This is a genomic window from Pseudomonas sp. LBUM1640 (assembly GCF_059716225.1).
This window is the reverse complement of the sequence record NZ_CP166816.1, coordinates 4,189,033-5,111,778: the sequence shown is the minus strand read 5'-3', so window position 1 is coordinate 5,111,778 and position 922,746 is coordinate 4,189,033. Positions and strand designations below refer to the sequence as shown.

Annotated in this window: 782 protein-coding genes, 14 tRNA genes, 22 pseudogenes and 2 riboswitches (2 of these 820 cut by a window edge); of the genes and pseudogenes, 500 read left to right on the top strand and 318 right to left on the bottom strand. The window is 59.6% G+C overall.

From position 1 onward, the window contains the following. A pseudogene (locus tag ACA065_RS22460) lies at positions 1-131 on the bottom strand (GNAT family N-acetyltransferase); its annotated part reaches 331 nt to the left of the window's first position; the annotation flags it as partial. A 61-nt stretch (positions 132-192) separates the two neighbouring features. Between ACA065_RS22460 and ACA065_RS22455 the strand changes: the two are divergent. Together ACA065_RS22455 and ACA065_RS22450 are read left to right on the top strand one after the other, a co-directional pair. Next, complete coding sequence (locus tag ACA065_RS22455) at positions 193-498, top strand: transposase (protein WP_497690620.1); 306 nt, start codon at positions 193-195, stop codon at positions 496-498. Continuing rightward, positions 495-1,331, top strand: a complete 837-nt coding sequence (locus tag ACA065_RS22450) for an IS3 family transposase (protein WP_497695362.1) — start codon at positions 495-497, stop codon at positions 1,329-1,331. The genes ACA065_RS22455 and ACA065_RS22450 overlap by 4 nt, the downstream gene beginning before the upstream one ends. A gap of 38 nt (positions 1,332-1,369) precedes the next feature. Here the strand turns inward: ACA065_RS22450 and ACA065_RS22445 are convergent. From ACA065_RS22445 to cysC, 3 genes and pseudogenes are all read right to left on the bottom strand, one after another. Continuing rightward, positions 1,370-1,486 (bottom strand): annotated as a pseudogene (locus ACA065_RS22445) (GNAT family N-acetyltransferase); the annotation flags it as partial. Positions 1,487-1,791: 305 nt separating this feature from the next. Further along, positions 1,792-2,457 (bottom strand): sulfotransferase family protein, encoded by a 666-nt coding sequence (locus tag ACA065_RS22440; protein ID WP_497691564.1) that lies wholly within the window; start codon positions 2,455-2,457, stop codon positions 1,792-1,794. A 32-nt stretch (positions 2,458-2,489) separates the two neighbouring features. After that, a complete protein-coding gene (gene cysC, locus ACA065_RS22435; protein WP_497691563.1) occupies positions 2,490-3,005 on the bottom strand; it encodes an adenylyl-sulfate kinase in 516 nt (171 codons plus the stop codon). A 1,043-nt stretch (positions 3,006-4,048) separates the two neighbouring features. On the opposite strand from cysC, the gene ACA065_RS22430 reads away from it, so the two are divergent. After that, positions 4,049-7,156, top strand: coding sequence for an autotransporter family protein (locus ACA065_RS22430; protein WP_497691562.1), 3,108 nt, complete (start codon positions 4,049-4,051; stop codon positions 7,154-7,156). A 140-nt stretch (positions 7,157-7,296) separates the two neighbouring features. Then, complete coding sequence (locus ACA065_RS22425) at positions 7,297-7,449, top strand: group II intron maturase-specific domain-containing protein (RefSeq protein WP_497691561.1); 153 nt, start codon at positions 7,297-7,299, stop codon at positions 7,447-7,449. A gap of 423 nt (positions 7,450-7,872) precedes the next feature. Here ACA065_RS22425 and ACA065_RS22420 read toward each other — a convergent pair. Further along, a pseudogene (locus ACA065_RS22420) lies at positions 7,873-8,034 on the bottom strand (IS66 family transposase); the annotation flags it as partial. A gap of 225 nt (positions 8,035-8,259) precedes the next feature. Continuing rightward, positions 8,260-8,474: pseudogene (gene tnpB / locus ACA065_RS22415) on the bottom strand (IS66 family insertion sequence element accessory protein TnpB). A gap of 38 nt (positions 8,475-8,512) precedes the next feature. Here tnpB and ACA065_RS22410 point away from each other — a divergent pair. Beyond that, positions 8,513-8,937: pseudogene (locus tag ACA065_RS22410) on the top strand (lysis system spanin subunit). A 321-nt stretch (positions 8,938-9,258) separates the two neighbouring features. Here the strand turns inward: ACA065_RS22410 and ACA065_RS22405 are convergent. Next, the gene (locus ACA065_RS22405; protein WP_497691560.1) at positions 9,259-11,382 is read right to left on the bottom strand and encodes an autotransporter domain-containing protein; all 2,124 of its coding nucleotides are present in this window, start codon (positions 11,380-11,382) and stop codon (positions 9,259-9,261) included. 1,509 nt (positions 11,383-12,891) lie between these two features. Here ACA065_RS22405 and ACA065_RS22400 point away from each other — a divergent pair. The 4 genes from ACA065_RS22400 to ACA065_RS22385 all read left to right on the top strand — a co-directional run bounded on the left by ACA065_RS22400 (position 12,892) and on the right by ACA065_RS22385 (position 19,896). Continuing rightward, complete coding sequence (locus tag ACA065_RS22400) at positions 12,892-14,004, top strand: EAL domain-containing response regulator (RefSeq protein ID WP_497691559.1); 1,113 nt, start codon at positions 12,892-12,894, stop codon at positions 14,002-14,004. Positions 14,005-14,149: 145 nt separating this feature from the next. Next, positions 14,150-14,776 carry a response regulator gene (locus ACA065_RS22395; RefSeq protein WP_497691558.1) on the top strand — a complete coding sequence of 209 codons (627 nt, stop codon included), beginning with the start codon at positions 14,150-14,152 and terminating at the stop codon, positions 14,774-14,776. Continuing rightward, the gene (locus ACA065_RS22390; RefSeq protein WP_497691557.1) at positions 14,777-18,370 is read left to right on the top strand and encodes a transporter substrate-binding domain-containing protein; all 3,594 of its coding nucleotides are present in this window, start codon (positions 14,777-14,779) and stop codon (positions 18,368-18,370) included. 320 nt (positions 18,371-18,690) lie between these two features. After that, a complete protein-coding gene (locus tag ACA065_RS22385; protein ID WP_497691556.1) occupies positions 18,691-19,896 on the top strand; it encodes an EAL domain-containing response regulator in 1,206 nt (401 codons plus the stop codon). Positions 19,897-20,400: 504 nt separating this feature from the next. Here the strand turns inward: ACA065_RS22385 and ACA065_RS22380 are convergent. From ACA065_RS22380 to ACA065_RS22370, 3 genes and pseudogenes are all read right to left on the bottom strand, one after another. Then, positions 20,401-21,361, bottom strand: a pseudogene (locus tag ACA065_RS22380) (IS5 family transposase). Between the two features lie 137 nt (positions 21,362-21,498). Then, positions 21,499-21,711: pseudogene (locus tag ACA065_RS22375) on the bottom strand (IS256 family transposase); the annotation flags it as partial. A 56-nt stretch (positions 21,712-21,767) separates the two neighbouring features. Beyond that, positions 21,768-22,556, bottom strand: coding sequence for a CPBP family intramembrane glutamic endopeptidase (locus ACA065_RS22370; protein WP_497691555.1), 789 nt, complete (start codon positions 22,554-22,556; stop codon positions 21,768-21,770). 426 nt (positions 22,557-22,982) lie between these two features. On the opposite strand from ACA065_RS22370, the gene ACA065_RS22365 reads away from it, so the two are divergent. Next, positions 22,983-23,843 carry a DMT family transporter gene (locus ACA065_RS22365; protein ID WP_497691554.1) on the top strand — a complete coding sequence of 287 codons (861 nt, stop codon included), beginning with the start codon at positions 22,983-22,985 and terminating at the stop codon, positions 23,841-23,843. Positions 23,844-23,902: 59 nt separating this feature from the next. On the opposite strand, the gene ACA065_RS22360 is transcribed toward ACA065_RS22365, so the two are convergent. After that, positions 23,903-24,160: a hypothetical protein gene (locus ACA065_RS22360; RefSeq protein ID WP_497691553.1), complete on the bottom strand. Its 258-nt coding sequence runs from the start codon at positions 24,158-24,160 to the stop codon at positions 23,903-23,905. Between the two features lie 258 nt (positions 24,161-24,418). Between ACA065_RS22360 and rfbD the strand changes: the two genes are divergently transcribed. The 3 genes from rfbD to rfbC all read left to right on the top strand — a co-directional run bounded on the left by rfbD (position 24,419) and on the right by rfbC (position 26,849). Beyond that, positions 24,419-25,315: a dTDP-4-dehydrorhamnose reductase gene (gene rfbD / locus ACA065_RS22355; RefSeq protein ID WP_497691552.1), complete on the top strand. Its 897-nt coding sequence runs from the start codon at positions 24,419-24,421 to the stop codon at positions 25,313-25,315. A 2-nt stretch (positions 25,316-25,317) separates the two neighbouring features. Beyond that, positions 25,318-26,202, top strand: coding sequence for a glucose-1-phosphate thymidylyltransferase RfbA (gene rfbA, locus ACA065_RS22350; RefSeq protein WP_497695405.1), 885 nt, complete (start codon positions 25,318-25,320; stop codon positions 26,200-26,202). A 101-nt stretch (positions 26,203-26,303) separates the two neighbouring features. Further along, positions 26,304-26,849, top strand: a complete 546-nt coding sequence (rfbC, locus tag ACA065_RS22345) for a dTDP-4-dehydrorhamnose 3,5-epimerase (RefSeq protein WP_497691551.1) — start codon at positions 26,304-26,306, stop codon at positions 26,847-26,849. Positions 26,850-26,909: 60 nt separating this feature from the next. On the opposite strand, the gene ACA065_RS22340 is transcribed toward rfbC, so the two are convergent. Both ACA065_RS22340 and ACA065_RS22335 read right to left on the bottom strand, forming a co-directional pair. Then, positions 26,910-27,806 (bottom strand): DMT family transporter, encoded by an 897-nt coding sequence (locus ACA065_RS22340; RefSeq protein ID WP_497691550.1) that lies wholly within the window; start codon positions 27,804-27,806, stop codon positions 26,910-26,912. 64 nt (positions 27,807-27,870) lie between these two features. Then, positions 27,871-29,433: a methyl-accepting chemotaxis protein gene (locus ACA065_RS22335; RefSeq protein ID WP_497695404.1), complete on the bottom strand. Its 1,563-nt coding sequence runs from the start codon at positions 29,431-29,433 to the stop codon at positions 27,871-27,873. A 451-nt stretch (positions 29,434-29,884) separates the two neighbouring features. Here ACA065_RS22335 and aceK point away from each other — a divergent pair, with 451 nt between their 5' ends. The 5 genes from aceK (at position 29,885) to ACA065_RS22310 (ending at position 38,147) form a co-directional block, all read left to right on the top strand. Continuing rightward, entirely contained in the window at positions 29,885-31,594 is a 1,710-nt protein-coding gene (aceK, locus tag ACA065_RS22330; RefSeq protein ID WP_497691549.1) for a bifunctional isocitrate dehydrogenase kinase/phosphatase, read from the top strand. 185 nt (positions 31,595-31,779) lie between these two features. Continuing rightward, complete coding sequence (gene hrpA / locus ACA065_RS22325; protein ID WP_497691548.1) at positions 31,780-35,691, top strand: ATP-dependent RNA helicase HrpA; 3,912 nt, start codon at positions 31,780-31,782, stop codon at positions 35,689-35,691. A 343-nt stretch (positions 35,692-36,034) separates the two neighbouring features. Beyond that, entirely contained in the window at positions 36,035-37,156 is a 1,122-nt protein-coding gene (locus ACA065_RS22320; RefSeq protein ID WP_497691547.1) for a beta-ketoacyl-ACP synthase III, read from the top strand. Between the two features lie 149 nt (positions 37,157-37,305). Next, on the top strand, positions 37,306-37,920 hold the full coding sequence (locus ACA065_RS22315) for an RNA polymerase sigma factor (protein ID WP_064453547.1): 615 nt from the start codon (positions 37,306-37,308) through the stop codon (positions 37,918-37,920). Then, the gene (locus tag ACA065_RS22310; RefSeq protein WP_017134841.1) at positions 37,914-38,147 is read left to right on the top strand and encodes an anti-sigma factor family protein; all 234 of its coding nucleotides are present in this window, start codon (positions 37,914-37,916) and stop codon (positions 38,145-38,147) included. Before ACA065_RS22315 ends, ACA065_RS22310 begins: the two co-directional genes overlap by 7 nt. 119 nt (positions 38,148-38,266) lie before the next feature. On the opposite strand, the gene ACA065_RS22305 is transcribed toward ACA065_RS22310, so the two are convergent. Continuing rightward, positions 38,267-39,589, bottom strand: coding sequence for a putative porin (locus ACA065_RS22305; protein WP_497691546.1), 1,323 nt, complete (start codon positions 39,587-39,589; stop codon positions 38,267-38,269). A 281-nt stretch (positions 39,590-39,870) separates the two neighbouring features. Here ACA065_RS22305 and ACA065_RS22300 point away from each other — a divergent pair, with 281 nt between their 5' ends. The 3 genes from ACA065_RS22300 (at position 39,871) to ACA065_RS22290 (ending at position 41,577) form a co-directional block, all read left to right on the top strand. Next, the gene (locus tag ACA065_RS22300; protein ID WP_497691545.1) at positions 39,871-40,995 is read left to right on the top strand and encodes a GNAT family N-acetyltransferase; all 1,125 of its coding nucleotides are present in this window, start codon (positions 39,871-39,873) and stop codon (positions 40,993-40,995) included. A 77-nt stretch (positions 40,996-41,072) separates the two neighbouring features. Continuing rightward, positions 41,073-41,351, top strand: coding sequence for a BrnT family toxin (locus ACA065_RS22295; RefSeq protein WP_497691544.1), 279 nt, complete (start codon positions 41,073-41,075; stop codon positions 41,349-41,351). Continuing rightward, on the top strand, positions 41,329-41,577 hold the full coding sequence (locus tag ACA065_RS22290; RefSeq protein ID WP_497691543.1) for a BrnA antitoxin family protein: 249 nt from the start codon (positions 41,329-41,331) through the stop codon (positions 41,575-41,577). Before ACA065_RS22295 ends, ACA065_RS22290 begins: the two co-directional genes overlap by 23 nt. 54 nt (positions 41,578-41,631) lie before the next feature. Here the strand turns inward: ACA065_RS22290 and aqpZ are convergent, their stop codons facing one another. The 5 genes from aqpZ to ACA065_RS22265 all read right to left on the bottom strand — a co-directional run bounded on the left by aqpZ (position 41,632) and on the right by ACA065_RS22265 (position 46,854). Next, positions 41,632-42,333 carry an aquaporin Z gene (aqpZ, locus tag ACA065_RS22285; protein ID WP_497691542.1) on the bottom strand — a complete coding sequence of 234 codons (702 nt, stop codon included), beginning with the start codon at positions 42,331-42,333 and terminating at the stop codon, positions 41,632-41,634. 285 nt (positions 42,334-42,618) lie between these two features. Continuing rightward, a complete protein-coding gene (locus tag ACA065_RS22280) occupies positions 42,619-44,451 on the bottom strand; it encodes an ABC transporter ATP-binding protein (protein ID WP_497691541.1) in 1,833 nt (610 codons plus the stop codon). A gap of 94 nt (positions 44,452-44,545) precedes the next feature. Next, positions 44,546-45,109 carry a peptidylprolyl isomerase gene (locus tag ACA065_RS22275; protein ID WP_497691540.1) on the bottom strand — a complete coding sequence of 188 codons (564 nt, stop codon included), beginning with the start codon at positions 45,107-45,109 and terminating at the stop codon, positions 44,546-44,548. 3 nt (positions 45,110-45,112) lie between these two features. After that, positions 45,113-45,916: an alpha/beta fold hydrolase gene (locus tag ACA065_RS22270; protein WP_497691539.1), complete on the bottom strand. Its 804-nt coding sequence runs from the start codon at positions 45,914-45,916 to the stop codon at positions 45,113-45,115. 14 nt (positions 45,917-45,930) lie between these two features. Next, on the bottom strand, positions 45,931-46,854 hold the full coding sequence (locus tag ACA065_RS22265; RefSeq protein WP_497691538.1) for a PA3225 family LysR-type transcriptional regulator: 924 nt from the start codon (positions 46,852-46,854) through the stop codon (positions 45,931-45,933). Positions 46,855-46,903: 49 nt separating this feature from the next. Between ACA065_RS22265 and ACA065_RS22260 the strand changes: the two genes are divergently transcribed. The 3 genes from ACA065_RS22260 to ACA065_RS22250 all read left to right on the top strand — a co-directional run bounded on the left by ACA065_RS22260 (position 46,904) and on the right by ACA065_RS22250 (position 49,039). Next, the gene (locus tag ACA065_RS22260; protein ID WP_497691537.1) at positions 46,904-47,218 is read left to right on the top strand and encodes a 3-phosphoglycerate kinase; all 315 of its coding nucleotides are present in this window, start codon (positions 46,904-46,906) and stop codon (positions 47,216-47,218) included. Between the two features lie 151 nt (positions 47,219-47,369). Next, positions 47,370-47,969: an FMN-dependent NADH-azoreductase gene (locus ACA065_RS22255; RefSeq protein WP_497691536.1), complete on the top strand. Its 600-nt coding sequence runs from the start codon at positions 47,370-47,372 to the stop codon at positions 47,967-47,969. A gap of 203 nt (positions 47,970-48,172) precedes the next feature. Further along, on the top strand, positions 48,173-49,039 hold the full coding sequence (locus ACA065_RS22250; protein WP_497691535.1) for a carboxylate/amino acid/amine transporter: 867 nt from the start codon (positions 48,173-48,175) through the stop codon (positions 49,037-49,039). A gap of 109 nt (positions 49,040-49,148) precedes the next feature. Here the strand turns inward: ACA065_RS22250 and ACA065_RS22245 are convergent, their stop codons facing one another. Continuing rightward, positions 49,149-50,447: a mechanosensitive ion channel family protein gene (locus ACA065_RS22245; protein ID WP_497691534.1), complete on the bottom strand. Its 1,299-nt coding sequence runs from the start codon at positions 50,445-50,447 to the stop codon at positions 49,149-49,151. A gap of 193 nt (positions 50,448-50,640) precedes the next feature. Between ACA065_RS22245 and ACA065_RS22240 the strand changes: the two genes are divergently transcribed. Further along, positions 50,641-51,987 carry a DEAD/DEAH box helicase gene (locus ACA065_RS22240; protein ID WP_094950258.1) on the top strand — a complete coding sequence of 449 codons (1,347 nt, stop codon included), beginning with the start codon at positions 50,641-50,643 and terminating at the stop codon, positions 51,985-51,987. Positions 51,988-52,036: 49 nt separating this feature from the next. Here the strand turns inward: ACA065_RS22240 and ACA065_RS22235 are convergent, their stop codons facing one another. Further along, on the bottom strand, positions 52,037-52,312 hold the full coding sequence (locus ACA065_RS22235) for a hypothetical protein (RefSeq protein WP_497691533.1): 276 nt from the start codon (positions 52,310-52,312) through the stop codon (positions 52,037-52,039). A 155-nt stretch (positions 52,313-52,467) separates the two neighbouring features. Between ACA065_RS22235 and ACA065_RS22230 the strand changes: the two genes are divergently transcribed. Further along, on the top strand, positions 52,468-52,857 hold the full coding sequence (locus tag ACA065_RS22230; protein ID WP_497691532.1) for a transcriptional regulator: 390 nt from the start codon (positions 52,468-52,470) through the stop codon (positions 52,855-52,857). A 1,148-nt stretch (positions 52,858-54,005) separates the two neighbouring features. Here the strand turns inward: ACA065_RS22230 and ACA065_RS22225 are convergent. The 3 genes from ACA065_RS22225 to ACA065_RS22215 form a co-directional block, all read right to left on the bottom strand. Then, complete coding sequence (locus ACA065_RS22225) at positions 54,006-54,872, bottom strand: DUF6279 family lipoprotein (protein ID WP_497691531.1); 867 nt, start codon at positions 54,870-54,872, stop codon at positions 54,006-54,008. Positions 54,873-54,937: 65 nt separating this feature from the next. Then, positions 54,938-55,660, bottom strand: a complete 723-nt coding sequence (locus ACA065_RS22220; protein ID WP_497691530.1) for a TorF family putative porin — start codon at positions 55,658-55,660, stop codon at positions 54,938-54,940. Positions 55,661-55,881: 221 nt separating this feature from the next. After that, the gene (locus ACA065_RS22215; RefSeq protein WP_003193095.1) at positions 55,882-56,061 is read right to left on the bottom strand and encodes a PFL_1563 family small protein; all 180 of its coding nucleotides are present in this window, start codon (positions 56,059-56,061) and stop codon (positions 55,882-55,884) included. Between the two features lie 323 nt (positions 56,062-56,384). Between ACA065_RS22215 and ACA065_RS22210 the strand changes: the two genes are divergently transcribed. The 3 genes from ACA065_RS22210 to ACA065_RS22200 all read left to right on the top strand — a co-directional run bounded on the left by ACA065_RS22210 (position 56,385) and on the right by ACA065_RS22200 (position 59,314). Then, on the top strand, positions 56,385-57,221 hold the full coding sequence (locus tag ACA065_RS22210; RefSeq protein ID WP_015885267.1) for a CvfB family protein: 837 nt from the start codon (positions 56,385-56,387) through the stop codon (positions 57,219-57,221). 52 nt (positions 57,222-57,273) lie between these two features. Beyond that, positions 57,274-57,672 (top strand): DUF2177 family protein, encoded by a 399-nt coding sequence (locus ACA065_RS22205; protein ID WP_159958754.1) that lies wholly within the window; start codon positions 57,274-57,276, stop codon positions 57,670-57,672. 199 nt (positions 57,673-57,871) lie between these two features. Further along, positions 57,872-59,314: an NCS1 family nucleobase:cation symporter-1 gene (locus tag ACA065_RS22200; protein ID WP_497691529.1), complete on the top strand. Its 1,443-nt coding sequence runs from the start codon at positions 57,872-57,874 to the stop codon at positions 59,312-59,314. Here ACA065_RS22200 and ACA065_RS22195 read toward each other — a convergent pair. After that, positions 59,226-60,443, bottom strand: coding sequence for a YbfB/YjiJ family MFS transporter (locus tag ACA065_RS22195; RefSeq protein WP_497691528.1), 1,218 nt, complete (start codon positions 60,441-60,443; stop codon positions 59,226-59,228). The two genes, ACA065_RS22200 and ACA065_RS22195, sit on opposite strands and share 89 nt — an antisense overlap. 103 nt (positions 60,444-60,546) lie before the next feature. Here ACA065_RS22195 and ptrR (ACA065_RS22190) point away from each other — a divergent pair, with 103 nt between their 5' ends. Both ptrR (ACA065_RS22190) and ACA065_RS22185 read left to right on the top strand, forming a co-directional pair. Further along, positions 60,547-61,440, top strand: coding sequence for a putrescine utilization regulator PtrR (gene ptrR, locus ACA065_RS22190; protein ID WP_497691527.1), 894 nt, complete (start codon positions 60,547-60,549; stop codon positions 61,438-61,440). 144 nt (positions 61,441-61,584) lie between these two features. Further along, positions 61,585-61,707, top strand: a complete 123-nt coding sequence (locus ACA065_RS22185) for a PA1414 family protein (protein ID WP_256347311.1) — start codon at positions 61,585-61,587, stop codon at positions 61,705-61,707. Positions 61,708-61,905: 198 nt separating this feature from the next. Here the strand turns inward: ACA065_RS22185 and ACA065_RS22180 are convergent, their stop codons facing one another. Genes ACA065_RS22180 through speB form a run of 4 tightly spaced genes read right to left on the bottom strand, consistent with a single transcriptional unit; the run spans position 61,906 to position 66,221 of the window. Beyond that, complete coding sequence (locus ACA065_RS22180; protein ID WP_497691526.1) at positions 61,906-63,288, bottom strand: sodium:solute symporter family protein; 1,383 nt, start codon at positions 63,286-63,288, stop codon at positions 61,906-61,908. 24 nt (positions 63,289-63,312) lie between these two features. Then, positions 63,313-64,827 carry a purine-cytosine permease family protein gene (locus ACA065_RS22175; protein WP_497691525.1) on the bottom strand — a complete coding sequence of 505 codons (1,515 nt, stop codon included), beginning with the start codon at positions 64,825-64,827 and terminating at the stop codon, positions 63,313-63,315. Between the two features lie 21 nt (positions 64,828-64,848). Beyond that, complete coding sequence (locus ACA065_RS22170; RefSeq protein ID WP_497691524.1) at positions 64,849-65,271, bottom strand: YybH family protein; 423 nt, start codon at positions 65,269-65,271, stop codon at positions 64,849-64,851. Continuing rightward, positions 65,271-66,221: an agmatinase gene (gene speB, locus ACA065_RS22165; RefSeq protein ID WP_083357426.1), complete on the bottom strand. Its 951-nt coding sequence runs from the start codon at positions 66,219-66,221 to the stop codon at positions 65,271-65,273. Before speB ends, ACA065_RS22170 begins: the two co-directional genes overlap by 1 nt. A 161-nt stretch (positions 66,222-66,382) precedes the next feature. On the opposite strand from speB, the gene ACA065_RS22160 reads away from it, so the two are divergent. The 7 genes from ACA065_RS22160 to ACA065_RS22130 all read left to right on the top strand — a co-directional run bounded on the left by ACA065_RS22160 (position 66,383) and on the right by ACA065_RS22130 (position 74,306). Beyond that, positions 66,383-67,276: a LysR family transcriptional regulator gene (locus tag ACA065_RS22160; RefSeq protein ID WP_497691523.1), complete on the top strand. Its 894-nt coding sequence runs from the start codon at positions 66,383-66,385 to the stop codon at positions 67,274-67,276. Positions 67,277-67,281: 5 nt separating this feature from the next. Beyond that, complete coding sequence (locus ACA065_RS22155; RefSeq protein WP_497691522.1) at positions 67,282-67,887, top strand: tRNA-uridine aminocarboxypropyltransferase; 606 nt, start codon at positions 67,282-67,284, stop codon at positions 67,885-67,887. 222 nt (positions 67,888-68,109) lie between these two features. Further along, entirely contained in the window at positions 68,110-69,012 is a 903-nt protein-coding gene (gene cysM, locus ACA065_RS22150) for a cysteine synthase CysM (protein ID WP_124359320.1), read from the top strand. After that, positions 69,012-70,364 carry a 23S rRNA (uracil(1939)-C(5))-methyltransferase RlmD gene (gene rlmD, locus ACA065_RS22145; protein WP_497691521.1) on the top strand — a complete coding sequence of 451 codons (1,353 nt, stop codon included), beginning with the start codon at positions 69,012-69,014 and terminating at the stop codon, positions 70,362-70,364. Before cysM ends, rlmD begins: the two co-directional genes overlap by 1 nt. Positions 70,365-70,501: 137 nt before the next feature. Then, complete coding sequence (gene relA, locus ACA065_RS22140; protein WP_159958732.1) at positions 70,502-72,745, top strand: GTP diphosphokinase; 2,244 nt, start codon at positions 70,502-70,504, stop codon at positions 72,743-72,745. A gap of 156 nt (positions 72,746-72,901) precedes the next feature. Next, positions 72,902-73,735 carry a nucleoside triphosphate pyrophosphohydrolase gene (mazG, locus tag ACA065_RS22135; protein WP_497691520.1) on the top strand — a complete coding sequence of 278 codons (834 nt, stop codon included), beginning with the start codon at positions 72,902-72,904 and terminating at the stop codon, positions 73,733-73,735. Positions 73,736-73,760: 25 nt separating this feature from the next. Continuing rightward, positions 73,761-74,306 carry a DUF2058 domain-containing protein gene (locus ACA065_RS22130; RefSeq protein WP_014719402.1) on the top strand — a complete coding sequence of 182 codons (546 nt, stop codon included), beginning with the start codon at positions 73,761-73,763 and terminating at the stop codon, positions 74,304-74,306. A gap of 98 nt (positions 74,307-74,404) precedes the next feature. Here the strand turns inward: ACA065_RS22130 and ACA065_RS22125 are convergent, their stop codons facing one another. From ACA065_RS22125 to purM, 4 genes are all read right to left on the bottom strand, one after another. Further along, the gene (locus ACA065_RS22125; protein WP_497691519.1) at positions 74,405-74,593 is read right to left on the bottom strand and encodes a hypothetical protein; all 189 of its coding nucleotides are present in this window, start codon (positions 74,591-74,593) and stop codon (positions 74,405-74,407) included. Between the two features lie 394 nt (positions 74,594-74,987). Further along, on the bottom strand, positions 74,988-75,701 hold the full coding sequence (locus ACA065_RS22120; protein WP_497691518.1) for a DUF3108 domain-containing protein: 714 nt from the start codon (positions 75,699-75,701) through the stop codon (positions 74,988-74,990). Positions 75,702-75,709: 8 nt separating this feature from the next. After that, positions 75,710-76,360, bottom strand: a complete 651-nt coding sequence (gene purN / locus ACA065_RS22115; protein WP_497691517.1) for a phosphoribosylglycinamide formyltransferase — start codon at positions 76,358-76,360, stop codon at positions 75,710-75,712. Then, on the bottom strand, positions 76,360-77,418 hold the full coding sequence (purM, locus tag ACA065_RS22110) for a phosphoribosylformylglycinamidine cyclo-ligase (RefSeq protein ID WP_497691516.1): 1,059 nt from the start codon (positions 77,416-77,418) through the stop codon (positions 76,360-76,362). Before purM ends, purN begins: the two co-directional genes overlap by 1 nt. A 354-nt stretch (positions 77,419-77,772) precedes the next feature. Here purM and ACA065_RS22105 point away from each other — a divergent pair, with 354 nt between their 5' ends. The 5 genes from ACA065_RS22105 to ACA065_RS22085 all read left to right on the top strand — a co-directional run bounded on the left by ACA065_RS22105 (position 77,773) and on the right by ACA065_RS22085 (position 82,365). Further along, a complete protein-coding gene (locus ACA065_RS22105) occupies positions 77,773-78,813 on the top strand; it encodes a DUF2066 domain-containing protein (protein WP_497691515.1) in 1,041 nt (346 codons plus the stop codon). 42 nt (positions 78,814-78,855) lie between these two features. Beyond that, on the top strand, positions 78,856-79,929 hold the full coding sequence (locus ACA065_RS22100; protein ID WP_497691514.1) for an AI-2E family transporter: 1,074 nt from the start codon (positions 78,856-78,858) through the stop codon (positions 79,927-79,929). Between the two features lie 204 nt (positions 79,930-80,133). Continuing rightward, on the top strand, positions 80,134-80,838 hold the full coding sequence (gene hda, locus ACA065_RS22095) for a DnaA regulatory inactivator Hda (protein ID WP_017134884.1): 705 nt from the start codon (positions 80,134-80,136) through the stop codon (positions 80,836-80,838). Positions 80,839-81,051: 213 nt separating this feature from the next. Next, positions 81,052-81,681 (top strand): C40 family peptidase, encoded by a 630-nt coding sequence (locus tag ACA065_RS22090; RefSeq protein WP_497691513.1) that lies wholly within the window; start codon positions 81,052-81,054, stop codon positions 81,679-81,681. A gap of 144 nt (positions 81,682-81,825) precedes the next feature. Further along, positions 81,826-82,365 carry a C40 family peptidase gene (locus ACA065_RS22085; protein ID WP_497691512.1) on the top strand — a complete coding sequence of 180 codons (540 nt, stop codon included), beginning with the start codon at positions 81,826-81,828 and terminating at the stop codon, positions 82,363-82,365. A gap of 125 nt (positions 82,366-82,490) precedes the next feature. Here the strand turns inward: ACA065_RS22085 and ACA065_RS22080 are convergent, their stop codons facing one another. After that, positions 82,491-83,804: a PQQ-dependent sugar dehydrogenase gene (locus ACA065_RS22080; RefSeq protein WP_497691511.1), complete on the bottom strand. Its 1,314-nt coding sequence runs from the start codon at positions 83,802-83,804 to the stop codon at positions 82,491-82,493. A 99-nt stretch (positions 83,805-83,903) separates the two neighbouring features. Next, a riboswitch (cobalamin riboswitch) is annotated at positions 83,904-84,151 on the top strand. A 79-nt stretch (positions 84,152-84,230) separates the two neighbouring features. On the opposite strand from ACA065_RS22080, the gene cobO reads away from it, so the two are divergent. The 13 genes from cobO (at position 84,231) to ACA065_RS22015 (ending at position 95,919) form a co-directional block, all read left to right on the top strand. Next, a complete protein-coding gene (gene cobO, locus ACA065_RS22075; RefSeq protein ID WP_497691510.1) occupies positions 84,231-84,842 on the top strand; it encodes a cob(I)yrinic acid a,c-diamide adenosyltransferase in 612 nt (203 codons plus the stop codon). Beyond that, a complete protein-coding gene (locus ACA065_RS22070; protein WP_497691509.1) occupies positions 84,839-86,230 on the top strand; it encodes a cobyrinic acid a,c-diamide synthase CobB in 1,392 nt (463 codons plus the stop codon). The genes cobO and ACA065_RS22070 overlap by 4 nt, the downstream gene beginning before the upstream one ends. After that, on the top strand, positions 86,227-86,877 hold the full coding sequence (bluB, locus tag ACA065_RS22065; RefSeq protein ID WP_497691508.1) for a 5,6-dimethylbenzimidazole synthase: 651 nt from the start codon (positions 86,227-86,229) through the stop codon (positions 86,875-86,877). Before ACA065_RS22070 ends, bluB begins: the two co-directional genes overlap by 4 nt. After that, the gene (cbiB, locus tag ACA065_RS22060) at positions 86,874-87,782 is read left to right on the top strand and encodes an adenosylcobinamide-phosphate synthase CbiB (RefSeq protein WP_497691507.1); all 909 of its coding nucleotides are present in this window, start codon (positions 86,874-86,876) and stop codon (positions 87,780-87,782) included. The genes bluB and cbiB overlap by 4 nt, the downstream gene beginning before the upstream one ends. Further along, a complete protein-coding gene (gene cobD / locus ACA065_RS22055; protein WP_497691506.1) occupies positions 87,775-88,764 on the top strand; it encodes a threonine-phosphate decarboxylase CobD in 990 nt (329 codons plus the stop codon). The genes cbiB and cobD overlap by 8 nt, the downstream gene beginning before the upstream one ends. Next, positions 88,761-90,212, top strand: coding sequence for a cobyric acid synthase (locus ACA065_RS22050; RefSeq protein ID WP_497691505.1), 1,452 nt, complete (start codon positions 88,761-88,763; stop codon positions 90,210-90,212). The genes cobD and ACA065_RS22050 overlap by 4 nt, the downstream gene beginning before the upstream one ends. 421 nt (positions 90,213-90,633) lie before the next feature. Further along, positions 90,634-91,155, top strand: a complete 522-nt coding sequence (cobU, locus tag ACA065_RS22045) for a bifunctional adenosylcobinamide kinase/adenosylcobinamide-phosphate guanylyltransferase (protein ID WP_497691504.1) — start codon at positions 90,634-90,636, stop codon at positions 91,153-91,155. Continuing rightward, entirely contained in the window at positions 91,152-92,207 is a 1,056-nt protein-coding gene (gene cobT, locus ACA065_RS22040; protein ID WP_497691503.1) for a nicotinate-nucleotide--dimethylbenzimidazole phosphoribosyltransferase, read from the top strand. The genes cobU and cobT overlap by 4 nt, the downstream gene beginning before the upstream one ends. Beyond that, entirely contained in the window at positions 92,204-92,779 is a 576-nt protein-coding gene (cobC, locus tag ACA065_RS22035) for an alpha-ribazole phosphatase family protein (RefSeq protein ID WP_497691502.1), read from the top strand. Before cobT ends, cobC begins: the two co-directional genes overlap by 4 nt. A gap of 2 nt (positions 92,780-92,781) precedes the next feature. Continuing rightward, the gene (locus tag ACA065_RS22030) at positions 92,782-93,510 is read left to right on the top strand and encodes an adenosylcobinamide-GDP ribazoletransferase (RefSeq protein ID WP_497691501.1); all 729 of its coding nucleotides are present in this window, start codon (positions 92,782-92,784) and stop codon (positions 93,508-93,510) included. 42 nt (positions 93,511-93,552) lie between these two features. Next, positions 93,553-93,957, top strand: a complete 405-nt coding sequence (locus ACA065_RS22025; RefSeq protein ID WP_497691500.1) for a MarR family winged helix-turn-helix transcriptional regulator — start codon at positions 93,553-93,555, stop codon at positions 93,955-93,957. 54 nt (positions 93,958-94,011) lie between these two features. Next, positions 94,012-95,220, top strand: a complete 1,209-nt coding sequence (locus ACA065_RS22020) for an MFS transporter (RefSeq protein WP_497691499.1) — start codon at positions 94,012-94,014, stop codon at positions 95,218-95,220. A gap of 150 nt (positions 95,221-95,370) precedes the next feature. Next, positions 95,371-95,919 (top strand): glutathione peroxidase, encoded by a 549-nt coding sequence (locus ACA065_RS22015; RefSeq protein WP_497691498.1) that lies wholly within the window; start codon positions 95,371-95,373, stop codon positions 95,917-95,919. A gap of 65 nt (positions 95,920-95,984) precedes the next feature. Here ACA065_RS22015 and ACA065_RS22010 read toward each other — a convergent pair whose 3' ends face one another. From ACA065_RS22010 to ACA065_RS21995, 4 genes are all read right to left on the bottom strand, one after another. Next, complete coding sequence (locus ACA065_RS22010; RefSeq protein WP_497691497.1) at positions 95,985-97,274, bottom strand: OmpP1/FadL family transporter; 1,290 nt, start codon at positions 97,272-97,274, stop codon at positions 95,985-95,987. A gap of 146 nt (positions 97,275-97,420) precedes the next feature. Further along, on the bottom strand, positions 97,421-97,903 hold the full coding sequence (locus ACA065_RS22005; protein ID WP_497691496.1) for a hypothetical protein: 483 nt from the start codon (positions 97,901-97,903) through the stop codon (positions 97,421-97,423). Between the two features lie 275 nt (positions 97,904-98,178). Next, on the bottom strand, positions 98,179-98,403 hold the full coding sequence (locus ACA065_RS22000; protein WP_071482924.1) for a hypothetical protein: 225 nt from the start codon (positions 98,401-98,403) through the stop codon (positions 98,179-98,181). A gap of 443 nt (positions 98,404-98,846) precedes the next feature. After that, entirely contained in the window at positions 98,847-99,152 is a 306-nt protein-coding gene (locus ACA065_RS21995; RefSeq protein WP_497691495.1) for a hypothetical protein, read from the bottom strand. Between the two features lie 456 nt (positions 99,153-99,608). Between ACA065_RS21995 and ACA065_RS21990 the strand changes: the two genes are divergently transcribed. Together ACA065_RS21990 and ACA065_RS21985 are read left to right on the top strand one after the other, a co-directional pair. After that, entirely contained in the window at positions 99,609-99,932 is a 324-nt protein-coding gene (locus ACA065_RS21990; RefSeq protein ID WP_105694832.1) for an SEL1-like repeat protein, read from the top strand. A gap of 61 nt (positions 99,933-99,993) precedes the next feature. Continuing rightward, positions 99,994-101,472, top strand: a complete 1,479-nt coding sequence (locus ACA065_RS21985; protein WP_497695403.1) for a DNA recombination protein RmuC — start codon at positions 99,994-99,996, stop codon at positions 101,470-101,472. Between the two features lie 126 nt (positions 101,473-101,598). Here the strand turns inward: ACA065_RS21985 and ACA065_RS21980 are convergent, their stop codons facing one another. The 3 genes from ACA065_RS21980 to ACA065_RS21970 all read right to left on the bottom strand — a co-directional run bounded on the left by ACA065_RS21980 (position 101,599) and on the right by ACA065_RS21970 (position 106,167). Further along, a complete protein-coding gene (locus ACA065_RS21980) occupies positions 101,599-105,069 on the bottom strand; it encodes a hybrid sensor histidine kinase/response regulator (RefSeq protein WP_497691494.1) in 3,471 nt (1,156 codons plus the stop codon). A 73-nt stretch (positions 105,070-105,142) separates the two neighbouring features. Then, complete coding sequence (locus tag ACA065_RS21975) at positions 105,143-105,559, bottom strand: YbaN family protein (protein ID WP_497691493.1); 417 nt, start codon at positions 105,557-105,559, stop codon at positions 105,143-105,145. A 20-nt stretch (positions 105,560-105,579) separates the two neighbouring features. After that, positions 105,580-106,167 (bottom strand): UPF0149 family protein, encoded by a 588-nt coding sequence (locus ACA065_RS21970; RefSeq protein ID WP_497691492.1) that lies wholly within the window; start codon positions 106,165-106,167, stop codon positions 105,580-105,582. 275 nt (positions 106,168-106,442) lie between these two features. Here ACA065_RS21970 and recQ point away from each other — a divergent pair, with 275 nt between their 5' ends. Both recQ and ACA065_RS21960 read left to right on the top strand, forming a co-directional pair. Next, positions 106,443-108,572 carry a DNA helicase RecQ gene (recQ, locus tag ACA065_RS21965; RefSeq protein ID WP_497691491.1) on the top strand — a complete coding sequence of 710 codons (2,130 nt, stop codon included), beginning with the start codon at positions 106,443-106,445 and terminating at the stop codon, positions 108,570-108,572. Positions 108,573-108,693: 121 nt separating this feature from the next. After that, the gene (locus ACA065_RS21960) at positions 108,694-109,128 is read left to right on the top strand and encodes a MarR family transcriptional regulator (protein ID WP_497691490.1); all 435 of its coding nucleotides are present in this window, start codon (positions 108,694-108,696) and stop codon (positions 109,126-109,128) included. Positions 109,129-109,218: 90 nt separating this feature from the next. On the opposite strand, the gene ACA065_RS21955 is transcribed toward ACA065_RS21960, so the two are convergent. Then, positions 109,219-111,408, bottom strand: a complete 2,190-nt coding sequence (locus ACA065_RS21955) for a patatin-like phospholipase family protein (protein ID WP_497691489.1) — start codon at positions 111,406-111,408, stop codon at positions 109,219-109,221. Between the two features lie 84 nt (positions 111,409-111,492). Between ACA065_RS21955 and ACA065_RS21950 the strand changes: the two genes are divergently transcribed. Then, complete coding sequence (locus ACA065_RS21950; RefSeq protein ID WP_497695402.1) at positions 111,493-111,780, top strand: Rdx family protein; 288 nt, start codon at positions 111,493-111,495, stop codon at positions 111,778-111,780. 3 nt (positions 111,781-111,783) lie between these two features. Here ACA065_RS21950 and ACA065_RS21945 read toward each other — a convergent pair whose 3' ends face one another. Together ACA065_RS21945 and ACA065_RS21940 are read right to left on the bottom strand one after the other, a co-directional pair. Further along, positions 111,784-112,668, bottom strand: coding sequence for a DMT family transporter (locus tag ACA065_RS21945; RefSeq protein WP_497691488.1), 885 nt, complete (start codon positions 112,666-112,668; stop codon positions 111,784-111,786). Between the two features lie 93 nt (positions 112,669-112,761). Then, a complete protein-coding gene (locus ACA065_RS21940; RefSeq protein ID WP_497691487.1) occupies positions 112,762-113,511 on the bottom strand; it encodes an AraC family transcriptional regulator in 750 nt (249 codons plus the stop codon). 138 nt (positions 113,512-113,649) lie between these two features. Between ACA065_RS21940 and ACA065_RS21935 the strand changes: the two genes are divergently transcribed. Beyond that, entirely contained in the window at positions 113,650-114,459 is an 810-nt protein-coding gene (locus ACA065_RS21935) for a UDP-2,3-diacylglucosamine diphosphatase (RefSeq protein WP_094951595.1), read from the top strand. Positions 114,460-114,584: 125 nt separating this feature from the next. Here the strand turns inward: ACA065_RS21935 and ACA065_RS21930 are convergent, their stop codons facing one another. From ACA065_RS21930 to phhA, 3 genes are all read right to left on the bottom strand, one after another. Beyond that, on the bottom strand, positions 114,585-115,778 hold the full coding sequence (locus tag ACA065_RS21930) for an amino acid aminotransferase (protein ID WP_497691486.1): 1,194 nt from the start codon (positions 115,776-115,778) through the stop codon (positions 114,585-114,587). Further along, on the bottom strand, positions 115,778-116,134 hold the full coding sequence (locus ACA065_RS21925; RefSeq protein WP_017134918.1) for a 4a-hydroxytetrahydrobiopterin dehydratase: 357 nt from the start codon (positions 116,132-116,134) through the stop codon (positions 115,778-115,780). The genes ACA065_RS21930 and ACA065_RS21925 overlap by 1 nt, the downstream gene beginning before the upstream one ends. Positions 116,135-116,239: 105 nt before the next feature. Next, positions 116,240-117,031, bottom strand: a complete 792-nt coding sequence (gene phhA / locus ACA065_RS21920) for a phenylalanine 4-monooxygenase (RefSeq protein ID WP_497691485.1) — start codon at positions 117,029-117,031, stop codon at positions 116,240-116,242. Positions 117,032-117,287: 256 nt separating this feature from the next. On the opposite strand from phhA, the gene ACA065_RS21915 reads away from it, so the two are divergent. From ACA065_RS21915 to ACA065_RS21740, 36 genes are all read left to right on the top strand, one after another. Continuing rightward, entirely contained in the window at positions 117,288-118,850 is a 1,563-nt protein-coding gene (locus ACA065_RS21915; RefSeq protein WP_497691484.1) for a sigma-54-dependent transcriptional regulator, read from the top strand. A 329-nt stretch (positions 118,851-119,179) separates the two neighbouring features. Continuing rightward, positions 119,180-119,920: a flagellar basal body rod protein FlgF gene (locus tag ACA065_RS21910; RefSeq protein WP_497691483.1), complete on the top strand. Its 741-nt coding sequence runs from the start codon at positions 119,180-119,182 to the stop codon at positions 119,918-119,920. A gap of 60 nt (positions 119,921-119,980) precedes the next feature. Beyond that, positions 119,981-120,766, top strand: a complete 786-nt coding sequence (gene flgG, locus ACA065_RS21905) for a flagellar basal-body rod protein FlgG (protein ID WP_005790105.1) — start codon at positions 119,981-119,983, stop codon at positions 120,764-120,766. 53 nt (positions 120,767-120,819) lie between these two features. Beyond that, complete coding sequence (flgH, locus tag ACA065_RS21900) at positions 120,820-121,515, top strand: flagellar basal body L-ring protein FlgH (protein WP_038847728.1); 696 nt, start codon at positions 120,820-120,822, stop codon at positions 121,513-121,515. Positions 121,516-121,542: 27 nt separating this feature from the next. Then, on the top strand, positions 121,543-122,631 hold the full coding sequence (locus tag ACA065_RS21895) for a flagellar basal body P-ring protein FlgI (protein ID WP_497695401.1): 1,089 nt from the start codon (positions 121,543-121,545) through the stop codon (positions 122,629-122,631). Between the two features lie 4 nt (positions 122,632-122,635). Further along, positions 122,636-123,904: a flagellar assembly peptidoglycan hydrolase FlgJ gene (gene flgJ / locus ACA065_RS21890; RefSeq protein WP_497691482.1), complete on the top strand. Its 1,269-nt coding sequence runs from the start codon at positions 122,636-122,638 to the stop codon at positions 123,902-123,904. A gap of 10 nt (positions 123,905-123,914) precedes the next feature. After that, a complete protein-coding gene (gene flgK, locus ACA065_RS21885) occupies positions 123,915-125,951 on the top strand; it encodes a flagellar hook-associated protein FlgK (RefSeq protein ID WP_497691481.1) in 2,037 nt (678 codons plus the stop codon). Between the two features lie 14 nt (positions 125,952-125,965). Then, the gene (locus tag ACA065_RS21880) at positions 125,966-127,549 is read left to right on the top strand and encodes a flagellar hook-associated protein 3 (protein WP_497691480.1); all 1,584 of its coding nucleotides are present in this window, start codon (positions 125,966-125,968) and stop codon (positions 127,547-127,549) included. Positions 127,550-127,825: 276 nt separating this feature from the next. Continuing rightward, the gene (locus tag ACA065_RS21875; protein WP_497691479.1) at positions 127,826-128,755 is read left to right on the top strand and encodes a ketoacyl-ACP synthase III; all 930 of its coding nucleotides are present in this window, start codon (positions 127,826-127,828) and stop codon (positions 128,753-128,755) included. Positions 128,756-129,022: 267 nt separating this feature from the next. Next, positions 129,023-130,471 (top strand): flagellin N-terminal helical domain-containing protein, encoded by a 1,449-nt coding sequence (locus ACA065_RS21870; RefSeq protein ID WP_497691478.1) that lies wholly within the window; start codon positions 129,023-129,025, stop codon positions 130,469-130,471. 75 nt (positions 130,472-130,546) lie between these two features. Beyond that, positions 130,547-130,906: a flagellar protein FlaG gene (locus ACA065_RS21865; protein WP_106576448.1), complete on the top strand. Its 360-nt coding sequence runs from the start codon at positions 130,547-130,549 to the stop codon at positions 130,904-130,906. Between the two features lie 79 nt (positions 130,907-130,985). Then, positions 130,986-132,386, top strand: a complete 1,401-nt coding sequence (gene fliD, locus ACA065_RS21860) for a flagellar filament capping protein FliD (protein ID WP_497691477.1) — start codon at positions 130,986-130,988, stop codon at positions 132,384-132,386. Positions 132,387-132,527: 141 nt separating this feature from the next. Beyond that, positions 132,528-132,917, top strand: a complete 390-nt coding sequence (fliS, locus tag ACA065_RS21855; protein WP_497691476.1) for a flagellar export chaperone FliS — start codon at positions 132,528-132,530, stop codon at positions 132,915-132,917. A 24-nt stretch (positions 132,918-132,941) separates the two neighbouring features. Then, positions 132,942-133,238, top strand: coding sequence for a flagellar protein FliT (gene fliT, locus ACA065_RS21850; protein WP_177018991.1), 297 nt, complete (start codon positions 132,942-132,944; stop codon positions 133,236-133,238). Between the two features lie 169 nt (positions 133,239-133,407). Next, the gene (locus tag ACA065_RS21845; RefSeq protein ID WP_497691475.1) at positions 133,408-134,883 is read left to right on the top strand and encodes a sigma-54 dependent transcriptional regulator; all 1,476 of its coding nucleotides are present in this window, start codon (positions 133,408-133,410) and stop codon (positions 134,881-134,883) included. A gap of 110 nt (positions 134,884-134,993) precedes the next feature. Next, positions 134,994-136,205 carry a sensor histidine kinase gene (locus ACA065_RS21840; protein WP_497695400.1) on the top strand — a complete coding sequence of 404 codons (1,212 nt, stop codon included), beginning with the start codon at positions 134,994-134,996 and terminating at the stop codon, positions 136,203-136,205. Between the two features lie 7 nt (positions 136,206-136,212). Beyond that, a complete protein-coding gene (locus ACA065_RS21835) occupies positions 136,213-137,595 on the top strand; it encodes a sigma-54-dependent transcriptional regulator (protein ID WP_497691474.1) in 1,383 nt (460 codons plus the stop codon). A gap of 133 nt (positions 137,596-137,728) precedes the next feature. Next, a complete protein-coding gene (fliE, locus tag ACA065_RS21830) occupies positions 137,729-138,058 on the top strand; it encodes a flagellar hook-basal body complex protein FliE (protein ID WP_017134937.1) in 330 nt (109 codons plus the stop codon). Positions 138,059-138,074: 16 nt separating this feature from the next. Beyond that, on the top strand, positions 138,075-139,850 hold the full coding sequence (gene fliF / locus ACA065_RS21825; protein ID WP_497691473.1) for a flagellar basal-body MS-ring/collar protein FliF: 1,776 nt from the start codon (positions 138,075-138,077) through the stop codon (positions 139,848-139,850). Further along, complete coding sequence (gene fliG / locus ACA065_RS21820) at positions 139,843-140,859, top strand: flagellar motor switch protein FliG (protein ID WP_053257308.1); 1,017 nt, start codon at positions 139,843-139,845, stop codon at positions 140,857-140,859. Before fliF ends, fliG begins: the two co-directional genes overlap by 8 nt. Before the next feature lie 10 nt (positions 140,860-140,869). Further along, positions 140,870-141,634, top strand: a complete 765-nt coding sequence (gene fliH, locus ACA065_RS21815; protein ID WP_497691472.1) for a flagellar assembly protein FliH — start codon at positions 140,870-140,872, stop codon at positions 141,632-141,634. Next, positions 141,624-142,982: a flagellar protein export ATPase FliI gene (gene fliI / locus ACA065_RS21810; protein WP_094951616.1), complete on the top strand. Its 1,359-nt coding sequence runs from the start codon at positions 141,624-141,626 to the stop codon at positions 142,980-142,982. Before fliH ends, fliI begins: the two co-directional genes overlap by 11 nt. A 3-nt stretch (positions 142,983-142,985) precedes the next feature. Further along, a complete protein-coding gene (gene fliJ, locus ACA065_RS21805) occupies positions 142,986-143,435 on the top strand; it encodes a flagellar export protein FliJ (protein WP_497691471.1) in 450 nt (149 codons plus the stop codon). 1,135 nt (positions 143,436-144,570) lie between these two features. Further along, the gene (locus tag ACA065_RS21800) at positions 144,571-144,876 is read left to right on the top strand and encodes an STAS domain-containing protein (RefSeq protein WP_497691470.1); all 306 of its coding nucleotides are present in this window, start codon (positions 144,571-144,573) and stop codon (positions 144,874-144,876) included. Then, positions 144,873-146,591 (top strand): SpoIIE family protein phosphatase, encoded by a 1,719-nt coding sequence (locus ACA065_RS21795; RefSeq protein WP_497691469.1) that lies wholly within the window; start codon positions 144,873-144,875, stop codon positions 146,589-146,591. The genes ACA065_RS21800 and ACA065_RS21795 overlap by 4 nt, the downstream gene beginning before the upstream one ends. A 30-nt stretch (positions 146,592-146,621) precedes the next feature. Then, the gene (locus ACA065_RS21790) at positions 146,622-146,966 is read left to right on the top strand and encodes an Hpt domain-containing protein (RefSeq protein WP_497691468.1); all 345 of its coding nucleotides are present in this window, start codon (positions 146,622-146,624) and stop codon (positions 146,964-146,966) included. Between the two features lie 1,083 nt (positions 146,967-148,049). Next, positions 148,050-149,402, top strand: coding sequence for a flagellar hook-length control protein FliK (locus ACA065_RS21785; protein ID WP_497691467.1), 1,353 nt, complete (start codon positions 148,050-148,052; stop codon positions 149,400-149,402). A gap of 252 nt (positions 149,403-149,654) precedes the next feature. Then, positions 149,655-150,155 (top strand): flagellar basal body-associated protein FliL, encoded by a 501-nt coding sequence (gene fliL, locus ACA065_RS21780; RefSeq protein WP_497691466.1) that lies wholly within the window; start codon positions 149,655-149,657, stop codon positions 150,153-150,155. A 9-nt stretch (positions 150,156-150,164) separates the two neighbouring features. Beyond that, positions 150,165-151,133, top strand: coding sequence for a flagellar motor switch protein FliM (fliM, locus tag ACA065_RS21775; protein ID WP_497691465.1), 969 nt, complete (start codon positions 150,165-150,167; stop codon positions 151,131-151,133). 42 nt (positions 151,134-151,175) lie between these two features. Continuing rightward, complete coding sequence (gene fliN / locus ACA065_RS21770; RefSeq protein ID WP_033900765.1) at positions 151,176-151,643, top strand: flagellar motor switch protein FliN; 468 nt, start codon at positions 151,176-151,178, stop codon at positions 151,641-151,643. A gap of 1 nt (position 151,644) precedes the next feature. Continuing rightward, the gene (gene fliO, locus ACA065_RS21765; protein ID WP_497691464.1) at positions 151,645-152,085 is read left to right on the top strand and encodes a flagellar biosynthetic protein FliO; all 441 of its coding nucleotides are present in this window, start codon (positions 151,645-151,647) and stop codon (positions 152,083-152,085) included. After that, positions 152,085-152,828, top strand: a complete 744-nt coding sequence (gene fliP, locus ACA065_RS21760; RefSeq protein WP_053257296.1) for a flagellar type III secretion system pore protein FliP — start codon at positions 152,085-152,087, stop codon at positions 152,826-152,828. The genes fliO and fliP overlap by 1 nt, the downstream gene beginning before the upstream one ends. A gap of 4 nt (positions 152,829-152,832) precedes the next feature. Continuing rightward, positions 152,833-153,102: a flagellar biosynthesis protein FliQ gene (fliQ, locus tag ACA065_RS21755; protein ID WP_003214552.1), complete on the top strand. Its 270-nt coding sequence runs from the start codon at positions 152,833-152,835 to the stop codon at positions 153,100-153,102. Between the two features lie 4 nt (positions 153,103-153,106). Beyond that, positions 153,107-153,892, top strand: a complete 786-nt coding sequence (gene fliR / locus ACA065_RS21750) for a flagellar biosynthetic protein FliR (RefSeq protein ID WP_497691463.1) — start codon at positions 153,107-153,109, stop codon at positions 153,890-153,892. Between the two features lie 3 nt (positions 153,893-153,895). Beyond that, positions 153,896-155,032 carry a flagellar biosynthesis protein FlhB gene (flhB, locus tag ACA065_RS21745; RefSeq protein ID WP_497691462.1) on the top strand — a complete coding sequence of 379 codons (1,137 nt, stop codon included), beginning with the start codon at positions 153,896-153,898 and terminating at the stop codon, positions 155,030-155,032. Between the two features lie 848 nt (positions 155,033-155,880). After that, entirely contained in the window at positions 155,881-156,084 is a 204-nt protein-coding gene (locus tag ACA065_RS21740; protein ID WP_497691461.1) for a cold-shock protein, read from the top strand. 132 nt (positions 156,085-156,216) lie between these two features. Here ACA065_RS21740 and ACA065_RS21735 read toward each other — a convergent pair. Beyond that, positions 156,217-156,473: pseudogene (locus tag ACA065_RS21735) on the bottom strand (DUF6124 family protein). Between the two features lie 420 nt (positions 156,474-156,893). Between ACA065_RS21735 and flhA the strand changes: the two are divergent. The 16 genes from flhA to yegS all read left to right on the top strand — a co-directional run bounded on the left by flhA (position 156,894) and on the right by yegS (position 174,057). Continuing rightward, positions 156,894-159,008: a flagellar biosynthesis protein FlhA gene (flhA, locus tag ACA065_RS21730; RefSeq protein WP_497695399.1), complete on the top strand. Its 2,115-nt coding sequence runs from the start codon at positions 156,894-156,896 to the stop codon at positions 159,006-159,008. An 11-nt stretch (positions 159,009-159,019) separates the two neighbouring features. Next, complete coding sequence (gene flhF / locus ACA065_RS21725) at positions 159,020-160,336, top strand: flagellar biosynthesis GTPase FlhF (RefSeq protein ID WP_497691460.1); 1,317 nt, start codon at positions 159,020-159,022, stop codon at positions 160,334-160,336. Between the two features lie 106 nt (positions 160,337-160,442). Next, a complete protein-coding gene (fleN, locus tag ACA065_RS21720) occupies positions 160,443-161,276 on the top strand; it encodes a flagellar synthesis regulator FleN (protein WP_003192912.1) in 834 nt (277 codons plus the stop codon). After that, positions 161,273-162,013, top strand: a complete 741-nt coding sequence (gene fliA, locus ACA065_RS21715) for an RNA polymerase sigma factor FliA (protein WP_017134957.1) — start codon at positions 161,273-161,275, stop codon at positions 162,011-162,013. Before fleN ends, fliA begins: the two co-directional genes overlap by 4 nt. A gap of 168 nt (positions 162,014-162,181) precedes the next feature. After that, complete coding sequence (locus ACA065_RS21710; RefSeq protein WP_005790040.1) at positions 162,182-162,556, top strand: chemotaxis response regulator CheY; 375 nt, start codon at positions 162,182-162,184, stop codon at positions 162,554-162,556. An 18-nt stretch (positions 162,557-162,574) separates the two neighbouring features. After that, positions 162,575-163,363 (top strand): protein phosphatase CheZ, encoded by a 789-nt coding sequence (locus ACA065_RS21705; RefSeq protein WP_083357509.1) that lies wholly within the window; start codon positions 162,575-162,577, stop codon positions 163,361-163,363. Between the two features lie 11 nt (positions 163,364-163,374). Next, on the top strand, positions 163,375-165,606 hold the full coding sequence (locus ACA065_RS21700) for a chemotaxis protein CheA (protein WP_497691459.1): 2,232 nt from the start codon (positions 163,375-163,377) through the stop codon (positions 165,604-165,606). Between the two features lie 48 nt (positions 165,607-165,654). Then, positions 165,655-166,779, top strand: a complete 1,125-nt coding sequence (locus ACA065_RS21695) for a protein-glutamate methylesterase/protein-glutamine glutaminase (RefSeq protein ID WP_497691458.1) — start codon at positions 165,655-165,657, stop codon at positions 166,777-166,779. After that, entirely contained in the window at positions 166,779-167,519 is a 741-nt protein-coding gene (locus tag ACA065_RS21690; protein WP_497691457.1) for a flagellar motor protein, read from the top strand. Before ACA065_RS21695 ends, ACA065_RS21690 begins: the two co-directional genes overlap by 1 nt. 235 nt (positions 167,520-167,754) lie before the next feature. After that, complete coding sequence (gene motD, locus ACA065_RS21685; protein WP_497691456.1) at positions 167,755-168,642, top strand: flagellar motor protein MotD; 888 nt, start codon at positions 167,755-167,757, stop codon at positions 168,640-168,642. A gap of 51 nt (positions 168,643-168,693) precedes the next feature. Then, positions 168,694-169,482, top strand: a complete 789-nt coding sequence (locus tag ACA065_RS21680) for a ParA family protein (RefSeq protein ID WP_497691455.1) — start codon at positions 168,694-168,696, stop codon at positions 169,480-169,482. After that, the gene (locus ACA065_RS21675; RefSeq protein WP_497691454.1) at positions 169,482-170,279 is read left to right on the top strand and encodes a CheW domain-containing protein; all 798 of its coding nucleotides are present in this window, start codon (positions 169,482-169,484) and stop codon (positions 170,277-170,279) included. Before ACA065_RS21680 ends, ACA065_RS21675 begins: the two co-directional genes overlap by 1 nt. A 76-nt stretch (positions 170,280-170,355) precedes the next feature. Then, positions 170,356-170,841, top strand: a complete 486-nt coding sequence (locus ACA065_RS21670) for a chemotaxis protein CheW (RefSeq protein WP_497691453.1) — start codon at positions 170,356-170,358, stop codon at positions 170,839-170,841. Beyond that, positions 170,842-171,234: a DUF2802 domain-containing protein gene (locus tag ACA065_RS21665; RefSeq protein WP_497691452.1), complete on the top strand. Its 393-nt coding sequence runs from the start codon at positions 170,842-170,844 to the stop codon at positions 171,232-171,234. It abuts the gene before it with no gap. 1,200 nt (positions 171,235-172,434) lie between these two features. Further along, positions 172,435-172,785: a hypothetical protein gene (locus tag ACA065_RS21660; protein ID WP_497691451.1), complete on the top strand. Its 351-nt coding sequence runs from the start codon at positions 172,435-172,437 to the stop codon at positions 172,783-172,785. A gap of 351 nt (positions 172,786-173,136) precedes the next feature. After that, positions 173,137-174,057, top strand: a complete 921-nt coding sequence (gene yegS, locus ACA065_RS21655; RefSeq protein WP_497691450.1) for a lipid kinase YegS — start codon at positions 173,137-173,139, stop codon at positions 174,055-174,057. Here yegS and ACA065_RS21650 read toward each other — a convergent pair. The 3 genes from ACA065_RS21650 to ACA065_RS21640 form a co-directional block, all read right to left on the bottom strand. Continuing rightward, positions 174,016-174,675, bottom strand: a complete 660-nt coding sequence (locus ACA065_RS21650) for a response regulator (protein ID WP_497691449.1) — start codon at positions 174,673-174,675, stop codon at positions 174,016-174,018. The two genes, yegS and ACA065_RS21650, sit on opposite strands and share 42 nt — an antisense overlap. Continuing rightward, entirely contained in the window at positions 174,672-175,565 is an 894-nt protein-coding gene (locus tag ACA065_RS21645) for a sensor histidine kinase (RefSeq protein ID WP_497695398.1), read from the bottom strand. Before ACA065_RS21645 ends, ACA065_RS21650 begins: the two co-directional genes overlap by 4 nt. A gap of 350 nt (positions 175,566-175,915) precedes the next feature. Continuing rightward, the gene (locus ACA065_RS21640; RefSeq protein WP_497691448.1) at positions 175,916-176,365 is read right to left on the bottom strand and encodes a hypothetical protein; all 450 of its coding nucleotides are present in this window, start codon (positions 176,363-176,365) and stop codon (positions 175,916-175,918) included. 535 nt (positions 176,366-176,900) lie between these two features. Between ACA065_RS21640 and ACA065_RS21635 the strand changes: the two genes are divergently transcribed. Both ACA065_RS21635 and ACA065_RS21630 read left to right on the top strand, forming a co-directional pair. After that, positions 176,901-177,836: a chemotaxis protein CheV gene (locus ACA065_RS21635; RefSeq protein ID WP_497691447.1), complete on the top strand. Its 936-nt coding sequence runs from the start codon at positions 176,901-176,903 to the stop codon at positions 177,834-177,836. A 39-nt stretch (positions 177,837-177,875) separates the two neighbouring features. Further along, positions 177,876-178,682, top strand: coding sequence for an MOSC domain-containing protein (locus ACA065_RS21630; protein ID WP_497691446.1), 807 nt, complete (start codon positions 177,876-177,878; stop codon positions 178,680-178,682). 65 nt (positions 178,683-178,747) lie between these two features. Here ACA065_RS21630 and ppnP read toward each other — a convergent pair whose 3' ends face one another. From ppnP to ACA065_RS21590, 8 genes are all read right to left on the bottom strand, one after another. After that, the gene (gene ppnP, locus ACA065_RS21625; protein ID WP_106576484.1) at positions 178,748-179,029 is read right to left on the bottom strand and encodes a pyrimidine/purine nucleoside phosphorylase; all 282 of its coding nucleotides are present in this window, start codon (positions 179,027-179,029) and stop codon (positions 178,748-178,750) included. Between the two features lie 63 nt (positions 179,030-179,092). Continuing rightward, positions 179,093-179,635 carry a 3'-5' exonuclease gene (locus tag ACA065_RS21620; protein WP_497691445.1) on the bottom strand — a complete coding sequence of 181 codons (543 nt, stop codon included), beginning with the start codon at positions 179,633-179,635 and terminating at the stop codon, positions 179,093-179,095. 66 nt (positions 179,636-179,701) lie between these two features. Further along, the gene (locus tag ACA065_RS21615; protein WP_497691444.1) at positions 179,702-181,630 is read right to left on the bottom strand and encodes an acetyl/propionyl/methylcrotonyl-CoA carboxylase subunit alpha; all 1,929 of its coding nucleotides are present in this window, start codon (positions 181,628-181,630) and stop codon (positions 179,702-179,704) included. Between the two features lie 1,014 nt (positions 181,631-182,644). Continuing rightward, on the bottom strand, positions 182,645-183,406 hold the full coding sequence (locus ACA065_RS21610; RefSeq protein ID WP_497691443.1) for an enoyl-CoA hydratase/isomerase family protein: 762 nt from the start codon (positions 183,404-183,406) through the stop codon (positions 182,645-182,647). Further along, the gene (gene atuD / locus ACA065_RS21605) at positions 183,403-184,560 is read right to left on the bottom strand and encodes a citronellyl-CoA dehydrogenase (RefSeq protein WP_497691442.1); all 1,158 of its coding nucleotides are present in this window, start codon (positions 184,558-184,560) and stop codon (positions 183,403-183,405) included. The genes ACA065_RS21610 and atuD overlap by 4 nt, the downstream gene beginning before the upstream one ends. Positions 184,561-184,633: 73 nt before the next feature. Next, positions 184,634-186,250 carry a geranyl-CoA carboxylase subunit beta gene (gene atuC / locus ACA065_RS21600; protein ID WP_497691441.1) on the bottom strand — a complete coding sequence of 539 codons (1,617 nt, stop codon included), beginning with the start codon at positions 186,248-186,250 and terminating at the stop codon, positions 184,634-184,636. Positions 186,251-186,253: 3 nt separating this feature from the next. Then, the gene (locus ACA065_RS21595; protein ID WP_497691440.1) at positions 186,254-187,126 is read right to left on the bottom strand and encodes an SDR family oxidoreductase; all 873 of its coding nucleotides are present in this window, start codon (positions 187,124-187,126) and stop codon (positions 186,254-186,256) included. Between the two features lie 12 nt (positions 187,127-187,138). Further along, complete coding sequence (locus ACA065_RS21590; RefSeq protein WP_497691439.1) at positions 187,139-188,917, bottom strand: acyclic terpene utilization AtuA family protein; 1,779 nt, start codon at positions 188,915-188,917, stop codon at positions 187,139-187,141. 153 nt (positions 188,918-189,070) lie between these two features. Here ACA065_RS21590 and ACA065_RS21585 point away from each other — a divergent pair, with 153 nt between their 5' ends. Both ACA065_RS21585 and ACA065_RS21580 read left to right on the top strand, forming a co-directional pair. Further along, on the top strand, positions 189,071-189,694 hold the full coding sequence (locus ACA065_RS21585) for a TetR/AcrR family transcriptional regulator (protein WP_497691438.1): 624 nt from the start codon (positions 189,071-189,073) through the stop codon (positions 189,692-189,694). Positions 189,695-189,787: 93 nt separating this feature from the next. Beyond that, entirely contained in the window at positions 189,788-190,576 is a 789-nt protein-coding gene (locus tag ACA065_RS21580) for a substrate-binding periplasmic protein (protein WP_497691437.1), read from the top strand. Between the two features lie 64 nt (positions 190,577-190,640). On the opposite strand, the gene ACA065_RS21575 is transcribed toward ACA065_RS21580, so the two are convergent. After that, positions 190,641-191,192 (bottom strand): RNA polymerase factor sigma-70, encoded by a 552-nt coding sequence (locus ACA065_RS21575; protein WP_497691436.1) that lies wholly within the window; start codon positions 191,190-191,192, stop codon positions 190,641-190,643. A 299-nt stretch (positions 191,193-191,491) separates the two neighbouring features. On the opposite strand from ACA065_RS21575, the gene ACA065_RS21570 reads away from it, so the two are divergent. The 3 genes from ACA065_RS21570 (at position 191,492) to ACA065_RS21560 (ending at position 206,298) form a co-directional block, all read left to right on the top strand. Beyond that, on the top strand, positions 191,492-192,244 hold the full coding sequence (locus ACA065_RS21570; protein WP_497691435.1) for a thioesterase II family protein: 753 nt from the start codon (positions 191,492-191,494) through the stop codon (positions 192,242-192,244). A 52-nt stretch (positions 192,245-192,296) separates the two neighbouring features. Continuing rightward, positions 192,297-205,193 carry a non-ribosomal peptide synthetase gene (locus tag ACA065_RS21565; RefSeq protein WP_497691434.1) on the top strand — a complete coding sequence of 4,299 codons (12,897 nt, stop codon included), beginning with the start codon at positions 192,297-192,299 and terminating at the stop codon, positions 205,191-205,193. A 139-nt stretch (positions 205,194-205,332) separates the two neighbouring features. After that, the gene (locus ACA065_RS21560) at positions 205,333-206,298 is read left to right on the top strand and encodes a hypothetical protein (protein WP_497691433.1); all 966 of its coding nucleotides are present in this window, start codon (positions 205,333-205,335) and stop codon (positions 206,296-206,298) included. A 172-nt stretch (positions 206,299-206,470) separates the two neighbouring features. Here the strand turns inward: ACA065_RS21560 and dsbG are convergent, their stop codons facing one another. Genes dsbG through dsbD form a run of 3 tightly spaced genes read right to left on the bottom strand, consistent with a single transcriptional unit; the run spans position 206,471 to position 209,780 of the window. After that, positions 206,471-207,232, bottom strand: a complete 762-nt coding sequence (gene dsbG, locus ACA065_RS21555) for a thiol:disulfide interchange protein DsbG (RefSeq protein WP_497691432.1) — start codon at positions 207,230-207,232, stop codon at positions 206,471-206,473. Beyond that, positions 207,208-208,053, bottom strand: a complete 846-nt coding sequence (locus tag ACA065_RS21550) for a prolipoprotein diacylglyceryl transferase family protein (RefSeq protein WP_497691431.1) — start codon at positions 208,051-208,053, stop codon at positions 207,208-207,210. Before ACA065_RS21550 ends, dsbG begins: the two co-directional genes overlap by 25 nt. Then, the gene (gene dsbD / locus ACA065_RS21545; RefSeq protein ID WP_497691430.1) at positions 208,053-209,780 is read right to left on the bottom strand and encodes a protein-disulfide reductase DsbD; all 1,728 of its coding nucleotides are present in this window, start codon (positions 209,778-209,780) and stop codon (positions 208,053-208,055) included. Before dsbD ends, ACA065_RS21550 begins: the two co-directional genes overlap by 1 nt. Before the next feature lie 176 nt (positions 209,781-209,956). On the opposite strand from dsbD, the gene ACA065_RS21540 reads away from it, so the two are divergent. From ACA065_RS21540 to ACA065_RS21520, 5 genes are all read left to right on the top strand, one after another. Then, positions 209,957-210,652, top strand: coding sequence for a response regulator (locus tag ACA065_RS21540; protein WP_497691429.1), 696 nt, complete (start codon positions 209,957-209,959; stop codon positions 210,650-210,652). Next, a complete protein-coding gene (locus ACA065_RS21535) occupies positions 210,652-211,971 on the top strand; it encodes an ATP-binding protein (RefSeq protein WP_497691428.1) in 1,320 nt (439 codons plus the stop codon). Before ACA065_RS21540 ends, ACA065_RS21535 begins: the two co-directional genes overlap by 1 nt. Positions 211,972-212,093: 122 nt before the next feature. Then, positions 212,094-212,861 carry an N-acetylmuramoyl-L-alanine amidase gene (locus ACA065_RS21530; protein ID WP_497691427.1) on the top strand — a complete coding sequence of 256 codons (768 nt, stop codon included), beginning with the start codon at positions 212,094-212,096 and terminating at the stop codon, positions 212,859-212,861. Between the two features lie 258 nt (positions 212,862-213,119). Next, the gene (locus ACA065_RS21525; protein ID WP_497691426.1) at positions 213,120-214,532 is read left to right on the top strand and encodes an aspartate aminotransferase family protein; all 1,413 of its coding nucleotides are present in this window, start codon (positions 213,120-213,122) and stop codon (positions 214,530-214,532) included. An 83-nt stretch (positions 214,533-214,615) separates the two neighbouring features. Next, complete coding sequence (locus tag ACA065_RS21520) at positions 214,616-214,840, top strand: MbtH family protein (protein WP_497691425.1); 225 nt, start codon at positions 214,616-214,618, stop codon at positions 214,838-214,840. Positions 214,841-214,970: 130 nt separating this feature from the next. On the opposite strand, the gene ACA065_RS21515 is transcribed toward ACA065_RS21520, so the two are convergent. The 8 genes from ACA065_RS21515 to minC all read right to left on the bottom strand — a co-directional run bounded on the left by ACA065_RS21515 (position 214,971) and on the right by minC (position 223,722). Beyond that, a complete protein-coding gene (locus ACA065_RS21515; RefSeq protein WP_497691424.1) occupies positions 214,971-216,329 on the bottom strand; it encodes an amidohydrolase in 1,359 nt (452 codons plus the stop codon). A gap of 16 nt (positions 216,330-216,345) precedes the next feature. Continuing rightward, complete coding sequence (locus tag ACA065_RS21510; protein WP_497691423.1) at positions 216,346-218,511, bottom strand: mechanosensitive ion channel family protein; 2,166 nt, start codon at positions 218,509-218,511, stop codon at positions 216,346-216,348. 72 nt (positions 218,512-218,583) lie between these two features. Continuing rightward, on the bottom strand, positions 218,584-218,760 hold the full coding sequence (locus ACA065_RS21505) for a hypothetical protein (RefSeq protein ID WP_017137858.1): 177 nt from the start codon (positions 218,758-218,760) through the stop codon (positions 218,584-218,586). Positions 218,761-218,970: 210 nt separating this feature from the next. After that, positions 218,971-220,260 (bottom strand): M18 family aminopeptidase, encoded by a 1,290-nt coding sequence (locus ACA065_RS21500; protein WP_122249562.1) that lies wholly within the window; start codon positions 220,258-220,260, stop codon positions 218,971-218,973. A gap of 720 nt (positions 220,261-220,980) precedes the next feature. Beyond that, positions 220,981-221,616 carry an RluA family pseudouridine synthase gene (locus ACA065_RS21495; RefSeq protein ID WP_094951466.1) on the bottom strand — a complete coding sequence of 212 codons (636 nt, stop codon included), beginning with the start codon at positions 221,614-221,616 and terminating at the stop codon, positions 220,981-220,983. A gap of 97 nt (positions 221,617-221,713) precedes the next feature. After that, positions 221,714-221,968 carry a cell division topological specificity factor MinE gene (minE, locus tag ACA065_RS21490; protein ID WP_003175252.1) on the bottom strand — a complete coding sequence of 85 codons (255 nt, stop codon included), beginning with the start codon at positions 221,966-221,968 and terminating at the stop codon, positions 221,714-221,716. A 3-nt stretch (positions 221,969-221,971) separates the two neighbouring features. Next, complete coding sequence (gene minD, locus ACA065_RS21485) at positions 221,972-222,784, bottom strand: septum site-determining protein MinD (RefSeq protein WP_065887939.1); 813 nt, start codon at positions 222,782-222,784, stop codon at positions 221,972-221,974. Positions 222,785-222,984: 200 nt separating this feature from the next. Beyond that, positions 222,985-223,722, bottom strand: a complete 738-nt coding sequence (gene minC, locus ACA065_RS21480) for a septum site-determining protein MinC (protein ID WP_242167040.1) — start codon at positions 223,720-223,722, stop codon at positions 222,985-222,987. Between the two features lie 117 nt (positions 223,723-223,839). Here minC and ACA065_RS21475 point away from each other — a divergent pair, with 117 nt between their 5' ends. From ACA065_RS21475 to ACA065_RS21465, 3 genes are all read left to right on the top strand, one after another. Beyond that, positions 223,840-224,775 carry a lipid A biosynthesis lauroyl acyltransferase gene (locus tag ACA065_RS21475; RefSeq protein ID WP_497691422.1) on the top strand — a complete coding sequence of 312 codons (936 nt, stop codon included), beginning with the start codon at positions 223,840-223,842 and terminating at the stop codon, positions 224,773-224,775. A gap of 30 nt (positions 224,776-224,805) precedes the next feature. Next, on the top strand, positions 224,806-225,954 hold the full coding sequence (locus tag ACA065_RS21470) for a patatin-like phospholipase family protein (protein ID WP_497691421.1): 1,149 nt from the start codon (positions 224,806-224,808) through the stop codon (positions 225,952-225,954). Positions 225,955-226,170: 216 nt separating this feature from the next. Next, positions 226,171-227,478, top strand: coding sequence for an IS4 family transposase (locus ACA065_RS21465; protein WP_497695326.1), 1,308 nt, complete (start codon positions 226,171-226,173; stop codon positions 227,476-227,478). 1,175 nt (positions 227,479-228,653) lie between these two features. Here ACA065_RS21465 and ACA065_RS21460 read toward each other — a convergent pair. The 8 genes from ACA065_RS21460 to puuE form a co-directional block, all read right to left on the bottom strand. Then, positions 228,654-229,439 (bottom strand): outer membrane protein OmpK, encoded by a 786-nt coding sequence (locus tag ACA065_RS21460; RefSeq protein ID WP_497691420.1) that lies wholly within the window; start codon positions 229,437-229,439, stop codon positions 228,654-228,656. Positions 229,440-229,454: 15 nt separating this feature from the next. Next, positions 229,455-229,832 (bottom strand): hypothetical protein, encoded by a 378-nt coding sequence (locus ACA065_RS21455; protein ID WP_497691419.1) that lies wholly within the window; start codon positions 229,830-229,832, stop codon positions 229,455-229,457. Positions 229,833-229,885: 53 nt separating this feature from the next. Beyond that, positions 229,886-231,229 carry a nucleobase:cation symporter-2 family protein gene (locus tag ACA065_RS21450; protein ID WP_497691418.1) on the bottom strand — a complete coding sequence of 448 codons (1,344 nt, stop codon included), beginning with the start codon at positions 231,227-231,229 and terminating at the stop codon, positions 229,886-229,888. 195 nt (positions 231,230-231,424) lie between these two features. Beyond that, a complete protein-coding gene (locus ACA065_RS21445) occupies positions 231,425-232,726 on the bottom strand; it encodes a urate hydroxylase PuuD (RefSeq protein ID WP_497691417.1) in 1,302 nt (433 codons plus the stop codon). 51 nt (positions 232,727-232,777) lie between these two features. Further along, positions 232,778-233,281, bottom strand: coding sequence for an ureidoglycolate lyase (locus ACA065_RS21440; protein WP_497691416.1), 504 nt, complete (start codon positions 233,279-233,281; stop codon positions 232,778-232,780). Between the two features lie 136 nt (positions 233,282-233,417). Then, the gene (gene alc, locus ACA065_RS21435) at positions 233,418-234,413 is read right to left on the bottom strand and encodes an allantoicase (RefSeq protein ID WP_497691415.1); all 996 of its coding nucleotides are present in this window, start codon (positions 234,411-234,413) and stop codon (positions 233,418-233,420) included. Positions 234,414-234,491: 78 nt separating this feature from the next. Beyond that, a complete protein-coding gene (gene uraD, locus ACA065_RS21430) occupies positions 234,492-235,007 on the bottom strand; it encodes a 2-oxo-4-hydroxy-4-carboxy-5-ureidoimidazoline decarboxylase (RefSeq protein WP_497691414.1) in 516 nt (171 codons plus the stop codon). Then, positions 235,004-235,930 (bottom strand): allantoinase PuuE, encoded by a 927-nt coding sequence (gene puuE, locus ACA065_RS21425; protein WP_497691413.1) that lies wholly within the window; start codon positions 235,928-235,930, stop codon positions 235,004-235,006. The genes uraD and puuE overlap by 4 nt, the downstream gene beginning before the upstream one ends. Positions 235,931-236,319: 389 nt before the next feature. On the opposite strand from puuE, the gene uraH reads away from it, so the two are divergent. Beyond that, positions 236,320-236,673 carry a hydroxyisourate hydrolase gene (gene uraH, locus ACA065_RS21420; protein WP_446432986.1) on the top strand — a complete coding sequence of 118 codons (354 nt, stop codon included), beginning with the start codon at positions 236,320-236,322 and terminating at the stop codon, positions 236,671-236,673. Between the two features lie 165 nt (positions 236,674-236,838). Beyond that, positions 236,839-242,085, top strand: coding sequence for a dermonecrotic toxin domain-containing protein (locus ACA065_RS21415; RefSeq protein ID WP_497691412.1), 5,247 nt, complete (start codon positions 236,839-236,841; stop codon positions 242,083-242,085). Here ACA065_RS21415 and ACA065_RS21410 read toward each other — a convergent pair. The 3 genes from ACA065_RS21410 to ACA065_RS21400 form a co-directional block, all read right to left on the bottom strand. Continuing rightward, positions 242,069-242,701, bottom strand: coding sequence for a LysE family translocator (locus ACA065_RS21410; protein WP_497691411.1), 633 nt, complete (start codon positions 242,699-242,701; stop codon positions 242,069-242,071). The genes ACA065_RS21415 and ACA065_RS21410 overlap by 17 nt on opposite strands. A 12-nt stretch (positions 242,702-242,713) precedes the next feature. Beyond that, positions 242,714-244,075, bottom strand: a complete 1,362-nt coding sequence (locus ACA065_RS21405) for an NCS2 family permease (protein WP_497691410.1) — start codon at positions 244,073-244,075, stop codon at positions 242,714-242,716. A gap of 260 nt (positions 244,076-244,335) precedes the next feature. Further along, complete coding sequence (locus ACA065_RS21400; RefSeq protein WP_497691409.1) at positions 244,336-244,770, bottom strand: MarR family winged helix-turn-helix transcriptional regulator; 435 nt, start codon at positions 244,768-244,770, stop codon at positions 244,336-244,338. An 81-nt stretch (positions 244,771-244,851) separates the two neighbouring features. Between ACA065_RS21400 and ACA065_RS21395 the strand changes: the two genes are divergently transcribed. After that, positions 244,852-246,018 carry an aminotransferase-like domain-containing protein gene (locus ACA065_RS21395; RefSeq protein WP_497691408.1) on the top strand — a complete coding sequence of 389 codons (1,167 nt, stop codon included), beginning with the start codon at positions 244,852-244,854 and terminating at the stop codon, positions 246,016-246,018. 10 nt (positions 246,019-246,028) lie between these two features. Continuing rightward, positions 246,029-246,631 carry a glutathione S-transferase family protein gene (locus ACA065_RS21390; protein ID WP_497691407.1) on the top strand — a complete coding sequence of 201 codons (603 nt, stop codon included), beginning with the start codon at positions 246,029-246,031 and terminating at the stop codon, positions 246,629-246,631. A gap of 109 nt (positions 246,632-246,740) precedes the next feature. Here the strand turns inward: ACA065_RS21390 and ACA065_RS21385 are convergent, their stop codons facing one another. Continuing rightward, positions 246,741-247,631, bottom strand: coding sequence for a LysR family transcriptional regulator (locus ACA065_RS21385; RefSeq protein ID WP_497691406.1), 891 nt, complete (start codon positions 247,629-247,631; stop codon positions 246,741-246,743). Between the two features lie 125 nt (positions 247,632-247,756). Between ACA065_RS21385 and ACA065_RS21380 the strand changes: the two genes are divergently transcribed. Genes ACA065_RS21380 through ACA065_RS21370 form a run of 3 tightly spaced genes read left to right on the top strand, consistent with a single transcriptional unit; the run spans position 247,757 to position 250,693 of the window. After that, positions 247,757-249,049 carry a CitMHS family transporter gene (locus tag ACA065_RS21380; RefSeq protein ID WP_497691405.1) on the top strand — a complete coding sequence of 431 codons (1,293 nt, stop codon included), beginning with the start codon at positions 247,757-247,759 and terminating at the stop codon, positions 249,047-249,049. A 1-nt stretch (position 249,050) separates the two neighbouring features. Next, a complete protein-coding gene (locus tag ACA065_RS21375) occupies positions 249,051-250,376 on the top strand; it encodes an acyclic terpene utilization AtuA family protein (RefSeq protein ID WP_497691404.1) in 1,326 nt (441 codons plus the stop codon). After that, a complete protein-coding gene (locus ACA065_RS21370) occupies positions 250,373-250,693 on the top strand; it encodes an AtuA-related protein (RefSeq protein WP_497691403.1) in 321 nt (106 codons plus the stop codon). The genes ACA065_RS21375 and ACA065_RS21370 overlap by 4 nt, the downstream gene beginning before the upstream one ends. A gap of 108 nt (positions 250,694-250,801) precedes the next feature. Here the strand turns inward: ACA065_RS21370 and ACA065_RS21365 are convergent, their stop codons facing one another. The 5 genes from ACA065_RS21365 to ACA065_RS21345 form a co-directional block, all read right to left on the bottom strand. Next, on the bottom strand, positions 250,802-251,173 hold the full coding sequence (locus ACA065_RS21365; RefSeq protein WP_497691402.1) for a glutathione S-transferase N-terminal domain-containing protein: 372 nt from the start codon (positions 251,171-251,173) through the stop codon (positions 250,802-250,804). Between the two features lie 102 nt (positions 251,174-251,275). Continuing rightward, positions 251,276-251,821 carry a GTP cyclohydrolase I FolE gene (folE, locus tag ACA065_RS21360; protein WP_003442011.1) on the bottom strand — a complete coding sequence of 182 codons (546 nt, stop codon included), beginning with the start codon at positions 251,819-251,821 and terminating at the stop codon, positions 251,276-251,278. 78 nt (positions 251,822-251,899) lie between these two features. Further along, positions 251,900-252,457 carry a Smr/MutS family protein gene (locus tag ACA065_RS21355; RefSeq protein ID WP_497691401.1) on the bottom strand — a complete coding sequence of 186 codons (558 nt, stop codon included), beginning with the start codon at positions 252,455-252,457 and terminating at the stop codon, positions 251,900-251,902. A gap of 75 nt (positions 252,458-252,532) precedes the next feature. Further along, entirely contained in the window at positions 252,533-252,853 is a 321-nt protein-coding gene (locus ACA065_RS21350; protein ID WP_053257227.1) for a hypothetical protein, read from the bottom strand. A 142-nt stretch (positions 252,854-252,995) separates the two neighbouring features. Continuing rightward, positions 252,996-253,586, bottom strand: a complete 591-nt coding sequence (locus ACA065_RS21345; RefSeq protein ID WP_497691400.1) for a cysteine hydrolase family protein — start codon at positions 253,584-253,586, stop codon at positions 252,996-252,998. Between the two features lie 239 nt (positions 253,587-253,825). Here ACA065_RS21345 and prmB point away from each other — a divergent pair, with 239 nt between their 5' ends. Next, positions 253,826-254,734 carry a 50S ribosomal protein L3 N(5)-glutamine methyltransferase gene (gene prmB, locus ACA065_RS21340; RefSeq protein ID WP_106576533.1) on the top strand — a complete coding sequence of 303 codons (909 nt, stop codon included), beginning with the start codon at positions 253,826-253,828 and terminating at the stop codon, positions 254,732-254,734. A gap of 142 nt (positions 254,735-254,876) precedes the next feature. Here the strand turns inward: prmB and ACA065_RS21335 are convergent, their stop codons facing one another. Further along, the gene (locus ACA065_RS21335; protein ID WP_497691399.1) at positions 254,877-255,683 is read right to left on the bottom strand and encodes a hypothetical protein; all 807 of its coding nucleotides are present in this window, start codon (positions 255,681-255,683) and stop codon (positions 254,877-254,879) included. A gap of 99 nt (positions 255,684-255,782) precedes the next feature. Further along, positions 255,783-256,745: an alpha/beta hydrolase gene (locus ACA065_RS21330; protein WP_497691398.1), complete on the bottom strand. Its 963-nt coding sequence runs from the start codon at positions 256,743-256,745 to the stop codon at positions 255,783-255,785. Positions 256,746-256,888: 143 nt separating this feature from the next. Between ACA065_RS21330 and aroC the strand changes: the two genes are divergently transcribed. The 4 genes from aroC to ACA065_RS21310 all read left to right on the top strand — a co-directional run bounded on the left by aroC (position 256,889) and on the right by ACA065_RS21310 (position 260,255). Then, a complete protein-coding gene (gene aroC / locus ACA065_RS21325) occupies positions 256,889-257,980 on the top strand; it encodes a chorismate synthase (protein WP_497691397.1) in 1,092 nt (363 codons plus the stop codon). Between the two features lie 91 nt (positions 257,981-258,071). Continuing rightward, positions 258,072-259,235, top strand: a complete 1,164-nt coding sequence (locus ACA065_RS21320) for an MFS transporter (protein WP_497695397.1) — start codon at positions 258,072-258,074, stop codon at positions 259,233-259,235. Continuing rightward, positions 259,232-259,762, top strand: coding sequence for a 1,2-dihydroxy-3-keto-5-methylthiopentene dioxygenase (locus ACA065_RS21315; RefSeq protein ID WP_497691396.1), 531 nt, complete (start codon positions 259,232-259,234; stop codon positions 259,760-259,762). The genes ACA065_RS21320 and ACA065_RS21315 overlap by 4 nt, the downstream gene beginning before the upstream one ends. A 223-nt stretch (positions 259,763-259,985) precedes the next feature. Beyond that, the gene (locus ACA065_RS21310) at positions 259,986-260,255 is read left to right on the top strand and encodes a response regulator transcription factor (RefSeq protein ID WP_497691395.1); all 270 of its coding nucleotides are present in this window, start codon (positions 259,986-259,988) and stop codon (positions 260,253-260,255) included. Between the two features lie 61 nt (positions 260,256-260,316). Here the strand turns inward: ACA065_RS21310 and ACA065_RS21305 are convergent, their stop codons facing one another. Then, positions 260,317-260,595 carry a DUF3509 domain-containing protein gene (locus ACA065_RS21305; RefSeq protein ID WP_497691394.1) on the bottom strand — a complete coding sequence of 93 codons (279 nt, stop codon included), beginning with the start codon at positions 260,593-260,595 and terminating at the stop codon, positions 260,317-260,319. Between the two features lie 395 nt (positions 260,596-260,990). On the opposite strand from ACA065_RS21305, the gene ACA065_RS21300 reads away from it, so the two are divergent. The 5 genes from ACA065_RS21300 to ACA065_RS21280 all read left to right on the top strand — a co-directional run bounded on the left by ACA065_RS21300 (position 260,991) and on the right by ACA065_RS21280 (position 266,802). Further along, positions 260,991-262,817, top strand: a complete 1,827-nt coding sequence (locus tag ACA065_RS21300; protein ID WP_497691393.1) for a long-chain-acyl-CoA synthetase — start codon at positions 260,991-260,993, stop codon at positions 262,815-262,817. 141 nt (positions 262,818-262,958) lie between these two features. Further along, complete coding sequence (locus ACA065_RS21295; protein ID WP_497691392.1) at positions 262,959-263,474, top strand: ankyrin repeat domain-containing protein; 516 nt, start codon at positions 262,959-262,961, stop codon at positions 263,472-263,474. Between the two features lie 41 nt (positions 263,475-263,515). Further along, complete coding sequence (locus tag ACA065_RS21290) at positions 263,516-264,046, top strand: hypothetical protein (protein ID WP_497691391.1); 531 nt, start codon at positions 263,516-263,518, stop codon at positions 264,044-264,046. Positions 264,047-264,113: 67 nt separating this feature from the next. Then, positions 264,114-264,305 (top strand): PLDc N-terminal domain-containing protein, encoded by a 192-nt coding sequence (locus ACA065_RS21285; RefSeq protein WP_177019048.1) that lies wholly within the window; start codon positions 264,114-264,116, stop codon positions 264,303-264,305. 409 nt (positions 264,306-264,714) lie between these two features. Continuing rightward, the gene (locus ACA065_RS21280) at positions 264,715-266,802 is read left to right on the top strand and encodes an LTA synthase family protein (RefSeq protein WP_497691390.1); all 2,088 of its coding nucleotides are present in this window, start codon (positions 264,715-264,717) and stop codon (positions 266,800-266,802) included. A 53-nt stretch (positions 266,803-266,855) separates the two neighbouring features. Here ACA065_RS21280 and ACA065_RS21275 read toward each other — a convergent pair whose 3' ends face one another. After that, the gene (locus ACA065_RS21275) at positions 266,856-267,008 is read right to left on the bottom strand and encodes a DUF3309 family protein (protein ID WP_003236711.1); all 153 of its coding nucleotides are present in this window, start codon (positions 267,006-267,008) and stop codon (positions 266,856-266,858) included. A 328-nt stretch (positions 267,009-267,336) separates the two neighbouring features. Here ACA065_RS21275 and ACA065_RS21270 point away from each other — a divergent pair, with 328 nt between their 5' ends. Then, positions 267,337-268,152 carry an SDR family oxidoreductase gene (locus tag ACA065_RS21270; protein ID WP_497691389.1) on the top strand — a complete coding sequence of 272 codons (816 nt, stop codon included), beginning with the start codon at positions 267,337-267,339 and terminating at the stop codon, positions 268,150-268,152. A 187-nt stretch (positions 268,153-268,339) separates the two neighbouring features. Beyond that, a complete protein-coding gene (gene csrA, locus ACA065_RS21265) occupies positions 268,340-268,531 on the top strand; it encodes a carbon storage regulator CsrA (protein WP_497691388.1) in 192 nt (63 codons plus the stop codon). 8 nt (positions 268,532-268,539) lie between these two features. Here csrA (ACA065_RS21265) and ACA065_RS21260 read toward each other — a convergent pair whose 3' ends face one another. The 5 genes from ACA065_RS21260 to mnmC all read right to left on the bottom strand — a co-directional run bounded on the left by ACA065_RS21260 (position 268,540) and on the right by mnmC (position 275,867). Beyond that, complete coding sequence (locus ACA065_RS21260; protein ID WP_053257215.1) at positions 268,540-268,767, bottom strand: YheU family protein; 228 nt, start codon at positions 268,765-268,767, stop codon at positions 268,540-268,542. A gap of 75 nt (positions 268,768-268,842) precedes the next feature. Beyond that, positions 268,843-270,027: an osmoprotectant NAGGN system M42 family peptidase gene (locus tag ACA065_RS21255; RefSeq protein WP_497691387.1), complete on the bottom strand. Its 1,185-nt coding sequence runs from the start codon at positions 270,025-270,027 to the stop codon at positions 268,843-268,845. A gap of 180 nt (positions 270,028-270,207) precedes the next feature. Continuing rightward, positions 270,208-271,956: an N-acetylglutaminylglutamine synthetase gene (gene ngg, locus ACA065_RS21250; RefSeq protein ID WP_497691386.1), complete on the bottom strand. Its 1,749-nt coding sequence runs from the start codon at positions 271,954-271,956 to the stop codon at positions 270,208-270,210. Positions 271,957-271,959: 3 nt separating this feature from the next. Then, a complete protein-coding gene (locus ACA065_RS21245) occupies positions 271,960-273,732 on the bottom strand; it encodes an N-acetylglutaminylglutamine amidotransferase (RefSeq protein ID WP_497691385.1) in 1,773 nt (590 codons plus the stop codon). Positions 273,733-273,875: 143 nt separating this feature from the next. After that, complete coding sequence (gene mnmC / locus ACA065_RS21240; RefSeq protein ID WP_497691384.1) at positions 273,876-275,867, bottom strand: bifunctional tRNA (5-methylaminomethyl-2-thiouridine)(34)-methyltransferase MnmC2/FAD-dependent 5-carboxymethylaminomethyl-2-thiouridine(34) oxidoreductase MnmC1; 1,992 nt, start codon at positions 275,865-275,867, stop codon at positions 273,876-273,878. 216 nt (positions 275,868-276,083) lie between these two features. On the opposite strand from mnmC, the gene ACA065_RS21235 reads away from it, so the two are divergent. The 4 genes from ACA065_RS21235 (at position 276,084) to ACA065_RS21220 (ending at position 285,208) form a co-directional block, all read left to right on the top strand. Then, complete coding sequence (locus ACA065_RS21235) at positions 276,084-280,910, top strand: NEL-type E3 ubiquitin ligase domain-containing protein (protein WP_497691383.1); 4,827 nt, start codon at positions 276,084-276,086, stop codon at positions 280,908-280,910. Positions 280,911-281,012: 102 nt separating this feature from the next. After that, entirely contained in the window at positions 281,013-282,527 is a 1,515-nt protein-coding gene (gene pap / locus ACA065_RS21230; protein ID WP_497691382.1) for a polyphosphate:AMP phosphotransferase, read from the top strand. Between the two features lie 332 nt (positions 282,528-282,859). Continuing rightward, a complete protein-coding gene (locus tag ACA065_RS21225) occupies positions 282,860-284,044 on the top strand; it encodes a thiolase family protein (protein ID WP_497691381.1) in 1,185 nt (394 codons plus the stop codon). 207 nt (positions 284,045-284,251) lie between these two features. Continuing rightward, a complete protein-coding gene (locus ACA065_RS21220) occupies positions 284,252-285,208 on the top strand; it encodes a DMT family transporter (protein WP_497691380.1) in 957 nt (318 codons plus the stop codon). 484 nt (positions 285,209-285,692) lie between these two features. Here the strand turns inward: ACA065_RS21220 and ACA065_RS21215 are convergent, their stop codons facing one another. Further along, positions 285,693-287,081: a class II fumarate hydratase gene (locus ACA065_RS21215; protein ID WP_497691379.1), complete on the bottom strand. Its 1,389-nt coding sequence runs from the start codon at positions 287,079-287,081 to the stop codon at positions 285,693-285,695. Positions 287,082-287,274: 193 nt separating this feature from the next. Here ACA065_RS21215 and ACA065_RS21210 point away from each other — a divergent pair, with 193 nt between their 5' ends. The 7 genes from ACA065_RS21210 (at position 287,275) to ACA065_RS21180 (ending at position 295,166) form a co-directional block, all read left to right on the top strand. Further along, entirely contained in the window at positions 287,275-287,793 is a 519-nt protein-coding gene (locus tag ACA065_RS21210; RefSeq protein ID WP_003236690.1) for a DUF2059 domain-containing protein, read from the top strand. 6 nt (positions 287,794-287,799) lie between these two features. Then, entirely contained in the window at positions 287,800-288,093 is a 294-nt protein-coding gene (locus ACA065_RS21205; protein WP_209983295.1) for a BolA family protein, read from the top strand. A 275-nt stretch (positions 288,094-288,368) separates the two neighbouring features. Beyond that, positions 288,369-289,310 carry an oxygen-dependent tRNA uridine(34) hydroxylase TrhO gene (gene trhO / locus ACA065_RS21200; RefSeq protein WP_094949875.1) on the top strand — a complete coding sequence of 314 codons (942 nt, stop codon included), beginning with the start codon at positions 288,369-288,371 and terminating at the stop codon, positions 289,308-289,310. A gap of 36 nt (positions 289,311-289,346) precedes the next feature. Beyond that, positions 289,347-289,949 carry a DsbA family protein gene (locus tag ACA065_RS21195; RefSeq protein WP_497695396.1) on the top strand — a complete coding sequence of 201 codons (603 nt, stop codon included), beginning with the start codon at positions 289,347-289,349 and terminating at the stop codon, positions 289,947-289,949. Positions 289,950-289,959: 10 nt separating this feature from the next. Further along, a complete protein-coding gene (locus tag ACA065_RS21190; RefSeq protein ID WP_497695395.1) occupies positions 289,960-291,762 on the top strand; it encodes an ABC transporter ATP-binding protein in 1,803 nt (600 codons plus the stop codon). 71 nt (positions 291,763-291,833) lie between these two features. Continuing rightward, positions 291,834-294,308: an EAL domain-containing protein gene (locus ACA065_RS21185; RefSeq protein ID WP_497691378.1), complete on the top strand. Its 2,475-nt coding sequence runs from the start codon at positions 291,834-291,836 to the stop codon at positions 294,306-294,308. Positions 294,309-294,386: 78 nt separating this feature from the next. Next, positions 294,387-295,166, top strand: coding sequence for an iron-containing redox enzyme family protein (locus ACA065_RS21180; protein ID WP_497695394.1), 780 nt, complete (start codon positions 294,387-294,389; stop codon positions 295,164-295,166). 22 nt (positions 295,167-295,188) lie between these two features. Here ACA065_RS21180 and ACA065_RS21175 read toward each other — a convergent pair whose 3' ends face one another. Together ACA065_RS21175 and lldD are read right to left on the bottom strand one after the other, a co-directional pair. Continuing rightward, positions 295,189-296,115 carry a GGDEF domain-containing protein gene (locus tag ACA065_RS21175; RefSeq protein ID WP_497691377.1) on the bottom strand — a complete coding sequence of 309 codons (927 nt, stop codon included), beginning with the start codon at positions 296,113-296,115 and terminating at the stop codon, positions 295,189-295,191. Between the two features lie 281 nt (positions 296,116-296,396). Further along, on the bottom strand, positions 296,397-297,539 hold the full coding sequence (lldD, locus tag ACA065_RS21170) for an FMN-dependent L-lactate dehydrogenase LldD (RefSeq protein WP_497691376.1): 1,143 nt from the start codon (positions 297,537-297,539) through the stop codon (positions 296,397-296,399). Between the two features lie 101 nt (positions 297,540-297,640). On the opposite strand from lldD, the gene ACA065_RS21165 reads away from it, so the two are divergent. The 5 genes from ACA065_RS21165 to ACA065_RS21145 all read left to right on the top strand — a co-directional run bounded on the left by ACA065_RS21165 (position 297,641) and on the right by ACA065_RS21145 (position 304,476). Continuing rightward, positions 297,641-298,525, top strand: a complete 885-nt coding sequence (locus ACA065_RS21165; RefSeq protein WP_497691375.1) for a LysR family transcriptional regulator — start codon at positions 297,641-297,643, stop codon at positions 298,523-298,525. Between the two features lie 86 nt (positions 298,526-298,611). Next, positions 298,612-298,687, top strand: a tRNA-Asn gene (locus ACA065_RS21160). Between the two features lie 1,389 nt (positions 298,688-300,076). Beyond that, entirely contained in the window at positions 300,077-300,583 is a 507-nt protein-coding gene (locus ACA065_RS21155; protein ID WP_497691374.1) for a sigma-70 family RNA polymerase sigma factor, read from the top strand. Next, complete coding sequence (locus tag ACA065_RS21150; RefSeq protein WP_497691373.1) at positions 300,580-301,545, top strand: DUF4880 domain-containing protein; 966 nt, start codon at positions 300,580-300,582, stop codon at positions 301,543-301,545. The genes ACA065_RS21155 and ACA065_RS21150 overlap by 4 nt, the downstream gene beginning before the upstream one ends. Positions 301,546-301,641: 96 nt before the next feature. After that, positions 301,642-304,476, top strand: coding sequence for a TonB-dependent receptor (locus ACA065_RS21145; protein WP_497691372.1), 2,835 nt, complete (start codon positions 301,642-301,644; stop codon positions 304,474-304,476). A gap of 57 nt (positions 304,477-304,533) precedes the next feature. Here ACA065_RS21145 and ACA065_RS21140 read toward each other — a convergent pair whose 3' ends face one another. The 3 genes and pseudogenes from ACA065_RS21140 to ACA065_RS21130 form a co-directional block, all read right to left on the bottom strand. Next, positions 304,534-306,396, bottom strand: coding sequence for a DUF3857 domain-containing transglutaminase family protein (locus ACA065_RS21140; RefSeq protein WP_497691371.1), 1,863 nt, complete (start codon positions 306,394-306,396; stop codon positions 304,534-304,536). A gap of 174 nt (positions 306,397-306,570) precedes the next feature. Next, a pseudogene (locus tag ACA065_RS21135) lies at positions 306,571-307,134 on the bottom strand (cation:dicarboxylate symporter family transporter); the annotation flags it as partial. A 36-nt stretch (positions 307,135-307,170) separates the two neighbouring features. Beyond that, positions 307,171-307,287: pseudogene (locus ACA065_RS21130) on the bottom strand (hypothetical protein); the annotation flags it as partial. Here ACA065_RS21130 and ACA065_RS21125 point away from each other — a divergent pair. The 3 genes and pseudogenes from ACA065_RS21125 to ACA065_RS21115 form a co-directional block, all read left to right on the top strand. Continuing rightward, positions 307,259-307,645: pseudogene (locus ACA065_RS21125) on the top strand (substrate-binding domain-containing protein); the annotation flags it as partial. The pseudogenes ACA065_RS21130 and ACA065_RS21125 overlap by 29 nt on opposite strands. Before the next feature lie 163 nt (positions 307,646-307,808). After that, the gene (locus tag ACA065_RS21120) at positions 307,809-308,462 is read left to right on the top strand and encodes a hypothetical protein (RefSeq protein ID WP_497691370.1); all 654 of its coding nucleotides are present in this window, start codon (positions 307,809-307,811) and stop codon (positions 308,460-308,462) included. A gap of 67 nt (positions 308,463-308,529) precedes the next feature. Then, positions 308,530-309,453, top strand: a complete 924-nt coding sequence (locus ACA065_RS21115; protein ID WP_497691369.1) for a substrate binding domain-containing protein — start codon at positions 308,530-308,532, stop codon at positions 309,451-309,453. Here ACA065_RS21115 and ACA065_RS21110 read toward each other — a convergent pair. Next, complete coding sequence (locus tag ACA065_RS21110) at positions 309,356-310,060, bottom strand: TetR/AcrR family transcriptional regulator (RefSeq protein WP_497691368.1); 705 nt, start codon at positions 310,058-310,060, stop codon at positions 309,356-309,358. The two genes, ACA065_RS21115 and ACA065_RS21110, sit on opposite strands and share 98 nt — an antisense overlap. A 120-nt stretch (positions 310,061-310,180) precedes the next feature. Here ACA065_RS21110 and ACA065_RS21105 point away from each other — a divergent pair, with 120 nt between their 5' ends. Then, positions 310,181-311,392, top strand: a complete 1,212-nt coding sequence (locus ACA065_RS21105) for an MFS transporter (protein WP_497691367.1) — start codon at positions 310,181-310,183, stop codon at positions 311,390-311,392. Between the two features lie 55 nt (positions 311,393-311,447). Here ACA065_RS21105 and ACA065_RS21100 read toward each other — a convergent pair whose 3' ends face one another. After that, positions 311,448-315,650: a hypothetical protein gene (locus ACA065_RS21100; RefSeq protein ID WP_497691366.1), complete on the bottom strand. Its 4,203-nt coding sequence runs from the start codon at positions 315,648-315,650 to the stop codon at positions 311,448-311,450. 252 nt (positions 315,651-315,902) lie between these two features. Continuing rightward, a complete protein-coding gene (locus tag ACA065_RS21095) occupies positions 315,903-316,343 on the bottom strand; it encodes a hotdog fold domain-containing protein (RefSeq protein WP_497691365.1) in 441 nt (146 codons plus the stop codon). Positions 316,344-316,477: 134 nt separating this feature from the next. Between ACA065_RS21095 and ACA065_RS21090 the strand changes: the two genes are divergently transcribed. Beyond that, positions 316,478-317,101 (top strand): TetR/AcrR family transcriptional regulator, encoded by a 624-nt coding sequence (locus ACA065_RS21090; RefSeq protein ID WP_497691364.1) that lies wholly within the window; start codon positions 316,478-316,480, stop codon positions 317,099-317,101. A gap of 47 nt (positions 317,102-317,148) precedes the next feature. Further along, the gene (locus ACA065_RS21085; protein ID WP_497691363.1) at positions 317,149-318,015 is read left to right on the top strand and encodes a DNA/RNA non-specific endonuclease; all 867 of its coding nucleotides are present in this window, start codon (positions 317,149-317,151) and stop codon (positions 318,013-318,015) included. 34 nt (positions 318,016-318,049) lie between these two features. Here the strand turns inward: ACA065_RS21085 and ACA065_RS21080 are convergent, their stop codons facing one another. From ACA065_RS21080 to ACA065_RS21065, 4 genes are all read right to left on the bottom strand, one after another. After that, positions 318,050-318,229 (bottom strand): DUF1289 domain-containing protein, encoded by a 180-nt coding sequence (locus ACA065_RS21080; protein ID WP_497691362.1) that lies wholly within the window; start codon positions 318,227-318,229, stop codon positions 318,050-318,052. Between the two features lie 124 nt (positions 318,230-318,353). Then, positions 318,354-318,629 carry a metal/formaldehyde-sensitive transcriptional repressor gene (locus ACA065_RS21075; protein WP_497691361.1) on the bottom strand — a complete coding sequence of 92 codons (276 nt, stop codon included), beginning with the start codon at positions 318,627-318,629 and terminating at the stop codon, positions 318,354-318,356. A 76-nt stretch (positions 318,630-318,705) separates the two neighbouring features. Further along, a complete protein-coding gene (locus ACA065_RS21070; protein ID WP_497691360.1) occupies positions 318,706-319,923 on the bottom strand; it encodes an MFS transporter in 1,218 nt (405 codons plus the stop codon). A gap of 58 nt (positions 319,924-319,981) precedes the next feature. Further along, complete coding sequence (locus ACA065_RS21065) at positions 319,982-320,200, bottom strand: hypothetical protein (protein WP_497691359.1); 219 nt, start codon at positions 320,198-320,200, stop codon at positions 319,982-319,984. Between the two features lie 118 nt (positions 320,201-320,318). On the opposite strand from ACA065_RS21065, the gene ACA065_RS21060 reads away from it, so the two are divergent. The 5 genes from ACA065_RS21060 (at position 320,319) to ACA065_RS21040 (ending at position 324,856) form a co-directional block, all read left to right on the top strand. Continuing rightward, on the top strand, positions 320,319-321,530 hold the full coding sequence (locus ACA065_RS21060; RefSeq protein ID WP_497691358.1) for a YeeE/YedE family protein: 1,212 nt from the start codon (positions 320,319-320,321) through the stop codon (positions 321,528-321,530). Positions 321,531-321,552: 22 nt separating this feature from the next. Then, positions 321,553-322,428 carry a LysR family transcriptional regulator gene (locus ACA065_RS21055; RefSeq protein ID WP_497691357.1) on the top strand — a complete coding sequence of 292 codons (876 nt, stop codon included), beginning with the start codon at positions 321,553-321,555 and terminating at the stop codon, positions 322,426-322,428. A gap of 110 nt (positions 322,429-322,538) precedes the next feature. Further along, a complete protein-coding gene (locus ACA065_RS21050) occupies positions 322,539-322,964 on the top strand; it encodes a VOC family protein (protein ID WP_497691356.1) in 426 nt (141 codons plus the stop codon). A 361-nt stretch (positions 322,965-323,325) separates the two neighbouring features. Continuing rightward, positions 323,326-323,868 carry a cysteine hydrolase family protein gene (locus tag ACA065_RS21045; RefSeq protein WP_497691355.1) on the top strand — a complete coding sequence of 181 codons (543 nt, stop codon included), beginning with the start codon at positions 323,326-323,328 and terminating at the stop codon, positions 323,866-323,868. A 4-nt stretch (positions 323,869-323,872) separates the two neighbouring features. Further along, positions 323,873-324,856 carry a GlxA family transcriptional regulator gene (locus ACA065_RS21040; RefSeq protein ID WP_497691354.1) on the top strand — a complete coding sequence of 328 codons (984 nt, stop codon included), beginning with the start codon at positions 323,873-323,875 and terminating at the stop codon, positions 324,854-324,856. Here ACA065_RS21040 and ACA065_RS21035 read toward each other — a convergent pair. Beyond that, the gene (locus ACA065_RS21035) at positions 324,827-324,994 is read right to left on the bottom strand and encodes a DUF2986 domain-containing protein (protein ID WP_497691353.1); all 168 of its coding nucleotides are present in this window, start codon (positions 324,992-324,994) and stop codon (positions 324,827-324,829) included. The genes ACA065_RS21040 and ACA065_RS21035 overlap by 30 nt on opposite strands. Before the next feature lie 402 nt (positions 324,995-325,396). Here ACA065_RS21035 and panB point away from each other — a divergent pair, with 402 nt between their 5' ends. Then, a complete protein-coding gene (gene panB, locus ACA065_RS21030) occupies positions 325,397-326,212 on the top strand; it encodes a 3-methyl-2-oxobutanoate hydroxymethyltransferase (RefSeq protein WP_497691352.1) in 816 nt (271 codons plus the stop codon). Here panB and ACA065_RS21025 read toward each other — a convergent pair. Further along, complete coding sequence (locus tag ACA065_RS21025) at positions 326,200-327,588, bottom strand: aminotransferase-like domain-containing protein (RefSeq protein ID WP_497691351.1); 1,389 nt, start codon at positions 327,586-327,588, stop codon at positions 326,200-326,202. The two genes, panB and ACA065_RS21025, sit on opposite strands and share 13 nt — an antisense overlap. Positions 327,589-327,787: 199 nt before the next feature. After that, positions 327,788-328,465, bottom strand: a complete 678-nt coding sequence (locus ACA065_RS21020) for a helix-turn-helix domain-containing protein (RefSeq protein ID WP_497695393.1) — start codon at positions 328,463-328,465, stop codon at positions 327,788-327,790. Between the two features lie 170 nt (positions 328,466-328,635). Here ACA065_RS21020 and ACA065_RS21015 point away from each other — a divergent pair, with 170 nt between their 5' ends. Beyond that, complete coding sequence (locus ACA065_RS21015; protein ID WP_497691350.1) at positions 328,636-329,274, top strand: YebB family permuted papain-like enzyme; 639 nt, start codon at positions 328,636-328,638, stop codon at positions 329,272-329,274. After that, on the top strand, positions 329,271-330,704 hold the full coding sequence (locus ACA065_RS21010; RefSeq protein WP_497691349.1) for an FAD-binding oxidoreductase: 1,434 nt from the start codon (positions 329,271-329,273) through the stop codon (positions 330,702-330,704). The genes ACA065_RS21015 and ACA065_RS21010 overlap by 4 nt, the downstream gene beginning before the upstream one ends. A gap of 214 nt (positions 330,705-330,918) precedes the next feature. Here ACA065_RS21010 and cynR read toward each other — a convergent pair whose 3' ends face one another. Next, positions 330,919-331,806, bottom strand: a complete 888-nt coding sequence (gene cynR, locus ACA065_RS21005) for a transcriptional regulator CynR (protein WP_497691348.1) — start codon at positions 331,804-331,806, stop codon at positions 330,919-330,921. Between the two features lie 111 nt (positions 331,807-331,917). Here cynR and ACA065_RS21000 point away from each other — a divergent pair, with 111 nt between their 5' ends. Both ACA065_RS21000 and cynS read left to right on the top strand, forming a co-directional pair. Continuing rightward, complete coding sequence (locus tag ACA065_RS21000) at positions 331,918-332,544, top strand: carbonic anhydrase (RefSeq protein ID WP_497691347.1); 627 nt, start codon at positions 331,918-331,920, stop codon at positions 332,542-332,544. Between the two features lie 45 nt (positions 332,545-332,589). Beyond that, positions 332,590-333,060 (top strand): cyanase, encoded by a 471-nt coding sequence (gene cynS / locus ACA065_RS20995; RefSeq protein WP_497691346.1) that lies wholly within the window; start codon positions 332,590-332,592, stop codon positions 333,058-333,060. A 105-nt stretch (positions 333,061-333,165) separates the two neighbouring features. Here the strand turns inward: cynS and ACA065_RS20990 are convergent, their stop codons facing one another. The 3 genes from ACA065_RS20990 to ACA065_RS20980 form a co-directional block, all read right to left on the bottom strand. Next, on the bottom strand, positions 333,166-334,401 hold the full coding sequence (locus tag ACA065_RS20990) for a type II toxin-antitoxin system HipA family toxin (protein WP_497691345.1): 1,236 nt from the start codon (positions 334,399-334,401) through the stop codon (positions 333,166-333,168). Beyond that, entirely contained in the window at positions 334,394-334,639 is a 246-nt protein-coding gene (locus ACA065_RS20985; RefSeq protein ID WP_497691344.1) for a helix-turn-helix domain-containing protein, read from the bottom strand. Before ACA065_RS20985 ends, ACA065_RS20990 begins: the two co-directional genes overlap by 8 nt. A gap of 89 nt (positions 334,640-334,728) precedes the next feature. Further along, positions 334,729-335,769, bottom strand: coding sequence for an alpha/beta hydrolase family protein (locus tag ACA065_RS20980; protein WP_497691343.1), 1,041 nt, complete (start codon positions 335,767-335,769; stop codon positions 334,729-334,731). A 257-nt stretch (positions 335,770-336,026) separates the two neighbouring features. On the opposite strand from ACA065_RS20980, the gene ACA065_RS20975 reads away from it, so the two are divergent. From ACA065_RS20975 to ACA065_RS20955, 5 genes are all read left to right on the top strand, one after another. Further along, positions 336,027-336,521, top strand: coding sequence for a hypothetical protein (locus ACA065_RS20975; RefSeq protein WP_497691342.1), 495 nt, complete (start codon positions 336,027-336,029; stop codon positions 336,519-336,521). A 60-nt stretch (positions 336,522-336,581) separates the two neighbouring features. Then, positions 336,582-337,946: a hypothetical protein gene (locus tag ACA065_RS20970; RefSeq protein WP_497691341.1), complete on the top strand. Its 1,365-nt coding sequence runs from the start codon at positions 336,582-336,584 to the stop codon at positions 337,944-337,946. 59 nt (positions 337,947-338,005) lie between these two features. Then, the gene (locus ACA065_RS20965; protein ID WP_497691340.1) at positions 338,006-338,422 is read left to right on the top strand and encodes a hypothetical protein; all 417 of its coding nucleotides are present in this window, start codon (positions 338,006-338,008) and stop codon (positions 338,420-338,422) included. Between the two features lie 605 nt (positions 338,423-339,027). Next, on the top strand, positions 339,028-340,116 hold the full coding sequence (locus ACA065_RS20960) for a nucleoid-associated protein (protein WP_497691339.1): 1,089 nt from the start codon (positions 339,028-339,030) through the stop codon (positions 340,114-340,116). Between the two features lie 2 nt (positions 340,117-340,118). Further along, positions 340,119-341,588, top strand: a complete 1,470-nt coding sequence (locus ACA065_RS20955; protein WP_497691338.1) for a hypothetical protein — start codon at positions 340,119-340,121, stop codon at positions 341,586-341,588. A gap of 362 nt (positions 341,589-341,950) precedes the next feature. On the opposite strand, the gene ACA065_RS20950 is transcribed toward ACA065_RS20955, so the two are convergent. Further along, on the bottom strand, positions 341,951-343,246 hold the full coding sequence (locus ACA065_RS20950) for a hypothetical protein (protein ID WP_497691337.1): 1,296 nt from the start codon (positions 343,244-343,246) through the stop codon (positions 341,951-341,953). A gap of 783 nt (positions 343,247-344,029) precedes the next feature. Between ACA065_RS20950 and ACA065_RS20945 the strand changes: the two genes are divergently transcribed. The 5 genes from ACA065_RS20945 to ACA065_RS20925 all read left to right on the top strand — a co-directional run bounded on the left by ACA065_RS20945 (position 344,030) and on the right by ACA065_RS20925 (position 346,329). Beyond that, positions 344,030-344,332, top strand: a complete 303-nt coding sequence (locus ACA065_RS20945; protein ID WP_497691336.1) for a DUF7660 family protein — start codon at positions 344,030-344,032, stop codon at positions 344,330-344,332. Positions 344,333-344,425: 93 nt separating this feature from the next. Next, the gene (gene msrA / locus ACA065_RS20940; RefSeq protein ID WP_497691335.1) at positions 344,426-344,932 is read left to right on the top strand and encodes a peptide-methionine (S)-S-oxide reductase MsrA; all 507 of its coding nucleotides are present in this window, start codon (positions 344,426-344,428) and stop codon (positions 344,930-344,932) included. Between the two features lie 106 nt (positions 344,933-345,038). Beyond that, positions 345,039-345,524 (top strand): GNAT family N-acetyltransferase, encoded by a 486-nt coding sequence (locus tag ACA065_RS20935; protein WP_497691334.1) that lies wholly within the window; start codon positions 345,039-345,041, stop codon positions 345,522-345,524. Between the two features lie 70 nt (positions 345,525-345,594). Then, complete coding sequence (locus ACA065_RS20930) at positions 345,595-346,074, top strand: hypothetical protein (RefSeq protein WP_497691333.1); 480 nt, start codon at positions 345,595-345,597, stop codon at positions 346,072-346,074. A gap of 12 nt (positions 346,075-346,086) precedes the next feature. Continuing rightward, positions 346,087-346,329, top strand: a complete 243-nt coding sequence (locus ACA065_RS20925) for a hypothetical protein (protein ID WP_497691332.1) — start codon at positions 346,087-346,089, stop codon at positions 346,327-346,329. 23 nt (positions 346,330-346,352) lie between these two features. On the opposite strand, the gene ACA065_RS20920 is transcribed toward ACA065_RS20925, so the two are convergent. Then, complete coding sequence (locus ACA065_RS20920; RefSeq protein WP_497691331.1) at positions 346,353-346,691, bottom strand: hypothetical protein; 339 nt, start codon at positions 346,689-346,691, stop codon at positions 346,353-346,355. A gap of 111 nt (positions 346,692-346,802) precedes the next feature. Continuing rightward, complete coding sequence (locus ACA065_RS20915) at positions 346,803-347,273, bottom strand: septation protein IspZ (RefSeq protein WP_497691330.1); 471 nt, start codon at positions 347,271-347,273, stop codon at positions 346,803-346,805. Between the two features lie 146 nt (positions 347,274-347,419). Between ACA065_RS20915 and ACA065_RS20910 the strand changes: the two genes are divergently transcribed. Next, positions 347,420-347,944 carry a GNAT family N-acetyltransferase gene (locus ACA065_RS20910; RefSeq protein WP_497691329.1) on the top strand — a complete coding sequence of 175 codons (525 nt, stop codon included), beginning with the start codon at positions 347,420-347,422 and terminating at the stop codon, positions 347,942-347,944. Between the two features lie 49 nt (positions 347,945-347,993). Here the strand turns inward: ACA065_RS20910 and ACA065_RS20905 are convergent, their stop codons facing one another. Together ACA065_RS20905 and ACA065_RS20900 are read right to left on the bottom strand one after the other, a co-directional pair. Continuing rightward, positions 347,994-348,335 carry a DUF6124 family protein gene (locus ACA065_RS20905; protein WP_497691328.1) on the bottom strand — a complete coding sequence of 114 codons (342 nt, stop codon included), beginning with the start codon at positions 348,333-348,335 and terminating at the stop codon, positions 347,994-347,996. A gap of 322 nt (positions 348,336-348,657) precedes the next feature. Continuing rightward, positions 348,658-349,908: a flavin-containing monooxygenase gene (locus ACA065_RS20900; RefSeq protein WP_497691327.1), complete on the bottom strand. Its 1,251-nt coding sequence runs from the start codon at positions 349,906-349,908 to the stop codon at positions 348,658-348,660. Positions 349,909-350,179: 271 nt separating this feature from the next. On the opposite strand from ACA065_RS20900, the gene ACA065_RS20895 reads away from it, so the two are divergent. The 10 genes and pseudogenes from ACA065_RS20895 to ACA065_RS20850 all read left to right on the top strand — a co-directional run bounded on the left by ACA065_RS20895 (position 350,180) and on the right by ACA065_RS20850 (position 372,675). Then, positions 350,180-351,901, top strand: coding sequence for a ShlB/FhaC/HecB family hemolysin secretion/activation protein (locus tag ACA065_RS20895; protein WP_497691326.1), 1,722 nt, complete (start codon positions 350,180-350,182; stop codon positions 351,899-351,901). Positions 351,902-351,934: 33 nt separating this feature from the next. Beyond that, positions 351,935-367,063, top strand: coding sequence for a two-partner secretion domain-containing protein (locus ACA065_RS20890; protein ID WP_497691325.1), 15,129 nt, complete (start codon positions 351,935-351,937; stop codon positions 367,061-367,063). 5 nt (positions 367,064-367,068) lie between these two features. After that, positions 367,069-367,449, top strand: a complete 381-nt coding sequence (locus ACA065_RS20885) for a CDI toxin immunity protein (RefSeq protein ID WP_497691324.1) — start codon at positions 367,069-367,071, stop codon at positions 367,447-367,449. A gap of 282 nt (positions 367,450-367,731) precedes the next feature. Continuing rightward, a pseudogene (locus ACA065_RS20880) lies at positions 367,732-368,924 on the top strand (IS4 family transposase). Positions 368,925-369,246: 322 nt separating this feature from the next. Then, positions 369,247-369,594 carry a DUF3969 family protein gene (locus tag ACA065_RS20875; protein WP_497691323.1) on the top strand — a complete coding sequence of 116 codons (348 nt, stop codon included), beginning with the start codon at positions 369,247-369,249 and terminating at the stop codon, positions 369,592-369,594. Positions 369,595-370,307: 713 nt separating this feature from the next. Beyond that, positions 370,308-370,736, top strand: a complete 429-nt coding sequence (locus ACA065_RS20870; protein WP_497691322.1) for a hypothetical protein — start codon at positions 370,308-370,310, stop codon at positions 370,734-370,736. A 145-nt stretch (positions 370,737-370,881) separates the two neighbouring features. Next, positions 370,882-371,310, top strand: a complete 429-nt coding sequence (locus ACA065_RS20865) for a contact-dependent growth inhibition system immunity protein (RefSeq protein ID WP_497691321.1) — start codon at positions 370,882-370,884, stop codon at positions 371,308-371,310. Positions 371,311-371,475: 165 nt separating this feature from the next. Continuing rightward, positions 371,476-371,688, top strand: coding sequence for a hypothetical protein (locus tag ACA065_RS20860; RefSeq protein WP_497691320.1), 213 nt, complete (start codon positions 371,476-371,478; stop codon positions 371,686-371,688). Positions 371,689-371,750: 62 nt separating this feature from the next. Further along, positions 371,751-372,236, top strand: a complete 486-nt coding sequence (locus tag ACA065_RS20855; RefSeq protein WP_497691319.1) for a hypothetical protein — start codon at positions 371,751-371,753, stop codon at positions 372,234-372,236. A gap of 19 nt (positions 372,237-372,255) precedes the next feature. Beyond that, a complete protein-coding gene (locus ACA065_RS20850; protein WP_497691318.1) occupies positions 372,256-372,675 on the top strand; it encodes a HEAT repeat domain-containing protein in 420 nt (139 codons plus the stop codon). A gap of 114 nt (positions 372,676-372,789) precedes the next feature. Here the strand turns inward: ACA065_RS20850 and ACA065_RS20845 are convergent, their stop codons facing one another. The 3 genes from ACA065_RS20845 to ACA065_RS20835 are packed head-to-tail and all read right to left on the bottom strand — an operon-like array spanning position 372,790 to position 374,648. After that, a complete protein-coding gene (locus ACA065_RS20845; RefSeq protein ID WP_497691317.1) occupies positions 372,790-373,233 on the bottom strand; it encodes a type II 3-dehydroquinate dehydratase in 444 nt (147 codons plus the stop codon). 15 nt (positions 373,234-373,248) lie between these two features. Next, the gene (locus ACA065_RS20840; protein WP_497691316.1) at positions 373,249-374,229 is read right to left on the bottom strand and encodes an NAD(P)H-quinone oxidoreductase; all 981 of its coding nucleotides are present in this window, start codon (positions 374,227-374,229) and stop codon (positions 373,249-373,251) included. Continuing rightward, a complete protein-coding gene (locus ACA065_RS20835) occupies positions 374,226-374,648 on the bottom strand; it encodes a RidA family protein (protein ID WP_058425659.1) in 423 nt (140 codons plus the stop codon). The genes ACA065_RS20840 and ACA065_RS20835 overlap by 4 nt, the downstream gene beginning before the upstream one ends. Before the next feature lie 182 nt (positions 374,649-374,830). Between ACA065_RS20835 and ACA065_RS20830 the strand changes: the two genes are divergently transcribed. From ACA065_RS20830 to argE, 7 genes are all read left to right on the top strand, one after another. After that, positions 374,831-375,805: a LysR family transcriptional regulator gene (locus ACA065_RS20830; RefSeq protein ID WP_497691315.1), complete on the top strand. Its 975-nt coding sequence runs from the start codon at positions 374,831-374,833 to the stop codon at positions 375,803-375,805. Between the two features lie 334 nt (positions 375,806-376,139). After that, positions 376,140-377,657 carry an amino acid ABC transporter permease/ATP-binding protein gene (locus ACA065_RS20825; protein WP_497691314.1) on the top strand — a complete coding sequence of 506 codons (1,518 nt, stop codon included), beginning with the start codon at positions 376,140-376,142 and terminating at the stop codon, positions 377,655-377,657. A 27-nt stretch (positions 377,658-377,684) separates the two neighbouring features. Further along, entirely contained in the window at positions 377,685-378,557 is an 873-nt protein-coding gene (locus tag ACA065_RS20820) for a phytanoyl-CoA dioxygenase family protein (protein WP_497691313.1), read from the top strand. Positions 378,558-378,586: 29 nt separating this feature from the next. Next, on the top strand, positions 378,587-379,417 hold the full coding sequence (locus tag ACA065_RS20815; RefSeq protein WP_497691312.1) for an ABC transporter substrate-binding protein: 831 nt from the start codon (positions 378,587-378,589) through the stop codon (positions 379,415-379,417). A 53-nt stretch (positions 379,418-379,470) separates the two neighbouring features. Continuing rightward, positions 379,471-380,202, top strand: coding sequence for a class II aldolase and adducin N-terminal domain-containing protein (locus ACA065_RS20810; protein WP_497691311.1), 732 nt, complete (start codon positions 379,471-379,473; stop codon positions 380,200-380,202). Between the two features lie 9 nt (positions 380,203-380,211). Further along, positions 380,212-380,889 carry a DUF1028 domain-containing protein gene (locus ACA065_RS20805; RefSeq protein WP_497691310.1) on the top strand — a complete coding sequence of 226 codons (678 nt, stop codon included), beginning with the start codon at positions 380,212-380,214 and terminating at the stop codon, positions 380,887-380,889. Continuing rightward, positions 380,886-382,037, top strand: coding sequence for an acetylornithine deacetylase (gene argE, locus ACA065_RS20800; RefSeq protein WP_497691309.1), 1,152 nt, complete (start codon positions 380,886-380,888; stop codon positions 382,035-382,037). Before ACA065_RS20805 ends, argE begins: the two co-directional genes overlap by 4 nt. 140 nt (positions 382,038-382,177) lie before the next feature. On the opposite strand, the gene ACA065_RS20795 is transcribed toward argE, so the two are convergent. Continuing rightward, the gene (locus ACA065_RS20795) at positions 382,178-383,416 is read right to left on the bottom strand and encodes an acyl-CoA dehydrogenase family protein (protein WP_497691308.1); all 1,239 of its coding nucleotides are present in this window, start codon (positions 383,414-383,416) and stop codon (positions 382,178-382,180) included. Positions 383,417-383,689: 273 nt separating this feature from the next. On the opposite strand from ACA065_RS20795, the gene ACA065_RS20790 reads away from it, so the two are divergent. The 3 genes from ACA065_RS20790 to ACA065_RS20780 all read left to right on the top strand — a co-directional run bounded on the left by ACA065_RS20790 (position 383,690) and on the right by ACA065_RS20780 (position 385,436). Continuing rightward, positions 383,690-384,613 (top strand): ABC transporter substrate-binding protein, encoded by a 924-nt coding sequence (locus tag ACA065_RS20790; RefSeq protein ID WP_497691307.1) that lies wholly within the window; start codon positions 383,690-383,692, stop codon positions 384,611-384,613. A 138-nt stretch (positions 384,614-384,751) separates the two neighbouring features. After that, complete coding sequence (locus ACA065_RS20785) at positions 384,752-385,054, top strand: type II toxin-antitoxin system RelE/ParE family toxin (protein WP_497691306.1); 303 nt, start codon at positions 384,752-384,754, stop codon at positions 385,052-385,054. Position 385,055: 1 nt separating this feature from the next. Beyond that, positions 385,056-385,436 (top strand): addiction module antidote protein, encoded by a 381-nt coding sequence (locus ACA065_RS20780; RefSeq protein WP_497695392.1) that lies wholly within the window; start codon positions 385,056-385,058, stop codon positions 385,434-385,436. 96 nt (positions 385,437-385,532) lie between these two features. Here the strand turns inward: ACA065_RS20780 and gudD are convergent, their stop codons facing one another. Both gudD and ACA065_RS20770 read right to left on the bottom strand, forming a co-directional pair. After that, positions 385,533-386,858 carry a glucarate dehydratase gene (gene gudD, locus ACA065_RS20775; protein WP_497691305.1) on the bottom strand — a complete coding sequence of 442 codons (1,326 nt, stop codon included), beginning with the start codon at positions 386,856-386,858 and terminating at the stop codon, positions 385,533-385,535. A 19-nt stretch (positions 386,859-386,877) separates the two neighbouring features. Continuing rightward, on the bottom strand, positions 386,878-388,239 hold the full coding sequence (locus ACA065_RS20770; RefSeq protein ID WP_497691304.1) for an MFS transporter: 1,362 nt from the start codon (positions 388,237-388,239) through the stop codon (positions 386,878-386,880). Positions 388,240-388,589: 350 nt separating this feature from the next. On the opposite strand from ACA065_RS20770, the gene ACA065_RS20765 reads away from it, so the two are divergent. The 4 genes from ACA065_RS20765 (at position 388,590) to ACA065_RS20750 (ending at position 391,789) form a co-directional block, all read left to right on the top strand. Next, positions 388,590-389,300 carry a FadR/GntR family transcriptional regulator gene (locus ACA065_RS20765; protein WP_497691303.1) on the top strand — a complete coding sequence of 237 codons (711 nt, stop codon included), beginning with the start codon at positions 388,590-388,592 and terminating at the stop codon, positions 389,298-389,300. Positions 389,301-389,324: 24 nt separating this feature from the next. Next, on the top strand, positions 389,325-390,020 hold the full coding sequence (locus ACA065_RS20760) for a tRNA (adenine(22)-N(1))-methyltransferase (protein WP_497691302.1): 696 nt from the start codon (positions 389,325-389,327) through the stop codon (positions 390,018-390,020). Positions 390,021-390,123: 103 nt separating this feature from the next. Further along, positions 390,124-391,347 carry a DUF1444 family protein gene (locus tag ACA065_RS20755; RefSeq protein WP_497691301.1) on the top strand — a complete coding sequence of 408 codons (1,224 nt, stop codon included), beginning with the start codon at positions 390,124-390,126 and terminating at the stop codon, positions 391,345-391,347. A gap of 151 nt (positions 391,348-391,498) precedes the next feature. After that, positions 391,499-391,789, top strand: coding sequence for a DUF3144 domain-containing protein (locus ACA065_RS20750; protein ID WP_497691300.1), 291 nt, complete (start codon positions 391,499-391,501; stop codon positions 391,787-391,789). On the opposite strand, the gene ACA065_RS20745 is transcribed toward ACA065_RS20750, so the two are convergent. Then, on the bottom strand, positions 391,768-392,319 hold the full coding sequence (locus ACA065_RS20745; protein WP_497691299.1) for an RNA 2'-phosphotransferase: 552 nt from the start codon (positions 392,317-392,319) through the stop codon (positions 391,768-391,770). The two genes, ACA065_RS20750 and ACA065_RS20745, sit on opposite strands and share 22 nt — an antisense overlap. A gap of 292 nt (positions 392,320-392,611) precedes the next feature. Between ACA065_RS20745 and ACA065_RS20740 the strand changes: the two genes are divergently transcribed. The 3 genes from ACA065_RS20740 to ACA065_RS20730 all read left to right on the top strand — a co-directional run bounded on the left by ACA065_RS20740 (position 392,612) and on the right by ACA065_RS20730 (position 397,376). After that, positions 392,612-394,669, top strand: a complete 2,058-nt coding sequence (locus ACA065_RS20740; RefSeq protein ID WP_497691298.1) for a methyl-accepting chemotaxis protein — start codon at positions 392,612-392,614, stop codon at positions 394,667-394,669. Positions 394,670-394,941: 272 nt separating this feature from the next. After that, positions 394,942-396,681 (top strand): OPT family oligopeptide transporter, encoded by a 1,740-nt coding sequence (locus tag ACA065_RS20735; RefSeq protein ID WP_497691297.1) that lies wholly within the window; start codon positions 394,942-394,944, stop codon positions 396,679-396,681. A gap of 68 nt (positions 396,682-396,749) precedes the next feature. Beyond that, positions 396,750-397,376, top strand: coding sequence for a glutathione S-transferase family protein (locus tag ACA065_RS20730; RefSeq protein WP_497691296.1), 627 nt, complete (start codon positions 396,750-396,752; stop codon positions 397,374-397,376). A gap of 63 nt (positions 397,377-397,439) precedes the next feature. On the opposite strand, the gene ACA065_RS20725 is transcribed toward ACA065_RS20730, so the two are convergent. Together ACA065_RS20725 and ACA065_RS20720 are read right to left on the bottom strand one after the other, a co-directional pair. Then, positions 397,440-398,690, bottom strand: coding sequence for a hypothetical protein (locus ACA065_RS20725; RefSeq protein ID WP_497691295.1), 1,251 nt, complete (start codon positions 398,688-398,690; stop codon positions 397,440-397,442). 104 nt (positions 398,691-398,794) lie between these two features. After that, the gene (locus tag ACA065_RS20720; RefSeq protein ID WP_497691294.1) at positions 398,795-399,145 is read right to left on the bottom strand and encodes a hypothetical protein; all 351 of its coding nucleotides are present in this window, start codon (positions 399,143-399,145) and stop codon (positions 398,795-398,797) included. A 375-nt stretch (positions 399,146-399,520) separates the two neighbouring features. On the opposite strand from ACA065_RS20720, the gene ACA065_RS20715 reads away from it, so the two are divergent. After that, on the top strand, positions 399,521-405,223 hold the full coding sequence (locus ACA065_RS20715; RefSeq protein WP_497691293.1) for a membrane-targeted effector domain-containing toxin: 5,703 nt from the start codon (positions 399,521-399,523) through the stop codon (positions 405,221-405,223). Between the two features lie 145 nt (positions 405,224-405,368). After that, complete coding sequence (locus ACA065_RS20710) at positions 405,369-406,148, top strand: BPL-N domain-containing protein (RefSeq protein WP_497691292.1); 780 nt, start codon at positions 405,369-405,371, stop codon at positions 406,146-406,148. A 157-nt stretch (positions 406,149-406,305) separates the two neighbouring features. Here the strand turns inward: ACA065_RS20710 and ACA065_RS20705 are convergent, their stop codons facing one another. Continuing rightward, positions 406,306-407,253, bottom strand: coding sequence for a hypothetical protein (locus tag ACA065_RS20705; protein WP_497691291.1), 948 nt, complete (start codon positions 407,251-407,253; stop codon positions 406,306-406,308). A 117-nt stretch (positions 407,254-407,370) separates the two neighbouring features. Continuing rightward, positions 407,371-408,159: a hypothetical protein gene (locus ACA065_RS20700; protein ID WP_497691290.1), complete on the bottom strand. Its 789-nt coding sequence runs from the start codon at positions 408,157-408,159 to the stop codon at positions 407,371-407,373. A 565-nt stretch (positions 408,160-408,724) separates the two neighbouring features. Between ACA065_RS20700 and ACA065_RS20695 the strand changes: the two genes are divergently transcribed. Continuing rightward, on the top strand, positions 408,725-408,958 hold the full coding sequence (locus ACA065_RS20695) for a hypothetical protein (protein ID WP_177017500.1): 234 nt from the start codon (positions 408,725-408,727) through the stop codon (positions 408,956-408,958). A 3-nt stretch (positions 408,959-408,961) separates the two neighbouring features. On the opposite strand, the gene ACA065_RS20690 is transcribed toward ACA065_RS20695, so the two are convergent. After that, positions 408,962-409,201 carry a DUF6124 family protein gene (locus ACA065_RS20690; protein WP_497691289.1) on the bottom strand — a complete coding sequence of 80 codons (240 nt, stop codon included), beginning with the start codon at positions 409,199-409,201 and terminating at the stop codon, positions 408,962-408,964. 1,515 nt (positions 409,202-410,716) lie between these two features. Between ACA065_RS20690 and ACA065_RS20685 the strand changes: the two genes are divergently transcribed. The 5 genes and pseudogenes from ACA065_RS20685 to ACA065_RS20665 all read left to right on the top strand — a co-directional run bounded on the left by ACA065_RS20685 (position 410,717) and on the right by ACA065_RS20665 (position 413,521). Then, positions 410,717-411,286: a nucleotidyltransferase family protein gene (locus ACA065_RS20685; protein WP_497691288.1), complete on the top strand. Its 570-nt coding sequence runs from the start codon at positions 410,717-410,719 to the stop codon at positions 411,284-411,286. A 71-nt stretch (positions 411,287-411,357) separates the two neighbouring features. After that, complete coding sequence (tspO, locus tag ACA065_RS20680) at positions 411,358-411,798, top strand: tryptophan-rich sensory protein TspO (RefSeq protein ID WP_497691287.1); 441 nt, start codon at positions 411,358-411,360, stop codon at positions 411,796-411,798. Beyond that, a pseudogene (locus ACA065_RS20675) lies at positions 411,798-412,715 on the top strand (alpha/beta hydrolase); the annotation flags it as partial. The gene tspO and the pseudogene ACA065_RS20675, both read left to right, overlap by 1 nt. Before the next feature lie 78 nt (positions 412,716-412,793). Further along, entirely contained in the window at positions 412,794-413,018 is a 225-nt protein-coding gene (locus ACA065_RS20670) for a hypothetical protein (protein WP_497695391.1), read from the top strand. Between the two features lie 11 nt (positions 413,019-413,029). Then, positions 413,030-413,521: a GNAT family N-acetyltransferase gene (locus ACA065_RS20665; protein WP_497691286.1), complete on the top strand. Its 492-nt coding sequence runs from the start codon at positions 413,030-413,032 to the stop codon at positions 413,519-413,521. 40 nt (positions 413,522-413,561) lie between these two features. On the opposite strand, the gene ACA065_RS20660 is transcribed toward ACA065_RS20665, so the two are convergent. The 4 genes from ACA065_RS20660 to ACA065_RS20645 form a co-directional block, all read right to left on the bottom strand. Beyond that, complete coding sequence (locus ACA065_RS20660; RefSeq protein WP_497691285.1) at positions 413,562-414,050, bottom strand: YkgB family protein; 489 nt, start codon at positions 414,048-414,050, stop codon at positions 413,562-413,564. Between the two features lie 122 nt (positions 414,051-414,172). Next, on the bottom strand, positions 414,173-414,937 hold the full coding sequence (locus ACA065_RS20655; RefSeq protein ID WP_497691284.1) for an ABC transporter ATP-binding protein: 765 nt from the start codon (positions 414,935-414,937) through the stop codon (positions 414,173-414,175). Beyond that, a complete protein-coding gene (locus ACA065_RS20650; RefSeq protein ID WP_497691283.1) occupies positions 414,934-415,938 on the bottom strand; it encodes a FecCD family ABC transporter permease in 1,005 nt (334 codons plus the stop codon). Before ACA065_RS20650 ends, ACA065_RS20655 begins: the two co-directional genes overlap by 4 nt. Beyond that, complete coding sequence (locus tag ACA065_RS20645) at positions 415,935-416,945, bottom strand: ABC transporter substrate-binding protein (protein ID WP_497691282.1); 1,011 nt, start codon at positions 416,943-416,945, stop codon at positions 415,935-415,937. The genes ACA065_RS20650 and ACA065_RS20645 overlap by 4 nt, the downstream gene beginning before the upstream one ends. A gap of 116 nt (positions 416,946-417,061) precedes the next feature. Continuing rightward, a riboswitch (cobalamin riboswitch) is annotated at positions 417,062-417,255 on the bottom strand. A gap of 198 nt (positions 417,256-417,453) precedes the next feature. Between ACA065_RS20645 and ACA065_RS20640 the strand changes: the two genes are divergently transcribed. From ACA065_RS20640 to ACA065_RS20625, 4 genes are all read left to right on the top strand, one after another. After that, positions 417,454-417,930: a hypothetical protein gene (locus tag ACA065_RS20640; RefSeq protein WP_497691281.1), complete on the top strand. Its 477-nt coding sequence runs from the start codon at positions 417,454-417,456 to the stop codon at positions 417,928-417,930. Between the two features lie 132 nt (positions 417,931-418,062). Continuing rightward, complete coding sequence (locus ACA065_RS20635; RefSeq protein ID WP_497691280.1) at positions 418,063-418,497, top strand: hypothetical protein; 435 nt, start codon at positions 418,063-418,065, stop codon at positions 418,495-418,497. Beyond that, positions 418,494-419,960 (top strand): ATPase domain-containing protein, encoded by a 1,467-nt coding sequence (locus ACA065_RS20630; RefSeq protein WP_497691279.1) that lies wholly within the window; start codon positions 418,494-418,496, stop codon positions 419,958-419,960. Before ACA065_RS20635 ends, ACA065_RS20630 begins: the two co-directional genes overlap by 4 nt. 9 nt (positions 419,961-419,969) lie before the next feature. After that, positions 419,970-420,989 carry a sensor histidine kinase gene (locus tag ACA065_RS20625; RefSeq protein ID WP_497691278.1) on the top strand — a complete coding sequence of 340 codons (1,020 nt, stop codon included), beginning with the start codon at positions 419,970-419,972 and terminating at the stop codon, positions 420,987-420,989. Between the two features lie 83 nt (positions 420,990-421,072). Here ACA065_RS20625 and ACA065_RS20620 read toward each other — a convergent pair whose 3' ends face one another. Then, positions 421,073-422,464, bottom strand: coding sequence for an aldehyde dehydrogenase family protein (locus tag ACA065_RS20620; protein WP_497691277.1), 1,392 nt, complete (start codon positions 422,462-422,464; stop codon positions 421,073-421,075). Between the two features lie 243 nt (positions 422,465-422,707). Between ACA065_RS20620 and ptrR (ACA065_RS20615) the strand changes: the two genes are divergently transcribed. Then, positions 422,708-423,580, top strand: coding sequence for a putrescine utilization regulator PtrR (gene ptrR, locus ACA065_RS20615; protein WP_497691276.1), 873 nt, complete (start codon positions 422,708-422,710; stop codon positions 423,578-423,580). 107 nt (positions 423,581-423,687) lie between these two features. On the opposite strand, the gene ACA065_RS20610 is transcribed toward ptrR (ACA065_RS20615), so the two are convergent. Both ACA065_RS20610 and ACA065_RS20605 read right to left on the bottom strand, forming a co-directional pair. Next, a complete protein-coding gene (locus ACA065_RS20610) occupies positions 423,688-423,897 on the bottom strand; it encodes a hypothetical protein (protein ID WP_016970937.1) in 210 nt (69 codons plus the stop codon). A gap of 99 nt (positions 423,898-423,996) precedes the next feature. Then, positions 423,997-425,193, bottom strand: a complete 1,197-nt coding sequence (locus tag ACA065_RS20605; RefSeq protein ID WP_497691275.1) for an amino acid aminotransferase — start codon at positions 425,191-425,193, stop codon at positions 423,997-423,999. A gap of 343 nt (positions 425,194-425,536) precedes the next feature. On the opposite strand from ACA065_RS20605, the gene uvrB reads away from it, so the two are divergent. The 13 genes from uvrB (at position 425,537) to ACA065_RS20540 (ending at position 437,616) form a co-directional block, all read left to right on the top strand. Then, complete coding sequence (gene uvrB, locus ACA065_RS20600; protein ID WP_497691274.1) at positions 425,537-427,552, top strand: excinuclease ABC subunit UvrB; 2,016 nt, start codon at positions 425,537-425,539, stop codon at positions 427,550-427,552. A 199-nt stretch (positions 427,553-427,751) separates the two neighbouring features. After that, on the top strand, positions 427,752-429,233 hold the full coding sequence (gene gltX / locus ACA065_RS20595) for a glutamate--tRNA ligase (RefSeq protein WP_053128828.1): 1,482 nt from the start codon (positions 427,752-427,754) through the stop codon (positions 429,231-429,233). Positions 429,234-429,380: 147 nt separating this feature from the next. Next, positions 429,381-429,456 (top strand) — tRNA-Ala (locus tag ACA065_RS20590). Between the two features lie 78 nt (positions 429,457-429,534). After that, positions 429,535-429,610, top strand: a tRNA-Glu gene (locus tag ACA065_RS20585). A gap of 50 nt (positions 429,611-429,660) precedes the next feature. Beyond that, positions 429,661-429,736 (top strand) — tRNA-Ala (locus ACA065_RS20580). A 78-nt stretch (positions 429,737-429,814) separates the two neighbouring features. Then, positions 429,815-429,890, top strand: a tRNA-Glu gene (locus ACA065_RS20575). Positions 429,891-430,073: 183 nt separating this feature from the next. Next, complete coding sequence (locus tag ACA065_RS20570; RefSeq protein WP_497691273.1) at positions 430,074-430,613, top strand: TetR/AcrR family transcriptional regulator; 540 nt, start codon at positions 430,074-430,076, stop codon at positions 430,611-430,613. A gap of 16 nt (positions 430,614-430,629) precedes the next feature. Next, the gene (locus ACA065_RS20565; RefSeq protein ID WP_497691272.1) at positions 430,630-431,463 is read left to right on the top strand and encodes an alpha/beta hydrolase; all 834 of its coding nucleotides are present in this window, start codon (positions 430,630-430,632) and stop codon (positions 431,461-431,463) included. Between the two features lie 38 nt (positions 431,464-431,501). Then, positions 431,502-431,936, top strand: coding sequence for an acyl-CoA thioesterase (locus ACA065_RS20560; protein ID WP_497691271.1), 435 nt, complete (start codon positions 431,502-431,504; stop codon positions 431,934-431,936). Between the two features lie 55 nt (positions 431,937-431,991). Continuing rightward, positions 431,992-432,951, top strand: coding sequence for a tRNA dihydrouridine synthase (locus ACA065_RS20555; RefSeq protein WP_497691270.1), 960 nt, complete (start codon positions 431,992-431,994; stop codon positions 432,949-432,951). Positions 432,952-433,329: 378 nt separating this feature from the next. Further along, the gene (locus ACA065_RS20550; protein WP_497691269.1) at positions 433,330-435,165 is read left to right on the top strand and encodes a hypothetical protein; all 1,836 of its coding nucleotides are present in this window, start codon (positions 433,330-433,332) and stop codon (positions 435,163-435,165) included. 89 nt (positions 435,166-435,254) lie between these two features. Continuing rightward, on the top strand, positions 435,255-436,211 hold the full coding sequence (locus tag ACA065_RS20545; RefSeq protein WP_497691268.1) for a hypothetical protein: 957 nt from the start codon (positions 435,255-435,257) through the stop codon (positions 436,209-436,211). A gap of 121 nt (positions 436,212-436,332) precedes the next feature. Next, on the top strand, positions 436,333-437,616 hold the full coding sequence (locus tag ACA065_RS20540) for a hypothetical protein (RefSeq protein ID WP_497691267.1): 1,284 nt from the start codon (positions 436,333-436,335) through the stop codon (positions 437,614-437,616). 3 nt (positions 437,617-437,619) lie between these two features. Here ACA065_RS20540 and ACA065_RS20535 read toward each other — a convergent pair whose 3' ends face one another. Together ACA065_RS20535 and ACA065_RS20530 are read right to left on the bottom strand one after the other, a co-directional pair. Then, on the bottom strand, positions 437,620-440,898 hold the full coding sequence (locus ACA065_RS20535; protein ID WP_497691266.1) for an EAL domain-containing protein: 3,279 nt from the start codon (positions 440,896-440,898) through the stop codon (positions 437,620-437,622). A 66-nt stretch (positions 440,899-440,964) separates the two neighbouring features. Further along, positions 440,965-441,855 carry a LysR family transcriptional regulator gene (locus ACA065_RS20530; RefSeq protein ID WP_497691265.1) on the bottom strand — a complete coding sequence of 297 codons (891 nt, stop codon included), beginning with the start codon at positions 441,853-441,855 and terminating at the stop codon, positions 440,965-440,967. Positions 441,856-442,002: 147 nt separating this feature from the next. On the opposite strand from ACA065_RS20530, the gene leuC reads away from it, so the two are divergent. From leuC to ACA065_RS20435, 19 genes are all read left to right on the top strand, one after another. Further along, positions 442,003-443,421: a 3-isopropylmalate dehydratase large subunit gene (gene leuC / locus ACA065_RS20525; protein ID WP_497695390.1), complete on the top strand. Its 1,419-nt coding sequence runs from the start codon at positions 442,003-442,005 to the stop codon at positions 443,419-443,421. Positions 443,422-443,431: 10 nt separating this feature from the next. Then, on the top strand, positions 443,432-444,076 hold the full coding sequence (gene leuD, locus ACA065_RS20520) for a 3-isopropylmalate dehydratase small subunit (protein ID WP_497691264.1): 645 nt from the start codon (positions 443,432-443,434) through the stop codon (positions 444,074-444,076). 147 nt (positions 444,077-444,223) lie between these two features. Further along, on the top strand, positions 444,224-444,988 hold the full coding sequence (locus ACA065_RS20515; protein WP_497691263.1) for a class I SAM-dependent methyltransferase: 765 nt from the start codon (positions 444,224-444,226) through the stop codon (positions 444,986-444,988). A 53-nt stretch (positions 444,989-445,041) separates the two neighbouring features. Beyond that, positions 445,042-446,124, top strand: a complete 1,083-nt coding sequence (gene leuB, locus ACA065_RS20510) for a 3-isopropylmalate dehydrogenase (protein WP_497691262.1) — start codon at positions 445,042-445,044, stop codon at positions 446,122-446,124. A gap of 64 nt (positions 446,125-446,188) precedes the next feature. Beyond that, positions 446,189-447,301, top strand: coding sequence for an aspartate-semialdehyde dehydrogenase (gene asd, locus ACA065_RS20505; RefSeq protein ID WP_027604071.1), 1,113 nt, complete (start codon positions 446,189-446,191; stop codon positions 447,299-447,301). A gap of 249 nt (positions 447,302-447,550) precedes the next feature. After that, on the top strand, positions 447,551-448,561 hold the full coding sequence (locus ACA065_RS20500) for an aspartate-semialdehyde dehydrogenase (RefSeq protein ID WP_497691261.1): 1,011 nt from the start codon (positions 447,551-447,553) through the stop codon (positions 448,559-448,561). A gap of 161 nt (positions 448,562-448,722) precedes the next feature. Next, positions 448,723-451,296, top strand: coding sequence for a FimV/HubP family polar landmark protein (locus ACA065_RS20495; RefSeq protein WP_497691260.1), 2,574 nt, complete (start codon positions 448,723-448,725; stop codon positions 451,294-451,296). A gap of 149 nt (positions 451,297-451,445) precedes the next feature. Next, the gene (gene truA, locus ACA065_RS20490; RefSeq protein ID WP_497695389.1) at positions 451,446-452,270 is read left to right on the top strand and encodes a tRNA pseudouridine(38-40) synthase TruA; all 825 of its coding nucleotides are present in this window, start codon (positions 451,446-451,448) and stop codon (positions 452,268-452,270) included. A gap of 64 nt (positions 452,271-452,334) precedes the next feature. Next, positions 452,335-452,967 (top strand): phosphoribosylanthranilate isomerase, encoded by a 633-nt coding sequence (locus ACA065_RS20485; protein ID WP_497691259.1) that lies wholly within the window; start codon positions 452,335-452,337, stop codon positions 452,965-452,967. Positions 452,968-453,212: 245 nt separating this feature from the next. After that, a complete protein-coding gene (gene accD / locus ACA065_RS20480) occupies positions 453,213-454,133 on the top strand; it encodes an acetyl-CoA carboxylase, carboxyltransferase subunit beta (RefSeq protein WP_083357734.1) in 921 nt (306 codons plus the stop codon). Next, positions 454,130-455,437: a bifunctional tetrahydrofolate synthase/dihydrofolate synthase gene (gene folC / locus ACA065_RS20475; RefSeq protein ID WP_497691258.1), complete on the top strand. Its 1,308-nt coding sequence runs from the start codon at positions 454,130-454,132 to the stop codon at positions 455,435-455,437. Before accD ends, folC begins: the two co-directional genes overlap by 4 nt. Further along, entirely contained in the window at positions 455,421-456,086 is a 666-nt protein-coding gene (locus tag ACA065_RS20470) for an SPOR domain-containing protein (RefSeq protein WP_497691257.1), read from the top strand. Before folC ends, ACA065_RS20470 begins: the two co-directional genes overlap by 17 nt. Positions 456,087-456,279: 193 nt before the next feature. Then, positions 456,280-456,837, top strand: coding sequence for a CvpA family protein (locus ACA065_RS20465; RefSeq protein ID WP_497691256.1), 558 nt, complete (start codon positions 456,280-456,282; stop codon positions 456,835-456,837). Between the two features lie 41 nt (positions 456,838-456,878). Then, positions 456,879-458,384, top strand: a complete 1,506-nt coding sequence (gene purF / locus ACA065_RS20460) for an amidophosphoribosyltransferase (RefSeq protein ID WP_064453243.1) — start codon at positions 456,879-456,881, stop codon at positions 458,382-458,384. Positions 458,385-458,448: 64 nt separating this feature from the next. Continuing rightward, on the top strand, positions 458,449-459,660 hold the full coding sequence (locus ACA065_RS20455; protein WP_058419756.1) for an O-succinylhomoserine sulfhydrylase: 1,212 nt from the start codon (positions 458,449-458,451) through the stop codon (positions 459,658-459,660). A gap of 11 nt (positions 459,661-459,671) precedes the next feature. After that, the gene (locus tag ACA065_RS20450) at positions 459,672-460,436 is read left to right on the top strand and encodes an SDR family oxidoreductase (RefSeq protein ID WP_078827012.1); all 765 of its coding nucleotides are present in this window, start codon (positions 459,672-459,674) and stop codon (positions 460,434-460,436) included. A gap of 107 nt (positions 460,437-460,543) precedes the next feature. Continuing rightward, positions 460,544-460,619: transfer RNA gene (locus ACA065_RS20445), tRNA-Val, on the top strand. Positions 460,620-460,674: 55 nt separating this feature from the next. Further along, positions 460,675-460,751, top strand: a tRNA-Asp gene (locus tag ACA065_RS20440). Between the two features lie 105 nt (positions 460,752-460,856). Then, positions 460,857-460,933, top strand: a tRNA-Asp gene (locus ACA065_RS20435). Positions 460,934-461,154: 221 nt separating this feature from the next. On the opposite strand, the gene ACA065_RS20430 is transcribed toward ACA065_RS20435, so the two are convergent. Further along, positions 461,155-462,438 carry an NAD(P)/FAD-dependent oxidoreductase gene (locus ACA065_RS20430; RefSeq protein ID WP_497691255.1) on the bottom strand — a complete coding sequence of 428 codons (1,284 nt, stop codon included), beginning with the start codon at positions 462,436-462,438 and terminating at the stop codon, positions 461,155-461,157. Between the two features lie 184 nt (positions 462,439-462,622). Here ACA065_RS20430 and ACA065_RS20425 point away from each other — a divergent pair. Continuing rightward, positions 462,623-462,699 (top strand) — tRNA-Val (locus tag ACA065_RS20425). A 144-nt stretch (positions 462,700-462,843) separates the two neighbouring features. On the opposite strand, the gene ACA065_RS20420 is transcribed toward ACA065_RS20425, so the two are convergent. Together ACA065_RS20420 and ACA065_RS20415 are read right to left on the bottom strand one after the other, a co-directional pair. Then, entirely contained in the window at positions 462,844-463,419 is a 576-nt protein-coding gene (locus tag ACA065_RS20420; RefSeq protein ID WP_497691254.1) for a hypothetical protein, read from the bottom strand. Between the two features lie 117 nt (positions 463,420-463,536). Further along, positions 463,537-464,211, bottom strand: coding sequence for a hypothetical protein (locus tag ACA065_RS20415; RefSeq protein WP_497691253.1), 675 nt, complete (start codon positions 464,209-464,211; stop codon positions 463,537-463,539). A 114-nt stretch (positions 464,212-464,325) separates the two neighbouring features. Here ACA065_RS20415 and ACA065_RS20410 point away from each other — a divergent pair. The 6 genes and pseudogenes from ACA065_RS20410 to pcp form a co-directional block, all read left to right on the top strand. Continuing rightward, a pseudogene (locus ACA065_RS20410) lies at positions 464,326-464,499 on the top strand (group II intron reverse transcriptase/maturase); the annotation flags it as partial. A gap of 341 nt (positions 464,500-464,840) precedes the next feature. After that, complete coding sequence (locus ACA065_RS20405; RefSeq protein WP_497691252.1) at positions 464,841-465,557, top strand: DUF4339 domain-containing protein; 717 nt, start codon at positions 464,841-464,843, stop codon at positions 465,555-465,557. Positions 465,558-466,279: 722 nt separating this feature from the next. After that, positions 466,280-466,705: a GNAT family N-acetyltransferase gene (locus ACA065_RS20400; RefSeq protein ID WP_497691251.1), complete on the top strand. Its 426-nt coding sequence runs from the start codon at positions 466,280-466,282 to the stop codon at positions 466,703-466,705. A 241-nt stretch (positions 466,706-466,946) separates the two neighbouring features. Beyond that, positions 466,947-467,663, top strand: a complete 717-nt coding sequence (locus ACA065_RS20395; RefSeq protein ID WP_497691250.1) for a DUF969 domain-containing protein — start codon at positions 466,947-466,949, stop codon at positions 467,661-467,663. Continuing rightward, positions 467,660-468,610, top strand: a complete 951-nt coding sequence (locus ACA065_RS20390) for a DUF979 domain-containing protein (RefSeq protein WP_497691249.1) — start codon at positions 467,660-467,662, stop codon at positions 468,608-468,610. Before ACA065_RS20395 ends, ACA065_RS20390 begins: the two co-directional genes overlap by 4 nt. A gap of 7 nt (positions 468,611-468,617) precedes the next feature. Continuing rightward, positions 468,618-469,259 carry a pyroglutamyl-peptidase I gene (gene pcp, locus ACA065_RS20385; RefSeq protein WP_497691248.1) on the top strand — a complete coding sequence of 214 codons (642 nt, stop codon included), beginning with the start codon at positions 468,618-468,620 and terminating at the stop codon, positions 469,257-469,259. Between the two features lie 105 nt (positions 469,260-469,364). Here the strand turns inward: pcp and ACA065_RS20380 are convergent, their stop codons facing one another. From ACA065_RS20380 to ACA065_RS20365, 4 genes are all read right to left on the bottom strand, one after another. Next, entirely contained in the window at positions 469,365-470,765 is a 1,401-nt protein-coding gene (locus ACA065_RS20380; protein WP_497691247.1) for a heavy metal sensor histidine kinase, read from the bottom strand. Beyond that, entirely contained in the window at positions 470,762-471,433 is a 672-nt protein-coding gene (locus ACA065_RS20375; protein WP_159958156.1) for a heavy metal response regulator transcription factor, read from the bottom strand. The genes ACA065_RS20380 and ACA065_RS20375 overlap by 4 nt, the downstream gene beginning before the upstream one ends. Positions 471,434-471,475: 42 nt before the next feature. Next, on the bottom strand, positions 471,476-471,736 hold the full coding sequence (locus ACA065_RS20370) for a DUF2790 domain-containing protein (protein ID WP_497691246.1): 261 nt from the start codon (positions 471,734-471,736) through the stop codon (positions 471,476-471,478). A 111-nt stretch (positions 471,737-471,847) separates the two neighbouring features. Beyond that, positions 471,848-472,618: an alpha/beta fold hydrolase gene (locus tag ACA065_RS20365; protein ID WP_497691245.1), complete on the bottom strand. Its 771-nt coding sequence runs from the start codon at positions 472,616-472,618 to the stop codon at positions 471,848-471,850. A 217-nt stretch (positions 472,619-472,835) separates the two neighbouring features. Here ACA065_RS20365 and ACA065_RS20360 point away from each other — a divergent pair, with 217 nt between their 5' ends. Further along, positions 472,836-473,513 (top strand): HAD-IA family hydrolase, encoded by a 678-nt coding sequence (locus ACA065_RS20360; protein WP_497691244.1) that lies wholly within the window; start codon positions 472,836-472,838, stop codon positions 473,511-473,513. Positions 473,514-473,532: 19 nt separating this feature from the next. Here ACA065_RS20360 and ACA065_RS20355 read toward each other — a convergent pair whose 3' ends face one another. The 3 genes from ACA065_RS20355 to csrA (ACA065_RS20345) form a co-directional block, all read right to left on the bottom strand. Further along, on the bottom strand, positions 473,533-473,829 hold the full coding sequence (locus ACA065_RS20355; protein ID WP_497691243.1) for a hypothetical protein: 297 nt from the start codon (positions 473,827-473,829) through the stop codon (positions 473,533-473,535). 93 nt (positions 473,830-473,922) lie between these two features. Further along, positions 473,923-474,186, bottom strand: a complete 264-nt coding sequence (locus ACA065_RS20350) for a hypothetical protein (protein WP_497691242.1) — start codon at positions 474,184-474,186, stop codon at positions 473,923-473,925. Positions 474,187-474,389: 203 nt separating this feature from the next. Further along, positions 474,390-474,584 (bottom strand): carbon storage regulator CsrA, encoded by a 195-nt coding sequence (csrA, locus tag ACA065_RS20345; RefSeq protein WP_003192511.1) that lies wholly within the window; start codon positions 474,582-474,584, stop codon positions 474,390-474,392. A 262-nt stretch (positions 474,585-474,846) separates the two neighbouring features. Here csrA (ACA065_RS20345) and ACA065_RS20340 point away from each other — a divergent pair, with 262 nt between their 5' ends. Further along, positions 474,847-475,212, top strand: a complete 366-nt coding sequence (locus tag ACA065_RS20340; RefSeq protein ID WP_497695388.1) for an SPOR domain-containing protein — start codon at positions 474,847-474,849, stop codon at positions 475,210-475,212. A 31-nt stretch (positions 475,213-475,243) separates the two neighbouring features. Here ACA065_RS20340 and ACA065_RS20335 read toward each other — a convergent pair whose 3' ends face one another. The 3 genes from ACA065_RS20335 to ACA065_RS20325 all read right to left on the bottom strand — a co-directional run bounded on the left by ACA065_RS20335 (position 475,244) and on the right by ACA065_RS20325 (position 477,469). Further along, positions 475,244-475,933, bottom strand: coding sequence for an endonuclease (locus ACA065_RS20335; RefSeq protein ID WP_497691241.1), 690 nt, complete (start codon positions 475,931-475,933; stop codon positions 475,244-475,246). Between the two features lie 4 nt (positions 475,934-475,937). After that, positions 475,938-476,189: a DUF1654 domain-containing protein gene (locus ACA065_RS20330; RefSeq protein ID WP_497691240.1), complete on the bottom strand. Its 252-nt coding sequence runs from the start codon at positions 476,187-476,189 to the stop codon at positions 475,938-475,940. A gap of 191 nt (positions 476,190-476,380) precedes the next feature. Then, positions 476,381-477,469: an asparaginase gene (locus tag ACA065_RS20325; RefSeq protein ID WP_159958070.1), complete on the bottom strand. Its 1,089-nt coding sequence runs from the start codon at positions 477,467-477,469 to the stop codon at positions 476,381-476,383. 497 nt (positions 477,470-477,966) lie between these two features. On the opposite strand from ACA065_RS20325, the gene ACA065_RS20320 reads away from it, so the two are divergent. The 7 genes from ACA065_RS20320 to ACA065_RS20290 are packed head-to-tail and all read left to right on the top strand — an operon-like array spanning position 477,967 to position 484,933. After that, the gene (locus tag ACA065_RS20320) at positions 477,967-478,926 is read left to right on the top strand and encodes a sugar ABC transporter substrate-binding protein (protein ID WP_497691239.1); all 960 of its coding nucleotides are present in this window, start codon (positions 477,967-477,969) and stop codon (positions 478,924-478,926) included. A gap of 57 nt (positions 478,927-478,983) precedes the next feature. Further along, positions 478,984-480,537: a sugar ABC transporter ATP-binding protein gene (locus ACA065_RS20315; RefSeq protein ID WP_497691238.1), complete on the top strand. Its 1,554-nt coding sequence runs from the start codon at positions 478,984-478,986 to the stop codon at positions 480,535-480,537. Then, complete coding sequence (locus ACA065_RS20310) at positions 480,534-481,511, top strand: ABC transporter permease (protein WP_497691237.1); 978 nt, start codon at positions 480,534-480,536, stop codon at positions 481,509-481,511. The genes ACA065_RS20315 and ACA065_RS20310 overlap by 4 nt, the downstream gene beginning before the upstream one ends. Positions 481,512-481,514: 3 nt before the next feature. Next, on the top strand, positions 481,515-482,537 hold the full coding sequence (locus ACA065_RS20305) for a LacI family DNA-binding transcriptional regulator (RefSeq protein ID WP_497691236.1): 1,023 nt from the start codon (positions 481,515-481,517) through the stop codon (positions 482,535-482,537). Positions 482,538-482,560: 23 nt separating this feature from the next. Continuing rightward, entirely contained in the window at positions 482,561-483,478 is a 918-nt protein-coding gene (gene rbsK, locus ACA065_RS20300) for a ribokinase (RefSeq protein ID WP_497691235.1), read from the top strand. Next, on the top strand, positions 483,475-483,879 hold the full coding sequence (gene rbsD, locus ACA065_RS20295; protein WP_497691234.1) for a D-ribose pyranase: 405 nt from the start codon (positions 483,475-483,477) through the stop codon (positions 483,877-483,879). Before rbsK ends, rbsD begins: the two co-directional genes overlap by 4 nt. 25 nt (positions 483,880-483,904) lie before the next feature. Then, positions 483,905-484,933, top strand: a complete 1,029-nt coding sequence (locus ACA065_RS20290) for a nucleoside hydrolase (protein WP_497691233.1) — start codon at positions 483,905-483,907, stop codon at positions 484,931-484,933. A 33-nt stretch (positions 484,934-484,966) separates the two neighbouring features. Here ACA065_RS20290 and ACA065_RS20285 read toward each other — a convergent pair whose 3' ends face one another. Next, positions 484,967-485,179, bottom strand: a complete 213-nt coding sequence (locus ACA065_RS20285) for a hypothetical protein (RefSeq protein ID WP_010209115.1) — start codon at positions 485,177-485,179, stop codon at positions 484,967-484,969. Positions 485,180-485,351: 172 nt separating this feature from the next. On the opposite strand from ACA065_RS20285, the gene ACA065_RS20280 reads away from it, so the two are divergent. Continuing rightward, on the top strand, positions 485,352-485,657 hold the full coding sequence (locus tag ACA065_RS20280; protein ID WP_497691232.1) for a hypothetical protein: 306 nt from the start codon (positions 485,352-485,354) through the stop codon (positions 485,655-485,657). 143 nt (positions 485,658-485,800) lie between these two features. Beyond that, complete coding sequence (locus ACA065_RS20275; protein WP_497691231.1) at positions 485,801-486,121, top strand: I78 family peptidase inhibitor; 321 nt, start codon at positions 485,801-485,803, stop codon at positions 486,119-486,121. Between the two features lie 74 nt (positions 486,122-486,195). On the opposite strand, the gene ACA065_RS20270 is transcribed toward ACA065_RS20275, so the two are convergent. Further along, entirely contained in the window at positions 486,196-486,408 is a 213-nt protein-coding gene (locus ACA065_RS20270) for a cold-shock protein (protein ID WP_003234260.1), read from the bottom strand. A gap of 289 nt (positions 486,409-486,697) precedes the next feature. Further along, positions 486,698-487,012, bottom strand: a complete 315-nt coding sequence (locus ACA065_RS20265; protein ID WP_497691230.1) for a hypothetical protein — start codon at positions 487,010-487,012, stop codon at positions 486,698-486,700. 368 nt (positions 487,013-487,380) lie between these two features. Here ACA065_RS20265 and thrS point away from each other — a divergent pair, with 368 nt between their 5' ends. From thrS to ACA065_RS20220, 9 genes are all read left to right on the top strand, one after another. Then, positions 487,381-489,303, top strand: a complete 1,923-nt coding sequence (thrS, locus tag ACA065_RS20260; RefSeq protein WP_497691229.1) for a threonine--tRNA ligase — start codon at positions 487,381-487,383, stop codon at positions 489,301-489,303. Then, positions 489,303-489,854, top strand: a complete 552-nt coding sequence (gene infC, locus ACA065_RS20255) for a translation initiation factor IF-3 (protein WP_172979313.1) — start codon at positions 489,303-489,305, stop codon at positions 489,852-489,854. Before thrS ends, infC begins: the two co-directional genes overlap by 1 nt. A gap of 60 nt (positions 489,855-489,914) precedes the next feature. Beyond that, complete coding sequence (gene rpmI, locus ACA065_RS20250) at positions 489,915-490,109, top strand: 50S ribosomal protein L35 (protein ID WP_002553160.1); 195 nt, start codon at positions 489,915-489,917, stop codon at positions 490,107-490,109. A 29-nt stretch (positions 490,110-490,138) separates the two neighbouring features. After that, positions 490,139-490,495: a 50S ribosomal protein L20 gene (gene rplT / locus ACA065_RS20245; RefSeq protein WP_053257052.1), complete on the top strand. Its 357-nt coding sequence runs from the start codon at positions 490,139-490,141 to the stop codon at positions 490,493-490,495. Positions 490,496-490,604: 109 nt separating this feature from the next. Continuing rightward, complete coding sequence (gene pheS, locus ACA065_RS20240) at positions 490,605-491,621, top strand: phenylalanine--tRNA ligase subunit alpha (RefSeq protein ID WP_057721572.1); 1,017 nt, start codon at positions 490,605-490,607, stop codon at positions 491,619-491,621. 26 nt (positions 491,622-491,647) lie between these two features. After that, positions 491,648-494,026, top strand: a complete 2,379-nt coding sequence (pheT, locus tag ACA065_RS20235; RefSeq protein ID WP_497691228.1) for a phenylalanine--tRNA ligase subunit beta — start codon at positions 491,648-491,650, stop codon at positions 494,024-494,026. A gap of 3 nt (positions 494,027-494,029) precedes the next feature. After that, positions 494,030-494,332, top strand: coding sequence for an integration host factor subunit alpha (ihfA, locus tag ACA065_RS20230; protein ID WP_002553164.1), 303 nt, complete (start codon positions 494,030-494,032; stop codon positions 494,330-494,332). Continuing rightward, complete coding sequence (locus tag ACA065_RS20225) at positions 494,313-494,669, top strand: MerR family transcriptional regulator (RefSeq protein WP_003174972.1); 357 nt, start codon at positions 494,313-494,315, stop codon at positions 494,667-494,669. Before ihfA ends, ACA065_RS20225 begins: the two co-directional genes overlap by 20 nt. A 90-nt stretch (positions 494,670-494,759) precedes the next feature. Further along, a tRNA-Pro gene (locus ACA065_RS20220) sits at positions 494,760-494,836 on the top strand. A gap of 332 nt (positions 494,837-495,168) precedes the next feature. Here the strand turns inward: ACA065_RS20220 and ACA065_RS20215 are convergent. Further along, positions 495,169-495,924 carry an SDR family NAD(P)-dependent oxidoreductase gene (locus ACA065_RS20215; protein ID WP_497691227.1) on the bottom strand — a complete coding sequence of 252 codons (756 nt, stop codon included), beginning with the start codon at positions 495,922-495,924 and terminating at the stop codon, positions 495,169-495,171. Between the two features lie 261 nt (positions 495,925-496,185). Here ACA065_RS20215 and ACA065_RS20210 point away from each other — a divergent pair, with 261 nt between their 5' ends. Beyond that, positions 496,186-497,070 (top strand): AraC family transcriptional regulator, encoded by an 885-nt coding sequence (locus tag ACA065_RS20210; RefSeq protein WP_497691226.1) that lies wholly within the window; start codon positions 496,186-496,188, stop codon positions 497,068-497,070. 228 nt (positions 497,071-497,298) lie between these two features. Here the strand turns inward: ACA065_RS20210 and ACA065_RS20205 are convergent, their stop codons facing one another. The 4 genes from ACA065_RS20205 to ACA065_RS20190 form a co-directional block, all read right to left on the bottom strand. Then, complete coding sequence (locus ACA065_RS20205) at positions 497,299-497,781, bottom strand: flavin reductase family protein (RefSeq protein WP_497691225.1); 483 nt, start codon at positions 497,779-497,781, stop codon at positions 497,299-497,301. Between the two features lie 61 nt (positions 497,782-497,842). Then, positions 497,843-499,060 (bottom strand): acyl-CoA dehydrogenase family protein, encoded by a 1,218-nt coding sequence (locus ACA065_RS20200; protein ID WP_497691224.1) that lies wholly within the window; start codon positions 499,058-499,060, stop codon positions 497,843-497,845. Between the two features lie 530 nt (positions 499,061-499,590). Continuing rightward, the gene (locus tag ACA065_RS20195; protein WP_497691223.1) at positions 499,591-500,550 is read right to left on the bottom strand and encodes a quinone oxidoreductase family protein; all 960 of its coding nucleotides are present in this window, start codon (positions 500,548-500,550) and stop codon (positions 499,591-499,593) included. Positions 500,551-500,599: 49 nt separating this feature from the next. Further along, complete coding sequence (locus tag ACA065_RS20190) at positions 500,600-501,352, bottom strand: TetR/AcrR family transcriptional regulator (RefSeq protein ID WP_497691222.1); 753 nt, start codon at positions 501,350-501,352, stop codon at positions 500,600-500,602. Positions 501,353-501,744: 392 nt separating this feature from the next. On the opposite strand from ACA065_RS20190, the gene ACA065_RS20185 reads away from it, so the two are divergent. The 8 genes from ACA065_RS20185 to ACA065_RS20150 all read left to right on the top strand — a co-directional run bounded on the left by ACA065_RS20185 (position 501,745) and on the right by ACA065_RS20150 (position 510,957). Continuing rightward, positions 501,745-502,989, top strand: a complete 1,245-nt coding sequence (locus ACA065_RS20185; protein WP_497691221.1) for an acyl-CoA dehydrogenase family protein — start codon at positions 501,745-501,747, stop codon at positions 502,987-502,989. 28 nt (positions 502,990-503,017) lie between these two features. Further along, entirely contained in the window at positions 503,018-503,524 is a 507-nt protein-coding gene (locus ACA065_RS20180; RefSeq protein ID WP_497676466.1) for a flavin reductase family protein, read from the top strand. Between the two features lie 108 nt (positions 503,525-503,632). Beyond that, positions 503,633-506,296, top strand: a complete 2,664-nt coding sequence (gene mdeB, locus ACA065_RS20175; RefSeq protein ID WP_497691220.1) for an alpha-ketoglutarate dehydrogenase — start codon at positions 503,633-503,635, stop codon at positions 506,294-506,296. 22 nt (positions 506,297-506,318) lie between these two features. After that, positions 506,319-507,599 carry a 2-oxo acid dehydrogenase subunit E2 gene (locus tag ACA065_RS20170; RefSeq protein WP_497691219.1) on the top strand — a complete coding sequence of 427 codons (1,281 nt, stop codon included), beginning with the start codon at positions 506,319-506,321 and terminating at the stop codon, positions 507,597-507,599. Positions 507,600-507,629: 30 nt separating this feature from the next. Further along, on the top strand, positions 507,630-508,226 hold the full coding sequence (locus ACA065_RS20165; RefSeq protein ID WP_497676469.1) for a VOC family protein: 597 nt from the start codon (positions 507,630-507,632) through the stop codon (positions 508,224-508,226). Positions 508,227-508,231: 5 nt separating this feature from the next. Next, on the top strand, positions 508,232-509,092 hold the full coding sequence (locus tag ACA065_RS20160; RefSeq protein WP_497676470.1) for a fumarylacetoacetate hydrolase family protein: 861 nt from the start codon (positions 508,232-508,234) through the stop codon (positions 509,090-509,092). Between the two features lie 70 nt (positions 509,093-509,162). Further along, positions 509,163-509,540 carry a nuclear transport factor 2 family protein gene (locus ACA065_RS20155; RefSeq protein ID WP_497676471.1) on the top strand — a complete coding sequence of 126 codons (378 nt, stop codon included), beginning with the start codon at positions 509,163-509,165 and terminating at the stop codon, positions 509,538-509,540. A 64-nt stretch (positions 509,541-509,604) separates the two neighbouring features. Further along, positions 509,605-510,957, top strand: coding sequence for an outer membrane beta-barrel protein (locus ACA065_RS20150; protein WP_497691218.1), 1,353 nt, complete (start codon positions 509,605-509,607; stop codon positions 510,955-510,957). Positions 510,958-511,018: 61 nt separating this feature from the next. Here ACA065_RS20150 and ACA065_RS20145 read toward each other — a convergent pair whose 3' ends face one another. From ACA065_RS20145 to ACA065_RS20135, 3 genes are all read right to left on the bottom strand, one after another. Further along, entirely contained in the window at positions 511,019-512,365 is a 1,347-nt protein-coding gene (locus ACA065_RS20145; RefSeq protein WP_497676473.1) for an outer membrane beta-barrel protein, read from the bottom strand. Positions 512,366-512,423: 58 nt separating this feature from the next. Then, positions 512,424-513,758: an MFS transporter gene (locus tag ACA065_RS20140; RefSeq protein ID WP_497691217.1), complete on the bottom strand. Its 1,335-nt coding sequence runs from the start codon at positions 513,756-513,758 to the stop codon at positions 512,424-512,426. Positions 513,759-513,874: 116 nt separating this feature from the next. Next, positions 513,875-514,450 (bottom strand): nuclear transport factor 2 family protein, encoded by a 576-nt coding sequence (locus ACA065_RS20135; protein WP_497676475.1) that lies wholly within the window; start codon positions 514,448-514,450, stop codon positions 513,875-513,877. Between the two features lie 112 nt (positions 514,451-514,562). Here ACA065_RS20135 and ACA065_RS20130 point away from each other — a divergent pair, with 112 nt between their 5' ends. Next, positions 514,563-515,477, top strand: a complete 915-nt coding sequence (locus ACA065_RS20130) for a LysR substrate-binding domain-containing protein (protein ID WP_497691216.1) — start codon at positions 514,563-514,565, stop codon at positions 515,475-515,477. Between the two features lie 222 nt (positions 515,478-515,699). On the opposite strand, the gene ACA065_RS20125 is transcribed toward ACA065_RS20130, so the two are convergent. Together ACA065_RS20125 and ACA065_RS20120 are read right to left on the bottom strand one after the other, a co-directional pair. Next, entirely contained in the window at positions 515,700-516,731 is a 1,032-nt protein-coding gene (locus ACA065_RS20125) for an amidohydrolase family protein (protein ID WP_497691215.1), read from the bottom strand. Positions 516,732-516,756: 25 nt separating this feature from the next. Further along, positions 516,757-517,572, bottom strand: coding sequence for an alpha/beta fold hydrolase (locus tag ACA065_RS20120; RefSeq protein ID WP_497691214.1), 816 nt, complete (start codon positions 517,570-517,572; stop codon positions 516,757-516,759). A 290-nt stretch (positions 517,573-517,862) separates the two neighbouring features. On the opposite strand from ACA065_RS20120, the gene ACA065_RS20115 reads away from it, so the two are divergent. Next, a complete protein-coding gene (locus ACA065_RS20115; protein WP_497691213.1) occupies positions 517,863-518,543 on the top strand; it encodes a TetR/AcrR family transcriptional regulator in 681 nt (226 codons plus the stop codon). A gap of 4 nt (positions 518,544-518,547) precedes the next feature. Here ACA065_RS20115 and ACA065_RS20110 read toward each other — a convergent pair whose 3' ends face one another. The 5 genes from ACA065_RS20110 to ACA065_RS20090 form a co-directional block, all read right to left on the bottom strand. Beyond that, positions 518,548-519,321: an ABC transporter ATP-binding protein gene (locus ACA065_RS20110; RefSeq protein ID WP_497691212.1), complete on the bottom strand. Its 774-nt coding sequence runs from the start codon at positions 519,319-519,321 to the stop codon at positions 518,548-518,550. A gap of 141 nt (positions 519,322-519,462) precedes the next feature. Then, positions 519,463-519,636: a hypothetical protein gene (locus ACA065_RS20105; protein ID WP_497676482.1), complete on the bottom strand. Its 174-nt coding sequence runs from the start codon at positions 519,634-519,636 to the stop codon at positions 519,463-519,465. A gap of 66 nt (positions 519,637-519,702) precedes the next feature. Beyond that, entirely contained in the window at positions 519,703-521,319 is a 1,617-nt protein-coding gene (gene mhpA, locus ACA065_RS20100) for a bifunctional 3-(3-hydroxy-phenyl)propionate/3-hydroxycinnamic acid hydroxylase MhpA (protein ID WP_497691211.1), read from the bottom strand. A 117-nt stretch (positions 521,320-521,436) separates the two neighbouring features. Then, entirely contained in the window at positions 521,437-522,357 is a 921-nt protein-coding gene (locus ACA065_RS20095) for a VOC family protein (RefSeq protein ID WP_497691210.1), read from the bottom strand. 82 nt (positions 522,358-522,439) lie between these two features. After that, on the bottom strand, positions 522,440-523,273 hold the full coding sequence (locus tag ACA065_RS20090; protein WP_497676485.1) for a fumarylacetoacetate hydrolase family protein: 834 nt from the start codon (positions 523,271-523,273) through the stop codon (positions 522,440-522,442). Positions 523,274-523,447: 174 nt separating this feature from the next. On the opposite strand from ACA065_RS20090, the gene ACA065_RS20085 reads away from it, so the two are divergent. Then, the gene (locus tag ACA065_RS20085; RefSeq protein ID WP_497691209.1) at positions 523,448-524,152 is read left to right on the top strand and encodes a GntR family transcriptional regulator; all 705 of its coding nucleotides are present in this window, start codon (positions 523,448-523,450) and stop codon (positions 524,150-524,152) included. A gap of 297 nt (positions 524,153-524,449) precedes the next feature. Here the strand turns inward: ACA065_RS20085 and ACA065_RS20080 are convergent, their stop codons facing one another. Then, entirely contained in the window at positions 524,450-525,241 is a 792-nt protein-coding gene (locus ACA065_RS20080) for an IclR family transcriptional regulator (RefSeq protein WP_497691208.1), read from the bottom strand. A gap of 218 nt (positions 525,242-525,459) precedes the next feature. On the opposite strand from ACA065_RS20080, the gene ACA065_RS20075 reads away from it, so the two are divergent. The 3 genes from ACA065_RS20075 to ACA065_RS20065 are packed head-to-tail and all read left to right on the top strand — an operon-like array spanning position 525,460 to position 531,173. Then, a complete protein-coding gene (locus ACA065_RS20075; protein ID WP_497691207.1) occupies positions 525,460-526,590 on the top strand; it encodes an efflux RND transporter periplasmic adaptor subunit in 1,131 nt (376 codons plus the stop codon). A 33-nt stretch (positions 526,591-526,623) separates the two neighbouring features. Beyond that, entirely contained in the window at positions 526,624-529,761 is a 3,138-nt protein-coding gene (locus ACA065_RS20070; protein ID WP_497691206.1) for an efflux RND transporter permease subunit, read from the top strand. Next, positions 529,758-531,173 carry an efflux transporter outer membrane subunit gene (locus ACA065_RS20065; protein ID WP_497691205.1) on the top strand — a complete coding sequence of 472 codons (1,416 nt, stop codon included), beginning with the start codon at positions 529,758-529,760 and terminating at the stop codon, positions 531,171-531,173. The genes ACA065_RS20070 and ACA065_RS20065 overlap by 4 nt, the downstream gene beginning before the upstream one ends. A gap of 208 nt (positions 531,174-531,381) precedes the next feature. Here the strand turns inward: ACA065_RS20065 and ACA065_RS20060 are convergent, their stop codons facing one another. Next, on the bottom strand, positions 531,382-533,061 hold the full coding sequence (locus ACA065_RS20060) for a YfjI family protein (RefSeq protein WP_497691204.1): 1,680 nt from the start codon (positions 533,059-533,061) through the stop codon (positions 531,382-531,384). Positions 533,062-533,375: 314 nt separating this feature from the next. Here ACA065_RS20060 and ACA065_RS20055 point away from each other — a divergent pair, with 314 nt between their 5' ends. From ACA065_RS20055 to ACA065_RS20040, 4 genes are all read left to right on the top strand, one after another. Beyond that, positions 533,376-533,564, top strand: a complete 189-nt coding sequence (locus ACA065_RS20055) for a helix-turn-helix transcriptional regulator (protein ID WP_497691203.1) — start codon at positions 533,376-533,378, stop codon at positions 533,562-533,564. Between the two features lie 436 nt (positions 533,565-534,000). Further along, complete coding sequence (locus ACA065_RS20050; RefSeq protein ID WP_497691202.1) at positions 534,001-534,675, top strand: inovirus Gp2 family protein; 675 nt, start codon at positions 534,001-534,003, stop codon at positions 534,673-534,675. Between the two features lie 389 nt (positions 534,676-535,064). Next, positions 535,065-535,898, top strand: coding sequence for an oxidoreductase (locus ACA065_RS20045; RefSeq protein WP_017849065.1), 834 nt, complete (start codon positions 535,065-535,067; stop codon positions 535,896-535,898). A 23-nt stretch (positions 535,899-535,921) separates the two neighbouring features. Continuing rightward, complete coding sequence (locus tag ACA065_RS20040; RefSeq protein ID WP_497691201.1) at positions 535,922-536,860, top strand: AraC family transcriptional regulator; 939 nt, start codon at positions 535,922-535,924, stop codon at positions 536,858-536,860. A gap of 76 nt (positions 536,861-536,936) precedes the next feature. On the opposite strand, the pseudogene ACA065_RS20035 reads toward ACA065_RS20040, so the two are convergent. Then, positions 536,937-537,254 (bottom strand): annotated as a pseudogene (locus ACA065_RS20035) (transposase domain-containing protein); the annotation flags it as partial. Positions 537,255-537,552: 298 nt separating this feature from the next. On the opposite strand from ACA065_RS20035, the gene ACA065_RS20030 reads away from it, so the two are divergent. Both ACA065_RS20030 and ACA065_RS20025 read left to right on the top strand, forming a co-directional pair. After that, complete coding sequence (locus ACA065_RS20030; protein WP_005740720.1) at positions 537,553-537,867, top strand: hypothetical protein; 315 nt, start codon at positions 537,553-537,555, stop codon at positions 537,865-537,867. Positions 537,868-537,937: 70 nt separating this feature from the next. After that, on the top strand, positions 537,938-539,023 hold the full coding sequence (locus tag ACA065_RS20025; protein WP_497691200.1) for an HNH endonuclease: 1,086 nt from the start codon (positions 537,938-537,940) through the stop codon (positions 539,021-539,023). A 318-nt stretch (positions 539,024-539,341) separates the two neighbouring features. On the opposite strand, the gene ACA065_RS20020 is transcribed toward ACA065_RS20025, so the two are convergent. The 7 genes from ACA065_RS20020 to ACA065_RS19990 form a co-directional block, all read right to left on the bottom strand. After that, complete coding sequence (locus tag ACA065_RS20020) at positions 539,342-541,084, bottom strand: P-loop NTPase fold protein (protein WP_497691199.1); 1,743 nt, start codon at positions 541,082-541,084, stop codon at positions 539,342-539,344. 467 nt (positions 541,085-541,551) lie between these two features. Beyond that, positions 541,552-542,463, bottom strand: coding sequence for a DUF2971 domain-containing protein (locus ACA065_RS20015; protein ID WP_497691198.1), 912 nt, complete (start codon positions 542,461-542,463; stop codon positions 541,552-541,554). A gap of 275 nt (positions 542,464-542,738) precedes the next feature. Further along, positions 542,739-544,496, bottom strand: a complete 1,758-nt coding sequence (locus ACA065_RS20010) for a hypothetical protein (RefSeq protein WP_497691197.1) — start codon at positions 544,494-544,496, stop codon at positions 542,739-542,741. Between the two features lie 310 nt (positions 544,497-544,806). Next, positions 544,807-545,964 (bottom strand): UvrD-helicase domain-containing protein, encoded by a 1,158-nt coding sequence (locus ACA065_RS20005; RefSeq protein WP_497691196.1) that lies wholly within the window; start codon positions 545,962-545,964, stop codon positions 544,807-544,809. Further along, the gene (locus tag ACA065_RS20000) at positions 545,957-547,618 is read right to left on the bottom strand and encodes an ATP-dependent nuclease (RefSeq protein WP_497691195.1); all 1,662 of its coding nucleotides are present in this window, start codon (positions 547,616-547,618) and stop codon (positions 545,957-545,959) included. The genes ACA065_RS20005 and ACA065_RS20000 overlap by 8 nt, the downstream gene beginning before the upstream one ends. Positions 547,619-547,758: 140 nt before the next feature. Then, a complete protein-coding gene (locus ACA065_RS19995) occupies positions 547,759-547,887 on the bottom strand; it encodes a hypothetical protein (protein ID WP_256674009.1) in 129 nt (42 codons plus the stop codon). 184 nt (positions 547,888-548,071) lie between these two features. Beyond that, positions 548,072-549,234, bottom strand: a protein-coding gene (locus ACA065_RS19990) for an IS3 family transposase (RefSeq protein ID WP_497691194.1) whose coding sequence is annotated in 2 segments (ribosomal slippage) — positions 548,072-548,979 and positions 548,979-549,234 — 1,164 coding nt in all. Because the reading frame shifts where the segments join, the coding sequence is not laid out codon by codon here. Between the two features lie 214 nt (positions 549,235-549,448). On the opposite strand from ACA065_RS19990, the gene ACA065_RS19985 reads away from it, so the two are divergent. Further along, entirely contained in the window at positions 549,449-550,231 is a 783-nt protein-coding gene (locus tag ACA065_RS19985; RefSeq protein WP_497691193.1) for a hypothetical protein, read from the top strand. 587 nt (positions 550,232-550,818) lie between these two features. Here the strand turns inward: ACA065_RS19985 and ACA065_RS19980 are convergent. Continuing rightward, positions 550,819-551,151, bottom strand: a complete 333-nt coding sequence (locus ACA065_RS19980) for a hypothetical protein (RefSeq protein ID WP_497691192.1) — start codon at positions 551,149-551,151, stop codon at positions 550,819-550,821. Positions 551,152-551,183: 32 nt separating this feature from the next. Beyond that, a complete protein-coding gene (locus ACA065_RS19975; RefSeq protein WP_497691191.1) occupies positions 551,184-551,840 on the bottom strand; it encodes a hypothetical protein in 657 nt (218 codons plus the stop codon). A 121-nt stretch (positions 551,841-551,961) separates the two neighbouring features. On the opposite strand from ACA065_RS19975, the gene ACA065_RS19970 reads away from it, so the two are divergent. Further along, positions 551,962-552,270, top strand: coding sequence for a helix-turn-helix domain-containing protein (locus ACA065_RS19970; RefSeq protein WP_497691190.1), 309 nt, complete (start codon positions 551,962-551,964; stop codon positions 552,268-552,270). A 29-nt stretch (positions 552,271-552,299) separates the two neighbouring features. On the opposite strand, the gene ACA065_RS19965 is transcribed toward ACA065_RS19970, so the two are convergent. From ACA065_RS19965 to ACA065_RS19945, 5 genes are all read right to left on the bottom strand, one after another. Further along, positions 552,300-552,491 carry a hypothetical protein gene (locus ACA065_RS19965; RefSeq protein ID WP_497691189.1) on the bottom strand — a complete coding sequence of 64 codons (192 nt, stop codon included), beginning with the start codon at positions 552,489-552,491 and terminating at the stop codon, positions 552,300-552,302. Positions 552,492-552,559: 68 nt separating this feature from the next. Continuing rightward, positions 552,560-553,528: a DUF932 domain-containing protein gene (locus ACA065_RS19960; RefSeq protein ID WP_497691188.1), complete on the bottom strand. Its 969-nt coding sequence runs from the start codon at positions 553,526-553,528 to the stop codon at positions 552,560-552,562. A 92-nt stretch (positions 553,529-553,620) separates the two neighbouring features. Continuing rightward, positions 553,621-553,950: a hypothetical protein gene (locus tag ACA065_RS19955; protein WP_497695387.1), complete on the bottom strand. Its 330-nt coding sequence runs from the start codon at positions 553,948-553,950 to the stop codon at positions 553,621-553,623. A gap of 401 nt (positions 553,951-554,351) precedes the next feature. Beyond that, complete coding sequence (locus tag ACA065_RS19950; protein WP_497691187.1) at positions 554,352-555,701, bottom strand: tyrosine-type recombinase/integrase; 1,350 nt, start codon at positions 555,699-555,701, stop codon at positions 554,352-554,354. Positions 555,702-555,988: 287 nt separating this feature from the next. Next, on the bottom strand, positions 555,989-557,167 hold the full coding sequence (locus tag ACA065_RS19945; protein ID WP_497691186.1) for a tyrosine-type recombinase/integrase: 1,179 nt from the start codon (positions 557,165-557,167) through the stop codon (positions 555,989-555,991). A 204-nt stretch (positions 557,168-557,371) separates the two neighbouring features. Between ACA065_RS19945 and ACA065_RS19940 the strand changes: the two genes are divergently transcribed. The 10 genes from ACA065_RS19940 (at position 557,372) to ACA065_RS19895 (ending at position 568,843) form a co-directional block, all read left to right on the top strand. Beyond that, positions 557,372-557,995, top strand: a complete 624-nt coding sequence (locus tag ACA065_RS19940) for a hypothetical protein (RefSeq protein ID WP_497691185.1) — start codon at positions 557,372-557,374, stop codon at positions 557,993-557,995. 1,410 nt (positions 557,996-559,405) lie between these two features. Further along, on the top strand, positions 559,406-559,552 hold the full coding sequence (locus ACA065_RS19935; RefSeq protein ID WP_497691184.1) for a hypothetical protein: 147 nt from the start codon (positions 559,406-559,408) through the stop codon (positions 559,550-559,552). A 617-nt stretch (positions 559,553-560,169) separates the two neighbouring features. Then, on the top strand, positions 560,170-561,189 hold the full coding sequence (locus ACA065_RS19930) for a 3-oxoacyl-[acyl-carrier-protein] synthase III C-terminal domain-containing protein (RefSeq protein WP_497691183.1): 1,020 nt from the start codon (positions 560,170-560,172) through the stop codon (positions 561,187-561,189). Beyond that, positions 561,189-562,196, top strand: coding sequence for an NAD-dependent epimerase/dehydratase family protein (locus ACA065_RS19925; protein WP_497691182.1), 1,008 nt, complete (start codon positions 561,189-561,191; stop codon positions 562,194-562,196). The genes ACA065_RS19930 and ACA065_RS19925 overlap by 1 nt, the downstream gene beginning before the upstream one ends. Next, a complete protein-coding gene (locus tag ACA065_RS19920) occupies positions 562,193-563,047 on the top strand; it encodes an MBL fold metallo-hydrolase (protein WP_497691181.1) in 855 nt (284 codons plus the stop codon). Before ACA065_RS19925 ends, ACA065_RS19920 begins: the two co-directional genes overlap by 4 nt. Beyond that, the gene (locus ACA065_RS19915; RefSeq protein ID WP_497691180.1) at positions 563,037-564,395 is read left to right on the top strand and encodes a F390 synthetase-related protein; all 1,359 of its coding nucleotides are present in this window, start codon (positions 563,037-563,039) and stop codon (positions 564,393-564,395) included. Before ACA065_RS19920 ends, ACA065_RS19915 begins: the two co-directional genes overlap by 11 nt. Next, positions 564,383-565,531: an ATP-grasp domain-containing protein gene (locus tag ACA065_RS19910; RefSeq protein WP_497691179.1), complete on the top strand. Its 1,149-nt coding sequence runs from the start codon at positions 564,383-564,385 to the stop codon at positions 565,529-565,531. Before ACA065_RS19915 ends, ACA065_RS19910 begins: the two co-directional genes overlap by 13 nt. After that, complete coding sequence (locus ACA065_RS19905; protein ID WP_497691178.1) at positions 565,528-566,667, top strand: hypothetical protein; 1,140 nt, start codon at positions 565,528-565,530, stop codon at positions 566,665-566,667. The genes ACA065_RS19910 and ACA065_RS19905 overlap by 4 nt, the downstream gene beginning before the upstream one ends. Next, positions 566,664-567,665, top strand: coding sequence for a Rieske 2Fe-2S domain-containing protein (locus ACA065_RS19900; protein ID WP_497691177.1), 1,002 nt, complete (start codon positions 566,664-566,666; stop codon positions 567,663-567,665). The genes ACA065_RS19905 and ACA065_RS19900 overlap by 4 nt, the downstream gene beginning before the upstream one ends. Positions 567,666-568,297: 632 nt before the next feature. Further along, positions 568,298-568,843: a hypothetical protein gene (locus ACA065_RS19895; protein WP_497691176.1), complete on the top strand. Its 546-nt coding sequence runs from the start codon at positions 568,298-568,300 to the stop codon at positions 568,841-568,843. A 1,092-nt stretch (positions 568,844-569,935) separates the two neighbouring features. On the opposite strand, the gene ACA065_RS19890 is transcribed toward ACA065_RS19895, so the two are convergent. The 3 genes from ACA065_RS19890 to ACA065_RS19880 form a co-directional block, all read right to left on the bottom strand. Then, on the bottom strand, positions 569,936-570,712 hold the full coding sequence (locus tag ACA065_RS19890) for a hypothetical protein (protein ID WP_497691175.1): 777 nt from the start codon (positions 570,710-570,712) through the stop codon (positions 569,936-569,938). Between the two features lie 531 nt (positions 570,713-571,243). Next, entirely contained in the window at positions 571,244-572,971 is a 1,728-nt protein-coding gene (locus tag ACA065_RS19885) for a DUF4344 domain-containing metallopeptidase (RefSeq protein ID WP_497691174.1), read from the bottom strand. 106 nt (positions 572,972-573,077) lie between these two features. Then, positions 573,078-573,542: a hypothetical protein gene (locus tag ACA065_RS19880; protein ID WP_497691173.1), complete on the bottom strand. Its 465-nt coding sequence runs from the start codon at positions 573,540-573,542 to the stop codon at positions 573,078-573,080. Positions 573,543-573,787: 245 nt separating this feature from the next. Here ACA065_RS19880 and ACA065_RS19875 point away from each other — a divergent pair, with 245 nt between their 5' ends. From ACA065_RS19875 to ACA065_RS19830, 10 genes are all read left to right on the top strand, one after another. Further along, positions 573,788-574,342, top strand: a complete 555-nt coding sequence (locus ACA065_RS19875) for a DUF4189 domain-containing protein (protein WP_497691172.1) — start codon at positions 573,788-573,790, stop codon at positions 574,340-574,342. Between the two features lie 279 nt (positions 574,343-574,621). Continuing rightward, positions 574,622-575,194 carry a type IV secretion system protein gene (locus ACA065_RS19870; protein ID WP_497691171.1) on the top strand — a complete coding sequence of 191 codons (573 nt, stop codon included), beginning with the start codon at positions 574,622-574,624 and terminating at the stop codon, positions 575,192-575,194. 15 nt (positions 575,195-575,209) lie between these two features. Then, positions 575,210-575,752 carry a DUF4189 domain-containing protein gene (locus ACA065_RS19865; RefSeq protein WP_497691170.1) on the top strand — a complete coding sequence of 181 codons (543 nt, stop codon included), beginning with the start codon at positions 575,210-575,212 and terminating at the stop codon, positions 575,750-575,752. A gap of 91 nt (positions 575,753-575,843) precedes the next feature. Beyond that, positions 575,844-576,125: a hypothetical protein gene (locus tag ACA065_RS19860; protein ID WP_497691169.1), complete on the top strand. Its 282-nt coding sequence runs from the start codon at positions 575,844-575,846 to the stop codon at positions 576,123-576,125. Then, a complete protein-coding gene (locus tag ACA065_RS19855; RefSeq protein ID WP_497691168.1) occupies positions 576,122-576,556 on the top strand; it encodes a DUF4189 domain-containing protein in 435 nt (144 codons plus the stop codon). Before ACA065_RS19860 ends, ACA065_RS19855 begins: the two co-directional genes overlap by 4 nt. A 390-nt stretch (positions 576,557-576,946) precedes the next feature. Next, positions 576,947-577,489: a DUF4189 domain-containing protein gene (locus ACA065_RS19850; protein ID WP_497691167.1), complete on the top strand. Its 543-nt coding sequence runs from the start codon at positions 576,947-576,949 to the stop codon at positions 577,487-577,489. A gap of 41 nt (positions 577,490-577,530) precedes the next feature. Next, positions 577,531-578,058 carry a DUF4189 domain-containing protein gene (locus ACA065_RS19845; protein ID WP_497691166.1) on the top strand — a complete coding sequence of 176 codons (528 nt, stop codon included), beginning with the start codon at positions 577,531-577,533 and terminating at the stop codon, positions 578,056-578,058. 330 nt (positions 578,059-578,388) lie between these two features. Beyond that, a complete protein-coding gene (locus ACA065_RS19840) occupies positions 578,389-578,946 on the top strand; it encodes a DUF4189 domain-containing protein (RefSeq protein WP_497691165.1) in 558 nt (185 codons plus the stop codon). Between the two features lie 98 nt (positions 578,947-579,044). Next, positions 579,045-579,422 carry a hypothetical protein gene (locus ACA065_RS19835; RefSeq protein ID WP_497691164.1) on the top strand — a complete coding sequence of 126 codons (378 nt, stop codon included), beginning with the start codon at positions 579,045-579,047 and terminating at the stop codon, positions 579,420-579,422. Further along, positions 579,322-579,792 (top strand): type IV secretion system protein, encoded by a 471-nt coding sequence (locus ACA065_RS19830; protein WP_497691163.1) that lies wholly within the window; start codon positions 579,322-579,324, stop codon positions 579,790-579,792. Before ACA065_RS19835 ends, ACA065_RS19830 begins: the two co-directional genes overlap by 101 nt. A gap of 130 nt (positions 579,793-579,922) precedes the next feature. Here ACA065_RS19830 and ACA065_RS19825 read toward each other — a convergent pair whose 3' ends face one another. After that, on the bottom strand, positions 579,923-580,639 hold the full coding sequence (locus ACA065_RS19825; protein WP_497691162.1) for a DUF3142 domain-containing protein: 717 nt from the start codon (positions 580,637-580,639) through the stop codon (positions 579,923-579,925). Beyond that, positions 580,640-582,817 carry a PA5441 family protein gene (locus ACA065_RS19820; RefSeq protein WP_497695386.1) on the bottom strand — a complete coding sequence of 726 codons (2,178 nt, stop codon included), beginning with the start codon at positions 582,815-582,817 and terminating at the stop codon, positions 580,640-580,642. Positions 582,818-583,586: 769 nt separating this feature from the next. On the opposite strand from ACA065_RS19820, the gene ACA065_RS19815 reads away from it, so the two are divergent. The 3 genes and pseudogenes from ACA065_RS19815 to ACA065_RS19805 all read left to right on the top strand — a co-directional run. After that, positions 583,587-584,009, top strand: a complete 423-nt coding sequence (locus ACA065_RS19815; protein WP_497695385.1) for a lysozyme inhibitor LprI family protein — start codon at positions 583,587-583,589, stop codon at positions 584,007-584,009. A 214-nt stretch (positions 584,010-584,223) separates the two neighbouring features. Beyond that, positions 584,224-585,220: pseudogene (locus ACA065_RS19810) on the top strand (IS5 family transposase). A gap of 519 nt (positions 585,221-585,739) precedes the next feature. Then, a pseudogene (locus tag ACA065_RS19805) lies at positions 585,740-586,019 on the top strand (type VI secretion system domain-containing protein); the annotation flags it as partial. Positions 586,020-586,130: 111 nt separating this feature from the next. Here the strand turns inward: ACA065_RS19805 and ACA065_RS19800 are convergent. Continuing rightward, positions 586,131-586,733 (bottom strand): response regulator transcription factor, encoded by a 603-nt coding sequence (locus tag ACA065_RS19800; protein WP_497691161.1) that lies wholly within the window; start codon positions 586,731-586,733, stop codon positions 586,131-586,133. Between the two features lie 103 nt (positions 586,734-586,836). On the opposite strand from ACA065_RS19800, the gene ACA065_RS19795 reads away from it, so the two are divergent. Then, positions 586,837-588,465: an ATP-binding response regulator gene (locus ACA065_RS19795; RefSeq protein ID WP_497691160.1), complete on the top strand. Its 1,629-nt coding sequence runs from the start codon at positions 586,837-586,839 to the stop codon at positions 588,463-588,465. A 189-nt stretch (positions 588,466-588,654) separates the two neighbouring features. Here the strand turns inward: ACA065_RS19795 and ACA065_RS19790 are convergent, their stop codons facing one another. The 3 genes from ACA065_RS19790 to ACA065_RS19780 all read right to left on the bottom strand — a co-directional run bounded on the left by ACA065_RS19790 (position 588,655) and on the right by ACA065_RS19780 (position 589,937). Further along, entirely contained in the window at positions 588,655-589,074 is a 420-nt protein-coding gene (locus ACA065_RS19790) for a hypothetical protein (protein WP_497691159.1), read from the bottom strand. 89 nt (positions 589,075-589,163) lie between these two features. Further along, on the bottom strand, positions 589,164-589,418 hold the full coding sequence (locus ACA065_RS19785; protein WP_497691158.1) for an IS30 family transposase: 255 nt from the start codon (positions 589,416-589,418) through the stop codon (positions 589,164-589,166). 69 nt (positions 589,419-589,487) lie between these two features. Then, entirely contained in the window at positions 589,488-589,937 is a 450-nt protein-coding gene (locus ACA065_RS19780) for a hypothetical protein (RefSeq protein ID WP_497691157.1), read from the bottom strand. Between the two features lie 1,815 nt (positions 589,938-591,752). Between ACA065_RS19780 and ACA065_RS19775 the strand changes: the two genes are divergently transcribed. From ACA065_RS19775 to ACA065_RS19740, 8 genes and pseudogenes are all read left to right on the top strand, one after another. Beyond that, positions 591,753-592,172 carry a hypothetical protein gene (locus tag ACA065_RS19775; RefSeq protein WP_497691156.1) on the top strand — a complete coding sequence of 140 codons (420 nt, stop codon included), beginning with the start codon at positions 591,753-591,755 and terminating at the stop codon, positions 592,170-592,172. Next, a pseudogene (locus ACA065_RS19770) lies at positions 592,171-592,418 on the top strand (transposase); the annotation flags it as partial. The gene ACA065_RS19775 and the pseudogene ACA065_RS19770, both read left to right, overlap by 2 nt. A 1,346-nt stretch (positions 592,419-593,764) precedes the next feature. Further along, entirely contained in the window at positions 593,765-596,176 is a 2,412-nt protein-coding gene (locus ACA065_RS19765; protein ID WP_497691155.1) for an autotransporter outer membrane beta-barrel domain-containing protein, read from the top strand. 77 nt (positions 596,177-596,253) lie between these two features. Further along, positions 596,254-596,372, top strand: a pseudogene (locus tag ACA065_RS19760) (IS5/IS1182 family transposase); the annotation flags it as partial. 702 nt (positions 596,373-597,074) lie between these two features. Beyond that, entirely contained in the window at positions 597,075-597,506 is a 432-nt protein-coding gene (locus tag ACA065_RS19755; protein ID WP_497691154.1) for a hypothetical protein, read from the top strand. A 238-nt stretch (positions 597,507-597,744) separates the two neighbouring features. Further along, complete coding sequence (locus ACA065_RS19750; RefSeq protein ID WP_497691153.1) at positions 597,745-598,068, top strand: MoaF-related domain-containing protein; 324 nt, start codon at positions 597,745-597,747, stop codon at positions 598,066-598,068. Positions 598,069-598,236: 168 nt separating this feature from the next. Next, positions 598,237-598,473, top strand: coding sequence for a hypothetical protein (locus ACA065_RS19745; protein ID WP_497691152.1), 237 nt, complete (start codon positions 598,237-598,239; stop codon positions 598,471-598,473). 171 nt (positions 598,474-598,644) lie between these two features. After that, positions 598,645-598,848 carry a hypothetical protein gene (locus ACA065_RS19740; RefSeq protein ID WP_497691151.1) on the top strand — a complete coding sequence of 68 codons (204 nt, stop codon included), beginning with the start codon at positions 598,645-598,647 and terminating at the stop codon, positions 598,846-598,848. A gap of 690 nt (positions 598,849-599,538) precedes the next feature. Here the strand turns inward: ACA065_RS19740 and ACA065_RS19735 are convergent. Next, complete coding sequence (locus tag ACA065_RS19735; protein WP_497691150.1) at positions 599,539-599,685, bottom strand: hypothetical protein; 147 nt, start codon at positions 599,683-599,685, stop codon at positions 599,539-599,541. Between the two features lie 188 nt (positions 599,686-599,873). Between ACA065_RS19735 and ACA065_RS19730 the strand changes: the two genes are divergently transcribed. The 22 genes from ACA065_RS19730 (at position 599,874) to ACA065_RS19625 (ending at position 624,500) form a co-directional block, all read left to right on the top strand. Further along, positions 599,874-602,279 (top strand): TonB-dependent receptor, encoded by a 2,406-nt coding sequence (locus tag ACA065_RS19730; RefSeq protein WP_497691149.1) that lies wholly within the window; start codon positions 599,874-599,876, stop codon positions 602,277-602,279. A 294-nt stretch (positions 602,280-602,573) separates the two neighbouring features. Then, entirely contained in the window at positions 602,574-603,488 is a 915-nt protein-coding gene (locus tag ACA065_RS19725) for a Fe(3+) dicitrate ABC transporter substrate-binding protein FecB (RefSeq protein ID WP_497695384.1), read from the top strand. A gap of 2 nt (positions 603,489-603,490) precedes the next feature. Next, the gene (gene fecC, locus ACA065_RS19720) at positions 603,491-604,480 is read left to right on the top strand and encodes an iron-dicitrate ABC transporter permease FecC (protein ID WP_497691148.1); all 990 of its coding nucleotides are present in this window, start codon (positions 603,491-603,493) and stop codon (positions 604,478-604,480) included. Continuing rightward, on the top strand, positions 604,477-605,445 hold the full coding sequence (locus ACA065_RS19715; RefSeq protein ID WP_497691147.1) for an iron chelate uptake ABC transporter family permease subunit: 969 nt from the start codon (positions 604,477-604,479) through the stop codon (positions 605,443-605,445). Before fecC ends, ACA065_RS19715 begins: the two co-directional genes overlap by 4 nt. A gap of 4 nt (positions 605,446-605,449) precedes the next feature. Next, on the top strand, positions 605,450-606,241 hold the full coding sequence (gene fecE, locus ACA065_RS19710) for a Fe(3+) dicitrate ABC transporter ATP-binding protein FecE (RefSeq protein WP_497691146.1): 792 nt from the start codon (positions 605,450-605,452) through the stop codon (positions 606,239-606,241). 334 nt (positions 606,242-606,575) lie between these two features. Continuing rightward, complete coding sequence (gspE, locus tag ACA065_RS19705; RefSeq protein ID WP_497691145.1) at positions 606,576-608,273, top strand: type II secretion system ATPase GspE; 1,698 nt, start codon at positions 606,576-606,578, stop codon at positions 608,271-608,273. Continuing rightward, positions 608,270-609,466 carry a type II secretion system inner membrane protein GspF gene (gene gspF, locus ACA065_RS19700; RefSeq protein ID WP_497691144.1) on the top strand — a complete coding sequence of 399 codons (1,197 nt, stop codon included), beginning with the start codon at positions 608,270-608,272 and terminating at the stop codon, positions 609,464-609,466. The genes gspE and gspF overlap by 4 nt, the downstream gene beginning before the upstream one ends. After that, positions 609,463-609,912 carry a type II secretion system major pseudopilin GspG gene (gene gspG / locus ACA065_RS19695; protein WP_497691143.1) on the top strand — a complete coding sequence of 150 codons (450 nt, stop codon included), beginning with the start codon at positions 609,463-609,465 and terminating at the stop codon, positions 609,910-609,912. Before gspF ends, gspG begins: the two co-directional genes overlap by 4 nt. A gap of 7 nt (positions 609,913-609,919) precedes the next feature. Further along, positions 609,920-610,345 (top strand): pilus assembly FimT family protein, encoded by a 426-nt coding sequence (locus ACA065_RS19690; RefSeq protein ID WP_497691142.1) that lies wholly within the window; start codon positions 609,920-609,922, stop codon positions 610,343-610,345. Beyond that, positions 610,342-610,674 (top strand): type II secretion system protein, encoded by a 333-nt coding sequence (locus ACA065_RS19685; protein ID WP_497691141.1) that lies wholly within the window; start codon positions 610,342-610,344, stop codon positions 610,672-610,674. Before ACA065_RS19690 ends, ACA065_RS19685 begins: the two co-directional genes overlap by 4 nt. Next, positions 610,671-611,279, top strand: a complete 609-nt coding sequence (locus ACA065_RS19680; RefSeq protein WP_497691140.1) for a type II secretion system protein GspJ — start codon at positions 610,671-610,673, stop codon at positions 611,277-611,279. Before ACA065_RS19685 ends, ACA065_RS19680 begins: the two co-directional genes overlap by 4 nt. Then, a complete protein-coding gene (locus tag ACA065_RS19675) occupies positions 611,276-611,977 on the top strand; it encodes a type II secretion system minor pseudopilin GspK (protein ID WP_497691139.1) in 702 nt (233 codons plus the stop codon). The genes ACA065_RS19680 and ACA065_RS19675 overlap by 4 nt, the downstream gene beginning before the upstream one ends. After that, positions 611,974-612,966 carry a PilN domain-containing protein gene (locus tag ACA065_RS19670; RefSeq protein ID WP_497691138.1) on the top strand — a complete coding sequence of 331 codons (993 nt, stop codon included), beginning with the start codon at positions 611,974-611,976 and terminating at the stop codon, positions 612,964-612,966. The genes ACA065_RS19675 and ACA065_RS19670 overlap by 4 nt, the downstream gene beginning before the upstream one ends. Further along, positions 612,941-613,540: a type II secretion system protein GspM gene (gspM, locus tag ACA065_RS19665; protein WP_497691137.1), complete on the top strand. Its 600-nt coding sequence runs from the start codon at positions 612,941-612,943 to the stop codon at positions 613,538-613,540. Before ACA065_RS19670 ends, gspM begins: the two co-directional genes overlap by 26 nt. Further along, positions 613,537-614,055 carry a type II secretion system protein, XpsN-like gene (locus ACA065_RS19660; RefSeq protein ID WP_497691136.1) on the top strand — a complete coding sequence of 173 codons (519 nt, stop codon included), beginning with the start codon at positions 613,537-613,539 and terminating at the stop codon, positions 614,053-614,055. The genes gspM and ACA065_RS19660 overlap by 4 nt, the downstream gene beginning before the upstream one ends. Positions 614,056-614,060: 5 nt before the next feature. Further along, entirely contained in the window at positions 614,061-616,187 is a 2,127-nt protein-coding gene (gene gspD / locus ACA065_RS19655; RefSeq protein ID WP_497695383.1) for a type II secretion system secretin GspD, read from the top strand. 1,171 nt (positions 616,188-617,358) lie between these two features. Further along, positions 617,359-619,755 carry a TonB-dependent receptor plug domain-containing protein gene (locus ACA065_RS19650; RefSeq protein WP_497691135.1) on the top strand — a complete coding sequence of 799 codons (2,397 nt, stop codon included), beginning with the start codon at positions 617,359-617,361 and terminating at the stop codon, positions 619,753-619,755. 25 nt (positions 619,756-619,780) lie between these two features. Next, a complete protein-coding gene (locus ACA065_RS19645; protein ID WP_497691134.1) occupies positions 619,781-620,752 on the top strand; it encodes an amino acid ABC transporter permease in 972 nt (323 codons plus the stop codon). Further along, entirely contained in the window at positions 620,745-621,518 is a 774-nt protein-coding gene (locus ACA065_RS19640) for an amino acid ABC transporter ATP-binding protein (RefSeq protein WP_071486260.1), read from the top strand. The genes ACA065_RS19645 and ACA065_RS19640 overlap by 8 nt, the downstream gene beginning before the upstream one ends. Positions 621,519-621,535: 17 nt before the next feature. Further along, the gene (locus ACA065_RS19635; protein WP_497691133.1) at positions 621,536-622,459 is read left to right on the top strand and encodes an ABC transporter substrate-binding protein; all 924 of its coding nucleotides are present in this window, start codon (positions 621,536-621,538) and stop codon (positions 622,457-622,459) included. Positions 622,460-622,470: 11 nt separating this feature from the next. Then, positions 622,471-624,054 (top strand): flavin monoamine oxidase family protein, encoded by a 1,584-nt coding sequence (locus ACA065_RS19630; RefSeq protein WP_497691132.1) that lies wholly within the window; start codon positions 622,471-622,473, stop codon positions 624,052-624,054. An 11-nt stretch (positions 624,055-624,065) separates the two neighbouring features. Continuing rightward, positions 624,066-624,500 (top strand): RidA family protein, encoded by a 435-nt coding sequence (locus ACA065_RS19625; RefSeq protein ID WP_497691131.1) that lies wholly within the window; start codon positions 624,066-624,068, stop codon positions 624,498-624,500. Between the two features lie 1,087 nt (positions 624,501-625,587). Here ACA065_RS19625 and ACA065_RS19620 read toward each other — a convergent pair. The 10 genes from ACA065_RS19620 to ACA065_RS19575 all read right to left on the bottom strand — a co-directional run bounded on the left by ACA065_RS19620 (position 625,588) and on the right by ACA065_RS19575 (position 640,365). Then, positions 625,588-626,433 (bottom strand): HAD family acid phosphatase, encoded by an 846-nt coding sequence (locus ACA065_RS19620; protein ID WP_497691130.1) that lies wholly within the window; start codon positions 626,431-626,433, stop codon positions 625,588-625,590. Positions 626,434-626,493: 60 nt separating this feature from the next. Next, entirely contained in the window at positions 626,494-629,004 is a 2,511-nt protein-coding gene (locus ACA065_RS19615; protein ID WP_497691129.1) for a fimbria/pilus outer membrane usher protein, read from the bottom strand. Between the two features lie 85 nt (positions 629,005-629,089). Continuing rightward, positions 629,090-629,821 carry a fimbrial biogenesis chaperone gene (locus ACA065_RS19610; protein ID WP_497691128.1) on the bottom strand — a complete coding sequence of 244 codons (732 nt, stop codon included), beginning with the start codon at positions 629,819-629,821 and terminating at the stop codon, positions 629,090-629,092. Positions 629,822-629,897: 76 nt separating this feature from the next. Further along, positions 629,898-630,500 carry a fimbrial protein gene (locus ACA065_RS19605; protein ID WP_497691127.1) on the bottom strand — a complete coding sequence of 201 codons (603 nt, stop codon included), beginning with the start codon at positions 630,498-630,500 and terminating at the stop codon, positions 629,898-629,900. A 194-nt stretch (positions 630,501-630,694) separates the two neighbouring features. After that, positions 630,695-631,342 carry a response regulator gene (locus tag ACA065_RS19600; protein WP_053257033.1) on the bottom strand — a complete coding sequence of 216 codons (648 nt, stop codon included), beginning with the start codon at positions 631,340-631,342 and terminating at the stop codon, positions 630,695-630,697. Between the two features lie 23 nt (positions 631,343-631,365). Next, a complete protein-coding gene (locus tag ACA065_RS19595) occupies positions 631,366-634,539 on the bottom strand; it encodes a hybrid sensor histidine kinase/response regulator (RefSeq protein ID WP_497691126.1) in 3,174 nt (1,057 codons plus the stop codon). 83 nt (positions 634,540-634,622) lie between these two features. Next, positions 634,623-635,816: a response regulator cyclic di-GMP phosphodiesterase PvrR gene (gene pvrR / locus ACA065_RS19590; RefSeq protein WP_497691125.1), complete on the bottom strand. Its 1,194-nt coding sequence runs from the start codon at positions 635,814-635,816 to the stop codon at positions 634,623-634,625. Then, positions 635,803-638,601 (bottom strand): ATP-binding protein, encoded by a 2,799-nt coding sequence (locus ACA065_RS19585; protein WP_497691124.1) that lies wholly within the window; start codon positions 638,599-638,601, stop codon positions 635,803-635,805. The genes pvrR and ACA065_RS19585 overlap by 14 nt, the downstream gene beginning before the upstream one ends. A 73-nt stretch (positions 638,602-638,674) precedes the next feature. Continuing rightward, complete coding sequence (locus tag ACA065_RS19580; RefSeq protein ID WP_497691123.1) at positions 638,675-639,655, bottom strand: fimbrial protein; 981 nt, start codon at positions 639,653-639,655, stop codon at positions 638,675-638,677. A gap of 23 nt (positions 639,656-639,678) precedes the next feature. After that, positions 639,679-640,365 carry a fimbrial biogenesis chaperone gene (locus ACA065_RS19575; protein WP_497691122.1) on the bottom strand — a complete coding sequence of 229 codons (687 nt, stop codon included), beginning with the start codon at positions 640,363-640,365 and terminating at the stop codon, positions 639,679-639,681. Positions 640,366-640,571: 206 nt separating this feature from the next. Here ACA065_RS19575 and ACA065_RS19570 point away from each other — a divergent pair, with 206 nt between their 5' ends. Further along, positions 640,572-641,093, top strand: coding sequence for a chemotaxis protein CheY (locus tag ACA065_RS19570; protein ID WP_497691121.1), 522 nt, complete (start codon positions 640,572-640,574; stop codon positions 641,091-641,093). A gap of 16 nt (positions 641,094-641,109) precedes the next feature. Here ACA065_RS19570 and ACA065_RS19565 read toward each other — a convergent pair whose 3' ends face one another. Continuing rightward, positions 641,110-642,315: a DUF1835 domain-containing protein gene (locus ACA065_RS19565; RefSeq protein WP_497691120.1), complete on the bottom strand. Its 1,206-nt coding sequence runs from the start codon at positions 642,313-642,315 to the stop codon at positions 641,110-641,112. Between the two features lie 266 nt (positions 642,316-642,581). Then, positions 642,582-643,658, bottom strand: a complete 1,077-nt coding sequence (locus tag ACA065_RS19560) for an aldo/keto reductase (RefSeq protein WP_497691119.1) — start codon at positions 643,656-643,658, stop codon at positions 642,582-642,584. 132 nt (positions 643,659-643,790) lie between these two features. Between ACA065_RS19560 and ACA065_RS19555 the strand changes: the two genes are divergently transcribed. Together ACA065_RS19555 and ACA065_RS19550 are read left to right on the top strand one after the other, a co-directional pair. After that, entirely contained in the window at positions 643,791-644,468 is a 678-nt protein-coding gene (locus tag ACA065_RS19555; RefSeq protein WP_497691118.1) for an ABC transporter ATP-binding protein, read from the top strand. Continuing rightward, on the top strand, positions 644,465-645,259 hold the full coding sequence (locus tag ACA065_RS19550; protein WP_497691117.1) for an ABC transporter permease: 795 nt from the start codon (positions 644,465-644,467) through the stop codon (positions 645,257-645,259). The genes ACA065_RS19555 and ACA065_RS19550 overlap by 4 nt, the downstream gene beginning before the upstream one ends. Before the next feature lie 3 nt (positions 645,260-645,262). Here ACA065_RS19550 and ACA065_RS19545 read toward each other — a convergent pair whose 3' ends face one another. Then, positions 645,263-646,477 (bottom strand): DUF2599 domain-containing protein, encoded by a 1,215-nt coding sequence (locus tag ACA065_RS19545; RefSeq protein ID WP_497691116.1) that lies wholly within the window; start codon positions 646,475-646,477, stop codon positions 645,263-645,265. A gap of 595 nt (positions 646,478-647,072) precedes the next feature. Here ACA065_RS19545 and ACA065_RS19540 point away from each other — a divergent pair. The 3 genes from ACA065_RS19540 (at position 647,073) to ACA065_RS19530 (ending at position 649,964) form a co-directional block, all read left to right on the top strand. Then, a complete protein-coding gene (locus tag ACA065_RS19540) occupies positions 647,073-647,483 on the top strand; it encodes a LysR substrate-binding domain-containing protein (protein ID WP_497691115.1) in 411 nt (136 codons plus the stop codon). 79 nt (positions 647,484-647,562) lie between these two features. Next, positions 647,563-648,495 carry a flavin-nucleotide-binding protein gene (locus ACA065_RS19535; RefSeq protein WP_497691114.1) on the top strand — a complete coding sequence of 311 codons (933 nt, stop codon included), beginning with the start codon at positions 647,563-647,565 and terminating at the stop codon, positions 648,493-648,495. A gap of 128 nt (positions 648,496-648,623) precedes the next feature. Continuing rightward, positions 648,624-649,964: a PQQ-dependent sugar dehydrogenase gene (locus tag ACA065_RS19530; RefSeq protein WP_497691113.1), complete on the top strand. Its 1,341-nt coding sequence runs from the start codon at positions 648,624-648,626 to the stop codon at positions 649,962-649,964. Between the two features lie 269 nt (positions 649,965-650,233). Here ACA065_RS19530 and adeC read toward each other — a convergent pair whose 3' ends face one another. Together adeC and ACA065_RS19520 are read right to left on the bottom strand one after the other, a co-directional pair. Further along, positions 650,234-651,655, bottom strand: a complete 1,422-nt coding sequence (gene adeC / locus ACA065_RS19525) for an AdeC/AdeK/OprM family multidrug efflux complex outer membrane factor (RefSeq protein ID WP_497691112.1) — start codon at positions 651,653-651,655, stop codon at positions 650,234-650,236. Beyond that, positions 651,655-652,449 (bottom strand): helix-turn-helix transcriptional regulator, encoded by a 795-nt coding sequence (locus ACA065_RS19520; protein WP_497691111.1) that lies wholly within the window; start codon positions 652,447-652,449, stop codon positions 651,655-651,657. The genes adeC and ACA065_RS19520 overlap by 1 nt, the downstream gene beginning before the upstream one ends. Positions 652,450-652,939: 490 nt before the next feature. Here ACA065_RS19520 and ACA065_RS19515 point away from each other — a divergent pair, with 490 nt between their 5' ends. Together ACA065_RS19515 and ACA065_RS19510 are read left to right on the top strand one after the other, a co-directional pair. Then, positions 652,940-659,218, top strand: coding sequence for an amino acid adenylation domain-containing protein (locus tag ACA065_RS19515; RefSeq protein WP_497691110.1), 6,279 nt, complete (start codon positions 652,940-652,942; stop codon positions 659,216-659,218). A 231-nt stretch (positions 659,219-659,449) separates the two neighbouring features. Next, the gene (locus tag ACA065_RS19510) at positions 659,450-660,757 is read left to right on the top strand and encodes an IS4 family transposase (RefSeq protein ID WP_497695382.1); all 1,308 of its coding nucleotides are present in this window, start codon (positions 659,450-659,452) and stop codon (positions 660,755-660,757) included. Between the two features lie 1,033 nt (positions 660,758-661,790). On the opposite strand, the gene ACA065_RS19505 is transcribed toward ACA065_RS19510, so the two are convergent. Beyond that, positions 661,791-662,099 carry a DUF6124 family protein gene (locus ACA065_RS19505; protein WP_497691109.1) on the bottom strand — a complete coding sequence of 103 codons (309 nt, stop codon included), beginning with the start codon at positions 662,097-662,099 and terminating at the stop codon, positions 661,791-661,793. A 395-nt stretch (positions 662,100-662,494) separates the two neighbouring features. On the opposite strand from ACA065_RS19505, the gene ACA065_RS19500 reads away from it, so the two are divergent. Then, positions 662,495-663,541, top strand: coding sequence for a hypothetical protein (locus tag ACA065_RS19500; RefSeq protein ID WP_497691108.1), 1,047 nt, complete (start codon positions 662,495-662,497; stop codon positions 663,539-663,541). A gap of 7 nt (positions 663,542-663,548) precedes the next feature. Here ACA065_RS19500 and ACA065_RS19495 read toward each other — a convergent pair whose 3' ends face one another. After that, positions 663,549-663,797, bottom strand: coding sequence for a hypothetical protein (locus ACA065_RS19495; RefSeq protein ID WP_497691107.1), 249 nt, complete (start codon positions 663,795-663,797; stop codon positions 663,549-663,551). Between the two features lie 448 nt (positions 663,798-664,245). Between ACA065_RS19495 and ACA065_RS19490 the strand changes: the two genes are divergently transcribed. After that, positions 664,246-664,989, top strand: a complete 744-nt coding sequence (locus tag ACA065_RS19490) for an ABC transporter permease (RefSeq protein ID WP_497691106.1) — start codon at positions 664,246-664,248, stop codon at positions 664,987-664,989. Continuing rightward, positions 664,989-665,702 carry an AAA family ATPase gene (locus ACA065_RS19485; RefSeq protein ID WP_497691105.1) on the top strand — a complete coding sequence of 238 codons (714 nt, stop codon included), beginning with the start codon at positions 664,989-664,991 and terminating at the stop codon, positions 665,700-665,702. Before ACA065_RS19490 ends, ACA065_RS19485 begins: the two co-directional genes overlap by 1 nt. A 21-nt stretch (positions 665,703-665,723) precedes the next feature. Here ACA065_RS19485 and ACA065_RS19480 read toward each other — a convergent pair whose 3' ends face one another. From ACA065_RS19480 to pmrG, 3 genes are all read right to left on the bottom strand, one after another. Next, the gene (locus ACA065_RS19480; RefSeq protein WP_497691104.1) at positions 665,724-667,241 is read right to left on the bottom strand and encodes an ArnT family glycosyltransferase; all 1,518 of its coding nucleotides are present in this window, start codon (positions 667,239-667,241) and stop codon (positions 665,724-665,726) included. Positions 667,242-667,267: 26 nt separating this feature from the next. Continuing rightward, entirely contained in the window at positions 667,268-668,923 is a 1,656-nt protein-coding gene (gene arnT, locus ACA065_RS19475) for a lipid IV(A) 4-amino-4-deoxy-L-arabinosyltransferase (RefSeq protein ID WP_497691103.1), read from the bottom strand. Positions 668,924-669,109: 186 nt separating this feature from the next. Beyond that, positions 669,110-669,784 carry a lipopolysaccharide core heptose(II)-phosphate phosphatase PmrG gene (pmrG, locus tag ACA065_RS19470; RefSeq protein WP_497691102.1) on the bottom strand — a complete coding sequence of 225 codons (675 nt, stop codon included), beginning with the start codon at positions 669,782-669,784 and terminating at the stop codon, positions 669,110-669,112. A gap of 276 nt (positions 669,785-670,060) precedes the next feature. On the opposite strand from pmrG, the gene ACA065_RS19465 reads away from it, so the two are divergent. From ACA065_RS19465 to ACA065_RS19435, 7 genes and pseudogenes are all read left to right on the top strand, one after another. Further along, positions 670,061-670,729, top strand: a complete 669-nt coding sequence (locus tag ACA065_RS19465) for an ABC transporter ATP-binding protein (RefSeq protein ID WP_497691101.1) — start codon at positions 670,061-670,063, stop codon at positions 670,727-670,729. A 1-nt stretch (position 670,730) separates the two neighbouring features. After that, positions 670,731-673,193 (top strand): ABC transporter permease, encoded by a 2,463-nt coding sequence (locus ACA065_RS19460; protein ID WP_497691100.1) that lies wholly within the window; start codon positions 670,731-670,733, stop codon positions 673,191-673,193. Continuing rightward, the gene (locus ACA065_RS19455; RefSeq protein WP_497691099.1) at positions 673,183-674,247 is read left to right on the top strand and encodes a lipocalin-like domain-containing protein; all 1,065 of its coding nucleotides are present in this window, start codon (positions 673,183-673,185) and stop codon (positions 674,245-674,247) included. Before ACA065_RS19460 ends, ACA065_RS19455 begins: the two co-directional genes overlap by 11 nt. A 163-nt stretch (positions 674,248-674,410) precedes the next feature. Continuing rightward, on the top strand, positions 674,411-675,853 hold the full coding sequence (locus ACA065_RS19450) for a hypothetical protein (protein ID WP_497691098.1): 1,443 nt from the start codon (positions 674,411-674,413) through the stop codon (positions 675,851-675,853). A gap of 482 nt (positions 675,854-676,335) precedes the next feature. Then, a pseudogene (gene ltrA / locus ACA065_RS19445) lies at positions 676,336-677,758 on the top strand (group II intron reverse transcriptase/maturase). A gap of 126 nt (positions 677,759-677,884) precedes the next feature. Further along, a complete protein-coding gene (locus ACA065_RS19440; RefSeq protein WP_497690620.1) occupies positions 677,885-678,190 on the top strand; it encodes a transposase in 306 nt (101 codons plus the stop codon). After that, positions 678,187-679,023, top strand: a complete 837-nt coding sequence (locus tag ACA065_RS19435; protein WP_497695362.1) for an IS3 family transposase — start codon at positions 678,187-678,189, stop codon at positions 679,021-679,023. The genes ACA065_RS19440 and ACA065_RS19435 overlap by 4 nt, the downstream gene beginning before the upstream one ends. A gap of 65 nt (positions 679,024-679,088) precedes the next feature. Here the strand turns inward: ACA065_RS19435 and ACA065_RS19430 are convergent, their stop codons facing one another. Next, entirely contained in the window at positions 679,089-680,189 is a 1,101-nt protein-coding gene (locus tag ACA065_RS19430) for an SMP-30/gluconolactonase/LRE family protein (protein WP_497691097.1), read from the bottom strand. A 2-nt stretch (positions 680,190-680,191) separates the two neighbouring features. After that, entirely contained in the window at positions 680,192-680,863 is a 672-nt protein-coding gene (locus ACA065_RS19425) for a sterol desaturase family protein (protein WP_497691096.1), read from the bottom strand. Positions 680,864-681,156: 293 nt separating this feature from the next. Here ACA065_RS19425 and ACA065_RS19420 point away from each other — a divergent pair, with 293 nt between their 5' ends. The 6 genes from ACA065_RS19420 to ACA065_RS19395 all read left to right on the top strand — a co-directional run bounded on the left by ACA065_RS19420 (position 681,157) and on the right by ACA065_RS19395 (position 688,123). After that, complete coding sequence (locus ACA065_RS19420) at positions 681,157-682,080, top strand: substrate-binding domain-containing protein (protein ID WP_497691095.1); 924 nt, start codon at positions 681,157-681,159, stop codon at positions 682,078-682,080. A 63-nt stretch (positions 682,081-682,143) separates the two neighbouring features. Further along, positions 682,144-683,652 carry a sugar ABC transporter ATP-binding protein gene (locus ACA065_RS19415; RefSeq protein WP_497691094.1) on the top strand — a complete coding sequence of 503 codons (1,509 nt, stop codon included), beginning with the start codon at positions 682,144-682,146 and terminating at the stop codon, positions 683,650-683,652. Beyond that, a complete protein-coding gene (locus ACA065_RS19410; protein ID WP_497691093.1) occupies positions 683,618-684,610 on the top strand; it encodes an ABC transporter permease in 993 nt (330 codons plus the stop codon). Before ACA065_RS19415 ends, ACA065_RS19410 begins: the two co-directional genes overlap by 35 nt. A gap of 34 nt (positions 684,611-684,644) precedes the next feature. After that, a complete protein-coding gene (locus ACA065_RS19405) occupies positions 684,645-685,724 on the top strand; it encodes an alcohol dehydrogenase catalytic domain-containing protein (RefSeq protein ID WP_497691092.1) in 1,080 nt (359 codons plus the stop codon). Between the two features lie 3 nt (positions 685,725-685,727). After that, a complete protein-coding gene (locus ACA065_RS19400) occupies positions 685,728-687,260 on the top strand; it encodes an FGGY-family carbohydrate kinase (RefSeq protein WP_497691091.1) in 1,533 nt (510 codons plus the stop codon). A 137-nt stretch (positions 687,261-687,397) separates the two neighbouring features. Next, positions 687,398-688,123 (top strand): SDR family oxidoreductase, encoded by a 726-nt coding sequence (locus ACA065_RS19395; protein ID WP_497691090.1) that lies wholly within the window; start codon positions 687,398-687,400, stop codon positions 688,121-688,123. Here the strand turns inward: ACA065_RS19395 and ACA065_RS19390 are convergent. The 15 genes from ACA065_RS19390 to ACA065_RS19320 all read right to left on the bottom strand — a co-directional run bounded on the left by ACA065_RS19390 (position 688,120) and on the right by ACA065_RS19320 (position 706,462). Continuing rightward, the gene (locus tag ACA065_RS19390) at positions 688,120-689,124 is read right to left on the bottom strand and encodes a LacI family DNA-binding transcriptional regulator (RefSeq protein ID WP_497691089.1); all 1,005 of its coding nucleotides are present in this window, start codon (positions 689,122-689,124) and stop codon (positions 688,120-688,122) included. The genes ACA065_RS19395 and ACA065_RS19390 overlap by 4 nt on opposite strands. A gap of 58 nt (positions 689,125-689,182) precedes the next feature. Next, on the bottom strand, positions 689,183-690,046 hold the full coding sequence (locus ACA065_RS19385; protein ID WP_497691088.1) for a LysR family transcriptional regulator: 864 nt from the start codon (positions 690,044-690,046) through the stop codon (positions 689,183-689,185). A 2,256-nt stretch (positions 690,047-692,302) separates the two neighbouring features. Next, positions 692,303-692,542, bottom strand: a complete 240-nt coding sequence (locus ACA065_RS19380) for a hypothetical protein (RefSeq protein WP_497691087.1) — start codon at positions 692,540-692,542, stop codon at positions 692,303-692,305. Positions 692,543-692,668: 126 nt separating this feature from the next. Further along, entirely contained in the window at positions 692,669-694,069 is a 1,401-nt protein-coding gene (locus ACA065_RS19375) for an amidase (protein ID WP_497691086.1), read from the bottom strand. After that, the gene (locus tag ACA065_RS19370; RefSeq protein ID WP_497691085.1) at positions 694,066-695,334 is read right to left on the bottom strand and encodes a Zn-dependent hydrolase; all 1,269 of its coding nucleotides are present in this window, start codon (positions 695,332-695,334) and stop codon (positions 694,066-694,068) included. Before ACA065_RS19370 ends, ACA065_RS19375 begins: the two co-directional genes overlap by 4 nt. A 13-nt stretch (positions 695,335-695,347) precedes the next feature. Continuing rightward, a complete protein-coding gene (locus ACA065_RS19365) occupies positions 695,348-696,043 on the bottom strand; it encodes an ABC transporter ATP-binding protein (protein ID WP_497691084.1) in 696 nt (231 codons plus the stop codon). After that, positions 696,043-696,792 (bottom strand): ABC transporter ATP-binding protein, encoded by a 750-nt coding sequence (locus ACA065_RS19360; protein WP_497691083.1) that lies wholly within the window; start codon positions 696,790-696,792, stop codon positions 696,043-696,045. The genes ACA065_RS19365 and ACA065_RS19360 overlap by 1 nt, the downstream gene beginning before the upstream one ends. Next, positions 696,789-697,799 (bottom strand): branched-chain amino acid ABC transporter permease, encoded by a 1,011-nt coding sequence (locus ACA065_RS19355; RefSeq protein WP_497691082.1) that lies wholly within the window; start codon positions 697,797-697,799, stop codon positions 696,789-696,791. Before ACA065_RS19355 ends, ACA065_RS19360 begins: the two co-directional genes overlap by 4 nt. A gap of 1 nt (position 697,800) precedes the next feature. After that, entirely contained in the window at positions 697,801-698,661 is an 861-nt protein-coding gene (locus ACA065_RS19350; protein ID WP_015884776.1) for a branched-chain amino acid ABC transporter permease, read from the bottom strand. A gap of 58 nt (positions 698,662-698,719) precedes the next feature. Then, positions 698,720-699,922: an ABC transporter substrate-binding protein gene (locus tag ACA065_RS19345; RefSeq protein ID WP_497691081.1), complete on the bottom strand. Its 1,203-nt coding sequence runs from the start codon at positions 699,920-699,922 to the stop codon at positions 698,720-698,722. Positions 699,923-700,170: 248 nt separating this feature from the next. Next, positions 700,171-700,938 (bottom strand): FadR/GntR family transcriptional regulator, encoded by a 768-nt coding sequence (locus ACA065_RS19340; RefSeq protein ID WP_497691080.1) that lies wholly within the window; start codon positions 700,936-700,938, stop codon positions 700,171-700,173. A gap of 109 nt (positions 700,939-701,047) precedes the next feature. Further along, the gene (locus ACA065_RS19335) at positions 701,048-701,803 is read right to left on the bottom strand and encodes an alpha/beta fold hydrolase (protein ID WP_497691079.1); all 756 of its coding nucleotides are present in this window, start codon (positions 701,801-701,803) and stop codon (positions 701,048-701,050) included. A gap of 103 nt (positions 701,804-701,906) precedes the next feature. Further along, entirely contained in the window at positions 701,907-703,322 is a 1,416-nt protein-coding gene (locus ACA065_RS19330) for an efflux transporter outer membrane subunit (protein WP_497691078.1), read from the bottom strand. Then, the gene (locus ACA065_RS19325) at positions 703,315-705,288 is read right to left on the bottom strand and encodes a MacB family efflux pump subunit (protein WP_497691077.1); all 1,974 of its coding nucleotides are present in this window, start codon (positions 705,286-705,288) and stop codon (positions 703,315-703,317) included. The genes ACA065_RS19330 and ACA065_RS19325 overlap by 8 nt, the downstream gene beginning before the upstream one ends. Position 705,289: 1 nt before the next feature. Beyond that, a complete protein-coding gene (locus tag ACA065_RS19320) occupies positions 705,290-706,462 on the bottom strand; it encodes an efflux RND transporter periplasmic adaptor subunit (protein WP_497691076.1) in 1,173 nt (390 codons plus the stop codon). Between the two features lie 256 nt (positions 706,463-706,718). Here ACA065_RS19320 and ACA065_RS19315 point away from each other — a divergent pair, with 256 nt between their 5' ends. The 4 genes from ACA065_RS19315 (at position 706,719) to ACA065_RS19300 (ending at position 710,897) form a co-directional block, all read left to right on the top strand. Then, positions 706,719-707,201 (top strand): sigma-70 family RNA polymerase sigma factor, encoded by a 483-nt coding sequence (locus tag ACA065_RS19315; RefSeq protein WP_497691075.1) that lies wholly within the window; start codon positions 706,719-706,721, stop codon positions 707,199-707,201. 120 nt (positions 707,202-707,321) lie between these two features. Next, positions 707,322-708,659, top strand: a complete 1,338-nt coding sequence (locus ACA065_RS19310; RefSeq protein ID WP_497691074.1) for a lysine N(6)-hydroxylase/L-ornithine N(5)-oxygenase family protein — start codon at positions 707,322-707,324, stop codon at positions 708,657-708,659. 178 nt (positions 708,660-708,837) lie between these two features. Further along, positions 708,838-710,058 (top strand): putative DNA modification/repair radical SAM protein, encoded by a 1,221-nt coding sequence (locus ACA065_RS19305; RefSeq protein WP_497691073.1) that lies wholly within the window; start codon positions 708,838-708,840, stop codon positions 710,056-710,058. Next, the gene (locus tag ACA065_RS19300) at positions 710,055-710,897 is read left to right on the top strand and encodes a TIGR03915 family putative DNA repair protein (protein WP_497691072.1); all 843 of its coding nucleotides are present in this window, start codon (positions 710,055-710,057) and stop codon (positions 710,895-710,897) included. The genes ACA065_RS19305 and ACA065_RS19300 overlap by 4 nt, the downstream gene beginning before the upstream one ends. Here the strand turns inward: ACA065_RS19300 and ACA065_RS19295 are convergent. Together ACA065_RS19295 and ACA065_RS19290 are read right to left on the bottom strand one after the other, a co-directional pair. Continuing rightward, positions 710,894-711,334, bottom strand: coding sequence for a hypothetical protein (locus ACA065_RS19295; RefSeq protein WP_497691071.1), 441 nt, complete (start codon positions 711,332-711,334; stop codon positions 710,894-710,896). The two genes, ACA065_RS19300 and ACA065_RS19295, sit on opposite strands and share 4 nt — an antisense overlap. A gap of 166 nt (positions 711,335-711,500) precedes the next feature. After that, positions 711,501-711,782: pseudogene (locus tag ACA065_RS19290) on the bottom strand (Lrp/AsnC family transcriptional regulator); the annotation flags it as partial. Between the two features lie 386 nt (positions 711,783-712,168). Here ACA065_RS19290 and ACA065_RS19285 point away from each other — a divergent pair. Beyond that, positions 712,169-713,062, top strand: a complete 894-nt coding sequence (locus tag ACA065_RS19285) for a GNAT family acetyltransferase (RefSeq protein WP_497691070.1) — start codon at positions 712,169-712,171, stop codon at positions 713,060-713,062. Positions 713,063-713,190: 128 nt separating this feature from the next. Here ACA065_RS19285 and ACA065_RS19280 read toward each other — a convergent pair whose 3' ends face one another. The 5 genes from ACA065_RS19280 to ACA065_RS19260 all read right to left on the bottom strand — a co-directional run bounded on the left by ACA065_RS19280 (position 713,191) and on the right by ACA065_RS19260 (position 719,357). Next, complete coding sequence (locus tag ACA065_RS19280) at positions 713,191-714,210, bottom strand: branched-chain amino acid aminotransferase (RefSeq protein ID WP_497691069.1); 1,020 nt, start codon at positions 714,208-714,210, stop codon at positions 713,191-713,193. Positions 714,211-714,406: 196 nt separating this feature from the next. Beyond that, a complete protein-coding gene (gene lpdA / locus ACA065_RS19275; protein ID WP_497691068.1) occupies positions 714,407-715,786 on the bottom strand; it encodes a dihydrolipoyl dehydrogenase in 1,380 nt (459 codons plus the stop codon). 3 nt (positions 715,787-715,789) lie between these two features. Further along, the gene (locus ACA065_RS19270) at positions 715,790-717,061 is read right to left on the bottom strand and encodes a dihydrolipoamide acetyltransferase family protein (protein WP_497691067.1); all 1,272 of its coding nucleotides are present in this window, start codon (positions 717,059-717,061) and stop codon (positions 715,790-715,792) included. Continuing rightward, positions 717,062-718,120 (bottom strand): alpha-ketoacid dehydrogenase subunit beta, encoded by a 1,059-nt coding sequence (locus ACA065_RS19265; protein WP_497691066.1) that lies wholly within the window; start codon positions 718,118-718,120, stop codon positions 717,062-717,064. 1 nt (position 718,121) lies between these two features. Next, positions 718,122-719,357, bottom strand: coding sequence for a 3-methyl-2-oxobutanoate dehydrogenase (2-methylpropanoyl-transferring) subunit alpha (locus ACA065_RS19260; RefSeq protein ID WP_497691065.1), 1,236 nt, complete (start codon positions 719,355-719,357; stop codon positions 718,122-718,124). 195 nt (positions 719,358-719,552) lie between these two features. Here ACA065_RS19260 and bkdR point away from each other — a divergent pair, with 195 nt between their 5' ends. Continuing rightward, a complete protein-coding gene (bkdR, locus tag ACA065_RS19255; protein ID WP_106578875.1) occupies positions 719,553-720,041 on the top strand; it encodes a Bkd operon transcriptional regulator BkdR in 489 nt (162 codons plus the stop codon). A gap of 126 nt (positions 720,042-720,167) precedes the next feature. Here bkdR and ACA065_RS19250 read toward each other — a convergent pair whose 3' ends face one another. Next, positions 720,168-721,031, bottom strand: coding sequence for an MBL fold metallo-hydrolase (locus ACA065_RS19250; protein WP_497691064.1), 864 nt, complete (start codon positions 721,029-721,031; stop codon positions 720,168-720,170). Between the two features lie 122 nt (positions 721,032-721,153). Between ACA065_RS19250 and ACA065_RS19245 the strand changes: the two genes are divergently transcribed. The 5 genes from ACA065_RS19245 to ACA065_RS19225 all read left to right on the top strand — a co-directional run bounded on the left by ACA065_RS19245 (position 721,154) and on the right by ACA065_RS19225 (position 727,635). Next, positions 721,154-721,489 carry an ArsR/SmtB family transcription factor gene (locus ACA065_RS19245; protein ID WP_017136253.1) on the top strand — a complete coding sequence of 112 codons (336 nt, stop codon included), beginning with the start codon at positions 721,154-721,156 and terminating at the stop codon, positions 721,487-721,489. 50 nt (positions 721,490-721,539) lie between these two features. After that, on the top strand, positions 721,540-722,784 hold the full coding sequence (locus ACA065_RS19240) for an NAD(P)/FAD-dependent oxidoreductase (protein WP_497691063.1): 1,245 nt from the start codon (positions 721,540-721,542) through the stop codon (positions 722,782-722,784). Beyond that, positions 722,785-723,591: a sulfite exporter TauE/SafE family protein gene (locus ACA065_RS19235; RefSeq protein ID WP_497691062.1), complete on the top strand. Its 807-nt coding sequence runs from the start codon at positions 722,785-722,787 to the stop codon at positions 723,589-723,591. Positions 723,592-724,837: 1,246 nt separating this feature from the next. Next, entirely contained in the window at positions 724,838-726,484 is a 1,647-nt protein-coding gene (locus ACA065_RS19230; protein WP_497691061.1) for an MFS transporter, read from the top strand. Next, entirely contained in the window at positions 726,481-727,635 is a 1,155-nt protein-coding gene (locus tag ACA065_RS19225) for an HlyD family secretion protein (RefSeq protein ID WP_497691060.1), read from the top strand. The genes ACA065_RS19230 and ACA065_RS19225 overlap by 4 nt, the downstream gene beginning before the upstream one ends. 133 nt (positions 727,636-727,768) lie before the next feature. Here ACA065_RS19225 and ACA065_RS19220 read toward each other — a convergent pair whose 3' ends face one another. The 7 genes from ACA065_RS19220 to ACA065_RS19190 form a co-directional block, all read right to left on the bottom strand. Next, positions 727,769-728,626, bottom strand: coding sequence for an aldose 1-epimerase (locus ACA065_RS19220; protein WP_497691059.1), 858 nt, complete (start codon positions 728,624-728,626; stop codon positions 727,769-727,771). A gap of 13 nt (positions 728,627-728,639) precedes the next feature. Continuing rightward, entirely contained in the window at positions 728,640-729,515 is an 876-nt protein-coding gene (locus tag ACA065_RS19215; RefSeq protein ID WP_497691058.1) for an SMP-30/gluconolactonase/LRE family protein, read from the bottom strand. Between the two features lie 30 nt (positions 729,516-729,545). Then, complete coding sequence (locus ACA065_RS19210) at positions 729,546-730,364, bottom strand: NAD-dependent epimerase/dehydratase family protein (protein ID WP_497691057.1); 819 nt, start codon at positions 730,362-730,364, stop codon at positions 729,546-729,548. Positions 730,365-730,563: 199 nt separating this feature from the next. After that, entirely contained in the window at positions 730,564-731,826 is a 1,263-nt protein-coding gene (locus ACA065_RS19205) for an OprD family porin (RefSeq protein ID WP_497691056.1), read from the bottom strand. Between the two features lie 273 nt (positions 731,827-732,099). Continuing rightward, positions 732,100-732,957 (bottom strand): copper homeostasis membrane protein CopD, encoded by an 858-nt coding sequence (copD, locus tag ACA065_RS19200; RefSeq protein ID WP_497691055.1) that lies wholly within the window; start codon positions 732,955-732,957, stop codon positions 732,100-732,102. A 3-nt stretch (positions 732,958-732,960) separates the two neighbouring features. Then, entirely contained in the window at positions 732,961-733,326 is a 366-nt protein-coding gene (copC, locus tag ACA065_RS19195) for a copper homeostasis periplasmic binding protein CopC (protein ID WP_497691054.1), read from the bottom strand. Between the two features lie 18 nt (positions 733,327-733,344). Further along, complete coding sequence (locus ACA065_RS19190) at positions 733,345-733,788, bottom strand: GNAT family N-acetyltransferase (protein WP_497691053.1); 444 nt, start codon at positions 733,786-733,788, stop codon at positions 733,345-733,347. A gap of 142 nt (positions 733,789-733,930) precedes the next feature. Between ACA065_RS19190 and ACA065_RS19185 the strand changes: the two genes are divergently transcribed. Continuing rightward, positions 733,931-734,551: a TetR/AcrR family transcriptional regulator gene (locus tag ACA065_RS19185; protein ID WP_497691052.1), complete on the top strand. Its 621-nt coding sequence runs from the start codon at positions 733,931-733,933 to the stop codon at positions 734,549-734,551. A 118-nt stretch (positions 734,552-734,669) separates the two neighbouring features. Here the strand turns inward: ACA065_RS19185 and preA are convergent, their stop codons facing one another. The 3 genes from preA to hydA all read right to left on the bottom strand — a co-directional run bounded on the left by preA (position 734,670) and on the right by hydA (position 738,913). Then, positions 734,670-735,944, bottom strand: coding sequence for an NAD-dependent dihydropyrimidine dehydrogenase subunit PreA (gene preA / locus ACA065_RS19180; protein ID WP_497691051.1), 1,275 nt, complete (start codon positions 735,942-735,944; stop codon positions 734,670-734,672). Further along, positions 735,944-737,311: an NAD(P)-dependent oxidoreductase gene (locus ACA065_RS19175; RefSeq protein WP_497691050.1), complete on the bottom strand. Its 1,368-nt coding sequence runs from the start codon at positions 737,309-737,311 to the stop codon at positions 735,944-735,946. The genes preA and ACA065_RS19175 overlap by 1 nt, the downstream gene beginning before the upstream one ends. 162 nt (positions 737,312-737,473) lie before the next feature. Further along, a complete protein-coding gene (gene hydA / locus ACA065_RS19170; protein ID WP_497691049.1) occupies positions 737,474-738,913 on the bottom strand; it encodes a dihydropyrimidinase in 1,440 nt (479 codons plus the stop codon). Positions 738,914-739,504: 591 nt separating this feature from the next. On the opposite strand from hydA, the gene ACA065_RS19165 reads away from it, so the two are divergent. Together ACA065_RS19165 and ACA065_RS19160 are read left to right on the top strand one after the other, a co-directional pair. Further along, positions 739,505-740,992 carry an NCS1 family nucleobase:cation symporter-1 gene (locus ACA065_RS19165; protein WP_497691048.1) on the top strand — a complete coding sequence of 496 codons (1,488 nt, stop codon included), beginning with the start codon at positions 739,505-739,507 and terminating at the stop codon, positions 740,990-740,992. Between the two features lie 176 nt (positions 740,993-741,168). Further along, positions 741,169-742,452, top strand: coding sequence for a Zn-dependent hydrolase (locus ACA065_RS19160; RefSeq protein WP_497691047.1), 1,284 nt, complete (start codon positions 741,169-741,171; stop codon positions 742,450-742,452). Positions 742,453-744,168: 1,716 nt separating this feature from the next. Here the strand turns inward: ACA065_RS19160 and ACA065_RS19155 are convergent. The 3 genes from ACA065_RS19155 to ACA065_RS19145 are packed head-to-tail and all read right to left on the bottom strand — an operon-like array spanning position 744,169 to position 749,948. Further along, positions 744,169-745,587 (bottom strand): efflux transporter outer membrane subunit, encoded by a 1,419-nt coding sequence (locus ACA065_RS19155; RefSeq protein ID WP_497691046.1) that lies wholly within the window; start codon positions 745,585-745,587, stop codon positions 744,169-744,171. After that, positions 745,571-746,737 (bottom strand): efflux RND transporter periplasmic adaptor subunit, encoded by a 1,167-nt coding sequence (locus ACA065_RS19150; protein ID WP_497691045.1) that lies wholly within the window; start codon positions 746,735-746,737, stop codon positions 745,571-745,573. The genes ACA065_RS19155 and ACA065_RS19150 overlap by 17 nt, the downstream gene beginning before the upstream one ends. After that, the gene (locus tag ACA065_RS19145) at positions 746,727-749,948 is read right to left on the bottom strand and encodes an efflux RND transporter permease subunit (protein WP_497691044.1); all 3,222 of its coding nucleotides are present in this window, start codon (positions 749,946-749,948) and stop codon (positions 746,727-746,729) included. The genes ACA065_RS19150 and ACA065_RS19145 overlap by 11 nt, the downstream gene beginning before the upstream one ends. A 216-nt stretch (positions 749,949-750,164) precedes the next feature. On the opposite strand from ACA065_RS19145, the gene ACA065_RS19140 reads away from it, so the two are divergent. Beyond that, the gene (locus ACA065_RS19140) at positions 750,165-750,593 is read left to right on the top strand and encodes a PA0061/PA0062 family lipoprotein (protein ID WP_497691043.1); all 429 of its coding nucleotides are present in this window, start codon (positions 750,165-750,167) and stop codon (positions 750,591-750,593) included. On the opposite strand, the gene ACA065_RS19135 is transcribed toward ACA065_RS19140, so the two are convergent. Then, positions 750,590-750,751, bottom strand: a complete 162-nt coding sequence (locus ACA065_RS19135; RefSeq protein WP_497691042.1) for a hypothetical protein — start codon at positions 750,749-750,751, stop codon at positions 750,590-750,592. The two genes, ACA065_RS19140 and ACA065_RS19135, sit on opposite strands and share 4 nt — an antisense overlap. 211 nt (positions 750,752-750,962) lie before the next feature. Here ACA065_RS19135 and ACA065_RS19130 point away from each other — a divergent pair, with 211 nt between their 5' ends. Then, a complete protein-coding gene (locus ACA065_RS19130; RefSeq protein ID WP_497691041.1) occupies positions 750,963-751,625 on the top strand; it encodes a peptidase C39 family protein in 663 nt (220 codons plus the stop codon). A gap of 164 nt (positions 751,626-751,789) precedes the next feature. On the opposite strand, the gene pbpG is transcribed toward ACA065_RS19130, so the two are convergent. Then, positions 751,790-752,713 carry a D-alanyl-D-alanine endopeptidase gene (pbpG, locus tag ACA065_RS19125; RefSeq protein ID WP_497691040.1) on the bottom strand — a complete coding sequence of 308 codons (924 nt, stop codon included), beginning with the start codon at positions 752,711-752,713 and terminating at the stop codon, positions 751,790-751,792. Between the two features lie 208 nt (positions 752,714-752,921). Further along, positions 752,922-753,776 (bottom strand): bifunctional methylenetetrahydrofolate dehydrogenase/methenyltetrahydrofolate cyclohydrolase FolD, encoded by an 855-nt coding sequence (folD, locus tag ACA065_RS19120; protein WP_497691039.1) that lies wholly within the window; start codon positions 753,774-753,776, stop codon positions 752,922-752,924. Between the two features lie 275 nt (positions 753,777-754,051). On the opposite strand from folD, the gene ACA065_RS19115 reads away from it, so the two are divergent. The 10 genes from ACA065_RS19115 to ACA065_RS19070 all read left to right on the top strand — a co-directional run bounded on the left by ACA065_RS19115 (position 754,052) and on the right by ACA065_RS19070 (position 763,647). Then, positions 754,052-754,128, top strand: a tRNA-Arg gene (locus ACA065_RS19115). Positions 754,129-754,160: 32 nt separating this feature from the next. Beyond that, a tRNA-His gene (locus ACA065_RS19110) sits at positions 754,161-754,236 on the top strand. Between the two features lie 56 nt (positions 754,237-754,292). Continuing rightward, positions 754,293-754,377 (top strand) — tRNA-Leu (locus ACA065_RS19105). Between the two features lie 77 nt (positions 754,378-754,454). Next, positions 754,455-754,530, top strand: a tRNA-His gene (locus tag ACA065_RS19100). Positions 754,531-755,098: 568 nt separating this feature from the next. Beyond that, positions 755,099-756,409: a trigger factor gene (gene tig, locus ACA065_RS19095; RefSeq protein ID WP_448650594.1), complete on the top strand. Its 1,311-nt coding sequence runs from the start codon at positions 755,099-755,101 to the stop codon at positions 756,407-756,409. 91 nt (positions 756,410-756,500) lie between these two features. Further along, positions 756,501-757,136 carry an ATP-dependent Clp endopeptidase proteolytic subunit ClpP gene (gene clpP, locus ACA065_RS19090; RefSeq protein ID WP_083357884.1) on the top strand — a complete coding sequence of 212 codons (636 nt, stop codon included), beginning with the start codon at positions 756,501-756,503 and terminating at the stop codon, positions 757,134-757,136. A 111-nt stretch (positions 757,137-757,247) separates the two neighbouring features. Further along, entirely contained in the window at positions 757,248-758,531 is a 1,284-nt protein-coding gene (gene clpX, locus ACA065_RS19085; RefSeq protein ID WP_017136464.1) for an ATP-dependent Clp protease ATP-binding subunit ClpX, read from the top strand. Positions 758,532-758,723: 192 nt separating this feature from the next. After that, positions 758,724-761,120, top strand: a complete 2,397-nt coding sequence (gene lon / locus ACA065_RS19080) for an endopeptidase La (protein ID WP_497691038.1) — start codon at positions 758,724-758,726, stop codon at positions 761,118-761,120. A gap of 148 nt (positions 761,121-761,268) precedes the next feature. Further along, positions 761,269-761,541 (top strand): HU family DNA-binding protein, encoded by a 273-nt coding sequence (locus ACA065_RS19075; RefSeq protein ID WP_003174819.1) that lies wholly within the window; start codon positions 761,269-761,271, stop codon positions 761,539-761,541. Between the two features lie 231 nt (positions 761,542-761,772). After that, positions 761,773-763,647 (top strand): SurA N-terminal domain-containing protein, encoded by a 1,875-nt coding sequence (locus tag ACA065_RS19070; RefSeq protein ID WP_497691037.1) that lies wholly within the window; start codon positions 761,773-761,775, stop codon positions 763,645-763,647. 71 nt (positions 763,648-763,718) lie between these two features. On the opposite strand, the gene ACA065_RS19065 is transcribed toward ACA065_RS19070, so the two are convergent. Next, complete coding sequence (locus ACA065_RS19065) at positions 763,719-764,894, bottom strand: MFS transporter (protein ID WP_497691036.1); 1,176 nt, start codon at positions 764,892-764,894, stop codon at positions 763,719-763,721. A gap of 119 nt (positions 764,895-765,013) precedes the next feature. Between ACA065_RS19065 and ACA065_RS19060 the strand changes: the two genes are divergently transcribed. After that, complete coding sequence (locus ACA065_RS19060) at positions 765,014-765,913, top strand: LysR family transcriptional regulator (protein ID WP_497691035.1); 900 nt, start codon at positions 765,014-765,016, stop codon at positions 765,911-765,913. Positions 765,914-766,002: 89 nt separating this feature from the next. Further along, on the top strand, positions 766,003-766,800 hold the full coding sequence (locus ACA065_RS19055) for a DUF2242 domain-containing protein (RefSeq protein ID WP_497691034.1): 798 nt from the start codon (positions 766,003-766,005) through the stop codon (positions 766,798-766,800). A 1-nt stretch (position 766,801) separates the two neighbouring features. Here ACA065_RS19055 and aceE read toward each other — a convergent pair whose 3' ends face one another. Then, positions 766,802-769,462, bottom strand: coding sequence for a pyruvate dehydrogenase (acetyl-transferring), homodimeric type (gene aceE / locus ACA065_RS19050; RefSeq protein WP_497691033.1), 2,661 nt, complete (start codon positions 769,460-769,462; stop codon positions 766,802-766,804). 144 nt (positions 769,463-769,606) lie between these two features. Between aceE and ACA065_RS19045 the strand changes: the two genes are divergently transcribed. Continuing rightward, complete coding sequence (locus ACA065_RS19045) at positions 769,607-770,077, top strand: MarR family winged helix-turn-helix transcriptional regulator (RefSeq protein ID WP_497691032.1); 471 nt, start codon at positions 769,607-769,609, stop codon at positions 770,075-770,077. Between the two features lie 128 nt (positions 770,078-770,205). Here the strand turns inward: ACA065_RS19045 and ACA065_RS19040 are convergent, their stop codons facing one another. From ACA065_RS19040 to ACA065_RS19030, 3 genes are all read right to left on the bottom strand, one after another. Continuing rightward, entirely contained in the window at positions 770,206-771,210 is a 1,005-nt protein-coding gene (locus ACA065_RS19040; RefSeq protein WP_497691031.1) for a transketolase-like TK C-terminal-containing protein, read from the bottom strand. A 325-nt stretch (positions 771,211-771,535) separates the two neighbouring features. Beyond that, on the bottom strand, positions 771,536-772,570 hold the full coding sequence (locus ACA065_RS19035; protein ID WP_497691030.1) for an AraC family transcriptional regulator: 1,035 nt from the start codon (positions 772,568-772,570) through the stop codon (positions 771,536-771,538). Between the two features lie 4 nt (positions 772,571-772,574). Continuing rightward, positions 772,575-773,705, bottom strand: coding sequence for a carbon-nitrogen hydrolase family protein (locus tag ACA065_RS19030; protein WP_497691029.1), 1,131 nt, complete (start codon positions 773,703-773,705; stop codon positions 772,575-772,577). Between the two features lie 211 nt (positions 773,706-773,916). On the opposite strand from ACA065_RS19030, the gene ACA065_RS19025 reads away from it, so the two are divergent. Both ACA065_RS19025 and ACA065_RS19020 read left to right on the top strand, forming a co-directional pair. Next, complete coding sequence (locus tag ACA065_RS19025; protein ID WP_497691028.1) at positions 773,917-775,956, top strand: oxidoreductase; 2,040 nt, start codon at positions 773,917-773,919, stop codon at positions 775,954-775,956. 57 nt (positions 775,957-776,013) lie between these two features. Then, complete coding sequence (locus tag ACA065_RS19020; RefSeq protein ID WP_497691027.1) at positions 776,014-776,904, top strand: 1-aminocyclopropane-1-carboxylate deaminase/D-cysteine desulfhydrase; 891 nt, start codon at positions 776,014-776,016, stop codon at positions 776,902-776,904. Here ACA065_RS19020 and ACA065_RS19015 read toward each other — a convergent pair. Then, positions 776,901-777,446 (bottom strand): cytochrome b, encoded by a 546-nt coding sequence (locus ACA065_RS19015; RefSeq protein ID WP_497691026.1) that lies wholly within the window; start codon positions 777,444-777,446, stop codon positions 776,901-776,903. The genes ACA065_RS19020 and ACA065_RS19015 overlap by 4 nt on opposite strands. Positions 777,447-777,788: 342 nt before the next feature. Between ACA065_RS19015 and ACA065_RS19010 the strand changes: the two genes are divergently transcribed. Continuing rightward, positions 777,789-778,733 (top strand): hypothetical protein, encoded by a 945-nt coding sequence (locus ACA065_RS19010; protein WP_497691025.1) that lies wholly within the window; start codon positions 777,789-777,791, stop codon positions 778,731-778,733. A gap of 140 nt (positions 778,734-778,873) precedes the next feature. Then, on the top strand, positions 778,874-779,746 hold the full coding sequence (locus tag ACA065_RS19005) for a hypothetical protein (protein ID WP_497691024.1): 873 nt from the start codon (positions 778,874-778,876) through the stop codon (positions 779,744-779,746). Between the two features lie 129 nt (positions 779,747-779,875). Here the strand turns inward: ACA065_RS19005 and phnX are convergent, their stop codons facing one another. Both phnX and ACA065_RS18995 read right to left on the bottom strand, forming a co-directional pair. Further along, positions 779,876-780,703 (bottom strand): phosphonoacetaldehyde hydrolase, encoded by an 828-nt coding sequence (gene phnX, locus ACA065_RS19000; protein ID WP_497691023.1) that lies wholly within the window; start codon positions 780,701-780,703, stop codon positions 779,876-779,878. Further along, complete coding sequence (locus ACA065_RS18995) at positions 780,700-781,827, bottom strand: 2-aminoethylphosphonate--pyruvate transaminase (RefSeq protein WP_497691022.1); 1,128 nt, start codon at positions 781,825-781,827, stop codon at positions 780,700-780,702. Before ACA065_RS18995 ends, phnX begins: the two co-directional genes overlap by 4 nt. Positions 781,828-781,939: 112 nt before the next feature. On the opposite strand from ACA065_RS18995, the gene ACA065_RS18990 reads away from it, so the two are divergent. Then, positions 781,940-782,797, top strand: a complete 858-nt coding sequence (locus ACA065_RS18990) for a LysR substrate-binding domain-containing protein (protein WP_497691021.1) — start codon at positions 781,940-781,942, stop codon at positions 782,795-782,797. Between the two features lie 100 nt (positions 782,798-782,897). Next, on the top strand, positions 782,898-783,605 hold the full coding sequence (locus ACA065_RS18985; protein ID WP_090402660.1) for a YebC/PmpR family DNA-binding transcriptional regulator: 708 nt from the start codon (positions 782,898-782,900) through the stop codon (positions 783,603-783,605). A gap of 1,432 nt (positions 783,606-785,037) precedes the next feature. Here ACA065_RS18985 and ACA065_RS18980 read toward each other — a convergent pair. Continuing rightward, positions 785,038-786,333, bottom strand: coding sequence for a protein kinase (locus tag ACA065_RS18980; protein WP_497691020.1), 1,296 nt, complete (start codon positions 786,331-786,333; stop codon positions 785,038-785,040). A gap of 39 nt (positions 786,334-786,372) precedes the next feature. Further along, positions 786,373-787,467, bottom strand: a complete 1,095-nt coding sequence (gene zapE, locus ACA065_RS18975; RefSeq protein WP_497691019.1) for a cell division protein ZapE — start codon at positions 787,465-787,467, stop codon at positions 786,373-786,375. 215 nt (positions 787,468-787,682) lie between these two features. Between zapE and ACA065_RS18970 the strand changes: the two genes are divergently transcribed. From ACA065_RS18970 to ACA065_RS18940, 7 genes are read left to right on the top strand one after another with little or no spacing between them, the layout of a single operon-like run. Further along, positions 787,683-788,183: a Csu type fimbrial protein gene (locus ACA065_RS18970; RefSeq protein WP_497695381.1), complete on the top strand. Its 501-nt coding sequence runs from the start codon at positions 787,683-787,685 to the stop codon at positions 788,181-788,183. Continuing rightward, positions 788,177-788,722: a spore coat protein U domain-containing protein gene (locus ACA065_RS18965; RefSeq protein ID WP_497691018.1), complete on the top strand. Its 546-nt coding sequence runs from the start codon at positions 788,177-788,179 to the stop codon at positions 788,720-788,722. Before ACA065_RS18970 ends, ACA065_RS18965 begins: the two co-directional genes overlap by 7 nt. 18 nt (positions 788,723-788,740) lie before the next feature. Continuing rightward, a complete protein-coding gene (locus ACA065_RS18960) occupies positions 788,741-789,274 on the top strand; it encodes a Csu type fimbrial protein (RefSeq protein WP_497691017.1) in 534 nt (177 codons plus the stop codon). 5 nt (positions 789,275-789,279) lie between these two features. After that, a complete protein-coding gene (locus tag ACA065_RS18955; protein WP_497691016.1) occupies positions 789,280-789,777 on the top strand; it encodes a Csu type fimbrial protein in 498 nt (165 codons plus the stop codon). Positions 789,778-789,804: 27 nt separating this feature from the next. Then, on the top strand, positions 789,805-790,590 hold the full coding sequence (locus tag ACA065_RS18950; RefSeq protein ID WP_497691015.1) for a fimbrial biogenesis chaperone: 786 nt from the start codon (positions 789,805-789,807) through the stop codon (positions 790,588-790,590). 41 nt (positions 790,591-790,631) lie between these two features. Beyond that, complete coding sequence (locus ACA065_RS18945; protein WP_497691014.1) at positions 790,632-793,025, top strand: fimbria/pilus outer membrane usher protein; 2,394 nt, start codon at positions 790,632-790,634, stop codon at positions 793,023-793,025. A gap of 16 nt (positions 793,026-793,041) precedes the next feature. Further along, complete coding sequence (locus ACA065_RS18940) at positions 793,042-794,031, top strand: Csu type fimbrial protein (RefSeq protein ID WP_497691013.1); 990 nt, start codon at positions 793,042-793,044, stop codon at positions 794,029-794,031. Here ACA065_RS18940 and ACA065_RS18935 read toward each other — a convergent pair. Beyond that, positions 794,028-794,765, bottom strand: coding sequence for an anti-sigma factor family protein (locus tag ACA065_RS18935; protein ID WP_497691012.1), 738 nt, complete (start codon positions 794,763-794,765; stop codon positions 794,028-794,030). The genes ACA065_RS18940 and ACA065_RS18935 overlap by 4 nt on opposite strands. Then, on the bottom strand, positions 794,762-795,268 hold the full coding sequence (locus ACA065_RS18930; protein WP_497691011.1) for an RNA polymerase sigma factor: 507 nt from the start codon (positions 795,266-795,268) through the stop codon (positions 794,762-794,764). The genes ACA065_RS18935 and ACA065_RS18930 overlap by 4 nt, the downstream gene beginning before the upstream one ends. A 196-nt stretch (positions 795,269-795,464) precedes the next feature. Between ACA065_RS18930 and ACA065_RS18925 the strand changes: the two genes are divergently transcribed. From ACA065_RS18925 to ACA065_RS18905, 5 genes are all read left to right on the top strand, one after another. Further along, positions 795,465-797,072: an amino acid adenylation domain-containing protein gene (locus ACA065_RS18925; protein ID WP_497691010.1), complete on the top strand. Its 1,608-nt coding sequence runs from the start codon at positions 795,465-795,467 to the stop codon at positions 797,070-797,072. Beyond that, positions 797,065-798,363, top strand: a complete 1,299-nt coding sequence (locus tag ACA065_RS18920; protein WP_497691009.1) for an FNR domain-containing protein — start codon at positions 797,065-797,067, stop codon at positions 798,361-798,363. Before ACA065_RS18925 ends, ACA065_RS18920 begins: the two co-directional genes overlap by 8 nt. 41 nt (positions 798,364-798,404) lie before the next feature. Beyond that, positions 798,405-799,169, top strand: a complete 765-nt coding sequence (locus ACA065_RS18915; RefSeq protein ID WP_497691008.1) for an enoyl-CoA hydratase-related protein — start codon at positions 798,405-798,407, stop codon at positions 799,167-799,169. A 111-nt stretch (positions 799,170-799,280) separates the two neighbouring features. Continuing rightward, positions 799,281-800,363, top strand: a complete 1,083-nt coding sequence (locus ACA065_RS18910) for a catalase family peroxidase (protein WP_497691007.1) — start codon at positions 799,281-799,283, stop codon at positions 800,361-800,363. Then, on the top strand, positions 800,360-800,899 hold the full coding sequence (locus tag ACA065_RS18905) for a cytochrome b (RefSeq protein ID WP_497691006.1): 540 nt from the start codon (positions 800,360-800,362) through the stop codon (positions 800,897-800,899). Before ACA065_RS18910 ends, ACA065_RS18905 begins: the two co-directional genes overlap by 4 nt. A 54-nt stretch (positions 800,900-800,953) precedes the next feature. Here ACA065_RS18905 and ACA065_RS18900 read toward each other — a convergent pair whose 3' ends face one another. Together ACA065_RS18900 and ACA065_RS18895 are read right to left on the bottom strand one after the other, a co-directional pair. Beyond that, positions 800,954-802,105, bottom strand: coding sequence for a M14 family metallopeptidase (locus ACA065_RS18900; RefSeq protein WP_497691005.1), 1,152 nt, complete (start codon positions 802,103-802,105; stop codon positions 800,954-800,956). A gap of 464 nt (positions 802,106-802,569) precedes the next feature. Continuing rightward, on the bottom strand, positions 802,570-802,920 hold the full coding sequence (locus ACA065_RS18895; RefSeq protein WP_497691004.1) for a DUF6124 family protein: 351 nt from the start codon (positions 802,918-802,920) through the stop codon (positions 802,570-802,572). A gap of 130 nt (positions 802,921-803,050) precedes the next feature. Between ACA065_RS18895 and ACA065_RS18890 the strand changes: the two genes are divergently transcribed. After that, complete coding sequence (locus ACA065_RS18890) at positions 803,051-803,686, top strand: LexA family protein (protein WP_497691003.1); 636 nt, start codon at positions 803,051-803,053, stop codon at positions 803,684-803,686. Here the strand turns inward: ACA065_RS18890 and ACA065_RS18885 are convergent. The 4 genes from ACA065_RS18885 to ACA065_RS18870 are packed head-to-tail and all read right to left on the bottom strand — an operon-like array spanning position 803,683 to position 809,208. Beyond that, on the bottom strand, positions 803,683-805,608 hold the full coding sequence (locus ACA065_RS18885) for an acetyl/propionyl/methylcrotonyl-CoA carboxylase subunit alpha (protein WP_497691002.1): 1,926 nt from the start codon (positions 805,606-805,608) through the stop codon (positions 803,683-803,685). The genes ACA065_RS18890 and ACA065_RS18885 overlap by 4 nt on opposite strands. Continuing rightward, positions 805,605-806,411 (bottom strand): gamma-carboxygeranoyl-CoA hydratase, encoded by an 807-nt coding sequence (locus ACA065_RS18880; protein WP_497691001.1) that lies wholly within the window; start codon positions 806,409-806,411, stop codon positions 805,605-805,607. Before ACA065_RS18880 ends, ACA065_RS18885 begins: the two co-directional genes overlap by 4 nt. A 14-nt stretch (positions 806,412-806,425) precedes the next feature. After that, positions 806,426-808,033 carry a carboxyl transferase domain-containing protein gene (locus ACA065_RS18875; RefSeq protein ID WP_497691000.1) on the bottom strand — a complete coding sequence of 536 codons (1,608 nt, stop codon included), beginning with the start codon at positions 808,031-808,033 and terminating at the stop codon, positions 806,426-806,428. A gap of 11 nt (positions 808,034-808,044) precedes the next feature. Beyond that, positions 808,045-809,208: an isovaleryl-CoA dehydrogenase gene (locus tag ACA065_RS18870; protein WP_497690999.1), complete on the bottom strand. Its 1,164-nt coding sequence runs from the start codon at positions 809,206-809,208 to the stop codon at positions 808,045-808,047. Between the two features lie 150 nt (positions 809,209-809,358). Between ACA065_RS18870 and ACA065_RS18865 the strand changes: the two genes are divergently transcribed. Both ACA065_RS18865 and ACA065_RS18860 read left to right on the top strand, forming a co-directional pair. Continuing rightward, positions 809,359-810,987 carry an AMP-binding protein gene (locus tag ACA065_RS18865; RefSeq protein WP_497690998.1) on the top strand — a complete coding sequence of 543 codons (1,629 nt, stop codon included), beginning with the start codon at positions 809,359-809,361 and terminating at the stop codon, positions 810,985-810,987. 67 nt (positions 810,988-811,054) lie between these two features. Next, the gene (locus tag ACA065_RS18860) at positions 811,055-816,388 is read left to right on the top strand and encodes an NEL-type E3 ubiquitin ligase domain-containing protein (RefSeq protein ID WP_497690997.1); all 5,334 of its coding nucleotides are present in this window, start codon (positions 811,055-811,057) and stop codon (positions 816,386-816,388) included. A gap of 548 nt (positions 816,389-816,936) precedes the next feature. Here the strand turns inward: ACA065_RS18860 and ACA065_RS18855 are convergent. The 3 genes from ACA065_RS18855 to ACA065_RS18845 all read right to left on the bottom strand — a co-directional run bounded on the left by ACA065_RS18855 (position 816,937) and on the right by ACA065_RS18845 (position 819,365). Further along, positions 816,937-817,836, bottom strand: a complete 900-nt coding sequence (locus ACA065_RS18855; RefSeq protein WP_497690996.1) for a hydroxymethylglutaryl-CoA lyase — start codon at positions 817,834-817,836, stop codon at positions 816,937-816,939. A 16-nt stretch (positions 817,837-817,852) separates the two neighbouring features. Next, positions 817,853-818,245, bottom strand: coding sequence for a MerR family transcriptional regulator (locus ACA065_RS18850; RefSeq protein WP_159957710.1), 393 nt, complete (start codon positions 818,243-818,245; stop codon positions 817,853-817,855). Positions 818,246-818,429: 184 nt separating this feature from the next. After that, a complete protein-coding gene (locus tag ACA065_RS18845) occupies positions 818,430-819,365 on the bottom strand; it encodes a LysR family transcriptional regulator (protein WP_424490801.1) in 936 nt (311 codons plus the stop codon). A 151-nt stretch (positions 819,366-819,516) separates the two neighbouring features. On the opposite strand from ACA065_RS18845, the gene ACA065_RS18840 reads away from it, so the two are divergent. Next, positions 819,517-820,746 (top strand): acyl-CoA dehydrogenase, encoded by a 1,230-nt coding sequence (locus ACA065_RS18840; RefSeq protein WP_497690995.1) that lies wholly within the window; start codon positions 819,517-819,519, stop codon positions 820,744-820,746. A 132-nt stretch (positions 820,747-820,878) separates the two neighbouring features. On the opposite strand, the gene ACA065_RS18835 is transcribed toward ACA065_RS18840, so the two are convergent. Next, complete coding sequence (locus ACA065_RS18835; RefSeq protein ID WP_497690994.1) at positions 820,879-822,207, bottom strand: substrate-binding domain-containing protein; 1,329 nt, start codon at positions 822,205-822,207, stop codon at positions 820,879-820,881. Positions 822,208-822,345: 138 nt separating this feature from the next. Beyond that, a complete protein-coding gene (gene xthA / locus ACA065_RS18830) occupies positions 822,346-823,158 on the bottom strand; it encodes an exodeoxyribonuclease III (RefSeq protein WP_497690993.1) in 813 nt (270 codons plus the stop codon). Positions 823,159-823,326: 168 nt separating this feature from the next. Between xthA and ACA065_RS18825 the strand changes: the two genes are divergently transcribed. From ACA065_RS18825 to ACA065_RS18795, 7 genes are all read left to right on the top strand, one after another. Continuing rightward, a complete protein-coding gene (locus tag ACA065_RS18825; RefSeq protein WP_497690992.1) occupies positions 823,327-823,977 on the top strand; it encodes a GNAT family N-acetyltransferase in 651 nt (216 codons plus the stop codon). Positions 823,978-824,040: 63 nt separating this feature from the next. Then, positions 824,041-825,768 carry an autotransporter assembly complex protein TamA gene (locus ACA065_RS18820; RefSeq protein WP_497690991.1) on the top strand — a complete coding sequence of 576 codons (1,728 nt, stop codon included), beginning with the start codon at positions 824,041-824,043 and terminating at the stop codon, positions 825,766-825,768. Beyond that, a complete protein-coding gene (locus tag ACA065_RS18815; RefSeq protein WP_497690990.1) occupies positions 825,768-829,454 on the top strand; it encodes a translocation/assembly module TamB domain-containing protein in 3,687 nt (1,228 codons plus the stop codon). The genes ACA065_RS18820 and ACA065_RS18815 overlap by 1 nt, the downstream gene beginning before the upstream one ends. 1,167 nt (positions 829,455-830,621) lie before the next feature. Next, complete coding sequence (locus ACA065_RS18810) at positions 830,622-831,095, top strand: MarR family winged helix-turn-helix transcriptional regulator (protein ID WP_177018411.1); 474 nt, start codon at positions 830,622-830,624, stop codon at positions 831,093-831,095. Continuing rightward, on the top strand, positions 831,092-832,543 hold the full coding sequence (locus ACA065_RS18805) for an efflux transporter outer membrane subunit (protein ID WP_497690989.1): 1,452 nt from the start codon (positions 831,092-831,094) through the stop codon (positions 832,541-832,543). The genes ACA065_RS18810 and ACA065_RS18805 overlap by 4 nt, the downstream gene beginning before the upstream one ends. Positions 832,544-832,558: 15 nt before the next feature. Beyond that, positions 832,559-833,758 carry an HlyD family secretion protein gene (locus tag ACA065_RS18800; protein WP_497690988.1) on the top strand — a complete coding sequence of 400 codons (1,200 nt, stop codon included), beginning with the start codon at positions 832,559-832,561 and terminating at the stop codon, positions 833,756-833,758. Next, positions 833,758-835,287 carry a DHA2 family efflux MFS transporter permease subunit gene (locus ACA065_RS18795; protein WP_242150690.1) on the top strand — a complete coding sequence of 510 codons (1,530 nt, stop codon included), beginning with the start codon at positions 833,758-833,760 and terminating at the stop codon, positions 835,285-835,287. Before ACA065_RS18800 ends, ACA065_RS18795 begins: the two co-directional genes overlap by 1 nt. Before the next feature lie 140 nt (positions 835,288-835,427). Here the strand turns inward: ACA065_RS18795 and lpxH are convergent, their stop codons facing one another. Continuing rightward, complete coding sequence (gene lpxH, locus ACA065_RS18790) at positions 835,428-836,177, bottom strand: UDP-2,3-diacylglucosamine diphosphatase (protein ID WP_497690987.1); 750 nt, start codon at positions 836,175-836,177, stop codon at positions 835,428-835,430. After that, entirely contained in the window at positions 836,174-836,677 is a 504-nt protein-coding gene (locus ACA065_RS18785; RefSeq protein ID WP_497690986.1) for a peptidylprolyl isomerase, read from the bottom strand. The genes lpxH and ACA065_RS18785 overlap by 4 nt, the downstream gene beginning before the upstream one ends. Before the next feature lie 248 nt (positions 836,678-836,925). On the opposite strand from ACA065_RS18785, the gene ACA065_RS18780 reads away from it, so the two are divergent. Together ACA065_RS18780 and cysS are read left to right on the top strand one after the other, a co-directional pair. Next, positions 836,926-838,626 (top strand): glutamine--tRNA ligase/YqeY domain fusion protein, encoded by a 1,701-nt coding sequence (locus ACA065_RS18780; protein WP_497690985.1) that lies wholly within the window; start codon positions 836,926-836,928, stop codon positions 838,624-838,626. Positions 838,627-838,641: 15 nt separating this feature from the next. Continuing rightward, entirely contained in the window at positions 838,642-840,030 is a 1,389-nt protein-coding gene (gene cysS, locus ACA065_RS18775) for a cysteine--tRNA ligase (protein WP_497690984.1), read from the top strand. Between the two features lie 185 nt (positions 840,031-840,215). On the opposite strand, the gene ACA065_RS18770 is transcribed toward cysS, so the two are convergent. The 4 genes from ACA065_RS18770 to ACA065_RS18755 all read right to left on the bottom strand — a co-directional run bounded on the left by ACA065_RS18770 (position 840,216) and on the right by ACA065_RS18755 (position 842,429). Next, positions 840,216-840,587 carry a DUF6124 family protein gene (locus ACA065_RS18770; RefSeq protein WP_119739839.1) on the bottom strand — a complete coding sequence of 124 codons (372 nt, stop codon included), beginning with the start codon at positions 840,585-840,587 and terminating at the stop codon, positions 840,216-840,218. Positions 840,588-841,049: 462 nt separating this feature from the next. Continuing rightward, positions 841,050-841,370 carry a Type 1 glutamine amidotransferase-like domain-containing protein gene (locus tag ACA065_RS18765; RefSeq protein WP_497695380.1) on the bottom strand — a complete coding sequence of 107 codons (321 nt, stop codon included), beginning with the start codon at positions 841,368-841,370 and terminating at the stop codon, positions 841,050-841,052. 234 nt (positions 841,371-841,604) lie between these two features. Further along, complete coding sequence (locus ACA065_RS18760) at positions 841,605-842,156, bottom strand: dihydrofolate reductase family protein (RefSeq protein ID WP_497690983.1); 552 nt, start codon at positions 842,154-842,156, stop codon at positions 841,605-841,607. A gap of 27 nt (positions 842,157-842,183) precedes the next feature. Continuing rightward, the gene (locus ACA065_RS18755; protein ID WP_497690982.1) at positions 842,184-842,429 is read right to left on the bottom strand and encodes a hypothetical protein; all 246 of its coding nucleotides are present in this window, start codon (positions 842,427-842,429) and stop codon (positions 842,184-842,186) included. A 147-nt stretch (positions 842,430-842,576) separates the two neighbouring features. Here ACA065_RS18755 and ACA065_RS18750 point away from each other — a divergent pair, with 147 nt between their 5' ends. Beyond that, positions 842,577-846,374 (top strand): hypothetical protein, encoded by a 3,798-nt coding sequence (locus ACA065_RS18750; RefSeq protein WP_497690981.1) that lies wholly within the window; start codon positions 842,577-842,579, stop codon positions 846,372-846,374. A gap of 40 nt (positions 846,375-846,414) precedes the next feature. Continuing rightward, the gene (locus ACA065_RS18745) at positions 846,415-846,873 is read left to right on the top strand and encodes an HIT family protein (RefSeq protein WP_497690980.1); all 459 of its coding nucleotides are present in this window, start codon (positions 846,415-846,417) and stop codon (positions 846,871-846,873) included. Positions 846,874-847,551: 678 nt separating this feature from the next. Here the strand turns inward: ACA065_RS18745 and ACA065_RS18740 are convergent. The 7 genes from ACA065_RS18740 to ACA065_RS18710 all read right to left on the bottom strand — a co-directional run bounded on the left by ACA065_RS18740 (position 847,552) and on the right by ACA065_RS18710 (position 854,714). Next, positions 847,552-847,890 carry a Na+/H+ antiporter subunit G gene (locus ACA065_RS18740; protein ID WP_497690979.1) on the bottom strand — a complete coding sequence of 113 codons (339 nt, stop codon included), beginning with the start codon at positions 847,888-847,890 and terminating at the stop codon, positions 847,552-847,554. Continuing rightward, entirely contained in the window at positions 847,887-848,165 is a 279-nt protein-coding gene (locus tag ACA065_RS18735; RefSeq protein ID WP_056858502.1) for a K+/H+ antiporter subunit F, read from the bottom strand. The genes ACA065_RS18740 and ACA065_RS18735 overlap by 4 nt, the downstream gene beginning before the upstream one ends. Continuing rightward, positions 848,162-848,650, bottom strand: coding sequence for a Na+/H+ antiporter subunit E (locus ACA065_RS18730; protein WP_497690978.1), 489 nt, complete (start codon positions 848,648-848,650; stop codon positions 848,162-848,164). Before ACA065_RS18730 ends, ACA065_RS18735 begins: the two co-directional genes overlap by 4 nt. Then, positions 848,647-850,329, bottom strand: coding sequence for a monovalent cation/H+ antiporter subunit D (locus tag ACA065_RS18725; RefSeq protein WP_497690977.1), 1,683 nt, complete (start codon positions 850,327-850,329; stop codon positions 848,647-848,649). The genes ACA065_RS18730 and ACA065_RS18725 overlap by 4 nt, the downstream gene beginning before the upstream one ends. Next, a complete protein-coding gene (locus ACA065_RS18720; RefSeq protein WP_003192163.1) occupies positions 850,326-850,670 on the bottom strand; it encodes a Na+/H+ antiporter subunit C in 345 nt (114 codons plus the stop codon). Before ACA065_RS18720 ends, ACA065_RS18725 begins: the two co-directional genes overlap by 4 nt. Next, a complete protein-coding gene (locus ACA065_RS18715) occupies positions 850,670-853,591 on the bottom strand; it encodes a monovalent cation/H+ antiporter subunit A (RefSeq protein WP_497690976.1) in 2,922 nt (973 codons plus the stop codon). Before ACA065_RS18715 ends, ACA065_RS18720 begins: the two co-directional genes overlap by 1 nt. Positions 853,592-853,784: 193 nt before the next feature. Continuing rightward, positions 853,785-854,714, bottom strand: a complete 930-nt coding sequence (locus ACA065_RS18710) for a DMT family transporter (RefSeq protein ID WP_497690975.1) — start codon at positions 854,712-854,714, stop codon at positions 853,785-853,787. 92 nt (positions 854,715-854,806) lie between these two features. Here ACA065_RS18710 and ACA065_RS18705 point away from each other — a divergent pair, with 92 nt between their 5' ends. From ACA065_RS18705 to ACA065_RS18655, 11 genes are all read left to right on the top strand, one after another. Next, positions 854,807-855,370: a helix-turn-helix domain-containing protein gene (locus ACA065_RS18705; protein WP_497690974.1), complete on the top strand. Its 564-nt coding sequence runs from the start codon at positions 854,807-854,809 to the stop codon at positions 855,368-855,370. A gap of 154 nt (positions 855,371-855,524) precedes the next feature. Beyond that, positions 855,525-856,721 (top strand): SfnB family sulfur acquisition oxidoreductase, encoded by a 1,197-nt coding sequence (locus tag ACA065_RS18700; RefSeq protein WP_497690973.1) that lies wholly within the window; start codon positions 855,525-855,527, stop codon positions 856,719-856,721. Between the two features lie 12 nt (positions 856,722-856,733). Then, entirely contained in the window at positions 856,734-857,060 is a 327-nt protein-coding gene (locus tag ACA065_RS18695) for an acyl-CoA dehydrogenase (RefSeq protein ID WP_497690972.1), read from the top strand. Beyond that, the gene (locus ACA065_RS18690; RefSeq protein ID WP_497690971.1) at positions 857,060-858,439 is read left to right on the top strand and encodes an LLM class flavin-dependent oxidoreductase; all 1,380 of its coding nucleotides are present in this window, start codon (positions 857,060-857,062) and stop codon (positions 858,437-858,439) included. The genes ACA065_RS18695 and ACA065_RS18690 overlap by 1 nt, the downstream gene beginning before the upstream one ends. A gap of 183 nt (positions 858,440-858,622) precedes the next feature. Next, positions 858,623-859,525, top strand: coding sequence for an acyl-CoA synthetase family protein (locus tag ACA065_RS18685; protein ID WP_497690970.1), 903 nt, complete (start codon positions 858,623-858,625; stop codon positions 859,523-859,525). Continuing rightward, positions 859,522-860,292 carry an ABC transporter ATP-binding protein gene (locus ACA065_RS18680; protein ID WP_497690969.1) on the top strand — a complete coding sequence of 257 codons (771 nt, stop codon included), beginning with the start codon at positions 859,522-859,524 and terminating at the stop codon, positions 860,290-860,292. The genes ACA065_RS18685 and ACA065_RS18680 overlap by 4 nt, the downstream gene beginning before the upstream one ends. Continuing rightward, the gene (locus ACA065_RS18675) at positions 860,292-861,173 is read left to right on the top strand and encodes a branched-chain amino acid ABC transporter permease (protein ID WP_497690968.1); all 882 of its coding nucleotides are present in this window, start codon (positions 860,292-860,294) and stop codon (positions 861,171-861,173) included. The genes ACA065_RS18680 and ACA065_RS18675 overlap by 1 nt, the downstream gene beginning before the upstream one ends. A gap of 4 nt (positions 861,174-861,177) precedes the next feature. Beyond that, positions 861,178-862,227 carry a branched-chain amino acid ABC transporter permease gene (locus ACA065_RS18670; RefSeq protein WP_497690967.1) on the top strand — a complete coding sequence of 350 codons (1,050 nt, stop codon included), beginning with the start codon at positions 861,178-861,180 and terminating at the stop codon, positions 862,225-862,227. A gap of 22 nt (positions 862,228-862,249) precedes the next feature. Further along, positions 862,250-863,590, top strand: coding sequence for an ABC transporter substrate-binding protein (locus ACA065_RS18665; RefSeq protein ID WP_497690966.1), 1,341 nt, complete (start codon positions 862,250-862,252; stop codon positions 863,588-863,590). A 3-nt stretch (positions 863,591-863,593) separates the two neighbouring features. Beyond that, positions 863,594-864,361, top strand: coding sequence for an ABC transporter ATP-binding protein (locus ACA065_RS18660; RefSeq protein WP_497690965.1), 768 nt, complete (start codon positions 863,594-863,596; stop codon positions 864,359-864,361). 12 nt (positions 864,362-864,373) lie between these two features. After that, positions 864,374-865,768, top strand: a complete 1,395-nt coding sequence (locus ACA065_RS18655; protein ID WP_497690964.1) for an FAD/NAD(P)-binding protein — start codon at positions 864,374-864,376, stop codon at positions 865,766-865,768. 1,120 nt (positions 865,769-866,888) lie between these two features. Here the strand turns inward: ACA065_RS18655 and ACA065_RS18650 are convergent. Genes ACA065_RS18650 through ACA065_RS18635 form a run of 4 tightly spaced genes read right to left on the bottom strand, consistent with a single transcriptional unit; the run spans position 866,889 to position 871,503 of the window. After that, positions 866,889-868,139 carry an efflux RND transporter periplasmic adaptor subunit gene (locus tag ACA065_RS18650; RefSeq protein WP_497690963.1) on the bottom strand — a complete coding sequence of 417 codons (1,251 nt, stop codon included), beginning with the start codon at positions 868,137-868,139 and terminating at the stop codon, positions 866,889-866,891. Next, on the bottom strand, positions 868,129-869,607 hold the full coding sequence (locus ACA065_RS18645; protein ID WP_497690962.1) for a TolC family protein: 1,479 nt from the start codon (positions 869,605-869,607) through the stop codon (positions 868,129-868,131). Before ACA065_RS18645 ends, ACA065_RS18650 begins: the two co-directional genes overlap by 11 nt. Then, positions 869,600-870,799: an ABC transporter permease gene (locus ACA065_RS18640; RefSeq protein WP_497690961.1), complete on the bottom strand. Its 1,200-nt coding sequence runs from the start codon at positions 870,797-870,799 to the stop codon at positions 869,600-869,602. Before ACA065_RS18640 ends, ACA065_RS18645 begins: the two co-directional genes overlap by 8 nt. After that, positions 870,796-871,503: an ABC transporter ATP-binding protein gene (locus ACA065_RS18635; protein WP_497690960.1), complete on the bottom strand. Its 708-nt coding sequence runs from the start codon at positions 871,501-871,503 to the stop codon at positions 870,796-870,798. Before ACA065_RS18635 ends, ACA065_RS18640 begins: the two co-directional genes overlap by 4 nt. Positions 871,504-871,859: 356 nt before the next feature. Here ACA065_RS18635 and ACA065_RS18630 point away from each other — a divergent pair, with 356 nt between their 5' ends. Continuing rightward, complete coding sequence (locus tag ACA065_RS18630; RefSeq protein ID WP_497690959.1) at positions 871,860-872,612, top strand: TetR/AcrR family transcriptional regulator; 753 nt, start codon at positions 871,860-871,862, stop codon at positions 872,610-872,612. Positions 872,613-872,968: 356 nt separating this feature from the next. Here the strand turns inward: ACA065_RS18630 and ACA065_RS18625 are convergent, their stop codons facing one another. The 3 genes from ACA065_RS18625 to ACA065_RS18615 form a co-directional block, all read right to left on the bottom strand. After that, entirely contained in the window at positions 872,969-874,030 is a 1,062-nt protein-coding gene (locus tag ACA065_RS18625; protein WP_497690958.1) for an FUSC family protein, read from the bottom strand. A gap of 182 nt (positions 874,031-874,212) precedes the next feature. Next, entirely contained in the window at positions 874,213-875,829 is a 1,617-nt protein-coding gene (locus ACA065_RS18620) for an NADP-dependent glyceraldehyde-3-phosphate dehydrogenase (protein ID WP_497690957.1), read from the bottom strand. A gap of 78 nt (positions 875,830-875,907) precedes the next feature. Further along, a complete protein-coding gene (locus ACA065_RS18615; protein WP_497690956.1) occupies positions 875,908-876,978 on the bottom strand; it encodes an MFS transporter in 1,071 nt (356 codons plus the stop codon). 136 nt (positions 876,979-877,114) lie between these two features. Here ACA065_RS18615 and ACA065_RS18610 point away from each other — a divergent pair, with 136 nt between their 5' ends. Both ACA065_RS18610 and ACA065_RS18605 read left to right on the top strand, forming a co-directional pair. Continuing rightward, complete coding sequence (locus ACA065_RS18610; RefSeq protein WP_497690955.1) at positions 877,115-877,858, top strand: ArsR/SmtB family transcription factor; 744 nt, start codon at positions 877,115-877,117, stop codon at positions 877,856-877,858. An 11-nt stretch (positions 877,859-877,869) separates the two neighbouring features. After that, positions 877,870-878,745, top strand: a complete 876-nt coding sequence (locus ACA065_RS18605; protein ID WP_497690954.1) for a Dyp-type peroxidase — start codon at positions 877,870-877,872, stop codon at positions 878,743-878,745. A 223-nt stretch (positions 878,746-878,968) separates the two neighbouring features. On the opposite strand, the gene ACA065_RS18600 is transcribed toward ACA065_RS18605, so the two are convergent. Together ACA065_RS18600 and ACA065_RS18595 are read right to left on the bottom strand one after the other, a co-directional pair. Continuing rightward, positions 878,969-879,415, bottom strand: coding sequence for a winged helix-turn-helix domain-containing protein (locus tag ACA065_RS18600; RefSeq protein WP_497690953.1), 447 nt, complete (start codon positions 879,413-879,415; stop codon positions 878,969-878,971). 114 nt (positions 879,416-879,529) lie between these two features. After that, complete coding sequence (locus ACA065_RS18595; protein ID WP_497690952.1) at positions 879,530-882,430, bottom strand: type III effector HrpK domain-containing protein; 2,901 nt, start codon at positions 882,428-882,430, stop codon at positions 879,530-879,532. A gap of 597 nt (positions 882,431-883,027) precedes the next feature. Between ACA065_RS18595 and ACA065_RS18590 the strand changes: the two genes are divergently transcribed. The 7 genes from ACA065_RS18590 to ACA065_RS18560 all read left to right on the top strand — a co-directional run bounded on the left by ACA065_RS18590 (position 883,028) and on the right by ACA065_RS18560 (position 888,824). Continuing rightward, complete coding sequence (locus ACA065_RS18590; RefSeq protein ID WP_016969018.1) at positions 883,028-883,189, top strand: hypothetical protein; 162 nt, start codon at positions 883,028-883,030, stop codon at positions 883,187-883,189. Between the two features lie 100 nt (positions 883,190-883,289). Then, entirely contained in the window at positions 883,290-884,174 is an 885-nt protein-coding gene (locus ACA065_RS18585) for a SctD/MshK family protein (RefSeq protein WP_497690951.1), read from the top strand. A 151-nt stretch (positions 884,175-884,325) separates the two neighbouring features. Continuing rightward, positions 884,326-884,682, top strand: coding sequence for a hypothetical protein (locus ACA065_RS18580; RefSeq protein ID WP_497690950.1), 357 nt, complete (start codon positions 884,326-884,328; stop codon positions 884,680-884,682). After that, positions 884,682-885,017 (top strand): tetratricopeptide repeat protein, encoded by a 336-nt coding sequence (locus ACA065_RS18575; protein WP_497690949.1) that lies wholly within the window; start codon positions 884,682-884,684, stop codon positions 885,015-885,017. The genes ACA065_RS18580 and ACA065_RS18575 overlap by 1 nt, the downstream gene beginning before the upstream one ends. Beyond that, positions 885,014-887,152 carry a type III secretion system export apparatus subunit SctV gene (gene sctV, locus ACA065_RS18570; RefSeq protein ID WP_497690948.1) on the top strand — a complete coding sequence of 713 codons (2,139 nt, stop codon included), beginning with the start codon at positions 885,014-885,016 and terminating at the stop codon, positions 887,150-887,152. The genes ACA065_RS18575 and sctV overlap by 4 nt, the downstream gene beginning before the upstream one ends. Continuing rightward, a complete protein-coding gene (locus ACA065_RS18565) occupies positions 887,149-888,429 on the top strand; it encodes a type II and III secretion system protein family protein (RefSeq protein ID WP_497690947.1) in 1,281 nt (426 codons plus the stop codon). Before sctV ends, ACA065_RS18565 begins: the two co-directional genes overlap by 4 nt. Before the next feature lie 14 nt (positions 888,430-888,443). Next, a complete protein-coding gene (locus ACA065_RS18560; RefSeq protein ID WP_497690946.1) occupies positions 888,444-888,824 on the top strand; it encodes a hypothetical protein in 381 nt (126 codons plus the stop codon). Positions 888,825-888,922: 98 nt separating this feature from the next. Here the strand turns inward: ACA065_RS18560 and ACA065_RS18555 are convergent, their stop codons facing one another. Continuing rightward, a complete protein-coding gene (locus ACA065_RS18555; protein ID WP_497690945.1) occupies positions 888,923-889,687 on the bottom strand; it encodes a tetratricopeptide repeat protein in 765 nt (254 codons plus the stop codon). A 48-nt stretch (positions 889,688-889,735) separates the two neighbouring features. Here ACA065_RS18555 and ACA065_RS18550 point away from each other — a divergent pair, with 48 nt between their 5' ends. From ACA065_RS18550 to ACA065_RS18490, 13 genes are all read left to right on the top strand, one after another. After that, positions 889,736-890,299, top strand: coding sequence for a type III secretion protein (locus tag ACA065_RS18550; protein ID WP_497690944.1), 564 nt, complete (start codon positions 889,736-889,738; stop codon positions 890,297-890,299). Positions 890,300-890,311: 12 nt separating this feature from the next. Then, positions 890,312-890,545, top strand: coding sequence for a hypothetical protein (locus tag ACA065_RS18545; protein WP_119739909.1), 234 nt, complete (start codon positions 890,312-890,314; stop codon positions 890,543-890,545). 9 nt (positions 890,546-890,554) lie between these two features. Further along, entirely contained in the window at positions 890,555-890,989 is a 435-nt protein-coding gene (locus ACA065_RS18540; protein ID WP_497690943.1) for a hypothetical protein, read from the top strand. Between the two features lie 4 nt (positions 890,990-890,993). Further along, positions 890,994-891,776: a type III secretion system inner membrane ring lipoprotein SctJ gene (gene sctJ / locus ACA065_RS18535; RefSeq protein WP_497690942.1), complete on the top strand. Its 783-nt coding sequence runs from the start codon at positions 890,994-890,996 to the stop codon at positions 891,774-891,776. Further along, a complete protein-coding gene (locus ACA065_RS18530; RefSeq protein ID WP_497690941.1) occupies positions 891,773-892,390 on the top strand; it encodes a type III secretion protein in 618 nt (205 codons plus the stop codon). The genes sctJ and ACA065_RS18530 overlap by 4 nt, the downstream gene beginning before the upstream one ends. Beyond that, positions 892,383-892,967, top strand: a complete 585-nt coding sequence (locus tag ACA065_RS18525; RefSeq protein WP_497690940.1) for a FliH/SctL family protein — start codon at positions 892,383-892,385, stop codon at positions 892,965-892,967. Before ACA065_RS18530 ends, ACA065_RS18525 begins: the two co-directional genes overlap by 8 nt. Continuing rightward, positions 892,964-894,286 (top strand): FliI/YscN family ATPase, encoded by a 1,323-nt coding sequence (locus ACA065_RS18520; protein ID WP_497690939.1) that lies wholly within the window; start codon positions 892,964-892,966, stop codon positions 894,284-894,286. The genes ACA065_RS18525 and ACA065_RS18520 overlap by 4 nt, the downstream gene beginning before the upstream one ends. A gap of 102 nt (positions 894,287-894,388) precedes the next feature. Then, the gene (locus ACA065_RS18515) at positions 894,389-894,835 is read left to right on the top strand and encodes a hypothetical protein (protein ID WP_497690938.1); all 447 of its coding nucleotides are present in this window, start codon (positions 894,389-894,391) and stop codon (positions 894,833-894,835) included. Continuing rightward, positions 894,832-895,833, top strand: a complete 1,002-nt coding sequence (gene sctQ, locus ACA065_RS18510; RefSeq protein WP_497690937.1) for a type III secretion system cytoplasmic ring protein SctQ — start codon at positions 894,832-894,834, stop codon at positions 895,831-895,833. The genes ACA065_RS18515 and sctQ overlap by 4 nt, the downstream gene beginning before the upstream one ends. Continuing rightward, positions 895,830-896,483 carry a type III secretion system export apparatus subunit SctR gene (sctR, locus tag ACA065_RS18505; protein ID WP_017137580.1) on the top strand — a complete coding sequence of 218 codons (654 nt, stop codon included), beginning with the start codon at positions 895,830-895,832 and terminating at the stop codon, positions 896,481-896,483. Before sctQ ends, sctR begins: the two co-directional genes overlap by 4 nt. A 10-nt stretch (positions 896,484-896,493) precedes the next feature. After that, the gene (locus tag ACA065_RS18500) at positions 896,494-896,763 is read left to right on the top strand and encodes an EscS/YscS/HrcS family type III secretion system export apparatus protein (RefSeq protein WP_016969171.1); all 270 of its coding nucleotides are present in this window, start codon (positions 896,494-896,496) and stop codon (positions 896,761-896,763) included. Positions 896,764-896,769: 6 nt separating this feature from the next. Next, on the top strand, positions 896,770-897,582 hold the full coding sequence (gene sctT, locus ACA065_RS18495) for a type III secretion system export apparatus subunit SctT (RefSeq protein ID WP_497690936.1): 813 nt from the start codon (positions 896,770-896,772) through the stop codon (positions 897,580-897,582). Between the two features lie 3 nt (positions 897,583-897,585). Beyond that, positions 897,586-898,632, top strand: coding sequence for an EscU/YscU/HrcU family type III secretion system export apparatus switch protein (locus tag ACA065_RS18490; RefSeq protein ID WP_497690935.1), 1,047 nt, complete (start codon positions 897,586-897,588; stop codon positions 898,630-898,632). A 132-nt stretch (positions 898,633-898,764) separates the two neighbouring features. On the opposite strand, the gene ACA065_RS18485 is transcribed toward ACA065_RS18490, so the two are convergent. Both ACA065_RS18485 and ACA065_RS18480 read right to left on the bottom strand, forming a co-directional pair. Beyond that, positions 898,765-902,292: a hypothetical protein gene (locus ACA065_RS18485; protein ID WP_497690934.1), complete on the bottom strand. Its 3,528-nt coding sequence runs from the start codon at positions 902,290-902,292 to the stop codon at positions 898,765-898,767. Between the two features lie 1,146 nt (positions 902,293-903,438). Beyond that, the gene (locus ACA065_RS18480; protein ID WP_497690933.1) at positions 903,439-906,255 is read right to left on the bottom strand and encodes an ATP-binding protein; all 2,817 of its coding nucleotides are present in this window, start codon (positions 906,253-906,255) and stop codon (positions 903,439-903,441) included. Positions 906,256-906,832: 577 nt separating this feature from the next. On the opposite strand from ACA065_RS18480, the gene ACA065_RS18475 reads away from it, so the two are divergent. The 9 genes from ACA065_RS18475 to ACA065_RS18435 all read left to right on the top strand — a co-directional run bounded on the left by ACA065_RS18475 (position 906,833) and on the right by ACA065_RS18435 (position 913,429). Next, entirely contained in the window at positions 906,833-907,105 is a 273-nt protein-coding gene (locus tag ACA065_RS18475; protein ID WP_497690932.1) for a BufA1 family periplasmic bufferin-type metallophore, read from the top strand. Continuing rightward, entirely contained in the window at positions 907,102-907,515 is a 414-nt protein-coding gene (locus tag ACA065_RS18470; protein ID WP_497690931.1) for a DoxX family protein, read from the top strand. The genes ACA065_RS18475 and ACA065_RS18470 overlap by 4 nt, the downstream gene beginning before the upstream one ends. A 12-nt stretch (positions 907,516-907,527) precedes the next feature. After that, the gene (locus ACA065_RS18465; RefSeq protein ID WP_497690930.1) at positions 907,528-908,289 is read left to right on the top strand and encodes an alpha/beta fold hydrolase; all 762 of its coding nucleotides are present in this window, start codon (positions 907,528-907,530) and stop codon (positions 908,287-908,289) included. Between the two features lie 25 nt (positions 908,290-908,314). Then, on the top strand, positions 908,315-908,587 hold the full coding sequence (bufA2, locus tag ACA065_RS18460) for a BufA2 family periplasmic bufferin-type metallophore (protein WP_017137586.1): 273 nt from the start codon (positions 908,315-908,317) through the stop codon (positions 908,585-908,587). A gap of 118 nt (positions 908,588-908,705) precedes the next feature. After that, a complete protein-coding gene (gene bufB / locus ACA065_RS18455; protein WP_497690929.1) occupies positions 908,706-909,530 on the top strand; it encodes an MNIO family bufferin maturase in 825 nt (274 codons plus the stop codon). After that, complete coding sequence (locus ACA065_RS18450) at positions 909,527-910,279, top strand: HvfC/BufC N-terminal domain-containing protein (protein WP_497690928.1); 753 nt, start codon at positions 909,527-909,529, stop codon at positions 910,277-910,279. The genes bufB and ACA065_RS18450 overlap by 4 nt, the downstream gene beginning before the upstream one ends. A 103-nt stretch (positions 910,280-910,382) precedes the next feature. Further along, positions 910,383-911,747 (top strand): MFS transporter, encoded by a 1,365-nt coding sequence (locus ACA065_RS18445; protein ID WP_497690927.1) that lies wholly within the window; start codon positions 910,383-910,385, stop codon positions 911,745-911,747. Between the two features lie 70 nt (positions 911,748-911,817). Then, a complete protein-coding gene (locus ACA065_RS18440) occupies positions 911,818-912,945 on the top strand; it encodes an MFS transporter (RefSeq protein WP_497690926.1) in 1,128 nt (375 codons plus the stop codon). Positions 912,946-912,988: 43 nt separating this feature from the next. Next, positions 912,989-913,429, top strand: a complete 441-nt coding sequence (locus tag ACA065_RS18435; protein ID WP_497695379.1) for an MEKHLA domain-containing protein — start codon at positions 912,989-912,991, stop codon at positions 913,427-913,429. On the opposite strand, the gene ACA065_RS18430 is transcribed toward ACA065_RS18435, so the two are convergent. Then, positions 913,426-913,947: a DUF3087 domain-containing protein gene (locus ACA065_RS18430; protein ID WP_497690925.1), complete on the bottom strand. Its 522-nt coding sequence runs from the start codon at positions 913,945-913,947 to the stop codon at positions 913,426-913,428. The genes ACA065_RS18435 and ACA065_RS18430 overlap by 4 nt on opposite strands. A gap of 127 nt (positions 913,948-914,074) precedes the next feature. On the opposite strand from ACA065_RS18430, the gene ACA065_RS18425 reads away from it, so the two are divergent. Next, positions 914,075-914,251: a hypothetical protein gene (locus tag ACA065_RS18425; RefSeq protein ID WP_497690924.1), complete on the top strand. Its 177-nt coding sequence runs from the start codon at positions 914,075-914,077 to the stop codon at positions 914,249-914,251. 30 nt (positions 914,252-914,281) lie between these two features. Then, entirely contained in the window at positions 914,282-914,485 is a 204-nt protein-coding gene (locus tag ACA065_RS18420; RefSeq protein ID WP_497690923.1) for a DUF6021 family protein, read from the top strand. Between the two features lie 37 nt (positions 914,486-914,522). Here ACA065_RS18420 and ACA065_RS18415 read toward each other — a convergent pair whose 3' ends face one another. Continuing rightward, the gene (locus tag ACA065_RS18415) at positions 914,523-914,759 is read right to left on the bottom strand and encodes a DUF6555 family protein (RefSeq protein WP_094950596.1); all 237 of its coding nucleotides are present in this window, start codon (positions 914,757-914,759) and stop codon (positions 914,523-914,525) included. A gap of 120 nt (positions 914,760-914,879) precedes the next feature. Here ACA065_RS18415 and ACA065_RS18410 point away from each other — a divergent pair, with 120 nt between their 5' ends. Both ACA065_RS18410 and ACA065_RS18405 read left to right on the top strand, forming a co-directional pair. Continuing rightward, the gene (locus ACA065_RS18410) at positions 914,880-915,713 is read left to right on the top strand and encodes an arylamine N-acetyltransferase family protein (protein ID WP_497690922.1); all 834 of its coding nucleotides are present in this window, start codon (positions 914,880-914,882) and stop codon (positions 915,711-915,713) included. A 124-nt stretch (positions 915,714-915,837) separates the two neighbouring features. Further along, on the top strand, positions 915,838-916,590 hold the full coding sequence (locus tag ACA065_RS18405; protein ID WP_497690921.1) for an outer membrane beta-barrel protein: 753 nt from the start codon (positions 915,838-915,840) through the stop codon (positions 916,588-916,590). Between the two features lie 141 nt (positions 916,591-916,731). On the opposite strand, the gene ACA065_RS18400 is transcribed toward ACA065_RS18405, so the two are convergent. From ACA065_RS18400 to nuoM, 6 genes and pseudogenes are all read right to left on the bottom strand, one after another. Continuing rightward, a complete protein-coding gene (locus ACA065_RS18400; protein WP_497690920.1) occupies positions 916,732-917,046 on the bottom strand; it encodes a helix-turn-helix domain-containing protein in 315 nt (104 codons plus the stop codon). Then, complete coding sequence (locus tag ACA065_RS18395; RefSeq protein ID WP_497695378.1) at positions 917,036-917,386, bottom strand: toxin; 351 nt, start codon at positions 917,384-917,386, stop codon at positions 917,036-917,038. Before ACA065_RS18395 ends, ACA065_RS18400 begins: the two co-directional genes overlap by 11 nt. A gap of 235 nt (positions 917,387-917,621) precedes the next feature. Continuing rightward, positions 917,622-919,217: a gamma-glutamyltransferase family protein gene (locus ACA065_RS18390; protein WP_497690919.1), complete on the bottom strand. Its 1,596-nt coding sequence runs from the start codon at positions 919,215-919,217 to the stop codon at positions 917,622-917,624. A 23-nt stretch (positions 919,218-919,240) separates the two neighbouring features. After that, a pseudogene (locus ACA065_RS18385) lies at positions 919,241-919,727 on the bottom strand (ABC transporter permease); the annotation flags it as partial. A 1,452-nt stretch (positions 919,728-921,179) separates the two neighbouring features. Further along, complete coding sequence (gene nuoN, locus ACA065_RS18380; protein WP_497690918.1) at positions 921,180-922,643, bottom strand: NADH-quinone oxidoreductase subunit NuoN; 1,464 nt, start codon at positions 922,641-922,643, stop codon at positions 921,180-921,182. A gap of 7 nt (positions 922,644-922,650) precedes the next feature. Beyond that, positions 922,651-922,746: the 3' end of an NADH-quinone oxidoreductase subunit M gene (gene nuoM, locus ACA065_RS18375; RefSeq protein ID WP_053256845.1), read on the bottom strand. It continues 1,437 nt past the right edge of the window; the window shows 96 of its 1,533 coding nt (coding positions 1,438-1,533); its start codon lies off the right edge, out of view; it ends in the stop codon at positions 922,651-922,653.

The following is a 922,746-nucleotide window of genomic DNA, read 5'->3' as shown; positions in this document are numbered from 1 at the left end:
ACGTAGCTATGCATCATTCCAACAACACGCTCTTTGGCTTCAGCGATGAGGCAGTTCTGGTATGAGAAATCGACCTCTTCTCGAGCGTATCGGATGGCACCGACGTCTAGTAGGTCTTGCCCTGATCTGGCCTAATGAAATTGGACACATCAATAGGGCGCTATGATGGCGCCCAAATCTAAGGTGTGCATGATGATGCGAAAGTCCTATTCCAGCGAGTTTAAGCTCAATGCAGCAAGCATGGTGCTCGATCAAGATCAGCCTGTTCCCGAGGTCTGTGCCAACCTCGATATCGGCCCTACAGCCTTGCGCCGATGGGTTGAGCAGGTCAGGAAAGAACGTACAGGCTCAACGCTAGCTGGCACAAAGGCCATTACCGCCGACCAAAAACAAATACAGGGACTCAAAGCTCTGCTCAGGCAGAAAGAAAGGGATATCGAAATCCTAAAAAAGGCCAGTGTTCTCCTGCTTTTGGACTCCAAAGATCATTCCCTCTGATCAGCGAGCTAGGCGAACAGTATGGCATTTCGGATTGCTGCCGAGTGTTTGAAGTCAACCGCAGCAGCTACTACGCCTGGCGTCAGCGCCAGGGGAAAACCAACCCGGAGCGCGAAGCGCTCAAAGTTGTGCTGATCAAGTTCCACAAAGCCTCAAAAGGTTCAGCCGGCGCCCGAACGCTCGCCAAGGATATGCAGGGTGTAGAGCATAAAGTTGGACGCTACATGGCTAGTCGTTTGATGAAGGAAGCCGGGATCTCCAGCAGCCAACGCAGACCCCATAAGTACAAATCGTCGGGCGCTGAGTCGCTGATAGCTGAGAACGTGCTGGACCGTGAGTTTTATGTGGCGGATATCAACAAAGTCTGGTGCGCAGATATCACCTACATCCAGATAGGTAAACGCTGGCTCTATTTCTCCGTGGTTTTGGATCTATTTGCACGACGGGTGGTGGGATGGTCTTACTCATTGGTCGCCGATGCGACTCTAGCAAGTGTATCGCTGCGCATGGCCGTTGAGCTGAGAGGGCAACCGAAAGGCGTGCTGTTTCACTCAGACCAGGGATGCCAATACACCAGTCATAAATTCAGGGACGAACTGATGGCCCATGAGCTAAAGCAAAGCATGAGTCGAAAAGGCCAATGTTGGGATAACGCCCCGATGGAGCGCTTCTTTGGCAGTTTGAAATCCGAATGGGTCCCTGAAGACGGTTACGATTCAGAGTTCGAGGCCCGTGTTGATATCAACCGATATGTGGCGCGCTACAACAATGTAAGGCGCCACAGCTACAACGGATATCACTCGCCGGCAGCGGCAGAAAAGATGGCCGCTTGAGAACCGAAAAGAATGTCCAAAATTACTGGACCAGATCACCCAGGCTCCGCCAACTGGCTCCAGATGTAATTCGACGCCCCTTCAGAAGTGATTTGGAATAAACGAGCAATTTCGCGCGCATCATCGCGGCGGGCCGAACGAAATTTGACGGTCATGTAATGACTCCAAAAGCCAAGGAATTGACTGCTTATAGCGTGGGTGTCGGCGCCAATGCCGAAATGACCCAGTGGCCGACATCACGCTGACCCAACACCAATCGGCAAAAATCCAACACTGGTAATGTTTCACAAGGCAGGAGCCTGGGTCAGTGAAGTTTCGGTAACTGGGTCAATTCTACGCTGGCGACAACAACAAGCCCGCGACTTGGCGGGCCCTATTGATCTCGAGCGGGAGGAAGTTTTTTGCTCCCAACCTGATAAGAATCGAGTCTTTTTATGACTTACGTAAGGATTTCCCAGGTTTAATATTTGTTGCTGCCAATTTTCTTCACGCCTGGTTCCGGTGTGACTATGCTACGATCGGCAGCCGCGTAAAGGTCAAATTCGAATTTGAACTTCTCCAGGATTTCTTGTATCTGTATCGACGAGAGATGAAATTCCAGATTTTTAAGTTTTTGCCGACTTTCGCTTCGTTCGTTGTAGGTTAGATTTCCGGAAAAAGAAACACCCAACTGGTCAAGAACTTCTTTGAGTTGCGCGTTAAGACTCTCATAAAAAATGGCCCTGTGTACGATCATTGAATCACCATCACAGAGCAATGTTTTTTCTGATTCACACTCCGCAATCGCCCTATCGAGCGTGTAACTGGGGTCGTCAAAACGACGCATGGCGAATAGCGAAATTATTTTTTCAAATGGATTTCGAATCACGCCAAATTTGTAGAGTTTTTCATACAGCCAAGTTCCGATTACGGATCTTACCGCTGTTGCCGACATATGATCAATGAATTGAGCTGTGCCGTCAGGGGAAAGATAATTTCGATATTTATGAGATGGAAACAAGTCCTCTGGGAGCTTGGCCACTACCGCATCTTCCTCGAGAACATTTGAGAGGTGAGTTTCGATTGAGGTGCCACCAACCTTTACACCTTTGATGAATATGAACCTATGTTTCAGTGAAATAATCAACTGCATCTCCAGCAAGAAGAGCGCATCTTCTATTAATTAAATTTTTTTAGAATGGCGCACACTACGTCGTCGATTGAAAAAATTGACGTATCGATAGCTATGTCGGGGTCAAGGGGAGCCTCGTAAGGCGCGTCGACTCCAGTCAACCCGGAAATCAGGCCTTGCCTGAACTTCGCATATAAGCCCTTGGGGTCTCTTTGTGAGCAAACCTCAACAGGCGTCGACAAGTAGACTTCCAGAAAATCGCCATTATGGAATAATTCCCTGGCGATAGATCTGTCTTTTATATAGGGAGAAACAAAGGCGCATATCACTATATGATCCGCTTTAGCCATGAGCTTAGCGACTTCACCCGCACGACGAATATTTTCTGCCCTGTCAGTCATCGACATCCCGAGATCCGAACACAGGCCTTGTCGAAGCTCATCGCCATCTAAAATAAACGAATTTGTCCCCTTCACCTGAAGGGCATTACTCAGTGCTCGAGCTATCGTTGTCTTGCCGGCCCCCGGTAGTCCAGTAAGCCAGATACAGATTGGTGTAGACATCCCTTCTCCAAGATTCATTCAAAACTAAAACCCGACCTATTTTGATATCACCCAGAAATGGGAACACCGAACAAGCCCTCAAAAGCTCTTCAATTCATGGTCACCAAATACACGAGAATGACTTCCCATCGAGCTGGAAAAGGTCGCCTTCAAGTAGCCTGATCAACCAGCGGCTAGTTTGTCATTTTAGCTACATGAAATTGTACCATCGTTGCGCAAAGTGTCGAGGTATCGCCCTGCAGGTCGGCCAGACCGCAAGCCAGGTCAGACAATCGAAGTGGGACAAACATCGAAATCACCGACGGCGTGTCATCGACGTTCATCGGCGCGAGATAGAGGCTTTCACCGCTTGGCCCACCTTTCACAGTGCAGGCTCAACGGACTGCGCAATTACACAACTGAGCAGTCAATTCATCGCGAACGCGGGTGATTGTTACCTTAATCAAACCTTTGACAGGCGCTAATATTACTGCTGAACTTCGGTCAGGCACTTGACCCCCGGCAAGTAACAGGCATGACTCACGCCGGGCCCGGGCGGAGCCGGATGTTGATTGGATACTTGCCTATGTCCTGGTTCAGTGCAGCGGCCAAAAGCCGGTTTGCATGCCGGCACTTTGGAAGACCTGCAGCAGTTGACGCGTGGTGATGGGCATATTTTTCTCCACCAAGGCCTCGCTGAGTCCGCACGCCGTCGGCGGTGATATAGTGCGATAAAATTGTTCAAACGGCTGCAGGTTAACAATGGTTCGCAATTACGGGTTGGGTTTGGCGAAAATCTCTGCCGCCTATTTGGTTATGTTTGGACACCTGAGGTTTGCCGGCACTGTGTCTTTGGGCAGACTTCCCAATGCACACCAAGTCATCACCTTTCGATAGGTTGGGTTTATGGATCGAATAGCGTTAATACTCACAGAAGTTCCCGACGACTGGCAAAAAATAAGCTCTTGCAAAACCCATCCTACCAACTACAATGCTGCGATTGAGCTTATAAGTGCTTTTCGAAGCCTCATACCTTGAACACCTTTATTCTGGAGCAGCTCATTATGAAATCCAAGTCAAAAGTAACGATTATTAGAATAATTTTACCTTCCTCGGTTATAAATAAAATCTCTTTTTCAGAACTGAATGTTGTTAGAACTGCTGTCGCGGCAGTACTGATATTGCCCGCCACCATCGTGTTTTCTAGTTATGCTCGAGCAGCATGTCCGGCTGACATAAGTGCAGGAGTTAATATCACAAGTCAAGAGACCTGTAGCGCTGCGCTCTCTAGTTATCAAGGTAATGGGATAGAATTACTGAAGGCCTTTGGGGTTGGATCCATACTCAATATTACCGGTTCGGCTGTACAATTAACTAAGACGGGAACGGTGAGTTCTTCATCAGCAATTTTTGCTGAGGCGGGCGGTGTAATCAACGTCCTTGATGAGATGTACATTAATTTCAATAGCACCGGACCTTTTAGTAGTGCAGTAGCAGCACATGGTGATGGAAGTGTTATAAATCTCGGTAAAAATACCACGATTATACACCGCGGTGGAAGTATAGGCGGAGCTGCCATTGATGCTGAGAAGGGTAAAGCTATTATTACCGCCGATGGTCCACTAAAAATAATCACAGACGGCGCAGCAGCAATCGTTAGCGTACAAGGTGCTACTGTTGCGCTGAAAGACGTATTTGCTACGGTTGGAAATAACGGAAATAGTAATCCTAATGGTATTTTTACGAGTGACCCGGGCAGTTCTGTTAGTTATAATAATGGTGTTATAAGTTCATCTGGCACCGCAATACGCATCCTCAATGGCGCAACCGTTACAGCGTCCGGCTCGAGCGATTTGAGCACCTTCCTTGATGGCGCCCAAGGTGTTTTCGCCGACGGCTCCAATAGCCGCGGTACATTTAATGGCTCAACCTCGATAACAACCTCAGGAAGTGCTGCATATGGAATTTTGGCGGGCAATCAAGCCAATATTAACGTGTTAAGTGGTGGCACTATAAATACTGCTGGTGTTGGTAGCCATGCTATATACTCGCAGGCTGGAGGCGTTATTTCGACAATTGGTCTCGACGTTACGACTAACGGCAACTCCAGTGCAGGCGCTCTAGCAGACGGCGCGGGAAGTATAATTAATTTCAGCGGCGGCGTAATCTCCACAAATAGTTCTGTCTCAGAAGGCGTATTTGTCACTAATCAAGGCGTTGTAAATGTCATTGATAGCAGTATTCTTACAAGTGGCCAAGGGGCCGTAAGTATAAAGATACTCGATGTTACGAGCCTTGGTTCAACTGCAAACCTTTTTAACGCGCAAGTCCGGGCTGAAGGCGTCGATGCATGGGCAGCTGATGTAAAAGGCACTCTGAATATGCAGGGTGGCCTTATGAGCAGCACTTTATATGGCGCTATGGTGGCTAGTGGCGATGCTACAATAAACTTACAGAACAGCGCGCAAGTTGTTGGCGGCAATGGAACTTTATTGTCAATTGGGGACGAAAAAAGCCTAGTTAACCTTGCCTTGGACGGTAGTGCATATGCTCAAGGCGACATAATATTTTCTGCAAATGCGGATAGTAACGCTGATGGCTTGCTAGATTCTAGAACGAACGTCTCTCTGTTTAATAGCTCCCTATGGCGGGGTAGTACCAATGCAATCGACTGGTTATCGCTAGATCAGACCAGTCAGTGGATAGTTACTGGTAATTCAAAGCTTAATAGTTTGAATAACTCAGGTAGCATTTACGTTGCGGGAGCTTTAGGCACAACTGTAACTGTCAATGACACGTATACGAGTAATGGTGGTTTATTGGCGTTGAATACGCAGTTGGGCAATGACGCCTCGATCACCGACAAACTCATCGCGGGGAAAGTGGTTTTAGGAACTGGCGCCACGCGACTATTGGTGAATAATGTCAACGGCCTGGGCGCCCTGACGACCGGTAATGGCATTGAAGTGGTGCATGTTAATGATGCAAGTGCTTCGGCTGCTGGAGCCTTCGCCTTGGGCAACCGAGTAGCAGCAGGTGCGTATGAATACACATTACAGCAACATGGGTTGGCCAATACCGATGGTAATTGGTATTTGCGCTCCACGATCCCAACGGTTGATCCAGGCAATCCGGAGGAGCCAGGCAATCCAGGTGAGCCAGGCAATCCAGGTGAGCCATCTACACAGCCTAACTATCGTCCCGAAGTACCATTGAATATGGCCTTGCCTGCACTTACCAATCGCTTTGGTTTAGCGATGCTGGGCACTTATCATGAGCGCCGCGCTGAGTCGCCTGTAAGTACAACGGAGCAAGCGGTTAAACAAAGCACTTGGGGCCGCGTGCTTGCGGAAAAAGGCAGTGCAGGCAAGTCTGGTTATAGTGCTTTTACGGGTCAAGGGTCTTCCTATGACTACGACATTAAAGGCTTCCAGGTAGGGCAGGATCTCTATGGTGCGAAGAACCCCAATGGTACGACTGATGTGGCGGGTATCTATGTAGGGCGAGGTGACATTTCTGGCAGTGTGGATGCGGTCACGGGTGGGCGCGCAGGTTCAGCTTCGATGGACGGTACATCATTGGGTGCTTATTGGACCCGCAAAGGGGAAAGCGGCTGGTATGTGGATTCCGTTTTGCAAGGTACCGTTTATAGCGATGTCAAAACTCATTCTGGATTGGGTGAGAAGCTTAAAACTAAGGGGCGCGGCATGACAGCGTCGGTAGAAGGCGGTTATCCAATAGCGTTGGGCAACAATTGGGCTGTGGAACCTCAAGCGCAACTGATCTACCAGCAGATCTCGCTGGATAGCGCTCAGGATACCTTTGGTAAGGTCAAGTTTGACGATACCAAGACGGGGTATGCTCGGGTAGGGTCGCGCTTGACTAAGAAACTGAACGTCAACAGCGATCAACCTGCGACGTTGTGGGCTAGAGCTAATATTTGGCAGCAAATAGGCCCCGATAGCCGTACGACGTTTAGCGCGTTGCAAGGCAATAATGCTGTGTCACTGGATACCAGTTTGGGCGGGACCTGGGCCCAGGTCGGCGTGGGCGTAACGGGTAAAATCACCGAGAGCATTAGCGCTTTTGCCGGAACCGACTACAACCAAACCATCGGCAGTGGTGATGGACATAGCATCAGCGGGCGAGTGGGGCTTGAAGTCACTTGGTAAGTTGTGATGAAGAGAGGGATCGTCTTAGAGACATTCCAATATTTGTAGAGTTGGCTAGAAGCTAAAGTTAGGTAAGCGATCCATAAACCCCACCTAGCCAAAGGTGGGCAGAGGGTTTAGCCATACATCTGAGGCGTGCAATGCGCAGAATGGTAGATACGATCAAACACTGGCGCATCCATCGATCCACTGCGGATGACCTGAGAGATTTTTCTCGCAGGTACAACGCTGTGATTAGAGGATGGATCGAATACTACGGTAAATTTTGGTACAGAAACTTCAGCTATCGATAATGCTCAGGCGCGCACGCTCCGGTCCCCCCCACCGTTATGACGACTGCAATGGGCCTATCGTGCCTTGAAATCCCTTTTCTGAGGTGCCCCTTTCTACCCTTTTGGCTCGGAGTGCCGTGCAAACTGGTAAAGCATGGGAGGGCTTTCACAGATAGGAAAAAATAGCCCAGACTTAATTTGACGGACTGTGACACGCATACCACTGGGTGTAGGTCTGAACACGCTAACTACAAGGGTTTTCTGCATAGATAACGCATCGGTTTGCACGGTGACCCAGGCGCCATCCTTGCAATCCCCTATGCCGTTAATATAACGGTCACTGACTCGCTTTGCGGCATACTTCAGTGGTAATGAAATTGCTCCTCCCACGGCCTGCTGCGACATGTCCATTTGAGTGATGAGCAATTGTTTCGCCTGCTGATGAATATCCAAAATGCCCGTTGCAAGCGCTGGAGGCTGCACTTTTTGCGCATCGACGAACTTGCGCCGTGCATGGGCCATGCACGCCAGACGCTCCACGCCCGGTTGCAACGCCAACGTGTTATATCCCGCGTAATCGTCGTCGGTCATCACATCGCCGCGATAACGCATCAAGCAGCATTTGCTTGAGAAGTTCTGGATCATCAGGAAGGTGTTCGGGCATCGAAATCATGCCCCGGATTATACCCGTCAGGCGACGAATCTTGGAGTTAAAACCTGATGAGGGCGATTGCGCCACAGGTCAAAACCGTCGAGCAACCAGTTCAATTCCTGAACAGTTAATACGATGGCTTCATCGGTAGCGTCGGGGGATGTTTTAAAACGCTCGGATTACAGGCGCTTGAGCCAAAGGCAGAAGCCGTTGCGCTCCCAGTAAAGAATTTTCACTCGATTACGGTGGCGATTCAGAAGACGAAAAGCACAGGGTCGAACACCGCGACCTTGATATCCAGCTCGACCAAGGCGGCCAGGCTGTCGATGGATTTTCGGAAGTCCACGGCCTTGGGATAGAGGTACGCTTTTTCGACTTTAGCGTCGGGTCGCATCATGACGAACGGGCTCCTGAGAGAATCGGGAGCACAGCATCCAGCATCAGCTAAGCACTTTGAATGTGGGGTTCATGGAGCGCTTACCGTTATCCCAAGCCTCTGCAGCTCTACAGCGTACCGAACAGGACAAGCGTTTTGCCCTGGAGCAGCGCCTGCAGAACAAAGATGAAACCCACCATAAGGAACTGACCGATGAGCAAACGAAGCAAGCTCGCCTGCGTGATCGCCTGGCCACTGCTGATCTGCGGTTGTCAGTTGTACTCGCCGACACCGATGCCCCAGCAGCTGTTCAGTGCCAACCACCACCGCCACCGGCCGCGTGGTTCATGGCACCACAAGAGCCCAACTTGACCCAGCGCATGCTCAACGAATTATCGGAATTACCGATGCCGGCAACCAAGGATTGATCGCCCTGCGTGGTTGTCAGGCCTATGCCAAAGAGGTCTCTACACAGAAGTAAAAGGGGCAGCCTAGCAAGGCGTCTTACTCCGATACGGTCACCTTCTCGGCAAAAAAATCCTTATAAGTTCAGCTAGGACCTGTATCACTTGTTCAAATTGAGGGCCTGGTAATGCCACTTACAGATGCGGCGCGAAAAGCCGAGGCTGAAAATTGCATTGTTCGTTATTGTGTTATTTCAAGTAGGTGTTTTTGTGGGTTGCTGACGTGCCGGCAAGTTGCGGCACGTCAGTCGGCTCTTTAATGATGGGCTCTAATGTTGGTTACTTATTTTTTGTTAGCGCAAATAATAAATATTCAAACCTATTGCCGTTGGTGGTTTTTAAAACCCAATTGAGTAGGAAGCATTGATGCCGTAACCTAGTGACCTGTCAAGTGGTTGCTCTGCAACGCTTAAGTTAACGCCTATAACCCCACTTCTCGTTAATTGATATTCCGCGCCTACAGAGGCGAAAGCCCGGGTTTTCCGCTCATCCGCAAACTTCATATTTAATCCGCCCAAATATTCGGCACGGCTAGTATAATCATCAGTTGAACGATTTACGTCTTGCTCGATGCCTGCGCGCGTGACAAGTGTTACATTGGGGGTGAGTTTGCCTAGTAACTCTGCACCTGTGAACAGTGTGGTGGCACTGCTGGCGACATTTTTATATGTTATAGGGAAGTCTGCTCCACTTTTTTCCGTATAACCGTCACGCTGAGCCTTGGTATGTTTGATGCCAAGGAAAAGATTGATATTCCATGACTGATTTATAGCGATGCCATATGAGCCTTCTAGTTTTACACCCTGAGCATCAACAGAACTAGTGCCTCTACCTGACTCTGTATTAGCGAGTGCGGTGCGCGTAATCCGAGTTTCCAACTTGCTAAAAGCAAATGAGGCTTTGACCTTCGGGCCCAGACCATCCTCTTGAGCTGACCACGCAGCGAATGCTCCCATCATGGGCTGGCTATTTTTGACTTTGTAATTACTCGGGAGGCTATCATTCACACTTTGATCTATAAACGCCCCTATGCGTACTTGAGGCGTTACACGATACGCTACTCGCAGGTTGATACCTGAACGTGACGCGGTGGGGCTATCGACTCGGCTGTACCCTCCACCAACTGCAACGCAGATATTGTCTTCGCCAAACACTGTGCAATCATAGCCCAAGGCGTCAGAAATCAATGTGTTCTGCAAATTGAGAACTGATTTAAGTTGATTTCTGTTTTTCAGCAGCCCTGTATAAGAGTTATCTACATCAACAAGTTTAGGCGATTCGGTAATTTTACCGATGAAAGCATGCGACTCGCCATTAGCGGTATCGCTGTTACCGACAACAACTTTGCCATCCGCAGAAATCGAAGTGGCTTCTGAATTAGCCCCGCCAAGAGTGCCGAGGTCTACCATGCCTGTGCCATCTTGAAATACAAAAGCATGTCGGTCGCCATTTGCAATGTCCGAACTCCCGACAACCACTGCGCCATCCGCTGAAACTGCTGCCGCGGATGAGCTATTGCCTCCGAGTGTGCCGAGGTCTACCATGCCTGTGCTATCGCTGTGCTTGAAAGCGTGCTCGTTACCATTCGCTAGAGTTGAATTCCCAACAACCACTTCTCCATTTGCAGACAAGGCCGTGCTGGTCGAGGTTGTACCTCCAAGCGTACCTAGATCTACCATGCCTGTGCTATCACTGTGCTTAAAAGCATGTTGATCGCCGCTTGCAAGATCCGCGTTGCCAGCAACGATCGCGCCGTTAGCCGAGACCGCAATGGCTGTCGAGGTGTCCCCTCCAAGCGTGCCCAAATCTACCATGCCAGAACTATCCGTGTGTTTGAAGGCATGCTTGTTGCCACTCGTTGTGTCAGAGTTTCCGACAATAACATCACCGTTGGCCGAAACACCTACAGCGTAGGAGGTATCACCGCCAAGTGTTCCTAGATCAACCATGCCAGTGCTATCGCGGTGTTTGAAGGCGTGTTCGATACCTGGAGTAAGAGTTGAATATCCTATTACAACTTCGCCATCGGCAGATACTGCCGTGGCCTCCGAATAAGCGGTAAGCGGATCAGGTCCAAGAGCCCCCAAGTCAACCATACCTGTGCTATCGCGATGTTTGAACGCGTGTCTCGATGTTGTTCCTGGGCCGATATCTGCTCGTTGCGATAAACCCACAACAACTTCCCCGTCTGCGGAAACTGCCTGTGCTACTGAAGAAGCTCCTCCGAGTGTTCCTAGGTCGACTGCTCCACCGCTTTCGGTGTATTTGAAAGCGTGAGCGGTGCCATCAGAAATTCTCGAAAACCCAACAAGAACGGCACCGTTGGCAGAGATTGCATATGCACGGGATTGGTTGCCACCAAATGTTCCCGCGTCGATTAGGTCTGCACTTTTGACGGTGTAAGAAGTTAATCCAGAAAGGCTCATCGCCATTAGCAAAAGAGTTTTTTTGCGAATTTGCATTTTGTAGGGCTCATGTAGAAAATTTATCAAGCCTCAATCCGTGAGGTGTTAGATCTATGTTGCGAAAAGCTTTAAGAAAAAAAATATTCGTCTTTATGTCACGTACCCCCTTCATTGAGCTTGATAGTAGTTCATAAATAAGCGTGCGTGGCTTAACGAAAAGCGCTAGTGAAATTTCAGTTAATTCAAAACCTTTGACTACCTTGTAGGACAATTTTCAGGCTGCCGAGATGCTGTTTTATTGCCTTTCGCCAGTGTTGCTGGCGATGGCTAACATTTGACGCCAATTTTTTACGGTTTAGGAAACGCTCTGATTTCAATACCTAGGTGAAAAAATACTACCCTTGATATCGAGGTTTATATGATTCGAAGACGATCGTCGTCGAAATCATGCAGTGATAGCCTCTCTAAACTTATGGATATGGGCCTGTCCTTTGCGGATCGGATTGCTTAGGTAGCGCACTCGGAGGCACCTGGCGCCTATGCATGGCGGTTCAGTATTCCATTATGGTTGGAATCGTCTCTATTCTATTAGTTTTAACTCAGGTGATTTTACCCAGCTACCCGAAACCTTTTTGCTTTTGCCGTCAGCAACTGGTTGCGTGTCTCCCAAATCTGAATGGGCAGCGTCAACGTGCAAGCCAGCGCTAGTTTGTTGAAAGAGAATGGTGCGGTGCCAATGGGACTACATTATGGTGCTTCATAAGCATTCACCTAAGGCTTGAAGAATGAGGCTGCAATTTACATCTCCCTTACGGACCTATCTTTAGGAACGCTCCCGGAGAGCTGTAGGAGATTTCCCGCGCATTTTTCGCGGTGCAGGTGTACGCGTTCTGAAACTCATCAAGCCTGAAGCTCTGGCGTTTTATTACTCGCGGATACCGACCAATCTACAGGCCGTATTCTGCAAGGAGAGAATTTGGTTTTGGAGCTGTTTTTGCCCCCCTCACGGTGTCCCGTCGAATGAACACAAGCTACTCAAAAACCAAACACTCATGAGGCGCCCATGATCGCTTTCGGCCAGAAGAGGACAGTCTCGTCACTCTTCGATACCCGATACTGAAAAAACCGAGTCCCTGGAGGCGAGGTTTACTCGTCTACCTGTCCGTGTGCTATTTGCCGATTACAGCCCTCTATAGAGCGGCCGCTTTGGGTTGTGGGGGCCGGAATATTTCGTGCGTTACTGTTCATTTTCTGCGTAATCCTAGTGCGTTAACGGTATCTAACTTTAGGTTCCGTCCCTGTTATTTGTGGAAAATTTCCCGTGATGCCATTGGCATCACTACTAGCTTTTCTAATGAATGTCATTTAAGGCGCTGGGAAATTTCTTACATGCCGCACGGCGTTTTCCTTCGTTGGAGGTTCACCATACGCGGCACAATGAGGGCCTTCGAATCTGCAAAACGGTTAATTATGATGGTCTCACTACGCGTCCTAGTTCTGGGGAACCACAATTCTCAGCGCAGGGCCCTGATCAACATGATGCGACGGCTCGGAATGGGAGAGGTGTTGCAAACCAGCAACAACGAACAGGCGATGAGCCTGATGCAGCGCACGGGCGGCGTGGATATCGTGCTGTGCGACCTGAGCGACAAGGGCTCCGAGCAGCTGGAGTTCCTACGTTATGCCAGCCAGATCGGCCTGGTGCAGGCGGTGGGCTTGTCCAACGAACTGCGTCCGGAGCTGCGCCGGGCGCTGGGGCACCTGGAGTTTTTATCGGGTGTACAACTGCTGGGTATCTTGAGCACGCCGTTGCAGCCACAAGCGCTGGAGCGCCTGCTTAAACGCTATCGCTCGATACCGCCAGCCGCACTCAAGCCCCTGGCAATGGCCCCGCTGCCCAGCGAGGAAGAAATACAACTAGGCCTGGCCCTGGGTGAGTTCCAAGGCTGGTTCCAGCCTAAACGGATGATGAACGATGGCAGCATTGCCGGTGTTGAAGCGCTGGCGCGCTGGGAACACCCGGCCCGGGGCTTGCTGTTGCCCAAGGACTTTCTCGCGGCGGTGCTGGCCTATGACCTGATCGATGAGATGTTCAAACAGCTACTGGAACAAGGGCTGAAATTGCTCGCCGTACTGCATCGCCAGGGCACCGTCCTCGAAATGTCTTTTAACCTGCATGCCTCGCAATTGGCCCACCATGGCCTGATCGATCATATTCAGGGCGCCCTGCAACGCCACGGTCTGTGCGCGTCGGCGCTGGTGTTCGAGCTTGCGGAAAACGGCTTGCTGGACCTGCAATTCCCCATCCAGGAAAACCTGCTGCGCCTGCGCTTGATGGGCTGCGGCTTGTCGATTGATGATTTCGGCGTGGGTTTCTCGTCACTCAAGTTGCTGTGCCAATTACCGTTCAACCAGATCAAGCTCCATGGCGACTTTACCCGCACGTTGAATGAGCCGCGCAGCCAGGCTTTGGTCGGCAGCACCTTGGCCCTGGCTCGGTCGCTGGATATGAGCTTGGTGATCGTAGGCGTCAGTAACCAGCATATTCGAGATACCTTGGTCAGTTTGGGCTGCGAGGTGGGGCAAGGGTTTTTCCTGGCCCGGCCAATGACCGGCCACGACCTCTTGCTTTGGCTGGCTCAGGAGAGTGTGCAGCCGTTAAGTTCGCCGAAGGATTAGGCGGCATAACTTCAGAATTTTCCTACGCTTCATTTGTGGTCGTGTAATGTTAGCGACGCGCCGGCTGATTTTTTGTTCGTTCTTTTTTTTGCGCCAAGGTTGCTTGAGTCAACGGGCCTTTCGGCACGCCTAACTAGGAGGTTGTATGTACACCGCTTTGGTTGTGGATGACCATCCCTTCATTCGCTCGTCGGTTAAGATGTTGCTTAGCCAGGTTCAGTTCGAAGTCGTCGCCGAGGCCGATAACGGCGCGGATGCGGTGCAATTGGCACGCAAGCACGTTCCCGACCTGATCATTCTCGACATCGGCATGCCCAAGCTCGACGGCCTTGAGGTGCTCAACCGCATCGCATCCCTGCGCCTGCCGAGCAAAATCCTCGTGTTCACCTCGCAGTCGGCGCTGTTCTACTCCATGCGTTGCATGAAAGCCGGTGCGGCAGGGTTTATTTCCAAGACCAATAACATGGAGGAGGTGACCAAAGCTATCAGGACAGTGATGGACGGCTATACTTTTTTCCCCAACCAAGCCTCCAACTCGGTACGGGCAAGCGATTTCGAGGCCTCAGATCACGAGCTGATCAAGAGCCTTTCCGACCGCGAGCTGACCATTTTGCAACAACTATCTCAGGGTTTGTCCAACAAGGAAATCGGCGCCGCGCTGCTGATCAGTAACAAGACCGTTAGCACGTACAAGACCCGCCTGATCGAAAAGCTCAACGTCAAATCGGTGGTGTACATGGCCGACTTTGCCAAACGCAATAACCTTATCTGAATGAACTCTCTTCTTAGGCACGGCTTGCTGGGGCTGCTATTGCTCGGTTCCCTGGGCAATGCCCTGGCGGCATCGCAAATGCTTAAGCTTCATGGGCGCTCCAACGTCAACGACTACAGTGTGGGCCTGGACGAGGGCGACTGGAGTTGGCTGCGTAACAAGGGCACGCTGGTGTTGGGGGCTTCAGCGCCGGACTACTCGCCATTCGGCATCACCAGTAACCGAGAGGAGTATGAAGGTCTCACAGCCGACTATGCGCAGTTAATAGCGCAACTGCTGCACGTCAACGTCCGGGTTCAGCGGTACGCCTCGCGGGATGAGGTGCTGGCGGCGCTCAAGGCTGGCGACGTCGATATGCTGGGCAGTTCCAATAGCTTTGAGGCAGCAGACCCGGAGCTTCAGCTGTCTGATGCCTATGCCGAGGACCTGCCGACCCTGGTCACCCGCGTCGGCGACAGCCAGAACCTCGAACCGGAATTGGCCGGCAAGCGCGTGGCGATGCTTTACCACTACCTGCCGCCCAAAACCGTGGAAGACTTTTACCCCAAGGCCAATTTGCAGTTATACCCGTCCACCCTCAGCGCCATCGGCGCCGTGGCGTTCGGCCAGGCCGACGTTTACCTGGGCGATGCGATCAGTGCCAACTACCTGATCAACAGCAATTACCTGAACAATGTGAATCTGGCCGACTTCTCGCGCATACAGGTCAGCAATTTTTCCTTTTCGGTCAAGCGGGATAACGCGCGCTTGCTGCACGTTCTCAACGCGTCAATTGCCGCGATTCCGGTCACCGAGCGCCAGACCATCCTGCGCCGCTGGAGCGCCGGAGGCGTGAGCATGCGCGGTCAGAATCCATTGCATTTCAGCGTCAGTGAGCAGCGTTGGCTAGATAAGCATTCGCGGCTACGCGTGGTCGTGGACGGCAGCTTTTTGCCAATATCGTTCTACACAGACGAAGGCGAGTTCCGCGGCATCAGCGCTGATGTATTGGCCAAGGTCGCGTTACGCACCGGATTGAAGTTCGATGTGCAGCGGGTGAACTCGGTTAAAGAGATGATTGAGTCCATCACCACTGATAATGCGGATCTGTTGATCAGCCTGACCCCCAGTGAAGAGCGCGAGGTCGTGTTGCGCTTCACTCGGCCGTACCTGGAGACTCCGTTTGTACTGGTGAGTCGCAACACCCCCGGCAGTCCAAATACATTGGACGACATGAACGGCAAAAAACTCGCGGTGATCCGTGGTAATGACATCCGTGACATGCTTATTGAGCAATACCCGGGCATCCTCCTGGTGGATGCGCAAAACGCCCAAGACGCGATGGCCATGGTTGCCGGCGGTCTGGCGGATGCAGCGGTTAACTCGCTGATTACCGCGCGCTATATGATTTCCCGGCAATACCGCGATCGCTTACGTATCACCAGCACGGTGGGCGTTACCAACTCGCGCATGGCTTTTGCCACAGCCCGCGGTTCGCTAGAACTGTTCTCGATCCTGGACAAGGCGCTGCTCAGCATCGCCCCAGAGGAAATGGGCGAGCTGACCAACCGCTGGCGCAGCGAGATGGTGGTGGGCGACAGCTATTGGGTGCGCAACCGCAGCGCAATCCTCCAGGGCTTTGTGATTGCCGCTGTGTTGCTGGTGATTGCCCTGGGCTGGATCGCATACCTGCAGATGTTGATGCGCAAGCGCAAGCAGGCCGAACAAGCGTTGAGCGACCAGGTTGAGTTCATGCGGGTATTGATCAACGGTACACCGCACCCGATCTATGTGCGGGACCGCGAGGGCAAGCTGCTGATCTGCAATAGCGGTTACCTGGAGGTGTTCAATGTCGAGCGTGAGCAGGTGATCGGCAAGACCGTATTGGACGGTGTGCTGAGCGACCCGGATGAGGCTATCGCATATCACCGTGACTACATGGAGGTAATGGAAAGCGGCGAGGCGCGGCTACAGGATCGCAGCCTGATCATGCCCGACGGCCGGGTATTGACCATCTACCACTGGATGCTGCCGTACCGCAGCAGCATTGGCGAGGTCAGCGGCATGATCGCTGGCTGGATCGATATCAGCGAACGCCAGCGCCTGCTGGAGGACGTTAACGCGGCCAACCGCGCCAAGACCACGTTCCTGGCGACCATGAGCCATGAGATCCGCACGCCGCTAAACGCGGTGATCGGCATGCTCGAACTGGCAACGAAAAAGGCTGACCAGGGCGTTATGGATCGCTTCGCGATTGAAGTTGCTTCCGGCGCAGCGCGCGGCTTGCTGGACCTGATCGGCGATATCCTCGACATCGCCCGCATCGAGTCCGGGCGTTTATCCCTGAACCCGGAGCGCGCCAACCTGCGGGAGTTGCTGGAGTCGGTGGTGCGCATTTTTGAAGGCCTGGCGCGGCAGAAACAGCTGCAACTGCAGTTGGACCTTGATGCAGGCGTCAATTGTGATGTGTTGATCGACCCGCTGCGCTTCAAGCAGATCGTGTCCAACCTGCTGAGCAACGCTATCAAGTTCACGGCCCAGGGCCACGTGCGCTTAAGTGTTCGAACACATGCGGGCACGGAGTCGTTGGGGATGAGGCTGCAGGTGGAGGACTCAGGCATGGGCATTGGCCAAGAAGACCAGAAGCGCCTGTTCAGCGCCTTTATCCAAGCCAGCAACAATGACCAGTCTGCCCGCAGCGGCTCCGGCCTGGGTTTGGTCATCAGCCGCACACTATGCGAAATGATGGGCGGGCGCCTGACCCTCGACAGCACGTTGGGCAAAGGTACGCGCATCGACGTGAGGCTGGACCTGACCACGCTTGAACCCTTGGTCGACGTCGTCCCGGTCGAGGGCGAGCCGGCAACAGCGAGCCGCGCGTTGAACATCCTGGTGATCGATGACTACCCGGCCAACCGCCAATTGCTCACCCAGCAACTCAATTACCTGGGGCACCGGGTCGAGGATGCCGAAGATGGCGCCCATGGATTGCGCGCCTGGCGGAGCGGGCAGTTCGATGCGGTGATCACCGACTGCAATATGCCCCTGATGAACGGCTACGAACTGGCCCGTGCGATCCGAGTCGAGGAGACTGCCCGCGGCCTGCTGCCGAGCCTGATTCTGGGGTTTACCGCTAATGCACAGCCGGAGGAAAAGGGCCGCTGCCAGGTCGCAGGCATGGATGACTGCCTCTTCAAGCCCATCAGCCTCAAGGATTTGAGTGCAAGCCTGGCAGGCCTGGGAACCGGGCAGGGGAGTGCACAACCCTGGTTTTCGGCAGATGAGGATATCGACCTGACCAGCGTGGAACATTTGGCCGGAGGCAACAAGACCTCGATCAAAAGCCTGCTGGGCGATCTGGCCTCCAGCAATGAGCAGGACATGGCGCGCCTGATGCAGCTGTTCACCCGGCACGACTTGCAAGGCCTTGCGGACCTGGCGCATCGGGTCAAGGGCGGTGCGCGGATCATCAAGGCCCAGGGTTTGGTTCGCTGCTGTGAAGATCTGGAGACCGCCTGCAACGGGCTGGACTCCGCACAGTTGACCGATGCGGTGGACGCGCTGCATCAGCAGATGGAGCAGCTCAGCGAACGTCTTGAACACTACCTCGCCTGAGTATTAGGAAAGGAGGTAGCACTTGCCGGCAGGAAATTTCATACAAGAGTCCGGCAGCTTTCCTACGTCACTTACTCCTAACAACTCCGATACTGAGCCTCTTTGAATGGCGCCGCCGACGAAGCGGACAGGGTTCTGCAGCATGAAAGGTCTCGACGATTGTCGATGCCAGCCAGGGCGTTCCCGGCCTGGGCAGCGAAGCCACCCCCGGCGGCGTGATGACCACTGCGCAGATCATAAGCTGCCCGTGCGCTAAGCCGCCGCAACGCGCCCGGCTTCATTCCCGGGCGGACTTATTCCTTTCAGATGAGCCGACTTCAATGACGAGTTTTTCCATACGCGTGCTGGTACTTGAGGATCATCATTTTCAACGCGCCGTCGCGGTAAGCCTATTGCGCAAGCTGGGCTGTCGCGAGGTGTTCGAGGCCGCGGATGGCGTGCAGGCGCTGGCGGTGTTGCAACAGGTGGGCGGGGTGGATATTGCCCTTTGCGACTTGTGCATGGAGGGTATGGATGGCCTGGAATTTCTTCAGCAAGTGGGGCACTCGGGCCTGGTCGGCTCGGTAATTATCAGCAGTTTATTGTCGGCCGATCTGCGGCGCACGGTGCAGCAGATCGTTTCGTTGCTGGGACTGGAAATGCTCGGTGACCTCGGTAAGCCGTTGCAAGCGCACACTCTGGAGAACCTGTTAAAAAAGCGGTCGAGTGGCCCTGGTGTCGCGCGGCCCAAGGCAGCGCCGGTACGCCTGGCCAGCGAAGAAGAAGTGCGCTGGGCCCTCAACGAACAGCAACTGCAAGCCTGGTATCAGCCCAAGGTCGATATGCATACCGATGACGTCTGCGGCGTAGAGGTGCTGAGCCGCTGGGTGCACCCGTTGCGCGGCATCCTGTCGCCGGCGGAGTTCATGCCGGTATTGGAACGTTGTGGCTTGCTCGATAGGCTGCTGTTCATGCAGATGAACCAAGCTTTGAGCGTGCAGCGACTGGCAAAAAACACCGGTCTGAAGCTCGACCTGTCGTTCAACCTGTACGCTCGCCAGTTGGCCAACAGCAACCTGACGGCCGTGATCAAAAGCATCCTGTCCCTGCACGAGGCGTCGCCCGCCAGCCTGACCTTCGAACTGACCGAAAGCGGCCTGCTGGAAGCCCCCGCCACCAGCCTAGAAACCCTGGTGCGCCTGCGCATGATGGGCTGCCAGTTGTCCATCGATGACTTCGGTGCCGGCTATTCGTCTTTGCAGCGCCTGTGCCAGCTGCCGTTCAACGAGATCAAGCTCGACGGTGAGTTTATTCGCACCTTGCTCCGCGAACCGCGTTGCCAGGCAATCGTCAGCAGCACCCTGGCATTGGGGGAAACCCTCGGTATGTCAGTGGTGGTGGAGGGCATCGAAACCGAGGAGCAGCGCGAGACGTTGCTGGCAATGGGGTGCACTCAAGGGCAGGGTTACCTGTTTGCCCGGCCAATGAATGATGTGGATTTGCTGCGCTGGTTACCGGGGGCGTCGAAAATTGAACGACGCTCCTGATCTGCTCTCTGGCCACTCTTGTATGCGCTAAAATCCGCGTACTGAACCTTCCTACTTTCGTTGACGCGTCACGCTGCTGTCTCATCTCAGTAGGGTATCTCGTGCGAATATCCGCTTTTGGCCGATAGCTGCTTGCTTTGCCCGTTGTGTAGAGGGCTAGGTAAGGGAGTGGGTGAAGCGACGGCGACGATGCTGGCGAGCTAAGATTGGAGCAAAAATCAGTTCCGCAATGAAAATGCAACGTCGCGCAAACAAAGGTCTCCGGCTGTTTTTAACATCAAATGCGACAAGGTATTTGTCTTAAATAATTGAATTTTAGGATGTTATTCTTGGATTTAAAATCCGCCTCAGCGCTCTAAGGATGGTCTGAAGTAGGCCGCTATTTGTCGACTGCTGAGCCATAGGCGCTTTCAAAAAACGGCAGCCGTTCAAAATCGATCAAGTCTGCCGCCTATTCCATCCATTTTTGCCGCTGCACGCGCCTCGCAGCAGCTATTTCCCTCATTAAGGACGCACCTCTCCTGCGCTTGAGAGCAAATATCGACGCGCCATCCAAAGGTTTGACTGAGCAGTGTTCTTCACCAAGCGCTCGGAAGTGCACTTTCGTATAACCAAGCTGACGTTTGATCACCCGAAATGGATGCTCAACCTTGGAGCGAACCTGGGCCTTGGCTTTCTCGATCTTGCGCATCGCTTTGTACAACGCGCTGCGTTTACCGTGTTTTTTGTAGGTACTGCGCCGGGATGCAATCTGCCAGATGACGTGGCGTCCCGCATGCTCTTCTCGCTTCTCGACACCGGTATAGCCTGCATCGGCGCAGACCACGTTCTCAGCACCGTGTAGCAGTTTGTCGACTTGGGTTATGTCCGCGACGTTGGCCGCAGTGACCACCACGTTGTGCACCAGCCCTGACTCATCGTCGACACCAATGTGAGCTTTGGCACCGAAGTAATACTGGTTACCTTTCTTCGTCTGGTGCATTTCCGGGTCGCGTTTGCCGTCCTTGTTCTTGGTCGAACTGGGCGCATGAATCAGCGTGGCATCGACGATGGTGCCTTGTCGCAGCGACAAGCCACGGTCGCCCAGATAGCCATTGATCACGCCGAGAATACCAGTGGCCAACTCGTGCTTTTCCAGCAAGCGACGGAAGTTGAGGATGGTAGTTTCATCTGGGATCCGCTCCAGGCTCAGACCGGAAAACTGGCGCAAGATCGTCGTCTCGTACAGCGCTTCTTCCATCGCAGGATCGCTGTAACCGAACCAGTTCTGCATAAGATGAACCCGCAGCATCGTCATCAAAGGATAGGCCGGACGACCACCTTCGCCCTTCGGGTAATGAAGTTCGATCAGGGCAATCAAATCCTTCCAGGGTACGACCCGATCCATCTCGATCAGGAACAATTCCTTGCGAGTCTGCTTGCGCTTACCCGCGTACTCAGCATCGGCGAAGGTCATTTGCTTCATTGAAAAGCTCGGCGATTGGTGTCCGGGGATTTTGCCAATCAGGAAGTCTTTTTCAGGATTTCCTTAGCAGTGATATTTTGCAATCCCAACCAGATTAATTTTGTTGTAGCGTCGTCCGTTGGGAAGTGCCCTTGGCTATCCTCAGGGCGCTCCGCGCCCTGAGGATAGCCAAGGTGGTGGCCCAGCTCGGCACCAAGGGCTCGCTCGATCAAGGCCTTTTTGAACGCCATCGAAGCATCCTGAATGGCTTCGGCACTCATCGGGCCGCTGACGAACTGGTCGATCAGCTCTTTTGGAATAGCTGGAAGGTCACGCTGGGCCCGGCGGGCCGGTTTCTTTGTGGTTGGCATACATGCACCTCTTCAACATGTTATGTCCGAACAAAAAATTCATGACAGTCCCCCGTTCAAGCCAACATCGGATAAACAAACAACCCAAAATGCACCAAATTCACCCCAAAATGCGTCACAACCGCCGCCCCCAGCCCGCCAAACCGATACGCCAGCCCATAGCCAACTCCCGCAACACCCGCCAATAACGTCCACTGCCACCCTGCGCCCAAATGCACCAGGCCAAACAGCAGTGAAGCCAATAGCAGTGCCAGGTTTTCCCCATAAGGCAGTTGTTTAAAGCGCCGGCTCAATCCGCCCTGGATGTAGCCCCGAAAAAGTGCCTCTTCCACCAATGTCACCAGCAACAGATTATTCAGCACCCAAATCCAAGCCTGTTCCGGCCATTTCGGTGCCCAGCTGGTTATCCCTAACAACACCGCACTGCCCAGCGCTGCAATCGCCGTCAGGGTCAAGGCCAGCGCAGCAACGCAAATCGTCAGGCGTAGCGAACGCCGCGCGACAATCCATGGGCAGGCTAGCAACAGCCAAAAGCCAATCAGCGGTTTGTCTTGGTTCAGGTACATCGAGAATGGCACTGCGTCAGGGGTAAAACGCTGCGGGTCAATGCCTCGGCCGTTATAGAAGCCCGGCAGCCAGTGCATCGCCAAGCCCAGGGCCAATACGATGAATAGCCCGTGGCCGAGGTAGCGCGCCCAAGGTGTACGTTGCTGGCGCACGGCGTATCCGGCGATCAGCAGCAGGGCGACCGATACCGCTGCCAGTGCGCCCAGTTGCCCGTAGGTCAAGGCCAGTACATAGCCAATGGAGAGAAGCGCCAGGTACAGCCAGGGCAGAGCGAGCATGTGGAATCCTTGGATAAAAACTGGTCGGCATTATAGCGACCGTGCCTACGCCTCAAAGTGAAAACTCCTCCACGCGAATAGAGCTGATTGCAAAACCTGTCGACGGCTGGTTATAGTCATCGCCTCTTCATCCCTTCACACAAGATCAGCCCATGCCTGCTTCCCCTCGCATAGCGGTAGTCGATTCAGCGGTCAACGCTGTGGTCGTGCCGTGTGGGAACAAGCAGCCTGCGCAGATCGGTCAATACCCCCCACCTGTCAGTAGCACGCCGGTGTACGCAGTCGTATCACCGCCGGGTATTGGCATTTCGGGCTGATCAGCGAATCGCTGTGCCCCTCTGCCTGCCTGAAAAAACCTACTGAGCTAAAACCTTCGAGCTTTAGCGTTTGCTGAATTGGCTTTTTGCCTGATTACAGGTGGTATCCATGTCTGTTTTTTCGAAACAATCCGTGGCCGCGGCGGCCTCGACGAGCCTGTTTGTCTTGCTGTGGAGCAGCGGGGCGATTTTCTCCAAATTGGGCCTGGCCCATGCGTCGCCCTTTGCCTTTCTGTTGATTCGTTTTGCCATTGCCCTGGCGGGCCTAGTGATCCTGGTGCCGATCCTGAAGTTGAAACTGCCACGTCCCGGCAAGCCCATGTGGTATGCGGCGGCGACTGGGCTGGTGTTGTTGGGGGCGTATCAGATTTTCTATCTGCTGGCCCTGGACCTCAAAGTGACTCCCGGTGTGATGGCAACCATCATGGGCGTGCAGCCGATCCTCACCGTGGTGCTGATGGAGCGCCAGCGTTCCTGGAGCCGGATGTTCGGCCTGGTGCTCGGGTTGGCGGGGTTGATTATGGTGGTCTACCAAGGCATCGGCTTGGCGGGTATGTCCCTTGCGGGGATGCTGTTTGGGCTGCTGGCGCTGGTGAGCATGACCTTCGGCTCCATCATGCAAAAGCGCATCACCGACAACCCTTTGGGCACGCTGCCGGTGCAGTACTTGGCCGGGTTGTTGCTGTGCTCGGTGTTTGTACCGTTCCAACCCTTTCATGTTGAACACAGTGCCGGCTTTTACCTGCCGGTGCTGTGGATGGGGCTGGTGGTGTCATTGCTGGCGACGTTGTTGCTTTACCGCCTGATCGCCAGAGGCAATCTGGTGAATGTCACCAGCTTGTTTTATCTGGTCCCGGCGGTGACGGCGGTGATGGACTATCTGATCTTTGGCAATCGGCTCGCGGTATTGAGTGTGCTGGGGATGGTGTTGATCATCATCGGGTTGGCGTTTGTGTTCCGCAAACGCTAAAAGCTCGTTGGTAAGCGCCGAGGGGGCGGTAGATACACGCCGATATTCCCCCTCGGTGTTCAGTCGGTCATGTTGTACCTGTAGGGCAATGCTGCAATAATTCCGCCCTTTAGAATGTAAGTTATTATTTTATATGAGGTAATCAGCGCCTTTGCAGGTGGCAGCGCGCTGAGCGAAGCTGCGGGCTTCGGCAGAGGGTTTGTTACGCGTGACAAAGTCCAGGTTGCAGGCCGCAATTGTCTAAAAACCGGCTCTATACTGTCGTCGTACTCAATGCGCGGTTTCACCGGCGCAGCGCTGAGTTTCCCTTGTTTCATCGACCTCCCGCTCTTCAAGCGTGCTCGTTCGGCGTATGGCTTGTCTGTTAATCGTCGAGGCAGTTTTATCAGACGAGTGCTAGGGTTTTGGTTGGCCGGTGTGAATCGGCAGACGTTGATGGGACACTTCTGGTCCATCCTTGCGACATTACTGAAAAGATTTAACTCAATGACTATCTTAGTAACCGGCGGTGCAGGCTTTATCGGTGCAAACGTGGCATTGGGCCGGGTAGTGACGCACTGCTGCGAGCGTTCGGTATGAGAATCTTGCTGCTTGGCAAAAATGGCCAGGTAGGCTGGGAACTCCAACGTAGCTTGGCGCCTTTGGGGCACGTCCTGGCGTTGGGCTCCAAAAGCGGTGATTACTGCGGTGACTTGAACGACCTGCAAGGGTTGGCGGCGACCGTGCAGCGGTTTGCGCCAGATGTCATCGTCAACGCAGCGGCGTACACCGCCGTCGACAAGGCCGAAAGTGAGCCGGGCCAGGCGCTGCGCGTGAACGCTGAAGCCCCCGCGCTGCTGGCAGCAGAAGCCCGAAAGCTGAATGCCTTGCTGGTACATTACTCCACGGACTATGTGTTCGACGGCCAGGGTGATACACCGTGGCAGGAAAGCGACCCAGTCGGCCCGCTGAGTGTCTATGGCACCACCAAGCTTCAAGGCGAACAGGCTATCCAGGCGTCCGGGTGTGCGCACCTGATCTTTCGTACAAGTTGGGTGTATGCGGCGCGCGGTAATAACTTCGCCAAGACCATGCTGCGCCTTGCATCAGAACGTGACAGCCTGAATGTGATCGACGACCAATTCGGCGCCCCCACCGGGGCGGACCTGCTGGCGGACGTCACCGCCCATGCTGTCCGTGCGGTGCGTTTGAACCCTCAATTGCAAGGCATCTACCATCTTGCGGCGGCCGGTGAGACCACATGGCACCGCTATGCCCGTTTCGTACTCGAACAAGCGCAGGCGGCAGGTGTGGCGCTCAATGTCGCTTCGGCATCCGTGGGCGCGATAACCACGGCGGCTTATCCCACGCCTGCCAAGCGTCCTGGCAACTCTCGACTCAATACTCAAAAACTGCAGAATGCCTTCTCACTGCGCTTGCCCGAATGGCAGGACGGTGTGGCACGGATGCTCAAAGAAATTCTAGAGAAATGACTATGCTAAAACGCAAAGGAATTATTTTGGCCGGCGGTTCGGGCACGCGCCTGCACCCCGCAACCTTGGCTATTTCCAAACAGTTGCTGCCTGTTTACGACAAACCGATGATCTACTACCCGCTGACCACGCTGATGCTGGCGGGCATTCGCGACATCCTGATCATTTCCACGCCACAGGACACCCCGCGCTTCGAGCAACTTTTGGGCGATGGCAGCAACTGGGGTTTGAACATTTCCTACGCTGTACAGGCGTCTCCGGATGGCCTTGCGCAGGCGTTCATCATCGGTGAGGAGTTCATCGGTAATGACCTGTCCGCACTGGTGCTGGGTGACAACATCTATCACGGTCATGATTTTAATGAGCTGCTCAAGAGCGCCATGCTGCGTGAGGACGGCGCCAGTGTCTTCGCCTACCACGTGACCGATCCGGAGCGTTATGGCGTCGTTGAATTCGATACCCAGGGCAAGGCGATCAGCCTGGAAGAAAAGCCGCTGCAACCCAAGTCGAACTACGCGGTCACCGGTCTTTATTTCTACGATCAGGACGTGGTTGAAATGGCTAAAAGTATCAAGCCATCACCGCGCGGCGAACTCGAGATCACCGACCTCAACCGTCTCTATATGGAGCGGGGCAAGCTGTCGGTTGAGATTATGGGGCGCGGCTACGCATGGCTGGATACAGGCACGCATGACTCACTGCTGCAGGCCAGCCACTTCATTGCAACGCTTGAGCATCGTCAGGGGCTTAAAGTTGCCTGCCCTGAAGAAATTGCGTTTCGCCAGAAGTGGATTGACGCCGAACAGTTGGAGAAACTTGCGGTGCCGCTTTCCAAGAATGGCTATGGCCAATATCTCAAGCGTTTGCTGCATGACAAGATTTTTTGATGGCCTGAGTGGAACGTGGCGCCCCGAGTTGCTGCCTTAAGGTTAAGTTGACCCGTAGCGCCGCCATGCTGGCCCGATAACCCGTTGGAGACACCGTAAAGATGAGAGCCACTTCCCTCGTTATCCCAGACGTTATTCTGTTTGAACCGAAAGTATTCGGGGACGAGCGCGGGTTTTTCTACGAAAGTTTCAATCAGAGGGTTTTCGAGGAGGCGGTCGCAAAGCCAGTCCATTTCGTACAGGACAACCACTCCAAATCAGCTAAAGGCGTGCTGCGCGGCCTGCATTATCAGATCAAGCAGGCCCAAGGAAAGCTGGTGCGTGTGATACGCGGAGAAGTCTTTGACGTGGCAGTGGACCTGCGTAAAAGCTCGCCCACATTCGGCCAGTGGGCGGGCACCTACCTCAGCGAGAGCAACCGAGCTCAGCTGTGGATACCCGAGGGGTTCGCTCACGGCTTCGTAGTGCTGTCTGAAAGTGCTGAGTTTCTGTACAAAACCACCGATTACTGGGCGCCAGAGCATGAGCGCAGTCTTGCGTGGGATGACGCTGACGTGGCTATCGATTGGCCAATTTCCGAGCCGCCTACGCTGTCGGCCAAAGATACCAATGCCACCCGTTTTGCGGATGCTGAGACCTTTGCCTAGTTGAGCTTCCTGTCAGGCACTTCAGCGTGCCCACACCCGTCGTGGGGTGGGCACGATTTCCTACAGCGCCTTGGCCAATTTCCCTGGCCGCAACACCAACCACAACGCCCCCGCAATCAACACCCCGCCATACAAGTGCGCCATCGACAACGGCTCATCCAGCAGCAACGCCCCCCACAACACCCCGAACGGCGGAATCATAAACGTCACCGTCATCGACTTGACCGGCCCAATGGATGACAGCAGGCGGAAGTACAGGATGTAGGCAAACGCCGTACACACCAGCCCCAACCCGAGCAATGACGACCAGACCTGCCAGCCACCCCAGCTCGCGGGCGGATGGCTGATTGCGCTGTAGGCAAAGAACGGCAGCAGAAACAGCGTTGCGCCGAGCATGCTGCCCAGCGCTGCGAGCCGGCTGTCCAGCCCGCCGCGTTGATCCAGCCAGCGCCGTGCGAGGAAGCCGGCGAAGCCATAGCAGGTGGTGGCCAACAAGCAGGCCAGCGCGCCCATCAGCAATTCCAGATCAAACGCCACCGGCCCGGCGCGGGTCAGTACGCCCACGCCGAACAGGCCCAGGCTGACCCCGGCGATTTTCGATGGTGTCAGGCGCTCGTTGAAAAACAACCCGCCAATCAGCACGCCCATCAACGGCGTGGTGGCGTTGAAGATGGCCGAGTAGCCCGCCGGCAGCACTTGGGCCGCCACCGAGTACATGGTCGCGGGAATCCCGGAGTTGATCACGCCCAGTAGCAGGACGGTCTTGAATTTGCCCTGGAAGTCCCAGTTCACACGCATCAGCGTGAGGATCACCAGCAAACCGGCGGCGGCAATCGACACGCGAAAAAACGCGGTCGGCAGCGTGCCGATTTCCGGCGCGATGATGCGCATGAACAGGAAGCTCGCGCCCCAGATGGCAGCCAGCCCCAGCAGGTACAGGGTGTCGACAGGTCTCACGAAGCACGCCTCCATCAATAAGGCGGCGAGTGTTGCCTAGCGGCCGGCTCGACACAATCGCTAATTACAGGACAAACCGCGTCACCAGGCCATTGAGGTCCACCGCCAGGCGCGACAGTTCCTGGCTGGCCGCTGACGTTTCAGTCGCGCCCGCAGCGGTTTGGGTGGACAGGTCGCGAATGTTCACCAGGCTGCGGTCAACTTCACGCGCCACCAGCGCCTGTTGCTCGGCGGCGCTGGCGATCACCAGGTTGCGCTCGCTGATCTGCGAGATCGCCGCGGTGATTTTTTCCAGGGCGCTGCCGGCGCTGTTGGCCCGTTGCAAGGTCTGGCCGGCGTGTTCGGCGCTGCTGTTGAGGGCGTCGACGGTGTCCTGGGTGCCTTGCTGGATCCCGGTGATCATCTGCTCGATTTCTTCGGTGGAGTCCTGGGTGCGTTGCGCCAGTGAGCGCACCTCATCGGCGACGACCGCAAAGCCGCGCCCGGCTTCGCCTGCGCGTGCGGCTTCGATGGCGGCGTTGAGTGCCAGCAGGTTGGTTTGCCCGGCGATGCCACGGATCACTTCCAGTACTTTGCTGATGTCCTGGGCTTGCACCGCCAAGCCTTCGGCCTTGTTCGAGGCGCCGAGCACTTCGTCTACCAGGTTCTGGATCGAGCTGATGGTTTCGCTGATCTGGTAGTGGCCGTGCTTGCTGTCTTCGTCGGAAGCCTTGGACGCTTCGGCGCTGGACACCGCATTGCCCGCCACTTCATCCACGGCCGCGCTCATTTCGTTCACAGCGGTTGCGGCTTGTTCGATTTCATCGTTCTGCGCCTGCAGGCCACGGGTGCTCTGTTCCATCACCGAGCTCATCTCTTCGGCGGCGGAGGCCAGTTGCTGCGACGATTCGCTGATGCCTCGAATCGTGACTTGCAGCTGCTCCTGCATGGCGGCCAGGGCGGTCAGCAGTTGCGCCGGTTCGTCATGCCCGCTAACAACAATCGGCTGGCTCAAGTCGCCAGCGGCAATGGTGCGCGCCACGGCCAACGCTTGGCCGATGGGTGTGGTGATGCTGCGGGTGAGCAGCCAGGCCAGCAATAGCGTGGCTATAAGTGCGCTGACGATGATCAGGCCGACCACCCATTGCGCGCTGGAATACATCTGTGCGGCCGAGTCTGCCGCGGCTTCGACGCCTTTCTGGTTGAACGTGATCATGTCCTCCAGGCTTTGATTGAGCACTGCGCCCTGCGGTGCGAGGCGGCTGGTGAGCAGGTCGATGGCGTCTTGTTGCTGGTCCTTGTCCACCAGCGCAACCATCTGGCCAACGATGCTCAGGTAGGTTGCCACGTTACCGTTGAGCTTTTTCAACAGCTCGGCTTCTTCGTCGCCACTGCTCAGGGCTTCGTGGTTTTTCAGCAGGCTTAGCAGCTCGGTGCTCTGGCGGGTGATCAGGTTTTTGCTGTTGTCGCGAATGCGCGACTCATCGGTGGTCGCCAGGCGTAGGGCTTCCAGGCGAATGCTGGCCACATAGGCGGCGCCGTCGTGGATATTCTCGATGCTCGGCATCCACGACTCTTCGATGACCAGCGCGCTCTCGCGCAGCTTGGCCATCTGGCCCAGGCCAAACATTCCGACGATTACCAGCATGCTGGCCAACACCCCAAAACTCAGACTGGCACGCAGACCTATCCGCATATTCCTCAATGACATCTCAATGCTCCTTAGGCGATTAGAACCTGCTCCCGGGCCGGTCTTCAGACCTTGTTAGGGTGGGAGAGGGCGCGCTATATATCAAAGTGCCACTAAGGTGGTAATCGGGGTTTCCCTTACGCCGTATCAATTCAGTTACACAGGTTGTGAAAGGCGCGTTTCACAGGTTTTCCGGGTGAAAGTGCCAGGCCCCCGCATGTTCAGGCGTGCAGGTGATGGGCGGGTGACTTTTGGGTGTGTTTATTGACCGATTGGTCGAATTGTGAAAATTGAAAATAAATGTACGAATTGTACAAACTTGTACAATGCGGCCCGCAAAATCATCCTTCTCCTGCCTCCGTTCACTGGCTAAGCTCAGGGCTCCTGCTACCTGTTCGAGGTTTCCCGCATGTCGCAATCCGCCCTCGCCATCGCCCGCATGATCCTCGACGGCTTCGACGATTACCGTGAACACTTCCGCCAGATCACCATTGGCGCTCGCGAGCGCTTTGAGCAGGCTCAGTGGCAACAGGGGCAAGCGGCTTCGGCGGCACGTATCAACTTGTATGAAGAAAAAGTCGCTGAAGTGACGGCGCGCCTGCGGGCCAGCTTTGATGCGGCTGAGTTGCTGCAGATCGACGTGTGGCCGCTGGTCAAGAGCGCGTACATCGGCCTGATCGACCTGCGCTTTGACGATGAGCTGTCCGAGACCTGGTACAACTCGATCTTTTGCGGCCTGTTCAGCCATGACCTGATCAGCGACGGCTGCATGTTCATCCACACCACACGGCCCAGCCTGCGCCGCGCGCGTGCGGCGCAAACTCGCGTGTATAAACCTGCGGGCGAGCTGGCGTCGATGCTTGCGCAAATATTTGCCGATTACGCGTTCAGCGAACCCTACGCGGACTTGCCGACCGACCTGCGCCGCCTCGAAGCCCAGCTGCGCGAGAACCTGCCGGACTGGGTGTGCAAAGACCCGGACCTCAACGTCGAGCTGTTTTCCTCGGTGCTCTACCGCAATAAAGGCGCCTACCTTGTAGGGCGCATCTACACCCGCGACGAACAATGGCCACTGGTGATCCCTTTGCTGCACCGCGAAGGGCGCGGTATTCAGATCGACGCGCTGATCACCGACGAAGCCGATGTGTCGATCATCTTCTCGTTCACCCGCTCCTACTTCATGGTCGACGTGCCGGTGCCGGCGGAGTTCATCGGTTTTCTGCGGCGCATTCTGCCCGGCAAGCACATCGCCGAGCTGTACACCTCCATCGGCTTCTACAAGCACGGCAAGTCGGAGTTTTACCGTGCGCTGATCAACCACCTGGCCACCACCGATGATCAGTTCATCATGGCGCCCGGCGTGCGCGGCATGGTCATGAGCGTGTTTACCCTGCCGGGCTTCAACACCGTGTTCAAGATCATCAAGGACCGCTTTTCGCCGTCGAAAAACGTCAACCGCGCCACGGTGATCGAGAAATATCGCCTGGTCAAAAGCGTCGACCGGGTAGGGCGCATGGCCGACACCCAGGAGTTCGCCGATTTCCGTTTCCCCTTGAGCAAGTTCGAACCCGAATGCCTGGCTGAACTGCTGGAGGTTGCCGCCGGCACGGTGGAAGTGGAGGGCGACACTGTGCTGATCCGCCACTGCTGGACCGAGCGGCGCATGACCCCGCTCAACCTGTACCTCGACAACGCCAATACCGCTCAGGTGCGCGAAGCCCTGGAAGACTATGGCCTGGCCATCAAGCAACTGGCGGCGGCGAATATCTTCCCCGGCGACATGCTGCTGAAGAACTTCGGTGTGACCCGCCACGGTCGCGTGGTGTTTTATGACTACGACGAAATCTGCTTTCTCACCGAGGCCAACTTCCGCCACATCCCCGCACCACGCACCCCAGAGGACGAAATGGCCTCGGAGCCCTGGTATTCGATCGGCCCGCTGGATGTGTTCCCCGAAGAATTTCCGCCGTTCCTGTTTGCGGACGCCGGCCAGCGCAAGCTGTTCGATGAGCTGCATGGCGAGCTGTACAACGCCGACTACTGGAAAGGCCTGCAGGACGCGATTCGGGCCGGCAAGGTCATCGACGTATTCCCGTACCGGCGCAAGGACCCGCTGTAAACGCGCTTCCCCCTGTGGGAGCGGGCTTGCTCGCGAATACGGTGTGTCAGTCACCTTAGGTATCAACTGACACACCGCTTTCGCGAGCAAGCCCGCTCCCACATTTAGATACCTGTCTGCCAGATAAGCTGCTTTTCTGCCACACTTGCCGGCCGTGCATAAATAGACGACCTTCAAAGTACCTGATGACCGACCAAGCGCCCACCATCGACCAACTGCTCAAAAACCTCGATCACGCCATGCTCGCCGACCGCCACCGCTTGCGGCGCCAGTTGCTCGAGCTGCGCAAGAAGCCCGACGAGGAGAAGCTGGCGCAGTGGGTCACGCGCATGCAGGCGTCTTGCGCCCAGGTGACGGCGCGGCGCGCCAGCCTGCCGGTGATTCGCTACGACGACAGCCTGCCGATTGCCGCCAAGCGCGATGAGATCAAGGCGGCGTTGCTCAAGCACCAGGTGCTGATCATTGCCGGCGAGACCGGCTCGGGTAAGACCACCCAGTTGCCGAAAATCTGCCTGGAAATCGGCCGCGGCCAATACGGCCTGATCGGCCACACCCAGCCGCGCCGGATTGCCGCGCGTAGCGTTGCCAGCCGCGTCGCCGAAGAACTGGCCACGCCATTGGGCGCGCTGGTCGGCTATCAGGTGCGCTTCGAAGACCAGAGTGACTCCAACACTCTGATTAAACTGATGACCGACGGCATCCTGCTGGCGGAAACCCAGAACGACCGCTACCTCGAGCGCTACGACACGATCATCGTCGACGAAGCCCACGAGCGCAGCCTGAACATCGACTTCCTGCTCGGCTATCTGAAAACCCTGCTGCCGCGTCGCCCCGACCTGAAAGTCATCATCACCTCGGCGACCATCGACCTGGAGCGTTTTTCCAAGCACTTCGACGATGCGCCGATTGTCGAGGTCTCGGGCCGCACCTTCCCGGTGGACACCTGGTATCGCCCGCTGACCCTGGAGCAGGACGAGGAGGGCAACCGCGTCGAGGATGACTTGACCGTCGACCAGGCGATCCTCGCCACCCTCGATGAAATTGCCGCCTATGAGCGCAGCGAGCGGCGTAGCCCCGGCGATGTGCTGGTGTTCTTGCCGGGCGAGCGCGAGATTCGTGACGCTGCCGACATGTTGCGCAAGGCCCAGCTCAAGCACACCGAAATTCTGCCGCTGTACGCGCGCCTGTCGCCGGCCGAACAGCAGCGCATTTTCCAGTCCCACCCAGGGCGCCGTGTGGTGCTGGCGACCAACGTCGCGGAAACCTCGCTGACCGTGCCGGGCATTCGCTATGTGATCGACAGCGGCACCGCGCGCATCAGCCGTTACAGCTACCGCGCCAAGGTGCAGCGCCTGCCGATCGAGGCGATCTCCCAGGCCAGCGCCAACCAGCGTAAAGGCCGATGCGGGCGGGTTGAGCCGGGCATTTGCATCCGCTTGTACAGCGAAGAAGATTTTATCGGCCGCCCGGAATTTACCGACCCGGAAATCCTGCGCACCAACCTCGCCGCCGTGATCCTGCAGATGCTGCACCTGCGCTTGGGCGAAATCACCGATTTCCCGTTCATCGAGCCGCCGGACGGCAAGGCCATCAGCGACGGGTTTAACCTGCTGCAAGAACTCTCGGCAGTGGACCGTAACAGCCAGCTCACGCCGCTGGGCCGTCAACTGGCGCGCCTGCCGGTAGACCCGCGTATGGGCCGCATGCTGCTCGAAGCCGCCAAGCTCGGCAGTTTGCAGGAAGTGCTGATCGTCGCCAGTGCGATGTCGATCCAGGACCCGCGCGAGCGCCCACCGGAGCGTCAGCAAGCGGCCGACCAGGCCCACGCTCAGTGGAAGGATGCCGATTCCGACTTCGCCGGGTTGGTTAACCTGTGGCGTGGTTTTGAAGAGCAGCGCCAGGAACTGACCGCCAGCCCGTTGCGCAACTGGTGCCGCAAGCACTTCCTGAATTACCTGCGGCTGCGCGAGTGGCGCGATTCCCATCGCCAACTCAGCCTGATCTGCCGCGACATGCAGTTAACCGTCAACAAAGAGCCGGCGGACTTTGCAAAACTGCACAAGGCGGTGTTGTCCGGCCTGTTGAGCCAGATCGGCCAAAAGACCGAAGACGGCGATTACCTTGGCGCGCGTCAGCGGCGCTTCTGGATTCACCCGTCCTCGGGCATCGGCAAAAAACGCCCGCAATGGCTGATGGCCGCCGAACTGGTGGAAACCACCAAGCTGTACGCGCGCATGGTAGCGAAGATCGATGCTGACTGGATCGAGCCGCTGGCCGGGCACTTGATCAAGAAAAACCACTTCGAACCGCACTGGGAAAAGAAGCGCGGTCAAGTGGTGGCGTTTGAGCAGATCACCCTGTTCGGGCTGATCGTGGTCGGGCGCCGGCCCGTGCATTACGGGCCGATTGACCCGGTGGTGTCGCGCGAGCTGTTCATCCGCGAAGGCTTGGTGCGTGGCGAGATTCAGTCCCGGGCCAAGTGCCTGACGGCCAACCAGCAACTGCTGGAGCAGCTCGATGAGCTGGAAGCCAAGGCGCGCCGTCGTGACATCCTGGCGGACGAGGAAACCCTTTACGCCTTCTACGATGCGCGTTTGCCGGCAGAGATCCACCAGACTGCCACCTTCGACAGTTGGTACAAGGTCAACAGCCAGAAAGACCCGCAACTGCTGATCATGCGTGAAGAAGACGTGCTGGCCCGCGAGGCCAGCGAAGTCACGGCCCTGCATTACCCGGACACCTTGCACTTGGGCGACTTGGAATTGGCCCTGAGCTACCACTTCGAACCCAACCACCCGCGCGACGGCGTGACCCTGCGCGTGCCGGCGCCGCTGTTGCCGGCGTTGCCGCCCGAGCGTCTGGAATGGTTGGTGCCGGGCGTGATCGAAGCCAAGTGCATTGCCCTGGTGCGCAACTTGCCCAAGGCGCTGCGCAAAAACTTTGTGCCGGTGCCGGATTTCGTCAAGGCCGCGCTGCAACGCATTGAGTTTGGCCAGGGCTCGTTGCCCCAGGCGCTGGGGCGCGAATTGCTGCGCATGACCGGTGCGCGGGTCAGCGATGAAGCCTGGGCCGAGGCGGCGCAGCAGGTGGAAAACCACCTGAAGATGAACCTGGAAGTGGTCGACGGCCAAGGCAAGTTCCTCGGCGAAGGCCGCGACCTGGCCGAGCTGACCGCACGCTTTGCCGAAGCCAGCCAGGCCGCGTTGGCCGTCCCACAGACTGCGAAAAGCCAGCAGCCGGTGGAGCCCAAGGTGTTTGCGGCGGTGGCCGAGAAGACTCAGCAAAAGATCGCTGGCCTGTCGATGACAGTTTATCCGGCGCTGGTTGAAGAAAACGGCACGGTCAAGGAAGGGCGTTTCTCGACAGCCGCCGAGGCCGAGTTTCAGCACCGTCGCGCCTTGCAGCGCTTGCTGATGCAGCAATTGGCTGAGCCGGCGAAATTCCTGCGCGGCAAATTGCCCGGCTTGACCGAACTGGGCCTGATGTACCGTGAGCTGGGGCGCATCGACGCGCTGGTGGAAGACATTCTGCTGGCCAGCCTCGACACCTGCGTGCTGGAAGGCGAAACCAGCCTGCCGCGTGACGGCGCAGGCCTGGCCGCCCTGGCCGAACGCAAGCGCGGCAGCTGGACCGAGCACGCCGAGCGCCTGGCACGCCTGACGCTGGAGGTGTTGAAGCTCTGGCATGGCTTGCAGAAGCGCTTCAAAGGCAAAATCGACCTGGCCCAAGCGGTGGCGTTGAACGATATCAAGCAGCAGTTGAGTAACCTGGTTTACCCAGGTTTTGTGCGGGAAACCCCGTCGCAGTGGTTCAAGGAACTGCCGCGTTTCCTCAAGGCCATTGAGTTGCGCCTGGAAAAACTGCCAAGCCAGGTGCAAAAAGATCGCGTGTGGAGCACCGAACTGGGCGGCCTGTGGGCGCAGTACCAGAATCGCCTGAACAAACACGCCCAGGAAGGCAAGCGCGACCCACAGCTGGAGCTTTATCGCTGGTGGCTGGAGGAATATCGCGTGTCGCTGTTTGCCCAGCAGTTGGGCACCAAAGTGCCGATTTCCGACAAGCGTTTGAGCAAACAGTGGAGCCAGGTGGAGGCTTAAGGCCTTTCTCGGTTCTGAACACTGAGCAGGTCCAATGTGGGAGCGGGCTTGCTCGCGAAGGCGCAGTGTCAGCCAGCACATGTATGAACTGACACACCGCATTCGCGAGCAAGCCCGCTCCCACATTAAAATTGGGTTAATTCTGCAATTGGCGCCAAATCTGCGGGTTTGTGGCAAACTTCGCGGTCATAAATGCCGGGATCGTTGTGATGAGCTGTTGCTCAGCCGCGGCGCGATGGAATAAAGCGTTGCCAGTTTGATGCCCGTTGGACGGAATCGAACGACTTAAAGTTTGGTACGACGGTACCAATATCTTCTGCCTGACAGATTTAGAGGAACGACCGTGCATAACGTCGTCATCAGCGGCACTGGCCTGTACACCCCGGCCAACAGCATCTCCAACGAAGAGCTGGTGCAGTCTTTCAATGCCTATGTGCAGCAGTTCAATACGGACAACGCCGCCGCTATCGAACGTGGCGATGTGCAGGCACTGACCGAGTCCAGTGCAGCCTTTATCGAGAAAGCGTCGGGCATCAAGAGCCGTTTTGTCATGGACAAGGACGGCATTCTCGACCCGCAGCGCATGGCCCCACGCCTGCCGGAGCGCAGCAATGACGAATGGTCGGTGCTCTGCCAGATGGCCATCGGCGCTGCCGAACAGGCCCTGCAACGCGCCGGCAAGACCGCCGCCGACATCGACGGCGTGATCGTCGCCTGTTCTAACTTGCAGCGCGCCTACCCGGCCATCGCCATCGAAGTCCAGGAAGCCCTGGGCATCGAGGGTTTTGGTTTCGACATGAACGTGGCCTGCTCGTCGGCGACCTTCGGTATCCAGAACGCCGCCAACAGCATCCAGCTGGGCCAGGCGCGGGCGATCCTGATGGTCAACCCGGAAGTTTGCACCGGCCACCTGAATTTCCGTGACCGTGACAGCCACTTCATCTTTGGTGATGCGGCCACGGCAGTGATCCTCGAGCGCGCTGATCTGGCGACCTCCGAGCACCAGTTCGATGTGGTCAGCACCAAACTGCTGACCAAGTTCTCCAACAACATCCGCAACAACTTCGGCTTCCTCAACCGCACGGCGGAAGAGGGCATCGGCGCGCCAGACAAACTGTTCGTGCAGGAAGGCCGCAAAGTCTTCCGTGATGTCTGCCCGATGGTTGCCGAGCTGATCGGTGTACACCTGGAAGAAAACCAACTGAGCGTCGCTGACGTGAAGCGTTTCTGGCTGCACCAGGCCAACCTGAGCATGAACCACCTGATCGTGAAAAAACTGCTGGGTCGTGAGGCCACGGTGGAAGAAGCGCCGGTGATTCTGGACACTTACGCCAACACCAGCTCTGCCGGTTCGGTGATTGCGTTCCACACCTATCAGGACGACCTGCCCAAGGGCTCCGTGGCAGTATTGAGCTCGTTCGGCGCAGGCTACTCGATCGGCAGTGTGATCCTGCGCAAACGCTAAACGCGGTCAATGTGGGAGCTGGCTTGCCTGCGATGGCATCACCTCGGCGCATCAGAACTACCGAGGTGCCTGCATCGCAGGCAAGCCAGCTCCCACAGGAATCGGTTTGTCACACTGATTGGGTTTGCACTTTGAAATCGAGGTTCTGAATGGCAGCAGCGGACGACGCGCACCTGCTCGAACGGCTGCTCAAGGGCGAGCAGCGGGCCTATAAAGAATTGGTCACCACCTACCAGAGCGCCATGCGCGCAGTGGCTTATGCTATCGTCGGCCAGCGCCACGCCGATGAAGTGGTGCAAGACGCCTGGTTGTCAGTGGTACGCAACCTGGCCAAGTTCGAAGGGCGTTCCAGCCTCAAGACCTGGCTGCTGACCATCACTGCCAACTCCGCCAAGGGCCGCTATAAACAGAATCGCCGGGAAGTGTTGCTCGACGACTTGCCCTCGCCCCACGGCACCATTGGCGATGACCGCTTCGTCCCCGACGATGGCCATTGGGCCGTCGCCCCGTATGCCTGGCACCAGGACACCCCGGAAGCCTTGCTGACCGAGGATGAATTGCGCAAATGCCTGGAGCATACGTTGCTGAGTTTGTCGGAGTTGCAAAGCAGCGTGCTGGTGCTGCGCGAACGCCAGGGATTGGAGTTGGAAGAGATCTGTAATCTTCTGACGCTCTCGCTCTCCAATGTCCGTGTGCTGTTGCATCGAGCACGGCTTAAAGTCTTTGCCACGGTGGAGCATTTTGAGGAAACGGGCGAATGTTGACCTGTAAAGAACAAGTGGCACGTTCCAGTGACTATCTCGATGGGCAATTGACCTTTCGCGAGCGTTTGCTGGTGCGTCATCACTTGATGTTTTGCCCTAACTGCCGGCGATTTATCCGTCAGATGCGCCTGATGCAGGCGACTTTGAAGATCATGCCGGAAGAACCGGTAAAGGATGCTGATGCATTGGCTGACCGGCTGGTGGCCGAGCGACTGAAAGATCAGTAAAGGCGGGAACAATCCAGGCTCGCGTGGCTGAGTCGAACGGATGATGGGGATTGACCCACCCACGCAAGGCTGTTGAAGCTACCTCGGGCCGTCCTGGCCCAAGGTGTATTGCATACCCATTAGAACTTGGCTTCAGCATCCAACTGCAGGGTGTTGGTGTTGGCGTCACGCTGCGTGCGGCTGGCGTAGTCAGCCTTGGTCAGGAAGTAGGTGGCGCCGAGGGCGAAGTTCTTGTCGATGTCGTAGCTGACCTTCATCTTATGACCGCGCGAACCGGTGGTGCCGTTGGCGAAGTCCGAGTCAGTGAAGGCGCCAACCACAGCGTTACGCTGGATATCGCGGTAGTTGTAGTCCAGGTTGAAGCCGAACACCTTGGACTTGGCGCCGATCAACCAGGCGGTGTCCTGATCGGTCACAGCATCGTTGTTTTTCACGTACTGGCCGTAGAACGCCAGAGGCACTGCCAGGCCACCGATGTCAGCCTGGGCGAAGCCTTCGTACAGGCGGAATTGGTTGTCGGCCGAGTTGCCGTTGACCGCCAGTGCGCAAGGCGTGGTGGTGGTCGTGCAACGGCTGTCCTTGTCGTTCTGGTAGGCGTAGACACTGCCGCCCAGGGTCATTTTCAGGTTGTCGGTCACCGAGAAGCGTGTGCCCAACTGGCCGGACGTCAGGCGCAGGTCGTGGCGAAATTGCACGCCGTCACCGTCGACGTTGTCCTTGAGGTTGTAGTTACCCAGGCTGCCGAACAGCTCGGCGCTGCTGCCCAATGGGTATTTGTAGGTCAGGGCCAGGCCTTCCGGGTTAATGTCGCTATCCCAGATCACGTCGCCCATGTTCACCCACGGTTGCAGCATCTTGCCGCCGATCACGTGCAGGTTCTTGATCTGGTCCGGGTGGTAGTCGATATAACCGAGGTCCAGCCAGATCGACTTCTTGTCGAAGTAGTTGTCCTGGTCCTGGTTGGTGGAGCGCGCGTCGTCGCTGCTGCCGGTGGCGATACGAATGCCGGTGTCGACCTGCGAGTTGATCTCGGTGTAGGCGCCCAGGCGGGCACGGATGCGCTGACGGTCCTTGTCACGGCCACCGTTGTTGGATTCGCCCTGGATCTTCACGGTTTCCTGACGGAAGCGCACGTCACCCTTGAGTTGGGTCCTGGCGGCCCAAGCCAGCTTCTGGTCGAACACGCTCAAATCGTTGGTTTTTTTCGCGGTGGCCGCGATCTGCTCGTTGGTCTCTTGTTGAGCTTGCTGTGCGATCTGCTTTTCTTTCTGGTCTTTGGCCAATTCCGTTTGCAGTTCGGTGTACTGCGCAGCGGTGATCTGGCCGTTGGCCTTGAGCATGTCGAGCAATTTAGCGTCGACTGCAGCGCTGGCCGGAACGCTCAGGGCCAGCAACAGGCCGCCGCACAGGACCGCCGCAGTTTTAGTGGAAGCAAGACGCATATCAATCTCCGAAAGTGAGGAGGGATGGCAAACCATCCAGGACACAACCGACCGATGACGGACGGAAAATAGCCGCCTGGTAGAACCAGGCGCTCTAAAAGCAGGCGTCAGTATCGCGATCACTTATGACGGGGCAGTGGCTAAGTGATGTCATCTAGATGACAAATTATTTAAGAAGGAACTATTTGAGTTGAGCTATGTCCGGCCATTTGAAGGTGTGCGAAGCCCGGCGATAAGCGATACTCGCCAGGCTTTCACGCCCCGATGTAGTGAGGATGCCGATGCCGTTGCAACGCCTGGACAGCCTGTCCGAAATCGCCCCAGAGGTTTGGGATGCCCTTGTGCCGCAGGCCCAGCCGTTTGTGCGGCATGCATTCCTGAGTGCGCTCGAAGACAGCGCCAGCCTGGGCCCGCAATCGGGCTGGCAACCTGAGCATTTGCTGCATTGGGATGGCGATCGCCTGGTGGCGGCCTTACCCGGTTACCGCAAATGGCACTCCTACGGCGAGTACGTGTTTGATCACGGTTGGGCGGATGCCTGTGAGCGCGCCGGTATCGACTACTACCCCAAATTGCTGACGGCGGTGCCGTTCAGCCCGGTCAGCGGGCCGCGGGTGCTGGCGAGGAACGCCGAGGACGGTTTTGAGCTGCTCAACAGCCTGCCGGGCTACCTGGAAATCGAAGGGCTCTCCAGTGCCCATATTAATTTCACCGACCCGTTGGCCGACGCGGCGCTGGCGGCGCAGCCGGGTTGGTTGCAGCGTTTGGGCTGCCAGTTTCATTGGCAAAATCGCGGCTACCGCGACTTTCAAGACTTCCTCGACGCATTGAGCTCGCGCAAGCGCAAACAGATGCGCAAGGAGCGCGAACAAGTCGCCGGGCAGGGCATCGAGTTCCAATGGCTGCAAGGCCATGAACTGAGTGAAGGGCAATGGGATTTTGTCTACGCCTGCTACGCCAATACCTACGCGGTGCGCCGCCAGTCGCCGTACCTGACCCGCACATTTTTCAGCCTGCTGGCTGAGCGTATGCCCGAGGCCATCCGCGTAGTGCTGGCCAAACAAGGCACACGCCCGGTGGCCATGGCGTTCAGCCTGATCGGTGGCGACAGCTTCTACGGGCGCTATTGGGGCTGCCTGGCGGAATTCGACCGACTGCATTTTGAAACCTGCTTCTACCAGGGCATGGACTACGCCATCGCCCACGGCCTGCAACGCTTTGACGCCGGCGCCCAAGGTGAGCACAAGTTGATTCGCGGGTTTGAACCGGTGATCACCCGTTCGTGGCACTACCTGCGCCATCCGGGGTTAAAGAATGCCGTGGAAGATTTCCTGGCGCGCGAGCGTGTGGGGATCCTGGCGTATGCCGAAGAGGCGAGGGCAGCCCTGCCTTATCGGCAGGGCTGAACCATCGGTCTGGCAGGCCTGCCAGGAAGGGATGAAACGCCTATCCTGTATGTACAAAAGTACATACAGGATGTGCCATGCTTTTTGAGTGGGATGACTCTAAAAATAAAGCCAATATTGCCAAGCACGGCATCGATTTCAATGACGTCCCCGATATCTTTCGGCATCCAATGCTGGCCTTACGCGATGATCGGGCAGATTATGACGAGGAGCGTTGGATCAGTATTGGCTGGATAAAACTGTTAGTGGGTGTGGTCGTATACACCGAACGGTGCGGTGATGTGATCCGTATCATCTCCGCCCGAAAAGCAACCAAGAAGGAGGCCAAATACTATGACGCAAACATCGAAAACTGATTGGGAGCGCCTGGCCAAGATGAATGATAAAGAAATCGATACCAGCGATATTCCAGAGCTGGACGCCGAGTTTTTCCGGCGTGCAGAACTACGTGTTCCTGTGAAACAGGCCGTCACTATTCGGCTGGATGCTGATGTTCTGGAGTGGTTCAAAGGTCAGGGTACTGGCTACCAGACGCGCATTAACCAGCTATTGCGCCAGTACATGCAGGCCCATCAAGGCTGACCACAACCTGTTTAACTCAGCCCTGCCTTATCGGCAGGGCTGAACCCGTTTGCATCAGGCCGAGTCCTCCTTGCCCAGCCATCGATAGGTTACGCCGCCGATCACTGCGCCGAGGATCGGCGCCAACCAGAACATCCACAACTGCTGAAGCGCCCACCCGCCGACGATCAGTGCCGGGCCGGTACTGCGGGCCGGGTTGACCGAGGTGTTGGTCACGGGAATGGAGATCAAGTGGATGAGTGTCAATGCCAGCCCAATGGCGATGGGCGCGAGGCCCGGCGGGGCACGACGGTCGGTGGCGCCGAGGATGATCAGCACGAACATCGCCGTCATCACCAGTTCACAGACAAACCCTGCTGCCAGTGAGTAACCGCCGGGTGAATGTTCGCCATAGCCATTGGACGCCAGGCCCGAAGCCAGTTCGAACCCCGGTTTGCCGCTGGCAATGAAGTACAACAGCAAAGCGGCGACAGTGCCGCCGATAACCTGCGAGATAATGTAAGCCGGTAACTCCTTGGCCGGAAACCGCCCGCCCACTACCAGCCCCACTGACACGGCCGGGTTGAGATGGCAGCCGCTGATATGCCCGATGGCGAACGCCATGGTCAACACCGTGAGCCCGAACGCCAGGGCCACACCCAGCAGACCAATCCCGACGGCGGGAAATGCTGCGGCCAACACCGCACTCCCACAACCGCCCAACACCAACCAAAACGTACCTAACCCCTCTGTGACTGAACGTTTGAACAAAGACATGCAACACGTCCTTGATAGATCGCTCTACCCAATCAGTAAATCAATGATGCTCCCTGCAGATTTACTTCAGCGCCCGTCTGGGCACTGCTTTGATTGAAGCAGGCTTTGTGGGCAAGTCCAGGCCATAAAAAAGCGCCAGGGCCCCACTGAACAGGGAGCCTGGCGCTAATCGAGTCCTGTGGGAGCTGGCTTGCCTGCGATCGCGGTGTGCCAGGCAGCCCATTCGTCACTGACACTGCGCTATCGCAGGCAAGCCAGCTCCCACATAGTTCAGCGGTGTGAGGGTCAGTCGATGCCGACAAACCCCCCGGTCTGGTGCTGCCACAACCTGGCATACAACCCACCATGGGCGAGCAACTCGGCATGGCTGCCGGTCTCGGCAATCTGGCCTTTTTCCAGCACCACCAACCTGTCCATCCGCGCGATGGTCGACAGCCGGTGCGCAATTGCAATCACCGTCTTGCCTTGCATCAGGGTTTCCAGGCTTTCCTGGATCGCCGCTTCGACTTCCGAGTCCAGCGCCGAGGTGGCCTCGTCCATGATCAGGATAGGCGCGTCCTTGAGCAGTACCCGCGCAATGGCGATGCGCTGGCGCTGCCCACCGGAGAGTTTCACCCCGCGTTCACCCACATGGGCATCCAGCCCGGTGCGGCCTTCGGCGTCCGACAGCAGTGGAATGAACTCATCGGCGCGGGCCTTATGGATAGCGGCGTTGAGCTCCTCATCGGTGGCATCCGGCTTGCCGTACAGCAGGTTGTCGCGGATCGAGCGGTGCAGCAGTGAGGTGTCCTGGGTGATCATGCCGATCTGTTCGCGCAGGGTTTCCTGGGCCACTTCGGCGATGTTCTGGCCGTCGATCAGGATACGCCCGCCTTGCAGGTCATACAGGCGCAGCAGCAGGTTGACCAGGGTCGACTTGCCCGCGCCGGACGGGCCGATCAGGCCGATTTTTTCCCCGGCCTTGATCTCCAGGTTCAAGCCACCAATGATCCCGCTTTTCTTGCCGTAGTGAAAATCCACCTGTTCGAAACGCACTTCGCCATGCGGCACATTCAGGCGCGGGGCATTGTCGCGGTCGGTCACCGCCAGCGGCGCAGCGATGGTTTTGAGGCCGTCCTGCACCATGCCGATGTTTTCGAAAATCCCGTTGACCACCCACATGATCCACCCGGACATGTTGACGATACGAATCACCAGGCCGGTGGCCAGGGCTATTGCACCGACAGAGATCAACGACTGCGTCCACAACCACAATGCCAGGCCCGTGGTGGTGACGATCAGCAAGCCGTTGAGGATGGCAATCGTCACGTCCATGCTGGTCAGCACGCGGGCGGCCAGCTGGGTTTTTTCGGTCTGCTCGATGATCGCTTCCTTGGCGTATTCCTGCTCATTCTGCGTGTGGGCGAACAGCTTCAAGGTGGTGATGTTGGTGTAACCGTCGACGATGCGGCCCATCAACTTGGAGCGCGCCTCGGAGGAGATCACCGAGCGCTCTTTTACGCGCGGCACGAAGTAACGCAAGGCCAGGCTGTAAAAAATAATCCAGGTGATCAACGGGATCATCAGCCGCCAGTCGGCCTCGGCAAATAGCACCAAGGCGCTGATGGCGTAGATCGACACGTGCCAGATGGCTTCCGCCGTCGCCACCGACGAGTCGCGCAGTGAGTTGCCGGTTTGCATGATGCGCTGGGCGATGCGCCCGGCGAAATCGTTCTGGAAGAAGTTCAAGCTCTGCTTGAGCACGTAGCTGTGGTTCTGCCAGCGGATCAGGCTAGTCATGCCGGGGTTGATGGTCTGGTGCACCAGCAAGTCATGCAGGCCGTTGAAGATCGGGCGCAGCAGCAGGGCGACCACGGCCATCCAGATCAACTCGGCGCTGTGAATCTGGAAGAAGTTGGCGGGCGGTGTGCCTTGGGCCAGGTCGATGATACGGCTCAGGTAGCTGAACAACGCCACTTCGATCAGCGCGCCGATCAGGCCGACGACCAGCAAGGCGGCAAAGCTTGGCCATACTTGGCGCAGATAGTAGAGGTAGAAGGGCAGGACTTTGTCGGGAGGGGCGTCGCTGGGGGCGGCGCGGAAGATATCGATCAGTTGTTCAAAACGACGATAGAGCATTAGGTTGACGCCCGCCGGGCGGGCTCTCCTGTTCAAATGCGCGCGGTGCCTTGTGGGCACCGCGCGGGGCTACCTGAAGAACGCCCTGCAGACCTCAGTCGATGCGCTTGGCCGACTTGATCACAACAGGATCGATAGGCACGTTCTGCATGCCTTGCTTAGTGGTGGTTTGCGAGTTGACGATGACGTCGACCACGTCCATGCCTTTGACCACTTTGGCGAACACGGCATAACCGGCGTCACGGCCCGGGTCGAGGAACGCATTGTCGGCGACGTTGATGAAGAACTGGCTGGTGGCCGAGTTCGCGTCATTGGTGCGCGCCATCGACAGAGTGCCACGCACGTTATGCAGGCCGTTGCTGGCTTCGTTCTTGATCGGTGCTTCGGTTGGCTTTTGCGACATCTGCGCGGTGAACCCGCCGCCCTGGACCATGAAGCCTGGGATCACGCGGTGAAAAATCGTGTTGGTGTAAAAACCTTTGTCGACATAGGCCAGGAAGTTCTTGGAGCTGATCGGCGCCTTGACCGGGTCCAGTTCGATTTCAATGTCGCCATTGGTGGTGGTGATCAGAACGTGAGGCGCCTTGGCGGGCTCGGCGGCCATCAGGTTGGCGGCGAACAAAACAGAACCGGCAAAGAAGGCGATTTTTTTCAACATGGGTCAGTGATCCTGGGTAGTGGTTTCGACTGTCTTTAGAAAATCGAGCAAGGTAGCGTTAAAGACTTCGGGTTGATCCAAGGGCGTGGCATGGCGGGAATCTTCGATCACCACCAGCCGCGCATTGGGTAGCAGTTTTACATAGATTTCTTTTTGCGCCACGGGCGTGTAGTCGTGGTCGGCGCTGATGACCAGGGTCGGACAGGTAATTCTGGAAAGTCGTTCCTGCACGCTCCAGCCCACAATTGCGTCGAAGCTTGCGAGATAAGCACGTTTGTCGTTTTTTGCCCAGCGTTCGGCCATTTTGCGGCGCAGGTCAGCCTGCTCCGGTTTGGGGAACAGCCGGTCGCCGAGGGCCTTGCCGATGGTGGCAAGGCTCAGCACTCGCGCCAGGCTCCAACGCTTGGCCCACTGCCAGTAATCATCGGCGCTGCGCACCTTGACCTCGGGCGCGCTGTTGACGATGCACAGGCTTTTGATCAGGCCGGGTTCGTCCACCGCCAACTGGAAGGCGATCATGCCGCCCATGGACAAACCCACCACATGGGCGGGCGGCAGGTTCAGGTGTTCGATCAAGGCGAGCAGGTCGAGGGTGAAACCCTTGATGCTGTAGCGCTCGCGGGGTTTGTCGGAGCGCCCGTGGCCGCGCACATCCACCACGATCAGGCGGTAGTACCGGGCCAGCACGGGGATCTGCAACTCCCAATCCTGGCTGCTGGAGCCCAGGCCGTGGATCAGGATCAGCGGGGCGCCGTGGCCGTATTCCTCGTAATGCAGGTTGCAGCCTTCATGGTCGAACCAGGCCATGCATGAACTCCGTTTCAGGCTTGCTCGGGCGCGGCGAAAGGCGCGTCCAGGGGAGCGGTGTCAAAGGTGCGCAGCAATTCCACGAGAATCTGTGTGGCTGGGCCTAGAGGTTTGTCCTTGTTCGCATACAGGTAGAACGTCGGGTTGCGGCTGCCGCCCTTTTCCAAGGGTAGCTGCTTGAGCAGGCCTTCGCTGAGTTCGCGTTCGATCATGTGCCGGGGCAACCACGCGAAGCCCAAGCCGCTGCTGACAAAAGTGGCGGCGGTGGGCAGGCTGCCGACGGTCCAGCGCTGCTCGGCGCCGAGCCAGCCTACGTCACGCGGCTGCTGGCGGCCAGAGTCGCGGATGACCACCTGCATCTGGCTCTCCAGATCCTGGAAGCTCAGCTCGCGACTCAGGCGATGCAGTGAGTGGTCGGGATGGGCCACGGCGATAAACTCCACGTCGCTCATTTCCGTGCCCAGGTAGCCTGGGATGATGAAACTGCTGATGGCCAGGTCAGCCATGCCATCTACCAACAGTTCTTCCACGCCCGACAACACTTCTTCGCGCAGGCGCACGCGGCAACCTCGGCTTTGCGGCATAAAGGCGGTGAGGGCGCGCACCAGGCGCGCATTTGGGTAGGCGGCATCCACCACCAAGCGCACTTCGGCCTCCCAGCCCTGTTCCATATGGTGGGCGAGGTCTTCCAGTTGGCTGGCGTTTTTCACCAGTTGACGGGAGCGGCGCAGCAGTACTTCACCGGCGTCGGTGAGCACCGCCTTGCGCCCGTCGATGCGCAACAGCGGCACGCCAAGTTGGTCTTGCATGCGCGCCACGGTGTAACTCACCGAGGATTGCGAACGGTGCAGCGCTTCAGCCGCCTGGGCGAAGCCACCATGGTCGACCACGGCCTGCAGCGTGCGCCATTGATCGAGGGTAACGCGGGGCGCTTTCAAGATGAGCTCCTCTTGTCCTAAGCTGGCGGTCCTTATTGGAGACTGCCGAATGAGAAAATTCTGTTGTGTGTTGCTGGCGCTGCTGCCGATGAGCGCATTTGCCTACCCTATCGACGTGACAAAAAAGATCGAGGGCGTGCAAGTGGATTACACCGCCTCCGATGTGGACGGCGACATCAGCTCGATCCGGCTCAATAACTACGGCACTGTCGATGCGGTGTGTTCAGTAACCTTCACCAATGGCCCGGAATCGCCGCGTAATCGCAAGGTCACGGTCCAGGCGGGCAAAAGCACCAACACCACGGTCAAGTTCAGCCGCGCCATCATCAAGATGCGCATCGCCCTGGCTTGCGCTCCAAAATAAAGGAGCAGCGGAGCATGCCCACAGCAATACTCCGCTTATAAACAAATTTCTAGATGGGTTGTAGCAGTTTTTTGCGCTTTTTTATCGAATGAGCCCTGGTTAATCTTTTCTCCATCGTCTTACAGCAATTACAGATGGAGCCTACCAAGCCATGTCCAACGTTCTGATCATCGAAAGCAGCGCCCGCCAGCAGGACTCGATCTCCCGCCAGCTGACCCAACAGTTCATCGGCCAATGGCAGGTCGCCCATCCGGCGGATCAGATCACCGTGCGTGACGTAGCCCTTAACCCGGTGCCGCACCTGGACGCCAACCTGCTCGGCGGCTGGATGAAGCCCGCCGAACAGCGCAGCGGTATCGAACAGGCTTCGCTGGACCGCTCCAACGAATTGACCGACGAATTACTGGCGGCCGACGTACTGGTAATGGCCGCGCCGATGTACAACTTCGCCATCCCCAGCACCCTCAAAGCCTGGCTGGACCACGTGTTGCGCGCTGGCGTGACCTTCAAGTACACCGCCACCGGCCCTCAAGGTTTGCTCACTGGCAAGCGCGCCATTGTGCTGACCGCTCGCGGCGGTATTCACACCGGCGCCAGCTCCGATCACCAGGAACCGTACCTGCGTCAGGTCATGGCCTTTATCGGCATTCATGACGTCACCTTCATTCACGCTGAAGGGGTGAACCTGAGCGGGGACTTCCAGGAGAAGGGCATCAACCACGCTAAGGCGCTGCTGGCACAGGTCGCGTGATCGTTTAATCGTCACATAATCGCGTGGTGTTTATATCGCTTCACGCAAACCCTTCAAGTACGCGTATCGAACCTCCCTTTGCACTTGTTGCTCCTGAGTGCTCCTGCCCGACTGCCGCTATAGCGAGGTCGGGTTTTTTTTGCCTCGAGTTTCGTCAAACGTCGAAAACCCTTAAAGTCGCGCCCATTCGAAACGAGGCGCGCATGGGCTACTTACTGGTTGTCACCCTGATTCAGGCATTTTCCTTCAGCTTGATCGGCGAATACCTCGCCGGTCACGTCGACAGCTACTTCGCCGTGCTGGTGCGTGTGGTGTTGGCTGGGCTGGTCTTTATCCCGCTGACCCGCTGGCGCTCGGTTGAACCTGCGTTCATGCGCGGTATGTTGATCATCGGTGCGTTGCAGTTTGGTGTGACCTACGTGTGCCTGTACCTGAGCTTTCGTGTGCTCACGGTGCCGGAAGTGTTGCTGTTCACCATTCTCACGCCGTTGCACGTGACCCTGATCGAAGACGCCCTCAACCGGCGCTTCAACCCTTGGGCGTTGATTGCTGCGCTGGTGGCGGTGGGCGGCGCGGCAGTGATCCGTTTCGACCAGATCACCCCGCACTTCCTCGGCGGCTTCTTGCTGTTGCAACTGGCCAACTTCACCTACGCCGCCGGGCAAGTGATGTACAAACATCTGGTGGCGCGCTACCCGAGTGATTTGCCGCATTACCGGCGCTTTGGCTACTTCTACCTGGGCGCCTTGTTGGTGGTGTTGCCTGCATTCCTGCTGTTCGGCAAGGCCAATTACCTGCCCGATGCGTCGCTGCAATGGGGCGTGCTGGTGTTCCTCGGGCTGGTCAGCACCGCGTTGGGTATGTATTGGTGGAACAAAGGCGCGTGCCTGGTCAATGGCGGCACCTTGGCGGTGATGAATAACCTGCATGTGCCGGTGGGGTTGCTGCTGAACTTGCTGATCTGGAATCAGCATGAGCCGCTGGGGAGGCTGGCCCTGGGTGGGTTGGTGATTCTGGGGGCGGTGTGGATCAGCCGGTTGGGCGTGCGCAAAGAGCTGATCCAAGCCTGAACCTATGTGGGAGCGAGGTTGCCCGCGATGGCGGTGGGTCAGTCATTGATGGGTTGACTGATACTCCGCTTTCGCGAGCAAGCCCGCTCCCACAGGGGGAGTGGTGGTGTTACACAGAGCTGTTTTCCAAAGTCGGCAGGTGACTGGCCCCCAGCACCGCCGGCAACATACCCGCCCGCAGGTCATTGCCACTCGGCTGCTGATACAGGCTCAAGCCGAACTCCGGCAACACCGCCAGCAGATAATCAAAAATATCCCCCTGGATGCGCTCGTAATCCGCCCACGCCGTGGTGCGGGTGAAGCAGTAGATTTCCAGCGGCACGCCCTGGGCGGTGGTTTGCATCTGGCGCACCATGCAGGTCATGTTCGGCTGGATGTCCGGGTGACTTTTCAGGTAGGCCAGGGCATAGGCGCGGAAGGTGCCCAGGTTGGTCATGCGCCGGCGGTTGGCCGACAGTTGCGCGCTGTGGCCCTGGGCTTCGTTCCAGGCCTTGAGTTCGGACTGCTTGCGGCTGATGTAGTCGGTGAGCAGGTGCACCTGGGTCATGCGCACTTCTTCATCGTCGCGCAGGAAGCGCACGCCGCTGGCATCTATGAACAGGCTGCGCTTGATGCGACGCCCACCGGACGCCTGCATGCCGCGCCAGTTTTTGAACGATTCGGACATCAAGCGCCAGGTCGGGATGGAGACGATGGTCTTGTCGAAGTTCTGTACCTTGACCGTGTGCAAGGTGATGTCGACCACGTCACCGTCCGCGCCGACCTGGGGCATTTCGATCCAGTCACCGACCCGCAGCATGTCGTTGCTGGTCAACTGCACACTGGCGACGAACGACAGCAGCGTGTCCTTGTACACCAACAGAATCACTGCCGACATCGCACCCAAACCAGAGAGCAGCAACAGCGGCGAGCGGTCGATCAGCGTGGCGACGATGATGATCGCGGCAAACACGAACAGCACCATTTTAGCCAGTTGCACGTAGCCCTTGATCGAGCGGGTGCGCGCATGTTCGGTGCGTGCGTAGATATCCAGCAAGGCGTTGAGCAGGGCGCTGACGGCCAGGGTCATGAACAGGATGGTGAATGCCAGCGCCACATTGCCGATAAACAGCGTGGCGGTCTTGCTCAGGTCCGGCACCAAATACAGGCCGAACTGGATCACCAGGGACGGCGTCATCTGCGCCAGGCGGTGGAAGACTTTGTTGTGCCGCAGGTCGTTGAGCCAGTGCAGCGCCGGTTGCCGGCCGAGCAATTTGACGGCGTGGAGGATGAGGTAGCGCGCGACCCGCCCAAGCAACAGGGCCACCACCAGCAATACCAGCAAACCTAAGCATGCATGCAGCAGCGGATGTTGGTCGAGGGCGCCCCAAAGGTCTTGGACGTTGAGCCAGAACTGTTTGATATCCATGGATGAAACCGATTCTTCTGTAAGACAACACGGGCCGATTAGAGCATTTAAGTGCGACAAAGTTGACGTTGTAGACAAATGTCCTGACAAAAAAGCAGCTGATTAGCCCCGTTCGCGTAAAGAAACTCGGTTTGGACGCCCGAAACCGTTACCCTATGCAGCTGATATTTTGTATTTCTTCGAGGTAGCACCCGTGTTTTCCCAATTCGCCCTGCACGAACGCCTGCTCAAAGCCGTGGCCGAGCTTAAATTTGTCGAGCCTACGCCTGTGCAAGCAGCGGCCATCCCGCTCGCGCTCGAAGGGCGTGACCTGCGGGTGACGGCTCAAACCGGGAGTGGCAAGACCGCCGCTTTCGTCCTGCCGATTCTGCACCGCCTGATCGGCCCGGCCAAAGTCCGTGTCAGCATCAAAACCCTGATCCTGCTGCCGACCCGCGAGCTGGCCCAGCAGACGTTGAAGGAAGTCGAGCGCTTCTCGCAGTTCACCTTCATCAAGTCCGGCCTGATCACCGGCGGCGAAGACTTCAAAGTCCAGGCCGCCATGCTGCGCAAGGTGCCGGATATTCTGATCGGCACGCCAGGGCGCATGATCGAGCAACTCAACGCCGGCAACCTCGACCTCAAGGAAGTTGAAGTACTGGTGCTCGACGAAGCCGACCGCATGCTCGACATGGGTTTTGCCGATGACGTGCAGCGCCTGGTGGCTGAATGTGTGAATCGCCAGCAGACCATGCTGTTCTCCGCCACCACCGGCGGTTCGACTTTGCGCGACATGGTCGCCAAGATCCTGAACAACCCTGAGCATTTGCAGGTCAACAACGTCAGCGACCTGAACGCGACCACGCGTCAGCAGATCGTCACCGCCGACCACAACGTGCACAAAGAGCAGATCCTCAACTGGCTGTTGGCCAACGAGACCTATCAGAAGGCCATCGTGTTCACCAACACCCGCGCTGCGGCTGACCGTATTTACGGTCGTCTGGTGGCACAGGACTACAAAGCGTTCGTGCTGCACGGCGAGAAAGATCAGAAGGACCGCAAACTGGCCATCGACCGCCTCAAGGCTGGCGGCGTGAAGATCCTGGTTGCCACCGACGTGGCCGCGCGCGGCCTGGACGTGGATGGCCTGGACATGGTCATCAACTTCGACATGCCACGCAGCGGCGACGAATACGTACACCGTATCGGGCGTACCGGGCGTGCCGGCAACGATGGTCTGGCGATTTCGTTGATCTGCCACGGCGACTGGAACCTGATGTCGAGCATCGAGCGCTACCTCAAGCAGTCGTTCGAGCGCCGCACCATCAAGGAAGTCAAAGGCACCTACACCGGGCCGAAGAAGGTCAAGGCGTCGGGCAAGGCTGTCGGCGTGAAGAAGAAAAAAGTCGACGCCAAGGGCGACAAGAAAAAGGCCGGTGCCAAGTCGCCGACCAAGCGCAAAATCGCCAACCGGCCGAAGACCGACAACCTGTCGCTCGTCAGCAAGGACGGCATGGCGCCGCTTAAGCGCCGCAAGCCAGAAGCACCGGCAGCCGAGTAAGGCAAAGGTGATGTGAAAAAACCGGACGATGTCCGGTTTTTTTATGCCTTCAGTTTTTAGTCTCGGCGGCGGCCTTATCGAGGTCTTTCAGGCGCTGATCGATCAACTGGCACTTATCGGGTAAGTCTGCAGCCGTCGTGTTCATGTCCATTTTCTGCAGCTCTGCATTAATTTCCTTGGCCTTAGCTGGGTTTTGCTCAGTGAGCTTGGTCACTTCCTTGGCCAGTTGTTCGCGTTTGGCCGTGGCTTCTTCCGGCGTGCACGCCCAGGCGGGCAGGGCAGTCAGCAGCGTGGCAGCGATGACTATGTTCATCAGGGTTTTCATGGTCGAACCTCCTTGGCAGTCGTGTTCAGTTGAGGTGGCGAACGTCTGGAAAGTTCAGAGAAATGACGCCCGTCTATTCGGCTGAACGGCCGGTGTCGGTGCATGTCACACCTTTAGACGGGCTACTTTTCCATCGGCCTGCAGGAGGAATCAGGATGACGACTTACAACTGGGATTTGATCGAACGTCTGCTGCATGAAGTGCAGAACGGCGAAGGCAGCTTTGCACCGCGTAAATATGCTGAGCAGGAGGCCGCTGAGAAGGCCACCGCTGGTGAATCCACCGGCAATCTAGATGCGTTGAAAAAGACCGCTGCGGATTACGAAGCGCTGCTGTTCAAGCGTGGTTTTATTGAGTCGCGGCCTGAGGAAGAGGGCGGTAATGGCGAGAACTTCATTTTGACTGCACTCGGTGCGCAACTGCTGTCGCTGATTGACAGTTCCATCCCGGGCAATGATCACCCGCGCCAGGTGTTGGATGAGCAGCCTGACGCGCTGGAGCCAGCGACGTTTGCTGAAGTGGCCTCGAAGGCGCAGATTGCCTGACCGGTACAACGCCGACCAAATGTGGGAGGGGGCTTGCCCCCGATGGCCATAGGTATCTACGCAACTTTTTGTATTGCGCTAGGCCTGTGACGGGTTTAGGTAGGTTGAGTACATATCCGTTGCTGCGGTAACGGCGGCCGGTGCCTCGCCTAGGCTCGGCATGCCCGCACGCAGGCTTGAATCCGTGGGCCGCCGCGATGGGCCATTCTTGGCCCAGCGCGGCTAACCCGGCGTCCTGCCGGGTTACCCACGGATTCAAGCCTGCGTTCGGCCAGCGTGGTTAACGGGGCCTGTCAGATCAAGATCAAAAGCAAGAGCACGGCGGCCTAGTAGCCGACCTGAGTGGTTGAAGCAAAAGCAGGGCAACAGCACAGCAAAAACAGATCAGAAGCAGAGCTGCTTTTCTGTGGGAGCTGGCTTGCCTGTGATGCAGACACCTCGGTACATCAGGTACACCGAGTTGATGCCTTCGCAGGCAAGCCAGCTCCCACATTTGACCGAGTACACACATCTACCTGATGTACTGAGTTCAAAAATGTGGGAGCGGGCTTGCTCGCGAATGCGGTGTGTCAGTTAAGAATAAGCTGACTGACACACCGCATTCGCGAGCAAGCCCGCTCCCACAATAAGCCGAGAACAGCTTCAGTAAACAGGTCGGCTGCCAGGCCGCCTTGGCTTTGCTTTTGATTCAACCACTCAGGTCGGCTACTAGGCCGCCGTGCTGTAGATTTTGATCTTGATTTTGATCTTAGGCGCCCCGTCAACCACGCTGGCCGAACGCAGGCTTTGGAGCGGGGGTAAACCGGCAGGACGCCGGTTTAGCCGCGCTGGGCCAAGGATGGCCCATCGCGGCGGCCCCCGCTCCAAAGCCTGCGTGAGGGCACACCGAGCCGGAGGCGAGGTGCCGAGTGGTGGGGCAAGAGCCTTTTGGTTACTTTTGGGCTCTTTTCAAAAGTGACCCGCTGTAAGAGCGGAACCAATCCAAGCCATCACCCAAATAACGGATATGCCCCTCAGCGCCCCCCGCAACCACCACAAAACTAAATTCGTAAAAAAGATGTGTCGATACCTATGCCCCGATGGCGGTAAACCAGTCACTTATCTATTGACTGGCCCACTGCTATGGGGAGCAAGCCCCCTCCCACAATTTAGTTCGTGGCAGCCTTCAGGCATTTGAGTGCCTTGAAATCACCGCGCACACCGTCAATCTTCTGTGTCAGCTTCGTACGCTGCTGCACGGTACTTTCCGCCATCAGGTCAACAATCAGACTGCGCGCCGCCGTTTCCGTCTGGGCATAGGCAACCTTATATTCCTGGGTCCACAGGCTTTCTCTATCTACCAGCAATTGCTGCATTTTTTGTGGGAAGTCCGCGCTCTGGCGCTGCTGCACTGCGCCGATGAATTGCGCCTGCCAACGGGCGCGGTTGCCGATCCACTGCTCGTTTTGCTCACCGAGGGCAATGGACCAGGCGGTAACTCGATTCTGTTGGCTGGCACTGAGTGGGCCGAGCCAGGCGTCCAGGCGTTTGCTCATGCGCTGGGCACGTTCCTTGATCTGCTGTTCCAAAGGGGGGTTGAGGTATTCACCCTGGCGCTTGCGCAAGTCCTTGGCCAAGGCGTCGCTCATTTCCTTGACCTGCTGATCATCCAGGCCTTGCAACAATTGGATGGCCGACGGCGTGATTTCCCGCGCCACCTCGCCAATCGCCTGCTTGGCTTCGACAGTACGGGTCTGTAGCGCGGCGTCGGTGACCTGGTTGTTGTCGACCATCTGTTGCAGGCGATCGAGCCAGTCCAGATAGCCCGGCAATTGCGTGGTGCAGTGCCAGGCCAAGTGCTCTTTGAGTGTGTCGTTGAACCAGCTCTTCTGCCCGGCATTCATGTCCAGGTAGTCGTTGAGGGTCCAGGGAATAATCACGTCCAGATTGCGGTAGGCCAGGCCCACGCGATTGCAGCCGGCGAGCACCAGGCTCAGGGTCAGCAATACCACCATTAGTTTGAGCCGACGCAGCATGGGCGAGTCCTTGCGCAGAGGGGGTTAATGAATGTGAGCCTGCGCGGGGGCGACAGTTCAGACCATCAATAAAACGACCGAGCGGCCTTCAACGTCAACAGGCCATCGCATTGCGAGTTGTGTCCGGAGTAGGCCGAGCAGTCGCCACCGCTGAGGCTGGAGTCGCTGTAGATCAGGTCCAGGTCGATGCCCTTCCACGCGCGGGAGAACTGGACCGACCAATCGCTGAAGGTGCTGATGGCACCGCCCTCTACGGAGGTCGGGGTGCCCAGTTGATGGGTGGTGTACTTCATGCTGACGCCGATGCCAAAGGGTTGCGTGCCGCCAAGGTCGGCGAACAGAGTACTGTCCTGTCGGTCGGGGTCGTTGCTGAAAGAGACGCCGAAGCGATTGCCCAGCAGGTTCAGGCCGCCATAAAACTCCTGGCTATCCAGAGGGCTGAGCTTGGGGTAGCTGTAATGGATCAATCCGACTTCATAGCCCAGGGTCTGGTCGAAAGGGCGTTTGAAACCCATGTAGGAGTCGACTTCGAGGTTGTTGGCGGATGAAAGCCCCATGTTCGGTGAGAATTGGCCGAAATACAGGCCGCTGTCATGGCTCAAGTCCAGGCCGCCGTGGAATGAACCACTCCCGGGCGAGGTAGGCTTTACCAGGCCTTGGGCCATGCTGCGGCTTGGCGTAGTGCCCAGCTTCAGGTCGAAATCGCCCAATTCACGCTGGAAAATCTGCGCTTCGGCAACGGGGCTTGCTGCAAGGGCAGCTATCAGAAAAAAGCAGGGCTTGAGCATGCTTCACTCCATGAAAAGCGAGGAGCAGTAACAGGGAAAGTCGGGCAGATGCCCGTGCTAGACGTGTGCAAGCATACCGGCGAAAGCCTGAAGGTGAGGTCCGTTCGTCGATTAGCGCAATACGGGGTAATGCAGAGAGGGTGTTTCGAGCTCTAGTCCTGGCGCCTTGAGGGCAAGACGCTTAGGGACTAGGTGCAACGCGGGCGTGTATTGCGCGAGTTTTACTTTTTGCCCAGGCTGATCTGCTTGGACGGGCCGAAAGTCTGGCCGCTCACGCCCTTGGCAATTTGCTGGATTTCGCCGCCGGACTTGAGGAAAGCAGCAATCTGGCTGTTGATCGATTCGCTGGTTTCAACGGCTGGAGCTGGCTTTGCTTTGCTGTTGGATGCTTTTACGCGCATGGCGGCCACTAACCTGTAGAAAATTAACTTGGCCAGGCATCGTACAGGAAATACTTGACAATTGCTTGGCAAATATCCCCCAGGAATACTTGAGGCCGTACGAATCAGCCAAAGTGTGCCGTTGAAATAACTCCCTAACTTACTGTTTTAACTCGAAACCATTGGGGCGAGCGGCCAATCACCTCGGGCAAAATTCAGTGGTCTGATCAGACGAGCGGAGCGCTGACTTTGGAATGCCATGCCAGCCCGTGATTTTTCAGGCGCGCGCGCGTGCCGGGCGCAACTCGGGTAGAATGCCGCCCACGTAACGAGGGTATTTGGAAATGGCTTTAGTCGGGCGCTACAACAGCTTGCAAGTGGTTAAACACACTAACTTTGGTTTGTACCTGGACGGTGCGCAGGATGGCGAAATCCTCTTGCCTAATCGGTATATTCCCAAGGATATTCCCAGTGAAGATGAGGACTGGCTTAACGTTTTCATTTACCTGGACAGCGATGACAAACTTATCGCAACGACTGAAAAGCCCAAAGTTCAAGTCGGTGAATTTGCCAGTTTGAAAGTCGTCGAGGTCAACAGCATTGGCGTATTCCTCGACTGGGGTTTGCCAAAAGATCTGTTGCTGCCGTATTCGGAAGAAAAACGTCAGATGACGGCTGGTGAATACTGCGTCGTGCACGTCTACCTCGACAAGCACACCAAGCGCATCACCGCCACTGCGCGGCTCGACCGCTACCTGGACAAGACGCCCGCCAACTACCAGGTGGGCCAGGAAGTCGACCTGCTGGTGGCCGAAGCCACCGACATGGGCTTCAAGGCAATCATCAACAACAAGCACTGGGGCCTGATCCACAAGAACGAAGTGTTCAAGTTCCTGCGCCCGGGCAAAGAAGAGAAGGGCTTCATCAAGGAGATTCGTGCCGATGGCAACATCAGCCTGAGCCTGCAACCGGTCGGTCAGGAAGCGGCCTCCAGCCTGAACTCGAAGATCCTCGCCAAGTTGCGCGAAAACAATGGCACCTTGCCGGTCAGCGACAAAAGTGACCCGGCGGTGATCAGCAACTTGTTCGGCGTCAGCAAAGGCAACTTCAAAAAGGCCATTGGTGCGCTCTACAAGCAAGGTCAGATTGTGATTCACGCGGATCGCATTGAACTAAGCTGAGTGCGGTTTGCTCTTCTGTAGGAGCAATTGGGCTCCTGCAGAGGCTGCGTGAATGACTAAGAAAACACTGTTCGCTTACCTCGGCACCTTGCTTGCCTTTCTGGTGCTCGACGGCCTCTGGCTCGGCGTCCTCATGGGCCCAACCTACAAGTCCCTGCTGGGCTCATTGATGCTCGACCAGCCGCGTCTGCTGCCCGCTGTGCTGTTTTATCTGCTGTATGTGATCGGTTGTGTGGTGTTCGTGGTCCTGCCAAGTGGCAGTTGGCAACGCGCCGCGCGCCTGGGCGCCTTGCTCGGGTTGGTGGCTTACGGCACTTATGATCTGAGTAACTGGGCCACGCTCCAAGGCTGGTCTGCTGGCTTGGCGGTCATGGATATGGCCTGGGGCACGTTCCTCACGGCGGCGTGTTGCACTGTCGGCTATCTGTGTGCACATCGGGTGCAGCGCTGATTGTGTACAGGATTAACGTGCACCGTTGCTGAGCGTAGTCCCCCGCTTATAAGCCTTTATCAACCCCTTTGGAGCGCCGTTCCAGAGGGATTGTGTGCCATTGGCACGTATTCTGCTGAACACCTCGTATACAAACCGTGCCGCCTCCCGTATGCATTCTGTTGCGCAAGCGCCGGCCGGTATTTCGAGGAGCCAAGCGATGACCGAACGATTGCCCAAAGGCTACAGCCCGCGTCTGTACAACCAGGACTTGGGCCCACTGCCGCAAAAGTGGACCTGGTACAACATCTTCGCCTTCTGGATGAGCGACGTGCACAGCGTCGGCGGTTACGTCTTCGCCGCCAGCCTGTTCGCGCTTGGGCTGGCCAGTTGGCAGGTGCTGATTGCCTTGCTCGCAGGCATTTGCATTGTGCAGTTGATCGCCAACCTGGTCGCCAAGCCGAGCCAGCAAGCGGCGGTGCCGTATCCGGTAATCTGTCGCCTGGCGTTTGGCGTGTTCGGGGCGAATATTCCGGCGGTGATTCGCGGCTTGATCGCGGTGGCCTGGTACGGGATTCAGACGTACCTGGCTTCGAGTGCCTTGATCATTGTGGTATTGCGCTTTTTCCCACAGATGGCGGTGTATGCAGAGCCGCATTTTGCCGGCCTGTCCTACTTGGGGTGGTTTGGTTTCCTTAGCTTATGGGTATTGCAAGCCGCTGTGTTCTGGGCCGGCATGGAATCCATCCGGCGCTTTATCGACTGGGCAGGACCCGTGGTGTATGCGGTGATGTTCGCCTTGGCGGGCTGGATTGTGTGGAAGGCTGGCTGGGCCAATATCAGCTTTACCCTGGCGGAAGAATCCTTGTCGGGCTGGCAGGCTTTTGGCCAAGTGATTGTGGCAACGGCGTTGGTGGTCTCGTACTTCTCCGGGCCTACGCTGAATTTCGGCGATTTCAGCCGTTACTGCCGCAGCATGCACGACGTGCGCCGTGGCAATTTCTGGGGGCTGCCGGTAAATTTCCTGGCGTTCTCGCTGGTGACCGTCGTCATCGTTTCGGGCACCTTGCCAGTGTTTGGTGAAATGCTGCATGACCCGATTGCCACCGTGTCGCGTATCGACAACAGCATGGCTGTACTGCTGGGCGCCTTTGCCTTCGTGACAGCCACCATCGGCATCAATATTGTCGCCAACTTCGTGTCCCCTGCGTTTGACTTCGCCAATGTCGCGCCGAGCAAAATCAGCTGGCGTGCGGGTGGGATGATCGCGGCAGTAGCGTCGATCTTCATTACCCCGTGGAACCTGTTCAACAACCCGCTGATGATCCACTACACCTTGGATATTCTCGCCGCCTTTATCGGGCCGCTGTTCGGGATCCTGTTGGTGGACTTTTACCTGGTCAAAAAACAGCAGATCGATGTGGATGCCCTGTTCGATGACAGCCCGAGCGGGCGCTATTACTTCGACGGCGGCGTGAACTGGACGGCGGTCAAAGCCTTGGTGCTGGCGACGCTGGTCGGCGTCGCGATCACCTTCACGCCGGCGTTGCAGGGCATGGCCAACTTTGCCTGGTTTACCGGCTGCTTCCTGGGTGGGCTGTTTTTCCTGGTCCTGGCGCGGCGAGAACAGGTTCGCGTACCGACCCCGATGGTTGCGGGCTGACGGCAGCGGTAGGGCGCAGCAACACCGCGCCCGCCACCAACAAGCCTGCGCCTGCGATCACCAACGCCGGTTGCAGGCCGCCGCTCAGATGGCTGCTCACCGAGGCCAGTAACGGGCCACTCAATTGGCCGGTGGCAAAGCTTGCCGTCAGCAACCCGGTACTGCGCTGGTAGCCATGGGGCGCTACTTCACGCAAGCGTTGCATCACCAGCATCATGCACGCCAGGAACGGTGTACCACACAACAACACGCCCAACGCCAGGCCCCAGCCATTGCCCAGCAAGCAGGCAAACACGCCGGCCGCTTGCAGCCACAGGGTCGCCATCAGCCAGCGCGGAGTAGTGTGCGGGTTATGGCGGCGCAGGCTCACTACGACAACCCCGACGGCGGCAGCCAGACCAAAGCATGGCCAGAACAGGTCGGCTTGCCAGGCACCTTTGAATTGCGCACTGGCCATCTGCGACAGAAAGGTCGCCGGGATGATGTAGCCCAGGCCGTAGAGAAAATAGATCCAGCACAGGTGCGCGATGCTTTGATTGCTGCCCGCGCTGGCGGCATGGGCAACCGTGGGCATTGGCTGAGGCAGAAAGGGCAGAATGGCCAGCAGCATCACCAGCGCCACCACGCCATACACCAGCCACAGCGTGGCCGAACTTTGCCCCAGCAGGTTCGAGCCCAGGGCCAGCAACCCCGTCAGCAAAATTCCCAGCCCCGGCCCTGCAAACACCAGCGCTCCCAAGCGTGGGCGCCCGGCGGCAATCGCCAGTGGCTGACTCAAACTGGTGATCATCACTAACGCCCACGCACTGGCGACACCGGTGCCGAAGCGCAGCAGCAGGTGCGGCCAAAAGCCGTCGGCCCAATACGAGGCCAGGGTCAGCAGGACGCACAACCACAACCCGCCGTACATCCGCCCGCGCACGTGGTGGTGGCTGCGGGCGAAGATCGAGTCCACCGCACCGACGAAGTAGCCCAGGTAGTTGGCGGCGGCGATCAGCCCGGCGCCGGTCAGGTCGATCTGCCCCTCGCTGAGCAAATGCGGCATCTGCGGGGTGAGGGCGAAGCGGCCAATGCCCATGGCCATCATCAGGGCGATAAAGCTGGCGAGTAAGCGAATCAGCGGTGACATGTTCAGGTTTCCTGCGAGGAAGCGAAGACCTTCAGGCTAAAGTGAATTGACTTTCTGTAAAAATGAATAATAGTGAGTAACTTGTTCAGTTTTGGAGAAAGGTATGGAGTTCAGTCAATTGCGGATTTTCCAAGCCGTAGCAGAAGAGGGCTCCATCACCCGTGCTGCCGAGCGCCTGCATCGCGTGCCGTCGAACCTGTCGACCCGGCTCAAGCAAATGGAAGAGCAGCTCGGCGTAGAGCTGTTCGTTCGCGAGCGCCAGCGCTTGCAGCTATCTCCTGCGGGTAAAGTGTTGCTGGACTACAGCACGCGTCTGATCGCGCTGCACGACGAAGCCCACGGCGCCGTCCAAGGCGGGCAGCCAGCCGGCGACTTTGTGCTGGGTAGCATGTACAGCACCGCCGCGATTCATCTGCCCCAACTGCTGGCGCGCTACCACAAGGCGTATCCGATGGTGAACCTGCAGGTGCAGTCGGCGCCCAGCGGTGAACTGCTGGAAGGGTTGATCACGGGGCGCCTGGACGCGGCGTTGGTAGATGGCCCGCTGACAATCGCCACGTTGGACGGCGTGCCACTGTGCGAAGAACGCCTGGTGTTGATTTGCGAGGCTGATCACCCACCCGTGCGCGGGCCGCAGGATGTAGCGGGGCGCTCAGTGTTCACCTTTCGCCGCAGTTGCGCCTACCGCACGCGCCTGGAAACCTGGTTTTCCCACGAGCGAGTGGCCATGGGCCGGGCGATTGAGATTGAGTCATACCAGGGCATGCTCGCCTGTGTGATCGCCGGTTCCGGCGTGGCATTAATGTCGGAATCCATGCTCGACAGTCTGCCAGGCAAGGGCAGCGTGTCCGTTCATCCCCTGACAGGGCCTTTTGCTACTGCAACGACTTGGCTGATGTGGCGAAAGGGTATGCTCGGCGCTAACCTCAATGCATGGATCGACCTGCAGCAGCACGGCAAAGCCGAACGCTTGCAGGACACACGCGCGATTGCTTGAACGATCCGTCAGGATTTGGATCAATTCAGTAATAGTTCGTTGTGCTTTCGTTCAAGCATTACGTAGGAGTTAGGGCTACTATCACTGTAGGAAAAGGCGATAAAACTCTCTCGCCGACTCGCATTACCCGCAAAGGGGGCAACCATGAAAGAGAAAATTCAAAACTGGCTCCATGACGTTGGCGTCGCGCTCGGCTTGATCGAGCCTCCGCTGCAACCTGTGCCGATTCGCACGGATGATGAGCAGCGTCGGCCACGTCGCAGATAAGCTCGGGCCGCAGCAGGATTTAAAATGTGGGAGCGGGCTTGCTCGCGAAGGCGGTGTGTCAGTGTACGAAAGTGCTCACTGATCCACGGCCTTCGCGAGCAAGCCCGCTCCCACAGTTGTTTTGTGGCCGGCAAAAAAAACGGGCGCGACATCCGACGTCGCACCCGCTGAAGAAACTGCTTTAACTACTGTTATAGCTCAAATCGCCCGAGCCGCCACCGTGTCTGGCCGGCGCGACAACACACTCACCAGCACAAAGCTCACCAGCGCAACCGCCAGGCTGTAGTAGATCGGCGTGTTCGCATCCAAACCATCCTTGAACATAAACACCAGCGCCGTCACGAAGCCCAAGGTCATGGACGCGATGGCGCCGGATGTGGTTGCGCGCTTCCAGAAAATCGCACCCATCAGTGGGATCAGCATGCCGCCCACCAACAGGTTGTAGGCCAGGGTCAGGGCGCTGATCACGTCGTTCACCACCAGTGCGATACCCAGCACGGCGATGCCGGTCAGCATCGTAAATAGACGGTTGATGTTCAGGCTCGACTGTTTACCGCCACGCAGACGCGGCAGCAGGTCTTCGGTCAATACGGTGGACGCGGCGAGCAAACCGGCGCTGGCGGTGGACATCATCGCGGCCAGTGCGGCGGCAATCACCAGGCCGCGAATACCGTCAGGCAACGAGGCTTTGACGATGGCAGCGAAGGCGTTGTTGACGTTGTCCAGATTCGGCAGCAGTACATGCGCCGCCATGCCGATCAATGCGCAGGCCAGGCCGTAGAGGATGCAGTAGAAACCGGCGAAGGTGCCTGCGTACTGGGCGACCTTTTCGTCACGGGCGGTGAACACCCGTTGCCAAATATCCTGGCCGATCAAGATGCCGAAAAAGTAGATCATGAAGTAGGTGATGATCGTGTCCCAGCCGATTTCGGTGAAGCTGAAGTTCGACGCGGGCAGTTTAGCCACCAGTTGGTCCCAACCGCCGACGCGGTACAGGCAGATCGGCAGCAGGATAAACATCAGGCCGACGGTCTTGATCACGAACTGCACGATGTCGGTCAGGGTCAGCGACCACATGCCGCCGATGGTCGAATACACCACCACCACGCCACCGCCCAACAGCACCGAAACCCAGAACGGCAGGCCGAACAGCACTTGCAGCACGGTGCCGATGGCCAGGATCGAGGTCACGCCGATCATCAGCGCGTAGGCCAGCATGATCACCGCGCTCGCTTGGCGGGCCATCGGGTTGTAGCGTTTTTCCAGGACCTGGGTGACGGTGAAAATCTTAAGCTTGAGCAGCGGTTTGGCCAGGAACAGGTTCAGCGCGATGATCCCGGCACCCAGTGCTGCGCACAGCCAGAAGCCGGAAATACCGTGCACATAACCCAGGCGCACGGTGCCGACGGTGGAGGCACCGCCCAATACCGTGGCGGCCATGGTGCCCATATACAGCGACGGGCCCAGGTTGCGACCGGCTACCAGGTAGTCTTCGTGGGTCTTGGCGCGGCGCATGCCGTAATAACCGAGCACGAGCATGCCGGCGGCGTAGATGAGTACGACGAATAAATCCAAAGCCATGACGGCGGTTCTCCGATTATTTTTTTAGGCTATTGAGGCGCTTTGTGTAGCGAGGGAGCTGGCTCCCGTTGGGCTGCGAAGCGGCCCCCTGGGGCCATAAACAGCCGCCGGTTCCGGAAACAGGCGAAGCAAGCTCAGGTACATCACCGAGGCCAACCCCAGCGTTACCGGCAGGCTGATATCGATGCCGTCGGCCAGGTTGCCCAGTGGCCCGACAAACTGCCCCGGCAGGTTGACAAAGCACAGGCCCACCAGCGCACTCGGGATCCAGGCCCCCAGCCCGCGCCAGTTCCAGCCATGGCTGAACCAGTAGCGCCCGCCGGTTTCGCCACGAGTGAATACCTGCAGATCATCCGGGCAGTAAAAGCCCCGACGCACGATCAGGCCGATGATCATCATCACCATCCACGGCGTGGTGCAGGTGATGATCAGCACGGCGAAGGTGGACACGCTCTGCACCAGGTTGGCGGCGAAACGTCCGATAAAGATGAAGGCAATCGACATCACCCCAATCAGCAGCGTGGCCTTGACCCGCGACAGCAGGCGCGGAAACACGCTGGACATGTCCAGCCCCGTGCCATACAGCGAGGTGGTGCCGGTGGACATGCCACCGATCACCGCGATCAGGCACACCGGCAGGAAGAACCAGGTAGGGGCCACCGCCAGCAGGCCGCCGACGTAGTTGTTGGCTGCGATGTAGTCCGGAGCCTTGATCGCCACGATGGTCGCGGTGGCCAGGCCGAACAGGAATGGAATCAAGGTGGCGATCTGGGCCAGCAGCACCGCCAGCATGATGCGTATTTTCGGCGTCTCACGCGGGATGTAGCGCGACCAGTCGCCGAGGAACGCACCGAAGGAAATCGGGTTACTCATGGCTACCAGCGCAGCGCCGATGAAGGCCGCCCAGAAACCGGTCTGGCCCATGGCGACGGTGCCCGCGAAGTGGCTGTCGAAAGCCGGTGCAAACGCGAAGATCCCCAGCAGGAACAGCAGGCTCGCCGCCCACACGGCAATGCGGTTGACCCACAGCATGAAGCGAAAACCGTAGATGCATACGGTCAGTACGAGCAGGGCAAACAGGCCGTAGGCCAAGCCCAGGGTCAGGTCGGTTTCCGGCAGGCCGATCAGCCGTTTCGCACCGCCAACCAGCGCATCGCCCGAGCTCCACACCGACAGTGAGAAGAAGGCAATCGCCGTCAGCAGCGACAGAAACGAGCCGACAATCCGCCCGTGTACACCAAAGTGCGCACCGGAAGACACGGCGTTATTGGTGCCATTGATCGGCCCGAACAGGCCCATCGGCGCCAGGATCACCGCGCCCACCAGCACGCCTAGCACAATCGCCCAGACACCGGCCTGGAACGACAAGCCGAACAGCACCGGGAACGCGCCCAGTACGGCGGTGGCAAAGGTATTGGCACCGCCGAAGATCAGGCGAAACAGATCCTTGGGGCTGGCGGTACGCTCGTTGTCCGGGATCTGTTCGACCCCGTTGGTTTCTATCTTTCGAATACTTTTATCGTTGTTTTTATTATTCATGATCAGCTCCGATCACATTGGCTAAGGGGGCGGCAGCCCTTCCGGCATAGCGGACAAATGTTCGTGACAGGCCAGCCACAGGCCTTGTTTTTGTTGTGTGCCAGACCCTTGCCGTTTAAAGACAATGGTCTCGCGCTCCTGGCTAAAAAGTTGCTCCCCGTTCATGCGCAGCTCGGTGGCCACGTCATGCATGAAAATCGCCACGTCACCCTGCAAGCTGACAAAGGCGTTGCTTGAGGTGCAGGACAGCACCTCAAACCCCTCGTCCCGGCGCCAGCTGTCCCACAACGCCTGGTAGGCATCGCGGCTCAGCAGCGGCTGGGGGAGGGTGTAGAACACGAAGCTGGCATCCGCCGTGAACGCGCCGAAATAGGTGGCGCGGTCATTGCGGGCGAAGGCCGAGACCAGGTCGGCCGCGGCTTGCAGTACCTCGTGCGTGCTCATCAACGGTGCGCCACGCCAGGCAGTACGCAGAGCATTTCGTACAGCAGGTTGGCGCCGAGCAGCGAAGTGTTGCCGGTGGTGTCGTAAGGCGGCGAAACTTCTACCAGATCGCAACCAATCAGGTCGAGGCCCTGGCAACCACGGATGATTTCGATGGCTTGGATGGTGGTCAGCCCGCCGATTTCCGGCGTGCCGGTGCCCGGTGCCCAGGCCGGGTCGATACCGTCGATGTCAAAGCTCAGGTACACCGGGCCGCCGCCGACTTTTTCACGCACTTCGGCCATCAATGGCGCCAGCGAGTGATGCCAGCATTCTTCGGCCTGAACCACACGAAAGCCCTGTTTGCGGCTCCAGTTGAAGTCTTCGGCGGTGTAGCCCTGGGCGCGCAGGCCGATCTGCACCACGCGGTCGCAATCAAGCAGGCCTTCTTCCACGGCGCGGCGGAAGGTGGTGCCGTGGGCGATTTTCTCGCCGAACATATGGTCGTTGACGTCAGCGTGGGCGTCGATGTGCACCAGCCCGACCTTGCCGTGTTTCTTGTGGATAGCCCGCAGGATCGGCAGGGTGATGGTGTGATCGCCACCCAGGGTCATCGGGACGACGTTGTGCTCGAGGATCTCGTCGTAGGCTTCTTCGATGATGCGCACGGCGTCGAGCAGGTTGAAGGTATTGATTGCCACGTCGCCAATGTCGGCAACCGACAACGAGTCGAACGGCGCGGCACCCGTGGCCATGTTGTAAGGGCGGATCATCACCGATTCGGCGCGAATTTCACGCGGCCCGAAGCGGGTGCCGGCGCGCAGCGAGGTGCCGATGTCCAGGGGCACGCCAACAAAGGCGGCGTCCAGGCCTTTGGCCGACTGCAGGTGGGGGAGTCGCATCATGGTGGCGATGCCGGCGAAGCGCGGCATTTCGTTGCCGCCCAGTGGTTGGTGGAAAATCTTGTCCACGGGATTGCCTCATCGTTGTTGTGTTTATTAGGGGCTGATTCTGCGAAAAGCCCGTGGCAGGAAGAATCGGCAGGGGCAAATACTTAGTTCAGATTTTTCTAAACTAATGGCTGAGGTAAACTCGGTTCCAATGTGGTTTTTTGTGTGCCTCTGGAGAACCCATGGCCAACGCCTTGCCCGACCTGAAACTCCTGCGCATCTTCGTCAGCGTCGTGCGGCAGCAGGGGTTCGCCAACGCCCAGCACGAACTCAACCTGTCGACGTCGGCCATCAGCACTTATATGAGCCAGCTGGAATCGGCGTTGGGCCTGGTGCTGTGCCATCGCGGCCGCGGTGGGTTCAGCCTGACCAGCAAGGGCGAGCTGTTCCATCAGGAAACCCTGCGTTTGCTTGGCGAGCTGGAAGGCTTCGAGCAATACGCAGCAGCGCTCAAAGGCGAGTTGCGCGGCACACTGAAGCTCGGCGTGCTCGACTCCACGGTCAGCGACAAGGCCTTGCCGTTCGCTGAAGTGATCGGCGCCTACAGCCTGGAGCACCCGGCGGTGCATCTGAATTTATCGGTGATGAGCCCTTACGAGCTGCAACTGGGCGTGCAGGACAATCGCCTGGACTTGGCCATCGGCGCGTTTTCCAACCGCATGAGCGGGCTGATCTATATGCCGCTGTACCGCGAGCAGCACTGGCTGTATTGCAGCACCCGGCACCCGTTGTTCAGCGAACGACGCATCCCCGAGCAAGTGATCACCCAACAACGCATGGTCGGTCGTGGCTACTGGAGCCAGGCCGAGCTGGCGCGCCATGGCTTCAAACACAGTGCCGCCACCGTGGAAAGTATGGAGGCCCAACTGATCCTGGTGTTGTCCGGCGCCTACATCGGCTACCTGCCCGAGCATTACGCCCAGGCGTGGGCCGACAAGGGTGACCTGCGCGTGCTGCTGCCGGCGACCTTCGGCTATCAGGCGCCGTTCTCGATGATCATGCGCCGGGGGCGTAGCCGTGAGCCACTGATCCAGACCTTCCGCGATTTACTCAAAGCCCAGCTCAATCAGGCCTGAAAACCATGTCCAGACCCCAATGCTCCCGCTGCCTGCGGCCCGTCACCCATTGCCTGTGCCCGCTGATTCCGAGCCTCGATAGCCGCACGCGGGTGTTGCTGTTGCAGCACCCGAGTGAGGTCAACCATGCGCTCAATACCGCGCGGTTGGCGGCGTTGGGGTTGAACACTGCGCAGTTGGTGGTGGGTGAGGTGTTTGACGATTTGACGACCTTGTTAAACCCGCCCGGTTACCAGGCGCGCCTGCTGTTTCCCGCGGATGACGCTCAGCCTTTGCAAGCGTATGCGTCTGACGATCAACCGCTGTTGTTGGTGGTGCCCGACGGCACCTGGCGCAAGGCGCGAAAATTGTTGCACCTCAATCCGTTGTTGGCTGCATTGCCCCGCGTGACCCTGGCCGAGGGCCCCGTTTCGCGCTACCGGTTGCGCAAAGCACCGGGCCCAGGGGCTTTGTCGACGGTAGAGGCAATTGTGCAGGCATTACAGGTGCTGGAAGCGCCGACTTCTTTTGAAGCACTGCTCAAACCTTTTGAGGCGCTTATTGAGGGGCAGATTTCTGCGATGGGAGAAGAGGTGTTTCGTAAAAATCATGGCGACGGGGAGTTGGAGTAGCAGGATCACCGAGGTGCGGCCTTCGCAGGCAAGCCAGCTCCCACATTGATCTACATTCGCCGCAGATTCTGCGCTAACCCCGGATGCCCGCGACAGCGTCCTTGCAGGCCACACTTTACTTACTTATTCCTATAAGCCATAAGCACCGCACTTTGCGTGATATGGCCCGCCAGCCTTTCCCGGTATGATGTTCGCCCCCGCAGTCTGGATTGCGAATACGCCATGACCTTGCAGTACCCTACAATCGCCGATTGCGTCGGCAACACGCCTCTGGTCCGCTTGCAACGCATGGCGGGTGAAACCAGCAATACCCTGTTGCTCAAGCTGGAAGGGAACAACCCGGCCGGTTCCGTCAAAGACCGCCCGGCGCTGTCGATGATCACCCGCGCCGAGTTGCGCGGGCAGATCAAGCCCGGCGACACCCTGATCGAAGCCACTTCCGGTAACACCGGCATCGCCCTGGCCATGGCCGCGGCCATCAAGGGTTACAAGATGGTGCTGATCATGCCCGACAACGGCAGCGCCGAACGCAAGGCGGCGATGACCGCTTATGGCGCTCAGTTGATCCTCGTCACCCAGGAAGAAGGCATGGAAGGCGCCCGCGACCTCGCCGAGCGCATGGCCGCTGAAGGCCGTGGCGTGGTGCTGGACCAGTTCGCCAACGGCGATAACCCCGAGGCGCACTACACCAGCACCGGCCCGGAAATCTGGCGCCAGACCCAGGGCACCATCACCCATTTCGTCAGTTCCATGGGCACCACCGGCACCATCATGGGCAACTCGCGCTACCTCAAGGAGCAGAACCCGGCGATCCAGATCGTCGGCCTGCAACCCATGGAAGGCGCGGCCATCCCGGGTATTCGTCGTTGGCCCGAAGAGTACCTGCCGAAAATCTACAACGCGACGCGCGTGGACCGCATCATCGATATGGCCCAGCGTGAAGCCGAAGACACCACCCGCCGCCTGGCGCGTGAAGAAGGCATCTTCTGCGGCGTGTCGTCCGGGGGCGCCGTGGCCGGTATGTTGCGTTTGTCCAAAGAAGTGGAAAACGCGGTGATCGTCGCGATCATCTGTGACCGAGGCGACCGTTACCTGTCGACCGGCATCTTCGACGAACCTAACTGATGGCCAAGCACGAGAGAGGCCTGCGCTTCCAACCGACGGGCGGCAGCCGGGCCCCGCAGATTCCAGTAGGCAAGAAGCAACGCCTGACCATCGAGCGCCTGGCCAACGACGGCCGTGGCATTGTGTTCTTCGAAGGCCGTACCTGGTTTGTGAATGGCGCGCTGGCCGGCGAAGAAGTCGAAGCGCGGGTATTGGGCGCCCACGGCAAAGTGGTCGAGGCCCGCACCGAACGTGTGTTCAAGGCCAGCGAACTGCGCCGCCCGGCGCCTTGTGCACACTTCGGCCGCTGTGGCGGTTGCAGCGTGCAGCATTTGCCCCATGACGAACAACTTGCCCTTAAACAGCGCATGCTCGCCGAGCAACTGTCCCGTGTGGCCGGTGTCGAACCGCAAGCGTGGGCCGCACCTTTGAGCGGCCCGGAATTGGGCTACCGTCGTCGCGCCCGCGTGGCCGTGCGCTGGGATGCCAAGGCCAAAAAGCTTGAAGTCGGTTTTCGCGCCGTGGCCAGTCAGGACATCGTCGCCATCGATGATTGCCCGGTGCTGGTACAGGCCTTGCAACCGATCATGCAGCGCTTGCCCAACATGCTGCGTCGCCTGAGCAAACCGCAGGCGCTGGGGCATGTGGAATTGTTCAGCGGCTCGTCCATCGCCGTGTTGCTGCGGCATGTGGCGCCGCTGTCCGAGGCGGACCTGCTGATCCTGCAAGAATTTTGCACCTTCCATGACGCGCAGCTGTGGCTGCATGGCGAGGGCCAGCCGGAACCGGTCGACGCGGATTCAGCGTTGGGTTATCGGTTGGAGCAATGGGGCTTGGAACTGGCTTATCGGCCGGGCGATTTTGTTCAGGTCAACGCCGGCGTCAACGCGGCGATGGTTGCCCAGGCCCTGGAGTGGCTGGCGCCACAAGCCGATGACCGCGGGCTGGACCTGTTTTGCGGGCTGGGCAACTTTGCCTTGCCGCTGGCCAAGCAGGTGCGCGAGGTGGTCGCGGTTGAAGGTGTGCAGACCATGGTGGACCGGGCGGCGCAGAACGCCGTCAGCAACAATTTGCATAATGTGCAGTTTTTTCAGGCCGATTTGTCCCAGCCTTTGACTGACGCGGAATGGGCCAAGCAGGGCTTTTCTGCGGTACTCTTGGACCCACCCCGCGATGGTGCCCTGGAGGTTGTGCGCAAGCTCGCCACCCTTAAGGCCAAGCGCGTGGTGTATGTGTCCTGCAACCCGGCCACGCTGGCGCGGGACACGGTTGAATTGGTCAAGCAAGGCTACCGGCTAAAACGTGCCGGGATCCTCGACATGTTTCCACAGACAGCTCATGTCGAGGCCATGGCGTTATTTGAAGCGGGCTAGGATGCCCGTTTAATCCGACTGGCCTGTAGTCTCCTGGGCCGTGACCTGTCAGGGAGTTGTACGTAGCCTAAGGTTATGAAGCAGGTCAGCGATGATTTTTGGCGCATCAAAGGTGCGTCGTAGGGAAGGTAAGCAAGATGGTACAGGTGAGAGCACACCAGCCGATCAACACCGACGGCAGTATCAATCTCGAGGCATGGCTGGATCATGCCGTCAGTGTCGACCCGGCACTGGACCGTGAAGCCTTGAAGGCCGCTTGCGAGTTCGCTCGTGAGTCTGAACAACAGAATAATGCGGCCAAGAACCTGTGGGCTGAAGGCACCTCAAGCTTTCGCACCGGGTTGGAAATCGCCGAGATCCTCGCCGATCTCAAGCTGGACCAGGATTCGCTGATCGCCGCCGTGCTCTATCGCGGCGTGCGCGAAGGGCATATTGCGTTGCCGCTGGTCAGCCAGCGATTCGGCGCGGTGGTCGCCAAGTTGATCGACGGCGTGCTGCGCATGGCCGCCATCAGCGCCAGCCTCAGCCCGCGCCAATCCATGGTGCTGGGCACCCAGGGCCAGGTCGAGAACCTGCGCAAAATGCTCGTGGCGATGGTCGACGACGTACGCGTCGCGCTGATCAAGCTGGCCGAACGTACCTGTGCGATTCGTGCGGTAAAGACCGCCGACGACGAAAAGCGCAACCGCGTCGCCCGCGAAGTCTTCGACATTTACGCGCCGCTGGCGCATCGCCTGGGTATCGGCCATATCAAGTGGGAGCTGGAGGACTTGTCCTTCCGCTATCTCGAACCCGACCAATACAAACAGATTGCCACGCTGCTGCACGAGCGGCGGCTCGACCGTGAGCGCTTCATCACCGACGTGATGGGCCAGCTGCGCTCCGAGTTGCAGGCCACCGGCGTGGACGCCGACATCAGCGGCCGGGCCAAGCACATCTATTCGATCTGGCGCAAAATGCAGCGCAAGGGCCTGGCGTTCAGCCAGATCTACGACGTGCGTGCCGTGCGCGTGCTGGTGCCGGAAATGCGCGACTGCTACACCGCGCTGGGCATCGTGCACACCTTGTGGCGGCACATTCCCAAGGAGTTCGACGACTACATCGCCAACCCCAAGGAAAACGGCTATCGCTCGCTGCACACCGCAGTGATCGGCCCCGAGGGCAAGGTGTTGGAAGTGCAGATCCGCACCCACGCCATGCACGAAGAGGCCGAGCTTGGGGTTTGCGCGCACTGGCGCTACAAGGGCACCGACGTCAAGGCCGGGTCCAATCAGTACGAAGAGAAAATCTCCTGGCTGCGCCAAGTGCTGGAATGGCACGAAGAACTCGGCGACATCGGCGGCCTGGCCGAACAGCTGCGCGTGGATATCGAGCCGGACCGCGTCTATATCTTCACCCCCGATGGCCATGCCATCGACTTGCCCAAAGGCGCCACGCCGCTGGACTTTGCCTACCGCGTGCACACTGAAATCGGCCATAACTGCCGGGGCGCCAAGATCAACGGGCGCATCGTGCCGCTCAACTACAGCCTGCAGACCGGTGAGCAGGTCGAGATCATCACCAGCAAGCACGGTACGCCGAGCCGCGACTGGCTGAACCCGAACCTGGGCTACATCACCACCTCGCGGGCACGGGCGAAGATCGTTCACTGGTTCAAATTGCAGGCGCGCGACCAGAACGTCGCCGCCGGTAAAACCCTGCTCGAGCGCGAGCTGGCCCGCCTGGGCTTGCCGCAGGTGGATTTCGACAAGCTGGCCGAAAAGGCCAACATGAAGATCGCCGAGGACATGTTCGCCGCCCTGGGCGCCGGCGACTTGCGCCTGGCGCAACTGGTCAACCTGGCGCAGCAGCTGGTCGAGCCGGAGCGTGGCAGCGAGCAGCTGGAGCTGATCCCACGCAAAGCCACCGGCTACAAGCCGGGCAAGCGTGGCGATATCCAGATCCAGGGCGTGGGCAACCTGATGACGCAAATGGCCGGCTGCTGCCAGCCGTTGCCGGGCGATGCCATCGTCGGTTACATCACCCAGGGCCGTGGCGTAAGCATTCACCGCCAGGATTGCGCCTCGGTGCTGCAACTGGGCGGGCGCGAGCCGGAGCGCATCATCCAGGTCAGCTGGGGCCCGGTGCCGGTGCTCACCTACCCGGTGGACATCATCATTCGTGCCTACGACCGTTCCGGCTTGCTGCGTGACGTGTCGCAGGTACTGCTCAATGAGCGGATCAACGTGCTGGCGGTCAACACCCGCTCGAACAAAGAGGACAACACCGCGTTGATGTCCCTGACCATCGAGATTCCGGGGCTGGACGCGTTGGGTCGGTTGCTGGGGCGGATTTCCCAGTTGCCGAACATCATTGAGACCCGGCGTAATCGCACCCCTTGATGCGCTCTGAAAATGTGTGTGGGCTGCTTTCTGTGGGAGCTGGCTTGCCTGCGATAGGATCGCCTCGGTCTACCAGATAGACCGAGTCGTTTGCATCGCAGGCAAGCCAGCTCCCACACAAGCCAATTCCCACAGGAAGCGGACAGAGATTGACTGATGTATTCACTAGAAGACCTGCTACACCTGATGAATCGCCTGCGCGACCCCAAATACGGGTGCCCGTGGGACATCAAGCAAACCTACGCCACCATCGTCCCGCATACCCTCGAAGAAGCCTATGAGGTCGCCGACGCCATCGAGCGCGGCGACTTCGATCACCTGCAAGGTGAGTTGGGCGACCTGTTGTTCCAAGTGGTGTATTACAGCCAGCTGGCGCGGGAGGAAGGGCGCTTTGAGTTTGCCGGGGTGGTCGACAGCATCACCGGCAAGCTTATCCGTCGTCATCCTCACGTATTCCCCACCGGCGATCTGTATGCGCCGCTGGATATTCCTCAGTTGAGTGAAGAGCAGGTCAAGGAGCGCTGGGAGCAGATCAAGGCCGAGGAGCGCGCGGAAAAGTCCGACGCGCCGCAGCAATTATCCCTGCTGGATGATGTGCCCATGGCCTTGCCGTCGCTGTCCCGCGCGGCCAAGTTGCAAAAGCGCGCCAGCCAGGTCGGTTTCGACTGGCCCGCCGCCTTGCCGGTGGTGGATAACGTGCGCGAAGAGCTGGATGAGGTGCTCGAAGCCATGGCCGATAACGATTCAGTGGCCATCGCCGATGAAGTCGGTGACCTGCTGTTTGCGGCGGTCAACCTGGCCCGTCACCTTAAGGTCGACCCGGAAGCTGCGCTGCGTGGCGCCAATGCCAAGTTCGAACGACGTTTCCGATTTATCGAACAGGCATTGCGCGATACGCACCAATCCATAGAAGATTGCACCCTCGAAACGTTGGACGCCCTGTGGGGCGAAGCCAAACGTCAGGAAAAGAATGTGTCCAGCTGCGGTTGAGCAGTTGCCTAAGTGAGTAAGCACCATGAGCCTTTCCCTTCGCGACCAGTTGCTCAAAGCAGGTCTGGTCAACCAAAAGCAGGCCAAGCAGGTCGGCAAAGAGAAACAGAAGCAGCAGCGCCTGGTCCACAAGGGCCAAGCCGAGGTTGATGACACCCAGGCCCGCCTGGCTGCTGAGGCGCACGCCGAGAAGGTCAAGCGCGACCAGGAGCTGAACCGCCAGCAGCAGGAAAAAGCCGAGGCCAAGGCCCGTACGGCCCAGGTCAAACAATTGATCGAAACCTCGCGCCTGCCCAAGCTGACCACTGAGGACTACTACAACTTTGTGGACGACAAGAAGGTCAAGCGCCTGTCGGTCAACACGTTGATGCGCAACAAACTGAGCAACGGCTCCTTGGCGATCGTGCACCACGGTGGCGGCTACGAAGTGATCCCGCGTGAAGCGGCACTGAAGATCCAGGAGCGCGCGCCGGAGCGCATCGTGCAGCTCAATATCCTCACCGAAAGCCAAGTGCCGGATGAGGATGACCCGTACGCCGCCTACCAGATCCCGGATGACCTGATGTGGTAAGGCTGTAGACACGAAAAACCCCGCTCAAAAGGCGGGGTTTTTGTTTGCAGGTAATCCAGCTGCTGTGTGGGGCCGGATGCCTGCGCGATATCAGAGTTTCAGGAGCTTTGTGCCTGGCGTTTCATCTCAAGCGTTTCGAGCTCGTTTTTATAATTGTGGGCTTCGCTTTCGTTGTGGAACATGCCGACGAGTTGGTCTTGCTGATGTACATCCCAGATGTGAATCCCATGGCCCAGTGCTTCGTGAGACATGTGTGCATCGTCGCGTTCAGTTACTTTTACAGTCATCTGCTTGCTCCAATCTCTGGTTGATCTGCGGCAAGTCGTCGCAGGCCTCTTTTATATGTTTTGTTAGCTTGCTAAGTAAACTGGTTTTGCACGCAACAATTCATTGCGTAAAGCGCAACATTGCTACAGGCCCCGTAAACCGTGGCATTGCGTCGCAGGCTGCTGAGTTTTATGACAAAAGTTTCATGTTTTAGGCAGGCATTTAACCTGTGTTGACCCTGCCGCCGCCTTCGCGAGCAAGCCCGCTCCCACACTTGGAATGCATTCTTATGTTGGAACTCGGTCAGTGTGGGAGCGGGCTTGCTCGCGAAGGCGTCAAAAGCTTCAACACACAAACTGCAGGCGAAAAAAAGCCCCGCATTCAGCGAGGCTCCTTTTTCAGCTCATCAGCCGATCAGCTACCTTTGACAGCCTTGCCGTCAACGGTGCCGTCCAGCAGCATGATGTTGTATTCCTTACCGTCGGTTTCTACCTGACGCAGGGCAACGAGGATGCCGCCCCAGTCCTTGGCAAACCACATCTGGGTGATGCGCTTGCTCTGCGACGGGTCGCGCACGCGCTCGACCTTGATCGCGTCAATGGTGCCGGCTTTGGTCTGGACTTTTTCCGGGCCGATCACGCGGAAGTCGTAGGTGTCGACGTCGGTGCCTTCGACAACGCGGTAGCTCATGCTTTTCTTCCCGGCGGCGACGTCACGCTGCAGGGCAAGTTGGTAAGTCGACTTGTCGAGCATGCCGCTTTCGAGGGTGACGTTGACCGGGTCCTTGTTTTCGAAGCCGGTGACCTTGTTGGCCGCCTGGTCGAAGTCCAGGTTGATCTTCTTCGCCTTGCCCAGGCCGCCACGTTCGAAGGTATAGCTCTTGGGTTGCAGGGCGTCTTTATCGAAACTGATGACGCTGGTTTCGGTGAGGCTGGCGATCATCATGGAGGCCTTGAAATTCAAGGTCCAGGAGCCATTGTCATTCTTGGTCAGGCTGCGTTCGGCCGAACCACTCATGGGCAACTGTTTCCAGTCAGCGGTGTAGCTGGCGGAGAAAGGGTGAAGGTCTGCTGCTTGCACGGCTGGCAAGGCGAACAGCGCAAAAGCGAAGAGCAAGGCGCGACGCATAAAATCTCCTAGGTTCGAATCAAGTGGCCGCTGGCCGCAAGTAACTGACCGTCCAATAATGCACCCTGTTCACCAAGAATCAATCGCCCCTCGGCAAACCAGCGAACAGCCAGCGGGTAAATCTTGTGTTCCTGGGTATGAACCCGTTGCGCAAGCGTCTGCGCCGAGTCCGCAGACTCTACCGGAACTACTGCCTGTACGACCAGAGGCCCGCCATCGAGTTCCTCGGTGACGAAGTGCACGCTGCAGCCGTGCTCCGAGTCGCCGGCCTCGAGGGCGCGTTGGTGCGTATGTAACCCTTTGTACTTGGGCAGCAGGGAAGGGTGGATATTGAGCAGGCGCCCTTGGTAATGCCGAACGAAATCAGCGCTGAGAATGCGCATGAAACCGGCAAGGACCACGAGTTTTGGGTTGAAGGCGTCGATCAGTTCGATCAAGGCGGTATCGAAGGCCTCGCGGCCTTCGAAAGCCTTGTGATCCAAGGCGCGGGTATCGATACCGGCGTCCCTGGCGCGTTGCAGGCCGTAGGCGTCGCTGCGGTTGGAGATCACCGCAGCGATGCGCACCGGGCTGTTGCCGGCACGCGTGCTGTCGATCAGGGCCTGCAAGTTACTGCCGGTGCCGGAGAGCAGCACCACGACATCACAGGTCTGGGACATCAATGAGCCTTGAGGTTCTTCAGTTCAACCTGAGCTGCGCCTTCCGGGGCAGTCGCGATCTGGCCGATGACCCAAGGCTGTTCGCCCGCTTCACGCAGTACGTTCAGCGCGGTTTCAACGTGCTCTTGAGCCACGCAGATGACCATGCCTACGCCGCAGTTCAGCACGCGGTGCATTTCGGTTTCGTTGACGTTGCCTTTCTCTTGCAACCAGTCGAAGACTGCCGGGCGTTGCCAGCTGGCCACGTCGACAATCGCCTGGGCGCCTTTAGGCAGTACGCGCGGGATGTTGTCCAGCAGGCCGCCGCCAGTGATATGGGCCATGGCTTTGACGGCGCCAGTGTCCTTGATCAGCTTGAGCAGTGGCTTGACGTAAATGCGGGTCGGCGCCATCAGCAGGTCGGTCAGCGGCTTGCCGTCGAGTTGGGTGTTCTCGATGTCGGCGCCGGACACTTCGATGATCTTGCGGATCAGCGAGTAGCCGTTGGAGTGCGGGCCGGAGGACGGCAGGGCGAGCAGGGCATCACCGGCAGCCACTTTGGAACCGTCGATGATTTCGGATTTTTCTACAACGCCAACGCAGAAACCGGCCAGGTCGTAGTCTTCGCCTTCGTACATGCCTGGCATTTCAGCGGTTTCGCCGCCGACCAGGGAGCAACCCGACAGTTCGCAGCCGGCACCGATGCCGGTCACAACTTGGGTCGCGGTCTCGACGTTGAGCTTGCCGGTGGCGTAGTAGTCGAGGAAGAACAGTGGCTCGGCACCGCAGACCACCAGGTCGTTGACGCACATGGCAACCAGGTCGATGCCGATGCTGTCGTGCTTGTTCAGGTTCAAGGCCAGGCGCAGCTTGGTGCCCACGCCGTCGGTGCCGGAAACCAGCACAGGCTGTTTGTAGCCGGCCGGGATTTCGCAGAGGGCGCCAAAACCGCCCAGGCCGCCCATGACTTCAGGGCGCGCAGTACGCTTGGCGACGCTCTTGATGCGTTCGACCAATGCTTCACCGGCGTCGATGTCTACACCGGCGTCCTTGTAGCTCAGGGAGGGTTGCTTGCTCATGATCCAGGCCTTTAGGGGGGATTTCTGGGTAACGACCGAGCGGCAGGCGCTTTTGATAAAAGGCCCAGCCGTTGACGGTCTGCGAAGGCGCGCGATTTTATCAGGCTTGAGGGGCAGCGGCCATCCTCGGGCCGACGGGCAGGGCCATATAGGTGAAAAAAGCCGGTTAAAAAAATGCTAATCGGGTCTGCCTTGGTGCGTATTAAGGTATAGCCTTTAACCCGCTATCGTTATGACAGTACAAAAACTTACCGAGACCCGTGAATGTTTTACCGGCTGCTGTGGTCACAGCCATGCCAAGCCGAGTTCACGCGGTCTGTTCCAGCCGCTAAATTTGTCGTTCGGGAATCTTTCATGCGTCTGTGTAAATTCTTCTTTGTAGGCTGCTTGTCGTTGGTCAGCCTGGCGAGTCATGCCGAAACCCTCAATGGCCTCTATCAAGTACTTGAACCTGTCAGCAGCCAGTCGCCCCAAGAGCGCGACCAGGCCACCCAGCGCGCGGTGCAAACCCTGGTGATCCGCCTGACCGGCGACGCCAAGGCCGTCGACGGCCCGGGCCTGGCAGCAATTGGCAAAGACCCGCAACAAATCATCAGCCAGTACGGCTACGACGCCGGCCCGCCGGAAAGCCTGCAAGTGGACTTCGACCCGGTCAGCACGGACCGCGCCCTGCGTGAGGCTGGCTTGTCGATCTGGGGCAGCAATCGGCCGTCGATTCTCGGCTGGTGGCTGAACGACTCCACCGAAGGCAGCAGCCTGGTCGGTGATGGTCAAGCAGTGGCCGGTGCCCTGCGCCGCGCGGCGCAACACCGTGGCCTGCCATTGCGCCTGCCGCTGGGCGACCTGGATGAGCAAGTCGTCGCGACTGCACCGAATCTCGAAAGCGCCGACGCCACGCCTCTGCGCGCAGCCTCCGAGCGCTACGGCGCCGATGCGTTGCTCGCTGTGCACGCCCGCCAGGAAGGTAATCAATGGCAGGCCAAATGGCGTTTGTGGCTGGGCGACAAAAGTGAGCAGGGCACCGCCCAGGGCGCGGACACCGGTGCTGTAGCCGATGCCGTGTTGCTGGCGGTCAGCCAAAAGCTGGCGCCACGCTTCGCTGTCAAGCCGGGTGTGAGCAGCGAGCAACTGCTCGAAGTGCAAGGCATGACCCTGGAGCGCTACGCCGCCCTGGGCCATCTGCTCGAACCCTTTGGTGGTCAGCCGCAGCTCGTGGATGGCAACCGCATCGTGTATCGCGTCAACGGCAGTGCCGATCAATTGCGTACGCAGTTGAGCCTGGCCAAGTTGCAGGAAGTGCCGGCAGGTGAAGCGCCTGTCCAGCAGCCGGTGGTGGACGGTACACAGCCGGCCGCCGCACCTGAACCTCAGGCGCAGCTGCGTTTTCGTTGGTAACTGTTCTTCCTATATAGATAGAAGCAAATAATGGAGTGGTTTATGGCGGATACGCGTCGTTGGGTGTGGCTTGGCGGGATTGTCCTGCTGTGCGTTTTTGTGTTCTTGCTGCATTCGATCCTGACGCCGTTCCTGGTTGCGTTACTGCTGGCCTATCTGTTCGATCCTGTGGTGGATCGCCTGGAGAAAGCCGGCCTGTCGCGCACCTTGGGCGTGGTGACGGTGTTTGCCCTGTTCACGTTGATCATCACCGCGTTGGTGCTGGTGCTGGTGCCAATGCTCGCCAAGCAGCTGTTTCGCTTGTATGAGCTGGCGCCACAAATGCTCGACTGGCTGCAGCACACGGCAATGCCGTGGGCGCAGGCGAAGCTGGGGCTGGCGGACGGCTTCTGGAAGTTCGACAAGGTCAAGGCGGCCATCAGTGAACACATGGGGCAGACCACCGATATCGTCGGTGTGGTGCTCAGCCAGGCCACGGCCTCCAGCCTGGCGCTGATCGGCTGGTTGACCAATCTGGTACTGATCCCGGTGGTGGCGTTCTACCTGCTGCGTGACTGGGACCTCATGATGGCCAAGATCCGCAGCCTGCTGCCGCGTAACAGCGAAGAGCGCATCGTCTCCCTGGCAGAAGAGTGCCATGAGGTGCTCGGCGCATTCGTGCGGGGGCAGTTGCTGGTGATGTTGGCGTTGGGAGTTATCTACGCGGCCGGCCTGATGGCGATCGGCCTGGAGCTGGGCCTGTTGATCGGTTTGATCGCGGGTTTGGCCGCTATCGTGCCGTACATGGGCTTCGTGATCGGTATTGGCGCGGCGCTGGTCGCCGGGTTGTTCCAGTTTGGTGGCGACCTGTACCCGATGCTGGGGATTGTGGCGGTGTTCATGGTCGGCCAAGCCCTGGAAGGCATGGTGCTGACGCCGTTGCTGGTGGGGGACCGAATCGGCCTGCACCCGGTGGCGGTGATCTTTGCGATCCTGGCGGGCGGCGAGCTGTTTGGCTTTACTGGCATCTTGCTGGCCCTGCCGGTGGCGGCGGTGATCATGGTGTTGGTGCGCCATGTGCACGATCTGTACAAGGATTCGGATGTGTACACCGGGGTTGAAGACCCCGACTTGTAACCGCTTCGTCACAAACCCGGCTTAGGCCGGGTTTGTCGTTTCTGTGGGCGGGGTGTCAAACAATTTGCGCAAATCGACCCGAGTTAACGCAAACCTTTGATTTTGCTTGTGGTCTGCTGCATTGTGCGCCCGGCGTCACGGGTATAAACTTTGCAAACTTTACACAGAGGCCACTAGCGGTTCGTTTGGAGCCGTTCAGTCAGCATGAAACCGATTCAGCTGCCCTTGGGTGTGCGTCTGCGTGACGACGCCACCTTTATCAATTACTACCCAGGCGCCAATGCCGCTGCACTCGGCTATGTCGAGCGGCTCTGCGAAGCCGACGCCGGGTGGACTGAAAGCCTGATCTATCTGTGGGGCAAGCACGGCGTGGGGCGTACCCACCTGTTGCAGGCCGCGTGCCTGCGCTTTGAACAGATGGGTGAACCGGCGGTTTACCTGCCGCTGGCCGAATTGATGGACCGTGGCATCGGTATCTTCGACCATCTTGAGCAATACGAGTTGGTGTGCCTGGACGATCTGCAGGCGATTGCCGGCAAGGCGGATTGGGAAGAGGCGCTGTTTCATCTGTTCAACCGTCTGCGTGACAGCGGCCGACGCCTGTTGATTGCCGCGTCCACCTCGCCGCGTGAACTGCCGGTGAAGCTGGCTGACCTCAAGTCGCGCCTGACCCTGGCGCTGATCTTTCAGATGCGCCCACTCTCCGACGAAGATAAGTTGCGTGCTCTGCAATTGCGCGCATCCCGTCGCGGGCTGCACCTGACCGATGAGGTCGGGCACTTTATCCTCACCCGTGGCACCCGCAGCATGAGCGCGTTGTTCGATTTGCTCGAACAGCTCGATCAAGCCTCGTTACAGGCCCAGCGCAAGCTCACCATTCCTTTCCTCAAGGAAACCCTCGGCTGGTAGCCAAGCCTTGTGTATCGCGGCTTTCGGCAAATTTCAGGCGCCAGAAAACCTGCGTTTGGGCCGCTTTGGCCACGCAACAGGCATGTATTGGGTGTTAAGGGCTTAGATGTCATGCTTCAAACAAGAAGTCACATAGATCGCGATTGAATTTGCAAATCGATGTGATAGAGGGCATAGTCTCGGCTTCTTTACACATCAGCCACGGTCGTGCCCATGCTAAATCGCTTCGCACCCCTCGTGCCTCTCGCACTCGTTACCCTGTTGTTTGGTTGCGCCACCCACACTCAAAACGTGGCTGAGCAGCAAAAACCAGTACAACAGTCTCAGGCAAAATTCGTTGCAGCGCAGTCTTCTACTGTTTATCAAGAAGAGATCGCTACAGAGAAAGAACTGGCCGACTTCGCCGGCAGCAAGCCTTACCAGCTCCCAGTTCTGGCCGACAGCATCCTCGAACGCGGCATGTCCCTGATCGGCACTCGTTACCGTTTTGGCGGCACCTCTGAAGCCGGTTTCGACTGCAGCGGTTTCATCGGCTACTTGTTTCGTGAAGAAGCCGGCATGAATTTGCCTCGCTCAACCCGCGAAATGATCAACGTGAATGCACCGTTGGTCGCACGCAACAACCTCAAGCCCGGTGATCTGCTTTTCTTTAGTACGGCTGGCCGTGGTCGCGTCAGCCATGCCGGTATCTACTTGGGCGATAACCAGTTTATCCACTCCAGCAGCCGTCGCAGTGGCGGTGTTCGCGTCGACAACCTGGGTGACAGTTACTGGAGCAAAACCTTCATCGAAGCCAAGCGCGCACTCGCCATGGCCCCGACTACCGTTACCGCTAGCAAGTAAAGTTAAAGTGATACTTGAAGTTTGACGTGTAAGCGCTAGAATCCTTGGACATTGTTGTAATCCGTTCGCGCGAGCTTTGCTTGCGCGTTCTGGTTTTCAGCGCTCGGCAGCGAAAGCCGCATCCAGACCAGGATTGTTCTGCCCATGTCGACCTCAGCCCGCCTCATTCTGCTTGTTTGCGCCGCGCTCCTCAGCGCCTGCGCAAGCCGCCCACCACCGCCTGCTCCCGTAGCCGTAAAGCCTAAGCCGGTGTTCAATTATTCCACCCAAAGTTTTTCGCCTGCTGCCGAAGACGTGCTCTTTCGCGCGCTGGGCCTGGTCGGCACGCCTTATCGTTGGGGCGGCAACACGCCGGACTCCGGGTTTGATTGCAGTGGTTTGATCGGTTTTGTGTACCGTGACGCGGCGGGCATTTCCTTGCCGCGCACCACCCGCGAACTGATCGTGATGCGTGCCCAGGATGTCAGTGAAAACAACCTGCAGACCGGTGATCTGATTTTCTTCGCCACAGGCGGCGGTTCGCAGGTGAGCCACGCGGGGATCTACGTGGGCGAAGGCCGCTTCGTACATGCACCGCAAACTGGCGGTACGGTGAAGCTGGATACGCTGTCCAAAGCGTATTGGCAGAATGCCTATTTGAGCGCCAAGCGCGTGTTGCCAGCGAACCTGGCGCGCAACCCCTGAATCAAGCAGTGATCAAAATGTGTGAGGGGGCTTGCTCCCGATAGCAAAGTGTCAGTCGCCAGATGGGCTGGCTGATACACCGCTATCGGGAGCAAGCCCCCTCCCACAGTGAGTGATGCGTTGCGTTACTTAGCCTTCGACACCCGCCACACTTTATTCCCCACATCATCGGCCACCAGCAAATCCCCCTGCTGATCAATCACTACGCCCACTGGCCGGCCCATGGCTTTCTCGTCTTTGTCGAGAAACCCGGTCAGCACATCCACCGGCTGCCCTTTAGGTTGGCCACCCTCGAACGGCACGAAGATCACCTTATAGCCACTGTGCGGCTTGCGGTTCCACGAGCCGTGCTGGCCGATAAACGCGCCGTTGCTGAACTGCGCCGGGAGTTTGCTGCCCTCGGCGAAGGTCAGGCCCAGTGACGCTGTGTGCGGCCCCACTGCGTAGTCCGGAGCGATAGCTTTGGCGACCAGGTCCAGGTTTTGCGGAGAAACGCGCACATCCACATGCTGGCCGTAGTAACTGAACGGCCAGCCATAGAACGCCCCATCCTTGACCGACGTGATGTAGTCCGGCACCAGATCGCTGCCGATCTCATCGCGCTCATTCACTGCCGTCCACAGCTTGCCACTCTGCGGTTCCCAGGCCATGCCGTTCGGGTTGCGCAGGCCGGAGGCAAAGATGCGGTGCTGGCCCGTGGCGCGGTCGACTTCCCAGATCGCCGCGCGACCTTCTTCGGCCGCCAGGCCGTTTTCGCCGACGTTGCTGTTGGAGCCGACGCTCACATACAGCTTGCTGCCGTCCTTGCTGGCCACCACGTTTTTGGTCCAGTGGTGGTTGATGCTGCCGCCCGGTAAGTCGACCACCTTGGTGCCGGCTGCCTTGATCGCAGTTTCGCCCGGCTGATAAGGGAAGCGCAGCAACTGGTCGGAGTCCGCCACATACAGGTCGTTGCCGACCAGGGTCATGCCGAACGGCGAATTGAGGTTCTCCAGGAACACCGTGCGCGTTTCGGCGACGCCATCATGGTCGGCGTCGCGCAGTAACGTGATGCGGTTCGGGCTCGGCACGCCCGCGCCCGCGCGGCCCATGACCTTCTCCATCACCCAGCCGCGAATGCCCGCGGAATCATCCGGCTTGGGCGGCGCGTTGGTTTCCGCGACCAGCACGTCACCATTGGGCAATACATACAGCCAGCGCGGGTGATCCAGGCCTTCGGCAAACGCCGCGACCTGGGTGCCTGAAGCGGCTGTCGGCTTCGCGCCGTCTGGCCAGCCAATCGCCGGGGCGATGTTCACCGTGGGGATCAGGGTTTTGTTCGGTTCCGGCAGCTTGGGTGAAGGCCCAGTGCCGTCGGAGACCTGCAAGGTAGAGCTTTCGCCACAGGCGGCGAGGGTGCCTGCGAGCATGATCAGTAAGGCGAGTCTGGTTTTATGCATGGTTTTCTCCTTAATACCTGTAAGGGTAGAGGAGCACGGCAGTCGGATGGTTCAAGTGCAAGGCCAGCTTTAATTGACGCTCCACCCCCAACCCACTAACCTTCGCGGCTTGTTCCAGGTGCTCTGTGGCCGTGTGCCGACAGAGTGAAACAGGGAAGCCGGTGAGTGAGCGCACTTGTACACAGTGCAGCCGCGATTCCGGCGCTGCCCCCGCAACGGTAAATGAGTCAAGACGGTGCCTTTTGCCACTGTATCGCTGGCGATATGGGAAGGCGCGCCGTTGGCCTGCTTCTATAACGAATGCGCCACTCATGAGTCCGGAGACCGGCCTGGAGCATCCAACAGCATCACGGTGGGCGATGCTTGGCTGTCTGTTTTTTCTTTTTCCTGCCCGCCGTTTTTGTCCAGCCCCAACGGAGAGCTGCCATGACTGATTCCCCCGAACGCGACGAACGCCACCTGGCGCGCATGCTGCGCAAAAAAGCCGTGATCGATGAGCGCATCGCCAATTCCCCGAACGAGTGCGGGCTGCTGCTGGTGCTTACCGGCAACGGCAAAGGCAAAAGCAGCTCGGCGTTCGGCATGCTCGCCCGCGCCATGGGCCACGGCATGCAGTGCGGCGTAGTGCAGTTCATCAAGGGGCGTAACAGCACCGGCGAAGAGTTGTTCTTCCGCCGCTTTCCCGAGCAAGTGCGCTTTCATGTGATGGGCGAAGGTTTTACCTGGGAAACCCAGGACCGCCAGCGCGACATCGCCGCCGCCGAAGCCGCATGGGCGGTTTCCCGCGAACTGCTGCAAGACCCCTCCATCGGCCTGGTGGTTCTTGATGAGCTGAACATCGCCCTCAAGCACGGCTACCTCGATTTGGACCAAGTGCTCAGCGACCTGCAAGCCCGCCCGCCGATGCAGCACGTGGTGGTCACCGGCCGTGGCGCCAAGCCTGAGCTGATCGAAATGGGCGACACCGTCACCGAAATGGGCATGCTCAAACACGCATTCCAGGCCGGTATCAAGGCACAGAAGGGCGTCGAACTTTGAATCAGCCCCGTCATTGCCCGGCCGTATTGATCGCCGCACCGGCATCCGGCCAGGGCAAAACCACCGTCACCGCCGCGTTGGCGCGTTTGCACCGCAACCTGGGGCGCAAGGTGCGCGTGTTCAAATGCGGGCCGGACTTTCTCGACCCGATGATTCACGAGCGCGCCAGCGGTGCGCCGGTGTATCAGTTGGACATGTGGATGGTCGGTGAGCAGGAAAGTCGGCGTTTGCTGTGGGAAGCAGCGGGCGAGGCCGACCTGATCCTGATCGAAGGCGTGATGGGCCTGTTCGACGGCACGCCCTCCAGCGCGGATTTGGCGCGGCACTTCGGTGTGCCGGTACTTGGCGTGATCGACGGCACCGCCATGGCCCAGACCTTTGGCGCGCTGGCATTAGGCCTGGCGCGCTACCAACCGGACCTGCCGTTCGCCGGCGTGCTGGCCAACCGCGTCGGCACCCTGCGCCACGCGCAACTGCTGGAAGGCAGCCTCACCGAAGGCCTGCGCTGGTACGGCGCGTTGTCGCGTGAAACCGGAATCGAACTGCCCAGCCGCCACTTGGGCCTGGTGCAAGCCAGCGAATTGAATGACCTCGACGTGCGCCTGGATGCCGCCGCCCAAGCCCTTGGCAGCAGTTGCGAAGTTGCCTTACCGCCGCCAGTCACCTTCGCCGCGCCTGAAGTGGTCGAGGCCGAGCCGTTGCTGGCCGGCGTGCGCATCGCCGTGGCCCGCGACGAAGCGTTTGCCTTTACCTATGGCGCCAGCCTCGACCTGCTGCGCGCGATGGGCGCCGAATTGCGCTTCTTCTCGCCGATCCACGACCGCGAATTGCCTGACGCCGACAGCCTCTATTTGCCCGGTGGTTACCCGGAATTGCATCACCAGGCGCTGTCGGAAAACACCCCGATGCTCGACGCTATCCGCGCGCATCACGCCGCCGGCAAACCGTTGCTCGCCGAATGTGGTGGCATGCTCTACCTGCTGGATTCGCTCACCGATGTCGATGGCACCCGCGCCGAGTTGGTCGGCCTGCTGCAGGGCGATGCGGTGATGCAAAAGAAACTCGCGGCCCTGGCCCTGCAAAGCGTCGAGTTGCCGGAAGGCGTGCTGCGCGGGCACACCTATCACCATTCGCTGACCAGTACCGAGTGGCAGCCGATTGCCCGCGGCTTGAGCCCCAACGGTGGACGCGGCGCTGAGGCGGTGTACCGGCAGGGGCGGATGACGGCTTCCTACGTGCACTTTTACTTCCCGTCGAATCCGACGGCAGTGGCCGCATTGTTTGCGCCGGGCCTTGAGACCGCTATCGCCGACAAGCCAGCTCCCACATTGGATTGTGTTTCAACTCGGTCAACTGTGGGAGCGGGCTTGCCCGCGATAGGGCCATGACAGATAACGCTTTTCCTGAAGCCGACCGCCAGGCCGTCTACCGCGCCATCGCCGAACGCCGTGACATGCGCCACTTCACCGGCGGCAACGTCGCCCCCGAATTGCTGCAGCGCCTGCTGCAGGCCGCACACCAGGCGCCCAGCGTCGGCCTGATGCAGCCCTGGCGTTTTATCCGCATCAGCGATCGCCAACTGCGCGGTCAAATCCAGCAACTGGTGGAAGAAGAGCGCGTGCGCACTGCCGAGGCCTTGGGCGAGCGCTCCGATGAGTTCATGAAGCTCAAGGTCGAAGGCATCCACGACTGCGCCGAGGTACTGGTGGCAGCGCTGATGGATGATCGCGAACGTCACATTTTTGGCCGCCGCACGTTGCCGGAAATGGACATGGCGTCGTTGTCCTGTGCGATCCAGAATCTGTGGCTGGCCGCCCGCGTCGAAGGCCTTGGGATGGGCTGGGTCTCGCTGTTCGAACCGCAAGCCCTGGCTGACCTGCTGGGCTTGCCGCCCGGCGCCAAACCCCTGGCGGTGTTGTGCCTGGGCCCGGTCGCCGAGTTCTACCCGGCACCGATGTTGCAACTCGAAGGCTGGACCGAACCACGGCCGCTGAGTGACATGGTGTATGAGAATGTGTGGGGAGTGAGTCAATGAGTGTGGCCTTGCTGTGTGTCGCAGCGGTGGCGTTGGATGCGCTGCTGGGTGAGCCCCGGCGCTGGCATCCGCTGGTAGCGTTCGGCAATTTCGCCGGGCGTATCGAGCAACGGTTCAACAGCGGTGGGCGCGGTTGGCGCAGCCACGGCGTGACCGCGTGGTTTATCGCGGTGGTGCCGCTGACCCTGCTGGCTACCGCATTGTCGTGGGCGCCGTATATCGGCTGGGTGCTGGAGACAGTGGCGCTGTACCTGGCGCTGGGCATGCGCAGCCTTGGCGAGCATGTAATTCCGGTGGCCCAGGCCCTGCGCAGTGATGACCTGGATGAAGCGCGCAAACGCGTGAGTTACCTGGTCAGCCGCCAGACCAGCGAACTGGACCGCACCGAAGTCGCGCGCGCCGCGACCGAGTCGGTACTGGAAAACGGCAGTGACGCGGTGTTCGCCGCGTTGTTCTGGTTTGTCGTTGCCGGTGTGCCGGGCGTGGTGCTCTATCGCCTGAGCAACACCCTCGACGCCATGTGGGGCTATCGCAACGAACGCTTCGAGCGCTTTGGCTGGGCGGCGGCAAAAATCGACGATGTACTCAACTACATTCCTGCACGTCTGGTGGCATTGACCTACGCCGTGCTCGGCAAAACCCGTCTGGCGCTTAAATGCTGGCGTACCCAGGGCCCGACGTGGGACAGCCCCAACGCCGGCCCGGTGATGGCGGCCGGTGCCGGTGCACTCGGCGTTGAACTGGGCGGCGCGGCGATCTATCACGGTGAGCTGCATCAGCGCCCGCAACTGGGTGAAGGCCCGGCGGCCGACGCCGATTCCATCGACCGTGGTTGGCAACTGGTGCAGCGCGGTGTGTGGTTATGGTTGTTGATCCTCTGCGCGGGGGCGCAATTTTATGCTTGAGCACGGTGGGCGGCTGCGTAAGGCAGTGATTCAGTACGGGATTGCCGAGGCGGACTGGCTCGACCTGTCCAGCGGCCTGGCGCCCTGGCCATGGGCGATCCCCGAGATCCCGTTGCGGGCCTGGGCACGGTTGCCGGAAACCGATGATGGCCTGGAAAAGGCCGCCAGTGAGTATTACGGCGCTGCCCATGTATTGCCGGTGGCAGGTTCCCAGGCGGCGATCCAATTACTGCCGCGCCTGCGCCGCTCTGGCAAGGTCGGCGTGTTGTCGCCGTGTTATGCCGAACACGCCGAAGCCTGGCGCCGCGCCGGTTACGTGGTGCGCGAAGTGCAGGAGCAGGAAGTCGACTTCTTTCTCGATGGCCTCGACGTGCTGGTGGTGGTCAATCCGAACAACCCCACGGGCCTAAGCCTGAGCCCGCAACGCCTGCTGGACTGGCACTCGCGGCTGGCCCAGCGCGGCGGCTGGCTGGTGGTGGACGAAGCGTTTATGGACGTGACCCCGCAGTTGAGTTTGGCCAGCCAGGCTCATCAAGTCGGCTTGATCGTCTTGCGCTCATTCGGCAAATTTTTTGGCCTGGCCGGTGTGCGCCTGGGCTTTGTGCTGGCGGAACGCAAGCTGCTCAAGCTGCTTGCCGAACAGCTCGGCCCTTGGGCGGTCAGTGGGCCGACGCGGGTGCTCGGCCAAGTGTGCCTGCGCGATACGGCGGGGCATGTCCATCAGCGTAATCGTTGTATCGAAGCCGGCCAGCGCTTGTTTGACCTGCTTGAGCGTCATGGCTTTCAACCCCATGGCGGCTGCGCGTTGTTCCAATGGCTGATCACGCCTCACGCCGAGCGCATGCACGAATTCATGGCCCAGCGCGGCATCCTGTTGCGCTTGTTTATCCACGACAGCAGCCTGCGCTTCGGCCTGCCCGACACTGAGGCCGATTGGATGCGCCTCGATGAAGCCCTGGCCGCCTACAAGGACGCTGCATGAGTACGCTGATGGTGCAAGGCACCACCTCCGACGCGGGTAAGAGCACGCTGGTGACCGCGTTGTGCCGCTGGCTGGTGCGCCAAGGTATCGCCGTGGTGCCGTTCAAACCGCAGAACATGGCGCTCAACAGCGCCGTCACCGCTGAAGGCGGCGAGATTGGCCGCGCCCAGGCGGTGCAAGCCCAGGCCGCCAACCTGGCGCCACACACCGACATGAACCCGGTGCTGCTCAAGCCCAACAGTGACACCGGCTCCCAAGTGATTATCCATGGCCGTGCCGTGACGAGCATGAACGCCGTGGCCTATCACGACTACAAAGCCATCGCGATGCAAGCGGTGCTGGCCTCCCACGCGCGGTTGAGCGATGCCTACCCGGTTGTCATGGTGGAAGGCGCGGGCTCCCCGGCGGAGATCAACCTGCGCGCCAATGACATCGCCAATATGGGCTTCGCCGAGGCGGTGGATTGCCCGGTGCTGCTGATCGCCGATATCAATCGCGGTGGCGTGTTTGCCCATCTGGTCGGCACCCTGGAGTTGCTTTCGCCGACCGAACAGGCGCGGGTCAAGGGCTTCATCATCAACCGCTTTCGTGGCGATATCGCGCTGTTGCAGCCGGGGCTGGATTGGCTCGAAGCGCGCACCGGCAAACCGGTAGTGGGCGTGTTGCCCTACGTGATGGACCTGCACCTGGAAGCCGAAGACGGCATCGACCAGCGCCAGATCGACAAGGCCGCGCAGGTGCTCAAGGTGGTGGTGCCGGTGTTGCCACGTATCAGCAACCACACGGATTTTGACCCGCTGCGCCTGCACCCGCAGGTGGATTTGCAGTTTGTCGGGCCAGGCCAGCCGATTCCGGCGGCTGACCTGATTATCCTGCCGGGCTCTAAAAATGTACGCAGTGACTTGGCGTATCTGCGCACCAACGGCTGGGACACTGCCATTGCGCGACACTTGCGCTATGGCGGCAAGGTGCTGGGGATTTGCGGCGGGTTGCAGATGCTCGGTGAGCAGGTGCATGACCCGCTTGGGTTGGAAGGGCTGGCCGGGTCCAGTAACGGCCTCGGGTTGCTGGCGTTCAGTACGACGCTGGAGGAGGAGAAGCAGCTGCGCAATGTGCGCGGGCGGTTGCTGCTGGAGGACGCCGAGGTCAGTGGTTATGAGATCCATGCGGGTGTGACGTCCGGCAGTGCTTTGTCGCGGGCTGCTGTGCTTTTGGATGACGGCCGCAGTGACGGCGCCCAGAGTGAAGATGGCCAGATTCTCGGCACCTATCTGCATGGCCTGTTCGAGACGCCGACGGCGTGCAGTGCGTTATTGCGCTGGGCTGGGTTGCAGGATGTGCAAGAGGTGGATTACCACGCCCTGCGCGAGCGCGATATCGAACGCCTGGCGGACCTGGTCGAGAACCACTTGGATACCGATTTGTTGCGCACGCTGTGTGGGATCTGACGGTGTGCACACGGACTTTATGTGGGAGCTGGCTTGCTCGCGAAGGCGGTGGGTCGGCGTACATATCCATTCCTTTGGTAACGGCCACTTATGGTTCCGCTCTTACAGCGGGTCACTTTTGGAAGAGCCAGCGTGGTTTAACGGGGCGACTGAGATCAAAATCAAAAGCCAGATCAAAAGCAGATCTGCTTTCCTGTGGGAGCTGGCTTGCCTGCGATGGCGCCCTGCCAGCCAACAACGTTCTAACTGACGCACCACGCCCAAAAGGTGGGAGCGGCGGTGCGACGATTCGACTTGCTCGCGAATACGGTGGGTCAGTTAGCTCGTTTGTAGCTGACCCACCGCATTCGCGAGCAAGCCCGCTCCCACATTGGAGAGGTCACGCCTCAAGTTATCGACTGGCCGAAAAAGGTGCCTTCCCATGTATCAGTTGATCCTCGGTGGTGCCCGCTCCGGCAAAAGCCGCCTGGCCGAAAGGCTCGCTGCTGAAAGTACTTTGCCCGTCACCTATATCGCCACCAGCCAGCCGCTGGATGGCGAGATGAACGAGCGCGTTGCGCTGCATCGCCAGCGCCGTCCCGAGCATTGGGGCCTGATCGAAGAGCCTGTCGAGCTGGCGCGGGTGCTGCGCGAGAACGCATCGGCCGAACGCTGCCTGCTGGTGGATTGCCTGACCCTGTGGCTGACCAATCTGCTGATGCTCGAAGACCCGGCACGCCTGGCGTTCGAGCGTGACCAGTTGCTGGAAACCCTGGCCTCGCTGCCAGGTGAAATCATTTTTGTCAGCAACGAGACCGGTTTGGGTGTCGTGCCGCTGGGCGAATTGACTCGCCGCTATGTGGATGAAGCCGGTTGGCTGCATCAAGCCTTGGCCGAGCGGTGTCAGCGTGTTGTCCTGACCGTCGCCGGCCTGCCCCTGACTTTGAAAGGTACTGCGTTATGACTGACACCTGGTGGCTCAACCCCTGCAAGGCCATTGTCGCTTCGGCGCACGAACAAGCGTTGGCTCGCCAACAGCAACTGACCAAGCCTGCCGGGTCTCTCGGCCAGTTGGAGGCCGTGGCGGTGCAGTTGGCCGGCCTGCAAGGCCAGGTCAAGCCGTCGGTGGATCACGTGTGGATCGCCATCTTTGCCGGTGACCACGGCGTGGTTGCAGAAGGCGTGTCGGCATATCCCCAGGAAGTGACCGGGCAGATGCTGCACAACTTTGTCAGCGGCGGTGCGGCCATCAGCGTATTGGCGCGGCAGTTGGATGCGCAGTTGGAAGTGGTCGACCTCGGCACGGTGGCGCCGTCGCTGAGTCTGCCGGGTGTGCGTCACCTGAATATCGGCGCGGGCACGGCCAACTTCGTCAACGGCGCGGCGATGACTGAAGCTCAGGGCCGCCTGGCCTTGCATGCCGGTCGCGACAGTGCACGCCGAGCCTTGGAAAGCGGCGCGCAGCTGTTTATCGGTGGTGAAATGGGCATCGGCAATACCACTGCGGCCAGTGCACTGGCGTGTGCGTTGCTCGACTGCCCGGTCAGCGATCTGACCGGCCCAGGCACCGGTTTGAATACCCAAGGCGTCAGCCACAAGGTGGCCGTTATCGAGCGCGCGCTGGCGTTGCATGCAGCGCAACGTGGCGACGCGCTGCAAACGCTGTTCAACCTCGGCGGTTTTGAAATCGCCGCGCTGGTCGGGGCTTATCTGGCCTGTGCCCAGGAAGGCATCGTGGTGCTGGTGGACGGGTTTATCTGCACGGTCGCGGCGCTGGTCGCCACGCGCCTGAATCCGGCGTGCCGCGAGTGGCTGGTGTTCGGCCATCGCGGCGCCGAGCCTGGCCATCGGCATGTGCTGCAAAGTCTCGACGCGCAACCCTTGCTGGAGCTGGGTTTGCGTTTGGGCGAAGGCAGCGGTGCGGCGCTGGCCGTGCCGTTGTTGCGCCTGGCGTGCGCGCTGCACGGGCAGATGGCGACGTTCGCCGAAGCGGCCGTGGCAGATCGCCCGGCATGACCTTGCACCTGGACCTGTTGCGCCACGGCGAAACCGAGCTGGGCGGCGGCCTGCGCGGCAGCCTGGACGACGCGTTGACCGCCAAGGGCTGGGAACAAATGCGCGCCGCGCTGGTGGAGCAGGGGCCGTGGGATCGGTTGGTGAGCTCGCCGCTGCAACGTTGCGCACTGTTTGCCCATGAGTTGGGCGCCCGGCTGAAGCTGCCGGTGACGCTGGAAAAGGATGTGCAGGAGCTGCACTTCGGCGCCTGGGAAGGGCAGAGCGCAGCCGCGCTGATGCAGACCGACGCTGAGGGGCTGGGCCTGTTCTGGGCGGATCCCTACGGTTTCACGCCGCCTGAGGGCGAGCGCGTCAGCGACTTTTCCGACCGTGTTCTCGGCGCCGTCTCACGTTTGCATCAGGCGTATGCCGGTGAGCGTGTGTTGTTGATCAGCCACGGTGGCGTGATGCGCCTGCTGCTGGCGCGGGCGCGCGGCTTGCCTCGGGAGCAACTGCTGAATGTCGAAGTTGGCCACGGTGGGTTGTTCAGCCTGCAGGTGGCGGACGATGGCGTGTTGAAAGAAGGAATCTGACGATGTTGCCGTTCTGGATCGCCCTGCAATTTCTCAGCAGCCTGCCGATTCGTCTGCCGGGCATGCCGCAGCCTCAGGAATTGGGGCGTTCGCTGCTGTTTTATCCGCTGGTCGGGTTGTTGTTCGGGGTGCTGTTATGGGCGCTGAATACGGTATTGATGGGCGCGCCGTTGTTGCTGCACGCCGCGCTGTTGCTGACGGCATGGGTGCTGCTCAGTGGCGGTCTGCACCTGGACGGCCTGGCGGACAGCGCCGATGCCTGGCTCGGTGGGTTTGGCGACCGTGAGCGCACGCTGACCATCATGAAGGACCCGCGCAGCGGGCCAATTGCGGTGGTTACCTTGGGCTTGGTGTTGCTGCTCAAGTTCAGCGCATTGGTGGCCTTGATCGAGCAACACAACGGCGCAGCGCTGATTCTGGCGCCGCTGATCGGGCGCGCGTCGATGCTGGCGCTGTTCCTCACCACACGCTATGTGCGTGCAGGCGGATTGGGCCAGGCGCTGTCGGATCATTTACCGCGAATCGTGGGCCAGCAGGTGCTGATCCTCAGTGGCCTGGCCTGCCTCCTGATCGGCGGTTTCAGTGGCGGGATTGCCGTTTTACTCGCTGCCCTGTGCTTTATCGGTTTGCGCCAGCTGATGGTCAATCGGCTCGGCGGCACCACCGGCGACACGGCCGGCGCACTGTTGGAGCTGCTGGAAGTCGCGGTTTTGGTCTGCTTGGCGCTGTAACACTTTCTTGCATTTCCATAATCGCGGGTATATACACCTTCCATGCTTGCCTCCCAATGTTTATGCACCAACCTGCGACGTGCCGCCCGTGGCGTCAGCAGGCATTACGACGGCGCTCTCGACGGCTTCGGGATCAACGTCGCCCAGTATTCTTTGCTGTGTAACCTGCAGCGCCTCGACCAACCGAGCATTTCCAGCCTGGCCGAAGCCATGGGCCTGGATCGCAGCACCTTGGGGCGCAACCTGCGGGTATTGGAGGGCGAAGGCCTGGTGCAGATGGTTGAGGGTGATGACCTGCGCAACCGCCTGGTGTTGTTGACTGCGGCCGGCGAAGAACGCCTGGCTGCCGCGTTGCCGGCGTGGGAGGCGGCGCAGCAGAAATTGATTGATCAGTTGGGCGCCGAAAAGCGCGAAACCTTGTTGGCCTTGCTGGACGAACTCGCCTGAGCGCGAGTTTGTTCGAATACAAGCGGGTATATACCCGCGAGCGGAGAATAAGAAATGACCTCGATGTGGCGCACCAGTGGCTGGGTTCTTGTGGGGAGTGCACTGATCCTGGCGCTGTCCTTGGGCGTGCGGCATGGTTTTGGCCTGTTCCTGGCGCCGATGAGCACGGAATTCGGCTGGGGCCGTGAGACCTTTGCTTTCGCCATCGCCTTGCAAAACCTGATCTGGGGCCTGGCACAGCCGTTTACCGGCGCCTTGGCCGACCGTTTTGGCGCCACCAAAGCCGTGTTTGTCGGTGGGGTGCTGTACGCCGTGGGCCTGGTGTTGATGGGCATGTCTGACTCCGCGTGGTCGTTGTCCTTGAGTGCGGGCTTGCTGATCGGGATCGGCCTGTCGGGCACATCGTTTTCGGTGATTCTCGGTGTTGTCGGACGCGCCGTACCGCCGGAAAAACGCAGCATGGCCATGGGCATCGCGAGCGCCGCAGGTTCCTTCGGGCAATTCGCCATGGTGCCGGGCACCTTGGGCCTGATCGGCTGGCTGGGCTGGTCGGCCGCCTTGCTCGCGTTGGGCCTGATGGTGGCGCTGATCCTGCCGCTGGTGGCGATGCTCAAGGACAAACCGCTGCCGGTGATGGTCGGCCAGCAAACCCTGCGTGAAGCGCTGAAGGAAGCCTGCTCCCACTCCGGGTTCTGGTTGCTGGCCTTTGGCTTTTTCGTCTGCGGGTTCCAGGTGGTGTTTATCGGTGTGCACCTGCCGGCGTATCTGGTCGACCAGCATCTGCCGGCCACGGTGGGCACCACGGTGCTGGCCTTGATCGGCCTGTTTAACGTGTTTGGCACCTACACCGCCGGCTGGCTCGGCGGGCGCATGTCCAAGCCGCGCTTGCTTACGGGGCTGTACCTGTTGCGCGCGGTGGTGATCGTGCTGTTCCTGTGGGCGCCGGTGACCGAAGTCACGGCTTACTTGTTTGGCATGGCCATGGGCTTCTTGTGGCTGTCCACCGTACCGCTGACCAACGGCACCGTCGCGACCTTGTTTGGTGTGCGAAACCTGTCGATGCTCGGTGGGATTGTGTTCCTGTTCCACCAGCTCGGTTCGTTCCTCGGCGGCTGGTTGGGCGGGGTGGTCTATGATCGAACCGGTAACTACGATTTGATCTGGCAGGTGGCGATTCTCTTGAGCCTGCTCGCGGCGGCCCTCAACTGGCCGGTGCGCGAGCGCCCGGTGGCGCGTTTGCAGACCCAGATGGAGGCAGCATGAGTGTGACGGTACGTTGGCTGGCCCTTTCGGCAGGCCTGGTTGTGTTGTTGCTGGCCTGGTGGGGCTGGCAGCACGGTGGTCTGGCGTTGATGCAACTGGGGATGTCGATCTGTTAAGTTCTGTGTCTGAACTGACTCAAGGACATTCGAGATGCTGATGCGCTGGCTCGCTGTACCCGTCCTGATGGCTGTTGGCGGTGTGGCCATGGCCGCCAATTGCCCGCCGCTGCTGGAGGGCCAATTGCCCAAGTTGCGGGCCAAGGAATCTATCGATTTGTGCCAGCGCTTTGCTGGCAAGCCGCTGGTGATCGTCAATACGGCCAGCTTCTGTGGTTTCGCGCCGCAGTTCAAAGGCCTCGAGGCCTTGTATCAACGGTATAAAGAGCAAGGGTTGGAGGTGATCGGCGTGCCCTCCGATGACTTCAAGCAGGAAGCCAAGACCGGCGAAGAGACTGCCAAGGTGTGTTACGTGAATTACGGCGTGACCTTCACCATGACCGAACCGCAGAAGGTCAAGGGGCCGGACGCGGTGCACCTGTTCAAGGTCCTGGCGCAGCAGACCAGCGCGCCGAAGTGGAATTTCTATAAGTACGTGGTCGACCGCCAGGGTAAGGTGATCGCCAATTTCTCCAGCCTGACCAAGCCGGACAGCCCGGAGTTGATCGAGGCGGTGGAACAGGCGATCGCGTCTAAACCCTGATCATCGCGCATTAAAAAGCCCCGCCTCCTTTGCAGGAGAGCGGGGCTTTTTTTAGGCGCGTCAGATCAGAACTTGTACGTTACGCCCAGGCCAAAACCGTTGGCACTGTTTTCGTACTTGGCGTTGTAGGACTGGCCCAAGGCGTTGGCGCGAGCAACCTTGACCGGCTCTTCCTTGAGGTAGGAGTAAGCCAGGTCGACGGTCATGTTCGGCATTACGTCGTAGCCCAGGCCGAGACTGAAGATAGTCCGGTCACCGGTAGGGATACGCGGCGAACGATCGGCGTTGTTGGTCGGCGACTGGTCGAAAGTCAGGCCGGTACGCAACACCACTTGCTTGGTGACGCGGTACGACGTACCGAGGGCGTACGCCCAGGTGTCGTGCCAGTTCTGGTCTTCTTTGATGCTGCCGACAATTTGCGGCGCCAAAGCACCGCTACCGGCTGCGGCCGATACACCTTCGTTGTTGACGGTGATGTCTTTCAGGCGGCTCCAGCGAGTCCAAGTTGCACCTGCGTAGAGTTTCCAGGCGTCGCTCAGGTCTTGAGTAACGGACAGGTCCCAGGACTCAGGCGTGTCGATCTTCAAGGATGCGTCATAACGACCATTGTTCAGCAGCGAAGCAGGTACGTTGGTGCCCTTGCTCACTTCGGTATGGCCTTCGAGCTTGTATTTCACTTTCGAGTGGTAGGTCAGGCCCACGCGGGTGGTGTCAGTGGCTTGAACCAACAGACCGGCGTTGAAGCCGAGGGCGGTGTCATCACCCTTGATCTTGATGTTGTTGGAGCCTGTGCCCGGGACCGGCAAGTTGATATCGGACTCAAGCGTACCGGCGATGCGGTTGATGGTCGGACCAAAACCGATGGAAACCCGGTCATTGAAGGCATAGCTGACAGTCGGCTGGAAAGTGATGACTTTCACTTCGCTCTTGCTGCCAAACGCTTTGCCCCGGAAGCCATTTTCGTAGTCGGTCACCAAGCCAAACGGAGCATAGACGCCGAAACCGACAGCCCATTGTTCGTTGAGTTTATTGGTGTAGAAACCGAATGGCACGGCAGTGAAAGGCACCATATCGCCTTTGTTCGAACCGCTGGAGCGGCCGCTGACATCCTTGATATTGGTCGAAGCATCAATCGCGGCAACACCGCCGGTGACTTGCTGGCCTTCCAGGCGAGCCATACCGGCAGGGTTACCGTAGACAGTGCTTGCGTTTTCGGCAGAAGAAGAGCGGCCTGCGAAACCCGTACCCATGCCCGCAACGTCTTGTTCGTTCAGGGCGAAGCCGCTTGCAAACAGTTGGGAGGAGGCCATGGCAACGGCGAGGCTAAGTGTGGTCTTGAGCATTACTTTTTTCATTATTAGAACTCCGTGGTGATCACCGCTGCGGAAAGTAACAATAAATTTAAGTTAGCGCTATAGGCTGTAATGTAGGAGATAGAGCGGTTTTGTAGGACAATCCGACCAGATTCGAAGGTTTTAGACGAATCTTGCAAAACACCTGATCAACAAGTGACCTGATTCATGGGTGAAACACAGGTTTGCCAGGCGTGGGTGAAGTCCCTCAGCCGACCGTGAGGGTGAAATATTTCTTTCCAGATACGCGCCATGGCCAGTACGTCACCCGGTGGCGGCAGTGCGGGGCGGTGTTGCTCTACCAGTAACCAGGCGATGGCGGTGGCGTAACGCAGGTTAACCGTGAGCTCAAGCTGGGGCGCGCTGAGAAACGCATGCTGACTGGCCAGGCCACGTACCAGGCTGGCGCGCTCGGGGTCTTGGGCGAGGTATTCGTCCCACAGGGCGCGGTGACGAGGTTCGGTGATGCTGTACAGGCCGTGGCCGCGTCGGTCATGCAGGGCGGAGCCCAGTTCCGATTGGCTGGCGGCGATGCCCAGCAGCAGGGCTTCAGCTGTCGAGGTATGGCGGCCGAGGTAAATCAACGTCGGCCTGATCACATAACGACACAATTCGCTGGCGGCGATACCCATACAAGCCTCGGTCCATGAAAGTGGTCGACGATGCCTGAGAGGGGCTTGGCAGCTGTGAGTCGGATCTCAGGCTCGTCGCAAGCGGATCATGCCGCTTGAGTTGAAGTGTAGTGTCATATTTGTGATGTAAAGGACTGTTTTTAAAACATCTTCTTCATTTAGTTATAACGTTTATATCTATTTGAACTTAGTGTCATCGCCTGTGCATAAACGCCAGGCAATAAAAAACCCTGCGTTTTAAGCAGGGTTTTTTGTGTTTCAGCGACTCGGGTCGATCAGGCAGTCAATGCCTGACGGGTACGCTCGATCACGGCCTGCAGCGGCTCTGCGCTGGAGTATTGATCGGGGTACAGGCGTTCGCTGTGACGAGCGATGCCGTGTTCGTTGACCAGGGTGAAGCTGAAGCAGCCTTTGCGAGCGGCCATGATCAGGCAGTTCATTGGTGCAAAAGCGTTAGTGAGGGTGCGAATGGCATCCTGAGTGTGGATTTGGGTGGACATATTATTGGTGTTCCTACAAATGACACGGATAAGAACCGTGCAACGTTAAAACGTTCCAGTAACGCTGATCACCATTGATCGAACGAAGAACCCGACTGGAACAAAGCAGCCAGTTTGAAGCGCTAATAAGTTAGGCGCGCTTGGGCTGGCAGGTAGGTACTTAGGAGGGCAGGCAACACAACAAGGGCAAAGGTTCTGGGCCCGGGGTGAAGATCCTGATCAATTTGCAGGTTGGTTCGGTCAGAGTATTGAAACTTCGCGACACCCTTTGCTTGTTCAAAGGCAGTGTCGTCGCAAGGAATACCTGGAAACCATCGAGGTGGTCGATCCCGTGTTGTTCAGGGGAGTTGTTCGACCAGAATTGACTTTCAGCTTGGTACTAACGCCGCGGATAGTAACGGATTGAAACACGGAAGGGAAGTGTGATTGTCAAAAAACCTTAATCAGCCGCCCAACAGCCCGCGATAGACCAGCACTGTAGCGGCTGCCGCCAGTGAGCAACCCAGCCCGTAGGCCGCCAGGGTCAGGCGCCAGGAGCGGCCAGTCTCGATTACCTTCATCACGTCGCGCATGTCATTGATCCGGCCTTCACCCAATTCGATGCACAGGCTCACGGCGGTAAACGCTGCCGACACCAGGATGGCGATGGCAAACAATGCACCGTCGGGTGAGGGTAGTGCTGCATTGATGCCCAGTGAGGTCGCACAGATAGCCAGCAACAACACGGCGAATAAGAGGATGCCTTTCATCGAGCCTTTCGAGGTTGCGTGGGGGTAGGGCAGTGTGGCGAGCCGGGGCAGATTTGAAAAGTCCCAGGCTTGCACCTCGGGTAACATTTTTCGGACGCTTAGACGCAAAAAATACCGCCGATATAACCAGTGGATGGGTACTTGTGCACATTAGTTGCGAGGTGTGTAACCCCGCTGGCCACGGCTTGGGAGCAGCGCCATTTGCCTGCAATGAAAATTTAAGTCAATGAAAAATATCGCTTTTTTTTATTGGTGAAAAAATCGTCAGTTTGACTGCGGCCCCCGTTCCATGGGCCTTTGCGCGAGTTAAAGGCGGGTTGTCCACTGAGTTATCCACAGCTTCTGTGGATTGTCCCAAGCGCTTGCTCTAGGACGGGCATGCAGGGATTTTTCAGCTTTACCTGTAGGAAAAAAAGAGTAGAGTGGCGCGCCTTCCGTTCTGTCCCGCAGTGCTTTATGAAGTTTCGCTCAGTATCACCTTCTGTTACCGACACCCCTCAGACTGTTACCGCACCCAAGCGTTTCTCCTTGAAAGTCGCCTTGTGGCTGCTCGACAGCCCGCGCCTTGGGCATAGCACCAACGTCAAACACTTCGCCGGGCGCTTGCTCAAGCAGCCGGCCCGTGAAGGTGTGGTCGCCGCGCAGAGCCGCCTGGGCGAGTTGATGTGCCGTGAGTGCGGCAACGCCCGCGACCGCCGCATCGGCCATGACCTGTTGCGCTTGGCCGCCCGCGCCGGCGACCGCCGCGCCCAGCGCGAACTGGGTCAAGTCGAAGACTGAGCTGTCCTCCAGCCCTATGCTTGGTTAACCTTGCTCTTTTTCGGTGATGGCAGAAATGGCGATGGCTTTTGACTGGACCAGTATTGCCTTGGGCCTGGCTGGCGCTGCAGTGCCTTTATTGGCCGTGTGCTGGCAGATTCAACGGCGGCTGAGCGCGCGCATGACCGGCTGGGAACTGCTGGAAGAGCGCCTGGCCACCGCGCAACTGGCCCAGGAAGGGTTGGCCGCGCAACTCGACGCCAGCCGCGACGAAATCAGTGACCTCAGCCAGGCCAACGCCGCCAAGCAAGCTGACCTGGCTGCCGTGCGCCGTGAAGTCGAACTGCTGCAGATCGACCGCGATAACGCCCGCGACGCTGCCCACGCCTGGAACCTCGACCGCAGCGCCAAGGACACCGAGTTGCGCCGTCTTGACGCGCTGTCGGCGGCGCTGCGTGCCGAACTGCGTGAGCAACAAGACAGCCATCAACAACGCCTGGCCGACCTGCAAGGCTCGCGGGACGAGCTGCGCGCGCAATTCGCCGAGCTGGCCGGGAAGATCTTCGACGAACGTGAGCAGCGTTTTGCCGAGACCAGTCAGGAGCGCCTGGGCCAGTTGCTCGACCCGCTCAAGGAGCGCATCCAATCCTTCGAAAAACGTGTGGAAGAAAGCTACCAGAACGAAGCGCGTGAACGCTTTTCCCTGGCCAAGGAGCTTGAACGCCTGCAGCAACTGAACCTGCGCCTGTCGGACGAAGCCACTAACCTGACCCGCGCGCTCAAGGGCCAGAAAACCCAGGGTAACTGGGGCGAGCTGATTCTTGAGCGCGTGTTGGAACATGCCGGGCTGGAAAAGGGCCGCGAGTATCAGACCCAGGTCAGCCTCAAAGGGCCGGACGGCGAGCGCTTCCAGCCGGACGTGCTGATCATGTTGCCCGGCGACAAACAGGTGGTGGTCGACTCCAAGGTCAGCCTGACGGCCTACCAGCAGTACGTTGCAGCGGATGATGAGGTGATTGGCCAGGCGGCTCTGAAGCAGCACGTGCTGTCGCTGCGCAATCATGTCAAAGGCCTGGCCGGTAAGGATTACAAGCGCCTCGAAGGCTTGCACAGCCTGGATTTTGTGCTGTTGTTCGTGCCGATAGAGGCAGCCTTTTCCGCCGCGTTGCAGGCCGAACCGAACCTGTTTCAAGAGGCGTTCGACCGCCATATCGTGATCGTCAGCCCCACAACCTTGCTGGCCACCCTGCGGGTGATCGACAGCCTGTGGAAGCAGGAGCGCCAGAGCCAGAACGCGCGGGAAATTGCCGAGCGTGCCGGCTGGCTGTACGACAAGTTTGTGCTGTTTATTCAGGACCTGGATGAGGTGGGCAATCGCCTGCAGCAGTTGGATAAGGCCTACAGCGCTGCGCGAAACAAGCTGACGGATGGGCGCGGAAACCTGGTCAGCCGTACCGAGCAGTTAAGGCTGCTGGGTGCGCGTGCGAGTAAAAGCCTGCCGGCGGATTTGCTCGAGCGGGCGATGACCGATTCAGATGGTGTGGCGCATTTGCCTGAATAAACGCAGTCCGAAATGTGGGAGCGGGCTTGCTCGCGAATGCGCAGTGTCAGACGACGTATTTAGTGGCTGACACACTGCTTTCGCGAGCAAGCCCGCTCCCACATTTTTTAACCGAGTTCAGCCGAATTACAGCGGCAAATGCCGACTCAACAACGCCCGCAACGCCGCAGGCTTCACCGGCTTGGCCAAATAATCCAACCCCGCCGCATGCACCTCGGCCACCATCTCCGGTCGCCCATCGGCGCTGATCACCACCCCGGGAATCGGTTCCGCCAACTGCGCGCGCAGCCAGCCCATCAACTCGGTGCCGGTCTCGCCGTGGTCCAGGTGGTAATCCACCAGCGCCAGTTGCGGGCGCACACCATCGGCCAGCAGCGCCGCACATTGCGCCTGGTCGGTGGCGGTCCACACCTCGCAGCCCCAGCGCGTCAGCAGGCTGCGCATGCCGATCAGGATGCTTTCTTCATTGTCCACGCACAGCACCTGTGCGCCGCTCAACGGCTGCCCATTGTCGGGCGTCGGCTTGACCTTCGGGCTGGCCTGGTTACGCGCTAAAGGCACGCGCACGCTGAACACGCTGCCTTTGCCCGGCCACGAACGCACGCTCAAGCGATGGCCCAGCACACGGCACAGGCCGTCGGCGATCGCCAAGCCCAGGCCGAGGCCTTTTTCGGCGCGGGTCTGGTGGCTGTCCAGGCGCTTGAACTCTTCGAAGATCACCTGTTGCTTATCCAGCGGAATGCCCGGGCCGCGGTCCCAGACTTCCAGGCACAGTTCACCTTTGCGCCGGCGTACGCCAAGTAGCACTGGGCCGTCGGCATAGCGGAATGCGTTGGTGAGAAAATTCTGCAGGATCCGCCGTAGCAACTTGATGTCACTGTCTACCCGCAAACGGCTGCCACGCAGGCGGAAGCCCAGGCCTTGCTCGTGGGCCAGGGCCTTGAACTCGGCGCCCAGGGTGTCGAACAGCTCGTTAAGGACAAAAGGTTGGCGCTGTGGGTTGATCTTGCCGTTTTCCAGGCGCGAGATATCCAGCAGGTCGCTGATCAGGTCTTCGGCGGAGCGCAGCGAGCTGTCCAGGTGCTGCACCAACTGCCGTGCCTCGCTGGACAGGCCCTCGTTCTGGTGGGAGAGGGCAGCGGAGAACAGCCGCGCCGCGTTCAGCGGTTGCATCAGGTCATGGCTCACTGCGGCCAGAAAGCGCGTCTTCGACTGGCTGGCGGATTCGGCCACGCCTTTGGCGTCGGTGAGCGCCACATTGAGTTGCGACAGTTCGTGGGTGCGTTCGGTCACGCGTTGTTCCAAGCCCTCGTTGGCCTCGGTGAGCGCCTGTTCGGCTTCACGGAATGCGGTGATGTCGGTGAAACTCATGACAAACCCGCCACCGGGCATCGGGTTGCCGATCAGCTCGATCACGCGGCCATTTGGAAACAGGCGCTCGGACGTGTGCGCGCGGCCTTGGCGCATCCAGTGCAGGCGGCGCGCCACGTGCACCTCGGCTTCCCCCGGCCCGCACAGGCCGCGCTCGGCGTTGTAGCGAATGATGTCGGCAATTGGCCGGCCCACGCTGATCAAACCGTCGGGGTAGTTGAACAGTTCCAGGTAACGCCGGTTCCAGGCCACCAGCTTCAGCGACTGGTCGACCACGCTGATGCCCTGGGTGATGTTTTCGATAGCGCCTTGCAGCAGCGCGCGGTTGAATTGCAGCACTTCAGAGGCTTCGTCGGCGATGCGTACTACGTCCTCCAGCTGCATTTCCCGCCCTTCAATCGCCGCTTTTACCACCGCGCGCGTCGAAGAAGCGCCGAGCACGCCGGCCAGCAGGCGTTCGGTGTGGGCGATCCAATCGTTATCGGCATTCTGGTTCGGGTTGAAACCTTTGCCCTGGCGATAGGCAAAGCGGATAAAGCTCTGCTGGGCACGCTCTTCACCGACAAAGCGCGCCGCCAAGCTGAGCAGGTCGCTGATCTGCACCGACAACATCGAGCGCGCACTGGCGCGTTGGCTGATTTCCTGGCCAATAAACCGTCCGGCCTGCCAATGCTCGGAGACCCGTGTGCGCGACAGCATCGAGACCCACACGAACAGCGTGAAGTTACCCGCCAGCGAGAACACTGTGCCCAAGGTCAGCGAGGTGACGGCGAAGCCAAACGGGTGGGAATGCAGCCAAGTCAGCCCAGGGAAAAGACTCAGCGACCAGCCCAGGCTTTTCGCAGTCACCGGTAGGACCAAGGTGTAAAACCACAAAAAAGTGCCCGCCGCCAACCCAGCGAACACGCCACGCCGGTTCGCCTGCTTCCAGTACAGTGCGCCGAGCATCGCCGGGGCCAGTTGGGTGACCGCCGCGAAGGCGATCTGGCCGATGGTCGCCAGGCTTGCGGTGGAACCGAGCAGCCGATAACTCACGTAGGCCAGCAACAGGATGATCACGATGCTGACGCGGCGTACCGACAGCATCCAGTGGCGGAACACTTCGAACGGCCGCTCGGCACTGGAACGGCGCAGCAGCCACGGCAGCAACATGTCGTTGGAGACCATGGTCGACAAGGCGATGCTGGCGACAATCACCATGCCGGTCGCCGCCGATGCACCGCCGATAAACGCCAGCACCGCGAGGGCCGGATGTGCTTCGGCCATGGGCAGGCTGATCACGTAGGAGTCCGGCAATACCGAGGCGGGCAGGAGCATTTTGCCGCCCAGGGCGATGGGGATGACAAACAGCGCCGCAAGGATCAAGTAGGCCGGGAACACCCACTTGGCCAGGCGCAGGTCCTGCGGGTCGATGTTTTCTACCACGGTCACATGGAACTGCCGGGGCAGGCAGATAATCGCCATCATCGCCACGCCGGTTTGCACCACCATCGACGGCCAGTTGATGGTTTCTTTCCAGTATTCCTCAAGGCGCGGCGCCAGCATCGCTTGGCTGAACAGGTCACCGAAACCGTCGTACAAGCCGTAGGTCACAAACGCACCGACGGCGAGAAAGGCGAACAGCTTGACCAGCGACTCAAACGCAATCGCCAGCACCATGCCGCGGTGGTGTTCCGTGGCGTCGAGGTTGCGTGTGCCAAACACAATGGTGAACAGCGCGAGCACCAGCGACACGATCAGCGCGGTGTCCTGGGCGCGGGTGCCGGTGGTGTCGGGGCCGGAACCGATCAGCAGGTTCACGCCCAGCACGATGCCTTTGAGCTGCAGGGCGATGTAGGGCAACACACCCACCAGGCAGATCAACGCCACCACCACTGCCAGGGACTGGGATTTGCCGTACCGCGCGGCGATAAAGTCGGCAATGGAGGTAATGTTTTCCTGCTTGCTGATCAGAATCATCTTCTGCAGCACCCAGGGCGCCAACACCAGCAGCAGTACCGGTCCGAGGTAGATTGGTAAAAATGCCCACAGTTGCTCTGCAGCCTGGCCTACAGCGCCGAAGAAGGTCCAGCTGGTGCAGTAAACGGCCAGCGACAGGCTGTACACCCACGCACGCACTCGCGGCGGCAACGGCGCATGGCGACGGTCACCGTAAAAGGCGATGGCAAACATAATGGCCATATAGGCCAGGGCAACGGCGGCGATCAGCCCGCTGGACAGCGTCATGTTAACTCCGAGCATAAGAACACCCAGGCATTCCAGGCCCGGTGGGACAGTCTCGCATGATGCTTGGGGTTAGTCAGTGTCGACCAAGGTCTGAGCGCGACTTGGTGTCGCGGGGTGGCAGGGTCTTCTGGCGCACGATATAGATCGTCACCAGCACCGCGCTGGTCAGCATAAACCCACGTGCCCAGGGTAGCGGCACCAGGTAGCAGGAGATGCCGATGCTCAGCCACATCAGGCCGATTGCATAAACTTTGCCCTTGAGGGGAATGCCGTTGCCGTCCAGGTAGTCTTTGATCCACGGGCCCAGGCGCGGGTGCTCCACCAGCCAGTGGTAGAAACGCGGGGAGCTTCGAGCGAAGCAGGCGGCAGCGAGTAGCAGGAAGGGCGTGGTCGGCAATACCGGCAGGAAGATGCCGATCACGCCCAGCGCCACGCTCAACCAGCCGATGGCCAGCAGTGCGTAACGCAGGAGCGGCGAGCGATTGCCCATGGGTGTCACGGGCAAACGACTCAGTGGTGGCGTGGCTTGAGGATCGCCGGTTTTTCGTCAGGTGCGTTGCACAGCAGGTACAGGGCGGTCAGGGCTTCCGGGATCTGTACGATCATGTCGTCCATCAGGTTGGCGTCGGAGGCGATGTCGGAGAACTCCGGCTGGTCGTCGAACAGGCCCGAGCCGACCATAATCGGCAGCAGCATTTCGCTGACTTCTTCCTCGGCGGTTTCAAACCAGGCGGCTTCGCGCAGGAATACGCCTTCCATGAAACCGATGCACCAGCCGCGCAGGTCGGAGTCATCCGGCTCTTCGCCCAGGTCCAGGTCGCACGGCAGCTCGAATTCCTCGTCGGAAGCCAGTTGGCGACCGATGTGGGCCTTGAGGGCCAGCAGGGTGGATTCGATTTCTTCGCGCTGGGCGTCGTCGGCGTAATGCGGTTCTTCGGCGAACAAGGCGTCGATCCACTCACGGTCCGGCACGATGTCGGAAGAGATCGACAGGGCGGTCAGGTAGCCGTGGGCGGCCACGTAGTCCAGCGCCTCGTCATGCAGCTCATCGGCGTCGAGGAAGGCTTGCAGGCGGGTTAGTTGCTCAGCGAAGGACATTACGGGATACCTTGGGAATAAACGATGCGCAATTCTAGGCTTTCTTAAGCGCCCAGGCCAGCTGCAAGGCATATTTGCCGGGTTTTAGATAGCGGTCGCAATTCGTCAGTGGCGCCCTTTGCACGGTAACGCTCGGGTATACTGCCGCGTTTTGTGATGCCCCTGCAGGCCAAGCGCCAACCCGCGAAAACTTCGCTTACGGATTATTTTCCGTGAAGCTGAGGTTTTTCGGCCAGCCTGTACAGAGGGATTTCGGCACCATTTTGGAGTTTTACATGCTCGAGCAGGCTCAACGCGTCCTCAAGGACATCTTCGGCTACGACAGTTTCCGTGGCCGCCAGGGTGCGATCATTGAGCGCGTGGCCAGTGGCGGTGATGCCCTGGTGTTGATGCCTACCGGCGGCGGCAAATCGCTGTGCTTCCAGGTGCCGGCGCTGTTGCGTAACGGCCTGGCCGTGGTGGTGTCGCCGCTGATCGCCTTGATGGACGATCAGGTCGCCACCCTCGAAGAACTCGGCGTCGCCGCCGCGGCGCTGAACTCCACCCTCAGCGCCGAGCAGCAGCGCGAGCTGGCCGCGCGCATCAAGCGCGGCGAAGTGAAGATGCTCTACCTGGCCCCCGAGCGCCTGGTGCAGCCGCGCATGCTGGCCTTTTTGCAGAGCCTGGAAATCGCCCTGTTCGCCATCGATGAAGCCCACTGCGTGTCGCAATGGGGCCACGATTTCCGTCGCGAATATTTGCAGTTGGGCCAGTTGGCGCAATTGTTCCCCGACGTGCCGCGTATCGCCCTGACGGCCACCGCCGACAAACGGACCCGTGAAGAAATCGTCGAGCGCCTGCATTTGCAGAACGCCGAGCGCTTCCTGTCGAGCTTCGACCGGCCGAATATTTTCTACCGCATCGTGCCCAAGGAGCAGCCGCGCAAGCAGTTGCTGGCGTTTTTGTCCGAGCGGCGCAGTGATGCGGGCATTGTGTATTGCCTGTCACGCAAGAAGGTTGACGAAGTGGCCGCGTTCCTCTGCGAGCAAGGCTACCCGGCGCTGCCGTACCACGCGGGCCTGCCCAATGAAACGCGCTCTGCCCACCAAAAACGCTTCCTCAACGAGGAAGGCCTGATCATGGTCGCGACCATCGCGTTCGGCATGGGCATCGACAAATCCAACGTACGTTTTGTTGCGCACATGGACCTGCCCAAATCCCTTGAGGCGTACTACCAGGAAACCGGTCGCGCCGGCCGTGATGGCCTGCCGGCGGATGCCTGGATGGTCTACGGCCTGCAAGACGTGGTGATGCTCAAGCAGATGCTGCAGAACTCCGAAGGCGACGAGCGCCACAAGCGCCTGGAGCAACACAAGCTCGACGCCATGCTGTCGCTGTGTGAAGAGACCCGCTGCCGCCGTCAAACCCTGCTGGCGTATTTCGACGAAGACATGCCCGAGCCGTGCGGCCACTGCGACAACTGTGTCGACGGCGTGCAGACGTGGGACGCCACCGAGCCGGCGCGTCAGGCGTTGTCGGCCATCTATCGCACCGGCCAGCGGTATGGCGTGGGCCATCTGGTGGACGTGTTGCTGGGCAAGGACAACGAAAAGGTGCGCAGCTTCGGCCACGAAAAACTCTCGGTCTATGGTGTCGGCAAAGCCCGCGCCGAGGGTGAGTGGCGTTCGCTGTTCCGGCAGATGGTTGCGCGCAACCTCGTGGACATTGACATTGAAGGCTATGGCGGCCTGCGCTTGAACGACAGTTGCCGGCCATTGCTCAAGGGTGAGGTGAGCCTGGAACTGCGCCGCGACCTCAAGCCGCAAACCACCGCCAAAAGCAGCAGCACCAGCCCGGCCAGCCAGTTGGTGCGTGGCGAAGAACGCGAACAGTGGGAAGCCTTGCGCACCCTGCGCCGCAAATTGGCGCAGGAGCACAGCGTGCCGCCCTACGTCATCTTCCCCGACTCCACCTTGCTGGAAATGCTGCGCGAACAGCCCACCAGCATGGCCGAAATGGGGCGGGTCAGCGGTGTGGGCGCGCGCAAGCTGGAGCGCTACGGTCAGGCTTTCCTCGAAGTGCTTGGCGGCCAGGCCGAAGCGCCGAAGGAAGTCGCCGATATTCGCCACGAACTGATCAGTCTGGCGCGTGCTGGCATGACGCCGATCCAGATCGCCGGCCAACTGCAATGTTCGGAAAAAAACGTCTACACGTTGCTGGCTGAATCCATCGGCAAGCAACAGCTGTCGTTGGAGCAGGCCCTTGATTTGCCGGAAGATCTGCTCGGTGAAATCCAGGACGCGTTTCTCGACGGGGAAGGCGAATTGCCACCGGTTGCGGAGATCGCGCCACTGTTTACCGGGCGTGTTCCTGAGGGCGTTTTGTACTGTGTGCGTGCCGCTTTGCAGTCTGAATTCGAAATTTAATGTGCCAATTGCGCCAATGTAACGAATCAGTACATAGCGACGCTTGCCTCCTGGCATGGCTCATGCTTAGCTGACTAATAATTAGCCACACTTTATTTTCAGTCTAAACCACGAGTTTTTTATGCCTTTAACCGATCAACACCGCTTTGGCATGCAGTTGGCGCAAATGTCCCGAGGTTGGCGCGCCGAACTGGACCGCCGTCTGGCGGGGCTGGGCTTGTCCCAGGCGCGGTGGCTGGTGCTGTTGCACCTGGCCCGTTTTACTGAAGCGCCGACCCAGCGTGAGCTGGCACAAAGTGTCGGGGTGGAAGGGCCGACCCTGGCGCGCCTGCTCGACAGCCTCGAAGGCCAAGGCCTGGTGCAACGCCAGGCCGTGCTGGAAGACCGCCGCGCCAAGCGCATTTTGCTCTGCGACACCGCCCGCCCTCTGATCGAGCAGATTGAAACCATTGCTACGGCATTGCGCCATGAGCTGTTTGTGGGCGTGGAGGAAGAGGATTTGCGCGTGTGCATGCGTGTGCATGGGCATATTCTGGCGAATCTGGAAAAGTCCTGAGGTAACACCAGACTAATCGCGAGCGGCTTTTTGTGGTGCGGGAGCAAGCTCCCTCGCCACAAAAAGCGAGCTCCCAGACTTGTGTACTGCCTAGAAGGTCTGGCCCAGGTTCAGATACACCGCCTGCTGATTATCATCATTGAACCCATAGCTGAAATTCAGCGGCCCCAACGGCGTATCAAACCCCAGGAACACACTCGCGGCGTTGATATACCCGCTGTCGAATTGATTGTCGTTGTTCCACGCCCGGCCGCGTTCCACGGAAGCCCCGAGGTACAGCGGGAACTCCAGCGGCAGGTACGAGCGCGGCGTCAGGCGGCGGTAGTACACCGCGCGCATCAAGGCGATGTTCTGCCCCGAAATCGCATCCTCGCGAAAGCCCGACAGTTGCCGCGCACCGCCCAGCAGGAAGCTGGACGTCACCACGTCGGCGTTATCCAGGGTGCGCCCGTAGCGACCGCCCAGTATGAGCGTGTCCGGGCCGTGGCTCATCGCCTTGTCCAGCTTAAACTCCCACTGCCGATAGCGCTGGTCCGAGCCCAAGCCGGGTTCGAACTCGCGAAAGGCCAGGCCGATGTCTTCGCCGGTATGCGGGAAGTACACGTTATCCAGGGAATCAAAGGAGTACTTCAGCTCATAGAAGCCCTCGCTGAAGCTCACACTTGGCAGGTCGCGCTCGCCAATGCGCACATCCGCCTTGCCCCAGGCTTCGCCGACGCCGAAGCGGATCTCGCCGCTGTTGCCGATCTGGCGCCCCACGTTCAAGCCAAAACCGTAACGCTCCAGGCGGTATTCGGCGATCGGGTCGTTTTCCAGGACCAGGTCAACGTTCTGCGCCTGGGCACTGATATAGGGCGCGACGAAGTAGCGTGAGCCCACATCCAGTGGTTGGTAGAACTCGCTGTAGAGTTCTTGGCGATCACCCATCTGCACCCGCGTCAGCCACTCGGCGCCGAGCCGGTTGATGCCGTTCATGCGGTAGCTGGCGCCGAGGTTGAAGGCGCTGTCGCCGCGCAGGTCATCCGACAGGTTCAGGCCCAGGCGCAAATAGTCGGTGCCGCTGCGCTTGCCACGCGCGCTGATCACCAAGGTGTTTTCCTGGCCCTTTTTCACCACGCGGTATTGCACCTGCTCGAAGTAATCCAGGCCGTACAGGGTGCCCATGTCGGTTTGCAGGCGCCCCAGATTCAGCGGCTCGCCCAGGTTCTGGCGGATGTAGTAGCGGATCACGTCATCGCTGACTTTCGAGTCGTTCTCCACCTTGATCGCGGTGATCACCGGGGTGCGTTCGCCCGGCGTACGCGCTGCGAGCAGTTGCGGGTCTATCGGCTCGGCGGGGCGCAGATGCGCCAGGCGTACATCAAGGGCGCGGGTGGCGCGGTAACCGGCGTCGATCATGTCCTTGGCGCGGCCGAAGTCTGTCACGCCGTAGGCGGCCAGCGGCGGCTGGATCAGCACATCTTTTGGGTGCAGGGCTTTGAGTTGTTCCTCGGAGTTGCGCCGGGTCATCAGGGTGATGGACTGGTTGAGCACGTCCACCACGGTGGCCAGCTGTTTGCGCGAGCGCAGCGGGGTGCCGATGTCGACCACGATGGCGATGTCCACGCCCATCTCGCGCGCCACATCCAGTGGGATGTTGTCGGTCATCCCACCGTCCACCAGCAGCCTGCCGTCTATTTCCACTGGGGCGAACACCGCCGGGATCGACATGCTGGCGCGGATTACCTGGGGCAAGTGGCCTTTGTTGAACACGACTTTTTCGCCGGTAGTGATGTCGGTGGCCACCGCGCGGAAGGGAATCGGCAGTTTGTCGAAGTTACGTGTGTTGCTGCTGTGGGCGAACATGCTTTCCAGCAGCAACGCCAGGTTCTGGCCCTGGATTACGCCAAGCGGCAGGCCGAGGCTGCCATCGTCACGGAAGCTGAGCTTTTGCTTGACCAAAAAATCCCGGTCATCCTGCTTGCGTCGAAACGGCACGTCTTCGCGTGGTGGCGCGTCGGACAGCGCCTGTTGCCAATCAATATTCAGCGCGAGCTTTTCCAGCTCATCGATCTTGTAGCCCGATGCATACAGCCCGCCAATCACGGCGCCCATGCTGGTGCCGGCGATGGCATCGATCTGAATACCCTGTTCCTCCAGGGCCTTGAGCACGCCAATATGCGCCAGGCCACGGGCAGCGCCGCCGGACAGCACCAAGCCGATTTTAGGGCGTGGGCCCTCGATGGCGTCGGCGAGAAGGGGGAGCAGGCACAGCAACAGGCAGGACAACAGGCGGCGCATCATGAATCTCGAGGCTTGGCGATAAAGGCCGGTATTATAGCCACTCGATCCGCCGAGCCCGTCATACCAGGAAGCTCTCAAATGATGTCTGCAAACAAACCCGAGATCGTCATCACCTATTGCACCCAGTGCCAGTGGTTGCTGCGCGCCGCGTGGCTGGCTCAAGAACTGTTGAGCACGTTTGCCGATGACCTGGGGCGTGTGGCGCTGGAGCCGGCCACCGGCGGTGCGTTTCGTATCACCTGCGACGGTGTGCAGATCTGGGAGCGCAAGGCCGACGGTGGCTTCCCGGAAGCCAAGGTGCTCAAGCAGCGTGTGCGTGACCAGATCGACCCGCAGCGCGACTTGGGCCACAACGACCGTAAAGCCTGAACGTCAGGCGGTTGCCGCAGGCGCTTTGGCCTGGCTGGTGCTGCCCATCAGCCCGGAAAGCACGATGGCGACGATGATCAGCGCACCGCCCAGCAGCATGCGCAAGGTCGGCGTTTCGGCAAACAGCAGCCAGGCCACGGTGATGCCGTAGACCGGCTCCATGGCAAACACCACCGAGGCGGTGCGCGCCTTGATCACCGCGAGGCTGGCGACAAACAGGCTGTGGGCCAGGCCGGTACAGAACACCCCGAGCAGCCCGATCCACAACCAGTCAATCGCACGCACATCCGCCAGCCCCGGTGCCGCCACGGGCAGCAGGCAGGCCGCGACTACTACGTTCTGGCACAGCGCCGCTTGTACGGCGGGGATGCGCCCGGAACTGGCCCGGTTGTTCAGCGACAGCAGCGAGAACAACAGGCCCGAGGCGATGCCCCAGAGCAGGCCGCCCGTGGCTGCGCTGGCGAGGTTGAAGTCTGGTGTCACCAGTATCAGGCCGACACTGACCAATACCACCAGCAGCACTTCATTGGCACGAATACGCTCGCGGAAGATCAGCCCTTCAAGAATCACGGTAAACGCCGGGAACGCGGTAAACCCGAGCGTGGCGACGGCGACACCGGCGACTTTGACGGCAATAAAGAAGGTCACCCAATGCGCCGCCAGCAGCACGCCGCTGACCAGCAGCCGGCGCCAGTCGCGCCTCTCGAGTTTTTTCCAGGTGGTATTGCTGGCGAATCGCGCAAATACGGCCAGGGCCACCACGGCAAAGGCCGCACGGCCGAAGACGATGATGGCGGGCGAGGCGGCTGCCAGCTTGCCGAATACGCCGGTGAGGCCAAACATCAATGCGCCGATATGCAAGGCGCCGAGGGCTGAACGGGGAGTCATTGCGATCCTTGAAACAACGGGGTGACAGAATCGCAGTCTAGTGGGTTGAGGGCGTGGGCGTCTGTCGCGCAGCTCGCGATTTTTATCGCCAGGCTATGATGAGCGCCGCAGTGCGCCGGGGGATGCCCCAAATTCGCGCAACATCGCGGCGGCAAACGCACTTTGCGAGCTGTAGCCCACGCGCTCGGCGATCTCGCCGACGGGCAGCGGGGTTTCGCGCAACATGCCCAAGGCCATGTGCAGGCGGCGGCTGCGGATGTAGTCCATCGGCGTCTGCCCGCATTCGGCGATAAAGCGCGCATGCAAGCGCGCCACCGACAGGTCGGCGATGCGCGCAAGGTCTGCGACTTGTAATGGATGCGCGACGTGCCGCTCGATATGCGCAGTGAACGCCGCATACGGCAGGCGCCGGCCAGGTGCAGAGTGAGCCAGCGGATGGTTGAGACTGGCCAGCAACAGCACCGCGCCTTGCTGGACGATCAGCGGGTCATCCACCGGGCTGTGCGCCAGCCACTGCACCAGCTGGGTTTGGCGCGAATCCAGGGTCAGGCGTGCCGGTTGGTCGAGCAGGCGGCGGCTGGCATCGGCATGCTCGCCCAGCGATTGCAACACCCAGTGTTCGGTGGGCACATCCAGCACCAGGCAGCGGCTGCCGTCACGGCTGCCGCAGGCATGGTGGGCGCAGAAGGGCAGCACCATTACGCTGCTTTCGTGCACCTGGCTGCCACGGCCATCGACTTCCAGATCCAAATGCCCCGACAGGCCAAACACCAGTTGTGCGTGGTCATGGCTGTGGGCGAGCGGTTCTTCGAGGTAGTGGCGCAGCGTGAGGGTCGGTCTCATCGCGGTCTCCTGGTGGCGCAGGGCAACAGTCTACAACGCCTAATGGGCGCCAGGTGCTGTCATCAGACTGACGCACGGCTGTCATGGGCTATTAACCGCCGGGGCGCAAGCTCGCGAAAACACCGTTGAGGGAAGCCCATGACCCGTGCCGAGTTCGCCAAACCCAGCCGTAAACAACGGGTTCGTACCCTGTGGATTTCCGACGTGCACCTGGGCACCCGGGATTGTCAGGCCGAACACTTGTCGCAGTTCCTCAAGGGCTATCACGCCGACAAGGTTTACCTGGTCGGCGACATTATTGACGGTTGGAAAATGCGCGGCGGCATGTATTGGCCCCAAGCCCACACCAACGTGATCCGCCGCCTGCTGACCATGGCCAAGCGTGGCACTGAGGTGATCTACGTCACCGGCAACCACGACGAGTTTCTACGGCGCTATTCCAAGCTGATCCTGGGCAATATCCAGCTGGTGGACGAGGCGGTGCACGTCACCGCCGATGGCCGCCATTTGCTGGTGATTCACGGCGACCAGTTTGATGTGATCACCCGTTACCACCGCTGGCTGGCGTTCCTCGGTGATTCGGCTTACGAGTTCACCCTCACACTGAACCGCTGGCTCAACCACTGGCGGGCGCGGTATGGCTACGGCTACTGGTCGCTGTCGGCGTACCTGAAGCACAAGGTGAAGACAGCGGTGAGTTTTATCAGCGATTTCGAAGAGGCAATCGCCCACGAAGTAACCAAGCGCGAGTTGCATGGCGTGGTCTGCGGGCACATTCACCATGCCGAGATCCGCAAAGTGGGCGAGGTGGATTACCTCAACTGCGGGGATTGGGTGGAATCGTGCACAGCGTTGATCGAGCACTGGGACGGGCATATCGAGTTGTATCGGTTGGCGGATGCGCAGGCTAAGGAAGCTCAACTAAAAGCTGAAATGGTTGCGGGCTAAAGGTCCTGCGCAGTTAAAATGTGGGAGCGGGCTTGCTCGCGAAAGCGCTGGATCAGTCAATACATAGAGTGACTGTCACACCGCATTCGCGAGCAAGCCCGCTCCCACATTTAGTCCCTGTTTCTTCAGTGGCAGACGTCGGCGATGGCTTGGGCCAACAGGGTCAAGCGCGTCGCATCAATGCCGGCCACGTTAGCCCGCCCCGAACTGACCATATACACGCTGTGCTTTTCGCGCAGTTGCTTGACCTGCTCGGCACTCAAGCCGGTATAGGAAAACATCCCACGTTGCGCACCAATATGCGCAAAGCGTTCGGCCAACCCGTGTGGCGCCAACGCCTCCACCAGCCCCGAGCGCAAATGCGCAATCCGCGACCGCATGGCTTCGACTTCACCGCTCCAGAGCGTTTTCAGCTCGGCATCGCCGAGGATGGTCGCGACCACGGCTGCGCCATGATCCGGCGGCGTCGACCACAGGTTGCGCGCCGTATTGGCAAGCTGGCTGCGCACATCGGTGAGCTTCTCGGCATCCGCCGCACACACGATCAAGGCGCCGACACGGTCGCTGTACAGGCCGAAGTTCTTCGAGCAGGAACTGGTAACCAGCACTTCCGGCAGCTCGGCTGCAAACAACCGCACCGCCCAGGCGTCTTGCTCCATGCCGTCGCCAAAACCCTGGTAGGCGAAGTCGATCAGCGGCAGCAATTGGCGCTCGCGCACGATTTGCAGCACTTGGCGCCAGTCATCCTGGGACAGGTCAAAACCGGTCGGGTTGTGGCAGCAGGCATGCAGCAACACCACGTCGCCCTTCGGCACGGTGGCGAGAGCCGCCAGCATCGCGGCCACATCCAGGCGGTTGTCAGCACCCACATAAGGGTAGTGGCTGACCTTGAGCCCGGCTTTGGCGAAGATGGTTTCGTGGATCGGCCAGGTCGGGTTGCTCAGCCACACGCCACGGCCCGGCAGGTTGTGGGCGATAAAGTCGGCACTCAGGCGCAGCGCGCCAGTACCGCCTGGGGTTTGGGTAGCGCCGGCACGACGGTCGCGGATCAGCGCTGAACCGGCGCCAAGTACCAGTTCGCTGATCAGCGTACCGAAGGCCGCATTACCGTGGCCGCCGATGTAAGTCTTGGTGGTCTGGGTATCGACCAGGCGCTGTTCGGCGAGCTTCACCGAATGCGGAATCGGCGTCAGGCCCTGGTCATCCTTATAGACGCCCACGCCGAGGTCGAACTTGTTCGGGTTGGCGTCCTGGGCATACAGGTCCATCAGGCCGAGGATCGGGTCACCGGGCACGCGGCCAATCGCATCGAAATGCATTACTTGCGGCCCTCGGCGTCCTTGGCCACTTCGTCGGTGCGCGCGGCCATGATGAAGTCGTTGCGGTGCAGGCCTTTGATCGAGTGGCTCCACCAGGTCACGGTGACTTTGCCCCACTCAGTCAGCAGGCCAGGGTGATGGCCTTCGGCCTCGGAGATTTCACCCATGGCGTTGGTAAAGGCCAGGGCGAATTTGAAGTTCTTGAACAGGAAAACCTTTTCCAGCTGCATCACGCCATCGCGTACTTCGATGTTCCAGTCGGGAATCTGCTTGATCAGTACCGGCAGCTCTTCATCGCTGACTTGCGGGGCATCGGCGCGGCAGGCTTCGCAGTGGGCTTGGTTCAAGGTGGTCATGTGGGTGTCCTGAATTCGAGTGTTTGAAAAACGGTCGTCAGTGGGCGTTACCCTAAAGCAACGCGCGGCCAGGGAACAGACTCACCTGGCCTCAAAACGTAAGTGTCACGCGGCTTTGGGTTTTGGCGGGAATTTCGGGGCGTGCAAGCCAAGCTGCATACCGCGCTCGACCATGCCCATGATGTCTTCCTGCGCCACTTCGAACAGGCGCTTAAGCTCAGGCAGGACGAAGTACAGCGGTTGCAGGATGTCGATGCGGTACGGCGTGCGCATCGCCTCCAGCGGGTCGAAGGCTTGGTGCTCAGGCTCATCCGACAGGCAGTAAACGCTCTCCTTGGGCGACGACAGAATGCCGCCACCGTAGATGCGCCGACCTTGCGGCGTGTCCACCAAGCCGAATTCAATGGTCATCCAGTACAGGCGCGCCAGGTACACGCGCTGCTCTTTAGTGGCCGCGAGGCCGAGCTTGCCGTAGGTGTGGGTGAATTCGGCAAACCAGGGGTTGGTCAGCAACGGGCAGTGGCCGAAAATCTCGTGGAAAATATCCGGCTCTTGCAGGTAGTCCAGTTCTTCACGGGTACGAATAAAAGTCGCCACCGGAAACTGTTTGCTGGCGAGCAATTCGAAGAAGGTCTGGAAGGGGATCAGCGCCGGTACGCGGGCGACTTGCCAGCCGGTGGTCTCGGCCAACACTTTGTTGATTTCGCCCAGTTGCGGAATGCGATCCAGCGGCAGGCCGAGCTTGTCGATGCCGTCCAGGTATTCCTGGCAGGCGCGACCCTCGATCACTTTCAGCTGGCGCGTGATCAGGGTGTTCCACACCGCATGCTCTTGCGGCGGGTAGTGGATAAAACCTTGCGCATCGGGCTCGCGGGCCACGTAGTGCGTCTGCTTCATACGGCTCTCCTGCTAGGCATTCGTTCTTGTTATGTCCTGCGATGACCTATTGATAACGCGGACGGCGGCGGATTCCATCGGGTGCTGAAGCTGATCTGTAGGAAAAGTTACCAATTTTCGTAAAGTTTTCGTTACGATTCGCCGGTCGGTCGTTGTCTTGGGCTGTGAAAAGGTCACGTGCTGTCACATAATCTTGACGACTATCTGCGCCCAGCGGCAAAAAGACGCGGCGCCTTCCCATCTTTCGGGCTTTCTCATGCGTATCAAAGTGCACTGCCAGAACCGTATCGGCATTCTGCGGGACATCCTCAACCTGCTGGTCGAGTATGGCGTCAACGTCGCCAAGGGCGAGGTGGGCGGCGAACATGGCAACGCCATTTACCTGTTTTGCCCGAATCTGGTGAACATGCAGTTTCAGGCGCTGCGCCCGCAATTCGAAGCGATTGCCGGGGTGTTTGGCGTCAAGCGGGTAGGGCTGATGCCCAGTGAGCGGCGGCATATGGAGCTTAATGCGCTGCTCGGCGCCCTGGAGTTCCCGGTGCTGTCCATCGACATGGGCGGCTCCATCGTCGCCGCCAACCGCGCGGCGGCGCAATTGCTCGGCGTGCGCGTGGACGAGGTGCCGGGCATTCCGTTGTCGCGTTATGCCGAGGACTTTGATTTGCCGGAGTTGGTGCGCGCGAGCAAGTCGCGGATCAACGGCTTGCGGGTCAAGGTCAAGGGCGACGTATTCCTGGCGGATATCGCGCCGCTGCAATCCTCCGAGCACGACGACAGTGAAGCCATGGCCGGCGCCGTGCTGACGCTGCACCGCGCCGACCGCGTGGGGGAGCGTATCTACAATGTGCGCAAGCAGGAGTTGCGCGGCTTCGACAGCATCTTCCAAAGCTCCAAAGTCATGGCAGCGGTGGTGCGTGAGGCCCGGCGCATGGCGCCGCTGGATGCGCCGCTATTAATAGAAGGTGAAACCGGCACCGGCAAAGAGCTGCTGGCGCGCGCGTGTCACCTGGCCAGCCCGCGTGGGCAGTCGCCGTTGATGGCGCTTAACTGTGCAGGCCTGCCGGAGTCGATGGCCGAGACCGAATTGTTTGGCTATGGCCCTGGCGCCTTTGAAGGGGCGCGGGCCGAAGGCAAGTTGGGGCTGCTGGAGCTGACGGCGGGCGGTACGTTGTTTCTCGATGGCGTGGGGGAGATGAGTGCGCGCTTGCAGGTGAAGCTGCTGCGGTTCCTGCAGGACGGCTGCTTTCGCCGGGTGGGCAGTGATGAAGAGGTCTACTTGGATGTGCGGGTGATCTGTGCGACGCAGGTGGACTTGTCGGAGCTGTGCGCTCGCGGGGAGTTTCGCCAAGACCTTTATCACCGGCTGAATGTGCTGTCGCTGCATATCCCGCCTTTGCGTGAATGCCTGGATGGCCTTGCACCGCTGGTCGAGCACTTCCTCGATCAAGCCAGCCGGCAGATCGGCTGCCCGCTGCCCAAGCTGGCACCGGCGGCGATGGACCGGCTCAGCCACTACCACTGGCCGGGCAATGTGCGGCAGTTGGAAAACGTGCTGTTTCAGGCGGTGTCGCTGTGCGAAGGCGGGACGGTCAAGGCTGAGCATATTCGGTTGCCCGATTACGGGGTGCGTCAGCCGCTTGGCGATTTTTCCCTGGAAGGTGGTTTGGAACAGATCGTCGGCCGGTTCGAGAAGGCGGTGCTGGAAAGCTTGTATGCCGAGCACTCCAGCAGCCGGCAGCTCGGCAAGCGCTTGGGCGTGTCGCACACCACCATCGCCAATAAGTTGCGCGATTACGAAATTCTCAAGGCTGATAAATAACTTGGCGGGCTACACACGATTAAAACTGTGGGAGCGGGCTTGCTCGCGAAGGCGGTGTATCAGTCTGCACATGTATTGACTGACACACCGCCTTCGCGAGCAAGCCCGCTCCCACATTTGTTCTTTGTCGTTGATGAGGTCTGTGCTTGCCGCAGGCGGCAGTAGTCCGCCGTTTTTTCGACTCTCCTCCTATCTTGAAATACTCATGTCTCCCCGAAACCCCCGGCCCGCCTGGACTTTGCCCTCTTTTTAAAAGTTGGTTCGCAAATTGCTTAAGCCTCATCAGTACAGCGGTGGGCGGCAAGCGTCCGTCAGAAAGAGGATAGAGCGTGGACAAGTACCTTTATGTGGCAATGACCGGCGCCAGCCAGAATGCACTGGCGCAGAAGGCCCATGCCAACAATCTGGCGAACATCTCCACCAACGGCTTCCAGCGTGACCTGGAGCAGGCGCGTTCGATGCCGGTGTTTGGTGACAGCTTTCCGGCGCGGGCATTTGCCATGACCGAGCGGCCGGCCACTGACTTCTCCCCGGGGGCCATGATCGAAACCGGTCGTGACCTGGACGTGGCCGTCAACGGCAATGGCTGGATCGCCGTGCAAACCCCTGATGGCAGCGAAGCCTATGTGCGCAGCGCCAGCATGAACGTCGATGCGCTGGGCGTATTGCGCGCCGGCAACGGCATGCCGGTGATGGGCAACGGTGGCCCGATTGCCGTGCCGCCCCAGCAAAAAATCGAAGTGGGCTCGGACGGCACCATCAGTATCCGCGCCATGGGCGAAGGCCCACGGGTGATGGCGGAAGTGGACCGCATCAAGATGGTCCAGCCCGACCTCAAGAACATGAATAAAGGCCTCGACGGCACCATCCATACCAAAGATGGCCAGCCGGCGCAGGCGGATGCGAACGTCACGCTGACCTCGGGCTTCCTGCAGGCGAGCAACGTCAACGCTGTGGAAGAAATGACCGCGGTGCTCTCGCTTTCCAAGCAGTTCGAGCTGCACATCAAGATGATGAACAGCGCCAAAGAAGACGATCAGGCCATGACGCGCGTCATGCAGATGAGCTGATTGACCGAACACTAATTTTGCAACACGGCGCCAACAAACAGGCGCACGAAGGAGAACAGCATGCTTCCGGCTCTATGGGTTGCCAAAACAGGTTTGTCCGCCCAGGACACCAACCTGACCACCATTTCCAACAACTTGGCAAACGTGTCGACCACGGGCTTCAAACGTGATCGCGCCGAGTTCCAGGACTTGCTCTATCAGATCAAGAAGCAGCCAGGCGCCCAGTCGACCCAAGACAGCGAACTGCCGTCGGGCCTGCAATTGGGTACGGGTGTGCAGATCGTCGGCACCCAGAAGAACTTCAGCGCCGGTAACCTGCAGCAAACCGGTCAGCCGTTGGACATGGCCATCAACGGCCGTGGCTTCTTCCAGATCCTGCAACCGGATGGCACTACGTCCTACACCCGTGACGGTACTTTCCACCTCGACTCCAATGGCCAGATCGTCACCGCCAATGGTTTCGCCCTGGAGCCGGCGGTTGTGGTTCCAGCCGATGCCAAAACCTTCACCGTCGGCAACGACGGCACCGTGTCGATCACCGTGGCCGGCAACCCGGCGTCGCAAGTGATCGGCAACCTGCAAACCGCCGACTTCATCAACCCGGCCGGCCTGCAGGCCATGGGTAACAACCTGTTCCTGGAAACCGCCTCCAGCGGCGCGCCGCAAATCGGCACCCCTGGCCTGAACGGTTTCGGCACCACGCTGCAAAGCACCCTGGAAACCTCCAACGTGAGCACGGTTGAGGAGATGGTCAACATGATCACCACCCAGCGCGCCTACGAGATGAACTCCAAGGTGATTTCCACCGCCGACCAGATGCTTTCGTTCGTAACGCAGAATCTGTAATCAAGTCTATGGGGCGCCTTTGACGGCGCCTGCAACACCGTGAGGTAAGGGTCATGAATCGCTATGTTTCTGTTCTGGCATTGAGTGGGATCGCCGTGCTCGCGGGCTGTGTCGCCCCGACGCCAAAGCCCAATGACCCGTACTACGCGCCGGTGTTGCCGCGCACGCCGCTGCCTGCGGCGGCCAACAATGGCTCGATCTACCAGGCCGGTTTCGAACAGAACCTGTACAGCGACCGCAAGGCGTTCCGCGTGGGTGACATCATCACCATCACCCTGAATGAGAAGACCCAGGCCAGCAAAAACGCCAACTCGCAGATCGGCAAGACCAGCAAGGCCAGCATTGGCCTGACCTCGTTGTTCGGTGGCGTGCCCAACACCAACAACCCGCTGGGCAGCGGCGACCTGAGCCTGGACGCCGGCTACAGCGGCGACCGTGCCACCAACGGCAAGAGCGCGGCGGGGCAGGGCAACAGCCTGACCGGTTCGATCACCGTGACCGTGGCCGATGTGTTGCCCAACGGCATCATCGCCGTACGCGGTGAAAAGTGGATGACCCTCAACACCGGCGATGAGCTGGTGCGGATTGCGGGCATGGTCCGCGCCGATGATATTTCCACCGACAACACCGTACCGTCGACGCGGATTGCCGATGCGCGCATTACCTACTCGGGTACGGGTTCGTTTGCTGATGCGAGTCAGCCGGGCTGGTTCGACCGTTTCTTCCTTAGCCCGCTGTTCCCTTTCTAGGTGGCCACTTTGAAACTCAAACAGCTGATGGCTGCCGCGTTATTGCTGGCCTTGAGCACAGGGGCCTTTGCTGAGCGGTTGAAAGACATCGCGAGTATTTCCGGCGTGCGTTCCAACCAATTGATTGGCTACGGCCTGGTGGTGGGGCTCAACGGTACGGGTGACCAGACCACCCAGACCCCGTTCACCCTGCAGACCTTCAACAACATGCTCTCTCAGTTCGGTATCAAGGTGCCGCCGGGTTCGGGTAACGTGCAGCTGAAAAACGTTGCCGCCGTGTCGATCAGTGCCGACTTGCCGGCGTTCGCCAAGCCGGGGCAGGTGGTCGATATCACGGTCTCGTCCATGGGCAACTCGAAAAGCCTGCGCGGCGGTACGTTGCTGATGACGCCGCTCAAAGGTATCGACGGTAACGTCTACGCCATTGCCCAAGGCAACCTGGTAGTGGGCGGTTTTGATGCTGAGGGCCGTGATGGCTCGAAGATCACCGTCAACGTGCCGTCGGCCGGCCGGATTCCTGGTGGTGCCTCGGTGGAACGCACGGTGCCCAGCGGCTTCAATCAGGGCAACAGCCTGACGTTGAACCTCAACCGTTCGGACTTCACCACCGCCAAGCGCGTGGTCGACAAGATCAACGACATGCTTGGCCCTGGCGTAGCCCAGGCCATCGATGGCGGTTCGATCCGCGTCACTGCGCCGCTGGACCCAAGCCAGCGCGTGGACTACCTGTCGATCCTGGAAAACCTTGAGGTCGACCCGGGCCAGGCCGTCGCCAAAGTCATCATCAACTCGCGTACCGGCACTATCGTGATCGGCCAGAACGTCAAGGTGTCGCCGGCGGCGGTGACCCACGGCAGCCTGACCGTGACCATCACCGAAGACCCGATCGTCAGCCAGCCGGGGCCGTTGTCCAACGGGCAGACGGCGGTGGTGCCGCGTTCGCGAGTTAATGCTCAACAAGAAGCCAAGCCGATGTTCAAGTTCGGCCCCGGCACCACCCTGGATGAGATTGTCCGCGCGGTGAACCAGGTGGGCGCGGCCCCAGGCGACTTGATGGCGATCCTCGAAGCTCTGAAACAGGCCGGCGCCTTGCAAGCCGACCTGATTGTGATTTAAGGCCATGGCCATGGATATGCGCAAGAGTGGGATCAGCAGCACGGCGGATTCGGGGTCTTACTCCGACCTCAACCGGCTTAACCAGCTCAAGGTCGGCGCCGACAAGAACAGCGAAGGCAACATGCGCAAAGTGGCGCAGGAGTTCGAGTCGCTGTTTTTGAGCGAGATGCTCAAGTCGATGCGCTCGGCCACCGAGGCCCTGGGCAAGGACAACCCGCTGAATACCCCGGCCGCCAAGCAATACCAGGAAATGTACGACCAGCAGCTGGCGGTCTCGATGTCTCGCGAAGGCGGCGGCATCGGCCTGGCCGACGTGCTGATGCGCCAGATGCAGAAGAACAAGCCGGTGGGCGCCCAGGCGGCCACTTTGCAAGGCCCGGAGGCGGCGCAAGCGCCTGCGAAGAAAGTCGATGTGCCGACTGAAATCGCCGCTGGCACTAAAGCCGATGGCCCACTGGGCCGCTCCAATGGCCAACGCCCACTGTGGGCTTACCGCGTTGCCGTGCCTGAAGGCGCGAGTGCACACACCAACGATATGGAGCTGATGAACCAGCGCCGTATCGCCTTGCCGAGCAAGCTGACCGACCGTCTGCTGGCCGGCATCGTGCCCAACGCACCGGTCGCCATCGATGCCAAAAGCGCGCCGCTGCGTAACAGTGCCGCCGATGACAACGTGATCACCAGCACTGCGCGCAGCTTTGCCGCACCGAGCGGACGTATGCAGGTGTATGGCCGCGCCATCGCCCAGCCACCGCTGGCACCGGCGAAAAAAGCCTTCAGTTCGCAGGATGAGTTCGTCGCCACCATGTTGCCGATGGCCAAGGCGGCCGCGGCGCGTATCGGCGTCGATCCGAAGTACCTGGTGGCCCAGGCCGCGCTGGAAACCGGTTGGGGTAAATCGGTGATGCGCGCCGAAGATGGTAGCAGCAGCCACAACCTGTTCGGCATCAAGGCCGGCCAGAGTTGGCAGGGCGGCCAGGCGCGCGCGATCACCAGCGAGTTTCGTGATGGGTCGATGGTCAAGGAGACGGCGCAATTCCGTTCCTATAACTCCTACCAGGACAGCTTCCACGACCTCGTGACATTGCTGCAAAGCAATGATCGCTATAAAGAAGTTGTGAAATCAGCCGACAACCCGGAACAGTTTGTACGCGAGTTGCAAAAAGCCGGATATGCAACCGACCCGGACTACGCCAGCAAGATTTCGCAGATCGCCAAAACGATGAACAGTTACCAGAACTACGCTGCCGCGGGCGCGACCACTCATTTATAAGGTCTGAACCATGAGTTTGCTCAATATCGGGATGTCGGGGCTCAACGCCGCTCAAGGATCGCTGTCGGTCCTGAGTAACAACATTGCCAACGTCAACACCCCGGGATACTCGCGTCAGCAGACCGCCCAGAACGCCAGCGCCAACAACCAGTACGGCGGCGTGTATATCGGCAGCGGCACGACCCTGGCGGACGTGCGCCGCATTTATAACGACTTCTTGGGCGCCGCCTACCAGAGCAGCACCGCGCTCAACAGCGATGCCACCGCCTACGCGAGCCAGGCCGCTGCGATCGACAAGACCATGTCGGACAAGTCCACCGGCATGTCGGCGGTGCTCAGCGCGTTTTTTGCTTCCTTGCAGACGGCGGCGGCGACCCCAAGCGATGTGTCCGCGCGACAATTGCTGGTGACCAGCGCCCAGACCCTGAGCAATCGCTTCAACGCGATTTCCACCCAGTTGACCCAGCAGAAAGAAACCATCAACGGCCAACTGAAGACCATGAGTGATCAGGTCAACACGATCACCGCGTCGATTGCCTCGCTGAACAGTCAGATTGCGCAGGCCCAGGGCTCCTCGAACAGCGCGCCGAACAACCTGCTGGATGCGCGCAACGAGGCGGTACGTTCGCTCAATGAATTGATAGGCGTGACCGCGACCGAGAAAAACGGCCAGTTAAGCATCACCACCGGCACCGGTCAGTCGCTGGTTGAGGGCAGTATCGCCAATACGATTTCGGCCGTACCCAGCAGCACCGACAATAGCCAGTACACCATTCAGCTCAAAATGGGCGACACCACGATGGACATCGGCTCGGTGGTGACCGGTGGCAGCATCGGCGGTCTGTTGCGTTATCGCAGTGACGTGCTGATGCCGGCCATCAACGACTTGGGTCGTATCGCGATTGCCACCGCCGACAGCGTCAACAGCCAGTTGGGCCAAGGCTTGGACCTGAATGGCGATTTCGGCTCCTCGTTGTTCAGCAATATCAACAGCGCAGCGGCGATTGCCCAGCGTAGCCAAGCGGCTGCGGGTAACAGCGCAGGCTCGGGCAACTTGAATGTGACGATTGCCGACAGCAGCAAGCTGTCGACCTTCGACTACAAGGTCACCTTCACCAGCGGCAACCAGTACAACGTGGTGCGTTCCGATGGCAAAGCCATGGGCTCGTTCGACACCACCACCACGCCGCCGCCGGTGATTGATGGTTTCACCCTGGCATTGAATACCGGCGGGACAGTCGCTGCCGGTGACAGCTTCAAGGTCAGCCCGACGGCCACGGGCGCCAGCAACATCGGTGTTGACCTGAAAGACCCGAACAAAATCGCGTTTGCCGGGCCATTGGCCGGCAATGCCAGCACGACCAACACTGGCAACGGTACGTTCACGCCACCGGTCTTGACGGTGCCCATCGATATCAATGGCGGCGCCGCTACCGCTCAATTGCGCACCGGGATCGAAAACTCGATGCCGGTGAAAATGGTGTTCGGCGACCCAGCGGCCGACGGTACCCAGCCTTACTCGATCACCGACGCCCAGGGCAACCCGATCGGCAACGGCAGCATCATCCCGGGCCAGGGCAACAAGATCACTATCAATGTGCCGATGCGCGATGCGACGGGTACGTTGATTCCCGGCAAAAGCTTCAGCTTCGACACCACCGTGGCCGGTACGCCGGTTAAAAACGACAGCACCACGTTTACGTTCAACAGCGGTGCTGCTTCTGACGGTCGCAACGCCCAACAGCTGCTGGGGCTGCAGACCAAGGCGACGGTGGGTGCGGTGGACGGCAATGCGGGCGTGAGCCTGGTCAGCGCCAATAGCCGGCTGGTATCCCAAGTCGGCTCCAAGGCCGCCCAGGCCAACACCGACAGCACCGCCACCGGTGCCTTGCTGACGGCGAACAAGGCGGCGAGCAACTCCGTGTCCCAGGTCAACCTGGACGAGGAGGCGGGCGACATGATCAAGTTCCAGCAGTACTACACCGCGTCGTCGCAGATCATCAAGGCCGCGCAAGAAACCTTCAGCACATTGATTAACGCCCTTTAAAGGAGTCTGGAACGATGCGTATCTCTACACAGCAGTATTTCGACACCAGCTCCAGCAAGTATCAGGACAACTATTCCGGTGTGGTGAAAGCCCAGGACCAGGCGAGCTCTGGTGTGCGCGTGCAGACGGCCGCGGATGATCCGGTGGCCGCCGCGCAATTGCTGATGCTGCAACAGCAGAAAGACATGCTGGGGCAATACAACGGCAACATCACCAGCCTGCAAAACTCGCTGACCAACGAAGAAAGCGTGCTGGGCAGCATCAACACGGCGCTGCAGACCGCGCAAGGCCTGGCGTTGCAGGCTGGTAACCTCAAACTCAGCAATGATGACCGCCAAGCAATCGCCGCCCAGGTCGGGGCGCTTGAGGACCAGGTGTTGGGCCTGCTCAATACCAAGGATTCCAGCGGCAACTACATGTTCTCCGGGGCCAAGACCGATACGCCGCCCTACAGCCGTAACAACGATGGCACCTACACCTACCAGGGTGATGAGACGCCGCTGAGCCTGCAAGTGTCGAGCAACCTGACGATTGCTGCGGGCGACACCGGCAAGACGCTGCTGGAAAGCTCCTCCAACACCGGCCGCACCCAAGCCACGATTTTGCCGCCGGCGGTCAATGACGGCAAAGTCGCGATTTCTGCCGGGCTTGTTACCAGCGGCACGGCTTACAACAAGAATTTTGCCGATGGCCAGCCGTATAAGTTGACCTTCGCCAGCAGCACTCAATACAGCGTGACCGACAAGGACGGTAACGACGTTACCTCCGAGATCACCGGTAACGGTACGTTTGACTCCACCAAGGAAGGCGCTCACAGCGTCAACCTGCGCGGGGTCAAGTTCGACATCAGCCTGAACCTGGGGCCGGATGTTGCATCGGGCCCGGCTTCTGATGCGTTGGTGGCAGGCAAGGCGTTTACGCTGGAAAGCAAGCCGGATACCTTCAGCATTTCACGCACGGCCAGTAATGCGTCCACGGCGCAGTTGACCGGTGGCCAGGTCACGGACCAGGCAGCCTACAGCAGCACCTTTCCCAACTCGGGTGCGATTATCAAGTTCACCAGCGGCAATGCTTACGAGGTGTACGCCCAGCCGTATACAGCGAACAGCAAATCGATTGCCACCGGCACCATGGCCACCGGCGCGACGTCGATCACCGCTGCCGGTGTGACGTTTGCTGTAAGTGGCACGCCGGGTGCGGGTGACCAGTTTGCCGTCGGCGCCACCAGCAACAAGAACATGAACGCCCTGGATACCCTGGGCCAGTTGCGCAAGGCCCTGGAAGCTCCGGCCGATGGCGACCCGGTTGCCATGAACAAGCTCAAGGATGTGCTCAACACCACCATCGGCAACCTGGGTAATGCGACGGCACAGATCGACCAGGTACGTGGCTCGATTGGCGCACGCCAGAACGCCCTGGATATTCAGGGCCAGGAAAACACCAGCCTGGGCTTGGCCAACACCTCGACCATGTCATCGCTGGCCAACGTCGATATGGGTCAGGCCGCCATCGACCTGACGCTGCAGCAGACCATGCTGCAAGCCTCGCAGCTGGCGTTCGTGAAAATCTCCCAGTTGAGCCTGTTCAGCCGTATGTAATTGGCGACAGGACAAACGGCCCACCCTGGCGACAGGGTGGGCCGTTGTCATTTTGGCGCCGGTAATGTTGCCTGGTTTTGCACAAAGCGCACAAAATTGAGTGACCTGTGAGTCATAAAGCGCATCTTCACTGTATCGTGTGAAAAGGATAAGTCGCCTGCGGGTCTTTGCGTGGCGGCTTTCAGCGATATTTTTACGGGGTTATCCCCTTTATTGTCAGCACTCCCGGCGTCGTTCGAGGGGTGTTATCCAGCTATTTAGTATTGGGAAGCCACAATGATTGGCATAAAAAGCATCGCCAGTTACGTGCCGGCAGACGGGGTCGATAACTACGCCCAAGGCGCCAAATTCGCCAAGGATGAAGATTTCATCATCGGCAAGATCGGTTCGGCGTTCCTGCCGCGCAAGGATGCTGCGCAGGAAACCTCCGACCTGTGTGTCGAGGCGGTGAATGCCTTGTTTGCTGCCAACCCGCAACTGTCGCGTGATTCCATTGATGCGGTCATCGTCGTGACCCAGAACGGCGACGAAGAGGGCTTGCCCCACACGGCCGCCATCGTCCAGGACAAATTGGGCCTGCCGACCCACGTGGCCGCCTTTGATATCTCCCTGGGCTGCTCCGGCTACGTCTACGGCATTTATGCGATGAAGGGCTTCATGGAGGCAACCGGCCTGAAAAACGGCCTGCTGATCACCGCTGACCCGTATTCGAAGATCGTCGACCCGGAAGACCGCAACACCACCATGCTGTTCGGCGATGCCGCCACCGCTACCTGGATGGGCGAAGACGCCCCGTGGCTGCTGGGCAAGGCGAAGTTCGGCACCGACGGTTCCGGTGCGCCGCACCTGAAGGTCAGCGATGGTGTGTTTTTCATGAACGGCCGCCAGGTGTTCAACTTCGCCCTGCTCAAGGTGCCGGCGCATTTGCACGAGTTGCTCAACGAGTCGCAGCTTAAGGCCGACGAGATCGACGCGTTCTGCATCCACCAGGGCAGTGCGGCAATTGTTGACGCCGTGGCGCGACGTTTTGAAGACGCCCCGGTGGAGAAATTCATCAAGGACATGGTTGAGACCGGCAATACCGTGTCTTCGAGCATTCCGCTGCTGCTGGAAAAGCACATGATGGATGGCGACTGGAAGCGTGTTGCAATCAGTGGCTTTGGTGTCGGTTTGTCGTGGGGTTCGGCGATTCTTTATCGTTCGTGACCTCCTGATAGCGCCGCACACAAAAACGCCCAGGCTTGAGAAAGCCTGGGCGTTTTTTATTTGACGCCAGAAAACCCAGCAATTGCGGGACTTTGCGCTATCGTAAATGCTTGAATTACAAGGGGTGGCCCGGTGCTAGTAAAAAAAATCAAAAAAGTCCTCAAGAGACCTGCATTCACGACGATAACTATTACGAAGGTTCTCTAGGCCACACCCGGCGGTTGCCAGGGCCGGAAGCCGCAGTACACCACCCACGAGGATTTCGTCATGGCTTTAACAGTAAACACTAACCTTGCTTCGTTGAACGTTCAGAACAACCTGAACAAGGCTTCCGGCGCTCTGCAAACTTCCATGCAGCGTCTGTCCTCCGGCCTGCGTATCAACAGCGCCAAAGACGATGCGGCCGGCCTGCAAATCTCCAACCGTCTGACCAGCCAAATCAACGGCCTGGGCGTTGCAATCAAGAACGCCAACGACGGCAGCTCGATTGCTCAGACCGCTGAAGGCGCAATGCAGCAGTCCACCAACATCCTGCAAAGCATGCGTACCCTGGCTCTGCAATCCGCCAACGGCTCGCCAAGCGCTGAAGACCGTAAGTCGAACCAGGCTCAATACGCCGCTCTGACTGCTGAATTGACCCGTATCGCAACCACCACTACTTTCGGTGGCAAGAACCTGCTGGACGGTTCTTTCGGTACTACTTCGTTCCAGGTCGGCGCCAACGCCAATCAGACCATCGACATGAGCATCGGTAACGTTGCAGCCAACAACATTGGTTCGCAGCAGCTGAAATCCCAAGGCGTTGCTCCAAGCGCGACCGGCGTTGCCGGCGGCTTGATCACCGTTACCGGTGGCGGCCAGTCCAAGGACGTGACCATCGCTCCTAGTGCTTCTGCCAAGCAGATCGCTGCGCAAATGAACGGCGCTGTCGGCGGCCTGGCTGCTACCGCCAGCACTGTTGCTCAGTTCACTGTTGACTCCACTGCCATTGCCGGTGCAACCCCTGCCAGCGCCAACTTCACTCTGAAAGTCGGCTCCGGTGCTGCGGTCCAGTTCACTGGCGTGACCAGTGCTTCCGACCTGGCTGACCAACTGAAGTCCAACGCTGCCAAGCTGGGCATCAGCGTTAACTACGATTCGACCACCAACGCCCTGTCGGTCAAGTCCGATACCGGTGAGAACCTGACCTTCAACGCTGGCGACGCCGGTGCTGTTGCTGGTATCAAGGTTGCCACCCTGGATGGTACCGGTACTGCCGGCACTGCCGTTGCACTGGATGCCGGTCCGATCATCGCCACTGGTGCAGTGTCGCTGAACTCCTCCAGCAGCTACTCGCTGAGCGGCCCAGGCGTGGCTGGTTTGTTTGCAGCTGGTGCTGCAACCGCTGCCAACTCCACCAAAACTACCGTCAACAACACTGACATCACCACTGCTGCCAACGCACAGAACTCGATCGACGTGATCACCCAGGCGATCTCCGACATCGACTCCCAGCGTGCCGGCCTCGGTGCTGTACAAAACCGTTTCGACAACACCGTTGCCAACCTGCAGAGCATCTCGGACAACTCCAGCGCCGCTCGCGGTCAGATCCAGGACGTTGACTACGCTGCAGAAACTGCTCAGTTGACCAAGCAACAAACCCTGCAACAGGCTTCCACTGCGATCCTGTCCCAGGCCAACCAACTGCCATCCGCTGTACTGAAGCTGCTTCAGTAATAGCCATCGGTAGATGACTGACGGAAGGGCGCGTTTACGTGCCCTTTTGTCTTTTGCGTGATGAGGAGATTGGACATGGACATGAGTGTAAAGCTGAACCTGTCTTATCCAGCAGCGGCGCCGCAGAGCGCACCTGCCCCTGTGACAGCCGACCCGCAGAAAACCAAGGTAGACCCTACGGTTGCCACGGGCGAACCCAAGCAAGACTCGAAATCCTCCGACCTTGAACAGGCGGTAACGGATATTCGCAAATTCGTCCAGGCTGCCCAGCGCAACCTGGATTTTTCCATTGATGACTCCACCCATCAGGTGGTGGTCAAGGTCATTGCGACCGACAGTGGCGAGGTCATTCGTCAGATCCCTTCGGAAACGGCATTGAAACTCGCACAAAGCCTTCACGACGCCAGCAGTGTGTTGTTCGACGCGAAAGTCTGAGCTGGCATGAATTTTGTTGCTGTAGCTGCTTGAGGCGTCGTCCGTCAATAAAGCGCCAGCCCCGATCAGGAGAAGTGTCATGGGTGATATCACGGTAAGCGGCCCGGTTACGGGGATTAATACCGAGTCGATCGTTACGGCCTTGGTGAATGCTGAACAAGCGCCCAAGCAGTCGCAGATCAACAAGCAGACGCAAACGTCGACTGCCCAGCTGTCCTCGATCGGCAAGATTCAAGCGGCACTGGATGCCTTCCGCGGCGCCATGGACAACATGGCCAAGGACGCCAGCATCGGCGGCCTCACGGCGTCCACATCGGATGCAAACGTCTCCACTGTTACCTTGGGTGCTGGTGCGTCCGCTGGCAGCTATTCGCTGGTGGTCAACCAGTTGGCGACCTCCTCGAAGATCGCTACCCAGAACTATGCGGGCGGGGCGAAGACCGTCGTCAACTCTGGTACTACCGCGACCACCCTGGAAATTTCCCAGTCAGGTCAGAGTTACGGGGTGAGTGTTCCGCCGGGTGCGACGTTGCAGCAAGTGCGTGACTCGATCAACGCGCAATACAGCAGTGCAGGCCTGAGTGCCAACATCCTGACTGACTCCACCGGTTCGCGTCTGGTCGTGACCTCGACCAATACCGGTGCCGGCACCGACATTACCCTGGGTGGTAACTCCGGTCTGCAGGCTGGCGCCTCGGTTGTGGGCGAGCCGCCGCAGAATGCGAAATACACCATTGACGGCACCTCCCAAGAGTCCAAGAGCAATACCCTGACCGACGCGATCAGTGGTGTGAGCATCAAGTTGACGGCGGTGTCGCCGCTGCCTACCGGCGTCACCGATATTTCCAAGCGAATTGCATCGACCATCACGGTGACCCGTAGCAACGACACCCTCAAAAGCTCGGTAAAGGGCTTTGTCGATACCTATAACGCCTTGATGACGGCGATCAATACTGAAACCAAAATCACCACCAACGCCGATGGTTCGACCACGCCGTCTGCGCTGACCGGCGATGCCACCATGCGCACTTTGCAGTCGTCCCTGCGCGCGCAGATGAACGCACTGTCGGGCACGGGTACATTGAAGTCCCTGGCTCAGTTTGGTGTGAACACTGACTCGGGCACCGGCAAGCTGAGCATTGACGACAAGGTGTTTGGTGCAGCGATTGCCACCAACCCTACCGACATCGGCGGCATCTTCAATGGTGACAATGGCCTGCTGGCGCGCATGAAAACCGCGACCGACAGCTATGCGCTGAGCAACACCGGCGTGCTCGCCACGCGCTCCTCGACCCTGTCGGATAACCTCAAGGACCTGCAAAACCAGCAGGACACCCTGACCGCGCGCATGGCCGCCCTGAAGACTAGCCTGACCGCCAAATACACGACGATGAACAACCTGGTGGCCCAGCTCACCAGTCAACGTTCCAGCGTCATGACCACGCTCAACGCGCTGAACAAGTCGTCTTCGGACAGCTGATCCCGATGAAGCCGCCCGGTGGTGAATGCCACCCTCGGGCGCCGCCTTCAGCCGACTTGCGGGTTAAAGTTTTTTGCGACCCCGTCGACATATTAGTCAGAGCCCATCCTATTTAGCTGTTGCCTGTCACGAGGTAGAAACATGAATCCCATGAGAGCCCTTCGCCAATACCAGAAGGTCAATTCCCATGCCCAGATCTCCGAAGCCAGCCCACACCGTCTGGTCCAGATGTTGATGGAAGGCGCGTTGGATCGCATGGCTCAGGCCAAAGGCGCCCTGGCTCGTGGTGATATCGCGCAAAAAGGCCTGCTGCTGGGCAAGGCGATCGACATCCTGATCGGCTTGCGTGACGGCTTGAACCCGGAAAAAACCGAAGACCCGGCCGCCTTGCAGCAATTGGACAACCTGTACGCCTACATGACCACGCGCCTGCTGGAAGCAAACAGCAAGAGCGATGTCACCATGATCGACGAAGTAGCCGGCTTGATGATTACGCTCAAGGAAGGCTGGGACGGTATTGCAACACTGTAGGCCTTTCGGCCTGAGGATGATGTCATGAGCCACGCCCTGCAACGGATTGACGAAACCCGCGAAGCCTTGGTCGACGCATTGGCTGCACGTAACTGGGACGCTATCGGCGAACTGGACATGGGCTGCCGTGCTGTGATCGATGAGGCGCTCAATAACGCGCCGGTGGACGAGGATGCCCTGCGGGAAAAGCTGGAGAGCTTGTTGGCGGTGTATCAGCAGTTGCTTGAAGTGACCACTGGCGAGCGCCAGGCGATTTTCGAAGAGATGTCGCAGATCAACCGAGCGGAAAACGCGTCAAAGGTTTACCATCTGTTCGGCTGAATGGGCTCAGTTAGTCCGAACGGCGCGTCATATATTTGACTGTGCCAGCATTTTTGACTTAACTAGTGCTGTTTTCAGATTTCAGACGTCTAGTAGGGTAAGAATCTTACAGGCGTCTTGATTGCCCTCACTCTGGGGCAGGAAGTTTTACTAGGGAAGTTGCTATTGCATGTGGCGTGAAACCAAAATTCTGCTGATCGATGACGATAGCGTCCGCCGCCGCGACTTAGCGGTGATTTTAAATTTTCTTGGTGAGGAAAATTTACCCTGCGGCAGCCATGATTGGCAGCAGGCGGTCAGCTCTTTGTCATCGAGCCGTGAAGTCATTTGTGTGCTGATCGGGACGGTAAACGCTCCTGGCGCAGTTCTGGGCTTGTTAAAGACACTGTCGACCTGGGATGAGTTCCTTCCGGTATTGCTAATGGGTGATGTTTCTTCTGTCGACCTGCCGGAAGACCAGCGCCGCCGCGTGCTTTCGACCCTGGAAATGCCGCCCAGCTACAGCAAATTGCTCGACTCCCTGCATCGCGCCCAGGTTTACCGCGAGATGTATGACCAGGCCCGCGAGCGCGGTCGTCACCGCGAACCCAACCTGTTCCGCAGCCTCGTCGGCACCAGCCGTGCGATCCAGCACGTGCGCCAAATGATGCAGCAAGTGGCCGACACCGACGCCAGCGTGCTGATCCTCGGCGAGTCCGGCACCGGCAAGGAAGTGGTTGCGCGTAACCTGCACTATCACTCCAAGCGCCGCGACGGGCCCTTTGTGCCAGTCAACTGCGGGGCGATCCCGGCAGAGCTGCTCGAAAGCGAATTGTTCGGCCACGAGAAGGGCGCCTTCACCGGGGCGATCACCAGCCGTGCCGGGCGTTTCGAACTGGCCAATGGCGGCACCCTGTTCCTCGACGAAATTGGCGACATGCCACTGCCGATGCAGGTCAAGCTGCTGCGCGTACTGCAGGAGCGCACCTTCGAGCGCGTGGGCAGCAACAAGACCCAGAGCGTCGACGTGCGCATCATCGCGGCCACCCACAAGAACCTCGAAAGCATGATCGAGGTCGGCAGCTTCCGCGAAGACCTGTACTACCGCCTCAACGTATTCCCAATCGAGATGGCCCCGCTGCGTGAACGCGTGGAAGACATCCCGTTGCTGATGAACGAACTGATTTCGCGCATGGAACACGAAAAGCGCGGCTCGATTCGCTTCAACTCCGCCGCCATCATGTCCCTGTGCCGCCACGGCTGGCCGGGCAACGTCCGTGAGCTGGCCAACCTGGTGGAGCGCATGGCGATCATGCACCCCTACGGTGTGATCGGCGTGGTCGAGTTGCCGAAAAAATTCCGCTACGTCGACGACGAAGACGAGCAACTGGTGGACAGCCTGCGCAGCGACCTGGAAGAGCGCGTGGCCATCAACGGCCATACGCCGGACTTCGGTTCCACCGCCATGCTGCCGCCGGAAGGCCTCGACTTGAAAGACTACCTCGGTAGCCTCGAACAAGGCCTGATTCAGCAGGCGCTGGACGATGCCAACGGCATTGTCGCGCGCGCCGCCGAACGCTTGCGTATCCGCCGAACCACCCTGGTTGAGAAGATGCGCAAGTACGGCATGAGCCGTCGAGAAGGTGATGAACAGGCGGATGATTGACGCCTGTTTTTTAACTAGCTGAAAACTAAGCTTATTTTTTTCGGCACGGGTATTGCTACATCCCTCGCAACGTTCCGTTTAACTGACGGTCAGCCAAGCGAGAGAGCATGATGCCCCACGCCGCCCAACTTTCTTCAGCCCCTGCTATTCCGGGGCTTGTTCCGTCCGCAGAGCCGCTTGCCCGGCAGGGTCTTGAACAGGCGTTCTCGCAGTTCAACCAGATGTCGAGCCAACTGACTGATTCCTACAGCTTGCTGGAAGCCCGGGTTTCCGAGCTTAAAGGCGAGTTGGCGGTGGTCAGTGCCCAGCGCATGGAAGAGCTGGCCGAAAAAGAGCGCCTGGCCAACCGTCTGCAAAACCTCCTCGACCTGTTGCCCGGTGGCGTGATCGTCATTGATGAGATGGGCCGCGTTCGCGAAGCCAACCCGGCCGCACGTGACTTGCTCGGCGAACCGCTTGAAGGCGAGCTGTGGCGCCACGTCATTACGCGCTGCTTCGCGCCGCGTGAAGACGACGGCCATGAAATCTCCCTCAAGGACGGCCGCCGCCTGTCCATCGCCACCCGTTCCCTGGACGCTGAGCCCGGCCAACTGGTGTTGCTCAACGACCTGACTGAAACCCGTCACCTGCAAGACCAGCTGGCGCGCCATGAGCGCTTGTCGTCGCTGGGGCGGATGGTCGCTTCTTTGGCGCATCAGATCCGTACGCCGCTGTCGGCGGCGCTGATCTACGCCAGTCATTTGACTGATGAGCAATTGCCAGCCGCCACCCACCAACGATTTGCCGGTCGCCTCAAGGAGCGCCTGCATGAATTGGAGCATCAGGTGCGCGACATGCTGGTGTTTGCCCGCGGCGAATTGCCGCTGACTGACCGCATCACACCGTCCGCCTTGATGCAGTCGCTGCAAGCGGCAGCGGCCACGCATATCCAGGATGTCAGCGTGCGTTGGCAGTGCGACAGCCACCTTGGCGAGTTGCTGTGCAATCGCGACACGCTGGTCGGCGCCTTGCTTAACCTGATCGAAAACGCCACCCAGGCCAGCGGCCCTGGTGCGCGTCTCAAAGTGCACTTGTACAGCCGCGGGCAAACCCTGCGACTGTGCATCAGCGACAGCGGCAGCGGCATCGACCCACGGGTGCTGCAGCGCCTGGGCGAACCCTTTTTTACCACCAAGACCAACGGCACAGGCCTGGGCCTGACCGTGGTCAAGGCAGTGGCGCGTGCGCATCAGGGAGAATTGCAGCTGCACTCCCGGTTGGGGCGTGGCACCTGTGCATTGATGACCTTGCCGCTGTTTTCCAGCGCGGCAAGCGCGGAGTAAAAGGACTATGGCTATCAAGGTTTTATTGGTCGAAGACGATCGCGCCCTGCGTGAAGCATTGGCTGACACGCTGCTGTTGGCGGGCCATGACTACCGGGCGGTCGGTTCTGCCGAGGACGCCTTGCAGGCCGTTGAGCAAGAATCCTTCAGCTTGGTGGTCAGCGATGTGAACATGCCCGGCATGGACGGTCACCAGTTGCTCGGCCTGCTGCGTGCGCGCCAGCCGCAACTGCCGGTGCTGCTGATGACCGCCCATGGCGCCGTGGAGCGGGCGGTGGACGCCATGCGCCAAGGCGCGGCGGATTACCTGGTCAAGCCGTTTGAGCCCAAGGCGCTGATCGAACTGGTCGCCCGGCATGCCCTCGGCGTGGTCCCGGCCAGCGACGGCGAAGGTCCGATTGCCTTTGAGCCGGCCAGCGCCCAGTTGCTGGAGCTGGCGGCCCGCGTGGCGCGCAGCGATTCCACGGTGTTGATTTCCGGCGAGTCCGGCACGGGTAAAGAAGTGCTGGCGCGTTATATCCACCAGCAATCCAGCCGCGCCAAACAACCGTTTATCGCGATCAACTGCGCGGCCATCCCCGACAACATGCTTGAAGCCACCTTGTTCGGCCACGAGAAGGGCTCGTTCACCGGCGCCATCGCCGCCCAGGCCGGTAAGTTTGAACAGGCCGACGGCGGCACCATCCTGCTCGACGAAATCTCGGAAATGCCTCTAGGCCTGCAAGCCAAGTTGCTGCGCGTGCTGCAGGAGCGTGAAGTGGAGCGCGTCGGCGCGCGCAAGCCGATCCAGTTGGATATCCGCGTGGTCGCCACCACCAACCGTGATTTGGCGCGCGAAGTGGCGGCGGGGCGCTTTCGTGAAGACTTGTTCTACCGGCTCTCGGTGTTCCCGCTTGCCTGGCGCCCATTGCGCGAACGCCCGGCGGACATCATCCCGCTGGCCGAGCGCCTGTTGAACAACCACGTCAAAAAAATGAAGCACGCCCAGGCACGGCTGTCGGCCGAAGCCCAGGCCTGCCTGATCAGCTACCCATGGCCCGGCAACGTGCGCGAATTGGATAACGCCATCCAGCGCGCGCTGATCTTGCAGCAGGGCGGGCTGATCCAGCCGCAGGACTTCTGCCTGGCCATGGGCAGCAGCGGTGTGGCGCCGCTGCCGAGCCTGGCGCCAGCGCCTGTGGTGGCTGTCGAAGCCGAATCCGCTGGCGGCCTGGGCGACGACCTGCGGCGCCGCGAATTCCAGATGATCATCGACACCCTGCGCTCAGAGCGCGGCCGCCGCAAAGAGGCGGCCGAACGCTTAGGCATCAGCCCGCGCACCTTGCGCTACAAGCTGGCGCAGATGCGTGACGCGGGAATGGACGTGGAAGCCTACCTCTTCGCCACCTGAAAAAAAGCATCGGGCCGACAGGGTTTGTCGCCTTTTCTTACGAATCGCCACGGAGCTGGCACCCTTGTTGCTACCACCCCTAGTAACCGCTACGTAGTGTCAAAAAATTGCGGGTCGTCGGAGAGAGAAGGTCATGAGCCAGGGTATTGAGTTCAATCGGTTGATGTTGGATATGCGCTCCATGCAAATGGATGCCATGGCTCAACCGAAATCTGTCGCGCCAGCGCCGGAATTGGGCCAAAGCAGTTTTGCCGACATGCTCGGTCAGGCAATCAATAAAGTCAGTGATACCCAGCAAGCATCCAGTCAGTTGGCTACCGCCTTCGAGATCGGCAAAAGCGGCGTGGACCTTACCGATGTGATGGTGGCCTCGCAAAAGGCCAGCGTTTCCTTTCAGGCCTTGACCCAAGTGCGTAACAAGCTGGTTCAGGCTTATCAAGACATCATGCAGATGCCGGTTTAAGGACGAGATTTAAGTCATGGCAGAAGCAGTCGTGGACAACGTACCCGCCAAGGCAGACGGCAAGCCGCCGCTGTTCGGCCTGTCGTTCCTGGAAAACCTCTCCGAAATGACCATGTTGCGTCAGGTGGGCCTGATGGTCGGCCTGGCTGCCAGCGTGGCGATTGGTTTTGCCGTGGTGCTGTGGTCGCAGCAACCTGATTACCGCCCGCTGTACGGCAGCCTGGCCGGCATGGATTCCAAGCAGATCATGGAAACCCTGGCCGCCGCCGACATTGCCTACACCGTGGAGCCCAACTCTGGCGCGCTGCTGGTCAAGGCCGACGACGTGGCCCGTGCGCGGATGAAATTGGCAGCGGCCGGCGTCACGCCGTCCGACAGCAACATCGGCTTTGAAATCCTCGATAAGGACCAAGGCCTGGGCACCAGCCAGTTTATGGAAGCCACACGCTACCGTCGTGGCCTGGAAGGCGAACTGGCCCGCACCATCTCGAGCCTCAATAACGTCAAGGGCGCCCGCGTGCACCTGGCGATTCCGAAAAGCTCGGTGTTTGTGCGTGATGAACGCAAGCCAAGCGCCTCGGTGTTGGTCGAACTGTTTTCCGGCCGCTCCCTGGAGCCTGGCCAAGTCCTGGCGATCATCAACCTGGTGGCCACCAGCGTTCCCGAATTGAGCAAGTCGCAAATCACCGTGGTCGACCAGAAGGGCAACCTGCTGTCCGACATGGCCGAGAACTCCGCGCTGACCCAGGCCGGCAAGCAGTTCGACTACAGCCGCCGTATGGAAAGCATGCTCACCCAGCGTGTGCACAACATTCTGCAACCGGTGTTGGGCAACGACCGCTACAAGGCCGAAGTGTCCGCCGACGTGGACTTCAGTGCCGTCGAGTCGACGTCTGAGCAGTTCAACCCGGACCAGCCGGCCCTGCGCAGTGAGCAGTCCACCAGCGAACAACGTACTGCCAGCAATGGCCCGCAAGGTGTGCCGGGTGCCCTGAGCAACCAGCCGCCAGCCCCGGCTTCGGCACCGCAAACCACTGGTGGCGCTGCCGCGACCGCCGGCGCGATTCAGCCTGGCCAGCCTTTGTTGGACGCCAACGGTCAGCAGATCATGGACCCGGCCACCGGCCAGCCGATGCTCGCGCCCTACCCGGCGGACAAGCGTAACCAGTCCACCAAGAACTTCGAACTCGACCGTTCCATCAGCCACACCAAGCAGCAACAGGGCAAAATCAATCGCCTGTCGGTGTCGGTAGTGGTCGATGACCAGGTCAAGGTCAACGCTGCTGACGGCGCCGTAACCCGTGCGCCATGGAGCGCCGACGAATTGGCGCGCTTCACGCGCCTGGTGCAGGACGCCGTCGGTTTCGACGCCAGCCGTGGTGACAGCGTCAGCGTGATCAACATGCCGTTCTCCGCCGAGCGTGGCGAAGTGATCGCCGACCCGTCGTTCTACACACAGCCGTGGTTCTGGGACATCGTCAAGCAAGTGCTGGGAGTGTTGTTCATCCTGGTGCTGGTGTTCGGCGTGCTGCGCCCGGTGCTCAACAACATCACCGGCCACGGCAAAAAACAGCTGGCCCTGGCAGGCAGCGACGTCGAGTTGGGTGGCATGGGCGGCCTGGACGGCGAACTGGCCAACGACCGCGTCAGCCTTGGCGGCCCGCAAAGTATCCTGTTGCCAAGCCCGAGCGAAGGTTATGACGCTCAGTTGAACGCAATCAAGAGTCTGGTGGCAGAAGACCCGGGCCGTGTGGCCCAGGTCGTGAAAGAGTGGATTAACGCAGATGAATGATCGAGCCGCTGTTGCCAAGCTCACCAAAGTCGACAAAGCCGCCGTGTTGCTGCTGTCTTTGGGTGAGACCGACGCCGCACAAGTGCTGCGCCACATGGGCCCTAAAGAGGTTCAACGCGTGGGCGTGGCCATGGCGCAAATGCGCAATGTGCACCGTGAGCAAGTCGAGCAGGTGATGAGCGAGTTCGTCGAGATCGTCGGCGACCAGACCAGCCTGGGCGTCGGCTCCGACAGTTACATCCGCAAGATGCTCACCTCGGCCTTGGGCGAAGACAAGGCCAACGGCCTGATCGACCGCATCCTGCTGGGCGGCAACACCAGCGGCCTCGACAGCCTGAAATGGATGGAACCGCGCGCCGTTGCCGACGTGATCCGCTACGAGCACCCGCAGATCCAGGCCATCGTCGTCGCCTATCTGGACCCGGACCAGGCCGGTGAAGTGCTTGGCCACTTCGACCATAAAGTGCGCCTGGACATCATCCTGCGCGTGTCGTCGCTGAACACCGTGCAGCCGGCCGCCCTGAAAGAACTCAACACGATTCTCGAGAAGCAGTTCTCGGGTAACTCGAACGCCTCGCGTACCACCTTGGGTGGCATCAAGCGCGCGGCCGACATCATGAACTTCCTCGACAGCTCGGTCGAAGGCCAGTTGATGGACTCGATCCGCGAGATCGACGACACCCTGTCCGGCCAGATCGAAGACCTTATGTTCGTGTTCAACAACCTCTCCGATGTCGACGACCGTGGCATCCAGGCGTTGCTGCGCGAGGTGTCCTCCGACGTGTTGGTACTGGCCCTCAAAGGCTCGGACGAAGGCGTCAAAGAAAAGATCTTCAAGAACATGTCCAAGCGCGCCTCTGAACTGTTGCGCGACGACCTGGAAGCCAAGGGCCCGGTGCGCGTCAGCGACGTGGAAACCGCCCAAAAGGAAATCCTCACCATTGCCCGCCGTATGGCCGAAGCCGGAGAAATCGTTCTCGGCGGGAAGGGCGGCGAAGAAATGATTTAAGGCGCTTCCCATGTCGAACAAAGATGAGACGCCCAGCGATCTGATTCGCGCGCGGGATGTCGGCGGGTTCGACATCTGGTCGTTGCCCAGCTTCGACCCGCATGTGCCGGAACCCGAACCTGAACCGGTGGTTGAAACGCCTGCGGAAATGGAAGAAGTGCCACTGGACGAAGTCCAGCCACTGACCCTCGAAGAATTGGAAGCCATCCGCCAGGAGGCCTACAACGAGGGCTTCGCGGCGGGTGAAAAAGACGGTTTTCGCAGCACCACCCTGAAGGTTCGCCAAGAGGCCGAGGAAGCGCTCAGCGTCAAGCTGGTCAGCCTGGAACGCTTGATGGGCAGCCTGTTCGACCCTATCGCCGAACAGGACTCGCAGTTGGAAAAGTCCATGGTCGGCCTGGTCGAACACATCGCCCGTCAGGTGATCCAGCGCGAACTGATGCTTGATTCCAGCCATATCGAAAGCGTGATGCGCGAAGCCCTCAAACTGCTGCCGTTGGGCGTCGGCAATGTGCGGCTGTACATCAACCCGCAGGATTTCGAACAGGTCAAAGCCCTGCGCGAGCGCCACGAAGAAACCTGGCGCATCGTCGAAGACGCGGCGCTGCTGCCCGGTGGTTGCCGCGTCGAAACCGAACACAGCCGCATCGATGCCACGGTGGAAACCCGCATCAGCCAGATCATGGCCAAGCTGTTTGACCAGCTCCACGAACAAGTCCTGCACCCGGCCGAGCCCGACCTGAGCGTGGACCTGGACGCCCCCGATGCGCCTTGATCGCACCAGCTTCGCCAAGCGCCTGAGCGGCTACGCCGAGGCCACTGAGTTGCCCGGCCAGCCGATCCTTGAGGGGCGCTTGCTGCGTATGGTCGGCCTGACCCTCGAAGCCGAAGGCCTGCGCGCCGCCATGGGTAGCCGCTGCCTGGTGATCAACGACGACAGCTACCACCCGGTGCAGGTCGAAGCCGAGGTGATGGGCTTTTCCGGCAGCAAGATTTTCCTCATGCCGGTCGGCAGCCTGGCCGGCATCGCGCCCGGCGCCCGCGTGGTGCCTTTGGCCGATACCGGCCGCCTGCCGATGGGCATGAGCATGCTCGGCCGCGTGCTCGACGGCGCCGGTCGCGCATTGGATGGCAAGGGCGGGATGAAGGCTGAAGATTGGGTGCCGATGGACGGCCCGACCATCAACCCACTCAACCGCAACCCCATCAGCGTGCCGCTGGACGTGGGCATTCGCAGCATCAACGGTTTATTGACGGTCGGCCGCGGCCAGCGTCTGGGCCTGTTCGCCGGTACGGGCGTGGGTAAATCGGTGCTGCTGGGCATGATGACGCGCTTCACCGAGGCCGACATCATCGTGGTCGGGTTGATCGGCGAGCGGGGCCGTGAAGTAAAGGAATTCATCGAGCACAGCCTCGGCGAAGAGGGCCTCAAGCGCTCGGTGGTGGTGGCCTCGCCTGCGGACGATGCGCCGCTGATGCGGTTGCGCGCCGCCATGTACTGCACGCGCATTGCCGAATATTTTCGCGACAAGGGCAAGAACGTCCTGTTGCTGATGGACTCGCTCACGCGTTTCGCCCAGGCCCAGCGGGAAATCGCCCTGGCCATCGGCGAACCGCCCGCCACCAAAGGCTACCCGCCGTCGGTGTTCGCCAAGCTGCCCAAGCTGGTCGAGCGCGCCGGTAATGCCGAGGCCGGTGGCGGCTCGATCACCGCGTTCTACACCGTGCTGTCCGAAGGCGATGACCAGCAAGACCCGATTGCCGACTCGGCGCGGGGCGTGCTCGACGGCCACATCGTGCTGTCGCGGCGTTTGGCGGAGGAGGGGCATTACCCGGCCATCGACATCGAAGCCTCAATCAGCCGGGTGATGCCGGCCGTGGTCACGCCGGAACACATGGCCCGCGCGCAGCACTTCAAGCAGCTGTGGTCGCGCTATCAGCAGAGCCGCGACCTGATCAGCGTCGGCGCTTATGTGGCCGGTGGTGATCGCGAAACTGACCTGGCGATTGCCCTGCAACCGCAACTGGTGACCTATCTGCGCCAAGGCCTCAACGACAAGATCAGCATGGGCGAAAGCGAAGCGCACCTGGGTTCGATCTTCGCTCCGGCGCCAGGCGGTTAAGCCATGGCCAGCACGCGTTCTTCACGCCTGGCCCCAGTGGTGGACATGGCCGAAAAGGCCGAAAAAGCCGCTGTGCAGCGCCTGGGGTATTTTCAGGGCCAGGTGCGCCTGGCGGAAAGCAAGCTGGGCGACCTGGAACGCTTTCGTGGCGAGTACCAGCAGCAATGGATCGAGCGCGGCAGCAAGGGCGTCTCCGGCCAGTGGTTGATGGGTTATCAGGGCTTTCTCAACCAGCTGGAAACCGCCGTTGGCCAACAGCGCCAGAGCCTGGCCTGGCACCAGAACAACCTCGATAAAGCCCGCGAGGCCTGGCAAGCGGCGTTCGCCCGGGTCGAAGGTTTGCGCAAGCTGGTGCAGCGCTATATCGACGAAGCGCGGGCGCTTGAAGACAAGCGCGAGCAGAAGCTGCTCGACGAACTGTCACAGCGCCTTCCCCGTCAATCACAGTACTAACTGTGGGAGCTGGGTTGCCTGTGATGGCATCACCTCGGTTTGGGTAGATTGAGTACATATCCGTTGCTGCGGTAACGGCTTCGTATGGTTCCGCTCTTACAGCGGGTCACTTTTGGCAAACGCCCCAAAAGTAACCAAAAGGTCTTTGCCCCACCACTCGGTGCCTCGCTAAGGCTCGGCATGCCCTCACTCCGGCTTGAATCCGTGGGCCGCCGCGATGGGCCATCCTTGGCCCAGCGCGGCTAACCCGGCGTCCTGCCGGGTTACCCACGGATTCAAGCCTGCGTTCGGCCAGCGTGGTTAACGGGGCCTGTCAGATCAAGATCAAAATCTACAGCACGGCGGCCTAGTAGCCGACCTGAGTGGTTGAAGCAAAAGCAGGGCAAAAACAGGGCAAAAACAGGGCAAAAGCAGAGCTGCTTTTCTGTGGGAGCTGGCTTGCCTGCGATGCAGACACCTCGGTACATCAGGCATACCCAGCTGATGCCATCGCAGCGGTTCGGCGGTCCGACAAGCCAGCTCCCACATTGACCGAGTACACACATCTACCTGATGTACTGAGCTCAAAATGTGGGAGCGGGCTTGCTCGCGAATGCGGTGGGCCATTCACCAGGTGCATCAACTGACACACCGCCATCGGGAGCAAGTCGAACCGTCGCACCGCCCCTCCCACATTTAACCCAGTTCAGCTTCCAAGATCAGGTCGGCTGCCAGGCCGCCTCTGCTTTCGCTTTTGATCTAACCACTCAGGTCGGCTACTAGGCCGCCGTGCTCTTGCTTTTGATCTTGATTTTGATCTTAGGCGCCCTGTTAAACCACGCTGGCCTGCGTGAGGGCACACCGAGCCTAGGCGAGGTGCCGAGTGGTGGGGCAAGAGCCCTTTTGGTTACTTTTGGGGCTCTTTTCCAAAAGTAACCCGCCGTAAGGGCGGAACCAATGCCCGCCATCACCCAAACAACGGATATGTACCCAGCGCCCCCCAAGACAACCACAACACTCAATCTGTGAAAATGACGTATCGATGTCTACGCTCATCGCAAACAAACCAGCTACCACATTTGATTCGCTGTGTTGCCCAGATCCGGTTCACCTGCTAAACCTTGTTGCACATAGCCAATGACAAGGATGCAGTCATATGTCAGTCGTCTCAGAAGTCTCCCTGGATGGGAAAAAAGCAATGATCACGGTCAAGGGGCGGTTCGATTTCGGCAGTCACCAGGCTTTTCGTGAGGCCTACGAAAAGTTCTACAAGGTGCCCGAGGTCTACGTGGTGGACTTGAAGGAAGCCACCTACATGGACAGTTCGGCCCTGGGCATGCTCCTGCTGTTGCGTGACCATGCCGGTGGCGATAATGCCGAGGTGCAGGTGATCAACAGTAATTCCGATGTGCGCAAGATCCTCGCCATCTCCAACTTCGACAAACTGTTCGACATCAGTTGAGCAACCTGGCCCCCGTCCTTGAACCGCTGACGATCCTGATCGCCGAAGACAGCGCCGCCGATTTGCTGTTGCTGTCGACGATTATCCGCCGCCAGGGCCATCAGGTACTCACCGCCAAGAACGGCGCGCAAGCCGTTGAGGTGTTCACCCGCGAGCGCCCACAGCTGGTGTTGATGGACGCGTTGATGCCAGTGATGGACGGCTTTGAAGCCGCGCGCCAGATCAAGCAGTTGGCGGGCGAAGCACTGGTGCCGATCATCTTCCTCACTTCGCTGCGCGAGAGCGAAGCCCTGGCCCAATGCCTGGACGCCGGTGGCGATGACTTCCTGCCCAAGCCCTACAACCCACTGATCCTGGCGGCGAAGATCAACGCCATGGACCGCCTGCGTCGCCTGCAGGCCACGGTCTTGCAGCAGCGTGACTTGATCGCCAAGCACCACAACTATTTGCTGCATGAGCAGCGGGCCGCCAAGGCGGTGTTCGACAAGGTGGCGCATTCGGGCTGTATCAACGCGGCGCCGAACATTCGCTACCTGCAATCGCCCTATGCGTTGTTCAACGGCGACTTGCTGCTGGCGGCATACACGCCCTCGGGTGACATGCACGTGCTGCTTGGCGACTTCACCGGGCACGGGCTGCCGGCCGCCGTGGGTGCCATGCCGCTGGCAGAAGTGTTCTACGGCATGACCGCCAAGGGCTACGGCCTGGCGCAGACCCTGCGTGAGATGAACGCCAAGCTCAAGCGCATCCTGCCGGTGGACATGTTTTGCTGCGCCACGCTGATGTGCCTGAGTGCCCAGCGGCGCGTGGTGGAGGTGTGGAACGGCGGCATGCCCGAAGGCTATGTGCATGAAGTCGCCACGGGCAAGCGTACGCCGTTGGTGTCGCGGCACTTGCCGTTAGGCGTGCGCTCGGCCGAAACGTTTGATGACAGCACCGAAGTCTGGCCCATGGCCTTGGGCGATCGCGTGTTTTTGCTCTCTGATGGCGTGTTGGACACTGCCGACGCCAATGACCAGCTGTTCGGCGCCGAGCGCTTGCAGCAGGTGTTTGCGGCCAACTGCGAGCCTGACCGCCTGTTCGAAGATATTGAGCAGGCCCTGGCGGCGTTTCGTGGCCAGGCGCGGGATGACGTCAGCATGGTCGAGATCACTTTGCTGGCCGGCCAGCCGTTGCGTGCGGCCGAGCCGATGTACGCCGACAGCGGGCAGTCGTGCCCGCTGGACTGGTCGGTGAGTTTTGAATTTCGCGCGCAGACGCTCAAAAGTTACAACCCGTTGCCGTACCTGTTGCAACTGCTGCTGGAGATACACGGCCTGCGCGCGCAGAGCGGGGCGCTTTACAGCGTGATGGCTGAGTTGTATTCCAATGCGTTGGAGCATGGGGTGCTGGGCTTGGATTCGCGGCTCAAGCGCGATGCCCTGGGGTTTGCCGACTATTATCGCCAGCGCAATGAGCGGCTGGGGCAATTGAACAGCGGTTATGTGCGTGTGCATGTGCAGGTGGTGCCGACGGGCACCGGCGGTAAAATGACGTTGCGTATTGAAGACAGCGGCCCTGGGTTTGACGTGGAACAGGTGCTGGCTCGGCCTCTGGATGTCGACCGTCTGTCTGGCCGGGGCTTGAGCCTGGTGCGCCAACTGAGCAGCGATGTACGCTGGTCGGATGGCGGGCGTAGTGTGTGCGTGGAGTTTTGCTGGGGGGCTCTGGCATAATCCGCCGATTCTTGATCAAGGAGCGAGCAAGTGGCTGAGATTCATATGGACCCTGATGTGTTGTCGGGTTTGCAGGAGGTTATGGAGGGCGAGTATCCCAAGCTGCTCGATACCTTTCTGGACGATTCGCAGAAGCGCGTCGAGGCGTTGCGCAAGGCGCGCGATGATGCCAAGGCGTTGGGGCGGATTGCGCATAGCTTTAAAGGTAGCAGTGGGAACCTTGGGGCGGTGCGGTTGGCGCAGTTGTGTCAGCGGCTGGAAGCGGAGTCTGTTGAGTCTACGGCGGACTTGGGCGCCTTGGTTGATCAGATTGATCATGAGTTTGCTTTGGTTCGGCCGATGTATGAGTCGGAGCGGGAGCGGTTTCAGCTTTAGGTAGGTTGAGTACATATCCATTTCTGCGGTAACGGCCGCTTAGGGTTCCGCTCTTACAGCGGGTCACTTTTGGCAAACGCCCGGAATGCCGGCCCAGCCAAAAGTAACCAAAAGGTCTTTGCCCCACCACTCGGTGCCTCGCCTAGGCTCGGCATGCCCTCACTCCGGCTTGAATCCGTGGGCCGCCGCGATGGGCCATCCCTGGCCCAGCGCGGCTAACCCGGCGTCCTGCCGGGTTACCCACGGATTCAAGCCTGCGTTCGGCCATCGTGGTTAACGGGGCCTGTCAGATCAAGATCAAAATCTACAGCACGGCGGCCTAGTAGCCGACCTGAGTGGTTGAAGCAAAAGCAGGGCAAAAGCACAGCAAGAACAGATCAAAAGCAGGGCTGCTTTTCTGTGGGAGCTGGCTTGCCTGCGATGCAGACACCTCGGTACATCAGGCATACCTAGCTGATGCCATCGCAGGCAAGCCAGCTCCCACCTTTGACCGAGTACACACATCTACCTGATGTACTGAGCTCAAAATGTGGGAGCGGGCTTGCTCGCGAATGCGGTGTGTCAGTTACAAATAAACTGACTGAAACACCGCATTCGGGCAAGCCCCTCCCACATTTAACCCAGTTCAGCTTCCAAGAGCAGGTCGGCTGCCAGGCCGCCTTGGCTTTGCTTTTGATTCAACCACTCAGGTCGGCTATTAGGCCGCCGTGCTGTAGATCTTGATCTTGATTTTGATCTTAGGCGCCCCGTTAAACCACGCTGGCCTCACGCAGGCTTTGGAGCGGGGGTAAACCGGCAGGACGCCGGTTTAGCCGCGCTGGGCCATGGATGGCCCATCGCGGCGGCCCCCGCTCCAAAGCCTGCGTGAGGGCACACCGAGCCTAGGCGAGGTGCCGAGTGGTGGGGCAAGAGCCTTTTGGTTACTTTTGGGCTCTTTTCAAAAGTGACCCGCTGTAAGAGCGGAACCCATCTCAGCCGTTACGCAAATAACGGATATACACACAAAACCATAAACCTGGCCCAACTCTTGCTCTACCTCCATGACTGCATCCCCGATCCCCAATGCAGTGGAGACCTTTACCTATGCCAGTCGCCCCGAATTCGCTCCTTCAGGCTGCCCCCGCGGCCAAGCCTCAAGCGCCTGCCGCCACCCCTGCGGTAGCGGCTGCGGACCCGCGTGACAAGGGCCAGGGCTTCGCTCAAGTGTTTGCCAACCAAGGCTCGAAACCCACGGTAAAGACCGACGACACCCCGGCTAAACCCGCGAATAACAAGCCTTCCGACACCAGCGCCAAACCTGCGGCCAGCAACGACAAGCCTGCCGCCAGCACGCCAGCGGTTGCCGATAGCGGCAATTCCTTGCCTGCCAAGCCGCCTGCCACCTCCGACGACAGCGCCAGCAGTGACGACGACAAACCCACTGACCCGTCCCTGGTGCAGGAACCCCCCGTTGACCCGGTCGTCGACCCGGCCTTGATTGCCACCGTCACACCGGTTGCCGTTCCCGTGCCCGTAGAAACCCCGGCCCCGGTAGCCGCGACCAAGGGCGACAAGGCCCTGCCGGTCGCCGCAGCACCCGTCGCCGCGACAGAGGATGCCAAGCAACCGTCGTTCGACCCGGCAGCCGACCCACTGGATTCGATGCCGGCCGTGCGCCTGGCCATGGAGCAGGGCGGTCACGTCTCAGCCAGCAGCCAGACGTCGCAGAAGGCCGCACCGGCGCCGACCCAGGACCAGCCCACCGCCGCGCAGAATTTTGCCGCCGGCCTGGCCAATATGGTCGACCAGCAAGCCACCAAAGACAGCACTGACCAGGGCGGCGACAAAGCCTTCAGCGGCTTGATCGAAGGCGGCCTCAAAGATCTGAAAGACGCCAGCAGCGACACCCGCGTCGATGACTTCGCCAACCGCCTGGCCGCCCTGACCCAGGCCGCCACGCCGAAGACCGCGAATGCGTTGCCACCGGTCGCGAATGCGCCGTTGGCCATGCACCAGAGTGGCTGGACCGAGGAAGTGGTCAACCGCGTGATGTACCTGTCCAGCGCCAACCTCAAGTCGGCAGAGATTCAGTTGCAGCCGGCCGAGCTTGGGCGTCTGGATATCAAGGTCAACATGACGGCGGACCAACAAGCTCAGGTCACCTTCATGAGTGGTCACGCGGTGGTACGTGAAGCGTTGGAAACCCAGTCCGGCCGATTGCGCGAAATGTTTGCCCAGCAGGGCATGGGGCAGGTCGACGTTAACGTCTCCGACCAGTCCCGCGGCTGGCAAGGGCAGGGCCAGGAACAACAGCAACAGAACCAGGCACGTGGCGTGAGTGGCAGCGGTGGTCGCGGCGATGGCGGTGATGCCGGTGATCACGCTGAAGTGGCAGCGGCGGTCGCGCCGGTGACCCAGACGATAGTTGGCTCCAGTGCCGTCGATTACTACGCCTGATCTGAGCCCAACACAGGTCTAAATGTGGGAGCGGCGGTGCGACGATTCGACTTGCTCGCGAAAGCGCAGTGTCAGTCAAAAGATTCATCGACTGACCCACCGCATTCGCGAGCAAGTCGAATCGTCGCACCGCCGCTCCCACATTGAACTGTGGTGTTTCATCCATCCCCCATCAGCAGACAACTCTGGCATAACACTTGCTCTTGCCTTTCCGTAGATCTATGAATCCCAGAATAGTGACGGATTATTGGCATGGCGAAGAGCGACGACGCAGCAACTCCCCCCGCAGGCAAAGGCAAGCTCAAGCTTATCCTGTTGATCGTGCTGGGCCTGCTCCTGGCCATTGGCGCCTCGATTGGCGGCACCTGGTACATCATGCACAGCAGTGCTAGCAAACCGGCGCCCGCCGCCGAAACCGCCAGTAACGTCAAGCAACCGGCAATCTTCGAACCGATGCTGCCGGCCTTTGTTGCCAACTTCAATCAGAACGGCCGTCAGCGCTACTTGCAGGTGAGCATCACCTTGCTGGCGCGTAACCAGGCGGACCTGGATGCGCTCAAAGTGCACATGCCGGTGATCCGCAACAACCTGGTGATGCTGTTCTCCGGGCAAAGCTTCGACAGCTTGGCAACCCCGGTCGGCCAGGAAATGCTGCGTCAGAAGGTCACTGCCAGCGTGCAGGAAGTGGCCCAGAAAGAACTCGGCAAAGTCGTGGTCGAGCAGGCGCTCTTCACTAACTTCGTATTGCAGTAGGATCACGACATGGCCGTGCAAGACCTGCTGTCCCAGGATGAAATCGACGCGCTGTTGCATGGCGTCGACGATGGTCTGGTACAGACCGAAATGGCTGCCGAACCCGGTAGCGTCAAAAGTTATGACCTGACCAGCCAGGATCGCATCGTCCGTGGACGCATGCCGACGCTGGAGATGATCAACGAGCGTTTCGCCCGCTACACCCGTATCAGCATGTTCAACATGCTGCGCCGTTCGGCGGACGTGGCGGTGGGCGGCGTGCAGGTGATGAAGTTCGGCGAGTACGTGCACTCGCTGTACGTGCCCACCAGCCTCAACCTGGTCAAGATCAAGCCGCTGCGCGGCACCGCGCTGTTCATCCTCGACGCCAAATTGGTGTTTAAGCTGGTGGACAACTTCTTCGGCGGCGACGGCCGTCACGCCAAGATCGAAGGGCGTGAATTCACCCCCACCGAGTTGCGCGTGGTGCGCATGGTGCTGGAGCAGGCCTTCATCGACTTGAAGGAAGCCTGGCAGGCGATCATGGAAGTCAATTTCGAGTACATCAACTCGGAAGTGAACCCGGCCATGGCCAACATCGTCGGCCCCAGCGAAGCCATTGTGGTCTCCACCTTCCACATCGAACTCGATGGCGGTGGCGGCGACCTGCACGTGACCATGCCGTACTCGATGATCGAACCGGTGCGCGAGATGCTCGACGCCGGTTTCCAGTCCGACCTGGACGACCAGGACGAGCGCTGGGTCAAGGCCCTGCGCGAAGACCTGCTCGACGTCGACGTACCTTTGAGCGCCACTGTGGCCCGTCGCCAGTTGCGTTTGCGCGATATTTTGCACATGCAGCCGGGGGACATCATTCCCGTCGAGTTGCCGGAAGAACTGATCATGCGCGCCAACGGCGTGCCGTCATTCAAGGTCAAGCTGGGTTCCCATAAGGGCAACCTGGCGCTGCAAGTGGTTGAGCCGATCAACCGCCGCTGATGCACCCCCAATTATGATTGTTTGCTTCGCCGAGGACATGTAATGGCTACCGAACACGAGAACACTTCCGCCGAAGACCAGGCCCTGGCTGACGAATGGGCTGCGGCCCTGGAAGAAACCGGCGATGTTGGCCAGGACGATATCGACGCGCTACTGGCCGCCGATGCCGCCACCGCGCCGGCCGGCAACCGCCTGCCGATGGAAGAATTCGGCAGCGTGCCGAAGAACAACGACCCGGTGACCCTCGATGGCCCGAACCTGGATGTGATCCTCGACATCCCGGTGTCGATTTCCATGGAAGTGGGCAGCACCGAAATCAATATCCGCAACCTGCTGCAGCTCAACCAGGGTTCGGTGATCGAGCTCGACCGCCTGGCCGGCGAGCCGCTGGACGTGCTGGTCAACGGCACGCTGATCGCCCATGGCGAGGTGGTGGTGGTCAACGAGAAGTTCGGCATCCGCCTGACGGACGTGATCAGCCCGAGCGAACGCATCAAGAAGTTGCGCTGATATGAAGTATTCGATGGCGGGACTGTTTCTGGCGCTGCCATTGAGCGCCCTGGCGGCTGAGCCGGTCGCGCAAGCGGCGGCTGCGGCGCCCGTAGTCAGCAGTGGCATCGGCGGGCAATTGACCCAGCTGGTGCTGGGCCTGTTGCTGGTGGTCGGTTTGATTTTTGTGCTGGCCTGGTTGATGCGCCGCGTGCAGCGCATCGGCCCGGGCAATGGCCAGGTCATCGAGATGATCGGCTCGCGCGCCCTTGGCCCGCGTGATCGCTTGGTGCTGGTGCAGGTCGGCGAGGAACAGATTCTGCTGGGTATCACGCCTGGCCGCATCACCCCGCTGCACGTGCTCAAGTCGCCGGTGGAGGTGGTCAAGACCGAGGCTGCCACGCCAGAATTCGCCCAGCGCCTGATGGAGTTGCTGGGCAAGGATCAGAAGGATAAGAAGTAATGCGCGTTTTATTGACGCTCATGCTGTTGCTGGCCGCGCCGTTGGCGTTTGCGGCCGACCCGTTGTCGATCCCGGCGATCACGCTGGGCACCAACGCCGCTGGCGCCCAGGAATACTCGGTCAGCCTGCAGATCCTGCTGATCATGACCGCGCTGAGTTTTATCCCGGCGTTTGTCATGCTGATGACCAGCTTTACGCGGATCATCATCGTGTTCTCGATTTTGCGTCAGGCCCTGGGCTTGCAGCAGACACCGTCGAACCAGATCCTGACTGGCATGGCTTTGTTTTTGACGCTGTTCATCATGGCGCCGGTGTTCGACAAGGTGAACCAGCAAGCCCTGCAGCCGTACCTGGCGGAGAAGCTCACCGCCCAGGACGCGATCGACAAGGCCCAAGGCCCGATCAAGGACTTCATGCTGTCGCAGACCCGCTCCAGCGACCTTGAGCTGTTCATGCGCTTGTCCAAGCGCACCGACATCGCCACCCCGGATCAGGCGCCGCTGACCATTCTGGTGCCGGCCTTTGTCACCTCCGAATTGAAGACTGCGTTCCAGATCGGCTTCATGATTTTCATCCCGTTCCTGATCATCGACCTGGTGGTGGCGAGCGTGCTGATGGCCATGGGTATGATGATGCTCTCGCCGTTGATTATTTCGTTGCCGTTCAAGATCATGCTGTTTGTGCTGGTGGACGGCTGGGCGCTGATTATCGGCACGCTGGCCAGCAGTTTCGGCGGGGTGTAGCGCCATGACTCCAGAAGTAGCCGTCGACCTGTTCCGTGAAGCGCTGTGGCTGACCACCATGATGGTCGCCGTGCTGGTGGTGCCGAGCCTGTTGGTCGGCCTGCTGGTGGCGATGTTCCAGGCCGCGACCCAGATCAACGAACAGACCCTGAGCTTCCTCCCGCGTTTGCTGGTGATGCTGATCACCTTGATCGTCGCCGGCCCGTGGCTGGTGCAAACCTTTATGGAATACATCCTGCAGCTGTACGGCAGTATTCCGCAGTTGATCGGCTGACCGCATGCAATCTGTGCTGGCCTTGACCGACACCCAGATCAGCACCTGGGTGGCGTCTTTTATTCTGCCGATGTTCCGCGTCACGGCGGTGCTGATGACCATGCCGGTGTTCGGCACCACCTTGGTCCCACGGCGCATTCGCCTGTATTTCGCGTTCGCCATCACTGTGGTGATCGTGCCCGGCCTGCCGCCGATGCCGCCGGTGAATGCCCTCGATCTCAGTGCGTTGTTGCTGATTGCCGAGCAAATCCTCATTGGCGCGCTGTTGGGCTTCTCGCTCACGTTGTTCTTCCAGGCGTTTGTGATCGCCGGGCAAATCATCTCGATTCAGATGGGCATGGGCTTCGCGTCCATGGTCGACCCCACCAACGGCGTGTCGGTGGCGGTGATCGGGCAGTTCCTGACCATGCTGGTGACCTTGCTGTTCCTGGCCATGAACGGCCACCTGGTGGTGTTCGAGGTCATGACCGAAAGCTTCATCACTTTGCCGGTGGGCTCCGGGCTGGTGGTCAACCATTTCTGGGAGTTGGTAGGGCGCCTCAGCTGGGTGCTGGGCGCTTCGCTGTTGCTGGTGTTGCCGGCAATCACCGCGCTGCTGGTGGTCAACATCGCGTTTGGCGTGATGACCCGCGCGGCGCCGCAGCTGAACATTTTCTCGATTGGTTTCCCGCTGACCCTGGTGTTGGGCATGGGGATTTTCTGGATCGGCATGGCTGACATTCTCAATCAGTATCAACCGCTGGCCAGTGACGCCTTGCAGTTCTTACGTGACTTGGCACGGGCGCGTTGAGCCATGGCCGAGAGCGAGAGTGGTCAGGACAAAACAGAAGACCCCACGGAGAAACGTAAAAAGGACTCCAGGGAAAAGGGCGAGATCGCGCGCTCCAAAGAACTCAATACCCTGGCCGTGATGCTGGCTGGCTCGGGTGGCCTGTTGATTTACGGCGGTGGTTTGGCGCTGGACATGATGGAGTTGATGAAACTCAACTTCTCGCTGCCCCGCGAGGTGCTGCTCAGCCCCGGCGCCATGGGCCATTACCTGCTGCACTCGGGCAAAATCGCGATTCTGGCGGTGCAGCCGGTGCTGATCACCTTGTTGCTGGCGGCATTGATTGGGCCGGTGTCCCTCGGCGGCTGGTTGTTTGCTGCGGGCAGCATGGCGCCTAAGTTCAGCCGGATGAACCCTGGCCCTGGGCTCAAGCGCATGTTCTCCACCAAGGCGCTGGTGGAACTGCTCAAGGCGCTGGCGAAATTCATCCTGATCCTGTTTGTGGCGCTGACGGTATTGTCGTCCGACATCGACGACTTGCAACGCATCGCCCATGAGCCGCTGGAGTCGGCGATCATCCACAGCGTGCAAGTGGTGGGCTGGAGTGCGCTGTGGATGGCCTGTGGGCTGATCATCATCGCCGCCGTGGATGCGCCGATCCAGCTGTGGGAAAGCCACAAAAAGTTGCTGATGACCAAGCAGGAAGTGCGCGACGAGCACAAAGACCAAGAGGGTCGCCCCGAGGTCAAACAACGCATCCGCCAGCTGCAGCGCGAAATGTCCCAGCGCAAGATGATGGCGGCGGTGCCGGACGCCGACGTGGTCATCACCAACCCGACGCACTATGCGGTGGCCCTCAAGTACGACCCGGAGAAGGGCGGCGCACCGATGTTGCTGGCCAAGGGCAGCGACTTTACCGCGCTGAAAATCCGCGAAATCGCTGTGGCCAACGACATTCTGCTGCTGGAGTCGCCGGAGTTGGCGCGCTCGATCTTCTACTCCACGGATCTGGATCAGGAAATCCCTGCGGGGCTGTATTTGGCGGTGGCGCAGGTGTTGGCCTATGTCTATCAGATCCGCCAATACCGCGCGGGCAAGGGCAAGCGGCCTGACCCGCTCAAAGACCTGCCGATTCCACCGGACCTGCGTCGCGACTCTTGAGCCATCCTGCGCCGACGCCATCGCGGGCAAGCCCGGCTCCCACCCTTGAACGCATTCCCCTGTGGGAGCCGGGCTTGCCCGCGATAACGGTATAACAGCCAACGCCTGCCATCTGTCTAAACCCCGGCCTTACCTGTCAACTTTGACAGTACCCATTGCACGGCCTTCACTGTTTGATAGAGCGGCGAGGCGCGCCTTTATGCGCGGCTCGGGAGAGCGATCATGGACAGGGGTACGGTCAGGTGGTTCGACGCAGTCAAGGGCATTGGTTTTATTGCCCGGGACCGCGATGGCAATGCGGTGCCCGTTCAGTCGGCGGGCGATAAATGCAGTGCAGTCGATGTGTTGCCGGCGCCGCCCAAGGCGCGAAAATCTCGCAAGCGAAAAACATAATCCGAGGCCTGATCCGGCGCCGTTCAAGAACCTGAATACACTGCCTGTGGCGAGCGGGCCTGCCCCGGTACGCAGTTGCCACCCATCCTCTACCATCCGTCGGCAACCCCCGTCTACCTGTCAACTTTGACAGTAGCCAGCGCCGCTTTCTCGCGGTTCCATGACACCACACTGCGCACAGGTAGTTGCGAGATGCAGGGGGGGGGCGGTGATGGAAGCGGTAACGGGCACGATCAAGTCGTATAGCCGAAAAACCGGAGAAGGCTTGATTGCTCTGGATGATGGCGAAGAACCCGTGCATGTGGACCTAAAGAGTTCGGGAGGGGTTTGGCTGAAAAAGGGCCTGCGCGTGCAATTCGCGAGGATCCATCGGCCCAAAGGCATCTTTGCCTCCCATATCAAGATTATTTAGCGACGTGCGTGCGGGTCTCGAGCGCGATGTGAGGAGAAGGGCAATGGCAAAAGGCACGGTGAAATGGTTCGACGCGGAAAAGGGCTTTGGGTTTATTACGCCAAATGATGGGGCCCCGGATGTTTTCGTCCACTATTCGGCAATCACTGCGGGTGGGTTCAAAACCCTGGCAGAGCACCAAGAGGTAGAGTTCGATACTGCTCAGGGACAGAAAGGGCCGCAGGCCGAAAATGTGAAGGCTTTATGATTGATCGTTCCCACGCTCTGCGTGGGAATGCATCCCGTGACGCTCCGCGTCACCGCTGCACATCGGGACGCAGAGCGTCCCCGGCGGCATTCCTTTGCTGCGCGTGGGAACGATCAGTATCAGCTTTTCGGCCTAGGGTTTGTCCTGCATTGCTGCGGATGACGGCTCTCGGTCATCCAGCAGTCGATCAGCCAGCAACTTCGCTACCTCAATCAACTGCGCAATGCCCAGCGCGCCTTCTGTGAACCTTTTAGATCAAAGGCGAAATCGCAGGTCAGTGCGTGGGTGGAAGCCAGGGTTTCGGTGAGGTTGACCAGAAGGTCTTCGGTGCTGATGCCGTCGATGAGGGTGAAGAGCACGGTGGGGGCGTTTTGTGTGGTTTTGGACATGGCGTCGCTCCGTGGAAAGAAATAAGAGAGCCCCTTGATATTGCGAGCCGCGACGCCCGACCGCTGTGTTTGCAGCGGTGTGCGGAGACTAGAGAGCGAGTTTCCTAGGGACTACCTCAAAACCCTGTCGGAAATTTCGTTATCTCTACCGGTGAACACGTGTGGCGAGGGAGCTTGCTCCCGCTGGGGTGCGAAGCGCCCCCAATTCCTGTGTATGCGGTTTACCAGATGAACCGCACCGGCTGGGTTTGGGGCTGCTGCGCAGCCCAGCGGGAGCAAGCTCCCTCGCCACAATGGGGCTGATCTGGCCGGGAATGCAAAAGTTGGAAGGCTTCTTGCAATACCGCTTCCAGGACGCCTCTCAGCGTCAAAACTTTGCTTCAAGGAACACGAGGAATACCGGTGGTAGATCGCTCTCAAATGCTCAACACGGCCCGTGGCACCCTGACTGACTTGTCGCGGGGCAACCTGGGTGTGCCGTTGTTGTTGCTGGTGATGCTGGCAATGATGATGTTGCCGATGCCGCCGTTCCTGCTCGACGTGTTTTTCACCTTCAACATCGCCCTGTCTGTCGTCGTGCTGCTGGTCTGCGTTTACGCCCTGCGGCCGTTGGATTTCGCCGTTTTCCCGACCATTTTGCTGATCGCGACCCTGCTGCGCCTGGCGCTGAACGTGGCGTCCACGCGGGTGGTGATGCTGCACGGCCAGGACGGCCACGCCGCTGCCGGTAAGGTGATCCAGGCCTTCGGTGAGGTGGTGATCGGCGGTAACTATGTGGTGGGTATCGTGGTGTTCGCGATCCTGATGATCATCAACTTCGTGGTGGTGACCAAGGGCGCCGGGCGGATTTCCGAGGTGAGCGCGCGGTTTACCCTCGACGCCATGCCCGGCAAACAAATGGCCATCGACGCCGACCTCAACGCCGGCCTGATCGACCAGAACCAAGCCAAATCCCGTCGCCTGGAAGTCGCCCAGGAGGCCGAGTTCTACGGCTCCATGGACGGCGCGAGCAAATTCGTGCGCGGTGACGCCATCGCCGGCCTGCTGATTCTGTTCATCAACCTGATCGGCGGGATGGCGGTCGGTATCTTCCAGCACGGCATGACCTTCGGCGATGCGGGCAAGGTGTACGCCTTGCTGACCATCGGTGACGGTTTAGTGGCGCAATTGCCATCACTGTTGTTATCCACAGCGGCGGCCATCATGGTCACCCGTGCTTCGGGCTCCGAAGACATGGGCAAGCAGATCAGCCGGCAGATGTTCGCCTCGCCCAAGGCGCTGGCCGTGGCCGCTGGCATCATGGCGATCATGGGCATCGTGCCGGGCATGCCGCACGTGTCGTTCCTGAGCATGGCGGCCATGGCCGGCGGCGGTGCGTACCTGTTCTGGCGCAAGCAGAACCTGGTCAAGGTCAAGGCCCAACAGGAAGTCGCCCGACAGCAGGACTTGCTGCCATCCCCGGCCCGCGCCCAGGAAACCAAGGAGCTTGGCTGGGATGACGTGACCCCGATCGACATGATCGGCCTGGAAGTCGGCTACCGCTTGATTCCGCTGGTTGACCGCAACCAGGGCGGCCAATTACTGGCGCGGATCAAGGGTGTGCGCAAGAAGCTGTCCCAAGACCTGGGCTTCCTGATGCCCACCGTACATATTCGCGACAACCTTGACCTGGCGCCCAGCGCCTACCGCCTGACCCTGATGGGCGTGATCCTCGCCGAAGCCGAGATTTACCCCGACCGCGAACTGGCGATCAACCCTGGGCAGGTATTCGGCACGCTTAACGGCATCACCGCCAAAGATCCGGCTTTTGGCCTGGAAGCGGTGTGGATCGAAGTCAGCCAGCGCAGCCAGGCACAATCGCTCGGTTACACCGTGGTCGACGCCAGCACCGTGGTCGCCACCCACCTCAACCAGATTCTCTACAAGCACTCCCACGAGCTGATCGGCCACGAGGAAGTCCAGCAATTGATGGGTTTGCTGGCCAAAGCCTCGCCAAAATTGGCCGAAGAGCTGGTGCCGGGCGTGCTGTCGCTGTCGCAGTTGCTCAAGGTGCTGCAAGCCTTGCTCGCCGAACAGGTGCCAGTACGCGACATTCGCAGCATCGCCGAGGCCATCGCCAACAATGCCGCCAAGAGTCAAGATACTGCCGCGCTGGTGGCGGCGGTGCGCGTCGGATTGTCCCGCGCAATCGTGCAAAGCATTGTAGGTATTGAGTCTGAGCTGCCTGTTATCACCTTGGAGCCAAGGTTGGAACAGATATTGCTCAATAGTATTCAGAAGGCCGGACAAGGCCAGGAAGAAGGCGTTCTGCTGGAGCCAAGCATGGCGGAAAAACTGCAGCGCTCGTTGATCGAAGCGGCGCAGCGCCAGGAGATGGCGGGTCACCCGGTGATTCTGCTGGTAGCAGGCCCGGTCCGCGCGATGTTGTCGCGGTTTGGACGCCTGGCAGTACCGAATTTGCACGTTTTGGCTTATCAGGAAATTCCTGACAACAAGCAAGTGACTATCGTCGCGACAGTAGGGCCCAATGGCTGAGGTAGTGGGATATGCAAGTTAAGCGTTTTTTCGCCGCCGATATGCGTCAGGCCATGAAACTGGTACGTGATGAGCTGGGCGCCGATGCCGCGATTATCGGTAATCGCCGTATTGCCGGCGGTGTCGAGCTGACGGCTGCGCTGGATTACACCCCCTCGGCCCTGGCGCCGCGCGTGCCGAACATGGAGCTTGAAGACGAACTGCGCAAGACCGCCTCGCGCATTGTCTCGGCCCAGGCTGAACTGAGCATGCGCGGCGACAGCGACGCCACCACCAATCGTCAACTGTTCGCCGGCCTGCCGCTGACCGCTGCCGAGCCGCTGGTTGAACCGACATTCAAAGAACCGCCACGTCCTGCAGCGCCAGCCCCGGCCGCCGCAGTCGATCAGCGCGTGTTCGATTCGATGCGTTTTGAACTCAATGGCCTGCGTGAGCTGCTCGAAGTGCAGCTGGGGTCACTTGCGTGGAACCAGTTGCAAGGCAGCAAGCCGCAACAGGCCAACCTGTGGCGTCGCCTGCAACGGATCGGCCTGTCCGGCCCGTTGTCCCGCGACCTGCTGGCGCTGACCGCCGAAGTTGAAGAGCCGCGCCAAGCCTGGCGCATGTTGCTGGCGCACTTGGCGCGCATGATCGTCACCCCGCAAATCGAACCCCTGGAAGAGGGCGGTGTGATTGCCATGGTCGGCCCTGCCGGCATGGGCAAAACCACCACGTTGGCTAAGTTGGCGGCGCGTTATGTGCTCAAGTACGGCGCGCAGAATATCGCGCTGGTGAGCATGGACAGCTACCGCATTGGCGCCCAGGAGCAGCTCAAGACCCTGGGCCGCATCCTCAATGTGACGGTGACTCACGTCGACCCGGGCCAGTCCCTGGCCAATGCCCTCGACCCACTGCTGCGCAAACGCGTGGTGTTGATCGATACTGCCGGCCTGCAAGCCAGTGACCCGGCGTTGCGCATGCAGCTGGAAAGCCTGGCCGGGCGTGGCATCAAGTCAAAAAATTACCTGGTGCTTGCAACCACCAGCCAGAAACAGGTTCTTACCGCTGCCTACCACAGCTACAAGCGTTGTGGCCTGGCCGGTTGCATCCTCACCAAGCTCGACGAAACCGCGAGCCTGGGCGAAGTGCTGAGCCTGGCCATCAGTCATGAATTACCGGTCGCCTACCTGACCGACGGGCCGCGGATCCCGGATGATCTCCATCTGCCGCGCCGTCATCAGTTGGTCAGCCGTGCTGTCAGCGTGCAAATGCAAGAAGAGCCTAGCGAGGAAGCGATGGCCGATATGTTCGCCGACCTTTACCACAACCCCGCAAAACGGGTGGGGTGAGGGCAGGATGAGCGCCGTGAAATGTATCTACATCGATGGTCTGCAAGCGATTCACGCGGCCAAGCCATGTAGCCTGCGTCTAAGCAAGACAAGGTAAAGAAATAAAATGGGCAGCATGCATCCCGTACAGGTGATCGCGGTGACCGGCGGCAAAGGTGGCGTCGGAAAAACTAACGTGTCAGTGAATTTGTCCCTGGCCCTGGCAGAGCTTGGCCGTCGCGTCATGCTGCTGGATGCTGACCTGGGCCTGGCGAACGTCGACGTTTTGCTGGGGCTGACACCCAAACACACCCTTGCCGATGTGATTGAAGGCCGCTGCGAGCTGCGCGATGTGCTGCTGCAAGGCCCCGGTGGCATTCGCATCGTGCCGGCCGCCTCGGGCACCCAGAGCATGGTGCACCTGAGCCCGGCGCAGCATGCCGGCCTGATCCAGGCCTTCAGCGATATCGGCGACAACCTCGACGTGCTGGTGATCGACACCGCCGCCGGCATCGGCGAGTCCGTGGTCAGCTTCGTACGCGCAGCGCAAGAAGTGCTGCTGGTGGTCTGCGACGAACCCACCTCGATCACCGACGCGTACGCGCTGATCAAACTGCTTAACCGTGACTACGGCATGAACCGCTTCCGCGTGCTGGCCAACATGGCCCAAAGCCCGCAGGAAGGGCGAAACCTGTTCGCCAAGTTGACCAAGGTCACGGATCGCTTCCTCGATGTCGCCTTACAATACGTTGGCGCAGTTCCCTATGACGAGTGCGTACGCAAGGCTGTGCAAAAGCAGCGTGCAGTCTACGAAGCGTTCCCTCGTTCGAAATGCGCACTGGCGTTCAAGGCTATTGCCCAGAAGGTCGATACTTGGCCGTTGCCTGCCAACCCTCGGGGGCATCTGGAGTTTTTCGTCGAGCGATTGGTGCATCAGACGAGCGCAGGACCGGTGCTATGACATCCAGCGGCTACAACCTTTACAAAAAGTCGGCACGTGACAGCCAAGGCGAATTGATCGAGCGCTACGCGCCCCTGGTCAAGCGCATTGCCTACCACCTGCTGGCACGCCTGCCAGCCAGCGTGCAGGTCGAAGACCTGATCCAGGCCGGCATGATCGGTTTGCTCGAAGTGTCGACCAAATACGACGCGAGCAAAGGTGCGAGTTTCGAGACGTATGCGGGTATCCGCATTCGTGGCGCGATGCTCGATGAGGTGCGTAAAGGGGATTGGGCGCCGCGTTCGGTACACCGCAACACGCGAATGGTCAGTGACGCAATTCGCGCAATTGAAGCAAAAACCGGTCGTGACGCTAAAGATCATGAAGTTGCGGCCGAACTCCAATTGAGTCTCGACGATTACTACGGGATTTTGAACGATACCTTGGGCAGCCGCCTGTTCAGTTTCGACGACCTGTTGCAGGACGGCGAACACGAAGGGCTGCACGAGGACGGCGCGAGTGCACATCTCGAGCCGTCGCGCGATCTGGAAGATGAACGTTTCCAGAGTGCGTTGGCGGAAGCGATTGCCAATTTGCCGGAGCGTGAACGGCTGGTGTTGGCGCTGTACTACGACGAAGAGCTGAACCTCAAGGAAATCGGTGAGGTCCTGGGGGTCAGCGAATCACGTGTCAGCCAGTTGCACAGCCAGTGCGCAGCCCGCTTGCGGGGGCGATTGGGAGAGTGGCGCGCGCGCTGACAGGCAGTGTGGGGACACTGCAGACGCTACCGCGAAGGCTTCACGCCTTCGCGGGTTCGTACCGTGGTGCCCTGGGCAGTCCTTTTTGTGTAACGCCTGTTGATTGAAATGGCGCGTCCAGGTGCTGGGCGCGTTTAAGACTGCTTGGAGGTCGAATTGGACAAGAACATGAAAATCCTCATCGTTGATGACTTCTCAACGATGCGGCGGATCATAAAAAACCTGTTGCGTGACCTTGGGTTCACCAACACGGTCGAGGCGGATGACGGCATTACGGCGATTCCGATCCTCAACAGCGGGAGCATCGACTTTCTGGTAACCGACTGGAACATGCCGGGCATGACCGGCATCGATTTGCTGCGTCACGTGCGCGCCGATGAAAAGCTGCGCAGCTTGCCTGTGTTGATGGTGACCGCCGAAGCCAAGCGTGAACAGATCATCGAAGCCGCCCAAGCTGGGGTTAACGGTTACGTGGTCAAGCCATTCACTGCACTGGCCTTGAAAGAGAAGATCGAAAAAATCTTCGAACGCATCGGTCATTGATGCTGCCACGGGGGAGCTATGGAGCATAAAGAATCATCGCAGGCCGATTTTGAATCGACCCTGAAAAAGCATGCTCACCAGTTGGTCGAAAGCCTTGAAAAAGGCCAGTTCGGCGACGCGGTGCAGTTAATCCATGAGCTCAACCAGACCCGTGACCGCGGCCTGTACCAGGAAGTGGGCAAGCTCACACGCGAGCTGCACAGTGCGATCGTCAATTTCCAGATTGACCCGCATATGCCCCAGGCCGAAGAAATTTCGCAAATCACCGATGCCACCGAACGCCTGTCCTACGTGGTCAGGCTGACTGAGGCGGCGGCCAACCGCACCATGGACCTGGTGGAAAACGCAACGCCCTTGGTCAATGGCATGGCCACCGAAGCTCAGGCTCTGAGCGTTGACTGGGGTCGCTTCATGCGTCGGGAAGTGGGCGCGGAAGAATTTCGTGAACTGGCGCGTCGGGTCGACGGGTTTTTGTCGCGCAGCGAGCAGGAAAACCGCACGGTTGCCAGCAACCTCAATGACATTCTGCTCGCCCAGGATTACCAGGACCTCACCGGTCAAGTGATCAAGCGCGTGACCCAACTGGTCACCGAAGTGGAAAGCAACCTGCTCAAATTGGTGCTCATGGCCGGCCAAGTTGATCGTTTTGCCGGCATCGAACATGACCGCGAAGCGATCCTCTCGGAAAAAGATCCACAAAAACATCTCGCCAAGGGTGAAGGTCCGCAGATTCATGCCGATAAACGTGAAGACGTTATGTCAGGTCAGGATGACGTAGATGACCTGTTATCCAGTTTAGGCTTCTAAGGAGCACCCACATGAGCTTCGGCGCCGATGAAGAAATCCTTCAGGATTTCCTTGTAGAGGCCGGCGAAATTTTAGAGCAACTGTCCGAACAACTGGTCGAGCTGGAAAGCCGCCCGGATGATGCGAACCTGCTCAATGCAATTTTTCGCGGTTTTCACACTGTAAAAGGGGGCGCCGGCTTCCTCCAGCTCCATGAGCTGGTGGAGTGCTGTCACATCGCCGAGAACGTGTTCGACATCCTGCGCAAGGGTGAACGCCACGTCGACTCGGAACTGATGGACGTAATTCTCGAAGCACTGGATGCGGTCAACGGCATGTTCAGCGAAGTGCGCGAACGTGCACCGATCACTGCCGCCACCCCGGAACTGCTGGCCGCCCTGGCGCGCCTGGCGGAACCTGCTGACACCGCGGCTGCGCCGGTGGTGGAAGCGGCGCCAGTGGCCGAGCCGGAAGCGGACGTGACCGACAGCGAGTTCGAACAGCTGCTCAACTCCCTCAGCGCCGTGAAGGCCGAGGCGCAAGCGGCAGTTGCGCCGCAAGCAACGCCTGCAACGCCGACCAGCGAAGACATTACCGACGATGAGTTCGAGTCCTTGCTCGACCAGTTGCATGGCAAAGGCCAGTTCGCCGCCGACGCGGTGGCACCTGCCGCTGCTGCGCCCGCGCCGGCTGCTGCTACCAGCACCGACATCACCGACGACGAATTCGAAGCGTTGCTTGACCAACTGCACGGCAAGGGCACGTTTGCTGCCGATGCCTTGCCGGAAGTTGCCGCGACCGCCGCAGCGCCAGCCGCCAGTGCGCCACCTGCCAGTGCAGCACCTGCTGGCGACGGGCTGATCTCGGATCACGAATTCGAAGCCCTGCTCGACGAATTGCATGGCAAAGGCAAGTTCACCGAGGTGGCCCCGGCCGCTGCGGCGACCGCCACACCTGTCGCGCAGAAACCCGCGCCGGCCAAGGCCGCCGCACCTGCTGCTGCCGCCAAACCTGCTCCAGCTCCAGCTCCAGCGGCCGCCCCGGCGCCTGCGCGTGCTGCGGCGGCGCCGGTGGCCGAAAAACCTGCCAGTGAAGCCGAAACCACCGTGCGCGTTGATACCGCACGCCTGGACGACATCATGAACATGGTCGGCGAACTGGTGCTGGTGCGTAACCGTCTGGTGCGCCTGGGTCTGAACAGTGGCGATGAAGCCATGCAGAAGGCCGTGTCGAACCTCGACGTGGTCACCGCTGACTTGCAGACCGCCGTGATGAAAACGCGGATGCAGCCGATCAAGAAAGTCTTCGGCCGCTTCCCGCGTCTGGTTCGCGACCTGGCTCGCCAGCTCAAGAAAGAGATCAACCTGGAACTGGTGGGTGAAGAAACCGACCTCGACAAAAACCTTGTCGAGGCCCTGGCCGACCCGCTGGTCCACTTGGTGCGCAACGCCGTCGACCACGGCGTCGAAACCCCGGAAGAACGCGAAGCCTCGGGCAAGTCCCGCAACGGCAAGGTGATTCTGGCGGCGGAGCAAGAGGGCGACCATATCCTGCTGTCGATCACCGATGACGGCAAAGGCATGGACCCGGCGATTCTGCGCAATATCGCGGTCAAGCGCGGCGTGATGGACAAGGACGCCGCCGACCGCCTGACCGACACCGAGTGCTACAACCTGATCTTCGCCCCAGGCTTCTCGACCAAGACCGAGATCTCCGACGTGTCGGGCCGTGGCGTGGGCATGGACGTGGTGAAGACCAAGATCAGCCAGCTCAACGGCTCGATCAACATTTACTCGACCAAGGGCCAGGGCTCCAAGATCGTCATCAAGGTGCCGTTGACCTTGGCGATCATGCCGACCCTGATGGTGATGCTGGGCAACCAGGCGTTCGCCTTCCCGCTGGTCAACGTCAACGAGATCTTCCACCTCGACCTGTCGCGCACCAACGTGGTGGACGGCCAGGAAGTGGTGATCGTGCGTGACAAGGCGTTGCCACTGTTCTACCTCAAGCGCTGGCTGGTGGCTTCGGCCAAGCATGAAGAGCAGCGTGAAGGCCATGTGGTGATCCTCTCCGTGGGCACTCAGCGGATCGGCTTTGTCGTCGATCAACTGGTGGGCCAGGAAGAAGTCGTCATCAAGCCTTTGGGCAAAATGCTGCAGGGAACCCCGGGCATGTCGGGTGCGACCATCACCGGTGACGGTCGGATCGCGCTGATTCTCGATGTTCCGAGCATGCTCAAGCGTTACGCCGCACGGCGTATTTGATTCTGGTGGGGCAGGGCGGTAATGCCCGCCCCGCCTAACGGAGTGTTTATGGCAGTCAAGGTCCTGGTGGTGGACGATTCGGGTTTCTTCCGCCGCCGCGTCTCGGAAATTCTTTCCGCCGATCCAACCATTCAGGTGGTCGGCACGGCCACTAACGGCAAAGAGGCGATCGATCAGGCCATTGCGTTGAAGCCGGACGTGATCACCATGGACTACGAGATGCCGATGATGGATGGCATCACGGCAGTTCGGCACATCATGCAGCGCTGCCCGACGCCGGTGTTGATGTTCTCCTCGCTGACGCACGAAGGCGCCCGGGTCACCCTGGACGCGCTGGATGCCGGTGCGGTGGACTTCCTGCCGAAGAATTTCGAAGACATCTCGCGCAACCCCGAGAAGGTCAAACAGATGCTGTGCGAGAAAGTGCACAGCATTTCGCGCAGTAACCGTCGCAGCCTGTTCAGTGCGCCGGCGCCTGCGCCGGTGGCAGCGCCTGCTGCGCCCGCCAGTTCCTCGTTCACGCGCCCAGCCCCGGCGCCGGTCCCACGGCCTGCGGTAGCGCCAACGCGCGCGCCGGCACCGAGCGCACATTCGCCTGCGCCCAAGCGCAAAGCCTACAAGCTGGTCGCTATCGGTACGTCTACTGGCGGCCCGGTTGCCCTGCAGCGGGTGTTGACCCAATTGCCGGCCAACTTCCCGGCGCCAATTGTGCTGATCCAGCACATGCCGGCCGCCTTCACCAAGGCCTTCGCCGAGCGCCTGGACAAGCTGTGCCGCATCACCGTCAAGGAAGCCGAGGATGGCGACATCCTGCGTCCTGGCCTGGCGCTGCTGGCGCCAGGCGGCAAGCAGATGATGGTCGATGGCCGTGGCGCGATCAAAATCCTGCCGGGCGACGAGCGTTTGAACTACAAGCCGTGTGTGGACATCACCTTCGGTTCGGCGGCCAAGTCCTACGGCGACAAAGTTCTGGCGGTGGTGCTCACCGGCATGGGCGCCGACGGCCGTGAAGGCGCGCGCCTGCTCAAACAGGGTGGCAGCGCGATCTGGGCCCAGGACGAAGCCAGCTGCGTGATCTATGGCATGCCCATGGCCATCGTCAAGGCTGACCTGGCCGACGCGGTCTACAGCCTGGACGACATAGGTAAACATCTGGTGGAGGCTTGCCTCTGATGGATGTATTGAGCCTGATTGGCATCACCATGGCGTTTGTCGCGATTATCGGCGGCAACTACCTCGAAGGCGGCCACCTCGGCGCCTTGGCCAACGGCCCGGCAGCGCTGATTGTGATTGGCGGCACCGTGGGCGCTGCGTTGCTGCAGGCGCCCATGAGTTCGTTCAAGCGCGCGATGCAAATTCTGGTGTGGATCATTTTTCCGCCGCGCGTTGACCTGCCCGGTGGCATTGACCGCGTGGTCAATTGGAGCCTCACTGCTCGCAAGGAAGGCCTGCTGGGCCTGGAAGGCGTGGCCGATGCCGAACCCGACAGCTACGCGCGCAAAGGCCTGCAATTGCTGGTCGATGGCGCCGAGCCGGAAGCGATTCGCAGCATCCTGGAGGTGGACTTTCTCACCCAGGAAAGCCGCGACATCAACGCCGCCAAAGTCTTTGAAAGCATGGGCGGCTACGCGCCGACCATCGGCATCATCGGTGCGGTGATGGGCTTGATCCACGTGATGGGCAACCTGGCCGACCCGTCGCAGTTGGGCAGCGGCATTGCCGTGGCGTTTGTTGCCACCATCTACGGCGTGGCGAGTGCCAACCTGGTGTTGTTGCCGGTCGCCAGCAAGCTCAAGTCGGTCGCCATGCGCCAATCGCGTTACCGCGAAATGCTGCTGGAAGGCCTGTTGTCGATTGCCGAGGGTGAGAACCCGCGCTCCATCGAATTGAAGCTCCAGGGCTTCATGGATTAATGAACATGGGCATTTACGTGTGGCGAGCGCGCTTGTTGTGGCAGACGCGCTTGTTGTGGCGAGCGAGCTTGCTCGCGCTGGGCTGCGAAGCAGCCCTAATTCAACCAGCGCGTTTCTTCAGACGGAACGCGGCGCCTGGTTTTGGGGCCGCTTCGCGACCCAGCGCGAGCAAGCTCGCTCGCCACAACCACAACCACAACCGCCGTCAGTGTTGTGTTCAGAGAGGTAACTGCCTGTGAGCCGTCGCCGTCGCGAGCCTGAAGAACACGTCAACCATGAACGCTGGCTGGTGTCCTACGCCGACTTCATTACCTTGCTGTTCGCGTTTTTCGTGGTGATGTACTCCATCTCGTCGATCAACGAAGGCAAGTACAAGGTGATTTCCCAGGCGCTGATCGGCGTGTTCAACGACGCCGACCGTGCCCTCAAGCCAATTCCTATCGGCGAAGAGCGGCCCAAGACCGTCACCCCGGCCAAGCCGCTGGTCAACGACAGCGACGAAACCGCCGCCGGCGTGGGCGGCACCAGCGACCCGCTGAAAAGTATTGCCGATGACATCAGTGCCGCGTTTGGCGACCTGATCAAATCCAACCAAATGACCGTGCGCGGCAATGAGTTGTGGGTGGAGATCGAGCTTAACTCCAGCCTGCTGTTCGCCAGCGCCGACGCGATGCCGAGCGACCAGGCATTCACCATCATCGACAAGGTGGCGGCGATCCTCAAGCCGTTTGAAAACCCGATCCACGTGGAAGGCTTTACCGACAATTTGCCAATTGCCACCGCGCAGTACCCGACCAACTGGGAGCTGTCCTCGGCACGTGCCGCGAGCATCGTGCGCATGCTTGCGATGCAGGGTGTGAACCCCGGCCGGCTGGCGTCAGTGGGCTATGGTGAGTTCCAGCCGGTGGCCAATAACGCGACCGCCGAAGGCCGCGCGCGCAACCGTCGCGTGGTGTTGGTGGTGTCGCGCAACCTGGATGTACGCCGCAGCCTGACCGGCACCGGCACGGCCAATGCAACGCCGGATGCGGCACTGAAGCGGGCTGGCACACAAACTGCACCGCCAACCGTTAAGCCGTCGGTTCGTCAGAGTGCCGTCAATTCTCCGTCACCGGCTCAATAACTTTATGCACTGTCTCGGTCGCGCCAACGCCTGCCGGGAGGAACCAACCGAATGAGAGTCTGGGCAGTTGCCAATCAAAAAGGTGGGGTCGGCAAGACCACTACCTCCATCGCCTTAGCCGGCTTGCTGGCCGAGGCGGGCAAGCGTGTGGTCGTGGTCGACCTCGACCCGCATGGCTCGATGACCAGCTATTTCGGCTACGACCCGGATGCGCTGGAACACAGCTGCTACGACCTGTTCCTGCACAAGGGCAGCGTGCCGAGCGATTTGCCTGGGCAACTGCTGCTGCCCACCAGCAACGAAAGCATTTCCCTGCTGCCGTCCAGCACTGCCCTGGCCACCCTTGAGCGCCAGTCGCCGGGGCAGAGCGGCCTGGGCCTGGTGATCGCCAAGACCCTGGCGCAGCTGTGGCAGGACTTCGACTACGCCATTATCGACAGCCCGCCGTTGCTCGGCGTGCTGATGGTCAACGCCTTGGCGGCCAGCCAGCAACTGGTGATCCCGGTGCAGACCGAGCACCTGGCGGTCAAGGGCCTGGAGCGCATGGTCAGCACCCTGGCGATGATCAATCGCTCGCGCAAGCAGGCGCTGCCTTACAGCATCGTGCCGACCCTGTTCGACCGCCGCACCCAGGCGTCTCTCGGCACCTTGCGTGTATTGCGCGACGCCTACCCGGACACGATCTGGAATGGCTACATCCCGGTGGACACGCGCCTGCGTGACGCCAGCCGTGCCGGTCTCACGCCTTCGCAATTCGACGGCAAAAGCCGTGGCGTGCTGGCCTACCGTGCGTTGCTCAAGCATCTGCTGTCGCAGCAGCTTGTGGCGCAGGTGGCGTGATGAACCGTCCCGTTGAACTCAAGACCCGGCCGCAACTGGCACTGGAATCCTACCTGGATGCCTTGCTGCAGGATGCAACCGCAGAGGAACTGCCGGAACCGATTCTGGTACTCGAACCTGCCATAGCAGAACCCGAAAGCACGCTGGATGAATTCCAACTGGCGGTGCTCGAAGAACAAGCCCGCGATGCGCAGGTGGTGCCTGCACCTGTCGTTGTGCCGGTCGCTGCGGTGGTGGTGGCGCCGGTGGTGGTCGAACCGGTGGTGGAAGTCCATCTGCCGCCGAGCATCACGCCGCCGCCCGTGAGCGGCGATGGTCGCCCGTCGTGGGCCGCCGAGCCGTTCGAATGCCTGCTGTTCGACGTCGCCGGGTTGACCCTGGCGGTGCCGCTGGTATGCCTGGGCTCCATCTATTCTTTGGAAGGCCAGGAGCTGACGCCATTGTTCGGGCAACCGGAATGGTTCCTCGGCATCCTGCCCAGTCAGGCCGGTAACCTCAAGGTGCTGGACACCGCGCGCTGGGTGATGCCCGACCGCTACCGCGATGACTTCCGCCAGGGCTTGCAGTACGTGATCTCGGTGCAGGGCTACGAGTGGGGGCTGGCGGTGCATCAAGTCAGCCGCTCGTTGCGCCTGGACCCGAATGAAATCAAATGGCGCAGCCACCGTGGTCAACGGCCATGGCTGGCGGGCACCGTGATTGAACACATGTGCGCGTTGCTTGACGTCGCCGAACTGGCCGAGTTGATCGCCAGCGGCGCGGTCAAGTCGATGGCGCAGAACAAACGCAGTGATTGAACAATAAGGCCCGCATGCGAGTGCGGTCAGCGAAGTACACACGCCGTGTTGAGCGGCATTTGAAGGGGTCCGAGAAATGAACAAGTCAGCAACCGCACAAGGTTTGGTCGATGATCCAATCCTGCAATGGGTAACCTTCAAGCTGGACAATGAGTCCTACGGCATCAACGTGATGCGCGTGCAGGAAGTGCTGCGCTACACCGAGATCGCGCCGGTGCCGGGTGCGCCAAGCTACGTGCTGGGCATCATCAACCTGCGCGGCAACGTGGTGACGGTGATCGACACCCGCCAGCGTTTTGGCCTGGTGCCGACCGAAGTCAACGACAACACCCGTATCGTCATCATCGAAGCCGACAAGCAAGTGGTCGGGATCATGGTCGACAGCGTGGCTGAAGTGGTTTACCTGCGCCAATCGGAAGTGGAAACCGCGCCGAACGTGGGCAACGAAGAATCCGCCAAGTTTATCCAGGGCGTGTGCAACAAGAATGGCGAACTGCTGATTCTGGTTGAGCTGGACAAGATGATGAGCGAAGAAGAATGGCAGGATCTGGAGAGCATCTGATTGTTTTTTGAAGCGGCGGTGATTGTCCTGGCCCTGTTGTGGGCCGGGACGGTGGCGTTCCTGCTGCGCTCTATGCGCCAGCAACGAGAATCGGCCCAGCAACAAGCCGAGCGCGATGCCGTGCGTGACCGGCGCATTCTGGACCTGGTCAAGCGCGTGGATCACTTCCAGCAGAGTGCGGTGAAGGTCGGGGACGAGGTGCATGAACTGCGCGCGATCCTCGGGCCCTTGCCGGACAAGCTGGCGCAGATCGAACAGCGTGACCCCTCAAGCCTGTCATTCGCCCAGGCGGCGAAGCTGGTGGGCATGGGCGCGACGGTGGATGAGCTGACGCAGTCGTGTGGGTTGACCCAGGCTGAGGCGCAGTTGATGAGTAAGTTGCACAAGAGCTGACGTGGGTGGCTGCACCTGTCCGACGTTGTTGGCTGGCTTTTCTGTGGGAGCTGGTTTGTCTGCGATGCGCATAGGTATCTACACATCTTTTTATGGGTTGGGTGCTGTGGTTGTCGTGGGGGGGCGCTGAGGGGCATATCCGTTATTTGGGTGATGGCCGCTATTGGTTCCGCTCTTACAGCGGGTCACTTTTGAAAAGAGCCCAAAAGTAACCAAAAGGCTCTTGCCCCACCACTCGGCACCTCGCTGTGGCTCGGTGTGCCCTCACGCAGGCTTTGGAGCGGGGGCCGCCGCGATGGGCCATCCTTGGCCCAGCGCGGCTAAACCGGCGTCCTGCCGGTTTACCCCCGCTCCAAAGCCTGCGTTCGGCCAGCGTGGTTGACGGGGCGCCTAAGATCAAAATCAAGATCAAGATCTACAGCACGGCGGCCTAGTAGCCGACCTGAGTGGTTAGATCAAAAGCGAAAGCGAGGCGGTGTGTCAGTTGATGCACTTGGTGGCTGACTCACCGCATTCGCGAGCAAGCCCGCTCCCACATTTTGAGCTCAGTACATCAGTTAAATGTGTGTACTCGGTCAAATGTGGGAGCTGGCTTGTCGGACCGCCGAACCGCTGCGAAGGCATCAACTGTGTCTTACTGATGTACCGAGGTGTCTGCATCGCAGGCAAGCCAGCTCCCACAGAAAAGCAGCTCTGCTTCTGATCTGCTTTTGCTTCAACCACTCAGGTCGGCTACTAGGCCGCCGTGCTCTTGCTTTTGATCTTGATCTGACAGGCCCCGTTAACCACGATGGCCGCAAGTAGGCACGGTGGAGCGGGTAAACCGGCAGGGATGCCGGTTTAGCCGCGCTGGGCCAAGGATGGCCCATCGCGGCGACCCGCGGAACCGGGCCGGAGTGCGGGCATGCCGAGCCTTAGCGAGGCACCGAGTGGTGGGGCAAAGACCTTTTGGTTACTTTTGGGGCGTTTGCCAAAAGTGACTCGCTGTAAGAGCGAAACCCTAAGCCGCCGTTACCGCAGCAACGGATATGTACTCAATCTACCCAAACCAAGGTGATGCCATCGCAGGCAAGCCAGCTCCCACAGTTGCCCGAAACCTTGCGGGTCGTGTCACAAGTGCCCTGCATAGGCAGGGCACTTTTGCGTCTTTGTGATGACCAATCCTGCACCTGTAGGACGTTGCACTCACAAGGATGAAGAATGTCTTTCCTCGCGCTCGTTGGAATAAAACCGTCTGGTTTGCGGCCGTCTTGCGCTGCTATCTACGTCCTCATCAGCGCTTTTGCGCTCAGCGGCTGTACCCCCTTTCAACCGCCGCCGCCAGACTTCTCGAAATGGTACAGATCCGGTGTATCCCTTGACGGTGTAAAAACCGCCATGCGTGCCTGTGGGTACACCAACCTGGACGGTGCGGGAGACGCATCGCCCGTCGATATCAGGCTGACGCGCTTCTACTGCATGAAGGATGCGGGCTTCAAACGCAAAGATAAACTCGACCTGTGCAAGACCGGACGCATCAGTGAATCACCGGTGTGCGAAGGCCGCCGTTAACGCTTAATCAAAAGGAAACAGGGATGAACACCACACGCAATGGACGGTACGGCGCCGCTTTGATGCTGGCGCTGGCAGGGCTGGGCGGCTGCGCTTCGTCGATGACCGACGGCCTGGGGCGCACTACCTGGTGAAGGCGACCCTTTGGGCAAATTGTTCGATCCAGTTGGATGAACGTCTGCAGACGGCAAGCAGTGGGACGCTGTAGAACCTGTACCCCAAGGCAAGCTGTCGATGTGCAACGCGATGGATAACTTCTAGCTGAACAACTAATTTGCAACCCCGATGGCTTTTTTCCCTCCGGCAAATGTCCACATCCTTCAAGCACCTTTGAACCCAGGAGATTTCCCCATGACCACCCACAAGGCACTGTTGATCCTGCACGGCAAGCAAGCCCTCAACGAGGACGTGCGCGCCGCCGTGCAGGCCCGGCGTGAACAGGGCTGGGAGCTGGCGGTGCGCGTGACGTGGGAGGGCGGCGACGCCCAGCGCCTGGTCAACGAGGCCTTGGCCGACGGCTATACCCATTTGATTGCCGGCGGCGGCGACGGCACCTTGCGCGATGTGGCCGAGGCCATGGCCTTGGCCAAGACCGACGCCAGCCTGGTGCTGATGCCCCTGGGCACCGCCAATGATTTTGCCAAAGCTGCCGGCGTGCCGCTGCAGCCGGCCGAGGCGCTGGCGCTGTTGGATGTGCCGCCACGGGCCATCGACCTCGGCCAGGCTGGCGGGCAAATATTCCTCAATATGGCCACGGGCGGTTTCGGCAGCCAGGTCACCGCCAACACCTCCGAAGACCTCAAAAAAGTGCTGGGCGGCGCGGCTTACCTGTTCACCGGCCTGACGCGTTTCAGCGAATTGAAGGCGGCGTATGGCGAACTGGAAGGGCCGGGTTTCCATTGGAAAGGCGACTTGCTCGCGCTGGGCATCGGTAACGGCCGCCAGGCGGGCGGTGGGCATGTGCTGTGCCCAGGCGCGTTGGCCGATGATGGCTTGCTGGATATCAGTATCCTGCCGGCGCCTCAGGAAGTGGTCGGTACGTTGCTTACGCTGATGAGCGAGGGCTGGGGCCTGGACAACATGTTTGTGCGCGCGCGCCTGCCCTGGGTTGAGATTAAGGTAGCGGAAGGGCTGTACATCAACTTGGATGGCGAGCCGCTGAAGGGCGATGATTTGCGTTTTGCGGCACTGCCTAAAGCCCTGCGCGTGCACCTTCCGGTGAATTCGCCGCTAGTCGTCCAGGCTGATGATCTGCTCGCGAACGGCGAATAACACCAGGCCCGCCACGTCGAAAATCTGCAGGCGTTTCATGATCTGCGAGCGATGCGCTTCCACGGTCTTGATGCTCAAGCCCAGGCCGTGGGCGATTTCCCGGGTGGATTTGCCGCGCACGATCAGCCGTAGAATTTCCAATTGGCGCGCCGTGAGGTTGTGGCTGTGGGCGGCGGGGGAGGTCGGGCCCTGGCTGCGGATCAACGCCTGGTTGATCACCGTGTGAGCAATCGCCGGGCTCAGGTAACGCTCGTTGTTGCGCAAGGCCAGCAGGGCGTGTTCCAGCTCGTTGGCGGTGGTGTCTTTGAGCAGGTAGCCATGGGCACCGGATTCCAGTGCACGCATGATCAGCTCCGGGTCGGTGTGCATCGACAGGATCAGCACCTTGCTCTTGGGGTAGGCCGCTTTGAGTTGCTGTAAGGCGTCCAGGCCACCCATGTGCTTCATCGACAGGTCCAGCAGCACGATATCCGGTTGCAGGGTGCTGAATTTTTCCAGCAGCTGCGCACCATCGCTGGCCTCGCCGATCACGGTGTAGCCGGGCGTGTCCTGGATCAGCGCGCGTACGCCGGCCCGAATCAGTGCGTGGTCATCCACCAGGAGTAAATTGCAGGTCACTCGAGAACCTTAGGGGAACTGGCCCGTTCGAGGGCGCGGGGCGCCCAGGGGAAAAGCGCGTCGATCCTTGTCCCTTTGCCAGGCTGGCTGTTGACGGACAAAGTGCCCCCCAACTGATCTATCCGCTCGGACATACCGGCCATGCCCCGTTGGCCTTCCAGGCCTGGGTTGATGGCAGGCGAGAAGCCCAGGCCGTCATCGCAGATCATCAGCGACAGGCCTTCGGGCAGGCGTTGCAGGCGTACCAGCAAGTTGTGCGCCTGGGCATGGCGAAGCATGTTGGTCACCGCTTCCTGGGTGATGCGAAAGGCCGCCACGGCCATTTCTTCCGGGATACCGGTCAGCCGTTGCTGGCATTCCAGGCTCCAGTGGATGGGGGTGTTTTCCAAGGTCTTGAGCAGGTGCGCGCGCAGGCTGGCCTCTAAACCCAGGCTGGCCAGCTGTCTTGGGTTGAGAATGGCGGACACGTCGCGCACCTTCGCCAGGGTTTCATTGAGGGTGTTGCACAGCACCGTGCATTGGCTTTGCAGGTCGTCCGGCAGGCGGCGCTTGAGCCATTCGCTTTGCAGCTTGGCGGCGGTGAGCAGTTGGCCGATGTCGTCATGCAATTCGCGGCTGAGGCGATGGCGTTCGTTTTCCTGGACTTGCAGCAAGCGATCGGCCAATTCCTGTGGCTGGAATTTTATCGATTTGCGTGAGCTCCACTGTTGCAGGCCTACCACCAGCAATGTGGCCAGGTTGAGCAGCAGGATCAATAACGGCAGCGGCGCCGAACGGGTGTAGGCCCATAGGCTGACCAGCAATGAGCAAAGGCACAGGGCGAGAACGATGCGACGGGCATTGCTGCGGGACACGGATCTTGCGATGAGTGACTTCAGGCTGGCGTACATAGCGGATGGAGCCAATCAAGGTTCGCTGCGGGAAGACCGGTCACGGCGGCTGACAGGGCTCTGTTTGGAATGCGGTGCCGAAACATATTTTTGTACACAGTGAAGTTGAGTCACTTTGAGCGGGGCATAGTACCACCACTATTACCGTTGGTCGCCTGGCACCTCACTTCCCTGCTTATTAGCCACGCACAAATGCCCTGGGCCCTAATCCCGACATTTAGGAGTCCCAGAGTTCAACGAGTAGGCAGTTGTATTAATTAAGTGGGTTTGTAGAGTTATAGCGCTGATGGCTAATTGATATTGACGTCATTTTTAGCTAACTCACCGATTAAATGCGACCTTACAACGCGTCAAGACGTGTGATGCAGACGCTGCGGAGGTTTATATCCGAAGTCTTTTTGTGGGATCTGCAAGGTGACTGTCGCAATCAATTTAGTTTGCTCGCTTTCATCCAGGGCCAACTCTCCGGTTCGGGTGTCAATCAGTTCCAGTTGCCAAGCCAATAGCGTCAGGCAGTCATGCAAGGCGTTCAATGCCTGGTCATGCAGCTCCATGGGGCTTGCGGCATTGGCAATGAGGTATTGAATGTGCCGAGAAAACTCACTGATCGCCTGCAGGGCCAGGCCTTCGGCCTTTTCCGCCAGTTTGCTCAGGCTGATTTTCATGCAGTCGATGGCGTCGCTGTCGTTGCGAATCAGATGCAAGTGGTTCAAGCACTCTTCTGACTTCGCCAGGAGCATTTCGGCTTCGAGCAAGAACTCTGGAAGAGCGGTTTGCCATTCATTTGCGTTATTCATCATGCAAGTCTCCACAACATAAGGTCGGGTGATGAGATGCCGCACCGGGTGAATGGCGTAAAACTACCGCTGAAATATGACTGCAATCTGTAGCCCCGTTCTGAAATTTCAGTAGGACCGATACTTGAATGATCACAAATGCCGCGCACGTCCCGCCGTATCCGGGGCGACTGCACAACTTCAGTTGCCGCCACGTGAGTCTCTGAAAGACCCGTGGGCCGAGGGCTTGGGATGGCAAACAAAAGCCTGACTCCATTCATGCAATGAGAATGGCGTCACATTAATGGCTATTAGATATCGCGAATATCAGGTTGGGCCTGATTGTGCATAGGGGAATCCCTTACGCAGCGGAACCTCGCGTCGATTTGAAGGTCGCGCGACGTTGCTGTAATGCCGTTTGGAGAGGCTGCTGAAGTAAAGCATGATGTCAGTGTGACATCAATGAATTTACGTGGCATTTTACGGGGGTCAAGGTCTGGCGCTTGCCGCCGATAACTAGCCTTAAGTGAACAGCACAATCCCACATCAGGAGCTTTTAATGGCCGGCATTCTCGACACGGTAGATCAACGCACGCAACTGGTGGGTGAGAATCGCCTGGAGATTCTTATGTTTCGCCTGGCCGGGCGTCAGCTGTTCGCAATCAACGTGTTCAAGGTGCAGGAAGTCTTGCAACTGCCCAAGCTGACCTTGATGCCCCAGCGCCACCCGTTCGTGTGCGGTGTGGTCAACCTGCGTGGTCAGACCTTGCCGGTGATCGACTTGTCCCAAGCTATCGGCATGCGCCCGCTGGTGCCGGGCCCCAACAGTACGATTATCGTCACCGAGTACAACCGTTCGGTGCAGGCGTTTTTGGTGGGCGGCGTGGACCGCATCGTCAACATGAACTGGGAAGCCATCCTGCCGCCACCGGCCAGCGCCGGGCGTCAGCATTACCTCACGGCCATCAGCAAGGTCGATGACCAGTTGGTGGAAATTATCGACGTGGAAAAAGTCCTCGCCGAAATCGTGCCGTACAACGCCAAGGTCTCCCGCGAAAAACTCGAAGACCCGGTGCTGGAGCGCGCCCGTGGCCGCGAAGTGCTGCTGGTGGACGACTCTAATGTGGCCCTGTCGCAACTGCGCGACACCCTCGGGCAGCTCGGCGTGAAGATGCACATCGCCAGTGACGGCCTCAAGGCGCTGAACATGCTCAAGGCGTGGGCCGACAGTGGCCAGGTGATGACCGACAAACTGCTGATGATCTTCACCGACGCCGAAATGCCCGAGATGGACGGCTACCGCCTGACCACCGAAATCCGCAACGACCCGCGCCTGCGTAGCCTGTACGTGGTGTTGCACACCTCGCTGTCGGGCAGCTTCAACGACTCGATGGTCAAGAAGGTCGGTTGCGATAACTTCCTGTCCAAATTCCAGCCCGACAAGCTGGTGGATGTGGTGCGTCAACGCTTGATGCTGGACGAAGTGCCCGCTTGACCTTAGGGTGACGGCTTTGCCCCTCAGGAAAGCAGGCCCATGCTTCGTCTCAGCGCGTTGTACCGTTACCCCTTGAAGTCCGGCAAGGGCGAAGCCTTGCAGCAGATCGGCCTGGATACACTCGGGCTGGGCGGGGATCGACGCTGGATGCTGGTGGATGAAGCCAGCGGGCGCTTTCTCACGCAACGCGCCGTGGCGAAGATGAGCCAGTTGTCGGCGTTGTGGAACAGCACCGGGGGCTTGACCCTGAGCTCACCCGGTTTCGCGCCGCTGGACGTGGCGCTGCCCGGCAGTGATGCCGAGTTGCGCGGCGTGACCATCTGGCGCGACACCTTGCGCGTGCCGGATGCGGGCGACGCGGCGGCGGCCTGGGTCAGCAGTTTTATCGGCAAACCCACGCGGCTGGTGCAGGTGCCGGTGGAACGTGCACGCACCACTCAGGATGGCTACGGCAGGGACGATGATAAGGTCGGGTTCGCCGACGGCTTCCCGCTGCTGCTGATCGGTCAGGCCTCGTTGGACGACCTGTCCCAGCGTATCGGCCGCCCCATGGAAATGCTGCGTTTTCGCCCTAACCTGGTGATTGAAGGCGGCGAAGCTTTCGCCGAAGACGGCTGGAAACGCGTGCGCATCGGCGATGTGGAGTTTCGCGTGGTCAAGTCCTGTTCACGCTGCATCCTCACCACCATCGACCCGGCCAGCGGTGAACGCAGCGCTGACCGCGAACCGTTGACCACCCTAAAGACCTACCGTGAGCAGGACGGCGACGTGATGTTCGGCCAGAACCTGGTCAACGATAGCCCTGGGCGCCTGGAAGTCGGCATGCCGGTGACAATCCTCGAGTAGATTCTTGCGCCCATAAAAAATGCCCGTCTCCTGCGAGACGGGCATTTTTTTCATCGGACGAACGCTTAGCCGCGATATTCGCACAGGTAAGCGGTGTCTACGGCGACCTTCAACTGGAACTTGCTGTTGGCTGGCACGTTGAACTGGCTGCCGGCGGCGAAGGTTTCCCAGTCGGCGTCCGGCAGTTTCACGGTCAGGGCGCCAGACACCACGTGCATGATTTCACGCTGGGCGGTGCCGAATTCGTATTCACCCGGGGCCATTACGCCGATGGTCGCCGGGCCTTCAGCGGTGCCGAAAGCGATCGACTTGACGGTGCCGTCGAAGTATTCGTTGACTTTAAACATGGGTGAATCCTCGGAAAAGGGTCTGCAAAGGTCGGCCAGTATGCCCAAGGCCAGGGGAGCTGCCTAGACCGGTAAAATCAACGGCAGCAGGCGTGCGGTGTTGCGTGCATCCTCCAGCGCGCGGTGTTGCTGGCCGTTGAACTGCATCCCCGCCAATTGCAGGGCGCCGTTAAGCCCCAATGGCTTATCCAGGCGCCGCGCCTTGGCGAAGCGCTGCTTGAGGTTCACATGCGGCGTTTGCGCGAGCGCGCTGGCCAGGCCATGGCGTTGCCATTCGAGCTCAAGCTGCTTGCGGTCGTAGTCACCCCAGCTGGCCCAGCCTTCCAGGCGTGCGTGGTGCTGGCCCAACCAGCGCTCGAACAATGGCCACACCTCGGTCATCGGCGCAGCGCCGTCGATGTTGGCCTGGGTGATATGCGTGAGTTGGCGACAGAAGGGCGTCAGCAATGGCCGACGCAGCGGCCGCACAAAGCGCTGGAAGTGATCCAGCTCGCGGCCCTGGCGGTTTACCAGGCTCGCGCCGATCTCGATGACTTCCATCTCCGTCACGGGCCAGCCGCCTTCATCCGTTGTGGCTTCAAGGTCAATAATCAGCCAATGAGGCATCGTGCAGGTTCCCATGCTCTTCCCTTCCTGATGGGGATAGAGCGTAGCCAAGCCGTGTAGTTCCGCCTAGGCCTTTTCAATCTCCAGTAAAACCTGGCGATTACGCACTTGATCGCCGGCGTTCACCTGTACGCCTTTGATCACCCCATCGATGCCGGCCGTCAGCGGGTGCTCCATTTTCATCGCTTCGAGCACCAGCAGCAGTTGGCCTTTGGTGACGGTGTCACCGGCGCTTACCCGTATATCGACAATGGCGCCGTCCATCGGCGCCTTGACGGTGCCGCTGCCAGCGTCACCCTGGCGGCTGGCGACTTGTTGGGTTTGGTTGATTATCTTCACGCCGGGCAGCCATAGCTGGGTGTCGTCGAGGTGATAGGCGGTGCGACGGCGGATGCCGTTGATGACCACGGTTGCCCAGCGGTCGTCGGTGCTGAGGTGGCTGATGTCGACGCCGTTGGCCTGCAGGTGGTTGTTTTCGAGGACGCTGACGGCGACTTCGTGGGCCTCGTCGTTGATGCCCAGGCGATAGGTCCACGGTGCGTTGGCGTTGTTGCGCCAGCCGGATAAACCTTGGCGGTGGGGGCTGGCGCTGTGGTGATAAAACAGCGCGGCGGCCAGGGCGATCTGTTCGTGTGTCGCGACCTGGCGCGGGATTTCGTTGAAGTGCCTGGCGATAAAGTCGGTGCTGAAATCGCCGTCGACAAAGTCCGGGTGTTTGAGTAGATCGGCGAGCAAGCGCTGATTGGTGGTCACGCCCAGCAACACAGTGTCCTGCACCGCGCGCAGCAGTTTGCGCCGGGCCTCTTCGCGGGTGGCGCCGTGGGCAATGACCTTGCCAAGCATGGCGTCGTAGAACGGGCTGATGCGCTGGCCTTCGAGTACGCCATGGTCAACCCGCACACCCGCGGCGGGCTCCCAGCGCAGCACTTCGCCGGTTTGCGGCACAAAGCCCTGGGCTGGGTCTTCGGCGTACAGGCGTACTTCCATGGCGTGGCCGCTCAGGGTCACGTCGGCTTGTTTGAGTGGCAGGTGCTCGCCGGCGGCGATGTGCAGTTGCCAAGCCACCAGGTCGAGGCCGGTAATCAGCTCGGTGACGGGGTGTTCGACTTGCAGGCGGGTGTTCATTTCCAGGAAGTAGAAGCGGCCGCTGCGGTCGAGCAGGAATTCCACGGTGCCGGCACCCACGTAATTTACGGCGCGCCCGGCCTTGAGGGCGGCTTCGCCCATGGCGTGGCGCAGCTCGGGCGTCATCACGGGGCAGGGGGCTTCTTCGATGACTTTCTGGTGGCGACGCTGGATCGAGCAGTCGCGTTCGCCCAAGTAGATGAGGTTGCCGTGGCTGTCGCCGAACAGTTGGATTTCGACGTGGCGCGGGGCGATCAGGGCTTGTTCCAGGATCAGTTCGTCGCTGCCGAAGGCGTTCATGGCTTCAGAACGGGCGGTGCGCAGTTGGTCGAGCAGTTGGCTGCTGTCGTGGACCAGGCGCATGCCGCGACCGCCGCCGCCGGCGCTGGCTTTGATCATCAGGGGGTAGCCGATGCGCTGGGCCTGTTGGTGCAAGGTGGCGTCGTCTTGCTGGTTGCCTTGGTAGCCGGTGATGCAGGGCACGCCGGCCTCGAGCATGGCGAGTTTGGACAGGCGTTTGCTGCCCATCAGGTTGATGGCTTCTGCGCTGGGGCCGATGAAGGTGATGTTGGCGTGTTGGCAGGCCAGGGCGAAGTCGGGGTTTTCAGAGAGGAAGCCGTAGCCGGGGTGGATAGCGTCGGCGCCGGTGATTTTGGCTGCTTTGAGGATGGCCACGATGTTGAGGTACGACTGCTGGGCTGGGGCGGGGCCGATGTTGATGGCTTCGTCGGCCATTTGCACGTGTAGGGCTTGGGCGTCGGCGTCGCTGTAGATGGCCACGGTTCTGTAGCCCAAGGACTGGGCGGTGCGTTGGATGCGGCAGGCGATTTCGCCGCGGTTGGCTATTAAGATCTTGGTGAAATTGGGCATCTTTTTTTTCCCGTCGGTCGAGTACATATCCATTTCTGCGGTAACGGCCGCTTAGGGTTCCGCTCTTACAGCGGGTCACTTTTGGCAAACGCCCCAAAAGTAACCAAAAGGTCTTTGCCCCACCACTCGGCACCTCGCCTAGGCTCGGTGTGCCCGCACTCCGGCCCGGCTCCGCGGGTCGCCGCGATGGGCCATCCCTGGCCCAGCGCGGCTAAACCGGCATCCCTGCCGGTTTACCCGCTCCACCGTGCCTACTTGCGGCCATCGTGGTTAACGGGGCCTGTCAGATCAAGATCAAAATCTACAGCACGGCGGCCTAGTAGCCGACCTGAGTGGTTGAAGCAGAAGCAGGGCAACAGCACAGCAAAAACAGATCAGAAGCAGAGTTGCTTTTCTGTGGGAGCTGGCTTGCCTGCGATGCAGACACCTCGGTACATCAGGTACACCGAGTTGATGCCTTCGCAGCGGTTCGGCGGCCCGACAAGCCAGCTCCCACATTGACCGAGTACACACATCTACCTGATGTACTGAGCTCAAAATGTGGGAGCGGGCTTGCTCGCGAATGCGGTGGGCCATTCACCAGATGCTTCAACTGACACACCGCCATCGGGAGCAAGCCCCTCCCACAGTTAACCCAGTTCAGTTTCCAAGATCAGGTCGGCTGTCAGGCCGCCTCGCCTTTGCTTTTGATCTAACCACTCAGGTCGGCTACTAGGCCGCCGTGCTGTAGATTTTGATCTTGATTTTAGGCGCCCCGTTAAACCACGCTGGCCGAACGCAGGCTTTGGAGCGGGGGTAAACCGGCAGGACGCCGGTTTAGCCGCGCTGGGCCATGGATGGCCCATCGCGGCGGCCCCCGCTCCAAAGCCTGCGTGAGGGCACACCGAGCCGGAGGCGAGGTGCCGAGTGGTGGGGCAAGAGCCTTTTGGTTACTTTTGGGCTCTTTCAAAAGTGACCCGCCGTAAGGGCGGAACCAATCCAAGCCATCACCCAAATAACGGATATACACACCGTTCATCGAGCCCACCCCGGCTTACGCTTCTGCACAAAAGCCTGCGTCCCCTCTATACCCTCCACACCCTTCACCGCCTCAGCAAACCACTGCGCCCCACGATCCAACACCGTCTCAAGCGGCTCATCCGCACTGGCCAGCAGCAGCGCTTTAGTCCGCCCATTCGCACCCGGTGCACACCGCAATACCTGCCCCAACACCTCGTCCAACCGCTCAGCCAACGCCTGCGCGTCGCTCTCGGCAAAATGCACCACGCCCAACCGCAGCGCCTCAACCCCATCAAATCGCGCCGCCGTCAGCGCCAACCGCCGCGCCTGGGTCAGGCCAATGCGCTTCACCACAAACGGCGCAATCTGCGCCGGCAACAACCCCAGGCTGGTTTCCGGCAAACCGAATTGCGCCTGATGATCGGCAATCGCAATGTCACTCACACACGCCAGCCCAAACCCACCGCCCAGCACCGCACCTTGCAGCACCACGATCACCACCTGCGGCACGGCTTCGACCTCTTGCAGCAATGTGCCGAATGCTCGGTTCAACGCCTGCATCCGATCGCCCGCCGTGACCATGTCCCTCACATCCGCCCCGGCACAGAAGTGCCCGCCGGCGCCGCTGATCACCAGCGCGCGCACCTGGCTGTCCAGTTGCGCCAGCACCGCACGCAGTTCGTTAACCATCTCCAAGCTCATGGCATTGCGATTCGCCGGGCGGTTGAGGGTGATGTGCAGCACGCCGTTATGCGGTTCGAGCAGCAGGGTATTCATGATTTTTTCCCCGGCAGGGTGCCCATCAGTTTGCAGATGATGCCCAGCATGATCTCGTCGGCGCCGCCGCCAATCGACACCAGCCGCACGTCGCGATAGGCGCGGGCGACCGGGTTGTCCCACATAAAACCCATGCCGCCCCAGTATTGCAGGCAGCTGTCGCTGACTTCGCGGCCCAGGCGCCCGGCCTTGAGCTTGGCCATGGAGGCCAGGCGGGTCACGTCCTGGCCTTTGATGTATTGCTCGGTGGCCTGGTAGACCAGCGCGCGCAGGCATTCGATTTCGGTGGCCAGTTCGGCCAGGCGAAAGTGGATGACCTGGTTGTCGATCAGCGCCTTGCCGAAGGTCTGGCGCTCCTTGCAGTAGTCGATGGTGCTGTCGATGCAGTACTCCAGGCCCTTGATCATGTTGGCCGCGCCAAACAGGCGTTCTTCCTGGAACTGCAGCATTTGCATCATGAAGCCCGCGCCTTCGTGGCCGATGCGGTTGCGCTGCGGCACGCGCACGCCGTCGAAGAACACCTGGGCGGTCTCGGAGCTGTGCATGCCGAGTTTTTCCAGTGGCGGGCTGACGCTGATGCCTGGCGTGTTCATCGGCACCATGATCAGCGACTTGTTGATATGCGGTTTGTCGTCGGAGGTGTTGGCCAGCAGGCAGATGAAGTCGGCGCTGGGTGAATTGGTGATCCACATTTTGCTGCCGTTGATCACGTAGTCGCCGCCGTCCTTGCGTGCATGGGTTTTCAGCCCGGCCACGTCGGAGCCGGCGCCGGTTTCCGAGACACCGATGCAACCCACTTGCTCGCCGCTGATGGCCGGGCGCAGGAACTCGTCGCGCAGTTCATCGCAGCCGAAGCGGGCGAGGGCGGGGGTGCACATGTCGGTCTGCACGCCGATGGACATGGGGATGCCGCCGCAGCGAATGGTGCCGAACTCTTCGGCGGCGACGATGGAATAGCTGTAGTCCAGGCCCATGCCGCCGAATTTTTCCGGCTTGGAAATGCCCAGCAGGCCGAGGTCGCCGGCCTTGCGGAAGATGGCGTGGATGGGAAAGCGCCCGGCTTTTTCCCATTCATCCACATACGGGTTGATCTCGCGGTCGACGAAGGCGCGGACGGTGCGGCGCAGTTCCTGATGTTCCTGGGTGAAGACCATTGTTGTTGTTCTCCCTGTGGGGACGCGGAACGTCCTGGGCTGCGTTCCCACGCGGAGCGTGGGAACGATCACGTTAGAGGCGTGCTACGCCGAAGCTGTTGGGTTGCAACTGCCGCACCTCTGCTTCATGGCAAATATCCAGCAGGTAACCCAGCAGCGTGCGGGTATCGCGTGGATCAATCAGCCCGTCGTCCCACAGATTCGCGCTGCCATAGAGCGCGGTGGACTGGCTGTCGAGTTTCTGCGCGGTGACCTGTTCCAGCATGTCGAGCACCTTGGGGTCGGGCACCAGGCCGTCCTTCAATTGTTTGGCCTCGGTGACGATGCGCAGCACCTTGCCCGCCTGGGCGCCGCCCATCACCGCCGTGCGGCTGTTGGGCCAGGCGAAGATAAACCGCGGGTCCAGGCCACGGCCGCACATTGCGTAGTTGCCGGCGCCGTAGGAGCCGCCGACCACCACGGTGAGTTTAGGCACGCGCGCGTTGGCCACCGCCTGGATCATCTTCGCGCCGTGTTTGATCACGCCCTGTTGCTCCGACTCGGTGCCGACCATGAAGCCGGTGGTGTTGTGCAGGAACAACAGCGGCGTGCGGCTCTGATCGCACAGCTGGATAAACTGCGCAGCCTTGCTGGCGCCTTTGGGCGTGATCGGGCCGTTGTTACCGAGCACGCCGACGGCGCGGCCTTGAATATGCAAGTGGCCGCAGACGGTGTGGGCGTCGAACTCGCCCTTGAATTCGAGGAAGTTGGAACCGTCGGCCAGGCGCGCAAGGATTTCGCGCACGTCGTAGGGTTTTTTCGGGTCGTCGGGGATTAGCCCCAGCAGCTCTTCGATGGGATACAGCGGCTCTGTGTAAGTGCGCTCGGGCGCGAGCGGCAGGCGAGCGTCCCACGGCAACAGGCTGACGATTTCACGCACGATGCGCACGCCATCTGCATCGTTTTCTGCCAGGTATTCGGCGGTGCCGGCGGTTTGCGCGTGCATTTCGGCGCCGCCGAGCGCTTCATCCGTCGCCACTTCACCGGTGGCGGCCTTGAGCAGCGGCGGCCCGGCGAGAAACAGCTTGGCCTTGCCGCGCACCACCACCACGTAATCCGACAGCCCCGGCTGATACGCGCCACCCGCCGTGGCCGAGCCGTGCACCACGGTGATCTGCGGCAGGCCCATGGCCGACATGCGCGCCTGGTTGGCAAAACTGCGCGCGCCTTCGACGAAAATCTCGGCGGCGTAGTTGAGGTTGGCACCGCCGCTTTCGGCCAGGGTCACCACCGGCAGTTTGTTTTCCATGGCGATCTGTTGCAGGCGCAGGGATTTTTTCAGCCCGGTGGGGGAAATAGTCCCGCCCTTGATCGCGCTGTTGTTCGCCACCACCAGCATGCGCACGCCGCTGACGTAGCCGATGCCGGCGATCAAGCCGCCACCGGCCGCGCTGCCGTCTTTGTCGTCGTGGAGTGTGTAGCCGGCCAGGCTGGCCAATTCCAAGAAGGGCGCGCCGGGGTCGAGCAGCAGGTTGAGGCGCTCGCGGGGCAGCAATTGGCCGCGCTTGTCGAACTTGGGTTTGGCCTCCTGAGCCTTGGCCAGCACGTTATGTTCGAGTTGGCGCAGCTGCTGGATGCTTGCCAGCATGGCTTCACGGTTCTGTGCGAATTGCGCGCTGTGCGCGTCGATCAGGGTTTCAATCATCGGCATGCTTTATTGCTCCGCCTTGAGCACGTCGGGCAGGTAGGCGCGGTGGAAGCCATTGAACGGCTCGCTCGGCGATTGCGCTTTTTGCAGTGGCCAGGCCCGGCTGCCCAGGCTGGCGGCGCCGTCGATACGCAAGGTGCTGCCGCTGATGAACGCGGCGGCGGGGCTGAGCAGAAACACGATGGCCGCGCTGACTTCCGATTCAGTGCCGATACGCTTGAGCGGCACGTGTTCACGCAGGGTCGGGATCACCGCCTTGAACGCGCCTTCGTAGGTGTCCATGCCGCTGGAGGCAATCCAGCCCGGCGCCACGGCGTTGACGCGCACGCCGGCGTGACCCCATTCGAAGGCGGCGGTCTTGGTGAAGTTGTCCATGCCTGAGCGCGCTGCGCCCGAGTGGCCCATGCCGGGCATGCCGCCCCACATGTCGGCGAGCATGTTGACGATGGCGCCGCCGTGTTTGCTCATCGACTGGTTGAACACTTCTCGCGCCATCAGGAAGCCTCCGACCAGGTTGGTACGCAGCACGGTTTCAAAACCCTTTTGATTGGTCGAGGCCAGTGGCGACGGGTATTGGCCGCCCGCGTTATTCACCAGCCCGTGAATCGGCCCATGTGCGTGAATAACCTGTGCCACCAGCGCCTTCACCGCCTCTTCATCGCGAATATCGCAGGCCTGCCAATGCGCCGTGCCGCCGTCTTCGACAATTTCTGCCGTGACCTTTTGCAGCTTTTCCGGTTTTCGCCCCACCAGGATCACACGGGCGCCGAGGGCCGCCAGCTCATGGGCGGTGCAGCGGCCAATGCCGCTGCCGCCACCGGTCACAATCACGGTTTGCCCCAGGAACAGGTCGGCTTTGAAGATTGAGTTGAAGGCCACGGCAACGCTCCTTTATTTGAATTGATCGGCGATGTGTTGTGGCACGGCGATGGGGATTTCCAGCAGTTGCTGGGCGAAAGCCTTGCCCTGCGGGTCGATACGCAGGCTGGCGATGCCGCCGCCGCCCAAGGCGTTTTCCAGCAGGAAGTTCAGGCTGTGGCTGCCGGGCAAATACCAGCGCTCGATGCGGCCGTGGATGGGGTCGAGCACGTGGCTCATCCAGTCGACGATCACTTGCGGGGTCAGCACTTCGGCGATCCACGGCAGGTAGTCGGGGTGGCGGGCGATCACGCCGATATTGCTGTGGTTACCCTTATCGCCGGAGCGCGCCACCGCGAGCTTCACCAACGGCACGCTGGCATCGGCGCGGCCTTGGGGCTTGGGCGGATCAATCGGCGCAGCCGGGGTGACCAGTGGCGTAGCGGCGGGCAGTTCAAGGGCGTGGCGCTGGCCTTGGAAGTCGATCACCAGCGCGCAGGAAGATTTATCGATCAGGAACGAAAACAGCCGAATCAGCGGATACACCGTCGGCCGCCCGCCGACAATTCCGGTTAACCCCGGCGCCATGCCGGTCGCTGCCTGGGCGATCTCGCGGGCGAACAACACCAGGGCCTGTTTGCTCGGGTGGCGCACCGCCAGTTTCACCACCACTTCGCGGCAATCCTGGCGCTGGGCGTGGGCGCCGTAGGTGGCTTCGCTGCCGAGCAATTCAATGTTCACTTCGGTGTAAGGCGCCCAGCCGCGCTGGCTGAACAGCTGCGAAGTCTTGTTGATGATCGCCTGGCTGACCCGCTCGGCCTTGGCCACTGCGTCGATCCCGGCGATCAGGCAACTGGCTGTGCAGCGAAAACCGTCCGGGTAGGTGGCGCTGACCTTGTACTGGTGAGTGGGCGGCAAACCTTTGGCGCCGTGCAGGCGCACTTGGTTTTTGCCTTGCTGCTGCAATTTGACCTGGCTGAAATCGCAGATCACATCGGGCAGCAGGTAGGCGCGCGGGTCGCCGATTTCATACAGCAGCTGTTCGGCCACGCTGAGTTCGCTGATCAGCCCACCCGTGCCGTCGACCTTGTTCACGGTGAACTGGCCGTCGGCGCTGACTTCGACGATCGGAAAACCGATGTGCTCGTAGTCTGGCACGTCGCGCCAATCAGTGAAGTTGCCGCCGGTGCACTGCGCGCCGCATTCGATGATATGCCCGGCCAGTGCGGCGTGGGCGAGGCGGTCGTAATCCTGCCATGACCAGTTGAATTCGTGCACCAGCGCGGCACTGACCACCGCGCTGTCGACCACACGGCCGGTGATGACGATGTCGGCGCCCAGCTCAAGTGCTTTGGCAATGCCTGGCGCGCCGAGGTAGGCGTTGGCGGACACGCACATTGGCGGCAGCGGTGCGCCGTTGAACATGTCGGTAATACCGTGCAGGTGTTTGAGCTGCGATTGCAGGTCGTCGCCCAGCAGTACGGCGATTTTCAGTGGTACACCCGCCTTGTCGCAGGCCGCTTGCAGGGCGGCGGCGCAGGCGTGGGGGTTGATGCCGCCAGCGTTGCTGATCACGCGGATGCCCTGGCGCTGGATATCGGCGAGTAACGGCGTGAGCACTTCGACGAAGTCGGTGGCGTAGCCGGCCTGGGGATCCTTCATCCGCGCACCGGCGAGGATCGACATGGTGACTTCCGCCAAATAGTCGAACACCAGGTAATCCAGCGCGCCGCCGTGGACCAGTTGGGCGGCGGCGGTGCAGGTGTCACCCCAGAAGGCGCTGGCGCAACCGATACGAACCGTCTTGCTCATGAGAAATCCTTCCTCGAATGGCTGGTGCCGAGACTACCAAGCAAGCGCTTGGTTTGTAAACTCTGCACACAAGTTTTGCCCAAGCGCTTGCTTGGTTGGCGGCCACGGCCTAAATTGCCGCCCAAGACGTCCGCACAAGTGAAGGAGACAGGCATGGATGAGCAAAAAGCCCTGCGGGTGATGCGCGCCATGGTCGATGCCGGCCAATTGACCGACCCCGACAGTGCCCGGGGCAAATTGCTGCAAACCGCAGCTCACCTGTTTCGCAACAAGGGCTTTGAGCGCACCACCGTGCGTGACCTGGCTGGCGCGGTGGGTATTCAGTCCGGCAGCATCTTTCACCACTTCAAGAGCAAGGACGAGATCCTGCGCGCGGTGATGGAGGAAACCATCCACTACAACACCGCGATGATGCGCGCTTCACTGGAGGAAGCGAACAGCGTGCGTGAGCGCGTGTTGGCGCTGATTCGCTGCGAATTGCAGTCGATCATGGGCGGCAGCGGCGAAGCCATGGCGGTGCTGGTCTACGAGTGGCGTTCGTTGTCGGCCGATGGCCAGGCCCAGGTGTTGGCGTTGCGTGATGTGTACGAGGACATCTGGTTGCAGGTGCTGGGCGAGGCCAAGGCCGCGGGTTACATCAGGGGCGATGTGTTTATCACCCGGCGTTTCCTCACCGGGGCATTGTCCTGGACCACCACCTGGTTCCGCGCCCAAGGTAGCCTGACCCTGGAGCAATTGGCCGAAGAAGCCCTGCTGATGGTGCTGAAGGCCGATTGAGGCGCAAGCCGTTAATTTTCCGATGGAAAGTTGTCTCACCTGACAAAAACGCCTAGCTTATCGCCATCAGAGTATTAAACGGTGTGTGCCTCAATGTTTTCGCCATGGCGGCTGGCTGCAGGACTAACTTTATGGGCACTGGGCACCGCGGGGTGGATGCCGGCTTCGGCTGCGCAATTGGTGAGGATCGGCGCCGCGCATTTTCCGCCCTACACCGTACGCCCTGAGCAAGGTGCCGACACCGGTTTACTGCCGCAATTGGTGGAAGCCCTCAACGCCGCGCAAAGCGACTACCAGTTTGTGCTGGTGCCGACCTCCATCCCGCGGCGTTTTCGCGACTTCGAGCAAGGCCGGGTCGACATGGCGATCTTCGAGAACCCTGATTGGGGTTGGCAGGAGATTCCTCACACCAGCGTCGACATGGGCCTGGAAGACGCGGAAATCTTCGTCGCCCAGCGTGAGGCCGGTCGCGACCAGCGTTATTTTGCCGACCTTAAGGGCAAGCGTCTGGCCGTGTTCAGCGGTTATCACTACGCCTTCGCCAACTTCAACCCCGACCCCAAGTACATGGCCGAACACTTCAACGCCACGTTGACTTATTCCCATGACAGCAACCTGCTGATGGTCGCGCGCGGGCGTGCCGATATCGCGCTGGTCACGCGTTCGTACTTGAGTGATTTCATGGTGCGTAATGCGGACGTGGCCGGGCAGTTCCTGGTCTCGGAGCGAATTGACCAGGTGTACCACCACTACGCATTACTGCGCCCGAAGGCACCGATTACCGGCGCGGCGTTTGCCGAGTTGCTCAAGCGCCTGCGCGATAACGGGCAGATGGTGAAGATCTTCGAGCCGTACCGCATTGATGTGATGCCCGCGCACTGAGTTCAGCGCACAGATCAAAATGTGGGAGGGAGCAAGCCCCCTCCACAGTGGAATTGCACTGTTTTTAAACCCTGCGCGCAAACGTATCGCTGTGGCTGCCCGACACCTTGCGGCAGTGCACCAGTGCATCACGAATCATAAAGTTCACCAGGGTCGGCGACACGCCGAGTTCCTTGGCGATGTCCTTTTGTGGCACGCCGTGCAGGCGGTACATCTCGAACGCGTAGCGGGTGCGCTGCGGCAGCTCCGTCAGGGCGTCGGCGATGTTGTCCAGGGTATTGAAATTGATGTGGGAAGTTTCTGGTGATGCGCCGTGAATGACCACATTCAAACCTTCCTCCTCCGTCCCGGAGTATTTGAGCTCCAGGGCCTGCTTGCGGTAGTGATCGATCGCCAGGTTGCGCACGATCTGGAACAGATAACTCAATTGGGCCTTGAACGATGAGGTGATCGTCGGCGCCGATTGCAGCCGGAAGTAGGCGTCCTGCACGACGTCTTCGGCACGCGAGCGGCAGCCGGTAATGCGCGCTGCAATCTTCACCAGAATCAAACGATTGTCGACGAATGCCTGGAGAAGCGGTGAGTCGCACCTGCCTGTGGATACTTGTTCCGTCATGGAAATCACCTTGTCGCAAAAGAGGTTAGGGGAGGGCGTCCTTGCTGAGGCCTCCTACACATCGGGCAACAAATTATGCTTAATGATAATGATTGTCAAATGAGAAGACGAACTAATCTTATGCTTTCTCGTTCGGTGTGAACCACGTCTCGCTCTTGTGCGCCGACTAATTATTTGCCGGTGCCGTCCGTTCTTCTGGGTGACAGGTCCGTTAGCTAAACGGCCAAGGATCAGCGCCCGCAGGAGGACGACATGGGTTTTTATCGTGCATACAGCGTGTTTCCGTTTGGAGCCCTTCGATGAGTGCCTCCACGCGACTGCGTCTGTTTTGCCTGCCCTATTCGGGTGCCAGCGCTATGGTTTATGCGCGTTGGCGCCGGGCTCTGCCGGACTGGTTGCAGGTGTGTCCGCTGGAATTGCCCGGGCGCGGCATGCGCATGGATGAGCCGTTGCAGCGCGACATCAAGGCCTTGGCTGCGCAGCTGGCGGATGAAATCAGCCGTGACCTGAACGGCCCCTATGCCTTGTTCGGCCACAGCCTGGGCGGCCTGCTGGCGTTCGAGCTGGCCCACGCCCTGCGTGAACGTGGCGTGCCCGCGCCGCTGGCGTTATTCGCCTCCGGCACCGCCGGCCCGGCGCGCCGTGATGTCAGCGAATACGCCATCGAAAAGACCGACGCACAACTGATCGCCCGCCTGCGCGAACTGCAGGGCACCGCCGAAGAGGCGCTGGCCAACCCCGAGCTGATGCAGTTGATGCTGCCGATCCTGCGCGCCGACTTCCTGCTCTGCGGCAGCTTCGCCTACGGCCAGCGCGAGCCGCTGGGCATGCCGATCCATGTGTTTGGCGGCAAGCAAGACAGCGTGCGCGCCGACCAGTTGCTCGACTGGCAGGCCGACGCCGCCAGCGGCTTCTCCCTCGACATGTTCGACGGCCACCACTTCTTCCTCGTGCAGCACGAAAGCGCTGTGCTGCGCTGCCTGCGGCGTTACGCCGATGAGCACCTGGCCCGCTGGCGCAATGGCGCGGCGCGGCAACTGGCTGCCGGCTGAACGCTCCCTAATTCCCGATTTTCCCGTAAGCCGATTTCAGGCAGGAACCCCCATGATGGACGCCTTCGAACTTCCCCGCACACTGGTCCAGTCCCTTCAACGCCGTGCCGCGCAGACCCCGGACCAGGTGGCCCTGCGCTTCCTCGCCGAAACCGCCGAGCACAACGTTGTGCTCAGTTACCGTGACCTGGACCAACGCGCCCGCACCATCGCCGCCGCCTTGCAGGCCAATGCGGCGCTGGGCGAGCGCGCGGTGTTGTTGTTTCCCAGCGGCCCGGACTACGTTGCAGCGTTCTTTGGTTGCCTGTACGCCGGGGTTATCGCGGTGCCGGCGTATCCGCCGGAGTCCACGCGCCGGCATCATCAGGAGCGCTTGCTGTCGATCATCGGTGATGCCGAACCGCGTTTGCTGCTCACCATCGCGAGCCTCGCCGATGGCCTGGCGCAGATCGAAAACGCGCCGCCAGTGCTGAGCGTCGACACCCTCGATGCGCAGCTCGCCGACGGCTGGGTCGAACCCGAGCTGCACGCCGACGACATCGCCTTTTTGCAATACACCTCCGGCTCTACTGCATTGCCCAAAGGTGTGCAAGTCAGCCACGGCAACCTGGTGGCCAACGAAGTGCTGATCCGTCGCGGCTTCGGCATCGACCTTAACCCGGATGACGTGATTGTCAGCTGGCTGCCGCTGTACCACGACATGGGCCTGATTGGCGGCCTGCTGCAACCGATCTTCAGCGGCGTGCCGTGTGTGTTGATGTCGCCGGCCTACTTCCTCGGTCGGCCGTTGCGTTGGCTGGAAGCGATCAGCGAATACCGCGGCACCATCAGCGGTGGCCCGGATTTCGCCTACCGCCTGTGCAGCGAGCGGGTCAGCGAATCCGCCTTGGGGCGTCTGGACCTGAGCACATGGCGCGTGGCCTATTCAGGCTCCGAACCGATCCGCCTCGACACCCTGGAACGCTTTGCCGAGAAGTTCGCGGCCTGCGGTTTCACCTCGAGCAATTTCTTCGCCTCCTATGGCCTGGCCGAGGCGACCCTGTTTGTCGCCGGTGGCACCCGTGGCCACGGCATCCCGGCCCTGCGCCTGGACGAACAGGCACTGGCCGCCAACCGCGCCGAGCCGGGGCTGGGCAGCGCGATCATGAGCTGCGGCACCCGCCAGCCGGAGCACGCGGTGCTGATCGCCGACCCGCACACGCTGAGCGAACTGCCGGATAACAGCGTCGGCGAGCTGTGGGCCAGCGGCCCGAGCATCGCCCACGGCTACTGGCGCAACCCCGAAGCCACGGCCAAGACCTTTGTGCAGCACGCCGGCCGCACTTGGCTGCGCACCGGTGACCTGGGTTTTATCCGCGAGGGCGAGGTGTACATCACCGGCCGCCTGAAAGACCTGCTGATCGTGCGCGGTCACAACCTCTATCCCCAGGACATCGAACAAACCATCGAACGCGAAGTGGAAGTGGTGCGCAAGGGTCGCGTCGCTGCCTTTGCGGTGAGCGACCAGGGCCTGGAAGGCATCGGCATCGCCGCCGAAATCAGCCGCAGCGTGCAGAAAATCCTGCCGCCCGAAGCGCTGATCAAAGCCATCCGCCAGGCCGTGGCCGAGTCCTGCCAAGAAGCCCCGAGCGTGGTGGTGCTGCTCAACCCCGGCGCTTTGCCGAAGACGTCCAGCGGCAAGGTGCAGCGCTCGGCGTGCGCGATTCGCCATGCCGATGGCAGCCTCGACAGCTATGCGCAGTTCCCGGGCCTGCAAGCGCAAACGAGCGATGCGGCGTTGGCATCCGAACTGCAACACCAGATCGCGGCGATCTGGTGCGAGCAGTTGCAGGTCGCCAGCGTCGCGGCCGACGACCACTTCTTCCTGCTCGGCGGTAACTCCATCACCGCCACTCAAGTGGTCGCGCGCCTGCGCGAAACCCTCGGCCTGGAGCTGAACCTGCGCATGTTGTTCGAAGCGCCGACGCTGGCGACCTTTGCCGCAAACGTCGCGCAATTGCAGCAGGACGGCGGCGTCGTTCAAGGCGCGATTCATGCTTTGTCGCGCCATGACGACCTGCCGCAATCGCTGGCACAAAACCGCCTGTGGATCACCTGGCAGCTCGACCCACAGAGCAGCGCCTACACCATCCCCGGCGCCTTGCGCTTGCGCGGTGAGCTGGACGAAGACGCGGTGCGCGCCAGCTTCCAGCAGCTGATCCAGCGCCACGAAGCCCTGCGCACCCGCTTCTACGAGCGCGACGGCCAGGCCTTCCAGCGTGTGGATGCAAACGTAGCGTTCGACCTGCAAGTCATCGACCTCAGCGACCTGCCTGCCGCCGAGCGTGAAGCGCGTGCGCAGCAGATCCGCGAGGACGAAGCGCGCACCCAGTTCGACCTGGAAAAAGGCCCGCTGTTGTGGGTGACGCTGGTACGCCTGGACGATGAAGATCACCAGCTGCTGGTAACGCTGCATCACATCATCGCTGACGGCTGGTCGCTGAATATCCTCATCGACGAATTCTCGCGCCTGTATGCCGCCGCGACCCAAGGCCAGACGTTGGAGTTGCCGCCACTGGCCCTGCAATACGCCGACTACGGCAGCTGGCAGCGCCAATGGCTGGCCGAAGGCGAAGGCCAACGGCAGCTGGCGTATTGGCAAGCGCAGCTGGGCGAGGAGCATCCAACCCTGAATTTGGCCACCGACCACCCGCGCTCGGCCCAGCAGCGCAACAGCGCCTCGCGCCATAGCGTGCGCCTGGACGCAGGCCTCAGTGCAGCGATTCGCCAGACCGCCCAGGCCAACGAATCCACGCCGTTCATGCTGTTGCTGGCGGCGTTCCAAAGCCTGCTCTACCGCTACAGCGGCCAGCGTGATATCCGCATCGGCGTGCCGAATGCCAACCGCCCGCGCCAGGAAACCCAAGGCCTGATCGGCTTCTTCATCAACACCTTGGTGCTGCGCGCCGAGCTGGACGGGCGCCTGCCGTTCAACCAACTGTTGGCTGCCACCCGCCAGACGGCGTTGGGTGCCCAGGCCCATCAGGACCTGCCGTTCGAACAGCTGCTGGAAGCCTTCCCGCAAGCCCGCGAGCAAGGCCTGTTCCAAGTCATGTTCAACCACCAGCAGCGTGATTTGAGTGCCTTGCGCCGCCTGCCGGGGATGCTCGCCGATGAGCTGGCGTGGCACAGCCGGCAAGCCAAGTTCGACCTGCAACTGCACAGCGAAGAGGACCGCAACGGGCGCTTGAGCCTGTCGTTCGACTACGCCGATGAGCTGTTCGAAACCAACACCATCCAGCGTCTCGCCGAGCACTACATCCACCTGCTGCACGCCGTGTGCGAGCAGCCGCAACAGGCCATCGGCGACCTGCAACTGATGCAGGTCAACGAGCAACAACAGTGGAGCGAAGCGCCGTGCGCGCCAGCCCAGCAGTGGCTGCCCGAGCTGCTCAGCCAACACACCTCGGACAACACCGCGCTGGTCTGGCAGCACGGCAGCCTGACCTTTGCCCAACTGCACACCCAGGCCAACCGCCTGGCCCATTACCTGCGTGACAAAGGCGTTGGCCCGGACGTGTGCGTGGCCATCGCCGCCGAGCGTTCGCCGCAACTGTTGATCGGCTTGCTGGCGATCATCAAGGCCGGTGGCGCCTATGTGCCACTGGACCCGGATTACCCCGCCGACCGCCTGGCCTACATGCTCCAGGACAGCGGCGTGCACCTGCTGCTGACCCAAACCTCGCTGCTCGACCTGTTACCGGCGCCCGAAGGCGTGTGCGTGATCGCCATGGACAGCCTGCACCTCGACAGCTGGCCGACCCAGGCACCGGGCTTGCACCTGCATGGCGACAACCTCGCCTATGTGATCTACACCTCCGGCTCCACCGGCCAGCCCAAGGGCGTGGGCAATACCCATGCGGCGCTGGCTGAACGCTTGCAGTGGATGCAAGGCACGTATCAGCTCAATGAAACCGACGTGCTGATGCAAAAGGCGCCGATCAGTTTCGATGTGTCGGTGTGGGAGTGCTTCTGGCCGCTGATCACCGGTTGCCGTTTGGTGCTGGCTGGCCCCGGTGAGCACCGCGACCCGCACCGCATCGCGCAGTTGGTGCAGGAACACGGCGTGACCACCCTGCACTTTGTGCCGCCGCTGTTGCAGCTGTTTATCGATGAGCCGTTGGCGGCTGAATGCACCAGCCTGCGCCGCCTGTTCTCCGGTGGCGAAGCCTTGCCCGCCGAGTTGCGCAATCGCGTATTGGCACAGCTGCCGGCGGTGCAATTGCACAACCGTTATGGCCCGACGGAAACCGCGATCAACGTCACCCACTGGCGCTGCAAGGCTGAGGACGGCGAGCGCTCGCCGATTGGCCGGCCGCTAAGCAATGTGATCTGCCGCGTGCTGGACGAGCAGCTCAACCCACTGCCGGCCGGCGTGCCGGGCGAATTGTGCATCGGCGGCATCGGCCTCGCGCGCGGTTACCTTGGCCGCGCCGGGCTGACTGCCGAACGTTTTATTGCCGACCCATTGGGCGAGGCGGGCGCACGCCTGTATCGCACCGGTGACCGCGTGCGCTGGAGCGCCGACGGCGTGCTCGAATACCTCGGCCGCCTCGATCAGCAAGTCAAACTGCGTGGCTTGCGTGTAGAACCGGAAGAAATCGAAGCCCGCCTGCTGGCCATGGACGGCATCGCCCAAGCCGTGGTGCTGGTGCGTGACCAGCAATTGATCGGTTACTACACCGCCAACATCGAGCTCGATCAGCAGGACGTAAAAACCGCCCTGGCCGCCGAGCTGCCGGAGTACATGGTGCCCGCGCAACTGATGCGTCTGGACGCCATGCCCCTGAGCCCCAGCGGCAAACTCGACCGTCGCGCATTGCCCGAGCCGGTATGGCAAACCCGTGAACACATTGAACCTGAAACACCGTTGCAGCAGCAGATTGCGGCGATCTGGCGCGAAGTGCTCGGCCTGCCACGTATTGGCCTGAGCGACGACTTCTTCGCCCTCGGCGGCCACTCGTTGCTGGCCACGCAAATCATCTCGCGCACCCGCCAGGCCTGCGACGTCGAGCTGCCGTTGCGCACCTTGTTCGAAGCCAGCGAGCTGGGCGCGTTTGCCGAGCAAGTCGGCGTGATCCAAGCCTCGGGTCAGCGCAACCAGCAAACCGCCATCGCCAAAGTCGACCGCAGCGCGCCGGTGCCGCTGTCCTATTCCCAGCAGCGCATGTGGTTCCTCTGGCAGATGGAACCGGACAGCCCGGCCTACAACGTCGGCGGCATGGCGCGCCTGCGTGGCGTGCTGGATGTGGGGCGTTTCGAGGCGGCGTTGCAAGCCTTGATCATGCGCCACGAAACCCTGCGCACCACCTTCCCGAGCATCGACGGTGTGGCCCAGCAAAAGGTCGCCACACAAACGGGTCTGCGCATGGACTGGCAGGACTTCTCGGCCGTGAATGAAGCCGAGCGCCAGTTGCGTCTGCAACAGCTGGCTGACCGTGAAGCCCACACGCCTTTTAACCTGGAAACCGGGCCGCTGCTGCGCGCTTGCTTGGTCAAGGCTGGCGAGCAAGAACATTACCTGGTGCTCACCCTGCACCACATCGTCACCGAAGGCTGGGCGATGGACATCTTCGCCCGTGAGCTCAGCGCGCTGTACGAAGCCTTTATCGACGAGCGCGACTCGCCGCTCGCGCCGTTGCCGGTGCAATACCTCGACTACAGCGTGTGGCAGCGTCAGTGGCTGGAGTCCGGTGAACGTCAGCGCCAACTGGACTACTGGGTCGCACAGCTTGGGCATGAGCATCCACTGCTCGAACTGCCCGGCGACCGTCCACGGCCGCCGGTGCAAAGCCATCAGGGCGAGCTGTACCGCTTCGACCTCAGCGATGAACTGGCCGCCCGCGTGCGCGCGTTCAATGCCGAACGCGGCCTGACCCTGTTCATGACCATGACCGCCACCCTGGCCGTGTTGCTCTACCGCTACAGCGGCCAGACCGACCTGCGCATCGGCGCACCCGTAGCCAACCGGATTCGCCCGGAAAGTGAAGGGCTGATCGGCGCGTTCCTCAACACCCAGGTGCTGCGTTGCCAGCTCAACGGGCAGATGAATGTCGGCGAGTTGTTCGAGCAAGTACGCCACACCGTGATCGAAGGCCAGTCCCACCAGGACCTGCCGTTCGACCACTTGGTGGAAGCCCTGCAACCACCACGCAGCGCGGCGTATAACCCGCTGTTTCAAGTGATGTGCAACGTACAGCGCTGGGAATTCCAGCAAAGCCGCCAACTGGCGGGCATGACCGTCGAATACCTGGCCAACGATGCACGCGCGACCAAGTTCGACCTCAACCTGGAAGTCACCGACCTCGACCATCGCCTGGGTTGCTGCCTGACCTACAGCACCGACCTGTTCGACGAACCGCGCATTGCGCGCATGGCCGAGCATTGGCGCAACCTGCTGGAAGCATTGATCGCCAACCCGCAACAGCGCCTGAGCGAACTGCCGTTGCTGACCGCCGTCGAACAGCGCGCGTTGCAGAACAGCCTCGGTGTGGAAGCGGGCGAGCATCGTCTCGATCAGTGCATCCATCAGTTGTTCAGCGAGCAGGCGATTAATCGCCCTAATGCGCCTGCGTTGACGTTTGCGGGTGAGACGCTGACCTACCGCGAACTGGACGCCCGCGCCAATCGCCTGGCCTGGATGCTGCGTGAACGCGGCGTCGGCCCGCAGGTGCGCGTCGGCCTGGCGCTGCCGCGTTCTTTGGAAATGGTGATTGGCCTGTTGGCGATCCTCAAGGCTGGCGGTGCCTATGTGCCGCTGGACCCGGAATACCCGCTGGACCGCTTGCACTACATGATTGAAGACAGCGGCATTGGGCTGCTGCTCAGCGATGCGGCGATGTTCGAAGCCCTCGGCGAACTGCCGGCGACGGTGGTGTGCTGGTGTCTTGAAGATGACCTGCCGGTGCTCGCCAATTACCCAGCCGACGCGCTGCCGTTTATCAGCCTGCCGCAACACCAGGCCTACCTGATTTACACCTCCGGCTCCACCGGCAAGCCCAAAGGCGTGGTGGTGTCCCACGGTGAAATCGCCATGCATTGCCAGGCGGTGATCGCGCGCTTCGGCATGCGCCCGGATGACTGCGAACTGCACTTTTATTCGATCAACTTCGACGCTGCCACCGAGCGTTTACTGGTGCCGCTGCTCAGCGGTGCACAGGTGGTGTTGCGTGCCCAGGGCCAGTGGGATGCCGAAGAAATCTGCGCGTTGATTCGCGCCCATCGCATCAATATTCTCGGCTTTACCCCAAGCTACGGCAGCCAGTTGGCGCAATGGCTGGCGACCCAGCAGCAGACGTTGCCGGTGCGCATGTGCATCACTGGTGGCGAAGCGCTGACCGGCGAACACTTGCAGCGTATCCGCGCGGCGTTCCAGCCCGAGGTGTTTTTCAACGCCTATGGCCCGACCGAAACCGTGGTCATGCCGCTGGCCAGCCTGGCGCCGCAGCAGTTGGAAGAAGGCGCCGCCAGCGTGCCGATCGGCAGCATCATCGGCGACCGCGTGGGCTACATTCTTGACGCCGACCTGGCGCTGGTGCCGCAAGGCGCGACTGGCGAGTTGTATGTCGGCGGGGCCGGTCTGGCCCAGGGTTATCACCAGCGTCCGGGCATGACGGCCGAGCGTTTTGTCGCCGACCCGTTTGCGAGTAATGGCGGGCGTTTGTATCGCACCGGCGACCTGGTGCGCCAACGTGCCGACGGCCTGGTGGAATACCTGGGCCGTATCGACCATCAAGTGAAGATTCGCGGGTTCCGCATTGAGCTGGGCGAAATCGAGACCCGCCTGCTGGAACACGCAGCCGTGCGTGAGGCAGTGGTGCTGGCGCTGGAGTCACCCAGCGGCAAGCAGTTGGTGGCCTACTTGGTCAGTGATGCCGACCATGGCACATTGCGCGACGCGCTTAAGAGCCACCTCAAGGCGCAACTGCCGGATTACATGGTGCCCGCGCACCTGATCGTGCTGGACAGCATGCCGCTGACCGCCAACGGCAAACTCGACCGCCGTGCCTTGCCGCAACCAGACCCCGAGGCCAATCGCCAACAGTACGTGGCGCCGCGCAACGAGCTGGAGCACACCCTGGCTGCGATCTGGTGCGCGGTGTTGAACGTGCAGCAAGTTGGCCTGGACGATAACTTCTTTGAACTGGGCGGCGACTCGATCCTGTCGATCCAAGTGGTCAGCCGTGCGCGGCAGGCAGGGATTCACTTCAGCCCGCGCGATCTGTTCCAGCACCAGACCGTGCAAACCCTGGCGGCCGTGGCCACGCGCTCCGAGCAGGTCACCGCCGAGCAAGGTGTGCTGACCGGCAGCTCAGGGCTTACGCCGATTCAGCACTGGTTCTTCGAGACCGAGATCCCCAATCGTCAGCACTGGAACCAGGCGTTGCTGCTCAAACCGCTGCAACTGCTCGACCCTCATCGCCTGGAGCAGGCGTTGCTGGCCGTACTGGAGCACCACGACGCCCTGCGCCTGAGCTTCACCCCGCGCGATGCCCAATGGCATGCCGAGCATTTGGCGGTGCCGCAAGGCGGTGTGCTGATGCAGGCGCAAGTGCGTGACATGCAGCAGTGCACTGTGCTGTTCACCGACACTCAGCGCAGCCTCGACCTCGAACACGGCCCGCTGCTGCGCGCCTTGCTGGTGGACGGCCCACAAGGCCAGCAACGCCTGCTGATCGCCATTCATCACCTGGTGGTGGATGGCGTGTCGTGGCGCGTACTGCTTGAGGATTTGCAAACGGTCTATCGCCAATTGAGTGACGGCCAGTCCGTGAGCCTACCGGCCAAGACCAGCGCGTTGCGCGATTGGGCGGCGCGCTTGCAGGCCTATGCGAGCAGTGAATCTCTGCGTGAAGAGTTGACGGTGTGGCAAGACCAGTTGGCCGGCCCGCAAGTGGCATTGCCGGTGGGTCGCCCACATGGCTCGCTGCGCAATCGTGATGCCGACACCGTCAGTGTGCGCCTGGATGCGGAGCACACCCGCCAGTTGCTGCAACAGGCGCCAAGTGCCTACCGCACCCAGGTCAACGACTTGCTGCTGACCGCGTTGGCCCGCGTGCTGTGCCGCTGGAGTGGTCACGGCTCAGCGCTGATTCAACTGGAAGGCCATGGCCGCGAAACGCTGTTTGATGACATCGACCTGACCCGCAGTGTCGGCTGGTTCACCAGTGCCTATCCATTACGCCTGACGCCGCAAGCGGAGCAGGGCGCCTCGATCAAGGCGATCAAGGAGCAACTGCGCGGCGTGCCGCACAAAGGCTTGGGCTATGGCGTGCTGCGCTACCTGGCGGACGACCTGTGCAAGCAGACCATGGCCGCACTGCCGAGCGCCGACATCACCTTCAACTACCTTGGCCAATTCGACCAGAGCTTCGGCGCCGATGCGCTGTTCCACCCGCTGGATGAGTCGGCCGGGCTGGCCCATGATCCGGATGCGCCGCTGCCGAATGAATTGAGCGTCGACAGTCAGGTCTACGGCGGTGAATTGGTGCTGCGCTGGACCTTCAGCCGCGAACGCCACGATCAGCAGGCTATCCGCGAACTGGCCGATGCTTACCTCGCCGAACTGCACAGCCTGATTGCGCATTGCCTCAAGGACGATGCCGGTGGCCTCACGCCGTCCGACTTCCCGCTGGCACACCTGACCCAGGCACAACTCGACAGCCTGCCGATTGCGGCCAGCGCCATTGAAGACGTCTACCCGCTGACGCCGATGCAGGAAGGCCTGTTGCTGCACACCCTGCTGGAACCGGGCACCGGCCTCTATTACATGCAGGACCGCTACCGCATCAACAGCGCGCTTGACCCCGAGCGTTTCGCCCAGGCCTGGCAGGCGGTGATCGCCCGGCATGAAGCCTTGCGTGCGTCGTTCTGCTGGAACGTCGGCGAAGACATGCTGCAAGTGATCCACAAGCCGGGCAGCACGCCGATTGAATACCTGGACTGGAGCGCCGACCCGCAAAACGAACAGGAACCACGTCTGCAAGCCTTGCTCAAGGCCGAACGTGAAGCCGGTTTCGATCTGCTCAACCAGGCGCCGTTCCACCTGCGCCTGATCCGCGTCGGCGAAGCGCGCTACTGGTTCATGATGAGCAACCACCACATCCTCATCGATGCCTGGTGCCGTTCGCTGCTGATGAATGACTTCTTTGATATCTACATGGCCTTGGGCGAAGGCCGCGAAGCGCAACTGGCCACGCCGCCGCGCTACCGCGATTACATCGCCTGGCTGCAACGCCAGAACCTCGCCGAAGCGCGCCAGTGGTGGCAGCAGAACCTGCAAGGTTTCGAGCGCACCACGCCGATCCCGAGCGACCGCCCGTTCCTGCGCGAACACGCAGGCCACAGCGGCGGCATGGTGGTGGGCGACTGCTACACCCGCCTGGATGCTTGCGACGGCGCACAACTGCGTGAGCTCGCGCAGGCCCATCAACTGACCGTCAACACCTTCGCCCAGGCGGCGTGGGCGTTGGTGCTGCGCCGCTTGAGCGGTGATCGTGACGTGCTGTTTGGCGTCACTGTGGCCGGGCGCCCGGTGGAAATGCCCGAGATGCAACGCACCGTCGGCCTGTTCATCAACAGCATCGCGCTGCGGGTGAAACTGCCTGAAGACGACCAGCGTTGCAGTGTGCGTCAGTGGCTGAGCGGCCTGCTCGACAGCAACATGCAGCTGCGCGAGTACGAATACCTGCCGCTGGTGACTATTCAGGAACACAGCGAATTACCCAAGGGCCAGCCGCTGTTCGACAGCCTGTTCGTGTTCGAGAACGCGCCGGTGGAAGTCTCGGTGCTGGACCGCGCGCAAAGCCTGAACGCCACTTCGGATTCCGGCCGCACCCACACTAACTTCCCACTGACCGCCGTGTGCTACCCGGGCGATGACCTTGGTTTGCACCTGTCTTACGACCAGCGTTATTTCGACGAAACCACCGTGCAAGGCATGCTCGGTGAATTCAAGCGCCTGTTGCTGGCGCTGGTGCAGGGCTTCCATGGCGACATGGCCGACCTGCTGCTGATCGGCGAGCAAGAGCGGGAATTCTTGTTGGACGGCTGCAACCAGAGTGAGCGCGCCTACCCGCTGGAGCGTAGCTATATCGAGCTGTTTGAGCTGCAAGTGGCCGAGCATCCGCAGCGCATCGCTGCCAGTTGCCTTGACCAGCAATGGACCTATGACACATTGAACCGGCGCAGTAATGGCCTGGGCCACGCGCTGATCGCGGCGGGTGTCGGCCTGGATCAGCCAGTGGCGTTGCTGGCGGAACGAAGCCTTGATTTGCTCGGCATGATCATCGGCAGCTTCAAGGCCGGTGCCGGTTACCTGCCACTGGACCCGGGCCTGCCGAGCCAGCGCTTGAGCCGTATCATCGACATGAGCTGCACGCCGTTGCTGGTGTGCACCGAGGCATGCCGCGCGCAGGCGATTGAATTGCTGGAAGGCACCGAATGCCAGCTGTTGGTGTGGGAGGAAGTGCCGGCCCGTGGTGAAAACCCAGGTATCTACAGCGGCCCGGACAACCTCGCCTACGTAATCTACACCTCGGGCTCCACTGGCCTGCCCAAGGGCGTGATGGTCGAACAGCGTGGCATGCTCAATAACCAGTTGAGCAAGGTGCCGTACCTGGACCTGAGCCCGGCGGATGTGATTGCCCAGACCGCCTCGCAAAGCTTTGATATTTCCGTGTGGCAGTTCCTCGCAGCGCCGCTGTTTGGCGCGCGGGTGGATATTGTGCCGAACACCATCGCCCATGATCCGCAGGGTTTGCTGGCGCATGTTGAGGCGCAAGGCATTAGCGTGCTGGAAAGCGTGCCGTCGCTGATCCAGGGCATGCTTGCCCAGGAGCGCATGAGCCTGGAGGGCCTGCGCTGGATGCTGCCGACGGGTGAAGCAATGCCGCCGGAACTGGCGCACCAATGGCTGCTGCGTTATCCACAGATCGGCCTGGTCAATGCGTATGGCCCGGCGGAATGCTCGGATGACGTGGCGTTCTTCCGCGTGGATCTGGCGTCGACCCGTGGCACTTATCTGCCGATTGGCACGCCGACCGACAACAACCGTTTGTACGTGGTCGATGGCGCGCTGGAGTTGCTCCCGCAAGGCGCCGTTGGCGAGTTGTGCGTAGCGGGCACGGGTGTGGGCCGTGGTTACGTCAGCGACCCACTGCGCACTGCGCAAGTGTTTGTGCCGAACCCGTTCGGGGCTCCGGGCGAGCGGCTGTACCGCACTGGCGACCTGGCACGTCGGCGTAGCGATGGTGTGCTCGAATATGTGGGGCGTATCGACCATCAGGTGAAGGTTCGCGGCTACCGCATCGAACTGGGTGAAATCGAGGCGCGCCTGCACGAACAACCGCAAGTACGCGACGCGGCCGTCGGCGTGCAGGAAGGCGTCAACGGCAAGCACTTGGTCGGCTACCTGGTGGCGGCGGATGAGACCCTTAACCCAAGTGACCGCCTGGACCGCATCAAGCAATGCCTGCGTGCCGAGCTGCCGGAATACATGGTGCCGCTGCACTGGTTATGGCTCGACCGGTTGCCACTGAACGCCAACGGCAAGCTTGACCGCAAGGCCCTGCCGGCATTGGATATTGGCCAGTTGCACAGCCAGGATTACCTGGCGCCGCGCAACGAACTGGAAACCACCTTGGCTGCGATTTGGGCTGAGGTGCTCAAGGTTGAGCGCGTGGGCGTGCAGGACAACTTCTTCGAGTTGGGCGGGCACTCGTTGCTGGCCACGCAGATTGCCTCCCGCGTTCAGAAAACCCTGCAACGCGATGTACCGCTGCGGGCGATGTTCGAGTGCAGCACGGTGGCGGAATTGGCTGAGTATATCGAGGGGTTGGCGGCGAATGAGATCAGCGCCGAGAAGGTCGATCGGTTGAGTGACTTGATGGCGGAGTTGGAAGGGCTCTAGGGGGGGAGCCGCTGGTCGGGGACACCTGTGTTTCGGCACGTACCTGTCAATATTGACAGTAGCCAGCGGCTATTAATCAAGCTTTAAATCACTCCCGTGGTGTGGCTGGTTTTATCTACTGTGCACGGGAGATTATATTGTGGCTAAAGAACTGGATACGGAAAATCAATCGTCATGTGATCACACACCCCAAGGGTTTAATAACCCCACGGTTACCCGAACGACGACCATTAGGCGCACTGAACTGTGTGAAGTCATCACAAATACTAATTTCAGCGAAGACATAAAGTTACACGCACCGGTAGTCCCTCAGGCAAAAAATGGTAAGTTGGACACGCGTAGTTTCCCCGGTGACGCCACCGTTATTGTCGAGCCCTCCGGGCTCATAAAGAAGGGGCAGAAGGGGTGGCTGGAGTGTAAGGGGAAATCCGATGACGGATCTGAGTACACCATCATATTGATGAACGGTGAACTGATTACGGCCGATGAAGAAAAAAATGGGGTGTCGCGTACGTTGTCGCGTGATGAGCTGGAAAATTATGCTGATGAGGCAGAGTTGACCTTCGTCTTCCGGGTCACGACGGATGCCTGTTGTAAAGAAGGGCCGGAAATTACCTTTCCTCCGTTGAAGTTGATCTACCTTGAGATGTTTTTGGACCTTACAACCTTTGATGACTTCTATTGGAATGATTGGGCGCGTGGCCCCGCTGCCTATCGTAAGGTTGACGCGGAAATCCAAAACATAGGGGGGGATTTTTGCCTGGTGCACGATGCAATTAGTACCAAGTCGGGCGAGTTGGTGAATAAGCAGTATTATAATCTTACGGTCGGTAAACGTTATAAGTTTGGTATCTCCGTGGGGCGCAGGAATACGTACCCACCCGTGCCAACGCTCTCGCTAATTGCGAGGCTCCCAAACGGTAGCGGTCAGATTACTGTGGCAGGCCCGTCCAGTTTTCCTTCGATGACTTTTACTGTGCTGGAGGGGACGTTTGTAGCAACGGCACAACATATGCTGTTGGCTATCGTTACGCATAATGCCATCGGTCCCGACGGCGATGGGGATGACTACAACATTAGCTACATTCGCGTCGAGTCGGTGTAGTGAGCGAGGGATGGGTGACTCGTTTTTAATTTTAACGTGCAGTAAACAGCCACAAAGCCTCTTGTTAATAGGCGTTGAGAAAGTTTAACCGTCTGCCGCTCGGTTTAAGAAAAGTGCCCGGATACGGGCACTTTTCTTTTACGCGATAACCCAGTGGAGGCGGCCAGCAGTCTTACTTCGGCCCGAGAATCTTCACCAACTTATCCGGCGACGGTGCGCCTTGTTGTTGCTGCAAGCCGCCCTTGTCGTCCAGATAGAAAATTGCTGGCGTCGCCGACAATTCCAGCTCTTCCATCAACTTCATATTGGCATCGAGCTTGGCTTCGATATCGGCCGGTATCTTGTCCAGCGCCTGCAATTTGCTGCCTTTGCCGGCGGCCTCGTGCTCTTCCAGGGCTTTCTGCGGGTCTTTGGCGGCGAACAGCGCGGCGGATTTGCCCGGGCTGTCTTCGCGGATGATGCCGACCATGATGTGGCGTAACTGCACCTTGCCGGCCTTTACCCATGGCCGTGCCTGTTCCCAGAACATGTTGCAGTAAGGGCAGTTGGGGTCGCTGAACAGGTAGACGATGCGGGGGGCGTTTTTATCGCCGTCCTGAATCCAGTTGCTGTGTTCCATCTTGGCCCAGACTTCCTTGGCCATTGGCGCGTACACCAGTTTTTCCAGGGGCGCGCTGGTAAGGTCTTTGCCCTCGGCGTCGTACAGGTTGCCGGCGATTACGCTTTTGCCGTCGGCGGTCACGTACAGCGCCATGCCGCGGTTCTGGTATTGCGCGGCGTAGCCGGTGAGACCGCTGGGCGCGTCGAACTTGCCGAGGATCTTGGCGCCTTTGGCTTCGATCTGTTTGATCGGCGCCGGCCAGTCTTCGGCCTGGGCCAGGGTGGCCGCGAGCGTCAGCGGCAGCAGGGTCAGCAGGTGGCGGAGGCTTGGCATGTCGGTTTCCTTGTCGTGGCGGTGTCGAAGGGTTCCATGGCGCGGGCCAGGCTGGCTTGGGACAGCTCACCGAGGTGGCTGTTGATCAGGCGCCCATCGGCTTGGTAGAACAGGGTGGTCGGCAAGGCCATGGAGCCCACGGCCTGGCCGAGGCGGCCGCTGGCATCAAACAGCACGTTGTCGAGGGTCAGGCCTTGGGTCGCGAGGAAGGTACTGACGCTTTGCATGCTTTCGGCCTGGTTGACGAACAGGAAGGTCACGTCAGGCCGTTGGTGCTGCGCGCGCTCCAGCACCGGCATTTCGCGCCGGCACGGTGGGCACCAGGTGGCCCATAGGTTGATCACCAGCGGGCCACCTTTGTAATCGGCCAGTTGCACCACGTCACCATTGGCGTTGCGCAAGGTGATGTCCGGCAGTTGCGCGCCCTTGTCGTAAAGGCTCAAAGACAAGCTGGCCATCCCCCAGAACACCAGGCCGGTAATGACCCCGGCGCTCAGCGGTTTGCGCAGCGCAGGGCGGCGCCAGCCATATAACAGCGCGCCGAGCACCAGCGCGATCACGCCAGGCCAGGCGAGGAAACCGCCGTCGCGCAGGTCGACCATCTGCAGGGGGTCGTGGCTGTAATCGCCCCAATACATCAACACAAAGCTGAGGCGAGCAACCAGCATGGCCAGCAGGAACAGGCTGAACAGCACCGACTCCGGGTTTTCGCCGCCACGCTTGGCCACGCGCCAGCCCACCACGGTGGCGAGAATCAGCGCGCTGATCAACAGGATGTGGTTCAGGGCGATGGCGAAGGTGCCGATGGTCAGGGTCAGCATCAGCGTGCGTCTCGGGTTTGCGTCCAGCGTTGCAGGAAGGCGGCGGCATCCACTTCGCCGGTGATGCGTTGGGCGCGGCGTTCTTCACCGTCCGGGCCGATCCACACGAAGCTCGGTGGCCCCGGCACTTTGTAGCGGCCGAGCAGCTCGCGGCTGGCCGCGTTGTCGGCGGTGACGTCCAGGCGCAGCAGGCGCACGTCTTTGAGGGCGTCCATCACTTCGGGTTTGCCGAACACTTGTTTTTCCATGATCTTGCACGACACGCACCAGTCGGCGTAGTAATCCACCAATACCCATTGGCCCTGGGCCTTGGCACTGTCGAGTTGGTTTTGCAGCACGGCCGGGTCGTTGATGGTCATGAAGGCGTCGTGGGCACTGGGTGCTGCGCCAACGCGCTCGCCGCTGTAGACCTTCAGCGGCTGCCACAGGTCGTCGCTGCCACCGGCCGCACCCACCACCAGCACTGCGCCCCACACGCCCAGCACCAGGGAACCGGCGCCAAATACCTTGGCCGCCAGCCCGTATTCGCGGGCCAGGCTCCAGCCGCAATAAGCCATCACCAGCGCCAATACGCCCCATAGGCCGAGCCACAGGCTTTCACCCACCACCGGGCGAATCATCAGCACCGCAGTGCCGAGGAACAGGAAGCCGAAGACGCCCTTGAGCACATTCATCCACGTGCCCGGTTTAGGCAGGAAGCGGTTGCCCACCGTCACCAGCAGCAACAGTGGAATACCGATACCGATGCCCATCGCAAAGAGGATCAAGCCACCGTGCAGCGCATTGCCGCTCTGGGCGATATACAGCAGCGCGCCGGCCAGGGGGGCGGTCATGCACGGCCCCACCAGCAAACCGGAAAGTGCACCGAGGATGCCCGCGCCCACCAGGCTGCCGCCGCTTTGCTGGCGGCTGACGTTGTCCAGTCGGTCACGCAGGAAGGCCGGCATTTGTAGCTCAAAGAAGCCAAACATCGGCAGGGCGAGGATCACAAACAGCGCGGCGAAACTGCCGAGAATCCAAGGCGTTTGCAGCAGCGCGGCGAGGTTGGCGCCGAGCAATGCCGCCAACACACCCAGCGCTGCATACACCAGGGCCATGCACACCACGTAACTGCTGGCCAGGGCGAAACCACGACGCGGGCTGGCGCCGCTGCCTACCACCAGGCCTGCGAGGATCGGCAGCATCGGCAGCGAACAGGGGGCGAAGGCCAGCAGCAGGCCCAGGCCAAAGAACACCAGCAGGCTCCAACCCAGGCTGCGCTGCTGCAAACCGCTGGCCAGGCTTTGGTCCTGGGCCTGCGTGGTGGCGGCAACGGCAGGGTTACCGCCCAGGTCCACGGTGATCGACTGCGGCGGGTAGCACAGGCCCGCATCGGCGCAGCCCTGCCAGCCCAGCTTGATCTGGCCGGTGGCGCCGGCGGGTATCTTCACTTCCAGGCCTTGGCGGTACACTTGCTGCTCGCCGAAGAACTCATCGCTATGGGCTTCGCCCTGCGGCAATGCCGGCTTTTCGGCCAGGCCGTCGAACTTCATGCGCTGCTGGTAGAGGTAATAGCCATCGGCAATCTGCCAATACAGCTGGGTCTCGCCACTTTCAAGACGCTCGGAGGTAAAGGTGAAAGCTTTGCCCACCGGAAGGAAGTCAGGTTTGGTCTCGAATGGATTGCCCGGTGCTGCCTGGGCCAATCCCGCGAAAAACATCAGCAGAAAGGTAAACAAATACCGCATGGACGAGCCTTAGTTCGTTGCAAGTTAGGCACACAATGTGTGGCGCTGATTAACCGATGATTAACCGGGGCTATTCTAAAGTGAAGGGGAGCGCTGAGCGTGCCTCTTTTCACGGCATAATCGGCGCTTAATCCTCGGCACCTTTAATTCTCCCCATCTTTCATGAAGGGTTAACCATGCACGTACTGGTCTGTGAAGACGACGAACTGATCGCCAGCGGCATTGTTGCTGGCCTCGGCGCCCAAGGCTTTACCGTCGAGCGCGTGGCCACGGCCGCCGCCGCACGGGCGATGCTCAAGGCTGCCACGTTCGACATCATGGTGCTCGACCTCGGTTTGCCCGACGAAGACGGCCTCAAGCTGCTGCAGCAACAGCGCAGCCAGGGCCTGGAAATTCCGGTGCTGATCCTCACCGCCCGCGACTCGGTGACCAACCGCGTCGATGGCCTGCAAGCCGGTGCCGACGACTACCTGCTCAAACCCTTCGACCTGCGCGAACTCGCCGCACGCCTGCAAACCCTGCTGCGGCGCGTGGCGGGGCGCAGGGTCAACCTGATCGAACACGGCCGTTTGGCCTATGACCCGAGCAGTCGCGAAACCTTTCTGGCGGGCGAGCCGGTGGACCTTTCCCGCCGCGAACAAGCCTTGTTGCAGGCCCTGTTGCACAACAAAGGCCGGGTGCTGTCCAGCGAACAGCTCAAGGACAGCGTCTACGGGTTTAATGACGAACTGGAAAGTAACGCCCTCAACGTGCATATCCATCACTTGCGACGCAAATTGGGCAACGGCATCGTTGAGACCGTACGCGGCCTGGGTTATCGCCTGGGCACGGCGGACGGTGGCGCGGTGGATGATGGAGAAAACGCTTCGTGATGAGTCTGCGCCTGCGCCTGACGTTCAAGCTGGGCGCCGCTTTTGTGCTGATTTGGCTGCTGGCGGCGGCCTGGATGCTCAACGATCTGCGCAACCAGATGATGTTCTCCCTCGATCAGCGCCTGGTGGCGTCGGCACGCATGGTTGCGGGGCTGACCGAGCAGATGCCGGGCCTCGCCAGCGTAAGCGGCGGCACGCATTTGCGCACCGAACAACTGAATGTGCCGGGTGGCATGGCCTGCCAGGTCAGCTCGTTGCGCGGGGAAATCCTGGCGCGCAGCCATACCACGCCGGACGAAGGCCTGGAGTCGCGCAAGAGCGGTTTTCGCGATCAGATAATCGACGGCGTGGGCTGGCGTAGTTTCACCCTGTCGCGCGGTGACCTGCTGATCACCACGGCCGACCGCCAGGTGGAGCGCGAGGCGCTGAACCTGTCGATCCTGCTGGCGGCTTCGGTGCCGGTGGGCGTGGCCTTGCTGGGTTGCCTGTGCCTCCTGTGGCTGGGTATCGGCCAGAGCTTGTTGCCGCTCAACCGCATGCGTGACGCGTTGATGCGCCGCAGTGCTGACTCCCTCGAACCGCTGCAGATTCACCCGCTGCCCAGCGAGCTGAAACCGCTGCTCGACACCCAGAACCAACTATTGCAACGCATCGCCAAGACCATCGAACGTGAACGCCGCCTCACTGGCGACGCAGCCCATGAACTGCGTAGCCCGCTGACGGCGATCAAGACCCACCTGCAAGTGGCGCGCATGACTGACGGCGCGGCGCGCGACCAGTCCCTGGCCCACGCTGAAGAGGGCGCCGACCGCCTGCACCGTACCCTGGAACAATTACTCTTGCTGGCGCGGGTGGAGGGCAGCCTGTCGTTTGATGACGGCCTGCAATCGAGCGCCGAACAAGTTGCTCGGTTGGCGATCCAGGACGCCAACGCTGGCGACAATCGGCGTATCGACCTGATCCTGGCGCCCAACCTCACTGAAACCCCGGTGGAAATGCCAGTGGCCCTGGCGGTCGCGGCCTTGCGCAACCTGTTGGATAACGCCCTGCGTCACACCCCGGGTGATACCCGGGTGGAGCTGAATGTATTCACCACTGCCGACACGGTGGTGTTCCGTGTGCGTGACCACGGCAAGCAGATCTCAAGTGAGGACTTGCAATACCTGACCCAACGCTTCTGGCGCAATGGCAGCAGCGAAGGGTGTGGGCTGGGCCTGGCGATTGTTCAAGCTATCGTGCAACGCTGCTCCTGCTCCTTGAAATTCGACAGCCAGCCGGATGGCCTGCGGGTCGACCTGGGGATGCCGCTGCGACGCTGATTCTTTTCTCCAAGTGCCAAATAGTTACCGCCTTTTTGAGGTTTATCGCTTCAGGATGGCGGTAATTTTTTTGTGCTTGAACGGGCTGAATGATTCGGCCTGTACTGAAAAGGATGGTTCTTATGTTGGTTGTCGATAGCAGCTTCCCGGCCAGGGATTTCAATGAACGCAATGGCGAGCCCGTGGGGCAGGTGGTCCTGCATTACACCGCGGCGCCCTTTGCGTCATCTTTGCGTACGCTCACTCAAGACGGAGTCAGCGCTCACTACCTGCTGCCCGACCCTGATGACCAAGGTTACCGCGCTACCGGGTATGACGAATTACGCGCGTTTCGCCTGGTGGACGAGGATAAGCGTGCCTGGCATGCCGGGGCGAGTCATTGGGGTGGGCGGGATAATCTTAATAGCCGATCAATTGGCATCGAGATGGTCAATTTGGCGCGCGATGATGGCGGGGTGTTTACCTTTCCTGCGTACGCTGAGGAGCAGGTTGATGTGTTGATTGCGTTGGTTCGCGACATTCTTGGGCGATACCCTCAGATAGGGCCGACTGACATTCTTGGGCATTCGGATGTGGCGTACTGGCGCAAGAGTGATCCCGGGCCGCGGCTGCCTTGGCGGTGTTTGTTCGAGGCCGGGATCGGGGCCTGGTTTGATGAGTCGACACGGGCGATGTATCAGCGCCGGTTTTGTCTTGGGTTGCCGCCTGAGGCTGAGGTGGAGCGGGCGTTTCAGCGGTACGGGTATAAGCCGGCTCAGAATCGTCGAGCGTTTGAGCTGAGGACGCGGGCGTTTCAGATGCACTTTCGGAGCCGGGATTATGGTGGGGTTTTAGATGGGGAGACGTGTGCGCTTTTGTATGCGTTGAATGAGCGGTATCGCGGGATTTGAAGACTGGCATGATCGTGGTGATCGTTCCCACGCTCTGCGTGGGAATGCCACCATGGACGCTCCGCGTCCCGCTGTAAGTGAAATTCTGGTGACGCGGAGCGTCACGGGATGCATTTCCACGCGGAGCGTGGGAACGATCAATCAAAAACCATAACAAGCCTAAATCCCCCAACCGCTGGTGCGTCTCCAGAACATGAAATCCGCACATACGCGGATCGGCAGTTTGGTCACCCCACCCGCGTATTGAGGGATCGAGAGATGTCAGTCGCTACCAGCCGTATCGAAGACGCCCCGGTGCACGCCAGCCCGGCACCCGTGGAAACGCTCTACCAGTTCGAAGAAACCCCGCTGCTGGCCCGCCAGCGCCAGCAGGAATCCAACGCTCGCAGTTATCCCCGGCGCATCCCCCTGGCGCTCAAACGCGCCAAGGGCATCTACGTGGAGGACGTCGAAGGTCGCAGTTTCATCGATTGCCTGGCCGGCGCCGGCACCCTGGCGTTGGGCCACAACCACCCGGTGGTGATCGAAGCCATTCAGCAAGTACTCAGCGACGAACTGCCCCTGCACACCCTCGACCTGACCACGCCGGTCAAAGACCAGTTCGTGCAGGACCTGTTCGGCCTGCTGCCCGCCGAGCTGGCACGCGAAGCGAAAATCCAGTTCTGCGGCCCCACCGGCACCGATGCGGTCGAAGCCGCGCTGAAGCTGGTGCGCACCGCCACCGGCCGCAGCACCGTGTTGTCGTTCCAGGGCGGTTATCACGGCATGAGCCAAGGCGCGCTGAGCCTGATGGGCAGCCTGGGGCCGAAAAAACCCTTGGGCGCCTTGCTTGGCAATGGCGTGCAATTTCTTCCATACCCCTACGACTACCGTTGCCCCTTCGGCCTGGGCGGTGCGGAAGGTGTGCGGGTCAACCTGCATTACCTGGAGAACCTGCTCAATGACCCTGAAGCCGGGGTGTTGTTGCCGGCAGCGGTGATTGTTGAAGTGGTGCAGGGCGAGGGCGGCGTGATCCCGGCCGATCTCGACTGGCTGCGCGGCCTGCGGCGCATCACCGAGCAGGCGGGCGTGGCGTTGATCGTCGATGAAATCCAGAGTGGTTTCGGTCGCACCGGCAAAATGTTTGCCTTCGAACACGCCGGCATCATCCCGGATGTGGTGGTGATGTCCAAGGCCATCGGCGGCAGCTTGCCGCTGGCGGTGGTGGTGTATCGCGACTGGCTCGACACCTGGCTGCCGGGTGCGCATGCCGGGACGTTCCGTGGCAATCAGATGGCGATGGCGGCGGGCTCGGCGGTGATGCGCTACCTCAAGGAACACGACCTGGCCGGCCACGCCGCCGCCATGGGTGAGCGCCTCGGCGAGCACCTGCGCATCCTGCAACGCGACTTTCCGCACTTGGGGGATATTCGTGGGCGTGGGCTGATGCTCGGCGTCGAGCTGGTGGACCCGCACGGCACGCTCGATACCCAGGGCCACCCACCGGTGCATCGCCAACTGGCGCCGCTGGTGCAGCGCGAATGCCTCAAGCGCGGCCTGATCCTCGAACTGGGCGGCCGCCATGGCAGCGTGGTGCGCTTCCTGCCACCGTTGGTGATCACCGCCGCCGAAATCGACCGGGTGGCCGAGATCTTTGGTCGCGCCTTGGCGGCTGCAGTCGCCAGCCTCTAATTTTTCACACGCTTGGTACGTTTCTACAGATATCAGCGCTGCGCGTGGTGCGCAGCCAGCCTTTTTAGCGATGGAGAACAGCAATGACCTCAGTATTTGACCGCGACGACATCCTGTTTCAGGTAGTGGTCAACCACGAAGAACAGTATTCCATCTGGCCTGATTACAAGGCCGTACCGGAAGGCTGGCGCACCGTGGGCAAGAGCGGCATGAAGAAAGAGTGCCTGGCCTACATCGAAGAAGTCTGGACGGATATGCGCCCATTGAGCCTGCGCCAGAAGATGGACGGCGCTGCGTTGGTCAGCTGACACACCCCAGATCAACTGTGGGAGCGGGCTTGTGTGGGAGCGGGCTTGCTCGCGAATGCGTCGTATCAGTCAATACTTGCGTTAACTGACACACCGCATTCGCGAGCAAGCCCGCTCCCACAGAAAAGCGTTATTGCGTAGGGTTGGTGTACAAGTAATCCGTCGCCAACGACGCCAGTGTCCGCACACCCACGACCAACGCCGACTCGTCCACAAAGAAGCCTGGATTATGATTCGGCGCCGCCTTGCTCATGTCCTGATCCCTGGGTGTCACCCCCAGGAACACAAACAGCCCCGGCGCCTCCTTGGCGTAAAACGAGAAGTCCTCGGCACCGCCCACCAATGGGCCCTGCACCACATCATCCTTGGCCGCCCAGCGCAGGCTTGGGAGCATTTTCTCGGTCAGCGCCGGGTTGTTGATGGTCGGGTCGTACTTCTCGATGATGGTGACTTCGGCCTTGGCGCCGCCACTCTCGGCGATTTTCTCTACGGTCTGGCGTACGTCCGCGTGCAGCTTCTGACGAATGCCGTAGTCGTAGGAACGAATGGTGCCGCTCATGTCCACCGACTCGGGGATGATGTTGTAGCGGGTGCCGCCATTGATGGTGCCGATGCTCACCACCGACGGAAATGACGAGATGTCGGTGCGACGGCTCACCACGGTTTGCAGGCCGACAATGGTCTGCGCGCCGACGGTGATCGGGTCGATGCCGTCCCAAGGGCGGCCGGCGTGGGTCTGTTTGCCGAGGATCTTGATGCGCAGGTCATCGGAGCTGGCCAGGGTTGGGCCCGGCCGGTAGGCGATTTGCCCGGCGGGTACGCCGGCCCACACATGCAGGCCGAACACTGCGTCAGGCTTGGGCGCTTTCATCACGCCTTCCTGCACCATCATTTTCGCGCCCCAGGTGTTCTTGCCGTCGGGGATAAAGTCGCTCGGGCCTTCTTCGGCGGGTTGGAAATAAAACACCACGGTGCCGGGCAGGCGCTCGCGCATGCCGGTAAGAATTTTCGCCGTGCTCAGCAGGATCGCGGTGTGGGCATCGTGGCCGCAGGCGTGCATCACGTCGACCTCCTTGCCCAGGTAGGTGCCCTTTGCCTTGGAGGCGAACGGCAGGTCGGCGACTTCCTTGACCGGTAATGCATCCATATCCGCGCGCAGGGCAACGGTCGGGCCGGGCAGCGCGCCCTTCAAGATGGCGACGACGCCGGTGCGGGCCACGCCGGTTTTCACTTCAAGGCCCAGCTCGCGCAGTTGCTTGGCGACCAGCTCAGCCGTGCGGGTTTCGGTGTTGCCCAGTTCGGGGTGGGCGTGGATGTCGCGGCGGGTTTCCAGCAGAGCCGGCTCGAGGATTTTGGCCTGGGCGGCAATTTCCTCCCGGGCGTTCTCTTTGTCACTGCCCTGGTCGCTGCTGGCGGCAATCACCACACTGCTGGCGGCGCTACACAGTAAGCCGAAAACCCATTGGTGTGTCAGACCCTTTAAACGCATAAGTAGCTCTCCCTCTTTATTGTTGTGGTTCTTTCTCCTGCACAGTGCCGGCGGTGACTACCTGCACACTCAAGCGCGGTGTCGCCAGGTCTAGCCCGGCTTCATCCAACTCACGCTTGAGCGCCAGGTTGAACGCCCGCGACACTTCCCACTGCTTGATCGGCGCCGTCTTGAACCGCGCCCGCAGGATCGCACTGCCGGACTCAAAGCTTTCCACGCCCTGAATCTCCAGTGGCGACCAGATGTTTCTGCGTTGCAGTGGGTCGTTGCGCATCTTCTGGCCGACGTCACGCATCAGTTTGATCGCGTCGTCGATTTCCATGTTGTAGGGGATCGCCACCCGGAAGATCGCGTAGCCGAATTCCCGCGAGTAGTTCTTGATGCTCTTGATTTCGCTGAACGGAATGGTGTGCACGATGCCGTCGATATCGCGCAGGCGCACCGTGCGGATGGTCAGGCCTTCGACGGTGCCAAGGTGGCCGCCGACGTCCACGTAGTCATCGATGGCCAGGGAGTCTTCGATGATGATGAACAGGCCGGTGATCAAGTCGGCCACCAGCGACTGCGCACCAAAACCGATGGCAATACCGATCACACCCGCACCGGCCAGCAACGGCGTGACGTTCATGCCCATGTTCGCCAACGCCACGATGGCGGCGATGATAAAGATGGTTACAAACAGCACGTTGCGGATCAACGGCATCATCGTCTGCGCACGCGCATTCGCCAGACCTTTGCGCGAACGGGTCAGGGCGTGGTGGATCGCGGTGTCGCTGAGGATCCAGATCAGCCAGGCAAACAGCAGCGTGCCGCCAAGGCCGAACAGCTTGACGCTGACTTCATGGCCGTCGCCTTCGGTAAAGCGAATCATCGACAGGCCCCACACGCGCAGGCCCAGCTCGATAAACACCAGCCACACCACCAAGTGAATCAGGGTGTAGACGAAGCTTTTCAGGCGGTCGGAGTACAGCGCATGGCGTTTGTGCCCGCGTTGCGGCTTTAGCGCATGGCGGCGCACGAGGCCGTTGATCACCATGCACAACACCAGCAACACCGTGCACAACAATGATTGGCGCAGGGCGGTGCTGGTGTCGCCGGCGGACAGGAAGGTGGCGAACAGTGAGATGCCCACCAGCAACAGCGCCGGCAAGTACCAGAAGGTGCCGATGATCGAAAGCGTATCGGTGAGGGCGCGGCGCGTGAGGCGACGCGACAGCGGCTGGTTGCGGATCAAGTGTGCGATTGGCCGGCGGAAACGCAGGATAAACACGCCGGTGGACAGGGCGGCCATCACATTGGCGACCGTCGCTGCCGTGTGCGCCAGATGCTGGCCCAGGGCCGTTACCAGCCGTGGGTCACTCAAGGCTTCGCCAAAGGCGGCGAAACTGCCGATCCACCACAACGGGCGGAAGGCTTGGTGACGCAGGATATACAGCGCCCGGTGGCGGTGCGGGCCGTCGAGCACCGAGAACGCAATCACACAGATCGCCGAGAAACAGGTGCCGACCACCAGCGCGTAAGCCAGCACCATCGCCAGGGATTTACCCAGGGACGAGGGCAGGGCGTAGCTCAGGTAAACCGTGATCACCAGGGCGATCAACCACGGCCCCAATTTGCGCAGGGCGAAGCGCAGCATGTCCCAGGTGCGCGGGTGTTGCGGCAGTTCTTCGGGCAGGCCGAAACGCTCGCGCACGCGGTGGCTGAGCCAGATCAGCGCGGCGGCCAACAGGCTCCACACAGCCAGGATCACGGCAAAGCCGAAAATGATCGGTAGCCATTCACTGGCCGGCAGCATCAAGGCGCTGAGTTCATCCTTGGCCAGATCGAACTCATTGGACCAGCGTTGCACCGGGCTGTCGGCGCCGGAGAACTGCTGCTCAAGGCCGGACAGCGTACTGCCGATCAAGCCGAGTACGCCTTGTTCGGCGGCGGGCTGGGCTTTTTGCGTGGCTTGGCGCAGTTTTTTCAGGTCGCTCAACAGCTGGGTGCGCTGCTGATCGTTTTCCAGGGTCTTGATCACCTCATCCAACGACTGCCCCAGCGGCACATCGGCCTGGGGTTGGGTCTTGTTGGCGTTGCCGAGCAGGCCGGGCAAGCTCACGGCGTTGGCAGGCGTGAGCGGCAGCAGCATCAGCAGGGCGATCAGAAAGTAGCGGGGCAGGGCAAAAAGACGCAAGAGCACGAGGCGGTCAACCTTGAAAACGACGAATTGACCGAGTGTACGAGGCCGTTATGCCCAATGCGAGTGCATTTGTCATTCCGCCAGTTTGGCGAGGATTTTGTAAACCACCGTGCCAAGGATCAGCAGCATCCCGACCCACATGCCAAACACGCCGACGGGCTTGTCACGAAAGTTGAAGCCGGTCGCGAGCAGGATCATGCCGATAATGATGGGAATGAGCATGGCGTGGAACGAGGACATGGAGATCATGGGGCGACGGCCTTGTCGGGAGTGGGAATACTGACAAGTCTAGGTCGGATTACAAAAACTGCAGGTGATGCAGATCAGGTGTGCGCAAAACTGAATGTGGGAGCGGGCTTGCTCGCGAATGCGCAGTGTCAGTCACTGAATCTGCTGACTGATGTACCGCATTCGCGAGCAAGCCCGCTCCCACATTTTTGACCGAGGTTACCCGCTGGATCAGGGCAAATCGCGGCTCGCATAAAACGCACCGAGTACCTTCACCAGATGCGCCAAATCATGGCTGCCGCACAGTTCACGGATGGAATGCATGGCAAACGTCGGCAGGCCGATGTCCACGGTGCGCACGCCCAGGTGGCTGGCGGTAATCGGGCCGATGGTCGAGCCGCAGCCCATGTCGCTGCGCACCACAAAGCTCTGCACCGGGACTTCCTGGGCCATGCACAGGTGGCGGAAGAACCCGGCAGTTTCGCTGTTGGTGGCGTAGCGCTGGTTGCTGTTGACCTTGATCACCGGGCCGGCATTGAGTTTTGGGCCGTGGTTGGCGTCGTGTTTCTCGGCGTAGTTGGGGTGCACGCCGTGGGCATTGTCCGCCGACACCAACAGTGATTTCTGAATGGTGCGTACGAACTCATCACCTTCGGGCAACAGGCGGCGCAGGGTCTGTTCCAGCATCGGGCCGTCAGCGCCACACGCAGAGCAGGAGCCGACTTCTTCGTGGTCGTTGCACACCAGCACGCAGGTTTCGTCGGTTTCGCTGGTGAGCAACGCTTGCAGGCCGGCGTAGCACGACAGCAGATTGTCGAGGCGCGCACCGGCAATAAAGTCGCCATTGAGGCCGATCACTGCAGCACTTTGCGTGTCGTAGAAGCTCAGCTCGTAGTCGAGCACCACGTCGGCGTTCAAACCATGCTCGCGTCCAAGCTGCTCGGTGAGCACGGCACGGAAGTCCACGCGTTCGTCGCCGGCAAATTGCGCGAGGATCGGTGGCAGTTCGGTCTGGGCATTGATCGCCCAACCCTGGTTGGCTTCACGGTTCAGGTGAATGGCCAGGTTGGGGATTATGGCGATGGGCAGCTTGAAGTCGATCAGTTGGCTCTCGACCTTGCCGTCGCGGCGGAAGGTCACGCGGCCGGCCAGCGACAGGTCGCGGTCGAACCACGGCGCCAGCAGCGCACCGCCGTAGACTTCCACACCCAACTGCCAGAAACCCTGGCGTTGCAGCTCCGGCTGCGGCTTGACCCGCAGGCACGGGCTGTCGGTGTGGGCGCCGACCAGGCGAATCCCGCCTTGCAACGGCGAGTGGCGGCCGAGCTTGAAGGCGATGATGGAGGAGTCGTTACGGGTCACGTAATAGCGCCCGTTGGCCTCGGTGGCCCAGGTTTCGCGCTCGTCGAGGCGCTGGTAGCCGGCTGCTTCCAGGCGCTGGGCGAGGGCGGCAGTGGCATGAAAAGGAGTAGGGGAGGCCTTGAGGAAGTCGATCAGGCCTTGATTCAACGCTTCGCGCATAAATAGCTCCAGACAGCAATGCGCGGAGTTTACCGTATTGGCTCTACATTTGAAGTGAAGCTGCGCTGTTGAGAATTACACAAGGCTAATGGGGGAGCTGGCTTGCCTGCGATAGCCATAGGTATCTACACAACTTTGGGTGCGGCGCTATTCCCCAGGAGAGGGAACTTGCTGTCTGGCAGCTTACAGCTATCTAACTGATGCACCGCGTTCCAAATGTGGGAGGGGGCTTGCCCCCGATGGCGGCCTGACAGCCGACCAGGGTGCTGGATCACACCGAGTACATATCCATTCCTGCGGTAACGGCCACTTAGGGTTCCGCTTTTACAGCGGCTCACTTTTGGAAGGACCCAAAAGTAAGCAAAAGGTCCTCGTCCCACCACTCGGCACCTCGCTTAGGCTCGGTGTGCCCGTAATCCGACATGGATTTGGGGGGCCGCCGCCACGCGCCATCCATGGCGCGGGGCGGCTAAACCGGCATCCCTGCCGGTTTACCCCCCAAATCCATGTCGAATTCCGGCCAGCGTGGTTTAACGGGACGCCTAAGATCAAAAGCCAGATCAAGAACAAGAGCGGCTCGCTGCGCATCGTGGGTACGGTTGGCAGCTACAAAGTTGTGTAGATACCTATGCTGCGATAGCGGTGCATCAGTCGTGCATTTTTCACTGATAGACCGCAATCGCAGGCAAGCCAGCTCCCACATTTGATCGTGTTTGCAGCTTAGAAGGGTGCAGGGCACTCAAAGCGCAGCCGCTTGCCACTTTGCGGATGGGTAAAGCTCAACATGCTCGCGTGCAGGCACAGGCGCGGCCAGGCGGCCAGGGCTTGTTCATGGGCATACAAACCATCACCGAGTAACGGATGCCCGATCGACAGCATATGCACGCGCAACTGGTGCGAACGCCCGGTGATCGGCGTCAGCTCGACGCGGCACCAGTCGCCGCAACGCTCCAGTACCTTCCAGAAGGTCAACGCGTGCTTGCCGAATTCATGGTCAACCACATGGCGGGGTTTGGTCGGCGGGTCGTAGCGCAGGGGCAGGTCGATGCTGCCGCTGTCCAGCGCCGGTTGGCCCCAAGCCAAGGCGGTGTAGGCCTTTTCGGTTTCGCGGTCGTGAAACTGGCGGGACAGTTCGCGGTGGGTGTCGGCGTCCCGCGCAAGCAGGATAATCCCCGAGGTTTCCCAGTCCAGGCGATGGACAATGCGGGCTTCGGGGTAGCCGTTTTCCTGCAGGCGGGTGATCAGGCAGTCCTTGTTGTCATCGGCCCGGCCGGGCACCGAGAGCAGCAGGGTCGGCTTGTTCACCACCAGGACAGCGTCGTCCTGATGCAGGATATGGATGTTGGACAGCGGCATTAAACAGCCTCGTAACAAACGCCAACGGCGGCTCGCTCACCCGGTTCCCATAAAAGGGATCAAGGTGCCCGAGCCGCCGTGGCAGCCGCCTGTTCGATTAACGATCAGGCAGGGTGATATTGAGTTCCAGAATCGAGCAGCTGCCGTCGTTTTCCAGGGCGACATGCACGTCATCGTTACCGATATTGACGTACTTGCGGATCACCTCGACCAGTTCCTTCTGCAAGGCTGGCAGGTAGTCCGGCGTGCTGCGTTGGCCGCGTTCGTGCGCCACGATGATCTGTAGACGCTCTTTCGCTACCGACGCGGTACTTGGCTTTTTGTTGGCGCGAAAGAAGTCGAGAAATTTCATTGTTTAGTTGCCTCCAAAGATACGCTCGAAGAATCCCTTCTTCTTAACATCGAGGAAGCGATGTTCCACGGTCTTGCCCAGCAAGCGATCAACAGCATCGCTGTACGCCTGGCCGGCGTCGCTCTGGTCGTCAAGAATCACCGGCACGCCCTGGTTGGAAGCTTTCAGGACTGCCTGGGATTCCGGGATCACGCCCAGCAGGGTTACTGCCAGAATGTCCTTGACGTCTTCAACACCGAGCATTTCGCCGTTGCTGACGCGCTCCGGGTTGTAACGGGTCAGCAGCAGGTGTTCCTTGATCGGGTCCTGGCCTTCTTCGGCGCGCTTGGACTTGCTGGCCAACAGGCCGAGCATACGGTCCGAGTCACGTACCGAGGACACTTCCGGGTTGGTCACAACGATGGCTTCATCGGCGAAGTACATCGCCAGGTGAGCACCCGTTTCGATACCGGCCGGGGAGTCGCATACCACGTACTCGAAGGTTTCCTTCAGTTCAGCGAGGACTTTGCCCACGCCTTCTTTGGTCAGCGCGTCTTTGTCACGGGTTTGGCTGGCGGCCAATACGTACAGGTTCTCAAGGCGCTTGTCCTTGATGAGGGCCTGTTGCAGGTTGGCTTCGCCGTTGACTACGTTGACGAAGTCGTACACCACGCGGCGTTCGCAGCCCATGATCAGGTCGAGGTTACGCAAACCGACGTCGAAGTCGACGATGACTGTCTTGTGGCCGCGCAGAGCGAGGCCGGTACCGATAGCGGCGCTGGTGGTGGTCTTACCCACACCACCCTTGCCGGATGTAACCACGAGAATCTTGGCCAAGGTGTTTCACCCCTAAGGAAAAAGGACTTTTCGGTCCCTGAAAAACATCTCTTGGAACTCGCTGCAGGCGGACAGCCTTTGTAGGAAAAAGATGTGGTTTCCACGGGGAAACGCCAACTTCCAATTATTCCTACGCAAGTCTTGCCGGTTTCGCTGTGCTATCAGAGTCTAGAGATGCTTGGAAAATGCGGCAGTATCCGTTAAAGACGGATGATGTTCAACACATCGCCCGACAGGCTGACTTGTACCCCGGCCCCCCACAGCGGATCACGGCGCAAATCTTCTGAAACCTTGTACTGGCCTGCGATGGACACTAGCTCAGCGGTCAACTGCTGGCAAAAAATACGGGCCTTGGTATCACCTTTGATGCCGGCGAGGGCACGTCCGCGCATCGGGCCGTATACATGGATGTTGCCATCGGCCAGAAGTTCCGCGCCGGGGCTGACCGGAGCGATGACGACCAGGTCGCCGCCCTGGGCGTAAATTTGCTGCCCGCCGCGTACGGGAGAAGTGATGATCTTTGTGGGCTTGATCGTCGGCTCGGGTGGTTTTTCCGGTTTTTTCTTCACTTCACCTTCGGTCGGGTCGAGCGGACGCTCGCGGGCTCCCGACGGTGGCAGTACTGGCAGTTCAATGGCGATTGCCGCGGCAATGTCTTCGATACGGCTGGCGCGAATCGCCAGGGTGCGCAAACCATGCGAGCGGCAGACGCGCATCAGGCCGGGCAAATCAATCACGCCCTGGCCGGCCGGGAGTTTGTCCAGGGCCAGTACCAGCGGGGCATTGTTGAAAAAATTCGGCGCCAGGGCGACCTTGGCGGCCAGTTGGCGGTCCAGGGCGTCGAGGTCGTTGCGGGCCAGTTCCAGCACGGTGATGGCGAGCATGCTGCCTTTCAGCTGGAACACGGGATCTTGGTCTAGCGGTTCGGTTTGGCTCATGGTCGGCAAAAGCGGCTTGTCACGAAAAGTGTCGAGACTTATAACGAGAACATCCACGGGCCGCAAGCCGAGTCGAACGTTGTAGAATGCGCGGCCCTGTCTTTACCGGAATCTGTAATGGATCGCCCGCGTTTTCGAGCTGTATTTTTTCACCCGCGTTTTTGGCTGCTATGGCTGGGACTCGGCCTGCTGTGGCTGATCACTCAGTTGCCTTATCGGGCACTGTTGACCATTGGTCGCTTATTAGGGGCGGGCATGTACCGCGTGGCGGGCGAACGTCGCCGCATCGCCGCGCGCAACCTGGAATTGTGTTTCCCGCAAAAGTCCGCCAAAGAGCGTAAGCAGCTGCTCAAGGAAAACTTTGCCTCCACCGGCATCGCCTTCTTTGAAATGGCCATGAGCTGGTGGTGGTCGCGCCCACGCCTGGCGCGCCTGGCCCATGTCGAAGGGCTTGAGCACCTCAAGCAGGCGCAGCTGGATGGCAAGGGCGTGATCCTCATGGCCCTGCACTTCACCACCCTGGAAATCGGCGCGGCCTTGCTCGGCCAGAAACACACCATCGATGGCATGTACCGCGAGCACGGCAACCCGTTGTTCGACTTCGTCCAGCGCCGTGGCCGCGAGCGGCACAACCTGGACTCCCTGGCCATCGAGCGCGAAGACGTGCGTGGCATGCTCAAGTTGCTGCGCGCCGGCCGTGCCATCTGGTATGCGCCGGACCAGGACTACGGCGCCAAGCAGAGCATCTTTGTGCCGCTGTTCGGCATCCAGGCCGCCACCGTCACCGCCACCAGCAAGTTCGCACGCCTGGGCAAGGCGTTGGTGGTGCCGTTCACCCAGGAACGCCTGGCTGACGGCAGCGGTTACCGCCTGGTGATCCATCCGCCGTTGACCGACTTCCCTGGCGCAACCGATGAGATCGACTGCCTGCGCATCAACCAGTGGGTTGAAGCCTCGGTACGCGAATGCCCCGAGCAATACCTGTGGACCCACCGGCGCTTCAAGAGCCGCCCACCGGGTGAGCCTAAGCTGTACGAAAAGCGCCGTCGATAACACCTACTTTTCTCCACCTGGAGTGATGCAATGCGCCCAGCTGAACCGGTCACAGGCTTGATTCTTTCCGGCGGCGGGGCGCGAGCGGCGTATCAGGTGGGCGTTTTGGCGGCGATTGCCGAGTTGCTGCCGCCAGGGGCGCCGAATCCTTTTCCGGTGATCGTCGGCACATCAGCCGGGGCGATCAATGCGGTGAGCCTGGCCAGCGGTGCGACCGACTTCAAAGCGGCTATCGAACGCCTCACGGCATTTTGGCAGGGCTTTCGCAGCCATCAGGTACTTCGCAGCGATTGGCCGGGGGTGATCCGCCAGGCGAGTCGTTTCTTGATCCACAGCCTGCTCGGCCTGGGCACCCAGGTGCCGGTCGCGTTGCTCGACAGCACGCCATTGCGCGCGCTGCTCAAAGACAAACTGCACCTGGACGGTATCGATGCGGCCATCCGCAACCACCACCTGCATGCGGTGGCGGTCACGGCCTTCGGCTATGAGTCCGGGCAAGCGGTGACGTTTTATCAGGGCGGCGGCACTATCGATGCCTGGCTGCGCCATCGACGCATCGGCATGCCGACGCAGCTCACGGTTGAGCACCTGCTGGCCAGTTCGGCGATTCCCCTGCTGTTTGCGCCGGTCAAGCTCGACCAGGAATACTTCGGCGATGGCGCGGTGCGCCAATCCGCGCCCATCAGCCCGGCCTTGCATCTGGGCGCAAGCCGCGTGCTGGTGGTGGGCGTGAGCGGCAACCCTCGTGGCAATGAACCTGCAACGCAACGCACCTATACTGGCCAGGAACCCACCCTGGCGCAGATCGGTGGGCACATGCTCAACAGCACGTTCATTGACAGCCTGGAAAGCGATATTGAATTGCTTGAGCGTCTGAACCAGTTCAGTCGTGTATTGCCGGCGGATGCGGCGATACAGGGCTTGGCGCCGGTGGAGGTGCTGGTGATTGCGCCGAGTCAGCCAATCGATGAAATTGCCGCGCGTCATCGCCAGGAACTACCGGCAGCGTTGCGCCTGTTTTTGCGTGGGCCGGGGGCGACCAAGACCAGTGGGGCAGGGGTGTTGAGCTACTTGCTGTTTGAGGCAGGGTATTGCAGCGAGTTGATTGAGTTGGGGCGCAAGGATGCGTTGGCCAAGCGCGAGGAAATAACTCGGTTCCTCGGCCTGTCACCGATCTAAAAATGTGGGAGGGGGCTTGCCTGCGATCGCGCCACCTCGGTTTGGGTAGATTGAGTACATATCCATTGCTGCGGTAACGGCTTCGTATGGTTCCGCTCTTACAGCCATGCCTTTCAAGGTCTTGGTTTAAAATCCCCCCCAAACTTCAGTCAGGATGACGAAACCATGTGGGAAAAGGTTCTAGAGCGGTTCGAAAAACAAGCACCGGCCAGTGTCATGACCAAGCTGGTATTAGAGCAGGCCGTACCTGCCGAATGGGTTGATAAGGTGTTCAATGATCACCGCCAACGTCAGTACTCCCGTGAGCTTTTATTTTCAACCGTTGTAGAGCTGATGTCCCTAGTTTCATTGGGCCTGAGACCCTCTCTACACGCGGCAGCGCGCAAGATGGAGGGGCTTTCAGTCACCCTTTCGGCGCTCTATGACAAGATTAATCGGACCGAGCCCGAGCTGCTTCGAGCCCTGATTTCGGGTAGCGCAGAGCGTTTAGAGCCGACCATAAAAACGCTCGGCCATTCATCGATCCTACCCGGCTGGCAATTGCGTATTGTTGACGGCAACCACCTGCCCTCCACTGAAAAACGTCTTGGTGCTTTGCGCGCTGAACGAGCTGCGGCTCGCCCGGGCTTTTCCGTAGTGGCCTACGACCCTGATCTGGATTTAGTCGTTGATCTTCAGCCTTGTGAAGACGCCCATGCCAGCGAGCGGGTCAGTGTTTTACCGCTGTTGGCCCGCGCAAGCGCGGGCCAACTGTGGGTGGCTGACCGGCTCTACTGCACGCTGCCGGTCCTACAAGCCTGCGAAGACACGGGGGCTTCGTTCATCGTTCGCGAACACAGCAAACATCCTCGCATAATTCAGGAAAGCGACTGGCAAGAGTCAGGGATCGTCGACAGCGGAAGCGTTCGTGAGCAAATCATTGAAGTAAAAGGTGGCCGCCGCTGGCGACGCGTTGAGTTGAGCCTGCAAACGGCAAATGATTCAGGCGATTCGGTGATGCGGTTCTGGAGCAACTTGCCCGACACCATTAGCGCTCGGCAAATAGCCGATTTGTACCGCCGCCGCTGGAGTATTGAGGGAATGTTCCAACGCCTTGAATCGGTGCTGGACAGTGAGATTAAGAGCCTTGGTAGCCCTAAAGCCGCGCTGCTGGGCTTTGCCTCAGCGGTTCTGGCTTACAACGTTTTGTCGGTTCTCAAACGCAGTGTTGATCAGGCCCACCGCGAAACGCAGCCAGCGGGTTGGGAGGCCTCGATTTACCATTTGGCGGTGCATGTTCGCAGTGATTATCAGGGAATGCAGATCGCATTGCCTGCGGAGAATTTCCCTATTGAAAAGACCTCGCAAGGGCTGGCAGAGCGGTTGTTGGCCCTGGCGAGGTTGATCAAACCCAAGGCCGTCGCGAAAAGTCCTCGTGGTCCTAAAGTCGCCAAACCTAAGGAGTGGCTGGAAGGTAAAGCTGCACGGGCCCATGTCTCAACAGCTCGGGTGCTCAAGGCTGCCAAGTCGGATAAACAAACTTAAACATGACTTTAAACGGATCTTTAAACGCAGACCTTGAAAGGCATGGCTCTTACAGCGGGTCACTTTTGGCAAACGCCCGGAATGCCGGCCCAGCCAAAAGTAACCAAAAGGTCTTTGCCCCACCACTCGGTGCCTCGCTAAGGCTCGGCATGCCCTCACTCCGGCTTGAATCCGTGGGCCGCCGCGATGGGCCATCCTTGGCCCAGCGCGGCTAACCCGGCGTCCTGCCGGGTTACCCACGGATTCAAGCCTGCGTTCGGCCATCGTGGTTAACGGGGCCTGTCAGATCAAGATCAAAATCTACAGCACGGCGGCCTAGTAGCCGACCTGAGTGGTTGAAGCAAAAGCAGGGCAAAAACAGGGCAAAAGCAGAGCAAAAACAGGGCAAAAGCAGAGCTGCTTTTCTGTGGGAGCTGGCTTGCCTGCGATGCAGACAGCTCGGTATATCAGGTACACCGAGTTGATGCCTTCGCAGGCAAGCCAGCTCCCACATTTGACCGAGTACACACATCTACCTGATGTACTGAGCTCAAAATGTGGGAGCGGGCTTGCTCGCGAATGCGGTGGGCCATTCACCAGATGCATCAACTGACACACCGCCATCGGGAGCAAGCCCCCTGCCACATTTGACTGAGTTCAGCTTCCAAGATCAGGTCGGCTGTCAGGCCGCCTCGCTTTCGCTTTTGATTCAACCACTCAGGTCGGCTACTAGGCCGCCGTGCTGTAGATCTTGATCTTGATTTTGATCTTGATTTTGATCTTGGGCGCCCCGTCAACCACGCTGGCCGAACGCAGGCTTTGGAGCGGGGGTAAACCGGCAGGACGCCGGTTTAGCCGCGCTGGGCCAAGGATGGCCCATCGCGGCGGCCCCCGCTCCAAAGCCTGCGTGAGGGCACACCGAGCCTAAGCGAGGTGCCGAGTGGTGGGGCAAGAGCCTTTTGGTTACTTTTGGGCTCTTTTCAAAAGTGACCCGCTGTAAGAGCGGAACCAATCCAAGCCATCACCCAAATAACGGATATGCCCCTCAGCGCCCCCCGCAACCACCACAAAACTAAACTCGTAAAAAAGATGTGTAGATACCTAAGCTGCGATAGCGGTGTGTCAGCCACTATATTTGGCACAGATACACCGCTACCGCAGGCAAGCCAGCTCCCACAGGGGATCGAGTTCAACCTTTAAAAGTGGTACTTGACCAGGAAGCTCGCCGTGTCCTGGTTAGTCTTGAACGCACCGGAATCTTCAATCCCGTACTTGTTCTTCCAGTAGTCGTATTCAAAGCCCACATACAACTGTTTCTCGCCCCAGTGCAGCGCTTTGCCCAGGTCATATTTGACCTGCGGGTTGAAGTGCAGGTTGGCGTGGTAAGTGCCGCGCGCGTTCTTGTCGTTGTCGACTACCCAATCCATAAAGCCGTCGATCAGGACGTTCGAGTTGCCCACCGGAATCGTGTACGACCACACCGGGGTGATCTGCCAAACACCGTCACCCGGGCGATTGCCTTCGGTCTGGCGCTGGTAAAAGTTCAACTGGAAGTAATCGAAACCGGGGATGTTCAAGTCAAAACCAGGGCCGACCAGGTACGACTCGTTATCGCCTTCGCCGAACTCGTAAGTGAGTGTCAGCAACACATCCTTGATTGGGCCGAATGACAGGTCCTTGTCCAGAATCTTGCCGAACGACAAACGCGGGCTGAACTCGCCGTAGTAAGTATTCGGACCCACATTGCCGTCTTCCTTACCGTTATAGAAGATACGGTCGAGGAAGAAGAAGTTGTCGCCGTACTTCCACGCATCGGCATGTTCGAAGGTGACGGTTTGCTGGATCTGCGGGTTGACGGTGAAGTTCTTGCCCCACAGGTAAGTCAGGCTGTTGTTCTGCCACTGCAACAAATCGCCGGCCACGGCTTGGCCACCGGCCAGCAGGGATCCCGCCAGCATCAGGCCTTTCAACATAGGTTTCATTCGGTTGCTCCCGAGTCAAAGTTTTATGGTTGTTTTTCTACGCAGGCGCTCTGGTGTGGCGCCTTTTGGTTCGCTGCAAAAATCGTCTGTTTGGTCAGCTTTAATGCTTTTAGCAAGAGCTGCGCCAAGGTGTTTAAAAAAGCCAATAAAATGCCTTCGGCTGCACTTGATGCAGTCGAATAACAGGCTTTTTTGTGCACGTTGGCCGCAGACACGGGGCCAGGATAAGTTGGCCCTGCAGTCAGCTTTTACATTCGCTGTTTTTTTTTGAGCCGATTCGAGCGGGCGCGGAGAATACTGGCTCTCAGGCCTTGGCTCAAGTGCGCTGTTAGAGAGCGCGTGGGGCAAGAATGGGGCGCGGCTTGTGGCCGGCCCCAAGTGGATGGCGTGCATGGGCGTGTTTCCTGTTGTTTATTATTTTTGTTGTTTTTTAATAACAGGTGGAATCAATGCGTGTGAGCGACGACGGGGCGTTCAGCGCCGCCGAGGATGTTAAACAGTACATTCAGCGACAGCGCGCTGAGGGTGGCCATGGCAATCCCGCTGTGAGTAATCGGGCTCATCCATAGGGGCAGTTGCGCGAAGAACTCCGGGCGCACCACCGGGATCAGGCCCATGCCGATGCTCACGGCCACCAGCAGCTGGTTACGGCGGTCGGCGATGTCGGCCTCCTGGAGGATCTTGATGCCGGTGGCGGCGACCATGCCGAACATGGCAATCGCTGCGCCGCCGAGTACCGCTGGCGGAATCGACGCCACCAGGAAGGCGGCTTTGGGCAACAGGCTGAGCACAATCAAAAACGCGCCGGCCATGATCGTCACCGAGCGGCAGCGCACGCCGGTCATCTGCACCAGGCCGATATTCTGCGCGAACGAGGAGTGGGTAAAGGTGTTGAACAAACCCGCAAAGAACGACGCGCCGGCATCACACAGCAGGCCACGGCGCAGCATCTTCGGCGTGACCTCCTGGCCGGTGATCTTGCCCAGGGCGAGGAACATGCCGGTGGACTCGACAAAGATAATCACCACCACCAGGCACATCGACAAAATCGGCGCCAACTCGAATTTTGGCATACCGAAATGCAGCGGCGTCACCACCTGCACCCATGGCGCCTGGGCCAGGCCGCTGAGGTCGACCATGCCGAGCAGGCCGCACAGGCCGTAGCCGAGCGCCATGCCGATCAGCACCGAGATATTCACCCAGAAGCCGCGCATAAAACGGTTGATCAACAAGATGGTGCCCAGTACCAGCGCTGCAATCGCCAGGTAAACCGGCGAACCAAAGGTGGCGGCGGCGCTGCCGCCACCGGCCCAGTTCACGGCCACCGGAAACAGTGAAAGGCCGATGGCGGTGATCACGGTGCCGGTCACCAAGGGTGGGAAAAAACGCACCACCTTGGACATGAACGGCGCGATCAACATGCCGAAGAAACCGGCGGCGATGGTCGCGCCGAAGATCCCCTGCAAGCCGATGCCGGGCATGCCGGCCATGGCCACCATGCTGCCGACGGCGGCGAAACTGGCGCCCATCATCACCGGCATGCGGATGCCCACCGGGCCGATGCCGAACGACTGCACCATGGTAGCGATGCCGGCCACCAGCAGGTCGGCGTTGATCAGAAAGGCGATTTCTTCACGGCTCAGACCGGCGGCCTGGCCAATGATCAGGGGCACGGCGACGGCGCCGCCGTACATCAGCAAGACGTGTTGCAGGCCTACCAGAATCAGTTGCAAGAGGGGCAGCCGCACCATGGCGGGCGCGGCAGGAGTCTGCGTTTCTAACTGGGACATGCAACACCTCGAATCTTTTTTATTTTTGTGTTGTTTGGCATTCAATTGCCATTTGGAACGCGATCTTTCAAACACTGCATAACCCCTGTGGGAGCGGGCTTGCTCGCGAATGCGGTAGTTCAGTCACTGATTGATTGAATGACACACCGCTTTCGCGAGCAAGCCCGCTCCCACATGGGGTTCTGTGTGAATCAGTTAATTCGTGCGGGCTCCTTGATTGATCCAGGTGCCAATCAAATCCCGTTCCTGCTGGGTCATCTGGGTGATGTTGCCCAGCGGCATGATCTGGCTGGCCACGGCCTGCGCCTGAATGCGCGCGGCCTGCTGCTGGATCTGCGCCGGGGTGTCGAACATCACGCCGGCCGGTGCGGTGCTGAACAGCGGGCTGGTAGGCTTGGCCGAATGGCATACGGCGCAGCGTTCCTGGATCACCCCATGCACCTTGTCAAAATCAATCGACGCCTGGGCGGGCGCAGGTGCCGCAGCAGGTGCTGCAGGGGCGGCGGGCGCAGCAGGTTTGAGGCCGCCACCCAATGCGGTTTCCGGCAACGGCTGGTACTCGATGGCAGCAGGCGCCTTGGCCACATCCGGTGCTGTCGCCACCGGTTTTGGACCGGTCACGTAGGCCAGGCAAATCATCGCCAAGGCGCCAACCGGCAAGGTCCACGCGTACTTCTGGCTGTTATGCCGGGTGTTGAAGTAGTGCCGCACCAACACTGCCGCCACCGCGATACCGGCCAGGATCAGCCAGTTGTATTGGCTGCCGTAGGTGCTCGGGAAGTGGTTGCTGATCATGATGAACAGCACCGGCAAGGTGAAGTAGTTGTTGTGGCGTGAACGCAGCAAACCCTTGGCCGGCAGCGCCGGGTCCGGCGTGCGGTTCTCCGCGATGGCCGCCACCAGCGCGCGCTGGGCGGGCATGATGATACGGAACACGTTACCGACCATGATCGTGCCGATCACCGCGCCGACGTGCAGGTAAGCGCCACGCCCGCTGAATACTTTGCTGAAGCCGTACGCGGCGGCAATCAACAGCACAAACAGGATGAACCCGAGCAGGGCAGGGCGTTTGCCCAGGGCCGAGTCGCACAGGAACGAGTAGATAAACCAGCCGGCGAACAGTGAGCCGATGCCCAGCAAGACGCCTTCGGTGCCGCTGAGCGTGCTGCCGGGGGCGAGCAGGTACAGCGTCGGGTTGAGGTAGAACACCACGCACAGCAGCGCGACGCCCGACATCCAGGTGAAATAGGCTTCCCATTTGAACCAATGCAGGTTGTCCGGCATGGTCGGTGGGGCCAGTTTGTATTTTTCCAGGTGGTAAATACCGCCACCGTGGATCGCCCACAAGTCACCGGCCAGGCCGCTCTTGGGGTTGACGCGATTGAGGTTGTTTTCCAGCCAGACGAAATAGAAGGAAGCGCCGATCCACGCGACGCCAGTGATCATGTGAACCCAGCGCACGCTAAGGTTCAGCCATTCCAACAGATGTGCTTCCACAGTCTTTACCTCTCGCCTGTCACCCTTGTTGTCGGGTGATCAGACCTTCTCTTATTGGTGGGGGGCGAGGATCAACCGCTCATCCTCTTCAAAAAAATGCTCATCGCAGTTATTGCCTGTGCCACTGCGATCAACCACCAGGAAGTCATCCCGCTTTTCGATCGTCAGCACCGGGTGGTGCCAGACGCCGCGATGGTAATTAATGCCCTGCCTGCCGTTGGTGACGAAGGCGCGGACCAAGCCTGATACAGGTGCATCGCCAAGTGGCGCGACCACGATCAGAAAGGGGTTGCCGAGCAGCGGTATGAACGCCTGGCTGCCCAGCGGGTGTCTCTCCAGCATGCACACGGTCAGCGGCATCTGCAGCGCGTCGGCGCGGAAGACGCTGATGATCGCGTTGTCTTCAGGCTGTGCGGTTTCTACCGTTGCCAGCTTGTGAAAGCGCATGGTCGACCCGTTGTTGATCATGAAGTGATCGCTGCCATCGGTTTCGATAACGTCTCCGAAAGGGGCGAAGGCTTCTTTGGTCAGGGGTTCGATCATCAGTGTGCGCATGGCTGTCTCTTAATCCTATCTATCGATCGTTCCCACGCTCTGCGTGGGAACGCTGCCTCGGACGCTCTGCGTCCGCTTTTGTGACGCAGAGCGTCACGGGATGCATTCCCACGCGGAGCGTGGGAACGATCATCTGTTACTTGGCGACTTTGCCCAGGACACGCAGGCGGCTCACACCACCGTCCGGGAACACGTTCAGACGAATGTGGGTGATCGGCCCCAGTGCCTTGATCTGCTCGGCGAAGGTGTGTTCGGCGTGCATTTCCAGCTTCTGTGCCGGCAGCAGTTCGCGCCAGAACAGCGATTGGGTTTCGATCTGGCTGTCGGTGCCGCCCTTCACGAATGCGCCCTGAATCGAGCAGGTGTCCGGGTAGTTGCCCTTGAAGTGCAGGGTGTCGACCACGATTTTCTCGATCTCGCCTGGGTGGCCCAGCGCGACGATCACCCAGTCATTGCCTGGCGTACGACGACGTGCGGTTTCCCAGCCGTCGCCCATGTTGATGCCACGGCCTGGGTTGAGAATGTTGCTCATGCGGCCGAAGTGTTCATCGGAGCAGGCCAGGGCGCGACCGCCGTTCAAGGCAGCTGCCAGGTCGACCTGTTCGTTGTCACCCACCGACGACCAGTCGCGGAACGGCACGCCATACACACGCAGACGGGCCACGCCGCCATCCGGGTAGATGTTGAAGCGCAAGTGGCTGAACGCCTGGCCGTTGTTGATCTCGTGGTAGTGGTGGCTGTTGCCTTGCAGCTCGACGGCCGACAGCACTTCCACCCATTGGGTGTTGTCATCAGGGTCGCCCGAGGCCAGGAAGCAGGCTTCCAGAGAGGCCGACGGCGGGTAGTTGCCGGTGAAGAATGAAGTGTCGATGTCCACGCCTTTGATCGAGCCGGGCACGCCCAGGCGGATCACTGCGCTGTCGTAGCCTTCGAAGCGCTTGCGGCGCGACTCCCAGCCGTCCATCCACTTGCCGTTGTCATCGAAAACGCCCTCCTTCCACACGGCCGGGGTCGGCTGGAACAGGCGGTTGGCGTCAGCGAACCAGTCATCGGTCACCGAAAGGATCTTGGTGCCCAGACGGGCGTCGGCCAGGTTGACGAACTTCTCGAAAGGTACGGGTTGCGCTTTCATTCTTCTTGTCTGCCTTAAAGTAAGTGGCTTGGGATGCTCGCCAGGCCCTGGGCGTCATGAGCGCTCGGGCCCGGTCTGCTAAAGGGTCAGTAATCGGAACAACGCGATTTTATTGATCTCGGCCAGCGCGCATTTGAACTCGGCTTCCACCGAGTTGTGAATGCGCGTTTCAAACGCGGCCAGGATCTGGTGCCGGTTGCTGCCTTTTACCGCCATGATGAAGGGAAACTTGAACGTGGCCTTGTAGGCGTCGTTCAGCTCGGTGAAGCGTGAGAACTCCTCACTCGTGCATTGGTGAATACCGGCGCCCGCTTGTTCATTCGTGCTGGCTTCGGTCAACTGGCCCTGGACGGCAGCTTTGCCGGCCAAGTCCGGGTGAGCGTTGATCAGCGCCAGCTGGCTGGCGTGATCGGCACTCAACAGGATGTCGCTCATGCGCTGGTGCAGGGTTTCGATCTCATCGATCGAGCTGTCCTGGCCCAGGGCGAAGGCCTTTTCGGCCACCCATGGCGAATGTTCGTAGATGTCGGCAAAGGCGTTGATGAATTCATCGCGGCTCAGGCTCGACGGTCTCAAGGTGTGGAACGCAGTCATTTCGCCGCTCCCGTGTACGGGTGGGTTTGGTGCCAGTGGCGGGCAATGTCCACGCGGCGGGTGAACCACACCTGTTCATGGCCTTTGGCGTATTCGATAAAACGCTTCAGGGCGGCGAGGCGCGCCGGGCGGCCGATCAGGCGGCAATGCAGGCCGATGGAGAGCATCTTCGGTGCTTCGGCGCCTTCGGCGTAGAGCACGTCGAAGGCATCTTTGAGGTACTCGAAAAAGTCATCGCCCTTGTTGAAACCCTGCACCTGGGTGAAGCGCATGTCGTTGGTGTCCAGGGTGTAGGGGATCACCAGGTGCGGCTTGCCGGTGGGGTTGTTGGGTTCCCAGTAGGGCAGGTCGTCGTCGTAGGTGTCGCAGTCGTAGAGAAAGCCGCCTTCCTCCATCACCAATCGGCGGGTGTTGGGGCCGGTGCGGCCGGTGTACCAGCCCAGCGGGCGTTCACCGGTCAGTTCAGTAAGGATGCGGATGGCTTCGAGCATATGCTCGCGCTCTTGGGCCTCGTCCATGTACTGGTAGTCGATCCAGCGGTAGCCGTGGCTGCAGATTTCGTGGCCGGCCTCGACCATCGCACGGATCACGTCCGGGTGACGCTGGGCGGCCATGGCCACGGCGAAGATGGTCAGCGGAATGTCGAATTCCTTGAACAGCTTGAGGATGCGCCACACGCCGGCACGGCTGCCGTATTCGTACAGCGACTCCATGCTCATATTGCGTGCGCCTTGCAGCGGCTGGGCCGAGACCATTTCCGAGAGAAAGGCTTCGGACTCTTTATCACCGTGCAAAATATTGCGCTCGCCGCCTTCTTCGTAGTTGAGTACGAAAGACAGCGCGATGCGTGCCTTGCCCGGCCAGTGGGGGTGAGGAGGGTTACTGCCGTAACCGATCAGGTCGCGTGGGTAGTCAGCGCTCACTGCAGTCTTCCTTCTTGTTCGTGGTAGCAAGTGTGTGTGGCGGCCGGGCAGTGAAAAGACTGGGTGGCGTCACAGCGATGAGTGATTGTATACAACTTATCGCCAACTTTGTAAGCCTACATTTCTGCATTTTTTCTGCAGGACCCTGTGCATAAGCCTTAGCAAGAAACTTGCCTAACTGGTCAGCTAAAGGACAAAAGGTCATTGGAAAGCAAGGACTACCTGTGAATTGCCCTGTGCGATAACTTTGTCGGCGGGGTCACAAGGTTTGTGATTTTTATTGTGTACAATTTTTCTAAAAAGTGTCTTAATCGGCCATCGCCGGCTTTTTTGATGCCCTGAAAAAGTGCGGTCTACTAATCCACTGACTTCGGGAGGCGCGCAACGCCATGGGACGCTTGACCACACACGTTTTGGACGCCGCACATGGCTGCCCCGGCAGCGCAATCAAGGTTGAGCTGTACCGCGTGGAAGGTGCGCAGCTGGAGCTGGTCGCCAGCGCCACCACCAATAGCGACGGCCGTTGCGACGCACCGCTGCTGCAAGGCGACGACTACCGCAGCGGTGTGTACCAGCTGCAATTTTGCGCCGGCGATTACTACCGCGCCCGTGGCGTGCAATTGCCTGCACCGGCCTTCCTCGACGTGGTGGTACTGCGTTTTGGCATCAGTGCCGAGCAGGATCACTACCATGTCCCACTGCTGATTTCGCCTTACAGCTACTCCACTTATCGCGGTAGCTGAGCGTCACCTCGCTTCACACCCCCAAAGCTCTTCGTTGGTTTTTCGCCCGCCCACACTGCGGGCTTTTTTTTGCCTGTGGCTGGCCAGCAGGCCGCCCAACTATGTAACGCACCCACCACGGTCGGGGTGCCTAGGCTCGGCTCTTTCTGTACGGAATAGTCCGCCATGAGTACCGACACCACCAGTACCGACACCACCGCTTGGTTGGCCGCTGAAGCCGCCTGGGCCGACACACTTGACTTCGATGACCCGCAAACCTCAAGCCTGGAGCGCGACACGGCGATCCGCCTGTTGTTGACCCGCCGGCTCAATGCCGGCCTGCAGCCCAGCGCCGAAATCAATCGTCTATACCAAGCCCAAACCCGGGGCAGCAAAGCCGCAAAAGCCCTCAGTGGGCTGGTCGGGCGCGCGCCCAGAGTCCTGGGAATTCTGCGTGGCGCATTACGCGAAGCCTTTGCTCTGGACCCGGACAGCGTGCTGTTCACCGAACCGCGGCCACCGGCCCTCGCGCAACGGGTCGACAGCTTGACCGAGCGGGCACTGGCCTTGCTTATCCAGCCTAATGTGCCGCTGAACATAAACCAGTTCACGTCGTTGAGCCTCAAGGACGATCCCTCTCGCCCATTGCCGTTTACGGCCCGTGAAGCACTGGAGCGAGTCAACGGCTTGGCGCTGCTCGGTCGGCTGGAAACCGCCGTGCGTGAGTATTGGCAGCAACTGGCCCACGGCTCCTGGCTGACACGTAAGCAATATGGGGTGCAATTGCGCAAGTCGGTGTTCGCCGAGAATGCGTGGCTGGCGCATCGTTTGTACCAACTGACGGACAGCGGCTTTGCCATGGTGCGCCAATTGATGGAGCTACCCGGCGCTGACGCTCGTCGGCGGGCCGGGGGTGAATGGGCGTGCATCCAGGTGAGTCGGGTTGCGTGGCCTGGCACGAACCAGCCGCTGGTGCCGATCCCGGGGGCCTTGCACCTTTATCGCGAGGGTGTCGTGGGAGATACGCCCCATGTGATTTACCTGCCGGGTCTGTTGCGCGAGTTTTACGAGTTCAGCTCCTGGCACCGAATGCAATGCGACCTGCCGGCGTTGGTCAATGGCCCCCTGAGCCGCGTTTTGTGGCAGTGCCTGCCGCTGCGTCGCTGGCATGAACTGTGTGACACGCCCAGCGCAACGCCCAGAGCGTTTACCCTCCAGCTGATTGGCGCGCATCAGGAGGATGCGTTGCTCGCCAGCGCAACCGAGTTACTGGAGGCGCAGTGGGATAACGAACTGGCGTGTGCATTGTCGATCAACCATGCCGCGGTGGGCGCTCAAGGGGCGGCGCAGTCAGCCGCGCCGGACGTAAAGCGCTACCTGAAGTTTATCGAAAAGGGCCGCTCTCGCCTGGTGGGCTTTACCCGGTTGGGGAGCACCCTGGACACCTTGCTGGAGTGGGACCGTCGGCGTCGCGACGGCGAAATTGTGGGCGGCAGCCTGGCGCCGGGGCTCGCGCTCAAAACGCGCGAAGCGCAGCTCAAACGTTACGAAAAAAGCCTTGTCGCCTTGCTGGATACGACGGATGTAGCCAACGACAGCGCGGCTTACCAGGATGTTTTGCGCCTTGAACGCCAATGGCAGGAGCAGGTAGATGAGGCGCGCAAGTGGGCGCAGGGCCCAGACGAGCGCGTGCTACAAAAAGAGTTCTGGCGGGAACTGCCCCAGGGTTCGCTCAAGCGCGGTTCATTGTTGGCGGGCGCACAGCGCCGGGCTTTGCTTTACGAGGCCCAGCTGCAACAACGCTTGAAGCTGATAACCCCCGCGCATCTGCAGCTGTTGAATGCGGCGCTGAGTGAAACATGGGTGCACGGCCAACAACCCACGGATACCTGCGTGCTGCAGGTTACGGTAGGCGTTGAGGCCTCCTCGCTGTACACGCTGTTGGGCGCTTTGGTGGTGACCACCAACGAGGCCTGGGCCCATCCGGCCGGTCGGCACCCGGTGCTCTTATACGTATCGGGCCAGCAGGGCGGGCTGGTGCCTTTCGACAACCTGGACGCCTTCGCCGAGGGCTTGCACACCAGCCTGAAAAGCCTTGATGGATCACTGCTGTGGCGCTGCATTGGGCGACACCAGCGCAAGCGCGCGCAGGCTGCAATCAACGCGTTGCCCACGGGCGCGCCATTGCCGGTGAGCTACGAGGCTATCGAGCGCCCGATGTTAACGGACCTGTTCATCACACTGGTGCAGCATCACGTCGCGCTGAAACAGCGCATCGACCAGGGTGAAAAGCTGTTCAGCGAGGTGAGTGACCCGCTGTTGAGCACTCTGCTACTGGCCCAGGAGCTGATCGAGTGCCTGCAAATACCTGCCAATGATGCGCGAACACTGGCCCTGGCCAACATCAACCTGCTGCAAGAGGCCGCCAGGCAGGCGAAAAAGCTGCCTTCATGGCTCGGCATCGTATCGACTGGCCAACGCAAGCACTATGCACGGTTGTCACGCCGTTACCTGACGAGCGCCTGGGCGGTGGAAAACAAACTTTGGCATGCCCTGCCAGACCTTGAAGCCTTTGCGCGTAAAGCCCTGGTGACACGATTGACCGAAGACGGTTTTTACCCGCAACTGGATATCGACAAACCCTTGCTCGACTTGCCTGACGATGTCATTGCCCAGTTGTGTGGCTGGTCGAGCCAGTGTGCGGTGGGCGATCGTGATGTTAAAAAAGTCGTCAGCTCGCAGCGTACGACCTTCAGCCTGCTGCAACTGGCGCTGCACAACCTCGACCCCAAAGCGCCCTGGACCCGCTGGCGCTTGAACCGTGCACGCTGGTTGGACCCGGCCTGGAAAGACCGCTTGAGTGTGGGCTACCTGATCAAAATGATCGCGGCGCTGGACGTGGGCGGCGAGTACGACAAGCAAGTTCAGCGGGCGTTTTACCCGCCGGCCTCGACGCCGGGTGCATCCACCGGCCTTTCCCAGACGCTGGTGTATCGGGCCTTGCAGCAACGCGCCGAGATGCAGCTGTATTCGGCGGCGCAACAAGGCTTGAGCGACGAGGCGCAACGCCTGTTCAGCTTTGCCATGGCGGCGCGGTCGGCGGGCGAGCTGAAAACCGCTGAGTTTGAGGTGCAGCTCGCGGTTCTGCGCCTGGTGGGCGTGACCCTGGAGCATGATCGCCACATCGCCGGGGTGCTGTTGATTCACGACCAACGCTCGGGTCTGTGTGTGGTGTATTGGCCGAGGGCGGTAGTAAGCCGGGTGATTGTCGGGTACGCCAGTTTGCTCGAGGCCGAACACGCCTTGAATCGGCTTGGCGCATTACCCGAGAACCTGACGCAGTTGGCCCGCCAAGTGGCGCCCGGCTGGGAGTTCCAGGCACTTGACAGTTACCCCGGCGAAAACCTTGAGGTCATTCCCAGGCCGCCTTTTTGGAGCCGGCTTGATATCTCGACGATGGAGCGCGTCGTTGGCTGGTTCGTCGAGTTTTTCACGGTTCAACATAAAGTACCGGCAGTTGCCCAGGAAAGCGTTGAAGCCCAAATCAAGGAACAAATTGCGCTGCAGCCTGAAGGTTGGTTGGCGGCAGCGGTCACGTCCTCCGGCAATGCAATGGCCTTGTTGGCCCATGCCCAGGTGCTGGACCTGCAGCGGCGTACTCAAGCTCAATCCCAGTCTTCCCAGGCGCTGGAGGAGTACCGCGAGCAGCGTTTGGGCGAGCAGCATGACGCGACGATTCGCGGGCTGCTGTCATTTGTCCCGGTACTGAGCGTTGGGGTCAGCCTCTATGAAATGCTGCTGGCGGCGCGGCGCTATCATTTCAGCGGCTCTGCCCATGACGCCGTGGATGTGGCGTTTTTGACGGTGCTCGCCTTTGTTGACGTGCTGCTCTCTTTTGCCCCAGGCCCCAAGGGCGCCCGTGCTGCACGGGCCTCGCTGGCTCATGTGCATCGCCATCAAGGCATCGCGCACGCAGGGCTGAAAGTTGCGCCGAGCAAACCACTCAGTGTGTTGGAACGCTTCAAGTCAACTGGCGGATTGGAGGGCGCCGTCGAGTTGACGGGGCCGGAAGGCAAGGGACGGTATGTGAAGAATGGCCAGCAGTTGATTGTCGAGGGGGATGAGGTTTACCCGGTGTATCAACGCGAAAACGAATGGGGCCTGCGCCTGAAAAGCTCGCAGGCCGAAGAACCAGACGAATTGATCTTGAATATCCACCAGTCCAGGGAGTGGTTGCTCGGTGCGGACGCGCCTCAACCGGTGGCGGGAACGAGTTCGGGAGTCTCTAACCCATGGCGTGTGCTTGACCTGCCGTCGGACTGGCAACCCCCTAGTGTGCGCACGGCCACGGAAAACAGAATTCGTCAGTCCTCCCTAGCACATAACCATTGGTTACATTGGCGCATTTCACTTGAGGGGCGCACGTCATCGAACGCCTCGGCTCCTGGGATATTTCATATTGCGTCGGGCGCCGGAGTACCTTCCTACAATGCTCTGCGGGTGGCTCCCCCGGATCCGCGCAGCGGTTATTACAGGTTGCTCCCGCAGGGCGAGAAGGCTCCGCTGGACGGTATCGTGTTTATTCACAAGGACGAGCCGCTGCGTTTGGCCAGGACTGACATTGAGCGTTGGACCAGCACGGCGCTGCATGAGCAGCCTATTCCTGTGTCACGTACTGCCGCAGGTGGATGGCGGCTCCACGAAACCTTGTTCAATAAGCCGTTGACGGACTATGTAGGTGATGCGTTCTCCACCCTGACACCTAAAAGCCGAGAGTTTGCAGTCGCCAGGTTGATTGAGTTGACAGGCCCCTCTAGTCCTGCAACGGCCGGCCATCTGCTCCGTCTGCGTGCGACATTTGACGGGTGGTTGCCCCCGGCGTCCGCGCGGTCTGCCCAGACGGAAGATTTGCTGAAGATGTTGCGGCCTAATGAAAGGCGCACACCATTTTTATACATCGGCTACGAAGGCAAGGCGCCTGGCTTCATGCGCGTCGACTTTACGGCACCTGTATTAGAAAAGCGTCTGCACTTCGGTGACGTACGGAACAAGGTCTTGATCAGGCAGCAACGGTTGGCTGCGCTGCGCGCGGCGGTTAAAAAGGTGCTCGAAGGGCAGGGTTTCACCGTCCAGGACGTGTCGGTATGGCGTACCAGGGGGCTGACTCAAGAATCGATCCTTAATTATCCCAATTCAGACAGGCTGTACTACGTGTCATATGAATGGGTTGAGACGGGACGAATGATGTTGAGAACGAAGCTCTCGGATAAGTGGATTAACGCAGCAATCCAGCAACACGAAAATTCGACTCTATTCGCAGCAGTCGAGCGCGCGATGCAAAATCAGCAATTGGTGCGGATCATGGCTGGCATCCAATGGCCCGTTAAGGGGAATCTCAATCCAACCGTCTATATCGTCAAAGTGAACCCCTAGCCAGTGAGGCAATGCCGGCGCCACCGAACAATGCGGCGCTCACCCGGTTGAACCAGCTCTGGCCCTTGCCGCTGCGCAGATACCGCGCAGCGCCATGGGCACCCAGGCCGTAAGCCAGTTTGCACAGCAGGTCGAGCACGGCCCAGGTGGCGATCATGATCAGCAACTGCGGCAGGAACGGCTGCTGGCTGTTGAGAAACTGCGGCAGGAAAGCGGCGAAAAACAGGATGTCCTTGGGGTTGCTGGCGCCCAGCACAAAGGCCCGGCCAAACAGCGTACGAAACCGTGGCGTCGCGACTGCCTGGGGCACCACCGCGCCCTGGCTCGGCTGGCGCGATTGCTGCCAGCTCTGCCAGGCGAGGTAGAACAGATAGGCGGCGCCGACGATTTTCAAGGCACTGAACAGCTGTTCCGAGGCCAGCAACAAGGCGCCCAGACCCAGGGCCGAAGCACTCAACAAGCAGATCGACGCAAACACCCCGCCCAGAAACGCCGGGTAAGAGCGGCGCAAGCCGTAGTTGAGGCTGTTGCTGATCATCAGCAGTGACAGCGGCCCTGGGATCAGGATCACGATCAATGCAGCACCACTGAACAGCAGCCAGGTATCCAGGTTCATCATTTGCTCCTTTTATAGAAATATGAATTTGGCGATGAAAATCACGCACAGCACCCACAGGCTGATGGAAATTTCGCGGTACTTGCCGGTGCCGGCCTTGAGCGCCACGTACGTGATAAAGCCCAAGGCGATACCGTCGGCGACCGAGAACGTCAGCGGCATCATGATCGCGGTGACAATTGCCGGAATGCTGTCGGTGGCTTCATCCCAATTGATATGCGCCATGCTCGCCATCATCAGCATTGCTACGTAAATCAGCGCACCTGCGGTGGCATACGCCGGGATCATGCCGGCCAGCGGTGCAAAAAACATCGCGGCCACAAACAGCACGCCCACGGTCACCGCGGTCAACCCGGTGCGACCGCCAGCCGCCACACCGGCAGCACTTTCCACATAGCTGGTGACGGGCGGCACGCCGACCATCGCACCGAACACACTTGAAGCACTGTCAGCCTTCAAGGCGCGCGACAGGTTATGGATCTTGCCATCAGCGCCCACCAGTCCGGCGCGTTGTGCAACGCCCATCAGTGTACCGGCGGTATCAAACATGTGCACAAAAAGAAAGGCAAATACCACGCTGATCATGCTGACATTGAATACACCTTTAATGTCCATGGCCATCCACGTGGGTGCCAGGCTCGGTGGGGTGGAGAGAATGCCGTTGTAGTGCACCAGGTCCAGGCCCCAGCCGGCCAGGGTCACCGCAATGATGCTGATGAGGATCGCGCCGAATACACGGTGGTAGCTGAGGATCGCGATCAGCAAGAAGCACACCGCCGCCAGCAGGGGCGCGGGCTCGTGCAGTGAACCGAGTTTGATCAAGGTGGCAGGGCTGTCGACGATGATGCCGGCGGTTTTCAGGCCGATCACCCCGAGGAACAAGCCGACACCGGCGCCCATGGCATGGCGCAGGCTCACCGGAATGCTGTTGAGCAGCCATTCACGCACGCGCGACAAGGTCAGGCCCATGAACAGCACACCCGAGATAAACACCGCACCCAGCGCCGTTTCCCAGTGGTAACCCATGGTGCCGACCACGGTGTAGGTGAAAAACGCATTCAGGCCCATGCCCGGCGCCAGGCCCACCGGCCAATTGGCGTAGAGGCCCATCAGCAGGCAGCCCAGCGCAGCGGCGATGCACGTGGCGACAAACGCCGCGCCGTGGTCGATGCCGGCGTCGGCCATGATGTTGGGGTTGACGAAGATGATGTAGGCCATGGTGATGAAGGTGGTGAGGCCGGCGATCAGCTCGGTCTTCACTGTGGTGCCATGCGCGCTCAGTTTGAACAGGCGTTCCAGCCAGCCATGCTTCGTGGGGGTGAGGCTTGGCGGGGTTAGGTCCAGCGTAGGGGCTTCGGATTTGCGGCTTTCCACAGCGAGTACTCCTCAAGAGTTTTATTGTTATTTCCAGCGCCGGTCACAGGTGTGGGCAACAGCGCTTTGAGGTACTGGCGGGTTTTTGTTGACCAATAGGTCAGGAACTCGCACGAAGCGAATTATGCTTTTGTATACAAATAAAGCAAATAATGTTTTCGATTGTGTGGGCGAAAGTGGATGAAAGGTGAGCGGGGGGATGTGTGGCGAGCGCCACTACACGCTAGCTGGCCACCACCACAGCTGAGCTCAACAAGAGATCAAGGCTGTCCGGCCAGCGCCTGGTTTACCGCCAGCCATCCGGCCACCGCTTCCTCGCCGGCTTCGCTGAACGCGCGTTGCAGCAGCTTCACTTGCTCGCGGCGCAGCGACTGCTCGAAACGCAGGCCTTCTTCGCTCAATTCCAGCAGGCGTTTGCGCTTGTCGGTCTCGGACGCGACGCTGTTGACCAAGTGCATCTCCTGCAATTGGCGCAGCGGCATGTTCAGCGCCTGCTTGCTCACGCCGAGTAATTCCAGCAGCTCCTTCACGCTCAAGCCAGGGTAACGCGCGATAAAAAACACAACGCGCTGGTGCACGCGGCTCAGGCCTCGGCGCTCGAGCATTTCATCGGCCTTGGCGGTGAAGGCCTGATAGCCGAAGAAGAAGGCTTCCATGGCTTGTTGCTGGCTGCTCTGGTTTTTAAGGTCAAGCATATTGACGTATCTACTCAGGTCGTCGTAATTTTGGTCAACCAGTTTGACGTATTTCCCACAGGCTTCGCTACCGGTGACCTTATGGCCTTCTCTGAACGTGTTACGCGCCTCAAAAGCTCCTTGATCCGTGAAATCCTCGCGGCGGCCCAGCGCCCGCAAGTGATGTCGTTCGCCGGTGGCCTGCCGGCCGAAGCCATGTTGCCGGTGCTTAACTGGGAGGGCATGCCACTCAACATCGGCCAGTACGGCATGAGCGAAGGCGAACCGCACTTGCGTGAACGGCTCGCCGCCGAGGCGCGCGCGTTGGGCGTGGCCTGCCAGGCCAGCCAGGTGCTGGTGGTCAGCGGCTCCCAGCAAACCCTGGACCTGGCGGCCAAGCTGTACATCGACAAGGGCACCAAAGTCTTGCTGGAAGGCCCGACTTACCTGGCCGCCTTGCAAATCTTCCAACTGTTCGGCGCCGACTGCCTGACCGTGCAACTGGAAGCCGACGGCCCCAACCTGGCCACCTTGCGCGCCAGCCTCGAACACCATCGCCCGGCGTTCATCTACCTGATCCCGACGTTCCAGAACCCGTCGGCCGTACGCTACAGCGAAGCCAAGCGCGCGGCCGTCGCCGCCTTGCTCGATGAGTTCGGTGTAACCCTGATCGAAGACGAACCCTACCGCGAACTGACCTTTGACGGCGCCAGTGCGCAACCCATTGCCGGCCGCCTGAAGAAAGCCAGCTGGATCTACACCGGCACCGTCTCCAAGACCCTGCTGCCGGGTTTGCGTGTCGGCTACCTGATTGCCAGCCCGGATCTGTTCCCGCACCTGCTCAAACTCAAGCAATCGGCCGACCTGCACACCAACCGTGTCGGCCAGTGGCAGGCCATGCAGTGGATCGGCACCGAAAAATACCAGCATCATCTGACTGAGCTGCGCAGCTTTTACCGCGAGCGCCGCGATGCATTTCAGGCGGCATTGGCGCTTCATTTCGGCGATCTGGCCGACTGGCAAGTGCCCCAAGGTGGATTATTCTTCTGGCTGACCTTGAAACAGAAGCTCGACACCCGCACCTTGTTGGCGCAAGCGTTAGATCAGGACGTCGCGTTCATGCCCGGTGAACCGTTCTTTTCCGAGCCCGACCAACACCATGGCTCGTTGCGCCTCAATTTCAGCCATATCGACCCGGCCCGTCTGGACGAAGGTCTCAAGCGCCTGGCCGCAGTGGTACGTCAAGCACAGCACGCGCAAGCGGCATAAGGGGAGCCCCATGTACAAGGTTTATGGCGATTACAAGTCGGGCAACTGCTACAAGGTCAAATTGATGCTCAGCCTGCTCGGCATCCCGTATCAATGGATCGATGTCGACATCCTTAACGGCGACACCCAGACCGCCGAATTCCTGGCCAAGAACCCCAACGGCAAGATCCCGGTGCTGGAACTGGAAGACGGCACCTGCCTGTGGGAATCCAACGCGATCCTCAACTTCCTCGCCGATGGCAGCGAGTTTTTGCCGAGCGAGCCACGCCTGCGCACGCAAGTGTTGCAGTGGCAGTTTTTCGAGCAATACAGCCATGAGCCGTATATCGCAGTGGCGCGGTTTATCCAGTTCTACCTGAACATGCCGCAAGATCGCCTGGAGGAATACAAAACCACTCATAAGGGCGGTTACAAGGCGCTGAAGGTGATGGAGCGCCAGTTGCAAGCCACCCCGTACCTGGTCGGCGAGCAATATTCGATTGCCGATATCGCGCTGTATGCCTACACCCATGTGGCCCATGAAGGGGGGTTTGACCTGACGCCTTACCCGGCGGTGCAGGCGTGGCTCAAGCGTGTGGCCAGCCATCCAAAGCATGTGCCGATGCTGGATTAAACGCAGATCAAAATGTGGGAGCGGGCTTGCTCGCGAAAGCGGTGGATCAGTCGAATTATCAGTGACTGACATACCGCCTTCGCGAGCAAGCCCGCTCCCACATTTAGCTTTATGTTGTGTCAGATAGTTCGTCACTCAGTAAATCGAAACAGCGCTGCGCCGCCGGGCTCAGGCCCATGCCACTGCGACTGATCAAGCCGATCTCGCGGTTCACCCCAGGGTGGTCGATGTTGATGCGCTTCAACCCCTCCAGGCTGTCCGCCGCCGACTCCGGCAGCACACTGATGCCCAGCCCCTGGCGCACCAGCGCCAACACCGTCGACATGTAGTTGGCCTCCATGCCCGCGTTCATCGTCAGCCGCGTCTGATCAAACAGCGCGTCCACCTGCTCACGCACACTGCTGTCGCGCCCAGTGAGGATGATCGGTTGATCCGCCAGTTGTTTCAGAGTCAGTTGCCGATGGCGGGCGAGGGGATGATCCAGTGGCACAAACGCGCATAACCGATCATTCAACACCGGCACAAACTCCAGGCCATGGCTCAACCGTGCGCGCACGCCGATGCCGAAATCCACCACACCTTCGCGAACTTCGGCATGAATACGATGAGCCACCAGGTCATGCAGGCGCACCTCGATGCCGGCAAAGCGCTCGCGAAACAGGCGCAGCGCCGGGGGCAGGGCACCGGCGCATACCGAGGGCAGGGCGGCGATGGTGACTACGCCGCGGCGCAAGGCGGCCAGGTCGCGCGAGCCGGTGACGATGTTGTCCAGGTCCAGCAGCAGTTTCTCCATGGGGCCGCGCGCGTCCTGGCCAGCGGCGGTGATGGTCACGTGGCGCGGGCTGCGGTCGAGCAGCGCGACGCCGAGCCAGTCTTCCAACTGTTGAACTTGTACGGTGAGTGCCGAGGGAGAGAGGTGCAACTCGTTGGCAGCCTTAGTGAAACTGCCCGTACGAGCCACGGCCAGGAAAGCCTGAATATGCTGGATGCTGTTTTTCATAGGCGCAGCTTCATTTTGTTTTTCCGAACATGATCGGCTGAATATTCCAATTTACAAAGACTAACCCGCTTCCAATACTCCAGGGAAAACAATAACCGGCCACCAAGGCCGCTCTGGAGTAACCCATGCTCGCTACCCTGGGTGTCATTACCATCCTGTGCCTGCTCGCTGCCGTCATGAGCAAACGCCTCTCACCGCTGGTGGCCCTGATCGCCTTGCCGATCATCGCCGCGCTGCTCGCGGGGTTTGGCCTGCAAACCAGCGCCTTCATCATCACCGGTATCAAGAACGTCGCCCCCGTGGTGGGCATGTTTGTGTTCGCGATTCTGTTTTTCGGGATCATGACCGATGCCGGCATGCTCGACCCGATCATTGATCGCATCCTGCGCACGGTTGGGACGCGTCCTACACGCATTGTCGTCGGTACTGCGACCCTGGCGCTATTGGTGCACCTGGACGGCTCCGGTGCGGTGACGTTCCTGGTGACGGTGCCGGCGATGTTGCCGCTGTATACGCGGCTGGGCATCGACAAACGCATCCTCGCCTGTGTCTGCGCGATGGCGGCCGGGGTCAACTTCCTGCCATGGACCGGCCCGGTACTGCGCTCGTCGGCGGCGCTGCACGTGCCGGTGGCGGAGCTGTTCCAGCCGCTGATCCCGGTGCAGATCGTCGGCCTGGTCTTTGTCTTCGCCTGCGCCTGGTGGCTGGGCCACCGCGAAGAAAAACGCCTGGGGCTGGGCGCCGGTTCCACCGTCGATGCGGTGCCGCAACGCGTGCTCAGCGACGCGGATATCCAGCTGCGGCGCCCACGCCTGTTCTGGGTCAACCTGCTGCTGACTGTGCTGGTGATGGTGGTGATGATTGCCGGCTGGGTCGACCCGGTGGTGATGTTCATGCTCGGCACTGTGGTGGCGCTGTGCATCAACTACCCGAACGTGGACGCCCAACGCGCACGCATCGATGCGCATGCCAAGACCGCCCTGACCATGGCCAGCATCCTGCTCGCCGCCGGGGTGTTCACCGGCATCATGCAAGGCACCGGCATGCTCAAGGCCATGGCCGAGGTGGCGGTGGCGCAGATTCCGGCCGGCCACGGCAAGCTGATCCCCGCGGTGGTGGGCTTCATTTCCATGCCGCTGAGCCTGCTGTTTGACCCTGATTCCTACTATTTCGGCGTGATGCCGGTGATCGCCGAGGTCGGCAAAGCCTTGGGCGTCGACCCGCTGCAAGTGGCCCAGGCCTCGCTGCTCGGCGTGCACACCACCGGTTTCCCGGTCAGCCCGCTGACCCCCGCGACTTTCCTGTTGGTGGGCTTGTGCAAGGTCGAACTGGCCGATCACCAGCGCTTCACCATCCCTTTTCTGTTTGCCGCGTCGGTGTTGATGACCCTGACCGCGTTGCTCCTGGGAGTGTTTTGAGATGAAAACCTTGCGCATCGGTTCCGGCGCCGGCTACTCCGGCGACCGTATCGAACCCGCCGTCGAATTGGCGGAACAGGGCGACCTGGATTACCTGGTGTTCGAATGCCTGGCCGAACGCACGATTGCCCTGGCGCAGCAGGCGCGCATCGGCGACCTGCAGGGCGGCTATGACCCGCTGTTGAGTGAGCGCATGCGTCGGGTGTTGCCGTTTGTTGGCGTGGGCGCCGGGCGCCGTCGTTTGCGCGTGATTACCAACATGGGCGCGGCCAACCCGGTGTCGGCGGCGATTGAAGTACGACGCATCGCCAGCGAACTGGGCTTGAACCTCAAGGTCGTGGCGGTGGTCGGCGATGATGTTTTGCAGGCGTTGCAGCCTGAGCAAGTGCTCGACAACGGCCAGACGGTCGGCTCTCTGGGGGAACGGCTGATTTCGGCGAATGCCTATCTGGGCGTGGAGGGCATTCTTGAAGCACTGCGCGCTGACGCCGACGTGGTGATCACCGGGCGCGTCGCCGACCCGTCGCTGTTCCTGGCGCCGCAGATGTTCGAGTTCGGCTGGACGGCGGATGACTGGCAGCGCCTCGGGCGCGGCACGCTCGTCGGGCATTTGCTCGAATGCGCCGGGCAAGTCAGCGGCGGCTATTTTGCCGACCCCGGTTTCAAGGATGTGGACGACCTGGCGCGCCTGGGCTTCCCTCTGGCCGAGATCAATGCCGACGGCGAAGCCGTGATCACCAAGGTAGCGGGCTCGGGCGGGCGGGTCAGCCGCGCGACCTGCACCGAGCAACTGATCTATGAAGTTCACGACCCGGCCGCCTACCTGACGCCGGACGTTACGGCTGATTTTTCCCGCGTAAGTTTTGTCGAGGAAGGCGTTGACCGCGTGCGCGCCAAAGGTGCCGATGGCCGCGCACGGCCTGAGCAACTGAAGGTCAGCGTCGGCTATTTGGATGGTTGGATCGGCGAAGGGCAGATGTCCTACGGTGGCCCGGGCGCTGTCGCACGGGCAGAGTTGGCGCGGGATGTCGTACTCAAACGCCTGCAACTGATGGGCGTGAAGATGCAAGACGTGCGCGCCGAGTTGATCGGCATGGACTCGCTGCACGGCCCGCGCAGCAACGTCGAACCGTGGGAAGTGCGCCTGCGCGTGGCCGCGCGCTGTGAGGAACGCAGCGAGGCGGTGCGCGTCGGCAATGAAGTGGAAACCCTTTACACCAACGGCCCGTCGGGCGGCGGCGGTGCGAGCAAGAGCGTGCGGCAAGTGGTGGCGGTGGCATCGTTGCTACTGCCGCGTGGTGCGGTCAACCCGAGGATCGAAGCATGAAACTGCACACACTGGCGCATTCGCGTACCGGCGATAAAGGCGACACCTCGAACATTTCGATCATTGCCTATCGCGCCGAGGACTACCCGCTGCTGTGTGAACAGCTGACGGCCGAACGGGTGGCGGAGTTCTTTACCGGCTTGCGTGAGCCGGGCGCGGCGCCAGTACGGCGCTATGAGCTGCCGAACGTGCAGGCGCTGAACTTCGTGCTGCCGGGGATCCTGCGCGGCGGGGTTACCCGCTCGCTGGCGCTGGATGCACATGGCAAGTGCCTGGGCTCGGCCCTACTTGATCTGGAGTTGGTAATACATAACTAATGTGGGAGCGGGCTTGCTCGCGAAGGCGTAGTGTCAGTCGATAGATTAATTGACTGATCCACCGCTTTCGCGAGCAAGCCCGCTCCCACATTGGATGTCCTATAGCTGTCAGATGGCGGCAAACCGCTTGTCCAGGTAATCAATGATCACCTTGGAGTCATACATCCAGGTGGTCTGGCCATTCTCTTCGATGCGCAGGCACGGCACTTTGATCTTGCCTCCTTGCTCCAGCAGGGTCTGGCGGTCTTGCGCGTTGTTCTTCGCATCCTTCAACGCCACCGGCACATTCAGGCGGTGCAGCGTACGGCGGGTCTTCACGCAGAACGGGCAGGCGTGGAACTGATACAGGGTCAGTTCCTTGGCCGCAGCGTTTACCTGCGCCTGTTGTTCGGCGGGGCGCTGCTTTTTGCGTGGGCGGGTAAGGAAGTCGCCCGCGATGATGACGTGGCCGAGGCCCACTCGAAGTGCTTTGACGAACATGGCTGAAACCTCTTGCCCATGACAGAAGGGGCCGCAGCTTACCTTAATTCTGCGGGCGAAAAAAAACCGGCGATGAACGCCGGTCTTTTCCTACGCCGCCTGTTACTTGATCAGGCTGAGAAACTCGCTGCGGGTGGCCGCGTTTTCGCGGAACTCACCCAGCATCACCGAAGTGATCATCGACGAATTCTGTTTCTCGACACCGCGCATCATCATGCACATGTGCTTGGCTTCAATCACCACCGCAACGCCCAGGGCGCCGGTTACCTGCATTACGGCATCGGCGATCTGGCGGCTGAGGTTTTCCTGGATCTGCAGGCGGCGTGCATACATGTCGACAATCCGCGCGACCTTCGACAGGCCCAGCACTTTGCCGCTCGGGATATATGCGACGTGAGCCTTGCCGATGAATGGCAGCAAGTGGTGTTCGCACAGCGAGTACAGCTCGATGTCCTTCACCAGCACCATTTCGCTGTTGTCAGAGCTGAACAAGGCACCGTTGGTGACTTCTTCGAGTGTCTGTTCATAGCCGCGGCAAAGGTACTGCATCGCCTTGGCGGCACGCTTTGGCGTGTCGAGCAGGCCCTCGCGGGAAACGTCCTCGCCGAGTTGGCCGAGGATCGCGGTGTAATTCTGTTCCAGGGACATGAAACTACCTGTGGGATTTTCGCAAAGCGCAAGGTTACGGTGGCGGACACATCGCTGCAAGCCTGACGATGGCACTTGTTACTCGTCGCGCCCCTCCAGCATGGTGCGCTTGAGCATCACATACACCGCGCCGGCGCCGCCGTGGCGGGCCTGGCATGAGGTAAAGCCGAGTACCTGGGCATGCTGGCGCAGCCAAGTGTTGACGTGGCTCTTGATCATCGGCCGCTTGCCGTCCAACCGCACGGCCTTGCCATGGGTGACGCGCACGCAGCGGATTTCGAATTTGGTCGCTTCGGCCAGAAAGGCCCACAGGGTTTCGCGGGCTTTTTCCACGTTCATGCCGTGCAGATCAAGGCTGCCTTCGAAGGGGATCTGGCCGACCTTGAGCTTGCGCATCTGGCTTTCCTGCACGCCGTCGCGGGCCCACATCAACTCGTCTTCCGGGCCTACATCGATCACGAACTGGTCCGACAGGCCATCCACGGTGGTGGCGTCGGTGCGCACGGTCGCGGCCTGGCGCAGCTTGGCGATTTGCGCCCGGTCGGCCTTGGGTTTGCCGGTGTCGGCACGGTCGTGCTTGATCGGCTTGACGCCGCGCAGCTCGTTTTTGAACAGGGAAAAATCGTCGTCTTGCATGTCAGCCTCCGCGAAGGGCGGGCAGTTTACCTAAATCGCGGCGGCCGGGGCGCAGGAAACGCTATCCAAGCGCCATCAGTCGTGCTTTTTCATCAGGTGTGAAGCGATGTTCAGCGACAACGGCTGGCGCATCCGCCGACGGCTGCGGCGCCATAACCACACGCCCAACCACAGCACCAACAGCCCGATCACTAACAAGATAGCCGAGCCGCCCGGGCTGGCATTCAGTTCGCCAAGTGCCGGCGAATGACCAAACAGACCGGCGCCACCAGCACCTGCCAACAGCAAACCTACAATGGCCAGCAGCGCGGCAAAGCCGGCTACCAGGCGCAGACGCCAGTTGCTCGGGCCCTTGGGGCGCAAGCGACGAGCATCAAAACCATCGGATATCTTCATTCCGACCTTTCCTCCAGGGTATCGGCCCTTCGACCGGAAGATACACAGGTTGTTCCGGGTGGAGGGGTAAATGCGCCAAATGAAAGGGCTTTGCGGATGAGCGGGGCAATGAACATTGCCGCGCCGCTCATCAGAAGGTCGATCAGATCAGATCTTTGGTCAACGCGAGGGTCGCGAAGTTGTCGGCCATGATGGCCATTTCAGTCTGCTGCACATGTTCGGCACTCAGGATGCCACCTTTGTAAGGCAGGTCACGCGTGGCGCAAGCGTCTTCCACCAGGGTGCAGCGAAAGCCCAGGTTCTTGGCCGCGCGCACAGTGGTGCTGACGCTGGAGTGGCTCATGAAACCGCAGACGATCAGGTCCAGGGAGCCAAGGTCTTGCAAGTGTTTTTCCAGGCCCGTGCCATGGAACGCGCTGGGCAGCAGCTTGCCGATGATGGTCTCGTCACCGAGGGGCTCCAGGCCGGGAATGAATTCGCCGCGCTCGCCCTGCGGGTCAAACAGGCCGCCGACGGTGCCCAAGTGGCGTACATGCACGATCGGGCGCCCGGCATTGCGCGCCGCCGCAACCAACTGCTGGATGTTGGCGACCGCCGCGTCCATGCCCGAGAGGGCGAGTGGGCCGCTGAGGTATTCCTTCTGGGCGTCGATGATCACGAGGGTCGCATGGTTCAGGTTGGCTGCTGCGTAACCGCGACCGCTGAGTTGAAACATCGTCTTTGGAACGGACATTCTGGGGCTCCTGTGAGGGGGGCTTTTGTGACATTGTCCACTGGCTGAGCGGTTCTGTGAATCGCTACTATCGTAAGGTACGCCGTTGTTGACGTGCAGCCATGTCAAGAGGTCGGCTTGTTTCGCGCAACGATGGCAAATTGGATGAAATCCGACGGGTGGCGAAGGGTATTCGTACATCGAAGGGACAGGCGAAGGCTGTTAGAATCGCCAGTCGTTTTTTCCAGGAGCTTGCCCCCGTGATCACATCCCGCCTGCGCACATTGCGCGACCATATCCGTTGGGCTGTCAGCCGTTTCCATGGGGAAGACCTGTTTTTCGGGCATGGCACCGACAATGCCTGGGACGAAGCCCGGCAATTGGTGCTCGGTGCTTTGCACCTGCCTTGGGAAATTGCCGACAGCTACCTGGACTGCAATCTGGAAGAAGAAGAAATCTCCCACGTGCAGCGCTTGCTGCACCGCCGCATCCACGAGCGGGTGCCCACCGCTTACCTGTTGAAGGAAGCCTGGTTCTGCGGCATGTCGTTTATCGTTGATGAGCGTGTGTTGATCCCGCGTTCACCGATTGGCGAGCTGATCGAAAACCGCTTTGAACCGTGGCTGGCCCAACCGCCGGCGCGCATTCTCGACCTGTGCACCGGCTCCGGTTGCATCGGCATCGCCTGTGCCTATGAGTTCCAGGACGCCGAAGTGGTGCTGGGCGACTTGTCCTTCGAAGCGCTGGAAGTGGCCAACCAGAATATCGAGCGCCATGGCGTCGACGAGCGCGTCTACACCGTGCAGGGCGATGGCTTCGACGGCCTGCCGGGCCAGCGTTTTGACCTGATCGTGTCGAACCCACCGTATGTGGACGCCGAAGACTTCGCCGACATGCCGGACGAATACCAGCACGAGCCGGAGCTGGGCCTGGCCTGCGGTGATGATGGCTTGAACCTGGTACGGCGGATGTTGGCCGAAGCGGCAGACCACCTGACCGAGAAGGGCTTGCTGATTGTCGAAGTCGGCAACAGCCAGGTGCACGTTGAGGCGCTTTACCCGGAAGTCGACTTTGCCTGGCTGGAGTTCCAGCGCGGTGGGCATGGCGTGTTCATGTTGACGGCAGAGCAGTGCCGGGCGCATCAGGCGGTGTTTGCTGCGCGGGTTTAACCCGACCCAACTGAAGAAACCGGCTCTAAATGTGGGAGCGGGCTTGCTCGCGAAGGCGCAGTGTCAGGTGGTCAACCTGTCACTGATACACCGCTTTCGCGAGCAAGCCCGCTCCCACAGTTTTAATCGTATTCCAGCTTGACTACCGGTGTGTGGCAATCCAGATCAACAACCCCGCCTGAAACACCGTAAACGCCACCAGACACGTGATGGTAAAGCGCAAGCCGCTGTCCTCACGCTTGAACTTGGTGACTTTTTCCTCTTCCTTGCGCAGTTTCACTTCCTGCTCGGCCAGGTTCTGCTCAGCCTGCTGCAGCATTTGCGCGGCTTCGAGGATTTCCACGAACTGCACCTTCTCGGTGTTCCAGCTGTCCAGCACTGCGCTGACTTTGCCTGGCTGCACGTTGCCTTTAAGGTGTTGCACATCGGCATAGGCCACATCAAAACCCTGGATACGCAGGAAGTGATCGCGGCGCAGGCGCGTGGCTTCGTTGAGGGCATCCTTGTTGGCCAGGTCCACGCCGTCGACGCGGTAGTGTGACCACTTCTTCTTCGCCCACGCCGCGCCTTGGGCGACGAGGAAGCGGCCGATGCCACGGTTGGCCGGTTCGATCTCCAGGCTGTTGCCCGGCCCGAAGTGCACACGGTGCTTGTCGTGATCGACCCAGATGTCCAGGTGGTTCTGCTCGCGGCGGACCCGTTGGCCCGGCAACTGGATAACCATGCGCAACAGGCTGTGGTGTTTATCGTGGCGCTCGGCATAGCCGAACTGCACAAACCGCAACGGCCGCACGCCCGTAGCGCGGTCCGTAGCCAAGGGCGCCAGGCGCAGCATCTTGAAATGTTCGGCCTGAACATCCGCCCACGGCAGGGCCGCCGCTTCGACGGCCTCGGGTTTCTCAGCCGGCGTGTCGGCGATAGGTTCTGGTGTTGCTTCAGTGGTTGTCATGCGGCGCGATCCTGTCCAAGCCCTGCGGGCCGACAGTCTTTTTACTGTCGACCCTGGGCTTATCGGCCGTTTTTCACAGGACTGGAGGTAAATAGTCGCTTAACGGGGTTGAAGTCCGTCGATAAAGCGCACGATGCGCTCACCCAGCTCGGCGGCAAGGGGCAGTTTGGGGTCGTTGTAGGAGGCCAATTGCTCTTTTACATCTTTGGGCACGATGCGCATCACGTGGTTCATGCCCTCGATCACGGTCAGGTGGGCATCGGGCTTGGCATTTTTAAGTTGCCGGGCGTCCGCTACACCGACCTGGATATCGTTGGTGCCCTGAATGATCAGTGCCGGCATGCTCAGCTTGGCAAAGGCAGCTGACGGGTCGGCGCGAAACAGGCTGATCAGGTACGGCTGCACACTCGGTCGGAAGATGCCTTGCAGCGGGCCCGGTACATCGGCATCCACTTGGCCGGCCTTGAGGTGGTCGAGGATTTCATTGCTGCGCAGCAACAGCGCAGGGGGCAGGTGATCAGCCAGTTGCTGGCGGATCACCTGGTCCACCGGCCGTGCGCTGCCGGACAGGGAAATCACCCCGGCCGGGTCAAGCTGCGGCGCGGCGAGGGCGGCGACCAGCGCGCCTTCGCTATGGCCCAGCACAATCAGCGGGCCCATACGGCTGTCGGCCTTGAGCAGCTTGCCCCAGGCCACCGCGTCGGCGACGTAGGCGTCCAGCGTCAGGTTGCGTTCGTCGGGGGTGGCGGCCAGGCTGGCGGCCACGCCGCGCTTGTCGTAACGCACACTGGCGATGTTATGCCGCGCCAATACCCAGGCCAGGCGCTTGAGGCTGTCGTTGCGCGCGCCGTCGGCACTGTTGCCGTTACGGTCGGTGGGCCCGGAGCCGGCAATGATCAGCACCACCGGCACGGGTTTGTCGGATTTGGGCAGCAAAAGCGAGCCAAACAGCTCGCCGCTGCCGGTGTCCAGGCTGATCGGCCGTTGCAGTACGACAGGGGAGGCGGCGAAGCCAAGGCTGGAAAACAGGGTGAGGGTCAAAAGCAGAACTCGCAGCATCATCGCGCCATCATGAGGAAGGTGCCGGTTGGACCAACGTCTACCGGTAAGGTTTCGAGGATGAACTAGTCGGTTAGCCTGCGTATACTGGCCGCCTTAAGTTATTACGGTTGACTTGATTCAACTGATTTCACGGAGCGCCCTGCATGTCCGGCAATACCTTCGGCAAACTGTTCACTGTCACCACCGCGGGCGAAAGCCATGGCCCGGCGTTGGTCGCCATTGTCGACGGCTGCCCGCCAGGCCTCGAGCTGTCCCTGGAAGACCTGCAGCGTGACCTCGACCGCCGCAAGCCCGGCACCAGCCGCCACACCACTCAGCGCCAGGAGCCCGACGAAGTCGAGATCCTCTCCGGCGTGTTTGAGGGCCGCACCACCGGTTGCGCCATTGGCCTGTTGATTCGCAACACCGACCAGAAGTCCAAGGACTACTCGGCGATCAAGGACCTGTTCCGCCCGGCCCACGCCGACTACACCTACCATCACAAATACGGCGAGCGCGACTACCGTGGCGGTGGGCGCAGCTCGGCGCGCGAAACCGCGATGCGCGTGGCCGCCGGCGCCATTGCCAAGAAATACCTGGCCACCCAGGGCATCGTTATCCGTGGCTACATGAGCCAACTCGGCCCGATCGAAATCCCGTTCAAGACCTGGGACAGCGTCGATGACAACGCTTTCTTCAGCCCTGACCCGGACAAAGTGCCGGAACTGGAAGCCTACATGGACCAGTTGCGCCGCGATCAGGACTCCGTCGGCGCCAAGATCACCGTGGTCGCCGAAGGCGTCAAACCCGGTTTGGGCGAGCCGATCTTCGACCGCCTCGACGCCGAACTGGCTCACGCGCTGATGAGCATCAACGCGGTGAAGGGCGTGGAAATCGGCGCCGGTTTCGCCTGTGTGTCGCAGCGCGGCACCGAGCATCGCGATGAGCTGACCCCGCAAGGTTTTCTCAGCAACAACGCGGGCGGCATTCTGGGCGGTATTTCCTCGGGCCAGCCGATTGTTGCGCACCTGGCGCTCAAGGCGACGTCGAGCATTACCACCCCGGGCCGTTCGATTGATGTGCACGGCAACCCGGTGGATGTCATCACCAAGGGCCGCCACGACCCGTGCGTGGGCATCCGTGCCACGCCGATTGCCGAGGCGATGATGGCCATCGTGTTGATGGACCACCTGCTGCGGAACCGTGGGCAAAATGCCGATGTACACGTGACTACGCCGGTGCTGGGCCAGTTGTGACGGCCTATTGCGGCGAGCGAGCTTGCTGTGGCGAGGGAGCTTGCCGAATCGTCGCACCGTCCCGCTGGGCTGCGAAGCCGCCCCTTACAACATGACCCCAGCCCTCCCGTACTGGCGCCTCTCCAGCTTCTACCTCTTTTACTTCGCCCTGCTCGGGGCGACGGCACCCTTCCTGGCGTTGTACTTCGATCACTTGGGGTTCTCCAGCGCGCGCATCGGCGAGCTGGTGGCCATCCCCATGCTGATGCGCTGCGTGGCGCCGAACCTGTGGGGCTGGCTCGGCGACTACACCGGCCGCCGCCTGGCCATCGTGCGCTTTGGCGCAGTCTGCACCCTGGCCAGCTTTTCGCTGATTTTCATCAGCAAGACCTACGCCTGGCTGGCCCTGGTGATGGCGCTGCACGCGTTCTTCTGGCACGCCGTATTGCCGCAGTTTGAAGTGATCACCCTGGCCCACCTGCATAAGCAGACCTCGCGCTACAGCCAGATCCGCCTGTGGGGCTCCATCGGTTTTATCCTCACTGTGGTGATCATGGGGCGCCTGTTCGACTGGCTGAGCCTGGACATCTACCCGGTGGTGGTCGTGGTGATCATGGCCGGCATCATCGGCGCCAGCCTGTGGGTGCCCAACGCGCAACCTGCCAGCCACGGCAATCGCCTGGCCGGTGACGGTTTTCTCAAGCAATTGCGCAGCCCCGGCGTACTGGCGTTTTATGCCTGCGTGGCGCTGATGCAAATGAGCCATGGCCCGTATTACACCTTCCTCACCCTGCACCTCGAACATCTGGGCTACAGCCGTGGCGTGATCGGGATGCTCTGGGCCCTGGGCGTGGTGGCGGAAGTGCTGATGTTCCTGGCGATGAGCCGCCTCCTCACGCGCTTTTCGGTGCGTCGGGTGCTGCTGGCGAGTTTCCTGTTGGCGGCTGTGCGCTGGTTGTTGCTGGGCTCATTCGCCGAATTTTTCTGGGTGCTGCTGCTGTCGCAGGTGATGCACGCTGCTACGTTCGGCAGCTTTCATGCGGCGGCGATTGCCTTTGTACAACGCAGCTTCGATGGTCGCCAGCAAGGCCAGGGCCAGGCGTTGTATGCCGCGCTGGCCGGCACCGGCGGCGCATTAGGGGCGTTGTATGCCGGTTACAGCTGGAACCTGTTGGGGCCGACCCTGACCTTCAGTATCGCCAGCGTCGCGGCCCTGGCTGCCGCCATTATCATTGGCCTTCGATTGCAAGAACCGAATAAAGGAACCGAGCAATGAGTTATGTCGCTGTTTACCACGTTGCCACACCCGACACCCCGAACAAGGTCCTGACCCACTTCGAGGATATCGCCGCGGCTCTGGCCGAGCAGGGTGTACGGTTTGAACGCTGGCAGCCGGCACCTATCGAGAAGGGCGCCAGCGACGCTGCAATGATCGCAGCGTACCAGCCGCAGATCGATGCCCTCGGCTACGGTGCTGCACAGGTGTTCCGTGTGCTGGGTGACCACCCGCAGAAAGCCGAATTGCGTGCCAAGTTCCTCGAGGAACGCCGCTACGGCGAAGACAATGTGCGCTTCTTTATCGCCGGCGCGGGCCTATTTGCCATACACGTGGGCGACTATGTCTACGCCGTACGCTGTGAGAAAAACGACCTGCTGGTCATTCCGTCGGGAATACCGCATTGGTTCGACATCGGCGAGAACCCGCATTGTGTGACGCTGCGCCTGTTCAACACCGCTGAAGGCTGTGAACCTGAATTCACCGGCGGTGATATTGCCGCTGGTTTTCCAGGACTGGATGACTGAGCAAGAGTTGGCTAAGCACAAGTAGTTGATTCTGCAACTCAGGCAAGTTGGCATTTGCTGTGGGAATAGGCTTAGTTATTTGTAGGCCGTAGCTGTTTATGCGGCGACCTATGCTTTAAATCCATTCGGTATGTAACTCTCTCCTGACTCGATGTTTATATCACCTGTCAATAGCAGGAATCAGAAAGGTGATATGGGATCTATGACTAAAGGAGAGAGATCAATGAGTGGCCCAGAGGAGTCGTGTCGTACGCCGGTTGCCGAGCCGATGTTCGTGAGAAGGCGTTTGAGCCTGGTCGGCAAGCCCCTCACACCGACCGAGCTGGAAATCTTACGATGGGCCTCTGAAGGCAAGACCGTCTGGGAAATCAGCCAGATTCGCGCCACCTCAGAAGCGACGGTGAAATTCCACCTGCGTAATATCTACGGCAAGTTGGAAGTTACCAACCGCGTGCAGGCGATGAATGAGGCCACCCGCCAGGGGCTGTGCTGAATGGATACAAAAAAGGGCCGCGACGCTCAATGGCGTCGCGGCCCTTTTTCATATCGGTTATTTACGCCGAATGGTAAGTCGGCAGCGCAAAGCGGTTCTGGCTTTGCAGCATCGAAATTTTTGGCAGTTCGCTGGCTTGTTCGGCCAGGTCGCGGCGGATGGCGCTGATTACCCAGGTCAGTTGGTCAGCGGTGTGCAGCTGTTGATACGAAATCGAACGCTTGACCTGTTTGCCTTCGCTGTTGCGCAGGGTCAACAGGATCCCGCCGTCTGGGCGTGGCTGAGTGGTGACGTCGTATTGGGAGAATACAGAAGCGAATTTATCTTGGATCAGGCTCATGTCTATCAGCTCCGTTGGCTCAAGTTGGCAAGCATGGAGTGATAGGTGCAGTGATTGTGCCAGTATTGGGTTGTAAAGAAAGTCGTTATAAATCAGTGGCTTAAAAAAAATTAGAATTTTCGGTTTCGTGCAAATTGCATGAATGGCCATCGTGCATCCTGCATTTTGCGCTATCGGTGCCAGCCGATTCGGGCTTCCCTTACCGATAAAGACGCCTAATGCCGCGCGCAATTCCATTTTTGTCGGGCGTCGGCCCGGGATACAAAACTTTTCAAATCCTGCGTGTACAGCCGAAGAACGTCAGGCGTATTTTTCTGCAAGGCATTCGGCCTCCTGCCTGCAGGACCGACGCTGTTTCTGGATCCTACGAAGAATAAGAAAAAGGACGTTCCTCCATGAGCCATCAGCAAGACGACATGATCACCTGGGGCAAGATACTGCGTAAGGTGCCCGCGATTGTTCGGGCCTTGCCACGCGTGGTACGCGGCATGCGCGCCGCGAATGTCACCGACCCCGAGCAGCCTTGCGGCCTGGGTTGGCATTTCGAACAGGCCACCCTGCGCAACCCTGACGGTGCTGCGTTGCTATACGGCGACCGCGTACTCAGCTACCGCGAAGCCAATGGGCGAGCCAACCGTATTGCCCATCACTTGCACGCTCAAGGCATCGGCAAAGGTGATGTCGTCGCGCTGTTTATCGAAAATCGCCCTGAATTGTTGTTGAGCGTGCTGGCCGTGGCCAAGCTCGGCGGCATCTGCGCCATGCTCAACACTTCGCAAACCCAGGCCGCATTGGTGCACAGCCTGAATTTGGTGAACCCGGTGGCGATTGTGGTGGGCGCGGAACTGGTGGCCGCCTACACGGTGGTGCGTGATCAAGTGGGCCTCCCGGCGGACAAGACCTGGTTTGTCGCCGATCAACAGGCCGGCGCGGTGCCCGAGGGTTTTATCGACCTGATGGCGGCGAGCGCCGAGTGCCCAGTGGACAACCCCGCCAGCACTGCGCAAATCTTCTTCAACGACCCATGCTTCTACATCTACACCTCGGGCACCACCGGCTTGCCCAAAGCCGGCATCATGAAGCACGGGCGCTGGACCAAAACCGCCGTCAGCTTCGGCAGTATCGCCCTGGACATGGGCCCGCAAGACGTCCTCTATTGCACCTTGCCGCTGTACCACGCCACCGGTCTGTGCGTGTGCTGGGGCTCGGCCATTGTCGGCGCGTCGGGGTTCGCCATCCGGCGTAAATTCAGCGCCAGCCAGTTCTGGGACGACGCGCGCAAATTCAACGCGACCACCTTGGGGTACGTTGGTGAGTTGTGCCGCTACCTGCTCGATCAACCTGCCAGCGCTCAGGATCTGGTCAACAGTGTGACCAAAATGGTCGGCAATGGCCTGCGCCCCGGCGTCTGGGCCCAGTTCAAGCAACGCTATGGTGTTGAACATATCTGCGAACTGTATGCCGCCAGTGACGGCAATATTGGCTTCACCAACGTGCTGAACTTCGACAACACCATCGGCTTCTGCCTGCAGCACTGGGCGCTGGTGGACTACTCCCACGAAGCGGGTGAACCGGTCCGTGGTCGCGATGGTTTCATGCGCAAGGTGCAAACGGGCGGGCAGGGGTTGCTGCTGGCGAGGATCGATGAAAAATCGCCGTTTGACGGCTACACCGACCCGGAAAAGAACCGCAAGGTGGTGCTGACCGACGTATTCGAGAAGGGCGACCGTTACTTCAACACCGGCGACTTGTTGCGCAGCATTGGCTTTGGCCATGCGCAATTTGTCGACCGCCTGGGTGACACCTACCGCTGGAAGGGCGAAAACGTCTCGACCACTGAAGTGGAGAACGTGCTGCTGCAACACCCGCAGATCGCCGAGGTGGTGGCTTACGGTGTTGAGATCGAAAACACCAATGGCCGTGCGGGCATGGTTGCCATCACGCCAAGCGAATCCTTGGCCTCTTTGGATATGCGTGAACTGCTGCAATTCGCCCACGGCCAATTGCCGCATTACGCGGTGCCGTTGTTCCTGCGCATCAAGGTGAAGATGGAAACCACCGGCACCTTCAAATACCAGAAAGTACGGCTAAAGGAAGAGGCCTTCGACCCGGACAAGGCCGGTAACGATCCGGTGTATGCCTGGCTGCCGGGTTCGGACTGCTATGTGCCGGTGACGGATGAGCTGTTGACGCAGATTCAGGGTGGGCACTTCCGTTATTAAAGGCAGCGTTATTAAAGGCAGCGTTATTAAAAGCAGCATTATTGATTCTGCCTATGGCGGCTTTTGGCAAAAAAGCCATGACAGTGGGGAACTCCATCGCGACACTGGGCGCCTATAAAGCACATAGACAAGGAGCCCCACATGTCAGACCAGCCTACACAAATGACCGAAGACGAAGCCGCTGAATTTGCCGAGCAAGTTTTCGACGTGGCCCGCAAAGGCGACGCCGCCATGCTCGCCGCACTGCTGGCCAAAGGCTTGCCGCCCAACCTGCGCAACCATAATGGCGACACCTTGCTGATGCTCGCGGCTTATCACGGCCATGCCGATGCGGTAAAAGTGCTGCTGGAATTCAAGGCCGACCCGCAAATCGCCAACGACAAGAACCAACTGCCAATGGCCGGTGCGGCGTTCAAAGGCAATCTGCCGGTGGTCAAGGCGCTGATCGACGGCGGCGCGCCGGTAGACGCGGCCTCCTCGGACGGCCGCACGGCGTTGATGATGGCGGCGATGTTCAACCGTGTAGAAATGGTCGACTACCTGCTCAGCCAGGGCGCCAACCCCAAGGCCACAGATGCCCAGGGCGCGACCGCGTTGGCGGCGGCACAGACCATGGGCGCGGTGGATACGACGGCGCAATTGCACAAACTGGTGTAGGCTACGCGCCCTCAAAAACCAGCTCGCCACAGGATCACCCCATGCAAACCGCCCTCGTCGAACTCATCAGCAAAATCAGCGCCGGCGTCATGGGCGAAGACGAGGTAGCGCGCATCGCCGCGGAAGCGGCCCAGGCCTACGCCGACCCGGCAGCCTTTCTGGCGGCCAACCCGGATATCAACTACGACGACACGTTTCCGATTGCTCTGGGGGAGTGGGTCGTCGTCGGTAGCTTGCCCGACACCGTGTTGTTTCAGGCCGACAGCTATGGCGACCTGTTTGCACAGATCGTCGCCTCGTTCGGCCCAGGGGTGGCGTTCAACCTCAAGCCCAAGCAATTGGCCAAAGCTGATGACCTCACTGCGCTGAACCGCATCCAGATCCAGATGAGCGCCTTAAGCCCCGAAGACGGCGGCTACGTGCTGCTGAACTTCAGTCAGTTGCTGGATGATGAGATCCAGGTCGTGTTGGTGTACGGCAACGACCTGGCGCGCGTAGTGGCGTTGTGCGCGGAAGTCGGCATCAAGGCTGAACCGTCCCTGGAAGCACTGCGGGTAGCCCTGCACGTCTGAAATAAAACGGAACCCCCGCCAGGCCTGACTATCCTACAAGTGCATGCCCTCACTTAGGAGCGACACCATGGGTTCCACTTTTAATAGCCTGATTGGCCTGATCATCCTGGTGCTGGATATCTGGGCGATCATCAACGTGTTCAAAAGCGGCGCAAGCACCGGCGCCAAGGTGCTGTGGATCCTGTTGATCCTGTTGTTGCCGGTACTGGGCTTGATCATCTGGGCGATTGCCGGGCCGCGGGGGAATGTGCGGGTCTGACTACCTCACTCCATTTGGAGTGGGCACAGTAAATGTGGGAGCGGGCTTGCTCGCGAATGCGGTGCATCAGTTACAGATAAGCTGACTGACCCACCGCCTTCGCGAGCAAGCCCGCTCCCACATTGCTTTTCAGTGCGGCCTTAAGTTTTGTGTGTCGAAACTATTCGCTGCACAGATTTTTCACATCTTTTCCAAGACAATCCGCCGGTTTATGGCGCTGCCAAGGCACTCACTCAAGTGTCATTAAAGGCAGTGTCGCGGCGCACGTTCAGTAATTAATAGCGTTGATGCCGTTGATCGGGCACCATTTGCGCCATCGCGTTAACCGCCTACCCCAGCCAGCCTGGGCGAGGGACGGACGCCTCTGCATTTTTTCGCAACTTAAACTTCCAATGGGTCCTGAAACGACATGGCAAACCCGGACGCCCTGAGTCAGCAGCGAGCTTCTAATCGCCTGCTGCAACCGACCGTCAAATCCCATCTGGCGTACACGCTGCTTTGCGCACTGGTCATGATGGTGATGTTCTCCCTGCTGCGCCTGGCGCTGCTGGTCTACAACCGCGAGATGATCCTCGACACGCCAGCCTCGACCTTCCTCGAAGCGTTCGTCAACGGCACGCGCTTCGACATCCGCTTTGTGATGTACGCGCTGGTCCCGCTGCTGCTGGCCTTGTTCAGCGTCAGGGCGATGGCGGCACGCGGGTTCTTCCGTTTGTGGCTGACCGTCGTGTCCAGCATTGCCCTGTTCCTGGGCTTGATGGAAATGGACTTCTACCGCGAGTTCCACCAGCGCCTCAACGGCCTGGTCTTCCAGTATGTGAAGGAAGACCCGAAAACCGTGATGAGCATGCTGTGGTACGGGTTCCCGGTGGTGCGTTACCTGCTGTCCTGGGCCGTGGGCACGCTGATCCTGAGCATCGCCTTCAAGGGCGCCGACCGTGCAACGCGCCCACGTGGCCCGTTCAGCGGCGGCAGCATCGGCACGCGCCAAGTGGCACCGTGGTACAGCCGCATCGCCGTCTTTGTGGTTTGCCTGTTGATCGCCGTGGTCGCCATCCGTGGCACCCTGCGCCAAGGCCCGCCCCTGCGTTGGGGTGACGTCTACACCACCGAATCGAACTTCGCCAACCAGTTGGGCTTGAACGGCACTCTGTCGTTGATCGCCGCGGCCAAGTCGCGCTTCTCCGAAGAGCGTTCCAACATCTGGAAAGCCACCCTCGACCAACCGCTGGCCACCCAGACCGTGCGCGACATGCTGGTACTGCCACAAGAAAAGCTGGTGGATACCGACACCGCCGCCGTGCGCCGTGACTACACGCCACCGGCCGAGAAAACCCTGCCGATCAAGAACGTCGTGGTGATCCTGATGGAAAGCTTCGCCGGTCACTCGGTGGGCGCATTGGGTCGCCCAGGCAACGTCACGCCGTACTTCGACAAGTTGTCCAAGGAAGGCTTGCTGTTCGACCGCTTCTTCTCCAACGGCACCCACACCCACCAGGGCATGTTCGCCACCATGGCGTGCTTCCCGAACCTGCCGGGTTTTGAATACCTGATGCAGACCCCGGAAGGCAGCCACAAGCTGTCGGGCCTGCCGCAGTTGCTCAGCGCCCGCAAGTTTGACGACGTGTATGTCTACAACGGCGACTTCGCCTGGGACAACCAGTCGGGGTTCTTCAGCAGCCAGGGCATGACCAACTTCATCGGGCGTAATGACTTCGTCAACCCGGTGTTTTCCGACCCGACGTGGGGCGTGTCCGACCAGGACATGTTCAACCGTGGCCTGGAAGAGCTGAAAGCCCGCGAAGGCGGCAAGCCGTTCTACGCACTGCTGCAAACCCTGTCCAACCACACGCCGTACGCGTTGCCGACGCCATTGCCGGTCGAGAAAGTCACCGACCGTGGCAGCCTCAACGAGCATTTGACGGCCATGCGTTACTCCGACTGGGCCTTGGGCCAGTTCTTTGAAAAGGCCCGCAAGGAGCCGTACTTCAAAGAAACCCTGTTCGTGATCGTAGGTGACCATGGTTTCGGCAACGAGCAGCAGATCACCGAAATGGACTTGGGCCGCTTCAACGTGCCGATGCTGATGATTGCACCGGGCATGCAGGAGAAGTTCGGCGAGCGTGACCACACCGTGGGCACCCAGATCGACATCGTGCCGACCATCATGGGCCGCCTGGGTGGCGACACCTTGCACCAGTGCTGGGGCCGTGACCTGCTGAACCTGCCGGAAGGCGACAAGGGCTTTGGCGTGATCAAGCCGTCGGGCAGCGACCAGACAGTGGCCTTGGTCACTGCAGATCGCATCCTGGTACTGCCCAAGGAAATGCCACCGAAGCTGTGGGAATACGAACTGGGCGCTAACCCGACCGGCAAAGTCATTCCTGAGTCACCGGACGAAGCGGCGCTGAAGCACAAGCTTGAGGCGTTCCTGCAGACCGCCACCAAAAGCCTGTTGGATAACACCGCCGGCGTGATTGACGGCAAGCCGGACTAACTAACCGGCCATAAAAAAGAGGCCTCATTGAGGCCTCTTTTTTTGTGCGGACTTTATATCCGACCGAGCAACAACAGCACCACCAGGACGACCAGGACAACGCCCAGAATACCCGATGGGCCATAGCCCCAGTTACGTGAGTGCGGGAATACTGGCAGACCGCCTACCAGCAGCAGGATCAGGATTATGATCAGAATGAGGCTCATAGTTTTTTTCCTTATAGGCCTTCTGTAAAGACCGGTTGTTAAACGATAGGCCGTCATTTTAATACGGACGCCTTAATAACTCCGACTGTACCGATGAGCAGAAAATTCCCTGGTTTTTTAAAGCATTTTGCAAACTTGCTTATTTCTTTTAATGCGTTCGCAATTACGCCGTATTAGTTGAAAAAGATTGAACTTACGCTATAAGTCGTTCTCTCACCCGGCCGCGGGTTTGCCCGAGGCATTCATCAATTGGATGGTGCGTGGGTACGGGAAAAACCTTCGCTACACTGCCGATCACTTCTTCCGTGAACCACAAGGCAGCTTTCCTATGCAAAATCGCATGATGATCACCGGCGCCGGGTCCGGCCTGGGTCGCGAAATCGCTCTGCGCTGGGCCCGTGAAGGTTGGCAGTTGGCGTTGTCGGACGTCAGTGAGGCGGGTTTGCAGGAAACCCTCAAGCGGGTGCGCGAGGCGGGTGGCGATGGGTTTATCCAGCGCTGCGATGTGCGTGATTACAGCCAGCTCACCGCGTTTGCCCAGGCGTGCGAGGTGAAGTTGGGCGGCGTTGATGTGATCGTCAACAATGCCGGGGTAGCCTCGGGTGGGTTTTTTGCCGAGTTGTCCCTGGAGGACTGGGACTGGCAGATTGCGATTAACTTGATGGGGGTGGTCAAGGGGTGTAAGGCGTTTCTGCCGCTGCTGGAGAAGAGCAAGGGCCGGATTATTAACATCGCGTCGATGGCTGCGTTGATGCAGGGGCCGGCGATGAGCAACTACAACGTGGCCAAGGCGGGTGTCGTGGCGTTGTCGGAGAGTTTGCTGGTGGAGCTCAAGCAGCAGGAAGTCGGGGTGCATGTGGTGTGCCCGTCGTTTTTCCAGACCAACTTGCTGGATTCGTTTCGCGGGCCTACTCCGGCGATGAAGGCACAGGTAGGTAAATTGCTGGAGAGTTCGCCGATTTCGGCGGCGGACATTGCTGACTATATTTACCAGCGGGTGGCTGAGGGTGAATTTATGATTTTGCCCCATGAGCAGGGGCGGATGGCTTGGGCGTTGAAGCAAAAGAGTCCGCAGTTGTTGTATGACGAGATGACCAGCATGGCAGACAAGATGCGGGCCAAGGCGCAGGCCGTTCGGGGCTGATGAGCGGGACGCAGAGCGTCCGGGGCGGCATGCCCACGCAGAGCGTGGGAACGATCAAATCTAAACCTATGTCTGTCAGGCAAATTACCTGCTAGCGTAGGCCTGGCCTGATTTAACACCGGCCCATTGTCGCCCCCCATCCAAGCGCGCATGGTCAAGGTCCTGTCACTCCAAAAGGACAACCGCCATGCTGGTTTTAAGCCGCGCTGTAGGCGAAATCATCTCCATCGGCGATGACATCGCCCTGCACATTCTCGAGCTGAACGGAAACCAAGTAAAATTCGGCATCCAGGCGCCGGCCGGGGTCAACGTGCACCGCGCCGAGGTGTATCAAAAAATCCTCGAACGCCAAGCCACGCAACCGCACACCAACCCCTAGAACACGCCTCAGTCGAACAGATGCTTGGGCACATCGTGCTTGAGCATTAATTGGCACTGCTCACTGTCAGGGTCGAACACAATCAGCGCCTGGCCCTTGGTCAGCGCCTGGCGCACGCGCAGTACGCGGGTCTCCAGCGGCGTTTCATCGCCATTGTCGGTGCCGTCGCGGGTCACGAAGTCTTCGATGAGGCGGGTCAGGGTGTCGACTTCAAGTGCGTCGTAGGGAATCAGCATACAAGCCTCAGAGGTAGAATCCCGGCGATGCTACTGCGCCGGGATCCGAGTTGCCAGTATCCGGTGTTGCCAGCCTCAGGACTTCTGGCCGACCAGGCTGTCCACGGACGGCACGCGGGTGTCGCTTTCCATCTGCGTCTCGTGCTCGATTTGATGGCTGAACCTGTCCAGCGAACCCTGGGCCGGTTGCGCATCGCTGGCAAATACCGGCGGGCTGAGGATGTAGGCGCCCAGCAGGCGACTCAACGCCGCCAGGCTGTCGATATGCGTGCGCTCGTAGCCATGCGTCGCATCGCAACCAAATGCCAGCAGCGCCGTGCGGATGTCATGGCCGGCGGTCACCGCCGAATGCGCATCGCTGAAGTAGTAGCGGAACAGGTCGCGACGCACCGGCAGGTCGTTGTCGGAAGCCAAACGCAGCAGGTGGCGGGACAGGTGATAGTCATACGGCCCACCGGAATCCTGCATCGCCACGCTCACCGCATGCTCGCTGGAGTGCTGGCCGGGTGCGACCGGGGCGATATCGATGCCGACGAACTCGCTGACATCCCAGGGCAGGGCGGCGGCCGCGCCACTGCCGGTCTCCTCGGTGATGGTGAACAGCGGGTGGCAGTCGATCAGCAACGGTTCGCCGCTGTCGATGATGGCTTTGAGCGCGGCAAGCAGCGCGGCGACGCCGGCCTTATCGTCCAAGTGGCGCGCGCTGATATGCCCGCTCTCGGTGAACTCGGGCAGTGGGTCGAACGCTACATAGTCACCAATGCCGATGCCTAGGGAATCGCAGTCGGCCCGCGTGGCGCAGTAGGCATCCAGGCGCAATTCCACGTGGTCCCAGCTCACCGGCATTTCATCCACGGCAGTGTTGAAGGCGTGCCCGGAGGCCATCAGCGGCAACACGCTGCCACGGATTACGCCGTTATCGGTAAACAGGCTGACGCGGCTGCCTTCGGCAAAACGGCTGGACCAGCAGCCGACGGGGGCAAGGGTCAGGCGGCCATTGTCCTTGATCGCGCGTACGGCGGCGCCGATGGTGTCCAGGTGCGCGGATACCGCACGGTCGGGGCTGTTTTTCTGGCCCTTGAGGGTCGCGCGAATCGTACCGCGCCGGGTCATTTCAAACGGGATACCCAGTTCTTCCAGGCGCTCGGCGACGTAGCGCACGATGGTGTCGGTGAACCCGGTTGGGCTGGGAATGGCGAGCATTTCCAGCAGCACTTTTTGCAGGTAGTTGAGGTCCGGTTCGGGGATGGTTCGAGTCATGGAAACTCCTGATGAGATAAGGGCGCTTTTTTGTGGCGAGGGAGCTTGCTCCCGCTGGGCTGCGCAGCAGCCCCAGTCAATTCACCCTGTTCTTTCAGTTAAAGCGCGGTGGCCGGTTTCAGGGCTGCTTCGCAGCCCAGCGGGACGGTGCGACGATTCGACAAGCTCCCTCGCCACAGGTTATTGGGCCGTCGGCTGACTGTGCGGAAACAACAAATCCACAAACTTCTCCGCAGTCGGTTGCGGTTCATGATTAGCCAGGCCGGCCCGTTCGTTGGCTTCGATAAACACATACTCGGGTTGGTCGGCGGCCGGCACCATCAGGTCCAGGCCGACCATGGGAATATCCAGCGCGCGGGCAGCACGCACGGCGGCGTCCACCAGCGTCGGGTGCAGGATCGCCGTCACATCTTCCAGGCAGCCACCCGTGTGCAGGTTGGCGGTGCGGCGCACGGCCAGGGTTTGGCCACGCGCCAGGATGCTGCTGTAGTCGTAACCGGCAGCGTGCAGCGTGCGTTGGGTTTCGGCGTCCAACGGGATCTTGCTTTCGCCGTCGGTGGCCGCTTGCCGACGACGGCTCTGGGCTTCGATCAATGCGCCGATGGAATGCTGACCGTCACCGGTCACCTCGGCGGGGCGACGGATCGCCGCGGCGACCACTTCAAAACCAATCACCAGGATGCGCAGGTCGAGGCCTTCGTGAAAGCTTTCGAGCAACACACGGCTGTCGAACTGACGCGCCGCTTCGATGGCGTTCTGCACCTCTTCGATGGTCTGCAAATCCACCGCCACGCCCTGGCCTTGCTCGCCGTCCAACGGCTTGACCACGATGCGCGAGTGTTCGTCGAGAAACTCCAGGTTGTCGTCGGCGCTGCCCGCCAATTGTTGTTGCGGCAGTTTCAAACCGGCGGCTTTGAGCACCTTGTGGGTCAGGCTTTTGTCCTGGCACAGGGTCATGCTGATAGCGCTGGTCAGGTCGCTCAGGGATTCACGGCAGCGCACACGGCGCCCGCCATGGCTGAGGGTGAACAGGCCGGCGTCGGCGTCATCCACCTGCACATCGATGCCGCGACGATGGGCTTCCTCGACAATGATCCGTGCGTAGGGGTTGAACCCCGCCTGCGGCCCCGGGCCGAGAAACAGCGGCTGGTTGATACCGTTTTTGCGCTTGATCGCAAAGGTGGTCAGCGCGCGAAACCCCAATTTGGCATAGAGGCTTTTGGCCTGGCGGTTATCGTGCAACACCGACAAGTCGAGGTAGCTGAGGCCACGGCTCATAAAGTGCTCGACCAAGTGGCGCACCAGCACTTCACCTACGCCGGGGCGTGTGCACTGCGGGTCGACGGCCAGGCACCAAAGGCTGCAGCCGTTTTCCGGGTCCTGAAAAGCTTTTTGATGGTTCAGGCCCATCACACTGCCGATCACCGCGCCGCTGTCTTCATCTTCGGCCAGCCAATACACCGGCCCGCCTTGATGGCGCGGCGTCAGGCGTTCAGCGTCGACCGGCAACATGCCTCGCCCCTGATACAGCTGGTTGACCGCCAGCCAGTCGGCCTCGGTCTGTACCCGGCGAATGCGAAAACCGCGAAACACGCGAGTAGCGGGGCGGTAGTCACTGAACCACAGGCGCAGCGTGTCGGACGGATCAAGGAACAATTGCTGCGGATCAATCCCGAGGATCTGCTGGGGGGCAGCCACGTAGAGAGCGATGTCGCGCTCGCCGGGCTGCTCGTTGAGCAGTTCCTGAGCCAGGCTCGCGGGGTCCGGGAAGGTATGCCCGATCAACAACCGCCCCCAGCCGCAATGCACGGCAATCGGTTCGGCGCTCAGTGGGCTGCCATCTTCAGCCAGGCGGGCTTGCAGGCGCTCGTAGGTCGGCGCCTGGCCCTTCAGCAAGCGTTGGCTGTAAGCCGCTGCAAGAGGTTTCATTCATCAGATTCCTTGTTCGCTGAGCCACAGGTTCAGCGCCGCCAGTTGCCACAGCTTGGAGCCGCGCAGCGGGGTCAGTTGGCCCTGCGGGTCGGTCAACAGGCGGTCGAGCATGGCGGGGTTGAACAGGCCGCGATCCTGGCTCGGGTCGAGCAGCAGTTCACGTACCCAGTTCAAGGTGTCGCCCTGTAAATGCTTGAGGCCCGGCACCGGGAAGTAGCCTTTCTTACGGTCGATGACTTCGCTCGGGATGACCCGGCGCGCCGCCTCTTTCAAGACTTGCTTGCCGCCGTCGGGCAGTTTGAATTTGCCGGGTACGCGGGCCGACAGTTCGACCAGGCGGTAATCCAGGAATGGCGTGCGCGCCTCCAGGCCCCAGGCCATGGTCATGTTGTCGACGCGTTTGACCGGGTCGTCCACCAGCATCACCGTGCTGTCCAGGCGCAGGGCTTTGTCCACCGCTGCATCGGCACCCGGCATGGCGAAATGTTCACGCACGAAGTCACCGGCAGCGTCATTGGCGGTCAGCCATTTCGGTGCCACGGTCGCGGCGTAGTCATCGTAGCTGCGGTCGAAAAACGCATCGCGGTAGGCTGCATACGGATCGCTGGCGCCGTCGACTTGCGGATACCAGTGGTAACCGGCGAACAGCTCGTCGGCGCCCTGGCCGCTTTGCACCACCTTGCAATGCTTGGCCACTTCCCGCGACAGCAAGTAGAAGGCGATGCAGTCATGGCTGACCATCGGCTCGCTCATGGCGCGGAACGCCGCAGGCAGTTGCTCGATGATCTCGCTTTCGGCGATGCGCAGTTGGTGGTGACGGGTGCCGTAGTGCTTGGCGATCAGGTCCGAGTACTGGAACTCGTCGCCACGCTCGCCACCGGCATCTTCAAAACCGATGGAGAAGGTCGACAGGTCCTGCACGCCCACTTCACGCAGCAGGCCGACGAGCATGCTCGAATCGACACCACCGGAGAGCAGCACGCCGACATCTACGGCGGCACGTTGGCGGATGGCCACGGCTTCGCGAGTGCTGTCGAGCACGCGGTCGGTCCAGTCTTCCAGGGTCAGGTTTTTTTCATCGTCATGTGGGCCGTAGGGCAGCGTCCACCAGGTTTTTTGTTCGGTGGTGCCGTTGGCGTCGATGCGCATCCAGCTTGCCGGTGGCAGTTTTTCGATACCGGCCAGCAAGGTGCGCGGTGCTGGCACCACAGCGTGGAAATTCAGGTAGTGGTTGAGCGCCACCGGATCAAGGATCGGGTTGATATCGCCGCCCTTGAGCAGTGCCGGCAAGGCCGAGGCAAAGCGCAGGCGCTGGCCGGTGCGCGACAGGTACAAAGGCTTGACCCCAAGACGGTCACGGGCGATGAACAGGCGCTGGGCGTCACGCTCCCAGATGGCAAACGCAAACATGCCGTTGAGTTTGGGCAGCAGTGCTTCGCCCCAGGCGTGGTAGCCCTTGAGCAGCACTTCGGTGTCGCCGCCGGAATAGAAGGCGTAGCCCAGGGCTTCCAGCTCTTCACGCAATTCCGGGAAGTTGTAGATGGCACCATTGAAGGCCAGGGACAGCCCGAGCTGGGCGTCAACCATCGGTTGGGCTGAGCCGTCCGACAGGTCCATGATTTTCAGGCGCCGATGGCCCAGGGCAACCGGCCCTTGGGCGTGGAAGCCCCAGGCGTCGGGGCCGCGTGGGGCCAGGTGATGGGTGATGCGCTCAATCGCTGCCAGGTCGGCAGGTTGGGCATCGAAACGTAATTCTCCAGCTAATCCGCACATAAATTCCTTACCGGTTTTTCCGTTGGGGAGGGTCAATACTCAATACGCCCGAAGGGCGCGTACCCAGAAACTGACCCAGTGCTATCCGTGGAGTTTTAGACCGATAAGTTATAAGGCAAATAGCCGCGATGCCTTTAATCCCGCTATTTGCGTGCCGCTGGCTTGCCTCGAACCAATGCGCGCAGGGCAAACCGATTCGGGTGGCAGGCCTCGGCCACGCTGGCCGGAACCGGCAGTGGCTCGTCACTCAGCCACGCGGCCAACAGCTCGCCGCACAGGGGCGCGGTGATCAGCCCGCGTGAGCCGTGACCGCTGTTGATATACAGACCCGGCAGCCACGGGCAGGGCGTATCCGGTACTTGCCGGGCATCTTTGCCGAGCACGGCATACGCCTGTTGGAACGCTTGCTGGTCGGCCAATGGCCCGACGATTGGCAGGTAGTCAGGGCTGGTGCAACGAAACGCAGCGCGGCCCTCCAGGTGTTCGGGCGCCAGGTGGTCGGCGCCCAGGCGTTGCAGCAGGTCTTGGGAAATCTCGCGCAGCATCGCCACGTTGCCGGCATGTTCGGCGACGGTGGGCGTGAGGTCTTCATTATTGAAATCAAAACTCGCGCCCAACGTGTGTTCACCCAGCCGGGCCGGCGCCACATAGCCCTCGGCGCAGACCACCGTGGCCAAGGTCGCACTCGCCGCTGTTTGCGCCAACCGGGTGATTTGCCCGCGAATACGCTTGAGGGGCAAGTCGGCGCTGGGCGCGAAGCGCTTGATCTCGGCGGCACCCGCGAGCACCACCACACTGGCGCTCGCCAGCACGCGGTCACCGTCGCGGGCCTGCCACAGGTCGTCGACCCGGTGCAGCTCAAGGGCGTCGTGATGGGTGAGCACTTCAATCAACGGATGCGCCGCCTGCCATTGGCACAGCGCCGGCGGGTGCACCCAGCCACCTTCCGGGAAAAACAGGCCGCCGTGGGCCAGGTCGATGCCGGCCCGTTGTTGCGCCTGAGCGCGGTCCAGCAGGTGCAGTAAATCTGGCGCAAAGGCCTCGGCCAGTTGCGCCTGGCGCTGAGCCTCTTTGGCGTCGAACGCCAGTTGCAACACGCCACAGCCATCCCAATCGATGCCGCGGTGCAAGTGCTCCAGCAAACGCCGGGTGTGGCCGAAACCGCTGAGTATCAGCTGCGATAACGCGGTGCCATGCGCCGACAGCTTGAGGTACAGCACGCCCTGCGGGTTGCCCGACGCTTCCTGGGCCAGCGCGGCGTGGCGCTCCAACAGGCTCACGCGCCAACCCCGCGCGGCCAGGCTGGCGGCGCTAGCACAACCGGCCAGGCCGCCACCGATGACCAGGGCGTGGCGATCGCCGTCGATAGCGGCTGGGCGGGCGAACCAGGGTTTGGCTTTGGCCGGTGGCGGCGCGTCTTCGGGCCAGCCGAGGAACGCACCGCGCAGGATTTCCCATTTATGCCCGATGCCGGGCGTGCGCTTCATCTTGAACCCGGCCGCGTTGATCAGGCGCCGTACCCAACCGGTGCTGGTGAAGGTGCTGATGGTTGAACCCGGCGCGGCCAGGCGCGCGAGTTCGGCGAACAGCTCGGCGGTCCACATGTCGGGGTTTTTCGCCGGGGCGAAGCCGTCGAGAAACCACGCATCGACCTGCGCATCCAGTTGCGGCAATTGCTCCAGGGCGTCGCCGACCAACAGCGTCAGGGTGACGCGGCCGTTGTCCAGCACCAGGCGTTGGAAGCCTGGGTGGATGGCGATGTACTGCGCCAGTAACGGCTCGGCGAAGGGCGCCAGTTCCGGCCAGAGGGCGAGGGCGCGTTGCAGGTCGAGGTGGCTTAGCGGGTACTTTTCCACGCTGACAAAATGCAGGCGCGCACCGGCCACCGCGTGTTGCTCGAACAGCTGCCAGGCGCAGAGAAAATTCAAGCCGGTGCCGAAACCGGTCTCGCCAATCACCAACCGCCCGCCTGCCGGCAAGGCAGCAAAACGCTCCTGCAAACGGTTCTGTTCAAGGAACACATAGCGGGTTTCTTCAAGGCCCGACTTGTCGGAAAAATACACGTCGTCGAACACCCGCGAGTGCGGGCGACCTTGGTCATCCCAGTCGAGCTGGGCGTGGGTGATGGGGGTCATGGGCGGCTCGGTAAAGGCAAGGCGGCCATTCTAGCCGATCACAGGCCAGAGGGCTGATCCCAGGTGGTAGCCCTGTAGTTTTTGCATGGAAAAACCTGCTGTGCGCCTCCTTCAATCCATCAACAATCAGCGTTAATTCGGTGCAGGCCGCTGCGGTATCGTAATTCCTTGATTTTCAGGCAATAAAGGATGTTGCTGATGCAGCCCCAGGATGATTTGAACAACAAGCTGAGCCAATTGACTCAGAGGCAGTTACAAGCTGCCTTACTGGAGATGACAGGCGATCTGGACAAGGCCCAAGTGCTGCAAAAAAAGCTACCGGGCTGGATGGTCAATGCGCCGCCCGGCGTGCTGGATGCACTGACGAGAGACGCCGTGCAGGTCGCAGATGCCCAGGCCAACGTCGCCGGACGAATGAAACCCTTGCAGGCGCTGGACGAGTTTTGCAGTCAGCGGCTCAAGGATTACTGCCAGACACGATGGCAACTGACGGTGGAACCCAAAAAAGATCTTTTTATTCGGGCTGTTAACGAATACGAGAAAGAAGTCCTGCCCCTGCAGTATGTGAAAACCGTGAGGCTGGTGCAGGACAGCCTGCTGCATGTGGCGATGCAGAACTTTTCAGAGGATGAAACTCGAGCGCAACACTATCCGGCGGGGTCGTTGTTGCAGTCGGGGTCCGCTGCTCGTGGGGTCATTGGCCTTACACCCCACGCGTTTGCCCAGGGGTGCCGTACCCTGGACCTTGGCCACTTGTACCAGCAGCACATCAGTGACGTGTTGAAACTGGGCAACGACCCGACGAGTGATCAGCCCTACGTCAATGTTGTTGCGACTGATATCGGCCGGATGAAAATCCTCGATGTAAAAATCGACGCCCACATTGCTCTGATGCGCGGGGATATTGCAAAGAATACCTACGAGATGTTGTGTGCTTTGCTCGACCGCAACCTGAAACCGGCCCAGGCGCAGGCTGCTGGGGTTTTGTTTCAAGGGCGCCCGGTCATTTGGCAAGGGTTGAATACCCAGGGCGGTTGCCTGTGGAGCGTGCTTGTGTTCTCCGGCCGCTCGATTGTGCAATACCCGCAAGAGCCTTGTGTGGTGTACATGCCCACTGAACCAGAACGGCCATTCTTTGAGTATTCCTCGCTTGATGACTTTCAGGTCTACCTCAAGCGCAAGCTTGGAGGGGCCGCGTATCGTGCCTTCTTTACTCGGTATCTGAGCCAGGGCGACCGGGTCGGGTTCTTCACTCGTTTTGAGCAAGCCAATAGCCTGGGAACGCTGGAGGAAAACCCCATTAAGGTCTGCCTGGCGCGGCATTTTTTCGACACTTACGCAGCCAAGCTGCAAGCGGATGCGCGGGCCCTGGCTGTACCGGTAGCCGACGTGGACGAGGCGGTCCGCGAGCAGCGCTTGCAGGCGTATCTGGACGACGGTTTGACGGTGCTCAACCTCGCCGGGTTTGTCGTTCCGGAGTTGGGTCTATTGATGACAGGCGTGGCGGTCGGCCAGATCCTCGGCGAGCTCTACGAGGGCATTGAAGACTGGCGCCGTGGTGATAAGGAAGAGGCGTTCAAGCAGTTGGCTGCGGTAGCCGAAAACATCACCTCGATGGTGTTGTTCGCGGCGGGGACCAAGGTTGTCGGTTCGGCAATGACGCGTAGCGGTCTTAACCTGGATAACTTTTTTCGCCAGTATGAGGTGGTTCGCCCGGCGGACGGCAATTTGCGGCTGTGGCACCCCAATTTCATGCAGTACATCCATGATCAGAGCCTTGAAGACAAGGTTGCGCAGGCTTCGGGAATCTACACGGTGCAGGGTCATTCATACGTCGTGGTCAATCATTGTGTCCACCGGGTTTCGTTCGACTCGAAACTGGATCGATGGCGCGCCAGCCACCCGGTGCGGCAGACGGCTTATCGCCCGCAATTGCTGCATAACGGTGAAGGGTATTGGCGTTTTGCGTTCGAAAAGCCGGATGAGTGGGTGGATCCGGAATATCTCTTTTCACGGTTGGAACCGTCAGGCCCCGGCTCCTCGCTCCCTGCGAGGAAACTTCTCCAAATCAAGGCCATCATGGATAAGCCCAATGATTGGGGAGCCTATCAGGCCCAGGAATGCTTGCCCTTTCCCGCACGCTTTCGCGACCTGTATGAGCGTTTCAGGCTGGACGAGGCCATTCGCGATTTGATCTGGCAGTTGGAAAGCGCAGCCTCCCCGAGCATCGAAAACTCAACCGTGCAGATGCACGCGCTGCCCCTGTTAGAAGGGTGGCCCGTGGGCCGCTATTTTGAGGTGCTGGATGCACAGCGCAGCGTCAGGGCGCGTTACCCCGCCAGCGCACCTTTTAACAAGGCAGACCTGCGCTTGACGGTCCCCGAGCAGACGCTCAGTGAGGGGAAAGTGTTTGACGTGCTGTTGGCCGGGCTGGATCAGGCAGAAAAGATCGCCTTGCTGGGAGAGGGCGTTGCGGCCGATCAGGAGCACACGGTACTTGCGCGTCGGTTGGTCGCGCATCTGAAGGTAGACCGCAAGCCGCTGTTTGAGCAGTTGTATCAGGCCTATGACGGGCCCGAACCGTCAGAAGGGGCATTGCTCAGGCGCACCTATCCGCAATTGCCCTGTACGTTGGTGCGCGAATTGATGGCCCAGGCCTCAACCGTGCAGCGTGAGTCCCTGCGCGATAATCAACGTATTCCCATGGCATTGGCCGAGTCAGTGCAACGTGCCCTTGGCGAGCAACGCCTGGACCGCGCCTTGATGGGGTTTGAGCAGCCCGAGTTGGCCGGTCTGGACACCGCGCTTATCGCGGTCCGGTCACTGCCGTCTGTGGCGGGCTGGGGCAGGGAATTGCGGCTTGAGCTGCGCCAGGGCTCGCCACAGGGCGACTTATTAGCCGTGGGCGCGCTCAAAGGGGCTAGCGTGCGGCGAGTGGTGGTCCGGTCGGACGCAGGGTTTGAAACGTTCAATGACAACGGCCTGAGCATCGGCGGCCCTTATGCCGGAACGGACGGCCTGTTCGAGGCGCTCGACTCAGCGTTGATGGAAAGCCAGCGGGTGGCATTGGGGCTACCGGTTAAAGACGCCAGTAACCTCTGGCGATTGCGGTACATGAGTTTCACCCAGGCGAAGGGTGAGCGGGAGCTGGCTGCCGAGGCTTTTTCCAGCAGAGTGCGCGAGCCAGTGCCAGAGGCAGTGCCGTGTGAAATGGCCGATTCGCCGACGGGGCCATTGGCTCACCCTCCCGCGCTGGTACGCAAGGTGAAGCGGTTGTACCCCCTGTTCAACGATGCGCAGGTGTCTTCGCTGCTGATGGCATTGGGTGCTGACCATCTTTCCCGGGCCACGGCGGTAAAGCGTTTGAAGGCAGAACTCGATCATTTGCGAGCGCTGCTCAAGCACTGGAAGACCGATACCCAGGGCATGGAAAAACAGCCCGGCTTAAGCGACATTCGTGATAGCCGCCAGCAAGTGGCAGAACGCATTGAAGCCTGTTGGCGGCGTCAGAGCTTTGCTCTGGATGAGCACCAGGCGTCCGTTGCCAGTTTGAGCCTGGACGGGATGCGCGTTGGTTCGTTGCCCACGCTACCAGCCGAGATTCGCTTCGACCATGTCCAGCAGTTGTCGCTTAAAAACATGCGGTTGGGTGATGACGTCGCTTATTTTCTGAAGTGTTTTAAGGGGCTGAGGCGCCTGGACCTGGACCGAAACCGCCTGACCCGCTTACCGGAAATACTCTCTCGCATGTTTGACCTCGAGAGTTTGTCGATGCCCCGCAACCGGTTGGCCCTCACCGAGTACACCCGCCTGAAACTGGCTGACCTGAGTGCTTTGCGCCTGCTGGACCTGAGCCACAATCCGCTTGAGAAGCTGGTGGATGTCGGCAAGATGCGAGACTTGCATACCCTGTTATTGCAGGACACACACATCACCGACCTGCCCCTGGGGCTCGGGCGGCTGGCCGGGCTTGAGCAAATGGACCTGCGCGGCAACAGGATCACCGTGTTGCCCGAGTGGTTGTTCACCACGCCGCGTAGTTTCAGCCAGTCGATTGATGTGGGCGGTAACCCGTTATCCAGTTCGACGGTAACGGCACTCGTGAATTATCGCGACGACGTTGGTATCGGCATGGGGTATGTAGAGGACGATTTATCACGCATGACCGAGTTGAAGGCCCGGGCGTTATGGTTGCCGCAGGAACTGGCCAGCCGAGATGCTCACAAACGTAGCGTTTGGGCCAACCTTCGTGATGATCCTGAATCCACGCCGTTGTTCGAACTGCTGGCCCAACTGGGCGGTACTGCGGACAGTCGCTATGTGCGCGAGGACTTGGCCCGGCGGGTCTGGGAGGTGCTGCAGGCGACCCATGACAGCATCGCGCTGCGCGAGCGGGTCTTTCAACTGGCGGCTCATCCGACGAACTGCTCGGATGGCACGGCACAGATTTTCAGTCAGATAGAGGTCTTGAAAGAGATCGAGAAGGCGACGCTTCAGGCCGGTCGCACGCAGAGCAATTCCGGTGCGCTGTTGGACTTGAGCCGAGGTTTGTTTCGCCTCAGTGAACTGGAAAAAATTGCGGCGACCTACGCGGTCGAGAACTTTTCCATAGACCCGCTGGAAGTCAGCCTGGCATTCCGGGTCGGTTTGGCCGAGGCCCTGCAACTACCGGGGCAGCCCAAGCACATGAATTTTGCACTGTTTGCCAATGTGACCAGCAGCGGCCTGGACGTCGCGCAGTCCCAAGTGCGCACGGCAGAACTGTCCCCGGAGTTCTTGCGTTTTATTACCCAGCTGGCGTTCTGGAGAGCCCACCTCAAACAGCAATTTCCCGGCGCATTCCGTTCGGCGACTGAGCCCTTTGATACGCAGCAGCAAACACTCTTTGAGAACAGCCAGAACCTCACCGACGGGGAGTACTTCACGCAGATGGAAGCCTTGCGTTCGCCTCGCCGGCAGGCAATAACTGAGGTGGTGGAGCGCCTGACACAACAGATGTTGAGGCATCAGGACCTGGGTATTTGCCATGTTCCCGGGAATTAGCCCTCGGGCCCGGTCATTGATCCACGGCAAGCCTGTTGTAATTCCTTGACTGGCGGGGTGCCCAATCCGCTAGTCTTGATCCCTCTTGAAACGGAGCTGCCCATGTTCGAATCCGCCGAAATCGGTCACGCCATTGACAAAGACACCTATGACGCTGAAGTGCCGGCCCTGCGCGAGGCCCTGCTGGAAGTGCAGTACGAGCTGCAACAGCAGAAGCGCTTCCCGGTGATCATCCTGATCAACGGTATCGAAGGCGCGGGCAAGGGCGAAACCGTCAAGTTGCTCAATGAATGGATGGACCCGCGCCTGATCGAGGTGCGCACCTTTGACCAGCAGACCGACGAAGAATTGGCGCGCCCACCGGCCTGGCGTTACTGGCGGCAACTGCCCGCCAAAGGCCGCATGGGCGTTTTTTTCGGCAACTGGTACAGCCAGATGCTGCAAGGCCGGGTGCACGGCGAGATCAAGGACGCCCGCCTGGACCAGGCCATCGCCGGTGCCGAGCGCCTGGAAAAGATGCTCTGCGATGAAGGCGCGCTGATTTTCAAGTTCTGGTTCCACCTGTCCAAAAAGCAGATGAAGGCGCGGCTCAAAGCCCTGGCCGACGACCCACTGCACAGTTGGCGCATCAGCCCGTTGGACTGGCAACAGTCCAAGACCTACGACAAGTTTGTGCATTTTGGTGAGCGCATCCTGCGTCGCACCAGCCGCGACTATGCGCCATGGCATGTGATTGAAGGTGTCGACGCGCCTTACCGCAGCCTCACCGTGGGCAAGATCCTGCTTGAAGGCCTGCAAAACGCCCTGAAGCTGCCCAAGGGCAAGGCCAGTGGCATGAACCCGGCGCCATTGCCGTCGGCGGTGGACCAGATGAGCCTGCTCAACAGCCTGGACATGACCCTGAGCCTGGACAAGGACGATTACGAAGAGCAACTGATCACCGAGCAGGCGCGTTTCTCCGGCCTGATGCGCGACAAGCGCATGCGCAAACACGCGCTGGTGACGGTATTTGAAGGCAACGACGCAGCCGGCAAGGGCGGGGCGATTCGCCGTGTGGCGGCGGCACTCGACCCGCGCCAGTACCACATCGTGCCGATTGCCGCGCCGAGTGAAGACGAGCGCGCCCAGCCGTACCTGTGGCGGTTCTGGCAGAAGATCCCGGCGCGCGGCATGTTCACCGTGTTCGACCGCTCGTGGTACGGCCGGGTACTGGTGGAGCGCATCGAAGGCTTCTGCACCCCGGCGGACTGGATGCGTGCCTACGGCGAGATCAATGACTTTGAAGAGCAACTGCGCGATTCGGGGGTGATCGTGGTCAAGTTCTGGCTCGCCATTGACAAGCAGACCCAGTTGGAACGCTTCCAGGCCCGCGAGGAGATCCCGTTCAAACGCTTCAAGATCACCGAAGACGACTGGCGCAACCGTGACAAGTGGGACGACTACCGTGCCGCCGTGGGCGATATGGTCGACCGCACCAGCACCGAAATCGCGCCGTGGACCTTGGTGGAAGCCAATGACAAGCGCTGGGCGCGGGTCAAGGTACTGCGCACTATCAACCGCGCGCTGGAAGAGGCGTTCGACAAAACCGACAAACATGACAAGAAGAAAAAGAAATAGACGGGGCTGGCAATAACGTGTGGCGAGGGAGCTTGTCGAATCGTCGCACCGTCCCGCTGGGCTGCGAAGCAGCCCTAAAACCTGCCAATGAGGTTTGACTGAAACAACGCGGCGCCTGGATCGGGGCCGCTTCGCGCCCCAACGCAGGCAAGCCTGCTCGCCACAACAAGCCTGCTCGCCACAACAAGCCTGCTCGCCACAAAAAGCGGGCTTGCCGCAAGCAGTGTCCACCACCATGCTTTTGTATATGCCGGGTGAATGATCGTCGCGGTTGGCAAGGCCTGGCTCTATCCTCGATCCGTCTCCCAACAATGACAAGATCGAGGTAGCCCATGCGTGAAGTAGTGATCGTCGACAGCGTGCGAACCGGCCTGGCCAAATCCTTTCGTGGCAAGTTCAACCAGACCCGCCCCGATGACATGGCCGCCCATTGCGTGAATGCGCTGCTGACCCGCAATGGCATCGACCCGGCGACGGTCGAGGATTGCATCGTCGGTGCCGGCTCCAACGAAGGCGCGCAGGGCTACAACATCGGGCGCAATGTGGCGGTGCTCTCGCAACTGGGCACTGGCACGGCCGGCATGACCCTCAACCGCTTCTGCTCCTCGGGCCTGCAGGCGATTGCCATTGCGGCCAACCAGATCGCTTCGGGCTGCAGCGACATCATCGTCGCCGGTGGCGTCGAGTCCATCAGCCTGACCATGAAAAGCGTCAACACCGACCACCTGATCAATCCGCTGCTCAAGGAGCAGGTGCCGGGCCTCTACTTCCCCATGGGCCAGACCGCCGAAATTGTCGCGCGCCGCTATAACGTCAGTCGCGAAGAACAGGACCTGTATGCCCTGCAAAGCCAGCAGCGCACAGCCCAGGCCCAGGCCGACGGCTTGTTCGATGATGAAATTGTGGCGATGTCGGTCAAGTACAAGGTTGAAGACAAACACACCGGCGCCGTGCAGGTGCTGGACGGTGTGGTTGATCGCGACGACTGCAACCGCCCCGACACCACGCTCGCCAGCTTGCAGGGGTTGAAGCCCGTGTTTGCAGAAGACGGTTCGGTGACGGCCGGCAACTCCTCGCAACTCTCCGACGGTGCCTCGATGACGCTGGTGATGAGCCTGGAAAAAGCCCTGGAACTGGGCCTCAAGCCCAAGGCGTTTTTCCGTGGGTTTACCGTGGCCGGTTGTGAACCGGACGAAATGGGCATCGGCCCGGTGTTCTCGGTGCCCAAGCTACTCAAGGCCAAAGGCTTGCGGGTGGCGGATATCGACCTGTGGGAACTCAACGAAGCGTTTGCCTCGCAATGCCTGTATGCGCGTAACCGCCTGGAAATTGACAACGCCAACTACAACGTCAATGGCGGCTCGATTTCCATCGGGCACCCATTCGGCATGACCGGCTCGCGGCAAGTCGGGCATTTGGTGCGCGAGTTGCAGCGGCGCAATCTGCGCTATGGCATCGTCACCATGTGCGTGGGCGGCGGCATGGGCGCCACCGGGCTCTTCGAAGCCGTACGCTAGATCTCACTGCAACACATGGATCCATGTGGGAGCTGGCTTGCCTGCGATGACGGTGTATCAGTCGACATTTTTTTGTCTGACCCACCGCTATCGCAGGCAAGCCAGCTCCCACCTTTGATTTATGTTTGCTGGAAGATATCGCTCGCCAAGGCCCCCCTTGGTCCACCTAGAATGCCTGTTCCACTTTCTCAGGCATTCGGGGCACTCATGCACATCTCTTCCGGTCGCTGGGTCTATGGCTTTGGCTTGACCCTGCTGACCGCGTTCCTGTGGGGCATTCTGCCGATCAAACTCAAGCAAGTGCTGCAGGTGATGGACCCGGTGACAGTCACCTGGTTTCGCCTGGTCGTTGCCGGCAGCTGCTTGTTTATCTACCTGGCACTCACCAAGCGCCTGCCGAAGCGCAAAGTGCTCGGCCCCAAGGGCGGTTGGCTGGTGGCCATGGCGGTGTGCGGGCTGGTGGGCAATTACGTGCTGTACCTGGTGGGCCTGAAAATGCTCAGCCCCGGTACGGCGCAGTTGGTGGTGCAGATGGGGCCGATCTTTCTGATGGTCGCCAGCGTGTTTGTGTTCAAGGAACGTTTCAGCCTGGGGCAGGGCGTGGGCCTGGTGGTGCTGATCATCGGCTTTGGGTTGTTCTTCAATCAACGCCTGGTGGAAATGCTCACGTCCCTGGGCACCTACACCGCCGGGGTGCTGACGGTCCTGCTCGCCACCACCATCTGGGTGTTCTACGCCTTGGGCCAGAAGCAGTTGCTGACCGTGTGGAATTCGCTGCAGGTGATGATGGTGATCTATCTGTCCTGCGCTGCGTTGCTCACGCCGTGGGCGCATCCGTTGGAGGCGCTGCAGTTGAGCCCGCTGCAAGGCTGGTTGCTGCTGGCGTGCTGCATGAATACGCTGGTGGCTTACGGTGCCTTTGCCGAAGCGCTGGCGCATTGGGAGGCCTCGCGGGTCAGTGCGACGCTGGCGCTGACGCCGTTGGTGACGTTTGTGGCGGTGGCGTTGGCGGCGTGGTTATGGCCGGACTTTGTGCAGGCTGAAGATATCAACGCCTTGGGCTATGTCGGGGCGCTGGTGGTGGTGCTGGGGTCGGCGACTGTGGCGCTGGCGCCGTCGTTGCTCGCTGGGCTCAGGGCTCGGCGGTTGCGCTTGGTGTCTTGATGACGGAAGCGCCGAAGCTGTATTTTTTGTAAACCGGTTCAACTGTGTGTGTGGCTTGCCTGCGATGGCGGCCTTCCGGCCAACCCAAATCTTGCTGATGCAGCACTGTTTAACTGTGGGAGCGGGCTTGCTCGCGAAGGCTGTATGAGTTGGCTGGGATATTGATTCGGAGTACATATCCGTTGCTGCGGTAACGGCCGCTTAGGGTTCCGCTCTTACAGCGGGTCACTTTTGTAAAGACACAAAAGTAACCAAAAAGTCTTCGCCCCACCACTCGGTGCCTCGCCTAGGCTCGGCATGCCCGCACGCAGGCTTGAATCCGTGGGCCGCCGCGATGGGCCATCCTTGGCCCAGCGCGGCTAACCCGGCGTCCTGCCGGGTTACCCACGGATTCAAGCCTGCGTGCGGCCAGCGTGGTTGACGGGGCGCCTGAGATCAAGATCAAGATCAAGATCTAGATCAAAAGCAGATCAAACGCCTGAGCTTAATGCCCGGCTTCCAGCATGTTTTCCGGGCGTACCCACTGGTCGAATTCGGCGTCGGTGAGGAAGCCCAGTTCCAGCGCGGCCTCGCGCAGCGTCAGGCCTTCGGCGTAGGCCTTCTTGGCAATTTGTGCCGACTTGTCGTAGCCAATGTGTGGGTTGAGCGCGGTCACCAGCATCAGCCCGCGCTCCAGGTGCGCGGCCATTTGCTCGGCGTCGGGCTCAAGGCCGGCGATGCAGTGTTCCTGGAAGTTGTTACAGCCGTCGGCCAGCAGGCGGATCGATTCCAGCAGGTTGTGGATGATCACCGGCTTGTACACGTTCAACTGCAAATGCCCTTGGCTGGCGGCAATGCCGATGGTCACGTCATTGCCCAATACCTGGCAGGCCAGCATCGACAGCGCTTCGCACTGGGTGGGGTTGACCTTGCCCGGCATGATCGAGCTGCCCGGCTCGTTGGCCGGTAATTTGACCTCGGCCAACCCGGCGCGCGGGCCAGAGCCGAGCAGACGCAGGTCGTTGGCGATTTTCATCAGGGCCACCGCCAGGGTTTTCAGCGCGCCGTGCAGGGTCACCAACGGCTCATGGCCGGAGAGGGCGGCGAATTTGTTGGGGGCGGTGACGAACGGCAGCCCCGACAGCGCGGCCAGCTCGGCGGCAATTGCCTCGCCAAAGCCATGAGGCGAGTTGAGCCCGGTGCCGACGGCGGTGCCGCCCTGGGCCAGTTCGCACACCGGGGGCAGGGCGCTGCGGATCGCGCGTTCGGCGTAATCGAGCTGGGCGATAAACGCCGAAACTTCCTGGCCGAAGGTGATCGGCGTGGCGTCCATCATGTGCGTGCGGCCAGTCTTGACCAGCTTCATGTGCCGCGCCGACAGTTCCGCCAGGGCGCCGGACAGGTTAGTGATCGCCGGCAGCAGTTGCTTGTTCACGGCTTGGATCGCCGCGATGCTCATGGCGGTCGGGAAGCAGTCGTTGGAGCTTTGGGAGCGGTTGACATGATCGTTGGGGTGCACCGGGCTCTTGCCGCCACGGGTCTTGCCCGACAGTTCGTTAGCGCGGCCGGCGATCACTTCGTTGGCGTTCATGTTGCTCTGGGTGCCACTGCCGGTCTGCCAGACCACCAGCGGGAACTGGTCGTCATGCTGGCCGCCCAGCACCTCATCGGCGGCCTGTTCGATCAGGCGGGCGATATCGGCGGGCAAGTCGCCATTGCGGTCGTTGACCCGCGCCGCTGCTTTCTTGATCAGCGCCAGGGCATGCAGTACCGCCAGGGGCATGCGTTGCTCGCCGATGGCGAAGTTCACCAGCGAGCGTTGGGTCTGCGCACCCCAGTAAGCGTCATCCGGGACGTGGACTTCTCCCAGGCTGTCGGTTTCGATACGGCTCATCGGGCACACTCCTTCAGGTTCGTTTGCGCAGTTTAGGCCGTGATGGGCCTTGGGGGTTCCATAAAAGACTTTTCATCGCGTTCAAGTCCCGCGAAAGCAGGCCCGATAAGGGGTGGGGTTGAGACATTTCGTTTTTTAGGCGCAGAATAGTCGCCCTTGGGGGTAATACCTCGCCTGCTAGAAAGGAAACTCGATGACTCGTCTTCGTGCCATCTGTACCGCGGTTGCTCTGGTTTGCGCCAGCGGCCAAGTCTTTGCCGATACCGCCAGCCATAACGCCAGTGCCGAAGCCTTCCTTACCCTGGCCCACGCTGACAAGCTGGGTACCCCGGTGTACATGCAAGTGCAGCAAATGTTCGCTCAGCGTTTCGAACAGACCAAGGCGCCGGCCGCCAAGCAGTCCGTACTGGACAGCTACCAGGCCAAGGCCAATGCCGCCCTGGACCAAGCCATCGGCTGGCCGAAGCTGAAGCCGGACATGGTCAAGCTCTACACCACCAACTTCAGCGAATCGGAGCTCAAGGACCTGGTTGCGTTCTACCAGTCGCCACTGGGCAAGAAAGTCCTGGAAAAAATGCCGCAATTGACTCAACAATCGGCCCAGATGACCCAAGCCAAGCTGGAAAGCGCTGTGCCGGTGGTGAACAAGCTGTTGGAAGACATGACCAACGAGCTGACGCCTAAAGCCGCTGCACCGGCCAAGAAGAAGTAAGCAGGAATGACCATGCAACAGCGTATCGAAACGGCGCTCGCCGCCCTGAGCCCGCAACACTTGAGCGTGCTGGATGAAAGCCATATGCACAGCCGTGGGTTGCAGACCCACTTCAAGGCCGTGCTGGTCAGCCAGCAGTTCGAGGGGCTTAACCGCGTCAAGCGCCACCAGACGGTCTACGCCACCCTGGGTGACCTGATGAGCGAGTTTCATGCGTTGGCGCTGCATACCTATACGCCTGACGAATGGGCGAAAATCGACGCAGCCCCGGCCTCGCCGACCTGCGCCGGCGGGCACTGACACTGTGGCGCATGCGCGTGATGTGGCGAGGGAGCTTGCTCCCGCTGGGCTGCGCAGCAGCCCTGAGGCCAATCACCGCGATCTTTCTGAAAGGTCTGAATCGCCTTATTGGGGCCGCTTCGCTGCCCAGCGGGAGCAAGCTCCCTCGCCACAGTAAATAGGCGGCCCATAAACGCCGCCAATTTTGTTAGAATCCGCAACGCGCCGCTTAGCCGGCGCGTTTTTTTTGCATCCGGTTCACCCCTTACGAGGGTAGCCACCTGGAGAGAACACCCATGACTCAACCGATTGTCGTGGCGGCACTGTATAAGTTCGTCACCCTCGAAGATTACGTCGCCCTGCGCGAGCCATTGCTGCAGGCGATGGTCGACAACGGCATCAAAGGCACCTTGCTGATCGCCGAAGAAGGCATCAACGGCACCGTTTCCGGCAGCCGCGAAGGCATTGATGGCCTGATGGCCTGGCTGAAAAACGACCCACGCATGGACGACATCGACCACAAAGAGTCGTACTGCGACGACCAGCCGTTCTACCGCACCAAGGTCAAGCTCAAGAAAGAGATCGTGACCCTGGGCGTCGAAGGCGTCGACCCGAACAAAAAAGTCGGCACCTACGTCAACCCGCAAGACTGGAACGCGCTGATCAGCGACCCGGAAGTGCTGTTGATTGACACCCGTAACGACTACGAAGTGTCGATTGGCACCTTTGAAGGCGCAATCGACCCGAAAACCACCAGTTTTCGCGAATTTCCCGACTACATCAAAGCCAACTTCGACCCGGCCAAGCACAAGAAAGTCGCCATGTTCTGTACCGGCGGCATTCGTTGCGAGAAAGCCTCGAGCTATATGCTCAGCGAAGGCTTTGACGAGGTTTACCACCTCAAGGGCGGCATTCTGAAGTACCTCGAAGAGGTGCCGCAGGCCGAGACCAAATGGCAGGGTGACTGCTTTGTGTTCGACAACCGCGTGACCGTGCGCCACGACTTGAGCGAAGGCGACTACGATCAATGTCATGCCTGCCGCACACCCGTGAGCGTAGAAGACCGTGCGTCCGAGCATTATGTGGCTGGCATCAGTTGCCCGCATTGCTGGGATAAGCTGCCGGAGAAGACCCGCCGCAGCGCGATTGACCGGCAAAAGCAGATCGAGCTGGCCAAAGCCCGCAACATGCCGCACCCAATTGGCTTCAACTATAAGCAAACCCCTTCCGAGGCCTGACCCATGCCCGCGCGCCTGCTCTATGTGATGGACCCGATGTGTTCCTGGTGCTGGGGCTTTGCTCCGGTGGCCGAGGCGTTGGTCGAGCAGGCCCAGGCAGCGGGTGTGGAGCTGCACCTGGTGGTGGGCGGTTTGCGCACCGGCAGCGGCGCGGCGCTGGAGCCGACCACCCGGCGCTACATTCTTGAGCACTGGCAGGCGGTCACCGAGGCCACCGGCCAACCGTTCAAACGTGAGGGCGCGTTGCCCGACGGCTTTGTTTATGACACCGAGCCTGCGTGTCGGGCTATCGTCACGGCGCGCAGCCTGGCGCCGGATTGTGCCTGGAAGCTGCTGGGGCTGATCCAGCGCGCGTTTTATGTCGAGGGCCGCGATGTGACCCTCGCCAGCGTGCTGGTAGAACTGGCCGAGGCAGCGGGCATCCCGCGTATCGAGTTTGCCGGCGCGTTCGACCGTGCCGAGCAGCACGCCGCAACAGCCGCTGATTTCACCTGGGTGCAGGATTTGGGCATTGCCGGTTTCCCGACCCTGTTGGCCGAGCGCAATGGCCAGCTTGCGTTACTGACCAACGGCTACCAGCCGCTGTCCGAGCTGTCGCCCTTGCTCGCCCGCTGGTTGGAGCGAGCCACCTGTGTATGACCAGCCCGACATCTCTGAGCAGCCCAAGCGCACCGACCGACTGACCTGGGCAGAAATTCGCCGCCTGGCCCTGCGTCATAAAAAATCCCTGTGGATCGCCAATAGCGTTGCTGTGCTGGCAACCCTGTGCAGTGTGCCCATTCCATTGCTGTTGCCTCTATTGGTTGACGAAGTGCTGCTGGGCCATGGCGATGCCGCGCTCAAGGTGATGAACCACGCGCTGCCCCTGGGCTGGCAGAAGGCAGCCGGTTATATCGGCCTGATGTTGCTGGTGACGCTGTGTCTGCGGTGCGGTGCGCTGGTGTTCAACGTAGTGCAGGCGCGGCTGTTTGCGCGGCTGGCCAAGGACATTGTCTACCGCATCCGTGTGCGCCTGATCGAACGGCTCAAGCGTATTTCCCTCGGCGAATACGAAAGCCTGGGCAGCGGCACGGTCACCACGCACCTGGTCACCGACCTGGACACGCTGGACAAGTTTGTCGGCGAAACCCTCAGCCGGTTCCTGGTGGCCATGCTGACCCTGGTGGGCACCTCGGCGATCCTGGTGTGGATGCACTGGCAGCTGGCGTTGCTCATCCTGCTGTTCAACCCCTTGGTGATCTACGCCACGGTGCAGTTGGGCAAGCGCGTCAAACACCTCAAGAAGCTGGAGAACGACAGCACGTCGCGCTTCACCCAGGCGTTGACTGAAACCCTCGACGCCATCCAGGAAGTGCGCGCCGGCAACCGCCAGGGCTTTTTCCTCGGGCGCCTCGGCCAGCGTGCCCAGGAAGTGCGCGACTACGCGATCCACTCGCAATGGAAAACCGACGCCTCCAGCCGTGCCAGTGGCTTGCTGTTCCAGTTTGGCATCGACATCTTCCGCGCAGCGGCGATGCTCACGGTGCTGTTTTCCGACCTGTCCATCGGCCAGATGCTCGCGGTGTTCAGCTACCTGTGGTTCATGATCGGGCCGGTAGAGCAATTGTTGAACCTTCAATACGCTTTTTACGCGGCGGGCGGCGCGCTGACGCGGATCAACGAACTGCTGGCGCGGGCCGACGAGCCGCAATACGCCGGGGGCGCAGACCCGTTTACCGGGCGTGAGACCGTCGGTATCGAGGTGCGCGGGCTGGATTTCGGCTACGGCGAAGATCTGGTGCTCAACCAGTTGAACCTGGTCATTGCGCCGGGTGAGAAGGTCGCGATTGTCGGCGCCAGTGGCGGCGGCAAAAGTACTCTGGTGCAACTGTTGTTGGGGCTGTACACACCGCAGGCCGGCAGCATTCGGTTCGGCGACGCCACCCAGCAGGAAATCGGCCTTGCGACCATCCGTGAGAACGTCGCCGTGGTGTTGCAGCACCCGGCGTTGTTCAACGATACCGTGCGCGCCAACCTGACCATGGGCCGTTCGCGCTCGGACCAGGCGTGCTGGCAGGCGCTGGAAATCGCCCAGTTGGATGCTACCGTCAGGGCGCTGCCCTTGGGGTTGGACAGTGTGGTCGGGCGCTCCGGCGTGCGTTTTTCCGGCGGCCAGCGCCAGCGCCTGGCCATCGCCCGGATGGTGTTGGCTGAGCCGAAAGTGGTGATTCTGGATGAGGCTACGTCCGCACTCGATGCGGCGACCGAGTACAACCTGCACCAGGCATTGGCGCGGTTTCTCAGTGGGCGTACTACACTGATCATCGCTCACCGGCTTTCAGCGGTGAAGCAGGCTGACCGTGTGTTGGTGTTTGATGGCGGGCATATCGCCGAGGATGGCGACCATCAGCAATTGATAGCGGATGGCGGGTTGTACGCCAAACTCTATGGGCACCTGCAACAAGTGCGTTGAATTAGCCTAGGCTGTGCTATCGGGAGCGGATTTTCGCGTGCGTATTTAGCTGTGCATGTGCAAGGGACTTCATGAAGCAAAAGCGGACTCTCGGAGTGACGTTAAGCAGGCCTCGGCTGTTGGGCATCGTCTGGCCCTTTATCGCCGTCGTATTATTCCAGGCATTGTTAGGCGGCGTCAGTCTCTACGTGCTTTCAGCGGTGCGCGGGTATGTGGCGGGTGAGAGCCTGTGGTCCAAAGGACAGAAAGATGCCATCTACTACCTCACGCTTTACGCCGATAATCGCGACCCCGCCACCTACCTCAAATATCAGCAAGCCATCGCCGTGCCCCAAGGCGGGCATGAGTTGCGTATTGCCCTGGATCGGCCCACCCCCGACATTCCTGCGGCGCGCCACGGGATCCTCAAGGGCGGCAACCACCCCGATGACGTTTCCAGCCTGATCTGGCTGTACCTCAACTTTCGCCATTTCAGCTACCTGGAAAAAGCCATCGAGTTGTGGACCGTAGGCGATGCTTACCTGGTGCAATTGGATGACTTGGCCCAGACAATGCACCGCGCGATCAGCCGCGATCAGCTCAGCAGCAGCGATGTCAGGGGGTGGAAGGCACGTATCACCGCCATCAACGAGGGGGTCACGCCGGCGGCGAAGGCGTTCAGCGATGCTTTGGGCGAAGGCTCGCGGGTCATCCTGCGGCTGTTATTGATCACCAACCTGGCCACAGCCCTTGGCCTGATTGCCCTGGCGCTGCTGCGTACGCACAAGCTGCTGACCCAGCGCCACGCGTTCGCCAGCGCGCTGCAAGCGGAGAAAGAGCGGGCGCAGATTACGCTGGAATCGATTGGCGACGGCGTGATCACCACCGACGTCGACGGCGCCATCGCCTACATGAACCCGGCAGCCGAGGCGTTGACCCATTGGAAGACGGCCCAGGCCCAAGGTTTGCCCTTGGCGGCGTTATTCAGCCTGCTCGATGAAAACGCTGTGCCCGATGGCTTTATGCTGATCGAGCACATCATCAAGGGCGAGTTCAGGGGTGGCAGCGAGCATTCCAAACTGATCCAGCGCGTGGACGGCAGTACGGTGTCGGTGACACTGGTAGGCGCGCCGATCCGCAGTGCCGGCAAGGTCAGCGGCGCGGTACTGGTGCTGCACGATATGACCCGGGAGCGCCAATACATCGCCAACCTGTCGTGGCAAGCGACCCACGATGCCTTGACTGGCCTTGCCAACCGCCGCGAATTCGAGTTCCGCTTGGAACAGGTGCTGCAGCAGGTGGCGCGCCAGCAAAACCCGCGACATGCCTTGATGTTCCTCGACCTGGACCAGTTCAAGTTGGTCAACGATACCTGCGGTCATGCCGCAGGTGATGAGTTGCTTCGACATATCTGCGCATTGCTGCAATCGGACCTGCGCGAAGGTGACACCCTGGCGCGCCTGGGCGGTGACGAGTTCGGCATCCTGCTGGAGAACTGCCCGGCACCGGTGGCGGAAAAGATCGCCGAGAGCCTGCGCCATACCGTGCAAAACCTGCATTTCGTGTGGAAAGGCCGGCCGTTCATGACCACCGTCAGTATTGGCCTGGTGCATATCTCGCAAACGCCGACCACCTTGGAGACATCGCTGCGCACCGCCGACATGGCGTGTTACATGGCCAAGGAAAAGGGCCGCAACCGCGTGCAGGTCTACCATGCCGATGATTCGGAGTTGTCCCTGCGTTTTGGCGAAATGGCTTGGGTGCAACGCCTGCACATGGCCTTGGAAGAGAATCGATTTTGCCTGTATGCGCAGGAAATTTCGCCGTTGGGGCACACCGATGGCGGCAATGGCCATGTCGAAATTCTGCTGCGCCTGCACGATGAAGCCGGCAGGATAATTCTGCCGGACAGTTTTATCCCTGCTGCCGAACGCTATGGCCTGATGACTTCGCTGGACCGGTGGGTGGTCGAGAACGTATTCAAGATTATTGCCAACTGCATGCGCGAGCGCCCAGGCCGGCCGATGGCTATGTGTGCGATTAATCTGTCAGGTATTACTATTGGCGATGACGACTTTCTCGGATTCTTACGTGAGAAATTCGCCGCTTATAACATTCCACCGACAATGATATGTTTTGAAATAACGGAAACCAGTGCTATCGCAAATTTAGGTAGTGCAATTCGTTTTATTAATGAACTCAAAGCGTTGGGCTGCTATTTCTCACTCGATGACTTTTGTGCCGGAATGTCCTCGTTCGCCTATCTCAAACATTTACCTGTAGACTTCCTGAAGATCGATGGAAGTTTCGTAAAGGATATGCTGGACGACCCGATTAACCGCGCCATGGTCGAAGTGATCAATCACATCGGCCACGTCATGGGTAAGCGCACCATTGCAGAGTTTGTTGAAACGCCACCTATCGAACAGGCTTTACTTGAGATTGGTGTGGATTACGCTCAGGGCTACCTGATTGAACGCCCGCAATTGTTTACCTTTGATAGCTTGCAGTGTCGACCTGTGCGGCCGCAGCCTCTGTTATTCAAGACGCCCGGCACATTCCGCTGAAACATTCGCTGGTCTGTACAATCACACTTAAAAAGGAGCCCTACAGTGATCGACACATTCAACAGAACCGGCCCGCTTATGGAAGCCTCAAGTTACCCCGCCTGGGCGCAGCAATTGATCCAGGCGTGTAGCGAGAGCAAGCGCCGAGTTGTCGAGCACGAACTGTATCAGCGCATGCGTGACAACACGCTCAGCGCCAAGACCCTGCGCCACTACCTGATCGGTGGCTGGCCCGTGGTGGAACAGTTTGCCTTGTACATGGCACAGAACCTCACCAAGACCAAGTTTGCCCGCCACCCTGGGGAGGATATGGCACGCCGGTGGCTGATGCGTAATATTCGCGTGGAACTGAACCACGCCGATTATTGGGTTCATTGGGCCCGCGCCCATGGCGTCAGCCTCGAAGAGCTGCAAGCGCAGAACGTACCGCCTGAATTGCACGCGCTGAGTCATTGGTGCTGGCATACCAGTTCGGCCGATTCGTTGATCGTCGCGATTGCAGCGACCAACTATGCGATCGAGGGCGCGACGGGGGAGTGGTCCGCCGTGGTGTGTTCTACCGGTGTGTATGCGGCCGCTTTCCCTGAGGAAGATCGCAAGCGCGCGATGAAGTGGCTGAAGATGCATGCGCAGTACGACGACGCCCACCCTTGGGAAGCCCTGGAAATCATTTGCACCCTGGCCGGGATGAACCCGAGCAGGGGCCTGCAGGAAGAGCTGCGCCAGGCCGTGTGCAAGAGCTACGACTACATGTACCTGTTTCTGGAAAGTTGCATGCGGTTGGAGAAAGAGAAAGACAAGGAAAATGCCCCCGTAGCGATTCGCGAGCGTCAGACGCGCGTCGCCAGCGAGGCTTGATGTAAGGGTGATGGCGGGGTGCTTACCCCGCCATTGCCAAGCGATTGCGGCCTTCGCGCTTGGCCACGTACAAGGCACTGTCGGCCCGGCGCAACAGGCTGTCGGCAGACTCGGCAGCCAGCAATGTCGAGCAGCCCAGGCTCACCGTCAGTTCAATCTTGGTGTCATCCGCCCAATAATCCTGAGCGTGCGCAGCCCGGCGCAGGCGCTCGCCGACCATGCTTGCCGCATCTCGGCCGGTGTTCGACAGCAGGATCAGAAACTCTTCCCCGCCAAACCGAAACACCATGTCCACGTTGCGTAACTGGCTTTTAATCGAGCCGGCCACGGCGCGCAGTACTTTGTCGCCAGCCGCATGGCCGTGGGTATCGTTGATGTTCTTGAAGTGATCAATGTCCAGCATCAGCAACGACAATGGGCTCGTGTGTCGCCGGGCCATGTCTATTTCCCGTTGCAGGGTCTGGTCCATGGCAATGCGATTGCCGGTTTCGGTCAACGGGTCACGCAGGGCGCTGCGGGTGGCGACGCGGTAGAGCAGGGCGTTACGCATCGGGTAGAGCAAGGTCGCCAGCAGCGCCTCCAACTGGCTCAGTTCGTCGTCCATCAAGCGTTGGTTGCGCCGGAATATCAGCTCGCCCAAGTGCTCGCCTTCATGGCTCAAGGTATAGCTCACCGAGTGGTGGCCGCGCTGGCCGAATTCCAGGCGCAGGTCGCTGGCTTCATGGCGATATTGCAAGGCGTCCAGGGGCACCAGGCGTTGTATCTCGCGAAAGAACAGGCCGAGGATGCGCTCCGGCTCCAGGCTGGTTTGCAATTGCTGGCCCAGTTGCTGGCGCAGTTCGTTAAAGGTGACGGGGCGGCGGGGACGAAGGGCTGGCTGACCAAACCCCAGGCGTTGCAATTTGGCACTGTCGAAGTCAATTGCGTTGGTCTGGGTCGGTGATTTCATAAGCTGACTGCCTCTAAGCACTTAACTGTCTTACAGGCTCGATGAGAGTGGCGAATGCCAAGCGTCTTACTGTTCCTTCAGTTCCGTAAAACATTGGAAACAGTTTAAACCGCTTTGCCCGGGGTTATAACCCCTGGGTACTGCCACACGTCTTGTCATCGCTTAACCTGCTTGAGCAGTGTTAGAGCGAGATTCATGCCACTTCGTTTAACTTAATAAAACCCCTTATAAATCAACGGCCGTTTTTAAGAGAAAAAACGGTCGTTGCATAATGGCGCCGGTTATTTGGCTACTTGAACCAACGTACTGTGGTCAATCTGATCAATCGATGTAACGCCGGTCAAGGTCATGGCCACGCGCATTTCCTTGGCGAAGATATCCAGCAGGTTTTCCACCCCGCGCTGGCCATCGGCAGCCAATGCATAGGCGTTGGCGCGCCCCAGCAGGCAACCCTTGGCGCCCAAGGCGAGCATGCGCACCACGTCGAGCCCGGAGCGAATGCCCGAGTCCACCAACACCGTGAGGTCATCGCCCACTGCCTCGGCAATCGGTGGCAGCGCTTTGGCGGTGGACAGCACGCCGTCCAATTGACGGCCGCCGTGGTTGGAGACGACGATGCCGTCTGCGCCGAAACTCACGGCGTCCTTGGCGTCCTGTGGGTCGAGGATGCCTTTGATGATCATCGGGCCTTTCCAGAACTCGCGGATCCACTCCAGGTCTTTCCAGCTGATCGACGGGTCGAAATTGTTCGCCAGCCAACCGATGTAGTCTTCCAGGTGCGTCGGCTTACCGAGGTATTTGGAGATATTGCCCAGGTCGTGCGGGCGGCCCATCAAGCCGACATCGAAGGCCCATTGCGGCTTGGTGACGGCCTGCAACATGCGTCGTGAGGCGGCGAACGGCCCGGACATGCCCGAGTGCGCATCGCGATAACGTGCACCCGGCGTGGGCATATCGACGGTGAACACCAGGGTGGTCACCCCGGCCGCCTGCGCGCGTTCCAGGGCGTTGCGCATAAAACCGCGGTCCTTGAGCACATACAGTTGGAACCAGATCGACTGCGGGCTTTGCGACGCCACTTCTTCAATCGAACACACCGACACCGTCGACAGGCAAAACGGCACGCCTTTGTTCGCCGCCGCCTTGGCGGCCTGCACTTCACCGCGCCGCGCGTACATGCCGGTCAGGCCGACCGGGCTGAGGATGACCGGCATCGACAATTCCTGGCCGAATAGGCTGGTCTTCAGGCTGAGGTTGTCGACATTGCGCAGGATGCGCTGGCGCAGGCTGATCTCGGCCAGGTCCGAACTGTTGGCGCGCAGCGTGTGCTCGGCGTAGGCGCCACCGTCGATGTAATCGAACAGAAAGCGCGGCAGCTTGCGCTTGGCGGCCGCACGGTAGTCGGAGGCGGACGAGATGATCATGAACGGTTTCTCCACAGAACTTGGTCACTCCACCATAAGCAAAAAGCTGGCATGATAAAAACAACTTTTATTACTTGTGCCCAGTCGCTAAAGGAATACCGATGAACCTGCGAACATTGCGTGCCTTTGTTGAAGTGGTGCGCCAGGGCGGCTTCTCCCAGGCGGCTGACGTGGTGGCGCTGACCCAATCCACGGTGAGCAAGGCGGTCAAGACGCTGGAGGATGAATTGGGTACGCCGCTGCTTAATCGCCTCGGCCACCGCAACGAACTGACCGCTGCTGGCGAAATTGCCTACCGCCGCGCGCTGGTGTTGCTGGCTGAGCAGAGCGACTTGGTTGCCGAGATCAATGACCTGCGCGGTCTCAAACGCGGTGTGCTGCGCATCGGCTTGCCACCGGTAGGCTGCGGCGTACTGTTTGCGGCGATGTTCGCCGCCTACCGCACGCGCTTCCCCGACATCGAGATCGAACTGACTGAATACGGCAGCAAAAGACTGCGCGAATGCCTGGAAGTCGGCGAGGTCGACCTGGCGGCGTTGCTGCTGCCTGCGGACGAAGGGTTCGACTACCAGCCCGTGCGCAATGAACCGCTGATGGCCGTGTTGCCGATGAACCATCCACTGGCCCGGCGCAAACGCATCGACCTCACCGACCTCGCCGACTCACCGTTCATCCTGTTCGAAGCCGGCTTCGCCTTGAACGCCAAGATCCTCGCCGCCTGCGAACGCAAAGGCGTCACGCCACGGGTGACCGCGCGCAGTGGGCAAATCGACTTCATCGTCGACCTGGTGTCCGCAGGATTGGGCGTCGCCTTCCTGCCGCGCATGCTTGCGCACAAGCACCAGCACGCCGGCATCGCCCTGATCCCTTTGGACGAACCGCACACCGATTGGCACATCGCCCTGGCCTGGCGCGCCAGCGCCCACCTGCCGCCCGCAGCGCGTGCGTGGCTGGATTTGGCCAAGGAAATGGCCAGCCCGGTGTAGAGGGTTGCAGCCGTTATTTGTAGGAATCCGGCCAAATGCACCCCGGTGCTTGACTTCTTCTTTTTAATCAGTAACATACGGCGCATTCCGCGATAGCTCAGTTGGTAGAGCAAATGACTGTTAATCATTGGGTCCCTGGTTCGAGTCCAGGTCGTGGAGCCAGATAGAGAAAAGCCTGCAGAGATGCAGGCTTTTTTTTGCTTTGGATTTGGCTATGCCAACCACAAGTGTGCAGGCGGATAACCTACCGTCATTGGTCTCGTTGCAAGTGCCGTTGCATGACGCGTCTGGAGCGCTGCTCAGATCGAGCGAGTTGTCTCTAAAGCCTTCATGTCCAATCTGTGTTGACCCAAACAAATACTCAATCCAACCGGTCTGGAAAATCTTTGCATTATATTGCGGGTGACCGATTTTATTTTAAGTCTGATGGGTTTTCGCGTAAGAATCACGTTTGCCGCTTGGTATTGAGATAGGGTCCAATAGTAAAGTCTTGATCCCTAAAGGTGCAGGGGTTAATGAAGGTGCAGGATTTGTTAACATTCGATTTTTATTTGTAGAATGAATAGCATACGTTCCTGCGGATAAGGGCGAGGCAATCAGCCGAGGAGGCTGTTCGCGGTCATCGCTCCACGTAATAAGGTATTCGTTAGTTGGAGTCTTAAATCCGGATGGGGAGGTGGTGTGAGCAGTGTTCCGATTGGCGAATTCTTCAACGTCCTGGGGTGGGGAGCAATGGTCGTGTGTGTATCATGGTTGCTGGTTCTCGGGTTTGAGAAATTTACGCGGCGCCTAATTCCCCAAGCACTGAGGGCGGCGATCCTGATGCCCATCGCGTTTTCTGTCGCATTCGCATGTGCGGCTGGTTTTCCGCTGCCGGTTTAGGCGCTCGTTTTCGTGTGCCGTAGTTTCAGTGCCTTTAAAAAGGCTGGGTGTAGGAGGTTCCTGCGGCGTAAGGGCCAACGATTTAAAGACTGAGTCCCCTGGGCTTTTTGTCAGCGCCAAAGGACATCTATTGCTGCAGGTTTAAGTATGCAACAAGACTAAGATAGAGCTTGGCAGAGAATTTCCTATTCAAGCTAGGTTATATTTTTATTTTCCACGTATTTTAAAGATCGAGGTGAGCAAGTGCTAATAATCCTCTCGCTCGTAAGCGCCCTGGTTCTGTCGTTCGCGGCAAAAGGCGTGGCGGCTGTTATAAATGAAAAGTTTGACCGAAATATCCAGGGTAAACACTTACATATGTTTGCTCTGCCGCTGATAATTGCGTTTGTTATTTTGGTTGTACCAAAATTTGTCGGTTGTATTAGTTACGTTGGGTAGCCCTTCCCGAAACGTCGATCTACGCGTGGTGAGTGTGTTGTTAGTCGACCTAGACCACCCCTCACTGCGAGTGGATCCGTTCAGAATAAGGAAGCCAGATAGAGAAAAGCCTGCAGAGATGCAGGCTTTTTTTTGCCTTGGATTCGTCCCATGGCACCCAACCCAACCTCTATACAACGCCCACCCCAAAGCCATAAGATGAGAAGAATTATCATTTAATGCGGATCTGACATGCACGACGACAGCATCGCCTCGCCGGTCGCCAAGCTGTATGCGAATCACCATGGCTGGCTTCGCGGCTGGCTGCATCGGCGTTTGGGGCACAGTGCCGATGCCGAAGACCTGGCACACGACACGTTTATCCGGGTGTTGCGTTCCAAGGAGGATGTGCGCGAACTGCGCCAGCCCATGGCGTTTCTGGCCACCATCGCCAATGGCTTGCTGATCAATCGCTGGCGTCGCCAGGCCATCGAGCGGGCGTATCTGGAAGCGTTGGCGGCGCGGCCGGTGGGCGAGGAGCCGTCGCCGGAGGAGCGCCACTTGATGATCGAGACGTTGTTGCAGCTGGATTCGCTGCTGGTCGGGTTGTCGGCGCGGGTTCGGCAGATTTTCTTTTTGTCCCAGCTCGATGGCCTGACTTATCCGCAGATCGCCGCGCAGTTGAGCCTGACGGTGGCCCAGGTGCAGCGGGCCATGGGTAAGGCGTTCAGTGTCTGCTACGCGAGTCGTTTTGAATGAGTGGCGCGGCGGTTGATCCTCGCGTGCGCGACAGTGCCATCGATTGGCTGGTGCGGATGCAGTCCGGGTTGATGAGTGCCGGTGATCATCAAGCCTTGCAGCTGTGGCGCCAGGCCAGTGCCGAGCATGAGCACGCGTGGCAGCGGGTCAGTAGTTTGCCGCTGCTGCTGCAACCGGGCGCCAATTTGTTGGCCGATGCCACGGCGCGCCGGGCGTTGCAGGCGGCCGGGGCTGATCCGCAGCGTCGTCGCCAGGTGCTCAAGTGCTTGCTGGCGTTGGGGCTGCTGGGTGGAATCTCCTGGCAAACGGCGGATTCCACGTTGCTGCGTTCGGCGTTGGCGAGTTATCGCACCCGCATTGGCGAGCGGCGACACTGGGCGCTGGCGCAGGGTTATTCGCTGTGGCTGAACACCGCCAGTGCGGCAAACCTGGACTTGAGCGCAGGGCAGCGCAGTGTGCAGCTGGTCGAGGGTGAGCTGGCCCTGGATACCCCCGCCGGGTCTGCGTCGCTGGAGCTGCTGACCCCCAACGCGGTGCTCTACAGCCATGGCGCGCACCTGCTGGTGCGCCATGATCGCCAAGGCACGCAGGTGACAGTCTTGCGCGGGCTGGCGCAGGTGAGTACGCGGCATCAGTCGACACCGGTGCCGTTGCAGGCTGGCTGGCAACTCACGGTGGATGAGCGCGGAGCAGGGCGCCCGAACCCTATCGATCTGTTGCTGGCTCAGGCCTGGATGCGCGGCATCCTGCCCGCCGAGCGCATGCGCCTGGAGCAGCTGTTGGCCGAGCTGTCGCGTTATCGCCCAGGCTTCTTGCGCTGCAGCGACGCGGTGGCGGGCCTGCGCATCACCGGCAGTTTCCAGCTGGACGATACCGATGCAGCCCTGGTGCTGGTCGCCAATACCTTGCCGGTGCGTATCGAACGCAGAACGCGTTATTGGGTGACGGTGGTGCCTGCGTGAAGTTTTTTTTCGGCGGCGCGATAGTTTTTTCGATCTGGCTTGGCCTTTAGGTATTACCCACCGGCACAGGTGGGTTTCAACCCCTAGGAGCCTTGCATGATTTCCCCCGCTCGTGTCTTGCGTACCCATACATTCAGCTTGCTGTTTTTGAGTTTACAGCCGCTCTACGGCGAGCTGGTTTTTGCGGCCGGCGAACGCCCTTACCGAATTAGCGCCGGCCCGCTGGATCAAGTGCTGTCGCGCTTCGGTGCCGAGGCGGGCATCAGCATGGCGGGCAGTTCGCTGCTCACCGCCGGCAAGACCAGCCAGGGTCTGCAAGGGGATTTCAATACGGAGGCGGGCCTGACCCAACTGCTCTCGGGCACAGGCCTTGGCTATCAGCGCCAGGCGGACGGTGGCTACGTCTTGCGTGCGCACCAGGCGGCAGTGTTGCTGCCGACGCAAAAGGTCACGGGCGAAAACCTCGACGAAGAGGACGTCTACCGGGCGCCGCACTCGTCGGTGTATATCTCCGGCGAAGACATGCAGCGCTTTGGCGTGGTCTCGGTGGGCGATATGCTCAAGGGCCAGCCTGGCGTGCAGGTCGGCGACAGCCGTAATGGCGGCGGCCTGGATGTGAATATTCGCGGCATCCAGGGCCAGAGCCGGGTGGCGGTCACGGTGGATGGGTCGCAGCAGGCGCTGGATGTCTATCGCGGTTACGCCGGCACCCAGCAGCGCAGTTACATCGACCCGGACATGATCAGCGACATCACGATCGACAAGGGCCCCAGCCTGACCTCCAGCGCCATCGGTGGCACGGTGAAGATGCGCACCCTCACCGTCGACGACATCCTCAAGAACGGTCAGAACTTCGGCCTGCGCCTAAAGGGTGATCTATGGAACAACGGCGTCGCGCCGGCCTCCCGAGACCCGCATTCCAAGACCGAAGGCCTGTACGCGGAACCGCACCAGAGCCGCGGTGGGCTGTTTGGCTCCGAGGCGCAGGCCGGCAGTGCTGCATTGGCCTATACCCATGAGTTTTTCGATGTGGTGGCGGCCTACGCCAAGCGCAACCAAGGCAACTATTTCGCCGGCAAAAAGGGCCAGGACCGCTACCGGACCTACGACCGTTGGGGCGATGAAGAAACCAGCGTGGCAACCACCTACAACGCCGGCGAAGAAGTGCTGAACTCCTCGTCGAGCACCGAATCGTTCCTGCTCAAGACCACCTTGCGCCCGGCCGATGGGCATACCTTCGACCTCGGTTATCGCCGCTATGATGGGCGCATCGGTGAGATCATGCCCTCGGATATCTTCCGCTTCGGCACCGGCGGCATCTACCAGTACCCGCTGGGCCATACCAGGATCGACACCTACACCGCGCGTTACAACTACCTGCCTGCGGGCAACCCGCTGATAGACCTGAGCGCCGACCTGTGGCTGACCGATGCGCAAACCAGCCAGCTCACCTCGGTGAAAGCGCCGGCGTCCCAAGCTTATCGCTCGGACCGCGCCTGGAGCCGTCAGGCCGACCAGCGCATCGGCGGCGGCTTGGCCAACACCTCGCGCTGGGCCACCGACTACGGCGACGTGAAACTGGACCTGGGCGGCTCGTTCCAACTCGAGGAGCTGCGCCCGCAAAAAGGCGTGGTCACCAACCAGGACGATATCAACGCCAACCGCATGCTGCGCGAAGGGTCGCGGCAGGAACTGAGCTTCAACGGCAAGCTGGAGTACAAGCCGGTGGACAGCCTCACCTTGTGGGGCGGCGGGCGTTACACCCACTACCGCAGCAAGGACCACATCGCCAATGCCACGGCACGCGAAGAGGACCGCGCCCTGCGCTACCTGCGCGTCTACAACGGCGGCGGCTCTGGCAACATGATGTGGTTCCCGGACCAGAACGGCCAGTACACCGACGCCACCGATCCACGCCTGACCAATGGCATCGTCTTCCAGAACACCAACTATCCCTTCGAGGGCGTGCGCTACAACGACTTTGGCGCGGTCGATTCGACGGTCTACCCGTCCCAGGTCGGCAGCGTGGTCACCGGCTATGAATATTCGGGCAAGGCGAGCAACAGCGGGGGCGCCTTCGCTCCGGCCGTGGGCATCAATATCGAAGTGCTGCCAGACACCTTCGTCTACGCCTCCTACACCCAGGGCTTGCGTATGCCTTCGCTGTTTGAAACCAGCCAGGGCGTGTTGCAGACCAAGCCGGGCAAGGGCCTGAAACCCGAGCGCTCGAGCAACTGGGAGGTCGGTGCCAGCACGCTGCACAAGGGGTTGTTGTTCGATGACGATTCGGCGGCAATCAAGCTGGCCTACTTCAACAACACCATCAAGAACTACATCACCCGCTACTACGACCCGAGCCCGGGCCTGCGGGGCTTGATGCGCTTCAGCAACACCGACAGCTACAAGACCAGCGGCCTGGAGTTGCAAACCCGCTACGATGCCGGGCGCGTATTTGCCGATCTGTCGTCCACCTACTACCTGAAGACTGAAACCTGCGATGCAGCGTTCGCAGCCACACTGCGCGCCACCAGTGACAGCTACCAGCAAACCAGTAATACACCGAACTGCACGCCGGGCAGCTTCATGGGTTCTTACACCAACACCCAGAACCCACCACGGTTTGCGGGCAACCTGACCACAGGCCTGCGTTTCTTCGATCAGAGCCTTACGCTCGGTACGCGCATCACCTACACCTCAGGGCCTACCGTCACCGCCGACAAACCCTGGCAGACCGGCGCCACCACGCCGCAATTGAATTATCGCGAAGTGGCTTTGGTCGATCTGTTCCTCAATTATAAATTGCAGGAAGACGCCAGCCTCAATGTGTCGCTGCAAAACCTGACCGACCGCTACTACCTGGACCCGCTGGCGCAGAGTTTCATGCCGGCGCCGGGGCGTACGCTGCGGGTGGGGTTGCAGGCGAAGTTTTAAGGAGGCTTGCGAGCCTCGCACGCCGGCGCATCGGCCGGTCGCGCGAGCGCCGCAGCGTTAAAGCGTCTGCACGATAATCTGGCTTTTCAGGTCGTTGACCATGCCTTCAATCGCCGGTTTCATGGCGACAAAATCCTGCGGGCTGCACAGCGCGTCGGGGTGGCTGAACGCATAGCTGCGGGTGATGAGTACGCTGTTGCCTTCCTTGACGTAAGTGGTCTGGTAGTTGAATCCACCAGTGTTCAGCGTTACAGCCTTGGGCACCGCCAGGATGTTCACTTCTTTGGGGAAGTCGAAGCGCGCTTTTTCTTCAATCGTGCCGGAGGTACAGATGAAGGTCTGCGTGCGGTCTTGTTCCGCCATGAGGCTGAACACGTTCTGGCCAATGCCGCCCGCGAGGCTGCTGAGCGTCGGTACGCCCGTGGGGCCGGGCAGGTTGACCAGGTTGTCGGTACGGCCCTTGACCGTGGACGTGAAGGTGGCGGCGTTGCCTTCCAGGGCGTCGGTTTCGATCTTGCCGCTGCCGGTTTGCCCGTACATGCTGAGGACTTTCTGGGTCAGTTGGTCACGGTCGGCAGGCATGATGGATTTGAACAGGAAACGATTGAGTTCCGTGGCCCAGCCTTCCACCTTGGTGCCGTTGGTGAAGTCCGCCGCGCCGCTCGGGTCGATCTTGAAGTGCAGCGTGCCGTCCACTTTGCCCAATTGGTTTGAAGGTGTGCGCGCCAGTTCGCCGCTCTGGGTCAGCAACACAGGTTTGCCCAGTTCCGGAATCATCAAGTAGCCGGCGGCGATGGGGGTGGCGGTGGAGTCCAGATAAAGGTCCAGGGTCGGGACGTAAGTGATCGCATGGTTAAGCAAACCCAGGGTCGGCACCTTCGGCAGTACGTAGGCGTCGCCCAGGTTGATCAGCGCGGGCGAGCTTTCGATGGCCACCGCCTTGAGCAGCGCTTCGAGCAAGGCAACATGGTCCTTGCAGTCGCCATAACGGTTATCCAGCACCGCCTGCGCCGCGTGCGGCACCACGCCGCCATTGCCGACGTAAACCGCGACGTAGCGAATGTTCTTGCGTACCCAGTCACTCAACACCAGTGCTTTGCTGCGCGGCGTGTCCAGGTTGGCGGTGAGCTTCTTGGCCAGTTGGGTAATGGCGGGCGTCACCTCAACCTGCGCCCTGGCGGCATACGCCTGGGCAAACTGTTTGTAGTCGGTGAACGTCGACACGGCCAGGCGTTGCCCGTAATCGGTGTAGGCGACGGAGCCGACTTCAACGCGGTTTTTCTCGGTCGGCTCCAGGTCCCATCGGTAGATTTTCCGCCCGTTGCTGGTGGCAGGCTCGGCGGCTTTGAACCCCCTTGCGTCAGCGAACAAGGGCATGTCGGCCGGCATGTCGTAGGTGAGGTGCACCTGTTGGTTCTCGTAGAAGTTCGGCGCATACAGGTCTTCAAACTGTCCGGGGAACAGCGCGGTGGTGCGATGGCGCTGGTAGCGCAAGACCATGCGGTCACCCACGGCTACGTCAGGGAAGATCACCACCTTGACGCGTGAGTCCTGGAACATCGGCGCTTCGGCTGAGGCCTGCTCCTGCTGTTCCTTGATCTGGTCGGCAGCCACCGGCACTTTGCGCCCGTCGGCTTTCTGGGTGTAGGCCTCCACGATGGCGACGGTTTCCAGCGAGCGGTTGAAGCTCACCGAGCGTTGCGCGTTGGGCTTGATCGCGCGTTCCTCATTGATGCGCGAGACCAGCTCAAAGTCGAGCACAAAACTGCCGTCGGCATTCACCACATAGGCCTGGCTATTTTTTTCGACGGTCAGGGAATGGTCGGTGTAATCGGCACTTGCCTGTGCGCTGAACAGCCCGCAAATGACCACCGCCAAAGCGCCGAACAGGCGCGTCGGGAAGAGCGTAACACTTTGCATAGAGATCCTTCTAAACGATGACGCGCGCCGTCTGGGCGAGGACGCGCGTTCCTTGGGTAAACCGCTAAATGCGAAACGTTACTATAGAGAGAGGGCAATGAGCCTGCTGATTTTTGTTGCTTAAAGACGTGTGGGAAGCGTCCGGGAATCGCTCTGTAAAGCTGGGTTTTTCCCACGCCGCTCCCACTTCGCAATCACCAGTGGCGCCAACGCATTACCCAACACATTCAGCGCCGTCGTTGGCATTTCCATCAACCGATAAACCCCGGCAATAAACGCAATGCCCTCCAAAGGCAGCCCGGCGCTGGCCAATGTCGCCGAGAGAATCACAAACATAAACCCCGGCACACCCGCCGCGCCTTTGGAGGTGAGCACCATGGTCACCACCAGCAACGCCTGATCGGCCAGGCTCAGCTCGATGCCATATAACTGCGCCACAAACAGCGTGCCGATGCCAAGAAACAACGACGCGCCGTCGAGGTTGAACGAGTAGCCCACCGGCACCACAAAGTTCACCAGCGAAGGCGGCACGCCGTAGGTTTCCAGCTTCTTCATCAATTGCGGCATCACCGCCGCCGAGCTGGCCGTGGAGAAGGCCAACACCAGTTCATCCTTGATATGGCGCATCAAGGCGAACAGGTTAATCCCGCACAACCGCGCGACCAGGTTCAGCACCACCAGCACAAAGAACACGATGGACAGGTAACTCACCATGATCAGCTTGGCCAGCGCCAACAGCTGCGCTTCGCTGTACACCGCGCCGCTGGGGTTGTTCGGGCTGTTGAGGATCACCCATTTGGTGCGTGGGGTGATCGCCTGTTCGAGCGCTTCGGGGGCCAACTTGAAGCCCAGGCTTTCGTTGCCCGGGCTGATCCCGGACGCCGACCCCATCAGCCTGGAGACGCTGGCCAGTTACACCGTGCTGACCCAGGGTGCACAGTCGGGCACCGGCTTGATCTACGAGCGCTGGCTGGCCGCACATAACGTGCAGATGCCTCGCACGCTCACCAGCCACAACCTGTTGGTGCAGGTCGGGTTGGCGTTGTCGGGGATCGGCGTGAGCTACTTGCCGAAGGTTTGCCTGTCGCACCTGATCGAGCAGGGCAGCCTGCGCGCGCTGGTGACGCAACCGGAACTGCCAAGCGTGCAGTATGTGGCGTTGCACCGGGTGGACCGCCAGTTTGGCTTGAACCAGAACGTGGCGCAGATGGCGCAGGCGTGCTGTGATTTCTCAACGTTGTTGCTCTAGCGGTAACCGGATCTATTGTGCGCAACGGACTGGGTGTGGCCAGCAAGCGGGTTGTGGTTAGAGGGCTTCTGTGGCGAGCGGGCGTGAGCTCCCGGTAGCGTGTATTGCTTGATCGCAAAGAGTTGCCGTAAGTTTGCCCGCTTTGTTCAGGAGCAACCTTTGCATGAGTCGCACGCCTTCTAAAAAAACCTCCCAGCGGCGCAGTCACTGGGAGCTGCTGCAAATCAAGGTGGGAGTGCTCGCCAGCCTGCTCTCCCTTGTCGGCCTGTTGTGCCTGGGCGGCTGGACGGTCTGGGTGACTTACTACGTTAAGCAGGACTCACAAATGAGTGCACTGCTGCTCAAGGATATGCAGATCAAGACGGAGTTAAGTGCTCATGTGGGAGCGGCTCTGAAGACTCAACTGATGCCAACCGAAGACGGGGCCAGTCTGTTGGAGGTGGGTGTCACCTTGTCCAATAGCGGCAATGACGTTGCCAGGCTCAATCTTGATCGGCGGGTGTTGTCGATCGTCAAAGTCCAGCGTTTCGAGGCCGGCCTGCCGGTTTATGGCCCCGCCTGGGACGTAGCAACGGCTCGGTACGACGGCATGAGTTCGACATTGTGGGTCTTTCCTTACCTGGATATCGGCCCATCCGAGTCCTATGAACTCAAATACGTCGTTAAGCTCGATGAGCCCGGTTTGTACCTGGTGCGCTTTCTTTCGCGGATGAAAAGCGACCATATCGAACGGCACAAACTCAAAATGAGTACACCGTCGATCATTGAGTACTCAACCGGAGCGGACGCCTTTATCACAGTGCCCAAGAGGGCATGAGATTCTTGTATCTCGGTGCGAGAAACTGCTAAGAATGGCGTCGAATATTGACCCGGTGTAATCAATCATGAAGCGCCATTTCGAAGATTTGCAGCTGGGCAGCATCGAGCTGTTCTGCCTCGCCGCCGAGGCCAGTAGTTTCACCGGCGCCGCGCACGTTGCCGGCGTAACACCGGCCGCGGTGAGCCGCAGCATTTCGCGCCTGGAGCAGCGCCTGGGTTCGCGCCTGTTTGTGCGCACCACCCGCAGCATCCGTTTGACCGACAGCGGCCGTACCTTTTTCGAGCAATGCCGCCAGGCCCTGACCCAACTGGTGGAAGCGCAGCAGGAAGTGATGGGCGCCCAGTCGGTGCCGTCCGGCCAGTTGCGCATCAGCGTCCCGACCACGTATGCCCATCATCGGCTGTTGCCGTTACTGCCCAAATTTCGCGCGCTGTACCCGCAAGTGACCGTAGACATCCACATCAGCAACCGCAATATCGACTTCGTCGCCGAAGGCTATGACCTGGCCATTCGCGTGCGTGCCCAACCCGACTCGTCGCTGATCGCCCGGCTGCTGGAGGACGCTGAGTTGGTGGTGGTCGCCGCGCCGGCCTACCTGCAACGCGCAGGCACGCCGCAGACCTTGCAGGATTTGCCGTCGCACGAGTGCATCCAGTTTGAACTGCCCAGCAATGGCCGACGTATTCCCTGGTTGTTCCAGGTGCAAGGCCAGGAACAGGAGTTTGCGGGGGCGGCGGGGTACAGCATCTCGCATGACGTGCTGGGCGGCGTGACCTTGGCCAAATATGGCGCGGGGTTGTTTCAGACGTACAAGTTCATCGTCGAGCAGGAACTGGCTGACGGCACGCTCGTGGAAGTGTTGAAACCGTTTGGCGGCCGCTCGCGACCGTTTACGTTGCTGTACCCCCATGGTCGCTACGTGCCGCACCGGGTGCGGGCGTTTGTGGATTTTTTGCTGGCGTGTCGGGACGAATGGGCGGCGTCGTAGAGGCGGCAATGTCCCACGTCAGCAGGATCTGGCTGATCGCCGCGTTGATCAGCGGATACGGCACATCATCGCGCGCCAGGATCGAAACGCCCTGCAGGAAACTGTCAAACACCGTCGCCATTGCCGCCGCCTGCAGCGTGTCCGGCAGTTGCCCGGCTCGGATGCCGCGCTCAACACACGCCACTATCCCCGCCCGCGTTCGCGCGCGCGATTGCGTCAACGCCTCTGTCACCCGTGCATTCTCCGGGCTCGGTGCGCTCATCACGCCCAGCGCCACCATGCAGCCCTTGGGGTGCCCGTCGTCACACTGCATGCGCGCCGACTGGCGCAACGCGGTTTCGATGGCTTTGCGCGGCAGCAGGGTTTCGTCCCACAGGCATTCGGTGACTTGGGCGTAGGTCGCCAGATAGCGTTGCACGCACTCATCGAACAGCGCTTCTTTAGAGCCGAACGCTGCATAAAAACTCGGCGCAGAGATACCGCCACCCAGGCCGGCCTTGAGCTGGGCGAGGGAGGTGGCGTCGTAGCCGTGCTGCCAGAACAGGTGCAGGGCCTGTTCCACGGCGTGGTCGCGGTCGAAATTACGTGGGCGGCCCATTTGTGCCATGTGCGGTCTCCTGTGCAGAACGAGATAAATACTAGTTGATACATAAGTCGTTGACAACGCACGCGTGCTGCCTGCAACATTTATATCGATCAGTATGTAAGTTATCTCAAGGAGCCTCCCGTGACCCCCTCACTCAGCTTATCCGCGTCATCCGAGCGCCTGCCCATCGGCGCTTTGCTCGCCCTGGCCATGACCGGTTTCATCTGCATCGTCACCGAAACCCTGCCCGCCGGCCTGTTGCCGTTGATCAGCGCAGGCCTGGCGATTTCGCCGTCGATGGCCGGGCAGATGGTCACCGCCTACGCGCTGGGCTCGGTGGTGGCGGTGATCCCCATGACTATCGCTACCCGTGGCTGGCGTCGGCGCAATGTGCTGTTGCTGACCATCGTCGGTTTTCTGTTGTTCAATTCCATTACGGCGCTGTCGTCCCACTACGGCGTCACCCTGGTGGCGCGGTTCTTCGCCGGGGTGGCGGCGGGGTTGGCCTGGAGCCTGTTGGCCGGTTACGCCCGGCGCATGGTCGCGCCGCATCAACAGGGCCGTGCGCTGGCCTTGGCGATGGTCGGCACGCCGATTGCGCTGTCGTTGGGCGTGCCGCTCGGCACCTGGCTGGGTGGCCTGGTGGGTTGGCGCACCACGTTCGGGATCATGTCGGTGCTGACGCTGGTGTTGATCGTGTGGGTGCTGGTGAAAGTCCCGGACTATGCGCCACAGGCTGCGCATCAGCGTTTGTCGCTGCGCAAAGTGCTGACCACGCCCGGTGTGCGGCCGGTGCTGGCGGTGGTGATCAGTTGGATGCTGGCGCACAACATGTTGTACACCTATGTCGCGCCGTTTTTGCTGCCGGCTGGGCTGGCGAGCCGCGTGGATGTGGTGTTGCTGGTGTTCGGGGTTGCGGCGTTGGCGGGGATTTGGTTGACGGCCAAATGGGTCGAGCCGTCGTTGCGGCGCACGGTGCTGGTGAGCCTGGCGATGTTTGCCGCGGTGAGCGTGGCGTTTGGCTTGCTGGGGAATAGGCCGCAGGTGATTTACCTCGGCGTGGCAGTGTGGGGCTTGAGCTTCGGCGGCGCCGCAACCCTGTTGCAAACCGCCCTGGCGGACGCAGCGGGCGATGGCGCAGACGTGGCGCTGTCGCTGAACGTAGTGGCGTGGAACAGCGCGATTGCCGGCAGCGGCGTGGCGGGCGGTGTGTTGCTCGATACGTGGGGCGTCGCGTCGTTTCCCTGGGCGATGCTGCTGTTGATTGCCGTGGCGTTTGCGATTGCCTGGAGGGCTCATGAACACGGATTCAGGCCGGGTGCACGCGCTGGCTGCCGTGGCTGCGGTCATTGACCCGCAGCCACGGCAGCTTGACTCAATCCGCTAGGATTATTGGCACTGCGGCCGCTTACTGCCTGGCGCCTGTGCGGGCTGGGTGGTACACGGGAAAGTAGGTGAAGGTGAAGTATTCCAAGGGGTTGGTCAGTATGGAAATGTCCCCGCGATCCTTGATCATGTCGACGTTCTCGTACTCCGCGTAAGTGTCGCTCAGCAGCAATGGGCCTTTGTCCGGGCCGTATCGCTGAGTGTAGCTATTAAACTCGGCGTCCACGAGTTCCGGGGTTGGTGTGATGGTCACAGTACCGATGAAGGCCTTGACGGGCTTTTTGATCAACTTCTGGAAGTCGGCGGCCAAAGAGTTTTCGTTGCCGTTGCCGGAGTAGCAAACCAGTAATCGCGTGTTTTCAAATTCGGAGGGGTCAATACCTTTCGCCAGCAGATCGGCATGCAGTTGCGCGGCGGTATGCTCGGCTCCGTCATAGATAATAGTGGACGCACTGCCGGTGTATTTTTCCAGCAGGCTGAGGTCTCTGCCGTGTGCGTTGATGTTAAGGCGTGGCTTGCCTTTGTATTCATCCACAAATGTAAACAGATCGCCTTTGACGTGTCGCATCTCCTTCATGTTGCCTTTCATGACCCTGAGGCGCGGAACCCTTGTCGAGTTACCGGTTTGTTGGATGGCGACCTCCGTGCCCATTTGCAGCGGATGTTCCGCCGGTGGAGTGAGCGAGGGCAGGTCATCAACCAACAGGCCGCCGCCGGTTGCAGGCCTTGCCGAGAGGGCCGTGGAGGTCTCGGGCAATGAGCGCGCCTTGAAATGAACCAACAAGGTTGCCAGGTTGACCAGCAGGTCGGTCAGCGCCGCCTCTTTGCCCTTCGAGTCCTCATCGCGCAGGATCTCCAGGTCCTTGATGATGCCCTCAGCTTGCAGCAGCACGCCGAGTATGGCGCCGGGGCCGCGAAGCGCTGGCAGTACCGCATTGAGTAGCAGGAACCCCCCGGTCTTGAGAGACGCCCATCGGCTTTGTGCATCGGATGTCGATTGTTGCCCGGCCAGGGTTATCAAGCTTTGGGCGTTGGCTTGGTACAGGTACTCCATCAGTTTCCCCTCTTGCAGCGTTTGCTGCAGTCGGGTGTCCACGGCCAAGGGGATTGCCTCGTTGGCAGAAACGGAGCCCAGGTTGTGCCCGAATATCACCACGTTGGGGTGTTTAAAACCGTTGCCGCGGTAGAGCTGTCGAGTATTTTCGTCAGGTAACCAGGCGAGGGTATCGTTTTGCAGTTTGCCGGGCTGCTGTATGGCTTCCAGCAGGGCCTGGCGAGAAGGAAATTGCCGCAGCGGTGCATCGGCAACCAGCGGGCGATAGAGAATATGCGGGCCGGTTGTGCTGTCTTTGGGTTCGATCAGGTAGGCACTTTCGACCACATCGGTTTGCCCCTGCGCCTTATTGTCAAAGGCCAGCGGTCGAATAACGATTTCCTTCCCGTCCACGGTCCTGGGGCCAGGTCCCGGCTTGAGTATCTCCTGGACGTAGCGCAACCCCGTATTGTTGAAACCGGCTTCGCCCTTGATGCTGAGTTCCAGCGCCTTGAGCTGCAGCTCAAGGGGTACTTGCTGGACAAACAGTGATCGGCGTTCGGCCATTTTGACCGGGTCATCAAGTAGTTTTTCCTTGAGCAGCGCGGGGTAGGTTTTGCCGATATCGAGCTCGGTAACCAGCTTTTTGAGTACCCCCTCTTGTTCGAGCGCGGGCACTCGGACTTTTATTGCTACGCCGTTTTCATCCTTGAGCCCTGACTTGAAATAGACTTCTATCTGGCCGTTCGGCAGCCCCGACAGGTTATTGAGCAGCATGTCAGTCAGGCTCATGGTTTGGCGATCGATAAAGCCAGAGCCCAGCGTCCCGTAAGGCACTTTGAAGACCACCTCCAGATTCTCGGCGGCGTGCTGCGTAAGCTTTTGGTGTTCGGGCAACAGGTCAAACTGCTGCTGCGCAAAAGCGCGAATGTCCTTGATGTCGCTGTTGTACGCACTGCCTTTGTTACGTTGTATGAAGCTTGCCAGCCCCAGGCTGAGCTCGTGCATCACAAACCGTTGGGCTTCGTTGGCATTGTTCATCCAGTCGGGCAGCTTGGTTGTTGCTTGTGTCGGGTTGCCTGTGCCCAACGGTGCTGGCCTGTTGAACAGGCTGTCGCCTTGATGCTGTTTGATGAGGGTGTCGGCCTGGGTGTCGAACATATTGCCGGTCAGTTCCTGGCGGGTATGCCCTGACTTTTCGAGGTCGTCCCAGGAGTCGTAAGGGGTGATTTTTCCATTGGGCTCCACCTGCAAGAGGATGTCGCGGTTTGATTGCGACAAGTAGCGATGAATCACCTTGTTCGGCGTGTCGCCGGCCAGGGTGTAGACGGTGGCGCCCGATGAGTTGGGGTCAAGTGGTGCGGGGCGTGTCGATCCTTCGGGATGCCTCACGACCATGTCCACGGTTTTACGTTGCTCGTCATCCAGGCCGGGTTGTTTCAGGCTGGCCAGTTGCAGGTTGCTGCGCAGAATGCGACTGACCAATGCGCGGTGGCTGCCGCTGAAGGCCGCGTCGGTATTTGTCGCAGTGCTAAAGGCCGGCTTGTTCCAATATTCACGCGAATCAGCGTCGTAGGCGGGGTTCAGGCGGGCTGGCAGCGTACTTATGGCTGCGCTTAGGGCGGACAAATCGAGGGCGAGCGGGGCGTCGGCAGCGTTGCCGGTGCGGGCCAGTAAATCAGGGCGAGTGTCAAACGCCCGGTCGGTGCTGGTGAAGTTCGGGGCCTCACCGCCGGCCAGGTAGTCCAAGGCAAGCGTCATCAATGGTGTTCGCTTAACGTTCCCTGGGTTGTCCGCGTCGGGTGTTTCAATGGCGATCTGGTTGACGTCGACGTCCAGTGACGGGGCGGCCTGCTTGATCTGCTCGCTGAGTAATCGCGCGACCACCGAGTACACGTTGGGCTCACCGGCAAACTGACGGCGCGCAATCGCGGCGATGGGCTTGTCCGTCGGTGGTGCAGGCACCTCAGGTTGAGTGGCGCTTGGGTTTTCGAGCCTCTGGATGGCGGCGCGTTGCTTTGCCTGGACCGCGCGGTAACGCTCATCTGTGGGCGGGTTGGCGTTGTTCAAGGCGCGAAAGCCTTCGCGGGTGAGCCTTGATGCGTTTGTAAGGGTGCCGACCCACGTGGTGTCCTTGTCGTCCGGCTCAGCGTAAAACTCACTTATCCGGGCGAGGCTGATCTGCGCGTCTTTGTCAGCCGGCACCTGCGTGTTACGCAGGGTTTGCCCCAGGGTTGAGTATTCAGGTATCTCAGACACTGCAAAGGTGGTGCGCGGGCCGTTACCGTAGGGCGCCATCTCAGGCCGCAGACTTAACAAGGCACTGCCGTACAGTTTCGCCATCTCCCGATCAGCGTCCTCAACCGACGGCTTGGGGGTGCGTTGCGAAGGGGAGAGAAGCTCGGGCTTCAATGCGATTTCCCCGGCAAAATCTTCTATGGCTTCGCGTTGTTGCTCTCGGATGTGCGAATAAGCGGGAGGGTTGAACGCAGGTGCTTTGGCGTCAGGCTCACGCAGCGCGTCGAAGGACTGGTGGTGTTGTTGCAGGCTGATCAAGCGAAGTATGTCCGCTTGTGTACCGTTATGGCGTGCGGCGTAAAAGTCGCCTACCACCGCGGCAGATGCGCGATGTGCGCCGGTATAGTTGATCGATTTTTTAGGCGGTGAGGCGAACGCCTGCGCGGCGGCGGTTACCGCGGCGGTGGCCTGCTCGTAGTCCGTATCGTATTTGTTGAACGTGGCGCTTTTACCGTTTGCAATGCAATCAAACGTCCATCCTGACTGCGTGTTCAGTTTGAGGGTTGACGTATCAATCTTGTGTTTACGAGCGAAACTTGCAAAGGGGTCGCTTTGAATGGCGTGGGTAAGCCGAGCCCAGGCTTTGCCGAATGTCGAGAAGGGCGGAATATCGGAAATAACCTGGGTCTGCCGCGAGCTTTTCCTGCCCGTGGGGTCGGCAATGACGTGATCCATCAATGCTGCGCTATGCAGGGAGGAGAGGGCGGCATCGCCTGCTCTGATCAGCGCCGTTGCGGCTTTTTTGGTTTCCAGATCCACCACCGGGCTGGCACGCTTGATCCGTACCTGAGTGTCGGAGGCGATAGTGGTTGCAGAGGTAGTGGCGTCTGCCTTTGTCAGTGCAGACGATTCAGGATAAGACTGCATCCCGCTGTATAAGGGCGCAACGTGCATGGGAGTTCTTCCGTCGGAGTGTAGTCCTAGCTCCGTGGCCCAGGGTCGCGTTGGCGTTCCCGCCTGAGGGTGGCAAAGGGGAGACAAAATACTTCAGGGACGTAAGGCCATTTTTGTTGGCAAACCCATGCCAGCCACATCGCTCAGGCATCGATTGCTCAGCTCGCGTGGTCGGCGCAGGCCCATGGCTTCAAACCGTGGCGGTGGTCAGCCGATGAGCCTGCGGTGGCTGGGCATTGAGCCCAGTGGGGCCTAAGCGAGCTTCACATTCATGGTGATGTGGGCGGTGAACACCTTGACGCCGCCTTCATCGAAGATCTCCACCGGCACGATCTTGTCGCCAGCGGTTTGCCAATCAATCCCACTGCCATCGGCCACCGCCCGAATGGCCGACTTCGCCTTGGCCAGGTATTCCACCGTCATGCCTTTGGGAATCCAGCGGGCACCGGCAGGAATCGACACATCGGTCATCGTGCCGCCGGCCAGCTCGGCGGCGTTGCACAGCGCGATGGCGTGCACGGAGGCCAGGTGGTTAGTGATCTCCTTGCGAAACGGCACATTCACCACCGCGTGATTCGGGCTCAATTCGGCGAACTCAGGCGCGATGCTGCTGAAGTACGGCGCCATCTGGCAGGCCATTTGCGTGAATGCGGCGGGGCCTGCGCTATTGAACAGACCGAGTAGTTGGCTCATGGGATATCCTCAATGTTGTTTGCAGAATAAAATTCTGTAACGGAACAGTATTCTGTAATTTGCATGCCTGTCAACCTGAGCGTTCTCTGGCGGGTGAGGAACCTATAAACTGTTTTTATTTGGCGGCTCTGTGCATGCAAACCATCGACCTTATCGAGCGTACTTTCCCCGGCAGGCGCAGCGACCTCAAGCGCACCATCCTGCGTGCGGCGCTGGCGTGCTTTAACGAGGTGGGGATCGAGGCGACTAACATTGAAACCATTCGCGCACGCTGCGACACCAGTGTGGGCGCCATCTATCATCACTTCGGCAACAAAGAGGGATTGGTCGCCGCGCTGTTTTTCGCCGCGCTGGAGGACCAGGCGACCCTGCGCGACCGCTACTTGCAGGCTGCGCAAACGGCGCATGACGGGGTTGTGGGGCTGGTGCACAGCTACGTTGAATGGGTGCACGAACAACCGGAGTGGGCGCGATTTGTTTTTCAAAGCCGCTTCGCGGTGTCCAACGGCCCGCTCAAGGACGAGCTGATTGCGCGTAACCGCCAGCGTAACCAGCAGTTGAAAGACTGGATGGGCGCCGAAGGGCGCAAGGAACATTTCAGCCATCTGCCGGCAGAACTGATTCCCTCGCTGATCATCGGCGCGGCCGAAAGCTACTCACGGGCCTGGCTGTCGGCGAAGGTCAAAAAGAGCCCGTGGGAATACCGCGCGCTACTGGCCGAGGCGGCCTGGAATTCGATCAGTCAGGTGCCGCACTAAAGTGCAATGTGAGGGTCCATAAGGCCCCTCACTTTAAGATATAAAACATGCACTTACGCATTATTGCAGTCGGTCTGTCGGCCCTGGTGCTGCTCGCGCCTGGGGCGCAGGCCCGCGGCCTGCTGGACCTGATCAAACCGCCGGCCCCGGAACACACCTCGCGCGCAGGCTCGATCAACCAACGCGCGGCCCTTGGCCTCTATTCCAGCCAGCAACAGCGGCCCTCGTTCGACAGCTGCGCCGACCTGTTCCCCGGCGCGACCCCGATCAACACCGCCACCGTGCCCGCCACGATGAAACCCCTGGCGCTGTGCTCCGATAACTTCGCGGTGCTCTATTCGCAAACCAGCAAGACCCCGCTGGTCGTGGTGGAACGCCTGAATGCCGCGCAGTTGAAAGACGCCAAAGGCGAGGAGCGCACCAACCAGTTCTACCCGGACCCGCGCATTCCCAAAGGCGCCCGCGCCGAGTTGAGCGACTACCGCAGCCAGCACCCGGCCGTGGACCGTGGCCACCAGTCCCCAGCCGCCGACGCACCCAGCGCCAATGCCATGGCGCAATCCTTCGCGCTGTCGAACATGGTGCCGCAAGACCCCACCAACAATCGCAAGATCTGGAGCAAGGTCGAGGCCGATGTGCGCAAGTTTGCCGTGCGTGCCGGCGGCAATGTGTTCGTGTTCACCGGCCCGTTGTTTGACGCCGGTTACAGCACGGTCGGCGACAACAAGGTCTGGGTGCCGACGCGCCTGTTCAAGCTGGTCTACGACGCCTCGTCCAAGCGCGCCTGGGCCTATGTGTTGCCCAACGCTGAAACGCGTATCCAGAAACCGATGGACTACGACACTTTTGTGAAGAGCACCGGGCTCAAGCTGCTGGGCAATTTGCCGGTGACGGGCTCGGTGGGGCGCACCTGATGTGACACCCCAAAGGCTGGCTGCAGCGCCAGCCTTACTTACCCTTCTTCAATGCCTTCAACCGCAGCGTCGCACGCTGGACGGCGGCCATTTTCTCCGGGCGTTTCATACGTTTCCATTTGCGGATTTCGTCCTTGCTCCGCCCGCAGCTCACGCATAGATCGCCGCTGAGTTGGCAGGTGGAAATGCAGGGGTTTTCAATATCTTTAGCCAAGGTTTCACCTGGGGATGATCAAGGGCGTGCAGCTAGGCTGCACTAAATTCAACGGTGAGGTGGCTCACTCCATGGACCGAACCGAGGAGCAGATGCTCGTGGGTGTGAGCGCCATGGAGGGCGTTCATTTGGAATAGCGCCGAATGGCTTCCAGCAGTTCTTCAACGCCTTGCGCACGGGCTTGCTCGCTGAGGGCCGGATCGGCTATGTGCGCCCTGGCGTGGTCTTCGATGATTTCTTCCATCAAACCGTTGATGGCACCGCGTGTGGCGGCCACCAAGTGCAGCGTCTTGGCGCAGTCGAGGTCCGACTCCAGCGCTCTTTCAACCGCCTGGAGCTGCCCGGCGATGCGTTTGACCCGCTTGATCAGGCTGTCTTTGTTTGCGGCAATGTGGCCCACGGTATACCCCCCCTACCTATAATTGGGGCGGATCATCACATACCCCACCCCCCCTATGCTAGGTGGCGGGCTTGAGTTACTTGGGCCGATCCAACTGGCGCTTGATTGTGTAGAGCGCCACCCCCACCGCGAGGATGCCTGACACCGCGCCGACCACCAGTGCCCAGCGTGGGCCCAAGTGGTCGGCGACCCAACCGACGATGGGCGCGCCAATCGGCGTGCCGCCCAGGGCGACGGCGACGCGCAGGGCGATCACCCGGCCGCGCATCGCGGGCTCGGTGGTGAGTTGCATCAGGCTGTTGGTGGTGTTGCTGAAGGTCATGGCGCCCACGCCGATGATCACCAGCGCAATCGCGAACAGCCAATAGTTCGGCGCCAATGCCGCCAGCAAACAGCCAAACCCGAACACCGCAGCGCCGGTCAGCAGTGACTTGAACTGCGGCCGTTCACTGCCCGCCGCAATCAGCGCGCCGGCGATGGTGCCGATGGCCAGTGTCGAGGTGAGCAGCCCGTAGCCGCGCGCGTCGGCATGGAACACGGTGACGGCCATGGTCGAGATGAAAATCGGGAAGTTCATGCCGAAGGTGCCGATCAGAAACAGCATCAGCAAGATTGCCTTCAGGTCTGGCCGTGCCCACACATAACGCATGCCCTCGGTGAGGCTGCCTTTGGTGCGCAGGGCGCGCACCTTGATGTGCTGGCTCGAGACCCGCAGGAAAAACAACGACGCCAGCACCGCAAAAAAGCTCGAGCCATTGAGCAGGAACGCCCAGCCGGTGCCGACCGAGGCGATGGTCACGCCGGCCACGGCCGGGCCGATCATGCGCGCCATATTGAATGACGTGGAGTTGAGCGCAATGGCGTTGGACAAGTCCTTCTCGCCCACCAGTTCCGCCACGAAAATCTGCCGCACCGGTGCATCGAAGGCCGAGGCGCAGCCGGATAAAAACGCGAACACGTACACATGCCACAGCTGCACGAAGCCGGTGATGGTGAACACCCCCAGCGTCAGCGCGAGCAGGCCCATCACCGCCTGGGTGACGATCAACAGCTTGCGCTGGTCGTAGTGGTCGGCGGCAAAACCGGTCCACGGCAGCAACAACAGCTGCGGCCCGAACTGCAGCGCCATGACGATACCCACGGCGGCGGCGTTGTGCGGGGTCAATTGGGTGAGCACCAGCCAGTCCTGTGCGGTGCGTTGCATCCAGGTGCCGACGTTGGACACCAGCGCACCGGCGGCCCAGATGCGGTAGTTGGGGCTGCGCAGGGAACGGAACGTGCCGAGGACACTCATGAGGGCGTTAGTTCCTCCGGTTGTCGGGCCACTCGATGGTGGCCGGTTCGCTAAAAGATCACTTGATTTCAAACAGCCGAAAAATCGCGGCCTTCGCTTTCTCTCCATCGCTGCCATGGAGTGCGCAAATGGACGCCTGATCGTTGAGTTTGTGCAGTTGAAAATGGTTGTAGAACGCTTGGCCAAGCCGCTGTTGCTCGAACGCTCCCTGGTTCCAACGGTTTAGAAAGTCGTCGTAAGCGGTACGCTCGATTTCCAGTTTTGGTGTATTGCCCATGTGAACGCGTTCTATTCATTCAGAAAACACGCAAGACGCCCACACTCGACCTGTTGGCCTTGGCGTCCGGATTTCATGCCATCATACCTGCCCCCATTCAAACACACCGAGACGCCCCATGAGCACCTCTCTTTCCCTGGCCCCTGCGCGCAAGCCCATCGCGCCGCTGGTGGCGTTTATCATCCTGGTGGTGGGCGCCGTGTTCCTGCAGAACAGCGTCGGCTCGCGCCAGGTGTTGTTGCTGGTGGTCGGCGCCGCGCTGGGCTTGACCCTGTACCACGCCGCGTTCGGCTTCACCTCGGCCTGGCGCGTCTTCATCAATGATCGGCGGGGCGCCGGCTTGCGCGCGCAGATGGTGATGCTGGCGGTGGCGGTGCTGCTGTTCTTCCCGGCGCTGGGGGCCGGCACGTTGTTCGGTCAGTCGGTGGTCGGGCTGGTGGCGCCGGCCGGGGTGTCGGTGGTGTTTGGCGCGTTTATTTTTGGCATCGGCATGCAGTTGGGCGGCGGGTGTGCCTCGGGCACCTTGTTCACCGTGGGCGGCGGTAATGCGCGGATGTTGGTGACGCTGTTCTTCTTTATCTGCGGTTCGTTGATCGCCACCCATCATGTTGACTGGTGGTTTGCACTGCCGGCGTTTCCGGCGGTGTCCATCGTCAAAAGCTTCGGCGTCGTACCGGCGTTGCTCTTGAGCCTGGCCGTGTTCGCGATCATTGCAGCGCTCACCGTGCGCCTGGAGAAGGGCCGCCATGGCCAGCTTGAAGAGCGCGTGAGCAGCGAGCACACAGGCTGGCGCCGCTTCCTGCGCGGGCCGTGGCCGTTGATGTGGGGCGCGATTGGCCTGGCGCTGCTCAACTACGCAACCCTGGCGCTGGCCGGGCGGCCGTGGGGCATTACCTCGGCGTTTGCGCTGTGGGGCGCCAAAGTCGCCAGCGGCCTGGGTGTGGACGTGGCCAGCTGGGCGTTCTGGCAAATGCCGGGCAACGCCAAGGCCCTGGCTGCGCCGGTGTGGGAAGACATCACCAGCGTCATGGACATCGGCATCGTCCTCGGCGCGCTGTTGGCGGCAGGCCTGGCCGGGCGTTTTGCGCCCAGCTTGAAAATCCCCGCGCGCTCGCTGGTGGCGGCGGTGATCGGTGGTTTGTTGCTGGGCTACGGCTCACGCCTGGCGTACGGTTGCAACATCGGCGCGTACTTCAGCGGTATCGCCTCGGGCAGCCTGCATGGCTGGGTGTGGTTGGTGGCGGCGTTTATCGGTAACAGCGTGGGCGTGCGCCTGCGTCCATGGTTCTTTGCAGGCGAGCGCCCGCAGGTGGCATTGAGCGGTTGCTGAGTCAACCAGTGAGGTAGGCGGCATGATCAGAGAGTTGAGGACGTTTGTGAGCGCGGCGCGGCGCGGCACCTTTGCCGCCGCCGGCCAGCAGGTGGGGCTTACGCAGTCGGCGGTGAGCGCGCAGATCAAACACCTTGAGGACGCGCTTGGGGTTAAGCTGTTTGACCGCACCGGCCGTTCCGCCACCCTCAATTCGGCAGGGCAGCGCGCAGTGCCGCTGGCAGAGGAAATCCTCGATATCTTCTCGCGCATGGGCACCCCCGACAGGGCCAACAACTTCCACGGCTCGTTGCGCATCGGCGCCATCGGCAGTGTGCAAACCGGCCTTTTGCCCCAGGCGCTGGTGGCGCTTAAACAGCGCGCGCCGTTCATCGAGGTCAACCTGGTGCCGGGGGTTTCGCTGAACCTGCTCAGCCAGGTCGATGCCGGTGAGCTGGACCTGGCAATCATGATCCGCCCGCCGTTCAACCTGCCCAAAGACCTGAACATCGAGGTCATCGCCCGCGAGCCCTTTGTGCTGATCACCGCCAAGGACGTGCCGGGCGACGACCCGTTGCAGATCCTGCGCGAGCAGCCCTTCGTGCGTTACGACCGTGGCTCGTTCGGCGGGCGCCAGGTCACGCAGTTTCTTAAAGAGCAAAAGATCCAGACGCAACAGGCACTCGAGCTCGACGAGCTGGACGCCATCGTCAAGATGGTCCGCAGCGGCCTCGGCGTGTCCCTGGTGCCGATGGCCGGTTTGTGGCTGGAACACGGCAGCGACGTGCGGGTTTTGCGATTGAACGCGCTCACGTTCTATCGCGAAATTGTCCTGCTGACCAGGTACACCCAGCGCCAACTGCCACTCTTCGAGTTATTCCGGGCGTGTGTCATAGACGTGCTGGGTGCGCCGAAGTAGGGCGCGAGCATCGAAAAAATTGAGGCTCAGGGCGAAAGATATCCGCTTTATCGCAGGGGCTTTCTGGTGAAGAATCGAGTTCTGAATAACAGAACCTGCAGGTAACCACCGTGAGCCTTTCGCCCTTCCATTTAGCTATTCCCGTCTACGACCTCGCCGCCGCTCGCCACTTCTATGGCGACGTGTTTGGCCTTCGCGAAGGTCGCTCCAGCGCGCAATGGGTCGACTTCGACTTTTACGGCCACCAGTTGGTGATTCACGAACACCCCAAAACAGAATCCCAGGAATCGGTGCACTCCAACCCGGTCGATGGCCACGATGTGCCGGTCCCGCATTTCGGCATCATTTTGCAGTGGGATCAATGGGAAGCCTTGGCCGAGCGCCTGCGAGCGCGTCAAACCCAGTTTGTGATCGAACCCTACATTCGCTTCCAGGGCCAGGTCGGCGAGCAAGCCACCATGTTTCTGTTTGACCCGTGCGGCAACGCGCTGGAGTTCAAAGCGTTCAAGGACATGAGCCTGCTGTTCGCCAAGTAATTGCCCAGCCGTGCGACGGCGTTAATAAGACGTGAAGATGCATGCCTGCCGCGTGAGAGAAGTGCCGTTATGTCTGACGTTGACTGTGAGTTTCGGCCTGTGCGTGCCAAACAACGCAGGCAGTTCGAACCCTGTGGCGACAGCTGCATCGTGGTGGTGTTTGCGGTTTTTTCATGGCTGGGGCGGCAGTCTGTGCGTTGATCGCGTTGACCACATTGCGCGAAACACCCCAGGGTGATCTGCGCCGCTAAAGATGTCCGAATCCGTCCTCAAGTGGTCCGTCACGTGCCTGTTGCTCACTCGCTGGCGTGCCTACCATGGCTTGCATCATTTACTGCACTGCACGCCTTGAGAACACATCATGAGCCGCAAAGCCCTTATCGTTATCGATGCCCAGCATTCGTTTCGCCATTCAACCTATTGGTCCGAAAATGACCTGCCGGGTTACCTTGAAAAACAGCAGGCGCTCATCGATGGGTGTGTTCAACAAGGCATCCCGGTGATACAAGTCTTCCATGTTGAAGACCAAGGGCATTTTTCGCTGGCCTCGGGCAATGTCAGGGCGTTGAGCGAATTGTCGATTAACCCCGACCTGGTCATTCACAAGCGCTTCCACAGCGCTTTCGCCGGCACGCCCCTGGCTGCGCGGCTTACGGAAATGGGAGTGACCCAGGTGATCATCAGCGGCATTCGTACCGAGCAGTGCTGTGAAACCACTACGCGGCAGGCCTCGGACAGCGGCCTGCGCGTGGATTTTGTCAGCGAGGCGACGTTGACCTTCGCAATGACCCACGCGCGCAGCGGTCGGGTCTATACCGCGGCCGACCTTCGTGAACGTACCGAGTTGGTGCTCGAAGAGCGCTTTGCGCGCATTGTCACGGTCGCCCAGGCGTTGGAGGATTGAATTTGTGAGCGTGCCGGTGCTGTTCGTGCTGCTGCCCAACGTGCTGATGCTCGACCTGGCGGGCCCCGCCGAAGTACTGCGCCTCGCCGCTCAGGCCGAGGACTCAGCGGCCATCGACTTCGATTTGCAGTACGTCAGCCCGGTGGTGTCCCTGCAAACGTCGATCGGCTTGCCGCTGGCCGGGTTGGCGCCGCTGCCGTCAGCCTTGGCACCCGGCACGCTGGTGGTGTTGGTCGGCTCGACGTCGACGGTCACAAAGGCACGCCAGCAGGCGTTTGAGTCGGCGAGTAATACGCTGAACCAGTGGCTGAAAACCGTCTTCGCGCCTTCGGGCGAGCGCCTGGTGTGCGTGTGCGCAGGTGCCCTGAGCGCCGCTCGGGCCGGGCTGCTCGACGGGCGCCAATGCACCACGCATCACGCGCTGTGCGCGACATTGCAGGCGCTGGCGCCCAAAGCCCGCGTGCTGGAGAACCGACTCTACGTCACCGACGGCCCGGTCAGTTGCAGCGCCGGTGTCACCGCAGGCATCGACCTGATGCTGCACCTGGTCGCCGAGCTGGGCGGGCCGCGACTGGCCTGCGCCGTCGCGCGGGACATGGTGGTGTACATGCGCCGCAACGGCACCGATCCGCAGCTCTCGCCGTGGATAGCCGGGCGCAACCACCTGCATCCGGCCGTGCATCGGGTGCAGGACGCCATCGCTGCCGCGCCGTGTGACGCCTGGACCGTGACGCGCATGGCCGGCCTGGCCTACACCAGCAGCCGCCACCTGGCGCGACTGTTTCACGAACACGTCGGCATCAGCCCGCTGGATTACCTGCACACCCTGCGTTTAAGCGTGGCGCGTGAATTACTGGTTGAGTCGAGCCTGGACATTGAAACCGTCGCCGAGCGCGCAGGCTTTGGTTCGGCGCGGCACCTGCGGCGTATCTGGGGCAAATATGAAGCGGGGACGCCGTCAGCTGGGCGTGTCGGTGGTGGTGGCTGAGGTTTGATCGGCTTCAGCGTCGAGTTTGGCGCGGTCGGCTTTGCTGATGTATTTGTCTTTGCTCTTGGGCGCCAATTTGGCGCTGGCCTTTTTGGCTTTGGCCTTGAAGAGCTGCTGGAGTTTTTTCTGGCGATTCATGGTGGGCTACTCAGCGGGTAATTGCCGGCATGATATCAGCTTGAGTCATGGCATCTGCTCCCGGTCTTATGGAGTCGATACAGGCTTGGGTTCATCGTTGCCGGCGCCAGCCATTGCGTAGCCTGACGCATTTTCGGACACGCAGTGGGCGGTGCGGTTGACTGGGAACAAATACACCCCTGCGGATGACCCCCGCACCTGTGGCGAGGGAGCTTGCTCCCGCTGGGGCGCGAAGCGGCCCTGAAAAATGGGCCTGCTACGCAGTCCAGCGCGAGCAAGCTCCCTCGCCACACCTGAACGCATCAGCCTCTGGGTCGCTTTTTAGCGCCAATCTGTGCATTGAATCGCCGTGCGTTCTGCCAATAATCGGGCCGGGTATTCAGCGCAAACGGAACACACTCGATGAGCATCCACACCCGCACCAAACGCACCACCGTCCCGCAACTGGTGGCGATGAAGGGCCAGCAGAAAATCGTCTCCCTGACCGCGTATTCCAGCGCTATTGCCAAGCTGATCGACCCACTGGTCGACTTTGTTCTGGTCGGTGACTCCACCGCCATGGTCGGTTATGGTCGCCCCTCGACCTTGAGCATGCAGCTCGAAGAAATCATCGGCCATACCCGCGCGGTGGTCGACAGCACGCGCCTGGCCTGTGTGATTGCCGACATGCCGTTCGGCAGTTATCAGGAGTCCAACGAGCAAGCCTTTCGCAACTGCGCCCAGGTGTTGGCGCGCACCGGTTGCGATGCCGTCAAGCTGGAAGCCAACCAGGCGTTGGCCGGCACGGTTGAGTTCCTAGTGGCGCGCGGTATTCCGGTGATGGCCCATGTGGGGTTGATGCCGCAGTTCGTCAATGTGATGGGCGGTTTCAAGGCTCAAGGGCTCACGGCCGAAACCGGCGCGGTGATTGCAGCCGATGCCCGCGCCAATCTGCAGGCGGGCGCTTTCAGCCTGTTACTTGAAGGCGTGGCCGAAGGTGTGGCCCGGCAGATCACCCTGGACTCGAACATGCCCACCATCGGCATCGGCGCATCGCCAGCCTGCGATGGCCAGGTGTTGGTCACCGAAGATGTGCTGGGGCTGGGCGGTGAGCACCTGCCGCGCTTCGTCAAACAGTACGCCGATGTTGGCGCGGTGATTCGGGACGCCTGCGAGCGGTTTGCCGACGATGTGCGCCACGGGCGTTTCCCCGAAGCGCGGCATTGCTACGGGCTTTGACGCATCGCCTGGGCCAGCAGGTTGACGGCCTGAGCGATATCTTTGCCCCAGTCGAGGGTGTAGCTCAGGCGTAGGTGATGCCGCCAGGCGCCTTGCTGGCTGAACAGCTCGCCGGGGGCGATGACGATGCGCTCGGCCAGCAAGCGCTCGAAGACCTTGCGCATGTCGACGGTGGGCGAAGCCTCAAGCCAGAAGCTCGCGCCGCCGTGGGGGTTCTGGACGTGCCACTGATCGTGTTCGTCCAGCAGCGCTTTGAGTTGGGTCATGCGCTCCAGCAGCAGCGCCCGCAGCGCTTTCAAGTGCGCGTCGATACGCTTGGAGGTGAGCAGTTTGGCGATCGCCTTCTGGCGGATCGGCGACAGGCGAAACCCGCGCTTGAGAAATTCATGCTGCAACTGTGAGCCCTGCCCGCGACACAGCACGTAGCCATAAGGCGCTTCCGAGCCGATGACTTTGTCGAAGGTCGAAAACACCACCAGCTTCTGCGGGTCGGCAAAATCACGATAGCGCGCCGGTTGCGCCTCGAAATACAACTCGCCGTAGGTGTCGTTTTCGAACAGCCAGATATCCCGCTCTGCCAGCCAGCGGCAAATTTGCTGTTTATCCTGCGCGGGCATCACGCCGCCCTGGGGGATATTTACCGTCGAGGACAGCACCGCCAAGCGAATCGGCGCCTGCGCCAGCAACCCTTCCAGCGCAGCCAGGTCGAAGCGCCCGTGCGCGTCGAGAGGCAACTCGATCACGCGGACCTTGGCCGCCTGCAACTGACGCAGAATCGCCCATGAACACGGCGACTCCACCAGCGCCACCGTGCCGGCCAGGTCCAGGGCGTGGAGCGCGGCGTCCAGCACGCTGTGCAAGTCGGAGCCGATAAACACATGGTCGGCCTGCCAGTAACGCTCGGCGGATTGGGTGTAGCGCTCGGCCAATGCGGCCCGCAACTCGGGCTCACCGAACGGCAGGTACAGCGGCGCAAGGGCGCGCGGGTGTTGGCGAGTCAGTTCGCGCTCGAGCATCAGCAGCGGGTTTTCCAGCGACAACAACATCGCCGGTGCATCGCTGCTCAGGGCCAGCATGCCTGGTTGACGGGCGTTGGCGAACACCTGGTCGAGCAGGCTGGCCGAGCCTTCAGTCAATAACGGCGCAGGCTGGAAACGGGTGAAGTAGCCGAATTTGGCTTTGGCGTAGATCCGCCCTTCATCTTCGAGCAGCGCATAGGCGTACTTGGTGGTCGATACCGACACACCCAGGCGCTCGGCCAGTTGGCGCAGCGACGGCAATTTACGTTCGCCGTGCGCAGGGCCGGCGTCGATCAACTCGACCAGGTAGCGGTACACCGCCTGATAGGCGAACGCGCTGTGTTTAGTTCTTTCCATGATCACTCGCGCCGCTCGACTAGATTACACGGGGAACACACCGGGGTTGGGGGCGGCCAGTATTACTCAAGGTAATGTAATACGGAAATCGCTCCTCGGCCTCGGCGTTATCCAGCAGCCCGGTCGCGGCTTCAAGCCGTTGCTGGCGCCTTACCGCGCGATGAACCTTCAGGTGTATCAGGCAGAGTAGGGCGTGCGCCTAGACCCGCTTGAGCTTTCTGAACGCCAGGGGTTCCCATACGCGCAGTGCGAGTAACAGCGCCGTTCCGCTTTTTTCCGATAATGGGGCGCTCAACGATTCGGTGTGAAGCGCCGCCAGCTTGCTGCGCAGTCGGTGCATGTCGACCTGCAACTGCGCATGCGCAGACTTTGTCAGCATGCCGTGCGCGAAATCCAGGGTCTCATCGGGGGCCTCGAACCGGCTGCCCATGAAATCGGGTAAGCCCTGGCGCAGAAAAAACTGCCGGATAGGGCCGTTCGGCAACCAATCAAAGTCTCGTGCTACGAGCAGCCGGATCCGGTTCCCCGGTTTCAGGTTCGCCAGGCCCATCCGCTCCAGCACCAGCAGGTGCTTGATGCACTCGGCTGTCGACAGGCAATACGCCGACAGTATGTCGTCCATCGACCAGTGGTTCAGCGCACACACGGCCACCAGCAACAGTTTTTCGTCGGATACCAACTGCGCTTCCTGCTCATGCTTGAGCATCTGCAGGCGCGGTGCTGACGACTCCGCCTCGTGAAGCAACTCCGCCATGGTCAGGCCCAGCAAATCACTGAACTGGGCGAGGCGCTCGACCGTCAGGCGGCCGCTGGCCAACAGGCGCTTCACGCTGGGCTCCGATAGCTCAAGCGCTTGTGCAACGTCGCGGTAAGTCATGCCCGCTGACTTGAGGCGTTGCTTGATCGTTGTCACGAGCTGGGTTATCTGGGTCATTTAGTAGTGGAATTCGATACTGAAGGTATCAGTGTAAGGAGAAATGTCCGGTAAAGGTGTGGAATGCGCGACCTCCTCGCATACTGGCGCTTCAAAGAACAAGGAGTCATAGCATGTCCGAAAACAAGGGAGTGATCAGCCTGGGGCCACCGAGGGGTGACTTGCAGATTGGAGACCTGGTGTTCATCCGCGTCACTGCGCGGCCCTTTCTGGAGGTTGCCGGCGCCACCAACTCATGGACCAACCATGTGGGTATCGTCGTTGACAACGCTGGCGCGGACCCACTGATTGCCGAAAGCACCTTTCCGGTGGTGCAAACCACGTCGATGACGCGCTTCCTGGCGCGTTCCGAGCACGGGCGGTGCGCCGTTGCGCGGCTGACCTCTGCGCTCAACGATCAGCAGCGCAGCGCAGTGGTGGCGGCCGCTGCGCGGCGCATGGGCACGTTTTACGACACCGGTTTCAACATCAGCTCGCGACGCCAGTTCTGCTCGCGCTTCGTGCGTGAAGTTATCCAGGAAGCGACCGACATTCAGGTGGGCGAGGTGCAGACGTTCGCGACATTGCTGCAGCACAACCCTGATCCGAAGCTCGTATTCTGGCGTTTCTGGTACTTCGGCCGCATCCCGTGGCAACGGCGTACGGTGACGCCGGCGAGCGTGCTTCGCAGCCCGCATGTGCAGGTCATTTTCGATGCGCCAGGGGCTGCTCGCGCCACCGCCCAACCTCAGGCAGCGCGGTGGGCTCGGTGAAGTGCACGCGGCGTGAGCTGCTGCAGGCCGGCATGGCCGGTATCGCAGTCAGTGCGTTGTCGCCTTGGGCGGTGTGGGCTGCGCCCTCGGGTGGGGTGATTAACGATGTGACATTGCTTAACCCGATTTGGGTCAGCTGTGTGCTCACCCCGCGTACGACAGACGAAGTTCGCCAGGCGCTTCGCGAACGAGCCGGCCCCGTCAGTATCGGCGGTGGCCGCTATAGCATGGGCGGGCAGATTGCTAGCGAAGACAGCCTGCACCTGGATATGCGCCAGCTCAATCAAGTGGTGCGGTTTTCGCCTGAGAGCAAGGTGATACGCGTGCAAACCGGCATGCGCTGGCGCGATGTGCAGTCGGTTATCGACCCGCACGAGCTCTCGGTAAAAATCATGCAGAGCTACGCCAATTTCACCGTCGGCGGGTCGCTGTCGGTCAATGCGCATGGGCGTTATGTCGGCGCCGGCCCGGTGATCAACGCGGTACGTTCCCTGCAACTGGTGCTGGCTGACGGCTCGCTGGTCGAGGCGTCCCGCAGTGCCAACGCCGATGTGTTCTACGCGGCCATCGGTGGCTACGGCGCGCTGGGCGTGATCACCGAAGTCGAACTTGAGCTGGTGCCCAACGTCGCGATGGAGCGTGAGGTGCGCCGGATGCCGGTTGCCGAATATCCGGCGTTTTTCAATCAGCAGGTTCGCGGCAACACACAGGCAATCTTGCACAATGCCGACCTGGCACCGCCTTACTTTGACCGCGCCACGTGCGTCACCTGGCGCACCACCGACAAAGCGCTGACAGTCGCAGACAGGCTGGTCGCGCCGGGGCAATCCTATAAGTTCGATGAAGCCGTGATGTGGAGTGTGGCCAAGCTTCCCGGCGGCCCGTTGATTCGCAAGGATGTGGTCGATCCGTTGCGCTATCTCAGCCATCCAGTGGTACGGCGCAATTACGAGGCCAGTGCGGACGTCGCCTCCCTCGGGCCTCTCGCAACCCGGCACAGCACCTACGCGTTGCAGGAGTATTTTGTGCCCGTCGCCCAGCTCGCCGCGTTCGTGCCGTTGCTGGCCGGCATCCTGCGGGCGCACCACGTTAACGCCGTCAACGTCTCTATCCGGCACGCACCGGCTGACAGCGAATCGTGCCTGTCTTGGGCGCGTGAAGAGGTGTTTTCGTTCGTGCTGTATTACTGGCAGCGCGTTGGCGGGGCCGACCGCGAGGCCGTCGGCGTGTGGACGCGCGAGCTTATCGACGCCGCGTTGTCGCTGGGGGGAACCTATTATTTGCCGTATCAGCTGCACGCCACGGCGCAGCAGTTTTCACAGGCTTACCCCAACGCGCCGCGTCTGTTCGCCCTCAAGGCGCAACTGGATCCCGGCAATCGATTCCGCAATAAATTGTGGGACAAATACTACGCAGTCAAATCGCCCTGATATCCCCAACGCGTAAAGGCCTTGATTTATTTAAGCTGTTATTCATGGCCATTTACTTATTGTCGGTAAAAGCTGCAGTGCACTGAGGCATCAGGCTGTCTCCAATCGGGTGTCGCATTGGTCATGCACTTTATTTCTTCGATGTTTCCGACGAGGAGAAGGCTGATATTGATCGGCGGGTCAAGGCGCTATTTTCAAAATGAAACCCAGCTAGCTAATTCTTCACTACTTGCGCCACCTCTTTGGCCACCGCTAAAAACGCCCGCGCCGCCGCCGACTGATAAGCCCCTTTGCGCTGCATCAACACCGCCGTGCGCTGCAACCGCTGCGGCCCCAGCTCAACCGCCACCAACTCCGGATGCGCCCGCGCGATGGCGGCCGGCAATAGCGTCGACAGCGTGGTTCGGCGCACCACCTCGATCAGCGCGCCAATCACATTGGCCTCCATCGCCACGCGTGGGCGGATGCCGTGTTGGGCGCAGTAGCGGTCTATCTGCTCGCGGGTGGCGAATTCCTTGCTCAGCACAATCAGTGATTCGCCATTCAGCGCCTCCAGCCCAATAGCCCGTTCCTCTGCCAGCGGGTGCTGTTTGCCGACGACCAACGCAAGGGTTTCGACCAGCAGGGGAAAGGTCTCGATGTCTTGCGCGTGAACTTGATCAAAGGCGATCCCCACATCCAGCTGGTCTGCCAGCAATTGATGCTCCAGCTGTTCCTGGGCGACCTCACGCACGTTCAGTGTGATGTTCGGGTAGCGGCCGTGAAAGGCTTCCACCAGCGGCCCCACCAGGTAGGTGGTGAACGTTGGTGTGACGGCAACCCGCAGCGTGCCCCGGCTCAGGTCGCCCACGTCATGAATCGCGCGCTTGCCCTCCTGCAGTTCCTGCGCCGCCCGCAGCGCATAGCGCAGGTACACCTCACCGGCATCGGTCAGGCGCGTCTGGCGCCCGGACCGATCGAACAACTGTGCACCGAGGCTCTCTTCCAATTGCCGCACTTGCTGCGACAGCGCCGGTTGCGAGACATGCAGGGCCGCCGCCGCCTTGGTGAAGCCTTGGTGTTCTGCAACGGCGAGGAAGTACTGGATATGTCGTGCCAGCATGTTTTAACCCATAAGATTATCTAATGTGCTGGATCATATATGAGACTTTTACCTTATTAAATGGGCGCCGTAACCTTTGCTCCATCGCATCGCGATTCAAAGGAGTTACCCATGCAAGACATCATCGACGGCTTCCTGAAGTTTCAGCGCAACGCCTTCCCCGAGCGTGCCGGTTTGTTCAAAGACCTGGCCAACCAGCAGAACCCGCGGGCGCTGTTCATCTCCTGCTCCGACAGCCGGCTGGTGCCGGAGCTGGTCACGCAGCGCGAACCGGGCGACCTGTTCGTCATCCGTAACGCCGGCAACATTGTGCCGTCCTACGGCCCTGAACCGGGCGGGGTGTCGGCCTCGGTGGAGTACGCCGTCGCGGCCCTGCAGGTCAGGGACATCGTGATCTGCGGGCATTCCGATTGCGGCGCCATGACCGCCATCGCCACCTGCAAATGCCTGGACCACATGCCCGCCGTGGCCAGTTGGTTGCGCTACGCCGACTCCGGCCGAGTGGTCAACGAGGCCCGCCAGCATGTCGACCAACACGCCAAAGTCGCCTCGATGGTTCGCGAGAACGTGATCGCGCAACTGGCCAATATCCAGACGCACCCCTCGGTACGCCTGGCACTTGAAGAGAAGCGCGTAACGCTGCATGGCTGGGTCTACGACATCGAAAGTGGCTGCATCCAGGCCTTCGATAGCCGCACCGGAAAATTCGTACCGCTGGCCGACTACTCCCACAGTTGATCGTTGACGCTTTAACCCACTGTTTTTACCCACGGAGATAACCCCATGATCCAGTCACAAATCAGCCAGAACACTCGTCTTGCCCTGGCCGACGTCATCCTCTTGGCCAAGGCCCGCAAAGACCTGTCGTTCGCGCAGATCGCCGAAGGCACCGGCCTGCACGAAGCCTTCGTCACTGCCGCCTTGCTCGGCCAGCACCCGCTGCCGGCCGACGCCGCCCAAACCGTTGCCGACACCTTGGGGCTCGACGAGGACGCCGTGCTCCTGCTGCAAACCATCCCGCTGCGCGGCAGCATCGGCAACGGCATCCCGACCGACCCGACCCTCTACCGTTTCTACGAAATGATTCAGGTCTACGGCACCACGCTCAAGGCGCTGGTTCACGAGAAGTTCGGCGACGGCATCATCAGCGCGATCAACTTCAAGCTGGACGTCAAGAAGGTCGAGGAACCGGACGGCGGCTCGCGCGCGGTGATAACCCTGGATGGTAAGTACTTGCCGACCAAACCGTTCTGATTGTGTTGTAAACAAGCCCAGGCGCTGCGAGGCGCCTGGGCCGCACGCGTCAAAGATTGAAGCCGTGCGCGCGGCTATTTATACCGAGTAAACAAGTAGGCAAGATCACTGCGGCGCGATACTCCTCGCCATTCCGGCAGTCCAGGCCGCGATCATCTTGTCTCCCACTGCCTCAAACGCCGGGTGGGAGCTTCGATATTGCGAAAGCTCCCCCATCGCGCGGTGCATGCCACTGTGCACTTTGGCGAGCAATTCATTGCAGCGAGCTTCGGTTAAATTGCATGAGCTGCGTCCAAACTGGACCAGCATTTTACGTTTTGGCCAAGCCTTCGAGCCGCCGAGCAGCAAGCCCATAATGTCGTTGATTTGGTAGACCGTAGTCGTCACCAGGTCGTAAGCGGGCGCAAGCCAGACGTCAGCGTTTTCTGCACAGTTCTCATAAAGAAGCCCGAAATTCTTCAGGTGCCCGTCACCATTTTGGATGCCTGCCGAGAGCGCAACCATCATGAAGAAGTCCTCCAGCGCTTTGGTCAGACGGGGAGGGGACACATAAGTCTTGATCAGCTTTGCGCAACCTTGGTAGCTGCCGTCGTACTTCTTTTCCGTTCCCCATCCGGACAGCACACACATGTCTTCGAACCCCAAGTAGGCGCTGTCACCGATATCGAACCGCTGCACCACCAGGAACTTGCCATGCTGGCTCAGCTGGCATTCAGGCACTTCAAGACCTGTGTGAAATGCCGCGCGCATGCAGAAAAATTCATTAGCCGCCAGTTGCGCAAAGTCTGAATCATTGAACGCCTTCACCAAATGCGTAGCACCACGGTGGGTGAGACGTGCGACGCTGGAGCCCGTGTCGACTGCATCGCGCACCAGTACCTTCGGTTGAACCCCTGAAACACCTGAGTAGGCGGCATAAGTGTTCATCAGATCGTTGAACAGGTCTTTCGCCCCGTCATGGATCAACAGCTCAGAGAGCTTGATTTCAGGCAGCGATTTATCCGCGCCAGCGTGGGCAACGCTAATGCGACCCAGCTGGTGTGGACCGACAATGCCCAGCAAGGTGAAATCGTCAAAGCCGCGCACTGACTTGCTGAAACGCCGTACAAGCTCGGCTTTAAGGTGCCCCTCGGGAAGGTGCATCTCAAACAGGGGATGAATGCCATATGCCCAGTTGTAGCTCTCCAAGCGCACGGGCATGGTCAAGGAGACCGCGTCCTTTTCGCAGACGGCCTCGTTGTACGAAAACACCGAATCGCGCGGGTTTTCTTCGCTGCGTCCGAGTGTTCCAGCCGCTACGCCGCTTGCGCCGATATATAGCCGGTCATTTTGCCTAGTCATGGACGCTTCCTGCTTTCAGTTCATCGAGCGTCTTACGTCGACGCTTGGGCTGTGCGGTCAACTCGTAACCCAAGCCCTCGAGAATCGCCATAACCTTGCGAATCCCCACCTCGGGGATGGTGTTGTTCTCGATGCCTGAAATGGTCGCGCGGCTCATGCCATGCCGTTGGGCGAGCTGGCTTTGTGAAAGGCCAGCGGCCTTACGCAGACTTTTGATCATGAGACCTAGGTCTTCCATAGCATTTTGCATCCTATGCAGTGCATTTTGTGTTGTTTGCATATTTATGCATCGTATTCGATACGTTTTGTCTTGAGTAGTCCTTTCTTCTAATTAGCCGCTGTGTGCCCCAAAAAACCAGTAATCAGCTCCACCACCTGCTGCTGAATCACCGCCCGTGGCCGCGCCCCTTCGCCATCCCGGCAAATCATGCCATCGCCCGGCGAGCTCTCTTCAATCATTGCCATGCCACCCGGCTTGCAGATCGACATAAAGCTGAAGTGCGTGGCGTCGCTGATCTCCACGTACTGCGTGGAGGTTTTAGGCATGCGCTTGACCATGTCGGCAGACTCCAGCTCGGGCGACATGTCCTCGGTTGGCACGCCCCCCGCGATCACCAGCGCCGGCACCGGCAGTGCGGCGAGGCTGGCGCTGGTGAGGCCGCGCGACAGGCCCAGGTCCAACGACACAATGGCGGTGACGCGCTTGTCGCTCAAATCAGCGGTCAGTTGGGCCTTGCCGGCGGGCGTAGCGGCGGGGTTCATCTCCTGGTAGCCGATGCAGCCGCCCAATTTGGGGTGTTCGGCGCAATCGCGGCTGAACAGGTCGGGGTCGAAGCGCGCCCCGGCGATCTCCATCACCGTCCAGCCGCCGAGGGAGTGGCCCACCGCCGCAATCTGCTTGTTCGCGACCGCGCCAAACTGCTTCGGCTGAGCCAGCACCGCGTCGATAGCGCGGCCCAGGTCGGCCGGGCGTTGCCACAACTGCGCGGCGGCTTGCGGGCTGCGGTCTTTGGTGGTGGTGCCGGGGTGGTTGACCGCCGCCACGATATAACCCTTATGCGCCAAGGCACTGGCCAGCCACACCTGCTTGCCCCAATTGCCACCGTAGCCGTGGGACAGCACCACCAGCGGATGCTCGCCGGCAGCCGGTGGTGCGTCGGGCACGGCGAGGGCACCGATGAACACCGCGTTGTCGGCAATCAGTTTGGCTTGGGCATTGGTGGCGGCGGGATACCAGACCACCAGTTCCAGTGGGCGCTGATGTTTGGCATCGGGCAGCGTGGCGGTCTTGAAACCCACCGGGCTTTCGGCAGCGAAGGCGGGCGTGGACAGGCAGAGCAGGAACAGGGCGCGCAACGCGGTTTTCATTGTTGTTATCGTCCTTGATTTTGGTGGCGCATGATGCGGGGAAAGAGTCGTTTTGGGTAGAGGGGAGGCGGGACTAGGAAATAGCTGACGGACTCCTACTGTTAAGTATGACGGAGCGGTCCTTAGTGTTTTTAGGAAGTGGCTGGCTTACTTCGGATAATTATTCGTGCAGTGTTGGGGGCGTGAATCCTACTGCAGATATTAATTGGATCGGCTGTGAGCTTAGTACTTAATTATCGGCGCTAAGGGTGATAATGATGAAAAGATTATTCGCGGTTTCGTGTGGCAAAGGTGGGCGTAAGGCGTTACTGGCTGTGTTTGCTGTTTCGGTGTTTTCCTCCACTGCAACCGTTAATGCGGAAACGATCACTAAAGCAGTAAAGCCCGATATCATCACCGTGCTATCTGTTGGTGGTTTCGGGCTGGCCCAGTTCAACTTGCTTAGCACCGACTTTCCTAGGGGCACGTTGGCGACGCAATGGAAGTTGCAGGGCATCGACTGGATGACTACTTCCTATCTGAAGAGTTTTGGCGAGGAAGTTGAGTTGTGCTTTTACCTCCCGTTCAGCAGTGTTACTCCAGTGGGCTGTAAACCGATTCGGCCAAACTCGTCTGGTACGGTTAATGACTTTAATGATCAGCGCTTTGGTAATGGCTCTAAAATCATCATTCGGCACACGATCATGGGCGCCAGTGAGCGGCTTAGTTATCCAGCCGGCAACGACTCGGTGACCATTCGCTTTAGTGAATAGCCCAAACCCGTGAAGTTTTTTCAAGTTGCAACGCAACAACTATCCGTGTGGGGAAGACTTATGATCGATACCACCCCTTATCTATTGCGGTCTAACAATCGTCTGGCCAGTCGTGCCGTCGACACCCCAAATTCGGTGTCCGCTCGACCAGTTGAGGGCAGGAGTGATGCTTCCCCGCTCACAGGCGGCTTGGGTTCCGACAGCACAGTTTCGACCCTGGCCCGCCAATTAAGCCAAGCGCAAACCCGTGCTGAATCCCGCGTTGGGCAGGTCCCTTACAGCCAGATTGAGGCAATTACAGGTAATGGGTACCTCGCCAACAAGGCGCAACACGACGTCGAGTTACCCGATACCGATGACCTGGAGTTATGGGCACGCGCCAGGCAGGCGACTGACTTCCTCAACGGTACTGACAGCAACCCCTTCGAAGGCCTTAAGCGTGATCAACTGAGCCTGATTGTTCACGACGAGGGCGGCGCTTTCACAACCAATGAACGACGCGCAGCGTGGCAGGAAATGAAAGCAACAGTCGTTGCTGCGCCCGCCCGCTCAGCAGCGGCATCCAGTGACGGACGTGATTTGATGATCTCGCGCCTGTTCTTCGGCACAGAGCCTGATGTGTCCAACGGTGCTGAGGGTATGAGCGTGATCAACATCAGTCGATCTCCTTACGAATTCCTGACCCATGATGATCGCAACCTGTTGTCGCGGATGTACGCTTACGCTCAGGAGCAAGGTGCTGATTTGGCTTACGTCGATAATTTGGCCAAAGAGCTGGGTGAATATCGTCAGCACGACAACGGACGATTGCGCGGCAATTTCAACAACGGTCACAGCTACGACTCGGAGGGCTACCAGCTTACGGTCAGTTTCAACGACAAGGACGCAGCGACCGTCGCGCGCATTCTGAGTAGTACTGCGATCAATAGCACCCTTTTGGACCAAGGCTTTTTGTCCTACATCCTTGATCCGGGTTTTGGAGCACTTGGCAACACCAGCAGCTTTGAGTTTCTCGAACAGATGGTGGTGAGCTTCTCTGAGGAAGGCGCCAAGCAAAGATCGCTTGGTACTCAATTTGACACCTATGTGCCAGTCATCAATCTTAGCGACAATAGTGTGATGACCCGTTCCAAGGACGTCATGATCCAACGTGTCGATCCACTCGTTATCAATGATAATGGCGTCTGGAGCATCACCGAAAAAGGCAAGGCGGCCGGGTATTCGTTGGACCCTCATACGGGAAGGGCTAGCTGGACTGCTCCCACGGACTCCCAGGAACCGAGCCGTCCCATCGTAGAGGCCGGTGCCGGTCAAACACACAAAAGCGTCATTCTGGAGGCCCTTTCCGACAATCGCGATCAGCCTCATACACGACCTATCTGGCTAAGCAGTCTGTTCAGGCTGCTTCAAAATGACAGGCCGTGATGAAGAAATAGACGGCAGACCACTATTATTACTGCCAGCCAGGAGGCTGAAAGTAGACGTTGTTCATCCGTCTCAACGTCGTCGGTAGCACCGCCAGTGCGCTCGCGCCGCGCACCTGGGCGAGTCTTTCTGCGGTCGGCCGCTTTGCCGTCGAGCTGCAATCAACTTGTACTAAAAGTATGTTCGCAAGCGTTGCATTTGTGATTGTCCAAGATGTATTCATCTACGGCTTTCCCTGCCGCTGCTCCCGCAGTAGCACCTACTGCCAAGCCGCCCAAAAAGCCGATTACACCGCCAACGAGCGTCCCAACCCCAGGAAACAGGGCGCTCCCTATCGCGGCACCAGCAGCAGCGCCTTCGCCCCCGCCTGCTACCGCTCCTATCCCGCCTGCTACTGCTCCAACCCCACCTGCGACTTTCGTCCCAATATTTCTTTTTTGGGTTTTATCAGAACCGCAACTTGGGCATTTGACTGACATGTGACTTCCTTGGCAATTTAGTTTTTCGTAGTCGACGAATTTTTAAGGGGCAGACAGTTCTACGCGCAGATGAGTGAGCGCTAGATGAAGCCGATCGAACAGCAGCGTGATGGCCTCAAGCATGAAGATCGGGTCTTCAAATTTCGGTCCCATCTCTAGACATCATCCGAAGTGATCCGCTGATGATTTTCCATTGCCCATTAGCGACATAGGCTACTATTTCGCCACTATCGTGTCCATGGACTGCTTTGGGCCGAAAGCAGCCTCTTAGCAACGACCGCGTTCGGCCAGAAGCAGACATTCGGGACAGGCTAGCTACGGGCCATTTTCGGAATTCGTTGATGAGGCTGAGGGGCCCCTTGTCTCGTTCTCCAAGGTCCCTCTCTAGGAGGCCTCACACGCCAGTCGTCGCTTCGGCGTAGCTAGGCTGGCTGATTATGGCAAAATCCCGCTCCGAGCACTGTGTTTTTGTACAGTTTTATTTTGGGGCATGGATGCTTGAAAAATCGCGGACGGCGTGGACACGTTATGTTTCATTGATTATCGTGAAGGCAATGTGTCATCAATTTCTTGATGGTTGCTCTTGAAAGGGAATTTTAATAGTGAGAAATCGTGTCAGTGTATTGACTGAAGTCCAGCGAAATGAACTCGTCGTTGAGAACTTTATTTACCATATCCTGAAGTCTGGCGAGGACGAGCCTGAATGTCTGGATGAAGTTCTTCTTTCAAGTGATACACAAAGAGCATTCTTCAAGAAAATAATATCGGAAACAGGGCAGGGTACTCAATACACCTTCGTCGATAAAGAAAACTCCCACTTAGTGACGGCATGTAATGCAATTGTTGAAGATCCTGATGTTCAGTTTGTCGAGCAGTCTAAGGAAATAGCTAGGTTATTTTTGGGGCAGCATTCAGCGGGGCAAACAGCTGATGGAGTCCTAATTGTAGCAAGAGTGACAATAATTTCTGGAACTTCAAGGCAGTCTCTAGTTGCTTTAATTAAACTGGATTATAGCACCGTGCTGCGTCAGCAAAGAGATGCGGTGCAGAATACGAGAGTTAGGTTGGAAGAGATTATAGAAGCTCTTTCTGAGCAGGCTGCTGCTGTTCAAAAGAAGGCTCTGATTCAGCTTGGAGATGATTTTGCTTGGGACGTACTGGCAGTAGAGCGAAAAAAAACAGGTGCGGTACTGGATACAGAGGACGCTATTACTGATTATTTCAAGCGCTTCCTCGGTGTCCGTCTTAGAGTAAATGATTCAACCTTAACTAAACAAATGGTAGTGGCGTGCCATCGATGGGCAAGAGCATATGACGGGGACTTGGGCGATAGAACTCCTTCAGACGTTAGGCATTCAGTAATCGGTTTACTTGACGCCTTTGCAGATGGTGAGCTTGCTTATAGTGAGATTAAAGATCGTGTCTGTATTCATACTGATCCAGCACAAGTTGCTCGTATGAAAAGCAGTTTTGATTCGCATATGGATGAGCTTGGGCTTGGTGGAGTGTCGTTCTCACCCAAGCCGGGTTCTATTCCTAATAAGGATAGGAAAGGTGAGTGGATTACTGATGCAGGCGTCAAAGTGATTTGGCAAGGAGAACGAAATCCAAATATTCTGGATAAGACAAAGCAAGCTGATGGTTCATACATTATTACCATTAGAGCTACTACCGTGGAAGAACGGGAGTAGTTATGGCTGTTGACCTGGGGGTGCTATCTGGATTTATAGTTAGGTTACAGCGGGAGGCTGATATCTCTTATAGTGAGAATTCGTTCGGAGCTAACTACTCTGGTCTTCTTAACGCGACTTCTCGGGCGGTTTTAAACGAGTTGTCTCAGTTGATTTGTGAGAATGCTATTACGAGCATACGCTTACAGGTCGATGGGCAAGATGAGGCTTGGGATGAGGTGGATTTTTCTGACCAGCGTATGCTGGATTGGGTTGTGTCTGTAACTGATAAGGCTGCTTTGCTTCGAGATTCCTTAGCGATTAATGTCGATATAGATGGTTTGTTGTTTTTTGATAAGGTCTATTTTTTAGAAAGTTGGCTTCCGAAAGTCTCTGGTTTGCTAGGTGGTGATTTACACCAGAGTCTTCAGTCTGAAAGACCGCTTAAAATATTTTTATGTGGTCTTGAAGATTCGTTTGGCGGACCTAGAATTGCAATAGTTCCGACAAATAAATATGATCAAGTTTTGCCTGTTGAGTGGATGATGTCAACGAAACTTCCTAATCTGGAGAAGCTTCTTAAGTCCGTGCATTTTGTGACCGGAAACGCCGTCATGGTGTCCCCTGAACGTTTTTTATTTAATTGGGGAAGTGTTGATAATGCCATTGCAACCTACTTCAACAAGGCTTGTGTTGTTTATGCCATGATCTCATTGGTTCAAGAGTTTTATGGTTGGGATAAAGTTGTCTTGAAGGGGCGTAGAAAGCTTGAGTTAAGTATCTGTGATAACGAATTGCAGGAATTTTCGACGCGGGATATTGATGCGGTTATTGCTTGTGTTGAATGGTGCTATGCAGAAAGTGATGAAGAAACTAGAACTTTACTTGTCGTTGATAGGCTGACTCTTGATTTAAAGGATGATCAGGCTTTAATTGACGCGGTTCGCCTTGTATTTGCTGCGTTTGCCGAGGCAAGATCTAGATATAAATATGTAGTTTTGGATAGAAAAAAAGATTACACGAAAGAACTGTCTGATATACAAAAGGACTTGTCTGGAGTGGTGGATAAATATGTTTCAGCAAGTCATCAATTTACGGGAAGCTTGCTTGCGGATGTATTGGCTCTAGCATTTGTGCTCACTGCTGGAGTCGTATCCCGCAGATTTATTGCGGAAGACGCGCTGAAGAGTCCGGAAGCAGTAGTTCTGTTCAAGTCGTTTTCAATTTATTTAGTTGTGGCTATGATTTTGAGATTCTGGGGGGCGATTTCTGTAAGTCTAATCTCTACAAAATTATTTACAGATTGGAAGGGTATCGTTAGATCGCATATGTCGGCAGAGGAACTTCAGAGAATTGTTGATAATTCTTTGTTTTCGGTTAAAGTAAATTTTTGGATTACCTGCATTGTTGTGTTCGTTATTTATGTGGTTATGGCGTTATCCTGTTGGAATGTTGAGCTGACATTGAGTTTGTTTGGGGTGCTTGGCCGGTAGTCGAAAATGTACCTGTAGAGCCCATGCCTCTCCGCCGTCTATAAAGGAGTCCCTGAAATCAATGTTTTCAGGTTTTATTATTTACCGGTTGTACGTGGGGAGTGTGCGTAGGTTTCACCTACAGTTTTTTGGACCTGAGAGTTTGGGATGGGGCGATTTTTTAGATTTGGCTATACTACAAAAAGGAATCCATAGTGCCTTTTAATCCGTCCTGAAAGCATCGGACGACACCCCACTCCCTCAGCCATATCTATTTTATCTTTGTATGATTGCACAAATTTACCTCATCCGTGATGCCCTCGTGCATGAGCGGAAGAGAGCATCGGACATCTTGTTTAATTAGAGTTCGGTACAGGCTCTAATCAGGCAGCGAAATATTCTGAACGCTCAAGCAGTTTCAGTTGCCACTGTTTAAGATAGTCTAGTTTCTTCAATTCAACATTGCCTTCACTCTTCTCCAGGATATTTTCTTCCTGATATGGAGGTAGTATCAACGCTGATTGAAAATCACTTTTTGACAATACGTTTAAAACTTTTTCAAAGTTATATTTATCGAAGTTGTAGATTAGGCCATCCACTAAGAATAGCGTAAGCTTTTGCTTGCATGTTTCACGCGCTTTAGTCACGGCGAAACTCACCAGCAGCTTGCCATACTCGCTCGTTGCCAGGCGAGTTAGAGTTACCCAGCGCTGATCGCCGTGTCGCCGAAATAAAAGATTTACGTAGGGTTCATCATCTGACTTGTATTTCTTTTTTTTTATCTCTTCATCGTAATCATTGTACTCAATATCTACGGCTTGCTCGAATCTCATATCTCCAGGTAGCAATTCTCCGCCGCCCATCTCGGCCAAGTAAAATAGAGCAGTTTTATCTATGCTCAGATAGCGCATCAAAAAATCAACATCATCTTCATGCGGTTTACGCCGCGTATCCCGTTCTGAACATAAAATGACTTCCAAATCTCCGGGGGGAAGCAGATAAGGTGTGCGACCTTCTTTACGAATAAGGCTACCATTACACATTTCCAGCTCTAAAGTCTTATTGAGCGTGTCGACAGTAGAGTATTTAATTTGCACTTTGTATTTAAGGTGGGCGCCATTTCTATAGGTACCATCGAACGCCTCGGCATACTTTGAATCACTAACTGATGCAGCTGCTTCCATCAGAGATGTTTTTCCGCAACAGTTTGGCCCAAAAATCAACGTATTTCTTGATAGCGTGATACTAGGAGGAGTAATTAGATTGCCGTACTCTGAAAACTCTATCGTACCCACCCATCCAAGTGGAGAAGGGGCGTCATCAAGTAGTTTCCTTATTCGGGCCTCTGCCAACGCTTTCCATGCAAATAATACAGCGGCGGGAAACTCATTTCCCTTTTTTTTATCAATTAAAGAGGCGTGAGAAGAGCAACACCAAATACCATTTTTTTCGCTACTAATGAATGCATCTGTCTGTTCGCCCCGGCCGCGCGGCCCATCTTCAGCAGCACTATAAATATGGCAAGCAACGCCCATATTTACTGCGCCATCAAATTCTAAAAAAGGACCAATCGTAACGTTGGTACATCGGGGGACGGAGCAGCGGCCATTTACTCTCTTAAAAATTTCGAGCTTTGTAGTTTGAGAAAAATCTATTCTAACTTCCTTTGGTGTCGCCATCTTTAATCCCTCGTGTGAACATCTGCTCAGTCCGCCTTTCACAGCTAAGCTGGATTGTTATTCATGCGATAGCAGCTCTTCAAGCTTTTCTTATTGCAAAGTGCTGTGTGTAATCCTTTCACCGCCAACGATAATTTGCCATTTGGGTTTCGGAGCGCCCCCTAAAGCGATTAGTACGCAGTCGATGATGAGGCGAATCAACCAGTGGTTGAGCTAACTACGTTTGTCCAAAAGCGGATCTCGCCAAGCGTCCGCTTTAGGTGAGTTGTAGGCGGCATCAGTGTCTGCTTCTGGCCGATAGCAGCCCTCCGCAACGGGCAGCTATCGACCCAAAGCTGACGGTGGCGGCAGGTAGAAATCGGCCCTGAGCAGACATTCAAGAGGCGACGTCAGTGGGACTGCTACTAAGTACCTCATAGGTCAACCCAGCCTCAAAATATGACGCTCTCCACTCAAGGAGTCCTACTTCTAGCTCGCACAACAAGAGAACGGTACATCCAGCCTCCCCCATTGAAATCCTTTCCACCACGGCGATATCTCCAGGGGCCGCCTCCCGAGAGTTCAACCAGTCCGTGAGTACCACCGCTGCTCGGTCAATAGTGATCAGCTTTATGATACTGCCTTTGGAAAGTGTCATGCCGTCTTGCCTAAACTTGTGAAGGTATCTGGTTTGTAAACCTATTTGAAGATTTAAGGAAGGTCTGCTATTGGCCAAAAACCGCCGCTCGAAAACAGCAGCAATCCTGCACATTCGACCACTCTTCACTCTCCCTCAGGAACCCCATGCCAAGCCCTGTAGATCTCGACGACCTGCTGGCCCACGTCATAGACGAAGCGTCGTTCATTCAATTCATCGAAGCACTCGGTGCTGATTTTGCCCGTGAGCGATTATTGGAACAGGCGTCGCGGTCATCGCGCTATGGCCCCGGTGCGCTAGGCTGGGAAAACGCGTCGGTTGACGCGTTTCTCGATGCGGCGGCTGCGTGGGCAGCGTCCAGCACTCGGCCTGCGCAGGCGGGCGGAGTGGCATCGAACGTATGGCAGCGCTGTGCGGCTATTTTGTTGGCCGGGAAGTTTTATGAATGAGACGAGCGTAACCCGCAACCCGACGTTCAACCTTGCTATTGCCCAACACAGCCCCATAACTATCCCGGTACTCATTCAGCACAAGGGCAGACCATGACCAACCAAACCGAAACCGCGATCCTCGCCGGCGGCTGCTTCTGGGGCATGCAGGACCTGTTGCGGCGCTACCCCGGCGTGCTGGGCACGCGCGTCGGCTACACCGGCGGCGACGTGCCGAATGCCACTTACCGCAACCACGGTAACCATGCTGAAGCGATTGAAATCGTGTTTGATCCTGCGGTGATTTCGTACCGGCAGATTCTTGAGTTCTTTTTCCAGATCCACGACCCCAGCACGCCTAACCGCCAGGGCAATGACCTTGGGCCTGGCTATCGCTCGGCGATTTATTACCTGAGCGAACAGCAACGCGACGTAGCCGAAGATACCGCTGCGGACGTGGATGCCTCGAAATTGTGGCCAGGCCCTGTCGTCACTGAAATAGAACCAGCTGGCCCATTCTGGGAAGCAGAGCCGGAGCATCAGGATTATCTGGAGCGCATACCCAATGGGTATACCTGCCACTTCATCCGGCCGAATTGGACGTTGCCCAAGCGCACTTGAGTGTGAGTCGCGTTAGAGAAAGGATAAGGCAGACCACGTTCCGGGAAACCGTATAAACGTGGTTTAACCCCAGTGCCCCAGCCGGAGCCTACGTAGAGCGCAAAGTATGCCCATCACGCCCAATCAAAACGGCCCAGTCAGATTAGTCCTCGCTCAACCCAGCGACGTGGACGATCTCGTTGCCATTCGAATCGAGGCGATGCGCGACAGTTTGGAGCGTGTCGGGCGATTTGATCCCGTGCGCGCGCGCGAGCGGTTTGTCAGCGGCTTTGAAGCCCACAACACCCGTTACATTGAAGTCGCTGGAGACAGGGTTGGCTTTGTCGTGGTTAAACACCACCCCAATGAACATGTGCTCGACCACTTATACGTGAGGCCGAGTGCGCAAGGGGCAGGTATAGGCGCTGCGGTGCTCACTCATATTTTCAATGAGGCCGATGCGGCTGCACTGCCGATCAAAGTGGGTGCTCTCAAACAAAGCGCCTCGAATCGGTTTTATATCCGCCATGGTTTCCAATTCGTCGAAAGCAGTGAATTCGACAATTATTATGTCCGTCAGAACCCTACGGCGGTCAGCGCACCTCGCCGGTAGGATGAAATGATTTGAATCCTGTGCATTCCTTCTAGAGAATCGCCGTCTTTGGCTCGAAAGGATGCGTGCGATGAAGTTCGAAGGGACTTTCCAATACATAGGCAATCACGGGATCGTTTTCAACGTATCGCAGATCACCCTCACCGACAGCGAGCGCGGCCGCCTGCGCGAGCTGCATTTTGGCGAGGCGAAAAGCGCCCACTATGAGGTCAACAGCAAGGTCGTCGAGGTGTACGACAAGATGTTGGCCAAGGGCCGGCCGTGCATGATGATGATCGGCATCTCCAAGCCACTCACCCGGCAGCAGGGCGATGTCCTCAATGCCCAACGCACCCAGGTCGCTAACCTGGCCGCCACAGCCTTTGCTTCCGCCACCACCTATGTCGCGTCCCCTTACGTGGGTGCTCCCGTCGGGGTGGGTGTGCGCATGTATGCCAATGCCATCCTGCCCACCTATCATGCTGGCGACATACTGGTCAGCATCGAAGCGCAGGTCAGCGGCGGCATCGGCCCGCAACGTACAGCTTCGACACTGATCATCAAAACCTGACGGGAGACGCCCATGTCCGAAATTACCCAGTTGGTCATCGCCCTGTTGCTGTTCTATCTGTTGGATCGGTTTCTTAGGTCATACCCGCTGCGCAAGTGGCTGGGGGTGATGTTGGTGGTGGGTGGCGCGGTGGGTTGCGTTGCTGCGAGCCAGACCCACGTGTTCGGGGTTGATCTGGGGTTGCTGTCGATCTTTGCGGTTGCGCTGGGAGTGGGGTTGTTCGTGAAGCGGCGGCGGTTTGCGCAGGATTTTTAGGGTGGCCTGGCGCCTATTGTTCTTCACCACAATAACGCTTCAACTTCGTCATATTTGCCCGCCACTTTAAGAAAAGTGTCCGCCCAACCACTGCTCATACTGAGTTCCTGGAGTGGGCCGGTGGCTGCGAATAGAACAGCGACGTCCAGCTTTTTGGGCAACCCGCCCGATCTGAGCACGCTGACCAAACCCAGCAACTCAGCCTTCGCCTGATCCTCGTCTTCCCAGCTGGACCAGCAGAAGTCATTGCCCTGAAGTGAAATCAGCTCAATGGCGGCTTCCAGCACATGGATGAGACTTCCAATCGGGTCGTCTCGATTGATCTGTCCATGAATCAACTGCCTTGCACGGTTCAGATTCATAAAGGGCTGACGCCTCACTGGAGGAAAGTAGCGGGCAGGCCACCCTTGTTATGGGTGTGATCTGCCGCCCATTTTGCTTTAGTCCCCATCACGCACAAAGCGTATCGCCAATCAATGCTCTGCCAGAGCGGTCTCCGTTTCTTCCGCGTCCGAGGTCGCTTGGGTCCAGCCGAGAGCGAAGACGCCTACGAAAAACAGCAGCGGGCCACCGTAGGCTCTGTAGTACACCCAGGCATCCACCGACGCTAAAGAGGCAATCAGGGCGTTGACGGCGGCCAAGGCTGCCATCAACACAGACAGTTGCAGCACGCAGGTTCGCCATTGCGCAGGCGAGCGGTTTAACCGAGCACCGAATATGGCCCGCAGCAAATTGATGCGCAACCCCATCTCCAGAATCGCGAGCAGCAGCGCAAACACCACAAGTGCGACGGCTGGCGTGTACAAAATGACCGCTCTGTTGGCTAACATCAGCTGGCCGAATGGCAGCCCGATCACCAGCGTGAAGACGATGGAGTAGAGGAAAAACACAGCGTACGTGCGCCATAGAAGGCTGAGGGCCAGGGCAAAACGGCGTTTTATCATTGCTTCCTACATCCTTGTTGTCAGAAAAGTCGCCATTGTAGGCGCAGGCCGCGTGCGAGTGGATGGCACAAGACGCTGCGCATCGCAAAATCGTAATCGAGGCCGGTTTACGCTAACCACTTGATATCCGAACAAGGAACGCTTCGATGATTCGCCACGCCTCACCCGCAGACGCCAGGGCGATTGCCCAGGTGCACATCAGCAGTTGGCAGCAAGCCTATCGCGACCTGATGCCCGCCGACTACTTGGGCGCGTTGAGCTCGACGTTGGCCAGGCGCGAGTCATTTTGGATGGCTTCGATTGAATCGGGAGAATCTAACGTGTGGGTGGCGGAGGTGAACAAGCAGGTGGTTGGGTGGATATCCGTTGGCAACAGCCGTGACGAAGATGCCCCTGCGGATAGCGCAGGAGAGGTCATGGCTATCTACGTTGTCGCTGAGCACTGGCACACGGGCGTCGGGCTGGCGTTGTGGAACGCGGGCTTACAGTATTTGGCTGAGCAAGGGTTTCAACAGGTAACGCTGTGGGTATTGGCCCGTAATGAACGAGCGATACGATTTTATCGCCGGGCTGGCTGCGTTGAGGATGCGGGCAGTGAGCGCACGCTTGAGAGGGGCGGTGTGCAGTTGGTCGAGGTGAGGTTTCAGTTGCCGTGTATTCGGTTGAGTTAGGCAAAACGGGAGGCAGGCCACTGTTTTAACCGTGGCCTGCACCCGGTTTTTAAACGGGTAATACAGCTGAAAGCTTGACCTCCCGTTCCATCAGCCTATCCATCAACAAAACCCCCAACTCACTCAGCTGGTGAATCGCCAGCGCCACATCGCGCTGTTTCCCGGTCAGGTCCTCTGACAGGTCAAGCAGCAAGGCGGTTACCGAGGAAAAGGTTTCGTAGCTGTTGGTGATCAGTGTTTCGTTGCTGGCGTCGGCGGCCACGCTGAACAAGCCTGGCGGTGGCGCGGGTGGGTCGGTTTCTGGATTGAGATAGCGATCAATCGCGCGATGTGCGGCCTGGTTTAGTTTCAGGTCCGGCTCGTTCGGAGGGTTGGGTGTGACTTTGAACATGTGTGTTGTACCTGATTAGGGCCAACACCTCTTCGCTACTAAACGATGGGGTGGCAGCTGTGGGCAGGTTAGTAGACCGGGGAAACACACAAAGCCGGCGCGCCCGAGGACGCCCTGCACACAGCCACCATCAAGCACAGACAAGAACATCTGACAGATGAGGCTTATGCACTTTATGTTATCGCTCGGGCTACTAAACCCGATCACTGAATGTTCAGCGACCGAGCAACCTTAGAGACGCTCACTCAAGCGCACAAGCCGGCGGATTCTGACGCAAGCGTAGGCAACGGAGCAAGACGCTGTCGCCTCGGACTTTGCTGTTTCAGGGTTTGTTGTAGGACATGTACTCATTCTGCAAAACAATATGATCCGCCACGTACTTCGCATCGTGCCAAACCCCATAGATAAACGACGACGCGCGGTTCACCAGATTCGGCAGGCCGAGGAAGTAAATCCCGCTCTGCGCCGAGATGCCGCGCTTGTGGAACGGCTCGCCTTTTTCGTCAAACGCATCGACTTTCAACCAGTTGAAATCGAATTTAAAACCGGTCGCCCAGAGGAGGGTGGTTACGCCAGCCTCGACCAGGTCCAGGCTGAGGATCGGGTTAACCAGGCATTCCGGGTCGGGCAGTAATTCCCAGGCTTCGGGCTCCAATGGGAATGGCAAACCGTTGGCCTCGATATAGGCGTCGGCGTCGCGCAGTACGTCGAAGTAGGCGCGGTCACCTTCGGCCACGTTGTCGGCCAGGCCCGGTTCGAAGGTCATCACGCCTTCGTTCCAGTCGCGGGTGACGCCGACCAGGTGGATGCCTTGGTGGGCCAGGCGGCGGAAGTCCACGGTCTTACCGCCTTCATAGCCGCTGACGGCAAAGGCTACGTGCTTTTTCTTCGGCTGTATTTTGACTTCGTCCCACAGGCCCAGCGCGCCGAGCCACCAGCAGTAGTCGCGGCTGCGGTAGGCGCGGGGCGGGCGGTAGTGTTCGCCCACGGAGAGGTACACGGTTTTGCCGGCCTTTTGCAGTTCTTCGGCGATTTGCGAGCCGGACGCGCCGGCGCCTACCACCAGCACGGCGCCTGCGGGCAGTTGCGCAGGGTTTTTATAGGTGGAGGAGTGCAGTTGGTGCACCTGCGCGGTGGCCGGCACGATGTTAGGGATTGATGGGCGTTGGAACGGGCCGGTGGCGGCCACCACGTTGGCGGCTTCGATAATGCCGGCTGAGGTGGTGACTTTGAAGCCGGGGCGCCCCACGTGGCGCTCCACTTGCAGCACGTCGACACCCGTGCGCACCGGGGCCTGTAGCTTCTCGACGTAGGCTTCGAAGTAGTCGGCCATGCGCTCTTTGGGCGGGAAGGCTTCGGGGGAAATGCCCTCGAATTTCAGCCCGGGAAAGCGGTCGTGCCAGGCCGGGCCGTTGGCGACCAGCGAGTCCCAGCGTTCCGAGCGCCAGCGCTCGGCGATGCGGCTGCGCTCCAGCACCAGATGCGGCACGCCCATCAGGGAAAGGTGCTCGCTCATGGCGACGCCGGCCTGGCCTGCGCCCACTACCAGGGTGTTGATTGTTTCCACTGACATGTGCGTTTCCTAAAAGTGAACGACCTGGGTCGGTTTTGGGCGACGCGCAAGCATCGACAGCGTCAGTGTGATCACGCAGTGGCAGGAGCGAAATTATGCTTTTTGAAGGCAGAGGTTAGGAAAATCCAAAGCCCGTCGGACAGTCGCCTATCGCGTGATTGATGAATGCATCAAAACTGACACAATTTCATACATTTAATTGACGCCACCATTTCGCCACCCTATTATCGCCGCCCATTAATGGCTCAGTGCCATATAGAGGGAACTAGAAATGTGGCGTTTGGAACGCCGGACCGGGCTCGGCCTGCTGTCCGCTTTTGTTTGTTTGTTGACTGCCGGTCTCGCGCACGCCGCCCCCCCGCAGAACACCCCCGGCATCACCGACCTGATTCGCGACCGCCAGGACCGCCTGCTCGAAGAGCAGCAAAAGCGCCTTGAAGACCTCAAGGACCTGCCCGGCAAGTCCGCTGCCCCTGCGGCACCGACCACGCCCGCTGACACCCGTTGCTTCCCGATCAAAACCGTCGAGCTTGCCGGCGCCGACGCGTTGTCCGAAGGCGAGCGCGCTGAGTTGATCAAGCCCTACATCGGCCAATGCCTGGGCGTGCCGCAGCTCAACGCGGTGCTCAAGGTGATCACCGACCGCTACCTCGCAAAAGGTCTGGTGACCAGCCGCGCTTATCTGCCACAACAGGATCTTTCCAGCGGCAACCTCAAGATCCAAGTGGTCGAAGGCAAGCTCGAAAGTTTGAAAGGCGCCGAAGGCAGCGGCATCACCGACCGCCAGTTGGCGATGAGCTTCCCCGGCAAGACCGGCGAGTTGCTCAACCTGCGCGAAATCGAGCAGATGGTCGACCAGCTCAACCGCCTGCCATCGAACCAGGCGCAGATGGAATTGGCGCCGGGCAAGGCCGTGGGCGGCAGTGATGTGCTGGTCAAAAACACCCCGCAAAAGCCATGGCGCGTCGGGCTGTCGCGCCACAACGGCGGCCAGCGCAGCACCGGCGAGCAGCAGTGGGGCGCGAGCCTGGATTGGGATAACCCGCTGGGTTTGGCCGATCAGCTTTCATTGCGCGGCGGGCACGATGCCGTCAGCGATCACCAGAAAACTTCGCGCAACTCGATGCTCAATTACAGCCTGCCGTTCGGCTGGTGGAACCTCACCTACACCTACAGCGAGAGCGAATACCGCTCCCAGGCCCAGGCGAATAATTTCAAGTTCAAGCAGACCGGCGACAGCCAGAATCACCAGTTGCGCCTGGAGCGGGTGATCCATCGCGACGCGCTGAGCAAAACCTCGCTGAGCACCGGCGTCGCCTACCTGCGCACCAATAACTTCATCGAAGACAGCAAGCTGGCGCTGAGCAGCAACCGCCTCAGTGAAGCCCAATTCGGCATCAACCACGGCCGGCGCATCGGCAGCGCATTCCTCAACATCGACCTGGGCATGCAAAACGGCATCGGCGCGTTCGACGCCCAAGCCAATCACGACCCAAAACCCGGCCAGGCCGATGCGCGTTACCGCAAATACACCGCCACGGTGAGCTACCTGTACCCGTTCAAGTTGTGGGGCGAGTCCCTCAGTTTCAGCAGCTTGATGACCGGCCAGCACAGCGAAGACGTGCTGTTCAGCCCGCAGCGCATGAGCCTCGGCGGGCAGTCGTCGATTCGCGGTTACAAAGACCAGATGCTCTCCGGCGACAGCGGCGGTTACTGGCGCAACGACTTGCGCTGGAGCCGCCCGGTGACCTGGGCCTGGCTGCAGCCGGTGTTCGCCGAGTACGGCACCAGCCTCGGTTACGACCAGGGCGTGATCAGCCGCGACCGCTACAACGCCGAGCAGCATGGGCGCATGAGCAGCAACTCGGTGGAGCTGTTTGCGCGCGGCCAGAATGTCGCCGCCACGGTGACCTTTGCCCACTCTTTGGAACGACCCGGTGCGATCACGGAACGTGAAGCGCCGATCTACTTCCGTATGGATTTTTTCCTTTAAATTTTTTACCGCCCTCGGGCATCGGGACATGACATGGACGTTCGTCAGTTTGCCTTCCTCGCGCGCCAGCCTTCTGCTGCCGTAAAAAGCCGCTCCAAGTTCCTGGGGCTGCCTAAACGCGGGTTAGCGTTGATCCTGGCCAACGCCATGTTCTGGCAGCCGCTGTTGGCCCAGGCGGACGGCATTGTGGTGAGCGCACCGGGCACGGGCCTGGCGCAAGCGGGCAACGGCGTGCCGATCGTTAACATCGCCGCGCCGAACGCCAACGGCCTGTCGCATAACCAATTCCATGACTACAACGTCGGCGCCAACGGGGTCATTCTCAACAACGCCACCGGCCGCACTCAGTCCACCCAGCTGGGCGGCATCATCGTCGGCAACCCGAATTTCCAAGGCACCGCCGCCACTATCATCCTCAACGAAGTCAACGGCGGCAGCCCCAGCCAACTGCGCGGCTACACGGAAGTGGCGGGGCAGTCGGCGCATGTCATCGTCGCCAACCCGTACGGCATCAGTTGCAACGGCTGCGGCTTTATCAACACCCCGCAAGCCACATTGACTACCGGTAAAGCCGTGATCGAAAACGGCCAGATCAGCCGTTATCAAGTCGATAAAGGTAGCGTCGCCATCGAAGGCGCCGGGCTGAATGCGAGCAACGTCGACCAGTTCGAAATCATCACCCGCGCCACCACCATCAACGCGCAGATCCAGGCGAAAAAACTCACCATCGTGGCCGGACGCAACGACGTCGACGCACGTACCTTGAATGCCACGGCGCGCGCAGCAGATGGCAGCCAGGCGCCGGACCTGGCGATTGACTCGTCGGCGCTGGGCGGCATGTACGTGGGCGCGGTCAAGTTGGTCGGCACCGAAGCCGGTGTGGGCGTGCGGTTGTCGGGTGACATGGTGGCTGGCGGCGATATTCAGATCGACGCCGCAGGCAACGTGGTGATGGGCCAGACCTCGGCCGGTACGGCCGTTAACGTGAAGGCTCAGAGCGTCGAAGCCAAAGGCGCGGTCTACGCCGGTACGGATTTGTCGATCAAAACCCAGGGCGCACTGACCAACCAGCAAACCCTCGCCGCCCAGAACAGCATCACGCTGGACGCGGGCGGGCGGTTGACCAACAACGGCATTATCGAAGCCGGCGTCAACGCCGACAACACCCGCAACACCCAAGGCGACGTGCGCCTGACCGCGCAAGCCCTTGACAACACCGGCAAGACCGTCATCGCCAGCCGCGACCTCAGCGTTAACACCGGCGAACTCGCCAACCAGCGCGGCACGCTGAGCGCCCAACGCGCTGCACAGCTGACCGCCACGCAGATCGACAACCAAAACCAAGGCCGAATCCTCAGCGCCGGCAGCCTCGCCATAAATGCCGACCAACTGCTCAACAGCCAAGGCGGCCTGGTCACCAGCACCGGCAACCTCACGGCAGGTATCGGCCAACTGATCAACCGCAACGGTGAGCTCTCCAGCCAGGCGCAGGTCACGCTGCAACTGGCGGCGTTGGATAACGTGGCGGGCCTGGTATCGGCCGGGCAGTCGTTGAGCCTGAATGCCGCAGGCCAGGTGAATAACCAGCACGGCAGCTTGCGCGGCGATGTGCGCCTGGACTTGAAAGCCGGCCACGTCGACAACAGCGAAGGCGGGCGCATCAGCGGCAGGCAGGCGCTCAATGCCAATGTCGCAAGCCTCGATCAGCACAATGATGGCCGGCTCTTCGGCCAGGGCGATGTCAGCCTCGACCTCAATCGCGGGCACCTGAATAACAGCGGCGGCGTGATCAATGCGCCGGGCCAATTGCTGTTGAGCAACCTCAGCAGCGTCGATAACCAAGGCGGTGAAATCTCCAGCAGCCAGGCATTCACCCTGGCCGCCGACACCCTGAACAACCGCAACGCCAAGCTGCTGAGTGAACAGGTATTGACCGTGCGCATCGCCCAGGCGCTCGACAACACCCAAGGGCTGGTCTCGGCCAAAGCTCTCGATATCCATGCCGGCAGCCTGAATAACAGTGGCGGCACACTCAGCGCCGGTGACGGCCTGATTGCCCAGATCGACGCGGCGCTGGATAACCGCAACGGCAAAGTGTTGGCGCGCACGGCATCGGTCAACAGCGGCGCCTTGGACAACCGCCAGGGCTTGCTGCAAGGCGATGCCACCCTCAACCTCAACAGCCTTGGCCTGGTCGATAACCGCCAAGGCACGCTGTTCGCCGGCCAAGCGTTTGATCTCGCCGCCGGTAGCCTGGACAACAGCGGCGGCAAGCTGACCAGCGACGGCCGCCTGACTGCACTGATCAGCGCGCAACTGCTGAACCAAACCGGTCTTTTAAGTGCGGTGGGCCAACTGCAAATCAGCACCGCCAGCCTCGACAACAGCGCCAAAGGCAACCTCTTCAGCCAGGCGGGTGTGAGCCTGGACCTGAACCACGGCCACTTGAACAACCAGGGCGGCTTGATCCACGCGCCGGGTGCGTTGCTGCTGAGCAACCTGAGCAGTGTTGATAACAGCGGTGGGGAAATCTCCAGCGCCCAGGCGCTGGCCTTCAACGCCGACAGCCTCGACAACCGCAGCGGCAAATTGCTCAGCGAGCAAGGGCTGTTGGTGCGCATTGCCCAGGCCCTGGATAACACCAAGGGCCTGGTCGCTGCGACGGGGTTGGACTTGCGCGCCAACAGCCTGGTCAACGCCGAAGGTTCGCTGAAAGTCCGTGATGACCTGAAGGTGTCCATCGACACCGCGCTGGACAATCGCCAGGGCGAAATCATCGGCGCGACCACCACCTTGAGCAGCCTGACGCTGGACAACAGCCAGGGCCTGCTGCAGGGCGACACCTTGCTGAGCGTCACCAACAACGGCATCGCGATCAACCGTGGCGGGCGTTTCATCAGCGGCCAACAGTTGAGCCTGAGCATCGGCCAGTTTGACAACAGAGGCGGCAGCGTCGCCTCGGCGGGAGCGATGCAGGCCAACGCCAGCCTGCTCGACAACAGCAACGGCGGGCGCCTGCTGGCCAACGGTGCGATGCAACTGAGCCTTGGTCACCTGAACAATCAACAAGGCACCGTGCGCGGCGATGGCAACCTCACGCTGCACGCCGCCACGCTGAATAACGACGCCGGCCGCATCAGCAGCGGCGCGGCGCAGCGCTTGACCGCCACGGGCGCCGTCAGCAACCGCAACGGTGAATTGCTCAGCGCCATGGCGCTGAGCCTCGATAGCGCCAGCCTCGACAACCGCGGCGGCAAACTGATCGGCGACGGCGCCGTGCAAGTCACTACCGGCACGCTGAATAACCAATACAGCGGGCGCCTGGCCAGTGCCAACCGCCTCGACCTGACGGCAGGGCAGGTGGATAACCGCTTCGACGGTCAAATCGCCAGCAACCAAGCGCTGACTGCCAGCCTCACCGGGCTTGACCAGCGCGGCGGCGGCAAGCTCTACAGCCTCAGCGATCTTCGCCTGGACATGAACCAGGGCCACCTCAATAACGCCGGTGGCCTGATCCATGCGCCGGGGCATCTGCTTCTTAAAAACCTGGCCACGGTGGCCAACCAGAACGGCGAAATCTCCAGCGAAAACGCGTTCACGCTGGCCGCGACGAGCCTGGATAACAGCGACGGCAAGCTGCTCAGCGATCAAGCGCTGACCCTCAAGCTCGACCAGGCGCTGACCAACGTCAAAGGCCTGATTACTGCCGCCGCGCTCAACGTTCAGGCGGCTCGGTTGAATAACCTCAACGGCCAGGTCATGGGCGACAACAGCCTTGATCTGACCACAACAGGCGCCTTGTTCAACGGCGGCGGAACCTTGGGCAGCGGTCAGCGTTTGAACGTCACGTCGGCCAGCCTCGATAACAGCCAATCCGGCAGCCTGGTGAGCGATGGCAGCCTGACGGTGAAGGTCGACGGCCTGTTGGATAACCAAGCCAAAGGCAGCGTGCTCGCCAAAGGCGCCATGGATATCCAGGCCGGGAGCCTGGACAACCGCGCAGGCCGCCTGTCGGGGCAAAATCTGCTGACCCTGCGCAGCAACAGCCTGGATAACCGTGGCGGCGCGGTGCGTGCCAATCAGGACCTGAACCTGCAGGTCGGCCAGTTGGACAACCGTCAAGGTGTGCTCAACAGCAAGCAGGCGCTGGCACTCACTGGGCAATCCCTGAACAACCAGAACGGCGGCTTGGTCAGCGCCGTCGGCCCGGTGCGCCTGACGGTCGACAGCGTCGAAAACGCCAAGGGCCGCATTGCCAGCCAGGACGATCTGGAGGCCACCGTGGGTGTGCTGAACCAGCAGGGCGGCGAATTCGTCGCTCAAGGCAGCCTGACCCTCACTGCCGACAGCCTGGACAACCGCGACAAGGGCCTGGTAGCGGCCACAAAAGCGCTGAAACTCAACGCCCGCAACATCGACAACCGCGCCGGAGAAATCTCCAGCCAGCAGAACATCGACCTCAGCGGCCAGCGCCTGGACAACAGTGGCGGCAAGCTGCTGGCCGGGACTGCGTTGGCGTTGGCGATGCAGGACGTGATCAACCAGTCCAAAGGGTTGGTGTTCGCCCAGAACACCCGGTTTACCGGTGTGAGTCTGGACAACACCGACGGCACTTTTGGCGCTCAACACGTCTTGGCACTGAACCTCTCGGCCGGGCTGGATAACACGCGCGGCAAACTCAGCAGCGAAGGGTCGCTGGACCTGGCTGCCCAGCGCATCGATAACACGGGCGGCAGTATTTCCAGCGCCGGCCCACTGACGCTCACCAGCGCCGCGCAGGTGCTGAATAACGGCGGCACCGTCGAGAGTGCACAAAGCCTCAAGCTGACCAGTGCCAGCCTCGATAACAGTAACGGCCTGCTCAAAAGCCAGGCTGCAGCGAGCATCGCCACCGGCGAGTTCAACAACGGCCTCCAAGGGCAGGTGATCAGTGCCGACAGCCTTGACCTGACGGCCACCCACGTCACCAACGGCGGGTATATCGGCAGCGTTGGCAACCTGAATGCCAACCTCGCCGGCCTGACTCAACTGGGCGGCGCCGAGCTGTTGAGCACCACGCAACTGAACCTCGACCTGCACAATGGCAACCTGATCAACGCCGGTGTGATCAACGCGCCAATCCTGGCCTTGAACAACCTCGCCAGCATCGACAACCAGCACGGCGAAATTTCCAGCCAGAATGCCTTCACCCTCGCAGCGAAAAACCTCGACAACAGCAACGGCAAACTGATCAGCAACCAGGGGCTGACCTTGCGCGTTGACCAAGTGCTGGCCAACGTCAAAGGTCACATCAACGCTGCCAGCCTCAATGCACGCAGCACTCGCCTGGACAACACCGACGGCGTGCTCAGCGGCCGGGGCGATGTAGAGGTCGGCGCATCCGAGTTGCTCGATAATCAACGCGGCAGCGTGATTGCCGATGGCGCGTTGCTGCTGACGAGTGCGGCTTTGGATAACCGTGGCGGCGAGATCGCCGGCAAGGCGCAGGTCACGGTCAACACCGAGCGCCTCGACAACCAGAACGGCAAGCTGATCAGCACCGCCAGCCTGCAGCTGCGCGGCGCTAACCTGGACAACCGCAACGGTCTGGTCGGCGCGACAAAAGCACTGAAATTAGAGGTTGGTAGCATCGATAACCGTGCCGGTGAGCTGACCGGCAACGCCGACGTCAGCCTCACCGGCCAGCAGTTGAACAACAGCGACAAAGGCGTGGTGTTTGCCGGCGGCGGCTTGAACGTGACGGTTGATCAGGTCATCAACCGCGCCCTCGGTGAGTTGAACGGGCAGCGGCTGAGCCTGACCGGCACCTCGCTGGACAACCGCGGCGGCAAACTGCTCAGCCAACAACCGCTGGTGCTGGAACTGGCGGGCGACCTGGACAACAGCCAAGGCGTGTTGAGCAGTGAAGACGCGCTGAGCGTCAAGGCGCGCAGCCTTGATAACAACCACGGCAGCCTCTCCAGCGCCCAGGATTTGAACGTCGCCGTGACCGGCAGCCTGGACAACCAAAGCGGCAAGTTGGTCACCGATGGCAACCTGACCTTGCGCAGTGCCAGCCTGGGCAACCAGCAGGGCACGCTCAGTGGCAAAGGCTCGGTCGCGGTCACCACGGGCGTGCTGAACAACCAGGGCGGCCGCCTTAACAGTGGCGGCACGTTGGCGTTGACCAGCGGGCAACTGAACAATGGCGGCAGCATCGGCAGCCAGCTAGGCATGATTGCCAACGTTACCGGGCTGGACCAGCAAGGTGGCACGCTGTTCAGCAACGCCGGCTTGAGCCTGGATTTGAACAACGGCGCGTTGAACAACACCGGTGGCTTGCTCAATGCCAAGGGCCCGTTGCTGCTGAATAATCTCAACACCGTGACCAACCAGAACGGTGAAATCTCCAGCGGCCAAGCCTTCACCCTGGCCGCGCAAACCCTGGATAACAGCAACGGCAAACTGCTGAGCAACCAAGGCCTGAGCCTGCGCATCAACCATGCGCTGAGCAACGTCAAAGGCCTGATCGGCGCTGCCAGCCTTGATACCTACGCGGCAGCTGTGGACAACCGTGGCGGCACACTTAGCAGCCGCAGCGACCTGCAACTGACCAGCGCCGGGCTGCTGAACAACGCCGATGAAGGCTTGGTCACTGCCGCTCAAGTATTGACCCTGCAAAGTGCCGACCTGAATAACCGCAACGGCAGCTTGTTGGGTGCCGCCGTCGCGCTGAATGCGATGGCCCTGAATAACACCGCCGGAGGCCTGATCAACAGCAAAGGCAGCCTGCGCATGATGGCGGCCAGCCTCAACACCGGCGACGGCGGCGAAGTCTCGGCCAAAGGAGCGCTGGCCGTCGGCGTTAACGCTTTGGCATTGGCGGGCGGCCGCATTGTCGGCGAGCAAGGCGTGACCCTCGACCTCAATAACAGCGATCTGGATAACCGTAACGGTCTGCTCCTTGCCAACGGCCCGCTGACCCTTAAAAACCTGCGCGACCTCAACAACAGGGGCGGCGAAATCTCCAGCCAGCAAAGCTTTTCCCTGACGGCGCGCAGCCTGGATAACACCGGCGGCAAGCTGATCAGCAGCCAAGCGTTGAGCGTCAACGCGGACACGCTGGTGAACACCGCGACGGGCTTGCTAAGCGGCTGGCAAGGCCTGAGCGTCAGTGGCGGCAACCTCGATAACCGCAACAACGGCACGCTGTCGAGCCGTAACGGTGCAATAGACGTACGCCTGAGCGGTGCACTGCAAAACAACACGCAAGGCGCTGTCGTCAGCCAAGGGCGGTTGGATGTAAGCGCCGCCAACCTGGATAACCGTGGCAATGGCGTGCTTTCCAGTGGCGCCGGGCAAACGCTGGCCGTCACCGGCGCATTGGTGAACGGCGACGGCGGCCTGATCGAAAGCGGCGCCGAGCTGCAGGTGCAAGCCGCCACCCTGGCCAACCAAGCCAGCATCACCGCGCAACAGGCCTTCACCTTTACCGGCAGCGACCTGAGCAACAACGGCGGCAGCCTGATCACCAATGGCGGCTTGACCCTCGACCTGCTTGGCAACCTCAACAACAGTGGCGGCAAACTGGCGAGCACCGGGCCGCTGCTGTTGAAGCGGGCCAACCACGTCTACAACAGTGCTGACGGCCAGATCGTCAGCCAAAGCCTGCTGACCCTGTTCACTGGCGGCCTGGACAACAGCGAACGCGGCACTCTCGCAGGCCAGCAGCGGGTGGCGATCACCACCGGCGGCGTCGTGCAAAACCATACCGGCGGCCTGATCTACAGTGAGGGCGCCGACGTGCAATTGAACGCCGCCGGCCTGAACAACGCCAAGGGCTCGGTGCTGGGCCAGACCGGCCTGGCGCTGGACATCGGCGGCGATGTCGATAACCAAGGCGGCACATTGGCCAGCCTCAAGGGCGTGCTGGATGCCAAATTGGCCTTGGGCCTGAACAACCAAAGTGGCGTTATCCAGGCCCAAGGCCTGAACCTGCTCGCCAACCGCATCGATAACCGCAATGGCCGCATTGCTGCGCAGACCGGCGACGCAGTCGTCAACGCCAACTATTTCGCCAATGCCAACGGCGGGGTGTTCGCCAAGGGTTTGGTGCGCATGGCTGGCCAGAGTTTGGATAACAACGCCGGGCAGATCGCGGCGGGTGCAATTGACCTGAGCGCCAGTGGTGCGCTGACCAACCGCAGCGGGGTGATTGAAAGCGACAGCAGCCTGAACGTAGCTGCCGCGAGTGTCGACAACCAAGGCGGGCAACTGCGCGCGTTGGGCAATGGCGGCACAACCAACTTCCAGCTCGGCGGTGCGTTTGATAACCGCAATGGACGACTGGAAACCGCCAACACCGACCTGACCCTGAATGCCACTGGCTTCCAGAACCAGGGCGGCAGCGTGCTGCACGCGGGCACCGGCACTTTTGATATCGCCACTGCCAACCTGATCGAGGCCGGCGGCGATGTGGTGACACGCGGCGGCCTCACCCTGGCGGCGGATACCTGGACCAACAGCAGCGTGATCCAGGCTGGGCGCTTGACGGTCAACGTCAACAACCTGAACCAGACCGCGGGTGGGCAACTGCTGGCCTCCGACAGCCTGACGGGCACCGGTGGCAGTTGGACCAATGACGGCTTGATCGCCAGCGACGGCACGGCCAATCTGACCCTCAGCGGCACCTATGCTGGCAATGGGCGCTACAGCAGCCTGGGCAACCTTGGCTTGAATGCCGCGCAGCTGAACCTGAGCACCACGGCCAGTGTTGCAGCGGGGCAAGACAGCACCCTCAAGGTCAGCGGCCAACTCACCAACGCCGGGCGCCTGACCTCGGCAGGCAACATGCGCTTGACGGCCGCAAGCGTCAACAACACCGGCACCCTGGCGACAGGCGCCGACCTTAGGCTCACCACTGACACGCTGATCAACAACAACCACGGCGTGATCACCAGTGGCGGCGACATGCAGTTGCTGACCTCAAGCTTCACCAATACCTACGCCGACGTTTATGGCCTGGGTGACGTACTGATCGCCAAGGACCCGAACCAAGGCAAGGCCGATCTGCTGGATAACCGCTCCGGCACTATTGAGAGCGTGAAGAACCTGACGGTCAACGCCATGACCGTCAACAACGTGCGGGATGTGCTGGAGTATTCGCGGCATGAAAAAAGCTCGGTGAAAATCACCGAGCTTCCCTGTGGCCAAATTGCCGTGATCGGCTGCGATTATCGCAGCAGCAGCAGCCGCAACGGACTGTGGCAAATTGATGAAATCGATCGGCTGACGGTCACCCAGAGCAGCCTTGCCTCGTCACTCAGCAGCGGCGCTGACCTGCAGATCAACGCCCAGACCCTCAACAACCTGAGCAGTACGATCGGCGCCACAGGCAACCTCGCAGCGAACGCCGACACCATCAATAACCAGGGCGTACAGGCGCAAGAGATCAAGACGACGCGCACCCTTGTGAGTTACGTCAAGGAGTTCGCCCAGACCAGTGCGCGTGTTGCCAATTTCAATGCTCGAAACGCCATCACCCCTACGGCGAACGTCGAGGGCGAGCTGGCCTACGCCATAGGGCTGATGTGGGGAGGCGAGCGCTCTCGATCCACCACCACGACAAATTCAGATGGCGCCTCGTATGACGCAATCATCCAGGCAGGCGGCAATGTCGCCCTCAACGCGGTCAAGAACATCAACAACAGCGTGGTTCGCCCTTACTACGCCTATGTGGCAGCAGGCCGCACCCAGGCAGAGACCGGCGCGGGCAGCGGCCACTCCACCGCCGTTTCCATCAACGCGCAACTGCGACCGGACCTGGCGCAACAGCAAGTCAACCCAGTAAGCCTGCCAGGCTTCACCTTGCCTACCGGTCAGAACGGCTTGTTCCGCCTGAGCGGGCAGGGCGCCACCCAAGGGCAAGTGGCCCAAGGCACTGCAGGCCCGCAGAGCTGGACACTCGGCGGCGCGAGCGTCGACCTGGCGCAACGTCAACAAACCCTTCCAGCGAACTCGGCACGCACGCTTCAACTGGGCGACGTCGCCCAGGTGTCCGCAAGCACCCACGCACTGAGCGTCGCGGCCCGTACCGCAGACGGCATTGATGCCAGTGCCCGCGCGGTCAACGCTGCCGGTGTCGGCAGTGCCGATGCCGTCGTGCAGCAACCCGGCCGTACGACCGCTGGTGATATTGCGCATGTCGACGGCATCGCGGCGTTAAGTGGCAGTGCCCAACCCGCCGTCGACCTTTCGCCGGTCCTGGTTGAGCGAGATGCACGGGTTGCTGTCACCGCGCCTGAGCGCCCGGCTTCGCTCCCAACGCTTGCTCCGCATGACGCCGTGGCCACCGTTGCGACTCAAGTCGGCGTGCAACCGAGCGCCGTAAACGCCCAAGCCATCAGCCGTGTGCAAGGCCTGCCCGATAGAAACGGCGTGTCGCAAGCGCACAAATACCTGATCGAAACCAACCCCGTGCTCACCGACATGAAGCAATTCATGAGCTCGGATTACCTGCTCTCTGGCCTGGGCTACAACCCGGACGAGAGCGCCAAGCGCCTGGGCGATGGTTTCTACGAACAGCGCCTGGTCCAACAAGCCGTCGTGGCACGCACCGGCCAACGTTTTATCGATGGGCAAACCACCGACGAAAAACTCTTCAAACACCTGATGGACAACGCCATCGCCAGCAAGCAAACGCTGAACCTGGCCGTGGGTGTAAGCCTGAGTTCCGAGCAAGTCGCGGCGTTGACCCACGACATCGTCTGGCTGGAAAAAAGCGTGGTCAACGGCGAAGAAGTGTTGGTGCCCGTGCTCTACCTGGCCAACGCCAACAACCGCCTGGCGCCGACCGGTGCGCTGATTGCGGGTAACGATGTCAGCCTGATCGCCGGGCAAGATCTCAACAACGTCGGCACCCTGCGCGCCAGCAACAACCTGTCGGCCAAGGCCGGCAATGACCTGGTGAACAGCGGCTTGATTGAAGCGGGCAACCGCCTGGACCTGCTGGCCGGCAACAACATCGTCAACAAGGCCGGCGGCATCATTGCAGGCCGCGACGTCACCCTGACCGCCGTGAACGGCGACGTGATCAACGAGCGCACCGTCACCCGTCACGACAGCAGCGACGGCGTCTCCAGCGAACACCGCGAGTTCCTCAGCAGCGCAGCCCGCATCGAAGCGGCCAACGACCTGAGCATCAACGCCGGGCGCGACGTCTCCAACCAGGGCAGCGTGCTCGACAGCGGCCGCGACACCACGATACAGGCCGGGCGCGACCTGAGCTTTGGGTCGGTGGAGCAGGTCAACAGCAACGCCAACACCACAACGCGCTCCAACAGCAGCTCCGTCACGCAGAACGGCTCGTCGGTGACGGCGGGTCGAGACCTGTCGGCGGTTGCAGGCCGCGATTTGACCGCGATTGCCAGCCAGATTGAAGCCAAGCGGGATGTGGCGATGGCGGCGGGTGGGGACTTGATCTTGGCTTCGGCGGCGGATGAGCAGCACGCGGCGTTGAACCTGAAGAAGGTTAAGGCGCAGGAAGACCATGTGAGCCAGGTGGCGACTTCGGTTAAGGCTGGGGGGGATGTGCGCCTGAGTGCAGGGCAGGACTTGGCGTTGACCGCCAGTCGTGTGGCTGCGGGGGATGAGGCGTATTTGGTTGCTGGAAATAACCTTGAGCTCAAGTCCGCCGAAGACCAGGACTACAGCTTCTACAGCAAGACGAAGAAGACATCTTCCGGTAAGAAATCCCGCCTTGATGAAACTGAAAGCATCGCGAACGTCGGCAGCCTGATCAGCTCGGGTGGTAACAGCACGCTGTTAGCCGGTGAAAACCTGCTGTTGGCCGGTAGTGCGGTGACTGCCGAGAAAGGTGCAGCGAAATTGGTCGCGGGCAAGGATGTACAGATTCTTGCCGTGACGGATTCCAACAGCGCACGCCACGAACGCAAAGAAAGCAAAAGTAGTTGGGGTGGGTTCAAGTCGAGCAAAGTTGAGGACCAAGTAGACGAGAAACGTACCACTGCGGTGGGTAGCATGGTCTCCGGCGATACCGTCAGCGTCGCGGGCGGGCAAGACGTGAAAGTGACGGGTTCGGCTTTGGTCAGTACCGGTGACCTGGCTGTCGAGGCCGGGCGTGACCTGACCATCGATGCTGCGCAGAACACCTTCTCGCGCACCGATATGCACAAGGAAAAGAACCGCGACCTGACGGGCGTGCTGACCGGCAACAAGCTGGGGCTGGATGACATGACCGGCAACCAGCATCTGTTCATCAACAGCCAGAAACGCAACGGCACCGCGGCAGAAACCACGCTTACCGGCAGTACAGTCGGTTCCAGCGCGGGCAACGTAAAATTGGAGGCGGGGCGTGAGCTGAAGGTGGTGGCCAGTGATGTGGTCAGCACCAAGGATATGGACCTCAAAGGCTCCAATGTCACCATCGCTGCGGGTATGGAAACTGCCAGCCAAAGCACGGTCGATAAGTCCAAGAGCCTGGCAGTGGGGCGCGTTATCGGTGGCGCTGTGGTTGACACCGCCAGAAGCATTCGCGACGGAATTGAGACCGCCAAGAATTCGGATGATCCTCGACTCAAGGCTGTGAAGCTGGCTCAGATTGCCTTGAGCACTTACAACCTTGGCGGCCAAATGATGGATGCCAACGGTCAGAGTACCGGTTTCAAGGACAAGCAAGGCGGCACCGCGAGCAACGGCTCATTGATCAAAATCGGCACCGAGCTTGCCAGTACCAATAATAAAAATACCAGTGAATACCGCAGTGAAACGGCGAAGCGAAGCACGCTCAACGCCGGTCAAGGGCTATCTGTTGTGGCTACGGGCAAGGCCGCTGAAACCCTAGGCGATATCCATGTCATCGGCAGTGAGCTGAAAGCCGCGAATACCACGCTGGTCGCCAAAAACGACATCGTCCTGGAAAGCGCGCAGAACACCACCGAGCGGAAAAACGACAGTAAAAATAACAAAACCAGCATCGGTGCCAGCTTCAATATCGGCGAGCAAAACGGCTTCACCCTGGACCTTGGTGCGCAAATCGCCAAAGGCATGGGCTCCGGCAGCTCCGTGACTCAGGTCAACAGCAAACTGGACACGGGTGCGCTGGTTCTGAGCAGTGGCCAGGACACCACGCTGGCCGGTGCCCAGGTGCGTGCTGACAGCATCAAGGCGGATATCGGGGGTGACCTCAACGTCGCTTCGCGCCAGGACACCGACACCCAGAAGAGTAAGCAGGGGAGTGCCGGTGTCGGCGCAAGCATCTGCGTGCCGCCGTTCTGCTACGGCACGACGGTGACGGGGTCCGCAAACATTTCCGCCGGCAATATGAACAGTGACTACAAGGCGGTCACTGATCAGACCGGGCTGTATGCGGGCAAAGGTGGTTATGACATCAGTGTTGGTAAAACCACCACACTGCAAGGCGCGGTAATTGCCAGTGAAGCCAGTGCCGACAAGAACGCCCTCGACACCGATCGCTTGCTGACCAGCGACATCAAGAACACCAGCAAGATCAAAAGCACATCGGCAAGCGCGGGTATTTCCGGTGGGGGCGGCGGTCTCGTAATGGGCCCGCCGATGGGCGCGGTATTGAGTGAGTCCGACAGCAGCAAAACCCGTGCGGCGGTCAGCGAAGGCACGATTGTTGTGCGTAACCCTGAGGGCGCCAACGACCTGGTGGGCCTCAATCGCGATACACAAAACGCCAACAAGCACCTGGACAAGCCGGATGAAAAGGCCATGCGCGAACGCATGGACCTGATCAACAGCTCTGCGGAACTGGCTCGTACCATCGGCAGCACCATCGCCAACGCGAAAATTGACGAGGCCGAAGATCCCAACAGCGACGCGGGTAAAGCGGCTCGGCAGAAATTACTGGAACGTGGCATAGCCGACCCCACCACCTTGCAGGTGAGGCAACAGGCTGAAAAGGATTACGGTATTGGCAGCAGTTTCCAGCGCACAACGCAGACCGTAACCGCCATCGTACAAGGGATCGCGGGTGGCAATCTGGGAGCGGCCATTGCGGGGACTGCTGCGCCCGTCCTGGCACAGAAGGTGAAGGACCTGACGCAGGGCGATGACACTGCCAACATTATGGCTCATGCGGTGTTGGGTGCGGTTTTGGCTAGGGCTGGTGGTAACTCGGCGCTGGTGGGGGCCAGCGGTGCCGTGGTGGCTGAAGCGACAGCGAGGTTGATCCGTAATCAGCTGTACGGGGATGTCAGTGACAACGACCTGACACCAGCGCAGAAGCAAACGATCTCTGCGTTGTCGACGTTGGCGGCGGGGGTTGCAGGTTCTGCTGTGGGCAAGGATGCGTTGAGCGCGGTGGCGGCGGCTCAGGTTGGGAAGAATGCGGTTGAGAATAACCAACTGAGCGCGAAAGATGTCGTGGATTTACAGACTGAACTCGCAATCGCTAATAAGAAGGGAGAACCAACAGAAGCTATTTGGGCCAAATATAAAAAACTGAGCGCTGAGAAGCGGGCTGAGATGTTGGCAGGCTGTGCGGGCACGGTTGGTTTTTGCAGCGTTGGTTATCAGTCGGAGTATGAAGGTGGTATACAGACGGCTGATAGCGTCAGTAGTTTGCGCTGGTTCTTCGGCCTTTCAGAGGCGGACGCTTCACGGTTGAGGGAATTTGTTACCGAAGAAAACCAGTACGATATGGGGTTGCTGTATAACTCTTTGCCGACTTGGGAGAAAGCGGCTTTAATAGGGAAGGAGGTGCTGGCGGCTTCAGGTGCCTCGATTGGGCGTAATAAAACGTCTATTGCTTCGATTGTTGGGAAGGGTAAGGGGGGGGCGGGGGGGCCGGGATCTGGCACACAGCCGGGAAACAAGATAGAACAGACACTTGCCCCTGAGAAAAATTGGGAAAGTGCTCGAAACAAAGCACTTGGCATTGTCGGTAATTTAGGCATGGACTCAAAACCCGTTGTTGGACGGTTAGAGGTCAGTGCCGGGAACGGAAAAATTATTGGGCGTCAATCCAATGATGGTAAAGTAGGCTGGCGTGTTGATTATGATCCTGAAAAAGGTACTCATATTAATACGTGGGATTATTCGCAGGGGAAAGGACCCGGTAAAGCAATAAAGCAGGTTGTACCATTTGAGGGTAATGAGAAAGCCTTCGAAACGATATTGAAACAGCTAAACAGGTAAATTAGATGACATTGTTTGAAGAGTGCAAAGAGGCACTTAACGCTGATTTTAATGTAGTTGAGGGGCAAGCTCGTCAGGATGCTATTGAGGTCTTGCATGGATTTCCCTTTGCACGAGGGAACGTCATGTGGACAGAGATGAGAAGCTCGGTTTATGAGAATATTGGGGCGTTATTGAGCGCAAATCTTATAGGAGACGACGTGTTCGTCTTTGCAGATGATAAAAGCATCCCAATATTCAGAACTAGCTTGAAGTTAATTTCTGAAAATATTTATGATGTAATAGCTTTGTCGCCGAAATTACTTATTTTTAATGATGAGGTAATTCTGGAACCTTTATTTCCGACTGAAATGTTCCGCTTAGGCGTGAAAGCCAATGCTTCGTAGAGCAAATCTTGGCTGCGTTACTGGGTGGTATTCTAGAGCGTACAGTTCTCTTCAGTTGTCAACCGGATATCAATCTGCCTTGGCTCGGTGAATACCTTGATCTTTTGTCCGGTGATAAGGTTATTTAGTTTCAAAAAAGGGGGGTATTCAATTTTTAAAATGGGGGCAGCCCCTGAGGAATCCCCGATTTTTCTTACTGAAAATCAAGAAGTTGGAATATTGAAGAGGCCTGCATGAGTCGGCAACTTGGTTTGCACCACACAAAAACAAGAACCCGAACCCATGCAGGCCATCCGATTTTTACACAGAGCGCTCGCTCAAGCACTGCCTTCAATCCATTCTCGCCGCCTTACAACGCTGATGAGTTGTGTCAGTTCGTTACTGCAACGCCGTCGCCTGACGCTGACAGCGCTGGGACGTTTTATGCCAGGGCAAGCGTATCCAAAACATGCGATCAAGCGAGTGGACCGATTGTTGGGTAATCAACACTTGAGAACAGAGCGGCCATTGTTCTACTGGGTGATGCTGCTGGCGCTGTTGGGCTCCTTGAAGCACCCTTTAATCTTGGTCGACTGGTCGAGAATTGATGCGTCTGGCGACGCCTTTTTGTTGAGAGCCGCGGTCCCGTTTGCGGGACGCTCGTTTCCTATTTATGAAAGCGTTCATGAGCGCGAGAGTTGCCCCAAATATCAAAGTCGCCTGCTCGAAACGTTGGCTGCATTACTACCTGAAGGATGCGTTCCAGTCCTGGTCACTGATGCAGGTTTCCGGCGTCCCTGGATGAAGGCCGTAGCGGCGCAGGGCTGGTATTACGTGGCCGTATACGAAATCGTGAGCTCTATCGCCGCGAAGAACATGACTGGCAGCCTGTGAAGAGTTTATACGCTTTAGCCACTTCATCACCTAAGTCGTTAGGCCGTGTAGAGATGACGCGTAGCGCACCTCACTTCATAGATTTGTACTGCGTCCGTCATTCAGGCAAGGGTCGCAAACTCCAACGCGTTACGGGCTCGATCGCCAGAAGTAAGCTCAGCCGGCAGTCTGCCAGACGTGAGCGTGAACCGTGGTTACTCGCCAGCAACCTGAAGCGAGAGGAGTGGAATCCTGCAAAAATCGGGGCGATTTATAAGCGGCGTATGCAGATCGATGAAGGCTTCCGAGATGTAAAAAGTGAGTACATGGGATTGGGCCTGAATCTGCATCGAAGCCATTGTCCAAAGCGCATCGAAGTGTTGTTGTTGATTGCCGCTTTGGCCAACTACCTCATCTTCTTAACGGGGTTGCAGGCGCGGGAGGGCCGATTGGAGCGGCGCTATTAAAGCAACTGCCTCAAAGATCGGCGAGTACTTTCATTGTGGCGATTAGGTTTGGAATACTGGCGCAGTTGCACCGATTTTAGTGGCCGAGAACTCCTGGAAATATTGGAGCATGCTCTGCGTGATGAGGTGCATCATCAGGCACAGAGCTTGGAGTAAATTTATGGGAATCCCTCAGGGTCAGACCACCATTTTAAGATGAAGAGGTGAGGGGCATAGTTGAGGCTTGATTGAATTTTGCTCATAAGCGTGGTCTGACCGCTATTTTTACGAGCGGAAGGCAAGTATCGTATGGCGGTACGGCTGATGGGTCGAGTGTATTTGATTCTCAACGATGACCCAAACATGATCTATGAAACTTTTGTATAAGTGAATGAACAGCTCAATCCGATCTTCTGGCTGGTCTGATCCCTATTTTTCCTTAGAGTGAAAGTGGGAAGGTTTTCAATATGAAAGCTAAATCAAATGGGAGTAACTATTGATGCACAGGCCAGCGCTGGTAGTGGAGTTGTGTGAGCCCGAGGAAGCATCTCGGTTCTTGGCCGTTGTCGCTATCGGCTTGCTTACGTCAGTGGGTAATGAGGTGATGACGCTTGCTGAGGCTGAGCGCTCGTTGTTCACTCCTAGAACCGTCAGGATCCTGAACGATAAAGGTCTCTCCCCAGCGTTGTGTGAGCTCATAATGGAGTGCTGCGAGTTGGACGATATCCTAGATTTGTTGCCCTTAAAATTTGATGCTGAATTGAGAAAAATGATAAATCGCTTTTCTGAATATTTAAAAGGTTCGGTTACGCAATATCCCTATTCGACGCACTTACGATTGAAATGATGTGGCGCTAGCAGGGGAGTGGGCCACGCCACGGTTTTCTATTTTTTTGGTTTTTAATAGTCGTCTCCCGCCCCCCACTTCGCTGGGTATAAGGTTGTATAGGCGTTTTCGAGCCCCGACGTTGAAGCGTAGAAACTGTGCAGCGTGAGCGCTCCAAGAAAAGTAGGGTCAGCCCACGATTATCGTTTGTAATGATGGGGTTTTGGTCTGATCCATGTTTTTTCTTTATTTTCTAGTCATTCACAATGAACAGTAATATCCGTTTGTCTATTGTGGGAAGAAAGCACCTTGCTGAACTGCGATGTGAATTATCCAGGTGGAGTCGGTAATGCAAATGTTTTTTTACAAGGATGCTAAGGGTGAGGATAATTAGTTTGTTCTCGTCAATGCTCATGGAAATTGAGGCCTTTGTTCTTGTATTGTTGATGGGTTGTTTAATGGCGTTTTTGCCGGTGCTCCTCGTGTCAGCAGGTTTCGAAATGGAGTTCGGTGAAGTGTTTTTGTGGGCGGGCATTCCCTTGTCAGTTTTGTTTGTGAGTGTATGGTTTATAAATATAGCGGTTTCGCGAGAGTCGATATTCTCAGTCGTGATGTAAAAATATTGATTTGATTGCTGTTTTACATTAATTTTACTTCCGTGATTCATCCAAGAGCCGAAGAATTGATTCCTCGCAGTGAAAATTGCATAAATATATCCGGAGGTGGATATGGAGATGGATGAGGAGTTTTTAGAAACCTATGATTTGGATTGGTTTGCTTCTTGTCCAGATGGCCAGCTTGCGCATTTCGCGACGGGGGGGCGAGGTTTTGTGCCGATGGCAGTAAGAAGATCACTATCTATTTATGAAAATATTTATGATTATTTTCTTTCTGTAGAGGATGGTATTGCATTTGAGATTGTCGAGGGAAATCTACCTGAATTTAGTGATAGCGTTCAGCGTGAGCGCTATTTGCGCTCGTTTGTTGATATGGCTAGAAAAGGTTTGTTTAGTTACGATGTCAGTAATAGTCGGGGGTACAGCTTGATAGCTAAACCCCAACAAAATAGAAGAATTGATGATTTGCCTCTGGGTGTTAGGAGAAGTGTTCATGTTTTACGTTTAAGATTCTCTGTGAGAATGGATGAGAGTCATCTTCTTTGATTTTCTGGTGACAGCAATAAAAAAGGGGTAGACCACATTTATATGCGATTCAGAATAATGATCTGCCCCCTATTTCACAAGCGGCCCGACAGGCGGCTCTTGATACTTTAATACGTATTTCTGATTCTCTAAGTGGTGCGGGTATATGAAAAAGACATTTCGTGAAATAGATGAGAGTAATGGGTTTAAGTGGGAGGTTGAGCCTGATTCTGATGAGTCTGCGCTGGAGTCATGGCACAGGTCGATTCTGGACACTCCGATAACTGATCTCGATACCGGCGACCTTTGCAGATCGGTCAGGCAAGATATGTATACGTCGGAATTATTGCCTGTTGTGGTTCGTGAGTTGGATAAGGATGTACTGGTAGGATTTCTGGATGACGCTGAGTTACTAAAAGGAACCTCAAAATTATCGCAGGCAGTCTGGGCGAAGAATTTACTACTGACGCAAAAAATGTTGAATATTTTGCGGCGAGATAAAGAGCTTATTGCTGCGGAGTATCGAGCTATTGAATATATCGAATATACTCAGGCGCTAGAGAGGAATCTGCTGGGTGCGCTTAATGGTAAATGACAAAAAGGAATAGAACGGGGTCAGACGACCGTTCTAAGTTAAAGAAGTAAGGGTGTGGTTCAGGCTTGATTGGACTTGGCTCATAAGAATGGTCTGGCCCCTATTTATTTTTATATGCGATTGAGAATAGTGACCTAACCCCTATTTAATAATGGAGAGCTTTCGATGATGGCGTTCATGGGATTGTTTGTAATGGTGCTGGGGGTGTTGGGCATGATTTGGGGTGATCGGGTCCTGTTCAAAAAGAGAGATGGCCTCAGTGCTTTATTTTCGTTTCCTCAAAGTTGGGCAAGGTTTTTGAAGTGGCCGATTGGCGCTGGAATTTTTTGTATGGGATTGATGACCATGTTGCTGGGACTGCGTGGTTGGGGAGCGTAGTGTATGGGCATTACCTCAGTGTCTGTCCGTGGGCTTAAAGGGTTCCCTACAAAGGTGTGAGCATGTCAAACGACGTTTGTGGTTATGTCCATCCACCGCTAAGTCCAGATACCTGGGCTGTCGTTGAGAGGTATATTTTAGACAGTGAACTGGGGTTGTTCAAAATCAGCAGCGCTGAGCTGTTTAACTACCCTGCTGAGTTCTCGCCACGCGAAGGGGCGTTCGTTTTCTTAATCGGAGATCGGCCGGGCTATCCTAATGCGACCTATTTGACAGACTATGATGAGTACGATCCAGTCACTTCAAATATTGGTTTTCCTCACAGGCCTCAGGATCGGGTGAAGCTGCTATTGAAGACAATCGGTGAGATCGCTTCAATCTGCAAGGCTGAAAAAATAGTGTTCTCGATTTCTGACAGTAGCCAAATAGAAACCGTCAAGCGTATCGATGCCTCAGACATGTATAAGGTTGTTATGTCGGATTTTGAAAAACACCAGGGACCTCCAGACACGCTTTACGACGTGTCGTATAGAGACGGGTTGCAATAGAAAGAGACAAGGAACAATCATGTTTGAAAAGTATGCAACATTGCTGGCAACTGTTTCCTCTGAAGACTATTGGTCAGATGAAGGCATTGGTATTGCCGCCACTCACGTCTCTCAATTTGCCAGCTCGGACTGGCACGCGCTTGAGTCTGTGCTTTTACTGAAGTCTGAAGTGTGGCAAGGCCGCTGTGCCGAATCTTTAAGTGATTCGAAAGATGATCGAGCCTTGCGTATTTTACTGACGCTGCTCAAAGCAGAAGAGGAATCGGTCGTTATTCATGCGATTGAGTCGATCGAATCGCTTATTTTGGCAGGCTATGTTCTTGACCCGCAGCCGATAGTTATTGGTTTAGGTGAAGGGTTTGAGGCCTCCACACGAACATTAGAATTAATGGCGACGACATTAGTCAGGAAGTGCGGGCCTCCAAGAGACGCACGTTGAGTCGGTTAGTCAGGCTGCGACGCGGGTGTTGGGGCTTGCAGATGCACCGCGGTGATCCCTTCGCAGCCTCGCTAAAGCTCGACAGCTCCCACAGTTGATCTGCGGTGAGGCGGCTCATTGGGTTTTCAACAACGTGGCCACCGCCGTAAGTGCCAGTTCATAACCCAACACCCCCAGCCCTGCGATCACGCCGGTGGCCGCCTTGGACACGTAGGAGTGATGCCGAAAACTCTCGCGCTTCCAGATGTTGCTCATGTGCGCCTCGATGATCGGGCCGTCGAAGGCCAGCAGCGCGTCGAGGATCGGTACTGAGCTGTAGGTGAGCCCGGCGGCGTTGATCACGATGGCATCGCTGTTCAACCGCGCCTCTTGAATCCAGTCCACCAGCACGCCTTCATGGTTGCTCTGACGAAAGTCCAGGCTCAGGCCCAGCTCTGCGGCGTGGCGTTGGCAGCGTGCTTCGATGCTGGCGAAACTTTCGCTGCCGTAGGTGCCGTTTTTGTCCAGGCCGTAGAGGTTGGCGTTGGGGCCGTTGAGAAAAAACACGCGGTGGGACATGGCTTGCGCTCCAGGTTATTGCGCGACGGTCAGCACGACTTTTCCGACGTTGGCGTTGGCCTCCAGCAGCCGATGGGCCTCGGCGGCTTGAAGCAGGGGCAGATGCGCGTAGATTTGCGGGCGCACCAGGCCGGAGGCGAGCCAAGGTAAAAAACGCGAGCGAATACACACCGCCAAACGGGCTTTTTCGGCGACGCTTTTGGGGCGCAAGGTGGAGGAGGTGAGGCTGAGGTTTTTGCGCATCAAGACCTGTAGATCCAACTCGATCTTCGCGCCTTGCAGGAACGATAAGCTGACGTGTCGCCCGCCCATTGCCATGGCGGCGAGGTTGCGTGCGACATAAGCGCCGCCGACGTTATCCAGCACCACGTCCACGCCGCGCCCTTCGGTGCAGTTGTTCACCACCTCGACAAAATCTTCAGTGTGTCTATCCACCGCGCGCCACACGCCAAGCGCTTGCAGCATCGCGACTTTCTGCGCGCCGCCGGCGGTGGCGATCACCCGTGCTCCGGCGGCATGCGCACACTGCACGGCGAAGCTGCCGACGCCACTGGCGGCGCCGTGGATCAGCACGCTGTCGCCGCTGCGCAGGCGGCCCAGTTCAAACAGGTTGTGCCACACGGTAAAGGCGGCTTCCGGCACGCCGGCGGCCTGCTCCAGCGATAACCCCGCCGGCACCGGCAGGCAATGCGCGGCATGGGCCACGCAGTACTCGGCGTAACCGCCGCCATTGAGCAACGCCATCACGCGGTCGCCAGGGGAGAACTCGTCTACGCCGCTGCCCACTGCAACCACGATGCCCGCCGCCTCCAGACCGAGCACGTCGGTGATGCCTGGCGCAATCGGCGCGCCGCTGCGTTGCATCAGGTCCGGGCGATTGACGCCTGCGGCAGCCACGCGTATCAGCACCTCGCCCACTTGCGGCGTCGGCACTGGGCGCTCTACTGATTGCAGCACCTCAGGCCCGCCCGGCTCACGGGCAATCACCGCCTTCATACGGCCCAGTCATCCGGCACGACGGCGATCACGTCGATTTCCATCAGCCATTCCGGCTGACCGAGGCCCGAGATCACCAGGCCAGTGGAGATTGGGAACACGCCTTTGAGCCACTTGCCCACCTCTTGATACACCGGCTCGCGGTAGCGCGGGTCGATCAGGTAAGTGGTGGTTTTCACGATATGCGACAGGTCGGAACCGGCCTCTTCAAGCAGCTGCTTGACGTTTTTCATCGCCTGCTCGGCCTGGGCACGCGGGTCGCCGAGGCCGACCAGGTTACCGTCGAAGTCAGTGCCGATCTGGCCGCGCACGTAGATGGTGTTGCCGGCGCGCACGGCCTGGCACAGGTCGTTGTCCAGCGCCTGGTTGGGGTAGGTTTGTTGGGTGTTGAACATGCGGATGCGGGTGTGGGTGGGCATGGCGGGCAACTCATCGGAGGCGGGATAAAACAAGCTTCACATCGCCCCCGGCCTCGCGAAACCAGCATTTGCGCGCGGTAGTGCTTAGGAAAAACCGAAGCCGGTGCAGGTCATCGGCTCGCGCCCGACCCGGCACGAACCCTGCAACACCGCCTGTACAGTCATTGTTGAGGGCAGGCGAAATGCTCAGTCGTATTACTCAGCGTCAACTGGAGTATTTCGTTGCGTCAGGAGAGGCGGGCAGCATCAGTGCTGCGGCTGAACGCATTCATGTGTCGTCACCGTCGATCTCGGCGGCCATCACCCATATGGAGGCAGAGCTGGGCATTCAGCTGTTTATCCGGCACCACGCCCAGGGCATTTCGCTCACGGCAGTGGGGCGCCAGGTGATGCAGGAAGCCAAGCTGATTCTGGAGCAGATGAGCAACCTCTACACCATCGCCTCCGAGTCGTTGAACACTGTGCGCGGGCCGTTGCGAGTGGGTTGCCTGGAGTCGTTGGCGCCAATGATCACGCCGGAATTGGTGTTTGGGTTTGGCCGCGCATTCCCCGGTGTGCGCCTGACCCAGGCTGAAGGCAACCACGAGGAATTGCTGGAAAGACTGCGCAGCGGCGAGCTGGATATCGCCCTGACCTACGACCTGGTGACCAGCCCCGACATCGATTTCCAACCCTTGGCGCACCTGCCGCCGTATGTGATGGTCGGCGAGTATCACCCGCTGGCGAGCTTGCCGGCAGTGAGCATGCAAGACCTTGAAGCCTACCCGGTGGTGCTGCTCGACACGCCGTGGAGCCGCGACTATTTCCTCAGCCTGTTCATGCAGGCGGGCACCACGCCGAACATCATCATGCGTTCCACCAACCTCGAAACGGTGCGCGCGATGGTCGGCAATGGCATTGGCTATTCCTTTGCGAATGCGCGGCCCAAATCGAACATGTCCCAGGATGGTAAACGGGTGATTCGCCTGCGCCTGGCCGGCTCACACCGGCCGATGCGGCTGGGGTATGCCACGGCGAGCAACACCCAGCTGTCGCGCGTGGTGTCGGCGTTTGCCGAGCGCTGTCGCCTGTTTGTGTCCGACCAGTACATCCCCGGCATGGCCCCGCCGAGCTTTTTTGACCCGCATGCGGTGCGGGTCTTGAGTGGGGTGAGCTGAGTTTGCACCAAAAGGTGGCGTGGGCTGCGTTGCTCGTTCAGCTGTGCACTCTTTTGGCTGGATCAAGCAATCCCGGAACACTAGAGGACCCATGTGGGAGCGGGCTTGCTCGCGAATGCGGTATGTCAGCTACACATTGGTTGACTGATACACCGCATTCGCGAGCAAGCCCGCTCCCACATTTGATCTTTATTGTTTCCCCTGGCCGGTTATCACTGCATAGGTTCTGCCTACCCAGTGAGCCGGGTTTTACGAATTGACCCTGAGCCCCCGTCCCCACGACTCTCATCCCATCGATGCAGATCAACTTCTTTTTCAGCAAGGCACCGCGACGATGACATTCGACTGGCACTACATGTTTGGTTTGCTCGGCGACGCCGAGTTCTGGCGAGCCACTTGGACGGTGATCAAACTCAGCACCCTGACCTGGATCCTGAGCATCGCCCTGGGCTTTCTGCTGGCGCTGGCCAAACAATCCAAGCACGTGCTGCTCAGCGTCCCGGCCCGTGGCTATATCTGGTTGTTTCGCAGCCTGCCGCTGCTGGTACTGTTGATCTTTATCTACAACTTGCCCCAGGCGCTGCCCGGCACTTCCGTCGTGCTGGCCGACCCGTTCTGGTCCGGCCTGTTGGCGCTGGTGATTTGCGAGACGGCGTACGTGGCCGAGATTCATCGCGGTGGTTTGCTCTCGATTCCCAAAGGGCAGGGCGAAGCGGCGCGGGCGTTGGGCTTGAAGTTCTTCGGCACCCAGTGGCGCGTGGTCATCCCCCAGGCGTTGCGCGTGGCCCTGCCGTCGCTGGCCAACGAATACATCTCCATCGTCAAGCTCACTTCGCTGGTGTCGGTGATCTCGCTGACCGAAATCCTGATGGTCGGCCAGCGCCTGTATTCGCAGAACTTCCTGGTGATCGAAACCATGGCGGCGGTGGCGTTCTTCTACGTGTTCATCGTCACCGTGTTCGATTTTTTGCTCAAACGCCTGGAGCGCTTTCTCGACGTCAACCAGCGCAACGTCTCCCGCGTGCCGGACGCAGCGGTGCTGGCATTGGCCACCCAACAACGCACGGCGCCGGAGCGCCCGGCCAACACCGGCGTCGCCGCGCTGCAAGCCGCAAGGTTGCATAAGGCTTACAACGACATTGAAGTGCTGGGCTCGGTCAACCTGCAGGTGCAACCGGGTGAAGTGGTGTCGGTGATCGGGCCGTCCGGGTCGGGTAAAACCACGCTGATCCGCCTGCTCAACGGCCTGGAGCAACTGGACAATGGCGAGATTCATATCAACGGCCTGCCGTTCATTCACTTGCACAAAGTCGGCGCGCAGAAACCTCAATTTATTGAGCACGCCGAGCATCGCCTGAACATCGGCATGGTGTTCCAAAGCTTCAACCTGTTCCCACATTTGAGCGTGCTCGACAACCTGCTGATGGCGCCGAAATACCACCGCCTGGGCCGCACCGACGCGCTGAAGCAACAGGCCTACGCGCTGCTGCACAAGGTCGGCATGCTCGACCACGCCTGGAAGTACCCGCACCAGTTGTCGGGCGGCCAGCAACAACGAGTGGCTATCGCCCGTGCGTTGATGATGCGCCCGCAAATCATGTTGTTCGACGAGCCGACCTCAGCCCTTGACCCCGAGAAAGTCAACGAAGTGCTGCAGGTCATCGAAGCCCTGGCCGGGGAGGGCATCACCATGGTGATCGTCACCCACGAGATGAACTTCGCCTTCAAGGTCTCCGACCGCATCGTCTTTATGGAGAAGGGCCGCGTGGTCTGCGATGACACGCCCCAGGCCTTGCGCAGCGGCCACAACCCACGCGTGGAGGCGTTCCTCAAGGACGTCTCGCTGGCGTGATCTGTTTAACGTTCAGGACACCCTAAAATGATCGAGCAAGCTCAAATCGAACAATTCCAGCGCGACGGCTTCCTGGTGGTAGAAGGCGTGCTGTCGCTGGAAGACGTGGCCGCGTTGCAACACGACTTCGACCAGTGGGTAGAAGAGAGCCGCAGCCACGCCCAAGGCTGGGGCGCTACTGTGGATGGCCGCGCGCGCTTCGACTTGGAAGGCGACCACCGCGCTGATCACCCGTCGTTGCGCCGGGTGAGTTCGCCCACCGAGATTTCCCCGGTGTATGAGCGTGTGGCGTTGCACTCGCGGATGGCGGCGATTTCCGCGCAGTTGGTGGGCGCTGGCGGCGCGCGTTTTCATCACAGCAAGATCAACTCGAAACTGCCGCACACCGCGACCCAGGTGAAGTGGCACCAGGACTTTCTGTTCACGCCGCACAGTAACGACGACATCGTCACCGCGTTGCTGATGGTCAGCGAAGTGACCCCGCAAAACGGCCCGCTGAATGTGATCCCCGGCAGCCATAAAGGCCCGTTGTGGTCGCACTGGCAGAACCAGCGTTTCACCGGTTCGGTGGACGAGGCCGTGGTTGAAGAACACTGCCAGCAACCTGTCGCCTGCTATGGGCCGGCAGGTTCCGTGTGCTTTATGCACACGCGTTTGCTGCACGCCTCCAGCCCTAACGAGACCGAACTGCCGCGCACGTTGTTCATCAGCGTCTATGCCGCTGAAGACGCGCTGCCATTCGGCGAAAACCCGTTGCCCAGTGCACATGCCGGCCTGTTGGTGGCCGGTGTAGACAGTGGCTTGGTGCGCTCCACCGACAACCAGCTGCGCTTGCCGCAGAAGCCGCGTGGTGCGTCGTTTTTTGTGCAACAGGCCGGCCAAGATTCCGCGACTGCCTAACCCCCTAAAAAACCTTGCAGGTAATGACCATGACAGCGTATCAAAAAAGCGTTCGCCCTCTTGCCGTGTGCCTGCTGGGCGCTGCGGTTGCACTGACCTCGTTGGCGGCTTCGGCGTTCCAGCAGGAAGGCAAGATCATCGCCGGTTCCGACGTGACCTTCTTCCCGTATGAGTACATGGATAACAACACGCCGGCAGGCTTTGATATCGAGTTCATGGACGGCCTGGGCAAGGTCATGGGCCGCAAGGTCGAGACCCTCGACACGCGCTTCCCCAACCTGATCACCGGCCTGCAAGCCGGGCGCTTCGATGTGACCAACTCGTCGATGTACATCACCGCGGAGCGGGTCAAAGTCATCGACATGATCCCCTACCTGAAAAGCGGCGAGTCGATCCTGACCCTCAAGGACAGCGCCTTCCAGCCCAAGAAACCGGAAGAGTTCTGCGGCCACAAGATCGGCTCCATGGGCGCCACGTCCTGGCTGGCGCAGATGAACACGTTGTCGGCTGAATACTGTGTGGCCAAGGGCCTGAAGCCGATCCAGATCAGCGAATACAGCACCGACCCGCAAACCACCCAGGCCCTGCTGGCTCACGCCGTCGAGGCGCAAATCACCGACGCCGCCGTAGCCCGTGGTGTGATCGACAAGCTGGGCAGCCGCGTGGTGATTTCTTCCGACAGCCTGATCTACCCGGTGCTCAACGGTTTCGGCGTGAAAAAGGGCAATGACGACGTGAAGAAGGCCCTTCTCGACGGGCTGGAAAAATACCGCGCCACCCCGGAATACGCAGCGTTGCTCAAGAAGTACAACTTTGAAGCACCGACCGATGCTGACATCGCAGCACTGATGCCCAAGTAAGCCTATTGCGCGTGCCGCAGCCTTCTGCGGCCGCGCCTTGCGGAGACAGATTCATGGCGTTATCCCTTGAAGAACAGGCGCGCATCGACTTGGCGGCGACCTTTCGCATCATTGCCCACCTGGGCATGCACGAAGCGGTGGCCAACCACTTCAGTGCGGCTGTTTCGGCTGACGGCAAACAGTTTTTGCTCAACCCGAAGTGGAAGCACTTTTCGCGCATTCGGGCCAGTGACCTGTTGCTGTTGAACGCCGATGACCCTGGCTGCGCCGACAACCCGAACGTGGATTGCACTGCCTGGTCGATCCACGGGCAGATCCACCGGCTGCTGCCGCAAACCCGCGCCGTGCTGCACTTGCACCCGGTCTACAGCACGGCCGTGGCCTGCCTGGCCAAGCCGCATATCCCGGCGATTGACCAGAACACTGCGCGCTATTTCAACCGCGTTGCCGTGGATGAGCTATACGGCGGCATGGCCGACACCGAGGCCGAAGGCGCGCGCCTGGCCGGCTTGCTCGACGGCAAGAGCCGCTTGCTGATGGGCAACCATGGCGTGATGGTGACGGCCGCGTCCATCGGTGAAGCCTTCGATGATATCTGGACCCTGGAACGCGCTTGCCAGATCCTCGTGACGGCGTGGTCCACCGGGCAGCCGCTGCGGGTGTTGTCGGATGAAGTGGCGGAGAAAACCGCGCGTGGCTGGGAAGGTATCGCGGATTTTTCGCAGCAGCACTTTGAAGAAATGAAGCAGTTGATGATCGACGCCGACCCTTCGGTGCTCGACTGAGGGCTTTTTATGACGTTTTCCGTTGTCGCACGCTGTGCCGAGACCGGCCAGTTGGGTATCGCGATCAGCTCTTCAAGCATTGCCGTGGGCGCACGTTGCCCGTGGTTGCGTCCGGGTGTGGGCGCGGTGGCTTCGCAGAACATTACCTTGCCAAGTTTGGGCCCGCAGATTCTGGATGTGTTGGGGCAGGGCATGGCGCCAAGTGAAGCACTGCAAACGCTGCTGGCCGGGCAGGAGCATAGCCAATATCGCCAGGTGACGGTGATTGATAGCCAGGGTCGCACGGCGCATTTCAGCGGCGCGCAAACCCTTGGCATTCATGCGGCGGTGAGTGGCGAGCAGTGTGTGGCGGCGGGGAATATGCTTGCCAACCCTGCTGTGATCGGCGCCATGGTGCGCGCGTTCGAAAACGCGTCCGGGCACTTGGCTGACCGTCTGCTGGCGGCGATGCATGCCGGCCAGGCCAAGGGCGGTGAAGCGGGGCCCGTGCATTCGGCCGCGTTGATCGTGGTCGACGACCTGTTGTGGCCCATCGTCAACTTGCGTGTGGACTGGGCCGATGAAGACCCCATCGGCGCCCTCGACCAGCTCTGGCAGGCTTATCGCAGCCAACTGCAGGACTACATCGACCGCGCCATCAACCCGCAACATGCGCCGGGCTATGCGGTGCCGGGAGATGATCGATGAGCAGCAGCCGTGAATTGCTCGCGCAACTGGTGCGTTTCGACACCACCAGCCGTGAGTCCAACCTGGCTTTGATCGACTTTGTACGCACCTATTTGCAAGGCCACGGGGTGGCGTGTGAGCTGGTGTTCAACGCGCAAAAGAGCAAGGCCAACCTACTGGCGACCCTCGGCCCGGCTGAGGTGCCGGGTATTGTGTTGTCCGGCCATACCGACGTGGTGCCGGTAGACGGCCAATGCTGGAGCGTGGCGCCGTTCGACCTGACGGAAAAGGACGGCAAGTTGTACGGGCGTGGCACGGCGGATATGAAGGGCTATATCGCCTGTGTGCTGGCCTGCGTGCCGGCGTTGATGCAGGCGCCGTTGCGCATGCCGGTGCACATTGCGCTGTCCTATGACGAAGAGGTCGGTTGCCTGGGCGTGCGCTCGCTGATCGAAAGGTTTCATGCGCGGCCGGTCAAACCGTTGCTGTGTGTGATCGGCGAGCCCACCGAGCTCAAGCCGGTGCTGGGCCATAAAGGCAAATTGGCGATGCGCTGTGAAGTGCATGGCGTGGCGTGCCATTCGGCTTATGCGCCGTCGGGCGTCAACGCCATCGAATACGCCGCGCGGTTGATCAGTGAGCTGGTACGCCTCGGTGAAACACTCAAGGCGCCGCAGCAGCTTGACGGTCGATTTGACCCACCTTTTTCCACCGTGCAAACCGGTGTGATAGCCGGTGGCAAGGCGTTGAATATCGTCCCGCAAAATTGCACGTTTGATTTTGAAGTGCGCTCGCTGCCGGCGCAGGATCCCTGGCGGGTGGCGCAGCAGTTGCGCGGCTATGCCGAACAAACCCTGTTGCCGGCGATGCAGGCGGTGAGTGCGCAGTGCGCGATCAGCTTCAGTGAATTATCAAGCTATCCGGGCTTGGCCACCTCGGTCGAAAGCCAGGCGGCCGAATGGGTTGCGCAGTTCTGCGGCTCGCGCGAATACGGCACTGTGGCTTTTGGGACTGAGGGCGGGCTGTTTGACCACGCGGGTATCCCGACCGTGGTGTGCGGGCCGGGGAGTATGGAGCAGGGGCACAAGCCGGATGAGTTCATCAGCGTGGAGCAGTTGGCGGCGTGTGATCGGATGTTGGAGCAGGTGGTTGCGTTTGTGAGCCAGTAAGGCCATCCCACTATCCAATGTGGGAGCGGGCTTGCTCGCGAAAGCGGTGTGCCAGTAAAAAATATTGACCTGACACACCGCCTTCGCGAGCAAGCCCGCTCCCACATTTGCTCTGTGTTGTTTCTTCAACTGAGCAGGGCTTAGTTCTTGGCCACACCCACCCGCCACTGCGCCGGCGGCAGCAAGCCATTCACCAGGTAATTGCCCACGATCCGCGACTTGTACACCCGAGGATTATGGTTCGCCAACGTACGCGCATTGCGCCACAACCGGTCCAGCGCCTTGTTGCTGGCCGTGGCACTGGCGCCCAGCGCATCAAACAGCGCGGTGGTCGCCGAGAGTGTGGCATCTACCACCGGGTTCACCGCCAGGCACACTTCCAACTCCGCCAATGCCACCTGCGGGTCATCATCGTGCAGCGGCTGCTCGTGGGCGATCACATACTGCGCGGTCTGCTCCAGGCGCTGCGCCGCGTGTTGGGTGATGGCTTGCGCGGCGTAGGCCTGGCTGGCCACTTCGCCGATGACTTGCAGCAATTGCACATCTTGCGCGGCGGTGTCGGCGTTGCCAGTGGTGAACGTCCTGGCGCGCTGGCTGAGCTCTTGCGCACCGCTTAACGCCGCGCGGCGAGCGATGCCGGCGAGGGTGCTGAGGTGGTAGATCTGATAGAACGACTGGCCGTAGGCGAAGCGTTGGTGGGTGGGGCGCAGGTCGTCTTCCACCGGGGCATTGTCGAAGATGCAGGTGCCGCTGGCGGTGAGGCGTTGGCCGAAGCCGTTCCAGTCATCCACGATGTGCACGCCGGGCGCCTTGAGGTCGACAACCACTGAATACACCGCGCCGTCCTCACCGGTGGCGACGGTGTTGATCAGGTCGCTGTAAAGCGCGCCGGTGGTGTAGAACTTTCTGCCGCTGATGCGCAGGGTGCCGTCGGCGTCGCGGTGCAGGCGGGTTTCAAAGTCGCCACGGGTCTGGTTGCCGACTTCAGTGCTGCCTGGGGAGAGCAGGGCGCCCTGGCCGAGTCGGTCCAGCCATTTGGCACGCCAGGCGAGGTCTTTGGCGCAGAGCACGTCCTCGCAAAAACCGAAATGCCCGCGCAGGGCTTGGGTGATGTTGGAGTCGGCGGCGGACAGCTCGGTGAGCAGCGCGATCAGTTCAGCGAAGGTCGCGTCCTGGCCACCGTCACTCATGGGCAAGCGCCAACGCGGCAAGCCGAGGGCGTTCAGTTGCTGGATCACTGTCGCCAGGCTGGCGCGGGTCTGATCGGCTTCGGCGGCTTGTGCGAGGATGTGGGCAAAGAGTGGGCGAAACGGTGCGGCCAGTTGTTCGTAACGGGCGGAGGGCGCAGCGCCCCAGATATTCAACGCGGGAATCGACATGCAATGGACCTTGCAGAAAGTGGCTCAGGTGCTGGGGTCCAGTGGTCTGGTGACGCCACCCTAACCCAGGGGGCGCAAAGTTTTTAATACGAAAAATCGCTATCGAACTGCACAGCGGTTCTATCGATAGTGCGCAACAGTATTAAACCCCGCGCTTTTATTGCGTTAGCTTCTACGGGCGCCACGCTCGGCGACCTCTAAACCCTTTTTCTCATCACCAGACTGCACGCCCACAGATGGTTGAGTCAGCCCTCAACTGTGTGGATTGCATTCATGATCAATCGTCGAAACCTGCTCGCCCTGCTGGGCCTGGCCTCTCTTACCCTGCATGGCCCATCGGCATACGCGGCAGAGCCGCTGACCCTCACGGTAGGCGACCAGTTCTTCTCCAACCGCATCGTCCTTGAACTGTCGGGCGAGTTGAAAGACTTGCCCTATAAAATCGATTTCAAACGCTTCAATACCGGCTCCCCAGTGGCTTCGGCGGTTGCCAGCGGCGCGCTGGACGTGGGCATTGTCGGCGACACCCCGGTGATCAGCCTGGCCGCCAACGGCGCGCCGGTGAAAGTGGTTGCCAGCACCCAGACCAGCCTCGATGGGGTGGGCATCGTAGCGCGCAAAGGCATTCAGTCGGTGGCCGACCTCAAAGGCAAAACCGTTGCGATCTGGAACGGCTCGTGGAGCCAGCAACTGGCGTACAAAGCCCTCGACGAAGCGGGTGTGCCGCGCAACAGCGTGACGTTCAAATACCTGCTTCCGGCCGAAGCCAGCCTGGCGCTGACTCAGGGCGACATCGATGCGTTCGGCACCTGGGAACCCTATGTGTCGCTGCAGGAGAAAGAGGGCAGCACGCTGATCCGCAACGCCAAGGGCCTGATGAGCGCGCCGACCTACATCGTTGCGTATGAACCGGCACTGGCGCAAAAAGGCGCGATCATCAAAGACTTTGTCGCGCGCCTTACCCGCGCACGGGTGTGGAGCAACAGCCATATCGATGAGTACGCCGAGGCATGGTCGAAGGCCAACCAGTCCGCGCCGGAGATTGCCAAAGTGTGGTTCAAGCGTGATGCGATCAAGGTACTGCCGATCTCGCCGACGATTGTCAGCGAAGCCCAGGCCACGGCGGATTTCCTGGTGGATGCGCAGATGCTGAAGCAGCGGTATGACGTGACGCCACTGTTTGATCGGGCGCTTTAAACGTAACGGAAATAAGCGCTAATAGTATCGACAGGCTGATTATGCCTGGGCTGGGCTAGGTTTTTTATTCCGGTGCGCACCGGGACAAAAAATTAACTAGCATCGGCAAGGAGTAGCCAGTAGGCTACATGTGAATCTGTGACCAACTTGATCGGCAGGACGCCGCAGTTCGATACATGGCTCGACGGTATGAAGGATGTCTGGGGAAGAACGGCTGTTCTGACGCGCCTGGACCGCGCCGAAGAACACAATTTTGGCGATTGCGAGCCCGTCGGTGAAGGCCTGAGCGAAATGCGTGTTTTCGTCGGGCCGGGCTACAGAATTTACTTTGTACGGACGGGCATTACCGCTTACCTGATGTTATGGGGCAGCGATAAAACCGACCAGAAGCGGGGAATCACACGGGCAAAAGAGATCCTCGATGCCCTTAGAGGTCAATGAAATGAGCGAATCGAAATTCAAACCCGAGGACATGCCGATCCTCGATCTTGATACGTCCGGCACCCGTGTTTATGAGGCTTCGCGCTTTCTCGACAGCCCGGAAGTTATCAGTGCTTATCTCGCGCAAAGCATGAAGGCGCAAGATCCGCAAATATTCATGAAGGCGCTTGCCGAGGTTGCCAAAGCCCAAGGCGTAAACAAGGTGGCTGAGGCGGCAGGGGTCAACCGGGAGAGTCTGTACAAAACCCTCAAAGGCGGCTCAAAGACTCGCTACGAGACGATTCAGAAGCTGATGCTGGCGTTAGGCGTTGAGCTCACAGTGCAGCCGATTGCTGTCAATCAGCCGACAAGGGCCAAGCCGGTGGCAGCCGGTAAGCCCTGATGTCGAATCACGAAGATCAAATGTGGGAGCTGTCGAGCTTTCGCAGCCTCGCTGAAGCTCGACAGCTCCCACCTCGATCTCCGTTGTCCTTGAGTCTTAGCGCACCAGGCAAGGCTGCTTGTTATTAAAGCGCCAGCCCGGAATCAAGAACTGCATCGCCACGCTGTCATCCCGCGCCCCGAGGCCCATGCCTTTGTACACCTCATGGGCTTTCGCCACGGCGTCCATATCGATATCCACCCCCAAGCCAGGCTTGGTGGGCACCTTCACGTAGCCGCCTTCGATTTTCAGCGGCTGCTTGGTCAGGTGCTGGCCGTCCTGCCAGATCCAATGGGTATCGATGGCGGTGATCTCTCCCGGTGCGGCGGCTGCGACCTGGGTGAACATCGCCAGGGAAATATCGAAGTGGTTGTTGGAGTGCGAGCCCCAGGTCAGGCCCCATTCAGTGCACATCTGTGCCACACGCACCGAGCCTTGCATCGTCCAGAAGTGTGGGTCGGCCAACGGAATATCCACCGATTGCAGTTGGATCGCGTGGCCCATTTCGCGCCAGTCGGTGGCGATCATGTTGGTCGCGGTTTTAAGGCCCGTGGCACGGCGGAATTCGGCCATGACTTCGCGGCCCGAGTAGCCGTTTTCGGCGCCGCACGGGTCTTCGGCGTAGGCGAGTACGTGGTGCTGGTCGCGGCACAGGCGGATGGCTTCTTTGAGTGACCAGGCACCGTTCGGGTCGAGGGTGATGCGCGCATCCGGGAAGCGTTCGGCCAGCGCGGTGACGGCTTCGATTTCTTCATCGCCACTCAAGACGCCGCCTTTGAGCTTGAAGTCGTTAAAACCGTACTTGGCTTTGGCGGCCTCGGCCAGGCGCACCACGGATTCGGCGGTCATGGCCTTCTCGTGACGCAAGCGGAACCACGCGTCATCGGCGTCAGCCTCGTTGCGGTAGGCCAGGTTAGTCGCCGTGCGGTCGCCGACGTAGAACAGGTAACCGAGCATTTTTACCGCGTCACGTTGCTGCCCTTCGCCGAGCAAGGCGGCCACTGGCACTTCGAGAAATTGCCCCAGCAGGTCGAGCAGCGCCGCTTCCATGGCGGTGACGGCATGGATGGTGATGCGCAGGTCAAAGGTTTGCAGGCCACGGCCGGCGGCATCGCGGGAGGCAAAGGTGCTGCGCATCTGGTTGAGGATGCGCTGGTACTGGCCGATGGGTTGGCCGACCACCAGGCTGCGCGCGTCTTCCAGGGTTTCGCGGATGCGTTCGCCACCCGGTACTTCGCCCACGCCGGTGTTACCGCTGCTGTCCTTGAGAATCACGATATTGCGGGTAAAGAACGGCCCGTGAGCGCCGCTCAAGTTGAGCAGCATGCTGTCGTGGCCCGCCACCGGGATGACTTGGAAATGGGTGACTACAGGGGTATTCATGGCAATTTCCTAAGTAAGCTCAAAGAGGTTTGCTGAGGGCGGTGCCCGTTGGCACAACGCTTGGGGAGGCCAACACGGCAGAGGGCGAGGTCTTGGCAAAGAACACCAGGATTGCAGCCAGCAGCGAGGTGCCGGCCAGGCCATAGAGGCCGCCCTGGATCGAGCCGGTGGTCTGTTCCAGGAAGCCGAAGGTGGTTGGTGCGACGAAGCCGCCCAGGTTGCCGATGGAGTTGATCAGCGCAATCACGGCGGCGGCGATGCGCACATCCAGGTAGCCCTGGGGGATGGGCCAGAACAGTGACGAGGCGGACTTGAAACCGATGGCCGCAAAGCAGATCGCCACAAAGGCGAAGATCGGCCCGCCGGTGGTGGACATGAACATGCCCGCGGCGGCAATCAACAGCGCGGCGGCAACCCAGGCTTGCTGGAACTTGAATTTGCCCGACAGCGAGGCGAAGGCGTACATGGCGATGATCGAGATCAGCCACGGGATCGAGTTGAAAAAACCGACCTGTATGTCGCTCAGGTCACCCATCTTTTTGATGATGCTCGGCAGCCAGAAGGTCGCGGCGTAAATCGTCAGCTGGATGCAGAAGTACAAGGCGCAAAACAGCAATATCTGACGGTCTTTGAGCAGCTTGCCGATGGTCGGTTTGACCGTGGTCAGCGCTTCACGCTCGCGCTGTTCCTGGTCGATGGCGCCGACTAAGGTGTCCTGTTCTTCACGGGTCAGCCATTTGGCGTCGTGGGGTTTGGAGTCGAGCCAGAACCACACGAAGAACCCCAGCGCCACGGAGGCCAGGCCTTCGATGGCGAACATCCATTGCCAGCCGTGGAAGCCGAAGCCTTCGATCTGCAACAGCACGCCCGACAACGGGCCGGAGATCAGCGAGGCAACCGCCGAGCCACTGAGGAAGATCGCAATGGCCTTGCCGCGCTCCACGCCGGGCAGCCAGCGGGTGAAGTAGTAGATCACCCCAGGGAAGAACCCGGCTTCGGCCACACCCAGCAGAAAGCGCAGGATGTAGAACTGGGTTTCGTTCTGGATAAACGCCATCAGCGTGGCGACGATGCCCCAGGTGAACATGATGCGGGTCAGCCAGATACGTGCGCCGACCTTTTGCAGCAGCATGTTGGAGGGCACTTCAAACAGCGCGTAGCCAATAAAGAACAACCCGGCACCCAGGCCGTAGGCAGCCGCGCCGATGCCCAGGTCATGCTCCATGTGCGTGCGCACGAAGCCGATATTGACCCGGTCAATGTAGTTGAGGATGAACATGATCACGAACAGTGGGAGCACATGGCCCTTCACTTTGCTCACGGCGCGCGCGAGGACCGAATCACTTTCTGGAGCGACAGATGCATGGCTTGAATTGTTCACAATTCAAAACTCCCCCGGATTTGTTTTTATGTGGGTTTGCGTGTTTTGTTGATAGACATCATACAAGTGCTTTTCTTGGGTTCGCAATGCAATGACGTGTGTTTTTGTTCTTATAAGGGCAGTGGCTGGATAGCTGTTTTGGTTATTTGCCCACTATTTGCTGGAGTTTTAATGCCTTTTATCCGTGTGAGCCAGAAGCGAACGTCCTCAGCAGCGCGATGGCGGCGGGTGTTGGGTTGTTCTTGGCTAAGATAGGTTGTCATACAAGTAGAGGGTTTTTTGAATCAGCCGAACGTCGCCGTCAAACAGGGTGTTAAGCTCCCACCAGCCCAACCCCGTGGACCCTAGCGATGCCCATTGAAAACGGAACCCTTGCCCGTAGACGCCCCAACAACCTGGCCCAAGGTGTGGTCGATGCGCTGACCCAGCGCATCCTGCTTGGCCAGCTCAAAACCGGTGAAAAACTGCCGTCGGAATCCACCATCGTGCTTGAGCATGGCGTGAGCCGAACGGTGGTCCGCGAGGCCATTTCCAAGCTGCAGGCCTCGGGGCTCGTGGAGACGCGCCACGGCATCGGCACGTTTGTGTTGGCGCAACATGCCCAGCAAGGTTTGCGTTTGCATGTGGACACGGTCGCCAGCGTGCGCAACATGCTTGAGTTGCGCCTCGGGCTGGAAGTGCAGGCCGTGGCGCTGGCCGCCCTGCGCAGGAGTGACGAGCAACTGGCGCGCATGCGCGAAGCGTTGGACGACTACCAGGCCTCGCTGGCGAACAACGACAGTTGCGTGGACGAGGACAAGCGCTTTCATCAACTGATCGCCGAGGCCACGGGCAATACGTTCTTCACGGAGATCATGCTGCACCTGGGCAATGCAATGATCCCGCGCACCCAGGTCAAGGGTGCCGAACGCGGCGGTGCGGATTTTGCCAAGCTGGGGCAATTGGCGAACCTGGAGCATGAGGCGATCTTCAATGCCATCAAACGCCAGGACCCGGATGCGGCGCGGGCTGCCATGGTGTTGCACCTGACCAATAGCCGGGATCGGTTTTCGGGTGAGTAATAGCGTGCTGATAAGGAACTGCAGTTGAACGAACACACTTTGTCCATGCGCCTGGAGCGCGTGGCGGCGCACGTGCCGGTCGGCGCGCGCCTGGCCGATATCGGCTCGGACCACGGCTACCTGCCGGTGGCATTGATGCGCCGCGGCGTGATCGCGGCGGCAGTGGCGGGGGAGGTGACGACCACGCCCTTCCACGCGGCCCAACGCACCGTGCGCGACAACGGCCTGGAGCAGCACATTAGCGTGCGTCTGGCGGATGGTTTGGCGGCGATCGAGCCTGGCGACAGGGTCACTGCGATCAGCCTCTGCGGCATGGGCGGCGAGACCATCCGTGACATCCTCGACAGCGGCAAAGTCCACCTTGGCGGCCAGGAACGCCTGATTCTGCAGCCCAACGGCGGCGAGCAACCCCTGCGCCAATGGTTAATGGACAACGGCTATCGCATCCTGCTTGAAGAGTTGCTGCAGGAAAATCGCTTCTATTACGAAATTATCGTCGCCGAGCGCGCCGAGCCGGTGACCTACACCGCCGAACAGCTGTACTTCGGCCCGCTGCAAATGCAGGCGCGCAGCCCGCAGTTCCTGGCCAAGTGGCAGCGTATGCTGCGCCAGAAGCACAAGACCCTGGCCAGCTTCGAGCAGGCGCGCCAGGCAGTCCCGCAGGCGAAAGTGCAGGAAATCGAGCAGCAGGCGCGATGGATTACCCAATTGCTGGCTTGAACCGCCCGCCGTGATCTTGGTCACACAACCTGGGCGGGTGCTTTACGCGCTCTCTTGCACCGCCCATGATGGACACCGCCCGCACTCATGGAGGACTCTGCGCATGTTCGGCTCCCTGCTCGATAAACTCTTCAATCGCCCCCTGACCGAAGACGCATTCGCTGAGAAAGTCATCAAGGCCGCGCGTGACGCCGGTTTCAGCGAACCTCTTGAGTACGTGCCCAAAGAGTTCCGCCTCAAGCATGGCGACGGCGGCTACTTCAACCTGCATAACGCTTTCAATGATTATCAGAGCGCCGACAAGGCGCACAAAGCTGAGGTGTTGAAAGGTTATGTATCGACGCTGCTCAGCTACAAAAAGGAAACGCCGCAAACCTTTGAAGACGTCAGGCCGCTGTTACGGCCGGTGATTCGTAACCTGGCGATGTTGGAAGAAGTGCGCTTGTATCACGTGCGAAGCGAAGGCTGGGACGCGCCTTTCGCCGCGGTCCACCAAACACTCGGCAAAGACTGCGTGACCTTGCTGGCGGTGGACTACCCAGAGACCACTTCCACCCTCACTGAAGGGCCGAAGGAAAACTGGGGCGTGAGCCTGGACGAGGCGCTGGCGGTGGCAGTCAGCAACCTGCGCGAGGCAACCCCGGATGCGTTTGATGAAATTGTGCCCGGCCTCTACGTCGGCCGCTGGAACGACGGCTACGACACCAGCCGCGTGCTGCTGCCGGATGTCCTGCAGCGTGCGGCCATCAAAGGCCGCCCGGTGTTCATGATCCCGACCCGCGACATCCTGATGGTGACCGGTGACAAGGATGAAGAGGGCATTCGCCATATGGTTGAGGTCAGCTTCAAGGCCATGGAAGCCGGGCGTGCGGTTTCCAGCCAGGTCTACACCTACGACGATCAACGGATCGTGCCCTTCATCAGCCAGGATGAAACGCTCCAGGCGCGCATGGCCAGCCTCGAACACCTGCTGCTGCAAGGCAATTACCACGCGCAGAAAGAGCAGCTCGACACGATCCATGACGAGCAAAAAGTCGATGTGTTTGTCGCGTCTTACAAGGTATTTGAGTTGAAGGACAGCAACGGCAAGACCTTCTCGATGTGTAGCTGGACAGAAACCGTCGACACCTTGCTGCCCAAGACCGACCGCGTCGCCTTGGTTCAGTTGCAGCCCGACGGCACCGCCCAGACCCAGTTGGTCGAATGGGATGAGCTTGAGGCCAAGTTGGGTGACCTGTTGGCGCCGGCGAGCTTGTACCCGGCGCGCTATCGAACCCTGGGGTTTCCGACGCCTGCGCAGTTGAGTCAGTTGACGCCATTGGTTTAAAGGCCGCTTGTAACGCTTCGAAGCCGTGCGGCGGGGCTTACCGGGAAGGCGCCGGGTTTGGCGTAAGACGCCTCCACCCGGAGGCGTCTCCTATCGGGCGGCCGGATATGCTCCAATAGCTGCCATTATTTGCTCACCCAGGACTCCCGCCATGGCCGACGCCACCGACCAAGCCTTTTACGATCGTGCAGACGCACATATCGAACTGTCGAACGAGCAGCTTAAAACCTGCGAAAACCTCGGTGAGGTCAGCGCCTCGATGATGTTCGGCACCACGCGTTTCAATGCCTGGGCCAGTGCACGCAACTTCAAGTCCGGCGCCGAAATGGCGGATGCGCGGGAGGCGATGCTGAAGTATTTCTGTGACCAGTACCGGATGATGCTTGAGGACAACCTGGATGATCACATCAATAATTTCAGTCAGTACAGGCTGGTCAAATAGGTCGCCGGCACCGACTCCACCAGCCACACGCCATTGTCTGCCTGATAAAACTTGACGCCTGCCTGGCTCATGCCACGCGCATCAACCGTCAGCAGCACAGGCTGCCCATAGCGCTTGCCAACGGCCAGCGCTGTCTCGGGGTTGTCGGTCAGGTGCACATGGTGCCGACTGCCGGGGATCAAGCCCTGCGCTTCGATGGAAGCCATGAAGCGGCTGGCAGTGCCATGGTAGAGCTGAGCGGGCGGCGCCTTCTCGATGTGCTGCACCTGAACCTGCGCGGTGCTGTGCCCTTGTGCGGCACGGATGCGCTGGTCGTCGTCTGAAAGCGTGAAGCGCTTTTTGTCGTTGGTCTCGACGACGTCGAGCAAGGCTTGGCGATCAAAGGTGTGGCCGTGTTGATTGGCGTTATGGATCAGGCCATCAACGTCGGTCCAGCCATCGCTGTCCAGGGCGATACCCATGGATTCGGGGGCGTGGCGCAGCACGTAGCTGAGGAGCTTGCTGATGTCGTCGCGTTGTTTCTTGTTCAAGGGGGTTGGATGTCCATGGCGATTTTAAAGGTCCTTGCAGGCTAAGTCGGGCCAGCCTGTGCGGGTGGAACTCTAGGGCAAGCACGCGTCTCTGGAAAGCCGAGTTACCGTTCCACTCTGCACGGTGAGTGCTTTTGCCCCATTTTCGCGCACGTCACTGCGCTTTCAATGCGCCAAGCCGCCTATTTCGCGGCCTGTTACCTACGGCCCGTATCTTGCTAGTGCCTTCTCAATCAATGACATGGCATTTTGCTTCTAGTCATTTCTAGGTTGTTTTAGGGAGTGGTCGGCCATGCACAGTCTTTTATCACCGGGTATCCGCCTGCTTGGCCGTTTCGGTTTCGCGCGCAAGTTTCAGATCCTGTTTTTCCTGTTCATGCTGCCCCTGGCCGGGAGCCTGTGGCTGATTGGCCAGGACTTTCGCGACAAACTTGGGGTAATTTACAGCGAACAGTCCGGCGTTCATCAGCTATTGGCCCTGGACACGCTGGATGGTCAGTTGACGGCGCAGCGCAACCAGGCGGCGCGCTGGAAAGCGCTGGATATCCTGCACACCCCAACAGCCGCAGCACAGGCGGCGATGGACAAGGTCGATGCCGGCAGCCCAATCATTCTGCAAAGCCTGCAAACCCTGGGTGACTCGCTCAAAACCCAGAACGCCAGCGCAGACACGCTGGCGCGTTTCGACGCCTTGCAGGCGACGGTCAAGGGCATGGACACTCAGTCGCTGCGCACCGTGGGCTGGTGGCCGGACGGCTATGACCGCTTCACCACCGCCCTGACCGCGCTGCAAACCCTGCGCGAGCAGATCACCCAGGACGCAGGGCTGATCCTCGACCCTTGGTTGGAAACTTACCTGCTGATGCAGATTTCCACCCAGCACACGCCAGACCTGATCGAACGCATCGGCCGCACGGCCAGTGTTGGGCAGTCGTCGATTGCCTCGGGGCAGTTCACCTTGCAAAGCCGTTTGCAGATGCGCGACCTGCGCGGCCGTATCGGCGATGCGCGGGACCAGTTGGCCAAGGCCGCCGCTTCGCTCAAAGCCAAGCAATACCCAGGGATCGAGCCGTGGACGGCGCAATACGACACCAGCCTGCAGTTGCTCGACAGCGAACTCAAAGCGTTGGACGACGGTGTGTTTGGCGGCACCATCAAGCTCGACACCGCCAGCTTCGACCGCAGTGTCGACAGCGTGCTCGGCACGTTGGGCGCGTTGCGCAGCCAGTCGTTGCATTCGCTGGATGAGCGCTTGAGTTACTACCGCGACCGCTCGCTCAAGCAGTTTATTCCGGTGGCCGCAACGTTCAGCCTGTTGGCGCTCGCTGCGCTGTACTTGTTCATCTGTCTGCAAGCCTCGATCCGTCGCAGTGCCAGTAGCATCACTACGCTGGCCGAGTCCCTGCGCGACGGCAACCTGTGTGTCGAGGTGGCGGTGGAAGGCCGCGATGAACTGGCGGCGATCAGCACCGCGCTCAATGTCGCCGTGGTGCAGTTGCGCACCAGCCTGCTGGGGGTCAACCATGAAACCCAGCAGCTTGGTTCAGCGGTGCTCACCCTCAACTCGCAATCGGGCAGCACCCTCACCGAAGTCGAAGACCAGCAACACCAGATCAGCCAGATCGCCGCAGCCGCCACGCAACTGGCCGCCACCTCGATGGGCGTCGCCAAAAGCTGTGAACAGGCCGCCGGCAGCGCGCAGCAGACCCGCCGCATTGCTGAGGACAGCAGCCGCGACAGCCAGCGCACCACGGCGAGTATCCAGCAACTCAACCAGCGCTTGACCGACACGGCCAACGCGCTGGAACAGGTGAGCCAGCAAGGGCAGCAGATTCAGTCGGTGGTCGACACCATTCGCGGCATTGCCGAACAGACCAACCTGCTGGCGCTCAACGCTGCCATCGAAGCCGCCCGCGCCGGCGAGCAGGGCCGCGGTTTTGCGGTGGTAGCGGATGAAGTGCGCAGCCTGTCGCAACGCACTCAGGCCTCCACGGCGCAAATCGCCGGCACGGTAGACAGCCTGCGCGCGACGGTCAGCCAGGCGGTCACGCTGATGAGCGCCGCCTGCGATCAGGCGCTGACCGATGCCGAGTCCGTCACCGGCCTGGGCACACGCCTGGGCGAGATTGCCGGCGCGGTGCAAAACGTTACCGACACCCTGGCGCAGATTGCGGCGGCGGTAGAGGAGCAGGCGACGACGGCGGATGAGGTCAGCGGCAACATTCAGCAGGTCGATCAAGCGGCAGGTCGCTTGCTGGACGGCGCACGGGCGGTGAACCAGGCGGCGGATACCTTGAGCAAAGGTAGCCGGGCGTTGAGTGAAAACACCGCACGGTTTCGCTTGAGCTGATCATGCCTCCTGTGGCGAGCGGGCTTGCCCCAATGCCCTTCAGTCGAGCGCAGATCCCCTGTGGGAGCGGGCTTGCCCGCGAAAGCGGTGGTTCAGTCAACATCGATGTTTATTGGGCCGGCGTCTTCGCGGGCACGCCCGCTCCCACAGGAAGCGCTCTGGCTTTCGAAACTTGCTGGCGTTTGCTGAAAACACCACGCGGTTGATGAACCTTCAGCCTCAACAGGGCTCACTTATCAAGTCGCCCTGTTTCGTTGCCGAAAGGAATCCGCATGCCTTCAACCCCGCCAATGCCCGCCCCGAACGCCCCGGTTGAACGCGAACTGAGCCTGCGCGCGGTCATTACCGGGATCGTCTTGGGCATCCTGCTGACCCCCTCCAATGTGTACGCCGGTCTCAAGATCGGCTGGTCGTTCAACATGTCGATCATTGCCTTGCTGGTCGGCTACGCCATCTGGCAAGGCCTGGCCAGGCGCAACCCTGGGCAACTGCCGTGGACACTGCACGAGAGCAACATCAACCAGACCGTCGCCTCGGCCGCCGCCTCGATTATCTCTGGTGGGTTGGTGGCGCCGATCCCGGCCTACACCTTGCTGACGGGCAACACGCTGGACGCCTTGCCGATGATCGCCTGGGTGTTCTCGGTGAGCTTCCTCGGGATCTGGATCGCCTGGTATCTGCGCCCGTCACTGCTCAATGACAAAGCACTGAAATTCCCCGAAGGCATGGCCACCCTGGAGACCCTGCTGCACATCTACAACCACGGCCGCGAAGCTGCCACGCGCTTGAAGGTGCTGCTCAGCGCCGCGTTGCTGTCGGGGTTGGTCAAGTGGGTGGACACCTTCCTGTGGGTTTTCCCACGGTGGTCGCCCAGCGCGCAATTGGAGCGCCTGACCTTTACCGCCGACCCTTCGCTGCTGTTGCTCGGCTTCGGCGCCATCATCGGTATTCGCGTGGGCCTGACCCTGCTGCTCGGTGCCTTGCTCGCCTGGGGTGGCTTGGGGCCGTGGCTGTTGGCGCAAGGCCTGGTAACCGTGCCGGCAGGCAGCAGCGGCCCGCAATTCGCCGCGCTGGTGGAATGGTTGTTGTGGCCCGGCGTGAGCTTGATGGTGTGCTCGACGCTGGCCTCGCTGGCGATTCGCCTGTTGGCTTTGCATAAGTCCACCAAGGCCCGCGGCGGTACACCCTGGGCGATTCCCAAGGCAGGACCAGCCGCCGGTTTTGCCCTGGCAATTGTCTTGGTGGTGAGCCTGCAGGCGCTGTTGTTCGGTATCAACCTGTGGATGGCCTTGTTGACCATTCCCCTGGCGATCTGCCTGGCTGCCGTGGCCGCGCGGGTGGTGGGCGCCACCGGCATTCCGCCGATTGGCGCGATCGGGCAACTGTCCCAGCTGAGCTTCGGCATCGTCGCGCCGGGGCAGGTGCCGATCAACCTGATGAGCGCCAACACGGCGGGTGGCTCGGCTGGGCAATGCACCGACTTGATGAACGACTTCAAGGTCGGCAAGGCGATTGGCGCCACGCCGCGCAAGCAAGTGATCGCGCAGATCCTGGGGATTTTCGTCGGCAGTATCGTCGGTGTGTTTGCTTACCTGGCATTGATCCCCGATCCGCAAAGCATGCTGCTCACCGAAGAGTGGCCGGCACCTGCGGTCGCCACCTGGAAAGCCGTGGCGCAAACCTTGACTCATGGGCTGGATTCATTATCGGTGAGCATTCGCTGGGCAATTGGTCTGGCGGGAGCGGTGGGGGGGCTGTTAGGGGTTCTCGACAGCACCTTGCCCGCCCAGCGCGCGCGGTATTTGCCCAGCGCCGCCGCCTTGGGGCTGGCGTTCGTGCTGCCTGCCTCGGTGTCCGTGATGATGGCCCTCGGCGCGGTGCTGACGTGGCTGGTGAGCTGTCGCTGGCCGAGCGTGACCGAACGCTTCGCGATTACCGCCGCGGCCGGGTTGATTGCCGGGGAGAGCATCACCGGCGTCGGCGCGTCGTTGTGGGCAATGGTCGCGAATTAATCCATGGCACTCCACCGCGACAGCGTAGTCTCTTATCTGGATACCCACTCTTGTTCAGCGGAGCCCTTATGATTACCGTTCACCACCTCAACAACTCGCGCTCGCAACGCATTCTCTGGCTGCTGGAAGAGCTCGGCCTGCCTTATGAGATCAAGCGCTACCAGCGCGACCCGAAAACCAACCTCGCCCCACCTGAGCTCAAGGCCATCAACCCGCTGGGCAAGTCCCCGGTCATCGAAGACGGTTCCCTCGTGTTGATCGAGTCCGCTGCGATCATCGACTACCTGATCCGCCGCCACGGCCAAGGCCGCCTGCAACCCGACCCGGCCACGGCCACTTACGACAAATACGTGCAATGGCTGCACTTCGCCGAAGGTTCGGCCATGCTGCCGCTGATGCTCAACCTCTACGTTGGCCGCTTGGGTGAGGCGGGTGCGCCGCTGCATCCACGCATCGAATCGGAGCTGGCCAACTATCTGGGCTACCTGAACGATGTGCTGGCCGATACCCCGTACCTGGTGGGTGATGAGCTGAGCGGCGCGGATATCCAGATGAGCTTTATCGGCGAAATCGCCAAGGCGCAGGGCAAGTTGCAGGCTTACCCGAACCTGGCAGCATGGGTGCAACGCTTCCAGGCACGCCCGGCTTATCGCAAGGCGGTGGAGCAGGGCGGCGAGTACGCGTTTGCCAAGTAAAAGGGCTCAGGAGGCAGACGCAACCCTTGTGGCGAGCCCGCTCGCCACGACAAGGGGCGTCGATCAGCGCACGACCTCTACCGCGGTTATTTCATTCACATAGTGCGTTTCGCTCGACGTTGACTCCAGCGTCAGCGCGACGCCCAGGTCCTCGATAAACACCCGCGAGGTTTTGTAGTCGCCCTGGTCGCACGCCAGCTTGATGGCATCTCCGGTCAACGATGCAAACACCTGACGCGCCGGGATGCGTTCGCCGACCTTGCAGGTCAACGTGGTTTCGTAGGGTTTGTCGGTCGGGCGGGCAGGCACATTCACCATGTGCAGGCGGGTGCTCAGCGTCTGGCCCGGCGCCCAGCTGGTCGGCAGGTTCAGCTCGACTTCGCGGGTTTGCAGCACCCGCCCATCGCCGACGCCATTCATTTTCGACTTCAACTGAATCAGGTCCGCTTGCGTCAGGCGATCAACGTTGAAGGTGTTGCCGTAGGCCTCGTTCTTCACCAGCAAGCCACCCTCAGCCTTGAAGGTGACCGAGGTCGGAAGGTCTTTGCTGCCATCACCTTTCTTGGACAGGTAGCTGTAGTTCAACGTTTTGAACTTCGGTTGCAGCAGGGGGGAGTCGAGGCGCTGGCGCACGTTGGCCGGTACGTCGACCTCGGTGAAGCTGGTTTCGATCTGGGTGCGTGGGTAGTCGACCGGCGCGATGTCCGGACGCAACTGCGCCAGCAGCCCGGCATTCACGCCGCCTTGTACCGAACAGCTGACGCGCGATTGCGTGCCTTGCTTACCTTCCGCCTCCACAATCAATACCCGCTCCACCTGCCGGGTGCCCGGCGCCTTGCCCGGTTGGGGTTTGATCGACTGCCAGCCGTTACCGACCTTGAGCTCGCTGCGGGTGTATTCCTTGTCGCCTTTTTGCAGTGCGCCGCGTTGTTCCAGCAGCGGCGCGAGGCGCTGGGCAACCTCGTCGACGCCGCCGTCCACCACAAACCCCCAGTAATAGTAGAGCCCCAACGGCCCGAGGTCGGTGACCTCATCGGCATACGACAACAGCTTCAAACCTGCGATGGGCGGCGTGCTGACCGGTACTTGGCTGGCCTTGCGGTCCGCGCGGTTTCTGACCGCGATCCAGGTGAAGTTCTTTTCCTGCTGCAGCGGCGCATAGGCCTGCCAGGCATCGCGGTGAGTGTTCAGACTGCTGAAGAAGCTCGCGTCGCAGCGGGTGAAGGCTTTGAGGGTGTCGGTCAGCGCAGCGTCGTCGGCATAGGCGAAGGCCGGCAGCACGGCAGCAGCCAGGAGGAGGGCGGGCAACTTCATTACGGGGGATGTCCTTATCGGAGAAGGCGAGGCGGCATTATCCAGTAGTTAAGGGGTGGCTTCCAGGCAAACACCGCCAATCAGAGGTGGCAGTCGAACGGGCATCACGCCAAGCGCCGACGCCAATCGCCGCCGTGCTGGGCGCTGCATTCCTCTTCAGAGTCAAAGCGCACGCAGCGATCAATGTTCACCGCAGCCACATCAGCGTCATGCAGCGCAGCGGCGGTCAGCTCGCGCATACGTTGGCCGGCACCGGTCGCCAGGGCCTGGTCTTTGTTCGTCCGGGTGTCGAACACCCAGATTACGCGCAGGCTCTGGGGGAAGGCGGCGTAGTCGACCGTATGGGTCAACCAGTCAAAGCCTGGGATTTGGGCTTTTGCCGTTTCGCACGCATCGGTCAGGGTGGCGACCAGTCGGCGTTCGAGGCGGGCGTTGTCGCGTTTGGTGGGTGACATCAAGGGGCTCCAGAGGGTTAGTTCAACGTGCGGCCTATCGCTGCTGAAACGCTACTTTAAGCCCGAGCCCCATAAACAGCGTGCCGATGATTTTGCCTTCCCGCCGACGCAGCCTCGAAAGCCCCTTCAACCTGCGGCTCAACGGCCGGATAGCGATAGCCAGGGATCAGGAAAAGACCGATCACCACGGCGACGTAGGTGAGGAGGGCGGCGAGTTCAAACAGGGCGGGCTGTCTCGAAATAGGGCTCGGCGTACAGTAATCCCCATGTGCGGTTTGAATGCAATGCCATTGGGCACCTTGAATAATTACCGCCGACACACCCAGGTCCCGCCTCAAGCTGAGGGTTCATTTCATCAGCATAAGGACAGTGCCCATGAGCACGCCCAATACCCATTCAGCCTTACCGACGCTTCAGGAAATACGTACTCATTTACTTGAAATCGACCCAGATCTGCGCGCCCAAGCCCAGCTTCCCGTGGTATTGCCGGCCGAACTTGTCGCGCTGGAGTCGCTGAACAGTACCCTGATCCGCGCCAACCAACAGTTCCTGAACCAGTCGCGCAGGCTGTTCCAGGCATTGACTCAGGCAGACCTCACCGAGGCGGTGGGCAAAGCGCTGCTGGCCACGCTCAAGGCTGACCTGAATACACAGCTGCAAGACCTGGACGAAACCAGCACGGTGGACGGTCAAGGTCGCAAGAGCTATCTCACCCAGGTGGCCGGCCTTGGCGCGCTGGAACAACAGGCCAGGCTGGATGTGCGGGATTACCTGCTGTCCCCCGCCGAACAGCGCATGGTTGAAGACTGTGCCAAAGGCCCGACCTTTCGGCCGGGCATGTACTCGCTCAATTTCAGTTACCAGGGCAAGACCGTGGAGTTTGCGGGCGCCTTCGTCCTCACGCGTAAGTCCAGCCCCAGCGTGGATAACCTGACATCGGCCCAGGACCTCGGCCAAGTGCTGTTATTTACCCCCAATCGAGGTCTGGAAACCTTTGAATCTTTGGCGGAACTCGACCAGGGCCTCAAGGCAATGCTGGCGCTGCCGGCGGGCCGCGAAGAGCTCTGCCGGCACTTGCCGGTGCGTTACCAGGCGCTGGATGTAGCCGGTATCTGGCCCCTGCAGTTGCTGCCGATTGAAGGCAAGCCACTCTTCGAACACACCTACGACGCGGTGCTCGAAAAACGTCGCCAGGACATCGACTGGGCCTTGAGCCTGGTCGACAACCCGCTGCACGATGCGCTGCTGCTGAAATCGGCACTGGAAAACGCGATAGAGGCTGCGCTCCCGGACGTGTCATTACGCCTGGCGTTCAGGCAGCAACAGTTGTTGGAGCGAAGCCTGTACAACAGCCTGCCGGATTGGTATCGCAGCGCTGACCCGACGCGTCAGGCCACCTTGAGTCGCCTCATCCATGCCTACAATCAGGCCCGCGAGACCTTTGCAGATCTGCTGGGGCCGGCCGCTTCCCCCCAGGCGTTGGCGAACTACCAGTTGACCGAGTACCTGGACGAAGAACTGGAGCTGCATGACCTGGACCCGCAACTTGTGCAAGTCGTCACCCGAAATCAGCTGCCCAACGTTGGCAGCTACACGCGTATGCGCAACCTGACAGAGTTGAGCTATTTGGGGTTGTTGACCGGCGATGAGCTGCCCGGCGTGACCCGCGCCACCTTGCGCTATGCGGGCGAGCCACCGCAGGGCCACCTTGCCGAGCTGACTGCGCAAAGCCTGCTGGATACGGTCCGCGCGTCGGGCCTGCAGCCGCGCCTGGAGTTTGCCGCGTTGCAAAAAGACGTGCAGGCCCTGCCTGAATTCAAACAGGCAACCCGTGATCTGTTTGATCACCGGCTGGTGTTGCTCGCTTATGTTGCAAGGTTGCGAGACGACTTGAGCCCGGCGGACTACGCGTTGTTCGAAGACCTGCGAGCCGGCACACGCCCGCACCTGCATGCGCAAACCGTGCTGCTGCATGGCGCGCAACTCAAGGACCTGTGGCTATTGCGTGAGAACGATGCAGAAGGTCAAACCCGACGCTTGCTGTTGTGCACCCCCGAAAGCCCCCGCGAGCAAGCGTTTATAGCCTTCTCGAGCGAGCGCGAGTGCCAGGCGCATATCGTCGGTTGGGCGGACGATAAAACCCGGCGCAGTGGCCGGACCATGAGCGACTACGTGCTGGAGCAATGCCCGCTGCGTTTTCGCCCGAAAATGGCTACGTTCCTCGCGGGGCTGAGCTTCAAGCCCGACGCGCAGGAGCATGCGCAGGTAACCTTCGGTTCGTTGTGCACTTACACGGCGTGCCTGGATGCCATGGTGGTTCATTCACAAAGCGCAGCGGTGGACGACTACGACTACACCACCCCGTTGTGGTATCGCTCTGCTTCGGCGGCAGACCGCGCCCGGCTCACAGGCCTGGCGGATGACGCTGCAGGCGCCGCACGCGTGTATAAATTCGATCAAGGTTTGCATGCGAACGACATCACCTTCAACGCCTTTGTGCACGAAAAGGCCACACTCAGCCTGAACACGCTGCTGGGCCGTAGCCAGAATGATATCGACCCGGACACAGTGTACGTTTCCGCGCCTTGGCCATTGTTGGGCGGCATGCCAGCCGCTATTTCCTACACCCAGTTATACAGAGACGGCTACCAGGATAACGTCGGCTTCATTGACCCCAAGTTCTCCACCTCGGCGACTTTCAGTGGGCCGAGCGGAGTTGACCTGAGCCGTCTGACCCCGCAGAACGTTGCACGCGCGGTGACCGGTGTGTGGGTCGGCCAGGCCTACATCGATGAAATTCGCGCCAAGCTGCAGAGCGCAACCAGCCCAGGTTACACCGAGCGGCGCGACATCACCTTGGTGATCAACCAGTTGCAGATGAAGCAAGCGGCGCTGGAGTGCCGGCTGCGCGGTCACATCGCCCAGGTCGACCTGACCTGGCTGGAACATGCCATCGACAGCCTTGGCGACACGACAGTGGCGACCCGCAACCGCTACAAGGTGCATCGGCTGATGCTGGACGGCGAATGGGTCATCGGCAATTACCTGTTCAGCCATGCGGACAACCCGGTGCTGTTGTACAGCCCTAACGCACCCGATGGCATCGCCGTGCGTGAGGCGAAGCTGTTCAACTACTGGCTGAAAAAAGTCGACGGTGTGTCGAATTATCTCCTTGCCAGGGTGGCGGTCAAAGCCAGGACCCGCATCACGAATTTTCTGGAAGCGGCCCGCAAGGGATTGCCCGAGACGATTGATCGTACGACCCCAAGCCCCGCACGCTATGACCCGATAGCCCATGTCACGCCCCTGGCCGACCTGCGCCATGAGCTCTACAACATGGTGTTGCAGCGCAAAATAGATGATGTGGCGGCCACCACGGTCAACCGTACCGACATGATCATGGGCATTGTGTGGACCTGCGTAGAGCTGGTCACGGCCATCGCCACGGTGCCTTTTCCTGCGTTGAGCCTGGGCGTGGGCGGCCTGCTCGCGTTCAAGGACGCTATGCTTGCCATCAATGCCTACCACCAGGGCGACAAGGGGGTGGCCTTGCACCACTTTATCGGCTACATGGCCAATTTGGGCGGTGCGGCTTTGTTCGACTTCCGCCCGGCACTTAAAGGCCCGCTCAACACGCTGGCGATCAGGCCGGCCACTAAAGCGGCAAAACAGGCCTTGCTGCTCAAAGCACCGGGCCTGGGTTTGTCGAGCGATATGAACCCCGTGCTTTTCGACACCCACACGTTCTGGGTCAAGGGCACCCCGGATGCCTTTGGCCGTCATCTGTTGTATCGCTATGACTCGCTCACCGGGCAAATGCATTCAACCGCGCGCCTGGTCAACCAGAATGCCGAGGGCCGTTGGGTTCGTTCCGGGGTTGCAGGCGGGGGGCGCAAGAAGTATCAGGTGCTCCAGGAAGACGTTGAGCAGGCACTGGCCGGTTACGAGATTTCAGCCGACCAGGGCGCAATCTTCAGGAGGGTACTCGTGGCTGGCTTCTGGCGAATGGAGTCGGACGAAGTGATTGCGCAGGCCTCACAAGGTACAACCTATTACGCCACGAGACTGCTGCGTGAAAGTTATTCCAACCAGGTCAAACAGCTGACCGAGGATGCAGAGGCGCTCTTCAGCTCACCTCCCGCGCGCCCCAACCGCACAGGTTTGCCGGAACTGGCAGCCGACTCAAGCGCCTCCAATGTGCTCGCCACCCTGTTCCCCATCAAGAAGGGACTGATCATTGGTGCCGCCAACGCCAGCGTTGCCAGTAAGCAGCTACTGATCGAAAACATGCAGGCCTTGGCCGAGCAAGGCCTTAAGCACCTGTACATCGAAAACCTGCCGGCTGATGTTTTTCGCACCAAGCTTAAAATCATCAACAAGCAAGCCAAGGGCAATGTCGAACACGCCTTGAAACGTGTAGAGGAGCACTTGGCACGGGTCGACACGGCCCTGGGCTGGGGCGCGGACGCCCCGTTCACCTACCGCAAGCTGATGCTTGAAGCCCACAAGCACAAGGTCGCGATCCAAGGCGTGGACGCTTCGAGTTCCTATCATATGGAGCACGTGCTGGAGCTCTCCGAAGCAGAGCGGTTTATCCCGCGCAGCAGCAAGCTGAGAAACTTCTACTCGCACAAAAATCTGGCGACAAAAGCACCCGATGAAGGCTGGATCGCCCTGGTTGATCACAACCGCATTGGCGGTGTGGACGGTGCGCCAGGCCTGGCTGACCTGCAAAATGTCATCGCCCTGCGTGTTGAGGACGTTGCACCGGGCCAGGCTGTGGGCGTCGTGCCTGACACGTCCGCCGCCGCGCTTTCTCGGGGTGACTACAAGCTGACAATGGCCGCAGCCGCACAGTCGTTGCCGACCGCCGGCCCCTCGAGCGCGGTGCCGGTGCCCACTTCAGCGTCCCATTACAATGCGTTCGATCTGCCCGCGTCCTTTAAAAAAGAACTGGAAGAGATGCTGAATACGGATCACGCCTTTGATACTAGCTATGGTCCAAAAATTGGAAGCCCGCACACTGCGGCGTTCAATGCTTTCCGAAGCACGCGTGATCGCCTGAATCAAGCCGCCAAAGATTCGTTTGCCGCTTACACGCCGCCGGCACGACCCCACTTCACCGACCTTGCAACGACAACCGATGAAGAGGTGTTTATCAGGCAAGTGTATAGGGATAAGTTGGGACTTATCATCGCCGAAGCCCATGCTGATAAGTCCAGCAAAGCGTTTCTAATCAAATACATGGCGTATTTGAAGGAGCAGGGCGTCAAGACGCTGTACGTGGAACACCTGCTCACCGATCTGCATCAGGCAGAACTGGAGAGCTTTTATAAAACAGGGAACATGCCCGCCAACCTCAAACGTTATCTGATCAAGCAAGACAAGGGTCATATGGTTCGTTATTCAGGCGTCAACACTTACACCAATGTGATCAATACCGCGCATAAATACGGGATACGGGTTCGAGCGCTCGATTGCACGGCCAGTTATCACCCCAAAGGCATGCTTGCGTTGAACAGCCGCGAAACCTTGTTCAGCTATTTCGCCAATGAGGTGATCAAGGCCGACCAGGCGGCACAGGGCTCCCATAAATGGGTAGCGCTAATGGGCAATGCCCACGCTGATAGGTTCAACGGTGTTCCAGGTATCGCGCAATTGCAGGATGCAGTCAGCCTGACGGTGCGCGATGTCGCCCCCGGCAACGCACGGCCCCTGCACCGGAGTACATGGGAAATCCTTGAGCAAGGAATAGGTGCGCAAGGCGGACTGGCTGTACGCACTGATTTCAAAGTGGAAGTGGGCACTATTGGCTTACGTCAACCCGGCACGACCGCGCTGGCGGATCGCACACGGCTGAGAAACATCGGCGACTTCCTGATTGAGCATCCTTCAAAGACCCAAGCCAACCTGCTCCACCACTCCAACAGCCGAGAAATTATTACTACCCCGATTCAAATTGACGATAACGGGCAGTTTTTTATTGAGCGTTGGCCGCAATTGAAAGACAAACGTTACTTAATGTTGGAACACTTGATCGAGGCACTCAAGACAGAGGTGCACTTGACCGCCGTTTAAGCCACGTTGGCCCTGCACGTTGTAGGTGCAGGGTTTTTCAACCCGGCGGGCGTAGCCGATTTACAACTGTTAACGTCTTCAACGCGGCATTCGATATAGGCTCTGGATGGCAAGCCTGTCTCAGCCCTTTGATGAGCCAACCACCATGAACCTGTCCGCTATCGCCCCTGCGTTTCTTGCGCTTGCCACGCTGCAAGCGCCTTTCGTGCTCGCCGCTGCGCCCATCACCCATGTGGCGATCTACCGTGGCCCGGCAGGCTGCGATGACTGTTCTGAAAACGTGAAAAAGGCGTTACAGCGCCTTAGCCCGACTTATCAGATCGACTTTGTCGGTGCGGATGAAAAGATCGACATCACCGCGCAAAGCCTCGCGCGCTATGACCTGTATGTGCAACCTGGCGGCGGCCAGGATATTCCGGCTGCCCTCGATAGCCTGGGTGATGCGCGTGCGCAAGCCATTCGTGATTACGTCGCCAAGGGTGGGCGCTATTTGGGCGTGTGCATGGGGGCCTACCTTGCGGATGCCAGCAACCTTGGCTTGATACCCCAGGACCTGGACTCCGAGGCGGGCAGGCCTGGCTTTGAAGTGGCGGGCATTGCCGATGCGGCGGTGCGGGTGGTGTGGAATGGGCAGCCGGACAGTGTGTTTTATCAGGATGGGCCTTACTTTCCCAAAACTGCGGGGGCGGCGCCTTATACCGCCATCGCGACCTACCGCAACGGCGATGTGGCAGCCGCGCGGTATACCTATGAGAAGGGCGTGGTGGTGCTGAGCGGGCCGCATCCGGAGGCGGGGCGGGAATGGTTTGAGAATGCGGGGCTTGCGGTGAGCGAGATGCCGCGAGGGGAATTGTTTGGGGTGTTGGTGCGCAGGGTTGAAGAGTTGGTTATTTCGATGGGACAAACCGCTTGTTTTTCCGATTAGTAGAGGCCGAGACCAGGCCACAATGTCATAGACTTAGGCTGGCCTCGGGTTCCGATGACTTAAAGTGGATTCCATTGCGCGGGAAATAGCAGGATTAACCGAGTAGTAATGACCGGGTTTAATTTTTCTAATTTATTAATAAATATATTTTCTGTGGTTAGGTAAGCTTAGGGAGCTCTTCAAATTTTCGCTTGCATTTGATTACAGTAAAAGTATAGTTTTTTTTGGCGTTAGGTATCGCAACGGCGGCTTGCTGAAACGGCAGCAAAGACATCGAGCTGCCCTCAGGGGCCAATACGCCGCACAATTTTGGATCTAAATGAAATGAAGTTTCCACGAGTAGGTTTTTAGCAAGCCTTTCGAGGTCCTCCCCTTTTAGTCGTTGTATATAGCCCAGCGGGGCGATGACAACCATACTTACTCCCATGATAATGGTTATAATCATGATAAGTTCCTTTGATGCGCTCTCGGGCTTTATTGGTGAAGTACCTATCAAGCATCTTCTATAACGATTAGCTTTTGCAGATATTTGATCTGATGTGATCATCTTGAAAACGGCGAAAAGAGAAACTCCTACATAAACCAGTAAGCCGCAAGCGACCGCCGTGTAAATCCAGATCCCGGTAGATGCTAAAAGTGTGATGACTTTCTGCGCGTCTGGGAAGTTGGATGCGTTGACGGAGGTGTACTCAGCAATGCTTGAGTCTGTCATTGCGCTTGCTTTGTATCCAATGTAGAGTGCAGATAGTACAATTGCCAATTTTATAGCGGCTGAGTATCGCTTGTATGCTTCGATTAGTTTGAAGTACTCTATAGATAGAGCCAGGGTTCCAAATGTTATAATTAGTATTGGTCCGATGCTTAGGTAAATAAGATCATGCTTGTGTGACAGGATTACTTGGTTTGCTGTAAGGATGATAAATAGAAAATAACCTACCCAAACCAAGGCTGCATTTCGATCTCTTTGTTGCCAGCCCGAAAAATCATATCTGAGATTTATTTTAGGGTTGTAAATTATAATGCCGGCTTTTTCACAAAGCAGAACAGAGGCGGCTATGGCCACTAAAAAATAAGCAAGGGCCACGAATAGAGATACTTCGGTCATTTTTAGTTTACTCAGTGCTTTAGGTCGTTGCCGTTGTTGGGCTGTGCTTCGGGAAAAAGGAAAATAGGAGGGAGGCGACAATGGTTGAAAATTTAGGCTTCTCCTATTTTATTTGTGCTATCTATTGGCTGTTTTAGCAGATCCAAGCGCGGGGGCGAAGTTGTCGCCCCAGTTGACGGTAATCATGATTTTAATGTTTGCCGCTAAAAGTTTGTTATAAAATTGCTCTATAAGTGATAGGCAGTCGTGAAAATGTGATGGTTCCTTGTTGTTTGTCGTTTGAAGTGCATAGGTCATTATCACTGCGCCAAAATCGCCTTTAAATTCAGTTGAGGGACACGGCCCTCGTGCTTGCTTTAATAGAAGTATAAATTGGTGTGCAGCCAATTTTTCGCTAAGTTCAATAGTGTCTTTGTCGATAAAAATTATGTACTTTTCTGAGAATTTATTGATGCTGTCTGATAGTTGAATAAAAGCACTGGTGATGTAGTTTAGCCAGTCTATTTTAGGTACGACAGGCGCTTCGTGCCGTGCATTTATATATTGTATTTCGGCGCCTTTCATCATTTTTAGGATTTGAGAGAAGTCGATTTCTTTATCTTCTTTAGGAGTGTCAGTTGTCGCTTTTATCATATTAAACATTACCCCTCCAATCTGAACGAAAGCGGGGCGTAATGAGTGAAGACTCGTGTGAAATAATTGACTTTTCTCGTGCTCTGTTCTTGCTGATAAGCTTATGTCAACCGCAATAATTACGACCAGCGCTGAGAGAAAGCAAGTGCCTAGGCTGAGTGCAAAGTTTTTTGTATCGCCGCTGGATAACGAATATAGAATTGCGCATAGAATTGTGGCAGTTAATATGGCGGACAGAGGTTTCCATGTTCTGATAATTTGCTTCAGTAGCATTTACTAAATCCTATTTGAGTTTTGGTGTTTGTAGAGTAATTGCGCTGGTGTCATCGGCGTGAGCGATACTCTATTGACGTGGTACGTAAATCGTATGAGATTCCAGCTGCTATTAGATTTTTATATAGGCCGGAGGTGTTGTTGAATGTCTGGATGTGGGATGAGATGGGAATGTGAAGGTCAGATGGATGGTGGGATTATAAAAAGCTGTACTTTCATTTTTTGAGTTTTTGCGGGTGCAGGTGAAAATAAAAAAGATAATAATGGAAGTAATCATCATAACTATATTGGCATAATGAAATGCTTTCGTTGCATTTTGAGTCATCTTTTAGTTCCTTTATTGATTATGCGATTTTGCCATAGTTGTGCCGGCATTGTGGGTGGAAATTTATCGTGGTGTCAGCATATTAACGCTGCCTTAGGAAAATCACATTCACTAGACGGTTTGCCGGATTGAATTGCTGCGTTGACTGAAAGCAGCCCCTTTTCTCAGCTAACCGGTCTACCATGCCATCCCCGGCAGTGGTTCCACGCGCTACCGACTTCCATTCTTAAAGGTATCGCCATGTCCATCGACCAAATTTCCCTGCCCAAAGGCGTAGGCCCTCACGCCGCCAAGCTCCTCGACGCCATCACCGGCGCCGCCACCCATGAAGAGCTCAACCGTGCTGGCGGCAAGGCCGAAGGTTTCGTGCTCGGCCTGGAAGCCACCAAAGCCATCAAAAGCCAGATCGCCGAGTCGTTGTACGTGGCTTACGACGACGCGGCGAGTAATCGGGCGGGTGAGTTGAAAGGCTGATAATCAGCCAGGGCAGGGCGCTTCGCGGTCGAGCAGTTTGGCCGTGAGCAGCACGCCCAGTTCGCTCAGTTGGTGGATCGCCAGTGCGATGTCGCGGTGCTTGCCGCACAGGTCTTCAGACAGGTCGAGCAGGAGCGTGCTGACTGAGGCGAAGGTTTCGTAGCTGTTGGTGATCAGGGTTTCGGTGCTGGCGTCGGGTATGACGGTGAAGAGGGTAGTTGAATCAGATTTTGCTTGAGACATAAAGATATCCTGGTTTTGGCTGCCGCCTTTTCGCTACTAAACGAAAAGGTGGCGGCTGTGCGCAGGTTAGTAGACCGGTGGATATCAAAGCCGGCGCGCCCGAAGACGCCCTACGCACAGCCACCATCAAGCACAGACGCAATGTCTGATTGATGAAGCTCGTGCACTTTTCAATACCCAACTCAGGCTACTAAACCCGATCACTGAACGATTCAGCGACCGGGCAACCTTAGAGTCGGCCACCCCAGCGCACAAGCCGGCGGATTCTGACGCAAGCGTAGGCAATGGAGCAAGGTGCTGCAGGCCGTTCCCCGAAGTCCAGGTAACCCCCTGTGGCGAGGGAGCTTGCTCCCGCTGGGCCGCGAAGCGGCCCCTGCGTGCCGCAACCGTTTTTGCCTGATGCACCGCGTCGGCAGGTTTTGGGGCGGCTGCGCCGCCCAGCGGGAGCAAGCTCCCTCGCCACAAAGGGGGCGGTGGTGGTTAGAAAACTGGGTTTACGCCAACCTCACGCGTGTCGATCCAGTTTCCAATGGAGCAAGGTGCTGCGGGCCGTTTACCGAATTACAGTTAACCCCCTGTGGCGAGGGAGCTTGCTCCCGCTGGGCCGCGAAGCGGCCCTGTGTGCCGCAACCGTTTGTGCCTGATGCACCGCGTCGGCAGGTTTTGGGGCAGCTGCGCCGCCCAGCGGGAGCAAGCTCCCTCGCCACATGGGGTGCGGTGGTGGTTAGAAAACTGGGTTTACGCCAACCTCACGCGTGTCGATCCAGTTTCCAATGGAGCAAGGTGCTGCGGGCCGTTCCCCGAATTACAGTTAACCCCCTGTGGCGAGGGAGCTTGCTCCCGCTGGGCCGCGAAGCGGCCCCTGTGTGCCGCAACCGTTTGTGCCTGATGCACCGCGTCGGCAGGTTTTGGGGCGGCTGCGCCGCCCAGCGGGAGCAAGCTCCCTCGCCACAAAGGGGGCGGTGGTGGTTAGAAAACTGGGTTTACGCCAACCTCACGCGTGTCGATCCAGTTTCCAATGGAGCAAGGTGCTGCGGGCCGTTCCCCGAATTACAGTTAACCCCCTGTGGCGAGGGAGCTTGCTCCCGCTGGGCCGCGAAGCGGCCCCTGTGTGCCGCAACCGTTTGTGCCTGATGCACCGCGTCGGCAGGTTTTGGGGCAGCTGCGCCGCCCAGCGGGAGCAAGCTCCCTCGCCACATGGGGTGCGGTGGTGGTTAGAAAACTGGGTTTACGCCAACCTCACACGTGTCGATCCAGTTTCCAATAGAGCAAGGTGCTGCGGCCCGCTCCCCGAATTACAGATAACCCCCTGTGGCGAGGGAGCTTGCTCCCGCTGGGCCGCGAAGCGGCCCCTGTCTGCCGCAACCGTTTGTGCCTGATGCACCGCGTCGGCAGGTTTTGGGGCGGCTGCGCCGCCCAGCGGGAGCAAGCTCCCTCGCCACAAAGGGTGCTGGGTGAGATCATTAGTGCGTTACCGTCGGTCCCTGATGCCGGACCTACTAAGGAGGAGTGAACATGACATTGACCGTCGAAACCCTGCTCGAACTGGCCATGGCTAACCCCATCAACGCCGAAATCACCGCACGCTTGCCGGATCTCGGCGTAGACCAGTGCATGCTCACGGCCGGCTGCCTGTTCCAGGCGGTGTGGAATCACCAGTCGAATCTTCCCGCCGCTCAAGGCGTGAAGGACTACGACGTTTTCTACTTCGACACCGACCTGTCCTACGAGGCCGAGGACAGCGTCATCCGCGCGGCCGATCAGCTGTTTCAAGACTTGGGTGTCAACGTCGAGGTCAAGAATCAGGCACGGGTTCACCTCTGGTATGGCGAACGCTTCGGCCGCCCCTATCCGCAGTTGCACACGGCTAAACAAGGTGTTGATCGTTACCTGGTGGCGGGCACGTGCATCGGGCTGGAGATCGCAACGGGCCAGGTGTATGCGCCGTACGGGTTGGCGGATGTGGAGCAGGGCGTGCTGCGCATTAATCCTTATCACCGCGAGCCTGAGTTATTTGCAGCCAAGGCCAAGAGTTATCAGGCGCGCTGGCCGTGGCTGAAGATTGTGGCGCCAGATCCTGTGTGAACTTTTACCCACTCCCCGGGCGTCCTATCTTGAAATGAACCCTGACCGCTGACAACAGCCAAGGACAGCGCATGATCTTGCTTATTTTCCTCATCGCCTGCGGCGCCGCCGCCAGTACCGGCATCATTTTCAAACCGGGCCAGTGGTACGAAGCCCTGGTCAAGCCCGGCTTCACGCCGCCCAATTGGCTGTTTCCGGTCGCCTGGACGGTCATCTACCTGCTGCTCGCCTGGGCGGGCTATCGCTTGACCCTGATCCCCGGCAGCCAGTTGGCCCTGGGCCTGTGGGCAGCGCAGATCGCGTTGAACACGCTGTGGACGCCGGTGTTCTTCGGCGCGCATCGCATTTTTGCCGCGATGGTGGTGATCGTGCTGCTGTGGCTCGTGGTGGCGGCACTGGTGGTGATGGCGTTGCGGCTGGACTTGATTACCGGGTTGATCCTGTTTCCGTACCTGGCGTGGTTGAGTGTGGCGGCGGCGTTGAATGTCTCGATTTTGCGTAATAACCGCTGATGGCCCACACACCTTGGCCTGCCAGCGAGCCTGAGCTGGCGCAGATGCGCGCGTTCAATAAAAAGCTCGCCTGGCTGCCGCGCTTTAAAATCCGCAATCGCGTCACGCCGCGTGTCATCCAGGCACTGTTGCGCGTCAGTCAAACGCTCAAGAAAGCGCCTGTGGCCGAGACTCGGCGGGTGGGCGCAGTGCCTGTGCGCATCCTGCGGCCGGAAGGCCAGCCAACGGGCGTCGTGCTGGATATCCACGGTGGTGGCTGGGTGATCGGCAATGCGCAGATGGATGATGACCTTAACCTGGGCATGGTGCGGGCCTGTGACGTGGCGGTGGTGTCGGTGGATTATCGGCTGGCGCTCGACACGCCGATTGAAGGCCTGATGGAAGACTGTTTGGCGGCCGCGCGTTGGTTGCTCAGTGCGGATGAGTTTGCCGGTTTGCCAGTGATCGTCGTGGGGGAATCGGCCGGCGGGCATTTGGCGGCGGCGACGTTGCTGGCGCTCAAGCAATGGCCGGACTTGCTCAAGCGGGTGAGCGGGGCGGTGTTGTATTACGGCGTTTATGATTTGACCGGCACGCCGAGCGTGCGCGCAGCCGGGCCGGACACGTTGTTGCTGGATGGCCCAGGCATGGTCGAGGCATTGCGCATGCTCACGCCGGGTTTGAGTGATGAGGCGCGGCGGCAGCCACCGTTATCACCGTTGTATGGCGACTTTAGCGGGTTGCCGCCGGCGTTAATGTTCGTCGGGGCGCTGGACCCGCTTAAAGATGACACGCTGCAGATTGCTGAGCGATGGGGCGCGGTGGCCGAGGTGCAAGCCCACCTGCTACCGGAATCTGCCCATGGGTTTATTCATTTTCCGGTGGCGATGGCGCAGGCGGTGCTTAGGCATAGCCGAGCGTGGATCACGGCTCGCATCAAGGCGTCGTCAACCACAGTCGATGCGCTTGCTGGCTCACACCCTCAGTTGCTTCTCTCTCATCACACGGACGCCACCATGCGCGAATACACGCTGACCTACCTGTTCAACAACGAGCCCCGCACCCATGTGTTTGAGCTCAAACAGCCTGAACTGCCATTGCACGAGGCGGCGATGCACGTGCTGCAATTGCATTTCGGCGACGCGGAGAACGGGTTGATCCTGCCCGCGGCGGATGCGACACCCGAGGAGATTCTGGAACAGGCAGAGGTGGTGGGGATCACCCAGATCAAGGTTCTATGAGCCAACGGCCCATGCTCCAAGCGGTCACCGTCGCCGACATCCCTGACGTGTTGGCCTTTGTACTGCAGGCGCGTGCTGAGCTTTTCCCGAAGCTCAGCCAAAGCGAAATCCCGAACGATCTGGCGCAATTCGAGGCGATCTACCTTCACGGCGACGGGCAATTCCTGATCGCCCGTGCTGATGGCCAGATCGTTGCCGCCATCGGCTATTTACCCTACGACGGCCGCTTCCCCCAGTTGAATTACCAGGGCCTCAAAACGGTGGAGGTGGTGCGCCTGTTTGTGCTTCCAACGTTCCGCCGTTTTGGTTTGGCCGGTGAGTTGTACCGCGCATTGGAGGCGCAGGCGCAGGCGAATGGGGTGGAGGTGGTTTACCTGCATACCCATCCGTTTCTTGCCGGGGCGATTGATTTTTGGCTTCGGCAGGGGTTTGAGATTGTCGATATTGACGCCGATCCGGTGTGGCGCACCACCCATATGCAACGGCAGCTGCAGATCATTTGAGGCGTCAGCGTGCCAGCCGCTCCAGCACGCTGGGTTTCGATCAGGAAGGTGTGTTGGCCGTACGGTTACAGAGTGCAACGAGGCCCTGCTTGAGCAAAATGATTGAGCCTGCCAGCAACACAATATCTTTCACCAGAAACGACGTAGCGCCGCCCATTGCAGGAAAACCTCCTGCCGATGCTTCCCAGCCGCCAGGCGTCGTTATGATCAGCGTAACGGTGGTCAGGTAAGTGAGTACGGAGCCCATACTGGCAACCACCGAGACTCTCGGCATCCAGGCGCCGAGAGCCAGCCCAATACCAATCATCCACTCAACTGTACCCAAAAAGTAACTGGCGCCCTGAATACCAAAAACCGGATGCATCCAGGCCATGATTGGGCTGTTGGAGATGATTGGGATCAGCGCGTTCGCTTCATAGGGAAACCATTTTGAGTAGCCGAACAGAAAGAAAATCAACACCAGGGACCAACGCATGAAAGCGTACTCAAAATTGCCCTGGGTGAAACGGTAGTGATTTAACGCGTTCATGAGAGTCTTCCAAAGTGACAAAAGGGGTACTGCCCTTGAGTCGCTTCACTGAAAGACATTACAGGGCTCAGGAGTTTTTTTTCATGAACCGTATCTGGAGCACGCTAGATAAGGGCTTCTTCTCAGTTTGAGCGCAGCCGCAATATCTGCGCCCCATCAAACGGGTCCGTCAGGTAATGCGCCTGCACGCCGAACGTGTCCTGCAAGCGCTCAGGTGTCAGCACTTGCAGCGGCTTGCCCAGCGCCACCAACTGCCCGCGATCCAGCACCGCCAGGCGATCACAGGTCAACGCCTGATTAAGGTCATGCAGGGCGATCAAGGTGGTCACTGGCAACGCCTGCACGCCCTTCAAAATCGCCAGTTGATGCTGGATATCCAGGTGGTTGGTCGGCTCATCCAGCAACAGAATCTGCGGCCGTTGCGCCAGGGCGCGGGCGATGTGCACACGTTGGCGCTCGCCTCCCGAGAGGCTGCGCCAGGCGCGTTTACCCAAGTGGGTGGCGTCCACGTCGTGCAGCGCCTGGTTGACGATGGCGTCGTCCGCGCTGGACCACGGGCTCAGTGCCGACAACCACGGCGTGCGGCCCAACGCCACGGCGTCGAACACGCGGATGGCGTCGTCGGTGTCGGCTTGCTGCTCCACCACCGCCAACTGCCGTGCGATGGCCCGGCGCGACAGCTCGCCCAGGCGTTGGCCGCCCAGGCGCACTTCGCCGCTGCCCGGTGCGCGCAAACCGGCGAGCAGCTTGAGCAGGGTGGATTTGCCGGAGCCGTTCGGGCCGACGATGCCTAGGGTTTCGCCCAACTGCACTTCAAGGTGAATATCGCGCAGCAACTCGGCTTCGCGCACCTTGAAGCCCAGGCCCGTGCAACTCAGCACCGTCATCGCGCGTTCCTCCGGCCGATCAGGATCAACGCAAACACCGGTGCGCCCACCAATGCCGTGACCACCCCGACCGGAATCACCTGGCCCTTGATCAAGGTGCGCGACAGCACATCGGCGGCAATCAAAAACAGCGCGCCGCCCAAGGCACTGGCCGGCAGCAGCCGCGAATGCGCGGTGCCGACCAGCAGGCGTACGGCGTGGGGAATCACCAGCCCGACAAAGCCGATAGAGCCGACAATCGACACCATCACCGCCGTCACCAGTGCCGCGCAGCCCACCAGCACAAACTGCACGCGGCGCACCGGGATACCCAGCGACGCCGCCGAGTCGGTGCCAAAGGTAAACGCATCCAACGCGCGACGGTGCCAAAGGCACACCGCCAACCCTGCGACGGCCACCGGCACCGCCAGCCACACCGACGGCCAACGCACGCCGCTGAGGTTGCCCAGCAGCCAGAACATGATGCCGCGCGCCTGTTCGGAACTGGCCGACTTGGTGATCAGGAACGCGGTGAGCGCATTGAACAACTGCGAGCCGGCGATGCCCGCCAAGATGATCTGCCCGGTGCCGCTGGATGAGCCGCTGGCGCGCGCCAGCAAAATCACCAGCGCAAAGGCCGCCATGGCCCCGACAAACGCGCCTGCCGACAGCGAAATCAGCCCGCCGCCCACGCCGATCAATGCCACCAATACCGCGCCGGTCGAAGCGCCGGCGCTGATGCCCAGCAGGTAAGGGTCGGCTAACGGGTTACGCAACAACGACTGCAAAATCACCCCGCACGTGGCCAGCCCGGCACCGCACGCGGCGGCGACCAGGGCGCGGGTCAGGCGGTAGCTCCACACCACGCCTTCATCGATCGGGTCCAGCGCGTAACCGGCCGCCCACAGTTTGTTGGCGAGCACTTGCAACACCACCTGCGGCGCGATGGCGGTTTCGCCGATGGCCACGCCGGCGAGTACGGCGAGCAACAGCAGCGCCAGGGCGAGTAGGGCGCGCATCATTTAGGCAGGTCGTAGCCGTCGATGGCGCCGGCCAGTTGTTCCAGGCCATCGAACATGCGAATGCTGGCCTGCAGCGCCAGGGCGTCAATAATGATGATGCGGTTGTTCTTCACCGCGTCCATGTTGCGGGTCACCGGGTCGCTGCGCAGGAAGGCGAGTTTCTTTTCATGGTCGTCGGCCGGGTAGCGGCGGCGGTCCATGCGCGCGATCACCACGAAGGTCGGGTTGGCCTTGGCGATGGTTTCCCAGCCGACGGCGGGCCACTCTTCATTGGACTGCACCACGTTGTGCAGGCCCAGGGTTTGGAGCATGAATTGGGGAATGCCCTGGTGGCCGGCCACGTACGGGTCACTGGCCATCTCGGCGCTGGAGAACCACACCAATGCGCTGGCTTGCTTGAGGCCTTTGCCCTGTGCGGTGGCGACGGATTTGGTCAGGCGCGCCTTGAGTTCATCATTCAGTTGTTGGCCGCGCGCTTGCACGTCGAAGATCTCGGCCAGTTGGCTGATGCTCTTATAGATCGTGTCGATGCGAAACGGCTCCAGCCGCGTGCCGTCGGCGCCCACCAGGTTGTCCTTGCCTTCGCAATCGGAAGGCAGCAGGTAGGTGGGAATCTTCAGTTCGTGAAACTGCTCGCGCGTACCCACCACACCTTGCGGGCCCACCACCCATTCCAGCTCGGCGGCCACCAGTTGCGGGCGTTTGGCGATGACTGCTTCGAAGCTTGGTTCGTTATCGGCCAGGCGCTCGATGCTGTCGTTCTGCGCCTTGAACTGCGCCAGTACGCTGTTGAACCACAGCGAGGTGCCGACCACGGTGTCGCCCACACCCAAGGCGTAGAGCATCTCGGTGGCGGCCTGGCCGATGGTCACACTGCGCGCGGGCGCCTGCTCAAACGTCAGGGTGCTGGCGCAGTTTTGCACCGTCAGCGGGTAATGAGTCGGCGTGGCGTGGGCCAGGGCACAGAAGCCGAGGCCGGTGATCAGGGCGGTAACGCGTGGCAGCATGAGGCAGTCTCCGGGTGAACCGTACGTGAAACAGGGGAGGTACGGCTCGGAAACACACCCACGAACGCTGCAGGTCTTGCAGGGCACGGATGGCCTTCCCGGACACCCCGCCGGTGAGTGATGTTGCTTGGCCGGCAGGTCTCCTGACTGATGCGTCGTCGCCACGCTCCGGCCTTCCCGGGTAATGCCCAGTGGCGATGTGGAGCAGGCTCAGCACCTACAGTTGCGGGGGCAGTTTCGATTGGCGCAATGGGCCGCGCTTCGAATTCCCTATTAGTCCCGTTGGGGAACCGGCGCGGTATGGTAGTCGATCATGGCGGGCAGGGGGAGTTTGATCTGTCGGGTGTTTGCCACTGGCCGTCGTCAGCGCGCCGAAGGTGGTTGAGGGGATTTTGGCGTGTCGGATTCTGGGGGATGGCTATATGATGTCGCGCGGCGTTTCATCCAGCCTGGTTGGAATGCGCCGACCCAACGATAACCTCGGTTTTTCTCACACAGGGAGTACGCAATGAACACCGACCAATGGATTGCCTTGTACGCGCGGGCCTTTCGCGAAATGGGCGAGAAACTCGAGCAGGTCTTGCAATTGAACAGTTGCCGCGAACACTGGATTCAGGCCGAAATCAGCGTGCACGCCTGGTTCAACGATAAAATTGAAATCTGGACGGACTTGCCGATCGGCGAGCGGCGCAAAGCCGACCTGTATGCCCTGGATGACACCGGTTCAACGACGATGGTCGCTGAAATCAAATGCCTGGGCGATATATCCCAAGCCAAGTGCCTGGAAGGTGACTGGTCGGTAAGGGCCGATGTTGATCGGTTGCGCAACTTCGAATGCCCGACCCGATTGTTTGTGCTGGTGATTGCCAAAGGCGAGCGCGAGACCAACACCGGGCGGCGCCTGCGTGAAGATGAGTGGGTGGATGGGCGCGAATGCGTGAGTGTGGACCTGGGGTTTGCAATGATCAGGATGTGGGCGCTTTGATCGAGCGAGGTACGCAGGCGGCGACAAATGTTTCGCCTTGGGTAAGCGCATTTGCCCCGTTGTGTGCCGCGGGGTTCTATCCATACCGATAGGGTGTACCATCAATCTCTGTTCATCAGATATTAGTCAGACATGCCCACGCTTAGCGAAGAGAGCCGCCGGATCGTAGCTTCTCTGGCGCACCGTGTTGGTCCGCAGGCTGATAATGCAAGCATTACCGAGGCGATTGTTTCGATTTTGCAGGATATGGGCGCAGCACTGGCGCCCATTATCGGCCAGCAGGGCGTTGCCGCGCTGTACCGCCGCAGCTTCCATCTGTGCGTCTCGACCCATCCACGCCTGGCTGCCACCTTCGACAGTGTGCCGGCCGCGATGGACCTGATTGCCCTCAAATCCGCACTCGTCGAGCACAACGAAACCGATGCGCTGTTTTTCGGTGAGGTGCTGCTGGCTACCCTCTACGAACTTCTGACCACGCTGATCGGGCCTTCACTCACCGCACGTCTGCTGGTTGACGTGTGGCAGCCTTCTTCGAGCGACACCTCTTCGCAGGAAATTTCGCCATGAGCACCAAAGTGACTATCAACCGTCTGGCCACCGGTGTGCCAGGACTGGACGAGGTCCTGGGCGGAGGCCTGCCGGAGTTTTCGTTCAACCTGATCGCCGGCCCTCCAGGCTGTGGCAAAACCACCCTCGCGCACCAGATGATGTTCGCCCTGGCCACGCCCGAGCGTCCCGCGCTGTTCTTTACCGTGCTCGGTGAGCCGCCACTGAAGATGCTGCGCTACCAGCAGCAATTCGATTTTTTCGACAACGAAGCAATCAATCAGTCGATTCGTTATATCAACCTGGCCGATGACACCCTGGCCGGGGACCTGGACGAGGTGTTGCGGCGCATCGTCAGCGAGGTCGAAGCGCATTCGCCGTCGCTGGTGTTTGTCGACTCCTTCCGCTCCGTGGTGCTGGCCAGCCAGACCCAGCACAACCCGAACAACAACCTGCCGCAGTTTATCCAGCAGTTGGGCATGTTGATGACCACGTGGCAGGCCACGACCTTCCTGATCGGCGAATACTTCACCGAAACCGACACGAATCCGATTTTCACCGTGGCCGATGGCCTGATCTGGCTGCGCCAAAGCGTCGAGCGCAATTCGATGGTGCGCAAGGTGGAAATCATGAAGATGCGCGGCCAACCGACCTTGCCGGGGCTGCACACCTTTCGGATTGCCGCCTCGGGGATCAAGGTGTTCCCGCCGGCTGCCCTCAGTCGTTCGGTTGAGGCGCCGCCGACGTTCCCGATCACGCGCCTGAAAATGGGCGTGCCGGCACTCGATGAGATGCTCGGCGGCGGCCTGCCTCGCGGCTATTCGCTGCTGGTGGCCGGGCCGTCGGGTTCGGGCAAGAGCATCCTGGCGGCGACCTTCCTGGCGGAAGGCGCGCGCAATGGTGAAACCGGGGTGATTGCGGTGTTCGAACAACGGCCCAACCATTCACAGAACCCCAAGCTGGCCGAGTTGATCAAGAACGGGCAGGTGGGGCTGGTGGACAGCCGCGCGCCGGACCTGTCCATCGATGAAATCGTGCAATTGCTGCTTGGCGAGATCAGCCGTTTGAACGCCACCCGCGTGGTGATCGATTCGCTGTCGGGCTTTGAGCTGGCATTGGCGCCCACCTTCCGCGCAGACTTTCGTGAATCGCTGTCGCGCATGGTCAGCGCGCTGACCGGTGCCGGGGTCAGCGTATTGATGACCTCCGAGCTGGAAGACCGTTACACCGACCTGCGTTTCAGCCCTTACGGCACGGCGTTTCTGACTGACGCGATCATCGTGCAGCGTTACATCGAAGTAGAGAGCCGTTTATTGCGCATCATGGCGGTGGTCAAGGTGCGCGCCAGTGCTCACTCCGATCAGCTGCGCCAGTACCACATTGACGATAACGGCCTGCAGGTTCTCGACATGTTGCCGCAACAGGAAGGCCTGCTGGGCGGTCGGCCAACCCAGCGGGTTTTAGCGGGAGACAAGCATGTGTGAGCTTGGCTCATGAGCGAAACCGGCGGCAAGAATGGAAGTGAGCTGACCACGGCCGCTCACGAGCTGTTCCTGCTTGGGCAAAAAACCGTTGAGGCGCGTGCCGTGCTTGCCGCGCTGCAACAGCAACTGAGTGACGTCAGCAGCCGTCTGGTGGATAGCCAGCAGGTCGAGCAGGTGATCGAGGCCAATCAGCAACTGGTCCTGGCCATTCTTCTCGCGCAATCAGACGCCGCAAGCCCGCCGCGCCTGGAAGAGCAACGCTTGTACCAGGAGCTGCGTGAGGCGAACGCGCAACTGGTGATCGCGGCACTCAGTGCTCAGGACCTGCAGGCGACGGCCGAGCGCGCGCTGGGCCAGCAAAAAAGCATCCTGGCGATGGTGGCGCATGAGCTGCGCAACCCATTAACGCCGATCAGCATGATCGCCGAGCGCATGGTTCGCCTGCCGAGCGACCAGTTGCCGCGCATGCGTGAGCTGATCGAAGGCCAGGTGCAGCATATTTCGCACTTGGTAGACGACTTGCTGGACGTGTCGCGCGTGAGCACGGGCAAGCTGCGCATCGAGCGACGTGATGTCGACATGCTGCAGATCCTCAGAAGCGCCATTGATGCGTGCGGCCCGGTGATGCGCGCGAAAAAGCAGCAATTCGATGCCCATCTTCCGGACGGCAGCTTGATGCTCAGTGGTGACGCGGGGCGTCTTGCGCAAATTCTGCATAACCTGCTGGCCAACGCGGCCAAGTACACGCCGGTTGGCGGCCGGATAGTGCTGTCTGTCACCGCGGCGGACGCGCTGACCATCAGCATTTGGGACAACGGCATCGGCGTTTCGGCCAAGGCGCTGCCGCTGATCTTTGACCCTTATGTGCAGGACGAACACGCCATCGGCTTCAACGGTTCGGGGTTGGGAATCGGGCTGACGGTGGTGCGCGAACTGGTTGAAGCGCATGGCGGTAAAGTTACCGCCATGAGTGAAGGCATGGGCAAGGGCAGTGAGTTTGTGGTGACGTTGCCCTTGTTGAATGCTTGATAGCCTTGGCTAGCGCCATCCTTGTGGCAAGCGGGCGTGTTGTGGCAAGCCCGTTCGCCACAGGGACCTTGTCAGTCCCAAGCTTACTTGCGATCCAGCCACACCGTCTGCGCATTGCAGAATTCGCGCACACCAAAGTGCGACAACTCGCGCCCAAACCCGCTTTTCTTAATACCGCCAAACGCCACCCGAGGGTCGGACACGCTGAAGGCGTTGACGAAGATCCCGCCGGTTTCCAACTGGTCGGCAATATCCCGTGCCTTGGCCGAGTCGGTGGTGAAGATACTGGCGGTCAAGCCGAACTCGCTGTCGTTGGCCAGGGCCACGGCGTGGTCGGCGTCGCGAGCCGTAATGATCGAGGCCACCGGGCCGAACAGTTCCTGTTTGAACGAGGTCATCTGGTCAGTGACGTTGGCCAGCACGGTCGGCGCGTAGTAGTTGCCGGCGCCGGGTACTTTATTGCCGCCCAGCAGCAGGGTCGCGCCTTCTTCCAGCGTGGCCTGGACCTGGCCGTGCAGCTCGTCGCGCAGGTCGAAGCGGGCCATCGGGCCGACGTAGGTGGTGGTCGAGGTCGGGTCGCCCATCACCAACGCGCGGCTGGCTTCGAGGAATTTGGCGGTAAAGGCTTCCACCACGCCGGCTTCGATAATCAGGCGCTTGGCGGCAGCGCATACCTGGCCGCTGTTCTGGAAGCGCCCGATCACAGCGGCTTGCACGGCGGCATCGAGGTCGGCGTCGTTGAGCACGATAAACGGGTCGGAGCCGCCCAGTTCCAACACGCACTTTTTCAGCGCGGCACCGGCTTGGGAGCCGATGGCGATGCCGGCGCGTACGCTGCCGGTGAGGGTGACGGCGGCGATGCGCGGGTCAGCGATGGCTTTGGAGACGCCGTCGTTTGTCACGTTGACCACTTCAAAAATACCTTCGGCGAAACCGGCTTTCTGAAACGCTTGCTGCATCAGGTAGGCGCTGCCCATCACGTTGGGTGCATGTTTGAGCACATAGGTATTACCGGCCAGCAAGGTCGGCACTGCACCGCGTAGCACTTGCCATACCGGGAAGTTCCACGGCATTACGGCGAAGATCGGCCCCAGCGGGCGGTATTCGATCTGGGCGCTGCCGTTGTCCACCTGCGTTGGCTCCGGGGCGAGCATGGCTGGGCCGTGGGCGGCGTACCATTCGCTGAGTTGTGCGCATTTTTCGATTTCGGCACGCGCCTGGGCGATGGGCTTGCCCATTTCCAGGGTAATCATCTGCGCCATGTCTTCGGCTTGGTCGCGCAGGGCATCGGCCAGGGCCAGCAGCAATTGGGCGCGCTGGCTGACCGGCTGGCGCCGCCAGGTGCGGAAGGCGGCGGTGGCGCGGTTGAGGGCTGCGTCCAACTGCGCCTCGGTTTCGTAAGGGTAGCTGCCGACCGTTTCGCCATTGGCGGGGTTGATCGACAAGGCGTGAGTTTGATGAGTCATAGCGTTCATGGCACCGTCCGGCTGAATGAGTGGAATGCATTCAGCCTACGGGGCTGTATGTTTTCTGGAAACTGAATAATATTAAGCAATACATTCTCAAATGGAGAATGATTGATGTGAGATCGTTCCCACGCTCTGCGTGGGAATGCCGCCCGTGGCGCTCTGCGCCCGACGTTGCGCAAGGCTGTGACGCAGAGCGTCACAAGATGCGTTCACACGCAGAGCGTGGGAACGATCACATTGGAGAATGACTTGGATCTGGTGCAGCTGGAAATCTTCAAGGCCGTTGCCGAGCAAGGCAGCATCAGCGCCGCCGCACAGTTGATTCATCGCGTGCCGTCGAACCTGACCACGCGCATCAAGCAGCTGGAGCAAGACTTGGGCGTGGAGCTGTTTATTCGCGAGAAGAGCCGCCTGCGCTTGTCGCCGGCGGGGTGGAATTTCCTCGGCTATGCGCGGCGTATTCTCGACTTGGTGCAAGAAGCTCGTGCCACGGTGGCGGGGGAGGAGCCCCAAGGCGCGTTTGCTCTGGGTTCGCTGGAGAGCACGGCGGCGGTGCGTATCCCCGCGTTGCTTGCGGCGTATAACCAGAAACACACCAAGGTCGAGCTGGACCTGAGCACCGGGCCGTCGGGCACGATGATCGAGGGCGTATTGTCGGGGCGCCTGGCGGCGGCATTTGTCGATGGGCCGGTGCTGCATGCCACGCTGGAAGGCGTGGCGGTGTTTGAAGAGGAGATGGTGGTGATTGCGCCGCTGCATCACGCGCCGATCACGCGCGGGCAGGATGTGGCGGGGGAGAGCATCTATACGTTTCGCTCGAACTGCTCGTATCGCCATCACTTTGAACGTTGGTTTTCACAGGATGGCGCGGTGCCGGGCAAGATCTTCGAGATGGAGTCCTACCACGGCATGCTCGCCTGCGTCAGCGCCGGGGCTGGCCTGGCGCTGATGCCGCGCAGCATGCTGGAGAGCATGCCGGGGTTTACGGCGGTGAGTGTGTGGCCGCTGACCGACGCGTTCCGCATCCTCAATACCTGGCTGATCTGGCGGCGGGGCACGGTGTCGCAGAGTTTGAACAGTTTTGTGAAGTTGCTGGAAGAGCGCGGTCTGGTAGCCACTTAGATCTAATGTGGGAGCGGGCTTGCTCGCGAAAGCGGAGTGTCAGGCGGTACATGTGTGACTGATCCACCGCCTTCGCGAGCAAGCCCGCTCCCACATGTTGATCTTCATCAGCCGCCGAATTGGAAGGTGCCCATGGCCAGCTTGGCCATGATCGCCGTCGCGCCCAGTTGCACCAGCCACAGCGCCAACCCGCCGAGGAACACACCCAGCGCCACTTGCAGCACCAGGCTTTTCTGGCGCTTGGCTTGCGGGGCGCGCGGGGTGTAGTCATGCAGTTCGTCGCGGTCGGCGCGCAGGTCCAGGTCGTCGTTTCTCATAGGGCTCTCACAGCAAAGGGGCAGTCGGGGTTCAGTCTAGTGTGTTCGCCAATAAAAAGGGGAAGCCACCGGCTTCCCCTTCACATGACGCTGGCAGGTTTATAGAACCTGAACAATCGCCTTTGTTACCGCGCCAATGTTCGACTGGTTCAGCGCCGCCACACAGATGCGGCCGGTGTCCAGCGCGTAGATGCCAAACTCGGTGCGCAAACGGGTGACTTGCTCAACGGTCAGGCCGGAGTAGGAGAACATCCCGCGCTGGCGGCCGACGAAGCTGAAGTCGTGGCCGGGCGCCGCCTTGGCCAGCTCGGCGACCATCTGCTCGCGCATGCCACGGATGCGCAGGCGCATCTCAGCCAGTTCGGCTTCCCACTGGGCGCGCAGCTCAGGGCTGTTCAGCACCGCCGCCACAATCGCCGCGCCGTGGGTCGGCGGGTTGGAGTAGTTGGTGCGGATAACGCGTTTGACCTGGGACAGGATGCGCGCGCTTTCTTCCTTGGACTCGCTGACGATCGACAGCGCGCCTACGCGTTCGCCGTACAGCGAGAACGACTTGGAGAACGAGCTGGACACAAAGAAGGTCAGGCCGGATTCAGCAAACAGGCGTACCGCCGCGGCGTCTTCGTGGATGCCGTCGCCAAAGCCCTGATAGGCCATGTCGAGGAACGGTACGAGGTTCTTGGCCTTGATGACGTCCAGCACGTTTTGCCAGTCAGCCGGGCTCAGGTCGACGCCGGTCGGGTTGTGGCAGCAAGCGTGCAACACCACGATGGACTGGGGCGGCAGGGCGTTGAGGTCTTCGAGCAAACCGGCACGGTTCACGTCGTGAGTGGCGGCGTCGTAGTAGCGGTAGGTTTGCACCGGGAAACCGGCTTTTTCGAACAGCGCCTGGTGGTTTTCCCAGCTTGGGTCGCTGATGGCAACCACGGCATTGGGCAACAGTTGCTTGAGGAAGTCGGCGCCGATTTTCAGTGCGCCGGTGCCGCCGACCGCTTGCGCGGTGATGACACGGCCGGCGCTCAGCAGCGGTGAGTCAGCGCCGAACAGCAGCTTTTGCACGGCCTGGTCGTAAGCGACGATGCCGTCAATCGGCAAGTAGCCACGGGCGGCGTGTTGCGCCACGCGAATGGCTTCCGCTTCGGCAACGGCACGCAAGAGTGGAATCTTCCCCTCTTCGTTGCAGTAAACGCCCACGCCAAGGTTGACCTTGGTGGTTCGTGTATCGGCGTTGAATGCTTCGTTGAGGCCCAGGATTGGATCGCGTGGTGCCATTTCGACAGCGGAGAACAGGCTCATTTTTGCGGCAGCTCTATGGGGGAAGGGAGGGACGTGTCGCGCTCCAGCCGAATGCACTAGAGCGGTGCACAAACGGGGAGCTAGTATAGAGGCCATCCTGGCTGAGGGCGACAGCCGAAACGGCTTTTCGGCCAAGTTTTTCGGTTTATTTGCCGACCGTTAGTCTTATTGCAACATGAGCCCACGACGGCAGGTAGGACGATTGCCTTGAAACCCGTCACATTCGCCTCCACTTCTACAGCTATGATGGTTTTTTCCTGCAACCTGCGATGAAAATTCGCGGGTTGCTGAGCTTTTTCGTCCCTGGCGGTTTCGAGTCTGGGGTGACTTCACGAGGTACGTTATGTCGGATTTCCAGCTCGTCACCCGTTTTGAACCCGCCGGCGATCAACCCGAAGCCATTCGCCTGATGGTTGAAGGTATCGAAGCTGGCCTCGCGCACCAGACGCTGCTCGGGGTGACCGGTTCAGGCAAGACCTTCAGCATCGCCAACGTGATTGCGCAGACCAATCGCCCGACCTTGGTGCTGGCGCCGAACAAAACCCTGGCCGCGCAGCTGTACGGCGAGTTCAAGGCGTTCTTCCCGAACAACGCGGTGGAGTACTTCGTTTCCTACTACGACTACTATCAGCCCGAAGCCTACGTGCCGTCGTCCGACACCTTTATCGAGAAGGATGCGTCGATCAACGACCATATCGAGCAGATGCGGCTGTCGGCGACCAAGGCGCTGCTGGAGCGCAGGGACGCGATCATCGTCACCACGGTGTCGTGCATCTATGGCTTGGGCAGCCCGGAAACCTATCTGAAGATGGTGCTGCACGTCGATCGCGGCGACAAACTCGACCAGCGCGAGCTGCTGCGACGCCTGACGAGCTTGCAGTACACCCGCAACGACATGGACTTCGCCCGCGCCACCTTCCGGGTGCGCGGCGATGTGATCGACATCTACCCGGCCGAATCCGACCTGGAAGCGATTCGCATCGAGCTGTTCGACGATGAGGTCGAAAGCCTCTCGGCCTTCGACCCGTTGACCGGTGAGGTGATCCGCAAGCTGCCGCGCTTCACCTTCTACCCGAAAAGCCACTACGTGACCCCGCGCGAAACGCTGATGGGCGCCATCGAGGGCATCAAGGGCGAACTGGTGGAGCGCCTGGAATACCTGCGTTCCAACAACAAGCTGGTGGAAGCGCAGCGCCTGGAGCAGCGCACCCGTTTCGACCTGGAAATGATCCTGGAGCTGGGCTACTGCAACGGCATCGAAAACTATTCGCGCTACCTCTCGGGGCGCGAGTCCGGGCAGGCGCCGCCCACCCTGTTTGATTACCTGCCGGACGACGCCTTGCTGGTGATCGACGAATCCCACGTCAGCGTGCCGCAGGTCGGCGCGATGTACAAAGGTGACCGCTCGCGTAAAGAAACCTTGGTGGAATATGGCTTCCGCCTGCCCTCGGCGCTGGATAACCGGCCGATGCGCTTTGACGAGTTTGAAAGCATCAGCCCGCAGACCATTTTTGTCTCGGCCACGCCGGGTAACTACGAAGCCGAACATGCGGGGCGCGTGATCGAGCAACTGGTGCGCCCGACCGGCCTGGTGGACCCGCAAATCGAGATCCGCCCGGCGCTGACCCAGGTCGATGACCTGCTCTCAGAGATCACCAAGCGTGTCGCCCTGGAAGAGCGCGTGTTGGTGACCACGCTGACCAAGCGCATGTCCGAAGACTTGACCGACTACCTGGCCGACCACGGCGTGCGGGTGCGCTATTTGCACTCGGACATCGACACTGTGGAGCGCGTCGAGATTATCCGCGACCTGCGCCTGGGCACCTTTGATGTGCTGGTGGGGATCAACCTGCTGCGCGAAGGCCTGGACATGCCGGAAGTGTCGCTGGTGGCGATCCTCGATGCCGACAAGGAAGGCTTCTTGCGTTCCGAGCGCTCGTTGATCCAGACCATCGGCCGTGCGGCGCGTAACCTCAATGGCCGCGCGATTCTGTACGCGGACCGCATCACCGGCTCCATGGAGCGGGCGATTGGCGAGACCGAGCGTCGCCGTGACAAGCAAATTGCCTTCAACCTGGAGAACGGCATCATCCCCAAAGGCGTGTTCAAGGACGTCGCCGACATCATGGAAGGCGCCACCGTGCCCGGCTCGCGCAGCAAGAAGCGCAAGGGCATGGCCAAGGCCGCCGAAGAAAGCGCCAAGTACGAGAACGAATTGCGCTCGCCGAGTGAGATCACCAAACGTATCCGGCAGTTGGAAGAGAAGATGTACCAGCTGGCGCGCGATCTTGAGTTTGAAGCGGCGGCGCAGACGCGCGATGAGATCGGCAAGCTGCGGGAGCGGTTGTTGGCTGTTTGATTTGTAGAGAGGGTGATTGCCTCTTCGCGAGCAAGCCCGCTCCCACATTCGACCGCATTCTTATGTTGGAAATCGGTCAGAAGTGGGAGCGGGCTTGCTCGCGAATGCAGGCACCTCGGTCTGCCAGAATCACCCAAGCTGGTGTTACCATTCGCCCCTTGTTTCAATTTTCAGTTTTATCGCCCATTCGAGACCTGCCATGACCACCGTCCGCACGCGCATTGCGCCATCGCCTACCGGCGATCCCCACGTCGGCACTGCCTACATCGCCTTGTTCAACTACTGCTTTGCCAAGCAGCACGGCGGTGAGTTCATCCTGCGGATCGAAGACACCGATCAACTGCGTTCGACCCGTGAGTCGGAACAGCAGATTTTCGATGCGCTGCGCTGGTTGGGCATTACCTGGGCCGAAGGCCCGGATGTCGGCGGCCCGCACGGCCCGTATCGCCAGAGCGAGCGCAGCGACATCTACAAGCAGTACACCCAGCAATTGGTCGACATGGGCCATGCCTTCCCGTGCTTCTGCACCGCCGAAGAACTCGACCAAATGCGCGCCGAGCAACAGGCGCGTGGCGAAACCCCGCGTTACGATGGCCGCGCGCTGCTGCTGTCGAAAGAAGAAGTGGCCCAGCGCCTGGCTGCCGGGGAGCCGCACGTTATCCGCATGAAAGTGCCGAGCGAAGGCGTGTGCGTGGTGCCGGACATGCTGCGCGGTGACGTCGAGATCCCGTGGGACCGCATGGACATGCAGGTGCTGATGAAGACCGACGGCCTGCCGACGTACTTCCTGGCCAACGTGGTCGACGACCACCTGATGGGCATCACCCACGTGCTGCGCGGCGAAGAATGGCTGCCGTCGGCGCCAAAACTGATCCTGCTCTACGAATACTTCGGCTGGGAACAGCCGCAGCTGTGCTACATGCCGCTGCTGCGTAACCCGGACAAGAGCAAGCTGTCCAAGCGCAAGAACCCGACCTCGGTGACGTTCTACGAGCGCATGGGCTTTATGCCCGAAGCCATGCTCAATTACCTGGGCCGCATGGGCTGGTCGATGCCGGACGAGCGCGAGAAGTTCTCGCTGCAGGAAATGGTCGACAACTTCGACTTGTCCCGCGTGTCCCTCGGCGGGCCGATCTTCGATATCGAGAAGCTGTCGTGGCTCAACGGCCAATGGCTGCGTGACCTGCCGGTGGAAGAATTCGCCAGCCGTGTGCAGCAGTGGGCGTTGAACCCTGAGTACATGATGAAGATCGCGCCGTTGGTGCAGGGCAGGGTGGAGACGTTCAGCCAGGTCGCACCGTTGGCCAGCTTCTTCTTTGCCGGTGGCGTGAACCCGGATGCCAAGCTGTTTGAATCCAAGAAGCTCTCGGGCGATCAGGTTCGTCAGTTGATGCAGTTGATTCTGTGGAAGCTCGAAAGCCTGCGTCAGTGGGAGAAGGATGCGATCACCGCGACGATTCAGGCGGTGGTCGAGTCCCTCGAGCTGAAATTGCGCGATGCCATGCCGCTGATGTTTGCTGCGATCACCGGGCAGGCGAGTTCGGTGTCGGTACTCGATGCGATGGAAATTCTGGGCCCGGATCTGACGCGTTTCCGTCTGCGCCAAGCCCTTGATTTGCTTGGTGGTGTGTCCAAGAAAGAAAACAAAGAGTGGGAAAAGCTGCTGGGCGCTATCGCCTAGGCAACCTGCGGTAACGATAAAACCCCGGTTTTCCGGGGTTTTAACGGTAAGTGATTGTTATCCCGGCAAAAAATTTTGAAAATTGTTGAAAATAAATTTGACAGCCTTCCAAACCGCCATTAAGATTCGCCCCGTCCTCACCGATGAGGGGCTATAGCTCAGCTGGGAGAGCGCTTGCATGGCATGCAAGAGGTCAACGGTTCGATCCCGTTTAGCTCCACCAATTTACAGGTTCAAGGTCTGGCCACACCGTCCTTGAATTGATCAGGTCTCAGCGCTGATCGGTTGTACAGAAGGTTTTGTCCCCTTCGTCTAGTGGCCTAGGACACCGCCCTTTCACGGCGGTAACAGGGGTTCGAGTCCCCTAGGGGACGCCAGTTTCAACAAGCAGCTCGAAAGGTCTGCTGCGCCGCGAGGCGAAAAATCCGGGGCTATAGCTCAGCTGGGAGAGCGCTTGCATGGCATGCAAGAGGTCAACGGTTCGATCCCGTTTAGCTCCACCAATTTACAGGTTCAAGGTCTGGCCACACCGTCCTTGAATCGATCAGTTCTCAGCGCTGATCAGTGTATAGAAGGTTTGTGTCCCCTTCGTCTAGTGGCCTAGGACACCGCCCTTTCACGGCGGTAACAGGGGTTCGAGTCCCCTAGGGGACGCCACGATTACCCGCTCTGCGGGATTTTTAAGGGTCATTCAATTATTGAATGGCCCTTTTGTTTGTCTGGCGTTTGGCCAATCCTCTGCTCAATTCCAATTTCTCTGCTCTGACCAACGGTCATGCCTGTCGCTTGCTAAATATTATTATGGTAATAATATTCAACCCATGAGAGACGGAGGCAACGATGAGCGATAAAAAAGCGCAAACCCGCGAACGCATTTTGCAGGCTGCCAGCGCAGCGTTGATCCAGCGCGGTCCGGCCGAACCGAGTGTCGGCGAAGTCATGGGCGCGGCGGGGCTTACGGTCGGCGGTTTCTACGCGCACTTTGAAAGCAAAGACGCGTTGATGCTGGAGGCCTTCACCCAATTGCTTGCCCGGCGGCGCGCGTCTATCGACGACATGGACGCGCAACTGACCGGCGAGGAGCGCAGAGGCCTGGTGGCGGCGTTTTACCTGTCGCGCAAGCACCGTGACTCAACCGCCCAGGCCTGTCCGATACCGGCCACTGTAGGCGAGATGAGCCGCCTCCCAGATGTGTTTCGCGAGGCACTTAGCGAACACGTCGAGCTGATGGCCGCCCAACTGGCCGCCAGCCCCGAAGACACCGATAAGGCGCTGGCCGACATGGCGTTGATGATCGGTGGCTTGGCGCTGGCTCGCGCCCTTGGCCCGGGTGAGTTGTCCGACCGTGTATTGCGTGCCGCCAAGTCGGCGGTGCGCTGAGAGAAGGGGCCATGAGATGGGCGCATTAACCTGGATTCGAGGCTTCAATGGCACCGTCGGCCGCTTGGCCCCACGCACGGTGGCCAGCAAGTTGCGCCGTACCTTCATGACGCCACGCAACCTGCCGCCGCGTGATTGGGAATTGCCGCTGCTGGCGCAATCGGAGCGCATCACCTTGCGTTTCGGCTTGTCGGCGTTGCGTTGGGGGCAAGGGCCTACGGTGCTGCTGATGCACGGCTGGGAAGGGCGCCCCACGCAGTTCGCCAGCCTGATCACGGCGTTGGTGGCGCAAGGCTATTCGGTGATTGCCCTCGATGGTCCTGCCCATGGCCGTTCGCCTGGGCGTGAAGCGCATGTGCTGCTGTTCGCCCGTGCGATGCTGGAAGCGGCCGCCGAGCTGCCGCCGCTGCACGCGGTGGTGGGGCATTCCATGGGCGGCGCCAGCGCGATGCTGGCGGTGCAGTTGGGGTTGCGTACCGATGCGCTGGTGAGCATTGCCGCGCCGTCGCGCTTTCTCGATGTACTGCGCGGGTTTGCCGGCATGGTCGGTTTGCCGCCACGCGCGCGCTCGGCGTTTATCCAGGAGGTCGAGTTGACCTTCGGCATGCCGCTCAAGCACTTGGACGTCGCCCATTACCACATGAACATCCCCGGTCTGATCGTGCACGCCGAAGACGACACCTTTGTTCCGGTCAAAGCCTCGCAAGCCATTCACGAGGCCTGGTTCGACAGCCGCCTGTTACGCCTGGAGCACGGTGGCCACCAGAAAGTACTCGCCGACCCGCGGGTGATCGACGCGGTACTCAGCCTGTTGGCCGGCCGCTGTTTACAGGAGCGACAGACCGCCTGATACACTGCCCCGCCGACATTAATCGACTGGAGCAAGGCATGGGCTGGGATTTGGCAACGCCGTTTATCATCGATTTGCAGGTCGGTGCTGAAGACATCGACGGCCTGGGGCACGCCAATAATGCGGTGTATGTGTCCTGGCTGGAGCGCTGCGCGTGGCGCCATTCCCAGCGCCTGGGGCTGGACCTCACCGAATACCGCCGACTTGACCGCGCGATGGCCGTGGTGCGCCACGAGATCGACTACCTGGCCGCCGGCTACGAGGGTGACGAGTTGCAATTGGCGACTTGGATCGTCGACTGGGACCAGCGCCTGAAAATGACGCGACGCTTCCAACTGGTACGCCCTCGCGACGGCGCGACCCTGTTACGTGCGCAAACCACCTTTGTCTGTATCGAGCTGTCCAGCGGCAAGCCCAAGCGCATGCCGCCTGAGTTTCTCGACGGCTACGGTCCTGCACTGACAGGGGGTTAACGTTTAGTGTGGGAAAACCAGTAAACTGCGCCACGATTTTTGTTGAGTGTTTTCCATGCAAATTGCTTTGGCGCCCATGGAGGGGTTGGTCGACAACATCCTGCGCGATGTGCTGACCCGCGTGGGCGGTATTGACTGGTGCGTGACCGAGTTCATCCGCGTTAACGACCGCCTGCTCACGCCTGCCTATTTCCACAAGCTTGCCCCGGAACTGCTGCACGGTGCCCACACCGCAGCGGGTGTGCCGCTGCGCGTGCAGTTGCTGGGGTCCGACCCGGTGTGCCTGGCGGAAAACGCCGCGCTCGCCTGTGAGTTGGGGTCGCAAGTGATTGACCTCAACTTCGGCTGCCCGGCCAAGACGGTCAACAAGTCCCGTGGTGGCGCGGTCTTGCTCAAGGAGCCGGAGCTGCTCAATCAGATTGTTGAACACGTACGCCGTGCCGTGCCCGCGCACATACCGGTCACTGCCAAGATGCGCCTGGGTTTTGACAGCCCCGACGGCGCGCTGGTGTGCGCCACGGCCCTGGCCGAGGGCGGCGCTGCGCACATCGTGGTGCACGCGCGTACCAAGACCGATGGCTACAAGCCGCCGGCCCATTGGGAGTGGATCCCGCGGGTACAGGACGTGGTCAAGGTGCCGGTGTTTGCCAACGGCGATATCTGGAGTGTCGAAGACTGGAGACGTTGTCGGGAAGTCAGTGGCGCCGAAGACATCATGCTCGGCCGTGGCCTGGTGGCGCGCCCCGACCTGGCGCGGCAGATTGCTGCAGCACGGGCGGGCGAGGAGGTCGTGGAAATGACCTGGGCGCAACTGCAGCCGATGCTTCAGGATTTCTGGACCCAGTCGGTGGCACAACTGACCGAAAAGCAAGCGCCGGGCCGTTTGAAGCAGTGGCTGGCGATGCTGACGCGCAACTACCCCGAGGCGGTGGCGTTGTTTACAGCCTTGCGCCGTGAGACGGATTTGCAGCAAGTCAGCCGGCTATTGGGCATGCAGCACCCTATTGCAGCCTGAGGCGTTGAGCCAGTTTTTACACTTCACCTGAAAAGGGCGCCACTGGCGCCCTTTTTTGCGCTCGCGAGTTAACACAAAAATTTTGCCAATAGGCGCTTTAATATTATCGGTTAGTTGCATTCCTGCAGTGTATGAACGCGTGTGACGATTTCCCGGCGTCAAGAGCAGCGTGAATCAAGGCCTTGTCGGAAAAGTCTAGGCGGCAAAGTCTGATAATGCCCATAGGTTTCCTTTTATGAGGACCGATTTTAGGAACTCAATAGCCTAACTTTCCACGAAAGTAAGGACTGTGAAGCAGCGCTGTTGTTTCCAGCGAATAACACTATTGATTTCCTGACCTGTTAATGGGGCCAGGCTATGTTGAATAAGGAACTGCTAATGTCTCTATCGGTTAATAATCCAGCGTTTGTGAAAGTTGAAGCTCCCGTCCTTCGAAACGCTGTCTCGTCATCGATGTCCGGTGAAAGTTCGAGTGCGCAGGTTTCTGGTACGCATGTCAGCACTACGCCGCAGCGCATTGACAACGCCCGGTTCTCACCCAATGAGGTCATGATTCCTAGCGCTGCGCTTACTAAGTTGTTTGACATGCTTGAGCAGATCTTTCAAACCATACGTGACATGGTTGCCGGAAAAGATTTAATGCCGGCGGCATTACCTGATTTAGGAAAATCACTGGAAGGTAAACCGCAGTTGCGCAATTTGCCGGCGAATTCTGACGCAGGCAAGCAGCCGAATATGCCGGGTGCAGACGGTTTGTCGGGTAACTCCGATGCAGGCAAGCAGCCGAATATGCCGAGCGTGGAAGGATTACCGGGTAAATCCGATGCGGGTAAGCAGGCGAATCGGCCAGGCGCAGGCCGGTTGCTAGGTAAACCTGACGCAGATAAGCAGCCGAATATGCCGGGTGCAGAAAGGCTGCAGGGAAAATCTGACCCAGTTAATCCGCTGGATAGTCAGGATCTGAGTAAATTGCTGGGAAAACTTGACGCAGGTAAGCAGGCGAATATACCGGGGGAATCTGATGCGGGTAAACAGCCGCGTCTTATCGACGAAGGCGGGCTGACGGTTGAAACTGCCAAAGCTAAGCAGGCGAATTTGCCGGGTGCAGACGGTTTGCCGGGGAAAACTGAAGCAGGCAAGCAGCTGAATTTTCCAGATGCAGGCAAACTGCTGGTAACACCGGATGTGCCTCAGGTGCCCGTGAAACCGCAGCCACGTGATCTTCCCGTAGTGAACCATGATGCCCGTAAGCAGAGCGTGACGGTGTCATACCCAACAACGACAAAACCTGATGGCACCGTGATCAACGACGCCAAGGCAAACGTCAATGTGCACGTTAACGTCAATTGTCACTGTCCGGACACTGGTGTTTCTCTGGACAGCGGGTTAAGGCCGAGGCTGATGCCGGGTCGCTTGCCCGTTCCCGAAGCACTTGCACAGCTAGATACCAAGATTGGCGTGACACCTAAAGCAAAAGACGAGCTCAAGGCAGATCTTGAGCATCAGGTGACGGAGACCGTCGAGCGCAAGGTCAAGCAGGATCTCCAGCCTGGTGTGACACCTAAAGCAAAAGACGAGCTCAAGGCAGATCATCAGCATGAGGTGACTGAGACGGTCAAGCGCGAAGTCAAGCAGGACGTCCAGCCTGTCGTGACACCTAAAACAAAAGACGAGCTCAAGGCAGATCATCAGCATGAGGTGACTGAGACCGTCGAGCGCAAGGTCAAGCAGGATCTCCAGCCTGGCGTGACACCTAAAGCAAAAGACGAGCTCAAGGCAGATCATCAGCATGAGGTGACTGAGACGGTCAAGCGCGAAGTCAAGCAGGACGTCCAGCCTGGCGTGACACCCAAAGCAAAAGACGAGCTCAAGGCAGATCATCAGCATGAGGTGACTGAGACCGTCGAGCGCAAGGTCAAGCAGGATCTCCAGCCTGGCGTGACACCCAAAGCAAAAGACGAGCTCAAGGCAGATCATCAGCATGAGGTGACTGAGACGGTCAAGCGCGAGGTCAAGCAGGATCTCCAGCCTGGCGTGGCACCTGAAGCAGAGGTTGAGGTCAAGGCGCAGCGCAAGTCCTCTGTTGTGCCGAATGTCGCGCCAAGGCCAGTGCCTGAAAGCCCGGTCCCGCCATTAACCAGCCCAGCCCCGGCCGACGATTATTTTGAACAAGAGGATTGGCAGTTCAATACCACGCCAATGTTCATGTCCTGATAGTCCCGATCTCGATTTAAGTTCTTAAGTAGTGCAGGCACTTCTTCGGCTATCCATCGGCGAAGAGGTGCCTGCTGATGGGGGAACAGATGTCTAACTATTCAATAAAAAATATTGCCCGTGTCATTGATGTAAGGCAGGCAGTAAGCGTTGATTCATTTCATGCCAGTAACGAACTCGTTACACCACTAAAACTTAATAGAACAGAGACTGGCCCCGTTCATTGTATTCCGTCCACTCACGGGTCAGTAGACAGGCTGGCGGTCGCCAGCCAATCTAAAACGGACAACACGCTGCTTGCTTTGCTTGGTTCTGTTTTGACTCAGCTACAGAGTTTGATATCGCGTATATCTAATCAACCAAGCGCTGTTAAACCCGTACCTGCACCGCCAGTCAGCCCAACAGTGGCGCTTGAAACAACCTTATTCAAGCCACACCCCGCAGCCGACATCCCGGGGCTTTCAAGCAAGCGTGGTGGTACGAAGCCGGACGATATCTGGAACGGGTTCCGTCAGGGCCCTGATGGCAACTGTGTGACGGTATCGGCTATCAAGGCGGCGATGTATCGATTCGGTCAAAGCCCCACCGATATATACCAAGAGGTGACAAAGCTTGACGACGGTTATCGCGTGGTGATGCGTGATGGCTTTCAGCTCACCCTGACTGACCGTGAGTTGGCCGTAGGTGCAGCAGGTGCCAAGTTCAAGGGGCAGGACAAGGAGACGATCAAGGACGCGCAATTTCTATTTGCCGTCAGTGCCAAGCGCGCGCAGAGGGAAAACAACGATGGCACGGCAGGGAGAAGTTATCAGGCTGCAATTCGCAGCCTGAATGACGGTGAGGATGAGCGCGCTCCGGGGGAGGGTTTTTTGCGGCTGGGGCTGCGTCAGCATATGAGGACGGTTTCCCCACACGAACTCGCCCGTGGGCAAGTGGGTATGTGCAATCGGGCCGGTCATTCGGTGGCGGTCATCCATGGTCGCGAAGATAAGTGGGGGCGTCCGGGTTCGGCCCCCAGATATGGTGACGCCATAGCGCTTGTGTAGGGGGATGGGCTCGGCCATAGGCGATGCAGTCAGGGCGGGGCGCGACTCGATCAGCCGCAGCGTTGTCCCTGGCTGCATTTTTTGCAGGTTATTGCTTCGAAAAGTATCAGGAAACCAGTGAATGAATATCTCGGCAGGTGATCGTCCAGATTGGCCAGCGAAAAGACAGGGCAATGAACTTACAGTTTTTTCTTCAAAGCGCGCAGGGGAAAAACCTGCGGATATCGCCCGAGCATTCAACGCGGCGCAAAAGAAGTTTGGCGAGAACTTTGATACCAGTACCCATGCGGCGGTGATCAAACTGATGATGGCGACCTTCGGTCAACATCCGGCAGGCATGTTCAATAAAGTGACGCCATCCGGTGATGGGTATCACATCACTATGAAGGATGAGTTCACGCTTTACCTGTCTCGCCAGGAGTTGCAGCAGGCGACCCAAGCCACGCGGTTCAGCGGAGCGGATGCCGGTGCGGTCAAGGACGCCAACTTCGTATTTGCGGCCTTTGTAAAGCGTAAGCAACAGGCAGAAGGTTACCCGACATTTGCGGCAGCCCTGGCAAAGACGCTGGAGGGCGAGACCACCCAGCGGTGTATACAGGGCATGGGGGTGTTTGGCGTTTCGCAGTATGTGTCCTCGAGTGACATGGCAGCAAAGGGGCGGATCGGGGTCATGGGCACGCATAACTACGGCTCGGCACTGGTTATGGAGGGGGTAAAGCATGTGTACGGTGAGCAAGCCAAGGCCGATCAGGGGTACGGGTACATGTTGTTTGACGATAAGCCGGCGCCCGCTGATGACGCCAGGCAGGTGTCCGCTGCAGTCAGCGGCATGTCGCCTGAGCAGATCTGGAGTGGCTTTTATCAAGGGGTGGAAGGCAATTGCGTCACTGTGTCGGCGATCAAGGCAGCCATCATCCGGTTCTGGCAGGACCCACAGGGGATCTTCAGGCGGGTTCAGGTCACCCCGGATGGCTTTGAGGTGGTCATGAGGGATTCCTTCACGCTGCGGGTGACCCATGATGAAATGCGCCAGGCCTACGACGCCTCGAACTTTCGCGGCAGTAATACGCAGTTGCTCAATTACGCCAACTTCTTGTACACGGTCAGTGCGAAGCGCGCGCAGATGGAGGACAACGATTTCCGTGCCGGAGAGAGTTTTGCGGCGGCCCTATACACCCTCAATGACGGCGAGTATCCAGGGGAGGCGTTCCGGCGTCTGGGATTGTTTGGTTATATGCGTGAAAGCACGGTTGAAGAGCTGGCCATGGGCGCGATCGGCACGCTGGCGGACAACGGCCACTCGGTCGCGGTCATCAATGGTGAGCTTGATTACTATGGGCAAAAGCAGGACTTGGCCTCTTCGCAATGGATGAACACCGGTTTTCGCGCGTTGAAGCTCGTATGACGCTTACTCCAGCAACCGTCTGAACCCCTCGATGGGCAGTGGCCGGCTGTGCAAATACCCTTGGAACAAATGGCAGCCCAGCTTTTGCAGGAAGGCCAGTTGTTCCGGGGTTTCCACGCCCTCGGCGATCACCTCCAGGTTCAAACTGCGCGCCATGGCCACAATGGCGCGGATGATTTCGGCATCGTTGGGGTCATGGGTGGCGTCGCGCACAAAGGACTGGTCGATCTTCAGCGCATCCACCGGCAGGCGCTTGAGGTAGGTCAGCGACGAATAACCGGTGCCGAAGTCATCCATGGCAAAGCTCACACCGAGCTTTTTCAGGCGGCGCATCTTGGCCACAGTGTCGTCCAGGTTCTGGATCACAATGCCTTCGGTAATCTCCAGTTTCAGCAGGCTGTAGGGCAGCTTGTGGTGTTTGAGGCTGCGTTCCACCCGTTCCACGAAGTCGTTCTGGCGAAACTGGCGGGGGCTGATATTCACGCACAGGCTGAAATTCAGCGGGTCCACCAGGCCATCGGCAATCAGCTGCGCGAATGCGCTGCACGCTTCATCAAGAATCCAGGTGCCAACCTCCAGGATCAGCCCGCTGTCCTCCAGCACCTTGATAAATTCGGTGGGTGACTGCGCGCCCAATTGCGGGTGCTGCCAGCGCACCAGGGCTTCGGCGCCAATGATGCGATTGCCCCGCGCATCCACCTGGGGTTGGTAATGCACACTGAACTCTCCGCGCGACAGCGCCAGGCGCAGGTCGGTCTCCATGCGCAGGCGTTCGCTGGCGGTTTTCTGCATGCTGTTGTGAAACATCTGCGTGGTGTTGCGCCCCGAGTCCTTGGCCCGATAGAGCGCAATGTCGGCGCGCTTGAGCAGGTCCGCCGGTGTGGAACCATGATCCGGAATCAGCGCCACGCCGATGCTCGGCGTAACCTGCAGGCGGTGACCGTCTAGAAACATCGGCTCCGAGAGCAATTCACGCAAGGTATCGGCCAGCCCCTGCACCTGGGTGCTGACTTGCGCGCGCGTGCCGTCCAGGCCGCTGAGCAACACCACAAACTCATCACCGCCCAGGCGCGCCACGGTGTCCTCCATGCGTACGCTGGCTTCCAGGCGCGCGGTGACTATTTTCAGCACCGTGTCGCCGACCGGGTGGCCGAGTGAATCGTTGATGTGCTTGAAGTGGTCGAGATCAAGAAACAGCAAGGCGCCGCGCAGGTTATGGCGTTTGAGCAAGGCGATCTGCTGGCTCAGGCGGTCCATCAGCAAGGCGCGGTTGGGCAGGTTGGTCAGCGGGTCGTGATAGGCCAGGTGGCGAATCTGCGCCTGGGCGTTTTTCAGCAGGCTTACGTCCCGCGCGGTCAGCAGCAGGCAGGGTGTTTCATTCAGGGTGATCGGCTCTACCGAGACCTCCACGGCCAACAGTTCGCCCCGTTTGTTGTGCCAGAGCATTTCCAGGTGATGAATGCGACCCTTGATCTGCAGCTCGGCCAGCAACGCCGCGCGCTGGTTTTCATCGGCCCAGATGCCGATCTGGTACAGCGTCAGGCCGATGGCCTCTTCGGCGCGGTAACCAGTCAGGCGGCAGAAACCATCGTTGACCTCCACATAACGGCCGGTGTCGCGCTCGGTGATGGAAATCGCGTCGGGGCTGGAGTGGAAGGCTTTGGCGAACTTCTCTTCACTGGCTTTGAGTGCGGCTTCCGAGCGTTGCTGCTGGGTGATATCGCGCAGGGTAGTCACGATGCATGGCTGGTCGCCGACCTTGATCAACCGGCTGGAGATCATGCAGGTCAGGCTTTGGCCATTCTTGTGATGCACCACGATGGCCACATTGCTCAGCGCCTGCTCGCGAATCACCTGTTCGATACGTTGCAGGCGTTTGCTTGAGTCGTCCCACAAGCCGATCTGCTCAGCGCTTTTGTCGATCACTTCGGCGGCGGTCCAACCAAAGGTCTGGGTAAAGGCAGGGTTGATTTCGATAAAGGCACCGCTGTCCAGGCAAGTGACGCAGATCGGATCGGGGCTGGCCTGGAACAGGCTGGCGAATTTCTCTTCGGACGCGGTGATCCGCTGTTCGCGTTCCACCTGGTCGGTGATGTCCAGCAGGGTGCCGGCCATGCGCAGCGGTTTGCCGGATTCGTCGCGGTACAGGCGTGCACGGCTTTCCAGGAAACGGGGGCTGCCGTCTTCCGTCAGCACGCGGTAGGTCAACTGATAGTTACCGTCCGGGCCTTCACGCAAGCTGCGATAAGCGTTGCGCATGCCCTCGCGGTCTTCATCGGACATGCCTTCAAAAAACGCATCGAAGGACTCGTGGAACGGTTCGGGCGGCAGGCCATGCAGCTGGGCGGCGCGGGCCGAGCCGTAAAGCATGCCGGTGGGGATATGCCAGTCCCACGTGCCCAGCTGTGCCGAGTCCAGAGCAAGGTCGAGGCGCTCCTGGCTGTCTTTTAAGGCCTGCTCGGCATTTTTGCGTTCGGTGGTGTCCAGAAAGGTACTGACCAAGTAGGCCTCGCCCTCCAGTTCGACCTTTTGTGCGCTGAGGGTGCCATCGTGAATCTGCCCGTTGCTCGCGCAGAACTGCACCTCCATGGTGATCGGTTCGTTTTTGCGCTGGGTGGCCTTGACCAGCAGCGCACGTTGTTCGGGGTGGCGCCACAGGCCGAGGTCGAGCGTGGTACGGCCGATGACGTCGGCCACGGGCCAGCCAAAGAGCATCTCGAAATACTGGTTGGCTTCGCTGATTCGGCCATCGGATTGGCGCGTCAGCAGAACCATGTTGGGGCACAGGTGAAACAGCGTGGCGAAGCGTTTTTCCGAGTGGCTGAGTGCGCGCTCGCGTTCGCGCTGGCGGGTGGTTTCGCGGATCACCCCGATCATGCGGCGCCGGCCGGTCTTGTCCGGTGCCAGGCTGCCATTGATTTCCAGCCAGTGATGGCTGCCATCCGGCCATTGGATATGGTGGTGCATGGCCTGCTCGAACGGCTCGCCCGCCAACACCGCGTGAAAGGCCCGCACCACCCGCGCACGGTCTGTGGGGGCCAATAGGTCCAGGTAATCCAGGTCCGTGGGTAAGGGGTGGCGGGGGTCGAAGCCGAACAGTGCCTGGGTGCCCCGCGACCAGCTTATCCGTCCCGTGTCGATTTCCCAGCACCACGCGCCCAGGCGGGCAGCATTGAGGGCTGCCAGCAACTGCGGGGCGCTGTCCCAGCTTTGTTCCGCCTCTTGGGGGTCCAAGGCGTAAATGCGGGGCAAGGGTGGCACTGAATCGACGGGGTTGCGCATTATCAAAGGGCCTTGGCTCAATGGGCATTCGGCGCGGTTTTACTCAGACCTTGAGGCCGCACAGCTTCATGCCGGTATCCCTGGCAGATCGACCTGTGCATCCAATAGGCTCATGAAAGCTCGCGCAGCGTTCGACAGCGTCCTTTCGGTGTGCACGATATAGCCTAGCTGGCGACTGAGTTGTATGCCCGGCAAAGCGATACTTGCCACCTGATCATCGAGCATGGTGCGCGGCAAGACGCTCCAGGCCAGCCCGATGGACACCATCATCTTGATAGTTTCCAGGTAGTTAGTGCTCATCGCGATGTTCGGCGTCAGGCCCTGGGCTTCGAACAACCGGCTGACAATATGGTGGGTAAAGGTGTTGCCACCCGGGAACACCGCCGGGTGCCTGGCGATGTCGGCCAGGTTGACCGTGCCGTTGCCGGTCAAGCTGTGCTCGGGTGCTACCACGAAATCCAGCGGGTCATCCCATACCGGCGTGGCGCGCACCAAATTGTGCGGGTCGGGCGCCAGGGTGATCACCGCCACTTCGGCGCGGCCATGCAGGATCTCCTCGTAGGCCACTTCCGAATCGAGAAACTGAATATCCAGCGCCACGTTGGGGTACTCGCGAGTAAAGGTGCGCAGGATCGGTGGCAGGCGGTGCAGGCCGATATGGTGGCTGGTGGCCAATGTCAGGCGGCCGCTGACTTCGCCGGTGAGGTTGGTGAGTGCACGGCGGGTATCGTCCAGCACATTGAGGATTTGATACGCACGCGGCAGCAAAGCGCGCCCGGCCTCAGTCAAGCCGACTTCACGGCCCAGGCGGTCGAATAAACGCACCTTTAGTTGTTGTTCCAGCCCGGCAATGCGTTTGCTGATGGCCGGCTGGGTCAGGTGCAGGCGTTCACCTGCGCCGGAGAAGCTGCCGGTCTCGGCGATGGCGATAAAAGCGTTGAGGTTGGCCAGATCCATTGTGGTATTCCAGTTGGTAATCCAAAGCATAAAAAATATGAATTTGAGTTATTTAATGTAGCGCCATACCATCAGCCTCACAAGCCAAAGGGTTATTGAATGTCTCAAGGCCCGGGGCATAGAAAGACCGATGATGAGGACCGACTGATGGCCGGCAAAACGCTTTACGACAAGCTTTGGGATTCCCATGAAGTGAAACGGCGCGACGATGGCTCGTCGCTGATCTATATCGACCGTCACATCATCCATGAAGTGACCTCGCCCCAAGCGTTCGAAGGCCTGCGGCTGGCCGGGCGCAAGCCTTGGCGCGTCGACTCGATCATCGCCACCCCGGACCACAACGTGCCGACCACCCCGGAGCGCAAGGGTGGCATCGACGCCATCGTCGACACGGTGTCGCGCCTTCAGGTGCAGACCCTCGACGACTACTGCGACGAATATGGCATCACCGAATTCAAGATGAATGACGTGCGCCAAGGCATCGTCCACGTGATCGGCCCGGAGCAGGGCGCCACCTTGCCGGGCATGACCGTGGTCTGCGGCGACTCCCATACCTCCACCCACGGTGCCTTTGGCGCCCTGGCTCACGGTATTGGCACTTCCGAGGTGGAGCACGTTTTTGCCACCCAGTGCCTCGTTGCCAAGAAAATGAAGAACATGTTGGTGTTGGTCGAAGGCAAGCTGCCTTTCGGCGTGACCGCCAAAGACATCGTCCTTGCCGTGATCGGCAAGATCGGCACCGCCGGCGGTAACGGCCATGCCATTGAGTTCGCCGGCAGCGCGATTCGCGACCTGTCCATCGAAGGCCGCATGACCATCTGCAACATGTCCATCGAAGCCGGTGCCCGCGTGGGCATGGTGGCAGCGGACGAAAAAACCGTTGAATACGTCAAAGGTCGTCCCTTTGCACCTGCCGGTGCAGACTGGGATGCTGCCGTTGAAGCCTGGAAAGACCTGGTCTCCGACGCCGATGCTGTGTTCGATACCGTGGTTGAACTCGACGCTGCCCAGATCAAGCCGCAAGTCAGCTGGGGTACTTCGCCCGAGATGGTCCTGGCCGTTGACCAGAATGTGCCGGACCCCGCAAAAGAAGCCGACTTGGTCAAACGTGGCTCCATTGAGCGCGCCTTGAAATACATGGGCTTGAAAGCCAACCAGGCGATCACCGACATCCAGCTCGATCGCGTGTTTATCGGTTCCTGCACCAACTCGCGGATCGAAGACCTGCGCGCCGCGGCGGTGATCGCCAAGGGCCGCAAAGTCGCCTCGACCATCAAGCAAGCCATCGTGGTGCCAGGGTCGGGCCTGGTCAAAGCGCAAGCCGAGGCCGAGGGCCTGGACAAGATCTTCCTCGAAGCCGGTTTTGAATGGCGCGAGCCGGGCTGCTCCATGTGCCTGGCGATGAACCCGGACCGTTTGGAGTCGGGCGAGCATTGCGCGTCCACCTCCAACCGTAACTTCGAAGGGCGTCAGGGCGCCGGTGGGCGTACCCACCTGGTCAGCCCGGCCATGGCTGCTGCGGCTGCCGTCAACGGTCGTTTCATCGACGTTCGCGAATTGATCTGAGGAAAACCCGATGAGAGCTTTTACCCAACACACCGGTTTAGTCGCGCCGTTGGACCGTGCCAACGTCGACACCGACCAGATCATCCCCAAGCAGTTCTTGAAGTCGATCAAACGCACCGGTTTTGGCCCCAACCTGTTCGACGAATGGCGCTACCTGGACGTGGGCTACGCCTACCAGGACAACTCCAAGCGCCCGTTGAACAAGGAATTCGTGCTCAACGCCGAGCGTTACCAAGGCGCCAGCGTGTTGCTGGCCCGCGAGAACTTCGGTTGCGGCTCCAGCCGTGAGCACGCGCCATGGGCCCTCGAAGAATACGGCTTTCGCAGCATCATCGCGCCGAGCTACGCCGACATCTTCTTCAACAACAGCTTCAAGAACGGCTTGCTGCCGATCATCTTGAGCGATGCCGAAGTGGACGAGCTGTTCAAGCAAGTCGAAGCCGATGTGGGCTACCAGTTGACCGTCGACCTGGCCGCGCAAACGGTGACCCGCCCGGACGGCAAGGTGTACCACTTTGAAGTCGACGCGTTCCGTAAGCACTGCCTGATCAATGGCCTGGACGACATCGGCCTGACCTTGCAGGACGGTGATGCGATTGCCGCGTTTGAGACCAAGCACCGCGCCAGCCAGCCTTGGTTGTTTCGCGACGCCTGATTCTATGTAGACCGGACTGGCCCCTTCGCGAGCAAGCCCGCTCCCACATTTGATTGCATTTCAACTGAAGAAACTCGGTCGAATGTGGGAGCGGGCTTGCTCGCGAAGACGACGGTACAAACAACACAAGTCTCAAGGAAGCCCATCATGACCAACACCGCCCACACCCAAGTCGTGCAAAAACAATTCGGCGAGCAAGCCTCGGCCTACCTGAGCAGTGCCGTGCACGCCCAAGGCACCGAATTCGCGCTGCTCCAGGCCGAGCTGGCCGGGGCGGGTGCCGCGCGACTGCTGGATTTGGGCTGCGGTGCCGGGCATGTCAGCTTCCATGTGGCGCCGCTGGTTAAAGAAGCGGTGGCCTACGACCTGTCCCAGCAGATGCTCGACGTGGTCGCGGCCGCAGCAAAGGACCGTGGCCTGGAAAACATCCGTACCGTGCACGGCGCCGCCGAGCGCCTGCCGTTCGCCGATGGCGAGTTCGACTTCGTGTTCAGCCGTTATTCGGCCCACCACTGGAGCGACCTCGGCCTGGCCCTGCGTGAAGTGCGCCGGGTGCTAAAGCCGGGCGGCATTGCGGCGTTTGTGGATGTCTTGTCACCGGGCAGCCCGCTGTTGGACACTTACCTGCAAACCGTCGAAGTGCTGCGCGACACCAGCCACGTGCGCGATTATTGCGCCGCCGAGTGGATGCAGCAGCTCAGCGAGTCCGGTTTGCACGTGCGCAACAGCAGCCGTCAGCGCCTGCGCCTGGAATACACCTCGTGGGTCGAGCGCATGCGCACGCCAGAGGTATTGCGCGCGGCAATCCTTGCGCTGCAAAAGGCGATGGGCCAGGAAGTACGCGATTACTACGAAATTCAAGCCGACGGCACCTTCAGCACCGACGTGCTGGTGGTCTTTGCCGAGCGCTGATTAACTTTTCCCGACCTGCCCACGGGCAGGTTGCTTGATGAAATGAGGAACGCATGAGCAAGCAGATTCTGATTCTTCCTGGCGACGGTATTGGTCCGGAAATCATGGCCGAAGCGGTCAAGGTCCTGGAATTGGCCAACGCCAAGTACAGCCTGGGCTTCGAGCTCAGCCACGATGTGATCGGCGGCGCCGCCATCGACAAGCACGGCGTGCCCCTGGCTGACGAAACCCTGGACCGCGCCCGTGCGGCCGACGCCGTGCTGCTCGGCGCCGTGGGTGGCCCGAAATGGGACAAGATCGAACGCGACATCCGCCCTGAGCGCGGCCTGCTGAAAATTCGCGCGCAACTGGGCCTATTCGGCAACCTGCGCCCAGCCATCCTCTACCCGCAACTGGCCGACGCGTCGAGCCTGAAACCGGAAGTGGTCGCGGGCCTGGACATCCTGATCGTGCGTGAACTGACCGGCGGTATCTACTTCGGCTCGCCACGCGGCGTGCGCGAGTTGGAAAATGGCGAACGCCAGGCCTACGACACCCTGCCGTACAGCGAGAGCGAAATCCGCCGTATCGCCCGTGTCGGTTTCGACATGGCCCGTGTGCGCGGTAAGAAGGTGTGTTCGGTCGACAAGGCCAACGTACTGGCCTCCAGCCAGCTGTGGCGCGAAATCGTCGAAGAAGTCGCCAAGGACTACCCGGACGTCGAGCTGAGCCACATGTACGTCGACAACGCCGCGATGCAGCTGGTGCGTGCGCCAAAGCAGTTTGACGTGATCGTCACCGATAACCTGTTCGGCGACATCCTGTCCGACCAGGCCTCGATGCTCACCGGTTCCATCGGCATGCTGCCGTCGGCGTCCCTGGACACCAACAATAAGGGCATGTACGAGCCGTGCCACGGTTCGGCGCCGGACATCGCAGGGCAGGGCATTGCCAACCCGTTGGCGACGATTCTGTCGGTCTCGATGATGCTGCGTTACAGCTTCAACCTGAGTGAAGCAGCAGACGCCATCGAGAAGGCCGTGAGCCTGGTGCTGGATCAAGGTTTGCGCACCGGTGACATTTGGTCACAGGGTTGCACCAAAATCGGCACGCAAGAAATGGGCGACGCAGTAGTCGCCGCGTTGCGGAATCTGTAATCTCTCGGGCCCGCTTGCAGTTGTTGCTGCAAGGCGGCCCACTTTTTAACAAGGTGTAGTTGCGATGAAACGTGTAGGTCTGATCGGTTGGCGCGGTATGGTCGGTTCCGTGCTCATGCAGCGGATGCTGGAAGAGCAGGATTTCGATCTTATTGAGCCGGTGTTTTTCACCACTTCGAACGTGGGTGGCCAAGGGCCGTCTGTGGGCAAGGATATTGCCCCGCTCAAGGACGCCTACAGCATTGAAGAGCTGAAAACCCTCGACGTGATTCTGACCTGCCAGGGTGGCGACTACACCAGCGAAGTCTTCCCCAAGCTGCGCGAAGCCGGCTGGCAGGGTTACTGGATCGATGCCGCCTCGAGCCTGCGCATGCAGGACGACGCGGTAATCATCCTCGACCCGGTGAACCGCAAGGTCATCGACCAGCAGCTGGATGCCGGCACCAAGAACTACGTGGGCGGCAACTGCACCGTCAGCCTGATGCTGATGGGCCTGGGCGGCTTGTTCGAAGCCGGCCTGGTCGAGTGGATGAGTGCCATGACCTATCAGGCGGCCTCCGGCGCCGGCGCGCAGAACATGCGCGAGCTGATCAAGCAAATGGGCGCGACCCACGCGGCCGTTGCCGATCAACTGGCCGACCCGGCCAGCGCGATCCTCGACATCGACCGCCGTGTGGCCGAGGCCATGCGCAGCGATGCGTACCCAACGGAGAACTTCGGTGTGCCATTGGCCGGTAGCCTGATCCCGTGGATCGACAAAGAGCTGCCGAACGGTCAGAGCCGCGAAGAGTGGAAGGCCCAGGCTGAGACCAACAAGATCCTCGGTCGCTTCAAAAGCCCGATTCCGGTGGATGGTATCTGCGTGCGCATTGGCGCCATGCGCTGCCACAGCCAGGCGCTGACCATCAAACTGAACAAAGACGTACCTATCGCCGATATCGAAGGGCTGATCAGCCAGCACAACCCATGGGTCAAGCTGGTGCCGAACAACCGCGACATCAGCATGCAGGAGCTGAGCCCGACCAAGGTCACCGGCACCCTGAATGTGCCGGTAGGCCGCCTGCGCAAGCTGAACATGGGTACGCAGTACCTGGGCGCGTTCACCGTTGGCGACCAACTGCTGTGGGGCGCGGCTGAACCGCTGCGTCGCATGCTGCGGATTTTGCTGGAGCGTTGATCGCTGCTGGTAATACAAAACCCGCGCACTGGTGACAGGCGCGGGTTTTTTTATTGCCCTTCAGGGCCTCTTCGCGAGCAAGCCCGCTCCCACATTTGATCGCATTTCAACTGAAGCAACTCGGTCGAATGTGGGAGCGGGCTTGCTCGCGAAGAGGCCATCAGCCACACCACAAACCCCAGGCCAATTGCCTCACCCCCAACCACCCGGTAAAGTGCCGCTCCCCCCGCAATGCCCGAGGCAGCCACCATGACCCAGACCTTTGAAATCGCCGTGATCGGCGCCACCGGCACCGTCGGTGAAACCCTGGTGCAGATCCTCGAAGAGCTGGATTTCCCGGTAGGCACCCTCTACCTGCTGGCGGGCAGCAACTCGGCCGGCGCCTCAGTACCGTTTCGCGGCAAGAACGTGCGGGTCAAGGAAGTCGATGAGTTCGACTTCAAAAAAGCGCAGTTGGCCTTCTTCGCGGCCGGCCCGGCAGTAACCCTCAGTTTCGCCCCGCGTGCCACGGCTGCTGGTTGCTCGGTGATCGACCTGTCCGGCGCCTTGCCGGCCGATCAGGCCCCTCAAGTGGTGCCGGAAGCCAATGCGCACATTCTTGACGGTCTGAAAAAGCCCTTCCAGCTCGGCAGCCCAAGCCCCAGCGCCACCAACCTGGCGGTGGTCCTGGCGCCGCTGCGCGGGTTGCTGGATATCCAGCGCGTCAGCGTCACCGCCAACCTGGCCGTGTCCGCCCAGGGCCGCGAAGCCGTCAGTGAACTGGCTCGGCAGACCGCCGAGTTGTTGAACGTACGCCCGCTGGAGCCCAAGTTCTTTGATCGGCAGATGGCCTTCAACCTGCTGGCACAAGTCGGTACGCCAGACGCCCAAGGTCATACCGCCCTGGAGAAGCGCCTTGTACACGAACTGCGTGCAGTGCTGGAAAATCCTTTGCTAAAGATTTCCGCAACCTGCGTTCAAGCCCCGGTGTTTTTTGGCGATAGCCTGACTGTGTCATTGCAATTGGGGGCGCCGGTCGACCTCGTCGCGGTCAACCGCGCACTCGAGGCAGCAAAGGGTATCGAGCTGGTGGAAGAGGGCGACTACCCCACGGCCGTTGGGGATGCGGTCGGTCAGGATGTAGTCTACGTCGGCCGGGTGCGTGCGGGCGTGGACGACCCGGCGGAACTAAATCTGTGGCTGACGTCAGATAATGTACGCAAAGGCGCGGCACTCAACGCCGTGCAGCTGGCGCAGTTGTTGATAAAAGGCCTTGCGTAAAAGATACTTGGCGCCAATTTGTAGATTGATTCTAGCCAAGCGCTATGCTTGGCCCAAAGCAGAACAGAAGCGCGTCGGTGACCTATCGGCTCGCCATGCCTTATGGCAGCGGTTACCAACCTTCTCGCAGGCCGGGGAGTGTTCAAACAAAGGATGAGGCTATGGTTCAAGTTCGCAAACTGGTGTTAGCAATAGCGGCCGCCTCGGCGCTGTCCTCCGGTATGGCGCAGGCGCTGCAGCTTGGGGAGATGACCCTCAAGTCGAAGTTGAACCAGCCGTTGTCGGTGGAAATCGAATTGCTCGATGTCGGTGGCCTTACGGCTTCCGAGATTACGCCGAGCCTGGCCTCCGACCAGGCATTTGTGGACGCGGGTGTGGATCGCCAGGCGTTTCTCAATGACCTGACGTTTACCCCGGTGGTCAACCCAAGCGGGCGCAGCGTGGTGCGCGTCACCTCCAGCAAGCCGCTGCCCGACTCCTACGTCCGGTTCCTGTTGCAGGTGCAATGGCCCAATGGTCGCCTGATGCGTGACTACAGTGTGCTGCTCGACCCGGCGAAGTTCGAGCAATCGACGCCCGCCGTCGGCGCGCCTGCACCACGTTTGAGTGCGCCGTCTGCTACAACGCCCGCCCGCACTGCACCGACTGTCAGCAAAGCTGCCCAGCACACAACGACTCCTCGCGACACCTTGTGGGAAATTGCCGCGAAGAATCGCAACGGCGCTTCGGTCCAGCAAACCATGCTGGCTATCCAGGCGCTCAACCCTGACGCTTTTATCGATGGCAATATCAACCGCCTGAAAACCGGCCAGGTGCTGCGCCTTCCGGATCGCCAGCAAGCCACCAGCTTGCCGCAGCCAGAGGCGATTGCCGAAGTGACCGCACAAAATGCGGCCTGGCGCGAGGGGCGTCGCACGGCCAATAACCAATCAGCGGGCAAGCAACAGCTGGATGCGACCAAGCGCACCCAGGCCGGCGATGCACCGTCGAGCACCAACGCCAAGGACAACTTGAGCCTGGTCTCCGCCGAGTCCGCCAAAAAAGGCGCAAAGGGCAAGGTCGGTGACAGTGCTGCGCTGAGCGACAAGCTGGCGATGACCCAGGAAGAGCTGGATACCACACGCCGCGACAATGCCGAATTGAAAAGCCGAGCGGCAGACCTGCAAAGCCAGTTGGATAAGCTGCAAAAACTGATTCAGCTGAAAAACGATCAACTGGCCAAGTTGCAGGCTGCCAACGGTAACCCCGCAGCGCCGGCAACGGCGGCAATGCCCGCGCAGTTGGCCGGTGAGCCTGCGGCCACCGCGCCCGCAGCCGATGCGCCACCGGTTGCTGCGGCACCTGCGCCCGAGCCGATCACGCCGGATGCCGCGCCTGCCAGCACCACCGAAGGTAAATTCAACGAGCTGCTGACCAATCCGATTGTTCTGGGCGTCATCGGCGGTGCTGCCGGCTTGCTGGTGTTGTTGCTCCTGCTGCTGTGGGCACGTCATCGCAATGCCCGTCTTGAAGAAGAAAAGCACCTGCGTATGGCGCGGGCGCTGGCTGAAGAGCCACAGTTCTCGCCGAATGTTGAACACGACCTGCCACCGGACAGCTTCGAGGGCCTTGAAGTGGCGGCGCCGAACGTCAAGTTGGCTGCCGCGCCCGCACCGGCTGTCGTGGCCGAGCCGGTCGTGGTGCCGTCGGTTGCCTCCGTGCTGTCGCCCCTGGCTGCCGCCGTGGCCCCGCAAAATTCCAGCGATGCGCTGGCGCAAGCCCAATCTCATATTGATCGCGGTCATCTGAACCAGGCGGCCGACGTCCTTGAGCAGGCGATCAAGCACGAGCCCAAGCGCAGCGACCTGCGTTTGAAGTTGATGGAGGTTTACGGCCTGCAGGGCGACAAGGACGGCTTCGTCTCCCAGGAGCGTCAACTGGTGGCCAATGGTGAAAACCACGCCCAGGTCGAGCAGCTCAAAGGCCGTTTCCCGGCCATGGCCGTGTTGGCGGCGGGTGTCAGTGCCGCCGTTGCCGCAGCAGCCCTGGACGCGCAATACGTCAAGAACTTGCTGGAAGACAAGCCGGCCGTGCCACAGCCTGAACCTGAGGCCTTCGATACTGATTTCGACCTGAGCCTGGACGATCTGGAAGCGGCTTCGCCTGCCGTGGTTCGCCCGCAGGATGAGCCGAGTTTTGAGTCTGTCCTGCAGCGCCAGACCGAAGCCAAGGCCAGCCCGGATGACCTGTCGGATTTTGATTTGGACCTGCAACTGGAAGCGCCGTCTTCCACGCAATCAGGCGACGATTTCCTCTCCGGCCTTGAAGAACAGATGAAGGATGTGCCGCCGGTTGAGCCGCCGACCCTCACGCCTGCCGCGCTGGATGATTTCGACCTGCCGGAAGACTTCGACCTGTCCCTGGCGGACGAACCTGCTGTGCCGGCCTCGGCCAAGCCGGATGACTTCGCCTCGGAGCTGGATGACGTCAACGCTGAGCTGGATCGTCTGTCCCAGAGCCTGGAGCATCCGCCGATCGAACCTTCCTTCACTGCAGAGGACGCGGCGTCGGATGATGATGAGCCGGAATTCGATTTCCTCTCCGGCACCGATGAGGTCGCCACCAAGCTGGACTTGGCGCAGGCCTACATCGACATGGGCGATGCTGACGGCGCGCGGGACATTCTGTCCGAAGTGTTGACCGAAGGTGATGAAGCCCAGCGCGGTGAGGCCAAGGAAATGCTCGGTAAGATCTGAAGAGCGATGCAGACCCAATGGGGGAGCGGGGTGCGCACGGCCCAGCAACAAAAGCGCCCCTCCTGCGTCTGCCGCCTTTATAATGGCCGCCTTTGCGCAACTCATCGGGCTCTCAGTTCTTGGCAAATATAGATAACGCGGCCGCCGAAATGGCGGCCGCAGGCTTTTACCGCATCGCGCTTGGCGTGGAATACAAAGGCTCGCGCTATCGCGGCTGGCAGCGCCAGGCCTCTGGCGTGCTGACGGTGCAGGAAACCCTCGAAAACGCGTTGTCGAAGGTCGCCGACTCGCCGGTGTCGCTGATGTGCGCCGGGCGTACCGACGCCGGTGTGCACGCCTGCGGCCAGGTGGTGCACTTTGACACTCAGGCTGAACGCACGATGAAAGCCTGGGTGATGGGCGCCAATATCAATTTGCCCCATGACGTCAGTGTCACCTGGGCCAAGGTCATGCCTGCGGATTTTCATGCGCGCTTCAAGGCCATCGCCCGGCGTTACCGCTATGTGATCTACAACGATCAGATCCGTCCGGCGCACCTCAATCAAGAAATTACCTGGAACCACCGCCCACTGGACGCCGAACGCATGGCTGAGGCCGCGCAGCATTTGGTCGGCGTGCATGATTTCAGCGCGTTCCGTGCCGGCCAGTGCCAGGCCAAGTCGCCGATCAAGGAAGTCCACCACCTGCGCGTGACCCGTCACGGCAAGATGATCGTGCTGGATATACGCGCCGGGGCCTTCCTGCACCATATGGTGCGCAATATTGCCGGCGTGCTGATGACCATCGGCACTGGCGAGCGCCCGGTGGAATGGGCCAAGGAAGTGTTGGAAAGCCGCATTCGCCGCACGGGCGGCGTTACCGCACATCCGTTCGGCCTCTACCTGGTGGATGTGGAGTACCGCGACGAGTTCGAATTGCCGGATCGCTTCCTCGGACCACACTTCCTCACAGGTTTCAGCGAACTTGGCGGCTGACGCCCGGAAAAGCTTTTGTTACCATCCGGGACTTTCTCGGTTCAACCCCTGAGGTTTCTACGACATGCCAGCCGTTCGCAGCAAGATTTGCGGGATTACCCGCATAGAAGACGCGCTGGCGGCAGTCGAGGCGGGGGCGGATGCCATCGGTTTTGTGTTTTATGCCAAGAGCCCGCGTGCAGTAAATGTGTTGCAGGCGCGGGCGATCATCGCCGCACTCCCGCCGTTTGTGACCACCGTGGGTTTGTTCGTCAACGCCAGCCGCTGCGAACTCAACGAGACCCTGGATGCCGTGCCGCTCGACATGCTGCAGTTTCACGGCGACGAGAGCCCTGACGAGTGCGAAAGCTACCAGCGCCCGTATATAAAGGCACTGCGCGTCAAGGCCGGGGATGACATCGCTGCTGCGTGTGCAGCCTACACGGGCGCTCGCGGGATTCTGTTGGATACCTATGTCGAAGGCGTTCCCGGTGGCACGGGTGAGGCGTTTGACTGGTCGTTGATTCCCGAGGGCTTGAGCAAGCCGATCATCCTGGCGGGTGGGCTCACTCCCGCGAATGTCGCGGCGGCCATCGAGCAGGTCAGGCCCTATGCCGTGGATGTCAGTGGTGGGGTGGAACAGGGCAAGGGCGTCAAGGATCACCACAAGATTCGCGCATTCATGCAGGCCGTGCGCAACAGCAGGGGTGCGATGTGACGGCTGGCAGTCTGCCGCCGTCAGTAACTACCACTGTGTAAAACAGCATCGGCGCCGCCTGCGGGAGGCCCGGAAACGAAGTGGCAACCCTGCGCAGGCAGGTTGTCTGGAAGGCTGAGGATACAGGCAGGAAATGGCTGGTCGAACGTCTGACCCCGTCCAACCTGTGTCATCGCCACATATGAATTTAGCTCAAGGGCATACGCGGGGCTGTGTTCAAGCCACCGGTACTGGAGAAAGAAAGCATGAGCAACTGGTTAGTAGACAAACTGATCCCTTCGATCATGCGTTCCGAGGTGAAGAAAAGCTCGGTTCCTGAAGGTCTGTGGCACAAGTGCCCATCCTGCGACGCGGTGCTGTACCGCCCCGAGCTGGAAAAGACCCTGGACGTTTGCCCCAAGTGCAACCACCACATGCGTATTGGCGCCCGCGCCCGTATCGACATCTTCCTCGACGCCGATGGCCGCGCCGAATTGGGCGCTGACCTGGAGCCGGTTGACCGTCTCAAGTTCCGCGACGGCAAGAAATACAAAGACCGCCTGACCGCTGCGCAGAAGCAGACGGGTGAGAAAGACGCGCTGATTTCCGTCAGCGGCAAGCTGCTGGGCATGCCGGTGGTAGTGTCGGCGTTTGAGTTCTCCTTCATGGGCGGTTCCATGGGGGCTATCGTCGGTGAGCGTTTCGTACGTGCTGCCAACTACGCCCTGGAAAACCGTTGCCCGATGATCTGCTTCGCCGCCTCCGGTGGTGCGCGTATGCAGGAAGCCCTGATTTCCCTGATGCAAATGGCCAAGACCTCCGCGGTACTGGCGCGTCTGCGCGAAGAAGGCATTCCGTTCATCTCCGTGCTGACCGACCCGGTCTACGGCGGCGTTTCCGCCAGCCTGGCGATGCTGGGTGACGTGATTGTCGGCGAACCCAAGGCCCTGATCGGCTTTGCCGGCCCGCGCGTTATCGAGCAAACCGTTCGCGAAAAACTGCCGGAAGGCTTCCAGCGCAGCGAGTTCCTGCTGGAGCACGGCGCCATCGACATGATCATCGCCCGTGGCGAACTGCGTCCACGCCTGGGTAACCTGCTGGCGCAAATGATGGGCCTGCCGACACCTGTGTACGTCGCGCCTAAAATCGAACCGATCGTTGTGCCGCCGGTGCCTGCAAACCTATGACCCAACGTACCCTGGGCGAATGGCTCGCCTACCTTGAGCAGTTGCATCCGTCAGCCATCGACATGGGCCTGGAGCGCTCGCAACAGGTAGCGGCCCGCCTTGGGTTGGGCCGGCCGGCGCCGCGTGTGATCACGGTGACCGGCACCAACGGCAAGGGCTCTACCTGCGCCTTTGTCGCGGCGCTGCTGCAAGCTCAAGGGCTTAAAGTTGGCGTCTACAATTCCCCGCACCTGCTGCGTTATAACGAGCGGGTGCAGCTCAATGGCATCGAAGCCACTGACGAGCAGCTCTGCGAAGCCTTCGCCGCGCTGGACGCCGGGCGGGGCGAGATTTCCCTGACTTACTTCGAGATGGGCACCCTGGCGGCGTTCTGGTTGTTCGAGCGTGCGCAATTGGATGTGGTCGTTCTCGAGGTGGGCTTGGGTGGGCGCCTGGACACGGTCAATGTGGTGGATGCCGACCTGGCGCTGGTCACCAGCATTGGCGTCGATCATGCCGACTACCTGGGCAATACCCGTGAGTCGGTGGCCTATGAAAAGGCCGGGATCTTCCGCCAGGGCAAACCTGCCTTGTGTGGTGACCTGGACCCGCCGCAGCCCTTGCTCGACAAGGTTCGCGAACTGAATTGCCCGTTTTACCTGCGCGGGCGCGAATTCAATCTTGAGATTGGCGCTCAGCATTGGCAATGGCGCGGGCGTGATGCGCGTGGGAAGGTTGTAGAGCTGCGTGATTTGCCGCTGTTGAACCTGCCGATGGAAAACGCTGCGCTCGCACTGCAAGCCTACCTGCTGCTGGATCTGCCGTGGCATGCCGAGCAGATTGCTGCCACATTGCTGGCTACTCGAGTGGTGGGGCGGCTGGATCGGCGCACCTTCGAGTGGGAGGGCAAGCGCCTGAACCTGCTGCTGGATGTGGGGCACAACCCGCACGCCGCCGAATACCTGGCGCAGCGCCTGTCGCGCACGCCGCCGACCGGGCGTCGCCTGGCGGTGTTCGGGCTGTTGGCGGACAAAGACCTGGGCGGCGTGGTTGCGCCGTTGCTGGGCAATGTCCAGGCGTGGGCCGTAGCGCCGCTGGAGACGCCACGCAGCCGCCCGGCTGCCGAGTTGCAAGAGGCTTTGCAGAACCTTGGTGCATCGGTGGCGTCGTATGCAAGCGTCACCGCCGCGCTTGAAGCGCAGTGTGCGGTGGCAACGGCCGAGGACGAGATTCTGTTGTTCGGATCATTTTATTGTGTTGCCGAGGCACTAGAGTGGTTGGCCCGGCGCTCCACGGAGGAAGCTGCACATGGCATTACTGGATAGCGCATACAAGCAGCGAATGGTGGGAGCCCTGGTGTTGGTGGCGTTGGCGGTGATTTTCCTGCCCATGCTGTTTTCCCGCCAGGACGAACAGCGTCAGGTAGTGGTTGAGGCGCCCGCCGCGCCCCAGGCGCCGTCGGTGCCTCAAGTTCAGGTTGAGCCGGTGGTGGTGCCTGAGCCGCAGGCGTTGCCGCAAGAGCCAGTGCCGACCGACGAGGAAGTCGCCGAGCAACAGGCGCCTACCCAGCCGGTGCAGCCGAGTGTTCCGGTGGTCAAGCCGGCGCCTGCTCCCGCCGCGCCAGCCGTAGCTGCCAAGCCCGCTGCGCCTGCGCCAGCGCCCAAGCCGGTCGCCCCGCAACCTGCTGCGCCAGGTAAGCCGGACGTGGGCCAAAGCCGCATCGACCCGAACGGCTTGCCGATCACTTGGTCGATCCAGCTTGCCAGCCTGGCCAACCGCGAAAGCGCCGAAGCCTTGCAGAAAAAACTGCGCACCCAGGGTTACAACGCCTATATCCGCAGTGCCGATGGCAAGAACCGCGTATTTATCGGGCCGCTGATCGAGCGCGCCGAGGCGGATCGCCTGCGGGACTTGCTGGGTCGCCAGCAGAACCTGAACGGGTTTGTGGTGCGTTTCCAGCCTGAGCGCGGCTGATTTCGCATCGCTTTCAGCTTGGAATGCAGTCAATGTGGGAGGGGGCAAGCCCCCTCCCACATTGTATTGGGTGGTCCTGAGAGGGTCTTCGCTCTACTCAACCCATTGATTTGCAAAGCACCCACAATCACAGCTTACCGATAGCCCGGCGCTCTGCTAAAATGCGCCGCCTTATCCGTACGTAGGCTGCACTGTGCCATTTACCTGGGTTGATTGGGCGATCGTTGCAATCGTCGCCATCTCCGCTTTGATCAGTCTAAGCCGCGGCTTCGTAAAAGAAGCACTGTCGTTGCTGACCTGGATCATCGCAGGAGTCGTAGCCTGGATGTTCGGTGGTTCACTGTCGGTTTACCTGGCCGGTTACATCGAAACACCTTCGGCTCGCGTCATCGCGGGCTGCGCCATCATGTTCATCGCCACGCTGCTGGTGGGAGCAATGGTCAACTATCTTATTGGCGAGTTGATACGTGTCACCGGCCTTTCCGGGACCGATCGATTTCTCGGCATGGCCTTTGGCGCCGCGCGTGGCGCGTTGCTGGTGGTTGTGGCGGTCGGGCTGTTGAGCCTGGGGCCAGTACAGCAGGATTCGTGGTGGCAGGAGTCGGTACTCGTGCCAAAATTTCTATTGGTTGCAGATTGGTCCAAAAACCTCATTTTGGGGTGGAGCAGTCAGTGGCTGGCCAGCGGAATCAGCATACCCGCTGATCTTCCGTTCAAGGAACGCCTCTTGCCGGCCAAAACGCCTCAGTAAGCTGTGTTCAGTCAAGATTCATTAAGTAGGGGTTGCGTCGCATGTGTGGCATCGTCGGTATCGTCGGTAAGTCGAACGTGAATCAGGCGCTGTATGACGCGCTAACCGTCCTCCAGCACCGCGGCCAGGACGCTGCCGGTATTGTGACCAGCCACGACGGCCGGTTATTCCTGCGCAAGGACAATGGCCTGGTGCGTGACGTGTTCCATCAGCGTCACATGCAGCGCCTCGTCGGGCACATGGGCATTGGCCATGTGCGTTACCCGACTGCCGGTAGCTCGACCTCGGCCGAAGCTCAGCCGTTCTACGTCAACTCGCCTTACGGCATCACCCTGGCGCATAACGGTAACCTGACCAACGTTGAACAGCTGGCCAAGGAGATTTACGAATCTGACCTGCGCCACGTCAACACCAACTCCGACTCGGAAGTGCTGCTCAACGTGTTCGCTCACGAGCTGGCCCAGCGCGGCAAGCTGCAACCGACCGAAGAAGATGTGTTCGCTGCCGTGACTGACGTGCACAACCGTTGCGTCGGTGGCTACGCGGTGGTTGCGATGATCACCGGTTATGGCATCGTCGGTTTCCGTGACCCGCACGGTATCCGCCCAATCGTGTTCGGCCAGCGTCACACCGACGAAGGCGTCGAGTACATGATCGCCTCCGAAAGCGTGTCCCTGGACGTGCTGGGCTTTACCCTGATCCGCGACCTCGCGCCGGGCGAAGCGGTGTACATCACCGAAGACGGCAAGCTGCATACCCGCCAGTGCGCTGTGGCGCCGAAACTCACCCCGTGCATCTTCGAACACGTCTACCTGGCGCGTCCGGATTCGATCATCGACGGCGTTTCGGTGTACAAGGCGCGTCTGCGCATGGGCGAGAAGCTGGCCGAGAAGATCCTGCGCGAGCGTCCTGAGCATGATATCGACGTGGTGATCCCGATCCCGGACACCAGCCGTACCGCTGCGCTGGAACTGGCCAACCACTTGGGCGTCAAGTTCCGCGAAGGCTTCGTCAAGAACCGTTACATCGGCCGTACCTTCATCATGCCGGGCCAAGCGGCGCGCAAGAAGTCGGTACGCCAGAAGCTCAACGCCATTGAGCTTGAGTTCCGCGGCAAGAACGTGATGCTGGTGGACGACTCCATCGTACGTGGCACCACGTGCAAGCAGATCATCCAGATGGCCCGCGAAGCCGGTGCGAAGAACGTGTACTTCTGTTCCGCAGCGCCTGCCGTGCGTTACCCGAACGTGTACGGTATCGACATGCCGAGCGCGCACGAGCTGATCGCTCACAACCGTTCGACCCAGGACGTGGCCGACCTGATCGGCGCCGATTGGCTGATCTATCAGGACCTGCCGGACCTGATCGAGGCCGTGGGTGGTGGCAAGATCAAGATCGAGCAGTTCGACTGCGCGGTGTTCGACGGCAAGTACGTGACCGGTGATGTCGATGAGGCTTACCTGAACAAGATCGAGCAGGCGCGTAACGACTCGTCGAAGATCAAGACCCAGGCGGTCAGTGCGATCATTGATCTGTACAACAACTGAGTAAACACCGGCCCTGAGGGGCCGGTTTTGTATCTAAATAAAGAATTGAGTAAGGAGTCGCAGCATGAGTCAGGAATGGGATGCCGGTCGCTTGGACAGCGACCTCGATGGCGTAGCTTTCGATACCCTGGCTGTGCGCGCCGGCCAGCACCGCACCCCGGAAGGTGAGCACGGTGACCCGATGTTTTTCACCTCCAGCTATGTGTTCCGCACCGCCGCCGACGCCGCCGCGCGCTTTGCCGGTGAAGTGCCGGGCAACGTGTACTCGCGCTACACCAACCCGACCGTGCGAGCGTTCGAAGAGCGTATCGCGGCCCTGGAAGGCGCTGAGCAGGCGGTGGCCACGGCAACGGGCATGGCTGCCATCCTCGCGGTGGTGATGAGCTTGTGCAGTGCTGGCGACCATGTACTGGTGTCGCGCAGCGTGTTCGGTTCGACCATCAGTCTGTTCGAGAAGTATTTCAAGCGTTTCGGTATTGAAGTGGACTACGTGCCTCTGGCGGACCTTTCCGGCTGGGACGCTGCAATCAAGGCCAACACCAGGCTGCTGTTCGTCGAATCGCCGTCCAACCCGCTGGCTGAGCTGGTCGATATCGCCGCGCTGTCCGAAGTGGCGCATGCCAAGGGCGCGATGCTGGTGGTCGACAACTGCTTCTGCACGCCTGCGTTGCAGCAGCCGTTGAAGCTGGGTGCGGACATTGTGGTGCATTCGGCCACCAAGTTCATCGATGGCCAAGGCCGTTGCATGGGCGGTGTGGTTGCCGGGCGTAGCGAGCAAATGAAAGAAGTGGTGGGTTTCCTGCGCACTGCTGGCCCGACCCTGAGCCCGTTCAACGCGTGGATCTTCCTCAAGGGTCTGGAAACCCTCAGCCTGCGTATGAAGGCTCACTGCGCCAACGCCCAGGCCCTGGCCGAGTGGCTGGAGCAGCAGGACGGTATCGAGAAGGTTCACTACGCCGGCCTCAAGAGCCACCCGCAACACGCGTTGGCCCAGCGCCAGCAGCGTGGTTTCGGCGCCGTGGTCAGCTTTGAAGTGAAGGGCGGCAAAGACGGCGCCTGGCGCTTTATCGATGCGACGCGCCTGATTTCCATCACCGCCAACCTGGGTGACAGCAAGACCACCATCACGCACCCGAGCACCACGTCCCACGGCCGCCTGGCGCCGCAAGAGCGTGAAGCTGCCGGTATTCGTGACAGCCTGATCCGCATCGCGGTGGGCTTGGAAGATGTGGCTGACTTGCAGGCTGACCTGGCCCGCGGGCTGGCTGCCTTGTGATCGAGTGGTCCATGGAGGCTGCGGCGGTCGGTAACGGCCGCGTCGCGCTGGTGACGGGGGCAGCGCGGGGCATTGGCCTCGGCATCGCTGCGTGGTTGATCAGCGAAGGCTGGCAGGTGGTGTTGACTGATCTGGACCGCGAGCGCGGTTCCAAGGTGTCCAAGGTGCTGGGTGACAACGCCTGGTTTATCACTATGGACGTGGCCGATGAGAAGCAAGTGGCCCAGGGTGTTGCCGAAGTGCTGGGGCAATTCGGGCGCCTGGACGCGTTGGTGTGCAACGCGGCGGTGGCCGACCCACGCAATATCACCCTGGAAAGCCTCGACCTGGCGTACTGGAACCGCGTACTGGCGGTGAACCTCAGTGGGCCGATGCTGTTGGCCAAGCACTGTGCGCCGTACCTGCGTGCCCACGGCGGTGCCATCGTCAACCTCGCGTCGACCCGGGCGCGTCAGTCGGAGCCCGACACCGAGGCCTATGCGGCGAGCAAGGGCGGCCTGCTGGCCCTCACGCATGCCTTGGCCATGAGTCTGGGGCCTGAGGTGCGCGTGAATGCTGTCAGCCCTGGCTGGATCGATGCGCGGGATCCTGCAGCGCGGCGTGCCGAACCGTTGACCGATGCCGACCATGCCCAGCATCCGGCGGGCAGGGTGGGCACGGTTGAGGACGTGGCGGCGATGGTGGCGTGGTTGCTGTCGCGTCAGGCGGGGTTTGTCACCGGGCAAGAGTTCGTGGTGGACGGCGGCATGAGCAAGAAGATGATTTACAGCGAGTAGGGCGGATAGCCGTCTTGAAGCAATTTTGTCTTTTTCAGAAAAACTTCAAGCAGGCTATTGACTTAGGTCTGCTACCTGCGTAAATTTCGCGGCCTCAACGAAGCAAAGGGTGATTAGCTCAGCTGGGAGAGCATCTGCCTTACAAGCAGAGGGTCGGCGGTTCGATCCCGTCATCACCCACCACTTCTTGAGAGTTTTGCCTTAGGGCAAGACGCAACGTTAAAGGTTGCACCGACGCGCAGCGGTAGTTCAGTCGGTTAGAATACCGGCCTGTCACGCCGGGGGTCGCGGGTTCGAGTCCCGTCCGCTGCGCCATATTTTCCAGGTCCGACATGTCGGGCTTGAGGTTGAACAGCCAAGGCTGATCGATCAGATGTTTAAAGACGGTTGAGGGTTTACGCTCAGCTGGTCAAGCGATACGCAGCGGTAGTTCAGTCGGTTAGAATACCGGCCTGTCACGCCGGGGGTCGCGGGTTCGAGTCCCGTCCGCTGCGCCATATCTGCCTCAAGGCCCACTGAACGCCTTGAAGCACAAAGAAAGCCACTGGCTAGCTTTGATCCGATAGCAAAGACCCTGGTCGAAAGACCGGGGTTTTTTGTTTCTGCGATTTGGCTTTCTGTGGGAGCGGGCTTGCTCGCGAATGCGGCGCGTCAGTCACTGGATATGTATCTGATAAACCGCATTCGCGAGCAGGCCCGCTCCCACAATTAGATGGGGTCAGAACCCCAACTTATCGCGCAACCCGTAATACCAGGCGCCCAGCGCCGCGAACGGCGTGCGTAACAGTTGCCCGCCCGGGAACGGATAGTGCGGCAGGTCGGCAAACGCATCAAAACGCTCTGCCTGGCCTCTCAGCGCCTCCGCCAGCACCTTGCCTGCCAAGTGCGTGTACGTCACGCCATGGCCGCTGCAGCCTTGCGAATAATAGATGTTGTCGCCCAGGCGACCTACCTGCGGCAAGCGCGACAGCGTCAGCAGGAAATTGCCGGTCCACGCGTAATCGATTTTCACATCCTTGAGCTGCGGGAAGGCCTTGAGCATCTTCGGGCGGATGATGGCCTCGATATTGGCCGGGTCGCGCGCGCCGTATACCACGCCGCCGCCGAAGATCAGGCGCTTGTCACTGGTGAGGCGGTAGTAGTCGAGCAGGTAGTTGCAGTCCTCGACGCAGTAATCCTGCGGCAGCAGCGTCTTGGCCAGCTCGTCGCCCAACGGTGCAGTGGTAATGACCTGTGTGCCGCAGGGCATCGATTTGGCTGCCAGCTCCGGCACCAGGTTGCCCAGGTAGGCATTGCCCGCGACGATGATGAACTTGGCCCTCACCTTGCCTTCGGCGGTGTGCGCCACCGGGTTGGCCCCGCGCTCAATGCGCACTGCGGCCGATTGCTCGTAGATTGTGCCGCCCAGGGACTCCACGGCAGCCGCTTCGCCCAGCGCCAGGTTGAGCGGATGAATGTGTCCGCCACTCATGTCCAGCAGGCCGCCGACATAGTTGTCACAGGCCACCACTTCGCGGATACGGCGCTCGTCCAGCAACTCCAGCTGCGTATGGCCGTAGCGCTCCCACAGTCGTTGCTGCGACTCCAGATGACCCATGTGCTTGCTGTTGAGTGCAGCGAACACGCCGCCGTCCTTCAAGTCGCACTGGATTTGGTACTTTGCCACGCGTTCACGAATGATCCTGCCGCCTTCAAACGCCATCTGCCCGAGCAGTTGCGCCTGCTTGAGGCCGACGCTGCGTTCGATCACGTCGATGTCGCGGCTATAGCTGTTGACGATCTGCCCACCATTACGGCCCGAGGCGCCAAACCCCACCTTGGCGGCTTCCAGCACGGTGACGCGAAAACCGTTCTCAAGCAGAAACAGCGCGCTGGAAAGGCCGGTGTAGCCGGCGCCAATCACGCACACATCGGTTTCGACTTCACCTTGCAGTACCGGGCGAGGCGGAACCGCATTGGCGGACGCGGCGTAATACGACTGGGGGTAGGGGGTGTTCGCCATCCTGGAACCTCTGTTTTATATTTTTTACGAGTGCCCAGATCCTACCTGAGTTGAAAATTGCCTGCCAGCCACCCGAAAAGCTCGGGTGTACCCGTCGCAAATAAATAATTCGCATATTCATAGGGTTAGCTGCAAAAAAGATGTTGACACCCCTTCGGAATTCCGTAGAATGCCGCCTCACAGCAGGCACGTAGCTCAGTTGGTTAGAGCACCACCTTGACATGGTGGGGGTCGTTGGTTCGAGTCCAATCGCGCCTACCAAACAAAATCCGCTCTGCTGGGCGGTCTAGAAGGGCTCACCGAAAGGTGGGCCCTTTTTTGTTGTCTTGGATTTCATGCAGAACGTTCACAAAATATCGGGTTCGTTCACACTGGGCAATGTGAACGCCTATTGTGGGAGGGAGGTTATTGGGTTTGGTGGTCTAGGTTAATCAAATACGCTCGTCCAGCAGGGGTGAGCCGTGCTTGGTGCACACCATATCTGTTAGCCCATTCTATAAAGCCCCTATGAAGGAGCGCGTCTGTGGCCGCTTCTGTCTTGAGGTGGGAGAGCTGAAGGTGATCCTTTATCTGTTTGAAATTCGGGAACGTTTGGCGCTCAATAAATTCGGCTATGGCTTTCAAGACGGTCTGTTGATCATCTGTTATCGGTGCCGCTATGGGGTTCTCCAATTCTGCAATTTTGGCTTCTAGTCTATCTAGGTCGACATATGCTTTCTGGGTGACTTGGTAATAGTAGAAAGCTACGAAAAAGGCGCTTGCCGCCACAAGTATCAGTAGGCCGATAATCCATAACGGAAAATACATGTCACGTAAAAGCCACTCGTAGGCTGCAATAATCATCTTCCAGAAGCTAGTAAAGAGGGATAGATCGAAGAAGTGATCAAGTGCTTTTTCTAGACCCCAGCTTGCAACGACACCTATCACGAATAATGCCAAGGTTCCGAGCGTAAAAGCTCTCGATCCGACTCTGATCATCATGAGTTTTACTCCTGCTCCTATTTAGTAATGTCTGTAGGGTGGTGGCAGTGCCTATGGTGAGTGTGCGATCAAGCCCAGCCATGAGTGCCTATGAGCGTAGTCCAATGAGGTAGGTGGTCAGTGGATGACGTGTGCGTTCAACTCTTGCCCTAGCTCCAGAATTCGGCGGTACACGGTGTATGCTTCTTCGAGCAAATCATGCCCCCAGCACCGTTGGAACTCCGTTTCGCCTTCCTTCTGATTGAACGTATACGAGAACTTCTCTACTCGCAGGCCGCTCACGTTTTCTTCAAACGATATGCTCGTTTTACTTTGCAACAGGCGACGATGCTTAGAGATGTTGCTGAACGCTGCAAGGTAGCGAAACCACTGAGATGAGTTTAGCTCCAGCATGCCTTGTTTCACTGCTGATTCAGGAAGGGCGTTGGCAATCTTGCCGAAGTTGCAATCTTTCTCAGGTATGGGCACCGGCATCAGAAGCGTATTTGCAAGTTGAGCGAAAATGTCAGCGTAGTTGCGCACCGTGTGAATGGTGGCAATGATGTTGGCCTCATGAGCGAGAGCTGCCCAGCTGAAATCGGGCTCAAAGCTCATCATGGCAACGAACATTTTGTCGTGATTGTCACCCGGCTGCTTAAACTCTGCGAATGCGTCCCTTGCCAGTTGAGCATGATACTTAATAATGAATGCAGAGCGGCTAAGGGACTTCGGCAATTCTGCGGTTTGTTTGTCATTCGGCCGAGTAGCTTCGATCCATTCCTGAAGTTGCTTCAGCTTCCATGTGGTTGTCATACGCCTGCTCCATTCTGTGAAGGCCAAGCGTACCACTGGTAATAATCTTCACTATCAATTCTGCACGAAAACCCATTCCCCGCGCCGCGAGAAGTGAGCAACTTCGGCGTTGCTGTGCGCCTGGGGCTTAGCGAAGCACGCGCCTGCAAATCAGCCTTCAATGGACGAGGTCCATGGTGGAACTCCGGAGCGTCACATATGAATCAGGCGCTACCGAAGAAGCTGTGGGATCGACTTGGGCTGGTCTCGATACTGGATACGATAAACCGGCTTAATCGCACAACCTGAACCGCCGTATACGGAACCGTACGTACGGTGGTGTGAGAGGACGGCGGATGTAAATCCGCCTCCTACTCGATTCTGCGATTTGCAATACTTTTGCAAAACGACCCCTTCAGAACGCCAATTCGGCGCCCACCTCCAGGTACTCGATCTTCTTTTCGTCGTGCCCCTCCTGATAGTGCTTTGTCATCCTCTCGCCCGCTTGCGCGCCGCGGGCAAGTAGTGGGTTAGGTACAGACACCCACTTAGTGCTCGCGACTAGGGCAGCCTCAAGTACTTCAAAATACTGCCGATATGTCATATTGCCATCGTTTGTGAATAGGCAATACGGGACAGGGAGCAACAGGATGTCAGATTTAACTTGGTATTACGCACTGAGCGGAGCGAGGCATGGTCCGTTTACCCTTGAGCAGATGCAGGGGTTTTTAAGTGCAAACACAATTAACGCGCATACGCAGGTTTGGCCTGGCGAAGGTGACTGGGTCAGTTTGAAGAATACTGATCTTGGGAAAAGCATTCAGCCCCCATCCGGTCCTCCTCCTTTGGCTGCTTCAGAAGTTGATAACCGCTTCGTATGGGCGTTGGCTGCGGTTCAACTGATTGGCGGCATAATCGAATACTCATCTGGAATCAGTATCTGGTGGGCGATCATAGGCTTGAATATTGGTCTGTGCTTCGCTGATGAGAGGCGTTTGAAGGCAGCGGGCCATCTAGCTCCGAAAAGCTTCTGGGCACTTATTGTTCCGGTTTACCTCTGGAAGCGAGCGGATCTTCTAAGCCAAAAGAAACACTACTTTTATGGCTGGATCGCTGCATTTGGCTTGTCCATTTTGCTGGCTGCATTTGGCGGCGATTCCGCGATTGAGAAGGCTGCTTGCCCGATTGTTTCCGACATTATTCAAAAGCAGTTTTATCAAAAGACATCATGTATCGCTGTGACGATTGACGACGAGCTTAAGAGCGGGTTTTATCGTGCTAGCGCTCTGCTCGATAACGGCAATGAAATTGACATTACTATCGAGAAAAAAGGTAAAGATATCCTTGTCAGGGTTCCCCGACAGTGATCGTCCAACCATGATCAGCAAAGCCTGACTCTAGAGTTGGGCTTTTTGCATTTTTCAGTTCATCAAGCCTCGGCATTTGTCGGGGCTTTTTGTTTTCAGTTCCCCCATCAACTGCTGCTCAAACTTCACCGGCCCTATGCGCCCGGTAGCGGATCGGCTCACATTTAAGCGGGGGAGTTGTTCAACAGAACAGCGTAGCCACCGATAACAGGCAGATGATCTGAACCACCATCTGGCACCGTATTTCACCAGTGGTCGTCGCCATATTCATTTGTCCGGCGTACATAGTGGCTACCCTCTCTGTCGGTAATCGTGCCGTAAGCGATGTGCGCAAATGCGCAACGGCTACATTGAGTATAGATGCGGAACAGGATTCTTCATGATCGCGCCGATTGGCTGCGATTGAGCACGTTCTCTCCAGCCCCCGTCGGCAACCGATACACATCAATCAGCCCCAGCACGCAGAGCAGCGCCACGCCTACGAACCCTGGCCGAAATCCCCGGCGCCAGCGCCCTTGCACAGCCATGGACGCCCGCAGCAGCGCCGCAATCGACCCGCTCACCCACTACGGCCAATCGCGCGGCGCAAATAGGCGCAGCCGGGCAGGACGTGGCGGCGTCGATGGTTCTCGCGCAGATCTGCCCGGCTTATGAAGCGCTGCTCAAGCCACAGTGACTTGGGCATACTGGCGAGCGATTGAATTCAACCCTGGGAGAGTGCGATGGAATTGGCGATGGAAGTGTCGTTCGACGTAACGGCGCAGGACCGTGAGGCCATCCTCAAACCGCTGAGGGCCTATAACCTCAGCCATACCGGCGAATTGCCGTTCGAAACCGTCGGGATTTTACTGCGCGACCCTGCTACTCAAGAGGTGGTGGGCGGCCTCTACGGGAAAATTTCCTATGGCTGGCTGTTTGTAGAGCTGCTGAGCATCCCCGAGCAGATGCGTACCCAAGGTACCGGCACGCGTTTGATGCGCGCCGTTGAGGACTTGGCCCGCGAGCGGGAATGTAGTGGGATTTGGCTGGACACGTTCAGCTTCCAGGCACCGGGGTTTTATCAAAAGCTGGGCTTCAGTGAGTTTGGTCACATGGCTGATTACCCGCCGGGCCATCAGCGGCACTTTTTCCAGAAACGCCTGAGATAAAACCTCGCACGGCGCCGGATCACCTGGCGCCAATCACCCACAAGAATTATTGGTTTGCAGCAACAATTTTTCTTGTTGGACACCCCCCGCCCCCAAGCAGCAAAGTTGCCGGCACTGACGCTCGACCTTCCAGGTCAACAATAAAAACCGCGCCGGGCTGCACGCTCCCTTCATGCTGTGAACCCTTTGTTCACATCCTGCTGTAATGGCGCCGCAGCGCGCATTCAAGGACCCTATCGTCATGCAAACTGTTGTGAACCTATGGCCGTTGATCGGCGTACTTGTCATCGTGGTTGGCTTCGTCTTGCGCTTCAATCCGCTGTTGGTGGTCACCGCCGCCGCCATCGCTACCGGGCTCGCCGCCCACTTTCCATTGGAAAAAATACTGGCCAGCATGGGTGATGGTTTCCTTCAAACCCGTGCCCTGCAACTGATCCTGTTATTGCCCCTGGCGGTCATTGGCCTGCTGGAGCGCCATGGCCTGCGCTTGCATGCGCAGAACTGGATCGCGCGCTTCGAGCGCGCTACGGTCGGGCGCCTGTTGATCATTTACCTGTTTGTGCGCGAGTCCACGGCAGCCATGGGGCTGACCAGCCTGGGCGGGCACCCGCAAATGGTCCGGCCGCTGCTGGCGCCCATGGCCGAAGGGGCGGCGGAAAAACGCTACGGCAAGCTGCCGGAAAAGTTGCGCCACAAAGTGTTGGCCATGTGTGCGGCGACCGATAACGTCGGGCTGTTTTTCGGTGAAGACATTTTTGTCGCCTTTGGTGCGATTGCGCTGATGCACACCTTCCTGTTGGGCTCGGGCATTGACGTGGAACCGTTGCACATTGCGGTGTGGGGCATCCCGACGGCGATCTGTGCGTTTATCATCCATGCGATTCGCCTGCATCGATTTGATCAAAGACTCACCCGTGAGATGACGCCCGCCGCTGCGCCTGTGGAGGCTGTGCAATGATCATCTCCATTCAATACCTGTACCTGTTGGCCGGTGTGTTGCTGGTGATTACCGCGGGCATGATTCTGTTTGATCGGACTCACCCCAAGCGCTGGTCTACCGCGTTGTTCTGGCTGCTGTTCGCTATTCCTTTCCTGGTAGGGGAGCGCCTGCCGTCGGTGGTCATCGGCGCTGGCGTGGTGGTGATGGCACTGATTGCAGGCTTGGGCGGCGTCGGTCGTGGCAAGCACGCCGAGCTGCATGACAAGGCGTCCCGCGCGAGTGCCGGTCGCCTGGGGCACAAGCTGTTTATCCCGGCGCTGGCCATTCCGCTGACCACGGTGATTGGTTCGGTGCTGCTCAAACACACTGAAATTGGCGGCGTGCCGCTGCTGGACCCGAAAAACACCACCTTCGTATCCTTGGGCATCGGCTGCCTGATCGCCCTCGGCCTGGCGTGCTGGCTGACCCGCGACACGCCTTTGCAAGCCTTGCGCGAGTCCCGGCGCCTGACTGAGGCGCTTGGCTGGGCCATGGTGCTGCCGCAAATGCTGGCGATGCTCGGGCTGCTGTTCAATGAAGCCGGGGTTGGCACGGCTGTAGCGCATGTCACCACCACCTACATCAACCTGGATTTCAAGCTAGTGGCGGTGATGGTCTATGTGCTGGGCATGGCCCTGTTCACGGTGATCATGGGTAACGGTTTTGCGGCGTTTCCGGTCATGACCGGGGGTGTCGGCGTACCGGTATTGGTGGGTATTTACGGCGGCAACCCGGCGGTGATGGCGGCGATCGGCATGTTCTCTGGCTATTGCGGTACGCTGATGACCCCGATGGCCGCCAACTTCAATATCGTCCCGGCGGCGTTGCTGGAGTTGCCGGACAAAAATGCGGTAATCAAAGCTCAAATGCCGACGGCGTTGATGATGCTGGTGGTCAATATTGTCCTGCTCTACCTGTTGATGTGAGGCCCGGATGCAAATTGTGCTGCTGACGGGCTTCGAGCCCTTTGACCAAGACCTGATCAACCCCTCCTGGGAGGCCGCGCGCCAGTTGGATGGCGTGCAAGTGGGCGAAGGTGTGCAAATTGTGGCGCGTCGACTGCCCTGTGCATTTGCCACAGCAGGGGAGTGCCTGGCCGAGTTGATCGCTGAGCTGCATCCAGTGATGGTAATTGCCACGGGGCTCGGGCCTGGGCGTAGTGATATTTCGATTGAGCGGGTGGCGATCAATGTGAACGATGCCCGCATCCCCGATAACCTGGGCGAACAACCTATCGACACGCCAGTGGTGGTCGGCGGACCGGCTGCCTATTTCAGTACGCTGCCGATCAAGGCCATGGTCAAGGCGGTGCGCGAGGCTGGGGTTGCAGCGTCGGTTTCGCAGACGGCGGGGACGTTCGTGTGCAATCAGGTGTTTTACCTGTTGCAACATGCGCTCGCCGGTACGTCGATACGCAGTGGTTTTATCCATGTACCACCCATGCCGGAACAGGTCACTGTCGCGGCGCAGCCTTCGATGGCACTGGTGACGTTGGTTAAAGGTTTACGGATTGCAGTAAAGACGGCCTGGGACACGCAGGTGGATATCGCGCAAGCCGGTGGGCAGGTCAGTTGACCTGCCGAACGTGCTTGAGCTGGCCAACAGGCGGGTCAGGCCATAAGTAATGGCGCAGGCCAGTCCCGTCATTGCCTCCGCCTGCTCTACCTTGAGCCGCGGTTTTCAGGCCTCCCGCATCGGGAAAAACAGCTCAAAACACGTCATCCCCGCCTCGCTGGTAACGCTGTAACGACCGTTATGCAACTGCATGATGGTCGCGACAATCGACAACCCCAGTCCATTGGACTGAGCCGAGCGTTCCCGCGACTCATCCACCCGATAAAACCGCTCAAACAGCCTCGGCAGATGCTCGGCGGGAATCGTCTCGCCCCGGTTGCTGACGCTCAGACGGACGCCTTCGGCAGTGGGAATGGCTTGAATCACCAGCTCCGAACTCGGCGCGCCGTACTTGATGGCGTTGGCACACAGGTTTGCCAGCGCCCGGCGCAGCAGCATCGGTTCGGCCCAGATCACGCCTTCGCCCTGCGCAAGAATGCGGATATCCATATCGCTCGCCAGCCCTTCGAAGTAGTCGGCCATCCGCTCCACTTCATCCGCCGCACTCAGTTCCTGGCGCTGGCGCAGGGCGCTCGCCGGGTCGGTGCGGGCGAGGAACAGCATGTTGTCGAGCATCCGCGCCAGGCGTTCGAGCTCTTCAACATTGGAGGCGAGCAATTGCTGGTAGCTCTCGATGCTGCGGTTCTGTTGCAGGGCGACTTGGGTTTCGCCCAGTAAGTTATTGATCGGCGTGCGCAGTTCGTGGGCCATGTCGGTGGACACTTGGCCCAATTGCACAAAACCCTTGGCGAGCCGCTCGAGCATGGTATTGAACGAGTCGATCATCGGCAGCAGCTCTTTCGGCGTACCGTGGCTGTCGAGGCGTTCGGCCAGGTTGCCTACGCCGATGCCCTGGGCGTGCCTGGCCACTCGCCGCAACGGCAGCAACCCCCGGTGCACCAGCAGGTAACCGACCAAGGCGAGGATGATCGCCGCGATGCTGGCCAGCACAAACACACTCAAGCGATAGCTGGCGAGCATGGCCGTACGCTCGGTCATCAAGCGCCCGGTGGTGACTTGCAGGCTGCCCAGGTCGCCGGAGTCGATGGACGCGGCTACGGTGGCAAAGGGCACGCCATTTACGCCGGGTAAATGGTGCACATCGGAAAAACCCAGCGCGTGGTCTTTTGGCACGGGCGTTACGCTTGGCATTTCAATGTTGCCCGGGTTGACCAGCAGCAACGGCTTCTGCCCCGGCGCCGCGATGCTCAGCACCGATTCGCTGTTGCCGAGCATGTTCTGGAACAGCTCCGGCTTGGTCTTGATCAGGTCCAGGGTGTTGCTGTCATTGAGCAGGTTGCGCAACTGGTCAGCGCGGTAGATCAATGCGGCATCGTCACGCTTGATCAGTTCACGCTCAAGCTCGCGATACAGCGCGACGCCCAAGGTGGCCAGCAGCGCGAAGGCGAGTAAAGCGAAGATCAGCGCCAGGCGCAGGGTCAGCGAGTAATGGCGACGATTGTTCATGGCTGGGTATCGAAGCGGTAGCCAATCCCGCGCACGCTGTGGATCAGCTTGAGTTGGAACGGGTCGTCGATTTTCAGGCGCAGGCGTCGTACGGCGACGTCCACCACATTGGTGTCGCTGTCGAAGTTCATGTCCCAGACCCGCGAGGCGATCATCGAACGTGACAACACCTGGTCCTGATGGGTCGCGAACAAGTGGAGCAGGGCGAATTCTTTATTGGTCAGGGTAATGCGCGTACCGGCGCGGGTGACGCGGCGTTTGAGCACGTCGATTTGCAGGTCGGCGATGTGCAGCTGTTCTTCTTCGCGGCTCGGGCCACGGCGGGTCAGGGTGCGCAAGCGTGCGACCAGTTCGGCGAAGGAGAACGGTTTGATCAAGTAATCATCGGCGCCCAGCTCCAGGCCCTTGATGCGGTCAGCAATATCATCGCGGGCGGTAAGGAACAGCACCGGCGTGTCGGCTTCTTTACGCAGGCGGCGCAGCACTTCCCAGCCGTCCATTTTCGGCATCATCACATCCAGCACAATGACGTCGAAGGGCGTTTCCAGCGCCTGGTGCAAGCCGTCCACGCCATCGCGGGCGAGGCTCACGGAATAACCCAGTTCCTGCAGGCCGTTGAGCAGGTAATTGCCGGCTTTGGGTTCGTCTTCGACTACGAGGATGTTCATGGGAAGTGCCCTGATTCTGTGCGTGGCGCAAGTGTAGCCCGATCAATTGTCACTGGCGCAACCGATGCCTTGTACCTGGTAGTCCAGCACATGTTCGCGACCCTGGTGGTCGAGGTAGTCGAGGCGGGCAGGAACGATGCCGCATTGGCCGTAGGTGTCGGTGCTCGACAGGACTTTGTCGACATCCAGGTGCACGAAGAAACCGGTCTTGTCGTGGATCACGTTGGTGGCGGGTGCAGTGTCGGCAGCAAATGCCGAACCGGTGGCAAGTAAAGCGGCAAAACCTAAGATAAACAGTTTCATGGCAGTAGCTCTCTTTAAGGGTTGGCTGCCGGGTCATGGCAGTGAGTTCACAGTAACCAGGCGCCCCAAACAGCCAACCAACAGGTTCATGACAAGTTCGTAATGAAGGGTTTAAGGCTGGCGACCGGACGCTTCGAGGATCAGGTCGGTGATTTCCTTGGCGTGGGACACCAGCGACAAGTGGCTCGATGGCAGCTCGATGGTGTTGGCGTTCATGCGCTTGGCGAGAAAGCGTTCCAGGTCCGGGTTGATGGTCTGGTCATTGCTCGACACGGCGTACCAGGAGGGTTTGGTGTGCCAGGCGGCGTTCACCGTACGACCGCTGAACAAGGTCTTGGTGATCGGCTGTTGTACGGCGTACAGCTCCAGGGCCTTGGCGCGCGGCACATCGGCGGCGAAGTATTTGAGGAAGGCGTCCTGGCTCAGGGTGAGGTAGCCGTCGTGATCTTCCACGCCGGCCCGCACCGGCATGGTCGGGTACTTGGCGGAGAGCGCGACGAAGTCTTCGTTGGCGTCCGGCGCACGGGCGGCCACATACACCAGGGAGCTGACCTTCGGGTTCACCCCCGCGTCGCTGACTACAGTGCCGGCGTAGGAATGGCCGACCAGTACGGTAGGGCCATCCTGTTGATCCAGCACGCGATTGGTCGCGGCGACGTCATCAGCTACCGAGGTCAGCGGGTTCTGCACGGCGGTGACGTGCAGGCCGGCGGCCTGGAGCCGGGTGATCACCTCGGACCAGCTCGAACCGTCAGCCCAAGAACCGTGTACCAGCACTACGTTGTTGGCTTTGATCGGTGCGACGGTGGCGGCCATGGCGGTGCCGGTGCCTAGCATCAACAGGCTGGCGGCGATCAGGCAGAGTTTGCTAGCAGGTTTCATCGGGTGGACCCTTTTCAACAGTGGGAAGTGGCGTCAACCGGTGTGGGTGACTGACGACTCCACTGTATGAAGTGAGGGTGCTGACAAGACTTACAGCTTGATTACAAGGTTGTAATGCAAGGCCATGGGTGTCCGTACACAGCGTTTACAAGTGGAAGGGGGATCCGTAGATTGCATCGGGTCAGCATTTGTTACCGACTAAAAGGAAAGCCAAGCAGTGTCCATTCCTGGCCCAGCCGTATTTACCCAACGCTTCCGTGCCTTTCTATTCGATATGGATGGGACCTTGCTCAACTCCATCGCCGCCGCCGAGCGGGTGTGGAGTATCTGGGCTGAACGCCACGGCCTGGATGTGGCGGCCTTCCTGAGCACTATTCATGGTGCGCGGGCAATCGACACCATCACCCGTCAAGCGCTCCCTGGCATCGATCCGGAGGTTGAAGCGCAGTGGATCACCGACGCCGAGTTGAATGATGTCGAGGGTGTTGTTGCGATTCCCGGCGCCATTGAGTTTTTAAACCGTTTGCCCGGCGATCAATGGGCGTTGGTGACCTCGGCGCCCAAGGAGCTGGCACTACGCCGGTTGCAAGCGGCGGGTATTTCGCCGCCGGCGGTGCTGGTCACGGCCGAGGATGTCAAAAGCGGCAAACCGGACCCTGCCTGTTATGTGCTTGGCGCGCAGCGTCTAGGTGTCCCCGTGCGGGACTGCCTGGTGTTTGAGGATGCGACGGTGGGGATTCGGGCAGGGGAGGCGGCGGGAGCCGCCGTGGTGGTTGTGACCTCGACGCACCTGACGCCAATGCTCACGGCACATGCATCGATTGATGGTTATGAGCAGTTGCACGTCCAGCGCGATGATGACGGCCTGCTGCGTTTGCACAGCGTGGTGGGCTGAAACGAAAAAGCCGAGCCCGCTACCGGTCTCGGCCTTCTTCCCCGGCGGTGTAATCGGGTGAAGCTTGTAGTCGGGTATTCCTCATGCCCTGGCGGGATATCACCATTTCCCTGAGGATCTCATTGGCAAGCAGGGCAATCGCTTCGGCGCCGCGATAATGCGCACGGACGATTCCGGTGATCGCGAAATGGTCGATTTGCGGGCCACTCAGAATGGCTGAAAGCGTGCCGTCAGCGTGCAGCGTACAGGTGATTTCGTAGCTGGGCAGACGCGCTGCCAGTGCGGATTCGATTTCGGATTTGCTGAGGGTATCCATCTGCTTAATGCCTTTGACTGGCCGTGCAAGCCCAAGCATAGATCTTGCAGCGGGGCTGTAAATACCGGCGATCTGATAGCGCGTTCCCACCCATCAATTTACGGGCTTTCGATGTGTAGGGTGATGGGCTCGCTGACACATTTTGCGCTGGATGGTGATCTGTATGGGCTTCAGGCAGAACACAAATAAGTAACCGCACAGGAGCAGCACCAGGTCCAGCCACGAAGGCGCTTGCGTAGCGTCTGCACCTTCAATTTCGTACCTCAAGCCATATTCCACGCCTGCAAAGACTAGCCCGATCAACAGGGCGATCATCCAAGAATGGGTGACAAAGTGTTGCATCGAGGTGCGCCTCATCGACGTACTCCTGAGTGCGCTCAGATGTCGGCAGAATGGGTCGCTACTTTGGGCTGTGCACCACGCGACAAGTTCCAGATGTGAAAACAGTTTCATCTTGCATTTAAGAAGAGACGACACTCTGGACACAAAAAAAGCGAACAGGCCGAAAGGGTCTTCGCCAGCCGTTACAGTGAACGAAAAGGCTGGCTACTGAGGGCGCTTCAAGGCGTCTGGTTTTTGTCCGGAGCAGTCAGGCCGGCCTGGATGCGCTGGTAAATCTCCTCGCGATGCACGGCAACGTCCTTGGGTGCGTTGATGCCGATTCGTACTTGCTGGCCGCTAACGCCCAGAATGGTGATCGTAATGTCATCACCGATGTTTATGCTTTCACCGACTTTGCGGGTGAGTATAAGCATGGACTTCTCCTTGATTACTTTTAAGGACACATGTTTCAGACAGGGCAGATGTCGGATGTGTGTAGCTTACTGCTAAGCGCTTCCCTGTGACTGCCTCTTTTAGGACGCATAGAGGCGACATTAATTCCCATGGCGGCATCATACAGGTCTGCGGTACATCATTCGCATTGTTTAAGCCAACGTTTATGACGGCCAGAATAGACAGTGAATGATAAAGTTGCCTCTTTATCCTTTAAGGAGCAGGGCAGTGCGTAAAGTAGCGATGGCAATGGCGGTGTTGGCATTGGCCGGTTGCGGTGAAGGCAAACCTGTCGAAGCGCCCAGGGCCAAGCCTGCCGTGACTGAAAGCCAGCCACAAACGGGTGCGATTGCCGCCCAGGAATGGGATGTGTGGGTAGGGCCGCCGGACCACAAACTGCAGGCGATCACGGACCTGACCGCCTGGTTGCTCGAGCATGGTTTCAATTTTTATATCGTGAAAGAAGACGGCAAGGACGAGGTATTGCTGGGGCCGTTCGCCAGTAAGGCCGAAGCTGAAGCCAAGCAGGCGTTATTGACCGAAAAACTGGCGCGCGCCAAGAAAAACGACACTGAGTCGCAGGTCATTGAACACAAGACTGCGCAGTAACCGGGAGGTTGGGCGGGTGTCCCGCCCACTTTCAACTGCAGGCCTTCAAATTCACCGGGCCGACAAACTCATTACCGCGGCCCATCACGCACGCCACGGTCTGGTTGCGCTGGCGTTCCCAGGCTTGCACCGGGTAGGTCTTGTTCCAGGCTTCATACAGTTGCCGGTCCTGTTTTGACAGGCGCAGGCCGTACTGCTTGCTCATATAGAAATACGTCCGGGCGATCATCCCGCGAATCGACGGGCGCGGCATGACCTTCTTGGCCTTGAAGTCCACCTGGGTCAGGCAAGAGCCATACTGCCCACGCTGAACCGGCAGCCAGCCAAAACTGAAGTTGTTACGGTCGCCATTGACCTCGCCGATGCTCGGCACCAGGTTGTGCAAGTCCGCTTCGGCGCGCTTGAACACGTCATCGTGGCGCGTACAGTTTTTGCGCCCACCGACTTGCCAGCATTGACGCTGATGCCCGATTTGCCAGGCAGGAACGATATGTTCCCATTCGATGCGTGCGGCACGATTGGCATTTTTGCGTGGGATGTAACCACAGGCTTTCAAGTTCACACGATTGCCGGTGTATTTGCAGCCGCAGTAAAACTCCGTGGATTGTGGGGCGTATAGCGTCCAGGCGATTTTCTTGGCTTCGCTGAAGGTTCGAGGCGCTTGGGCGTGGGCGGTAATGGTAAAAAACAGACAAAACAAAGCAGTAAAGCGGGCACTCATTGACTCAATCTTCCTTCGGTACGACCCAGAAAATTTGCACGCCGCCGTCGTCCCGATAGGCGAGGGTGACGTTATCGTTTTCCGCAATTTCTTCCAGTAAGCGCGCCCATTCTTCCTCCGGCTCTTCCGGCAAACGGAAGATCAAGGCTGCCTTGGATTTCTGGGCGTTGGTTGAGTTGATGATTTTTTGCACACGAACGCCCAGGCGTTGGTAGGCATCAGGCGAGGTTGGCGCTGCGGAAGAAGACTTTGCCACGGAGCATTCCTTAGTTTGCTGTATGTGTATACAGTATTTAACTGTAAACAATTTCGCAACTGCTTAAAACTTAAATGCGGGCATGCGACAGCGATTTTCGCGGGCTTGGTATTAGCGGGGATGTTGTAGCGAGGGGGCTTGATACGCGGTAGAGGCGGGTTAATCCGCCTCTACCAATGTGTCATCAGGAATCAATATTCCCAGAACATCCGTTGCAGCTCTTTGCTGTCCTGGGTCTTGGTCAGAGCAACCATCGCCAGGATCCGCGCTTTCTGCGGGTTCAGGTCATGGGCAGCCACCCAGTCGTACTTGTCGTCAGGCTGCTCGGCATTACGCAGTACGAAACCGCCGGCATTCACGTGGGAAGAACGAATGATCTGCACGCCCTGCTTGCGCAGTTCCTGCAGAGCAGGAACAACCTTGGAAGACACCGAGCCATTGCCGGTGCCGGCGTGGATGATGGCTTTGGCGCCGGCCTGGGCCAGGGCCTTGACCGCGGTGTCGCTCACGTTGCCGTAACCGTAGGCAATTTCCACGTCCGGCAGGCTCTTGATGGTTTTGATGTCGAACTCGGAATCCATGGTGTGGCGCTTGGCAGGCAGGCGGAACCAATAGGATTTGCCTTCAACCACCATGCCCAGTGGGCCCCATGGGCTCTTGAATGCTTCGGTCTTGATGTTGATCATCTTGCTGACGTCGCGACCCGACTGGATCTCGTCGTTCATGGTCACCAACACGCCCTTGCCGCGTGCGTCTTTGCTGCCCGCGACAGCCACTGCGTTGTACAGGTTGAGCATGCCGTCTGCCGACATGGCGGTGCCTGGACGCATGGAACCGACCACCACGATTGGCTTGTCGGTTTTTTCCACCAGGTTCAGGAAGTAAGCGGTTTCTTCCAGGGTGTCGGTGCCGTGAGTGATCACGATGCCGTCCACGTCCTTGCTGTCGGCCAGTTCGGCAACGCGGCGGCCCAGCTGCAGCAGGTTTTCGTTATTGATGCTCTCGGACGCAATTTGCATCACTTGCTCGCCGCGCACATTGGCGATCTGGCTAAGCTCAGGAACACCGGCGATCAATTGCTCGATACCGACCTTGGCCGCCTGGTAGGTGGCGCTGTTGGCGGCGCTGGCGCCAGCACCGGCGATGGTGCCGCCGGTGGCAAGGATCACCACGTTGGAGAGTTTGGTCTTGGTTTCAGCTTCCTTTGCCTGGGCGGCAACGGGGAACAGCAGCAGTAGGGCTAGAGCGCCCGGAACAAAGGTTTTCAGTGCAGATTTCATTATTTTTCTCTCTGGTTTTTGATGAGTGCGGTAGCAGGTTCATCTAGAACACCCGGGCGGTTCTGAACGCCGCGAGGTGCTGTAAAAGAGCAGGATTTGTACCAAGCTGATTGTGTCTGGAGATATAAAATAACGTGTTGATTTAAAACAACTTATTCGTAATATTTCGATTGGTCTGAAGGGCGTGCGTCCGGCTTTCCGAACGTCGAGGCAGTATTGCGTTCGGTTGTCCGAAAGCCATGATGGAATATCGTCGGGATATGTATGACAAGGGCGTCGCAGCCTGTCGTTTTAGAGAACGACTGGCGCAGGCCAATGTTTAATCTCATGACGGTATGGCGTAAAGGCGGGGGGGGGCCAGAGGGCTTGGATGAAAGACGTATGTCACCCGTTGACAAATCTCGACAAGGTTCTCATAGTTTGAACAACGCAAACGTTTGCGAGATGTTTCACAGTGCAAGCGTTGCTCACAATAATCATAAGATCGGAGTGAACCCATGAAGCTGCCATTTGCTGGACGTCTTCTTGCTGTCGCTGTGCTTGCTGCCGCATCCGCTGCTCTACCTCTTTCTTCTGCCTTTGCTGACGACGCCGCCGTCAAACCCAAGGTAGGCCTGGTGATGAAGTCCCTTGCCAACGAATTTTTCGTGACCATGCAGGAAGGCGCCAAGAAGTATCAGAAAGACCATTCCGCTGATTTCGACATGATCACCAACGGTATCAAAAACGAAACCGATACCAGCGCGCAGATCGACATCGTCAACCAGATGATCCTCGCCAAAGTAAACGCCATCGTGATCGCCCCCGCCGACTCCAAGGCATTGGTCACCGTGCTGAAAAAGGCCTCCGATGCCGGTATCAAGGTCGTCAACATCGACAACCGCCTTGACCCGGACGTGCTGAAAAGCAAAAACCTCGATATCCCGTTTGTAGGCCCGGACAACCGCAAAGGCTCCAAGCTGGTAGGTGACTACCTGGCCAAGCAATTGGCCGCGGGTGACAAAGTCGGCATCATCGAAGGCGTACCGACCACCACCAACGCTCAGCAGCGCACCGCAGGCTATAAGGATGCGATGGACGCTGCCGGCATGAAGATTGTCTCGACCCAATCGGGTAACTGGGAAATCGACCAGGGCCAAAAAGTGGCTTCTGCCATGCTGAGCGAATACCCAGACCTCAAGGCACTGTTGGCCGGTAACGACAACATGGCCCTGGGTGCTGTCTCCGCTGTACGTGCGGCTGGCAAGGCCGGCAAAGTACTGGTCGTGGGCTACGACAACATCGAAGCCATCAAGCCGATGCTGCAGGATGGCCGCGTATTGGCGACTGCCGACCAGGCCGCCGCCCAGCAAGCCGTGTTCGGTATCCAGAACGCGCTCAAGCTGGTCAAGGGTGAGAAAGTCGATGCCAAAGATGGCGTGATCGAAACCCCGGTCGAACTCGTCCTCAAGAAGTAATCCTGGCAGTACCCAACAGCGCCCGCTCGTCCTGAGCGGGCGCCTGGAGATTTTCCTATGTCATCTTCCGCCCCGAACGTTGTCCTCTCGGTCAGCGGTATCGGTAAGACCTATGCCCAACCGGTTCTGTCCGACATCACCCTGACGCTCAATCGCGGAGAAGTGCTGGCGCTGACCGGCGAGAACGGCGCAGGTAAAAGCACCTTGTCAAAAATTATCGGTGGGCTGGTCACGCCAACCACCGGGCACATGCAGTTCAATGGTCAGGATTACCGCCCCGGCAGCCGCACCCAGGCCGAAGAGCTGGGCGTGCGCATGGTCATGCAGGAACTCAACCTGCTGCCAACCCTGACCGTGGCCGAAAACCTGTTCCTGGACAACCTGCCCAGAAATTGTGGCTGGATCAACCGCAAGCAACTGCGCAAAGCCGCGATCGAAGCCATGGCCCAAGTCGGCCTGGATGCAATCGACCCGGACACCCTGGTTGGCACCTTGGGCATTGGCCATCAACAGATGGTCGAAATCGCCCGCAACCTGATCGGCGACTGCCATGTCTTGATCCTCGATGAACCCACGGCCATGCTCACTGCCCGTGAAGTCGAGATGCTCTTTGAACAAATCACCCGCCTGCAGGCTCGGGGCGTGGCGATCATTTATATTTCGCACCGGCTGGAAGAGCTGGCTCGCGTTGCCCAGCGTATTGCGGTACTGCGCGACGGCAAGCTGGTCTGCGTCGAGCCGATGGCCAACTACAACAGTGAGCAACTGGTGACTTTGATGGTCGGTCGCGAGCTGGGTGAACAGATCGACCTGGGCCCGCGCACCATCGGCGGCCCGGCCCTGACGGTGAAAGGGCTGACGCGCTCGGACAAGGTGCGTGACGTGTCCTTTGAAGTGCGCGCCGGTGAGATCTATGGCATCTCAGGCCTGATCGGCGCCGGCCGCACTGAATTGCTGCGCCTGATCTTCGGCGCAGACTTGGCGGACAGCGGCACCGTCGCCCTGGGCTCGCCGGCCAAGGTGGTGAGCATTCGTTCCCCGGTAGACGCGGTTGGCCACGGCATCGCCCTGATCACCGAGGACCGCAAGGGCGAAGGCCTGCTGCTGACCCAATCCATCAGCGCCAATATTGCCTTGGGTAACATGCCGGAAATCTCTGGCGGCGGTGTGGTAAACAGCCGCGATGAAACGGCCCTGGCCAAGCGCCAGATCGATGCCATGCGCATCCGCAGCTCCAGCCCGGCGCAGTTGGTGTCGGAGCTGTCGGGCGGTAACCAGCAAAAAGTCGTGATCGGCCGTTGGCTGGAGCGCGATTGCGCGGTGATGCTGTTCGATGAACCGACGCGCGGCATCGACGTCGGCGCCAAGTTCGATATTTATGCCTTGCTCGGCGAATTGACTCGCCAGGGCAAAGCGCTGGTGGTGGTGTCCAGCGACCTGCGGGAGCTGATGCTGATCTGTGACCGCATCGGCGTGCTCTCCGCCGGGCGCCTGATCGAAACCTTCGAGCGCGACAGCTGGACCCAGGACGAACTGCTCGCCGCCGCCTTTGCCGGCTACCAAAAACGTGATGCGCTGCTGAACGACGCAGCGCTTAGGGATACCCCATGAAAACCACAACTTCCCCGGGTAAAACCGGCGGCAACTTCTACGGCCTCGGCACCTACCTGGGGCTGGCCGGTGCCTTGCTGGCGATGATTGCGCTGTTCTCGGTACTGAGCGATCACTTCCTGTCCTATGACACCTTCAGCACCCTGGCCAACCAGATCCCGGACCTGATGGTGCTGGCGGTGGGCATGACCTTCATCCTGATCATCGGCGGCATCGACCTGTCGGTAGGCTCGGTGCTGGCATTGGCCGCGTCGGCCGTCAGTGTGGCGATTCTGGGCTGGGGTTGGAGTGTCCTGCCGGCCGCCTTGCTCGGCATGGGCTGTGCGGCGTTGGCCGGCACTATCACCGGTTCGATCACCGTGGCCTGGCGTATCCCGTCGTTTATCGTGTCCCTCGGTGTGCTGGAAATGGCGCGAGGCGTGGCCTACCAGATGACCGGCTCGCGCACCGCCTATATCGGTGACTCGTATGCCTGGCTGTCGAACCCGGTTGCCTTCGGCATTTCACCGTCGTTTATCATCGCCTTGGTGGTGATTATCGCCGCTCAGCTGGTGTTGACGCGTACGGTGTTTGGTCGCTACCTGATCGGTATCGGCACCAACGAAGAAGCCGTGCGCCTGGCCGGCATTAACCCCAAGCCTTACAAGATCCTGGTGTTCAGCCTGATGGGCCTGTTGGCCGGCGTGGCCGCACTGTTCCAAATTTCACGCCTGGAAGCGGCGGACCCGAATGCCGGCTCCGGCCTGGAGCTGCAGGTGATCGCGGCCGTGGTGATCGGCGGCACCAGCCTGATGGGTGGGCGCGGCTCGGTCATCAGTACCTTCTTCGGTGTGTTGATTATTTCGGTATTGGCCGCAGGTTTGGCGCAGATCGGCGCTACGGAGCCCACCAAACGCATCATCACCGGTGCTGTGATCGTGATTGCCGTGGTCCTCGATACCTACCGCAGCCAGCGCGCCAGCCGGCGGGGCTGAACCATGGCAACGATCAAGGATGTGGCAGCGCTTGCAGGTATTTCCTACACCACCGTGTCCCATGTGGTGAACAAGACGCGGCCGGTCAGCGAGCCCGTGCGGATCAAGGTTGAGGCGGCGATCAAGCAGCTCGACTATGTGCCGAGTGCGGTCGCGCGATCACTCAAGGCCAAGACCACCGCCACCATCGGCCTGCTGGTGCCCAACAGCCTCAACCCGTATTTTGCGGAGTTGGCCCGCGGGATCGAGGATTACTGCGAGCGAAATGGCTATTGCGTGATCCTCTGCAACTCCGACGACAACGCTGAAAAGCAGCGCAGCTACTTGCGCGTATTGCTGGAGAAGCGCATCGACGGCTTGATCGTGACCTCTGTAGGTGGCGACGACAGTGGCCTTGCTGCTGGCTTGAGCGCGGTACGCACGCCCATGGTGATTGTCGACCGTGCGCTGGACGGTATTGATGTTGACCTGGTGCGCATTGATCACGAGGAGGGCGCCTACCTGGCGACCCGGCACTTGCTTGAACTTGGTCACCGCGACATCGCCTGTATTGGCGGCCCCGGCCACACCCGCGTGGCGCAAATGCGTCTGGCGGGGTATCACCGCGCGCTGCGTGAAGCGGGCGTAGAGGTGGCGGCTGATCGCATCCGGGAAAGTGATTTCACCAGCACCGGCGGGTATGCTGCGGCAGTGCAATTGTTGTCGGAAAACCCGCCCAGTGCGATTTTTGCCAGCAACGACATGATTGGTTTCGGCGTGTTGCGTGCTGCAGCAGAGCGCAATATTCGCGTGCCCGGCGAACTGTCGGTGATTGGTTTTGATGATATTCAAATGGGCCGTTACGTGTACCCGGCGTTGACCACGGTCGGGCAGTCGATCCTGCAGCTGGGCGAGACGGCCGCCGAACTTTTACTGCGACGAATTGCAACCCCCCAACTGCCGATCGATCAGCGCATCGTGACGCCGAGTATTGTTTTGCGTGAGTCGACGGCGCCGTTTGCCGGTGTGTTCGCCCAATACCGCTGAACCGAATTGATGAGTACTGATGTATGCCCGCAAAAGTAGTGGTAATAGGCAGCTTGAATATGGACCTGGTCACCCGTGCCAGTCGGTTGCCGCGCGCCGGTGAAACCCTGATCGGCCAGACGTTCTCTACCGTCCCTGGCGGCAAGGGTGCCAACCAGGCGGTGGCTTCGGCGCGTCTTGGGGCTGATGTGGCCATGATCGGCTGCGTCGGCACCGACGCCTACGGCACTCAACTGCGCGAGGCGTTGTTGGTTGAGGGCATTGATTGCCAGGCCGTCAGCACAGTGGACGGCTCCAGCGGTGTGGCCTTGATTGTGGTGGATGACAGCAGCCAGAACGCGATTGTGATTGTGGCCGGCAGCAACGGCGAGCTGACGCCAACATCGTTGCAAACTGTTGACGCAGTGTTGCAGGCCGCCGACGTCATCGTCTGTCAGCTGGAAACGCCGATGGCCACCGTAGGCCATGCCCTGAAGCGCGGTCGTGAATTGGGTAAAACGGTGATCCTCAATCCGGCGCCAGCCAGTGGCCCCTTGCCAGCTGAGTGGTACGCCTCGATCGACTACCTGATTCCCAACGAAAGTGAAGCCACTGAATTAAGCGGCGTAACGGTCGACTCCCTCGACAGCGCCAAGGTCGCCGCGACGCAACTGATCAAAGCGGGCGCCGGCAAAGTCATCATTACCCTCGGTGCCCAGGGCGCGCTGTTTGCCGACGGCCAAGGCTTTGAGCACCTGATGGCGCCCAAGGTCAAGGCGGTGGATACCACTGCTGCTGGCGACACCTTCGTTGGTGGTTTCGCCGCAGCGCTCGCCAATGGCAAGAGCGAAGCCGAGGCCATCCGGTTTGGCCAGGTCGCGGCGGCATTGTCGGTGACCCGCGCCGGTGCGCAACCTTCTATTCCTACGCTGCACGACGTTCAAGGTTTTGTGCCCTCATGAAAAAGACACCTCTGCTCAATATTGCCCTGTCGCGCGTGATCGCCTCCCTTGGTCATGGCGACATTCTGGTCATCGGCGATGCCGGCCTGCCGGTGCCGCCCGGCGTCGAGTTGATCGACCTGGCGTTGACCCAGGGCATTCCGGATTTCATCAGCACCCTGCGCATTGTGCTGAGTGAAATGCAGGTGGAAAGCCATGTGTTGGCCGAAGAAATCCTGCTCAAGCAGCCGCCTGCGCTCACTGAGCTCAACAGCCTGACCGAACAGGCCGCCCTCGGCGAACGTCGCCTGGTCAGCCATGAAGAACTCAAGCAACTGAGCCGCAAGGCCCGCGCCGTGGTGCGCACTGGCGAGTGCCAGCCTTATTGCAATATCGCGCTGGTGTCCGGCGTAACCTTCTAGAGTTCCCTACGACAAGGAGTGTTTCATGCAACGTGGTCTTCCAACCCTGAAAAACCTGTTTCGGAGTGTCCTGCTTTTGTCCGCACTCACCGCAGCCAGCGCCCACGCGGCGGAAAAAATCGACCTGATCATCGACACCGACCCAGGCGCCGATGATGTGGTGGCCTTGCTGTTTGCCATGGCCTCACCGCAGGAGTTGAATATTCGTGCACTGACCACCGTCGCCGGTAACGTGCGCCTCGACAAAACCTCCCGCAACGCGCGCCTGGCCCGCGAGTGGGCAGGGCGCGAAGACATTCCGGTGTATGCCGGCTCGCCTAAGCCGCTGCTGCGCACGCCGATCTACGCTGAGAATATTCACGGCAAGGAAGGTATTTCTGGCGTTACCGTGCACGAGCCGAAAAAAGGCCTGGCCGAAGGCAATGCGGTTGACTACCTGATCAAGACTCTCAGCACTGCCAAGCCCCATAGCATCACCATCGCGATGCTCGGCCCGCAGACCAACCTGGCGTTGGCGCTGACCCAGGCACCGGAAATCACCCAAGGCATCAAGGAAGTGGTGGTGATGGGCGGTGCGCACTTCAACGGCGGCAACATCACGCCAGTGGCTGAGTTCAACCTGTTCGCCGACCCGATGGCCGCCGAAATTGTGCTCAACAGTGGGGTCAAGCTGACCTACCTGCCGCTGGATGTGACCCACAAGGTGCTGACCAGTGACGCGCGCTTGAAGCAGATCGCCGACATCAAGAACAACGCCAGCAAAGTCGTCGGCGACATTCTCAATGAGTACGTCAAAGGTGATATGGAACACTACGGTATTCCAGGCGGCCCGGTACACGATGCGACCGTCATTGCTTACCTGCTCAAGCCTGAGCTGTTCAGCGGCCGTGAAGTCAATGTGGTGGTGGACAGCCGTGAAGGCCCGACCTTCGGCCAGACCATCGTCGATTGGTACGACGGCCTGAAACAACCGAAGAACGCATTCTGGGTTGAGAACGGCGACGCCCAGGGCTTCTTCGATCTGCTGACCGAACGCTTGGCGCGCTTGAAGTAATGTGTTTGCCGGTCGGCGCTCGCTGGCCGGTTCTTATTCGCGCTCGGGGTCATGGGCGCCCATATGATCGGCTGGGTATTTTTCGAATATCTGGCCGATGAAGGCTTGGGCGGCTTGGGTGCCGAGCTCTTTGACCAGCAGGTCGATTCCAATGATTGCCAACTCCTCCGGGCTTCCGGGGCTGTAGGAACTTTGTCCTTGGGGCCACTTGGCTTTGATGTCGGCTTGGAGGGTAACAGTGGTCATGGGTGTCTCGCGGGGTTGAAAGTACTGGGCAGTGCGCTAAAACGCGGTTCGTGCGCAAGCAGTTAACCATTTTTGGGTGGCGTTTGGCACTGCTACTTAGGCATGAGATGCTTCGGGATGAGGCAGGCGCTGTGCGACACTGTGCCCCAATTCAATAGCCGGGGAACACCAGGTGCAGATCGATTTGAACAACCCCGATAACCTGACGCAGGGAGCTGTTCGCAAGCTGCTGGCCTCTGCCAGCGACGCTGAACATACGCAGTTGCGGGTGACCAAGGCCGGTATTGCCTACATTTCTTCGGGTGTGGTGGGTGGCACTGATATTGACGGCTTGCTGTTTCGCCTTGAAACCTGGGCCAAAGGTTCCGGTTACGTGGGGAATGTCGCGGCAAGCGATGAAGTCTGGGTCATGCAGATCTATAACGCGCTGAAACAAAACTGGCCAAAGCCGCCGTTTGACTACATCGACATCTACTGAGTGCGTTCATATCTGGTGACGATTGACTGGGCGAATGCTGGTCCTGAGTCAGGCAGACTTGCCTGCGGGCGATTTACGTCTTGAAACCAATCCGCCTGATCGCTGTCGCACGATCTCTGTCCATTTTTATCATAGGAGGCTTCATGCCTTGGAAGCTCGCATCATTCGGTACTTTGTTGGCAGCACTCGCGTTGGCGGGTTGCAGCACCCCAGGTGCCTCTGAGCCAGCCAAAGACGCCGCCGTGACCGATGCCGGTCATAGCCGCTGTGAGTCGAAAGCCGCCGACTTTGCAATCGGCCAGAAAGCCTCGCCTCAGTTGCTGGAGCAGGCGCGCACCCGTGCCGGTGCGCAAAACGCGCGTATCCTCAAGCCCAACGACATGGTCACACTGGAATACCGCTCCGACCGCTTGAACCTGAACACCGATGACAACCTGGTGATCACGCGGGTCAACTGCGGCTGATAATCTCGCCGCTTTTGCAGCGCCCATAAAAAACCCCGTCACATGGACGGGGTTTTTTTTAGCTCAGCGGAGAATTACTCGCCGCGAACCTGTGCAGCTTGCATACCCTTTTGGCCTTTCTCAGCCACGAAGGAAACGGTTTGGCCTTCTTTCAGGCTTTTGAAACCGTCGCTTTCGATAGCTTTGAAGTGTACGAACAGGTCGTCACCGCCACCTTGAGGAGTGATGAAGCCGAAGCCTTTTTCATCGTTGAACCATTTAACGGTGCCGGTTTGGCGATTAGACATGGTGTATCTCCAAGAAACATATATTTTCAGTAGTGCTGTGCTGCTCAGGCCAACTGGGCACACAGGGCTATCATAGTCGAAATGTTCGACTTGGGAGCCCCCCCAAGGCATTGTTTGCTAATCAATAGCGTTGCGTTTAGTGCTTTGGTCGGCTGAAAGCCCCGATCTACGGGGTTTTGGCGCGAAATGTCAGCTGTTAAAAAAAGCCGTAAAAGCTGCGTAATTTGTGAGAAATGGCAGTTTTCAGGCTGTTTTATCAGCAAAACGACCGTCTGATCAGTGGTCAATCTTACTTTTTCTTCACGACTTTGCAGGACGAAATAGCCGCGACCGCTTTGTTTTTAAGCGCCGGGGCGGCGTTCTGGTTAGTCATGAGCTCCTTGATTTCCGCAGTGCTCAATTCGGCGTTGATCTTGTCGGCGCCGCATTCGCAATGGTCTTTGGCGGTTTTGGCGTCTACGTTCTGGCTGGCAGCTGCGCTGCAGTCTTTGACGAAGCTGTCACGTGCGCCCGCTGGCCAGTTCGACGGGGCAGCGGCCTGCGCGCCGAGGGAAAGAATAGTCAGGGAAGCGGCGAGAGCGAGGGATGAGGTGAAACGCATCATGTGGATGCTCCTTTGAGTCGAGGACGAACGGCGATTCTCGGTGGGTTTGAGGCATGTCGTACAGCTCAAGTTCACTTTTGCAGCCATAAAGCCGTGAATTTGTCTTTACATAAGTTGGCACCGCCGCGATGACCGTTCATCTGTGCTAGCATCCTTCGCTTGGCTATTTCCGGGCGTGCCATTTGCCGCCATGCCATGTTTCTTTGTAGCTCACTCCAGTCACTCTGGTTCGATTATCGGTTGGCCGAAAGGCTCCTGCCGCTGTAAGGCAGGCGTTCATCATTGAACGGCCTGGTATTGGATCTTGTACTGGCTCATCCCAACCCACGTGACCTTTGGTAGGGGTCACCACTAGGAGAGGAGGCGCCATGCCAACTATTACTCTACCCGACGGCAGTCAACGTTCATTCGATCATTCGGTTTCCGTAGCCGAGGTCGCCGCATCCATTGGTGCTGGCCTGGCCAAAGCCACCGTGGCCGGCAAGGTCGACGGCAAGCTGGTTGACGCCAGCGACCTGATCACCGCAGACGCCAGCCTGCAAATCATCACGCCCAAGGATCAAGAGGGGCTCGAAATCATTCGCCACTCTTGCGCGCACCTGATTGGCCACGCGGTCAAGCAGCTGTACCCCACCGCGAAAATGGTGATCGGCCCGGTCATCGATGAAGGCTTCTATTACGATATCGCCTACGAGCGTCCTTTTACCCCGGACGACCTGGCCGCTATCGAGGCGCGCATGCACGCGCTGATCGAAAAAGATTACGACGTGATCAAGAAAGTCACGCCGCGCGCCGAAGTGATCGACGTATTCGCTGCCCGTGGTGAAGACTACAAGCTGCGTCTGGTGGAAGACATGCCGGATGAGCAGGCCATGGGCCTGTATTACCACGAAGAATATGTCGACATGTGCCGTGGCCCGCACGTGCCGAACACGCGCTTCCTCAAGTCGTTCAAGCTGACCAAGTTGTCCGGTGCCTACTGGCGCGGCGACGCGAAGAACGAACAGCTGCAGCGGATCTACGGCACTGCCTGGGCTGACAAGAAGCAGCTGGCGGCCTACATCCAGCGCATCGAAGAAGCTGAAAAACGCGACCACCGCAAGATCGGCAAGCGCCTTAACCTGTTCCACCTCCAGGAAGAAGCGCCGGGCATGGTGTTCTGGCACCCGAACGGCTGGACCCTGTACCAGGTGCTCGAGCAGTACATGCGCAAGGTTCAGCGCGACAACGGCTACCTGGAGATCAAGACTCCGCAGGTCGTTGACCGCAGCCTGTGGGAGAAATCCGGGCACTGGGCCAACTACGCCGACAACATGTTCACCACGCAGTCGGAAAACCGCGATTACGCCATCAAGCCGATGAACTGCCCATGCCACGTGCAGGTGTTCAACCAGGGCCTGAAGAGCTACCGCGAGTTGCCGATGCGCCTGGCCGAGTTCGGTGCCTGCCACCGTAACGAGCCATCGGGTGCGCTGCACGGCATTATGCGTGTGCGCGGCTTCACTCAGGATGACGCCCACATCTTCTGCACCGAAGAGCAGATGCAGGCTGAATCGGCTGCGTTCATCAAGCTGACCATGGACGTTTACCGCGATTTCGGTTTCACCGAAGTCGAAATGAAGCTGTCCACTCGTCCGGAAAAGCGCGTTGGCTCCGACGAACTGTGGGATCGCGCCGAAGCTGCATTGGCCGCCGCCCTAGACAGCGCGGGCCTTGCGTACGATCTGCAGCCGGGTGAGGGCGCCTTCTACGGTCCGAAAATCGAGTTCTCGCTGAAAGATTGTCTTGGTCGTGTCTGGCAATGTGGTACTTTGCAGCTCGATTTTAACCTGCCGATCCGTTTGGGAGCCGAATACGTCTCCGAAGACAACAGCCGAAAACACCCGGTTATGTTGCACCGGGCGATCCTCGGCTCGTTCGAACGGTTTGTCGGGATCCTGATCGAGCACTACGAGGGTGCATTCCCCGCGTGGCTTGCTCCGACCCAGGCAGTGATCATGAATATCACTGATAAACAGGCAGATTTTGCGGCTGAAGTTGAAAAAACTCTCAACGAAAGCGGATTTCGTGCCAAGTCCGACTTGAGAAATGAAAAGATCGGCTTTAAAATCCGCGAGCATACTTTGCTCAAGGTTCCCTATCTTTTGGTTATCGGAGATCGGGAAGTCGAGATGCAGACTGTCGCTGTGCGTACTCGTGAAGGTGCTGACCTGGGCTCGATGCCCGTCGCCCAGTTCGCTGAGTTCCTCGCGCAAGCGGTTTCCCGGCGTGGTCGCCCAGATTCGGAGTAATTATTATTAAGCGTGAAATGAGACAAGATAAACGAGCTGCACCGAAAGCCCCGATCAACGAGAATATCTCGGCACGCGAGGTTCGGTTAATTGGCGCTGACGGCGAGCAGATTGGCATCGTCTCGATTGATGAAGCGCTTCGTATTGCTGAAGAGTCCAAATTGGACCTGGTGGAAATCTCCGCCGACGCAATCCCACCCGTTTGCCGGGTGATGGACTACGGCAAGTCGATCTTCGAAAAGAAGAAGCAGGTTGCCGCAGCGAAGAAGAACCAGAAGCAGATTCAAGTAAAAGAAATCAAGTTTCGTCCAGGGACGGAGGAAGGGGATTACCAGGTAAAACTGCGCAACCTGGTACGTTTCCTGAGTGATGGGGACAGGGCCAAGGTATCCTTGCGATTCCGCGGCCGTGAGATGGCCCACCAGGAGCTGGGGATGGAACTCCTCAAGCGGGTTGAAGGTGACCTGCTGGAGTACGGTTCTGTCGAGCAGCATCCTAAGATGGAAGGACGCCAGCTGATTATGGTCATCGCCCCGAAAAAGAAGAAGTAATCAACAGGGCACGGCAGGCCTTCTGATTATGTTTATCAACTGAATGCGGAGTATCCGAACATGCCAAAGATGAAGACTAAAAGTGGTGCTGCTAAGCGGTTTCTGAAAACTGCTAACGGTATCAAGCACAAGCACGCTTTCAAGAGCCACATCCTGACCAAAATGTCGACCAAGCGTAAGCGTCAATTGCGCGGTAGCAGCTTGCTGCATCCGTCTGACGTGGCAAAAGTCGAGCGCATGCTGCGCCTTCGTTAATTTTGGATCAAGAATAGAGGAAGTAACTCATGGCTCGTGTAAAGCGTGGCGTCATTGCCCGTAAACGTCACAAAAAAATTCTGAAACTCGCTAAAGGCTACTACGGCGCACGCTCACGCGTATTCCGTGTTGCCAAGCAAGCGGTAATCAAGGCAGGCCAATACGCCTACCGTGACCGTCGTCAGAAAAAACGTCAGTTCCGCGCTCTGTGGATCGCTCGTATCAACGCTGGTGCACGTGTTAACGGTCTGTCCTACAGCCGTTTCATCGCTGGCCTGAAAAAAGCGTCCATCGAAATCGACCGTAAGGTTCTGGCTGAACTGGCCGTGAACGATAAAGCGGTGTTTGCTGCGATTGTCGAGAAAGCTAAAGCCACCTTGGCTTAAGTACCCCCGACAGTCACCTTGGGCTGCTCCTGTAGCCCAGGGTGGTAAACGTCATAAATAGGGGAAGAGCCTTCAAGCTCTTCCCCTATTTTGTATCTGGAGTCTGTACATGGAAAACCTGGACGCGCTCGTCGCTCAAGCCCTTGAGGCTGTGCAAAGCGCTGAAGATGTAAACGCCCTGGAGCAAATCCGGGTTCACTACCTTGGCAAAAAGGGTGAATTGACTCAGGTGATGAAGACCCTGGGGAATTTGCCGGCTGAAGAGCGTCCGCAAGTCGGCGCGCTGATCAATGTCGCCAAGGAGCGTGTCACAGAGGTGCTCAATGCGCGCAAGGCGTCGCTCGAGGAGGCCGATCTTGCGGCCAAGCTCGCCGCCGAGTCCATTGACGTGACCCTGCCTGGCCGTGGCCAGGCCTCGGGCGGTCTGCATCCGATTACCCGGACTCTGGAACGTATCGAGCAGTTCTTCACCCACATCGGCTACGGCATTGCCGAAGGCCCTGAGGTCGAAGACGACTATCACAACTTCGAGGCGCTCAACATCCCAGGCCATCACCCGGCCCGGTCGATGCACGACACCTTCTATTTCAACGCGAACATGCTGTTGCGCACCCATACCTCGCCGGTACAGGTCCGCACCATGGAAGCGACCAAGCCGCCGATTCGCATTGTCTGCCCAGGCCGTGTGTACCGCAGCGACTCGGATATCACCCACTCGCCGATGTTTCACCAGGTCGAAGGCCTGTTGGTCGATCGCGACATCAATTTCGCCGACCTCAAAGGCACCATCGAAGAATTCCTGCGGGTGTTCTTCGAAAAAGAGCTGGCGGTGCGTTTCCGTCCATCGTTCTTCCCGTTCACCGAGCCGTCCGCTGAAGTCGACATGGAATGCGTGATGTGCAGCGGCAAAGGCTGCCGTGTCTGCAAGCAGACCGGCTGGCTGGAAGTAATGGGCTGCGGCATGGTTCACCCTAACGTGCTGCGTATGTCCGGGATCGACCCGGAAGAGTTCTCGGGCTTTGCCTTCGGCATGGGCGTTGAGCGTCTGGCCATGCTGCGTTACGGCGTGAACGACTTGCGTCTGTTCTTCGACAACGACTTGCGGTTCCTCGCGCAATTTCGCTAGTCGTAACGAATCTTTAGGAGAGCAGGATGAAATTCAGTGAACAATGGCTGCGTGGCTGGGTAAGCCCGCAGGTAGATCGCGACGAGCTGGTTGCTCGTCTGTCGATGGCCGGTCTTGAGGTCGATAGCGTTACGCCGGCCGCCGGTGTTTTCAGTGGTGTGGTCGTAGGCGAAGTGCTGAGCACCGAGCAACACCCCGATGCCGACAAATTGCGTGTGTGCCAGGTCAGCAATGGCGCGCAAACCTTCCAGGTCGTGTGCGGTGCGCCAAACGTGCGTCCGGGCCTGAAGATTCCGTTCGCCATGATCGGCGCAGAACTGCCGGGCGACTTTAAAATCAAGAAAGCCAAGCTGCGTGGCGTTGAATCCAACGGCATGCTCTGCTCCCAGGCTGAACTGCAAGTGGGCGAGGGCAACGATGGCCTGATGGAACTGCCGGCCGACGCGCCAGTGGGCCAGGACATTCGTGTGTACCTGGAGCTGGAAGACGCCAGCATCGAGGTCGACCTGACCCCGAACCGTGGCGACTGCCTGTCCTTGGCGGGCCTGGCACGTGAAGTGGGCGCGCTGTACAACGCCCCAGTCACCCGCCCCGTGGTTACCGCCGTGCCTGCCGTGCACGACGAAGTGCGCCCGATCGACGTGTTGGCACCCAACGCCTGCCCGCGTTACCTGGGCCGTGTCATCCGCAATGTCGACCTGTCCAAGCCAACGCCACTGTGGATGGTTGAGCGCCTGCGCCGTGCCGACGTACGCAGCATCGATGCCGCCGTCGACATCACCAACTACGTGATGCTCGAATTGGGCCAACCGCTGCACGCGTTCGACCTTGCCGAGATCAACGGCGGCATTTGTGTACGCATGGCCGAAGAAGGCGAGAAGCTGGTACTGCTCGACGGCCAGGAAGTCACCCTGCGCACCGATACTCTGGTGATCGCCGACCACTCCCGCGCCCTGGCCATTGCCGGTGTGATGGGTGGCGAGCACAGCGGCGTGTCCGCGACCACCCGCGACATTTTCCTTGAAAGCGCGTTCTTCGATCAGATCGCCATCGCTGGCAAGGCCCGTTCCTATGGCCTGCACACCGATGCGTCGCACCGCTATGAGCGTGGCGTGGACTGGAAGCTGGCCCGTGAAGCCATGGAGCGCGCCACTGGCCTGCTGCTGGAAATCACCGGTGGCGAAGCCGGCCCGATCACTGAAACCGTGAGCGAGCAGTACCTGCCCTCCGTTGCTCCGATCACCTTGCGCGCCAAGAGCGTCGAGCAAATGCTCGGGCTGGTGATCGAGCCGGCTCAAATCGAGCAACTGCTGTCGGCGCTGGGTCTGGGCATTTCCGTTGGCGGGGAAGGGCAGTGGCACGTTGAAGTGCCAAGCCATCGCTTCGATATCAGCCTGGAAGTCGACCTGATCGAAGAGCTGGCGCGTCTGTATGGCTATAACCGCCTGCCGGTTCGCTACCCGCAAGCACGCCTGGCCCCGCAGCCTAAAGCTGAAGCGCGGGCGCACCTGCCTGAGTTGCGTCGCCTGCTGGTTGCCCGTGGCTACCAGGAAGCGGTGACCTATAGCTTCATCGATCCAAAGCAGTTCGAACTGTTCAATCCGGGTGTCGAGCCGTTGCTGTTGGCTAATCCGATCTCGAACGACATGGCCGCCATGCGTTCGTCGCTGTGGCCGGGCTTGGTAAAAGCACTGTCCCATAACCTGAACCGTCAGCAAGACCGCGTGCGCATGTTCGAAAGCGGCCTGCGTTTCGTCGGTCAACTCGACGGCCTGAAGCAAGAGCCGATGCTGGCTGGAGTGGTGTGCGGTAGCCGCCTGCCGGAAGGCTGGGCGCAGGGTCGCGACGGCGTGGACTTCTTCGACGTTAAAGCTGACGTGGAAGCGGTATTGGGCTTTGCCGGCGCACTCGACGATTTCACGTTTGTGCCAGGTAGCCATCCTGCATTGCACCCAGGCCAGACTGCGCGTATCGAGCGTGAAGGGCGCTTGGTGGGCTTCGTCGGTGCCATTCACCCAGAGCTGTCGAAAACCCTCGGTCTGGACCGTCCGGTGTTCGTTTTTGAGCTAGTCTTGGCTGAAGTTGCCTCGGGCAAAATGCCTAAATTCAGCGAGTTGTCGCGCTTCCCTGAAGTGCGTCGTGACCTGGCCTTGATTGCTGACCGCGAAGTGGCCGCCACTGCCGTTCTGGATGTAATCCGTGAAAATGCAGGGGAATGGCTGACAGACCTCAGGCTATTTGACGTCTATCAGGGTAAAGGCATTGATCCGCATAGAAAAAGCCTTGCAGTTGGCTTGACCTGGCAGCATCCATCGCGCACTCTTAATGACGATGAGGTGAATATCACGACACAAAATATCCTCACCTCGCTCGAACAAAGGTTGAACGCCACGTTAAGGAAGTGACGTATGGGGGCTTTGACGAAAGCTGAGATGGCGGAACGTCTGTACGAAGAGCTGGGTCTGAACAAACGCGAAGCCAAGGAATTGGTCGAGCTGTTTTTTGAAGAAATCAGGCACGCTCTGGAAGACAATGAGCAGGTCAAATTGTCCGGTTTCGGTAACTTTGACCTGCGGGACAAACGCCAGCGGCCTGGCCGCAATCCAAAAACGGGAGAAGAAATCCCGATCACGGCTCGCCGTGTGGTCACCTTTCGTCCAGGGCAGAAGTTGAAGGCCCGAGTTGAGGCTTATGCTGGAACCAAGTCATAACGACGAGCTACCCGTCATCCCAGGCAAACGCTACTTCACCATTGGTGAAGTCAGCGAGCTCTGTGCCGTAAAACCGCACGTGCTGCGCTATTGGGAGCAGGAGTTTCCTCAACTCAACCCCGTCAAACGCACCGGGAACCGTCGGTATTATCAGCGCCAGGATGTGCTGATGATCCGACAGATCCGCGCGTTGCTGTACGACCAGGGGTTCACCATCAGTGGCGCACGCCAGCGTATGTCCGGTGATGAAGCCAAAGACGACACTACCCAATACAAGCAACTGATCCGCCAGATGATCTCCGAACTCGAAGATGTGCTGGTGGTTTTGAAGAAGTGATTCAAGCTTTTAAAATACTTCCACATTTCAAAAGCTTGCGGTATATTCCGGATCGCTTCGTAATGAAGCGAACCCAGTAACACGCCTAGTCGGGGCGTAGCGCAGTCCGGTAGCGCACTAGCATGGGGTGCTAGGGGTCGAGTGTTCGAATCACTCCGTCCCGACCATATATTTCAATGACTTAGCCCAGCCTGAGAAGGTTGGGCTTTTTCATGTCTGCGATTTTGTCCTTATGGTAGTGAATTGGTAGTGAATTGATATTGTCTTGTGCGCACCTGGAGGTTGGTTGCCTCAATCATCGAGATACGACTCTGTCACTGGCACTGGTGTGCTTCCCCGGTTTGATATAGAGCTTGACCGCTCGGATAGCCGACCTTGACGCACGGCGGCATCGAAGGTCCTGCGGGGACATGGATGATCAATTTCGGCATCGGAAATCTCTAATATAGGCGAGAGGTGCGCGATGGATCCGCCTTGGGCAGAATCCATCGCTGATCAATCAAATTGATTGGCCGCCGGAGACTTCGATGCGCTGACCTGTGACCCAGCGGTTATTAGGACTCAAGAGGCTAGCAATCATTGGGCCGATATCGTCGGGTACGCCCACGCGGCCAAGCGCGGTCATATCGGCAAAAGCCTTGTTGTAGTCGGGAATATCGCGTACTGCTCCACCCAGGAAATCGGTCTCTATTGCGCCAGGGGCTACGGTATTGACGGTAATACCGCGGCTGCCCAGCTCTTTGGCCATGTATACGGTGAGTGTCTCGACTGCGCCTTTGGCTGCCGAGTAGGCCGAGAAGCCCGGGAAGGACACACGGGTCAAGCCCGACGAGAAGTTTACGATGCGCCCGCCATCGGCCAGTATCGGCAGCAGGGACTGGGTCATGAAAAACACCCCTTTGACGTGTACGTCAAAGAGCGCGTCGAACTGAGCTTCCGTGGTGGTGGCAAAGTCAGCCATTTCACCATGCCCGGCGTTGTTGATGAGGTGGTCGATCGTATCACCGCCCCAGATGTCTTTCAGTGCCGCACGCACAGCGATCACGAAGTCGGGGAAGGACGACACTTTGCTCGCGTCCAGTTGCAAGGCAGCGGCCTTGCGGCCGAGCGCCTGGATGTCGGCAACCACCGCATCCGCAGCTTCTTTGCCATTGCGATAGGTGAGGATCACGTCGCCACCATTGCGGGCAATGCTCAGTGCAGTGTTGCGGCCAAGGCCACGGTTTGCACCGGTTACAACTGAAATAGTGGTCATCGTTAATCTCCTGCCAAGCACATGCTAAATGAGCGTTAACGATGACGTCAGACAGGCGTTGCAGGTTGCGCGATCACCCACTTGAATTGCCTATTGGTCCAAATCGCCCGGGTGACAGATGAAATAGTTCGGGTGCTAAATGCAACAGCGGGGCGCAATTTGCCTATTCCTTCAAATTACTTGCTGCATTATCCATTGGTATTGCATCGGCAAGCATTCGACGCTGCAATGTGCTGATACAGGCTCAAGAGTTGATGACCTATGAACGAGCTGCTCAAGGCTGTGAGTCGCTACGCTGACGCTAATCATCAGAATGGCGTTGCTGCCACCGCTTTCTCCGGAATGGTGATTCTCCGGGAGACAATGCCGACTGCGCTGCTCTACGCGATCTCCAAGCCTTTGGTTGCGCTGGTGCTTCAAGGAAAAAAGCGTGTCTCGATGGGCAATAAAGTCTTCGAGTTCGGTGCAGGCGAATCATTGATCATCACCGCCGATGTGCCAACAGTCAGTCAGATCGTTGTCGCCTCTCGCCACGAGCCTTACTTGGCATTTGTGGTAGAGCTTGATCACGTACTTATAGAGTCATTGGTCGTCGAGATGGGCACCGCCCCCTTTACTGTTGGCGAGCCCTTGCGGGTAGAGTCCACAGAAACGGAGGTGGCAGACGCAGCACTGCGCTTGCTTCGCCTCCTCGATCGACCTGGATCAGTGGAAATATTAAAAGACCAACTGGTCAGAGAACTCCATTACTGGCTCCTTTCAGGACGCCATGGTGGTGCGATCCGAGCGCTTGGGATTGCCAGCAGCAATGCACATAGAATTGGCCGTGCGATCGCCCGGATCCGTGACGACTTCGCCAAGCCGCTGCGGATGGAACAGCTGGCTGAGACGGCGGGTATGAGTCTTTCTGGGTTTCACACACATTTCAGGACGATCACCTCGCTGACCCCACTTCAGTATCAAAAACAGCTACGGCTGATTGAGGCCAGGCGAGGGCTTCTTGAGGGTTTAACAATTGCAAAAGCAGCCTATGACGTTGGGTACGAAAGCATCCCCCAGTTCACGCGAGAATATGGTCGGATGTTTGGCATGTCCCCCGCGAAAGATATTCGTGAAGTAAAAATGCGGCTGAGCACATCCGCCTAGCCTTGCGCCAACCACTCCGCTAATTCTGTTCCCACTTCCAGACTCATACCGAAAGTAAACCTTCGCGCGCCGCTTTCGAGGCCCAGTTAGTCTACAAGACGGTTGATCTACCGTTGCATACCGAACTGAACACGCTCAGCCGAACTGTTGAGACCCAGGGTGCGGTGAAGGCGTACCTAGCGTTGGTGCGGCAGCAATGGACTCGGCTCGCCGTTGACCCTCCCGGCCTCAAGCTGCGTTCAACTTGCCGTATTGGCCGGAGAAGAATAGCAGCGGTCGCGCCTGTTCTGCTTCGACAAGCTCGACCACCTCAGCGATGTACAGTTGGTGGTCGCCGGCCGCATGGATCTGGACCACCCGAGCAACAATGTGGGCTAGGCTGCCCTCGATGATTGGCACGCCCTGAACCCTGTTCATGGTCACGTCCAGTCCCTCCACGGCACGCCCGGCAAAGTGGCCGCTAAGGTGCTCCTGTTGTTCGGTCAAAAAGTTCACGCCGTAACAGTCGCCTTGCTTGATGTGGTTGCAAAAGCGTGACTCGTTCTTGATCGACACCAGGATTAGTTGCGGCTCCAGTGACACTGACAGGAACGCATTGGCCGTCATGCCTGCCGGTTGGTTTTCCCGTTCGTAGGTCACTACTGTTACACCCGTGGCAAAGCGGCCCATCACGCGGCGAAATTTGGCAGCGTCATTGTGTGCATTATTCATTGTCATTCTCCATTAGTTTGCCGGGCGGCCAGTGCGTGTGGCCGCCGCCTGAGTCGTGCATTTACACCAGGGGTGTATTGGCCTCCTTGCCACACAGGATTCGCCCAAACAGCTCCAGGTTGGTGGAGGTGCACACCACGCCATGCAGGTTGGCTACCCTGGCGTCGCGCCACAGGCGATTGAATGGGTTGGCGCTACCTGCCAGGGAACCGCCGCTGGCTGTAGCGAGCAAGTCGACACCCTCCCAGATCAACTGGCTGGCATAACCGGTGTCGCGGCGGATGCGTGCCCGGATTTGCCGGTCCATCGTGGTGCCGGCAGTGGCACAGGCGTCGATTTCCTCTACGCAACGCTCTACCACGAGACGCGCGGCATCGAGCTTGGCCGAGGCCTCCCCCACCTGCAGGTGGGTGACGGGTGCCTCGTCCTGTTGGGTGTACCAGGTGTACTGAATGCCGCGGCCGGGCAACTTGGCGAGAAAGGTTTCCATTGCTGCCTTGGCGATACCCAGGGCGGGAAATACCAGGATGATTGCCAGCAACGGGATGAACGCGCCGCGATACAGCGCCTCACCTTGCAAGTGGGTGGAGGCGTAATCGCCGGCGATGGCTTTGGACACTGAAGCGATTCGCTCATCCGGTACGAACAGGTTTTTTACGGACACCGAGGTACTGCCGCTACCCCGCAGTGCCATGGTGTCCCAATCGTGTAGCAGTGTGATGTCTTCAATCGGAATGAGCGCCAGGCCCTGATCCACGGTTTCACCCGCGTCATTGACGATCGGAATCCCCAGCAGGTCCCACTGTGCGTGGTACACACCGCTGTTGAATCCCCACAGGCCTTCCTCGATTAGGATACCGCCTGCAACGCGCTTGACCTTGGCTTTGCGTGGGGACAGCACACCACTGCTGCGCACCTTGCCGCCACTGGCGAAGATTGGGTCACTGACCGCCTGGGGATACAACGTTGCGAGCATCCAGTTGCAGATATTGATCAGGGCGCAGGCCCAGCCAGCCGAAGCATCCCCACGGCCGATTTCGCTGACCACATCCATGTATGTTCTGACGCTGGTTTGCAGGCCGCCATGCTGGCGTGGAATCATCAGGTCGAAGGCGCCGATGGCGTCGAGGTCGGCAACAGTGTTATCGGGCAGACGGGCCAGTTCATCGACTTCACGGGTACGCGAACGCAAGGTCTCGACCAGGCCGCTGGCACGAGCAACCAAGTCGCTGCTATTTGCGTGTGCGTCGGCAGTGGCGTTTGGGAGAATGGAATTCATGGCTTTTCCTATTATTGGGATTATCTGGATGAGCTCGCGACATAATAGTGACGAATCTGTCACGGTGACGAATTCGATATTAATTAAAATATATTTTTAGCGTCAAGATATATATTGATCTAAGCGCTTACGCGCCTACTGATAAAAGGAATAACTCAAATGGAACATCCGATCAGGGGGAGAGAGGACACGGACGCACCGTAGGATCGCTGAACCGTGACCGCTCGGCGCAAACCTGATGCGTGAGCACCCGAATACGCTCGGCTACCATTGATTTGCTAGCCTCCTGGAGGCGGGTCGAGGCGCGGGCTTGCTTGAACTGCCGTCTGTGCAGGCAGGCGTCGATGCTCTGATCGGCGAGACGCCGGGCTCGCGGCGATACCCCTCTTAAATCAAAACCTGAAAGCCAGGGGGGCATCGCAACGATATGGCAGGAGGGGCTATGAATCGGGACCACCGAAAACACATGAGGCGCTGAACGCTAGAACTCCAGCACCGTAAACCTTGTGCGCGGTACGTGGCTGCTAGTGTTATGGGGCAAACACCAGCCGCGATGAGCCCTCACGCTGCCAGACGCTATTCACATCTTCCAACACTACCGCTTCGGCAGCAATCGACAAGCCCGCGCTGCTGATCGCCCGTAAAACCCCACCCACCGCCCGGACCAGGCCTGCGTTGGAAACGCTGCCCAGGCCGCTGCCCATAAGCTCAAGGCCGGAACTACGCAACAGTGAGCCTGGCAGATTAATGTTGTTGCCGGTCATAGAGCCAATCTGCACAAATCGAATCCGTGGCTCACCTGAATGATGACCTTGCCCGGCAGCTGCATTCAGCAAGCATTCGGCAGAGGGTCCCCACAGGTAGTCGAGTACCACACTGACTTTGTGCGTATGTATTGCTTGGCGGAAGGTGTCTTTTAACTCATCTGCCGGTACATCGAGAGGGATCACCAGGTCGGCTCCCAGCTCCTGCAATCCCTGGACACTTTGGGCGTTGCGACCGGTGACAATGACTGTTGCAGCACCGAGATGTTTCGCGATTTGAATCGCCAGCCGGCCGGAAACGCCAGTTGCGCCATTGATCAATACGTTTTCGCCGGGAACAAATTTTGCTCGGTCGAGAAGGGCACTCCATGACGACATCCCGGGGTTACCAATTGCCGCCGCCGTGACGTCATCGACATCATCGGGAATGTCCACGCAGTTCTCCAGTTGCACAACACTTGTCTCAGCCATCGAACCGAACAGCTTTCGTGGAAAGGCGAAGTAGACCCGACGGCCGTCGGGCAGGATTCCAACCCCGTCTACACCGGGAACCAAGGGCAGTATCTTGCCGCTGCTGTAATGACGGCCAGACGCCTGGGCTTTGACCAACTGGCTAAGTGCAGCGGCTCGAACCTGAACGAGCGTTTCGCCGGCCTCCGCTATCGGCGTGGTGAAATTGTCGTAACGCGGGGGGGCGTTGAAATCGTGGACTACAGCAGCTTTCATAAGCAACTCCTAAACAGACCGGGTGTAAGGGTGAGAAGGGCAGAAGAATTCAGGATTCGGTTTCAGGCGAATAGGCAATAAATTGTCGGGCGGCTTCAGCGTTCATATTGAGCGCCCAGTCAGGCTTGCTCGCCGTCAGCTCTCCTTTCATCCACGATTTCAGATAAGACACAGAAAAAGCCACGCCGGCTTCGCACATTTCAGTACTGCAACCCAGGCTTGTCAGCGTTAGCCGCACGCATGCATCCATGTATTGATTGGGATGGTCCACACCTTGCTGAATGGCTTGGATGCCGTGGGCTGAAGCACCCATAAGAAAGTCTGTCGCAGCGTCGAGCCGGCTAAACCTGAAGTCACCGGCGGCTTTGCCGTTCTGGAGATCCCTGGCCATGTATTCCGCAACCAGAGTGTTGTGCTGCCACGCGTCAGCGCGTGTGACAAAACCGGCCCATTTCGAATCAAGGAGCGCGCGCATCAGGAACAGCCTGGAGGCTACAGCGGCGCGCTGCCATGGTTTGGTCAGGACGTCATAGACTGGCAGGATATCGGTGGTCATCTGGTTATTGAGCTCTTGGCCAATGGCCACAAGCACTTGATCCAGCGAATCGAAATAGTTGTAAAAGGTACCTCGCGATACGTTGGCTTCCCGAATCACATCATCGATGACTGGAGGTGCGCCGCCCGGTGCCGCAAAAACACGCATCGCTGCGTCGAGCAATTTACTGCGCATGACTTCTCGCTTTTTCTTGGCGACTCTTGGGCGGTGATCGGAAACGGCTTTATCGATTTCAGGTATTTGCACTGTAAGGCCTCAAACAATGACACGACGTCAGACTGACAATTTATAGCTTAACCTTCAGAATGACAAATATGTCTAAAAAGCCTTGCGCGGGATAAATTCTTGTCCTACATTCTACTCAATTGTCGGAATGACAATATCGTCATAAAAATAATAGGAGACGAAAATGTTAAACCCATCACACCCTGTCGCCCGACCTCATCCCACGTCGCCCTGCGCTCGTTCGAACTGGTACGTCACAGTTTTTAAAAGCCATCGACCTACGCCAAATCTTTGCTGACAGCAAGATTCTGACAACGTAACCAGATCGGGTGATCGCCCGCGCACGGCCGAGCAATAGATGCTGGCCGGGGTATTCACTCACCCGGAATTTTAAAATGACATATTAGTTCATTATGACATTCGAGGTTGGTATGAGCACAAAAACGACTTTTCCGAACGTAGATACTCTCGATGCATTTGCGTCGGCACCGACGTTGTCAGAGCTGGTCAAGCGCGCCGAGGCGCTGCAGCCGCTACTGCGCAAGAACACCGTAGCGTCGGAAAAAGACCGCCGCACCTCTGAAGAAAACATTGAAGCCATTCGTGAAGCGGGTCTGTTTCGATTGATGGTTCCAAAGCGTTACGGCGGCTATGAAGGCACGCTGCGCTCACACCTCGAAGTGTCTGCGGCGTTGGGCGAAGCCTGTGGTGGGACCGCGTGGGTCGTTGCATTGACTAACGTCTGCGCCTGGTTCACTAGCCTGTTTTCAGAACAAGCGCAAAACGAAGTGTTCGGTGCGAATCCGGATGCGCGGGTCGCCGGAGTTTTCAACGCTTCGCCGACAACTCAGCGTGTAGAAGGTGGCTTGATCGTTTCTGGAAAGTGGTATTCGTCGTCGGGCAGCCTGCACTCCGACTGGGCTGTCGTCGGTGCCGAAGAACGCGATACCAACGGCACAGTCGTCGCACAGTACCTGGCGCTGATGCCAAAAGCCGATTACGGCATCGAAGACACTTGGTTCACCGCCGGCATGCGCGCCTCGGGAAGCAACTGCATCGTTGCCAACGAAATCTTCGTGCCCAACCATCGTCTGCTGAACATGGCGGGTGCGATCGAGGGTGAATACGCCACCGAATTTAAGGATGAAGTCGCCTACCGCGCACTGTTCGTCCCCTTTGCTTCGCTAATCCTCAATGGCCCGCAACTCGGCCTGGGACGCGCTGCGTTGAAATACGTGATCGACAATGCATCACGCAGAGCCGTGGCTTATACCTCGTTTGAAAGACAGACCGATTCGGTGGTGTTCCAGACCCAGATCGCTGAGGCCGCGCTGAAGATCGACACCGCTCACCTGCGTGCTTTCCGCGCCACCGATGAGATGGATGAGGCCTCGCGCCAAGGCATCAAGCTCGACCCATTAACCCGAGCGCGCATTCGCGCAGACGTTGGCCTGATCAACACCCTGATTACCGATGCGATAAACATTCTGTTGTCCGCACATGGCGCTGGCAGTTTTTCCGAAGCCAGTCCGATGCAACGCTGGTGGCGCGACTCCAACACCGCAGCTCGACATGCCGTGGCATTGCCAGCAGTCGGTAACGAGCTATATGGGAAGGCGTTACTCGGCGTGGAAAACACCGTCACGCCATTGATCTAAGCGCCGCCACATACCTGAGGATTCTTCAATGGACGCCAAGCTTCTGCGCTCGGTAATGGGCCAATTCGCCACCGGGGTGACTGTGGTGACGTTTGTCGCCGACGGCCAACCGGCTGGCATGACCGCCAATGCCTTCATGTCTGTCTCACTGGACCCGCCCCTGATTCTGGTTTCAATCCGCAACGCTTCGAGCTTCAACCAGTTTGTAGGGGAAGGGGTGCGTTACGGCGTCAACTTTCTAGCCGAAAGTCAGCGCTGGTTGAGCGGTCATTTCGGTGGACGTCCGGAGGAGGGGGCAGAACTGCCTTTCAGCTATCACCAAGAAACGCCGTTGCTGGACGGCAGCCTCGTGCAACTTGTTGCACGCACGGTGGATGTGCACGCGGCCGGCGACCATTTGCTCTACATCGGTGAGATCGAGCACGTTCGCGTCGGCGAACTACGCAAGCCATTGTTGTTCTTCAGTGGGCGTTACCACCAGATGCACGCCCGCGCCCCAAGTGTCGAGTGGAGTGGTTGCGTCGACGTCTGGTGACATACGTCCATAGCAATAAATAGGCGCTTGAAAATGCCCGATCCAGTGTTCTGAAAGGAGCGCCCAAGGTCAGTTCATGCCGATTAAATGTAAACCGAGTGATTTTTCATGACCGCCAAAATCCGAGAATTGCCTGTGAAAACAGACAACGACATCGATAAGCAGGAAACCCACGAGTGGCTTGACGCGCTGGAAAGCATCGCCCTGAATGCCGGTTCCGAGCGTGTGGATTTCCTTCTGCAGCGTCTCGATGAACATGCCAGCCACTTGGGTGTGCGGCGCTCCGCTCACCCCTATTCGCAGTATCAGAACAGCATCTCGCTGGAAAAGCAGCCTGCTTACCCGGGCGATCTGGCGATGGAAGAACGCATCACTTCGATCATCCGCTGGAATGCGCTGGCGATGGTGGCCCGGGCCAACAAAGCCTATGGCGAGTTGGGTGGTCATATCGCCAGCTATGCGTCGGCGGCAGAAATTTTTGAAATCGGCTTCAACCATTTCTTTCGCGCGGATACGGCTGATGCCAAGGGCGACCTGGTTTACTTCCAGCCGCACTCGGCGCCGGGTGTTTACGCCCGTGCTTTTCTTGAAGGCCGCCTGGAGGAGTCGCAGCTTGCGCGGTATCGCCAGGAAGTGGACGGCGGTGGTTTGTGTTCCTACCCGCATCCTTGGCTGATGCCAGACTTCTGGCAGTTTCCGACCGGTTCAATGGGGATCGGTCCGATCAGTTCGATTTATCAGGCGCGCTTCCTGCGTTATCTGGAGCACCGAGGCATCACCGACACTTCCAAGCGTCACGTCTGGGGTGTATTCGGCGATGGCGAGATGGACGAGCCAGAGTCCATCGCGGCGCTGTCGCTGGCCGCGCGCGAAAATCTCGACAATCTGACTTTCATCGTTAACTGCAACCTGCAGCGTCTGGACGGCCCTGTACGTGGCAACGGTCAGATCATTCAAGAGCTGGAGTCGCTGTTCAGTGGTGCAGGCTGGAACGTGATCAAAGTGGTGTGGGGCTCAGATTGGGATGCTCTGTTCGCACGTGATCGCAACCATGTGTTGCTGCGTCGCTTCGCTGACACCGTCGACGGTCAGTACCAGACACTGGGTGCCAACGATGGCGCCTACAACATGGAGCATTTTTTCGATCTCGATCCGGAATTGCAGGCGTTGGTGTCGCACATGACCCCCCAGGAAATAGATGGACTGCGCCGGGGTGGCCACGACTTCCGCAAGCTTTACGCTGCGTTTGCTGCCGCCAAGCAGCATAACGGCCGGCCAACGGTCATTCTGGCCAAGACCAAGAAAGGCTATGGCATGGGGCTGGCTGGCGAATCGCGCAACACGTCCCACGTACAGAAGAAGCTCGACGTGGAGGCACTCAAGGCGTTCCGTGATCGTTTTGCTTTGCCCTTGGACGATCAGGCGCTGGAGGAAATGCAGTTCTATAAACCTGCTGAAGACAGCGCGGAAATGCGCTACCTGCACGCCCGGCGTACTGAGTTGGGTGGTTACATGCCGCGTCGCAAGACCCAGGCCGACTCTTTGCAGGTTCCATCGTTGGCCAGTTATGCGCAGTTCGCGCTGACACCGGATGAGCGTGAAACCTCAACGACAACCGCCGTCGTCCGGTTGTTCACGAACCTGCTCAAGGACAAGCAACTGGGCCCGCGCATCGTGCCGATTGTCGCGGACGAGGCTCGTACTTTCGGCATGGCAAACCTGTTCCGTCAGGTCGGTATCTACTCACCCGTCGGCCAGCTCTACGAACCTGAAGATGCCGGCGCAATGCTCTATTACAAAGAGTCCAAGGACGGTCAGCTCTTGGAAGAGGGCATCACCGAAGCCGGTGCTATTTCCTCCTGGGTCGCAGCAGCGACGTCATATAGCGTTAATGGCATCAGCATGTTGCCTTTCTATATCTACTACTCGATGTTTGGGTTTCAGCGCGTCGGTGACTTGATCTGGGCGGCCGCCGACCAGCGTGCCCGTGGTTTCCTGATTGGTGCCACCGCCGGGCGCACCACCTTGTCCGGTGAAGGCTTGCAACACCAGGACGGCACCAGTCAGTTGATTGCGTCCACGGTTCCGAATTGTCGCGCTTATGACCCGGCCTTCGCCAGCGAGGCAGCGGTCATCATCGACCACGGCAGCCGTCGCATGCTTGAAGAACAGCACGATGAGTTCTACTACCTGACTGTTACCAATGAAAACTACGTCCAGGCACCCGTTACCGAAGCTGAATACGCTGCAGTAATCAAAGGTATGCGACGTTTTGGTGGGCGTGGTGACGAAAGTACCGCGCCAGCAGTGCGCCTACTCGGCTCGGGTTCAATCCTGCGCGAGGTGATCGCTGCCGCCGAACTTTTGGCCGAGGACTGGGGGGTAGCCAGCGAAATCTGGAGCGTCACCAGCTTCAGCGAGCTGGCGCGCGAAGCCCGCGAGGTCGAGCGCGATGCACTGTTTGGTGGTGAACTTCAGTCGCAGAGCTACGTGCAGCAATGCCTGTCCGGCGCCACGCCCGTTGTGGCTGCCACCGACTATGTGCGCGGCTATGCGCAACTGATAGCTCCCTATATCCATGCGCCCTACATCGCCCTCGGCACTGACGGTTTCGGCCGCAGTGATACCCGTCCTGCATTGCGTCGTTTCTTCGAGATGGATCGCCAGCATATCGCTGTCGCCGCATTGGCAGCCATAGACCCACAGAAAGCGGCAATCGCCCGGGAGCGCTACGGCATTGACGTCGCCCTCGACGCCCCATGGAACCGCTGAGTCGCGAATAAGGAGACTGACTATGCAACAACTTATGGTTCCCGATATTGGCGATTTTCAGGACTTGCCGGTGATCGATGTACTGATCAAACCCGGCGACAAGGTTTCGGTCGAGCAAGCGTTGATCACCCTGGAGTCCGACAAGGCAGTAATGGATGTTCCGAGCACACGCGACTGCACGATTCGCGAGGTGTTGATCAAACCCGGAGACATCGTTTCCAAAGGCAGTTTGATTGCCAATGTCGACTTCGCCGAGATTGCCGGGATCGCCGAAACTGCTGAGGTACTGCCAGAGGTACAGGCAATATCTGCGTCACCTGCTGCGGTTTCTGTCCCGATGCCGGTAGCCGTCAAACCGACAGCGGAGGTCGAACCAGACACCCAAAAATCGGGCGTTACATCGATGGCCCTGGCCGGCCCGGCTGTACGCAAGCTGGCCCGTGAACTGGGCGTTGATCTCAATCAAGTAAAGGCCAGCGATCCCCGCGGCCGAATTCTGCGTGACGACGTTAAGGCTTTCGTCAAAGCCCAGCGAGACAGCCCATCACCTGTGGCGGGGAAGGGCACTGGTCTTGATTTGGCGCCGTGGCCAGAAGTCGACTTTGCAAAATTTGGCCCGATCGAGCGCCGTCCGATGTCGCGTCTAAAACGTCTCTCGGCGGCTAACCTGCATCGAAATTGGGTGAGCATTCCGCACGTCACCAATCATAGCCAGAGTGATATCAGCGATCTTGAGGCATTGCGCATTCAGCTCAATCAGGAAGCGAGAGAAGGGCAGGCCAAGATTACGTTGCTGGCGTTTCTGATCAAGGCCTGTGTGGCTGCGTTGCAGCGGTTCCCGCAGTTCAACGTCAGTCTGGAAGGTGAGGAAATGGTGCAAAAGCAGTATTTCCACATCGGTTTCGCAGCCGATACGCCCAACGGCCTGGTCGTCCCGGTGATCCGCGATGCGGATCGCAAAGGTATCGCTGCGTTAGCTGCTGAGATGGCCGAGCTCTCGCAACTGGCCCGAAACGGCAAGCTTTCTGGAGATCAAATGCGCGGTGGTTGTTTCACCGTTTCGTCGTTGGGCGGCATCGGCGGCGGGCATTTCACCCCGATCATAAACGCACCGGAAGTCGCAATTCTCGGCGTCGGCAAGGCATCCATGCAACCCACTTGGGACGGCTCGGCATTTCAGCCGCGACTGCAACTGCCGTTGTCGCTGTCGTGGGATCACCGTGCTGTAGACGGCGCGGAGGCCGGCCGATTCCTCGCGTACCTGGTAACTCTATTGGCGGACTTTCGCCGTGTTTCGATCTGACGCGTCACAACAAAAATAAGGAGAACGAACATGTCTGTACTGCAATCAACCAGCCTCGATACCGGCGCCCGACGTATCGCGCCGTTCAAGATGGCTCACTTGGTTTACCGCTGCGCCGATCGCAAATCCATGGTCGATTGGTATCGCAAGGTATTCCAGGCTGACCTGGTGTTTGAAGACGAAATTCTGACTTTCATTACTTACGACGATGAACATCATCGCCTGGCATTTTTCAACATGCCGGATCTGCCAAAAAAAACCGACAACATGGTCGGCGTTCATCACATTGCATACAGCTATCAGAGCATTGGTGAAGTGCTGACTACCTACGAACGGCTAAAGGCGCTCGGCATCTTGCCGGTCTGGACCATTAACCATGGGCCAACCACATCGGTTTACTACCGAGACCCAGAGGGCAATGACATCGAGTTGCAGGTCGACAATTTCGTTGATCCTGCAGATGCCTCTGCGTTCTTCCATTCCGAGACCTTTGCCGCTAACCCAATTGGCACCGAATTCAATGCTGATGAGTTGGTTGCAATGTGGCGCGCGGGCGCCAGCGATGAACAGCTTTGCGCATTGGGCAGCGCTGCCACTGGCGTCAACCTCGGTCCCCAATACAGGTAAACAGCATGAAACTTTGTACATTCCAGATCCAGGATGGCACCCCTGCCGTTGGCTTGGTTGTCGGTGAGAAGGTTATTCGCATCACTGACCATTTCAACACGGCACCCGGCAGTATGATCGAGTTGATCACCACGTGGGCCGATTGGCGCGAGCCTCTGCAGCACTTGGCCGGGAGCGGTGCGAGGGGCATTGCACTTGATCAGGTCACTCTATTGGCCCCGGTGCCGCGCCCCGGCAAGATACTCGGCATCGGCCTCAATTATGCCGACCATGTTGAAGAGTCGGGCATGGATATGCCGGCGGACCAATTGTGGTTCGCCATGATGAGCACGGCGGCCAATGGTCCATTCGCTCCTGTCGATTTGCCGAAAGTGTCCGAGGCCCTCGACTACGAAGCTGAAATGGTCTTCATCGTCGGGCAGCGCTGTCGCCATCTCACCCCGGAAACTGCGCGAACGGCCATCTTCGGTTACTGCGTCGGCAATGACGTCAGCGTCCGTGACTGGCAGCTGCGTACTTCGCAATTCACCTTGGGTAAGTCGTTCGACACCCACGCACCATTCGGCCCGTGGCTGGTCACTGCCGATGACGTCGAGGACCCCCATCAATTGGGTATCCGATGCTTCGTCAACGACGAGAAACGGCAGGACTCGAATACAGACCAGCTGATTTTCGACTGCTTCCAGCAAATCGAGCACCTTTCCAAGGTCATGACGCTTGAACCTGGCGACGTGATCTTCACAGGCACGCCTGGCGGCATCGGCGCGGCCGAGAAACCGCCGCGCTGGCTGCGCAAGGGCGATCGGGTGCGCGTAGAGATTGATGGGCTCGGTGCCATCGAAAACGTGGTGCAGGCCGAAGCCTGATGTGTATAGAGGCAGGGACCGTGAACACGCCGTCAGTCGGCTCCTTAAATGTGCATCCAGGAGATCAACCATGAATGAGCAAGCGATCATAGACACCATTGCGCAGCTGGAAGATGCGCGCTGCCGGGCATTGGTAGAAAGCGACCTCGAAACGTTAAGCGAGTTGGTCGACGACCAATTGGTACATATACACGCCACCGGACAGATCGACGACAAGCCCGGCTATTTGCGACTGGTCGAGGATGCAATCCTCTTCCTGAGTGTGGAACGGCAAGACCTTCAAGTACAAGTTCATGCCGACATTGCGATCGCTACCGGCCGACTGTTACAGAGCATTGAATTTCGCAACAGCGGTGAACGCCGCGAGATGAATGTAATCACCACGCAGATTTGGTTACGTCGCGACGACGCCTGGCGTCAGATCAGTTTCCAGGCAACCAACCTCTAGTTCCCCCAACGCTGCGCCCATCTCTTGAAGGTGGGTATCTGACAATAAAAACAAGAGACAGAAGATGAAGAACATCAAGGTGAAAGCGCTTGGTGCGGTTCTGGCCGCCTTTGCGATTGTGAACTGCTATGCCGATGAAGCCGAAAAGCCAGGTGAAGGTACATTGTTTCGCAGCTTGTTCGGAGAGAGTCTGGAGAGGGACTACGGCATTACTGTTTCCAATCTTCTAGACATCGGCTACTCACGCAACAATCGTTCGACACGCGACGAGCGCAAGGACGGGTTGAGCAATCTGCCAATCACCGGCATGTCTGATGAAGGTCTCGAGCTGGGCAGCCTTCATCTATTTGTCGACAAACAACTCAAGGGCACCTTCATACCCCGTATTACCCCTTTACCAGGCCCAAAACCCGAGGAGGTCTCCTTCGGTCTTACCCTCGAATTGAACTACGGTCGTAACGCTCAGTTCGCGCGAACCTATGGTTGGGACATGGGGTTGGACATTAACGAAAAGGACAACGGCAAGGCCCAGCGTGACAAGGATTACTTCTTGGCGATTCCAAATGCTGCGGCCACCGTTTACTTGCCCTACGGCCCCGGTGTCAGTCTTATGGCCGGTGTGTTCGGCCTGGCGATGGGCTATGAAATCCCTCCCAACGTGCGGTTCGCCCGCAATCCGTTTGCCAGTAAAACCTACGCATTTGTCAGTGAACCCAGTACCGGCGCCGGCGTGCTTTCGAGTACTCGCGCATACCAGGGAGACTTGGGCATATTGGGTGTCGAGTTGGGCGTCGTGCAGGGGTGGGCCAACCTGCGGGATAACAACTCTGATAAATCGTTGATCGGTGCATTGCGTTGGCGCACATCAGACATGAACACATGGATCGATTACGAGTTCATCGCCGGCAATGAGCAGAATGATGACTTCTCTGACGTGCAGGGACCGCCCTCGCGAATCGTCTCGCCCTCCAATCAATTCAAGCAGCAGCATTCGTTGAACGGATGGCATAAATTTGATCAGCACTGGTCGATGGGTGCCGAAGTGGTATACGGTCGCCAAGACGGCGATGGCAAGGCGTCGACGGTTGATATCGTTCGGGGCCCGGGCTTCAGTAGCGCGCATTGGTGGGGTGCTAATGCGGTCGTCACCTATCAGGTTCGACAAGATCTGACGTGGTCCCTGCGTGGCGAGCACTTCAGTGACCCTGATAGTTTTATCCTGTTTCCCACCAGTACCTCCCGGGGAGACTTCAACGCACTCACAACGGGAGTTCGTTATGAGGTCAACAAGAACCTTTCATTGCGCCCGGAGCTGCGCTACGACTGGTTTGATGCACGCGAACACGATCGACCTTTTGGCAATGGTCGCGATCGTTCGCAACTGAGCACGATGATCGAAGCGCTTTACTACTTTTGACCCAGCGCCGCACGCCATCGCTATCGCCGACGTCATATCGGCGATAGCGCTCCAGCTACTGTTAGAAATAGACCAACGCTTCCACCGTTCCAGTCAGTTGACTGCGTGCATCACCCTGACCGAATGGATGGGCATCGTCGCGGCCGTTGAACCAGTCGTAGCGCAGCTCCGGACGCAGTGAAAGGTATTTGTTGAAGTCGTAGCGCAAGCCCGCTGTCAGGGCATTGAACGCGCCTCGGGACGTGGACGAGGGGAACAATACGAAACCGTCTGGGTCATCGAAATGCTCCGCCCGCACAGAGAACGACAAGTCCTTACGTTGCTGATAAGTCAATACAGCGTTGGCTCCCCACCAATGTGCACCCTCAAAACCGGGCCCACTGATAACGTCGACCGTCGATTTTTTTCCGTCACCCGCCTGATGGCCGTAAACCACTTCTGCACCCATCGACCACTTCTCATCAAACTGATGCCAGCCATTGAGCGAGTGCTGCTGCTTGAACTGGCTATTTTCAGAGATCACCCGGCCACGCGGCGTTTGCACATCATTGCTGTCGCTCTGCGAGTCACCGACCAAAAACTCATAGTCGATCCAGGTTTTCATATCTGGCGTACGCCAACGCAACGCTCCCAGTATTGCCTTGGTGTCGTTGTTATCGCGCAAGTTGCCTTGACCCTGGATCACTCCTAGCTCAACACCGAGCAACATGCTTTGGTTGTTGACCAGGCGCTTGCCGAGCAGAAAGCCCGATACGGGGCCAGACTGGGTCATGAAGGCATAGGAACGACTGGCAAACGGGTTGCGCGCGGCACGCACGTTAGGCGGGACTTCATACCCAAGTCCTGAGCCGAAAATGCCGGCGATTGCGGTGAAGCCCCCGGCGTACGGCAGGTAGGCCGTCGCGGCTATGTTGGGTACCGCAAGAAAGTTCTGTTTGTCGCGTCGAGCCTTGTCCGCATCGTCGTCGCCCGGGGAGTTGATGCCCCAATGCATGTCCCATCCATATGTGCGGGCCTGTTGCGCGTTGCGTCCATAGGCTGCTTCAAGGGTGAAACCGAAAGATGCTTCGGTGGGAGCTGGTCCCGGAAGCGGCGTTACGCGCGGAATAAAGTTTGCCTTCAGGGCCTTGTCTGCAAACAGGTGAAGGGTGGCGAGTTCGAAGCCCTCATCGGACAGACCGCCAATAGGGGTGTTGGTTTGCCCTGACTTGCGATCATCTTGGGATGAGTTGTTGTTGTGCGAGTAACCGGCGTCCAGCAGTCCAGATATCTTGATGCCGTAATCGCGTTCCAGCGAGTCGCCGAAAATGCTACGAAACACGGTGCCTTCGCCGACGTCGGCAAGACAGTGGCTTGTTGAAAATGCGAGCAGAACCGCACCAAACGATTTGATGTTGATGTTCTTCATGAGTTTTCTCTTATTTTTATTGGGGAGGCGGCCATCCACTAGCCGCTAGTTGCGACCGTCAGTTGGTGGCGGGTATTCCCACTACACGGTTCAAGCGCCAGAAGCTGAAGATTCCCAGCGCCGCGATGCCAGCGGGAATGGCGGCTGACACCAGCAGATCACTCGTTGACCACTGTAAGTGCAGCAATGTGGCTCCGATGAAAGGTCCACAGATGCCGCCCAGGCGACCGATACCAAGCGTCCAGCCAGTACCGGTGGCGCGCAACGCGGTCGGATAAAAAGTGGCGGTCATGGCGTTCAACGCCGCCTGACCGCCGAGGATGCCAAAGCCTGCGACAGCGATTGTCAGGTAAGCAAGATTGATCGAAGCGTAGAAATGACTGAACAAAAGGATGGCGATGACAGACACGATAAACGTGGGCACCAGCACGACGCCGAAACCACGACGGTCGACAAACCAGCCCAGCAACCAGCCGCCCGCCAAGCCGCCCACCCACATAGATGTACCGGCAAGCACCGCTTGCGACGGGGTATGGCCTGCGCCGCTCATCAGTACCGGCGTCCATGAGGCTAGAAAGTAAACGCAGAGCATGTTCATAAAGTTAATCAGCCACAACAACAGCGTGCCCGGCAGCCGACCATCGGTGAACAACAGAGAGAACGACAGGCCTTTCTTGCGCGGTTCACCGATCACCAGGACAGTCTGTGGGTCGATCTGCAGGCTAGGCTCGATGCGTTTGAGGATGGTCCTGACACGGTCAAGCTGGCGTGCACGCAGTACGCACCATTGCAGTGATTCGGGTAGGGCGAAAAACATCAGCACACCCAAGCAGAGTGGTGCGATGGCACCCAGGTAGAACACCGCTTGCCAGCCATACTGTGGAATCAGCGCGGCCGCTATAGCGCCGCCGACCAGGCCACCGAATACCATGCCCGATGACACCAGCGTCAACAGCATTACACGGTTGTGCCGTGGTGCAAATTCCGTTACCAGAGTGGCGACGTTCGGCACAATGGCACCCATTGCGATACCAGTGAAAAACCGCAGCGTCATAAGGCTATCCACTGTCGTCGCGTGGGCGGTGAAAAACATCAAAACCGCCATGACCAGCGAGGCCGCGACCAGCACTGGCCGTCGACCCACTCGGTCAGCCACCGAGCCCAGCGCAAGCGATCCGATCAACATGCCGAGCATACTGATGCTGAACACCGGACCCAGGCTGGCTTTGGGAATGCCCCAGTCTGCGATGAGGCTGGGCGCGGTATAGGCCATGGCTTGGATATCGAAGCCATCGACGACCATACACAGGAAGCATTGAACGAGCACAAGTAGCTGAAAGACGCCCAAACGGCTTCTATCGACGATCGTGCAGATGTCGAGTTGATTGTTCACAAGCGAATACCTCTGTTGTAATTATTTTCGGTAATAGCAGTGTTCGGTTTGCAATGTCAGAACAAGTAAACGGTGAGGATAAGATCCCGGTTGTAAAGGTTGGCGATGGTGAAATCTCAGTCAGCGAGCCATGCGCAAGCCTCGGCACGCATGCCTTGTTCAAGCTCGCTGCCACGGGTGGCAAATAGACGATTCAGTGGAAAGCCGCTCTTATCCAAAAGATAGGCCAGCGGTGCGTATTCACGCGGATAACGCGTAACGATGTCACGATCAATCTCGACCAGGCCCTGTGGAAAAGTGAAGCTACCCATGTCATAGATGCTTTGGCGCTTGACCAGCTTCCACTGACCTTCGCGTTTTTCGGCCAGGTCATAAAAGCGGTTGTGCACGCTGCACCCCAGACCCAGCTTGATGTTGTCGGCAACGATCACCGCATTGGTTTCCACAATGGCTTTATCGCCTTTGAAAGTAACTACCGGTGTGCCGATCAGGTGTTTGGTGCGCAAGTCTGACTTGCTCATGCGCTTGGAGCCTTCGACAAACTCGGCGAAGGGCCCTTCAAACCAAGTGATTTCAATGATCCCATCAGGATGAGCGAGCTTGGCCAATTCATCCCATTGGCCCAAGTCGCGATGAATCCAGCCGGTGATCAGGTCGGTTATTTGAAAACGGTCTTCCAGGTAAGACTGCATGAGGTGTCCTTGGCAGATGACGGAATGTCGAAGTCAGCATCGTCCCCTGGACAGATAACTTCAAATAGATTGATATGAACAATCGATCATTAAATCTGATGAGGTGTACTGCATGGATCTGCGGCATTTACGTTATTTTTTAGCCGTTGCCGAGGAAGGCCATTTTGGACGTGCAGCCCAGCGCTTGAACATTGTCCAGTCCGCTCTGAGCATGCAAATCCGCTCTCTTGAGGACGAGCTCGGCGGGCCACTGTTCTTGCGTACAAGCCGTCGCGTAGAGCTTACAGAGGCTGGTGTCCTATTGCGTGCCGAAGCGCAACGCACCCTCGACCAGGCGGCGCACGCCCAACAAGTAGTGCAGCGCTCTCTGCGCGGGGAAATGGGCACAGTCCGGATTGGCTTTGCAGGTAATGCCGTATTTAGTGGAAGGTTAATGTCGGACGTTCGCGCATTTCGTACCGCGTACCCTGACGCGGAAGTCGTCCTCCGCGAGTTGGCGCCGCACCTGCAGGTCGAAGCCATTCAGAACGGGCAGCTTGATTTGGGTTATGCCCCGAGTCATGGCGGACAGGCCCTGGACAACGCACTGCTGTTTGAGTTGATTGGAACGTGGCCCTTGGTCGTTGCGATGCCCGAGGACCATCCGTTGGCGAATCAGCAGCCTTTGCACGTGCCGATGCTGGGGGCCGAGTCGTTGATCGTCTATGCCGCCCACGGCGCGGATGAACATATGCTTGCTGCGCTTCGTAAGGCGTTGGGGCGTGAGCCCAAGGTTCAGCGCACCACTAGCACCTTGAGTGTGCTGGCGTTGGTGGCTGCGGGAATGGGCGTAGCATTGGTGCCCGCGCCTTTGATACAAGTCATGATTCCAGGCTTGATCTATCGAACATTCGATGACGTCGAACCGCAAGCCGACCTGTTGCTCATCAGCCGCGTGAATGAAACTGCGGGTACGGCGAACGCGTTCCTGAAGGTTGCACGCCAAGGAGGAATGGCCACTGCGACCCATAGAAACGGGAATCGGTGACCATGTCCACGGTCGACGCTTTTCCGTCGCCGACATGGCCGCCGTCGTAGCGACCAGGTCATTCTCGACGCTTGAATTCCTGGCGGACATGGGATGCTGCTGTTTATCTGTACATGATCGGGACGCTGGTTTTTACGCAGGCGCTGGCGTCAATCCTTATTTTTCGAGGGCAGTTGAACGCAAGCGCGTTCAACGAGCATTGATCCAGTGTTGTCAATCGACTCAAAGTCGGAAGAGTGCTTCTGCGTTTCCATGAGCAATCTTCTCGCGGTCAGCCTGGCTGATCGGAAGACTCTGCAAAAACTCACGTGCCCCGGTATTGGTGAGGTAGGGGTAGTCGACGGCATAAATGATGCGATCGGCGCCCATCACTTTGTGGATGAATTCAAAGTGCGGCAAGTTGAGCATGCCGCTTGGCGTCACATACACATGCTCTTTGTAGGTTTGCGAAATGCTGCGCGACAACCCCGTAGCCTCCTGAGGTATCGTGTCATCCATGCGCTGTAGATAGAAAGGCACCATCTCGCCCCAATGGCCGCTGATCACCTGCAGCTTGGGGAATCTGTCGAACACGCCTGCCAGGATCATGCGAATAACCTGGATGCCAGCCTCGTGGTGCCAGCCCCAGCCGAAGAGCGACAGACGTGCGCTGACTTCCTTTTTCAACCCACCGTAGTAGGGCTGCTGCACTTGGGGAAGGACAAATCCCGGATGTGCATAGAGGGGCACTTCGAGTTGATTGAGCATCTTCAGGACGGGTTCGTAGCGCGGGTCATCAAGAAAAGTTTGCCCTGGACGGCCGGTCAGCAACGTGCCGACCATGCCCAGTTGAGTGACCGCACGCTCAAGCTCAAGCGCAGCGGCCTCCGGGTCCTGCCAAGGTAAAATGGCGAAACCGCCGAAACGATTTGGATTTGCCCGAACTGCCTCGGCGAGCCGGTCGTTGGCGGCTCGCGTAAGCTCGATGGCTTGCGGGCCCTCGATGAGCTGCGGCGCATTGCTGTACGACACGACCTGCATGTCGATGCCGTTTTTATCCATCTCCGCCAACCGTGCGGCACCGAGGTCCGCGGCCAGCGTCATCGACGTCTTGGCGGCTTGCAGATGTGGCCTGTTGTCTTGAAAGTCGTTCGGCTTGTCAACCACGCCCGTCATCCAGTCAGCCATGTAGCCTGCTTCAATCGTTTGAGCTGAATGGCTGGCTTTGGCGATTGCGGGGTCGGTGGTGTGTTCCTCGATACAGATGATCTTCATGTGTGCGTTCCTGATAGTGGGCGCCTTAAACAGGCGCGCGAGCGGAAAGTTCTTGAATGATCTGGTGCAACTGATCTGCAAACGCCTGCGGATGGACACGGTATCCCAAATGGTTGCCCACGATTTCCACGCAGCGGCAGGGCAGCTGTCTGGCCAGTTCGCGCGCCGTTTGAGCGTAGAAGGCATCACCGCTGTCCAGACCTACCGCGGTTACCATGGGGACGCCATTGTTGCGTAGCGCCTGAAGGTCGGGAACGAAGTTATTGATGTGGCGAAACTCGTGCGCTAAAAACCGATCATGGGTTGTACCCGCCTGGTCGCCGGGCGCTGCCGTGCTGGGACCGAAACCCACAAACGACGAGGCAAACAGTTTCATCGCAGGTCCGCTGCCCTCGGCAATGTAGGTGTCATAAACCTTGTCGAAGAACGTACGCCATTCGCCTGCCACGGGTTCGGGCAAAAAGTTGGTGATAGGCGGTTCGTGGTCTACCAACCCACGCACAAGTTGGGGATGGTCTTCGGTCAGCTTGAGTGCGATGTTGGCGCCGGCACTGCTACCAAACACATAGGCTGGTCCAAGCCCCACCGCATTCAGCACCGCTGCCGCGTCGCGACCTGCCTGGGCCATGTCCATTTCACCCAGGTGATCACCTGTGCTTCGCCCATCGGCGCGACGGTCGTATTTCACCACCGTGTAGCGGTCAGCGAGCTGTTTTGACAGCGGCGCAAACAGTTCGCTGTCGCCATTGCCGCCGGCCACCAGCAAAAGAATAGGGCCAGAGCCTTCGACATCGTAGGCAAGATCAGCGTCTTCGCTGTGTACGACTTTCGATATGCTCATGCATTACTCCTGGTTAGGGTGATCAAAGAGTCAGGCTGCCAGCCAGCCGAAGCATCCCCCCGGCCGATTTCGCTGACAAATCGCTGCTATTCACGTGTGCGTCGACAGTGGCGTTGGGGAGGATGGAGTTCATGGCTTTTTCTGTTATTGGGATTACTGGATGAGCTTCTGACAGAATGGTGACAAAGTCGTCAGGATGACGAAATCGATACTAATAGAAATATATTTTTTATCAAAGATATAAATTTAGCTCATCGCAGACGCGATTGGATGCGAAAAGGCATACGCAGATGGAAACTATGGCAAAACAGATCAATGACCTGGGCATATCGCTGGATCATCGGAGCGTGACCGCTCAGCGCAAGCGCGATGCGATGCGCGCTCGGATATTGTCGGCGACCATGGATTTACTGGAGGACCCTTCCAAGGTTTCCGTCACCATCGAAGGCGTCGCGCGGGTGGCGAACATTTCCCGGGGCGCGTTCTACAAGCACTTTGCTTCGCTGGAGGAGGCTGTGGCTGCCATAGGGCAAGAAGCCACCGATGGCATGACGTTGCACATTCTGCCCGTGTACGACGTGCTGACCCACCCTGTGGAACGTATCAGCACGGCGATGCGTCTGTTTTTGCTTCGCGCACACACTGACCGTCGTTGGGCGGCGTTTTTCATCCGGGCGGATCTGGTGCAGGACCAATCGATCCTGCTGAAGTACGTATTGGCCGACCTGCAGGCGGGTCGCGACGCAGGGCTACTTGACCTGCCGTCGATGCAGGCCGGTGTAGACGCTTTGATTGGCGCGACCCTGGAAGGGGTGCGGAGCATGAACCAACATAAGGTTGACGACCCGCAGGCTTACATCGACGCCGTCATCCTGATGGTGCTGCGCGGGTTCGGCGTGGAGAACATGCCGGCGTATGAGGCCGTGGCGTTTTCCCGGGCCTACCTGCAAGCACGAGCTCAGGCAGACTGAATCCTCAATCGTGCCAGCAGCGATACCAGCCGTTTTTCTCGCTGATGTGCAACGGGGTCTGGTAGAGGTCCGAAAGGTGTGCGCTGGTCAATAGTACGGTTTTGGGACCGTCGGCCACGATCCGCCCCTGCTTGATCAACACCACGCGCTCGATTTCCGGAATGATCTCGTCAACGTGGTGGGTGGTGATGAGCAACGACCGACCCCCACCGCAAAAACTTCGCAGCAGCGTTAACATGGCCAGGCTCGCGCCCATGTCGAGGCCGTTGGCCGGCTCATCGAAGATCAGCGCCTGGGGCTGATGCACCAGTGCTCGGGCCAGCAACAGGCGCCTTTTCTGCCCGGTGGAAAGACGCTGGAACATGCAGGATTCATCTTGCGAAATCCCGAGGCTAGCCATCATTACACGTGCCTGCTCGAGCTGGAGCTCGGTCGGTTGCAGGTGTTCATGACTGCCAATGGCACCGAAAAAGCCTGAAACCACAACGTCCAGTGCGCGGGTGTAGGGCGTATAGTCCTCCTGTAGGTCCTGGGACACGAAGCCGATCCTGTTGCGCAGTTGCCATAGGTTCAGAGTCTCGCTGCCGAACAGCTTCAGGTAGCTGCCGTCCTGAGCGACGGGATAGAGTTCCCTGTTGATCAGTTTCAGCAGAGTGCTTTTACCCGCGCCGTTGGGGCCCAGGATTGCCACGCGCTCGTGCTGCTCAATCCTCAACGACAATCGATTGAGCACTCGTGTCTGTTGCTGGTACGCGGTGACTTGGTGTAATTCGATCATGTATAAAACCTCGCGCAAAGAATGCTGAGCACCTGAGCTAGCGGCGAAACCTGTTGATGTGTTTGCGCAGCCCCGTGGCCAGGAACGACAGTTCTTCGCTGGTCATCTGCTGTTCGTTTTCAGCGGCCTGGTAATAATGCTTCAGATACAAATCCAGCGGTTGACCTGAATCCCGTAATCCTTTTCCTGTGTGTCTCCAAACAGGTTTCGAAATAGTGTGCCTTCACTCGTTTCAGGGGGCTCGGCTGCGTGCGTGTTGAGCCTTGAGAACGCGGCCAGAACCGCACCAAGCGTTTTCACCTTGATGTTGATCAATATCTATCTCTTGTTTTTTTGTCAGAGTTTTAGAGAGAGGGGCGTCCATGCCACCGGAAAATCCTGTCAGGCGTGGCGGGCCTTTCCACCCGTAACGGCGTGGGGTTGGCTGCTTTGTTGCAATTGCTCTCGCAGGGAGTTGAGCAATTTGGGTAACGCTGACAGCTCTGCAACGCCGCCATAGCAGTAGTAGTCGGGGCGCACGATAAGAGCTATGAGTCCGGCCTCGGCCATGAAACGCAAGTATTTGCCAGAGACGTCGCGATAGATGCCTTTGCTGCTGTCAGCCGTTTCCGCGAGTCGAACGACTTTCAGATCGTAGTCATGGATGAAGCTCTGCTGTTCAGGCGTGAGCGATGCCAGAGGATCCTGGTCACCTCGGACGAGCAGGTGGAAACCACGGCCAATGACGTCATCGTAACGACCGACCTTACCGCCGATTTCAATCGAGCCGTGTACCCCGAGAATGCCGCGCAATTGTCCACCTTCCTGTAAAAGCCCATCGGTCAAACCGGGGAACGGCGGCAATGGTGCGACATTGCCGCTCAAATACGCAGCGTCACGCTCGGCGGCTTTCACCGGGTCTGACACGCACACCACTTTGCCCATGGCCATCGAGGCTTCGATCACCGCACGGATCTGCGGTTTGCGTTCCAGTGTGTAGCTGTCCAGCAGGACGTTGTCGGCCAGGCCGCGCAGCAGCAGGTCCAAGCGCCAGGACAGATTCCATGCGTCGCGAATGCCCGAGCACATGCCTTGGCCCATGAACGGCGGCATCACGTGGGCCGCGTCGCCGGCCAGCAGCACCCGGCCGCTGTGCCAGTTCGAGGCAATGCGTGAACGGAACTGATAGACCGCGTGGCGCACCAGGTCAGCGGTGTCCGGCGTCACCCAGCGCGCCAGCAACGACCAGACCTTGTCGGTGTCTTGCAAGTCTTCGATGGTTTCATGGGGCAGGCGCATGAACTCCCAGCGGCGATAACCGGGGCCGCCAGGGACCATGGTGGTGGGTCGTTCAGGGTTGCACCATTGGCCGATGTCCGGCACATCCAGTTGCACACCGGGCTTGGGTTGCAAGTCGACCACCAGCCAGTCTTCCTGGAAGCCCAAATCCTGCCATTCAATGCCCAGCGATTGGCGCACGAAGCTGTTTGCGCCGTCGGCACCGATCACGTAACGAGCACGGACGCTTTGCTGCTCTTCGCCCTGTGAGAATTTGCCGTCTTGGCGAATCACTCGATTGAGCACCATGTCGCAGCCATCGGCGTCCTGCTTGAGCGCAGTTGCTTCCCAGCCCTGATGGACCTGCACCTTGCCGATGCTCTTGGCCTTGCGGTCCAGCGCGGCTTCCAGCGATGGCTGGTTGAACAGGTAGCCGAACGGTCCGTCGCTGATGGATTCGGCCGACCAGTCGATTTCGACCAACACTTTCCAGTCGGCGTTGAACCACTGGTAGCGCGCCGACGGCTGAGAGATTTTTGCCAGCTCTTCGCCGAGCCCCATAGACAGGAAAATTCGGCGGATTTCATGATCGTAGAACACCGCGCGCGGCAGTGGATAAAGCGCCGGCCAGCGTTCGAATACGGCGACCGAATAACCCATCTGACCCAACAGAATGGCCAGGGTCTGGCCGACAGGACCGTAACCGGCGATGGCGACATCGACTGTGGTTTGCTGATTCATGACTGTGCCTCGTGTACTGCGCAATGATTTCCGGACATGGCCGGGCCCGTCGCGCGAACCAGGGAGGCTCGCGCAATGCAGGAATTCCAGTTTTTTAAACAGTAAGCGGCAGGCGACTCAGGCAGGTGCCGGGGTATCCGCTTCAGTATTGAAAATGAAGTTGTCCGGCACTTCCGGGCCCCAGAGGTACAGTGAGTTTTCCGGGGCATAATCGCCGGCAGGCCATTCGCTGCCTTCGCAGATGTAGTCCATGTCTGCCGAGTACTCGCAGAACGAACCCCACGGATCCTGCACGTAATGAAAGTAGTTGGAACCCAGGCAATGACGGCCCGTGCCCCAGCCTTTCACGTGTCCCGCCGCCGCCATCTGCGAAGCGCCCGCGCCGACTTCATCAATGCTGTCGACTTCCCACGCAGCGTGGTGCCAGCCCTTGGCGCTGCTCTTGGCGAACGCCACCAGATGATGGTCGCAACCGTGGGCGGCATGACTGAAGGCGATAATGTCCATCGACTTGTCGGAGAGCTTCAAACCCAGGGCTTGTTGGTAAAAGTGCAGCGCGCCAAGTACATCGGGGGTAAACAACAGGACATGGGACAAGCGACGAGGGCGGACCTGCGTCATGGCGTCTCGTGTCGTCGCTCCGCGGCTGTTGGACGGGGTGATGCTGCTGTGGTGGTCGGACTTTTGGTCGGGCATGGTCTTTTCGCCGACCTTCACCTGCAACAGGTTGCCATCCGGGTCGCGAAACCAGATTCCGGCTTCGGGACGATCTTCGAAAAGCCCTCCCGCGGTTTTAATCTGCTGGCGCAAGGCAGCGTAATCCTGCTCGTAGCAGTTGAAGCTCAGATAGGCGAGGGACTTTGAGGCTGCAGGGAAAATTTTCGCCCAGACATGGCCGTCAGCTGCTTGCAGGAAAAGCTGGTTCTGTTCACGGAGAACGTCGAGGCCAAAGCTTTCGAAGAACTGGCAGGCTTCGTCCAGTGAAGGGACGTTCAACGCGTAATGATCGATTGAATGCACACCATGGGACACGCTCATGATTGCCTCCATTTAATTATTTTTTGTAGTGGGGCGCAGGGGCATGGTCGGCCCCGCGCCAAGTGTGCAGCTGTGTCTATGATCAGACTTCGTCGACGACAGGGTTGACTAGTTTGCCAATGCCCTCGATCGATACTTCGACCACATCGCCTGCTTTCAGATAAACCTTGGGATTCATGCCAAAACCAACGCCAGCCGGGGTGCCACTGACAATCACGTCGCCAGCTTCGAGAGTAACCGCTTCACTCAGCGTAGAAATGATGGTGGCTACATCGAACAGCATGTCGTTGGTATTGGCAGACTGTACGACTTTGCCGTTGACACGCGTTTCCAGCAACAAGCCTTTGCCACCCGCAGGCAACTCATCTGCGGTCACTAAAACCGGCCCGAATGCACCCGTGTCATCGAAGTTTTTACCGACGGTCCACTGCGGTGAGATGAACTGGTAATCGCGTACCGAACCTTCGTTGAACAGCGCATAACCGGCGACGTGATCGAGTGCGTCTTCCTTGCGGATATGGCGGCCGCCGCTTTTGAGAACTACAGCCATTTCACCTTCGTAGTCGAGGGTGTCGGAGATGCGCGGACGGATCAGCGGTTTGTTATGGGCTGTCAGGCTGGAGTTCCAGCGAGGGAACAGGGTGGGGTAGGTCGGTTGAGCGTAAGGTGACTCTTTGGTGTGGTCGGCGTAGTTCAGGCCGACGCAAACGATTTTGGTCGGACGCTCCATCAATGGCAGGTAAGCGTCTTCGGCGATTTCGACGATAGCGCCATCGGCACCTTGGGCATGAGTGGTCAGATCGACACCTCGCGCCAACAACGACTCAAGCGTTTCGGTTCCTAATACGCGTACGCCATCGGCAGTGACGACACCTAGAACAGGTTGACCTTGATTGAGGAATCGAACGTAGCGCATGACGGTTTCTCTTGTTGGAGTGGAAAGGGCCGGTGGATTGGGCAGCCGACCGCGTAGCCATCAAGCTAGGGCTTATAAAATATACCGTCAATAAAAAAATATATATTTTATAAAATATGAGAAATTTTTAAGCCCGTGTATGATCCATGCAGACAGCGTAAAAAGGAGTCGAGCGTGAATTCCCCACAGATTAACTGGCAATCCGCGGAGCCCGAAAAGCGCACGATGGCCTCGCAACTCGAAGCCAGGATTCGCCAGGACATCATCAATGGCCAATTGGTCCCGGGCAGTCGCCTGCGCCTTAAGGATCTGGCCGAGGCTTACGACGTTGGCGTAATTCCGCTGCGCGAAGCCTTGTCGCGCCTAGCCAGTAGCGGTTTCGTCTCGGCAGCGGATCAGAAGGGTTTCAGTGTCGGTCGGATCTCGGCAGCAGAAATCGCTGACATCACTGCCGCGCGTTTGCATATTGAATGCAAAGTGCTGGCCGATTCCATTCGTCAGGGCGATGTCGAATGGGAGAGCCGTGTGCTGGCCGCCCACCACCGACTGGGTCGTCTGACCATTGTCGAAGGCCCGGAGCGACTCCTCAAGCCCGAATGGGAAAACGCACACGAAGTGTTCCATCAGGCACTGATTTCAAGCTGTAATTCCCCGACGCTGCTACGCCTTTGCACATCCCTGCGCGACCAGACTGCGCGTTATCGTTTTCTCTCGATGCACTATCCCGAGAGTCATGGGCGGGATGTGCCCGACGAACACCGGCAGTTAATGGAGGCAGCGCTGGCGAAGGACATCGACAGAGCCTGTCAATTGCTCGCTAGCCACTATCAAACCACCACCGATTCGGTGCTCAGGCACGCTTCGCTGGCTCAGGTCTGATAGTGCTCGACCAAGGGTTGAATCAACTTCTCTACAGCACTGGGTACATATTTGAGGTCGGTGTCCGTCAGGTTGAGCAGCCACCCGTAGATTGACCCCCGTCAGCAACGCGTTGACCGACGTTGCAATCAGGGGAATGCTGCGGCAAGTCCTGCCATCCGCAGTGCCCTGAACTACAAACTAAGTACTGCGTTTGGGCATAACCGCGGCGACTGAGACCATCCCAGCAGCGTCAAGCAGCAGGCCGTGGGTGATCGCAACGTCCTCTTTACGTTTTCTGGCCATCTTGGTTTCTCATCAATATTCGCCCGCCAGCCTGGAAATTGAGGCTTTGCAGGCTTGTAGTGCATGGCGAAATTCCTCCGCACGCATCTGAAAGCGTGAAGTGGGCGCAACCACTGCGACGGCATGGGGCCCCATGAAGGTCGGAATCAGAATGCTGCAAGCACTGATACCGATGGTGTGTTCCTCCTGGTCGATAGCGAAGCCACTGGCACGTATCTGCACCATCTCGTTGAGCAGGGATTTGACGCTTTGGGTTGCCTTGGTGAGTTTTTCCGGTGATTCACCCAGCACGTCCAGAATCTGTTCGTCACTCAGTGTTGACAGCAAGACCTTGCCATCAGCGGTCGCGTGCATCGGCATTGAGCGGCCCATGGGGAACACCACGCGCAATTCGTGCTCAGCAATGACCCGTGCAATTACGTTGGTTTGCTGTCCGCTGATGCATGAAAGCGTGACGCTCTCATTGAGCTCCTCTGACAGCTCCTCAAGCGACTTGCGAGCGATCGAGATGATGTCGGTGTGGGTTTGATGTATCAGTTGAGCCAACGCCGGCCCCAGGCGAAAACCGGTACCGGGTCGAATCGGCTCAACCATAGCCTCAGTCTCGAGGGCGGCAACAATCCGCTGCACTGTAGAGCGAGCCAGCCCTACTTCCTGGGCAATCGCCCCAAGGCTTAAACCGCCCGGATGGCTGCCCAGCACGCGCATCACTGAGCAGGCTCGGGCGATGACCTGAATTCCGCCACTGCGACTTTCGTCGTTCTCTATTTTTTCTTTTGAATTACTCATGTCCTTCCTCGCCACCGGGATTTCTAGGGTATGGGCTGAAATAAGGCAGCAGTTTACAGGTTAGGGCACGCTGTATCGCAATATGGTTACTTGCACCACCGACATGGATCGCATTACGATACATCGAATCGTTATACGGGTCACTACTGAATGGCCAGTTAACTCTCGATGACCAATCCGCTGTCTGCCTGTTGCAAGGCAACGGCTTGGACGCGTTTTCACAGGAGCAGCAAATGAACTTCACATCCACTTCGCGCCTTGGCTGCGCGCTGCCGCTGGCCGCGTTGATACTGGCGGGTTGCCAAGAGCCGCAGAACCTCAAGGTCCACAAGGCACCAGACGTCGGGGTCGTGACCCTCCAGAACGAAAATATTGTGCTGAGCAATGATCTCCCAGGGCGCACCAGTGCCTATCGCGTTGCCGAAGTCCGACCGCAGGTCAGCGGGATTATTCAGAAGCGTTTTTTCAACGAAGGTGCACAGGTCAGCAAAGGGCAGCCGCTCTATCAAATCGATCCAGCGAGCTATCAAGCAGCAGTCGAAAAGGCCCAGGCGAGCCTCGACACCACGCGCAGTCTGGCGCAGCGCTACAAGCGTCTGGTCGAGAGCAAGGCTATCAGTCGTCAGCAGTACGATGACGCCGACGCCAATTTCAAACAGGCCCAGGCGGAGCTGAAAATGGCGCGGATCAACCTTGAGTACACCCGGGTGCTGGCGCCGATCAGTGGACGGATCAGCCGTTCGAACATCACTGAAGGTGCGTTGGTAACCAACGGCCAGGCCGGCGCGCTGGCGTCAATCAATCAACTCGATCCGATTTACGTCGACGTTACGCAAGCGTCCGCCGACATGCTCAAGCTGCGGCGCGAAATGGCGTCGGGTCAACTGACCATGGCCGAGCCGAATCAGGTCCAGGTCAGGCTGACACTTGAAGATGGTTCGCCTTATGAACTGCCGGGAGCCTTGAAGTTCTCTGAAGTGACGGTTGACCCAAGCACCGGCGCGGTGACGTTGCGCGCAGCATTTCCCAACCCGGATGACGTATTGCTGCCGGGCATGTTCGTTCACGCTCGTCTCACCGAGGGCGTTCGCCAACAGGCGATCCTGGTGCCGCAACAAGGCATTACCCGCGATCTGAAAGGTCAGGCCACCGCGTTGGTGGTCGGCCCTGACAACAAGGCGCAACTGCGTGAGGTCAAGACCCTGCGCACCATGGGCAACAAATGGTTGATTGAGTCTGGCCTGAAGGCTGGTGACAGGGTCATTACCGAAGGCGTGCAACTGGCCAAGCCGGGCCTGCTCCTGAATCCGGTGCCGGCGAAAAACCTCGATGCTAACCCCGCTGTGGTCAGCGCTTCCGAATAGCGCTTGCGCTGCACATGTTCAAGGTAAACCTTCATGGCTAACTTCTTTATCAACCGGCCAATTTTCGCCTGGGTGATCGCTATCGTGATCATGCTCGCCGGTGCACTGGCGATTCTTAAATTGCCGGTCAACCAGTACCCGAACATTGCGGCCCCGGCCGTGATCATCACCGTGACCTACCCGGGGGCTTCGGCGCAGACTGTGCAAGACACGGTGGTGCAGGTCATCGAGCAGCAACTCAACAACCTCGACGGCCTGCGTTACATCTCTTCGGAGAGTAACAGCGATGGCAGCACCAACATCATCGTGACGTTCGACCAGGGGACCAACGCCGACATTGCCCAGGTCCAAGTGCAGAACAAGTTGCAACTGGCCACGCCACTGCTGCCGCAGGAAGTGCAGAAGCAAGGGCTGCGGGTAGCCAAATATCAGATCAACTTCATGCTGATCGTCGGTTTGTATTCCGAAGACGGCTCCATGGATGACTTCGACATTGGCAACTACATCGTGTCGAACATGAAAGATCCGATTACTCGCTCTAAAGGGGTCGGCGACTTCCTGATGCTGGGGGCCCAGTACGCCATGCGTATCTGGGTCGACCCGCAGAAACTCAACAGCTTCCAGTTGACGTCCCAGGACGTGATCGACGCCGTGCAAGCGGAAAACGTACAAATTTCCTCGGGCTCCCTGGGTGGTCTGCCGACCCACAAAGGCGTGCAGTTGAACGCGACGATCCTCGGCACATCCCGAATGAAAACCGCTGAAGAATTCAGTGAGATCTTGCTCAAGGTCAATCCGGATGGTTCACAGGTACGGGTCAAGGATGTCGCCGAAGTCGGTCTTGGTTCCGAGAACTTCTCGATTTCCGGCACTTACAACGGCAAGCCGGCAGCGGCCCTGGCGTTGCGCCTGGCCACCGGCGCCAACCTGTTGGACACGGTGAAAGGCGTGCGCGAAACCGTGGCGGAACTGGAGCCGTATTTCCCCAAAGGCCTGAAAGTGGTGTTCCCTTACGACACTTCACCTGTGGTGGGCGCCTCGATTCATGAGGTGGTGAAAACCCTGTTCGAAGGCATCCTGCTGGTGTTCCTGGTGATGTACCTGTTCATGCAGAACATCCGCGCCACGCTGATCCCGACGCTGGCGGTGCCGGTGGTGCTGCTGGGAACATTCGGCATCCTCTCGGCCTTCGGCTTCACCATCAATACGCTGACCATGTTCGGAATGGTGCTGGCGATCGGTCTGCTGGTGGATGACGCCATCGTTGTGGTGGAAAACGTCGAGAGGGTAATGTCCGAGGACGGCTCGTCGCCCAAGGAGGCCACGCGCAAATCCATGGCGCAAATCCAGGGCGCATTGGTGGGTATTGCCCTGGTGCTCAGTGCGGTGTTCGTGCCTATGGCGTTTTTCGGCGGGGCGACGGGCATTATCTATCGGCAGTTTTCGGTGACCATCGTTTCGGCCATGGCCCTGTCGGTGTTAGTGGCGCTGATTTTCACCCCGGCGCTGTGCGCGACCATTCTCAAACCCATCGATCCTGATCATCACCATAAAAAGGGCTTTTTCGGCTGGTTCAACCGGACCTTTGATCGGGGTGCAGATAAGTACAAAAACAGTGTGGCGACGATTGCCAGGCGCAAAGGCCTGTTCCTGGCGATTTACGTGTTAATCGTCGGCGCCATGGTCTGGTTATTTCCACAGATTCCGACCGCGTTCTTGCCAGATGAGGACCAAGGCACCATGGTCGTTCAGGTGCAGATGCCGCCCAACAGCAGTGCTGGCAGGACTCAAGTGGTGCTCGATGAGATCCGCAGCTACCTGATGGAGCAGGAAAAGGACGTGCTGGAGTCGGCCTACACGGTCAACGGCTTTAATTTCGCGGGGCGCGGCCAGAACTCCGGCATGTTGTTCATCGGTCTTAAACCATGGGAGGAGCGTGAAGGCAGTGACACCTCCATTTTTGCCTTCACCAAGCGCTTGCAAGCGCGGATTTCGCAGATCAAGGACGGTACGGCAATCGCTATCGTGCCACCGGCCATTCTGGAGATGGGTAACGCCAAAGGCTTCGACATGTTCTTGCAGGATCGTACGGGTATGGGCCATGAAAAGCTGATGGCGGCGCGCAACCAGTTCCTGCAACTGGCGGCTCAGGATCCAGCCCTGATGAACGTGCGTCCCAACGGTTTGAACGATGAGCCGCAGTATCAGGTGGTGGTCGACAACGAGAAGGCCCGAGCCCTGCAGGTGAGTATCAGCGACATCAACAACACCATGAGTACGGCGTGGGGGGCTTCTTATGTGAACGACTTCATTGATCGCGGTCGAGTCAAAAAGGTCTATGTGCAAGGTGAAATCGATTCGAGGATCTCTCCGGAAGATTTCGATAAGTGGTACGTGCGCAATGCCCGTGGCGAGATGGTGAAGTTCTCGACGTTTGCCAGTGGCTACTGGACCCATGGTTCACCCAAGCTTGAGCGTTACAACGGCATTCCAGCCGTGGAAATCATGGGTGAACCGGCCAGCGGTTATAGCTCCGGTGACGCCATGCAAGCCGTGGAGCGGATCGTCGAGCAGTTGCCTGAGGGCATCGGTATGCAGTTTACCGGTATCTCTTATGAAGAGCGGCTATCTGGCTCTCAGGCACCGGCGTTGTACGCCATTTCCGTGCTGATCGTGTTTCTCTGCCTGGCCGCGCTCTATGAGAGTTGGTCAGTGCCGGTGTCTGTGATCATGGTAGTGCCGCTCGGTGTGATCGGCGCAGTCGTGGCAACGTTGATGCGAGGGCTATCTAACGACGTGTTTTTCCAGGTCGGGCTGTTGACGACGGTGGGACTGTCGGCGAAAAACGCGATCCTGATTGTCGAGTTCGCCAAAGCCTTGCATGAAGAGCATGGCAAACCCTTGGTCGAAGCCGCCGTAGAGGCTGCGCGACTGCGCCTGCGGCCAATCATCATGACGTCTCTGGCGTTCATGCTTGGGGTATTGCCGTTAGCCATTTCCAATGGCGCAGGCTCTGGCAGTCAGCATTCCATCGGTACCGGTGTCATCGGCGGGATGATCACCGCGACGTTCCTGGCGATCTTTTTCGTACCGATGTTTTACGTTGTAATCTGCCGGTTGTTTGCCAAGCCCTCCGCCGAGGTGAAATCGGTCGCAGGAGAACAGGCATGAAACATCTTGCTGTGAAGACCACGTTGTCGCTGCTCCTGATGACTGTCAGTGGTTGCTCGTTGATTCCTCACTATCAGCGCCCGCCAGCATCGGTTGCTGGCGAATGGGAGGTGCCGGTCAATACGGCGGTGACTGGTGCTGACCGAGTGACCTGGCAAGCGTTTTTCCACGATGAACCGTTGCGCCAACTGATAGCGCAGGCCCTTGAAAACAACCGTGACCTGCGGGTGGCTACGCTGAATATCGAGAAGGCTCAGGCCCAGTACCGAATTGCGCGGTCTGATTTGTTGCCATCGATCAATGCTTCCGGAGCCGGGACGGCGCAGCGCCTTCCCGAGGATGTGGCGCCCAGCGGTACGACCGGCACTACTCACTCATACAGCGCCGACGTCGGGTTTACCGCCTATGAGCTGGATCTGTTCGGCCGGGTTCGCAGCCTCGATGAGCAGGCGTTGGAAAGCTATTTCGGCACGTTCGAAGCTCAACGCAGTGTCAGGCTGGCCTTGATCGCCCAAGTGGCGAGTGCGTATTACCAATTGCAGGCTGATCAACAACTGTTGTCGATTGCCGCGCAGACGCTGGCCAGTCAACAGCGAAGCTTCGGTCTGGTGCGCGCCAGCTATGACATGGACGTCGCTACCGAGCTGGACTTGAGCCAGGCCGAAAGCACGGTGCGCACTGCCGAGGCCAATCAGGCGCGTTATACCCGCACAGTAGAGCAGGGCAAGAATGTACTGGTGTTGCTGGTAGGCAAGCCTTTGTTGGCGGAATCGTTCACGGCCATTGAGCTGGATGCGTTGAGTGTGCAGAGCGATCTGCCGGTGGGGTTACCATCTGACCTGTTAGCGTATCGTCCGGATATCCTCGCCGCCGAGCACGCGTTGAAAGCGGCCAACGCCAATATCGGAGCCGCTCGAGCGGCCTTTTTTCCGAGTATCCAACTGACGGCGTCAGCCGGCTCCGCGAGTTCCGATCTCGGTCAATTGTTCGCCGCAGGGCAGGGGGCCTGGACGTTCATGCCGTCGATCAACCTGCCGATTTTCAACTGGGGACGTAACCAAGCCAATCTCGATGCTGCCAAGGCGCAAACTTCTATTGAAGTCGCCAACTACCAGAAAGCCATTCAGGTGGCGTTCCGCGAAGTGTCTGACGCCTTGATCGCTCGTGACTCACTCAACGATCAGGTGACAGCCGAAAGCCTGTTGGTTCAGGCCAATGCCCGCAGCTATCGATTGGCTGACAGTCGCTATCAAGAAGGCGTCGATACCTTTCTCAACTCCCTGGACGCCCAGCGCAGCCTTTACAGTGCCCAGCAGACGCTGGTGACGACCAAGTTGGCGCGCATCAACAATTTAGTTTCGCTGTATAAGGCGCTGGGTGGCGGGGAGGTTGTGGGAAGCCGTTCACTTTAGTCTCGATTCAACAGTCGCTTTCCTCCTTGGCCCATGAGAGTTTTTTTGTCATGGGCCTTTTTTCTAATAAATTTAGACATAAGGACCGTAACGCATCCCGATGGGCTAATTGGACTGTACGTCTCGAATTCACATTCTTGCCGACCTGGTGTTCACTGTATTCGCGTTTTTCAGTCGCTTCTCACCGCTTGCTTTACGCTCTCTTTCCTCAGATCTTCATGAAGTAGCCTGATTGATTACCCAGTCCACTGGTTCGTTCAGGTCTCCACAATACCTGGTCGTCGAACAGTGGCAGCTCTTTGATCGTTAGAATCTCGCCGTTTCTTAGTGCCGGCTCACCCGATTTGAGCAGAATCGTTTCCTGGAATTTATAGCGACTTCCTTCCTTGGAGATATGTCCCATCTTGGTCAGCAGTCCGATGGCAGCTTCCAGTCGCTCAGAATTAGCCCGCCCTCTGAGACTGCTGGGACCATATTGTTTGACCTGAGTTAGTGTGAATGTAGTTTTTGCTCCAGGCTTTAGATTTTCAGGTCGCGGGATATGGCGAGAGGGAAGGTCGGACTCGTTTTTTCTCGAGTTGCTTGCAGGTCTATATGCGGCATCAGTGTTTTTATAGGAAGTTTGCAGCAAGTAGTGCGCTAGGTGGTTTGCATCTGTAACGAGCGGTGGCTCGTTGGCTAGGTGCTCGACGAAGTGCCCTGAGCAAATTTGAGCGAATTCCCAGGAGAACTTCAGGGTGAGCACGTCGATCTCGATATCGTTGTTTGAGGTGCGCTCGAATGTATGCAGAATAGCCGCCAGGCGGCTGGTGTTTTCCAGCAACTTGGATGCGTGATCCTTGAGGTAGTAGTACAAGCCGTTTTCTTGCATATGCTGTTCTACGTACCGGCTGTACTTGTACCAGAGGTTTGCGGCTGGCTCCGAGAAATGCAGCACTTGACGAGTAGGAGCGGCGCTGGAGTCCAAGTGTTCGCGGATGCGGGCGTTGAAGGCATGTTGGCGCGGTAGTGCAGAAAGCTTGCTATGGGCGCGTTGACCGGCCATCGACCGCGGCTTGGTGACGAGGAAGCGAGCGAGAAATCCTGTTCCGCGTGCCTCCTCGCCGCGCTTTCCCATGAACTTGGCGATCACGCTTGGCTGCGTCATTAACGACAGGGTGAGGCGGGCATTTTGGAGAATGAAGCCTTCTCTGGATACGCGGTCGACGATCACGTTGCCACCATCCCAGAGGGTATTAAGTTTGTCGAGTTCTCCAAGTGCCTTGCCACTGAAAATACTACTGGCTTCGCTGGTCAGCAGGCAGCCGTGGGGCGTGTTTTCGTTAAGCATCTGCACGAGAGCTTGCGGCGTAGTGTCCTCATAAAGGAACTTTCTCGAGCGGGCGGTTTGCGGCTCAGCTCTGAGATGCTCGGCGATCGCTTCCAAGGCCGCGCGGGTGCGGACTTCGTCTCCTTGGCGGGCACAGTTGCTGTACATGCGCTCCAGATGCCGCTTGCTCGTGCTCCATAGCTGATGTTTGACCTTGTATTCTACTAAGGCGACCTCGTTTGCCCGATGCGCTGCGTTGTTCAGTGTGCTGATCGCCTCGGAAAAATAGTTCAAGGTGGTGGTCTTGCGCTCACCAGAGTCCGCGATGGTCAGCAGCATCAGTGAGGTTGGTACTTTGTGTCCGGTGGGCATCTGCACATCGACATGCCCCTGACAAGCCGTAGCCATGGCTCCGAAAGCGCACATCATCGCCATTTCGCGTGAAACCTGCAGTTCTCGGGCGGCCTCTGTTACAGCGGCCTCCACCAGGCTGTGCTCGCGAAAGCAGGGCCAGCCGTCCTCATAGATAAGCGTTTCGCCTTCTGTGGACAGGGACTTATCGTTTATTAAATTATTCATTTGGTCCGCTACATTTGCTAGTTATAGCGACAATAGCAGACGAATCAAATGATTCATCTCCTAAATTTTCATAAAATGCCTATGGGGAGGCCAAGTGTTTTCCAGAATTTAGGGCTCGCTACTCGACGTGGCCAAAACAACTGCAGATACGGTTGCTTGGCAAACTTCCTCTTGTCGGGTATGGCACTAAAGTGCGCGGTGTGCCTTTGGGTAAGCAGTCCCTAGGGTTTAGGTCTGGCTACCGGCGTTCTTTCTGTTGCGGTCATTTTTTACAAGTCTTGCCAATCCTCTGAACGAACAGAGGAGCCCCGTTCATGAGGATCATTCGCCTGAAAGACGTCATCGACTCAATCGGTCTGGGTCGCTCTACCATCTATAAGTACATCGCCGAAGGAGCCTTCCCCAAGCCGGTTTCACTGGGAGAGCGCAGCGTTGGTTGGGTGGAGGAGGAGGTACACGATTGGATTTTGGCTCGGATCGAAGAGCGCGACATGGCCGAGTAATTTGTTGAGTGAAAGGTGTGGACTAACCGGCATAAGCGCCATGGTCGGATAAACTCCGACCATGGCGCTTATGCCGGAGGCTGTGTGGGTCGTTGTGGACGCTTCAGTGACTCATGGCCTACGTCGCAGTTGAGTTGATTACTATTGCTGATAGCGTGAGCCGCGACAGTGAGAGGAGGCTCATGGATGAAAGATGCTTTTTTTCCAGAGTGAAGGATCGTCAAAAACTCAAAGCCTCGTTGAGATTTCAGCGATATGCCTTCACCGCTCTAGGAGGTGACTTTCTCGGTGCGGGTAATATGCTTTATAGATCCGTGCAGATACCCATCCGCTAGGAGCATCACTCGAAGGCGAATGCATCTGGGGCAGGAAGGAGGCAGGGTTAAAAACTACTCAGGGTGCAGAGGTTATGACCTCCACTCTAAGAGTAGTAATCATGCTTCGTCACCCCGATAACCGAAATCTTCACTTCCACTACGACGACACCTTCGAAGGGCTCCCAGTGATGGTGGAGAAAGGCCCATTCATCCGCGAATACCTGGCTGATCTAAAACGCACCATCGGCCTGGCACTTGATCAATATCCCAGGGTGCTGGCGTTCAGGGTGGATCTTCGGCTTCCCTGTGATATTGAACTTGACGGTTACGTGGATTCCAACGAGGTCATTAGCAGGTTCTTTGCCTCATTCAAATCAAAGGTCAAGCATCACCGCGAAATGGCTTCACGGCGATACGAGTACGCTCATAGCTGCAAAGTTCGATATGTCTGGGCACGAGAGCAAGGGTGGCGTGGGAGGCCGCACTACCACCTGCTGATCTTGCTAAACCGAGATGCCTTTTACACAGTAGGCAAAATCGCCTCAGACAGAGCCAACATGTTCAGCCGCTTGAACGAGGCGTGGGCGAGCGCGCTGGGGATGCCAGTCGATTTAGTTGTAGGGCTGGTAGAAATTCCAGATAACGCGACCTACCGAGTAGTCAGGGAAAAATCTGCGAAAGGATTTGGGGGCAATGGGCTTGGTTCGCTATTCAGAAGGGCTAGCTACCTCTGTAAGTCGGCTACCAAGGTCTACGGAAGCAATCAGCATGGGTTTGGTTGCAGTAGAGGGTGACAATTTCGTGTTCAAGTTTGTGTAGTTCGCCCATTAAACCTGTACTAGGGGACGAATGTGAGTAAGCGGCCAGCAAACACATCTTCAGAATCCCTGCATTAAGGGCGATTGTTTCTGTAGCCCTGCGCCGCCTATGTGCTGACAAGCTTCGTCTGGACGTAAGCGTTTGGCCAACTCTCCTCGAGTAGTTGGGGTATTGCGCAGACTCTCCCATCCAATTGCATGGAATTGACATAAGTGTCCATTCAACACACATGTTGCGTGGTTAAACGCGCGCCCACTTAACTGTTGACTCTGATAGGAATAGGCAATGCTCTAAGACAAACCGGCATAGGTGACCGAGTTTTCGATAGATATCATGGCCTCGTCTCTACTTATTGGAAGTCGCCATGAACAGCAGAAAAACCATATTCATCACGGGGGTGAGCAGTGGCTTCGGCAACGCGCTGGCGCAAGAAGCTCTTGCAGCGGGCCACCGTGTCATAGGTACCGTGCGTAGTGAAGCCGCCTTGCGCGCCTTTCAGGCGCTCTCCGTGGATCATGCTCATGGGGTGATTCTGGATATCACTGACTTCGCCCGGATCGACAGCGTAGTAGCTGCTATTGAAGCAACCCACGGCCCAGTCGACGTGTTGGTCAACAACGCCGGCTACGGTCATGAGGGCATCTTTGAAGAGTCGCCGCTGGAGGAAATGCGTCGCCAATTCGACGTCAACGTGTTCGGCGCGGTAGCGGTGACCAAGGCTTTCGTGCCTTATTTTCGCAAGCGTCGCACTGGTCATATTCTTAATATCACTTCTATGGGCGGCACCATCACGATGCCGGGCATCGCGTACTACTGCGGGAGCAAGTTTGCTCTCGAAGGTATCTCCGATACGCTGAGCAAAGAACTGCTACCTTTCAACATCTTCGTGACCGCCGTGGCACCTGGCTCGTTTCGCACTGACTGGGCCGGTCGTTCGATGCAGCGCACCCCACGAAGCATTGCTGACTATGACGCCAGTTTCGACCCGGTACGTAAGGCCCGCGAAGAAAAGAGCGGCAAACAGCTTGGCGACCCGCGAAAAGCGGCGCAAGCGATGTTGCAGGTTATTGCCAGCCCGACACCACCGGCACACTTATTATTGGGCAGTGACGCGCTGGGGCTGGTACGTGACAAGCTGAATCGCACGGCCAGGGAGATTGATCAATGGGAAGCGCTGACCCTTACCACCGACGGTTGAGCGGCCAGCAGAGGGGGACATCAATGAATCGGGCCGACTCACGCACCTCGCGCATGGTGCATTTGATGGAAACCCTCGCGCCGGTCGAGGGCTACAACCTCAGCGCGCTAGAGGATATCCGCTTTTTGCGTTCGAATCGGCCACTGACTCGCACTCCGGTGCTGTATGACCCGGGTATTGTGATCCTGTGCCAAGGGCGCAAACGTGGCTATCTGGGCGATGACGTATACGTTTATGACGCCCAGCACTATCTAGTGGTGTCCGTCCCAGTTCCTTTCACCATGGAGACCGATGCCAGCGAGGCGCAGCCAATGCTGGCGGTCTACATGCGCCTCGACTTACAAATGGCCAGCGATTTGATACTGCAAATGGATGAAGCTCTCGGGCCAAGTGATGCCCAGCCCAAGGGCATGTATGCCTCGCCAATGGACGATTTGCTGCGCGCCTCGACGCTACGCTTTCTTGAGGCGATGAGCAGTCCGGGCGAAGCGCAAATACTTGGGCCGTCGCTGGTGCGGGAGATCTACCACCGCATCCTAACCGGCGAGCAAGGTGGCTCGATGCGCGCCGCGCTCAATCGCCAGGGTCACTTTGGTAAGGTCACTCGTGCGATCCGCAAGATCCATAGTTGCTACCAGGAGCGCCTGGATGTGGTGTCCCTTGCCCAAGAAGCGAGCATGAGCGTGCCCAATTTTCATCTGCACTTTCGCAGCGTGACGGACTCGTCGCCGATGCAATACCTGAAGTCGACGCGCTTGCACCAGGCGCGATTACTGATGCTACGCAACGCTATGACCGCTTCGACGGCGGCATTCAATGTAGGCTACGAAAGCGCCTCGCAATTCAGCCGCGAATTCAAACGTCTCTTTGGGCGCACGCCCCAGGCAGAGATCGAATGGATGAAGGCGACCTACGCACTGCCTGCGCCGTCCACGCCATCTATGTACGTCTCGTCACATTAGCGATGAGCCGACCCGCTGCTCCGGCAACCCCAGTACCAGCGCTGTCCGCACCTGCCCAACATACTTTGGGCGGTTGAACGGGCGCCCATTTATGCGGCAGCAACTCGGTAATCTCACTTGCCCGCTGCGTCGGCAGCCGCGTCAGCACATCTTTGAGATAAGCATACGGATCATGCCCGTTGAGCCGCGCCGACTGGATCAAGCTCATGATCGACGCCGCCCGTTTGCCGCTGCGCAGCGAACCTGCAAAGAGCCAGTTTTGGCGACCCAACGCCCACGGTCGGATTTGGTTCTCGCACCAATTATTGTCAATGGGTACGGCCTCGTTATCGAGATAGCGCGACAGCGCCGTCCAGCATTTGAGGCTGTAATCCAGAGCTTTGCTGATCGCCGAATGCCTGTGTAAAGGCGGCCTCCACTGTGGCCGAAGGCATCGCTGCACGACCGGTTGGCCTTGCTGCATACGTCAGGCTTGGCGCATGATCAAGATCACGTGGCCGGGCGAGATAACAGTCAGTTCTTGGAGGCGCTTGGAGAAGGCCGAGCGCGATAGGCCGGTCACGGAATACATGACTGGGCGGACTGCTGTGGGGGGAGCGGAAAAGAGGAAGTGCAGGGAGAGGATTATATTGGCCAAGGGTGAGATCAGCCAATCCGTATAGTTTAGGACTGCTCAAAAGCCAGGGGGCAACATGATCAAGATCTTCGAAGACGATGATCCCGCATGGAAAATCCTCGTTCATGTTCTGGAACATGGGATTGCCGGTATTGCGGGCGGCAGAATGAGCACCCGCGACAAGTTGGAAGAAGTGAAGGAGAAGGGCCGGTCAGATCGGCACGACAATGTCGTTGCCCTTTCTACGGTTCATCATTTCTGGGGTGAGCTGGCATTCATCTATGATGAGCAAATCTATCGATTTCAAGAGGCCAAACAACTGGTGGTCGAGGCCTACGACAAGCAGCTTGCCGCCAAGGGCATTTTCCATGATACCTATCCTGGCAGTTAACTAGGGCAGCTTTGCGCCTTGTGCGTGCGTTACCATCAGTCGCTTGAAACTTTAGGGAGCAGCGGCAGACATGGCGCGTTTATTTCAGATTATTTCTGACGATGGTAATCCAATCGACGCGCACTTCGGGATCGAGTCGGACGAGGTTGTATTCCACAGTCGTGGCGGTACCAAAGGTAAGGGCGCGATCAACTCCGAATATGCTCTGGGGCTTTCTGTTTTACTGGCCAGGCTGAAGCGGGCTTCGTTTGCAGTAGAACGCGTCTGGGTTGATAGCAGCCGCGTTCAAGGCATTCCCATTTCTCAGCGAACGATACTGACCTCGGAGGAGGGCCAGGTGCCTGTTGATCAGGTTGTGAAAGTTCTTTCCAGTCGAATGAAGGCCATTGGCCGATCGTCCTCTGAGTCCTCGGGAGGCAACTCCACTCGACGCATTCGGATGACGATATCTGGGGGCGATGCTCAGGCATTAAGTCTCGCGCTTGGTGGTATTCCTGTAGATAAAAATCTACGAAGCCTCGATCGGCTTCCGGTTGAAGTGCTTCGTGGAGTCACCGCCGAGCATATATGGCGTGCTGTTCAGGACCTGATCAGAGGAATTGATTCACCTGGCTTTGCTGAGTCAACCGATTACGACCTGATCGTTGATGAAAATTTCCGTTTGCCACCGAAGGCGGTATTTGGCTTAGCTGCTACACGCGCTTTGGGATTTCAGATACTGCCAAAACATTTCATCGCCGGCGTTAGCAGCGTCTGTTTTCAAATCCTGGAAGGTGCTGGCTTCCGTATAGTGCCCAAAGGTGCCTTGATAGCTGATCCCGCACTGCCAACACTGCATGAAGATCGAGTATGGACTGAGGGGCAGCCCAGGCTCGTAGCTCATCTACGGAAGGAGCGCGCCCCAGGTTTGTCGAATGCCAAGAAAGCTGAATTCAAGAAGAACCACGGACGACTCTATTGCGAGCGCTGCAAAATTGATCCGGTTGAAGCTTACGGCGCCGAAAACGGAGAGGCCTGCATCGAGGTACACCATCGGACCGTGCAGGTTGCGCAAATGGCGGCAGGGCATCTGACAAGCCTGGAGGATTTACAATGCCTCTGCGCGAATTGCCACCGGGTTGTACATCGTGAACTGAGTGTTGGAAAGGAGAATTAAATTTTCTGGGTTGGGAAGCTGCTTGTGGTCAGGGGCTGATAACCGGTCGCTGCCGGCACTTAGAGAGCTACTACGGGTTGGCAGAGATAACGGGAAAAGGTCCGCTCTCGGCCAGAAGCAGTCAGTCATACATGACGATTATCAACCCCGAGCAGGCATTCGAAAATCGAGGCTGGCATACAATAAGCTATCGTCAAGCGCCATCAGTTTTTCCTATTATGGAGATACTGCCATTGAGGTGGTGGGTGTGCCCGCGGTCTTCATGTTGAGGAAGCTCTGCAAGTCCAGGAAGCGCAAACCACCTAGTTGAGATTTCAGCTAGTCAGCCTTCACAACAGGCTCAACTTGTGCGGTGGTTAGCGGGGTAAGCTCAACTGCTAATGCTGTTTTGGCGAAAAGCTTGTTAATCAACGCTGCGAGCCGAGGGGAATTCGAGTCGCTCGAAATCGCTCGACAGGCGTCAAGGAAGTGCTGGGTCGCCGTGCCGAAGTGAGCGTCGTAAGTCGACCGTTGAAGACACATTTCAATCATCCGCCGCATGAACCGACGCAGAGTGTCTACTTCCATACTTCGTATTGCAGCATCGAAATCCGCTACCGTAGCCCGCTTCATGGCCACCTCCTGTAGTGTCCCCCAACCCCGGTTATTGATGATGTCGAGACAAGCGTCGACTATGGTTGTGCTCGCTTGGGTCCGAGCTTTGGCAGCATTAAACGCTGCCTGAATATCTGGATGGATCGGGTTGTTGAACGGGTTGTCATCCTCGACGTACTGGTAATTCTCCTCCTCGAAGGCGGTTATCCACGCATTGATGATTGCATGGCCAAGCGCTTGCCCCTCAGGGAGCTCGCAGAGCGTGTCAAAGAGCTGGGTCGCGATGTAGGGATCCAGCAATTCGGCGCAGGCGGGGAACTGGCCGGCTTGAGCCAGCAGATCGGCGTCGCTTAGCCGATGGTCCCAAAACGCCTGCTTTAAGAAGTCGTGCGCAGTCTCCCTGGTTTGTAGCGACTGCGTCCCAGCGATGAGCCGGTCAATGATGGCCTGCACACGCTCCGCGTCGAACAGTCCGGACTCCAAAAAATCGACGAGCACTTTCTCGAACTCGTCGCAGCCGTGAACGCCGAGTTCTTGCATGAGCAAGCGCCAACTGTCCTCGAGCTTCTCCTGCTCAGTCGGCTCTGCGTTATTGTCCCGGCCGAAATGCATCCAGTCCGGATTCGCCACGTTCAGCGCGAATTGGAAATCGGGCCCGTCTGGGATGCCGCGGTAGTGGATCGCGGAAAACAGGACGATCGACGGCACCACTCGCGCCAGGATCGCTTGGTCCAAATCTCGACCAGCCAAAATCTGGTTGGCGGTTTTTACCACTTTGCCCACTATGCGGATGTTGGTGAGTCCGCAGATCGCAATGGCTCGCTCCAGCCCCTGCGCGTATTTCGATGGCGTCAGCTTGATGGCTATCGAGAACGCCTCCTCCGGGGAGGTCAGTAGCCTGACTTCCTCGTCGATGACCTTTTCGCGGAAGGTCTCCCACAGCTTCGCCTGGCCGCCATCCGTGGATAGCTGGTCGTCGTTCAACACTAAGAGGAACCTCACGTTGAACTGCTTGGAGTAGTCGTCGATGAAGCCCAAGACCTCGTCGATACCGAGCTTAGTGTGCTTGCGTTCAATGTCGTCGATGACTATTAGCTTGTCTCGGAGCACGACCGGGGCCATCAACAACACGTTGAGGTCCTTGAGGGCGGCCATCGCCTTGTAGTGCTGCGAGGCGGCGGACATGCCTGCGTTAAAGAGGTTTTTAATACCGTCGAACACGCCGCCATGAGACTCAACGCCGGGAATTGCCGACTCGATCAGTTTGCGCTTAATTTGGTCGACGCTCGAGAGACCAAACAACGACACGTAGAGAGCCTTCTTGGCCTTCTCGTCGGCAGAGGCAGTTCTGACCTCGTTCCACAGATGCGTCTTGCCTGTGCCCCACTTCCCCGACAGCGCTATGACGCTGTTGTCGTCCTGCCCTAACAAGCGGAGCAATCGTTCCTTCGTTTTTGATAGAGACATACTCTCCTCCTTTGTTGAACGCAAAAAATCGCCCTTGTCCATTTATGCCGGTGCTAAACGCTGCAATGGGTCTAAAGACTCCCCTCCCGAGCGGCAGCTTTCGGCCCAGAGTGTGTAAAAACGTTTTTCAGCGCGATTGGTGTCCAAAGTAGAACCGCAAATCGCGTTTCTACGCAAAATCTAGGTCTGCCAACCAGCCGATAAATTTCAGATTTGGCATAGAAGCGCCAACTTCAATTTTGGCTCAGCGTTTTTACACACTCTGGGCCAAGAGCGGACGACCGTTTACGGGAGAATTCTGGCTGGAATAAGATCACCTTCGATAGCGTTTGAGAACCAGTTGTTGGAAGGGGGGCCCATTTCTGGAAGTGAAAATCCAATTGACGGACAATTTCTCTTGAAGGGAATGAAATCAGTAGATCCTAAGCGTCGACTGATCGCATCAGATACCTTTCGATTTGCGTGCATCAGGTGAATCGTAAAGAACTGGAAGATGGTTCGACTTCACATTTCAAGTTGTAATATTTGAGAAGCTTCAGCAAGCCCGACTTTTTAAAGTCGTAATCAGCGCATGGGCCGATAATGATCCTCTTAATGCTGTTTCTATTAAAGCGAACTGGAGCGTAGGGAAATATCGCGCCGTTCTTCTCGCGGAATTTCATAACCGGCGTTTCTGCAGCGGAATTAACATTTACGTTTTTTTGAAGTAACACCAATCGCCTTTCCGCTTCGTGTGAGAAGCCTTTATCCTTGTAAGAACAGCTCGACACTATCAACCTTGAAAACAATTCATTCATCAAACGGTTCGAAACAGCCAAGAGGTACTTTTGGGCGATAGGGTTATCTTGAGCCTGAACATCCACCCCAACTAAGTCGGCAGCGCGCTGCGAATCCAGCATGATATTAAGTATTGATTGTTTAGAAACAACCTCGCCGAGCTTTTTCCTAAACGACTCCGCATCTGCATAGTTGACATCTGCAAATATTGTTGTAAACTCTGTTAAAAGTTCTGACTCGCCATGCTCAAGAAAAGCTTCCTCTTCAAACTCGAGGCAATAACCTTGGTTTTTTTCACAGTAACTGAACCAGTGCGCGATGCTGTCGGGATTTTTTGAAAAAGACACAACATATGTCTGCCGAGCAATTACGTTGCTTCTCAGATAGGTGATTAGTTGCTGATACAGCATCTTTAGCCATGGCCCAAACTCGGGCTCGTCCTCTTTTTCTTTTAATTCCTCTATGTACTCTAAAGAGGCTTCATATCCGATTATGTGCTCTTTGTGATCATTCAGAAAGCTTATGTCTGTAGCCCAGAACTCACTATTGCTTATTATTCCGAGTAGAGCCGTTCCAGATGTATAGTGAAAAACTGAAGTCATAAAAACCCTTAGACAAGTAAGTGACATGAACTCTGCAATCTTGAAGCCTTTATGCCATCACTTGATTGCGACGGTCAAGATTCATCCAGCTAAATAAACACTTCGCTGAAATGGCTGTGCAATTGAGATATCGATAGAGGACGCGAATTTCCAGTCAGTCTGGGCAAATATCGTGAGTGATGGGTTTCAAGTCTATTGTCAGTGATTGCTGCCCTTCGCCGGAGGCAGCTAACGGCCAACAGCAGACGCTCAAATAAACAGTTCGCTGGTAGGAATTATTCAGCACCATTACCAGAAGTCGAGCTAGGTAACAAAATATCCGCTCCATGGATAGGCGTGTCTGGATCAATTTCTGCTTCCAACTGTACGAGGCGTTGATGCCCTGGATGGCTTTCCACTGCAAGCGCGACCATTTTTCGACATTGATCCGTGTCTCCTATTAGACGGAAGCGCTCCGCCAGATCCAGTGACACTGCAGCCTCAAACAACCTTGGAAAACGCAGCCCGCTAGGCTTTCCACGTCGCTTGAAATAGCTTTCCAGTACCTGCAGATGGGTCTCCAAAGGCCAACTGGCCACCTTGCCTAAGATGGTGTTTGTGATAAGCGCTTCCGCCGAAGGCTGTGAGAGCTCTTGTTGAATAAGCCTGTCAATCGTTTCAGATATTGGCGCCCGACTTCCCTCTGGCACAACTCCATTGAAAAGCGCATATAGAGCAAGGTACGGCAAGCGGAGATTCTTTTTGGCGCTTGGCAGGAGCTCTGCCACAGGGATCAGAACTGGTCGCAGATCTGTTAGGGATGCCCCTTCTTCACTCAACGCACAGGGCACAAATTGCTCTAAAAAACCTTCAAGCTTGCGTCGACCGGCGCTGATCACATCTCCCTCGGCGTTCGCAACCCAGTACTGTGGCGCCATCTCTAACTGGATTACTCCGGTACGCTCCAATACGTATTCATGTTCCTCGCGTTCCAACGAAGGTTGGCTTTTGACGAATTCAATGATCACATTGCGCATCAAACGAGATAGTCCTTGAAGGGTCAAGAACGTTACACGTTCGTGCAATGCGGTCTCACTATAGCCATGACCAAGGACTACAGCGTCCGGGAGCCGCTTGAGTTGGTGCACATATTTGGATCGTGACTGATAGGCCATTGCCAAGACTTCTGTGAGGTCTGAGCGCGAGAGAGACTGATTCATTAGTAGTGAAGCTTCGCGAAAATAACTGGGTGGCGTGTGGGATATAGCAAACTCACGAAACCGGCGCGCCAAAGCCGTATGTTCCACCCTTAACAGCGCCCCCCTGACCCGCTGCGCGAGCTCTTCCTCAGCACCAGACAATGCCTCATCAACCGCAAGTCGCTTACGCTCATCATAGGACTCCCAGTCACTTTCATGCCCATCGAAGTCCTGAGCTAGCGACTCAACTGACGCGACTAGCAGGGTGTACGCCAGCTCCAAATCATCGGCGATACGGTGCATACCGTTTATGTAAGTCCGGATCGCACGCATGACGCAAAGAAAAGTGTTGCGAGGCAATCCAATCAGACGAGTAGTGAACTCCTGCAGGAATGCTATTTCCTCTGGCTTGCACCAGAGATCGGCATCGAAGAAGCGACGTACAAATTTTTGCGGAGCCGCACGTGTGGCTAAGCCTTTTTCGCCACTTGTCAAACGTCGTGCCAGATCAATGTCCGGCGTGCATACGCAATTCAAAGCAAAAGATGCCACAACGGCAAAATCATTCAGATACGGTTCGACACATGAGGATAAGAGCACACCTGGTCCACTCTCTTCGGCCTCCATTCGCTCCATCAGCTCATAGACGAGCACACGAGGATGAATCGAGTAGCTGGTAGACGGCAACAATTTACCCACAGCCGTTTCTACCGCGTCTTCTTTCCCAAAAGCGGCATTGGTGTAAAGCATTCCGCGCAGCAAGTTTTCCCAGCTTACAGGGCGGCTGAAGAGCTTTCCGGTGGCAATCTGAAGCATGCGTTCTCCTTTTTTATTCTTGCGGCTCAGCGATTCCATAGACACCAATCATGCAGCCATTCTCCACATCGCCGCAAACTACACTTTCCGTCAGGATGTACCGCCGCGCGGGCGTCCAGTAGCTGCATTTCTAGTAATCACTTACAAGCCGCAATGCGCCGGTAGCTGCCCTTCGCCGCAGGCAGCTACCGGCCAAAAGCGGACGGGCAAACGTTCGCGGATTCTTGGGGAAAGTGCAGATCTGATGCCCCTATTCCTCAGGTAGTACGTGAGCACTACCCAAAATTGAGGCGCTAATCAGAAACGTTATCCATTTGAAGCCATCACTGCGTGAAGTCACAAACTTCCTTCAAGCAGGAGCTTTTTCCCAGATCGGGAACCGTAAGCCAGCGGCCTTCTTGTCTGGCACGATGAATCCCAAACTGTATCGCGCGCGCGTGATGGCGACGTACAGCTTGTTTTGAGCTGTTTCGTCCTTCGCTGGAAACGGCTTTTGGCCGTCTAAGACGAAATGCAGTTGGCTTTCCGCGGGAAGCACCAACACCCGTTCAAAACCCAGACCTTTGCTCCCTCCAAAGTTGTAGCATCGCGCCTGGACAGGAAGAAGCTTCGTCCCGGACGTTACACTCCAGCGCAACACCATAGGGTCGAACACCTTGATGTATTCGGCGACGTCCGACTCCCTGACGATGAAGGTGCCGAGGTGATGGGCAAACTCAGGTGGGGCCTCTTTCACCGCCGACTCCGTCGCTTCATAAGCGCCCTTGTGTACTGCGTCAGCGACGTCACAAATCGGCTGAATGCACCGACGGTTGAGCACCAATGCCTCCTCCACAAAACCCATAGACTTAAAAGCTGCGACCTTCTCAGCGGCCGTTTTAGGTGCTTTTTGGCCAAACGTCGTCTCGTACACCGTCTGCCGGAAATCTCCCACACACGTGATGGGGATCGGCATCACTTTGCTCAGCCCCTTGAGCACCTCATAGTCCCACCCAACCAGATCTTGAACCTCATCAAAGAACAACTGGGTATAAATCTCCCCTAGTCGTACTGCAGCAGAGTTTTTCGTGGCCTTCATGATCCGGCTCGCCAGTTTTGCGAGAAAGCCGGTGTGAGCCTTGGTCTCGCATGGAGTCAGGAAGTGTTTTGGGTTGTAGCTCTTATCGTCCAGCTGCTCGGCGCGCCCCGGCAGCATAAACGTTGAATCTGGCCTCATATGAGGATTGCGCTGGTTGAAGCAGATGCCATCGATCCGTCGCTGGAACAATGCCTGCTGATACGGCCTCACCATGTCTTCCAAGTAAAAAGAGAACAGACCTTTGACCACGAACCGATCACTGTGCGTACCAAAGACCTCCAGAAATCGACGTCTCAGTTCCTGCTGATTACTGGTCGTATAGGTCACCACCAGAACCTTTCCCCCGCGCTCGATTTCGGCGATTGATTCGGTAATGACCTTGTGAGTCTTGCCTGAACCGGCACCCGCGATGCAGAGTTTATTAGGCAAAGTTCAGTACCTCAGCGAGGAAGGCCGGATATTTGAAAGGCTTATCAGTCTCAAAAACCCTGATGGCAGAATCGACTTTCTTTTTGCCTTTGCCGTCGCCGTCACTGCTTCGGAACCACTCCACGATGAACTCGAGCTTTTCAGCAAAAGTAGGTTTGGCAGCGAGTAGTTTGAAGGTCTCGGCGGAGAGGACAACTTCTGCAAATGCCTGCAACTCTTTTTCCGATGCGGCATTGGCTAAAATCATCGCTGGCTCCAGCGAAAATTCATCTTTGTTCTTTGACGAAACCAGCTTTATGTTTGGGAAAGCCGCGTATTCCTTGCGTGCTTCAACGACGTTCTTTTCGTAATTGCCATCGTTATCCCGCAAGACATTAATCGCGGTACCGATTTCTTTGCCGATCGCAATGAACGTCTTGAACCCGACGCCGCGCACCACAATGATATCGATCCCGTCCTGCTCTGGCAGTCGCCCCTTGTGAGTTTCTTTGTAGATCTTTTTGAGGATCAACTCATCAGATGGGCCCTCGACCAACACTACCTTCTTGGAAAGTGCGACACGCAGTGTGTCGTAGCCTGGTAGCCGCTTCAGCGTCTTGACCACCCCCTTGTCCAGGAGGTGTAGTCGCTTATATGCGTCATGCAGCAAGCAAATTTTATTGATGCTCAGTTTGTTCAGCACATAAGAGCTGTGGGTCGTCAAGAATAGCTGCTTGCCGTCTCGCTGGTCCTCGATGTCTTGCACCAACTTGCTCAGCTCGACATGCGACAGGTGATTTTCCGGCTCTTCCATCATCACCAGGTCGATGTCTTTTGACTTGTTGTGCAGTGCCAGTTTGATTTGCACCTTGCTCTGCTCACCCTTGCCGATCATGTGGAACGGAACGGCATTTACTTCAAGTTGCAGAGCGTTCTGGAGAGCGCCAGCGGGCATGGTGTTGGCGGCGATGGTCAGCTTCTTCTCCGTGATCCTGTTATCGGAATCCAAATCCTTGTTGACGGTGGTGACCTCATCTGTGTTGTTGAAGGATTGGAGGGTCTCACGGTAGTTCAGGCTCAGACGGTACTCTTCGTCCTTTCTGAGTGCGGTGCTCAGCACATTCGATATGTACTGATTTTTGCCGAAGGTGGGATGAATGCGAGTGGGGTCGATGTAGAGCGCTCTAAATTGCTTGGTCATCGGTTTGATAACATTCCAGGCAAAATCCATCCATTCGACTTGGTAGAATTCCACTGGGATGCTGGTTATCGCGGCACCGGAGGCTAGGTAATCGTTATAGGCATCAGTAAAATCTGGATCAAAGCTGGCTTTGATCTGAACCCCCTGAGCATCTTTCTTCAGGCTGTTGTTCGCACCGCGGTAGTCGGGCACGTTCTTCATATACGCCTCGATCACGAGGATCGGTAAGTCTGCAGGCTCTTTTGGCGAGGCGCGGAACACAGCGACTGTCTCTGCGTTGAACAGATCCGGGGAAAATTCGCTATTGAATGGCCGACCGCGATACTGAAAATTGAGCACGATCTCCAAAGCCTCCAGAATCGTACTTTTGCCTGCGTTATTATCACCTACGAAAATATTCACATCTTCGTTGAAGTCAAAAGTCTGATCTTTGAACTTTTTGAAGTTGATCAGGCGTAGCGATTCTATAAGCACGTTTCAAATCCTTATGAAGTAGCGGCGACCGGTGTGGCGTAAGGCCATTGCGGTTCACGCTATAGGGACGTGGGCAACCTGTCCAGTGAGAAGACGAAGCTGCGACGGCGGCCTTGCGAGGCAGAGTAAGTGGGTGCCCTTCAGCACACGCGGCTGGCATAGACAATTAGTCCTGATACTTGGGCCTTGGGCTTTTCAGCAGCGCCGGCGATCGGCAGCGCAGCATCAATGAGATGCTCTTCGGAATCTCGTTCGGCCACGTCGATCAAGCTGCAGCGGCCAATGACCTGGTGGTCGGTCGTATTCCGGTTTCGGGGAGAGTAACGTTACACGACTGATCCAGCCCACCTTGCAATCGCCAGGTTATGCGCTGGACGATCCTTTATTCAGATAAAAATTTGTTGGCCGCGCTGATTTGCGCCTTACTCGCCTTCGCTGGTTTGGATGTAGTGGTCAACTAATCCCGGACACGACGTTAAGTTTTTCCTCGGCCTGAGCTGGCGCCAGCCCACCGTTGAATTGGTGAGGTCGAATCCAGTTGTACCGATGCATCAAAAAATGGCTGATGTCGCGCTGTGCTTCCTGCGCAGTTCTGTAGCCTAAGGTTGGTATCCATTCCGTTTTCAAACTCCGGAATACTCGCTCCATCGGTGCGTTGTCCCAGCAATTTCCCCGGCGACTCATGCTTTGGCTTATGCGATATCGCCACAACCGTTGGCGAAATACCCGGCTTGCATATTGCGACCCTTGATCCGAGTGGAATAGCAGACCCGAAGGCCTGCCACGCTGCTCGTAGGCCATATCCAGCGCCTTGATCACCAGTTCGGCGTCCGGCTTTTCCGACAGTGCCCAGCCCACTATGCGCCGAGTGCACAGATCCAGGACGACAGCCAGGTAATGCCATTTTCCTTGCGCCCAAATATAGGTGATGTCGCCGCACCAGACTTGATTGGGAGCGGGCACATTAAACTCACGGTTCAGGGTATTCGGGATATCGAGTCTTTCTACTGTCGCTCGCTTGTAAGCGTGGGGGCCGGGTTGTTTGCTGACCAAATCAAGCTCGCGCATTAAGCTACGCACTTTGAATCGACCGAGTTGCTCACCGTCTTCACGCATCAGCGACAGGATGCTGCGACTGCCCGCAGCGCTGCGACTTTGTGAGAACAGCTCACTGACACGACTACGCAATCGAAGCCGTTCAACATCGGGTGTGCGGCGCCGCAGGCGCTGGGCGTAGTAACACGAGCGAGTGACGTCAAACACCTTGCACAGCCAATCAACCGGCTCATGGGCGCTCAACTGGTCAATCAGCGCAAACGCTCGTGATCTTCCGACATCAAGAGCGCGGTAGCCTTTTTTAGTATTGATTTCTCTCGCTCAAGCCTAGCGATCCGGGCTTCCAGCTCCTGAATTTTTTGCTGTTCTGGTGTCAGTGCCTTGCTCTGCGGGGTGACGCCTTTATGTTCTTTCTGAATCTGGTCAACCCAGCGACGCAATGCCGACTCACCAATGCCGAGTGATCGGCTGGCTTCGATGTAGCTGTAGTTTTGTTTGAGCACGAGGTCGGCAGCCTCGCGCTTGAATTCAGGAGTAAAGGAACGGCGCTGTTTGGTCATCTGACACCTCGATCTGGCGAGCATTCTCGCCTAAATGGGTGTCCGGTTTCATTAAACCACTACAATTGGGCCTTGGTACTATACGCATGGCGACGTAAAAATTATTATTGAATGCGATTTTTCTCCTTTTGTTGAAGCGTACAAAATCAATACTGAGTCGCTCAATGTAGCGGAGCTAAGTCATACGTTATCTATAGAGCAAATCGAATCAGCCTTGTTTCCAGAGTTGGAATTTGTGGTGAAGGTGACTTCAGAGATTGATAAGGGTCTCGGTCGGCAACAGTGGTATGTTAGCCATTTTGTTGAGCAGTTTCTGTACGATGTTTTTTTTATCCTAAACATTGCTCGCCCAGGTGTATGCGATTTTCTTGGTGTACGTATCGATGCGGGAAGAGGGCTAGTTACTGAGCTACGACTTTCAGCAGATTGTTTTGAATCAGGGTTTAGAAGTTTGCTGGCAGGGGACTCACTCTTCGCGCCTCGAATATTACCTTTGTCATCGGTTGTTTATTGGTATAGGAAACTCAATGTGGGGGTCAGGCAAAGAGCCGAGTCTGGCGTGGAGAAAGCAATTTTTTCAGTCTTGAATATTTGCTGTGGAGCAGATGCAGATGTAGTTTGGATTATTTGGGCATTTCATGCACTAGAGGCCATTTATGGTACAAAGGTAGGAGAAGGGTTCACTAATCTAGTTGAGCGGATCTCAACACTCTTAGAACTAGATGATCAGGGCAAAGGGATGTTAAAGAAACGCTTGCGTGAAATGTACGACTACCGAAGTGCTTTTGTGCACGGCGGGTACAGAGTGCATCATCCTATGAAAAATGAAGTCATGGATCAAAACTTAAATGAGGATTTCAAAAAACTTCTTGAGGTATCGCAATTCGGCTTCAATTTAGTTGTTTTGTCATTACAAGCTCTAGTAGAGAATGGTTGGTACGGACTGAAAATTAAAGAGCAAATGTCTGGCGTATTGTCAGATGATTTTTCCGTGTAGAAGTTTTTGATATTCAATTTTACGCCATGCGTTGGAATTATCTCGCAAGCTGACAGTAATCGCCGAATAAATGCTCCTAATTTCGTTATGCCTTAAAATGAGGCTTGTCAGGATGTGCCATGAGCAACCAGCTTTGCCCTGGATAGTTCGAATGCAAGTGGTCAATCAAGTTAACGAAGATAAGCTGTCTGTCGCTGATATAGCAGTCTGTCTTAGCGTATCGAAGCTGAATAATTTTGTACGATTCAGAAGTTGAAGAGAACGCTGTCGGACATACTTGGAATGCGGCAGCTTTAATAACTGACGTTGCGGCTAAAGGTTGGCGTGCCGACTCGTCCCAGATGCCCTAAATTACACGGTATGCGGCTGATACCTTTTTGCTTTAAGAGTTATGGAAGGAAAGGGCTATTCGAAATGCTTTTGAGATAATAGTTACTAATAAGTACTGCTCTGTTATTTGATGCAAATTAGAAGAGCCACTAGTTTAGTCGTGATCCAGTTGCTATCCAAAAATAAAAATTTTGAGCCTTATGCCTTCCTTAGCAAAGCTAAGGAAGGCATAAGGTTGATGTGTGCTGGGAGAGTTTCTATTTTTTGTAGGTGATCGCTAGCGTGGTCGGATAAAATTTAGCTATTTCGTAGTCTGGATTGTAGGTTGCAATATTGTGAGCTGCAATTGTAAGTCCGGCTGCTACCCCACCAACGATAGTAAGTGCGCCGACTCCAAGGGCTGCTATGCGTCCTGCGGTATACACTCGACATGTGAGTCCTTGGGACTCAATTAGCTTTTCTATAGTTTCCACGGTGTCACCAAAAAAATCAGATTCGATTTCTTTTATTTTGAAAGACTTTTTTTCTACGATCATTGAGGAAATTTCCTCGTTAGATATTTCGCTTGCTGAATAAACACTGATGTCCATTTTATTTCCAATTGTTAATGATGTTCATAAATTTAAAAAAGATCTTTGTTGAGTCCCAAGAGCATCATGTTCTTGTCGTAGCAAAGCGGTACTGAGTCACAGTTGCCACCTTTTCTCTTTGCATCTTTTTTATCCACCAGCGGAAGATATTTGGGTAAATCCTGATCTTCGATGTCTTCCCCATTGATCGAACAGTTGAAAACCGCTGTTGCCATGCACACAACTTCAAGTTTGCTTACGTCTACCGAGCTTGATGATGGGCTTTTCGTTGCCTGTGGTTCGTAACGTTTTTCTCCGTAGCCTGGACCTGTACCTTCCTTGTAAGCCACAACGACCCCCGACGTATCTGTGCCCAGATACCATCCGGTTGTGATCCCGTAGATCCCTTCAGGAGCATTGCCCATGAATTCACCACGGTGCGCGCAGGTCCCTGCGCTGTCGCAGTTGACGATTCGCCTTCCATCAACACGCTGCAAAGTTTTGTTGCCGTTTTGATCGACGTAGGCCCTATTTATTGAAGACGGAGAGTGGGGGATTGAGCAATCGATGTGCTTGATCGCAAGGATGGGCATGGGAGTGGGGGTCGTATCGCATACACGTACGTTCGTGTCGGCGGCAGCTGTCAGGGCCGCCCCTGCCTGTAACACAGTTAAAAGCATTGCATTGATCAGCGAGATTTTGACTTTCATCTGAGGGCTCGGTTTTGTCGTTGGTTGGATTGAATTCGTATGATATTCCAATACTACCAAAACGGTAGTATTTGGAAAAAGCTGCGCATGCACGATGCCCCTTTGGAAATTGGGTGTGTGCATGTCAGTACTGGCAAAGCGGATAAAGCAGGCGCGTATTCGGGCGGGGTTGTCGCAAGAACGACTAGGACTTGATGCCGGCTTAGACGAGATGTCTGCAAGCACTCGTATGAACCGATACGAGCTGGGGAAGCGGGTTCCTGCCCCGGATTTGGTCGAGCGTCTGAGCGAGGTGCTCAATGTGCCTGCGGCGTATTTTTACGCGGTCGAAGATGACGAAGCTGAGCTGCTTATCAAGTTTAGTAAGCTGGGTGTAGATGAGCGCGTGCAGCTAATGGAGCGCCTGAACGAGCTGTTGGGATCTCGATAGCGGTTCAGCAATACGTCTTTGGCATACCTTCAGCACGGGCTCAAAGATACCTCGATCCCTGCTTCTGTAGTGATCAGCTCGAATAACAAACCAGCTAGCAGCACTGCAATCAGGATTGGCCGGGAACGTGCCATGAGGATCGCCAGTGCCAGCGCTAACAGGCAGCTGGCCAAAATGCCGAAAAACATAAAAAGCAGACCGATAAAGCGTATGAAATTCATCGCGTTTTCCTTCAGACATGAGAGATGCATGAGCGACGACCGCCCATGCATAACGGTCGAGATCGACGTTAGGCAACCAACCGGAGAGCAGAGTTGAGTGCGCGCTTTTTGATCTGCGCTCCCTGCCCGAACCAAGCGGAGTCCACCCGATACTCTGAGCTCTTAGCTCGGCGCTCGTGATCCACATACTCAGTCACGGCGTTTAACAGACCCCACGCGGTGCCGCGAGCGGACTCCATGTCTGATCCGCGACCTTTGCCTTCGTACAAGTTTTGAACCTTCTCCAGCGCTCGTTTGTTGGGTAGTACGTCGGGAATGGGATCATGGGCGTGGGTCTCACATAGCACCTCCATAAAAAAGCTCATCGCCTCAGGCCACTTAACTTTGCGTTCGGAGAGCACGCGCATCCGGTACATGAATTCGTCCCATTGCGAGACGGCGATACCGAGTTGCTTTTTCACAGTCTGCGGATTGAATCGCGTGTTATGTGGGACCTTGATCGCATGGGGGATACCATCCAAAGCGATGCTCAACGTGTTGTTGCAAACCACGCGAACGGTGGTCGGCGTGGCTGTGGTCGCGAGGGTGCCGTCACACGAGGTCGCCAGTAACAAGTAGCCATTAACCTGATCGTTGCCCTTCAAGGTGGCGTTCTGCCCGGTTCGCGCTAATGCCCAGAACTTACGCCCTCCCTTCAGAACACCTGCCGTTTCCAGTTCATAGCCGGACACATCAGTCAGGTCACGGTAAAACTCCATAACCTCACGCGGCTGTACGATTTGGTAGCGGTTGGATACCACGGACAGCGGTGCCTTAGTATCGGAGCGGTACAGCACCTTTTGTTCCGGAAATGAGTGGATGCTGCCCATATGGCCGATAGCGTCGGCTTTGAAGTGAACTGGGCTTTCCTGGATCTGCCAGTCCATTCCGGCTTCACGCTGCCAGATCTCAATAGGTTGTTTTTGGGTCAGTTGACTGCCGAGGCCGTGCCACGGAGTCGCACCAATGTAAGCCATTTTTTCGATTTGATGAGCCATGATTTAGATTCCTTGAGGGGCAAGTCGGCATAAACGCCATGCATCGCGTGGCACTGCCCAGACGTAATAGAAAGAAAGGAGTAGGGAGAGGATTAAGCAGGGAGGTTGAAGCGATGCCCGCAGATCAGGCAGAGGTTGTGGGCGAGGACATGGCGGTCAAGCTTGTCGCCGAGTTGAGCTCCTAGTGCACAGCCGCCGGCGGCGCCAACGAGCCCACCGAGAATGGCGCCAGAAACGGCTCCGAGGGTGACGCCGAACGGACCGGCAACTGCGCCGACGGTGGCACCCGTCTGACCGCTGGATAATGCTGCACTGATGCCGCGTGTCGCACCGCCGACCGTACCGAGGGCAGCTGCAATTTTCATGGCTTGGTGCAAGGAAGCGATTTTGGGTGAGTTACAGCAAGGGCACTGCAATGACATGGTTTGAAACTCCATGGTGGTAATGTCATAGCAGTGATGTAGGACTGAATATTTTTGGAGTCGAATCCTCGAGACCACTAGTTGCGGAACTCCACTTGCCCACTTGATTGCACCGGTACTGATTACTCGTTTGCATTGCAGCTGCCAAACCATTTACATCGGTCTTTACCAGCAAGCTTAGTAACCATGATGGGTAAAGAGCGGCCCATTGCTGCCGGCGGGCACAGGTAGCGCGTCCGGCCAACAACGCACCCATTACGGTTTTAAGCCTTGAGCCGATCGGCGGGGTACCTCCCGCAGTCCTGGCTCAGTTGGTACTTCGTGGCGCAAGCTTTGGTCAGCGCAGGGCCAGCGCTGATAAAAAGCCCTATCAACTCACGTTGATGGAATCGGTAGTGATCTCAAGGATTGGTATTTTTTAGCGCCTCCAAGCGCTCACCTAGCAGATTCCAGGCAGTGGCCATTTCGGCGGCGTAGCTGTGGCGCTGGTAAATTCGCTTCATTTTGTTGTCTTCAGTGTGGTTCAAGCAGCGCTCAGCTACCTCGGGCAGTACGCCTAGGGCGGTCATCAGTGTTGCACCTGTACGGCGAAGATCGTGGGGCGTCCATTTACCGCCTGGCAGTAGAAGGGCCTGAGCTTTAGCGCTACGCCGGCTCATTGTTCCTTGTTCGGGCTGACGTTGGCGGTCGCCGAGTTGTTTGGTCACAGTCTTAGAGCTAACCGGACCGCTGTTATCGGTGTTGGGGTAGCACCAGGTCGATTTGCCGTTGACCTGTTGGACCCGCCTAAATTGCTCTACCAGGAACCTGGAAAGGCTAATCACGTGTGGTTTACCATTTTTGCTATTTTCGCCAGGGATTAACCAGGTTTTCTGCTCGAGGTCGATGTCTTCCCACTTGCTGCTCAGCAACTCACCGATACGACAGCAGCTTGAGAGGGCAATCCAGATAGCGGCTTCGGTGGTGACCAATAAGCCTGCCTGTGGCGCTTTTTGGTAGAGAAGACGTATTTCGTCATCATTCAAGACCCGATCACGCTCCACATCTTTGCCACCAATTTTAGCCTTGCGAATACCTGCACTGGGATCGTGCTCGATGAGGTCCCTATCCACAGCAAACCGAAACATTTGACGCACGAGAGAGAACGCGATTTTTGCCGCACGGTTAACACCCCGAGACAGCATCGCATCGGTTACTTCAGTGATGTGACCCTTTTTCACGTCTGCTACTGCGATGCTGCCAAGCAGAGGCAGTACGTCTTTTTCGAACATTCGGCGCACCTCCGCGCCGCCATCCTTACGATTGATGAGGTCGATCTTCGCCCAATGCTCAAATAGTTCAGTCACACTCTTGCGCGCGGCATGGCGTGCCAGCTCCGATGCGGCAGTCGCTTTCTCAGCGTCCAGTTTTGCCAGTCTGGCGCCACGCTCAGCGATGCGTGCCGCCTCTTCGGACTCAAGGTGTTCACGAATATTTTTGATGCCTGTCTTGTGTAGGCTTGCCAGCTCCATTGCTCTCTGTCGTGCGTCCGACAGCGTCATGGTCGCGTCATCGTCCCCTGGCCCGTAAGTGCCAATTGGCAAGGCGTATCGCTTGCCTGCTTCGCTTGAATATTGGAAATAGAAAAGGCGATCCCCTGCGGGGGTGATTCGAGCCAGCAGTGAGCCATGACCCCAAATGGCTACCTCACTCATCCATTTATGAGTTAGGCCAGGCTTTGCCTTCATCGCCTTATCTGTGAGATTGGCCACGGCTAGTATCCTTGGTAGTGAATTGGTAGTGAATTGAGAGGGGCTTTGAGCGGATGATATCGGATGCTAACGGATATCGATATAGAGGATGTCCAGTGTTTAAAGGGGTTGGTGAGGGTGTTTCGGATTTTGCAGGACGCTGCTGGACTACAATTCACCTTTATGGGGTGCTAGGGGTCGAGTGTTCGAATCACTCCGTCCCGACCATATTTTTCAGTGACTTAGGCCAATGTTCACAGCATTGGCCTTTTTCATGTGCGTGACATTTGCGTGACTTGTCGTTTTTTTCACGCCTGCTTCCTCTTCAAGATTGTCAGGACCGGTCCGCGAGAGTCGGTTGCTGATACCATGTTCGCAGCTTCAATCAGATGCCCGAGCTCAGCGCCCGAGTAGTGACTGGTGATGCTGCCGTTCTTGTGCCCGAGTAGGGCCTTGCGATCTTCCTCGGTTACGCCTGCTGCGCGCAGCCGACCGCCAAACGTGTGCTTGAGGTCATGAATCCTTATGGATACATAACCTGGGTGAGCGGGGCGAAGGTTTTCCTCCTGCCAGAGTTTCGCCGCTCTCACCCTCGCCTTCTTCCAGGCCGAGTCGTTCATCCGATGCATCGCGCTGCCGTTGTATGGGAACACCCATTCCTTGCTGATGCCGCGCTGCTTCTCAATGATCGACCTGGCCACACTGTTCAGCACCACCAGCCGCTCGTCACCGTTCTTCACGCCAGAACGCTCATGCCGACCCCTGAAGTCTGCCGGTATCAGAAATACGCTGGTGCCAAGTTCCGGCACTGCAATCTCCCAATCCCACCTAAGCTTGCAGACCTCCTGCTCGCGCGTGCCGGTTTTCACTTTGAACAGAGCCATCGTTTGCAGGTGAGCCGGCAACTCTCCAAAAAGAATCGACTGCTCCGGCCATGACATCGGGTACGGCTTGCGGCTCGACTTCTTCTCTTCCAGCTTCGTGAGCATCGGCACGCTATCCAGCCACGGCCTGCGCTCATCATCTCGCCACTTCCTGGCACACAACGACAAAACCCGAACCACGCGCTCGATCGAGATATTCACCGTTCTGTTGCTGACACATTTCTTTACCTTCCCGCATTCCAGCTTCTTTGTCGCCAGCCTGTCTTTGATGAACGGCACAAGGGCCTGGTCATCGATGTGGGTCAGCGGCATGTCGCCAATGAATGGGTCCAGCTGTGAAAGGTGGTGAGCAGATAGCTTGATTGACGGCTGGTCTTTGAACTCCAGCAGGAAGTGAGTCGCCGCCTCCCGCCAGATCCTCACCTTCTTTACTCCGTACACCTTCTGTTGCCGGATCTGCTCCAGCCTGTAGATCAGGTAGCGCTCCGCTTCTTCCCGGTCACCAGTTCCAGTGCTTTCGTAAAGTCGTTCTCCGTTGATTTTCTTGTCGATATGCCAGATACCTTTCCTTTGGGAAAGGCCTGTGATCGATTTTCGCGCCATGATTTATCTCCTTTCTGGCGCTCGCTGCGGGGCGATTGTTGCTCCGTTGCGCCTTTTTTATCAATCGCCTTTGCCTCGACGTATGCTGTGGCCCAGTCGTCCAGTTCCTGGCGGTCGAACCCGACGCCGCGCCCGCCGATGGGGAACTCACTTACGAAAGGCCTGACGGTTTCGTCGAATATCCGCTGCCGGCGAACAAAAGACGTGCTGAATCTGACGGTTAATGGTGTCACGCGAAGAATGGCCAAATGCACGAAAATCAGCGGCGATTTGGCGGGCGCTGGAACGGCGCCGCCCAGTTTTTGGGCCCGCGTGGAAAATCAGCGGGATTACCGTATTCTCGACTGGACGTCCTTGACGCCCACCCGTTTCGACGCGGTTGAGATGGCCTGCACGGGCATCAAAGCGGGCGATCCCATCGGTTACCTCGGGCTTACAGAAAATCTTACCGGCGAAGATGGCGGCGTCACCAGCAAGTACCAGGTTCATGTTGAGATATTCACCACCGAAGCGGGGGGCAAGGACTTCCTCAAGAATGTGGCGGGCTTAAAGTCCGGAAAGCAGTATGTACACCTTGCTGCCGGGGCCGGACTCAAGAAAAAAGCACCTGCTACGGATGTGACGCTACTCAAGAACCAGCACGCGGTAGATTTGAGTAAGGCTCCAGTTATCAAGGGGCGCGGCTTGTCATCAAGTTTTTTGATGGGGGATACTTGTTTTGTAGGGTTGTTAATGCAGTTTTTCGCCAAAAAAAATAGCAATCGCATGAGTAAGGAAGGCAGAGATAAGACTTCCGATTATTATTTTGGTGAATATTATTTTTTTTAAGCGTTTATCATAGTATGCCAAAGTCATTAGCAAAAAACCGGCAAGCGACAAAATAAATGATATTGTTGGGAGAATAACTGTCATGCCTGTGAATTCATACGATGCGTCTCGACCCCGTGCTCTATAAGTAAGTACGGTGTGCTGAAACCAAACCGCGCTAATTGATAACGCTAAAAAATATAAAGAGATGGTGCCGAGCAATGCGGGCAGTAAAAATGATATTTTTTTCATGGTGGGTTTCTCATGTGCTGCTTTCCTGCACTTATAGCATCGCCCATTTTTTATTTGATATAAAGGAGTGCTGTTTTTGATGTGGCAACTTTTGCATGATTTTTCTTTAGGCTTCATTGTTTCACACATTCGATTATTCGAGTTTTTGCGCCGCACTGAGCAATTCACCAAATTGAAGGTGTAAGCGGGAGCCATACACCTTCCAGTGCTAGCACAAGGCCGGTGGTGGCGTGGGTTTACGCCAAGCAGGCATGCTCAGGCAGGACGGCATCGAAACCAAAGCGGCGATAAAAACCGCGGAGGAAGCCATATCATATATTGTTATATGATGGAGAGCTACACTCTTAATATTCTAGTTTATATTTTAGTATCTGTTTGGAGTTATAGCTTGGTAGTTTATGATGAGAAGTGCTTGCCGTCCATGCTTCTCAATATGGCTACCGAGTGAACTGGCCGATGCGGCCCTTAATTAAGGGTGTAGGGGGTGGGCTGTAAAACAAGATAGGTTAGTGAGATGCCTAAAAATAGGTCTGAGAGAATCCTAGGTGAAATGAATGCCATCGTTCCAATTAATATAATTCGAGTCTTAGTTGTTTGTAAGTCGCTCTGTTGAAAAAATGAGTAGATTTAAAAATCAAATGCGTCTGTGACGATATGCTTTGATCCCATATCGCCTGCGTCGCCCCAACACTACAGTACTCGTAACACCCGCTAATAGATTCATGCCAGTTAAATTAAGTTTCTTGCTTACTTGTCAGTGATACGTATATAAAGTCGAAAATTTAGCTCGTGGATCACATCGAAATTTTAAAATAAGTGCGCAAAAAGTTGCGCGTCGCTGCGCAACTTTTTGCTGCTCTCCTGTACATGATTAAATACATGCTCTACAGAAGTCCATCCGAAGGATTGTCCACAATTTGTGTGAGCGGCTTTCTGTGCACTGTATGCGATGCGCTATTGTTTTGGTTACAGCAAGGCGCCAATAGTAGGGGTGTGTAGGGATTTTCTTGCTGATCGTTGGGAATAGTCCTATATATTTTAATATTAATCCCACTTAATCTTGGCGTTCTCTGACATCTCCGCGAGAGTCTTAGCGCAAATCGACGGCTTTCAAAGATTAAACATCGTCTGATGAAGGCTTATTGTGTTGCTGCCAACAACTCAAAAAGGAGCTGCGCAATGGAACAGGCATCCACCGAAATCCTAGAGGTCGTGGAAAGTAGTAAGTATGTTTTAGAAAGCGAAGTTCTTGTACGCGAAGTGAAAATCACACTGAATATCGAGCTTCTAAACCCTACCGTAGGTATAAAAATTTGGCTAAATTAGTGGCCTTGAAGGTCCCGAGTATACCTATACTCTCAGTCACTATTTTAAAACTCCAACTCAAATTTCAGCTTATCGTTCGGGTAGTCGCTCGCACTCGACTGAACAGTCCGCTATCGAAGCAGCTATCGGTGCGCTGACCATGCACTACCCTGAGGCTATCAATAATGACCACGAACCTGACGAGTCATGGCTGATAGCTAATCCGGACTACTAATCACTTCACAGGGGCCGCATACGTCAATCGCTCAGCCCTGTTTGCCGTCGTTATACCGATTGCAATGGCGTCAGCAAGCTGTTTTGTTGTCATGTTGGGATAGGCCTCCACCAATCTGGAGATGTACGTCGGAACCGTCGATTTTTCAGGCAGTACCAAAAATCTTTTAATGAATGGGCTGCCGTAAATCAATTGTTTTGGGACAGGCATGGATATTTAACGGAACTGGGTTTATAACTAGCAACAAATCGTAAGAGAACTATTTCGGTTAGCGATAACAACCGGGAACATCATTCCTCGCGGTTTTCGACGAGATTTTCTGGTAGGGGACGGCTTACGTCTCCTGACTGATATGGGCTGACCATACAATTACCAAGCGATATCCTTTCCAAACGGAACTTGAATGCCAACCTCACAACGTTTGCCCCTTGCCCATAGGCCGATAACCATCCTGGGTTCCGGCCACGCCCTGCCCGAGTTAGTGGTCACTAGCCCTGAACTGGATGATGAACTGGGCCTGGCGGTCGGTAGCGTGGCACGTATAAGCGGCGTGATTCAACGGCATGTTGCTAGCCGCACCGAAAACGCCGCCAGCCTCGGCGCCATTGCCGCACGCAATGCTTTGCAGGCAGCAGCACTTGAACTGCAACAGATCGATCTGATCGCCTGCGCCAGTGGCACCATGGATCAGGGCATGCCGTGTAACGCCGCCCTGTTGCACCGGGCGTTGGGGTTGGGCTCTTCCGGTATCCCCGCTATAGATATTAACGCCAGTTGCCTGGGGTTTATCGCCGCAGTTGACACGTTGTCGTGTTCACTGATTGCCGGGCGCTACCAGCGAATTCTTCTGGTCTGTTCGGACATTGCGTCTTGCGGATTGGACTGGCAACACGTGGAGGTTTGCGGGATATTCGGTGACGGCGCGGCTGCGGTGGTACTGGGGGTCAGCAATGACGGCGCCAGGATCCTTGCTTCAAGCCTCAAGACATTTTCTGAAGGCGCGCATCTGTGCCAGATTCTAGCCGGTGGCTCGCGTTATCACCCGCGTCGCACCGACAGCCCATTTGAGCCGCTGACCAGTTTTTCGATGCAGGGCAAAGCGGTGTTTCGCCTGGCGGCTAAACATCTGCCTACGCTGGTTGATGAACTACTAGAGCAGGCCTGTATGACCCGGGCCGAGATTGACTGGGTTATCCCCCATCAGGCCAGCCTGCAAGCGATGCAACATGCGGCTAGGCGGCTGGGCTTCGGTCCGGAAAAGGTCGTCGATATTTTCGCCCGGCACGGCAATCAGATTGCAGCTTCTCTGCCTACTGCCCTGGACATTGCCATTCGCGATCAGCGCATTCAGCGCGGACAGCGGCTGATGCTGATAGGTACCGGCGCAGGCTTGTCCCTCGGCGGTATGATCCTGGAGTACTGATGAAAATTCTCGTCACCGGAGGCACCGGGTTTATTGGTCGACACATTGTCTGGCGGCTCGCGGCCCAAGGCTGTGAAGTCCAGTTTACTGGCCGTAACGCCAGCGCGGCTGCCGAGGTTATTCGCCACAGTCCTGCCACTGTGTGCTGGGTGCCGCTGGAACACGGCGCGCCCGCTGCCTCCTACACGCTGAGCCAGGCCTCGCGGGGTTGTACGGCCATCGTCCATTGTGCGGCGCTGTCTTCTCCGTGGGGCACGTCGCAAGCATTCACTCAAGCCAACCTTGATTCCACCAATGAAGTGCTTCGGGCTTGTCGCGTCAACGAGATTGAACGCCTGGTGCATTTGTCCACGCCCAGTCTTTATTTTGCCTTCCGTGATCGCCTCGGTATCCGTGAAAGCGAACCACTGCCGCCGCCTGTCAATGAATACGCTCGCAGCAAAGCCCTAGCTGAAATACGGGTGCACGAAGCCGGGCTTGCCCAAGCCGTGATCTTACGTCCACGTGCGGTGTTCGGCCCGTGGGACGGCACGCTGATGCCACGCTTGCTGCGTGTCATGCAGCGCGGATCCATTCCGCTAATGCGCGGTGGTCAAGCGCATTTGGACATGACCTGCGTGGACAATCTTGTCCACGCAGTAGCGTTAAGCCTGACTCAAAGGTTACCCAGGGCGGTATGCACCTATAACGTTAGCAACGGCACGCCACTGACCATTGCCGACTTGTTGCAGCGTGTCGCGGAGCAGTTCGGTTTGAACCTGCGCACCCGACGCTTGCCGTGGCGGTTGATGGACGCGGTAGCACGGCTACTGGAAACCAGCGCTCGCCTGCGCGGCAGCGGCGAGCCGTTACTGACGCGCTATGGCGCTGGAGTGCTGGCGTTCAGTCAGACCTTGGACCTGAGTGCTATTCGAAATGAGCTGGGCTACCGCCCCGTAGTGACTCAGGACGAAGGCATTCGCTTGCATGCGCAGTGGTGGCTCGCCCGACAAGGAGTACGACCATGAGCTGCACCGTCAGCCTCAATGTACTGCGTGCCGGCTGGTGCCAGCATTTGGAATGCATGGCTGATCGTGGCGGGCGCTGGGCGCCAGCGCGTTTTCCAGCGCTATGTGGCCTGATCCGCCATCCCAATGAGGGGTGGATATTGTACGACACCGGTTATGCCGAACACTTTTTCAACGCCACTCAAGCGCTGCCTGAACGCTTGTATCGCGGTGCAGTGCCCGTGGAGTTACCGATGAAGGAGCAACTGCTCGCCCAATTGCGGGCTTTCGATATTAGTCAGGATGACATTCGTACGGTGATAATTTCGCATTTTCACAGTGACCACATCGCCGGACTTCGGGACTTTCCCCGCGCTTCGTTCATCGCCCTGGATGCGGACCGCAAGCACATCGAAAGCCTGCGTGGTCGTCGCTGGCGCGCCACTCTCGGCGGCCATCTACCTGAGTTGTTACCGGACGATTTTGCCGTCCGGTTGAACCTTGCTGACACCTGCAAAAACGCCACCTTGCCGGAGTGGATGGCACCTTTCAGGCAGGGTCTCGACTTGCTCGGCGATGGCAGCCTGATTGGTGTTCCGCTACCGGGCCATAGCGAAGGTCAGTTGGGCTTGTTTATCCCTGATGCTCAAGGGCGTCCGGTGTTTCTGGTGGCGGATGCTTGCTGGTCCGCACCTGCCTGCCGGGCCGGTCGGTTGCCAGCCCCGCCAGCTTTGTGGTTTTCCAGTCATGACGCCAGACAATATCGTCAGACCTACAGTGACTTGGGAACTTTGATTCGTCGTGAGCCAGCGGTGGCGGTGTTGCCGTCCCATTGCACGTACGCGTGGGAGGCGTTCAGCGATGAGCAGTGAGCGCTTGATTGGTACGTTGCGCAGCGCAGTCAGTTTCCTGCTCAGCCGCTACTGGCTTCGGTTTACCCGGCGCGACCGACTGGAAGCCTGGCAGGCACGGCAGTTGAAGCGTTTTCTGCAACGGGTATTACCCCAGGCGCAGCGCTTCAAAGGCCGCGCTGTCACTGCCCTTGACGACCTGCCGCTGATGGACAAGACCGCGCTGATGGGCGACTTTGCCGGATTCAATACTCGTGGTTTGAGCCTGGCGCAGGTACTGCCGGTGGCGCGCCAGGCTGAAGCATCTCGGGATTTCAACCCGACGTTAGGGGATATCACTGTGGGACTGTCGAGCGGTACCAGTGGCAATCAAGGTGTCTTTTTAGTCAGCACACAGGAGCGCCAACGCTGGGCCGGTATCCTGCTGGCTCGGACCATGCCGCGCCATCTGCTGCCACGCTTACTCTGCCCGTGGCGTTCGCCGTTGCGCATAGCGTTTTTCCTGCGGGCGAACAGCCGACTCTACACGACGCTTTCCAGTCGTCGGATCGACTTTGCTTTTCACGACTTGACGCTGGGCCTTTCGGCGTCGCTGGCCCAACTCGACGTACAGAATCCGGATGTGTTGGTGGCTCCGGCCACCGTACTGCGAGGTCTGGCCGAAGCGGCGTTGGCAGGGAGACTGACGATCAGCCCCACGCATATTCTGTCGGTGGCTGAGGTCCTTGAGCGTGATGACGCCAAAGTTGTGCAGGCAGCGTTTGGCGTAGTGCCACAGCAGATTTATCAGGCCAGCGAAGGCTTCCTGGGTTACACCTGCGAGCAGGGCACCTTGCACCTGAACGAAAGCCATCTGCACATCGAAGCGGACTGGCTGGACGTCGATCGCACGCGTTTTCAGCCAATTGTTACCGATTTCTCACGGCGTACGCAGATGATCGTGCGCTACCGTCTTAACGATATTTTGCGGGTCGCCGAGGAACCTTGCTCCTGCGGGCGAGTTGAACGGGCGATTGCTGCCGTCGAGGGCCGTGTCGATGACATTCTCTGGCTGCCTGACCTAGCTGGAAGTCAGTTGCGGGCTCTGTATCCCGACGTACTGCGGCGCGCCCTGCTGATGCACGGTACCACTCTGCAAGAATATGAAATCCACCAGCATGGGCTTCGCTGGCAGATCAACGTGCGCGCGGCGGGCGACCACGCAGACCTGTGCCGTGCCTTGGGCGATAGCCTCCAGGTACTGTGCCGCCAACAGGGGTTGCAACCTCCGGCGTTGAGCTTCGGCCAATGGCAAACGCCGCCTCCACACGTCAAGCGTCGGCGCTTGAAACTGTTGCAATTACCTGAGGGTTTGCCATGCACGTATTGATTCTCGGCGCACGTGCGCCGGCTTGTCTGGAGTGGGCGCGGGCCTTTGATGAAGCGGGGTGGAGGGTGAGTGTGGGAGATTCATTGACCCAGCCGCTTAGTCGATTCAGTTGCTCGGTGCAGCACTTCGTGCGCCTGCCAGAGCCCAGGCATGACCCGCAGGCTTGGATCGAAGCGCTCGCGAAGGTGATTACCGCGCAGCGCATTGATCTGTTGTTGCCCACTTGCGAAGAAGTCTTTTACCTGGCCCATGGTCTTGAGCGCCTCGCCCCGCTTTGTCGGGTAATGACCTCCGATTTCGCTCTGTTACACCGTTTACATCACAAAGGTCGCTTCGCAGCCATGACCCGCGGCTGGGCGCTTGCCGCCCCTGAAACCCGCCTGCTGACTAATCGGCAGGCGTTGCAGGTTCTGAGCGACGAGGCTGCGCAATGGGTGTTCAAACCGGCGTACTCGCGCTTCGCCTCGCAGACCTTGATACGCCCATCCGTTCGACAACTGGCCAAGGTGCAGCCCAGTGAAGCGGCGCCTTGGGCAGCGCAGCGATTTATTGACGGTCGTGAGTATTGTAGTTTCAGCGTGCTGATCCACGGCGAGCTGCGTGCTCACAGCTGTTACCACCCGCGCTATCGGGTGGGCCGTGGTTCGGGAATCTTTTTCGAGCCCTGCGCGCCTGTGCCGGTGCGCCAGTTTCTCGAGCAGTTTGGTCGCGAGACCGGCTACACCGGCCAGGTAGGATTCGACTTTATCGAGGATCACAGCGGGCGTTTTCATGTGTTGGAGTGCAACCCACGGGCGACCAGCGGTGTGCACCTATTCGACAACCAGCGACGGCAACTGGTGGCCAGCTTGAGTGATAAGGGTTTGGTTGAGCCAACGCCAGAACCTCGGATGATTGCGCTAGCGATGCTCCTGCTGGCGGCGCCGCTGCGAGGCTTGAGTCCGCAGTTCTGGCGTGACTACGCTGATGCACGCGATGTCATTACCCGCAAGGGCGACTTCTGGCCGCTGACGGCGCAAGTATTGAGCCTGGCCGAAATCATCACACGTGCGGTGTCCCGACGATGCGGTTTGTTGGCCGCGTCCACGGCTGACATCGAGTGGAACGGCCAGCCATTAAGCGAGCGCACGCCATGAAGTTGCTGCTAGAGGAAGAGCTACTCAGCGAACCTGCCCGGCCAGATGACAGTCCCGCCCGGTGTTATGTGCGGGCCTGTGCCAGTGGGATGCTGATTGGCAATGTCAGTACTCGGATGGCGCTGCTCGACACCGGGACGCAGCAGTTCCCAGTGAGTATCACCGAAGGCAACGAGCCGGATGACAACTGCTATGTAGTGTCTCCCCAAACGGCCTACAGCAGGTATGCCCGCGAAGAACTCAAGCGCCTCGGCCGGCCATGGCTGACCTGGCCACTGAAGGCGCTGACCCAAGGAGTGGACCACCTGCTGCGCAGGGCTAAGGTCGACAAACTGGTACAGGTCAACAACTGGTTGCTGTCGACCAATCTCTACCCGACAGACTGGGACGTTACCGAACTGCAGGCGATTACCGCATTACTGCGCAAAACCTTTCCCAGGCACGGGTTTGGCTTCCGTTCGCTCAACGACTTCAGCAATCGAGACGTGCGCCAATGCTTGGAAACCCTAGGCTACCTGAGCATTCCCAGCCGCCAAGTGTATCTGTTTGACGGTCGGGCTGGAATGCAGGCGCCATTTCTAAAGCACCACAACACCCGGCTGGATACCACATTGCTACGCCGTAGCCCCTATGAAGTGGTACCGGGCAGCGCGCTGAGCGACGCCGATTTTCAGCGCATTGAGCACCTCTACAACCTGCTTTACCTGGACAAGTACTGCACGCTGAACCCGCATTACAGCGCCCAATGGATGCAGCGCGGTCAACAGGAAGGTTGGCTGCAAATGCGAGCCTTGTGTAGCCCAGAAGGACGTATTGATGGGGCGTTGGGCTGGTTCGCCAACGCGGCACTCATAAGCACTCCGATAGTCGGTTACGACACCGCGCTGCCACAACGGGCCGGGCTTTATCGGCAACTGACGCGCCTGTGCCTACAAGAGGCTGTCGAGCGCCGCCAAGTGCTGAACTTCAGTTCCGGTGCCGCCGAGTTCAAACGCTTGCGCGGTGGGCAGCCGCAGATTGAATACAGCCTGATCTATGTCGCCCATCTGTCTTGGGGCCGACGGTGGGTGTGGACCGTTCTTAGCCGACTATTGCATGGCATCGGCGTGCCCCTGATGAGGAAGCTCAAACTGTGAATACAGACGCCCAGTGGTGGCCAGTGGCGCTGAGCCATGAGCTGCGAAATACGCCGTTGGCGTGTCAGGCGCACCACCTGCCGCTTGTGCTGTTTCGCGACGAAAACGGGCGTGTCGCCGCATTGCCGGATCGCTGTCCGCACCGCTTCGCACCCTTGAGCGCAGGCAAGGTCCGTGACGGCCAGATCGAATGCCCCTATCACGGCTGGCGGTTTGCCGCTGACGGACGTTGCGCCCGCGTGCCTGGCGCCGATCTGGCAGCTTGCAGCAAGCCGTTGCTCGCCAGATTACCCAGTTGCGAGGTTCATGGGCTGGTCTGGGTCAGCCTTGGTGCTGAGTATCCCTCAACGTCGCCCGTCGCTCCCGCTGAACAGCGAAACGACCTCGACACGTTCTGGATCACCGGTCATGTGCGGTGTTCGTTACAGGAGGCGGCAGAAAATTTCCTCGACGGTTTCCACACCCATTTCGTCCATGCTGGGTGGATTCGTCACGACCGGCAACGGCAGAAAATCACCGCACGGGTTCGCCCGCTGGCGGATGGCGTCGAGGCTCTCTACAGCGAAGAGGGTAAACAGTCAGGGCTAATATCGCGACTGTTCGAAGGTGAGCGTGGCGCCAGTATGGGACGTTTTCGACTGCCGGGGCTGGCGGAAATTGAGTATCGCGACCGCCACGATGGCCTCAATCTGTTGGTCAGTGTCTGGCTGACTCCTTGTGGCGAGGGTCGGTTACGCCTGTTTGCCCGTATCGCTACGACTCGTGGGTTGCTGCCAGCGCAACTCAAACGCATTGTCCTGCGACGATTGTTCAGGGTCATCCTGCATCAGGATCGGCAGATACTGGAACAAGTCAGTGCCAATCAGCGGCGTTTTCAGGCGTCCCCTGCGACACCGCTGGATGGCCCGCAAGACTTACTCGGACCGGACATCCGGCAATTGCTTGAGCATGGTCAGCCTCTGGTGTTTGCGCGACGTGAATTGACGATCTGGCTCTAGATTACTAAGCGCGTCAGATGAAAACGGTGGTCAGAGCGACGAAGGAAGCGAATCGCTCTGATAGATTTCGTATTGAGCGGCGATATGGCAAGATTTATAGGGGAGGGGGCAACGAAAAAAACACCAACGTAGACTTCTTTTCTGCTATCGCCGAATATATTATATTAATTTGGTAAATAGCAAAAAAGTAACCGCCGCTAAACTAAATAGCTTAGAGGGTGCAGAAAAGAAAAAATACTTACCCTGAAATAATGCGCCAGAACAACAAAATTTCTCTAGCTAATGAGATTGTAGGGGGCAGATTGAGCAAATTGATTGAATGTTTTTTGAGACAGAGTAAGTGAAGTTATTGATAATGCAGAACCTCAATGAAAATGCGACGACGATCATAAGGTTATCCTCGTCCGGGCGTGAAAGATCAGAGCGCTGTCAAGGGTAGTGTTACGGGTGAGTGCAGCTGAATACATTTGAGGGCGGAATTCGCGTTGATGCTGTAGCGTAGAAGTTGGACAGAAAGCCCGCTGAAGAGCCAGTAACGACGGAGCCAATAAGGTGTATTGGCCGGACGGATAAGTTTAAACTAACCATCATTTATCTTCGGCTGCTGTCGAAAAACTCATAAAGGAACCGATATGTCATTCCCTCCATCGCTCTCCATTTTCCTTGCCTCCATTTTTTTGCTGAGCCCGCTATGCTTCGCCGAGGCCGAGCCGGCTAATGACAGTAACATCAAGGACTCAGCCAAGGCGGCTGTCTCTTTGGCGATTTCGGCCAGCAAGAATCTTTTGGGTGGGATTAGTGAAGGAGTGCTAGACGGACGCCAGTCGGCACAGGGGACCGACGGTGCTTCGATCATTTCCACACGTGAGCAAATGAAGGACAGCATCGATATTCAGGTGCTCAAGACGGAGGCCGTTGGCGACTCCTTCAATGTCACCCTAGGCTTTAAGAACAGCAGCGACACCCTACTGCGCGTGGTCAACCTCAATCAGACTGGGACCTTACTGGTGATCGATCAGGACGGCTACGCCAACGCGCTTGCGGCAAGCCCTGATAACCCTGATGAGGTAACTGTTCCGCCAAAAACGGCCGTGCGGCAGAAATTTATCTTTGAAGGACCCATTGCCGCGTCCAGTGCAGTACGCATGTGGGGCCAGGATTATCAGGTCAAGAAGTAATACTCTTGACCACTGACTTTGGCTCCAGTCACCAAGTCGGAATGCATCGTCACTTTTCCTCGATTACGTACAATCAGGAACGAAGCCGTCGTCAGATTGGCCATGGCTGTATCCTTGGTAGTTAATTGGTAGTTAATTGAGAAGGGCTTCAGGCGAAGCTTAGCGGACGCCAGTGGACGTTGTTAAGAGAAATGTTCAGTGTTTACGTGGCTTGTGAGGGCTGTATTGGATAATGGAGGACACTGCGGGACTTTGGTTCACCTTTATGGGGCGCTAGGGGTCGAGTGTTCGAATCACTCCGTCCCGACCATATATTCTTAAATAATCCAATCACTTAGCGGTGATTGGATTTTTTTATGGCTGTCGGTTTTACGTGAAGTGGAAATTTGCCCCCACTTTTTGCCCCGCTCAGAATCCTATATTTCTGTCGTGTGAAAACTTGAGGAGGTGCTGATAATTAGGGTGGGGGGGGCTGAGCGTCCAGCGCGATGTGACATTCAATCATCGACCTCACTGATATCCAATGAGATGAGCCCCTCGAATTCGTACGCAGCGCCAGGTTGCGGAAGCAGCTTCAACATAGCGAGCGGGGGGTGCTTGCGATTTTGGAGCGTTGCCTCAGCAAGGGAGTTGTTCTGACGCCGAAGCTCGGACAGGTCAATCGCCTTGGGCTCTGCGGGAAGCTCCACAGTATCGCCTGGACTCGATGTGTCTGGGGGCAATCCTGATCATGCTTAATGGAGCGTTCCTCTTCTAATTGGGCTTCTGGTCGTACAGGGGGAGAGGGGGCACGGCCCTGTGAGCCTCGACTTGCAGGCGTAGCGCTATGGGCAGTAACTCAGCCTGCCTAATAGCTCGCTCCGGCTGCGAGCTTTCAGAGTGAGAATTACAAATGCTGCATAGAACGGTATAAAGATTGTATTGATCAGCGCGTTCCAGGCCCACGGGGCGTCGATCCCCAGTTGGCTTCTTATGAGACGTCTTAACAGCATCTCCACCACCAGCAGTGGCGGAGATAACACTGCGAGGCTCAGCGCATTTTGCGTATCAGGCCCATTGAAGATTTTATAACGCTCAACGGTGCCATAAAGATCACTCCTTAGTGCTTGGCCGCTCGGCGACCACTGTGAAAAGGCGAAATACCACAATGGTCGTAAACAGCCGGGTAAAACCCGCGAATATCGAATATACCGTGAAGCTACCTGGACTGTTTTGCTGAAAGGCAATCATGGCGTCTGCCACCCAGTCGGGCTGCTGACTGGATACGATGGCGATCACCAGCAACACCGGGGCGAGTGACAACGCAAAGCAAGCCACTACTTGCCATAGTTGCCCTCTGGACATGATGATACTTTCGCGTATTGCTGCTGCTATTGGGAGCCCTCGCAATAATACCAGGCACTGGTTAAACATCAGTCGCATCATCACCCACAGTGCCAGGAAAAATACTGCGAACTTGAATGTAATCCATACCCCGGGATCGATGACCGAGAAAATTACGATCTTTACCCACATATCAGCAGAAATGAACGACAGATTGGCAACGACGAGCAGCAACTGGTCGAGCGCAGACAGCACAGCCAGTGCTGGCCACAGGCGTAGCACTTTGGACAGTAAGTCATCTGTGGCCACTGGCTCGTCCCGGCTACGCGCATCGAGGATGAGCAGCAGCAATCCGGTGTAAAGCGGCGGGATGACTGTTCCGATTACCGCTTGCCACGCCCAATCGCCACCGATGCCCAGTTGGCTTCTAATGATATATCTTATAAACATCTCTACCACTAGAAGTGGCACGCACAGCAACGCGATACTTCCGGCGTTACGGAAAAGTAGGCGAAATGACGCTGTCAAAATTTTTAGCGGATTCATTCAAATTTCTTCATAGAGGATAAAGGTTCTACCCGGTTAATTTTCTACGGTGAATAACGGCAGGGCGTTGTAACAGCCCTGCTACATTGACCCACCCAATGAACCAGGAGCCGGATCACGGCCCCCAGCGTTCATCCACGGTGTTTTGTATAGCGGGATCGTAAACTATCGTAACGTTCTCGGTCTCACTGACGGCCTTGGCCAGCGCAAGGAATATCGTGTTGCACGTGTGATGACCCACTCGTAACTCACCGAATAAGGCATTTGCTTGAGCGGGGTCATCCGCTGGTTTTTGAAGGGCGCACGGTTGATATCTCGCTCTAGACGAAGCCGGGAAAACTCCACGCAGTAGCGTGCCAGTCAGGCCCCGACCTCAGGTTAACAATGCAGAAATCGGTGAATTACGCCGTGGGACCAGCTTTAGCCGGCAAGGCGGTATCTCTGATAATAGAGACGTACTGAATGTACCGGCCTCTTCCCGGCTGAAGCCGGTCCCACGGGGTAAATCTCGGGATCTGTAGTTGAAAAAGCTCACTGACTCTGCGCATCCTGGCGGTTGACTGAATCTTTGGCGTCTTTCTGATAGCGCGGTGCGAAGTGCGGCAGCAGCAATCGCGCCCAGGAAGAGACGATTTTGCTGGTTTCCTGAGGGCAGCGTGCAGCTCTGGATTTTGGAAGCAACCCTCGATCAACAATTGAGACGTACTCCTGTGGATTACGGCCGTAAACCATGCAGAGCAAGTTGTAATAGCGCTGTTCGTTCAGGGAATGTTCACCCGAGAATGCATCGTGGAGTGCATTGCCGTTTTGCAGTGACGCATTGGTCCTGAACCAGGTGGCGGTCATCGACAATACCCGGGTGAGCTGTTCGGGGGGTTCATCGCGGTTTACATGCAACAGAATCATGGTCGCCGCCATTTGATCGACAGCATCTTCCTCACGCCCCGTGGACGGCAGATTCAGCAAGTCGATAAACGCATGGCCGGTTTCATGCAGCAGAATAAAACGCAGGTTGGACTTCACGTAATCGGTCGGGAAATCCGGATCGTTGTTCGCATTCAGTTCATCGGCCTGACGCAGCAGGTAGTTGACCATCTCATAGCAGAGGAAGACCGCAGAGTCTTTCGGGCTGTAGAACGCATTCACCGTCCCGCACTCCATGGCCACGTAGTGCAGAGGGCGAGGCATTATGAACATGCCGTCCATTGCGTCAATTTCGACGTTACCGACCAGCAGGTCGGCCTTGCGTGTGAACCGGTAGGCTTCTTCCAGCCGGGCATCACGAGGAGCCTGGTACGTATAGGAAAACCGCGTGCCCTTGCCGTCCGATACATCGGTTTTTTGCGCGTCCTGTGCGGCAGGTTGTTGCTGCACGGGTTGTTGCGCAGGTTGTTGCTGTACGGGTTGCTGTGAGGGGGGGCGCGTATTTGCGTTGTTCTGGGGCGGGTTGCCACCGGACTCGTTTTTCGCAGCTTGAGCCAGCCCAACAAGGTAGGAATAGTCAGGCTCTCCCTGCTGACGAGGGGTATCGAAGGGCTCGAAGCTGTTTGAAATCAATACGGAGATCGCCTGCATTTCTGCATCCCGGCTGCCGCTCCAGACCAGATCATAACCACGGACTTCGCCTCCACGCTGTTCATAGCGGCTGTAGTATTTCCCGGTGCCGCGATCACCCGCAATGATGAACAAGCTGCCTTTTCTGAATGAGTAAGTTACGGTGGATTTACCGTTGCCGGTCAGGTCGTTGTACAGCGTGTCGATGGCGTCGGTTTTGGTGTTATCGATACGCAATAGCTGGATCGAAACACTTCGGTCTTCGGAATCAATATTGACGAAGTTGGGTTCCGGGTTAGTGGTCCTGGTGAGCAACTTTGAAGGGTAGGCCAGCGTCACGCCGGATTTGGGCTCGGTGATGGTCGTCCAGCCATACTTCGTGCGGTTATTCAGCGCCATACCACCCAGATGCATGGCGAGGTCGGCATTGAGCGTCCCGGTGCCAGCTTGCTTGTATTGCTGCTGAACAGTTGCAATGGCGTCCCGGGTGCCTTTGTCAAACTGGCCATAAATCCAGCCGTTGTAAAACCCGCCCCAGATCAAGCCTTCTTGGATCAGCTTTCGCTCATCGACGCTGAGCGAGGCTTCGGTGTTGTCGGCATTCTGGGGGGCGTAGGGGTTAGCGGGGGCTGCGACACCCGCTAACACGCTTGCAGGCTGCCAGCCAAAAGTTGTGACAGTCGTGATGAACGCCACGTGCAACATTCGATTTTTCCAGCTCGTCGAGGAGCGGATTGCTACGGTCCCTGTCGTCAATGGAATAGACCCTGAAGTGCGCTCGCCAGATAAAGTAAGTTCGTCATCGTTTAATTCAGTTCTCAGGTATTGCTTCGTAGCCTTCGAGTGCATAGCCACTGATGCTCGTCCCGGTCAGGTGGTTGCCTTCACACCTGTAGCTTCGCCGTTCGTAGCTGTAGGAAGTCCGTATCTGCTTTATATCGAGCAGAGGATGCTGTAACTGCCAGCCTTCCTCGACTTCGTAAGTCAGGTGTTTGTTATCAGTGGCGACTACACCGTCGGAGTGGATCAATGTCTGCCTTGATCCGTCGTCGCTGGGTAACGGCTGCGGATCGGCTTTTTTCTGATCGGTTCGCCAGGTCGCCTCAAGGAAAGCACGGCAAGCGCAAGCGTTTGGCAGTCTGCGGTCTTCGAGCGTACTCGGCGGCAGTTGCCCACTGGCATGGACGCAGACGGGCAGAACCAAAAGTACAAGCGACGACATAAAGCCCGCCGTGGCTTCACGAGGTGTTGCTCTCCTGGCGGATGCAGTAGCCATACTCCGTGTTTATCCTTAAATGCTGCACTGTCGACGGCTTTTAATGTCGGATGCGCAGTCACGCTATCGGCAGAAATTGCATAGGTTGGCTATTAGCAATTTACGGGGAAACGATAAATTTCCAATAGCACATCCGTACTATAGGTGCCGCGATAGTGAGTGTGCTAAATATGTATCGCTCATAACGTCAAGCGCGCTGCTTTAAAAAAATTAAGTGGTCATACTCGTAGGGCGGAGACGCCGATATGCTTTTCAGTAAATCCAGTTCAATGATTCTAGGCGCGCTGGTAGTAGTAGCGGGCCTTCTTTTCCTCTCTGGTGGTGTAAGGGCAGAGGGCCGCTGCCCGCCAGGTCAATACCCAATAGGCGACAACCGCGCACCAGGATGTGCTCCAATTCCCAACGGCGGGGCTTCCGACAGCCAGCAAGGACCGGTTGCAACGGGGAAGTGGGAGACCAGATGGGGGGCAATTGCTGAGGATTCGAGCACGCTTACCACTGGTGCGGCGTTCTCAATGAAGTCGAAGCGACGGGCGGTCAGTGCTGCAATGGGAGAATGCAGTCGCCTGGGTGGTAAGCAATGCAAACTTAGGCTCGCCTATCACAATCAATGTGTGGCGATTGCGGACCCATCGGCGGAGTCGCTTGCTCGCTCATCCGGGCAGTCAATGGCGGTGACTGCCGAGACCGAGGGCAAAGCCAGGGATATGGCGATCACGCAGTGTCAGGCCTACGGAGCAGGGCAGGTCTGCAGCGTGGTGTATTCGGGTTGCAGCATGTCAGAATTCAAAGCCTTCTGATCGATGACTCTATTGGGTAGATGCAGACATGGCGATGTTCGGCACCAGTCTGCAGAAGTTCCTCAACGAGGACGTCAAAGGCCTGATCACCCATGTGGTGACAGGTAAGGAACAACAGCCGGAAGATCAGATCGACAAGAGCCTGGCCTGGATGCAGGTGGCACTGTCGAGCATCGATGGCATCAAGATCATGAATGACCCGGGGCTGCAGGCAGACAAGACGCGGGCGCTGTGGTTCATCGGCATGGGCACGGGGGGGCAGCCGTCACCGCCGGTGCGATGTTGCTGCTCTACGAGGTCGTGCTGGCGCTGTTCATCGGCCCGGGGCCCTTGTTCATTCTGTGTCTGCTGTTCGACCAGACCAAGCAGCTGTTCCAGCGATGGCTGTTCTACGGTATCGGCACCATGTTCTCGATGGCGGTACTGGCGGCGATGGTATCGATCGCGCTGGACATGGTGATCCGTGTCTCGGCCGCGTTCTGGTCCGCCGCCCTGGTCAACAAGTTCCTGCTCGATGGCGCCTCCAGCGACGGCATGACCAGCCAGGCGATGCAGCAGGGCGGCATGGGCCTGATCCTCACGACCTTGATCCTGACCGCGCCCCCAATGGCGGCGATGTTCTTCCAGGGGACTTTGGGTGGTTTCGCGCCATACTCCCAGATCGGTGGATCCCCGGCTGGCCAGCCCGGTCCGCAGGGGCAGCCGCCGGGTTCGTATACGCCGGCTGCGCCGGACAAAGCGCGATCGGAGTCACCGAGCGATCCCGGCGCTGCTGCATTGGGACGTATGACGGTTCCCGGTGGCGAGGTGCAGGCGAAGCCCAACATCGGTACACGCGGCGCGGCCCATTAATCGCTTTTTTGAGATATGAATATGAGCAGAGTCAGCATAGTTTTTCTGATGAGTCGTCGATGGATTGCCTATGGGGCTGCGCTGCTTCTCATGACATCGGCCGATCCTGCTTTCGCAGAGGGACGCTGTCCGCCGGGTCAGTATCCAATCGGGGACAGTCGTGCGCCGGGGTGCGCACCGATTCCTACATCGGGTACGGAGGCCGTTGGACCGCGGCCAACGGGACGTTGGGTCAAGACCTGGGGGGCAATCGCAATGGCAGCCTCGAACGGTGATCTAGGTGTTGCACTAGGGCAGATGTCGAAAGGTGACGCTGTCAAAGACTCTCTAGCAAAGTGTGCTCAGTACGGTGCTGTGGACTGCAAAGTTCATCTGACCATCAAGAATCAATGCTTGGCCGTTGCGTCCGCAGTTGGGGCATCTCAGACGATGTTTGGCCGTGGTGGTTCGAAAGATCGCGCTTCCGTGGTAGCGGTAAATGCTTGTGAAAGTAAAACGGGCGTGAAGTGCAAAGTTGCATATGCGGAATGTACAGAGCCCGTATTTCAGCCTTTCTAATGCGGGAGGCTGTGCGTAGATAGGAGAATTTGATGGTGCATGTTCTGGCGTAGAGGACTTTTCAAAGAAGCACGCCGGCTCGTGCTGTACTTTGATCACCCACGTGGTGACTGGCAAGGACGAGAAGCCGGAGGACCAGATCGACAGGAGCCTGGCCTGGATGCAGGTGGCGCTGTCGAGTATCGACAGCGTCAAAGTTCTGGATGACCCCGGGTTGCAGCCCGACAAGACCCGTGTGCAGTTCTCGATGGCGGTGCTGGCGGCGATGGTGTCGATCGCGCTGGACATGGTCATTCGCGTGTCCGCCTCGTTCTGGACGACTGCGTTGGTCAACAATACCTGTTGGAGGACCTTGCCTCCAGCGACGGCATGACCAGCCAGGCGATGCAGCAGGGCGGCATGGGGTTGATCCTGACCACGCTGATCATGACCGCCCCGCCGGGTGCTGCGGGGGAATGGATAAAGACGTGGGGCGCGATCGCTGTGTCCCAGGTGACATCCGATGCGGGCGTATCTACAAGTCGATTGTCAAAGTCGGAAGCCGAGCGGCAGGCATTGGAATTATGCGCTGGAAAAGGAGCGAGTGATTGCTCTGTGGTTACTGCGTACAGAAATCAATGCGTTTCTTGGATGATTCCTGGAGGCCGACTTGGTAAGGGAAAGTCTGGCATTGGAACTGGTTCCACGCCGGCGGATGCGCGATCTGGTGCATTAAATATATGCAGGGATGATCAGGGCGCAGGTTGCGTTGAGACCTATGCGAATTGCACCGAGGCCCAGTTCAAGAGGTACCGAGTTTATTGAAAGAAGCTATTGAGTATTTGGCGCTTCCGGCGGAAATGACAACTCCGAAAAGTTAGGTGACGATCAGCCGATCCTGACCGCCCCGCCGATGGCGGCGATGTTCTTCCAGGGCACGCTGGGCAGCTTCATGGCGTACTCGCAGATTGGTGGCGCCGGCGGCGGCACCGCGCCGGGCCCGCAGGGGCAGCCGCCGGGTGCGGCGGGGTCTTATACGCCGGCGGCGCCCGCCGCGCAGACTCATGCGACAAATAATGCTGGGCCTGTCGCTATGCCAAGGCTCTCGCCCGGTTCTGAGGCCGCAAGCTCTCCAACTGGACTCAGGGGCAATGCCCCGTCATCCGGAAACACTTGAGGTTGCAATTCATATAGCGGTCTGTAGAGGAAGCAATAATGTCCCCAAGAATGGCTTTAACTTTCCTATTGGTGCTCGCTATCGCCAGCGCGAGCTTTGGAGTGCGCGCGGAAGGAAATTGCCCGCCCGGCTATTATCCGATAGGCGGGCAAGGGGTTCAGGGGTGCGCACCCATCCCAGGCGCAGGGAATAGCTCATCCTCGGCCGCTCCAGTGCGATCAGCTCCTGTTCCAACCGGCGAGTGGATCAAGACATGGGGTGCGATCGCCGCGTCAAAGGCGACGTCGGATGCCGGAGTCTCAACCGCGAGGTTCTCCAGGCAGGATGCGGAGCGTGAGGCGCTGGGGAAATGCTCAGATCGTGGTGCTCGTGATTGTGCCGTGTCTTTTACATATTTCAATCAATGTGTGTCCTGGGTGATCCCGAGCGGAAGGTCCGGGAAAGGACAGTCCGGTATCGGTAGTGGCCCCACACCCGAAGTAGCCAAGGAAGGGGCTGCAAAGTCCTGCAAGAATGATGAAGCGGGAAGCTGTGTAGAGTTCTATGCGGACTGCACTGAGCCGTACTTCAAAAAGTACTGATTCTTCAACATCTGGGCTGGGCGTTTACTGCCAATTCCGACATGAAGCACTCATTAACTGCTGTATTTCTTCTTCTTGCGTTCGGCTTTGTCGAAGCTGTTCATGCTGAGGGAAATTGTCCTCCGGGGTTTTATCCAATTGGGGGCCAAGGGGTCCAAGGCTGTGCTCCAATTCCAGGAGCGGCGGGTGCTGGATCTTCCAGCGTGACGCCGGAAGCTCCTCGGCCTACAGGGGAATGGATTAAAACCTGGGGCGGGCTCGCGGGTGCGATAGGCGGTGCGGAAGGTGGCGCAGCTGTCGGAGCTAAGAGCAAGGATGAAGCCTCGCGCCTAGCAATCCAGAACTGTGAAAAGAGTAGTGGAAGGGCTTGCAAGGTAGAGTTTGTCTATTTCAATCAATGTGCCGTTGCTGTTGTGTCCTCATTGGCCAGTACGGGGACGCAGTATGCGGGTGGCCCTACGATCGAAGCTGCGACGACTACTGCGTTGAATGCCTGCAGGAGCAAGGGCGCGAAACAATGCAGGACGATCTATTCCGCTTGTTCCGAGCCTATCTTCAGAGCATTTTGACCAAATGGCATGGCTCTGATCTGACCGGCCGGCCCCCGATGGCGGCGATGTTCTTCCAGGGCACGCTGGGCAGCTTCATGGCGTACTCGCAGATTGGTGGTGCCGGCGGCGGTACCGCGCCGGGCACGCTGGGGCAGCCGCCGGGCTCGATGGGTGGCGGGGGGGGCTTATACGCCGCCTCCGCCGTCCATGGGTGGGCAGGATGGCGGTGGGACTCGTAGTGGTTCAGACGCTGGACGCCTTGTCACGCCTTCTGGCGGTGATCTTGCTCCGCAGCCTGTTGTGGGGCAGCGCGGTGTGGCGAGGACCGATTAAGTGGAGGGTAGCGCTATGCCAATTATCATGAGCTTTGTACGTAACAGCATCCTTGGAGTCGGATTAGCCCTCGGGCTGTCGCTAGTCCCAGCTGCTGCCAATGCCGAAGGAAACTGTCCGCCAGGCTACTATCCGATCGGAGGGCAAGGGGTTCAGGGCTGCGCCCCGATTCCCGGCGGCGGCAGGGGGGCGGCCGGTACTGTACAACCTGCGCCTCAGCCTCCGCGACCTGCAGGATATTGGAAAAAGACTTGGGGGGCATTTGCCATGTCAGATGCGAACGGCGATATGGGTGTCACGTATGGACAACCATCGAAGCAAGTGGCGATCGAAGATGCATTGAGAAAATGTGAGAAGCATGGTGCAGGGGATTGCACTGTTGCAATGACCTATGAGAATCAATGCGCTGCATTGGCCAAAGGCCCCTCCGGCTCAAAGATCACCACATTTGCCAGTGCAGCCAACGAGGTAGAAGCCTCCAGTATTGCCTTAAAGCGTTGCGAAGGACTTACGCCTGGCGCATGCGCAACCTTTCACACCAATTGTTCCAAGCCGATTTTTCATGCGTATTGAATTACAACGGCGTTGGGTTTGGATGTGAATCTGGTCGCTGTAGTTGATCGTGCAGGGCGCCCGAGTCAAAACCCGTCTCTGGTTGGACCCGTCTCTGGTTGGGCTCATTGATGGTGCTGGTCACCAACATGGCCCGCGCCGCGTTGATCGTGTCAGTGGCCACCACTATGGCCATGTTCGGCAGCGACCTGCATACCTTCCTCAGCAAGGACGTCAAGAACGAGATCACCTACGTCATCACCGGCAAGAAGGAATCGCCGGAGGACCTGATCGACAAGAACCTGGGCTACATGCAGTTGGGCTTGTCGTCCATCGACGCGCTGGATGCGATGGGGGACGTCACCCTGGACAGCGCCAAGACGCGCGCGATGGGGTTTGTGGGTCTGGGCACGGGCGGCCTGCGGTCACCGCCACGAGGTAGCGCTGGCGCTGTTCATCGGCCTTGGCCCCCTGTTCATCCTGTGTCTGATATTTGAACAGACAAAGCAGCTATTCCAGAAATGGCTGCTGTACGGGATAGGCATGATGTTCTCGATGGCGGTACTGGCAGTGATGACGGCCATTGCGATGGAGATGGTGGCCAAGGTGGCGGGTGCCTTCTGGGGCAGTACGTTGCTGGGCAAGCTGTTGGGAGAGGACTTATGGCTGTACATACCGTCGCAACTGAGCATGAGCGCTCTTAAGCAGGCTGCACGTTGGAGCGTATGGCTGAGCATTGGCATTCGCCGCAAAGAAACGCGTCACAGCTGGCCACCTCGTAGTAATGAGCTAGGCTGTCCAAATGCAACCCATGCCTTGGCATGCAGCGGCCAGGGGTGTCTATGTAGCCCTGGAGAGACGCTGTGAAGCGCTCGTGCTTGCCATTAAGCTCGGCGTTTAAGCCACTCACGACACTCCAGAGTCAGGGCTTTCAAGGGCGGGTGGATGTTGCTTTGCATACGATGCGTCGCTCCTGAGTCTGGCGATGTAAGTGCGCTTATTGAAGGTTTTGCAGAAACACCACATACCCCAAAAAACTCGGACTACGTTCCAGATAAGCGGGTGCGTTCCACTCACCGGCCTGAATCAGTCCAACTTTGAAAGGCAGCCCCAGGCGACTCAGGCGTGGCAGGTAGGCTTTGTAATCCGGGATGCTGTGCCTGCCCTGATAGGTTTGAACCACCACTTCGTCAATCACGCCTTTGAGCTCGCCGATGACTGAAGCGTCGGCGTTACTGCTCCAGTCCATCAGGCCTGTGATGCTCAGCCGATAGTTGTCGGGAAGGCGCTGGCGTAGATCACGCAGAAATTCCACGTATTCGTTGAGATGGCGTGTGCGGGCGTCAAAGTCGATCTGGATGCCTGCAACGTCATTACCCACTTGCTGCCATCGATTGAGTTGCCCAAGCAACTGCGTGTAGACGGATTCCGGCCAGCGCAGAGTATGTGCACGATAAACAATCCAGAGCTCTTCTTGAGGCAGCCTGGACACTGCCATGCCCTGCGCGACAAAACTCACGCGTTGATGGCGCTCACTACGTGAGCTGCTTATCTGTCCTTGCAGCACGTACAGCGTTTTAGCCGTGGCGAGCACCTCTTGTGACGACACGCCTCCCCAAAGCCAGAATGCATCATAGTCGTCGGCCTCAACTGCAGCAGATGCCGAAGCCACATGGAACAGGCTTGCCAGCGTCAGCCATAATAGCGTCCGCATTTACCAGTAATGCTGTTGGGATTTAGCCCAACGAGTATCAGCAAATTCCTTCTTGAGGTCCTGGAACCAGTATTTACGAACACTGGGTTCTACATCCTTTCCGCCACAACTATTGATACCGGTCGGCCCATAGCAATTGATGCCGCGGTAAAGCGCATAAGCGCCGTCTGTGGGCGTGGCATGTGGATCGCTGATGGCGCTGACATAAGCGGTATGTGGCGAGAACGACTCGCCCGGGAAGCCCGAGGGGCCGCTGCCCAGTGCGCCGTCAGTCGGCTTTTCATTCAGCGGAGAGTCGTTCAGGTGGTTGCGCAACATGAACTCGGCCATGCAAATCAAGCCATGGCTGTTTTCCGGGTTTTCGTCCAGCGTTGCCGCAGTTTCGGCAATGCTTGGGCAACGGTAACCGGATTCCGCCTTTTCACCGTTCCATTTAAACAGTGCCAGTGAATGGCCCCGATCATATTGATAGCCCAGGCTGTAACTGAGCTTGGTATAAGGCACCTGATCAGGCAGTTGTTTCAGGTCCTTGGCAAACGCTGCAAACTGACCGTACATCAATTCTTTATAGAGCAGCAGAAAGAGGGCGGTGTCGCGTTCAGTTTTGCTGGGCCCTTGAGTAACCTGTTGACGCAGCAAGTCTGTATTGGCCGATTTGCCGAGCAGGATATACCGCACTTTCTCGTTATTGATCGGTGAGTTTGCGCGGAATGCCTCCGCTACCTGGCCGTTACGCTCATAGTTCATCGCCAGCACGAGTTGCAGTTGCTCTTGCTGCAAAGGCAATTGGGCCTTGGTCAACAATTGCAGCCAGAGTTGCTGTGCCGTCTTGTCATCCTTGATGTCCTCAAGCGCCAGGCCGCGCAACATTTGCTGGCTGAACGCGACATAGCCAAGTGTGTCGGGCACGTCGGCAGGCAACAGTTGCAGCGCGCGCTTCGGATTTTTTTCGGTATGGAAGGCAACTGCCGCTTGCAGGTACCTGAACAGTGCGGGGTGTTTAGCAAAAATGTCCTTTTGCTGGAGCAGGGCTGATTCAGTCAACGTGTTCGATATCCCCGCGCGCATCCACATCAGGTCATTGACCGCCGTGATCAGCGGCGAGTTGACAGGCGCTTTATTGGGGGTGATCAGCTTCAGATCCAGTTCGCGAATCAGCGCATTGTAGGCGGCGCTGTCGGTTTGAGTGACTTTGTCGATGTCGGTAAGCAGCATCTCGTATTCGGCAGCGAGCTTGTTGGTGTCCTGGACCAGCCAGTGGACACGGCGCAGCAGGCCACGGGCGGTGGCGGAATATGCGCCCGAGGGGGAGTTTTCAAGGTACTTGTTGAACGCCGCTTCGGCGCGTTGCGCAGCAGCCACATCGACCCGGTCAGGCTTCAGCTCGCCGTACTCAAAGGCTTTCTCCTGAGCCAGGTTCAACTCGCTGCGGCCGATCATGTACAGGGATGTGTCTTTCAGCCACGGATTGGCATTATCCGCGAGTGACGTGAAACCATAGGTGGCTTCGAGGAAGCGCCCACTGTAAAAATCGCCCGCAGCCTGCAGGTAGGTGGAAAAAGACTTACCTGCGGCGGACTGCACATCAACGGGCAGCACGCTTTTAAGTTGCTCTGGCTCCCAGGTACAAGCCGAGAGCATATGCAACCGGCTCGTGCCAAGTGCTGAGCGTTCAGCGGGGGAAAGGTCCGGCGTGTTTATCAGTGCCTGAATGAAATTTCCGGCTGTCTGTTCATTGTTGCTACGGCAACGACTGCCTTCACCGTCGACCAGGGTCGAGCTGGCGACCTCTGCCTGCTCGCGTTTGATTCCCAAGGTTTTCAGCAACCCATCAAGGCTCTGGCCTTTTACGCTGTCGGGAGATTTTGCGCCCACAGCGTCTGACGCGGGTTGAAGGCGATAGTAGGCGAAAGGCACCTCACCATAGCCTTCTGCGATGTCATCTTTGCTCAGTGGCGTGGGCGTCAGCGGCAGTTTGCCGGAGTCTGCCAGTAAGAGGCGTAAGTTGACGGAGCTGTGATTGCTGGGACTGAGAAAAGGAAAATTGCTGCAAGCACTGAATTGCTTCTTGTTGACCGACCAGATCGGTGCGCAGGAGTCATCCTCACTCGCCTGAGCCTGGAAAGCAGTGACCGCACTTAAAGCAAGAGCCAGAGTCGTCAGCAAGCGATGGTGCATAAAACATCCTTCATAGATAACTAACAGATCAGCGATGCGCATGATGGGCATTGATAGAGGCTTTATATACCCAGCGCGCACCTGAACAAATAGCACACATGTGCTATTGAAAACGGCGTGGCATGAATGAGTTAGTTGTCATGATTGGCCACACCTTTTCTAAGTCGACCAGTAAACGCGAGTCATGACAGGCGCGCACGATCAGAACCCATGAAGGAGTTATCCATGGAGCTAGGATTTTCGCGGAGCGTTAGAAGATTTTTTCTGTATATAGCTCTATGCGGTTCAGGGATCGTTATCGGAATTGTCATCGCCCTGATGTGGGACTCGGGGCGATACCCATCTTTTCTAACAGCTAGTTTGCCCGCGTCATGGAGCGGAGCGTCTGCGGAATTCGACAGTCGTCTGCGCGCCCGTTTTCCACTGGGTATGCCCGTTGATGAGTTCATTTTCGAACTTTACATGGAAGGTTTTAAACCCACGTGGTTTGAGAGTGCTGGTTATTACGGTGCTGTGCGAAGTGAGGGATGGGTACTGTGCAAAGTTAATGCCCGGGTCCGTTGGCAGCTTGGGCCGGGTGACACGCTTGCTTACATAGACGGCAACTACCGGGAAGAGGGCTGTCTGTAAATCCCGATCAACAGTGTCCCGGGAAACATCAGGTTCGAGGATGGCATTCAAGGATTACAAAGGATCCGCTTAATGAAGTACCCCGCTGTTGCAGTTCTTTTTTCTGGCTTTCACCTTTCAGCATGCTCTGGCACGGTCCATGGATTGTGGTAAGGCATCAGCCGAAATAGAACATTTGATATGCGCCGATTCCCGCCTAGTCACTGCTGACGCTGCTATGGGTAAAGCCTATGCGTCGATCCTGAAGAGCACCAATGAAGCCGATATTCGCAGCATGCTGGTTGCGAGCCAGCGTCGCTGGATTGCCGCAAAAGATCAGAGCCTTGGGGGGCTGCGCGACAGCATTAATGCGGCGACGGGTGAGCCGTACACCCGGCAGGCGCAGAGTAATATCGTACTGAATGCTATTCAGGGGCGTACCCGGCAGCAGGGCCGGGTGTCAGATCAGGCATCGGAGAAACCTGAGCTGGTTCAGCGAGCCATTGACCAACGTACGTCTGATGCAGGATTTACTGGCGGCCGTTTCGCGGGAAGTAACGTTGCATGTGAGTTTGTGCCGTAAGCCTATGCCTATGCTTACGGGTGTTTCGGGGCTCGTTTTCATCAGAATAACAACCGGGTCTGCAGTCTTTCTCAGGACTGGGCCAGCGGGGAGCTGTATCAAACCCGCGCCGTTGCGGACGTCATTGACGGTAAGCTGGAGCTGATTGCGACGTGCAAACCCGGCACCAAGGGAAACGCTGAAGAAGACTTCCAAATTTAGGCAAAATCCCCAGATTCCACCCGACGAGTTTCCCGGTGAAGCAGATACCTTCACCTATGCCGAATACGCCGGCAAGCCTAAGCAGACCCGCAAAGAGTTGTTCCTGATCGAGATGGATCGGGTGGTACCCTGGAAGGGTTTGATTGCCCTGATCGAACCCCATACCCGAAGGGCGAAGGCGGCCGTCCTGCCTATCTGTTGATGGAGATGCTGCGGGCTCGCCTCATGCAAAACTGGTTCGGCTACAGCGCCCCTGCGATGGAGGAGCCCTGTGCGAGACGACGATTCTGCGCCAGTTTGCGGGGCTGAGCCTGGAGCGCATTCCTGACGAAACCACCATCCTCAACTTCCGTCGTTTGCTGGAAAAGCACGAGTTGGCGGCAGGGATTCTTGCGGTGATCAATGGTTATCTGGGGATCGTGGTCTGCGCGCTGCGCCAGGGCACCATCGTCGATGCAGCGCTGATCGATGCGCCAGCGTCGACCAAGAATAGGGGTGGCAAGCGCGACCCGGAAATGCACCAGGCCAAGAAAGGCAATCAATGGTACTTCGGCATGAAGGCCTATTTCGGGTCGGATGATGAATCAGGCCTGGTGCATAGCGTGGTGGGCACTGCAGCCAATGTGGCCGATGTCACTCAGGTCGATAAGCTGCTGCACGGCGACGAAAACGTGGTCTGTGCGGATGCCGGCTATACCGGCGTGGAGCAGCGTCCCGAGCATGAAGGTCGCGAGGTCATCTGGCAGATCGCGGCACGGCGCAGCACCTACCAGAAGCTGGGCAAGCGCAGCGCCCTGTACAAAGCCAAGCGCAAGATCGAAAAAGCCAAGGCGTAAGTCACGAAGGTTGAGCACCCGTTCCGGGTGATCAAGCGTCAGTTCGGTTATCTGAAAACTCGCTTCCGTGGCCTGGCCAAGAACACGGCGCAGTTGGTGACGCTGTTTGCATTGTTGAATCTATGGATGGCCCTCCGACATTTATTGAGCAATGCAGGAGAGGTGCGCCTGTAATGTCGGGAATAGACGCCGCGAGGTGCTCGCAGCGGCTAAAAAGACAGGAATGAGTCAGTGATCTGAGCGTTTGGGATCGACTCGCCACTTTCAAAATCGATGGTGGCCGAAGTCAGCCAGAAATACATGGCTACTTCAGACCATCCCTAGTGGGTGTCAAAGAAGATATCCCTGGTTTTTATCTGAATTAGATGAAGAGTGTCGCGCAGATTCTTGCTCAGCGATGTGCAAATTCTTGCACGCTTGCCTGGGGGCGGGGCTTTCATGTCTTGCAGGGGGTTATCCACAGTTTTTTTCAAAGCTGAGTGTGCAACTATTTGCCATGTTGTAGAGCTGGGACTGTTGAGTGATACAGATCCCACAGGAAATTTCATTAGTGAGTTTAGGAAGTTTCCTACGTCTCTCGTAGCGGGCGTGAGTATATGATCCCGCTGGATGTGCGCAAATTTTCTCTCGGCTTATTGGCATGTAAACATGCTACATGTGAGTGGGTTGTTGTAATGGCTGGGCCTTTATGAGGCTCGGGTTGGCCGGGTTCGATTCTTTTGGCAGTTCGCCCTGGCACGCCTGTGCTTTCTGGCGAAGAAATATGAACTGGCCAAGACCCAGCTGGAAACCCTTGACCAAACATTACAGGACTCAAGTCTTCACGCTTGGGAGTCGGACCTTGCGCTCGAAGATGCTCCATCTACTGCATAGTTGTTGCGAGTTGTTGCCGCAGACCCATGCAGTGCGCGAACGCAAGGAAGAGATCTATCGCAGGCTGTGCCACCTCGATCTCGAAGTGGTACTCGAATAGGCCTCACGGCCACAACCGCAAGGAGAAAGCCCATGGTCAAAGAAGGCTCGGTAGCCCCCAAGGAAGGTGGTCACGGGCAACTCTTAAAGTTTAAGTTTTTGAATAGGTCCCTTAACCGGTTTCCATATACCTTACCGCAGCCGCTGACCGCGATGGCACGTTCAAGCAACGTAGCAGCGCCGACACATGAATTCTCACGGTAAAGGGAGAAATGTGTAATTCCTTGGCGATTTCCTTGTTGGTTTTGCCTTCTGCGACAAGGCGCAATACTTCTTGCTGGCGGGCTGTAAGTGTGTTGGTTTGCAGTGGCAGCAGGCCCGAGGGCGCGAACTTGACTACCACATCGCCTTCTCTGATCGCCAGCAGCGCCTGGCCGATTTCGTCAGGAGTAATGTTTTTACCGATAAAACCGTCAATACCTAAAGCCATGAGCTGTTCGATCAACCTTGGGTCATCAACCATTGATACCACTATTAACGTGGTGCGCCGTAACTGCTGTCTCAGCTCACTCAATTGGCTCATGCAGGTCAAGCCTGGAAAGCGCAGGTCGAGAATCAGCGTGTCGACTTCCTCGCTCGTTTCGATCAGAGACTTTACAGTCTCGAGGTCCCCGGCTTGTTCCACTGTCGCCTCGGGTAGCAGTCGCTGTACGGTGCGTAACATGGCCTCGCGAAACATGGGGTGATCGTCGGCAATAATGATTCTACATGGCATATCTAGTTCTACCCTGAGTTAGGCGTATTACTGTAGCACCGTTCGATGGCTACACGTGGCGCATATCATTGATCTACCGGTTACGCCGTAGGGATGCTCCCCCATGAAATCTGAGAAAAACACCGAACTCCACCAAGCAAACTTGCGCATCATTGTGGCTGCTTGCGCCATTGTGTATATCAGCATACTGGGCTTTCTGCCTGGGCATACTGTGGACACTTATCTGCCCATAATCCTCTACATCGCCGGGTTCCTGGTAGCTTCCATTGGTTTTCGCTATGTCATTGCTAATTGGCTAGGACATTATCCGTTACGGCGGATCATAGGGATGGTACACGACTACGCGGGGACCTCGTTCGGTCTGGTGGTTGGCGCAGAAGCAGCGTTGCCTCTCTATGCGGTAATGGTCTGGGTCAATTTGGGCAACGGTATGCGCTATGGCTCGCGCTACCTTGCAATTGCCACTGCACTAGCGTTGTTGGCTTTGTTGATTGTCTACTGGCTGACGCCTTTTTGGCAGGCGCAACCGTTCATGGTGCTGATGCTGATTATTACCAGCACGGTTATTCCGATTTATGCTCACCTTTTGTTGGAACGTACACGCAAAGCATCGGAAGAAGTTGTTGCCGCCAACCTAGAAAAGTCTCGTTTTTTGGCACAGGCCAGCCATGACTTGCGGCAACCGATCCACTCAATTGGTCTATTCACCGCGTGTCTGCGGGAATCGCGCCTGGGGGATGAAGAGCGGCGCTTGGTTGACAGTATCGATCGTTCTCTACTCAACGTATCGCAACTCTTCCGTTCGATTCTCGATCTTTATACGTTAGACAATGGCCGGGTAATACCCAAGTATCAAACCCTGCAACTGGGGAGCTTTCTCACAGATATCGTACACCAGAATATCGAGGCTGCCCGCTGGGCGGGTGTTGAGTTGCACCTGCGGCCCTGCTCTCACTGGGTCCGAGCGGACCCTATACTTCTTTCCGCGATGGTTCAAAATGTACTTTCCAATTGTTTCAAGTATGGTGCCCAGCGGCCTGTATTGATCGGCGTGCGCAAGCGCGGTGACGGGCTGGCTATCGTTGTTTACGATCAGGGGAGGGGGATTGAAGAGGAACATCTGCTAAAAGTATTCGAAGAATTTTATCGTGTGCGTCATCAGCGGGATAAGGACGTTGAAGGCGTTGGGCTGGGCCTTTCCATCGTCAAGCGTCTGGGCATTATGATGGATCTAGAAGTGGCTTTACGCTCGCGTGTGGGCCATGGCACGTCCGTTTGCCTGTATGGCTTATCGCTGGCGATACCGCCACAAAATGCAAACCTTCGCGAAGACGTGCATCAGGCCGGGATGCTGAGCGGTTTGAAAGTGTGTCTGGTTGAGGATGACTATAACGTCCTGCTGGCCACTCAGGCGCTGCTGGAGCGCTGGGGCTGTGAGGTGCAAGCTGAGCTGACCGGCCGGGACCTGGCCAGCGACTGTGATGTCATCGTCGCTGACTATGACTTGGGTAACCACACCACTGGCATCGAGTGCATAAATCATCTGCGCCAACAGCGCGGTTGGGCAGTGCCGGCGCTGATACTTACCGGGCATGACGTCGAGACGATCCAGGCGGAGTTGAGCGAGCATCAGGTCTGTATCCTATCAAAACCCGTGCGTCCATCCGAGTTGCGCGCTACCTTGCGAGACCTCAGCCAGAAACAGTCAAGTGTACAAGTACCTGTTGCATGATGGTGGTCTCGTCCTTTCCAGCGAGACTGGGCAATTAGCGAGCATCCATTAATAAATAAAGCGCTGGGGGTGATGAGTGCCAAAAAAACGAATCCATGTATTCATTGTGAATTTCTTTGTTGCGTGTGACGTAAAAACGCTTACGCAAGCGGAGCTAAAAGAGCGCTCTAATTACGTTGAAGAAAATTATTATTGTTTATTTCCCAGTATATTATCCAGGTCCTCGGTCATCTGTCTGTTCTTCTGAATCGGTACCAATTTGAAGAACATCTGCTTCGCTACATTGATCATTTGCATATAATCCATCTTGCCTATTGCCATCGAGCCTTGTTCACCTAGTATGCAGACGAACTCAAACGTACGCCGGACCCAGAACTCCTTGGGGTCCTGCCATTTACTGTTCACTTTAAGATGCTGCAAAGTGTGGCCGATGCGCTCTACAGATTGACCGTTGAGAAAGCGCACCTTACGCGTTGGACATTGGGCTTCAAGGTTGTAAGCGTCGAACATCGGCTTGCCCGTCTCTTCATAGACCAAGGTCACCGCCACCAATTGCGCGCCCTTGGTGACTGGAGACGGCAACACGGAGGTGCGGTCGGCGACATACATGATGTTTTTGTGTGCGATGCCGTTACCGTAGAGGCGGTCTCAAGAAGTAAGCGCAACACGTGATTTGAACTCGGTGATCTCTTTGTCGATCACTTCGGCGGGCGTTTCCAGCCAAGCGTCTGACGCGCACGTGTGTTCATGCGCATCGCAACGTGATTGAGATGCTCCTGGCTCGCGCCCGATAGATCAATGCCCTGGGGCAGGAACTGCCGAAGCAATCCGTTGGTGTTCTCGTTGCTGACGCGCTTCCACGGCGCGTGTGGATCAGCAAACCACACGTCGATATTCAAGCGGTCCATCAGCTCCGGGTAGCACGTCAGTTCCGTGCCTCGATCGTAGGTCAAACGGTATTCCCTACTTCCAACCGGCCCTAGTCAGCGTATAGCGAAGGCGCGATGTCCGCCGCCGCGCCATTATTCTTTCTCGTTGCAGTTGATCACACTAATGTCGGTGATCATATCCTGATTATCAGTGAACGCCGTGATGCTGCAGAAGTAGTCGATGATCGTCCTGTTTACTTCATAACCGGTCTTGCGATAAATGTTTTCGGTACCAACTGGCATGATGCCGGTGGTGCCGGCAAGATAGGTCTGCCGCTGGCCCACATACTCGACCCCGGTCTGGACGAACACTTTCTCAGGCGTTGTGTGGGTTTGAATGCGGTTCCATGCGTAGAAGCCGCCGCTGGAAGTATAGGGTGAGGGTCCGATACCCTGGTCTGGCTTTCCAAATACCGCAAAAGCAGCCTGAGCAGGTTGGCCTACCAGCTTCTGCGCGGCCACCTGGACATCATTGGGGGTGGTCGAGCAGGCGCTGACGGCCAGGATCACCATGCCAATGCATAGACGATGTATCGAAGACATTGAACGAACTCCTTATCGTTTTGTGTGGGGGGTGCGGAAGGATACCCGCCGTAGCCACCAGTCGCCAATGGGGGCCGCTTCTTCTGCCAACACTCAAGTGGCAGCGCTAGCCAAAGCCAGAATGGTGAGAAACTTATTTAACTTGAGCAGTGGTAGCATGGTGTTTCTCCATTTATGTTTTGTTTTTTAAACTAAGGTTGTATATCGTATGAAAAGGAGCGCCACTTAGTACTCGACACAATAATCTGTACAGACAGTCATTTCCGCCTTTTATTGGGGACTGCCAACCAGCGGATGTGATTATTTTATGGTGCACTGGTCGCCCATTCCCATGCATCATGGATGCGGGGGCAACCATAGGACCGCTCGGCGTTTCGCACATGTATTCAGCTGTGGCGGTTTTAGCTGTGAAATAGGTGTTACTGAAGTCGTTTCTTACGTTTGAGGCGTTGGTAATTGGCTTGCTGATAGTCGTTTGTGCTCGATTCTTAAGATCACTCTCAGCTGGCTTGATGACCTGGCATTCGGTCAGGTCGAATGCCAAGGCACCTAATACGGTGAGATTGGAAATGGTGTGCAAAGTAACTTTATGTTCTTTATGTTTCGGATATTCTTGGTGATTGCCGGTATTTTTTCGGTCCTCTCGGTCGACTTACAATGAGTTTCAATATTCTACGCATCGGTTTGTCTAAAGCGTGCGTTCACCTTGGACGTTAGCAAATCTTAATGTTTAACGAGGCTGGGGAAAATAGTACGGATGTTCTAATGTCTATTGGCCAGTATGGCGACTGGGCCAGCTTTCTTTGCAAAAATACAGAGTAAACGCGCCATGAAGCACATACAAAACCGTAATCTGATGACCGGCGCTGTGCTCCCGATTTCTTTCAGGAGCCAACGATCATGATGCGTCCCGACGCCAAAGTCGAAAAAATGTACCTTTTGGGTAGCTGAATGTGCGGGTATAAGCTTGGTGAGGGTCAATTTAGTCACACTAAATAGCAAGTTGCCGGTTTCACGTGTCGAATTTGGCGGTGTGATAGTAGTTAAAGTGGTTGATAAGCATAGAGTACTCCTCGATGGGGATTACGTAGAGGGGCAGATACAGAGCAATCGTAGTCGGTGAATATTGGCTATCGTTACTTGTGGTAGAAGTCCAATTTTGGAAATGAGGTTGTTAATCCACTAATCGAAGCATGCAATACTAAAAATCATCGCGACGTGTTTCGCTGGAGTGATAAGTGAATGCTCGTGCAAGTATGAAATTAACTAAAAATAGCAAGCAGGAAACAATGAAGACTTTACCTGTGCGCGCCTTAGTCGCAGGATATAGTTCTTGCTATAAGCGTGTAAAAATTGAAGTTTATTCGCATTTGTAAGCTAGGTTGTGATGAGTTAATTAATTCTGTTTTATAATGCTTTAGGTGGGTTGATAAAGCTCTAACAAAATTTCTGAGTGTAAAGGTATTGATCTTAATATACATGGCTTGTGATGAAGTAGTGCATGGGTTTAAGTGTGCGGTAAAAGTATTGGTTTAGTGGGGGCATGTGCGCAAGGGAAATTAGGGCGGATGTACTAATTCCTTATTGTATTTCGTGGGTCATTTTGGGTGGTGAGCCCAGCGGTGGCTATCTAGTACATGTGTGCTATTGAAGGGGGAGGGGGGGGCAGCTGTTTATACTTCTTCGATTTCAAGGTCCAGATCGGCCCCAAAGGAAAAACTCATTGGCATGGCGAGGCTGTAACATCACGGCTTGGGCGCCAAAAGCTATGGGGGTTTTTCGCGCCATCACGCGGATTCAAGAGGGTCACAAGGAATGAGTTCAGCTGAAAAAAACGCACCACGATCTACTGGCATATTGATATCGGTAATAGGTATCGCTCTGGGCCTAACCGCTGCCGTCTACATAAGCCCTAAAGACGAGTATTTCTTGGGTAATTTTGCACACTACTGGTTGCCGCAAGTCGCCGTGCTTTTTGCAGCGATTCTATGCAAAGCATCAAGAGGGACGCTTGGCGGAATCGCTGCAGCCATGGCGCTGTACTTGTACCTTTGCGACATCGTGATCACAGATTCTATGGAATGGCTCATTTATCTCTACAGCTTTCCCGGCATCCTAATCGGAGCATTGCTTGCCATATTTTTTACTCCTTCACGGATGCCGTTCGAAGCACCGATAGCCTTTGGCTTTGTTGTTCTAGGCATAGCGCTGAATCTGGCAGCCCTGGCCCTGTAAGCGCGAGGAACATGCGGGACGCAAAGTCATCTGGCAGGTTACAGCCCGGCGCAGCACCTACAAAAAATGGCAAACGCCGCGTATTGTACAAAGCGATACGCAAGATCCAGAAAGGCAAGGCTCAGGTTCGCGCCAAGGGTGAGCATCCATTTCGGGTGATCAAGCGCCAGTTTGGTTATACTCAAAATGCGCTTCCAGGGCTTGGTGAAGAACACTGCTCAAATGGTGACGCTGTTCGCCTTTTAGAACCTGTGGATGGCACGTCGACATTTGCTCTGCGGCGTGGGAGAGGTGCATCCATAATGGGGGCAATGGCTGCTACGAGGCGCTTGCAGCAGCAAAAAACATAAGTCGACAGAAAGGGGTGCGATTCATACTTCGCAGGCTTTTGATCATTGAAAAAAGGCATTATGTTTGTAGAACAAGCGGTTTCCCATAATAATCGCCGAGGCTTTTACGCGCTTGGGCGCTGAACTAGATTGAAGATGGAGTATTTGCGTGAAGAAGACTGCCCTGTCTTTACTCGTATCGTCTGTCCTGCTTACAGCCTGCGGGCCTGACAAAATCGTTTACGATCTTCCTTCATCCAATGGCAAATATCACGCTCAGGTTCGAATTTGTCCTGAGAGCGGCTCCATTACGTGGGGCGAGCAACTGGAGGTCAGAATCCTTGATGCTGGCGTATCGGAAGAATGCCATTCGGTTGTGAAGTCCTTGATAGGATTCAACGCTCGTCCGCCCGGATTGGCAGTCGAACAGTTGCAACTTGAATGGCTTTCGAACACACAGTTCAGGGCATGGTATCCGAGCTTGAAACCTGACGAGGAACCCTCGGGCTCGTACAAAAAGCACAACAGTCCAGTCCAGATAATATATTTGCCCAAGCCGTGACATTTCATGATTGCGAATGCGTTGAAAACTGCAACTCACAGGGCAGTGACTGGCTTGCTGCTCACAGCCGTCCCAAACGCGCCGCTGGCCTCGGCAGCCGAAAAAAAGCACTGTGCGACCAGACGTTCACCGGAAACATCAAGCTCCCGGGCGTACCTGGCCGCAGCAATCCAGGGGGGGGCAGATGCAGGTTATAGGCCGGAATGGACGACTTCCTGTTCAGCCCCATCAACCTGCCGACCAGAGCAAACGCTTGACGGCGGTCGAGCCACGCAACTGAGAGCAGGGTGCAATCGTTGTGACTCGCGATAGCTTCAACGTGGACCTGTCCGGTCTCAAGCAACTGGCTCGAAAGGACCGGGCGAACATTCAGAGCCAGGTGACGGATGTGGCGCGCAATACTGAGAACGATCTGAAGCGTGTGCTGAGGCTCTAGGGCGCACGTTAGCTAAAAATTGGATTTGATAATTAATCCTTCGGAATCATGATTTTATGATATTCAAGTGGAGTGTAGGAACTTCCCTGCATCTTGCTTCATATGATCAGTCTATACGCTCCTCAAAAAATACACTAAAAGTATGAACCTCTGCTAAATTAAATATTTCAAGTTTTCACGTATGACGCACGATGATGCTCATGGCGTGAGTGAGGGCGAATATTTTTTGGTCTTAAATAAAATCGTTTGATGAGGCGTTTGAGAAATGAAAGTGTCACAGTGCTGTGGGATGGCTTGGGTTCTTGTGATTTCAATAGATGTAAATGCAATCTCTATCAATGGACCCACTCCTCTAAATATCACTGGGTCCTTTATTCCGGTTATTCCGAATGGATTTAATGTCGGGACCTACACATATGGAGCGGTAAATATTAGAAACGGCGCTAAGCTCACCAGTCATTCAGTTGGAGATGGATCTGGACAGCTCGGAGTAGATAATGGTTCGGAGGGGGTTATAGTTGTCTCGGAAGCAGGTACGCACTGGGACAGTACAGGAGAAACCAAAGTAGGCGTTAACGGTAAGGGGCTGTTGGTTGTTGACGATCAAGCGCTTGTTTCTGTAGGTGAGTCGCTCAGTGTGGGGGTGGAAGGGAATTCAAACGGGCGTGTGCAGGTCAGTAACGGCGGTACTATCGATATAGGACAGGGGCTAAATATCGGAGGGCAGGACTTTGCGCAAGGCAGCGTTAGAGTGACGGGAGGGGGTGTTATAAATGCTGGAATTTCGGGTGACGGAACTATAAGGCTCGGTGCGGGGAGTGACTCGGTTGGAGAGTTGCTTATTTCGGGAGACGGCTCGGCAGTAAACACGACTGGCGTAACGGTTGTGGGTGAAAGCGGGAGTGGGACCGTAACGCTTCAGGATAAAGGTCAGCTAAACACAGAAAAGTTGATTTTGGCAGAAAATGCCGGTTCAAATGGGGTGCTTTATATAGGGTCTTCAAATATTGGTGCCCCGGCTGAGGCTGGGATTTTGAATGCAACTGAAGGCGTCTGGCTTGGTAGTGGTGGTGCTAGTGTCGTTTTCAATCATGTCACATCCGATTACGAGTTCGGATCTGCTATCAAAGGGGACGGTTCAGTTTTAGTGGTGAATGGCCGAACCATTTTGACTGGCGCTAATACGTATAGCGGGATAACTACTGTGGCTGGCGGGGTGCTTGAGGCTGGAGGCGAAAATGTCTTTAGTGAAAACTCTGACTATGCTGTACTCCAGGGCGGAACGTTATCTCTTAATGGGTATAGTCAAAAAATAGGGAGCTTGACCAATAGCGGTGTTGTTTCATTACAGAGCGCTCACGCTGGGACAGTTCTCACAATTAATGGAGACTACATTGGGAACAATGGGTTGTTGATATTCAACTCCGTGCTGGAGGGTGACACGTCCTTGACGGATCGCTTGGTAGTCGTCGGAGATACCTCCGGGCTTACAAAGGTCAGCGTCAATAATTTGGGTGGGTCTGGTGCATCGACGCTGAACGGGATAGAGCTTATCACCGTCCAGGGGAACTCTTTAGGGGAGTTTGAAAAAGCTGGCCGAATTGTAGCCGGCGCTTATGACTACTCTCTAGTTAGGGGGGTAGGCTCTAATAGTGGGAACTGGTATTTGGACAGCGGAAGTCCTGAGCGTCCAGGAGCGCCAGACTTACAAACTATTCGACCTGAGGCCGGTTCGTATTCTGCAAACCTCGCAATGGCAAATGTGCTATTTAACTCCTACTTAGAGGATCGGCCCGGTCCGCGAGATTATATTGATCCGCTAAGTGGTGAAAAAAAGTCAACAAGCTTATGGATGAAAGCTGTTAAAGGTCATGCGCGAGGTGTAGATGATAGTGGTCAGCTTAATACCCGCTCCGACCGTCAGTCTATGATGATAGGTAGTGATGTAGCGTCAGGGGCAACGGAAAAGGGAGGGGGGTGGCGTCTAGGCGCTTTAGTAGGTTATGGCAGCGGCACTAATGATACTAGCTCTAAGCTGACCTCGTACGATTCGAAAGGGCGGGTTTCGGGCTATTCGGTAGGTGCCTATGGTACCTGGTACGAAGACTCCATAGATAAGATGGGTACCTATGTTGATGGCGTGCTCCAATATAATTGGTTCGATAACTCTGTGAAAGGTGAAGGCTTAAGTGGTGAGCAATATAAGTCCAGCGGTCCAATTGCTTCGGTAGAAGTTGGATACATTGTGGAGGTTGCAAAGCTTAATGATTTCTCAGTTGATATTCAGCCTAAAGCTAAAGTGACTTGGTCTAGTATAAAGGCTGAGGATCATATTGAAACCAATGGAACTGTTGTTAAGCTTATTGATGGGAGCGGTATCTCCACCAGCTTAGGCGTGAAGGCATTCCTAAAGAAGAGTGATGGAGGCTCGGCAGTAAGTAGTGAGGTTAAACCATATGTTGAGGCGGGATGGATTCACAATGATCAAGTGTATGGTGTAAATATGGATGGTGTGAAGGTGTCTCAGGACGGATATCGAAATGTCGGACAAATAAAAGTGGGCGTGGAAGGAGATTTCACCTCTCGGATAAGCTTGACTGGAGCGATTGCCAACCGATTCGGTAGCCGAAGCTATAGTGACACTGTTGCTGAGCTAGGTATGATTTACAGCTTCTAGGAAACTTCTGAAAGAACTTCCCGGTCTGGTGAAATACTAACCTCATACGAATTTAACGATTCGGCCCAACGAAACAGATGGCCTGCACCGACGCCGAGTATTCCGGTAAACGTAAGCAGGTCCGCCGTGGGCGCTTCCTGATCGAGATTGATTAGGTTGTGCCTGGAAGGGTTTGGTTGCCTTGATTGAAACGCATTAGACCTTGCTTAAGTATCGTGCAGAAAAACAAGGCTCGCTCCAGTAGATATCTTCTGTGAGTACGCCTGCGAAAATTAATCTGTATTGTGTAGCGTGGTTAAATAACCTTCATTATCTATGCAGGTTAACACGCTACCGGTGCTCGATCGCCGTTGTTAGGGAGCAGAGCTTTGATATATTTCCTAAAGGAAATAGGCTCCAAAAAACAATGAGTGTAAAGCGTGCTTAAATTTATGAATCTGGCACTGTCACTTATTCAGCTCCCCGTAAGCGTACATGCAACGCAAAATAGCGAGCACTTTTATCCATCGCGTCCTCGGCTGAAAATGTGTTGGTGGGTAGCCGTGATTTGGATGAGCTGATTATCTCAAACACTTTGACCGTCCGGGAGACCTACCGAACGCCAGCATTAAGGACGATGGTGTCCGCGTATTTTTCAGCGGACGCGATCGCCCTTATCGCTAGGATTTTCATGCGCCAACGACGCTCTTCCCCCAAGCCGTTCGAAGCCAAAGCCGTCCAGGAATGCCTGCAACCCGGAGCGACGATTTCTAGCGTAGCCATCCATCACGGCATATCTTGTTACAACCATTCACCTGTAGGCATCGCCCACAAAGAACTTCAAACTTTCACTCTAGTCCTAATGTAAGGCGTGCTTTAAACCGTGAGCGCCTGCTGACAACCCATCGAGGTTCAAAAAATGAAAATGACACTACCCACCCTGGTTTTGGGTGTCCTCATTTCGCAAGGAGCGATGGCAGCCGGAGATGGCACAGCCGCTCTTGGAGGCGGCGTTGGTGGTGCACTTGGCAATATCGTAGGTCAACAGCTCGGCGGCTCAACCGGCGCGGCAGTGGGCGCAGGCGTAGGTGGTGCTGCCGGCAGTGCTGTCGGCGCTCAAAGAGGCAACAGAGCGGAAGCCGCGTTAGGTGGCGGTATCGGCTCGGCTGGTGGCTCGCTCATTGGTAACCGCCTCGGCGGCACGACTGGCTCAACTATCGGTGCAGGTCTGGGCGGCGCTGCGGGTGGCGCGCTAGGAAACAACTTGGCGGATGATGAGAGCAATCATCGGTCGGATGGTAAGAAGCACAAAGGTAACAACAAGCATAAACACAAGAACAAGCATCGTTAGTTTCGGGTGCTGTTACATCGAAGCCCGGCCTAGTGCCGGGCTTTTTGTTATCTGTATTTCGATGCCGTTAAGCACTGAGCATGCGGCAGATACTCCTTGGCCACCGATGCGAAGAGAATATCGAAAGCACCTGAATTCGTGCCTATAGGTCAAATATGTTTTGTGTTTACACCGCTGTTTAGGGAGCACTAGGCAAGCACATGATGCGCGATCACCCATCTCTGGAAGATCCTGCCTCATGTCGACTTCAGCAACCAAACCTCCATTCGCCGGCAAAACGTTTGAAGTGCGTTACGACGGTTTAAGCGCGCTCAATATTTATGCTGAGGATGGCCAAAGCCTCAGCTATGAAATTATCGGCGGCGATCTCAAAGGCGCTAAAGGAAAGGTCAACTACGAATGGAAGGCTATCTCACCAACCGCTTTCGTGATCACCTGGCAAGAAGCTGATGGTGCGACCGTGGTTCATATCGACGACTTCACGGCCGAGACATCGCTCTCTTTCTACACAACCCCCACCCTCGACTTGTACCGACTTGAAGGCTCGCTGACTAAGGTATAGAGACCGGTCTCAGCTTGGCCGTAGATTATGCCCTGCGTATTGGGGGCAAACCCGGACCAGCATTCAAATCGAATTCCATTACACCGTCGTCGCCCGCCAAAGTGCGGGCTTCTTGTTTCTGCCCTTACCAGTTAGGATCAGTGCTCGCATCCGTATGGAGGGGGCTGCATGAAACCCACTGCAACCAGGCTCGTCAGGATCACCGCTTTTATGAGTGCGTGTGCCGGCGTGACCTATGTAGCCCATGTCGTTAGCCAGGAAGTGGCTTATGTTCATGCGAAGGTCAGCAAATTGGCGAGCGCTGATACCCCTCGGCAAGAGGTTAAATGGCCTGAAGCCGTCGCATTGCCAGAGTTACGTGTTTCTACCCCGAAGACGGGCGGCACGATTGGTGCTGATGACTGAGTGTTGTGTGAGAGCATTACGATCGATATTTCACGAACCTTTCACAGGTGGGCGCCTATGGTTACCCCAGCTCCTAGCGATCATCCCTTTAAGCCCGCTACTCCCCATCGCGGGCTTTTCTTTGCCTGGGATTTTTCAACCGCGCCAGCGTTCAGCTAAGCTACGCCTTCTATGCCCTCGAACGGAGTCGAAGCCATCTCCACGCCACAACACTCACTTCCTGATACGCTTGAACGGATTTACGAGAACCAACTCGCCCTTGAGGCCGCACTGATGGAGCTGCCCCTTCTAGTCGAGAAGCAGGGCCATGATATGGCCGGAGACAATGTACGTGGTGCCTTGCTTACCATTGGCGAGAACGCTGGGCATATTTAGCAGGGAGTGGCTAAGTTGAGGGCACAAGGGCAGGATTGATCACCAGGGGGAGGGCAGCGCCGGCATGCGTAATTACGAGATGATGGTCCCCGATCTCGACGACGTCCACTAAAGCAAAAAGTGAGATCAGGTCTAGTCCTTCGGCTCTACTAATCGCAGTATCTAGTGACTCGTTTCCTTTATCCAACATGGCTGCAAACTCTCTGGCCTTTTCGTGCGTACTGAAAAGTTCAAGCATTTCAGCAGACCAGATTTTGTCGAGACCGCGATACGCCAACGTCTCTGGGGATCCTGAGCTTCCCAGATAATAAGCATGCCTGTTCGCGAGAGCTTGAGTGACCGGATGGTTGGCTCTTCATCGAATGGGTTGTAAGGCAAAGCTGCCTCATCTAGCTTCTGGCAGATCCGAGCGAGCCTGCTAGTGAACGATTCGCGGGGATAGCGCTTCTCGAGTGCAGCCATGCTCTCATCTCTGCATGCGGGCGGGAGACTGAACGTATCATTCCCCGCATTCAAATTACCATTAGCAACAGGTACAGATAGGCGTTGCACGTTCGAGCATCGAGACGCTCCGTTGGACACTGGAACTCAGCCAGACTCAGTGAACAGGACCTTTAACCGTTCCTCTGCAGTTTCGTTTTTCAGCTCGTCCGCTGCTTCGTCAAGGCGAGCCTTGGTATCCGCAAGCAGTTACTTCATGGCCGTCGATGATTTTTCTGCCTGAAGAGCTTGATAGAGCGTGAGCCCGCTTATCCCGATCATCACCGTCCAGTGCCAGCGCAAGCCCTCCATGAGCACTCCCATCACGCCCGTGGCACCTAAGAATAATAAGGTCATGCATAAGCTATTGCTATTTAGGGTTTTTCAGGGCTTTTTCATGCCTGCGCATAACCCTCACGCCTCGAAAAACACCAGCGCCCGGTCCTCGATACTCAGCCGCCGGTAGAAAAATTGTCGCAGCCTGTCCCTTTTTTTCACCTCGCCTGTCATTCCAGGCAAGTGAATTAAATCGAGAGCTTCCGCCAATGCCCGCCGTCTCACCCTTGCGCTTGCGCCCGTTGCTGAACCTGAGCCTGATGCTAGGCCTCAGCGCCAGCCCCTTATTCATGCCGGTCAGCTATGCCGAAGACAGCGCCGCTCGCCGTAGCGTCCAGGTGCCGGCCGGTAGCCTGAGTGCGGCATTGACCCGTTTTGCCGGGCTCTCGGGCGTCAATCTGTCGGTGGACCCGGCACTGGTCAGCGGTCGCAGCAGCGCTGGCCTGTCTGGTGAGTACGCGGTGGAAGAGGGCTTTGCCCTTTTGCTGCAAGGCTCTGGCCTGCAACTGCAACCGATGGGTGATCAAGCCTATAGGCTGGTGCCGGTGCCGGAGGGCAGCAGCCTGCAATTGGCGCCGACCTCCATCGTCGCCACCACCGGGCTTGAGGGCGGTGATACCTACGCGGGCGGCCAAGTGGCGCGCCGTGGCTCGCAAGGCCTGCTGGGCTCGCGGGACTTTATGGAAACGCCGTTCAGCATGACCACCTACACCGAGCAATCGGTGAAGAACCAGCAGGCGCGCACCCTCGGCGACTTGATCGCCAGCGACCCATCGGTGCGCGCCACCAACCCGGCCGGCGGGCGCTATGAGCAGTTCACCATTCGCGGTTTCAGCCTGTTTAACAGTGATGTGGCCTACAACGGCCTGTACGGCGTATTACCGACGTACACCATCGACATGGAGATGGCCGAGCGCGTCGACATCCTCAAAGGCCCGAGCCAGTTGATCAACGGCATCTCACCGCGCGGCAGCGTGGGTGGCGGGATCAACGTGGTGCCCAAGCGCGCCACCGACAAAGACATCAATTCGTTTACCGGCACCTGGGCCTCCGGCAGCCAGGCGGGTGGGGCGGTGGATGTGGGCCGGCGTTTTGGTGAGGAGAATAAATTCGGCATCCGTTTCAACGGCGTGAAGCAGTCCGGCGATACCGAATGGGACCACCAGAGTGTCGACCGTGAGATGGCCGTGCTGGGCCTGGATTTTCGCGGCGAACGCCTGCGTCTTTCCACGGATATCGGCCACACCGAGCGTGACACCGACGCCCCGCAGGAGCGTGTACAAATTGGCCCAAATGCCAGGGTGCCAAGTGCCAGCGATGTGCGCCGCAACTACGCGCAATCGTGGAGCAAGGCCAGCACCAACGATACATTCGGCACGGTTAACGGTGAGTTCGACCTCAGTGACAGCGTGATGCTCTACGGTGGTGTTGGCGCGCGTAAAAGTAATCACGATTTCCTGCGTCACGCGGTGTCCGTCACCAACAACGCCGGGGATTTCAGCGTGCAGCCGCGTGATTTTACCCGCGACGAAAACGTGCGCACCGCCACTGCCGGCGCGCGCAGCTGGTTCCACACGGGGCCCGTCAGCCATGAGCTCAACCTGGCGGCCAGCTACTTTTATATGGACTTTGAAAATGGCGGCGCGCGCTATGCGGCGCCACCGAGTAACCTCTACAACCCGGTGCAAACGCCGACGCCGTCGCAGCCAACGCGCTTCGACTCCAAGGTCTATACAGAGAATAAGTTCAGCGGCGTAGCACTCTCCGACACCCTGGGCTTCTTCGACGACCGCCTGCTGCTGACCCTCGGCGCGCGCTGGCAGCGGGTCAAGGTCGATGACTGGACCGACAACGTCAAAGGCGACACCGCCTATGACGAGGAAAAAATCTCGCCATCGGGCGGCATCCTCTTCAAAGCCACCGATAAGTTGTCGTTGTACGCCAACTACATGGAAGGCCTGAGCCAAGGCAAGATCGCACCGTCTACGTCGATTAACGAAGACGAAATTTTCCCGCCGTTTATCAGCCGTCAGGTCGAAGTGGGCGCCAAATATGACGCCGGGGCCTTTGCCGTCACCGCCGCCGTCTTCCGTATCAAGCAGCCGGCCTATGAAACCAACGCCACCACGCGGGTGTTCGGGCCCAATGGCAAGCGCCAGAACGACGGGGTGGAACTGAGTGTGTTCGGCGAACCGCTCAAGGGTTTTCGCCTGCTCGGCGGCGTGATGTACATCGACAGCGAACTGACCCACACCACCAACGGCAGCTATGACGGCAACCGCGCGCCGGCCACGCCCAAGTACAACGTCAACCTGGGGGCCGAGTGGGATGTGCCGACGCTCGAAGGCTTGACCCTGACCAGCCGGGGCATCTATTCCAGCTCGCAGTACCTGGACCAGTCCAACGTCAAGCAGATCGACGCCTGGAACCGCATCGACGTCGGCGCGCGTTATGCCTTCAAGGTCGATGACAAACACATCACCTTGCGGGCGAATGTCGAGAACGTCGCCGATAAACGCTACTGGAGCTCGGCCGGGGCCTCGGATGACAGCGAACCGGGTTTGACCCTGTCGACACCGCGTACCTACTTGTTGTCGGCCACAGTCGATTTCTAGCACCTGTTGTTGATCGGCTTTTTGTGGCGAGGGAGCTTGCTCCCGCCGGGCTGCGCAGCAGCCCCAACCCAGGCGATCGGGTTTTCCCTGAAAGAACCCATCAGCCGAACAGGGGCCGCTTCGCGACCCAGCGGGAGCAAGCTCCCTCGCCACCGGATGTGTTCAGCGGCTCTAAATGAAAAAGCGTTAATAAGAATGTTTTTTGATTGCATCGCCCCGATATGGAATAGTACCCGCCGTTTTCCCCGGCCTGTCTAGCTGGGGTGTTCCAACGCCGAGGTCTTTGTCATGCGAATGCTGCGCTCCATCCCGACCCTTGCCGCCTGCCTCCTGGCGTTCTCCTCAAGCGTGTTAAGCGCTGCGCCCATCGACCTCAATGACGGCCAGCATGCGCTGCACTTGCCGGATGCGCCCAAGCGCGTGGTGGTGCTGGAGTTTTCCTTTCTCGACAGCCTTGCCGCCGTTGACGTCACCCCAGTCGGTGCTGCCGATGATGGCGACGCCAACCGCGTTTTGCCGCGCGTGCGCCAGGCCATCGGCGAATGGAAATCCGTGGGCTTGCGCTCGCAACCGAGTATCGAAGAAATCGCCCGGCTCAAGCCGGACCTGATTGTCGCCGACCTCAATCGCCATCAAGCCTTGTACAGCGACCTGTCGAGCATCGCGCCGACCTTGCTGTTGCCGTCACGCGGCGAGGATTACCAGGGCAGCCTCAAATCCGCCGAGCTGATCGGCAAGGCCCTGGGCAAAAGCCCGCAGATGGAGGCGCGCATCGCCCAGAACCGTGAGCACTTGCAGGCAATCGCCAAACAGATCCCGGCGGGTGCCAGCGTGCTGTTCGGTGTTGCGCGGGAAGACAGTTTTTCGGTGCACGGCCCGGACTCCTACGCCGGCAGCGTGCTCCAAGCCATTGGCCTGAAAGTGCCGTCGGTGCGTGCCAAGGCCGCCCCCACCGAATTTGTCAGCCTGGAACAACTGCTCGCGCTGGATCCGGGTTGGTTGCTGGTGGGGCATTACCGCCGCCCAAGCATCGTCGACACCTGGAGCAAGCAGCCGCTGTGGCAAGTGCTCGGTGCCGTGCGTAACCACCAAGTGGCTGAAGTTGACGGCGACAGCTGGGCGCGCAACCGTGGCGTACTGGCCTCGGAGCAAATCGCCGAAGACGCCCTGGCAATCCTCAAAGGCGGCAAAGCCGTATTGAGCCAATAAGCATGGGCCGCAGTCTTGCGGCAGCAAGCATTGTGCTGCTGGGCGCCATGTTGTTCTGGCTGTCGTTGTACAGCTGGTCACCGTTCACCCTTACGGCGGCGGATGCCTGGAACGGCTTGGTTCACCAGGGCAGCGTGGGCGGCAACATGGCCTATATCGTCGCCCAGCTGCGGGTGCCGCGCGCGGTGTGCGCGGCGTTGGTCGGTGCCTGCCTGGGCCTGGCCGGGGCGCTGATGCAGGGCATTACCCGCAACCGCCTGGCATCGCCGTCGTTGTTTGGCGTGACGGCGGGCGCGGCGTTGGGGCTGGCACTGTTCTCGACCGGATTAGTCGCGCCGCCGTTTGCCGGTGGCGCATTGTTGATGACCTGCCTGGGCGGCGCCTTGGCCTGGGTCACCGTATTCAGCCTGGGCGGCGCGTGGTCGCCGACCACCGCCCAAGGTCGGCTGGTATTGGCCGGCGTGGCCGTTGCCGCGTTGTGCGCGGCATTGACCCGGCTCACGGTGATTTTGGTCGAGGCCCAGGCACAAAGCGTGCTGAACTGGCTGGCCGGTTCCCTGGCCAATGTCGGCGCCGCCCAGGTGCAATTGCTCTGGCCTTGCACCTTGATCGGCGGCCTGTGGGCGCTGTGGTGCGCCCCGCGCCTGAACCTGATCAACCTCGGCGAAGACGCTGCGCGCTCGTTGGGCGTGGGCATTGCCAGCCTGCGCTTGCAGGTGTTCATCGCCAGCCTGTTGCTGGTGGGCGCGAGTGTTTGCGCGGTCGGCCCCATAGGGTTTGTCGGGCTGATCGCGCCGAATATCATTCGACAGTTTCTGGGCAATGACTACCGCTGGTTGATCCCGCTGAGCGCGGCGTTGGGCGCGGTGATCGTGCTGGGCGCCGACTTGCTCAGCCGTGCGGTGGCTTTTCCGGTGGAGACCCCGGCGGGTGTGGTCACCGCGCTGATTGGTGCGCCGTTCTTCCTCTTTCTAGCCAGGCGCACGCTATGAGCCAGCCACGATTACGCCTATGGCTGCTGCTCGGCTTGTTGCTGGTCGCGACCTTCGTCAGTCTCAGCGCCGGCACAGTGTGGCTTAATCCAGGAGCCGTGCTGGAGCGTCTGCTGGCCCACGATACCCTCGACTTCGAAGTCTGGAACCACCGCTTGCCGCGTAGCCTGATCGCGATTCTGGCCGGTTGCGCGTTTGGCCTGGCCGGCGCGATTGTGCAAGGTGTGATTCGCAACCCGCTGGCCTCGCCGGAAATCCTCGGCGTCACTCAGGGCGCAGGGCTGGCGCTGACGGTGGCGATCATCAGCTGGCCGCACATGCCGATTGCCTGGCTGCCGTTGGTGGCCTGCCTGGGCGGGGCCGGTGGCGCCTTGCTGCTGGCGCTGTACAACACCGGCGTGAGTTTTTCCGGGGTGCGGTTTGCGCTCTCGGGGGTGGCGATTGCGGTGACCTTGTCCAGCGTCACCGAGTTTCTGATCCTGTCCCATCCGCTGGATATCAACACCGCCTTGCTCGCACTCACCGGCAGTTTGTGGAGCCGTAACTGGCACCACGTGGCGCTGGTGCTGCCGTTCCTGCTGCTGATTCCACTGGGCCTGTGCCTGGCCAAACCGCTGAACCTGATCGCCCTCGGCGACGAAGCCGCCCACAGCCTGGGCACCGCGCTGGGCCGCACGCGCTGGTGGGCGATGGCCTGTGCGGTGGTGCTTACCAGCCTGGGCGTCGGGGTGATCGGGCCGATTGGTTTTATCGGCCTGGTCGCGCCGCACATGGCGCGGCGGCTGGTCGGCGGGCATCACCAGTGTCTGTTGCCGGCGGCGATGCTGATCGGCGCGCTGTTGCTGGTACTGGCCGATACCCTCGGGCGTACGCTGATCGCGCCCAGCGAAATTCCGGCTGGGGTTCTCACGGCGGTGATTGGCGCGCCCTATTTTCTTTGGTTGCTGGCACGGTTCAAGGGCTGATGACATGAGTATTCTGCAAGCACATCAACTCGACATCGGCTACGGCGCCACGCGCATCGTGCAGGGGTTGTCGTTCGCGCCGCCCGCCGGGAAGGTCACTGCGTTGATCGGGCCGAACGGCTGCGGCAAGTCCACCTTGCTCAAGGCCTTCGCGCGCATCCTCAAACCCACCCAGGGGCAATTGACCCTGGACGGCCAGGCCTACGCCAGCCTGTCCGCCCGCCAGTTGGCACAGCAAATCGCGTTTTTGCCCCAAGTGCTGCCGGTGCCGGAAGGCGTCAGCGTGCGCCAACTGGTCGCCTACGGCCGTAGCCCGCATAACGCGTTGTGGGGCCGCCTGAGCGGCAATGATCAAGCCCACGTGACCCAAGCCATGCAGCGCCTGGAGCTGGACGCGCTGGCCGACCGCGCCCTGGCGGACTTGTCCGGCGGCCAGCGCCAACGCGCCTGGCTGGCGATGGTGTTGGCGCAGAACGCGCCGGTGGTATTGCTCGACGAACCCACCACCTACCTCGACATCAGCCATCAGGTCGAACTGCTCGACCTGATGGGCGAACTGGCCGCCGAGGGCAAAACCGTGATCACCGTGCTGCACGACATCAACCAGGCCTGCCGCTACGCTGACCACCTGGCGGTGATGCACGGCGGCCAGTTGGTCGCCGACGGTGCGCCGTCAGCGGTGATCAGTGCCGAACTGATGCGCCAGGTGTTTGATGTGCAGGTGCAGATCATGAGTGAACCGGTGGCCGGTACGCCGATGTGCCTGGTGGAAAAAAGTACCCGCACTCACGTCTGACGTCGTTCAAAGTTTGGAGGGTTTATCCAATGAAGATGAAGTGTGTTGAAGGGCTGTTTGAATAGGCGTCAATAACCAGCGAAGTGGCTAATTGCAATTAGTCAGACCCTTTTTTCGTCTGCGAGGCCTTTAAATCGGGCGCTGTACCGGAAATCCGGGACAGCTTCAGCTTATTCATTTCAGTTTGTTTCCCGCCTTCCGGAACTAGATTTACAACTTCCAGTCGATTAACCCAGTTAACTCCGACTGCGGCGTGGCGAACTAATGGCACTGTTCTCGCAGTGTTCAGTAGTTCCAAATGGCCATACTTTCTCGCAACTAGACACCCCACACCATGTCGTCAATGCCCATCGATGCCTGCCATTTGCAGATCCCGCACACCGACCACGTGTGCGCGTGGCTGATGCGGCATGCCGGGCTCAAACCTGTCGACCTGGAGCGCGCCCGGCGCCTGTCCACTGACAGCAGCGACCTGCTCGGCCTGCTCACGCGCCTGGGGCTGGTCTCGGAAACCGAATTGGCCCGCGCCTGGGCGGACTTGCTTGGCGCGCCACTGCTGTTGGCCGATGCCGCGCCGCCGTTGCTTGACCCGCTGCCGGCACTCACCGAGCGCTTTATGCGGCACTACCAAGTGGTGCCCATCGGCTGGGCCCAGGGTGGTTTGCGAGTATTGGCCGCCAACCCTGCGCAACATTATCCCTTCCAGGCCCTGGCCTACGCCTGCCAGGTGCCGGTGTGGCTGGCCATCGGCCCGCGCACGGAAGTCGACACGCTGATCGAGCGCTACTACGGCCAGGGCCGCTCCGCCATGGGCACCCTGATCGAAAACCTCGATGAGCAAGGTGGCGCGCTGGAAGACATCGAACACCTCAAGGACATGGCCTCCGAAGCGCCGGTGATTCGCCTGGTCAACCTGATCCTGCAACGTGCGGTGGAACAGCGCGCGTCGGATATTCATATCGAACCGTTCGAAAACCAGCTCAAGGTGCGCTACCGCATCGACGGCGTGCTGCACGACGCCGAAGCGCCGCCGGCCAGTTCGTCGGCGGCGGTGATCTCGCGGGTGAAGATCATGGCGCGCCTGGACATCGCCGAACGCCGTCTGCCCCAGGACGGGCGGATCATGCTGCGCATCCAGGGCAAGGCACTGGATTTGCGCGTGTCCACCGTGCCGACCAGCTTCGGCGAGTCGGTGGTGATGCGTTTGCTCGACCGGCAAACTGTGCAGTTCGACTTCCAGAGCCTGGGCTTTGACGGGCAGCGCCTGGCGGCCTTTCTCGACCTGCTCGAACGCCCGCACGGCATCCTGCTGGTCACCGGGCCCACCGGCTCCGGCAAAACCACCACGCTCTACACCGCGCTGTCGCGGCTCAATACCGCCGAGCGCAAGATCATCACCGTCGAAGACCCGGTGGAATACCAGCTCGAAGGCATCAACCAGATCCAGGTCAAACCGGCCATCGGCCTGGACTTCGCTGGCGCGCTGCGTTCCATCGTGCGCCAGGACCCGGACGTGATCATGGTCGGCGAAATCCGCGACCTGGAAACCTGCCGCATCGCCATCCAATCCTCGCTCACCGGCCACCTCGTGCTTTCAACCCTGCACACCAACAGCGCTGCAGCGAGCATCACGCGGTTGTTGGACATGGGCGTGGAAAGCTACCTGATCGCCTCGACGGTCAGCGGCATTCTCGCCCAGCGCCTGGTGCGGCGTCTCGACCCGGCGACGCGCATGGCATTTGCAGCACCGGCGGAGCTGATCGAGGAACATGGCCTGGATCGCTTGACCGATCAACGCCCGATCCTGCTCTACAAGGGCAGTTACCACGGCCGCAGTGCAATCACCGAATTGCTGGTGATGAACGACGAACTGCGCAGCCTGCTGATGCGCCGCGCCGACGCCGCCACGCTCGAACAAGCCGCGCGCCGCGCCGGTTTGCGCACCTTGCATGAAGAAGGCTTGCGCCAGGCGCTGGCCGGCATCACTTCGTTGGAAGAAGTGCTGCGCGTCACCCGTGGGGACGGCGCGTGAGCCTGTTCAAGTTTCGCGCGCTGGACAACCAGGGCGTGGCCCACAACGGCACGCTGGAGGCTTCGGACCAGGCTGCTGCCATCGCCGCGCTGCACAAACGCGGTTTGCTGGTGTTGCAGATCGAAACGGCGGGCAGCCCCAGGTTGCGCAACACGCGTGGGCAATTGAAGGGCGCGGCACTGGTGAGCTTTACCCAGCAACTGGCCACCTTGCTGGGCGCCGGCCAGCCACTGGAGCGCTCGCTGGGCCTGTTGCTCAAGCAACCCGGCCAACCCCAGGTGCGCGCGCTGATCGAGCGCATCCGCGACCACGTCAAGGCGGGCAAGCCGTTATCCGCCGCGCTGGAAGAAGAGGGCGGCAGCTTCTCGCCGCTGTACCTGAGCATGGTGCGTGCCGGTGAGGCCGGTGGCGCGTTGGAGAGCACCTTGCGCCAGCTCAGCGACTACCTGGAGCGCAGCCAATTAATGCGCGGCGAAGTGATCAATGCGCTGATCTACCCGGCGTTTCTGGTGGTCGGCGTATTGGGCTCGCTGGCGTTATTGCTGGCGTACGTGGTGCCGCAATTCGTGCCGATTTTCCAGGACTTGGGCGTGCCGATACCACTGATTACCGAGGTGATTCTGGCGCTTGGCGAGTTCCTCGGCGCCTATGGCCTGGTGGTGTTGGCTGCACTGATCGCGGCCATCTGGATGGCGGTGGCACGCCTGCGCGATCCGCTGCGTCGGCAGCGCTACGACCGCCGCCTGCTCGGCCTGCGCGTGATCGGCCCACTGCTGCAACGGGTCGAAGCCGCACGCCTGACACGCACCCTCGGCACCTTGCTCAGCAACGGCGTGGCACTCCTGCCAGCGCTGGTCATCGCCCGCCAAGTCTGCACCAACCGCGCGCTGCAGGCCCAAGTGGCGGACGCGGCGGAGTCGGTAAAAGGCGGCGGCACCCTCGCCAGCGCGTTCGGCGCGCAACCGCTGCTGCCGGACCTGGCCCTGCAAATGATTGAAGTTGGCGAACAGGCCGGTGAACTGGACAGCATGTTGCTCAAGGTCGCCGACGTGTTCGACGTCGAAGCCAAGCGCGGCATCGAGCGCCTGCTCGCCGTGCTGGTGCCGTCCCTGACCGTGGTCATGGCCGTGCTGGTGGCGGTGATCATGCTGGCGATTATGCTGCCGCTGATGAGCCTGACCAGCAATATATGAACCTTCAAGGAGCTGAACCGATGCGCCGATTGCGAGTAATCACCCCACGCCGCCAACGCGGTTTCACCCTGCTGGAAATGCTCGCGGTGATCGTGCTGCTGGGCATTGTCGCCACCATTGTGGTGCGCCAGGTCGGCGGCAATGTGGACAAGGGCAAATACGGCGCGGGCAAGGCGCAGTTGGCCGGCCTGAGCATGAAAATCGACAGCTACGCGCTCGACGTCGGCGCGCCGCCCAACAGCCTGCAGCAGTTGGTGGACAAACCCGCCAACGCGTCCAGCTGGGCCGGGCCCTATGCTAAACCGTCGGACCTCAAAGACCCGTTCGGCCACGCGTTCGGCTATCGCTACCCAGGGGAACACGGCGCCTTTGACCTGATCTTTTTCGGCCAGGACGGCCAACCGGGCGGCGATGGCTACAGCGCCGACCTGGGCAATTGGGAATAACCGGCGCATGACCCAACGCGGCTTTACTCTAATGGAGATGCTGGTGGTCATCCTGTTGATCGGCCTCGCCGCCGGGTTGCTGGGGCTGGGCGTGCGCCAAGGCTTGCAGGTGGCCAAAGAGCGTCGCGCGGTTGGGCAACTGGTCGACGCGCTGCGCACCACACGGGCCGGGGCAGTTATCAACGGCGCGACGGCGCGCACTGAATTTGATCTGAAAAAGATGACCTTCCAGGCGCCGGGCCGCACGCAGCAAAGCTGGCCGCCCGAGCTGCACGTGACCTTGCACACCGCTGAACAGTCCGGCTCCGCCATCGAGTTCTACCCCGACGGCAGCTCCACCGGCGGCAACCTGCTGTTGGCCAACGGCACTCGGCGTTGGCGCATTGATGTGGGCTGGCTGACCGGCAGCGTGCAGTCCAAGGCGCTGCCATGAAGCGCCAAGCGGGTTTTACCTTGCTTGAAATGCTCGCCGCGCTGACGTTGATGGCGGTATGCAGCACGGTGTTGCTGGTGGCTTTCGGCCAAAGTGCACGTTCGCTGTCGCAAGTCGCTCACAGTGATCGCCTCACTCACGCGGCGCTTACCGTGCTGGATCAGGAAGCGGCGGGGCCGCTGGCCGAGGGCGTCAGCCAGGGCAATCTGCAGGGCATCCACTGGCAACTGACCAGCACCCGGCAACAGCCGCAGGTGTTTCGTCTTGACCTGACCGTCCGCGAAGGGCCGCACCACGCTCATTTCAGTACCTTGAAGGCGCGCCTGTGAAGCGCCGCGAGCAGGGCTTTACCGTGCTGGAAATCCTCGTGGTATTGAGCTTGCTGGCGGTGTTGCTGGTGCTGGTGGGCGGCGCATTGCTGGGGGCCAACCGTGCCGTGGCCAAAGCCCAGCGCTACACCGCCAGCCTGGATGAAATGCGCGCCGCGCAGCAGTTTTTGCGCACGGCGATCAGCGAGGCGCTGCCGTTGGATGTCACCGAAGACGATAGCCAGGCGCAGGGTTTTTTTGTCGGCACGCCTGAGCGCTTGCAGTTTGTGGCGACGTTGCCGGGTGTGCTCGGTGGCGGCATTCAGCGCTTTACCGTGCAAAGGGTCGAGCGGAAGCTGCAGGTGGCGTTTTCTCAGCTGCAAACCCACACCAACGCCGCCCGCAGTGAGCCGCAAGTGCTGCTGAATAATGTCGCAGATTTACAGTTCAGTTACCGCGGTATCTCACCGCTGGGCCAAGCCACAGGCTGGATGAATGAGTGGCCGTGGCCCCGGCGATTGCCTTCAGCCGTGCGCATCGTCGCCGGCCTTGACGGCCCACTGCCGTGGGTCACCCAAGTCATCGCCCTGCGCCTGAACCTCGCCAGCGGAGCACTCGAAGAATGAGGCGCCAACGTGGCGCTGCCCTGTTGCTGGTGCTGTGGGCGCTGGCTTTGCTCAGCGTGTTGCTCGGCGGCCTGGCCGGTTGGGTGCAGCTGGAAAGCCGTCAGGCGCTGTGGTTGCGCCAGCACACCCAGACCGTGCTGGCGGCGGAAGCCGGAATCGCCTTGGCGATGGCTGATCGGCACTGGGTCGCCGACGGCCGTGACATCCCGCTGACCTTCGACGACGCCCAACTGCACGTCAGCCTGCGCAGCGAGCGCGGCAAGCTCTACCTGATCAACGCCGAGGCGGATGACTTCACGCGCCTGGCCCTGGCCTGCGGTGCCACCCAGGCCCAGGCCGACCAATTGATCAAGGCCCTGGAAGCGCGCCGCCAGCAAGGCCTGCCGCCGTTTCGGGTGCTGGAGGAAGTGCGCCAACTGCCCGGCATGACGCAAACGCTGTACAGCCAATTGCTGCCGGAAATCACCTTGTGGAGTGACCTTGATCGCCCTGATCCAGCCTTCGCCAGCCCGCTGATGCGCAAGGCGCTGAACCTGCCGCGCCAGAACGCCGAAGGCGCCGACCCTGGCGAGGTGCTGGTGGTCGACAGCCACGCACAACGCCCCGGCGGCTATCAGGCACGCCTGCAAATCACCGTTTTATTGAGCCCCTCGGAGGACAGCGCGCAACCCTACCGGGTGCTGCGTTGGCAAGAATGAATCGACTCGAACCCATCGCCCGGCATTGGCGCGGCAGCTTGCTGCAACAAGGCTGGCGCCTGTGGCTCGCGGAACTGCGCGCCTGTGTGCCGAATTGGCTGGCGCTGCACGAGCCGCCTGAGCAGGTCTACCACTGGCCATTCAAAGCGCGCGTCGCACCTGGCAGCACGCGCCAGGTGCTGATGCTCGCGCCTGACGCGGTGCTGCTGCAAACCGTGCAACTGCCACTGGCGGCTGCGCGCAACCTGACCGCCGTGGTCGGTTACGAGCTGGATCGCTACACGCCCTTCGAGGCTGACCAGCTGTACTTCGTCGCACGTCAGGATCAACGCACAGCCACGCACCTGCAGGTCACGCTGGTGGCGATCCTGCGCGAACAGCTGGACCAGATCCTTGTCGACTGCGCCGCCCTCGGTTTGCACCCCCATCGTGTGGATGTGAACAACCTGGGCATCGACTTGCTCCCCGCGCCCCTGCGCCCGCGCCAACGCCCAGCCGGTAAAGGCTTGCAACGCAGCCTGCCATGGCTGTGCGGCGCCTTGTTGATTGCGGCGATGTTGCTGTGGCTCAACGACCGCCAGCGCGTGCTCGACGCCATGCACGCCAGCGTGCAGCAGCAAAAAGCCCAGGTCGCCGAGGTGCACGCCTTGCGCCAGCAACTGCTCAATACCCGCGGCGCGGCGCAGTATTTAACCCGCCGCAAACTGGCGCAGCCGCCCTTGGCCGCGTTGCTCAACGACCTCACCACTTGCCTGCCCGCCGACACCTGGCTGGACCAGTTGGACGTCAAGGAGGGCGAAATTTCCGTCTCGGGGCAAAGCGCCAAGGCCAGCGCGTTGATCACCCGCATCAAGGGCTGCCACAGCCTGGAAAACGCCCAGTTCGAAGGGGTGATTCAACCTGATGCGCGCACCGGCAAGGACCAGTTTGCCTTGCGCGCCCACCTACGCCAGGAGGCCGCCGATGCGCCGACCCCTCACACCCCGTGAACGTCGCGGCGCGGCCTTGCTGTTGCTGGCTGTAGTCGTCGGCGCGGCCTACTGGCTGCTGATCGACAGCTGGTTCGCCGGCCCCTTGCGCGACATGGGCGAACAGGCCGAGCAATTGCGCGAGCAGCAGCAACGCTACGCGGGTGTGGTGCGCCAAGGCGATGCGCTGCGCCAGCAACTGCTGCTGGCGCAGCAAGACCCGGCCAGTAGCACCAGCCTGTTGCCGGGGGATGACCCCGACGTGGTGGCCGCCGACCTGATGCAGCGCCTCGCCGACCTGATCAACAGCCACGCCACTCTGGGCGGCGGCTGTAGCCTGACGCAACGCAAACCCATCACCCCGGAGCAGGACGAGGCTGAGCCGTATCGCCAGGTCAAGGTCAGCCTCACGCTCAACTGCGCCATCGAGCCCCTGGAAGCGGTGCTGCATGAACTGGAATACCAGCCGCCGTTTCTGTTTGTGGATGAGCTGCGCATTCGCCGTGGCCAGCAGGCGCCTGCCACGGGTGGCGCGGGGAAACTGTTGGTGCACCTGTTGGTGCGCGGCTATCTGCAACCGCAGGTGGCGCGATGATCGGCGCGCTGCGCCCCTTGGAATGGGGCTTGCTCGGCTCGGCCGGGTTACTCGGCGTGTTGATGGCGGTGATTCTCAGCAGCCTCGGTGATGAGCCCCAATGGCTGCCCGAACCGGTCACGCGCGCGCAGCCTTCGGCCAGCGTGCAAGTGGCGCCGAACGTGGCACTGGAAAGCCTTGCTGCCACTTGGCAAGCGCCGCTGTTCAGCCCTGATCGCAGCCCGGACAGCGTGGTGGGCAAAGCGCGGGTCACGGGCCTGGCCAACCTGACGCTCAGCGGCATCATGATCACCGGCAACCTGCAAATGGCGATGCTCAAACAGGCCGATGGCCGCCCTTTGACGGTACGCCTGGGCCAGACGCTGCCCAACGGCTGGCGCCTGGAACACCTCACGCCGCAATACGCCCGTTTCGCCCTGGATGGCCGCACGCAAACCTTGAACCTCTACACCAAGCGCCTGCCGCCGCCGTCCACCCGGTCCCCGATTACTCTTCCCCGCGAGCCCCTCCCTTGATCGATATGCGCACCTCAACGTTTTGCCTGGCCGCCGCCCTTACATTGGGCGGCTGCGGCGCCTTCCCCGACCGCCTCGATCCGGACGATGACCTGCTGCACGAAGCCATGCAGGGCACCGGCTCACAGCGCCCACCCACTGAGGCACCTGCGCCTGAAAGCGCGCAGCCTGAGGCCAAGTCAGCGCCACAGCGCCAAGTGATCCGCGGCAACCAGCAATTCGTGCGCCCGCCCGGCGCAACACCGAGTGCGAAGGATGCGGGTGGTGACATCGTGTTCAACTTCGCCGACCAACCCATTGAGGCGGTGATCAACAGCGTGATGGGTGACCTGCTGCACGAAAACTACAGCATCGCCCAGGGCGTGAAGGGCAACGTCAGCTTTTCCACCTCCAAACCGGTGGACAAGCAGCAGGCGCTGGCGATTCTCGAAACCCTCTTGTCCTGGACCGACAACGCGATGATCCGCCAGGGCCAACGCTACGTCATTCTGCCCGCCGACCAGGCGGTGGCCGGTAAGCTGGTGCCGCAAATGCATGTGGCTGCGCCGTCCAGCGGCCTGTCGGCGCGGCTGTTTCCCCTGCGCTATATCTCTGCCACCGAGATGCAAAAACTGCTCAAGCCGTTTGCCCGTGAGAATGCTTTTTTGCTGGTGGACCCGGCGCGCAACATCCTCAGCCTGGCCGGCACCCCGGAGGAACTGGCCAACTACCAGGAGACCATCGACACCTTTGATGTGGACTGGCTCAAGGGTATGTCGGTGGGCGTGTTCGGCCTGCAACGCGCGTCGGTGGCCGAGTTGATGCCCGAGCTGCAAGCCATGTTCGGCCCGGACAGCGGCATGCCGTTGGCGGGGATGCTGCGGTTTTTGCCGATTGAACGCACCAATTCAGTGGTGGCGATTTCTTCGCAGCCGCAGTACCTCAGCGAGGTGGGTGACTGGATTCGCACCATCGACGAAGGCGGCGGTAATGAACCGCAAATGTACGTCTACGACGTGCGCAATATGAAGGCTTCGGACCTGGCCAAGTACCTGCGGCAGATCTACGGCAATGATGCGATCAAGGACGACACCCCGGCCAAGGTCGCGCCGGGGTTGCGCACTACCACCTTGTCGTCGCTCAACAGCAACAGCGGCGGTGGGTTGCAGAACACGCCGCCGCCAGCCGAAGAGCCTGAGCAAGCGTCTGATGTTGCGCAGCCTGCGCCGGATAACAGCCTGGAAGCCGGTACACGTATTACGGCGCAGAAAAGCAGTAACCAACTGTTGGTGCGCACGCGTCCGGCGCAATGGAAAGAGATCGAGGCGGCGATCAAGCGCCTGGATAACCCGCCGCTTCAGGTGCAGATCGAGACGCGCATTCTTGAGGTCAAGTTGACCGGGGAGCTGGACCTTGGGGTGCAGTGGTATTTGGGGCGGCTGGCGGGGAACTCTGCCAGTAAGACGGTGGCGAATGCGTCTGGTAGCCAGGGTGCGCTGGGCGGTGGCGGGGCGGGGTTGGGGGCGTCGGATTCGTTGTTTTATTCGTTTGTCAGCGCCAATTTGCAGGTGGCGTTGCATGCGTTGGAGACCAATGGGCGTACGCAGGTGTTGTCGGCGCCGTCGCTGGTGGTGATGAATAACCAGCCGGCGCAGATTCAGGTGGGGGATAACATTCCGATCAGCCAGACCACGGTGAATACCGGGGTCTCGGATACGACCTTGAGCAGTGTTGAGTATGTGCAGACGGGGGTGATTCTGGATGTGGTGCCGCGGATTAATCCGGGGGGGCTGGTGTATATGGATATTCAGCAGCAGGTCAGTGATGCGCAGAGTCAGAGTGGCACGAGTGATACGCCGGTGAATCCGCGTATTTCGACGCGGTCGGTGTCGACGCAGGTGGCGGTGCAAAGCGGGCAGACCGTATTGCTGGGCGGGTTGATCAAGCAGGACAACGCGCAGAGTGTCAGTGCTGTGCCGTATTTGGGCAAGATTCCTGGGTTGCGGTGGTTGTTTGGCAATACCAGCAAGTCCAAGGATCGCACGGAGTTGATTGTGTTGATTACGCCCAGGGTGATTACCAGTAGCAGCCAGGCGCGGCAGGTGACGGATGATTATCGGCAGCAGATGCAGTTGCTGCGGCCGGGGAAATGAAGTGAGGGAATGCGGTAGAAAATGTGGGGGCTGGGTTGTCTGCGATGGCGGTAGAGGGCCTGTCAGATCAAGATCAAAATCTACAGCACGGCGGCCTAGTAGCCGACCTGAGTGGTAGAAGCAAAAGCAGGGCAACAGCACAGCAAGAACAGATCAAAAGCAGAGCTGCTTTTCTGTGGGAGCTGGCTTGCCTGCGATGCAGACACCTCGGTACATCAGGCATAACCAGTTGATGCCTTCGCAGCGGTTCGGCGGTCCGACAAGCCAGCTCCCACATTTGACCGAGTACACACATCTACCTGATGTACTGAGCTCCAAATGTGGGAGCGGGCTTGCTCGCGAATGCGGTGGGCCAGTTACAAATGAGCTGACTGACACACCGCATTCGCGAGCAAGCCCGCTCCCACAATTAGACCGAGAACAGCTTCAGTGAACAGGTCGGCTGTCAGGCCGCCTCTGCTTTTGCTTTTGATTCAACCACTCAGGTCGGCTACTAGGCCGCCGTGCTGTAGATCTTGATCTTGATTTTGATCTTAGGCGCCCCGTCAACCACGCTGGCCGAACGCAGGCTTTGGAGCGGGGGTAAACCGGCAGGACGCCGGTTTAGCCGCGCTGGGCCAAGGATGGCCCATCGCGGCGGCCCCCGCTCCAAAGCCTGCGTGAGGGCACACCGAGCCTAAGCGAGGTGCCGAGTGGTGGGGCAAGAGCCCTTTTGGTTACTTTTGGGGCTCTTTTCCAAAAGTGACCCGCTGTAAGAGCGGAACCAATAGCCGCCGTTACCGCAGCAACGGATATGTACACAACCAAACTCAACCCTAACCTAAAAAACATTACCAATATGAATAAAGTAATTCATAAATAATGAAAGTAGAGAATATTAGCTTATGCCCAAATAGCATTATATTTTTAAAATCCATTCCGTTATGTTTGATCGCAACAGCCTACCCCTGACCTCGGATGGTACCCAGCGTGATTCAGATTCTGCGCGCCACAACCGGGCAATGACCCCGCGGCAGAATCGTTGGAACGGAGTTCAACGTATGTTGCCCATTCAAACCCCTCGCTCGCCCCACACCTAGATCCAAATCGCCGCAACACCCTCGAAAAACCCGAGCACCGCGCACAACCGCGCGACTGCCCGACTTCGCGATCTGGAAAGTTTGGAGTGGCCATGAAACACGTCTTACACCCCACCACCGCACTGGCGCTGGCCCTGCTGGCAAGCACGGCCCAGGCGCAGGCCCAGGACGATACCCTGTCTACCGTGGTGGTCACCGGCAACCGTGGCGCCGAGCAGCGCACCGTCACCAGCAGCCCGGTGCCAATCGATGTGGTCAGCGCCAAGCAACTGCAAAGCACCGGCAAGCCCGGCCTGATGGAAGCCCTGAGCGCCGTCATCCCATCCCTGACCCTGCCGGAAAAAACCGGTTGGGACGCCAGCGGCATTGCCCGTGCGCCCAACCTGCGTGGCCTGAGTGCCGCCGAAGTGCTGGTGCTGGTCAACGGCAAGCGCCGCCACACCAGCGCCACCTTGAACATCAACGGCATCAACACCGGCGCCGCGCCGGCTGACTTAGACCTTATTCCCATCAGCGCCATCGACCATGTGGAAGTGCTGCGCGACGGCGCCGCTGCCCAATATGGCTCGGATGCCATCGCCGGGGTGATCAACGTGATCCTCAAGGCCGACACCAGCGGCACCTCGGTGACCAACGTCGGCCAGGGTTACGACGGCAAGAAACAGACCGTGCAACAAAGCCTCAACAAGGGTTTTGAAATCGGCAACGGCGGCATCGTGCAACTTGCGCTGGATGCACGCAGCCAGAATGACGACAACAAGGCCAGCGCCAACGGCTACACCTATGAGCAAGCCTACGGTTTGGCGGGCAAGTCCACGTATGGCGGCTACGGCACGCCCAAGACCAACCTGCTGACCCTGGGTTATAACGCCGAGCTGCCGATCGATGACAGCTTGAGCCTGTATTCCTTCACCACTTACTCGCGGCGCAAGGCCGAGCAGGGGCAGAACTTCCGCCTGCCGACCATCACCAACACCATTACCACCGGGCCCAATGGCTACCCGGCCGGGTATACGCCAACCTGGTACATCGACGAGGACGACTTCCAGGCCGCGTTCGGCGGCAAAGGCACCGTCGGCGCATGGGACTGGGACCTGTCCACCACCTACGGGCGTAACGAAGCGGAGCAGGGCACCACCCACAACCAGAACCCGTCGCTGGGCGAGTACACGCCCAACAGCTTTACCTCCGGCACCTGGATTTCCACCGAGCTGACCACCAACCTCGACTTCAAGCGCGGCTTCGATGTCGGCCTGCAAAAGCCGCTGGACCTGTCCTACGGCTTCGAGCATCGGCGCGACACCTACGAGGTGCAGGCCGGTGATTACGCGTCCTATGCCGACGGCGGCTACTGCGTGGCGCCGGGCAATTGCGCGTCGTCCGGGGCGCAGGTCACCAACGGTATTTCACCCGATGAAGAAACCAGCGCCTCGCGCAACAGCCTCGCCAGCTATGTGGATGTGGGTTTCAACCCATTGCCGGACTGGTACGTGGGCACCGCGTTGCGCTACGAGCATTACAACGAAGGCGTCGGCGCGACCCGCAGCGGCAAACTGACCACACGCTACGATTTCACCCCGCAATTTGCCGTGCGCGCCACCGTCAGCAATGGCTTCCGTGCGCCGTCCCTGGCCAACAGCTTATTCAGCGCACGTTCGACTACCTATGGCGTGGTCGACGGCGTGTATCAGTCGATCAACTACGGCGTGCTGCCAGTGGGTTCGGCGGCGGCCAAAGCCCTTGGCGCGCAAGAGTTGAAGCCCGAGCGCTCGACCAACTTCAGCCTCGGTTTCACCCTGACGCCCACCGACCGTTTGAACTTCACCGCCGACGCCTACGTGATCAACCTGCGTGACCGCATCACCCTGACCGGCACCTTGCTCGGCCCGCAAGTCACCCAGGTCTTGCAGAACAACGGCATCAACTCCACCTCCGGCGGCCAGTATTTCATCAACGGCGCCGACACCCGCACCAAAGGCGTGGACCTGGTCAGCAACTACAACCAGGACATCGGCCAGTACGGCGCGTTGAAGTGGACAGCGGCGTTCAATTGGAACCAGACCAAGATCCTCAACTACAAGGCATCCACCGACATCCTCGGCACCTCCTATGACCTGATGGACCGCCAGGCCCGTGGCCTGATCACCGATGTGCAGCCCAAGACCAAGCTGATCCTGGGCGGCGACTGGAGCATCGACCGCTTCAACCTCAACCTGGCCCTGACCCGCTACGGCGCCTACAAAGAGGTCAACGTCTCCGCCGACCGTAGCCTCGACCGGGTCTACAGCGCCAAATGGATCACCGACCTCGACCTTGGCTACAACCTCACCAAAGCCCTCAACATCGCCGTCGGCGCCAAGAACCTGTTCGATGTTTACCCCAAGAAACAAGGCGTGCCGAGCAGCACCATGCTCGCCAGTTACGGCACGTATTCGCCCTACGGTTTTACCGGCGGGTACTACTACACCCGGCTGACTTACGCCTTCTAAGGCCGCAACCCGCGAGGAATAGAACATGCCCATTGTCGCCAAAACCTATGACCTGATTGATGAGGTCACCGACTACCCGGTGCGCCAGGCCCGCGTAGCAACGCCGATCAAGGCCTTGCACGTGGTGCCGGCCCGGCACCCCTGGCGCTGGGCGGGGTCGATTTTCGCCGCGCTGGTGCTGCTCGCCATCGTGCATTCGCTGGCCACCAACCCACGTTGGGAGTGGGGCGTGTTCGGCCAGTGGTTCTTCTCGCCGTCGGTGCTGCGCGGCCTCGGCCAGACGCTGTTGCTGACGTTGCTCAGCACCGTGTTCAGCATCATCCTCGGCACTGCGCTGGCGCTGGCGCGGCTGTCGGGCTCGCCGCTGCTGGCGGCGTTGGCCTGGGGCTATATCTGGTTTTTCCGCTCGATGCCGGCGCTGTTGGTGCTGATCATCCTCTACAACTTTGCCTACCTGTATGACCACATCGTGCTCGGCGTGCCGTTCACCAGCGTGGTGTTCGCCGAGTGGTCGACGGTGGATGTGCTCAGCCAATTCACCGTGGCGGTGTTGGGCCTGAGCCTGATGCAAGCGGCGTATGCGGCGGAGATCATTCGTGGCGGCCTTATCGGTGTGGACGCCGGCCAGCATGAAGCCGCGGCGGCCCTGGGCTTGCCGGCCTCGCGACGCATCTTCCGGATCATCCTGCCCCAGGCCTTGCGCTCGATCCTGCCCTCGGGTTTCAACGAAATCATCGGCCTGGTCAAGGGCACGTCCATTGTCTACGTGCTGGCCTTGCCCGAGCTGTTCTACACCGTGCAGGTCATCTACAACCGCACCCAGGCGGTGATCCCGCTGCTGATCGTGGCGACCGTCTGGTACTTGATCATCACCACCGTGCTGACCAGCGCCCAGTATTACGTCGAGCGTCATTTTGCGCGTGGCACTGCGCGCGTGCTGCCGCCCACACCACTGCAACGCATCCGCCGCTGGCTCAAGGAGAAAACCCATGAGTGAAGCACGCGCCGGGCGCATCCAGATCCAGGGCGTGGGTAAGCGCTTTGGCAACCAGCAGGTGCTCAAAGATATCGACCTGACCATCGACCCGGGTAAGGTCACGGTGATTCTCGGGCCCTCCGGCTCGGGCAAATCCACCTTGCTGCGCACCATTAACCACCTGGAAAAAATCGACAGCGGGCACATCACCATCGACGGTGAATATGTCGGCTACCGGCGCAAGGGTGACCTGCTCTACGAATTGAAAGAGCGCGAGATTCTCAAGCGGCGCATTGACGTGGGCTTCGTGTTCCAGAACTTCAACCTGTTCCCGCACCTCACCGCCTGGGAAAACATCGCCGAGGCGCCGTTGGCCCACAAGCGCTGGAGCAAGGCCGAGGCGCAGGCCAAGGCGTCCGAACTGCTGGCCAAGGTCGGCCTGGCGGACAAGGTCGATGCTTACCCGCGCCAGCTCTCCGGTGGCCAGCAACAGCGGGTCGCCATCGCCCGAGCCCTGGCGCTGGACCCCAAAGTGCTGCTGTTTGACGAACCCACTTCAGCACTCGACCCGGAACTGGTGGGCGAGGTGCTCGACGTGATCAAGGGCCTGACCCAATTGGGCGTGACCCTGGTGATTGTCACCCACGAAATCGGTTTTGCCCGCGAGGTGGCCGACCACGTGGTGTTTTTGTGCGACGGCCAACTGATCGAAGAAGGCCCGCCCGAACAGATTTTCCGCCAACCCCGACATCCCCGCACCGTGGCCTTTCTCGGCAAAGTGCTTTAGTTCAAGGAGTGACTGCCATGTTCATCAATACCGCCCGTGTGGCCCTGCTGGCGCTTGCCGTCAGCACCGCGCAAAGCGCATACGCTGTGCAACAGGTTGACCTCAGCCCAGACCGCGTGCGCATCCATGTGCCGCGTAACGAAGCGGCCATCGCGCAGATCCCGCCGGGCTTCAAGTTCGCCCAGCCGGGCAAGTTCACCGTGGCCGTGTCTGGCGTGGCCGGGCCACCCTTGGCGCTGCTGGCCAATGACGACAAGACCACCATCGGCAGCGAGGCCGACACCGCGCAGCTGGTCGCCGACAGTCTCGGCCTGCAACTCAACGTGGTGCAGACCAGCTGGGAGGATTGGCCGCTCGGCGTCAGCTCGGGCAAATACGACGCGGTGATCAGCAATGTCACCGTGACCGAAGCGCGCAAGAAGCGCTTCGACTTCGCCACCTACCGCCAGGATGTGCTCGGCTTTTACGTCAAGAGCACTAGCAAGATCACCGAGATCAAACAAGCCTCCGACATTACCGGGCTGAAGATCATCGTCGGCTCCGGCACCAACCAGGAAAAAGTCCTGCTGGCGTGGAACGAAGCCAACGAAAAGGCCGGCATCAAGCCCGCGCTGTTGCAGTACTTCGACGACCAGGCCGCCGCGCAACTGGCGGTGCAGTCCGGGCGCAGCGATGCGCTGTTCGGGCCTAACTCGGTGTACGCCTATTCGGCCGCGATCACTGGCGGCATCAAGCGCGTCGGTACGGTCAATGGTGGCTGGCCGTTGAAAGCCGATATCGCCGTGACCACGCGCAAGGACAATGGCCTGGTCCAGCCGATCCACACCGCGCTGGAAGGCGCGATTGCCGGTGGCCAATACGAACAGGTGCTGCAGCGTTGGGGCCTGGATATCGAGCGCGTCGACACGTCGCTGATCAACCCACCGGGCCTGCCGGACTAGGAGTCGCGAACATGGGACTGACACGACGTGAAGCGCTGTCGAGCATCGCCGCAGTGGGCGGTGAGCAGGCAGTCAAGGACGCACTGGCGGTACTGGGCCTGGGGCCGTCGTCGCACCGACGCCCGCAACCGCTGACACTCAAGGCCGGTTTGGGGCAGGGCACTCGGGTGCTGGTGCTGGGCGCCGGCATTGCCGGGCTGGTCACCGCCCTGGAACTGACCCGCGCCGGGTTCGATGTGCACGTGCTGGAAGCCCGTGATCGGGTTGGCGGGCGCACCTGGACTCTGCGCAATGGCGACCGCGTGGATTACAAGGACGGCCGCACGCAAACCGTGGCATTTGATCAGGGCCTGTATTTCAACGCTGGCCCGGCCAGGATTCCCAGCCAGCACCGTACGATTCTCGATTACTGCAGCGAGCTGGGCGTGCCGCTGGAAGTGCTGGTCAACAGCAGCCATGGCGCCCAGGTACGCCCGGACCTGCAACAGCCGGCATTCACCGTCGGCCAGGCGATCAACGATGCGCGTGGGCACTTGTCCGGCTTGCTCGCCAAAGCCGTGCAGCGCGATGCGCTCGATGATGTGTTGAGCGGCGAAGAACGCACGCGCTTGCTGGCGTTCTTGCAGGTCTACGGCGATCTGTCGCAAGAACTGGCCTATGAGGGCAGCCTGCGTGCCGGTCATTTGGAGTCGCCCGCGCACCCCGGCGCATTGCCCGCCAGCCGCAGCCCGCTTGCGCTCGACCGCTTGCTGCATCCGCAGCTTTGGGGCGCATTGCTGCACACTGAATTCCCTGAGTTCTCGGCGACCATGTTCCAGCCGGTCGGCGGCATGGACCGCATCACCGACGCCTTCTACCGGCGCGTCAGCGATTACGTGCAACTGGGCGCGCAGGTTCGCCAGATCCGTCAGTTGGAAGACGGCGTCGCGGTGACTTACCACGACAAGCGCAGTGGCCGCGAACAGGTGGTGCGCGCCGATTACCTGGTGTCGACGTTGCCGCTGCCGCTGCTGGCCAAGCTCGACACCGACTTCAGCGACCCGATCAAGGCGGCCTTGCTCACCACGCGCAGCGACCAGGCAACCAAAGTGGCGTGGCAATCGCCGCGCTTCTGGGAAACCGACTACCGCACCTACGGCGGCCTCTCGTGGATCGAGCACCCGGCGCGGCTGCTCTGGTATCCCAGTAACGACCTCAACACCCGCGAAGGTTTGCTGGTGGCCGGTTATGTAACCGGGGAGGGCGCCGACGTGTTTGGCGCGCAACCGTTCGAGCAGCAGTACGCCACCTCCAAGGAAGCCGTGGAGCTGTTGCATCCGGGTTATGCCAAACACCTGCGCAACCCGCTGGCCGTGTCCTGGGAACAGATTCCCTACAGCGAAGGCCCGTGGCTGCAGCGCGAACACTTTCCGGCTGACGCAAGCAGCCTGCTCGAACAAGCCCATGGCCGGGTGTACTTCGCCGGCGATGGCCTGGTGCAGAGCGGCGTGGGTATCTGGCAGGAATCGGCGGCCAACTCGGCGCGGCACGTGGTCGCGCAATTGGCTGACCGTGTGACTCAACAAACACATCTTGCGGCAGTGGCCGTGTCTTAAGGAGCACCCTCATGAGCGACAGCATTCAACGTACCCGTGTCGGCGATTTCCCGATCTCGCAAACTGTCACCGTGCCGGCTTCGGCCAGCCTGATTTTCGTCAGTGGCACCTTGCCCGACCTGGCTGATGCGCGGGCGCTGGCAGGGACGCCGGCGGCATATGGCAATACCGAAGTGCAGACGGTGTCGGTGTTCACCAAACTGCGCAAGATTCTTCAACAGCAGGATCTGGATCTGGGCGATATCGTGCAGTTGCGGGTGTTTCTGGTCGGCGCCGAAGAGACCGGCGGTAAGTTGGATTTTGCCGGGTTGCAGCGGGGTTATACGCAGTTCTTTGGCACGCCTGAGCAGCCGAACAAACCGGCGCGTACCGCGTTGCAAGTGGTGGCCTTGCCGTTGCCGGGTGCGTTGGTTGAAGTTGAAGCCATCGCTGCCAGAACCGCCTGAGTCCTATGAGGACGATGTGTTTGTGCGCGACAAGGCCAGCAAGGTGTTTTTCGACCTGCAGCGTCAGCTTTCGGCCGCGGGAGGGGGGGATTTTTTGCTGGTTGGGGGGGAGTACATATCCGTTGCTGCGGTAACGGCTTCGTATGGTTCCGCTCTTACAGCGGGTCACTTTTGGCAAACGCCCCAAAAGTAACCAAAAGGTCTTTGCCCCACCACTCGGTGCCTCGCCTAGGCTCGGCATGCCCGCACTCCGGCCCGTTTCCGCGGGTCGCCGCGATGGGCCATCCCTGGCCCAGCGCGGCTAAACCGGCATCCCTGCCGGTTTACCCGCTCCACCGTGCCTACGTGCGGCCATCGTGGTTAACGGGGCCTGTCAGATCAAAATCAAGATCAAAAGCAGAGCACGGCGGCCTAGTAGCCGACCTGAGTGGTTGAAGCAAAAGCAGGGCAAAAACAGGGCAGAAGCAGAGCTGTTTTTCTGTGGGAGCTGGCTTGCCTGCGATGCAGACACCTCGGTACATCAGGCATACCCAGTTGATACCATCGCAGGCAAGCCAGCTCCCACATTTGACCGAGTACACACACATCTACCTGATGTACTGAGCTCAAAATGTGGGAGCGGGCTTGCTCGCGAATGCGGTGTGTCAGTTACAAATAAGCTGACTGACACACCGCATTCGCGAGCAAGCCCGCTCCCACAATAAGCCGAGAACAGCTTCAGTAAACAGGTCGGCTGTAAGGCCGCCTCGCTTTCGCTTTTGATCTAACCACTCAGGTCGGCTACTAGGCCGCCGTGCTCTTGCTTTTGATCTTGATTTTGATCTTAGGCGCCCCGTCAACCACGCTGGCCGAACGCAGGCTTTGGAGCGGGGGTAAACCGGCAGGACGCCGGTTTAGCCGCGCTGGGCCAAGGATGGCCCATCGCGGCGGCCCCCGCTCCAAAGCCTGCGTGAGGGCACACCGAGCCGGAGGCGAGGTGCCGAGTGGTGGGGCAAGAGCCTTTTGGTTACTTTTGGGCTCTTTTCAAAAGTGACCCGCCGTAAGGGCGGAACCAATACCCGCCCTAACCCAAACAACGGATATGTACTCACCCCCCCTGACCCCCCAACTGCAACGCCTGCTGCTTCAACTGGCGCTTACGCTCAAACGGCAACTTCTCATCATCCCCATACGGCGCGCTGTACCAGTTGCCATAACTCGGATTAGGCAGCAAAAACCAACGTTGCCCCAGCCAACTCACATAGGGCGCAACCGCCTTACGCTGGTCTGCGAGTGTGTTGTGTTCGGCCTGTACGAAATCCCCCAGCGAATCGCCCGCCATCAACAATACGCGGGCGTGGCTGGCGACCCATTGGCGGCGGCAGTTCTTGCCGTAGCCGGCGCTTTCGCAATGGCCGGTAGGCGTGCTGGCAGCGAGCACCTGCTCGTCGCTTTCAACCGGGAAACCGCGCAGTCGCAGGTTGGCAACGGTGGCCGCGACCTGGCTGTGTTCACGGTTTGTGAGGTAGTAAACCTTGATGCCTTTTTGCTGCGCGGCCTGCAGGAACGCGACTGCGCCGGGCAGGGCTTGGGCCTTGGCCTGGTCAACCCAGGTGTTCCAGCGGTCGTAGGAGTACACCTGGTTATTGATGATGTCGCGGGCATTGAGCGGCACGTTGTCGAGCAGGGTTTCGTCGATATCGACCACCACTGCCGGCGGCAGGCCGCTCAAGTTACGGGGCGGAAACGGCAGGGCGTCCCAGGTTGGGTCGGCCAAGGCGACGTCGAGCTGGCGGGTGGCGTTGGCGAACAGCTGGCGGTAAATCAACTCGTGTTCGATGGAGGTTTGGGTCCAGAGCACAGCGTCGAGTTGGTCGTTGGCCGGTGGGCTTTGCTGGCAGCCTGCGAGGGCGGTGGTCAGCAGGCAGACGCCGGCGAAGAACAGATTACGCATGGGGCAAGTCTCGAAGAGGGTGGGCGCGTGGTCAGCACAGTAGCCGAATCGCCCACACAATCAAGGCTTACACACCAACGCCTGGCGCTCATAGTTCAATGCCTTGTTCTGCGGCGCCAATGCATAGGTCGCGCTGCATTGCTGATCGCCCCACTTGATAACCAATGTGCCCTGATCCTCCTCCACCAACGCCAGCGCATTACCATTCGGGTCCGCAATCGCCAGCTGCTTGCCAGCCGAGTCTTCCAGCGAAGCCCCGAACGACAGCGGCTTATGCTGCGCATCAAACAACTCAAATAACACCCGCCGCCCGGTGGTGCCGCTGTAGTGCGCCACCACGATTGCGCCACGACGCGGCACTACTTGCTGGGTGGCGTTGGTGATTTCCACATCGCCGCCCAGGTCGCGGGTGTCCAGGCTCACCCAGTTCACTCGGTAGGGTTGGGCGTTGGGGATCACCGCGTAGCCGTTGTGGCCGGTCTCGACGCCACTGTAGCTGCTGATTTTCGCCCCCGAGATGCCCGGCACCTCAGCCAGCGCGAAGGTCTCGCTGACGGTCTGCCCCAGGTTGATGCCGCCTGCGTGAGCGACTACGGAGCCGGCAAGGTTGAGGTTCTGCGAGTTGTAACCCTGGCCCTGGCTGTAACCCACGCTCACGTCCGCCACCGAGGTGCGGCTGTTGATATTCACCGAGCCGGAATCGCCGCTGGTGTCGCTGTGGCCGGCCTGCACCGAATAGAACGTGTCGCTGGTGTCGGCGACGTAGCCGTTGATGCCCGCCTGTGTGGTGGTGTCGCCGTGCTGCCGGCTGGTGGTGACAAATGCGCGTGGCGCACGCGCCTGGCCGCCCAACGGGAACGAGACGGACAGGTTCAACTGGGTGTCGCTGCTCGGCTGGCCCCAGGCAACGATTTGCTTGGTGCGCGTCACGCCGAGGTTGTAACTCAGGTCGCCCCAGTTGCTGGTGTAGCCGGCCGAAAAGCTCTGCGAGCCGCCACGGTTCCAGTAGCGCTGGTCGCTGGCGTTCACATACACGCTGCCGAATTCACTGTTGCGCCCGATGCTCTGGTTGATGGTCAGGTCGGTGCGGGTTTTCGAATGGCCGGTGCGCACGCGCACATCCTGGCTGTTGTCTTCTACGTGGTCGGTGAGGGTGCGGTAGCCCTCGGTGGAGTAGCGGTAGGCGGCCAGGGTGAAGTTGGTGTCGGTGCCGGTAAAGGTTTTTGCATACAGCGCACGCACGCTGCTGCCCTGGGTGGTTTTGCCCTGCGCCTTGCTGGATGAGTGGGTGGTATCCAACGAGAAGGCGCCGAACGAAGTGTTCTTGCCGGCGCCGACCGACAGCGCGTTGTAGTCCTCGCTGGCTTGCAGCCCGACAATCCCACTGAGGTTGCTGGTCAAGCCATACGCCAGGGTGGCGCTGAGAAAACGCGGGGTCGCCAGGCCCTCGGCATTGCTCTTGAACGTACCCGCCGAGACGCTGTACTTCACTTGGCCTTCACGCACCATGATCGGCAGGCTGGAAAACGCCTGCGTCGTCACCCGGCGCGTGCCGTCGGCTTCGATCACGGTGATTTGCAGGTCGCCGTTGGAGCCACTGGGGTAAATATCATTGATCTCGAACGGCCCCGGCGCGACGTTGGCGGTGTAGAGGATGTAGTCGTTCTGGCGGATTTCCACGGTCGCGTTGGTCTGCGCCACGCCACGAATCACCGGGGCATAACCGCGTTCGCTGTCGGCGCGCATGCCGTCATCGGAGGCCAGTTTGAGGCCGCGATACCGCACGCTGTCGAACAGGTCGGTGTCAGAGAAAATCTCACCGGCGCTGAACTGGCCCTTGATCGCAGTCACGTCGTGTTGCAGGTAAGTGCGGTTGCTGGTGAAGGTGTTCGAGCGCCCGGTGCCGCCGCTCAGGTTCGACTCGTTGCGCAGGCGCCAGGCGCCCAGGTTGATGCCGTTGCGCAGGCCCAGGTTATTCGAGATGCGCGCCTTATAGTCGCCAGCGGTGCGGCTGCTGTTGAGCTGGTAGTTGATGAACGCGGCGGGCACGCCTTCATCCCATAACTGCGGGTCGACGTAACCGCGCAGGCCGCGCTGCATGGCCACTTGCGGAATACTTGCGAGCAGGCGCAGGCGGCTGCTGTCGTAGCGCACGTTGGCGTCTTCGATCATGTCGGCGAGGGCGTAGCATTCCTGGGGTTGCTGCGGGTCGACTTTGCCCGCGGCCTGCAGGCGGTGCATGTCGATGCCCAATTGCTTGAGCAAATCGAGGGTCAGGCAGGCTTCAACCCGGTCGTTTTTCGGGTTGCGTTTGAAGTCGATATCGCGCCGGCCCACCAGCACTTCGTTGCTGTACAGGTCGACGCGGTAATTGCCCGGCAACACGCTGTTGGCCGAGAGCAACTGCTGCAGGTCGACGGGTGACTGCGAGCCTTGCAGGAACGTGGTGTTGAAGGTTTCCGCTGCCTCATCGGCCATAGCCCAGGCCGGCAGGCTGGCGGCAAGCGCAAGCGACAGCGTCTGCAACTTCAGTGCGCCACGCGCGGGCCTGTTACTGGAAAGAAAAGACATGCGAAGACCTGTGACATCCCTGGTTGGCGAACAGGCGGGCACGCAAACACGCACGCGACGTGAGCCTGTGGGTTAGAGAAAGTGCTTAGGGGTTGAGGCGTGATTCGGTCGCGTGCACAGCGACGCTCGACAGGGGCGCGGTGTAGTGGTTCTGCGCGCCGTAGTCATTGATGCTGGAAAACGACAGTTGCACCGCGCCGGCTGCTGGCGCCGCCTTGAGCGGGAACTGTTTTTCTTCGCCGGGCGCGATCATGGTCGAGTCGCTGGCCAGTTGCGCCTGCACCTTCACGTCGGCCATGGACACGTGGTACAGCGTCGGGTTTTTCACCCGCAACAGCGTTTGCGCGCCGTGTTTGACCAGCGTCCATTCGAGCTGCGCGGGGGCCTGCAACGCACTGCCGGTCAGGCCGGCAGGGCGGTAAAAAATCTTGATGCGTTGGCGGATGGCCAACTGCAAGGTGTTCTCGACCTCACTGGCCTTGGGGATTTCCTGCACGTTCAGCCACACCACCGACTCGCGGTCCGTGGGCATGCCAGTGCCTTCATACAAGATGCGCAGCAGTTGCTGTTCTTTGGCGAATACCCGCGCCAATGGCGGGGTGACGGCAAACGGCGCACGGCTGCCACTGGAATCGTTCATGTCGACCCATGACTGAATCAACACGTCCTGGTTACCGTTGCGCACGGTGATATTGGCTTCTTTGTGGTCGCCATCGAACACGATACGGGTGGCGTTCAATGAAATGCTGGCGGCGGCCTGGGTAGCCATAAGCATGCCCAGCAGCCCCAGGCATGCGGCGATAGAACGAGGCAGCATGAGGGTTATCCGGTGTTATCAAAAGAGAATGGCGAGGCCGCATGGCCTCGCGCGTTCGGTGCACGGGGCGCCGGGGTTACTCGTATTGCAGGATGAACGGCAGGGTGGCATCACCGCGACCTGCGGTGGACGCACCGGCGGCACCGGTGGTGACGTAGGCAGCCGCGAAGCTCAGGGTGGCGTCGCCGCCGGCAGAGCCGGTGCCATGCATGGTGCTTTCGATGCGCGCAGTGGCGGCCGAGCTGAGGTCGATCAGTGTGCCGTTGCTGTCGAGCAGGGCGATACCGACGTTTTTAGCCGAAGCGGAACCCGCGTTCAGGGCCAGTACGTTCTTGCCGGTCACCAGGCCCGAACCACCGTTGTTGGCGTCAAAGATCATGGCGACTTTGGTGCCCTGATTGCAGTTGACGTTCAAGTTGAAGTCTTTGGCGGTCACACGGCCGGCGGTTGGGTTTTCCGCGGTGCCCATGTCCTTGATCGAAACGTTGCCCATGTCCACCGAAATAGTGCGGTCGGAGTTGGCGCCGTCTACCGAGCAGGCGTCGTTGTTGATCACGCCGGTGAAGGTAATTTTACCGCTGCCGCCCAGAGTAGGCGTGGGGGCCGGGTCTACGGCGAATGCGCTACCGGAGGCGGCGATAATGGCCGAGGCGATAACAGCCAGGGAAAACTTCTTCATGATGATGTCCGTAAGTGTTAGTTGGAAAATGCGGTTGTTGAACTGCCAGGAAAGAGTAAGCGGCGAGACGCTGCGAGCGAATAAGACGATTCTTATAAGCCGCGCAAGAGATGGGTTAGTTGCACCGGAAGGCAGGTGGGAGGCCGGCAAATAAAGGGCCAAGCCATTGTCCAGGAATGGCTTGCGAGTGGTGCTTAGTTGAAGATGTTGCGCGCCAGGCAATAGGCGAGAAGGTCCTGGTCGCTGCTCACTTCAAGTTTGCGCATCGCCGATATCTTTTGCGCACTGATGGTCTTGGAACTGCGGTTCTGGCTGCGCGCAATATCACTCACGCTCATGCCGGAAATAAATAAGCGCAAGATCTCGAACTCTTTGGGCGACAAACTGGTAAAGCGCTCGTCGATGGCCGTGAGCGTCTCGATCACCGAGGTTTTGGGCGGTTCCAGGCTGCGATAGGCACTCTGTTGCGCAATCGCCTTGAGCGCCAGCTGGATCTCGGTGTGCAACTGGCTTTTCTGGATGATGCCGACCACACCCAGCTCCTGCAGGCGGGTGAGGATCAGGTGATTGGAAATCATCGTCAGGATCAGGATCTGTACCTGCGGAAAATGCCGTTTCAGGTACTCCACCAGCTTCAGGCCATCGCCATAGGGCGAGTCGCCCGGCATGTTGTAATCGGTGATCACAATGTCGGCGCCCTGACGCTGCAACAGCTCGATCAAGCCCGCCGAACACACCGCCTCGCCGACGACCTGGAAGCGCGTGTCACGCTCCACCAGTTCGCGTACCCCGAGCAGCACGATCGGGTGATCGTCCGCGATAACCACATTGAATTTTTTCATAAAGGGCCGTCCGTAGTGCCAGTTCAAGTGAGGGAAGTGTGCCCGGGCTGGAGAGTTTCCAGGACGGCCGACAGTCGCTGCATCACAGCCTTCACCCTGAGTTCAAGCGCGGTGTCGAGGCTGCCGCGGTTCAGTGCGCTTTCCAGTTCGATGCAGGCCTGGGCCAGGTTCAGCGCCTGCACGGCACCCAGCGCACCGGCGGCCGAATGCAGTATTTGGCCGAGGGTGCGTGCATCACGTTGCGCCAGGGCTGCGCCGATGCGCTGTAAGTCTTGCTGCACGCTGCTGATGAACAGCGGGCGCATCTTGTCCGACAGCTGCACGCGGTCGTCGAACGGCTCGGGCGGTGGTGCGACCGGTGGCTTGACTTTGCACAGCTTGACCAACTGCGCGCGCAAGGTTTGCAGGCTCAAGGGCTTGACGATCCAGGCATTCATGCCCACCGCCAGGCAGCGCACGCCTTCTTCGCGCATGGCGTTGGCGGTCACGCCGATAATCGGCAACTGCCGGTCATGCGCCCTGAGCGCCTTGGCCAGCTCATAGCCATTCATCACAGGCATGTTCACGTCGGTCAATACCAGGTCGAAGGCCTGCGGTTGCCACAGCTGTAACGCCTGTTCGCCGTTGGCGGCCAGGGTCACCGAGCAGCCGAGCGCCTCGAGCTGTTCTTTGATAATCGCCTGGTTGACCGGGTTGTCCTCGGCCACCAGGATGCGCAGCCCCAACTGCCCGGCGCTTTGTGGCTGGGCCGCCGGCGGTTGCTCATGTTTGCCGTGCTGGGCCAGCGACACGGTGGTGGCGATGGCACGCACGTCGTGCATATCCACGACCCAGCCCTGGCCCGTGTGCAGCGGCGGGCTGTGTGCGCTCGGCAAGCACAGCACGCGCTGGCCGGGCCAGGGGCGGGCGGGCTCGTTGGGCAACACGTCGACCAGCACCGCGTGGCGGCTGTCCTGCTCCGGGTTGGGGGCCGCCAGCGCTGCGCCAATGCCCAGGCGATTGAGCCAGTCACACACTGACTGCGCCAACTCGCGTACCGACGCCTGCACATACACGGGCGTGGGGCTGGGCTCAATCAGCGGCGGGTTGGTCAGCACGCCGCTGCACAGCGCCAGGCGCATCTTCAGGGTAAAGCTGCTGCCCAGGCCAGGTTCACTGACCACCTTGATCTCGCCGTCCATCATCTGCGCCAGCCAGCGGCAAATCGGCAGCCCCAGCCCGGCGCCGCCTTCGCCGGCGGTGTCGGGCGCCTGGTAAAACACATCGAACAGCTTGGCCTGCTGCGCCTCGGGAATGCCCACGCCGGAGTCGGTGACTTGCCACTCCAGGTTGACGTGCTCGGCATCGTGCGCCGTGACCCTGGCACGGATCACCACACGGCCGATATCGGTGAACTTCAGCGCGTTGCTCACCAGGTTATTGAGGATCTGGCGGATACGCATCGGGTCGCCCATCACACAGTCCGGCAACTGCGGATCGATGCAACTGTAGAGCTGCAAACCCTTGCGTTGGGCGAAGGCCGAGTAGGTGTGCAGGGTGTCTTCGAGCATGTCCAGCGGGCAGAATTCGACGGCTTCAATCGCCATTTGCCCGGACTCGATCTTCGACACGTCCAGCACATCGCTGATCAGTTGGAACAGCGTGGCAGAGGAACGCTGGATCGTGTGCAAGTATGTTTGCTGATGGGGGTCCAGGTCGGTCAGGCCGAGCAGCTCCAGAGTGCCGAGCACGCCATACAGCGGGGTGCGAATTTCATGACTCATGGTCGCCAGGAACAGCGTCTTGGCCTTGTTGGCGGCATCGGCGGCGCGGCGGGCGTCCTCCAAGGCCTGGGCGTCGTCGATATGCCGGGAGATGTCATTGAACGCGTACAGGCGTACGTCTTCAGCCTGATAACGGGTGGACACAAAGCCGACTTGCAAGTGCCGGCCTTCGATCTCCAGGTGCGTTTCACCACTCTCGGCGCTGTCGTGCACACCGGCCAGGGCGGCCACCAGGCGAGTGGTGCCCGGCCACTGTTGCGCGCGTTGGTTTTCGATCAAAACCTCGCCGTCGCTGCGCCGTACAACGCACAAGCCGGTGGGCGCAGTGTCGATGATCACGCGGCTGAAGGCCACGCTTTCGGCAATGCGCTCGTGGGCCAGGCGCGCGGGCGTGATCACTTGGCGCCGATACCAGCGGCTGCCGGCCCAGCCCAGGCTTATCAGGCTGGCGAGAAACAGCGCCAGGCTGCTCAGCGGCCATAAGGCCGAGTGGAAGAAGTGCGAGTAGGTCAAGCCATAGATCGCGCTCCAGGGCTGGTCACCGGCCTGGGTGATCTTGAATTCAAAGCCGTCGGCGTTGATGTGTATGCCATCGCTGAGCGTCGCTTGCGTCTCGGGCCCGATCAAACGGGTGCCGTCGGGGGCAATCAGGGTGAAGCGATCAAATGCCGAATGCTCCAGGGCGCGCTGTACGTCGTCGACCTGAGCCACGTCGAGCACGGTGCCGACCACCGCCTGGCCCTGGCCGGCGAGGGGCAGGCCAATGTAAGCCAACAGGTGGTCGGGGGCAGGGCCGGCTTGCCAGTACACGCGGTTCTGTTCCAGCGGTTGCGGCGTCTGCTCGAGGGTTTGTTGCACCGCATTGACCAGCGCCACCAGGTTGCCGGTTTCCTCGGTGCTCTCTCGACGCTGATAGCCCACCGACGGGACGGTGATGTTGTACGGCGTCTGGCGATTGAGCAGAAAGGTTTGCGGCGCCTCGTACGGCGATGAGGACCAGAAGGCGCTGTAGTAGCTGGTCAGGTGCGCGCCCAGGGCAAAGATCTGCGGCCTGGCGGCGGGGCTGACCTGCTGCTCATCGAACTTGACGCTGAACGGCACCGAAAACGAATACTTCTGGCCTTCGTACAGCGTGCGGTGGTTTTCGACCATGCGGCTTTTCAGGCTGACCTGGACGTTGGTGGCGCGCAGCAGTTCGGCCTGGATGCCCGGGTGAGTGAGGCTCTTGAGGTATGACTGCTGTTCCTCCAGGTTTTCCATCAGGCGCGCGAAATGAAAGCGGGTGGCGCCGTAGCGGGTTTCGACCCCGCGTTGCAGCGACCAGTAATTGGTCAGGACCAACAGCAACGCGATTCCGATCAACACCATCAGGCCTTTGTTCAGGCGCACGGAGCTGCGGGTAAAGGCTTCGAGGACCGCGTTGTTGTGCTTCATCAGGGGTTTCCGCAAGCGCAGGATAAATCGGCACTGGATGGAGCTTACTCCTTACTATCGAACAGATAATCCACGGCCGCCAGCTAATGAGATGTCGCGGGGCCATCATTGTTCAGAAGTTGTTGAAATTGTTCGGAAGACACCGCGTGAGAAATCAGGAAACCTTGCACCTGATTGCAGTCAACTTTGCGCAGCAGGGCCAGTTGCTGCGGTGTTTCCACCCCTTCGGCGACCACCGTCAGCCCGAGTTTGCGGCCCAGCGCGATGATGCTTGCCAACGCCTGGGCCATGCCTTCGTTTTCATTGCAGCCCTGCACCAGCGCCTGGTCGATCTTCAATTCGGTAAATGGCGTGGACACCAGGTTCAAGTACGAACTGTAGCCCTTGCCGAAATCATCCTGGGACAACCCAAAGCCCTTGATGCGCAGGCGGCAGGCGCCGGCATAGAAATTGCTGATGTCCTGGGGCACCGAGCATTCCATCAATTCGAAGCAGATCATTCCCGGAATGCCGTCGTGGTGCAGTACGAATTCCAGCAAGCGGTCTGCCAGGTCGTGGCTGTTGAGCAAGTGGGTGGGCAGGTTGATCGACACCGGAATTTCATAACCGCGCTGGCGCCAGCGTTCCTGGGCGTGGATCGCCTGTTTGAGCACCACCCACAGCAGTCGTTCTTCCAGCTCGAACGCCTTGATCGCCGGCAGGAACGCGGCGGGCAGCATTACGCCCTGCTCGGGGTGCATCCAGCGCACCAGCGCTTCGGCGGCGACAATGCGCCCGTTGGCGAGGGACTTTTTCGGTTGGAACCAGGCCTGCAGCTGGCCGCTGCTCATGGCCTGCACCAGGGTGTGGCGGTCGATGTCCAGGTGTTCGGGCAATTCGGGCGAGGGCTTGCGGGCTGTGTTCCTGAGCTGGTCCACCAGGCTGCGCAAGGCGTCGGCGGCGACCGGTTTGGAAATCAGCCCGATCACTTCCACATCGAGATTTTTCGCCACCAGGCTTGCCGCCATCAACATGCGCCGCGACGCCGCGCTCATGATCGCCAATGCCGGCTTGCAACGCAGGCTGGCCAGGCACTGGATAAACTGCACGCCGTCCATGCCGGGCATCAACAGGTCGGTCAGTACCAGGTCGAAATCGCGTTGGCGCAGACGCTCCAGCGCTTCTTTACCGTCCTCGGCGGTTTCGAGCATGAAATCCCCCAACTCACTGAGCAGGTGCTGCAGGTAGATGTGCTGCAGGGGATGGTCCTCAACAATCAAAATACTAAGGGGCTTCATGGGTGATCCGTGCATAAGGCGCCAGGGAGTTGAATAGAGCCCGCAACGCAAAGGGTTTGACCAGGCAATGGTTCATGCCGGCGGCCAGGCACAGGTCGGCCTCGCCGCGCATAGCGTTGGCGGTGGCCCCGATAATCGGCAACGGGCAGCCCTGGCGACGCAGTTCACGCGCCAGTTCGTAGCCGTTGATGTGGGGCATGTTCACGTCCGTCAACACCACGTCGAAGTTGCCGGCGGTGTACAGCTGTAACGCTTCCTGACCATCGGCCGCCAGCTCTACGGTGCAACCGAGTTCTTCGAGTTGGTCACGCAAAATCAGCTGGTTGATGATGTTGTCCTCGGCCACCAGCAGGTGCAGGTTGAGTTTGTTCAGGTCACGCTGGCGCGTCTGCTCACCGGCGCGGGCCACCCACAGCCCTTGCGCCTGGCTCACGGCTTGATGAATCGCCCCCAGGTGGTTGAGGTTGACGTGCCAGGCGCCGGCTTCGGCTTCCAACGCCGTGCAGGCGTTACTGCTGACGTGAATCACCGGGCCCGGCCACTCGGGCGCCAGTAAGGGGTCGACGCTGCCAGGGTGCACTTGCAGCAGCAGATGGCTTTCGGGCAGCGTCGGCAGCCCGGTCTGGGCGCGTGCACCCCAGCGGCGCAACCAGCCGCTGATGGCATGCGCCAGTTCCGGGATGGGCGACACCACGTAAATGGTCTCGGCCAGCAGCGGCGTCATCGGTGGGGTCGGCGCTTCTTCCAGTGGCAGGATCAGGCTGAAGCTGCTGCCCAGGCCCAGTTCGCTGACCATGCGGATATTGCCGTTCATCAATTCGGTCAGGCGCTGGCAGATCGGCAGGCCCAGGCCGGTGCCGGCAACCACGTTGGTATTACCTTCGCTCTGGTAGAACGGCTCGAAAATCATCGCCTGGTCTTCCTGGGCAATGCCTTTGCCAGTGTCGGAGACTTGCCACAACAAACTGGAGCGCTCGCCGTCGCGGCCGAGCACTTTGACCCGCAGCACCACGCGCCCGTAGTCGGTGAACTTCACCGCGTTGTTGAGCAGGTTATTCAGAATCTGGCGGATGCGCGTCACGTCGCCGATCAACCGCTCCGGCAACTTCGGGTCGAAGCAGGCATACAGTTGCAGGCCTTTGCCCTGGGCGGCGGCGGCGTAGCCCTGGATGATTTCGTGGACCAGGTCCAGCGGCGAGAACTCGCTCATCTCCAGTGCCAGCTGCCCGGCCTCGATCTTCGACACGTCGAGCACGTCGCAGATCAGTTGCAGCAAGGTCGAAGACGAGCCTTCGATGGCGTGCAGATAGTCTTTTTGCTGGGTGTCCAGTTGCGTGCGCGCGAGCAGTTCCAGGGTGCCGAGTACGCCGTACAACGGCGTCCGGATTTCATGGCTCATGGTCGCCAGGAACAGGGTTTTCGCGGCGTTGGCCGCGTCTGCCGAGTGCCGCGCTTCCTCCAGCGCAGCTTCAACTTGCTTGCGCGCACTGATGTCGCTGAAGGCGCAAAACAGCACGTCCTCGCCTCGGTAGCGGGTCGGCGCGCTGCTCAGGTACAGGTGGCGGCCGTCGATGGTTTCAAAATAATCGCTGCGTTCAGATGGCTCACCGGCAAACGCCTGCTCGATCCAGCCGGCACGCAGGGCCTCGCGCTCCGGGCCGTTGCCCAGCCATTGCTGGGCCAGGGTGTTTTCCAGCACCACTTGGCCATCGGTGCGGCGCAGTACGCACAGGGCAACGGGCGCGGTCTGGATCACATCACGGCCAAATGCCTCGCTTTCGATCAACGCCTGGATGCGATGGATAGAGGGAATGATGAAACGCTGGTCGACCCGGCGCATCACCAGCCAGATCAGGGTCAGGCTGAGCAGGCAAAACAGCAGCGAGCCGAGCAGCTGTTTCCACAGGCCGCAGACCACGGCGCGCAGGTCGATGGAATACATCAGCTGCCAGTCCGAGGATTTCAGGTGCTTGCGGATCACCAAGTGGTCGGGCAGCAAACCGCTGCCGACAAAGCCGAAAAAGCTGTCTTCGTCGGGCCGCGGGTGTTGCTGGCGCACCTGCGTGTCATCGCTGTTGGTGAACACCAACATGCCCTGAGAATTGAGCATCCTGAACTCACCGGCACTCTGGTCGCTGAGGGCCTGGGACACTTCGCGGCTTTCCATCTCCAGGCCCAGCCAGCCGGAATTAGGGTCTTGGCGGTCCAGGCGGATGAAAATGTACAGGTGCGAGTGCTGCTCGGTTCGGTCGCTCAGCCATAACTCGTTGAGGGTGGCCGGGTCGCTGCGCTGCAAGGCTTTGAGGCGGTTGAGCATGCACTTGGAAATCGGCAGCACCTGCGTGGTCGCGTCATACAACCGCATCACCTGCGGGTTGGGGCCGGCGTTCACATAGAGCAGGTTGAGCTGCTTGGCCTTGAGGTAGTCGCGCAGGCGCGCAGTCAGCCAAATGCTCCACTGATTGCCGGGCGTGTCGCCCAGTTGCACGTGCGCTTCTTCGGGAGAGGAGGGGTAAATCCTTGACTGCTTGCGCACCGCCGACAGGCTCAGGCTTTCGAGCAGGGCTTCGCGGTTGGTGAAAAAGGTGTGGGCTTCGGCGATGGCGCTGCTCATGTAGCCGCGGCGCTGGGAGATATCGTTATTGAAGGTCGACAGCAGGAACGTGTACACGCCGCTGAGGATGCCGATAAGCAGCACGGTCGCGAAAATACGAAGCAGCCTTCTGGCTGCTTCGGGTCGGGAGAGGACGGGGTTGATCTGGAGCAGATAACTTTTCAATCGCATCGGCGGACTTTAAGTGCCGGCTTACGCCGAGGGCATAAGACGATCCTTAAAAAATGCCCGATTAATTAAGTGTTTACTTGTAATACATATCCACCACCACCGCCGCGTCGAACGCGCCAGGGATCGGCAGGGTGCGCCATTTCAGGTCAGCGCGGAATTCGTCGTGGCTCTGGCCCAGCCCCATCAGATCCTGCAGGGTGAACCAGTTGTTGAATAACAGTGGCTGCTGGCTTTCGGCACGGGACAGTGAGATGCCCACCGACTTGTTGTTGTCCGGCACCAGCAACCCGTTGACCACACTGCCGCCGCCCGGCGTGGTGGCGAAGCGCGCGCTGACGGTGTAGGGCGTGTCGCAGCCCTTGCGCAGGTTCAAGCTGAAGTTCGCGGTGCTGGCGACTTCGCCGATTGCAAACTTGCGCGAGGGCATCGGGAAACTGACCACGCTGGGGGTGATGGTCAGCTCGGGTGTGCATGGCACGAAGCGGATGCCATTCATGCCGGTGACCACGTAGTTGAAGTTGCTGTTGGGCCGAGAGTTGAGCCCGAGCACACCGTCCAGTTGGAACACACGGTACGAGGTCAAGGTACTGGCCTGGCCGCTGGGGGGCGTGGGGTCGTATTTCTCGATGAACACGCTGAAGTTGAGGGTGAAGCGCGCCTTGTCCCAACCGACGCAGTTGGAGGTGCAGCCGCGGTCGGAAAAGAACCCGGTGCCGACCTTGCCGGTGCTTTGGGTAATCGGCTGGTTGTTGTAGCGAATGCCCACGCGGATACCCGTGCCAATGCTGACCTTGGCCGGGTTGACGTAGAAATACACTTCCTCGCGGCCATGTTTGTAGTCATCTTTGCAGATCACATTGATGGAGCGTGGGCCGGACTCCCAGATGATGCTGCCGTTGGGCGCATCGGCCGCCACCGCCAGCGCGGTGCCCAGCGCTTCCTGGGTAATGATCGAGTCGGTGCCGTCCTCACGGCAGGCCAGCGCGTGGCTGGTGGCAGGCAAGACCGCGCAGGCCCACAGCAGTATCGGTAAACAGCGTTTGGTCAGTGACATGGGTGCAAATACCTCGCGAACTATCAGTTCAGCGCCGCGCTGTGGCGGGCCTGCAAACCGATATCGGTGATTTCGGTGAAGTGGAGGGTGGTGCCCTTGGGCAATGGGCTCGGCGCGGTCAGGGTTTTGCTTTCGTGCGGCTTGAGCAGCAGGTAATCACTGAGTGCCTGGTTGTCGGTTTTAAGGTTCACCAGCGACAGATGAAACGCGCTGGGGTTACGGACCGTGACGGTGCGCCCGTCGCCGCTGCTCCAGACCAACTGCTGCACCGCTTCAGCCGAGCCACCTTTGAGCGCGGGCGGCCGATAGAACAGCTTGAGCCGCTGGCGTATCGCAAATTGCACGCTGTTGGGGTCTTCGGGCTTGAGCGGGATTTCCATGATGTTGAGCCAGAACAACGATTCGCGGTCGCTGGGCAAGCCTTCACCGGCATACAGGATGCGCAACGGGTGATGCTCGCCGGCACCCAGCTGCACCAGCGGTTCAGTGGCGGCAAATGGCACGGTGTGGCCCGCCGAATCGTCCTCGCCGGTGATCCAGGTTTGCACCACGACCTCACGTGATGCCTGGTTGACCACGTTAATGGTGGCGCCCCTGTCCTGGCCGAAATAGATCAGGCGCGTGCCTTCGATCTTCAGCGCGGCGCTGGCGGGCGGAGGCGCGAGGGCCAGCAAGCCGCCGGCTAAAATCACCATTCTGAGTAGAAACATGAGCACAGATGCAATCCATGGGAGCGTGTGGGAACGCAGCGCATGGTAGGGGCCGGACAGCGCGAAGGCTTTCAGGCGATTCTTAAAAGGTGCGGCGTGCCCCCGGTTACCGTTTCAGAATCGCCTTAAAGTCTGTTTCAGCCCTGACGGGTAACGTGATCAGCGTTGAATGATCGACGCGGATGCCCACCTGTCAGGTTTACCCTATGTCCAATAAAGCGTTACGCCTTCTGATTGCCGATGCAGACCTTCTGCAACGGATCAAGATCGAGAAAATGCTCAACCAGCTGGGCTATCACCGCATCGCCCCCTTGAGCTCGTTCGACGAGCTGCAGGCATTGACGCGTGCGGACGGCGTGGCGTTCGACCTGTTGATCATCAATACCGCGCTGGTGCATTCGCGGCAGGTCAACCTGTTGAAGTACTGCCATGACAACCCGCTGATTCGCCACACGCTGATCTATGACGGCCAATGTGCACAGAGCTCGGTAGTGTCGGTATCGGTAAGCCAGACCCTGCACTTGTCGCTGTCGCAATCGCCGGACTTCAACTCGCTGCGCCGCTGCATGGAAGTGGTCGACCCCGACCATAGCCTGCCAACGGTCGAGCGCCCGACCCTGCGCGCCGTCGAAAACCGGGTGAGCCAGTTCTCGACAGCGCCGCGCGCCATTTACCAGGGCGACCCGGCGGTGGTGGCGTGCGCGGTCGGGTTGTCGCCCAAGCGTTGAGCGTTATGAGGTCGCGTTATCTACGCCAGACGGGCACGTTGTCGTCGCCCAGCGTCCAATGCGGTTGCCTTGGCCGCAAGCAAACCCCGCCAACCCATCGGTCGCCGCTGGCGTGGGTCAGCCAATAGGCATCGCCGTTGAGCACCGCGCGCGCCAGTGGCGTTAACGCCAGCCCGCGACGCGGCCATGGCTGTTCGGTGTCGGTTTCGACCAGCAACGGCTGCTCGCCATCGATCAGCGGGCGCAACAGCGCATGAAACATCATGTCCCCCAGGAACGGCAGCGGCTCGCGTTTGCCCATCAACTCTGCAAACACCTCGGCGAAGGGCACTGGCCCGGCTTCGGCGATGTACGTCAGCGACAAACGTTCGGTGAGTGACAGGCCATCCTGGATGCCCGGCAACTCCTGCAACTGACGCAGTAAAGCCGGCGCGATAAAGGGCAGGGAAGGGTGAGTGCCGTGGGCCAGTTCCGCGAGCTTGACGGGCGAGCTGTCACAGTAAGCCGACCACGCCTGGCGGGCCAATTGCACCGCGGCATCATCGATCAACCGCCGCTGCGGCCATAACCACGCCAGCACGTCAGGAGCCAGTTGGCCGATGCCGATAAACCGCTCAACGCCTGGAATGCGGTCAACCTCGATCAGCTCCAGCTTGCGCGGTGCCTGCTCAAGACCGGCCAGTGCGCGGATCAGGAACAGCTGGTCATAGGCATCCGCCTCGCACCACAGCACGCAGTGATCGGCGTTGGCCAACCCTTCAAGCTGGTGGTATTCATCCCTGACGCGACGCGCTACGTCGCTGGGGTCCAGGGCAAAGGCCTGGCTGATAAACGCGCTGCGCATCGCGCGGAACGCTTCGTTGGGTAGATCGCGTATCGGGCCCATGCACAGCGGGTCGCTGAGCATCTGGAACTGCCCTTTGAACCCCGCCACGTGCAGGCTGTGGGCTATGTCATTGCCGCAGCGCCAATGGGTGGTGCGGGCCTCATCGCTGGCTTCGAAATCGGGGTGGCGCGCGGCGAAATCGAGGGCATCGACATGCGCCTTGAGCTTGGGCCAACTGCTGAAACCCAGCTGCTTGGCGACCTGCCATTGGGCCTGGGACAAGGTAGCGGTAGGGTCTTGGCTTTTCAGGCGCGGCAACAGTTCCTTGGCGCGTTTGCGCTGTTGCTCAAGGTTCAGACGGCCATCGGTGTTGGAGGATAAAGGGCGTTGCGACATACGATCTCCTTGCACAGACCTTTTCCGCTTTAAGGTTGGGAGTCGTAGAACTGAGGTAGAGCTGAGTGTCTTGGGCGCAGCCCTTTCCGCGGAAGGTGGCGTAGAGAGCGCCAGGCGGGAAATATAGGCAGCATTGGCGTTCAGTGCAACCCTGGGAATGTGGGAGCGGGCTTGCTCGCGAATGCGCTGGGTCAGCCAGCTCATTTGTAACTGATACACCGCCTTCGCGAGCAAGCCCGCTCCCACATTTAGCTATGTGTAGTCCCTTACTTATCTTTTCTGGCATCCATGGTTTTTTGATGCTCGGCCAGGAACGGTTGTTCCGCCGGGTCAAAGCGGTCAATCCCGGCGGTAAAACGATGCCAGTAGGGGTACAACGGCTGGCGCCGCGTCACGGCCTCGATACGTGAAGACTGTTCCTGCGTAAGTTTCAGTTCGGTCGCTGCAAGGTTGTCGCGCAGGTGCTCTTCGGTACGCGCACCGACGATCAACGAAGTGATGCCCGGGCGATCCTTGAGCCACGCCAGGCAGGTGCGCGCCACCGACACGCCATGTTCATCGCCCACGGCGGCGAGGGTCTCGATGATATCCAGCGCGCGCTCTTGATCATGCACGTAGGGTTCCGGCCAGCCGCTGCCCTGGCGGGTGTTGGCCGGCGGTTTGTGCCCGCGCCGGGTCGAGCCGGTCAGCAGGCCTTCGCCCATCGGGCCCCACACCAGCGTGCCGATGGACTGGTCCAGCGCCAGCGGCAGCAATTCGTACTCGGCTTCGCGCGATTCCGGGGTGTAGTAAATCTGCTGGGTGATGGGTTTGAGCATGCCGTGCAGCTCGGCCTTGCCCAGGGTTTTCATCATCTGCCAGGCGGTGAAGTTGCTGGTGCCGAAGTAGCGAATCTTGCCCGAGCCAACTAACAGCCGCAGCGCTTCGAGGGTTTCCTCGATGGGCGTCATGCCGTCCCAGTTGTGCAATTGGTAGAGGTCGATGTGGTCGGTGCCCAGGCGTTTCAAACTGGCTTCGCAGGCGCGGATCAGGTGGTAGCGCGAGGAGCCGGAGTTGTTCGGGTTCTTGTCCACCGGGCTGCGGCCCTTGGTGGCCAGCAGGATGTCGTGGCGCTTGTCGCCCAATGCCTTGCCCACCACTTCTTCGGCCAGGCCGTGGGAGTAGAGGTCGGCGGTGTCGACCATATTCACCCCGGCGTCGAACGCGATGTCGAACATGCGCTTGGCCTGGGGCACGTCCACCGAACCGCATTTTTCGAACTCGGCGCGACCGCCGAAGGGCACGGTGCCCAGGATGATTTCGGATACCAGCAGGCCAGAATGGCCCAGTTGTCGGTACTGCATGTCGCCTCCTGTTTTACGTTGCACGTGAAGGTGTGAACGACATGAGTGGCGATAGTTTGAATTTTTTCATGAAATCTTCGTGCACCTGCCGCACCATTACGCCCACCAGGATTTAAGAGGAACACCGCGTCCATGAGCGCACTGATAGAAACCCGCGCCCTCACGCGCGTAGACGAGCGTCGCCAAGTGGCTTTGCTTGAACCTACGGACTTCGCCCTGAACAGCGCCGATCGCGTGTCGATCACCGGTTCTTCCGGCTCCGGCAAAAGCGTGTTCCTGCGTGCGCTGGCCTTGTTGGATGCGCCCACCAGCGGGCAGGTTTTGTGGAATGGCCAGCCAATCGCCAACGCAGAGATCCCCCACTACCGCAGCCACATCAGCTACCTGTCGCAACGCCCGGCGCTGCTCGAGGGCACGGTGGAAGACAACCTGCGTTTTCCGTTCAGCCTCAAGACATTGCGCAAGCGCAGTTTCGATCTGACGGCAGTCACCGCGCTGCTTGAGCACGCGGGTAAAACGCCGGATTTTTTGCAGAAAAACGCCGGTGACCTGTCGGGCGGTGAGTCCCAGGTGGTGTCGCTCATCCGCACCTTGCAGCTGAACCCCGAAGTGCTGTTGCTCGACGAACCCACTGCGGCCCTCGACCCCACTTCATCCCGTGATGTAGAAGCACTGATTGACGCCTGGTTTGCCGGCGATAACGCCCGTGCCTATATCTGGGTGTCCCACGACCTCGACCAGGCCCAACGCATGAGCGCCATCCACCTGCACATGAGCGCCGGCGTGTTGAGTGGAGTGGCCCAGCCATGAACTATCAAAACCTCACCGCCCTGGACATGGGCATCGCCGCCTCGCTGATCCTGATCAACGGCGCGCTGTCATTGCTGCTGCGCCTGGGCCTTGGCCGCCAATTGCTGTGGGCGGCCGTGCGCACGGTGGTGCAATTGCTGGCCATCGGTTACCTGCTGGGCTGGGTGTTCGAGTTCGCGTACTGGTACGTGGTGCTGCCACTGATGTGTGCGATGACCTTGATCGCCGGCCTGTCGGCGGCCGGGCGTGGGCGGCGCACTTACCGTGGGCAACGGGTCGACAGCATCCTCTCGGTGTGGGGCAGTTCGTGGCTGGTCACGGCAGTGGGTTTGTTTGCGGTGATCCGCATCCACCCGTGGTACGAGCCGCAGTATGCGATCCCGATCCTGGGGATGATCCTCGGCAACACCTTGACCGGCGTGTCCTTGGGGATTGAGCGCATGACCCAGGAACTGACCTCGGGGCGCAACACCATCGAAATGATCCTGGCGCTCGGCGGTTCCCGCTGGGAAGCGGCGCAGGAAGCCATCCGCCAGGCCGTGCGCGCCGGGATGATCCCGACGCTGAACCAGATGACCGTGGTCGGCATCGTCAGCCTGCCCGGCATGATGACCGGCCAGGTGCTGGCGGGCGAGAGCCCGGTGGACGCGGTGCGCTATCAGATCGTGATCATGTTTCTGATCGCCGCGTCGTCGGCGTTGGGCACGGTAGGTGCGGTACTGCTCACCTACCGGCGGTTGTTTTCCACCAGCCACCGGTTTTTGCGTGATCGGCTGCAAGCGCGCACCTGAGCCTCAGGTGTTGTTGCAGCCCTTGGCGATCGAGTCTTCGTTGGAGGTGTAGGGCCGTGACGGTTCCAGGTTCCACTCCGGCTTGTTGCGGGCGATATTGAAGTGGCACACCAGTTGGCGGCGCATGCTGCCGACGTTGCTGTCACGGTTGTCCGGGTTGTCTTTCCAACCGGCATCCAGGTAGTGGTCGCTGGCCAATTCGTTGAAGAAGTTATTGGTCTGAGCCTCTTTGACTTGTCGCCCGCAGTCGGTCGGTGTCACTTCCAGGGTCATGACTTTGCGGCCAAAGCCAGGGTCATCCCGCTCCACCCACGTGGCGCTCTGCACGTAGCGATCACAGCTGTTCTTCTCGGTGATGGGCTGGATCACTTGTTTCTTGCTGTCGTAGGCGAACGAGGCATCTTGCTGGCGGGTTTGCGGCAGCTTCATATTGATCACCGGCAAGTACTGCCCCACAGCCTTGTACCACTGTAACTGGTTCAGCCGAGCGCCTTCCAGGCCGCCGTCTTCGGTGTAGAACAGCGCCAGGATCGACGGTGATTTCGGCGGGTTTTCTTCCCATTTGGCCAGGCGCAACTCGTTCTGGGTGGTGAAGGATTCATCGGCAATCGTCGCCATGGCGCGAATGCTTTGATAGAACGCCGGGCCGGCGGCGGTGTTGCGCTCGTCGCGTACGTCGAATGAGCATTGGCGCGAGTGATCGCCACGGTTCTGCTTGTAATTGGTGCCCCATTGTTCGGCCGTGGTGATGCCTTGTTCATGGCAGAATTTTTCCACCACGCCCGGGGTGCGCCGCGAGTCGGTACAGCCTGCCCCGTTGCGGTCATCGGTAGCCGCGTCGATGGGGAACGAGCACAGTACGGCGTAATCCTGATGGTCCTTGGGGTTGCCGAAAATCGTGTCGAAGATAAAGCCGCTTTTCAGGCCGTAGGCGAGCTTGCGGTACTTGGAGTCCTTGCGCAGGTACGAGGCCGACACGCCGCCGCTGGCCTGGCTTTTCGGGCTGACGCTGTAGAACTGGTAATCGGTGGACGGCCAGGTGGCGCGGAACAATACGCCGGAGCACAGGAACGCCGGTTTGGACGGCCCACCGCAATCGGGGCGTGTGTCGTTGTAGAGTTGGTTGAGGCGGTTGACGGTATCGCTGCCTTGGTCGGCGTGGGCGGTGAAGGCCAGTACGGCGAGGGCAAAAGCGAGGGGCGTGCGTGATCCTTTCATGGGCAAAGCTCCTTGAATGACGTGAAGCGACTGGAACGACTCCTTGCTCCACTCGGTGGTGAGCGTAGACAGACACTCGCCGCTGGTCCAGTTTGGCCTTGGAGAGGTGCAGCTTTGAGCCGCAGTGTCGATCAAATGTGGTTGTCACGGGGGGCGGTGGGTACATATCCATTATTTAGGTGATGGCCTCTATTGGTTCCGCTCTTACAGCGGGTCACTTTTGAAAAGAGCCCAAAAGTAACCAAAAGGCTCTTGCCCCACCACTCGGCACCTCGCCTAGGCTCGGTGTGCCCGCACTCCGGCTTTGGAGCGGGGGCCGCCGCGATGGGCCATCCTTGGCCCAGCGCGGCTAAACCGGCGTCCTGCCGGTTTACCCCCGCTCCAAAGCCTGCGTTCGGCCAGCGTGGTTGACGGGGCGCCTAAGATCAAAATCAAGATCAAAATCTACAGCACGGCGGCCTAGTAGCCGACCTGAGTGGTTAGATCAAAAGCGAAAGCGAGGCGGCCTGACAGCCGACCTGTTTACTGAAGCTGTTCTCGGTCTAATTGTGGGAGGGAGCTTGCTCCCACATTTGGAGCTCAGTACATCAGGTAGATGTGTGTACTCGGTCAAAGGTGGGAGCTGGCTTGCCTGCGAAGGCATCGACTGTGTCTTACTGATGTACCGAGGTGTCTGCATCGCAGGCAAGCCAGCTCCCACAGAAAAGCAGCTCTGCTTTTGCCTTGTTTTTGCCCTGCTTTTGCTTCAACCCTCAGTTGCGCCACGGTGCAAGGCGCGATCAACGCCGCGGTACAGTGCGCGGGGTTGATTCGGTGCCAGAGTTACCCGGTTCACGAACACCTGCTGAGCGGCCAGTTGTGCCGCGTGATGGCCGCGTTTGAGCCGCCACCGTTGCCGGTGCATGTGGTCTACCGCGAAGGCCGCCATGCGCCGATGCGCGTGCGCAGCTTTGTCGACCACTGTGTAGCGGCGCTGCGTGAGCATCCGGCATTTCAGTTGGCGTAACAGTGGATTGCGCGGTGTGGGCATTCTCTCGATGCGGCGCAGGGCATAGCCTCTACACATCCAACCTGAGGTGATCGTCATGAACCTGATCGAACAACCCCCCTGGCATGCCGGCGAACGGCAGATGCAAGAAAGCGCCGGTGTCGCAGAGCGCATGGCGGTGGTCGGGGCCAAAGTGATTCGCGATCATTTGCCAGCGCAGCATCGCGATTTTTACCCCTTGCTGCCGTACCTGATGCTCGGGGTGGTGGATGAGCAGGGCGTTCCTTGGGCGACATTGCTGGAAGGCGCGCCGGGGTTTGCTCATTCACCTGATCCGCACACCTTGCAGATCGACAGCCGGCCGTCCAAAGGCGACCCGGCGCTGTCTGCGTTACACCGCGGTGCGTCGGTCGGGGTGCTGGGTATCGACCTCAACACCCGCCGCCGCAACCGCATGAATGGCCGCATTGGCAGCCTGGATCATGAGGGTTTCTCGGTCGACGTGGTGCATACATTTGGCAACTGCCCCAAGTACATCCAGCTGCGGCCCGTCGATGCAATCGCGCGCAAACCCGGCACCCAGGCCGAACACTTGAACGGCCTGGACCAGGCCGCGCAAACAATGATCCGCAACGCCGACACCTTTTTCGTCGCCAGCTACGTCGACGCGGAGGGCGAGCGCTCGGTGGACGTTTCCCATCGCGGCGGCAACCGCGGGTTTGTGCGCGTGGACGGCAACGTGCTGACCATCCCGGACTTCGCCGGCAACCTGTTCTTCAACACCTTGGGCAACCTGTCGGCCAACCCAGTGGCGGGGTTGTTGTTTATCGATTTCGAATCGGGTGACGTGCTGCAGATTGCCGGGCGCACCGCGCTGATCCTCAGCGGCCCCGAAGTAGCCACTTTCGAAGGTGCACAGCGGTTGTGGACGGTGGCCGTAGAGCGTGTGGTGCGCCGCCCGGCAGCGTTGGCGTTGCGCTGGCAGTTTGCCGGGTTTTCGCCATTCAGCCTGGCGATGGGTCATTGGTAACGCAGGCTTGCTCATCACACCCCTCTGCATTCGTGCCCCTCGGTTAATACTCAATTGCGCCACCCCCGGTGTTTAGCCTCGGCCCATCACGCAATACTCCTTCGGGATTTTGCCCTGAGGTTTTAACCATGAATGTACCGAGCCGACTTGCGCTCCTGATTTGCGCTGCTGCTGTTCTCACCGCCTGTGGCGAATCGTCCAAGCTGCCGTTCCAGGCGGGTGTCGGGCCTGCCCCGCAATTGCCGGCGCCCAGCACCTCCTTGATTCCCACACTCAAGGTTTCCAAGGCCGTGGGTTGGCCCGGCGGCGCCCAGCCCACCGCGCCTGAAGGTTTTACCGTCACGGCCCTGGCCGATAACCTCGACCACCCGCGCTGGGTGTACACCTTGCCCAATGGTGATGTGCTGGTCGCCGAAAGCAACCACCCGCCGATGCCCGAAGGCGCCACCGATGGCGGCACCGGCTTGATCGCCTGGGCGCGTCGCACCGCCATGGGGTTTGTGATGGGCCGTGTCGGCGCCGATACCCCCAGCGCCAACCGCATCACCCTGCTGCGCGATGCCGACCACGATGGCCGTGCCGAAGTGCGCAGCGAATTCCTCAGCGGCTTGGCATCCCCGTTCGGCATGGCGCTGGTGGGTGACGCGCTGTACATCGGTAATGCCGACGCGGTGGTCAAGGTGCCCTATACCACGGGCCAGACCCACATCGACGCCACGCCGGTAAAAGTCACCGACCTGCCGGCCGGGATCAACCATCACTGGACCAAAAACCTGCTGGCCAACCCCGAAGGCACGAAGCTCTACGTGACCGTGGGTTCCAACAGCAATGTCGGCGAAAACGGTCTCGACGCCGAAGAAGGGCGTGCCGCCATCTGGGAGCTGGACGTCGCCAGCGGCGAGAAGCGCCTATTCGCCAGCGGCTTGCGCAACCCCAACGGGCTGGCCTGGAAGCCCGGCTCCACGCAACTGTGGACCGTGGTCAACGAGCGCGATGAAATCGGCAGCGACCTGGTGCCTGATTACCTCACCAGCGTGCAAGACGGCGCATTCTACGGTTGGCCGTGGAGTTACTACGGTGCTCACGTTGATGTGCGCGTGCAACCACCACGCCCGGACAAAGTCGCCCAGGCCATTGCGCCGGACTATGCCCTTGGCACTCACGTTGCGCCGCTGGGCCTGACCTTCTCTGATGCGCGCGGCATGCCGGCGGCGTTTGCCAATGGTGTGTTTGTGGGTGAGCACGGCTCGTGGAACCGCAACCCGCAGGCGGGTTACAAGGTGGTGTTCATTGCCTTCAAGGATGGCAAGCCCGCTGGCACGCCAGTGGATTTCCTCACTGGTTTTCTCAACGCTGAAGGCGAAGCGCAAGGACGGCCAGTGGGGGGGACCCTGGACGCCCAAGGCGCGCTGCTGGTGGCCGATGATGTGGGTAACAAGGTGTGGCGGGTGGCGCAACGCAAACCTTAGAAGCTGGCGCTGAGTAAATGTGGGAGCTGGCTCCCACAGAAAAGCAGAGCCCGGGTGGCATGCCAGCCTAACTAATGGTGGGAGCTAAACTCGGACAAATTGTGGGAGCGGGCTTGCTCGCGAATGCGGTGAGTCAGTCAGCTTATTTGTAACTGATACACCGCATTCGCGAGCAAGCCCGCTCCCACATTTGGATTTCATTGCATTCAGGTAGATGGGGTACTGCTCTGCTTTTGACGTTGATCTAAGATCGTCCCGTCAACCACGCATCAACGCCGTGCCAGCACCGATGCATCCTCCCAAGCCCCGCCCAGTGCCGTGTACAGATTCACTTCCGCCACCAGTTGTGCCAAACGATCGACAATCAGCGCCTGCTGTGAACTGAACAGCGAGCGCTGTGCATCGAGGAACGTCAGGTTGCTGTCGACGCCGCTGCGGTAGCGGTGTTGGGCCAGGTCGTAGTAGGCCTGGTTGGCCGCGACGAAATCCCGCTGAGCATCAAGCTGGTCGTTGAAGGTTTGGCGGGCGGCGAGGCCGTCGGCGACTTCCTGAAACGCCGTCTGGATCGACTTTTCATACTGCGCCACAGTGATGTCTTTTTGCAGTTTGGCGTAGTCCAGGCTCGCGCGCAGGCTGCCGGCGTTGAAGATCGGCAAGTTGATCTGCGGCTGGAAGGTCCAGGTGCCCGAACCGCCTTTGAACAATCCCGACAGCTCCTTGCTGGTGCTGCCGGCGTTGGCCGTGAGGGTGACCGACGGAAAGAACGCCGCACGGGCCGCGCCGATATTCGCGTTGGCGGCCTGCAATTGGTATTCGGCCTGGAGGATATCCGGGCGGCGTTGCAGCAAGTCGGATGGCAGGCCTGCGGGCACGCGCGCCACCAGGTCATCGGCGAGTGGTCGTGACGGCAGGTTCTCATCCACCGAGCCGCCCACCAGCAGGGCGAGGTTGTTCAGGTCCTGGGCGACTTGGCGCTCATAGCGGGCCACGCTGGCGCGTGTACTTTCCACCGCCGTGCGCGCTTGCACCACCTCCAGCGCCGAGGCTTTGCCCGCGCTTTTGCTGCGGCTGGTCAGTTGCCAACTGTGGTCGTTGGCCACCAGGGTTTGCTCGGCCAGGGCCAGCAGCTCCTGGTCGGCGCGCCAGGTCAGGTAGGCATTGGCGACGTTAGCCACCAGGCTCAGCTGTGTGCTGCGCCGCGCTTCTTCAGTACTCAAATACGTCAGCAGCGCCTGTTCGCTGAGGCTGCGCACACGGCCGAACAAGTCCAGTTCATAGGCGCTGAGCCCCAGCGTGGCGGAGTAGTTGGAGGTGATCGCAGACTTGCCGGTGCCGGTCACTTCCCGCGGCAACTTCTGGCGCTTACCGGCACCTGTGGCGGACACCGCCGGGAACAGGTCGGCACGCTGGATGCGGTATTGCGCCTGGAACGCCTCAACATTCAACGCGGCTACTCGCAGGTCGCGGTTATTGGCCAGTGCATTACCGATCAGTTGCTGCAACGCCGGGTCGTGAAACAGCTGTTGCCAGCCCGGTGTCGCCACCACGGCACCGGCCTGCGCCAGGCGATAGACCCCGTCCTGTGGGTACTGCGCCGGCACGGGCGCGGCCGGCCGTTGGTACTCGGGGATCAGTGAACAACCGCCGAGCATCCACACCATGCTGACGGTTGTGAGCAGCCATTTGTTCATCAGGCGCCAACCATCCATTTGGCCAACCCATGTCGACCACTGACGCCCAACTTGGCGGCGGCGCGCTTGAGGTAGGTTTCAATCGAGCTGTTTTTCACGCTGAGCTTTTCCGCCATTTGCGGCACGGTGCCGCCGGTCAACAGGCCCAGGCACACCTCCTGTTCACGCGCCGACAGGGTCACATCGCTCAGGGACAGACGCTTGTAGAACTCGCGCTGCAGCTGCGACTGCTCCAGTTGGTTGTGAACCGGCTCGGGCTGCGCGTGGGGGGCTTGGCGCAGGATCTGCGCGTGCCGCTCCATCAGCGGTAACAGGGTGTCTGACAGGCACTTGAGAAACGACAACTCAGCCAGGGAAAACCCCTGTTGGGTGGGTGGGCGGTAGAACGAAATCACGCAGCGTCGATTGCCCTGACGCGACACCAGGTTGCACTGGTGCGAGCTGCCAAGCGGGTGGGCGCTGTCGGCCTTGGCCTTCATCTGGATCAGCAGCGGGTCCTGCATGCGCAGCATTTGCCGCAGCAGCGGGTGGTCTTTGAGCGGGTGCAGGGTTTGCGGCGCAGACAAGTCCTTTTTCAGCCCGGCGCTGCCCAGCAGCTTGATCTCGCGCACGCTGTCGCGCAGTTCATCGAGGGTCCATTCACTGAGGTCCACGAGGTGGATAGGCACCCACTTGTCCACCAGATGCAACATGCTGGCGGCGAAGTGCTCGTGGCCGCTGTTTGAAATCAACTCGCCCATTTCGGCGTAGAAATGCGGGCTTTCGGCGCTGCCAATACTACGGGTCAGACTCATAGCCATCTCATCCTTGATGTCGAAAACCGTCAACGGGCGCCCTGGGTCTGCGTGGGGCGAGCCGTACTCCTTGAACGTAACTCGGCGTTCGAGAGGTTATTTAGCCATAGGGATTTGTCCTACGTATGTAGCGGAAACGAGGGACACAACCTGCCATAAAATCCGCGTCATTAATTCGACGTTTCTGACGGGGTATTCCGCCTACGAAATGCGCTGGATAATTTTTAGATTTAATTAAATAACTGATAAATAACGAATATATTTATCTGTTGGGGATTTTTAAGCCTCGCAACGCCGGTGATATATAGCCAATCTCCTACAGCCATTTAATCGTTTCATCAATGAACCTTCAGCCAAGCCGGTTTGCGCCCCTTTGGATGTCCGGGTTTCGGGTGACAGACACGCCCCAACCCCCATGCTCAAATCCGGCAATTTCGGCGTAATGGGCCACCCTGCGCGGCCAGTGCCTGACACCCATGAGAAGGATCTTATGCAGTATTCCTCGAGCTTGCCGGCCAGCTTCCCCCTCACCGCCGCCCAACAGGACATCTGGCTCGACCAGCTGCGTGTGGGGGATTCGCCGCTGTACAACATTGGCGGTTACCTCGATTTCGCCGGCGCCGTGGTGCCCGAGCTGCTCCAGCGTGCCGTCGAGCTGCTGGTGGCCAAGCACGATGCGTTGCGCACCCAGCTGCACAGCGACGCCGATGGCTTGCCTCGGCAAACCTTTGACGCCCAGTGGGTGGTCGAAGTGGTGCAGCACGACTTTTGCGCGCTGCCCGACCCGCATGCCGCCACCCAGGCGTTGATGCACGCGCAAATGGCGCGGCCGTATGCCATGGCCGGCGAGCCGCTGTTCAGGTTTTTTCTGGTCAAGCTCGACGACGATCACTACCGCCTCGGCATCCTGGCCCACCACTTGATCCTCGACGGTTGGGGCTTTGGCCAGATGCTGCAATCCTTGGCGCGCCTCTACACCGACCTGCAACACGGTCGACCATCGGAGCCGCAGGCGCCTTCCTATATCGAGTTTATCGACACCGACCAGCGCTATCTGCATTCCGCGCGTTACGCCCGTGACCGCGCCTACTGGCTGGACAAATACCAACGGTTACCTGAGTCGCTGCTGACGCCCCGCCACAACGCGCAGGCACCGAGCAACACCGTTGTGGAAGCGTTCCCGGTGACGCTGCTCAGCCGCATGGAACAAGTCGCCAGCCGTTACCAGGCCTCGGCCTTTCATGTATTGCTGGCCGCGATGTACGTGTATTTCACCCGCACCAGCCAGCGTGATGAATGGGTGGTGGGGCTGCCGATTCTTAACCGCTCCAACGCGCGTTTTCGTTCCACCGTGGGCCTGTTCGCCCAGGTCAGCGCGGTGCGTTTTCAGTTCAGCGAGCAGGAGTCGTTCAGCGCAGTGGTGCGTGGTGTACGTGACCAGCTCAAGCAGGATTTCCGCCACCAGCGCTTTCCCCTGAGCGAGATGAACCGGGCGTTGGGCCTGCGTCGTATGGGGCGCAACCAGTTGTTCGAGGTGTCGGTGTCTTTTGAGCAGGACGACCACGACCTGCGTTACGGCCAGGTCCAGGCGCGGGCGATCAAGGTGTCCAACCACCATGAACCGCTGCCGATTGCCATCCACCTGCGCAGCAACCGTTACCAGGACACCGCGTGCTTGCATTGCGTCTATAACGAAGCGTACTTCCAGCACGCCGAAGTGCAGGCGTTGGCGCAGCGCTTTGTCTGGCTGCTGGAGCAGGGGCTGGAAAATACCGCGCTGGCGGTGGGTGAGTTTTCCCTGGTGACGCCTGCCGAACAGGCCCGGCTGCAGCAGTGGAACGCGACCGCGCAGCCTACTGCCGCACTGCACACCCTGCACACCCTGCACGGGCGCATCGAAGCGCAGGCCGCGCGTACACCGGATGCCGTGGCGGCGCAGTGTCAGGGCCGGCAACTGACCTACACCCAGCTTGATCAACAGGCCAATGCCCTGGCCCTGCAACTGCTGGAACATGGCGTACAGCCGGATGATCGTGTGGCAATTGTGGCCCGGCGCGGCCTGGATACCTTGGTGGGGCTGTTGGCGGTCCTCAAGTCCGGCGGCTGCTACGTGCCTGTCGACCCGGCCCATCCTGCGGAACGCCTGAATTACCTATTACATGACAGTGCGCCCGTGGCGGTGTTGACCCAGCAGGATTTACTGCACCGTCTGCCCGCACTGGACGTGCCGGTGATCCGCCTCGACAACCCTGCCGCCTACCTCGGGGGCAGCCCGCGTGTGGCGGTTACGCCGTCGCACCTCGCCTATGTGATCTACACCTCTGGCTCCACTGGGCTACCCAAGGGTGTGATGGTCGAACACCACACCGTGTCGAACCTGGTGGACTGGCACTGCCAGGCGTTCAACCTGCACGCGGGCAGCCACACCGCCAGCGTGGCGGGGTTCGGCTTTGATGCGATGGCCTGGGAAGTCTGGCCCGCGCTGTGCGTAGGCGCGACACTGCACCTGCCACCGGCCCACGATGGCCCGGAAGACATTGACGCGCTGCTGAGCTGGTGGCGCGCACAGCCGTTGGATGTGTGCTTTTTGCCGACGCCAGTGGCCGAGTACGCCTTCAGCCAGCGCCTGGAACACCCGACATTGCGTACGTTGCTGATCGGCGGCGACCGCCTGCGCGCCTTCAGCCGGGCGCAGACCTTCGAAGTCATCAACAACTACGGCCCCACCGAAGCCACGGTGGTCGCCACCTCCGGGCGGGTCGAGGTGGGCCGGCCGCTGCACATCGGCGGGCCTATCGCCAATGCCACGGTCTACTTGCTCGATGAGCAACAACGCCCGGTGCCCGTCGGTGTGGTGGGGGAGTTGTACGTGGGTGGCAAGGGCGTGGCGCGCGGTTATTTGAATCGCCCCGACTTGAGTGCCGAACGTTTTCTGAAGGATCCCTTCACCACAGGGCGCCTGTACCGCACCGGCGACCTGGCGCGCTGGTTGCCCTGCGGCAACCTGGAATACCTGGGCCGCAATGACGACCAGGTAAAAATCCGAGGCGTGCGTATCGAACTGGGAGAGATTGAAGCCGCGCTGGCCACCCATCCGGCGATCAAGGAAGCCGTGGTGCAGTTCCGTGAAGGGCAATTGCTGGCCTGGTTTATCGAGCAGCACAGCGTCGATATCGAGGCGCTGCGTGCCCACCTCCAAGCCTCGTTGCCGGATTACATGCTGCCGGCGGCCTATGTGAAACTGGACGTTTTGCCCCTCACCGCCAACGGCAAACTCGACCGCAACGCCTTGCCTGCGCCCACGCAAGCAGCCTTCGTCACGCGCCTGTTTGAGGCGCCACGCGAGGGTGTGGAAACCACCTTGGCGCAGATCTGGACCGAACTGCTGCACGTGCAGCAGATCGGCCGTCATGATCATTTCTTCGAACTGGGCGGGCATTCGCTGCTGGCCGTGCAACTGGTGCAACGCATGCGTCAGGCCGGGTTGCGTGCCGACGTGCAGGTGTTGTTCGGCCAGCCAACCCTGGCGGCGCTGGCGGCGGCCAGCGTCGGCAGCGAGTTGCGGGTGCCAGCCAATCGAATTCCGCTGGGTTGCACGCACATCACGGCGGACATGCTCGCGCTGGCCGAGCTGGATCAGCCCAGCCTTGATCGCATCGTCGCGAGCATTCCCGCAGGGGCGGCCAATGTGCAGGAAATCTACCCGCTGGCGCCGTTGCAGGAAGGCTTGCTGTACCACCACATCACCGATGAGCGTGACCCGTACCAGCAACAGGCGATGTTCAGTTTCTCCCGCCGCGAGCAGTTGGATGCGTTTGCCCAGGCGCTGCAACAGGTGATCAACCGTCACGATATCCTGCGTACCAGCTTGGTGTGGGACGCGCTTGAGCAGCCGATGCAAGTGGTGTGGCGCAACGCTCAACTGCGGGTTCAACCGCTGTGCGAAGCGCCTGCGCCCTTGGACTTGCGCCAGGCGCCGTTGATGGCCCTGGACTACGCCGAAGAGCCGCACAACCGGCGCTGGGTCGCCCGATTGCGCTTTCATCACCTGGTCAACGATGCCACCTCGACCACTGTTTTGGTGGACGAAATTCGCGCCCATCTGCTCGGCCAACAGGCGCAATTGCCGGTGCCGGTGCCGTACCGCAATGTGGTCGCGCAGACCCGTTCGCCTGAGCGCCAGGCCGCCCATGAAGCCTTCTTCCGCGAGCGCCTGGCGGATGTCGATGAGCCGACCCTGGCGTTCGGCTTGCAGGAGCGCCAGGCGGATCGGGCTGAAATCGAAGCCTTCGAACAGCCGCTCAGCGATGCCCTTAACCAACGCTTGCGGGCGCAGGCCCGAGCCCTTGGCGTCAGTGCCGCCAGCCTGTTCCATTTGGCCTGGGCGCAAGTGCTCAGCCGCGTCGCGGGCCGCGAGGACGTGGTGTTCGGCACCGTGCTGCTCGGCCGTTTGCAGGCCGGCGAGGGCGCCGACCGCGCCTTGGGCATGTTCATCAATACCTTGCCGTTGCGCCTGCGCCTGGCCGGGCAAACCGTGCTCGATGCGCTCAACGACACCCACGCCCAGCTCAGCGCCTTGCTCGCCCATGAGCAGGCTTCGCTTGCGTTGGCGCAGCGTTGCAGCGGCGCGTCACCGCTGTTCAACAGCCTGCTCAATTACCGTCACACCAGCGCCGACCCGGACTTGAACCTGGTGCCGGGCGTCGCCTTGCTCAGCAGTGAAGACATCCTCAGTTACCCGCTGATGCTTACGGTCGATGACATTACCAACGGCTTTCGGCTCAAGGCCAAGGCGCCGCGCAAGGTCGGTGCCGAGCGCCTGCTCGGCTACCTCGACACGGCCCTGCATGGCCTGGCGCACGCACTTGAACACGCACCAGACACGCCACTGCGCGAGGTGCAGGTGCTGCCTGCCCGCGAACTGCGCCGGCTATTGGTGGACTTCAACGCCACCGAAACCGATTACCCCGACACCCTCACCGTACAGGCGCTGTTTGAAGCCCATGCGCGGCATACCCCGCACGCCATCGCGGTGCAAGCGGGCGAGCGGCAGCTGACTTATCGCGCGCTTAACGAGCGCGCGAACCAGTTGGCCTTCCACCTGCGTGAGCGCGGCGTGCAGCCGGATTCGCGGGTGGCGCTGTGTGTCGAACGGGGGTTGGACCTGGTCGTCGGTTTGCTGGCGATTCTAAAAGCGGGCGGCGCTTATGTGCCGCTTGACCCAGGCTACCCGCGCGAGCGCCTGGCCTACATGCTCAACGACAGCCAACCGGTGGCGCTGCTGGTACATGCCGCCACCCGCGACTTGCCGGGCGAGGTGTCTATCCCGGTGATCGACTTTGACCACAACGGCTGGAGCCAGGCGCCCATCGGTAATCCTTCGGTGCCCGGCTTGAGCGCCGCCAACCTGGCCTACGTAATGTACACCTCGGGCTCCACCGGCACGCCCAAAGGCGTGATGATTGAGCATCGAGGCCTGGGCAACCTCATGCACTGGGGCTCACGGCTGTGCCCGAATACCAACGGCGGCGCCTTGTTGCAGCGTGCGCCGTTCAGCTTCGACGGCTCGGTGTGGGAACTGTTCTGGCCGCTGGCCAACGGCATGCGCCTGGTTCTCGCGCGGCCCGATGGGCATCGTGAACCGGCCTACCTGGCGCAAGTGGTTCGCGAGCAGCAGATCACGGTGATCAAGTTCGTGCCGGCGATGTTGCAGCAGTTCCTCGAACTGGAAGAGTCGGCCCTGTGCACCAGCCTCACCGACGTGCTGTGCGGCGGCGGTGAACTCACCGAAGCCCTGGCCCGTGGCGTGCAGGCGCGCTTGCCCAAGGTGCGCTTGCATAACGTTTACGGCCCCACCGAAGCGACGGTGGACAGCAGCGCCTGGACCTTGGAACCCGGCGACCCAGTGCCCACGCTTCAACTGCCGATTGGCCGGGCGATCAACAACACGCGGCTGTATGTGCTCGACGAACACGATGCGCCGGTGCCGTTCGGTGTGAGCGGCCAGTTGCATATTGGTGGCGTCGGCGTTGCCCGTGGTTATTTGGGGTTGGCACAGATGACCGCCGAACGGTTTATCGACAGCCCGTTTGTGGCCGGTGACCGGCTGTATCGCACGGGCGACTTGGTGCGCTACTTGCCGGACGGCAACCTGGAGTTTTTGGGGCGCAATGATTTCCAGGTCAAGCTGCGCGGCGTGCGCCTGGAGCTGGGCGAAATCGAATCACGCCTGGCGGCGCACCCGGCCTTGCGTGAAGTGGCGGTGTTGATTCGCGATGAGCGTCTGGTGGCCTACTTCACCTTGCGCGGGCACGCGCCGAGCCTGGACGCCTTGCGCGCCCACGTGCTGGAGCAGTTGCCTGAGTACATGGTGCCGGCTGCCTTTGTGCAGCTTGAGGTGTTGCCGCTTAATCCTGCCGGCAAGCTTGACCGCAAGGCGCTGCCTGAGCCGGGGTTGGAGTCGGTGGTCAGTCGTGCTTATGAAGCGCCGGTGGGTGAGGTGGAAACCTTGATGTCAGGGATTTGGGCTGACGTTTTGAAGCTGGAGCGGGTAGGGCGGCATGACCACTTCTTTGAACTGGGCGGGCATTCTTTGCTGGCGGTGAATTTGGTGGCGCGCATGCGCAAGGCGGGGTTGGAGGTGGATGCGCGAACGTTGTTCAGCCAGCCGACACTGGCGCAGCTCGCGGCCTGCACCGCGACGCAGGTGCAACGGGTGGAAGTGGCGCAGACTGCCATTCCTCAGCTCAACCGTCGCCGGCGCATTTGAGGGCTGGGCGTGGTCATTGTGGGAGTCGGGGTTGCTCGCGATGGCGGTGCGCTTGTTTAGGTAGACTGAGTACATATCCGTTGCTGCGGTAACGGCTTCGTATGGTTCCGCTCTTACAGCCATGCCTTTCAAGGTCTTGGTTTAAAATCCCCCCCAAACTTCAGTCAGGATGACGAAACCATGTGGGAAAAGGTTCTAGAGCGGTTCGAAAAACAAGCACCGGCCAGTGTCATGACCAAGCTGGTATTAGAGCAGGCCGTACCTGCCGAATGGGTTGATAAGGTGTTCAATGATCACCGCCAACGTCAGTACTCCCGTGAGCTTTTATTTTCAACCGTTGTAGAGCTGATGTCCCTAGTTTCATTGGGCCTGAGACCCTCTCTACACGCGGCAGCGCGCAAGATGGAGGGGCTTTCAGTCACCCTTTCGGCGCTCTATGACAAGATTAATCGGACCGAGCCCGAGCTGCTTCGAGCCCTGATTTCGGGTAGCGCAGAGCGTTTAGAGCCGACCATAAAAACGCTCGGCCATTCATCGATCCTACCCGGCTGGCAATTGCGTATTGTTGACGGCAACCACCTGCCCTCCACTGAAAAACGTCTTGGCGCTTTGCGCACTGAACGAGCTGCGGCTCGCCCGGGCTTTTCCGTAGTGGCCTACGACCCTGATCTGGATTTAGTCGTTGATCTTCAGCCTTGTGAAGACGCCCATGCCAGCGAGCGGGTCAGTGTTTTACCGCTGTTGGCCCGCGCAAGCGCGGGCCAACTGTGGGTGGCTGACCGGCTCTACTGCACGCTGCCGGTCCTACAAGCCTGCGAAGACACGGGGGCTTCGTTCATCGTTCGCGAACACAGCAAACATCCTCGCATAATTCAGGAAAGCGACTGGCAAGAGTCAGGGATCGTCGACAGCGGAAGCGTTCGTGAGCAAATCATTGAAGTAAAAGGTGGCCGCCGCTGGCGACGCGTTGAGTTGAGCCTGCAAACGGCAAATGATTCAGGCGATTCGGTGATGCGGTTCTGGAGCAACTTGCCCGACACCATTAGCGCTCGGCAAATAGCCGATTTGTACCGCCGCCGCTGGAGTATTGAGGGAATGTTCCAACGCCTTGAATCGGTGCTGGACAGTGAGATTAAGAGCCTTGGTAGCCCTAAAGCCGCGCTGCTGGGCTTTGCCTCAGCGGTTCTGGCTTACAACGTTTTGTCGGTTCTCAAACGCAGTGTTGATCAGGCCCACCGCGAAACGCAGCCAGCGGGTTGGGAGGCCTCGATTTACCATTTGGCGGTGCATGTTCGCAGTGATTATCAGGGAATGCAGATCGCATTGCCTGCGGAGAATTTCCCTATTGAAAAGACCTCGCAAGGGCTGGCAGAGCGGTTGTTGGCCCTGGCGAGGTTGATCAAACCCAAGGCCGTCGCGAAAAGTCCTCGTGGTCCTAAAGTCGCCAAACCTAAGGAGTGGCTGGAAGGTAAGGCTGCACGGGCCCATGTATCAACAGCTCGGGTGCTCAAGGCTGCCAAGTCGGATAAACAAGCTTAAACATGACTTTAAACGGATCTTTAAACGCAGACCTTGAAAGGCATGGCTCTTACAGCGGGTCACTTTTGGCAAACGCCCCAAAAGTAACCAAAAGGTCTTTGCCCCACCACTCGGTGCCTCGCTTAGGCTCGGCATGCCCGCACTCCGGCCCGGCTCCGCGGGTCGCCGCGATGGGCCATCCCTGGCCCAGCGCGGCTAAACCGGCATCCCTGCCGGTTTACCCGCTCCACCGTGCCTACGTGCGGCCATCGTGGTTAACGGGGCCTGTCAGATCAAAATCAAGATCAAAAGCAAGAGCACGGCGGCCTAGTAGCCGACCTGAGTGGTTGAAGCAAAAGCAGGGCAACAGCACAGCAAAAACAGATCAGAAGCAGAGCTGCTTTTTTGTGGGAGCTGGCTTGCCTGCGATGCAGACACCTCGGTACATCAGGCATAACCAGTTGATGCCTTCGCAGCGGTTCGGCGGTCCGACAAGCCAGCTCCCACATTTGACCGGGTACACACATCTACCAGCTGTACTGAGCTCAAAATGTGGGAGCGGGCTTGCTCGCGAATGCGGTGGGCCATTCACCAATGCACAAACTGACACACCGCCATCGGGAGCAAGCCCCTCCCACAATTCAACTGAGTTCAGTTTCCAAAAACAGGTCGGCTGTCAGGCCGCCTCGTCTTTGCTTTTGATCTAACCACTCAGGTCGGCTACTAGGCCGCCGTGCTCTTGCTTTTGATTTTGATCTTGATCTTAGGCGCCCCGTTAAACCACGCTGGCCGAACGCAGGCTTTGGAGCGGGGGTAAACCGGCAGGACGCCGGTTTAGCCGCGCTGGGCCAGGGATGGCCCATCGCGGCGGCCCCCGCTCCAAAGCCTGCGTGAGGGCACACCGAGCCGGAGGCGAGGTGCCGAGTGGTGGGGCAAGAGCCCTTTTGGTTACTTTTGGGGCTCTTTTCCAAAAGTGACCCGCTGTAAGAGCGGAACCAATTTCAGCCATCACCTAAATAACGGATATGTACCCAGCGGCCCAGCGGCCCCGCGTTCAGGCAGCGGCTTTAGCAGGTTTCAAGCACTCAATAGACCGATCCACCGTAGCCTTGGCAACCTCCAACAAATGCCACACCGCCAGAATTCTCTCCCGCTGCGGGCTCGCCAGCATCTCACCACAATCCAGCGCAGTGGCCGAAGCACTGTGCAGCAAACTGGCGGTATAGAGCAGCGCGTCTTCGAAGCTCAAGTCTTCTCTAACGCTGTGAGCACCGTCAGAGGGCAGGTAATGATCGATCGCGCGGTTGAACGCAGCACGGTCTTTTGCGGGATTGAGCGGGGGATTGGGCGTAACTTTTTTCATGGTAAAGCTCCAACTGGTAAGTAAGGAGCCGAACCCTTTGCGACTAAACGAAGGGTGGCGGCTGTACGCAGGTTAGTCGACCGGCCAGTTGAACCCCGGCGCACCCGAAGGTGCCCTGCGCACAGCCGCCATGAACATGGCGACAGCTTGCGCAAACTGGAGTCCGGGCGACTAAACCCGATCACTGATGAGCAGTGACGGACCGCAGACTAGCCACCGATTCCAGCAGGCACAAGGCGGCAGGGATTGTCTAGGAAACGTCCTTCAATTAAAAGAGACACAGCTTGCTGGCCCTTTACAAACCATGACCAAACGCCACTAACCCCAAGGCGCACAATGTTCAAGCAGCCCAGGGAGTGAACCTTTCTCAGGCGTGAAATGTAGTCGCACATTCAGTGGGAACCACCTTCGATGTCACAACCAACGAAGAGACAGCTATCACCGATAGCTCGGTGAACCCGTTCGGACGCCGCAAGACGTTGATCAAGAAGGTGCATATGACCCTGTCTGTTGGTAATTCTCAGCCTCAAGGATTTTCTCACTACATTCATAAAAACAACCACGCCAATAAGCCGACGTTCACCTTTGATGCGAACCCCGTTCGCACAGTGTCTACACACTCGCCAAAGCCCCCGGCAGTGCCAGGTGAACTCAACGTGTCGAACCTGCCTTTGCGCGGGGAAACCATGGCTGCGCACGATCATCGCTCAGCCATGGGGATCTACTACGACAACCCCATCTTGAGCCGAGGAATACTCTCGGCGAGTTGGGACAGGAGCGCGCAAGGTCAGGCGCGCAGGGCAACATTGATTGATAACCTGAAGGAACAGGTGGGTGACTTCAGCTCCGACAATACTGACCCTCAATCGCGTGCTGACGCCATGTTTCGCTTGGCACGCGTGGTTAATTACATTGATAACGATGCAGGCGTAGAAAGGGTCGGAAGCGCTCGGGTTGGGGATGGTTTTTTGGACACTATCGGCTCCTACTATTCTTCTTCCGAGGCGGGGCGCCTGGAGGCGTTCGGTAGGCAGGGTTATCACGCGCTGGAGAGTTTTTTCGACGGCCGAGTGATGGGTGACCGGCGTACGGTGGAAGAAATTACAGCGGGCCCTTTGTTCAAGGGGCTTCGCGCGGCCTTGAGTGATGACGAACTGATCACCTTCAAGGCGCGAATAGGCGGGGATTGGGAGCGTGCCTCTCTCTCCCCTTTCGTCAGAGCCGATCTTGCTGCTAGTGCAGAGCGAGTGCTGCAAATCATTGACAGAAAAGGTGGCAAAGAATCGACCCCCGATAACGGCCGGATAGATGGACTGTCAAGATGGGTTCCCTTGCTCCCTGAAGCGTTTCTATCGAGCTACCATTACACGCGGCCGGGCTCTGAAGCGGACCGGGTAGGACAGTTCGCACAGAAAGGTTTTTCGGCTTTGCACCAGAAGTAACAACGCTCTACGGGCGGTGGCTTTGGTAGTCACCGTTGTGCAACAACGGCAACACCTGCGCGCCCACCAGCGCCGTGCCCGCGCCGCCACGCACCAACCCCATGCCCGCCCACGGGTTGGCCGACACTCCCAGCTCCCGCGCACCACGGGCACGGCCTTGCATCAGTTGGGGCTGGCGGCTCTGCCCGACGGACTCATGCGCGGCCATCTGCCGCTGCGCCTGGTCGATGGCATCCTTGGGGATTTCTTCCAGCAACCATGAGATTAACCAGGGCCATTTGTCGGATTATTTTCCGATTTTTTGTGGGGATGACCTTTGTCCTACAAAAAGTCTGTGCGTTAGAACTCATAGGCTGTTGTTGCTTGGTAATTCGTAACGTATTAATTTTATAAAAAATAGATAATGTTATCTAATCTGAAAATGGGTTTTGCATTTTGTGCAATTATTGGTCTTCTGAAATTCTTGAGTGAAACTTCCTGTTGGTAGTGGTTAAAGTTCCTACAGGAGATATTTGTAGGTGTTGCGTTTTTTATGGGGTGAGCTAGGGTGTTTTTATTGCTCATTTGCTTTGGGGATTTCAGGTGTGTTTTTTCTGCTCTTAATGGCTGGGAAGGTTTTGATTTAATAAGTGCTCTAGAGGTTTTCAATTATCGATGTTTCTCTCCCGGCTAGGAAGAATGGTCCCATTTCCGTGAGGTGAATAATGAACCTGTATCTCGTGTTAAGACCGGTTGTACTGGCTGTGTTACTTGTGAAGGAGCAATTAAAAGAGCCTGTCGCACTATTTTGGACAGTGATCTCTCCTGTGGTCACCTACTATTTGATCACGTACACAAGGGCACCAGTGAGTGAGGCGGCGACCGATTACTTGTCCAGTACCTCATGGTTTTATGCGTTTGTGTCATCAAGTGTAGCGTTGTTTGGCTTGGCGTTTTATATAGTGGGTCGCAGGGAAAGTGGTTTTCTACGTTCTTTCGTTTATACCAGGCATACGAAAATTATTTTTCTGGTTGGGCAGTTTTTTGCCTATTCAGTTGTGTCGATAGTGTATTGCTCTGTTTTCTATGTGCTTACGCGCAATCCTTTCGGTGTTGCGGGTCTTTCCGAGTACTTCATTATCGTCGTGCGATTTTATGTCTGCTTTCTTCTTTTCTCTATACCTTCATTGTTGCTGACGCTGGTCCCTCTGGGATTTCAGAATGCCAGTACTGTTTTTTCCATGTCGTCCCTGGGGATGTTAGCGTTGGGAGTCGTCAGTATAGGTTCCCCCAGTCCATTACTGGCTAGCCTCAGTTTCTTTAATCCGATGTGGTGGGCGAATAGGGTGATGTTAATAGGGTTGGCGGAATGCTGGCCCGTTGTTGTGATGGTTGTCGTGCTGCTGATGCTTTTGTTGTCAGTGATGTGTCGATTTTTAATCATTAACCCAGTGTGGAGTCGTTATTAATGGCGCGGCTTATCATAGACTCAATTAATGTCAGGTATGCGAGTCATACCGTGTTCCATAATGCTTCGCTGGGAGTGGAGGCGGGGTCAATCTCGGGCCTGCTAGGTCCTAACGGTTCCGGCAAAACCACCTTTTTTGATGTGATTTGTGGCCTTAAGAAAATGAATGGAGGTGAGATAAACAGCTCTTTTTCCAAGCTACTTTATCTGTCGCAAATTATCAGCACCCCCCCTGTATTTCGCATGTTCGATATTTTCAAAATGGTCATGCTTTTTTGCTCTGAAACAAAGGTCACCCAACAGCATGCGCTCGATAAAATCGAAAAATGGAGCCCAGGTGTCGCACAGCGATACTGTGAAATCTGGAACAAAAAGTCGTCTCTCTGCAGCTACGGGGAAAAACGTTGGTTTTTCACCTTGTCCCTGCTCAGCGCCAACGCGGACTTTGTGATTCTGGATGAGCCCACTGCTGGCGTAGATCCCGAATTTCGCTACCACATCTGGAGGTGTCTGGAGGGCGCGGCGGCGGAGGGGGTTGCAGTGTTGGTTTCATCTCACAACGTTGATGAAATTGTTGCGCATTGCGATGACTTTTACATGCTCAGTCAGCAGCGTTTCAAGCGCTTCACGGATGCGCAGGGCTTCATGAACGCTTATGGTGCTAACAGTCTGGATGAAGCGTTTATTCACGCGGCAAGCCTGCCAAGCATTTAAAGCCGGCTTTGTCAGGCGCGGTCATTTACCCATCGGCACAAACGCCACGCTGCCACTCGTACGCTTCTGAAACAACCGCTCGCCATTGTCTGGCTGGGTGGTGATCACCTGATGGTCTGCGCCCAGGTACGCCAGCGGCGTCGGGTCGTCCTTGGAGTACTGCGCGACGATAATGGTGTGCTGCGGGTCGAAGCCCTGGCCGCTGGTTTTCTGCAGCCAGGCCATTAGCGCAGCGCTGTTGCCCTGGCGGGGGAAGTCCTGGGTTTCGCTCACGTAGTAGAACGGCTTGCCGCCATTTTGAAGGTACATGGGCAGCTTGTTGTCGACTTCCACCAGTACCATCTGCCACTGATTCCACGGCGCGCTTTTGATGGCTTCGGCTTGCACATCCTCGGCGAAGCGGGTGACACCGCCGTTGCCGGTGGTCCAGGGGTAGACCACACCGAGTACCAGCAGCAACGCGCCTGCGGTAAGGCCGAAACCTTTTTGCCAGCGTGGCCAACTGGCCGGTTTTTTCTGCAGGCGCTCACTCAGCCACCAGGCAGCCAGCAACTGGGCGAAAGGCACCAAGGGCAACACGTAATAGCTGCGGCGGCTGCCACTGGCGGTGAAGAACACAAACAGCAGGCCCAGGCCCCATACCAGCCAGCGCACGTTAGGGGGCGTGTGGCGCCAGTGGCGCAGCGCCAACCACACACCGAGCAGCCAGCACGGCGCCCATGGCAGGGTGTAGGCGGGCAGGTAAATCAGGTATGTGTAGATCGGCCCCATGTGGTCGAAGGGGTCGAAGAAGCGCACCACGTTTTCCTTGAATACCAGTTCAAGCCCGCTCTCGCCGTAAGTGGGTGCCCCATACAGGTGGGAGAGCACGAAGGGGATCGAATAGAACGCCGCCGCAATCAGCATCGCCGCCAACAGGCGCAGGTTGAGGTGACGCTTGTAGCGGTGTTCGCTGAGCAGGTGCGGCAACAACACCAAGCCCGGCAATACGAAGCCGATCAAGCCTTTGAACAACGAGGTTGCCGCCAGCAGCAGGAAAAACACCGTGTAGCGCCCCAGCCGTGTGTCATCCGGCCCGCGCCAATACCACCACACTGCGGCGAGTACGCCACACACGGTCAGCACATCGGCGGTGGCCACGCGCGCCCAGAACAGAAAGTAGAAGGTGGTGGCCAGCATCCAGCCGGCGATCAGCCCGGTGCCTTTGCGAAACAGGCGTTCGCCGATCAGGTACACCAGCCAAATGCTCAGCCAGGCCGCAATCACCGACGACAAGCGCAGCGACCACGGGCCGAGCCCACCCAGCAGGTTGGCGAAGCCGGTGATCAGCCAGTAGGAGGGCAGGGGTTTGTCGTAGTAGGGCGCGCCTTTGAGGTAGGGGTCGAAGTAATCACCGCTCTGCAACATCTGCAAGGCGATGTTGGCCCAGCGGGTTTCCGGCCCCCACAAGTCGCGACTGCCCAGGCCCAGCAGCAGGAGTAGCGCCGAGACGCCCAGCAGCAACACCAGGGCGCCGCGTTCGGTTTTCCAGAAGCTCATGGGCGGTTCTCACGGCAGGCGCAACGTTAAGGAAGCTTCGGGTAGATGATCAGTAGCAGGGCGCCCTTGCGATAACGTTTGCCGCCCGGTGGCAGTTGCCCTTCTTCGCGATGTTCACTGGTGCTCCTGACGCGCATCAGCACACCGACCGAGCCTTGCTGGCGCGCATCGGCGAGCCACGACTGCACGCTGTCCAGATCAACCTTGCGGTGTACCGAGTCCGCATACTTGAGGCCATAGCGCAGTTCGCCCTGGGTGTCATAAAACGCCACTTCAGGGCGGCGAAGGCGCCAGGACAAGGCCGATGCCGAGCCCAGCTCATTGCTGATCAGAGCATGGGTTTGTTGCAGTTCATCCATGTGTTCAAGCACGAACTGGTCGGGCATTTCGGTGTCGGTGATCATCTGCGGCATACCGGCCGGCAACAGCGCTACCAGCAAGCCAATGCCCAAGGCCGGCATTGCCCATAATGTCAGCGGGCGAATCGCTTGCAGCAGGTTGGCGAGGATCCAGACCAACAACACGATAAAGGCCAGCGACAGGCTGAACATCTCGGCGTGGCTGTTGCCGTACATCGGGTTGCTGATTTGCAAGTAGATCAACCCCACCATCGCCACCAGGCCGATGACGAAATTGACCACGCCGTTGATAAGGATCGCGCGCGTTTTGCCGTGTTTGATCAGGTCGATCAACGCATGGCCCATCAGCAACGCCAAGGGCAGCAGGCACGGCATGATGTAGGTGGGCAGCTTGCCGTTGCTCAGGCTGAAAAAGCCCAGGGGCAGCAGCAGCCACAAGGCCAGGAACACAATCGCCGGTTGGCGTTTGTCTTTCCAGGCCTTGAGCGCTGTGCTTGGCAATAGCGCCGCCCACGGCAGGCATGCCACGACCATGATCGGCAGGAAGAACCACCAGGCCCGCGCATGCTGGGCATTATCGGAGGAGAAGCGGCGGATATGCTCGTGCCAGAAGAAGAAGCGCCAGTAGTCCGGTTCCTGCAGATGAATCGCCCATACCCACGGCAGGCACAGCAGCAGTGCTACGCCAATCGCTATCGGACCGTAGCGCAGCAACTCACCCAGACGCCGCTGCCAGAGCATGTACGGCACGGCGATCAGCACGGGCAACAGCCAGGCCAGAAACCCCTTGGTCATAAAACCCATGGCGCAGGCCACGCCGAGCATTGCCCAGGCGCCCAGCCGGCAACGTGATGTGCGGCTGTCCAGCGCAAACCACAGCGCGACCAGGCTGAGGTTGACCCACAAGGTGAATTGCGGATCGAGGTTGGAGTAACCCGCTTGCCCGGCCACCAGCCCAAAGCTCATGTAGAGCAGGGCGCAGGCGAAGCTCTTGCGTGGGTCGTTCCATAGGCGGCGCGCGATGAGGTAGGCCAGCACCACGCTCAGGCCGGTGGTCAAGGCCGAGGCGATGCGCACGCCGAACAGGTTTTCACCAAACACCGCCTGGCCGAGGGCAATCAGCCAATAGCCAGCGGCGGGTTTTTCGAAATAGCGCACACCCATGAAATGCGGTGCGACCCAGTTGCCGCTCAGGAGCATTTCCTGGCTGATTTGGGCGTAGCGGGTTTCATCCGGAATCCACAAACCGTGCAGGCCCATGGGCAATAGATAAAACACGGCAAAGGCCAGTAACAATAAAGGTAGCGGTTTCAAACGGGTCATGAAAACGTCGCTCCTTGACGTTTAGTGGCTGAGTAGTGGTGTAAGCAAGTAGCAATTGAAAGAATCACAAAGTTCACTAAGTCGATGAAAGTATTCATGACGTCCAAAAATAGCGGGTGCATCGAAACATGCCAGAACAGGCCTGTCGTATTCCTGAACATGCGTGGTGATATATGTAAAAAACTGTTAAAGCTTCTTCAGTACGGCGGCCCAGGCCTGGCTGTTCATGATGCCCAGCGTCTCGAACTTGCCGTTTGCTTTTACCCGTATGAACAGGGCACTGCCGTACTCGGGGAACGCCGCGCGGGGGAAACCCAAGGTGGATTCAAAGTCGGCGATGCAGCCACTGTGGGTGACGAATACCAGGTTGCGCCCAGGCTGTTTATGGCTGACCAGTTCGTCGCCCATGGCTTTGCCGCAGATGGCCTGCTGGCCGGAGGTCAACTCGGTTTTTCCAAACATGAATTGCGAGGTCTGGGCCGTACGGATGGCGGGGCTGGCGAGCACGTCGCTGCCATCCATGCCCAGTTTGATAAAGGCTTTGCCCAGCGCTTGTGCGCGTTGGGTGCCGACGATGGTCAGGCCTTCAGGTGAGCCGAAGCAAGGGTTTGCCGAGCGGTCGCAGCGCTCTTCATGGCGTACCAGCACGATCAAATCGCCATCGTGCCAGCTGGGTAAAACCTGCGAGGTCAGTAAGCGATTGCCGATGCCCAGGTCACGCGGCGATGACGGCCACAGCAGGAAACCACTGAGCAGTAAGGCGATGACGATAAGGCCCGCTCCCCACTTTCGCAGCCGCTTGATAGAGGCCCGGCGCGAGCGCGGTTTGGTCAGGGTAAGGTCAACCACATCATTCACCATGGGCACTGTCGAGGCAGTGTTTTATTCAAGTAGGCGCAATGCATGACGAATGCCCGTCGTGGAGTAAGAGACTGTCACAGGGCTGCTGTCTTTTCGCTGAACACGCTGCGGTTAAAAGTTGCCGTGAACGGCAACTAACAAGTTGCCGATCACCGGCACTTGGCGGGCAATTTAGAGAGGCGAGGGTGGGCAAGCAGTGAAATCCATGTGAAAAATTTGCGTGGGGCCGACACTGAGCCGTTATTCTCGTTTGCAGTCCATCAAGCGAGCGTTCTTATGTTGCAGGTGCAAGGTGTGTTTAAAAGCTACGGCACTCCGCAGGGCCCCCTGGCAGTGCTGGCAGGCGTCGACTTGCACTTGGGTGAGCGCGCCAGCCTGGCGCTGATGGGCGAGTCGGGCAGCGGCAAGAGCACGTTGCTGCACTTGGTGGCCGGGCTTGATCGGGTGGACGGCGGCAGCATCCAGGTCGGCGAGCAGCGCCTGGATCAACTGAGCGAGGCGCAACTGGCGCACTGGCGGCGTACCGAAATCGGCCTGGTGTTCCAGCAGTTCAACCTGATCGGCAGTTTGCGTGTCGACGACAACCTGGCCTTCCAGGCACGCCTGGCGGGGCGCTTTGACCCGCAGTGGCAGGCACAGTTGGTGGAGCGCCTGGGGCTGGGCGACTTGCTCAAGCGTTATCCCGAGCAACTGTCCGGCGGCCAGCAGCAACGGGTCGCGGTGGGGCGCGCATTGGCGTCGCGCCCCGGCTTGTTGCTGGCCGACGAACCCACCGGCAATCTCGACGAAGCCACCAGTGATGAAGTGCTGCAACTGCTGTTGGACCTGTTGCGCGACAGCCCCACCAGCCTGTTGATGGTCACCCACAGCCCGCGCATCGCCGCACGCCTGGACCAACAGGTGGTGTTGCATCGCGGGCGCGTCGTGCCTGCGGACGCCCGCTGAGATGGCAGTGTTTTATTGGGCGTTGCGTGCGCTGTTGAGCCATTGGCGGCGGCATCCGGTACAGTTTTTCAGTGTGCTGACGGGCCTGTGGCTGGCCACCGCGCTGTTGACCGGCGTGCAGGCGCTCAACAGCCAGGCGCGGGACAGTTATGCGCGCGCCAGCCAATTGATCGGCGGTGAGCCGCAAGCCAGCCTCAGTGCACCGGACGGCGCCAGCTTTCCCCAGGCCTTGTTTGCCCAGTTGCGCCGCGCCGGTTGGCCGGTGTCGCCGGTGGTGCAGGGGCGGTTGCTGCTCAAGGGGCATGCAGACCAACGCCTGCAACTGATGGGCATCGACCCGCTGTCGTTGCCCGGTGACGGCGCGGTGGCGGGGCAGCGGTTGAGCCAGGCGCAAATGCTGGCATTTTTTAATCCGCCAGGGCGTACCTGGATCGCGCCACAAACCTTGTCGGCCCTGGGGTTGCACGTAGGCGAGCAACCGCTGACCGAGGGCGGGCTGGCCTTGCCGCCGTTGCAGGTTCAGCAGGACATGGCCCCCGGCGTGTTGCTGACCGATATCGGCTTTGCGCAACCCTTGCTGGGCATGCCCGAGCGCCTGTCACGCCTGCTGCTGGACAAGGCCTTCGCTGCCACGCATCCCACGCCACCTGCAGCGCTGCAACTCAAGCAGGGCGAGGACAACAACCTCGCGCGCCTCACCGAAAGCTTTCACCTGAACCTCGACGCGCTGGGCTTTTTGTCGTTTGTGGTGGGGCTGTTTATCGTTCACGCCGCCATCGGCCTGGCGCTCGAGCAACGTCGCGGGCTGCTGCGCACCTTGCGCGCTTGCGGGGTCAGCGCGCGCATGCTGATCCTCAGTTTAGGCGTGGAACTTGGCGTGTTGTCGTTGCTCGGCGGCGTGCTCGGCGTGGCCAGCGGTTACCTGCTGGCCAGCCTGCTGCTGCCGGATGTGGCCGCCAGCTTGCGCGGCCTGTATGGCGCCGATGTGCCAGGCCAATTAAGCCTCAGCCCGTGGTGGTGGATGGCCGGGCTGGGCCTGAGCCTGCTGGGCGCGTTGCTCGCCGGCGGCAGCAGCCTGTGGCGGGCGGCGCGCTTGCCGCTGCTGGCGCTGGCCAATGCCCAGGCCTGGCATGAAGCGCACGGGCGCTGGTTGCGACGCCAGGGTTGGGTGGCAGCGACTGCGTTGGTGATCGCTTTGCTGGCGCTGTGGCTGGGCGACAGTCTGGCCGCTGGTTTTGTGCTGATGGCGGCCTTGCTGCTGGGCGCGGCGCTTGGCTTGCCGGTGGTGCTCAACGGCTTGCTGACGGCAGTGCTCGGGCGCAGCCGTTCGGTGCTGGGCCAGTGGTTTCTGGCCGACTGCCGCCAACAGTTGCCGGCCTTGAGCCTGGCGTTGATGGCGTTGCTGTTGGCGCTGGCGGCGAATATCGGCGCGGGCTCAATGACGTCGGGCTTCCGCCAGACCTTTAATAACTGGCTGGAACAGCGCCTCACTGCCGAGCTGTACCTCAACCCGCAAACCCCGGCCCAGGCTGAGCAACTCACTACGTGGTTGGCGCAGCAGCCCTTGGTGCAGGCCGTGCTGCCGACCTGGCAGGTCGCCGTGCAATTGCAGGGCTGGCCGGCGGATGTATTCGGTGTGGTCGACGACCCCACCTATCGCCAGCATTGGCCATTGCTGACCGCGGCGAGCGCGCCCTGGGACCAGTTGCTGCAAGGCGACACGGTGATGCTCAGCGAGCAATTGGCGCGACGCTTGAAAGTGCGCGTGGGCGATGCGCTTGCTGTCCCGACGCCGCAGGGTATGTGGTCGCCCAAGGTGGTCGGGATTTACGCCGACTACGGCAACCCCAAAGGCCATCTGCTGGTCAATTCGCAACACCTGCTGGCGCACTGGCCGGCCCTGGCCCCGGCCCGCTTTAACCTGCGGGTGTTGCCGCCGAATGTGCCAGCGCTGGTGCGTGAGGTGCAGCGCGTGTTTGCATTGGAAGACAGTCGCATCGTCGACCAACAGCAACTCAAAGGTTGGTCGAGCCAGGTATTTGAACGCACCTTTGCCGCCACTGCGGCCTTGAACAGCCTTACCCTCGGCGTCGCCGGCGTGGCGTTGTTTATCAGCCTGCTGACCCAAAGCCAAAGCCGCCTGGGCCAACTCGCGCCGCTGTGGGCGCTGGGCGTGACGCGACGGCAACTGATGTTGCTCAACCTGGGGCAGACCTGGCTGCTGGCGGTGCTGACTCTGGTGCTGGCATTGCCGTTGGGCTTGCTGCTGGCGTGGTGCCTGGACGCGGTGATCAACGTGCAGGCCTTCGGCTGGCGCCTGCCGTTGCAGGTGTTCCCGTGGCAACTGGCGCAATTGTTGGGGTTGGCGCTATTGGCCACGTTGTTGGCCTCGGCCTGGCCGTTGTGGCAGTTATACCGCAGTCGCCCGGCGGATTTGCTGAGGACGTTTGCCAATGAAGATTAAAGCGCTCGTATGGGCGGCCTTGTTGCTACTGACGGCGTGTGACCAAGCGCCTGCGCCGCCAGAAAGTTTCGCGGGCTTGGGCAGCGATGCGGCGGACTTTGCCCAGGTGCTGCCCGGCAAAGTGTTCAGCTTTCCCGAGGACCATGGCCCCCATGACGGTTTTCGCATCGAATGGTGGTACGTCACCGCCAACCTCAAGGACGCGCAAGGCAATGTGTTCGGCGTGCAATGGACACTGTTTCGCAATGCCTTGAAGGCCGGGCCGACGCAGCCGGGCTGGCACGACTCAACCGTTTGGCTCGGCCACGCCGCCGTGACGTCGGCCACCCAGCATTACGCCGCTGAACGCTATGCCCGTGGCGGGGTTGGCCAGGCGGGTGCCCAGGCGCTGCCGTTCAATGCGTGGATCGACGACTGGAGTTTCGCGACTCGCCCCGGCGCTGCGAGCGCCTTGGCGGATATGCAACTCAAGGCCGCAGGAGCGCAGTTCGCCTACGATTTGCACCTGACGTCCAGCCGGCCGCTGGTGCTGCAAGGCGACAACGGCTACAGCCGCAAATCCGATCAGGGCCAGGCGTCTTACTACTACAGCCAGCCATTTTTTACCGCGACGGGCAGCGTCAGCATCGACGGCACGACCTACCAGGTCAGCGGCCCCGCCTGGCTTGACCGCGAATGGAGCAGCCAGCCCCTGGCGGCCAGTCAAACTGGCTGGGACTGGTTCTCGCTGCACCTGGACCGTGGCGAGCAATTGATGCTGTTTCGTGTCCGGCAAAAAGACGGCGCGGGATACCTCACCGGCACGTGGATTGATCAACAGGGCCGCACGCAGACGTTGCACAACGCCGATATCCAGCTTGCGCCCTTGGCCACCACTGACATTGACGGGCGCAGTATTCCTACACGCTGGTCGCTGAAAATTCCTGGCAAACAGTTGGATATCACTACCCAGGCCGTCAACCCAAAGGCGTGGATGAACCTGAGTATTCCGTACTGGGAAGGGCCGGTGCAGTTTGAGGGTGGCGTGGGTTATCTGGAGATGACCGGGTATTAACGCGCTTTTTTGTAGGCAATCGAGCGGTTGCCGTATTTTTCGAGGGGCATTTTTTTAAAAAAATAACTGTACATGCATACAGCTATATCCTACATTCCATCCCAGGTGACCGGATGTCACCGATCACCTGAGCTTCAATTTTTTAACTATGGATGGATAAAAAATGAAACCTGCAAAAGCCCTTATGCTGGGCGCGGCCATGATGGCCTCCTGCTTTATTTCGGCCTCTGCCCTGGCCGAGCAAACCCTTCCCAAACTCACCCCCGGCACCGTCAACCAGACCTTGATTGACGCGCTGAAACCTGGCGGCACACTGACGCCTGTGCCGATCTCGGACGAGCTGCTGAAAAAGCTGCTGGACGCCAAGAATGGCAAGGTAAAACCCGCCTCCAAAGCGGCCAAATCCGCACCGTTCAACACCGCCGTCGGCGAGCTGAAAAAGCCGAGCCAGGCCAACCTGAAAAGTGCCGCAGTCGCCGCCTTTGAGCCGTTGTTCCCAACCCTGGATATCAACACCCTCTACACCATCGACCAAGTGCAAACGGGCCAGGAGTTTCCATACCACTTCAACCTGCCGCAAAACGCTCGTGTATTGGTGCAGTTGATCAACCAGAGCGCCGGCGCCGATATGTCGCTGAGCCTGTTCCGCGATGACGGCCAAGGCAACCCGCAACTGGTCGATACCTCCGACAGCCCAGGCAACGCCGATGAATACCTGGGCGGCATCCTGCCGGCGGGGGATTACTACTGGTTCATGGTGGCCAAGACCGCGAGCAACGCGCAGTTCAGTTTCGGCGTGGCGGTGGACACCAACATCGATGCCTATGAACCCAATGACACGCCGCAAACCGCCTTTGCGCTGCCGGACTCGATGAACAAGGTGACCGGCAACCTCGACAACGCCAATGACGTCGATTACTTCGACTTCAAGGCGGTGCGTGGCCAAAGCGTGAGCATGTACCTGGCGGGCGATGAGAATGGCAGCCGCAACCAGTGGCTCTTCGACCGCTTCGATGGCACTGACTGGATCACCGTGCCGGCCGGTTCTACGTCGACCTATCCGAGCGTCGCGCCGGGCACTACCGTCAAGGTGCGCGTACGTGCCAACCCGGCTGTGGCACAGGACCCGACCAAGCAATACGCATTGAGCCTGGGCTCTACGCCGCGGTTGAACACCTCGCAGGTGAAGGGTGACAACATCGTGCGGGTGCCGGCATCGATATTCTGGATGGCGACCCAGGCCGGCCGGACGTTGAACTGGAGCACCAACTGGTCCGACTCCACCGGCGCGCCGCTGTTGGGGGTCACGCCAATCCTGCGTGTCGACAAGCGCTTTGAAGGCGCCGAGTTCCACTGGACCGACTTCAAGGCCAGCACCAACAGTGCGGGCACGTCCCAGGCCAGTGCCGCGCTCGGTGAATGCTTCGGCGAATACCGCGTGCAGTACCCGGACAGCAGCACCGGCGTGAAGTACAACTGGGAGACCACCTTTAACTTCGGCGGCTGGCGTATCGAGCTGGACGAGTTCCCGGGTGTGGGAGTTGGCGGCGACAATGTGCAGTATGTGACCTTTGGGCACATCTGCACCCAAGACATCATCCACTGATCCATTGCCGCAGGCATGAAGGGGCAGTCCATCCGGGCTGCCCCTTTTTTATGTGCGCCAGGCATGGCGCGTTGCGCGAAGCGCAACCAGCTTGGCTGTGGTGGCCTCGCTGGTGACTTGGAGGTGCAAGTCCTCTACACACCCGGCAAGGGGAAGTGTTAGCCAGAGGCAAGGGTGTCGCGGGTGACTGCGAATCTGAAGGAAGCCCGAGGCAAAATGCTGGCCTGACGAACAGGAAGCGGATAGAGGCGGCGTAGCGGGGTAAGACGGCATAAATCGTTAAAGCCCAATACTTGCACGGAACGCTACGACGTATATCCGACAGGCATAAGCAGGAAGGTCGCGCGAATTACCCTGGGAGATCTGTAGGTTTGCCACTGTGCTACCGGCGTCGAGAGGCGACGGGATGAGCCTGCAGAAGTCAGCCGAGGCCGTAGTAAGTGGCGAAAAAAAAAACCACGCCACCAAGGGCCGAACAGGTTATGCCGCCAGTAGGCGTCAGAGTCTCGTCGAATGTCGAAAAAGCAGAAATCTCTCCACAAGAGGGCTGTAACCCCAAGTCCCGGACGGAATCCGAGGCTTGCGGCTGACAGTGCGCAGACATCGGCGGCGTCTGTGACGTGGACGAACGCGGAGCCGGACACGCTGATGGCGCGGGTGCTTGCACCCGCCAACCTCAAGCGTGCGTATCAACGCGTAGTCAGCAACAAGGGCGCACCGGGTGCCGATGGCATGACGGTCGACCAGTTGGCGGGCCACGTGAAACAGTATTGGCCGACCCTCAAGGCAAGGCTGCTGGCCGGCGAGTATCACCCGCAAGGTGTACGCGCTGTCGAAATTCCCAAACCTAAGGGTGGAACACGCCAATTGGGCATTCCTAATGTCGTGGATCGCCTGATCCAGCAGGCGCTGCTGCAACAGCTCTCGCCGATCTTCGACCCTCTATTCTCGGACTACAGCTACGGTTTTCGTCCGGGCAGAAGCGCCCACCAAGCCATCGAAACAGCCCGTGACCATGTTGCAGCGGGTTACCGCTGGTGCGTGGAACTTGATCTTGAGAAGTTCTTTGATCGAGTGAATCACGACGTGTTGATGGCCAAAGTTGAGCGTCATGTCGAAGACAAACGCGTACTCAGACTGATCCGCCGTTACCTTGAAGCGGGAGTTATGTCGGGCGGGATCGCCAGCCGACGGCAGGAAGGGACGCCGCAAGGCGGCCCGCTCTCGCCGTTGCTGTCGAACATCCTGCTCAACGAACTCGACCGGGAGTTGGAGCGGCGGGGCCATCGCTTCGTTCGTTATGCCGACGATGCGAACATTTATGTACGTAGTCTCCGTGCAGGCGAACGAGTGCTGGCAGGAGTTGAGCGTTTCTTGAATCAGCGTCTGAAGCTGACGTTGAATCGGGAAAAGAGCCGCGTGGCACGGCCGTGGGTCTGTGATTATTTGGGTTACGGGATGAGCTGGCATCAACAGCCGAGGCTAAGAGTGGCAACGATGAGCCTGGGCCGCTTGCGTGATCGACTCAGAGTTCTTCTGCGCGGAGCGCGGGGTTGCAAGATGGTCAGGACTATCGAGCGAATAAACCCTGTTTTGCGCGGTTGGGCGGGCTACTTCAAGCTGAGTCAGGGCAAAAGGGCCCTCGAAAAGTTGGACGGCTGGGTGCGGCATAAACTTCGGTGTGTCTTGTGGCGCCAATGGAAACGGCCCTCCACGAGGGCGCGTAACCTAATACGCTTGGGGCTCACTGAAGATCGCGCCTGTAAATCTGCCTTTAACGGTCGAGGCCCATGGTGGAACTCGGGAGCGTCACACATGAATCAGGCGTTGCCGAAGAAACTGTGGGACAGACTCGGGCTGGTCTCAATACTGGACACGATAAACCGGCTTAACCGCATAACCTGAACCGCCGTATACGGAACCGTACGTACGGTGGTGTGAGAGGACGGCGGATGTGAATCTGATCTGGCCTAATGAAATTGGACACATCAATAGGGCGCTATGATGGCGCCCAAATCTAAGGTGTGCATGATGATGCGAAAGTCCTATTCCAGCGAGTTTAAGCTCAATGCAGCAAGCATGGTGCTCGATCAAGATCAGCCTGTTCCCGAGGTCTGTGCCAACCTCGATATCGGCCCTACAGCCTTGCGCCGATGGGTTGAGCAGGTCAGGAAAGAACGTACAGGCTCAACGCTAGCTGGCACAAAGGCCATTACCGCCGACCAAAAACAAATACAGGGACTCAAAGCTCTGCTCAGGCAGAAAGAAAGGGATATCGAAATCCTAAAAAAGGCCAGTGTTCTCCTGCTTTTGGACTCCAAAGATCATTCCCTCTGATCAGCGAGCTAGGCGAACAGTATGGCATTTCGGATTGCTGCCGAGTGTTTGAAGTCAACCGCAGCAGCTACTACGCCTGGCGTCAGCGCCAGGGGAAAACCAACCCGGAGCGCGAAGCGCTCAAAGTTGTGCTGATCAAGTTCCACAAAGCCTCAAAAGGTTCAGCCGGCGCCCGAACGCTCGCCAAGGATATGCAGGGTGTAGAGCATAAAGTTGGACGCTACATGGCTAGTCGTTTGATGAAGGAAGCCGGGATCTCCAGCAGCCAACGCAGACCCCATAAGTACAAATCGTCGGGCGCTGAGTCGCTGATAGCTGAGAACGTGCTGGACCGTGAGTTTTATGTGGCGGATATCAACAAAGTCTGGTGCGCAGATATCACCTACATCCAGATAGGTAAACGCTGGCTCTATTTCTCCGTGGTTTTGGATCTATTTGCACGACGGGTGGTGGGATGGTCTTACTCATTGGTCGCCGATGCGACTCTAGCAAGTGTATCGCTGCGCATGGCCGTTGAGCTGAGAGGGCAACCGAAAGGCGTGCTGTTTCACTCAGACCAGGGATGCCAATACACCAGTCATAAATTCAGGGACGAACTGATGGCCCATGAGCTAAAGCAAAGCATGAGTCGAAAAGGCCAATGTTGGGATAACGCCCCGATGGAGCGCTTCTTTGGCAGTTTGAAATCCGAATGGGTCCCTGAAGACGGTTACGATTCAGAGTTCGAGGCCCGTGTTGATATCAACCGATATGTGGCGCGCTACAACAATGTAAGGCGCCACAGCTACAACGGATATCACTCGCCGGCAGCGGCAGAAAAGATGGCCGCTTGAGAACCGAAAAGAATGTCCAAAATTACTGGACCAGATCAATCCGCCTCCTACTCTATTCGAGCGTTTTATTCGCGGGCCAGCGCGAGCTTCAAGGGCAGGCGCGCCATGCTCGTGCTCTGCAACGAGCCCAGGTACAACCAGTCGCCATATTCCCGCGCGGTGGTGATGGGCGAGTAATTGCCCGCGCTGGCGTCCTGCAAGTTGGCGATGACCTTGCCGTCGGTGTCCAGCCCCAGCACGAAAGCTTTGCGCTCGATGGGCTTGGGCACCACCATCAGCGCCCGCACCATCACCTTGCGCATCAGCGGATAGCCGGCGAACCCATCCAGCAAGGGGTTGCGCGGCGAATACAGCGCGACCCAAAAGCGTTCGTTGCCGTTGAAGCTGAGGTTATCCGGCAGGCCTGGCAGGTTGTCGATAAACAGGTCGTGGCTGCCGGTGCGCTCGCCTTTGAGCCAGTAGCGGCTGATGCGGTAAGCGCCGGTTTCATTTACCAGCACATAGTTTTCATCCGGGCCGAGCGCCACGCCATTGGCGAATTGCAGACGGTCCAACAACACTTCGGTGGTGCGGTTTTTAAAGTCGTAGCGCAACAGCCGGCCATCGCCGCCATGCTCTATTACCGCTTCGCCATCCTGGCCGTAGCCCCAGCGGCTCGATGCGTCACTGAAATAGGCAAAACGCCCGCCGGCGTCGATGGTCACGTCATTGGTAAAACCAAACGGCAGGCCGTTCGCGCTGCTGCTCAACGGCGTGAGTTGGCGATTGGCCTCCAGTGCGAGCAAGCCCTTGACGCCATCGGCAATGATCAAGCGCCCATCTGGGTGCAGCGCCAGGCCGAGCGGGCGCCCGCCCGTATTGGCGAGTACTTCCAGAGTGTGGCTGTCGGGCGATGTGCGGATGATGCGCCCGTCTTGCAAGCCGCTGACCAGAAAGCCCTGGGCATCCAACAACAAGGCCTCGGGCCCGGCGATGTCCGGCGGGCCAATGCGTTGCACAGCCTTGAGCCGTTGGTTCTCGGCGTAGGCGCCGTCTCTCAGCGAGGGCGCCTTGGGCGGGGCCCAATTCACCGGTTGTACCTGGGTGGGCATCAGCAGCAGAAAGGCAATCAGCGCAAGTGACAGAACAAACAGCCAATGACGAAGATTTTTGCGGCGGTGTCTCATGACTATTCCTGATTGTCGTGGGCGTTCGGTTCCCAGTGCAGGGTGCCGAACAGGTAATCCATCAGCGGTAGGACGATATTGAAATTGCGCCCCTGCATCAGCTCGCGGCGGTGATGCAGGGCGTGCAGTTGGTGCATCTGGCGAATCCATGGCAGGCGGGCCACGGGGTGGTTGGCGGGCAGGTGTTCGCAGGCGTGGAACACTTCGTAGAGCAGGTAGCCGAGGATCATGCACCCGGCAAACAGCCCGGCGATGTTGGGGCTCAGTTGGGTGAGCAACCACCAGGCGGGCAGGGTGATGGCCAGGCTGTGCAGCACGATCAGCCAGGCGGGGAACAGGATCACGCGCCAGTCACGAGGGCTGTCGTAGGTCATGTGGCCGGGCGTGAAGAAACTATGGTGGTCGCCGGTGTGGCGCGCATAGAACAGCCGGGCGAGGGTGTGTTTGTGATGGCCGAGGTGGCGGTGGACGAGGTAGATGCACAGGTTGAAGAACACCAGTGTCAGCGGCACGGTCAGCCACTGGACTGGGGTGATGTGCTCGGTGGAAGACCCGGCCAGGGTGATGCAGAAAATGCCGTAGCCGAGGACGAAACAGGCGTGGAGCCCTGGGTTGTAATGGCGGCTTATGGCCGCGCGGTAATGGTCGCGAAAGGTTTCGGTAGGGTGTGCCATGGCCGCAAGCTCGGTATTTTTTTGTTGGAGGCTGAGCTTAGTTGGTAGTGGGGAATGTGCGAGTTTTTGCGCAGTACACAAATCAAATGTGGGAGGGGGTTTGCTCCCGATAGCAGAGGGTCAGTCAATACATCCATGGCTGACGTACCGCTATCGGGGGCAAGCCCCCTCCCACATTTGGACTGCGGCCGACCAATGGCCTCTTGCGCAGCCCCAATTTACTTGCTAGCTTCTCGCAAAATGTTAACGATAACATTTGCTCTAAAAATAAAAACAAAACAGAGAACCACGCCATGAAAATGCTCCCGAAAACCCTGTGTTTACTGGCTGTCAGCATCACCCTCGGCACCGCGGCTCCAGCCTTTGCCGACGCCGCCAAACCCATCCGTATCGGCGCCTCCTTCCAGGAAATCAACAACCCCTATTTCGTCACCATGAAAAACGCCCTGGAAGAAGCCGGCGCGACCATCGGTGCCAAACTGATCATCACTGACGCCCGCCACGACGTGTCCAAGCAGGTCAGTGACGTCGAAGACATGCTGCAAAAAGGCATCGATATCCTGCTGATCAACCCCACCGACTCGGTCGGCGTGCAATCGGCGGTCAAATCCGCCCACGCCGCCGGTGTCGTGGTGGTCGCGGTAGACGCCCAGGCTGACGGCCCGCTGGACTCCTTCGTCGGTTCGAAGAACTTCGACGCCGGCTTCCAGGCCTGTGAATACCTGGCCAGGAACATCGGCGACAAAGGCAACATCGCGATCCTCGACGGCATCGCCGTGGTGCCGATCCTTGAGCGTGTGCGCGGCTGCAAAGAGGCCGTGGCCAAGCACCCGGACATCAAGATCGTGAGCATTCAGAACGGCAAGCAGGAGCGTGACCAGGCGCTGACCGTCACCGAAAACATGCTGCAGGCCCAGCCCACGCTCAAGGGCATTTTCAGCGTGAATGACAACGGCTCCCTTGGCGCCCTGTCGGCCATCGAAGCCAGTGGCCTGGACGTGAAACTGGTCAGCGTCGACGGCGCACCGGAAGCGATCAAGGCGATCCAGAAGCCCGGCAGCAAGTTCATCGCCACCTCAGCCCAATACCCGCGCGACCAGATCCGCCTGGCCCTGGGCATCGCCCTGGCCAAGAAGTGGGGCTCGCAAGTGCCCGCCACGATCCCGGTGGACATTACCTTGATCGACCAGGCCAAGGCCAAGGACTTCAGCTGGTAAATCGCCCAGGCCCCACGTAACCCGTGGGGCTTGAGGTCTCCTTCTGAATACGAGGTCGGCGGTATGAGCAGTCTTCTGAAGCTGGAAAATATCTGTAAGCGTTACCCGGGCGTACAGGCCCTCAAGGCCATCAACCTGCAAGTGGAACGCGGCGAAATTCATGCTTTGCTCGGCGAAAATGGCGCGGGCAAGTCAACCCTGATGAAAATCCTCGGCGGCGTCGAGCATCAGGACGAAGGGCAAATCCTGATCGACGGCCAGGCGCAGCAGTTCGCAACCTACCGCGATGCAATTGCCGCCGGTATCGGCATCGTGTTCCAGGAATTCAGCCTGATTCCCTACCTCACGGCGGTAGAAAATATCTTCCTCGGCCATGAACTGAGCAACCGCTTCGGCCTGCTGCGCAAGCGCGAGATGGTCGAGGCATCCGAGGCGTTGTTCAAGCGTTTGGGCGTGAGCATCGACCTGCAATGCGCGGTCAAGCACCTGAGCGTGGCCGAGCAGCAGTTTGTCGAAATCGCCAAGGCGCTGGCCCTGGATGCACGCTTGCTGGTGCTCGATGAGCCGACCGCCACGCTGACGCCCAGCGAAGCCGAGCTGCTGTTCGAGATCATGCGCGAGCTCAAGCGCCAAGGCGTGGCGGTGATTTTTATCTCCCACCACCTGGAGGAGATTTTCCAGGTCTGCGACCGCATCAGCGTATTGCGTGACGGCGGTAATGTCGGCGTGACCAATGTGGCCGACAGCGACATCGACCGCCTGGTCGAGATGATGGTTGGTCGGCGCCTGGAAAGCAGTTTTCCACCTAAGCCGACCACAGCGCGCGGCCCGCTGTTACTGGAGGTCAAGGACATCCAATTGGTGCGCAACGGCCCGCACAACAGCTTCCAACTGCACAAAGGCGAGATTCTCGGCTTTGCCGGGCTGGTCGGCTCAGGCCGCACCGAGCTGGCGCTGGGCATGATGGGCGCGCTGCCGTCGGTGAGCAAAGAGGTGTGGCTGCGCGGTGTGAAAGTCACCCTCGACGACCCGGCGCAAGCCCTGGCCCATGGCATCGGCTTGCTGCCGGAAAGCCGCAAGAGCGAAGGGCTGATCACCGACTTCAGCATTCGCGAAAACATCTCCCTGAACAACCTGCCCAAGTACCAGAACGCCTCCGGGCTGATCGACAAGGCCAAGGAGTGCGCCAGCGTCGAAGAGCTGATGCGCCAGCTGTCGATCAAAGCGCCCAGCGGCGAAAGCCGGGTGTTCAACCTCAGCGGCGGCAACCAGCAAAAGGTCGTGATCGCGCGCTGGATCAACCACCACTGCGACGTGCTGGTGTTCGACGAACCCACGCGCGGCATCGACGTCGGCGCCAAGGCGCAGATCTACGCCCTCATGCGCAGGCTTACCGAACAGGGCTACGCGATCATCATGATTTCCTCCGAACTGCCCGAAGTCATCGGCATGTGCGACCGCGTCGCCGTGTTCCACAAGGGCGCCATCGTCAAGCTGCTCGAAGCGTCCGCCGTCAACCCACAAGAGGTCATGCGCCATGCAACAGGGGGCTCAAGTGAATATGTCCATTAACCCCGGCGACACCGGCCGGCTGCGCCTGAGCCTGGCGCGGCTGGTGCGCTCGCCGGCGTTTTACCCTTTTGTCGGGCTGGTGGTGGTAACCCTGGTGATGATCCTCGCCAGCGACACCTTCCTGACTACCAGCAACCTGTCGAACATCGCCCGTCAGGTGTCGATCAACGCCATTATCGCGGTGGGCATGACCTGCGTGATTCTCACCGGCGGCATCGACTTGTCGGTAGGCCCGGTGATGGCGTTGTCCGGCACCTTGACGGCCGGGTTGATGGTCGCCGGCCTGCCGCCAGGCCTGGCGATTGGCGCCGGGATGCTGATCGGCGTGGCCTTCGGCATCGGCAACGGGCTGTTCGTTGCCTACCTGCACATGCCGCCGATCATCGTCACCCTGGCGACCATGGGCATCGCCCGTGGCCTGGGCCTGATGTACACCGACGGCTACCCGATTTCCGGGTTGCCGGAGTGGTTCGGCTTCTTCGGCCGCCAAAGCCTGTTCGGCATCGAAGTGCCGATCCTGATCATGCTGGTCACCTACTTTGCCGCCTATGTGTTGCTGCAACACACGCGCATCGGCCGCTACATCTACGCCATCGGCGGCAATGAAGAAGCGGTGCGCTTGTCTGGCGTGCGCGCGGCGCGCTTCAAGTTGCTGGTGTACGGCATCAGCGGGCTGACGGCGGCCATTGCCGGGCTGGTGCTGACCTCACGCTTGATGAGCGGCCAGCCGAATGCCGGCGTGTCGTTCGAGCTGGATGCGATTGCTGCGGTGGTACTCGGCGGCGCCTCGATTGCCGGCGGGCGCGGGGTCATTGTCGGCACCTTGCTCGGCGCGATGCTGCTCGGCGTATTGAACAACGGCCTGAACATGCTCGGCGTTTCGCCCTACGTCCAAAGCGTGATCAAGGGCGCGATCATTTTGCTGGCGATTTTCATCAGCCGTCAGCGCCATAAATAAACTCCTACAAGCCTACAAGAAAGGACCGAACACCATGGACAAGCACACCGAAATGCAAGCCGTCGTCTGCCACGGCCCGAAAGACTACCGCCTGGAGCGCATCGGTAAACCCAAGGCGCGCCCCAATGAACTGGTGATCCGCATCGCCGCCTGCGGCATCTGCGCCAGTGACTGCAAATGCCATTCGGGCGCGGCGATGTTCTGGGGCGGCGACAACCCGTGGGTGAAGGCGCCGGTGGTGCCGGGCCACGAGTTTTTCGGCTACGTGGAGGAAGTGGGCGAGGGCGCCGGCGAGCACTTTGAAGTCGCAGTCGGCGACAAGGTGATTGCCGAGCAGATCGTGCCGTGTGGCAAGTGCCGCTTCTGCAAATCGGGTAAATACTGGATGTGTGAGGTGCACAATATCTTCGGCTTCCAGCGTGAAGTGGCCGAAGGCGGCATGGCCCAGTACATGCGCATTCCCAAGACGGCCATCGTGCACAAGATTCCAGAGTCGGTGTCGCTGGAAGACTCGGCGCTGGTGGAGCCGATGGCGTGCTCGATCCACACCGTCAACCGTGGCGAAATCCAGCTCGATGATGTGGTGGTGATTGCCGGCGCGGGCACCCTTGGCTTGTGCATGGTCCAGGTCGCCGCGCTGAAGACCCCGAAGAAACTGGTGGTGATCGACATGGTCGACGCGCGCCTGGAACTGGCCAAGCAGTTTGGCGCCGACGTGGTGATCAACCCGTCCCGCGACAACGCCCGCGAGATCATCAACGGCCTCACCGATAACTATGGCTGCGACGTGTACATCGAAACCACCGGCGTGCCGGCCGGCGTGACCCAAGGCCTGGACCTGATCCGCAAGCTCGGGCGCTTTGTCGAGTTCAGCGTGTTCGGTGCTGAAACCAGTGTCGACTGGTCGATCATCGGCGACCGCAAGGAGCTCGACGTGCGCGGCGCTCACCTCGGCCCGTATTGCTACCCGATTGCCATCGACCTGTTCGAACGTGGGCTGGTTACCTCCAAGGGCATCGTCACCCATGATTTCCCACTGGATGACTTTGCCGAAGCGTTCGAGCTGGCCAACTCGACCAAGTCAATCAAGGTGCTGTTGAAGCCGGTGGTTTGAACGATGGAATACGTAATGGGTGTCGACATAGGAACCCAGAGCACCAAGGCGCTGCTGGTGGATGCTCAAGGCACGATCATCGCCCAGCACAGCCAGGGGTATCGCGTGGATACCCCGAAAGTGCGCTGGGCCGAGCAATGGCCGCAGGTCTGGCTGGATGCCGTTGAGGCCTGCGTCGCGCAATGCATGGCCAAGGCCGGCGTGGCGGCAGCGCAGGTCAAGGCGCTGTGCATCAGCAGCCTGTACGGCGGCTCGGGGATCGCGGTGGATGCGCAGATCACGCCGCTGCACCCGTGCCTGATCTGGATGGACCGCCGCGCCGGCGAGCAGGTGGCGTGGGTGCGTGAGCATGTGGACCTGGAGCGTTTGTTCGCGGTCACCGGCAACTCGGTGGACAGCTACTACGGCTTCACCAAGATGCTCTGGCTCAAGCAGCATCAGCCGCAGGTGTGGGCGCAAACGCGCTACTTGCTGCCGCCCAACAGCTATATCAACTGGTGCCTGACCGGCGAGTTGGCGGTGGACCATAGCAGTGCCGGCAATATCGGCGGTGTCTACGATGTGGCGCAGCGCGGTTGGTCCGAAGAGATGCTGGCGGCATTGGAGATTCCGTTGGCGATGATGCCCGAGCGGCTGGTGTATTCCGGTGAAGTGGTGGGCGGCTTGCTGGAAAGCTGGGCCATACGCCTGGGCCTGCAGGCGGGCACACCGATTCTTGCCGGTGGCGTGGATGCGGCGATGGCCACCTTGGCGGCGGGTGTTACGCAACCGGGCAACCATGTGGCGATGATCGGCACCAGCATGTGCTGGGGCTACCTGAACCAGCAGGTGGACGCGCGCCACGGCCTCGTGAGCATGCCGCACGTCTACAACGGCCACCGGGACCTGTACATCTTTGGCGGTGCGATCACCGCCGGTGCGTCGGTGAGCTGGTTTCGCGAGCAGTTCTGCCAGGCCGAGGAACAACAGGCCAAGGCCACCGGGCAGGACAGCCTGGCGCTGCTGGAGCAGAGTGCGATGAAGGTCCCGGCAGGCAGCGAAGGCTTGCTGTTCCTGCCGTACTTGATGGGCGAACGCAGCCCGGTTTGGGATGACCGCGCCAGCGGCAGTTTTGTCGGGCTGAACCTGTATCACAGCCGTATCCACCTGTACCGCGCGGTACTGGAAGGGGTGAGTTTTGCCCTGCGTCACAACATCGAGGCCGGTACACAAGGCGCGCACTCGCTGGACCCACATTTGATTGTGGTGGGTGGCGCGAGCCATTCGGATTTGTGGATGCAGATAATTGCGGATGTCACCCGCTACCCGGTCTACACCATTGTGCAGGAGGTGGAAGCGGCGCTGGGCGCGGCTTTATTGGCGGCGCACACGGTGGGGTTGGTGAGTGATGGGGAGATGGAGAAGGGCTGGGTGCAGTTGGCGTTGCGGGCGCAGCCCAAGCGCGAGAATGTCGTGACTTATGACCGGGCGTTTGCGCAGTACTTGAAACTGTATCCCGCGCTGAAACCGATCATGCACAGCCTGCAGGGTAACTGAATTTACACGGTCCAAAGGTGGGAGCGGGCTTGCTCGCGAATGCGGTGTATCAGTAGTAGATTTTTTGGCTGATACACCGCATTCGCGAGCAAGCCCGCTCCCACAGGGGATCTTCATTGTTTTTGAGATGTGTATTCATGATGACGACCTTCAACTTCACCCACCAGCGCATCCTCGTCACCGGCGCCACCAGCGGCATCGGCCATGAAATCGCCCTGCAACTGATCGCCAGCGGCGCCGAAGTTTTTGCCCTTGGGCGCGACGCCCAGGCCTTGGCCAAGCTGGGCTGCAACACCGTATGCGTGGACATCGCCGACAGCATCGCCCTCGACAAAGCCCTGCATGAGCTGCCGCCACTGCACGGCCTGGTCAACTGCGCCGGCATCTCGCGCCTGGAACCCGCTGCTGCCATCAGCGCCGACGCGTTTGACCAAGTGATGCAGGTCAACGCCCGTGCCGCCGCCCAGGTTGCCAGCCGTGTTGCGGCAAAAATGATTGAAGCGAAGATCGCCGGCAGCATCGTCAACGTCTCCAGCCAAGCCTCGTTAGTCGCGTTGGACGATCACCTCGGCTACTGCGCCTCAAAGGCTGCACTCGATGCGATCACCCGCGTGCAGTGCGCCGAGTGGGGTCGCTTCGGCATTCGCGTCAACAGCGTCAACCCCACCGTCACCCTGACGCCCATGGCCACCATGGCCTGGTCCGACCCGGCCAAGCGCGACCCGGCGCTGGCGGCCATTCCGCTGGGGCGTTTCGCTGAAACGGTGGAGGTCGCGCTGCCGGTGCTGTTCCTGCTCAGCGACGCCGCCAGCATGATCAGCGGCGTCAGCCTGCCGATTGATGGCGGTTACACCAGCCGTTAACCGTTTTCCAACTGGCCGGCGATCACCACTTTGTCGCGTGGTTTGTACGGGTCTTGCAGGCGATCAAGCAGCAGGCGCACCGCGCTGCTACCGGCCAGGGAGGCGTCGTGGGCCACGCAAGCGATGGGCACGCCGAAAATATCGGCGAAGGGCAGGCGGTCGATGCCGCAGATGGTCAGGCTGTCGTGGGCAATGTTATGCATGCGTAAAGCGCGCAATGCGCCGAGGGTGATCAGTTGGTTGAAGCCCATGATCGCGTCCGGCGCCGAGTGCTCGGCCAGGTAGTCGAGCGTGTGCAGGTAAGACGGCATCAGCGTGTAGTCGCCGGCCTGCACTTCAACCTGTATGTGCGGGTGTTCGGCGAGCACTTCGCGCAGGCCCTTGAGGCGTTCCACGGTGATGCGTGAATGCTCGGGGCCGGTCAGCACCAGCAGGCGCTTGAGGCCGGGCGTCTGGCGCAGCAGGTAGTGCGCGGCCTGGATGCCGCTGTGGTAGTTGTCGAGCACCACGCGGCTGAACGGGCTGTCGTGGATTGTGCGGTCGAGCAACACCACCGGGGTTTTGCCGTTGCCCAGGCGCTCCAGATAGTCGGGCTGATAGCTCGGCTCGTCGGAGACCGGCGACAGGATGATCCCCGCCACGCGGTAGCCGAGCAAGGTGTCGACGGCCTTGCTTTCGAGCTCTTCCAACTCATCGGTGTCCACCAGCATGATGGTGTAGCCGTGTTTTTTCGCCTCGCGGGAAATCGCCTTGATCATCTCGCTGTAGAACGGGTTGTCCACCGACGCCGTGATCACGCCGATGATCAGGCTTTCGCTGCGCTTTAGCCCGCGTGCGAAGGCGTTGGGCACGTAGTCCAGCTCCCGCGCCACTTCAAGGATGCGCGCCAGGGTGGCGGGCTTGACCAGGTCGGGTTTGCTCAGCGCGCGGGACACCGTGATGGTGGTCATGCCGACCCGTTTGGCGATGTCGCTGATGGTGACGGACTTTTTCTTGTTCATGGGTAAGGCTGCAAGAGGAAACACCCGCAGGCTAGCATGCGCGCGGGCGCAGGGTGATTCAAATCAGCGGGTCCCAGCGTTGCGACCAGTCACTTTCGGCCTTGACCACCTCACGCAGCAACGCCAGTGCCTGTTGCAACACCGCCGAATCCCGCGCCCGTGAATACACCAGGTAAGTCGGGAAACTGAACTCTGGCGCCTTCGGTACGCGCTGCATCACGCCGCTGTCCAGGTAGCTTTGCACGACGCGTGTGCGGAAATACCCGGCGCCGCCGTTTTCCAGGATGTACTGCAGCGCCAATGGCCCAAGGTTGAAGCTCAGCGCAGCGCGTGCTTTGTCGGGCAGGGCGGCGTCATGCTGCTGGCGAAAGCCTGGGCCCCAATCGATAAAGATGTAAGGGTCGGGCTTGCTGACCAACTGCACCAGGATCAACTTTTCTTCCAGCACTTGTTCCACTTGCAAGCCTGGCCAGTACTGCGGCTGGAATACCAGGGCGGCATCGAGCACACCCAGTTCCAGTTGGCGCAGCAGGTATTCACCTTCGCGCACTTGGGTGCGCAGTGCGTGCCCCGGGATATGTTCGCGCAGGGCCTGGGCCCAGCCGAGCATCAGCGGGTTGCACAGGCTGACTTCACCGCCGATATGCAGCACATTGCGGTAGCCGTCGGGCAGCGGCAGGTCGCGCTTCGCGGCTTCCCAGGTTTGCAGCAGCTGGTTGGCGTAGACCACAAAGGCTTCGCCATCGGCGGTCAGCCTGGCGCCTGCGCGGTTGCGGATGAACAGCGTGCTGCCGAGTTGGCTTTCGAGGTTTTTCACGCGGGCGGTGATGGCGGTTTGGGTGACGTGCAGTTTCTCGGCCGCTGCGGCCAGGCTGCCGCAGCGGGTGATTTCGAGGAAGGTGCGTGCCAGTTCGATGTCCATGAAGCCCCCGGGGATGAATGGGGGGCATTGTAGTGGAATACGTTTAAAACTGTGGGCGGGGGTTTGCCTTGGGTAGACTGTGTACATATCCGTTGCTGCGGTAACGGCTTCGTATGGTTCCGCTCTTACAGCGGGTCACTTTTGGCAAACGCCCGGAATGCCGGCCCAGCCAAAAGTAACCAAAAGGTCTTTGCCCCACCACTCGGTGCCTCGCTTAGGCTCGGCATGCCCGCACTCCGGCCCGGCTCCGCGGGTCGCCGCGATGGGCCATCCCTGGCCCAGCGCGGCTAAACCGGCATCCCTGCCGGTTTACCCGCTCCACCGTGCTTACTTGCGGCCATCGTGGTTAACGGGGCCTGTCAGATCAAAATCAAAATCAAGATCAAAAGCAAGAGCACGGCGGCCTAGTAGCCGACCTGAGTGGTTGAAGCAGGAGCAGGGCAACAGCACAGCAAAAACAGATCAGAAGCAGAGCTGCTTTTCTGTGGGAGCTGGCTTGCCTGCGATGCAGACACCTCGATACATCAGGCATACCCAGGTGATGCTTTCGCAGGCAAGCCAGCTCCCACATTTGACCGAGTACACACATCTACCTGATGTACTGAGCTCAAAATGTGGGAGCACGGCGGCCTAGTAGCCGACCTGAGTGGTTGAAGCAGGAGCAGGGCAACAGCACAGCAAAAACAGATCAGAAGCAGAGCTGCTTTTCTGTGGGAGCTGGCTTGCCTGCGATGCAGACACCTCGATACATCAGGCATACCCAGGTGATGCTTTCGCAGGCAAGCCAGCTCCCACCTTTGACCGAGTACACACATCTACCTGATGTACTGAGCTCAAAATGTGGGAGCACGGCGGCCTAGTAGTCGACCTGAGTGGTTGAAGCAGGAGCAGGGCAACAGCACAGCAAAAACAGATCAGAAGCAGAGCTGCTTTTCTGTGGGAGCTGGCTTGCCTGCGATGCAGACACCTCGATACATCAGGCATACCCAGGTGATGCTTTCGCAGGCAAGCCAGCTCCCACATTTGACCGAGTACACACATCTACCTGATGTACTGAGCTCAAAATGTGGGAGCACGGCGGCCTAGTAGCCGACCTGAGTGGTTGAAGCAAAAGCAGGGCAACAGCACAGCAAGAACAGATCAAAAGCAGGGCTGCTTTTCTGTGGGAGCTGGCTTGCCTGCGATGCAGACACCTCGGTACATCAGGCATACCCAGCTGATGCCATCGCAGGCAAGCCAGCTCCCACCTTTGACCGAGTACACACATCTACCTGATGTACTGAGCTCCAAATGTGGGAGCACGGCGGCCTAGTAGCCGACCTGAGTGGTTGAAGCAGGAGCAGGGCAACAGCACAGCAAAAACAGATCAGAAACAGAGCTGCTTTTCTGTGGGAGCTGGCTTGCCTGCGATGCAGACACCTCGGTACATCAGGCATACCCAGGTGATGCTTTCGCAGGCAAGCCAGCTCCCACCTTTGACCGAGTACACACATCTACCTGATGTACTGAGCTCAAAATGTGGGAGCACGGCGGCCTAGTAGCCGACCTGAGTGGTTGAAGCAGGAGCAGGGCAACAGCACAGCAAAAAGAGATCAGAAGCAGAGCTGCTTTTCTGTGGGAGCTGGCTTGCCTGCGATGCAGACACCTCGATACATCAGGCATACCCAGGTGATGCCTTCGCAGCGGTTCGGCGGTCCGACAAGCCAGCTCCCACCTTTGACCGAGTACACACATCTACCTGATGTACTGAGCTCAAAATGTGGGAGCGGGCTTGCTCGCGAATGCGGTGGGCCATTCACCAGATGCATCAACTGACACACCGCCATCGGGAGCAAGTCGAACCGTCGCACCGCCCCTCCCACATTTAACCGAGGTCGGCTGCCAGGCCGCCTTGGCTTTGCTTTTGATTCAACCACTCAGGTCGGCTACTAGGCCGCCGTGCTGTAGATCTTGATCTTGATTTTGATCTTAGGCGCCCCGTTAAACCACGCTGGCCGAACGCAGGCTTTGGAGCGGGGGTAAACCGGCAGGACGCCGGTTTAGCCGCGCTGGGCCAAGGATGGCCCATCGCGGCGGCCCCCGCTCCAAAGCCGGAGTGCGGGCACACCGAGCCTAGGCGAGGTGCCGAGTGGTGGGGCAAGAGCCTTTTGGTTACTTTTGGGCTCTTTTCAAAAGTGACCCGCTGTAAGAGCGGAACCAATACAAGCCATCACCCAAACAACGGATATGTACCCAGCGGCCCCAGTGAGCTAATCGTCACTGAATACCGATGGACCAACTGTGTGTCGTCTGGTCGTCGTGGCGCTGCTCCAGGTCATCTTCATACTGGCAGCGCGGGCCTTTGCAGTTGTACTCGAACGTAACAGGCGGCTTGGTCTTAACCGGGAACAACGATTTAGCCGTCGCCGGTGCAGCCTGTGGCGCAACTTCGGGTACAGGGGCTTCGTAACTCAAGTCCAGGGCGGCGTGGGCCATGGCCGGCAGGAGGGCGAGCACTGCACTCGCCAGAACGGTCCTTGTGAATAGCATCTAAAACAATCCGCGCAACAAAAAATGAAGCGCGAATTATAAGCCAGATGCAACCGCAGATGCACAGCGCAACCCGCGGTCTAAAGCCGCAGTTCAGCGCACGCGAGGTGCTTGAAGATGTTCGGTGGGGAACGCCTTGGCATAGGCCTGGCACACCCGCAGCACCTGCTCATCGGCAAACCGCGCGCCCACCACATGCAGGCCCACCGGCAAACCATTCGCCGCCAACCCGCACGGCACCGACGCCGCCGGTTGCTGGGTGAGGTTGAAGGGGTAAGTAAATGGCGTCCACTCCATCCACTCACTCATCCCTGAACCCGGTGGCACGTTGTGCCCGGCGTCGAATGCGGTGATCGGCATCATCGGCGAGACCAGCACGTCGTAATGCTCATGGAACGCGGCCATCCGCGCCACCAGTGCCGCGCGGGCTTCGAGGGCGTCGTTAACGTCACTGAGGCTCAGGTGTTCACCGCGTTGCGCAATGCGCAGCAGACCGGGGTCGAGCAGGTGTTTTTGCGCGTCGCTCATCGCGCTGGTCAGGCGTGCGGCGCCGGCCGCCCATAAGGTGCTGAACACTTCCAGAGGGTCGCTGAAACCCGGGTCGATCTGCTCGACATGCGCGCCCAGCTGCACCAGACCATCAACGGCTTGGGCGACGACTTTGGCCACCTGCGGATCAACATCCACATAACCGAAGGTGGGGCTGTAGGCCACGCGCAAGCCTTTCAAACGCGTACCCGGCGTCAGCCACGGCGTGGTTCGTGGCGCGCCGATCAGGCCATCGCGCGCGTCCGGCTGCGCGACGGTTTGCAGCATCAGCACGGTGTCCTCCACGGTGCGGGTCATTGGCCCCAAGTGCGACAAAATGGTCATGGAACTGGCCGGCCATTGCGGCACATAGCCGAAGGTCGGCTTGATCCCGAAGGTGCCGGTAAACGCACACGGAATGCGGATCGAGCCACCCGCATCACTGCCCTGATGCAGCACGCCGAGGTTCAACGCTGCCGCCGCGCCCGCGCCACCGGACGAGCCGCCCGCCGTGGTGCGGGTGTCCCACGGGTTGCGGGTGATGCCGTACAACGGGTTATCGGTGACGCCTTTCCAGCCGAATTCCGGCGTGGTGGTCTTGCCCAGCAGTACCGCACCGGCCTTGCGCATCAACGCTGAGAAGGGCGCATCGACGTCCCACGGCCCCTCGGCGGACGAAGTACGCGAGCCCTTTCGGGTGGGCATGCCAATCGTCAACGTCAGGTCTTTTATGGACGAAGGCACCCCGTCCAGCGCGCCGCAAGGGGCGCCCATGAGCCAGCGTTGTTCCGAGGCGCGTGCAGCCTTGAGTGCACCCTCGGGATCAACATGGCAGTAGGCGTTCACCACCGGGTTATAGCGTTCGATACGCAGCAGGGCGTCTTCGGTGACGTCCACTGGCGACAAGGTCTTGTCACGAAAATGCTGCAGCAGTTGCACCGCTGTCAGTTGCCCAATCTCACTCATGCCCGCGTCCCCTGTGCCGCATTGACCATGGCGCGCAGCAACACTGCGCAGCCCGCCGCCAGGTCATCCGGCGCGGCGTTTTCGATTTCGTTGTGGCTGATGCCGCCTTCGCACGGCACAAAAATCATCCCGGCCGGGCCGAGTTCAGCGACGAAAATCGCGTCATGCCCGGCGCCGCTGACGATGTCCATATGGCTCAAGCCCAGTGCCGCTGCACCATCGCGAACGGCGTTGACGCAGGTTGGGGCGAAGTCCAGCGGCGGGAAGTCGGCGGTGGGCGTCAGTTCAAACGTCAACCCATGCCGGGCAGCGGTGGCTTCGATCACGCCACGCACTTCATCGACCATGGCTTGCAGCGTGTCGGCATGCAGGTGGCGCAGGTCGATGGTCATGTGTACCTGGCCGGGAATCACGTTGCGTGAACCTGGGTGCAAGCTCAGGCAACCGACCGTGCCGCAGGCGTGGGGCTGTTGTTGATGGGCGATGCGGTTGACCGCGCTGACCACCTCGGCGGCGCCGACCAGCGCGTCCTTGCGCAGGTGCATGGGCGTGGGGCCGGCGTGGGCTTCGACGCCGGTGAGGGTCAGGTCGAACCACTTCTGGCCCAGGCACCCCATCACCACGCCAATGGTGGTGGCCTGGTCTTCCAGCACCGGGCCTTGCTCGATATGTGCCTCGAAATACGCGCCCACCGGGTGGCCGAGCACCGCGCGCGAACCGGCATAGCCGATGCGCTGTAACTCAGCGCCCACCGACAGGCCGTGCTCGTCCTGTTTGTCGAGGGTGTCCTGCAAGTCAAACTTACCGGCAAACACCCCGGAGCCCATCATGCACGGCGGGAAGCGCGAGCCTTCTTCGTTGGTCCATACCACTACTTCAATCGGTGCTTGGGTCTCAATGCCGAGGTCATTCAAGGTGCGGATCACCTCCAGCCCCGCCATCACCCCGTAGCAGCCGTCGAACTTGCCGCCGGTGGGTTGGGTGTCGATATGGCTGCCGGTCATCACCGGGGGCAGGGCGGGGTTGCGCCCGGCCCGACGGGCGAAAATATTGCCGATGGCGTCGACACTGACGCTGCAGCCGGCCGCCTCGCACCACTGCACAAACAGGTCGCGGGCCTGGCGGTCGAGGTCGGTGAGGGCCAGGCGGCACACGCCGCCTTTGACGGTGGCGCCGAGCTGGGCCAGGTCCATCAGCGATTGCCACAGGCGGTCGCGGTTGATCAGCGGGGCGTTGCTCTTGAGCGGTTGCGCAAAACTATTCATGGGCAATCTCCGGTCAGGCGCTCAGCGCCAAATAGCGATTCTTGATGGTCGGGTCGGCGCGGAAGGCGGCGGCGCTGCCCTCGTACACCACGCGGCCCTGTTCGAGCACGTAATGGCGGTCGGCGAGCTTGTCGCAGACCATCAGGTTCTGTTCCACCAGCAGCACGGGCAGGCCGTCGTCCTTGATCTTGCGCAGGATCTTCACCAGCTCGTCGACGATCACCGGGGCCAGGCCTTCGGTGGGCTCATCGAGGATCAGCAGCTTGGGGTCGTTGAGCAGCGCGCGGGCGATGGCGAGCATTTGCTGTTCGCCACCGGACAGCGCGTGGCCGGCGTTTTTGCGCCGCTCCTTGAGGCGCGGGAACATGCCGTACACGTCCTCCATCTGCCAGCGGCTGGTCTTGCGCACGGCGATGCGCAGGTTTTCTTCGACGGTGAGCAGGCGGAAGATCCCGCGATTTTCCGGCACCAACGCCAACCCCTGACGGGCGATTTTAAATATTTTCTGCCCCACCAGCGCCTGGCCGTTGAAGTGAATCTGGCCCTGGCGCGGGCAAATAATCCCGAGGATGCTGCGCAGCGTGGTGGTCTTGCCGGCGCCATTACGGCCGAGCAGGGTCACCAGCTCGCCAGGGTTGACGGTCAGCGACACGCCTTCCAGCACGTGGCTCTTGTCGTAGTAGGAATGTATGTTCTCGACGATCAGCATCAGGCGGCCTCCCCAAGGTAAGCCGTGCGCACGCGCTCATCGGCGCGCACAAATTGCGGCGTGCCTTCGACCAGAATCTGCCCGTGGCTCATCACGGTGATGCGTTGGCTGATGGACATGACGATGCTCATGTTGTGTTCGATCAACAGCACCGTGTGGTCGCGGCCGAGGTCGCTGATCAGCTGGGTCATGATCGGGATGTCATCGATGCCCATGCCCGAGGTGGGCTCGTCGAGCATCAACAGTTTTGGCTTGGAGCAGATCGACATGCCCACCTCCAGCACGCGTTGCTGGCCGTGGGATAACTCGCCGGCCAGGGTGTTGGCGCGGTGGGTGAGTTGCAGGCGCTCCAGCACGTGGTCGGCCATCTCCAGGTGTTCGCGTTTGCTGTCGACGCGGCGCCAGAAGTTCAGGGCACGTGCACCGTCACGGCCTTGAGCGGCCAGGCGCAGGTTTTCGCGCACGCTGAGGTTTTGGAACAGGCTGGTGAGCTGGAATGAGCGCGCCATGCCCAGGCCGACGCGGGCATGCGCGGGTTTGCGCATCAGGTTCTTGCCGTCGAAATGAATCGCCCCGGCCGTGGCCTGGCGCTCGCCGGTCAGGCAGTGAAACAGGCTGGTCTTGCCCGCGCCGTTGGGGCCGATGATGGTGTGGATGGTGCCGGCTTCAACCTTGAGGTTGACGCCGTTCACCGCATGGAACGCGCCGTAGGCCAGCGCCAGGTCTTTAGTTTCCAGCAGAATGCTCATAGCCCTTCCTCCTTGGTGACGACGGCGGCTTTGCGGCTGCCACGTACGCGTTCGAACAGCGACGACAAACCGCCCCACAAACCGCCGCGCATGAAGATCACCACGAAGATCAAAATCACCCCCAGCAGCATCAACCAGCGCGGCCACAGGTCAGAGAGGAAATCGCCCAGCAGCACGATCGAACCGGCGCCCAGCAAGGAGCCGAACAGCGAGCCGGTGCCGCCGACGATGGTCATGATCAGGATGTTTTCGGACATCGCCAGGTCGATATTCGACAGCGGCACAAAGTGCAGCAGCATCGCGTACAGCGCCCCGGCGATGCCGGTGACCGCGCCGGACAGCACGAACACCAGGATCTTGAAGTGGCGCGTGTCGTAGCCGATGGCTGAGGCGCGGATTTCGTTTTCGCGGATGGCCATTAAGGTGCTGCCGAACGGCGAGGCGATTACCCGGCGTGCGCCGATGAAGATCAACAGGAACAGCACCGCGACAAAAGCGTAGAACGCGCGGGCGTCGGCCAGCGACAGCAACACGGTGTCACCGATGCGGATTTCCGGGCGCGGCACGCTGAGCAGGCCGTTGTCGCCGCCGGTCCAGTCGCTCAGGGTGTAGGCGACAAAGTAGGCCATCTGGCTGAACGCCAGGGTCAGCATCACGAAGTAAATGCCGGTGCGCCGAATCGCCAGGGCCCCCACCAGCAACGCCAGGAAGCCACCGGCCACGGCGGCGCCCAGCAGGGCGGGGAACAGGCCCAGTTGCAGGTGGATCATCAGCAGCGCTGCGCAATAGGCGCCGGCACCAAAGAAGATGCCTTGGCCGAAGGACAGCAGCCCGGTGTAGCCCAGCAAGAGGTTGCAGGCCAGGGCGGCCATGGCAAAGATCAGAATCTCGGTGGCCAGGGTTGCCGAGGGCAGGATCAGCGGCAGGCCGATCAGCACGGCCAGCACCCAGAGCAACATCGCGCGCGATTGCGTTTTGGCAAACGGCAGGGGATTTTTCTCGCTCATGTCAGGCTCTCCCAAACAGGCCGTAAGGACGCACCAGAATCACCACGGCCATGGCGCCGTAGATCATCAGGCTCGCGCCTTGGGGCCACAGTGTGGTCATCAGGCTTTGCACCACGCCCACCAGCAAACCGCCGACCAGCGCACCGCTGAACGAGCCCATGCCGCCGATTACCACCACCACGAAGGCCACGCCGAGGATTTCCGGGCCGACAAAGGGCTGCGCGCCGCGCAACGGCGCGAACAGCACGCCGGCGACGCCGGCCAGGGCCACGCCGAGGGCGAAGGTCATGGAGAACAAGCGGAAGATATTGGTGCCCAGCAGTGACACGGTTTCGGTGCTTTCACTGCCCGCGCGCACCAGGGCGCCGAAGCGCGTGCGTTCCAGCAGCAGCCACAGGCCCAGGCCCACCAGCCCGGAAAACACGATCAGGAACAGGCGATAGTAGGGGTAGACGAAATCGCCCACCACCAGCACCCCGCGCAGCAGTTCCGGTACGGCGACACTTTTGCCCACCGGGCCCCAGATCATCACGCTGGCTTCCTGAATGATCAGCGCTATCCCTAAGGTCACCAGAATCTGGAACATGTGCGGCAAGTGATAAATTCGCTGGATCAATAAGCGCTCGATCACCCACGCCAGAGCCGCCACCACCAGCGGCGCGATCAGCAGCGCCAGCCAGAAGTTGCCGGTGAGGCTCACGGCGGTGTAGCAGATGTACGCGCCCAGCAGGAAGAACGCGCCGTGGGCGAAGTTGACGAAGTTGAGCAAGCCGAAAATGATCGTCAGCCCGACCGCGATCAGGAAGTAGATCATCCCCAGGCCAAGGCCGTTGAGGATCTGGAACAGGTAAAGATTAAGCATGCAGGAGCCCTCAGCAGGAAGCTGCTCGCGCAGCCCTGCGGTGCACTGTTTCAGGGGGTCAGGCGAGCGTGCAGCCCGTCGCCTCGACCGGCGGGAACGACTGGCCGGCGCTGAGCACTTTGGCCAGGTCATCCTTGTCGGCCATGTCGTTGGTGGCCTTGCCGATCATCAGGTAGTAGTCCTTGATCACCTGGTGGTCGCCGGCGCGGATCGATTCCTTGCCGGTCGGGCCTTCAAAACTCAGGCCCTGCATGGCCTTGGCGACAGTCGGCCCGTCGAAGCTGCCAGTTGAAATGATGGTGTCAAGCATGACCTTGGTGCTGATGTAATCAGCGGCCAGCGGGTAGGTAGGGTTGATGCCGTACTTGGCCTGGGTCAGCTTGACCAGTTCGCGGTTGAGCGGGCTGTCGACCTGGTGCCAATACTGTGCGCCGAGGTACACGCCTTCGAGCACGTCGCTGCCCAGCTCCTGGAACTGGTCGAGGCCGGCGGACCACACCAGCAGCACTTTCATGCGTTCCTTGATGCCGAAATTCACCGCCTGGCGCAGGGTATTGGACGACTGGCTGCCGAAGTTGAGCAGCACCAGCACGTCGGGCTTGGCGGCGATGGCGTTGGTCAGGTAGCCGGAGAATTCCTGCTCCTGCAACGAGTGATAGCTGTTGCCGACGTGTTCCAGGCCGTTTTCCTTGAGCACGGTTTTGGCGCCTTCGAGCAAGGCCTCGCCAAACACGTATTGCGGGGTGATGGTGTACCAGCGCTTGGCGTCCGGCAGCAGCTTGATCAGCGGCACCATGGTTTCGCGGATCGCGCCATAGGTGGGCACCGACCAGCGGAAGGTCGCTTTATTGCAGTCCTTGCCAGTGACTTCATCGGCGCCCACCGGGGTCATGAACACGCCGTCGACTTTGTCGACTTCCTTGGCCACCGCCAATGCCGATGACGACAGCGTACAGCCCTGGAAGAACCGCGCGCCGTCCTGCTGGATCGCCTCCTGCACCTTGCGCACCGCCTTGCCGGCGTTGCCTTCGGTGTCGATGACTTTGTAGTTCAGCGCTCGCCCGAGAATCTGCGGGTGTTGCTCCACCGCCAGGCGCGAACCCATGTCGGCAAACTTGCCATAACTGGCAAAGGCGCCAGACATGGACTTGAGGCCGTAAAAGGTAAAGGGCTCGGCGGCGAATGCAGAGCGCACACTCAGCGGAAGGCTGAGCGCGGCGGCGGCGGTGAGACTGGCTTTCAACAACGTACGACGCTGCATGGGGTGACTCCCTGGTTTAGTTATTGGCAGGAGCGGCAATGGCGATACGGTGGAGCAGGGCCTGTGGGCAGGCCTGTTATTGGATTCAGCGGGCGAACCCGGTCAACTGTGGGAACTGGCTTTTGTGGCGAGGGAGCTTGCTCCCGTTCGACTGCGTAGCAGTCGCCGCTGTTGGGGGCGCTTCGCACCCCAGCGGGAGCAAGCTCCCTCGCCACAAAGGCCCGCACCCATACTGATCTGTGGTGTTCTTAAGAGTGATCAAACTCCAATAGAAAGTGCGGGCTGACCTGGCCTTCCAGCGCAGTCATATGGTGTTCGGCGTCGCACATATGTTCATGCATCAAGCTGCGCACCGCGCTTTCATCACCCGCGCGAAAGGCGCTCAGCAACTGCTTGTGATAGTCGAGGTTGGCCGCGTCGAACTGCTTGCGCTTGGGTTTGTAGGCTTTTTTCAGCACTACCAGGTCGCGCAACAGGTCGTTGAGAAACTGCGCCATGAAACTCAAGAGCGGGTTGGGGCAGGCCTTGGCCAGCAGGTTATGGAACTCCAGTTCTGCCAGGCGCTGTTCGCGCTGGCCGGCTTCGCTGTCTTCCGGCGCGCTGCAAAAATCCACGTTGTCTTGCAGGGCCTGGTAATCGTCTTCGCTCAAACGCCCGAGCACCGACACTGCCAACTCCACTTCGATGACCTTGCGCAGCTGGTACACCTGCTCGCCATCCAGGTGCTGAAAGTGCAGGTAGTTGCGTAATGCACGGCTGGCCGGCTCGGTGCCGGCCTGGTTCAGGTAAGCCCCGCCACTGGGGCCGGTGCGCGTATTCACCAAGCCTTCCACTTCCAGGGCCTTGAGCGCTTCTCGGGCCGAGCCCTTGGAGCACTGGAAACTTTCCATCAGCTCACGCTCGGTCGGCAATCGGTCACCGGGTTTCAGGGCGTCGGTGACGATGGAGCGCTTGACCGACTCGACAATCACATCGGAGAGCTTCTGGCGTTTGCGTCGCAATGGGCGGCTGAGCATGCTGGTCTATTGATCCTATTAATGCGGATTAATAGCACTTAATAACGATTGGGCAGGAGCGTCAACGCAGGGTGTCGTTTTCGGCGCGAAGAGGTCGTAAACGCGCGGGTTATTCCCAACTGCCGAGGTCGAGGCAGCGCGTGGAGGTGGGAGGTTGTTTGCCGAACACCAGGAAATCACCCACCCAGCGGTTGACGCACCCGCTGGCGTCGGTCCGAGCGGGCTGTTTGAGCAGCAATTGCTCGACGCCCGAGGTAACCGACGCCGCGTGCCCGGCGTTGACCAAGACCATGCGCGCGACGCGTTCGGGAAACAACGCGGCATACCGGCTGCCGAGGCGGGTGGCATCAGCGTTACCAAGGTAGTTGAGCTGTGCTTCGCCCAGCTGCGCACGCACAAATTCCATATCTCGCGCTGCCTGTTCGATGGTGTTGTCGTGACTCAGGTCGCGCGGGCTTAGTTCGATGACGTCATAACGGTTGACCAGCGTCCGATAGGCCGGGGTGGCAAAGGACTCCCAGCGGCTGACCAAGTGGACGCCGAAAGTTGCGCCTTGGCTTTTTTGCGGCTCACCGGCCTGGATAAACACCACACCTTCACGGCTGAGGGGGTCCCGGGCGCCGACACGGGTCAGGGCCAGGCGCACATTGCCGCGCTTGGGCGCAGCATAGTCACGGGGCACGCTGACACTGGCGCATTGAGTGCGCTCCAGTACCTCGGGGTCGGGTTGGTGGAAGGCGGGGAAAGGGCAGTCCAGCAGCCAGTCAATCGCGGTGGGCGCGATCAGGGGCTCGGCAAAGGCCCGGCCTGCGATCAGCCAAAGGCCGATGCACGCCAGGCGTTTTACAAGAACGCTGGGTTTCATCAAGAGATACCGGGCAGCCGTATGAAGGCGGCTTTTTTACCAAGTACCAGGGGTAGACGAATGTAGGTTTAATAAACGTAATGTGTAGGAAATTGGAGTTTTGTTATTGGAAACCGGCATCCCAGCCGCCGCCCAAGGCCTTGTACAAGGCAATGCTGGCTTGCAGGCGTGACAGCCGTAGTTGCACGTTCAAGTCCTGGGCTGCGTACAGCGTGCGTTGGGTCTCCAGCACCGTCAGCAAGTCTTCGGCGCCTGCCTGGTAGCGACTTTCGGCGATCTGGAAGGCGGTTTGCGCCTGCTGCAGTTCTTCGCTTTGCCATTCGCGTTGTTCATCCAGGCGCGTGATGCTGCTGAGGGATTTCTCCACGTCGGCAAAGCCGTTGATGATTGCGCCGCGATAGGTTTGCAGCAGCTCGTCCTGGCGGGCGCGAGCCTTGTCGCGTTCGGCGCTTAAACGGCCATTGTTGAAAATGGGCGTCACCAGGCCTGAGGTCAGGTTGTAAAACGGGCTGCGCAGAATGTCTGCGGCCTTGTAGGAACCCGAGCCCAGCGTAGCGCCCAAAGTCACCGTGGGCAGCATCGCCGCGCGTGCCACCGTGACGTCGGCACTGGCTGCAGCCAGCTGTGCTTCGGCCTGGGCCAGGTCGGGGCGGCGGCTCAGCAGTTGGCTGGGCACGCCCGGGCCAATGGCCGGCCAGGTCAGCGCCTGGAACGGCTCGTCGGCCAGGTTCAGGGCCTGCACGGGCTGACCGAGCAGGGCCGCGAGGGTGATCAGCGATTCTTCGGCCACCTGCTGAATCAACGGCAGTTGCCGTTGCTGGCTGGCCACCAGGCTTTTCTGCTGGGCCAGCTCCAGGGCGGTGGCGGAGCCAGCGTCGTAGCGGGTCTGGACCAGGTCGAGCACATTGCGCGCATTCGCCAGGTTCAGCTCGGCGATCTGTCGTTGTTGGCGGGCGGCGAGGGTTTGCGCGTAGCGGTCGGCCACGTTGCTGAGCAAGGTCAGTTCAACAGTGGCCTGGTCGAACTCACTGGCGCGCAGGGTTTGCACCGCGCTGTCGCGGGCGGCGGCGCGGCCACCCCAGAAGTCCACTTCATAGCTGGCGGTCAGGTTGGCGCCGAAACTGTCGACGGTTTTATTACTTTGCGTAGCGTCCAATGTCGAGTTACCGCTGCCACGCAGCAGCTTTTCGCGGCTGGCGGTAAGGTTGAAGTTCACCTCAGGCAACAACGGCGCACCGGCAATCACCGCACTGGCCTGGGCCTGGCGCACGCGCGCCATGGCGGCGGCCACGTCATAACTGTCGCGCCGCGCCTGGTCGATCAAGCGGTTGAGTTGTGGGCTGGCGAATTGCGTCCACCAGCGCTGGTTGGTCGCTTGGGCGGCGTCACGCTCGGCGTATTGCCAGGCGGCAGGCGCTGCGATACCGCTGTCGACGGCGGGCGGGTTGCCGGTGCAGGCGTTAAGCAACAGGCACAGGCTAAGCACCGACAGGCGCGGTGCGATGGATTGTTTATTCACTGGTCAACGCCTTAACCGGATCGAGCCGGGCAGCTTTACGGGCCGGCATAAAGCCGAATACGACACCGGTGACCAGTGCACAGCCAAACGCACCAAGCACCGCCACCAGGGAGAACTGCACCGCCACCTCGGCCAGCACCAGCACGCCGCCGACCAGCAGCGCCAGGGCAATACCGCACAGGCCGCCGACTACCGAGAGCATCACCGCTTCGGTGAGGAACTGGCGCAGAATGTCGCGCTGGCGCGCGCCGGTGGCCATGCGGATACCAATTTCGCGGGTGCGTTCGCGCACGGTCATCAGCATGATATTCATCACGCCGATCCCGCCCACCAGCAGGGAAATCGCGGCAATCGAGCCGAGCATCAACGACAGCGTGTTCGCTGTGCGCGCCTCGGCCTGGATCATGGCGGCGTCGTTGGTGAGGTGGTAATCGCGCTTGCCGTTGTGCAGCTTTTGCATGAGCTGATCGATGGCCTTTTCGGTTTCATTGACCTTGCGCGCATCGGCGGCGGCAATCACCACGTATTCGGGGTTATAGGTGCCGAACAACCGCACGCTGGCGGCGGTATAGGGGATCGCGACTCGGTCGTCGCTGTCTTGCATACCGGAGCTGGAGCCTTTTTCTGCCAACACGCCAATCACTTGGAAGGGCACGTTTTCAATCAGGATGTATTGGCCGATGGGGTCGACTTCGCCTTTAAACAACTTTTCGCGCACACGGTGACCGATCACCGCCACCGTGGCGCCTGCGCGTTCGTCGGCCTCGGAAAAGTAGCTGCCTTGCGCCACTGGCCAGTTGAAGATGGTCGGGAAGTTGGTGTCGTTACCGCCCACATAGGCCATGTAGTCGACGTTGCCAAAGCGTACACCGGCGTAGGTGCCGTTAACTGGCATGATGCGCTTGACCTGCGGCAGTGTTGCCAATGCCGCGACATCATTGGGGGTCACGATCCCCTGCGGTGTACGCGGGTTAGGCGAGAAGCCGCTGAGGTAGATGATGTTGGAGCCGAACGCCGCCATCTGCGCCATGACCTGGCGCTTGCTGCCTTCGCCTACCGCCAGCATCACCACCACCGAAGCTACGCCGATGATGATCCCCAGCAGCGTCAGCGCGGTGCGGAACCGGTTGATCCACATTGCCCGCCAGGCCGCCAGCACCGCGTCCACCAGCTCGGCTTTCCAGGCGCCGTTATGTTCGGCGCCGTCGGCCAGGCGCTGGCGCAGGTCCACGGCTTGCAGTGCGTCGCTGTTGGCCGTGATGGGCACGTAGGTTTCACTCAGCGCCGAGTCGTTGATGATCAGGCCGTCGCTGATCTCGATGATACGGTTGGCGTGCGCCGCGACTTCGCGGTCGTGGGTAATCAGGATGACCACGTGGCCCTGGCTCGCCAGTTCATCCAGCAGCGCCATGACCTCGGCACCGCTGTGGCTGTCGAGGGCGCCGGTGGGTTCGTCGGCGAGGATGATATGGCCGCCATTCATGAGTGCGCGAGCAATCGAAACGCGCTGTTGCTGGCCGCCGGAGAGCTGGTGCGGGCGGTTGTTGGTGCGGTCGGCCAGGCCTAGCCGGGTGAGCAGGGCCTTGGCGCGGGCATGGCGTTCGGCGGCGCTGATACCGGCATAGATGGCCGGCATCTCGACGTTTTCCTGGGCCGAACCGGACGGGATCAAGTGATAGCCTTGGAACACGAAACCAAAGGCTTCGCGGCGCAGCCAGGCCAGTTCGTCGCCGTCCAGGTGGGCGACGTCTTGTCCGGCAAACAGATAGTCGCCCTCGGTGGGGCGGTCGAGGCAGCCGAGAATGTTCATCAGCGTGGACTTGCCGGAGCCCGACGCACCGACGATGGCGACGAATTCGCCGGCATGGATCGACAGGTTGATACCGCGCAATACGTCGACCTGAGGGCTGTCGCCGCCGCCGTAGGATTTGCGGATGTCCTTGAGTTCAATCAGTGGCGTGGTCAAGTCAATCTCCGCTGCGGTCGGCCGGGCCGATCAGCACGTGATCGCCTTCGTTCAGGCCGTCCAGTACTTCAACCCGCAGGCGATCGCTGATACCCAGGCGCACTTCACGTTCTTGTATGGCGCCGTTTTTAGCCACAATCCGGGCGATCTGCTTGTCGGTGCCGGAGCTGCCGAGCAAGGCTGCAACCGGCACGGTGAGGGCGTCCTTGACTTGGCTGGCGACAAAAAATACCTGGGTGGTCATTTCGGCCATCAGTGCATTGTCAGCGTTGTCCACATCCAGCAGCACGGTGTACAGCACCACGCGGCCGCTGCCGGTTTTGCTCGTGCTGCTGGGGCTGCCATTACCCTGGCTGGTTTCGTTCAGCGGCTTGGGCGGGATCGGCAGGATCTGGCGCACGGTGCTGGTCCAGCGGCGGCTGCCGCCGGCGAGGGTGGTGAAGTAGGCGGTCATGCCCGGTTTGACGTGGCCGATGTCGGCTTCGGACACCTCGGCCCAAACGGTCATCGGCGACAACTTGGCGATGCGCAGGATCAACGGCGTCTGTTGCTGGGCGTTGAGGGTCTGGCCGACCCGCGCGTCCACCGCCACCACTGTGCCGCTCATGGGCGCGTAGATGCGTGTATAGCCCAGTTCAGCCTCGTCACTGCGCAGGCTGGCCTGGGCCTGGCGGATCTGCGCCTGGATCATGTCGACCCGGGCCTGTGTTGCACTCAGTTCGGCCTTGGCGGTTTGCACATCTTCTTCGCGGGTAGCGTTGCCGATGACCAGCCGCTGCTGACGCTGGTACTTCTGGCGCGCTAATTCGTGCTGGGCTTTCTGTTCCTGCAACTGGGCCTTGAGGTTTTCGATGGCGTAGCGGCTGGCGTCGAGCTTGGCTTGTTGCGTGGCGGGGTCGATTTCTACCAGCAGTTGGCCTTCTTTGACCTGATCACCGGCTTCGACATGGATCTCGCGGATTTGCCCGGACGCCTGGGCGCCCACGTCGACGTACCGGCGCGGCTGCAGAGTGCCCAGTGCCGTGACGCTGTTTTCAATGTTACCGCGCGTTACGGTGACCGTGGACAGGCTATCGCGGCCTGGCAGCAATAGCTGCCAGGCTGCCACCGCAACGATGGGGATCAGGCACGCGACAGCAAGCAGGGCGCGTCGGGCGGGGCGAGGGCGTTTCATTCGTTGGTTCCAGCCAGAAAATTGAGGCCGCATTGGCGGAGGGCTGACTGTTATACGAGAAAATTGCCCGAAGATTTAGGTGTTTACATACGCGGTAACAGCTCTGTTGAACAAAAAAATCTTCCGTTGATGCAAGACTTCTTTAAAAGTAGATGAGAATTACTATAAATTGCACACACTCAAACTGCCATCATCCATGGCCTGTCTTCTGTAGCACTCAAGGATCTGATGCCGCCTCCCCAGGCGGCCGGGAGTCATGTTGGAAAACTACTATCGCGAGCTGGTGTGCTTCCTCAACGCCAAGCTGGGCAACCGTCAGGTGGCCGAGGATGTGGTGCATGACGCTTATGTCCGGGTGCTGGAGCGCGCCAGCGACACGCCGATCGAACAACCGCGGGCGTTTTTGTACCGCACGGCACTCAATCTGGTGATCGACGGCCATCGGCGCAATGCCTTGCGCCAGTCCGAGCCCCTGGAGGTGCTGGACAACGAAGAACGTTTCGCCCCCAGCTCACCGCATGCCAGCCACGATCAGGGCCAGCGCCTGGAAATGCTCGAGCGCGCCCTGGCCGAGTTGCCGGCGGCCTGCCGCGACAGCTTCCTGCTGCGCAAACTCGATGGCTTGTCGCACCTGCAAATCGCCGATCGCTTGAGCATTTCCCGCAGCGTGGTGGAAAAACATATCGTCAACGCCATGAAGCATTGCCGGGTGCGCATGCGCGAGTGGGAAGCGCACTGATCAGCGATCAGTTAAATTTTATTTCACGGTCCTCGTTTCCTATCAACACATGACCTGTTGTTCAGGTCTTGAAAGGTATTCCCGCCCCACCGCCAAGGGGCTTATCCAGAGGACACTGGAATGACACAGGCAATTGCTTCGCCCGCGGTTCACGACCTGATCGGTATCGGTTTCGGCCCTTCGAACCTGGCGCTGGCCATCGCCCTGCAGGAGCGCGAAAAAGCCCAGGGCAAATTGGACGTCCTGTTTCTCGACAAACAGGCCGACTACCGCTGGCACGGCAATACCCTGGTGACCCAGAGCGAACTGCAGATTTCGTACCTCAAGGACCTGGTGACCTTGCGCAACCCCACCAGCCCGTACTCCTTCGTCAACTACCTCAAGGCCCACGATCGGCTGGTGGATTTCATCAACCTGGGCACCTTTTACCCGTGCCGCATGGAATATAACGACTACCTGCGCTGGGTCGCGGGGCAGTTCCAGCCGCAGGCGAGCTATGGTGAGGAAGTACTGGCCATCGAGCCGATTCTGCATCAGCAGCAGGTTGAGGCGTTGCGCGTGATCTCCCGGGATGCGCAGGGCGATCAGCATGTGCGCACCACCCGTTCGGTGGTGGTCAGCGCCGGCGGCACACCGCGCGTACCCGATGCGTTCAAAGGCCTCAAGGATGACGGCCGGGTGTTCCACCACTCCCAATACCTGGCGCGCATGGCCCAGCAGCCGTGTGTTGAAGGCAAGGCGATGCGCATTGCAATCATCGGCGGTGGCCAAAGCGCGGCTGAAGCCTTTATTGATTTGAACGACAGCTTCCCGTCGGTGCAGGTCGACATGATCCTGCGCGGTTCGGCGCTGAAGCCGGCCGATGACAGCCCGTTCGTCAACGAAGTGTTTTCGCCGGCATTTACCGATTTGGTGTTCCAGCAAGTCGGCGCCGAGCGCGAGCGTCTGGTGGCCGAGTACCAGAACACCAACTATTCGGTGGTGGACCTGGACCTGATCGAGCGTATCTACGGGATTTTCTACCGCCAGAAAGTTTCCGGCATTGCCCGCCAGGCGTTCCGCACCATGACTGTGGTTGACAAAGCCAGCGCCAGCCCGCTGGGCATCGAACTGGCCCTGCGCAACAATGCCAGCGGCGAAACCAGCGTCAGCCATTACGACGCAGTGATCCTGGCCACCGGTTACGAGCGCCAGATGCACCGCGAATTGCTCGCGCCGCTGGAAGCCTACATGGGCGACTTCGAGGTGGCGCGCGACTACCGCATTGTCACTGACGAGCGCTGCAAGGCCGGCATCTATATCCAGGGTTTCAGCCAGGCCAGCCATGGTTTGAGTGATACGTTGCTGTCGGTGCTGCCGATTCGGGCGGATGAAATCGCCGCGTCGTTGTATGAGCATGATCGTCACCGTGGCAAGGCGCGTTCGGTGCAGGACCTGCTATTGGCCACCGCCAGCTGATCGTTGTGGCGAGGGAGCTTGCTCCCGCTGGGCTGCGAAGCGGCCCCAAAAGCTTGCGGGCGCTACGCACTCGAGCGGGAGCAAGCGCTCTCGCCACAAAAGCGCGTTCCTACAGACGGCACTGGCAACAAGATTGAGCTACTGGTACTGTACAAAAAACCAGTATCGGTAGCCGTCCATGCAGTTGATCGAAAAACTCAGCATCCTCGCCGATGCCGCCAAGTACGACGCGTCCTGCGCCAGCAGTGGCGCGCCCAAGCGCAGCTCCGAGGGCAAGGCCGGGCTGGGTTCCACCGATGGCATGGGCATCTGCCACAGCTACACCCCGGACGGCCGCTGTGTGTCGCTGCTCAAGGTGTTGCTCACCAACTTCTGCCTCTACGACTGCCAATACTGCGTCAACCGCCGCTCCAGCGACGTGCCCCGCGCGCGTTTCAGCCCGGAGGAAGTGGTCACCCTGACCCTGGATTTCTACCGGCGCAATTGCGTCAGCGGGCTGTTTCTCAGCTCCGGCATAATCCGTTCGGCCGACTACACCATGGAGCAGCTGGTTCGGGTGGCCAAACTCCTGCGCGAGGAGCATGACTTTCGCGGCTATATCCACCTCAAGACCATTCCTGAAGCCGACCCGGCGCTGATCGCCGAGGCCGGGCGTTATGCCGACCGGCTGAGCGTGAATATCGAACTGCCCACCGATGCCAGCTTGCAAACGCTGGCGCCGGAAAAGCAGATCGTCTCGATCAAGCAGGCCATGCAAACCATCTACACCGGCGAGCAAACCGTACTCAACGAACCGCGCGCACCGCGTTTCGCCCCGGCCGGGCAGAGCACGCAGATGATCGTCGGCGCCGATGACACCGATGACAGTACCATCCTGCACGGCGCCGAAGCGCTGTATGGCAACTACAAGCTGCGTCGCGTGTATTACTCGGCGTTCAGCCCCATCCCCAACAGCCCGAAAAGCGTGCCCCTGGCCGCGCCGCCGCTGATGCGCGAACACCGCTTGTATCAGGCAGACTTTCTGCTGCGCAGCTACGGTTTCAGCGCCAACGAGCTGTTTGAAGGCCCCGGCCACCTGGCGCTGGATATCGACCCCAAGCTGGCCTGGGCGCTGGAGCATCGCGAGGTGTTTCCCCTGGACTTGAATCGTGCCGAACCCACGTTGATTGCACGTATCCCCGGCATTGGCCTGCGCACCACTCAGCGGCTGGTCGACCTGCGCCGTGAACGCAAGATCCGCTTTGAAGACCTGGCGCGCATGCGTTGCGTGCTGGCCAAGGCCAAGCCGTTTTTCATCACCAGCGACTACCACCCGCAACAAGCCGACAGCACCAGCGTGCTGCTGCGCGAGCAACTGCGCGACCGCCCGCAGCCACAGCAAATGGGGTTGTGGGGGTGATCAGCCTGGAATGCGACAACCTGTTCAGCACCTGGCGCGAACAGGCGCGCTGGCTGCTCAGCCATCAGGTCGACCCCAGCCAGGTGAGCTGGGGCGAGGCGGAGGTCGCGGACCTGTTCGCGACTGACGAGCCGATCCCTGAGCAGCTTGGCCCGTTCCAGGCGCGAATTCCCAAGGCGCTGTTGGAACTGCTGGAATCGGCGGCCTGCTATCACGGCGATCAGCGTTGGAGTTTGCTCTACGAGGTGTTGTGGCGGGTCAGTCATGGCGACCGCACCGCAATGCTGGCCGGCGACAAACTGGGCAGCGAGTTGCAGCGGCGGATCAAACAGGTGAGCCGGGAGGCCCATCACCTGCATGCCTTTGTGCGGTTTATTGCCGTGCCGGCACAGGCGGGCAGCGAGTTGCCGGAATACGTGGCCTGGCATGAGCCGGCCCACGACATATTGAAGTCAGCCAGCCAGCACTTTATCGGACGCATGGGCCGCCATCGCTGGATGATCGCCACGCCGTTGGACGGGGTTTACTACGATGGTGAGCAACTTATTCATCAGCGAGTGTGCCCCGAGGCGTGGCAGCAACTGGCGCAAAATGTCGAAGACCCTCATAGCGCCATGTGGCTGACTTACTACAGCCACATCTTCAACCCGGCGCGGTTGAACCCCAAGGTGATGGAGGGGCACTTGCCCAGCCGGTTCTGGAAGAATTTGCCGGAGGGTAAGTTGATTCCAGGGTTGATCAGTGAGGCGCGTACCGGTAAACAGCGCGATGGCCAGGCGAAGCTGATCGCCGCGCGGCCCGGTAAGCGTATCGGTGCGCCGCACCTTCCCACAGGTTAGTTCGTGCGCGGGGTGGGGCTTTGCGCTGGAGGGCTGACGAACTGCTTCAACGGCGAATCCAGGTCATCGGTTTTAACCGGTGGGCGATAGTCTTGAGTGCTGGTGGGCATCACATTCTTCAATGCGTAATTTGCGCCGGGAGGTTGAGTGCCTGAAGGGGTGGGTTGGCTTGCAACGCCAGGCAGCTCTTTCAGGCAGTTCTCTTTCTCGATGCCCTCCGGGAAATCACGACAGGCTTGTTCGCGGTTTTTCCGAATACACCGTTCGCGTTCTGCAGGCACCAGGCGATTCTGACACGATGCTCCCGACAATATCCCTACCGCCACCTTAAACCAGGCGGCTGAAGCGTCGCTGCCGGGCGGGGCTGCCTGAGCGGCGGGAGAGAGGAGGCAGGTGAACAGTGCGCAGATCAATAATGACGATTTGATGGTGTTCATCCTTGAATCGGCCAATCAGCAGAAAGGTCTATCTAACATCGTGGTGTATCAAACTGCAACATTGATGAGGTCGTGACGCGGAGCGTCACAGGAGGCATTCCCACGCGGAGCGTGGGAACGATCTAGCACGATCTAGCAAGCCAGGCCTTGGAGTGACAGGCGGTGTTCAGGCCAGCTCGGTCGCGGTGTTTTTGACCACCGCCAGCTCGGGATGCGCCACCAACTTATCGATGTGCAACTCATCGTTGTTCAACCAGGTCTCCGTCAGCACCCGGTAGTGCTCCATATCCCGGCAACGCATGCGCAGGCTGTAATCAAATGGCCCGCTGATCAGTTGGCATTCGAACACCTGCGGGCAGGCTTTGACGCACGCTTCAAAGGCCTTCTGCGCCGAGCGCCCGCTTTGATTGGACAAGGCCACCAGCACCAGCGCGTTCGATGTTGGCGATGTTCACCACCACCGGCCGTGTGTGGCGTTCTACCTGCTGGCGCTGGGTTGAAGGCAAAGCGCGCCGGGCGAATCATCAGGACAGTGTTTGTTGTTTGCATGGGGGCACGGGTCCATGGGGTTGAGCAGTGGGGGTATTTTGTGCGTTGTGGTGGGGGAATCCCGGCTGAAACAGAGGGGCGGCTCAGCCGGGAAAGCTGAAAAGTGGGGTGGGGCAGCCGAATCGGCTGTGGGAGTGAAATGCGTTCAAACTGTGGGAGCGGGCTTGCTCGCGAATGCGGTGTGTCAGTGTCGAATTGGGTGGCTGACACTCCGCATTCGCGAGCAAGCCCGCTCCCACATTGGTATTGTTGTGTTTGTAATATCCGTGTCAGCCAGGAGGAATCATGTCTACCGCCGTCCGCACCGCCCAGGCAGCCGATGCCGAAGGGATCAGCCAGGTCATCCTGGCGGCCTTGCACAGCAGTAATGCGCGGGATTACCCGGCGGATGTGATTGCACGGGTGGCGAGCAACTTTACCCCCGACGCCGTGCTGGCTTTGCTCCAGCGGCGGGTGGTGTTGGTGGCGACTCAGGATCAGGTGATCGTCGCCACTGCCGCGCTGGATGCCAATGTGGTGCGCTCGGTGTTCGTGAATCTGGCGCTGCAGGGGCTGGGCATTGGGCGGCTGTTGATGATCGAAATCGAGCTGCGCGCGCGGGACGCCGGAGTGACGGTGTTGAGTGTGCCGTCTTCGCTGACCGCCGAGCCGTTCTATACCAAAATGGGGTTTAACACGGTGCGCGATGTCTACCACGGCAACGAGCGCACGCTGGTGATGGAGAAGGCGTTGTTATCCCGCCATCCCATTGGGCCGTATCGTGACCGTCAGCACCGGGCGCAAGTGGTGGCCTTGTGGCAGGAAGCGTTTGGCTATGACACGGCGCACAACCTGCCGACGTTGGCGATTGATAAGAAGCTGGCTGTCAACGATGGGTTGTTCTTTGTGGCAACGGATAAAAAAGTCGTGATCGGCAGCATTCTCGCAGGTTACGACGGGCATCGAGGTTGGTTGTATTCAGTCGCGGTGCACAGCGATTATCGGCGTCAGGGCTTGGGTGCTTCGTTGGTGCGGTATGCCGAGCAGGCGTTGTCGGCGTTGGGCTGCATGAAGATCAATCTGCAGATTACCGGCGGGAATGACGCGGTGGTGGGGTTTTACGAGGCGTTGGGGTATGGGGTGGAGCCGAGGATTAGTATGGGGAAGAAGATTGCTGAGAATATCCCGACTCAATCTTGAAAACACTGTAGATCAAATGTGGGAGCGGGCTTGCTCGCGAATGCGCAGTGTCAGTCAGCTGATTCAGCGCTGACAGACCGCATTCGCGAGCAAGCCCGCTCCCACATTGGGTTATGCCGTTTTGGCTGTTAGACCTTGACGATCCAGCCTTCTGGCGCTTCGACGTCGCCGGTTTGCACGCCGGTCAGCTCTTTGTAGAGTTTCTGGGTGATTGGGCCGACTTCGGTTTCGCTATGGAACACGTGCAGTTTGCCGTTGTACTGGATGCCGCCGATCGGCGAAATCACGGCTGCCGTGCCGCAGGCGCCGGCTTCCTTGAACTGATCCAGTTTGTCGATGAACACTTCGCCTTCGACCACTTTCAAGCCCAGGCGCGACTGGGCCAGTTCGATCAGCGACAGGCGGGTGATGCCTGGCAGCACCGAAGGCGACTTCGGCGTGATGAACTGGTTGTCGTGGGTGATCCCGAAGAAGTTGGCCGAGCCGACTTCTTCGATTTTCGAATGGGTCATCGGGTCCAGGTAAATCGCATCGGCGAAACCGGATTTTTTCGCTTCGGCACCCGGCATCAGGCTGGCGGCGTAGTTGCCACCCACCTTGGCGGCACCGGTGCCTTGTGGCGCGGCGCGGTCGAAGGTAGAGATCTGGAAGTTGTGTGGCACCAGGCCGCCCTTGAAGTAGGCGCCGACCGGGATGGCGAAAACCGAGAAGATGAACTCCGGCGCGGTACGCACGCCAATGTTGTCACCGGTGCCGATCACGAACGGGCGCAGGTACAGCGCGCCGCCGCTGCCGTACGGCGGGATGAACCGCTCGTTGGCTTTGACCACTTGTTTGCAGGCTTCGATGAAATCTTCGGTCGACACGTGCGGCATCAGCAGGCGTGCACAGCTGCGCTGCATGCGCGCGGCGTTCTGGTCCGGGCGGAACAGGTTGATCGAACCGTCCTTGCAGCGGTAGGCCTTGAGGCCTTCAAAGCACTGCTGGCCGTAGTGCAGGGCCGTGGAGCCCTCGCTGATGTGCAGCACGTTATCGTCGGTCAGGGTGCCGGCTTGCCATTCGCCGCTCTTCCAGACTTGGAGAAACCGCTTGTCGGTCTTGATGTAGTCAAAACCCAGCTTGTCCCAATTGATGCTTTCGTTACCCATGACACCCTCTATCTCTGGTCAACCGCCTGGTCGAAGGCAGGCTTGTCGGTTTTTTTCTGGATGGGCGCAACAATACTTCATTCTTGCTTTGTGTGGGAGCGGGCTTGCTCGCGAATGCAGGGTGTCAGTCAATACACGTCTGACTGATCAACCGCATTCGCGAGCAAGCCCGCTCCCACAGGGGAAATGCGGCAGGTCACATATGTAAGGCGTGGCCCAGTGCCCGCAGTGCAGCTTCTTGTACCGCTTCGCCGAGAGTCGGGTGGGCGTGGATGGTGCCGGCCACGTCTTCCAGGCGCGCGCCCATTTCCAGGCTCAGGCCGAACGCCGTGGACAGTTCTGAAACGCCAACGCCTACCGCCTGCCAGCCGAGGATCAGGTGGTTGTCACGCCGCGCGACCACGCGCACGAAGCCGGTTTTCGACTCCAGGGTCATCGCCCGGCCATTGGCCGCGAACGGGAAACTCGACACGATGCAGTCCAGGCCCGCGGCCTTGGCTTCGTCCGGGGTCTTGCCGACCACCACCAGCTCCGGGTCGGTAAAGCACACCGCCGGGATTGCCGCCGGGTTGAATTCGCGGGATTTACCGCTGATCAGTTCGGCCACCATTTCGCCCTGGGCCATGGCCCGATGCGCCAACATCGGCTCGCCGCTCAGGTCACCAATCGCCCACACGTTGCGCATGCTGGTCTGGCAACGGCTGTCGATCTTGATCGCCGAACCGTTCATATCCAAATTCAGCGCTTCGAGGTTCCAGCCTTGGGTGTTGGGTTTGCGGCCCACGGCCACCAGCACCTGATCGGTTTCCAGCGAGAAGGTGTCGCCATTCGGATCGCGCACTTGCAGGCAGTTGTTCTCAAATCCGGTCACGCTGTGCTTGAGGTACAGCTTCACGCCCAATTGCTTGAGGGATTCAGCCACGGGCAATGTCAGCTCGGCGTCATAGGCAGGCAGGATATGCTCCTGCGCCTCGACCACACTGACTTCGGCACCGAGCTTGCGGTAGGCAATGCCCAACTCCAGGCCGATATAGCCGCCGCCCACCACAATCAGCCGTTTAGGCACGCGGGTGGGCGCCAGCGCTTCGGTGGAGGAGATGATCGGGCCGCCAATCGGCAGCATCGGCAGGTTGACGCTTTTCGAACCGGTGGCCAGCAGCAGGTGTTCGCACTGGATACGCTGGTCGCCGACGTCAACCGTCTTGCCGTCGACCACCTTGGCCCAACCGTGAATTACCTGCACTTTGTGTTTTTTCAACAATGCGGCGACGCCGGTGGTCAGGCGGTCGACGATGCCATCTTTCCATTCCACGCTTTTGCGGATGTCCAGGGTCGGCACATCCACCTCGATGCCAAGCTGCGAGCCCTGGCTGTGGTGCACGGTTTGCTGGAACTGCTCGGCTACATGGATCAGGGCTTTGGATGGAATACAGCCGATATTCAGGCACGTGCCGCCCAGCGCCTGGCCTTCGACCAGAATAGTCGGGATGCCCAGCTGGCCAGCCCGGATCGCCGCCACATAACCGCCAGGGCCGCCGCCGATAATCAGCAGCGTAGTGTTCAATGTCTGAGACATGCCTTACTCCAAAAACAGGCTGGCGGGTTGTTCGAGCAGGCCGCGAATGGCCTGGATGAATTGCGCCGCGTCCATGCCATCGACCACGCGGTGATCGAACGAGCTGGAGAGGTTCATCATCTTGCGGACCACGATCTGGCCCTTGATCACCATCGGCCGCTCAACAATGCGGTTGACGCCGACGATGGCCACTTCCGGCAGGTTCAGCACCGGTGTGCTGACGATGCCGCCCAAGGCACCCAGGCTGGTCAGTGTAATGGTCGAACCCGACAGCTCATCGCGACTGGCCTTGCCAGTGCGCGCGGCAGTCGCCAACCGCGTAATTTCCTCGGCATTGCCCCACAGGCTGCGGGCTTCGGCGTGACGTACCACCGGCACCATCAGGCCCACGTCGCTCTGGGTGGCGACGCCCACATGCACCGCGCCGAGGCGGGTGATGACTTGGGCTTCGTCGTCATAGCGTGCGTTGATCTGCGGGAAGTCGCGCAACGCCACGACCATGGCGCGCACGATAAACGGCAGCAAGGTCAGCTTGCCGCGTGTGGCGCCGTGCTTTTCGTTGAGGTGCACGCGCAACTCATCAAGGGCGGTGACGTCGATTTCTTCCACATAGCTGAAATGCGCGGCGCGGCGGGTGGCGTCCTGCATGCGCTGGGCGATCTTGCGGCGCATGCCGATCACCGGGATCTGTTCTTCGGTGTTGCGTTCGGCGTACGGGTTGGCAGCGGCTTTATTTTGCGCCGGACTCTGGAGCAAGAAAGCCTCCAAATCTTCGTGCAGAATCCGGCCCGCCGGGCCAGAGCCCTGCACCAGGCGTAGCTGGATGCCAGCATCCAATGCATGTTTGCGCACGGCGGGGGAGGCCAATGGGCGTTCGTCGGCTTCACGGGCCACCGGCGCTTGAGCCTTTATAGGCTGCGCCTTTGTCACCGCCGGCGCGGGCTTGCTTTCAACCGGCGCGGGCTTGGCTTCAACCACGGGCGCCGCCTTCGCAGGCGCAGCCACTACCGGCGCATCCTTGGCGTTACCCGCGCCTTCCACTTCAATGCTGATCAAAATACTGCCCACCGCCATGACTTCACCCGGCTCGCCGCCCAGGGAAATCACTTTGCCGTGCACCGGCGAGGGAATGTCCACCATCGCCTTGTCGGTCATCACATCCGCCAGCACCTGGTCTTCAACCACCAGGTCGCCAACCTTCACATGCCATACCGACAGTTCAACTTCTGCGATGCCTTCGCCAATGTCCGGCATCTTGATAACGTGCGTGCCCATTCAGACCTCCATGACCCGTTTCAACGCCGCGCCCACGCGGGACGGCCCTGGGAAATACGCCCACTCTTGCGCGTGCGGGTAGGGGGTGTCCCAGCCGGTGACGCGTTCGATTGGCGCTTCCAGGTGGTGGAAGCAATGCTCTTGCACCAGCGCTACCAGCTCGGCGCCAAAGCCACAGGTGCGCGTGGCTTCATGCACCACCACACAACGGCCGGTCTTCTTCACGGACTTGACGATGGTTTCCAAGTCCAGCGGCCACAGGCTGCGCAGGTCGATGACTTCGGCGTCGATGCCGGTTTCTTCGGCGGCGACTTGCGACACATACACTGTGGTGCCGTAGGTCAGCACGGTCACGGCCGAGCCCGGACGCACAATGGCGGCCACGTCCAGCGGCACGGTGTAGTAACCGTCCGGCACTTGCGCTTGCGGGTGTTTCGACCACGGCGTCACCGGGCGGTCGTGGTGGCCGTCGAACGGGCCGTTGTACAGGCGTTTAGGCTCCAGAAAGATCACCGGGTCATCGTTTTCGATCGAGGCGATCAGCAAACCCTTGGCGTCATACGGGTTGGACGGCATCACCGTGCGCAGGCCGCAGACCTGGGTGAACACCGCTTCGATACTCTGGCTGTGGGTCTGGCCGCCATAGATACCGCCGCCGCAGGGCATACGCATGGTCAGCGGCGCCGTGAACTGACCGGCCGAGCGATAACGCAGGCGTGCCGCTTCGGAGATGATCTGGTCGGTGGCCGGGTAGACGTAGTCGGCGAACTGGATTTCCGCCACCGGGCGCAGGCCGTAGGCGCCCATGCCCACGGCGACGCCGACGATGCCGCTTTCCGAGATCGGCGCGTCAAACACCCGCGAGCTGCCGTACTTGTTCTGCAAGCCTTCGGTGCAACGGAACACGCCACCGAAGTAGCCGACGTCCTGGCCAAACACCACCACGTTGTCGTCACGCTCAAGCATCACGTCCATGGCCGAGCGCAGGGCCTGGATCATGGTCATGGTGGTAGTGGTCATGGCGGTTTCCAGCTCGATTTTATTGTTGTGATCGTTCATGTCAGATCCCCAACTCTTGACGCTGGCGCTTCAAGTGCTCCGGCATCTCTTTATAGACGTCTTCGAACATGGTCGCGGCGCTTGGAATCTGGCCGCCGGCAAGGGTGCCGTACTGTTCGGCTTCTTTTTGCGCCGCGATGACTTCGGCTTCAAGTTCGGCACTGACCGCCGCGTGTTCCTCTTCGGACCACTGGCCAATCTTGATCAGGTGCTGCTTGAGACGGGCAATCGGGTCGCCCAACGGGAAGTGGCTCCAGTCATCGGCGGGGCGGTATTTGGACGGGTCATCGGAGGTTGAGTGCGGGCCGGCGCGGTAGGTGACCCATTCGATCAGGGTTGGCCCGAGGTTGCGGCGCGCACGCTCGGCAGCCCAGGCGGAGGCGGCATACACCGCGATGAAGTCATTGCCGTCCACGCGCAGCGAGGCGATGCCGCAACCCACGCCGCGTCCGGCGAAAGTGGTGGCTTCACCACCGGCAATGGCCTGGAAGGTGGAAATAGCCCATTGGTTATTGACCACGTTGAGGATTACCGGCGCGCGGTACACGTGGGCGAAAGTGAGGGCGGTGTGGAAGTCGGATTCGGCGGTGGCGCCGTCGCCGATCCAGGCCGAGGCAATTTTGGTATCGCCCTTGATCGCCGAGGCCATGCCCCAGCCCACACCTTGTACGAACTGAGTGGCGAGGTTGCCGGAAATGGTGAAGAAGCCGGCGTCTTTGACCGAATACATGATCGGCAGCTGGCGACCCTTGAGCGGGTCGCGCTCGTTGGACAGCAGTTGGCAGATCAGGTCCACCAGTGGCACTTCGCGGGCCATCAGGATGCTTTGCTGGCGGTAGGTGGGGAAGCACATGTCGTCGATGTTCAAGGCCAGGGCCTGGGCGCTGCCGATGGCTTCTTCGCCAAGGCTCTGCATGTAGAACGACATTTTTTTCTGACGCTGGGCGACCACCATGCGGTTGTCGAAGATACGCGTCTTGAGCATGGCGCGCATGCCTTTGCGCAGAATGTCGACGGGGACGCCTTCAGCCCATGGACCGAGGGCCTGACCCTGGTCGTCGAGCACGCGAATCAGGCCCTTGGCCAAGTCGGCGGTGTCGGCCGGTTCTACGTCGATGGCGGGTTTGCGCACCGTACCTGCGTCGGTCAGGCGCAGGTAGGTAAAGTCGGTCTTGCAGCCTGGGCGGCCCGAGGGTTCGGGAACGTGCAGGCGCAGTGGTTCGTACTGCTGGGTCATGGCTTTCTACGCTCTATCTTGTGAATTTCTTGTAGTGGGCGCGCTAGCTGACAGTCAGTCTCCGGGTAAGAGAAATCTTGTCCTACAACAATCATAGGCGTGGCGTAGAAGAATATTTATCTGTGTTTCATTGCGCTCGCGATCATTTGCGGATAAAAAAACTGCATAACCATAATAAACAGGTGATTTTGTCTCATGCGCAAACTGGACCGTACCGATATCGGCATTCTCAACGCCCTGCAGGAGAACGCCCGCATCACCAACGCCGACCTGGCCCGCTCGGTCAACCTGTCGCCCACGCCGTGTTTCAATCGGGTCAAGGCGATGGAAGAATTGGGCCTGATTCGCGACCAGGTCACGCTGCTTGACGCCGACCTGCTCGGGCTGCACGTCAACGTGTTCATCCATGTGAGCCTGGAAAAGCAGAATGAACTGGCGCTGCAACAGTTCGAAGGCGCGATCTCGGACCGCCCGGAAGTGATGGAGTGCTACCTGATGGCCGGCGACCCGGACTACTTGATCCGCGTGCTGGTGCCGACCATCCAGTCGCTGGAGCGTTTCATGATGGACTTTCTAACCAAAGTGCCAGGCGTCGCCAACATCCGCTCCAGCTTTGCGCTCAAGCAAGTGCGCTATAAAACCGCGCTGCCATTGCCCGCCAACGGCATCAGCCTGGGCACATAACCTCAGCCGCGCTGCTGTAATAATGTGGGAGCGGGCTTGCTCGCGAATGCGGTGTGCCAGGCGCAGAATTAGTCGACTGACACACCGCATTCGCGAGCAAGCCCGCTCCCACATTTAAATAGTATTTCAGAGTTGGTTAAGCGGGATCTTGAGGTAAACCACGCCATTCTCCTCCGCCGGCGGCATATGCCCCGCCCGCACATTCACCTGAATCGCCGGCAACAACAGCGTCGGCATCCCCAGCCCGGCATCCCGTTTCGTGCGCATCGCGACAAACGCCGCCTCATCCACCCCGTCATGCACATGAATGTTCCCCGCCCGCTGTTCGGCGACCGTGGTCAAGCATTTAGCCTCGCGACCTTCAGGCGGATAGTCATGGCACACGTACAGTTCGGTTTCCAAAGGAAAGGCCAGCAACTTGCGCATCGACCCATACAACTGCCGCGCATCCCCGCCCGGAAAGTCGCAACGCGCAGTGCCCACATCGGGCATGAACAGCGTGTCACCCACCAGGATCAAGCGGTCGTCGATCAGGTAAGCCATGTCTGCCGGGGTATGCCCGGGTACATGCAGCGCTTGGGCTTTCAGGTTGCCGATATGAAAAATCTCATCCGGCGCGAACAGGTGGTCGAACTGCGAGCCATCGACGCAAAATTCCGGCTCCAGGTTGAACAGGTTCTTGAACACGCCTTGCACTTTGCTGATCGACTGGCCGATCGCAATGTTGCCGCCCAACGTGCGGCGCAGGTACGGCGCGGCAGACAGGTGGTCAGCATGCGCATGGGTTTCCAGCAGCCACTGCACCTGCAAGCCATGCTCACGCACAAAGGCGATGACTTTATCGGCGTGGGTTGTATCGGTGCGCCCGGAAGCCGGATCGTAATTGAGCACCGAGTCGACGATGGCACACGGGCCGCCGTCCGTTTCATAGACGATGTAGGTGAAGGTCGACGATGCCTCGTCCAGAAAAGCTTGAATCAACGCTGGCATGGCGGCTGTCCCTCTTCAGAAAAAAAGCTGAGTAAAAAAACGATGAAGAAAAAAGTCGTTACAATCAGTTTACGTTTACACATAATGTTTTGAGCTTAAGTGACAGAAAGGACCCGAAGCAAATGGAATCTACTCTGAGTGAGGGCGAAGTCGCCCAGTTGCGCGCCTCAGCGTCTAAGGCTTGCTCCTTGCTCAAGGCCCTGGCCAACGAGGACCGGTTGCTGATCCTGTGCCAGTTGACCCAGGGCGAGCGCAATGTCGGCGAGCTGGAAACCATGACTGGCGTACGCCAGCCCACGCTGTCACAACAGTTGGGCATCTTGCGCGATGAAGGGTTGGTCGCCACCCGTCGGGAAGGCAAATACATTTTCTACGGGCTGGCCAGCCACGAAGTGATTCAAGTGATGAAAACCTTGTCCGGGCTGTACTGCGGCGCGGTCATAAAAAGCTGGGCGTGACGCCATCCGGCAACGACCCTTGTGTGCAGATTCAAGAAAGGCGAATGACCATGAATGACCAACACTGTGGCCCAACCATCAGTGGCGATATCGTAGTCATCGGCGGCGGTTCGGCAGGCATCGGCCTGCTGGCCAGCCTGCTCAAGCGCGACCCGCACCTGAATATCACCCTGATCGAACCGAGTGAATACCACTGTTACCAGCCGGCCTGGACCTTGGTCGGCGGCGGCGCCTACGACGTCAAAAAGACCCGACGCCCGCTGGCTGACGTACTGCCCAACGGCGTTACCTGGGTGCAGGCCGCCGTCACCGAATTGCTGCCCGACGAGCAAACCCTGGTGCTCGACAGCGGCCAGCGCGTCACTTGGAAAAACCTGATCGTATGCCCCGGCCTGCGCCTGGCCTGGGAAAAAGTCGAAGGCCTGCAAGACACGCTGGGCCAGAACGGTGTGACCTCTAATTACAGCTACGAGCATGCCGCCTACACCTGGCAACTGGTGCAGCAGCTCAAGGGCGGTAAAGCGATCTTTACCCAGCCGGCCATGCCGATCAAATGCGCGGGTGCACCGCAAAAGGCCATGTACCTGTCCTGCGATCATTGGCTCAAGCAAGGCAACCTGAAAAACATCGACGTCGAATTCGACCTCGCGGGCGCCGCGCTGTTTGGCGTGGCGACCTTTGTGCCGCCATTGATGAAGTATGTGGAGAAATACAACGCGCGCCTGGCGTTCAACTCCAACCTGGTCAAGGTCGATGGCGCGGCGCGCAAGGCGTGGTTTGAACTGAAAGACGCCGAAGGCAACGTCACGGTCGAGGAAAAGTCCTTCGACCTGCTGCACGTTGTGCCGCCGCAAGTCTCCCCGGACTTTATCCGCCAAAGCCCGCTGGCCGACGCCGCCGGCTGGTGTGAAGTGAACCCTCACAGCCTGCAACACCTGCGTTACCCGCACATCTTCGGCCTGGGTGATGTGTGCGGCACCCCCAACGCCAAGACCGCCGCCGCCGTGCGCAAGCAAATCGTGGTGGTCGCCGAAAACCTGCTGGCCCTGCGCAAACAGGCGCCTCTGCCACTCAAGTACGACGGTTATGGTTCCTGCCCGTTGACGGTGGAGAAGGGCAAGGTGGTGCTGGCCGAGTTTGGCTACGGCGGCAAACTGCTGCCGACCTTTCCACTGGACCCGACGCAGGCGCGCCGTTCGATGTGGTTCCTCAAGGCCACGCTGCTGCCATGGTTCTACTGGAACGGCATGCTCAAGGGCCGCGAGTGGCTGACCCGCCTGAGCAAGGTGGATTAAATGCTGCTGGCAAGTCTGTTGGGCGTGTTGATGGGCCTGGTCATGGGCCTGACCGGCGCGGGCGGCGGCATCCTCGGAGTGCCGGCGTTGGTGTTGGGGTTGGGCTTGACCATGACCCAGGCGGCGCCGGTGTCGTTGCTCGCCGTGGGTGCGGCGGCGGCGGTGGGTGCAATTGATGGATTGCGTCATGGCCTGGTGCGTTACCGCGCTGCGATGTTGATCGCTTTGCTGGGGGCGCTGTTCTCGCCGTTGGGGGTGTTTGTCGCTCACCAATTGCCGGAACACCTGCTGATGGGGTTGTTCAGCGTATTGATGGTGCTGGTGGCCTGGCGCATGTTGCAGCGTGAAAAGGTCGAAGCCGGGCCGAGTGACCATGGCGCGGCCTCCTGGGGCCAGAAGAACTGCATGCTGAATCAACAGACTGGCCGCCTGGCCTGGACCGCCAAGTGCAGTGCCACCCTGGCCGCCCTCGGCGCGGTGACCGGCGCGGTGTCGGGCTTGCTCGGCGTAGGCGGCGGCTTTCTGATTGTGCCGGCCTTCAAGCAGCTGACCGATGTGCAGATGCGCGGCATCGTGGCCACCTCCCTGATGGTGATCAGCCTGATCTCACTGATCGGCGTGGCCGGCGCGTTTCATGCGGGTGTGAGCATTGAGCCGACGGGCTGGGTGTTTATCGGCGCGAGCATCGTCGGCATGCTGGTTGGGCGGCTTTTGTGCTCAGTGATCAAGGCGCGAACCCTGCAAGTAGGCTTTGCCAGCCTGTGTGTGGTGGTGGCGGCCGGCATGCTGTTGAAGGCCGCGCTCTAATCCCGACCTGAAATACATTTCAACTGTGGGAGCGGGCTTGCCTGCGATATAGGTATCTACGTAACTTTTTGTGTTGCGCTAGGCCTGTGACCGGTTTAGGTAGATTGAGTACATATCCGTTGCTGCGGTAACGGCTTCGTATGGTTCCGCTCTTACAGCGGGTCACTTTTGGCAAACGCCCGGAATGCCGGCCCAGCCAAAAGTAACCAAAAGGTCTTTGCCCCACCACTCGGTGCCTCGCTAAGGCTCGGCATGCCCTCACTCCGGCTTGAATCCGTGGGCCGCCGCGATGGGCCATCCTTGGCCCAGCGCGGCTAACCCGGCGTCCTGCCGGGTTAACCACGGATTCAAGCCTGCGTTCGGCCATCGTGGTTAACGGGGCCTGTCAGATCAAGATCAAAAGCAAGAGCACGGCGGCCTAGTAGCCGACCTGAGTGGTAGAAGCAAAAGCAGGGCAAAAGCAGAGCAAGAACAGATCAGAAGCAGAGCTGCTTTTCTGTGGGAGCTGGCTTGCCTGCGATGCAGACACCTCGGTACATCAGGCATAACCAGTTGATGCCTTCGCAGCGGTTCGGCGGTCCGACAAGCCAGCTCCCACATTTGTCCGAGTACACACATCTATCTGATGTACTGAGCTCAAAAATGTGGGAGCGGGCTTGCTCGCGAATGCGGTGGGCCAGCCACCAAATGCATCAACTGACACACTGCCTCGCTTTCGCTTTTGATCTAACCACTCAGGTCGGCTACTAGGCCGCCGTGCTCTTGCTTTTGATCTTGATTTTGATCTTAGGCGCCCCGTCAACCACGCTGGCCGAACGCAGGCTTTGGAGCGGGGGTAAACCGGCAGGACGCCGGTTTAGCCGCGCTGGGCCAAGGATGGCCCATCGCGGCGGCCCCCGCTCCAAAGCCTGCGTGAGGGCACACCGAGCCGGAGGCGAGGTGCCGAGTGGTGGGGCAAGAGCCTTTTGGTTACTTTTGGGCTCTTTTCAAAAGTGACCCGCTGTAAGAGCGGAACCCATCTCAGCCATCACTCAAATAACGGATATGTACTCAGCGAACCCCACGACAACAACAGCACCCAACCCATAAAAAGATGTGTAAATACCTATGGCTATCGCAGACAAGCCAGCACCCACAGTTTTGACCGTGCCCGCTTGCGACATGGCAAGATGAACTCCGCTCAGGTTTACTACTCCCTGAGTAACGGATTCACCGACCTTGCACGTCGGCTCATCAAGGTCACCGAATGGACAAATACACCCCCCACACCTGGCAGCCCCACGAGCGACCGAGCCTGCCCGGTTCGCCGTCGACACCGCTGCACAGCAACCAAAAGCGCTGGGCCTTTGCGCTGGTCGGTGTGCTGGTGGCAATCACCGGCGGGCTCGGCAACGCGCTGGTGATCGCCAACCTGCAATACCTGCAAGGCGCCTTGGGCGCGACCACTGCCGAGATGGCGTGGCTGCCCGCCGCCTATGTGATGACCAACGTGTGCATGAACCTGCTGCTGGTGAAGTTTCGCCAGCAGTTCGGCCTGCGGGCGTTTACCGAGGTGTTCCTGGTGCTGTATGCGCTGGTGACCTTCGGCCACTTGTTCGTCAACGACCTCAGTTCCGCAATCGCCGTGCGGGCGGCCCACGGCATGGTGGGTGCGGCGCTGAGTTCGCTGGGCTTGTATTACATGATCCAGGCGTTCCCGGCCAAGTGGCGACTGAAAGCCCTGGTGCTGGGCCTTGGCACTGCGCAGTTGGCGCTGCCGCTGGCGCGGCTGTTCTCCGAAGACTTACTGCAAATTGCCGAATGGCGCGGGCTGTACCTGTTCGAGCTGGGCCTGGCGCTGATCTGCCTGGGCTGCGTGTTCCTGCTCAAGTTGCCGCCCGGTGATCGCTTCAAGACCTTTGAAAAACTCGACTTTCTCACATTTGGCATTCTTGCCACCGGCGTCGCCTTGCTGTGCGCGGTGCTGTCCCTGGGCCGTATCGACTGGTGGCTGGAAGCGCCGTGGATCGGCGTGGCCTCCGCCTGTTCCCTGGTGCTGATCATGGCTGGCCTTGCCATCGAGCATAATCGCGCCAACCCGCTGCTGATGACCCGTTGGCTGGGCAGTGGGGTGATGATTCGCCTGGCGCTGGCGGTGGTGTTGATTCGCATGGTGCTGTCGGAGCAATCCACCGGCGCCGTGGGGTTCATGCAGATGCTGAACATGAGCTACCAGCAGATGCACACGTTGTACGTGGTGATGCTGGCCGGGGCGATTGCCGGGCTGGTGGTGAGTGCGCTGACGATCAACCCGGCGCACCTGCTGATGCCGTTGATCATCTCCCTGGCGCTGATGGCCACGGGGTCGGTGATGGACAGTTTCTCCAGCAACCTGACCCGCCCGGAAAACCTCTACATCAGCCAGTTCCTGCTAGGCTTTGGCGGCACCTTCTTTCTCGGACCGACCATGGTGCTGGGCACGAAAAACGTGTTGACCAACCCGCGCAACCTGGTGAGTTTCTCGGTGATGTTCGGCATCTGCCAGAACCTCGGTGGCTTGATGGGTGCCGCCTTGCTGGGCACCTTCCAGATCGTGCGCGAGAAGTACCACTCCAGCATGATCGTCGAGCACCTGACCCTGCTCGACCCGCGTGTGGCCGCGCGGGTGCAGAGCGGCGGGTCGGCGTATGGCGGGGTCATCGCCGACCCGCAATTGCGCAACCTGATGGGCATTCGCAGCCTGGCCACGGCGGCCACGCGTGAGGCGAATGTGATGGCCTACAACGATGTGTTCATGCTGATTGCGATCATCGCGATCCTCACCATGCTCTGGATCTTCACCCGCAGCCTGTGGCTGATGAGCACCACCAAGGCAGCAGCCCCTCCCGTTCAACCCAGCGGCGTTACTTCATGACCGAACCGACTACCAGTACCACGACTACCACCAACGCCATCGCTGCCACCCCGGAAGGCACCACGCCGCCGGGCGCCTCGGTCACCGAGCCGCGCTCGTTGCGGGTGCGCATCATCTCGTCATTGGGCTTTGCCGCGATTGCCATCGTCGGCGTGCTGATCGTGTTGTATGCCTGGCAATTGCCGCCGTTCAGCAGCGCGGTGGAAACCACCGAAAACGCGCTGGTGCGCGGCCAGGTCACGATCATCGGCCCGCAACTCGCCGGCTACGTGTACGAAGTGCCGGTGCAGGACTTCCAGTTCGTCAAGGCCGGCGACCTGCTGGTGCGCCTGGATGACCGCATCTACAAGCAGCGCCTCGACCAGGCCCTGGCGCAATTGGCCGTGCAAAAGGCCTCGTTGGCCAATGTGGTGCAGCAACGCAACAGCGCCGAAGCCACCATCAAGCTGCGCCAGGCCGCGCTGGTGGACAGCCAGGCCCAGGCGCGCAAAAGCACCGCTGACTTGCGCCGCAATGAAGAACTGATCAGCGACGGCTCGGTGTCCAAGCGCGAGCTGGACGTGACCCGCGCCGCCAATGCGCAAACCATCGCCGCCGTGGCGCAGGCCCAGGCCAACCTTGAAATCGCCCGGCAGGACCTGCAAACGGTGATCGTCAATCGCGGTTCATTGGAAGCCGCTGTGGCGAGTGCCGATGCGGCCGTTGAGCTGGCGCGCATTGACCTGTCCAACACGCGCATCATTGCGCCGCGTGACGGCCAACTGGGGCAGATCGGCGTGCGCCTCGGTGCCTACGTCAACTCCGGCGCGCAGTTGATGGCCCTGGTGCCGCCCCAGCTGTGGGTGATCGCCAATATGAAAGAAACCCAGATGGACAATGTGCAGGTCGGCCAGCCGGTGACCTTCACCGTGGATGCGCTGAACCACCGCAAGTTTCACGGCACGGTGCAGCATATTTCCCCGGCGACCGGCTCGGAGTTCAGCCTGCTGCAGGCGGACAACGCCACCGGCAACTTTGTGAAGATCGCCCAGCGCGTGCCGGTGCGAATCACGGTGGACCCGGATCAGGCCGAGAGCGAGCGGCTGCGGCCGGGGTTGTCGGTGGTGGTGAGCATCGACACCGCTGGGCGCCTCAAAAATACTCCGCCCTGACACAACGCAAATCAACATGTGGCTCTGTGTGGCGAGGGAGCTTGCTCCCGCTGGGCTGCGAAGCGGCCCCAAAAAGCTTGCGGGCGCTGCGCACCCGAGCGGGAGCAAGCTCCCTCGCCACAAAAGCCGGCGCCTACATAGGGGCGTATTTGAAGGTGAATGTGAGGTGGGTTGACTGGTTTTGCTCCAGCAGTTTCAGCCCCGGCCTGCCGGGCAGGTGATGCGCATTCACCGGATGACTCACCGGCTCTACGCAAAAGAACCCCAACCCCGGTGGGCAGTACAGCAGGAAGTAGTCGGCGCCGGTTGCCCTGCATTCCAGCGCATAACCCAACTCTGGCTGCTCGATCCGGCAAAGCCCATCCCACTGGCAAAACCCATTGTCCACCAAGCCTTCGGGCAGGTTTTTCAAGACCTGAAAATCCCAATTCGGCGGCACCGGCGCCACTCCTGTCGGCAACTTGGACGCATCACTCATCCACACCTGCGCAGCCTTTACCTGCAGGCGAGTACCCGCTTGACGCGGGAAATACGGATGTAAACCCAGCCCATGCCACGCAGGTTTCGCGGCCAGATGCGTCACGCGCAGCGCGATGTTCAGCTCACCGTCGCGCAGTCGCAACCTTTGCTCGGCGCGATAGGCGAACGGTGTGTCGCAGACCACCGCCAGCACCACTTCATCTGCCGTCTGGCTCACCACCTGCCATGCCTGCTGCCAGGCCGAACCATGAATCGGCAGCGGGTCGGTCGGGCTGTTCGGCGTCAGGGCCAGCCAACCGCCGGGGTTATCAAAACCGCCTTGGGCAATGCGGTTGGACCACGGCACCAGCGGATAACAGCCCAGCTTGCCCGGTAAACCGGTATTCACCGCCTGCTCATCGTTGTGCCGCAGCAATGGCAGCCCAGTAGCGCGCACCGTCCAATTGACGATACTGCCGCCCACGGCCGGCGCCAGGGTGAGGCGGGTCAGGCGGTCTTCGAGTTCGATCATCACAGCACCGCGGCTAGAGGATGAAGTGGGGTTCGGGCAGCCCTTGGACGCCAGGGTTGAGGGCGAACACGCCGCCGGACAAGGGCTGTTCACTCTGGTCATCACGAATCGAGGTGACGAACAGCGTGTCCAGGCGACTGCCGCCAAAGGCGCACATGGTAGGTTTTTTCACCGGTACGCTAAGGGAGCGGTCCAGGCGACCGTCGGGAGTGAAGCGGTGAATCAGCCCGGCGTCGTTGGCGCAGATCCAGTAGCAGCCGTCGGCGTCGACCGCCGCGCCGTCGGGGCGACCGGGGAACTGATGCATGTCCACAAACACGCGGCGATGGGAGGGCGTGCCGGTTTCGATGTCGTAATCGAACGCCCAGATCTGCTGCACCTGCGGATGTGAATCCGAGGCATACATCGTGCGCCCATCCGGGCTGAACGCCAGGCCATTGAGGGTGATAAACCCGTCCAGCTGGGCATGCGGTGCCGCGCCGGACGCGTAGCGATAGAGCGTGCCCTCGGCGGCATTCAAACCCATGTTCAGCACCATGCTGCCGGCCCAGAAACGGCCTTGCCGATCGCAGCGGCCGTCGTTCAAACGCATGTCTGCGCGCGGGTGCTCGACACTCGCCAGCGGCGTGGTATCAAGGCTGCCGTCGTTGTGCGGGGTGAGTTGGAAAAAGCCGGTTTCCATCCCGGCGACCCAGTTGCCCGCCGTGGTGCGGGCAATGCAGGCGAGCATCTGCGGGGCTTTCCACGCGGCAATGTGGCCGCTGGCGGCGCTCCAGCGTTGCAGGCCGCCGTTGGGGATGTCCACCCAGTACAGCGCGTTTTCTTCCGGCACCCACACCGGGCATTCACCTACGGCATTACGGGCGTCGACAATCAATTCAGCCGTCATGGTCACTCATTCCCTTGGGTTGCTGTGCACTCAGTCACCGAACGGTCCCGCCGCGCAGAACGCGCCGCCCTGATACACCTTGGCCGGGTCATCGGCGGCGACCGGTGGCTGGGTTTCGACCTGGGCGCGGAACACTTCGGAGCTGTCTTTAGGCGCGAAACCCAAGTGCGCGGCGTAGCGGTTGTCCCACCAGGTATCGAGGTTATCCGACATGCCATAGACCACGGTGTGGCCGACGTTTGGCGTGTACAGCGCGCGTTCGAGCAGTTGGGTCAGGTCGTCGAAGCTCAGCCAGGTGTGCATCATCCGGCGGTTTTGCGGTTCAGGGAACGATGAGCCGATGCGGATGCTCACGGTCTCGATGCCGTAGCGGTCGAAGTAGAAACTGGCCATGTCTTCGCCATAGGACTTGGACAATCCGTAGTAGCTGTCCGGGCGGCGCGGCGAGTGGGCGTCCAGCTGCTCGCCCTGCTTATGAAAGCCGATCACATGGTTGGAGCTGGCGAAGATCACGCGTTTTACGCCATGACGGCGGGCGGCTTCGTAGATATGGAAGATGCCGCTGATGTTGGCGCCGAGAATCTCTTCGAAGGGGCGCTCCACCGAGACGCCGCCGAAATGCAGGATGGCGTCGACGCCTTCCACCAAGTGGTGCACGGCGTGTTTATCGGCAAGATCGCAGGGTTGCACTTCTTCGGATGCATCCGCCGCCGGGGCCATCGCGGCGATGTCGGACAGGCGCAGTACCTGGGCATAAGGACGCAGGCGTTCGCGCAAGACTTTGCCGAGGCCGCCGGCGGCACCGGTGAGCAACAGGCGGTTGAATGGAGTAGGCGAGGTGGTGGTCATGGGAATTCCATTGTTGTTGTAGGTTGTCGTATGACTTGTCGGAAGTATCGTTAGGGACTCCCCTGGTTGTCAACGCCTTGCCAGACGACAGGTTTCAAAAAGTGGGAGCTGGCTTGCCTGCGATGGCGGTGTATCAGCAAATCCAATATCCACTGACAGACCGCCATCGCAGGCAAGCCAGCTCCCACATTTGATCGAGTTACAGCAGTGAGATCGGATAGCTGATAAAGATTCGGTTCTCATCAAATTCATTGTTGCTGAAGTCCCGACGCATCGTCGAATTCCTCCAGCGCAGGTTCAAGTCCTTCAGCGCGCCACTCTGCACGGTGTAGGCCAGTTCCGATTCGCGGCCCCATTCCTTGCCGTCGGTGATTGCCCCGGTGTGCACGTTACTGCCGCTGATATAGCGGTTCATCATGGTCAGCCCTGGAATACCGAGCACCACGAAGTTGAAGTCATGGCGCACCTGCCAGGACTTTTCCTTGGCGTTATCGTAGCTGGCGTTATAGCTGTCGTTGGCCAGGGTGCCGCCGCTGGTGCCGTTGACCCGCATCCACAGGCTGTCGCCGGTCAGTTTCTGCAGGCCAACATAGAAGGTGTTGCCGTTGTAGCGTGCCGAGAGCAGGGCGGAGACGGTCTTGTTGTCGAGGTCACCGGCCAGTGCGCTGCCATCTTCCTTGCCGTTGAAGTAACCGAGGTTGGCGCCCAGGGTCCAGTCGCCCACGGGTTGGCTATGGGTCAGGTTGAAGTATTGCTGCTGGTAGATGTCCGTCAACTCGGCGTACCACACACCGAGCTGGGTGCGCTTGTTGTTGAAGCTGTATTCGCCGCCGCCGAAGTTGAAGCGGTCAGAGGTGAACGCGGCTTTGCCGTTCATGAACATGTCTTCCATGCTCGCGTCGTTGCGCGGGCTGTTGCCGCGAAACTGCCCGCCGTAGAGGGTCAGCCCGGCGATTTCGTTGGACGTGACCTGGCCGCCGCGAAAGGTCTGAGGCAGCGAGCGGCCATCGTCGGAACGCAGAATCGGCAGCACCGGCATCCATTCGCCGACCTTGAGTTCAGTCTTCGAGAGTTTGGTTTTCAGGGCCACGCCCAGGCGCCCGAAGTTATCGGCGGGGCGGCCGTCACTGTGGATCGGCAGCAATTGCGTGCCCCCGGTGCCTTTGCCGCCATCGAGTTTTTGCGAGTACAGGCCCAACACATCAATACCGAAGCCCACGGTGCCCTGGGTGAAGCCGGATTTGGCATCGAGGATGAAGTTCTGCGTCCACTCTTCGGCCTTGGCTTGCGGGTAAGTGGGGTTGGTGAAGTTGCGGTTGAAGTAGGCGTTACGCAGGTTCAGCGTGGCTTTGGCGTCTTCGAGAAAACCGTCGGCCTGGGCGCTGAGGGGCAGAGTGAGCGCCAGGCTGCTGAGGCCGAGAAGGCCGATACGCGAGGAGGAATTGCGGGCGAGTGGACGCACAGTGAAGCTCCCTTTTTCTTTTGTTGTTTTTATTTTTTGTTATACGTTGTCGTACAACATTGGACGGGATATTTACGGGGTTTTCGTGGGGTGTCAAGCGCAAGTTATACGATGACAGCGTTTTACCACTCTCTAAAGTGGGCACGGTCAATGTGGGAGCGGGCTTGCTCGCGAATGCGGTGTACCCGTGAAGAATGCGTTGACTGACACACCGCATTCGCGAGCAAGCCCGCTCCCACATTTGATCGAGTTCGACCTGAGATTGTCATCGCCCTAATTAGCCATGACCATCGGCGCAAGGGTGCCAAGGAGCGAAACGGCGGCGACTGCGCAAATACCCAACACCCACTCCAGCATCACGCTGGCCTTCAAACTGCCCAAGCGCTCTTCGCAGCGTTCAATGCGTAGCCGGTTCAGCAGCGCGAGGGCCAACATGCCCAGCACCAGCAGCACTTTGATCAACAGAATCAGCGCAAAGCCGTTGAACAGCGGCGTGGGCCACAGCTGCCCGGTCAGCACGCGCACATTGATCAAGCCGGTCACCAGCAATCCAGCGACCAAGCCATAGCCCACGCCGCTGAAGCGTCTGAGGATGGGCTCCAGCGCATGCCGTTGCGGCTGCCTGAGGATTAACACCAGCAACAGCAGCCCACCCAACCAGGCGCCGACACACACCAAGTGCACCACCTGGTTAAGGATCAGCAATTGCCCGCTCAACCCATTGAGCATGGCACCATGGCCGACCGGCGCCAGCGTGGCCAACAACAGTGCTGTCAACGGCAGGCGCAGGGCCGGCCAAGGCTTGATCAGCACGATCACCAGCAGCAGGTTCAGCAACAAGTGCCAGACCCACACCTGGCCAAAAAAGGTTTTGCCCAGCACCAACTGCACGGTCGCCGGTTGCACCCCCGCCGCCCAGCTGCCGGCCATGCTGGCGGTGATCAACAACAACCACGCCATGCCGGAGACCAGCCCCAGCCAGGCCAGCACACGGGTGATGCGTTGCAGTTGCCGGTCCAGCGCCGGCTGCGGTTGCGCGCCGAGCAGCCAAGGCCTGAACACACAGGCCCCGAACATCAACAACACGACGCTAAAATGCAGGAAGCGGCACAGCACCAGCAGGGTCGCCATGGGTTATTGGCCGACCTTGAAGCTGTATTCACCGTTGCTCTTGTGAGTGTCGACCGATACGGCGTTCCACACCACTTTGTAGGTGCCGGTGGCCAGTGGTGCAGCAGGCGTGACCACCAGGGTTTTCTTGTCGGCGTCCGGGGTTTCCAGGCCTTTGATTGCGATTTCGGTGCCGTCCTTGCTCAGGGACACCTTGGTGAAGGTGGCTTCGACGCCTTCGCTGAAGCTCAGGCGCAGGTCAGCGGGCGCAGCGACCGTGCTGTCAGCTGCGGGTGTCGAGCTCTTTAGGTGGGCGTGGGCAAACGCCGCCGAGGCGCACAGCAAGGACGCGAGCAGGGCGACGGTGGTCAGGGTTTTCTTGATCAACATTGTTCAATACCTTCAGGTTTAGAGAGTCGGTAAGGCCATGTGCAGCAAGGGAAAGGGTTTGCCTTCGCCATCCAGCGGCGAGCGCGCGACCTGGATAAAACCATAGTGCAGGTAGAAGCCCACGGCTTGCGGGTTTTGTTCGTTGACGTCCACCGTCAGGGTGTCATGGCGGGCGCGGGCGTGGTCGAGCAACTGGCGGCCGATGCCCTGGCCACGGCGGTCGGGGTCGATAAACAGCATTTCTACATTGTGCCCGCCGGTGCCGATAAACCCGGCGATGCCTTGGCTGTCTTCGAACACCCATACATCGAGTGCAGGCATCGGCAGGTAGGTGTCACGGACCAAGGGCAGCAAACGCTGGATGTCATCTTCAGGGAGGAAGTCATGGGTGGCCCGCACCGAGCGCTCCCACAGTGCTCCCAGCACTGGGTCGTCGGCGGCCACGCGAGGTCGAATAGTCATGGCAATGATCCTTCATGGGGACCGCGATCCTAACCAATCCGTTTTGCAGGGGAAAGGTTCGCGTAAGAACTTTCATTATGCCCTGTCGCCGCGATCTAGAGCCGATGGTAGTCTTGAGGCCATGTTGTTGTCGGGGAGCCCTATGGGCAATCACAAGATCGGAATTCGTCGGGTCAACGTCGAAAAAATCCTGCTGGCGGCGGAGAAAATCTTCGCTGAAAAAGGCTACGGCAGCACTGCCATGGCTGACATCGCCGAAGAAGTGCAACTGCCGCGCTCCAACCTGCATTACTACTTCACCACCAAAAGCGAGCTGTACAGCGCCGTGCTGTTCGACCTGCTGGAACTGTGGAAGCAGGATGCCCTGAGCTTTGAAACCTTCGATGACCCACGGGTGGTGCTCAGCAGCTACATCCGCGCCAAGATGCAGCGCTCGCGTACGCGGCCATATGGCTCGAAAGTCTGGGCCAATGAAATCATCCACGGCGCGCCGACACTCGGTGAGGCGTTGGATGAAAGCCTGTACGACTGGGCCAAGATGAAGGAAGCGAAGATTCGCCAGTGGGTGGAGGACAAACGCATCCTGGCGGTAGAGCCGTCGAGCCTGCTGTACATGATCTGGGCGTCAACCCAGCACTATGCGGACTTTGACCACCAGGTGAAGATTTTGAATGATCACCAGCCGTTGTCGGACATGCAGTTTGAAAGGGCGATTCAGACGGTGACCGCGGTGATTTTGCGTGGGATTGGGTTGGAGCCGTAATGATTGTTCCCACGCTCCGCGTGGGAATGCAGCCAGGGACGCTCCGCGTTCCAAGAGCGGACGCAGAGCGTCCAGTGAGGCATTCCCACGCGGAGCGTGGGAACGATCAGTCGCAGAATTACACGGCCTCCCGGTAGGGATTCCTCGGATCCTGCGTCCAATTCAAAAATGGCTTGCCCGTGTCCATCGGCACCATCTCGATGCAATCGGCCACCGGGCAGGTGATCTGGCACAAATTGCAGCCCACGCACTCATCATCAATCACCTCATATTTATGCGTACCGTCCGCCTGTTTCAAACTCGAGATGGCCTGGTGCGAGGTATCCTCACAGGCAATATGGCAACGCCCACAGCCAATGCAGGCTTCCTGATCGATCTTGGCAATCACCTGATAGTTGATATCCAGGTACTTCCAATCGGTGGTATTGCCCACCGCCCGCCCGGAAAATTCCTGCAAGCTTTTGTAGCCTTGGCTGTCCATCCACCGCGACAGCCCGTCCTTCATCTCTTCCACAATCCGAAACCCATGCAACATGGCCGCCGTGCACACCTGCACCGCGCCGCAACCCAGCGCGACGAATTCCGCCGCATCGCGCCAGTTGCCGATGCCGCCAATCCCGCAGATTGGCAGGCCTTGGGTCTGCGGGTCGCGGGCGATTTCCGCGACCATGTTCAGGGCTATCGGCTTCACCGCCGAGCCGCAGTAACCGCCATGGGTACTCTGGGTGCCGACCACCGGCAGGGCCACCATGCGCTCAAGGTCCACGCTGGTGATGGAGTTGATGGTGTTGATCAGCGACACCGCATCCGCCCCCCCGCGATACGCCGCACGCGCCGCCACACGGATGTCGGTGATGTTCGGCGTGAGCTTGACGATCACCGGCAGCGAGCAATAGGTCTTGCACCAGCGCGTCACCTGTTCCACGTATTCCGGCACCTGGCCGACGGCCGCGCCCATGCCACGTTCCGGCATGCCGTGGGGGCACCCGAAGTTCAGCTCAATGCCGTCGCAGCCGGTGGCTTCCACCAGCGGCAGGATGTTTTTCCAGGACTCTTCAACACAGGGCACCATCAGCGAGACAATCAGCGCGCGGTCGGGCCAGTCTTTTTTCACCTGGGTGATTTCGCGCAGGTTGATCTCCAGCGAGCGGTCGGTGATCAGCTCGATATTGTTGATGCCCAGCACTTCACGGTTGGCGCCGTAGTGCGCCGAGTAGCGCGACGACACGTTGACCGCTGCCGGGTCTTCGCCGAGGGTTTTCCAGACCACACCGCCCCAGCCGGCTTCGAAGGCGCGGACCACGTTGTAGGCCTTGTCGGTAGGCGGCGCGGAGGCCAGCCAGAACGGATTAGGGGCTTTGATACCGGCGAATACAATCGAGAGATCGGCCATTACGCAGCCTCCACATTCAGCATGAGTTGGGCGTGCATGGCTTCGGCGGCCAGCTTGCCGTGTTGCACCGCCTGCACGGTGAGGTCCTGGCCGAGGCTGACGCAATCGCCGCCGGCGTAGACGCCTGGAATGCTGGTTTGCAGGTGTTCGTCGACGAAAATGCGTTCGCCCACGCGGTGCAGTTGTTGCGCAAGTGGGTCGTGGAGCGCCGCGTTATCGAAACCCTGGCCGATGGCCTTGAAGATTGCGTCGGCGGCCAATTCGAAGGTCTCGCCGGTGGGGTGCAGGCGGCCGTTTTCCATGCGTGTGCGGGCAAAGCGCATGCCGCGCACATGACCTTGATCATCCAGCAACACTTCTTCAGGTTGAGCCCAGGTCAGCAGGCGCACCTGATTGGCTTTGGCAATGTCTTGCTCATGGTGGGTGGCGCCCATGTCAGCGAGGCCACGGCGGTACACCAGGTTCACGTCACGGGCGCCGAGGCGGGCCATTTGCACGGCCATGTCGATGGCGGTATTGCCGGCGCCGAGTACGATGCAGCGGTCGGCCAGCGGCAATTGAGTGAGGTCGTCAGCCTGGCGCAGTTCGCGGATGTAGTCGGTGGCGGCGAGCAGGCCGGGGGCGTCCTCAAAGGGTAAGCCGAGCTGTTTGCTGGCGGCGAGGCCCAGGCCGAGGAATACCGAATCGAATTGCTGATGCAGTTCGCTCAAGGTCAGGTTGTCGCCCAGGCGCTGGCCGTGGCGAATCTCGATGCCGCCGATTTCCAGTAGAAAATCCAGCTCCTTCTGCGCGAAGTCATCCACCAGTTTGTACTTGGCGATCCCGTATTCATTCAGGCCGCCGGCCTTTTCCCGCGCTTCGAAAATCACCACGTCGTGGCCGTGCACAGCGGCGCGATGCGCACACGCCAACCCGGCCGGCCCGGCGCCGACCACGGCGATGCGTTTGCCGGTGGGTGCGGCGCGTTGGAACGGGTGTTCGCTGAAGTGCGCGTTGTCGATGGCGTAGCGTTGCAACAGCCCGATCAGCACCGGCGCGCATTCTTCGGCGTTGTTACGCACGCAGGCTTGCTGGCACAGGATTTCGGTAGGGCAAACCCGTGCGCAGCTGCCGCCGAGGATGTTGGCCGAGAGAATCTTCTGCGCCGCGCCTTGCACGTTTTCGGTGTGGATATTGCGGATGAACGACGGGATGTCGATCTCGCTGGGGCATGCGTTCACGCAGGGCGCGTCGTAGCAATACAGGCAGCGCGAGGCTTCCAATTGTGCCTGGCGGGCGTTGAGTGGCGGCGCCAGGTCGGTGAAATGGCTGGCGAGTGTCGGCCCATCTTCATGGGGATGGGGGAGGTGGTTCAGGGTCTGGATCACGGTGTGGGCCTCACGGTTATTGAGGTGCTGCCTCTGATGGGCGATCGTTCCCACGCTCTGCGTGGGAATGCCTCACCGGACGCTCTGCGTCCGCTCTCGGGGCGTGCAGCGCCCCCGGCTGCATTCCCGCAGAGCGCGGGAACGATCATGTGCGCTGTATGTTCAGCGCTTTACAGCAGTGGGCCTGGAATGTTCCGCCCGCTTGCTCAACTGCTCAAACACCGCCGGATACGCCGGCCGTTCCACATACCGCCCGGCACCGCGTTCGGCGCGCAGGTCGCCATCGGCCCAGACCAGCTTGCCCTGGCTGATGGTGTGGCTCGGCACGCCGCGCACAGTCTTGCCTTCGAAGATGTTGAAGTCGACTTTCTGGTGGTGGGTCTTGGCCGAAATCGTCCGCGTGCCCGCCGGGTCCCACAGCACCAGATCCGCATCGGCGCCGACGCGGATCGCGCCTTTGCGTGGGTAAAGGTTGAAGATCTTCGCGGTGTTGGTGGAGGTCAGCGCGACGAATTCCTGCATCGACAGGCGCCCGGTGTTCACGCCTTCGTCCCACAACAGCGCCATGCGGTCTTCGATACCGGCGGTGCCGTTGGGGATTTTGCTGAAATCGTCACGGCCAGCGGCTTTTTGCTCGGCGCAGAAGCAGCAATGGTCGGTGGCGGTGGTGTGCAGGTTGCCCGATTGCAGGCCGTGCCACAGCGCCTCCTGATGCCCACGCGGGCGGAACGGCGGGCTCATCACGTAGCCGGCGGCGGTTTGCCAGTCGGGGTGTTGGTAGACGCTGTCGTCGAGCAGCAAGTGGCCGGCGAGCACTTCGCCGTACACTGGCTGGCCCTTGGCACGGGCGTAGGTAATTTCATCCAGCGCTTCCTGGGTGGACACGTGCACCAGGTACAGCGGCGTGCCGAGCGTTTCGGCGATGCGGATCGCGCGGCTGGCCGCTTCGCCTTCCACTTGGGAGGGGCGCGACAGCGGGTGCGCTTCTGGCCCGGTGATGCCCTGGGCCATCAGCTTGCGTTGCAGGTGATACACCAGCTCGCCGTTTTCCGCGTGCACGGTGGGCACCGCGCCGAGTTCCAGGCAGCGTTCGAAGCTTGCAACCAGGGTGTCATCGGCGGCCATGATCGCGTTCTTGTAGGCCATGAAATGCTTGAAGCTGTTGATGCCGTGGTGGCTGACCAGCTCGGCCATTTCCTCGCGGACCTGCTCGCTCCACCAGGTGATCGCCACGTGAAAACCGTAGTCGGCGGCGGATTTTTCCGCCCAGCCGCGCCACTGGTGAAAGGCTTCCATCAGCGATTGCTGCGGGTTGGGAATCACGAAGTCGATGATCGAGGTGGTGCCGCCCGCCAAGCCTGCCGCCGTGCCACTGAAAAAGTCTTCACTGGCCACGGTGCCCATGAAGGGCAGTTGCATATGGGTGTGGGGGTCGATGCCGCCGGGCATCAAGTATTGGCCGCTGCCATCGAGTAGTTCAGTGCCGGCGGGAATATCCAGATCCGTGCCAATGGCGCGAATTAGACCGTCTGCGCATAACACATCGGCGCGGTAACTTTCATCATGGGTAATAACGGTGGCGCCACGGATCAACAGCGACATGTCGAGTTCCTCACAGGCTTGACCGGCTTGTGCCAGTTCTAAGTGTTGTAATACTGCTTGCCGATGCTCAGTTAAATCCTGTCATCGATGACAGGAATAGAAACTAGCCCGAGTTTTTCGAATGAGCAAGAAGATTTTTTATAAGCTTATATCGTGTTTAAACTACTGATTATTAACGATAAAAAACGTAAATCACCAAAATGTGGCGACTGCTCACCATTTTGACGCACTTGACAGGTTCCTGATTTGAGCAACATTTCTTATTGCAAATCAGACGCTTGAGATATGCCCCTTGACGGCGGCAGGAAATAAAAATAATTGTGTTGCACCAGATTGAGTCCTGATGGTTCGGGCAACTTCCACATTATTTAGCCTGAGTAAGGTGGCAAGTACCCAAGGCTCAATCGGAAAGCTGATTAACATCAGCACGTTATATAAGCGGTGCGGGTTCAAGGTGGGTTGTCGGCACGGTTATTGAGTGCAGTGGCGGCTGGCCGGGCCCGTGATGTCATGTTGTTTACGAGGTACTCCGGCCACCCTGCGCTCAGCGTTGGGTGAGCAAAAATAATTCGAAAAAACCGTGGAGCGGCCATGCAACAGAACAGATCGCAAGTCATTGAGCGCAACGGCCTGTACGAACTCGACGCCGGCCCCGACGTCCTCGACAGCCCTCGCTACAACCACGACATGGCACCGACCAAGGTGCATGAACGCACCTGGAACAAATGGCACATCACCGCGCTGTGGGTCGGCATGTCGATCTGCGTGCCCACCTACACGCTGGGCGGAGTGTTGACCGCCTACTTCGGCTTGTCGGTGGGCGAGGCGCTGATGGCGATTTTGCTGGCCAATATCGTGGTGCTGATCCCGCTGACGCTTAACGCGTTCCCTGGCACCAAGTACGGCATTCCGTTTCCAGTATTGCTGCGTTCATCCTTTGGCATCCTTGGCTCCAACGTGCCGTGTCTGATTCGGGCGCTGGTGGCGTGTGGCTGGTTTGGCATTCAGACGATGTTCGGCGGGCTGGCGATTCACCTGTTTCTGGGCTCGATTTTCGACGGCTGGAAATCCCTCGGCGGCACCGGTGAAGTGATCGGCTTCATGATTTTCTGGTGCCTGAATCTGTGGGTGGTGCTGCGCGGCGCCGAGTCGATCAAGCGCCTGGAAACCTTGTCAGCGCCGCTGCTGGTGGCGGTGGGCATTGGCTTGTTGGTGTGGGCGATGCCCAATGTGTCACTCAGCGAGCTGATGGCGATTCCCCCAAAGCGTCCCGAAGGCGCGAGCCTTACCGGCTACTTCATGGCAGGCCTCACTGCGATGGTCGGCTTTTGGGCCACTTTGTCGCTGAATATTCCCGACTTCAGCCGCTACGCCAAAAGCCAGAAGGACCAGATCCTCGGGCAGATCTTCGGCCTGCCGCTGACCATGTTCCTGTTCGCCGCCCTCGGCGTGATCATGACCGCCGCGTCGGTGAAACTGGTGGGTGTCAGCGTTTCCGACCCGGTGACGTTGATCGGGCATATCCAGAGCCCGGTGTGGGTCGCGATTGCCATGCTGCTGATCATCATCGCCACCTTGTCCACCAACACCGCCGCCAACATCGTCTCACCCACCAACGACTTCCAGAACATCGCGCCCAAGCTGATCAACCGCACCACCGCGGTGATCCTCACCGGCCTGGTCGGGCTGGCGTTGATGGGCCATGAACTGCTGAAAAAGCTCGGGCTGATCGTCTCGAATGTGAGCCTGGAAACCGTGTATTCAAACTGGCTGCTGGGCTACTCCAGCCTGCTGGGGCCGATTGCCGGGATCATGGTGGTGGACTACTTCATCACCCGCAAACAGCAACTCGACCTGGCGGGCCTGTACCGCGACGACGTATACCCGGCGTGGAACTGGAGCGGTTTTGTCGCCTTCGGCGTGCCGGTGGTGCTGACCTTGCTGTCGCTGGGCAGCGATGCGTTCAGCTGGTTCTACAGCTACGGTTGGTTCACGGGTTCGGCGCTGGGCGGCGTGTTGTATTACGGCCTGAATGCCAAGCGCCGAGCCAGCACGGTTGCGCTAAAAACACCGCTGTAAAAAGCTCAAATGCAATCCAAAAGTGGGAGCGGGCTTGCTCGCGAAAGCGGTGAGTCAGTCAGCACATCAGTCGCTGACAAACTGCATTCGCGAGCAAGCCCGCTCCCACATTTTTGACCCTGTTCCAACCGTTGGAATCGAGTCAACCCATAAAAATGTAGCCTGAGGAGATCCCCATGAACGCTGCCCTGGACGTTCTGCAATCGACCCATCAGCACATCAACCGCGACCGTTTGTGGCAGTCGCTGATGGACCTGGCAAAATTCGGCGCCACGCCCAAAGGCGGTGTGTGCCGCCTGGCCCTCACCGACCTCGACCGCAAAGCCCGTGACCTGTTCGTGCAGTGGTGCGAGGAGGCCGGTTGCACGGTGACCATCGACGGCATCGGCAATATTTTCGCCCGTCGCCCAGGCCGCAATCCCAACCTGCCGCCGGTGATGACCGGCAGCCACATCGACACCCAGCCTACGGGCGGCAAGTTCGACGGCTGCTTTGGCGTACTGGCGGGTGTGGAAGTGCTGCGCACGCTCAACGACCTCAAGATCGAAACCGAAGCGCCGCTGGAGGTGGTGGTGTGGACCAACGAGGAAGGCTCGCGTTTCCCGCCGTGCATGATGGGCTCGGGGGTGTTTGCCGAGAAATTTACCTTGGCGGATACCTTGGCCAAGGTGGATGTGGACGGCATCAGCGTGGGCGATGCGTTGAATGCGATTGGCTATGCGGGCACACGGCCTGTTAGCGGACACAAGGTTGGTGCCTATTTTGAGGCGCATATCGAACAAGGGCCGATTCTTGAGGATGAGAAAAAAACTATCGGCGTGGTGCTGGGGGCGCTTGGGCAAAAATGGTTCGACCTGAAGTTGCGCGGTGTCGAGGCGCATGCGGGGCCGACGCCGATGCACTTGCGCAAGGATGCTCTGGTGGGGGCTGCCGCCGTAGTGGCTGCGGTAAATGCGGCGGCATTGGGGCATCAGCCGCATGCGTGTGGCACCGTGGGTTGCCTGCAGGCTTATCCGGGCTCGCGCAACGTCATCCCCGGTGAAGTGCGCATGACCCTGGACTTCCGTCACCTGGAGCCGGCACGCCTGGATTCAATGATTGCCCAGGTGCGCAAGGTGATCGACGAAACCTGTGCCAAACATGGGCTGACGTTTGAGCTGGAACCCACCGCCGACTTCCCACCGCTGTATTTCGACAAAGGCTGCGTGGACGCTGTGCGTGACGCGGCGAATGGGTTGGGCCTGTCGAACATGGACATCGTCAGCGGGGCAGGGCATGACGCGATCTTCGTCGCTGAACTCGGCCCGGCCGGGATGATCTTTGTGCCGTGTGAAGGCGGCATCAGCCACAACGAAATCGAGAACGCCGCCCCGGATGACCTGGCGGCGGGGTGTGCGGTGTTGTTGAGGGCAATGGTGGCGGCATCTGCTGCAATTGCCAGTGGCAAACTGGCTGCCTGATAGGCCGTTATCGCAGCATAGGTATCTACGTGGACTTGTTGTGTTGCGCTAGGGCTGTGACGGGTTTAGGTAGATTGAGTACATATCCGTTGCTGCGGTCACGGCCACCTATGGTTTCGCTCTTACAGCGAGTCACTTTTGGCAAACGCCCTGTATGGACCGGACACAAACGCCCCAAAAGTAACCAAAAGGTCTTTGCCCCACCACTCGGTGCCTCGCTAAGGCTCGGCATGCCCGCACTCCGGCCCGGTTCCGCGGGTCGCCGCGATGGGCCATCCCTGGCCCAGCGCGGCTAAACCGGCATCCCTGCCGGTTTACCCGCTCCACCGTGCCTACTTGCGGCCATCGTGGTTAACGGGGCCTGTCAGATCAAGATCAAGATCTACAGCACGGCGGCCTAGTAGCCGACCTGAGTGGTTGAAGCAAAAGCAGGGCAACAGCACAGCACAGCAAAAACAGATCAGAAGCAGAGCTGTTTTTCTGTGGGAGCTGGCTTGCCTGCGATGCAGACACCTCGGTACATCAGGCATACCCAGTTGATGCCTTCGCAGGCAAGCCAGCTCCCACCTTTGACCGAGTACACACATCTACCTGATGTACTGAGCTCAAAATGTGGGAGCGGGCTTGCTCGCGAATGCGGTGGGCCATTCACCAGATACATCAACTGACACACCGCCATGAAGCAGAAGCAGGGCAACAGCACAGCAAAAACAGATCAGAAGCAGAGCTGCTTTTCTGTGGGAGCTGGCTTGCCTTCGATGCAGACACCTCAGTACATCAGGCATAACCAGTTGATGCCATCGCAGGCAAGCCAGCTCCCACCTTTGACCGAGTACACACATCTACCTGATGTACTGAGCTCTAAATGTGGGAGCGGGCTTGCTCGCGAATGCGGTGGGCCATTCACCAGATACATCAACTGACACACCGCCATGAAGCAGAAGCAGGGCAACAGCACAGCAAAAACAGATCAGAAGCAGAGCTGCTTTTCTGTGGGAGCTGGCTTGCCTGCGATGCAGACACCTCAGTACATCAGGCATAACCAGTTGATGCCATCGCAGGCAAGCCAGCTCCCACATTTGACCGAGTACACACATCTACCTGATGCACTGCGATCCAAAATGTGGGAGCGGGCTTGCTCGCGAATGCGGTGGGCCATTCACCAGGTGCATCAACTGACACACCGCCATCGGGAGCAAGCCCCCTCCACAGTTAACCGAGTTCAGCTTCCAAGAACAAGTCGGCTGCCAGGCCGCCTTGGCTTTGCTTTTGATTCAACCACTCAGGTCGGCTACTAGGCCGCCGTGCTGTAGATCTTGATCTTGATTTTGATTTTGATCTTAGGCGCCCCGTCAACCACGCTGGCCGAACGCAGGCTTTGGAGCGGGGGTAAACCGGCAGGACGCCGGTTTAGCCGCGCTGGGCCAAGGATGGCCCATCGCGGCGGCCCCCGCTCCAAAGCCGGAGTGCGGGCACACCGAGCCTAGGCGAGGTGCCGAGTGGTGGGGCAAGAGCCTTTTGGTTACTTTTGGGCTCTTTTCAAAAGTGACCCGCCGTAAGGGCGGAACCAATATCAGCCAATGCCGCAGCAACGGATATGTACCCAGCGACCCCGTGACAACCACAGCACTCAACCCGAAAAAAAATGTGTAGATACCTATGGCTATCGCAGGCAAGCCAACTCCACATTAATCCCTGGCGTACTGACGAACCGAGTCAGGCGCCGGGTTGCCAGCCGCCGCCAAGTGCCGTCACCAGCCCCACACTGGCCTGCAACTGCCGCGTCTGCACCGCCTGCAACGTCCTCTGTGCTTGCAACGCCGCCGTCTGCGCCGTCACCACATCCAGGTAACTCACGGCCCCGGCCTGATAGCTGTTCATCGCCAGCGACTGCGTATGCTGCGCCGCGTCCGCCGCCGCTTGTTCATCCTGCGCTTCCTGTTGCAAATCCCGCAGTTGCGCGAGGTTATCTTCCACCTCGCGCACCGCTTTCAGCACATGGCTGCGGTACTGTGCCGAAGCTTCTTCAAACTCGGCTTTGGCCTGACGCTCATTGGCACTCAACCGCCCACCGTCAAAGATCGGCAAGTTCACCAACGGCCCCAGCGCCCAATACCGGTTGCCAGCGGACAGCAAATTACCAACCCCTTGCGTCTGCGCGCCTATCAACCCGGTCAAGCTGAAATCCGGATACCACGCCGCTTTGGCCACGCCGATGTTGGCGTTGGCCGCAAACACTCGGCGTTCCGCCGCGGCAATGTCCGGGCGACGTTGTAGCAGGTGGCTCGGCAACTGCGAAGGAATCCCCGGCAGCGCAATCAGTTGTTGGCTCGGCGGCAAGGTAAAATCACTGGCCGCCACACCCACCAACTCGCCAATCGCATGCTCGGTCAGGTTGCGTTGCCCGCGCACTTCATCCAATTGCGCCTTGGCTTCGGCCAGTTGGTTTTGCGCGCGAGTCAGGTCCAGCTCCGAGGCAATCTGGCCCTCGTAACGGCTGCGCGTGAGTTGCAACGCCTGGCTGAAATCATCCAGCGAGCTGTTCAGAATCCGGCTCTGCGCATCCAGCCCGTTGAGCTGCACATACAGCGTCGCCAACTGATGTTGCAGGCTCAGGCGCGCCACCGCCAGGTCGTCCCCGGACGCTTGCGCCTGGGCATCACCGGCGGCGACCTGGTTGCGGATTTTGCCCCACAGGTCCAGGTCGTAGCTCAGCGAGAAGCCCGCCGTATTGCTGTTGTACACCGACGGCTGGGTGTCGCCGCGCAGCGGTCGCGCGTCCGATTGTCGCTGGCGCAATGGCTGCGCGCTGGCGGTTATTTGCGGGAACAAGCCTGCGTGCAATTGGCTGGCATACGCCTGGGACGCATCGAAATGCGCCAGCGCCGCCGCCAGATCCGGGTTGGCCTTGAGCAGTTGCTGTTGCAGGTCCGTCAGGCACGAATCCTTGTAGAGCTTCCACCATTCGGGCGCCAGCTGGTCGGACGGCTGCGCGCTGTGCCACGGGCCATCGCTGGTCTGTTCGCGGTAGCCCGCGGGCAGGTCAACTGATGGCACCTTGTAGGTGGGCGCCATCGAGCAACCCTGCAATAGCAGCAGCATCAACGCCGCCAGGGGTTTAAGCCTTGGGCGCATGCGCACCTCCGGCGTCGGCCAGTTGCACGGGGTCGCCTTCGCGCAGCGCGTCGGGCGGGTTGTCGACCACGCGGTCGGCGGGTTTCAGGCCTTGGTCGATGACCAGGCGTTCGCCGAGGTCCAGGCCGATGTGGATGTCTTGCAGGTGCACGTGGTTCTGCGCGTCCAGCACCGCGACTTGAGTGCCTTGGGCGCGGAAAATCAGGGCGCTGGCCGGGATGCTCACGCCGTGAGTGTCCGCCGGAATCGGCAGTGTGGCCTCGGCATAGTCACCGGGCAGCAATTCGCCGTTGGGGTTGTCGGCGACGAACTGCGCCAGCAGGGTGCCGGAGCGGCGGTCGATGGCGGTGGAGTCGCCGATCAGGCGCGCCTTGAAGTGCTCGCCGGGGTGCTCGGGCACGGTCAGTTCAGCCTCCAGGCCTGGGTGGATCACCGCCGCGTAGTTTTGCGGCACTGGCACGTAGAGGCGCAGTTGGTGGGTGTCGGCGATGTTGAACAGTTCCGGATCGCTGTCGGTATCAGCCTTGATCAACTGGCCGATATCGGTGTTACGCGCGGTTATGGTGCCGGCGAACGGCGCGCGGATGGTCTTGTAGCTTTCCAGCGCCGACAGCCGTGCGTAGTCGGCGGCGGCCGCTTCGGCGTTGGCCTTGGCGGCGGCGGCGTTGGAGGTTTTTTCATCGGCCTCCTGACGTGATACCGAGTGGCTGGCCAACAGGTTTTGCCAGCGCGTGGCGGTGGTTTCGGCCAGGCGTGCGTTGGCCTGTTCCTGCACCAGGCGCGCGTGGGTCTGCGCCAGTTGCTGGTCGAGGTCGGGGCTGTCGATTTCGGCGAGGATTTGCCCGGCTTTGACCTGGGTGCCGATGTCGGCTTTCCAGTCCTTCAAATAACCACTGACCCGCGCGTGGATCGGCGCCTTGCTCCAGGCTTCAAGGTGCGCGGGCAGGCGCAAGGTGTCGCCGGCCACGTTCTGTTTCGGTTGGAACACCATCACTTGCGGGATGGCGGCGGTTTCGGTCCAGGCGGTGACCGATTGCTCGTGCATCGTGCGGGCGTGCAGGCCGTTGGCGACCAACAGGGCGGCCAGTGTCAGGCCGCCGACACCCATGAGCATCAGACGCTTGCGCGAGGGTTTGTGATCAGACGACATGTGAAGTTTCTCCAGCAGCTGCGCGAGTAGGGTGACGACCGTGGACCAGGCTGAAGACCACGGGAACAAACAACAGGGTGGCGATGGTGGCGAAGATCAAACCGCCGATCACCGCGCGGCCGAGGGGTGAGTTCTGCTCTTCGGACAACGCCAGCGGCAACATGCCGATGATCATCGCCAAGGCAGTCATGCACACCGGCCGGAAGCGCGTGTAACCGGCTTCCATCGCAGCCTTCAACGCATCGCCATGTTCGGCCAGGCGTTCACGGCAGAAGCTCACCACCAGGATCGAGTTGGCGGTGGCCACGCCCATACACAAAATGGCCCCGGTGAGTGCCGGCACCGACAGCGAGGTGCCGCTGAGGAACAGCATCCACACGATCCCCGCCAGTGCGGCCGGCAACGCGGTGATGATCACAAACGGGTCGGCCCAGGATTGGAAGTTGACCACGATCAGCAGGTAGATCAGCACCACGGCGCCGAGCAGGCCGAAGCTCAAACCACTGAAGGCTTCATGCAGCGCATCGATCTGCCCGTGCAGGCTGATTACCGCGCCTTTAGGGCGCATGGAGGCGGTGTCATCCAGCACTTTTTGCACGTCGCGGGCCACGCCGCCGAGGTCGCGGCCTTGCACGTTGGCGTACAGGTCCAGGGTCGGCTCGATGTTGTAGTGGGTCACCACCGCCGGGCTTTGCACGCGGGAGATAGTGGCCACGCCGCCGAGGATCTGCGACTGGCCATCGGCACCGGTGACCGGCAAGGCTTCCAGTGACGGCAGGCTGTCGAGCCGGTATTGCGGCGTTGCAGCGACGATGGAATACGACACGCCGTTGGCCGGGTTGAGCCAGAAGGTCGGTGCGGTTTGCGAGCTGCCGGCGAGGGAGGCGACCATGCTGTTGGTCACGTCACGCTCGGTAATGCCCAGGCCATTGGCGCGCATGCGGTCCACGTTAACTTGCAGCGATGGGTAGCCGGTGGACTGCTGGATGCGCAGGTCGGCGATGCCCGGAATGTGCGACAGGCGGCGTTCGAGTTCCACCGCATAGGCGCGGTTTTCTTCATCGCTGCGCCCGGAGATTTTCACGTCCAACGGGGCAGGTGCGCCGAAGTTGAGGATCTGGCTGCTGATGTCCGCCGGCAGGAATGCAAAGTGGCTGCCGGGGAAACTTTCCGGCAAGGCTTCACGCAGTTTTTTCACGTAGTCGGCGGTGGGCGCGTGGTCCTTTTTCAGCGTGACTTGGATGTCGCCATCCTGCGGGCCGATGGTGCCGCTGCTGCTGTAGGCCATGTCGATGCCGCTGAGCGGAATGCCGATGTTGTCGACGATGGTGTCGAGTTCTTCGGCGGGGATCACTTCGCGAATCCGCGCTTCAATGCGGTCGAAGGCTGCCGCGCTTTCTTCAATCCGCGTACCCAGCGGCAAGCGTACGTGAAGGGCGAGAGCGCCGGCGTCGGTGGCCGGGAAGAAGTCCTGGCCCAGGCTTGGCAGCAGCAGGAACGAAGCCAGCACGCAGGCCAGGAAGCCGACGATAAAACGCTTGCGATTGCCCAACGCGAGAACCAGCAAACCGTGATAGGTGTCGCGGATATTCGAGAAGTGCTGCTCGAAGCCTTGCTGGAAATTCAGCACCGATTGCAGCACCGCATTGCGCGGTTTCTTGTGCTGCTCACCTTCATGGTGGTTGATGAATTCGTCTTCCGGGTGGTGCCCTGCGCCTGGCTCCGGCGTGTGTGGCTTGAGCAGGAACATCGCCAGGGTCGGCACCAAGGTGCGCGAGAGGATGAACGAGCTGGCCATGGCAAAGATCACCGCCAGGGCCATCGGCCGGAACAGGTAGCCGGCGATGCCTTGCAGCAGGAACATCGGCACGAACACGATGCAGATGCACAGCAGCGAGACGAACGCCGGGCCGACGATTTGCGCGGCGCCGTCGAGGATCGCGGTCTTCACCGCTTTGCCTTGTTCCAGGTGCCAGTTGATGTTTTCGATGGTCACCGTGGCGTCGTCCACCAGAATCCCCACCGCCAACGCCAACCCGCCGAGGGTCATGACGTTGAGGGTTTGCCCGGTGACCGCCAGCAGCGCGATGGCCGACAGCACGGCCAGCGGAATCGACGCGGCAATGATCAGCGTCGAACGCCAGCTGCCGAGGAACAGCAGGATCATCGCACTGGTCAACAGCGCGGCGATGATGCCTTCCTGGGCCACGCTGCCCACCGATTGTTTAACGAACACCGAGGCGTCACCCAGCAGCGAAGTCTTCAACGACGGCGGCAGGGTTTCGTTGATGCGCGGCAGCATCTGGCGGATGCCGTCGATGATCGACAAGGTGGAGATGCTGCCGTTTTTCAACGCTGGCATCAGCACCGCACGGTGGCCGTCGACGCGCACGATGTTGGTTTGCGGCGGTGAGCCGTCACGCACGTGGGCCACTTGGCCGATGGTGATCAGCGCGCCGTCGACGGTCTTGATCGGCAGGTCGTTGAGCTCATCAATCGCCTTGGGGCTGTTGTTGAGCAAAATCGTGTATTCGTTGGGGCCGAGCTTGGCGGTGCCCACCGGGATGATCTGGTTTTGCAGAGCCAGGGCGTTGCCCACGTCCTGCGCCGACAGGCCTTTGGCAGCCAACGCTTGTGGGTCGAGGTCGAGGGTGATCTGGCGTTGTTTGCCGCCCATTGGCGTGGGCATGGCCAGGCCGGGCAGGGCACTCAACGGCAGGCGAATGTTGTTCTGTACCAGGTCGCGGATCTTGGCTTCCGACAGGCTGGGGCTGGAGAACGCCATTTGCAGGATCGGCACGGTGGAGGCGCTGTAGTTGAGGATCAGCGGCGGCGTAATGCCCGGTGGCATTTGCTTGAGCACCGTTTGTGACACGGCGGTCACTTGGGCGTTGGCGGTGCGGATGTCCACGCCGGGCTGGAAGAAGATCTTGACGATGCCCATGCCGGGCAGCGATTGCGATTCGATGTGTTCGATGTCGTTAACGGTGGTGCTCAGGGAGCGTTCATAGGTGTAGATCACCCGACCGGCCATCGCGTCCGGCGACAGGCCGTTGTACTGCCAAACCACGGCGACGACAGGGATGCCGATATCGGGGAAAACATCCGTAGGGGTTTTCAGGGCCGCCATCGGCCCGACGATACAGATGAATATGGCCAACACGATAAACGTGTACGGCTTTTGCAGTGCGGTCTTTACCAGCCCGAGCATGCGTGAACCTCCGAGGGAGCAGAATTGCAAACCCCGGCAGTCTTGCCAGACCCACCTAACACGCACCTTTCAGCCAGGTGAAGGAACATTTAGTTAACGACTGAAGATCGTTTCATATGTATTCATTTGTTCTACATAGGGCAGCTCTCCAAGCTTGTCATCCATCGGACGCGACACATTTCAGATCCGCACATCGTTAATTATTGGAGCCCTGCCATGTCACTTAAATCACTTAAATCACTTAAACCCCTGCTGCTGATTCCCGCTCTTGGCGCTGTTTTGTTGTTGTCGGCATGTGCCGGCCCAATTCCCAAGGCTGACCCGAGCGAGGCGTGGATTGGTTTGAAAGAGGAAGCGCCGAATGACCTGATGGCCGAGCGCGTCGATGGCAAGCGCGTGGATGATGGACGCTTTTTTGAAGTGACGCCGGGCGATCATCGCCTGGACGTGACGTTATTCGAGGAAGAGCCGGGCGATGATAACCAGCAGGACTGCCAGGGGCGGGTCGAGTACAAGAACTTCCAGGCGGGTGAGCACTACACGCTGGTGGAATCAAGCCTGGGCACCACCGTGCGCGCCGTCCTGAAGGACGGTCACGGCAAGGAAGTTGCGGCGACTCAAGACTTCAATTGCATGCCTGGCTAGGCGTGGTGCACCACGGCCTTGTGCTGCTTGGCCGGTGCTGCGGGTTCGACGTGGGGGTGATGGTGCCGACGGGTCACACGCATGACCCCCCACAACATGGCGCCGGCTACCGCCAGCCAACCGCAGATCAACATGAAAATCGTTGTTGCAAGGCTCATTCTGGCCTCCTTTTGCCCCGTTCGGGGCCCACTCAGTCTTCTCAATGGACAGTCTAGCTACCTGGCGGTTGCCTGCTATTGACCAATGGTCGAGTCCTTCCAACTTGTTTGCTCTATCCCCGGCGTTTTACTAACGCTTGAGGCTATACCCGCGTTCAAGAGCACCCTATGATCAGGGCCCTTACCGGCAGTTGATCAAGAGAGAAAAAAATTGCGGTTACGGTCGAACGTTTCAACCTCCTTGCTGCTGGCATGCACCCTGGGGCTCGCGGCCTGTTCCGGGCAGCCCTCGAAACTGGCGGGCCTGCCGGAGCGCGTCGAACTCAATGGCGTGCCGACCTTTCGCAGCGAGGCTTACCTCAGTGGCCCCTCGGCGTTAGCCAGCATGCTGTCGCAACAAGGCATTGTGATGACACCCGGTTTGCTCGATAAGCCGTTGCACTTGCCGGGCGGCGAAGCAGACCTTGAGCGCAACATGCAGGTGCTGGCACGTGAGTACGGGCTGATGGTGTATCCGTTGGATAACCAACTGACGGCGGTGTTGGCGCAAGTGGCGGCGGGTTACCCGGTGATGGCGCGGATCAACCCGAGCTTCTGGTCCGGGACCCGCTACGTCGTGGTGGTGGGGTTCAATCAGCAGAAGAGTACGGTGCTGTTGCGCTCAGGCCTGGAACGGCGGCTGTTGATGAGCTTCAGCGACTTTGAGTCGGCGTGGAAGAGCGCAGGGAACTGGGCAATCCTGACCCAGCGCCCGAGCCAGTTGCCGGCCAATGTCGATGCGCAGCGCTGGCGCGAGGCCGCCAATGCCACTGCGCAAGCCGGGCAGGAGCAGGCGGCGGCCCAGGCGCTCAAGGTGCTGGCGGAGCGCAAGTAAAAAGTGGCGCTCCAGGCTAATGCCGATCAGTTAAAGGCCAACACTCTACCTGTGGCGAGGGAGCTTGCTCCCGCTGGACTGCGCAGCAGTCCCATCTTTAGGGCCGCTTCGCAGCCCAGCGGGAGCCAGTTATCGGTTGTCTGCCCTGGCGCTCAAGCCCCGTTTCAACGACGCACTTCAGCCGCATTCGGGCGGCTCTTCAGGTTCTTGTCAGCCTTGTAGCGCAGCGCGACGTCTGGCACCGAACCGCTCTTGCCGGTCTCGACCCAGTTGCGAATTCGGCCTGCATCGGCAAAGTGAGTGAATTTGCCGAAGGCATCCAGAATCACCAGCGACACCGGGCGGTTACCCATGCTGGTCACCAGCACCAGGCAGTGGCCGGCCTGGTTGGTGAAACCGGTCTTGGTCAGCTTGATATCCCAATTGGCCCGGTTGATCAGGTGGTCGGTATTGGAGAAACCCAAGGTGTAGTTGGGTTTACGGAACGCCACGGTCTTTTCCTTGGTGGTGCTCAACTGGCTCAGCATCGGAAATTTGCGTGCATAGGCCAGCAGCTTGCTCAAGTCGCGGGCGGTGGACACGTTGTGAATCGACAGGCCGGTAGGTTCGACATAGTGCGTGCTGGTCATGCCCAACGCCTTGGCCTTGGCGTTCATCGCCGCGATAAACGCTGGGTAGCCGCCCGGGTAGTGATGGGCCAGGCTGGCGGCGGCGCGGTTTTCCGAAGACATCAGGGCGATCAGCAGCATTTCCTTGCGCGGCATTTCGCTGCCGATTTTTACACGGGAGAACACGCCTTTCATTTCCGGCGTGTCTTTAATGTTGATGTCGATGTATTCGTCCATGTTCTGCTTGGCTTCCAGCACGATCAGGCCGGTCATCAATTTGCTCACGGAGGCAATGGGTACAACGACATCCGGGTTGCTGGAGTAGATGACTTTGTTGGTCTGCAAGTCCACCAGCATGGCGCTGCCGGAAGCGATTTGCAGTTTGGAGATATCACGCGGGGCGAGGGTGGTTTCGCTGGCGTGCGCGAAGGTGCCTGTAAATGCAAAAAATAGGCTGACAATAGAGAGACGAATTTTCACGCGGATGAACTCGCTAAAAAGTAAGGAGATACCGTTCAGGAACGGGTTTTCTGATAAATGCCGTTACATTTTAGGAGTATGGATCAGAAACTGTCGAATGTTCTTCTGGAACCGGACGAAAGTGCTTAAAAACTAACAAAAAACAGGTTTTTTTGCGGGCAATAAAAAGCCCTGCGATAAGGCAGGGCTTTTTCAGTACGGCTGGTTATTAGCCGTGCAGGGTTTCTGCGGCGTACAGGGTGTTCTCCAGCAGGCAGGCACGGGTCATCGGGCCAACGCCACCTGGCACGGGCGTGATCCAGCCGGCGCGGGGCAGGGCGGTTTCGTACACCACGTCGCCGACCAGCTTGCCGTCTTCCTGGCGGTTGATGCCCACGTCGATGACGATGGCACCTTCCTTGATCCACTCGCCTTTGACCAGGCCCGGCTTACCGGCTGCGACCACCACCAGGTCGGCACGGCCGACGTGGCCGGCCAGGTCTTTGGTGAAGCGGTGGGTGACGGTCACGGTGCAGCCGGCCAGCAACAGCTCCATGGCCATCGGGCGGCCGACGATGTTGGAAGCGCCGACGACCACGGCATCGAGGCCGTACAAATCCACGCCGGTGTTTTCCAGCAGGGTCATGATGCCTTTCGGCGTGCAGGGGCGCAGCAGCGGGATACGCTGGGCCAGGCGGCCGACGTTATACGGGTGGAAACCGTCGACGTCTTTGTCCGGGCGGATGCGCTCCAGTAACTTGGATGCATCCAGGTGTTCGGGCAGTGGCAGCTGGAGCAGGATGCCGTCGATGGCCGGATCGTCGTTGAGGCTGTCGATCAGGTCGGTCAGGGCCAGTTGGGTGGTGCCTTCCGGCAAGTCATAGGCTTTGGAAATAAAGCCGACTTCTTCACAGTCTTTACGCTTGTGCGAGACATAAACCTGAGAGGCAGGATCGCTGCCGACCAGGATCACCGCGAGGCCAGGCGTGCGCAGGCCTTGCTGGCTACGCTCGGTGACTCGTTTGGCGATCTGCTGGCGCAGGCTGGCGGCGATTGATTTGCCGTCGATAAGTTGTGCAGTCATTACGCGTGATTAACCATCGAGAGGGGGAAGAAAAGTGCGCGCATTCTCGCACGCCAAGACGTGAGGGCAAAGGCGCTTGGTCCGCAAATTGCCCTAACCCCTTAAATAAAATCAGTTTTTTTCAAAAAAGATTTGACGGGTTTCCGGGGCGTCTATACTATTCGTCGCACTTGTCGGGCACAGCCTAGCACTGGTTAAGAAGGCTGAGCAGAATTGTTGTACTGCAAGGCTGGAAGCACTTAGTTTGTAATCTTCAAAGAGTACAGATTAATAAGGCGCCCGTAGCTCAGCTGGATAGAGCATCCGCCTTCTAAGCGGATGGTCGCAGGTTCGAGTCCTGCCGGGTGCGCCATTAGGCAGCTTTGGCACAAGTAGCGCTATATGGTGGGCGTAGCTCAGTTGGTAGAGCACGGGATTGTGACTCCCGTTGTCGAGGGTTCGATCCCCTTCGTCCACCCCATATTTTGAAAGGCGCCAGATTAATCGTCTGGCGCCTTTGCTTTAAGAGCTGTAAGCGCGGATGTGGTGGAATTGGTAGACACACTGGATTTAGGTTCCAGCGCCGCGAGGCGTAAGAGTTCGAGTCTCTTCATCCGCACCAATTAAAACGTTGTGCCGCCGTCAGGCGGGGCAGGGTTCAACAAAGAAGATGTTTGAGTTCTTTGTTACTGCAATATGGTGGGCGTAGCTCAGTTGGTAGAGCACGGGATTGTGACTCCCGTTGTCGAGGGTTCGATCCCCTTCGTCCACCCCATATTCAAAAAAGCGCCAGATCAATGATCTGGCGCTTTTTTTTGTGTCAGAAATTTCTGGTCCTCTCTGTGGCGGATCTTGACGCCAAGAAAAAACAAGCATTCTCAATGCCTTGGCGTTAGAATCGTTGCCGGTTTTGAGCGTGTAGAACTGATCTGAGGCTGTATCAAGGTCAGTACAGCTATTTAATAGCGAATAACGGCGCAGTACCTGAAAAAGGGCTGTGCCGTTTTTGTTTAAGTGTTTTGAGTTTCCGGGGCGGGGCGTTTCGTCGTATTTGTGTTTCTCGATGCTGCCGCCGTGCCCTCCGGCCTTGCCCGCAAGGTCGGTCGCCAAGGGTGTGTGTCCACGCGCTTCTATATATAGAAGGGTTGATACAGAGCCCTGGCGTGATGTGCTGTATTTGCTAACGGGATGAGGTGCATGCGTGCACTTGAACCTATAAATGGCCTGCTGTTTTTCCACCCGTTTTCAGTAGGGTGACTTCTTGAGTTTGACCCACTAGAATGCATGCCCTTGATTCTGGGGTCGGAAACGGCCGGCTAACGTCTGTGCAACGAGGAATATCCATGCAAGTTTCTGTTGAAAATACTACTGCTATCGAGCGCCGCCTGAGCATCACCGTGCCGGCAGAGCGTATTGAGACTGCGGTCAACAAGCGTCTGCAGCAGACTGCCCAAAAGGCCAAGATCGCTGGTTTCCGTCCAGGCAAAGTGCCAATGAGCGAAATCAAGCGTCGTTTTGGTGCTGATGCGCGTCAGGAAGCTGTCGGTGACGTGATCCAGGCTTCGTTCTACGAAGCGGTTGTCGAGCACAAGCTGAACCCGGCTGGCTCGCCTTCGATCGAACCTAAGTCCCTGGAAGCTGGCAAAGACCTGGAATACGTCGCCGTATTCGAAGTGTTCCCGGAGTTCACTGTTGCCGGTTTCGAAGACATCGCGGTAGAGCGCCTGAGCGCTGACGTGGCGGATGCCGACCTGGACAACATGCTGGAAATCCTGCGCAAGCAGAACACTCGTTTCGAAGTGGCCGATCGCGCTGCCCAGAACGAAGACCAGCTGAACATCGATTTTGTTGGCAAGGTTGACGGCGAAGTATTCGCTGGCGGCTCCGCCAAGGGCACTCAGCTGGTACTGGGTTCCAACCGCATGATCCCGGGCTTCGAAGACGGTCTGGTTGGCGCCAAGGCCGGCGAAGAGCGCGTTCTGAACCTGACGTTCCCGGCTGACTACCAGAACCTGGACCTGGCCGGCAAAGCCGCTGAGTTCACCGTGACCGTCAACAGTGTTTCCGAGCCTAAGCTGCCAGAGCTGAACGAAGAGTTCTTCGCTCAATTCGGTATCAAGGAAACCGGTATCGAAGGCTTCCGCACCGAAGTTCGCAAGAACATGGAGCGTGAGCTGCGCCAGGCCATCAAGTCCAAGGTCAAGAACCAGGTCATGGACGGTCTGCTGGCTGCCAACCCGATCGAAGTGCCTAAGGCGCTGCTGTCCAACGAAGTGGATCGCCTGCGCGTTCAAGCGGTTCAGCAGTTTGGTGGCAACATCAAGCCTGACCAACTGCCGGCCGAGCTGTTCGAAGAGCAAGCCAAGCGTCGCGTTGTGCTGGGTCTGGTCGTGGCTGAAGTGGTCAAGCAATTCGACCTCAAGCCTGACGAAGATCGCGTTCGCGAAATGATCCAGGAAATGGCTTCGGCCTACCAGGAGCCTGAGCAGGTTGTGGCGTGGTACTACAAGAACGACCAGCAGCTGAACGAAGTACGTTCGGTTGTGCTGGAAGAACAAGTTGTGGATACTGTTCTGCAGAAGGCTAAGGTGACCGACAAAGCGGTCTCTTACGAAGAAGCAGTCAAACCGGCGGAAGCAGCACAAGCCGACTGATTGTCCAACTCGTTCGAAATACAACCATAAGCCAGCCTCGCGCTGGCTTATGCGTTTTCAAGACATGACTATTTGGGAGTAACTGCAGAGCATGTTCCGTAATTCCTATATTCAGCAGAACTCTGATATCCAGGCCGCTGGCGGCCTGGTCCCGATGGTTGTCGAGCAATCTGCTCGTGGCGAACGCGCCTATGACATCTACTCGCGCCTGCTCAAGGAACGAGTGATCTTTCTGGTCGGCCCTGTAGAGGACTACATGGCCAACCTGATCTGCGCGCAACTGCTGTTCCTTGAAGCGGAAAACCCGGACAAGGACATCCATCTTTACATTAACTCCCCGGGCGGTTCGGTGACGGCGGGTATGTCGATCTACGACACCATGCAGTTCATCAAGCCAAACGTGTCGACTACCTGCATCGGTCAGGCCTGCAGCATGGGCGCGTTCCTGCTCACCGCGGGTGCCGAGGGCAAGCGTTACTGCCTGCCTAACTCGCGCGTGATGATTCACCAGCCGCTGGGCGGCTTCCAGGGCCAGGCGTCGGATATCGAAATTCACGCCAAGGAAATCCTGTTTATTCGTGAGCGCCTCAACACGTTGATGGCCAAGCATAGCGGGCACACCCTGGAAGAAATCGAGCGCGATACCAATCGTGACAACTTTATGAGTGCCGAAGCTGCGCGCGCTTATGGGTTGATCGACGCAGTGATCGAAAAGCGCCCCGCTTAATATAAGCACCTCAAAATAGGGCTGGTCGGCGCGTCCGACCACCGCGGGCTTGAAAAAGCCCGCATAAGCCTTCATCTTGTGTTGCAAGCCTATCGGATTTGGATCGAACGAATGACTGACACCCGCAACGGCGAGGACAACGGCAAGCTGCTCTATTGCTCCTTCTGCGGCAAAAGCCAGCATGAAGTACGCAAATTGATTGCCGGCCCCTCGGTGTTTATCTGCGACGAGTGCGTCGACCTGTGCAATGACATCATCCGTGAGGAGGTGCAGGAAGCCCAGGCCGAGAGCAGCGCGCATAAATTGCCTTCGCCTAAAGAAATCAGCGGCATCCTTGATCAATATGTGATTGGTCAAGAGCGTGCAAAGAAGGTTTTGGCCGTAGCGGTGTACAACCACTACAAGCGCTTGAACCAGCGTGACAAGAAAGGCGACGAAGTCGAACTCGGCAAGAGCAACATTTTGCTGATCGGTCCTACAGGCTCGGGTAAAACCTTGCTTGCAGAAACCCTCGCTCGTCTGCTGAACGTTCCGTTCACTATCGCCGACGCCACCACCCTCACCGAGGCTGGCTACGTGGGTGAGGACGTCGAGAACATCATTCAGAAGCTGCTGCAGAAGTGCGACTACGACGTAGAGAAGGCCCAGATGGGTATTGTCTACATCGACGAGATCGACAAGATTTCGCGCAAGTCCGACAACCCGTCGATCACCCGGGACGTTTCCGGTGAAGGCGTGCAGCAAGCCCTGTTGAAGCTGATCGAAGGCACGGTTGCTTCCGTACCGCCACAAGGCGGCCGCAAGCACCCGCAGCAGGAATTCCTTCAGGTTGATACGCGCAACATTCTGTTCATCTGTGGCGGTGCGTTCTCCGGTCTGGAGAAGGTTATTCAGCAGCGCTCCACGCGTGGCGGCATCGGTTTCGGTGCGGAAGTGCGCAGCAAGGAAGAAGGCAAGAAAGTGGGCGAGTCCCTGCGTGAAGTCGAGCCTGACGATTTGGTCAAGTTCGGTCTGATCCCGGAATTCGTTGGCCGTCTGCCGGTCCTGGCCACGTTGGACGAGCTGGATGAGGCTGCGTTGATTCAGATCCTCACCGAGCCGAAAAACGCCCTGACCAAGCAATACGCCAAGTTGTTCGAGATGGAAGGTGTAGACCTCGAGTTCCGTACCGACGCACTCAAATCGGTGGCCAAGCGGGCACTGGAGCGCAAGACCGGTGCACGTGGTTTGCGTTCGATCCTCGAAGGCGTGTTGCTCGACACCATGTACGAAATCCCCTCGCAGTCCGAGGTGAGTAAAGTGGTGATCGACGAAAGCGTTATCGAAGGCAAGTCCAAGCCACTGTATATCTACGAAAACAGTGAGCCGGCTGCCAAGGCTGCACCCGACGCGTAAGCGTTCAGCTGTCGCAGTACAAGCAAGGGGCCTTTTTAGGCCCCTTGTTTTTTTTACGGCGGTTTTTTTCAGCGGTTATTTTAATTTCGCGTTTATTCATGCGTTTAACTGCTGGCATTGAGCTTGTTTTTTTTGCAAGCAGCCCCCATCTTGGTTTCATGCTTATTTTTCAACTGTCATAGAGGCGAAATCATGAAGACAACCATTGAATTGCCTCTCCTGCCGTTGCGTGATGTCGTCGTCTATCCGCACATGGTTATCCCGCTGTTCGTGGGGCGCGAGAAGTCTATCGAAGCCCTCGAGGCCGCGATGACGGGCGACAAGCAGATCCTGCTGTTGGCCCAGAAGAATCCAGCTGATGATGATCCAGGCGAAGATGCCCTGTATCGGGTCGGCACCATTGCCACTGTTCTGCAATTGCTCAAGCTGCCCGATGGCACCGTCAAGGTGTTGGTGGAAGGCGAGCAGCGTGGCGCGGTGGAGCGTTTCATGGAGGTGGATGGCCACCTGCGCGCCGAAGTGGCGCTGATCGACGAAGTCGAAGCCCCTGAGCGCGAATCCGAAGTGTTTGTGCGCAGCCTGCTCTCGCAGTTCGAGCAGTATGTGCAGTTGGGCAAGAAAGTCCCGGCTGAAGTCCTGTCTTCTCTCAACAGCATTGATGAGCCAAGTCGCCTGGTCGACACCATGGCTGCGCACATGGCGCTGAAGATCGAGCAGAAGCAAGATATCCTCGAAATCATCGACCTGTCGGCCCGTGTCGAGCACGTGCTGGCACTGTTGGATGGCGAGATCGACCTGCTACAGGTTGAGAAGCGCATCCGTGGTCGTGTGAAGAAACAAATGGAGCGCAGCCAGCGCGAGTACTACCTGAATGAGCAGATGAAGGCCATTCAGAAAGAGCTCGGCGACAGCGAAGAGGGCCACAACGAAATCGAAGAGCTGAAAAAGCGCATCGATGCCGCCGGCCTGCCGAAAGACGCTTTGACCAAGGCGACCGCCGAGCTGAACAAGCTCAAGCAAATGTCGCCGATGTCGGCCGAAGCCACCGTGGTTCGCTCCTACATCGATTGGCTGGTGCAGGTGCCGTGGAAGGCCCAGACCAAAGTGCGCCTGGACCTGGCCCGTGCCGAAGATATCCTCGACGCCGACCATTACGGCCTCGAAGAAGTCAAAGAACGCATTCTCGAATACCTCGCCGTGCAAAAGCGCGTGAAGAAAATCCGTGGCCCGGTGTTGTGCCTGGTTGGTCCTCCTGGTGTCGGTAAAACGTCGCTGGCGGAGTCGATCGCCAGTGCCACTAACCGTAAATTCGTGCGCATGGCCCTCGGTGGCGTGCGTGATGAGGCGGAAATTCGTGGTCATCGCCGTACTTACATCGGTTCGATGCCAGGAAGATTGATTCAAAAGATGACAAAGGTAGGCGTGCGCAACCCGCTGTTCCTGCTCGATGAAATCGACAAGATGGGCAGCGATATGCGTGGCGATCCGGCCTCGGCGTTGCTCGAAGTACTCGACCCCGAGCAGAACCATAATTTCAACGACCATTACCTCGAAGTCGACTACGACCTGTCCGATGTAATGTTCCTGTGCACCTCCAACTCCATGAACATTCCGCCAGCCTTGCTGGACCGGATGGAGGTGATTCGTCTGCCGGGTTACACCGAAGACGAGAAGATCAACATTGCCGTCAAATACCTCGCGCCCAAGCAGATTTCGGCCAACGGCCTGAAAAAAGGCGAGATCGAAATTGACGTCGAAGCCATCCGTGACATCGTTCGTTATTACACCCGCGAAGCCGGTGTACGGGGCCTTGAGCGCCAAATCGCGAAGATTTGCCGCAAGGCGGTGAAAGAGCACGCACTGGAAAAACGCTTCTCGGTGAAGGTGGGTGCCGACGATCTGGAACACTTCCTGGGCGTGAAAAAATTCCGTTACGGCCTGGCTGAGCAGCAGGACCAGGTAGGGCAAGTGACTGGCTTGGCGTGGACTCAAGTGGGCGGCGAATTGCTGACCATCGAAGCCGCGGTGATCCCAGGCAAAGGCCAGCTTATCAAAACGGGTTCGCTGGGTGACGTGATGGTCGAATCCATTACCGCCGCGCAGACCGTGGTGCGCAGCCGCGCGAAGAGCCTGGGGATCCCCCTGGACTTCCACGAGAAGCACGACACCCACATCCATATGCCGGAAGGGGCTACCCCTAAAGACGGCCCTAGCGCTGGCGTAGGCATGTGCACGGCCCTGGTGTCGGCATTGACCGGCATTCCTGTGCGAGCCGATGTAGCAATGACCGGGGAAATTACCCTGCGTGGTCAGGTATTGGCTATCGGTGGTCTGAAAGAGAAATTGCTCGCAGCGCACCGAGGCGGAATCAAGACAGTGATCATTCCTGAAGAGAATGTTCGCGACTTGAAGGAAATTCCGGACAACATCAAGCAGGATCTTCAGATTAAACCGGTTAAATGGATTGACGAGGTCCTGCAAATTGCGCTGCAATACGCGCCGGAGCCCTTGCCGGATGTGGCTCCGGAGATTGTCGCGAAGGACGAAAAACGCGAGTCTGATTCCAAGGAAAGAATTAGCACGCATTAATGCGATTAAGCCGGGTGGCTTCCTTGACAGCTTTTTAGAGCCCTTGTTATAAAGCGGCTCTTAAGTGTCTGTAGGCCATTCAGCACTGGTTTTTGCTTTCACCAAAAAACTTAGAATCATACTCAATAGATATATAAGGGGACTTAGAGTGAACAAGTCGGAACTGATTGATGCTATCGCCGCATCCGCTGATATCCCGAAAGCTGCTGCTGGCCGTGCGCTGGACGCAGTAATCGAATCCGTCACTGGCGCTCTGAAGGCCGGCGACTCCGTAGTACTGGTAGGCTTCGGTACGTTCTCTGTGACTGACCGCCCAGCTCGCACTGGCCGTAACCCACAGACTGGCAAAGCACTGCAAATCGCTGCTGCCAAGAAACCAGGTTTCAAAGCCGGTAAAGCCCTGAAAGAAGCCGTTAACTAAGCTTCGCTCAAGCCTTACCTACCCGGGTCAGACGCAGGTCTGCCTGGCAGCGGAGCGGCAGCTGACCCACGTATCCATCGGGTCGCCACGGCCTGGGGTTTGGGTTCAAACCCCCGTCCGCTCCGCCAGTTACGAGAAGGCGCATCCTCGGATGCGCCTTTCTTCTATCCGGACTCTACCCACGCTCCACGGTTGCCTAATTTTTGAAGATCAACCGTTTCTGGGGGACGCATGCTGCAAAATATCAGGGACAATTCACAAGGCTGGATTGCCAAGACCATTATCGGGATCATCGTCGCATTGATGGCGTTCACCGGTATCGAGGCCATTTTCCAGGCTTCGACCAATAACACGCAGGACGTGGCCAAGGTCAACGGTGAAGAGATCACCCAAACCGAATTGAGCCAGGCCGTCGACATGCAACGTCGCCAGCTGATGCAACAGCTGGGCAAGGATTTCGATGCTTCTTTGCTGGACGAAAAACTGCTGCGCGATGCGGCCCTCAAAGGGCTGATCGATCGCAAACTGCTGCTGCAAGGTGCTGCTGATTCCAAGTTCGGCTTCTCGGAAGCAGCTCTGGATCAGGTGATCCTGCAGACACCGGAATTCCAGGAGGACGGCAAGTTCAATGCCGAACGCTTTGACCAGGTGATCCGTCAACTGGGCTACAGCCGTATGCAATTCCGTCAGATGCTGACCCAGGAAATGCTGATCGGCCAGGTTCGCGCAGGTCTCGCCGGCAGCGGTTTTGTCACCGACGCCGAGGTGCTGGCATTCGCCCGTCTGGAAAAACAGACCCGCGATTTCGCCACCGTCAATATCAAGGCCAACCCTGCGGCGGTGAAGCTCACCGACGATGAGGTCAAGGCTTACTACGACCAGCACGCCAAAGAGTTCATGACCCCGGACCAAGTCGTCATCGACTATCTGGAACTGAAGAAGTCTTCCTTCTTCGACCAGGTCACCGTGAAGGACGATGAGCTGCAGGCTGCCTATCAGAAAGAAACCGCCAACCTCGCTGAACAGCGTCGTGCCGCGCACATTCTGATTGAAGTCAACGACAAGACGACCGACGCGCAAGCCAAAGCCAAGATCGAAGACATCCAGGCACGCCTGGCCAAGGGTGAGAAGTTCGAAGCCCTGGCCAAGGAGTTTTCCCAGGACCCAGGCTCGGCCAACAATGGCGGCGACCTCGGTTTTGCCGGCCCTGGCGTCTACGACCCGGACTTCGAAACGGCCCTGTACGCCTTGAACAAGGACCAGGTGTCCGCGCCGGTGCGCACCACTTTCGGTTGGCACTTGATCAAGCTGTTGGGCGTTGAGGCACCCCAAGTGCCATCGTTTGCCAGCCTGAAAGACAAGCTGACCCGCGAGCTCAAGACCCAGCAGGTTGAGCAGCGCTTTGTCGACGCCTCCAAGCAATTGGAAGATGCGGCATTCGAAGCCTCCGACCTGGCCCAGCCGGCGTCCGACCTGAAGCTGACCGTGCACACCTCCGCGCCGTTCGGCCGTGAAGGTGGCGAAGGTGTTGCAGCCAACCGTGCTGTGGTCACCGCAGCGTTCAGCCCGGAAGTGCTGGATGAAGGTGCCAACAGCACGGCCATCGAGCTGGACCCGGAAACCATCATCGTGCTGCGTGCCAAAGAGCATCTGAAGCCAACGCAACTGCCGCTGGAAAGCGTGTCGGCGGCGATCCGCGCCCAGATGACCAAAGAGCGCGCCAGCGCGGCTGCCAAAGCCCATGCCGACGAGTTGATCGCCAGCTTGCGCGACGGCAAGACCCCGCTGAACCAGCCGATCGACGGCCAGGCCTGGAAAGTCACTGAAGCGGCTACTCGCAGCGCAGAAGCGATCGATCCAGCCGTGCTGCAAGCCTTGTTCCGCATGCCTAAGCCTGCGGCCAAGGACAAGCCGACCTTCACCACGGTGACCCTGGCTGATGGCAGCCTGGTGATCGTGCGTTTGAACGGCGTCAACGAAGCCGCTGCGCCTACGGACGAAGAAAAGGCGCAATACCGCCGCTTCCTCGCGTCCCGTATTGGCCAGCAAGACTTCGCGGCTTACCGCAAGCAGTTGGAAACCAAGGCCGACATCAAGAAGTTCTGATGTAGGTGATCGTTCCCACGCAGAGCGTGGGAACGCTCAGCCCCCGGTCTGAAAGGACCGGGGGCTTTTTTTCAGCCGCGCTTCAGGCTACCCACCAAGGCCAAGAGCATCAGTAGCACAACCGCCCACGCAAAAGCGCCGACGCCCCAGCCCTGCAGCAACACACCACCCGCCAACCCGCCGCCGGCGATCCCAAGGTTCCACACGGTGACCAGCATGGACTGCGCCGCATCCGCCGACTCACCCGCGGCCTTGGCCAGCGCGGTTTGCAGCAACGCCGGCAGGCCACCAAACGCCAGGCCCCACAGGGCAACAGCGCCGTAGATGACAACCGAGGAATCGATCCAGAACACCAACGCCAGGGCTACCACGCCAAACAGCGCACAGCTGATCACCAGCAGTACACGTAGCCAGCGGTCAATCAGTGCACCCGCCAGCCAGATGCTCAGCAACGCGGCCAGGCCAAAGACCAGCAGCACGCGATCAATCTCAGTTTCGATCCCCGCCGGCACCAGCAGGGGGGCGATGTAGGTATAGAGAATGTTGTGGGCCAGCACGTAGGTAAAGGTCACCCACAGCACCGGACGAATGCCAGGCAGGCTCAGCACTTGGCGCAGCGCCAGGCGTTTTCCCGCGGGTTCGCCCGCAAAATCCGGGAGCTGCCAGCGCGCCCAGGCCAGCAGCAACAGGGTCAGGCCGGTCATGATCGCGAAGCTCAATCGCCAGCCGACAACGGTGCCGAGCAAGGTGCCTGCCGGTACGCCGAGCGACAGCGCCAGCGGGGCGCCGAGCATGGCGACCGCAATGGCCCGGCCCTGCAGGTGCGGCGCAACCATGCGGCTGGCATAGCCTGCCAGCAGCGCCCAGAGCAGCCCGGCAAATACCCCGGCGAAGAAGCGCGCCACCAGGGTCACGCCGTAATGGCTGGAGAGTGCGGTGACGCTGTTGACCAAGGCAAAGCCACCGATGGCAATCAGCAGCAAGGGGCGCCGCCGCCAGCCTCGGGTCAGCAGCGTGAGAGGGATGGCCGCGAGCAATGAGCCGAGGGCGTACAAGGTGACCAACTGGCCCACCAGTGCAGGTGAAACGCCCAAGCCATCGCTCATCTGGGGTAGCAGCCCGGCAGGCATGGCTTCGGTGAGGATGGTAATAAAGCCGGCCGCGGCCAATGCCAGCAAGCCACCAAGTGGTAGTGCGTCACGCTGGGTTACAGGGGGTGAATCGGTGATTGAGGGGCTGTTGCTCATCGCGCGCTATCCATGAAAAGGGCCAGGAACGCAGAGTAGGGGGCTGTGGGCTGCGGAAAAACAGGCTAAGGTTCCGAACTTATCGGACGCCGGTGTCCGCAATCTGCAAAGGTAAGACGATGGACAGTCTGGGTAGCCTCTCAGTGTTTGTGCAGGTCGCGGAGACGCGCAGCTTCACCGCCGCTGGGCGCGTGCTCGGGGTGTCTTCTTCGGCCGTGGGCAAAAGCATCGCGCGCACTGAAGAGCGCCTGGGCGTGCGCCTGTTTCATCGCAGTACGCGCAGCATCACACTGACCAGCGAGGGCGCGCTGTTCCTTGAGCGCTCACGGCGGATTCTCGCGGAGGTCGAGGCGGCGGAGCAGGAGTTGAGTGAGGCCAGCGCCATGCCCCGTGGCAAGTTGCGCGTCAGCCTGCCGCAAGTGCGCGGCTTGTTGATGCCGGTGCTCAGCGACTTTATGCGCGCCTACCCGGATATCGAGCTGGACCTGGATTTTTCGGACCGTATGGTGGACGTGATCGAGGAGGGCTTCGACGCGGTGATTCGCACCGGCAAGCCGCAAGATTCACGTTTGATGGCGCGTCACCTGGGGCATTACCAATTGGTACTGGTCGGCACCCCGGAATACTTCACCCACTATGGCACTCCGCAACAGCCCAAGGACTTGAGCAGCCATGCCTGCCTGCGCCACAAGTTCTGCGCCACCGGCATGCTGGAACCCTGGCCGTTGCGGCACCTGCCCGGCTTGGTTGAGCCGACGCTGCGTGCGCCGCTGGTCAGCACCACTATCGAATCCCTCAACCATGTGGTGCATGAAGGGCTGGGCATTGCCTGCCTGCCGGACTTCATGGTCAATCAGGCCGTGCGAGAAGGGCGTTTGCAGCGGGTGCTGGACGACCACCTCGACCACCGCGGCAGTTTCTGGATGTTATGGCCATCAAGTCGCCATGCCTCGGCCAAATTGCGCGTGTTTATTGACCATATGTGTGCCGGGCTTTTTCCCGCAGGCGGTGCCCTGTAGGGCTGTGACGTTTTACCGACAGGAATGCGCGCGCCAAGGCCCCGTTCTGTTGCACAATACCGCCCGGACCGTTTTCCTCAGGATTTTCAATGTCGACATCATTTCACTTGCGTAGCCTCGTGCTGGCGCTGGTGCTGGCGGGCGCCGCGGGCTGCTCGTCACCCAAGACCGCTATTTATGAACATGAGAATTTCGACGACTCCGGTACGTTCTCCCGCGATTACCCGGTCAGCGATGTGGCGGCCTGTGAAGCGGCGCGTCGTGCGCTGTTGAGCCAGGGTTACATCATCACCAGCAGCGATCCGAAGCTGGTCGTGGGTAACAAGAGCTTCCAGCAGACCGGCGAGAGCCACCTGCAGATCAGCTTCAACGTGGTGTGTGCCGATGATGGCAAAGGCAATAACCACTCGACGATGTTTGCCAACGCCTTGCAGGACCGCTACGCGCTGAAGAAGGTCAACAACTCCGCGAGCCTGGGTGTGGGCGTGCTGGGCTCGGTGTCGATGCCTATTGGCTCCACCGATGACTCGATGGTGAAGGTGGCGAGTGAGACGGTTTCGGCGCCGAAGTTCTATGACCGTTACTTTGCACTGGTGGATGTGTTCCTGCCGCAGGAAGTGAAGAAGGCCGAGCACATTCCCGAAAAGCCCAAGGCTGACCTCGGTGTGCCCGAACCCAAGGCCGCTCCGCTAACCGAGAAGGTCGAGGCACCGAAGGACGCGCCAGCAGCACCCGCAGCGCCTGCCGCTGCTGAGCCGCTGGCGCCGCCAACTGAGACGGCGCCCATTACACCCCAGGCAGAACCTGCACCGGCTCCGGCGCCTGCCACGCCGACCTTGCCGGCGCCGACCGAGGCGATTCCACCCTTGCCGACGCCCGCGCAGTAACTCACACCGCTACGGGGTTCGCCTTGTCGACGTTAATCCCGTAGCGGCTGATTGCCTCACTGACTTTGTCACGGCCGATCAGCCCATCGTCAGCTAATGCCTTCAGCGCCGCCAGCGCGATGAAGTGGCGGTCCACCTCAAAGAATTCGCGCAAGGTTTCCCGGGTATCCGATTGCCCGAAGCCATCGGTGCCCAGCGCCACGAAGCGGCGGCCGTGGACGAAGGGGCGAATCTGGTCGGCGAATAACTTCATGTAGTCCGTGGCGACCACCACCGGCCCGGTTTGCCCGGCAAGGCATTCTTCCACGTAACTCACGCGTGGCTCACTTTCCGGGTGCAGCAGGTTCCAGCGCTCCACCGCATGCCCGTCACGGCGCAGCTCGGTCAGGCTGGTGACGCTCCACACATCGCTGTGCACGGCGAAGTCCTTGTCGAGCAGTTCGGCGGCGGCGATCACTTCGCGCAAAATCGAGCCACTGCCCATCAGTTGCACCTGCGCTTGCGGGTGGCTGCCCAGGCGATACATGCCCTTGAGAATTCCATCTTCTACGCCGTCGGGCATCGCCGGGTGCGGGTAGTTTTCGTTGAGCAAGGTGATGTAGTAGTAAATGTCCTCCTGTTCGACATACATGCGCCGCATGCCCTCGCGAATAATCACCGCCAGCTCGTAGGCAAAGGTCGGGTCATACGACACGCAGCACGGGATCACCGACGACAGGATGTGGCTGTGGCCGTCGTCATGCTGCAAGCCTTCGCCCATCAACGTCGTGCGCCCGGCTGTGGCGCCAAGCAGGAAGCCGCGCGCGCGTGCATCACCCGCTGCCCACGCCAGGTCGCCGACGCGCTGGAAGCCGAACATCGAGTAGAAAATGTAGAACGGCACGGTCATCAGGCCGTGGTTGCTGTAGGACGTACTCGCCGCGATCCATGAAGAAATAGCGCCGGACTCATTCAGGCCTTCCTGCATGATCTGTCCGTCCTTGCTCTCCTTGTAGTAGCTCAATTGCCCGGCATCCTGTGGGGTGTAGAGCTGGCCCACGGCAGAGTGAATGCCGATCTGACGGAACAGGCTTTCCATGCCAAAGGTGCGCGACTCATCCGGCACGATGGGCACGATCAGCTTGCCCAGGTGCGGGTCCTTGAGCAGCGTGCCGAGGATGCGCACAAACGCCATGGTGGTGGAGATGGCACGCTCGCCAGTGTCTTTGAGCTGGGTTGCAAAGGCGCTCAATTCGGGGATCTGTAGTGACTCAACGGCAGTGTGCCGCGCGGGCACATAGCCGCCCAAGGCCTGGCGCCGGGCGGCGAAGTAGCGCGCCTCTTCACTGTCGGCGGCGGGCTTGAGGTAGGGGATCTCGTCGAGCTGGTCATCCGCCACTTCCAGCCCGAAGCGGTCGCGGAAGGCTTTTACCGCCTCGGCGCCCATTTTCTTCAGTTGGTGGTTGATGTTCTGGCCTTCGCCGGCTTCACCCATGCCGAAGCCCTTGACGGTCTTCGCCAGGATCACAGTGGGTTGGCCTTTGTGGCGCACGGCGGCCGCATAGGCGTTGTAGACCTTTTCCGGGTCATGGCCGCCGCGTGAGAGTTTCCAGATTTCGTCGTCGGTCATGTCCGCAACGAGTGCCAGTAACTCGGGGTATTTGCCGAAGAAGTGTTCGCGCACATAGGCGCCGTTTTGCGATTTGTAGTTCTGATAATCGCCATCCACGCATTCCATCATGCGTTGGCGCAGCAGGCCGCTCTGGTCTTTTTCCAACAACGCGTCCCAGCCGCCGCCCCAGATCACCTTGATCACGTTCCAACCGGCAGCGCGGTACAGGCTTTCGAATTCCTGGATCACTTTGGCGTTGCCGCGTACCGGGCCGTCCAGGCGTTGCAGGTTGCAGTTGACCACGAAGATCAGGTTGTCGAGTTTCTCGCGACCCGCCAGAGAGATAGCGGCCAGGGATTCCGGTTGGTCCATTTCGCCATCACCGAGGAACGCCCACACTTTGCGGCCTTGGTGCTGCTTGAGATCGCGAAACTCCAGGTAACGCATGAAGCGCGCTTGGTAAGCCGCCGTGATCGGCCCGAGGCCCATGGACACGGTAGGAAATTGCCAGAAGTCCGGCATCAGCCGTGGGTGCGGGTAGGAGGACAACCCTTCGCCACCGGCCTCGCGGCGGAAGTTGTCCAGCTGCGCTTCGCTGATGCGGCCTTCCAGGTAGGCGCGGCCATAGATGCCCGGGGAGGAATGGCCCTGGATGTACACCAGGTCACCGTCGAAGGTGTCGGTACGTCCACGGAAAAAGTGGTCGAAGCCTACGTCGTACAGCACGGCGGCTGACGCGTAGGTTGCGATATGCCCACCCACACCGGAATGTTTGCCTGCACGCAGCACCATGGCCATGGCGTTCCAGCGAATAAACGCATTGGTGCGCCGCTCGATGGCGAGATTGCCGGGGTAGGGCAGCTGGCGGTCAACCGGGATGGTATTGATGTAAGGCGTGGTCACCCGCCCGTAGAAGTCACCATGGCGCGCAACGTCGAAATCCAGCAACTGATCAATCAGGTAATGGGCACGCGGGCGGCCTTCGGTGGACAGCACCGATTCGATGGACTCCAGCCACTCGCGGGTTTCCTGTGGATCGTCGTCCAGTCTTGCTGCGTTATTGAGGGTCATGTGAGGCTCCAGGTAGGCGGATTTCAAGCGGCGAGCTCTTTGTGGGCGTAGCGCTAATGTAGTTGCAATTGCAACGACATACCTGAATCTAGCGCGGGATGAGCTACTATTGCAACCTTCTTGAAATTCCCCGGATGGTGTTGCATGTCGTCGAATGAGCCTGATGTATGGTTCCGTTTTGTCAGGGCCCACAGGACGGTCATCCGTGAAATCGAACGCCGCTTGGCGCAGGCGGACCTGCCGCCGTATGCCTGGTATGACGCGCTGTGGGGCCTGGAAAGTGGCCCCGATGGCACCCGCCGTATGCACGAATTGGCCGATGTGCTGGCGATTGAGCGCTATAACCTGACACGCTTGGTGGACCGCTTGGAAAAGGACGGCCTGGTCGTGCGTTCGCGTTCTGACGGCGACGGTCGCGCGGCGTTTGCCTCGATCACCGACGCTGGCCGGGTGTTGCGTAAAAAGATGTGGAAGATCTACGAAAGCACCGTGGACGAGCTGTTCCTGTCGCACATCGAGCCTGAGCAGCGCCAGCTGTTTGCCGATACTTTGGAGCGCACGGCGGGGCTGGCAGTGGAGGCGGGTGTGCAGGTTCGAACGCGACGCAAGCTTTGAGATCCAGTGAAGATCCAATGTGGGAGCGGGCTCGCTCGCGAAGGCGGTGGTTCAGTCGATACTTGAGTTGACTGACACGCCGCCTTCGCGAGCAAGCCCGCTCCCACATGTTTGATCGTGTTCCTCATTCATTTGAGTGGGTACCGATTCATCGCTGTTTCCAGCTGCTGCGCATCAATTCGTCCCTCATCCGCCAACGCCCTCAACGCACACACTACAATCCAATAACGGCTGGGCGCAGACGCTTGCACCGAGCCCGCGCCCAGCGCCACAAAACGCGCGTCCACATAAGCCGCCAACTGATCGACGATCGGCTGCGGGTAACCGGTGACGGCAATCACCGGCGCGGTAGTCCCGGCCAGGCAATCATGCAAATGACTGCTTCGTCTGGAGCCGCAGGGGTGCAGCCGATTCCATCGCTCAGCGGCCGCGGCCTCACGGGCCAGTCGCGTGTAACTGGGGCAACTCCACACTGCTGCCGTGATGTTCCAATCCTGTTCCAGCAAGTGCGCGGCATGCGCCACTTCGCCCAATGCCTGTCCCGCGCCAAGCAATCGCACATCCCCCGCGTGGCCGCGCCGAAGCGGATACATGCCCCTGATCGCATCCTCACGATCTTGCGTATCCAGTGTTCCGGCGGTCTCTTGATCATGCAGCGCCAGGTAATAAAACCCCGGCTTGCCGTCCACATACAGCGCGTGTAACCCCGCCAGCACAATCGCACGGGCTTCTTCTGCGCAGGCTGGGTCATATGGCGTGCAACTCGGATGGGTCGCCAGCCACAACGGCAATGATGGTTGAGCGCCCTTGGGCCATGCAGACGGTTGGTTTTCGATGTCGTTACACAGGATGCCACGCTGCCCAGTTTCATCCGACAGTGCACACAGCTGCGCCGACGACGCCGCGCTGTGCAGGTACAGCAGTGGTTTCTCCCCCGTATTGCGCGCGAACCAGCTGGGCCAATTGCCCACGCGCCGGCTGTGTGACTGGCCTCGAATCACCCAGGCCCGTCGGCTGGATTCCAGGGTATTGGCCATGTGCATGACCGTATACAGCGGTGAGCTGCGCGAATCTGCGGCTGTGTTGAGTGCGTCGATGCACAGCTGCGCGGCGTTTGCGGTAGAGGCGGGCATGGGACGAGGCTCCTGGCGACAGAGGCTCGTACCCTAATCGAAATGTCATTGCACTTGCAATGATTGCAATCGCACCTCAAACCAAAAGGCTAAATCACGCCAACGCTGCTACGTTTAATCCAGAAGTGCAGGAACGTCATGGCGCAGACATTTTTTCGTCATCACGGCACTTTAGGCTGGCTGTGCAGGTCATTTATTGGCAGCCGCTTTAAACCCACAAGGAGTCAACCATGGACGATTACCAAGAAGAACTGCTGGAGTACCACGCGTTTGAATTGGATCCGCTGGATCCGGTCGATGACGCTACCGAGCTGTAATACCGACTTCAGGCGGAATGCCGCTGACTGCGGCGAAATTCCCCTGGGGTCTGGTTGTTCCACCGTCTGAACGCCCGCTGAAAAGCTTGGGCTGAGGCAAAACCGAGCAAGTAGGCGATCTCGCCGAACGCCAGTTCCGTATCGCGAATGTAGGTCATGGCCAAATCGCGGCGGGTATCGTTGAGAATCGCGCGAAACTGAGTGCCTTCTTCGGCCAGTTTGCGGCGTAGCGTCCAGGTCGGCAGCTTCAAGCGTGCCGCCACTTCTTCCAGGTCGGGTTCCCGGCCGCCATTGAGCATCGGCCCCAGCAAGCGGGTGATGCGCTCGCGCAAACTGCGGGTGCGGGTCAACTGCTCCAACTCTGTTTCACACAACTTCAACAGCAGCTGCCAGGTGCTCGGGCAATGCTGTGGGTTACGCAGTGCCAAGGTCTGTTGGCTCAGGCGCAGCTGATTGGCCGCGGCGCCAAAGTGCACCGGGCTGTCGCCCAGCACGCTGTACTGTTCGCTGTACTGGGGCGCCTCAAACTCGATGTCGATGCGCTGCGCTTGCACCGGTTGCAGCGCCAGGCTGGATAATTGCTGCAGCCAGCCGGCGATGATCGAATCCACCACAAAACGGTTGTAGGCGTTGTACGGGCTGATGGAATAGAAGCGTAGCCAGGCGCCTTCGGCATCCTCGTGAAAACTCGACTGCCCGCGATAGTTGGAGCCGTACAGCGCTTCAAAACGCGTCAGCGTGCGCGCTGCCTCACGCACAGTGGGCGCTTGCGCGGCGGTAACACCTGCAAGCCCGGCCTGGCTCAAGCGGCTGAGCTGGCCCATGCGCAGGCCAAGGCTGGGGTCGCCGGTCAGTTGGATGGCCGCGTGACCCAGGCGCATATAGCGTGGGATCGACAGGCGTGCGCCGGCTTCGGCCAGGCGCGCTGGGTCCAGGCCGTATTGCAGCAACAGCGGCTGCGGGTCCAGGCCGTGGCTTTGAATAGCGTCCGCCAGGGTGTGCACGAAGCCCACCGACAGATCGCCAAGGCGCACCGGCTTCAAGGCGCTACAACCAGATATTCAGCAGGCGCGCGCCACGGGTGCCGCTGTCGGCGCTGACTTGCCCGTTGCTGCTGAGGAAGCTATGCCCGGCGGTGCCCAAATCCCAGAATTGCCCGCGCAGAAACACGCTCATGCCGGCGGTGGCCTGGCTGATCGGCTGTTGGCTGATCAGGGTCAGACGGCGCCAGGCCTCGCCTTCGCTGAGCTCTTCGGGTTTGAGGCTGATTTCGCTGGGTGTAGAGACGCTTTTGAAGCCGCGCCATGGGCGGTCCCAAGTGTCACGGCCTGTCACGAAGGCCGGCACGGCGACCAATTGCGCGCCTTGCTCGTTGAGTTTGCGGTAGTTGTCTGGATACCAGCTGTCGCTGCCGATCAGGATACCCAGGCGCCCGGCCGGCGTGTCGACCACGCTGACGGTGTTTTCATCACCCGGTTCGATAAAACCGCGCTCATCGTAGATCGGATAGAGCTGACGTTGCGGCTGGCCCACTGGCAAGCCGTCGGCACCAAACACTACGCTTGCGTTGTACAGCGCGCCGTGGCCAATGTGCAGTTGCCCTTGTTCGACACTCGGGTTGGGCAGGGCAATCGAGCCGGCTACCACTGTCACGCCAAATTCTTTGGCCAAACCGCCGAACAGCACCTGATAGTCGCGGGCCATGGCGGGGGCTTTCATACGCAGGTATGCATCGTCCATGCGGTTTTCGCCCTTGGCGCTGATCCACGCGCGCGCGAACTGCAGCGGGTTACTCGCCGACAGCCAGTTCATCGCATCCTTTAAATGGACCGCCTGATACAGCTCGTTTTTTTCGCCGCTGAGCATCAGCCAGGTGCCGATATGTTCCGGCAGCACCACGATGGTTTTTTCGTTGATCAGCCCCTGGTCGCGGGCCTTTTGCAGGTAAGCCGCGAGCTTCAGATGCAAGCGTTCCAGGCTTTGGTAATCGGCGGGGAACAGCTCCGGCTGGATGCCCAGCAAGTTGCCGCGATCGGCAGGCTGGCCTTCGTTGACGGCCAAGGTGATGCGCAGGTCCGACAGGTAATGCGCCACAGGGCGCTCCTGGGTCCAGACCAGATACGCGGTGACGGCGGCAACCAGGGCCATGATGAGGGTGAACGCTAGAAGTTTACGCATGGGGCAACAGACAACAGACCGTGTGCAGGGTTCGCCGACTAGGGTAGGGCCCATGCACCCGCTTGCCAAGGGGCGCTGTGCATTTGGATCAATAACTTGTCAGTTTCAGTCATTGAGCGGTAGTCCATCGACTCTTAGTCTGTGGGCATAAACCGATGGCAGGCCATTCGAGCCTTCCACGTCCCGTGATGATCCGTTGTGGAGCTGTACCATGACCGCTGCTGCCTACCCGCACCTGCTGGCCCCGTTGGACCTGGGTTTTACCACCCTGCGCAACCGCACCCTGATGGGCTCGATGCACACTGGCCTGGAAGAGAAGCCCGGCGGTTTTGAGCGCATGGCGGCCTATTTTGCCGAGCGCGCCCGTGGTGGCGTCGGCCTGATGGTCACCGGCGGCATCGGCCCGAATGATGAAGGCGGCGTGTACGCCGGTGCAGCCAAGCTGACCACCGACGAAGAAGCCCAGAAACACAAGATCGTGACCCAGGCCGTGCACGAAGCGGGCGGCAAGATCTGCATGCAGATCCTCCACGCCGGGCGTTATGCCTACAGCCCCAAGCAAGTGGCCCCGAGCGCGATCCAGGCGCCCATCAATCCGTTCAAGCCTAAGGAACTGGACGAAGAGGGCATCGAGAAGCAGATCCAGGATTTTGTCACCTGCTCGTTGCTGGCCCAGGTCGCCGAGTACGACGGCGTGGAAATCATGGGTTCCGAAGGCTACTTCATTAACCAGTTCCTGGCCGCCCACACCAACCACCGCACCGACCGTTGGGGCGGCAGCTACGAAAACCGTATGCGCCTGGCGGTGGAAATCGTGCGCCGGGTGCGCGAAGCCGTCGGCCCGAACTTCATCATTATTTTCCGCCTGTCGATGCTCGACCTGGTCGAAGGCGGCAGCAGTTGGGAAGAAATCGTGCAGTTGGCCAAGGCCATCGAGCAGGCCGGTGCGACGATCATCAACACCGGTATCGGCTGGCACGAAGCGCGTATTCCGACCATCGCCACCAAAGTGCCGCGTGGCGCGTTCAGTAAAGTCACCGCCAAGCTGCGCGGTGCGGTGCAGATTCCGCTGATCACCACCAACCGCATCAACACCCCGGAAATTGCCGAGCAGATCCTCGCTGAAGGCGATGCCGATATGGTCTCGATGGCGCGCCCGTTCCTGGCCGACCCGGAGTTCGTCAACAAGGCCGCTGCCGGCCGCGCCGACGAAATCAACACCTGCATCGGCTGCAACCAGGCCTGCCTGGACCACACTTTTGGCGGCAAGCTGACCACCTGCCTGGTCAACCCGCGGGCGTGCTACGAAACCGAGCTGAATTATTTGCCGGTGAAACACATCAAGAAAATCGCCGTGGTCGGCGCCGGCCCAGCAGGCTTGGCGGCGGCTACCGTGGCGGCAGAGCGCGGCCATCAAGTGACCTTGTTCGACTCCGCCAGCGAGATCGGCGGCCAGTTCAACATCGCCAAGCGCGTACCGGGCAAAGAGGAGTTCTTTGAGACCCTGCGCTACTTCAAGCGCAAATTGCAGACCACCCACGTCGAGCTGTGCCTCAACACCCGTGTGGATGTCGCGCAACTGGCGGCGGGCGGTTACGACGAGATCATCCTGGCCACCGGCATTGCGCCGCGTACCCCGGCCATCCCGGGCGTCGATAACGCTAAGGTGCTGAGCTACCTGGATGTGATTCTTGAACGCAAACCGGTGGGCAAGCGTGTGGCGGTGATCGGCGCTGGCGGTATCGGCTTCGACGTTTCCGAGTTCCTCGTGCACGAGGGCGTGTCCACCAGCCTGGACCGCGAGGCGTTCTGGAAAGAGTGGGGCATCGACACCCAGCTGCAAGCGCGTGGCGGCGTAGCCGGCATCAAGCCTGCGCCGCATGCGCCGGCGCGTGAAGTGTTCCTGCTGCAACGCAAGACCTCCAAGGTCGGCGACGGCCTGGGCAAGACCACCGGCTGGATTCATCGCACCGGCCTGAAAAACAAGCGTGTGCAGATGCTCAACAGCGTCGAGTACCTGAAGATCGATGATGAAGGCCTGCATATTCGCATCGGCGCCGAGGGTGAACCGCAGGTGTTGGCGGTGGACAACATCGTCATATGCGCCGGCCAGGACCCGCTGCGCGAATTGCAGGACGGCCTGGTCGCCGCAGGCCAGAACGTGCACCTGATCGGCGGCGCCGATGTGGCGGCCGAGCTGGATGCCAAACGCGCCATCAACCAGGGCTCGCGTCTGGCGGCCGAGCTGTAAAACGATGAAAGGGGCGGTGGTAGACTATCGCCCCTTTTTTCATTCAGACGCCTCCCGATGGGCCCTTTCGACTGGCTTCCCCACGCTCCGCTCGAACCTTTGCCGCTGGATTGGCTGAATGGGGTCGAGTTGGCCGTGCTGCGCCTGGACCGCATTGATCCGCTGATCAGCGGCAACAAGTGGTTCAAGCTCACCAAACACCTGGCCCAGGCACAAACGGCCGGTGCTCGCGGGGTTATCAGCTTGGGTGGCGCTCACTCCAACCATCTGCACGCGCTGGCGGCGGCCGGCAAGCGCTTTGATTTCCCGACCGTGGGCCTGTTGCGCGGCCATCCTCAAGACACGCCCACGGTTCTCGACCTGAAAGCCTTTGGCATGCAGTTGCATTGGCTGGGTTATGGCGGTTATCGCGCGCGGCATGACGTCGGTTTCTGGCTGCCATGGCGCGAACAATATCCGCACCTCTATCCCGTGCCCGAAGGCGGCGGTGGATTAGCCGGAGCATTGGGTTGCGCGGTGCTGGTCGAGCAAGCGCGCGGGCAGTTGAGCAACCTCGGATGGGCCGATTACGACGCGTGGTGGTTGGCGGCGGGCACCGGCACCACAGTGGCCGGGTTGGCGCTGGCCGAGGCGGGCGGGCATCCAGTGTACGGCGCGATGGCAGTGCCGGATGATCACGGTGTTGCCCAGAACGTGCAGGCCATCGTGCAGGGCGGTTATGAACTGTTGGATGCGAGCCGAGGTGGCTTTGCCAAGGTCGATCCGCTGTTGCTTGAGTTCATGCACGCCACGCAAGAGGCCAGCGGTTTGCCGCTGGAGCCGCTTTACACCGCCAAGGCCTTGCTGGCGCTGAAGCAGCAGATCGAGGCCGGGCGCTTCACTCCCGGCACTCGCCTGATTTTCGTGCATACCGGGGGCCTGCAAGGCCGCCGGAGCATGGAGGGCTAGCGCTTAGGCATCATGCGTAACACGGTGTTATCGCGCATGAAGTAATGATGGTATAGGCCGGCCACGGCATGCAGGCCGATCAGCCAATAACCGAGGGTGCCTCCCAGCTCGTGCCATTCTTTGATCTGCTTGGACAGGTCTTTGTTTTCGCCAATCAAGGGCGGCAACTCGATCCCGTAGAACATCACGCCATGGCCTTGGGCACTCACGATCAGCCAGCCGAAAATCGGCATGCCGATCATGAATAGGTACAGCGCTATATGCATCAGTGTCGCCAGCAACGCTTGCCATTGCGGCGGTGCCGGCACGATCTTCGGTGCAACGCCCAAGGTACGGGCAAACAGGCGCAGCCACACCAGCACAAACACGGTCAGGCCGAACATGAAGTGCATTTCTACAATCAGGGCCCGCCCGCCACTGCCTTTGGGAAAGATCCCGCGAAACTCTATGCAGGCGTAAACCACCGCCAGCAGCACCACCATCAACCAGTGCAACGCAATCGACATGGTGCTGTAGCGCGTATCGGAGTTTTTCCACGGCATTGCTGTGTTCCTCACTCATCAGGGCAAACCTCCGTTCTTTGGTGACGGAGTTCTTTAACTGTAAGCCGGTTTATCAAGGACTGCCTGCGCTAGATCAATTTTTCATCGGGGTTGTCAGCGCGCAACAGGGTTATTGCACGGCATTGTTCCGAATTTTCCTATGGATTTGCAGTGTCTGGTTACAGCGCGACCGCCCCTCGGGAGGAACTCGATGCCTTGTGATGATCACAGAGTGAGGGGCGAGCCGAAGTGCTTTGAGTCTCTGCTCGCGACGTTACGGTGAATGTTTATTTATCGAGCTCAGCTTCCAGCAGGGGCTCTTATTGTCAGGGAGAAGTGCAAATGATCAGTGGTTATGTGGGCAATCGCTCCATGGGTTCGAAAGATCATTCGAATGGAGTAGAGGGGCCGAGTTCGAAACGTGGCGAAGTGTCATCGGGCCTGCAGGAGACGCAAATGTTCAAGCCTGTTGGTCAGCGGGCGGTTGCCCAAGACTCAGATGCACAGGCATCCCTTGAATCACTGTTTTTATCCCTGAATGCGCTCATGCCATCGCTGGAGCGATTACTTAAAAATAAAACGCAGCGTGCGGAGCAAACCACGGTTAAAAAACCACTCGTTGACAAGTTTGCAATCAACGATAGCCCGCCCTCGTTGCCGCCGTCGGTTAATAGTCATCAGTCCCCAGGTTTATCTAAAAAGAAAAAAGGTGAGCGACCCACGGATGTCTGGACGGGCGTGATGTTCTCGGGCAAAAAAAACGAACCTACGCTGTCCGCAATCAAAGCGGCAATGATGAAGTATGGTCAAAGCCCGTTGGGCGTATTTTCAAGTGTGGTGCGATCGGACAGTGGTTACAACGTCGTGATGCGAGATGGTTTTGAACTGCACCTTAGTTTGAAAGAAATAGCGCGGGCGAAAGTGTTTTCGGGGTTTCAGCATGGTCCAAATCCGGAGGATGGAAGTCTCTATAAAGACGTTATCTTTGCGTACGCAGCCAGTGCCCAGCGGGCACGCATGGAACACGTGGGCGGTGCACCGAAAAGCTTTATGGATGGTTTAAATATGTTGTGCAGTGATCAGGATCCCGCTACCAGCCTCAAGCAACTTGGTCTTGAGGGTGTGATGCGTCTGACTACATGGTCGGCGCTGCTTCAGAGTGGGGGTATTGGTGTTGTTAGAAATGGCGGTAACACTAACTTTGCATTTGAGGGCCTGTTGGACGGGTGCACGACCAAACAAAGATTGCCGGAAAACCATAGTGGCGTGACGTATGAATTAATCTAAGTGTGAATTGAATTAATTGACAGAAGGAGAGGCACATGGTCGGAAATAGTATGTCGAGACACGGCGCTGCTGAGTTTAGTGCGCGGGTACCTGGGGGCGCGCCGGGGGCTGGATCTGCTTGGGCCGTATCGACTCCAGAAATGCGTCAGCCTACGCAGGCGTCTCATTCTAGTCGGGCAGACAATTCAATATCGGACACTACCGATCCGGATAACCAGATTGCTCAGATAGCCTTATTGTTGAGGTCGTTACTTAGTCTGCTTGAAAAGGCAGCCGTGCAACTAGATAAAGACTCAAGTGCTGATAACAATAATGACCGGACCCACGTTGTGCCCGATCGCCCGGCAGTCGTCGTTCCTGTGAGTGAACGCGTCTCGTGTATTTCCAACAGCCCGCCTGGGCAACCACCCGGTGATGTTTGGCTGGGGCTCAGTGAAGGGGAGGGGAACAACTCTGGCGTCTTGGCAGGTATTAAGGCGGCGATGATGCGGTTTGGTCAGAGTCCACAGGGGATCTATTCCAGTGTTCGTGAGCTTCCAACGGGTTGCGAAGTGGTGATGAGAGATGGCTATAAAGTCATGATCACCCATGAGGAGCTGGCGAAGGCCAGGGAGTTTGCGGACTTCAGGGGCACCGACCCTGGAATGATTAAAGATGCAGTGTGCATCTATGCGGCGACGGCCAAGCGCGAGCAGGAGCGAATCAAGGAAGCCGGAACGTATTCTTCCAGGCGGCCTCTGAGCGACCCCTTTGAGATTGCGATGCAGCAGCTAAATGATAACTTTTGGGCAAGTAAAGCCTTCGCGCTTCTAGGGTTGGCTGCGTATGTACGAGAGGTGCCAGTGTCCGAACTTGAAGCGAAGGGCGGCATAGGCGTTGTCACCGTTGGTTATGATGCGATGCTCATGTCCAAGGGTAATGTAGACATGTATGGCCCAGAAAAGCTCGGGGTAGCGACTCGGCTCGATATTTGGGGTGACGAGCAAGAACTCATGGTACACGAGTTGATATAGCCAGCGCGCTTGTGCGCAAAGTGGCTCAAGTAATCTCAGCTTTTCGCTGCGCAGCGCACACGCTTTGCCCTCTGCGCGCATTCACTCACCTCGCTCGGCAAGGTGAGTGTTTAGTTGGCACGTGCAGGGCTATAGGCTCTGAGGCATTTCTCCCTTTTTCAGGCGCTGGTTGATATCCGTGATCACGGCGGGCAGCTCGTTAATGGTGTCGATCAGGTAATGCGGGCGCGAGCCTTTGAACATCGCCTCGATACGCTTGCGCTCGCTGTTCAGCGTGCCGCTGTCCAGTGCACAAAATTGCTCGTAGGTCAGGCCCAGGGCATTGCCCGAGCAGGTCAACGCCACGGTCCACATGCCCGCGCGGCGGCCTTCGAGGATGCCTGGTACGGTGTCGTCGACCTTCACGCAGGCCGCCACATCATCGACGCCCAGCGCAATCACATTGGCCAAGGCCTGGGCCGGCCATGGGCGGCCGTTGGGCACTTCGTCGGTGGCGACCACGTGGTCGGCGATGTAGCCGTTGGTGGCCGCCAGGGCGACCACTTTGTCCATCACTTGCTTGGGGTAGCCGGAGCAGGAGCCGATCTTGATGCCTTGCACACGCAGCCGGGCAATGGTGTCGAGGGCGCCGGGGATCAGGGCCGAGTGTTCGGCGATTTTCTCGATCTGCAACGGCATGAAGCGTTGATAGATGGCGGTCACGTCATCATCCGTCGGCGTGCGGCCGAACGCTTTGCGGTAACGCTCGGCCACCTGCGGTTGATCGCAGAGCGTGCGGATATGGTCCCACTTGCCCATGCCCATCGGGCCACGGGCCTCTTCGATGGAGACTTGCACGTCGAACTCGGCGAAGGCTTCGACAAAGATCTGCGTGGGGGCGAAGGAGCCGAAGTCGACGACGGTGCCGGCCCAATCGAGGATCACGGCCTGCAGGGTGTTGGGGTTTTGATAGTTCATGAGTGTGATCCAAACGATGAAAGGTTGATGTGCATGGCTTGCAGCGCCTGGGCGATGGCGGCGACGGCGGCGCGCATTTGCGTTGCGTCGACATGGCCGATACAGCCCACGCGGAAGGTGTCTACCTCGGTCAATTTGCCGGGATAAAGGATGAAACCGTTGGCCTTGACCCGCTCGTAGAATTCCTTGAACTGGTAACGCGGGTCTTTCGGTGCATGAAAGGTGACGATGATCGGGGCCTGGATCGCTGCAGGCAGGAAGCTGCGCAGGCCCAGTTCGGCCATGCCGTCCAGCAGCGTCTGGCAGTTGCCGGCGTAGCGTTGGTGACGCGCGGGCAGGCCGCCTTCTTCGTGATATTGCAGCAGCGCTTCGTGCAAGGCGGCGACCACGTGAGTGGGCGGGGTGAAGCGCCATTGCCCGGTCTTGGCCATGTAGCTGTGCTGGTCAAACAGGTCCATCGCCAGTGAGTGGCAGTTGCCCTGGGCGGCGGCCAGCGCCTGTTTGTGGGTGAACACAAAACCCATGCCCGGCACGCCTTCCAGGCATTTGCCGGAGGCCGCGATCAGTGCATCGAACGGCACCTCGCGAGCATCAATTGGCAGCGCGCCGAAGGAACTCATCGCGTCGATGATCAGGCGCTTATCGTGCTTTTTAACGACTTGGGCGATGTCCGGCAGCGGGTTGAGAATGCCCGTGCTGGTTTCGCAGTGGATCAGCGCCACATGGGTAATGGCTGGGTCGGCGTGCAGCAGGCGGTCCACGTCGGCGGCGGTGCTGGGTTCATCTTCGGCGGTTTCGAAGGTGCTGAAAGCGCGGCCGAGTACTTCGCAGATCTTCGCCAGGCGCTTGCCATAGGCGCCGTTGATCAACACCAATACCTTGCCGTCACGCGGCACCAGCGTACCGATGGCCGCTTCGACGGCAAAGGTGCCGCTGCCTTGCAAGGGCACGCAATGGTGGCTGTCGGCGCCGTTGAGGATCGCCAGCAATTGCTCGCAGACACTCGCAGTGAGTTGATTAAAGCGCTCATCCCATGAACCCCAGTCCAGCAGCATGGCCTGGCGCGTACGCGCGGACGTGGTCAGGGGGCCGGGTGTAAGCAGGATCGGCGCGGCGGTGGTCATCTCAAGTCCTCGCAAGTCTCGGGGTGTGAATCTACGGCGCCTAAATTGCAGTTTGGCTTGTCATCAATCAAATTGTTTGTTGTTATGCGAGCTATCAGTGAGGCCGATAGCTATGAATTTGTTCCAATTGCGCGCTTTCGATGCGGTCGCCCGCGAGGGCAGCTTTACCCGGGCCGCAGAGCGGCTGTTTATCAGCCAGCCGGCGGTCACCGGGCATATCAAGGCGCTGGAAGAGCACTACCAGATCCCGCTGTTGCGCCGCACGGCACGGCGAGTGGAGTTGACCGAGGAAGGCACCCGCCTGGCGGCGATTACCCGGGCGATCTTCGGCCTGGTGGATGAGGCGCAGACCTTGCTGGAGGCCAATCGCCAATTGCTCACCGGGCGTTTGGAAGTCGCGGCCGATGGCCCGCACCTGGTGATGCCGATGATCGCCAGCCTGCGCGCGCGTTACCCCGGCATTACCGTCAACTTGCGGCTGGGCAATGCCCAGGAAACCCTGGCGGCGTTGTTGTCCGAACACGCAGACGTGGCGGTGCTCACCGAGGTGGAGCCGCGCAACGGCCTGCACCTGCAGCCGCTGAGCGAGTCGCGGATCTGCGCCTTGGTGCCGGCGGGGCACCCGTGGCTCGCCGACCCCGCAGGCATTCGCCTGGAGCAATTGCACGAGGTGATCATGGTGCTGCGCGAGCCCAGTTCCATAACCCGGCGCACCTTCGACAGCGCCTGCGCCAGCGCCCATGTGCAGCCCAAGGTGTTGCTGGAACTCGATAGCCGCGAGGCGGTGACCGAAGCCGTTGCCGCTGAACTGGGCGTGGGGGTGGTGTCGTCGATGGAGGTCAGCCGCGACCCGCGGGTGCATGCCATTGCCTTGCAGGGCGACGGCCTCGTCAACCGGCATATGCTCGGTTGTATGGAGCGACGCCGCTCATTGCGCTTGATCCAGGCGTTTTTCGAGTTGGCGTCTTGACGGTTTTTTGCTGGAACGATTTTTTTTTGCCCTATAAACTCTGCCCCCAAAGCGCCGGCCAGTAGACGTCTCGGCGCCATGGATATGAAGAGAGTGAGTCATGGGCGCACAGTGGAAAGTCAAACATAAAGAAGCGGCATCCAATGCCAAGGGCAAAATCTTCGGCAAGCTGGTGAAAGAAATCACCATCGCCGCCCGCAACGGCGCCGATACCGCAACCAACGCCCACCTGCGTCTGGTCGTAGAACAAGCCAAAAAGGCCTCGATGCCCAAGGAAACCCTGGAGCGCGCCATCAAGAAAGGCGCGGGTCTGCTGGGTGAAACCGTGCAGTACCACCGCGTGACTTACGAAGGGTTTGCCCCGCACCAGGTGCCGCTGATCGTTGAGTGCGTGACTGACAACATCAACCGCACCGTGGCGGAAATCCGCGTGGCATTTCGCAAGGGGCAATTGGGCGCTTCCGGCTCTGTGGCCTGGGACTTCAATCATGTCGGCCTGATCGAGGCCTCGCCGGACACCCCGGACGCTGATCCGGAAATGGCCGCTATCGAAGCCGGTGCGCAGGATTTCGAAGACGGCGAAGAAGAGGGCACCACCCTGTTCATCACCGAAACCACCGACCTTGATGCCGTGCAGAAAGCACTGCCGGAGCAGGGCTTTACCGTGCTGTCGGCCAAGCTGGGCTACATCTCGAAGAACCCGGTGAGTGGTTTGACCGACGAGCAGATGGCCGAAGTCGAGGCCTTCCTGGAAGGGTTGGACAACCATGACGACGTGCAGGATATGTTCGTCGGCTTGGCCGGCTAAAAAACGTGGTCCAAAAAGGTGGGGCTTGCCTGCGATAGCGGTGTATCAGTCACTGAAAAGGTGAGTGACACGGTCTCATCGCAGCATAGGAATCTACGCAACTCTTTGTGTGGTGTTGAGCCTGTGATGGGTTTAGGTAGATTGAGTACATATCCGTTATTTAGGTAACGGCGGCTTATGGTTCCGCTCTTACAGCCAGCCCTTTCAAGGTGTTTGTTTAATCACCTTAAACAACGAAAAATCACGAGTCGATCTGTAAGATCCCGCTGATAAGTCGGCCAGTAATTTATACGCCAATGTTTAAAAAATGGCGGTTATTGCACTCATAAACAGTCCAAAACGCCGATTTAAACAAAGACCTTGAAAGGGCTGGCTCTTACAGCGGGTCACTTTTGGCAAACGCCCCAAAAGTAACCAAAAGGTCTTTGCCCCACCACTCGGTGCCTCGCTTAGGCTCGGCATGCCCGCACTCCGGCCCGGTTCCGCGGGTCGCCGCGATGGGCCATCCTTGGCCCAGCGCGGCTAAACCGGCATCCCTGCCGGTTTACCCGCTCCACCGTGCCTACGTGCGGCCATCGTGGTTAACGGGGCCTGTCAGATCAAGATCAAAAGCAAGAGCACGGCGGCCTAGTAGCCGACCTGAGTGGTTGAAGCAAAAGCAGGGCAACAGCACAGCAGGAACAGATCAAAAACAGAGCTGCTTTTCTGTGGGAGCTGGCTTGCCTGCGATGCAGACACCTCGGTGCATCAGGCATAACCAGTTGATACCTTCGCAGCGGTTCGGCGGTCCGACAAGCCAGCTCCCACATTTGACCGAGTACACACACATCTACCTGATGTACTGAGCTCAAAATGTGGGAGCGGGCTTGCTCGCGAATGCGGTGTGTCAGTTACAAATAAGCTGACTGACACACCGCATTCGCGAGCAAGCCCGCTCCCACAATAAGCCGAGAACAGCTTCAGTAAACAGGTCGGCTGCCAGGCCGCCTTGGCTTTGCTTTTGATTCAACCACTCAGGTCGGCTACTAGGCCGCCGTGCTGTAGATTTTGATCTTGATTTTGATCTTAGGCGCCCCGTCAACCACGCTGGCCGAACGCAGGCTTTGGAGCGGGGGTAAACCGGCAGGACGCCGGTTTAGCCGCGCTGGGCCAAGGATGGCCCATCGCGGCGGCCCCCGCTCCAAAGCCTGCGTGAGGGCACACCGAGCCTAAGCGAGGTGCCGAGTGGTGGGGCAAGAGCCCTTTTGGTTACTTTTGGGGCTCTTTTCCAAAAGTGACCCGCTGTAAGAGCGGAACCAATCTCAGCCATCACAAAAATAACGGATATGTACCCAGCGCCCCCCCACGACAACCACAGCACTCAACCCATAAAAAGATGTGTAGATACCTATGCTCATCGCAGGCAAGCCAGCTCCCACCTTTTGATTGGGATTCACGCCAGGTTGAGCAGTGCTTCGATCTCTTCGAAGCTTGGCCGCGACAACACATCGGGCTGGCAGCAGCGCTTCTGCAGCGCTACCAGCACCTCGTCGTTGAACGCCGTGTCTATCCGCTCCAGCAACTCACCCAGCAATACCCCAAACGCCCTCACTTCAATACGCTGCAACGCCTTGGTTTCCAAGGTGTCCGCGGTGGCATGGAACGACGCCGCGCCAAAGTCCCCGAGCAAGCAGTCGCCCTCGGTATTCCACAGAATATTGTGACCGTACAGGTCGCCATGGGTGATGCCATGCCGGTGCAAATGGGCCGCCACCGAAGCAATGCCCCGCGCCATGCGCAAGGCCACCTCAAGGCTCAAACGCGTGCCTGGCTCGTAGATGTCGCGGGTGCACGACGCCAGGCTTGGCAGGGCCGCAAGGTTGCGATAGCTCGGGTCGATCAGGTCCATCACCAGCGCGGCCTGGTCATCGGGATGACCCACAACCCGGCCTTGCACCTTGATCAGGTTCGGGTGCAGCCCGGCGGCGATGCAGGCTTGCATCTCATGCAGGGGGGAACCGTCGCTGGTGATCGTGCCTTTGTACAGTTTTACCGCGACCGGCAAGGCGGTCGGCTTCCACAGCGCCTTGCGAATGATCCCCGAGGCGCCTTCGCCCAGCACTTCGCCCAGCTCCAGTTGCGCCCAAGGAATGTTCGGCGTTGCGTCATCAGCGGCCACGTTCACGGCCATTTCCACGGGGTTACCGGCATAGGCCAACCAGGTCAGGCTCGGCAGTGTCAGCAGCCAATCCGGTAATTGAGTCAGGCGGTTGGAGGCGATGCGAATCAGCTCCAGGTTTTTGCAGTTGGCCAGGCTTTGCGGCAGGCGCGTGAGTTGGTTGCCGGCCAGCATCAGTTTTTGCAGCAGCGGCCGCTCGCCCAATTCGCTGGGCAATTGGCTGATGCGGTTATCGGTGAGGATCAGCCAGCGCAACTGCGGCGGCAGGGCGGCGGCGGGCACATGGCTGATCTGGTTGGCCTTGAAGCCGATCATGCTCAGCTTGGCGCACTGGCCCAGGCATTCGGGCAGCTCGGTAAAGGCGTTGTCCGAGCAAAACAGCACACGCAGGTGCGGCAGGCGATGCAGGTCGTCGGGCAGGCTGTTCAGGGCGTTGCCCGAGAGGTTGAGGATTTGCAGCGAGTCGGCCAGTTCGAAGATTTCCCGCGGGAATTCGGTCAGCCCGCAGGACAGGTCCAGGCGCGTGATGCCGGCCAATTGGCCGGCTTTGAGTTGGGCGAGGGTATTCATGAACGGCGCGGTCACTCGGCAAGAGGGCTTAAAAGGCGTTCATGATACCGGGTCGGGTGTGGGTTGCGGGCAGACGCTTTGCAATTGGTTCAGACGACTGGCCGTGCGCGCAAGGTCGATGGCCTGGCCTTCAAGCGAGTGCGCCAGTGGTTGGTGGCCGATCAGGGTCAGGCGTTTGTCCTGGTCGTAGAGCACGTCCACCAGGTTGATAAAACGCTGTTGCACGGCGATTGGGCATTCGGCCAATGGCGCCAACCCGTCGATGATCCAGTGGTCGAAGTCCTGGCACAGCAGCAGGTAATCCATCACGGCCGTGAGCTGCTCGCAAAGGTCGTTGAAGGTGAAGGCGATGGTCGGCGCCTGATGGCTGCGACACACCAACTGGCGGTTGCCGACCTTGAGGAACTGCGCCGGGCAATCCTCGGCGGGCAACCCGAGCGCTGTACGCTGCGCGGGCGTGCCCGGCCATACATACTGGCCGGCGCTGAAGCGTTGCTCGGTATGCGCCTGGGGCAGGCTGCGAAAGTCCTGGGGGGAGCTGACTTGCAGCACGTCCATGCGCGCGGCGATCAGGTCGATCACCGGCTTGAACCGTTCATGGTACAGCGGGTTGGGCAGCAGCCCTTCGGGGGCATAGTTGGAGGTCACCAGCACCAGCACGCCACGCTGGAACAAGGCCTTGAACAGCCGGCTGATGAGCATGGCATCGCCGATATCGTGGACATGAAACTCGTCGAAACACAGCACCCGGCAACCCGCCAACAGCTCATCCAGGGCGACGCCCAGGGCATCGTCGTGTTCGCGGTGCTGGAACATGCCGCGATGCAGGCGCGCAAAAAAGGTATGGAAATGCACGCGCTGCTTCTCGGCAATCGGCAGCGCCTGGAAAAACCCGTCGAGCAGCCAGCTTTTGCCGCGCCCCACCGGGCCGTGCAGGTAGAGGCTGCGCGTTGGCTTGCCGGCGAGCAGGTGCTCGGTCTGGTGGGCAAGGGCGGCAATCGCCTGGGTTTGGCCGGCGCTCAGGGTGTAACCCTGTTGGTTGGCCTTGTGTGCAAAAAACGCCGCGATGGGCGAGACACTCTGTACGTCAGTCTTTTTGCCAAGCAGGCGCTGGATCACGGAAAGCACGGCCAATGCGAGTCACTCTGTAATGCGGTGGTCGCTCACTTTAGGACGCTCGCCGCGATTTGACCAATAGAGAAGGGCGCCACCCGCCATCTCGCAAAAGCATGGCATGGGCTAAAACCTGTCCAAACTGGCAGTTTCTCTTTAAATGGCTAACCTCATACAAAGTTGTCACCCCGGTATAAGGAATTGGGGCAGTGAAGGGACGAGCAGTATTGGCAGTCATGGGCACGATGCTCTGCAGCACAGTTAACGCTGCGCAGCTCCAAGTGGAGGTGCGCATCGACGTGCAGCGGGGCTGCCAGCTGGTGGGCACCACCCGCAGCGCGGGCATCGAGCAGCTGGGCGTATTGGATTTTGGCAGCGGCCCGCGTCTGGATGACCCGGCCGGTCCGTTGAGTGCGGCGCTGATCAGCCAGCGCCAGCCGCGCCTGGAATGTAACCCCGACACCCCCTATCAAATGCGCGTGGACGGCGGCCTGCATGGCGGCGTCGGCGAAGTGCGCTACCTGAGCGCCGCAACGCCTTCGAGTAAACCCATTCCCTATCGTATTTACGCCGACGCTGCGCGGTTGATTCCGTTGCCGGTGGACATTCCCCTCAGCGGGCGCGTGCCGGACTCCGGCAGCGTCGACCTGCCGCTCTATGGCCGTATCGAACCGCTCAAAGACATCCCCGCCGTCGGCCGTTACACCGACCTGCTCAAGGTCACGGTCACATGGTAAGCCGGGGCTTGGCCCTCGTGGCCATGGGCGGTCTGTTGCTGCTGGCGGATGACGCCCAGGCGGCCGCGGTCAACGGGCAGATCCACGCACGCCTGGTGATTACTGCGAGCTGCGAGGTGAGTAAAAGCGTTGAGAGCGCGCCGGTCAGCCCTACGGGTGGCACCGCGTTACTCGACTTCGGCAGCCAGGGCCCGACGTGGAACAACCCGCTGGGCGCAGGCGTTACTGACGCCAGCAAAGCGCCGCTGTCGGTGTCGTGCAACCCCTCGGTGGTCAGCAGCTTCACCGTGACCATCGACGGTGGCGCCAATGGCGACGGCACTACCAGACGCTTGAGCAACGGTCGCCAGACCATTCCCTATCGGCTGTCGGCTGATCCGCTGGGCCAAAGCGCCTACAGCATCGGCCAGCAACGCAATTTCGTCGTGACCAAGGGCACACAAGTACCGATCCCGGTATTCGGCTCGGTGGTGGCGAACACCAAGGCCCTACCGGCCGGCATCTACACAGACACCCTGACGGTGACTCTGGATTGGTAAACCATGAGGATGAACATCATGCATGCACTTGTATCGAAAGCGGTTTTTCCATTGATGGCACTGGTTTGGGTGTCGGGCGCGCAGGCGGCTACCGTGGCCGGCACGGTCACCGCGACCCTGGTGCTGACCAGCAGCTGCCAGGTCAATGGCGCGGCGGCGACCGGCGGGATGAGCTTCGGTAACTTGAACTTCGGTACGGCCGACAGCCTGTTCACTGAAGCCGACGGCCAGGTGCTGGGCGGTGGCGGTGGGGCGTTGTCCATTCTGTGTTCGGCGGGCACCTCACCGACATTGACGGTGTCGGCCGGCGCCAATGACGGCCAATCCACCGGCGGTGCACGCGCGTTGTATGACGGCGTGGCCAACTACGTGCCGTATGACCTGTACACCGACAGTGGCCACTCGCAACTGCTGGCCATCGGCGGGGTGATCAACCTGGCGCCGAGTACCGGGGTGGCTCAGGCCGTGAATATCTACGGTAAGGCCAATGGCAAGGCCGGGCTGCCGGCCGGTACGTATACCGACACGGTCAACGTGACCCTGACGTTCTAAGGGTCATGAACCGCACGGGGTGGGCGTTGGCAGTGTGCATCGGCTGGGGCATGCCGGTGTCGTTGCTGGCGGTGACCAGCCAATCGTTCCAGGTCAGCGCGACGATCACGCCCGGGTGCCTGGTGGTCGGCGGCGGGACGAACTACGGCAGCCTGGTGTTCGGCACCTATTCGGCACTGGCAACCAGCACGGCGTCGGTGGCGCTCACCGGTGGTGTGACCCTGCAATGTACGCCGGGGGTTGCGCTGAACATGAGTGTCGATGGCGGTTTGCACAACAACAGTGGTCGGCGGATGCAGCTCAATAGCGGCACTGCCCAGGTGGCTTATCAGCTGTTTCGGGACGCGGCGTTCAGCCAGAGCCTGGGGATCAGCCAAAGCGTGAGCGTGGCTTACACCAACGCAGCCAGCATCACCTTGCCAATTTATGGGCGAGTGCAGTTACCGGGTAATACGCCTGGGGGGACGTACAGCGACACGTTGCAGGTGCAGCTGTCGTGGTAAGGCGATTGGCAATGAGGAGTGAGACCTATGTATGCAGCTTCCCGGCAGTGGTGGGCAGCGGGTTTTGGCGCGGTGTTGGGGCTGGCGGCCGGGCAGGCCCAGGCGGCCAGCTCGGTGCTGATTTGGCCGATTGACCCGGTGCTGGAGGCCGATCAACAGGCCAGCGCGTTGTGGCTGGAGAACCGTGGCACCGAGACCGCCAACCTGCAAATCCGCGTGTTTGCCTGGACCCAGAGCGGCTTTGATGAGCAGTACCAGAACCAGCGCGACGTGATTGGCAGCCCGCCGGTGGCGAAAATCGAGCCGGGGCAGAAGCAGTTGGTGCGCCTGACCCGTACCAAAGAGGTGCCGCCGGGCCAGGAATTGGCCTATCGCATCATCATCGATGAGATCCCCTCGGCCACGCCCCCCGCAGCGCCGGCCGATGGCAAGACCGCTGCGGCGGTGCGCTTTCAGATGCGTTATTCGGTGCCGCTGTTCGCCTATGGCCCAGGCCTTTGGAGCAAGGTTGATGGCACCCGCGATCGCGACCCGAAGGGCGCCGGCAAGCCGGACCTGAGCTGGAAAAAAGTCAGCGTCGGCGGGCGCAATTACGTCGAAATGCGTAACCAGGGTGCTGTTCACGCGCGCTTGACCGATGCCACCTTCAAGCAAGGCGGCCAACCTCGGCCACTGGTGGAAGGTTTGATGGGCTATGTGCTGCCCGGCGCGACCATGCGTTGGGCGGTGCCGGACGGGCTGCCGGCTGATCAGCCATTGCAGGTTCGCGTTAACGGCGCAACGCAATTGGAGAGCCTTGCGCCGGGGCGATAAAACCGTGCGGTAGGGCAGGGAGCAGCCCCAGGTGTTAACGGATGGAGACGTCCATGGAGGGACACAAAGCCTTGGTGAGCCATGATCGGGCTCGATGTCTATGGCGATCAGTGTGGGTGGCGAGTGGCTTGTCCGGCCTGGTGCTTGCGGCGCCGGTCGTCGCCGCGCCGTTGCCGCCCCCTCCCAGCAATATGGAGGCAGTTGCCGATGCCCAGTTGTTCCTGGAACTGGTGGTCAACCAGAGGGACACTGGCCGCGTGGTCGCCGTTAATCAGCGCGCCGGGCAGTTGTTTTTGCCCGCCTCGGTGTTGCAGGACATCGGTATGAAACTGCCGGGTGAGGTGCCCACAGAGGTTGCGCTGGAGAACCTGCCAGGCCTGCACACCGATTACGACAGCCAACGCCAGCGCCTGATGCTGACGGTGCCACCCGCCTGGTTGCCGGAGCAGTTTGTCGGCAGCCGCGATAACTACCCGCGCACCCAGGCGCTGACCAGCTTCGGCGCGCTGCTTAACTATGACGCCTACCTCAATGACACGGATGACGCGGGCACCTACCTGGGCATCTTCAACGAAGTCAGGCTGTTCGATACCTGGGGCACGCTGTCCAACACCGGCCAGTACCGCACCACCCTTGGCCGGGAGACGGCAGGCAGCAGCCTGGACAATGGCTATCGGCGCTATGACACCACCTGGCGCTTTTCCGACGACGAACGCCTGCTGACCTACGAAGCGGGCGACGTGATCAGTGGCGCCTTGCCCTGGAGCACCTCGGTGCGCCTGGGCGGCGTGCAAGTGTCACGCGACTTTGGCGTGCGCCCCGATCTGGTCACCTACCCCTTGCCACAGTTCGCCGGGGAGGCGGCGGTGCCGTCGTCGGTGGACCTGTTTATCAACGGTTACAAAACCAGCAGCGCCGATTTGCAGCCGGGGCCGTACACCCTGACCAACGTACCGTTTATCAACGGCGCGGGGGAGGCGGTGGTGGTCACCACCGATGCCCTCGGCCGCCAAGTGTCGACCACGGTGCCGTTCTATGTCACCAGCACGCTGTTGCAAAAAGGCTTGTCGGATTTCTCGGTGGCGGCGGGTAATCTGCGCCGCGATTACACCGTGCGCGATTTTGGCTACGGCCCCGGCGTGGCCAGTGGCACCTTTCGCTATGGGCTGTCGGATGCATTCACCCTGGAAACCCACGGCGAAGCCTCCGGTGACCTGGCGTTGGGCGGTGTGGGCGGCAACCTGCGCATGGGCAACTTCGGCGTGCTCAACACCGCCATCAGCCAAAGCCAGTTCGATGGTCGCACCGGCCAGCAATTGAGCCTGGGCTACCAATACAGTAATCAGCGTTACAGCCTGTCTTACCAACGGGTGGAACGCCGCGATGAATACGCTGACCTGAGCCTGGTCGATACGCCCTACGCCAGCCTCAGCAAGCGCAGCCAGCAAGCCACCTTGAGCCTGAACCTCAACGATTTCGGCAGCCTGGGCGTGGGCTATTTCGATGTGCAGGCGGCGGATGACTCGCGCACCCGCCTGGTGAATATGACCTGGAGCAAATCACTGTGGCGCAACAGCAGTTTTTACCTGTCGGCCAACCATGAAGTCGGCGACAGCAGTTGGGCGGTGCAGGCGCAAGTGGTGGTGCCCTTCGACGTTTACGGCAGCCTCAGCGTGGGCAGTGAGCGCAGCAAAACCGGGCAGAGCCAGCAGCGGGTCAATTACAGCCGTGCCGTACCCGCCGAGGGCGGCGTGGGCTTTAACCTGGGTTACGCCAGCGGTGATGGCCCGGCTTATCGTCAGGCTGACCTGACCTGGCGCCTGCAGTCGGTGCAATTGCAGGCGGGCGTGTACGGCACCAGCGACGCAGAAACCCGTTGGGCGGATGCCAGTGGCTCGCTGGTGTGGATGGACAACCAAGTGTTTGCCGCCAACCGCGTCAACGATGCGTTTGTGGTGGTGAGCACCGACGGCGTCAGCGGTGTGCCGGTGCGCTACGAAAACCAGGTGGTCGGCGAAACCGACCGCAACGGGCACTTGCTGGTGCCGTGGACAAGCGCCTACTACCGCGCCAAATACGAGATCGACCCGCTGAACCTGCCGGCCAACGTGCAAGTGCCGAACGTCGAGCAACGCATCGCCGTACGCCGGGGCAGTGGTTATTTGCTGGCGTTCCCGGTGCGCCGGGTGCTTGCTGCGAGCATCACGCTGGTCGACGCCCAGCACCAGGATCTGCCCCTGGGCAGCCAGGTACGCCATGAGCAAAGCGGCGCGCTGGCGGTGGTGGGCTGGGACGGCCTGGTCTACCTGGAAAACCTCGCGGCGCATAACACCTTGCAGGTCACGGTCGGCGACGGCCAAACCTGCCAGGCGACGTTTGAACTGGACACCACACAGGAGCAGGTGCCGCTGATCGGGCCACTGGTGTGCCAATGACATAAGGAGTGTGCGTGTGCGGGTCAAGGATTGGCTGTTGCGGTTACTGCTATTGGCGAGCGTGGGTGTGTCGGCGCAGGTGCAGGCGGTGTGCTCGGTGGGCGCCACGGTTCCGGCCAGCTTTGGCACCACGGTGAGTTCGATGACCGTGCGCACCACCTCCCAGCCCAGTTCAACCACCAACGGTGGCTTGGGCTGCACGCCCGCCCTGTTGTCTGTTTTGACCTCCAATGACCATTTCTACGCAACCATCAGCGGCTCAGCGCAAGGCGGTTTGGTCGGGCCGACCGGTGACGTTATCAACTATACGATCTACGCCAACAACACCACTGCGTTCCCAATGACCCGCGGCACCGCGTTTGATTTTGGTGGCAGTGGCGGCATTGCCGCGTCCCTCGGGCTGGTGTTCGGGCCAGGTACAAAAGTCGTGCCGCTGTATTTCGCCACCACCATTGGCAGCAACGTGGCCGCAGGCGTGTACAGCGAAACCTTGAGTGTTTTCTGGAACTGGAACTATTGCTCGGGTATTGGCCTTGGCGGGATATGCCTGGGCCGTGAGGTCAACAGCGGTACGACCACCCTGACGGTGAGCATGACCGTGGTCAATGACTGCCAGATCACCACGCCGCCCATCGCGTTCGGCAGTGCCCCGGTGGTCGGTGCGTTTTCCACCGTGAGCGGGCAGGCCAGTGTGGCCTGCACCAAGGGCAGCGCTTATACCGTCGGACTCAGTGATGGGCAGAACCCCGTGAGCGTCGGTGGGCGGCGGCGGATGGTTTCCGGGAGTAATTTCTTGGCGTACGACATCTTCCAAGGTGCCGGCACCACCCGTTGGGGCAGCGTCGGCGCGGCGCGGCGGGCCAGCTCCACGGCCGAGATCAACCCCGGCAACGGCCTGGGCACCGGCAGTCAGGTGTTCAACTACAACGCCAAGGTCTACACCGACCAGACTACGCCGCCCGCTGGCACCTATATCGACAACGTGGTGCTGGATGTGGGGTTCTAGAACTTCAACATCGGCGTGGTCGGCTGATCCACCGGGCTGACCATCGCGTAGTTGTAGCCGCTGCCGGACCAGTACTCGGCCTGCAAGCCATCGGCGCTGCGGCTGCCACGCGGCAGGAAACCGTTTTCCGGGCCCGGTGGGCGGATGTAGAAACTGATACGCCGCCCTTGCGGGTCTTCGTACAGCACCATGGCTGCAGCGCCTTGCTCAGTGGTGAGCAAACGCCCGCTCACCGGCTTGAAGCCCGATGGGCTCAAGTCGGGCAGGCGGTGTGCCTGGTTGAAGTAGCGGTCCAGCCAGGCCTGCATGGTGCCGCTGTCCTGGGCGTTGTAGTCGGCGGGCATGATGCCGTCCTGGGCAAACAGGCGGAACGCTTGCATCGCATCGGCCATCGGCAACATCGCCGGTTGCGTGGCTTCGCGGGCGTGCCAGCCGCCGATGCCGCCAAGGCTGACCGCGATCAGCAGCACGGCGGCGGTCGCGAAGTGGCGGCGCGACTGATGCTTGATGCGCTGGCGAATCAATGCCGGGTCCAGCTCAGGGTTGGCCGGTTGCTGCAACGCGCCGCTCAAGGACGCGCGCAGTGCTTGCGCATCCTGTTGCCAGGCGTGCACCTGGGCGGCGACGTCGGGGTGGGCCGCCAAGTAGGTTTCAAGCACGCGGCGATCACTCTCCAACAGTTGGTGATCGACGTAGGCATGCAAATCGCGTTCGCTGGGGGGCAGGCTGATCATTTGAGTATCCGCAGGGAAGGGCTGGCAATTTCGCCATCGCTGAGTTGACGCAAGGCTTGGCGCGCCCGTGACAGGCGCGACATGACGGTGCCCACGGGCACCTCCAGGATAGCGGCAACCTCCTTGTAGCTTAACCCTTCGACCGACACCCAGAGCAGCAAGGCACGCTGCTCCGTGTTGAGTTGGTCGAAGGCTTGCAGGGCCGATTGGGCCATCACCGTGCGCTCCACCGACGGTTGCGCATCGTCACGGCCGGTGAAGAATTCAAGCATGCGCGCATAGCGCCGGCTGCGGCGGTGGGCGTCGAGGAACTGCCGGTAGAGGATCGAGAACAGCCAGGCGCGCAGGTCGCCTTCGATGCGTTTGTCGGCCCAACTGATGATCGCCCGCTCAAGGGTCGACTGCACCAGGTCGTCGGCGCTGCTGGCGTTACGGGTCAGGGACACGGCAAAGCGCCGCAGCCTGGGGATGACTTCACGTAACTGTTCGTCGAGTGCATGCATGGGGTGGAGTCTGGCTAGGTGTGTAGGAGGAGGACGCCGGCCATCGCAGGTTATTCCATCAACGATTGTAGGAATACTGAGTTTTTTCGTAAGGGATATTTGTTATGTGGAGGGAGCTGTAATACCCCTCCCACCGCTCAATCAACCCTCGTACCTGCCGGAACCCCTTCGGCAGTGACCGGATGAGGGTGTGTTCATGACTGTGTCACCAACCGCTAAACCAGCTTTTTCCCCGCATGCACTCGCTCATCTGCCCGCCGAGCAACAGGGCAAATTTGAGCTGTGGGGGCGTGGGGCGTCAGCCACGCCAAGTCATGGCTGTGTGCACCACGCTATCGAAGTGCAGGTGGCGCGCGCGCCTGGGGCGATAGCCGCCGAATGGGCGGGCCAGCGTATCAGCTATCAACAGCTCAACCGCCAAGCCAATCGACTGGCCGCGCGCCTGATCGAGCGAGGTGTGCAACGCGGCGACACGGTGGCGTTGTTCGTCGAACGTTCGATCCCCATGCTGGTGGGGTTGCTGGCGGTGTTGAAGGTCGGTGCCGCGTATGTGCCGCAGGATGCCCGGATCGTACCGCCCTTGCAGTTGGCGATGGTGCTTGAGTCATTGAGCAGCCCGCTGGTTCTGACCCTGTCGAACCTGGAGGAGCGCCTTCCCTCGGCCGCCCTGCAGAGCCACCTGTGCCTTGACGAGTTCCTCGCTGAAGAGCCTTGGGTGGCGCAGGACAATGACCGGCCGTTTGCTGCCGTCGACACCGATGATCTGTGTTTTGTGCTGTTTACTTCCGGCACGACCGGGCGCCCCAATGGCGTGCGCGTAAGCCACCGCAACCTGTGCAACGTGCTGCTGACCGAACCTGGGCGGATGGGCATGGCGCCCGGCCGTAACGTGGGGCAGATCCTCAATATCGGTTTTGATATGGCCGCTTGGGAAGTGCTCGGCTGCCTGGCCCATGGTGCAACGCTGCTGATCCGCGGCAAGGATGTTGCACAAACCGCTGCCCGCTGCCATGTGTTGATTGCAACGCCCTCGATTCTGGCGACCCTGGCGCCCCAGCAGTGTGCTGACCTGAAGGTGGTCGCGGTCGCCGGTGAGCCCTGTTCCCAGGCCCTGGCTGATCGTTGGGCAGGCCACTGTGAGTTCTACAACGGTTGCGGGCCCACCGAAACCACCATCGTCAACACGTTGCATCGGCATGCCCCTGACGCTGTGTTGACCATTGGCCGACCGACGCCCAACAACACCGTGTATGTGCTCGACGAAGAAGGCCGTGCCTGCGAGCTGGGCGTAACGGGTGAGATGTGGGCGGGTGGGGCGGGGGTGACAGCCGGCTACCTGAACAACCCTGCGCTGACCCAGGAGCGCTATCGCCCGGACCCTTTCCTGGGCGGGGATGCACTGATGTTTCGCACTCGGGATCTGGGGCGCTGGACGTTCGATGGGCAACTCGAACACCTCGGGCGGGTCGATGACCAGGTCAAGGTGCGCGGGTTTCGTGTGGAGCTCGATGCCGTGTCCCGTGCGCTGGAGGCCGGCGAAGGCTGTGCGCAAGCCGTCACGCTCAAGCTCGACGAGCGCACCCTGGTGGCCTTCGTCTTACCGGCTGGGGCCAATGTTGAAGACTGCAAATACCAGTGTGAGCAGCAGTTGGCTTACTACTGTGTGCCGTCGGTAATCTACGCGGTGGCGCGTTTTCCGCTCACTGCCCGGGGCAAGATCGACAAGGCGTTGCTGTTGCAGCGGGCTCGGGAACGCCACGTGGCCAGGCTTGCACTGTCGGCAGTGGAGGCAGCCCATGCTTGATCGGCTGACCCGAACCGTTGTGCCGCCTAAACCCCCACTATGGCGGCGTTGGCGCGCATTGCCGATGTTTTCCTACTACAACCGTCTTGTGGCGCTGGTGTTACTCGCCAATACCGCGTTCGTGCTGCTCGGGCTGGGCTGGCAAACCCTGTCAGTGCAGACACTGTCGCAGATGGTGTTGATCAACCTGTCGGTGGCGATCCTGATTCGCCAGCACTACGTAATCAATGCGTTGTTCTGGCTGGCAACGCGCGTGCCGTTGTGCTGGCCGCTGCGTATCCGGCGCAGCGCGGCGAAGGTTTACCACTTCGGCGGGTTGCACAGTGGCGCAGCGTTGGCCGCGACCGCCTGGTTTGCGGCCATGCTCAGTGTTCAGGGCGCACGGTATCTGCAGCACTCGGGCAGTGTGTCATTGGCCTGGATGTGGCTGGCCAGCCTGCTGCTGGGCCTGTTGCTCTTGATGGTGGTCATGGCTCATCCCAGGATTCGAGGCCGGTATCACAACGGTTTCGAGCGGGTTCATCGTTTTGCCGGGTGGTCGGCGTTGCTGTTGTTCTGGGGGCTGACGCTGCTGGTGTCGATTGAGGGTGAGGTGAAGCTGCTGCGCAGTGGCTCGTTCTGGATGCTGGTGCTGCTGACCGTAAGCATCGCCCTGCCGTGGCTGCGCCTGCGCAGAGTCGCGGTTGAACATGTGCGGCCTTGCGGGCACGCGGTGATTACCCGCTTCGCTCACACCACCCCGTTTGCCGGTTCCTCCACAGCGATCAGTCGGCACCCGCTGTTGGAGTGGCACTCGTTTGCCAATATCCCGACACCGAACGAGGCCGGATTTCGCTTGATCATTTCTCGTGCCGGGGACTGGACAGGGCGCTTTATCGAGGATTTGCCCAGCCATGTGTGGGTCAAGGGCATCACTACCGCCGGGGTTGCCCATGTGGAAACGTTGTTCAAGTCGGTGGTGTACGTGGCGACCGGCAGCGGCATCGGCCCCGTGATGCCGCACCTGTTGGCGGCCAAGGTGCCGATCCAGTTGATCTGGTCCACCCGCAGCCCGCGCAAGACTTACGGTGATGCGCTGGTGGACGAAATCCTGCAAGCGCAGCCGAACGCGTTGATCTGGGACACCGATGAGCGTGGAAAGCCTGACCTGGTGCAACTGGCCTACGGCGCGGTGCACCTGTTCGGCGCGCAAGCCGTGATCTGCATTGCCAACCAGCGCTTGACGCGGCGTGTGGTGGAAGAAATGGAAGCCAGGGGCATACCCGCCTATGGCGCGATCTGGGATTCGTGATGCAAGACGCGGGTTCAGTACATCAATCTATGAAGGTGCCTATGAATGTAATAGTTGAACGTCACGGTCGGGTGGTGTTGGTTCGCCTGAATCGCCCCGACGTAAAAAACGCATTGAACTCAGCGCTGATGACGGAGCTTGTCGCCTGTTTGACGGCCCTGGACCAGGACCCGCAAGTCGGTTGTTTTGTGGTCACCGGCAGTGGCGAGTATTTTGCCGCCGGGGCGGATATCAGGGAAATGAGCGGCAAGTCGTATCTGGACATGCTCAACGAAGATTATTTTTGCGGGTGGGAGGCGTTCACAAAACTGCGTACGCCCACCATCGCTGCTGTGGCCGGTTACGCGTACGGCGGAGGATGTGAGCTGGCGCTGATGTGCGACATGATTTTTGCCGCCGACACTGCCACCTTCGCCCAGCCGGAAATCAAGCTGGGTGTGATCCCGGGCATGGGCGCGACCCAGCGGCTGACGGGGTTGATCGGCAAGGCCAAGGCCATGGATCTGGTATTGACCGGCCGGCCGATGATGGCCCGGGAAGCGGAGCAGGCGGGGCTGGTGTCGCGGGTCTATCCGGCGGCGGCGTTGCTGGAGGAGACACTGGCGGTAGCGGCGCAGATTGCCGACTTTTCGCGCATGGCCACCCGGGCGGCGCGTGAGGCCGTGGGGCAGGCCTTGGAGGTCGGTTTGCACGACGGTGTACGCCTTGAGCGTCGGCTGTTTCATGGCTTGTTTGCGACACCCGATCAGCAGGAGGGCATGCATGCTTTTCTGAGCAAGCGCCAGGCTGTGTTCAATCAGTTGTAGGGAGAAAGAAGGTAGATGCGCGATCTGCTGTGAGAATAACTACAGTGAAGGGGGAATAAACCTGCGTGGGATTCGTCTCATAGCTCTTTTCCCTCTGTGCTGGAGCTTTTCATGGTAGATCACTCATCACCGCCCCGTCCCCCGCTCAGTACGGCGAGCCTGATCGCACGGCTCGCTGGTATCGGTGCTGTGGTTGCCGTTGTAGCCGGGGCGTTTGCCTACGTCAACGGTACGCTCGACCCACAGCGCCTGCGCCCCAAGACCCTGGTCAATGCCCTGGAAACCAATAATGGCCTGCACCCGGGCTTTCGCCGCAACCATGCCAAGGGCGTGTGTGTGGCCGGTTATTTCCAGAGCAGCCCCGAGGCACGTGCGTACTCCAGTGCTCAGGTGTTCAGCGAGGCGAAAACTCCGGTAATCGGTCGATTTGCCTTGCCCAGCGGCAACCCTTACGCGCCGGACAGCAGTGTGCCGATCCGCAGTTTTGCGCTGCAATTCAGCCAGGCCAACGGCCAGCAATGGCGCACGGGGATGAACAGCATGCCGGTGTTCCCGGTGGGCACGCCTGAGGCGTTTTACCAGATGCTCAAGGCGGGTGCGCCAGACCCGGCCACCGGTAAGCCGAACCCGGCGAGCATGCCGGCGTTTTTTGCCGCGCATCCAGAAACTGCGCCGTTCCTGGCGTGGGTCAAGACGGCCAAGCCGTCGGCCAGTTATGCGACAGAAACCTACAACGGCATCAACGCGTTTTATTTAGTGAGCGCCGATGGCAAGCGCCAGGCGGTGCGTTGGGGCGTGGTGCCACAAAGCCAGGATGCGGCGGGCGATACCGCGCCCTCGGGCAGCGACTTCCTCGAAAAAGACCTGGTGCAGCGTTTGGCTTCCGGGCCTCTGCGTTGGCAGTTGAGCATGACCCTGGCCAACCCCGGCGACCCGTTGGACGATGCGAGCAAAACCTGGACCGGCGAGCACAAAGTGCTGAACGCCGGCACTTTGGTGCTGCAGAGCAGCCAGCCGCAAGCGGACGGCGATTGCCGCGATATCAACTTTGACCCGCTGATTCTGCCCAATGGTATTCAAGCCTCCAATGACCCGCTGCTGGCTGCGCGTTCGGCTGCCTATGCCAGTTCTTACGTACGCCGGGCCGGTGAAGTCAGCCCACTGCACAGCGCCCCTCAGGAGTCGAAGCCATGAATGTTCAACCACGGTTTTTTGCGCCGCTGGCTCGCCTGCTGCATTGGCTGATGGCATTGATGATCATCGCCATGTTGTTTATTGGTGCGGGTATGGTGGCGTCAGTGTCGGAGCGCCATGAGTGGCTGATCCACCTGCACAAGCCGCTGGGCATTGCGATATTGGCGTTGGTGATTGTGCGGTTGGTGGTGCGTTTTTCCACCCGGCAACCGCCGCTGCCTGCCGATTTGCCACTGTGGCAAGTGTTGGCAGCCAAGGCGTCTCATGTGCTGTTGTACGCGTTGATGCTGGTGTTGCCGTTGCTGGGCTGGGCGATGATTTCGGCAGCCGGTGACCCGGTGATGCTCAGCAGTTCCGTGCAGTTGCCAGCGCTGGTGGGGGCCAATGCACCGTTGTTTGCGGTGTTGCGCAAGGCGCATGGGTATTTGGCTTATCTGCTGTTTCTGACGGTGCTGTTGCACTTGGCGGCGGCGCTGTTTCACGGGCTGATTCGCCGCGATGGCGTGTTGCAAAGCATGACCGGCACCAAGCACTGATGCCGGGTTGTTGTGGCGAGCGGGCAAGCTCACTCGCCACAACAACAACTGCAGTCAGCGCAAGGTGCCGACGATATCGGCTACGGTGCTCAAGATGTCCTTGCCCAGCTGTTTGGAGCGCTCACCAGACCAACCGGTTTTCGGGTTGGGCGCGTCGTCGTTGTCTTTGAAGGGCATCTCCAGGGTCAGCGACAGGCAATCGTACTTCTCACCGACCGCATTGCAGGCCAGCGTCATGTTGGCCTCGCCCGGCAGGTCACGGGTGTAACCGTGGGTGGTCTGGAAGTCACGCGTCAACGCACTCAAGTGGCTGCGGAAGTGTTTTTCCAGGGCTTCGAGGCGCGGGGTATAGCCCGGGTTGCCTTCACAACCGGCGGTGAACACGTAGGGGATTTCTTCGTCGCCGTGGATATCGAGGAACAGGTCTACGCCGTACTTTTCCATTTGCTGCTGAGCAAACAGCACTTCCGGGCTGATCTGCTGGCTGGCGCTCTGCCAGGCACGGTTGAGGTCCTGGCCCATAGCGTTGGTGCGCAAGTGGCCATGGAAGGCCCCGTCGGGGTTCATGTTGGGTATCAGGTAGAGGTCGGCGACGGACAGGAGCTTTTTGAGCTCGGTGTCACCGTCCTGTTGCAGGCGCTCGATAATGCCTTCCATGAACCATTCGGCCATGTGTTCGCCGGGGTGTTGTTGGGCGATGATCCAGACGTTGCGTCGGCCTTCGCCACCTTTGCCGCGGCGCAACAGTTGGATGTCGCGGCCTTCGGCGCTTTTACCCGTAGCGAGTAATTGGGTGCCGGCCCGGTTCAAGGCCTGGTCAATCAGCCAGTCGTGGCGCTCCCGGCTGTAGGGCTCGAAGTAGGCGATCCAGGCGTGTTTCTCGCGGGTTTCCAGGCTGATGTGCAATGTTTCGCCATCAAACCGCGTGGGCACGCGGAACCAGTTGATATGGTCATAGGACGCCACCGCGTTGTAGCCGCTCCACGCGTTTTTGTAGGAGGACTGACTCGCATTGCTCAGGCGAAACGTGTGGGTGTGGCCCACGTGCATGCCTTCGGCCTTGAAGTGGAACCATTGGAAATGCGCGCTGCGGGTATCCGGTTTGATCGCCAGCAACAACTGATAGGCATCGCTGGCATCCAGGACCTGGATATTGCCGCTGTCGAAGTCGGTGCTGATCTTGATGGAGGTCAAGGCCACGGTCATAGTCTGGTTGCCTGAATATGAGAGTTGTGGCGGATATCTTACAAGGACTGAGGATAAATTCTGATGCAAAATTGTTGCAGAGGGGAGGGGGCGTCATCCTTGACGCCGCAGCAGCTTAGAATCTATGAGATTGATTCTCAAGCGCTATTTCGCAAAGATCCGGGATAGAGCGTTCGTTCGGCTTTCTTTTCGCGATGGTCATTTGCTACCATGCGCGCCATCGAGCAACACACAGTCTTCATTAGCCTGAAGCCATGCCAGGGAAACTGGCAAAAAAAAGACCCGGCCAAAGAGCCGGGTCAAAAACCGTGATTAGCCTGATGAGGAGATATTCCAAGAGTCCGACCTAAGGTCCCTTGGTCTATCGACTGATCTCGCGATCAGCTGAGCCCAATAATAATCATTATCATTTGCAAGTCAAATGTTTTTATCCGTGAGATAGAAATATTTTTGCTGCCTGCCTGTTATATGTTTGCCTGGCCCGCTGGCGCCTGCAACGTCTGCTCCACCATCGCCTTCGCCATATCAATCAAATACACCACTGAAAACGCCAGATCCCGCCCGTTGCCCTGACGGCTGCTTGCCGATTCGTAGGCTGCCGCCGCCGCGCTGCGCAATAAGTCGGAAGCGTGGACCAGTGCGTCTTCATGGCTGATGCCGGGCTTGATGTCGAAAAAAGAGTCGTCCGCGAGCGGCGGCGACACATCCTCTTTCAAGTAATAGTCGAGTGCGCGCTGGGCGGCGCCGCTGTTGCGCATCACCAACAGTTCGTCGGTTTCGGGTGTGCCGGGCAGGTGATACGGGCGGGTCGTCATGAGGGTGGGTACTCTGAGTGGATGTCGAAAACCTGCCCTGGATAATAGTACGAATCGTATTTATGTCATTTGATGGATTACTACAAACTGTTTATTGTCGTGCCGAATACGCAACGTATTGTCTGGCCTCATGGATAACTGGATTGCGTTGGTCAAAGCCAACATGAAAGACCGCAAGGTCACGCAGGATGAACTGGCCGAACGCTTGGGCATGTCCCAGGGCGGTGTCGGCCATTGGCTCAACAAACGCCGCGTGCCAAGCCTGGCGGACATGAATCGGGTGCTTGCCGAGTTAGGGCTGGGGTATCTGGAAGTCGCGCTGGAAATTCGCCAGAAAGCCGAAGAAGCGCCTGCCCTGGAGCAACACTACAACCCGTACTTCCGCTACCCGGTCAGCGATTGGAAAGGCGTCTGCGAAATACGTGAAGACCGCCCCGTCTACGGTGCCCCGCGTTTCGAGCTGACCGATTACCACGCCCGTGGCGAAGCCTTCTGGCTGCCGGTGACGGGAGACGCCATGACCGCTCCCAGCGGCCTGAGCATCGGCGCAGGCATGATGATCCTGGTAGACCCGGCCATCGATGCCGAACCCGGTAAACTGGTGGTCGCCCAATGGGCCGACAGCAGCCAGGCGACCTTTCGCCAGTTGATGGAAGAGAGCGGCCAGCTTTACCTGGTGCCGCTCAATCCTACTTATCCCAAGCTGCTGTTCACCGACGATTGCCGGGTTCTCGGCGTTGTCGTGCAAGCCACCGCGAAGTTTTAGTCTGCCGTTTCCAGCTCGACCAAGGCACTGCCTTCGGCAACCATTTCGCCTTCCTGGCAAAACAGCGCCTTGACCACCCCGGCCTGGGGCGCGCGGATGCTGTGCTCCATCTTCATCGCTTCAAGCACCACCAGTTGCGCACCGGCCTCGACTGCCTGGCCGACCGCCACCAGCACCCGCACGATGCTGCCGTTCATGGGCGCCGTGAGGCCACCCTGATGGGATTGACTTGCCTCGACGGCTGCAATCGGGTCAAACAGGCTGACAGCGTGCATCTCGCCGTGCCAACGCACGTACACACAGCTTTCGCTGCGCACTGCCAGATGAGCGCGGCGCACGCCATTGTGTTCGATCAACAGTTGCTCGTCCCGCCACTGCGCGCTGGCGCCATCCAACCTCACCAGCCGATCCTGCCCATTGCAGCTCAAATGCACTGACACCTCGGCGGGCAACCCCGCACGAAAACCCCGCGTATCTGCCCACGGGCCAAGCCCAGCGGGCAAACTTTGCATAAACGCCGCGCCCGCCGCCTGCCAGAACTCATCACTCAACACACCCGGCACCGGCAGCAGGTCGTCCTGGTAGCGCGGAATGAATCCGGTATCCAGCTGCGCTGCCGCAAACGCCGGATGGCCGATGATCCGCCGTAAAAAGCCCAGGTTGGTCTTGAGCCCGCCGACGGCAAACTCATCAAGCATGCTCAACAACCGCAGGCGCGCCTGTTCCCGGTCTTCGCCCCAGGCAATCAGCTTGCCGAGCATCGGGTCGTAGAACGGCGAGACGTTGTCGCCTTGTGCTACGCCGCTGTCCACGCGGCGCCCCGGGCCTGGCGCAGATTCGCGGTACAGCGCCAAGTGCCCGGTGGCCGGCAGGAAATCATTGGCCGGGTCTTCGGCATACAAGCGCACTTCAATCGCATGCCCGATCAACGGCACCTGTTCTTGTGTGATCGGCAGGGGCTCACCCTGGGCGACACGAATCTGCCAGGCCACCAGGTCGAGGCCGGTGATCGCCTCGGTCACCGGATGCTCGACTTGCAGGCGCGTGTTCATCTCCATGAAGAAAAACTCGCCACGCGCGTCCAGCAAGAACTCCACCGTGCCCGCCCCCACATAACCGATGGCCTGGGCCGCGCGCACAGCGGCCTCGCCCATGGCTTTGCGCTGCTCAATACTCAAGCCCGGCGCCGGCGCTTCTTCCACGACCTTTTGGTGACGACGCTGAATCGAGCAATCGCGCTCATTGAGGTACAGGCAGTGGCCGTGCTGGTCGGCGAACACCTGGATCTCCACATGGCGCGGCTTAAGCAGGTACTTTTCCACCAGCATCTGCCCATTGCCGAAGGACGACAGCGCCTCACGCTGGGCCGACGCCAAGGCTTCGGCCAGTTGGCTGACGTCTTCGACGACCTTCATGCCTTTGCCGCCGCCACCTGCGGTGGCCTTGAGCAGCACCGGGTAGCCGATACGTTCGCAGGCGTCGCGGAAGGTGTCCAGGTCCTGGGCTTCGCCGTGATAACCCGGCACCAGTGGCACGCCGGCGGTTTCCATCAACGCCTTGGCGGCTGATTTGCTGCCCATGGCATCGATGGCCGAGGCGGGCGGGCCGAGGAATATCAGGCCCGCCGCTTCAATCGCGCGCGCGAAGCCGGCGTTTTCGGACAGAAAACCATAGCCCGGATGGATCGCCTGGGCGCCGCTGGCCTGGGCGGCGGCAATCAGCTTGTCGATCTGCAGGTAACTGTCAGTGGCCTTGCTGCCGCCCAAGTCGACTCGAATGTCGGCCTCGCGGCTGTGGCGTGCATCGCGGTCGGTGGCGCTGTGTACGGCCACCGTGGTCAGGCCCATGGCCTTGGCCGTGCGCATTACCCGGCAGGCAATTTCGCCGCGGTTGGCCACCAGTACGGTGGTCAGTGTGCTCATGAACGCGGCTCCTGCGCTTGCCAGCTGGGCGGGCGTTTTTGCAGGAACGAGCGCAAGCCCTCCTGGCCCTCGGCGCTGACGCGAATCCGCGCAATGGCGTTTTCGCAATAGCGCCGTAGGGCCGGGGTGAGGGCGCCGTTGCCCACTTCACGCAGCAGGTCCTTGCTGGCGCGCATTGCCGCCGGGCTGTTGAGCAGCAGGTTGGCCACCCAGTTTTCGATCTGTTGGTCCAGCTCGCCGGCCGGGTAACTTTCCGCCAGCAGGCCGATGTCGCGCGCACGTTGGCCGCCAAAGCGTTCGGCGGTCAGCGCATAACGCCGCGCCGCGCGTTCGCCGATGGCCTGCACCACGAACGGGCTGATCACCGCCGGGGCCAGGCCGATGCGCACTTCTGACAAGCAGAACTGTGCATCATCCGCGCCAATCGCCATGTCGCAGCAACTGATCAAGCCCAGCGCGCCACCGTAGGCGGCACCTTGCACCACCGCCAGGGTCGGGATTTTCAGCTTGGCCAGGTTGTACATCAGCTCCGCCAGTTCGCGCGCGTCGTCCAGGTTGGTGTGGTAGTCCAGCTCGGCCGATTGCTGCATCCAGGCCAGGTCTGCACCGGCACTGAAGTGCTTGCCGCGCCCGCGCAGCACCAGGAAACGCAGGGCTGGATCGCCCTGCACGTGGTCGAGGGCAATGATCAGCTCGCGGATCATTTCGGCGTTGAACGCGTTGTTCTTGGCTTCGCGACTGAGCCACAGCGTGGCAAAACCACGGCTGTCGGTGATCAGTTCGAGGGTGTTGAAATCGCTCATGGGTACAGCTCCATTTACATGCGGAACACGCCGAAGCGGGTCGGCTCGATGGGGGCGTTCAGCGAAGCGGACAAGGCCAGGGCCAGCACCTCACGGGTTTGCTGCGGGTCGATGACACCGTCATCCCACAAGCGCGCGCTGGAGTAGTAGGGGTGGCCCTGGGTTTCATATTGGTCGAGGATCGGCTGCTTGATCGCCGCTTCTTCCTCGGCGCGCAAGCTGGTGCCCGCGCGTTCGGCTTGTTCACGCTTGACCTGCACCAGCACGCCGGCCGCTTGTTCGGCGCCCATCACGCCGATGCGCGCGTTTGGCCACATCCACAGGAAGCGCGGGTCATAGGCCCGGCCGCACATGCCGTAGTTACCGGCACCAAAACTGCCACCAATGATGACCGTGAATTTCGGCACCTTGGCGCAGGCCACCGCCGTGACCAGTTTGGCGCCATGCTTGGCGATGCCGCCGGCCTCGTACTTCTGGCCGACCATAAAGCCGGTGATGTTCTGCAGGAACAGCAGGGGAATCCCGCGTTGACAGGCCAGCTCGATAAAGTGCGCGCCTTTTTGCGCGGCTTCAGCGAACAGAATGCCGTTGTTGGCCAGGATCGCAATCGGGTAGCCGTGCAGGTGCGCAAAACCACACACCAGCGTGGTGCCAAACAGCGCTTTGAACTCATCGAACACCGAACCGTCGACCAGCCGCGCGATCACTTCGCGCACATCGAAGGGCTGTTTGGCGTCGGCCGGGATCACCCCGTAAAGCTCTTCGCTGCTGTACAGCGGCACCACCGGCGTGCGCTGCAGCAGCTCGCCCTGTTTGCGCCAGTTGAGGTTGGCCACGCTGCGCCGGGCCAGGGCCAGGGCGTGTTCATCGCTGTCGGCATAGTGGTCGGCCACACCAGAGATCTTGCAGTGCACGTCGGCGCCGCCGAGGTCTTCGGCACTGACCACTTCGCCGGTCGCCGCTTTCACCAGCGGTGGGCCGGCGAGGAAGATGGTCGCCTGCTGGCGCACCATGATCGCTTCGTCGGCCATGGCCGGCACATACGCGCCACCAGCGGTGCACGAGCCCATCACCACGGCGATCTGCGGGATGCCTTGGGCGCTCATGTTGGCTTGGTTGAAGAAGATCCGCCCGAAGTGCTCGCGGTCGGGAAATACTTCATCCTGACGCGGCAGGTTGGCGCCACCGGAGTCGACCAGGTAGATGCACGGCAGACGGTTCTGCTCGGCGATGGTCTGGGCGCGCAGGTGTTTTTTCACCGTGAGCGGGTAGTAGGAGCCGCCTTTCACAGTGGCGTCGTTGGCGACAATCATGCACTCCACGCCTTCGACCCGGCCGATCCCGGCAATCACCCCGGCAGCGGGCACTTCTTCGCCATACACCTGATGCGCGGCCAGTTGGCTGAGCTCAAGGAACGGTGAACCGGGGTCGAGCAAGCGATTGATGCGCTCGCGAGGCAGCAGTTTGCCACGCGAGGTGTGCCGCTCCTGGGCCTTGGCGCCGCCGCCTTGCTGCACCTGGGCGAGCAGGCAGTGCAGGGCGTCGACCTGTAGGCGCATCGCCGCGCTGTTGTCGGCAAATTCCGCCGAGCGCGGGTTGAGCTGGGTGTGCAAGGTGGCCATGGGCGCGCTCCTCAGCGGGTTTCGTTGAAGAGTTCGCGACCGATCAACATCCGCCGAATCTCACTGGTGCCGGCGCCGATCTCGTACAGCTTGGCATCACGCAGCAGGCGTCCGGCGGGGAATTCGTTGATGTAGCCGTTGCCGCCCAGAATCTGGATCGCGTCGAGGGCCATTTGCGTGGCGCGCTCGGAGCTGAACAGGATGACCCCGGCCGCATCCTTGCGCGTGGTTTCGCCGCGCTCGCAAGCCTGCGCCACCGCGTAGAGGTAAGCGCGGCAGGCGTTGAGTTGGGTGTACATGTCGGCAACCTTGCCCTGGATCAGCTGGAATTCGCCGATGCTCTGGCCGAACTGCTTACGGTCGTGGATGTACGGCACGATCAGGTCCATGCACGCCTGCATGATGCCGATCGGGCCGCCCGCCAGCACCACCCGTTCGTAATCGAGGCCGCTCATCAGCACTTTCACGCCGCCATTCAAGGCGCCAAGGATGTTGGCTTCGGGCACTTCAACGTCATCGAAAAACAGCTCGCAGGTGTTGGAGCCGCGCATGCCCAACTTGTCGAACTTGTTGCCGCGACTGAAGCCTTTCCAGTCGCGCTCGACGATAAACGCGGTGATGCCGTGAGCGCCTTTTTCCAGGTCGGTCTTGGCGTAGATCACGTAAGTGTTGGCGTCGGGGCCGTTGGTGATCCAGGTCTTGCTGCCGTTGAGCACATAGTGGTCGCCGCGTTTGTCGGCGCGCAGTTTCATTGAGACCACGTCGGAGCCGGCGTTCGGTTCGCTCATGGCGAGGGCGCCGATGTGTTCGCCGCTGATCAGCTTTGGCAAGTACTTGAGCTTCTGTTCGTGGCTGCCGTTGCGGTTGATCTGGTTCACGCAGAGGTTGGAGTGGGCGCCGTAAGACAAACCTACCGAGGCCGAACCGCGGCTGATTTCTTCGATGGCGACCACGTGGGCCAGGTAGCCGAGGCCGGCGCCGCCGTACTCTTCCGGCACCGTGATGCCGAGCAAGCCCATGTCACCGAACTTGCCCCACATATCGGCGGGGAACAGGTTGTCACTGTCGATTTGAGCCGCGCGGGGCGCGATTTCCTTGGCCACGAAGGACTGCACCTGGTCGCGCAGCATGTCGATGGTTTCGCCGAGGGCGAAGTTCAGGGACGGGTAACTCATGGACAGGCACCTTAATGTGAGCTTTGTTGTTGTGTGGAAAACGCGCCAGGGAAGGGCGCTCACCTTTACGTTAACGTAAGCTTGCGTTACGGCGCTGTCAATCGTAGTTTACGTTTACGTCAACCTACAAAAAAGACAACAGGGGTCGTTATGCATCAACCCAATCAGAGCTACAGCCGTGGCGCTCAGGACAAGGCCCTGCTGGCCATGACCATTGGCCAAGCCTTTGACCAAACTGTCGCGCAATATGCCGATGGCGAAGCCTTGGTAGTGCGCCATCAGCAGCGCCGCTACACCTGGCGGCAACTGGCCGAGACGGTTGATCTGCACGCCCGTGCGTTCCTGGCCTTGGGCATGCAAACCGGCGACCGCCTGGGCATCTGGGCACCCAATTGCGCCGAGTGGTGCATCAGCCAAATTGCCAGCGCCAAGCTTGGCGTGATCCTGGTCAATATCAACCCGGCCTACCGCAGCAGTGAATTGGACTACGTGCTCAAACAATCCGGTTGCCAATGGCTGGTGTGCGCCGGGTCGTTCAAGGGCTCCGATTACCACGCCATGCTGCAGGAACTGCAACCGGACCTGCGCGCAATAATCAGCCTCGACCCCAGCCCGCCGCGCGAATTTTTGCCCTGGTCGCAGCTGGCAGCCCTCGGCGCAGGCGTGCCGCCCGAACAGCTGCACACACGCCAGGCCAGCCTGCACTTCGATCAAGCCGTCAACATCCAGTACACCTCCGGCACCACCGGTTTCCCCAAGGGCGCCACCCTCAGTCACCACAACATTCTCAATAACGGTTACATGGTCGGCGAAAGCCTGGGCCTCACCGCGCAGGACCGCCTGGTGATTCCGGTGCCGCTGTATCACTGCTTCGGCATGGTCATGGGCAACCTCGGCTGTATCACGCATGGCACCACCATGATCTACCCCAATGACGGCTTCGACCCGCTGCTGACCTTAAGCGCCGTCGCCGAAGAGTGCGCCACCGGGCTGTACGGTGTGCCCACTATGTTTATCGCCTTGCTCGATCACCCACGCCGGGGCGAGTTTGACCTGGCCAGCTTGCGCACCGGTATCATGGCCGGCGCCACGTGCCCCATCGAGGTGATGCGCCGCGTGATCAGCGAGTTGCACATGGGCGAGGTGCAGATCGCCTACGGCATGACCGAAACCAGCCCGGTGTCGCTGCAGACCGGCGCCAATGACGACCTGGAACGCCGCGTCACCACCGTCGGCCGTACCCAGCCGCAGCTGGAAAACAAGATCATCGACACCGACGGCAATACGGTTGAGCGCGGTCAAATCGGCGAATTGTGCACCCGTGGCTACAGCGTAATGCTCGGCTACTGGAACAACCCCGACGGCACCCGCGACGCCATCGATGAGGCCGGCTGGATGCACACCGGCGACCTGGCGACCATGGACGAGCACGGCTATGTGTGCATCGCCGGGCGTAACAAAGACATGATTATTCGCGGGGGTGAAAACGTGTACCCGCGCGAGCTGGAAGAGTTTTTCTTCACCCACCCGGCGGTGGCAGACGTGCAAATTATCGGCATCCCGGATGAGCGTTACGGTGAAGAGATCGTCGCCTGGGTCAAGTTCCATCCCGGCCATGTGGCCAACGAGTTGGAGTTGCAAACCTGGTGCAAGGGCCGCATTGCACACTTCAAGATGCCCAAGCATTTCAAGTTCGTGAATGAGTTTCCGATGACGGTGACGGGCAAGATCCAGAAATTTCGCATGCGCGAAATCAGCATCGAAGAACTGAGGCGTTAACTACTTAGCCCCCGGCACAAAGGCAGCACTTTAAATTGGTCCTTTGATAACCCTCTTTGGACCTGATATGGCCGATATAGACAGCGTCAACGCACGTGTAGACGTACACAGTATTCACGCCGGTCCGATCAGGGAGCACATCCCTGATTGGTATGCCGATTCTTCGCTGCGCCGCAAGCGCGAATTGGCTGAATTGGCACTTGAAGTGCCGGACTTTTACCTCACCGCCGATACCTTTTCGCGTGAAACCCTCCATGCAGCCCATGCCGACGGTTGGGCTGCGTTGAATGCGATTGATCGGGTGTTTGATGGGCTCAAGGACAGCGTCGAGTTTGTCGAGCCGTTATTGGTCAAGGCGATAAAAAACCAGCTCAATCTTGATTTGGATGTACGAAGAACCTTTTACGCGCGCAAGTTCTACTATGACAACGGTCGCGAAGAGCGCAGCGACCTGGGAGGGGCATTTGCGTTTGCCACAGGCGTGGGCGGGCCAAGGGACTATTACTACTCCGGTATCACGCTGCTGGAGGCCGCCATGGGTAACTTCTCTGCTAGCGAAGCGCTAAAAGGGCCATGCGACGATTGCCAGCTGATCACTCGGTTCGACTTCCAGGGCAAAGGCGACATATTGCCGACCGAATTTGCCGTCAAACAGCTTGAGCTGACGCTGCCGGCCTATCGGTTTGCGCAGCTTTGTCGCAGCCTTGATCTGGGTAAGCAGTACCAGGCGCATGTCAATTCAGTGCTGGTACCCGTTGATAAACCGGGCACCGAAACAGGCGCTGCAGCCACGGCAATGCTTGGGGAACTGGTCACTTATCAAAAAGCACAATTGGAGGCGCAGGCCCGGATCGCGCTGGCGCGTAAACAGATCGAAGCCGACAGTTTCCAGATGCTTATGGACTACTCCGCGTATCGCCTGGGGCGCAAGGTCGTGACCTGGAGAGGCCTTGATATGCTGTGTTCCACGCCGACAATCGAGGGTGTCCAAACCAGGCAGGTCATGTTGTTTTACACCGAGGCCCCGCGCAGTGAGAACTTCGTGCTTTACGTGCCAGGCGACCCCGACACCCCGCTGCTGGAATACACCTCGCTGTGGAAAGTGGCCGATGATTTGGCCAAACGCCTTTGTTCATTCAAGTACCGGGTGTTTTTTAGTCAATTTATCCCGGTGGAGCACCAGAACGAGTTTTTTACCGCGGTCAAACGCTTCCTCGATCCTTACGACACGCATGAGACCCAGGACGACTTCACGTTGGATAGCACGGCAGGGCACCACCGGCCTCGGTTATTCGAAACAACGTACTACGTCGATTGGTACGCCTGGGCGCAGCAGAAACTCACCCTGATCCGCAATAACGCCAAGGCCTTGGTGGTGTCCACCGCTGATCAAGACACGCGCGCCCAGCGCAAATGGTTGCAGGCCGTCGGCAGTGCGGCGCTGGATGTCTTCAATCTGGCCTCATTCGTTGTGCCGGGGTTAGGCCCTTTGATGATGATGGTCGGTGCCATCCAAATGATGTATGAGCTTGAGGAGACCGTTTCCACCATTCGCGCAGGTGATACGAAAGAGGCGTGGGCCCACGTATCGGGGATCGTGCTGAACCTGGCGTTTGTGGCTGCCGGGCACAAGCTGATTCCGGTCATCAGTGAATCCGAGTATGTCAAAGGCTGGGTGCATGTAGTTTCCCCGCAAGGGAAAACACGCCTGGCGAGACCGAGCTTGGACGATTATCAACAAGCCGTGGTGTTACCGCCGGGTGCGCGCCCGGATTCCATGGGGTTGTATGCCCATGCCGGTAAACGCTACCTGCCGGCGCAGGAGGGGCGTTTTTACGAAATGGCGGGTGCAGATGACGCGTTCACCCTGCGCCACCCCAGCGATTCGCGCCGCTATGCGCCACGCGCCACGCATAACGGCAGGGGCGCCTGGGTACACGAATTCGAACAACCGCTGAGTTGGGACCGGCGCACGCTTATGCGGCGTATCGGCCCTGCGGTGGACGGGCTCAGCGACGAGCAGTTAGAGCAGGTTTACCAAGTCAGCGGCATTCAGGAAGATCAGTTGCGCAAGATGTATATCGACCTGGCGCCACCGCCACCGCTATTGGCCGAGAGCATCCGACGTTTTCAAAATGATCGTCGTTACGGCAGCTTTATTGAACAGATGCTCAGCCGCGACCCCGCGGTCTACAGCCAGGCAGATCCTGACCTGCAGTTGGAACTGATGACCCACGAAAAAATCTGGCCATCATCCAGAGGCCTGAGTGTCATCGGCACCGAACAAGGCAATACGATCTATCAGGCGCCCGCCGGTTCCCACGCGCTGGCCCAAGTCGCGATCAGCGAGCAGGCGTTGTACAGCGGGCAGTTGCTCGACACGGTGGTCGCGGAGCTGAACGACGAACAGTTGAAGGTCTTGTTGGGGGAGGATGTCCAGGAAGCCCGGCTGCGCGAAGGGCAGCGTAAAAATCCGTCCTTGGGCAGTTACGCACAAGAGCTGAGCAAACTGTTGCAGCGCCCGCGCGATCCCGGCGCGACCCTGTCGAGGTTGCGCCTGCGACTGGTACTGGCCGCCCGATACAGGCGTGATGAGTTGTTGGATGCCCTACCGCAGAGCCCGGACGAGCCTGCGCGGTGGGTGCAGGAGGCGTTTCCCACGTTGCCTGCAGGTGCGGTAGAGCAATTGCTGGAACATATGGATGAGACTCAACGCCGGCAACTGAGTACGACAAAACGCCCTCCGTTGCAGCTTTCGCAAGAGGCACGCGAATACCTGGACGCGTTTCGGCTGCAACGCGCCTACGATGGCCTCTTCTTGTATGAAAAGACCAGCGAAGACATGGCGCGTCTCGCCCTGCACACCCTTAAAAATATGCCGGGGTGGCCGGACACGCTGCGTGTCGAGTTGCGTGACGGTTCGCCCAGAGGGCCGCTGTTGGACAGCATCGGGCCGCCTAAGGCCGATTGGCCCAATGTCTACGTCAAACATGCTGATGGTGAAGTAGGGAGTGCAATGCACACCTATTCCACTGAAAGGTTCTACGAGACACTGTTTAGAATGGTGCCCACGCCAGATGCAGAGGTCATGGTTTTCCCTGTGGACACGCGCTGGACGAATTTGCGCCGAGCCTTGCAGCAACGGGCGCTCAACCCTGACGAATTACGCAGCACCCTCGATATGCCTGCCGTCAGGCAGGACCATCAATCGCCGATGGCATTGGCCCACGGTGCGCCGGGTTACAGCGCGGCAGTGCCGTCAACGCGTGCGTTCCAATGCCGCTTCGAAGCTCACAGGCTCTATCCCGGTTCGACGCTGGAGCAAATAGAGGAATACCTGAACGTCAAGGGGCAGGGGGACGCCTTCATGCTCAAGGAGGTTCGCCGGATGGAGGTCGAGTTCGACCGATTGAGCGAGGACTTGAAGCAATGGGCAGGTACTCACCCGAATAAGTTGAAAGTGGCAGAGCGGATCAAGGCGTGCTGGCAGCGACGTACCGAGCGTGTTCACAATAATGCGGGGGAAGTGACCGGTTACGCCTTGAACCTCAGCGACTGGTTTGTCGAAGACTTGCCGACGCTGACGGTTGAAATGCCACATGTATCGAGACTGTCTCTACTGCGCATGGGGCTGTCCGATAACGTCGGGGAGTTTCTGGGTTCCTTCAAGGGGCTACGCCACCTGGTTTTAAATGGAAACCGCCTGACACGCCTGCCGAAGATTATTGGCAGCATGAGCGGGCTCACCCAGTTGTACCTGGAGGCCAACCAGCTGCAGTTGACCGAGGACAGCGTGGCGGCGTTGGCGCGCTTGAACCAGTTGCGGGTGCTCTCACTGGCGAACAACCCACTGTTGCTGGCGCCGGACGTAAGCGCTATGCAAGGGTTGGATCAACTCTACCTGGGCAATTGCAATTTGAGCGATGTGCCCGTTGGAGCGCTGGAGCTTCGAGGGTTAGGGCGTCTGGACTTGCGTAGAAACCTGCTGGTGGAGCTGCCTGACACGCTCTTTCAGCGCACAGAGGCGCAGAACAGGGGGACAACGTTGGGTGAGAATCCACAGTTGTCGCAGAACACCCTGGATCGAATTGCAGCCTATCGACTGCGTAGCGGTGTGGCATTGCTCGACAGGGCGCCTACGCGCTCTGTCACTGAGAACATTGCTTTGTTGACTTGGCTTAATGAAATGCCAGCCGCTCAAGAAATACAACTGAGACAGCGATGGCAGGACCTTCGGGTGGAGCCTGGGTCTGATGCCTTTTTTCAGTTGATTACGGATATGACCCGTTCAGCGACTTACAAGGCAGCGAGTGCGCGTACTGGACTCGCTGAGCAAGTCTGGGAGCTGATAAAGGATGTGTCGGATGATGAGGCGCTGCGGCGGGACATTTTCCAGGAGGTCGATGCCCCTGGGACCTGTACGGACCAACGCACCGATGTGTTGTTCAAGCTGTGTCTTCAGGCGCGGATTCATAAAGCCGGGCTTGACGCGGGTACTGTGCAGGTTGAACCGAGTTTGATAGCGCTGGGCAGAGGCCATTTTCGCCTGGTAGAGCTGGATAAACTGGTCAGCGCTGATATTGCGGCGCGCGAATCGGCGTTACACGCACGTGCCGCTGCTGATGCGGTGATGAAGGCTGCGACGGCCGCTGGCGAACAAGGCTTGCCCAACGCCACTGATTTGGCCGAGGCCGCACGGGCGGCAACAGCGGCTGCAGATACCGCGCAAGCCGCCGCAGAGTTGGGGGCGGCCGGGCTCCAGGCTGCCGGTAACGCCGAGCGCGAGGCACGCGAAATTGCGAACACGGCAGGTGTCGTGGATTGGCACAGAGCGCCTTTCAGTGAAGGTATCGAGGTGGACCTGGTTTATCGAACCTCCCTGGCCGATAGGCTCAAGCTACCGCTTCAGCCGCGCCTCATTGCGTATGGGGACCATTACCCGGTCAGTGCAACGCTTATCCGCGAAGCCGGCGATACCGTCCTGGCGAAGGAAACCGTGCCGGGCGCGCTCGCGCGTTTTTTAGTGGAAGAAACCTTCTGGGAGAATCACCTGAGGAGTCTCTATTCCAAAGACATTGAGCAACGCTTCAGTACAACCAAAGAGTTGCTTCAAGAGAAATCGTCGGCGCTGGATGACCTCGAAATTAGCCTCGGGGACTATTACGGAACCGAGAACGCGCAGGCGCGTAGCTCGCATCTGGAGGATATCAACGAGGCGTTGGAAGTCGTCATGAGGCTTTTTGATTTGGAGCGCCCGCAGATTGTCGGGCCTTCGGGTTTGCCGCACGTCAACTTCCTATCCACGCAACGCGTTGCGTTGGGAGAGCGTTGGGCGATAGAGGAAAAGCGGGCTCTGGAGTCGGTTACGCAATCAATACTGGACCGACCCGTGCCCCTCTGAACCTGTGCGTCAGGAAGCACAAAGGGGACCCGAGGGTCCCCTTTAATTTGTCGTTGCGTGCTCTTTTTTTATTATTGAGGGGCGGTCTATTGTTGTTTTTGGCAACCGTTACCCTTTGCTGCTGTTTTGGGCGACCCCCATCCGGGGTCAAGAGCAAACGTATTTTTTTGAGCGCTGATCTGCTTCTTCGTTATCGATCCAACCAGTGGGTAGCTACCTGAGGTAGTTTTATTTTTCTCTAACCGGTTGCGGGTTTCGGCACGCCGTACCCTGCGAAGCACATCTTCTCCAAAAAAATCTGTTAGCTGCGTCTCTGCCGTGTTGTTTTTGTTATGTCAGAGTCGTTTCGTCTTATTTTTATTAGGTTTGGTGCTTTTTATTCTTGTTATGCAATAGAGATAGCAGAACGCGTGCCAACTTTTAAAAAGTCTTTAAAAACAACGATATAGATTTTTGGTAAGAAATTTCCTGCGGCAAACGCGACAAAATATGTTCCCGTGTTACTCGATGTGTAGGCGGGCGGTAACACATTGTCACGGCTAAGCTACTCAACCGGCGGTTCGCGCCTTGGCCACGCGGGAACCGGTGGGGCGGCCCACTGCACGACTGATCTGCAAGCCCGCACGAATCAACGCCTCCAGGTCGATACCGGTATCGATACCCAGGCCATTGAGCAGGTACACCACATCTTCGGTGGCGACGTTACCGCTGGCGCCTTTGGCGTAAGGGCAGCCGCCGAGGCCCGCGATAGAGCTGTCGAACACATTGATGCCTTCTAGCAGGCTGGCGTAGATATTGGCGATCGCCTGGCCGTAGGTATCATGGAAATGCCCGGCTAACGTGTCCCGTGGCACCTGCGCACCAACCACCTCGAACAGCCGCCGTGTGGCGCCCGCCGTGCCGGTGCCAATGGTGTCGCCCAGGGAAACCTCATAGCAGCCCATCGCATACAGCTCGCGCGCGACCGCCGCGACCTGTTCCGGCGCAATCTCACCTTCGTAAGGGCAACCCAACACACACGACACATACCCACGTACGCTGATGCCGTGCTGTTTGGCCGCCGCCATGATCGGCGCAAAGCGCTCCAGGCTTTCGTTGATCGAGCAGTTGATATTGCGCTGGGAAAACGCCTCGGATGCGGCCGCAAACACCGCCACTTCCTTCACACCGGCAGCCAATGCATCTTCAAAGCCACGCAGGTTCGGTGTGAGCGCGCCGTAGGTGACCCCAGGTTTGCGCCGTATCTGCGCAAACACATCGGCCGAGCCGGCCATCTGCGGCACCCACTTGGGCGACACAAAACTGCCGACTTCGATATAACTCAAGCCCGCGTGAGTGAGGGCGTCCACCAACTGGACCTTATCGGCCACGCTGATCGGCTGGGCTTCGTTCTGCAAGCCGTCGCGCGGGCCGACTTCAACCAGGCGCACGTGTGAGGGGAGGGACATGAGGGCTACCTTCTGGTTATTGGCCAACCTGGCTGATGGTCTGCGCCAGGGCCTGGGTGCAGCGCTCTTCGGCGGTGTCCAGTTCCAGCTTCATCTGTTCGATATCCAGCAGTTGTTGCTCAAGTTGTTCGCGGCGCTCGGCGATCTTGGCCAGCATGCTGTTGAGTTGGATGTGGTTGCCACTGCTGGGGTCGTAAAGCTCGATCAGCTCGCGGCATTCCGCCAGGGAGAAGCCGATACGTTTGCCTCGCAGGATCAGCTTGAGACTGACCTTGTCCCGCGCCGAGTAGATGCGCTCCTGGCCCCGGCGCTCTGGGGCCAGCAGGCCTTGTTCTTCGTAGAAGCGAATGGCGCGGGTGGTGATGTCGAGCTCGCGGGCGAGGTCGGAAATGCTGTAGGTCGTGCTCATGGGGGCGCTCAAGAAGGTCTTGGCGCTAAGCTAATGGCAGGTTGACGTGAGCGTCAAGCAAATAGCCCGCATGGACACTTATCTTGTGGCGAGGGAGCTTGCTCCCGCTGGGCCGCGAAGCGGCCCCAAAAGCTGGGCCCGCTACGCAGGCCAACGGGAGCAAGCTCCCTCGCCACACAAGCGGTCAGGCTTGCTTGCCATCCAGTTTCTTCTCATGCGCCGTCACCTGCTGGCACAACTCGATCATCTGCTCACGCATCCAGCGGTTGGCCGGGTCCTGGTCGGTGCTTTCGTGCCAGTACAGGTGGGTTTCCACCGGCGGCACGTCGTTGACCGGCAGGTTGAACCAGTGCAGTTCATGGCGACGGGCGAAACGCTCGGGCACGGTCATCACCATGTCGGTCTGCTGCAACACTTGCGAGGCCATCAGGTAATGCTGGGAACGCAGGGCGATCTTGCGCTGGATGCCCATTTTGCCCAGCGCCAGGTCAACGTGGCCCAGGCCGTTGCGACGGCTGGAGATATGGATGTGGGTCAGCGACAGGTAGTCATCCAGGCTGAACTTGTCCTTGCCCGCCATCGGATGACCCTTGCGCATGGCGCACACGTAGCGGTCTTCCATCAGCTTGACGTGGCGCACTTGCGGGTCGGTGTTAAGTGGCGCGTCCACAGCAAAATCAAGGCGCCCGGCAGCCAGTTCCTTGGTGGTTTCGCGGCGTTTGGACAGGAAGCTCTCGATCACCACCGTCGGCGCCAGGCGGCGCAGGCGTTGGAACAGCAGCGGCAGAATCACCGCCTCCGTGAGGTCGGTCATGCTGATGCGATACGTCTTGGCCGCCTGTTGCGGGTTGAAAATCCGGCTTTCCTGCACCGACACCCGCAGCAACGACAGCGCGTTGCGCACCGGGCCGATGATGTTCTGCGCCATGGGCGTAGGCACCATGCCTTGGGCCGTACGCACGAACAACGGGTCGTTGAAGGTCTCGCGCAGGCGTGCCAGTGCGTTGGACACCGCCGGCTGGGTGATGCCGACGATCTGCCCGGCGCGGGTCAGGTTGGCTTCGGTGTAGATCGCGTCGAAGACAATAAAGAGGTTGAGGTCGACCTTGCTCAGATTCATTTCGTTACGCTCTTATTGTTAGGTGTTCATACGCCGATCATATATCGGTGATGAATGTTAATACACGCCGAGAATAGGCTAGGTAAATTATCAGCGCTGTTCTAGCATCGATTGCATGACCTAAACAACCTCTCAGAGAAGGGAGCTGCTCATGGATTTCGCCTATTCGCCCAAGGTTCAGGAACTGCGTGAGCGCGTCACCGCGTTCATGGACGCTTACGTTTACCCGGCCGAGCCGGTGTTCGAACGCCAGGTCAGCGAAGGTGATCGCTGGCAGCCCACCGCCATCATGGAAGAGTTGAAAGCCAAGGCTAAGGCCGAAGGCCTGTGGAACCTGTTCCTGCCCGAATCCGAACTCGGCGCTGGCCTGACCAACCTTGAATACGCGCCGCTGGCCGAGATCATGGGCCGCTCGCTGTTGGGCCCGGAGCCGTTCAACTGCTCCGCCCCTGACACCGGCAATATGGAAGTGCTGGTGCGCTACGCCAATGAAGAGCAGAAACAACGTTGGCTTGAACCGCTGCTGCGCGGCGAGATCCGCTCCGCGTTCGCCATGACCGAGCCGGACGTGGCGTCCTCAGACGCCACCAATATGGCCGCCCGCGCTGAGCGTCAGGGCGATGAATGGGTGATCAACGGCAAGAAATGGTGGACTTCCGGTGCCTGCGACCCGCGCTGCAAGATCCTGATCTTCATGGGCCTGAGCAACCCGGATGCACCGCGTCACCAGCAGCACTCGATGATTTTGGTGCCGGTGGACGCCCCCGGCGTGAAAATCGTGCGCCCATTGCCGGTATTCGGCTACGACGACGCCCCCCACGGCCACGCCGAAGTGCTGTTCGACAATGTGCGCGTGCCCTATGAAAACGTGCTGCTCGGTGAAGGCCGTGGCTTCGAAATTGCCCAGGGCCGCCTTGGCCCGGGCCGTATCCACCACTGCATGCGCTCCGTGGGCATGGCCGAACGCGCGCTGGAACTGATGTGCAAGCGCTCCGTCAGCCGCACCGCATTTGGTAAGCCATTGGCACGCCTGGGCGGCAATATCGACAAAATCGCCGATTCGCGGATGGAGATCGACATGGCCCGCCTGCTGACCTTGAAGGCGGCGTACATGATGGACACCGTCGGTAACAAAGTCGCCAAAAGCGAAATTGCCCAGATCAAGGTGGTGGCACCGAACGTGGCGTTGAAGGTGATCGACCGTGCGATTCAGATTCACGGTGGCGCCGGGGTTTCCAACGACTTCCCGCTGGCCTACATGTACGCCATGCAACGCACCTTGCGCCTGGCCGACGGCCCGGATGAAGTGCACCGCGCGGCGATCGGCAAGTTCGAGATTGGTAAATATGTGCCTAAAGAACTGATGCGCAGCGGGCAATAAGACCGCGTCGCCAGCATTCGCGAGCAAGCCCGCTCCCACATTTTGACCTTATTCCACCTGTAGAATGCGGTCAAAATGTGGGAGCGGGCTTGCTCGCGAAGAGGCCAGCTTGAACACCGCAGAACTTACAGGTCAATACACCCAAACCTCCACCCGCCGATTCTTGATCCGCCCCTCATCCGCCGTATTCGCCGCCACCGGCATCTGCGCGCCAAACCCGCGAATATCACGCAGCACCACGCCGCTTTTAACCAACTCGCGCCGCACCGCCATGGCCCGCAACTTCGACAACAACGCGGCGCGCTGCGGATCATTCTTGGCATCGCCAAACCCCACCAGCGTCACCTGCTTGTCGAGCTTGCCGTGGCTGCTGATATACGCCACCACCCGTTGCAAATCCTGGCGCGCCTTGTTGTCCAGGCTGGCGCTGCCTTCCTCGAAACGAAAGTTCACCGTCAAACGCTGGGCGTCACGGGCGATGGCTTGATAGTCCTCGGGCATTGAGGCGCGCGGCTCCACACCGATGGCCTGCACCTGCTGCGCAATAAAACCGTTGGCCGCCACAATCGCCTGGCCCTTGCTGCTCTGGGTAAAGTCCACCAACGCCTTGGCCCAAGGGTTGCGCCCTGACGGCGGCAGGTAGAAGTACAGCCGCCGTGACAGCGGGTAATCCTCGGTGGCAATCAGGCTGGTCACTGGCAACATTGGCTGCGAGTCGCCATCGACAATCGCCACTGCCTTGGCCTGGCGCACGTACGGCAGGCCGATAAACCCAATGCCTTGCGGGTCATGGCTGACCGCGTCCGACAAGGCTTCGCTGGACTCGAAACGCTTGGCCGACCCGGCGAGGGGCTTGCCGCGCAGGCGTAGCACCAGCTCCTTGAAGGTGTCATAGGTGCCGGATTGATCATCGCGCGCATATAAATGAATGGCGCCGCCGCTGCCGCCGAGTGCCTCCCAGGTGCTGACCTCGCCGTTGAAGATTTGCGCCAACTGCTCGGTATTCAGCGTGTTCAGAGGGTTGCTCGGGTTGAGGATGATGGCCAGGCCGTCGATGGCGATCACTTGTTCGGCCTGGGGGCTTTTCAGGTCGCCGAGGGGTTCAAGGTCTACCAGTTCGCGGTCCTTGATCGGGCGCGAAGAGGCGGCGAGGTCGGCACTGGTTTTTTTCAGCGCAGTAAACCCGGTGCTGGAGCCGTGGGCCGCCACCTCGACCGTCACCGATGTGCCCTGGCGCGTCTTGCCGATCACGCGCTGTTCATTGGCGCCTTCGCCAGGCTCGCTGTGCACCGCCTGCAAACCCTGATGCTCCATCAGGCCCTTGACCAAGGCGGGGCCCAATGCCGCGCCAATGGTGTTGGAACCCTGGATGCGCAATGCAGGGCCTTGTTCGGGAAGGGGCAGGGGTGCAGCAACCGCGCAGAGTGGCAGGGTCAACAGGAGCAGAACGCGCAGCATCATGCCGGCACCTTCTTAAGCCAAAGGGAGTGCCGGGAGATTAAGTCAGTTGGATTTCAACAATATGACTGACACTCAATGATCAAAATGTGGGAGGGAGCAAGCCCCCTCCCACATTTGACCGCGTACAGTCCGTAGGTGTCAGCTCAACTCAAGCCAGATCGGCGCATGGTCCGACGGTTTCTCCACACCACGCAAATCGTAATCCACACCCGCGTCCTTCACGCGCGACAGCAAGCCATTGGACGCCATGATCACGTCAATGCGCAGCCCACGCTTGGGCTCATCCTCAAACCCGCGGCTGCGGTAATCGAACCAGCTGAAGCGGTCGGCCACGTCGGGGTTCAAGTGACGGAAGCTGTCCACCAGGCCCCAGTTTTTCAGGCGGGCCATCCACTCGCGCTCTTCCGGCAGAAAGCTGCACTTGCCGGTTTTCAGCCAGCGCTTGGCGTTGTCGGCGCCGATGCCGATGTCGCAGTCTTGCGGGGAGATGTTCACGTCGCCCATTACTACCAGCGGCTGGTCATTGCTGAACTGGCTTTCCAGCAACTGCTGCAAATCTTCGTAGAAGCGTTGCTTGGCCGGGAATTTGGTCGGGTGGTCGCGGCTTTCGCCCTGGGGGAAGTAACCATTCATGATGGTCACGGGAGTGCCGTTCTCATCGGCGAAGCTGCCCCAGATAAAGCGGCGCTGGGCGTCTTCTTCATCACTGGCAAAACCTTTGTGCAGGCTCAACGCCGGCTTACGCGAGAGCAGGGCCACGCCGTAGTGACCTTTCTGACCGTGGTAATACACGTGATAGCCCAAAGCCTGCACTTCGGCCAACGGGAACTGATCATCGTGAACCTTGGTTTCCTGCAGGCCGATTACGTCGGGTTGATGCTTTTCAATCAGCGCCGCCAGCTGATGAGGGCGAGCGCGCAGCCCGTTGATATTGAAGGAGACGATTTTCATGGTCGGCAGTCCAGTCTGGCAAAAGCGCGATGCTAGCTGACAAGTCGGATGGGGGCCAGCGTGGCGCTAGGGTGGATGCACTGCTAATGTCTGGGAACGACTCACGCCGTACAAGTTCGTACCCATAAGAACGCCATCTTTTGAGTGGCGCCCAGGGAGATTGACTGTATGCCTGACACTTCGACTGCCACCGCCGAAATACGCCTGCTCAACAGCGGCTATTCCCGCGAGGCGCGTTCCATGCTGTACCAGGCTTACCGGCATGAGCCGACCTTCGCCTACATCTTTGAAGCTGAACGGCCAGGCTATGAACAGCGGGTGCGCGCCACGGTGCGTGAGCTGGTCAAACAGCATTTTTTTCAGAAGCTGCCCGCCATCGGCCTGTTCGTCAACGACCGGCTCATCGGCATCGCGCTGATCGCGCCACCGCAGCGGCGCCTGGGCATCACCGAAAGTTGGGCCTGGCAATTGCGCATGTGGCTGAGTACCGGAGTGCGCGGCACTCGGCGCTATCTGGAATACCATCACGCGGTGCTGGCCTGCCTGCCAACCGAGTCGGTGCATGTGCTGCCGCTATTGGGCATTCACCCGCAATTCCAGGGCAAACACTACGGCGAGCAACTGCTGCAAGCCGTGCACAATTGGTGCGCCGAGGACCCGCACTCGTCGGGCGTAGTGCTCGATACCGGTAATTCACGCTACCTGGATTTCTACAAGCGCCAGGGCTATGAGGAAATCGGCGAAGTCGCAATAGGACCCGTCTTGGAGCACGTGTTTTTCCATCCCAATCCCCAAACGTTACATGCTGCAATGGCTTAGACAGAATTATTCAGACTATTCCGGGTTCAAAGAGCCTCCCCAGCTCGTGTAGCATCCGCGCCTATGAAGCTTCCAGGAAGATTTACCAGCGGCTTGATTCTGCTGTTCACAAGCTGCGGCGCCTTGGCGCAAAGCGAATTGAACGTGCGGATCAAGCCTTCAAACGACGCGTTGAAAGCCAACATCGAAGGCTATATCGGCGGGGTCGGCGATCGCGATGAAGAAGCCTTGCAGCGCTTCAGCCGAGGCGCCGAAGAGCAGGCCCGCAAGGCGGCTCAAGCGCTAGGGTTCTATCAGCCGCAGATCTCCAGTGAGGTGAGGGGCGGCAAGAACCCGCGGCTGACCCTCACCGTCGACCCCGGCGAACCGGTGCATTTGCGCAACGTGACCATTCGGGTTGACGGCCAGGCCGCGAGCCTCAAGGCTTTTCGCGTGCCCGAAAGCAGCGACCTCAAATCCGGCGCCGTGCTCAACCATGGCCATTACGAAGACGCCAAGCGTCTGATCCAGAACCAGGCCTCGCGCTACGGCTTTTTCAGCGGGCGCTTTACCCGCCAGAAGCTGTCGGTGGACCCGCAGGCGGGTGTCGCCGATATCGAACTCATTTATGACAGCGGCCCGCGCTACAGCATGGGCAAGGTCAGTTTTGCCGGCGACACGCCGTTTGATGAAGAGCTGCTGCAACGCATGGTGCCGTTCAAAAACGGCACGCCTTACGACTCTGAATTGATTGCCGAACTCAACCAGAACCTGCAATCGAGCGGCTTTTTCGAGGCCGTGCGCGTGGACGCCACCCCGGCGGCCTCGGCCAACGACGTGATCCCGGTGGCTGTGCAACTGGAAACCCGCAAGCCACGCACCATGGGCCTGGGCCTCGGTTACTCGACCGACGTCGGCCCGCGCGGCAAAGCCAACTGGACCCGCCACTGGGTCAACCCCCAGGGCCACAGCTATGGCTGGGAGGCCGAGCTGTCGGCGCCACGGCAAAACGTCGGCCTGTGGTACGACATTCCCCTGGACCCGCCGCTGACCGATAAATTGCGCTTCGCCGGTGGCTACCAGAATGAAGAAATTGCCAACACCGACACCCTGAGTAAACTGCTCACCCTTGGCCCTGAATGGCACAGCAAATTGCCCAGCGGCTGGACCCGAGTCATCTCGCTCAAGTACCAGCGCGAAGAATACCGCCTGGGCAATGACTCGGGCCTGAGTAACCTGGTGATGCCGGGGATCAACTATTCCTACCTGCGCAGCGACAACCGCATCGACCCGCACAATGGCTACCGCCTGATGTTCGACGCCAAGGTCGCCAAGGAAGGCCTCGGTTCCGACACCAACCTGCTTTACGGCACCGCCACGATCAAAGGCTTGACCACCGTGTGGGATAACCACCGCTTCCTCGGCCGTGCGCAGTTCGGCGGCAGTGCCACCAATGGCTACAAGTCGGTGCCGCCGTCGTTGCGCTTCTTTGCCGGTGGTGACCAAAGCGTGCGGGGCTACGAGTACCAGACCTTGTCGCCCGAGAACGACCGTGGTGACCGCATCGGCGGCCGCTACATGGTGGCCTTGAGCGCCGAATATCAATATTCCATTGCCGAAAAATGGCGAATCGCGACCTTTATCGACCAAGGCAACTCCTTTAACACCCTGGAAATGCCCAGCCTGAAAACCGGTGTGGGCGTGGGTGTGCGTTGGGTGTCGCCGGTCGGGCCGATTCGTCTCGACCTGGCCCATGCCCTCGAAGATCCGGGCGGCATTCGTTTGCACTTTTCCATGGGGCCTGAGCTGTGATGCGTGGTTTGAAAATAGCGGGGCTGGCCGTTGTGGCGGTCCTCGCCTTGGTGTTATTGGTGCTGTGGGCAGTGCTCGGCACCCAGGCTGGCAGCCGTTGGGCCTTGGGCCAGGTGCCGGGTTTGACGGTGGAAAATTTCCAGGGCCACTTGGGTGGCCAGTGGCGCGCCGATCACCTGCTGTGGCAGCAAGACACCCGCCGGGTGGAGCTCAATGCGCCGAAGTTTGACTGGTCGCCGGCGTGCCTGCTGCGCATGACCTTGTGCATCAATCAGCTGGATGTGGAACAGGTCAGCCTGCAGTTTCCACCCAGCACCGAAGAGAGCAGCAGTGGGCCGATCCAACTGCCGGACTTGAAACTGCCGGTGGCCATCCAGTTGGGCGACGTTCGTATTGGTAGCCTGCTGTTTAACGGCAGCGAAGAGCTCAAGGGCCTGCAATTGGCGGCGCACTGGACGGCGGCGGGGATGCAGATCGACTCGGTGCACCTGCAACGCGACGGCTTGGTGCTGGACCTCGCCGGCTTGCTGCAACCGACGGGTGACTGGCCGCTGAGTGCCACTGGCAACCTTAGCCTGCCGTACGCTCCGGGCGGTGCGCCGTGGAAGGTGGCGCTCAAGGTCGACGGCGACTTGCTCAAGACCCTCATGCTCGATGCTGACAGCAGCGGCTATCTGCCCGGTAAAATTTATGCTGAGTTGCAACCACTGGCGGAAAACTTGCCGGGGCAATTGCTGATCAAGTCTGATGCTTTCAAACCAGCTGCCGACTTGCCCGACACCCTGCAATTCAATGAGCTGGTGCTCTTGGCAAAGGGTGATCTGAAAAACGGTTTTGCGTTATCGGGCGGCGCGGTATTGCCAGCCGAAAAAAGCCCGGTGACGTTGTTGCTCCTGGGGCGCGTTGATACCAAAGGCGCACAGATTTCAAAGCTGGACCTGTATGGCGACGACAAGCAAAGCCTCAAGCTCAGCGCCAATCTGGACTGGCAACAAGGTTTCAGCGCCGACGCCAAGATCGACTGGCTGGATTTCCCTTGGCATCGCCTCTATCCATTGATCGACGAGCCTCAAGTCGCGTTGCGTACCTTCAATGGCGAAATCTCCTATAAAGACGGCAACTACCTCGGCAACCTCAAGGCCGACCTCGACGGCCCGGCCGGCAAGTTCAATGTGGTCACGCCGTTCAGTGGCGACCTCAAGCAAGTCTTCCTGCCTGAGCTGAAACTGACTGCCGGCCAAGGTAAGGCTGAAGGCTACCTGAACCTGCAATTTGCCGACGGCATCGCTTGGGACACCGCGTTGGACCTGTCGGCGTTAAACCCGGCGTACTGGGTCGCTGAGTTGCCGGGCACCTTGGCCGGGCCGTTGCGCAGCAAGGGCGAATTCAAAAACCAACAGCTCAAGCTGAATGCCGACCTCGACCTCAAGGGCCGCTTGCGCGGCCAAACCGCTGTGTTGGCGGCTAAGGCGGAGGGCGCGGGCGAGCAATGGACGCTGGCCAATCTGGATATTCGCCTGGGCGACAACCGCATCAACGGCAGCGGCAGCGTGCAGCAACGTTTGGCTGGGCAAATCGATATCAAACTGGCGCGCCTGGCCCAGCTGTGGCCGCAACTGCGCGGGCAAATCAACGGGCGCGTCGATGTGGCTGGTACGCTCAAAGCGCCGCAAGGCAAGCTCGACCTCAAAGGCCAGCAGTTGGCATTCGTCGATAACCATCTGCAAAACCTCAGCCTCGATGCCACCCTCGACAATGCCCAGAGTGCGAAGATCGACCTCAAGGGCAGTGGCATCCAAGCCGGCGAAACCCAAATCGGCACTCTGACCGCCAGTGCCCAAGGCGATATCAAGCGCCAGAAAGTCCAGCGTGACCTTGCGGGGCCCTTGCTCAAATTGGCGCTGGCCTTGGACGGCAACCTCGACAAAGGCAACTGGCGCGGGCGCCTGGCCAGCGGTGATGTACAAGCCGGTGGCCAGGACTGGAAGCTGCAGGCCCCGGCGAAAATCGAACGCCTGGCCGACGGCAAGCTGACGTTTGCCGCGCACTGCTGGGTATCCGGGCCGGCCAGCCTGTGCGGCGAAGACCAGCGCCTGATGCCCGAGCCCAAGTTGCGCTACCACCTCAAGCAATTCCCCATCGACAGCCTGGCTGCCTTCCTGCCCAAGGATTTCGCCTGGCAGGGCAAGCTTAATGCCGACGTGCAGCTCGATCTGCCCGCCAGCGGCCCCAAGGGTGTGGTCGCCGTGGATGCCAGCGGCGGCACCTTGCGCGTCAAGGACAAGGACCAGTGGCTGGATTTCCCCTACGACACCTTGAAGCTGGAAACCACCCTCAACCCCAAGCGCATCGACACCACGCTGAATTTCCGTGGCGGCCAGCTCGGCGAGTTGCTGGTGCAGGCGCAGATCAACCCGCTGCCGAAGAACAAGCCGATCACCGGTAATTTCAGCCTCAATGGCCTGGACCTCGCGGTGGCGCGGCCGTTTGTGCCGATGGTTGAAAAACTCACCGGCAAGCTCAATGGCAATGGCCGTATCTCCGGTGGTTTGCTGGCACCGCTGGTCAACGGCAGCGTGAACTTGGTCGGCGGCGAAATTTCCGGGCCGGAACTGCCGATCAGCCTTGAAGGCTTGAATGTGCAGGCGTTGATCGCCGGCGAAAGCGTGCAGTTGAATGGCGCCTGGCGCAGCGGCAAGGCCGGGCAGGGCAGCCTGAAGGGGCAGGTCGACTGGGGCCAGGCCCTGGTGGTGGACCTGAGCCTGCAGGGCTCGCAACTGCCGGTCACGGTAGAGCCTTATGCGACGCTGGAAGTGGCGCCGGACCTGAAGATCAGCCTTAAAAACGACAAGTTGGCGATTGCCGGCAAGGTGCACATCCCGCGTGGCGATATCACCGTGCGTGAACTGCCGCCGTCGACGGTCAAGGTGTCGGATGACACCGTGATCGTCGGCAGCCAGACCGAGGAGGGCAAGCCGCCGATGGCGATGGCCATGGACATCGACGTGGTGGTGGGTGAAGACCAGCTCAACTTCGCCGGCTTCGGCCTCACTGCCAAGGTGCAGGGGCAGGTGCATATCGGCGACAACATGGACACCCGTGGTGAATTGTGGCTCAACGACGGCCGCTACCGTGCCTACGGGCAGCGGCTCAATGTGCGCCGTGCGCGGTTGTTGTTTGCAGGGCCTTTGGATCAACCGTTCCTGGATATCGAAGCCATACGCGTGGTCACTGAACCGTCCAGAACGGTGACTGCCGGCATTCGCTTGAGTGGCAGCGCTGAACAGCCGACCACGCAAATCTTCTCCGAGCCGGCTATGCCTCAGGAGGATGCGCTGTCTTACTTGGTGCTGGGGCGTTCGCGCAACAACACCGGGGAAGATAACAACATGCTCGCCGAAGCGGCGTTGGGCCTGGGGTTGATGGGCAGTGCCGGGGTGACCTCGGATATTGCCAATAAACTGGGGATTCAGGATTTTGACCTCGACACCCAGGGCACTGGCAATAACACGTCGGTGGTGGCCAGTGGCAAGATCACCGAGAAACTCAGCTTGCGTTATGGGGTGGGGGTGTTTGAGCCGGCCAGCACCATTGCCTTGCGCTACTTGTTGAGCAAGAAGGTGTATCTGGAGGTGGCCAGTGGTGTGGCCAGTTCGCTGGATATCTTCTACAAGCGGGATTTTTGAGTTGAGTGTGGGGGGGGGTAGGTTGAGTACATATCCGTTGCTGCGGTAACGGCTTCGTATGGTTCCGCTCTTACAGCGGGTCACTTTTGGCAAACGCCCGGAATGCCGGCCCAGCCAAAAGTAACCAAAAGGTCTTTGCCCCACCACTCGGTGCCTCGCTTAGGCTCGGCATGCCCGCACTCCGGCCCGTTTCCGCGGGTCGCCGCGATGGGCCATCCCTGGCCCATCGCGGCTAAACCGGCATCCCTGCCGGTTTACCCGCTCCACCGTGCCTACTTGCGGCCATCGTGGTTAACGGGGCCTGTCAGATCAAAATCAAAAGCAGATCAAAAGCAGAGCACGGCGGCCTAGTAGCCGACCTGAGTGGTTGAAGCAAAAGCAGGGCAACAGCACAGCAGGAACAGATCAAAAACAGAGCTGCTTTTCTGTGGGAGCTGGCTTGCCTGCGATGCAGACACCTCGGTACATCAGGCATACCCAGTTGATACCATCGCAGGCAAGCCAGCTCCCACATTTGACCGAGTGCACACATCTACCTGATGTACTGAGCTCAAAATGTGGGAGCGGGCTTGCTCGCGAATGCGGTGGGCCAGTTACAAATTAGCTGACTGACACACCGCCATCGGGAGCAAGCCCATCCCACATTTAACCCAGTTCAGCTTCCAACAACAGGTCGGCTGCCAGGCCGCCTTGGCTTTGCTTTTGATCTAACCACTCAGGTCGGCTACTAGGCCGCCGTGCTGTAGATTTTGATTTTGATTTTGATCTTAGGCGCCCCGTTAAACCACGCTGGCCGAACGCAGGCTTTGGAGCGGGGGTAAACCGGCAGGACGCCGGTTTAGCCGCGCTGGGCCAAGGATGGCCCATCGCGGCGGCCCCCGCTCCAAAGCCTGCGTGAGGGCACACCGAGCCTAAGCGAGGTGCCGAGTGGTGGGGCAAGAGCCTTTTGGTTACTTTTGGGCTCTTTTCAAAAGTGACCCGCTGTAAGAGCGGAACCCTAAGCCGCCGTTACCGCAGCAACGGATATGCACCCACCGAGCCAAACAAAAAACACCCCACCCATCACTCAATTACCAAGCAAGCTAATAATTCCATTTGACATTCGCTGCCTAAGCAGTAACATCTTGTCATACATTCACTGCCTAGGCAGTAATAAGGTGACTTCCGATGACCCACTTCACCCCTGACAGCTTCCGCAACTGCCACCTCGGTCTGTTGCTGGGCCGGGCGGCGCTGCTCAAGGACCGCATTATCGACACCCATATGGAACCTCACGGCGTGACGGCCGCGCAGTTCAAGGTGTTGATCATCATTGCCCAGTTTGACGTCGACACCCCGGCCGAGCTGTGCCGAAACCTGTCGCTGGACAGCGGTTCGATGACGCGCATGCTCGACCGCCTGGAGCAAAAGGGCCTGCTGGCGCGCAAACGTTCCGAGCAGGATCGGCGCCAGGTGCAGTTGGTACTGACCGAAGACGGCCAACGCCTTGCCGACATGCTGCCGCACATCGGCGCGCAGTCGATGAACGAACTGGCCGGCGCCTTGGAGCCTGGTGAGTTGCAAACCCTGGAAAAAATCCTCACGAAAATTCTGGTAGCGGCCGGTGACGCCATCGTCATCCAGCGGGTAGGTAATCAATGAACACACGCGCACTTAGCCTGGTGCTGGTGGCGATGAGCATGGCCGGTTGCGCCAACTTCAGCGGCCTCGACACCCAGGGCCAACGCCTCGACGCCAACACCTTGCAAACCGGCAAATCCCTCAGTGGCGTGACCTTGTCCAACGCCGCGTGGCCGACGGCCGATTGGTGGAAAAGCCTTGGCGACCCGCAGCTCGACGGCTTGATCCATGAAGCCCTGCAAAACAGCCCCGACATGCAAGTCGCCAGCGCCCGCGCTCACCAGGCGCAAGCCGCCGCCTATGCCGCCGACGCCGCCCGCATGCCCACCCTGGACGCCAGCGCTGGCGTGAGCCGTTCGCGCCTGGCCAAAGACCAGGACCCGCTGGGGCAGGGCGATGCCTACGCCACCGTGCGAAACATCAGTGCCAGCTTCAACTACAACTTCGATCTCTGGGGTGGCCAGCGTGCCGCCTGGGAAGCTGCCTTGGGCCAGGCGCGTGCCGCCGAAGTCGATCAGCAAGCCGCCCGCCTGACCTTGGCTGCCAACGTGGCCAAGGCTTACAGCGACCTGGGCCAGGCCCACATCGTGCGTGACCTGGCCACCGATGACCTCAAGCGTACCCGCCAGATGCTCGACCTGAGCAAGCGCCGCCTGAGTTCCGGTATCGACAGCCAGTACCAGTACCAGCAGACCGAAAGCCTGGAAGCCAGCTCCCAGTCGCAGTTGATCGATGCGGAAAAACAGCTGCAAAGCGCCAAGATCGCCCTCGCCGTGTTGCTCGGCAAAGGCCCCGACCGTGGCAGCGAGCTGACCCGTCCGAACGTGTTGAAACCCAGCGCTGTCGCCGTGCCTTCGGTATTGCCCGCCGAGTTGCTGGGCCGTCGCCCGGACTTGATCGCCGCGCGCTGGCGCGTCGAGGCGGCAAGCAAGAATATCGCCGCGAGCAAAACCCGCTTCTACCCCAACCTCAACCTGAGCGCGAGCGCCGGGGCCGAGTCGTTGCTGGGCGATGCAATGTTTGGCTCAGCCAGCCGTTTCTTCAGCATCGCGCCGACTATTTCGTTGCCGATCTTCGACGGCGGCCGCCTGCGCGCCGACCTTGATGCCCGCGACGCCGATTACGACCTGGCCGTGGCCCAGTACAACAAGACCCTGGTGCAAGCCTTGGGCGATATCGGTAACACCCTTTCGCAATTGCGCGATACCGGTCGGCAGATCCAGGCCCAGCAACACGCCGCGGACATCGCCCAGCAGTCTTACGACACCGGGGTTCAGCGTTACAGCTCCGGGATCGGGAATTACCTGGATGTGCTCAGCATCGAGCAGCAATTGCTGCAGGCCCAGCGTCAGCTGGCGACGCTGAATGCGGCACAGATCGATCTGTCGATTCAATTGATGCAGGCCCTGGGTGGCGGGTACAGCGCCGAAAACGTGGCCGCGATCACCCCAGCCACACGCACGGAATAATTTGAGGTAATTGTCATGGCCACTGCCGAAAACACCCAAGCAAACGAACAACCCAAAGACACCAACCCGCGCAAACGCAAGATCATGCTGATTGGCCTGGCGCTGATCGTCATTCTCGGCGTCTTGGGCGTCTGGGGCTGGTATGAGCTTTACGGGCGCTTCAACGAAAGCACCGATGATGCCTACGTGAACGGCAACGTGGTGGAAATCACCCCACTGGTCACCGGCACCGTGGTGAGCATCGGCGCCGACGATGGTGACTTGGTCCATGAAGGCCAGGTGCTGATCAACTTCGACCCGAATGACGCCGCCGTCGGCCTGCAAAGTGCGCAGGCCAACCTGGCGCGCACCGTGCGGCAAGTGCGGGGCTTGTACAGCAACGTTGATGGTATGAAGGCCCAGGTCAACGCACAGAAAGCCGATGTGCAAACGGCCCAGGACAACTTTAACCGGCGTAAAACCCTGGCCCAGGGCGGGGCGATTTCCCAGGAAGAACTGTCCCACGCCCGCGACAGCCTGACCGCCGCCAAGAACGCGCTGACCAACCTTGAGCAGCAACTGAAAACCACCAATGCCCTGGTGGACGACACGGTGATCAGTTCCCACCCGGACGTGCAGGCTGCCGCCGCACAACTGCGCCAGGCTTACCTGGCCAATGCGCGTAGCACCTTGATCGCACCGGTGACCGGCTATGTGGCCAAGCGCACCGTGCAATTGGGCCAGCGTGTGCAACCAGGCACCGCGTTGATGGCGGTGATCCCGCTGAACCAACTGTGGATCGACGCCAACTTCAAGGAAACCCAACTGCGCAACATGCGCATCGGCCAGCCAGTGGACATTGAAGCGGATATCTACGGCAGCGACGTGAAATTCACCGGCACCGTCGACAGCCTCGGCGCCGGCACTGGCAGTGCTTTTGCGCTGCTGCCCGCGCAGAACGCCACCGGTAACTGGATCAAGATCGTGCAACGGGTGCCGGTACGTATCCACGTCAACGCCGATGAACTGGCCAAGAACCCATTGCGTGTGGGCTTGAGCACCGTGGTCAATGTAGACCTGCACGACCAGAGCGGCCCGGTGCTGGCGCAACAGGCACCGCAAAAGGCCTCGTTCACCACTAACGTGTATGACCGCCAATTGGCCGAAGCCGATGCCATGATCAGCCAATTGATCCATGACAACAGCCTCGCCGCGCCTAAGGCTGTGCAACGCTGATGAGCAATAACGCCTCCTTCACGCCACCCAGCCTGTTGATGGCCACTATTGGCCTGTCGCTGGCGACCTTTATGCAGGTGCTCGACACCACCATCGCCAACGTGGCGTTGCCGACCATTTCCGGCAACCTTGGGGTGAGTTCGGAGCAGGGCACCTGGGTGATCACCTCGTTTGCGGTGAGTAACGCGATTGCCCTGCCGCTGACCGGCTGGCTGAGCCGGCGCTTTGGCGAGGTGAAGCTGTTTTTGTGGGCGACCATCCTGTTTGTGCTGGCGTCGTTCCTGTGCGGTATTTCCACCTCGATGCCTGAGCTGATCGGCTTTCGGGTGCTGCAAGGCCTGGTGGCCGGGCCGCTGTACCCGATGACCCAGACATTGCTGATTGCGGTTTACCCACCCGCCAGGCGCGGCATGGCCCTGGCGTTACTGGCGATGGTCACGGTGGTGGCGCCGATTGCCGGCCCCATCCTCGGCGGCTGGATCACCGACAGCTACAGCTGGCCGTGGATCTTCTTTATCAACGTGCCCATCGGCATCTTTGCGGTGATGGTGGTGCGTTCGCAGCTGAAAAAACGCCCGGTGGTCACCAGTTACCAGCCGATGGACTACGTCGGGCTGCTGAGCTTGATCGTCGGTGTCGGCGCCTTGCAGATCATCCTCGACAAGGGCAACGACCTGGACTGGTTCGAATCCAACTTCATCATTATTGGTGCAGTGATTTCGGCGATAGCCCTGGCGGTGTTCGTCATCTGGGAAATGACCGACAAGCACCCGGTGGTTAACCTGCGGCTGTTTGCCTATCGCAATTTCCGCATCGGCACCATTGTGTTGGTGCTGGGTTATGCGGGGTTCTTCGGCATCAACCTGATCCTGCCGCAATGGCTGCAAACCCAGATGGGCTATACCGCCACCTGGGCCGGCCTGGCGGTGGCGCCGATCGGGATTCTGCCGGTGCTGATGTCGCCATTTGTGGGCAAGTACGCGCACAAGTTCGACCTGCGCTTGCTGGCGGGCCTGGCGTTCCTGGCGATTGGCCTGAGCTGCTTCATGCGCGCCGGCTTCACCAATGAAGTGGACTTCACCCACATCGCCCTGGTGCAGCTGTTCATGGGTATCGGCGTGGCGCTGTTCTTCATGCCGACCTTGAGCATCTTGATGTCCGACTTGCCGCCGGCCCAAATCGCCGATGGCGCCGGCCTGGCCACCTTCCTGCGGACGTTGGGCGGCAGCTTTGCGGCCTCGCTGACCACCTGGATCTGGATTCGCCGCGCCGACCAGCACCATGCCTACATGAGCGAGAACATGACCACCTACGACTCGGCAACCCGCGATGCGTTGCAGGCGCTCGGCGGGGCTGGGCACAAGGCGTATGCGCAGCTGGATCAGATCCTCACCAGCCAGGCGTACATGATGTCCACCGTGGATTACTTCACGTTGCTGGGGTGGATGTTCATGGGCTTGATCGTGATTGTGTGGCTGGCCAAACCACCGTTTGCGGCCAAGGCCGGGCCGGAGGCTTCAGGCCACTAACGGATATGCTCGGTCCATGTGGGAGCTGGCTTGCCTGCGATAGCATCACCTCGGTGTACCTGATGTACCGAGGTATCTGCATCGCAGGCAAGCCAGCTCCCACAAAAGCCTGCTTGCACATTTGATGTGTGTTGTGGGGTTCAGGCCCCAGGCAACGCCAGTTGCGGATTAACGAAGTCAAACGCTGCCAACTGAAACCCTTGCTCGTCCACCTGCAATGCCCAGCCCTGCTTGTCCCAATCCCCCAGCACTATGCGCTTGGCTGCCTGGTCACCAATCTGCAACTTATGGATCGCCGGGCGGTGCGTATGGCCGTGGACCAATGTACGCACGCCAAACTGCTGCATCACCCGCGGCACTTCCTCGGGCGTCACATCGACAATGTCGTTGGCTTTCATGCGGACCTGGGCGCTGCTTTCACTGCGCAACTTGCGCGCCAGCCTGTGCCGGGTGCGCAAGGGCAGGTGCCGCAGGATAAACAGTACAATCGGGTTGCGCAGGACGCGCCGCAGCTTCATATAGCCGACGTCGCGGGTGCACAGGCTGTCGCCGTGCATCAACAGCACGGGCTCGCCATAAAACTGCACGACACTCGGGTCCTTGAGCAAGGTGGCACCTGCGGCTTTGCAGAACGCCTTGCCGATCAGGAAATCGCGGTTGCCGTGCATGATGAAAATCGGGGTGCCGCTGTCGCTCAGCTCGCGCAGAGCCGCGCATATGGAGCGCTGGAAGGGTGTCATCCCATCGTCGCCAACCCAGGCTTCAAAGAAGTCCCCCAGAATGTACAACGCCTGGGCGCCACGGGCGCGGCCGTGGAGCAAATCCAGAAACGCCCGGGTTATATCCGGGCGCCCCTCTTCCAGATGCAAATCTGAAATCAGCAATATCACCCAACGATCTCGGCTTTCTCGACGATAACGTCTTCTACCGGAACGTCCTGGTGACCGGATTTACCGGTGGTTTGCACGCCTTTGATCTTGTCAACGACGTCCTGGCCTTCGGTGACTTTACCGAACACTGCGTAGCCCCAACCCTGCACGTTCTTGCCGCTGTGGTTCAGGAAGGCGTTGTCGGCCACGTTGATGAAGAACTGCGCGGAGGCCGAATGCGGCTCCATGGTACGGGCCATGGCGACGGTGTACTTGTCGTTGGAAAGGCCGTTGTCCGCTTCGTTCTGGATGCTTGGACGCTTGTCTTTCTTTTCTTTCATGCCAGGCTCGAAACCGCCGCCCTGGACCATGAAGTTGCCGATTACACGGTGGAAAACGGTGTTTTCGTAGTGGCCGGCATTCACGTACTCGATGAAGTTGGCGACGGTGATCGGCGCTTTCTCAGCGTTCAGCTCGATGACGATGTCACCGTGGTTAGTGGTCAGTTTGACTTGAGTCATGTTCACTACTCTTTTCAGGGAATTCGTGGGTTTGGACGCCTGGGCGCCTCACCGGGTTGGCTAAACAGAAGCCAAGGCGCGCAGTTTAGCGTGACCTGCAGGAATTTCGAGGTGGTTTTTTACCGCCCGGGCAATTAATGCAGCAGTTTTGGGCCGCGCTCTGTCAGTGTCTTGACCGCTTCGGCTATTATGAGCGCTTTGTTTTATCGGCCTAACCCGGCCAAGCACTTCGTCTGTTCAAGGATCCTATGAGCAAGCCCACTGTCGACCCTACCTCGAATTCCAAGGCCGGACCTGCCGTCCCGGTCAACTTCCTGCGCCCGATCATCCAGGCGGACCTGGATTCGGGCAAGCACACGCAGATCGTCACCCGTTTCCCGCCAGAGCCTAACGGCTACCTGCACATCGGTCACGCCAAGTCGATCTGTGTGAACTTCGGCCTGGCCCAGGAGTTCGGTGGCGTCACGCACCTGCGTTTCGACGACACCAACCCGGCCAAGGAAGACCAGGAATACATCGACGCCATCGAAAGCGACATCAAGTGGCTGGGCTTCGAATGGTCCGGTGAAGTGCGCTATGCGTCCAAGTATTTCGATCAGCTGTTCGACTGGGCCGTGGAGTTGATCAAGGCCGGCAAGGCCTACGTCGACGACCTGAGCCCGGAACAAGCCAAGGAATACCGTGGCACCTTGACCGAACCGGGCAAGAACAGCCCGTTCCGCGACCGTTCGGTGGAAGAGAACCTGGACTGGTTCGCCCGCATGCGCGCCGGTGAGTTCCCGGACGGCGCCCGCGTACTGCGCGCCAAGATCGACATGGCCTCGCCGAACATGAACCTGCGCGACCCGATCATGTACCGCATCCGCCATGCCCACCACCACCAGACCGGTGACAAGTGGTGCATCTACCCGAACTACGACTTCACCCACGGTCAGTCGGACGCCCTCGAAGGCATCACGCATTCCATCTGCACCCTGGAGTTCGAAAGCCACCGCCCACTGTACGAATGGTTCCTCGACAGCCTGCCGGTGCCGGCGCACCCGCGTCAGTACGAATTCAGCCGCCTGAACCTGAACTACACCATCACCAGCAAGCGCAAGCTCAAGCAACTGGTCGATGAAAAGCACGTACATGGCTGGGATGACCCGCGCATGTCGACGCTGTCGGGCTTCCGCCGTCGTGGCTACACCCCGGCGTCGATCCGCAATTTCTGCGACATGGTCGGCACCAACCGTTCCGACGGCGTGGTCGACTTCGGCATGCTCGAGTTCAGCATCCGTCAGGACCTCGACGCCAACGCCCCGCGCGCCATGTGCGTACTGCGCCCGTTGAAAGTCGTGATCACCAATTACCCGGAAGACAAGGTCGACAACCTCGAACTGCCGCGTCATCCGCAGAAAGAAGAACTCGGCGTGCGCAAGCTGCCGTTCGCGCGTGAAATCTATATCGACCGTGATGACTTCATGGAAGAGCCGCCAAAAGGCTACAAGCGCCTGGAGCCGAACGGCGAAGTGCGTCTGCGCGGCAGCTACGTGATCCGTGCCGATGAAGCGATCAAGGACGCCGATGGCAACATCGTCGAACTGCGTTGCTCGTATGATCCGGATACCTTGGGCAAGAACCCTGAAGGCCGTAAGGTCAAAGGTGTCGTGCACTGGGTGCCGGCTGCGGCCAGCATCGAATGCGAAGTGCGCCTATACGATCGTCTGTTCCGCTCGCCGAACCCTGAAAAGGCCGAAGACAGCGCGAGCTTCCTGGACAACATCAACCCTGACTCCCTGCAAGTTCTTACGGGTTGTCGTGCCGAGCCATCGCTTGGCGACGCACAGCCGGAAGACCGTTTCCAGTTCGAGCGCGAAGGTTACTTCTGCGCAGATATCAAGGACTCGAAACCTGGTCAGCCGGTATTCAACCGTACCGTGACCTTGCGTGATTCGTGGGGCCAGTGATTTAAGGAAGTTGTCGTGTTAACGATCTACAACACACTCAGCAAGACCAAAGAAGTCTTCAAGCCGCTGGATGGCAACAAGGTGCGCATGTACGTGTGCGGCATGACCGTGTACGACTATTGCCACATCGGCCACGGCCGCAGCATGGTTGCCTTCGACCTGGTGACCCGCTGGTTGCGTTTCAGCGGCTATGACTTGACGTATGTGCGCAACATTACCGACATCGACGACAAGATCATCAACCGCGCCAACGAAAACGGCGAGTCGTTCGACGCGCTGACCGAGCGCATGATTGCTGCGATGCACGAGGACGAGGCGCGCCTCAACATCCTCAAGCCGGACATGGAACCGCGCGCCACGGACCATATTCCCGGCATGCACGCGATGATCCAAACCCTGATCGACAAGGGTTACGCCTACGCCCCAGGCAATGGCGATGTGTACTACCGCGTCGCCAAGTTCATGGGCTACGGCAAGCTGTCGCGCAAGAAAATCGAAGACCTGCGCATCGGTGCACGCATCGAAGTCGACGAAGCCAAGCAAGACCCGCTCGACTTCGTGCTGTGGAAAGGCACCAAGCCGGGCGAGCCGAGCTGGGAGTCGCCATGGGGCGCAGGCCGCCCGGGCTGGCACATCGAATGCTCGGTGATGTCCACCTGCTGCCTGGGTGACACCTTCGACATTCATGGCGGCGGCAGCGACCTTGAGTTCCCGCACCACGAAAACGAAATCGCCCAAAGCGAAGCCGCCACCGGCAAGACCTACGCCAACGCCTGGATGCACTGCGGCATGATCCGCATCAATGGCGAGAAGATGTCCAAGTCCTTGAACAACTTCTTCACCATCCGCGACGTGCTGGAAAAGTACCATCCGGAGGTTGTGCGTTACCTGCTGGTGTCGAGCCACTACCGCAGCGCGATCAACTACTCGGAAGACAACCTCAAGGACGCCAAAGGCGCTCTGGAGCGTTTCTACCACGCGTTGAAAGGCCTGCCAGCCGTGGTGCCTGCGGGCGGCGAAGCGTTCGTGGCGCGGTTTACCGAAGTCATGAACGACGACTTTGGCACACCGGAAGCCTGCGCGGTGCTGTTCGAGATGGTGCGCGAGATCAACCGCCTGCGTGAGAGCGATCTCGATTCAGCAGCGGGACTGGCAGCGCGCTTGAAAGAACTGGCCAGTGTCTTGGGCGTGTTGCAGATGGAAGCCGATGACTTCCTGCAAGCCGGCGCTGAAGGGCGTGTAGATGCGGCAGAGGTTGATGCGCTGATCCAGGCGCGCTTGGCTGCTCGGGCTAACAAAGACTGGGCGGAGTCCGACCGTATCCGTGACCAACTGACCGCGATGGGCGTGGTGTTGGAAGACGGGAAGGGCGGCACGACGTGGCGCTTGGCTGATCAGGCCTGATTGGTGATTGCTGACTGAAAAATGCCCCGACTGGTTCGGGGCGTTTTTTTGACATCATTTTAACGGCTCACTCGATCCAGTGTGGGAGCTGGCTTGCCTGCGATGCAGACACCTCGGTACAGCAGCTATGCCCAGGCGATGCTATCGCAGCCGTGCGGCGATCCGACAAGCCAGCTTCCACATTTTTACCGGGTCCGCTTTACACATTCTTCGTTCTCAGATTTTCTCTGAGTTGGGTTCTCGTTGAAGCTCAATGCTTTTTCCACCAGCAACTGTATCCCCTCCAGCATCCTGCAAATGCCCAGTGCCACACTGCGAGGATTGCCGTCGATCTCAAAAGCCAAATGGCTTGCCAGCGTCTGAACCGATGCAAGATCCTCCGTTGCGTTGACCAGCAGCGTCTCGACGTCTAATCCTTCGCGCACGGTAAACACACCATGGCCCTCAGATGCTGGCTCTGGTTTCTCAGAAGTATTCAGATAATGGTTAATGGCTCGATGAGCAGCCGTGTGAAACGCGGCTGAGTCCAGTGGTGGGTTTGGACTGTCTTTAATTATGGCGAAGCTCCTAAAGTATTGGAGTCACCACCCATCGCTGCGAAACGATATTTGGGTGGCAGCTGTACGCAGGTTCGCAGACCGGGACTCTAGGCACCCGGCATACCCGAAGGTATCCCGCGCACAGCCGCCATAACATCAGGCATAAAAAAGCGCCCGCTATCTTGAGGTGGACGCTGTGCGTCTAGAGTTTAACCGGGCTGCGAAACCCAGTCGCTGAATTTGCAGCGACCCCCGAAGATTAGGCAGTCATCTTCCGAGCGACAACCCTAAAATGCTGTCGGAAGTTTCTGTGATAGCGGGTGCAGGCACATTGCAGGTTCGGTGGTGTCCCCAATCCAAATGTGGGAGCGGGCTTGCTCGCGAATGCGGTCTGTCAGTTGCTGATTTGCTGACTGACTCACCGCATTCGCGAGCAAGCCCGCTCCCACAATTTGACCGAGTTAAGCCCCCACATTTGCATTACTCCGGTAGCGAGGTCAGATACGGCGGTGAGGCACTGACCTCATAAGCGCAACTCTGCGCTTCGTTGCGGATCAGCCTGTGGGATTGGTCATTTTTGAAATGCACAGCAACGCCATCATCTACCGCGTAGGCAGGCTGTATACCCTGAAGACGCACCAGCTCGACAAACGATGCTTTCCTTCCGGCCTCTGAGCTGAAATGGGGGCACAGGGCGCCGGGAAGCAAGCCGAGGCCTGCGACCAGGGCAAACGCTCCCCCTGAATCAGAGTGCCCATAATCAAACCAGCAAATGGCCCCGGCACTGACACCACAGAGCACTTTGCCGTTTTTCCCTGCCGCTTGGGAGATCGTTCCCACGCTCTGCGTGGGAATGCCGCCCCGGACGCTCCGCGTCCCGCATTTGGCGAACGCCTCAAGCCCTGCGCACGGTGACGCGGAGCGTCAGGGGATGCATTCCCACGCGGAGCGTGGGAACGATCAAAAAACACGGTAGGAACCCGCCAGCCCCGTGTTGGCTTCGCGGTTAACCGCCACATTATCGCTATCGGAGCGTCAGGTTGCTTCAACGACCCGATACATACTCTGAACAAACCCATTCTGCGACACATACGTGCCGACGTGGCGCAGTTCGCGCTCACTGCCAAACTGGCTGAACAAGGGAAGCCCTTGGCCTAGCAGAACCGGAATGCGGGTGATGATCAGGTCATCGATCAGGCCTGCGTCAAGAAACGCCTGGATGGTTTGGCCTCCATCGATATAAAGGTGCTTCATGCCGCGCTCGGCTAACTGTTCCACGAGGGTGGTGACGTCCGCCGCCATCACTTCAACTTTGCCCTGTACATGCGCGGGTAGCTGCAACGAGCGATGTGAAAGAGCGATGACCGGCGTGCCCTCATAGGGCCACTCAGAAAAAGACAGGACTTTTTCCAGGGTTTTGCGGCCCATCACCAGCGCATCGACCGTGGCGATAAAGCTTTCGTAGGTCACACCGCTCAACTGCGCAGCTTCGTACTCCGGCCGGTGCAGCCACTCAATGTCACCGTCCGGCCGCGCTATGAAGCCGTCGACGCTTGCGGCGATAAAAACGGAGCATTTGATATCCATGAGCAGTAAAACTCCTTAACCACATCGTCAATTACGGTTTCCCATCGCCTGTATCGCAAACCCCGCGATACTCGTCAACTGCTCAACCGTCGCGCCGCCCTTGCCGGCGATTTTCATGCCGCTTAGCGCAGCCATCAGAAAATCGCATGCCCCCGGCAGGGCGGTGTCAGGTGCCAGCGCCTCCAGTGCCTGCGCGTGTTTCAGGGGTTGCTCGAAGGCATCGGGCAAGCGTTCGAGCAGGTCGTCGACGCTGCTGCGTCGATACTCGGCCATGGCTTGCTCGTGCTGTGCCTCTCCTCGGATTTTTCGTTGGCATGTTGGGAGTTTGCCGGTGTCTGGCAGGTGGGCTTTTTTCTAGTTTGGCTGCAACGGTTCTTAGGACGAGGACACATTCAAGGTCTCTGTCGAAGAGGGTTGACTATGCCAGTTTCCACGATCAATCACGCCTTGCGTGAGGGTGGATATCCAACAATATCGGATAACCAGAACGTTAACGCTACCCCGTCTCCCCCCTTTCCCGAGCCTGCTCCTGAGTTACCGCCCGTTGGAACCCGCAGCGGGCTTAAAACAGGTGCGCGGCCCCCACATTTGACGCAGCGCACCTTTGGTGCGGTCGAGCACGAAGCCCCTTCCATACGGCGTACAAAACGCGCGCTTTCGGACACGTCCGCCGATTCTGCGCGCAATACCCTTGGCGTGCTGAACGGCCCGACATCTCACTCCGTCGAAGCAGATAAAACCCTGCAGGCAGATTTGATTTCGACAATGGGCAGCGTGACTGATTCATTGGTGACCGTGCCTGAGCGTTCTCTGATTGCGCAACCGTTCGAAATCTACAAGCGCGTGGTGAACCAACCCGAGGTCTTGGCTTGGCTGAGGGGCAAGGGCTTTTCATTGGACTCTGTCATCATCGGCAAACACAGCGTATCGGGTTTTGTCACGCGTAACGGTGTGGTTTCGCGCCAGACCTATTCCCTGCACAACACCAGCGGGTGGTGGCAAGTATCCCCTCGCGTGATGAGCGCGCTGGAGGCCTTAGATCCCACACACAGGGGCGTGCCTTATGTCGCGGCGGGCAGCCAGCAACTGTCCAGGGATGTGGCGAGCTCGTTTTATGACGTCCATCCGCCTGCTACCCACGAACAAGCAAAATCCCTGGTGCGTAGCCTGGAGGCAGGCTGGCCCGCGCTTTCCACTGCGCAAACAGGCAACCGCGAGCTCAGGCTTGAATGGGCTAAACGTGGCATTGATGAAATGGATGATCGGGAAAACCTGGCAGACGCCTTGGAACGAGCCGTCCAGGGGCTTGCCGAGGAGGCATCGCTATCATCGCAGGACACTGTATTTGAGGTTTCCCGAACACACCCGTTGAAGAATGATTATGCCGCTCGCGAGCAATTGAACGCGCTGGTCGCACTGCCTGAGATGCGCGATGTTCTGGCGACGTTGGGTGAGCATTTGCCGAGCCAGCCGGTACGCATCAGTGAAGGTCGTCTGCAAGTAATGGAGCCGGTAGCGAGTCTGTGGCTGGACGTGCCTGTCGGCGAGCGCTGGAGCCAGACGTTGAAGGACGCATTGGCTGCAGTCGTCGGCGCGAGTGAACAGTCGGGAGGGGCGCTGTATTCAGAGCAACGCTACGATCTACGGCAGGTCGCAAAATCCATGAACCTGGGGGAACTTGATACGGTCAGCCGGGCCAAGGCCGCCATCGAGTGGCTGAGGACCGGTTTTGCGCCGCCTGCACCTGGCGGCAATTATGCGCAATTGCTCCCTCAGGCGTGGGCACCGGGAACCCTGTCATCGAGCGATAAGCAGAAGCTTGTGGCCCTGGCGACAGATAACAAATACGGCGCCAACACCCTCGGGACGGTGTGGGGGCGCCGGATTGTGACGCAGATCGACCCGCAGCAACTGGCTGCTAAAGCAGACAGTTGCTGGGACCAACTGCTCAGCACCCCAGAGGCGCAAGAATGGGGGCGAGAGCTCGCCCGCGAACTGCGTTGGCACAGTGGGACCCCTAACGGACAAATCAGTGATGAGGGTTTACGTCATCTGCTGACCTCGGCCGTCATGCTCAGCGTCGACCCAGATGCACCCGCCAAGCCTGGCACCGCAGCGGGTTATGACTTCTACCAGCCGGCCAATATGGGGCGTGAGATGGGGGCCGTGCGCAAAGACTTTGAACAGCATTTGATCGAGAAAAAAGGTGTAAGCCCGCGCGCGGCAACCTTGGTCGCTCACCTGTTCCTGGCACAGGCTGCGCCGGAGTTCCTGGTGAAGCCGGACCAGCAGCAATCCACCCAGATCCCTGAACAGCTACGGGTGTCTGAGCAGAAGATACGCGTTGGCAGCCCTGCCTGGATGACGCTCACTCAGGGCGCCGCATTGGCTGACGTGTGGGGTGGGGCTGGGGCCAGCCGCGGCATGAGCGTCAAGGAGCTGAGTGCGCTGACCACGCTGAAACCGGTTCTGCCGCAGCAGCAGGCTCTGACCACAGCGCTGGGTGCCAGGGTGGTGCTCAATGTGGGCGTCATGACCGGCACAGTGCCTCGACGCAGTGACGACAAATACAGCCCTGAGGATTACCAGAAAGCGTCTGATGCTATTGCTCATCGCTCTGCATTGCTTGAAAAAACCATCGGGACACTGGGCACCGCCCCACCTACGCGCATCAGCCTGGCAATCAAGGCATTGAAAGCGGCGTTCCCCGAGTTGACGGACAGTGAGATAGAAACCCTTACCCTTAGAAAACCAGCAACCAAATTCAGCAAAGAAGGTTTTGCATTGAATGCCAAGCGACCTACGTTAGTGGAGGCTTACGCAACAGGCGATCTGCACCAGAGTTGGTTTGGCTTCAACCATCCCCGTATCTCCCAGTCAGAATTTGAAACCCGCAAAAAGATACTCCCCAGGATTGCCGACGAAGTCACTGGCGCAGTAGATGCCTATCTCAGTGCGGTCAAAGCCGCGATGCCCGCGCTTATGAAGATGAGTTTTGCGAACTTGCCGCTTGATGTTCGTCAGGCTCTGGAGTGGGGCACAGTCGATATCTTCAGGCTACGGCAAGAAACCGGTGAGACGCAGCCGCAAGACGCTGCCAAAGGTAACAAGGTCGCCGAAAACCGGGGGTGGCATGGGGTACTGTTGCGAAGCCTGTACGAGGGGAAAACGCGCTATCTCGAATTTTTCCCTGCGTCCGGGCTGATAGTTGATCGTACTGAGAGCTTGTCGGGGGAAAAGTTGGACCTTAATGGGGGCGTCGTTGAAGAAGAGAGGGTGCCTCTTTGGAAAAGCGGCACGCAGAAGAATCGTTATCTGCGGGGCACTCTACAACCTTTTGATTTCAACGCCTTCCTAACGGGGGAGGCGACTCGTGCCAATACCCCATCGAAAATCATCATTTCCCAGGTGGGTTCTTCCCTGGCAGGCGCCGCTTCAAAAGGGCAGGGTGACAATGCCGGTGATTGGGTGCCCAACACGTTTGGCTCCGACAAGAGCCAGGCGATTGTCGACGCTATACTCAGCGGTAACTACATAGGCAACTACAGTGGGCACCGTAAAGCGCTTCTTGATCATGCGAATGCAGTGCTGCCCAGTGAAGACACCAACCGGGGCTATATCGATCGTCTGATGACCAAGGAAAACGGACGGGCGATGGTGTCGATGATTTCGTTCATCGGCCCTTTGGTCGACATCTTCGAAGGTAACGTCAAAGACGGCGTCAAGGGCCTGCTTATCGATTTCATATCGTTCGCCGGTACAGGCGGATTGCAGGCGACCTACAAAGCCTGGAGGGCGATAAAGCTCGCTTCACGCTTGAACAGGCAGGCATTCAGCATCAAAGCGGTGAAGGAGGGCACTAGCTTGCTGCGTGGCATATTTAATCCTGCAGAGGGGTTTGTTGATTTAGCGAGTCAGCCCGGTAAATTCTGGAAATTTTTTGCACGTACACGCAGAGGCATCCCCACGAAAGTGGGCATGGGAGTTTTTGTACCTGCTGATGTGTTCGAAAAGGCTCGTTTCGTCGACAGTGCCGCTCCCTCCGTAGCCGAGATACTAAAGATGGCAGGCCCGAAGCCGTCGCATACGGTACAGGGTACGATTAATCAAATAGTCGTGCAGGCCGTCAGAGCGCGAGGCGAGTGGTATGCGCTTAATCCTCGTACGGGCACGCCGACTGGCGCTCCCCTTCAAGGCTTCGTACCTGCAACGGCTTAGCGCAAACGCAATGTTCATGATGAAAAAGGCGGTGATTTAAATGGAGTGTATTTTCTGCAGCATTGTCCGAAAGACTTCCCCGGCTCATATCCTGTGGGAAGACGAGCAGCATCTGGCGTTCTTGTCGATCTTCCCCAACACGCCGGGTTTCAGTGTGGTGATCCCCAAGCAGCATTACGGCAGCTATGCCTTTGCGCAGTCAGATTCAGTGCTGGCTGATTTGGTCGTGGCGGCCAAGAAAACCGCGCTGCAGATTGATCGGGCGTTTCCTGACGTGGCGCGCACGGGCATGATGCTGGAAGGGTATGGGGTGGATCACCTGCACGCGAAGCTGTTTCCCATGCATGGCACGGGGCAGGACAGCGCATTCAAGCCCATTAGCTCCAAAGTCGATAAGTTTTTTGATGCCTATGAGGGCTATATCTCGTCCCACGATTTTGTGCGCGCAGAGGATGCCGAATTGGCGCAGTTGGCGGCGCACATCCGCTCGTTTGCCTGAAGATAATTTTGCGCCATCCCCAATCTAATTGTGGGAGCTGGCTTGTCGGACCGCCGAACCGCTGCGATGGCGTCAACTGGTTATGCCTGATGTACAGAGGTGTCTGCATCGCAGGCAAGCCAGCTCCCACAGATAACCTAGTTCAGTTTCCAAGATCAGGTCGGCTGCCAGGCCGCCTCGCTTTTGCTTTTGATCTAACCACTCAGGTCGGCTACTAGGCCGCCGTGCTGTAGATTTTGATCTTGATCTTGATCTTAGGCGCCCCGTCAACCACGCTGGCCTCACGCAGGCTTTGGAGCGGGGGTAAACCGGCAGGACGCCGGTTTAGCCGCGCTGGGCCAAGGATGGCCCATCGCGGCGGCCCCCGCTCCAAAGCCTGCGTGAGGGCACACCGAGCCGGAGGCGAGGTGCCGAGTGGTGGGGCAAGAGCCTTTTGGTTACTTTTGGGCTCTTTTCAAAAGTGACCCGCTGTAAGAGCGGAACCGATACCCGCCATCACCCAAACAACGGATATGTACCCAGCGCCCCCACGACAACCACAGCACTCAACCCATAAAAAAAGATGTGTAGATACCTATGCTGCAATAGCGGTCCACCAGTCACAGCACCATTGGCTGACACACCGCTATCGCAGGCAAGCCAGCTCCCACATTCTTTAGATCGTGCGCGCCGGGTCGATCAGCGGCGGCTGCTGACCTCGGCCGGCACATCATCACCTGCCATACGCTTGCGAAACAGTGCAGTGCGGGCCAGTAACAGCGTGGTCACCGGCACCGTGATCGCCAACAAAATCGGAATCAACCAGCCGTGCAGCACCGGCGCGGACTTGAGCACCGAAAAGTAGACAATCGACGCCAACGCCACACACCACGCGCCTAACGTCGAGGCCAGCGCCGGTGGATGCATGCGCTGGAAGAAGTCCTTCATCCGCAACAACCCAATTGCGCCGATCAGCGCAAACACGCTGCTCAGCACCAGCAAGACGGCCACGCTCACTTCAACCCATAACGGCATCATTCAATCACCTCGCCACGCAGCAGGAATTTGGCCAGGGCGAACGACCCGACAAAGCCAAACAGTGCAATCAGCAGCGCCGCTTCAAAGTAGGTGTCACTCGCGTAGCGAATGCCGAGCACCAGCATCATCAGCATCGCCAGGATGTACAGGTAGTCCAGCGCCAGTACCCGGTCCTGGGCCGACGGGCCTTTGAACAGGCGTACCAGGGTCAGCACCATGGCCAGGGAGAACAGGAACAGGCTGACCAGGATCGCATTGGAGAGCAGGGCGCTCATTCGAAGATCTCCATCAGGGGCCGTTCATAGGCGTGTTTGAAGTGCTGGATAAACTGCGCCTCGTCATCCAGGTCGAATACGTGCAGCAGCAGGACGCTGCGGTCCAGCGCCAGTTCCGACCAGACGGTGCCGGGGGTGACGCTGGTGATCATCGACAACACGGCCAGGCCGTTGGCGTCGCGCAGGTCCAGCGGGATTTTGATAAAGCGCGAGCGCGGTGGGCGCGAGCCGCATGTCAGCACGCCCCAGGCCACGTGCAGGTTGGAGATGATCACGTCGCGACCCACCAGGAAGAACAGGCGGACGATCACGCCGGGGCGGCGGATGCGGATCGGCAACGGGCGCAACGGCGCCATCAGCAGCGGTGCTAGAAAACCCAACAGCGCGCCCAGCAGCAGGTTGCCGGGGCTGGCGGACAGGTTCAGCACCAGCCACAACAGCCACAACGCCAGCGACAACCATGGAGCAGGGAACAGACGCTTCATGGTTGCACCTCCAGGGCGGCGGCCTTGGCTTCAGGGCTCGGAATCGGGCGTGTTGCCATCACGGCCATCACGTAGTGTTCCGGGTTGTTCAGGCTTTCGGCGGTGGCCTGGGTGTAGCGCATCAACGGTTCGGCCTTGAAGGTCAGAAGGATACTCAGACCCAGCAGGAAAAAGATCGGCAGGCACTCGTAGCGACGCAGCAGTGGCGAGGGGCGCTCTTCCGGGGTCCAGAAGCGTTGGATGCCCAGGCGGGCGAAGGCGATCAGCGAGGCCAGGCCGGACAAAATCAACAGCGCCACCAAGCCCCAGGCGGCCGGCCGGATCGGCTCATCCACCGCGTTACCCAGGCCCATTGGGTTGACCAGCGCACTCAACAGGCTGAGTTTGCCGATAAACCCGGACAGCGGCGGCATGCCGATAATCAGCAGCGCACAGGCGACAAAGCTCAAGCCGAGAAAAGCCATGGTCCAGGGAATCACCTGGCCGACGACGGCTTTCTGTTCATCGTCCAGGTTCACGCCGGGCCGTGGATGCAAGGATTCCATGGCCTTGGGCAGCGCATCGATCTCCTCATCCAGCGGCAGGTCATTGGCCGAGCGCGAGCGCTCGATCAATTCAGCCAGCAGGAACAGCGCGCTCAACGCCAGCGTCGAGCTGACCAGATAGAACAGCGCCCCGGCGGTTAGGCTGGGCTGGGCAAAGCCCACGGCCGACAGCAGGATCCCGGCCGACACCAGAATGCTCAAGCTCGCCATGCGCTCCAGCCTCTGCGCGGCCAGCATCGCCAGCGCCGCGCAGATGATGGTCGCCATGCCGCCGTACACCAGCCAGTCGCCGCCGAACAGCGCCGAGGCACCGGCCTGGCCGGAGAACAACAGGGTCCACAGGCGCAGCACGGTATACACGCCAACCTTGGTCATGATCGCAAACATCGCCGCCACCGGCGCGCTGGCCGAGGAATAGGCGGGCGCCAGCCAGAAGTTCAGCGGCCACATGCCGGCTTTGGCCAGGAAGGCGGTTGCCAGGATTGCCGCGCCTGCGTGCAGCAGGCCGCGATCGGCTTCCGGCACCAGCGGGATTTTCAACGCCAGGTCAGCAAAGTTCAGTGTGCCGGTGACGCCGTAGATCATCGCCGCGCCAATCAGGAACAGCGACGACGCCAGCAGGTTGATCGCGATGTAATGCAGCCCCGACGACACCCGCGCGCGGCCCGAGCCGTGCAGCATCAAGCCGTAGGACGCGGCCAGCAACACTTCGAAGAACACGAACAGGTTGAACAGGTCCGCCGTGAGGAAGGCGCCGTAGAGGCCCATCATCTGGATCTGGAACAGCGCGTGGAAGCTGGTGCCTGCACGGTCCCAACGGGCCATGGCGAACAGCAGCGCGCTCACGCCGATGATCCCGGTGAGCACCAGCATCATTGCCGACAGTGGGTCCACCACCAGCACAATGCCGAACGGCACCTGCCAGTTGCCCGGCAGGTAAACGCCAATCGAGCCGGGGCCGCCTTGCTGCGTCAGGTACAGCAGCACAATGGCGATGCCCAGGCCGACGATGCTGGAGAACAGATTGATTTTGGCCTTCAATGGTCGGCGTTTTTCGCCAAGCATCAGCATCAATGCAGCGGTCAGCAACGGCAGCAGGATCGGCGCGACGATCAGTTGATTCATCCACGTCATTCCTTGGGCTCCCGGCCGTCTACATGGTCAGTGCCGGTCAGGCCTCGGGAGGCCAGCAGCACCACCAGGAACAAGGCGGTCATGGCGAAGCTGATCACGATGGCCGTCAGCACCAGGGCCTGCGGCAGGGGGTCGGTGTAGTTGAGCAGGTCTTGCGGCACGCCGTCCTTGATGATCGGTTCCTTGCCGATAAACAGGCTGCCCATGCTGAAAATAAACAGGTTGACCCCGTACGACAGCAAGCACAGGCCCATTACCACCTGGAACGTCCGTGGTCGCAGGATCAACCAGACGCCGGAGGCCGCCAGGACCCCAATGGCAATTGCGATGACTTCTTCCATCAGGCGGCTCCTTCCGTTACGGCAACCACTTTGGCCTGGTTGCTCGGTTTGTGGGCCCGCACGGATTGGTGACCCAGGGCGGTGAGCATCAGCAGCGTGGAACCGACGACCATGGCGTACACGCCGACGTCAAAGAACAGCGCGCTGGCGATATGGATATCGCCCAGCACCGGCACGCTGAAATGCCAGGTGTGGGTGGTGAGGAACGGGTAACCGGCAAACAACGCGCCAAGCCCGGTGAGCGTCGCCGAGAGCAGGCCAAAGCCCATCCAGCGCATCGGCCGCAGGCTCATCTGCGCCTCGACCCACTGGGTACCGGCCACCATGTATTGCAGGATGAACGCCACCGACATCACCAGCCCGGCAACAAAGCCGCCGCCCGGTTGGTTGTGGCCGCGCATGAACAGGTAGAACGACACCACCAGCGCAATCGGCAGCAGCAAACGTACCAGTACCGCCGGCACCATCATAAAGCCCAGGGCGGTATCGCTGGCCTGACGTGGGTTGACCAGATCAGTCGACACGTCCGGCGCCAGTTGGCGCTGCTGTGCGGGCAGTTGCATGCTTTCTTTGGAAGGGCGGAAGCGCCGCAGCAGGGCATACACCGTCAGTGCCACGGCGCCGAGCACGGTGATCTCGCCGAGGGTGTCGAAGCCGCGGAAGTCGACCAACATCACGTTGACCACGTTGCTGCCGCCGCCTTCGGGCAGCGCACGGCTCAAGTAGAACGAGGAGATGTCGTTGGGCGTCTGGCGCGTCAGCATCGCGTAGGACAGCAGCGCCATGCCGCCGCCCACCACGGTGGACAGCAGGAAGTCACGCAGGCGACGAATGCGTGCCTTGCGCAGCGAACTGGGCAGTGGCGACACTTCTTCGATCCGCCGTGGCAGCCAGCGCAGGCCCAGCAGGATCAGCACGGTGGTCACCACTTCGACCACCAGCTGCGTCAACGCCAGGTCCGGCGCCGAGAACCACACGAAGGTGATGCACGTCATCAGGCCGCACACGCTGACCATGGTCAGGGCTGCCAGCCGGTGATACTTGGCTTGCCACGCGGCGCCGAGGGCGCAGGCGATTGCCAGCAGCCACAGGGTCACGAACACAATGGAACCCGGGATCTTCGGCCGGTCGCCCCAACTGAGCCCGCTGTTGAGCATCGGGATCAGCCCGGCAACCACCGCCGCCAACACCAGCAGGAACAGTTGGGTCTGCAGGCGCTTGGTGCTGATGCGTTTCTCGATCTTGCGCACGCCCCGCATCATCACCACCAGGCTGCGCTCGAACATGCGCTTGCCGTTGAAGTAACTGATGATTGGCGGGTACTTGAAGCGGCCGCGCTTGAGTTGTTTGCGCAGCAGCAAGTAGAGCACCACACCGCAGGACATGGCCACCAGGCTCATGATCATCGGCGCGTTCCAGCCATGCCAGATCGCCAGGCTGTACTCGGGCAGTACGCCGCCGACCACCGGCAGCGCCGCAGCGGCGAGGATCGAGCCGACCACCTGGGCCGGGAAGATGCCCACCAGCAGGCAGGTGAATACCAGCAACTCGACCGGCGCACGCATCCAGCGCGGCGGTTCGTGCGGTGTGTGGGGCAGGTCGGTGGCGGGCGGGCCGAAGAACACATCGACGGTGAAGCGCAGGGCGTAGGCCACGCTGAAAGTACCGGCGATGGTCGCAATCATCGGCAGGGCGATTTCCACCCAGGCGGTCGACGAGATAAACACGGTTTCGGCGAAAAACATCTCTTTGGACAGGAAGCCATTGAGCAGCGGCACGCCTGCCATCGACGCACTGGCCACCATCGCCAGGGTCGCGGTAAACGGGATCAGCCGCACCAGCCCACTGAGCTTGCGGATATCACGGGTGCCGCTTTCGTGGTCGATAATCCCCGCTGCCATAAACAGCGAGGCCTTGAAGGTGGCGTGGTTGAGAATATGAAACACCGCAGCGACAGCGGCCAGTGGGCTGTTAAGGCCCAGCAGCAGTGTGATCAGCCCGAGATGGCTGATGGTGGAGTAGGCCAGCAGGCCCTTGAGATCATTTTGGAACATGGCGCAGTAAGCGCCGAGGAGGAGGGTGATGGCGCCGGCGCCGCCGACGATCCAGAACCATTCTTCGCTGCCGGACAGCGACGGCCACAGGCGGGCCAGCAGGAACACGCCGGCCTTCACCATCGTCGCCGAGTGCAAATACGCCGAAACCGGCGTGGGTGCCGCCATCGCGTGGGGCAACCAGAAGTGGAAGGGGAACTGTGCGCTTTTGCTCAAAGCGCCGATCAGCACCAGGGCCAGCATGACCGGGTACAGCGAATGCGCGCGGATCTGATCGCCCGCCGCCAGCACCTGGTCCAGGTCATAGCTGCCGACGATATGCCCCAGCAGCATCACACCCGCCAGCAGGCACAAACCGCCCGCGCCGGTGACCATCAGCGCCATATAGGCACCACGCCGTGCATCGGCGCGGTGGTGCCAATAGCCGATCAGCAGGAACGAGAACAGGCTGGTGAGTTCCCAGAAAAACACGATTTGGATCAGGTTGCCGGAAATCACCAGGCCGAGCATGGCGCCCATGAAGGCCAGGAAAAACGCGAAAAAGCGCGGCACCGGATCGTCCGGCGACATGTAGTAGCGCGCATACAGCGACACCAGCGAGCCGATGCCCAGCACCAGCATCGAGAACAGCCAGGCGAACCCATCCATGCGCAACACGAAGTTCAGCCCGAGGCTGGGCAACCACATGAATTCTTCGCGGATCACGCCACCGTGGGCGATCTGGGGGTAGAGCAGGGCGACTTGAACGGTGCCGACCAAGGCCACAAGGCCGGCCAACAAGGATTCGGTGTTGCGTGCATTGTGCGGCAGCAAGGCCGCCAGACAGCTGCCAATAAAAGGCAGAAGCAGTAGAACTATCAGGGACATAGGCTTCTAATCTGCGGGAGTTTGGGATGCATCATACGTGCCGCTTTCTGGATCACCAAACGGCAAGATGTGGCAGGATCCTACAAGGTAGGCTGAAAACCCCGGTTTAGCATGGTTTCAAAAGTCTGGCATTACACCTGTGGCGAGGGAGCTTGCTCCCGCCGGGCTGCGCAGCAGCCCCAAAACAGGCGCCTCAATTCTGGCGCTCTTGCTCCACCTCTTCTGCCAACGCCAGCGCCTTCTGCCCGCGCGTCTTCAACTCACTGACAATCACCGCTGCCACAATCAACGCCGCGCCCACCATCGCAATCGGCGGGAAGCGCTCCCCGGCAATCCGCCCAATCACGCCTGCCCACACTGGCTCCCCGGCATAAATCAAGGTGGCGCGTGTCGGTGAAACACTCTGCTGCGCCCAGTTCATCGCGACCTGGATCACCGCACTGGTCAAGCCCAGGCCCACCGCGCTGAACACCAGCAGCCAGGAAAACCCTGGCAAGGCCTCACCCATCGGCACCACCATCAGAAACGACAGCAACGACGCCGTGGCCAGCTGCACTACGGTCACACGGCGCACATCCACTTGCCCGGCATAGGCACTGATCAGAATAATCTCGGCAGCCACCGCCACTGCACAGATCAGCGTGGCAATTTCGCCGGGGCTGAAGTTCAGCGAGGCGCCCGCCGGGCCGGTGAGCAACATCAGCCCGGTAAACGCCAGCATGATACCGATAGCCGGCATCAAGCCTGGGCGGCGGCCGAGTACCAGCCACTGCAACAGCGGCACGAACGGTACATACAGCGCGGTGATAAACGCCGATTGGCTGCTCGGAATGCTCTGCAAGCCAATGGTCTGCATGCCATAACCGAACATGATCGACACACCAATGAAAGCCCCGGCTTTCAACTCAAACAAGGTCAGGCCGCGCAAGGTGCGCAACGAAAAGAACCCCACCACGATGGCCGCCGCCGCAAACCGCAGGCCCACAAAAAACATCGGCCCGCTGACGGTCATCGCATGTTGCACCAGCAAAAAGGTGCCGCCCCAGATCATGGTGATCACCACCAGGATGCATTCGGCTTTGCTGAAACGGTTGAAACGTGAGGAAGCGTTCGGGGCAGTCATGGCGGCTCGGTCTTGCAAGGGAAGGGCACGGACCGCACAATGCGCCGCACGCTGGGCAGTATACTGCGCACACCTACCTTATGAGCAATATAGTGCACAAAGAAAATCCACAACGGGCCTCTGTGCTGCAGCACGTCAGCCAGAACGTCCGTCGTCTGCGGCATGCTGCCGACATGAGCCAGACCGCGCTATCGGAAAAGTCCGGGGTCAGCCGGCGCATGCTGGTGGCTATCGAGGCGGGCGAGAAGAATGTCAGCCTGTCGACCCTCGACCGCGTGGCCGAAGCCTTGGACGTGGCCTTCAGCGACTTGATCCAGGCGCCGGACGCCGGCGACCACAGCCGCATCAACGAACTGGCCTGGGCCGGGGACATTCCCGGCAGCAAAGCCGTATTGCTCGCCAAGGCCACCGCCCGCCGTGAAGTCGAATTGTGGGAGATGCACCTGGAGCCTGGCGATCGCTACAGCCCGGACCCCGACCCGGACGGCTGGAGCGTGCAGCTGTTTGTGTTCGAAGGCTGCCTCACCTTGCTGGTGGGTGATGAAGAAAAGCGCGTCGCCGCCGGTGAGTTCTACATGTTCGCCAGCCGTCACGTTCACGGCTATCGCAATGACGGCGACGTGCCTGTGCGCTTTGTGCGCAACGTGGTGATCTAACTGTCTGCCAAGCAACAGTGGATGGACACTTTGCTGGTTCGCAAACGCACATGTTTCAAGGTTTTAGCCGCAAACTGCTGATTTTATTAGCGATTAAATTCAGGCACGACTCCTGCAATCACTCCGTTATCTCATCGGAGCCTGGAGTCGGCCCATGTCAGCCCACCCTCAACACCCTGCCCATATCATCCGCTCGGAGGCCGAAGCCATCGAGGTGGCCACGCGCTTGGCCGCCCGCTTCGCCGTCGACGCCAGCGTGCGCGACCGCGAACGGCGGTTGCCCGTGGCCGAACTCGAGGAATTCTCTGCCAGCGGCCTGTGGGGCATTACCATTCCCAAGGCTTACGGTGGCGCCGAGGTGTCCTATGTGACGGTGGCCGAGGTGATCAAATTGATCTCCGCCGCCGACCCATCATTGGGGCAAATTCCGCAAAACCACCTCGGTGTCATCGACATCCTCCTGCAAACCGCCAGCGAGGAACAAAAGCTGCACTACTTCGGCAAGGTCTTGGCGGGTTACCGGTTCGGCAATGCCTTCTCCGAAGCCAAGAGCAAAAACGCCGGCACGTTCGATACCCAGATTCGCTTTGACGGCGACACCGCGCAAATCAACGGTGAGAAGTTCTACTGCACTGGCGCGTTGTTCGCGCATATCGTGCCCACCGTCGGCAATAACGAAGACGATCAGGCCTTTATCGCCTTCGTCGAACGCGATGCGCCGGGCCTCACGGTCGTCGACAGCTGGGACGGCTTCGGCCAGCGCACCACTGCCAGCGGCGGTGTAACGCTCGACGGTGTGACCGTGCCTCGCACGGCGGTGATCCCCGCCCACCAAGCCTTCGACCAACCCACCGCGAATGGCCCGATCTCACAGATCATCCAGGCCGCGGTCGACACCGGCATCGCCCTTGGCGCGTTGGAGCAGGCAAAAATCTACGCGCGCCAGGCGCGCCCATGGATCGACAGCCAGCAGGATCACGGCTGGCAAGACCCGTTCACTATCGCCGCCATCGGCGACCTGCAATGGCGCGTGCACGGCACCGAAGCCATTCTCGCCAAGGCCGGTCAGGCGGTCGACCGGGCCCTGGCCGAGCCGAATGAAGACACCGTGGCCCACGCCTCGCTGGTCGTCGCCCAGGCCAAAGTGTTGTCAGCCGAAACTGCCTTGCTCGCCAGCAGCAAGCTCTTTGAACTGGCCGGCACGCGCTCGGTGACCGGCAAGCACAACCTCGACCGTTTCTGGCGCAATGCGCGCACCCACACCCTGCATGACCCGGCACGCTGGAAATACCACCTGATCGGCAACTTTGTGCTCAACGGCGTGAAGCCTGCGCGCCACGCCTGGAACTGAGGAGCCTTGCCCATGACTGCACTGAATCAAGCGCGGCAACTACTGGAAAGCACTCGTAGCTCGGTTGAGAAAAGCGACGACCCTTACGTGATCAGCCGCTTCGGCGATTGGCAGATTCGCGTCGATGTGGCCGCCGCCTTGCTTGAACGCGCCGAAACCCACCCCAGCCCGGTCGCCCTCACCGAAGCGCAAATCGCCGCCGCCGAAGCGCTGATTTTCGCCAGCAACGCCGAATTCGAACTCACCGGCCAACGCACCGCGCTGCCGCCCAGCCTCGACGACCCCCTGCGTTGGAAATACCAGATTGTCGGCAACTACCACCTCAACGGAGTGCTTTGATGTCCCGTGAAATCCGCTTGAATGCCTTCGACATGAACTGTGTTGGCCACCAATCCCCCGGCCTGTGGGCGCACCCGCGTGATCGCTCATGGCAGTACAAAGACCTGGAATACTGGACCGACCTGGCCAAAATCCTTGAACGTGGCAAGTTCGACGGCCTGTTTATCGCCGACGTGCTGGGCATCTACGACGTGTACAACGGCAATGGCGACGCGGCGATTCGCCAGGCGGCCCAAGTGCCGGTCAACGACCCGCTGTCGCTGATCGCGCCGATGGCGCTGGTTACCGAGCACCTGGGCTTTGGTCTGACCGCCTCGTTGTCGTTCGAGCACCCGTACCCGTTCGCCCGCCGTCTTTCGACCCTCGATCACCTGACCAAAGGCCGCGTCGGCTGGAACATCGTCACCTCGTATCTGGAAAGCGGCGCCAAGAACCTCGGCCAGAAAGCCCAGACCGAACACGACGCGCGCTACGACTACGCCGAGGAATACCTGCAGGTTTGCTACAAACTCTGGGAAGGCAGCTGGGAGGACGGCGCGGTACTGCGTGACCGTGAGCGCCGGATTTTCAGCGACCCGAGCAAAATCCACGAGATCCGCCACGTCGGCAAGCATTTCCAGGTGCCCGGCATTCACCTGTGCGAGCCGTCGCCGCAGCGCACGCCTGTGCTGTACCAGGCCGGCGCGTCCAGCCGTGGCAAGCAGTTCGCCGCCGAGCAGGCCGAGTGCGTGTTCGTGGCGGCGCCGTCCAAAGTGCTGCTGAAAAAGACCGTCGCTGATATCCGCCGCCGTGCGGCCGAAGCCGGGCGTGATCCGAAGAAAATCCTCATCTTCAATTTGCAGACGGTGATCGTCGGCGAAACCGACGCCAAGGCCAAGGCCAAGTTCGACGAGTACAAATCCTACGTCAGCTACGAAGGCGCGATGGCACTGATTTCCGGCTGGACGGGCATCGACTTCAGCCAGTTCAAACCCGATGAGCCACTCAAGCATGTGCACACCAACGCGATTCAATCGGCGGTGGAAGCGTTCTCCACGGCCGACCCGAACAAGGTCTGGACACCAAACGAGCTGGCCGACTGGGTCGGTATCGGCGGCTTCGGCCCCTTGTTTGTCGGCGGCCCTGAGACGGTGGCTGACTTGCTGCAGGAATGGGTTGAAGAGACCGACGTGGATGGCTTCAACCTGGCCTATGCGCTGACCCACGAAACCTTTATCGACGCCGTGGACCTGCTGGTGCCGGAGCTGCAAAAGCGCGGCGTGTACAAGACCGAATACGCCCAGGGCACCTTGCGCGAGAAGCTGTTCGGCGATGGCGCGCGGTTGGGAGCGAATCATCCGGGCGCCGGTTACAGAGATCTCAAGGCCAGCGCTATATAACTGAACAAACCCAATCTATGTGGGAGCTGGCTTGCCTGCGATAGCGCCGGGTCAGCTGGAAATGTGCCGACTGACACACCGTTATCGCAGGCAAGCCAGCTCCCACAGTAGAACTGTGTTGATCCAAATAACTCAGCCAGCGGACCACCGCACGCTTAACCACCCAATAGGAGCATTACCCCTATGAGCGTGCACGAACTCAAACGCCCGCTGGCCCTGGAATGGCCCGCCGAACTGCTCGGCAACCTGCCCAAGGCGCTGGAACAACTGCACCACTGGGCGCAGATCACCCCGTTGCACACGGCGTTGCGCCACAAGCGCCAGGGCCAGTGGTATGCCTGGCGCTGGATCGATGCTTTGCGCGATGTCGAACGCCTGGCCGATGGTCTGCGCCAACAGGGTTTCAGCGAACAGTCGCGCTTGGCCCTCAGCGGCGCCTTCGAGCCCAATCTGTTGCTGCTGGCCTTGGCTGCCCAGTCCATCGGCGGGCAGGTGTTGACCCTGGCCGATGACCTGGAACCCGAAGTTCTGTACCAACAGCTGTGGCGCATTCGCCCCACCCATTCCTACGCCCAGGGCCGCCAGCAGGTGCGGCACTGGCTGGCCGCCAACCCGGTGGACTTTGCCCAACTGCTCGGCCCTCTGGACCCGGCACAGCACCTGCATCGCTGGTGGCAGCCCAGCGATGAAACCGCGTTGTGGAGCGAGGAGGGCACCCACTGGCAAGGCGGGCTGGCGGTGGTGCTTGAGCAATGGCTGAACAGCGGCCACGGCCTGGCTTTTCCGGAAAGCCTCGCCTCGGCCCGACGTGATCGCAGTGAAGTTGCACCGACCGGCCTGCTGCTGTCGCCCGAGCGTTTGCAGCACTTGGCCGACGACATTGAAAGCCGCCTCGCGCCTCACGGCACCTGGCGCCGACGCCTGTGCGACTGGGCCATCGCCCACCCGCAAAGCGGCCTGCGCCGGTTGCTCAAGAAGCGCGTGCGCAGGCTGCTCGGCTTCCAGCGTCTGTCCTATATCTGGCAACCGCTTAAATCCACCGCCGAGCCGGTATGGCTGGCCGAACTCAAACGGGACATCGCATGAGCCAGGCCATTTTGCAGGTGCGGGATATCTCGCTGTCGTTCAAAGGCGTCAAGGCCATCAATGCGTTGTCGTTCGACGTGCGGCGTGGCGAGATCTGCGCGTTGATCGGGCCAAATGGTGCGGGCAAAAGTTCGTTGCTCAATGTGCTTAACGGCGTGTATCGCTTTGACGCCGGTGAGATCGTGTTCGAACAACAACACTTGCACCGCATCGACCCGTTGGGCGCCGCGCGCCGAGGCATCGGCCGCACTTTCCAGAACAATGCGCTGTTCAAAAAGATGAGCGTGATCGACAACATCCTCACCGGCCTGTCGCGGCATATGCGCACCCGCTTTATCGAGCAAGCCCTGGGTTTGCCGCGTGCCCGACGTGAGGCTGAGGCCTTGCGCCTGCGCGCCCAGGGCATTCTCGAATTGCTCGAACTGCAAGCCCATCGCGACGTGCTGGTGGGCAACCTGTCCTACGGCCTGCAAAAACGCGTAGAGCTGGGCCGCGCGTTGATCGCAGGCCCCAGCCTGTTGCTGCTCGACGAGCCGATGGCCGGGATGAACGCCGAGGAAAAGCAGGAAATGGCACGCTTCGTTGCCGACGTAAACCGCAACCTCGGCACCACCGTGGTGTTGATCGAGCATGACATGGGCGTGGTCATGGGCTTGTCAGACCACGTGGTGGTGCTCGACTACGGGCGCAAGGTCGGCGACGGTACGCCCGCCGAGGTACAGGCCAACCCCGAGGTGATCGCGGCCTACCTGGGAGTCGCACACTGATGACGTTCTTCTTCGAAACCCTGCTCGGCGGCCTGCTCGCCGGCACCATGTACTCGCTGGTCGCCATCGGCTTCGTGCTGATCTACAAGGCCAGCGGCGTGTTCAATTTCGCCCAGGGCTCGATGCTGCTGTTCGCCGCACTGACCTTCGTCAGCCTGCACGACCAAGGCGTGCCGTTCGCGCTGGCGCTGCTGCTGACGGTGATCGTGATGATCATCGGCGCCTTGCTGATTGAGCGGCTGGTGTTGCGCCCGTTGGTGAACCGTTCGCAGATCACCCTGTTCATGGCCACCTTGGGCCTGTCGTTCATTATTGAAGGCCTGGCTCAAGGCTTGATGGGTTCGCAAGTGCGCGCGCTGGATTTGGGTATCGACGACGTGCCGCTGTTTGTCGGGCCGCTGATGCTCAGCCAGTTTGACCTGATCGCCGCTGCGGCCGCTGTCGTGCTGGTGACGGTATTGGCGCTGCTGTTCAACAAAACCCGCATCGGCGTGTCGTTGCGCGCGGTGGCGGATGACACCACGGCGGCGCTGTCCATCGGCATCAACCTCAACCGCATCTGGCAGATCGTCTGGGCCGTGGCCGGTGTGGTCGGGCTGGTGGCGGGGCTGCTGTGGGGCGCGCGCCAGGGGGTGCAGTTTTCGCTGTCGCTGGTGGTGCTCAAGGCCTTGCCGGTGTTGATCATCGGCGGTTTTACCTCGATTGGCGGGGCGATTGTCGGCGGGCTGATTGTTGGCGCGGCAGAGAACCTCGCCGAGGTGTATATCGGCCCTCTGATCGGCGGCGGCATTACGCCGTGGTTCGCTTACGTATTGGCCCTGGCCTTCCTGTATATCCGCCCCGCCGGTTTGTTCGGCGAGCGCGCCATCGAGCGAGTCTGAAACCATGTCGATTCCCGTTGCTCAACAAACCGCACCCTTAGTATTGATCCAGCGGCGTGTGCCCTGGGGCCTGATTGGCCTGTTGGCGCTGGCCTTTATCGTGGTGCCGCTGTGCGGCAATGATTATTGGCTGAACGCGATCCTGATCCCGTTTCTGGTGCTGTCGCTGGCCGGGCTGGGCTTGAATCTGCTGACGGGCTACACCGGGCAAACCTCGGTGGGCGCGGCGGGTTTCATGGCCGTCGGCGCGTTTGCCACGTATGGGTTTTTATTGCGCCTGCCGGAGCTCGGCCTGCCGGTGGCGCTGCTCGGCGGTGGGGTTATCAGCGCGTTGGTGGGCCTGTTGTTCGGCCTGCCCAGCTCGCGAATCAAGGGTTTCTACTTGATGGTCACCACGCTGGCCGCGCAGTTTTTCCTGGAATGGCTGTTCGTCAAATTCCCCTGGTTCTACAACTACGGTTCCTCCGGCACCATTTCTGCGCCGAAACTGGCGCTGTTCGGGCATGACCTCAACACGCCGTTGGGCCGCTACTGGCTGACCTTGGTCACGGTGCTGCTGTTGACCTGGACCGCCGTCAACCTGGTGCGCAGCCAGGTCGGCCGCAACTGGATGGCGATCCGCGACATGGACACCGCCGCCGCTGTGGTCGGCATCCCAGTGGTGCGCTACAAGCGCCTGGCGTTCGCCGTCAGCTCGTTCTACTTAGGCATTGCCGGCGCGCTGTGGGCCTTTGCCTACCTGGGCACGGCCAGCGCCAGCAGCTTCGATATCAACCGCTCGTTCCAGATCCTGTTCATCATCATTATCGGTGGCATGGGCAGCATTGCCGGCAACTTCGTCGGCGCGGCGTTTATCAGTTTGCTGCCGATTTTTCTCAGCCATGCCGGGCAGGCGTTGTTCGGCGGATCGGTGGATGCGGGGCAGTTGCAGAACCTGCAGAAAATCATCTTTGGCGTATTGATCATCGTGTTCCTGATCAAGGAACCCGAGGGCTTGATTCGCCTGTTGCACAACCTGCGTGACCGTCTGCGGCAGTGGCCGCTGCGCTTTTAACATTCCCTCAAGAGAATCCAACATGCGTGCATCCTTGAAACGTTCCCTGGTCGGCGCCGCCTTCGCGCTGGCCGCATTGGCGGGCGCTGTACCCCAGGCGATGGCCTCGCCCGACCAGCAGTTTATTCCCCTGGCCACCTATCGGGTGGGCGCCTATGCGTCCAGCGGCGTGCAGGTGTGGGCCGGGATGATCGACTACCTGCGGTATATCAACGAGGTCGAAGGTGGTATCAACGGCGTGAAGCTGGTGTGGCAAGAATGCGAGACCGAGTGGACGGCGGAGAAGGGCATCGAGTGCTACGAGCGCTTCAAGAATGGCCTGGATGGCGCGCCGGTCGCGGTGTATCAACCCAATGGCGCACCGGCCGCCTATGCGTTGAGCGAGCGGGCGGAAGTGGACAAGATTCCGCTGATTACCCTCGGTTACGGCCGCACTGAAGCCACCGACGGCACCGTGTTCCCGTACAACTTCCCGGTGATGCTGACCTTTTACAGCGAGGCCTCAACCCTGGTGAACTATATTGCCCAGCGCGAAGGCGGTTTCGACAAACTCAAGGGCAAGAAGATTGCCACGGTCTATCACGACTCGGCCTATGGTCGCGAAACCCTCGGCCCGCTGAAGTTGCTGGCGCAGAAATACGGCTTTGAGAATATCCAGATTCCGGTGGCCGATCCGGGCAATGAACAGTCGGCGCAATGGCGTCAGGTACGCCAGGCCAACCCGGATTGGGTGTTCCTGCGCACCTGGGGCGTATCCACGCCAGTGGCGGTGAAGACGGCTGCGCGTTTCGGCTTCCCGGTCGACCACATCATCGGCGATATCTGGGCCAGTTCCAGCGAAGACGTGCTGCCCGCCGGCGCCGCCGCCAAAGGGTATCTGGCGTTGACGCCATACCCGGCCGGTGCCGATTTCGACATTCATAAACGCCTCAAGCAGTCCATCCTCGACAAGGGCCACAGCGACCTCAAGGACCTGAAAAACTTCGGCAGCGTCTACTACAACTCAGGCCTGGTGAACGCCGCCGTGGCCGTGGAAGCGATCCGCACCGGCCAGGCCAAGTTCGGCAAGCGCCCACTCAACGGCGAAGAAGGCCGTTGGGGCTTGGAACACTTGAATATCGACGACGCCCGTTTGAAGGACATGGGTTACCTGGGCCTGATGCAGAACCTCAAGCTGTCGTGCCGTGACCACGAAGGCGGCGGTTCGGCACGCGTGCAACAGTGGGACGGCGCCAATTGGACGCTGATCAGCGATTGGATCGCCGCCGACCGCGCGCTATTGCGCCCGCTGATCGATGAGAAATCCGCTGCGTTCGCCAAGGAAAAAGGCCTGACGCCACGCACCTGCACCGGGGATGAATAAACCATGAGCCAGCCCGCCGCTGAAGCTGCACGCCCGTCGCTGCTGACGGTCAATGACATCGAAGTGATCTACGACGGCGCAATCCTGGCGGTGGCTGGGGTGTCCTTGAGTGTGCCCAAGGGCGCCATCGTCGCCTTGCTCGGCGCCAATGGCGCGGGTAAAAGCACCACGCTCAAGGCTATCTCGGGGCTGGTGCGGGCCGAGCGGGCCGAGGTCAGCCGGGGCGTGATCGAGTACGCCGGGCGGGATTTGGCGGGCATCGACCCGAGCCAGCGCGTACGCCAAGGGATGGTTCACGTGCTGGAAGGCCGGCATGTGTTCGGCCAACTGACGGTGGAAGACAACTTGCGCAGCGGCGGCTTTGTACGCCGCCTGAGCCGCAAGGCCATGGAGCACGACCTGGAACGCCTCTACGCCTGGTTCCCGCGGCTCAAGACCAAGCGCCACACCCGCGCGGGGCTGACGTCGGGTGGCGAGCAGCAGATGGTCGCCATTGGCCGCGCGTTAATGACTCGCCCGACATTGGTGCTGCTCGACGAGCCATCGATGGGTTTGGCGCCTATGATTGTGCAGGAGATTTTCGCGATCATTGCGCAGCTCAACCGCGAGCAACAGGTGAGCTTTTTGATCGCCGAGCAGAACATTAACGTCGCACTCAACTATGCGTCCCAGGGCTACGTGCTGGATACTGGGCGCGTGGTCTTGAGCGGCAGTGCTGCTGAGCTGCTGGCGCGCGGCGATTTGCATGATATTTATCTGGGTAAACAGTAAGGGCGAACGTGCATGACAGAATCCTTGCGCAACGCTGATGTGTTGATCATCGGCGGCGGCCTGAGCGGCACGATGCTGGCCGTGCAACTGCTGCGCCAGCCCGGGCAGCGGCAAATCCTGGTGATCGAACCGCGTGCCGAACTCGGGCGCGGCGAGGCCTACAGCGCTATTGAGCTGGGCCACACCTTGAACGGCAACGCCGCGCGCATGAGCGTCGACCCGGACAACGCCGATGACCTGACCCAGTGGCTCACCGACTACATCGGCGCCGGTGGTTGGCCGGAGTCGGACCAGCAGCACGTGCCGATCAGTGAACTGTTCCCACCGCGCGGGATGTTTGGGTTGTACGCGCAGCAGCGGCTGGCCGAAGCCAAGGCTCTGTCGGCTTCAACGGTTGAACATGTGCGTGGCGAAGTGGTTGACCTGCAAGTGGATGAGACTTGCACACGGCTCACGTTGGATAACGGTCAGCAACTGCGCGGTGCCTACGCGGTATTGGCCACCGGCATGTTCCCGGCGGCGCGTACGCCGCAGACCGAGTCCAGCGGCTTGAATGCCGCCGCGGTGGACCCGTGGGATGTGCAGGCGATGACCCGGATCGACCCGCAATCGACGGTGCTGATCATCGGTTCCGGGCTGACCATGGTGGATGCCGTGGTGTCGCTTGAGCAGGCGGGGCATCGTGGGCCCATCGAGATTTTTTCGCGTCACGGCCTGTTGCCGCATGTGCGCCGGCAGCCGCCGAGCTGGGAAGACTTTCTGGCTGCCGACCACAGCCTGCGCAGCCCCAGGCAACTGTTGCGCGAGGTGCGCCGCCAATGCCGGATTGCACAGGCCCAGGGCATCGATTGGCAGGCGCCGCTGGACACCGTGCGCGCGCACATTGGCCGCTTGTGGAGCCAGGCCGGCGAGCGCGAGAAACGCCAGTTCGTGCGCCATGTACGGCCGTGGTGGGAAAGCCATCATCACCGTTCACCGCCGTTGAGCGCGCAGTTGGTGGCGCGGTTGCAGGCCGAAGGGCGGCTGCGGATTCAGGCAGCGTCGTTCAAGGGTTTGGTGGCGTCGGACGCTGGCGTGACTATTAGCTTGCGGCGTCGTGGTGAGCAGGGAGTGGCGCAGGTCTGGGGCGCAGCGTTGATCAATTCCAGCGGTATCGAATACGACTGGCGCCGGGTGGCCAAGCCGTTGCCGCAGCAGTTGCTCAAGCGCGGGTTGATCCAGCCTGGGCCGTTGGCGTTGGGGATTGCGGCGGATGTGTCGGGGGCTGTGGTGGATGCCCAGGGCACTGTCAGCCCGCGACTGTTCGCCATGGGCCCGCCGTTGCGTGGGATGTGGTGGGAGAGCACGGCGGTGACTGATGTGGCGATTCAGGCCAAGGCGTTGGCTTTGAAGCTGACAAATATCTAATGTGGGAGCGGGCTTGCTCGCGAAAGCTCTGTGTTGGGCGGCATAGGTCTTGGATCGGAGTACATATCCATTGACGCGGTAACGGCTACTTATGGTTCCGCTCTTACAGCGGGTCACTTTTGGAAGGACCCAAAAGTAACCAAAAAGTCCTCGCCCCACCACTCGGCACCTCGCCTCCGGCTCGGTGTGCCCTCACGCAGGCTTTGGAGCGGGGGCCGCCGCGATGGGCCATCCTTGGCCCAGCGCGGCTAAACCGGCGTCCTGCCGGTTTACCCCCGCTCCAAAGCCTGCGTTCGGCCAGCGTGGTTGACGGGGCGCCTAAGATCAAAATCAAGATCAAGATCAAGATCAAAATCTACAGCACGGCGGCCTAGTAGCCGACCTGAGTGGTAGAAGCAACAGCAGGGCAAAAGCACGGCAAAAGCACGGCAACACAGTATCCATCTGATGGAATGAGATCTAAATGTGGGAGCGGGCTTGCTCGCGAAGGCGGTGTGTCAGTCAATTCATCTGTTACTGGCCCACCGCCTTCGCGAGCAAGCCCGCTCCCACATTTTGAACTCAGTGCATCAGGTATATGTGTGTGTACTCGGTCAAGTGTGGGAGCTGGCTTGCCTGCGAAGGCATCAACTGGTTATGCCTGATGTACCGAGGTGTCTGCATCGCAGGCAAGCCAGCTCCCACAGAAAAGCAGCTCTGCTTTTGAACTGTTCCTGCTGTGCTGTTGCCCTGCTGTTGCTTCTACCACTCAGGTCGGCTACTAGGCCGCCGTGCTGTAGATTTTGATCTTGATCTTGATCTGACAGGCCCCATTAACCACGATGGCCGCAAGTAGGCACGGTGGAGCGGGTAAACCGGCAAGGATGCCGGTTTAGCCGCGCTGGGCCAGGGATGGCCCATCGCGGCGACCCGCGGAACCGGGCCGGAGTGCGGGCATGCCGAGCCTAAGCGAGGCACCGAGTGGTGGGGCAAAGACCTTTTGGTTACTTTTGGGGCGTTTGCCAAAAGTGACCCGCTGTAAGAGCGGAACCATACGAAGCCGTTACCGCAGCAACGGATATGTACTCAATCTACCTAACCCCATCGCGAGCAAGCCGCTTCACTGATCTTGAGGCGGTGTTCAGCCTCCGACTTTCACAAACCCTGGCTTGAGCCCAAACACTTCAACGCCTTGGGCGGTCGACTGCCCGGTGGTCACCTTCACCCGCTCCACCACCTGATCCATCGCCGCGCGATACTCCACGGTCATGTCATCGCGGTTGATCGCTTGGCTTGGAATCACAATCGCCTGCTCATTGTTGTAGGTGACGATGGTCAACCGCGCACTCATCCCCAGCCGCACACGCTGCAATTGCTGCGGCGTAAGTTTGGGGATCGACAACGTCACCGGAAACTGCGCGCTGCCCTGGCTGTCGCTGGCAATCGCCAAGCCGCTGACCACGCTGACGGAACCGGTCAGGCGTTCGCCGTCGAAGCCATCGCCCATCACCTCAACCACCTGGCCCTGGTGCAGTTGGTTGATGTCCAACTCCGACACCTTGGCGACGATTTTCAGCTGCTCGATATTTGCCAGGCCGAACAGCACCTGGCCTTGGCTGACTTTGCTGCCAGCCTGCACCGGTGCGTTGCTGTTGCCAGCGTTTTGGGGCGAACTGTTGTTGCCGGGCGCAGGCACCACGATGCCGGAGAACGGCGCCTTGACCTCCTTGCCATCGAGCAGCTTATGCAGGGCGTCGTACTTCACTGTGGCGTTGGTCAGTTCCATATCAGCGATCTGTCGGTACTCGCCCTGGCCTTGATCCTGCGCCTGCTGCAGTTCGCTGCGCGCAGAGGCGAGGTCGAGTTGTTGCTGCTGGGTCTGTTGCTTGAGATCGTCCAGTTCGTTGCGCGGGATGATGCCGCGCTTGAACAGGTTTTCACTTTCGGTGAGTTTGCGTTGGGTGTTGCCGGCGGTCATTTCGGCGGTGCGCAGGCTGCGGCGCGCACGGCTGACGGCGGGGCTGCTGTTCCAGTCCTGCATTTCCTGCACGGTGCGACGGGCCTTGAGCTGGGCGGACAGCGCGTCGCGCAGTTGCACTTCGAGGGTGGCCGGGTCCATGCGCAACAGCACCTGGCCGGCCTCGACGCGCTGGCCTTGCTCCACCAGGTTGGCCAGCACGTTGCCGTCGAACGGCGCCGTGAGGGTAATGGTGGTGTCGGGCTCGATCTTGCCCACCAGGCCGATCTGGTGCACCAGCGAGTCGGGCTTGACGGCCAGCCATTGCTCGGTGGCGGGGGGCTGGCGGTTAGCAGGGCTGCGCAGGGCAATGCCGGTGCCCGCCAACAGCACGACTAGCAAGGCACCTAGCAGGTATTTTTTCTTAGTAGTCATTGAGGGCGATTTCCCAACTTTCCAGCGTCATGCCCAGGGTCAAATCGAGCTGGGTCTGGGCGTTCAAATAAGCGATCAGTGCGTTGAGCTGTGAATTTTCGGCGTTGCGCAGGTCGGTCTCGAAACTCAGCACCTGGAAGTTGGTGGAGCGCCCGGCGCTGAGCTTTTCCCGCTCGATCTCGATCTTGCGCCGCGACAGCTCCACCGCGCGCTGGGAGATTTCATATTGGCGCCAGCGGGTGCCCAGGTCGCGCACCACATCGTTGACATTGCGTTCCAGTTCCTGGCGCGCATCGGTGATACGGATTTCCTGATCCTCCACGTTGACCCGCGCGCGCACTTCGGCCTGGCGGGTGCTGATATCGCCGATGGGGATCTGCACCTGCACCCCGGCATAGCTGTTCCACGCGCGGTTATTGCTGCTGCCGTTGTCGTTATTGTAGGCATCGCGAATCTGGTTGGCCCCGGCCACCAGGTCCACCTGCCAGCGCCCGGAATCTTTGGCGATCACCAGGTTGAGGTCGGCCTGCTGGCTGCCGAGCAGGGTGGCGAGGTATTCCGGTTGCTGGGTTTGCGCCAGGTTGAAGGCCTGGCGTTTGTCGATGGTCATCGGCTTGGCCTCCAGGGCCTCGCTGGCGCGAATGGGCGTCGACAGGTCCAGGGCGAGCAGACGTAGCAGGGCCAGGCGGCTGGTATCAAGCTGGTTCTGGGCTTCCTCTACGCCGAGTTGCTGGGTGGCGATGTCGGCTTCGGTCTGCACGATTTCGAACTCGGCCATGCGCCCGGCGCTGATCAAGGCCTTGTTCACTTCCAGCAGAGTGCCGGAACGCTTGAGGGCGTCCTGGACGATGCTCAATTGCTCCTGGGCGCGCAGCAGTTCGCGGTAGGTGGCGATGATCTGGCTGATGGTCTGCGCCACGGTGGCCTTGAGGTTCAGGCGGTTGGCCTGCTCCGACAGGCGTGACAGGCGCAGCGGCGCGGTGGTGGCGTCCCAACCGGCACCGCGCATCAGCGGCTGGATCAGCGCCAGGTCCAGGCCGTCGCTGCGGTAGCGGCCGGCGCGGTCGGCGTTGTTCAATTGTTGCGTCCAGGCCATGCTCAGCCGGGTGCCGTACTCGCCGAGCAGCGTGGCGTTCGGCGCCAGGTTGGCGTTGCGTGAATTATCGGCGGTGCCGCGACTTTGGCGGTAGTAGCTGTTGAGGCTGAGCTTGGGGTTGAACGTGTCTTCGGCGACGCGCAAGTCGAACTTCTGCGCCACCCGTTGCAGGTACGCGCTACGGATCGCCGGGTTGTTGCGCAAGCCCAGGTACACCGCATCGCCCAAGGTCATCGTGGTCACTTGGGCATTCATCGATACACCCCGGTCGTAACCGCTGCGGGTGCTGCTGGCGGCCGAAGGGTTGATCACCACGTCGGCGGCCACGCAGGGCAGGCTTGCCAGGGCGAGCAAGCATAGCCATTTATTCATCACGCAAGGCCTCCACCGGCTGCAAGCGCGAGGCTGACACCGCCGGGTAGATACCAAAGAACAAGCCCACCAACAGCGTGCTGCCCACTCCCAGGGGCAGGGCGGCGGCGGCCAGGGCAAATACCCAGCCCGACAGCCAGGCGTAGAGCCAGGCGGCGGTCATGCCCAGTACTGCGCCGCAAAGCGCACCGACGGCGGTCAGGGTCACGGCTTCGAGCAGGAACAGGTTGCGGATGTCTCGCTGGCGCGCGCCCAGGGCCATGCGGATGCCGATCTCCCGGCGGCGCTCCGAGACATTCATCAGCATCACGTTCATTACGCCGACGCCGCCGCCCACCAGCGAGATCGCGCCCAGGGCCAGCAGCAAGTAGGCGAACGTGCGGCTTTGCCGGGTCATGCCATCGATCATTTGCTGGGGCACCTGAATGTCGACATCGTGGTCGGTGAGTTGGCTTTTCAGGGCGCTGGCGGCGTCGCGGGCGATGCGCTCCATGTTTTCGCCGGGCGCGGCGCGGATGATCACGTTGCCGATCTGCGGGGTCGGGAAGATACGGCGCATGCCCTCGGCGGGGATGAACAGCGATTCGTTGGCCTGCACCGGCATCAGCATGGCGCGTGGCTGGTTGTGCAGGATGCCCACCACCAGGAACAGGTAGTCGTTGATGCGGATGCGATCGCCCAGTTTCAGTGGGTCGCCGGGTGCTCCCAGGGCTTGAGCGACTTGGTCGCCAATCACGCCGTAGGTTTCGCTGGCGTCGAAGCTCGACAGAAAGCGGCCCTCGCGCACGGCCAGGCGCATGGCATCCTTGATATCCGACGTACTGCCGACAAAGTTGGCGTTGGTGGTGCGGCCGTGAAACACGATGGGCCCGCCGAACACGCTGAGCGCGCCGATATGGGCAATGCCCGGTACGGCTCGGCGTACCGCTTCAAGATCGAGGCTGGCGCGCATCGGTACGTTGCTGTTGCCCTTGGGCGGAAACTGGGCGACCAGGGTGTCGGTGCCCATGTCCTTGAAAATCATCGCCGCATCCACGGCCGCGTTATGGCCGATATTGATCAGCGCCACCACCGATGAGCTGCCGATCACGATACCCAGCAACGCCAGGACCGAGCGCTTACCCAGGGTACGCAAGCTCACAAACGCTTCGTGCAGCAGTTGGCTCAGGCTTTGCTCGACCCGCAGGCTCATAGGCGCTCGGCCTCATGCACCAGGCCGTTGCGCACCAGGATTTTGCGTTGCAGGCGCTCGGCGATATGGGCGTCATGGGTGACGATAATCAGCGTCACTTGCTGGTCGCGATTGAGCGCCAACAGCAAATCCATGATCTCTTGGGCAGTGCTGCTGTCGAGGTTGCCGGTGGGTTCGTCGGCGAGAATCACCGAAGGCTTGCCGACCAAGGCGCGCGCAATTGCCACGCGTTGACGCTGGCCGCCGGAAAGGTCAGCCGGGCGATGGTGGGCGCGTTCGGCCAAACCGACTTGCTCAAGCATGTGTAAGGCCTGCTCCACCGATTCATGGCGCGACACGCCGCGGTAACTCAGGGGCAGGGCGACGTTGTCAAGGGCACTGAGGCGCGGCAGCAAGTTGAAACTCTGGAACACGAAGCCGATTTGCTGGTTGCGGATCGCTGCCAGTTCATCCGGGCTGGCGCTGAAAATATCGTGGTCGGCAAAGTGGTACTGGCCGCAGTTGGGCAGGTCCAGCAGGCCGAGGATATTGAGCAGGGTACTTTTGCCGGAGCCGGAGGCGCCAAGAATGCCGCAGCTGTCACCGCGGGCGACAGACAAGCACACATCATTAAGAATGGACAGGTGTTGCCCGGCGAGCTGATAGTGCTTGCCGATGCCTTGCAGGGAGATCAAGCCTGGGTGCGCGGGGGTATCTGTCATCATGACTACGCCTGCAGTCTCGACGGTGCCACTTGCCCCGGTAAAGCCTTGTAACAAGTTCGGGAGCTGCCTGGTACGCGTCACGGACTGGTTTTATTTCTTGTTTTTAAAATATTGTTTGAATAGTAACCGCGTTCAATGCGCTTCGCCAGCCATGGATGTAGAGCGGTTTTACCCTTTGAAACGAATTTTCAGCGGCCCGGTTCGAGCGGTGCCCAATGCTCTCGGCTACCCTCGTTAGGCCCGGTTATACGGGCTTTTAGGGGTAAAGCGCAGTGGCAGTACTTGCTTTCGAAGGGCTGCACCGGTATAAAAAATCAAATTATTTTTTAAAACAATATTTCCCGTGTGGAACTCCTATGGTCGCGAAGAAACTCAGCGCTCCAAACGTTACCAAGACTCGATTGCTGGATGCGACAGAGGCTCTCTTCATCAAGTACGGCTACGACGCCGTTCTGCTTCGGCAGATTACCGAGCGCGCCCAGGTGAACCTGGCCGCCGTGAACTACCACTTCGGGGACAAGGATTCCCTGATGAAAACCCTGCTGATGCAGCGTCTGGAGCCACTCAACGAGCAGCGCCTGGAACTGCTGGCGCGCTGCGAAGCCGAATCTGACGGCCCCCTCGATTGCGATACCTTGCTCGGTGTGCTGTTTGCCCCGGCCATGGGCCTGGAGCGCAGTGACCCGGCCAGTGGGGAAGGGCGGTCATTTATCCGTTTCCTGGGCCGGGTCTACAGCGACACCTCGCCGTTTATCCAGGAATACCTCAAGGTGCATTACCAGCCGGTGTTCCAGCGTTTCTTCGAAGCCTTCGCCCTGGCCTTGCCGGACTTGCCACGCAATGAGCTGGGCGTACGCCTGCAATTTGCCCTCAAGGCGATTTCCGGGGTGATGGCTGGCACTGAACTGCGCCTGCTGATGAACTCCATGAGCCTGGGCCGCCCGGCGACGGACGCCGAGGTGATGGCCAAGTTGATCACGCTGGTGTCGGCCGCGATTCGCGTGCCGCAGCAAAGCCCGGAAGCGGAAACGGCATTGGCCAAGGTGCTGGACACCCAGCGCGCCATTCGTGAGCAAGCCACTGCGCCCGCCACTAAGGCTGCGCGATAACTCACAAATCCCAGGCAAAAAAAAGCCCGCTGGGGCGGCGGGCTTGATGTGCAACGTTTGTAACGGATGAGGCTTCACCCTACGTCTCGGGATGTGAAGAATTCGTGAAAAAAATGTGAGAAAAGACTGGGTAACGGCAGATTTATAATCACTGCGTTGTCTGTCAGATTTTTCTGTATATCTACCTCCCGTCGCCACTGTCGATTCTGACAGTAGATTCGACTATCGCTCCAAGCGCCGCATTCACCTTGCCCGTCGCGCCATTCCCGCGCCCTGACCCAGCAAAGGGAGGGTGATGACCACTCCCACCGAAACACGCTCTGCAGCGCCCTCTTTGTTCCACGCGCCCTTATCGCTCAGATCTTCCAATGGTCAGACGTTTTTGCCAACCGCTGACGCATCGCATCCACGTTGCCCGCCAACTGCAACGTCAACAACCGATACCCATCCAGTGCACTCTGCACCGGCGCCTCCAACCCGGCTTCATCCGGCACCTGCGCGGCCGGTCGATCCAGTCGGTCGGTAAACCCCAACTTCAACGCCCGCGCCATCCCCACCCACTGCACCCGAATTTGCCGATGTTCGGCCTTCAACATCATCTGCATGCGTGCCATCGCCTGTTCATCTCGTGGATCGGGGCGGGTATTGCCGAGAATCTCCAACGTGCTGATGCACATGCGCAAATGCCGTTGGATCGCGTCCAGCTCGGTCATGGAGATGCGCACTTCCTTGGACACCGACGGCATCAACGAACGCAGTTGCAACATCGCCGCATTCAGGCGGTTGAGCAATTTGAGGTGTTCATCATCGGTGACCGACTGGCCGCTGATGATCCGGCTATAAATCGCGGCGCAGTCACGTAGCGCACTGGCCAGGTTGTAGCGCCACGAATACACGGCATACAGCGGCAGGGCGAACGAGAACGCCAGGGCCAGGACGATGCCGATCAGGATATCGACGGTGCGCCATAAGCCATCCGAAATCGGGTTGTCGCCGTGGCCGGCGACGATAAACACCGTGATCGCCGACAGCAGCGCGATGTAACCGCCCTTGCCGATGGCGTGATAGGAAAAGAACCCGCACACCACCGACATCAACAGATACGTCAGCAGCGGCAGGCCGAAATAGGCCTGTTGCACCACCAGCAGCAAGCCGACGCTGGCGCCGATCAACGTGCCGTAGGCGCGCTCCACGGCCTTCTTGCCGATATTACCGTGGTGTTGCAACCCGCCGATCACGATCAGCATGGTGACCGAAGCCCACTCACCGTGGGGCAGGTTGATGCCCGTGGTGAGCAGGATCGTCGCCAGCAAGCCGATGGACACGCGTACCGCGTGGATCAGCTTGGCATGGCGATAGCGGCGGTACGGGTCGAGCAAAGGGCGCAACAGGCGCCGAGCGAAGAAGGGCAGGTTCATCGGTATTAAATTGGCCTCGGTAGTCAGGGCAAAGCTCGATTCAGGTGTGGCAGCCGAGCTTGTGTGGGAGCAGGCTTGCCTGCGATAGCATCACCGCGATCTAACTGAAGGACCGCGGTGCCTGCATCGCAGGCAAGCCAGCTCCCACACAAGGCTGCGTTCACCCAGGAATTCGGGAGCTCTTAGAAAATATAGTCAGTGGTCAAGAAGCTCGAATCACGGTTGCGCAGGATGTCGCTGACCAGCGCTTTGTTGCTCTCCAGGAACTTGGTCGCCACCAAGGTGCGGATCGAGAACACGCGCAACGCATCGTGCACCGACAGTGTGCCCTCGGCCGAGTTCTTGCGCCCGTTGAAGGGGAAGGTGTCCGGGCCGCGTTGGCACTGGGCGTTGATATTGATGCGGCCAACCTGATTGGCAAAGGTGTCCACCAGGCGCCCGACTTCCACGGCATTGGTGCCGAAAATACTCAGTTGCTGGCCGAAATCCGAGTCCAGCACATAGTCGATCACGGTCTCCAGGTCACGGTAAGGCACGATCGGCACCACCGGCCCGAACTGCTCCTCGTGGTAGACGCGCATCTGTGGGTTCACCGGGTACAGCACCGCCGGGTAAAAGAACGAACCACGGCTGGTGGCGCCATTGGCATTCACCACGTTGGCGCCATGCTGCGCCGCGTCGGCCACCAGCGCGTTGAGGTAATCGACCTTGCCCACTTCCGGCAGCGGCGTCAGTGAGACGCCGTCTTCCCACGGCATACCGGGCTTGAGCGTCGCCAGTTTGGTGTTGAATTTCTCGATAAAGCTATCGACTACGTCCGCATGCACAAACAGGATTTTCAGCGCAGTGCAGCGCTGGCCGTTGAACGACAGCGAGCCGGTGACGGCTTCGTTGACCGCATTGTCCAGGTCCACCTCGGGCAGCACGATGCCAGGGTTTTTCGCATCCAGGCCCAACGCCGCACGTAGACGATGTGGCTTGGGGTGCAGTTTTTTCAAATCGCTGGCGGCCTTGTTGGTGCCGATAAACGCGAAAATATCGATCTTGCCGCTGGCCATCAGCGCGCTGACGGTTTCGCGGCCGCTGCCGTAGATCACGTTGATCACCCCGGCCGGGAAGCTGTCGCGGAACGCCTCCAGCAGCGGGCGAATCAACAGCACGCCGAGCTTGGCCGGCTTGAACACCACGGTATTGCCCATGATCAGCGCCGGGATCAGCGTGGTGAAGGTCTCGTTCAGCGGGTAGTTATAAGGGCCCATGCACAGCGCCACGCCCAGCGGTACGCGGCGGATTTGCCCGAGGGTGTCCTGCTCCAGTTCGAAGCGGCTGCTGCGGCGGTCAAGTTCCTTGAGCGCATTGATGGTGTCGGTGATGTAGTCGCAGGTGCGGTCGAATTCTTTCTGCGAGTCCTTGAGGTTCTTGCCGATCTCCCACATCAGCAGCTTGACCACCGCATCGCGCTGTTCGCGCATACGCCGCAAAAAGGCTTCCACATGTTGGATGCGTTCAGCCACACGCATCGTCGGCCACTCACCTTGGCCACGGTCATAGGCGCGCACGGCGGCGTCGAGGGCGGTGAGGGCCGTGTCGGCGTCCAGCAATGGCGTGCTGCCGATATGCACGCGCTCATCGCCCAGTTGCACCGGGCTCAGCACTTGGGCCAACGGGCCGTTCCACACCTGCAACTGGCCATCGACCAGGTAATCACGCTGTTCAATGGGCGCCGCCAGGCGAAATTGCTCAGGAATGTCGGCGGCGCTAGTGGGAAACAGCTGGGCGAGCAGGTTACTGGTGGTCATGTCGCTACCCCTGGAATAGTTGCAAAACATGACTAGAGAGTCACCCATCCTAGGGCTGTGTGGCAAGCGCCAGACGCATTACAGCAGCCCGCTGGCGAGCGCCACGCCCAACGCTGCGCCGATTTGCCGGGCGGTATTGAGGGTGCCGGCAGCGATTCCAGCCTGGGCCGGGTGCACCGCGTTCATCAGCGCGGCGGTGGCGGCGGGCGTGATCAGCCCCGCTGCGAGGCCAATCAGCGGCATGGGCACGACGATCAGGGCGTAGTCGGGCGTTGAACCGCTCATCAGCAGCAGGCCGAAGCCGGCCACGTACAACACCAGGGCGCCGCCGATCAGCCACCGGCTGCCGAAGGCGCGAACCAATTGGCCGGCCATCAGGCTGCCCATGCTCACCAGCACCGTCAGCGGCAAAAATGCAACACCGGTCCACAGCGGCGAAAGGCCCAATGTGCGCTGAAAATACAGGCTCAGTAAAAACATCAGGCCGTATAACAGCAACGCCGATAGCAGCGACACCGCCACGCAGAGGCTGAACACACGGCTGCCAAACAGCTGCACGGTACGCAGCATCCAGCCCGATGCGCGAGGCTGTGTGGCACTGGCGCCAAGGCGGGCGGTGAGGCCGACAGCGATCAGCCCCAGTGGCAGGTTGGCCAGAAAGATACTGCGCCAACCCAGCGTTTCGATCAGCACGCCGCCCACCAACGGCCCGGCGGCCATGGCGATGCCGCCGCACCCGGCCCATACGCCGATGGCCGCCACGCGCCCGGCAGGGTTGTCGAGGTAGGCCTGATTGATCAGTGCCAGGGAGGCAGGCACCAGCATGGCCGCGCCGACGCCTTGCAGCCCGCGCGCGGCGATCAGCGTCACCCCCGCTGTGGCCAGGCCGCACAGCAATGATGCCAGGGTAAATAGCAGCAACCCCGCCATATAAAGCCTGCGTGCACCGAAGCGATCCGCCAATGCGCCGCCGCCGAGCAACAGGCAGCCAAAGCTCAAGGTGTAGGCGCTGACGACCCATTGCAGGGTCGTGGTGTCGCTGTTGAAGGTGTGGGCGATGGCGTCCAGCGCGACATTGACGATGGAGGTGTCGAGGATCACCAGTACGTAGCTGAGGCTGGTGGCGGCCAGCACCTGTCGTTGTTGCATGGGCATCATCCTTGAAATCTGTGAAAGAGGCAGGCGGCGAATCTAGCGCGAAGGGCGCCGGCGATGCTTCGACGATGACCGAAGCGTGCGCGCGTGCGCCACGCTTATACTGCGCAGGTCCTGTTGGAGATCCGCCATGTCGAACCCACCCGCGTTTACCGAGGTTGCCGCACTGCTCGCCGAGCCCGCCCGCGCCGCGATCCTGCTGGCGTTGTCAGGCGGGCGCGCGCTGCCGGCGGGCGAGCTGGCGTTCGCCGCCAGCATCACCCCGCAGACCGCCAGTACCCACCTGGCCAAGTTGGTCGCCGGTGGATTGCTCGCCTGTGAAACCCAGGGCCGCCATCGTTATTACCGCCTGGCCGGTGCGCATGTGGCCCAGGCCATCGAGTTCCTCAGCGCCATTGCCCCGTTGTCGGCGATCGTCCTCAAGCCCCAGAGTCGCGAGGCCCAGGGGCTGAGGTTTGCCCGGTGCTGCTACAACCATCTGGCCGGGCAGTTGGGTGTGGCCGTGACCCAGGCTTTGGAAAAAAGCGCTTACCTGCGCGCCATCGGCGATAAACACTATGAGGTGCTGCCTGCAGGTGCAGACTGGTTGCGCACCTTGGGCATCGACTCAGGCGCCTTGAAACCCGCGCGCCAATGCCTGGACTGGACCGAGCGAACTCATCACGTGGCCGGCCCGTTGGGTGTGCAGTTGCTGAGCGCCTTGTGCGACGCCGGTTGGTTGCGCCGCTCCAAAGACTCCCGTGCGGTGCTGGTCACGCCCAAAGGCTGGGCGCAGTTCAAAGCGCAACTAGGCCTGGAGCCGCGTGATCTGGAAAACCTTGAGCACAAGCCTGCGTGTGCCGCACCCGTTGGGGTAAACTGCGCGGCTTTTTAGAAGGAGTTCACATGAGTCAGTACCAGCCGGGCATTCTTGCCGCACCGGTGCCGTTGCAGGCACGCCATCTGTTTTTTGCCGTCGATTCCCTGGCAGCTGTGCCTGGCGCGTTGGACGCGCTGGTGCAGCTGGTGGATTCGGCTGTTGTGGTCGGTTTCGGTGAGCCGCTGGTAACCGCGCTCGGCGCCCAGGTCGACGGGCTGCGTGCATTCCCCGCCGTCAGCGGCCCGGGTGCGCATAACCCGTCCACTCAGCAGGCGCTGTGGGTGTGGCTGCATGGCGTGGACCGTGGCGAGCTGCTGTTACGCAGCCGTAGCTTTGAAAAGGCGCTGGCCCCGGCCTTTCGCCTGGTGCAGATGACCGAAGGCTTCCGCTACAAGACCGGCTTCGACCTGACCGACTACGAGGACGGCACCGAAAACCCCCACGACGATGCAGCGGTCGAAGCCGCGATGACCGACAGCGGCGCCAGCTTCGCCGCGATCCAGCAATGGCAGCACGACCTCGATGGCTTCGCTGCCCTGCCTGCGCAAGAGCGGGACCACATCATCGGCCGTCGCCATGGTGATAACGAAGAGCTCGAAGACGCGCCTGAATCCGCTCACACCAAGCGTACCGCCCAAGAGAGCTTTACGCCGGAAGCCTTCGTGGTGCGTCGTTCGATGCCGTGGGCCGAGAATGGTCAGGCGGGGTTGATGTTCCTTGCGTTTGGCCATTCCTTTGATGCGTTTGAAGCGCAGCTGCGGCGCATGAGCGGGCTGGAGGATGGGATTGTCGATGGGTTGTATCGCATCAGCGTACCGTTGACGGGTGGGTACTACTGGTGCCCACCGTTGAAGGATGGGCATTTGGACCTGAGCGCGATCACCATTGCGCCGAACCTCTGAAACTGTGGGAAGACGAGGCGGCCTGACAGCCGACCTGTTCTTGGAAACTGGACTGGGTTAAATGTGGGAGGGGCCTTGCTCCCGATGGCGGTGTGTCAGTCAGCTCATTGATAACTGGAGCACCGCATTCGCGAGCAAGCCCGCTCCCACATTTGATTTGTGTCGGGCTTTAGATCACGCCCGCACATCGGGCGCTGGCCGCCATCGAAACAACTTAAGCCGGTCAGCTGTTCTGCATACCCATTTGAGCAAACAGCGGCATCATCCCCGCGCCTCGGCAGTGGCGGCAGCCATACACGTCGAGTACGACTGGCTCTTTCACCGCGGCTGCTTGCGCATGTTCGACCCACGTGGGCGCAACAAACCGATAGCCCTGGCCCGGGGCCGTGGCGATGTAGAACGACTCATCGTCGCCCAGGGCACGGCGCAGTGTCTTGATCTGCGTGCGCAGGTTGCATTCCTCCACCACCGTTTTTGGCCAGGCGATGGCGAGCAAGCGGTTTTTTTCCAGCAGTTCACCCGGCCGGGAGGCGAGGGCGATCAGCAAGGTCAGGGCGCGGTTGCCCAGGGCCACGGGTTGCCCGTGCTTGAGCAACAGATGACGTTGGGGCAGCAGCTGGAAGGGGCCGAAGTGGATCTTTGAAGCAGTGTCATCGGTGAGGTAGGTCATGTCATTAAACCTTTAGGCGGTGAAAGCTTAATTCGGATCAGTGCGTCGTACCTGTGGTGAGGGAGCTTGTTCCCGTTGGACTGCGTAGCAGTTCCAGGCTCAAGAACGGGGCCGCTACGCGCCCCAGCGGGAGCAAGCTCCCTCGCCACAGGTCAGGTGTTGATGGCGGGGATCGGATCTTCCGGGTAATCGCCGTCCAAGGTGGGGCCGCCGGTCAAGCCGTATTGCTGCAGCACTGGAGCCAATTGGCTGTAGAACGCGTCTTGCGCCTTGCCGTGGGCATCGGCCAGGGCGAACGGCAGGAACGCGCTGCCGATACCGCCGAGAATCGCCGTGGCCCCACCGAGAACCGGCCACGGCACCGATTTCGGTGGCGCCATACAAACCGGCGCCGGCTTCCACCAGGCCGGCGACGGCCGCGCCCGTGCCAAGTACGCCGGTGGCCACCGAGAAACTGCCGGTGAGGTAGTCGCCTTTTTTCAAGGAGTCGACACCGCCGATAATCCCGATCACACCGCCGATAATCCCACCGGCCGAACCGATGATCTTGCCGGCCGCGCCAATATTGGCGATCTGCTCCGCGGACAGCGGGCCTTTGCCCACCGCCACCTTGCCGGGGAAGTCGCCGATGGTGCCGCCGTCCGGGCGGTTGACCCAGGTCACGCCGTAGCCGGCTTCCTTGGCGTACTTGGTGCCGCCTTCCAGTAACAAACCGGCAAATTGCAGGCCGGCTGATACGCGGTTGGCATCCGCCACCGGCGTATTACTGCCATTGGCCGAACGCGCCATCAACACGCCGCTCATCAACACCGCACTGCCGATGTGCAGCAGGCCTTGCTTGAACGCCGGGCTGACATCGCCGAACTTCATGCCTTCGATGGCCTTGGGCAAGGCATCGGCGATCTTGTTGCCCTGGCGGCCGATGTCCCATACCGAACGCAGCATCGACACCACTTGAGCCGGGTTGATTTTGCCGCCGTCAGAGGTGACGAACATCGCGGGGTCTTTCTGCTGCGCGTCGTTGATCGCGGCAGTGACTTTGGCCTCGTCAAAGTTGCCCTTGCCATCGCCCAGCGTGACGTTGAGGGTGTCGCTGGTGGCGCCGCCGAGCAGGGCGTCACTGAGGTTTTCGTTGAAGTTGACCTGCAAGGTCGCCGCATCATCCGCCGTCGCTTTGTCACCCAGAAAGGCTTGGGCCGACGCCGTGCTGGCGGCGAAACTGCTGGCCGCTACCGTCGGGTCCATGCCGCCGGCCACCGCGTCGGTGAAGGCTTTGCCGGTGACCAGTTCGTTCTTGTAGTAGCTTTGGATCGCGTCGCTTTGCCCGGCATTGGCCGCCACTTTGGTCAGGTCGACATGGCCGTTGCCACCCAGCGCCAGGTTGGCGATGGTTGCATCGTTGGCGGCGTTCTGCAGGCCCTTGCCCATGTCGATCTGCTTGCCGTTCGAGTCCTTGGCGTTCAGGTTGTCGTTGAGGTTCTTGCCCGACTCGATGCCATCGGCAAAGTAGTTCTGCATCGCGACCTTCATGCTCGGGTCGCTGCTGACGATGTCGCTGAGCGCCGGGCCGCGATTGTTCTGCAGAAAGTTCTGCACATCGGGGTCCGCCGACAGCGTCTCGATGCCGCTCTGCAGCTGCGCCTTGATCTTGTCTTCATTGGGGTTGAGGCCGTAATGCGGCGAAGTGTACTTGTCCATCAAACCGGAGTGGGGCACATAGTCACTGACCAGCAGGCGCGTCTGCGCGTCGGTCAGTTGCACCAGCACCGCGGCTTTTTGCTCGCCGGTATAGTTTTGCGGGTTGGCCAGGATGTCGGCGGTCAGCTTCGAGGTGTCGACACCGGCCACGGCGTCGCGGGTGGCGGCGCCGTCGAGGAAGGTCAGGGTGTCGCTGTCGGTTTTCGGCGCCTGTTTTTCCAGCCACGCGCCGATGTTGTCGCGGGTGCCGATGTTGTCGAATTTACCCGTGGCGGGGTTGTCTCCACCGGTTTCCAACGCGTGGAACATGCCGGGCTTGGACCACATGGCCGCCGCGCCGGTCAGCTCATTGCTCAAGGCCGAATCGCTGCCCAGAGCCTCAAGGTTGTCGGGCCGAATCATGCCGTCGTTACTGCGCTGGTTGTCACCAGGGCGCATCGCCGTGCCGGAGCTTGCGACCAGGCTTTCGTTGGCCATCACGATGGCGGCGGACTTGGCATTGGCGGTGGCCAACTCGCCGGGCTTGCTGCCCATGAAGCTGCCAAAGGATTTCGACGCCGCGCCGAGGTCCTTGTTGGCGTTGTCGATAAAGTGATCGACGTCGGAATGGGTGATCACATTGTCGGCTTTACCGCGGCCGCCGCTGTCCAGCGCCGCCATCAGGTTCGGGCTGCTGGCCACGTATTTGAGCACCGCCTGAGCCTCGGGCGGCAGGGTGGTGGGCGGGTTGGCGAAGTCGATGGGCGCGCCGTGCAGGCCCCACGCGTCCCAGTTCTGCGAGAGCAATTGCGCGGCGGCACGCGGGCGGTTCAGGCCGAGTTCTTCTTTGGTGGGCGTGCCGCTGGTGTTGCCGGTGATGGTGTCCCAGCTCTTGGCACCGGAGGCGGTCTCGTAGCGAATCAGCCCCGGGCCGAGTTCAGTCGGGCTGCCAATTGCCTTGTAGTGACCCAGGCCCGGCGCGACGGTGCCAGCGTTCGCCTCGGTGTAACCGGCGGCTTTGCTGTCGGCGAGGTTTTTTTCGAAGCTGGCGTCTTTTTGTTGCGAGTTGTACTGGTTGACCAGTGTTTCGTAGAGGCGTGGGTTGTCGATCTGTTTGAGGGTTACCGGTTTGTCGCTGCCCAGCGGCGTGTAGGTGATGCTGTTGTTCACCGGTGCCTGCACATTCTGATAGGGCAAGGGGATCGAAGGGCCACGGATCTTGGACGGGTCGAAAGTCGGCTGGTTGACTGTCGTGAACAGCGCGGTTTCGAATTTTTTCTGCGGGCCGTCTGTGCCTGGGGTTTCAGCCGGGTCACGACTACTTGGGATCGCTGGCATAAATGATCACCTGGAAGTTCTTTCATATATCAGGGCCTGCGCGCTCAGGGATTTAGCTATTAGTGCAACTGTACTAATGGCGCAGGAAATTAGTTGTTCACGCGCATTAAGGTCACTTGCGCCGAGCTATCAAACGCGATGATCAAGTCGCTTTTGTTACAAATGGAAATATCTTTGAAGTTGGGCAATGGGCTATTAGCGAAAAATGTGAAGTGGTCGCGCAAATAGTTGCGAAAGGGCGTCCGGTCGCTCACTCAAACACCGGGTTATTGTTCAACAATGTTCGAGGTCTGGGACGCGAGGCCCTATAAACATGGGGTTGTGCCGTGTTTGGGTATTTCAAAAAAAGTTCAACAAGCCCAAGCCCATGAGATTTTTTCAACGCCAGGTTGAGCCAAACCTTTCACACCCTGTCGCCTAAACGTTTCACAAGCTTTCACAGCGAAGGCGTTTTGATCGTGAGTAGTATGGGTCCCATGCAAACCAACGACGGTTCGAAGGCTCACTGTCTGACGTTTTGGGCATTCACCGGTTTGCATACTTTCAGTGTGCTGTTGCGCAACTGAATAACTTCCCTATCGATGCAAGGAGATGAACATGGCTGATGTCCCACCAGTAAAAGCCGGCGGCGCCGACGACGCTATCGCGAAAATGGAAGCGACCTTCAACATGGCTATCGAGAAGTCGGCCAAGATCACTGAGATCAGCACCGCGAAAAAAGCGGAGCTTGACGCCACCAAACAGCGTCCGCAGAACTGATTCGCCAAAACGGGCGGCGCCGGCGCTGCCCGTTTACCTGAGTGCTTTTACCTCCTGATTGTTGACCCCGTTGCACATGCTCAAGGGGGCAAACCCGAACATGACAGCCTTGATTTCTTTGGGTCCGGTCGCCGGTATTGGCGCACCGACCTTAACTGTGACCGGCGGTTTGCACCAGGGCAGTTCCCTGGTGCTCGACCGGCCGGTCTATACCCTCGGCGCGGACCTCGCGGCCGACCTGGTACTCAGTGATCCCGGCATTGCCGGCTTGCACCTGCGCCTGCGGTTTGAAGGTGGGCAGGTGGCGGTCGAGGCGTTGGGCGGCGACGTGCTGCTCAGTGGCAATGTGCGTATTCCCCAAGGCAGCGGTCATCGCGCGCGCCTGCCTTTGCAACTGCGCATCGGCGCGGCGGGTGTGAGCTTGGCGTTACCCGAGGGGGCGGAAAAACCTTCGGACGCCACACGCAATTTTACGCCCTGGATTGTCGCGATCGTCCTGCTGTTTTTGTGTGCGGGTGCGTTGGCGGTGCGTAACGACGCGCCGCTCACTCAAACCGCGGTTGCGGCGGATGTTCCTGCGCTGAAAAAACCCTCTCGTGAGCAAGCAAAAGCCTGGCTGGAGCAACAACTGCAGGCGGCCCATCTGGAGGCGGTGACGGTCACCAACAGCAACGGCCAGCTCAGTGCCGTCGGCAGTTTCGAACAGTCGCAAAAACCCCAGTGGCTGGCCCTGCAACAAGCCTTCGACCAGCGTTACGGCCAACAGATCGTCCTCAACCCCCGCGTCACCGTGCGAGCCGACGCCGCGCGGCCGCGTGTGCGCTTTCAGGCCGTGTGGTTCGGCACCCACCCTTATGTGATCAACGACAGTGGCAAACGCCTGTACCCCGGCGCAGCCCTGGCGGACAACTGGGTGCTGGAGCGCATCGAGAACAACCAAGTGATCCTCGCCCGTGGCGAAGAGCGCTTCACCTTCACCTTATGAGCTGCGCCATGGCACACACCCAAATGATCGTCCCCACGCTCTGCGTGGGAATGCCGCCCCGGACGCTCCGCGTCCTGACGTCAGCGCACGGTGACGCGGAGCGTCACACCATGCATGCCCACGCAGAGCGTGGGAACGATCAGGCCCACGCATGAAAGTCGAACCCCGCCCCCTCATCCCCAGTGACGTACGCAGCGCCCCCGTCGAGGCCGTGCGCCCGGTCAACTCACGCCAGGCCACCGCCTTCGAAGCGGTGCTCAAAACCCGCAAGACCCAAACCCGCCGTTCCCTGCGCAGTGACCTCGAAGAACTCACCAGCGCCGCTGGCGTCGACTCGCTGCTGTTCGGCAGCGCCCGCTCCCTGGAACTGTTGGAGCACGTGATGGAACACATCCTGCCCACCCTCGACGCGGAGCCTGAGATCAAAGAACTGGCCCATGACCTGATCAGTGAAGAGATCGAGATGCGCCGCACCCTCGAACAGCAACGCTCGGAGGTACATGCCTGATGGCCCGCGATAACCACGATGCCGTGCAACTGCTCAAGGGCATTGGCGAACTGTACCGGCGTAACGGCCAGTCCCAGCGTGCGCTGGTGATGCTGCTGATCGCCGTCAGTGTCGCGCCCGAAGACGGCGTGTTGCTGCGCTCGCTGGTGCTGGCCTTTACCGACAGCGGCGACGCCACCCGCGCCCTGGGTGCCCTCGACCGGTTGGTGGCGCTGGAAGGCGAGTCCGCCAGCCTGTTGCTCCTACGCGCCCGCGCGCTGTGGTACGGCGAGCGCAAGGACGAAGCGCGCCAATGCTTCAAACGCTACCTGGCCGCACGCAGGGCCAACGCATGAGTGCACTCAACCGCCTGAACAACCTGGCGCGCATGGCGGCGCAGCGTACCGACGTGATCATTGTCGCGTTCATGCTGATGGCGATTGTGATGATGATCATCCCGCTGCCCACCTACCTGGTGGACATGTTGATCGGCCTCAACATTGCCCTGAGCATCCTGATCCTGATCGTCGCGTTCTACATCGGCCATTCCGTGGAATTCTCCGCGCTGCCGCCGCTGATCCTGCTCAGCACGTTGTTTCGCTTGTCCCTGTCGATCACCACCACCCGCTTGATCCTGCTGCACGGCGACGCCGGGCATATCGTCAAGGCCTTCGGTGACTTCGTGATCGCCGGCCAGGTGGTGGTCGGCATGGTGGTGTTTTTGATCATCACCGTGGCGCAGTTCGTGGTGATCACCAAGGGTGCCGAACGCGTGGCGGAGGTGGCCGCGCGCTTCACCCTGGACGCGATGCCCGGCAAACAGATGAGCATCGACAACGACCTGCGCAATGGCGATATCGACCAGGCCGAGGCGCGTCGCCGGCGTTCGCGCCTGGAGCGTGAAAGCCAGATGTTCGGCGCGATGGACGGCGCGATGAAGTTCGTCAAAGGCGACGCCATCGCAGGTTTGGTCATCCTCGCCGTCAACCTGCTCGGCGGCATGCTGATCGGCATGATCGAGCGCGACATGCCCTTCGGTGTGGCGGTGCACACCTACTCGCTGTTGACCGTGGGTGACGGCCTGATTGCACAGATCCCGGCGCTGCTGATTTCGGTGGCGGCGGGCACCGTGGTCACACGGGTTAACAGTGACGGTGAAGCCGGTGACCTGGGCAGCGAGATCATCAAGCAACTGGGCGCCAGCTACCGCGCACTGGGGCTGACCGCGTTGATCATGATCGGCGTCAGCCTGTTGCCGGGCTTTCCGACCTGGGTGTTCCTCGGCTTGTCGGCGGCGTTTGGCGGCGCAGCGTTCGTGATGTATCGCCGGCATACCCGCCAGCCTCAAGGCGAGCTGGAAGCGTTGGTCGAGGCGCCGGAACCGGTGGTCGAGGTGCAGGCTGAACTGGATGACAACCTGCTGCCCGATACCCGTGTGTTGCTGACCCTTGGCAGCGGCGTGTCGCAGAGTGCGCCACGCCAGCTGCTGCGCCAACGTGTCGAGGCGCTGTGCCACGACATCCGTACCGACCTCGGCGTGGATGTGCCGGTGCCGGGCATCTACATGGACGCGAAGGCCACACCGGGCAGTTTCCGCGTGTCGCTGGAAGGCGTGCCGGTGAGCGAAGGTGAAGTGCCGATCAACTGCCTGTTGCTGCAGGACGATCCGGTGCATGTGCAACTGCTGGACATCGCCACCGTACAAGCCGATTCGCCGCTCAATGGCCGCAACGCCCACTGGATCGAGCGCCAGCACGAAGAGGCTTTGCGCAACGCCGGCATCGGTTTCCTGCTGCCCGACGAAGTCCTGCGCGGCGTGCTGGAGCGCAGCCTGCGCCGCTATGCCGCCGATTTCCTCGGCATCCAGGAAACTCGGCTGCTGCTTGAGCGCACCGAAGCCACTTACGGCGAACTGGTCAAAGAAGCGTTGCGCCTGGTTCCGTTGCAACGGGTGGCCGAAACCTTGCGCCTGTTGGTCGGCGAAGGTGTGTCGATCCGCAACCAGCGCGCGTTGCTCGAAGCCATGGTGGAGTGGGGCGCCCGCGAGACCGATGCCGGGCGCCTGGCCGAACATTTGCGCGCGGCATTGGCACGGCAGATCAGCCACCAATACGCCGACCGCAATCGGGTGATCGGCGCGCTGGTGCTGGCGCCAGGCCTGGAAGACCAATTGCGCGCGTCCCTGCGCCGCCAGGAACCGCAGCGCGAATTGATCCCCGAAGAAGTCAGCCGCGCCTTGCTCGCGCAACTGCGCCAGGCCTGTGAAAACACCCGCGAGGCCAACAGCGCGGTGTTGCTGGTGCACCCGGAACTGCGCCGCAGCCTGCGTCGCCTGGTGCTGCGTGGCGAGCTGGAGCTGGCGGTGCTGTCGTTCCGTGAACTGGCCACCGAATACAACCTGCAAGCACTGGTGACCATCAGCCTCACCGATATCTCCAACCGCCGCGCACCTGCCGCGGCTTCCGTCACCTCCCTGGCGTCTGCCTCATGATGCGTTTTTGTGTGTTGTTGCTGGCTCTGGTCACCTGTGCAAGTCAGGCGCAGGAAATTGCCAATGGGGCTGGAGGCTCGATCAATCTGGCGTCCGGCGAAGGGCGCATTTTGCATTTTGTTGCGCCGGTGGAGTCGGTGCTGGTGGCCGAGCCGAATGTAGCTGACCTGCAGGTGGTGTCGCCCGGCACGCTGTATATCTTCGGCAAGGCACCGGGCACTACCAGCCTGATCGCCCTCGGCAATGATGGTAAGCAGCTGGCCAGCCTGACCTTGTCGGTCAGCAGCGGCACCCAGGCGGTGACGGCACCGATGCAAGAGCTGCACCCCGGCAACGGCGCGCAAATCACCGGCGCCGGCAACCGGCTGATCGCCAAGGGCACTGTTGGTTCGGTGGCCGAGGCGACTGACCTCAACGCGCTGCTCAACCCGCAGGGGCAAGGCTTCCAGAGCGCGATCAACACCACCGAATACGCCGGCGCCGCCCAGGTCAACCTGCGCGTGCGCTTCGCCGAAGTGTCGCGTTCCGAGTTGCTGCACTACGGCGTGAACTGGAACGCGATGTTCAACAACGGCACCTTCTCGTTCGGGCTGATTACCGGCGGTGGCCTGGCGGCTGCAACGGCGGGCGGTTTGGCGACGGCGGGCACCGGCTCGGGCAATGTGAATATCGATGGCATGCTCGACGCGCTACAAGCCAACGGTGTGTTGCAGATATTGGCCGAGCCGAACATCACCGCCATGACCGGCCAGACCGCCAGCTTCCTCGCCGGGGGTGAAGTGGCGATCCCGGTGCCGGTCAACCGTGACCTGGTGGGCATCCAATACAAGTCGTTCGGCGTGTCCTTGCTGTTCAACCCGACCCTGTTGCCCAACGGGCGCATCGCCCTGCAAGTACGCCCCGAAGTCAGCAGCGTGGTCAGCGGCGGCACCGTGGATTTCGGCAACTTCCATGTGCCGTCCTTCAGCGTGCGCCGCGCGGATACACGGGTTGAAGTCGGCAGTGGGCAGACCTTTGCCATCGCCGGCCTGTTCCAGCGCGAGAGCAGCCAGGACATCGAGAAACTGCCGTTGCTGGGCGACTTGCCGATCCTCGGCAACCTGTTTCGCTCCAAGCGTTTCCAGCGTAACGAAACCGAGCTGGTGATCCTGATTACGCCGTATCTGGTGGAGCCGGTGCGCAGCCGCAGCCTCGCCACACCGTTGGATGCACAACCGGCTACCGCCGCGGCCACCGGACCGCGCAGCGGCGGGGCGTTCGGTTTTTACATGAATTGATGAGGGGGCCTGCCATGACTGCTTTGCGTGTGTTGATGCTGTTGCCCCTGGCGCTGATGGGCTGCCAGACCCACTTGGCGCCGGTGTATTACGCCCCGCAATACCGCGCCGACGGCGTGCCGAGCCAATGCCAGCAACCGCCGGCCAAGGATGCAATTGGGCTGGACGAAGATTTCAAGCCGACGCTGCCGCTGGGCTGCGCAAACAATCTGAATTTGATGCAGATGGTCGAGCGTAAGCAGGACCTGACCCAAGGCCGCACCACCGGCCCGACCATGGCCGCACCCGTCGGCCGCGCCGCCCAGGTCTACATCGAAGGCTTCGACCGCGAGCAACTGCAGCGCCGCAAAGATCAGCAAGAAGCCAAAGCCGGCGCCACCGGAGGTCAACAATGACCAGGTGCACACCCCTGATCATTCCCACGCTCTGCGTCCCAAAGCGTGACGCGGAGCGTCACAAGAGGCATTCCCACGCAGAGCGTAGGAACGATGAGTCAGCGTGGATCAACCAACCCCAGCTCCCGAGCCTGCGCCACCGGATCACTGATCGCCTTTATTCGCTTGGCCTCCACCACCAATCGCGCGCGTTCTGCGGCGGGGATGTCGTCGAGGGGCAGGCTTGCAACCCGCTGCTCGTAACCGGCCAACACCATCACCAACAGCTCATTCCTCTGATGCCGTGGCAACGCGCGGGGCGACTGAGTAACCGGAGCAATGGTATCCAGAGCCTGCTGCGACTGCCCGCCAAGCGCATAAGCCAGGGCGAGGTTGCAGCGGCTGTCGAGGTCGTCGGGTTGCAAACTCAGGCTTTTGGCGAACGCAGTCTGCGCCGCGACAGCCTGGCCATTGAGCACTTGGGCGATGCCCAAACGGGTGTAAGCGACCGGCAGGTGATTGATGTCGGCCGCCTGGCCCAAGGCGGTGACGGCGCGTTGGTTTTTGCCCAACTGCAACTGCGCGGTGCCAAGGCCGAGCAGGGCGTCGGCGTTGCGGGCGTCCAAACCCAACGCCTGCTGGAAGGCGCGCTCGGCGCCCAGCGCGTCCTTGGCGTCGAGCTTGGCCTGGCCAAGCTTGAGCCACAGCTCAAGGCCGGCCCCCGGTTGCTGGGCGGCGCGCTCGTACAACGCGGCCGCGCTGCTGTAGTCGCCGCGTTTGCTCAGGTCGTTGGCCAGTTGCAGGGACTTGTCGGTATCGCTCGCAGGTTTGCTGGAGCAGGCCGCCAACAGCAGGGTACTGGCGAGCAGAAAATTCTTGGTCATCGTCACAACTCGTCGGGCGAAGGCGGACGTCATGTAAGCATATTTTTGATGGCCGTCCTATGCCTGTTCAACGCTGGTTTTGCCAACGCCGCCGAAGAGCCTGCATGGTTCTCCCAACCTTACGCCTACGTGCTGGTCGACCAGGATGTACGCAGCGCTTTAGAAGAGTTCGGTCATAACCTCGACGTGCCGCTGGTGCTCTCGGACAAAGTGCGCGGCAAGGCCCGCAGCACCATTCGCGCCGCCACGGCCGGGGAATTCCTGCAAACCCTGTGCAGCACCAACGGCCTGACCTGGTACTTCGACGGCAACCTGCTGTACCTCAACGCCAGCGACGAAATCAGCACCAAGCTGTTCAAGTCCAGCGCCCTGAACCTGGACCAGTTGCAGGCCTACCTGAACACCCTCGACGTGTTCGGCCAGCAGTTGTCCATGCGCAACGGCCCCGAAGGCGATGAAGTGTTTGTCTCCGGCCCACCGCCGTACCTGGCGTTGGTGCAACAGCATGTCGACCACCTGCAACCCACCGTCGTGGCCGCCCCAGTGGCGCGCGAGCAGGGTGTGCGGGTGTTCCGTGGCGCCCAAGTCAGTACCGAAACCCCAACCCAGTAAAGGAGCAGCACCATGTCCGTAACGGCCGTAGACAGCAACCTCGCCCCCGGTGGCGCCAGCCCTGAAGCCAAGTTCAACGCGGCGGTGGATAACGCCAAGGCCGCGGACAAACCGTCGGAGACCAGCGATGCCGAATTTAACGATGCATTGATCACCCAGGCCGTCACCATCGGCGGCCAGTTCATCATCATGCCGAAGATGCAGGAACTGCTGAACGACGCCATGTCCGATGATGACGAAGAGTAGGGAGCCCCTATGACTATCAGTCTCGCTGCCGGCGCCACGGCCTTGCCGCCGTCCGCTGGCGCGGGGCCCGCCGGGGCCTCGCAGAACCTGTTCGAGCACATGGCCAATACCGCCAAGGGCATGCCCGAAGGCGCCAGCCCGCACCAGATCGGCTCGGGCCTGATGGAGCGCATGAACAGTTTCATCGACCGCACGCGCGCCTTTTCCGAACGCGCCGATGTGCTCACCAATAACCCGTCGGCGCCGCCACCGGCCTCGTCGCAAATCCGCACGGCGAGTGCTTCGCCCCAAGGCGAGCCGGGCAAGAAAGTCGGCGAGCAGCAGGTCGATCAGATCGTGCATTCCCTGGGCAAGATGTTCGATTACTCCATCGAAACCCAGATGGTGGTGCGCGGCGCGACGCAGATTTCCGGTTCCGCCAATACGTTGCTCAAGGGTCAATAACGCCATGCCAAGCCCAAACCGCGCCGTGCGCCTGTTGCTGATCGGCCTGCTCGCCAGCCTCTTGCAGGCGTGCAACACCGACCTCTATACCAACCTCAGCGAGCGCGATGCCAACGCCATGGTCGCGGTGCTGCTGCGCGGTGGCATCCCGGCGGAGCGCAAGACCCAGGACAACGGCCAGCTCAAGGTGGTGGTCGATGAGGAGCGCTTCGCCGAAGCCATGACCTTGCTCGACAACGTCGGCCTGCCGCAGCAGAGCTTTTCCAATATGGGCGAGGTGTTCAAGGGCAATGGCCTGGTGTCGTCGCCGGTGCAGGAGCGTGCGCAGATGATCTACGCGCTGAGCGAAGAGTTGTCGCACTCGGTGTCGCAGATCGACGGCATCGTCGCCGCCCGTGTGCACGTGGTGTTGCCGGACAACGACTTGCTCAAACGCGTGATTTCGCCATCGTCGGCCTCGGTGCTGGTGCGCTACGACCCGGGCACCGACATCAATACGCTGATCCCGCAGATCAAGACCCTGGTCGCCAACGGTATTTCCGGCCTGAGCTACGACGGCGTCTCGGTGACCGCGATCAAGGCCGCCGTGGCCATCAGCCAGAACCCGGCGCAACCACGCCTGGCGCGCTTTATGGGCCTGTGGCTGCTGGAAGACAACCTCGCGCAGGCGCGCTTTATGTTTGGCGGCTTGCTGTTGATCGCCCTCGGTGCACTTGGCGTATTGGCCCGCCAGCAGTGGGCGCGGCGCCAGTCCCAGGCGTTGTATGTGCTCAAGGAGGGTGAATGAGCTTGTTTGAACGCTGGCAGGGGCTGATCGCCGAGCCGCTGCAGTTTGTGCGCGCGCCGAGCTTGGGCGCGTGTTTCGCCGATGACCTGCCGGATGACGTGCTGCACGCGCTGCAAAACCAGCGGCGTTTTCGCCAGCGCCTGGAGCAGTTGCTGGTCAGCCATTACCAGTTGGCGCCGCTGGAGTACCTGGTGACCCCCTTGGCGGCTGACCTGCCGGTGTTGCTGCTGTCGCCGGTGCAATTTGCGCGTTTGCCGAGGTTGTGCGGTGCCATCTGGCATGCCTCGACCTTGAGCCGGGAGATCCGCCGCGACGTGGTCAACGAACTGCGCGAAGGGCTGGGCGCTGAGGTGTTCAGCCAAGCGCTGGCGTTGCGTCAACTGGGAGGGGCTGCGGATTTGCTGCGCGACCCTTCGGAGCTGATCGACGCCATCGACCGCGATGGCCAGGGTTGCGTGGCGGCCTGGCTGCACGCTCAGCAGGCCGATTTGCAGGGCTGGATGCGCTTGCGTTTTGCCTTCCCCCAAGGCCACAGCGCACGGCTGCCGCGTGACCTGGAGATCGTCCAGGCCGCTGCCGCCAGCCTGATGGCCGAGGATAAACCCCATGAGTGAATTACCGAGCCGTCCTACCGCGCGTATTTTGCGTGCCGAAGAAGCCGCGCTGTGGACCGACGGCTTTGCCTTTTTGCAAGCCGCCAAGGAGCAGGCCGAGCAGGTCAAGGCCGACAGTGACCAGTGGCTGCAAGCTGCCCGCGCGGAGGGCTTTGAAACTGCGCGGCAAGAAGGCGCCGAGCAAGTGGCGCAGTTGTTGGTGCAGACCCAATCCCAAGTGCAGCACTACCTCAGCAGCCTGGAAGCTTCGCTGGCCGATCTGGCGCTGGGCATCGTGCGCGAGGTGGTGGGCGAACTGGACAACGCCGAGCGGGTGGTGCGTTGCACCCGTCAGGCCTTGAGTGCGTTTCGCCAGGACCAGGCGCTGACCCTGTGGGTGCCGCCTGCCGAGGTTGAGGCCTTGCGCCAACGGCTCAAGCACGAAAGCCTGGCGATTGTCGTGGACGCTGATGAACAGCTGAGCGCCGGCCAGGCACGCCTCAACAGCCCGGCCGGTTCCGTCGAGCTGGGCCTGGAAGCGCAATTGCAAAACCTGCGTCGCAGCTTGTTGCCCTTCGCCGAAGAGGGTGTGGCATGAACCTGGAACAGTTGCTGCCACGCCTGACCGAACGTTTGGCCCAGGCGCGTACACGACCGATGCACGGCACCGTGTTGAGTATTCGTGGTGTGCTGCTGCGCGCCAGTGTGGCCGGGGCGAGCATCGGTGAGTTGTGCCAACTGCGCGACCCTGGCAGCGGCCGCAGCTTGAGTGCCGAGGTGATCGGCTTTGATGGCGACGAGGCGATCCTGTCGCCCATCGGCTCCATGGAAGGCCTGTCGACCCGCACGCAAATCACCGCCACCGGCGAAACCTTGGGCGTTGCGGTGGGCGATGCGCAGCTCGGGCGAGTGATCAGCCCAATGGGCGACTTTCTCGACGGCGACGGCATCCCGCCGACCCTGGCCCTGCAGCATTACCCGTTGCACGCTGAACCACCGGCGCCGTTTTCGCGCCAGCTGATCGTGCGTTCGATGGCGCTGGGTATTCGCTCCATCGACGGTTTGCTGACCTTGGCCCAAGGCCAACGCATGGGCATTTTTGGTGAGCCGGGCGTTGGCAAATCCTCGTTGCTCGCCAGCATCATCCGCAACAGCGAGGCCGATGTGATTGTGATCGGCCTGATCGGCGAGCGGGGCAGGGAAGTGCGCGAGTTGCTCGACGTGCAACTCGACGCCCAGGCCCGCGCGCGGACGGTGGCGGTGGTCGCGACGTCCGATCGCCCGGCAGCCGAGCGCGTGCGCGCGGCGTTTGTCGCCACTACTCTGGCCGAGTACCACCGTGACCAGGGCCGCAACGTGTTGCTGTTGATGGACAGCCTGACGCGGTTCGCCCGCGCCCAACGTGAAATCGGCCTGGCCGTGGGCGAACCACCGACCCGTCGCGGTTATCCGCCGTCGTTTTTCTCAGCCTTGCCGCGCTTGCTGGAGCGCGCCGGCCCCGGCCCCACCGGCAGCATCACCGCGCTGTACACCGTGCTGACCGAAGGTGACGCCGCGAGTGATCCGGTGGCCGAGGAAGCGCGCTCGATCCTCGACGGGCATATCGCCCTCAGCGCCGAACTGGCCCAGCGCAACTATTTCCCGGCGGTGGACGTGCTGCGCAGCCGCAGCCGCTTGATGGAGCAGGTCGCGGGTGAAGAACACAAACACTTGGCCATGCGCATTCGTGAATTGATGGCGCGCTACGGCGAAATCGAAATGCTGATCCGCGTGGGCGAGTACTCCGCCGGCAGTGACCCGCTGGCCGACGAAGCGATCAACCGCCACGCGGCCATCGAAGCGTTCCTGCGCCAGAACGCCAGCGAACCGAGCAGCCTGGAACAGACCCTGATCCGCATGCGCCAGGTGCTGGCATGAGATCAATGAACAACAGTGAACTTCAGACCCATGCAAAACCCCCACCTTTGATTTTCATGGATTTACAGATTGTTGTGCTGGCTTAAGAAAGGAGTGAAACCAGTGAAAACCGACCAACTACGCACCCTGCAAACCCTGCGAGTGCTGCGTGAACAACGTGCCGCCAGCCAACTGGCCGCCCAGCAGCAACGCTGCGCGCAAACCCACGGCGTATTGACCGACGCCAAGGAGCAATTGCGCCTGCACCGTGAGGCGATTGCCGAAGAAGCGCGGCAGGTTTATGCGTCCCTCACCGAAGGCTTGTCGGTGGCCAGTTGGCAGGCCGCCCAGGACCGTTTGCGCGGACTGTCGGATGACCAGCAACTGCTGGAAAATGACGTAACCCACGTCTCCACCACCCTGCAAAGCCAGGAGCGCGAGCGTGACCTGTTTCGCCAGGAGCGCCTGAACCGCCAGCGTCAGTCCGAAGCCTGGCAAAGCCTGGTGGAAGGACGCGAAAGCGATGAGCGCCGCATCGGTGAACTGCGCGACGAAGGCACCGGCACATGATCGCAGCCCTTGCCGACCCGCTGGCGCCGTGGTTGACGCACTACGATCCGGCGTTGCTGGGGTTGCATAACCAACTGCACCGTCGCCGTCGCGCCTGGCAGGGCCGTTGCGCCGGGCAAGACCTGCGTGTGAGCTGGGCTGCCGAGCCGCAAACCCTCAGCGATCCGCGCGATGTGCTGCTGTTGCTCGGCCGCGCGCCAGTACGCCTGCGCTTGTCGACGGCCGCACTGGAACAAGTGCTGGTGCCGCTGGCGTTGCAGTTCGACGTGCAGCTGTTGCCCTCGCTGCCGCGTTCGTTGCTGTTGGAACTGGCGGTGCTTGACCTCATCGAGGCCATGGAGCCGCTGCTCGGCCACCCGGTGCAATTACTGCAGGCAATGGGCGATCAGCGTGGGTTTGCCGTGAGCCTGGCACTTGAACTCACCTTCGGCAATCAGCCCGCCATGAGCGCGCAATTGGACCTCAGCGAAGGCGCCGCCGTGTTGGTCGCGCAGTTACTGGCGCAATACGGCCAGGTCCAGCCCGACCCACTGCCCGCACTGCGCCAGACCCTGGCGGTGCTGGCGGGGCGGCAGTGGCTGAGCCTCGGCGAGTTGCGCAGCCTGCGCCCCGGCGATGTGCTGATGCTGGAGCAAGACTCGGGCTTGCTGTTGGACCTGGACGGGCGCTTGCAGGCCCGCTGCCAATACCAGGGTGAAGCCTTGCGGCTGCAAGAAGAATTGAAAGCGCCTCTTTTACCCATGGAGAACACAATGACTGACGTTGATGCGGCTGCGGCCCTGGATGACTTGCCGCTCAAACTGGTGTGCCAGGTCGGCAGCCTGGAACTGAGCCTGGCGCAATTGCGTGAGCTGGGCGCGGGCAGCCTGTTGCAGCTCAACACCCAGGGCGTGGACAGCGTCGACCTGATGGTCAACGGGCGCCGCGTTGGCCAGGGCCAGCTGGTGAAAATCGGTGACGGCCTGGGTGTGCGCCTGCTGAGTTTTGCCACCCCATGACCGGTTATCAGCCGAACCTGATCGAGATCATCCTGGTCGTTGCGACGATCGGGCTGATCCCGTTGGCGGTGGTCACGCTCACCGGTTTCATGAAGATTTCGGTGGTGCTGTTCCTGATCCGCAACGCCCTCGGGGTGCAGCAGACGCCGCCGAACCTGGTGCTGTACGGCATCGCACTGATCCTGTCGGTGTACGTGACCACGCCGCTGATCGGCGACATGTACCGCCAGGTGGAGGGCCGCGACCTCAATATCGAGCATGTCGAGCAACTCAAGGACTTGGGCGATGCGCTGCGCCCGCCGTTGCAGGCGCATTTGAAGCGCTTTGCGAATGAGTCCGAGCGCGGCTTTTTTGTGCAGGCCACCGAGACCATCTGGTCGCCGGAAGCCCGCGCCGACCTGCGTGACGATGACCTGGTGGTGTTGATACCAGCGTTTGTCAGCTCGGAACTGACCCGCGCCTTCGAGATCGGCTTTCTGCTGTACATCCCGTTCCTGGTCGTGGACTTGCTGGTGTCCAACGTGCTGATGGCGATGGGCATGTCGATGGTCTCGCCAAACCTGATTTCGATCCCGCTGAAGATCTTTTTATTCGTGTCGTTGAGCGGCTGGTCGCGCTTGATGCACGGTTTGATTCTGAGTTACGGCTGAGGCACGACCCATGGGCCAGGACGTTTTCCTGTCATTGATGAAACAGGCACTGATGACCGTGCTGATGCTCTCCGCACCGGCGCTGGGCGTGGCGATTATCGTGGGCTTGAGCGTGGGGCTGTTCCAGGCGCTGACGCAGATCCAGGACCAGACCTTGCCCCAGGTGGTGAAGCTGGTGGCGGTGCTGTTGACCATCGTCTTTCTCGGCCCGGTACTCGCAGGCCAAGTCGCGGAGCTGGGCGGCCAGGTGCTGGACAATTTCCCCATGTGGACGCGCTGACCGCCCATGGATGCCAGCCTTACCGCGCAGTTTCTTGAAGTTGCCTACCCGGTGATCAGCGCCGCCTCGCTCGCCGCCTGCCGCGCGATGGGCGTGGTGGTGATCACCCCGGCGTTCAACCGCCTGGGCCTTACCGGCATGATTCGCGGCTGCGTGGCCGTGGCGATTTCTATCCCAATGTTTTTTCCGGTGTTCGAAGCGCTGACCGCCATGCCCGAACACGGCAGCGTGTTTATCGCCGGGTTGCTGATCAAGGAGTTTTTGATCGGCATTCTCATCGGCCTGTTGTTCGGTATTCCCTTTTGGGCTGCGGAGGTGGCAGGGGAGTTGATCGACCTGCAACGCGGCTCGACCATGGCGCAGTTGGTCGACCCGTTGTCGTCCGGCGAGTCCAGCGTGATGGCGACCTTGCTCACGGTGATGCTGATCACGCTGTTCTTCATGTCCGGTGGTTTTATCCTGATGGTCGACGGCTATTACCACAGCTACCAGTTATGGCCGGTCACCTCGTTCACCCCGGTGTTCGCCAGCTCCGCGTTGCTCGCGGTGTTGTCGATCCTCGACCAGATCATGCGCGTCGGCGTGCTGATGGTTTCGCCCTTGCTGATCTCGTTGCTGATCACCGACTTGATGCTCGCCTACCTGTCGCGGATGGCGCCGAACCTGCATATTTTCGACTTGTCGCTGCCGGTGAAAAACCTGTTTTTCAGCATCTTGATGGTGATCTACATCGGCTTCCTGATTCCGTTGATGCTCGACCAGTTGGCGGAGTTTCGCGGCACCGTCGAACTGCTCAAAACCCTGGCAGGCATGGAGTAGCCCATGGCCGATACCAGTGAAGAGAAATCCCAGCCGGCCACCGACAAGAAGCTCAAGGATGCGCGCCAGAAAGGCCAGGTCGCCAAGAGCCAGGACCTGGTGTCGGGCATGGTCATCCTGTTTTGCACGCTGTGCATCTCCATCCTGGCGCCTCGGGCCAAGGCCCAGGTCACGGCGCTGATTGACCTTACCGCGCAAATCTACATTGAACCCTTCGCCACGGTGTGGCCACGCGTGCTCGACCACGCCGAGCAGCTGGTAATCAGCATCACTCTGCCGGTGATGGCGGTGACCACCGGCGTAGTGATCCTGACCAATATCATCACCATGCGCGGCTTTGTGTTCTCGGTGGACCCGATCAAGCCCGAGTTCAAGCGCATCAACCCGGCGGAGGGCATGAAGAAAATCTTTGCCCTGCGCAACCTGGTGGAGTTCATCAAGGGGCTGATCAAGGTGCACGTGCTGGCGATTGCGTTTTACGTGATCGGCAAGCACGCGTTGCAGGCGCTGATGGAGTCGTCACGCTGCGGTGCCGAGTGCATGGAGTCGACGTTTTTCCTGGTGCTCAAACCGCTGGTGTTTACCGTGTTGTGCGCCTTTATCCTGGTGGGTGCTGTGGACGTGATCATGCAGCGCTGGCTGTTTGGCCGCGACATGAAAATGACCCGCAGCGAAACCAAACGCGAACGCAAGGACATCGACGGCGACCCGCTGATCAAGAGCGAACGGCGGCGCCAGCGCAATGAAATGCAGGCCCTGGCGACCAAGCTGGGGCTGGGCCGGGCTTCAATGATGATCGGCACTACCGATGGCTGGGTGATTGGCGTGCGCTACGTGCGCGGCGAGACACCGGTGCCAGTGATTGTGTGCCGGGCGTCGCCCGAGGAGGCGTTGTTGATGTTACAGGAGGCTTACGACCTGGGCATTCCGCATGCCCCGGACAAAACCCTGGCTGCCGAGATCGCCCGCAGGACCGTGCCAGGCGATCCGGTGCCGGATGCTTCATTCCAGGCCGTGGCCGATTGGCTGGTCGCGGCGCGCCTGATCTGATTCATCACAATTCAAACTGTGGGAGCGGGCTTGCTCGCGAAAGCGGTGAATCAGTCGCCGGATAAGTTGACTGATCTACCGCCTTCGCGAGCAAGCCCGCTCCCACATTGGTTTTGTATTGCTTGAGTAATCTCAGCCGTTATCTACATCGTGATACGGGCCACCGTAACCGTCACCCACACGCCAGATAATGTCGTGGTTATCATTGGTCCACTCCGAGGGCTTAAGCGAGTACTTGTAGTCCTCCGAATTGTTGTTGTTGCCATCGCCGATATAGTCCGGGTGATCACGCCGATGATCGCCGCCACGAATGCTCGACCGTGCATCCCACTCTTCCTTGCGAAAATCAAAAATGCTCTGGTCCTGCGGCGCATCGCGCTGGCCCCAGTCGGACAGGTAAGTCTGCAGCCACACATAGGCTTCATCGCCATTGGGCTTGAGCAGCCCATCCTGCTTGAAGTCCTGGATCTGGTCCCAGTTCTGCATCGAAATTTTGTGCAGTTTGTGCGACTGAATGGTGCTGAGGATCGCGCCGACAAACGACAGCGCCCCCGAGATCAGGAAACCCACCGGCCCCAGGAACGGAATGATGCGCCCGGTCACGCCAAGGGTCGTGAGTACACCGCCCCCCGCTGCCACCAGGCTGCTGACACCACCGGCCATCGATAACGAACCGGAGGCGATTTTCACCGGGTCTTTTTCGCGCACACCGTCGCGCAGGGTGAAGGCGGCCTGGACCACGCTGATCACGCCGCCCGCCACGTCGGTGGCCATGCCGATCACCTTGATCGCGCTGCTGGCGAACTTGGCGCCAAAGCCGGCGCCGGCTACGCCGCCACGGCTGGCGATGCCTTTTTCAATGCCTTCCTGCACCTTCTTCGCGCCTTCGTCGCTCCAACCGCCGCTGTTGAGCACCTTGCCCACGTCCTTGCCGTCGTCCATGGCCTGGTCGACGATGTCGTAGTACTTTTTCTGGATGGCTTCGGCGTCTTTGGGCAGGGCGTGATAGCCCTCGCCAGGCTTGGCCCAGAGGTCGGGCAAGGAGCGGTCGAAGCCCATCAGTTTGTAGGCGTTGGTGCCGCGCAATTTGTCGTAGACCTTGAGGCCCAAGGTGGCGAAGTGCGAACCGGTGCCCAGAAAGCCGAGGAAGTCGTTGGCAATCCCCAGGCGTTTCATCGGCGTGTCCGCCAGCTTGCCGCCCTGGCCAGCCAGTTGGTAGACGATACGGCCCATGCCGATGGCGCCGCCGACCGAACCGAGTACGCCGTTGTCTTTGAGGAAGGTCAGGTTTTTCACGAACGAGCTGCGGTTTTCGTCACTGAGGCTCGGCATGATCTCCTTGCTCACCGCGTGCTCGATATCGCTGAAGCTGATTACGCCGTTTTTCTGCCAGGTGTCGCCCAACGAAATCATCGCCTTGCCGAAGTCGGCAGCGGCGCCTTTGTCCTTGAGCAACTGGTCGACAAACTTGGAATACACCCCCAGTGCCTGGCGCGGCAGGCCGTCGGCGCCGCCCTTGAGCATCGACAGGATCGCCATGGTGTTGTCGGTGGTGGCCAGCGCAGTGTTGTCGTCGCTGATCTTGCTCGGGTCGTCCATCAGCTTCTCAACGGAATCGGTGTAGCCGTCGATCTGCAGGTTTTGCAGGAAATTGTCGGCCTTGGCCGGGTCCATGTCGGCCAGGGCGGTGTAAGCCGTCTGGATTTCCTGGGTGGCCAGTTCGGTTTTGCCGTCGTCCTGCAGGGCTTTGATGTACTTGGTGAAGTTTTCCGAGGAGGTGCTGTCCACCAGTTTCTGGCGGGTTTCATCAACCTTGGCATGGCCGCCGTCGACCTTGCCCAGGGCCGCGTCGTGGTTGGCCTTGATATCGGCCTGGATGGTCGAGTCGCCGAGCAAGTCGCTGATGGTCTTGTCGATGGACTTGGTGTCGAAGATGTTGTCGCGCACATCGCGGGAGGTCACATCGATTGGCGTGGTCGCAATGCCCTGGTTGCCGAAGCCGTGCTCGGGAATGATCGACATGCCGTTGTCGGCCATGCTCTTGGCTTCCACGGCGCGCAGGAACTTGGCGCGCGGGTCGTCCTTGCCGATGCTGCCGTCCTTGACCCCGGCGCGGTAGCTGTCCACCAGGGTTTTCATCGACAGGTCCTGCACCGACAGCGGGTTGCCGCTTTCATCTTTTTCGGTGGTGGAGAGGCTGTCGACGGAGACGTCCTTGAGCGGTGGCAGGCCATTGTCTGCACGCAGTTTGTCGACATCGGTGGTCTGCTGCGCGATGTCGGTGCGGTAGCTGGAAATCTGTTCGAACATCTGCGGGTTGCTGTCCTCGCTGACGACGATCTTCTCTTCGCTGCCGCCCGGTTTGTGCTGGGTGAAGGCAATCAGGCCAGGGCCATAATCACCGACGCCGCCGACGCTCATGATGTCTTCGGTGGACGCCAGGTAAGCGTCCGGCCCGGCCAGGCTGTAGCCGTCGCCCTTGGCCTTCTCGATACCGGCCAGGGTCTGGCCTTTGGTGGTGTAGGCGGCGAAGGCTTCGGGGGTGATGTCTTTGGACACCACCAGCAGTTTGCCGTCGGCCCCGTTGACCACCAGGATGCCGTCCATGGGCGCGTCCACTTTGCTGATGTCGGTGAGCTTGAGGCTGGCCTCATCTTTGCGCAGCAGTTCCTGGCCGGGCAGGGACTGGGCGTTCTTGATGTAGTCGAAGGCCTGGGAGCCTTCACTGGCGTGCACGGCGTGCAGGAAATTGTAGAAAGAGGTGCCGGCGTTAGGGTTGGGGTTGCTGAGGTCGGCGCCGGGCTGCGGCAGGGCGGCCTCGGACTGGCTGATCATGTACTTTTTGCCTTGGTGCTCGAACAGGATCACGCCGGACTTGGGGTCTTCGGACACGACTTTAAGCTGGCTGAAATCCAGGTCGCCGGGCAGGCTGGTGACTTCTTCGTAACCTTTGGCCTTGCCGTCGGCGAGGGCTTCTTTGGTCACGCCTGCGCTGTTGTAGCTGGCAAAGGCCAGGGGTGTGAGTGCTTCGGAAATGACCAAGGTCTGGCCGTTTTCCAGGCTGACCTTGACCACGCCGTCTTTGGCTTCGCCCACCGATTTGATGTTGGCCAGGCGCACGCCGGGGTCGTCTTCGCGCAGCAGCTGTTGGTCGGGGGTGTTCAGGGCTTCGCGGATTTCTTTGCCGGCGGGTGTGTCTTGGGTTTCGGCGAGGGTGTGCAGCAGGTCGTAGAGTGGCGTGCCTTCGTCGGGGCTGCCCTGGTTGACGGGGGCCACCGCGTGGCCGAAGTGCAGGCCCTTGAGGGTGTCGAAGCCTTCCTGGACCTTTTCGGCGCCTTCGCGGGTGATCTTGAACTTGCTGCCGTCTTGTTCGAAGTAAATGACGCCGGTGTCTTTGTCTTCGGAGACTACCTTGAGTGTGTCGATGTTCAGTTTGGCGGGCAGGGCGGTGACTTCCTTGTAGTCGTCGGGTTTGATTTCGCTGGGGGTTTTCAGGCCTTCGCCGGGGTTTTTGGCGAGGACTTTGGGTTTGAAGGTTTTGTCGCCCGACCCGGCGGTTGCCAGGGTTTTGGCCTTGGTGAGTAAAGCGTCGAAGAGGCGCTCGGGGGCTTTGGTTTCGCCTGCGCGTGGGGCGGCGGCTGTCTCGGGTCGGTTGATCATTTTTCAGTCCATGTGAGGGGGCTCGCTAGGACTCGATAGTAGGCGTTGGCGGGGTGTGAAAATGGGGTTTTGGGTGAGATCGCACAAGCTTTCACAGGTGTGAAATGAGGGGGCGCTTTTGGTTGGGGTGGGGTGGGGTGGGGTGGGGTGGGGTGTACATATCCATTTCTGCGGTAACGGCTTCGTATGGTTCCGCTCTTACAGCGGGTCACTTTTGGCAAACGCCCCAAAAGTAACCAAAAGGTCTTTGCCCCACCACTCGGTGCCTCGCTAAGGCTCGGCATGCCCGCACTCCGGCCCGGCTCCGCGGGTCGCCGCGATGGGCCATCCCTGGCCCAGCGCGGCTAAACCGGCATCCCTGCCGGTTTACCCGCTCCACCGTGCCTACTTGCGGCCATCGTGGTTAATGGGGCCTGTCAGATCAAGATCAAGATCAAAAGCACGGCGGCCTAGTAGCCGACCTGAGTGGTTGAAGCAAAAGCAGGGCAAAAACAGGGCAAAAACAGATCAGAAGCAGAGCTGTTTTTCTGTGGGAGCTGGCTTGCCTGCGATGCAGACACCTCGGTACATCAGGTGCACCGAGTTGATGCCTTCGCAGGCAAGCCAGCTCCCACATTTGACCGAGTACACACATCTACCTGATGTACTGAGCTCCAAAATGTGGGAGCGGGCTTGCTCGCGAATGCGGTGGTTCAGTTACAAATGAACTGACTGACACACCGCCATCGGGAGCAAGCCCCTCCCACAGTTAACCGAGTTCAGCTTCCAAGATCAGGTCGGCTGTCAGGCCGCCTCGCTTTTGCTTTTGATTCAACCACTCAGGTCGGCTACTAGGCCGCCGTGCTGTAGATCTTGATCTTGATTTTGATCTTAGGCGCCCCGTCAACCACGCTGGCCGAACGCAGGCTTTGGAGCGGGGGTAAACCGGCAGGACGCCGGTTTAGCCGCGCTGGGCCAAGGATGGCCCATCGCGGCGGCCCCCGCTCCAAAGCCTGCGTGAGGGCACACCGAGCCTAAGCGAGGTGCCGAGTGGTGGGGCAAGAGCCTTTTGGTTACTTTTGGGCTCTTTTCAAAAGTGACCCGCTGTAAGAGCGGAACCAATAGAGGCCATCACCCAAATAACGGATATGTACTCAACCCCACCAATCAACGATGCTGAAACCGAGGCAACGAAGCAATCCGCAATTTAGGCTCCTGCAACCGCGCCAAATCCGTAGCAATCTGCGCCCGCCAAAAATGCGCCCCCGCCAATTGCGCATCCACCCAGGCCTGACGCAGCAGCACCTTGGCCTTGTCCACCGAACCATAGTGCCCTTGGCGCAAAGTCAGCTGCGCCTTGATCCGCAACATCTGCGGCACAAACCAACGCTCATGTCGGCCAATCGCCAAATGCAGCGTGTCCTCCAAAACTTCCAGCGCAAGTTTTTCCAGACCCAGGCGCGCCAAACCCAGAGCGTATTCACAGCGCAACAAGCTGTAGAGCTGGCTGTCACCCTGGCCTTGCAGATAGTGCAGCGCTTCGCCAAGTTGCGGCACGCCTTCTTCCGTCGAACCCTGGCGAATCAGCAGAATGCTTTCAAAACACAGGCGAAATTGCCGCCAGATATGCAAATCCTGGCGGGTGGTGCTGTCTTGCAGCAGCCCCAGGTAGTAGCGCATTTTCGGCAAGTTCGAGGCCAGCAGCGCCAGTGGAATAGCCCCCAGGCACAAGGTGTACCAGAGCGTCGCCGGGTGATCGAGTGAGATGGCTTCGTCCACGCAGGTGCTGATCATGCGCAGTGCCGGGTCGACATCGCCTTCCAGCAACAACACCTTGGCTTTCAGGCAACGGGCGGCGATGCGCTGGTCGAAATGCACGTCGATGATGTGTGAACGCGGTTCTGACGGCGAGCCGAGGGCCTCGTCGATGTTCTGTCGCGCACCCGCCAGGTCGCCCATATGAAACAGCGCCACCGCACGCATGCGCTTACCGAGCAATTGCTGGTTGCCGCTGCTGTTCAGGGCGATATAGCGCTCGGCCAGTTCCAGCGCTTCGGCGTATTGGTTACAGCCGCAGCGGTCAGTCCATAGACCCCACAACGCGCGCATTTTGTGCTCGGCATCGCCCAGGTCGCGGGCGTCTTCGCGCACTTGGCGCCAGGCTTCGCGCATCGGCCCGCCGGTGCCGTAAGTGAGCATCAACACACTGGCCAGGGCGGTTTGCAACAGCATGCGTTGGCGCACCGGCAACGGTGCGACGGCGTTGCTGGCCAAGCCTTTTTCGACCCAGGTGCGGCACTCGCTCACCAAGGACAGGCGCAGCCACAGCGGCACGCCGCCCAGGGTCAGCTCGATGCCCAGAGAGAGGTTGCCGCTGGCTGAATAGGCCCAGTCCAAGGCCGAGCGAATGGTGCTGATCTCGGGGCCGTACAGCGCGATCCAGGTTTCCGGCGACAGGCCATCGAGGGTCTCGCCAGCCTCTTTCAATACGCCAAGGGCGTAATGGGCATGACGCTGGGCGGTGGCGTTGGTTTCGCCATGCTCAGTGAGTTTTTCCTGGGCGTAGGCGCGCGTGGTTTCCAGCAGGCGGTAGCGCTTGAGCAACTGCGACTCACCGGCGATCAGCAGCGACTTGTCCATCAGGCTTTCGAGCAAAGGCAGGGCGTTGCGCGGGTCGAGGCTGCTGCTGGCGGTCATCGCCTTGACCGCATCGAGGGTGAACGAACCGGTGAACACGGCCAGTTGGCGCAGCATCGCCTGCTCGTCACCGCTGAGCATCGAATAGGTCCAGTCCAGGGTCGCGCTCAGCGTACGGTGGCGGGCGAGGGCGGTGCGCCGGCCGGTCATTTGCAGGCGAAAGCTGCCGTCGAGCAGGCCGACCAGGTCCTGGATGCCAAAGGTGCGTACCCGTGCGGCGGCGATCTCGATGGCCAGTGCGTTGCTGTCGAGTTTGCGACAGATCGCGCAGGCCGCCGCTACATCGGCGTTGTTGAACACAAAGTCGGGGTCGAGGGCGCGCACGCGTTCGACAAACAGGCGTACGCCGGACCAGTTCAGGGCTTCGGCGGCACTGAGGTGGGGGCCATCGTCGGGCACTTGCAGCGGTGCCAGGTCGTGCACGCGCTCGCCCTCGGCACGCAATGGTTCACGGCTGGTGGTCAGCACGTAGCATTGAGGGGCACTGCGCAGCAGGGTTTCCACGGCGTCGGCGGTGGCCGGCAACACGTGTTCGCAGTTGTCCAGCACCAGCAACAGGCGACGCTCGGCGAGGGTGGCGACGATGCTGTGCAGCGGATCGTCGCTGACGGTCTGGATACCCAGGGCGCTGGCGAGCATGCCGGTTACCCATTGCCCGCTCGTGGCCGGCGCCAGGTCGACGAAGCAGGTGTCGAGCTTGAAGTCATTTGCCAACTGATGGGCCACGCCCATGGCCACGGTGGTCTTGCCGATGCCGCCGGGGCCGGTGAGGGTCAGGAACCGCTGGCTGAGCACTTGTTCGGCAAGGCTTTGGATCAAGGCAGCGCGGCCGATCACCTCAAAGGACGGCGGCGTTGCACAAGGCTCCAGGCTGCGCGCAGCAGGCACCGGCAGGCTGTCTTCGCCGGCCGCCTGCACGGTCACCGGTGCCACGAAGCGATAACCACGGCCGGGCACGGTGACGATGTAGCTGAAGTTGCCGTCGTCACCCAAGGCGCGACGCAGGGCGACGATTTGCGCGCGCAGGTTGCACTCCTCCACGACCACCTTGGGCCAGGCGTAGGAGATCAGTTCGGCTTTCTCCAGCAACTCGCCGGCACGGGTGGCCAGGGCGATCAACAGGTACAGGGCGCGGCTCCCCAGGGTCACGGGCTCGCCGTTACGCAGCAACACGTGCTGGCGTGCCAGTAACAGGAAGGGGCCGAAGCCCAAGGCGTTGTCGGCGGGAGCCGGGGCCAGGTGGTCTGCGTCCATACCGGACACTGCGTGGTTCTTGCTCGAGCTCATCAATTCGTCCTTTTTATAGTCAGGCTTGTTATTGGCGATCAGGCCATTCGCCCTTTTTGGGGTGCAGATGTGCAGCAGCAGTCTTGGAAAGTTGATGTCGATCAAAAAGTCGAAAAGGTCGCCCTCCTTTGGGGCGTTGTCGTTTTTATTGGCGTGTCACGGAGCGGGTTTCAGTGGATGAGATTGTCTCAAAGCTGAAACATTTTATTACTAGAAATAGGGATAAAGCAGAATGTATGCCAGTTGGCATGTAACAAAGATGACAACAACCGTATGAAATTTATGGTGATTTTTATGGTCGTTGGCGGTGCCTGAGAGGCTCCGTTCGGAAAGGCGAATATTTCTAATTGTGTCGTTCGGGATGCCGAATAATTTGGCGGAAATTTGCCAGTGTTTTTTTGACTGTGTATCCCACTGTATCCCTGCACCACCTTGATACACCGGCATGACGTTCTGTCGTGTTTGCGACACAGAGCGGATACATGCCTGGCTTTAACTCTGTTCACCAGTTGGCGCAGGCGGTTACTCACCGCCACTCGCGCCCTGGCCACACTCAGTCAAGCCAGGAGATACACCGATGAAGCGTCCTTACGCTGCCCTCGCGGCAACCCTCGCCTTGTCCCTCAGCGCCTTCGCGGCGGTGGCTCACGCCGATGAGCCCAAACCCCAGGAAAAATGCTTCGGCGTAGCCCTCGCCGGTGCCAACGATTGCGCCGCCGGCAAGGGCACCTCGTGCGCGGGCACCGCCACTGCCGACTACCAGGGCAACGCCTGGGTACTGGTGGACAAAGGCACCTGTACCCAAATCAAGACGCCCAAAGGCTACGGCAGCCTGACGGAACAACCGTGATCCAGCGCCTGCTGCCCCAGGCACTGCTGTTGCTGGTGGCGCGGGTCGCGATTGCGGCGGTGTTCTTCCTGTCGGGGCGCACCAAGGTCACGGGTTTTCTTGACCTGAAACCGTCGACCTACACGCTGTTCCGTTCGGAATACGCCTTGCCGCTGATCCCGCCGGACTGGGCGGCGCACTTGGCGACCTACGCCGAGCACGTGTTCCCGCTGCTGCTGGTGTTGGGCCTGCTGACCCGCTCGGCCGCTGCTGCGCTGCTGGGCATGACCCTGGTGATCGAGGTGTTTGTGTACCCCGACGCCTGGCCGGTGCACCTGACCTGGGCAGGGCTGTTGCTGCCGCTGCTTGCGTACGGGGCTGGGCCGTGGTCGCTGGACCACCTGCTGCTGGGCAAGCCTTTACAACCCTGATGGAGATTCCCGATGCGAATGCTTTCTTCCCTGGCCATTGCCATGGCCCTGACCGTTCCACTGCTCGCCCAGGCGGCCGACACCACGCAGCCTGGCACCGGTAAAAGCGTGGTGATCGTGCCCGGTTCGTTTGTCGACGGTTCCGGCTGGCGTGTGGTGCACGACATCCTGATTCACAAGGGCTACAAGGTCACCGTGGTGCACCAGGGCCACGAAAACCTGGCCGCCGACGTGGCCGAGGCACGTGAAGTGCTGGAGCAACAAGTCGGCCCCGTGGTGCTGGTGGGCCACAGTTCCGGTGGCGCGGTGATTTCGATTGCCGGCGACCGCGACAAGGTCAAGTCGATGGTCTACGTGTCGGCGCTGCAGCCGGAAGTGGGCGAGAACATGGCTCAGTTGATCGGCTCGATGCCGGCGCCCAGCGATGACATCAAACAGAGCCGCGACGGCCACCTGTTCTTCGACCGAACTAAGTACAACGCGGATTTTGCCGCTGACCTGACCACCAACCGCACCGACTTTATGGCCGCCTCCCAAGTGCCGGCCACCACCGCGCTGTTCGGCGGCACGGTGTGGGCGGCGGCCTGGCACAAGAAGCCGACCTACGCCGTGGTCTCCACCGAAGACCGCGCACTGAGCCCTGCGCTGCAACGCTGGATGTACCAGCGGGCCGGCTCCAAGGTCACCGAAATCAAGGCCAGCCACTCGGTGTACATCTCCCAGCCTGAGGCTGTGGCGAAGGTCATCGAAGACGCTGCTTCCGTCATCAAATAACTCCCCCGAAAAAAAGGAAAACACCATGAACACTGCACTCAAATCCCGCCTGAGCCTCGCCGCTGCTGCTGCCCTGATCGCGATGGCCTCGGCTTCATTCGCCAGTGCCGCCAGCGCTGCCGACCAGCAGGAAAAACCCGGCCGTTGCTACGGCGTCAACAGCTGCAAGGGCGAAAGCCTGTGCGCCACCGCCAAACACGACTGCAAGGGCCTCAATAGCTGCAAGGGCGAAGGCGTGATCGTCAAGACGCCGTCCGAATGCCTCAAGGCTGGCGGCACCCTGACTGAGCCGAAGTAACTCACCCACCCTTGTGAGGGGAGGGTTTGTTGTGGCGAGGGAGCTTGCTTGCGTTGACTGCGCAAGCACGCTTGCTCGCCACAACAAGCTCGCTCCTGCAGTTGATGGAGAACAGACGATGCCCACATCCAACCCACCCTTTTCCGGCTACGGCCTGGGCCTGCGCAAGGAACATTACTGCGACTTCCTGGAGACCTCGGTGCCGGTGGATTTTGTTGAAGTGATCTCCGAAAATTTCATGGTCGAAGGTGGCCAGCCCCGGCACATCCTGCGCCAGATCCGTGAGCGCCACCCGGTGGCGCTGCATGGGGTGTCGATGTCCATCGGCAGCGCTGAAGGGCTTGACCCGCACTACCTGCGGCGCCTCAGGTCGCTGGTGGATGAGCTTGAGCCGCTGTTTGTGTCCGACCACTTGAGCTGGTCGCGCAGTGGTGGCTTCAATGCCCACGACTTGCTGCCTGTGCCTTATACCGAAGAGGCGCTGGATCGGGTCTGCGCCAATATTCATCAGGCTCAGGAAGTGCTGGGCCGCACGCTGTTGGTTGAAAACCCCTCCAGCTATTTGGCCTTCGAGGGCGCGTCCATGAGCGAGTGGGAATTTATCGCCGCCATGGCCCGGCGCACTGGCTGCGAGCTGTTGCTGGACGTCAATAATGTGTTTGTCAGTGCCAGCAATCATGGTTTCGATGCGTTGGCGTTTCTCGCCGGTATTCCCGCCGAGCGTGTGCGCCAGGTGCACTTGGCCGGGCATAGCCAGGGCCGCGATTTACTGATCGACAGCCACGACAGCCCGGTGTCTAGCGGGGTGTGGGAGCTCTATGCCAGCGCCATTAAGGTGCTTGGGCCCGTGGCGGTGATGATCGAGCGCGACGATGAGATCCCACCGCTGGCCGAGTTGCTTCAGGAGCTGTCGATGGCTCGAGCCCTGGGGGCGCAGCGATGAACCTCGGTGAGTGGCAGCAGGCCTTTCGCACCTGGCTGGTGAGTGCGTCGGAGGAGGCCGCACAGGTGCTGGGCAATCACCGCGCGGGGCTGGCGGTGTACCAGAACAACTACCGCGCGCAATTGGTGGGCTGCCTGCAGCAGGCGTTCCCGACCCTGCGTCGTTGGCTCGGTGAAGAGGCGTTTCTGGCGGCCAGCATTACCCATATTGATCAGCACCCGCCGCATGCCTGGACGTTGGATGCCTACCCCGAGGGTTTCTACGCGACCTTGAAAACGGTGTTCGCACATAACCCCGATGTGCATGAGTTGGCCTGGATCGAGTCGGCCTTGACTGAAGCCTTCGTCGCCGCCGATGCGTCGCCTGTGCCACTGCAAGCGTTGGCTGACCTGGACTGGGACAGCGCGGTTTTACGGCTGACACCGTCGCTGCGCTGCCATGTGCTGACCACCAATGCCGAGGCCATCTGGTCGGCGCTGTGGCAGGAAACCGTGCCGCCTGAAGCGACGATGCTGGAGGCGGCGGGCGGCCTGCTGGTATGGCGGCGCCAGTTGACCTCGCGCTTGCGCCAGGTGGAGGCGCTGGAGTTGCACGCCTTGCTGCACTTGCAGGTCGACGGCAGTTTCGCCGGTTTATGTGAGTTTCTGGTGGCGCGCCTGGGGGAAGAGGCGGGTGTGGTTCAGGCAGGTGAATACCTGGCTGGGTGGTTGGGCAGTGAGTTGATTGTCGGTGTTGGGGCGAGTGAGTGACCTGTGGCAAACATGAAAATTTTGACAGCCGGGTAATTGGCAACTGAAAAAATCCCCGGCTGCCCTTACTCTAAGGGCCTTTGTTACCAGCGCTGGATTGTTCATGTCTTCTGTTGCCGATGGGTTGCCCTCCAATAAACGCCTGCCGGCAGTGATCGCCCTGTCTTTAGGGATCGGCATGGCAACCCTGGACACGGCCATCGTCAACACGGCGTTGCCGACCCTGGCTGAAGGCATCGGCGCCGACTCGGCCTCGGTGATCTGGGTGGTCAACGCGTACCAGCTGGCGATTATCGCCACGGTGCTGCCGTTCGCGTCGTTGAGTGATGTGTGGGGGCATCGCCGGGTGTATCTCGGTGGGTTGCTGTTGTTTATTGTCTCGTCATTGTTTTGCGGGCTGGCCGGGTCGCTGCTGACCCTGACCGCCGCGCGGGTGGCGCAAGGGCTCGGCGCGGCGGCGGTGATGAGCGTCAACACCGCGTTGCTGCGGCATATTTACCCGTCGAAAATGTTGGGCCGTGGCCTGGGCTATAACTCGCTGGTGGTGGGGCTGGCCTTCACCCTTGGGCCGACCGCCGCGTCGGCGATTCTGTCGGTGGCAACCTGGCATTGGTTGTACCTGATCAACGTGCCGCTGGGTTTGTTGGCACTGGGGTTGGGCTTGCGTTCCTTGCCGACGCTGCCCATGACCGGCCACGCCTTCGACCGCCTAGCCGCAGCGCTGTGTGCCGGGTTGTTCGCGTTGCTGGTGCTCGGTCTGGGTACGGCCGTGCACGGTGCCCAGGGCGCGCTGACCCTGGGCCTGATCGCCGTGGCGCTGGTGTGCGGCGCGTTGCTGCTGCGCCGTCAGGCCGGTCACCCGGCGCCGATGCTGGCCCTGGACTTGTTCAAACGGCCGGTGTTTGCGCTGTCTTCCCTCACCGCGATCTGCGCGTTCAGCGCCCAGGGCCTGGCGTTTGTGTCGTTGCCGTTCCTGTTACAGACGGCGCTCGGCCATAGCCAGGTGGAAACCGGTTTTCTGATGACACCCTGGCCGGCCGTGGTCGCCGTCATGGCCTTGGTGGCGGGGCGCCTGGCCGATCGGGTGTCGCTGGGCGTGCTGTGCGGCATCGGCCTGCTGATGCTCAGCGCAGGCATGGCCGCGCTGGCAACCTTGGGCAGTGGCGCGTCAGCCTTTGATATCGGCTGGCGCATGGCGTTGTGCGGCGCCGGTTTCGGCTTTTTCCAATCCCCCAATCTCAAGGCGATCATGACCAGCGCGCCGTTGGCCCGCAGCGGCGGGGCCAGTGGCATCGTGGCGATTTCGCGGTTGCTGGGGCAAACGCTGGGGGCGTCGCTGGTGGCGTTCTGTTTCCATCTGTCGCTGGGCAGCGGCCCGCAATATGCGTTGTGGCTGGGTTGCGTGTTCGCGCTGGTGGGCAGTGTGGCCAGCGGTCTGCGTTTGTTGCCCTATGAGAAAAAAGCCTGATGGGGCGTTGTAAATCCCGGCCTGAGAAGGCTAACGTGGCCGCCTGAGTATTTCAGGATGTTTCAGTTTTATGTCCAGCCCGGCCCAACGCATTGCTGATACGACCTCCCGACGCGCCGCACTGACCCTTGCGTTATGCCTGCCCAGTGATGTGTTGCTCTACCTGCTGCTGCCCATGGAATCCCAGGCGTTTGGCATCACGCTGGCCCAGGCCGGGGTGCTGCTGGCGGCTAACCGCCTGGTGCGAATTTTTGGTTACCGGCATGTGCTGAACTTCTACGCGCGCAACGGTGATCGGTTGACCTGCATGATCGCCGCCGGGGCTGCCACGGTGTGCGCCTTGGGCAACTCGATATTGTCGGGTTTCGCCGCATTGCTCGGGCTGCGGCTGATCTGGGGCTTATGTTTTGCCGCGTTGAACCTGTCGACCCAAGTGTTGGCGACTTCCGAACCTGCTGGTGCGGCACGTCGCGCCGGGCGTTCACGCGCGATGATTGCCCTGGGGCCGATGCTGGCGCTGCCGCTGGGTGGCTGGCTGACCTTATGGGCCGGGCCGCGCCCGATCTTTATGATTCTTGCCGGCTGCTGCCTGGCGGGCCTGTGGGTGGCGCGCGGCTTGCCCACCGCCGGGCATGATTTGCACAGCACCGGGCGACGCTTCAAGTGGCCCGACAGCGTGGCGACCTGGTCGTTTATCGAAGGGGTGGCGCTGGATGGGCTGTTTATCTTTGGCTTGTCGATCCAGGCACAGAAGATTCTCGGCGGCGACGCGGTGCTGATCGCCGGTGGCCTGATGGCCCTGCGGTACGCCTCCGAGATGCTCCTGAGCCCGCTGGGTGGCCGCGCGGCGCAACGCTTTGGCGCGACCTCGATGCTGCTGCTGTTTTCGTTCATGAGCGCCCTGGCCTTGACCGCGTTCGGCAGCTATTGGGTGATTGTCGGCGCAGCGGCGGTGCTGGTGCTGCGCGCGCTGCAACTGCCGTTGGTGACCACTTTGGTGGCCGAGCGCAACCCCGGTTCGATGCGCGTTTCCGCGCTGGCTTCCAACGCGGTGTGGCGCGATGTCGGCGCCGGTCTCGGGCCGTTGTTGGCCGGCCTGTTGCTGCCGGTGGCCTCGGCGCCCTGGGTGTTTGGCCTGGCCGGCGCGGCTATTGCAGTGAGCGCGGTGTTCTGCTGGCGAGCCAAGGTTTCCAACTGACGATGTGAGGTTGTTTGTGGCCCTTCAAGAAAACTTCGTGCGGGTGCTGGATGAGTCGTACCGACACTGGACCGGCCAGGGGCTGCCGGCCCCCCAGCACCTGGACGCACAGCGGCGTCTGGCCTGGCTGCACAGCCACGCACCTTATAGCCTGCTGGCCCACGACGGCGCCGCCGACCCGCGTTTTACCTACGTCAATGAGTGCGCGTTGCAGTGCTTTAAATACCCGCGTGAGACCTTCATCGGCATGCCTTCACGCTTCAGCGCCTCGCCGCTTGACCGCGCCGGGCGCCAGGTATTGCTTGAGCAAGTCACCGCCAAGGGTATTGCCCAAGGGTATAGCGGCTGGCGCGTGGATGCACAAAACCAGCCGTTCATGATCTACGCCGGGGTGGTTTGGACCTTGCTCGATGAGGGCGGCCAGCCGTGCGGGCAAGCCGCGTTGTTCTGGCCGGATGAACAGCGCATCGGCGTGTTGGCTTAAGCGCTTTTAAGGCTGTCCAGCCAGGCGGGGTCGAGGCGGGTTTGCTCGGTGTCGATCCCCAGCGCCTGCATCTTTGCCTTGTGTACGTCGATCTCGTCGACCAATTGCGCCTGGGCGCTGGAGTTGGCGTCCAGCTCATGCATCTGCGTGAGCCCCAAGTGGTAGAAGCGCAGCAGTTTGATCGCCGTCGGGTCGTTGGTTTGTACGCGCTCGGTGACCTTGTGCATCACATTGGTCACGCTCATCAGGCTGCGCTTGAGCTGCCAGCCATACACCGCCGGCGCCAGCCAAGGCTGGGTCCAGAACGGGCCGCGTACCAGGGCGATGGTGATCAATACCCCGGCAAACACACCGCCGACATTGAAGCGAAAGTTGTCACCGCCAGGTTCGCCGAACAGCATCACCGCCAGGCTCGACAGCAGCATCGCCAGGGCCACGAACAGCACGGCAATGATGAGGGTGCTGCGCCGGGTTTGTTGGCGGAAGGTCGCGGGGTCGCAGGGTTTGAGCTCGAACATCCGGGTCAGGTCTCAAGAAGGGGCGGGGTGGCATCTTCGCATGCTTTGCGCAATCAAGTTGAACGATGGTTGCGCGGGCTTTCTCTAAACCCATGCAGGCCAGCCAATCCCCGTGAGGTGAACCATCATGCCCGAATACAAGCAACCGCCGCCTGGTACGCCCGACCCTGACCGCACCCCCGGTGAAGAGGAGCGTGACAACGATGCGTTACGCCCCAACGACCCCGCGGAGCGTCAAGACGACGATGTACAGCAGGTGGAGGAAGACCTGGAAAACCTTCACGACAAAGCCCGCCCGCTTTAAATAAGGCCCGCTGTAACTAAGGAGAGCACCGTGAGTAATCCCCCGAAAGGTCCGCGTTCAGACGAGCATTCCAGCGGTAAGGATGAACTGGGCTTCGACCCGGATTCGCCCGACGTATCCGATCCGCAGGTCGACCCCATCGGCCCTGCCATCGCGCCGTTGGACCAAAAAGATAAAGATGAGGCCGATAAAAAGCCGCCCTACGATCCGTTGGGCGGCTTGAAGGCCACTTGAAGTAAAAAACCAAGCCCCGCCATCGCGGGGCTTGTGCTTATTTGGGGGGCACCCAAGTGACTTCGGTAATGCCGAACTTTTCCGCCCAGGGCCGGGTGGTTTTCTTCACCTGTTCGTGACCCACACGCCCAATGCGGCTGACATGGGCGATGTCGGCATCCACCGCTGCCCAATGCCAGGCCTCGGCGTTGTTCATCACTTCCGCGCGCACCACAAAGGACTTCGGTTGACCGTGCAGCTGATAGTTGATGGTGTAGATTTTTGCGGTACTCATGTTGCCTCCCTGTCTTGTTATAGATGGATAGGCAACTGTTCAAAAAGGTTCAGTCAAAATGACAAGTCGCATGCTTGCGCGGCATAGTGACGCCTTCGTCACGCGCTCAAGGATCGCGCCATGCCCCGTTTGACTCATAGTCAGCTTTACCTGCAACGCCTGGGCTACGACTCGCCGCCACCGCCGACCTTGCAAACCCTGCAGGAACTGCAACTGCGCCATGTGTGCGCATTTGCTTTTGAAAGCCTGTCGACGTTACTGCGCTCTGCGGTGCCGATCGACTTGCCCAGCATCGAGCAAAAGGTGCTGCTCGACGGGCGTGGCGGCTATTGTTTCGAACTGAACCACCTGTTCCTGGCCCTGCTGCAGGAACTGGGCTTCGAGGCGCGCGGCCTTACCGGCTGGGTGGTCATGGGCGGGCCGCTGGACGCGCGCACCGGGCGTACCCATCGTCTGAGCCTGGTCACCCTGGATGGCGTGCGCTACATCACCGATGTCGGCTTTGGCGGCATGGTGCCGAGCAGCCCGTTGCAGCTGGACACCGACGCGATCCAGGCCACCGCCCATGAACCTTATCGGCTGACCTTCAATGATGGCAGCTACACCCTCTGGGCACAGGTAGGCGAGGAGTGGCGTGGCTTGTATGTGTTCGACCTGCAAACGCAGGCAGACATCGACTATGAAATCGGCAACTGGTACGTGTCGACGCACCCGGCTTCCGTCTTTGTCGGCCAGTTGAAGGCGGCCCTGTTGGCACCCGGTAAACGTCATACGTTGAATAACGCCAACTATGCCGTTCATTACCTGGACCGGCCCAGTGAAAAGCGCGCCATCGAGAGCACCGATGAGCTGCTGACGTTATTGCAGGCGACCTTCGGCATTCGCTTGCCGACACACCCGCACCTTCACGAGGTCCTTGATGGCTTAGTGATGGCAAATTCCAAAGAGGCTTGAGATAGAGCCTGCGCTGAACCGTTTTTCCTCCAAATCGACTCAAATTAATTCGAACCTTTCGCGAAAGCTGAGGTTCGAACCGGTTCCTGAATAATTTGCTCACCAGACAAGGAGATGTAAAACGATGTCCAAGCTATTCGGAAAATTCCTCAAGGGTTCCTCGCTGTTGGCGCTGGTCGCTGCGCCTGCCGTGGTGTTCGCTGCACCGTCCACTGGCCCGATTTCCGTACTCGGTTTGCAGGGCAGCTATAACGACTTCAAACTCGAAGGCGGTAGTGAAAGCGACAAAGACCACATGCCCGAAGCGGGCCTGTTCTACACCTTCGGCAATAAGCTTACCGCCGAATCCGGCTTTATTTACCAAGCCGGCGTCGAAGCCAAATACGGCGAAAAGAGCAGCAATAAACTCAAGGAAGGCCAGGCTGACCTGGACCTCGGCTGGCGTGCCGCGCTGGACGCGCGCAACTTTGTCGACGTGATTGTGGGCGGTGGCTACAGCTGGACCCGCTACGAGCCGGACACCAACGATTACGACGTCAAACTCACCAACAGATCGCCGTTCGCCAAGGCCGCCTTGGGTTACAACCACCAGTTCGATGACATGACCCTGCGCGTCGAAGCCGGTGCCCGTCGCACCATCGACGGCCGCGCCAAGCTCAAGGTCGACGACGTCGGCAGCGACACCGTGGACCTCAAGGACCGTACCAACCCTTACGCTGAAGTCAGCCTGCTGATGAACCAGAAGGGCGACCTGCCGGTGATGGCGGGCCTGTACTACACCCGTACCGAATACAAGCTCGACGATGATTCCTATGTCGCCGACAACACCAAGCTCAAGCGTGACGAGTACGGTTTCAAGGTCGGTATCGCGTTCTAAGCGCTACCTTGGATGCGGGGCGGCCAACGCCCCGCATTCGACTGCCCGATCAAGCCCCCTTTGTGTCCCCCAAAACCCTCAACGCAGCGCCGCTCAATGCGGACAAGGCTGCGCCGCCTCGCGCCCCACAAACACTACCCATCAACCCAATGCGGCGAGCTGCGCCACGGTTTCTGGAAACCGCGCCACCAAACGAATCAAGGTGGCGGCCTGGGCGTTCGGCTTGGCGCGCCCTTGCTCCCAGTTTTCCAGGGTGCGGATATTGGTGCGCAGGTACATGGCGAACACTGAGCGGGAGAGGTTGAGCTGTTGGCGCACGGCGACCACCTCTTCGGCGGTCAGCGGGGCCAGGGTGTTGAGATGGACTTTGTGAGTGCGCAGGGTGACTTTGCCTTGGCGCTCGTCGGCCAGGGCGTCGAAGCCTTCGACCAGTTCGGAAAAGATTTCACGTTTCATGGTGTGTTCTCGCTTTGATTTCCCTGTCCAGCAGGTGTTTCAGGGCTTTTTTGTGATGGGGTGCCAAGTCGTCCTGTTCGTGTTTGCCGTACAGGGTGAACAGCCAGAATTGCGTGCCGCCCGACCACCCGTAATGAATGACCCGCAGGCCACCGCGTTTGCCTTTGTTACGTCGCTCATCAACGAAGCGCACCTTGCGTAGCCCGCCGGTTCCCTCGATCACGTCTCCCGCTTCCGGGTTTTTCATCAATGCCTGTTGAAAACCGTGGAACAGCTCGTCACTCAGATAATCCTTGCGATGCCGCTCGAAGGCCGGCAGTTCGATAAATAGAGCATCCATGTTCTGTACGTAGCCTGCGTATAGTTTCGTGGCCCACGCGCGCTCGGTCAAGTGACCTGGCTGTGGGAACTTTCCTAAAACGCAAACACCATACGGCGGCCCTCAACCGGGAGATGCCAGACGCAGTGGCAGATCGAAGAGGAATTTTCCGTGATTGGCAGAGGATAAAAGTACTGCAAGCGAGCTGAGCCCTGTTAATCGCCAGGGCTCAGGCAGGGGGAAGGGGGAAAGCGCTTTAGTAGGCGGCAATCAATCCATCTTTGCGCGGGTCAGTTCCACCTACATACCCATGCTGGGTGCGCTGGATGATCTGCGCGCCACCAAAGGCGAACACGCCGCTTGGGTCTTCAACGTCGATGCTGTGGCCTTTAGCGCGGAGTGCCTGCGCCACCTGTTGATCGAACGCACGCTCCACGCAAACCTGCAGCCCGGCCTCGACCCGCCAGCGGGGCGCATTGGCAGCGGCTTGCGGGTTCTGTTTGTAACGCAGGATACGCATCATCATTTGCAGGTGCCCTTGTGCCTGCATCGGTCCGCCCATCAAGCCAAATGCCATTAATGGCGTACCGTCGGCATTCATCACAAAGCCTGGGATAATGGTGTGAAACGGCCGCTTGCGCGGCGCGACGGCATTGACATGTTCGGGGTCAAGCGTGAAGGCGGCGCCACGGTTTTGCAGGCTGATACCGGTGCCTGGCACCACCACGCCTGAGCCGAAGCCCATGTAGTTGGATTGGATGAACGACACCATCATGCCGCTTTCGTCTGCTGTCGACAGACACACCGTGCCACCTGCCTTGGGCGAGCCGTGGCCGGGGTTGGCCGCCTGTTCACTGACCTGCGCAGCGCGTTCTCGCAAATAGGCGGGATCGAGTAAATGCTCGGGCTTGAGGCGCATATGGTTGCTGTCGGTCACATGATGCTGGAGATCGGCCAACGCCAGTTTCATCGCCTCCAGCACCGGGTGCACGGTCTCGACACTGTCGACCGGATGCTCGCCGACGCCAAGTGCTTCGAGCATGCTCAGCCCCGCCAACGTAGCGATGCCTTGCCCATTGGGCGGCAACTCATGCACCACGGCACCGGCGTAAGGCACCGACATTGTCTCAAGCCACTCGACGCTGTGGTTCGCCAGGTCCTTGAGGCTCATGACACTGCCGTTGGCCTGCGCATGCGCAATGATGGCGTGGGCAAGTTCGCCACGGTAGAAGGATTCGCCCTGGGTGTCGGCGATGCTCTGCAGGGTTTTCGCATGGTCTTTGAGCCAGACTTTCTCACCCGCCACGGGCGCTTTGCCACCCGGTAAAAAGCACTCGGCAAAACCCGGCTGGTCCTTCAGTTTTTCGGCGCCCAGGCGCCACAATTCACTGATGATCGGCGTCACCTGATAACCGTCTCGCGCATAAGCAATCGCCGGTTCGGCCAGTGTGGCAAAGGGCAATTTGCCGTAGCGCTCATGCAGCGCGACCCACGCAGACACTGCCCCCGGCACGGTCACTGAACCCCAGCCGCGCTGTGGCATCTCGGTTTGGCCGGCGAAATATTCAGGCGTCCAGCCTTCAGGCGAGCGGCCGGAAGCGTTCAGTCCCTGCAGCTTTTTTCCATCCCAGACAATCGCAAAAGCGTCACTGCCAATACCGCAGCCGGTGGGTTCGACCACGGTCAGCACCATGGCCGCAGCGATGGCGGCGTCGACCGCGTTACCGCCTTTGCGCAGTATCTGCAGGCCAGCCTGAGCGGCCAGCGGCTGGGAGCAGGCGACCATGTTGTTGCCCATGACGGGCGAGCGTGCGGATGGATAGGGTTGGCTGTAATCCAGATCATCAAACATGAGTGGCTCCCTTTCGGCAGTTGTCAATTTTTGGGGTCCAGGGCGTCACGCAGACTGTCCCCCCAGCAGGTTGAAACACAAGGCGGTGATGTAGATCGCGATACCCGGCGCGATCGACATCCAGGGCGCTTGCTCCATGAAGTTCTTGGCGGTGTTGAGCATCGAGCCCCAGGACGGCGAGGGCGGTTGTTGGCCCAGGCCGAGGAATGACAAGCTGGCTTCGGCGAGTATGGCCGAAGCGATGGTCAGCGTCGCTTGCACCACCAGCGGCGACATCACGTTGGGTAGCACGTAGCGCAGCACGTAGTGCAGGATGATCCAGCGGTCCGGCAGGCCAATGGCGCGGGCGCTTTCCAGGTAATCCTCGTGACGAATCGCCAGCACCTGGCCGCGGGTCAGGCGCGAGAAAATCGGCATCGTCGACAGACCAATGGCAATCATGGGGTTGGCAAGGCTTGGCCCGAGGAATGCCCCCAGTGCAATCGCCAGCACCAGGAACGGGCAGGGCAGCCTCTCGCGACTGGCCAAAGAATGCGCGCAGGGGTGGGGCGAACCAGCGGTCTGCGTTGCGAGGGTGATTGCAAGCGTGATGCCAATTGCAATGGGTTTACTTGCTTTTTTTTGGGGGGGGGCGGGGTATGGGCTTGTGGCAGTGAGCGTATGGGCTGATTGGCGCGAGGCGGTGGAGGAGGGTGTGATTGGTTCGGGGCTAGTTGAACCAATTTTTTAGGTGGGGGTGTATGGGGGTGCACAAATGTAACGTGCGCTTGGGGCTGGGCAGGCGACTAAGCTTTCTCAGGTTTAAACCGTATTAACTGTGGGAGCTGGCTTGCCTGCGATGGCGGCCTCTGGGCCGACCAGGATATTGGGTTAGTACGAGTACATATCCATTCCTGCGGTAACGGCTGCTATGGGTTCCGCTCTTACAGCGGGTCACTTTTGGCAAACGCCCCAAAAGTAACCAAAAGGTCTTTGCCCCACCACTCGGTGCCTCGCTTAGGCTCGGCATGCCCTCACTCCGGCTTGAAACCGTGGGCCGCCGCGATGGGCCATCCTTGGCCCAGCGCGGCTAACCCGGCGTCCTGCCGGGTTGCCCACGGATTCAAGCCTGCGTTCGGCCATCGTGGTTAACGGGGCCTGTCAGATCAAAGTCAAAAGCAGATCAAAAGCAGAGCACGGCGGCCTAGTAGCCGACCTGAGTGGTTGAAGCAAAAGCAGGGCAACAGCACAGCAAAAACAGATCAGAAGCTGAGCTGCTTTTCTGTGGGAGCTGGCTTGCCTGCGATGCAGACACCTCGGTACATCAGGCATAACCAGTTGATGCCATCGCAGGCAAGCCAGCTCCCACATTTGACCCAGTACACCCTCTATCTGATGTACTGAGCTCAAAATGTGGGAGCGGGCTTGCTCGCGAATGCGGTGGGCCAGTTACAAATAAGCTGACTGATACACCTCCATCGGGAGCAAGTCGAACCGTCGCACCGCCCCTCCCACATTTAACCGAGTTCAGCTTCCAAGAGCAGGTCGACTGTCAGGCCGCCTTGGCTTTGCTTTTGATTCAACCACTCAGGTCGGCTACTAGGCCGCCGTGCTGTAGATTTTGATCTTGATTTTGATCTTAGGCGCCCCGTCAACCACGCTGGCCGAACGCAGGCTTTGGAGCGGGGGTAAACCGGCAGGACGCCGGTTTAGCCGCGCTGGGCCAAGGATGGCCCATCGCGGCGGCCCCCGCTCCAAAGCCTGCGTGAGGGCACACCGAGCCGGAGGCGAGGTGCCGAGTGGTGGGGCAAGAGCCTTTTGGTTACTTTTGGGCTCTTTTCAAAAGTGACCCGCCGTAAGGGCGGAACCAATACCCGCCATCACCCAAATAACGGATATGTACCAAGAGGTCCAGATACCTCCCCCCAGAACGCAAAAACGGCGCCCGAAGGCGCCGTTCTTTTACTGCGACCCGCTAAGCGATCAAACGCCCAGAACCGCGTGCTGCACCAGGGTGAGCAACGGTTGTGGGTACACACCCAGGAAGAACGCGAGCAGGGCGATCGCCAGCAGCATCACGCCACCGGCTTTCTGTTCCCAGTGCAGCTCGGCATCCACACGGCGCAGGTTTGGTTCGATCAGGTACAGGGTGACCATCACGCGCAGGTAGTAGAACACGCCGATGGCGCTGCCCAGTACCAAGGACGCAACCAACCACCATTCGTGAGCTTCAACGCCGGTGGCGACGATGTAGAACTTGCCGATAAAGCCCGCGGTCAGCGGGATACCGGCCAGGGACAGCATCATCACGGTGAGTACGGCGGTCAGGTACGGACGGCGCCAGAACAGGCCGCGATATTCGTACAGGGCGTCAGCATCACGGCCTTTGAACGGCGAGGACATCAGCGTGATCACACCGAACGCACCGAGGCTGGTGATCACGTAGGTGACCAGGTACACGCCCATCGCTTCCACGGCCAGGCCTTTGCTCGCCACCAGGGCGATCAGCAGGTAGCCGAAGTGCGCGATGGAGGAGTAACCGAGCAGACGTTTGAGGTTGTTCTGGGTCAGGGCCAGCAGGTTACCGAACAGAATCGACGCAATCGCGATAATGGTCAGCACGTTGCTCAGCACGCCGGTGTTGGCGGCAGGCGAGATCTGGAACAGACGCACCATCACCGCAAACACCGCCACCTTCGACGCGGTGGCCAGGAACGCCGCCACCGGCGCCGGGGCGCCTTCGTAGACGTCCGGGGTCCACAGGTGGAACGGCACCAGCGACAACTTGAACGCCAGGCCGATCAGCATCATCGCCAGGCCCAGTTGGGCAATCGGCGCAGGCATGCTGGTGGCGGCCAGGGCGTGGCCGATACCGGTGAAGCTCAGGCTGCCGGCTTCTGCGTAGAGCAGGGCCATACCGAACAACAGAAACGCGGAACCGGCCGCCGACAGCACCATGTACTTGATGCCGGCTTCCAACGAGCGCTTGTTGAAGAAGGCGTAGGCCACCAGACCGTAAGTCGGGATCGACAGCAGTTCCAGGCCGATGAACAAGCCGGCCAGGTGCTGCGCGCTGACCAGCACGATGCCACCGGCCGCAGCCAGCAGGATCAGCAGGTACAGCTCTTCCTTGTTGCCTGGGTAGCCGGTGCCGCCTTCGCCGAGGTAGGCGTGGGCGAGGGTGACGCAGGCCAGCGTGGCGACCAGGATCAACGCGATGTACAGCAGCGCGAAGTCATCGACCATCATCAGCGGGGTGACCGCCAGTGGCGCGACCTTGAGGGCCGGAATGATCGACAGCAGGGCCAGGTTCAAACCGGCACAGGACAGCAGGAACGTTTGTGAGTGATTGCGGCGCCAGGCGATCGCCAGCATCACCGCCACAACGGTGAGGCTGGTGATCAGCAGCGGCGCAAGCGCGATAAAGTGTTGGATCGTGAATTCCATAGCGCTCTTACCGTGCCGAAGCGAGTTGAGTGAAGGCGGTGCTGAACCACTGCTGCACGCCATGCATCGTCGCGGCAGAAGTGTCCAGGAACGGTTGCGGGTA

What these genes read in the sequence shown, in the direction of transcription:
- ACA065_RS20640 (WP_497691281.1), top strand. Translation starts at nt 417,454, where the DNA reads ATGAACACCGACCAATGGATTGCCTTGTACGCGCGGGCCTTTCGCGAA.
- fliQ (WP_003214552.1), top strand. Translation starts at nt 152,833, where the DNA reads ATGACTCCAGAAGTAGCCGTCGACCTGTTCCGTGAAGCGCTGTGGCTG.
- ACA065_RS20340 (WP_497695388.1), top strand. Translation starts at nt 474,847, where the DNA reads ATGGCAATGGCGGTGTTGGCATTGGCCGGTTGCGGTGAAGGCAAACCT.
- ACA065_RS21355 (WP_497691401.1), bottom strand. Translation starts at nt 252,457, where the DNA reads ATGCAAGACGACGATTTTTCCCTGTTCAAAAACGAGCTGCGCGGCGTC.
- ACA065_RS20065 (WP_497691205.1), top strand. Translation starts at nt 529,758, where the DNA reads ATGAAACATCTTGCTGTGAAGACCACGTTGTCGCTGCTCCTGATGACT.
- ACA065_RS21530 (WP_497691427.1), top strand. Translation starts at nt 212,094, where the DNA reads ATGTTGGTTGTCGATAGCAGCTTCCCGGCCAGGGATTTCAATGAACGC.
- ACA065_RS22270 (WP_497691539.1), bottom strand. Translation starts at nt 45,916, where the DNA reads ATGGCCTGGTTCGACCATGAAGGCTGCAACCTGCATTACGAGGAATAC.
- ACA065_RS20625 (WP_497691278.1), top strand. Translation starts at nt 419,970, where the DNA reads ATGAGCGAAACCGGCGGCAAGAATGGAAGTGAGCTGACCACGGCCGCT.
- ACA065_RS22080 (WP_497691511.1), bottom strand. Translation starts at nt 83,804, where the DNA reads ATGCATAAAACCAGACTCGCCTTACTGATCATGCTCGCAGGCACCCTC.
- ACA065_RS20215 (WP_497691227.1), bottom strand. Translation starts at nt 495,924, where the DNA reads ATGACCACTATTTCAGTTGTAACCGGTGCAAACCGTGGCCTTGGCCGC.
- ACA065_RS21865 (WP_106576448.1), top strand. Translation starts at nt 130,547, where the DNA reads ATGGACATGAGTGTAAAGCTGAACCTGTCTTATCCAGCAGCGGCGCCG.
- ACA065_RS19845 (WP_497691166.1), top strand. Translation starts at nt 577,531, where the DNA reads ATGAAGCACTCATTAACTGCTGTATTTCTTCTTCTTGCGTTCGGCTTT.
- ACA065_RS22430 (WP_497691562.1), top strand. Translation starts at nt 4,049, where the DNA reads ATGAAATCCAAGTCAAAAGTAACGATTATTAGAATAATTTTACCTTCC.
- fliP (WP_053257296.1), top strand. Translation starts at nt 152,085, where the DNA reads ATGCGCGTTTTATTGACGCTCATGCTGTTGCTGGCCGCGCCGTTGGCG.
- pcp (WP_497691248.1), top strand. Translation starts at nt 468,618, where the DNA reads ATGCAAATTGTGCTGCTGACGGGCTTCGAGCCCTTTGACCAAGACCTG.
- clpX (WP_017136464.1), top strand. Translation starts at nt 757,248, where the DNA reads ATGACTGACACCCGCAACGGCGAGGACAACGGCAAGCTGCTCTATTGC.
- ACA065_RS21835 (WP_497691474.1), top strand. Translation starts at nt 136,213, where the DNA reads ATGGCTATCAAGGTTTTATTGGTCGAAGACGATCGCGCCCTGCGTGAA.
- ACA065_RS18615 (WP_497690956.1), bottom strand. Translation starts at nt 876,978, where the DNA reads ATGCAACAACGACAGGTGCTGGCCGCCACCAGCCTCAGCTACGTACTG.
- ACA065_RS21700 (WP_497691459.1), top strand. Translation starts at nt 163,375, where the DNA reads ATGAGCTTCGGCGCCGATGAAGAAATCCTTCAGGATTTCCTTGTAGAG.
- ACA065_RS18680 (WP_497690969.1), top strand. Translation starts at nt 859,522, where the DNA reads ATGAGCCAGGCCATTTTGCAGGTGCGGGATATCTCGCTGTCGTTCAAA.
- aceK (WP_497691549.1), top strand. Translation starts at nt 29,885, where the DNA reads ATGTCGCAATCCGCCCTCGCCATCGCCCGCATGATCCTCGACGGCTTC.
- ACA065_RS19440 (WP_497690620.1), top strand. Translation starts at nt 677,885, where the DNA reads ATGATGCGAAAGTCCTATTCCAGCGAGTTTAAGCTCAATGCAGCAAGC.
- ACA065_RS18610 (WP_497690955.1), top strand. Translation starts at nt 877,115, where the DNA reads ATGTCGAACCCACCCGCGTTTACCGAGGTTGCCGCACTGCTCGCCGAG.
- ACA065_RS22305 (WP_497691546.1), bottom strand. Translation starts at nt 39,589, where the DNA reads ATGCGTCTTGCTTCCACTAAAACTGCGGCGGTCCTGTGCGGCGGCCTG.
- ACA065_RS22175 (WP_497691525.1), bottom strand. Translation starts at nt 64,827, where the DNA reads ATGAATAATAAAAACAACGATAAAAGTATTCGAAAGATAGAAACCAAC.
- ACA065_RS18520 (WP_497690939.1), top strand. Translation starts at nt 892,964, where the DNA reads ATGAACCTGGAACAGTTGCTGCCACGCCTGACCGAACGTTTGGCCCAG.
- ACA065_RS18555 (WP_497690945.1), bottom strand. Translation starts at nt 889,687, where the DNA reads ATGACCAAGAATTTTCTGCTCGCCAGTACCCTGCTGTTGGCGGCCTGC.
- ACA065_RS20545 (WP_497691268.1), top strand. Translation starts at nt 435,255, where the DNA reads ATGTCTAACTATTCAATAAAAAATATTGCCCGTGTCATTGATGTAAGG.
- ACA065_RS18480 (WP_497690933.1), bottom strand. Translation starts at nt 906,255, where the DNA reads ATGAGCTCGAGCAAGAACCACGCAGTGTCCGGTATGGACGCAGACCAC.
- ACA065_RS21690 (WP_497691457.1), top strand. Translation starts at nt 166,779, where the DNA reads ATGGATGTATTGAGCCTGATTGGCATCACCATGGCGTTTGTCGCGATT.
- ACA065_RS18840 (WP_497690995.1), top strand. Translation starts at nt 819,517, where the DNA reads ATGGATTTCGCCTATTCGCCCAAGGTTCAGGAACTGCGTGAGCGCGTC.
- ACA065_RS22085 (WP_497691512.1), top strand. Translation starts at nt 81,826, where the DNA reads ATGTCGACCTCAGCCCGCCTCATTCTGCTTGTTTGCGCCGCGCTCCTC.
- rfbA (WP_497695405.1), top strand. Translation starts at nt 25,318, where the DNA reads ATGCTAAAACGCAAAGGAATTATTTTGGCCGGCGGTTCGGGCACGCGC.
- ACA065_RS18910 (WP_497691007.1), top strand. Translation starts at nt 799,281, where the DNA reads ATGGTAGATCACTCATCACCGCCCCGTCCCCCGCTCAGTACGGCGAGC.
- ACA065_RS20355 (WP_497691243.1), bottom strand. Translation starts at nt 473,829, where the DNA reads ATGGATACCCTCAGCAAATCCGAAATCGAATCCGCACTGGCAGCGCGT.
- ACA065_RS20405 (WP_497691252.1), top strand. Translation starts at nt 464,841, where the DNA reads ATGTCAGATTTAACTTGGTATTACGCACTGAGCGGAGCGAGGCATGGT.
- lon (WP_497691038.1), top strand. Translation starts at nt 758,724, where the DNA reads ATGAAGACAACCATTGAATTGCCTCTCCTGCCGTTGCGTGATGTCGTC.
- ACA065_RS18930 (WP_497691011.1), bottom strand. Translation starts at nt 795,268, where the DNA reads ATGCATGCACTCGACGAACAGTTACGTGAAGTCATCCCCAGGCTGCGG.
- ACA065_RS19945 (WP_497691186.1), bottom strand. Translation starts at nt 557,167, where the DNA reads ATGGCGCGAAAATCGATCACAGGCCTTTCCCAAAGGAAAGGTATCTGG.
- ACA065_RS21140 (WP_497691371.1), bottom strand. Translation starts at nt 306,396, where the DNA reads ATGCAAAGTGTTACGCTCTTCCCGACGCGCCTGTTCGGCGCTTTGGCG.
- purF (WP_064453243.1), top strand. Translation starts at nt 456,879, where the DNA reads ATGTGTGGCATCGTCGGTATCGTCGGTAAGTCGAACGTGAATCAGGCG.
- flgK (WP_497691481.1), top strand. Translation starts at nt 123,915, where the DNA reads ATGAGTTTGCTCAATATCGGGATGTCGGGGCTCAACGCCGCTCAAGGA.
- ACA065_RS19775 (WP_497691156.1), top strand. Translation starts at nt 591,753, where the DNA reads ATGAGTTCAGCTGAAAAAAACGCACCACGATCTACTGGCATATTGATA.
- leuC (WP_497695390.1), top strand. Translation starts at nt 442,003, where the DNA reads ATGGCCGGCAAAACGCTTTACGACAAGCTTTGGGATTCCCATGAAGTG.
- ACA065_RS20605 (WP_497691275.1), bottom strand. Translation starts at nt 425,193, where the DNA reads ATGAGCCTGTTCTCCGCTGTCGAAATGGCACCACGCGATCCAATCCTG.
- ACA065_RS19670 (WP_497691138.1), top strand. Translation starts at nt 611,974, where the DNA reads ATGAATCGACTCGAACCCATCGCCCGGCATTGGCGCGGCAGCTTGCTG.
- ACA065_RS21505 (WP_017137858.1), bottom strand. Translation starts at nt 218,760, where the DNA reads ATGATCTCCATGTCCTCGTTCCACGCCATGCTCATTCCCATCATTATC.
- ACA065_RS21610 (WP_497691443.1), bottom strand. Translation starts at nt 183,406, where the DNA reads ATGAATACCCTGCTGCTCGAACCGCATAACGGCGTGCTGCACATCACC.
- ACA065_RS18485 (WP_497690934.1), bottom strand. Translation starts at nt 902,292, where the DNA reads ATGATCAACCGACCCGAGACAGCCGCCGCCCCACGCGCAGGCGAAACC.
- fliM (WP_497691465.1), top strand. Translation starts at nt 150,165, where the DNA reads ATGGCCGTGCAAGACCTGCTGTCCCAGGATGAAATCGACGCGCTGTTG.
- ACA065_RS19365 (WP_497691084.1), bottom strand. Translation starts at nt 696,043, where the DNA reads ATGCTGATCGTCGAGAACATACATTCCTACTACGACAAGAGCCACGTG.
- ACA065_RS19345 (WP_497691081.1), bottom strand. Translation starts at nt 699,922, where the DNA reads ATGCAGCGTCGTACGTTGTTGAAAGCCAGTCTCACCGCCGCCGCCGCG.
- ACA065_RS18795 (WP_242150690.1), top strand. Translation starts at nt 833,758, where the DNA reads ATGAGCAATAACGCCTCCTTCACGCCACCCAGCCTGTTGATGGCCACT.
- ACA065_RS19625 (WP_497691131.1), top strand. Translation starts at nt 624,066, where the DNA reads ATGAGCGACAGCATTCAACGTACCCGTGTCGGCGATTTCCCGATCTCG.
- fliT (WP_177018991.1), top strand. Translation starts at nt 132,942, where the DNA reads ATGAGCCACGCCCTGCAACGGATTGACGAAACCCGCGAAGCCTTGGTC.
- ACA065_RS20025 (WP_497691200.1), top strand. Translation starts at nt 537,938, where the DNA reads ATGGCGCGTTTATTTCAGATTATTTCTGACGATGGTAATCCAATCGAC.
- ACA065_RS21870 (WP_497691478.1), top strand. Translation starts at nt 129,023, where the DNA reads ATGGCTTTAACAGTAAACACTAACCTTGCTTCGTTGAACGTTCAGAAC.
- ACA065_RS20720 (WP_497691294.1), bottom strand. Translation starts at nt 399,145, where the DNA reads ATGTCACCCACCAAACGCGACAACGCCCGCCTCGAACGCCGACTGGTC.
- ACA065_RS21065 (WP_497691359.1), bottom strand. Translation starts at nt 320,200, where the DNA reads ATGGGCAATACACCAAAACTGGAAATCGAGCGTACCGCTTACGACGAC.
- ACA065_RS20875 (WP_497691323.1), top strand. Translation starts at nt 369,247, where the DNA reads ATGCACAGGCCAGCGCTGGTAGTGGAGTTGTGTGAGCCCGAGGAAGCA.
- fliR (WP_497691463.1), top strand. Translation starts at nt 153,107, where the DNA reads ATGCAATCTGTGCTGGCCTTGACCGACACCCAGATCAGCACCTGGGTG.
- ACA065_RS21980 (WP_497691494.1), bottom strand. Translation starts at nt 105,069, where the DNA reads ATGACGCTGTCCAGCGGGCTGATCGCCGCCGTTGCCCTGGCCTATATG.
- ACA065_RS20180 (WP_497676466.1), top strand. Translation starts at nt 503,018, where the DNA reads ATGGACGCCAAGCTTCTGCGCTCGGTAATGGGCCAATTCGCCACCGGG.
- flhB (WP_497691462.1), top strand. Translation starts at nt 153,896, where the DNA reads ATGGCCGAGAGCGAGAGTGGTCAGGACAAAACAGAAGACCCCACGGAG.
- ACA065_RS21025 (WP_497691351.1), bottom strand. Translation starts at nt 327,588, where the DNA reads ATGGAAAGAACTAAACACAGCGCGTTCGCCTATCAGGCGGTGTACCGC.
- ACA065_RS19660 (WP_497691136.1), top strand. Translation starts at nt 613,537, where the DNA reads ATGATCGGCGCGCTGCGCCCCTTGGAATGGGGCTTGCTCGGCTCGGCC.
- ACA065_RS20115 (WP_497691213.1), top strand. Translation starts at nt 517,863, where the DNA reads ATGGAAACTATGGCAAAACAGATCAATGACCTGGGCATATCGCTGGAT.
- ACA065_RS22295 (WP_497691544.1), top strand. Translation starts at nt 41,073, where the DNA reads ATGCTTTTTGAGTGGGATGACTCTAAAAATAAAGCCAATATTGCCAAG.
- ACA065_RS22425 (WP_497691561.1), top strand. Translation starts at nt 7,297, where the DNA reads ATGCGCAGAATGGTAGATACGATCAAACACTGGCGCATCCATCGATCC.
- ACA065_RS19580 (WP_497691123.1), bottom strand. Translation starts at nt 639,655, where the DNA reads ATGTCACTGACCAAACGCTGTTTACCGATACTGCTGTGGGCCTGCGCG.
- ACA065_RS18655 (WP_497690964.1), top strand. Translation starts at nt 864,374, where the DNA reads ATGACAGAATCCTTGCGCAACGCTGATGTGTTGATCATCGGCGGCGGC.
- ACA065_RS21955 (WP_497691489.1), bottom strand. Translation starts at nt 111,408, where the DNA reads ATGCGCCGCCTGTTGTCCTGCCTGTTGCTGTGCCTGCTCCCCCTTCTC.
- sctQ (WP_497690937.1), top strand. Translation starts at nt 894,832, where the DNA reads ATGATCGCAGCCCTTGCCGACCCGCTGGCGCCGTGGTTGACGCACTAC.
- ACA065_RS21155 (WP_497691374.1), top strand. Translation starts at nt 300,077, where the DNA reads ATGCACGACGACAGCATCGCCTCGCCGGTCGCCAAGCTGTATGCGAAT.
- ACA065_RS21970 (WP_497691492.1), bottom strand. Translation starts at nt 106,167, where the DNA reads ATGTCCTTCGCTGAGCAACTAACCCGCCTGCAAGCCTTCCTCGACGCC.
- ACA065_RS20040 (WP_497691201.1), top strand. Translation starts at nt 535,922, where the DNA reads ATGAATCGGGCCGACTCACGCACCTCGCGCATGGTGCATTTGATGGAA.
- ACA065_RS19320 (WP_497691076.1), bottom strand. Translation starts at nt 706,462, where the DNA reads ATGAAACGCCCTCGCCCCGCCCGACGCGCCCTGCTTGCTGTCGCGTGC.
- ACA065_RS21785 (WP_497691467.1), top strand. Translation starts at nt 148,050, where the DNA reads ATGCCAGTCGCCCCGAATTCGCTCCTTCAGGCTGCCCCCGCGGCCAAG.
- ACA065_RS19010 (WP_497691025.1), top strand. Translation starts at nt 777,789, where the DNA reads ATGATCAGTGGTTATGTGGGCAATCGCTCCATGGGTTCGAAAGATCAT.
- ACA065_RS21375 (WP_497691404.1), top strand. Translation starts at nt 249,051, where the DNA reads ATGAAAACCTTGCGCATCGGTTCCGGCGCCGGCTACTCCGGCGACCGT.
- ACA065_RS22235 (WP_497691533.1), bottom strand. Translation starts at nt 52,312, where the DNA reads ATGAAAACCCTGATGAACATAGTCATCGCTGCCACGCTGCTGACTGCC.
- fliS (WP_497691476.1), top strand. Translation starts at nt 132,528, where the DNA reads ATGAATCCCATGAGAGCCCTTCGCCAATACCAGAAGGTCAATTCCCAT.
- ACA065_RS21645 (WP_497695398.1), bottom strand. Translation starts at nt 175,565, where the DNA reads ATGTACGCCAGCCTGAAGTCACTCATCGCAAGATCCGTGTCCCGCAGC.
- rbsD (WP_497691234.1), top strand. Translation starts at nt 483,475, where the DNA reads ATGAAAAAGACACCTCTGCTCAATATTGCCCTGTCGCGCGTGATCGCC.
- gspG (WP_497691143.1), top strand. Translation starts at nt 609,463, where the DNA reads ATGAACCTTCAAGGAGCTGAACCGATGCGCCGATTGCGAGTAATCACC.
- ACA065_RS21385 (WP_497691406.1), bottom strand. Translation starts at nt 247,631, where the DNA reads ATGAAAAACAGCATCCAGCATATTCAGGCTTTCCTGGCCGTGGCTCGT.
- cysC (WP_497691563.1), bottom strand. Translation starts at nt 3,005, where the DNA reads ATGTCTACACCAATCTGTATCTGGCTTACTGGACTACCGGGGGCCGGC.
- ACA065_RS21275 (WP_003236711.1), bottom strand. Translation starts at nt 267,008, where the DNA reads ATGAGCCTCATTCTGATCATAATCCTGATCCTGCTGCTGGTAGGCGGT.
- ACA065_RS19915 (WP_497691180.1), top strand. Translation starts at nt 563,037, where the DNA reads ATGAGCAGTGAGCGCTTGATTGGTACGTTGCGCAGCGCAGTCAGTTTC.
- ACA065_RS21710 (WP_005790040.1), top strand. Translation starts at nt 162,182, where the DNA reads ATGAAAATCCTCATCGTTGATGACTTCTCAACGATGCGGCGGATCATA.
- atuD (WP_497691442.1), bottom strand. Translation starts at nt 184,560, where the DNA reads ATGGTCTTCACCCAGGAACATCAGGAACTGCGCCGCACCGTCCGCGCC.
- ACA065_RS20630 (WP_497691279.1), top strand. Translation starts at nt 418,494, where the DNA reads ATGAGCACCAAAGTGACTATCAACCGTCTGGCCACCGGTGTGCCAGGA.
- ACA065_RS19260 (WP_497691065.1), bottom strand. Translation starts at nt 719,357, where the DNA reads ATGACCCAGCAGTACGAACCACTGCGCCTGCACGTTCCCGAACCCTCG.
- aroC (WP_497691397.1), top strand. Translation starts at nt 256,889, where the DNA reads ATGTCCGGCAATACCTTCGGCAAACTGTTCACTGTCACCACCGCGGGC.
- ACA065_RS19335 (WP_497691079.1), bottom strand. Translation starts at nt 701,803, where the DNA reads ATGAAACCCAGCGTTCTTGTAAAACGCCTGGCGTGCATCGGCCTTTGG.
- ACA065_RS19420 (WP_497691095.1), top strand. Translation starts at nt 681,157, where the DNA reads ATGAAAATGCTCCCGAAAACCCTGTGTTTACTGGCTGTCAGCATCACC.
- ACA065_RS19040 (WP_497691031.1), bottom strand. Translation starts at nt 771,210, where the DNA reads ATGCCCGCCTCTACCGCAAACGCCGCGCAGCTGTGCATCGACGCACTC.
- ACA065_RS19140 (WP_497691043.1), top strand. Translation starts at nt 750,165, where the DNA reads ATGTCACTTAAATCACTTAAATCACTTAAACCCCTGCTGCTGATTCCC.
- ACA065_RS22275 (WP_497691540.1), bottom strand. Translation starts at nt 45,109, where the DNA reads ATGTTGAAAAAAATCGCCTTCTTTGCCGGTTCTGTTTTGTTCGCCGCC.
- fliH (WP_497691472.1), top strand. Translation starts at nt 140,870, where the DNA reads ATGTCGAACAAAGATGAGACGCCCAGCGATCTGATTCGCGCGCGGGAT.
- fliL (WP_497691466.1), top strand. Translation starts at nt 149,655, where the DNA reads ATGGCGAAGAGCGACGACGCAGCAACTCCCCCCGCAGGCAAAGGCAAG.
- cbiB (WP_497691507.1), top strand. Translation starts at nt 86,874, where the DNA reads ATGAGTGTGGCCTTGCTGTGTGTCGCAGCGGTGGCGTTGGATGCGCTG.
- ACA065_RS20655 (WP_497691284.1), bottom strand. Translation starts at nt 414,937, where the DNA reads ATGACGGTGCTGAGTTGCACGGGCCTGGGCTTCAAGGTGCGCGAAGCC.
- ACA065_RS18530 (WP_497690941.1), top strand. Translation starts at nt 891,773, where the DNA reads ATGAGCTTGTTTGAACGCTGGCAGGGGCTGATCGCCGAGCCGCTGCAG.
- ACA065_RS19645 (WP_497691134.1), top strand. Translation starts at nt 619,781, where the DNA reads ATGCCCATTGTCGCCAAAACCTATGACCTGATTGATGAGGTCACCGAC.
- ACA065_RS19310 (WP_497691074.1), top strand. Translation starts at nt 707,322, where the DNA reads ATGACACAGGCAATTGCTTCGCCCGCGGTTCACGACCTGATCGGTATC.
- ACA065_RS21620 (WP_497691445.1), bottom strand. Translation starts at nt 179,635, where the DNA reads ATGCCTCATTGGCTGATTATTGACCTTGAAGCCACAACGGATGAAGGC.
- ACA065_RS22130 (WP_014719402.1), top strand. Translation starts at nt 73,761, where the DNA reads ATGAGCCTTTCCCTTCGCGACCAGTTGCTCAAAGCAGGTCTGGTCAAC.
- ACA065_RS19295 (WP_497691071.1), bottom strand. Translation starts at nt 711,334, where the DNA reads ATGAACACCATCAAATCGTCATTATTGATCTGCGCACTGTTCACCTGC.
- ACA065_RS21975 (WP_497691493.1), bottom strand. Translation starts at nt 105,559, where the DNA reads ATGGGCAATCGCTCGCCGCTCCTGCGTTACGCACTGCTGGCCATCGGC.
- ACA065_RS21525 (WP_497691426.1), top strand. Translation starts at nt 213,120, where the DNA reads ATGTCAGTCGCTACCAGCCGTATCGAAGACGCCCCGGTGCACGCCAGC.
- ACA065_RS20125 (WP_497691215.1), bottom strand. Translation starts at nt 516,731, where the DNA reads ATGAAGATCATCTGTATCGAGGAACACACCACCGACCCCGCAATCGCC.
- ACA065_RS18600 (WP_497690953.1), bottom strand. Translation starts at nt 879,415, where the DNA reads ATGACCTACCTCACCGATGACACTGCTTCAAAGATCCACTTCGGCCCC.
- ACA065_RS18800 (WP_497690988.1), top strand. Translation starts at nt 832,559, where the DNA reads ATGGCCACTGCCGAAAACACCCAAGCAAACGAACAACCCAAAGACACC.
- ACA065_RS18660 (WP_497690965.1), top strand. Translation starts at nt 863,594, where the DNA reads ATGAGCCAGCCCGCCGCTGAAGCTGCACGCCCGTCGCTGCTGACGGTC.
- ACA065_RS19155 (WP_497691046.1), bottom strand. Translation starts at nt 745,587, where the DNA reads ATGCGCCCAAGGCTTAAACCCCTGGCGGCGTTGATGCTGCTGCTATTG.
- ACA065_RS21540 (WP_497691429.1), top strand. Translation starts at nt 209,957, where the DNA reads ATGCACGTACTGGTCTGTGAAGACGACGAACTGATCGCCAGCGGCATT.
- ACA065_RS21895 (WP_497695401.1), top strand. Translation starts at nt 121,543, where the DNA reads ATGGCTGCCGCGTTATTGCTGGCCTTGAGCACAGGGGCCTTTGCTGAG.
- ACA065_RS18685 (WP_497690970.1), top strand. Translation starts at nt 858,623, where the DNA reads ATGAGCGTGCACGAACTCAAACGCCCGCTGGCCCTGGAATGGCCCGCC.
- leuB (WP_497691262.1), top strand. Translation starts at nt 445,042, where the DNA reads ATGAGCAAGCAGATTCTGATTCTTCCTGGCGACGGTATTGGTCCGGAA.
- ACA065_RS19850 (WP_497691167.1), top strand. Translation starts at nt 576,947, where the DNA reads ATGTCCCCAAGAATGGCTTTAACTTTCCTATTGGTGCTCGCTATCGCC.
- ACA065_RS20535 (WP_497691266.1), bottom strand. Translation starts at nt 440,898, where the DNA reads ATGCGCAACCCCGTCGATTCAGTGCCACCCTTGCCCCGCATTTACGCC.
- ACA065_RS22160 (WP_497691523.1), top strand. Translation starts at nt 66,383, where the DNA reads ATGGCCAACGCCTTGCCCGACCTGAAACTCCTGCGCATCTTCGTCAGC.
- ACA065_RS19620 (WP_497691130.1), bottom strand. Translation starts at nt 626,433, where the DNA reads ATGCGTAATCTGTTCTTCGCCGGCGTCTGCCTGCTGACCACCGCCCTC.
- ACA065_RS20275 (WP_497691231.1), top strand. Translation starts at nt 485,801, where the DNA reads ATGCCTTGGAAGCTCGCATCATTCGGTACTTTGTTGGCAGCACTCGCG.
- ACA065_RS19565 (WP_497691120.1), bottom strand. Translation starts at nt 642,315, where the DNA reads ATGTCGCAACGCCCTTTATCCTCCAACACCGATGGCCGTCTGAACCTT.
- gltX (WP_053128828.1), top strand. Translation starts at nt 427,752, where the DNA reads ATGACCACCGTCCGCACGCGCATTGCGCCATCGCCTACCGGCGATCCC.
- ACA065_RS21400 (WP_497691409.1), bottom strand. Translation starts at nt 244,770, where the DNA reads ATGCTTGACCTTAAAAACCAGAGCAGCCAGCAACAAGCCATGGAAGCC.
- ACA065_RS20365 (WP_497691245.1), bottom strand. Translation starts at nt 472,618, where the DNA reads ATGAAACCTGCTAGCAAACTCTGCCTGATCGCCGCCAGCCTGTTGATG.
- fecE (WP_497691146.1), top strand. Translation starts at nt 605,450, where the DNA reads ATGAGTATTCTGCAAGCACATCAACTCGACATCGGCTACGGCGCCACG.
- copC (WP_497691054.1), bottom strand. Translation starts at nt 733,326, where the DNA reads ATGTTGATCAAGAAAACCCTGACCACCGTCGCCCTGCTCGCGTCCTTG.
- ACA065_RS18710 (WP_497690975.1), bottom strand. Translation starts at nt 854,714, where the DNA reads ATGACTGCCCCGAACGCTTCCTCACGTTTCAACCGTTTCAGCAAAGCC.
- ACA065_RS18870 (WP_497690999.1), bottom strand. Translation starts at nt 809,208, where the DNA reads ATGAGTTACCCGTCCCTGAACTTCGCCCTCGGCGAAACCATCGACATG.
- ACA065_RS20950 (WP_497691337.1), bottom strand. Translation starts at nt 343,246, where the DNA reads ATGGCGACACCAAAGGAAGTTAGAATAGATTTTTCTCAAACTACAAAG.
- ACA065_RS21995 (WP_497691495.1), bottom strand. Translation starts at nt 99,152, where the DNA reads ATGAAAGGCATCCTCTTATTCGCCGTGTTGTTGCTGGCTATCTGTGCG.
- ACA065_RS19350 (WP_015884776.1), bottom strand. Translation starts at nt 698,661, where the DNA reads ATGCTTAATCTTTACCTGTTCCAGATCCTCAACGGCCTTGGCCTGGGG.
- ACA065_RS22020 (WP_497691499.1), top strand. Translation starts at nt 94,012, where the DNA reads ATGACCTCGATGTGGCGCACCAGTGGCTGGGTTCTTGTGGGGAGTGCA.
- csrA (WP_497691388.1), top strand. Translation starts at nt 268,340, where the DNA reads ATGCTGGTTTTAAGCCGCGCTGTAGGCGAAATCATCTCCATCGGCGAT.
- ACA065_RS19825 (WP_497691162.1), bottom strand. Translation starts at nt 580,639, where the DNA reads ATGCGGACGCTATTATGGCTGACGCTGGCAAGCCTGTTCCATGTGGCT.
- ACA065_RS18550 (WP_497690944.1), top strand. Translation starts at nt 889,736, where the DNA reads ATGGCCGTCCTATGCCTGTTCAACGCTGGTTTTGCCAACGCCGCCGAA.
- cynR (WP_497691348.1), bottom strand. Translation starts at nt 331,806, where the DNA reads ATGCTGGCACGACATATCCAGTACTTCCTCGCCGTTGCAGAACACCAA.
- flhF (WP_497691460.1), top strand. Translation starts at nt 159,020, where the DNA reads ATGCAAGTTAAGCGTTTTTTCGCCGCCGATATGCGTCAGGCCATGAAA.
- gspM (WP_497691137.1), top strand. Translation starts at nt 612,941, where the DNA reads ATGCGCCGACCCCTCACACCCCGTGAACGTCGCGGCGCGGCCTTGCTG.
- ACA065_RS19135 (WP_497691042.1), bottom strand. Translation starts at nt 750,751, where the DNA reads ATGAGCCTTGCAACAACGATTTTCATGTTGATCTGCGGTTGGCTGGCG.
- ACA065_RS20815 (WP_497691312.1), top strand. Translation starts at nt 378,587, where the DNA reads ATGACAGCGTATCAAAAAAGCGTTCGCCCTCTTGCCGTGTGCCTGCTG.
- ACA065_RS19540 (WP_497691115.1), top strand. Translation starts at nt 647,073, where the DNA reads ATGTGTGTACTCGGTCAAAGGTGGGAGCTGGCTTGCCTGCGAAGGCAT.
- ACA065_RS19885 (WP_497691174.1), bottom strand. Translation starts at nt 572,971, where the DNA reads ATGTTGCACGTGGCGTTCATCACGACTGTCACAACTTTTGGCTGGCAG.
- ACA065_RS20485 (WP_497691259.1), top strand. Translation starts at nt 452,335, where the DNA reads ATGCCAGCCGTTCGCAGCAAGATTTGCGGGATTACCCGCATAGAAGAC.
- dsbD (WP_497691430.1), bottom strand. Translation starts at nt 209,780, where the DNA reads ATGCGGTATTTGTTTACCTTTCTGCTGATGTTTTTCGCGGGATTGGCC.
- ACA065_RS20825 (WP_497691314.1), top strand. Translation starts at nt 376,140, where the DNA reads ATGACATTCGACTGGCACTACATGTTTGGTTTGCTCGGCGACGCCGAG.
- ACA065_RS19690 (WP_497691142.1), top strand. Translation starts at nt 609,920, where the DNA reads ATGACCCAACGCGGCTTTACTCTAATGGAGATGCTGGTGGTCATCCTG.
- ACA065_RS19630 (WP_497691132.1), top strand. Translation starts at nt 622,471, where the DNA reads ATGGGACTGACACGACGTGAAGCGCTGTCGAGCATCGCCGCAGTGGGC.
- ACA065_RS20455 (WP_058419756.1), top strand. Translation starts at nt 458,449, where the DNA reads ATGAGTCAGGAATGGGATGCCGGTCGCTTGGACAGCGACCTCGATGGC.
- ACA065_RS19935 (WP_497691184.1), top strand. Translation starts at nt 559,406, where the DNA reads ATGGAACAGGCATCCACCGAAATCCTAGAGGTCGTGGAAAGTAGTAAG.
- ACA065_RS21960 (WP_497691490.1), top strand. Translation starts at nt 108,694, where the DNA reads ATGCCTTTAACCGATCAACACCGCTTTGGCATGCAGTTGGCGCAAATG.
- ACA065_RS19815 (WP_497695385.1), top strand. Translation starts at nt 583,587, where the DNA reads ATGGATTGTGGTAAGGCATCAGCCGAAATAGAACATTTGATATGCGCC.
- ACA065_RS20985 (WP_497691344.1), bottom strand. Translation starts at nt 334,639, where the DNA reads ATGGAAGACCTAGGTCTCATGATCAAAAGTCTGCGTAAGGCCGCTGGC.
- ACA065_RS20795 (WP_497691308.1), bottom strand. Translation starts at nt 383,416, where the DNA reads ATGTCGATTCCCGCGTTGAATATCTGGGGCGCTGCGCCCTCCGCCCGT.
- ACA065_RS21295 (WP_497691392.1), top strand. Translation starts at nt 262,959, where the DNA reads ATGTCAGACCAGCCTACACAAATGACCGAAGACGAAGCCGCTGAATTT.
- ngg (WP_497691386.1), bottom strand. Translation starts at nt 271,956, where the DNA reads ATGAAACCTCTTGCAGCGGCTTACAGCCAACGCTTGCTGAAGGGCCAG.
- ACA065_RS19385 (WP_497691088.1), bottom strand. Translation starts at nt 690,046, where the DNA reads ATGGACATCGAACTGGCACGCACCTTCCTCGAAATCACCCGCTGCGGC.
- ACA065_RS20805 (WP_497691310.1), top strand. Translation starts at nt 380,212, where the DNA reads ATGACGTTTTCCGTTGTCGCACGCTGTGCCGAGACCGGCCAGTTGGGT.
- ACA065_RS18855 (WP_497690996.1), bottom strand. Translation starts at nt 817,836, where the DNA reads ATGTCCCTCCCCTCACACGTGCGCCTGGTTGAAGTCGGCCCGCGCGAC.
- clpP (WP_083357884.1), top strand. Translation starts at nt 756,501, where the DNA reads ATGTTCCGTAATTCCTATATTCAGCAGAACTCTGATATCCAGGCCGCT.
- ACA065_RS20165 (WP_497676469.1), top strand. Translation starts at nt 507,630, where the DNA reads ATGTCTGTACTGCAATCAACCAGCCTCGATACCGGCGCCCGACGTATC.
- ACA065_RS21475 (WP_497691422.1), top strand. Translation starts at nt 223,840, where the DNA reads ATGGATCGCCCGCGTTTTCGAGCTGTATTTTTTCACCCGCGTTTTTGG.
- ACA065_RS19430 (WP_497691097.1), bottom strand. Translation starts at nt 680,189, where the DNA reads ATGAGACACCGCCGCAAAAATCTTCGTCATTGGCTGTTTGTTCTGTCA.
- ACA065_RS18580 (WP_497690950.1), top strand. Translation starts at nt 884,326, where the DNA reads ATGAAAGTCGAACCCCGCCCCCTCATCCCCAGTGACGTACGCAGCGCC.
- ACA065_RS22205 (WP_159958754.1), top strand. Translation starts at nt 57,274, where the DNA reads ATGACTAAGAAAACACTGTTCGCTTACCTCGGCACCTTGCTTGCCTTT.
- ACA065_RS18960 (WP_497691017.1), top strand. Translation starts at nt 788,741, where the DNA reads ATGCATGCACTTGTATCGAAAGCGGTTTTTCCATTGATGGCACTGGTT.
- ACA065_RS21370 (WP_497691403.1), top strand. Translation starts at nt 250,373, where the DNA reads ATGAAACTGCACACACTGGCGCATTCGCGTACCGGCGATAAAGGCGAC.
- ACA065_RS20390 (WP_497691249.1), top strand. Translation starts at nt 467,660, where the DNA reads ATGATCATCTCCATTCAATACCTGTACCTGTTGGCCGGTGTGTTGCTG.
- ACA065_RS21350 (WP_053257227.1), bottom strand. Translation starts at nt 252,853, where the DNA reads ATGAAGATATCCGATGGTTTTGATGCTCGTCGCTTGCGCCCCAAGGGC.
- ACA065_RS18900 (WP_497691005.1), bottom strand. Translation starts at nt 802,105, where the DNA reads ATGACCGTGGCCTTGACCTCCATCAAGATCAGCACCGACTTCGACAGC.
- recQ (WP_497691491.1), top strand. Translation starts at nt 106,443, where the DNA reads ATGCTCGAGCAGGCTCAACGCGTCCTCAAGGACATCTTCGGCTACGAC.
- trhO (WP_094949875.1), top strand. Translation starts at nt 288,369, where the DNA reads ATGACTCAACCGATTGTCGTGGCGGCACTGTATAAGTTCGTCACCCTC.
- ACA065_RS21180 (WP_497695394.1), top strand. Translation starts at nt 294,387, where the DNA reads ATGGAAGCCTCAAGTTACCCCGCCTGGGCGCAGCAATTGATCCAGGCG.
- flgG (WP_005790105.1), top strand. Translation starts at nt 119,981, where the DNA reads ATGCTTCCGGCTCTATGGGTTGCCAAAACAGGTTTGTCCGCCCAGGAC.
- accD (WP_083357734.1), top strand. Translation starts at nt 453,213, where the DNA reads ATGAGCAACTGGTTAGTAGACAAACTGATCCCTTCGATCATGCGTTCC.
- ACA065_RS20350 (WP_497691242.1), bottom strand. Translation starts at nt 474,186, where the DNA reads ATGAGGCGCACCTCGATGCAACACTTTGTCACCCATTCTTGGATGATC.
- ACA065_RS19555 (WP_497691118.1), top strand. Translation starts at nt 643,791, where the DNA reads ATGAGCGCACTGATAGAAACCCGCGCCCTCACGCGCGTAGACGAGCGT.
- ACA065_RS20740 (WP_497691298.1), top strand. Translation starts at nt 392,612, where the DNA reads ATGCACAGTCTTTTATCACCGGGTATCCGCCTGCTTGGCCGTTTCGGT.
- ACA065_RS19015 (WP_497691026.1), bottom strand. Translation starts at nt 777,446, where the DNA reads ATGCCGTGGAAAAACTCCGATACGCGCTACAGCACCATGTCGATTGCG.
- ACA065_RS20660 (WP_497691285.1), bottom strand. Translation starts at nt 414,050, where the DNA reads ATGAACGCGTTAAATCACTACCGTTTCACCCAGGGCAATTTTGAGTAC.
- ACA065_RS21640 (WP_497691448.1), bottom strand. Translation starts at nt 176,365, where the DNA reads ATGATGAATAACGCAAATGAATGGCAAACCGCTCTTCCAGAGTTCTTG.
- ACA065_RS18575 (WP_497690949.1), top strand. Translation starts at nt 884,682, where the DNA reads ATGGCCCGCGATAACCACGATGCCGTGCAACTGCTCAAGGGCATTGGC.
- ACA065_RS20830 (WP_497691315.1), top strand. Translation starts at nt 374,831, where the DNA reads ATGCTCAGTCGTATTACTCAGCGTCAACTGGAGTATTTCGTTGCGTCA.
- ACA065_RS21985 (WP_497695403.1), top strand. Translation starts at nt 99,994, where the DNA reads ATGGCTTTTGACTGGACCAGTATTGCCTTGGGCCTGGCTGGCGCTGCA.
- cysM (WP_124359320.1), top strand. Translation starts at nt 68,110, where the DNA reads ATGACCTTGCAGTACCCTACAATCGCCGATTGCGTCGGCAACACGCCT.
- ACA065_RS21875 (WP_497691479.1), top strand. Translation starts at nt 127,826, where the DNA reads ATGATTGGCATAAAAAGCATCGCCAGTTACGTGCCGGCAGACGGGGTC.
- ACA065_RS19820 (WP_497695386.1), bottom strand. Translation starts at nt 582,817, where the DNA reads ATGCACCATCGCTTGCTGACGACTCTGGCTCTTGCTTTAAGTGCGGTC.
- bkdR (WP_106578875.1), top strand. Translation starts at nt 719,553, where the DNA reads ATGCGCAAACTGGACCGTACCGATATCGGCATTCTCAACGCCCTGCAG.
- ACA065_RS18750 (WP_497690981.1), top strand. Translation starts at nt 842,577, where the DNA reads ATGCCAGTTTCCACGATCAATCACGCCTTGCGTGAGGGTGGATATCCA.
- ACA065_RS20860 (WP_497691320.1), top strand. Translation starts at nt 371,476, where the DNA reads ATGATGGCGTTCATGGGATTGTTTGTAATGGTGCTGGGGGTGTTGGGC.
- ACA065_RS21055 (WP_497691357.1), top strand. Translation starts at nt 321,553, where the DNA reads ATGATCAGAGAGTTGAGGACGTTTGTGAGCGCGGCGCGGCGCGGCACC.
- ACA065_RS19560 (WP_497691119.1), bottom strand. Translation starts at nt 643,658, where the DNA reads ATGCAGTACCGACAACTGGGCCATTCTGGCCTGCTGGTATCCGAAATC.
- ACA065_RS20325 (WP_159958070.1), bottom strand. Translation starts at nt 477,469, where the DNA reads ATGAAATCTGCACTGAAAACCTTTGTTCCGGGCGCTCTAGCCCTACTG.
- csrA (WP_003192511.1), bottom strand. Translation starts at nt 474,584, where the DNA reads ATGCTTATACTCACCCGCAAAGTCGGTGAAAGCATAAACATCGGTGAT.
- ACA065_RS22395 (WP_497691558.1), top strand. Translation starts at nt 14,150, where the DNA reads ATGTACACCGCTTTGGTTGTGGATGACCATCCCTTCATTCGCTCGTCG.
- ACA065_RS21035 (WP_497691353.1), bottom strand. Translation starts at nt 324,994, where the DNA reads ATGAATCGCCAGAAAAAACTCCAGCAGCTCTTCAAGGCCAAAGCCAAA.
- flhA (WP_497695399.1), top strand. Translation starts at nt 156,894, where the DNA reads ATGCTCAACACGGCCCGTGGCACCCTGACTGACTTGTCGCGGGGCAAC.
- ACA065_RS21450 (WP_497691418.1), bottom strand. Translation starts at nt 231,229, where the DNA reads ATGTCCCAGTTAGAAACGCAGACTCCTGCCGCGCCCGCCATGGTGCGG.
- ACA065_RS21060 (WP_497691358.1), top strand. Translation starts at nt 320,319, where the DNA reads ATGAGCACCTCTCTTTCCCTGGCCCCTGCGCGCAAGCCCATCGCGCCG.
- arnT (WP_497691103.1), bottom strand. Translation starts at nt 668,923, where the DNA reads ATGACCCGTTTGAAACCGCTACCTTTATTGTTACTGGCCTTTGCCGTG.
- fliD (WP_497691477.1), top strand. Translation starts at nt 130,986, where the DNA reads ATGGGTGATATCACGGTAAGCGGCCCGGTTACGGGGATTAATACCGAG.
- ACA065_RS18620 (WP_497690957.1), bottom strand. Translation starts at nt 875,829, where the DNA reads ATGACCACCAGTAACCTGCTCGCCCAGCTGTTTCCCACTAGCGCCGCC.
- ACA065_RS19550 (WP_497691117.1), top strand. Translation starts at nt 644,465, where the DNA reads ATGAACTATCAAAACCTCACCGCCCTGGACATGGGCATCGCCGCCTCG.
- ACA065_RS21880 (WP_497691480.1), top strand. Translation starts at nt 125,966, where the DNA reads ATGCGTATCTCTACACAGCAGTATTTCGACACCAGCTCCAGCAAGTAT.
- ACA065_RS22300 (WP_497691545.1), top strand. Translation starts at nt 39,871, where the DNA reads ATGCCGTTGCAACGCCTGGACAGCCTGTCCGAAATCGCCCCAGAGGTT.
- mdeB (WP_497691220.1), top strand. Translation starts at nt 503,633, where the DNA reads ATGACCGCCAAAATCCGAGAATTGCCTGTGAAAACAGACAACGACATC.
- ACA065_RS19570 (WP_497691121.1), top strand. Translation starts at nt 640,572, where the DNA reads ATGTCCAATAAAGCGTTACGCCTTCTGATTGCCGATGCAGACCTTCTG.
- ACA065_RS21305 (WP_497691394.1), bottom strand. Translation starts at nt 260,595, where the DNA reads ATGAGCCTGATCCAAGATAAATTCGCTTCTGTATTCTCCCAATACGAC.
- ACA065_RS18410 (WP_497690922.1), top strand. Translation starts at nt 914,880, where the DNA reads ATGCCCCGTTTGACTCATAGTCAGCTTTACCTGCAACGCCTGGGCTAC.
- ACA065_RS21705 (WP_083357509.1), top strand. Translation starts at nt 162,575, where the DNA reads ATGGAGCATAAAGAATCATCGCAGGCCGATTTTGAATCGACCCTGAAA.
- ACA065_RS19245 (WP_017136253.1), top strand. Translation starts at nt 721,154, where the DNA reads ATGGAATCTACTCTGAGTGAGGGCGAAGTCGCCCAGTTGCGCGCCTCA.
- fliO (WP_497691464.1), top strand. Translation starts at nt 151,645, where the DNA reads ATGAAGTATTCGATGGCGGGACTGTTTCTGGCGCTGCCATTGAGCGCC.
- ACA065_RS19185 (WP_497691052.1), top strand. Translation starts at nt 733,931, where the DNA reads ATGGGCAATCACAAGATCGGAATTCGTCGGGTCAACGTCGAAAAAATC.
- ACA065_RS19490 (WP_497691106.1), top strand. Translation starts at nt 664,246, where the DNA reads ATGAACCTGTATCTCGTGTTAAGACCGGTTGTACTGGCTGTGTTACTT.
- flgH (WP_038847728.1), top strand. Translation starts at nt 120,820, where the DNA reads ATGAATCGCTATGTTTCTGTTCTGGCATTGAGTGGGATCGCCGTGCTC.
- ACA065_RS19895 (WP_497691176.1), top strand. Translation starts at nt 568,298, where the DNA reads ATGTCATTCCCTCCATCGCTCTCCATTTTCCTTGCCTCCATTTTTTTG.
- ACA065_RS21220 (WP_497691380.1), top strand. Translation starts at nt 284,252, where the DNA reads ATGCACATCTCTTCCGGTCGCTGGGTCTATGGCTTTGGCTTGACCCTG.
- ACA065_RS21800 (WP_497691470.1), top strand. Translation starts at nt 144,571, where the DNA reads ATGTCAGTCGTCTCAGAAGTCTCCCTGGATGGGAAAAAAGCAATGATC.
- ACA065_RS22010 (WP_497691497.1), bottom strand. Translation starts at nt 97,274, where the DNA reads ATGAAAAAAGTAATGCTCAAGACCACACTTAGCCTCGCCGTTGCCATG.
- ACA065_RS22170 (WP_497691524.1), bottom strand. Translation starts at nt 65,271, where the DNA reads ATGAGCACGCACGAGGTACTGCAAGCCGCGGCCGACCTGGTCTCGGCC.
- ACA065_RS21280 (WP_497691390.1), top strand. Translation starts at nt 264,715, where the DNA reads ATGGCAAACCCGGACGCCCTGAGTCAGCAGCGAGCTTCTAATCGCCTG.
- lpdA (WP_497691068.1), bottom strand. Translation starts at nt 715,786, where the DNA reads ATGTCTCAGACATTGAACACTACGCTGCTGATTATCGGCGGCGGCCCT.
- ACA065_RS18885 (WP_497691002.1), bottom strand. Translation starts at nt 805,608, where the DNA reads ATGAGCACACTGACCACCGTACTGGTGGCCAACCGCGGCGAAATTGCC.
- ACA065_RS20895 (WP_497691326.1), top strand. Translation starts at nt 350,180, where the DNA reads ATGTGGCGTTTGGAACGCCGGACCGGGCTCGGCCTGCTGTCCGCTTTT.
- atuC (WP_497691441.1), bottom strand. Translation starts at nt 186,250, where the DNA reads ATGCCGATGATTGAAACCCTGATCGACGCGCACAGCGCGCAATTCGCA.
- ACA065_RS18595 (WP_497690952.1), bottom strand. Translation starts at nt 882,430, where the DNA reads ATGCCAGCGATCCCAAGTAGTCGTGACCCGGCTGAAACCCCAGGCACA.
- phnX (WP_497691023.1), bottom strand. Translation starts at nt 780,703, where the DNA reads ATGAACTATCAAAACCCCAACACCCTGCAGGCCGTGATCCTCGATTGG.
- ACA065_RS19210 (WP_497691057.1), bottom strand. Translation starts at nt 730,364, where the DNA reads ATGACCACCACCTCGCCTACTCCATTCAACCGCCTGTTGCTCACCGGT.
- ACA065_RS21195 (WP_497695396.1), top strand. Translation starts at nt 289,347, where the DNA reads ATGTGTTCCTGGTGCTGGGGCTTTGCTCCGGTGGCCGAGGCGTTGGTC.
- ACA065_RS18740 (WP_497690979.1), bottom strand. Translation starts at nt 847,890, where the DNA reads ATGATGCCGTTATGGGTTGAAGTGAGCGTGGCCGTCTTGCTGGTGCTG.
- ACA065_RS21915 (WP_497691484.1), top strand. Translation starts at nt 117,288, where the DNA reads ATGCGTATCAAAGTGCACTGCCAGAACCGTATCGGCATTCTGCGGGAC.
- ACA065_RS20890 (WP_497691325.1), top strand. Translation starts at nt 351,935, where the DNA reads ATGGACGTTCGTCAGTTTGCCTTCCTCGCGCGCCAGCCTTCTGCTGCC.
- mnmC (WP_497691384.1), bottom strand. Translation starts at nt 275,867, where the DNA reads ATGACCCCCATCACCCACGCCCAGCTCGACTGGGATGACCAAGGTCGC.
- ACA065_RS19505 (WP_497691109.1), bottom strand. Translation starts at nt 662,099, where the DNA reads ATGAAAAAAGTTACGCCCAATCCCCCGCTCAATCCCGCAAAAGACCGT.
- ACA065_RS21575 (WP_497691436.1), bottom strand. Translation starts at nt 191,192, where the DNA reads ATGACGGAACAAGTATCCACAGGCAGGTGCGACTCACCGCTTCTCCAG.
- ACA065_RS20565 (WP_497691272.1), top strand. Translation starts at nt 430,630, where the DNA reads ATGGGCGCATTAACCTGGATTCGAGGCTTCAATGGCACCGTCGGCCGC.
- ACA065_RS20265 (WP_497691230.1), bottom strand. Translation starts at nt 487,012, where the DNA reads ATGATGCGTTTCACCTCATCCCTCGCTCTCGCCGCTTCCCTGACTATT.
- folC (WP_497691258.1), top strand. Translation starts at nt 454,130, where the DNA reads ATGACCCAACGTACCCTGGGCGAATGGCTCGCCTACCTTGAGCAGTTG.
- ACA065_RS20070 (WP_497691206.1), top strand. Translation starts at nt 526,624, where the DNA reads ATGGCTAACTTCTTTATCAACCGGCCAATTTTCGCCTGGGTGATCGCT.
- ACA065_RS21260 (WP_053257215.1), bottom strand. Translation starts at nt 268,767, where the DNA reads ATGCTGATTCCCTACGACGCACTTGAAGTCGACACCCTGACCCGCCTC.
- ACA065_RS18995 (WP_497691022.1), bottom strand. Translation starts at nt 781,827, where the DNA reads ATGACCACCGCCGCGCCGATCCTGCTTACACCCGGCCCCCTGACCACG.
- ACA065_RS18405 (WP_497690921.1), top strand. Translation starts at nt 915,838, where the DNA reads ATGTCCAAGCTATTCGGAAAATTCCTCAAGGGTTCCTCGCTGTTGGCG.
- tspO (WP_497691287.1), top strand. Translation starts at nt 411,358, where the DNA reads ATGATCTTGCTTATTTTCCTCATCGCCTGCGGCGCCGCCGCCAGTACC.
- ACA065_RS20150 (WP_497691218.1), top strand. Translation starts at nt 509,605, where the DNA reads ATGAAGAACATCAAGGTGAAAGCGCTTGGTGCGGTTCTGGCCGCCTTT.
- flgJ (WP_497691482.1), top strand. Translation starts at nt 122,636, where the DNA reads ATGGCCATGGATATGCGCAAGAGTGGGATCAGCAGCACGGCGGATTCG.
- ACA065_RS19165 (WP_497691048.1), top strand. Translation starts at nt 739,505, where the DNA reads ATGCAACAGAACAGATCGCAAGTCATTGAGCGCAACGGCCTGTACGAA.
- ACA065_RS20370 (WP_497691246.1), bottom strand. Translation starts at nt 471,736, where the DNA reads ATGAAACTGTTTATCTTAGGTTTTGCCGCTTTACTTGCCACCGGTTCG.
- ACA065_RS19285 (WP_497691070.1), top strand. Translation starts at nt 712,169, where the DNA reads ATGTCTACCGCCGTCCGCACCGCCCAGGCAGCCGATGCCGAAGGGATC.
- ACA065_RS19960 (WP_497691188.1), bottom strand. Translation starts at nt 553,528, where the DNA reads ATGGCTCATCAAATCGAAAAAATGGCTTACATTGGTGCGACTCCGTGG.
- ihfA (WP_002553164.1), top strand. Translation starts at nt 494,030, where the DNA reads ATGGGGGCTTTGACGAAAGCTGAGATGGCGGAACGTCTGTACGAAGAG.
- ACA065_RS20030 (WP_005740720.1), top strand. Translation starts at nt 537,553, where the DNA reads ATGATCAAGATCTTCGAAGACGATGATCCCGCATGGAAAATCCTCGTT.
- ACA065_RS20845 (WP_497691317.1), bottom strand. Translation starts at nt 373,233, where the DNA reads ATGTCCCACCGCGTGTTTTTTCTCAACGGCCCCAACGCCAACCTCTAC.
- ACA065_RS18875 (WP_497691000.1), bottom strand. Translation starts at nt 808,033, where the DNA reads ATGGCCACCTTGCACACCCAGCTCAACCCGCGCTCGGCGGAATTTGCC.
- mhpA (WP_497691211.1), bottom strand. Translation starts at nt 521,319, where the DNA reads ATGAATCAGCAAACCACAGTCGATGTCGCCATCGCCGGTTACGGTCCT.
- ACA065_RS19455 (WP_497691099.1), top strand. Translation starts at nt 673,183, where the DNA reads ATGAAGATTAAAGCGCTCGTATGGGCGGCCTTGTTGCTACTGACGGCG.
- ACA065_RS19980 (WP_497691192.1), bottom strand. Translation starts at nt 551,151, where the DNA reads ATGGACATCAGTGTTTATTCAGCAAGCGAAATATCTAACGAGGAAATT.
- ACA065_RS18585 (WP_497690951.1), top strand. Translation starts at nt 883,290, where the DNA reads ATGACAGCCTTGATTTCTTTGGGTCCGGTCGCCGGTATTGGCGCACCG.
- rfbC (WP_497691551.1), top strand. Translation starts at nt 26,304, where the DNA reads ATGAGAGCCACTTCCCTCGTTATCCCAGACGTTATTCTGTTTGAACCG.
- ACA065_RS19390 (WP_497691089.1), bottom strand. Translation starts at nt 689,124, where the DNA reads ATGAACAAGAAAAAGTCCGTCACCATCAGCGACATCGCCAAACGGGTC.
- ACA065_RS20335 (WP_497691241.1), bottom strand. Translation starts at nt 475,933, where the DNA reads ATGAGTGCCCGCTTTACTGCTTTGTTTTGTCTGTTTTTTACCATTACC.
- tig (WP_448650594.1), top strand. Translation starts at nt 755,099, where the DNA reads ATGCAAGTTTCTGTTGAAAATACTACTGCTATCGAGCGCCGCCTGAGC.
- ACA065_RS21000 (WP_497691347.1), top strand. Translation starts at nt 331,918, where the DNA reads ATGCAAGACATCATCGACGGCTTCCTGAAGTTTCAGCGCAACGCCTTC.
- bufB (WP_497690929.1), top strand. Translation starts at nt 908,706, where the DNA reads ATGCCCACATCCAACCCACCCTTTTCCGGCTACGGCCTGGGCCTGCGC.
- ACA065_RS18675 (WP_497690968.1), top strand. Translation starts at nt 860,292, where the DNA reads ATGACGTTCTTCTTCGAAACCCTGCTCGGCGGCCTGCTCGCCGGCACC.
- fliN (WP_033900765.1), top strand. Translation starts at nt 151,176, where the DNA reads ATGGCTACCGAACACGAGAACACTTCCGCCGAAGACCAGGCCCTGGCT.
- ACA065_RS22180 (WP_497691526.1), bottom strand. Translation starts at nt 63,288, where the DNA reads ATGGCTTTGGATTTATTCGTCGTACTCATCTACGCCGCCGGCATGCTC.
- ACA065_RS21330 (WP_497691398.1), bottom strand. Translation starts at nt 256,745, where the DNA reads ATGATGCTGCGAGTTCTGCTTTTGACCCTCACCCTGTTTTCCAGCCTT.
- ACA065_RS21460 (WP_497691420.1), bottom strand. Translation starts at nt 229,439, where the DNA reads ATGAAACCTATGTTGAAAGGCCTGATGCTGGCGGGATCCCTGCTGGCC.
- ACA065_RS19925 (WP_497691182.1), top strand. Translation starts at nt 561,189, where the DNA reads ATGAAAATTCTCGTCACCGGAGGCACCGGGTTTATTGGTCGACACATT.
- ACA065_RS18785 (WP_497690986.1), bottom strand. Translation starts at nt 836,677, where the DNA reads ATGACTCAAGTCAAACTGACCACTAACCACGGTGACATCGTCATCGAG.
- ACA065_RS19450 (WP_497691098.1), top strand. Translation starts at nt 674,411, where the DNA reads ATGAAACCTGCAAAAGCCCTTATGCTGGGCGCGGCCATGATGGCCTCC.
- ACA065_RS20285 (WP_010209115.1), bottom strand. Translation starts at nt 485,179, where the DNA reads ATGACCACTGTTACCCTCCAAGCCGACATCAAAGCCAAGTGGCCCCAA.
- fliG (WP_053257308.1), top strand. Translation starts at nt 139,843, where the DNA reads ATGAATGATCGAGCCGCTGTTGCCAAGCTCACCAAAGTCGACAAAGCC.
- ACA065_RS21145 (WP_497691372.1), top strand. Translation starts at nt 301,642, where the DNA reads ATGATTTCCCCCGCTCGTGTCTTGCGTACCCATACATTCAGCTTGCTG.
- sctR (WP_017137580.1), top strand. Translation starts at nt 895,830, where the DNA reads ATGACCGGTTATCAGCCGAACCTGATCGAGATCATCCTGGTCGTTGCG.
- ACA065_RS20550 (WP_497691269.1), top strand. Translation starts at nt 433,330, where the DNA reads ATGTCTCTATCGGTTAATAATCCAGCGTTTGTGAAAGTTGAAGCTCCC.
- ACA065_RS18985 (WP_090402660.1), top strand. Translation starts at nt 782,898, where the DNA reads ATGGGCGCACAGTGGAAAGTCAAACATAAAGAAGCGGCATCCAATGCC.
- ACA065_RS20185 (WP_497691221.1), top strand. Translation starts at nt 501,745, where the DNA reads ATGACATTCGAGGTTGGTATGAGCACAAAAACGACTTTTCCGAACGTA.
- thrS (WP_497691229.1), top strand. Translation starts at nt 487,381, where the DNA reads ATGCCAACTATTACTCTACCCGACGGCAGTCAACGTTCATTCGATCAT.
- phhA (WP_497691485.1), bottom strand. Translation starts at nt 117,031, where the DNA reads ATGAAGCAGACGCACTACGTGGCCCGCGAGCCCGATGCGCAAGGTTTT.
- ACA065_RS22185 (WP_256347311.1), top strand. Translation starts at nt 61,585, where the DNA reads ATGAAAGAGAAAATTCAAAACTGGCTCCATGACGTTGGCGTCGCGCTC.
- ACA065_RS21740 (WP_497691461.1), top strand. Translation starts at nt 155,881, where the DNA reads ATGGCAAAAGGCACGGTGAAATGGTTCGACGCGGAAAAGGGCTTTGGG.
- ACA065_RS20010 (WP_497691197.1), bottom strand. Translation starts at nt 544,496, where the DNA reads ATGGAATCGCTGAGCCGCAAGAATAAAAAAGGAGAACGCATGCTTCAG.
- ACA065_RS20870 (WP_497691322.1), top strand. Translation starts at nt 370,308, where the DNA reads ATGGATGAGGAGTTTTTAGAAACCTATGATTTGGATTGGTTTGCTTCT.
- ACA065_RS21935 (WP_094951595.1), top strand. Translation starts at nt 113,650, where the DNA reads ATGACCCGTGCCGAGTTCGCCAAACCCAGCCGTAAACAACGGGTTCGT.
- ACA065_RS22255 (WP_497691536.1), top strand. Translation starts at nt 47,370, where the DNA reads ATGTCCAACGTTCTGATCATCGAAAGCAGCGCCCGCCAGCAGGACTCG.
- ACA065_RS19415 (WP_497691094.1), top strand. Translation starts at nt 682,144, where the DNA reads ATGAGCAGTCTTCTGAAGCTGGAAAATATCTGTAAGCGTTACCCGGGC.
- ACA065_RS18935 (WP_497691012.1), bottom strand. Translation starts at nt 794,765, where the DNA reads ATGATCAGCCTGCCCCCCAGCGAACGCGATTTGCATGCCTACGTCGAT.
- ACA065_RS22090 (WP_497691513.1), top strand. Translation starts at nt 81,052, where the DNA reads ATGCTAAATCGCTTCGCACCCCTCGTGCCTCTCGCACTCGTTACCCTG.
- hrpA (WP_497691548.1), top strand. Translation starts at nt 31,780, where the DNA reads ATGACCGACCAAGCGCCCACCATCGACCAACTGCTCAAAAACCTCGAT.
- ACA065_RS21945 (WP_497691488.1), bottom strand. Translation starts at nt 112,668, where the DNA reads ATGACTCCCCGTTCAGCCCTCGGCGCCTTGCATATCGGCGCATTGATG.
- ACA065_RS20120 (WP_497691214.1), bottom strand. Translation starts at nt 517,572, where the DNA reads ATGAGCATATCGAAAGTCGTACACAGCGAAGACGCTGATCTTGCCTAC.
- cynS (WP_497691346.1), top strand. Translation starts at nt 332,590, where the DNA reads ATGATCCAGTCACAAATCAGCCAGAACACTCGTCTTGCCCTGGCCGAC.
- minC (WP_242167040.1), bottom strand. Translation starts at nt 223,722, where the DNA reads ATGAGCCAAACCGAACCGCTAGACCAAGATCCCGTGTTCCAGCTGAAA.
- ACA065_RS21440 (WP_497691416.1), bottom strand. Translation starts at nt 233,281, where the DNA reads ATGCGCACACTGATGATCGAACCCCTGACCAAAGAAGCCTTCGCCCCT.
- pvrR (WP_497691125.1), bottom strand. Translation starts at nt 635,816, where the DNA reads ATGAAGCCCCTTAGTATTTTGATTGTTGAGGACCATCCCCTGCAGCAC.
- ACA065_RS18755 (WP_497690982.1), bottom strand. Translation starts at nt 842,429, where the DNA reads ATGGCCGAGTATCGACGCAGCAGCGTCGACGACCTGCTCGAACGCTTG.
- lldD (WP_497691376.1), bottom strand. Translation starts at nt 297,539, where the DNA reads ATGATCATCTCGTCCGCCTCCGACTACCGTGCGGCCGCCAAGCGCAAG.
- ACA065_RS19520 (WP_497691111.1), bottom strand. Translation starts at nt 652,449, where the DNA reads ATGAGTCTGACCCGTAGTATTGGCAGCGCCGAAAGCCCGCATTTCTAC.
- ACA065_RS18925 (WP_497691010.1), top strand. Translation starts at nt 795,465, where the DNA reads ATGACTGTGTCACCAACCGCTAAACCAGCTTTTTCCCCGCATGCACTC.
- ACA065_RS21565 (WP_497691434.1), top strand. Translation starts at nt 192,297, where the DNA reads ATGATGGACGCCTTCGAACTTCCCCGCACACTGGTCCAGTCCCTTCAA.
- ACA065_RS20075 (WP_497691207.1), top strand. Translation starts at nt 525,460, where the DNA reads ATGAACTTCACATCCACTTCGCGCCTTGGCTGCGCGCTGCCGCTGGCC.
- ACA065_RS21840 (WP_497695400.1), top strand. Translation starts at nt 134,994, where the DNA reads ATGCCCCACGCCGCCCAACTTTCTTCAGCCCCTGCTATTCCGGGGCTT.
- aceE (WP_497691033.1), bottom strand. Translation starts at nt 769,462, where the DNA reads ATGACCCTCAATAACGCAGCAAGACTGGACGACGATCCACAGGAAACC.
- ACA065_RS19910 (WP_497691179.1), top strand. Translation starts at nt 564,383, where the DNA reads ATGCACGTATTGATTCTCGGCGCACGTGCGCCGGCTTGTCTGGAGTGG.
- ACA065_RS18425 (WP_497690924.1), top strand. Translation starts at nt 914,075, where the DNA reads ATGCCCGAATACAAGCAACCGCCGCCTGGTACGCCCGACCCTGACCGC.
- ACA065_RS19530 (WP_497691113.1), top strand. Translation starts at nt 648,624, where the DNA reads ATGAATGTACCGAGCCGACTTGCGCTCCTGATTTGCGCTGCTGCTGTT.
- ACA065_RS20130 (WP_497691216.1), top strand. Translation starts at nt 514,563, where the DNA reads ATGGATCTGCGGCATTTACGTTATTTTTTAGCCGTTGCCGAGGAAGGC.
- ACA065_RS22025 (WP_497691500.1), top strand. Translation starts at nt 93,553, where the DNA reads ATGCTTGCCTCCCAATGTTTATGCACCAACCTGCGACGTGCCGCCCGT.
- ACA065_RS20530 (WP_497691265.1), bottom strand. Translation starts at nt 441,855, where the DNA reads ATGGATCTGGCCAACCTCAACGCTTTTATCGCCATCGCCGAGACCGGC.
- ACA065_RS20650 (WP_497691283.1), bottom strand. Translation starts at nt 415,938, where the DNA reads ATGATGCGCGCCCTACTCGCCCTGGCGCTGCTGTTGCTCGCCGTACTC.
- ACA065_RS19055 (WP_497691034.1), top strand. Translation starts at nt 766,003, where the DNA reads ATGTCGACATCATTTCACTTGCGTAGCCTCGTGCTGGCGCTGGTGCTG.
- ACA065_RS20925 (WP_497691332.1), top strand. Translation starts at nt 346,087, where the DNA reads ATGTCCGAAATTACCCAGTTGGTCATCGCCCTGTTGCTGTTCTATCTG.
- ACA065_RS20790 (WP_497691307.1), top strand. Translation starts at nt 383,690, where the DNA reads ATGATCAATCGTCGAAACCTGCTCGCCCTGCTGGGCCTGGCCTCTCTT.
- ACA065_RS18650 (WP_497690963.1), bottom strand. Translation starts at nt 868,139, where the DNA reads ATGACTACTAAGAAAAAATACCTGCTAGGTGCCTTGCTAGTCGTGCTG.
- ACA065_RS20145 (WP_497676473.1), bottom strand. Translation starts at nt 512,365, where the DNA reads ATGAAGAACATCAACATCAAATCGTTTGGTGCGGTTCTGCTCGCATTT.
- ACA065_RS18735 (WP_056858502.1), bottom strand. Translation starts at nt 848,165, where the DNA reads ATGAGCGCCCTGCTCTCCAATGCGATCCTGGTCAGCCTGTTCCTGTTC.
- ACA065_RS20945 (WP_497691336.1), top strand. Translation starts at nt 344,030, where the DNA reads ATGCCAAGCCCTGTAGATCTCGACGACCTGCTGGCCCACGTCATAGAC.
- ACA065_RS19730 (WP_497691149.1), top strand. Translation starts at nt 599,874, where the DNA reads ATGCCCGCCGTCTCACCCTTGCGCTTGCGCCCGTTGCTGAACCTGAGC.
- ACA065_RS18845 (WP_424490801.1), bottom strand. Translation starts at nt 819,365, where the DNA reads ATGAATCTGAGCAAGGTCGACCTCAACCTCTTTATTGTCTTCGACGCG.
- ACA065_RS19265 (WP_497691066.1), bottom strand. Translation starts at nt 718,120, where the DNA reads ATGAACGATCACAACAATAAAATCGAGCTGGAAACCGCCATGACCACT.
- ACA065_RS19270 (WP_497691067.1), bottom strand. Translation starts at nt 717,061, where the DNA reads ATGGGCACGCACGTTATCAAGATGCCGGACATTGGCGAAGGCATCGCA.
- ACA065_RS20050 (WP_497691202.1), top strand. Translation starts at nt 534,001, where the DNA reads ATGCTTCGTCACCCCGATAACCGAAATCTTCACTTCCACTACGACGAC.
- preA (WP_497691051.1), bottom strand. Translation starts at nt 735,944, where the DNA reads ATGGCCGATCTCTCGATTGTATTCGCCGGTATCAAAGCCCCTAATCCG.
- ACA065_RS21925 (WP_017134918.1), bottom strand. Translation starts at nt 116,134, where the DNA reads ATGACCACCTTGAACCAAGCCCACTGCGAAGCCTGCCGCGCCGATGCC.
- ACA065_RS20205 (WP_497691225.1), bottom strand. Translation starts at nt 497,781, where the DNA reads ATGAATAATGCACACAATGACGCTGCCAAATTTCGCCGCGTGATGGGC.
- ACA065_RS18465 (WP_497690930.1), top strand. Translation starts at nt 907,528, where the DNA reads ATGCGAATGCTTTCTTCCCTGGCCATTGCCATGGCCCTGACCGTTCCA.
- purN (WP_497691517.1), bottom strand. Translation starts at nt 76,360, where the DNA reads ATGTCCCAGACCTGTGATGTCGTGGTGCTGCTCTCCGGCACCGGCAGT.
- ACA065_RS20635 (WP_497691280.1), top strand. Translation starts at nt 418,063, where the DNA reads ATGCCCACGCTTAGCGAAGAGAGCCGCCGGATCGTAGCTTCTCTGGCG.
- ACA065_RS22365 (WP_497691554.1), top strand. Translation starts at nt 22,983, where the DNA reads ATGTCTGTTTTTTCGAAACAATCCGTGGCCGCGGCGGCCTCGACGAGC.
- ACA065_RS19595 (WP_497691126.1), bottom strand. Translation starts at nt 634,539, where the DNA reads ATGAAGCACAACAACGCGGTCCTCGAAGCCTTTACCCGCAGCTCCGTG.
- ACA065_RS20990 (WP_497691345.1), bottom strand. Translation starts at nt 334,401, where the DNA reads ATGACTAGGCAAAATGACCGGCTATATATCGGCGCAAGCGGCGTAGCG.
- ACA065_RS19605 (WP_497691127.1), bottom strand. Translation starts at nt 630,500, where the DNA reads ATGAAGAAGTTTTCCCTGGCTGTTATCGCCTCGGCCATTATCGCCGCC.
- ACA065_RS21535 (WP_497691428.1), top strand. Translation starts at nt 210,652, where the DNA reads ATGAGTCTGCGCCTGCGCCTGACGTTCAAGCTGGGCGCCGCTTTTGTG.
- ACA065_RS19235 (WP_497691062.1), top strand. Translation starts at nt 722,785, where the DNA reads ATGCTGCTGGCAAGTCTGTTGGGCGTGTTGATGGGCCTGGTCATGGGC.
- uraD (WP_497691414.1), bottom strand. Translation starts at nt 235,007, where the DNA reads ATGACTGCGTTCCACACCTTGAGACCGTCGAGCCTGAGCCGCGATGAA.
- ACA065_RS20975 (WP_497691342.1), top strand. Translation starts at nt 336,027, where the DNA reads ATGAAAAGATTATTCGCGGTTTCGTGTGGCAAAGGTGGGCGTAAGGCG.
- ACA065_RS18695 (WP_497690972.1), top strand. Translation starts at nt 856,734, where the DNA reads ATGACTGCACTGAATCAAGCGCGGCAACTACTGGAAAGCACTCGTAGC.
- ACA065_RS20310 (WP_497691237.1), top strand. Translation starts at nt 480,534, where the DNA reads ATGAAAACCACAACTTCCCCGGGTAAAACCGGCGGCAACTTCTACGGC.
- ACA065_RS19875 (WP_497691172.1), top strand. Translation starts at nt 573,788, where the DNA reads ATGCTTTTCAGTAAATCCAGTTCAATGATTCTAGGCGCGCTGGTAGTA.
- ACA065_RS22335 (WP_497695404.1), bottom strand. Translation starts at nt 29,433, where the DNA reads ATGCTGGTAATCGTCGGAATGTTTGGCCTGGGCCAGATGGCCAAGCTG.
- ACA065_RS19865 (WP_497691170.1), top strand. Translation starts at nt 575,210, where the DNA reads ATGAATATGAGCAGAGTCAGCATAGTTTTTCTGATGAGTCGTCGATGG.
- ACA065_RS20045 (WP_017849065.1), top strand. Translation starts at nt 535,065, where the DNA reads ATGAACAGCAGAAAAACCATATTCATCACGGGGGTGAGCAGTGGCTTC.
- ACA065_RS21580 (WP_497691437.1), top strand. Translation starts at nt 189,788, where the DNA reads ATGTTTTCGCCATGGCGGCTGGCTGCAGGACTAACTTTATGGGCACTG.
- ACA065_RS19755 (WP_497691154.1), top strand. Translation starts at nt 597,075, where the DNA reads ATGAAAATGACACTACCCACCCTGGTTTTGGGTGTCCTCATTTCGCAA.
- ACA065_RS20055 (WP_497691203.1), top strand. Translation starts at nt 533,376, where the DNA reads ATGAGGATCATTCGCCTGAAAGACGTCATCGACTCAATCGGTCTGGGT.
- ACA065_RS20920 (WP_497691331.1), bottom strand. Translation starts at nt 346,691, where the DNA reads ATGAATCTGAACCGTGCAAGGCAGTTGATTCATGGACAGATCAATCGA.
- ACA065_RS22455 (WP_497690620.1), top strand. Translation starts at nt 193, where the DNA reads ATGATGCGAAAGTCCTATTCCAGCGAGTTTAAGCTCAATGCAGCAAGC.
- ACA065_RS18725 (WP_497690977.1), bottom strand. Translation starts at nt 850,329, where the DNA reads ATGACGTGGATGAATCAACTGATCGTCGCGCCGATCCTGCTGCCGTTG.
- argE (WP_497691309.1), top strand. Translation starts at nt 380,886, where the DNA reads ATGAGCAGCAGCCGTGAATTGCTCGCGCAACTGGTGCGTTTCGACACC.
- ACA065_RS22030 (WP_497691501.1), top strand. Translation starts at nt 92,782, where the DNA reads ATGTTGCCGTTCTGGATCGCCCTGCAATTTCTCAGCAGCCTGCCGATT.
- ACA065_RS19965 (WP_497691189.1), bottom strand. Translation starts at nt 552,491, where the DNA reads ATGAATTTCATACGCTTTATCGGTCTGCTTTTTATGTTTTTCGGCATT.
- ACA065_RS20695 (WP_177017500.1), top strand. Translation starts at nt 408,725, where the DNA reads ATGTCCATCGACCAAATTTCCCTGCCCAAAGGCGTAGGCCCTCACGCC.
- ACA065_RS21630 (WP_497691446.1), top strand. Translation starts at nt 177,876, where the DNA reads ATGCTTCGTCTCAGCGCGTTGTACCGTTACCCCTTGAAGTCCGGCAAG.
- ACA065_RS20735 (WP_497691297.1), top strand. Translation starts at nt 394,942, where the DNA reads ATGCCTTCAACCCCGCCAATGCCCGCCCCGAACGCCCCGGTTGAACGC.
- ACA065_RS22125 (WP_497691519.1), bottom strand. Translation starts at nt 74,593, where the DNA reads ATGACTGTAAAAGTAACTGAACGCGACGATGCACACATGTCTCACGAA.
- ACA065_RS20645 (WP_497691282.1), bottom strand. Translation starts at nt 416,945, where the DNA reads ATGCTGCCACGCGTTACCGCCCTGATCACCGGCCTCGGCTTCTGTGCC.
- ACA065_RS19065 (WP_497691036.1), bottom strand. Translation starts at nt 764,894, where the DNA reads ATGAGCAACAGCCCCTCAATCACCGATTCACCCCCTGTAACCCAGCGT.
- ACA065_RS21085 (WP_497691363.1), top strand. Translation starts at nt 317,149, where the DNA reads ATGCACTTACGCATTATTGCAGTCGGTCTGTCGGCCCTGGTGCTGCTC.
- ACA065_RS21175 (WP_497691377.1), bottom strand. Translation starts at nt 296,115, where the DNA reads ATGAAATCACCGACCCAGACCAACGCAATTGACTTCGACAGTGCCAAA.
- ACA065_RS20755 (WP_497691301.1), top strand. Translation starts at nt 390,124, where the DNA reads ATGTTCGGCTCCCTGCTCGATAAACTCTTCAATCGCCCCCTGACCGAA.
- fliJ (WP_497691471.1), top strand. Translation starts at nt 142,986, where the DNA reads ATGGCCAGCACGCGTTCTTCACGCCTGGCCCCAGTGGTGGACATGGCC.
- ACA065_RS18730 (WP_497690978.1), bottom strand. Translation starts at nt 848,650, where the DNA reads ATGAAGCGTCTGTTCCCTGCTCCATGGTTGTCGCTGGCGTTGTGGCTG.
- ACA065_RS19315 (WP_497691075.1), top strand. Translation starts at nt 706,719, where the DNA reads ATGTTGGAAAACTACTATCGCGAGCTGGTGTGCTTCCTCAACGCCAAG.
- ACA065_RS19650 (WP_497691135.1), top strand. Translation starts at nt 617,359, where the DNA reads ATGAAACACGTCTTACACCCCACCACCGCACTGGCGCTGGCCCTGCTG.
- ACA065_RS21615 (WP_497691444.1), bottom strand. Translation starts at nt 181,630, where the DNA reads ATGCCCAATTTCACCAAGATCTTAATAGCCAACCGCGGCGAAATCGCC.
- ACA065_RS21695 (WP_497691458.1), top strand. Translation starts at nt 165,655, where the DNA reads ATGGCAGTCAAGGTCCTGGTGGTGGACGATTCGGGTTTCTTCCGCCGC.
- fecC (WP_497691148.1), top strand. Translation starts at nt 603,491, where the DNA reads ATGGGCCGCAGTCTTGCGGCAGCAAGCATTGTGCTGCTGGGCGCCATG.
- bluB (WP_497691508.1), top strand. Translation starts at nt 86,227, where the DNA reads ATGACAGATAACGCTTTTCCTGAAGCCGACCGCCAGGCCGTCTACCGC.
- ACA065_RS18640 (WP_497690961.1), bottom strand. Translation starts at nt 870,799, where the DNA reads ATGAGCCTGCGGGTCGAGCAAAGCCTGAGCCAACTGCTGCACGAAGCG.
- hydA (WP_497691049.1), bottom strand. Translation starts at nt 738,913, where the DNA reads ATGTCGCTGTTGATCCGTGGCGCCACCGTTATTACCCATGATGAAAGT.
- ACA065_RS19585 (WP_497691124.1), bottom strand. Translation starts at nt 638,601, where the DNA reads ATGCGATTGAAAAGTTATCTGCTCCAGATCAACCCCGTCCTCTCCCGA.
- ACA065_RS19355 (WP_497691082.1), bottom strand. Translation starts at nt 697,799, where the DNA reads ATGAGCGAGAAAAATCCCCTGCCGTTTGCCAAAACGCAATCGCGCGCG.
- ACA065_RS21345 (WP_497691400.1), bottom strand. Translation starts at nt 253,586, where the DNA reads ATGTCCGTTCCAAAGACGATGTTTCAACTCAGCGGTCGCGGTTACGCA.
- ACA065_RS18810 (WP_177018411.1), top strand. Translation starts at nt 830,622, where the DNA reads ATGACCCACTTCACCCCTGACAGCTTCCGCAACTGCCACCTCGGTCTG.
- ACA065_RS19375 (WP_497691086.1), bottom strand. Translation starts at nt 694,069, where the DNA reads ATGAGTGAGATTGGGCAACTGACAGCGGTGCAACTGCTGCAGCATTTT.
- ACA065_RS20715 (WP_497691293.1), top strand. Translation starts at nt 399,521, where the DNA reads ATGAGCACGCCCAATACCCATTCAGCCTTACCGACGCTTCAGGAAATA.
- ACA065_RS18905 (WP_497691006.1), top strand. Translation starts at nt 800,360, where the DNA reads ATGAATGTTCAACCACGGTTTTTTGCGCCGCTGGCTCGCCTGCTGCAT.
- ACA065_RS20560 (WP_497691271.1), top strand. Translation starts at nt 431,502, where the DNA reads ATGGGCTGGGATTTGGCAACGCCGTTTATCATCGATTTGCAGGTCGGT.
- ACA065_RS19060 (WP_497691035.1), top strand. Translation starts at nt 765,014, where the DNA reads ATGGACAGTCTGGGTAGCCTCTCAGTGTTTGTGCAGGTCGCGGAGACG.
- ACA065_RS19405 (WP_497691092.1), top strand. Translation starts at nt 684,645, where the DNA reads ATGGACAAGCACACCGAAATGCAAGCCGTCGTCTGCCACGGCCCGAAA.
- ACA065_RS21115 (WP_497691369.1), top strand. Translation starts at nt 308,530, where the DNA reads ATGAAGCGCCATTTCGAAGATTTGCAGCTGGGCAGCATCGAGCTGTTC.
- ACA065_RS20970 (WP_497691341.1), top strand. Translation starts at nt 336,582, where the DNA reads ATGATCGATACCACCCCTTATCTATTGCGGTCTAACAATCGTCTGGCC.
- ACA065_RS20305 (WP_497691236.1), top strand. Translation starts at nt 481,515, where the DNA reads ATGGCAACGATCAAGGATGTGGCAGCGCTTGCAGGTATTTCCTACACC.
- rplT (WP_053257052.1), top strand. Translation starts at nt 490,139, where the DNA reads ATGGCTCGTGTAAAGCGTGGCGTCATTGCCCGTAAACGTCACAAAAAA.
- ACA065_RS20955 (WP_497691338.1), top strand. Translation starts at nt 340,119, where the DNA reads ATGGCTGTTGACCTGGGGGTGCTATCTGGATTTATAGTTAGGTTACAG.
- ACA065_RS20670 (WP_497695391.1), top strand. Translation starts at nt 412,794, where the DNA reads ATGCGCGAATACACGCTGACCTACCTGTTCAACAACGAGCCCCGCACC.
- ACA065_RS18850 (WP_159957710.1), bottom strand. Translation starts at nt 818,245, where the DNA reads ATGAGCACGACCTACAGCATTTCCGACCTCGCCCGCGAGCTCGACATC.
- ACA065_RS20060 (WP_497691204.1), bottom strand. Translation starts at nt 533,061, where the DNA reads ATGAATAATTTAATAAACGATAAGTCCCTGTCCACAGAAGGCGAAACG.
- folE (WP_003442011.1), bottom strand. Translation starts at nt 251,821, where the DNA reads ATGTCCCTGGAACAGAATTACACCGCGATCCTCGGCCAACTCGGCGAG.
- ACA065_RS19280 (WP_497691069.1), bottom strand. Translation starts at nt 714,210, where the DNA reads ATGGGTAACGAAAGCATCAATTGGGACAAGCTGGGTTTTGACTACATC.
- ACA065_RS19160 (WP_497691047.1), top strand. Translation starts at nt 741,169, where the DNA reads ATGAACGCTGCCCTGGACGTTCTGCAATCGACCCATCAGCACATCAAC.
- relA (WP_159958732.1), top strand. Translation starts at nt 70,502, where the DNA reads ATGGTACAGGTGAGAGCACACCAGCCGATCAACACCGACGGCAGTATC.
- ACA065_RS18865 (WP_497690998.1), top strand. Translation starts at nt 809,359, where the DNA reads ATGCATCAACCCAATCAGAGCTACAGCCGTGGCGCTCAGGACAAGGCC.
- panB (WP_497691352.1), top strand. Translation starts at nt 325,397, where the DNA reads ATGAGCATCCACACCCGCACCAAACGCACCACCGTCCCGCAACTGGTG.
- ACA065_RS21410 (WP_497691411.1), bottom strand. Translation starts at nt 242,701, where the DNA reads ATGAACCTGGATACCTGGCTGCTGTTCAGTGGTGCTGCATTGATCGTG.
- ACA065_RS20865 (WP_497691321.1), top strand. Translation starts at nt 370,882, where the DNA reads ATGAAAAAGACATTTCGTGAAATAGATGAGAGTAATGGGTTTAAGTGG.
- ACA065_RS19425 (WP_497691096.1), bottom strand. Translation starts at nt 680,863, where the DNA reads ATGGCACACCCTACCGAAACCTTTCGCGACCATTACCGCGCGGCCATA.
- ACA065_RS21245 (WP_497691385.1), bottom strand. Translation starts at nt 273,732, where the DNA reads ATGTGCGGATTAGCTGGAGAATTACGTTTCGATGCCCAACCTGCCGAC.
- ACA065_RS21310 (WP_497691395.1), top strand. Translation starts at nt 259,986, where the DNA reads ATGAGTGGCCCAGAGGAGTCGTGTCGTACGCCGGTTGCCGAGCCGATG.
- ACA065_RS18445 (WP_497690927.1), top strand. Translation starts at nt 910,383, where the DNA reads ATGTCTTCTGTTGCCGATGGGTTGCCCTCCAATAAACGCCTGCCGGCA.
- ACA065_RS22310 (WP_017134841.1), top strand. Translation starts at nt 37,914, where the DNA reads ATGTTGACCTGTAAAGAACAAGTGGCACGTTCCAGTGACTATCTCGAT.
- ACA065_RS18430 (WP_497690925.1), bottom strand. Translation starts at nt 913,947, where the DNA reads ATGTTCGAGCTCAAACCCTGCGACCCCGCGACCTTCCGCCAACAAACC.
- ACA065_RS21550 (WP_497691431.1), bottom strand. Translation starts at nt 208,053, where the DNA reads ATGCTGACCCTGACCATCGGCACCTTCGCCATCGCCCTGAACCACATC.
- fliF (WP_497691473.1), top strand. Translation starts at nt 138,075, where the DNA reads ATGGCAGAAGCAGTCGTGGACAACGTACCCGCCAAGGCAGACGGCAAG.
- ACA065_RS18630 (WP_497690959.1), top strand. Translation starts at nt 871,860, where the DNA reads ATGGTCGCGAAGAAACTCAGCGCTCCAAACGTTACCAAGACTCGATTG.
- ACA065_RS20430 (WP_497691255.1), bottom strand. Translation starts at nt 462,438, where the DNA reads ATGGCGAACACCCCCTACCCCCAGTCGTATTACGCCGCGTCCGCCAAT.
- ACA065_RS19790 (WP_497691159.1), bottom strand. Translation starts at nt 589,074, where the DNA reads ATGTATGTCGCCGACCGCACCTCCGTGTTGCCGTCTCCAGTCACCAAG.
- ACA065_RS19025 (WP_497691028.1), top strand. Translation starts at nt 773,917, where the DNA reads ATGACCGCTGCTGCCTACCCGCACCTGCTGGCCCCGTTGGACCTGGGT.
- ACA065_RS21520 (WP_497691425.1), top strand. Translation starts at nt 214,616, where the DNA reads ATGACCTCAGTATTTGACCGCGACGACATCCTGTTTCAGGTAGTGGTC.
- ACA065_RS19600 (WP_053257033.1), bottom strand. Translation starts at nt 631,342, where the DNA reads ATGAAAAAATTCAATGTGGTTATCGCGGACGATCACCCGATCGTGCTG.
- ACA065_RS20395 (WP_497691250.1), top strand. Translation starts at nt 466,947, where the DNA reads ATGCAAACTGTTGTGAACCTATGGCCGTTGATCGGCGTACTTGTCATC.
- ACA065_RS18700 (WP_497690973.1), top strand. Translation starts at nt 855,525, where the DNA reads ATGTCAGCCCACCCTCAACACCCTGCCCATATCATCCGCTCGGAGGCC.
- gudD (WP_497691305.1), bottom strand. Translation starts at nt 386,858, where the DNA reads ATGAATACCCCTGTAGTCACCCATTTCCAAGTCATCCCGGTGGCGGGC.
- ACA065_RS20320 (WP_497691239.1), top strand. Translation starts at nt 477,967, where the DNA reads ATGAAGCTGCCATTTGCTGGACGTCTTCTTGCTGTCGCTGTGCTTGCT.
- ACA065_RS21990 (WP_105694832.1), top strand. Translation starts at nt 99,609, where the DNA reads ATGAAGTTTCGCTCAGTATCACCTTCTGTTACCGACACCCCTCAGACT.
- ACA065_RS18500 (WP_016969171.1), top strand. Translation starts at nt 896,494, where the DNA reads ATGGGCCAGGACGTTTTCCTGTCATTGATGAAACAGGCACTGATGACC.
- ACA065_RS19685 (WP_497691141.1), top strand. Translation starts at nt 610,342, where the DNA reads ATGAAGCGCCAAGCGGGTTTTACCTTGCTTGAAATGCTCGCCGCGCTG.
- ACA065_RS20910 (WP_497691329.1), top strand. Translation starts at nt 347,420, where the DNA reads ATGATTCGCCACGCCTCACCCGCAGACGCCAGGGCGATTGCCCAGGTG.
- ACA065_RS20160 (WP_497676470.1), top strand. Translation starts at nt 508,232, where the DNA reads ATGAAACTTTGTACATTCCAGATCCAGGATGGCACCCCTGCCGTTGGC.
- ACA065_RS19905 (WP_497691178.1), top strand. Translation starts at nt 565,528, where the DNA reads ATGAAGTTGCTGCTAGAGGAAGAGCTACTCAGCGAACCTGCCCGGCCA.
- ACA065_RS19735 (WP_497691150.1), bottom strand. Translation starts at nt 599,685, where the DNA reads ATGACCTTATTATTCTTAGGTGCCACGGGCGTGATGGGAGTGCTCATG.
- ACA065_RS19800 (WP_497691161.1), bottom strand. Translation starts at nt 586,733, where the DNA reads ATGCCATGTAGAATCATTATTGCCGACGATCACCCCATGTTTCGCGAG.
- ppnP (WP_106576484.1), bottom strand. Translation starts at nt 179,029, where the DNA reads ATGTTTAAAGTCAACGAATACTTCGACGGCACCGTCAAGTCGATCGCT.
- ACA065_RS18825 (WP_497690992.1), top strand. Translation starts at nt 823,327, where the DNA reads ATGCCTGACACTTCGACTGCCACCGCCGAAATACGCCTGCTCAACAGC.
- ACA065_RS18980 (WP_497691020.1), bottom strand. Translation starts at nt 786,333, where the DNA reads ATGAATACCCTCGCCCAACTCAAAGCCGGCCAATTGGCCGGCATCACG.
- ACA065_RS18895 (WP_497691004.1), bottom strand. Translation starts at nt 802,920, where the DNA reads ATGACGACCCGCCCGTATCACCTGCCCGGCACACCCGAAACCGACGAA.
- ACA065_RS20855 (WP_497691319.1), top strand. Translation starts at nt 371,751, where the DNA reads ATGTCAAACGACGTTTGTGGTTATGTCCATCCACCGCTAAGTCCAGAT.
- sctJ (WP_497690942.1), top strand. Translation starts at nt 890,994, where the DNA reads ATGCCAAGCCCAAACCGCGCCGTGCGCCTGTTGCTGATCGGCCTGCTC.
- ACA065_RS18645 (WP_497690962.1), bottom strand. Translation starts at nt 869,607, where the DNA reads ATGAATAAATGGCTATGCTTGCTCGCCCTGGCAAGCCTGCCCTGCGTG.
- ACA065_RS21205 (WP_209983295.1), top strand. Translation starts at nt 287,800, where the DNA reads ATGACCATGCAACAGCGTATCGAAACGGCGCTCGCCGCCCTGAGCCCG.
- ACA065_RS20400 (WP_497691251.1), top strand. Translation starts at nt 466,280, where the DNA reads ATGGAATTGGCGATGGAAGTGTCGTTCGACGTAACGGCGCAGGACCGT.
- ACA065_RS22210 (WP_015885267.1), top strand. Translation starts at nt 56,385, where the DNA reads ATGGCTTTAGTCGGGCGCTACAACAGCTTGCAAGTGGTTAAACACACT.
- fliI (WP_094951616.1), top strand. Translation starts at nt 141,624, where the DNA reads ATGCGCCTTGATCGCACCAGCTTCGCCAAGCGCCTGAGCGGCTACGCC.
- ACA065_RS20420 (WP_497691254.1), bottom strand. Translation starts at nt 463,419, where the DNA reads ATGATGATCAGAGTCGGATCGAGAGCTTTTACGCTCGGAACCTTGGCA.
- ACA065_RS20935 (WP_497691334.1), top strand. Translation starts at nt 345,039, where the DNA reads ATGCCCATCACGCCCAATCAAAACGGCCCAGTCAGATTAGTCCTCGCT.
- purM (WP_497691516.1), bottom strand. Translation starts at nt 77,418, where the DNA reads ATGAGCAAGCAACCCTCCCTGAGCTACAAGGACGCCGGTGTAGACATC.
- ACA065_RS19955 (WP_497695387.1), bottom strand. Translation starts at nt 553,950, where the DNA reads ATGTCATTGCAGTGCCCTTGCTGTAACTCACCCAAAATCGCTTCCTTG.
- ACA065_RS21185 (WP_497691378.1), top strand. Translation starts at nt 291,834, where the DNA reads ATGAAGCAAAAGCGGACTCTCGGAGTGACGTTAAGCAGGCCTCGGCTG.
- ACA065_RS18760 (WP_497690983.1), bottom strand. Translation starts at nt 842,156, where the DNA reads ATGGATATCAAATGCTCCGTTTTTATCGCCGCAAGCGTCGACGGCTTC.
- ACA065_RS20500 (WP_497691261.1), top strand. Translation starts at nt 447,551, where the DNA reads ATGACCCAGACCTTTGAAATCGCCGTGATCGGCGCCACCGGCACCGTC.
- ACA065_RS19240 (WP_497691063.1), top strand. Translation starts at nt 721,540, where the DNA reads ATGAATGACCAACACTGTGGCCCAACCATCAGTGGCGATATCGTAGTC.
- ACA065_RS20415 (WP_497691253.1), bottom strand. Translation starts at nt 464,211, where the DNA reads ATGACAACCACATGGAAGCTGAAGCAACTTCAGGAATGGATCGAAGCT.
- cobC (WP_497691502.1), top strand. Translation starts at nt 92,204, where the DNA reads ATGACCTTGCACCTGGACCTGTTGCGCCACGGCGAAACCGAGCTGGGC.
- fleN (WP_003192912.1), top strand. Translation starts at nt 160,443, where the DNA reads ATGGGCAGCATGCATCCCGTACAGGTGATCGCGGTGACCGGCGGCAAA.
- ACA065_RS19740 (WP_497691151.1), top strand. Translation starts at nt 598,645, where the DNA reads ATGCCCTCGAACGGAGTCGAAGCCATCTCCACGCCACAACACTCACTT.
- ACA065_RS18540 (WP_497690943.1), top strand. Translation starts at nt 890,555, where the DNA reads ATGACTATCAGTCTCGCTGCCGGCGCCACGGCCTTGCCGCCGTCCGCT.
- ACA065_RS21515 (WP_497691424.1), bottom strand. Translation starts at nt 216,329, where the DNA reads ATGCGTTTAAAGGGTCTGACACACCAATGGGTTTTCGGCTTACTGTGT.
- ACA065_RS21285 (WP_177019048.1), top strand. Translation starts at nt 264,114, where the DNA reads ATGGGTTCCACTTTTAATAGCCTGATTGGCCTGATCATCCTGGTGCTG.
- ACA065_RS19575 (WP_497691122.1), bottom strand. Translation starts at nt 640,365, where the DNA reads ATGTTTCTACTCAGAATGGTGATTTTAGCCGGCGGCTTGCTGGCCCTC.
- cobO (WP_497691510.1), top strand. Translation starts at nt 84,231, where the DNA reads ATGACTGATTCCCCCGAACGCGACGAACGCCACCTGGCGCGCATGCTG.
- ACA065_RS19360 (WP_497691083.1), bottom strand. Translation starts at nt 696,792, where the DNA reads ATGAGCATTCTGCTGGAAACTAAAGACCTGGCGCTGGCCTACGGCGCG.
- ACA065_RS21165 (WP_497691375.1), top strand. Translation starts at nt 297,641, where the DNA reads ATGAACCTGCGAACATTGCGTGCCTTTGTTGAAGTGGTGCGCCAGGGC.
- ACA065_RS19190 (WP_497691053.1), bottom strand. Translation starts at nt 733,788, where the DNA reads ATGACTATTCGACCTCGCGTGGCCGCCGACGACCCAGTGCTGGGAGCA.
- ACA065_RS18715 (WP_497690976.1), bottom strand. Translation starts at nt 853,591, where the DNA reads ATGTCCCTGATAGTTCTACTGCTTCTGCCTTTTATTGGCAGCTGTCTG.
- ACA065_RS18690 (WP_497690971.1), top strand. Translation starts at nt 857,060, where the DNA reads ATGTCCCGTGAAATCCGCTTGAATGCCTTCGACATGAACTGTGTTGGC.
- ACA065_RS21045 (WP_497691355.1), top strand. Translation starts at nt 323,326, where the DNA reads ATGAGCCGCAAAGCCCTTATCGTTATCGATGCCCAGCATTCGTTTCGC.
- ACA065_RS19745 (WP_497691152.1), top strand. Translation starts at nt 598,237, where the DNA reads ATGAAACCCACTGCAACCAGGCTCGTCAGGATCACCGCTTTTATGAGT.
- ACA065_RS20905 (WP_497691328.1), bottom strand. Translation starts at nt 348,335, where the DNA reads ATGTTCAAAGTCACACCCAACCCTCCGAACGAGCCGGACCTGAAACTA.
- ACA065_RS20885 (WP_497691324.1), top strand. Translation starts at nt 367,069, where the DNA reads ATGACATTGTTTGAAGAGTGCAAAGAGGCACTTAACGCTGATTTTAAT.
- ACA065_RS20610 (WP_016970937.1), bottom strand. Translation starts at nt 423,897, where the DNA reads ATGAGAAACGACGACCTGGACCTGCGCGCCGACCGCGACGAACTGCAT.
- ACA065_RS22390 (WP_497691557.1), top strand. Translation starts at nt 14,777, where the DNA reads ATGAACTCTCTTCTTAGGCACGGCTTGCTGGGGCTGCTATTGCTCGGT.
- ACA065_RS18590 (WP_016969018.1), top strand. Translation starts at nt 883,028, where the DNA reads ATGGCTGATGTCCCACCAGTAAAAGCCGGCGGCGCCGACGACGCTATC.
- ACA065_RS21465 (WP_497695326.1), top strand. Translation starts at nt 226,171, where the DNA reads ATGACCAAGCTGGTATTAGAGCAGGCCGTACCTGCCGAATGGGTTGAT.
- ACA065_RS22370 (WP_497691555.1), bottom strand. Translation starts at nt 22,556, where the DNA reads ATGCTCGCTCTGCCCTGGCTGTACCTGGCGCTTCTCTCCATTGGCTAT.
- ACA065_RS19220 (WP_497691059.1), bottom strand. Translation starts at nt 728,626, where the DNA reads ATGATCGAACTCGAAGACCGCCTGACCCGCCTCACCCTGGCGCCGGCC.
- rpmI (WP_002553160.1), top strand. Translation starts at nt 489,915, where the DNA reads ATGCCAAAGATGAAGACTAAAAGTGGTGCTGCTAAGCGGTTTCTGAAA.
- ACA065_RS18475 (WP_497690932.1), top strand. Translation starts at nt 906,833, where the DNA reads ATGAAGCGTCCTTACGCTGCCCTCGCGGCAACCCTCGCCTTGTCCCTC.
- ACA065_RS19145 (WP_497691044.1), bottom strand. Translation starts at nt 749,948, where the DNA reads ATGCTCGGGCTGGTAAAGACCGCACTGCAAAAGCCGTACACGTTTATC.
- ACA065_RS21270 (WP_497691389.1), top strand. Translation starts at nt 267,337, where the DNA reads ATGCAAAATCGCATGATGATCACCGGCGCCGGGTCCGGCCTGGGTCGC.
- ACA065_RS20930 (WP_497691333.1), top strand. Translation starts at nt 345,595, where the DNA reads ATGAAGTTCGAAGGGACTTTCCAATACATAGGCAATCACGGGATCGTT.
- ACA065_RS20450 (WP_078827012.1), top strand. Translation starts at nt 459,672, where the DNA reads ATGGAGGCTGCGGCGGTCGGTAACGGCCGCGTCGCGCTGGTGACGGGG.
- ACA065_RS18805 (WP_497690989.1), top strand. Translation starts at nt 831,092, where the DNA reads ATGAACACACGCGCACTTAGCCTGGTGCTGGTGGCGATGAGCATGGCC.
- ACA065_RS20090 (WP_497676485.1), bottom strand. Translation starts at nt 523,273, where the DNA reads ATGCGCTACGTTCGATTCCTCAATCAAGGTCAACCTGTTCTAGGTGTC.
- ACA065_RS18990 (WP_497691021.1), top strand. Translation starts at nt 781,940, where the DNA reads ATGAATTTGTTCCAATTGCGCGCTTTCGATGCGGTCGCCCGCGAGGGC.
- ACA065_RS21930 (WP_497691486.1), bottom strand. Translation starts at nt 115,778, where the DNA reads ATGCATTTCGATGCGATTGGCCGCGTGCCCGGTGACCCGATCCTCGGC.
- cobT (WP_497691503.1), top strand. Translation starts at nt 91,152, where the DNA reads ATGACTGACACCTGGTGGCTCAACCCCTGCAAGGCCATTGTCGCTTCG.
- ACA065_RS21395 (WP_497691408.1), top strand. Translation starts at nt 244,852, where the DNA reads ATGGCCTTCTCTGAACGTGTTACGCGCCTCAAAAGCTCCTTGATCCGT.
- ACA065_RS21590 (WP_497691439.1), bottom strand. Translation starts at nt 188,917, where the DNA reads ATGAGCAAGACGGTTCGTATCGGTTGCGCCAGCGCCTTCTGGGGTGAC.
- ACA065_RS21255 (WP_497691387.1), bottom strand. Translation starts at nt 270,027, where the DNA reads ATGACTCGAACCATCCCCGAACCGGACCTCAACTACCTGCAAAAAGTG.
- ACA065_RS18880 (WP_497691001.1), bottom strand. Translation starts at nt 806,411, where the DNA reads ATGAGCGATTTCAACACCCTCGAACTGATCACCGACAGCCGTGGTTTT.
- ACA065_RS20700 (WP_497691290.1), bottom strand. Translation starts at nt 408,159, where the DNA reads ATGCTACTGAAGCAAATTATCAGAACATGGAAACCTCTGTCCGCCATA.
- ACA065_RS19970 (WP_497691190.1), top strand. Translation starts at nt 551,962, where the DNA reads ATGTCAGTACTGGCAAAGCGGATAAAGCAGGCGCGTATTCGGGCGGGG.
- alc (WP_497691415.1), bottom strand. Translation starts at nt 234,413, where the DNA reads ATGAAAGCGCAACCCGTACCTTTCGAGAAGTTCGTCAACCTGGCCGAC.
- ACA065_RS22230 (WP_497691532.1), top strand. Translation starts at nt 52,468, where the DNA reads ATGACGACTTACAACTGGGATTTGATCGAACGTCTGCTGCATGAAGTG.
- ACA065_RS20375 (WP_159958156.1), bottom strand. Translation starts at nt 471,433, where the DNA reads ATGAACATCCTCGTAGTCGAAGACGAACCCAAAGCCGGCAATTACCTG.
- dsbG (WP_497691432.1), bottom strand. Translation starts at nt 207,232, where the DNA reads ATGCCAAGCCTCCGCCACCTGCTGACCCTGCTGCCGCTGACGCTCGCG.
- ACA065_RS20685 (WP_497691288.1), top strand. Translation starts at nt 410,717, where the DNA reads ATGACATTGACCGTCGAAACCCTGCTCGAACTGGCCATGGCTAACCCC.
- ACA065_RS18835 (WP_497690994.1), bottom strand. Translation starts at nt 822,207, where the DNA reads ATGATGCTGCGCGTTCTGCTCCTGTTGACCCTGCCACTCTGCGCGGTT.
- ACA065_RS18720 (WP_003192163.1), bottom strand. Translation starts at nt 850,670, where the DNA reads ATGGAAGAAGTCATCGCAATTGCCATTGGGGTCCTGGCGGCCTCCGGC.
- ACA065_RS21500 (WP_122249562.1), bottom strand. Translation starts at nt 220,260, where the DNA reads ATGCGCGAAGCGTTGAATCAAGGCCTGATCGACTTCCTCAAGGCCTCC.
- ACA065_RS22015 (WP_497691498.1), top strand. Translation starts at nt 95,371, where the DNA reads ATGCTGATGCGCTGGCTCGCTGTACCCGTCCTGATGGCTGTTGGCGGT.
- ACA065_RS21585 (WP_497691438.1), top strand. Translation starts at nt 189,071, where the DNA reads ATGGATGAGCAAAAAGCCCTGCGGGTGATGCGCGCCATGGTCGATGCC.
- ACA065_RS21090 (WP_497691364.1), top strand. Translation starts at nt 316,478, where the DNA reads ATGCAAACCATCGACCTTATCGAGCGTACTTTCCCCGGCAGGCGCAGC.
- rfbD (WP_497691552.1), top strand. Translation starts at nt 24,419, where the DNA reads ATGAGAATCTTGCTGCTTGGCAAAAATGGCCAGGTAGGCTGGGAACTC.
- ACA065_RS18820 (WP_497690991.1), top strand. Translation starts at nt 824,041, where the DNA reads ATGAAGCTTCCAGGAAGATTTACCAGCGGCTTGATTCTGCTGTTCACA.
- ACA065_RS18860 (WP_497690997.1), top strand. Translation starts at nt 811,055, where the DNA reads ATGGCCGATATAGACAGCGTCAACGCACGTGTAGACGTACACAGTATT.
- ACA065_RS21300 (WP_497691393.1), top strand. Translation starts at nt 260,991, where the DNA reads ATGAGCCATCAGCAAGACGACATGATCACCTGGGGCAAGATACTGCGT.
- rlmD (WP_497691521.1), top strand. Translation starts at nt 69,012, where the DNA reads ATGGCCAAGCACGAGAGAGGCCTGCGCTTCCAACCGACGGGCGGCAGC.
- ACA065_RS19750 (WP_497691153.1), top strand. Translation starts at nt 597,745, where the DNA reads ATGTCGACTTCAGCAACCAAACCTCCATTCGCCGGCAAAACGTTTGAA.
- ACA065_RS20900 (WP_497691327.1), bottom strand. Translation starts at nt 349,908, where the DNA reads ATGTCAGTGGAAACAATCAACACCCTGGTAGTGGGCGCAGGCCAGGCC.
- ACA065_RS22360 (WP_497691553.1), bottom strand. Translation starts at nt 24,160, where the DNA reads ATGAAACAAGGGAAACTCAGCGCTGCGCCGGTGAAACCGCGCATTGAG.
- ACA065_RS18635 (WP_497690960.1), bottom strand. Translation starts at nt 871,503, where the DNA reads ATGATGACAGATACCCCCGCGCACCCAGGCTTGATCTCCCTGCAAGGC.
- ACA065_RS18890 (WP_497691003.1), top strand. Translation starts at nt 803,051, where the DNA reads ATGGATAACTGGATTGCGTTGGTCAAAGCCAACATGAAAGACCGCAAG.
- ACA065_RS22195 (WP_497691528.1), bottom strand. Translation starts at nt 60,443, where the DNA reads ATGTCACCGCTGATTCGCTTACTCGCCAGCTTTATCGCCCTGATGATG.
- ACA065_RS18390 (WP_497690919.1), bottom strand. Translation starts at nt 919,217, where the DNA reads ATGTTTGATGATCTGGATTACAGCCAACCCTATCCATCCGCACGCTCG.
- ACA065_RS21225 (WP_497691381.1), top strand. Translation starts at nt 282,860, where the DNA reads ATGCGTGAAGTAGTGATCGTCGACAGCGTGCGAACCGGCCTGGCCAAA.
- ACA065_RS20980 (WP_497691343.1), bottom strand. Translation starts at nt 335,769, where the DNA reads ATGAAAACCGCGTTGCGCGCCCTGTTCCTGCTCTGCCTGTCCACGCCC.
- ACA065_RS19840 (WP_497691165.1), top strand. Translation starts at nt 578,389, where the DNA reads ATGCCAATTATCATGAGCTTTGTACGTAACAGCATCCTTGGAGTCGGA.
- ACA065_RS19150 (WP_497691045.1), bottom strand. Translation starts at nt 746,737, where the DNA reads ATGTCGTCTGATCACAAACCCTCGCGCAAGCGTCTGATGCTCATGGGT.
- ACA065_RS21470 (WP_497691421.1), top strand. Translation starts at nt 224,806, where the DNA reads ATGCGCCCAGCTGAACCGGTCACAGGCTTGATTCTTTCCGGCGGCGGG.
- ACA065_RS20110 (WP_497691212.1), bottom strand. Translation starts at nt 519,321, where the DNA reads ATGATCGAATTACACCAAGTCACCGCGTACCAGCAACAGACACGAGTG.
- ACA065_RS21390 (WP_497691407.1), top strand. Translation starts at nt 246,029, where the DNA reads ATGTACAAGGTTTATGGCGATTACAAGTCGGGCAACTGCTACAAGGTC.
- ACA065_RS19725 (WP_497695384.1), top strand. Translation starts at nt 602,574, where the DNA reads ATGCTGCGCTCCATCCCGACCCTTGCCGCCTGCCTCCTGGCGTTCTCC.
- ACA065_RS18400 (WP_497690920.1), bottom strand. Translation starts at nt 917,046, where the DNA reads ATGAAACGTGAAATCTTTTCCGAACTGGTCGAAGGCTTCGACGCCCTG.
- ACA065_RS20270 (WP_003234260.1), bottom strand. Translation starts at nt 486,408, where the DNA reads ATGTCTAATCGCCAAACCGGCACCGTTAAATGGTTCAACGATGAAAAA.
- mazG (WP_497691520.1), top strand. Translation starts at nt 72,902, where the DNA reads ATGTATTCACTAGAAGACCTGCTACACCTGATGAATCGCCTGCGCGAC.
- ACA065_RS19465 (WP_497691101.1), top strand. Translation starts at nt 670,061, where the DNA reads ATGTTGCAGGTGCAAGGTGTGTTTAAAAGCTACGGCACTCCGCAGGGC.
- ACA065_RS21020 (WP_497695393.1), bottom strand. Translation starts at nt 328,465, where the DNA reads ATGACTTACCGCGACGTTGCACAAGCGCTTGAGCTATCGGAGCCCAGC.
- copD (WP_497691055.1), bottom strand. Translation starts at nt 732,957, where the DNA reads ATGGCGACCCTGCTGGTGCTGTGCCGCTTCCTGCATTTTAGCGTCGTG.
- ACA065_RS19230 (WP_497691061.1), top strand. Translation starts at nt 724,838, where the DNA reads ATGGACAAATACACCCCCCACACCTGGCAGCCCCACGAGCGACCGAGC.
- ACA065_RS20380 (WP_497691247.1), bottom strand. Translation starts at nt 470,765, where the DNA reads ATGAACAATCGTCGCCATTACTCGCTGACCCTGCGCCTGGCGCTGATC.
- ACA065_RS19615 (WP_497691129.1), bottom strand. Translation starts at nt 629,004, where the DNA reads ATGTCTTTTCTTTCCAGTAACAGGCCCGCGCGTGGCGCACTGAAGTTG.
- ACA065_RS19510 (WP_497695382.1), top strand. Translation starts at nt 659,450, where the DNA reads ATGACCAAGCTGGTATTAGAGCAGGCCGTACCTGCCGAATGGGTTGAT.
- ACA065_RS19880 (WP_497691173.1), bottom strand. Translation starts at nt 573,542, where the DNA reads ATGGCTACTGCATCCGCCAGGAGAGCAACACCTCGTGAAGCCACGGCG.
- ACA065_RS18450 (WP_497690928.1), top strand. Translation starts at nt 909,527, where the DNA reads ATGAACCTCGGTGAGTGGCAGCAGGCCTTTCGCACCTGGCTGGTGAGT.
- ACA065_RS19795 (WP_497691160.1), top strand. Translation starts at nt 586,837, where the DNA reads ATGAAATCTGAGAAAAACACCGAACTCCACCAAGCAAACTTGCGCATC.
- ACA065_RS18560 (WP_497690946.1), top strand. Translation starts at nt 888,444, where the DNA reads ATGACTGCTTTGCGTGTGTTGATGCTGTTGCCCCTGGCGCTGATGGGC.
- ACA065_RS22260 (WP_497691537.1), top strand. Translation starts at nt 46,904, where the DNA reads ATGAGAAAATTCTGTTGTGTGTTGCTGGCGCTGCTGCCGATGAGCGCA.
- ACA065_RS20195 (WP_497691223.1), bottom strand. Translation starts at nt 500,550, where the DNA reads ATGAAAGCTGCTGTAGTCCACGATTTCAACGCCCCCCCGCGTTACGAC.
- ACA065_RS20540 (WP_497691267.1), top strand. Translation starts at nt 436,333, where the DNA reads ATGAATATCTCGGCAGGTGATCGTCCAGATTGGCCAGCGAAAAGACAG.
- ACA065_RS18970 (WP_497695381.1), top strand. Translation starts at nt 787,683, where the DNA reads ATGGGCACGATGCTCTGCAGCACAGTTAACGCTGCGCAGCTCCAAGTG.
- ACA065_RS20555 (WP_497691270.1), top strand. Translation starts at nt 431,992, where the DNA reads ATGCAAATTGCTTTGGCGCCCATGGAGGGGTTGGTCGACAACATCCTG.
- ACA065_RS22120 (WP_497691518.1), bottom strand. Translation starts at nt 75,701, where the DNA reads ATGCGTCGCGCCTTGCTCTTCGCTTTTGCGCTGTTCGCCTTGCCAGCC.
- cobD (WP_497691506.1), top strand. Translation starts at nt 87,775, where the DNA reads ATGCTTGAGCACGGTGGGCGGCTGCGTAAGGCAGTGATTCAGTACGGG.
- folD (WP_497691039.1), bottom strand. Translation starts at nt 753,776, where the DNA reads ATGACTGCACAACTTATCGACGGCAAATCAATCGCCGCCAGCCTGCGC.
- ACA065_RS20315 (WP_497691238.1), top strand. Translation starts at nt 478,984, where the DNA reads ATGTCATCTTCCGCCCCGAACGTTGTCCTCTCGGTCAGCGGTATCGGT.
- ACA065_RS21660 (WP_497691451.1), top strand. Translation starts at nt 172,435, where the DNA reads ATGTCTTTCCTCGCGCTCGTTGGAATAAAACCGTCTGGTTTGCGGCCG.
- ACA065_RS22215 (WP_003193095.1), bottom strand. Translation starts at nt 56,061, where the DNA reads ATGCGCGTAAAAGCATCCAACAGCAAAGCAAAGCCAGCTCCAGCCGTT.
- ACA065_RS19855 (WP_497691168.1), top strand. Translation starts at nt 576,122, where the DNA reads ATGACCAGCCAGGCGATGCAGCAGGGCGGCATGGGGTTGATCCTGACC.
- minE (WP_003175252.1), bottom strand. Translation starts at nt 221,968, where the DNA reads ATGAAATTTCTCGACTTCTTTCGCGCCAACAAAAAGCCAAGTACCGCG.
- ACA065_RS18490 (WP_497690935.1), top strand. Translation starts at nt 897,586, where the DNA reads ATGGCCGATACCAGTGAAGAGAAATCCCAGCCGGCCACCGACAAGAAG.
- ACA065_RS19870 (WP_497691171.1), top strand. Translation starts at nt 574,622, where the DNA reads ATGTTGCTGCTCTACGAGGTCGTGCTGGCGCTGTTCATCGGCCCGGGG.
- ACA065_RS21950 (WP_497695402.1), top strand. Translation starts at nt 111,493, where the DNA reads ATGTCTGCAAACAAACCCGAGATCGTCATCACCTATTGCACCCAGTGC.
- ACA065_RS22245 (WP_497691534.1), bottom strand. Translation starts at nt 50,447, where the DNA reads ATGGATATCAAACAGTTCTGGCTCAACGTCCAAGACCTTTGGGGCGCC.
- ACA065_RS19400 (WP_497691091.1), top strand. Translation starts at nt 685,728, where the DNA reads ATGGAATACGTAATGGGTGTCGACATAGGAACCCAGAGCACCAAGGCG.
- ACA065_RS19535 (WP_497691114.1), top strand. Translation starts at nt 647,563, where the DNA reads ATGAACCTGATCGAACAACCCCCCTGGCATGCCGGCGAACGGCAGATG.
- sctV (WP_497690948.1), top strand. Translation starts at nt 885,014, where the DNA reads ATGAGTGCACTCAACCGCCTGAACAACCTGGCGCGCATGGCGGCGCAG.
- truA (WP_497695389.1), top strand. Translation starts at nt 451,446, where the DNA reads ATGGCGGCCGCAGGCTTTTACCGCATCGCGCTTGGCGTGGAATACAAA.
- ACA065_RS19070 (WP_497691037.1), top strand. Translation starts at nt 761,773, where the DNA reads ATGCTGCAAAATATCAGGGACAATTCACAAGGCTGGATTGCCAAGACC.
- ACA065_RS20095 (WP_497691210.1), bottom strand. Translation starts at nt 522,357, where the DNA reads ATGAGCGTGTCCCATGGTGTGCATTCAATCGATCATTACGCGTTGAAC.
- ACA065_RS18525 (WP_497690940.1), top strand. Translation starts at nt 892,383, where the DNA reads ATGAGTGAATTACCGAGCCGTCCTACCGCGCGTATTTTGCGTGCCGAA.
- ACA065_RS20200 (WP_497691224.1), bottom strand. Translation starts at nt 499,060, where the DNA reads ATGAATTCCATTCTCCCAAACGCCACTGCCGACGCACACGCAAATAGC.
- ACA065_RS20570 (WP_497691273.1), top strand. Translation starts at nt 430,074, where the DNA reads ATGAGCGATAAAAAAGCGCAAACCCGCGAACGCATTTTGCAGGCTGCC.
- ACA065_RS19045 (WP_497691032.1), top strand. Translation starts at nt 769,607, where the DNA reads ATGTCGTCGAATGAGCCTGATGTATGGTTCCGTTTTGTCAGGGCCCAC.
- ACA065_RS18955 (WP_497691016.1), top strand. Translation starts at nt 789,280, where the DNA reads ATGAACCGCACGGGGTGGGCGTTGGCAGTGTGCATCGGCTGGGGCATG.
- ACA065_RS21845 (WP_497691475.1), top strand. Translation starts at nt 133,408, where the DNA reads ATGTGGCGTGAAACCAAAATTCTGCTGATCGATGACGATAGCGTCCGC.
- ACA065_RS19410 (WP_497691093.1), top strand. Translation starts at nt 683,618, where the DNA reads ATGCAACAGGGGGCTCAAGTGAATATGTCCATTAACCCCGGCGACACC.
- ptrR (WP_497691527.1), top strand. Translation starts at nt 60,547, where the DNA reads ATGGAGTTCAGTCAATTGCGGATTTTCCAAGCCGTAGCAGAAGAGGGC.
- ACA065_RS19920 (WP_497691181.1), top strand. Translation starts at nt 562,193, where the DNA reads ATGAGCTGCACCGTCAGCCTCAATGTACTGCGTGCCGGCTGGTGCCAG.
- ACA065_RS19020 (WP_497691027.1), top strand. Translation starts at nt 776,014, where the DNA reads ATGGGCCCTTTCGACTGGCTTCCCCACGCTCCGCTCGAACCTTTGCCG.
- ACA065_RS22050 (WP_497691505.1), top strand. Translation starts at nt 88,761, where the DNA reads ATGAGTACGCTGATGGTGCAAGGCACCACCTCCGACGCGGGTAAGAGC.
- msrA (WP_497691335.1), top strand. Translation starts at nt 344,426, where the DNA reads ATGACCAACCAAACCGAAACCGCGATCCTCGCCGGCGGCTGCTTCTGG.
- ACA065_RS22385 (WP_497691556.1), top strand. Translation starts at nt 18,691, where the DNA reads ATGACGAGTTTTTCCATACGCGTGCTGGTACTTGAGGATCATCATTTT.
- ACA065_RS22005 (WP_497691496.1), bottom strand. Translation starts at nt 97,903, where the DNA reads ATGGGTATCGCCGCCAGCGAATTGTGTCGTTATGTGATCAGGCCGACG.
- ACA065_RS18670 (WP_497690967.1), top strand. Translation starts at nt 861,178, where the DNA reads ATGTCGATTCCCGTTGCTCAACAAACCGCACCCTTAGTATTGATCCAG.
- ACA065_RS20665 (WP_497691286.1), top strand. Translation starts at nt 413,030, where the DNA reads ATGCTCCAAGCGGTCACCGTCGCCGACATCCCTGACGTGTTGGCCTTT.
- ACA065_RS18625 (WP_497690958.1), bottom strand. Translation starts at nt 874,030, where the DNA reads ATGAACCTGCCCTTCTTCGCTCGGCGCCTGTTGCGCCCTTTGCTCGAC.
- asd (WP_027604071.1), top strand. Translation starts at nt 446,189, where the DNA reads ATGAAACGTGTAGGTCTGATCGGTTGGCGCGGTATGGTCGGTTCCGTG.
- ACA065_RS19635 (WP_497691133.1), top strand. Translation starts at nt 621,536, where the DNA reads ATGTTCATCAATACCGCCCGTGTGGCCCTGCTGGCGCTTGCCGTCAGC.
- ACA065_RS21290 (WP_497691391.1), top strand. Translation starts at nt 263,516, where the DNA reads ATGCAAACCGCCCTCGTCGAACTCATCAGCAAAATCAGCGCCGGCGTC.
- xthA (WP_497690993.1), bottom strand. Translation starts at nt 823,158, where the DNA reads ATGAAAATCGTCTCCTTCAATATCAACGGGCTGCGCGCTCGCCCTCAT.
- ACA065_RS18780 (WP_497690985.1), top strand. Translation starts at nt 836,926, where the DNA reads ATGAGCAAGCCCACTGTCGACCCTACCTCGAATTCCAAGGCCGGACCT.
- fliA (WP_017134957.1), top strand. Translation starts at nt 161,273, where the DNA reads ATGACATCCAGCGGCTACAACCTTTACAAAAAGTCGGCACGTGACAGC.
- ACA065_RS22280 (WP_497691541.1), bottom strand. Translation starts at nt 44,451, where the DNA reads ATGCTCTATCGTCGTTTTGAACAACTGATCGATATCTTCCGCGCCGCC.
- gspE (WP_497691145.1), top strand. Translation starts at nt 606,576, where the DNA reads ATGTCGTCAATGCCCATCGATGCCTGCCATTTGCAGATCCCGCACACC.
- ACA065_RS19225 (WP_497691060.1), top strand. Translation starts at nt 726,481, where the DNA reads ATGACCGAACCGACTACCAGTACCACGACTACCACCAACGCCATCGCT.
- ACA065_RS20620 (WP_497691277.1), bottom strand. Translation starts at nt 422,464, where the DNA reads ATGAACGCTATGACTCATCAAACTCACGCCTTGTCGATCAACCCCGCC.
- ACA065_RS19765 (WP_497691155.1), top strand. Translation starts at nt 593,765, where the DNA reads ATGAAAGTGTCACAGTGCTGTGGGATGGCTTGGGTTCTTGTGATTTCA.
- ACA065_RS20515 (WP_497691263.1), top strand. Translation starts at nt 444,224, where the DNA reads ATGACCAACACCGCCCACACCCAAGTCGTGCAAAAACAATTCGGCGAG.
- ACA065_RS20225 (WP_003174972.1), top strand. Translation starts at nt 494,313, where the DNA reads ATGCTGGAACCAAGTCATAACGACGAGCTACCCGTCATCCCAGGCAAA.
- aqpZ (WP_497691542.1), bottom strand. Translation starts at nt 42,333, where the DNA reads ATGTCTTTGTTCAAACGTTCAGTCACAGAGGGGTTAGGTACGTTTTGG.
- ACA065_RS20020 (WP_497691199.1), bottom strand. Translation starts at nt 541,084, where the DNA reads ATGTCTCTATCAAAAACGAAGGAACGATTGCTCCGCTTGTTAGGGCAG.
- ACA065_RS22405 (WP_497691560.1), bottom strand. Translation starts at nt 11,382, where the DNA reads ATGCAAATTCGCAAAAAAACTCTTTTGCTAATGGCGATGAGCCTTTCT.
- ACA065_RS20840 (WP_497691316.1), bottom strand. Translation starts at nt 374,229, where the DNA reads ATGAAGGCGGTGATTGCCCGTGAGCCGGGCGGGCCTGAGGTGCTGCAA.
- ACA065_RS18745 (WP_497690980.1), top strand. Translation starts at nt 846,415, where the DNA reads ATGGAGTGTATTTTCTGCAGCATTGTCCGAAAGACTTCCCCGGCTCAT.
- ACA065_RS20690 (WP_497691289.1), bottom strand. Translation starts at nt 409,201, where the DNA reads ATGTCTCAAGCAAAATCTGATTCAACTACCCTCTTCACCGTCATACCC.
- ACA065_RS21415 (WP_497691412.1), top strand. Translation starts at nt 236,839, where the DNA reads ATGAGTACCGACACCACCAGTACCGACACCACCGCTTGGTTGGCCGCT.
- rbsK (WP_497691235.1), top strand. Translation starts at nt 482,561, where the DNA reads ATGCCCGCAAAAGTAGTGGTAATAGGCAGCTTGAATATGGACCTGGTC.
- pap (WP_497691382.1), top strand. Translation starts at nt 281,013, where the DNA reads ATGTTCGAATCCGCCGAAATCGGTCACGCCATTGACAAAGACACCTAT.
- ACA065_RS22200 (WP_497691529.1), top strand. Translation starts at nt 57,872, where the DNA reads ATGACCGAACGATTGCCCAAAGGCTACAGCCCGCGTCTGTACAACCAG.
- ACA065_RS19480 (WP_497691104.1), bottom strand. Translation starts at nt 667,241, where the DNA reads ATGAGCTTCTGGAAAACCGAACGCGGCGCCCTGGTGTTGCTGCTGGGC.
- ACA065_RS18565 (WP_497690947.1), top strand. Translation starts at nt 887,149, where the DNA reads ATGATGCGTTTTTGTGTGTTGTTGCTGGCTCTGGTCACCTGTGCAAGT.
- ACA065_RS18395 (WP_497695378.1), bottom strand. Translation starts at nt 917,386, where the DNA reads ATGGATGCTCTATTTATCGAACTGCCGGCCTTCGAGCGGCATCGCAAG.
- ACA065_RS21095 (WP_497691365.1), bottom strand. Translation starts at nt 316,343, where the DNA reads ATGAGCCAACTACTCGGTCTGTTCAATAGCGCAGGCCCCGCCGCATTC.
- ACA065_RS18415 (WP_094950596.1), bottom strand. Translation starts at nt 914,759, where the DNA reads ATGAGTACCGCAAAAATCTACACCATCAACTATCAGCTGCACGGTCAA.
- ACA065_RS20495 (WP_497691260.1), top strand. Translation starts at nt 448,723, where the DNA reads ATGGTTCAAGTTCGCAAACTGGTGTTAGCAATAGCGGCCGCCTCGGCG.
- ACA065_RS20780 (WP_497695392.1), top strand. Translation starts at nt 385,056, where the DNA reads ATGAGCGAATCGAAATTCAAACCCGAGGACATGCCGATCCTCGATCTT.
- ACA065_RS18945 (WP_497691014.1), top strand. Translation starts at nt 790,632, where the DNA reads ATGGAGACGTCCATGGAGGGACACAAAGCCTTGGTGAGCCATGATCGG.
- ACA065_RS20765 (WP_497691303.1), top strand. Translation starts at nt 388,590, where the DNA reads ATGCCCATTGAAAACGGAACCCTTGCCCGTAGACGCCCCAACAACCTG.
- ACA065_RS20835 (WP_058425659.1), bottom strand. Translation starts at nt 374,648, where the DNA reads ATGCCCACCCACACCCGCATCCGCATGTTCAACACCCAACAAACCTAC.
- pheT (WP_497691228.1), top strand. Translation starts at nt 491,648, where the DNA reads ATGAAATTCAGTGAACAATGGCTGCGTGGCTGGGTAAGCCCGCAGGTA.
- ACA065_RS19485 (WP_497691105.1), top strand. Translation starts at nt 664,989, where the DNA reads ATGGCGCGGCTTATCATAGACTCAATTAATGTCAGGTATGCGAGTCAT.
- nuoN (WP_497690918.1), bottom strand. Translation starts at nt 922,643, where the DNA reads ATGGAATTCACGATCCAACACTTTATCGCGCTTGCGCCGCTGCTGATC.
- ACA065_RS20915 (WP_497691330.1), bottom strand. Translation starts at nt 347,273, where the DNA reads ATGATAAAACGCCGTTTTGCCCTGGCCCTCAGCCTTCTATGGCGCACG.
- hda (WP_017134884.1), top strand. Translation starts at nt 80,134, where the DNA reads ATGAAACCGATTCAGCTGCCCTTGGGTGTGCGTCTGCGTGACGACGCC.
- ACA065_RS18665 (WP_497690966.1), top strand. Translation starts at nt 862,250, where the DNA reads ATGCGTGCATCCTTGAAACGTTCCCTGGTCGGCGCCGCCTTCGCGCTG.
- ACA065_RS18950 (WP_497691015.1), top strand. Translation starts at nt 789,805, where the DNA reads ATGTATGCAGCTTCCCGGCAGTGGTGGGCAGCGGGTTTTGGCGCGGTG.
- ACA065_RS19395 (WP_497691090.1), top strand. Translation starts at nt 687,398, where the DNA reads ATGATGACGACCTTCAACTTCACCCACCAGCGCATCCTCGTCACCGGC.
- ACA065_RS22100 (WP_497691514.1), top strand. Translation starts at nt 78,856, where the DNA reads ATGGCGGATACGCGTCGTTGGGTGTGGCTTGGCGGGATTGTCCTGCTG.
- ACA065_RS20210 (WP_497691226.1), top strand. Translation starts at nt 496,186, where the DNA reads ATGAACGAGCTGCTCAAGGCTGTGAGTCGCTACGCTGACGCTAATCAT.
- ACA065_RS21635 (WP_497691447.1), top strand. Translation starts at nt 176,901, where the DNA reads ATGGCCGGCATTCTCGACACGGTAGATCAACGCACGCAACTGGTGGGT.
- ACA065_RS19640 (WP_071486260.1), top strand. Translation starts at nt 620,745, where the DNA reads ATGAGTGAAGCACGCGCCGGGCGCATCCAGATCCAGGGCGTGGGTAAG.
- sctT (WP_497690936.1), top strand. Translation starts at nt 896,770, where the DNA reads ATGGATGCCAGCCTTACCGCGCAGTTTCTTGAAGTTGCCTACCCGGTG.
- ACA065_RS20170 (WP_497691219.1), top strand. Translation starts at nt 506,319, where the DNA reads ATGCAACAACTTATGGTTCCCGATATTGGCGATTTTCAGGACTTGCCG.
- ACA065_RS21210 (WP_003236690.1), top strand. Translation starts at nt 287,275, where the DNA reads ATGACTCGTCTTCGTGCCATCTGTACCGCGGTTGCTCTGGTTTGCGCC.
- gspD (WP_497695383.1), top strand. Translation starts at nt 614,061, where the DNA reads ATGCGCACCTCAACGTTTTGCCTGGCCGCCGCCCTTACATTGGGCGGC.
- yegS (WP_497691450.1), top strand. Translation starts at nt 173,137, where the DNA reads ATGACCACCCACAAGGCACTGTTGATCCTGCACGGCAAGCAAGCCCTC.
- ACA065_RS20705 (WP_497691291.1), bottom strand. Translation starts at nt 407,253, where the DNA reads ATGACCGAAGTATCTCTATTCGTGGCCCTTGCTTATTTTTTAGTGGCC.
- ACA065_RS18965 (WP_497691018.1), top strand. Translation starts at nt 788,177, where the DNA reads ATGGTAAGCCGGGGCTTGGCCCTCGTGGCCATGGGCGGTCTGTTGCTG.
- ACA065_RS20710 (WP_497691292.1), top strand. Translation starts at nt 405,369, where the DNA reads ATGAACCTGTCCGCTATCGCCCCTGCGTTTCTTGCGCTTGCCACGCTG.
- ACA065_RS21110 (WP_497691368.1), bottom strand. Translation starts at nt 310,060, where the DNA reads ATGGCACAAATGGGCCGCCCACGTAATTTCGACCGCGACCACGCCGTG.
- ACA065_RS22155 (WP_497691522.1), top strand. Translation starts at nt 67,282, where the DNA reads ATGTCCAGACCCCAATGCTCCCGCTGCCTGCGGCCCGTCACCCATTGC.
- ACA065_RS19460 (WP_497691100.1), top strand. Translation starts at nt 670,731, where the DNA reads ATGGCAGTGTTTTATTGGGCGTTGCGTGCGCTGTTGAGCCATTGGCGG.
- leuD (WP_497691264.1), top strand. Translation starts at nt 443,432, where the DNA reads ATGAGAGCTTTTACCCAACACACCGGTTTAGTCGCGCCGTTGGACCGT.
- ACA065_RS21215 (WP_497691379.1), bottom strand. Translation starts at nt 287,081, where the DNA reads ATGAGCCGTATCGAAACCGACAGCCTGGGAGAAGTCCACGTCCCGGAT.
- ACA065_RS19005 (WP_497691024.1), top strand. Translation starts at nt 778,874, where the DNA reads ATGCGTCAGCCTACGCAGGCGTCTCATTCTAGTCGGGCAGACAATTCA.
- ACA065_RS18605 (WP_497690954.1), top strand. Translation starts at nt 877,870, where the DNA reads ATGAGTCAGTACCAGCCGGGCATTCTTGCCGCACCGGTGCCGTTGCAG.
- ACA065_RS21150 (WP_497691373.1), top strand. Translation starts at nt 300,580, where the DNA reads ATGAGTGGCGCGGCGGTTGATCCTCGCGTGCGCGACAGTGCCATCGAT.
- ACA065_RS18920 (WP_497691009.1), top strand. Translation starts at nt 797,065, where the DNA reads ATGCTTGATCGGCTGACCCGAACCGTTGTGCCGCCTAAACCCCCACTA.
- uraH (WP_446432986.1), top strand. Translation starts at nt 236,320, where the DNA reads ATGGGACGCTTGACCACACACGTTTTGGACGCCGCACATGGCTGCCCC.
- ACA065_RS20015 (WP_497691198.1), bottom strand. Translation starts at nt 542,463, where the DNA reads ATGACTTCAGTTTTTCACTATACATCTGGAACGGCTCTACTCGGAATA.
- ACA065_RS21335 (WP_497691399.1), bottom strand. Translation starts at nt 255,683, where the DNA reads ATGACAACCACTGAAGCAACACCAGAACCTATCGCCGACACGCCGGCT.
- ACA065_RS20750 (WP_497691300.1), top strand. Translation starts at nt 391,499, where the DNA reads ATGGCCGACGCCACCGACCAAGCCTTTTACGATCGTGCAGACGCACAT.
- ACA065_RS21320 (WP_497695397.1), top strand. Translation starts at nt 258,072, where the DNA reads ATGACCCCAGCCCTCCCGTACTGGCGCCTCTCCAGCTTCTACCTCTTT.
- ACA065_RS21100 (WP_497691366.1), bottom strand. Translation starts at nt 315,650, where the DNA reads ATGCACGTTGCGCCCTTATACAGCGGGATGCAGTCTTATCCTGAATCG.
- ACA065_RS22220 (WP_497691530.1), bottom strand. Translation starts at nt 55,660, where the DNA reads ATGCTCAAGCCCTGCTTTTTTCTGATAGCTGCCCTTGCAGCAAGCCCC.
- ACA065_RS19610 (WP_497691128.1), bottom strand. Translation starts at nt 629,821, where the DNA reads ATGCTGCCTCGTTCTATCGCCGCATGCCTGGGGCTGCTGGGCATGCTT.
- ACA065_RS19030 (WP_497691029.1), bottom strand. Translation starts at nt 773,705, where the DNA reads ATGCGTAAACTTCTAGCGTTCACCCTCATCATGGCCCTGGTTGCCGCC.
- ACA065_RS21120 (WP_497691370.1), top strand. Translation starts at nt 307,809, where the DNA reads ATGAGTCGCACGCCTTCTAAAAAAACCTCCCAGCGGCGCAGTCACTGG.
- ACA065_RS19305 (WP_497691073.1), top strand. Translation starts at nt 708,838, where the DNA reads ATGCAGTTGATCGAAAAACTCAGCATCCTCGCCGATGCCGCCAAGTAC.
- ACA065_RS22000 (WP_071482924.1), bottom strand. Translation starts at nt 98,403, where the DNA reads ATGTCCACCCAAATCCACACTCAGGATGCCATTCGCACCCTCACTAAC.
- ACA065_RS22250 (WP_497691535.1), top strand. Translation starts at nt 48,173, where the DNA reads ATGGGCTACTTACTGGTTGTCACCCTGATTCAGGCATTTTCCTTCAGC.
- ACA065_RS21940 (WP_497691487.1), bottom strand. Translation starts at nt 113,511, where the DNA reads ATGAGACCGACCCTCACGCTGCGCCACTACCTCGAAGAACCGCTCGCC.
- ACA065_RS20135 (WP_497676475.1), bottom strand. Translation starts at nt 514,450, where the DNA reads ATGCAGTCTTACCTGGAAGACCGTTTTCAAATAACCGACCTGATCACC.
- ACA065_RS20470 (WP_497691257.1), top strand. Translation starts at nt 455,421, where the DNA reads ATGGCATTACTGGATAGCGCATACAAGCAGCGAATGGTGGGAGCCCTG.
- bufA2 (WP_017137586.1), top strand. Translation starts at nt 908,315, where the DNA reads ATGAACACTGCACTCAAATCCCGCCTGAGCCTCGCCGCTGCTGCTGCC.
- ACA065_RS19370 (WP_497691085.1), bottom strand. Translation starts at nt 695,334, where the DNA reads ATGAATAGTTTTGCGCAACCGCTCAAGAGCAACGCCCCGCTGATCAAC.
- ACA065_RS20850 (WP_497691318.1), top strand. Translation starts at nt 372,256, where the DNA reads ATGTTTGAAAAGTATGCAACATTGCTGGCAACTGTTTCCTCTGAAGAC.
- ACA065_RS22105 (WP_497691515.1), top strand. Translation starts at nt 77,773, where the DNA reads ATGCGTCTGTGTAAATTCTTCTTTGTAGGCTGCTTGTCGTTGGTCAGC.
- ACA065_RS20725 (WP_497691295.1), bottom strand. Translation starts at nt 398,690, where the DNA reads ATGAAGTTGCCCGCCCTCCTCCTGGCTGCTGCCGTGCTGCCGGCCTTC.
- ACA065_RS18545 (WP_119739909.1), top strand. Translation starts at nt 890,312, where the DNA reads ATGTCCGTAACGGCCGTAGACAGCAACCTCGCCCCCGGTGGCGCCAGC.
- ACA065_RS21015 (WP_497691350.1), top strand. Translation starts at nt 328,636, where the DNA reads ATGTCCGAAAACAAGGGAGTGATCAGCCTGGGGCCACCGAGGGGTGAC.
- ACA065_RS19715 (WP_497691147.1), top strand. Translation starts at nt 604,477, where the DNA reads ATGAGCCAGCCACGATTACGCCTATGGCTGCTGCTCGGCTTGTTGCTG.
- ACA065_RS19975 (WP_497691191.1), bottom strand. Translation starts at nt 551,840, where the DNA reads ATGAAAGTCAAAATCTCGCTGATCAATGCAATGCTTTTAACTGTGTTA.
- ACA065_RS19250 (WP_497691064.1), bottom strand. Translation starts at nt 721,031, where the DNA reads ATGCCAGCGTTGATTCAAGCTTTTCTGGACGAGGCATCGTCGACCTTC.
- ACA065_RS20810 (WP_497691311.1), top strand. Translation starts at nt 379,471, where the DNA reads ATGGCGTTATCCCTTGAAGAACAGGCGCGCATCGACTTGGCGGCGACC.
- adeC (WP_497691112.1), bottom strand. Translation starts at nt 651,655, where the DNA reads ATGAACAAATGGCTGCTCACAACCGTCAGCATGGTGTGGATGCTCGGC.
- ACA065_RS22225 (WP_497691531.1), bottom strand. Translation starts at nt 54,872, where the DNA reads ATGCTGCGTCGGCTCAAACTAATGGTGGTATTGCTGACCCTGAGCCTG.
- ACA065_RS21675 (WP_497691454.1), top strand. Translation starts at nt 169,482, where the DNA reads ATGAACCGTCCCGTTGAACTCAAGACCCGGCCGCAACTGGCACTGGAA.
- pheS (WP_057721572.1), top strand. Translation starts at nt 490,605, where the DNA reads ATGGAAAACCTGGACGCGCTCGTCGCTCAAGCCCTTGAGGCTGTGCAA.
- ACA065_RS19890 (WP_497691175.1), bottom strand. Translation starts at nt 570,712, where the DNA reads ATGAATCCGCTAAAAATTTTGACAGCGTCATTTCGCCTACTTTTCCGT.
- ACA065_RS21315 (WP_497691396.1), top strand. Translation starts at nt 259,232, where the DNA reads ATGAGTTATGTCGCTGTTTACCACGTTGCCACACCCGACACCCCGAAC.
- ACA065_RS20155 (WP_497676471.1), top strand. Translation starts at nt 509,163, where the DNA reads ATGAATGAGCAAGCGATCATAGACACCATTGCGCAGCTGGAAGATGCG.
- ACA065_RS19780 (WP_497691157.1), bottom strand. Translation starts at nt 589,937, where the DNA reads ATGTCTTCGATACATCGTCTATGCATTGGCATGGTGATCCTGGCCGTC.
- ACA065_RS19215 (WP_497691058.1), bottom strand. Translation starts at nt 729,515, where the DNA reads ATGACGGCTGAATTGATTGTCGACGCCCGTAATGCCGTAGGTGAATGC.
- ACA065_RS21380 (WP_497691405.1), top strand. Translation starts at nt 247,757, where the DNA reads ATGCTCGCTACCCTGGGTGTCATTACCATCCTGTGCCTGCTCGCTGCC.
- ACA065_RS21680 (WP_497691455.1), top strand. Translation starts at nt 168,694, where the DNA reads ATGAGAGTCTGGGCAGTTGCCAATCAAAAAGGTGGGGTCGGCAAGACC.
- ACA065_RS20290 (WP_497691233.1), top strand. Translation starts at nt 483,905, where the DNA reads ATGCAACGTGGTCTTCCAACCCTGAAAAACCTGTTTCGGAGTGTCCTG.
- ACA065_RS22315 (WP_064453547.1), top strand. Translation starts at nt 37,306, where the DNA reads ATGGCAGCAGCGGACGACGCGCACCTGCTCGAACGGCTGCTCAAGGGC.
- ACA065_RS21570 (WP_497691435.1), top strand. Translation starts at nt 191,492, where the DNA reads ATGAGTGCCTCCACGCGACTGCGTCTGTTTTGCCTGCCCTATTCGGGT.
- ACA065_RS21070 (WP_497691360.1), bottom strand. Translation starts at nt 319,923, where the DNA reads ATGAGTGTCCTCGGCACGTTCCGTTCCCTGCGCAGCCCCAACTACCGC.
- ACA065_RS20820 (WP_497691313.1), top strand. Translation starts at nt 377,685, where the DNA reads ATGATCGAGCAAGCTCAAATCGAACAATTCCAGCGCGACGGCTTCCTG.
- ACA065_RS19515 (WP_497691110.1), top strand. Translation starts at nt 652,940, where the DNA reads ATGCAGTATTCCTCGAGCTTGCCGGCCAGCTTCCCCCTCACCGCCGCC.
- ACA065_RS21455 (WP_497691419.1), bottom strand. Translation starts at nt 229,832, where the DNA reads ATGCACGCCATCCACTTGGGGCCGGCCACAAGCCGCGCCCCATTCTTG.
- uvrB (WP_497691274.1), top strand. Translation starts at nt 425,537, where the DNA reads ATGTCGGATTTCCAGCTCGTCACCCGTTTTGAACCCGCCGGCGATCAA.
- ACA065_RS18440 (WP_497690926.1), top strand. Translation starts at nt 911,818, where the DNA reads ATGTCCAGCCCGGCCCAACGCATTGCTGATACGACCTCCCGACGCGCC.
- fliE (WP_017134937.1), top strand. Translation starts at nt 137,729, where the DNA reads ATGAGCCAGGGTATTGAGTTCAATCGGTTGATGTTGGATATGCGCTCC.
- ACA065_RS19340 (WP_497691080.1), bottom strand. Translation starts at nt 700,938, where the DNA reads ATGCTCAGCCGCCCATTGCGACGCAAACGCCAGAAGCTCTCCGATGTG.
- ACA065_RS20730 (WP_497691296.1), top strand. Translation starts at nt 396,750, where the DNA reads ATGATTACCGTTCACCACCTCAACAACTCGCGCTCGCAACGCATTCTC.
- cobU (WP_497691504.1), top strand. Translation starts at nt 90,634, where the DNA reads ATGTATCAGTTGATCCTCGGTGGTGCCCGCTCCGGCAAAAGCCGCCTG.
- ACA065_RS21670 (WP_497691453.1), top strand. Translation starts at nt 170,356, where the DNA reads ATGAACAAGTCAGCAACCGCACAAGGTTTGGTCGATGATCCAATCCTG.
- pmrG (WP_497691102.1), bottom strand. Translation starts at nt 669,784, where the DNA reads ATGGTGAATGATGTGGTTGACCTTACCCTGACCAAACCGCGCTCGCGC.
- ACA065_RS19545 (WP_497691116.1), bottom strand. Translation starts at nt 646,477, where the DNA reads ATGAAAGGATCACGCACGCCCCTCGCTTTTGCCCTCGCCGTACTGGCC.
- ACA065_RS19930 (WP_497691183.1), top strand. Translation starts at nt 560,170, where the DNA reads ATGCCAACCTCACAACGTTTGCCCCTTGCCCATAGGCCGATAACCATC.
- ACA065_RS18815 (WP_497690990.1), top strand. Translation starts at nt 825,768, where the DNA reads ATGCGTGGTTTGAAAATAGCGGGGCTGGCCGTTGTGGCGGTCCTCGCC.
- ACA065_RS18915 (WP_497691008.1), top strand. Translation starts at nt 798,405, where the DNA reads ATGAATGTAATAGTTGAACGTCACGGTCGGGTGGTGTTGGTTCGCCTG.
- ACA065_RS19675 (WP_497691139.1), top strand. Translation starts at nt 611,276, where the DNA reads ATGAGGCGCCAACGTGGCGCTGCCCTGTTGCTGGTGCTGTGGGCGCTG.
- ACA065_RS21495 (WP_094951466.1), bottom strand. Translation starts at nt 221,616, where the DNA reads ATGCCGCTGTCCAACATCCATATCCTGCATCAGGACGACGCTGTCCTG.
- ACA065_RS21365 (WP_497691402.1), bottom strand. Translation starts at nt 251,173, where the DNA reads ATGTTCGTCAAAGCACTTCGAGTGGGCCTCGGCCACGTCATCATCGCG.
- ACA065_RS22290 (WP_497691543.1), top strand. Translation starts at nt 41,329, where the DNA reads ATGACGCAAACATCGAAAACTGATTGGGAGCGCCTGGCCAAGATGAAT.